Source organism: Marinomonas mediterranea MMB-1 (assembly GCF_000192865.1).
Taxonomy (GTDB): domain Bacteria; phylum Pseudomonadota; class Gammaproteobacteria; order Pseudomonadales; family Marinomonadaceae; genus Marinomonas; species Marinomonas mediterranea.
The window spans coordinates 519,044-1,441,789 of record NC_015276.1 but is presented as its reverse complement, the minus strand read 5'-3'; the positions used below and the strand labels follow the sequence as shown (position 1 = coordinate 1,441,789).

At 43.9% G+C, this 922,746-nt stretch carries 780 protein-coding genes, 18 tRNA genes, 3 rRNA genes, 2 other RNA genes, 16 pseudogenes, 3 CRISPR repeat arrays and 2 riboswitches (1 of these 824 running past the window's edge); of the genes and pseudogenes, 318 read left to right on the top strand and 501 right to left on the bottom strand.

Annotated elements, in window-relative coordinates; all coding sequences use genetic code 11:
* Positions 1 to 291: 291 nt before the first annotated feature.
* From MARME_RS06510 to MARME_RS06495, 3 genes are all read right to left on the bottom strand, one after another.
* Positions 292 to 1,173: a hypothetical protein gene (locus MARME_RS06510; protein WP_013660469.1), complete on the bottom strand. Its 882-nt coding sequence runs from the start codon at positions 1,171 to 1,173 to the stop codon at positions 292 to 294.
* Positions 1,174 to 1,466: 293 nt separating this feature from the next.
* A complete protein-coding gene (locus MARME_RS06500) occupies positions 1,467 to 4,061 on the bottom strand; it encodes a TRAP transporter permease (protein ID WP_013660468.1) in 2,595 nt (864 codons plus the stop codon).
* A gap of 110 nt (positions 4,062 to 4,171) precedes the next feature.
* Positions 4,172 to 5,143, bottom strand: coding sequence for a TAXI family TRAP transporter solute-binding subunit (locus MARME_RS06495; protein ID WP_013660467.1), 972 nt, complete (start codon positions 5,141 to 5,143; stop codon positions 4,172 to 4,174).
* 394 nt (positions 5,144 to 5,537) lie between these two features.
* Between MARME_RS06495 and MARME_RS06490 the strand changes: the two genes are divergently transcribed.
* The gene (locus tag MARME_RS06490; protein ID WP_013660466.1) at positions 5,538 to 7,271 is read left to right on the top strand and encodes a transporter substrate-binding domain-containing protein; all 1,734 of its coding nucleotides are present in this window, start codon (positions 5,538 to 5,540) and stop codon (positions 7,269 to 7,271) included.
* A gap of 73 nt (positions 7,272 to 7,344) precedes the next feature.
* Positions 7,345 to 8,754 (top strand): sigma-54-dependent transcriptional regulator, encoded by a 1,410-nt coding sequence (locus MARME_RS06485; protein WP_013660465.1) that lies wholly within the window; start codon positions 7,345 to 7,347, stop codon positions 8,752 to 8,754.
* 39 nt (positions 8,755 to 8,793) lie between these two features.
* Here MARME_RS06485 and tdh (MARME_RS06480) read toward each other — a convergent pair whose 3' ends face one another.
* Together tdh (MARME_RS06480) and MARME_RS06475 are read right to left on the bottom strand one after the other, a co-directional pair.
* Positions 8,794 to 9,816, bottom strand: coding sequence for an L-threonine 3-dehydrogenase (tdh, locus tag MARME_RS06480; RefSeq protein WP_041648317.1), 1,023 nt, complete (start codon positions 9,814 to 9,816; stop codon positions 8,794 to 8,796).
* Between the two features lie 116 nt (positions 9,817 to 9,932).
* The gene (locus tag MARME_RS06475) at positions 9,933 to 11,141 is read right to left on the bottom strand and encodes a glycine C-acetyltransferase (RefSeq protein WP_013660463.1); all 1,209 of its coding nucleotides are present in this window, start codon (positions 11,139 to 11,141) and stop codon (positions 9,933 to 9,935) included.
* Positions 11,142 to 11,357: 216 nt separating this feature from the next.
* On the opposite strand from MARME_RS06475, the gene MARME_RS06470 reads away from it, so the two are divergent.
* Positions 11,358 to 12,299, top strand: a complete 942-nt coding sequence (locus MARME_RS06470) for a LysR family transcriptional regulator (protein WP_013660462.1) — start codon at positions 11,358 to 11,360, stop codon at positions 12,297 to 12,299.
* Between the two features lie 194 nt (positions 12,300 to 12,493).
* Positions 12,494 to 13,753, top strand: a complete 1,260-nt coding sequence (gene codB, locus MARME_RS06465) for a cytosine permease (RefSeq protein ID WP_013660461.1) — start codon at positions 12,494 to 12,496, stop codon at positions 13,751 to 13,753.
* Between the two features lie 151 nt (positions 13,754 to 13,904).
* On the opposite strand, the gene MARME_RS06460 is transcribed toward codB, so the two are convergent.
* From MARME_RS06460 to MARME_RS06415, 9 genes are all read right to left on the bottom strand, one after another.
* Positions 13,905 to 15,239, bottom strand: a complete 1,335-nt coding sequence (locus MARME_RS06460; protein ID WP_013660460.1) for a TRAP transporter large permease — start codon at positions 15,237 to 15,239, stop codon at positions 13,905 to 13,907.
* A complete protein-coding gene (locus MARME_RS06455; RefSeq protein ID WP_013660459.1) occupies positions 15,236 to 15,778 on the bottom strand; it encodes a TRAP transporter small permease subunit in 543 nt (180 codons plus the stop codon). Before MARME_RS06455 ends, MARME_RS06460 begins: the two co-directional genes overlap by 4 nt.
* Before the next feature lie 67 nt (positions 15,779 to 15,845).
* The gene (locus tag MARME_RS06450) at positions 15,846 to 16,880 is read right to left on the bottom strand and encodes a TRAP transporter substrate-binding protein (RefSeq protein ID WP_013660458.1); all 1,035 of its coding nucleotides are present in this window, start codon (positions 16,878 to 16,880) and stop codon (positions 15,846 to 15,848) included.
* A gap of 335 nt (positions 16,881 to 17,215) precedes the next feature.
* Positions 17,216 to 18,478: a sirohydrochlorin chelatase gene (locus MARME_RS06445; RefSeq protein WP_013660457.1), complete on the bottom strand. Its 1,263-nt coding sequence runs from the start codon at positions 18,476 to 18,478 to the stop codon at positions 17,216 to 17,218.
* A 121-nt stretch (positions 18,479 to 18,599) separates the two neighbouring features.
* Positions 18,600 to 22,445 carry a cobaltochelatase subunit CobN gene (cobN, locus tag MARME_RS06440; protein WP_013660455.1) on the bottom strand — a complete coding sequence of 1,282 codons (3,846 nt, stop codon included), beginning with the start codon at positions 22,443 to 22,445 and terminating at the stop codon, positions 18,600 to 18,602.
* A gap of 260 nt (positions 22,446 to 22,705) precedes the next feature.
* On the bottom strand, positions 22,706 to 23,782 hold the full coding sequence (gene cobW, locus MARME_RS06430; RefSeq protein ID WP_013660454.1) for a cobalamin biosynthesis protein CobW: 1,077 nt from the start codon (positions 23,780 to 23,782) through the stop codon (positions 22,706 to 22,708).
* A gap of 2 nt (positions 23,783 to 23,784) precedes the next feature.
* Positions 23,785 to 24,561, bottom strand: a complete 777-nt coding sequence (gene cobM / locus MARME_RS06425; RefSeq protein WP_013660453.1) for a precorrin-4 C(11)-methyltransferase — start codon at positions 24,559 to 24,561, stop codon at positions 23,785 to 23,787.
* A gap of 70 nt (positions 24,562 to 24,631) precedes the next feature.
* On the bottom strand, positions 24,632 to 25,408 hold the full coding sequence (gene cobJ / locus MARME_RS06420) for a precorrin-3B C(17)-methyltransferase (RefSeq protein WP_013660452.1): 777 nt from the start codon (positions 25,406 to 25,408) through the stop codon (positions 24,632 to 24,634).
* Positions 25,409 to 25,596: 188 nt separating this feature from the next.
* A complete protein-coding gene (locus MARME_RS06415; protein ID WP_013660451.1) occupies positions 25,597 to 25,893 on the bottom strand; it encodes a hypothetical protein in 297 nt (98 codons plus the stop codon).
* Positions 25,894 to 26,204: 311 nt separating this feature from the next.
* A riboswitch (FMN riboswitch) is annotated at positions 26,205 to 26,350 on the top strand.
* 135 nt (positions 26,351 to 26,485) lie between these two features.
* Here MARME_RS06415 and MARME_RS06410 point away from each other — a divergent pair.
* Together MARME_RS06410 and cfa are read left to right on the top strand one after the other, a co-directional pair.
* On the top strand, positions 26,486 to 26,971 hold the full coding sequence (locus MARME_RS06410) for a 6,7-dimethyl-8-ribityllumazine synthase (protein WP_013660450.1): 486 nt from the start codon (positions 26,486 to 26,488) through the stop codon (positions 26,969 to 26,971).
* A 238-nt stretch (positions 26,972 to 27,209) separates the two neighbouring features.
* A complete protein-coding gene (gene cfa / locus MARME_RS06405; RefSeq protein WP_013660449.1) occupies positions 27,210 to 28,418 on the top strand; it encodes a cyclopropane fatty acyl phospholipid synthase in 1,209 nt (402 codons plus the stop codon).
* Positions 28,419 to 28,443: 25 nt separating this feature from the next.
* Here cfa and MARME_RS06400 read toward each other — a convergent pair whose 3' ends face one another.
* Together MARME_RS06400 and MARME_RS06395 are read right to left on the bottom strand one after the other, a co-directional pair.
* Positions 28,444 to 29,097 (bottom strand): hypothetical protein, encoded by a 654-nt coding sequence (locus MARME_RS06400; protein ID WP_013660448.1) that lies wholly within the window; start codon positions 29,095 to 29,097, stop codon positions 28,444 to 28,446.
* 107 nt (positions 29,098 to 29,204) lie between these two features.
* Positions 29,205 to 31,370, bottom strand: a complete 2,166-nt coding sequence (locus MARME_RS06395; RefSeq protein ID WP_013660447.1) for a malate synthase G — start codon at positions 31,368 to 31,370, stop codon at positions 29,205 to 29,207.
* A 292-nt stretch (positions 31,371 to 31,662) separates the two neighbouring features.
* On the opposite strand from MARME_RS06395, the gene MARME_RS06390 reads away from it, so the two are divergent.
* Positions 31,663 to 33,255: an isocitrate lyase gene (locus MARME_RS06390; RefSeq protein WP_013660446.1), complete on the top strand. Its 1,593-nt coding sequence runs from the start codon at positions 31,663 to 31,665 to the stop codon at positions 33,253 to 33,255.
* Between the two features lie 103 nt (positions 33,256 to 33,358).
* Here MARME_RS06390 and MARME_RS06385 read toward each other — a convergent pair whose 3' ends face one another.
* From MARME_RS06385 to MARME_RS06370, 4 genes are all read right to left on the bottom strand, one after another.
* Positions 33,359 to 33,955: a GNAT family N-acetyltransferase gene (locus MARME_RS06385; RefSeq protein ID WP_013660445.1), complete on the bottom strand. Its 597-nt coding sequence runs from the start codon at positions 33,953 to 33,955 to the stop codon at positions 33,359 to 33,361.
* A 35-nt stretch (positions 33,956 to 33,990) separates the two neighbouring features.
* Positions 33,991 to 34,386: an MAPEG family protein gene (locus MARME_RS06380; protein ID WP_013660444.1), complete on the bottom strand. Its 396-nt coding sequence runs from the start codon at positions 34,384 to 34,386 to the stop codon at positions 33,991 to 33,993.
* A 110-nt stretch (positions 34,387 to 34,496) separates the two neighbouring features.
* A complete protein-coding gene (locus MARME_RS06375) occupies positions 34,497 to 34,988 on the bottom strand; it encodes an arsinothricin resistance N-acetyltransferase ArsN1 family B (protein ID WP_013660443.1) in 492 nt (163 codons plus the stop codon).
* Positions 34,989 to 35,479: 491 nt separating this feature from the next.
* Positions 35,480 to 36,415, bottom strand: coding sequence for an IS5 family transposase (locus tag MARME_RS06370; protein WP_013660442.1), 936 nt, complete (start codon positions 36,413 to 36,415; stop codon positions 35,480 to 35,482).
* Between the two features lie 707 nt (positions 36,416 to 37,122).
* Here MARME_RS06370 and MARME_RS06365 point away from each other — a divergent pair.
* The 4 genes from MARME_RS06365 to MARME_RS06350 are packed head-to-tail and all read left to right on the top strand — an operon-like array spanning position 37,123 to position 39,101.
* Positions 37,123 to 37,434 carry a DUF6916 family protein gene (locus MARME_RS06365; RefSeq protein WP_013660441.1) on the top strand — a complete coding sequence of 104 codons (312 nt, stop codon included), beginning with the start codon at positions 37,123 to 37,125 and terminating at the stop codon, positions 37,432 to 37,434.
* Positions 37,435 to 37,446: 12 nt separating this feature from the next.
* Positions 37,447 to 37,995, top strand: coding sequence for a phage tail protein (locus MARME_RS06360; protein WP_013660440.1), 549 nt, complete (start codon positions 37,447 to 37,449; stop codon positions 37,993 to 37,995).
* 17 nt (positions 37,996 to 38,012) lie between these two features.
* Complete coding sequence (locus MARME_RS06355; RefSeq protein ID WP_013660439.1) at positions 38,013 to 38,546, top strand: phage tail protein; 534 nt, start codon at positions 38,013 to 38,015, stop codon at positions 38,544 to 38,546.
* A gap of 12 nt (positions 38,547 to 38,558) precedes the next feature.
* Complete coding sequence (locus MARME_RS06350) at positions 38,559 to 39,101, top strand: phage tail protein (protein WP_013660438.1); 543 nt, start codon at positions 38,559 to 38,561, stop codon at positions 39,099 to 39,101.
* 303 nt (positions 39,102 to 39,404) lie between these two features.
* On the opposite strand, the gene MARME_RS06345 is transcribed toward MARME_RS06350, so the two are convergent.
* The 3 genes from MARME_RS06345 to MARME_RS22270 form a co-directional block, all read right to left on the bottom strand.
* Entirely contained in the window at positions 39,405 to 39,908 is a 504-nt protein-coding gene (locus MARME_RS06345; RefSeq protein WP_013660436.1) for a GNAT family N-acetyltransferase, read from the bottom strand.
* Positions 39,909 to 39,914: 6 nt separating this feature from the next.
* Positions 39,915 to 40,118, bottom strand: a complete 204-nt coding sequence (locus tag MARME_RS22845) for a PqqD family protein (RefSeq protein ID WP_223295034.1) — start codon at positions 40,116 to 40,118, stop codon at positions 39,915 to 39,917.
* Positions 40,119 to 40,214: 96 nt separating this feature from the next.
* Positions 40,215 to 40,388, bottom strand: coding sequence for a hypothetical protein (locus MARME_RS22270; RefSeq protein WP_013660434.1), 174 nt, complete (start codon positions 40,386 to 40,388; stop codon positions 40,215 to 40,217).
* A gap of 95 nt (positions 40,389 to 40,483) precedes the next feature.
* Between MARME_RS22270 and MARME_RS06335 the strand changes: the two genes are divergently transcribed.
* Genes MARME_RS06335 through MARME_RS06325 form a run of 3 tightly spaced genes read left to right on the top strand, consistent with a single transcriptional unit; the run spans position 40,484 to position 44,177 of the window.
* On the top strand, positions 40,484 to 42,334 hold the full coding sequence (locus MARME_RS06335; protein ID WP_013660433.1) for an asparagine synthase-related protein: 1,851 nt from the start codon (positions 40,484 to 40,486) through the stop codon (positions 42,332 to 42,334).
* An 11-nt stretch (positions 42,335 to 42,345) separates the two neighbouring features.
* A complete protein-coding gene (locus MARME_RS06330) occupies positions 42,346 to 43,239 on the top strand; it encodes an HPr serine kinase (RefSeq protein WP_013660432.1) in 894 nt (297 codons plus the stop codon).
* A gap of 26 nt (positions 43,240 to 43,265) precedes the next feature.
* Positions 43,266 to 44,177, top strand: coding sequence for a sulfotransferase domain-containing protein (locus MARME_RS06325; RefSeq protein WP_013660431.1), 912 nt, complete (start codon positions 43,266 to 43,268; stop codon positions 44,175 to 44,177).
* A 49-nt stretch (positions 44,178 to 44,226) separates the two neighbouring features.
* On the opposite strand, the gene MARME_RS06320 is transcribed toward MARME_RS06325, so the two are convergent.
* Complete coding sequence (locus tag MARME_RS06320; protein WP_148231006.1) at positions 44,227 to 44,418, bottom strand: hypothetical protein; 192 nt, start codon at positions 44,416 to 44,418, stop codon at positions 44,227 to 44,229.
* 262 nt (positions 44,419 to 44,680) lie between these two features.
* Here MARME_RS06320 and MARME_RS06310 point away from each other — a divergent pair, with 262 nt between their 5' ends.
* The 7 genes from MARME_RS06310 (at position 44,681) to MARME_RS06280 (ending at position 50,881) form a co-directional block, all read left to right on the top strand.
* On the top strand, positions 44,681 to 45,169 hold the full coding sequence (locus MARME_RS06310; protein WP_013660429.1) for a lasso peptide biosynthesis B2 protein: 489 nt from the start codon (positions 44,681 to 44,683) through the stop codon (positions 45,167 to 45,169).
* Between the two features lie 99 nt (positions 45,170 to 45,268).
* A complete protein-coding gene (locus MARME_RS06305) occupies positions 45,269 to 47,014 on the top strand; it encodes an ABC transporter ATP-binding protein (protein WP_013660428.1) in 1,746 nt (581 codons plus the stop codon).
* 90 nt (positions 47,015 to 47,104) lie between these two features.
* Complete coding sequence (locus MARME_RS06300) at positions 47,105 to 48,538, top strand: SLC13 family permease (RefSeq protein WP_013660427.1); 1,434 nt, start codon at positions 47,105 to 47,107, stop codon at positions 48,536 to 48,538.
* Positions 48,539 to 48,592: 54 nt separating this feature from the next.
* The gene (locus tag MARME_RS06295; RefSeq protein ID WP_013660426.1) at positions 48,593 to 49,480 is read left to right on the top strand and encodes a LysR family transcriptional regulator; all 888 of its coding nucleotides are present in this window, start codon (positions 48,593 to 48,595) and stop codon (positions 49,478 to 49,480) included.
* 482 nt (positions 49,481 to 49,962) lie between these two features.
* Positions 49,963 to 50,235: a hypothetical protein gene (locus MARME_RS06290; RefSeq protein ID WP_013660425.1), complete on the top strand. Its 273-nt coding sequence runs from the start codon at positions 49,963 to 49,965 to the stop codon at positions 50,233 to 50,235.
* Between the two features lie 21 nt (positions 50,236 to 50,256).
* The gene (locus MARME_RS06285) at positions 50,257 to 50,523 is read left to right on the top strand and encodes a hypothetical protein (RefSeq protein WP_013660424.1); all 267 of its coding nucleotides are present in this window, start codon (positions 50,257 to 50,259) and stop codon (positions 50,521 to 50,523) included.
* Positions 50,524 to 50,638: 115 nt separating this feature from the next.
* A complete protein-coding gene (locus MARME_RS06280; RefSeq protein WP_013660423.1) occupies positions 50,639 to 50,881 on the top strand; it encodes a hypothetical protein in 243 nt (80 codons plus the stop codon).
* Positions 50,882 to 50,902: 21 nt separating this feature from the next.
* Here MARME_RS06280 and MARME_RS06275 read toward each other — a convergent pair whose 3' ends face one another.
* The 14 genes from MARME_RS06275 to MARME_RS06210 all read right to left on the bottom strand — a co-directional run bounded on the left by MARME_RS06275 (position 50,903) and on the right by MARME_RS06210 (position 67,535).
* Positions 50,903 to 52,267 (bottom strand): GGDEF domain-containing protein, encoded by a 1,365-nt coding sequence (locus MARME_RS06275; protein WP_013660422.1) that lies wholly within the window; start codon positions 52,265 to 52,267, stop codon positions 50,903 to 50,905.
* 179 nt (positions 52,268 to 52,446) lie between these two features.
* Positions 52,447 to 53,811: a GGDEF domain-containing protein gene (locus tag MARME_RS06270; RefSeq protein WP_013660421.1), complete on the bottom strand. Its 1,365-nt coding sequence runs from the start codon at positions 53,809 to 53,811 to the stop codon at positions 52,447 to 52,449.
* A gap of 115 nt (positions 53,812 to 53,926) precedes the next feature.
* The gene (locus MARME_RS06265; protein ID WP_013660420.1) at positions 53,927 to 54,718 is read right to left on the bottom strand and encodes a cobalamin biosynthesis protein; all 792 of its coding nucleotides are present in this window, start codon (positions 54,716 to 54,718) and stop codon (positions 53,927 to 53,929) included.
* Positions 54,715 to 55,437 carry a precorrin-2 C(20)-methyltransferase gene (gene cobI, locus MARME_RS06260; RefSeq protein WP_013660419.1) on the bottom strand — a complete coding sequence of 241 codons (723 nt, stop codon included), beginning with the start codon at positions 55,435 to 55,437 and terminating at the stop codon, positions 54,715 to 54,717. Before cobI ends, MARME_RS06265 begins: the two co-directional genes overlap by 4 nt.
* 68 nt (positions 55,438 to 55,505) lie before the next feature.
* Positions 55,506 to 56,777: a bifunctional cobalt-precorrin-7 (C(5))-methyltransferase/cobalt-precorrin-6B (C(15))-methyltransferase gene (locus MARME_RS06255; RefSeq protein ID WP_013660418.1), complete on the bottom strand. Its 1,272-nt coding sequence runs from the start codon at positions 56,775 to 56,777 to the stop codon at positions 55,506 to 55,508.
* Complete coding sequence (locus MARME_RS06250) at positions 56,777 to 57,448, bottom strand: precorrin-8X methylmutase (RefSeq protein ID WP_013660417.1); 672 nt, start codon at positions 57,446 to 57,448, stop codon at positions 56,777 to 56,779. Before MARME_RS06250 ends, MARME_RS06255 begins: the two co-directional genes overlap by 1 nt.
* Entirely contained in the window at positions 57,445 to 58,233 is a 789-nt protein-coding gene (locus tag MARME_RS06245; protein ID WP_013660416.1) for a precorrin-6A/cobalt-precorrin-6A reductase, read from the bottom strand. Before MARME_RS06245 ends, MARME_RS06250 begins: the two co-directional genes overlap by 4 nt.
* Positions 58,234 to 58,344: 111 nt before the next feature.
* Positions 58,345 to 59,448, bottom strand: a complete 1,104-nt coding sequence (locus MARME_RS06240) for a cobalt-precorrin-5B (C(1))-methyltransferase (protein ID WP_013660415.1) — start codon at positions 59,446 to 59,448, stop codon at positions 58,345 to 58,347.
* A gap of 6 nt (positions 59,449 to 59,454) precedes the next feature.
* The gene (locus tag MARME_RS06235) at positions 59,455 to 60,810 is read right to left on the bottom strand and encodes a cobyrinate a,c-diamide synthase (protein ID WP_013660414.1); all 1,356 of its coding nucleotides are present in this window, start codon (positions 60,808 to 60,810) and stop codon (positions 59,455 to 59,457) included.
* Positions 60,811 to 60,905: 95 nt separating this feature from the next.
* Positions 60,906 to 62,708, bottom strand: a complete 1,803-nt coding sequence (locus MARME_RS06230) for an AAA family ATPase (RefSeq protein ID WP_013660413.1) — start codon at positions 62,706 to 62,708, stop codon at positions 60,906 to 60,908.
* Positions 62,709 to 62,884: 176 nt separating this feature from the next.
* Positions 62,885 to 63,391 carry a GNAT family N-acetyltransferase gene (locus tag MARME_RS06225; RefSeq protein WP_013660412.1) on the bottom strand — a complete coding sequence of 169 codons (507 nt, stop codon included), beginning with the start codon at positions 63,389 to 63,391 and terminating at the stop codon, positions 62,885 to 62,887.
* A gap of 47 nt (positions 63,392 to 63,438) precedes the next feature.
* On the bottom strand, positions 63,439 to 64,050 hold the full coding sequence (locus MARME_RS06220; RefSeq protein ID WP_013660411.1) for a YitT family protein: 612 nt from the start codon (positions 64,048 to 64,050) through the stop codon (positions 63,439 to 63,441).
* 355 nt (positions 64,051 to 64,405) lie between these two features.
* The gene (locus MARME_RS06215) at positions 64,406 to 66,697 is read right to left on the bottom strand and encodes a YgiQ family radical SAM protein (protein WP_013660410.1); all 2,292 of its coding nucleotides are present in this window, start codon (positions 66,695 to 66,697) and stop codon (positions 64,406 to 64,408) included.
* Between the two features lie 190 nt (positions 66,698 to 66,887).
* On the bottom strand, positions 66,888 to 67,535 hold the full coding sequence (locus MARME_RS06210; RefSeq protein ID WP_013660409.1) for a class I SAM-dependent methyltransferase: 648 nt from the start codon (positions 67,533 to 67,535) through the stop codon (positions 66,888 to 66,890).
* A gap of 161 nt (positions 67,536 to 67,696) precedes the next feature.
* Between MARME_RS06210 and MARME_RS21790 the strand changes: the two genes are divergently transcribed.
* Entirely contained in the window at positions 67,697 to 67,858 is a 162-nt protein-coding gene (locus MARME_RS21790) for a YbaM family protein (protein WP_013660408.1), read from the top strand.
* A gap of 128 nt (positions 67,859 to 67,986) precedes the next feature.
* On the opposite strand, the gene der is transcribed toward MARME_RS21790, so the two are convergent.
* The 21 genes from der to iscR form a co-directional block, all read right to left on the bottom strand.
* Positions 67,987 to 69,324 (bottom strand): ribosome biogenesis GTPase Der, encoded by a 1,338-nt coding sequence (gene der / locus MARME_RS06205; protein WP_013660407.1) that lies wholly within the window; start codon positions 69,322 to 69,324, stop codon positions 67,987 to 67,989.
* Positions 69,325 to 69,498: 174 nt separating this feature from the next.
* On the bottom strand, positions 69,499 to 70,629 hold the full coding sequence (gene bamB, locus MARME_RS06200; protein ID WP_013660406.1) for an outer membrane protein assembly factor BamB: 1,131 nt from the start codon (positions 70,627 to 70,629) through the stop codon (positions 69,499 to 69,501).
* A gap of 2 nt (positions 70,630 to 70,631) precedes the next feature.
* Positions 70,632 to 71,273 carry a tetratricopeptide repeat protein gene (locus tag MARME_RS06195; RefSeq protein ID WP_013660405.1) on the bottom strand — a complete coding sequence of 214 codons (642 nt, stop codon included), beginning with the start codon at positions 71,271 to 71,273 and terminating at the stop codon, positions 70,632 to 70,634.
* A gap of 112 nt (positions 71,274 to 71,385) precedes the next feature.
* Positions 71,386 to 72,657: a histidine--tRNA ligase gene (gene hisS / locus MARME_RS06190; protein WP_013660404.1), complete on the bottom strand. Its 1,272-nt coding sequence runs from the start codon at positions 72,655 to 72,657 to the stop codon at positions 71,386 to 71,388.
* Between the two features lie 10 nt (positions 72,658 to 72,667).
* The gene (gene ispG / locus MARME_RS06185; RefSeq protein WP_013660403.1) at positions 72,668 to 73,780 is read right to left on the bottom strand and encodes a flavodoxin-dependent (E)-4-hydroxy-3-methylbut-2-enyl-diphosphate synthase; all 1,113 of its coding nucleotides are present in this window, start codon (positions 73,778 to 73,780) and stop codon (positions 72,668 to 72,670) included.
* 8 nt (positions 73,781 to 73,788) lie between these two features.
* Positions 73,789 to 74,826, bottom strand: coding sequence for a RodZ domain-containing protein (locus MARME_RS06180; protein ID WP_013660402.1), 1,038 nt, complete (start codon positions 74,824 to 74,826; stop codon positions 73,789 to 73,791).
* A gap of 346 nt (positions 74,827 to 75,172) precedes the next feature.
* Positions 75,173 to 76,294: a 23S rRNA (adenine(2503)-C(2))-methyltransferase RlmN gene (rlmN, locus tag MARME_RS06175; RefSeq protein WP_013660401.1), complete on the bottom strand. Its 1,122-nt coding sequence runs from the start codon at positions 76,292 to 76,294 to the stop codon at positions 75,173 to 75,175.
* A 220-nt stretch (positions 76,295 to 76,514) separates the two neighbouring features.
* On the bottom strand, positions 76,515 to 76,922 hold the full coding sequence (gene ndk / locus MARME_RS06170; RefSeq protein WP_013660400.1) for a nucleoside-diphosphate kinase: 408 nt from the start codon (positions 76,920 to 76,922) through the stop codon (positions 76,515 to 76,517).
* A gap of 222 nt (positions 76,923 to 77,144) precedes the next feature.
* Positions 77,145 to 79,250 (bottom strand): putative bifunctional diguanylate cyclase/phosphodiesterase, encoded by a 2,106-nt coding sequence (locus tag MARME_RS06165; protein WP_013660399.1) that lies wholly within the window; start codon positions 79,248 to 79,250, stop codon positions 77,145 to 77,147.
* Between the two features lie 12 nt (positions 79,251 to 79,262).
* On the bottom strand, positions 79,263 to 79,757 hold the full coding sequence (locus tag MARME_RS06160) for a Rab family GTPase (RefSeq protein WP_013660398.1): 495 nt from the start codon (positions 79,755 to 79,757) through the stop codon (positions 79,263 to 79,265).
* Complete coding sequence (locus MARME_RS21390) at positions 79,758 to 81,908, bottom strand: OmpA family protein (protein ID WP_190273423.1); 2,151 nt, start codon at positions 81,906 to 81,908, stop codon at positions 79,758 to 79,760. It abuts the gene before it with no gap.
* 29 nt (positions 81,909 to 81,937) lie between these two features.
* Complete coding sequence (locus tag MARME_RS06150) at positions 81,938 to 82,522, bottom strand: hypothetical protein (RefSeq protein WP_013660396.1); 585 nt, start codon at positions 82,520 to 82,522, stop codon at positions 81,938 to 81,940.
* Positions 82,523 to 82,795: 273 nt separating this feature from the next.
* Complete coding sequence (locus MARME_RS06145) at positions 82,796 to 83,947, bottom strand: IscS subfamily cysteine desulfurase (RefSeq protein ID WP_013660395.1); 1,152 nt, start codon at positions 83,945 to 83,947, stop codon at positions 82,796 to 82,798.
* A 68-nt stretch (positions 83,948 to 84,015) separates the two neighbouring features.
* A complete protein-coding gene (locus MARME_RS06140) occupies positions 84,016 to 84,441 on the bottom strand; it encodes a SufE family protein (protein WP_013660394.1) in 426 nt (141 codons plus the stop codon).
* Positions 84,442 to 84,580: 139 nt separating this feature from the next.
* Positions 84,581 to 85,111 (bottom strand): putative Fe-S cluster assembly protein SufT, encoded by a 531-nt coding sequence (gene sufT, locus MARME_RS06135; RefSeq protein ID WP_041647781.1) that lies wholly within the window; start codon positions 85,109 to 85,111, stop codon positions 84,581 to 84,583.
* Positions 85,112 to 85,114: 3 nt separating this feature from the next.
* A complete protein-coding gene (locus MARME_RS06130; RefSeq protein ID WP_013660392.1) occupies positions 85,115 to 85,468 on the bottom strand; it encodes a HesB/IscA family protein in 354 nt (117 codons plus the stop codon).
* A gap of 10 nt (positions 85,469 to 85,478) precedes the next feature.
* Complete coding sequence (locus MARME_RS06125) at positions 85,479 to 86,696, bottom strand: aminotransferase class V-fold PLP-dependent enzyme (protein ID WP_013660391.1); 1,218 nt, start codon at positions 86,694 to 86,696, stop codon at positions 85,479 to 85,481.
* A gap of 9 nt (positions 86,697 to 86,705) precedes the next feature.
* Positions 86,706 to 87,983, bottom strand: a complete 1,278-nt coding sequence (gene sufD, locus MARME_RS06120) for a Fe-S cluster assembly protein SufD (RefSeq protein ID WP_013660390.1) — start codon at positions 87,981 to 87,983, stop codon at positions 86,706 to 86,708.
* A gap of 2 nt (positions 87,984 to 87,985) precedes the next feature.
* Positions 87,986 to 88,771: a Fe-S cluster assembly ATPase SufC gene (sufC, locus tag MARME_RS06115; RefSeq protein WP_013660389.1), complete on the bottom strand. Its 786-nt coding sequence runs from the start codon at positions 88,769 to 88,771 to the stop codon at positions 87,986 to 87,988.
* 14 nt (positions 88,772 to 88,785) lie between these two features.
* Positions 88,786 to 90,222, bottom strand: coding sequence for a Fe-S cluster assembly protein SufB (gene sufB / locus MARME_RS06110; RefSeq protein WP_013660388.1), 1,437 nt, complete (start codon positions 90,220 to 90,222; stop codon positions 88,786 to 88,788).
* A gap of 88 nt (positions 90,223 to 90,310) precedes the next feature.
* A complete protein-coding gene (iscR, locus tag MARME_RS06105; protein WP_013660387.1) occupies positions 90,311 to 90,811 on the bottom strand; it encodes a Fe-S cluster assembly transcriptional regulator IscR in 501 nt (166 codons plus the stop codon).
* Between the two features lie 317 nt (positions 90,812 to 91,128).
* On the opposite strand from iscR, the gene MARME_RS06100 reads away from it, so the two are divergent.
* The gene (locus MARME_RS06100; RefSeq protein WP_013660386.1) at positions 91,129 to 91,683 is read left to right on the top strand and encodes a hypothetical protein; all 555 of its coding nucleotides are present in this window, start codon (positions 91,129 to 91,131) and stop codon (positions 91,681 to 91,683) included.
* Positions 91,684 to 91,735: 52 nt separating this feature from the next.
* On the opposite strand, the gene MARME_RS06095 is transcribed toward MARME_RS06100, so the two are convergent.
* Entirely contained in the window at positions 91,736 to 93,781 is a 2,046-nt protein-coding gene (locus MARME_RS06095) for an NADPH-dependent 2,4-dienoyl-CoA reductase (RefSeq protein WP_013660385.1), read from the bottom strand.
* Positions 93,782 to 93,911: 130 nt separating this feature from the next.
* Between MARME_RS06095 and MARME_RS06090 the strand changes: the two genes are divergently transcribed.
* A complete protein-coding gene (locus tag MARME_RS06090) occupies positions 93,912 to 94,505 on the top strand; it encodes a TetR/AcrR family transcriptional regulator (RefSeq protein ID WP_013660384.1) in 594 nt (197 codons plus the stop codon).
* An 11-nt stretch (positions 94,506 to 94,516) separates the two neighbouring features.
* Here MARME_RS06090 and MARME_RS06085 read toward each other — a convergent pair whose 3' ends face one another.
* The 5 genes from MARME_RS06085 to MARME_RS06065 all read right to left on the bottom strand — a co-directional run bounded on the left by MARME_RS06085 (position 94,517) and on the right by MARME_RS06065 (position 99,017).
* Entirely contained in the window at positions 94,517 to 95,137 is a 621-nt protein-coding gene (locus MARME_RS06085) for a hypothetical protein (RefSeq protein WP_013660383.1), read from the bottom strand.
* 340 nt (positions 95,138 to 95,477) lie between these two features.
* Positions 95,478 to 96,116, bottom strand: a complete 639-nt coding sequence (locus MARME_RS06080) for an RpiB/LacA/LacB family sugar-phosphate isomerase (RefSeq protein WP_013660382.1) — start codon at positions 96,114 to 96,116, stop codon at positions 95,478 to 95,480.
* 25 nt (positions 96,117 to 96,141) lie between these two features.
* Entirely contained in the window at positions 96,142 to 96,465 is a 324-nt protein-coding gene (locus MARME_RS06075) for a cupin domain-containing protein (RefSeq protein ID WP_013660381.1), read from the bottom strand.
* A gap of 411 nt (positions 96,466 to 96,876) precedes the next feature.
* Positions 96,877 to 97,185, bottom strand: a complete 309-nt coding sequence (locus MARME_RS06070; protein WP_013660380.1) for an EthD family reductase — start codon at positions 97,183 to 97,185, stop codon at positions 96,877 to 96,879.
* Positions 97,186 to 97,529: 344 nt separating this feature from the next.
* Positions 97,530 to 99,017 carry a Na+/H+ antiporter NhaC family protein gene (locus MARME_RS06065; protein ID WP_013660379.1) on the bottom strand — a complete coding sequence of 496 codons (1,488 nt, stop codon included), beginning with the start codon at positions 99,015 to 99,017 and terminating at the stop codon, positions 97,530 to 97,532.
* Between the two features lie 305 nt (positions 99,018 to 99,322).
* Here MARME_RS06065 and adhP point away from each other — a divergent pair, with 305 nt between their 5' ends.
* On the top strand, positions 99,323 to 100,333 hold the full coding sequence (adhP, locus tag MARME_RS06060) for an alcohol dehydrogenase AdhP (protein ID WP_013660378.1): 1,011 nt from the start codon (positions 99,323 to 99,325) through the stop codon (positions 100,331 to 100,333).
* A 458-nt stretch (positions 100,334 to 100,791) separates the two neighbouring features.
* Here adhP and MARME_RS06055 read toward each other — a convergent pair whose 3' ends face one another.
* The 3 genes from MARME_RS06055 to MARME_RS06045 form a co-directional block, all read right to left on the bottom strand.
* Positions 100,792 to 101,469 carry a zinc metallopeptidase gene (locus MARME_RS06055; protein ID WP_013660377.1) on the bottom strand — a complete coding sequence of 226 codons (678 nt, stop codon included), beginning with the start codon at positions 101,467 to 101,469 and terminating at the stop codon, positions 100,792 to 100,794.
* A gap of 120 nt (positions 101,470 to 101,589) precedes the next feature.
* Entirely contained in the window at positions 101,590 to 102,081 is a 492-nt protein-coding gene (gene ilvN / locus MARME_RS06050) for an acetolactate synthase small subunit (protein WP_013660376.1), read from the bottom strand.
* A gap of 1 nt (position 102,082) precedes the next feature.
* Positions 102,083 to 103,801, bottom strand: a complete 1,719-nt coding sequence (locus MARME_RS06045) for an acetolactate synthase 3 large subunit (protein WP_013660375.1) — start codon at positions 103,799 to 103,801, stop codon at positions 102,083 to 102,085.
* 424 nt (positions 103,802 to 104,225) lie between these two features.
* On the opposite strand from MARME_RS06045, the gene MARME_RS06040 reads away from it, so the two are divergent.
* Positions 104,226 to 104,486, top strand: coding sequence for a hypothetical protein (locus MARME_RS06040; protein WP_013660374.1), 261 nt, complete (start codon positions 104,226 to 104,228; stop codon positions 104,484 to 104,486).
* 157 nt (positions 104,487 to 104,643) lie between these two features.
* Entirely contained in the window at positions 104,644 to 105,729 is a 1,086-nt protein-coding gene (gene queG / locus MARME_RS06035; RefSeq protein ID WP_013660373.1) for a tRNA epoxyqueuosine(34) reductase QueG, read from the top strand.
* Positions 105,730 to 105,749: 20 nt separating this feature from the next.
* Here queG and MARME_RS06030 read toward each other — a convergent pair whose 3' ends face one another.
* The 3 genes from MARME_RS06030 to MARME_RS06020 form a co-directional block, all read right to left on the bottom strand.
* Positions 105,750 to 105,965 carry a TIGR02450 family Trp-rich protein gene (locus tag MARME_RS06030; RefSeq protein ID WP_013660372.1) on the bottom strand — a complete coding sequence of 72 codons (216 nt, stop codon included), beginning with the start codon at positions 105,963 to 105,965 and terminating at the stop codon, positions 105,750 to 105,752.
* A 209-nt stretch (positions 105,966 to 106,174) separates the two neighbouring features.
* Positions 106,175 to 107,482, bottom strand: coding sequence for a GGDEF domain-containing protein (locus MARME_RS21385; protein WP_013660371.1), 1,308 nt, complete (start codon positions 107,480 to 107,482; stop codon positions 106,175 to 106,177).
* Positions 107,483 to 107,694: 212 nt separating this feature from the next.
* The gene (locus MARME_RS06020) at positions 107,695 to 108,567 is read right to left on the bottom strand and encodes an acyl-CoA thioesterase (RefSeq protein ID WP_013660370.1); all 873 of its coding nucleotides are present in this window, start codon (positions 108,565 to 108,567) and stop codon (positions 107,695 to 107,697) included.
* Positions 108,568 to 108,740: 173 nt separating this feature from the next.
* Between MARME_RS06020 and moaA the strand changes: the two genes are divergently transcribed.
* The 4 genes from moaA to MARME_RS06000 all read left to right on the top strand — a co-directional run bounded on the left by moaA (position 108,741) and on the right by MARME_RS06000 (position 112,069).
* A complete protein-coding gene (moaA, locus tag MARME_RS06015; protein ID WP_013660369.1) occupies positions 108,741 to 109,736 on the top strand; it encodes a GTP 3',8-cyclase MoaA in 996 nt (331 codons plus the stop codon).
* Positions 109,737 to 109,749: 13 nt separating this feature from the next.
* Positions 109,750 to 110,271: a molybdenum cofactor biosynthesis protein B gene (moaB, locus tag MARME_RS06010; protein WP_013660368.1), complete on the top strand. Its 522-nt coding sequence runs from the start codon at positions 109,750 to 109,752 to the stop codon at positions 110,269 to 110,271.
* A gap of 77 nt (positions 110,272 to 110,348) precedes the next feature.
* Positions 110,349 to 111,560 (top strand): molybdopterin molybdotransferase MoeA, encoded by a 1,212-nt coding sequence (locus MARME_RS06005; RefSeq protein WP_013660367.1) that lies wholly within the window; start codon positions 110,349 to 110,351, stop codon positions 111,558 to 111,560.
* Between the two features lie 89 nt (positions 111,561 to 111,649).
* Positions 111,650 to 112,069: a HepT-like ribonuclease domain-containing protein gene (locus MARME_RS06000; protein ID WP_013660366.1), complete on the top strand. Its 420-nt coding sequence runs from the start codon at positions 111,650 to 111,652 to the stop codon at positions 112,067 to 112,069.
* A gap of 146 nt (positions 112,070 to 112,215) precedes the next feature.
* Here MARME_RS06000 and MARME_RS05995 read toward each other — a convergent pair whose 3' ends face one another.
* Together MARME_RS05995 and serB are read right to left on the bottom strand one after the other, a co-directional pair.
* The gene (locus tag MARME_RS05995) at positions 112,216 to 113,151 is read right to left on the bottom strand and encodes a LysR family transcriptional regulator (protein ID WP_013660365.1); all 936 of its coding nucleotides are present in this window, start codon (positions 113,149 to 113,151) and stop codon (positions 112,216 to 112,218) included.
* 128 nt (positions 113,152 to 113,279) lie between these two features.
* Positions 113,280 to 114,194: a phosphoserine phosphatase SerB gene (gene serB / locus MARME_RS05990; protein ID WP_013660364.1), complete on the bottom strand. Its 915-nt coding sequence runs from the start codon at positions 114,192 to 114,194 to the stop codon at positions 113,280 to 113,282.
* Between the two features lie 196 nt (positions 114,195 to 114,390).
* On the opposite strand from serB, the gene MARME_RS05985 reads away from it, so the two are divergent.
* Complete coding sequence (locus MARME_RS05985; protein ID WP_013660363.1) at positions 114,391 to 115,788, top strand: AhpA/YtjB family protein; 1,398 nt, start codon at positions 114,391 to 114,393, stop codon at positions 115,786 to 115,788.
* Positions 115,789 to 115,928: 140 nt separating this feature from the next.
* On the opposite strand, the gene rpoS is transcribed toward MARME_RS05985, so the two are convergent.
* The 13 genes from rpoS to MARME_RS05920 form a co-directional block, all read right to left on the bottom strand.
* On the bottom strand, positions 115,929 to 116,918 hold the full coding sequence (gene rpoS / locus MARME_RS05980) for an RNA polymerase sigma factor RpoS (protein WP_013660362.1): 990 nt from the start codon (positions 116,916 to 116,918) through the stop codon (positions 115,929 to 115,931).
* 27 nt (positions 116,919 to 116,945) lie between these two features.
* Positions 116,946 to 117,815: a peptidoglycan DD-metalloendopeptidase family protein gene (locus MARME_RS05975; RefSeq protein WP_013660361.1), complete on the bottom strand. Its 870-nt coding sequence runs from the start codon at positions 117,813 to 117,815 to the stop codon at positions 116,946 to 116,948.
* Positions 117,816 to 117,862: 47 nt separating this feature from the next.
* The gene (locus MARME_RS05970; protein WP_013660360.1) at positions 117,863 to 118,777 is read right to left on the bottom strand and encodes a DUF368 domain-containing protein; all 915 of its coding nucleotides are present in this window, start codon (positions 118,775 to 118,777) and stop codon (positions 117,863 to 117,865) included.
* The gene (locus MARME_RS05965; protein WP_013660359.1) at positions 118,770 to 119,432 is read right to left on the bottom strand and encodes a protein-L-isoaspartate(D-aspartate) O-methyltransferase; all 663 of its coding nucleotides are present in this window, start codon (positions 119,430 to 119,432) and stop codon (positions 118,770 to 118,772) included. The genes MARME_RS05970 and MARME_RS05965 overlap by 8 nt, the downstream gene beginning before the upstream one ends.
* Positions 119,429 to 120,190 carry a 5'/3'-nucleotidase SurE gene (gene surE / locus MARME_RS05960; RefSeq protein WP_013660358.1) on the bottom strand — a complete coding sequence of 254 codons (762 nt, stop codon included), beginning with the start codon at positions 120,188 to 120,190 and terminating at the stop codon, positions 119,429 to 119,431. The genes MARME_RS05965 and surE overlap by 4 nt, the downstream gene beginning before the upstream one ends.
* Positions 120,187 to 121,365 (bottom strand): tRNA pseudouridine(13) synthase TruD, encoded by a 1,179-nt coding sequence (gene truD / locus MARME_RS05955; RefSeq protein ID WP_013660357.1) that lies wholly within the window; start codon positions 121,363 to 121,365, stop codon positions 120,187 to 120,189. The genes surE and truD overlap by 4 nt, the downstream gene beginning before the upstream one ends.
* On the bottom strand, positions 121,365 to 121,853 hold the full coding sequence (gene ispF, locus MARME_RS05950; RefSeq protein WP_013660356.1) for a 2-C-methyl-D-erythritol 2,4-cyclodiphosphate synthase: 489 nt from the start codon (positions 121,851 to 121,853) through the stop codon (positions 121,365 to 121,367). The genes truD and ispF overlap by 1 nt, the downstream gene beginning before the upstream one ends.
* Positions 121,854 to 121,899: 46 nt before the next feature.
* Entirely contained in the window at positions 121,900 to 122,589 is a 690-nt protein-coding gene (ispD, locus tag MARME_RS05945; RefSeq protein WP_013660355.1) for a 2-C-methyl-D-erythritol 4-phosphate cytidylyltransferase, read from the bottom strand.
* Positions 122,586 to 122,864, bottom strand: a complete 279-nt coding sequence (locus tag MARME_RS05940) for a septum formation initiator family protein (RefSeq protein WP_013660354.1) — start codon at positions 122,862 to 122,864, stop codon at positions 122,586 to 122,588. The genes ispD and MARME_RS05940 overlap by 4 nt, the downstream gene beginning before the upstream one ends.
* A gap of 104 nt (positions 122,865 to 122,968) precedes the next feature.
* The gene (eno, locus tag MARME_RS05935; RefSeq protein WP_013660353.1) at positions 122,969 to 124,264 is read right to left on the bottom strand and encodes a phosphopyruvate hydratase; all 1,296 of its coding nucleotides are present in this window, start codon (positions 124,262 to 124,264) and stop codon (positions 122,969 to 122,971) included.
* A 67-nt stretch (positions 124,265 to 124,331) separates the two neighbouring features.
* Complete coding sequence (locus MARME_RS05930; RefSeq protein ID WP_013660352.1) at positions 124,332 to 125,966, bottom strand: CTP synthase; 1,635 nt, start codon at positions 125,964 to 125,966, stop codon at positions 124,332 to 124,334.
* A gap of 140 nt (positions 125,967 to 126,106) precedes the next feature.
* Complete coding sequence (locus tag MARME_RS05925; protein WP_013660351.1) at positions 126,107 to 127,063, bottom strand: PDR/VanB family oxidoreductase; 957 nt, start codon at positions 127,061 to 127,063, stop codon at positions 126,107 to 126,109.
* Between the two features lie 29 nt (positions 127,064 to 127,092).
* Positions 127,093 to 128,211 carry an aromatic ring-hydroxylating dioxygenase subunit alpha gene (locus MARME_RS05920; protein WP_013660350.1) on the bottom strand — a complete coding sequence of 373 codons (1,119 nt, stop codon included), beginning with the start codon at positions 128,209 to 128,211 and terminating at the stop codon, positions 127,093 to 127,095.
* 165 nt (positions 128,212 to 128,376) lie between these two features.
* Between MARME_RS05920 and MARME_RS05915 the strand changes: the two genes are divergently transcribed.
* Positions 128,377 to 129,096 (top strand): GntR family transcriptional regulator, encoded by a 720-nt coding sequence (locus tag MARME_RS05915; protein WP_013660349.1) that lies wholly within the window; start codon positions 128,377 to 128,379, stop codon positions 129,094 to 129,096.
* Here the strand turns inward: MARME_RS05915 and MARME_RS05910 are convergent.
* Positions 129,088 to 129,390, bottom strand: a complete 303-nt coding sequence (locus MARME_RS05910; RefSeq protein ID WP_013660348.1) for a DUF6482 family protein — start codon at positions 129,388 to 129,390, stop codon at positions 129,088 to 129,090. The genes MARME_RS05915 and MARME_RS05910 overlap by 9 nt on opposite strands.
* A gap of 358 nt (positions 129,391 to 129,748) precedes the next feature.
* Between MARME_RS05910 and MARME_RS05905 the strand changes: the two genes are divergently transcribed.
* Positions 129,749 to 131,248 carry an alanine/glycine:cation symporter family protein gene (locus tag MARME_RS05905; protein ID WP_013660347.1) on the top strand — a complete coding sequence of 500 codons (1,500 nt, stop codon included), beginning with the start codon at positions 129,749 to 129,751 and terminating at the stop codon, positions 131,246 to 131,248.
* Positions 131,249 to 131,346: 98 nt separating this feature from the next.
* Here MARME_RS05905 and MARME_RS05900 read toward each other — a convergent pair whose 3' ends face one another.
* On the bottom strand, positions 131,347 to 132,135 hold the full coding sequence (locus MARME_RS05900) for a DODA-type extradiol aromatic ring-opening family dioxygenase (protein ID WP_013660346.1): 789 nt from the start codon (positions 132,133 to 132,135) through the stop codon (positions 131,347 to 131,349).
* A 577-nt stretch (positions 132,136 to 132,712) separates the two neighbouring features.
* Between MARME_RS05900 and MARME_RS21380 the strand changes: the two genes are divergently transcribed.
* Positions 132,713 to 133,981, top strand: a complete 1,269-nt coding sequence (locus tag MARME_RS21380; protein ID WP_013660345.1) for an OmpA family protein — start codon at positions 132,713 to 132,715, stop codon at positions 133,979 to 133,981.
* Positions 133,982 to 134,092: 111 nt separating this feature from the next.
* On the opposite strand, the gene MARME_RS05890 is transcribed toward MARME_RS21380, so the two are convergent.
* From MARME_RS05890 to rpsB, 25 genes are all read right to left on the bottom strand, one after another.
* Positions 134,093 to 134,485, bottom strand: a complete 393-nt coding sequence (locus tag MARME_RS05890; RefSeq protein WP_013660344.1) for a CobW C-terminal domain-containing protein — start codon at positions 134,483 to 134,485, stop codon at positions 134,093 to 134,095.
* A complete protein-coding gene (locus MARME_RS21375) occupies positions 134,482 to 134,973 on the bottom strand; it encodes a SphA family protein (protein ID WP_083799747.1) in 492 nt (163 codons plus the stop codon). Before MARME_RS21375 ends, MARME_RS05890 begins: the two co-directional genes overlap by 4 nt.
* The gene (locus MARME_RS21370) at positions 134,924 to 135,268 is read right to left on the bottom strand and encodes a transporter family protein (protein WP_049787755.1); all 345 of its coding nucleotides are present in this window, start codon (positions 135,266 to 135,268) and stop codon (positions 134,924 to 134,926) included. Before MARME_RS21370 ends, MARME_RS21375 begins: the two co-directional genes overlap by 50 nt.
* 102 nt (positions 135,269 to 135,370) lie before the next feature.
* Complete coding sequence (locus MARME_RS21365) at positions 135,371 to 135,811, bottom strand: helix-turn-helix domain-containing protein (protein ID WP_049787754.1); 441 nt, start codon at positions 135,809 to 135,811, stop codon at positions 135,371 to 135,373.
* Between the two features lie 212 nt (positions 135,812 to 136,023).
* Positions 136,024 to 136,170 carry a hypothetical protein gene (locus MARME_RS22265; protein ID WP_190273422.1) on the bottom strand — a complete coding sequence of 49 codons (147 nt, stop codon included), beginning with the start codon at positions 136,168 to 136,170 and terminating at the stop codon, positions 136,024 to 136,026.
* Positions 136,171 to 136,589: 419 nt separating this feature from the next.
* Positions 136,590 to 137,873 (bottom strand): ABC transporter substrate-binding protein, encoded by a 1,284-nt coding sequence (locus tag MARME_RS05875; RefSeq protein WP_013660343.1) that lies wholly within the window; start codon positions 137,871 to 137,873, stop codon positions 136,590 to 136,592.
* A gap of 69 nt (positions 137,874 to 137,942) precedes the next feature.
* On the bottom strand, positions 137,943 to 140,876 hold the full coding sequence (locus MARME_RS21360; RefSeq protein ID WP_013660342.1) for an EAL domain-containing protein: 2,934 nt from the start codon (positions 140,874 to 140,876) through the stop codon (positions 137,943 to 137,945).
* A gap of 316 nt (positions 140,877 to 141,192) precedes the next feature.
* Positions 141,193 to 142,488 (bottom strand): tRNA lysidine(34) synthetase TilS, encoded by a 1,296-nt coding sequence (tilS, locus tag MARME_RS05865; RefSeq protein ID WP_013660341.1) that lies wholly within the window; start codon positions 142,486 to 142,488, stop codon positions 141,193 to 141,195.
* Between the two features lie 187 nt (positions 142,489 to 142,675).
* On the bottom strand, positions 142,676 to 143,623 hold the full coding sequence (accA, locus tag MARME_RS05860) for an acetyl-CoA carboxylase carboxyl transferase subunit alpha (protein ID WP_013660340.1): 948 nt from the start codon (positions 143,621 to 143,623) through the stop codon (positions 142,676 to 142,678).
* Positions 143,624 to 143,733: 110 nt separating this feature from the next.
* Entirely contained in the window at positions 143,734 to 147,204 is a 3,471-nt protein-coding gene (gene dnaE / locus MARME_RS05855) for a DNA polymerase III subunit alpha (RefSeq protein ID WP_013660339.1), read from the bottom strand.
* A 97-nt stretch (positions 147,205 to 147,301) separates the two neighbouring features.
* Complete coding sequence (gene rnhB, locus MARME_RS05850) at positions 147,302 to 147,913, bottom strand: ribonuclease HII (protein ID WP_013660338.1); 612 nt, start codon at positions 147,911 to 147,913, stop codon at positions 147,302 to 147,304.
* 14 nt (positions 147,914 to 147,927) lie between these two features.
* Complete coding sequence (gene lpxB / locus MARME_RS05845) at positions 147,928 to 149,067, bottom strand: lipid-A-disaccharide synthase (RefSeq protein WP_013660337.1); 1,140 nt, start codon at positions 149,065 to 149,067, stop codon at positions 147,928 to 147,930.
* 156 nt (positions 149,068 to 149,223) lie between these two features.
* Positions 149,224 to 150,000: an acyl-ACP--UDP-N-acetylglucosamine O-acyltransferase gene (gene lpxA / locus MARME_RS05840; RefSeq protein WP_013660336.1), complete on the bottom strand. Its 777-nt coding sequence runs from the start codon at positions 149,998 to 150,000 to the stop codon at positions 149,224 to 149,226.
* On the bottom strand, positions 150,000 to 150,437 hold the full coding sequence (fabZ, locus tag MARME_RS05835; RefSeq protein WP_013660335.1) for a 3-hydroxyacyl-ACP dehydratase FabZ: 438 nt from the start codon (positions 150,435 to 150,437) through the stop codon (positions 150,000 to 150,002). The genes lpxA and fabZ overlap by 1 nt, the downstream gene beginning before the upstream one ends.
* 6 nt (positions 150,438 to 150,443) lie before the next feature.
* The gene (gene lpxD / locus MARME_RS05830; protein ID WP_013660334.1) at positions 150,444 to 151,490 is read right to left on the bottom strand and encodes a UDP-3-O-(3-hydroxymyristoyl)glucosamine N-acyltransferase; all 1,047 of its coding nucleotides are present in this window, start codon (positions 151,488 to 151,490) and stop codon (positions 150,444 to 150,446) included.
* Positions 151,491 to 151,985: an OmpH family outer membrane protein gene (locus MARME_RS05825; protein WP_013660333.1), complete on the bottom strand. Its 495-nt coding sequence runs from the start codon at positions 151,983 to 151,985 to the stop codon at positions 151,491 to 151,493.
* Positions 151,986 to 152,012: 27 nt separating this feature from the next.
* On the bottom strand, positions 152,013 to 154,322 hold the full coding sequence (gene bamA, locus MARME_RS05820) for an outer membrane protein assembly factor BamA (protein ID WP_013660332.1): 2,310 nt from the start codon (positions 154,320 to 154,322) through the stop codon (positions 152,013 to 152,015).
* Between the two features lie 19 nt (positions 154,323 to 154,341).
* Positions 154,342 to 155,688, bottom strand: coding sequence for an RIP metalloprotease RseP (rseP, locus tag MARME_RS05815; RefSeq protein WP_013660331.1), 1,347 nt, complete (start codon positions 155,686 to 155,688; stop codon positions 154,342 to 154,344).
* The gene (gene ispC / locus MARME_RS05810) at positions 155,685 to 156,863 is read right to left on the bottom strand and encodes a 1-deoxy-D-xylulose-5-phosphate reductoisomerase (RefSeq protein ID WP_013660330.1); all 1,179 of its coding nucleotides are present in this window, start codon (positions 156,861 to 156,863) and stop codon (positions 155,685 to 155,687) included. Before ispC ends, rseP begins: the two co-directional genes overlap by 4 nt.
* The gene (locus MARME_RS05805) at positions 156,860 to 157,663 is read right to left on the bottom strand and encodes a phosphatidate cytidylyltransferase (RefSeq protein ID WP_013660329.1); all 804 of its coding nucleotides are present in this window, start codon (positions 157,661 to 157,663) and stop codon (positions 156,860 to 156,862) included. Before MARME_RS05805 ends, ispC begins: the two co-directional genes overlap by 4 nt.
* Positions 157,664 to 157,665: 2 nt before the next feature.
* Positions 157,666 to 158,394: an isoprenyl transferase gene (locus MARME_RS05800; protein ID WP_013660328.1), complete on the bottom strand. Its 729-nt coding sequence runs from the start codon at positions 158,392 to 158,394 to the stop codon at positions 157,666 to 157,668.
* Between the two features lie 61 nt (positions 158,395 to 158,455).
* Positions 158,456 to 159,013, bottom strand: coding sequence for a ribosome recycling factor (gene frr, locus MARME_RS05795; protein WP_013660327.1), 558 nt, complete (start codon positions 159,011 to 159,013; stop codon positions 158,456 to 158,458).
* A gap of 7 nt (positions 159,014 to 159,020) precedes the next feature.
* Entirely contained in the window at positions 159,021 to 159,743 is a 723-nt protein-coding gene (pyrH, locus tag MARME_RS05790; protein WP_013660326.1) for a UMP kinase, read from the bottom strand.
* Positions 159,744 to 159,868: 125 nt separating this feature from the next.
* Positions 159,869 to 160,729: a translation elongation factor Ts gene (gene tsf, locus MARME_RS05785; protein WP_013660325.1), complete on the bottom strand. Its 861-nt coding sequence runs from the start codon at positions 160,727 to 160,729 to the stop codon at positions 159,869 to 159,871.
* Positions 160,730 to 160,820: 91 nt separating this feature from the next.
* On the bottom strand, positions 160,821 to 161,555 hold the full coding sequence (gene rpsB / locus MARME_RS05780) for a 30S ribosomal protein S2 (protein ID WP_013660324.1): 735 nt from the start codon (positions 161,553 to 161,555) through the stop codon (positions 160,821 to 160,823).
* A 352-nt stretch (positions 161,556 to 161,907) separates the two neighbouring features.
* Here rpsB and map point away from each other — a divergent pair, with 352 nt between their 5' ends.
* The 5 genes from map to MARME_RS05755 all read left to right on the top strand — a co-directional run bounded on the left by map (position 161,908) and on the right by MARME_RS05755 (position 168,285).
* Positions 161,908 to 162,765, top strand: coding sequence for a type I methionyl aminopeptidase (map, locus tag MARME_RS05775; protein ID WP_013660323.1), 858 nt, complete (start codon positions 161,908 to 161,910; stop codon positions 162,763 to 162,765).
* 107 nt (positions 162,766 to 162,872) lie between these two features.
* Entirely contained in the window at positions 162,873 to 165,572 is a 2,700-nt protein-coding gene (glnD, locus tag MARME_RS05770) for a [protein-PII] uridylyltransferase (RefSeq protein ID WP_013660322.1), read from the top strand.
* Entirely contained in the window at positions 165,572 to 166,789 is a 1,218-nt protein-coding gene (gene dapC / locus MARME_RS05765; RefSeq protein WP_013660321.1) for a succinyldiaminopimelate transaminase, read from the top strand. The genes glnD and dapC overlap by 1 nt, the downstream gene beginning before the upstream one ends.
* Positions 166,789 to 167,826 carry a 2,3,4,5-tetrahydropyridine-2,6-dicarboxylate N-succinyltransferase gene (dapD, locus tag MARME_RS05760; RefSeq protein ID WP_013660320.1) on the top strand — a complete coding sequence of 346 codons (1,038 nt, stop codon included), beginning with the start codon at positions 166,789 to 166,791 and terminating at the stop codon, positions 167,824 to 167,826. The genes dapC and dapD overlap by 1 nt, the downstream gene beginning before the upstream one ends.
* A 66-nt stretch (positions 167,827 to 167,892) precedes the next feature.
* On the top strand, positions 167,893 to 168,285 hold the full coding sequence (locus MARME_RS05755; RefSeq protein WP_013660319.1) for an ArsC family reductase: 393 nt from the start codon (positions 167,893 to 167,895) through the stop codon (positions 168,283 to 168,285).
* Between the two features lie 17 nt (positions 168,286 to 168,302).
* Here MARME_RS05755 and MARME_RS05750 read toward each other — a convergent pair whose 3' ends face one another.
* Complete coding sequence (locus MARME_RS05750; protein WP_013660318.1) at positions 168,303 to 168,527, bottom strand: hypothetical protein; 225 nt, start codon at positions 168,525 to 168,527, stop codon at positions 168,303 to 168,305.
* Positions 168,528 to 168,599: 72 nt separating this feature from the next.
* Between MARME_RS05750 and dapE the strand changes: the two genes are divergently transcribed.
* The 4 genes from dapE to panD all read left to right on the top strand — a co-directional run bounded on the left by dapE (position 168,600) and on the right by panD (position 170,885).
* Complete coding sequence (dapE, locus tag MARME_RS05745; RefSeq protein WP_013660317.1) at positions 168,600 to 169,766, top strand: succinyl-diaminopimelate desuccinylase; 1,167 nt, start codon at positions 168,600 to 168,602, stop codon at positions 169,764 to 169,766.
* Between the two features lie 88 nt (positions 169,767 to 169,854).
* The gene (locus tag MARME_RS05740; protein WP_223295015.1) at positions 169,855 to 170,061 is read left to right on the top strand and encodes a hypothetical protein; all 207 of its coding nucleotides are present in this window, start codon (positions 169,855 to 169,857) and stop codon (positions 170,059 to 170,061) included.
* Between the two features lie 2 nt (positions 170,062 to 170,063).
* Positions 170,064 to 170,438, top strand: coding sequence for a hypothetical protein (locus MARME_RS05735; protein WP_013660315.1), 375 nt, complete (start codon positions 170,064 to 170,066; stop codon positions 170,436 to 170,438).
* A gap of 66 nt (positions 170,439 to 170,504) precedes the next feature.
* Positions 170,505 to 170,885, top strand: coding sequence for an aspartate 1-decarboxylase (panD, locus tag MARME_RS05730; RefSeq protein WP_013660314.1), 381 nt, complete (start codon positions 170,505 to 170,507; stop codon positions 170,883 to 170,885).
* 181 nt (positions 170,886 to 171,066) lie between these two features.
* Here the strand turns inward: panD and MARME_RS05725 are convergent, their stop codons facing one another.
* The 3 genes from MARME_RS05725 to MARME_RS22785 form a co-directional block, all read right to left on the bottom strand.
* Positions 171,067 to 171,492: a DUF3010 family protein gene (locus tag MARME_RS05725; protein ID WP_013660313.1), complete on the bottom strand. Its 426-nt coding sequence runs from the start codon at positions 171,490 to 171,492 to the stop codon at positions 171,067 to 171,069.
* 85 nt (positions 171,493 to 171,577) lie between these two features.
* Positions 171,578 to 172,075 carry a thiol peroxidase gene (gene tpx / locus MARME_RS05720; RefSeq protein WP_013660312.1) on the bottom strand — a complete coding sequence of 166 codons (498 nt, stop codon included), beginning with the start codon at positions 172,073 to 172,075 and terminating at the stop codon, positions 171,578 to 171,580.
* A gap of 24 nt (positions 172,076 to 172,099) precedes the next feature.
* On the bottom strand, positions 172,100 to 172,564 hold the full coding sequence (locus MARME_RS22785) for a cold-shock protein (RefSeq protein WP_013660311.1): 465 nt from the start codon (positions 172,562 to 172,564) through the stop codon (positions 172,100 to 172,102).
* A gap of 269 nt (positions 172,565 to 172,833) precedes the next feature.
* On the opposite strand from MARME_RS22785, the gene MARME_RS05710 reads away from it, so the two are divergent.
* Positions 172,834 to 173,052 carry a SlyX family protein gene (locus MARME_RS05710; protein WP_013660310.1) on the top strand — a complete coding sequence of 73 codons (219 nt, stop codon included), beginning with the start codon at positions 172,834 to 172,836 and terminating at the stop codon, positions 173,050 to 173,052.
* Between the two features lie 204 nt (positions 173,053 to 173,256).
* Here the strand turns inward: MARME_RS05710 and MARME_RS05705 are convergent, their stop codons facing one another.
* The 10 genes from MARME_RS05705 to cysM all read right to left on the bottom strand — a co-directional run bounded on the left by MARME_RS05705 (position 173,257) and on the right by cysM (position 184,955).
* A complete protein-coding gene (locus MARME_RS05705) occupies positions 173,257 to 174,048 on the bottom strand; it encodes a class I SAM-dependent methyltransferase (RefSeq protein WP_148231004.1) in 792 nt (263 codons plus the stop codon).
* Positions 174,035 to 174,334, bottom strand: a complete 300-nt coding sequence (locus MARME_RS05700; RefSeq protein ID WP_013660308.1) for a hypothetical protein — start codon at positions 174,332 to 174,334, stop codon at positions 174,035 to 174,037. Before MARME_RS05700 ends, MARME_RS05705 begins: the two co-directional genes overlap by 14 nt.
* A gap of 8 nt (positions 174,335 to 174,342) precedes the next feature.
* On the bottom strand, positions 174,343 to 175,149 hold the full coding sequence (locus tag MARME_RS05695; RefSeq protein WP_013660307.1) for an undecaprenyl-diphosphate phosphatase: 807 nt from the start codon (positions 175,147 to 175,149) through the stop codon (positions 174,343 to 174,345).
* A gap of 3 nt (positions 175,150 to 175,152) precedes the next feature.
* Positions 175,153 to 175,860 carry a tRNA (adenosine(37)-N6)-threonylcarbamoyltransferase complex dimerization subunit type 1 TsaB gene (gene tsaB / locus MARME_RS05690; RefSeq protein WP_013660306.1) on the bottom strand — a complete coding sequence of 236 codons (708 nt, stop codon included), beginning with the start codon at positions 175,858 to 175,860 and terminating at the stop codon, positions 175,153 to 175,155.
* A gap of 9 nt (positions 175,861 to 175,869) precedes the next feature.
* Complete coding sequence (adk, locus tag MARME_RS05685; RefSeq protein ID WP_013660305.1) at positions 175,870 to 176,526, bottom strand: adenylate kinase; 657 nt, start codon at positions 176,524 to 176,526, stop codon at positions 175,870 to 175,872.
* Between the two features lie 234 nt (positions 176,527 to 176,760).
* Positions 176,761 to 179,391 carry a phosphoenolpyruvate carboxylase gene (gene ppc / locus MARME_RS05680; RefSeq protein WP_013660304.1) on the bottom strand — a complete coding sequence of 877 codons (2,631 nt, stop codon included), beginning with the start codon at positions 179,389 to 179,391 and terminating at the stop codon, positions 176,761 to 176,763.
* Between the two features lie 150 nt (positions 179,392 to 179,541).
* Positions 179,542 to 180,363 (bottom strand): nucleoside triphosphate pyrophosphohydrolase, encoded by an 822-nt coding sequence (gene mazG, locus MARME_RS05675; protein ID WP_013660303.1) that lies wholly within the window; start codon positions 180,361 to 180,363, stop codon positions 179,542 to 179,544.
* Positions 180,360 to 182,609: a GTP diphosphokinase gene (gene relA, locus MARME_RS05670; protein WP_013660302.1), complete on the bottom strand. Its 2,250-nt coding sequence runs from the start codon at positions 182,607 to 182,609 to the stop codon at positions 180,360 to 180,362. The genes mazG and relA overlap by 4 nt, the downstream gene beginning before the upstream one ends.
* A 21-nt stretch (positions 182,610 to 182,630) precedes the next feature.
* Positions 182,631 to 183,944, bottom strand: coding sequence for a 23S rRNA (uracil(1939)-C(5))-methyltransferase RlmD (rlmD, locus tag MARME_RS05665; RefSeq protein WP_223295014.1), 1,314 nt, complete (start codon positions 183,942 to 183,944; stop codon positions 182,631 to 182,633).
* A 117-nt stretch (positions 183,945 to 184,061) separates the two neighbouring features.
* Positions 184,062 to 184,955, bottom strand: a complete 894-nt coding sequence (gene cysM / locus MARME_RS05660) for a cysteine synthase CysM (protein WP_013660300.1) — start codon at positions 184,953 to 184,955, stop codon at positions 184,062 to 184,064.
* A gap of 144 nt (positions 184,956 to 185,099) precedes the next feature.
* Between cysM and MARME_RS05655 the strand changes: the two genes are divergently transcribed.
* Together MARME_RS05655 and MARME_RS05650 are read left to right on the top strand one after the other, a co-directional pair.
* Positions 185,100 to 185,324 carry a hypothetical protein gene (locus MARME_RS05655; RefSeq protein ID WP_013660299.1) on the top strand — a complete coding sequence of 75 codons (225 nt, stop codon included), beginning with the start codon at positions 185,100 to 185,102 and terminating at the stop codon, positions 185,322 to 185,324.
* Positions 185,325 to 185,364: 40 nt separating this feature from the next.
* Positions 185,365 to 188,184 carry a response regulator gene (locus MARME_RS05650; RefSeq protein ID WP_013660298.1) on the top strand — a complete coding sequence of 940 codons (2,820 nt, stop codon included), beginning with the start codon at positions 185,365 to 185,367 and terminating at the stop codon, positions 188,182 to 188,184.
* On the opposite strand, the gene acpS is transcribed toward MARME_RS05650, so the two are convergent.
* From acpS to MARME_RS05615, 7 genes are all read right to left on the bottom strand, one after another.
* Positions 188,165 to 188,548 carry a holo-ACP synthase gene (acpS, locus tag MARME_RS05645; protein WP_013660297.1) on the bottom strand — a complete coding sequence of 128 codons (384 nt, stop codon included), beginning with the start codon at positions 188,546 to 188,548 and terminating at the stop codon, positions 188,165 to 188,167. The genes MARME_RS05650 and acpS overlap by 20 nt on opposite strands.
* 38 nt (positions 188,549 to 188,586) lie before the next feature.
* Positions 188,587 to 189,318, bottom strand: a complete 732-nt coding sequence (recO, locus tag MARME_RS05640) for a DNA repair protein RecO (RefSeq protein WP_013660296.1) — start codon at positions 189,316 to 189,318, stop codon at positions 188,587 to 188,589.
* Between the two features lie 20 nt (positions 189,319 to 189,338).
* Positions 189,339 to 190,358, bottom strand: a complete 1,020-nt coding sequence (gene era, locus MARME_RS05635) for a GTPase Era (protein ID WP_013660295.1) — start codon at positions 190,356 to 190,358, stop codon at positions 189,339 to 189,341.
* Positions 190,351 to 191,034: a ribonuclease III gene (rnc, locus tag MARME_RS05630; protein WP_013660294.1), complete on the bottom strand. Its 684-nt coding sequence runs from the start codon at positions 191,032 to 191,034 to the stop codon at positions 190,351 to 190,353. Before rnc ends, era begins: the two co-directional genes overlap by 8 nt.
* A gap of 13 nt (positions 191,035 to 191,047) precedes the next feature.
* Positions 191,048 to 191,875: a signal peptidase I gene (gene lepB, locus MARME_RS05625; RefSeq protein WP_013660293.1), complete on the bottom strand. Its 828-nt coding sequence runs from the start codon at positions 191,873 to 191,875 to the stop codon at positions 191,048 to 191,050.
* Between the two features lie 57 nt (positions 191,876 to 191,932).
* Positions 191,933 to 193,735, bottom strand: coding sequence for a translation elongation factor 4 (gene lepA, locus MARME_RS05620; RefSeq protein ID WP_013660292.1), 1,803 nt, complete (start codon positions 193,733 to 193,735; stop codon positions 191,933 to 191,935).
* A 303-nt stretch (positions 193,736 to 194,038) separates the two neighbouring features.
* Entirely contained in the window at positions 194,039 to 194,668 is a 630-nt protein-coding gene (locus MARME_RS05615; protein WP_013660291.1) for a riboflavin synthase, read from the bottom strand.
* A gap of 210 nt (positions 194,669 to 194,878) precedes the next feature.
* On the opposite strand from MARME_RS05615, the gene MARME_RS05610 reads away from it, so the two are divergent.
* Positions 194,879 to 195,781, top strand: coding sequence for a TraB/GumN family protein (locus MARME_RS05610; RefSeq protein ID WP_013660290.1), 903 nt, complete (start codon positions 194,879 to 194,881; stop codon positions 195,779 to 195,781).
* A gap of 11 nt (positions 195,782 to 195,792) precedes the next feature.
* On the opposite strand, the gene MARME_RS05605 is transcribed toward MARME_RS05610, so the two are convergent.
* Entirely contained in the window at positions 195,793 to 196,137 is a 345-nt protein-coding gene (locus MARME_RS05605) for a hypothetical protein (RefSeq protein WP_013660289.1), read from the bottom strand.
* Between the two features lie 252 nt (positions 196,138 to 196,389).
* The gene (locus tag MARME_RS05600; protein WP_013660288.1) at positions 196,390 to 197,064 is read right to left on the bottom strand and encodes an energy-coupling factor ABC transporter permease; all 675 of its coding nucleotides are present in this window, start codon (positions 197,062 to 197,064) and stop codon (positions 196,390 to 196,392) included.
* A gap of 33 nt (positions 197,065 to 197,097) precedes the next feature.
* Positions 197,098 to 197,380: riboswitch (cobalamin riboswitch) on the bottom strand.
* 242 nt (positions 197,381 to 197,622) lie between these two features.
* Between MARME_RS05600 and MARME_RS22055 the strand changes: the two genes are divergently transcribed.
* Positions 197,623 to 197,973: a hypothetical protein gene (locus tag MARME_RS22055; RefSeq protein ID WP_013660287.1), complete on the top strand. Its 351-nt coding sequence runs from the start codon at positions 197,623 to 197,625 to the stop codon at positions 197,971 to 197,973.
* Positions 197,974 to 198,253: 280 nt separating this feature from the next.
* Positions 198,254 to 199,615 (top strand): PepSY-associated TM helix domain-containing protein, encoded by a 1,362-nt coding sequence (locus tag MARME_RS05595; protein WP_013660286.1) that lies wholly within the window; start codon positions 198,254 to 198,256, stop codon positions 199,613 to 199,615.
* A 21-nt stretch (positions 199,616 to 199,636) separates the two neighbouring features.
* On the opposite strand, the gene MARME_RS05590 is transcribed toward MARME_RS05595, so the two are convergent.
* From MARME_RS05590 to glgC, 11 genes are all read right to left on the bottom strand, one after another.
* Positions 199,637 to 200,680 (bottom strand): protein-glutamate methylesterase/protein-glutamine glutaminase, encoded by a 1,044-nt coding sequence (locus tag MARME_RS05590; RefSeq protein ID WP_013660285.1) that lies wholly within the window; start codon positions 200,678 to 200,680, stop codon positions 199,637 to 199,639.
* The gene (gene cheD, locus MARME_RS05585; RefSeq protein WP_013660284.1) at positions 200,680 to 201,291 is read right to left on the bottom strand and encodes a chemoreceptor glutamine deamidase CheD; all 612 of its coding nucleotides are present in this window, start codon (positions 201,289 to 201,291) and stop codon (positions 200,680 to 200,682) included. The genes MARME_RS05590 and cheD overlap by 1 nt, the downstream gene beginning before the upstream one ends.
* Before the next feature lie 19 nt (positions 201,292 to 201,310).
* Positions 201,311 to 202,117, bottom strand: a complete 807-nt coding sequence (locus tag MARME_RS05580) for a CheR family methyltransferase (protein ID WP_013660283.1) — start codon at positions 202,115 to 202,117, stop codon at positions 201,311 to 201,313.
* A gap of 2 nt (positions 202,118 to 202,119) precedes the next feature.
* On the bottom strand, positions 202,120 to 205,005 hold the full coding sequence (locus MARME_RS22780) for a methyl-accepting chemotaxis protein (RefSeq protein ID WP_013660282.1): 2,886 nt from the start codon (positions 205,003 to 205,005) through the stop codon (positions 202,120 to 202,122).
* 21 nt (positions 205,006 to 205,026) lie between these two features.
* Positions 205,027 to 205,530, bottom strand: a complete 504-nt coding sequence (locus MARME_RS05570) for a chemotaxis protein CheW (protein ID WP_013660281.1) — start codon at positions 205,528 to 205,530, stop codon at positions 205,027 to 205,029.
* Positions 205,517 to 207,706, bottom strand: coding sequence for a chemotaxis protein CheA (locus MARME_RS05565; protein ID WP_013660280.1), 2,190 nt, complete (start codon positions 207,704 to 207,706; stop codon positions 205,517 to 205,519). Before MARME_RS05565 ends, MARME_RS05570 begins: the two co-directional genes overlap by 14 nt.
* 135 nt (positions 207,707 to 207,841) lie before the next feature.
* A complete protein-coding gene (locus tag MARME_RS05560) occupies positions 207,842 to 208,207 on the bottom strand; it encodes a response regulator (RefSeq protein ID WP_013660279.1) in 366 nt (121 codons plus the stop codon).
* On the bottom strand, positions 208,204 to 209,868 hold the full coding sequence (locus MARME_RS05555; RefSeq protein WP_013660278.1) for a SpoIIE family protein phosphatase: 1,665 nt from the start codon (positions 209,866 to 209,868) through the stop codon (positions 208,204 to 208,206). Before MARME_RS05555 ends, MARME_RS05560 begins: the two co-directional genes overlap by 4 nt.
* Entirely contained in the window at positions 209,861 to 210,136 is a 276-nt protein-coding gene (locus tag MARME_RS05550) for an STAS domain-containing protein (protein ID WP_013660277.1), read from the bottom strand. The genes MARME_RS05555 and MARME_RS05550 overlap by 8 nt, the downstream gene beginning before the upstream one ends.
* A gap of 18 nt (positions 210,137 to 210,154) precedes the next feature.
* Positions 210,155 to 211,351: a methyl-accepting chemotaxis protein gene (locus MARME_RS05545; protein WP_013660276.1), complete on the bottom strand. Its 1,197-nt coding sequence runs from the start codon at positions 211,349 to 211,351 to the stop codon at positions 210,155 to 210,157.
* Between the two features lie 518 nt (positions 211,352 to 211,869).
* Entirely contained in the window at positions 211,870 to 213,120 is a 1,251-nt protein-coding gene (gene glgC / locus MARME_RS05540; protein WP_013660275.1) for a glucose-1-phosphate adenylyltransferase, read from the bottom strand.
* A gap of 95 nt (positions 213,121 to 213,215) precedes the next feature.
* Here glgC and glgA point away from each other — a divergent pair, with 95 nt between their 5' ends.
* Entirely contained in the window at positions 213,216 to 214,646 is a 1,431-nt protein-coding gene (gene glgA / locus MARME_RS05535; RefSeq protein ID WP_013660274.1) for a glycogen synthase GlgA, read from the top strand.
* Between the two features lie 83 nt (positions 214,647 to 214,729).
* On the opposite strand, the gene MARME_RS05530 is transcribed toward glgA, so the two are convergent.
* Both MARME_RS05530 and MARME_RS05525 read right to left on the bottom strand, forming a co-directional pair.
* Positions 214,730 to 215,560, bottom strand: coding sequence for a substrate-binding periplasmic protein (locus MARME_RS05530; RefSeq protein WP_041648257.1), 831 nt, complete (start codon positions 215,558 to 215,560; stop codon positions 214,730 to 214,732).
* A gap of 174 nt (positions 215,561 to 215,734) precedes the next feature.
* Positions 215,735 to 218,071, bottom strand: a complete 2,337-nt coding sequence (locus MARME_RS05525) for a transglycosylase domain-containing protein (protein WP_013660272.1) — start codon at positions 218,069 to 218,071, stop codon at positions 215,735 to 215,737.
* 323 nt (positions 218,072 to 218,394) lie between these two features.
* On the opposite strand from MARME_RS05525, the gene MARME_RS05520 reads away from it, so the two are divergent.
* Positions 218,395 to 219,024, top strand: coding sequence for an OmpW family outer membrane protein (locus MARME_RS05520; protein ID WP_013660271.1), 630 nt, complete (start codon positions 218,395 to 218,397; stop codon positions 219,022 to 219,024).
* Positions 219,025 to 219,112: 88 nt separating this feature from the next.
* On the opposite strand, the gene katG is transcribed toward MARME_RS05520, so the two are convergent.
* The 7 genes from katG to MARME_RS05485 all read right to left on the bottom strand — a co-directional run bounded on the left by katG (position 219,113) and on the right by MARME_RS05485 (position 225,681).
* Positions 219,113 to 221,293 carry a catalase/peroxidase HPI gene (gene katG, locus MARME_RS05515; protein WP_013660270.1) on the bottom strand — a complete coding sequence of 727 codons (2,181 nt, stop codon included), beginning with the start codon at positions 221,291 to 221,293 and terminating at the stop codon, positions 219,113 to 219,115.
* 192 nt (positions 221,294 to 221,485) lie between these two features.
* Complete coding sequence (locus MARME_RS05510; protein ID WP_013660269.1) at positions 221,486 to 222,217, bottom strand: HrpE/YscL family type III secretion apparatus protein; 732 nt, start codon at positions 222,215 to 222,217, stop codon at positions 221,486 to 221,488.
* The gene (locus MARME_RS22260; RefSeq protein ID WP_013660268.1) at positions 222,214 to 222,963 is read right to left on the bottom strand and encodes a hypothetical protein; all 750 of its coding nucleotides are present in this window, start codon (positions 222,961 to 222,963) and stop codon (positions 222,214 to 222,216) included. The genes MARME_RS05510 and MARME_RS22260 overlap by 4 nt, the downstream gene beginning before the upstream one ends.
* Positions 222,960 to 223,757: a type III secretion system inner membrane ring lipoprotein SctJ gene (sctJ, locus tag MARME_RS05500; RefSeq protein ID WP_013660267.1), complete on the bottom strand. Its 798-nt coding sequence runs from the start codon at positions 223,755 to 223,757 to the stop codon at positions 222,960 to 222,962. Before sctJ ends, MARME_RS22260 begins: the two co-directional genes overlap by 4 nt.
* A gap of 13 nt (positions 223,758 to 223,770) precedes the next feature.
* Positions 223,771 to 224,160 carry an EscI/YscI/HrpB family type III secretion system inner rod protein gene (locus tag MARME_RS05495; RefSeq protein ID WP_013660266.1) on the bottom strand — a complete coding sequence of 130 codons (390 nt, stop codon included), beginning with the start codon at positions 224,158 to 224,160 and terminating at the stop codon, positions 223,771 to 223,773.
* Between the two features lie 137 nt (positions 224,161 to 224,297).
* Positions 224,298 to 225,308, bottom strand: coding sequence for an HrpZ family protein (locus MARME_RS05490; RefSeq protein WP_013660265.1), 1,011 nt, complete (start codon positions 225,306 to 225,308; stop codon positions 224,298 to 224,300).
* A 100-nt stretch (positions 225,309 to 225,408) separates the two neighbouring features.
* On the bottom strand, positions 225,409 to 225,681 hold the full coding sequence (locus MARME_RS05485) for a hypothetical protein (RefSeq protein ID WP_013660264.1): 273 nt from the start codon (positions 225,679 to 225,681) through the stop codon (positions 225,409 to 225,411).
* A 319-nt stretch (positions 225,682 to 226,000) separates the two neighbouring features.
* Between MARME_RS05485 and MARME_RS05480 the strand changes: the two genes are divergently transcribed.
* The 25 genes from MARME_RS05480 (at position 226,001) to MARME_RS05365 (ending at position 254,412) form a co-directional block, all read left to right on the top strand.
* Complete coding sequence (locus tag MARME_RS05480; protein WP_013660263.1) at positions 226,001 to 228,250, top strand: sensor histidine kinase; 2,250 nt, start codon at positions 226,001 to 226,003, stop codon at positions 228,248 to 228,250.
* Between the two features lie 26 nt (positions 228,251 to 228,276).
* Positions 228,277 to 228,909 (top strand): response regulator, encoded by a 633-nt coding sequence (locus MARME_RS05475; RefSeq protein WP_013660262.1) that lies wholly within the window; start codon positions 228,277 to 228,279, stop codon positions 228,907 to 228,909.
* 108 nt (positions 228,910 to 229,017) lie between these two features.
* On the top strand, positions 229,018 to 229,368 hold the full coding sequence (locus tag MARME_RS05470) for a hypothetical protein (RefSeq protein WP_013660261.1): 351 nt from the start codon (positions 229,018 to 229,020) through the stop codon (positions 229,366 to 229,368).
* A 49-nt stretch (positions 229,369 to 229,417) separates the two neighbouring features.
* Positions 229,418 to 230,530, top strand: a complete 1,113-nt coding sequence (sctW, locus tag MARME_RS05465) for a type III secretion system gatekeeper subunit SctW (RefSeq protein WP_013660260.1) — start codon at positions 229,418 to 229,420, stop codon at positions 230,528 to 230,530.
* Positions 230,531 to 230,675: 145 nt separating this feature from the next.
* Positions 230,676 to 232,775, top strand: coding sequence for a type III secretion system export apparatus subunit SctV (sctV, locus tag MARME_RS05460; RefSeq protein WP_013660259.1), 2,100 nt, complete (start codon positions 230,676 to 230,678; stop codon positions 232,773 to 232,775).
* Positions 232,768 to 233,895 carry a GGDEF domain-containing protein gene (locus MARME_RS05455; protein WP_013660258.1) on the top strand — a complete coding sequence of 376 codons (1,128 nt, stop codon included), beginning with the start codon at positions 232,768 to 232,770 and terminating at the stop codon, positions 233,893 to 233,895. Before sctV ends, MARME_RS05455 begins: the two co-directional genes overlap by 8 nt.
* A gap of 117 nt (positions 233,896 to 234,012) precedes the next feature.
* A complete protein-coding gene (locus tag MARME_RS05450) occupies positions 234,013 to 234,972 on the top strand; it encodes an FHA domain-containing protein (protein ID WP_013660257.1) in 960 nt (319 codons plus the stop codon).
* A 5-nt stretch (positions 234,973 to 234,977) separates the two neighbouring features.
* Positions 234,978 to 236,384 carry a FliI/YscN family ATPase gene (locus MARME_RS05445; RefSeq protein ID WP_013660256.1) on the top strand — a complete coding sequence of 469 codons (1,407 nt, stop codon included), beginning with the start codon at positions 234,978 to 234,980 and terminating at the stop codon, positions 236,382 to 236,384.
* Positions 236,371 to 236,838: a hypothetical protein gene (locus MARME_RS05440; RefSeq protein ID WP_013660255.1), complete on the top strand. Its 468-nt coding sequence runs from the start codon at positions 236,371 to 236,373 to the stop codon at positions 236,836 to 236,838. The genes MARME_RS05445 and MARME_RS05440 overlap by 14 nt, the downstream gene beginning before the upstream one ends.
* Positions 236,835 to 237,368, top strand: coding sequence for a hypothetical protein (locus MARME_RS05435; protein WP_013660254.1), 534 nt, complete (start codon positions 236,835 to 236,837; stop codon positions 237,366 to 237,368). Before MARME_RS05440 ends, MARME_RS05435 begins: the two co-directional genes overlap by 4 nt.
* 1 nt (position 237,369) lies before the next feature.
* Positions 237,370 to 238,164: a hypothetical protein gene (locus tag MARME_RS05430; RefSeq protein WP_013660253.1), complete on the top strand. Its 795-nt coding sequence runs from the start codon at positions 237,370 to 237,372 to the stop codon at positions 238,162 to 238,164.
* Between the two features lie 96 nt (positions 238,165 to 238,260).
* A complete protein-coding gene (locus tag MARME_RS21350) occupies positions 238,261 to 238,689 on the top strand; it encodes a FliM/FliN family flagellar motor switch protein (protein ID WP_013660252.1) in 429 nt (142 codons plus the stop codon).
* Positions 238,690 to 238,704: 15 nt separating this feature from the next.
* On the top strand, positions 238,705 to 239,358 hold the full coding sequence (sctR, locus tag MARME_RS05420; RefSeq protein ID WP_013660251.1) for a type III secretion system export apparatus subunit SctR: 654 nt from the start codon (positions 238,705 to 238,707) through the stop codon (positions 239,356 to 239,358).
* A gap of 13 nt (positions 239,359 to 239,371) precedes the next feature.
* Positions 239,372 to 239,632 (top strand): type III secretion system export apparatus subunit SctS, encoded by a 261-nt coding sequence (gene sctS / locus MARME_RS05415; protein WP_013660250.1) that lies wholly within the window; start codon positions 239,372 to 239,374, stop codon positions 239,630 to 239,632.
* On the top strand, positions 239,633 to 240,427 hold the full coding sequence (gene sctT, locus MARME_RS05410) for a type III secretion system export apparatus subunit SctT (RefSeq protein ID WP_013660249.1): 795 nt from the start codon (positions 239,633 to 239,635) through the stop codon (positions 240,425 to 240,427). It begins immediately after the preceding gene.
* A 12-nt stretch (positions 240,428 to 240,439) separates the two neighbouring features.
* A complete protein-coding gene (gene sctU, locus MARME_RS05405; RefSeq protein ID WP_013660248.1) occupies positions 240,440 to 241,546 on the top strand; it encodes a type III secretion system export apparatus subunit SctU in 1,107 nt (368 codons plus the stop codon).
* A gap of 971 nt (positions 241,547 to 242,517) precedes the next feature.
* Entirely contained in the window at positions 242,518 to 243,057 is a 540-nt protein-coding gene (locus MARME_RS05400; protein ID WP_013660247.1) for an RNA polymerase sigma factor, read from the top strand.
* 158 nt (positions 243,058 to 243,215) lie between these two features.
* Positions 243,216 to 243,653, top strand: a complete 438-nt coding sequence (locus MARME_RS05395; protein ID WP_013660246.1) for a type III secretion system chaperone — start codon at positions 243,216 to 243,218, stop codon at positions 243,651 to 243,653.
* Between the two features lie 138 nt (positions 243,654 to 243,791).
* Positions 243,792 to 244,013, top strand: coding sequence for a type III secretion protein HrpF (locus MARME_RS05390; RefSeq protein WP_013660245.1), 222 nt, complete (start codon positions 243,792 to 243,794; stop codon positions 244,011 to 244,013).
* A gap of 21 nt (positions 244,014 to 244,034) precedes the next feature.
* Positions 244,035 to 244,481, top strand: coding sequence for a hypothetical protein (locus tag MARME_RS05385; protein ID WP_013660244.1), 447 nt, complete (start codon positions 244,035 to 244,037; stop codon positions 244,479 to 244,481).
* Between the two features lie 24 nt (positions 244,482 to 244,505).
* Complete coding sequence (gene sctC, locus MARME_RS05380; protein ID WP_013660243.1) at positions 244,506 to 246,647, top strand: type III secretion system outer membrane ring subunit SctC; 2,142 nt, start codon at positions 244,506 to 244,508, stop codon at positions 246,645 to 246,647.
* Positions 246,648 to 246,656: 9 nt separating this feature from the next.
* Positions 246,657 to 246,848 (top strand): HrpT family type III secretion system protein, encoded by a 192-nt coding sequence (gene hrpT / locus MARME_RS22840; protein WP_013660242.1) that lies wholly within the window; start codon positions 246,657 to 246,659, stop codon positions 246,846 to 246,848.
* Entirely contained in the window at positions 246,829 to 247,170 is a 342-nt protein-coding gene (locus tag MARME_RS05375) for a hypothetical protein (protein ID WP_013660241.1), read from the top strand. The genes hrpT and MARME_RS05375 overlap by 20 nt, the downstream gene beginning before the upstream one ends.
* 178 nt (positions 247,171 to 247,348) lie before the next feature.
* Complete coding sequence (locus tag MARME_RS22660; protein WP_013660240.1) at positions 247,349 to 248,785, top strand: pectate lyase; 1,437 nt, start codon at positions 247,349 to 247,351, stop codon at positions 248,783 to 248,785.
* Between the two features lie 92 nt (positions 248,786 to 248,877).
* Positions 248,878 to 254,412 carry an AvrE-family type 3 secretion system effector gene (locus MARME_RS05365; RefSeq protein WP_013660239.1) on the top strand — a complete coding sequence of 1,845 codons (5,535 nt, stop codon included), beginning with the start codon at positions 248,878 to 248,880 and terminating at the stop codon, positions 254,410 to 254,412.
* A gap of 152 nt (positions 254,413 to 254,564) precedes the next feature.
* Here the strand turns inward: MARME_RS05365 and MARME_RS05360 are convergent, their stop codons facing one another.
* A complete protein-coding gene (locus MARME_RS05360; protein ID WP_013660238.1) occupies positions 254,565 to 256,007 on the bottom strand; it encodes an aspartate kinase in 1,443 nt (480 codons plus the stop codon).
* Between the two features lie 360 nt (positions 256,008 to 256,367).
* On the opposite strand from MARME_RS05360, the gene MARME_RS05355 reads away from it, so the two are divergent.
* Positions 256,368 to 257,717 (top strand): sodium-dependent transporter, encoded by a 1,350-nt coding sequence (locus MARME_RS05355; RefSeq protein WP_013660237.1) that lies wholly within the window; start codon positions 256,368 to 256,370, stop codon positions 257,715 to 257,717.
* Between the two features lie 328 nt (positions 257,718 to 258,045).
* Here the strand turns inward: MARME_RS05355 and MARME_RS21345 are convergent, their stop codons facing one another.
* Positions 258,046 to 258,939 carry a MerR family transcriptional regulator gene (locus MARME_RS21345; protein WP_013660235.1) on the bottom strand — a complete coding sequence of 298 codons (894 nt, stop codon included), beginning with the start codon at positions 258,937 to 258,939 and terminating at the stop codon, positions 258,046 to 258,048.
* A 178-nt stretch (positions 258,940 to 259,117) separates the two neighbouring features.
* Between MARME_RS21345 and MARME_RS05345 the strand changes: the two genes are divergently transcribed.
* From MARME_RS05345 to MARME_RS05330, 4 genes are all read left to right on the top strand, one after another.
* Positions 259,118 to 260,128, top strand: coding sequence for an NAD(P)/FAD-dependent oxidoreductase (locus tag MARME_RS05345; RefSeq protein ID WP_013660234.1), 1,011 nt, complete (start codon positions 259,118 to 259,120; stop codon positions 260,126 to 260,128).
* 60 nt (positions 260,129 to 260,188) lie between these two features.
* The gene (locus tag MARME_RS05340) at positions 260,189 to 261,229 is read left to right on the top strand and encodes a YbgA family protein (protein WP_013660233.1); all 1,041 of its coding nucleotides are present in this window, start codon (positions 260,189 to 260,191) and stop codon (positions 261,227 to 261,229) included.
* A 12-nt stretch (positions 261,230 to 261,241) separates the two neighbouring features.
* Complete coding sequence (locus MARME_RS05335) at positions 261,242 to 262,735, top strand: cryptochrome/photolyase family protein (protein ID WP_013660232.1); 1,494 nt, start codon at positions 261,242 to 261,244, stop codon at positions 262,733 to 262,735.
* A gap of 98 nt (positions 262,736 to 262,833) precedes the next feature.
* Positions 262,834 to 263,319 (top strand): MarR family winged helix-turn-helix transcriptional regulator, encoded by a 486-nt coding sequence (locus tag MARME_RS05330; RefSeq protein ID WP_013660231.1) that lies wholly within the window; start codon positions 262,834 to 262,836, stop codon positions 263,317 to 263,319.
* A gap of 6 nt (positions 263,320 to 263,325) precedes the next feature.
* On the opposite strand, the gene MARME_RS05325 is transcribed toward MARME_RS05330, so the two are convergent.
* Positions 263,326 to 264,180, bottom strand: coding sequence for an alpha/beta hydrolase (locus MARME_RS05325; RefSeq protein ID WP_013660230.1), 855 nt, complete (start codon positions 264,178 to 264,180; stop codon positions 263,326 to 263,328).
* 65 nt (positions 264,181 to 264,245) lie between these two features.
* Positions 264,246 to 265,358 (bottom strand): helix-turn-helix transcriptional regulator, encoded by a 1,113-nt coding sequence (locus MARME_RS05320; protein WP_013660229.1) that lies wholly within the window; start codon positions 265,356 to 265,358, stop codon positions 264,246 to 264,248.
* A 205-nt stretch (positions 265,359 to 265,563) separates the two neighbouring features.
* On the opposite strand from MARME_RS05320, the gene MARME_RS05315 reads away from it, so the two are divergent.
* From MARME_RS05315 to MARME_RS05290, 6 genes are all read left to right on the top strand, one after another.
* A complete protein-coding gene (locus MARME_RS05315) occupies positions 265,564 to 267,705 on the top strand; it encodes a TonB-dependent siderophore receptor (protein WP_013660228.1) in 2,142 nt (713 codons plus the stop codon).
* 385 nt (positions 267,706 to 268,090) lie between these two features.
* Positions 268,091 to 269,095 carry an ABC transporter substrate-binding protein gene (locus tag MARME_RS05310; RefSeq protein ID WP_013660227.1) on the top strand — a complete coding sequence of 335 codons (1,005 nt, stop codon included), beginning with the start codon at positions 268,091 to 268,093 and terminating at the stop codon, positions 269,093 to 269,095.
* A gap of 75 nt (positions 269,096 to 269,170) precedes the next feature.
* Positions 269,171 to 270,070 carry an ABC transporter permease gene (locus tag MARME_RS05305; protein ID WP_013660226.1) on the top strand — a complete coding sequence of 300 codons (900 nt, stop codon included), beginning with the start codon at positions 269,171 to 269,173 and terminating at the stop codon, positions 270,068 to 270,070.
* Positions 270,063 to 271,256, top strand: a complete 1,194-nt coding sequence (locus MARME_RS05300; protein ID WP_013660225.1) for a quaternary amine ABC transporter ATP-binding protein — start codon at positions 270,063 to 270,065, stop codon at positions 271,254 to 271,256. Before MARME_RS05305 ends, MARME_RS05300 begins: the two co-directional genes overlap by 8 nt.
* 250 nt (positions 271,257 to 271,506) lie before the next feature.
* Positions 271,507 to 272,121, top strand: coding sequence for a LabA-like NYN domain-containing protein (locus MARME_RS05295; RefSeq protein ID WP_013660224.1), 615 nt, complete (start codon positions 271,507 to 271,509; stop codon positions 272,119 to 272,121).
* Between the two features lie 253 nt (positions 272,122 to 272,374).
* Positions 272,375 to 273,199, top strand: a complete 825-nt coding sequence (locus tag MARME_RS05290; RefSeq protein ID WP_013660223.1) for an HDOD domain-containing protein — start codon at positions 272,375 to 272,377, stop codon at positions 273,197 to 273,199.
* Between the two features lie 176 nt (positions 273,200 to 273,375).
* Here MARME_RS05290 and MARME_RS05285 read toward each other — a convergent pair whose 3' ends face one another.
* From MARME_RS05285 to MARME_RS05270, 4 genes are all read right to left on the bottom strand, one after another.
* Positions 273,376 to 273,999, bottom strand: a complete 624-nt coding sequence (locus MARME_RS05285; protein WP_013660222.1) for a bifunctional 4-hydroxy-2-oxoglutarate aldolase/2-dehydro-3-deoxy-phosphogluconate aldolase — start codon at positions 273,997 to 273,999, stop codon at positions 273,376 to 273,378.
* Between the two features lie 16 nt (positions 274,000 to 274,015).
* Positions 274,016 to 275,491 (bottom strand): glucose-6-phosphate dehydrogenase, encoded by a 1,476-nt coding sequence (gene zwf / locus MARME_RS05280; protein ID WP_013660221.1) that lies wholly within the window; start codon positions 275,489 to 275,491, stop codon positions 274,016 to 274,018.
* Positions 275,492 to 275,515: 24 nt separating this feature from the next.
* Entirely contained in the window at positions 275,516 to 276,487 is a 972-nt protein-coding gene (gene glk / locus MARME_RS05275; RefSeq protein WP_013660220.1) for a glucokinase, read from the bottom strand.
* A gap of 100 nt (positions 276,488 to 276,587) precedes the next feature.
* Positions 276,588 to 277,652, bottom strand: coding sequence for a GGDEF domain-containing protein (locus MARME_RS05270; protein WP_013660219.1), 1,065 nt, complete (start codon positions 277,650 to 277,652; stop codon positions 276,588 to 276,590).
* 288 nt (positions 277,653 to 277,940) lie between these two features.
* On the opposite strand from MARME_RS05270, the gene MARME_RS05265 reads away from it, so the two are divergent.
* Positions 277,941 to 278,264 carry a hypothetical protein gene (locus MARME_RS05265; protein WP_013660218.1) on the top strand — a complete coding sequence of 108 codons (324 nt, stop codon included), beginning with the start codon at positions 277,941 to 277,943 and terminating at the stop codon, positions 278,262 to 278,264.
* Between the two features lie 29 nt (positions 278,265 to 278,293).
* Here the strand turns inward: MARME_RS05265 and MARME_RS05260 are convergent, their stop codons facing one another.
* On the bottom strand, positions 278,294 to 279,322 hold the full coding sequence (locus MARME_RS05260; protein ID WP_013660217.1) for a DUF3080 domain-containing protein: 1,029 nt from the start codon (positions 279,320 to 279,322) through the stop codon (positions 278,294 to 278,296).
* On the opposite strand from MARME_RS05260, the gene MARME_RS05255 reads away from it, so the two are divergent.
* Positions 279,323 to 279,721, top strand: coding sequence for an acyl-CoA thioesterase (locus MARME_RS05255; RefSeq protein ID WP_013660216.1), 399 nt, complete (start codon positions 279,323 to 279,325; stop codon positions 279,719 to 279,721).
* Between the two features lie 162 nt (positions 279,722 to 279,883).
* Here the strand turns inward: MARME_RS05255 and MARME_RS05250 are convergent, their stop codons facing one another.
* Together MARME_RS05250 and MARME_RS05245 are read right to left on the bottom strand one after the other, a co-directional pair.
* Positions 279,884 to 280,714 carry a CheR family methyltransferase gene (locus MARME_RS05250; protein WP_013660215.1) on the bottom strand — a complete coding sequence of 277 codons (831 nt, stop codon included), beginning with the start codon at positions 280,712 to 280,714 and terminating at the stop codon, positions 279,884 to 279,886.
* Positions 280,715 to 280,793: 79 nt separating this feature from the next.
* The gene (locus MARME_RS05245; RefSeq protein WP_013660214.1) at positions 280,794 to 281,732 is read right to left on the bottom strand and encodes a chemotaxis protein CheV; all 939 of its coding nucleotides are present in this window, start codon (positions 281,730 to 281,732) and stop codon (positions 280,794 to 280,796) included.
* A 133-nt stretch (positions 281,733 to 281,865) separates the two neighbouring features.
* Here MARME_RS05245 and flgA point away from each other — a divergent pair, with 133 nt between their 5' ends.
* The 4 genes from flgA to MARME_RS05225 all read left to right on the top strand — a co-directional run bounded on the left by flgA (position 281,866) and on the right by MARME_RS05225 (position 283,675).
* Positions 281,866 to 282,561: a flagellar basal body P-ring formation chaperone FlgA gene (gene flgA / locus MARME_RS05240; protein WP_013660213.1), complete on the top strand. Its 696-nt coding sequence runs from the start codon at positions 281,866 to 281,868 to the stop codon at positions 282,559 to 282,561.
* Between the two features lie 99 nt (positions 282,562 to 282,660).
* Positions 282,661 to 282,978 (top strand): flagellar biosynthesis anti-sigma factor FlgM, encoded by a 318-nt coding sequence (flgM, locus tag MARME_RS05235; RefSeq protein ID WP_013660212.1) that lies wholly within the window; start codon positions 282,661 to 282,663, stop codon positions 282,976 to 282,978.
* Between the two features lie 13 nt (positions 282,979 to 282,991).
* A complete protein-coding gene (gene flgN / locus MARME_RS05230) occupies positions 282,992 to 283,468 on the top strand; it encodes a flagellar export chaperone FlgN (RefSeq protein WP_013660211.1) in 477 nt (158 codons plus the stop codon).
* 131 nt (positions 283,469 to 283,599) lie between these two features.
* Positions 283,600 to 283,675: transfer RNA gene (locus MARME_RS05225), tRNA-Arg, on the top strand.
* A 180-nt stretch (positions 283,676 to 283,855) separates the two neighbouring features.
* Here the strand turns inward: MARME_RS05225 and MARME_RS05220 are convergent.
* The 4 genes from MARME_RS05220 to MARME_RS05205 form a co-directional block, all read right to left on the bottom strand.
* The gene (locus MARME_RS05220) at positions 283,856 to 284,263 is read right to left on the bottom strand and encodes an OsmC family protein (protein WP_013660210.1); all 408 of its coding nucleotides are present in this window, start codon (positions 284,261 to 284,263) and stop codon (positions 283,856 to 283,858) included.
* Between the two features lie 118 nt (positions 284,264 to 284,381).
* Positions 284,382 to 285,194: an indole-3-glycerol phosphate synthase TrpC gene (trpC, locus tag MARME_RS05215; protein WP_013660209.1), complete on the bottom strand. Its 813-nt coding sequence runs from the start codon at positions 285,192 to 285,194 to the stop codon at positions 284,382 to 284,384.
* A 27-nt stretch (positions 285,195 to 285,221) separates the two neighbouring features.
* A complete protein-coding gene (gene trpD, locus MARME_RS05210; protein ID WP_013660208.1) occupies positions 285,222 to 286,259 on the bottom strand; it encodes an anthranilate phosphoribosyltransferase in 1,038 nt (345 codons plus the stop codon).
* A 13-nt stretch (positions 286,260 to 286,272) separates the two neighbouring features.
* A complete protein-coding gene (locus MARME_RS05205; protein ID WP_041647769.1) occupies positions 286,273 to 286,851 on the bottom strand; it encodes an anthranilate synthase component II in 579 nt (192 codons plus the stop codon).
* 476 nt (positions 286,852 to 287,327) lie between these two features.
* Here MARME_RS05205 and MARME_RS05200 point away from each other — a divergent pair, with 476 nt between their 5' ends.
* Positions 287,328 to 288,410, top strand: coding sequence for a mechanosensitive ion channel family protein (locus MARME_RS05200; RefSeq protein WP_013660206.1), 1,083 nt, complete (start codon positions 287,328 to 287,330; stop codon positions 288,408 to 288,410).
* A gap of 65 nt (positions 288,411 to 288,475) precedes the next feature.
* On the opposite strand, the gene MARME_RS05195 is transcribed toward MARME_RS05200, so the two are convergent.
* On the bottom strand, positions 288,476 to 289,135 hold the full coding sequence (locus MARME_RS05195) for a phosphoglycolate phosphatase (RefSeq protein WP_013660205.1): 660 nt from the start codon (positions 289,133 to 289,135) through the stop codon (positions 288,476 to 288,478).
* Positions 289,136 to 289,167: 32 nt separating this feature from the next.
* Positions 289,168 to 289,842 carry a ribulose-phosphate 3-epimerase gene (rpe, locus tag MARME_RS05190; protein WP_013660204.1) on the bottom strand — a complete coding sequence of 225 codons (675 nt, stop codon included), beginning with the start codon at positions 289,840 to 289,842 and terminating at the stop codon, positions 289,168 to 289,170.
* 67 nt (positions 289,843 to 289,909) lie between these two features.
* Between rpe and MARME_RS05185 the strand changes: the two genes are divergently transcribed.
* The gene (locus MARME_RS05185) at positions 289,910 to 290,893 is read left to right on the top strand and encodes an alpha/beta hydrolase family protein (RefSeq protein ID WP_013660203.1); all 984 of its coding nucleotides are present in this window, start codon (positions 289,910 to 289,912) and stop codon (positions 290,891 to 290,893) included.
* A 33-nt stretch (positions 290,894 to 290,926) separates the two neighbouring features.
* On the opposite strand, the gene djlA is transcribed toward MARME_RS05185, so the two are convergent.
* The gene (djlA, locus tag MARME_RS05180; protein WP_013660202.1) at positions 290,927 to 291,718 is read right to left on the bottom strand and encodes a co-chaperone DjlA; all 792 of its coding nucleotides are present in this window, start codon (positions 291,716 to 291,718) and stop codon (positions 290,927 to 290,929) included.
* Between the two features lie 220 nt (positions 291,719 to 291,938).
* Here djlA and MARME_RS05175 point away from each other — a divergent pair, with 220 nt between their 5' ends.
* The 8 genes from MARME_RS05175 (at position 291,939) to MARME_RS22655 (ending at position 300,230) form a co-directional block, all read left to right on the top strand.
* The gene (locus tag MARME_RS05175) at positions 291,939 to 294,200 is read left to right on the top strand and encodes an LPS-assembly protein LptD (RefSeq protein WP_013660201.1); all 2,262 of its coding nucleotides are present in this window, start codon (positions 291,939 to 291,941) and stop codon (positions 294,198 to 294,200) included.
* Positions 294,201 to 294,244: 44 nt separating this feature from the next.
* Positions 294,245 to 295,462, top strand: coding sequence for a peptidylprolyl isomerase (locus tag MARME_RS05170; RefSeq protein ID WP_223295013.1), 1,218 nt, complete (start codon positions 294,245 to 294,247; stop codon positions 295,460 to 295,462).
* A gap of 44 nt (positions 295,463 to 295,506) precedes the next feature.
* A complete protein-coding gene (gene pdxA, locus MARME_RS05165; RefSeq protein ID WP_013660199.1) occupies positions 295,507 to 296,514 on the top strand; it encodes a 4-hydroxythreonine-4-phosphate dehydrogenase PdxA in 1,008 nt (335 codons plus the stop codon).
* Positions 296,515 to 296,525: 11 nt separating this feature from the next.
* Positions 296,526 to 297,326: a 16S rRNA (adenine(1518)-N(6)/adenine(1519)-N(6))-dimethyltransferase RsmA gene (gene rsmA / locus MARME_RS05160; protein ID WP_013660198.1), complete on the top strand. Its 801-nt coding sequence runs from the start codon at positions 296,526 to 296,528 to the stop codon at positions 297,324 to 297,326.
* Positions 297,326 to 297,700 (top strand): Co2+/Mg2+ efflux protein ApaG, encoded by a 375-nt coding sequence (gene apaG, locus MARME_RS05155; RefSeq protein ID WP_013660197.1) that lies wholly within the window; start codon positions 297,326 to 297,328, stop codon positions 297,698 to 297,700. The genes rsmA and apaG overlap by 1 nt, the downstream gene beginning before the upstream one ends.
* A gap of 60 nt (positions 297,701 to 297,760) precedes the next feature.
* A complete protein-coding gene (locus tag MARME_RS05150) occupies positions 297,761 to 298,573 on the top strand; it encodes a symmetrical bis(5'-nucleosyl)-tetraphosphatase (RefSeq protein WP_013660196.1) in 813 nt (270 codons plus the stop codon).
* 149 nt (positions 298,574 to 298,722) lie between these two features.
* Positions 298,723 to 299,043 (top strand): thiosulfate sulfurtransferase GlpE, encoded by a 321-nt coding sequence (gene glpE, locus MARME_RS05145; protein ID WP_013660195.1) that lies wholly within the window; start codon positions 298,723 to 298,725, stop codon positions 299,041 to 299,043.
* Positions 299,044 to 299,114: 71 nt separating this feature from the next.
* Positions 299,115 to 300,230 carry a tRNA nucleotidyltransferase gene (locus tag MARME_RS22655; RefSeq protein ID WP_013660194.1) on the top strand — a complete coding sequence of 372 codons (1,116 nt, stop codon included), beginning with the start codon at positions 299,115 to 299,117 and terminating at the stop codon, positions 300,228 to 300,230.
* Here MARME_RS22655 and folB read toward each other — a convergent pair.
* Both folB and tsaD read right to left on the bottom strand, forming a co-directional pair.
* The gene (folB, locus tag MARME_RS05135; RefSeq protein WP_013660193.1) at positions 300,208 to 300,561 is read right to left on the bottom strand and encodes a dihydroneopterin aldolase; all 354 of its coding nucleotides are present in this window, start codon (positions 300,559 to 300,561) and stop codon (positions 300,208 to 300,210) included. The two genes, MARME_RS22655 and folB, sit on opposite strands and share 23 nt — an antisense overlap.
* Positions 300,562 to 300,676: 115 nt before the next feature.
* The gene (gene tsaD / locus MARME_RS05130) at positions 300,677 to 301,711 is read right to left on the bottom strand and encodes a tRNA (adenosine(37)-N6)-threonylcarbamoyltransferase complex transferase subunit TsaD (RefSeq protein ID WP_013660192.1); all 1,035 of its coding nucleotides are present in this window, start codon (positions 301,709 to 301,711) and stop codon (positions 300,677 to 300,679) included.
* A 393-nt stretch (positions 301,712 to 302,104) separates the two neighbouring features.
* Between tsaD and rpsU the strand changes: the two genes are divergently transcribed.
* From rpsU to MARME_RS05105, 5 genes are all read left to right on the top strand, one after another.
* Positions 302,105 to 302,320: a 30S ribosomal protein S21 gene (rpsU, locus tag MARME_RS05125; protein WP_013660191.1), complete on the top strand. Its 216-nt coding sequence runs from the start codon at positions 302,105 to 302,107 to the stop codon at positions 302,318 to 302,320.
* Positions 302,321 to 302,466: 146 nt separating this feature from the next.
* Entirely contained in the window at positions 302,467 to 302,913 is a 447-nt protein-coding gene (locus tag MARME_RS05120) for a GatB/YqeY domain-containing protein (RefSeq protein WP_013660190.1), read from the top strand.
* A gap of 22 nt (positions 302,914 to 302,935) precedes the next feature.
* The gene (gene dnaG / locus MARME_RS05115) at positions 302,936 to 304,999 is read left to right on the top strand and encodes a DNA primase (RefSeq protein ID WP_013660189.1); all 2,064 of its coding nucleotides are present in this window, start codon (positions 302,936 to 302,938) and stop codon (positions 304,997 to 304,999) included.
* A gap of 109 nt (positions 305,000 to 305,108) precedes the next feature.
* A complete protein-coding gene (rpoD, locus tag MARME_RS05110; RefSeq protein WP_013660188.1) occupies positions 305,109 to 306,941 on the top strand; it encodes an RNA polymerase sigma factor RpoD in 1,833 nt (610 codons plus the stop codon).
* A 339-nt stretch (positions 306,942 to 307,280) separates the two neighbouring features.
* Complete coding sequence (locus MARME_RS05105) at positions 307,281 to 308,681, top strand: PhoH family protein (protein ID WP_013660187.1); 1,401 nt, start codon at positions 307,281 to 307,283, stop codon at positions 308,679 to 308,681.
* A gap of 121 nt (positions 308,682 to 308,802) precedes the next feature.
* On the opposite strand, the gene dapB is transcribed toward MARME_RS05105, so the two are convergent.
* The 3 genes from dapB to pomA all read right to left on the bottom strand — a co-directional run bounded on the left by dapB (position 308,803) and on the right by pomA (position 311,585).
* Positions 308,803 to 309,603 carry a 4-hydroxy-tetrahydrodipicolinate reductase gene (gene dapB / locus MARME_RS05100; protein WP_013660186.1) on the bottom strand — a complete coding sequence of 267 codons (801 nt, stop codon included), beginning with the start codon at positions 309,601 to 309,603 and terminating at the stop codon, positions 308,803 to 308,805.
* Between the two features lie 164 nt (positions 309,604 to 309,767).
* The gene (locus MARME_RS05095) at positions 309,768 to 310,772 is read right to left on the bottom strand and encodes a flagellar motor protein MotB (protein WP_013660185.1); all 1,005 of its coding nucleotides are present in this window, start codon (positions 310,770 to 310,772) and stop codon (positions 309,768 to 309,770) included.
* A gap of 57 nt (positions 310,773 to 310,829) precedes the next feature.
* Entirely contained in the window at positions 310,830 to 311,585 is a 756-nt protein-coding gene (gene pomA, locus MARME_RS05090; protein WP_013660184.1) for a flagellar motor protein PomA, read from the bottom strand.
* Positions 311,586 to 311,786: 201 nt separating this feature from the next.
* Between pomA and xseB the strand changes: the two genes are divergently transcribed.
* From xseB to dxs, 3 genes are read left to right on the top strand one after another with little or no spacing between them, the layout of a single operon-like run.
* On the top strand, positions 311,787 to 312,029 hold the full coding sequence (xseB, locus tag MARME_RS05085; RefSeq protein ID WP_013660183.1) for an exodeoxyribonuclease VII small subunit: 243 nt from the start codon (positions 311,787 to 311,789) through the stop codon (positions 312,027 to 312,029).
* Entirely contained in the window at positions 312,026 to 312,931 is a 906-nt protein-coding gene (ispA, locus tag MARME_RS05080; protein WP_013660182.1) for a (2E,6E)-farnesyl diphosphate synthase, read from the top strand. Before xseB ends, ispA begins: the two co-directional genes overlap by 4 nt.
* A gap of 53 nt (positions 312,932 to 312,984) precedes the next feature.
* Positions 312,985 to 314,895, top strand: a complete 1,911-nt coding sequence (gene dxs / locus MARME_RS05075) for a 1-deoxy-D-xylulose-5-phosphate synthase (RefSeq protein ID WP_013660181.1) — start codon at positions 312,985 to 312,987, stop codon at positions 314,893 to 314,895.
* Between the two features lie 72 nt (positions 314,896 to 314,967).
* Here the strand turns inward: dxs and hisC are convergent, their stop codons facing one another.
* From hisC to prfB, 3 genes are all read right to left on the bottom strand, one after another.
* Entirely contained in the window at positions 314,968 to 316,029 is a 1,062-nt protein-coding gene (gene hisC, locus MARME_RS05070; protein WP_013660180.1) for a histidinol-phosphate transaminase, read from the bottom strand.
* Positions 316,030 to 316,236: 207 nt separating this feature from the next.
* Entirely contained in the window at positions 316,237 to 317,739 is a 1,503-nt protein-coding gene (gene lysS, locus MARME_RS05065; RefSeq protein ID WP_013660179.1) for a lysine--tRNA ligase, read from the bottom strand.
* An 89-nt stretch (positions 317,740 to 317,828) separates the two neighbouring features.
* Positions 317,829 to 318,924, bottom strand: a protein-coding gene (gene prfB / locus MARME_RS05060; protein WP_013660178.1) for a peptide chain release factor 2 whose coding sequence is annotated in 2 segments (ribosomal slippage) — positions 317,829 to 318,851 and positions 318,853 to 318,924 — 1,095 coding nt in all. Because the reading frame shifts where the segments join, the coding sequence is not laid out codon by codon here.
* A 136-nt stretch (positions 318,925 to 319,060) separates the two neighbouring features.
* Between prfB and MARME_RS05055 the strand changes: the two genes are divergently transcribed.
* From MARME_RS05055 to MARME_RS05050, 3 genes are all read left to right on the top strand, one after another.
* Positions 319,061 to 319,354, top strand: a complete 294-nt coding sequence (locus MARME_RS05055; protein WP_013660177.1) for a cell division protein ZapA — start codon at positions 319,061 to 319,063, stop codon at positions 319,352 to 319,354.
* A gap of 126 nt (positions 319,355 to 319,480) precedes the next feature.
* Positions 319,481 to 319,658: non-coding RNA, 6S RNA (gene ssrS, locus MARME_RS21785), on the top strand.
* Positions 319,659 to 320,007: 349 nt separating this feature from the next.
* Entirely contained in the window at positions 320,008 to 320,607 is a 600-nt protein-coding gene (locus tag MARME_RS05050; RefSeq protein ID WP_013660176.1) for a 5-formyltetrahydrofolate cyclo-ligase, read from the top strand.
* Here MARME_RS05050 and gspM read toward each other — a convergent pair.
* From gspM to ftsH, 26 genes are all read right to left on the bottom strand, one after another.
* On the bottom strand, positions 320,604 to 321,125 hold the full coding sequence (gene gspM, locus MARME_RS05045; protein ID WP_013660175.1) for a type II secretion system protein GspM: 522 nt from the start codon (positions 321,123 to 321,125) through the stop codon (positions 320,604 to 320,606). The two genes, MARME_RS05050 and gspM, sit on opposite strands and share 4 nt — an antisense overlap.
* Positions 321,122 to 322,372 carry a type II secretion system protein GspL gene (gene gspL, locus MARME_RS05040; protein ID WP_013660174.1) on the bottom strand — a complete coding sequence of 417 codons (1,251 nt, stop codon included), beginning with the start codon at positions 322,370 to 322,372 and terminating at the stop codon, positions 321,122 to 321,124. The genes gspM and gspL overlap by 4 nt, the downstream gene beginning before the upstream one ends.
* A gap of 9 nt (positions 322,373 to 322,381) precedes the next feature.
* Positions 322,382 to 323,383 (bottom strand): type II secretion system minor pseudopilin GspK, encoded by a 1,002-nt coding sequence (gene gspK, locus MARME_RS05035; protein ID WP_013660173.1) that lies wholly within the window; start codon positions 323,381 to 323,383, stop codon positions 322,382 to 322,384.
* A gap of 3 nt (positions 323,384 to 323,386) precedes the next feature.
* The gene (gene gspJ / locus MARME_RS05030; RefSeq protein WP_013660172.1) at positions 323,387 to 324,037 is read right to left on the bottom strand and encodes a type II secretion system minor pseudopilin GspJ; all 651 of its coding nucleotides are present in this window, start codon (positions 324,035 to 324,037) and stop codon (positions 323,387 to 323,389) included.
* A complete protein-coding gene (gene gspI, locus MARME_RS05025; RefSeq protein WP_013660171.1) occupies positions 324,034 to 324,429 on the bottom strand; it encodes a type II secretion system minor pseudopilin GspI in 396 nt (131 codons plus the stop codon). Before gspI ends, gspJ begins: the two co-directional genes overlap by 4 nt.
* Positions 324,410 to 324,970, bottom strand: coding sequence for a type II secretion system protein (locus tag MARME_RS21340; RefSeq protein ID WP_013660170.1), 561 nt, complete (start codon positions 324,968 to 324,970; stop codon positions 324,410 to 324,412). Before MARME_RS21340 ends, gspI begins: the two co-directional genes overlap by 20 nt.
* A 13-nt stretch (positions 324,971 to 324,983) precedes the next feature.
* Positions 324,984 to 325,580 (bottom strand): type II secretion system major pseudopilin GspG, encoded by a 597-nt coding sequence (gene gspG, locus MARME_RS05015; RefSeq protein ID WP_013660169.1) that lies wholly within the window; start codon positions 325,578 to 325,580, stop codon positions 324,984 to 324,986.
* Positions 325,581 to 325,604: 24 nt separating this feature from the next.
* Entirely contained in the window at positions 325,605 to 326,807 is a 1,203-nt protein-coding gene (gspF, locus tag MARME_RS05010; RefSeq protein ID WP_013660168.1) for a type II secretion system inner membrane protein GspF, read from the bottom strand.
* Positions 326,808 to 326,845: 38 nt separating this feature from the next.
* Positions 326,846 to 328,318, bottom strand: a complete 1,473-nt coding sequence (gene gspE / locus MARME_RS05005) for a type II secretion system ATPase GspE (RefSeq protein ID WP_013660167.1) — start codon at positions 328,316 to 328,318, stop codon at positions 326,846 to 326,848.
* Between the two features lie 39 nt (positions 328,319 to 328,357).
* Complete coding sequence (locus MARME_RS05000) at positions 328,358 to 329,428, bottom strand: hypothetical protein (RefSeq protein WP_013660166.1); 1,071 nt, start codon at positions 329,426 to 329,428, stop codon at positions 328,358 to 328,360.
* Positions 329,429 to 329,492: 64 nt separating this feature from the next.
* Positions 329,493 to 331,238 carry a hypothetical protein gene (locus MARME_RS04995; protein WP_013660165.1) on the bottom strand — a complete coding sequence of 582 codons (1,746 nt, stop codon included), beginning with the start codon at positions 331,236 to 331,238 and terminating at the stop codon, positions 329,493 to 329,495.
* Positions 331,239 to 331,252: 14 nt separating this feature from the next.
* Positions 331,253 to 332,542, bottom strand: a complete 1,290-nt coding sequence (locus MARME_RS04990; protein ID WP_013660164.1) for a conjugal transfer protein TraF — start codon at positions 332,540 to 332,542, stop codon at positions 331,253 to 331,255.
* 400 nt (positions 332,543 to 332,942) lie between these two features.
* Positions 332,943 to 335,051 carry a polyribonucleotide nucleotidyltransferase gene (pnp, locus tag MARME_RS04985; RefSeq protein ID WP_013660163.1) on the bottom strand — a complete coding sequence of 703 codons (2,109 nt, stop codon included), beginning with the start codon at positions 335,049 to 335,051 and terminating at the stop codon, positions 332,943 to 332,945.
* 194 nt (positions 335,052 to 335,245) lie between these two features.
* Entirely contained in the window at positions 335,246 to 335,515 is a 270-nt protein-coding gene (gene rpsO, locus MARME_RS04980) for a 30S ribosomal protein S15 (RefSeq protein ID WP_013660162.1), read from the bottom strand.
* A 128-nt stretch (positions 335,516 to 335,643) separates the two neighbouring features.
* A complete protein-coding gene (gene truB, locus MARME_RS04975) occupies positions 335,644 to 336,573 on the bottom strand; it encodes a tRNA pseudouridine(55) synthase TruB (RefSeq protein WP_013660161.1) in 930 nt (309 codons plus the stop codon).
* A 9-nt stretch (positions 336,574 to 336,582) separates the two neighbouring features.
* Positions 336,583 to 336,969 (bottom strand): 30S ribosome-binding factor RbfA, encoded by a 387-nt coding sequence (rbfA, locus tag MARME_RS04970; RefSeq protein ID WP_013660160.1) that lies wholly within the window; start codon positions 336,967 to 336,969, stop codon positions 336,583 to 336,585.
* Between the two features lie 11 nt (positions 336,970 to 336,980).
* Positions 336,981 to 339,563 carry a translation initiation factor IF-2 gene (gene infB / locus MARME_RS04965; protein ID WP_013660159.1) on the bottom strand — a complete coding sequence of 861 codons (2,583 nt, stop codon included), beginning with the start codon at positions 339,561 to 339,563 and terminating at the stop codon, positions 336,981 to 336,983.
* 23 nt (positions 339,564 to 339,586) lie between these two features.
* Positions 339,587 to 341,077: a transcription termination factor NusA gene (gene nusA, locus MARME_RS04960; protein WP_013660158.1), complete on the bottom strand. Its 1,491-nt coding sequence runs from the start codon at positions 341,075 to 341,077 to the stop codon at positions 339,587 to 339,589.
* 28 nt (positions 341,078 to 341,105) lie between these two features.
* Positions 341,106 to 341,567, bottom strand: coding sequence for a ribosome maturation factor RimP (gene rimP / locus MARME_RS04955; protein WP_013660157.1), 462 nt, complete (start codon positions 341,565 to 341,567; stop codon positions 341,106 to 341,108).
* A 165-nt stretch (positions 341,568 to 341,732) separates the two neighbouring features.
* Positions 341,733 to 341,809, bottom strand: a tRNA-Met gene (locus MARME_RS04950).
* A 46-nt stretch (positions 341,810 to 341,855) separates the two neighbouring features.
* Positions 341,856 to 341,941 (bottom strand) — tRNA-Leu (locus tag MARME_RS04945).
* Positions 341,942 to 341,981: 40 nt separating this feature from the next.
* Positions 341,982 to 342,329 (bottom strand): preprotein translocase subunit SecG, encoded by a 348-nt coding sequence (gene secG, locus MARME_RS04940; RefSeq protein WP_013660156.1) that lies wholly within the window; start codon positions 342,327 to 342,329, stop codon positions 341,982 to 341,984.
* On the bottom strand, positions 342,329 to 343,078 hold the full coding sequence (gene tpiA, locus MARME_RS04935) for a triose-phosphate isomerase (protein WP_013660155.1): 750 nt from the start codon (positions 343,076 to 343,078) through the stop codon (positions 342,329 to 342,331). The genes secG and tpiA overlap by 1 nt, the downstream gene beginning before the upstream one ends.
* 134 nt (positions 343,079 to 343,212) lie before the next feature.
* The gene (gene glmM, locus MARME_RS04930; protein WP_013660154.1) at positions 343,213 to 344,544 is read right to left on the bottom strand and encodes a phosphoglucosamine mutase; all 1,332 of its coding nucleotides are present in this window, start codon (positions 344,542 to 344,544) and stop codon (positions 343,213 to 343,215) included.
* Entirely contained in the window at positions 344,544 to 345,377 is an 834-nt protein-coding gene (gene folP, locus MARME_RS04925) for a dihydropteroate synthase (protein WP_013660153.1), read from the bottom strand. Before folP ends, glmM begins: the two co-directional genes overlap by 1 nt.
* A gap of 111 nt (positions 345,378 to 345,488) precedes the next feature.
* Positions 345,489 to 347,453 (bottom strand): ATP-dependent zinc metalloprotease FtsH, encoded by a 1,965-nt coding sequence (gene ftsH / locus MARME_RS04920; protein ID WP_013660152.1) that lies wholly within the window; start codon positions 347,451 to 347,453, stop codon positions 345,489 to 345,491.
* Positions 347,454 to 347,761: 308 nt separating this feature from the next.
* Here ftsH and MARME_RS04915 point away from each other — a divergent pair, with 308 nt between their 5' ends.
* Both MARME_RS04915 and MARME_RS04910 read left to right on the top strand, forming a co-directional pair.
* On the top strand, positions 347,762 to 348,064 hold the full coding sequence (locus MARME_RS04915) for a YhbY family RNA-binding protein (RefSeq protein WP_013660151.1): 303 nt from the start codon (positions 347,762 to 347,764) through the stop codon (positions 348,062 to 348,064).
* A gap of 93 nt (positions 348,065 to 348,157) precedes the next feature.
* A complete protein-coding gene (locus MARME_RS04910; protein ID WP_013660150.1) occupies positions 348,158 to 348,988 on the top strand; it encodes a hypothetical protein in 831 nt (276 codons plus the stop codon).
* Between the two features lie 23 nt (positions 348,989 to 349,011).
* Here the strand turns inward: MARME_RS04910 and MARME_RS04905 are convergent, their stop codons facing one another.
* From MARME_RS04905 to MARME_RS04870, 8 genes are all read right to left on the bottom strand, one after another.
* A complete protein-coding gene (locus tag MARME_RS04905; protein WP_041647762.1) occupies positions 349,012 to 349,602 on the bottom strand; it encodes an outer membrane beta-barrel protein in 591 nt (196 codons plus the stop codon).
* 96 nt (positions 349,603 to 349,698) lie between these two features.
* Positions 349,699 to 350,040, bottom strand: coding sequence for an iron-sulfur cluster insertion protein ErpA (gene erpA, locus MARME_RS04900; RefSeq protein WP_013660148.1), 342 nt, complete (start codon positions 350,038 to 350,040; stop codon positions 349,699 to 349,701).
* Between the two features lie 75 nt (positions 350,041 to 350,115).
* A complete protein-coding gene (gene prfC / locus MARME_RS04895) occupies positions 350,116 to 351,705 on the bottom strand; it encodes a peptide chain release factor 3 (RefSeq protein WP_013660147.1) in 1,590 nt (529 codons plus the stop codon).
* 275 nt (positions 351,706 to 351,980) lie between these two features.
* Positions 351,981 to 352,913 carry an ABC transporter substrate-binding protein gene (locus tag MARME_RS04890; RefSeq protein WP_013660146.1) on the bottom strand — a complete coding sequence of 311 codons (933 nt, stop codon included), beginning with the start codon at positions 352,911 to 352,913 and terminating at the stop codon, positions 351,981 to 351,983.
* Positions 352,914 to 352,927: 14 nt separating this feature from the next.
* Positions 352,928 to 354,034 (bottom strand): FecCD family ABC transporter permease, encoded by a 1,107-nt coding sequence (locus MARME_RS04885; RefSeq protein ID WP_013660145.1) that lies wholly within the window; start codon positions 354,032 to 354,034, stop codon positions 352,928 to 352,930.
* Positions 354,031 to 355,050: a FecCD family ABC transporter permease gene (locus tag MARME_RS04880; protein ID WP_013660144.1), complete on the bottom strand. Its 1,020-nt coding sequence runs from the start codon at positions 355,048 to 355,050 to the stop codon at positions 354,031 to 354,033. Before MARME_RS04880 ends, MARME_RS04885 begins: the two co-directional genes overlap by 4 nt.
* Before the next feature lie 4 nt (positions 355,051 to 355,054).
* A complete protein-coding gene (locus tag MARME_RS04875; RefSeq protein WP_013660143.1) occupies positions 355,055 to 355,885 on the bottom strand; it encodes an ABC transporter ATP-binding protein in 831 nt (276 codons plus the stop codon).
* Between the two features lie 102 nt (positions 355,886 to 355,987).
* Complete coding sequence (locus MARME_RS04870; RefSeq protein WP_013660142.1) at positions 355,988 to 358,312, bottom strand: TonB-dependent siderophore receptor; 2,325 nt, start codon at positions 358,310 to 358,312, stop codon at positions 355,988 to 355,990.
* A gap of 377 nt (positions 358,313 to 358,689) precedes the next feature.
* Between MARME_RS04870 and MARME_RS04865 the strand changes: the two genes are divergently transcribed.
* Positions 358,690 to 359,427, top strand: coding sequence for a thioesterase II family protein (locus tag MARME_RS04865; RefSeq protein ID WP_013660141.1), 738 nt, complete (start codon positions 358,690 to 358,692; stop codon positions 359,425 to 359,427).
* 65 nt (positions 359,428 to 359,492) lie between these two features.
* Here the strand turns inward: MARME_RS04865 and MARME_RS04860 are convergent, their stop codons facing one another.
* The 8 genes from MARME_RS04860 to MARME_RS04825 form a co-directional block, all read right to left on the bottom strand.
* On the bottom strand, positions 359,493 to 360,068 hold the full coding sequence (locus MARME_RS04860; RefSeq protein WP_041647761.1) for a nitroreductase family protein: 576 nt from the start codon (positions 360,066 to 360,068) through the stop codon (positions 359,493 to 359,495).
* Between the two features lie 24 nt (positions 360,069 to 360,092).
* A complete protein-coding gene (locus MARME_RS04855) occupies positions 360,093 to 361,814 on the bottom strand; it encodes a cyclic peptide export ABC transporter (RefSeq protein WP_013660139.1) in 1,722 nt (573 codons plus the stop codon).
* Between the two features lie 2 nt (positions 361,815 to 361,816).
* Positions 361,817 to 365,962: a non-ribosomal peptide synthetase gene (locus MARME_RS04850; protein ID WP_013660138.1), complete on the bottom strand. Its 4,146-nt coding sequence runs from the start codon at positions 365,960 to 365,962 to the stop codon at positions 361,817 to 361,819.
* Positions 365,962 to 375,804, bottom strand: coding sequence for a non-ribosomal peptide synthetase (locus tag MARME_RS04845; protein WP_013660137.1), 9,843 nt, complete (start codon positions 375,802 to 375,804; stop codon positions 365,962 to 365,964). The genes MARME_RS04850 and MARME_RS04845 overlap by 1 nt, the downstream gene beginning before the upstream one ends.
* Positions 375,805 to 375,818: 14 nt before the next feature.
* Positions 375,819 to 385,982, bottom strand: a complete 10,164-nt coding sequence (locus MARME_RS04840; RefSeq protein WP_013660136.1) for a non-ribosomal peptide synthetase — start codon at positions 385,980 to 385,982, stop codon at positions 375,819 to 375,821.
* 26 nt (positions 385,983 to 386,008) lie between these two features.
* Entirely contained in the window at positions 386,009 to 391,138 is a 5,130-nt protein-coding gene (locus tag MARME_RS04835) for a non-ribosomal peptide synthetase (protein ID WP_013660135.1), read from the bottom strand.
* A complete protein-coding gene (locus MARME_RS04830) occupies positions 391,138 to 393,255 on the bottom strand; it encodes an AMP-binding protein (protein ID WP_013660134.1) in 2,118 nt (705 codons plus the stop codon). Before MARME_RS04830 ends, MARME_RS04835 begins: the two co-directional genes overlap by 1 nt.
* A 105-nt stretch (positions 393,256 to 393,360) precedes the next feature.
* A complete protein-coding gene (locus MARME_RS04825) occupies positions 393,361 to 394,341 on the bottom strand; it encodes a TauD/TfdA family dioxygenase (protein ID WP_013660133.1) in 981 nt (326 codons plus the stop codon).
* Positions 394,342 to 394,612: 271 nt separating this feature from the next.
* On the opposite strand from MARME_RS04825, the gene MARME_RS04820 reads away from it, so the two are divergent.
* Together MARME_RS04820 and MARME_RS04815 are read left to right on the top strand one after the other, a co-directional pair.
* The gene (locus MARME_RS04820; RefSeq protein ID WP_013660132.1) at positions 394,613 to 394,819 is read left to right on the top strand and encodes an MbtH family protein; all 207 of its coding nucleotides are present in this window, start codon (positions 394,613 to 394,615) and stop codon (positions 394,817 to 394,819) included.
* Between the two features lie 58 nt (positions 394,820 to 394,877).
* Positions 394,878 to 396,326, top strand: coding sequence for a diaminobutyrate--2-oxoglutarate transaminase (locus MARME_RS04815; protein ID WP_013660131.1), 1,449 nt, complete (start codon positions 394,878 to 394,880; stop codon positions 396,324 to 396,326).
* A 257-nt stretch (positions 396,327 to 396,583) separates the two neighbouring features.
* Here MARME_RS04815 and MARME_RS04810 read toward each other — a convergent pair whose 3' ends face one another.
* Genes MARME_RS04810 through MARME_RS04800 form a run of 3 tightly spaced genes read right to left on the bottom strand, consistent with a single transcriptional unit; the run spans position 396,584 to position 399,411 of the window.
* Positions 396,584 to 397,363 (bottom strand): sulfite exporter TauE/SafE family protein, encoded by a 780-nt coding sequence (locus MARME_RS04810; protein ID WP_013660130.1) that lies wholly within the window; start codon positions 397,361 to 397,363, stop codon positions 396,584 to 396,586.
* 11 nt (positions 397,364 to 397,374) lie between these two features.
* Complete coding sequence (locus MARME_RS04805) at positions 397,375 to 398,262, bottom strand: NAD(P)-dependent oxidoreductase (RefSeq protein WP_013660129.1); 888 nt, start codon at positions 398,260 to 398,262, stop codon at positions 397,375 to 397,377.
* A gap of 12 nt (positions 398,263 to 398,274) precedes the next feature.
* Positions 398,275 to 399,411: a TauD/TfdA family dioxygenase gene (locus MARME_RS04800; RefSeq protein ID WP_013660128.1), complete on the bottom strand. Its 1,137-nt coding sequence runs from the start codon at positions 399,409 to 399,411 to the stop codon at positions 398,275 to 398,277.
* A 61-nt stretch (positions 399,412 to 399,472) separates the two neighbouring features.
* Between MARME_RS04800 and MARME_RS04795 the strand changes: the two genes are divergently transcribed.
* Complete coding sequence (locus MARME_RS04795; RefSeq protein ID WP_013660127.1) at positions 399,473 to 400,810, top strand: aminotransferase-like domain-containing protein; 1,338 nt, start codon at positions 399,473 to 399,475, stop codon at positions 400,808 to 400,810.
* A gap of 365 nt (positions 400,811 to 401,175) precedes the next feature.
* Here MARME_RS04795 and modC read toward each other — a convergent pair whose 3' ends face one another.
* The 3 genes from modC to modA all read right to left on the bottom strand — a co-directional run bounded on the left by modC (position 401,176) and on the right by modA (position 403,928).
* Positions 401,176 to 402,249, bottom strand: coding sequence for a molybdenum ABC transporter ATP-binding protein (gene modC / locus MARME_RS04790; RefSeq protein WP_013660126.1), 1,074 nt, complete (start codon positions 402,247 to 402,249; stop codon positions 401,176 to 401,178).
* Positions 402,246 to 402,953, bottom strand: coding sequence for a molybdate ABC transporter permease subunit (gene modB, locus MARME_RS04785; protein ID WP_013660125.1), 708 nt, complete (start codon positions 402,951 to 402,953; stop codon positions 402,246 to 402,248). The genes modC and modB overlap by 4 nt, the downstream gene beginning before the upstream one ends.
* A 138-nt stretch (positions 402,954 to 403,091) precedes the next feature.
* Positions 403,092 to 403,928, bottom strand: coding sequence for a molybdate ABC transporter substrate-binding protein (gene modA / locus MARME_RS04780; protein WP_013660124.1), 837 nt, complete (start codon positions 403,926 to 403,928; stop codon positions 403,092 to 403,094).
* Between the two features lie 112 nt (positions 403,929 to 404,040).
* Here modA and MARME_RS04775 point away from each other — a divergent pair, with 112 nt between their 5' ends.
* A complete protein-coding gene (locus MARME_RS04775; RefSeq protein WP_013660123.1) occupies positions 404,041 to 406,110 on the top strand; it encodes an alkaline phosphatase D family protein in 2,070 nt (689 codons plus the stop codon).
* Positions 406,111 to 406,206: 96 nt separating this feature from the next.
* Here MARME_RS04775 and MARME_RS04770 read toward each other — a convergent pair whose 3' ends face one another.
* From MARME_RS04770 to MARME_RS04730, 9 genes are all read right to left on the bottom strand, one after another.
* Positions 406,207 to 406,926, bottom strand: coding sequence for an NHL repeat-containing protein (locus MARME_RS04770; RefSeq protein WP_013660122.1), 720 nt, complete (start codon positions 406,924 to 406,926; stop codon positions 406,207 to 406,209).
* Positions 406,927 to 407,257: 331 nt separating this feature from the next.
* Positions 407,258 to 408,169, bottom strand: coding sequence for a LysR family transcriptional regulator (locus MARME_RS04765; RefSeq protein ID WP_013660121.1), 912 nt, complete (start codon positions 408,167 to 408,169; stop codon positions 407,258 to 407,260).
* Between the two features lie 162 nt (positions 408,170 to 408,331).
* The gene (locus MARME_RS04760) at positions 408,332 to 409,504 is read right to left on the bottom strand and encodes a M20 aminoacylase family protein (protein WP_013660120.1); all 1,173 of its coding nucleotides are present in this window, start codon (positions 409,502 to 409,504) and stop codon (positions 408,332 to 408,334) included.
* A 7-nt stretch (positions 409,505 to 409,511) separates the two neighbouring features.
* A complete protein-coding gene (locus tag MARME_RS04755; protein WP_013660119.1) occupies positions 409,512 to 411,026 on the bottom strand; it encodes an aldehyde dehydrogenase family protein in 1,515 nt (504 codons plus the stop codon).
* A gap of 2 nt (positions 411,027 to 411,028) precedes the next feature.
* Positions 411,029 to 411,919, bottom strand: coding sequence for an NAD(P)-dependent oxidoreductase (locus MARME_RS04750; protein ID WP_013660118.1), 891 nt, complete (start codon positions 411,917 to 411,919; stop codon positions 411,029 to 411,031).
* Between the two features lie 194 nt (positions 411,920 to 412,113).
* Positions 412,114 to 412,599 carry a hypothetical protein gene (locus MARME_RS04745; protein WP_013660117.1) on the bottom strand — a complete coding sequence of 162 codons (486 nt, stop codon included), beginning with the start codon at positions 412,597 to 412,599 and terminating at the stop codon, positions 412,114 to 412,116.
* Complete coding sequence (locus tag MARME_RS04740; protein WP_013660116.1) at positions 412,592 to 413,461, bottom strand: DUF3100 domain-containing protein; 870 nt, start codon at positions 413,459 to 413,461, stop codon at positions 412,592 to 412,594. Before MARME_RS04740 ends, MARME_RS04745 begins: the two co-directional genes overlap by 8 nt.
* Positions 413,462 to 413,957: 496 nt before the next feature.
* A complete protein-coding gene (locus MARME_RS04735; protein WP_013660115.1) occupies positions 413,958 to 417,065 on the bottom strand; it encodes an efflux RND transporter permease subunit in 3,108 nt (1,035 codons plus the stop codon).
* A gap of 5 nt (positions 417,066 to 417,070) precedes the next feature.
* Positions 417,071 to 418,288 carry an efflux RND transporter periplasmic adaptor subunit gene (locus MARME_RS04730; RefSeq protein ID WP_013660114.1) on the bottom strand — a complete coding sequence of 406 codons (1,218 nt, stop codon included), beginning with the start codon at positions 418,286 to 418,288 and terminating at the stop codon, positions 417,071 to 417,073.
* Between the two features lie 96 nt (positions 418,289 to 418,384).
* Here MARME_RS04730 and MARME_RS04725 point away from each other — a divergent pair, with 96 nt between their 5' ends.
* On the top strand, positions 418,385 to 418,957 hold the full coding sequence (locus MARME_RS04725; RefSeq protein WP_013660113.1) for a TetR/AcrR family transcriptional regulator: 573 nt from the start codon (positions 418,385 to 418,387) through the stop codon (positions 418,955 to 418,957).
* On the opposite strand, the gene MARME_RS04720 is transcribed toward MARME_RS04725, so the two are convergent.
* Both MARME_RS04720 and MARME_RS04715 read right to left on the bottom strand, forming a co-directional pair.
* Positions 418,916 to 419,836, bottom strand: a complete 921-nt coding sequence (locus tag MARME_RS04720) for a DMT family transporter (RefSeq protein ID WP_041647760.1) — start codon at positions 419,834 to 419,836, stop codon at positions 418,916 to 418,918. The genes MARME_RS04725 and MARME_RS04720 overlap by 42 nt on opposite strands.
* A gap of 73 nt (positions 419,837 to 419,909) precedes the next feature.
* Positions 419,910 to 421,181, bottom strand: coding sequence for an FAD-dependent monooxygenase (locus MARME_RS04715; protein WP_223295011.1), 1,272 nt, complete (start codon positions 421,179 to 421,181; stop codon positions 419,910 to 419,912).
* A gap of 197 nt (positions 421,182 to 421,378) precedes the next feature.
* Between MARME_RS04715 and MARME_RS04710 the strand changes: the two genes are divergently transcribed.
* Positions 421,379 to 422,659 (top strand): DEAD/DEAH box helicase, encoded by a 1,281-nt coding sequence (locus MARME_RS04710; RefSeq protein WP_148231000.1) that lies wholly within the window; start codon positions 421,379 to 421,381, stop codon positions 422,657 to 422,659.
* Positions 422,660 to 423,072: 413 nt separating this feature from the next.
* Here MARME_RS04710 and MARME_RS04705 read toward each other — a convergent pair whose 3' ends face one another.
* Entirely contained in the window at positions 423,073 to 424,017 is a 945-nt protein-coding gene (locus MARME_RS04705; RefSeq protein WP_013660109.1) for a hypothetical protein, read from the bottom strand.
* A 127-nt stretch (positions 424,018 to 424,144) separates the two neighbouring features.
* Here MARME_RS04705 and MARME_RS04700 point away from each other — a divergent pair, with 127 nt between their 5' ends.
* Entirely contained in the window at positions 424,145 to 425,092 is a 948-nt protein-coding gene (locus MARME_RS04700; protein WP_013660108.1) for an IS30 family transposase, read from the top strand.
* 30 nt (positions 425,093 to 425,122) lie between these two features.
* On the opposite strand, the gene MARME_RS04695 is transcribed toward MARME_RS04700, so the two are convergent.
* The 7 genes from MARME_RS04695 to MARME_RS04665 form a co-directional block, all read right to left on the bottom strand.
* Complete coding sequence (locus MARME_RS04695; protein WP_013660107.1) at positions 425,123 to 426,232, bottom strand: AAA family ATPase; 1,110 nt, start codon at positions 426,230 to 426,232, stop codon at positions 425,123 to 425,125.
* 8 nt (positions 426,233 to 426,240) lie between these two features.
* The gene (locus MARME_RS04690) at positions 426,241 to 428,193 is read right to left on the bottom strand and encodes a DUF262 domain-containing protein (RefSeq protein ID WP_013660106.1); all 1,953 of its coding nucleotides are present in this window, start codon (positions 428,191 to 428,193) and stop codon (positions 426,241 to 426,243) included.
* 99 nt (positions 428,194 to 428,292) lie between these two features.
* Positions 428,293 to 429,444, bottom strand: a complete 1,152-nt coding sequence (locus tag MARME_RS04685; RefSeq protein WP_013660105.1) for a DNA cytosine methyltransferase — start codon at positions 429,442 to 429,444, stop codon at positions 428,293 to 428,295.
* A 422-nt stretch (positions 429,445 to 429,866) separates the two neighbouring features.
* Positions 429,867 to 429,943, bottom strand: a tRNA-Ile gene (locus MARME_RS04680).
* 164 nt (positions 429,944 to 430,107) lie between these two features.
* Complete coding sequence (locus MARME_RS21335) at positions 430,108 to 431,262, bottom strand: GGDEF domain-containing protein (protein WP_013660104.1); 1,155 nt, start codon at positions 431,260 to 431,262, stop codon at positions 430,108 to 430,110.
* 4 nt (positions 431,263 to 431,266) lie between these two features.
* Complete coding sequence (locus MARME_RS04670) at positions 431,267 to 431,788, bottom strand: hypothetical protein (RefSeq protein WP_013660103.1); 522 nt, start codon at positions 431,786 to 431,788, stop codon at positions 431,267 to 431,269.
* 293 nt (positions 431,789 to 432,081) lie between these two features.
* Positions 432,082 to 433,458: a glycine--tRNA ligase gene (locus MARME_RS04665; RefSeq protein ID WP_013660102.1), complete on the bottom strand. Its 1,377-nt coding sequence runs from the start codon at positions 433,456 to 433,458 to the stop codon at positions 432,082 to 432,084.
* Positions 433,459 to 433,744: 286 nt separating this feature from the next.
* Between MARME_RS04665 and MARME_RS04660 the strand changes: the two genes are divergently transcribed.
* Together MARME_RS04660 and MARME_RS04655 are read left to right on the top strand one after the other, a co-directional pair.
* On the top strand, positions 433,745 to 434,131 hold the full coding sequence (locus MARME_RS04660) for a thiol-disulfide oxidoreductase DCC family protein (RefSeq protein ID WP_013660101.1): 387 nt from the start codon (positions 433,745 to 433,747) through the stop codon (positions 434,129 to 434,131).
* 2 nt (positions 434,132 to 434,133) lie between these two features.
* Positions 434,134 to 434,847: an SDR family NAD(P)-dependent oxidoreductase gene (locus tag MARME_RS04655; RefSeq protein WP_013660100.1), complete on the top strand. Its 714-nt coding sequence runs from the start codon at positions 434,134 to 434,136 to the stop codon at positions 434,845 to 434,847.
* Positions 434,848 to 434,908: 61 nt separating this feature from the next.
* Here the strand turns inward: MARME_RS04655 and MARME_RS04650 are convergent, their stop codons facing one another.
* On the bottom strand, positions 434,909 to 435,169 hold the full coding sequence (locus tag MARME_RS04650; RefSeq protein WP_013660099.1) for a DUF5062 family protein: 261 nt from the start codon (positions 435,167 to 435,169) through the stop codon (positions 434,909 to 434,911).
* Between the two features lie 783 nt (positions 435,170 to 435,952).
* Here MARME_RS04650 and MARME_RS04645 point away from each other — a divergent pair.
* The 5 genes from MARME_RS04645 to MARME_RS04620 all read left to right on the top strand — a co-directional run bounded on the left by MARME_RS04645 (position 435,953) and on the right by MARME_RS04620 (position 444,389).
* Positions 435,953 to 437,926, top strand: a complete 1,974-nt coding sequence (locus MARME_RS04645; RefSeq protein ID WP_013660098.1) for a methyl-accepting chemotaxis protein — start codon at positions 435,953 to 435,955, stop codon at positions 437,924 to 437,926.
* Positions 437,927 to 438,431: 505 nt separating this feature from the next.
* The gene (locus MARME_RS04635) at positions 438,432 to 440,546 is read left to right on the top strand and encodes a GNAT family N-acetyltransferase (protein WP_013660097.1); all 2,115 of its coding nucleotides are present in this window, start codon (positions 438,432 to 438,434) and stop codon (positions 440,544 to 440,546) included.
* Positions 440,547 to 440,872: 326 nt separating this feature from the next.
* The gene (locus MARME_RS04630; protein ID WP_013660096.1) at positions 440,873 to 441,865 is read left to right on the top strand and encodes a TRAP transporter substrate-binding protein; all 993 of its coding nucleotides are present in this window, start codon (positions 440,873 to 440,875) and stop codon (positions 441,863 to 441,865) included.
* A 219-nt stretch (positions 441,866 to 442,084) separates the two neighbouring features.
* Positions 442,085 to 442,762: a TRAP transporter small permease gene (locus MARME_RS04625; protein ID WP_013660095.1), complete on the top strand. Its 678-nt coding sequence runs from the start codon at positions 442,085 to 442,087 to the stop codon at positions 442,760 to 442,762.
* Between the two features lie 13 nt (positions 442,763 to 442,775).
* On the top strand, positions 442,776 to 444,389 hold the full coding sequence (locus MARME_RS04620; RefSeq protein WP_013660094.1) for a TRAP transporter large permease: 1,614 nt from the start codon (positions 442,776 to 442,778) through the stop codon (positions 444,387 to 444,389).
* A gap of 48 nt (positions 444,390 to 444,437) precedes the next feature.
* Here MARME_RS04620 and MARME_RS04615 read toward each other — a convergent pair whose 3' ends face one another.
* The gene (locus tag MARME_RS04615; RefSeq protein ID WP_013660093.1) at positions 444,438 to 444,920 is read right to left on the bottom strand and encodes a helix-turn-helix domain-containing protein; all 483 of its coding nucleotides are present in this window, start codon (positions 444,918 to 444,920) and stop codon (positions 444,438 to 444,440) included.
* Between the two features lie 91 nt (positions 444,921 to 445,011).
* Here MARME_RS04615 and MARME_RS04610 point away from each other — a divergent pair, with 91 nt between their 5' ends.
* Complete coding sequence (locus MARME_RS04610) at positions 445,012 to 445,494, top strand: DUF2938 domain-containing protein (RefSeq protein WP_013660092.1); 483 nt, start codon at positions 445,012 to 445,014, stop codon at positions 445,492 to 445,494.
* A 60-nt stretch (positions 445,495 to 445,554) separates the two neighbouring features.
* Here MARME_RS04610 and MARME_RS04605 read toward each other — a convergent pair whose 3' ends face one another.
* The 3 genes from MARME_RS04605 to MARME_RS04595 all read right to left on the bottom strand — a co-directional run bounded on the left by MARME_RS04605 (position 445,555) and on the right by MARME_RS04595 (position 449,821).
* On the bottom strand, positions 445,555 to 447,501 hold the full coding sequence (locus MARME_RS04605) for a tripartite tricarboxylate transporter permease (protein ID WP_013660091.1): 1,947 nt from the start codon (positions 447,499 to 447,501) through the stop codon (positions 445,555 to 445,557).
* A gap of 147 nt (positions 447,502 to 447,648) precedes the next feature.
* Positions 447,649 to 448,731 (bottom strand): Bug family tripartite tricarboxylate transporter substrate binding protein, encoded by a 1,083-nt coding sequence (locus MARME_RS04600; RefSeq protein WP_013660090.1) that lies wholly within the window; start codon positions 448,729 to 448,731, stop codon positions 447,649 to 447,651.
* 34 nt (positions 448,732 to 448,765) lie between these two features.
* Positions 448,766 to 449,821 (bottom strand): 4-oxalomesaconate tautomerase, encoded by a 1,056-nt coding sequence (locus MARME_RS04595; protein ID WP_013660089.1) that lies wholly within the window; start codon positions 449,819 to 449,821, stop codon positions 448,766 to 448,768.
* A gap of 120 nt (positions 449,822 to 449,941) precedes the next feature.
* On the opposite strand from MARME_RS04595, the gene MARME_RS04590 reads away from it, so the two are divergent.
* Entirely contained in the window at positions 449,942 to 450,838 is an 897-nt protein-coding gene (locus MARME_RS04590) for a LysR family transcriptional regulator (RefSeq protein WP_013660088.1), read from the top strand.
* 51 nt (positions 450,839 to 450,889) lie between these two features.
* Here MARME_RS04590 and MARME_RS04585 read toward each other — a convergent pair whose 3' ends face one another.
* Positions 450,890 to 451,351: an Lrp/AsnC family transcriptional regulator gene (locus MARME_RS04585; RefSeq protein ID WP_013660087.1), complete on the bottom strand. Its 462-nt coding sequence runs from the start codon at positions 451,349 to 451,351 to the stop codon at positions 450,890 to 450,892.
* Positions 451,352 to 451,497: 146 nt separating this feature from the next.
* Between MARME_RS04585 and MARME_RS04580 the strand changes: the two genes are divergently transcribed.
* The gene (locus tag MARME_RS04580) at positions 451,498 to 452,478 is read left to right on the top strand and encodes a hypothetical protein (RefSeq protein WP_013660086.1); all 981 of its coding nucleotides are present in this window, start codon (positions 451,498 to 451,500) and stop codon (positions 452,476 to 452,478) included.
* A gap of 22 nt (positions 452,479 to 452,500) precedes the next feature.
* Here the strand turns inward: MARME_RS04580 and MARME_RS04575 are convergent, their stop codons facing one another.
* The 4 genes from MARME_RS04575 to MARME_RS04560 form a co-directional block, all read right to left on the bottom strand.
* Positions 452,501 to 452,977, bottom strand: a complete 477-nt coding sequence (locus MARME_RS04575) for a hypothetical protein (RefSeq protein ID WP_013660085.1) — start codon at positions 452,975 to 452,977, stop codon at positions 452,501 to 452,503.
* A gap of 129 nt (positions 452,978 to 453,106) precedes the next feature.
* Complete coding sequence (locus tag MARME_RS04570; RefSeq protein ID WP_013660084.1) at positions 453,107 to 453,562, bottom strand: hypothetical protein; 456 nt, start codon at positions 453,560 to 453,562, stop codon at positions 453,107 to 453,109.
* An 18-nt stretch (positions 453,563 to 453,580) separates the two neighbouring features.
* A complete protein-coding gene (locus MARME_RS04565; protein WP_013660083.1) occupies positions 453,581 to 454,729 on the bottom strand; it encodes a hypothetical protein in 1,149 nt (382 codons plus the stop codon).
* Positions 454,726 to 456,051 (bottom strand): hypothetical protein, encoded by a 1,326-nt coding sequence (locus MARME_RS04560; protein WP_013660082.1) that lies wholly within the window; start codon positions 456,049 to 456,051, stop codon positions 454,726 to 454,728. The genes MARME_RS04565 and MARME_RS04560 overlap by 4 nt, the downstream gene beginning before the upstream one ends.
* A gap of 188 nt (positions 456,052 to 456,239) precedes the next feature.
* Between MARME_RS04560 and MARME_RS04555 the strand changes: the two genes are divergently transcribed.
* A complete protein-coding gene (locus tag MARME_RS04555) occupies positions 456,240 to 457,157 on the top strand; it encodes a phytanoyl-CoA dioxygenase family protein (RefSeq protein WP_013660081.1) in 918 nt (305 codons plus the stop codon).
* A gap of 73 nt (positions 457,158 to 457,230) precedes the next feature.
* The gene (locus MARME_RS04550; protein ID WP_013660080.1) at positions 457,231 to 457,710 is read left to right on the top strand and encodes a hypothetical protein; all 480 of its coding nucleotides are present in this window, start codon (positions 457,231 to 457,233) and stop codon (positions 457,708 to 457,710) included.
* A gap of 196 nt (positions 457,711 to 457,906) precedes the next feature.
* Here MARME_RS04550 and MARME_RS04545 read toward each other — a convergent pair whose 3' ends face one another.
* The 7 genes from MARME_RS04545 to efp all read right to left on the bottom strand — a co-directional run bounded on the left by MARME_RS04545 (position 457,907) and on the right by efp (position 466,410).
* Positions 457,907 to 459,265 carry a sigma-54-dependent transcriptional regulator gene (locus MARME_RS04545; protein ID WP_013660078.1) on the bottom strand — a complete coding sequence of 453 codons (1,359 nt, stop codon included), beginning with the start codon at positions 459,263 to 459,265 and terminating at the stop codon, positions 457,907 to 457,909.
* Complete coding sequence (locus tag MARME_RS04540) at positions 459,249 to 461,531, bottom strand: ATP-binding protein (protein WP_013660077.1); 2,283 nt, start codon at positions 461,529 to 461,531, stop codon at positions 459,249 to 459,251. The genes MARME_RS04545 and MARME_RS04540 overlap by 17 nt, the downstream gene beginning before the upstream one ends.
* A 50-nt stretch (positions 461,532 to 461,581) precedes the next feature.
* Positions 461,582 to 462,337, bottom strand: a complete 756-nt coding sequence (locus MARME_RS04535) for an ABC transporter ATP-binding protein (RefSeq protein ID WP_013660076.1) — start codon at positions 462,335 to 462,337, stop codon at positions 461,582 to 461,584.
* The gene (locus tag MARME_RS04530) at positions 462,334 to 463,383 is read right to left on the bottom strand and encodes a FecCD family ABC transporter permease (protein ID WP_013660075.1); all 1,050 of its coding nucleotides are present in this window, start codon (positions 463,381 to 463,383) and stop codon (positions 462,334 to 462,336) included. The genes MARME_RS04535 and MARME_RS04530 overlap by 4 nt, the downstream gene beginning before the upstream one ends.
* Positions 463,384 to 464,391, bottom strand: a complete 1,008-nt coding sequence (locus tag MARME_RS04525) for an ABC transporter substrate-binding protein (RefSeq protein WP_013660074.1) — start codon at positions 464,389 to 464,391, stop codon at positions 463,384 to 463,386.
* A gap of 218 nt (positions 464,392 to 464,609) precedes the next feature.
* Positions 464,610 to 465,611, bottom strand: a complete 1,002-nt coding sequence (epmA, locus tag MARME_RS04520) for an EF-P lysine aminoacylase EpmA (RefSeq protein WP_013660073.1) — start codon at positions 465,609 to 465,611, stop codon at positions 464,610 to 464,612.
* Between the two features lie 223 nt (positions 465,612 to 465,834).
* A complete protein-coding gene (gene efp, locus MARME_RS04515) occupies positions 465,835 to 466,410 on the bottom strand; it encodes an elongation factor P (protein WP_013660072.1) in 576 nt (191 codons plus the stop codon).
* A gap of 212 nt (positions 466,411 to 466,622) precedes the next feature.
* Here efp and epmB point away from each other — a divergent pair, with 212 nt between their 5' ends.
* The 5 genes from epmB (at position 466,623) to MARME_RS04490 (ending at position 471,692) form a co-directional block, all read left to right on the top strand.
* Positions 466,623 to 467,633: an EF-P beta-lysylation protein EpmB gene (gene epmB / locus MARME_RS04510; protein WP_013660071.1), complete on the top strand. Its 1,011-nt coding sequence runs from the start codon at positions 466,623 to 466,625 to the stop codon at positions 467,631 to 467,633.
* Between the two features lie 147 nt (positions 467,634 to 467,780).
* The gene (locus tag MARME_RS04505) at positions 467,781 to 468,743 is read left to right on the top strand and encodes an ABC transporter substrate-binding protein (RefSeq protein WP_013660070.1); all 963 of its coding nucleotides are present in this window, start codon (positions 467,781 to 467,783) and stop codon (positions 468,741 to 468,743) included.
* A gap of 22 nt (positions 468,744 to 468,765) precedes the next feature.
* Positions 468,766 to 469,803 (top strand): FecCD family ABC transporter permease, encoded by a 1,038-nt coding sequence (locus MARME_RS04500; RefSeq protein ID WP_013660069.1) that lies wholly within the window; start codon positions 468,766 to 468,768, stop codon positions 469,801 to 469,803.
* A gap of 12 nt (positions 469,804 to 469,815) precedes the next feature.
* Positions 469,816 to 470,871, top strand: a complete 1,056-nt coding sequence (locus tag MARME_RS04495) for a FecCD family ABC transporter permease (RefSeq protein ID WP_013660068.1) — start codon at positions 469,816 to 469,818, stop codon at positions 470,869 to 470,871.
* On the top strand, positions 470,868 to 471,692 hold the full coding sequence (locus tag MARME_RS04490) for an ABC transporter ATP-binding protein (RefSeq protein WP_013660067.1): 825 nt from the start codon (positions 470,868 to 470,870) through the stop codon (positions 471,690 to 471,692). The genes MARME_RS04495 and MARME_RS04490 overlap by 4 nt, the downstream gene beginning before the upstream one ends.
* A gap of 96 nt (positions 471,693 to 471,788) precedes the next feature.
* On the opposite strand, the gene MARME_RS04485 is transcribed toward MARME_RS04490, so the two are convergent.
* On the bottom strand, positions 471,789 to 472,688 hold the full coding sequence (locus MARME_RS04485) for a LysR family transcriptional regulator (RefSeq protein WP_041647757.1): 900 nt from the start codon (positions 472,686 to 472,688) through the stop codon (positions 471,789 to 471,791).
* A 164-nt stretch (positions 472,689 to 472,852) separates the two neighbouring features.
* On the opposite strand from MARME_RS04485, the gene MARME_RS04480 reads away from it, so the two are divergent.
* Complete coding sequence (locus MARME_RS04480; protein WP_013660065.1) at positions 472,853 to 473,929, top strand: MBL fold metallo-hydrolase; 1,077 nt, start codon at positions 472,853 to 472,855, stop codon at positions 473,927 to 473,929.
* A gap of 99 nt (positions 473,930 to 474,028) precedes the next feature.
* The gene (locus MARME_RS04475) at positions 474,029 to 475,945 is read left to right on the top strand and encodes a TonB-dependent receptor domain-containing protein (protein WP_013660064.1); all 1,917 of its coding nucleotides are present in this window, start codon (positions 474,029 to 474,031) and stop codon (positions 475,943 to 475,945) included.
* Between the two features lie 106 nt (positions 475,946 to 476,051).
* Here MARME_RS04475 and MARME_RS04470 read toward each other — a convergent pair whose 3' ends face one another.
* A complete protein-coding gene (locus MARME_RS04470) occupies positions 476,052 to 476,246 on the bottom strand; it encodes a hypothetical protein (protein ID WP_013660063.1) in 195 nt (64 codons plus the stop codon).
* 189 nt (positions 476,247 to 476,435) lie between these two features.
* Between MARME_RS04470 and MARME_RS04465 the strand changes: the two genes are divergently transcribed.
* Both MARME_RS04465 and MARME_RS04460 read left to right on the top strand, forming a co-directional pair.
* Positions 476,436 to 477,407 carry a tyrosine-type recombinase/integrase gene (locus tag MARME_RS04465; RefSeq protein ID WP_013660062.1) on the top strand — a complete coding sequence of 324 codons (972 nt, stop codon included), beginning with the start codon at positions 476,436 to 476,438 and terminating at the stop codon, positions 477,405 to 477,407.
* A 15-nt stretch (positions 477,408 to 477,422) separates the two neighbouring features.
* A complete protein-coding gene (locus tag MARME_RS04460; RefSeq protein WP_013660061.1) occupies positions 477,423 to 478,289 on the top strand; it encodes an aspartate/ornithine carbamoyltransferase in 867 nt (288 codons plus the stop codon).
* Here the strand turns inward: MARME_RS04460 and MARME_RS04455 are convergent.
* The 3 genes from MARME_RS04455 to MARME_RS04445 all read right to left on the bottom strand — a co-directional run bounded on the left by MARME_RS04455 (position 478,272) and on the right by MARME_RS04445 (position 484,878).
* A complete protein-coding gene (locus MARME_RS04455) occupies positions 478,272 to 480,812 on the bottom strand; it encodes a hypothetical protein (protein WP_013660060.1) in 2,541 nt (846 codons plus the stop codon). The two genes, MARME_RS04460 and MARME_RS04455, sit on opposite strands and share 18 nt — an antisense overlap.
* Positions 480,813 to 480,939: 127 nt before the next feature.
* Positions 480,940 to 483,849 (bottom strand): bifunctional [glutamate--ammonia ligase]-adenylyl-L-tyrosine phosphorylase/[glutamate--ammonia-ligase] adenylyltransferase, encoded by a 2,910-nt coding sequence (gene glnE / locus MARME_RS04450; protein WP_013660059.1) that lies wholly within the window; start codon positions 483,847 to 483,849, stop codon positions 480,940 to 480,942.
* An 84-nt stretch (positions 483,850 to 483,933) separates the two neighbouring features.
* On the bottom strand, positions 483,934 to 484,878 hold the full coding sequence (locus MARME_RS04445; RefSeq protein ID WP_013660058.1) for a CYTH domain-containing protein: 945 nt from the start codon (positions 484,876 to 484,878) through the stop codon (positions 483,934 to 483,936).
* Positions 484,879 to 485,058: 180 nt separating this feature from the next.
* Between MARME_RS04445 and argE the strand changes: the two genes are divergently transcribed.
* Together argE and argA are read left to right on the top strand one after the other, a co-directional pair.
* Entirely contained in the window at positions 485,059 to 486,216 is a 1,158-nt protein-coding gene (argE, locus tag MARME_RS04440; RefSeq protein ID WP_013660057.1) for an acetylornithine deacetylase, read from the top strand.
* 239 nt (positions 486,217 to 486,455) lie between these two features.
* Positions 486,456 to 487,766: an amino-acid N-acetyltransferase gene (gene argA / locus MARME_RS04435; RefSeq protein ID WP_013660056.1), complete on the top strand. Its 1,311-nt coding sequence runs from the start codon at positions 486,456 to 486,458 to the stop codon at positions 487,764 to 487,766.
* A 108-nt stretch (positions 487,767 to 487,874) separates the two neighbouring features.
* Here the strand turns inward: argA and MARME_RS04430 are convergent, their stop codons facing one another.
* The 5 genes from MARME_RS04430 to rpoE are packed head-to-tail and all read right to left on the bottom strand — an operon-like array spanning position 487,875 to position 492,178.
* Positions 487,875 to 489,284 carry a DegQ family serine endoprotease gene (locus tag MARME_RS04430; protein ID WP_013660055.1) on the bottom strand — a complete coding sequence of 470 codons (1,410 nt, stop codon included), beginning with the start codon at positions 489,282 to 489,284 and terminating at the stop codon, positions 487,875 to 487,877.
* A 59-nt stretch (positions 489,285 to 489,343) separates the two neighbouring features.
* The gene (locus MARME_RS04425) at positions 489,344 to 489,811 is read right to left on the bottom strand and encodes a SoxR reducing system RseC family protein (RefSeq protein WP_013660054.1); all 468 of its coding nucleotides are present in this window, start codon (positions 489,809 to 489,811) and stop codon (positions 489,344 to 489,346) included.
* Entirely contained in the window at positions 489,808 to 490,893 is a 1,086-nt protein-coding gene (locus tag MARME_RS04420; RefSeq protein ID WP_190273421.1) for a MucB/RseB C-terminal domain-containing protein, read from the bottom strand. Before MARME_RS04420 ends, MARME_RS04425 begins: the two co-directional genes overlap by 4 nt.
* Before the next feature lie 30 nt (positions 490,894 to 490,923).
* Positions 490,924 to 491,586, bottom strand: coding sequence for a hypothetical protein (locus MARME_RS21330; RefSeq protein ID WP_013660052.1), 663 nt, complete (start codon positions 491,584 to 491,586; stop codon positions 490,924 to 490,926).
* A 4-nt stretch (positions 491,587 to 491,590) separates the two neighbouring features.
* On the bottom strand, positions 491,591 to 492,178 hold the full coding sequence (gene rpoE, locus MARME_RS04410) for an RNA polymerase sigma factor RpoE (RefSeq protein WP_013660051.1): 588 nt from the start codon (positions 492,176 to 492,178) through the stop codon (positions 491,591 to 491,593).
* Between the two features lie 288 nt (positions 492,179 to 492,466).
* Between rpoE and nadB the strand changes: the two genes are divergently transcribed.
* Positions 492,467 to 494,062 (top strand): L-aspartate oxidase, encoded by a 1,596-nt coding sequence (gene nadB, locus MARME_RS04405; protein WP_013660050.1) that lies wholly within the window; start codon positions 492,467 to 492,469, stop codon positions 494,060 to 494,062.
* On the opposite strand, the gene MARME_RS04400 is transcribed toward nadB, so the two are convergent.
* Both MARME_RS04400 and MARME_RS04395 read right to left on the bottom strand, forming a co-directional pair.
* Complete coding sequence (locus MARME_RS04400; protein WP_013660049.1) at positions 494,049 to 494,363, bottom strand: hypothetical protein; 315 nt, start codon at positions 494,361 to 494,363, stop codon at positions 494,049 to 494,051. The genes nadB and MARME_RS04400 overlap by 14 nt on opposite strands.
* 163 nt (positions 494,364 to 494,526) lie before the next feature.
* Positions 494,527 to 494,802 (bottom strand): FAD assembly factor SdhE, encoded by a 276-nt coding sequence (locus tag MARME_RS04395; protein WP_013660048.1) that lies wholly within the window; start codon positions 494,800 to 494,802, stop codon positions 494,527 to 494,529.
* A 178-nt stretch (positions 494,803 to 494,980) separates the two neighbouring features.
* Here MARME_RS04395 and ygfZ point away from each other — a divergent pair, with 178 nt between their 5' ends.
* Positions 494,981 to 495,898 carry a CAF17-like 4Fe-4S cluster assembly/insertion protein YgfZ gene (gene ygfZ, locus MARME_RS04390; RefSeq protein ID WP_013660047.1) on the top strand — a complete coding sequence of 306 codons (918 nt, stop codon included), beginning with the start codon at positions 494,981 to 494,983 and terminating at the stop codon, positions 495,896 to 495,898.
* Positions 495,899 to 495,944: 46 nt separating this feature from the next.
* On the opposite strand, the gene MARME_RS04385 is transcribed toward ygfZ, so the two are convergent.
* Positions 495,945 to 496,307 (bottom strand): hypothetical protein, encoded by a 363-nt coding sequence (locus MARME_RS04385; protein WP_148230998.1) that lies wholly within the window; start codon positions 496,305 to 496,307, stop codon positions 495,945 to 495,947.
* Positions 496,308 to 496,521: 214 nt separating this feature from the next.
* Between MARME_RS04385 and MARME_RS04380 the strand changes: the two genes are divergently transcribed.
* From MARME_RS04380 to MARME_RS04370, 3 genes are all read left to right on the top strand, one after another.
* On the top strand, positions 496,522 to 503,517 hold the full coding sequence (locus MARME_RS04380; protein ID WP_013660045.1) for a colicin E5-related ribonuclease: 6,996 nt from the start codon (positions 496,522 to 496,524) through the stop codon (positions 503,515 to 503,517).
* 7 nt (positions 503,518 to 503,524) lie between these two features.
* On the top strand, positions 503,525 to 503,860 hold the full coding sequence (locus tag MARME_RS04375; protein ID WP_013660044.1) for a hypothetical protein: 336 nt from the start codon (positions 503,525 to 503,527) through the stop codon (positions 503,858 to 503,860).
* Positions 503,861 to 504,021: 161 nt separating this feature from the next.
* Positions 504,022 to 504,990: a transposase gene (locus MARME_RS04370; protein WP_013660043.1), complete on the top strand. Its 969-nt coding sequence runs from the start codon at positions 504,022 to 504,024 to the stop codon at positions 504,988 to 504,990.
* Positions 504,991 to 505,189: 199 nt separating this feature from the next.
* On the opposite strand, the gene MARME_RS22255 is transcribed toward MARME_RS04370, so the two are convergent.
* Entirely contained in the window at positions 505,190 to 505,384 is a 195-nt protein-coding gene (locus MARME_RS22255; RefSeq protein ID WP_049787750.1) for a type 2 periplasmic-binding domain-containing protein, read from the bottom strand.
* A 121-nt stretch (positions 505,385 to 505,505) separates the two neighbouring features.
* Positions 505,506 to 505,778, bottom strand: coding sequence for a type 2 periplasmic-binding domain-containing protein (locus tag MARME_RS22250; protein WP_049787749.1), 273 nt, complete (start codon positions 505,776 to 505,778; stop codon positions 505,506 to 505,508).
* Between the two features lie 347 nt (positions 505,779 to 506,125).
* On the opposite strand from MARME_RS22250, the gene MARME_RS04360 reads away from it, so the two are divergent.
* Complete coding sequence (locus MARME_RS04360; RefSeq protein ID WP_013660042.1) at positions 506,126 to 507,208, top strand: methyl-accepting chemotaxis protein; 1,083 nt, start codon at positions 506,126 to 506,128, stop codon at positions 507,206 to 507,208.
* Between the two features lie 124 nt (positions 507,209 to 507,332).
* Positions 507,333 to 507,629, top strand: a complete 297-nt coding sequence (locus tag MARME_RS04355) for a Dabb family protein (protein WP_013660041.1) — start codon at positions 507,333 to 507,335, stop codon at positions 507,627 to 507,629.
* Positions 507,630 to 507,749: 120 nt separating this feature from the next.
* Here MARME_RS04355 and MARME_RS22040 read toward each other — a convergent pair whose 3' ends face one another.
* On the bottom strand, positions 507,750 to 507,917 hold the full coding sequence (locus MARME_RS22040) for a hypothetical protein (RefSeq protein WP_223295009.1): 168 nt from the start codon (positions 507,915 to 507,917) through the stop codon (positions 507,750 to 507,752).
* A pseudogene (locus tag MARME_RS04350) lies at positions 507,907 to 508,302 on the bottom strand (IS256 family transposase); the annotation flags it as partial. The pseudogene MARME_RS04350 and the gene MARME_RS22040, both read right to left, overlap by 11 nt.
* 995 nt (positions 508,303 to 509,297) lie before the next feature.
* On the opposite strand from MARME_RS04350, the gene MARME_RS21315 reads away from it, so the two are divergent.
* The 5 genes from MARME_RS21315 (at position 509,298) to MARME_RS04325 (ending at position 513,801) form a co-directional block, all read left to right on the top strand.
* The gene (locus tag MARME_RS21315; RefSeq protein ID WP_049787748.1) at positions 509,298 to 509,993 is read left to right on the top strand and encodes a TetR/AcrR family transcriptional regulator; all 696 of its coding nucleotides are present in this window, start codon (positions 509,298 to 509,300) and stop codon (positions 509,991 to 509,993) included.
* Between the two features lie 270 nt (positions 509,994 to 510,263).
* Positions 510,264 to 511,418: a hypothetical protein gene (locus MARME_RS21310; RefSeq protein ID WP_013660039.1), complete on the top strand. Its 1,155-nt coding sequence runs from the start codon at positions 510,264 to 510,266 to the stop codon at positions 511,416 to 511,418.
* Between the two features lie 3 nt (positions 511,419 to 511,421).
* On the top strand, positions 511,422 to 512,462 hold the full coding sequence (locus tag MARME_RS04335; RefSeq protein ID WP_013660038.1) for a phosphotransferase family protein: 1,041 nt from the start codon (positions 511,422 to 511,424) through the stop codon (positions 512,460 to 512,462).
* Entirely contained in the window at positions 512,459 to 512,911 is a 453-nt protein-coding gene (locus MARME_RS04330; protein ID WP_013660037.1) for a hypothetical protein, read from the top strand. The genes MARME_RS04335 and MARME_RS04330 overlap by 4 nt, the downstream gene beginning before the upstream one ends.
* 236 nt (positions 512,912 to 513,147) lie before the next feature.
* Positions 513,148 to 513,801: a DsbA family oxidoreductase gene (locus MARME_RS04325; RefSeq protein ID WP_013660036.1), complete on the top strand. Its 654-nt coding sequence runs from the start codon at positions 513,148 to 513,150 to the stop codon at positions 513,799 to 513,801.
* A gap of 56 nt (positions 513,802 to 513,857) precedes the next feature.
* On the opposite strand, the gene MARME_RS04320 is transcribed toward MARME_RS04325, so the two are convergent.
* The gene (locus MARME_RS04320; protein ID WP_013660035.1) at positions 513,858 to 514,625 is read right to left on the bottom strand and encodes a coniferyl-alcohol dehydrogenase; all 768 of its coding nucleotides are present in this window, start codon (positions 514,623 to 514,625) and stop codon (positions 513,858 to 513,860) included.
* Positions 514,626 to 515,128: 503 nt separating this feature from the next.
* Here MARME_RS04320 and MARME_RS04315 point away from each other — a divergent pair.
* The 3 genes from MARME_RS04315 to MARME_RS04305 all read left to right on the top strand — a co-directional run bounded on the left by MARME_RS04315 (position 515,129) and on the right by MARME_RS04305 (position 517,203).
* Entirely contained in the window at positions 515,129 to 515,722 is a 594-nt protein-coding gene (locus tag MARME_RS04315; protein ID WP_013660034.1) for a class I SAM-dependent methyltransferase, read from the top strand.
* Positions 515,723 to 515,891: 169 nt separating this feature from the next.
* Positions 515,892 to 516,704: an AraC family transcriptional regulator gene (locus MARME_RS04310; RefSeq protein ID WP_013660033.1), complete on the top strand. Its 813-nt coding sequence runs from the start codon at positions 515,892 to 515,894 to the stop codon at positions 516,702 to 516,704.
* Positions 516,705 to 516,834: 130 nt separating this feature from the next.
* Complete coding sequence (locus tag MARME_RS04305; protein ID WP_013660032.1) at positions 516,835 to 517,203, top strand: VOC family protein; 369 nt, start codon at positions 516,835 to 516,837, stop codon at positions 517,201 to 517,203.
* A 215-nt stretch (positions 517,204 to 517,418) separates the two neighbouring features.
* Here MARME_RS04305 and MARME_RS04300 read toward each other — a convergent pair whose 3' ends face one another.
* Entirely contained in the window at positions 517,419 to 518,486 is a 1,068-nt protein-coding gene (locus MARME_RS04300; protein WP_013660031.1) for a LamG-like jellyroll fold domain-containing protein, read from the bottom strand.
* A gap of 469 nt (positions 518,487 to 518,955) precedes the next feature.
* Positions 518,956 to 519,855 carry a LysR family transcriptional regulator gene (locus MARME_RS04295; protein WP_013660030.1) on the bottom strand — a complete coding sequence of 300 codons (900 nt, stop codon included), beginning with the start codon at positions 519,853 to 519,855 and terminating at the stop codon, positions 518,956 to 518,958.
* Positions 519,856 to 519,963: 108 nt separating this feature from the next.
* Here MARME_RS04295 and MARME_RS04290 point away from each other — a divergent pair, with 108 nt between their 5' ends.
* The 4 genes from MARME_RS04290 (at position 519,964) to pcaQ (ending at position 524,396) form a co-directional block, all read left to right on the top strand.
* Complete coding sequence (locus tag MARME_RS04290; RefSeq protein WP_013660029.1) at positions 519,964 to 520,977, top strand: zinc-binding alcohol dehydrogenase family protein; 1,014 nt, start codon at positions 519,964 to 519,966, stop codon at positions 520,975 to 520,977.
* Between the two features lie 164 nt (positions 520,978 to 521,141).
* Positions 521,142 to 521,891 carry a GNAT family N-acetyltransferase gene (locus tag MARME_RS04285; RefSeq protein WP_013660028.1) on the top strand — a complete coding sequence of 250 codons (750 nt, stop codon included), beginning with the start codon at positions 521,142 to 521,144 and terminating at the stop codon, positions 521,889 to 521,891.
* A 74-nt stretch (positions 521,892 to 521,965) separates the two neighbouring features.
* Positions 521,966 to 523,291: a Xaa-Pro dipeptidase gene (gene pepQ / locus MARME_RS04280; RefSeq protein ID WP_013660027.1), complete on the top strand. Its 1,326-nt coding sequence runs from the start codon at positions 521,966 to 521,968 to the stop codon at positions 523,289 to 523,291.
* 190 nt (positions 523,292 to 523,481) lie between these two features.
* Entirely contained in the window at positions 523,482 to 524,396 is a 915-nt protein-coding gene (pcaQ, locus tag MARME_RS04275; protein WP_013660026.1) for a pca operon transcription factor PcaQ, read from the top strand.
* Between the two features lie 108 nt (positions 524,397 to 524,504).
* On the opposite strand, the gene aroQ is transcribed toward pcaQ, so the two are convergent.
* Positions 524,505 to 524,942: a type II 3-dehydroquinate dehydratase gene (gene aroQ, locus MARME_RS04270; protein WP_013660025.1), complete on the bottom strand. Its 438-nt coding sequence runs from the start codon at positions 524,940 to 524,942 to the stop codon at positions 524,505 to 524,507.
* A 23-nt stretch (positions 524,943 to 524,965) separates the two neighbouring features.
* On the bottom strand, positions 524,966 to 525,898 hold the full coding sequence (locus MARME_RS04265; RefSeq protein WP_013660024.1) for an AEC family transporter: 933 nt from the start codon (positions 525,896 to 525,898) through the stop codon (positions 524,966 to 524,968).
* 375 nt (positions 525,899 to 526,273) lie between these two features.
* Here MARME_RS04265 and MARME_RS04260 point away from each other — a divergent pair, with 375 nt between their 5' ends.
* The 4 genes from MARME_RS04260 to MARME_RS22775 all read left to right on the top strand — a co-directional run bounded on the left by MARME_RS04260 (position 526,274) and on the right by MARME_RS22775 (position 531,426).
* Entirely contained in the window at positions 526,274 to 527,494 is a 1,221-nt protein-coding gene (locus MARME_RS04260) for a LysR family transcriptional regulator (RefSeq protein WP_013660023.1), read from the top strand.
* A gap of 128 nt (positions 527,495 to 527,622) precedes the next feature.
* A complete protein-coding gene (locus tag MARME_RS04255; protein ID WP_013660022.1) occupies positions 527,623 to 528,570 on the top strand; it encodes a Gfo/Idh/MocA family oxidoreductase in 948 nt (315 codons plus the stop codon).
* Between the two features lie 152 nt (positions 528,571 to 528,722).
* On the top strand, positions 528,723 to 529,712 hold the full coding sequence (locus MARME_RS04250; RefSeq protein ID WP_013660021.1) for an aldo/keto reductase: 990 nt from the start codon (positions 528,723 to 528,725) through the stop codon (positions 529,710 to 529,712).
* 406 nt (positions 529,713 to 530,118) lie between these two features.
* Positions 530,119 to 531,426 carry a methyl-accepting chemotaxis protein gene (locus MARME_RS22775; RefSeq protein ID WP_013660020.1) on the top strand — a complete coding sequence of 436 codons (1,308 nt, stop codon included), beginning with the start codon at positions 530,119 to 530,121 and terminating at the stop codon, positions 531,424 to 531,426.
* A gap of 287 nt (positions 531,427 to 531,713) precedes the next feature.
* On the opposite strand, the gene MARME_RS04240 is transcribed toward MARME_RS22775, so the two are convergent.
* The 6 genes from MARME_RS04240 to MARME_RS04215 all read right to left on the bottom strand — a co-directional run bounded on the left by MARME_RS04240 (position 531,714) and on the right by MARME_RS04215 (position 536,771).
* Complete coding sequence (locus tag MARME_RS04240; protein ID WP_013660019.1) at positions 531,714 to 532,562, bottom strand: class III extradiol dioxygenase family protein; 849 nt, start codon at positions 532,560 to 532,562, stop codon at positions 531,714 to 531,716.
* Between the two features lies 1 nt (position 532,563).
* Positions 532,564 to 532,923, bottom strand: coding sequence for a protocatechuate 4,5-dioxygenase subunit alpha (locus tag MARME_RS04235; RefSeq protein ID WP_013660018.1), 360 nt, complete (start codon positions 532,921 to 532,923; stop codon positions 532,564 to 532,566).
* 73 nt (positions 532,924 to 532,996) lie between these two features.
* The gene (locus MARME_RS04230; RefSeq protein WP_013660017.1) at positions 532,997 to 533,869 is read right to left on the bottom strand and encodes an amidohydrolase family protein; all 873 of its coding nucleotides are present in this window, start codon (positions 533,867 to 533,869) and stop codon (positions 532,997 to 532,999) included.
* A 59-nt stretch (positions 533,870 to 533,928) separates the two neighbouring features.
* Positions 533,929 to 535,029: a 4-oxalomesaconate tautomerase gene (locus MARME_RS04225; RefSeq protein WP_013660016.1), complete on the bottom strand. Its 1,101-nt coding sequence runs from the start codon at positions 535,027 to 535,029 to the stop codon at positions 533,929 to 533,931.
* Complete coding sequence (locus MARME_RS04220) at positions 535,022 to 535,699, bottom strand: 4-carboxy-4-hydroxy-2-oxoadipate aldolase/oxaloacetate decarboxylase (protein WP_013660015.1); 678 nt, start codon at positions 535,697 to 535,699, stop codon at positions 535,022 to 535,024. The genes MARME_RS04225 and MARME_RS04220 overlap by 8 nt, the downstream gene beginning before the upstream one ends.
* A 67-nt stretch (positions 535,700 to 535,766) precedes the next feature.
* The gene (locus MARME_RS04215) at positions 535,767 to 536,771 is read right to left on the bottom strand and encodes an amidohydrolase family protein (protein WP_013660014.1); all 1,005 of its coding nucleotides are present in this window, start codon (positions 536,769 to 536,771) and stop codon (positions 535,767 to 535,769) included.
* 526 nt (positions 536,772 to 537,297) lie between these two features.
* Here MARME_RS04215 and MARME_RS22770 point away from each other — a divergent pair.
* Positions 537,298 to 538,608: a methyl-accepting chemotaxis protein gene (locus MARME_RS22770; protein ID WP_013660013.1), complete on the top strand. Its 1,311-nt coding sequence runs from the start codon at positions 537,298 to 537,300 to the stop codon at positions 538,606 to 538,608.
* Positions 538,609 to 538,913: 305 nt separating this feature from the next.
* Positions 538,914 to 541,319 carry an EAL domain-containing protein gene (locus MARME_RS21305; RefSeq protein WP_013660012.1) on the top strand — a complete coding sequence of 802 codons (2,406 nt, stop codon included), beginning with the start codon at positions 538,914 to 538,916 and terminating at the stop codon, positions 541,317 to 541,319.
* A gap of 552 nt (positions 541,320 to 541,871) precedes the next feature.
* Here the strand turns inward: MARME_RS21305 and MARME_RS04200 are convergent.
* Positions 541,872 to 542,540: a glutathione S-transferase family protein gene (locus MARME_RS04200; protein ID WP_013660011.1), complete on the bottom strand. Its 669-nt coding sequence runs from the start codon at positions 542,538 to 542,540 to the stop codon at positions 541,872 to 541,874.
* Between the two features lie 277 nt (positions 542,541 to 542,817).
* On the opposite strand from MARME_RS04200, the gene MARME_RS04195 reads away from it, so the two are divergent.
* Both MARME_RS04195 and MARME_RS04190 read left to right on the top strand, forming a co-directional pair.
* Positions 542,818 to 542,894, top strand: a tRNA-Arg gene (locus MARME_RS04195).
* Between the two features lie 113 nt (positions 542,895 to 543,007).
* Positions 543,008 to 543,574 carry a hypothetical protein gene (locus MARME_RS04190; RefSeq protein ID WP_013660010.1) on the top strand — a complete coding sequence of 189 codons (567 nt, stop codon included), beginning with the start codon at positions 543,008 to 543,010 and terminating at the stop codon, positions 543,572 to 543,574.
* Here the strand turns inward: MARME_RS04190 and MARME_RS22390 are convergent.
* Both MARME_RS22390 and MARME_RS22940 read right to left on the bottom strand, forming a co-directional pair.
* Positions 543,571 to 543,999 (bottom strand): tyrosine-type recombinase/integrase, encoded by a 429-nt coding sequence (locus tag MARME_RS22390; RefSeq protein WP_049787747.1) that lies wholly within the window; start codon positions 543,997 to 543,999, stop codon positions 543,571 to 543,573. The two genes, MARME_RS04190 and MARME_RS22390, sit on opposite strands and share 4 nt — an antisense overlap.
* Complete coding sequence (locus MARME_RS22940; RefSeq protein WP_418936619.1) at positions 543,933 to 544,328, bottom strand: phage integrase; 396 nt, start codon at positions 544,326 to 544,328, stop codon at positions 543,933 to 543,935. Before MARME_RS22940 ends, MARME_RS22390 begins: the two co-directional genes overlap by 67 nt.
* A gap of 31 nt (positions 544,329 to 544,359) precedes the next feature.
* On the opposite strand from MARME_RS22940, the pseudogene MARME_RS04180 reads away from it, so the two are divergent.
* Positions 544,360 to 545,300: pseudogene (locus tag MARME_RS04180) on the top strand (IS5 family transposase).
* A gap of 134 nt (positions 545,301 to 545,434) precedes the next feature.
* On the opposite strand, the gene MARME_RS04175 reads toward MARME_RS04180, so the two are convergent.
* From MARME_RS04175 to MARME_RS22835, 3 genes are all read right to left on the bottom strand, one after another.
* A complete protein-coding gene (locus MARME_RS04175) occupies positions 545,435 to 546,595 on the bottom strand; it encodes a phytanoyl-CoA dioxygenase family protein (RefSeq protein ID WP_013660009.1) in 1,161 nt (386 codons plus the stop codon).
* 162 nt (positions 546,596 to 546,757) lie between these two features.
* The gene (locus tag MARME_RS04170) at positions 546,758 to 547,414 is read right to left on the bottom strand and encodes a substrate-binding domain-containing protein (protein ID WP_049787746.1); all 657 of its coding nucleotides are present in this window, start codon (positions 547,412 to 547,414) and stop codon (positions 546,758 to 546,760) included.
* Positions 547,415 to 547,435: 21 nt separating this feature from the next.
* Positions 547,436 to 547,624, bottom strand: coding sequence for a LacI family DNA-binding transcriptional regulator (locus MARME_RS22835; protein ID WP_083799732.1), 189 nt, complete (start codon positions 547,622 to 547,624; stop codon positions 547,436 to 547,438).
* Between the two features lie 260 nt (positions 547,625 to 547,884).
* On the opposite strand from MARME_RS22835, the gene MARME_RS04165 reads away from it, so the two are divergent.
* The 5 genes and pseudogenes from MARME_RS04165 (at position 547,885) to iolB (ending at position 552,038) form a co-directional block, all read left to right on the top strand.
* Entirely contained in the window at positions 547,885 to 548,793 is a 909-nt protein-coding gene (locus MARME_RS04165) for a sugar ABC transporter substrate-binding protein (RefSeq protein ID WP_013660008.1), read from the top strand.
* 331 nt (positions 548,794 to 549,124) lie between these two features.
* Positions 549,125 to 549,913 (top strand): TIM barrel protein, encoded by a 789-nt coding sequence (locus MARME_RS04160; RefSeq protein ID WP_013660007.1) that lies wholly within the window; start codon positions 549,125 to 549,127, stop codon positions 549,911 to 549,913.
* Between the two features lie 100 nt (positions 549,914 to 550,013).
* Positions 550,014 to 550,298, top strand: a pseudogene (locus tag MARME_RS22385) (Gfo/Idh/MocA family oxidoreductase); the annotation flags it as partial.
* A 49-nt stretch (positions 550,299 to 550,347) separates the two neighbouring features.
* Positions 550,348 to 550,947: pseudogene (locus tag MARME_RS22380) on the top strand (Gfo/Idh/MocA family oxidoreductase); the annotation flags it as partial.
* A gap of 254 nt (positions 550,948 to 551,201) precedes the next feature.
* A complete protein-coding gene (gene iolB / locus MARME_RS04150; protein ID WP_013660006.1) occupies positions 551,202 to 552,038 on the top strand; it encodes a 5-deoxy-glucuronate isomerase in 837 nt (278 codons plus the stop codon).
* A 161-nt stretch (positions 552,039 to 552,199) separates the two neighbouring features.
* Here the strand turns inward: iolB and MARME_RS04145 are convergent, their stop codons facing one another.
* Positions 552,200 to 553,063 (bottom strand): MurR/RpiR family transcriptional regulator, encoded by an 864-nt coding sequence (locus MARME_RS04145; RefSeq protein ID WP_013660005.1) that lies wholly within the window; start codon positions 553,061 to 553,063, stop codon positions 552,200 to 552,202.
* Between the two features lie 271 nt (positions 553,064 to 553,334).
* On the opposite strand from MARME_RS04145, the gene MARME_RS21765 reads away from it, so the two are divergent.
* The 4 genes from MARME_RS21765 to iolE all read left to right on the top strand — a co-directional run bounded on the left by MARME_RS21765 (position 553,335) and on the right by iolE (position 558,810).
* Positions 553,335 to 553,529: a hypothetical protein gene (locus tag MARME_RS21765; protein WP_013660004.1), complete on the top strand. Its 195-nt coding sequence runs from the start codon at positions 553,335 to 553,337 to the stop codon at positions 553,527 to 553,529.
* A 537-nt stretch (positions 553,530 to 554,066) separates the two neighbouring features.
* Positions 554,067 to 555,983, top strand: coding sequence for a bifunctional 5-dehydro-2-deoxygluconokinase/5-dehydro-2-deoxyphosphogluconate aldolase (locus MARME_RS04140; protein WP_013660003.1), 1,917 nt, complete (start codon positions 554,067 to 554,069; stop codon positions 555,981 to 555,983).
* Between the two features lie 17 nt (positions 555,984 to 556,000).
* Positions 556,001 to 557,857, top strand: coding sequence for a 3D-(3,5/4)-trihydroxycyclohexane-1,2-dione acylhydrolase (decyclizing) (iolD, locus tag MARME_RS04135; RefSeq protein WP_013660002.1), 1,857 nt, complete (start codon positions 556,001 to 556,003; stop codon positions 557,855 to 557,857).
* Between the two features lie 53 nt (positions 557,858 to 557,910).
* On the top strand, positions 557,911 to 558,810 hold the full coding sequence (gene iolE / locus MARME_RS04130; protein WP_013660001.1) for a myo-inosose-2 dehydratase: 900 nt from the start codon (positions 557,911 to 557,913) through the stop codon (positions 558,808 to 558,810).
* Between the two features lie 250 nt (positions 558,811 to 559,060).
* On the opposite strand, the pseudogene MARME_RS04125 reads toward iolE, so the two are convergent.
* Positions 559,061 to 560,001: pseudogene (locus MARME_RS04125) on the bottom strand (IS5 family transposase).
* Positions 560,002 to 560,280: 279 nt separating this feature from the next.
* Between MARME_RS04125 and MARME_RS04115 the strand changes: the two are divergent.
* The 3 genes from MARME_RS04115 (at position 560,281) to MARME_RS04105 (ending at position 565,757) form a co-directional block, all read left to right on the top strand.
* A complete protein-coding gene (locus MARME_RS04115; RefSeq protein WP_013660000.1) occupies positions 560,281 to 561,186 on the top strand; it encodes a LysR family transcriptional regulator in 906 nt (301 codons plus the stop codon).
* A 269-nt stretch (positions 561,187 to 561,455) separates the two neighbouring features.
* Positions 561,456 to 563,357: an amylosucrase gene (locus MARME_RS04110; protein ID WP_013659999.1), complete on the top strand. Its 1,902-nt coding sequence runs from the start codon at positions 561,456 to 561,458 to the stop codon at positions 563,355 to 563,357.
* A 243-nt stretch (positions 563,358 to 563,600) separates the two neighbouring features.
* Positions 563,601 to 565,757 (top strand): sensor domain-containing protein, encoded by a 2,157-nt coding sequence (locus MARME_RS04105; protein WP_013659998.1) that lies wholly within the window; start codon positions 563,601 to 563,603, stop codon positions 565,755 to 565,757.
* Here the strand turns inward: MARME_RS04105 and MARME_RS04100 are convergent.
* From MARME_RS04100 to MARME_RS04085, 4 genes are read right to left on the bottom strand one after another with little or no spacing between them, the layout of a single operon-like run.
* Positions 565,754 to 566,542, bottom strand: coding sequence for a heme ABC transporter ATP-binding protein (locus tag MARME_RS04100; RefSeq protein WP_013659997.1), 789 nt, complete (start codon positions 566,540 to 566,542; stop codon positions 565,754 to 565,756). The two genes, MARME_RS04105 and MARME_RS04100, sit on opposite strands and share 4 nt — an antisense overlap.
* On the bottom strand, positions 566,535 to 567,572 hold the full coding sequence (locus MARME_RS04095; protein WP_013659996.1) for a FecCD family ABC transporter permease: 1,038 nt from the start codon (positions 567,570 to 567,572) through the stop codon (positions 566,535 to 566,537). The genes MARME_RS04100 and MARME_RS04095 overlap by 8 nt, the downstream gene beginning before the upstream one ends.
* Positions 567,569 to 568,414, bottom strand: a complete 846-nt coding sequence (locus tag MARME_RS04090) for a heme/hemin ABC transporter substrate-binding protein (protein ID WP_013659995.1) — start codon at positions 568,412 to 568,414, stop codon at positions 567,569 to 567,571. Before MARME_RS04090 ends, MARME_RS04095 begins: the two co-directional genes overlap by 4 nt.
* A complete protein-coding gene (locus MARME_RS04085) occupies positions 568,414 to 569,502 on the bottom strand; it encodes a hemin-degrading factor (RefSeq protein ID WP_013659994.1) in 1,089 nt (362 codons plus the stop codon). Before MARME_RS04085 ends, MARME_RS04090 begins: the two co-directional genes overlap by 1 nt.
* 95 nt (positions 569,503 to 569,597) lie before the next feature.
* Here MARME_RS04085 and MARME_RS04080 point away from each other — a divergent pair, with 95 nt between their 5' ends.
* Together MARME_RS04080 and MARME_RS04075 are read left to right on the top strand one after the other, a co-directional pair.
* Positions 569,598 to 571,529, top strand: a complete 1,932-nt coding sequence (locus MARME_RS04080; protein ID WP_013659993.1) for a TonB-dependent receptor plug domain-containing protein — start codon at positions 569,598 to 569,600, stop codon at positions 571,527 to 571,529.
* Between the two features lie 20 nt (positions 571,530 to 571,549).
* Positions 571,550 to 572,689, top strand: a complete 1,140-nt coding sequence (locus tag MARME_RS04075; RefSeq protein ID WP_013659992.1) for an HmuY family protein — start codon at positions 571,550 to 571,552, stop codon at positions 572,687 to 572,689.
* Between the two features lie 131 nt (positions 572,690 to 572,820).
* Here MARME_RS04075 and MARME_RS04070 read toward each other — a convergent pair whose 3' ends face one another.
* The 7 genes from MARME_RS04070 to MARME_RS04040 all read right to left on the bottom strand — a co-directional run bounded on the left by MARME_RS04070 (position 572,821) and on the right by MARME_RS04040 (position 580,875).
* Complete coding sequence (locus MARME_RS04070) at positions 572,821 to 574,050, bottom strand: M20 family metallopeptidase (protein ID WP_013659991.1); 1,230 nt, start codon at positions 574,048 to 574,050, stop codon at positions 572,821 to 572,823.
* 18 nt (positions 574,051 to 574,068) lie between these two features.
* Positions 574,069 to 575,493: a M20 family metallopeptidase gene (locus tag MARME_RS04065; RefSeq protein WP_013659990.1), complete on the bottom strand. Its 1,425-nt coding sequence runs from the start codon at positions 575,491 to 575,493 to the stop codon at positions 574,069 to 574,071.
* Between the two features lie 49 nt (positions 575,494 to 575,542).
* Entirely contained in the window at positions 575,543 to 576,376 is an 834-nt protein-coding gene (locus MARME_RS04060; protein WP_013659989.1) for an ATP-binding cassette domain-containing protein, read from the bottom strand.
* Complete coding sequence (locus tag MARME_RS04055; protein WP_013659988.1) at positions 576,376 to 577,371, bottom strand: ABC transporter ATP-binding protein; 996 nt, start codon at positions 577,369 to 577,371, stop codon at positions 576,376 to 576,378. The genes MARME_RS04060 and MARME_RS04055 overlap by 1 nt, the downstream gene beginning before the upstream one ends.
* A gap of 16 nt (positions 577,372 to 577,387) precedes the next feature.
* Positions 577,388 to 578,326: an ABC transporter permease gene (locus MARME_RS04050; protein ID WP_013659987.1), complete on the bottom strand. Its 939-nt coding sequence runs from the start codon at positions 578,324 to 578,326 to the stop codon at positions 577,388 to 577,390.
* An 11-nt stretch (positions 578,327 to 578,337) separates the two neighbouring features.
* A complete protein-coding gene (locus tag MARME_RS04045; protein ID WP_013659986.1) occupies positions 578,338 to 579,255 on the bottom strand; it encodes an ABC transporter permease in 918 nt (305 codons plus the stop codon).
* A 72-nt stretch (positions 579,256 to 579,327) separates the two neighbouring features.
* Entirely contained in the window at positions 579,328 to 580,875 is a 1,548-nt protein-coding gene (locus MARME_RS04040) for an ABC transporter substrate-binding protein (protein WP_013659985.1), read from the bottom strand.
* 219 nt (positions 580,876 to 581,094) lie between these two features.
* On the opposite strand from MARME_RS04040, the gene MARME_RS04035 reads away from it, so the two are divergent.
* From MARME_RS04035 to MARME_RS04010, 6 genes are all read left to right on the top strand, one after another.
* The gene (locus MARME_RS04035) at positions 581,095 to 582,021 is read left to right on the top strand and encodes a LysR family transcriptional regulator (RefSeq protein ID WP_013659984.1); all 927 of its coding nucleotides are present in this window, start codon (positions 581,095 to 581,097) and stop codon (positions 582,019 to 582,021) included.
* A gap of 133 nt (positions 582,022 to 582,154) precedes the next feature.
* Entirely contained in the window at positions 582,155 to 583,186 is a 1,032-nt protein-coding gene (locus MARME_RS04030) for a YeiH family protein (protein ID WP_013659983.1), read from the top strand.
* A 337-nt stretch (positions 583,187 to 583,523) separates the two neighbouring features.
* Positions 583,524 to 584,801: an O-acetylhomoserine aminocarboxypropyltransferase/cysteine synthase family protein gene (locus MARME_RS04025; protein WP_013659982.1), complete on the top strand. Its 1,278-nt coding sequence runs from the start codon at positions 583,524 to 583,526 to the stop codon at positions 584,799 to 584,801.
* A 278-nt stretch (positions 584,802 to 585,079) separates the two neighbouring features.
* Positions 585,080 to 585,571: a 5-(carboxyamino)imidazole ribonucleotide mutase gene (gene purE / locus MARME_RS04020; RefSeq protein WP_013659981.1), complete on the top strand. Its 492-nt coding sequence runs from the start codon at positions 585,080 to 585,082 to the stop codon at positions 585,569 to 585,571.
* Between the two features lies 1 nt (position 585,572).
* A complete protein-coding gene (gene purK / locus MARME_RS04015; RefSeq protein WP_013659980.1) occupies positions 585,573 to 586,640 on the top strand; it encodes a 5-(carboxyamino)imidazole ribonucleotide synthase in 1,068 nt (355 codons plus the stop codon).
* 216 nt (positions 586,641 to 586,856) lie between these two features.
* Positions 586,857 to 587,330 (top strand): Lrp/AsnC family transcriptional regulator, encoded by a 474-nt coding sequence (locus MARME_RS04010; RefSeq protein ID WP_013659979.1) that lies wholly within the window; start codon positions 586,857 to 586,859, stop codon positions 587,328 to 587,330.
* Between the two features lie 76 nt (positions 587,331 to 587,406).
* Here MARME_RS04010 and MARME_RS04005 read toward each other — a convergent pair whose 3' ends face one another.
* The 27 genes from MARME_RS04005 to MARME_RS03875 form a co-directional block, all read right to left on the bottom strand.
* Positions 587,407 to 587,688: a putative quinol monooxygenase gene (locus MARME_RS04005; RefSeq protein WP_013659978.1), complete on the bottom strand. Its 282-nt coding sequence runs from the start codon at positions 587,686 to 587,688 to the stop codon at positions 587,407 to 587,409.
* 20 nt (positions 587,689 to 587,708) lie between these two features.
* On the bottom strand, positions 587,709 to 589,058 hold the full coding sequence (locus MARME_RS04000) for a hypothetical protein (RefSeq protein ID WP_013659977.1): 1,350 nt from the start codon (positions 589,056 to 589,058) through the stop codon (positions 587,709 to 587,711).
* Positions 589,059 to 589,182: 124 nt separating this feature from the next.
* On the bottom strand, positions 589,183 to 589,866 hold the full coding sequence (locus MARME_RS03995; protein ID WP_013659976.1) for a response regulator transcription factor: 684 nt from the start codon (positions 589,864 to 589,866) through the stop codon (positions 589,183 to 589,185).
* A gap of 18 nt (positions 589,867 to 589,884) precedes the next feature.
* Positions 589,885 to 591,288, bottom strand: coding sequence for an ATP-binding protein (locus tag MARME_RS03990; RefSeq protein ID WP_013659975.1), 1,404 nt, complete (start codon positions 591,286 to 591,288; stop codon positions 589,885 to 589,887).
* A complete protein-coding gene (locus MARME_RS03985; RefSeq protein WP_013659974.1) occupies positions 591,285 to 592,133 on the bottom strand; it encodes a protein kinase domain-containing protein in 849 nt (282 codons plus the stop codon). The genes MARME_RS03990 and MARME_RS03985 overlap by 4 nt, the downstream gene beginning before the upstream one ends.
* Positions 592,130 to 595,534: a type VI secretion protein IcmF/TssM N-terminal domain-containing protein gene (locus MARME_RS03980; protein ID WP_013659973.1), complete on the bottom strand. Its 3,405-nt coding sequence runs from the start codon at positions 595,532 to 595,534 to the stop codon at positions 592,130 to 592,132. The genes MARME_RS03985 and MARME_RS03980 overlap by 4 nt, the downstream gene beginning before the upstream one ends.
* Positions 595,535 to 595,543: 9 nt before the next feature.
* Positions 595,544 to 596,737 carry a type IVB secretion system protein IcmH/DotU gene (icmH, locus tag MARME_RS03975; protein WP_013659972.1) on the bottom strand — a complete coding sequence of 398 codons (1,194 nt, stop codon included), beginning with the start codon at positions 596,735 to 596,737 and terminating at the stop codon, positions 595,544 to 595,546.
* Positions 596,738 to 596,752: 15 nt separating this feature from the next.
* Positions 596,753 to 598,078, bottom strand: a complete 1,326-nt coding sequence (tssK, locus tag MARME_RS03970; RefSeq protein WP_013659971.1) for a type VI secretion system baseplate subunit TssK — start codon at positions 598,076 to 598,078, stop codon at positions 596,753 to 596,755.
* 18 nt (positions 598,079 to 598,096) lie between these two features.
* Positions 598,097 to 598,609 (bottom strand): type VI secretion system lipoprotein TssJ, encoded by a 513-nt coding sequence (tssJ, locus tag MARME_RS03965; protein WP_041647752.1) that lies wholly within the window; start codon positions 598,607 to 598,609, stop codon positions 598,097 to 598,099.
* Positions 598,606 to 599,628, bottom strand: a complete 1,023-nt coding sequence (locus MARME_RS03960; protein ID WP_013659969.1) for an FHA domain-containing protein — start codon at positions 599,626 to 599,628, stop codon at positions 598,606 to 598,608. Before MARME_RS03960 ends, tssJ begins: the two co-directional genes overlap by 4 nt.
* Before the next feature lie 69 nt (positions 599,629 to 599,697).
* On the bottom strand, positions 599,698 to 600,420 hold the full coding sequence (locus MARME_RS03955) for a substrate-binding periplasmic protein (protein ID WP_013659968.1): 723 nt from the start codon (positions 600,418 to 600,420) through the stop codon (positions 599,698 to 599,700).
* A 10-nt stretch (positions 600,421 to 600,430) separates the two neighbouring features.
* Positions 600,431 to 603,052: a type VI secretion system ATPase TssH gene (gene tssH, locus MARME_RS03950; RefSeq protein ID WP_013659967.1), complete on the bottom strand. Its 2,622-nt coding sequence runs from the start codon at positions 603,050 to 603,052 to the stop codon at positions 600,431 to 600,433.
* Complete coding sequence (locus MARME_RS03945; protein ID WP_013659966.1) at positions 603,052 to 604,041, bottom strand: type VI secretion system baseplate subunit TssG; 990 nt, start codon at positions 604,039 to 604,041, stop codon at positions 603,052 to 603,054. The genes tssH and MARME_RS03945 overlap by 1 nt, the downstream gene beginning before the upstream one ends.
* Entirely contained in the window at positions 604,032 to 605,837 is a 1,806-nt protein-coding gene (gene tssF, locus MARME_RS03940) for a type VI secretion system baseplate subunit TssF (RefSeq protein WP_013659965.1), read from the bottom strand. The genes MARME_RS03945 and tssF overlap by 10 nt, the downstream gene beginning before the upstream one ends.
* Positions 605,830 to 606,249 (bottom strand): type VI secretion system baseplate subunit TssE, encoded by a 420-nt coding sequence (gene tssE / locus MARME_RS03935; RefSeq protein ID WP_013659964.1) that lies wholly within the window; start codon positions 606,247 to 606,249, stop codon positions 605,830 to 605,832. The genes tssF and tssE overlap by 8 nt, the downstream gene beginning before the upstream one ends.
* A complete protein-coding gene (locus MARME_RS03930; protein WP_041647751.1) occupies positions 606,246 to 607,673 on the bottom strand; it encodes a type VI secretion system contractile sheath large subunit in 1,428 nt (475 codons plus the stop codon). The genes tssE and MARME_RS03930 overlap by 4 nt, the downstream gene beginning before the upstream one ends.
* Positions 607,674 to 607,702: 29 nt before the next feature.
* Complete coding sequence (tssC, locus tag MARME_RS03925; RefSeq protein WP_013659962.1) at positions 607,703 to 609,181, bottom strand: type VI secretion system contractile sheath large subunit; 1,479 nt, start codon at positions 609,179 to 609,181, stop codon at positions 607,703 to 607,705.
* 2 nt (positions 609,182 to 609,183) lie between these two features.
* Positions 609,184 to 609,681 (bottom strand): type VI secretion system contractile sheath small subunit, encoded by a 498-nt coding sequence (gene tssB / locus MARME_RS03920; protein WP_013659961.1) that lies wholly within the window; start codon positions 609,679 to 609,681, stop codon positions 609,184 to 609,186.
* A gap of 23 nt (positions 609,682 to 609,704) precedes the next feature.
* Entirely contained in the window at positions 609,705 to 610,229 is a 525-nt protein-coding gene (locus MARME_RS03915; RefSeq protein ID WP_013659960.1) for a type VI secretion system tube protein Hcp, read from the bottom strand.
* Positions 610,230 to 610,283: 54 nt separating this feature from the next.
* Entirely contained in the window at positions 610,284 to 611,666 is a 1,383-nt protein-coding gene (locus MARME_RS03910) for a type VI secretion system protein TssA (protein ID WP_013659959.1), read from the bottom strand.
* Between the two features lie 26 nt (positions 611,667 to 611,692).
* Complete coding sequence (locus MARME_RS03905; protein ID WP_013659958.1) at positions 611,693 to 612,778, bottom strand: hypothetical protein; 1,086 nt, start codon at positions 612,776 to 612,778, stop codon at positions 611,693 to 611,695.
* 25 nt (positions 612,779 to 612,803) lie between these two features.
* The gene (locus tag MARME_RS03900) at positions 612,804 to 613,103 is read right to left on the bottom strand and encodes a PAAR domain-containing protein (RefSeq protein WP_013659957.1); all 300 of its coding nucleotides are present in this window, start codon (positions 613,101 to 613,103) and stop codon (positions 612,804 to 612,806) included.
* A 12-nt stretch (positions 613,104 to 613,115) separates the two neighbouring features.
* Complete coding sequence (locus MARME_RS03895; protein WP_272635466.1) at positions 613,116 to 613,685, bottom strand: DUF6931 family protein; 570 nt, start codon at positions 613,683 to 613,685, stop codon at positions 613,116 to 613,118.
* Between the two features lie 2 nt (positions 613,686 to 613,687).
* A complete protein-coding gene (locus MARME_RS03890; RefSeq protein WP_013659955.1) occupies positions 613,688 to 615,751 on the bottom strand; it encodes a type VI secretion system Vgr family protein in 2,064 nt (687 codons plus the stop codon).
* Complete coding sequence (locus tag MARME_RS03885) at positions 615,748 to 616,767, bottom strand: ABC transporter substrate-binding protein (protein WP_013659954.1); 1,020 nt, start codon at positions 616,765 to 616,767, stop codon at positions 615,748 to 615,750. Before MARME_RS03885 ends, MARME_RS03890 begins: the two co-directional genes overlap by 4 nt.
* Entirely contained in the window at positions 616,764 to 618,857 is a 2,094-nt protein-coding gene (locus MARME_RS03880) for an MFS transporter (RefSeq protein WP_223295007.1), read from the bottom strand. The genes MARME_RS03885 and MARME_RS03880 overlap by 4 nt, the downstream gene beginning before the upstream one ends.
* A 17-nt stretch (positions 618,858 to 618,874) precedes the next feature.
* On the bottom strand, positions 618,875 to 619,582 hold the full coding sequence (locus MARME_RS03875; protein WP_223295006.1) for a hypothetical protein: 708 nt from the start codon (positions 619,580 to 619,582) through the stop codon (positions 618,875 to 618,877).
* A 458-nt stretch (positions 619,583 to 620,040) separates the two neighbouring features.
* Between MARME_RS03875 and MARME_RS03870 the strand changes: the two genes are divergently transcribed.
* The 3 genes from MARME_RS03870 (at position 620,041) to arsJ (ending at position 622,754) form a co-directional block, all read left to right on the top strand.
* Positions 620,041 to 620,385 carry a metalloregulator ArsR/SmtB family transcription factor gene (locus MARME_RS03870; protein WP_013659951.1) on the top strand — a complete coding sequence of 115 codons (345 nt, stop codon included), beginning with the start codon at positions 620,041 to 620,043 and terminating at the stop codon, positions 620,383 to 620,385.
* 77 nt (positions 620,386 to 620,462) lie between these two features.
* Positions 620,463 to 621,476, top strand: a complete 1,014-nt coding sequence (locus MARME_RS03865; protein WP_013659950.1) for an ArsJ-associated glyceraldehyde-3-phosphate dehydrogenase — start codon at positions 620,463 to 620,465, stop codon at positions 621,474 to 621,476.
* A 60-nt stretch (positions 621,477 to 621,536) separates the two neighbouring features.
* Positions 621,537 to 622,754 carry an organoarsenical effux MFS transporter ArsJ gene (arsJ, locus tag MARME_RS03860; protein ID WP_013659949.1) on the top strand — a complete coding sequence of 406 codons (1,218 nt, stop codon included), beginning with the start codon at positions 621,537 to 621,539 and terminating at the stop codon, positions 622,752 to 622,754.
* Positions 622,755 to 622,861: 107 nt separating this feature from the next.
* On the opposite strand, the gene MARME_RS03855 is transcribed toward arsJ, so the two are convergent.
* Positions 622,862 to 623,617, bottom strand: a complete 756-nt coding sequence (locus tag MARME_RS03855) for a glucose 1-dehydrogenase (protein ID WP_013659948.1) — start codon at positions 623,615 to 623,617, stop codon at positions 622,862 to 622,864.
* A gap of 101 nt (positions 623,618 to 623,718) precedes the next feature.
* Here MARME_RS03855 and MARME_RS03850 point away from each other — a divergent pair, with 101 nt between their 5' ends.
* Positions 623,719 to 624,318, top strand: a complete 600-nt coding sequence (locus MARME_RS03850; protein WP_013659947.1) for a TetR/AcrR family transcriptional regulator — start codon at positions 623,719 to 623,721, stop codon at positions 624,316 to 624,318.
* 151 nt (positions 624,319 to 624,469) lie between these two features.
* Here the strand turns inward: MARME_RS03850 and MARME_RS03845 are convergent, their stop codons facing one another.
* Positions 624,470 to 625,363 carry a LysR family transcriptional regulator gene (locus MARME_RS03845; protein WP_013659946.1) on the bottom strand — a complete coding sequence of 298 codons (894 nt, stop codon included), beginning with the start codon at positions 625,361 to 625,363 and terminating at the stop codon, positions 624,470 to 624,472.
* Between the two features lie 101 nt (positions 625,364 to 625,464).
* Here MARME_RS03845 and MARME_RS03840 point away from each other — a divergent pair, with 101 nt between their 5' ends.
* On the top strand, positions 625,465 to 626,616 hold the full coding sequence (locus MARME_RS03840) for an FAD-dependent monooxygenase (RefSeq protein WP_013659945.1): 1,152 nt from the start codon (positions 625,465 to 625,467) through the stop codon (positions 626,614 to 626,616).
* A gap of 545 nt (positions 626,617 to 627,161) precedes the next feature.
* On the opposite strand, the gene rrf is transcribed toward MARME_RS03840, so the two are convergent.
* From rrf to MARME_RS03810, 6 genes are all read right to left on the bottom strand, one after another.
* A 5S ribosomal RNA gene (rrf, locus tag MARME_RS03835) occupies positions 627,162 to 627,276 on the bottom strand.
* Positions 627,277 to 627,538: 262 nt separating this feature from the next.
* A 23S ribosomal RNA gene (locus MARME_RS03830) occupies positions 627,539 to 630,425 on the bottom strand.
* A 357-nt stretch (positions 630,426 to 630,782) separates the two neighbouring features.
* Positions 630,783 to 632,321 (bottom strand): 16S ribosomal RNA (locus MARME_RS03825).
* The 16S, 23S and 5S rRNA genes sit together here, the layout of an rRNA operon.
* 517 nt (positions 632,322 to 632,838) lie before the next feature.
* Complete coding sequence (locus MARME_RS03820) at positions 632,839 to 634,011, bottom strand: sodium ion-translocating decarboxylase subunit beta (RefSeq protein WP_013659944.1); 1,173 nt, start codon at positions 634,009 to 634,011, stop codon at positions 632,839 to 632,841.
* Between the two features lie 111 nt (positions 634,012 to 634,122).
* Positions 634,123 to 635,907: a sodium-extruding oxaloacetate decarboxylase subunit alpha gene (oadA, locus tag MARME_RS03815; RefSeq protein WP_013659943.1), complete on the bottom strand. Its 1,785-nt coding sequence runs from the start codon at positions 635,905 to 635,907 to the stop codon at positions 634,123 to 634,125.
* Between the two features lie 33 nt (positions 635,908 to 635,940).
* Positions 635,941 to 636,186 carry an OadG family protein gene (locus tag MARME_RS03810; protein ID WP_013659942.1) on the bottom strand — a complete coding sequence of 82 codons (246 nt, stop codon included), beginning with the start codon at positions 636,184 to 636,186 and terminating at the stop codon, positions 635,941 to 635,943.
* A 239-nt stretch (positions 636,187 to 636,425) separates the two neighbouring features.
* On the opposite strand from MARME_RS03810, the gene MARME_RS03805 reads away from it, so the two are divergent.
* Positions 636,426 to 637,370, top strand: coding sequence for a tRNA dihydrouridine synthase (locus MARME_RS03805; protein WP_041647750.1), 945 nt, complete (start codon positions 636,426 to 636,428; stop codon positions 637,368 to 637,370).
* 183 nt (positions 637,371 to 637,553) lie between these two features.
* On the opposite strand, the gene MARME_RS03800 is transcribed toward MARME_RS03805, so the two are convergent.
* The 8 genes from MARME_RS03800 to alr form a co-directional block, all read right to left on the bottom strand.
* Positions 637,554 to 637,630: transfer RNA gene (locus MARME_RS03800), tRNA-Arg, on the bottom strand.
* A 30-nt stretch (positions 637,631 to 637,660) separates the two neighbouring features.
* Positions 637,661 to 637,737 (bottom strand) — tRNA-Arg (locus tag MARME_RS03795).
* 66 nt (positions 637,738 to 637,803) lie between these two features.
* A tRNA-Arg gene (locus tag MARME_RS03790) sits at positions 637,804 to 637,880 on the bottom strand.
* Positions 637,881 to 637,887: 7 nt separating this feature from the next.
* Positions 637,888 to 637,978, bottom strand: a tRNA-Ser gene (locus MARME_RS03785).
* Positions 637,979 to 638,055: 77 nt separating this feature from the next.
* Positions 638,056 to 638,244 (bottom strand): carbon storage regulator CsrA, encoded by a 189-nt coding sequence (gene csrA / locus MARME_RS03780; RefSeq protein ID WP_013659940.1) that lies wholly within the window; start codon positions 638,242 to 638,244, stop codon positions 638,056 to 638,058.
* 131 nt (positions 638,245 to 638,375) lie between these two features.
* On the bottom strand, positions 638,376 to 639,617 hold the full coding sequence (locus MARME_RS03775; protein ID WP_013659939.1) for an aspartate kinase: 1,242 nt from the start codon (positions 639,615 to 639,617) through the stop codon (positions 638,376 to 638,378).
* Between the two features lie 124 nt (positions 639,618 to 639,741).
* On the bottom strand, positions 639,742 to 642,357 hold the full coding sequence (gene alaS / locus MARME_RS03770; RefSeq protein ID WP_013659938.1) for an alanine--tRNA ligase: 2,616 nt from the start codon (positions 642,355 to 642,357) through the stop codon (positions 639,742 to 639,744).
* Between the two features lie 416 nt (positions 642,358 to 642,773).
* Positions 642,774 to 643,895, bottom strand: coding sequence for an alanine racemase (gene alr, locus MARME_RS03765; protein ID WP_013659937.1), 1,122 nt, complete (start codon positions 643,893 to 643,895; stop codon positions 642,774 to 642,776).
* Between the two features lie 274 nt (positions 643,896 to 644,169).
* On the opposite strand from alr, the gene MARME_RS03760 reads away from it, so the two are divergent.
* Positions 644,170 to 644,631, top strand: coding sequence for a regulatory protein RecX (locus MARME_RS03760; RefSeq protein ID WP_013659936.1), 462 nt, complete (start codon positions 644,170 to 644,172; stop codon positions 644,629 to 644,631).
* Between the two features lie 78 nt (positions 644,632 to 644,709).
* Here MARME_RS03760 and MARME_RS03755 read toward each other — a convergent pair whose 3' ends face one another.
* The 4 genes from MARME_RS03755 to MARME_RS03740 all read right to left on the bottom strand — a co-directional run bounded on the left by MARME_RS03755 (position 644,710) and on the right by MARME_RS03740 (position 652,297).
* The gene (locus MARME_RS03755) at positions 644,710 to 646,296 is read right to left on the bottom strand and encodes a coiled-coil domain-containing protein (protein ID WP_013659935.1); all 1,587 of its coding nucleotides are present in this window, start codon (positions 646,294 to 646,296) and stop codon (positions 644,710 to 644,712) included.
* A 134-nt stretch (positions 646,297 to 646,430) separates the two neighbouring features.
* Entirely contained in the window at positions 646,431 to 648,242 is a 1,812-nt protein-coding gene (gene glmS, locus MARME_RS03750; RefSeq protein WP_013659934.1) for a glutamine--fructose-6-phosphate transaminase (isomerizing), read from the bottom strand.
* A gap of 314 nt (positions 648,243 to 648,556) precedes the next feature.
* Complete coding sequence (locus MARME_RS03745; RefSeq protein ID WP_013659933.1) at positions 648,557 to 651,295, bottom strand: ATP-binding protein; 2,739 nt, start codon at positions 651,293 to 651,295, stop codon at positions 648,557 to 648,559.
* Between the two features lie 39 nt (positions 651,296 to 651,334).
* Positions 651,335 to 652,297 carry an NAD-dependent epimerase/dehydratase family protein gene (locus tag MARME_RS03740; RefSeq protein WP_013659932.1) on the bottom strand — a complete coding sequence of 321 codons (963 nt, stop codon included), beginning with the start codon at positions 652,295 to 652,297 and terminating at the stop codon, positions 651,335 to 651,337.
* Between the two features lie 225 nt (positions 652,298 to 652,522).
* Between MARME_RS03740 and MARME_RS03735 the strand changes: the two genes are divergently transcribed.
* Complete coding sequence (locus MARME_RS03735) at positions 652,523 to 653,542, top strand: glycosyltransferase family 4 protein (protein ID WP_013659931.1); 1,020 nt, start codon at positions 652,523 to 652,525, stop codon at positions 653,540 to 653,542.
* A 319-nt stretch (positions 653,543 to 653,861) separates the two neighbouring features.
* On the opposite strand, the gene MARME_RS03730 is transcribed toward MARME_RS03735, so the two are convergent.
* On the bottom strand, positions 653,862 to 654,863 hold the full coding sequence (locus tag MARME_RS03730; protein WP_013659930.1) for a glycosyltransferase family 2 protein: 1,002 nt from the start codon (positions 654,861 to 654,863) through the stop codon (positions 653,862 to 653,864).
* A 163-nt stretch (positions 654,864 to 655,026) separates the two neighbouring features.
* On the opposite strand from MARME_RS03730, the gene MARME_RS03725 reads away from it, so the two are divergent.
* The 19 genes from MARME_RS03725 to MARME_RS03635 all read left to right on the top strand — a co-directional run bounded on the left by MARME_RS03725 (position 655,027) and on the right by MARME_RS03635 (position 680,175).
* Positions 655,027 to 656,214, top strand: a complete 1,188-nt coding sequence (locus MARME_RS03725) for a glycosyltransferase family 4 protein (protein WP_013659929.1) — start codon at positions 655,027 to 655,029, stop codon at positions 656,212 to 656,214.
* Between the two features lie 10 nt (positions 656,215 to 656,224).
* Positions 656,225 to 657,706 carry a lipopolysaccharide biosynthesis protein gene (locus MARME_RS03720; protein ID WP_013659928.1) on the top strand — a complete coding sequence of 494 codons (1,482 nt, stop codon included), beginning with the start codon at positions 656,225 to 656,227 and terminating at the stop codon, positions 657,704 to 657,706.
* Positions 657,690 to 659,159, top strand: a complete 1,470-nt coding sequence (locus MARME_RS03715; RefSeq protein WP_013659927.1) for an O-antigen ligase family protein — start codon at positions 657,690 to 657,692, stop codon at positions 659,157 to 659,159. Before MARME_RS03720 ends, MARME_RS03715 begins: the two co-directional genes overlap by 17 nt.
* Positions 659,160 to 659,191: 32 nt before the next feature.
* Positions 659,192 to 660,004, top strand: a complete 813-nt coding sequence (locus tag MARME_RS22765) for an acyltransferase (RefSeq protein WP_013659926.1) — start codon at positions 659,192 to 659,194, stop codon at positions 660,002 to 660,004.
* Positions 660,001 to 661,260 carry a glycosyltransferase gene (locus tag MARME_RS03705; protein ID WP_013659925.1) on the top strand — a complete coding sequence of 420 codons (1,260 nt, stop codon included), beginning with the start codon at positions 660,001 to 660,003 and terminating at the stop codon, positions 661,258 to 661,260. The genes MARME_RS22765 and MARME_RS03705 overlap by 4 nt, the downstream gene beginning before the upstream one ends.
* Positions 661,247 to 663,712 carry a hypothetical protein gene (locus tag MARME_RS03700; RefSeq protein ID WP_013659924.1) on the top strand — a complete coding sequence of 822 codons (2,466 nt, stop codon included), beginning with the start codon at positions 661,247 to 661,249 and terminating at the stop codon, positions 663,710 to 663,712. Before MARME_RS03705 ends, MARME_RS03700 begins: the two co-directional genes overlap by 14 nt.
* A gap of 26 nt (positions 663,713 to 663,738) precedes the next feature.
* The gene (locus MARME_RS03695; protein WP_013659923.1) at positions 663,739 to 665,283 is read left to right on the top strand and encodes a GumC family protein; all 1,545 of its coding nucleotides are present in this window, start codon (positions 663,739 to 663,741) and stop codon (positions 665,281 to 665,283) included.
* Positions 665,284 to 665,298: 15 nt separating this feature from the next.
* Entirely contained in the window at positions 665,299 to 666,387 is a 1,089-nt protein-coding gene (locus MARME_RS03690) for a glycosyltransferase (protein WP_013659922.1), read from the top strand.
* A complete protein-coding gene (locus MARME_RS03685; RefSeq protein WP_013659921.1) occupies positions 666,384 to 667,541 on the top strand; it encodes a glycosyltransferase family 2 protein in 1,158 nt (385 codons plus the stop codon). Before MARME_RS03690 ends, MARME_RS03685 begins: the two co-directional genes overlap by 4 nt.
* A complete protein-coding gene (locus tag MARME_RS03680) occupies positions 667,534 to 668,244 on the top strand; it encodes a sugar transferase (RefSeq protein WP_013659920.1) in 711 nt (236 codons plus the stop codon). Before MARME_RS03685 ends, MARME_RS03680 begins: the two co-directional genes overlap by 8 nt.
* Before the next feature lie 242 nt (positions 668,245 to 668,486).
* On the top strand, positions 668,487 to 668,816 hold the full coding sequence (locus tag MARME_RS03675) for an STAS domain-containing protein (protein ID WP_013659919.1): 330 nt from the start codon (positions 668,487 to 668,489) through the stop codon (positions 668,814 to 668,816).
* Between the two features lie 23 nt (positions 668,817 to 668,839).
* On the top strand, positions 668,840 to 669,658 hold the full coding sequence (locus MARME_RS21295; RefSeq protein WP_013659918.1) for an OmpA family protein: 819 nt from the start codon (positions 668,840 to 668,842) through the stop codon (positions 669,656 to 669,658).
* Position 669,659: 1 nt separating this feature from the next.
* Positions 669,660 to 671,780, top strand: coding sequence for an SLBB domain-containing protein (locus tag MARME_RS03665; RefSeq protein ID WP_013659917.1), 2,121 nt, complete (start codon positions 669,660 to 669,662; stop codon positions 671,778 to 671,780).
* Positions 671,781 to 671,788: 8 nt separating this feature from the next.
* A complete protein-coding gene (locus MARME_RS03660) occupies positions 671,789 to 672,496 on the top strand; it encodes a P-loop NTPase family protein (RefSeq protein ID WP_013659916.1) in 708 nt (235 codons plus the stop codon).
* A 9-nt stretch (positions 672,497 to 672,505) separates the two neighbouring features.
* A complete protein-coding gene (locus MARME_RS03655; RefSeq protein ID WP_013659915.1) occupies positions 672,506 to 674,014 on the top strand; it encodes a response regulator in 1,509 nt (502 codons plus the stop codon).
* Between the two features lie 12 nt (positions 674,015 to 674,026).
* Positions 674,027 to 675,577 carry a SpoIIE family protein phosphatase gene (locus tag MARME_RS03650; protein WP_013659914.1) on the top strand — a complete coding sequence of 517 codons (1,551 nt, stop codon included), beginning with the start codon at positions 674,027 to 674,029 and terminating at the stop codon, positions 675,575 to 675,577.
* Positions 675,578 to 675,684: 107 nt separating this feature from the next.
* Positions 675,685 to 677,202 (top strand): sigma-54-dependent transcriptional regulator, encoded by a 1,518-nt coding sequence (locus MARME_RS03645; RefSeq protein WP_013659913.1) that lies wholly within the window; start codon positions 675,685 to 675,687, stop codon positions 677,200 to 677,202.
* Between the two features lie 413 nt (positions 677,203 to 677,615).
* A complete protein-coding gene (locus tag MARME_RS03640) occupies positions 677,616 to 678,104 on the top strand; it encodes a hypothetical protein (protein WP_013659912.1) in 489 nt (162 codons plus the stop codon).
* A gap of 19 nt (positions 678,105 to 678,123) precedes the next feature.
* Positions 678,124 to 680,175: an LruC domain-containing protein gene (locus MARME_RS03635; protein WP_013659911.1), complete on the top strand. Its 2,052-nt coding sequence runs from the start codon at positions 678,124 to 678,126 to the stop codon at positions 680,173 to 680,175.
* 223 nt (positions 680,176 to 680,398) lie between these two features.
* Here the strand turns inward: MARME_RS03635 and recA are convergent, their stop codons facing one another.
* Entirely contained in the window at positions 680,399 to 681,445 is a 1,047-nt protein-coding gene (gene recA / locus MARME_RS03630; RefSeq protein ID WP_013659910.1) for a recombinase RecA, read from the bottom strand.
* 140 nt (positions 681,446 to 681,585) lie between these two features.
* Complete coding sequence (locus MARME_RS03625; RefSeq protein ID WP_013659909.1) at positions 681,586 to 682,077, bottom strand: CinA family protein; 492 nt, start codon at positions 682,075 to 682,077, stop codon at positions 681,586 to 681,588.
* Positions 682,078 to 682,274: 197 nt separating this feature from the next.
* Here MARME_RS03625 and mutS point away from each other — a divergent pair, with 197 nt between their 5' ends.
* Together mutS and fdxA are read left to right on the top strand one after the other, a co-directional pair.
* Complete coding sequence (gene mutS, locus MARME_RS03620) at positions 682,275 to 684,917, top strand: DNA mismatch repair protein MutS (RefSeq protein ID WP_013659908.1); 2,643 nt, start codon at positions 682,275 to 682,277, stop codon at positions 684,915 to 684,917.
* A gap of 247 nt (positions 684,918 to 685,164) precedes the next feature.
* The gene (gene fdxA / locus MARME_RS03615) at positions 685,165 to 685,488 is read left to right on the top strand and encodes a ferredoxin FdxA (protein WP_013659907.1); all 324 of its coding nucleotides are present in this window, start codon (positions 685,165 to 685,167) and stop codon (positions 685,486 to 685,488) included.
* 455 nt (positions 685,489 to 685,943) lie between these two features.
* Here fdxA and MARME_RS03610 read toward each other — a convergent pair whose 3' ends face one another.
* Positions 685,944 to 687,149, bottom strand: coding sequence for an EAL and HDOD domain-containing protein (locus MARME_RS03610; protein WP_013659906.1), 1,206 nt, complete (start codon positions 687,147 to 687,149; stop codon positions 685,944 to 685,946).
* A gap of 206 nt (positions 687,150 to 687,355) precedes the next feature.
* Between MARME_RS03610 and ilvD the strand changes: the two genes are divergently transcribed.
* The 3 genes from ilvD to MARME_RS03595 all read left to right on the top strand — a co-directional run bounded on the left by ilvD (position 687,356) and on the right by MARME_RS03595 (position 691,460).
* A complete protein-coding gene (gene ilvD, locus MARME_RS03605) occupies positions 687,356 to 689,200 on the top strand; it encodes a dihydroxy-acid dehydratase (RefSeq protein WP_013659905.1) in 1,845 nt (614 codons plus the stop codon).
* 170 nt (positions 689,201 to 689,370) lie between these two features.
* Positions 689,371 to 690,213, top strand: coding sequence for a 23S rRNA (adenine(2030)-N(6))-methyltransferase RlmJ (locus MARME_RS03600; RefSeq protein ID WP_013659904.1), 843 nt, complete (start codon positions 689,371 to 689,373; stop codon positions 690,211 to 690,213).
* Between the two features lie 20 nt (positions 690,214 to 690,233).
* Positions 690,234 to 691,460 carry a GGDEF domain-containing protein gene (locus tag MARME_RS03595; protein ID WP_013659903.1) on the top strand — a complete coding sequence of 409 codons (1,227 nt, stop codon included), beginning with the start codon at positions 690,234 to 690,236 and terminating at the stop codon, positions 691,458 to 691,460.
* 7 nt (positions 691,461 to 691,467) lie between these two features.
* Here MARME_RS03595 and MARME_RS03590 read toward each other — a convergent pair whose 3' ends face one another.
* A complete protein-coding gene (locus MARME_RS03590; RefSeq protein WP_013659902.1) occupies positions 691,468 to 691,887 on the bottom strand; it encodes a secondary thiamine-phosphate synthase enzyme YjbQ in 420 nt (139 codons plus the stop codon).
* A gap of 206 nt (positions 691,888 to 692,093) precedes the next feature.
* Between MARME_RS03590 and MARME_RS03585 the strand changes: the two genes are divergently transcribed.
* Positions 692,094 to 693,449 (top strand): lectin-like protein, encoded by a 1,356-nt coding sequence (locus MARME_RS03585; protein ID WP_013659901.1) that lies wholly within the window; start codon positions 692,094 to 692,096, stop codon positions 693,447 to 693,449.
* Positions 693,450 to 693,602: 153 nt separating this feature from the next.
* Here the strand turns inward: MARME_RS03585 and folA are convergent, their stop codons facing one another.
* Positions 693,603 to 694,103 carry a type 3 dihydrofolate reductase gene (gene folA / locus MARME_RS03580; RefSeq protein WP_013659900.1) on the bottom strand — a complete coding sequence of 167 codons (501 nt, stop codon included), beginning with the start codon at positions 694,101 to 694,103 and terminating at the stop codon, positions 693,603 to 693,605.
* Between the two features lie 135 nt (positions 694,104 to 694,238).
* On the opposite strand from folA, the gene MARME_RS03575 reads away from it, so the two are divergent.
* Positions 694,239 to 695,090, top strand: coding sequence for a thymidylate synthase (locus MARME_RS03575; protein ID WP_013659899.1), 852 nt, complete (start codon positions 694,239 to 694,241; stop codon positions 695,088 to 695,090).
* Between the two features lie 62 nt (positions 695,091 to 695,152).
* On the opposite strand, the gene lgt is transcribed toward MARME_RS03575, so the two are convergent.
* The 3 genes from lgt to MARME_RS03560 all read right to left on the bottom strand — a co-directional run bounded on the left by lgt (position 695,153) and on the right by MARME_RS03560 (position 698,943).
* Positions 695,153 to 696,004: a prolipoprotein diacylglyceryl transferase gene (gene lgt, locus MARME_RS03570; RefSeq protein WP_013659898.1), complete on the bottom strand. Its 852-nt coding sequence runs from the start codon at positions 696,002 to 696,004 to the stop codon at positions 695,153 to 695,155.
* 6 nt (positions 696,005 to 696,010) lie between these two features.
* Positions 696,011 to 698,302, bottom strand: a complete 2,292-nt coding sequence (gene ptsP / locus MARME_RS03565; RefSeq protein ID WP_013659897.1) for a phosphoenolpyruvate--protein phosphotransferase — start codon at positions 698,300 to 698,302, stop codon at positions 696,011 to 696,013.
* Positions 698,303 to 698,442: 140 nt separating this feature from the next.
* Complete coding sequence (locus MARME_RS03560) at positions 698,443 to 698,943, bottom strand: RNA pyrophosphohydrolase (protein WP_013659896.1); 501 nt, start codon at positions 698,941 to 698,943, stop codon at positions 698,443 to 698,445.
* A 182-nt stretch (positions 698,944 to 699,125) separates the two neighbouring features.
* Between MARME_RS03560 and MARME_RS03555 the strand changes: the two genes are divergently transcribed.
* Complete coding sequence (locus tag MARME_RS03555) at positions 699,126 to 699,788, top strand: histidinol-phosphatase (protein WP_013659895.1); 663 nt, start codon at positions 699,126 to 699,128, stop codon at positions 699,786 to 699,788.
* Positions 699,789 to 699,984: 196 nt separating this feature from the next.
* Here MARME_RS03555 and MARME_RS03550 read toward each other — a convergent pair whose 3' ends face one another.
* Positions 699,985 to 701,181, bottom strand: coding sequence for a class I SAM-dependent rRNA methyltransferase (locus MARME_RS03550; RefSeq protein ID WP_041647748.1), 1,197 nt, complete (start codon positions 701,179 to 701,181; stop codon positions 699,985 to 699,987).
* A gap of 120 nt (positions 701,182 to 701,301) precedes the next feature.
* Between MARME_RS03550 and MARME_RS03545 the strand changes: the two genes are divergently transcribed.
* Positions 701,302 to 702,168 (top strand): HDOD domain-containing protein, encoded by an 867-nt coding sequence (locus tag MARME_RS03545; RefSeq protein WP_013659893.1) that lies wholly within the window; start codon positions 701,302 to 701,304, stop codon positions 702,166 to 702,168.
* 61 nt (positions 702,169 to 702,229) lie between these two features.
* Here the strand turns inward: MARME_RS03545 and MARME_RS03540 are convergent, their stop codons facing one another.
* The 20 genes from MARME_RS03540 to ffh form a co-directional block, all read right to left on the bottom strand.
* On the bottom strand, positions 702,230 to 703,306 hold the full coding sequence (locus MARME_RS03540) for an ABC transporter ATP-binding protein (protein ID WP_013659892.1): 1,077 nt from the start codon (positions 703,304 to 703,306) through the stop codon (positions 702,230 to 702,232).
* A 17-nt stretch (positions 703,307 to 703,323) separates the two neighbouring features.
* The gene (locus MARME_RS03535; RefSeq protein WP_049787810.1) at positions 703,324 to 704,985 is read right to left on the bottom strand and encodes an ABC transporter permease; all 1,662 of its coding nucleotides are present in this window, start codon (positions 704,983 to 704,985) and stop codon (positions 703,324 to 703,326) included.
* A 110-nt stretch (positions 704,986 to 705,095) separates the two neighbouring features.
* Complete coding sequence (locus MARME_RS03530; protein ID WP_013659890.1) at positions 705,096 to 706,160, bottom strand: Fe(3+) ABC transporter substrate-binding protein; 1,065 nt, start codon at positions 706,158 to 706,160, stop codon at positions 705,096 to 705,098.
* Positions 706,161 to 706,317: 157 nt separating this feature from the next.
* Positions 706,318 to 707,352, bottom strand: a complete 1,035-nt coding sequence (locus MARME_RS03525) for a sterol desaturase family protein (protein WP_013659889.1) — start codon at positions 707,350 to 707,352, stop codon at positions 706,318 to 706,320.
* Between the two features lie 15 nt (positions 707,353 to 707,367).
* The gene (locus MARME_RS03520; protein WP_013659888.1) at positions 707,368 to 708,735 is read right to left on the bottom strand and encodes a DUF4856 domain-containing protein; all 1,368 of its coding nucleotides are present in this window, start codon (positions 708,733 to 708,735) and stop codon (positions 707,368 to 707,370) included.
* A 148-nt stretch (positions 708,736 to 708,883) separates the two neighbouring features.
* Positions 708,884 to 710,089, bottom strand: coding sequence for a UbiH/UbiF/VisC/COQ6 family ubiquinone biosynthesis hydroxylase (locus MARME_RS03515; RefSeq protein WP_013659887.1), 1,206 nt, complete (start codon positions 710,087 to 710,089; stop codon positions 708,884 to 708,886).
* Between the two features lie 83 nt (positions 710,090 to 710,172).
* Complete coding sequence (locus MARME_RS03510; RefSeq protein ID WP_013659886.1) at positions 710,173 to 711,474, bottom strand: aminopeptidase P N-terminal domain-containing protein; 1,302 nt, start codon at positions 711,472 to 711,474, stop codon at positions 710,173 to 710,175.
* 60 nt (positions 711,475 to 711,534) lie between these two features.
* Positions 711,535 to 712,131, bottom strand: a complete 597-nt coding sequence (locus MARME_RS03505) for a UPF0149 family protein (protein WP_013659885.1) — start codon at positions 712,129 to 712,131, stop codon at positions 711,535 to 711,537.
* Between the two features lie 233 nt (positions 712,132 to 712,364).
* Complete coding sequence (gene folD, locus MARME_RS03500; protein WP_013659884.1) at positions 712,365 to 713,207, bottom strand: bifunctional methylenetetrahydrofolate dehydrogenase/methenyltetrahydrofolate cyclohydrolase FolD; 843 nt, start codon at positions 713,205 to 713,207, stop codon at positions 712,365 to 712,367.
* 94 nt (positions 713,208 to 713,301) lie between these two features.
* Entirely contained in the window at positions 713,302 to 715,023 is a 1,722-nt protein-coding gene (gene recJ, locus MARME_RS03495) for a single-stranded-DNA-specific exonuclease RecJ (RefSeq protein ID WP_013659883.1), read from the bottom strand.
* A 142-nt stretch (positions 715,024 to 715,165) separates the two neighbouring features.
* The gene (locus tag MARME_RS03490; protein ID WP_013659882.1) at positions 715,166 to 716,287 is read right to left on the bottom strand and encodes a GGDEF domain-containing protein; all 1,122 of its coding nucleotides are present in this window, start codon (positions 716,285 to 716,287) and stop codon (positions 715,166 to 715,168) included.
* A 158-nt stretch (positions 716,288 to 716,445) separates the two neighbouring features.
* Positions 716,446 to 717,156 carry a 16S rRNA (uracil(1498)-N(3))-methyltransferase gene (locus MARME_RS03485; RefSeq protein WP_013659881.1) on the bottom strand — a complete coding sequence of 237 codons (711 nt, stop codon included), beginning with the start codon at positions 717,154 to 717,156 and terminating at the stop codon, positions 716,446 to 716,448.
* 94 nt (positions 717,157 to 717,250) lie between these two features.
* Positions 717,251 to 718,636, bottom strand: a complete 1,386-nt coding sequence (thrC, locus tag MARME_RS03480; RefSeq protein WP_013659880.1) for a threonine synthase — start codon at positions 718,634 to 718,636, stop codon at positions 717,251 to 717,253.
* A gap of 29 nt (positions 718,637 to 718,665) precedes the next feature.
* Positions 718,666 to 719,967: a homoserine dehydrogenase gene (locus tag MARME_RS03475; RefSeq protein ID WP_041647747.1), complete on the bottom strand. Its 1,302-nt coding sequence runs from the start codon at positions 719,965 to 719,967 to the stop codon at positions 718,666 to 718,668.
* A 248-nt stretch (positions 719,968 to 720,215) separates the two neighbouring features.
* Positions 720,216 to 720,923, bottom strand: coding sequence for a thioredoxin fold domain-containing protein (locus MARME_RS03470; RefSeq protein WP_013659878.1), 708 nt, complete (start codon positions 720,921 to 720,923; stop codon positions 720,216 to 720,218).
* 255 nt (positions 720,924 to 721,178) lie between these two features.
* Positions 721,179 to 721,541 carry a 50S ribosomal protein L19 gene (rplS, locus tag MARME_RS03465; protein ID WP_013659877.1) on the bottom strand — a complete coding sequence of 121 codons (363 nt, stop codon included), beginning with the start codon at positions 721,539 to 721,541 and terminating at the stop codon, positions 721,179 to 721,181.
* A 68-nt stretch (positions 721,542 to 721,609) separates the two neighbouring features.
* Complete coding sequence (gene trmD, locus MARME_RS03460; protein WP_013659876.1) at positions 721,610 to 722,362, bottom strand: tRNA (guanosine(37)-N1)-methyltransferase TrmD; 753 nt, start codon at positions 722,360 to 722,362, stop codon at positions 721,610 to 721,612.
* Between the two features lie 63 nt (positions 722,363 to 722,425).
* Positions 722,426 to 722,971: a ribosome maturation factor RimM gene (gene rimM / locus MARME_RS03455; RefSeq protein WP_013659875.1), complete on the bottom strand. Its 546-nt coding sequence runs from the start codon at positions 722,969 to 722,971 to the stop codon at positions 722,426 to 722,428.
* A 16-nt stretch (positions 722,972 to 722,987) separates the two neighbouring features.
* Positions 722,988 to 723,236: a 30S ribosomal protein S16 gene (gene rpsP / locus MARME_RS03450; protein ID WP_013659874.1), complete on the bottom strand. Its 249-nt coding sequence runs from the start codon at positions 723,234 to 723,236 to the stop codon at positions 722,988 to 722,990.
* A 186-nt stretch (positions 723,237 to 723,422) separates the two neighbouring features.
* Positions 723,423 to 724,823 carry a signal recognition particle protein gene (gene ffh, locus MARME_RS03445; RefSeq protein WP_013659873.1) on the bottom strand — a complete coding sequence of 467 codons (1,401 nt, stop codon included), beginning with the start codon at positions 724,821 to 724,823 and terminating at the stop codon, positions 723,423 to 723,425.
* Positions 724,824 to 725,007: 184 nt separating this feature from the next.
* On the opposite strand from ffh, the gene MARME_RS03440 reads away from it, so the two are divergent.
* The 3 genes from MARME_RS03440 (at position 725,008) to MARME_RS03430 (ending at position 727,720) form a co-directional block, all read left to right on the top strand.
* The gene (locus tag MARME_RS03440; RefSeq protein ID WP_013659872.1) at positions 725,008 to 725,775 is read left to right on the top strand and encodes a cytochrome C assembly family protein; all 768 of its coding nucleotides are present in this window, start codon (positions 725,008 to 725,010) and stop codon (positions 725,773 to 725,775) included.
* A gap of 117 nt (positions 725,776 to 725,892) precedes the next feature.
* A complete protein-coding gene (locus tag MARME_RS03435) occupies positions 725,893 to 727,149 on the top strand; it encodes an HlyC/CorC family transporter (protein ID WP_013659871.1) in 1,257 nt (418 codons plus the stop codon).
* 25 nt (positions 727,150 to 727,174) lie between these two features.
* Positions 727,175 to 727,720 carry an NUDIX hydrolase gene (locus tag MARME_RS03430; RefSeq protein WP_013659870.1) on the top strand — a complete coding sequence of 182 codons (546 nt, stop codon included), beginning with the start codon at positions 727,175 to 727,177 and terminating at the stop codon, positions 727,718 to 727,720.
* 95 nt (positions 727,721 to 727,815) lie between these two features.
* Here the strand turns inward: MARME_RS03430 and MARME_RS03425 are convergent, their stop codons facing one another.
* The 3 genes from MARME_RS03425 to greB (MARME_RS03415) form a co-directional block, all read right to left on the bottom strand.
* Complete coding sequence (locus MARME_RS03425) at positions 727,816 to 728,127, bottom strand: NIF3 1 (protein WP_013659869.1); 312 nt, start codon at positions 728,125 to 728,127, stop codon at positions 727,816 to 727,818.
* Positions 728,128 to 728,217: 90 nt separating this feature from the next.
* A complete protein-coding gene (locus MARME_RS03420) occupies positions 728,218 to 729,102 on the bottom strand; it encodes a DUF72 domain-containing protein (RefSeq protein WP_013659868.1) in 885 nt (294 codons plus the stop codon).
* The gene (gene greB, locus MARME_RS03415; protein ID WP_041647746.1) at positions 729,099 to 729,602 is read right to left on the bottom strand and encodes a transcription elongation factor GreB; all 504 of its coding nucleotides are present in this window, start codon (positions 729,600 to 729,602) and stop codon (positions 729,099 to 729,101) included. The genes MARME_RS03420 and greB (MARME_RS03415) overlap by 4 nt, the downstream gene beginning before the upstream one ends.
* A 346-nt stretch (positions 729,603 to 729,948) precedes the next feature.
* Between greB (MARME_RS03415) and greB (MARME_RS03410) the strand changes: the two are divergent.
* The 11 genes and pseudogenes from greB (MARME_RS03410) to cas2 all read left to right on the top strand — a co-directional run.
* Positions 729,949 to 730,398 (top strand): annotated as a pseudogene (greB, locus tag MARME_RS03410) (transcription elongation factor GreB); the annotation flags it as partial.
* A gap of 447 nt (positions 730,399 to 730,845) precedes the next feature.
* A CRISPR array of direct repeats spans positions 730,846 to 731,374; the repeat unit is 35 nt; unit sequence GTTTCAGACCCGCTGGCCGCTTAGGCCGTTGAGAC.
* Positions 731,375 to 731,995: 621 nt separating this feature from the next.
* A complete protein-coding gene (cmr1, locus tag MARME_RS03405; RefSeq protein WP_013659866.1) occupies positions 731,996 to 733,267 on the top strand; it encodes a type III-B CRISPR module RAMP protein Cmr1 in 1,272 nt (423 codons plus the stop codon).
* 2 nt (positions 733,268 to 733,269) lie between these two features.
* Positions 733,270 to 735,177 carry a type III-B CRISPR-associated protein Cas10/Cmr2 gene (cas10, locus tag MARME_RS03400; RefSeq protein WP_013659865.1) on the top strand — a complete coding sequence of 636 codons (1,908 nt, stop codon included), beginning with the start codon at positions 733,270 to 733,272 and terminating at the stop codon, positions 735,175 to 735,177.
* Positions 735,177 to 736,394 carry a type III-B CRISPR module-associated Cmr3 family protein gene (locus tag MARME_RS03395; RefSeq protein ID WP_013659864.1) on the top strand — a complete coding sequence of 406 codons (1,218 nt, stop codon included), beginning with the start codon at positions 735,177 to 735,179 and terminating at the stop codon, positions 736,392 to 736,394. The genes cas10 and MARME_RS03395 overlap by 1 nt, the downstream gene beginning before the upstream one ends.
* On the top strand, positions 736,394 to 737,296 hold the full coding sequence (gene cmr4, locus MARME_RS03390; RefSeq protein WP_013659863.1) for a type III-B CRISPR module RAMP protein Cmr4: 903 nt from the start codon (positions 736,394 to 736,396) through the stop codon (positions 737,294 to 737,296). Before MARME_RS03395 ends, cmr4 begins: the two co-directional genes overlap by 1 nt.
* Positions 737,293 to 737,718: a type III-B CRISPR module-associated protein Cmr5 gene (gene cmr5 / locus MARME_RS03385; RefSeq protein ID WP_013659862.1), complete on the top strand. Its 426-nt coding sequence runs from the start codon at positions 737,293 to 737,295 to the stop codon at positions 737,716 to 737,718. Before cmr4 ends, cmr5 begins: the two co-directional genes overlap by 4 nt.
* Positions 737,715 to 738,830 carry a type III-B CRISPR module RAMP protein Cmr6 gene (gene cmr6, locus MARME_RS03380; protein WP_013659861.1) on the top strand — a complete coding sequence of 372 codons (1,116 nt, stop codon included), beginning with the start codon at positions 737,715 to 737,717 and terminating at the stop codon, positions 738,828 to 738,830. Before cmr5 ends, cmr6 begins: the two co-directional genes overlap by 4 nt.
* A 100-nt stretch (positions 738,831 to 738,930) precedes the next feature.
* Positions 738,931 to 739,500 carry a hypothetical protein gene (locus MARME_RS03375; RefSeq protein WP_013659860.1) on the top strand — a complete coding sequence of 190 codons (570 nt, stop codon included), beginning with the start codon at positions 738,931 to 738,933 and terminating at the stop codon, positions 739,498 to 739,500.
* 40 nt (positions 739,501 to 739,540) lie between these two features.
* Positions 739,541 to 740,311, top strand: coding sequence for a DUF6602 domain-containing protein (locus MARME_RS03370; protein WP_013659859.1), 771 nt, complete (start codon positions 739,541 to 739,543; stop codon positions 740,309 to 740,311).
* An 8-nt stretch (positions 740,312 to 740,319) separates the two neighbouring features.
* Complete coding sequence (cas1, locus tag MARME_RS03365) at positions 740,320 to 743,193, top strand: CRISPR-associated endonuclease Cas1 (RefSeq protein WP_013659858.1); 2,874 nt, start codon at positions 740,320 to 740,322, stop codon at positions 743,191 to 743,193.
* Positions 743,190 to 743,468, top strand: coding sequence for a CRISPR-associated endonuclease Cas2 (cas2, locus tag MARME_RS03360; protein ID WP_013659857.1), 279 nt, complete (start codon positions 743,190 to 743,192; stop codon positions 743,466 to 743,468). The genes cas1 and cas2 overlap by 4 nt, the downstream gene beginning before the upstream one ends.
* Before the next feature lie 411 nt (positions 743,469 to 743,879).
* Positions 743,880 to 746,972: direct repeats of the CRISPR family, unit length 35 nt; unit sequence GTTTCAGACCCGCTGGCCGCTTAGGCCGTTGAGAC.
* A gap of 93 nt (positions 746,973 to 747,065) precedes the next feature.
* Positions 747,066 to 747,853: a CRISPR direct-repeat array (repeat unit 35 nt; unit sequence GTTTCAGACCCGCTGGCCGCTTAGGCCGTTGAGAC).
* Positions 747,854 to 748,360: 507 nt separating this feature from the next.
* Here the strand turns inward: cas2 and MARME_RS03350 are convergent.
* From MARME_RS03350 to dinB, 7 genes are all read right to left on the bottom strand, one after another.
* A complete protein-coding gene (locus MARME_RS03350) occupies positions 748,361 to 749,188 on the bottom strand; it encodes a mechanosensitive ion channel family protein (protein ID WP_013659856.1) in 828 nt (275 codons plus the stop codon).
* A gap of 74 nt (positions 749,189 to 749,262) precedes the next feature.
* Entirely contained in the window at positions 749,263 to 749,634 is a 372-nt protein-coding gene (locus MARME_RS03345) for a hypothetical protein (RefSeq protein WP_013659855.1), read from the bottom strand.
* A gap of 7 nt (positions 749,635 to 749,641) precedes the next feature.
* On the bottom strand, positions 749,642 to 750,103 hold the full coding sequence (locus MARME_RS03340; RefSeq protein WP_013659854.1) for a DUF2489 domain-containing protein: 462 nt from the start codon (positions 750,101 to 750,103) through the stop codon (positions 749,642 to 749,644).
* 161 nt (positions 750,104 to 750,264) lie between these two features.
* The gene (locus MARME_RS03335; protein ID WP_013659853.1) at positions 750,265 to 751,062 is read right to left on the bottom strand and encodes an inositol monophosphatase family protein; all 798 of its coding nucleotides are present in this window, start codon (positions 751,060 to 751,062) and stop codon (positions 750,265 to 750,267) included.
* Positions 751,062 to 751,727: an alpha/beta hydrolase gene (locus tag MARME_RS03330; protein WP_013659852.1), complete on the bottom strand. Its 666-nt coding sequence runs from the start codon at positions 751,725 to 751,727 to the stop codon at positions 751,062 to 751,064. The genes MARME_RS03335 and MARME_RS03330 overlap by 1 nt, the downstream gene beginning before the upstream one ends.
* A 159-nt stretch (positions 751,728 to 751,886) precedes the next feature.
* Positions 751,887 to 752,870, bottom strand: a complete 984-nt coding sequence (locus tag MARME_RS03325; protein WP_013659851.1) for a hypothetical protein — start codon at positions 752,868 to 752,870, stop codon at positions 751,887 to 751,889.
* A 243-nt stretch (positions 752,871 to 753,113) separates the two neighbouring features.
* Positions 753,114 to 754,169 (bottom strand): DNA polymerase IV, encoded by a 1,056-nt coding sequence (gene dinB, locus MARME_RS03320; RefSeq protein WP_013659850.1) that lies wholly within the window; start codon positions 754,167 to 754,169, stop codon positions 753,114 to 753,116.
* A gap of 171 nt (positions 754,170 to 754,340) precedes the next feature.
* Between dinB and MARME_RS22245 the strand changes: the two genes are divergently transcribed.
* The 8 genes from MARME_RS22245 to nudC all read left to right on the top strand — a co-directional run bounded on the left by MARME_RS22245 (position 754,341) and on the right by nudC (position 759,593).
* Positions 754,341 to 754,532, top strand: a complete 192-nt coding sequence (locus tag MARME_RS22245; protein WP_041647744.1) for a hypothetical protein — start codon at positions 754,341 to 754,343, stop codon at positions 754,530 to 754,532.
* Positions 754,533 to 754,617: 85 nt separating this feature from the next.
* The gene (locus MARME_RS03310) at positions 754,618 to 755,226 is read left to right on the top strand and encodes an LPP20 family lipoprotein (RefSeq protein ID WP_013659849.1); all 609 of its coding nucleotides are present in this window, start codon (positions 754,618 to 754,620) and stop codon (positions 755,224 to 755,226) included.
* Between the two features lie 13 nt (positions 755,227 to 755,239).
* Complete coding sequence (locus tag MARME_RS03305) at positions 755,240 to 756,457, top strand: flagellar assembly protein FlgT (RefSeq protein ID WP_013659848.1); 1,218 nt, start codon at positions 755,240 to 755,242, stop codon at positions 756,455 to 756,457.
* 66 nt (positions 756,458 to 756,523) lie between these two features.
* Positions 756,524 to 756,748 carry a cell division protein ZapB gene (locus MARME_RS03300; RefSeq protein WP_013659847.1) on the top strand — a complete coding sequence of 75 codons (225 nt, stop codon included), beginning with the start codon at positions 756,524 to 756,526 and terminating at the stop codon, positions 756,746 to 756,748.
* Between the two features lies 1 nt (position 756,749).
* Positions 756,750 to 757,220 (top strand): hypothetical protein, encoded by a 471-nt coding sequence (locus MARME_RS03295; RefSeq protein WP_013659846.1) that lies wholly within the window; start codon positions 756,750 to 756,752, stop codon positions 757,218 to 757,220.
* 228 nt (positions 757,221 to 757,448) lie between these two features.
* A complete protein-coding gene (locus tag MARME_RS21290; RefSeq protein WP_013659844.1) occupies positions 757,449 to 758,453 on the top strand; it encodes a ProQ/FINO family protein in 1,005 nt (334 codons plus the stop codon).
* Positions 758,454 to 758,520: 67 nt separating this feature from the next.
* Positions 758,521 to 758,604 (top strand) — tRNA-Tyr (locus MARME_RS03285).
* 182 nt (positions 758,605 to 758,786) lie between these two features.
* Positions 758,787 to 759,593, top strand: coding sequence for an NAD(+) diphosphatase (nudC, locus tag MARME_RS03280; RefSeq protein ID WP_013659843.1), 807 nt, complete (start codon positions 758,787 to 758,789; stop codon positions 759,591 to 759,593).
* A gap of 20 nt (positions 759,594 to 759,613) precedes the next feature.
* On the opposite strand, the gene MARME_RS03275 is transcribed toward nudC, so the two are convergent.
* Complete coding sequence (locus tag MARME_RS03275; protein WP_013659842.1) at positions 759,614 to 760,015, bottom strand: CBS domain-containing protein; 402 nt, start codon at positions 760,013 to 760,015, stop codon at positions 759,614 to 759,616.
* Between the two features lie 416 nt (positions 760,016 to 760,431).
* Between MARME_RS03275 and mqo the strand changes: the two genes are divergently transcribed.
* From mqo to MARME_RS03260, 3 genes are all read left to right on the top strand, one after another.
* On the top strand, positions 760,432 to 761,922 hold the full coding sequence (mqo, locus tag MARME_RS03270; RefSeq protein ID WP_013659841.1) for a malate dehydrogenase (quinone): 1,491 nt from the start codon (positions 760,432 to 760,434) through the stop codon (positions 761,920 to 761,922).
* Positions 761,923 to 762,076: 154 nt separating this feature from the next.
* Complete coding sequence (locus MARME_RS03265; RefSeq protein WP_013659840.1) at positions 762,077 to 762,340, top strand: YfcL family protein; 264 nt, start codon at positions 762,077 to 762,079, stop codon at positions 762,338 to 762,340.
* Positions 762,341 to 762,767: 427 nt separating this feature from the next.
* Complete coding sequence (locus tag MARME_RS03260) at positions 762,768 to 763,493, top strand: FKBP-type peptidyl-prolyl cis-trans isomerase (protein ID WP_013659838.1); 726 nt, start codon at positions 762,768 to 762,770, stop codon at positions 763,491 to 763,493.
* Between the two features lie 242 nt (positions 763,494 to 763,735).
* Here the strand turns inward: MARME_RS03260 and MARME_RS03255 are convergent.
* A pseudogene (locus MARME_RS03255) lies at positions 763,736 to 764,750 on the bottom strand (IS481 family transposase).
* 256 nt (positions 764,751 to 765,006) lie between these two features.
* On the opposite strand from MARME_RS03255, the pseudogene MARME_RS03250 reads away from it, so the two are divergent.
* Positions 765,007 to 765,874, top strand: a pseudogene (locus MARME_RS03250) (ISNCY family transposase); the annotation flags it as partial.
* Positions 765,875 to 765,894: 20 nt separating this feature from the next.
* Here MARME_RS03250 and MARME_RS21760 read toward each other — a convergent pair.
* A pseudogene (locus tag MARME_RS21760) lies at positions 765,895 to 766,181 on the bottom strand (transposase); the annotation flags it as partial.
* A 326-nt stretch (positions 766,182 to 766,507) separates the two neighbouring features.
* Here MARME_RS21760 and MARME_RS22935 point away from each other — a divergent pair.
* Positions 766,508 to 766,780, top strand: a pseudogene (locus MARME_RS22935) (IS30 family transposase); the annotation flags it as partial.
* A 172-nt stretch (positions 766,781 to 766,952) separates the two neighbouring features.
* Here MARME_RS22935 and galE read toward each other — a convergent pair.
* Positions 766,953 to 767,975, bottom strand: a complete 1,023-nt coding sequence (gene galE / locus MARME_RS03245) for a UDP-glucose 4-epimerase GalE (RefSeq protein WP_013659837.1) — start codon at positions 767,973 to 767,975, stop codon at positions 766,953 to 766,955.
* A gap of 240 nt (positions 767,976 to 768,215) precedes the next feature.
* Between galE and MARME_RS03240 the strand changes: the two genes are divergently transcribed.
* Positions 768,216 to 769,442 (top strand): O-antigen ligase family protein, encoded by a 1,227-nt coding sequence (locus tag MARME_RS03240; RefSeq protein WP_013659836.1) that lies wholly within the window; start codon positions 768,216 to 768,218, stop codon positions 769,440 to 769,442.
* A gap of 271 nt (positions 769,443 to 769,713) precedes the next feature.
* Here MARME_RS03240 and MARME_RS03235 read toward each other — a convergent pair whose 3' ends face one another.
* The gene (locus MARME_RS03235) at positions 769,714 to 770,256 is read right to left on the bottom strand and encodes a helix-turn-helix domain-containing protein (protein ID WP_013659834.1); all 543 of its coding nucleotides are present in this window, start codon (positions 770,254 to 770,256) and stop codon (positions 769,714 to 769,716) included.
* 65 nt (positions 770,257 to 770,321) lie between these two features.
* On the opposite strand from MARME_RS03235, the gene tnpB (MARME_RS03230) reads away from it, so the two are divergent.
* Together tnpB (MARME_RS03230) and tnpC (MARME_RS03225) are read left to right on the top strand one after the other, a co-directional pair.
* On the top strand, positions 770,322 to 770,684 hold the full coding sequence (gene tnpB / locus MARME_RS03230; RefSeq protein ID WP_013659833.1) for an IS66 family insertion sequence element accessory protein TnpB: 363 nt from the start codon (positions 770,322 to 770,324) through the stop codon (positions 770,682 to 770,684).
* On the top strand, positions 770,674 to 772,287 hold the full coding sequence (tnpC, locus tag MARME_RS03225; RefSeq protein ID WP_013659832.1) for an IS66 family transposase: 1,614 nt from the start codon (positions 770,674 to 770,676) through the stop codon (positions 772,285 to 772,287). Before tnpB (MARME_RS03230) ends, tnpC (MARME_RS03225) begins: the two co-directional genes overlap by 11 nt.
* 33 nt (positions 772,288 to 772,320) lie before the next feature.
* On the opposite strand, the pseudogene MARME_RS03220 reads toward tnpC (MARME_RS03225), so the two are convergent.
* The 7 genes and pseudogenes from MARME_RS03220 to MARME_RS21280 form a co-directional block, all read right to left on the bottom strand.
* A pseudogene (locus tag MARME_RS03220) lies at positions 772,321 to 772,803 on the bottom strand (IS256 family transposase); the annotation flags it as partial.
* A gap of 178 nt (positions 772,804 to 772,981) precedes the next feature.
* Positions 772,982 to 774,382, bottom strand: a complete 1,401-nt coding sequence (locus tag MARME_RS03215) for an undecaprenyl-phosphate glucose phosphotransferase (protein WP_013659830.1) — start codon at positions 774,380 to 774,382, stop codon at positions 772,982 to 772,984.
* A gap of 43 nt (positions 774,383 to 774,425) precedes the next feature.
* Positions 774,426 to 775,871 carry a phosphomannomutase gene (locus MARME_RS03210; RefSeq protein WP_013659829.1) on the bottom strand — a complete coding sequence of 482 codons (1,446 nt, stop codon included), beginning with the start codon at positions 775,869 to 775,871 and terminating at the stop codon, positions 774,426 to 774,428.
* A 19-nt stretch (positions 775,872 to 775,890) separates the two neighbouring features.
* Positions 775,891 to 777,279, bottom strand: a complete 1,389-nt coding sequence (locus tag MARME_RS03205) for a mannose-1-phosphate guanylyltransferase/mannose-6-phosphate isomerase (RefSeq protein ID WP_013659828.1) — start codon at positions 777,277 to 777,279, stop codon at positions 775,891 to 775,893.
* Between the two features lie 403 nt (positions 777,280 to 777,682).
* Positions 777,683 to 778,284 (bottom strand): annotated as a pseudogene (locus tag MARME_RS21755) (IS5 family transposase); the annotation flags it as partial.
* Positions 778,285 to 778,393: 109 nt separating this feature from the next.
* Positions 778,394 to 778,495 (bottom strand): annotated as a pseudogene (locus tag MARME_RS22830) (IS30 family transposase); the annotation flags it as partial.
* 24 nt (positions 778,496 to 778,519) lie between these two features.
* Positions 778,520 to 778,993 carry an ISAs1 family transposase gene (locus MARME_RS21280; RefSeq protein WP_223295028.1) on the bottom strand — a complete coding sequence of 158 codons (474 nt, stop codon included), beginning with the start codon at positions 778,991 to 778,993 and terminating at the stop codon, positions 778,520 to 778,522.
* 333 nt (positions 778,994 to 779,326) lie between these two features.
* Here MARME_RS21280 and MARME_RS03190 point away from each other — a divergent pair.
* Positions 779,327 to 780,244: pseudogene (locus tag MARME_RS03190) on the top strand (IS30 family transposase).
* Positions 780,245 to 780,274: 30 nt separating this feature from the next.
* Here the strand turns inward: MARME_RS03190 and MARME_RS03185 are convergent.
* The 4 genes and pseudogenes from MARME_RS03185 to tnpB (MARME_RS03170) all read right to left on the bottom strand — a co-directional run.
* Positions 780,275 to 780,448: pseudogene (locus tag MARME_RS03185) on the bottom strand (transposase domain-containing protein); the annotation flags it as partial.
* 67 nt (positions 780,449 to 780,515) lie between these two features.
* Positions 780,516 to 781,766 (bottom strand): group II intron reverse transcriptase/maturase, encoded by a 1,251-nt coding sequence (gene ltrA / locus MARME_RS03180; RefSeq protein ID WP_013659827.1) that lies wholly within the window; start codon positions 781,764 to 781,766, stop codon positions 780,516 to 780,518.
* Between the two features lie 466 nt (positions 781,767 to 782,232).
* The gene (gene tnpC, locus MARME_RS03175; protein ID WP_013659826.1) at positions 782,233 to 783,717 is read right to left on the bottom strand and encodes an IS66 family transposase; all 1,485 of its coding nucleotides are present in this window, start codon (positions 783,715 to 783,717) and stop codon (positions 782,233 to 782,235) included.
* Entirely contained in the window at positions 783,707 to 784,069 is a 363-nt protein-coding gene (tnpB, locus tag MARME_RS03170) for an IS66 family insertion sequence element accessory protein TnpB (protein ID WP_013659825.1), read from the bottom strand. Before tnpB (MARME_RS03170) ends, tnpC (MARME_RS03175) begins: the two co-directional genes overlap by 11 nt.
* 86 nt (positions 784,070 to 784,155) lie before the next feature.
* Between tnpB (MARME_RS03170) and MARME_RS03165 the strand changes: the two are divergent.
* A pseudogene (locus tag MARME_RS03165) lies at positions 784,156 to 784,392 on the top strand (integrase core domain-containing protein); the annotation flags it as partial.
* Between the two features lie 151 nt (positions 784,393 to 784,543).
* On the opposite strand, the gene gmd reads toward MARME_RS03165, so the two are convergent.
* The 17 genes from gmd to glmU all read right to left on the bottom strand — a co-directional run bounded on the left by gmd (position 784,544) and on the right by glmU (position 805,597).
* Positions 784,544 to 785,581 carry a GDP-mannose 4,6-dehydratase gene (gene gmd, locus MARME_RS03160; protein ID WP_013659824.1) on the bottom strand — a complete coding sequence of 346 codons (1,038 nt, stop codon included), beginning with the start codon at positions 785,579 to 785,581 and terminating at the stop codon, positions 784,544 to 784,546.
* Positions 785,574 to 786,707 (bottom strand): glycosyltransferase family 4 protein, encoded by a 1,134-nt coding sequence (locus MARME_RS03155; protein WP_013659823.1) that lies wholly within the window; start codon positions 786,705 to 786,707, stop codon positions 785,574 to 785,576. The genes gmd and MARME_RS03155 overlap by 8 nt, the downstream gene beginning before the upstream one ends.
* Positions 786,708 to 786,765: 58 nt before the next feature.
* A complete protein-coding gene (locus MARME_RS03150) occupies positions 786,766 to 788,100 on the bottom strand; it encodes a hypothetical protein (protein ID WP_148230994.1) in 1,335 nt (444 codons plus the stop codon).
* On the bottom strand, positions 788,093 to 789,430 hold the full coding sequence (locus MARME_RS03145; RefSeq protein ID WP_190273419.1) for a capsular polysaccharide export protein, LipB/KpsS family: 1,338 nt from the start codon (positions 789,428 to 789,430) through the stop codon (positions 788,093 to 788,095). Before MARME_RS03145 ends, MARME_RS03150 begins: the two co-directional genes overlap by 8 nt.
* A 2-nt stretch (positions 789,431 to 789,432) precedes the next feature.
* Positions 789,433 to 790,881: a lipopolysaccharide biosynthesis protein gene (locus MARME_RS03140; protein WP_041647742.1), complete on the bottom strand. Its 1,449-nt coding sequence runs from the start codon at positions 790,879 to 790,881 to the stop codon at positions 789,433 to 789,435.
* Positions 790,871 to 792,424, bottom strand: coding sequence for a hypothetical protein (locus tag MARME_RS03135; RefSeq protein WP_013659819.1), 1,554 nt, complete (start codon positions 792,422 to 792,424; stop codon positions 790,871 to 790,873). The genes MARME_RS03140 and MARME_RS03135 overlap by 11 nt, the downstream gene beginning before the upstream one ends.
* Positions 792,424 to 793,743 (bottom strand): surface carbohydrate biosynthesis protein, encoded by a 1,320-nt coding sequence (locus MARME_RS03130; protein WP_041647741.1) that lies wholly within the window; start codon positions 793,741 to 793,743, stop codon positions 792,424 to 792,426. The genes MARME_RS03135 and MARME_RS03130 overlap by 1 nt, the downstream gene beginning before the upstream one ends.
* A 1-nt stretch (position 793,744) precedes the next feature.
* Positions 793,745 to 794,794 (bottom strand): pseudaminic acid synthase, encoded by a 1,050-nt coding sequence (gene pseI, locus MARME_RS03125; protein WP_013659817.1) that lies wholly within the window; start codon positions 794,792 to 794,794, stop codon positions 793,745 to 793,747.
* Positions 794,795 to 795,436 (bottom strand): formyltransferase family protein, encoded by a 642-nt coding sequence (locus MARME_RS03120; protein ID WP_013659816.1) that lies wholly within the window; start codon positions 795,434 to 795,436, stop codon positions 794,795 to 794,797.
* Entirely contained in the window at positions 795,430 to 796,509 is a 1,080-nt protein-coding gene (gene pseG / locus MARME_RS03115; protein WP_013659815.1) for a UDP-2,4-diacetamido-2,4,6-trideoxy-beta-L-altropyranose hydrolase, read from the bottom strand. The genes MARME_RS03120 and pseG overlap by 7 nt, the downstream gene beginning before the upstream one ends.
* Positions 796,503 to 797,189, bottom strand: a complete 687-nt coding sequence (pseF, locus tag MARME_RS03110) for a pseudaminic acid cytidylyltransferase (RefSeq protein ID WP_013659814.1) — start codon at positions 797,187 to 797,189, stop codon at positions 796,503 to 796,505. Before pseF ends, pseG begins: the two co-directional genes overlap by 7 nt.
* On the bottom strand, positions 797,189 to 798,352 hold the full coding sequence (pseC, locus tag MARME_RS03105; protein ID WP_013659813.1) for a UDP-4-amino-4,6-dideoxy-N-acetyl-beta-L-altrosamine transaminase: 1,164 nt from the start codon (positions 798,350 to 798,352) through the stop codon (positions 797,189 to 797,191). The genes pseF and pseC overlap by 1 nt, the downstream gene beginning before the upstream one ends.
* Before the next feature lie 8 nt (positions 798,353 to 798,360).
* Complete coding sequence (gene pseB / locus MARME_RS03100) at positions 798,361 to 799,374, bottom strand: UDP-N-acetylglucosamine 4,6-dehydratase (inverting) (RefSeq protein ID WP_013659812.1); 1,014 nt, start codon at positions 799,372 to 799,374, stop codon at positions 798,361 to 798,363.
* A gap of 16 nt (positions 799,375 to 799,390) precedes the next feature.
* Positions 799,391 to 801,643: an N-acetylneuraminate synthase family protein gene (locus MARME_RS03095; protein WP_013659811.1), complete on the bottom strand. Its 2,253-nt coding sequence runs from the start codon at positions 801,641 to 801,643 to the stop codon at positions 799,391 to 799,393.
* A complete protein-coding gene (locus tag MARME_RS03090; protein ID WP_013659810.1) occupies positions 801,640 to 802,335 on the bottom strand; it encodes an acylneuraminate cytidylyltransferase family protein in 696 nt (231 codons plus the stop codon). Before MARME_RS03090 ends, MARME_RS03095 begins: the two co-directional genes overlap by 4 nt.
* A 63-nt stretch (positions 802,336 to 802,398) precedes the next feature.
* Complete coding sequence (gene glmS, locus MARME_RS03085) at positions 802,399 to 804,228, bottom strand: glutamine--fructose-6-phosphate transaminase (isomerizing) (RefSeq protein ID WP_013659809.1); 1,830 nt, start codon at positions 804,226 to 804,228, stop codon at positions 802,399 to 802,401.
* A gap of 1 nt (position 804,229) precedes the next feature.
* Positions 804,230 to 805,597 carry a bifunctional UDP-N-acetylglucosamine diphosphorylase/glucosamine-1-phosphate N-acetyltransferase GlmU gene (gene glmU / locus MARME_RS03080; RefSeq protein ID WP_013659808.1) on the bottom strand — a complete coding sequence of 456 codons (1,368 nt, stop codon included), beginning with the start codon at positions 805,595 to 805,597 and terminating at the stop codon, positions 804,230 to 804,232.
* A 349-nt stretch (positions 805,598 to 805,946) separates the two neighbouring features.
* Between glmU and MARME_RS03075 the strand changes: the two genes are divergently transcribed.
* Both MARME_RS03075 and MARME_RS03070 read left to right on the top strand, forming a co-directional pair.
* Positions 805,947 to 807,929, top strand: coding sequence for an LPS biosynthesis protein (locus MARME_RS03075; protein WP_013659807.1), 1,983 nt, complete (start codon positions 805,947 to 805,949; stop codon positions 807,927 to 807,929).
* 160 nt (positions 807,930 to 808,089) lie between these two features.
* On the top strand, positions 808,090 to 808,365 hold the full coding sequence (locus tag MARME_RS03070) for an oxidative damage protection protein (protein WP_013659806.1): 276 nt from the start codon (positions 808,090 to 808,092) through the stop codon (positions 808,363 to 808,365).
* A 125-nt stretch (positions 808,366 to 808,490) separates the two neighbouring features.
* Here the strand turns inward: MARME_RS03070 and MARME_RS03065 are convergent, their stop codons facing one another.
* Positions 808,491 to 808,931: a flagellar basal body-associated FliL family protein gene (locus tag MARME_RS03065; protein WP_013659805.1), complete on the bottom strand. Its 441-nt coding sequence runs from the start codon at positions 808,929 to 808,931 to the stop codon at positions 808,491 to 808,493.
* A 158-nt stretch (positions 808,932 to 809,089) separates the two neighbouring features.
* Between MARME_RS03065 and MARME_RS03060 the strand changes: the two genes are divergently transcribed.
* From MARME_RS03060 to MARME_RS03035, 6 genes are all read left to right on the top strand, one after another.
* The gene (locus MARME_RS03060) at positions 809,090 to 809,584 is read left to right on the top strand and encodes a disulfide bond formation protein B (RefSeq protein WP_013659804.1); all 495 of its coding nucleotides are present in this window, start codon (positions 809,090 to 809,092) and stop codon (positions 809,582 to 809,584) included.
* A gap of 149 nt (positions 809,585 to 809,733) precedes the next feature.
* On the top strand, positions 809,734 to 810,204 hold the full coding sequence (rsd, locus tag MARME_RS03055) for a sigma D regulator (protein WP_013659803.1): 471 nt from the start codon (positions 809,734 to 809,736) through the stop codon (positions 810,202 to 810,204).
* Positions 810,179 to 811,162 carry a WD40 repeat domain-containing protein gene (locus tag MARME_RS03050; RefSeq protein ID WP_013659802.1) on the top strand — a complete coding sequence of 328 codons (984 nt, stop codon included), beginning with the start codon at positions 810,179 to 810,181 and terminating at the stop codon, positions 811,160 to 811,162. Before rsd ends, MARME_RS03050 begins: the two co-directional genes overlap by 26 nt.
* Positions 811,163 to 811,191: 29 nt before the next feature.
* A complete protein-coding gene (locus tag MARME_RS03045; RefSeq protein ID WP_013659801.1) occupies positions 811,192 to 811,587 on the top strand; it encodes a DUF423 domain-containing protein in 396 nt (131 codons plus the stop codon).
* Positions 811,588 to 811,688: 101 nt separating this feature from the next.
* Positions 811,689 to 812,384, top strand: a complete 696-nt coding sequence (gene trmB / locus MARME_RS03040) for a tRNA (guanosine(46)-N7)-methyltransferase TrmB (RefSeq protein WP_013659800.1) — start codon at positions 811,689 to 811,691, stop codon at positions 812,382 to 812,384.
* A gap of 67 nt (positions 812,385 to 812,451) precedes the next feature.
* On the top strand, positions 812,452 to 813,978 hold the full coding sequence (locus tag MARME_RS03035) for an LPS biosynthesis protein (RefSeq protein ID WP_013659799.1): 1,527 nt from the start codon (positions 812,452 to 812,454) through the stop codon (positions 813,976 to 813,978).
* Positions 813,979 to 814,074: 96 nt separating this feature from the next.
* On the opposite strand, the gene MARME_RS03030 is transcribed toward MARME_RS03035, so the two are convergent.
* Complete coding sequence (locus MARME_RS03030; RefSeq protein ID WP_013659798.1) at positions 814,075 to 814,467, bottom strand: H-NS histone family protein; 393 nt, start codon at positions 814,465 to 814,467, stop codon at positions 814,075 to 814,077.
* Positions 814,468 to 814,675: 208 nt separating this feature from the next.
* On the opposite strand from MARME_RS03030, the gene MARME_RS03025 reads away from it, so the two are divergent.
* On the top strand, positions 814,676 to 816,841 hold the full coding sequence (locus MARME_RS03025; RefSeq protein ID WP_013659797.1) for a helix-hairpin-helix domain-containing protein: 2,166 nt from the start codon (positions 814,676 to 814,678) through the stop codon (positions 816,839 to 816,841).
* A gap of 362 nt (positions 816,842 to 817,203) precedes the next feature.
* Here the strand turns inward: MARME_RS03025 and tdh (MARME_RS03020) are convergent, their stop codons facing one another.
* Positions 817,204 to 818,241, bottom strand: coding sequence for an L-threonine 3-dehydrogenase (tdh, locus tag MARME_RS03020; protein WP_013659796.1), 1,038 nt, complete (start codon positions 818,239 to 818,241; stop codon positions 817,204 to 817,206).
* Positions 818,242 to 818,615: 374 nt separating this feature from the next.
* Between tdh (MARME_RS03020) and MARME_RS03015 the strand changes: the two genes are divergently transcribed.
* The 9 genes from MARME_RS03015 to MARME_RS02975 all read left to right on the top strand — a co-directional run bounded on the left by MARME_RS03015 (position 818,616) and on the right by MARME_RS02975 (position 820,582).
* Positions 818,616 to 819,689 (top strand): polysaccharide deacetylase family protein, encoded by a 1,074-nt coding sequence (locus MARME_RS03015; RefSeq protein ID WP_013659795.1) that lies wholly within the window; start codon positions 818,616 to 818,618, stop codon positions 819,687 to 819,689.
* A gap of 102 nt (positions 819,690 to 819,791) precedes the next feature.
* Positions 819,792 to 819,882: transfer RNA gene (locus tag MARME_RS03010), tRNA-Ser, on the top strand.
* 59 nt (positions 819,883 to 819,941) lie between these two features.
* Positions 819,942 to 820,017 (top strand) — tRNA-Asn (locus tag MARME_RS03005).
* A gap of 2 nt (positions 820,018 to 820,019) precedes the next feature.
* A tRNA-Pro gene (locus tag MARME_RS03000) sits at positions 820,020 to 820,096 on the top strand.
* 24 nt (positions 820,097 to 820,120) lie between these two features.
* Positions 820,121 to 820,196: transfer RNA gene (locus tag MARME_RS02995), tRNA-His, on the top strand.
* Positions 820,197 to 820,209: 13 nt separating this feature from the next.
* Positions 820,210 to 820,285 (top strand) — tRNA-Lys (locus tag MARME_RS02990).
* 39 nt (positions 820,286 to 820,324) lie between these two features.
* Positions 820,325 to 820,400, top strand: a tRNA-Asn gene (locus MARME_RS02985).
* Position 820,401: 1 nt separating this feature from the next.
* Positions 820,402 to 820,478: transfer RNA gene (locus MARME_RS02980), tRNA-Pro, on the top strand.
* A gap of 28 nt (positions 820,479 to 820,506) precedes the next feature.
* Positions 820,507 to 820,582 (top strand) — tRNA-Lys (locus tag MARME_RS02975).
* 149 nt (positions 820,583 to 820,731) lie between these two features.
* Here the strand turns inward: MARME_RS02975 and MARME_RS02970 are convergent.
* Positions 820,732 to 821,634 carry a LysR family transcriptional regulator gene (locus MARME_RS02970; protein ID WP_013659794.1) on the bottom strand — a complete coding sequence of 301 codons (903 nt, stop codon included), beginning with the start codon at positions 821,632 to 821,634 and terminating at the stop codon, positions 820,732 to 820,734.
* Between the two features lie 196 nt (positions 821,635 to 821,830).
* Between MARME_RS02970 and MARME_RS02965 the strand changes: the two genes are divergently transcribed.
* Complete coding sequence (locus MARME_RS02965; protein ID WP_013659793.1) at positions 821,831 to 822,424, top strand: FMN-dependent NADH-azoreductase; 594 nt, start codon at positions 821,831 to 821,833, stop codon at positions 822,422 to 822,424.
* Between the two features lie 177 nt (positions 822,425 to 822,601).
* On the opposite strand, the gene chrA is transcribed toward MARME_RS02965, so the two are convergent.
* From chrA to MARME_RS02950, 3 genes are all read right to left on the bottom strand, one after another.
* On the bottom strand, positions 822,602 to 823,765 hold the full coding sequence (gene chrA, locus MARME_RS02960) for a chromate efflux transporter (RefSeq protein ID WP_013659792.1): 1,164 nt from the start codon (positions 823,763 to 823,765) through the stop codon (positions 822,602 to 822,604).
* A 161-nt stretch (positions 823,766 to 823,926) separates the two neighbouring features.
* Complete coding sequence (gene mutY / locus MARME_RS02955) at positions 823,927 to 825,003, bottom strand: A/G-specific adenine glycosylase (RefSeq protein WP_013659791.1); 1,077 nt, start codon at positions 825,001 to 825,003, stop codon at positions 823,927 to 823,929.
* A 46-nt stretch (positions 825,004 to 825,049) separates the two neighbouring features.
* Complete coding sequence (locus tag MARME_RS02950; RefSeq protein ID WP_013659790.1) at positions 825,050 to 827,416, bottom strand: AsmA family protein; 2,367 nt, start codon at positions 827,414 to 827,416, stop codon at positions 825,050 to 825,052.
* Between the two features lie 185 nt (positions 827,417 to 827,601).
* On the opposite strand from MARME_RS02950, the gene hisB reads away from it, so the two are divergent.
* From hisB to hisF, 3 genes are read left to right on the top strand one after another with little or no spacing between them, the layout of a single operon-like run.
* On the top strand, positions 827,602 to 828,195 hold the full coding sequence (gene hisB / locus MARME_RS02945; RefSeq protein ID WP_013659789.1) for an imidazoleglycerol-phosphate dehydratase HisB: 594 nt from the start codon (positions 827,602 to 827,604) through the stop codon (positions 828,193 to 828,195).
* 9 nt (positions 828,196 to 828,204) lie between these two features.
* On the top strand, positions 828,205 to 828,867 hold the full coding sequence (gene hisH / locus MARME_RS02940) for an imidazole glycerol phosphate synthase subunit HisH (RefSeq protein ID WP_013659788.1): 663 nt from the start codon (positions 828,205 to 828,207) through the stop codon (positions 828,865 to 828,867).
* Between the two features lie 35 nt (positions 828,868 to 828,902).
* The gene (gene hisF / locus MARME_RS02935; RefSeq protein ID WP_013659787.1) at positions 828,903 to 829,676 is read left to right on the top strand and encodes an imidazole glycerol phosphate synthase subunit HisF; all 774 of its coding nucleotides are present in this window, start codon (positions 828,903 to 828,905) and stop codon (positions 829,674 to 829,676) included.
* 82 nt (positions 829,677 to 829,758) lie between these two features.
* Here the strand turns inward: hisF and MARME_RS02930 are convergent, their stop codons facing one another.
* Positions 829,759 to 830,355, bottom strand: a complete 597-nt coding sequence (locus tag MARME_RS02930) for an SCO family protein (RefSeq protein WP_013659786.1) — start codon at positions 830,353 to 830,355, stop codon at positions 829,759 to 829,761.
* 239 nt (positions 830,356 to 830,594) lie between these two features.
* On the opposite strand from MARME_RS02930, the gene gshA reads away from it, so the two are divergent.
* Positions 830,595 to 832,184 (top strand): glutamate--cysteine ligase, encoded by a 1,590-nt coding sequence (gshA, locus tag MARME_RS02925; RefSeq protein ID WP_013659785.1) that lies wholly within the window; start codon positions 830,595 to 830,597, stop codon positions 832,182 to 832,184.
* A gap of 216 nt (positions 832,185 to 832,400) precedes the next feature.
* On the opposite strand, the gene ppnN is transcribed toward gshA, so the two are convergent.
* The 3 genes from ppnN to MARME_RS02910 form a co-directional block, all read right to left on the bottom strand.
* The gene (ppnN, locus tag MARME_RS02920) at positions 832,401 to 833,774 is read right to left on the bottom strand and encodes a nucleotide 5'-monophosphate nucleosidase PpnN (protein ID WP_013659784.1); all 1,374 of its coding nucleotides are present in this window, start codon (positions 833,772 to 833,774) and stop codon (positions 832,401 to 832,403) included.
* 145 nt (positions 833,775 to 833,919) lie between these two features.
* Entirely contained in the window at positions 833,920 to 834,399 is a 480-nt protein-coding gene (locus MARME_RS02915) for a peroxiredoxin (protein WP_013659783.1), read from the bottom strand.
* Between the two features lie 107 nt (positions 834,400 to 834,506).
* The gene (locus tag MARME_RS02910) at positions 834,507 to 836,483 is read right to left on the bottom strand and encodes a methyl-accepting chemotaxis protein (RefSeq protein ID WP_013659782.1); all 1,977 of its coding nucleotides are present in this window, start codon (positions 836,481 to 836,483) and stop codon (positions 834,507 to 834,509) included.
* 362 nt (positions 836,484 to 836,845) lie between these two features.
* On the opposite strand from MARME_RS02910, the gene MARME_RS02905 reads away from it, so the two are divergent.
* The 3 genes from MARME_RS02905 to MARME_RS02895 all read left to right on the top strand — a co-directional run bounded on the left by MARME_RS02905 (position 836,846) and on the right by MARME_RS02895 (position 839,486).
* Positions 836,846 to 838,261, top strand: coding sequence for an aminotransferase-like domain-containing protein (locus MARME_RS02905; RefSeq protein WP_013659781.1), 1,416 nt, complete (start codon positions 836,846 to 836,848; stop codon positions 838,259 to 838,261).
* 258 nt (positions 838,262 to 838,519) lie between these two features.
* Positions 838,520 to 838,930, top strand: coding sequence for an energy transducer TonB (locus MARME_RS02900; RefSeq protein ID WP_013659780.1), 411 nt, complete (start codon positions 838,520 to 838,522; stop codon positions 838,928 to 838,930).
* 34 nt (positions 838,931 to 838,964) lie between these two features.
* Positions 838,965 to 839,486: a DUF501 domain-containing protein gene (locus tag MARME_RS02895; RefSeq protein ID WP_013659779.1), complete on the top strand. Its 522-nt coding sequence runs from the start codon at positions 838,965 to 838,967 to the stop codon at positions 839,484 to 839,486.
* Positions 839,487 to 839,616: 130 nt separating this feature from the next.
* Here the strand turns inward: MARME_RS02895 and MARME_RS02890 are convergent, their stop codons facing one another.
* Positions 839,617 to 839,904: a hypothetical protein gene (locus MARME_RS02890; protein WP_013659778.1), complete on the bottom strand. Its 288-nt coding sequence runs from the start codon at positions 839,902 to 839,904 to the stop codon at positions 839,617 to 839,619.
* Positions 839,905 to 840,063: 159 nt separating this feature from the next.
* The gene (glpK, locus tag MARME_RS02885) at positions 840,064 to 841,545 is read right to left on the bottom strand and encodes a glycerol kinase GlpK (protein ID WP_013659777.1); all 1,482 of its coding nucleotides are present in this window, start codon (positions 841,543 to 841,545) and stop codon (positions 840,064 to 840,066) included.
* Between the two features lie 199 nt (positions 841,546 to 841,744).
* On the opposite strand from glpK, the gene MARME_RS02880 reads away from it, so the two are divergent.
* From MARME_RS02880 to MARME_RS02870, 3 genes are all read left to right on the top strand, one after another.
* Complete coding sequence (locus MARME_RS02880) at positions 841,745 to 842,509, top strand: DeoR/GlpR family transcriptional regulator (protein WP_013659776.1); 765 nt, start codon at positions 841,745 to 841,747, stop codon at positions 842,507 to 842,509.
* A gap of 313 nt (positions 842,510 to 842,822) precedes the next feature.
* A complete protein-coding gene (glpD, locus tag MARME_RS02875; RefSeq protein ID WP_013659775.1) occupies positions 842,823 to 844,373 on the top strand; it encodes a glycerol-3-phosphate dehydrogenase in 1,551 nt (516 codons plus the stop codon).
* 144 nt (positions 844,374 to 844,517) lie between these two features.
* Positions 844,518 to 845,291 carry a TSUP family transporter gene (locus MARME_RS02870; protein ID WP_013659774.1) on the top strand — a complete coding sequence of 258 codons (774 nt, stop codon included), beginning with the start codon at positions 844,518 to 844,520 and terminating at the stop codon, positions 845,289 to 845,291.
* An 88-nt stretch (positions 845,292 to 845,379) separates the two neighbouring features.
* Here MARME_RS02870 and gcvA read toward each other — a convergent pair whose 3' ends face one another.
* The 4 genes from gcvA to MARME_RS02850 all read right to left on the bottom strand — a co-directional run bounded on the left by gcvA (position 845,380) and on the right by MARME_RS02850 (position 849,317).
* Entirely contained in the window at positions 845,380 to 846,321 is a 942-nt protein-coding gene (gcvA, locus tag MARME_RS02865) for a transcriptional regulator GcvA (RefSeq protein ID WP_013659773.1), read from the bottom strand.
* A gap of 420 nt (positions 846,322 to 846,741) precedes the next feature.
* Positions 846,742 to 848,109 carry a glyceraldehyde-3-phosphate dehydrogenase gene (locus MARME_RS02860; RefSeq protein WP_013659772.1) on the bottom strand — a complete coding sequence of 456 codons (1,368 nt, stop codon included), beginning with the start codon at positions 848,107 to 848,109 and terminating at the stop codon, positions 846,742 to 846,744.
* A gap of 275 nt (positions 848,110 to 848,384) precedes the next feature.
* Positions 848,385 to 848,717: a DUF3392 domain-containing protein gene (locus tag MARME_RS02855; protein WP_013659771.1), complete on the bottom strand. Its 333-nt coding sequence runs from the start codon at positions 848,715 to 848,717 to the stop codon at positions 848,385 to 848,387.
* A gap of 24 nt (positions 848,718 to 848,741) precedes the next feature.
* On the bottom strand, positions 848,742 to 849,317 hold the full coding sequence (locus MARME_RS02850; protein WP_013659770.1) for a hypothetical protein: 576 nt from the start codon (positions 849,315 to 849,317) through the stop codon (positions 848,742 to 848,744).
* Between the two features lie 166 nt (positions 849,318 to 849,483).
* Here MARME_RS02850 and MARME_RS02845 point away from each other — a divergent pair, with 166 nt between their 5' ends.
* Positions 849,484 to 850,098, top strand: coding sequence for a uridine kinase family protein (locus tag MARME_RS02845; RefSeq protein WP_013659769.1), 615 nt, complete (start codon positions 849,484 to 849,486; stop codon positions 850,096 to 850,098).
* Positions 850,099 to 850,200: 102 nt separating this feature from the next.
* Here the strand turns inward: MARME_RS02845 and dnaJ are convergent, their stop codons facing one another.
* From dnaJ to grpE, 3 genes are all read right to left on the bottom strand, one after another.
* Positions 850,201 to 851,340 (bottom strand): molecular chaperone DnaJ, encoded by a 1,140-nt coding sequence (dnaJ, locus tag MARME_RS02840; RefSeq protein WP_013659768.1) that lies wholly within the window; start codon positions 851,338 to 851,340, stop codon positions 850,201 to 850,203.
* A 182-nt stretch (positions 851,341 to 851,522) separates the two neighbouring features.
* Positions 851,523 to 853,454 (bottom strand): molecular chaperone DnaK, encoded by a 1,932-nt coding sequence (dnaK, locus tag MARME_RS02835; RefSeq protein ID WP_013659767.1) that lies wholly within the window; start codon positions 853,452 to 853,454, stop codon positions 851,523 to 851,525.
* 130 nt (positions 853,455 to 853,584) lie between these two features.
* Complete coding sequence (gene grpE, locus MARME_RS02830; protein ID WP_013659766.1) at positions 853,585 to 854,154, bottom strand: nucleotide exchange factor GrpE; 570 nt, start codon at positions 854,152 to 854,154, stop codon at positions 853,585 to 853,587.
* Positions 854,155 to 854,372: 218 nt separating this feature from the next.
* Between grpE and recN the strand changes: the two genes are divergently transcribed.
* Positions 854,373 to 856,043, top strand: coding sequence for a DNA repair protein RecN (gene recN, locus MARME_RS02825; RefSeq protein WP_013659765.1), 1,671 nt, complete (start codon positions 854,373 to 854,375; stop codon positions 856,041 to 856,043).
* 210 nt (positions 856,044 to 856,253) lie between these two features.
* Here recN and fur read toward each other — a convergent pair whose 3' ends face one another.
* Complete coding sequence (gene fur / locus MARME_RS02820; RefSeq protein ID WP_013659764.1) at positions 856,254 to 856,664, bottom strand: ferric iron uptake transcriptional regulator; 411 nt, start codon at positions 856,662 to 856,664, stop codon at positions 856,254 to 856,256.
* Positions 856,665 to 856,733: 69 nt separating this feature from the next.
* Between fur and MARME_RS02815 the strand changes: the two genes are divergently transcribed.
* Entirely contained in the window at positions 856,734 to 857,051 is a 318-nt protein-coding gene (locus tag MARME_RS02815; RefSeq protein WP_013659763.1) for an outer membrane protein assembly factor BamE, read from the top strand.
* Positions 857,052 to 857,121: 70 nt separating this feature from the next.
* Here the strand turns inward: MARME_RS02815 and MARME_RS02810 are convergent, their stop codons facing one another.
* From MARME_RS02810 to MARME_RS02800, 3 genes are read right to left on the bottom strand one after another with little or no spacing between them, the layout of a single operon-like run.
* Entirely contained in the window at positions 857,122 to 857,403 is a 282-nt protein-coding gene (locus tag MARME_RS02810; protein WP_041647739.1) for an RnfH family protein, read from the bottom strand.
* A gap of 1 nt (position 857,404) precedes the next feature.
* Positions 857,405 to 857,836, bottom strand: coding sequence for a type II toxin-antitoxin system RatA family toxin (locus MARME_RS02805; RefSeq protein ID WP_013659761.1), 432 nt, complete (start codon positions 857,834 to 857,836; stop codon positions 857,405 to 857,407).
* A gap of 1 nt (position 857,837) precedes the next feature.
* On the bottom strand, positions 857,838 to 859,196 hold the full coding sequence (locus tag MARME_RS02800; protein WP_013659760.1) for a sodium-dependent transporter: 1,359 nt from the start codon (positions 859,194 to 859,196) through the stop codon (positions 857,838 to 857,840).
* Between the two features lie 172 nt (positions 859,197 to 859,368).
* On the opposite strand from MARME_RS02800, the gene smpB reads away from it, so the two are divergent.
* Together smpB and ssrA are read left to right on the top strand one after the other, a co-directional pair.
* Positions 859,369 to 859,851, top strand: coding sequence for an SsrA-binding protein SmpB (gene smpB / locus MARME_RS02795; protein ID WP_013659759.1), 483 nt, complete (start codon positions 859,369 to 859,371; stop codon positions 859,849 to 859,851).
* A 60-nt stretch (positions 859,852 to 859,911) separates the two neighbouring features.
* Positions 859,912 to 860,274: a transfer-messenger RNA gene (ssrA, locus tag MARME_RS21750) on the top strand.
* A gap of 80 nt (positions 860,275 to 860,354) precedes the next feature.
* Here ssrA and MARME_RS02790 read toward each other — a convergent pair.
* From MARME_RS02790 to MARME_RS22240, 4 genes are all read right to left on the bottom strand, one after another.
* On the bottom strand, positions 860,355 to 860,879 hold the full coding sequence (locus MARME_RS02790; RefSeq protein ID WP_148230992.1) for a hypothetical protein: 525 nt from the start codon (positions 860,877 to 860,879) through the stop codon (positions 860,355 to 860,357).
* Between the two features lie 346 nt (positions 860,880 to 861,225).
* Positions 861,226 to 861,489 (bottom strand): N-acetyltransferase, encoded by a 264-nt coding sequence (locus MARME_RS22365; protein WP_223295005.1) that lies wholly within the window; start codon positions 861,487 to 861,489, stop codon positions 861,226 to 861,228.
* 254 nt (positions 861,490 to 861,743) lie between these two features.
* Positions 861,744 to 861,923, bottom strand: coding sequence for a hypothetical protein (locus MARME_RS02780; RefSeq protein WP_013659757.1), 180 nt, complete (start codon positions 861,921 to 861,923; stop codon positions 861,744 to 861,746).
* A 160-nt stretch (positions 861,924 to 862,083) separates the two neighbouring features.
* Positions 862,084 to 862,254: a hypothetical protein gene (locus tag MARME_RS22240; RefSeq protein WP_013659756.1), complete on the bottom strand. Its 171-nt coding sequence runs from the start codon at positions 862,252 to 862,254 to the stop codon at positions 862,084 to 862,086.
* Between the two features lie 416 nt (positions 862,255 to 862,670).
* On the opposite strand from MARME_RS22240, the gene MARME_RS02770 reads away from it, so the two are divergent.
* From MARME_RS02770 to MARME_RS02740, 7 genes are all read left to right on the top strand, one after another.
* Positions 862,671 to 863,279: a Yip1 family protein gene (locus MARME_RS02770; protein WP_013659754.1), complete on the top strand. Its 609-nt coding sequence runs from the start codon at positions 862,671 to 862,673 to the stop codon at positions 863,277 to 863,279.
* Positions 863,280 to 863,732: 453 nt separating this feature from the next.
* Positions 863,733 to 866,531: a monovalent cation/H+ antiporter subunit A gene (locus MARME_RS02765; protein WP_013659753.1), complete on the top strand. Its 2,799-nt coding sequence runs from the start codon at positions 863,733 to 863,735 to the stop codon at positions 866,529 to 866,531.
* On the top strand, positions 866,531 to 866,899 hold the full coding sequence (locus tag MARME_RS02760) for a Na+/H+ antiporter subunit C (protein ID WP_013659752.1): 369 nt from the start codon (positions 866,531 to 866,533) through the stop codon (positions 866,897 to 866,899). The genes MARME_RS02765 and MARME_RS02760 overlap by 1 nt, the downstream gene beginning before the upstream one ends.
* Positions 866,900 to 868,423, top strand: a complete 1,524-nt coding sequence (locus MARME_RS02755) for a monovalent cation/H+ antiporter subunit D (protein WP_013659751.1) — start codon at positions 866,900 to 866,902, stop codon at positions 868,421 to 868,423.
* Positions 868,423 to 868,908 carry a Na+/H+ antiporter subunit E gene (locus tag MARME_RS02750; protein WP_013659750.1) on the top strand — a complete coding sequence of 162 codons (486 nt, stop codon included), beginning with the start codon at positions 868,423 to 868,425 and terminating at the stop codon, positions 868,906 to 868,908. The genes MARME_RS02755 and MARME_RS02750 overlap by 1 nt, the downstream gene beginning before the upstream one ends.
* Positions 868,902 to 869,171: a K+/H+ antiporter subunit F gene (locus MARME_RS02745; RefSeq protein WP_013659749.1), complete on the top strand. Its 270-nt coding sequence runs from the start codon at positions 868,902 to 868,904 to the stop codon at positions 869,169 to 869,171. Before MARME_RS02750 ends, MARME_RS02745 begins: the two co-directional genes overlap by 7 nt.
* Positions 869,172 to 869,182: 11 nt before the next feature.
* Positions 869,183 to 869,584, top strand: coding sequence for a Na+/H+ antiporter subunit G (locus MARME_RS02740; RefSeq protein ID WP_013659748.1), 402 nt, complete (start codon positions 869,183 to 869,185; stop codon positions 869,582 to 869,584).
* Between the two features lie 222 nt (positions 869,585 to 869,806).
* On the opposite strand, the gene nhaD is transcribed toward MARME_RS02740, so the two are convergent.
* Positions 869,807 to 871,066: a sodium:proton antiporter NhaD gene (nhaD, locus tag MARME_RS02735; RefSeq protein WP_013659747.1), complete on the bottom strand. Its 1,260-nt coding sequence runs from the start codon at positions 871,064 to 871,066 to the stop codon at positions 869,807 to 869,809.
* 247 nt (positions 871,067 to 871,313) lie between these two features.
* Between nhaD and MARME_RS02730 the strand changes: the two genes are divergently transcribed.
* Positions 871,314 to 871,619, top strand: a complete 306-nt coding sequence (locus MARME_RS02730; RefSeq protein ID WP_013659746.1) for a hypothetical protein — start codon at positions 871,314 to 871,316, stop codon at positions 871,617 to 871,619.
* A 103-nt stretch (positions 871,620 to 871,722) separates the two neighbouring features.
* On the opposite strand, the gene MARME_RS02725 is transcribed toward MARME_RS02730, so the two are convergent.
* From MARME_RS02725 to zigA, 3 genes are all read right to left on the bottom strand, one after another.
* Complete coding sequence (locus MARME_RS02725) at positions 871,723 to 872,178, bottom strand: GNAT family N-acetyltransferase (RefSeq protein ID WP_013659745.1); 456 nt, start codon at positions 872,176 to 872,178, stop codon at positions 871,723 to 871,725.
* A gap of 112 nt (positions 872,179 to 872,290) precedes the next feature.
* Entirely contained in the window at positions 872,291 to 872,983 is a 693-nt protein-coding gene (locus tag MARME_RS02720) for a DUF1826 domain-containing protein (protein WP_013659744.1), read from the bottom strand.
* Positions 872,980 to 874,191, bottom strand: a complete 1,212-nt coding sequence (gene zigA / locus MARME_RS02715) for a zinc metallochaperone GTPase ZigA (protein WP_013659743.1) — start codon at positions 874,189 to 874,191, stop codon at positions 872,980 to 872,982. Before zigA ends, MARME_RS02720 begins: the two co-directional genes overlap by 4 nt.
* 323 nt (positions 874,192 to 874,514) lie before the next feature.
* Between zigA and MARME_RS02710 the strand changes: the two genes are divergently transcribed.
* Positions 874,515 to 876,089, top strand: a complete 1,575-nt coding sequence (locus MARME_RS02710) for an L-lactate permease (RefSeq protein WP_013659742.1) — start codon at positions 874,515 to 874,517, stop codon at positions 876,087 to 876,089.
* A gap of 3 nt (positions 876,090 to 876,092) precedes the next feature.
* On the opposite strand, the gene MARME_RS02705 is transcribed toward MARME_RS02710, so the two are convergent.
* The 6 genes from MARME_RS02705 to MARME_RS02680 form a co-directional block, all read right to left on the bottom strand.
* Entirely contained in the window at positions 876,093 to 876,746 is a 654-nt protein-coding gene (locus MARME_RS02705) for a response regulator transcription factor (protein WP_013659741.1), read from the bottom strand.
* Positions 876,736 to 878,106, bottom strand: a complete 1,371-nt coding sequence (locus MARME_RS02700) for a cache domain-containing protein (protein ID WP_013659740.1) — start codon at positions 878,104 to 878,106, stop codon at positions 876,736 to 876,738. Before MARME_RS02700 ends, MARME_RS02705 begins: the two co-directional genes overlap by 11 nt.
* Before the next feature lie 157 nt (positions 878,107 to 878,263).
* Entirely contained in the window at positions 878,264 to 879,553 is a 1,290-nt protein-coding gene (locus tag MARME_RS02695) for a TRAP transporter large permease (RefSeq protein WP_013659739.1), read from the bottom strand.
* A 24-nt stretch (positions 879,554 to 879,577) separates the two neighbouring features.
* Complete coding sequence (locus MARME_RS02690) at positions 879,578 to 880,117, bottom strand: TRAP transporter small permease subunit (RefSeq protein ID WP_013659738.1); 540 nt, start codon at positions 880,115 to 880,117, stop codon at positions 879,578 to 879,580.
* A gap of 110 nt (positions 880,118 to 880,227) precedes the next feature.
* Entirely contained in the window at positions 880,228 to 881,319 is a 1,092-nt protein-coding gene (locus tag MARME_RS02685; protein ID WP_013659737.1) for a TRAP transporter substrate-binding protein, read from the bottom strand.
* A 280-nt stretch (positions 881,320 to 881,599) separates the two neighbouring features.
* Positions 881,600 to 882,157 carry a helix-turn-helix domain-containing protein gene (locus tag MARME_RS02680; RefSeq protein ID WP_013659736.1) on the bottom strand — a complete coding sequence of 186 codons (558 nt, stop codon included), beginning with the start codon at positions 882,155 to 882,157 and terminating at the stop codon, positions 881,600 to 881,602.
* 134 nt (positions 882,158 to 882,291) lie between these two features.
* Between MARME_RS02680 and MARME_RS02675 the strand changes: the two genes are divergently transcribed.
* Positions 882,292 to 882,960 (top strand): AzlC family ABC transporter permease, encoded by a 669-nt coding sequence (locus MARME_RS02675; RefSeq protein ID WP_013659735.1) that lies wholly within the window; start codon positions 882,292 to 882,294, stop codon positions 882,958 to 882,960.
* Positions 882,957 to 883,274: an AzlD domain-containing protein gene (locus MARME_RS02670; RefSeq protein ID WP_013659734.1), complete on the top strand. Its 318-nt coding sequence runs from the start codon at positions 882,957 to 882,959 to the stop codon at positions 883,272 to 883,274. Before MARME_RS02675 ends, MARME_RS02670 begins: the two co-directional genes overlap by 4 nt.
* Before the next feature lie 17 nt (positions 883,275 to 883,291).
* Here the strand turns inward: MARME_RS02670 and MARME_RS02665 are convergent, their stop codons facing one another.
* Positions 883,292 to 884,626, bottom strand: coding sequence for a GGDEF domain-containing protein (locus MARME_RS02665; RefSeq protein ID WP_013659733.1), 1,335 nt, complete (start codon positions 884,624 to 884,626; stop codon positions 883,292 to 883,294).
* 325 nt (positions 884,627 to 884,951) lie between these two features.
* Here MARME_RS02665 and MARME_RS22015 point away from each other — a divergent pair, with 325 nt between their 5' ends.
* Positions 884,952 to 885,164 (top strand): hypothetical protein, encoded by a 213-nt coding sequence (locus MARME_RS22015; RefSeq protein WP_013659732.1) that lies wholly within the window; start codon positions 884,952 to 884,954, stop codon positions 885,162 to 885,164.
* Positions 885,165 to 885,345: 181 nt separating this feature from the next.
* Here the strand turns inward: MARME_RS22015 and kdgR are convergent, their stop codons facing one another.
* The 7 genes from kdgR to MARME_RS02630 all read right to left on the bottom strand — a co-directional run bounded on the left by kdgR (position 885,346) and on the right by MARME_RS02630 (position 892,454).
* Positions 885,346 to 886,131 carry a DNA-binding transcriptional regulator KdgR gene (kdgR, locus tag MARME_RS02660; protein ID WP_013659731.1) on the bottom strand — a complete coding sequence of 262 codons (786 nt, stop codon included), beginning with the start codon at positions 886,129 to 886,131 and terminating at the stop codon, positions 885,346 to 885,348.
* 105 nt (positions 886,132 to 886,236) lie between these two features.
* Positions 886,237 to 887,175, bottom strand: coding sequence for a sugar kinase (locus MARME_RS02655; protein ID WP_013659730.1), 939 nt, complete (start codon positions 887,173 to 887,175; stop codon positions 886,237 to 886,239).
* Between the two features lie 64 nt (positions 887,176 to 887,239).
* Positions 887,240 to 887,998 (bottom strand): 2-dehydro-3-deoxy-D-gluconate 5-dehydrogenase KduD, encoded by a 759-nt coding sequence (gene kduD, locus MARME_RS02650; RefSeq protein ID WP_013659729.1) that lies wholly within the window; start codon positions 887,996 to 887,998, stop codon positions 887,240 to 887,242.
* 198 nt (positions 887,999 to 888,196) lie between these two features.
* Positions 888,197 to 889,483, bottom strand: a complete 1,287-nt coding sequence (locus MARME_RS02645; protein WP_013659728.1) for an ABC transporter substrate-binding protein — start codon at positions 889,481 to 889,483, stop codon at positions 888,197 to 888,199.
* 34 nt (positions 889,484 to 889,517) lie between these two features.
* Entirely contained in the window at positions 889,518 to 890,654 is a 1,137-nt protein-coding gene (locus MARME_RS02640; RefSeq protein ID WP_013659727.1) for an ABC transporter ATP-binding protein, read from the bottom strand.
* A gap of 10 nt (positions 890,655 to 890,664) precedes the next feature.
* Positions 890,665 to 891,576 (bottom strand): carbohydrate ABC transporter permease, encoded by a 912-nt coding sequence (locus MARME_RS02635; RefSeq protein WP_148230990.1) that lies wholly within the window; start codon positions 891,574 to 891,576, stop codon positions 890,665 to 890,667.
* Complete coding sequence (locus tag MARME_RS02630) at positions 891,573 to 892,454, bottom strand: carbohydrate ABC transporter permease (RefSeq protein WP_013659725.1); 882 nt, start codon at positions 892,452 to 892,454, stop codon at positions 891,573 to 891,575. Before MARME_RS02630 ends, MARME_RS02635 begins: the two co-directional genes overlap by 4 nt.
* Positions 892,455 to 892,677: 223 nt before the next feature.
* On the opposite strand from MARME_RS02630, the gene MARME_RS02625 reads away from it, so the two are divergent.
* Complete coding sequence (locus tag MARME_RS02625) at positions 892,678 to 893,826, top strand: oligogalacturonate lyase family protein (protein ID WP_013659724.1); 1,149 nt, start codon at positions 892,678 to 892,680, stop codon at positions 893,824 to 893,826.
* A 149-nt stretch (positions 893,827 to 893,975) separates the two neighbouring features.
* Here MARME_RS02625 and cdd read toward each other — a convergent pair whose 3' ends face one another.
* The 13 genes from cdd to radC form a co-directional block, all read right to left on the bottom strand.
* Positions 893,976 to 894,386, bottom strand: a complete 411-nt coding sequence (gene cdd / locus MARME_RS02620; protein ID WP_013659723.1) for a cytidine deaminase — start codon at positions 894,384 to 894,386, stop codon at positions 893,976 to 893,978.
* A 57-nt stretch (positions 894,387 to 894,443) separates the two neighbouring features.
* Positions 894,444 to 895,412, bottom strand: coding sequence for an ABC transporter permease (locus MARME_RS02615; protein WP_013659722.1), 969 nt, complete (start codon positions 895,410 to 895,412; stop codon positions 894,444 to 894,446).
* Positions 895,413 to 895,423: 11 nt separating this feature from the next.
* Positions 895,424 to 896,518 carry an ABC transporter permease gene (locus MARME_RS02610; RefSeq protein WP_013659721.1) on the bottom strand — a complete coding sequence of 365 codons (1,095 nt, stop codon included), beginning with the start codon at positions 896,516 to 896,518 and terminating at the stop codon, positions 895,424 to 895,426.
* Positions 896,515 to 898,065, bottom strand: a complete 1,551-nt coding sequence (locus MARME_RS02605) for an ABC transporter ATP-binding protein (RefSeq protein ID WP_013659720.1) — start codon at positions 898,063 to 898,065, stop codon at positions 896,515 to 896,517. The genes MARME_RS02610 and MARME_RS02605 overlap by 4 nt, the downstream gene beginning before the upstream one ends.
* Before the next feature lie 246 nt (positions 898,066 to 898,311).
* Complete coding sequence (locus MARME_RS02600; RefSeq protein ID WP_013659719.1) at positions 898,312 to 899,307, bottom strand: BMP family lipoprotein; 996 nt, start codon at positions 899,305 to 899,307, stop codon at positions 898,312 to 898,314.
* A 229-nt stretch (positions 899,308 to 899,536) separates the two neighbouring features.
* A complete protein-coding gene (gene mutM, locus MARME_RS02595; RefSeq protein ID WP_013659718.1) occupies positions 899,537 to 900,352 on the bottom strand; it encodes a bifunctional DNA-formamidopyrimidine glycosylase/DNA-(apurinic or apyrimidinic site) lyase in 816 nt (271 codons plus the stop codon).
* Between the two features lie 101 nt (positions 900,353 to 900,453).
* Positions 900,454 to 901,590 carry a helix-turn-helix transcriptional regulator gene (locus tag MARME_RS02590; RefSeq protein ID WP_013659717.1) on the bottom strand — a complete coding sequence of 379 codons (1,137 nt, stop codon included), beginning with the start codon at positions 901,588 to 901,590 and terminating at the stop codon, positions 900,454 to 900,456.
* Positions 901,591 to 901,634: 44 nt separating this feature from the next.
* Positions 901,635 to 902,768 (bottom strand): helix-turn-helix transcriptional regulator, encoded by a 1,134-nt coding sequence (locus MARME_RS02585; RefSeq protein WP_013659716.1) that lies wholly within the window; start codon positions 902,766 to 902,768, stop codon positions 901,635 to 901,637.
* Between the two features lie 484 nt (positions 902,769 to 903,252).
* Positions 903,253 to 904,902 (bottom strand): leucine-rich repeat domain-containing protein, encoded by a 1,650-nt coding sequence (locus MARME_RS02580; RefSeq protein ID WP_013659715.1) that lies wholly within the window; start codon positions 904,900 to 904,902, stop codon positions 903,253 to 903,255.
* A 178-nt stretch (positions 904,903 to 905,080) separates the two neighbouring features.
* The gene (gene rpmG, locus MARME_RS02575; protein ID WP_011978459.1) at positions 905,081 to 905,251 is read right to left on the bottom strand and encodes a 50S ribosomal protein L33; all 171 of its coding nucleotides are present in this window, start codon (positions 905,249 to 905,251) and stop codon (positions 905,081 to 905,083) included.
* Between the two features lie 11 nt (positions 905,252 to 905,262).
* Complete coding sequence (gene rpmB / locus MARME_RS02570; RefSeq protein WP_013659714.1) at positions 905,263 to 905,499, bottom strand: 50S ribosomal protein L28; 237 nt, start codon at positions 905,497 to 905,499, stop codon at positions 905,263 to 905,265.
* A 191-nt stretch (positions 905,500 to 905,690) separates the two neighbouring features.
* Positions 905,691 to 906,818: an alpha/beta hydrolase family protein gene (locus MARME_RS02565; RefSeq protein WP_013659713.1), complete on the bottom strand. Its 1,128-nt coding sequence runs from the start codon at positions 906,816 to 906,818 to the stop codon at positions 905,691 to 905,693.
* Positions 906,819 to 906,925: 107 nt separating this feature from the next.
* Complete coding sequence (gene radC / locus MARME_RS02560) at positions 906,926 to 907,600, bottom strand: RadC family protein (RefSeq protein ID WP_013659712.1); 675 nt, start codon at positions 907,598 to 907,600, stop codon at positions 906,926 to 906,928.
* A 128-nt stretch (positions 907,601 to 907,728) separates the two neighbouring features.
* Here radC and coaBC point away from each other — a divergent pair, with 128 nt between their 5' ends.
* The 4 genes from coaBC (at position 907,729) to slmA (ending at position 911,489) form a co-directional block, all read left to right on the top strand.
* Positions 907,729 to 908,949 carry a bifunctional phosphopantothenoylcysteine decarboxylase/phosphopantothenate--cysteine ligase CoaBC gene (gene coaBC, locus MARME_RS02555; protein WP_013659711.1) on the top strand — a complete coding sequence of 407 codons (1,221 nt, stop codon included), beginning with the start codon at positions 907,729 to 907,731 and terminating at the stop codon, positions 908,947 to 908,949.
* 27 nt (positions 908,950 to 908,976) lie between these two features.
* Positions 908,977 to 909,435 carry a dUTP diphosphatase gene (dut, locus tag MARME_RS02550; protein ID WP_013659710.1) on the top strand — a complete coding sequence of 153 codons (459 nt, stop codon included), beginning with the start codon at positions 908,977 to 908,979 and terminating at the stop codon, positions 909,433 to 909,435.
* A 416-nt stretch (positions 909,436 to 909,851) separates the two neighbouring features.
* A complete protein-coding gene (gene argB, locus MARME_RS02545) occupies positions 909,852 to 910,766 on the top strand; it encodes an acetylglutamate kinase (RefSeq protein ID WP_013659709.1) in 915 nt (304 codons plus the stop codon).
* A gap of 129 nt (positions 910,767 to 910,895) precedes the next feature.
* Positions 910,896 to 911,489 (top strand): nucleoid occlusion factor SlmA, encoded by a 594-nt coding sequence (gene slmA, locus MARME_RS02540; protein WP_013659708.1) that lies wholly within the window; start codon positions 910,896 to 910,898, stop codon positions 911,487 to 911,489.
* Positions 911,490 to 911,556: 67 nt separating this feature from the next.
* On the opposite strand, the gene pyrE is transcribed toward slmA, so the two are convergent.
* The gene (gene pyrE, locus MARME_RS02535; RefSeq protein WP_013659707.1) at positions 911,557 to 912,204 is read right to left on the bottom strand and encodes an orotate phosphoribosyltransferase; all 648 of its coding nucleotides are present in this window, start codon (positions 912,202 to 912,204) and stop codon (positions 911,557 to 911,559) included.
* A 149-nt stretch (positions 912,205 to 912,353) separates the two neighbouring features.
* Between pyrE and MARME_RS02530 the strand changes: the two genes are divergently transcribed.
* A complete protein-coding gene (locus MARME_RS02530) occupies positions 912,354 to 913,130 on the top strand; it encodes an exodeoxyribonuclease III (protein ID WP_013659706.1) in 777 nt (258 codons plus the stop codon).
* Between the two features lie 101 nt (positions 913,131 to 913,231).
* On the opposite strand, the gene MARME_RS02525 is transcribed toward MARME_RS02530, so the two are convergent.
* The 7 genes from MARME_RS02525 to nrdR form a co-directional block, all read right to left on the bottom strand.
* Positions 913,232 to 913,708 (bottom strand): phosphatidylglycerophosphatase A family protein, encoded by a 477-nt coding sequence (locus MARME_RS02525; RefSeq protein ID WP_013659705.1) that lies wholly within the window; start codon positions 913,706 to 913,708, stop codon positions 913,232 to 913,234.
* 55 nt (positions 913,709 to 913,763) lie between these two features.
* Positions 913,764 to 914,714, bottom strand: a complete 951-nt coding sequence (gene thiL, locus MARME_RS02520) for a thiamine-phosphate kinase (RefSeq protein WP_013659704.1) — start codon at positions 914,712 to 914,714, stop codon at positions 913,764 to 913,766.
* Between the two features lie 163 nt (positions 914,715 to 914,877).
* A complete protein-coding gene (gene nusB / locus MARME_RS02515) occupies positions 914,878 to 915,366 on the bottom strand; it encodes a transcription antitermination factor NusB (RefSeq protein ID WP_013659703.1) in 489 nt (162 codons plus the stop codon).
* A gap of 8 nt (positions 915,367 to 915,374) precedes the next feature.
* Positions 915,375 to 915,851: a 6,7-dimethyl-8-ribityllumazine synthase gene (gene ribH, locus MARME_RS02510; RefSeq protein WP_013659702.1), complete on the bottom strand. Its 477-nt coding sequence runs from the start codon at positions 915,849 to 915,851 to the stop codon at positions 915,375 to 915,377.
* Between the two features lie 17 nt (positions 915,852 to 915,868).
* On the bottom strand, positions 915,869 to 917,023 hold the full coding sequence (gene ribBA / locus MARME_RS02505) for a bifunctional 3,4-dihydroxy-2-butanone-4-phosphate synthase/GTP cyclohydrolase II (protein ID WP_013659701.1): 1,155 nt from the start codon (positions 917,021 to 917,023) through the stop codon (positions 915,869 to 915,871).
* 82 nt (positions 917,024 to 917,105) lie between these two features.
* Positions 917,106 to 918,257 (bottom strand): bifunctional diaminohydroxyphosphoribosylaminopyrimidine deaminase/5-amino-6-(5-phosphoribosylamino)uracil reductase RibD, encoded by a 1,152-nt coding sequence (gene ribD, locus MARME_RS02500; RefSeq protein ID WP_013659700.1) that lies wholly within the window; start codon positions 918,255 to 918,257, stop codon positions 917,106 to 917,108.
* Between the two features lie 17 nt (positions 918,258 to 918,274).
* Complete coding sequence (gene nrdR, locus MARME_RS02495; protein ID WP_013659699.1) at positions 918,275 to 918,745, bottom strand: transcriptional regulator NrdR; 471 nt, start codon at positions 918,743 to 918,745, stop codon at positions 918,275 to 918,277.
* A gap of 117 nt (positions 918,746 to 918,862) precedes the next feature.
* On the opposite strand from nrdR, the gene MARME_RS02490 reads away from it, so the two are divergent.
* On the top strand, positions 918,863 to 919,768 hold the full coding sequence (locus MARME_RS02490; protein WP_013659698.1) for a DMT family transporter: 906 nt from the start codon (positions 918,863 to 918,865) through the stop codon (positions 919,766 to 919,768).
* Between the two features lie 110 nt (positions 919,769 to 919,878).
* Positions 919,879 to 921,540, top strand: coding sequence for an energy-dependent translational throttle protein EttA (ettA, locus tag MARME_RS02485; protein WP_013659697.1), 1,662 nt, complete (start codon positions 919,879 to 919,881; stop codon positions 921,538 to 921,540).
* A 99-nt stretch (positions 921,541 to 921,639) separates the two neighbouring features.
* Here the strand turns inward: ettA and MARME_RS02480 are convergent, their stop codons facing one another.
* On the bottom strand, positions 921,640 to 922,746 hold the 3' portion of the coding sequence (locus MARME_RS02480; RefSeq protein ID WP_013659696.1) for a methyl-accepting chemotaxis protein. It continues 507 nt past the right edge of the window; only the last 1,107 of its 1,614 coding nucleotides appear in the window; its start codon lies off the right edge, out of view; its stop codon occupies positions 921,640 to 921,642.

Below are 922,746 nucleotides of genomic sequence, written 5' to 3'. Positions count from 1 at the left end.
GTCTAAAGCGACCACTCAATATTTCGATCTATACTTGGCGGTAATATCTTGGTGATAAAAAACGATAGGGATAAAAGGGATAAGAACGAAGCTATTTAAGAGGTAAACAAGCTAATCATAATAGACAAGCTCCTAAACAAAGTAAGCTGAGTGAAGTGTAAAATAGAGCTTAGAGCAGAAGTCATAAAATGACACCTACTCTAAAGGGAGCTCGGCAATACTTTTAACTCAGCATTTCAACGTAATACCATTAGGAAAGGTATGAACAAGCAACACCTGATAGACTAAAGGCTACGTCAAATATAAAGGCCCCCACTCTCTCCCGCCCATTGCTGGGCATATCACACCATCCGTTACTAAAACCGAACGAGATGTCACCACATCAGCAATCGCGGTTAATGGCGTTGCTACTCCGACACCACCTGCCGCCGGTTCATTCGTTCCAAACAGGTTGGCGTTTACGCATATATTGGCATCAAACCCCATCACTACTACCGCGTCTTTACCAGTACACAGTGCTCTAAAACCTGCATGAGTGGTTCCCATGTGATACCTCGGAGTCAGAAAATTATGGCGCCTTGCACCATAGTGTCGAGCTTCTACTTCCAGTTCATCACACAATGGTTTGGTTTTTATATGAAGGCACGCTAATTCAGCGCCCGTTAAATTACCTATGCGTAAGACCGACTTCATATGATCACGCACGCTACGTTCATTAAAAACGTCATCCATATTTTGAATGTACTTCGACAGGTGCACTGCAACAATCAACACGCTACCAGTATAGTTGATCAACCACTCTTCAACCGTTTTACCCAAAGCGTTTGAAGGAGGGTTATGTCTTACTGGTGGTATTGCTGCTGGATCGTAAGCAGCAGTCAAAGGCATTCTAGAAAACTTAACCGCTTCGGCCTTACCTTTCTCTCCGATATTTAATGTGCGCAGCTTCAATCCTGGGTAGGATGCTTGCAAAAACCACAGCGCCTCACGGTATTTTCGAATACGAGTCGCGTTAACTTGACTCAACGCTTCTTGAACCCGTGTCAAGTTGCAGTTTTCATCCTGAAGCACTTCTATCAAATCATGAATTCCACTTCTAAGGTGTGTTTCAAAGTGACTATTTGCATGTTTAACAAGACGCTTAAAATCGGCAAAGTGACGGTAACGGGGCATGATTCTCTTCCTTAGTTGAGGTTAGCGAAAGTCACTGTAACAATGAAACCTTTAGGAAAGCTTAAGTCTCAACTAATGGGAGGCTTTTGCACGACCTCTCAATACGACACTAAAATAGATGAAAAGGCTGAGTCTATGGCTAAGCTCTTTGAGCCCATTTTTAACGCCATATTAGAGAGCAAAGAAGGCAAGCAAAGTCGTCGAGCAAAGATCTCTAAACTAAAAAAGGAAAGTATAAGACTTCCATGTGCTTATACTTTCAAAGAGGTTTTCTGAGGTTATCTAAAATGCATTTACGCGCGTTTACGCTGACGCATTGCAACCCAAGCTAATAGTATGAAGGCAGGAATAAAGAACCACTCTTTCGCAGGTCGATTGTTTTCAACCTCAACGCCCGTGATTTCCCAATCAAAATCCAGTTTTTGTTTTTCTGCTGGACTGCCAAAGTTCATATTGTCGATATAGGTCTTTCCATCTTCATTACGCACTTCTAAGCCAGCACCCTGATAAAGTCGGTCCGCAGCAGAACCCGCAGTACTCAAAGGTAGGTTCACGGTCTTTTCGACCCAACGCCCTTCTAGATTCTCTCCTTCTACAGAAAGTCGAATCTCTGATGCACTTGGGTTAGCGTCAATGTACGCCACCATCTCGCTGCCTTTAAAATGGCTATAAGGCGCTTCGACTTGATCCAACCAAAATCCCGGTCTAAACAGAGTAAATGCAACAAGAATCAGCACAGCGCTTTCCCATAATTTACTGCGGGTAAAAAAGTAGCCTTGAGTCGCAGCAGCAAATACAAGCATGGCGGTCAATGACACGATAAATACGAAAATGGCTTGCCACCAGGTTACATCAATCAACAAAAGATCCGTATTGAAGATGAATAAAAATGGCAGTAACGCGGTACGCATCGAGTAAAAGAACGCGGTAAATCCAGTTTTAATAGGGTCCCCGCCCGATACGGCCGCCGCAGCAAAGGAAGCAAGCCCAACTGGAGGGGTAACATCCGCCATAATACCGAAGTAAAATACGAACATATGGACGGCAATCATTGGCACGATTAAGCCAGATTGAGCACCTAACTCAACCACGACACTCGCCATGAGCGATGAAACAACAATATAGTTTGCTGTCGTCGGTAAGCCCATGCCCAAAACAAGCGAAATCAAGGCCACCATAAGTAGCATAATGATTAATACGCCGCCAGATATTAGCTCGACAAACTCCGCCATAACCTGACCGACACCTGTGAGTGTGACCGTCCCTACGATGATGCCAGCAGTAGCCGTCGCCACGCCAATACCAATCATATTGCGAGCGCCCGTATTAAGGCCGTCGACCAGATCAACCAATCCCGACTTCCACTCAGAAGAAAGACCGGACACACTACTTTGCTTCCCTTTTTGTCTAAACCAAGCTTTTAAGGGTTTCTGCGTAAACAAGATAAACGCCATCAGCATACAAGCCCAGAACGCCGACAGACCTGGCGACTTACGCTCAACCATCAAGAACCAAACTAGTACGACCAAAGGCACTAAGTAATACAAACCAGACTTATAGATATCAGCGAAAATTGGCAGTTTTTCAATTTTTCCACCTGCTGTATCCAAGTCCAAATCAACACTTTTTGACGACACAAAAAGCAAACCGAAATAGCCACCTACAACCAACATCACAAGCGCGATATGAGCAAAATCACCCATCAGCCATTTGATCGCAACAATCAAATAGTAAAGCGCGCCGAGGACGATCAACATACTCGAAACGATGATACCCGTGCGAATCAGTTGCTCAGAAAAACGGCGTGCAGGCGTAGAGCGAGGCAGACCTTTCATGTCTGCTTTCATCGCTTCTAAATGAACAATGTACAACAGGGCGATGTACGATATGGTCGCGGGAAGAAAGGCGTGCTTAACCACCTCAATATAAGGAATACCTACGTATTCAACCATCAAAAAAGCAACCGCGCCCATCACTGGCGGCATGATGACACCGTTTACAGAAGACGAAACTTCGACCGCGCCTGCTTTTTCAGGGCTAAAACCGACCTTCTTCATTAATGGAATAGTAAAGGTTCCCGTCGTGACAACGTTCGCAATGGATGAGCCCGAAATAAGCCCGGTCATTGCCGACGATAAAACAGCCGCTTTTGCAGGGCCACCACGCATGTGCCCTAATAAAGAAAACGCGACTTGTATAAAGTAATTTCCGGCTCCAGCCTGATTAAGCAGAGCACCAAATAAAACGAACAGAAATACGAACCCAGAAGAAACCCCCAACGCGATGCCAAAAACACCTTCTGTCGTCAACCACATATGCGTCATGGCTTTTTCGAGTGAAGCGCCTTTCCAGCGAATCACTTCCGGCAACCAAGATGCGTCACCAAAAAATACATATAAAAGGAAAATAATAGCGACGATCGCCAACGGCGGTCCTAATGAACGACGAGCCGCTTCCAAGGTAAGAACCAGTCCCAATGTAGACACGACCAAATCTAACGTCGTTGGCAAGCCAGGACGCATGGCTAGATCATCATAAAAAAGAAACAAATAAGACGCGCAAAACGCGGCTGCAAACGCAAAAAGATAATCAAGCACCGGTATTTTTAATGTTGGACTCTTACTGAAAGCAGGAAATGCCAAGAAAGCCAGTAACACAGCAAAAGCCAAATGAAGTGCACGAGATTGGGTGTCATTTAGAAAACCAATACCAAACTGAGAAGGCAGAGGTGAGCCAATCCATAGCTGAAACAATGACCAACACAACGGTAAGACAAAAAGTAACGACAGTGCGACCTTCCCTGTCGGTACACGCTTGCCTGTATCCGCTTCGGCCACCAGCTCTTCAAGCTTGTCATTAGAAGCAGGTTCAGAAGTAGTCGTAGACATACGGAACTCCGGTAAACACAAATAAAAGAGAAAACGTCGACAAACGCCGACGTTTTAGTAAGGAAACTAGAGGCGGTACATATCACCCCTAGCGAAACAGCCCAATCAGGCTATTTCATTAAATCCGCTTCGCGGTAGTATTTTTCAGCACCTGGGTGTAGCGGTGCGACTAGAGACGTGTGAACCATTTCAACAGGCTGCAAACGTGCAAATGCTGGATGCAAACGTTTGAAAGACTCTAGGTTTTCGAAGACAGATTTTGTTAAACGGTAAACCACTTCATCAGACACATCTGTTGACGTTACAATCGTTGCTTTCGGACCAAATGTCGGTACATCATTTGGGTTGCCCGCATACATGCCGCCTGGGATGATCGCTTGAGAATACGCGCCATTCTTTTCGATAACAGACATAGACGCTGAATCCGTCATTGGAATCAGTTTAATATCACACGTCGTGGTTGCTTCTTGAGCGGAACCGTTTGGCAATCCTGCAACGAAGATAGTCACATCAAACTTATCATCACAGATCGCTTGTGCCATTTCTGAAGATTTAAGTTCTGCTGCGAAAGCAAAGTTGTCTTTGGTCCAACCTTTTTCCTTCATCAGCATTTCCATCATAGATCGGTTACCAGAGCCCGGATTACCGATATTCACGCGCTTACCAACAAAATCATCAAGTGAAGAAATACCAGAGTCGGCACGTGCCATCATGTGAATCGGTTCTGGGTGAAGAGAGAAAACAGAGCGTAGTTTCGGATAAGGGTTGTTATTAAACTGGCCTTTACCAGACAAAGCATCCGCTTGAACATCAGATTGCGCAACGCCAAATTCCAATTCTCCAGCGCGGATACTGTTTACGTTGTAACCAGAGCCACCTGTAGATTCAACAGAACAACGGATACCATGCTCTTTACGGCCTTTATTTAACATGCGGCAGATAGAACCGCCAGCAGGGTAATAAACGCCGGTCACGCCGCCAGTACCAATAGAAATGAACTGAGTTTCAGCGGCTAGTGCAGCACCTGATACAGCCATAGAGCCAACAAAAAGCGACGATAAGATAGTTTTTTTGATAGTCATAAATTCCTCGTTGTGTCGTATTTTTATAATTAAGTTAAAAAAACGAGGAAGAACATGGCAAAGACAATGCCAATGTTTACACACTCAACACAAGGTGTTGTTTTTATTAAAATTTATTTATAATTTCATTACAAAAACTTCGTATATCAAGCTATAACTTTTGTTATAGCTACTCAGATAATATCAGTGGAATTTGTTAGTCAAATAAATTTCTATGTCATGAAGGGCGCACTTCTGACCCTAAATCAGACTGGCTATAACCAAATGCATAGCCATAACAAAAGTTATAGTTTGTTTTTTATACAGCACTAACAGAAAATTCAATTATTCTTCATTTTCGTTACATTACTCGTTAATATTGCCGCCCAACAAAGTTTGTTGAAGTTTTAATCAAATGCGATCAACCATTCCACGTTACCTCCTAGCACTGATTAGCCTGTTAGTTTTTGCCGGAACTGTCGATGCGAAAACAAGAGAGCACCACCTTTCTAAAAGAGTTATAACAATCGGTGCGGATTACAATTACCCCCCGTATGAGTTCGCAGATGAAAATGGAGAGCCGACTGGATACACAGTCGACATCACACACGCCATTGCAGAGGTGATGGGGTTTGATGTCGAAATCACCCTCACGGACTGGCGTCACGCTTACGAAGGTCTAAAGACAGGTCAATTCGATGTATTACAAGGCATCGCTTTCTCAGAAGAAAGAGCAAAAAGCATCTTGTTCTCCTCGCCACACTCCATCGCCAATCAATCCATTTTTGCGCGAAAAGGGGCTCCAGAGATTGAAACCATCGGCGAACTGGCAGGTAAAGAAGTCATTGTGCAAAACGCGAGCATTATGCACGAATACCTGAAAAAAGCCGTGCCAGATGCTGTCCCTATTCCCGCCGCGACACATGCTGAAGCGCTTCGTCTATTAGCGTCTGGCAAACACGACTTTGCACTCACCGCCAACTTACCGAGTTTGTACTTAAGTAAAGAACTTGGACTCCACAATATCCACCCTGTCGGCCGTCCGGTATCCGGTCAAAGGCTGGGCTATGGCGCCCTCCCTAAAAATGAGGAAATCATCGCGTTATTCAGTGAAGGTTTGGCTATTTTAAAAAACACAGGAAAGCAGCAAGAGATTTATGACAAGTGGCTCGGCGCACTTAACGAACCCAAAGTACAATGGAAAAAATGGGGGCAATACGCGCTCTACACCATTCTCGTTTTAATCTTAATACTGGGCGCAGTGACTACTTGGTCAGCCTTATTACGCAAAGAAGTCGAAAAGCGCTCTCGACAATTAAAAGAGCAACAAGAGCAACTTATTCAGGCAGATAAAATGACCTCTCTTGGCGTTCTTGTCTCTGGCGTGGCGCACGAAATCAATAACCCTACCGGGCTTCTACTGCTCAATTTACCGATTTTAAAAGACGCGTGGCACGATATTTTACCCTTACTCGACGACATATACGCCCAAGACCCAAGCTTCTCTGTTGCGGGGCTCCCCTACCCTAGACTCAAGCAAGAGCTGCCTTTCCTGCTCGAAGAAATGCAACAAAGCTCTGAGCGAATCCGCAATATTGTAAACGATCTAAAAGACTTTGCGCGGGCTCAACCTGATGAAATCGTTCACGAAGTCGATCTTAACGAACTCATTAAGGCGGCCATCAGGCTGGTCGAAAAATCGATACAGAAATCCACTGATCAATTTTCCATACACTTAGATCAACGGTCCCCGAAAATAATGGCAAACCCACAGCGAATTGAACAAGTCATCATCAATCTTATTATCAATGCGTGTGATGCCCTGCAAGGTTCAGAAAACAGCGAGAAGCAACTTGCGATTAGCTCTAATTTAAGCCTTGATCAAAAATCCGTCTATTTAACCGTAAGAGACACAGGAAATGGTATTTCATCCGAAAACTTACCTCGGTTAACAGACCCATTTTTTACTACTAAACGAGAACTTGGCGGCACAGGATTGGGCTTATCGGTCTCTGCTGGCATAATTAAAGCCCACAAAGGACGCTTAACATTCGAATCGGAACTCGAAAAAGGTACGACAGTCACCGCCATTTTGCCAGCGATTGAACACGTGAGCGATCCACTAGAGCGAGAGCAAGAATTAGCATAACGAGCGGTAAACAGTTTATTGGATACGGTTAACGCCCGACTGGCGTTCGATAAACTTAGATTAGGAGTTCGAATTGAGTACACGCTTTTACCCACAATTTAAAATTTTACTCGTTGATGATGAGACCTCGTTCTTACGAAGCATGTCATTAACATTAGAACGCCAAGGTTATAACAACCTAATCACTAGCTCAGCGCCAGAAGACGTTCAAGGGATTATTAACTCTGAAAAAGTGGGACTCGTCCTCCTTGATCTAACAATGCCCGTAATATCAGGTCAAGAATTGCTCACATGGTTTACCGAAGAACACCCAGACATCACGGTCATTATTTTCAGTGGGCTAAATCAAGTAGACGCCGCCGTGGAATGCGTAAAAAAAGGAGCGTTTGATTACATTGTAAAAACAGCGGATCAAGAACAGATTCTAGAGTCCATAAAGCGCGCGATCCATACCCAAGAACTGAACCTAGAAAACCATGCGCTTCGCGCTCAGCTCTTATCCAATACACTTAAACAATCAGACTGCTTTGACGCTATTATTACCGCAAATGCGCAAATGCATTCTGTCTTCCGCTATTTAGAGTCAATCGGGCAAAGTAACCAGCCCTTGCTAATTACGGGCGAAAGCGGTGTTGGAAAAGAACTCATCGCAAGAGCAACGCACGCTGCCAGTAAGCGACACGGTGAGCTTGTTACGGTGAACGTCGCTGGGTTGGATGACAATATTTTCTCCGACACCTTATTTGGTCACTCCAAGGGAGCCTTTACTGGCGCGGATAAGCAGCGCTCAGGCTTAGTAGAAAGAGCCTCAGGTGGTACACTCTTTTTAGACGAGATCGGAGACTTAAGCCCAACCTCTCAAGTCAAATTATTAAGGCTGCTGCAAGAAGGAGAATATTATCCGATAGGCAGTGACCGTCCAAAAAGAATCGAAGCGAGAGTCATTGTTGCGACCCATCAAAACCTTGCAGAAAGACAGCAAGAAGGAAAATTTCGAAAAGATTTATTCTATCGCCTGAGAACACATCGGGTAGACATCCCCCCGTTGCGCGAGCGCTCTGAAGACATCCCGTTATTGCTCAGGCACTTTATGCGAATCGCTTGTGAAGAAATGGGCAAAGAGACACTAAAAATACCCAAAAATTTGGCCCCCAGATTGATCCAGTATCCGTTCCCAGGCAACGCCCGTGAACTAAGAGCACTGGTTTACGACAGTGTCAGTCAAAGTCAAGGAGAGGTATTAGATACAAGGCCATTCGACCCATTACTAGAACAAACGGATATTCGAAATTTCAGTGAAGAAAAAGTCACGTTTTCAGAAAACCAGCCTCTTCCAACCCTTAATCAATTGTCAGAAATACTGGTTAATGAAGCCATGCTTCGCGCGAATCAAAATCAGTCTCTTGCCTCACAGATGTTAGGAATATCGCAACCTGCTTTAAGTAAGCGACTCAAAAATATGAAAGACGCCAATATTGAGTGATTTGGCGTCTCTCCTTGAGCTAGTGAGTGAGAGAGCAACTTACCATTCAAGAATCACTTTACCGGAATCACCCGAGCGCATTACATCGAAACCCTTTTGGAATTCATCAATCGAAAAATGATGCGTAACCATTGGCGATAAATCGAGTCCAGACTGAACGAGGCTGGCCATTTTGTACCAAGTCTCAAACATTTCTCGCCCATAGATACCTTTGATAATTAGACCTTTAAAAATAACCTGCTTCCAATCAATTGACGTATCGGATGGCGGAATACCTAAAATAGCAATGCGGCCACCATGATTCATGGCAAGCAACATGTCGCTGACAGCGGCAGGAACACCTGACATTTCCATACCAACATCAAACCCTTCCGTCATCTTTAGATCATCCATCACGTCAGATAAGGATTCACGCGCAACATTTACTGCCCGTGTCACTCCCATACGTTCTGCTAACTGAAGTCTATATTCATTCACATCAGTGATAACCACATGGCGCGCACCAACATGCTTAGCAATCGCTGCCGCCATAATGCCAATTGGCCCAGCCCCCGTGATCAACACATCTTCACCAACAAGGTCAAAAGACAAAGCGGTGTGTAAGGCATTCCCAAAAGGATCAAAAATCGCAGCAATATCATCCGGTATTTCAGCAGGAATTTTAAACGCGTTGAAAGCAGGCAATACTAGATATTCAGAAAAGCTACCCGTTCGGTTCACTCCTACGCCAATCGTATTCCGGCAAAGATGCGTTCGCCCACCTCGACAATTACGACAATGCCCACACGTAATATGCCCTTCTCCTGACACCCGATCTCCGATATCGAAGCCTCTTACTTCAGCTCCAACCTCTACCACTTCTCCCACGTACTCGTGTCCGACCACCATAGGAACAGGAATCGTGCTTTGCGCCCACTCATCCCAGTTGTAAATATGAACATCAGTTCCACATATCGCGGTCTTTTTTATCTTGATAAGCAAGTCATTAGGACCTGGAGTAGGCTTTGCTACCTCAGTCATCCAGAGCCCAGGTTTCGCTTTTAATTTAGAAAGCGCCTTGATACTGTTTGCCTGATGCTCTAACTCATACCCAAGCTCTGCGTCATTGGACCGAATACGGTTACCGTTACTAGAAATAGCGCTGGAGCTGGAGCTGTCCATAGTAGCACGTGAAACAATCATGATGCTTGCTCCTTTAGAATCCCCATGTCGTTACCCACCGAAATAAACGTATCTATCGCGTGATCGAGCTGCTCTTTGGTATGAGCAGCAGACATTTGTGTGCGTATCCGTGCTTGCCCTTTCGGGACAACCGGATAAGAAAAGCCGACAACATATACCCCCTTCTCTAATGACCTTTCTGCAAACTCAGCAGCGACTTTCGCATCACCCAGCATAATCGGGATAATAGCGTGATCCGCTCCAGCCAACTCAAACCCTGCCTCGCTCATTCGCGCTCTAAAGTAATTCGCATTGTCCCAAAGTTGGCTTCGTAACGTGCCACTTTGCTCAAGCATTTCCAGCACACGAATTGAGGCAGTTACAATCGCTGGTGCAAGTGAATTAGAAAATAAATACGGACGAGAACGCTGACGAAGCCAATCAACGACTTCCTTTTTCGCGGACGTATATCCGCCTGACGCGCCACCCATGGCTTTGCCCAACGTACCTGTAATAATATCAACTCGATCCATAACGTCATGATACTCATGGGTTCCACGACCATGATCTCCCATAAAACCCACTGCATGAGAGTCGTCCACCATCACAAGCGCGTTGTATTTATCCGCAAGGTCGCAGACAGCAGGCAGATTAGCCACAATGCCATCCATCGAAAACACACCATCTGTCACAATCATTTTATGGCGAACGCCAGACTGGTCTGCTGCGATAAGCTGCTGCTCTAAATCAGTCATATCATTGTTTGCATAGCGAAACCGCTTGGCTTTACAAAGGCGCACGCCGTCAATGATGGAAGCATGATTCAGAGAATCTGAAATAATGGCATCTTCTTTTTCTAGTAAAGTCTCAAACAGACCCGCATTGGCATCAAAACACGACGAATACAGTATTGTGTCTTCCATTCCAAGATAATCAGATAACTTCTTCTCTAATGTTTTGTGGATGTCCTGTGTTCCACATATAAATCGAACTGACGCCATACCAAAACCATGCTTATCCAGCCCTGCACTGGCTGCCTCAATCAGGTTCGGGTGATTCGCTAATCCTAAATAGTTGTTTGCACAAAAATTTAAAACACTCTGACCAGAAGCGACGTTGACCGACGCTTTCTGAGCAGATGTCAGAATACGCTCAGATTTGTACAAGCCTTCCTGCTTTAGAGTATTAATCTGCGTTTGAAGTTGATTATAAAATTCAGAAGACATGACACTTTCCTAACGTTGAATTTATTCATCGCTTCCTAAATAGAAGCATTCACTTTTTTAAAGATCTTGTTAAAAAGTGTATGTCATGTGCTTATATTGCATTAGATAGCAGCGAGGAAAATCATTTGTGAATTGAAGGACCAAATTAAAGCTATTAATCAATCCAAGATCTATAATATGCTACAAACACACTTCGTTTTCAGGTACACGTTTCACATGACGCCTCAGCTCATCCCTCTACTTCCCGATTTAGCGACGTTCATTCTTATCGTGAATGAAGGAAGCTTCACGGCGGCGAGTCATAAATTAGGCGTAACCCCGTCTGCATTAAGTAAGTTGATTACACGCTTAGAAAAAGCGCTGTCCGTAAAACTGCTGGAACGCTCTACTCGCAAACTGGTCATCACAGCGACGGGGCAAAAGATTTACGACCAATGCTTAGTCATGACCAACGCAGCTCAAAATGCTGTAGAACTGTCGGACGCCGAACACTCAGAAGCGGCTGGCGAGCTTACCGTTGCCGCTCCAGAAGCCTTTCTGTTCTCAGTCATTCAGCCATTGGTCGTGCCTTTTTTAATCGAACATCCTAACATTCAACTTAAACTGCGCGTTGCTGACGGACACATCGACATATTGAATGACAAAATAGACATCGCATTTCGCCTGACCGACCAGCCTGACGAAAACCAAGTGATGAAAGACATCGGTAAAACCGCATTAATGGTCTGTGCAAGTCCAGAGTATTTATCTAGTAAAGGCACACCAAAACACCCAAACGATCTAACAAAGCATGACTGTCTGTATCTAGCGGAAAACGATAAAGATAATATTTGGACATTTATGAACTCTCAGGAATCCTTTTCACTGTCAGTAAAAGGACGCTACGCCGTCAACCACTCTCAAATGCGCTTAAACGGCGTTAAACAAGGGCTGGGCATCGGAATTTTTCATGACTTTGTTGTAAAAGACGCAATAGACAAGCAAGATGTTGTTCAAGTGCTGCCAGATTGGCACATCAAAAGCAGCTATCACGGCTCGATAATCATGCAATACGCGCAAACTCGCTATATGCCTACTCGACTACGCGTTTTTATAGACTTTATGATGACTCACTTATCGACAAAGTTAGACCCTACTGAGAACCCCCCCTCTCAATAGAAGTCATTTCGACGATCAAAGCCAATACACAGAAGTTCCTAAGACTTTTCTGTATATTCCTTAATAAACCCACACCAAACATTCAACTTAGTGAAAATACATCCCATTTTCATGTTATGGCACTTTGGTTGCTTAACTTTTGTTCTAACTGACTAAAAAGTCAGTTTTAACTATTCTATCGAATGGAGGCTATTATGAGTGAAGCAACTGATTATCCTTTAGAAGAAGTGCCACAATCCGCTAGGAAAGGTATGTTTTCGACATGCATGGTATTGATGGGATTCACATTTTTCACTGCAACCATGTTTGCAGGGGGTAAAATTGGCACAGCTTTTAGCGTGGGAGAAATGCTACTCGCGATACTGATAGGCAATTTACTGTTGGGCGGATACGCAGCAGCATTGGGTTACATTGCATACAAAAGTGGCCTAAACGCGATTTTAATGGGGCGTTTTTGTTTTGGCGAAAAAGGCAGCAAACTATCTGACCTGCTGCTCGGGTTTACTCAAGTCGGCTGGTACGCATGGGGGGCGGCAACCATTGCGGTTGTCTTGGTCAAAACCCTTTCTTTAGCACCAGCGCTTGAAGTCCCTCTCACTATCTTTTTTGGGTTCGCGTTCTGTATTACAGCAATGATAGGCTACAAAGGCATGGACTATCTTTCACGCATCGCTGTTCCTGCCATGTTGATCTTTATTTTAATCAGCCTATACAAAGGCTTCCTTGATACTACAGAAATACAAGGCGTGTTTTCGAGCGAGTCGGACGGAAGTTTAAGTTTTACAACCGCAATCACCATTATCATTGGTACATTTGTGAGCGGTGGTACACAAGCGACAAACTGGAGTCGATTTGCTAAATCAGGAAAGGTCGCTATATACGCCACACTTGCGGCCTTTGTGCTCGGTAATGGCTTAATGGTCCTTACTGGCGCGCTTGGCAGCCTAATGTACCAACAAGCAGACATCGTTGATGTCATGATTGCACAAGGCTCAATCTCTCTCGCTATCCTAATGCTTTTTATGAATCTGTGGACGACTCAAGACAATACGATTTACAACTTCGCAGTGGCAGGTTGTAACTTATTAAGAACAGACAAACGTAAATTGGTTACACTGGCTGGCGCCGCTATTGGCACCATTCTCGCTTTGGGCGGGATGTACAACTACCTGATCCCATACTTGATTTTACTTGGCACCTTTATCCCACCTCTGGGTGGCGTCATTATGGCGGATTTTTGGATAAAACATAAAGGACACTACTCCAAGCTTACTGAAGCGAACTTACCATCGTTCAATTGGATTGGATTAGCCGCGTACTTTTTAGCCTGTGCATGTGCGTTCTTCACCCCGATTCTACCGCCTGTTGTCGGTGTTTTAAGCGCCGCTATTTTTTATACGCTATTAACTAAGTTTGAAAAGCAACCACAACCCGAAGTAAAAGCTCAGGCTTAACACGTAACAGCACAGAGAAAAGAGCGATGCCATGCATCGCTCTTTTCTCGCTACTATTCCTTTTCGCTTACTTTTTTAGTGACTGCTTTCGCTTACTCTGCGCTCGCTCAATATACGTTAACTTGGCTCGTCGTCTTACTTAGAACTGACGTCAAAGTAAACCTGTTACCAACTGAGGAAAACACGCAACAAGCACTAAAACAAACAGTTGTAACAGCACAAAGGGAATCGCACCTTTATAAATATCAGCAAGGCTAAACTCCGCCGGAGCGGCTTTACGTATATAAAACAATGCCATTCCAACGGGCGGCGTGAGAAAAGAAGTTTGCAAGCAAATCGCAATCAATACCGCGACCCAGATTGGGTCTAATCCAAATTGCAGCAGAATCGGCATTAAAAGCGGTGCAACAATGAGCACAATTTCCATCCAATCCAAAAAGAACCCCAGCAAAAAGATGATACCAAGCACTAGAATCAATGTGCCATTTGGACCAAGCGATAGGAAGTGCAACGCATTTTCAATGATTTCGTCGCCGCCGTAGCCTCTTAAGACGACGGAAAAACAAGAAGCACCAAAAATCAGAGCATATAAAAATGCTACGGTTCGACCCGTTGCGTAGCACACGTCTTTTAGCTCCTTCCAACTTAGTCGCCCATTTGCTTTTGCTAGCACCATTGCACCAGCTGCACCTATACCCGATGCTTCCGTTGGTGACGCGATACCGGCGACAATCGATCCTAAGACCGCTATCACCAAAACGAGAGGCACCACCAGCGCGCCAACGAGATCCCACAATGCCCGACGATCAAAACGTTCCGCCGAATCTTTCGTCGCCGGCATCGTCTCAGGCCGAATCAATGCCACAATAAAGATAAAGCTCACAAAACACAGCGCTAACAAGAGGCCTGGAAGTATTGCGCCTGTAAACAAATCCCCAACAGGCAAACGAAGCTGATCTCCCATGACCACCAGCATAATAGACGGCGGAATGAGTATACCTAAGCAGCCCGTTGCGCCAACGGTGCCTGCACTTAGCCAACGAGCATAACCTGCGTTTAGCATAGACGGCAAAGCAATCGTCGAAAGTAGAACAACCGACGCACCAATAATGCCAGTAGAAGCGGCTAAAATGACGCCGATGAAAACCACGGCGATCGACAGCCCACCAGGCGTTCTTCCCAATACTTTATGCATTGCCGCTATGAGTCGCTCGGCAACACCAGAACGATCGAGCAAGTAACCCATAAAGATGAACATAGACATCGGGATCAAAGAGTAATTTGAAATCGTCGAGAATATACGGTTTGCAACAAAACCTATCGAACGGATTTCTGCAACATCGTAATAGCCCCAAACATCGGCGAGTACACTGCCTAACACAGCGAATAATACGCCAACGCCACCTAAAACAAAGGCAACAGGAAAGCCGGTAAATAGGAATATTAAGAACGCCGAAAATAAGAGAATGACCAAGGCGACGCTCATATGGTATCTCCCGACTTGGTATGTTGCTCATTTGAATTGCCTGCAACAAAACTCAGCTTTTGCAACAAAATAGAAAAGCCCTGTAGAACGAAAATGCTATTACCGAGCGCCATAACACCTTTTATCAAGTAACGAGCAGGAAGACCGGATGGCATTGGCGAGCCCTCTCTAAGCTCCCATGAGTACGCAGCAATGTGCCAAGTATGCCAAGTAACAAGTGCGGTAAACGGAAAGAAGAGTAGCAACAACCCCATGATTTCTAACCAAGCACGTGTCTTAGGTGAAAAGCGATGACTCAAGACATCAACACGAACGTGTTCATCATGCTGAAAGGTGTAACCCAAACATAGAACAACCACAATAGCGTTTAAATGCCACTGCAACTCTTCAAGTTCGATCAATCCAATATTGAACACATAGCGCAAACTGACATTAACAAGAATAGTAATAACGAGAACAGGCAATACAAGGGAAGCGCTTTTACCTGTTAGTGCAGAAACATAATCAATCTTCTGCGATAAGTATCGAGGAAACGACATAATTCACTCAACCAAATAGAATAAAGGTGAGCGCCATCGCAGGCGAGTTCCTGCGATGGCTACAAGATTAAGAACGGTTTTTCGACCACAATGCCACTTTTTCGCGATACGCGTTCAACGAGTCCAATACTCGTTTAAAGTCCGCATTCTTTTCTGATTGCTCTTTTAATACCTCGTCGGTTGACGATTTGAATTTCTCTAATACACTCGGTGGAAATGATTTAATTTCAGTGCCCGCCGCTTTAAACTTCTCTATTGCCTCCGAGTTGGCAACGGATGTCGAAGTAACGGTCCAAAGCATCGTATCTTTGCACGCATTTTCGATTAACGCATGCTGTTGTGCGCTCATTCGATCCCATTTTCGCTTATTGATAATTAATTCTGTAATCGCCGCAGGCTGATGCCATCCAGGCAAATAATAGTAAGGGGCTACTTTCTCAAATCCCATTGCAGCATCGATTGCAGGCATTGAAAACTCAGTACCATCGATTACGCCTCGCTCAAGGTTTGGATAGATATCTCCACCTCCCAACAGAACAACCGAAGCGCCTGACTTCTTCATCACCTCGCCGGCTAAACCTGCGAAACGAATTTTCTTACCTTTTAAGTCGTCTATTGAGTTGATCTCAAACTTATACCAACCGCCAGCTTCCGAATCCATGATGCCACATGGCACGGTTACAACACCTTGTTTCGCATAGATCTCTCTCCAAATATCCAATCCGCCGCCGTTGTATATCCAACCAACATATTCAAGTGCATCAGGGCCAAATGGCACTCCACCAAAAAGTTGTACCGCAGGAAAACGACCCGCAACATACAATGGTGAGGTGTAGCCTGCATCGAGAGTACCTTGCTGCACTGCATCAAAAATTTGCAAAGACGGCACCAGTTTACCTGCCGAGTACAATCGCACCTTCAGCGAATCAGCCCCACTGACTTCTAGCTGCTTAGCGAAATGCTCTGCGCTGGCGCCGCTGGCAGGCAGCGTAAGCGGCCAAGCACTTTGAATTTCTAAACGAGTACTTCCTGCGGCAAATGCTTGTGCCGCGAGAAGAGAAAGAGACGCTACACCTGCAAACAACTTAGATTTATAACCCATAACCCTCTCCTTAAAGTTTGAACAAATCAAAATTTGGACGTGAAACAATCAAACCTTAGAACACTATTTAATTGAATATTCAACTTTTAAAGACAGGCAACGTTTATACCAATTTTAAAGAGCACACAAGAATTATAAAATTAAGCCTTACTAATCAAAACGTTAAGAAAAAATAATAAATAAGGGAGGAAGTAAAAAAGGAATAAAGAAAAGAAAAAGTGTTACTTTTTGGCACACTTTTTACAAAAAAGCAAAAAGAAGAAAAGGGAGGCGGCTTAAATTCAGCCTCCCTTACACCTATTTAGACCACATAAAACTGAGATGAAGACCTGCTATTACTTTTTATGAGCAAATGCAGTTTTTGTGCAATCGTCATTAATTCTGTGCTTCTCTTCTTCCAGAATATCGGCTGTAAATTGCCCCATAAAACAGCAACAAATGTTTTCACCAATCATTGTACGAGGCCCCATTGGGTGACCAATATGCTGGTAAACGCCATGATGGTGGTGGCCTTCTCCATGACTATGGGAATGACCATGACTGTGTGAATGCTGGTCGTGCGAATGATCATGAGAGTGACTGTCATCATGGGAATGATCATGAGAGTGACTGTCATCATGGGAATGGTCATGCGAGTGACTGTCATCATGGGAATGGTCATGCGAGTGACTGTGTGAATGATCAGACACAGACAGCCCTTGAGTGTCGTCCTCAGGATCCACGTACTCAGCGTGATGATGGTGCACATCAACCTCACCCGCAGCTAAGCGACGCTTAAACGAACTCATTAATGTTTCTTCCGATTGACGACTTAACGAACCATCCATGATTTCATTCACTCGGTTTTCGAAGGCATCAATCACGCGCTCATGATCACTTAAATAATGCGCTTGAATAAACTCAATACTAGGATTTTCTTGCGTCACTTTGTCAACGTAGCCTTGGATACGCTTAATTAAACGCCCAGTAAATAAGAAATAAGGTGCGACAACGATTCGCTTAAAACCAAGCTTTATGAGTTTATCTAAGCCAACTCCAACCGAGGGGTAAGTGACGCCTGAATAAACCGTATCTGCCCAGCCAAACCCCATATTCTCATTCACAATACGCGTCAATTTAGCCGCTTCTGCGTTCGCAGATGTATCGGATGTTCCTCTTCCCACAACAACCAGCATGGTGTCATACAAAGAATCCGGTGGATTGTTTGGATCAATACCAAGCGATTCATATATACGGGCCTGAAAAGCCTCGATCATGTCTTCTTGCAAGCCCAATTCACGCCCATATGTAACACTCAGACCAGCGTTCTTATCTTCGTATGTAGTCAGCACAGAAGGAATGTCATTCTTTGCGTGTGTTGCCGCAAACAACATACCCGGTATTGCGTAAATGTCATCAACCCCCTCTTCCAGCAGACGATTAAGTCCCATGTGAATATTAGGGGCTGAAAACTCTAGAAAGCCATATTCGACTGGCAAGTCAGGAAAACGCTTTTTTAACCCTTCGGCCACTAAGCCAAATTCACGCTCCGCGTCTTTGTCACGGCTTCCGTGGCCGCAAATCATGATGCCTTTTTTGGCTTGTGTTGCGTTACTCATTCATTGTCTCGTTGTTTGATATCGTAAAAGTATTATCTGGTTTTTATGAGTGCAGATAGTAATAAGATTATAACGGGTTGCAAGTGCAGATAACGCAATACAAGATGAAAATGATCAATTTTCATTGAGGCTGCTCCTGTTGCTGATCCAAATCAAGCAGAACCGACTGGATCTTCTCTTCATATTCACCAGCATCTTGCCACATCCCCCGTTGTATCGCTTCCATGAGTCGTTCCGCCATTTCTTCTAATGCATGAGGATTATTCTCTTCCATAAACGCTCTATTGGTAGAATCCAACAAAAGCGTTTCTGTCACTTTCTCATATTGATAATCCGCGACGAGATCCGTCGTCGCATCATAAGCGAATAAATAATCGACCGTCGCACTCATTTCAAACGCCCCTTTATAACCATGTTCTCTCATCGAAGAGATCCATTTTGGGTTCAGAACACGACTGCGGACCACTCGATTTAACTCTTCTTTTAGGGTGCGTATTTTTGGTGATGTCGGATTCGAGTGATCATTATGATAAATATCTGGCGCACTGCCACTTAGCTCAGTAACAGCGTTGGTCATTCCGCCTTGAAACTGATAATAGTCATCTGAATCTAAAATATCGTGTTCACGATTATCTTGATTTTGAACAACCACCTCCAAACTCGATAGGCGCTGAACAAAAGCGCTTTTCGCTTCAACACCACCCGATGCTCTGCCATCGTAGGCATATCCTCCCCAATTAACGTATGCTTCTGCAAGATCCGCTTGCGTGTCCCAGCAACGCTCATCGATCAGACCCTGAAGGCCTGCACCATATGCCCCCGGCTTACTACCAAAGACTCGATAACTCGCTTGCCGTTTCGCTTCCTCTGCACTTATTCCTTGAGCTTCTAATCGAGCACATTGTTCGTCGATGTTCTTGCGAATGGTATTGCCCGTGCCAGGCTCTTCATACTCTGCAATGGCTTGAACCGCTGCGTCATACAGTCTCATAACATTCGAAAAGGCATCGCGGAAAAAACCAGAAACACGCAACGTCACGTCTATACGAGGCCGCCCAAGCTCCATGCATGAAACCACCTCAAAGTCCGTCACTCGATTTGAGCCTTCCGCCCATATAGGTCGCACGCCCATAAGCGCGAACGCCTGAGCAATATCATCGCCCCCCGTGCGCATTGTCGACGTTCCCCACACAGACAAACCGATATTTGAAGGATAGTCCCCCTGCTCCTGAAGGTGTCTCAAAACCAAGGCATCTGCGGACTTTCGACCAATAGCCCATGCCGCCGGAGAGGGAATAGCGCGGTTATCGACAGAGAAAAAATTACGGCCAGTGGGCAGCGTATCTAGCCTCCCACGTGTTGGCGCGCCACTTGGCCCCGGTGGAACAAAGCCCCCTTGTAGCCCTATAAGCAACGCATTTAACTCATCATGAGCACTCTGCTGGAGCGCCTTGAACAAAGTCAGCTTTGCATGACGAAGTAATTGACTGGTCTCAGGGTAACACTCTTGGTCAACCTCTTGATCTAGAATCAGTGATTGATGAACCAAGGTCTTAGCAAGAAGCTCCAAACGCTCTTTTGCATCCGCGTGAGTTCGCCATGTTTGCGTGCTTTGCTGAAGCAATATCAATGGTCTGTCAGACAACCAAGGCGACGAACTGGCTTCCATTGGATCAAATTCGTGCTCTTTAATCCCTAAGTCTTTGCACAACGAATGCAATATACCTTGAGATGTCGTGCTATTTCCTCGCGGCAGTCGCAACAACGCCACTAAGGTATCTGATAACTTATCGTCCTCTGGCAAACGTCCGAATCGATGCAAACCGTGACGTATCTGAGACTCTTTAATATCACAGAGATATGCATCCAAGCCTTCTAGTACCGACTCATCATCTGTCGCATCCGCGCCAGAAAGCTCTTCTAGCAAATGTGTCGTTTGAACTTTCTCAAGGATACTTTGACGTAGCCAATCTTCTCGACGCGTATCCATTCCCATCGCTTGATAGTATTCATCCACCAAGGCTTCCAGTTCAGCCATTTCACCGTAAGTCTCAGCGCGCGTCATTGGCGGCATTAAGTGATCAATAATCGTTGCCTGTGTGCGCCGCTTCGCCTGAGAACCTTCACCCGGATCATTAACAATAAAGGGGTAAAAATGTGGCATCGGTCCCATTGCAATGTCTGGCCAGCACGATTCCGATAATGCTGTCCCCTTGCCCGGTAGCCATTCTAAGTTCCCATGTTTCCCAACATGGATAATCGCGTCGACTTGATAAACGTGACGTAACCAAAAATAATAAGCAAGATAACTATGAGGCGGTATTAAGTCTGGATCGTGATAGTTCGCCGCCAGATCGAGATTAAACCCGCGAGCAGGTTGAATACCGATAAACGTCTCCCCCAACCGAATACCCGCTAACATAATTCGACGCTCTCCCGTCGGCAACGTTCGACACTTGTGATCGTCTTCCGGTGGCCCCCATCTATCCCATACGGCTTGCTGACACTCAAGAGGAAGCTGATAGAAGTAATCCAAATAAGTGTCTAAAGCCAAGCTTTGCCACACGCGTCTTTCGTGCAATGAGTTTGGATTATTCGTCACCGCCCCTAAAAGCGCCTCGATAAGTGCATTTCCGTTGTCAGGAATATTTTCAACAGAATAACCCGCATCCGCCATCTTATTGAGGATATTAACGGTAGAAGCAGGTGTATCAAGACCAACACCGTTGCCAATACGGCCGTCTTTTGTAGGGTAATTGGCCAGTATCAAGGCTATGCGCTTTTCGCTACTTTGCTTTATGGATAACTGAGCGTATTTAGCCGCTAACTTGGCAACAAAAGACGCTCTCTCGCGTTCCAACTCGTACTTTACTAAGTCTATTTGCGCTGTATCATGATACTTACTAAGGGCCTTGAAGCTAACTGCCCGGGTAATGATCCGACCATCCATTTCCGGTAACACAATTTGCATCGCAACATCACGGCTACGTAGCCCTTGACTCTGCTCTTGCCAATCCTCTTTTGTGCTCCCCGACAGAATTAGCTGAAGTACGGGTAACGGTGACTCAAAACTGGACTCAAACGTGGTTGGCTCAGACGCCAAATCAGGCACACCAAATCGATTTGCTGCAAAGCCTGTTGTGTTCAAAATGACGTTTACTTTTGATCCAGAGCACTCGAAATTGACTCGTGCAATAATACGTTCAATCAGGGCAATAGATTGATCGTCTTTGAGGGAATTAACTGCGATAGACAACGGTATCTGTTGCTCTGTTAACAGTATGCCTTCAAGATCAGAAAAAATATTGGTATTGCCGCTCTGCAAATGAGAACGATAGAAAATAATCAGTGTTACCGACGCTTTTGAGGAGAAATACGCGCGGTACTTCGAACACCAATTGTTAAAACTGGCCGCCTCTCCATCGACGACAACAGAGGCATTTGGCAGCACCACAGGCTCTCGCCACAAATGCGCTTCGCCCAAAAACTCAGACTCAATAAAGTAAAAGAGCTGCTCGCTATTTTGCGCTCCACTCTCTCTCAAATAGCGCCAAATTCTATGGGCGTTTTGTCCAGAAGTCGTCGATTTTTTGAGAAGTTCGGGGTCTGGCGAATCGTCTCCAGGAACGACAATCAATGTCCTTCCTTTCTTACGGGACCAAGCGACTAAACGATCAAAGCCGTACTGCCAGTAGTGCACACCGCCCAGCAATGACAGAACAGCAACGCTGGCGTGTTCCAATACGGCAGACTCATATAAGTCGTACGCTGCAGGCTTGGCCAACTGCATCCAGTTGGCAAGTCGCACGCTGTGGTTCAAGTCTGGCAGTCGATCCAAAGCACCGCCTAGCGCACTCAATACGCTATCAGCTGCCGCTAAGATAACCACCTCTGCGGGTTCTTGTTCTAAGTCAATAATACCTTCGTCATCAACAAAGCCACCAGGTTTCGCTGCCAGTAGGTGCACAAATTGCCTCTAAGTTTATTGTTCAATAAAAACAATAAAGGCGCATATTATAAATGCACCTTTATTTGTTCATGTTTAATGATCTGAATGAAGCAACAAAGCGATCTCGAACTAGGGAAGGTGTGAACAAGTCCAGTGGCTTCAGCGTGTGGATAACGCTTCTTTATTCCAGGCAAGTTTCGTCGTCCAATATTGAGCATATTGGCAAGAAAGTTAACAAAGAATTAAAGAGAGCTTAGCCCACGCTCTTCAGGTCTTCCCTAGGCACTCAACGCATTGTTAAGCGCAAATTCGATGTCGTCTTTATCAATGCCTTTACCAATAAAGACAAGTTGCGTTTTACGAATTTCTTCTGGCGCCCATAAACGGTCGAAGTATTTATCAACTCGCTTACCCACCACTTGAATCACCTTACGCATTGGCTTCGCATTAACGGCTGCAAACCCCTTCACTCGAAAAATATTACGAGATTCAACGAGATCTTCAATTGTCTCAATTAAAACCTCTGAGTCAACCTCACCAAAGGTCAAAACAAATGAGTCAAAGTGGTCATGAGCGTGATCGTGTTCGTGACCGTGCGCGTGATGATGATCATGATGGTTATGGATGTCTTCTATACGAGACTCCGTCGCGCTGTCTAAGCCTAACAACGCCTCTAAAGACGCCTCACCATTTTCGATATAAGCCGTTTTAACCTGATCAGGCACTTCTTTTTTAATGACGTCTTTTACTCGCTCACGTTCGCCATCATCAAGTAAGTCATTTTTACTCACTACCACCAAATCGGCCGCGCTTAGCTGATCTTCTAACAGCTCGCGAAGGCTAGGATCGTGATCCAATGATTCATCAGCAAGACGTTGAGCTTGAACTTTGTCTTCATCATGAGCAAAACGCCCTGCTGCGACCGCGGGACCATCTACCACCGTAATCACGGCATCGACCGTACAATGCTCTTTAATGCCCGGCCAATTAAATGCTTGAACTAATGGTTTAGGCAACGCCAACCCGCTGGTTTCAATTAAGATGTGGTCGATGTCATCTCGACGAGCAACCAACTGCTCCATAACAGGCAGAAACTCTTCTTCTACCGTACAGCAAATACAGCCATTTGCGAGTTCATAGAAGCCTTCTTCACTGCGGCGCGCTTCTTGATCGTCGTCACAATCCAGTGGGCAGTTACGTAACAGATCAGAGTCAATGTCTAACTCACCGAACTCGTTAACAATAACGGCGATTCGTTTGCCAGCAGCCTGCTTTAATACACTGGAAAGTAATGTCGTTTTACCACTGCCTAAAAAGCCTGTGACCACTGTAGTTGGGATTTTATTCAGTTGCATAATCAACCTTCGCTCTTATTTTTGTGAATCTTTCTATATATGTGGGCCTGACTCTTGTCATACAAGTAAGAATCGGCAAAATCTTCAGTATCTAATACGTGACCTACTAAAATCAGACTCGTGCGCGTAAATTTTTTCTCACGAACTTTATGAACAATGTCCTTCAATGTGCCTGTAACGTAATCTTGATCAGGCCAGCTCGTCCGATAACACACCGCAACGGGGCAATCTTCACCATAATGTGGAATAAGCTCATCCACTATTTTATGAATGCGCGTAATGCCCAGATGGATGGCTAACGTTGCGCCACTTTGAGCCAACGCAGGAAGACGCTCTCGTTCTGGAAAGGGGGTTTTTCCCTCGTATCTTGTCATGATCACAGTTTGTGATACGCCAGAAAGCGTTAACTCTTTCTTTAGCAGTGCAGCTGATGCTGCAACGGCACTCACACCAGGGATCACTTCATAATCAATATTTAGGACATCCAATCGTCTCATCTGTTCCCCTGTTGCACCGTAAAGTGCAGGGTCACCCGATTGCAACCGCGCGACGCTTTTACCTTCTCTCGCCGCTTGTTCAATGACAGCAGTTGTTTCATCAAGATTCATAGACGCTGTATCGTATATTGCTTCTGCTTTATCCTTAACGCTGTCAATAACTTGCATAGGAATAAGCGACCCAGCGTACATAATTATGGGGCACTGCTCTATGGTCTTGACGGCCTTCACCGTCATTAAATCTGGATCACCTGGACCAGCACCGATAAAAAACACTTTCATATCACTTACTCTTCAACCCTTTGGTCTCAACTTATTAGTACCGTGTCATCACGCCTAATTTGATACTCTGCTAAAGCTTTTTTGAATAGCCTCGTGGCGTGTAAAGCCAGTGCTGGTCTTTATTTACGATGTGTTTTGATTCAGAGTTCCCGACGGTCACCATGGTAAACATATCCACCGCGTTGGCATCCAGTTCACCTAATGTCGTAATAGTGATCTCTTCGTCAGGTCGAGTCAGCTGTCGCCCTATCATGACAGGTGTATTCGCTGGGCGATATTGAAGCAAAACATCGCGAGCGTGATTAAGTTGCCAGTCTCGCTTTTTAGAAACCGGGTTATAAAATGAAATGACGAAATCACCCGCACCTGCCGCGTGAATACGTTTGTCGATCGTTTCCCAAGGAGTCAGCAAATCACTCAACGAGACAGTACAAAAATCGTGTCCGAGTGATGCGCCTACTCGGCTAGCACCGGCCTGCATGGCTGATATTCCAGGGATTACTTCGATCTCTACATCTAACCACTCGGGGTGGTTTTCATTCCCTTGCAGCTGTTGATCAAGCAACTCAAATACTAACGTCGCCATAGCATAAATGCCGATATCACCGCTTGAAATAAGAGCAGTGGGCTTCCCCTTTGCCGCCAGAGTCAAAGCTAATCGAGCTCGGCCAATCTCTTCACCTAGCGGTAAATCGTGGAAGGTTTTGCCTTGGCTTAGTTCGCCTAACAACTCAAGATAGTAGCCATACGCCACCCAATCTGTACAGATATCCAGCGCTTTGGTCGCATTGGGTGCAACCAATCCTAAATCACCGGGGCCCATCCCCATTACAAATAATTTTGTCATTCAGTACTTATTAACCATGCATTTGAAAAGATCATCTATCAATCATTGTATCGGGAACAGAGTTTATCCGACATGAAAATGGTGGGCTGAAATGTGAGGAAAACTCAAGACAGAAAAGAAGTCGCTAAGCTGTGACGTTATTAACGAAAAAAGAGGAAACAGATCACAAAGCTTAAGAAAGCCTTGTTTTAAGACGCGGCTTTAACACAATGAATACGCTCTTCATTCGTGACTTCTAGCTCAAGATGCGTCGCATCTTCACGAATACTTAAGCCTTCTCCGAGATAAACAATATCGCCTATACTTACCGCTTTATGAAGCTCGTACGAATTACCTAACCAAAGAGCCTCGGCCCAATCATCATGGAATTGAACTTGCAACTTACCACCGTCGCATTCATATGAAGCCAATATGCCTTCTGCATTAGAAGCAGAGCACATAGAAACAACCAGAACGGACATACTAAACTTAAATAATCTGCTCATTTGGCCGAATCCTTTCACTTTACCTTCAATAGATTGATACGTTCCATAAATACTACTTCCTTACGCTCATAATGCCTAGTAAATCCAATATTTATTTTGCTCTTTATCATTAATAAAGGTGTGAACAAGTCCACTGGCTTCAGCGTATCGATAACGCTTCTTTATTCGAGGCAAGTGTCGCGGCTCAATATTGAACGCAAGCACGGTGTATTTGGGAGTATAGTGATTCTGAAAAGGTCTAAAAATCTAATTGATGTATTTGACAGCTGGCGAGCAAAATCGTTATATTCAAGGTGCAGTGAGATAACTGCATTCGTTCTCGGGGCGGGGTGAAACTCCCCACCGGCGGTAAGAACTAACAGTTCAAGCCCGCGAGCGCTTTCGAAAATTCGAAAGGTCAGCAGATCTGGTGTGAATCCAGAGCCGACGGTTATAGTCCGGATGATAGAGAATGGGTAGTATGCAAGACTCCATTTATATGGATTCCTAGTGCAGTAGTAGTGTGCCTGTTTATTGATCGGCATATCCTAGTACTGTGTTAGTTGTTCCCTACCTTCGCCCTGATTCACTAATGTTGTAATAGGTATTCAAAATGAATCAGAGCTCGACGAACCAAACTTTTAATCAAAAATCAAAACGCGTTGCTTTCATCCACGCATCTTGGCATACAGACATTGTCCTAGAAGCTTGGAATGGGTTCAAAGCCGAAATGCTTGAACGAGGCTACGATGAAAACATGATCGATGTCGTTCCTGTACCAGGTGCGTATGAGATCCCGCTTCAAGCTAAATTATTAGCCAAAAGTGGAAAATACGACGCTGTGGCAGCAAGCGCACTGGTTGTTGATGGCGGCATTTATCGTCACGATTTTGTCGCGCAAACAGTCTGTAACGCACTGATGCAAGTTCAGCTAGAAACTGAAATGCCCGTTCTAACGGCGGTATTGACGCCACATAACTTCCACGAACATGATGAGCATTCTAGCTACTTTAAGCGCCATTTCGTGAAGAAAGGTCAAGAGCTTGCTAACGCAGCAGACGAAGCAATGCGCCTTACAGAAAAAGCAAAAAGCCTTTAAGAGTCAAACCCTTAAAGAGTTATCATTAGAATTCAAAAAGCCTCATTTGAGGCTTTTTATTTTTGTCATTCACCTTACTTACCTTAGCGGCATCCTCGCTATAATTTTCACCGACATCCTTACTTCCTGGTATCGCTATTAATTTTATATATAAATGCGATAGTGACATTCAGCTAGGTTTTTCTTTCTACATCCGTACGATGAAATAATCGTAATTTGGAATGAGGAGGAAGTGAAAATGCCGACCGTTAGCAAGCACAGTCCAAACGAATCAATATCAGAAACTGAACTCATTGACCGTTCACTTGATTCGCGATGCTCAAGCCCTCCATCCGAATTAGAAAGCTGGTTCTCTGCGCTTCTGGAAAAAGCGGGGGTCACATTAAATGGACCTCAACCGTGGGACATACAAGTTCACAACGCCGCCTTATATACACGCGCCCTAAAACGCGGATCACTCGGCCTGGGTGAAGCGTATGTCGATGGGTGGTGGGATTGCCAGCAGATCGAAGAATTCATCAGGCGTATTATTATCGCCAAGCTAGACCAACAAATAAGTGGAAAATGGGTCGTAACAAAACACTGGCTACTCGCCACACTGTTTAACCGACAATCCGAGAAAAGAGCCTTTCAGGTTGGAGAGCAACATTATGATGTTGGAAACAGTCTGTATGAAGCCATGCTTGATCCTACCATGGCCTATTCTTGCGCCTACTGGAAAGACACCAATACCCTACACCAGGCACAACTCAACAAGCTACGGCTCGTTTGCGACAAGGCTCAGCTCAATGAAGGCGAAAGCGTTCTTGAAATAGGTTGTGGCTGGGGAAGTTTTGCGCAATTAGCGGCAAAAGAATATGGTGTAAAGCTGACAGGCATCACCATTTCGGTAGAACAGCAAAAACTCGCTCAAAAACGCTGCCAGGGTCTCCCTGTCGATATCTTGCTAGAAGACTATAGGCAGCTACAAGGCATGTATGACAAACTGGTTTCGATTGGCATGTTCGAGCATGTTGGTCCTAAAAACTACGACACCTACTTCAAGCACGCCCACCGATTAATGAAAGACGATGGTATTTTCGTACTGCACACTATCGGCAGCGATATCTCACAAGGAGGCACAGATCCATGGATAGATAAGTACATATTTCCAAATGGTGTGATTCCATCATTAACTCAAATATCCGACTCTGTTGAGCCCTATTTCGTTGTTGAGGACGTGCACAACTTTGGCACCGACTACGCAAAAACCCTCATGGCTTGGAACGAAAACTTCAACCGTACGTGGCCGAGGCTCCAGTATCAATACAGTGAACGGTTTTATCGCATGTGGACCTATTACTTAAGACTGTGCGCTGGTGCATTTCAAAGCCGCTCTCTGCAACTCTATCAAATAGTGCTAAGAAAGCGACTCATACCAACAAATCCGTATCAAAGTATTAGATAAGCTAGATCTCAATAATAAGTGACACTTATAAAACGAGATTAAGCCCAATAAGCGCCCCACTCCCTAAATTCCAGGAATCCAAGTCGTCTGTCAGCATATTTTCGTAGTAATACTTTGCGAACAAACCGACACCTGGAATTGGGCGGTAATCTACCCCAACATTGACACCAATTTCGGTAATTACATCACTATTCCAATCAAACGATAAGAACTCAGGGCGAAGAGTAGCACCACAAAACCAAGTTAAACGACCTGCCAGCGGCCCATAGAAATTCGCACCAATTTCAACCCCCGTGCGCGAATACCCTTGAGTTTTTGTCTCACTTAGAGCAATGCGCATATCAGCACCATAGGGACTATCCCCTGTTCCACTGACGCTAAACCCACGAACACCAAAGCTGTCAATTGTCGTTTCGCGTTCGCCTAAACTAGTGCCCTCGAATGATTGCTCATCATTCAACGTCATTTTAGAGTAAAAAATGCCACCAAAGCTACCAGGCTGATCGTTTGGTTGAACACCCAACCCAACTGACCAAAAGTCAATATCCGACCCCGTCTGGTATTCCGCCATAAAAGTTGTCTCTGACTCAACTCGACGCTCGGCCGACCACCCTGTCGCTGTGACTGATAAAGCCAACGCCCCAACAAACATCCTTGTTTTTCTTTGGAATGTCATCATTTTTACCTCTAAACCACTATACAACTAAAAATTGGCGTTTAGAGTATCACGAATCCCTTGACGATTTAATCATTCGAATTAAGTAGACTTAAGCCAACAAACAAGACTCAGCATGCTTTTTTCTCTAAACGGTAAGCGTGAAGCAAGGGCTCAGTGTATCCAGAAGGCTGAGCAACGCCTTTAAAAATAAGATCGCTAGCAGCCTTGAAAGCAATACCGTCATAACTCGGCGCAATGTCAGAATAGCTGGCATCACTCTGATTTTGTTGATCAACAATTTTTGCCGTTCGTTTCAACGAGTCCATTACCTGCTCCTCACTGCATATGCCATGCAACAACCAGTTCGCGATATGCTGTGACGATATCCTCAGCGTCGCCCTATCTTCCATTAATCCGATATTATGGATATCTGGCACTTTAGAGCATCCGATACCTTGATCAATCCAGCGCACTACGTACCCCAAAATCCCTTGCGTATTGTTATCTAATTCCGCTTGGACCTCTTCGTCACTTAACACACGCTCTTTAGGAAGCAACGGCAAAGTGAGAATATCGTTTAAACTCGCTCGGTTGCGACTGCGTAGCTCGCGTTGACGCTCTGCCACATTAATGTTGTGGTAATGAGTAGCGTGAAGCGTTGCACCATTTGGTGATGGCACCCAAGCGGTATTCGCCCCAGCTAAAGGATGTGAGCCTTTCTGTTCAAGCATCGCTGCCATTTCATCTGGCATTGCCCACATGCCCTTTCCTATTTGCGCCTTCCCTGGAAGACCACATTCAAGCCCAATGTCGACATTCCAGTCTTCATACGCTTGTATCCACGCTTGTTTTTTCATTTCCGTTTTAGGAACAAACGCTCCAGCATGCATTGAGGAATGAATTTCATCCCCCGTCCGATCTAAGAACCCCGTATTAATAAAGACGACGCGCTCTTTCGCAGCGCGAATACATTCTTTTAGATTTACCGTTGTTCTACGCTCTTCATCCATGATACCGACTTTTAGGGTATTTGGAGCCAGACCTAACACGTTCTCAACGGTTTCAAAAAGTGTAACCGTAAAGGCCACTTCTTCAGGGCCGTGCATTTTAGGCTTCACAATATTAATACTGCCTGCTCGACTGTTCTTTCTAGAAGTATTGCCTTTTAAATCATGAATAGCAGCTAACGATGTAATAAAGGCATCCATTATACCTTCTGGTACCTCATTTCCGCCCTTATCTAAAATAGCCGGAGTGGTCATCAAGTGACCGACATTTCGAATAAACATAAGGCTTCGACCGGGAAGGCTATACTTATTACCCAATTTATCCAAATAATCCCGATCTGGATTCATACTACGAGTGACAGTCCTACCACCTTTTTCAAAGCGATCAGATAAGGTGCCTTTCATTAACCCCAACCAATTTTGATACACTTCCACTTTATCTTCTGCGTCAACCGCAGCTACCGAGTCTTCACAATCCATAATGGTCGTAACGGCAGCCTCAAGAACAATATCTTGAACACCTGCTAAATCCATTCGACCAATCACTCCGTCTCGATCAATTTGAATTTCGATATGCAGGGCATTGTTAACCAATAAAACAGTCTCAGGGCTGGCGACTTTCCCCCTATACCCAATACACTGCTTCGGATCCATTAACTGAACCGCATCACCATTCTTAAGTGTCGCAACCAACTCACCATCAACCATGGCATACTGAACAACATCAGCATGACTTCCAATTAAAAGAGGCGCGGCTTGGTCTAGTAACTCTCGGCCAAACTCAACCACTTTCTGCCCTCGAATAGGGTTATATTCAGACGTAGTCTCTGCGCCGCCATCTTCTGGAATCGCATCTGTTCCGTACAGGGCATCGTATAAACTTCCCCATCGCGCGTTTACCGCATTTAAAGCGAATCGAGCATTTTTTACGGGCACCACAAGTTGAGGTGCCGCTTGAGTGGCTATCTCTTCATCCACATTTTGAGTAGAAATTTGAAACGCAGGCCCATCAGGGACAATATACCCAATTTGTTTTAGAAAGCCCTCATAGTCACCAAAAGAATCGGCATCCCCATTCCTAGATACATTATATTCATCTAGCTGTTTTTGCATGGCTTCACGTTTTTCTAATAACGCTCGGTTTATGGGTGCTAATGTCTCTATTGCGTACTCAAACCCATCCCAAAAAACATCAGGCATGACTCCTGTTTCAGGAAGTATCTCATTGTTCACCAAATCGTAGAGAGGTTTCGCTATTGTTAAGCCATTACGGTGGATTCGATTCATCTTTCAGCCCCTTTCATTATCAATCATTATTTTCATCGTCCGTTGTACCAATTATACAATTTAAGATATATATACATTCATAAAATAAATATATAAATTCTATAAAAGGCTTAAAAACGGCATAAAAAACCCTTAAATCGATAATGCCGTATAAAACATCAAATAGCACATTCACAAAATATATACAGACAATAACAAACATAGATTTGAAGAATTAAAAATATATCGCCAAACTGAATTTGTTAACCATACTCAAGCAACCACTCAAACTGTTATGAAAGAGGAATTAAGCATGTCTAATTACAATAAAGATATCGACGACACAGCAACTTTGATCGCAAGCCAAGGTGATACATGGAAAGCAATCAACCCAGAATTTGCAGCAAGAATGAAAGCGCAAAATCGCTTTCGAACAGGCTTGGATATTGCTCGTTATACGGCGAAGATAATGCGAGCAGACATGGAACGCTATGACAGTGACCCTAGCCAATACACTCAATCTCTAGGTTGCTGGCATGGCTTTATCGGCCAACAAAAAATGATTTCAATCAAGAAACATTTTAACTCTACCGATCGACGTTATTTGTACCTTTCAGGATGGATGGTCGCAGCGCTTCGCTCAGAATTTGGCCCTCTTCCAGACCAATCTATGCATGAGAAAACCTCAGTATCAAGTTTGATCGGAGAACTATACACCTTCCTACGTCAAGCAGATGCTAGGGAATTAGGCGAATTATTCCGCAGCTTAGATGCAGCTCGTGATGCTGGCGACAAAGCTACAGAAGAAAAAGTACAAGCTGAAGTCGACAACTACCAAACTCACATCGTACCTATCATTGCTGATATCGATGCAGGTTTTGGTAACGAAGAAGCCACTTACCTTCTTGCGAAACAAATGATCGAAGCGGGTGCTTGCTGTATCCAGATCGAGAACCAAGTATCTGACGAAAAACAATGTGGCCACCAAGACGGTAAAGTAACGGTACCGCACGAAGATTTCTTAGCGAAAATCCGCGCGGTTCGTTACGCTTTCCTAGAATTGGGTGTTGAAGACGGCGTTATCGTTGCACGTACTGACTCATTGGGTGCTGGCCTAACTAAGCAGATCGCAGTAACAGCCAAAGAAGGCGACCTAGGCGACCAATACAACAGCTTCCTAGATGTGGAAGAAGTTGATGCAAGCAACATGAAAAATGGCGATGTACTCCTTAATCAAAAAGGCAAACTGGTTCGACCTAAGCGCTTGCCAAGTAACTTATTCCAATTCAAAAAAGGTTCTGGCGAAGATCGCGTAGTACTTGATTGCATCACATCTCTACAAAATGGTGCTGACCTACTTTGGATCGAAACAGAAAAACCACATGTACAGCAGATTGCAGGCATGGTTAACCGTATTCGTGAAGTTGTGCCAAATGCGAAGCTTGTTTACAACAACTCTCCATCTTTCAACTGGACACTAAACTTCCGTCAGCAAACATTTGATGCTTGGTCCGAAGCAGGTAAAGACCTATCCGCTTATGATCGTGCTAACCTAATGTCTGTTGAATACGATTCAAGTGATCTAGCAGCAGAAGCAGATGAGCGCATCCGTACTTTCCAAGCTGATGCAGCAAAAGAAGCGGGTATCTTCCACCACCTAATCACATTGCCAACGTACCACACAGCCGCATTGTCTACGGACAATCTTGCAAAAGAATACTTCGGAGAGCAAGGCATGCTAGGTTATGTGAAAGGAGTACAGCGTCAAGAAATCCGCCAAGGTATTGCTTGTGTAAAACACCAAGCAATGGCTGGATCAAACATGGGCGACGACCACAAAGAGTACTTCTCTGGCGACGCAGCACTGAAGGCTTCAGGTAAAGATAACACAATGAACCAATTCTAATCTCGCCGACTTCCCCTATGCAGCTGCCTTCGGGCAGCTTTTTTTGTACATTTTTCACAGTTCTTCAAGCAAGTAAAGCTGCGTTTATAAAGCAAATACAATGTCATTTATCTAGCAGATACAATTTCATCCACTTCGGTTCCGCCATTATCCCAATTTGCTCGTATGAGTCAGCTGTATACCTAAAACCTAACTTCGACAGAACGCGCCCAGATGCAGGGTTTTCAATTAAATGGCGAGCGCGAAAACGCACCACTCCAAGCTCTTCGCGCGCAAACCTAAGCACTTCGCGAACCGCTTCCGTCGCAACGCCTCGTCCCCAATAGTCTGTACCAATCCAGTACCCTATTTCAGCTTCTGGTTTACCAAAATCCATTAAAGAGCACGCTCCTATTATTTGGCCATCGGATTTTTGCTCTATTGCAAATACGCCATATTCGCTCGTAATCCACGCTCGATGATGCGAACTGATCCAATCCTCAGCCATCGGCAATGAATAAGGATAGGGTATATTCGCCGTCATATCGGCAATTAGAGGAGTATTGACAAGGGACACGACACGACGGGCATCCGAAATATGAAAAGGCCTCAACCTGAAACGAAAGCTTTCAAGTTCAGGCTGAGACATTGCAAAAAAATGTGGCTTACGCGTAACAACACTGACACCGCGCTTTAAGAACGACGCAAACAAGCTGGCCATTTCTTAAGGAACTCCAACAGAAGGATTCGTTCCTTTTAAGATAGTCCGTTTTTTAACGTATAGCCAAGTAGAATAACGGCCGACAAGGTTATGCTTGAAAACGTCAGAAGCATTCCTGAAACACGAAACTTTAGATTTTCGTTTAACTGGCTCACTCCAAACGCATGAATCACCCTGCCACATAAAAGCATAAGCCCAATAATGTGAAGCAGCAACGAAGCAACGCCTTGAAACTCCAATAACCCCAACAAAATAAGGCCAATTGGAACGTATTCCGCACAATTGCTATGAACACGCATTGCGCGTCTAAGCAGTGCGTCTTCGCCATCGCCGATACCCACTTTCTGTTGACGTCTTAGCTTAATCACCCTGAACGAGAGAAAAACAAACAGTAGTGCCAACAAACTTGCATAAATTGGTGTTATTAACATTCCTTTTCCTTATTAAACGTTACACAAAAACCACTCTGAAACCCTTGGATGACTACCGTGCTCTCCAAGGCCGAGTTAAAAAGAGACTCACTCTAACAATCATGAAAAGGTCAGTCATCCAAAGTCAATTGCCAATAACCAACGTCCCACCATTGGCCGAATTTAAACCCTACCTGTTCAAAATGACCAATCTTCTTCATATCAAACTTGTTGTGTAAAGCAACGCTCGCCTCATTCGGCAATGCTAAGCACCCGATAACAGTGTGCACATCCGTTTTCTTCAAAGCATCAAACAAAGCTTGATATAAGGCTGTCCCTAACCCTTTTCCTGAATAACACGGTGACAAGTAAACAGACGCTTCAACTGAAAATCGATAGGCACTGCGGTTGTGCCAATGTGCAGCATAAGCATAGCCAGCGATCTCCCCATCGACCTCAGCAACCAGCCAAGGTAAATCCTTACCCTGAACTTTCTGAACACGCTCGACAATATCAATAATGCTAACAGGCTCTTCTTCAAACGTAATCGATGTTTTTACAATATAGTGATTATAAATAGCAGCGATCTTAGCTGCATCTTGCGGTGTTGCGTTTCGTATCATTTCTACTCGTCATCCCTTCTAATGCTCATTAGTGACCCAAGCATGCCTAAGCGAAACAGCATAAAAGATTCGATATAAAACGGATACACCCAGAAAAGCCAAAGAAAATATTTTTTGTCACAACTTGTAACAAAAAAGCCATATACCGAATGGCACCAAACGCAATGAGAACATGAACCCCACTAAATTTATTAGTTAGGTCGTATGGCTCTTACTATGCCGAGCGTACGCGAAACTCTCTTTAGTTCTTGTTAACTTTCTTGCCAATATGCGCAATATTGGACAGCGACACTTGCTTCGAATAAAGAAACGTTATCCACACACTGAAATCAGTGGACTTGTTCACACCTTCCCTAGGGAACCTGCGAATAACTCAGTCTATTGGTCGCTCAGCGTTGAAGTTTTGCATTTGCGCTCTATAAACATAAATTTTGAGCGCTTTTAACGCCATTTTGGGATTGTTACTCCCATTGTTTGGGACGCTAGACGGACTAACCCCGTGCAGATCGTATCAAGACGGCAAGCTTGTTGTCATTCTTCGACAAGCCTTTGTAGACGACTTTTCGGAAGCCAAACTGGCATTTTAGTATTCTAAACGGGTGCTCGACTTTGGCTCTGATACTGGCCTTTAAATACTCTGTTCGGATGGGGTTCTTATTTATACGAGGACGTTTCTTCCAAGCACGTATCTTACTGGGCATTTCAGCAATCAACCAATCCAGCTTCTTTCCTTTAGTTTCCTCTCGTTTTTCTACACCACGGTAGCCTGAGTCGGCCGACACAAATGACTCGTCGCCATGTATGAGCTCATGGATTTGGTTTAGATCACGATCATTGGCGGGTGTAGTAGTAAAGCTATGCACTAAGCCTCGTTTTGCATCGACACCAATATGTGCTTTTAATCCAAAGAACCATTGATTTCCCTTTTTGGTTTGATGCATTTCAGGATCACGCGCATTCGATTTATTTTTGGTTGAGCTTGCAGCTTCAATAATCGTCGCGTCAACGATGGTTCCTTCCTTGAAATGGATTCCTGAATCAGACAACCATTTATTCACTTCTTTAAAGAGCTTACGACCAATCTTATGCTTCTCAAGCAAATGGCGGAAGTTCATGATGGTTGTGTGATCAGGAATGGCACCCTCTAAAGACAATCCTGAAAATAAACGCATAGAGGTTATCTCATACCGAGCATCTTCCATCGCGGGATCACTCATGTTGTACCAGTTTTGCATAAAGTGAATGCGTAACATGGTCGCAAGCGGGTAAGGACGTCGCCCGTTACCTGCTTTCGGGTAAAAGGGCACTATTTGAGCTTCGAGTTTTTGCCATGGAATCAACTCACCCATTCGACCCAGAAAAAGCTCTTTGCGGGTTTTACGGCGTTTACTGGTGAATTCGGTATCTGCGAAGGAGAGTTGGTTCATGGTTGATTAGGAATCTTAGTCGGCTTAAGTCGGTGAGATTGTCTCATGTTGCCGACTTATTCGCAGGTTTCCTAGGCCAAATCCCCTAATCGTATTCCAGCACGGCCTCAATTTAACAAAGCCTACAGTGATAATTTCATTTAGTGTAACAAGGTGTAATTTACACACAATTAATAACCACCTATAACTATAACTTAAGATCTGAGTGGAAGTTTCTATGAAAACCATACATTTTAAAATAATATTAAAAAAGTACTTTCTACAATGAAATACACTGAATAATGAATAAATCAATACGAGATTCATAGTTCAAACTTATATTAACCTTTATCATCACAAGAGTTTTTCGGTACAGCGATAAAGAATGATATTCAAACGGTAAAATTTTGACAAAAACAAAATAAAAACCTTATTTATCATGCATTTAAAATAAAACCTTAAATCTAACTTTTTTTAAGTGAAAAAATGTAATTAATTGTAACCAAGAAGAGAAGAAACCTATAAATTATTAAAGTACATAGTCAGCTACCAATAGAATAAGTCAACACCATTTAATATTGATTATCATTTTAAATATTTTTTTAAAAAATGATAATTGAAATCTTGGCTCACTTTAAAAAGTGAACTACAGTATTAAAAAGTGTAAGCAGGGCAGAAAGCTTACCAATGGAACAATTTTAATTGATCATTCAAGCAAGAGGCTAGTAATGCAAGGACTTCCCACACACGAACAGTTTAAATCTCAGATCAACCAAACTTTCACAGTTAAGTTAGATGATGAAAAGCCCCCCGAAGAAATGACCCTTTCGGAAGTGACTGAACTAAAAGAAATAGGTGGAGGGTTCTCCGCTTATAGCATGGTTTTTACTACCCCTGTAAAAGACTATTACCTTAACCAAGGTCAATGGACTCTTGAGAACAGTGAACTAAACGAGGTAAGCCTGTTTATCGTTCCGGGAGGGCCGAGTGCAGACATTTTTAACTATAACGTATCAATATCATTCAAAACTGAGAATTAATAGGAAAAAATCATGTCAGATCCATTTATAGGAGAAATCAAAATGTTTGGTTTTGACTGGCCTCCAGTCAACTGGTCAAAATGCGAAGGGCAAGAAATGCTTATTTCGCAAAATGCCGCTCTCTTTTCACTGATCCACACAACTTATGGCGGTAATGGTCAGACGACTTATAACTTACCCGATCTCAGGGGCCGCACTCCAATTGGCGCCGGAGACTATGTGGAACCGTCAACAGGAGTAGCAACTGATTATTCGATGGGAAGTAAAGGCGGTCAAGAGTTTGTTACATTAACCCCTTTAAATATGCCATCACATACACATGATTTCTACGCATCCAATGACCCTTCGACAAACCCAGCTCTCATCAATGGAATGATGGGGAAAGCAACTGACCATACGGGTACGGACTTCGATCTATACAGTAACGCCAATAATTTAGTCACTATGTCAGATACATCTTGCTCCTACGAAGGCGGTGGGCAAGCACATCCAAATACGCAACCCAGTGCCGTTACAGTGTTTTGTATTGCACTAGATGGTATTTATCCTTCAAGAAACTAAACCTAGGAGACAACATTATGGCACAAGGTTTTATAGGTGAAATCAGAATGTTTGCCGGCACATTTGCTCCTCGCGATTGGGCTTTTTGTAACGGAGCCGTTTTAGGCGTCAACGAAAATCCAAGTCTTTTTAGTCTTATTGGCTCTACTCATGGTGGCGATGGTAGATCAACTTTTGGTCTGCCCGAAATGAGAGGTCGGGTTCCAGTTGGCAGCGGTCATGGCCCCAGCTTGACACCTAGAATAAATGGGCAACGTTACGGAGTAGAGAGTGTGGAACTAAACATTAGTGAAATGCCTTCACACAACCATCCTATGCAAGCGTCTACCAACCCGCCAACTTCTCCATCCCCTGCAAATAGCGTGACAGCATCGCCAGATAGCAGCGGAACCCCTTTCGGGTTCTATCATGAATTTGGCGACCCCTATACAGCGTTTGATAGTCGCGTCGTTGACACGGCAGGTAATGGCGAAGCACATCCAAACATGATGCCTTATCAAAGCATTAACTTCATTATTGCCTTAAAAGGCATTTACCCAAGCAGAAATTAAAAGGAGCTTGTTATGGCAGAAGCATTTATTGGTGAAATACGAGCATTGGGGTTTAGCTTTGCTCCGCGCGGATGGTACGCCTGCTTAGGCAACCTTATCGCTATCAACCAAGACACAACCTTATATTCGATAATAGGGGACTACTACGGTGGAGACGGACGAGTTTCATTTGCCTTACCTAACCTCACAGGAAGAGCGCCTCTTCATGTTGGCGGCTTTAGTAGTACTGGCCCAGGACTTAATACCCACATATTAGGACGAAGAGAAGGGGCGTCAGCAATGCATCTTCTCGAAAAAGAACTTCCGAAGCACACTCATGATGTCTATGCATATCAACCTCCCGGCGACTCCGACTCCCCTACGTCCGATAGAATTTTAGCCAATCAGATTTCAGCGAAAGAGTTCATAAACGACGCGTCTGTCACGCCAGATACGAGGATGGATATCCGCACATTACAATCGAGCGGTAGCTCACAGCCACATGAAAACAGACAACCATACCTAGCGGTAAACTTTTGTATTTGCTCAGAAGGAACTTACCCCTCCCGAAACTAGCAACAAATTCAGCTAATAGATGTATATCTCATGATTGAAGGGATCATGATCAAATGTCATTCATGTATCAAAAGTACCTATATATGAATGACATTATCCTGATAGAGAGAGGAGATCCAAATCATAAAAAATTTAATAGCATAACACCCAAGACTAAGGAAAGCGCAAGCAAAGCCACTGGTCCAGCGTGGAGATAACTCTCTTTTATTCGACGTAAGTTTCCCTTTCTAATGTTGAGCCTGAATTCAAGTCCGAAGTGCGACACTTAACAAATAATAAAGAGAGCTTAACTAAAACTAACTATCAGTCTTTTTCAAAAAGCTGATAAACTCCATTGACCTGCTCTTTAAACAAAAACCCAAGTCGGATATAAAGATTTTTAGCTGGATTATTTTGCTCTACATGAATTGAAACTTTTTTACTTTCTTTTTTTGCGCGTTCCAATAAATAGGATATGAGTCGCCCACCTATGCCCTGCCCACGATATTTAGACAATAAAGCGATATCCATAATTCGAATATCAACACCATTATCATATACATAAAGTCTACCGATATCTTCTCCGTCAGAACTACTCAATATATAATAGCTTGCATCATGATAATACTTCGTATAGTGGGCATGTTGCGCATGCGCTTGTTGGTCTAAAAACTGATTAATGTCACGTTTTGACCATCCCGCCTGAGCCATTTCTTCAAGTCGTGTCGATTTGTACACCTCGAGAGAAAATGGGACATCTGTAGCCTCCATAACCCGCAAAGCAAGACCAAGAGGCGACAGATCTGATTTAGAAATATTAAAGTTCATTGACTATTAACGCTCTTCCCTAATCAGTTTTCTATTCGCTAGACTTTTTATAAAGCGTTCGACATCATTCTCACACTTAACATGGTCAACATCATATATTGTTGTCATTCGAGAGCAAATATCATAGATAGATGAAGGGCTCTCTAGGCAGTCCCATATCACTTTTGAAACTCCACTCAGTCCAAAATAAAAGCCTTTTTCGATATCCATAAGTATCAGCTGGTCATTTAATTCAGACTCTAAAACACCCTCACACCTAATCCACCGGTCTGAAGAGTCTATTTTCTCAACTTTGTTCATAGACTTCTAGCTTGACACTCCGGGATTAAACGGAGTTTCAGTAGCTGTACCGCCCCCAGATCTCGTTTTATCAGTCTCAAGCTCTTCTAAGACCGGAGCAACCCAAATGAGCTTATCTCCCAAACTTTTTTTCGAGTTTTTATCTTCACTTAACAGTGTATTAACATCAATATCGCTCATATTTTTTCCTTTTATCCTATGTAGACGTGTGAAATACTAAAACTAACTAAAGTTAATATCAAAACAGTTCATACATATAGCATAAAATAGACAACATGAATACTTTTTTTTATATCTCATCAACCAATACAAAAATAGAATCAAGCACAATTGATGCTACGTTAGCAGCCTCTAACTATTGGGAGCCTAAATATAAAAGTTATCATGTAGGTGGCTCTGGAGAATTTGCCATTGGCCTTGCCTCTCTCCCACTCAACCCTTTCGAAAATTATAACCTCCAATATTCAAATGATAAAAATATTATAGTTTCTTCGAATGCTTTACTAAGTAACCGAAATGAGATGGTGCAAGTATTAAATGCTCGTTCCAATATCAGCGATGGCGATTTAATAAATTTAGCTTATAAAAAATGGGGAACACAGTGCCTAGATAGATTCAAAGGCGAGTTCTCATTTGTACTAGTTGATTTAAAAAGTCAACTCGTCTTTTTCGCGACGGACCACTTTGGAGTACGCTCTACCTTGTACAGCGAAGGGAAATACGGCGTTATGGTGTCAAATGAACCCGCCGCATTTTTATCGTCAGGCTGGATAGAGCCCTCAGTAGATGAAGAGCACCTAATTAACAATATCTGTATAAATTACCACCACCCTACTTCTTCCTTATACAAAGAAATAGAAAAGCTTCCTCCTTCTCACTTCGCAGTAGCAAAATTTGGTGAACCTATTACTGTAAAACCATACTGGAATTTCTCTGATTCTTTAGTAAATGGTAACGATCAGGATATTCTAGATCGATATAGAAAGTCACTCAAATCCGCTGTTATATCGCGATTGAAAACAGATCAACAAATCGGAGCAGAGTTAAGTGAAGGGCTTGACTCAACTGGAATAGTAGGAATAGCGGCCACAGCCTTTACAAACAAAGTAATCTATACATTTAGTCATCTATGTCAGCGTCCCAATGATGCCAATCGCGAAGAGTGGCAAAAGGCCCACAATCCAATACTCAACTTTCTAAAACTCCACACCAACCTTAATCCAGTTTGGACAGAAAAAAGCGTCTTTGCAGGTAAAGAAGAACTTGATCGCTTCGTTAAGTGCTTAGGGGGCACATATGCGATCCCAGAATCCTTTCTACTTCGAAAGAAACTGATGAAAGAGAAAGGCATACGAATTTTACTTAGTGGCTTTGGCGGTGATCACTGCGCATCATCTCAGGGATTTAATTTTCTGTCCGACTTATTTCAAAAAAGGGATTTTAGTGCAATTAATAAGCATTTACGCAGCTCCAATCGACCTTTAGTAAAAAACTATCTACTCTTAATATTTCAACACCAATTTCCTACTCTTTTCTATCAGTATTCAAGTTACAGAGGATCTACAATACCGAGTCACTTACGAAAAGAAGCAAAATATCGCCTTATTAAAAAAAGTCTTTATAATAAATATGACATACGAAAAAAGTTAACACTCCAACTTTCATTTCATCACCAAAAAACACTAAAAGGCTTGCACGAGCGTAAGTTACGAAGAAATGACTTGGAACAAAGACTATTTTATACTGAACTTAGTGCTCGTTTTTACGGAATGGAAGCACGCTTTCCACTTCTTGATTTGGATTTAGTTCATCAAGCTTACAATATGCCAAATCACCTGATTGTTAACGGGCAGGTCAATAGATATCATTTTAGAAAAGCGATCGAGGGGTACGTCACTAATGATATTTTATGGCATAAAAAGTCGGATATTGTTAGGCCTCCTTTGATTTCGAAAGATGAGCTGTGCGATAGAGCATACAAGGTATTGAGAGATGAAGCACTTTTGAATAACTATTGCGACAGCGAACGAATTTTGAAAGAAAGAAAGCTAACCTTTGAGACAGCAAAGCAGATCTGTTTTATTGCTCCATATTTTCGTTTTTTTCGAAAAAATAACTTACTTTAAAGGGATATACAGTGCACGAATATTTTGCATTTGGATTATGTATTGAAAGTGATATAAAATTAAGCAAGCTATTACCCAATACATACACTCAGAATATTGATCTAAAAATACGAAAGGATATTACCGCGACTTATGGAATAGATAAACCAAATGAAGAGCGCGAATTTATTAAGATATCGAACAGCGAGTTATGGCTTAGCATTCAAGGAGTAGGTTACTTTCTAGTTCGCAATGGTACTGAAATTCTCTATTATCCAGATAGCGAGAGTAATGTAGACAACCTAAAGATTTTTTTGCTTGGTTCATGCATTGGCGCAGCACTTTATCAGCGTCGTCAGTTTATCATTCACGGGAATGCTATTGAAGTAGACGGAAAAGCGGTTATATTTGCGGGGCAATCTGGAATAGGGAAATCCACACTCGCCGCAATATATCATCAGAATGGGTTTAAAGTTTTAACCGACGACTTAGCTTTAATAAGGTCTGATCTTCATGTTATACCTAGCTATCCGAATATAAAATTATGGGAGGATAGCGCAACAAACTTGAGCTATGATACGTCTGGTCTTTCGCGAGTTCGAGACAACGTTAACAAATATGAATGTCCTATTTCAAATAACTTTAGATCGTCGCCAGCTGAGTTAAAAGCGATATTTATTCTTGGTTCGCACAACGAAATGAACATTATTTCCTCGCCTCTGTCTGGTATCGAGAAGTTCATTCCATTAAAAAACAATACTTATCGAAAGAACTACCTAAAAGCGATGAATCTCAATCAACATCATATGAACATGTGCACTGCAATCGCATCAAATGTTCCGATAATTGCACTGACTAGACCAAAAGCGGGATTTAAGCTCAAAGAGCTTTTCGAGTTCAGCCTAAATGAAATAAGGCAACTCTAGAATAGAGTCCCAAGGAAACGAACACTTTGAACGCAACATTATTGGTTTCTTACCCCAAATCTGGAAACACTTGGACAAGGTCAATTATCGCGGCATTGTTAAACGCAGATAGAGATCTCGATATTAATAATATACTCCATAGCACTATTTTGAGCAGTAGAGAACTGATTGAAGACGCTCTTGGTTTTGATATAGAGGATCTAACTAACGATGAAATAGACTGTTTGAGACCAGCTGCATACCGTTGGCGCTTTAAAGAAATCAAAGACAATACATTTCATAAAGTACATGATGCGTATACTAAAAATACTATAAATGAAGCAATTTTCCCCTTTATTGATAATATGAGGGTTGTATATGTCGTTAGAAACCCACTAGATGTAGCGGTCTCTTTTTCCTATCACAATAGTACAAACCTTGATAGAGCAATTCTAAACCTCAACTCAGACACTTTTTGCCTTTGTGACTCAAATCAGATGATTAGCAATCAAGTTCGTCAAACACTACGCTCTTGGTCGACACATGCAAGAAGCTGGTTAGAACAAGATTCCTTTCAGGTTTTAGCCATTAGATACGAAGATATGAAGCACTTCCCTGTCGAAACGTTCACTCAAGTGGCTACTTTTTTAAACATTCCTCATAATAAAAAAAGTATTTTGAACGCAATTCAAACATGCTCGATAGAGAAGCTCCAGCAGCAAGAAGAGCAACATGGATTTAGAGAAAAACCACCAAAAGCGGAACGTTTTTTTCGAAAAGGTATGGTTGGAGATTGGAAGAACCATCTAAGCGAAGAGCAAACCAATCAAATAATAAACGCTCATAGAGATATGATGCTAAAACTAGGGTACCTTGATGACAAAGGTAGACCCTGTGTTAGAGATTCTCATTATTTAGAGACCATCAATAATCATATTAGTTGTACTAGTAAGACCTGATCTGACAGTTACCTCATTTTAAACCGGCGTCTGTCAATTTAGATTTGGGTTAAATTCTTTTCTTACCAGATCGCTTTTCCATCAAGTAGTGTTTCCAGTGGCGTCCTTCTACGATAATCCTCTCCTTTTTAATACAGTTCAAAAGGGGAGGATTATCGGTAAGCAACCCGATTTCTTGATGTAAAGCGCGAATCAATTGGCCTTGAACGATTTGCCAGCGTTGCATAATTTGTTGGGGCATCGTAGCATTCATAAAGTGAGGATGTCGATGCTGTCTGAGAACTCTATCGTCGCTAGAAACGACAGCTCACGTCTTCTCTTTTTTCATTTTTTGCAAAAAAATGTCGGTCATAACAGCAGTTTTGCAATTACCTCAAAGGCAGCGTATTTTCCCATAGATTATAAAAATAAATCCGACACCACACAAAAATATGATTATATTGAACGCTCGATTTTTTATCACTCAAGTATTTTTTTAGCATTTCGTCTCAAAGGCGCTTTAAATGGTCTCGATTAACCAACTAAAAAGTAAGATAAACACCTTCTTAAAGCTATCGCTTTTAGAGAAAGTTTGGCTGTTTTTTTTGTATCCTCTTAGCGGCCTAGCAAGAGCACTCATTTTAACTCTGAAATATAAGCGACTTTCTACCTACTTCGGCTTTTACCTAAAAAATACACAGTTGAGTATTCCAACGACAGAAGCTCAAAAAATACGGGCGTTGAGAATAGGAAAGACCGTTGAGCTTTGCTCTCGTTATACATTTTGGGAATCAAAGTGCTTAGTCCAGGCTGTTATGGCCATCACTCTTTTAAAGTACTATAGAATTCCCTATGTTATGCATTTGGGCGCAACACTTACTAACGATAAAGACGAACCAATGAAAGCACACGCTTGGGTACTTGTTGGTGACAGGGTAATAACGGGGAGAGCGGGGCACAAAGCATTTAGCATCACCGCTACTTATACATCGGAATGTATTCATGATGACTAATATTAGCAACAAGCGCCCTATAGACGCTCGCTCCGCACTCTCATTAGTAGTGAGTAGTTTAATGTCACCAAATAACTTTTTTACTTAGGGCGTAGCTCGATGGACCATAAAACTCGTATTCTAATTTCAGCATTTTTGAAATTTTTTAAATTCGCTCCATCGTCGCTTACTTTGGTATTTTTGCTAATGCTGGTACAAGGCATCACCTCTGGAGTAGGGTTATTGCTTATTATTCCATTACTTCAAGTCATCGGGCTGGATGTGGGAGGCATGCAAGAAAACGTATTTAGCAATGCCTTAAATAATCTATTCAGCCTCCTAAATATTGAATTATCCCTAATCAGCGTTCTCGCATTTTATATTGCAGTCGTCACTATCATTGCTTCGCTACGCCTCGCTCTTACCGTTCAATCTAGTCAAATACAGCAAGCCTACATAACCCACTTGAGGCAAGAACTATACACTCTGGTCCTAAAAAGCCGATGGTCATTCATCACTCAGAGAAAAATGTCCGACTTTACACATGGCCTTACAGCTCAAGTTCAGTCACTTGGACACTCCTCTTTTCTAATACTCCAGCTAATTAACCAGTTAACGCTAACGACGGTCATGGTAGGTCTTGCATTTTTAATGTCTTGGAAACTCACGATGGTCGCGATGGGGTGTGCCATGTGCTTACTCGTCTCTTTGAGGGCAATCAATAAGCAAGCACTTCAGTCTGGTAATCAACACCTTGTTAGCAATAAGGGTATTTTCCAACTCATTACAGAACAACTTGCCAGCCTAAAGATGATCAAGAGTTATTCAAATGAAGATTACTGCATTGATAAGTTAGGAGATCTAGGACACCAGCTAGCCGATCAGAACTTAAAAATTCAACGCGTCAATGCAATCACGCAATGGATCTACCTCGTTGGCGCTGTGATTATTTTCAGTATCTTGTTTTACTTTTCCTTTGAAATATTCGCTATTCCTATTTCAGCGCTTTTGCTGTTGCTTATCGTTTTTTCTCGATTGCTACCTCAAATATCTAATTTACAAAGAACGTTCCAACAGTTATTGCATCACGTTCCTTCATTCGCAGACATCAAATCCATCACAAACGACTGCCTTACTCATCAAGAGTCGCTTTGCAGCAGTCAAGAATTACCAATACAACTAAACAAACGTATCGTTGTAGAGAGCGTTACGTATCAATATGCAGGCAAGACAGAAGCCATAATTGACGATCTCTCCTTCACGATCCCTGTCAACCAAACGGTTGCTCTAATTGGCCCTTCTGGCGTCGGAAAGTCAACAACAGCAGATATTATCTCCGGTCTTCTAATACCCAACTCTGGCAAGGTTTATATTGATGATGTAGCTTTAGACTCGTCATCCAGCCAATCATGGCGTCAAAATATTGCCTACGTGACTCAAGAGGTTTATCTTTTTAACGAAAGTATAAAAGACAACTTATCTTGGTCCTATCGCGAAACCATCACAGATCAAGAAATATGGAAAGCCTTACAATTAGCAGCCGCTGACGAGTTTGTGCGTTCACTCCCTGATCAGCTGGATACGATAGTCGGTGACAGAGGGATTCGGCTGTCAGGCGGAGAGCGACAAAGGCTCGCGTTAGCTCGAGCATTGCTTTCCAAACCCCAACTCCTGATATTAGACGAAGCCACCAGCGCACTGGACTATAAAAATGAGTTGAAAATTCAAGAGGCATTAGAGAGTTTGCATGGAAGGCTCACTGTTTTAATCATTGCACACAGAGAAACAACGATTAAACACGCCGATATTAAAATTGATCTAGGCAGAGCAAAAGCAGAATCAACTACCTTCTCTCATTTTTCGTGACCCCCCTCAGAAAAATCAATTGGCAACGCCTCTACTCTTAGTGACAAGATATACGCAAACTTAACACACAGTGTGACAGGAGTTTAGTGTATGAAAGTATTATCGACGCGAAGTCGAGCCGAAAAGTCGTCAATAGACGATAATAAGAACAATCAGAGCAACGGAATATTTGCACTAATCGTCATCTCACTATCCGCGATTATTGTAGGGGTTGGCGCCACGACCATTCTGCCCACTGATCAAGCCATCACATTAGGGTTATTAGTATTTTGTGCTGCACTATGGGCAACGGGTAAAGTACCGGAATTCTGGCCTGCTATTTTTCTCTTTGTATTTGCCACTATCACAAATTTAGCCCCAAATACCGTGATCTTCTCAGGTTTTGAATCGTCAACCTACTGGCTGCTTTTCAGTGGAATGGTATTTGGAGCAGCAATAAAACATACGGGATTAAACTTAAGAGCTGCCGGACTACTGGGCAAGCTAGTGGGAACAACTTATAAAGGAATCGTGACTCGGTCTGCTCTTTTTGGCCTTATGCTCGCGTTCCTCATTCCGTCAGGTATCGGCCGCATCGTTTTACTTATTCCTATTGTCGTCGCCATTATAGATCAACTTGGCTATGAGAAGGATTCGAATGGACGCTACGGTATCTTGCTCGCAGCTGCATTTGGCACCTTCCTGCCCACGTTTTCCATCCTCCCAGCGAATGCGCCAAACATGCTTCTATCAGGAATGAGCGAGGCGCTCTACTCCACTACTTTTTCATATTGGGATTATTTAGTACTGCATTTTCCAGTACTCGGTCTTGGCAAAGTGCTGGTAACTATAGCTCTCATTCTCTTTTTATTCCCGAGCCACGATCCCAAAAATGCGCTTCCTGAGCGTAATATCGCCACACTATCCACAAAAGAAAAGCAGCTGCTTGTTGTACTGACTCTTTGCTTTTTAATGTGGTTAACCGATGGCATACATGGGATTTCCTCAGGGTGGGTGGGGTTAGCTGCTTGTGCTATTTGTTTATTTCCTAAAGCAGACCTAACTAGTAAACAGTGCCTAAACAAAGACATCCAGTACACTACACTACTATTTGCAGCGGGTATCATTGGGTTAGGCGCGATTATCGCGTTCACGGGGCTTGGAGAATCTCTAGTCAATTTATTAACCCAAGTCGCGCCATTCTCTGACGCATCCCTGATTTATAATCTAGGCCTTGTTACCGGAATATCGACCATTGTCGGTATCGTCACGAACCTTGCGGGCGTCCCTGCTATCATCACCCCCCTGGCAGAGCATCTAGCAGATATTACGGGACTTTCGACAGAGGCTATTCTAATGTCTGAAGTAATGGCGTTTTCATCAGTGCTTCTACCTTATCAGGCACCACCCTTGATCACTGCCGTCGCTTTGGGAAAACTCCCCATTGGCGTAGTCACCAAGTTATGTCTTGCCACTTTTTTGATCACAGTACTGATACTGCTGCCGATTAATTTTGTTTGGTGGGACGTCTTAGGCATAATCTAACACTGTAACTGGCGCGTTGCGTGTGGCAAAGCGATAGATAAACTGGAATAGACAATGGACATATCTCAACTCAAAAGTTTCGTCACTGTGGCACGTGAAAGCAGTGTTCGACGCGCAGCTGAACACCTATGTTTAAGTCAGCCAGCAATTAGTGCTCACTTAAAAACGATAGAGGAAATAACTGGATTACCTCTATTCGAACGAGCCTCTACTGGCATGATATTAACCCCCCAAGGTACTGAGCTTTTGCCAAAGGCGCAACATGCCCTAAGTGCCTATTCCAACTTTCTTGAAGAAGCCAAGAGCTTAAAAAATCGTGTATCAGAAACACTTACGATTGGCATTGCCCCAAGCACTAGCTCCCATGTACTTGGCCAGCTCATTTCGAAGCTAGCAGATTGTTACCCTAATATGAGAGTAGAAGCCAAGCGCTTTCCTGCGCATGAAATTCGCCCTGGGTTGAGAAATGGCTTTTTTGATGTTGCTTTTTACAACGAGTATGGAACGCCATTGCCAGAACAGCTTGTTCAGCTAGTTGACCAGTTCAGTGTCTCACTCGCTTCACCAAAAGGAATGCTAAATGAAGAGCAAACAAATGACTGGACCTATCTCGCCACACTACCTTGGATATTACCTGCAAACAATACGTGCTGTAGTAAACTAGCAGAGCAACTCTTTAAAGAGTTGAACTTCAGACCAGACAACCTGATTCGAATCGATGATGAAAAAGTCGTTATGACACTAATATCACAAGGGGTGGGAATTGGCCTGATTCATGATGAATTAAATAATCATCCAGAGTTTAACGGTCTATTTGAATGTATTTACACGGTAAATCAAGCCGTCCCTGTCTACTTTACATGTCTTCAGACACGTAGATCAGAGCCAGCTATTCAAGCCGCCTTGGAAATTATCATGGACTATCATATTTCGCAGCGTTAGATCCGTAGCCTCACTTCCTATCGAACTAACCACATGCTATAGCACCAACCACATCCTATAGCACAACCAGCTCTTTAGATGAGCAAGGTACCCGTAAAACCATTAGTTTTCTCAAGAGAACTTAAATCATACATTCGCAATTAAGGAAGAGGCGCTAATTTTCCAGAAAAATTCGGTGCACATTATTTTTGCTTTCGACAGAATAAGCATACATTGCTATTGCGTATGATTCTTTAGCCAAGAAACTATTTATGAACAAGCTAAATTAATAAGTATATTTTTGCACATTCCTATATTTCTTTCCCTTTTCTTGCGAAATCACAATCATATTATCTGTTTTATTAAATTGTGAACCTCTGCCTTTATAACGACAAGAAAATTGAAACGAATTTAGCCACTATTTAAATTAAAATTTAATCCTCTACTATATAAGCATACACATTAAAAAACGCCGAAAATAAGGCGTATATAGGAGAGACATTATGAACTCACTAAATAAAATTGCAGTAACCGCCCTTTCTTTAGCAGCTCTTTCTAGCTCTGTCTTTGCGGACAATATTAATGATGACATAAGAGAGTCGAAAGCCGGTATCGAAGCGCTAAACAGCACGCTTGTTAGCCTTGGGGTAAATGAAGACACGCATGTCGATGTCAGTGGTGTGATTACACCGAGCCAAAAACTCGCACTGTATGATGAAAAATATCAGGAGCTACAAAATACGTTCGATAACATTCACTTTTCACAAAAACTTTAATTTTATATATAGGAAAATACGATGAAAACGATTAATAAAGTAATTCTATCTGGCTTATCTGTTTTTGCCCTATCTACTTCCGCATTTGCAGATAATATTAGTGATGATGTTCGAGACGCCCGCTCGAGTGTTGATGCTTTAGGTATTCAATTAGAAAGCATGAGGGTTAATGTAAATACTCAAGTAGATACATCTGGTGCTTTAACACATACCCAAAAACTCTCGTTATACCAAGAAAAACATGCTGAACTGCAAGGCATTTTTAACTCGGTACACTTTTCTAGTTAATTCATTAGGAATTTCCTAGTAAAACGCAATAAGCCAGCTAACGCTGGCTTATTGCGTTTTACTAGGAAAGGGATTAACCTGATGGTAAGTAAGGCATCAATTAGGCTGACGTACAATGCAAATTAACAGTTCTGCTTTTAGCAACAGTTTAACAGGCTTACAAAGAAGCCAAAGCAACTTAGATAACGCAAGTAGCAAAGTTGCCAACGCCGCTAACCCCGACACAACGAACTCATCAAAAAATATCCAAGACGGCTTAATCGAAGCGACCACGAGCGAATTAGAAGCGCAGGCAAATGTAAAAGTACTCGAAGCAGCCAACAACACAATTGGCAGCCTCATTGATATTACTGTCTAAAATCAATCGCTTCCAGCTTCTTTAAGCTCCCTCTGACGTTACTCTATTCCGGCCGTTGAGTTTTGATTGATACAATGCTTTATCTGCGCGAGTGAGAATACTATTGTCATCATCACCTGAACGATATGTGCTAACACCTGCGCTGACAGTAAATGGCGGAATGCGATCATCATCCGTCATTTCGATTGATTCCAATATTCTTTCCGCTACTTGAGTCGCTTTCTCTAAGGGTTGCTGAGGAAGTAACACTGCAAATTCTTCCCCTCCCATTCTAAAAAGTAAGTCAGATTTTCTTAAACACTGGAGCAAAGACGAGGCGAAGAATTGCAAGACGGCATCACCCACTTGATGCCCAAATTGATCGTTAATTTTTTTAAAGCAATCTATATCCAACATAATCAAGCTAAACACCGTACCACGCTGGGCAAGATCCAACGAAACCTTTATTTGCTCATCCCATTTGTGGCGGTTATACGCACCAGTGAGCTTATCCTTTGTGACCAACACCATTAACTGGCGTTCAGCCTCCATCCTACTGACCATTTCATCCGAAAGCCTACGCACGACTTTTTGTAAATCTTGCTCCAGCTCACCGAGTTCATCTTGAGGGTTTGACTCACTCTCATCAACAGAACTTACTTTTATAGGTGTTCCTGTTTCAATCGATTCGTGAATATTGTCAACCTGATGATGTATTCGTAAAATTCTAATACGGATAACCTGAATAATGTAAACGGTCAACAGCAACCCAATAACCAACGCTCCCGCGCCCAACATACCATTAATAAACATAAACTCACGTTCATGCTTTTCGGTATACTTCGCAGCCTCCAATGATAGGGACTCGATCTGGGTTAATATAATCCCCATGCTTCGATCTAACAGAAAAGCGACATTTTCTAGATCACGCCAGTCTGATTCTGATATATTTTGCACCGAAAGGATGTGACCGAGTTGACGCTCAAAGTCATCACTGTGTTGATGAAAAGCTTCTATTTCGCTTAGCAGAGCCTCATGCTCCAACAATTCAAAACGAATCTTATGACGTTCGACATTCTTATTAATGATGTTTACTGCGCGATTTAACAAAGTTGAAAGTGCGTCTCGACGCTGATCGAACTGAGTCTCAGGGCTCGAAAATGATTCGTTAGACCCACCTAATCTTCTAAACTGCTCCATAAAAATATGCTGCTTGAGTTGCAACATCTCGGCATGACCTATCACCTCATTTAAGGGAATATCCACTTCGGCAACTTGCTTCATTTCAAAGTCAATTAAACGGAGTTTATAGATTGAAAAGATAATCACGACAAATAGAAAAGACAGTAGAAGGACAAACAAACTGCCTATTTTTCTGTTTAAAGATGCGTTAAACCATTGAAGCATATTCAATCTTCCACTAATAAAAAAAGAGAGTGGCTCGTACTATCGAGCAAACACGCTCGACATACGCCATTGCATACCTATTCTTGCTGATAAGTGGACTTATTCACACCTTCCCTAGGAAAAGCAGTCGAGTCTGTCAAAAGTACCTAGCGCTTAGTAAGTAAGACTCAAATTAAGTTTTACTCGATTTCTAACGTCACCGTATTACGCCCATTTAATTTCGACTTATACAGCGCTTTATCTGCACGAGCCAAAATCGAATTTTCATCGTCAGCGGCACGATACGCGCTAATCCCAAGGCTGACAGTAAACGATGGAATATGCGTCTCTTCCATCGTTTCGATATGAGTACGAATTCGCTCTCCTACCTGCTCAGCTTTTTCTAACGATTGCTGAGGTAAAAGCACGGCGAACTCTTCGCCACCCATTCTAAAAAGCAAATCAGACTTCCTCAAACAAGTGTTTAGCGATGTCACAAAATACTCGAGCACTTTGTCGCCCAGTTGATGGCCATACTCGTCGTTAATCTTTTTAAAATGGTCTATATCGAGCATAATCAAACTGAACTCAACGCCACGTTGCGCTAAGTCCAACGACTCTTTAATCTGTTCATCCCATTTATGTCGATTATACGCCCCAGTCAATTTGTCTCTTGTTGCGAGCATCATCAACTGCCTCTCCACCTCCATTCTGCCAACCATTTCATCGGAAAGTCGGCGTACCATTTTCTGAAGGTCTTGCTCTAGCTCACCAAGCTCATCTTGTGGTTTAACGCCTGCTGCGTTTGACGGGTTTAGCTCAATAGGGCTGCCTTTTTCTAACGATTGATGAATCGTCTCAACTTGATAATGTATCCGCATAATTCTCAATCGAATGATCTGTATAATATAGACGGTTAACAACAAGCCTATTACAAAAGCGCCAACACCTAATAAGCCATTGATAAACATAAACTCGCGCTCATGCTTTTCCGTATAGCGCGCGGCCTCAAGAGACAATGATTCGATTTGATGTAAAATCGAATTCATACTCCCATCAAGTTGTGCAGCAATCGTTTCTATTTCTCGCCACTTATCCTCTGATAGGCTGCTTTCATTCAGAACAACGGCGAGACGCTTCTCAAACAGATCACTAATTTGATGAAACCTGTTTATTTCATCTAGAAGCTCCTCATGCTCTATCAATTCAAATCTAACTCGATGGCGATCAATGTTCTCACTAATCACATTCGTTGCTCGGTTAAGCAGCTGGACAAGTTCCGCTCGGCGATCAGAGAATTGTGCTTTGGGGTCAAGAGAATGCTGGTCAAATCCTCCTAAACGACGAAACTGTTCCATAAAGACATGTTGCTTAAGCTGTAACATTTCAGCCTGCTCCATTACCTCATTAAGAGGAATATCGACTTCCGCCACCTCTTTCATTTCGTAGTCGATCAAGCGAAGTTTGTATATCGAAAAAATAATAACAATAAAAAGAAAAGATAGGAGAACAACAAATAAACTGCCGATTTTTCGGTTTAGCGACGCATTTAGCCAATGAAGCATAGAACTCTTCTGCCAATAAGGTTAACAACAGGAATTATAGGATGGAAACACCACTTTTACGACGAGTTTAGTATTGGTTCAAACACAGAAAACGTTACGTTTTGAAAAGAAGCGATTATACCTTTCCAACTTTTTCCGTATTGTTGGAGTACGCTCTCGCTAAAGCGCACGTTGCCTTGGCGTTTTTTATCTTAGGCAACAATAATTCCGGTTTTACGCTCGCAGCCTGTTGCGCGGCGTACAATGCAGCGGACTCCGCCACACCATACACTCCAACCGTTTTATAGACATATTCTGAATGAGTGCTTAACAAGGGTGTCATTGTCGTTAGCTCATCCACAGAATAAGTGGTAAAGGTCCAGCCATATTTATGAGCCAGCGCGATAAGGTTAGTCTCATCTGACTTGATGTCGATACTACACAAAGATTGAATATCTGTTGGTTTCAATCCCTTAGCAGCCAATGCCTCAAGCATCAAGTCTTCTAAAAACGTTAACGGACAATTGCGTTCACATCCCATTCCAAGTGTATAAATGGGGTCAAGATAAGCATTCGCGGTTGTCATCACCAATTGAGTATTTAAATCTGCTAGCAAGCTTGCAACGTTATTAGCCAGTTGATTTGCACCACCTTCATGGCCTGACAGCAGAGGAATAACAAAGTGCCCTAACTCATCCATCACGAGCACAGCAGGGTCGGCAAGCTTACTTTCTAACACAGGTGCTAAGGTTCGAATAACGATGCCCGTCGCGCACACAAAAATAAGATCATCATTCTGCTTAAAGTAGCTTTGAACCGTTTCACCAAATGGCTTTGGGCAATGGTGGGTCTCGCAGTCTTTGAGGCGGTTCGCCAGCACATCTGCCAGAGAGCGTCCTCTATCAGTTAAAGAAATAATACGAATCATCGACTGTCTCGATCATGCCGAGTAACAACAAATAGAGAAAAATAAGGTCCCGCCGATGGAATTAACTCCCTAACATCCGTCACAATATGCTCGTTTTCCCTACCAATGTACTCCAAATACTTTGCATCAAGCAGTCGGTCGGTTCTTCGCAACGCTTCAAGAATTCTCGGACGAGCAGAACCCGCTTTCATAATTACAACCGAGTCATGCTGCTCAAGTGCACTTTGAATATCACTGTCGCTGTGTCGTCCACTTACAACCGCGAATGACTCTTTTAAGACAGTTAAAGGGTGCTTCAACGCCGATGCAGCGGCATTAACGCTCGAAATACCAGGGACAACTTGACAGTTAAAACTGTCTTCGAGACGCTCCATTAGATAGGTAAAAGAACCGAAGAACAAAGGGTCACCTTCACACAGAAAAGCAACATTTCGGCCTTGCTTTAAATGCAAAGCAATTTCTTTTGCACCTTGATCATAAGCGACATTTGCCTTGGTTCTGTCCATCGACATTGGCATTGGAATAACAACATCAGAATACGATGAATAGCGTCTTTCCATTGCAATACACGCAATTTTTTTAGCTTGGGAAACGCCTTGTTCGTTTGCCAAATACGCAACAACTGGCGCATGTTCAATCAGGCTTGCCGCTTTCAAGGTCAGTAATTCAGGATCACCGGGGCCAACGCCAATACCAACAAAGGACCCTAAGGTACTCATTTATTTTTCCTTTTATATCATCTGATGATCTTTGCACGACTTCATGCAAAGGTCTTAATCTATCTTGCTTATTTTTGAGCACTCACTCGCTTTTGGTATCGCCACAATGTCACTGGTAAAGCAGGTTTCCGCATTTTACTCCCCGCCAGTGTTTCACTGCGAGCTACTTGAATGGTGACACTTTCTAATTCAGCATCGTCTGCTACTTCTCGAATATTAGTGAAGTTCATCGCTTCCAATTGAGTTGTATCGGTTACGGAACTGAGCAACAACACACCGTGTTCGGGAAGAGAGTCCCAGTTAACTCGCAGCAACTCACCCAGCTCACCATCACTGCCACCGATAAAAATTCGATCCGGTACAGGTAATAATTCTAATGATGCCGGTGCGCGTCCTTGAATCAATGTTAGGTTTTGAGCGACTCCGAACTTTTCCTGATTTCGTTTTAGGCAGTTAAAACGCTCTGGATGATGCTCTATGGCATAGATCTGCGCTCTTGCATTCCAATAGGCAAGTTCGATACTAACGCCTCCACACCCAGCACCAACATCCCAGATAACGTCACCTTCTTCTGCCCCTAAATACGATAGAATCGCCAAACGCACTTCTCGCTTGGTGATCATTCCCTTGCCTTGACCCTTATCGGTGACATATAAGTCATCAGGAAAACCCGGCGTCGAAGGAAGCAATGCTTGCTGACCACTTACCTCAACAAGGACAACATTAAGAGAATCGAAAGCACGTTCACTGTCTTGAAGTTGATGAGCAAAGAAAGTCTCGACGTTCTGATCGGAATAACCAAGCTTTTCGCACACAGTAATTCGACTCTCACCGACATTTGCTCGAACACACTCTTGCGCAATCGCTGCTGGGTGACTGTGGCTGTCCGTCAGTAAAACTAATGTTTTATTTTTATGGAGATGCTTTCGAAGCGACGCCAGTGGTCGGCCATGGACACTGACGACATGTGCGTCTTGCAGCGATACGCCTGACTGGTGACATGCTGACTGAATGCTCGACACATTTGGATAATAGGTCACATCAAGGTGTGAGAAATGACATTTCACCCACGAGCCAATACCGTAAAAAAGCGGATCACCAGATGCCAGAACAACAACCCGCTTAACGCGACTTTCCTTCCAGCTCGTTAGCACCTCTTTCAGTTCAGATAACTTAGGCAGTATAAACGGCGTTGCAGAATGGCAGCCAAATACGGTTTTTAACTGGCGTTCGCTGCCAACTAATCGATCGTCCTTTGTTAGGCTTCGAATTAAAGTAAGAGCTTCTAGCGAGAGCGCTGCATTTTGTGCGACTCCCAAGCCGATGACGTGAATTTGCATCAGTAGTACTCGCCCCGATTACAGCGAAGTAACGCATTACAACTCGCGGAGGTGACAGCACTGCCACCCATTTTCCCCACCAGCGTAATACATTCAATTCCGAGTGCTTCATGAACCTGCCATAAGGCTTCTTTCGACTCTGCCGCACCGACAAAGCCAACAGGCATACCGATCACCAAAGCCGGCTTAGGAGCACCTAACTCGATCATTTCCAAAAGTCGAAAGAGCGCCGTTGGCGCATTGCCAATCAAAACAATACTGCCCTCTAACTCATCACCCCATAATTTTAACGCCGCCATTGAGCGAGTTTCACCGCTAGCTTTTGCCAATTCAACCGTCTTAGGGTCGTTCAAATAACAAAGAGGTGGCGTGTCGATCATCCTTTTTGTCACACCTTGCTTCACCATTTCTACGTCACACAATATGGGCTTACCATTCGCTAACGCTTTTCGGCCAGCATCACACGCACGTTGGCTAAATCTGACATTCTGAGCAACATCTGGGAAACCTAAGCTGTGAACGATCCGCATCACCACCTGCAGTTCATCGGTAGAGAATGCACTTAAATCAGTGCACTTACGGATCTGTCTAAAACTTTCTTGCTCAATCGCCTGAGGATTCGCTTCATATTGAAACTGTGTATAGAGGCTATTTTCTAGCGGGTGTTTCACTGCTGGGCGCTACCTTGTTGTGTCTCATCATACCGATGAAACTGGTGTCTAAAATCAATAATGGAGGCGATTATCTCATCCTGAGAAACGTATGTCGCCGATGCCGTTTCCGTTATTGGCCTTTTACGCATAAGGACCGGCAAAAACAGCTCTCGTGCAGCTTCAAGTTTAGCGTATGTTGAAACGCCACCACTGTTTTTACTGACAATTACATCCACGTTATTGTCGCTTATAAACGTGCGTTCGCTCTCTAAATCGAACGGGCCAATGGCCTTTCTCCAAGAGATTCGAGCGGGTATATTAAACTTAGGGGGAACAGCCGTTCGCCAGTGAACGACCTCAACGCCACAAAGCGCCGCAATAGATTGTATAAAAGGCTCTGAATGCTGGCCTGCACTCAGTAAAGGCCTTTTAAAGTTCGATAACGCTGCTTGTAACTCATCGTCGTTTTGATAGTACGTCCAATTATCGCCTTTCATTCGCTGCCACTCTGGGCGTAAAAAACGCCAACACGTAATACCAGCTTGACGAGAAGCGCTAACAGCCGTATTCGCCATTTTTTGAGCGTATGGATGCGTTGCATTAATGACTAGGCTAATTTTGTGTTCGACAAGATAACGCTCAAGACCACCGAATTGAGTAAAGCCACCAACGAGCACCTCACATCCTAGCTTGGGGATGCGAACCAAACCAGCAATAGAATAAACCACCTGCAAGCCTTTTAAGTGAAGCTGATCAGCTAATTGGCGAGCATCCGCTGTGCCACCTAGTAATAGAATTTTCAACGCTTTTGTTTACTCCTAGAGACCTTCGCTCGAAGGTTGCTCCTAAATACAAGCCCTAAATTAAAACCCTAAATTTAAATCTTAGCTTTAAAAAAATGACCGAACTTGCAGCTATCCTTTCGCATACCCAACAAATTCGCCTTTTCGGTCGATTGCGTACACCTCCAATTCCATAGAAGCGGGGATATATGTTCGACAGAAAAGGGCTGCTTGGTGACAAACCGCATCCGCTAACGAAAGCCCTTCGCTGCTCGAAAAAGCCAATGCTTCAATACTGGTATTCGCCAAGCGCATCTTTTCTTGAAGAGCGTCAGACGCACCTAACGACATCGCCGTGTCAGCCAGTGCATTGAGGTTAATCGACGAGACACGGCTATTTAGATCCATGTGATGTTGTGCCAGTTTGCTGATTTTACCAAAACCGCCGCAAATAGAGAGTTTTCGAAGTTGTGAATTTTTCTCTACTTTACGAATATGTTTCAAGACAGCACCAACAAAATCCCCCATTTCAATCAACGCCATGTCGGTTAGCTCATGGCGCGCCTTGATCGCGTTTTCGCTGGCATTTCCTGTTGTTGCGGCAATGTGCGCTAAGTGATTCGCTCTAGCAACATCAATGCCCTGATGTATCGAAGCAATGTAGGCAGCACACGAAAAAGGTCGAACAATGCCGGTCGTCCCTAAAATAGACAAACCGCCAATAATACCCAATCTAGGGTTCATGGTTTTTTGAGCAATTTGCTCGCCATTCTCTACGCCGATCGTCAGTTCAAAACCGCCATCATAGCCATAGTTCTCAGCAAACAAACTCAAGTTCTCAGACATCATTTTTCGAGGAACTGGGTTGACCGCAGGTTCCCCGACGGCAAGTACCAGCCCAGTTCGGGTGACGGTCCCAACCCCTTCTCCCGCAATGAAGGATACGCCTTTTTCAGAAGTGAGACGCACTTGCGCCCAAACGGTTGCGCCATGCGTTGCATCGGGGTCATCCCCAGCGTCTTTTATCGTCGCCGTTTTTACCGAATCTGCATTATATTGATAATACAAAATAGGTTGTGACACCTTTTGCCCTTTAGGAAGCAGTACAAACGCTTCGGGATCTTCACGCTTTGCAATCAAAGCTTGCGCCCCCGCCAAAACGCAGGCTGTCGCGCAGGTACCCGTCGTCAATCCAGTTCTAAGAGGTTTGCTGCTTTCCTCACTTTCGGGCCACATAAGTCGCTATCTTTCGCTGAAAATAGCCGCAATTGCGGTTAAGTTAGATGGGAAAAAGAAATGCAGGTAACTTGCCGTTAGCCCCTTTACTTGATAAATCGGTTCACCCGGTGCGGGATGTCGTTGACGTCGTCCGTACCCAACAGGCTCCGGCGTATTCGCACTTCTTGAGCGATGATGGGCATGCGCTCTAATTGCACCTTGTGGACAGTCAGCCGTTTGCATTCCCTGACAGCCGCGTTTGCCTCGCATGGCCCCCTGACCTTGCAATATACCAAGCATGGGCAACGTATTTTGTTCTAAGTCAGTCAAGCTTTCAAAGCAGTAAAGCATGCCGCCACATTCTGCAAGTATGGGTTTACCCGTTTCAAAGAAGGCACTCAATTCTGTTTGAATGGATGTGTTTTCAGCCAGTTTATGAGCATGCAACTCTGGGTAACCGCCCGGTAACCACACAGCATCGCATTGTGGTAAACGTGAATCATGCAACGGCGAAAAGAAACAAACCTTAGCTCCTAGACGCTCTAATGCATCAAGATTCGCCTGATAGATAAAACTAAATGCAATGTCTTTCGCCACCGCGATCGTTTTCCCGCTCAAGATAGGCTCGACGACACTCGCTTCATAAGAGTGATCTGGCGCGGAAAACACAACTGGTTCGGGCAAAGACAATAAACCTTTATCGTCCGATTGACACAGCCAGTCAACGGCCGCATCAAACCTCTGCTCAAGTTCCTGCGTCACTTCTTCCGCTTGAACCAGTCCTAAATGTCGTTCCGGTAACGTAACCTCCTCGTCGCGTTTTAATGCCGCGAGCAATGGGACCGTTTCGGGCAGTGCATCTCGTATAAGCTGCGCATGACGCTCACTGCCACAACGATTCGCAATAAGACCCGCGATTGTAATATCTTCTCTAAACGTCGCTAAGCCATTCGCAATCGCAGCAGCCGTTTGTGCCATGCCTTTTACATCCATCACAATGGCCATCGGAATACCAAAACAAGCCGCTAGATCGGCAGACGACGGTTCGCCATCGAACATCCCCATTGCACCTTCAACCAGTATCAGGTCGGCTTCTTTGGCCGCTAAAAACAATCGTTCCTGACAATAAGCTTCGCCTGCCATCCAGATATCAAGTTGCTCAACAGGGTTCCCCGACGCTTGTGCAAGTATGAGAGGGTCCAAATAGTCTGGTCCTGTTTTGAACACTCGAACCGTTTTCCCCAACTTCGAATAATGGCGAGCAAGCGCGGCAGTAATTGTCGTCTTACCTTGATTAGACGCTGGCGCAGTTAAAAACAAGGCTGGACAGGTTACTTGATCTCTTTGGTGTAAAGATGTTTCTATATTCTCTGAAGGCATAACGCTACTTAGTATTCGTCTCTTGAGGTTATTGGTGTTTTTACATTCGAATGCGACTAGAACTCAATACAACCAAATTTAATTAACATTGGATATCAACACGCCAGTAGTTGTTCAAGCGTATAATATTCGGCCCCCAGCGCATGGGCAAATTGAGCCCCTTTTCCTCTTTTTATTGAGGCAAGCTCCGTGTCCAGCCAAATGATTTTGCTGTCGATATTAGGGACTTCTGAAATCGACATCTGACTACGCCCATCCGTCATTATATACGCATTTATCTCTAATCTGGGTGACTGTTTACGAAGACTGCGTATCTCGTTTTCAAGTTTTTCTAGCGCAGCCAGTAAAGGCGTTCCGCCACCCGCGGTTATTTCGTCTAGCAATATATCAATGTCTTTGGGTGAACGAACTTTAGGTAAAATAGTCTCCACTTGCCCTTCTCCAAATCCAAAGATAGCAAGTTGCTCTCGCGCTAAATACGTTTGGCGAGCAAGCGCCAAAATAACGCCCTTCGTCTTCGAAAAGACCGCCTCTCCTAAGACAGAAGCCGAGGTGTCGAGCATAATAATATTTAAAACGGTACGTCCGGTTTTGTCTTTCGCTCTAATTAGTTTAGGAGGCCACTGATGCGGTGAAAGTGTGAGCGTTCTTGTCCAATCAATTGAGCTTGAAAATGACGCTTGATTCGGTCTGTACCCACCAGACTCAAGACCAGACTTTCGGCTGGTTTTATTCGACATTATTCCACTGTTCGAAAATCGCTGCGTTAACAAAGAGCGATCGTGTCCAGTGCGTTTAAGCATTGGATCTAAGGCAATTGCAGCACTTGCCTTTTGTAATTCCGGAGGAAGGCCACCCCAATCTTGGTCAGAGGCGGCTTGCGGCTTTCCCGAGGCATTATCACCTTTTTCCACAGAAGGCGGTGCTCTATGAGAATCGGGCGGGCGTCGACTACTCGGTGGCCTTGAGGAAGAAGGCAGAGCAGACTCGCTAGACCCACTTTGAGAAGGTTTGTTATTAGAATGGGCATGACGACGGTGCGCTAAAACTAACTCAGCGACAGCATGAATGTCCTCAACGGTCACAGAACTTACACTGCGCCACGCCGCATGCGCTTGCGCTGCGCGCACCCAAACAATATCTGCGCGCACACCATCAACATTAGCATCATGACATCGCGATGCTATGTCCATTCTTAACGCGTCAGAACATTTAACTTGATTCAACCGCTGACGTGCCGATTTTATATTTTGTCTCAGCGTCTTTTGTTTAAATTTAAACGCATCACGAAACGCCCTTGGGTTATGATCAAACTCCTCGCGCAATCGAACAATCTGCACACGTTCTTCCAAGCTATACTGGTTCGACAACTCCGCCATTAGTCCAAAACGATCTTTGAGTTGCGGTCTTAACTCCCCTTCTTCAGGGTTCATGGTTCCGACCAGTAGAAATTTTGCTTCATGCTCGTGACTGATGCCGTCTCGCTCTACTCGGTTTACGCCACTTGCCGCTACATCGAGTAACTGATCAACAAGGTTATCAGCCAACAAGTTCACTTCGTCGACATACAACACGCCGCCATGCGCTTTAGCCAATATGCCCGGATGGAAATCTACTTTTTTTTCATTCAGAACTCGCTCTAAATCAATGGCGCCCAATAGGCGGTCTTCACTAGTTCCGAGCGGCAAGGTAGCAAACGCGATAGGGCTCTCATCATCGATCGTAGGCAATACATCAGATAGCCCTCGTGCAAGTGTTGACTTAGCTGAACCTCTCGGCCCGCTAATCAAGACCCCGCCAATTTTTGGGTTAATCGCACATAAAATTAATGCAAGTTTCAGAGGTTCTTGTCCCGCTACCGCTGCAAAAGGGAAAGTTAGGTGCTTAAAATCTGTCATGTATCGCCATAGAAACGTTTAATTAATTTTGAATGGTCTAATTTGGCTAAAAAATAGTGTTATATAAAGCAGCACTATAATAAACAAAGCTGCCACCTAGTTCCGAAGCCTTCCTAAGAATACCGCGTTTTCACAAATATTGAATTGCTAATTTTTCATCGAAAAGCGCAGAGAGTTCAGGACAAAGCCTTTCTCATCGTTGTGTTCTCAAGCAAAATCCCGCCACGATCAACCTGATTACGTTTATGCGGGATAAAACCACGGCGGAGAAAGAACTCATAGGCAATATCAGAAGACTGCACGTACCAGTGCGATTTGGTTGAATACTGGTTTTTCACCCAGTATTGCGCTTGATCAAATAACTCATTGGCGATGCCTAACTTTTGATTCAAAGGACAAACATAAAGCAAATCGATATCTGAACTTTCATCTAGTTCAATAAAGCCAAGACAGCTCCCTGTCAGCTCACTGCGCGCTAGCCATATTGTGTGATTCTGCAACCGATTACGCCACTCTAGCACGGAAAGTCCCGCTGGCGCCCACGCGGCTTTTTGCTCTGGTGTATAAATCAAATCCGGAATGCCGTGCACACTTCTAAAAAATATGTCCTGTAGCTCTTTAATGACACCTTGATCCGCTTTGAGTCTACTTGTGGTCAGTTTTTCTACGTAATACGTCTGCATATTTTTTTATAGATGACTTACGGCACCCTGTGGCCTTAAATTCATATTTAACTCGGTTGATTTCGCCCTTGTCGCTCCGAAGCTTTTGCCCACGCTGGCGGTCGATGATATCGACCAACAACCGAACTTAACAAAATAAACGCAACGAGAGAATAGGCTAAGCTTTGAATGCTAAACACCATCGCTGCCGCCATTAAAATACAAACATCGGCGGTCAGTGTGGTACGACTAGCATGAATATCAAATCGACGCTCTAAATACACAGAAAGAATGTTTAAACCGCCTAATGACGCATTATGGCGAAACAATATGATGAGACCAAAACCGACCAACAGTCCACCCACAACCGCAGCGAGAATAGGTATCATATCAATGCTGACATAAAGCCGCATCAACTCAGAAAGCAAAGACAATAAACTCACTGAGATAAAGGTTCTAATGGTAAACGCCAGCCCTAATGCTCGCCAAGCAAGAACATAAAACGGAAGGTTCAATATAAAGAACAGCTGACCAAAAGTCAGATCACTCAGCTTGTGCAGAATCATTCCCGCGCCTGCTGTGCCACTGATAAGAAAACCGGCTGAATTCAAGATATGGAGACCGAGTGCAACCAGCACACAGCCTTCTACGATGGATAACCAACGGTGAGTGGTACTCATACTATTTCCTCAAATAAACAAACTTTTGATTTGTGTAAGAATGGCAACACACCTCTTTTGAAGGTTGTTTACAGTCACTTGGAAGTCAAAGATCTGGTGAGATCTTCATCTGCGGATATGCAGAAAGTATTCCAATATTCTCAGCCTATTTTTATCACTAAAAATAGGTGTTTGCACGAGTCTTTATAAAATAAAATATAAAATGAGACCTTTGCAAGACATCTCGAGCGAAGCCAATACGACGCGAAAGTAGACAAAAAAGCAGAGTTTACGGGCTATAAATGAATATTTTGAGTCTATTTAAAGCCCTGTATTGTAGAGCGCTGTTGAAGAGCACAGTCATCGTGCAAAGGTCTTAACGTCTACGCTTCGCGGGTTTCGTTTTATTAGCCTGTGTGCTCGGCCCTTTCTTCGGCCGCGTAGGAGTAGCACTGCCAGTCACTGGACGCCCAGCCGATGATGCATCGTTTGCTGATTTGCGTCTATTACGCTCGGCCTCTTTAATATTTTTGTCTGTCGGGCGATTACTGGTGTGTGAAGCACCCGTACGTTGCCCAGGTTTTGCTTTCTTTGGTCGACGAGGCATCTGCTTATCTTTATCCTCAGCTGGAACAAGTTTATTCGGTCCATTACCAATTAAATCCGCTCGCCCCATACTTTTTAGGGTATCCCTCAAGTCAGCCCAGTTACTCGTGTCGTGATAACGCAAGAACCCTTTTTGAACCGTTCTCTGCTTATAATCTTTCGGCGTATAGACATCTTCACTCTTATAAGTAACACGTTTAAGAGGGTTCTTACCTGAGTGATACATCGCTGTCGCAAGTGACATTGGCGAAGGGTAAAATGTCTGCACTTGATCCGGTTTAAAGTCATTTTTCTTCAACCAAACCGCTAAGTTCATCATATCTTCATCTTCGCAGCCCGGATGTGCCGCGATAAAATACGGTATCAGATGCTGCTTTTTACCCGCTTCTTTCGAGTACTTATCAAACATTCGTTTAAAGTTGTCGTAGGTTCCCATGCCAGGCTTCATCATTTTCGACAACGTGCCCTTTTCTGAATGCTCAGGCGCTATCTTTAACAGCCCACCTACATGATAGGTCACCAGCTCTTTGACGTACTCAGGGTCTTCTACTGCAAGGTCGTAACGAAGGCCGGAGGCAATAGAAACCGTATGAATACCCTCTACTTTTCGAGCTTTACGATACAGCTGAGTCGTTGGGCTGTGGTCAGTATTCAAGTTTGGACAAATTTCAGGATACACACATGAAAGCTTACGACACGACGCCTGTATCTCATCGTCCTTACAATTTAAGGTGTACATGTTAGACGTTGGACCGCCTAGATCTGAAATGTGACCGGTAAATCCTGGGACTTTTTCTTTGATTTGCTCAATTTCATTGAGAATAGATTCATGTGAACGGGATTGAATGACACGCCCTTCATGTTCCGTGATGGAACAGAACGTACAGCCCCCGAAACAACCTCGCATAATATTGATCGATGTTTTGATCATATCGTAAGCAGGGATACGGGCTTTTTTGTATTTAGGGTGTGGAACACGAGCATATGGAAAATCAAACACCCCATCCATCTCATCCGTTTCCAATGGAATTGGCGGCGGGTTAACCCAGATTTCTTTCTTACCATGCTTTTGAATCAAAGCACGTGCATTATGCGGATTAGACTCTAAATGTAGAATTCGAGAAGTGTGCGCATAGAGCACCGGATCTTTTGACACTTTCTCAAAAGACGGTAAACGGATGTATGTTTTATCAGCCTCAAGCTTTTCACCTCGCCTTAGTGGCGCAGGAATAACTCGAATGGGCATGACATCGTCGTCTTCGTTCGCGTCTTTTGTCTGACACTTACCTTCTGGGATATATTCATAAGGGCTGTAAATCTTATCAACCTTCCCAGGCCAATCCACTCGACTTGAATCAATCTCAGAAAAGCCGCCCGGAGGTACATCACGGACAAGAGTTGTGCCTCGAACATCGGTGACCTGATTCATTTTTTTGCCAGCAGCAACTTGTTTCGTAACCTCAACGATTGCACGTTCTGCGTTACCGTATAACAAGATGTCTGCAGTTGAATCAATCAATACGGATCGTCTAACTTCGTCACTCCAATAATCATATTGAGCGATTCTTCGAAGGCTTGCCTCTATACCACCAATCATCACAGGGACGTCATTAAACGCTTCTTTACAGCGTTGAGAGTAGACAATAACCGCTCTATCTGGTCGTTTTCCACCGATTCCATAAGGCGTGTAGGCGTCATCGTTTCTTACTTTTAGATCAGCAGTATAGCGGTTGATCATCGAATCCATGTTTCCAGCCGTTACACCAAAATACAGATTGGGGCGACCTAGACGCATAAAGTCTTCTTTATTTCTCCAATCTGGCTGATCAATAATGCCGACTCGATAGCCTTGAGCCTCCAACAAACGACCCATTACCGCCATCCCAAAACTCGGATGGTCTACATACGCGTCTCCAGTGACAATAATGACGTCACAGCTATCCCAACCGAGAAGGTCCATTTCTTCTCGTGTGGTCGGCAAAAATGGAGAAACGCCGTAGCACTCAGCCCAATATTGAGGGTAAGAAAAAAGATTCGGTGCGGTTTTATGTCGTTTTATCATGAGGTACTCAGTTGCAAATCTAGCGGCCATCTTGCGCGTAAAACGCACAACAATTATCGGCTCATCTGATCCGCTATTTTAGTCGTAAACTTAGAAAACGCGATTATCCCAGAAAAACGGTCAGGTATACAGCACCACGTCCGATAAGACTAAAATAGATAACAGTACCGAGGATTAAAACATAGCCTCACTACAACTCGTCTGGCAATACTCGCCAAACGCTTTCCTCAAAGTACGCATACTCACTTTCTTTATATCGGCTGTTTGTTTGAACAAGGTCCTCACTGGCGATCTTATGAATATTACGTTGCCAAAGGGATGCTACGTCGTCATCCGAAACTGAGAACGGAGGCGTGTCAATATTGCCGTCATGATGCAGACTGATCATCAAAATGTGGGCGTCTTCGCGAAGACAAGCGCTTACCTTTTCAACATAGCTCTGCCGAAGCGTACTGGGCATAGCTACCATTGCAGCTCGATCATAACAAGCATCGAACACCTTACCATCGAAATCGAAAATGTCTCCTTCGAATACTCTCAGCGTCATTTCGTTCGCACTGTGAAGTTTTCCATAAGCCGTCTGTTCTGTCGTGTACGCTAAGTCATTGTCACCAAAAAACTCGACAACCGCGAGCGAAGAAAGCTCAACGCCTGTGACATCATACCCTTGCTCGACCAACCAGATCAGATCATTTGATTTACCACATAGCGGTACCAAGACTCGACTTCCAAGAGGCAGATTAGGCCAATATTGAATCAGCGACTGATTAACCTCATTTTCATGGAAACCGATACGTCCAGTATTCCATCGATCCAACCAAAACTCGTTTGTAATCACAATCTTCTCACCTTTTTATTCACCCTGTTATCTTCGCAAAGCAAGTATGATAAAAGTATGTCTAAAAACACAGTTTGGATCAATTTGCGCATTTTTTCTCAAAATTTTTCCTTATGACAAACAAAATCCAAATTTCAAACACAATACGTTAGGAGAAAGCCGTGGCGTTGGAAAATGCTCCAGATCATATTAAATTGGCAGTCGATTTGATCGATCTATTAGAAGAGAACCAAGTTTCGACAAAGACAGCGATCGAAGCGCTAAAGATCGTGTTACGTGATTTCGAAAAAAAGCAGGCGAATAAAGTGACTAGTGAAAGTTAACCTTTACGACGTCTATTCCCATTGATACAAGCAAAGAAATACAGTCTAAAAAAAAGAAAAAGCCATAGTAGATTGAGTACTATGGCTTCTGTTTTCATAACAGCGACTTACGTCCGCTGAGGTCCACTCTACTTTTTCGGAGCGTAAGGGTTCTCAGACGAACGGAATTCAAAGCTGATTGGCGTACCAGTAATATTCAATACCGTACGAAACTTATTCTCTAAATAACGTTTGTAGCTGCCAGGCAAGGCATCTGTCTGATTGCCATGCACAACTATTCTTGGAGGATTTGATCCACCTTGGTGAGCATAACGCAGCTTAATTCTTCGTCCCTTAACCATAGGTGGCTGGTGCTCTGATACCGCATCTTCCAAGATTTTGGTTAGCCTATTCGTAGACCACTTCGAGTAACAAGAATCGTATGTTTCTTCAATCGTATCGTAAAGATCACCAACCGCAGTACCGTGCAATGCCGAGATATAATGAACTTTAGCGTAGGGAACAAAACCTAAACGACGCTCCACTTCTTTCTTAATGTGTTCGCGCTCATCTTTTTGCATTCCATCCCATTTGTTAATCGCGATAACTAAGCCTCGGCCTGCATCAAGCACATAGCCAATCATATGAAGATCTTGTTCTACTAGATCCTCATGGGCATCGATTACGCAGATCACAACGTTCGCATCTTGAATAGCTTGCAACGTCTTAACGATGGAGAATTTTTCAACAGCCTCTTTTACATGTTTACGACGCCTAACCCCTGCAGTATCGATCAAAGTGTATTCTTTATCGTGGCGCTGATAAGGTATATACACACTATCACGGGTTGTCCCTGGCATGTCGTATACAACAACCCGGTCCTCACCCAACATACGATTGACTAGCGTTGACTTACCTACATTGGGGCGACCTACAACGCCAATACGAATACCTTTTGACTCAAGCTGAATTTGGTCTCGCGCTTCCGCTACCTGTTCAGCAAACGGTGCCAATGCGGTATCAATTAAGCTACGAACACCTTTACCATGCGCGGCAGCGATTGGATATAAACTCCCTAAGCCAACTGAGTAGAAGTCCGCCAAAGCGATATCTTCGTTGATGCCATCCGTCTTGTTTACAACTAAGTAAGTAGGCTTGCTAGATCGACGTAAGTGGTTCGCGATCATTTCATCGGCAGGGTTCAAGCCATGACGACCATCAACTAAAAATAAGACTGCATCGGCCTCTTCAATTGCTTGAAGCGATTGCGAAGCCATTTTTTCATCGATTCCTTGTTCGTCTCCCGTTATACCACCGGTATCTATAACGATGAAATCATGCTCACCTAATTTACCATCTCCGTACTTTCGATCTCGGGTTAGCCCTGGATAATCTGCAACAAGCGCATCACGAGATTTAGTCAGACGATTGAAAAGGGTGGACTTACCTACATTGGGGCGACCAACCAATGCAATAACTGGAATCATTTTTTTACCTATTTAAGTATAAAGCGGCTGTCTGGAAACGGTGTGCTTCAGTCTTATCTACGCTCTGAAGTAGTTGAGGCTCAATCACACCTTTCCTGACCATATTTCAGGAAAGGCAGCCTTGAAAAAGTACACTTAGTAGCAGTTGAGTAGGCCTATATATCGCCTACATAATTAGTAACTAAGTGCTGTAACTTTTGAATCTGGCGTAAGTATAAACAATTGCTTGCCATTAGACACCATACGACTTCCCGGTTTTTGGTTTGTATCGGCAAGTTTAAACGCTTTTATGTCGCCAGATTTAGGGTCGAGAAGAAAAACAAAACCTCCTCTGTCGATAACCGCGATATAATCTCGAAAGAAAGTCGGCTCAGAAAGCTCTCGCTCTTCCATCTCACGGTTTTCCCACATCTGCGTACCATTTAATGCATTTAGAGCAATGACACTGCTATCTTGACTTACAATAACCAATTGATCATTTTTGACAGCCACACCAACCGCACTTGGAATGCTACGCTGCCATTTCAATTTTCCGGTTTCGATCGATAGCGCACTGAGCGTTCCATTGTAGGCAACCGAATATACGGTATCCCCTTTTACAACTAAACGGCCATTAACGTCCGTAAGTCGCTCAATCTCATAACGGCCTTTTGGCTTGCCCACTTCATAGGACCATAACGCCTTACCATCAACCAACGAAAAAGCTTTAAGCTTCCCATCAGCAAACCCTGCTAATACTTTATTACCGACGATGACAGGAACACTCGTGCCTCGAACCGTCAACGCAGGAATATCTTCTTTAGTACGCCAAATCGTATCACCCGTTTTCGCGTCTAATACGCTTAACCAGCCATCGCCAGTTTGCACCGCAAGAAAACCATTATTATACGTCGGCTCAGAAAGTATCTCAGACGTTAACGAGCGCTCCCAAACCACCTCTTTAGTACTCAAAGAGACTGCAACTAACTTTGCATCGTATGTACCAAAATAAAGAAGGTCATCATTTAACGCAACGCCAGCACTTGGCTCGTAGTCCGTCACGAAATAATTTAGGCGACGCCCATCTGTTTGACGTAACTTATAAACGGCACCACGGCGTGTGACAAAAAAGATCCCATCGCCCTTTAATACTGGGTTAAAACGCTCAGTATATTCTCCGTACGATCCATCAACACCTCGACGCCATGATGTATCAAAAAATACTTCCTGATCCATTTGGTCTGGCTCTGGTAACGGAAGTTGTGTAGCACAGCCTTGCAAAAATAACGCGATTAACAAGGAAGACAGCAGCAGTATCTTAGACATAATTAGCTCTTAGCAAGGTCACCCAGTTTAATATCAAGCAAAGGGTGATTTTGCCCCGCTTTTAGATCTTGCTTAGCTTGTTCGTAGGCCGTTCTCGCGTCATCACGCTTGCCTTGACGTACGTAGATATCGCCTTTCAACTCATTCTTTTGAACAGAGAACTCGCTTTGGGTAACCGACTCCAACTTGCTCAACGCAGCGTCAAAATCTTCTTTTTCCGCTAGCAATCGAGCGATACGAATCGTCGCAATTGTTTGAAAGGATTGATCTTCTGTTCCGCTTACCGCCGCTTCCAACGCGGTAATGGCTTTATCGTAGTTTCCTTTACTAACTTCTAGCTCAGCAACAAAGAGTTCAGCGAACATGGCATATCCAGTATCGCTATATTCTTCATTTAGTTGAGCAGCTAACGCCGCTACGTCTTTTTGATTCTTCTCAGTATCTAAGTCAGATGCAGCTTCAATCAAAGTTTGATACAACGAAGAGGCTTCGCTAATGTGCGTGGCTTCATTTGTTTTCCATGCTTGAAATCCGAAGTAACCACCGACACCGACAGCAACAGCAAGAATTAGAGCTGTGCCATTTTTCTTCCACCACGTTTTAAACGCTTCAATTTGTTCTTCTTCAGTTTTTAACTCTGACACCGAATCATCCTCAGGTTACATCTTTGTCTAATTTATCAAAAAAGTGGTTACTGACGATGACTTCGTTTGCACCACTGATTTACATTTTCAAATTATTAGCCCGGCGACCAGGCTAAAAAGAACTCAAGTATTCGCTTACTTTATCTAAAGCACAGGACTCTTGCTGCCCTGTTGTCATATCTTTTATCTGACACTCATTATTTGCGACTTCATTATCCCCAAGGATTAACGTAAATCGAGCACCTGACTTGTCAGCCTTTTTCATCTGGTTTTTAAAGTTACCGCCACCACAATGACGTAAAACCGTTAAATTAGGCAATGCTTCGCGAATAGACTCAGCCAACGAAAACGATGTTAATTCTGCATCCGCGCCCATACTGACAACAAATACATCCGTAGACGCTTTTGCCGCATCAGGAATTAGCTCTAACGTCTCTAACAGTAAAACGAGTCTTTCTATTCCCATCGCAAACCCAACGGCAGGTGTCGCTTTGCCGCCTAGTTGCTCAACTAAACCATCGTAACGTCCGCCAGCACAGACCGTTGCTTGAGCGCCTAAGTGCGTGGTAACCCACTCAAATACTGTTTTCCCGTAGTAATCTAACCCGCGAACAAGCTTACGGTTAATCACATAAGATACATCGTTTGCTTTCAAAATAGCTTGAAGACGTTCGAATTGCTCTTGGGATTCTTGATCAATATACTGATCAAGGCTAGGAGCGCCTTCTAGTATCTTCTGAGTTTTCTGATCTTTCGAGTCAAGAATACGCAATGGGTTCGTCGTCAACCTACGTTGGCTATCTTCATCTAACTCATCTTTGTATTCTGTTAAGTAGTCAACCAAACTTGCTTTGAAGTTTTCACGAGCTTCGGCGACGCCAATGGTATTCAACTGCAACTCGACGTGCTCAAGCAAGCCTAACTGCTTCCAAAGACGCGCGGTTAGAATGATTAGCTCAGCATCAATATCAGGCGTCGCCATACCAAATGACTCTACCCCAATTTGATGGAATTGACGGTAACGACCTTTTTGCGGGCGCTCGTAGCGGAACATCGGACCGACATACCATAAGCGCTGTACTTGATTAAACAGTAAGCCTGCTTGATCTGCAGCCCTAACACAACTTGCGGTCCCTTCTGGACGCAATGTCAATGACTCACCGTTACGATCATCGAAGGTATACATTTCTTTTTCAACGATGTCGGTCGTTTCACCCACACCGCGCTTAAATAGTTCAGTATGCTCAACAACAGGAAAGCGAATTTGATGGTAACCGTAGCTTTTAACCACATTCGCTACCGCATTCTCAATATACTGCCAAACAGAGGATTGCCCTGGCAATATATCATTCATACCTCGAATTGCTTGTACTTTACGACCCACTTTCGTTTCCTTATTGCTTAGCGATGATATTAGAAAGTTCGTTTTCTTTTGCCGCAGCTTTTTCACGAATCATTTTTTCTAAACCATCAACCAATGTTTCATTCTTTAATTTGCTATTTGGTTTACCGTCTAAATAGACCAAATTGTTTGGCGTACCGCCAGTCAAACCTAAGTCCGCCTCTTTTGCTTCGCCTGGCCCATTCACAACGCAACCTATAACAGCCACGTCCATTGAGACAGTGACATCATCAAGACGTTCCTCAAGCTCGTTCATCGTTTTGATAACATCGAAATTTTGTCGAGAACAACTTGGGCAAGCGATAAAGTTAATGCCTCGATTGCGAATTTTTAAGCTTCTTAGCATATCCCAACCGACTTTAACTTCCTGAACCGGATCTGCGGCAAGCGATACGCGCAGAGTATCACCGATACCATCCATCAACATTAGCCCTAGACCGATGGAAGATTTAACCGTTCCTGAACGTAACCCACCTGCCTCTGTTATCCCCAAATGCAGAGGGTTATCTATCTGTGTCGCAATTTTACGGTAAGCCTCAACCGTCATAAATATATCTGAGGCTTTTAGACTTAGTTTATATTCATGGAAGTCTAGTTCATCAAAATACTCAATTTGACGAAAGGCAGATTCGACCAACGCATCGGGCGTTGGCTCACCGTATTTTTTCTGTAAATCTTTTTCTAAAGACCCCGCATTAATACCAATACGGATTGGGATATTTTTGTCCCGAGCACAATCAACTACGGCACGAACTCGATCTTTGTTACCGATATTACCCGGATTAATTCGCAAACAATCGACGCCGTACTCAGCCACTTTTAACGCAATACGGTAATCAAAGTGAATATCCGCCACGAGCGGAACGGACACTTGCTTTCGAATTTCCTTAAATGCTTCTGCTGCATCCATAGAGGGTATCGACACTCGGACAATATCCGCTCCGGCTTGCTCAATAGCCGTAATTTGAGCCACTGTCGCATCAACGTCACACGTTTCTGTATTCGTCATACTTTGAATACTTATAGGCGCACCGCCCCCAACAGGAACGTTCCCAACCATTATTTGACGAGACTGCCGACGCTTAATAGGTGATTCGAAATGCATAGTTCTCTCTACTTGAGCTCAAAACGAGCTAGGTCTTTACGAATAAATGAAGAAAAGTCGAACTCTTCGCCTTTGAATTTAATCGATGATACTCCGCGAGCAAACCCAAGTACGATTCGATAAGGCGCGTTACCATTTAGTTCAAGCGTACTTCCTTTAGACTTCACACCTGAATACAGTATTTTTCCTTTACCATCTCTTACTTCAGTCCAACAGTCCGCACTGAAAGACATTTCTACTTCATAATTGTAAGCAAGGACTGGCTCAGCAACAGGCTTGTTCAAACTTGAATCTTGAGCCGCTTCTTTAGCTACTTTTTCTGGGTCAACTCCAGCCTCTTCTAATAGGGCTTTCGTTTCTGCAGACAAGCCCGTTTCGATATCAGACTCTTCCTTTGTATTTTCAATACGATCTGCATCGTCTAAATTACGCGTTGGAGACTGAGCACTCTCCAACTGGTTACCCGATGCATCACTTGCCTCTGCATTCGGCGCAGAGATACCTTCTTCATTCTTCAGAGATAAATCGCTACCATCAGAGCTAACATCAGCATTTAGACCAACCTGCTCCGATTGTGATTCCGAAGCGGCTTCTTGAACCACTGATTCGACATTTTCTTCGTTTGAATCTTCGTCAAGTGTTGGCAACCAGACCGCTACAAACACAATCACAGCGACAAGAACAATGGAAATAAAGATTACAATTGGATCACCAAAGTTTGCCTGTTTATTCACTTTATCTACAGGTTTAACCGTTGGCTCGGTAGTCGCTTGTTGAAGGTCAAAAGCAGAAAGGATCGCACGAGGGTCAAGAGCCAATAAACGGCAATAGCTCTTAAGATAACCTCTCGCAAAGGTGATGCTACGAAAGAAGTCGAACTGATTGCTTTCAAGCGCAATCACTTGTTCTATCGGCAATTTCAATTCTGTCGCGACCTGTCTTTCATCTAGGCCTAGCGACATTCTTTTCATTTTTAATTTTTTTCCGATGTCCGTTTCGCCAGTATCTTCTGGCAGAACCATCTCTGTCTCATATTCGGTAGTCATTTTTATACCTTGGGTCTCAGGCAAAACAAGGTGGCATACAATAAATGGAAAGAAAGGTCAGTTTCGTGAAGAGTAACTCACGACAGACATTTCCATTTCATTACCTACGTAGCGGGCTTACAAGTGAAGTAATTTACTCATATACGCCGAAACATAAGCTATCGAGCCTGATGTATACTTAAAAGCACACCTTATCAATAATGGCTATTAAAACAAGATTGACGCTTACCATCAAATCTCATTCGCAAAAGAATGCATTTTTTTATCTCGAATTCATAAAGAAGACGAACTTTGACCATTTTTTGACAGCTTTACTGATTCAAAGTTCAAACCTCTCGTTTTATGACTACGATTGATCACCAATTTCACGAAGTTCAATATACTTCTGAGATCGGCGAGTCTTATCATGAAAGTCACCAACCAACTGTCCACATGCGGCATCTATATCGTCACCACGAGTAGTCCTAACTGTCACAGTGTACCCATCATCAGCCAAAATTTTCTGGAACCGACGAGTTTGATTGTTAGAAGGTTTTTCATAACCAGAATGAGGAAAAGGATTAAATGGAATTAAGTTCACCTTACATTCTAAGTCTTTTAGTAAATGAGCTAACTCTCGTGCATGTTGTTCTTGATCATTGACTCCCGCCATCATTGTATACTCAATGGTAATATGGCGCTTATCTGGAAGATTATCCAAATAGTGCTGACACGCTTCCAGCAACTCTTCAATCGGATACTTGCGGTTGATTGGGACTAATTCATCTCGCAGCGGGTTATTGGGAGCGTGCAAAGAGATCGCCAAAGAAACGTCCGTACGCTTAACCAATTCATATATCTTTGGAACAACACCTGATGTACTCAACGTAACGCGACGCTTTGAAAGCCCGTAAGCGTTATCATGCATCATAAGAATCATGGCATCGACAACAGGTTCAAAGTTCATCAGCGGCTCGCCCATCCCCATCATCACAACGTTTGTAACGCGGCGAGGACCATTTGGATCCATTGGCCCAAATGATTTAATAGCAATCCACAACTGACCAATAATTTCCGCTGGCGTCAAGTTGCGGTTAAACCCCTGCTTGCCCGTTGAACAAAAGCTACAATCTAGAGAACACCCTACTTGAGAAGACACACACAGCGTTGCACGGTCCCCGTCAGGAATAAGCACTGTCTCAACACAATCGTTCATGCCACCTTCAGTACGAATGATCCATTTTCGAGTTCCGTCAGTAGAGATATTTTGCTCCACGATTTCCGGAGCACGGATTTCACATATTCCCTCAAGTTTCGCTCTAAGCTTCTTGCTGACATCAGTCATCTCTTCAAAGCTTTCTGCACCTTTTTGATGAATCCACTTCATCACCTGGGTTGCACGAAATTTCTTCTCACCAATCGACTCAAAGAACTCAACGAGCTTTTCTGGAGATAAACCGAGCAAATTAACTTTTTGTGTAGCAGACATGTTTTAACCAATCACTTGCGTATACGCTTTGAGGCTTCTCTACAATAAAGATGCGATAAGCAAGAAATCGCTTGAGAGCCTGTGTTTCAAAATAATAAATACGAAAAAAGCTTCTGAAAAGAAATATGCTTTTCAGAAGCCTCTGAATAAAGGCGCGACGATTTATTCATCACGCCTCTGCAAGTCTATTTACTATAGTAGTAAATAGACTTATTAATTCTTACTTACCGAAAAAGTAAGCAACTTCGCGTTCAGCAGAAGCAGCAGAATCAGAACCGTGTACAGCATTTGCGTCAATAGATTCAGCGTAATCTGCACGCAAAGTACCAGTTGCCGCTTCTTTAGGGTTAGTTGCACCCATAAGCTCACGGTGACGAGCAACCGCGTTTTCACCTTCAAGAACAGAAACAACAACAGGACCAGAAGTCATGAAAGCAACTAGGTCGTTGTAGAAAGGACGCTCTTTATGCTCAGCATAAAAACCACCAGCAAGCTCATCATCCAGTTGGATCATTTTCGCTTCAACGATTTTTAGGCCAGCACGCTCGAAACGAGTGTAGATTTCACCGATAACATTTTTTGCAACTGCATCTGGCTTGATGATTGATAGAGTGCGTTCTAGCGCCATTTTTAAACTCCAATATGTATTTTAATCAGATTCAAACACTGAACCTGTTATCTAAAAAGTTTCGCGCGTGGATTATACGCATGTCTTTATTAAAATTGTATGCCGTTCGCAAAAAACTTTGTCTATTTTTTAGGCAAACTTAAAAATAAAGTCACACTATCTCAAACAGGCGCTAGATATGCCAAATAAGAGGCTCACCAAAACCAAAAGAATTAAAGTCAGTTACCCACGAAGTAACTTACAGAATTCATCAAATGGAACAGGACGACTAAACAGGTAGCCTTGCGCAGATTGACAGTGATGCTCGCGTAAAAACGCTTTTTGTGACTCAACCTCCACACCTTCTGCAATCACACCCAGCTTCAGACTATTTGCCATCGCAAGAATTGCCAGCACAATGGCTCTATTACTGTCACTGTCAATTAACTCACCGATAAAGGATCGATCAATCTTAATAAAATCGATCGGCAACTTAGGAAGATAAGACAAAGAGCTATAGCCTGTTCCAAAATCGTCAATTGCGACACTGACTCCCATTTTCCGAACCTCGCTCAAAAAATGGTTTATTCTTTCAAAGTCGTTAACTAATACGTTCTCTGTCAGCTCAAGCTCTAGATAAGTCGGATCAACATGATTCGCTTCAATATGCCGCTGAATAAAACCCAAAAGCGACCGATCACTGACTTGTGAGGGTGATAAATTAAGAGACAACTTAATAAACTGATCTTGCTGATGCAACACTGCCAATAAACGCGATGCTTCTTGTATAACCCATTTCCCAATCGCAATAATCAGCCCAGACTTTTCAGCAATCGGAATAAACTCATCGGGGAAAATAAGGCCTATGCCAGGTCGTCGCCAACGTATCAACGCCTCAGCTTGAGATATCTTTCCTGTATCGAGGTCCAAAATAGGCTGAAGAAACAGCTCAAACTCACCATTATCAATCGCGTCGCGCAACGCCGCTTCTAACTCCATTCTTCTCAAAGAACTTTCTTTTAGTTCACGAGAATAGAATTGAACTGCACTTTTTCCGCCCTGCTTAATACTAAAAGAAGCTAAATCCGCATACTTCATCAACTCTTCGGCAACAACGCTATCATAAGGAAAATGAGAGACACCAATACGAACACCAACACTGCACTTATATTGTTGCTCCATCACATAATATGGCGCACAAATATCAGATATCATTTTACGAGCGATTTGCTCACACTTTTCTTGCTGTGTTTCTCGTAAAATAACCGCAAATTCATTACCGCCAATTCTTGCCAACACATCATTAGGGCTAACCAACTGACGTAAACGCTCAGCAAGCTCCTTTAGCAGAATATCACCGACTGTAAAACCAAATACTTCATTAACACTTTTTAGTTGCTTTATATCCAACTGCATCGCGAAAAAGCTTTGCCCAACCTCTATCGCATTCTCCAAACATTGCCAATAGTATTGACGATTTGGAAGGTTTGTAAGCACATCAAAATACGTGAGTTTTTCGTTACTTTGCTGAAGGTACTTTTCGCGAGAAATATCGGTCACTAAGAGAAGCCAGTAATGACCTTCCGTTTCACTTTCTACTGGGCTAACAGTAAGTTGCATCCACCGACTTAGCGACGGAGGTTTCATCCAATAGAGCTCACCACTCCAGCGACTTCTGGTCTCTAAAATGCGTTGAAATTCTGGAAACTGGCGTTGGCAAAGTTCGAGTAACAAGGCTGCAGGTCGTCCGACATCTCCAGGGAGCATTTCAAACAGTCTGAATAGCGCGGGATTCTGCTCAACAAGCTGAAGATCATGATCAATAATTGCAACACCAAATTCAGCGCTTTCAATGACTTCTTTCACCGGTAGACTCACATTCCCTTGAGTTTCCCTCTGAACAGCCAAAGCCTCTATCCGTTCCCGAATAACTTCGTGCTGCTCCAGAACCTTATCATTAGAAATCAAAAGTTCACGTGCAATCTGCAAGGTATTCTGTCGCTTGTTGTATTCGTTTTCTAAGTTAAACAGCACTAAAAAGTGCTCTTCATCCTTTGATATAGCAGCCGCTTCTAAGCGCAATACTTTACGCCCTGTTTGCTCACTCCAAATACCAGAGTTAATACGGCCATTTGAGTTTAGCCGCCAAAATTCTTTGGCGTCATACAGAAAATCAACAAGATAATAAGGCGTATCATTCAATACGACTTCGTCGCCGACATGGTTATCTGGGAACAAGGATCGAAACCAATTATCGTTGGCGAAGTGAATTAGAAAGGAGTCGTCTTTTATATGCTTAAGCACAACACAATCAAATATCCCTAATTCTTGATACAGTAATGCGCTCATAGTATCTGCCTTCTACTTATTTAGGGCTGCTTTCGCAACATTGTGAAACATATCTTCGACACCATCTCCAGTTTTCGCACTCGTATTAAAACTGCGCTCAAACAATGAAGCAACACCGCAATCCGCCGCACTATCCCACGTTCCAGATTTAGGCAAATCACTCTTGTTAGAGACTAAAAAAATAGGCATTTCTTTTTCAAGTTTAACAAGTCGACAAATTTCTACACCTTCAAGAAAGGACTGAGTTCGAGTTTGGTCAACAACGATAATGGCCGCAGACGCACCACGCAGATATTTAGGGTTGAAACCTGCGTATCGATCAACACCCTCGATGTCCCATAGCATCAACTGGACGGTAGAATCCTCTACCTCTAAGATTTTTTTATCAATTTTGACACCAATACTTGTCAGGTACCGGTCAGAGAAGATGCCTTCGACAAACTGCTTAACCAAACTGGTCTTGCCAACAGCCGATGCACCTAACATGCAAATTTTTTTCTGGATCATTTAGTTCCGCACTTCTCTATTACCTTCAGGTGAAAACCGAATTACATCGAATATGACTTTGGGGGCATCACGACGCTCTTTAAGCGCTCCAAGCCCTGCCGTTCTTAAAATCTCTGGTGAAACGCCTTCGCTAATGAGCGCTTTTATCACCGAATCAGCTCTGTCTAAGCTTAGCTGTTGATTATAACTATCTGTGCCACCCAATGTACTTGTCCCCATTACCACTACGAGTAGTCGTTGATCCAACACCTTAGCAAGTTCTGCTAGACGCGTAATTTCACGACTCAGTGACTTGATAAGATCAGAATGGTTAGACGGTAATTGACTTGCATTGACATCAAACGGAACACTAGATAGCTCTACTTCACGAATTTGTTGCTCTATTAATAACTCGTTAGAAACACCACTATCCACACGTTGCGATTTAATCGAAACACCTCTTAAAACAGAATCGACCTCAACCAGTTCTTGAATACGTTGTATAGCAGAACGCAATTGATCAAATTTTGGTGCTGACAAAACGCCAGAGAAGGAATGGCTCTGTGCGTCAAAGGCGACATTGGGAAAAGCTGCATCAATACGCGCTAACCTTCTCGGTATTAACCTTTCATCATAAGCAGAAAAGCGACGCTCATTTATTGTAATCAATTCAGAAGAGACAACGTCACCAAGCCAAGACGTTACTTTTTGCGCATCTGGGTCTCGAAGCACATCAATACAAACATGCTGACCACATACATTCATGCCGATAAGCGCAATACCCGGCGCTTCAGGCAACTGCCGAACATCGCTCATTACCTTTATCAGCAACGCTGAACTTGAACTGTTCTGCTCCTCAATAAGCACATTCGCCAGTATTTTATTGATCATTTCTGCATCAGATATGTCTAATAATTTAGATCTAAGCAGAAGATAACGCTCTTGAGAAAGAGCTCCTAAAAACGCAGAACGTGCGGCATCGAATTGAAGCTCTGGAAACTCATTAGCCATTTTCTCAAACCGCAAAGGCAATAAACGCTCATCAAGAGAGCGGTAATAACGCTCAGATAGATCAATGTTCTCCATATCTGATACACCCGCAATCCAGTCTGATACGGGCAATGCAATAGGATCCCTAAGCACATCCACACATACCTTGTCATCACACGTATTTGCATTTAACAGAACGACTCCTGGGGGCGACGGAAGATCACGAATCTCATTTGCGACAGAGTCCAGTTGCCAGCCATGATAAAAATAAGCGCCAATACCCGCAAAACCGATTAAAAATAATACAATAGCCAACCATGGCATCTTCTTCTTTTCTGTTTTACTCTCTTTTTGCTGAGCAAGCAAACAGTCATTGAGTTGCTGCTCAGTGTTTTCAAACTCAGAAGAATCGCCCTCGTAATTATTTAGCTCGTCGTTGTAGATTTGGTGAATAGACTCTAACGTAAGTTGAAATTTATCACCGATGCCCGCTGGAGGATTACCTGTAATTGCACCAACCAATATTGCATTTGGCCCTTGCTTTATTAACAGAGTAAAATCATCGGTTTTTATTTCATCAAGACTTTGCTCTTGGTCGTTCTCTTGCGGGGAAAACGAGTCTGCAACGAAATCATTGATTGCTGTCAGCATGGCGGAAACCATATCGCCATCGGTTGCTTGCGTTTTGTCTCGCATAACCGTTTTTAGCAACATACCCGTTTCACGGTGTATCAGCAGAACCTGCTCGACTCGAAAAACAAACGTTTGCTGAACGACATACTGAGAGTAGCGAACACCCGCTCGACGAGCTTCAAATCGCCACTTGAGGCCTTTATAGGTTAAGCTACTCTCAAGAAGCTCATTTGTTTGTTCAATGATTTCTGCTAGAAATGAACTAACCGACTTTCGAACTAAACTACCCACCAAGGGGTACAAGTAGCTGACAAACTGCTCTTTTCGAGCAACAACTGACGACTCAACCGACTGCTCAACAAGCGGCGCGATAACCGCTGTCACACTACCATCCGCCTTTTGCCGATCGTGCAACGCCTCGGTTAATACATTGGTAACGAGATCACGAGCCTCTTCTTCTACCACATCCCGTACAATCTGACAGTCGTCGCCCAATACCAAATGACGCAACTGCGCCATTTGTTGACTCTCATTAGATGGGGTGGACATCGACTCCCTGTTGCTGCTCATAGGCAAACTCAGCTATCTTCTTCTGTCTCAAGATTTGTCGCCACAGTGGCCAATAGCTTAGCAAGGGTTTTTCTGTCTGTTTTGGAGGAATTCAGCTCTTTCTTAACCTGATTAAGTAGGTCAATTGTTTGATTATGTTTCTGAGTAAACTGATCGGTAAGCTGCTGAATTTCTTCATCTATACGTTTATGAAGTGCTTCATCAAGCTGACGATTATTCTCATCATTTGACTCAACTTCTGCTGCAAGTGTTTCGATATTTTTCGTCAATTCAGACGTTTTATAATCGTAATGAGTATCGACCTGACTAATGCGATCTTCTAATGAATTCACACTGTCTTGCAACGCCGCCTGAACGTCTGAAATTTGCTGATGCAAAGCTAGAGTAGCCTGCTCAAATCCAGCTCTTACTTCGTCTTGAAGGCTACGTATCCGCTCATCTAAATCAGCCTTCGCCGCGCCAAAGACAATACTTCGAAGCTGATCTAGTTCCGAAGAAGCTGACTGAGAAGTGTCTTCGTTTGAATTGGAGACTTCTTCAATAGATTCACTTTCAGCATTCTCTACGGTTTCTACATCTTCGGGTTTAGTCATACCAATTTCCTTCCTTCATACCTAGCAATCTAAAGTAAGCATTCAAATGCAGATATCCATTTGAACATGGAAATAAAGCATTAGCTAATTACTATACTCTCAACAACAATAAATACCACTGCACCAATACTCAGACTGATCCAACTCTTTAAATAACAAGCAATTATAGAAAAACAGCGCCATAATAACCAAAAAGAATGACAGCCTCAAGAAGAGGGATGCTTTACAAGCTCACGTCGACTCAAGGTAATTCAAACTAAGCACACTACCTCATCACGCTCCACGCAATGACGAAACTGCATTAGAAATAACCCCTAAAGCGTAGTCCACTTCCGCTTTTGAGGTAAAGCGACCAATTGACAACCTCAAGGATGCATGTGCAAGCGAGTCATCCAAGCCTATTTCTTTCAAAACATAAGAAGGCTCAAGGCTCGCTGATGTACAAGCGGAACCAGAAGATACTGCAATATCATTCAAGGACATGAGCAAGACTTCGCCGTCCACGTTTTCAAAACCAACATTCAAAACACCGGCCACTCGATTGTCACTAGCACCATTCAAATGCACACCGCCTAGCTTTTGCAGCTCCACCCAAAGGTAATCTCTTAGCTCGGAGATTTGCAAAGCATCTTTCGCCATTTCTTCTTTGGCTATGCGGTAAGCTTCGCCCATTCCTACTATCTGATGGGTCGCCAACGTTCCTGAACGCATACCTCGTTCATGGCCACCCCCGTGTATTTGAGCTTCAAGTTTTACTTTTGGAGTGCGTCTAACATACAAGGCACCAATTCCCTTAGGTCCATAAGACTTATGAGCCGTCAGAGACATCAGGTCAACATTCATAGCCTTCACATCAATGTCGACTTTTCCTGTTGTCTGAGCGGCATCAACATGAAAAAGAACACCATGTTCTTTCGCTACCGCCCCCACTGCATTGATATCGGTTAAAACACCTAGCTCATTATTACCATGCATCAGGGAAATTAAGATCGTACCTTCAGTAATCGCGGCAACGACAGACTCTACCGTGATCTCACCTTTTGAGTTCGGCTTTAAATACGTAACCTCAAACCCTTCCTTCTCTAGCTGCTTACACGGATCAAGAATCGCCTTATGCTCAATAGAAGAGGTGATAATGTGCCGACCTTTCTTACGGTACGCATAAGCTACACCTTTTAAAGCAAGGTTATCAGCCTCTGTTGCCCCAGACGTCCAGACGATTTCACGCGCATCAGCCTGTATCAACTCCGCCACCTGAAGACGAGCCTCTTCGACAGCCTCTTCAGCACGCCAGCCAAATAAATGAGAACGAGACGCAGGGTTTCCAAAATTACCATCTTGAGTCAAACAAGACATCATCTTATCGGCGACTCGTGGGTCAACTGGGGTCGTAGCGGAATTATCAAGATAGACTGGGTTTTGCATGGATATATCTCTAACTGTCTCTTAAGTTGCAGGTCCGAAGATGGACGATAGAATACTCAAAAAGCGCTCTAAACAGACGCCTGAGCGATCGCTTTAATACGCGAAACGATTGAACGCAGGCCATTTCCGCGAGTAGGGCTCAAATGTCGCTCTAATTCTACTGCGCCAAAATATTCGTCGATATCAAACTCTAAAATTTGTTTAGGTGTCCTGTGGTCATACGCGGCCAACACTAAGCCCAACAGTCCTCGAACGATTACAGCATCACTGTCCACTGAAAATGTTAGCACTTCGCCATATTCTGGATGATTCATATTTCCCGGTTGAATCCACACGTTGCTTTGGCAACCCTTTACAAGACGCTCGGGAGTGCGCCACTCATCCTCAAAATTCGGGAGCGACTTACCTAAGTCAATGATGTATTTATAACGCTCTTCCCAATCATCAAAAAAAGACAAATCATCAACTATATCTTCAGTACTCGGTAGAGACATACTTATCCTCACTCACCCTTAGAAACAAAAAAACAACCAAGAAAGCACTCCTTGATTGTTTGCTATTTTATTCGAATTACACATCGCCATTAAGACAATAATTCGCATATTTAAAATTTTGTAGAACGCTCAATAACACCTAAAAGAACAAACCCGCTTCAAGCTGCGCCTCTTCACTCATCATGTCTCGTGACCATGGTGGGTCAAATACCAAATCAACCTCAACAAGGTCAACATTAGGGACAAGTTCAACTCGATACTTAACATCACTTACTAGTACTGGTCCCATTCCGCAGCCTGGCGCTGTAAGCGTCATATTAATCCGAACAGAATTAAGGTGTTGATCAATTTCTACGTTATAGATCAACCCTAACGACACTAAACTAATCGGGATTTCAGGATCGAATACTGAGTCCAATGCCTGCCAGACTTGTTCCTCTACAATGTCTCCAGAACCATTATCTTCAAAGTTTAGGACTTCCGGCTCTTGACCAATTGCATCAGCATCCGTTCCATCAATTCGAAGCATATTCCCTTGAAATGTGATGGTATAGTTTCCACCTAAGCTTTGATTAATCGTGATAAATTGCCCTTCTGGAATGAGCGTTGGCTCACCACTAGGAACTCGACGAGCAGGACAAGCCCGCTGAGTTACAACCATTTTTTGCATCGATTAATTCACACTGAAGCTTTCGCCACAACCACACTCGGCAATGACATTTGGGTTATTGAATTTTACGACCTGATTAACACCTTCTCGAACCAAGTCTATTTCAGTCCCTTTCAAAAGCTCAAGAGATCCTTGAGCAACAGCGAATTCAAGACCATTTTCAAACGTTAGCACTTCGTCGCTGTCTTCTGCTTTAGCCACTATATCTAAAACATAAGCAAAACCAGTACAGCCACTCTCTTTAGTACTCAGTCTAATTAACTTCTCTGGCTGAGCCGTCAACTTGGCAGAAAAATACTTTTGGGCTACCGCCGTTAACGTGACGGCTTGATTCGGGTCAAAAGTTGCAGTTGTCATCTTTTTCCTCCTACGCCAACATCATTCGCACTTTTTTCAGTGCATTAAAAAAGGCATCTACTTCTTCAAGTGTATTATAAATTGAGAAAGACACTCGCGCCGTTCCTGGTACATCAAAGCGAGACATTAGAGGTTGTGCACAATGATCACCGGTACGGATAGCAAAACCTTGTCGATCTAACAAAAATCCGATATCGGCAGGATGTCCACAATCAAGAACAAAACTGATCGCCCCTACTTTGTCTTTAGCATTACCGATAATAGTAAGGCCTTCAAACGCCTCAGCACATTTAGTGGCGTGCGCGATAAGTTGCCTTTCATGAGCCTGAACCTCTTTAAGGTCAAACTCTGAGAACCACTTTATTGCAGCACCAAGCGCAATCGCATCTCCTACGTTTGGAGTGCCGGCTTCAAAACGATACGGCAGGGTATTCCATGTCGCCTTTTCTAAAGTGACAGTCGAGATCATCTCTCCGCCCGTTTGCCACACAGGCCACGTTTCTAGGACGTCTTTCTTACCCCACATCACTCCAATTCCCATCGGGGCGTATATTTTATGGCCAGAAAACGAATAGAAATCACAGCCAATATCTTGAACATCCACACCGCCATGAGCAACACCTTGCGCACCATCGATGGAAACCAAGGCTCCGACTTCTTTGGCTTTTTGGGTCAGCCATTTAACCGGATTAACCGTTCCTAATACGTTAGAGACGTGAGGGAATGCAACTAACTTGGTTTTCGGCGACAGCAACGTTTCAAAAACATCTAAGTCCAATTCGCCCTGATCTGAAACCGGTACAACCTTGAGCGTTGCACCTGCAAAACGACACGCCTCTTGCCAAGTCACTATGTTGGCATGATGCTCCATTTCCGTGACTATCACTTCATCATCACTAGAAAGCGTTTCACGCAACCCATGCGCAATAATATTGAGACTTTCCGTCGTACCAGACGTCCAAATAACCTCTTCGCGATTAGGTGCATTGATAAAGTTTTTAACAATGTCACGCGCCGCTTCAAACTCTTTGGTTGCTTCGTCTGCAAGTCGGTGAGCGCCACGATGGACATTCGAATTACATCGAGTGTAATAATCCACCAACGCATCAATGACGCACTGCGGCTTCTGCGTACTTGCCGCATTATCGAGATATACCAGTGGATTACCATCCACCTCGCGCTTTAATATCGGAAACTGCTCACGGATAGCCGCAACATTAAACGTCATCATTACCGCCTATTTTACTTCCATTTGCTCAAATCGATTACGGATAATGGGGCGTACCCATTGTGCAATAACCTCGTTTGGCATCTGGTCAATCAACTCATTAATAAAACCAAAATTAAGCATTACCTGAGCCTTTGATCGACTAATACCTCGGGTCTGCAAATAATAAAGCGCCTGCTTATCTATTTCCGCAACGGTTGCCCCGTGCGCACAGCGAACATCATCCGCATAAATTTCAAGCTCAGGCTTAGTATTGATCTCTGCTTTGTCTGACATAAGCAGATTACGATTATTCAACTCGGCTAGCGTCTTTTGAGCGTCACGATGAATATGAATACGGCCATTGAATACAGCACGCGCACGATCCGCAACGATACCGCGTATATTCTCTTCCGTTACACAATTCGGAACGGCATGCTCAACGGTGGCATGTAGGTCAAATAATTCATTGCCATCTAACAAATATACAGCATTTAATTTTGCGTTCGCATTTTCTCCCGCGTAAATAATATCTGTATCCAAACGCTGTAAATCGCTGCCAAACCCAATGATATTGCTGTTTAGTTGTGCCGCTTCGCCCAACCTAAAATGGCAACCGCCGACCGAAACATTATCATCTGTTTGAAGTGCAAACCGATAGTGCTCCAATCGTGAGTCTTTTGCTAAATCGTATTCAGTGAATCCAGTGGAAAGTGTTTGTCCATTAGAGCCTGCCATTTCTAGAACGGTTACTTGAGCCCCCTCTTCAACAGAAACAAATGCTTTCACATGCGATTCAGCGGCTTGAGACGACAAATTCGTAATTCGAATAGGTGCATCAATCGACACCCCTTGAGCAACCTTAATCCAAACAACTTCCTGAACCAACGCATCGTTCAACATGCCAAATAAGTGACGCTCGGGTTTGATCTCTGAAAGCGCATCAAGCAAATCATCACGGTTGTCTAGCTGAGAGCCCAACACGATAGAAAGACCTGCTGGGAGCACTTGAGTACTTAATGCTTCACTAAATTCACCATTAACAAAAACAACCTCAATCGCCGACAACCCTTCAATGACTGCTGGAACTAAGCCTTTTTCAGCGGCATCAGCGTTTTTTACTGATGCCAGCGTTCTTTCTACTGCACGCAATGGCGTGTAACGCCAAGCTTCAGTCTTACGATTCGGCCAGCGAGTATTCTTAAGTTGTGAAATCGCTTTTGCTCTAATTGGAGCTAACCACTGCTGCTCGGCGAGTTCGGTTAGATCTTGAGCTCGCGTGAGCGCATTTGAAAACCATTTGCTCATGCTTAGCCCTCTAATTCATCTTCAGCTGGTTCTGTTTGCAACCATGAATAACCCTGAGCCTCAAGCTCAAGCGCTAGAGAAGCATCGCCGCTCTTGACGATTTTGCCGTCTGAAAGAACATGAACGTAATCAGGCTTAATGTAATCCAATAAACGCTGGTAGTGAGTAACGACAATAAAGCTACGATCGTCTGAACGTTGGCTATTCACACCTTCCGCCACAACCTGAAGTGCGTCAATATCCAATCCGGAGTCGGTTTCATCCAAGATGCATACTTTAGGTTTTAGCAATAGCATTTGCATAAGTTCATTACGTTTCTTTTCGCCGCCAGAGAAACCTTCGTTCACTCCGCGCTTTAAAAAGGAAACGGGCAAGTTAACTTTTTTACATGCTTCTTTCGCCTGCTTCAAAAACTCTGCAGAAGAAACCGCCTCTTGGCCATTCGCCTCTCGCGTCGCGTCAACCGCTGCCTTCAAAAACTCAAGGTTACTTACACCAGGGATCTCTACTGGATACTGAAAGGCAAGAAACAACCCCGCACGAGCGCGCTCTTCTGTTTCCATTTCAAACAGGTCTTCGCCATTTAAGCTCACGGTCCCAGAATCTACTTCGTAGCCTTCACGACCAGAAAGAACATAACCTAGCGTACTCTTACCCGCACCATTCGGTCCCATAATCGCATGAACTTCACCAGGTTTAATCTCTAGGTTGAGGCCTTTAATAATATTTTTTTCTTCAACACTTGCGTGCAGATCTTTAATCGATAACAAAACGTTTTCGTTAGACATGTTTGACTTATTCCTCAACCTACTGAACCTTCAAGGCTTATTTCAAGTAATTTGCCTGCTTCTACGGCAAATTCCATTGGCAATTCTTTAAATACTTCTTTACAGAACCCGTTAACGATCATAGAAACCGCTTTTTCAGGATCCAAACCGCGCTGCTGACATAAGAACATTTGCTCATCACTTACTTTAGATGTCGTTGCTTCATGCTCAATAATGGCTGACGGATTACGACTCTCCACGTATGGGAAGGTGTGAGCTCCGCATTGATCACCGATCAACAGCGAATCACATTGAGTAAAATTACGCGCGCCTTTTGCGCCCGGATTCATTCGTACCAAACCACGATAACTATTGTTACTCTTTCCTGCTGAAATACCCTTCGAGATAATGGTCGATTTCGTGTTTTTACCAAGATGGATCATCTTAGTTCCGGTATCCGCCTGCTGACGCCCACGAGTTAGAGCAACAGAGTAGAATTCACCAACACTGTTATCACCCTTCAAAACACAGCTTGGGTATTTCCAAGTAACAGCAGAACCTGTTTCTACTTGAGTCCAAGATATTTTCGCATTGGTATGACAAATACCGCGTTTGGTAACAAAGTTGTATATACCGCCTTTGCCATCTTCGTCACCAGGATACCAGTTCTGTACCGTCGAATATTTTATCTCGGCATCATCCATTGCAACCAATTCGACAACAGCAGCATGCAATTGATTTTCATCTCGTTGTGGTGCCGTACAACCTTCTAGGTAACTTACGTAACTCCCCTCGTCAGCAACAATTAAGGTACGTTCAAACTGACCAGTATTCTGTTCGTTTATTCGGAAGTAAGTCGAAAGCTCCATAGGGCAGCGAGTCCCTTTAGGGATGTATACAAATGATCCATCCGTAAAGACCGCGCAGTTCAATGCGGCATAATAATTGTCTTTTGTCGGAACAACGCTACCCAAATACTTCTGAACAAGCTCTGGGTATTTATGAAGCGCTTCCGATATTGGGCAGAAAATAACGCCCGCTTCTTCTAGTTTTTCTCGAAAAGTGGTGACAACAGATACAGAATCGAAAACGGCATCTACTGCAATGCCGGCCAACATTTGTTGCTCAACTAAAGGAATGCCCAGCTTCTCGTATGTGCGGAGTAGTTCTGGATCAACTTCATCCAAAGACTTAGGCTTGTCTTGCATACTTTTTGGTGCAGAGTAATAAGCAATAGCCTGAAAATCGATTTTTGGATAATCCACGTGTGCCCAATCAGGCTCTTCCATCTCCTGCCATACACGAAAGGCTTTTAGTCGCCAGTCTAACATCCATTCTGGCTCGCCTTTAATTTGCGAAAGACGACGAATCACGTCTTCATTCAAACCTGGCTCGAACGTATCAGACTCTATTTCCGATACAAAACCCGCTTCGTATTCTCTCGCCAGCGCCTTATCTATCTGCTCTGTCATATTGGAATTCACTCACTTTATTGGCTCGCGACAAGACTTGGAGAAAGTCTCTCTCTGCCATTATTTTCTATGCTAACTTCTAAACAACTTAACCAAGAAGCGCCGCGCTTATTTTATCTTGGTCTTGTTCGTGCGGTTGGTCTGGTAATTTCACATCAGAAGATTGACGCTCTGCAACAAGACGTACGTCTTTACGTTGAACAAGCTTCTCCAGACTGATTCCACTCAAAAAATCGTGAATTTGATCACTTAGATCACACCAAAGGTGATGAGTAAGACAGGTAGTACCACCCTGACAATCACTACGCCCTCGACACCCCGTTGCGTCAACAGACTCATTGACCGCGTCGACAATTTGAGCAACAAAAATGTCACTCCGCTCTCGACTGAGAAGATATCCACCACCAGGACCACGGACACTGGATACCAAAGACTGCTTACGAAGTTTAGCGAAAAGCTGTTCTAGGTATGAAAGAGAGATGCCTTGCCTTGCCGAAATGTCAGATAAAGACACGGGGCCCTTATCAGAATGTAAAGCGAGATCCAGCATTGCTGTAACCGCATAACGACCTTTAGTTGTCAGGCGCATTTTTTAACCACCAAATACTAATTTCTTTGCGACCAAGTATACAAAAAACCTAGTATTTTGATCAAGTATATAACCGACTATTTTAGTAGGTTATTCATCTAAGGTTTAAAATTTTGCGTATTTTACGGTGTAATTCTAAAAAACTGAACCTTTAAGCCGATACAATTACAACAAAAAAAGGTAACTTAACCGCATGACAGCACTTTATTCGCTACTACCTTATGAAGCGCTGTCGATAGGAAGGGACGCTTCTGCTAATCAAACTTGCAAGCAAGTTTCACATAAACCTGTACAAACGCATTCAACAGGGAGCAGCCATGCCAAAAAATGACACACTAAAAGACGAAGACGTAAGCGAAAAACCAGCGAAAAAGAAACGCAACCTCCCAATTGGGCTGATTGCTGGTTTTTTCATGTGTTTTTTAGTCAGCGTAGGAGCCTCTTCTGGAATATTCTATTTCCTTTCCAATAGCAGTGCTGCGGAAGTCACTTCAAGCGAACAACCCATCGAAGAAAAAATCAAAGCACTAGAGACACAACTCACACAACAAGAACAAGTCATCAGTGGATTAGAACAGGAAGCCAGCGTACTTAGAACGTATCTACGCCACAGCAGCTCAACGGCGTTGAAAAATATTTTAATCAACCAAGAAGAAAGCATACAAAATTATTTATCTGTAATGCGCCAAGGTATTGGCGACCTGTCCGACTTAGTTCCTAGAGGAACTGATTGGGCCAATGAGTATCAATATCGAACAGATCTGGCGCTCAAATCAAGTTTAGAACGCCTAAACTTATTACGCATGCTCAAGACTGGCGAACCACCTAAACAACCTAAAACCAACACTGATACAGAAAGCAGCGAGCAATAATATGAGTTTATTTAAAACCAGCTTGCAAGGCCCTTACACCTCCTTGCAAGCTCTAAAGCGTTACCGCCAGTTCTGTACCTTGCTTAATCGCTCTTTTTGCATCCAGCTCCGACGCAAAACTAGCACCGCCAATTAAGTGACTTGAACAAACGAGACCATCCTGCAATTCGCACAATGACTCTTGGCCCGCACAGACGATCACGTTATCCACTTCTAAAATCTGCGGCTCCCCCTCTACCAACAAATGCAAGCCGATATCATCAACCTTTACATACTCACAACCGGACACCATATTGACTCCTCTTTTCAGAAGCCCCGCACGATGTATCCACCCCGTCGTTTTACCTAAATTCCCTCCTACTTTCGCACTTTTTCTTTGGAGCAAATAAACCGTTCGATTGGAAGGCTGAGGATTATTTTTTGAAAGTAAGCCACCTCGGTGAGTTAGCTCGATATCTATCCCCCATTCTTGTAAAAAAGAAGCCGTCTCTTGAGTATGATTATACGAAGCTAAGGGTGTCGGATGCACCAGATACTCACTAACATCAAAGCCAATACCTCCAGCACCAATAACAGCAACTCGGTCCCCTACTGCCTTACCTGAGCGAATTACATCAATGTATGAAAGTACTTTAGGGTGATCTATTCCCTCAATAGAAGGTTTTCTTGGAGTAATACCAGTTGCTATAACAACCTCATCAAAGCCCGATTCATTAAGCTCTTTAGTTGATACTTTATGATTGAGAACCACCTTTACCCCAAGCAAAGTGAGCTGCTTAGCGAAATAACGCAGCGTTTCATTGAATTCGGATTTACCCGGTATTTTTTTCGCGATATTAAATTGCCCACCAATCTCTGAGTCTTTGTCATACAAAGTAACATCATGCCCTCTTTTAGCTGCTGTCGTTGCACACGCCAACCCTGCTGGGCCAGCACCGACCACAGCAACTTTTTTAGGCGTATTTGCGGGTAATATTAAAAGTTTAGTTTCATGACACGCTCGCGGATTAACTAAACATGACGTCATCTTGCCATCAAAAGCATGATCTAAGCAGGCCTGATTACAGCCGATACATGTGTTAATTTCATCCGCCCGGTTCTCTCTGGACTTGACGACAAATTCAGGGTCGGCCAAAAATGGCCGCGCCATAGAGACGAGATCGGCGTCACCTCTCTTAAGCACGCCCTCAGCAGTATCTGGCATATTAATTCTGTTTGACGTCACGACAGGAACAGAAAGATGCTCACGAAATTTTTTCGTTACCCACGTAAAAGCCGCTCTGGGTACCTTAGTCGCAATGGTTGGGACACGCGCTTCATGCCAACCTATTCCCGTATTAATAATATCAACACCAGCTTTCTCAACAGCACACCCTAGCTGCACCGTTTCTTCTACCGTCGAACCGCCTTCCACCAAATCCAACATCGACAACCGAAATATTATGATAAATTCACGACCCACTGCCGCCCTAATTCGAGATACGATCTCAACAGGCAATTTAATTCTCTTATCAAACGAGCCTCCCCAGTCATCTAACCTCTGATTCGTTCGCGCACAGATAAATTGATTTAAGAAATAGCCTTCCGACGCCATTATCTCAACGCCATCGTAACCCGCTTTATGAGCTAAAATCGCAGCATGCACAAAGTCATTAATTTGCTTTTCAATCTCTACTTCAGACAAGGATTTAGGCTTAAAAGGGTTAATTGGAGCTTGAAGCGCGGACGGAGCCACCAGCTTTGGCGAATACGCATAGCGACCCGCATGCAAAATTTGCATGCATATTTTTCCGCCAGCTAAATGAACCGCCTCAGTTACAATCGCATGATTAGCAACATCTCCGTCACTAGTCATTTGAGCGGCACCCTGATATACCGCACCTTCAGGGTTTGGAGCAATGCCGCCGGTGACAATCAATGCAACACCACCCTCAGCTCGCTCTTTATAAAAGGCTGCCATCCGCTCAAACCCACCCTCAGCCTCTTCAAGCCCAAGGTGCATCGAACCCATAATGATTCGATTCTTTAGCGTCGTAAAACCAAGATCGAGCGGCTTAAAAATATTGGGATAAACATCAGGATTAGAAGTATCAAACATAGCGACTCTCTACATTAATTATTCTTGTTTTATTATTTTGACACCGTCAAGATAGCGTTCAATTTTGACAGCGTCAAGATAAGAGTTAGAATGTCTCTTTATTAGACCCTTAGACCAATTGGAAAGCGCCATGCCCAAGCCATACCATCACGGTGACCTTTATTCGTCCCTAATCAATGAAGCAGACAACATTTTAAGAGAAGAAGGCATAGAAGCCCTTTCCATACGCAGGCTAGCACAACAAATTGGCGTTTCCAGAACAGCCCTATATCACCACTTTAAAGATAAAAACGATCTACTTTGCGCGCTTGCGGAATCAGGATTCAGACAACAAAGAGAAGCGTTAGAAACGATTATTGAGAAAGGGACATCAAGAACAACATTTGAGGAATACGTTAAAAGTTACATCGCTTTCGCTACCACAAACCAACATCTATACGACCTTATGTACGGGCAGCTTATCTGGCAAAACCAACTGCAAACAGATTCACTTAAGTCCACATCAAAATCCACCTTTAAACGCTGGATCTCTTGGGTTGGAGAGCTTCAGAATGCAAAAATACTAGATCAAGGAAACAGCGCACTGAGAGTGGGACAAGCGTGCTGGGCAAGCCTTCATGGCTTTGCGAGACTCGTAATAGACGGGATCTATATCAACCAATCTGAGATCGAAGGCATGACAACACAAATTTCAAACATGCTTCAATCCCATGATCGGCAATAACGTTAGTGTTCTTATGAAGACGCCAAAGAAGCGTTGCGCTTGTTCTGATTCAACACGTACACAACAAACTCCACAGCAGCTAAGACAACAATTGTGTATCCAAGCAACTCAGTACCTTCTTCAACCAAGTTCTTTACAGCTCGCATGTAGGCATCGTCCATAAGAGCCTGCCATAATTTCCCACGCCCCATCAGACGAGAAAACGCTAGTATAATCACAACACCAGCGGACATGAGCCCGAAGCTGGCAGTCATTGAATACTCTTTTAATGACTGGTAGGCCGCTTTAAACTTTCCTCGAAGTGAAAATAAGGTTACCACTAGAATAGCGAAAACAATCGCCTGCCATGCACCGTCAAACACATTTTGATCTAGAAACGAATCCGCTTCACGTACGAACATCATTGACATGAGAGCGCCAAGCAAGATACCCGCATAGCGAAACTTTACGCTCATATACGCGGCATAAAAGAACAGCCCCGCACTCACCGCTGCAAAGGCGTCTTGAAGAGTTTCTGTTAAGGAGTCTTCAGAGTACTCAGCCATCGGCCCTAGGTCGAATGCCTCCAGCGAAATAATTTGAGCAACGCCAGCAACACATAAAAGATAAATAAAACCACGAAGTAGAAACATTATTATTCCTTAAAGTAAGATCTTCCCATCTTAAAACAAAGGCATTTTGAACCTTTAATAATACGCGCAGTTTTACACGAAAATTTCACGTTTTTCCAGTTTATGTCAAGCATCACATGAAGATATACATAAAAAGAAATAGCTTAAAGGAAATAGCAAAAAGGCCACCACCTATACTAGGGAAGGTACGAATAAGTCTTATGAACTTCAGTCTTATCAGAGAAACAGCTTATTAAGGCGAGAGTGAGCAGGAATGTTAATGCCTTTCAATCACTCTTAACGAAGATAGGCTGTTTCTCTGAAAGACCCAAAGGGTGTGGACTTTTTGCACCTTACCTAATCAATCAACGAACGAACGAACGTAATTCGCAATTTGCTCGTCTTTGCAGCCCTCAAAGAAACATTGCTGAAAACGCTCACCAGCGATAGCCGTTTTAACAAGTTCCTGATCTATTGCTTTCAGTGTATTAAGGTAATCGTCTTTTAACACAGCCGCCTTTACCTCATTCAGAATTCCTGCGTTACGAACTTGTGGTTCTTTACGCTCTAAGGGATAGCCCGCGCCACGCTCACCAGTGAAAGCCTTCTCAAAAATATAGCGAACATTAAGTTCCGCCCCCCAACCAAAGCCTTTAGCAAAAGCAAGCGCCAATGCATTACCATTGTTAATTTGATTGAATAAAAATGCATCCGATGGCTCAAGACAATAACCACAAATAACGCCAGGATGTAGGTTTAGAGACATCATTGCACCCTGACCTGTCCCACAGCCCGAAACGACAAAATCTACCGCCTTCGAATTAAGCAGTAAACTTGCCATAATCCCTAAATGAATATAGGTAAGGTGGTGATCATTCTCATCACTCATTCCAACATTAAACACATCGTGATTAAGGGAATCTGCAACGCTATTTAACTGCTCTAGCACAATAGCATTCTTACCCGCCTGACTGTTCTCCATCATCAGTGCAATTTTCATAACTTTCTCCAGTTTACTATTCTTTTTATTCAAGGAAGTCTTTACGCATAGGGGTGAAATTATCCAATAACACACCAGGCTTCTTACAAACACAACCATGCATAATATTGGGTTCTTTGTACAACGTATCGCCAGCTTTCACTAAGCGCGTTTCATCGCCGATGGTAAACTCGAACTCACCAGATAAAACATACGTCAATTGTTCGTGAGGATGCTTATGCATAGGGCCTACAGCACCCTCTTCAAAATGCACCTCCACCGTCATAATGTTTTCGCTATAGGCCATGATTTTACGGGATACACCATCACCAAGATCTTCTAGCGGAACATCATTACTTTGAATAAACATACAGGGGCTGCCTCTATTAATTTGTTTCGAGCGACTACACCTAAACCATATTACACAAATATAGAGCATCAACCAAGTTTTTGAAACGATGTTTTAATTTTTAATTTACACCTTTTTATTCAACGTCTACTTTTTATTCAGTGCCTAAATGACGAACAACATTAACGAAACAGAAAACCCAGAACCGTAAGCACTAGCTAAACCTCTGCAAAGCATCACGATTTCTCGCTCTCGCATACAAAGAGAAGAAAAGAGAAAAAACACAATAAATGGCAAGACTAGGGAATACTTACGAAGAAAATGAAGAGCCTGCTCGATAACAGCAAAGCACAGGCCTAAACAAAGCGCATGAAAAATTCACTGTAAAGAGTCTGACAACCTAACACGTGAAAGGAATCTAATGATGAGGTTCTAAATGCATACTTCACCGACCATCATTTCCGGCTCAGCATTGTAGAAATTCGCAATGTCTTCAATGACGGGGTCGGCAACCCGCATCGCACTGTCCAAGCTTGTTTTATCTGCAAATGTCATAGACGCAATCGCATAATATGGAGAAGGTGTTTCAGGCCCACTTGCCAATCCTTTTGTCACCAATGTCATTTCGATGAATTCCCCCATATATTCGGCAACCAGTGGCATATGATGCGAAAAGTAATATTCAAAATCAAAGTCAACGCCATCAACCACAGGATAGAGAACTTGCAAACTGACCGTCATGTCATCACCCTCACAAAATGCCACATATTTTTGCGAAGATAATCACTTTTTTAGAAAAATACTATGCCCTGCATCAGCGTCATATTGATGAAAAAAACTAAATGTATTTTTTAAATACTTACGTGTTTTTAATGCAGAGCATCAGCTCTCTGATAAACTTCTTTCAATTCAAGGTACTTATTGATTACAAGAGCAACGTAACTTATCAACTCGAAGTCTCTGCACATAACAAACTGGCAACGTCACACTTTCGCACACTCTAAATTTTGAATCTGACAACAAAAAAGCCGCAACAAAGGCCCCCCTTTATTGCGGCTTTTTTATAAATTTTGCTCAAAATATCTTTATATCATATAACCTAACATGACAAAGGCAGCAAAACTGATGACCGCACCTAATAAAGCGTATGGCGCCTGAGTCAAAGCGTGTGACATAGGCGAACACCCGGCACCCTGTGCCGCCAGCACCGTCGAATCACTAAAGAAACAAGCGTGACTTCCAAACGATGAAGCAGACAACAAAGCACCAATAACAAGAGGCATATTTGCATCAACATTTAACGCAATAGGCACAACAATCGGGATGGCGATGATAAATGAGCCCCAGCTAGACGCGGTTCCAAATACCACTAACGCCATTACTAGGAAAACAAAAGCAGGCAGAAGTTCAGCCGTCATATAAGGCGCTACAGCGCCAACAACGTACTGAGTCATCCCCAATTGATCGTTTACTTCTTTTAGCATGAAACCCGCCACGACGGTCGATAGCGGATAAAGCATGACTTTAAAACCTTCAAACATGCCCTTAAACTGTTGCTCTAACGAAAGTAATCCTTGTACATAATACAAAACAATCGTAACGCCCAGTGTCAATATCACGCCCCTCAACAAATCGATGTCGTAATATATCGTCGAGAAAATCAGTAATAACATAGGTACGATAAAGTTCATCATGCCAACAAAACTACTGCGGCCAGCTTCACTTTGTGAATTCGCTTCCATTTCATTGCCGTTGAAGTCGTCAGGAATAGGTTGACCATTTAACGCGCGCTGTTCAGCCTTTTTCATCGGCCCAAAGTCACCAATCACATTGGATGCAACTAAGAACACCACCGCTAAGGCAACCCAACCGTAAATCATATAAGGAATAGCAGAAATGTAGACACTCAAGCCTTCGCCCGATGCTGCGAGGTCATTTGCTTCCAACAAGCCTGAAAAGTACACAGCCCAAGTTGAAACTGGAACGAGGATACACATTGGCGCAGCCGTCGAGTCAATAATGTAGGCTAGCTTTTCACGGGACACTTTATAGCTATCCGTTACCTGCTTTACTGAAGAAGACACGGCTAGACAATTTAGGTAATCATCAATAAAGACAACCAAACCAATCAAAAATGTCGTCAATAAAGATTGTTTACGAGACTTGATACAGCCTTTCAGCCAACCACTGAAGCTTCCTAGGCAACCACTGCGCTCGAGCAAAACAATCAACCCGCCCATCAAGCCACATACCAAGACGACCCAAACAATGGTTCCGTCTCCCATTACAGCGGATAAAGTATCGGCCAAAGGCGTCACGACATTACTGTTATCAAGCATGATTAAACCAGCGACAACACCGGTTAAAAGAGCCTCAAAAGGGGCTCGCGATACCAAAGCGACGAGCAAAACAAATATTGTAGGCAACAGAGAGACCGCTCCCCATTCATCTCCTTCGCCGTGCAGTTCTGACAAAAACCAGAACAACGCAAAGCAAGCAAGCGTGATTAACGCCGATGGCAGAATAGAGCGTTTCGGGCGAAAGCCCGACAAAACTCGAATGACTTGTTCCATAGTGTGATCCTTTATTTATAAGGTATTTTTATCAGGAACAGAATATCGAGATTCGTCAACGTTACGATATACCTCCGCGGAGATACCCCTTAGGGAATATTGATGCACCATTCTTCACCGTCAAACTTCTCTCTAACATCCTTACCTTCCTTAACCTCGCTCTAAATATGGACTGATGAGCTATCTCCGTGGACTCACAGGCAAACGGCGACACCTAAATCATTCTATGTTTGTAATTGATCGCTAGAAGTTATCTTTTAGCGATGCACTATCAAATAAAAATATAATGGAAGACGGAGTTTGTTATGAAAGCAGCAGTAGCGAATACATTTGGAGCAACTTTAAACATTGAAGAGGTTGCACTACCTGCGATAGAACCACATCAAGTACTCGTAAAAATCCATGCCTGTGGCGTATGCCATACCGATCTACATGCCTGTCACGGTGATTGGCCAGTAAAACCAACAATGCCTTTAATTCCAGGTCATGAAGGCGCAGGTGAGATTATCGAAGTTGGAAACGCTGTGTCGCATCTAAAAGCAGGAGACCGTGTAGGAGTCCCTTGGCTGTACAGTGCGTGTGGTCATTGCGAGTACTGCCTAAGTGGTAAAGAAAGTCTCTGCTTGTCTCAACAAAATTCTGGCTACTCAGTCAATGGCGGCTATGCCGAATACTGCGCCGCTCATTCTGAATATGTAGTAAAGATTCCAGATAGCATCAGCTACATCGACGCTGCGCCTCTATTTTGCGCTGGAGTAACGACCTATAAGGCCCTTAAAGTATCAGAAGCAAAACCTGGAAATTGGGTCGCTATTTTCGGCATTGGTGGACTAGGGCATCTTGCTGTTCAATACGCCATCGCAATGGGACTGCGTGTCGTAGCCGTTGATACTGGCGAGTCAAAAAAAGAACTTTCATCCTCTTTAGGCGCAGAGCACTTTGTCGACTTTAGGGTAGACAACGTGGTCGAAGATATAAAAGCACTCACGGGCGGGGTACACGGTAGTGTCTGTACAGCCGTTAGTAAAGCCGGCTTCAGACAAAGCTATGACGTGGTTCGAAGGGGCGGAAAATGTGTATTGGTCGGCCTTCCGCCAGAAGACATGCCGTTACCTATTTTTGACACAGTACTAAACGGAGTCAGTGTTGTTGGCTCTATTGTAGGTACACGAAAAGACTTGGAGGAATGTTTAGAGTTCGCAGCCCGAGGAAAAGTTAAAGCCATTATTACCGAGAAAAAGCTCGAGGACATTAATGACATCTTCGCAGATATGGAAAAAGGAGACATTACAGGGCGAATCGTTATGACGATTTGACCCTTAAAGTCTCCTTTTTAGGCGGACCTTTTAAAACAAACTTTTTAAACAATTTATTTTAAACGTTTTTAATAACGTTCCAAAGTCAGGGAAGGTACGAATTAAGTCTTATGAGCTTCAGTCTTATCAGAGAAACAGTCTATTAAGGCGAGAGTGTGCAGGAATGTTAATACCTTTCAATCACTCTTAACGAAGATAGGCTGTTTCTCTGAAAGACCCAAAGGGCGTGCCGTACGTTAAGTTAAATTCGCGCTCTCTTTAATTCTTGTTAACTTTCTTGCCAATATGCTCAATATTGGACAGCGACACTTGCCTCGAGACACTTGCCTCGAATAAAGAAGAGTTATTCACACGCTGAAGCCAGTGGACTTGTTCATACCTTCCCTAGGTAATGCTGCGCCACTATAAATTAGTGCCAATACAAGTTAGTGCTAATATAATGCAAACAAGCTTGGTGATTAACGTCTAGGAAATTTCCAAAAAAGCAAAATGTTTTTAAGCGCTGCGGCGACGTAAGTTAAAGCGCATGCAAACAATATCCGCTTTATTTTTGTTAAATCATTTTCGTCAACATAGCGTCCTTCTCGTAAAATAGGAAGCGCTTTGTTAAAACTCGCATCCCATTCCTCGGGCAAAATCGCAACCTGAACAAAGACAGTTAATAGACCCAATAGAATGACGACCCCAAAATGGAACTGAGGCGCATACGGAATTTGTAAAGCCAAACTAAAAATAGGCCAAAGCAAAAGTATCAGCATAGTGATGCGCTGAAGCACTATTGCCAAAGGTAAATAACGAGTACTTAAGTGAGAAACAGGATCATTTTTTGTATGAGCTATCGCGTGTCCAATCTCATGAGCTGCAACAGCAACGGCGGTTAGTGATTTTTCTCCATAGACATAAGGACTCAACCTTATTTTTTTAGCCAATACATCGAACTGGTCTTTCCCCTCAACCCCCTCCTCAACAGCAACACCTTCGAGCCGAAAGCGACTTATTAAATGCTCCGCCAATTCACCGCCAGTTCCCGAAAGATCAGGTCGCGGCTCACGATATTTTTTCAGAATCAGTTTAACCCAAAGGGCCGGGCCAAAAAATACCAACAAGACAAACGCTATTAATAACACAACATGCATAAATTCACTCCGTTAATCCCTTGTACTTCCTTAAGCTTACGTCATTTTGAATAAGTTACATGATAAAACCACACAAAAAAGCCGAGCAAATGCTCGGCTTTTTATTCGTCTGCCTGCTGTCTATATCGACAACGTTTTTTCTCCGCGAGCAACGCCAGAAACACCCGTTCTAACGACTTCGAGAAGGTGCGTTCCACCTAATGCTTGAAGAAATCCGTCTAGCTTATCAGACTCACCAGCTACCTGAATGGTATAGATAGATGGCGTCATGTCTACGATACTGCCACGGAAAATATCAACCGTTCGTTTCACTTCGGCGCGTTGCGCTCCTGTTGCACGTACTTTAACAAGCATTAGCTCACGCTCTATATGCAATCCTTCGGTCAAGTCCACTAACTTTACGACGTCAATCAGCTTGTTTAATTGCTTCGTGATTTGCTCGACCACTTGATCAGAGCCAAACGTCGTTAATGTGACACGAGACAAAGTTGGATCATCTGTCGCCGCTACGTTCAAAGATTCAATGTTAAAGTTACGTTGAGAGAATAGTCCAACCACACGCGACAAGGCACCCGGCTCGTTCTCCAACAATACTGAGATTATGTGTCGCATATTAGGTTCGCTCCGTTTTACTCAAGAACATATCACGCATAGAGCCACGAGGTACCTGCATTGGGTAAACGTGCTCTTCTGGATCCACAAAACAGTTAATGAAAACAAGTTGATCCTCCATGGCAAATGCCTCTTCCATCTTAGAGTCCAACTCATCTTTAGTACGTATTTCAACGTATTTGTGACGATATGCATCCATTAACGTTTTGAAGTCTGGCAAAGAATCCATGTACGAATTCGAATGACGACCTTCATAGTTCATATCTTGCCACTGGCGAACCATGCCTAAGTAACCATTATTCAGGCATAGAATTTTTACAGGTAATCCATACTGCAAACACGTCGACAGCTCCTGAATATTCATTTGGATACTGCCTTCACCCGTCACACAAACAACTGTTTCATCGGGGAAGTTCATCTTCACACCCATCGCAGCAGGCAAACCAAACCCCATGGTGCCAAGACCACCAGAGTTCACCCAGCGATTAGGCTTATCAAACTTATAATACTGAGCGGCAAACATTTGATGCTGACCGACATCAGACGCAACGAAAGCATCACCTTTTGTCGCTCTCCAACACGCTTCAACCGCAGCTTGAGGTTTAATTTTGTCACCAGCGGTATCATAACGTCCACCATGAACAAGACGCCACTCTTCGATTTGTTTCCACCAAGTCGCCATAGACTCGTCGTTGGAGCGAGCTGGAGCTGCATCGATCAACTCACGCATTTCTTCAAGGACTTGTCGTACTGGACCCACAATTGGCACATCAGCGCGAATTGTTTTAGAAATAGACGCTGGATCAATATCAATATGGACAATTTTCGCGCCTGGGCAAAATTTGTCAGGATCATTCGTTACACGATCATCAAAACGCGCGCCAACCGCAAGAATCAAATCAGAATGATGCATCACCATATTTGCTTCATAGCTACCGTGCATTCCCAGCATACCCACAAACTGTTTGTCAGTCGCAGGGTAGCACCCCAATCCCATTAGGGTATTTGTTACAGGGTACCCTAGGTGTTTCGCCAAAGAAATGAGTTGATCTGACCCTCCTCCCATAATGACGCCGCCACCCGCGTAAATTACTGGACGCTTTGCAGACAACAACAGCTCTACTGCTTTTTTTATTTGTCCACTGTGGCCTTTTGTTGGTGGAGTGTATGACCGCAAAGAGACAGAGTCAGGATAATGGTATTCGAACTTTTCGTTCGGCATTGTCATATCTTTGGGTATATCGACAACCACAGGGCCAGGACGACCAGAACTCGCAATGTAAAATGCTTTTTTCAGAATCTCTGGGATTTCGGATGGGTGCTTTACACTAAAGCTGTGCTTAACAATTGGACGTGACACACCAACCATATCCGTTTCTTGAAATGCATCTTCGCCGATCAAGTAACTCATTACCTGACCACAAATAACAACCATCGGAATAGAATCCATGTAAGCAGTTGCAATGCCCGTGACTGTATTGGTTGCACCAGGTCCGGACGTGACGAGTACGACACCTGGCTTACCGGTTGCACGCGCATAACCGTCTGCCATGTGCGTGGCCGCTTGTTCATGACGCACTAGGACATGCTTCACATCAGATTGACGGTGCAGCGCATCGTAAATATGAAGTGCGGCACCACCTGGATAGCCATAAATATTTTCAACTCCCTCATCTTTAAGGAAGCGGGCGATCATCTCACCACCGGATAATAACTCCACCTTGTTACCCTCTATAGTGTTTATTGTTGTACTACCAAATACGCGCCGTATTGTACCCGTATATGATGAGTAGATAAACGTTGATAAAACGAATTTTGCTAAACCAAAGAGATACCTGAGAGCAGGAAACACTTGTACGCAATAAATCGCAGTTTTTACACTGCCCGCGTGTTTGCGCGAGGATAGCGAGATAGTCATGCATTAAAACTAACATCGCTTGTGTGTATGGCCTAAAATACCATATGAGAAGGGGCTGTTGGCCACTATGAAGAACAATCAGCGGGGTATTGCTGATATAATAGTCGCCTATTATCTCTGTAGTGTTAAATAGAGTCAACCGTTCTCAATTTATAATTTTACGCCACTTGCTCTGTGACTGGCTTCGTGGTGTTATTAGACCATTATTGATTTAGGAGTAATAACTATGGCGTCTGAACTCAATCAGCAACGTATTATTGATGAATTTCTACGTTGTTTTAGAAAAATGTTAATGGAGCCAGAACTGGCAGCTGAGATAGTTCGTATTGCAAAAGAGCATATCAATGATACTGACGCATACCAAAAAATTGCCGAAGAAGTCTCGGCACAAACAACGTTAAAAATACCTGAGGAGCACTCAGAAGCAGACAAAATGTTTATCAATTTATTAATGGACGTTGTAAAAGGTGACTCTCTGCTATACTGATGCGACTTTTTGTAGGTTGTAGAAAATGTGTATTACAGACAACATTTTTCAAAGCTCACATGGCTCTACATAAACAGCGACTTTAATATATTTCTATAACCTACCTGAAGAGCGGAGACCACAGCCTCCCCTCTTCCTCTACGATTAAGACCTTATTGTGTTACCTTCGAATTTACACTCCGCGGATGAGCTAAATAACTTCGCTCAAAAGATAAAAGACTGGGCATTAGAGCTGGGTTTTGCTGACGCGAAGATAGTGAAACCAAGTCTTGAGCAATATAAAGCGCAATATCAGCAATGGATAGACAGTGGCTATCACGGAACAATGGAGTATCTTGCTGACCATGGTGATTTAAGGTTTAAACCAGAGGAGCTTCACGAAGGTACACAACGCGTCATTTCGTTAAGAATGCACTATCTTCCCGAATCTGTTGAAACCGTCAAACGCCTACAAACACCGGAAAAAGCGTATATTGCCCGCTACGCATTAGGACGAGACTATCACAAAGTCATCCGCAAACGCTTAACCACTCTGGCAAAGAGAATTGAGGACGTCATCGGAGACCATGGTTATAGAGCCTTTGTAGACAGCGCTCCAGTTCTCGAAAGACAAATTGCCGAACAAGCTGGAATGGGCTGGATCGGAAAAAATACTCTCCTGTTATCGCCTAAAGCAGGTAGCTGGTTTTTGTTAGGAGAGCTTTTTACAAATTTGCCGCTACCTGTTGATGCGCCAACCCAAACACGCCATTGTGGAAGTTGCGATGCCTGCATTCAGAAATGCCCAACCGACGCCTTTGTCGAACCTTGGGTGCTTGATGCTAGCAAATGCATTTCGTATTTAACCATTGAATACAAGGGCTCCATTCCAGTCGACCTCAGAAGCAAAATGGGAAACCGAATATTTGGGTGCGATGATTGTCAGCTGGTCTGCCCCTGGACAAAGTTTTCGAAGCATACACAAGAAAATGACTTTCAGCCGCGTCACAAACTAGATCAAGCGGACTTAATTGAGCTCTTTTTATGGACTGAGGACGAGTTTTTAGACAAGACTGCAGGGTCGCCAATTAGACGTACAGGTTACGAAAGCTGGCGACGAAACATAGCGATAGCACTTGGTAACGCTCCTTACAACGAAGTCGCTATCAAAGCTTTAGAAAGCCAAAAACCAGCATCTAGTGAACTGCTACAGGAACACATTGAATGGGCTCTTGATATGCAGCAGAGGAAACAACACCGTTAGATTCAGAGTAGCGATATATCCTACTTCCAACCTTGCATCCAAACGGCATTATTTTTAAGCTCAGTCCAATCTAGTAAATATTCACTTTTAGTCATTACCGCCTCTAACGTGCAGGAAATAACAACCCCTTCCTCATCGCGATCAATGTCAGATACTAGAAAGTGCTTTTCTTTATTTTGAGGGTGGACAGCCGTCCATTTGCTATTTAACAGCTTAGCAGGATTGATTGGATTCATTTAGATGTTATCCGTGGGACAAATGTTAACCGTTTAAATTTCCAGCGCACGACACGCTTTTTGTCGAACGGAGAAATATACGCGACAACACCAACAAAAGATTTAATTTTCACAAAATACAGAAGAAATAAAAAAAAGACAGAAAAAGCGCTTAAAAAATAGTAAATGGCCTAGGTGACAGGTGGAAAGTAATAACAGCAACAACACTCTTATTTTGGATTAGACAACGCTTCAAAGGTAAGCTGTTTTTGTTCGACGCTTTTAGCGACTATGACCCGATTTCGGCCACTTTCTTTCGCTTCATACAGTGCCATATCCGCTCTATTTAGGAGCTGATTGCCTGTTTCATCGTCACCCAACCTCGCTACACCGACACTCAATGTGATATGAATTTGCTGGTCTTCAAAATACGCTGTGTCAATCGATTGGCGTAGAATTTCACCCATACCTCTGGCACGCTGTTCATCATAGTAAGGCAGTAAAACAGCAAACTCTTCACCGCCCCAACGAGCTAAAATACCGTGATCCCCTAAGGTCTCTGAAAGAGATTGGGCAACGTGTTTCAACACTTGATCCCCAACCTGATGGCCATATTGATCGTTCACGTTTTTAAAGTCATCAAGATCAATAAGCAATAAAGAAAGGTTGGTTTTCCTTCGTTGTGATACGGCAACATTTTCACGGAAGAGAAGATCAAATCGCGTTCGGTTATAAACCTGAGTGAGGGAGTCCGTATTCGCAAGTGTCGATAAATGCTGGTTTAGCTGAACCAATGTATTGTTCTTTTCTTCCAATGAAAGTGTCTTTTCTCGCACTTTCTCTTCAAGTTGTTCGTTCATTCTTTCAACTTGGTTTCGAGAGACAACTAACGACGTAATGACTCGATTAATATCCACGAGTATACGGCGATATTCCGAAAAGCCAGACAGAATGGGGTCTCCGGCTAAAGGTGTTGGGTTCTTCAAATTCAGAATTTCCAGATCTCGACTCAACAGCTGTATCGCTCGTCGAATAAAGCGCACCACTAAAAATTTAAACAATGCCCATAAGAACAATAATTGGACAACCAATAAAACGAGATACGATTGGGCTTTATAGAGAAGTGCATCATAGATTGGCTGAAGAGGGGCGGAAGTGGTGACAGAAATAATGCCAAGTTGAACATTACTAACACTCGTAGACCATTGGCGTCGAGGCGTATCGGCGGAAGAAACCTCCGTTTTAAACCAAAGTGTGTCCGTCGATTTCGTTGCAATGCCCACATTAAACTCATCGTTTAACGCGATAGCATCAAGAGTCCCCATATGTGCGACCAAATCACCTAAACTCGCCGTCGAAACATCCTGTAATTTTTCTGCAACAAACTTTCCGTAGATTTTAGCTTGCTCGGCCTGAATGTTTTTTTGGTTTTCGAAGAAAAACACCAACATAATGCCAAACACAAAAACAGCCGACAGAAAGTAACATGCTAATGCTTTGTGTAAAATAAAACTTGCAAGCGTTCGGTTCGTATTCACTGTTTACCCGTCACATCCGTATATATCGTAAGACAATAAATTTAGACACCCCTGATTAATCATCCTTATTATTTCAACTAAAATGAAGTCGAATTTCAGGGCCCTTCAACGAAAAGATTCGGTATTCTAAACAAAATTGATGAATTTGTGTACAATTCTTAAGTAAAGTTTTCACTTTTTTGATATCAAGCAAACTTTAACGTCCTTTATCTTCACGTCAAATCGTACAACTCACTTTTTCGTAGAAGGCCCTCTTGCGCTGTCGAAGCTATTAAAACCCCGTCTCTGTTATATATTTGACCTCTAACAAAACCACGTGAAGCGCTCGCCGATGGACTGTCCGCCACATAAAGTAACCAATCATCTAACCTAAAAGGACGATGGAACCAGATAGAATGATCTAAACTGGCAATATTCAGCTGAGGGTTACCAATAGAAATTCCGTGGGGCTGTAAAGCCGTTTCCAAAAAGCCATAGTCCGTCGTGTAAGCAAGCATAGATTGATGAATAAATGGATCATCAGGAAGTGCATCGATACTTCTCATCCAAATATGCCGTTTCCCTATGCCTGCTCTAGGCCTAAAGGGGTTTTGGTTCTCTACTATTCGATACTCAATGGGTCTGTCTGCGGTCAGGAGCCCTCTTATTTTCGAAGGAATCTCTTCTGCATGTAAGCGATACAAACTTAACTCTGACTTAAAGTTTTCAGGCCCCGGAACCTGAGGCATTGCATCTTGATGCTCCAAGCCGTTTTCTTCAATATGAAATGACGCGGTCATTACTAATATCGTTTTACCTAACTGAGAGGCAATAATACGACGTACACTAAAACTGCGACCGTCACGCACGCGTTCGACTTCATATTCTATCGGTTGAGCAGCATCGCCCGGACGAATAAAATAACAATGTAAGGAATGAGGCACTCTCCCTTCAACTGTCTGTGACGCTGCGCTGAGCGCTTGCCCAATAACCTGCCCACCAAACACTTTAGGAAAACCCAAGTCTTGGCTCATACCAACAAACTGATCGTCGGACCTTTTTTCCAAAGACAACAGATCAATTAGACCACTTAATACGGGGTTCATGACGACCTCTACTCAATTCTCTTCTACACTTTTCTATAAGATGTTAACACCAAGTTTAGCTGAAAGGGCATACCTTAAAATAATCGAGGCATTTGCCCCAGCAACTTTAAACATTTTTGCCAAAATGGCTTTTTTCTGGTTTGATTGGTGGGTTAACTCAGAGAGGCGTCACCTTGTCTAACCATACACTTATTGATCCATTTGGAAGGTCCATTGACTATCTACGGATATCCGTTACAGATAAATGCGATTTTCGATGCACATATTGTATGGACGAAGATGTGACCTTCTTACCGAGAAGCCACATATTAACGCTCGAAGAAATTGTTACTGTCGCACAAACGTTTGTAAAAATGGGATCAAAAAAAATCCGCATCACTGGCGGAGAACCACTCGTACGTAAAAATATTCTCTGGGCTTTAGAAAAGATCGCCAATACTGACGGCTTAGAAGAACTCACGTTAACCACCAACGGCTCTCAACTTGAACGTATGGCTGGCTCCCTTTTTAACGTAGGCGTCTCTCGAATAAACATAAGCCTAGATACCCTTAGCCGGACAAAATTTGAAGCATTGACCCGCAGAGACAAGTTTGATCAGGTTGTTCGAGGTATAGATAAAGCCACTCAACTTCCATTTAAGCGCTTAAAGTTAAACAGCGTGATTCTAAAAAATCATAATGATAGCGAAATACTGGATCTTGCTGATTTTGCGCTTCATCGCGCGATGGATATCAGTTTTATAGAAGAAATGCCATTGGGTGTCATCAGTCATCATGACCGCGCCGCTGCCTATATATCGAGTGACGATATATACACTCAACTGAGTTCACGTTACACCTTAGAAAAAAGCAACCTCAAAACGGGTGGGCCTAGTCGCTATTACGATGTAGATAGCTTCGATAATAAAATTGGGTTAATTTCGCCACACAGCCATAACTTCTGTAGCACATGCAATCGCGTTAGACTCACCGCAGAAGGTAAACTATTGCTTTGCCTCGGCAACGAACATTCCATGGACCTAAAGCCTACTTTGCGGGACAAAAATGCGAATATAGAAACGTTAAAAGCGAGCATTCATAGCGCACTCTCGCTTAAACCAGAACGTCATTATTTTGACTTAAATGAAAAGCCTCAAATCTTGCGTTTCATGAGCGCAACTGGAGGCTAAATAGGAATATTTCATGTCTAAATCATCTTCACCATTTCGCCCCCTTAACATTTGCGTACTAACCGTTTCAGATACTCGAACACCTGAAAATGACACTTCTGGAGACGCCTTAGTATCCCTTCTTTCTGACTCTGGGCACACACTAAAAGACAGAGCAATTGTAAAAGACGACGTCTATCAAATGCGCGCGATTGTTTCTCAATGGATCGCAAACGAAGAGGCGCATGTCATTCTAATGACCGGCGGGACGGGGTTTTATTCAAGAGACAGCACCCCTGAAGCAATAATACCCTTACTCGATAAAGAAATTGACGGATTCGGAGAATTATTTAGACACATTTCATACCATGAAATAGGTACATCGACGATTCAATCGCGTGCGCTCGCTGGACTCGCAAATAAAACGCTTGTCTTTTGTTTACCAGGCTCTACCGGTGCCTGCAAAACGGCGTGGAATAACGTTATCAAGGAGCAGCTCGACGCATCGCACAGGCCTTGTAACTTTGTAGAAATGCTACTCAGTCCACGTATGTAGTATTTTCAGCACAGAATCAATAAAACTCGTTAACGGCGTACGTAGCAGTTAAACAAAATAAAGTTGGAATGAACCACATGCCCCCCAAAATGATGCCTTTTGAAGAAGCGCTCACTTTTTTTCAAACCTGCCTGCCAACGCTGGTCGAAAAGGAAACCGTCCCGCTTGCTTCAGCGCTTGGAAAAGTGCTAGCCGAAGACATAGTCTCTCCCATTAACGTTCCTCCAGCTGCAAACAGTGCTATGGACGGGTACGCACTCAATATCGATCAAGCCTCAGAGCACGCAGATACAAAACAAACACCATTTCAAGTCTCTCAACGCATTCCAGCAGGGCATGCTCCGAGCCCACTCGTAACAGGTACCGTGGCTCGCATCTTTACTGGGGCTGAAATCCCTCTTGGGGCGAATGCCGTCATCATGCAGGAAGAGGTTCGAGTTAATAGCGATGATACGATCTCTCTTTTGAGGCTACCAAGCGCAAATGAAAATATTCGCCCAAAGGGTCAGGATGTAGCGAGCGGGCAATCAATCTTACATTCTGGCCAGCACCTTAACGCAATGGATATTGGCTTATTAGCGAGCATCGGCATAAACAGGGTCACTATTTTCAAGCCCCTTCAAGTCGGTATACTCACAACAGGCGATGAACTTATCGCTCCAGGAACACCTCTACAAGATGGGCAAATATACAATTCAAATGGCCCAATGTTACAAGGGCTTTTGACTCAGTCTGGATATCAGGTTATTGATGTTACTCATTGCTTAGATGATAAAGCAGCAACCGAAAGTGCGCTACAAAACTTGGCAAATAAGGTTGATATCATTCTCTCTTCAGGCGGCGTATCGGTGGGAGAAGAAGACTATGTTAAGGACGCTATAGAGCGCAATGGCACAATCAATCTATGGAAAGTCGCGATGAAACCGGGGAAACCCATTGTCATCGCAAAGGTATTTAATACACCACTCATCGGCTTACCAGGAAACCCAAGCTCAACACTGGTGACCTATCATTGGCTCGCCAACGCGGCGTTGAAAAGAGCATCTGGTCAAGCGATCCAGCGCCCAAAACCCATACCAGTGAAGGCAAGTTTCAGTAGAAACAAAACCATTTCTAGAGATGAATTCCTCAGAGTATCAATACAGAACGGACAGGCCAAGCCCCACCCACAACAGAGTTCAGGTGCCTTACTACCTGCATGCGAATCAGATGGTTACCTTCACATTCCAGCAGGCTTTGAGATAAATCAAGAAGATAGTTACGACTTTTACCCTTTTTCAACCTTTTAAACTACACTGAATTAAGAGAGTAGGAGCGCTTACTCGTGTTGGTAGTCGATATTTTCATTTTGACTTATCTCTAAGATATAGGTGGATGTATGCGAGATATAGAATGGGAGAATGCGCTTTATGATCATCAACATATGATGATAAAGCGATTGGATGCTCATAGAAAAAAGAATAAGACGGAAAGTCTTTCCAATGATGAACGAATGGCTGTCGAACATTCATTTCAGCTTCTCGTCGCATCCATGTTAGACCTTGCTAAATACGTTCTTAAAAACCACTACAATGTCGATGTAGAAACGAGAGATCAGGTATTAGATGAACTAATCAAACATAAAGATGTGACCTATGAACAAGGTCAACAGATTGCATCCCTTATAAAAATCCGAGATCAGATTCTAAACGATTACCTTGAGCAAAACTTTACGGGGCTAGACGATGCGCTCAAAATCAAACGTTATGCGCTGGTTGAAGTCCTCACGAAAGAATGGACAGCACGCCTAGAAGCTTAGTGGGACCTCAGATATTTCAAAGACTCGAACATAACAAAAGAGCCCCTTCTGGCAATATAAGAAGGGGCTCTTTATATAATATCACTGCTCTGACTAATAACACCGATAACGAATAGCGGTTAGGTCAAAAAACAGATCAGGATCGCTTAGTCATCGTATAGGTGCTTATACTCTTCGAACACTTCGTAAATAATTTTTCTAAACCATTTATGAGCTTCGTCATGTTGATAACGGTCGTGCCAAATCATAGAGTAATCAAACGATTTAGCTTCAAATGGCAAATCATACACTTCTAAATTTGGTGAAATCTCAGCGAAGTCTTGTGCGAAAAGCTTAGGCACGGTTAACAATAAATCACTATTGCGAACGACTGCAGCAGCAGGTACAAAGTTTGGTAATGTAACTGCTACTTCACGTTTGTGCCCCAACTTAGTCAGTGCACGATCAACCGCGTATTGATGACGACGACCAAGCACAACTTGCACATGCGGCGCTGCTAAATAACCTTCTAAAGTCAAAATGCCATTAGTGATATGCGGGTTTCCCTTTCGAGCTAAGCACACCATTGTATCGCTTTTTAGCCGCATTCCTTTCACACCAGCCGGTGGTTCCTTAGACAAAACGGCAACCGCCAAGTCAATCTCGGCATTACCCATATCACTTACCGTGCTCTCATCCCAGCTTTTAACTTCCAATACGGCATGAGGGGCTTGGGCGCGAAAAGCCTCCAAAAGTTTTGGCAATACCGTCAATGAGCCAAAATCCGTAGTCGAAAGTACAAACCGACGCGTAGATTGCTCTGGAATAAACTCAGACGGTTGAATTAAGGTCTCTAGCGCCTCCATCATCTCTTTTAACTGTGGCGCAAGCTGATCCGTGCGAGCAGTCGTAGAAAGACCGTGAGAATTACGTACAAATAACGGATCATCGAACACCTCTCTCAAGCGAGAAAGAGAACGACTTACTGCGGGCTGCGATACTTTTAAACGTGAAGCGGCTTTCGTCACATTTTTCTCTTCAATTAGAACGAGATAAATATACAAAAGATTCAAATCTACATCGCTTAACTTAACTTCTGTCAAAGAGGTTTCCTCTTATTATTTTATAATTATTCAATAGGAGCGAATCAGAGATCGTAAACACCTAGTTAGGCACAGTATGGAAGCTTAGTCACGCTAGAAGACTAGCACAGAGCCCAAGGTCTTCCACTCTAATTAATGTCGCGAATTTGTTTCGAAGTCATTCCTAACAGATAGAGAATGCCGTCGAGTCCCAAGTAGCTAATCGGACTAGGGGCTTGCTCGCGCACAATGGGTTTAGCATGAAGAGCAACCCCTAACGAAGCACGGTTGAGCATCAATAAATCGTTAGCACCATCGCCGCAAGCAATGGTTTTAGTCCAGTCGACATCGTACTTCTCGACTAGCGAGGTAAGCAGAGTTTCCTTACGTATTCCATCGACAATTGGACCAATATGCTTGCCAGTCAGCACACCATCAACAACCTCTAATACGTTGGCATGAACTTCGGTCATGTCATAATCAGCTTTAACTCTATCTGCAAAATAGGTAAAACCACCCGAGAGTATCGCCGTCTTCCAACCGAAACGATTAAGCGCTGACATCAATACTTTAATACCATCCATGTGAACAATACGTTCATATACCGAATCCATCACTTCACTGCTTAAGCCATTTAGTAAGCTTAATCGTTGTGTAAAGCTTTCAGTAAAATCGATCTCACCTCTCATCGCGCTGGCAGTCACCGCCGAAATCTGCTCACCGATTCCCATCTCTACCGCAAGCTCATCCATCACTTCAGCTTTGATTAACGTAGAGTCCATATCAAACACCGCTAACCCTGCATCTTCGATAGTGTGTGTAGCCAACTGCAGAACATGGTCAATTCCGGTGACATTGGCTTTCTCAAGTAAGGCATCTTTCAGTTTCGAAGCCACTTCCGTCGACAACGGAGCACTAAGGTCGTACCTAAAAACGTCGAAATTATCGCTATCATCAGACAACCTAGTTTGACCAAACTCAAGCGATTGACTTGAAAGCCATGCGTCGAAAGTAATTTGATAGGCTTCGTTAATGCGGCCAATTAATGTAATAGAGGGGGACATGCTAACTCCTAGTTATTCTTGGGGACAACTATAACAAATAAGACAACCGCTAAGAATATTCTTACCCGTTTTAACAAGAAGTTATCTCTCTCCCTAAAGAAAAACCAAACATGCCGATATAATCAGGCTATATTTGTTGAATTAATGTTATATTTTATAAAAATCCTGATGTTAAAAGGAACCGCAAGTAAACACGATGTTATCTGTTCTACAAAATAAGCTCTCTGCAATGATCATTACATTGACCACATTCATCATTTTGATCGTTGTGGCGGTGGCCGTCTTCTGGAGCACAATGACATCTGCATTAGACAATTATCTCAATCAACAAACTGAAGTTCTAGGCAATAGCCTTGCAACACAAGCCGCATTTAACGCAACTCAATCAATCCTAACGAACGACCTCCTGAGTCTCAATGTACTGTTGAATAGACTTGTAATAGACGAAAATATTTTAAGCGCACGCGTCTATAACAAAAAAGATGAATTGCTTGCAGAGGCAAGCAGTAACGGCAGTACCTCATCACCTTCTAATGATTGGCGGCCTGCAGAGAACCAACGGGTATATAGCTCCTCTGTCAAATTCAGAGACGAGATCGTTGGGCATGTTCTCATTACTCTGGATAAAACTCCCGCTCAGCAAACATTAACCCATTTAAATAATTTGCTTATTGGTGTTGCCATTTTTATCACTGCGCTGGCAACACTCGTTGTCGTTTTAGTCACAAAATGGCTATATGCTCCAATATATCAGGTCATCGATGCGCTACAAGCAATGAAACACGGAGTCAAAGACGCGCCCTTACCGGGAAAAACATACGCTGAAGCCAATGAACTCACTGCCGCGTTCCATTCTGTCAAAAGCTTAGAATGGCAACTGCCTAAACCGCCGGAACCAGAAGACGTATCAGAAAAAGTTGAAGAGTCGCAGTTCGAGATCGATTTTGAAAGCATCATCGAGGCCAAAGAGAAAGAAACCTGTGTATTGTATTTTGAGTTTTGCAGCTTAGATACTTGGCACGAGTCACTTTCGCCTCTAGAGGTAGCCAACTTACTGACTCCGATCTACCGCGCCCTATTCAGAGCCAGTGAGAACTATCAAGGCATAGTCCATCAATATAAAGGGAATTCTGTACTCGTGTTCTTTAAAACAATGAACTGCGACGACAGTATCTATATGAATGCAGTCTGTACAGGCCAACTCTTCATCGGTCTGATGAAACACTTACTAGAAAGCGACTTATACAAAGACACGCCAACTCTTAACTATCATTTGAGCTTGCACTCCTGCAATGATGAACTATCAGAACTGGCCGATAAAGAGGCGTTTGATACTGAGAAGGCAAACAGTCATTTAGCCGAACTTGATGCTTACGACTCGCTGGATATATACAACACGCTTTTGCTGGATGAGAAAATGGTTACCGTTCCCGACTTTCAACATAGGATTGTCACCAGTCTACCTGAGGTTGTAGAGATTGAAGGTGAAGAGAAGCTTCTATATACCTTAAAAGGAATCTCAGAGCGTTATCAGCAAGTCATTGACGATACAATAGAAACACTCAACGAAGAAGATAGCGATTCCGTTGTGTGAGATAAAGCCCGCCCTATCGCACACCGTAACTCAACGACAAATATTGAACGACAGGTACAAAAAAGCCGCTAGAAAAATCTAACGGCTTTTCAATCAAAGTAGTTCTATCGAATTAGTTCTATTAAATTAGTGCAATCGAACTAGTAATCGAGCTGAATAACATCATCCAAAGACAAACCTTGCTTGTCCAGCATCAGTCTAAGTTTGCGTAACGCCTCAACTTGAATTTGTCGAACTCTTTCTCGCGTTAAGCCAATCTCAGCACCGACATCTTCTAGCGTGCTGGGTTCGTAGCCACGTAAACCAAATCGACGAGCAATGACCTCTCGCTGCTTTTCATTTAAGGCATCTAACCAACCATCAATACTGTTGAGAACATCCCCTTCTTGACGCTCATCTTCAGGGTTAGAATGTTGCGTATCAGGAATAACCTCAACAAGACTTTTATCGCCTTCGCTGCCGCCAAGAGGAGAATCAATAGAGCTAATTCGCTCATTCAAACTCAACATTTTTTGAACGTCCTCAACAGGACGATCTAGTTTATCCGCAATTTCTTCTGGGCTCGGCTCATGGTCAAGTTGCTGGGTCAATTCCCGAGCAGCCCGAAGGTACACATTGAGCTCTTTGACAACGTGAATCGGTAAACGAATGGTTCGAGTCTGATTCATGATTGCACGCTCTATGGTCTGTCTTATCCACCAAGTCGCGTACGTTGAGAAGCGAAAGCCACGCTCCGGATCAAATTTTTCAACAGCCCTGATAAGACCTAAATTACCTTCTTCAATCAAATCCAGTAATGATAAGCCTCTGTTCAAATAACGCCTTGAGATCTTTACAACGAGCCGTAAATTACTCTCAATCATTCTTTTGCGTGCTGCCTCATCTCCTTTTAAAGCAAGTCGTGCAAAATAAACTTCTTCTTCTGCCGTTAACAGTGGTGAAAAACCAATTTCACTTAAATATAGCTGCGTAACATCTAACGATTTGCTGTTATCTTCGTTGCTGTAACGAGCACTGACTGCAGAATCGAATTCAGTAGTGTCTTGGCCTTCTTCAAGGTCAAGTTCCAAATCAACATTGTCTGCAAGTGTAGTAACTAACTCAGTCTTTTCCATTTCAGTCGCTTTCATGCCCCCTCCTCACCCAACGTAGCGTCGTTATCGTTTGGGTAATACGTTTAGTGGATTCACTGGTTGACCGTCTTTACGCACTTCAAAATGCAATAAAGGTTTCTCGCTTCCTTTCCCGCCGATAATCGCAAGAGAATCTCCTGCTCGGACACTTTGTTGTTCTTTCACTAATATACGTTCGTTATACGCATATGCGCTAAGATAGATTTCATTATGTTTGATGATAACAAGCTTACCGTATCCGATCAGCCCACTACCCGCATACACAACAATGCCATCTGCTACTGCTTTTACATGGTGACCTTTTGTTCCCTTGATGTCTATACCTTTACTACTAACACCACTGCTTGAAAAGCCCCGAATCACTTTTCCATCCACTGGCCACAGCCACTTTTCAACTTTTTTCGTTATCTTCTTATTATTTGACGGCAGTTTTTTAGCAGAGTTCACTTTTTTTACATTTTTTACATTCGAGCTCGCTTTTGTTGAACTAGAAGCCGTTTTTTTAGTGGTTTTACTAGGCTTAACCGTCTTTTGAGGGGGCGTTGTTTTTGTAAGTGCTTTTCGTTTGCCGATTAATCGGATTTTCTGATTTGGGTAAATCACATAGGGGGAGTCAATCTTGTTTAAAGCAGCGACCTTGCGATAATCCAAACCATACTGAAACGCAATGGCAAACAGCGTATCGCCGCTTTGAACCTTATGTATGCCCGTCGCAGGCATAGGCGTGACCTGCGGCCTAGAAGAAGCATTCGTTCGCGAATTTGAATTTTTATCGGGGTAATGAAAGCTGTCATAGGCGCACGCAGACAATAGCAAACTTGCTATTGTCACACTAATAAAACGCTTTAGAGCGTTTCGTCGCTGTTCGACCATGAGCAACGTGATCAGAATCATTCACCTACAACAAAAGTTACGGTTAGTTTATAGCCTGTTAATTTTCGTTAATTTATGCGATTTGAGGCGAATCGCACTATAAAAACGGAAAAAAGACCGAGTAAAAGTACACATAACGGGCCAAGGAAATCACCAAACATTGAGTAATGCTCAAGATTCCAAGGTAATAATAAGGCCTCAGATACTGGAACCTGCTTATCGCCTACAACCATCACGTCGGTAACTTCTTTCCAAGGCCATACTTTCACAAGAGCACCTAACATGACTCCAGTCAACATCGCCATGCTCAACTCTCGATAACGATTTAACGTCCAGTTTAATAGTTTAGAGAAGCTTAGCAAGCCGACTAACGCACCGCAGCCAAAGACAGCGATCACCACTATGTTAAATTCCTTAATCGACAGCAAAATATCGCCATACAACCCCATCATCAAAAGCAGGAAACTCCCCGAAATTCCGGGTAATATCATTGCGCAAATTGCGATCATCCCTGCAAAGAAAACGAGCGATAACGAAAGGCTAATATGCATGGGGACCAACATGGATAGAGACGCGCCAACAACAACCCCAACAAACAAACTCAGTACATTCTTACGAATGTACAAATTAAACTCTTTAGCAAGCATCCAAGCTGATGCCAAAATCAAACCAAAGAAAAAGCTCCAAACCCAGATTGGATAATCTGACAATGCATGCGTAATAATGCCTGCAAGAGAAACAATACTCGTTAGAATTCCCGCAGCGAGCACAAGCAAAAAGCCCAAATCGAAATGCTGCCACAACCCTTTAATATCACCTTTAAACAACATGATAACACTGACTTTATTCACGCCACTTAACGCATGAATTAATCGATCATAAATCCCCACAATAAAGGCAATTGTCCCGCCAGAAACACCGGGGACAACATCAGCTGCGCCCATCAATACGCCGCTTAAATACGTTTTAAGCCATTTAGGCATCTTCTTTTCCTTCTAACATAGGTACAAACTGCGCTGGAGCAAACTCCAAACGACGCCATTTTTCTCCCGTCTTTTGCCAGCAGCCAATAGAGGGGGTTTCATCTTCAATCGGCATGATAAGAATACCGCCTTCTTTTAGTGAATTTGTTAAGGCGTGAGGCACCTTAGAGGCCAAAGCTGTGACAATGATGGCGTCCATAGAAATATTGGTTGGCCACCCCAAATGCCCATCACCATGATGAAACTCTACATTTGAGACCCCAAAATTTGCGAGACGTTTCATCGCCAGATCTAATAGCGCCTTTTGACGCTCGATAGTGTGCACTTTATTAAATAAATTCGCCAAAATGCACGTCTGATAGCCAGAACCTGTCCCTATCTCCAAGACACGTCCGCGTCTTGCATATTGAAGCAGCCATTCCGACATCCTTGCGACCGTCAAAGGCTGGCTGATTGTTTGATTTTTACCAATTGGGAGCGGTGTCGGAGAGTAAGCTAAGTGAGAAAAAGCGGGCTCAACAAACTCATGACGAGGCAAACTTGCCATAAGCTTTAATATATCTGGTTGATGAATACCAGATTCTTGTAAGTACGCCAACATAGACGTGGCTCTGGGCTCTGTTTTTCGCACTAACTCATTCAATACCGACGTCATATAGAAATACTGCCTGCCCAATCGTCCAACGTTGACAACACTGAATGACAGGTCATGTCAGCATGAATTGGTGTGATCGAAACATAGCCATTTTTAACAGCATCAAAATCCGTTCCGGAGGCGGCGTCGTAGGGCTCTGACAAAGCACCAATCCAGTAACTTTCTATTCCTCGGGGGTGCTGAGCAGAAACCGCAGGTTGAGCAGAGTGCCGATGACCCAAACGCGTAATTTTAATACCAGACAAAGACTCATAAGGAAGGTCTGGGACATTAATACTTAGAATAATCTTAGGCGGTAACGCAAGAGAGTGACTGTCCGTGATTAGCCTTTTAAGTAAAAGCAGCGCCACCTTCGCAGCGGTATCAAAATGTGTATTTCCAACAAGAGATACCGCTAACGCTGGGCGTCCAAGGTGTCGTGCTTCTAGCGCTGCTGCGACGGTGCCAGAATATATCACGTCATCACCAAGGTTAGGCCCATGGTTAATCCCAGATACAACCACATCAAATTCAGAATCTTCAATTACGCCTGACATACCCAAGTTGACACAGTCAGTTGGCGTACCGTCAACGCGGTATTGCCCTTCTCTAACTTGAACAGGTTGTAAAGGTCGGGTTAGGGTTAGCGAATTGCTCGCTCCACTGCGATTACGATCCGGTGCAACAACCCTTGTGTGATATTCTGAGGACAATGTCGCTGCAAGCGTTTGAATGCCTTGCGCATCTAAGCCATCATCATTCGATACTAATACTTTCACCTACGTTCCTCTCGCCCCTTACTTCTCTCGTATTGGGAGCAGTCCTCAAGCAGAATAAGTTCTCGCATCACGGTCGTCGCAAACGCCCCTTTAGGCAATTCAAACTGTAAAATGAGATCCTCTCTAGGTGTTTCTATGTCATCACCAGAGCGCTTGCTCTGAAGCAATTCCCACGCCATATCCACAGGAATGATTCGCGTGAGACGATCTTCACGACTACACTCAAATGTTAAGAAACCTTTATATAAATCAGAATGTTGATCGATGATTTCTTGTATGACTTTAGCCCGTATCTCACTCGTTCCTTTTTCCCAACCATCACTCAACAAAGGGTGAATGGGGGAGCATTTACCTGTTCTTAGAGCTAATAGTGTTTCATTTGAAAGCGCTTTAACGCGACGCTGTTGATTCTGTGTGGAGTATTGCATGATATCGCCAACATAAAGGCGCTCCCATTGACCACTTAGAACCTGCCGATGCAAACTCTCATTGAAGAACCAAGAGCGGATAGCGGATAACCAAAAGCCTTCTGTTTTGCTTAAGCGACGTTTACTTTGCCGTCCGCGTCCAACAAAACCCAGCCCATGTTGCAAATTATTGCCATCAATGCCAAACCGCTGTGCGCCGAAGTAGTTGGGAACACCAAAACGCTTAATCAACTCAAGCCGCTCTAAAAACTGATCACTGTCTTGACGCTCTAATTCCCGCACTCTAAGCACGAAACGGTTGCCTTTATGCCCGCCTGTCTTTAGTTTCTTCGAATGTCTCACTTCTTTTAGGACACGAACTTGTTCGGGCATTCGAAACACGTCCGACAAGGTAGACAAATCTAATTGCTTTCCCAAAACATGCAAACAGAACCACTGCCTTGTACACGCATGACGATCTTTGACTCCTGCGTAGGATATTTTGCTCACAGATATATCAAAAACTTGCGCAATACGCTTCGCGAGATAATCGGTATTTACACCGACCTTCTCTATCAATATATATAGGAACTCTCCCGCTCCAGAAGGCTCAAAGCCCAACAACTCCTCAACATAGAAGTCTTGAGGGTAAACTTTAAGCTTCCCTTTGACGGTTGGGGCGCCCCAAGCATATGACCAATCTGTTCTCAAAGTGTCACTCAGTTCTGTGTAATTGCGGCTTTCTTTGCACTCTGTGTATTCTTCCATTACACATCCGCTTTATATAATAAGGCGACAGCCTCAACCGCGATGCCTTCCTTGCGCCCTACGAAGCCTAATTTTTCTGTTGTGGTGGCCTTTACATTTACGCCTTCAATATCAACACCAAGATCCTCGGCGATATGAGCACGCATCTCATCTATATAAGGTCGCATTTTTGGCGCTTGTGCCATGATGGTTACGTCAACATTACCGACTTTCCAGCCTAAGTTTACAACACTGCCATAGGCGTGCTTCATCAGCATCCGACTGTCCGCTCCAGCAAATTCTTCTTCTGTATCGGGAAAGTGTTTTCCAATATCTCCTAATGCAGCCGCACCAAGCAAGGCATCAGTCAGAGCATGAAGCACAACGTCACCATCAGAATGAGCGATTAAGCCGCTTTCATAGGGAATGGTAACACCACCTAAAATAACATGATCTCCTGGTCCAAATTTGTGAACGTCAAAACCATGACCAATACGAAAAGGTGTCATATATTCTCCAAGTAATAGCGAGTATAAATACGCGTCAGGTACGCGCTTAACGAAGAACCGCTCTCGCTAACATTAAATCATCAGGCGACGTTATCTTAAAATTGAGTACGTCGCCCTCTATAAGCGCAGGCTGCCAGCCCAACCTTTCCATAGCCGAGCTTTCATCTGTGATCAATGCGCCGTCTTGAACCGCTTGCTCTAACGCTTTTTTTAATGCACCAACAGGAAAACATTGCGGTGTTTGAGCCTGCCAAAGAAGACGTCGATCTAACGTGGAGTGAATCGTCGCATTTCCCTGTTGCTGTTGTTTAATGGTATCTCTACATGGCAAGGCCAATATGCACCCAAACTTGCCATCATGGCTAAGAATTTTATCGAGTGCCGTTTGAGGAAGTAGAGGACGCGCAGCATCATGAACCAAGACAGATTGATGTGGCGTAACGCCATGTTGATCCAACAAAAAGGACAACCCATTTTGCACGGTTTCAGACCTCTCAGACCCACCAACATACGAATGAACATTAGAGTGTTCCGCCCAAATAGAGTCTTGCCAATAAGCGTCATTGGCACCGATACCAACGGCGATTCCCTCGATATCTTTGCGCTCTATAAATACCGAAATAGTTCGGTCTAAGACCGTTTTTCCCGAAATGTCTAAATATTGCTTAGGGCAATCAGATTGCATTCTTCTCCCAACACCCGCTGCGGGAATAACAACCCAAAATTTCTTACTCATTTTTCGACCATTCTATAGAAGGTTTCCCCTTCTTTGATGTACTGCAGCTCCGCTCTAACATGCTCTTCAACCGCTTCTTCACCTTGCCTTAAATCGCTCACTTGCGCTCGCAAGGCATCATTGCGCTGCCTAAGCCTATCGTTAATACGCTCTTGATATTCGACTTGCTTAGCCAACTCTTCCTGCCGTTTAATTCCTTGATCGCCAAAATAAAGGCGATACGACAGGACGCAGACTAGGATAAATAACGTAATAAGAATAATGCGCTGGGTCATAAAGAAAATAATACTGTTAGAAGACGTCCATTATTCATCGAAAGTAGATCAAAGAAAATAAAAAAGGGAGAACAAATGTTCTCCCTTTTAAAATCAGAACGAAATTACGCCTGACCTTTAATCTCAGAAAGACCGTTATAAGGTGCTTTTCCACCCAATTGCTCTTCGATGCGAAGCAATTGGTTATACTTAGACACACGATCAGAACGGCATAAAGAACCTGTCTTAATTTGACCAGCAGCCGTACCGACAGCCAAGTCAGCAATCGTAGCGTCTTCAGTTTCACCAGAACGGTGAGAAATAACGGCAGTGTAACCTGCTGCTTTCGCCATTTTGATTGCTTCAAGCGTTTCGGTCAAAGAGCCAATTTGGTTGAACTTAATAAGGATAGAGTTACCAATTCCTTCATCGATACCACGCTTAAGAATCTTAGTATTCGTAACAAATAGGTCATCACCTACTAGTTGAATTTTATCCCCAAGAATCTTAGTTTGGTAAGCAAAGCCATCCCAATCAGACTCGTCTTGACCATCTTCAATCGATACGATTGGATATTCTTCACACAACTCAGCAAGGTAATCAGAGAACTCTTCAGAAGAGAACACTTTGCCTTCGCCTTTCATGTTGTACTTACCATCTTCATAGAATTCAGAAGAAGCACAGTCCATCGCCAAGGTGATGTCTTTACCTAACTCATAACCCGCAGCTGCAACCGCTTCTTTAATGACAGCAAGCGCTTCGGCATTAGAAGACAAATCAGGAGCGAACCCACCCTCATCACCAACTGCAGTATTTAGACCGCGAGCGGTTAACACTTTTTTCAGTGCGTGGAAAATCTCAGCACCGTAACGTAGCGCTTCACGGAAGTTTGGCGCGCCGACAGGCTGAACCATAAACTCTTGAATATCGACGTTGTTATCGGCATGCTCACCGCCATTGATGATATTCATCATCGGCACAGGCATAGAGAACTCGCCAGAGGTACCGTTTATGTCAGCAATGTGAGCATACAATGGTACTTTTTTAGAAACCGCCGCTGCTTTTGCAGTTGCCAAAGAAACCGCCAAAATAGCGTTCGCGCCAAAAGTAGATTTGTTTTCAGTTCCATCCAGATCAATCATGATCTGATCAAGCTCTGCTTGCGCCGTTGCGTCTTTACCGATTAAAGCGTCACGAATTGGGCCATTTACTGCAGCAACCGCCTTTAAGACACCTTTACCTAGGTAACGGCTCTTATCTCCATCACGTAACTCTAAAGCTTCACGAGAACCGGTAGAGGCACCAGAAGGTGCACACGCTGATCCAAAAGCGCCATCCTCAAGAAATACGTCCGCTTCAACAGTTGGATTACCGCGGGAGTCCAGTACTTCTCTGGCCTTAATATCAACGATTTGACTCATAACAAACCCCTTTATTTAGATGAACCTTCATAAAAATGAAATAGTCACAAACACCTGTTTGCAAAAGTTATTTTTCTTTTCCTGCGAACTTCAGTGCAGCATGAACAAATGCACTGAACAGGCCGTGTCCATATCGAGGTGTAGAAGTAAACTCTGGGTGGAACTGACATGCCACAAACCAAGGGTGATCTTCAATTTCCACCATCTCGACGAGAGAGCTATCGGCTGAACGACCAGAAATCGTCAAACCCGCTTTCTCTAACGCTTCAAGATAATAGTTGTTTACTTCATAACGATGGCGATGACGCTCACTGACAACTGGCTTGCCGTAGGCTTCGAATGCTTTCGTGCCTTCCACCAAGTTACAGTCCTGAGCTCCAAGGCGCATTGTTCCACCAAGATCGGATTCCTCTGACCGGATTTCTTTGGAACCTTCTGCGTTAGTCCATTCAGTGATCAAACCAACGACGGGATTCTCTGTTTTTAAGTTAAATTCCGTGCTGTGTGCACCGGAAAGATTTGCTACATTTCGAGCAAATTCGATGACCGCTACTTGCATACCTAAACAGATACCTAAGTAAGGGGTTTTATTTTCGCGAGCATACTGAGCAGTACGAATTTTACCTTCAACACCACGCTCACCAAACCCACCAGGAACCAAAATTGCATCCATTCCTTCTAGAATAGACGTTCCTTCTTCTTCCACTTTCTCTGAATCAATGTAGTGTAATTTCACTTTCGTGCGAGCATGAATACCAGCATGATCCATTGCTTCAATAAGAGACTTATAGGCATCCAAAAGCTCCATATACTTACCCACCATAGCAATATTAACTTGCTTTTCAGGGTTAAGCTTAGCTTGAGCAACTTTATTCCAAATGCTGAGATCGGCGATATTGCCATCTAGGTTGAAACGATCAACGATTAAGCTATCCAACCCTTGATCCGCTAACATTTGAGGGATTCTATAAATGGTATCCGCATCAGGCAGCGATATTACTGCGCGCTCATCAACATTAGTAAACAAAGCAATTTTCTTACGCTCTGGCGCTTCAATGCTTACTTCAGAACGACATACTAGGACGTCTGGCTGAATACCAATCGAACGCAACTCTTTTACGGAGTGCTGAGTTGGTTTTGTTTTAGTTTCACCCGCAGTACGGATGTAAGGAACCAGTGTCAAATGCATGAACAAGGCACGATGCGAACCAAGTTCTACCTTAAGTTGACGAACCGCCTCAAGGAAAGGTTGAGATTCAATATCACCAACCGTACCACCAATCTCAACCAAAGCAACGTCCGCGCCTTCTGCACCAGCAATAACGCGACGTTTAATTTCATCAGTAATGTGTGGGATAACCTGAACAGTACCACCAAGGTAGTCGCCTCGACGCTCTTTTTTCAGAACATCTTGATAGACACGACCAGATGTGAAGTTATTACGCTTACTCATGCGAGTTGAAATAAAGCGCTCATAGTGGCCTAAATCCAGATCCGTTTCTGCACCGTCATCAGTCACATAAACTTCACCGTGTTGAAATGGGCTCATTGTACCTGGATCGACGTTAATGTATGGATCCAGCTTTAGCATGGTAACTTTCAGACCACGCGATTCAAGGATTGCAGCAAGAGATGCCGATGCAAGTCCTTTACCTAGAGAAGAAACCACGCCGCCTGTGACGAAAATATATCGTGTCGCCATGTGTTATTAGCCCGCCTTAAAATGTATAGAATCGATTGAAATTGAGGTACTTGATAACGCACCTTCAGGACGGGGGGAAATGATAGCATTGAGGGGCGTTTTGCTCAATGAAGCAAAACGCGTTTTATGAAAATAATCGACTACAAATCCAATGTCAGTGTTTTTGTTTTAGCACGAGAGCAACACGCCATAATAAGTTTACCTTCTTGATGCTCTTTGTCTGTTAGAAAAACATCACGATGATCCGGTATACCATCAAGAACATCTGTCATGCAGGTTCCACAGACACCTTCTTCACACGAGACGGGCAGAAACACACCATTATCTTCTAACACTTGCGAAATGGTTTGATCTTCCGCCACGACAAACTCATCACCGGTACTCGATATTTTAACGGTAAAAGCGCTGTCTGTAAGATCTGCCGACTCGTCAATGGGAGCAGAGAAAAACTCACGGTGCAATCGGCTCTCCGACCAACCTAATGTCTTCGCTTCCTCAAGTACAGAAGTAATAAAACCAGCAGGCCCACATACATACAGCTCAGTATCGCTGACCTTATCAGCTAAAACCGCGCGAATATCCATCCGCCCAGAAGAAGGTACTAGACTGTAGTGGAAGTGCATTTTATCAGCAAAGCGGCCACTTTCAAGCGCACTGGAAAACGCGGCATGGCGAGGTGATTTAGAGCAATAATGAAATTCAAACGGCGTACCATAACGAGACAAGGTTTGCGCCATTGGCAACAATGGCGTTACTCCGATACCACCAGCAATCAGCAAAGCTTTTCTTGTCGGACTCACGAGTGGGAAGTGGTTTCTAGGTTCACTTATCGATAAATGCTCGCCTATTGTTAATCCATGCACCTCTTCTGAGCCCCCTCTTGACGCAGGATCTTTTAGCACCGCAATTTCATAATAGCGCTCATCCGCTTGCAATCGACACAATGAATATTGACGAATTAACCCACTCGGCAATGTCAGCTCAATATGCGCCCCCGCATCAAAACTAGGCAGTAAACCTTCATCCGGCCTCCCCAATACAAGGCGAACAACAGAGTCCGCCTCAAGTACAACATTTTTTACTTCTACCGCAATCATCGCTGTTAATCTCCAAAGCAATCCGTGAATTAGAAGGAAATAGTTTGCAAAGGCCTCTCTTCAACCTTTAAATCAGAAACAATGCCATTCTTACTAAGTTTAGACGAGTCTTGCTCTGTGCGAATAAGTCGCTCAATAATTCGTCGAGATTGAACGCCACCCGCATCAATATTCAATTTTAGCAAGTCATAATCAGGAAACGCTTTCAAGTTGACCTGCTGATATTCGAGCACCTCTAGGTCCTCTTGAAAAATACCACCTTGGCCTTCACGAATACTGTCTGTTAATGCCTCATCATCGGCTTTAAAGTTCCGAGCCATCCCCCAGAAATACCACATAGTATCGTCGTTTTCAGGTGTAATAAAATCCACCACAATACTGCTTGCTTTAAACTCTTTTGGAGCGTCGTAGCCGCCCTTGCCCGCATGAGCAACACCAACGTCAATCATGACATTAGACGGAGGAGTGAAACGACATCTCTGCCAACGATCAACAGGGACATCATCCGCCAACCCATTCGCACGCAACGCAGCCTGCCAGAACGGTGGCGCCATAATATTCTCCATATAGCGACTGGTAATTACCTCATCTCCTTCCGATTGCGTTGATACGGGAGACTCATCAATCTCTTTTTGTCCAATACTTGAGGCATGTACATAAGTCTCGTGTGTCAGATCCATTAGGTTGTCGATCATAAGACGGTAATCACACTTAATGTGATACAACCCTCCACCGTAAGCCCAGTCATCACTTTCCGCCCATTCTAGTCGAGGAATCAAGCTCGCGTCCGCCTGAGATTGATCGCCGGGCCATACCCAAATAAACCCATACAGCTCTTCGACAGCATACGCCTTCATACACGGAAAACCTTGAACACGCTGTAATGGCATAGCTTTGGTTTTGCCATCTTCTCCGATTTTTAATCCATGATAACCACAGACAAGCAAACCATCTTCAACATACCCTAATGAAAGAGCCGCACCGCGATGCGGACAAAAATCCAGCACAGCTGCCACCTCATTTGGTTTAGGTCGATAGAAGGCGATTCGCTCTCCACATACCTTTCTACCTAGCGGCTTTTCTAAACCGATTTCTTCTGACATAGCAGCGACATACCATGCATTTTTAGGGTAAGTTTGATTCGTCATCTTAGGCTCCATTGGGCTTTTTGTTCTTATTGGATCCAATATAATCGGAATTGAGCTATTTATCCTATTTAAAAATCCCTAAATGGATCCAATTAATGCATAATCACTCGATAAACACCGAAAAATAAGAAACTATTGGATCCAATAGTTAAGGCAAACACTCTTATGGCAAAATCTGGTCAACAAATTTTAACCACATTACGACAAATGATTCTTTCAGGTGAATTCGCAGCAGGTGCACGGCTGGCCGAAATACCAACGGCAGAAAAACTTGGTGTATCTAGAACCCCCATAAGAATTGCCTTTAGAGCTCTGGAACAAGAAGGTCTATTAAATAAACTTTCAGGGAGAGGTTATGAAGTGAGATCTGTTTCGATTGAAGAAATTGAGGGAGCGGTCGAAGTTCGAGGCGCTCTTGAAGGTCTAGCAGCCAGAAGAGCGGCGGAAAAAGGCCTTACTGAAGAGCAAAAATTTCGCTTCGAGACTCTCTTAAAGATAGGAGATACACTTTTTGAAGGTCACTTTCCCCTAATGGAAACGGACATCGAGCACTATCACGATATGAACAAAGCATTCCATCAACTTATAATCGAAGTTGCAGATAATCAAGCTATTGCGATAGCACTCTCTAGAGATGAGCACATTCCTTTCGCGTCCGTCAGTGCTTTAGCCTATGACAAAAGCAACATGATCGAAGAAACAAAGCGATTCCAGTTTGCACACACCCAACACCACCATATTTATCAAACCATCGTTTCTAAACAAAGCGCTCGCGCAGAAATGATCATGAGAGAGCATGCACACGCTACGTTAGGACACGCTCACAGGTACCACGACGTCGACAAAAAAGAAGGCATAAAACTTATCAAAAATAAGTCACACTGAGAGAGAACTATTTCCTAGAGGTACTTCGAGCATATTTCCACCTTCTTTCATTGGCTGCCCGACCATTTCATCGTATGCACTTTGATGGCATAACACCATCTCACCAACCATTTTTTCAGTAAACAAAGACTGAAGATCAAGTTTGTTGTGGCTGGTTAAGAACCCACCTGAATCTTTATGCACATAGTCTTCACTTCCATCCACGATCACAGAAAGTTGATATAGACTCGATTCAAGAGAATGAATTCGTACTTTATCAAATACATCAATATGCCTTAGATCTGACACCTTCATAGGGTTTCTCCACTAGCAATTCAACAGTTTGGGAATAACATCACACTCAGCCCACATCGCGAAAAGTGCTTATAAACTTTTACGGCAACAAACTGCAAAAGGATCTAAAAAAGCACAAAATAATGAAAAAATGCATTACTACCATGACTTTTTTATGATAAATTTCGCCCTCATTTAGTGCAGAAGAAATGTAAAAGCAAGTCTGTCGCACCAAATATGCACATATTTTGCATTTTTCATCACACAGCTTTTATTCGTTTTTCGCTAAATAACTCGATAGAGATTCCCTCGAAACACTCGTTACATCTCTATTATAAAAATAATACAAGCGTCGAAACGCTATTACTCGGAGACTTTAATGGAAGGATTTATAGACTTTCTAAACGGAATAATTTGGAGCCCTGCTCTTATATACCTTTGTCTAGGTGTGGGCCTTTTCTACTCATTACTTACACGCTTCGCACAAGTTCGCCACTTCAAAGAAATGTGGCGCTTGCTATTCAATTCAAACGAGTCATCAGAAGGGATATCCTCCTTCCAAGCACTTGCAGTCTCATTATCGGGTCGAGTTGGCGTCGGTAATATTGCAGGGGTAGCAGCGGCAATTGGATTCGGTGGTCCTGGCGCTGTTTTCTGGATGTGGGTCGTTGCCTTCTTGGGGGCCAGTACTGCATACGCAGAATCAACACTGGGTCAACTGTATAAAGTAAACGACGGCGGCCAATATCGTGGTGGCCCTGCCTACTACTTTGACCGTGGCTTAGGATGGCGCTGGTTAGGTGTTCTTTTCGCACTCTCCTCTATTATCGCCTGTGGCGTGTTCCTACCGGGCATTCAAGCAAATGCTGTAGGTAATGCCGTTGTTCAAGTATTCGGCGAAGGTAGCATTGTCTCTAGCTCATATGGTGATGTTGGCACAACAAAACTGGTTGCTCTTGCCGTTATCTTGGTCGTACTTGCCTTCATTATTTTCGGTGGCATAAAGCGCATCGCTCACTTTACCCAAATTGTCGTCCCTTTCATGGCCTTGGGCTATATTGTGATGGCATTGATTGTTGTCTTTATCAATATTGACGCCGTACCGGGTATTTTCTCACTCATTGTATCAGATGCATTTACCGCTCAAGCAGGTTTAGGTGCAGCCATTGGCTGGGGTGTGAAACGAGGCGTATACTCAAATGAAGCAGGTCAGGGTACCGGACCACACGCAGCAGCGGCAGCAGAAGTTCAGCATCCTGCGCAGCAGGGGTTGGTTCAAGCATTCTCGGTGTACGTAGATACCCTATTCATATGTACCGCTACTGCGCTCATGATTCTAATCACGCAGCAATACAATGTACAAGGAACACTGCCTGAAGGTCAGTTCCTGATACAAAACGTAGACCCTTCCGTTATCATTTCTTCCCCTGCGTTTACGCAAATGGCGCTTGAAAGCGTGTTTGGAGGAATAGGCCCCGTATTTGTCGGCTTTGCATTGTTCTTCTTCGCTTTCACTACGATTCTAGCGTACTACTACATTGCGGAAACAAACGTTGCTTATTTACGTCAAGCGTTAAAGCTCAACATCCCTCTAACAATTGTAAAACTGGTTATCATGTTTATGGTCGCATACGGCACGGTAAACACGGCAGGCTACATTTGGAACCTAGGTGATGTCGGTGTTGGATTGATGGCGTGGATTAACATCGTGGGTATACTCGTCATATTCTTTATGGCGAAACCTACTATGAAAGCGCTAAAAGACTACGAAGAGCAAAAAGCAAAAGGCGTCGAGAAGTTTACCTTTAACCCTAAAGCACTGGGCATTAAAGGCGCGGACTTCTGGGAAAAACGCTACGAAGAAGAAAACAAAAAATAATCACTCATTGAGTGCTTATTTAACATCAACTACTTTCAAAAAACCGCTAAACGTCATAATCGTTTAGCGGTTTTTATTTACCTAATATTGTCTATAACTTACCACTTAAAGTGACGAGCTTCTACACCTAGTGCTTCAAATGGTATCGCAGAACCTTGTTTTTGCGCAGCCCCATGACATACGATAGCAGGAATCAAATGCTCCTCTCTCGGATGACAAAAACGTCCGCCATCAATATCTGCCCACCCTTTCCAACGCTCTTTTACGTCTTCTACGGAAAAGCTCTCTTGAGTAATCGTATCATCTAACCAGGTCTGAAAATGATTAACGACGGATTTAAAACTACCCGTTTTTGGGCTAAAAAACGCACGCATGTTATGGAAACTAAAGCCAGACCCGATAATAAGAGCATCATCAGGTAATGCTCTTCCTAACTCCTCGCCCATTTTCCAATGAAGCTCTGGGTCTAATGTATTGTCCACAGATACTTCAAGAACCGGAATACTAGCGTCAGGATACATCAACATTAAAGGTATAAAGACACCGTGATCATAACCACGTACTTTGTTTAAGCGTGCCTTGATACCATTTTTCGATAGCTTATTGGTTAGCTCCTGAGCGAGTTCTGGTGCCCCAAGCGCAGGGTAGGTCAATTTATACGATTCATCGGGAAAGCCATAGTAATCGTACAATAAATCCGGTTGTGCGCTTGCCGTTATTTCAAACCCATCGGTTTCCCAATGAGCGCTCACCACAACAATAACCGAAGGTTTGGCTGGCAGCTCAGTTGATAAGGATTTTAACGTATTCACCAATTCAGTATGTGCAGGATCACCCAATACAGGAAGCGGTCCACCACCATGCGAAACAAAAGCAATATTTGACATTGTCATACCCCTTTCTCTTTCTTCGAGAATAAATCTAAATAACTGGGTGACGTATCAGACAACGCTTTAGAACGGCCGTTACTGTCTTTCACCCAACAGAATAGCGTCTATATTACTATTGCTTAATTAGACAATAAACAACATAAAAAACAATTCATTATTTCAAAATTATCAACAAAAATATCAGTCTTATCGATTCTTCCTCACCCAACAGCGCTCACAGAACTTTTACACCGAATATAAAAACACAAGAATTAGAAACAACATTACTACTATTGAAATACATTAAGCAGTCAAAATCCCTCTTATCAATGGGTCAGCCAGTCTCAATTGATTGATATTCTGAGCCAGTCTCAATTTAGCAATCACTATCAACACGCTGAATTTTCAAGACTAATTCGAAATCAGCGAAAACACTTCTAGCACCACAGTTACATTGATGCCGCGCTCAGATACAGCCAATTACCTAGCATTACGTTCGTTCGATATAAATAACGAAAAAGTTTAAGAACGTTTTGTTTAAGAACGCCATACTGTGTCAGAAACTTCCCCCTGATAACGAAGGTTATAACCCACGATGAAATTAACTAGGATATTAATTCCTGTCTTAATGGCAGGAGCGTCGCTCGCCTATGGCGAAAATAATTTGGATAAAGTCGATCAGGTCTATCTCGGCATCGATATTGGCATTACAGAAGGCGAGCGAGACGACTCTTTCGCCACAGGTAAAATAGGCTATCAACTTTCCGATGTTTGGGGGATTGAGGCAGGCTATTTAAACTCATTAGATAACGACGCCCCTAAAGACGCGATTAATTTAAGCGCACTGTATTACTTCAATCATTTCGAAGACACGTCGATTTTCGCGAAGGGTTTGATTCAGAACGATGATGAGGTGACGCTGGGCATTGGCATCGGTCTCCAACATTTTGTTTACCCTAATGTCAGTATTTCACCACTGTTGAGCTACCTTCAAAATGACGAAGGTGGTGAAGTTGTAGGACAAGTTGGGCTCAATTACTTCTTTGGAAAAACGAACTCTAAACCAAAAGACGCCGACAATGACGGTGTCATTGACCAAAAAGACCAATGCCCAAATAGCGCACCTAATGCAAGCGTGGATATGTCTGGCTGCGAAGAGAAAGCAACAAGCAAACCAACGGTCGTTGACATGCCTAAAAAAGTGGATTCTGATGGCGATGGCATCTATGATTCTGTCGACCAATGTCCGAATACGCCCGCTAATAATGAGGTAAATGATCTAGGATGTACGCTGCCAAATGATAACGATCAAGATGGCGTATTGAGCAATTTAGATCAATGCCCAACAACACCGGCAAACACAGCGGTCGATGATAAAGGCTGTGCCGTTGTACTCGACAGCGACAATGACGGCGTCATGGACACTTCCGATTCATGCCCTAATACCCCAGCTGGCTTTTCAGTTAATTCCGAAGGCTGTACATTATACGACTTACAAACTGAAGAAGTTCAACTGGAAATTCGTTTTGCGAACAACAGCTCAGAAGTCAAATCAGAATCGCTTCCAGTACTAGAAGAGTTTGCGACCGCTATTAATAGTTATGACCTTAAGAATGTAGAAGTTCAGGGGCATTCATCACTTGATGGCTCAGCAAGCTATAATCTGCGATTGTCTGAAGCTCGAGCGCAATCTGTTGCTGATGTATTGGTCAAGCAATTTGGTGTCGACGCTTCGGTTATTACCGCGAAAGGCTATGGTGAAACACAACCTGTCATCAATGAAATAAGTAACGAAGCCAACACGGTAAACCGACGCGTTGTTGCTGTTATCCAATATGAGGACAAAAAGGCCGTTCAGCAATAAGGAGAACGAAATACGAATCGTGACATTGACCTACGAGCCGTAAAGTAGGTATTTAAACTTTGTGTCGATATCCGGCGCTACGACAACAAGCACTAGATATCGACTCAAAACTTAAAGCAGAGACGCACGGACACCAACGTAACGTTCAAAGGTGACAGTGATCTCTGAACCGTTTAAGTTTTCACCAATGACAACCAAACGTGAACGAGTATCTTCCGATGGCCATTCTGGCATAGGGACAAAGGGATGAACTACTTGCTGAACACCATGAATAATCACTGGCGTATCGGGCTTCTCCTTAAACTCAATAATCCCCTTAATTCTCAGAATGTTCTCAGCTCGCATTGTGCTCATTAGCTCCAACCAATATGCGAAGGATTCTTCTGGCAAAAGCTCATCAAAGACCAAGCAGTACGATCGAATATTGCCCGCATGGTGAGACAAAGAAAACGCTGCAGGCTTCGATGGAATGTAAGCATCAATTTTAAGCACTTCACTTTTCAACGAATTCGCCACATGTAGGTTTTATCGTCTGAAATTTGTTTATAGTAGTAACCACCTAAACCGATCCTCCAAGGGCCAACATGTTGACCAATCGAAAAGTCTTGAAGGTACTCGACACCATTTTTGTAATCAGTATCGTCGTTTTTCGTACCGATATTTAATTGAAACCAAAAAGAGAACTCTAGGCCAGTGCTCGTGACGTAGCTAACGGCAAAACTTGGTGCAAACAGCCAGAAGTTAACCCCTGCGTTTGCCGCTCTGTCTTTGTCGTAGTCACCAGTAGGCGCTTGAATCGCGAATTGCGCATTCATAGAAAAGTTAGGTGCTGACGCCCAATGAAGTATCAGCGGTGTAACCGTAGCATCACCAAGTCGAAACACCTCGTCTTTCGCGAACAGAGTCCCGTTAGGCGTCGGGGTAGTTACATCAACATCAACATCAACATTCATAATCGGCACAATAGCCGTATTTAACACCGAATAGTTCATAATCCGTCATTTTTAAATACAATGCAGAAATCGCGTTAACACCAAGCGAAAAATCTTGCCCTGGAAACGGGTTGCCTTCATTGCCGTGCAATGTATCCGCTTCATAATAAGCGTAACGCAACCCTAAAAGGCCATTTGGCGCTTTAGGTGGCAAAAAGCCTGCACCAAAATCAGATGCTCCCATTGGAGTGGTTGTGCCGCCACCTTCAGTAGCGAAAGTTTGCGTACTTACAAAGGATGATGCTGCGATTGCGATAGCAAGGGGAGTTGCTAGGCTAAGTGTTCTCTTTTTCATAATAAGTCCCAGTCGTGATTTATTGTGATTTATATTCGTTTTTAATCCACAATATTCACATTACAACTCACTAGAACACACCGTTAGCCGAAATTAGCACAATTACATTTGTTTGCACCTAAGTGTCTCTGAAGGAAGCTCACTGAAAAGCGTTTTATAATCGTTTGCAAACCGACTTAGGTGCATAAAGCCCCAATCTGAAGCAATATCTTGAACCGCGACCTCTTCTGTTGCATCACTAAGTTCACGGTGCACTGCATTTAAGCGAACCGTACGCAAGTAACTGGTAGGGTTAATTCCAAGCGTTTCCTGAAAGCAATATTGCAACTTACGGCGACTTGTCCCCAATACATCGCACAACTCTAAAATAGTCGGCGCAACGTTTGTCCGACTCACAATGTACTCCCTTGCTTTATCGACTATTTTTTTACGAGCGATGGGCATTAATACAACGTCTTCTGTCGTATCAGATAGGTCAATGACGGTTTGAATAATCGTGTCGTGGATACTATTTCGTATCCCTTCATATTCAAGTAAGGCCAATGAAGAGTCTTTTTGTAATACATTAGAGATGAGGTTTAGTGTACTTTTCCCTTCCTCTAAAGCCGTGCCGACAAGAGGGTAAAATCGAGGGGGTTCTAAAAACGTAGCATAGATGTCTTAATTACTTAAATAAGAGGTCAGATCACGTTTATTGATCGAGATACACTGAACACCAAACTCTGCGGTCGTTCGTACCTCTGGTAATGCATCACCTAGCGCAAACAACTCATATTTGGTGTAAGGCGCTGTCCCTCTGAATAATAATCTTGATTAGAAAAGCCAAATGGAAAACTGAACGTCATCGCATCAGGCCATGCTGTACCGCGCTTAATCAAAGACTGATTATATACTTCTTTCATGAGTTCAACGTCTTTAAAAGAAAGTTGCTGAACCTTACCTTCAAACTGTCCGGCAGATACCTAATCACATTCGATATCCCAACTAGAAAGAGCGCTTTCATGCGAATGAATGTCCGACGAATCGACCTGCCGGTATAATAACCCATCTTCAACTATTGATGCTTTATCATGGTGCACTCCAGACTGATAAACTAGTTGATGATTCAACTATATTTCTATTTTATTAAACAACGAAATTTATTCGTTTCCAATAACGGATAGCCGATTTTTAGACAACTAAGATGGCTAAAACAGCCGGGAGATCACCCAATACAACACTTAAACCCTTGATATTATTCAAATCTACGTTTAAATCGAAATCACATTATACGCATAAAAAAAACTCAAAAATCCAACAATGAGACGCGCTGAAGTAAAAACTATCCTTTATTAATCGCTTTCAGGCTCTTTTTATAAAACCTTTCTGCGCCTTCTTTTACCGAAATATGATTAAAAGCCACTTCATGTGAGATGTTCTGAAGCTGAATAGCGACTTCTCCCGCCTGCTCAGGTGGCGTTGCAGGGAGCCCCCCTACATAAGGTTTTAGTTTATCAATATAAGTGACCGTTTTAAGGCCAATCTCATCAAGGCTAGGCTCTAAATAGGTCCGAACATCGGACGATGCAGAAATACCGCGATCAAACCCGAGTATTTCAGCCGCCTTCAAGTTAGTCACAAAATAATTAATAAAATCAACGGCCTCTTGCGGCGCATAGGAATTTGCCGTTACCGACAACATTTGCGAAGGTTTATAATAGTGGCCCGGAGTGCCGTTTAATATAATCGGAAAAGGCCGTAAGTCTAGATTATCATCAATATGCTTCTGATAATTCACCAGCATATTTGAATGCGCAAAATCGAGTGTTGAATAGCCCATCACCAATAATGACGTTTCCATAGAATGCTTATCCAACACCTGTAAGTCCGGTGGAACGCATCCCTTAACGCCTCTTATATGCGCCCACATAGCAAACCATTCTGCGATATCACTAGCATCAAAAGCAAGTTCACCAGATTCGTTGTACAACGCTCTATTTCTTTGTCGTAACCAGTTATTCAACAAAACGGCCAACCCACTTCCATCCGTCATCGCATAAAGATTTGAGTTGTTTCGACGCTTGGCAAATAATTCACTGTGCGCAATTAACTCGTCCCAGGTCATGTCGAAACCGGGGCTATCAAGCTCTAGTTCATTCCACTTGGACGTCGCTACGACGGTCGCTGCAGAGTTAATACCGAGGTTGACCCCATACAGTTTCCCATTAATGCGGCAAGAATCGACATTGGCCTCACCAAATGAAGATAAATTCAAACCATTATCCAAATAAGCGTCTAACGGCATGAGCACACCATTATCGGCATATAACTTAAGGTATCGTAAATCCATTTGAATGATGTCCGCCAATTGCCCAAGTGCGACGTCAGAAATAAACGTCTGCCAGTGGTCGAGCCAATCAAAATGACGCCCTTCAATTTGAACACTCGACTGACGCGTTACATAGGATTCAATCACCCTGTTTGTTAAATCCGCTCTATTTTGCCCTCCCCACCAATTGAATCGAAGCCGAGCTTCTTCGGCGCTGAGATTGGGAATCCAAGCACAGTTTGCTAATAATGCAGAGGTTTTAATAAACTGTCGACGTGTTACAGGGCTACTTTTCATGCAGATCACCACTAATTATTATTAGTCTATTGAAATTGGTTATAGAGAAATTCGTTTCACGCTTTCCTTTTACGATGTTTTAGTCAAATAACGATGAGGTCGTTCGAGAAATTCCGACACTATCTCAGGTTTCATTGGTTTAGCAATCAGATAACCCTGAGCCTGAGAGCAGCCTTCTTTATTTAAATAATCAAGCTGAATTTGCTCTTCAATGCCCTCTGCAACCGACTCTATATTGAGGTTGGCACAGATGCCGCAAACAGCTTGAACAACGGCTTGACTGTCTTTCGACGTCAATACGTCATTGATAAACGATTTATCGATTTTGATGCGATCAAAACTAAAGCGACGTATGTAGCCTAAGCTAGAATAGCCCGTCCCAAAATCATCCAATGCGATTTTAATTCCCATCTCTCGAATGGCTTCAAGAATCTCCAAGTTCGCATCCGTATCCTGCATTAATGCACCTTCAGTTATTTCCAGCTCAAGCCGTTCGGGTGGCAGCCCAGACTGTGCAAGCGCTGACCGAACATCTTTAAGTAGAGACTTTGCAGAAAACTGTATAGGCGACACATTGACGCTCACTTCAATATCATTTGGCCAATGCATCGCCTCCATACAGGCGTGCAATAGAACCCATTCCCCTATTTCGACAATTAATCCCGTTTCTTCCGCAATCGGAATAAAGTCAGCAGGTGAAATTGGGCCTCGAGTCTTATGAGGCCAACGTAACAATGCCTCAAAGCCTTCTACTTCGCCGCTTCTAAACCCCCACTTAGGCTGATAGGCGAGCTCTAATTCACCGTTACTCAAGGCATCACGAAGTTGCATTTCCATTTCACGCTTGTCTTTAATTGCTTGACTCATTTCAGGAACGAAAAAGGAGTATTGATTGCGGCCCTCTTCTTTCGAATGATACATAGCCAAATCAGCGGACTTCATTAACTGAGACGTGTCGATACCATCAATTGGCGCTCTCGAAATACCAATTGATACACCAATAAGAATATGGTTTTTTTGGATAACATAAGGACTGCTGACCGCTCCAATTATTTTCTGTGCAAGGCTTTGCAATTCACTTATGTCCTCAATACCTTGAATCAGCATCGCAAACTCATCACCACCAACACGGTAGATCTGGCCATAGGCGCTAAAGTTAGACTTAAGCCGCTCAGAAACTGCCACTAACAGCTGATCGCCAATCGGGTGACCTAAGGTATCATTGACCTTTTTAAACAAATCCAGATCCATGAAAAAGACGGTTAACTCTGGCGTATGATCACTTTCTCGAATCAATCCCTGACAATCATCTAAAAACAAACGACGATTTGGTAGATGAGTTAATGTATCGTGGTACGCTAGGTGTTCTATTTGTTCTTGTTGCTGTTTACGCTGGGTAATATCATCGTGTACTGATATCAATCCCCCTTCGATCGTTTCTGCCGTTCTCACCGAAATAATACGTTTTTCATGCTCAGCGCCTATTCGATACTTTTCATATAGATAGGATCGGCTTTCGCCGTCAGACATATTTGGAATTAACTTAGCCCCTCGACGGTTACATATACGTAATACATCGCGAAATGGCGTGCCTTGTTGAACTTCGTCCTTATGCAGCTCATAGAGCGCCTTGAAGCGCTCATTGCAAAGCAATAACTGCCCCTTTGCATCCGTCATACACAAACCTTCCGGAATCGTTTCAAAAGCAATAGAAAGGCGATCTAATTGCGTTTTTATTTTCTCTTCAGATTCATCTAATAGGCGCTTTCGAGCTTGATTCAACTCAGTCACTAACGCGTCAAATTGATAGGCCAATGTGCCAAGCTCGTCTTTCCTTACCAGTAGCGCCTCAGGCATGGTCTGCCCCAACTCTTCGGACTCTCTTAACCTCAATACAAACTTTGTTAGACTTTCGATCGGCTGAATCAAACGCAAAGACAAAAGTATTCCGAGGCCAAGTAAGACAAAAACGGGCACAGCAGTAATAAAAATAAGAGACTGTTTAGACTGCTCAAGCGTATCGTAAGTACTTTGACGAGCAACCTGATAACGCGCTCTAGCCTCTTCTTCGACACCACTCAGCACAGAAGATAATGCCAATCCGGTTCGAGAAATCGCTAAACGCGTGATAGAAGTGCCAGAATAAAACAAGTTTGTGCGCCGCCATATATCATGAAGCCCGTTTCTAGATGAAAGAGCGTTCGAAAACTCATAGAGCTGCGTAAAAATATCATGACTTAATTCGGTATCAATTTGTACCGACGGCCCATTGGACGATGCCGCATTTAAATACTTATTTAACCTTTCTAAACTGATTTCATTTTGCTCAACCACATTGTTCCCTGAGTAAACTAAGGCTGCAGAATGAGAATGTTCACGGAGTCGTTGAACAATGTGCTTTATTTCACTCGTTATTAGCTCCAACAAAACCAATTCCTCTACATAGACCCAAGACTCCTTATTTAAATTAACAGCGCTATTGTGGGACGCTTTTTCCAACTCCAATTGGCCAAGCATGACGTTTGCCTGTTCGAGAACCTCTTTAAGCTGCTTAGAAAAACCCTGTTGCAACTTCGTTTGAATATCACAAATATTCGCAAGGTCTTCAAACGCACTTCGAGATTCCATAATCGCCGACTTTAGCTTACGCTGATGTTCAGAGAGCCCTAACATTCCTAAGAAATCAGAAAGCTTAGTCATGGTAAGTAAATCTTTTTCGACATGATCTTCGGGTAAATTTCGATGGGAGCCATCAGCAGCTTCACACGCTCTGAGCAAATTCAGCGAGCTGGTATTTAAGTCGTACATCGCGTTCGTGGCACTGATCGTTTTGGTCAACAAAGGCAAATGTGTTTCTGTCGTCACTGAAACGGACGTAAAAACGGTATTACTAAGGTTGACGCCGAACCAGCCAACGGCAGCGATGATGCTCACTATCGCCGTTAAAGCCACCATTGCTTTAAATTTTAGTCGCCGAGTAATGGATTGAACGTGATATATCAAAGCTTTACCTCATAGTTTGGATAACTCAATGAGTAAGACGGTATCTAAACAATGTTTTTGATTGAGGCGCAGCCAGTTCTAACGATCTTACTAATTGAATTGCTCTGATAGTCTAGATAGACACTTAGAATTCCGATGTTATGATGTCGTATAGTGACGGTAACAAGATGTATTTTTAGAAGACCATCTGTAGCAAAAAGATGCGAAGAGAAAACGCGTTCAAAATAAGAACGTCGACTTAAATCTGCTAGAAAGGTGAGAAATGCCGCAATTGAAGTGGTACATTTTATAAACAGACAAGTTTGAAACAACTATATCAATCAGAGCAAAAGATAAGATCTGTTCCTTTTTCCCATATTAGTGCGCCGTTCCAATCGGGGTGACACCATAGGTCGCCAATCGCAACGAGTGTACCCTCTTGATATATGTAAGGCAGATGATCTCGCCACCACGTTGGTATTTTCTGATCATGAAGCCATTTTTTAAGGGGGCGATGTAATCCATTTTTCAATTCAAGCACCTGTCCTTTCGGCCTTTCTCTAAGCTCTAACGGACTTTCTCCACGTTCTAAGGCGCAAGTTACCTTGATACGCCCGAATGCACAATTGAACCATTCGTTAGGCGTTAACTTGCCTAGAAGCGGCGCCCTATCTAATGGTAATACGTACAAGCGATGGGCCCTTCTCGCTAGCCGAAAATACGCTCCCACATATTCTGGCTGTTTTCCAACATTCGAAAACAACATGCCCATCAGAGCCTGTGTTTGAGGGGACGTAAAAGAAATGTTCTTTTTATTTAAATACGCAGAAATCCAATAACTCTGTTCATCTTCAGGTAATAAGTTCAAGTCCAGACTACCGTCGTCGTTACACATAGAGTTTAGCGCTTGACCGACTAAACGAGACACTACCTGCCATTCTTTTTGAATACGTGACGCATTGGCCGCCAACCTAATCGAGATATCTGGATTATTATTTTGCCATGGGTTGATCACGCTATGTCGTAAAAAATTCCGTCGATAAGCCTGATCTTGATTGGACTCGTCTTCAATCCACTTCAAATTGCATGAATAGGCATACTGTTCGATATGAAACCTAGAACAATTGAGCAAAGGACGATAAATAATAGCATCCGCTAGAGGACGACTAGATGGGATGCCACCAAGACCCTTCAAGCCAGTACCACGTTCCAAACGAAACAATACGGTTTCTGCTTGATCATTGGCATGATGGGCTTGAAGAAGAATATCATTCATTTGAAGGTGTTTTCTAAAGACTTCATATCGCGCCTCTCTGGCAGCGTTTTCAAACGATGCAACGCCCTCGATCACTACCTTTTCGACAATGAGTGGAATTCCTAACGCCGCGCACGATGTTTTACAATGCTCCACCCATGAATCTGCATGTTCGCTCACGCCATGATGAACATGAATCGCGCTTAACCGAATACCTTTATACAAAGACTCGATTGATTCCAACTCTGACGCAACCAAATGCAATAATGCTTCAGAATCCAAACCGCCGCTATAGGCAACCCAAATCGTTACGGCACGATTGTTTTCTCTCGGTAAAAATTGCTTTAAAGCATTAAGATCCAGCGTCAACACAGCCATTCAACCCAACCAAAAATTTAATTGCTCCAGAGAAAAACACAAAAAAACCTCTCATTTGTTCTCTATATCAGAGTAAATGAGAGGTTTTCAAAAGACAAACCGACTAGCAATCCTACTAAATATGAAAAGCTAGACTACTGAGCTTTAAGCCTTTGCATGCTGTCGTCGTGCAAAGATCTCAGTTGTATTAAAGCCCGTATGCCATAAGTCGCTTGTAGCGGCGTTCAAGAAGTTCATCTTCAGACAAAGCTTCCATTCTGTCTAACGCTTCTAGTACGTTCTCTTTGTAACTCTGTGCAATAGATTCATGATTGATATGAGCGCCACCAAGAGGCTCCTGGATAATAGTATCCACCAGCCCAAGCTCTTTCAATCTGTCAGCGGTAATGCCCATTGCTTTCGCTGCGTCCGATGCACGCTCAGCACTTTTCCAAAGAATGGATGCGCAACCTTCCGGAGAAATAACAGAGTAAGTGCCGTATTGAAGCATCATAAGCTCGTCACACACACCGATAGCCAATGCGCCACCAGAACCACCTTCGCCGATTACCGTCGAAATAATAGGTGTTTTAAGTCGAGACATGACCGCTAAATTGTATGCAATGGCTTCACTTTGACCACGTTCCTCGGCACCAATGCCAGGGTAGGCTCCAGGTGTGTCAATCAATGTCACTATTGGCATTTTGAAACGTTCAGCCGTCTCCATCAAACGCAATGCTTTTCTATATCCCTCAGGGCGAGGCATACCAAAGTTGCGCAAGACTTTCTCTTTAACTTCACGACCTTTCTGATGCCCGATAACCATAACAGGACGGCCATCTAGACGAGCGATACCACCAACAATGGCGCGATCATCCGCATAATGACGGTCGCCGTGCATTTCCTCAAAATCAGTGAAAGCGTGTTTAATGTAATCTAACGTGTAAGGGCGCTTTGGGTGACGAGCTAATTGTGAAACTTCCCATGCGCCAAGATTACTAAATAAACTCTGAGTCAATGCGATCTTTTTATCTTCTAAACGACTGATCTCATCACTAATATTCAGCTCATTGTCGTTTCCGACCAATCGTAACTCTTCAATTTTCTGTTCGAGCTCAGCAATCGGCTGCTCAAAAGGTAAATAATCTAGATTCATTATAAATACACTACTATTTGTTTGTCGTAATTTTATCGGATACCCGCTTCACAAGCACCCTTTTCACACGCGATATCCGCTGTGCGTATTATAGAAATTCTAAAATGGGGCTAAGTATACACCAACTGCACATTTTGTTTACCGTATTGTTTCTGTAACTCGTGAATTAATTCATCATCTGGGCGAATTTTCCACGCGGGCCCCAGACGAACATCACCAAGAGCCTGATCTGTGTCGAAACCAATAACAACATCACATCCATCCCCCTTATACGGTGCCATCTTTTGCGCCAGTTGGGCAATATCTGACGGTGTAATATTCGTTTCTTTCCAATCAATTCGAAGCGCCTCAACATATCGAACACGCGCCTGAGCCATACTCAACACATTGCGAGCAATCACCTTTTGACCGCCTCGGAATTCGTCAATACTGACTTCACCTTCAACTACAACAACTTCGTCAGCCAACATCACGCTTTTAAACGTCTCATAGTTATCAGGAAAAACCGTTACTTCTATTCGAGCAGAACGGTCATCCAATGTCATGAAGGCAATATTTCCGCCACGCTTACTCTTAGTAACACGCATATCTACAATCAAACCAGCCAATACTTGAGTATCGCGCTTAGGCTGAATATCAACAATTCTAGAACGAACAAAGCGACGAAGTTCTTTTTCATAGTCGTCGATTGGGTGACCCGTCACATAAAGACCTAATGTATCCTTTTCGCCGTCTAGGCGCTGACGGCCAGCCCACTCATGTTGAATGCCTATCTCGTCATAGGCGTTTTCAGTAGACTCTTCGACGGCGACGCCAAATAAATCCATCATGCCTGCATCTTCGTTTTTAGCATTTTGATCAGCACGTTTTAGTGCCTCATCAATGCTTGCAAACAATGTCGCTCTATTTGGGCCGATCGTGTCAAATGCGCCAGAGCGGACCAATGCTTCCATAACACGTTTATTTACTTTTCGACCCACACGCTGACAGAAATCGAAAATGTGTTCGAACGGGCCGTCTTGTCTAGCTTCAACAATCGCTTCAATTGGCCCCTCGCCCACCCCTTTAATGGCACCTAAGCCATAAACAACAGCACCGGCTTCGTTAACGGTAAATTTATAAACCGACTCATTCACGTTAGGAAGCTCAAGTGTCAGCTTCATAGCCCGACACTCTTCAATGAAAATAACGATCTTATCGGTATTCTGCATATCGGCAGAAAGTACCGCCGCCATAAACGGCGCAGGGTAATGATTTTTTAACCATGCTGTCTGATACGACACCAAAGCATAAGCGGCGGAGTGAGATTTGTTAAAACCGTATCCAGCAAACTTCTCCATCAAATCGAAGATGTTACCGCCAAGGTCTTTATCAATATTATTTTTTGCTGCGCCTTCCATAAAAATCAGGCGCTGCTCTGCCATTACTTCAGGCTTTTTCTTACCCATTGCTCGACGAAGCAAGTCTGCTCCACCAAGCGAGAACTTTGCCAATACCTGCGCAATCTGCATTACCTGTTCTTGATACAAGATAATGCCATAGGTGGGTTCCAGCACAGGAATGAGGTCATCATGTTGATAGTCTGGATGCGGAAACGCCAGCTCTGCGCGTCCGTGCTTACGGTTTATAAAGTCGTCCACCATGCCCGACCCCAATGGCCCCGGACGATACAAGGCAACCAATGCGATAATATCTTCGAATCGTGATGGCAAAAGCTTTTTAATCAGCTCTTTCATTCCTCGCGATTCCAGCTGAAATACCGCGGTCGTCTCAGCGCGTTGTAACAGATCGTAGGTGGATTTGTCCTCAAGATCTATTAAAGCGATATCAAGTGGCGGCTTACCTTCTTTGGCGTGAAGTGCATTAATATTACCCAGCGCCCAATCTACAACAGTTAGCGTTTTTAGTCCTAAGAAGTCGAACTTAACGAGACCCGCTTCCTCAACATCGTTTTTGTCATATTGGGTGACCAAACCGCTACCATCTTCTTCACAATAGAGCGGCGCAAAATCCGTTAATTTGGTTGGCGCGATAACCACACCACCCGCATGTTTACCAAAGTTACGAACAACGCCTTCAAGAGAAAAGGCCATTTCCATTACGTCGGCAGCCTCTTCATCACCTTCAATAAACTCAACTAACGCAGGTTCTTCTTCTAGCGCCTTTTTCAAGGTCATACCAATTTCAAACGGTATCAATTTAGATAGTTTATCACCTAGGCTGTAAGGCTTACCTTGAACACGAGCAACGTCACGAACCACCGCCTTAGCCGCCATCGCACCAAAGGTAATAATTTGAGATACCGCATCACGACCGTACGTACGCGCAACATAATCAATAACCTTGTCTCGATTTTCCATACAAAAGTCGATATCAAAGTCAGGCATAGAAACACGTTCTGGGTTCAAGAATCGTTCGAAAAGAAGATCGTATTCCAACGGATCTAGATCCGTGATTTTAAGCGCATATGCAACTAAAGATCCAGCACCAGAACCCCGTCCTGGGCCTACAGGAATATCATTGTCCTTAGCCCATTGAATGAAATCCATTACGATCAGGAAGTAACCAGGAAACCCCATCTGATTAATAATGTTGAGCTCAAAATCAAGTCGATCAAGGTATTCTTGTCTTCTGTTGGCGATACGGTCGCCATCTTTTTTGATAAGGACCTCTAAACGGTCTTGCAGACCTTTATGAGAAAGCTCATTAAAAAAGTCATCCATTGTCATGCCATCAGGCACGGGGTAATCTGGGAGGAAGTACTTACCCAACAAAACGTCAACATTACAGCGTTTTGCGATTTCCACCGTATTCTCAAGAGCTTCAGGAATGTCTTCGAAAACAGCTTCCATCTCAGCCGCACTTTTGAAGTACTGCTCTTCGGAATAGCGACGCTTTCGGCGAGGATCATCTAACGTAACACTATCGTGAATACATACTCGCGCTTCATGTGCCTCAAAATCCTCTTTTTTCAAAAAACGCACGTCATTTGTTGCCACAACAGGACAAGAGGCTTCCGACGCTAGCGGAATAACGGTATGAATATAGTCTTCTTCTCCCGCCCTCGCGGTACGTTCCATTTCTAAATAAAAACGATCAGGAAAAACAGACATCCAGTAGTCTAGGTATTTTTTTGCCTCTTCCGTTTTGTATTTACTCAAAAGGAAGCCAATATCCCCTTGAACGCCTCCCGACAGGGCGATTACATCTTCACTATGTTCCTCAACCCAAGCTCTTTGTACAATTGGCCGACCTTCATGCTGCCCTAGCTGATAGCCTTTAGAAATAACTTCTATGACATTTTTATAACCTTTATTCGACATTGCCAACAAAGTAAGACGAGTGCGGACTTCTACCTCTCCCTGCTCTTCTAAAATGACATCCGCGCCACAAATTGGTTTAATGCCTTTGTCCATTGCACCTTTGTAGAAACGGACAAAACCACACAGGTTATTTTCATCAGTGATCGCAACAGCAGGCATTTTTTGAGCTTCAGTTTCACCAAGCAGCCCTTTAACTTTAACTAGGCCATCTACAAGAGAAAACTCTGTATGTAGCCTTAGGTGTATAAAAGAAGACATTTAACCTACCTTAAAAAAAATAGTTCAGATATATATCATATTCACTGACAAAAATACGCTGGCCTTGCGGTCAGTCACACTCGCTAAAAATACCCTATCAACAGCCGTCAAGCGCCCGTTTCACTGGGCCGAAGCTGGTTCGATGTATTTCACAAACACCGTGTTGCTTAATCGCGTCCAAATGCACTGCCGTGGGGTAACCTTTATGTTTTTCAAACGCATATTCTGGGTACTTTTCAGCCATAAGCACAATCTCTCGATCTCTTGTTACTTTCGCAAGTATTGAGGCCGCTGCAATCGCTTGATGTCTCGCATCGCCTTTTACCACTGCTTCCGCCGGGCACTTCAAATCTAAAGGAATACGATTGCCGTCGATTAACGCATGTTCTGCGGGTACAGGTAAACTGTTTACCGCTCGGGTCATCGCTAACATACTTGCGTGTAAAATATTCAGCTCATCGATTTCCGCAACACTGGCTCGAGCAATCGAGAATGACAGGGCTTTTTCTATTATTTGTGAATATAAACGCTCCCTCTTCTTCTCTGATAATTTCTTTGAGTCGTTTAATCCGTCAATGGTTAGGTCGGGATCAAGAATAACAGCCGCGGCCACAACGTCACCCGCCAAAGGGCCACGTCCAGCTTCATCAACGCCGGCAACTAAATGCCCAAAATAAAGATCACTCACAAAAGGCGCAGCAATGCTCACTCATTTCTCCGGTATTATTTTTTTTCAATTAAATGCTGAACCGCCAAGGCGGCAGTTTCGCCAGCATTCAACCTTAACGTGTGATGTAAACTTAGATAGGTCGCTCTAACGCTCTCATCTTCAGAAAAATGCTCCCACGTTTCGATTAAATGATTGGCTAAATTCTCAGGTGTTGCGTCGTCTTGAAGTAACTCAGGAACGAGCATTTGGTTAGCTAATAAATTTGGCAATGATACGTATGGAACCTTCAACATCCGCGACATAATTGCATACGTCAATTTCGTAAATCGGTACGCAACCACCATTGGGCGCTTAACCAGCATGGCTTCCAACGCCGCAGTACCGGATGCCAATAATATCGCATCACTTGCAGCCATCACAGTACGCGATTGGCCATCTACAACAAGTGCGTCTATATCAGCCTCTCTAAGAACGCCTTCGATTTGGTTACGACGATCGTCATTCGCTGCTGGCAGAACAAATTTAGCATCAGGACAAACCTGCTTTAACTGTTTCATTGTTTCAGCAAATAATGGGGCAAGTCGCGCGACCTCTCCTCTTCGAGAACCCGGCAAAATGGCAAATACAGGCTCATGGTCTACCAGGTCAATGCCAAGCTCTAAGCGAGCCTGCACTTTATCAGAATGAAGTGGAATCTCATCCGCAAGTGTATGACCAACACACGTCACGGGGATATTATGTTGTTTGTATATTCCCGTTTCAAATGGAAACAAGGCTAACATCAAGTCGACAGATTTCTTGATTTTGAATATGCGTTTCTGACGCCACGCCCACACTGAAGGGCTAACATAGTGAACTGTCTTAATCGCTTTATTTCTTAATCGGCGTTCAAGAGGAAGATTAAAATCCGGTGAATCTATGCCTATGAACGCATCTGGACAAGTCTCAACACAATGATTAAAGAGGTGCTTTCTAATCTTGAGTAGCTCTCTTAGACGCCCCAACACTTCGACTAATCCCATTACTGAGAGTCGATCCATCGGATATAAACTTAAAAGCCCCTCTTGAATCATGAGCGGCCCCCCAATGCCTTCAAACTGAGCGTCAGGGTAAAGTTCTTTTAAATGTTGAATTAAGCTCGCGCCTAAAATATCACCTGACGCCTCACCAGCAACAATGACAAACCTTTTCACCGACACCCCTTAAGCAACGATTTAATAGAAAGAAAGGCTAAAAATAGCATTTAAAGATAGGCATTAAAAAGCCCCGAGGTATCTATACTATGAGAGATTTGAGTCGAAGACTATCATCTCTCCATATACCATCGGGGCTGAAAGTAAAAACCGATTTTATCTAACGATGCCTCTATTTGAGGCTTTAATCGAATCAACAAACGCCATTACTTCAGGGATCTCAAAAAACACACTGTTTTGAATATCAGATAAGGCTTGCTCATGCGTTAAGCCCTTTTTATATACAATTTTATAGACATGCCTTAACGCTTTAATCACGTCAGCAGGCACTCCTCGTCGACGCATTCCCTCGAAGTTCATACCGTGAGCTTTGCATGGGTTTCCTGAAACCATAACGTACCTAGGGACATCTTTGGTCACCATCGACCCCATACCACACATACTGTACGAGTTAACCTGACAAAATTGATGTATACCAGTATATCCACCAAGAATAACAGAATCACCAACAAAAACATGGCCCGCTAGCGCTGCATAATTAGCGAGTATATTATTGTCGCCAACAATGCAGTCATGCCCAACATGAGTACTTGCCATGAATAAGTTGCCATGACCTATCGTCGTGACGCCGTTATCCTGAACCGTTCCACGATGAATCGTTGCATTCTCTCGAATGACATTGCGATCCCCGATCTCCAGTCGAGTAGGTTCACCTTTGTATTTTTTATCTTGATTCGCTTCTCCTACCGAAGCGAACTGATAAATTTCATTATCTTTACCGATCATCGTGTGGCCATTAATAACCACATGAGATTTAACCTCTGTTCCTGCATCTATCGTTACATCGGGACCAATAATACAAAACGGCCCAATCTCGACAGTTGAGTCAATTTCAGCTTTACTATCAACAATCGCAGTAGGGTGTATCGACACTATCGTTTCCTATCAGCACACAAAATTGTCGCTGAACATGCTAGCTCACCTTCGACCGTTGCCTTACATTCGAACTTCCAGATTCCACGGCGCTCTGTCACGATTTTCGCTTCTAGTTGGAGACGGTCTCCAGGCACTACAGGCCTTTTGAAACGAGTGTTATCAGCCCCAACAAAGTAATAAATAGAACCGTCTTCTGGCGTTTTATCCATTGTTTTGAAACCTAACACACCAGCTGCCTGTGCCATTGCCTCAATGATCAATACACCAGGCATAACAGGATGATCAGGGAAATGGCCATTAAAGAAAGGCTCGTTCACCGTTACATTTTTATAGGCAACAATTGAATCATTTAGATTCAATTCTGTTACTCGGTCTACCAACAAGAACGGGTAGCGGTGAGGCAAATATCGGCGAATTTCATTCACATCCATCATTTAAGATTAACCTTCTGTCAAAAGCTTTTTTACTTGTTTTTCCAATTCAGAAATCTGCTTGGCCATGTCGTCAATTCGTCTAAATCTAGCGGCAGAACGACGCCACTTATCGGTGGAGTCGACCCCAGTACCTGATGAATAAGAGCCAGATTTAAGAATTGATTTACTTACTAATGTCATCGCAGTGACATGTACATTATCTGTTATTGTAAGATGACCGATAATGCCTACGCCTCCAGCGATCGTACAATTTTTACCTATCGAAGTACTTCCAGCGACTGCGGCACAGCCTGCAATAGCACTATTATCCCCAATTACCACGTTGTGAGCAATTTGAACTTGGTTATCAATTTTCACGCCGTGCCCAATCTCAGTGTTTTCCAATGCTCCGCGGTCAATCGTCGTATTTGCGCCAATCTCTACATTGTCTTTGATTATAACACTACCCAGTTGATGAAACTTAACCCACCCTTCCTTTGACGGGGCGAAGCCAAAGCCATCGGAACCAATAACGACTCCACTATGAATAATACAGTGTTTACCAACTTTCACACCGTGATAGAAAGTCACATTAGGATAAGTATGAGTGCCTTCACCAATAGATACGTTTCTTGATACGACCGTCCCAGCTCCGAGATAACAATTATTTTTAATAACCGCATGCTCGCCCACTACGACATTTGGCTCGATCACACATCCTTCACCTATAACAGCGGAATCAGCGATGACAGCCTCTTTACTCACAGTATTTAGATCGGATGTCGAAAACGTCGAAACATCGCCTTCAAACTTTTTTGTCAGAGTCGCTAAAGCGAGGTAGGGGCTACCAACGACAATCGCATTATCTAGGTTAGTAGCGAGGAAGGCATCTTTGACTAGCACTGCACCCGCTTTTGTGGAATTCAGCTTATTTGCATATTTAGGGTTAGCTAAAAAGCTAAGTTGACCTGACGATGCAGCTTCTAACGTGCTCAGAGAATGGATAAGGTAGTTGGGATCACCGACTACCTCTCCACATACCAATTCTGCTAACTCGCCTAAGCGATAACTCATTTACTCGCCCTTATTAAGAACTTCAACTAATTGCGCCGTTATATCAACCGATTGTGCTGCGAAGATAGTGACCTGGCGATTCAATACTAAATCCAGTTTTTTCTCTTCGATAAGAGATTTTAAGGCTGCCTCACCTTTTGGAAGTAACGACTTTATAACCGCTTGCTCTAGGCTTTGAGCCTTTCGCTGCATCTGAGCTTCCATGTTACGCACTTTAGATTGAGCGGTTGAAATATCTTTCTTGCGCTGAGTAGACAGCTCTTGAGACAAGGTTAATTCATCTCGCTTATATGCATCAATCAGTTCGTTGACAGATTTTTTTTCTTGATTCAATCTTGCTTCCATTGCCTGAATCTGAGATCTGGGTGCTTTAGAGGCTTCCTGACCAGCGTTACTCTGTAATAAAGCAGCTCTCATATCTACAACAGCGACTTCCGTTGCTGACGCCGTATTAATAGCCAATATACTAAATAACGCAAATACAAAAAATTTCACAGTTTCACCTACTATTAGCAAATTATATTAGAATGTAGTGCCCAGCTGGAACTGAAAGAAGTCCGTGGAGTCACCTGTTTTAGAGTTCAACGCTTTCGCCAAGTTAAACGACAGCGGCGCAATAGGTGTTATCCAAGTCCAGTTAAAGCCAAAACTAAAACGAATTTCAGACATATCAACGCCTTCTTCACAGGTAGTATTGCCAGAATAACAATAGTCTGTAAAGACATTACCTGCATCAATAAACAGCGACGTACGTACCGATTTATGATCTTCTACCATTGGCATAGGGAAGATATATTCTGCCGTCCCTGCTAGAAGTATGTTTCCTCCGATTGCCGACGGATCAGTATCATCGTCATAAGAGTTCTGAGGCCCTAGTGAAGATGAGCTAAAACCGCGTACTGTTCTAGCGCCACCTGCGAAATAGTTCTCAAAGAAAGGTAACTGGTCTGTATCGCCATAACCAGCTCCATAGCCGACACGCCCTTTAAGCCTAAACAAATAAAGATTTGAATCGCTCAACCCCCAGTAACGTTGAGAGTTAAGGGCTATTTTATAGTAACTTTGATCGCCTACAGGTGTCGCAATATCGAAGGCCGCTTTTGTTGAATAACCTTCTACAGGCAAAAGGCCACCAACTAGATCACTATCCGTCCACGTAATATTAGCAATGACATCGTTAAAGGTATTGCCATATTTCTGGATATAGTCCTGAGTTTCGTTGGAAGGGTTAGAGCCTAAATCAATCCCTGTTTCTTTGATCGTCGCACCAAATGCTAAACGTTGAGTATCTGATATCGGGTAACCGAACGACACACTCGCTCCGACCTCATCAAGATCATAATCTTCGACATCATCTTCGTCATGATCACTGATTTTATAAAACACAGAGTAACCGCGACTAATGCCATCGACTGTAAAATAAGGATTATCATACGATAATACATAGTTTTGAGTCTGGTTAGTGCGACTTGCGTTAAAAGACAGCTTATTACCTGTACCTAAGAAGTTTCGCTTCGATACGCCAAATCCTAGTACTGTGCCATTTGTTTGAGAGTAACCGACACTAGCTTGTATGCTACCCGATGGCTGTTCTTCTACTGACACAACCAAATCAACCTGATCTGATGTTCCGGGAACCCGTTGCGTTTGAAGATCAACATTGCCAAAAAATCCCAAACGCTGAATAGCACGCTTAGAATCTTCAATTTTCGAATGCGTTGCCAGTGCACCTTCAAATTGCGTCATTTCGCGGCGCAATACCTCATCACGCGTCTCACTGTTACCTTTAAAGTTTATTCGACGGACATAGACTTTAGGTCCAGGAGATATCTGATAAGCCAAATCAACAGTTAGGTCATCATGCTTAGTCGGTATAATATTAACGTTTGTAAACAGATATCCTTCATCACCAAGCTCAGTCGAGATCGCTTCAATAATTCGCGTAATTTCTGAGCGAGAGAAAACATCTCCCGTACTATGAGTAATGTGTTTCCAAACTCGGGATTCGTCGATTGGCAGCGCCCCACTCAAGCTCAGCTCGCCAATTTTATAGGGTTGCCCTTCATCGACATTAACGGCGATATATACATCTCTCTTTTCTGGAGAAACACTCACTTGACTGGAAACCAAGTTATAATCTAAATAACCTCGATCCAAATAGAAACTCTTCAACGTTTCGAGATCCCCCTGTAGTTTGGGCTTTGAGTACTCATCAGCCGAACTAAAAGGGTTAAAATAGCCCGTCTCTTCAGACAAAAAGTTTTTTGTCAGCTCCTCATCTGTGTAAGATTCGTTGCCAACGATGTTTACATGAACAATTTTGGCTGTTTCGCCTTCTTCAATATTAATTGCAACGGCAACACGATTACGAGGTAAAGGGCTAACATCGATATCAACATCAGCACTGTAACGCCCTTGAGCAAAGTATTGGCGCTGGAGCTCTTGTTCTATCTGATTAATAGTATCAGGTTTATACGTCTCGCCCACTTCTAAGCCAGAAAACTTCAACCCCTTTTCTAGCTCTTCTGTTGGGATCAAGTCATTACCATCGATCGTTAATTCACCTATCGCTGGGCGTTCTTTAACATCGAAAATAAGGACATCATCTTCCTCGTAAACTTGTATATCACTAAAATAACCGCTTCCAAATAAAGCATTAATTGCACTGTACACATTATCAGAGTCGTATTGCTGACCTTGCTCAAACCCTATAATGTCGAACGCCTTTGAAGGCTGCATAAGCAGCAAACCATCGATACGAACATCCGCAATACTTTTTGCAAAACTATGGCTAACAAACACTGCCATTACAACAGCAAAAACAATTCTCACATATACCTCTCTAACAACATCAAAGGCGAGCTAAATCGTTAAACATGGCAACCGCCATCAAAGCAAATAACAATGACGCGCCGATTCGGTACGCAAAACCCTGCACTCGCTCAGACACAGGTTTCTTACGAAGAGCCTCGATACTAAAAAATAATAAATGGCCGCCATCAAGCATCGGAATCGGAAGTAGATTTAGCACTCCCAAACTAACACTAAGATAAGCCATAAACTTCAAAAATGACTGCAAACCAGAGTCTGCAGATGCACTCGCTACTTTTGCAATTGTAATAGGCCCCGATAGATTATCGATCGAGATCAACCCTTGCAGCATTTTACCAATAGATGAAACGGTCAAACTAACCATGGTCCAAGTTTGCTGAAGACCATAAGCAAACGATGAAAAGAAACCATACTTAGTCTCTCGAATTAAACTAGGGTCATATTCAACAGATTTAACCGAAATACCAGCAATTCCGACTCGCTTTCCATTTACCTCTTTTTCTTCGGGCACAAGCGTCAAAGAAAAGATATTTGCACCTCTTTCGACCTCAACCTCCAAAGGACGATTTGGGTTGCTTTGCACCCACCTAACAAATGAGCGCCAATCAGACACTAATTCGCCATTTATAGAATGCACAGTATCGCCATGCATAAATCCAGCAGACATAGCCGCGCCACCGTCAAACACTTGATCAATAATAGGTGCGATCGCCGGCACCCATGGCGTCACACCAAACTCTTCAATCAAGTTGTTCGGCTCTTTATTAGCCAACCATCGATCTAACGTAAATGATGTAGCCTCAGGCACATTAGATCCATCAGGAATATAACGAATCTGAAATTGACCACTTTTTCCGATAAGGTCGGCGAGCACAAAGTTGATATCTTCCCATGATTCGACCGATCGGCCATCGATCTGAACAATTTCATCATGCTTACTCATTGACGTTTGTGCGGCAGGACTGTTCTCTTGGATGCTTCCCATTTTAGGCGCTAAATGCTGAACACCAAGCATCCCTACAACAGCATAGAGAAACACGGCTAATATAAAATTAGCGACAGGGCCCGCTGCAACAATAGCGATACGTTGCCAGACGGTTTTATAATTAAACGCCTGAGATTTTAATGCCTCAGGTATTTCCCCTTCTCGGCTATCAAGCATTTTGACATAGCCACCTAACGGTATAAGAGCTAAAGTATATTCCGTCCCTGTTTTACCGTAATAGGTGTAAATTGGCTTCCCAAAACCGACAGAAAAGCGCAAAACCTTTACGCCGCAACGTCTAGCGACCCAATAATGCCCAAACTCATGAAACGTTATCAGAACGCCTAACGCGATCAAGATAGAAAGAATGCTTTGTATCATTTCATACTCCATGAACCAACAATCTTATTGGCCATTGCCCGAGCTTTTTTGTCAGCATCAAATACAACATCCAAATTATTGACCGCGATTACTTCGGAGCGTTCCAAGACTTCTTGATTTAATTCTGAAATTTGCAAAAAACGAATCTTATTGTTTAAGAAAGCATCAACTGCAACCTCATTGGCCGCATTTAGTGTCGCCATCGCACTTCCTCCTGAAAACCATGCTTCAGAAGCGAGCCTAAGATTAGGAAAACGATTAAGATCCGGCTTTTCAAAGTTCAGTTGAGACACTTCAAATAAATTAAGAGGTTTTACCCCTGTTGCCGCACGATTTGGCCACGTCATTCCATAGGCAACCGGAATCTTCATATCGGGATTACCCATCTGGCAAATAACCGAGCCATCTATGTAAGAAACGAGAGAGTGAATGACACTTTCAGGGTGAACAACAACATCAATATCATCTGGAGTAACGTCAAACAACCAACACGCTTCAATTAGCTCCAACCCTTTATTCATCAATGACGCGGAATCAACAGAAATTTTTCGCCCCATTGACCAATTTGGGTGCTTACAAGCCTGTTCCGGTGTGACCGAAGCCATCTCTTGTTTAGACCAAGTTCTAAAAGGCCCACCTGACGCAGTTAACATCAAGCGGTCGACACCCGATTTATGTGCATACTGACTATTGTGAGGCAAACTTTGAAAAATAGCATTGTGCTCACTATCAATGGGCATAAGAGTCACCGAGTTACTTTTCACCTCATCCATGAAAAGCTTACCGGCAGTCACTAGTGATTCCTTGTTTGCTAATAAAACCCGCTTACCTGCTCTTATTGCCGCAAGCGTAGGTTTTAATCCAGCAAAGCCCATGATGGCAGCCATAACTTGATGGCTATTAGGATCGGATGCAATACTTTCCATTGCATCCGATCCATATTCAAAAGACGTGGAAAGCTCAGGACACAGCTCAGCAAGACGATCCCGTGCTTCAATGGACCCCATCACAGCTCTTGATGGACGAAACTGCTTGCAAATCTCCGCCATTCTTTCAACGTTTTGATTTGCTGCAACACTCTCTAACTCAAATTGGGCAGAATTCAGAGCAATTACGTCAAGCGTACTTTTACCAATAGAGCCTGTGGCACCAAGTAGACAAATTTTTTGTTTCACAACCACCCCGACAAAGAAAGCAATAAAACAAAAAGAGGGGCTGCAGAGGTCAAAGAGTCAACTCGATCCATGACCCCACCGTGACCAGGAATAAGATTACTAGAGTCCTTAACTGATTCATGTCGCTTAAACATACTTTCACTAAGGTCACCCAAAACGGAGACAAATACTGTCAACAAAGCAATGACAGACATTATCAATGTCTGTGTCGCAGAAAAATCAGACAAGTGTGAAAAGACGAACATGCCAACTTGGGTAAAAAGAACGCCACCGATGACCCCCTCCCAAGATTTACCAGGACTAACCTTCGGCGCTAGCTTTCTTTTACCAAAGGCCTTCCCTGAAAAGTAGGCCCCAGAGTCAGCCCCCCATATAAGTCCCATCAGCAAAAGAATCCAGACGATAAAATCAGGAGAGCCTTTCAAGACTGCAAGCGCTGCCCAAGTACTTACTAGGATATAGATTCCAAACATAAGACGGACATTTGTAGACTGCCAGCCCATTTGACGCGGAAACCTAACAACCCAAAACAAACTGATAAACCACACTAAAGGGGCAAAAAAGAGAATATTTTTCTCAATATCTAGAGAATAAAGCACTGCTATTGCACCAGCGACGCTACTCGAAAACAACACTCTCAGAATTTGATTTTTTACACCGGAGAGCCTTGCCCATTCCCAAGCGGCAAGCAGTACCACCGCCCCCATAGCAATGAGAAAAGCGCCCTGAGGCAAAAAAAATACGGCTAAAATAAAAAAGAAGGCCATGAAAATGGCACTCATTACACGAGGTAAAAGCATACTTAACGGCCACCATATCGTCGCTGCCGACTTTGGTAGATACTCAAAGCCTCTGCAAAATGCTGTTCGCTGAAATCCGGCCACAATACAGGTAAAAAAACAAATTCTGCGTATGCTAATTGCCATAGCAAAAAGTTACTTACCCGCTCCTCTCCCGAAGTTCGAATTAAAAGATCTGGTTCTGGTAAGTCTGAGAGTTGCATGTATTTTGCTAACAATAACTCATCTATGTCATCAACAGATACCGTTCCTTCGATTGCATCTCTGGCGAGGCCTTTCATGGCTTCTGCAATATCCCAGCGACCACCATAGTTTGCTGCAATCACTAATACCATGCCGTCGTTGCGGGAGGTTGATTGCTCAGCTTCCATTATTTGATGCTGCAACTTTTCGCTGAATCCTTGCTTATTCCCAACGACTCTAAGTTGAATATTATATTCATTAAGTCGTTTGACCTCTTTACGAAGGGAGCGCATAAACAAATTCATCAAACCATCGACTTCTAGCTTGGGCCTTTTCCAGTTCTCACTTGAAAAAGCGAATAGCGTAACAACCTTAACACCAGCCCTTGCCGCTGCTTCCACTGTTCGTCTGACCGCACTTGCACCTGCAGTATGACCTGCAATACTCGGAAGGAGCTTTTTCTTAGCCCACCTATTATTGCCATCCATAATAATAGCGACATGCTGCGGAACAGTGGATGCCTCACCGTTATTTGTCGTTAGAGACATACCATTACCTAAAACAAAAAGGCGAGCTAATCTCGCCTCTTATTAATAAATACGATAAAGACTAGATTGCCATCAGGTCTTTTTCTTTAGCTGCTAAACGTTCTTCAACTTTCGCAACGTATTTATCGGTAAGTTTTTGCACTTGATCTTGCCCACGACGCTCTTCGTCTTCAGAAATTTCTTTCTCTTTGGTAAGATCTTTTAGATTGCCATTCGCATCACGTCTAATATTACGGATAGCGATACGACCATTCTCCGCTTCACTACGAGCTTGTTTAGCGTAGTTTCCACGAGTCTCTTCGGTAAGAGCAGGCATTGGGATTCGAATCAAGTTGCCAGTCGTTGAAGGATTTAAACCTAAGTCTGACTTCATGATCGCTTTTTCGATCTCAGGTACTAAATTGCCCTCCCAAGGAGAAATACCAAGAGTACGAGCATCTTCGACCGTAATGTTAGCCACCTGACTCAATGGCGTCGGCGAACCGTAATAGTTAACTTTTATAGGATCTAAAAGGCTAGGATGTGCTCGCCCTGTACGAATTTTATTGAAAGAAACTTCTACGGAGTTAACCGCTTTCGACATGCGCTCTTCTGCGTCTTTAAGAATTTCGTTAATCATATTTTCCTCACTTAATCACTGTGCCTTCGTCACCACCGACCATAATATTGGTAAGAGCGCCAGGTTTATTCATATTAAACACTCTTATTGGCATCTGGTGGTCACGAGTCAAACAGATAGCTGTTAAGTCCATAACACCTAACTGTTTTTCCAAAACTTCATCATAGCTTAATGTATCATACTTCACAGCAGAAGGGTCTTTCATGGGGTCTGCTGAATACACGCCATCCACTTTTGTTGCCTTAAGAACAACATCCGCGTCAATCTCAATACCGCGTAGACACGCAGCAGAGTCTGTTGTAAAAAACGGATTACCTGTACCTGCTGAGAAAATCAACACATCGCCATCTTTCATTAGGCGCATTGCTCTACGGCGATCATAAGGCTCAACAATTCCCGTCATAGTAATTGCCGACATAACGCGAGTTCGAATATTTGCTCGCTCTAACGCATCTCTCATCGCCAATGCGTTCATTACTGTCGCAAGCATCCCCATGTGATCACCTGTCACACGGTCCATTCCTGCTTGACTCAACGCCTGACCTCGAAATAGGTTACCGCCGCCAATCACGATTCCAACTTCAACGCCAATACCACGAAGCTGGCCAATCTCCAAAGCAATGCGATTCAAAACTTTGGGGTCAATCCCAAACGTTTCATCTCCCTGTAGGGCTTCGCCACTCAATTTTAACAAAATACGTTTGTAATTAGGGTTATTTTCTTTGGGCATCACAACCTCCAGCAACGATTCCTACATCAGAGTAATTTTTTTGTCAGTATACAGATTTCTAAAAAACCTGCATTCACAAAAAGGGGCAGTCTAGCTGCCCCTTTTGTTTGATTCGCGAAGAAAGCTTAACCTTTTAGTTGAGCCGCTACTTCTGCTGCGAAATCTGTCTCTTCAACTTCAATACCTTCACCTACTTCAAGGCGGATAAATGAAGTAATTGTTGCACCAGCTTCTTTCGCAAGCTGACCAACTTTCTGTTCTGGATTCTTAACGAATGGTTGTTCAACCAAACTATTTTCCGCCAAGAACTTCTTGATACGACCACCGATCATTTTATCAACGATCTCAGCAGGCTTACCTTCCATATCAGGCTGTGCGCGGATAATTTCTTCTTCTTTAGCAAGAACTTCCGCTGGCATATCTTCACCCTTAACAACTTGAGGTGATACTGCTGCCACGTGCATTGAAACGTCTTTAGCTAGCTCAGCGTTACCGCCTTCTAGCTGAGTCAATACCGCGATTTGGCCATTGCTGTGACGGTAACCTGAAACCAAACCACCTTCTACAACAACTGCGCGACGAGGAGAGATGTTTTCACCAATCTTCTGAACAAGCGCTTCGCGAGCAACGCCGATTTCACCAGCTAACAATGTTTCGATGTTTGTCTCTTTTGTTTCAAAAACAACATCAACAACTTTGTTTGCAAACGCGATGAAATTTTCGTCACGTGCAGCAAAGTCAGTTTCAGAGTTAACTTCTACAATTACACCGTAAGAGTTGTCGTCCGCAACTTTAAGAATAACGGTACCTTCTGCAGCGGTACGACCTGCTTTTTTAGCAGCCTTCATACCACTACTTTTACGTAGCTCTTCAATTGCAACTTCAATATCACCGCCAGCAGCAGATAGAGCTTTTTTACACTCCATCATACCCAAACCTGTACGGTCACGTAGTTCTTTTACCATTGCTGCAGATACTGCGGCCATGTTTAATCCCCTTGTACGATTTCAAATTTAAAAAAAGGGGCACTCAGCGCAACCCCTTTTTCGAAACAAAGACCAATAATGGTCCTTAAATTTAGGCTTCAGTCGCTTCGTTTACTTCAACGAATTCATCAGCAGTACCAGCTGCTACTGCACGGCCTTCTAGAGCCGCATCAGCGAACGCAGAAACGTACAATTGAACTGCACGGATAGCATCATCGTTCGCAGGGATAACGTAGTCGATACCATCTGGGTTACTGTTAGTATCAACGATACCGATAACTGGGATACCCAATTTGTTCGCTTCTTTGATTGCAATGCGTTCGTGATCAACGTCAACAACGAACAAAGCATCAGGAAGGCCACCCATATCTTTGATTCCACCCAAAGAAAGCTCAAGTTTCTCAAGCTCACGAGTACGCATTAGCGCTTCTTTCTTTGTTAGCTTTTCAAACGTACCATCGTTCATCTGATTTTCAAGGTCACGTAGACGCTTGATAGAAGCACGAATAGTTTTGTAGTTTGTCAACATGCCACCCAACCAGCGATGGTTTACGTAAGGCATAGAAGAACGAGCAGCTTGCTCTTTAATAGATTTAGCTGCAGCGCGTTTAGTACCAACAAACAAAACCTTGTTTTTGTTTTCTGTCATTTTCTTAACAAGCGCTAGCGCTTCATTAAGAGCTGGAACAGTATGCTCAAGGTTGATGATGTGAATCTTGTTACGAGCACCAAAGATGAAAGGCTTCATTTTTGGGTTCCAGTAACGAGTTTGGTGACCGAAGTGAGAACCAACCTGTAGAAGGTCGCGCATAGAAACTGTAGGCATAACAATATCCTTTATTTTTTTGGGTTGTTTTACACTCACCAACTCAAAGTTTCAGCCTGATTAGGTTTAAAGCAACCGTAGGCACCCCAGAAACTCGTCTTATTGTGATGAGGTCGTTAAATTTCATGATTTTATTGTTTTTCAAGAACATCTCAAAAAACGTGCGTTTTATACCACAAAGCCCAAAAAAACTAAAGACCTTAACCAACAAACACACCTAAAGAGATCAGTAGTTCGCCTTTTTCCATTACGGGTAGCGCTAAAACGTGCCAATTGAGGTAGAATATTGAGTAATTAAATCTGTAGCCATATCCTGCAGTCAACACTAGCAAGAGTTTACGACAATTTTATTATGAGCAATGAAATCCTTCAAAAAGTAAAAGACCTAACGGACAACGGGCGAATTGAGGCACCAAGCTGGACACCAAAACCCGCAGCTACCCAATTCACGGATACCAATGACATTGAAGGCATGCGCACTGCGGGTCGCCTCGCCTCAGAAGTACTTGTTATGCTAGAGGAATTTGTCGTTCCTGGTGTTACCACAGAACAGCTAGACATCATTGCCCACAATTACATTGTTGGCGAACAAGGCGCAATTCCTGCACCACTTGACTACCACGGTTTCCCTAAGTCCTGCTGCACTTCAGTTAACGACGTAATTTGTCATGGCATTCCAAATGAAAAGCCGCTTAAAAAAGGCGACATTGTTAACATAGACATTACCGTAATAAAAGACGGCTACTATGGCGATACTAGCCGCATGTTTTTTGCAGGTAGCGCCGCGCCGCACGCAGAGCGCCTTTGTAAAGTCACTCAAGAATGTCTCTACCTTGCCATCGATATGGTGAAACCTGGAACGCGCTTAGGGGACATCGGCGCAGCCATTCAAGCGCACGCACACAAACACCACTACTCCGTTGTCGAAGAATATTGCGGACATGGCGTTGGCACTACCTTCCACGGCTCGCCACAAGTGACTCACTATGGCAAGGCAGGCACAGGTGCAACACTTGAAGAAGGTATGACGTTTACGATCGAACCAATGATCAACGCAGGCAAAAAGCAAGTAAAACACTCTGGCCCAGATAATTGGATAGCCAAAACGAAGGATGGTAGATTGTCAGCTCAGTATGAGCACACGCTTCTTATCACGGCAGACGGTGTTGAAGTATTGACAAAACGCCCGGAAGAAACGCGTTTTTATTAAATCTAAGTGCAAGTAGTTTATAGCACCTTACGCTCTAAACTACCTCGCATTGCGAATTCGATCTAGATAAAACATGACTAAATTAGCTTAATATAAAGAGGCGTTTGATGGAGTTCCCTGCTTTCCCTGATGCACCTCCACTTCTTACAGATGACGAAAAACTGGAACTGAGCAAACCAAACTGCTCAGTTACTCGTTTTAAGGACATTCTTACTGAGAAGACGACTGCATACCATGATCTTTTTAACGACCTATATCCAGTTGAAAAACTAGTAAAAGGTTTTGCTGAACTGTATGACGACGTACTTTACGCGGCATGGCAAGGCAAAGGTCTCGATACTGAACCAAAAGTATCCTTAACCGCAGTCGGCGGATATGGAAGAAGTGAACTCCACCCGAAATCGGACATTGATCTACTCATTCTTCTTAAAGACGATCAAGACCTACCTCAAGACAAAATAGAAAGCTTCATTACCTTTTTATGGGATATGAAACTCGATGTAGGGCATAGCGTCAGAACCATTGAAGAAGCGAGAACGCTCGCAGAAAAAGACATCACGGTTATCACGAATCTCATCGAGTCTCGCACCTTAGCTGGCTCTAGTGATTTACTTGCTACTCTTCAGCTGCAAATCGACACCAATCACATGTGGGATGGCCTTAGCTTTTATCGCGCCAAGATGAAAGAGCAAAAGAGCCGACATGAAAAATATCAAAACACGGCCTATAACCTCGAACCTAACCTAAAAGAATGTCCTGGTGGGCTACGAGATATGCAAGTAATCGATTGGGTTGCAAAGCGGCATCTGCATACTCACCGCCTCAGCGCTTTGATTGATAAACAATTTTTGTCTGAAGATGAATACATGCAAATCAAGGGCGCAGTAAGCCACCTTTGGCGAATTCGCTGGGCGCTTCATATGATTGTTGGACGTAAAGAAGACAGACTCTTGTTCGACCACCAACGAACACTAGCAAAGCTATTTGGTTTTGATGATGAAGACCTTAAACGAAATGTCGAACGCTTCATGCAAGGATATTATCAGAGCGTTGCCGCTATTCAGCAACTAAACGACCTCTTGTTGCAGCATTTCGAAGAGTCATTTCTTTTTATAGATGATAACCCAAACATCGAAGTACTAAATTCGCATTTCCAAATCAGTAATGGACAAATAGAAGCCAGATCAGCAACGCTATTCCAAGATACTCCCTCGGCAATGTTGGAAATCTATGTCTTGATGGGAGAACGAGAAGACATTAAAGGCATTCGCTCCAATACGATGCGTCAACTCCGCGACAGTCTAGACCTAGTCGACGACGAGTTTCGTAACAACAAGGTAAATACCAGCCTATTTTTAGATATTATCTCAAGCCGCTATCGGATGACTTACATTCTAAGGTCAATGAAACACATTGGCTTACTTGGACGTTATTTACCCGAATTTGGCGCTATTATAGGCCAAATGCAACACGACCTTTTTCATATATACACGGTTGACGCACACACATTACAGCTCGTCGAAAATATGCGTCGCCTATGGTTACCAGCCGCGAAATCCCAATTCCCTATTTCTGCTCAAGCTATCCGCCATGTTCCAAAAGTCGAATTACTCTATATTGCAGGCCTTTATCACGATATAGCGAAAGGCCGCGGCGGCGATCATTCTGAACTAGGTTGCGAAGATGCAAGACTATTCTGTGAGCGGCACGGCCTATCCAAACACGAAACGAATTTAATTGTTTGGTTAGTAAGACACCACTTACTCATGTCCGTAACAGCACAGCGCAAAGACATATCAGATCCTGAAGTCATATGGGAATTTGCAAGCCTAGTCAAAAATCAGGAATCTCTCGATTACCTTTTCATATTGACCGTTGCGGACATCAATGCCACCAACCCAACAATGTGGAACAGTTGGCGAGCCTCGCTAATGCGCCAGCTTTATCTCGAAACTAAGCGCGCCCTACGCCGAGGTCTTGATTCGCCAATTGACGCCGACATGCAAGCAGACGAACACAAACAGCGCGCATTAGAAATCCTAATTGAACGCAATGTCGATATGATGGAAGCAGAGTCTATTTGGGACGACATCGAGGACGAATACTTCATTCGTTCTAGTGGTGATGAAATCGCATGGAATACAGAAGCTATCATCAAACATCGTCCTAGCACGAAACCGCTCGTCGCAATAACACCACTCGGCGGAAGAAACTTCTCTGGTGCTTCTAAGATTTTCATTTATACGCCCATTGAAAGCCACGTATTTGCAGTAACGGCTGCTATCTTTGAACAGTTAGGTTTAACAATTTTAGACGCTAAAATTAGTACCACTAACGACAAGTACACCCTAGACACATTTGTGGTGATGGATAGCGACGAGAATGAAACAAACCTTTACTTAGACAAAGATCGTATAGACCTAATAAGAAAAACGCTAATTGAGCAGCTTGCCTCACCTTCTAACTATGAAAGCATGGTACAACGCTTCACCCCTCGAGTTCTGAAGATCTTCAACTCACCGTCCACAGCACATTTTGTGAGTCAGCCTGAAGAAGTTTGGTCGGCACTGGAAATAACAGCTCCTGACAGACCGGGGTTACTTGCAGTAATAGGTCAATTCTTTATGCAAAACAACATAATGCTTCATAAAGCGAAGATTGCGACACTTGGCGAACGCATTGAAGATACATTCTACATAACCGAACAAAACGGCGAACTCATTACAGACAGCATGCGAATGAAAATGATCTGTACGCGCCTGAAAGACAGTATTGATCGCTTCTCTAAAGCGACGGAAGAGAACTAATGAATCCTTTAATTAGCAACCTACACCCCTACCCTTTTCAAAAGCTTGCAGAGCTTCTACAGAACATAGAACCCGCTTCTGACAAGCCACTTATAAAGCTAACCATTGGTGAACCTCAGCATGATGCTCCACAAATCGTGCTTGATGAACTACAAAATTCACTTAATGCGGTTAGAAAATATCCGAGCACAAAAGGCGACCTCGGACTCCGAAAAGCTATTTCAAAATGGGCTTGCAATCGGTTTAACCTACCTACGCTAAATCCAGATACAGAAATACTCCCAGTAACTGGCACTCGAGAAGCCCTCTTTGCCATTGTTCAAACGCTTGTAGGCGCTAAAGAAAACAGCATCGTTGTTAGCCCAAACCCTTTCTATCAAATATACGAAGGCGCCGCGATTTTAGCGGGGGCAGATCTGGAATTTCTAGCCTGTGATGAAAGCAATAACTACCAAGTTGACTATCGCTCCGTTCCCGACGATGTTTGGTCTCGCTGTGAAATCGTATTTGTTTGCTCCCCTAACAACCCTGCAGGCACCGTCACTCCACTCGACGATTATCGTTTTCTATTAGCACAAGCCAAAAAATTCAATTTCACCATCGTTGCCGACGAATGCTATTCTGAAATTTATTTTGGTAAGGATAAGCCTTTAGGGCTATTAGAGGCATGCGTCCAGCTTGGAAATGATCGATACGAAAATTGTCTTATTTTTCAATCCCTCTCCAAGCGTTCTAACTTACCTGGACTGAGATCTGGTTTTGTAGCAGGGGATGCCTCTCTACTCAAACCATTTCTACTATATAGAACATACCAAGGCTGCGCGATGCCAAATCACCATCAAGCCGCCTCCATTGTCGCTTGGGGTGATGAGCAGCACGTCCAACAGAACAGAGATATCTACCAGAGAAAATTCGACACTGTGTTGAACATACTGCAACCGGTTATCAAAGTTAATAAACCCGAAGCTGGTTTCTATTTATGGCCACAACTTCCAATGAACGATGAGGAGTTTTGCGTAAAGCTGTATCAGGAAGAAGCAGTCCTTGTTTTACCTGGCAGCTACTTAGGCAGAGACGTCAATAACAAAAACCCTGGAAGCAACCATGTCAGACTTGCATTGGTAGCTGAAGAAGAACTATGTGCGGAAGCAGCAGAACGCATTCGCAATTTTATAAAGAGAAATTTTCCTCTAAACGAACTGGAGCAATCGAACTAATGAGCAACTCTATTTTTGCTTTCGGCCTAGGCGTAGGCACACAAAACAACGAAAACGCTTGGTTAGAAGTGTTTTATGCCGCACCTGCCGTTAACCCTGAAAATACCGTTGTCGACGCTATTCTAGAAAGCACAAATTACGAAGGCGGTAATGCAACCCTAATTCTAGAAGAGGCAGACTTAAATCGTCTACACCTAGCTTTACTCAAGGCTGGCAACATTGAACAAGCAGAACTTGCTTCAAAATTAAAAGCATCAAAACAGCCAGTTGTTCTTTGCGTCCTAGCAGAAGATGCAGCACCAACGAACCCAGCTGAAGTACATTTAAAGCTTCAACTCATTTCAAACCGACTCGTTCAGCCTCATAACACAGTACTTGACGGAATGTTTGGATTGCTTGTCAACACAGCATGGACAAGCGACGGCCCGATCGACGTAAAAGAACTCGCAGATCGCCAACTAGCGGCTCGTATGGAAGGCCGAACAATCGAAGTTTTCAGTGTCGATAAGTTTCCTAAAATGGCTAACTTTGTCGTCCCTTCAGGCGTTCGTATTGGTGATGCGTCGCGCATTCGTCTTGGTGCTCATTTGGGCGAAGGCACGACAGTCATGCACGAGGGCTTTGTAAACTTCAATGCCGGCACACTTGGCGTGAGCATGGTTGAAGGCCGAATTTCTGCAGGTGTTGTCGTTGGCAACGGATCAGACCTAGGTGGTGGCTGCTCTACAATGGGAACACTGTCTGGCGGTGGCAACATTGTTATCGGTGTTGGAAAGGAATGCCTAATTGGCGCCAACGCAGGTATCGGTATTGGCCTTGGTGATCGATGCACAATCGAATCAGGCCTATACATTACAGCGGGATCAAAAGTTGCGGTTCTTGATGAAAACAACAAGGTTGTTTCTACTGTGAAAGCGCGCGAGCTTTCAGGTCAATCAGACCTTCTGTTCCGCCGCAACTCAGAAACCGGTGCTATAGAGTGCAAAACCAATAAAACTGCAATCGCTTTGAACGAAGCGCTGCATGCGCACAACTAATTTCATCAAATAGACACCAAAAGCCCAAATATACGGCTTAGTACGCATAAGGAGACTAACTTTCTTATGCGTACCTTCTTTATGCCTTCAATTTACAAAACAGAGCACCCTACAATGATCACAATTTACGGCATCAAAAATTGCGACACTATGAAAAAAGCCATGCGCTGGTTAGATAATCGAGGAACAGAATACACCTTTCACGATTATAGAAAAGATGGCTTAGACGAAGCCCTACTGACTGCTTGGATTAATACACTTGGTTGGGAATCGATTGTCAACAAACGTGGCACAACGTGGCGCAAGCTCGATGACGCCATAAAAGAGAAAATGGACAATCAACTCGCGTTAACCACGCTGATAGAACAACCCGCTATGATCAAGCGCCCTTTACTAATAACCGGCGCCGGCATCACGCTTGGGTTCAAAGAAGCTGAATACGAAGCCATCTTTGAATAGAAAGAAAACCTAATTTTCTATGGTAAGATAACAGGCACATAAGGGTCTTGATTAGTTTGCTTCTGATCCGATATTTGCACAGGAGTCAGATTAGAATTTGAACCCTGTGAACCAGAAGATTGACTCTTATCACCCTGAATAACAGGCACATAGTAGGCATTTTGCACTTTTCCTGAGTTTCCTTGAAAAAAGCTGCAAGCACTTAGACTGATACCTAAAAATACAATTAAACTAATTCTCATATAATAACCCTTTTTGCTGCTTACACTTTATCATAGCGTAATTAGCAAAAGCGAAATAAAAGTAGGAAAAGCATGACTCAACAGTCGCCCACCACAGATTCTCACAATACGCTCACACCAACTCTCGAACTTGCTATCGACCTAATGTCTCGAGCTTCGGTTACACCCGAAGATGCAGGTTGCCAAGAAACCATGATAAAGCGACTTGAGAAAATCGGATTCACTGTTGAAAAAATGCCCTTTGGTGACGTAAAGAATTTTTATGCAAAGCGCGGTAATGACGGGCCAAACTTGTGTTTTGCTGGCCATACAGATGTCGTCCCCACAGGTCCAGAAGCCGAATGGAAAGTACCTCCTTTCGAACCTCAAATCATTGACGGGATACTTTACGGACGCGGCGCAGCCGACATGAAAGGTAGCCTAGCATCAATGATCATTGCCGTAGAACGCTTCATTGACAACAACCCGAATCATAAAGGGCAAATTTCATTTCTTATTACCAGCGATGAGGAAGGCCCATTTGTAGACGGCACAACCCGTGTAGTCGATACGCTTATGGCACGAAATGAAAAAGTTGATTGGTGTATTGTTGGTGAACCATCGAGTACAAACACACTTGGTGACATTATTAAAAATGGTCGTCGAGGGTCTTTTAGTGGCGACCTGACCGTCTTCGGAAAGCAAGGCCATGTCGCCTACCCTCACCTAGCAAAGAACCCCATTCATCTAGCATCACCCGCGATTACCGAACTGTCAGAGACCGTCTGGGATCAAGGGAATGATTTCTTCCCTCCCACAAGCTTCCAGGTATCCAATATCAACGCGGGCACAGGCGCAACAAACGTTGTTCCAGGGACACTAAACGCGCAATTCAATTTCCGTTTTTCGTCAGAGCTGGATTTTGACTCACTAAAAGAAAAAGTGATCTCCATTCTCGATAAACATGAATTGAACTATGAAGTTGACTGGACCTACAACGGCCTCCCGTTTCTAACACGCCCTGGAGAACTCGTCGACGCCATAACAAAAGCCATAGAAAAGACCGTCGATATTACCCCGACACTGTCCACATCGGGCGGGACATCAGATGGCCGCTTTATTGCTAAAATGGGCACACAGGTTGTCGAACTAGGACCAATTAACGCAACGATACACCAAATAAATGAACATATTGAAGCCAACAGCCTTAATCAACTTACAAGCATTTATGAAGGTGTTTTAGAAAACTTATTCGGTTAATCACTACGTAACCACACCTAGAATGAAAAAACGTTCTGTACTACACGAGCTCGCTATTAAGCTGGGAAAAGACCCTAAGCGAGCCTTAATGAAGCTAATACAAGGCGGCTTGCTGTTCTTGTTTGGCACCCTTATGATTCTCGTATCAGAAAGAGCATTGACTGATTCAATGGTTCAGGAGCTGGCTGCACTTTTAGGCGTCATTGTCGCAGCAGCTGGCGTTATCTGGTCTCTGATTGGCTACTTATCCATGAGTATTTTGAGAATTTATCACATGCTAAATCGCAAGGATTAGTTATGCAGGCAGATATCGAAATTTACGTTTTGTCGTGCCCTACTGAAACCATCGTTGAATGGCTTTCCCAGTCTTTTAAAGTTCAATCCACTACCTCAGAGTCAGATACTTCACTCACTCTCAAACTTCTCCATAATAATCATATAATTCCTGTGACCATCTTAGAAAAAGCCGCAGGAAAACGCTTTACTTCAATCTGGTTCGATTCCCCAAATACACCTTGGAAAAATGACATGGAATGCGCTAAAAGCGCCTTTGAAGTACTTCAATCCGAAGTTCGATGTAATTTTCAAGGCTGGCAAGAAGCAGGTGAAGAAGACCCTGACCAATGGTGGCGCATTAACGCCAATGGTGAAGGGCTATATATCTGGAGATAAACACATTCACAAACTGACTAAAAGTCACAGTTATCCAACCACTATAAAAATTAACGAGTTAAAAAAATGCAAATTACCTTATTGAAAGGCAAGCTTCACATGGCCAAAGTAACCCAAGCAGAACTTTGGTACGACGGCTCCTGTGCTATCGATAAAGATCTTGTAGAACTAGCAGGCTTGAGAGAGTTTGAACGAATAGACATCTATAACGTCGATAATGGTGAGCGCTTTTCAACCTACGTCATACTTGCAGAAGCAGGCTCCAACACTATCTCTATGAACGGTGCGGCTGCACGGAAAGTTCAAGTTGGAGATCGCGTTATCATCGCTGCCTATGGACAGATGGAAGAGTCTGAAGCCAGTAACTTTAAACCTAAATTGGTTTACTTAAACAGCGACAATAGCGTTGAACGCTCTACTAATACCATTCCCGTTCAGAAAAAATAATCTGCTTTCTACGAGTGTTTGAAATCAAAATCTATCTGCTGCTGATCGCTGTCTCAAGAACACTCTAAAGAGATCATGCATATACCCGTAGCAGATAGAGTATTTCTTTACCTCCTCGGCCGACAACTCCAAACCTTTCAAAGAGCAGGTAACAATGTTCGGCAAAGAGAAAGAGCGGCTATTACTCTTCTGCCAACGCCGCATAGCCAACATTAAAAGCACTCTCTTGAAATGCCTTCAACCCCGTCGCTTTAAATGGAATCGGGATAGGGTGTTTTTGAAGCGCCTCTTTTATGGCAGCGTTGTTTATAAGTTCAACCTGAACACCTTCAAGTAACTGCAAACACGCCTCAATCTTAAACCCGACAGCGCCGCCAGCAAACTTACCTTTGGTAGGTCGCTCTTTGATTACCAAACGCGTCACTTTGTAATCTTCAAAAAGCTTTGCAATAAGACGTTGGAATTTTCTAATACTTTCGCTTTCATTTGGGTTGTGAAGAGGGTGACGAACTTGACGACACTCTGCGATTTGAAAAAGACCATCTTGTTTCGAAAGCAAACACAAGATCAGTTCACTCCCTTTTATTTCAGCGCCACATGTAATCATATTATTGCTTCTAATCAGTATAAGTTAAGCAAATAAAAGCGGGCAAAAGCCCGCTTTTATTAACGCTATATGAGATGGTTAAAAGCTACTTTAGTGCTTCTAGCGCAGCTTCATAATTAGGCTCATCAGCCGTTTCTGCAACTTGTTCAGTAAATAAGACATTACCTGATTCATCAAGCACAACAACAGCACGAGACAGTAAACCCGCAAGCGGTCCTGTTGTGAATACAAGGCCGTAATCTTCGCCAAATGTTGAACGGAAAGTAGAACCAGTTTCAACACTGTCTAGACCTTCAGCACCACAAAAACGTGCTGCAGCAAACGGTAGATCTGCAGAAACACATACTACAATAGTATTCTCTAATGAAGCAGCTGTTTCATTAAACTTACGTACAGACGTTGCGCAAGTTGGAGTATCAACTGAAGGAAAAATATTTAAAACAACTTTTTTGCCAGCATAATCTGTCAAAGTTGCTGTTGATAAGTCTGTTTTCACCAGCTCAAACTGAGGAGCCTGCGTGCCAACGGTAGGCAACTCACCAACGGTTTCAAACTCATTACCCTTTAAAGTAACAACAGCCATAATATCCTCTCGATTTAATTGTGCTTAGTTTCGAATAATAGAAACATTTTCAGCTTGTTTACCTTTTTCGCCTTCGGTGACATAAAAGCGAACCTTTTGTCCTTCTACCAAGAAGCGACGTCCACGGCCACGAATCGCACGATAATGAACGAATACATCATCACCATCATCTAGTGTTAAGAAACCAAATCCTTTAGATGAGTTAAACCATTTCACAGTTCCTAACTCACGATCGTCATTCTCGTCTTCTTCAAACTCATCAGACGATGCACTAGACGAACTGCCCTGACTAATCATAGTACCTAAATAAACGGCTACTAGAATAAATCCAAAATACACCAAGTAATTTGTTTCAATTTTTTCTCCCAGCACACTCGCAATCAATACTGGCGTTATAAGCGCGATAACGATGCTGGTAATAAGTGATCTCAATGAGAAAAAAGAGAGAGATCCATTCGTTTTGTTTTTTGTATCCTGTTGTGAACTCATAACTATCATCTCTTGTTTAGTCAATGTTACGTAAACGACATAAATTAATGCTACTGAATTTCATGATTAGCAACTAAATTTGAACACCATTCTCAATAATAGAAAGCCAATACAAACTAGACGCCCTAAAATAGCAAAGGTGCAAATCGAAATTCAGCAATTTTCACGCCAAATATAATGTCTTAACTATCAGAAATTAGTGATAGTTAAGAATATATCTGCGAAAATTAACGACTTAGCCTAGTAAGATTAACATACTGAAGAATACTATGAATACCTCAGAACTCGAACAACATGTATATGAGCTGGAATTTAAGCTTCAATATCAAGAAGACACGATAGAAAGCCTGAATAACGAGATCGCAAGCCATCAAAAAGACATCTTACTCCTGAAAGAACAGGTCCAATGGTTAGCAAAACGCGTCGACTCTCAAAAAGAACAACAATCAAACATCAACGTAGCCAATGAAAGGCCACCTCATTACTAGGGAAGGTGTGAACAAGTCCACTGACTTCAGCGAGTGGATACCGCTTCTTTATTCGAAGCAAGTGTCTCGAGGCCAAATGTCGCCGTCCAATATTGAGCATATTGGCAAGAAAGTTAACAAAGAATTAAATAGAGCGCGAATTTAACCCGAAGTGCAGCTCGCCCTTCGGGTCTTTCGTACCTTCCCTAGAGTGTGGCCGTTATTTTAGTTCGGCGCAGAATCTAAAGACGACTTAACGTAGATATCAAATCGCCCAGCTTTTCCCTCAAGCTTATAGGTAGGCTCCACACCATTAAGATAAGGCGCCCCTTTCGGTCGTTTAACAACCGTTCGAAAGCGGCATAATTGATAGGCATGATCCAAAAGTAGATCAGCATCATCATCTTGACCCACTAGGTCGCGAAAAAACGCCATCTCTTTTTTTGCTGCGGCGCTCTTTTCCATATGAGGGAACATGGGATCAAGATAAACAACATCATAAGCAGAAGAGTGATCAAACAACTGCCCTTCTAAAAGCACCATATTGGATGTAATATCACTTACCTCTAGGCTTAGAGACGCTCGCTTTAGGCCGTCTTTAAGCATCTCTCGCACAAAAGGGACTCTTTCACACATATCCACTCGGCAACCCAGTGATGCAAGCACAAATGCGTCTCGTGCGAGTCCAGCGGTTGCATCTAGAACACTAAGCCCTTTACGCTTGCTTACTCCAACAGCCTTAGCAATATCCTGCCCTTTGCCACCACCGAATTTTCGTCGATGATCATTCGCTCCCGACGCAAACTCAATGACTACAGGCTTCGCTGCACCTTTGCCCGTTTGCGCTAATTCAATGTGCGTTTCGTGCACCATAAGAACATATGCATATTCTGTAAAAAACTTAAACGAGGTTTTTAAACGGACAAGAGGTAACTGAGTAATACTTGAAATTTCGTGCGCCGCCACTTGAGCTAAATTACTTTCATAACCGACACAAAGCGAACTAGGCAAAAACATCCACTCCAATTAACATATTTCGAGGATTGTCTGCCGCTAAAGCAGCAGTAGATTCGTAAGCCTGTAATGCCTCTCGCGCAAACTTATCAGGAGACTCAACTTTCGAAAAGCCACTACGCGATTCAAACTGAGCTTTAAATGCATTTTCGAAGTCTACAACACTGCTGACATTGACAGGAAGCTTCTGAGAAGAAGATCCATCTCCATTAGACGTACTGGGAAGCGTCGACCTTGAAGGGGTGGCGCCAGCCTTAAACGATACCGGAAATTGTCCACTTACCTGCATAACCGTCCTTACGAGCCGCTATATACAATTACCAGTAATATAGCGCCTAATACCAATCTGTAAAACAAAAAAGGTAAAAAGCCCATACTGTTAAGCCATTTCAAAAAGAAATAAATGCATAGATAAGCACTAATCGCAGAGATGAGTACACCCCAGACAAGTGCATTCCAATCAACCGCTATATTGCTTCCAATCAGCTCAATAAGCTTTAATCCGCCCGCTGCTGTAATCAGAGGGACAGACAATAAAAAAGAAAAACGCGCAGCCGTTTGACGGTCAAAGCCCATTGCTCTCGCAGCGGTCATTGTGACCCCTGAACGTGACGTGCCGGGAATTAGCGCGATTGCTTGCGCACAGCCAATCAGAAAACCGGACAGGTAACCTAACTGAGCTTCGCCTTTTTGTGTTGGTGCAAATTTATCTGAGACCCATAACAGTACACCAAAGCCTATCGTGGTATAGGCGATCACTTCGATTGTCCTAAAATGCGTTTCTATGAAGTTCTCAAACAACACACCACAAAGACCCGCAGGTATTGTTCCTAAGATTATGCACCAACCAAGCTTACTCGTTTGATCCACTCTACGATGTACAATCCCAGACAGCCAGCCCTGAGCAATTTTCCAAAGATCTTTCCAAAAATAAGAAACCACAGCAACCAAGGTCCCAACATGAACCGCCACATCAAATGCCAGCCCTTGATCAGGCCAACCTAGTAACTGTGAAGGTAAAATCAAGTGGGCGGAACTTGATATCGGTAAAAACTCCGTTAACCCCTGAATTAACGCCAGTATTACGATGTGGTACCACAACATCGGTTATCGTTTCCCTATTCTTGGCGGTTGTTTTTCCCACGTCACTTCGTCACGAAGATAAGTAGGTATAGCGTGATACGCATCGACTACGTTGCCGTTATTAAAATCGATCTCTGCGAGTCTTGCAATACAGGCAGCACGTGGTGCTCTATCGTCCAAAAGCAAAGATGCACTGCGCTTTAAGCCACTCTCTATAATCTCTCGATGTAGCCATCCGGAACCTATCGCAGCAAAGTCTTCGCCAAAACCTCCAATCGCATCCGGTTTGCAAACACGTTCAGATAGAAATTCAGAAATAGCTAAACCAGATTCAGATTCTGAAAATTGATAACCGCCAATATAAACCTCTCCCATTCGAGCATCTAACGCTGGCAACCAAAGGCTATCGTGAGTTTCTTGATAACCTTCGTAAGCAAGCGCTTTTAGAGTCGAGACAGGAATAACAGGAAGATCTTGACCATACGCCAACCCTTGAACCACGCCCGCACTGATCCTCAAACCAGTAAAGGATCCTGGACCGCGGCCAAAGCTGATAGCATCGAGCTGAGACAACGAAATACCCGCTTGAGCAAGAATTTGCTCAAGCATAGGGAGAATTAAATCATTATGTTGACGGGGCGCAATACGAAAATCTTCGAGTACTGCACCGTTGATGGCCAACGCTACCGAACAGGCAGGCGTTGACGTATCTAAAGCAAGAATAGATGGCATAACGGTATCTTAAGCTTTTAACGCGCTTAGTAAGCTCTCTTTGATTTCGTTTAGATCGCCAACGCCGTTTACATTAACGAATTTAGGAGCAGATTCTGGCGCGTCTTTTTGCCATGTCTGATAGTAACCAATTAGTGGTGCAGTTTGGTCATGATAAACGCCCAAACGCTTACGAACCGTTTCCTCAGTATCGTCTGCACGCTGGATAAGCGCTTCACCTGTAATGTCATCCTTCCCTTCCGTTTTAGGTGGGTTGTAGACAACATGATAGGTACGACCAGATGACTCATGAACACGACGACCGCTCATACGTTGAACAATTTCTTCGTCTGCAACATCGATTTCTACAACAAAATCAATTTTTACGCCAGCTTCTTTAAGCGCATCAGCTTGAGGGATAGTACGAGGGAATCCATCAAACAACGCACCATTCTTACAATCATCCTGAGTCAAACGTTCTTTTACCAAACCAATAATAATATCGTCAGAAACCAATTGACCGGCATCCATAACTGCTTTGGCTTTAATACCCAACTCGGTACCGGCTTTTACAGCAGCACGCAACATGTCACCAGTCGAAATTTGAGGGATGCCAAATTCTTCCGTGATGAATTGAGCTTGAGTACCTTTACCTGCGCCAGGCGCACCTAACAGAATTACTCGCATAATATACCTCCAAAAGTCTGTAAAAAATTGGCACAACCAACGGATCACTCAAGGTAAATATTGTCTTTCTATAGACAACAGGGCCACGCCCAATTTATGAGCTAAGTCGATCCACTAGCATGAAAAATTTAAATGGTCGCCAAGCATACCCAAGCTCACTAAGAATATGCAAATTTAGCGTTAATATTTTGACCTTTTAGTCTAAATATTAGACATTTTCGCAAATTACCCTCTCTAGCCCGTATTTTGCATACCACTTGCTATTCCCGCCATCGTAATCATCAGAGCTTTATCCACAGCACTGTTTTGATCGTCTTTTCGACTACGGTATAGAAGTTCTGCTTGTAAATAATGCAAAGGGTCAATATAAGGGTTACGCACGTCGATTGACTGCCTAATTGTTTTATTGTCTTCAATTAAGCGATCTTGTTGCTTAAGCTGTTTCACTAAAGCGGAAACTTGAGACAATTTATTACGTAATAACTGCCCCAGTCCTTGCAATTCAGGAGTCACAAGGCGTTTTTCATAATACTCTGCGATTTCTGGCTCAGATTTCGCCAATACCATATCAAGCATGTCTAGATAAGCCCCAAAGAAAGGCCAATTTTCATGCATTTCTCGCAATTTATCTAAATGACCTGAGTCGATAGCTTGCTGCAGCGCACTTTCCGCGCCTAGCCAGGCAGGTAACATTAAACGAATTTGCATCCACGCAAAGATCCAAGGAATGGCGCGCAAGCTTTCAACGCCGCCATCAGAACGACGCCTAGCCGGACGCGAACCAAGTGGTAACTTCGCTAGCTCTTGTTCTGGCGTAATAGCCCTAAAATAAGGAACAAACTCTTCATGTCCTCGAACAATTGAGCGATATTGGTTCATACCGACTTCCGCTATCTCATCCATGATTGCTCGCCATTCTTGTTTAGGCGCTTCGGCGGGCATCAAGGTCGCTTCCATTACCGCTGAGCAATACAGTTCAAGCGACCGCACTGCAATATCAGGAATTCCGAACTTAAACCGAATCATTTCGCCTTGTTCGGTAACTCGAATCGCACCGTTCACTGACCCAGGTGGCTGAGATAGAATTGCAACATGCGCTGGACCGCCTCCACGGCCCACTGTACCGCCTCGGCCATGGAACAACGTCAAATGTACGCCGTGTTTTTCGCACAACCTTGTTAACGCTTCCTGTGCACGATACTGCCCCCAAGTCGCCGCAATTTGCCCAGCGTCTTTCGCTGAATCTGAATAACCGATCATGACCTCTTGCTTTCCATCTATATAGGCTTTGTACCAAGGAATAGAAAGCAGTTGCTCGATGATCGGCTCCGCATTATCGAGATCTGCCAATGTTTCAAACAGCGGTACGATTCGCATGGGGAAAGACACTTTAGATTCTTTTAATAGCAATGCGACGGCAAGAACATCAGATGGCGCACTGGCCATAGAAATAACATAGGAACCAAATGAGTTTTGATGTCCGCGAGCAATCATTGCAAAAGAATCAAGTACCTCTTGCACTTCGGCATTAGGCTCCCACTCCATTGGAATAAGAGGACGCCTTGAATTCAGCTCGGCAAGAAGAAATGCCTGACGAGACGCTTCGTCCCATTCTGCATAGTCCCCTAACCCATAAAAACGCGTAATCGCTGAAATTGCATCAATGTGTCGAGACGCATCTTGTCTAACATCGAGTTTCAATAATGTCACACCGAATGTCGCTGCACATCGAATCAAGTCAAGTAGCGAACCATTAGCAATCACCTTCATGCCGCTATCAAGCAAAGACTGATAACAAAGCGTCAAGTCGTTCAACAAGTCTTCACTGTCTAAAATGATGCCGACAGAACTCGCTTCCTCACCATCTAAACGAGCCTGAGCCCATTCTTTGGTACGCGTCATTTTCTGCTCTAGGTTTCTTAAAACCTCTCTGTAGGGCTGAACGCTATCGCCTACTCGATCACGAAGAGCATCATTGCATTGGGTCATGGAAAATTCAGATCTAAGTAGATTCAGATCTTTGATATATAGATCTGCCGCCATCCAACGAGCTAACAAAGTGACTTCTTCAGTGACGGTATGCGTCACATTCGGATTACCGTCTCGGTCTCCTCCCATCCAACTCGCGAATCGTATCGGAGAAAGGTCCAACGGAAGATGGTCACTATCGGTATAACGGGAAAACTGTTCATCTAGCTGACGAAAAAATCTAGGAACAGCTTGCCACAAGGATTGCTCGATGACTGCGTATCCCCATTTTGCTTCATCAACAGGCGATGGGCGTTCTGCCCGTATTTCGTCCGTATGCCAAGCCTGCGTAATAATTTCTTTCAGTCGGCGAATATGCTTACTTTCTTCCAACGGGAGAATGTTATCTTTGTCTAACGATTCAAGCTCACTGGAAATATTATCGTATTTTCGGATTAGAGAACGACGTACAATTTCGGTTGGATGAGCCGTTAAAACAAGTTCAATGTTTTGTTTTTTTAACGTCTCTAACATTTGCTCTGGGCTAAACTGCTTTTCCTCCAAGCGCGTCAACAAATCCCCCAAAGGGTTTTTATACACACCAAGACTTTCGTTCGTTTTGCGACGGTGAACACGATGATACTGTTCAGCAATATTAGAGAGATTTAAAAATTGGTTAAACGCTCGAGCGACAGGAACGATATCTTCGTCGTTCAACTCTTCCAATGCTTTAATAAGAGCTTGTGAGTCGCCCAACTGCCGTCCATCTTTGGAAAGCTGCCTTATGGTTTCGACGGTCTGAAGAAAATCGTCTCCCAAATGATTACTCATGGTTTCCCCAAGGCAATCCCCTAGTAGTCTTACATTTTCTCTCAAAGAAGCCTGACGATCACTCACACATATCTCCTTTTGCTATCGCTTAATTCTCTTTAAAGTCGGCGTACGCACAACCCCGATTAAACGCTAAAATAGTTTAGTTTGAGACCTTTGCTAGACGTCACGAACGACGCTAAAACGTCGTGCAAAGGTCTTTGTTTATTATTCTAATTACATCCCAGCTGCTTTTGCTTGATCCCAATACTTGTCCAGTTCATCAAGCGAGCAGTCCACCAGCAGCCTATTTTGCTCTTTAACTTTGTCTTCAATGTAACGAAAGCGGCGGCGAAATTTCAAGTTTGTTTTCATTAATGCGACATCAGGAGATACTTTTAGATGTCGAGCCAAGTTTGTTACGGCAAATAAAACATCGCCCAACTCCCCTTCAACCTCTGCATGAGACAAACTAATGCACGCTTCTTCCAATTCATCAATTTCTTCACGAATCTTATCGAATACGGGCGCAACGTCATCCCAATCAAAACCGACCTTAGAAGCACTTTTTTGAAGCTTTACGGCCTGCATCATTGGAGGCATCGAATCAGGTACGCCTGAAAGAATACTTTGATCACCATCAGGGTCAACACCTAGCTGCGCTTTTTCCTGTCGCTTAATATCGTCCCACATTCCTGCAACATCCGACTCAGTAAGCTCGCTAGGCGCGCCAAAGCTATCAAGCTTTCCGGAAGGAAAAACATGTGGATGTCGTCGAAGCATTTTTTCGACAATGGCAGAAACGACGTCTTCAAAACCAAATAGCGCTTGTTCTTTCGCCATCTGAGCGTGAAAAATCACCTGAAAAAGCAAATCCCCCAGTTCATCTTTTAGTTCCTGAGGAGAGCCCTTTTGAATCGCGTCGACTACCTCATAGGCTTCTTCTAACGTAAATGGCGCAATCGTTTCAAACGTTTGCTTAACATCCCAAGGGCACCCTCGCTTAGGGTCTCGCAGATAAGACATCATCCGCTGCAAGTCTTCGATTGTATAATTCAAAAGTCTTTTTCCCGAAACACATTCAACACATTAGGAAGCTGATTAATTCGATGCAGCAATTTAGACAACGTCCCTAATTCGCCGACCTCGATCGTAAACCGAATAGAAGCAGTATTGCTTTCTTTCGTCGACAATGTATTCATGGATAGCAGGTTGACTCTTTCATTTGCGAGCATTGCAGTAATATCACTAAGTAACCCGGTGCGATCGTAAGCCTGCACCTGAATATTCACTGGGTATAGGTTGTCTAACTCTTCGCCCCAATTCACTTCAACAATACGTTCAGGTTCATCAAGCGTTAGTTGGGCTACGTTTATACAGTCTTGGCGATGAACTGAAACTCCTCGCCCCTGAGTAATATAACCGACGATATCGTCCCCAGGAATCGGTGAGCAACACTTAGCCATTTGGGTCAATAACTTACCAACGCCACGTATTTGAATATCGTTGTCAGACGACTTATGTCGACTTTTTCTCACCCTAATCGGTTTAGCTTCTTCTGGCTCGCCATTTAGGTTATATAAGTCATCAATGACACGTAGCACACGTGCCAGCAAAATATCACCGGCGCCGAGCGCAACATACACTTCTTCCGCATTTGAAAAATTAAAGCGCGCTGCAATTTTCCCAAAATCAAACTTCGATTCATCAAACCCTAAGCGTTTTAGCTGCTTGTCCAGAATCTGATGACCCGCTTCTAAGTTTTTCTCACGATCTTCTTTACGAAACCAGCTTTGAATTTTCGCTCGCGCTCGATTGGTTTGTACGTACCCCAGCGTAGGATGGAGCCAATCTCGGCTTGGCCCTCCTTCCTTCGAGGTCAATATCTGGACTTTGTCACCCGTTTTAAGATGAGTCACTAACGAAATAATTTTTCCGTTAACCTTTGCTCCGCGACAGCGATTTCCAATTTCTGTGTGTACACGATAGGCAAAATCAACCGCCGTTGCACCAGTAGGTAAATCCACTACATGACCGTCTGGCGTGAAAACATAAATCCTATCTTGCTCTATGTCGCTTTTCACTTGCTCTGTAAGCGACTCTAGATCACCTTGAACTTCATGGAAGTCCAAAATCGTTCTAAGCCACTGTAATTTCTCTTCATAGCTGGTACTGTTCGACGATAAGTCGGTACCTTTGTATTTCCAGTGCGCACAAACGCCAAGCTCGGCATCTTCATGCATTGTATTCGTACGAATCTGGATCTCTAATGCTCTCCCTTGAGGTCCGACGACCGCAGTATGGAGCGATTGGTAGCCGTTTGGTTTGGGGTTGCTTATGTAATCATCGAACTCCTGAGGGATGGGCTTCCAAAGGTTATGGACAACCCCCAATACGCCATAGCATTGCATGTCTTCTTCAACCAGAATTCGCACGGCTCGAACATCATACACTTCGTCAAAACCAATATTTTTACGCTTCATTTTGCGCCAAATACTGTAGATATGCTTAGCACGTCCCATTAGATCCGCTTCAATTTTAATGCCTTTCAAACGGCTATCTAGAAGCTCAATGACGTCTTGAATATATTGCTGTCTATCTAGACGCTTTTCGTCTAGCCATTTTGCAATGCGCTTATACTCGACTGGGTACAAATACCGGAATGACAGATCTTCCAGTTCCCATTTGATATGTCCTATCCCCAAACGATGCGCTAACGGTGCATAAACACTTTGCACCTCTAGGGCGACGGCTTCTTTTCGCGCACCATCTTGATGCTTCGCTTCTTTAATCGCGCATGCTCGCTCAGCCAATTTTATCAGCACGACACGCACATCATCGATAATCGAAACCAACATTTTTCTAAGTGATTCCAGCTGGTTTTCGGAGCTCCCCAATACTTCTGCAGTAGCATCTGCAGAAAGGTTCTTGGAGACTTCGCCCATGCGAATAACGCCTTCAATTAATGACGCAACTTTACGTCCAAACATATCGACAACACGTGAAATGGGAAGCTGGTCTTCACGAACAGTCCGATATAACGCAGCGGCGACAAGTGAATCTTGATCAGCTCGAAAACCTGCCAGAATTTCGACCATCTCTAAGCCCGCTCTAAAGGTGCTAGCTTGAGGCCCCCAATAAGATGATCTGCCACACTTAGACTCAGCTTGTCGAGCAAGCTCGCAAGCCATCCTTAAAGGAACACGAGTTGCATCATCAATTTTGTCAGCAAATTGAGACATCCAACTATCAATGTCTACGGACCCATCTTCTAATATTGGATGATCTTTTCTGACTGTAACCATTCACTTGCCCTTTTTTAGTAACTACTTACGTTGCAATAACATCATAGCCTCAGCGTGTGCCGTTTGCGGGAACATCTCCATCAAACTCACACGGGAAACTACGTATCCATTTGCAATTAAATATTCAGCGTCCCTGGCTAATGTAGATGCATTGCAAGAAACATACAAAATTTGCTCCGGTTTGAATTTTACCAATGTCTCTAAAAACTCAAACGCCCCAGACCTCGGTGGATCTAATAATACTTTGGTCACCTTTTTACTTTTCAATACTTTTGGTGCCGGTTTCGTCAAATCTGCCGCAATAAATTGAACATTATCTAAGTCATTTTCTTGCGCATTAAGTCGAGCAAACTCGACCATGGTCTCAAGTCCCTCGACACCTAAGACCTCTCCCGCTCTTCTGGCTAGAGGCAATGAAAAATTACCCGAGCCACAAAATAAATCCAGAACAATGTCTTCTTTTGTCGGAGCAAGCCATCGCATTGCTTGCTCGACCATTTTTTCATTCATTGACGCATTAACCTGAATGAAATCTTGGGGGTGAAATTGTATGTTAAGACCATCAACGTAATAGTAGTGCTTTCGTGCTGTTGAAATTCGTGATTCATCTGCACGCTGCCAATACAAATTGACACCTACCTCACTAGCCCATACCATCCAATCAGACTCATCGGTTGCGGAAATCTCTCTCGACAATCGAATTGTGATACTCGAACCACTTTCATCTTCCAGTAACTCAACATGACCAATACGAGATGTCAGTGAGCTTTCGTGTAGACGTTCTTTTAACGCGACAAATACAGATTGCAAACTCTCTGTTAGCACTAAACAATTCGCAATATTAACGATGTCTTTTGAACTACGAGCACGAAAGCCAATTTGATGCTCTCCACCTTTAGTAAACACAGAAAGTCGCGCTCTCCGGCGGTAAGCTTCAGAATGGTCTGACAATAACTCAATATCACCGATCGCTAATTTGCGAAACTGACCAGACAACCATTCTGTCTTTGCTTCAACTTGATCGGGGTAGATAAGGTGCTGAAACTGACACCCGCCACATTCGACGAAATGGGCGCATGCGGGCGCAACCCGACTGCTGCTTTCTATCAACACCTTCTTGGTTTTTGCCTCATCAAAGCGACGACCTTGCTTGACGACTTGCGCTTCAACTCGCTCTCCGGGCAATGCCCCTTCGATAAAAATTACCTTTCCTTCGTCGCGTGCAACGCCTTTTGCATCGTGAGTCAGCCCTTCTACAAGAAATTCTTTCGTATAGATTGGAAACTTGTTGTTTTTTTGCGGGGGCCTTCGGCCAGTACGTTTTCTCAACGCCACTTCTCTCTTAATTCACATTAATGCCAATAATAACGCAAAGTGGCAGCAGAACGGTAATAAGAAGAAATTGGCCTACAAAAAAATGTAGGCCTTAAGATCAGGAAAACAACACGTTATTTATGAATTAAAAACGCCTGTGGAAAGGTAGCGGTCACCTCGGTCACAAATAATCGCGACGATCACCGCGTTATTCAGTGTTTTGGAAAGTTCGATGGCCGCTGCGACAGACCCACCTGATGATACGCCACAGAAAATGCCCTCTTCTTTTGCAAGCCTTCGCATCGTAATTTCAGCGTCAGATTGATCGACGTCAACCACTTGATCCACTCGCTCGGCTTCGAAAATGGTGGGTAGATATTCTTTGGGCCATCGCCTAATTCCAGGGATGCTACTGCCTTCTTTAGGCTGCAAACCTATGATTTGAACATCTTCATTTTTTTCTTTTAAATAGCGCGATACGCCCATGATAGTGCCAGTCGTGCCCATTGAGCTTACGAAGTGAGTCACACTACCTTCTGTTTGTTCCCAAATTTCGGGACCAGTACTCCCGTAATGCGCACTAGGGTTATCAAAATTACCAAATTGATTTAATACTTTTCCTAAACCCTGAGCTTGCATTTCAAGCGCTAAGTCACGTGCCCTTTCCATCCCTTCCGCTTTTGATACGAGATGCAATTCTGCCCCATAAGCTGTCATCGCAGATTTGCGCTCTTCGCTCATGTTATCTGGCATGATCAAATGCATCTTATATCCTTTGATTGCTGCGACCATGGCTAACGCAATACCAGTATTCCCACTCGTCGCCTCAATAAGGCTGTCTCCAGGTGAAACATCACCACGAGCTTCCGCTTGCAATATCATGTTTAATGCAGGTCGATCTTTAACCGATCCTGCTGGGTTTTGTCCCTCTAATTTAAGTAAAATAGTATTACTATTATTTGGGTTAATTCGCTGTAAGCGAACGACTGGTGTTTGCCCGATTAGGGACTCTATCGTTGGGTAATCCATCATAAAAACTTTATTGACATTAATAATGTAGAAAAAGAAACTAGCTTTCAGGCTATAATGTTAGTATTAGAAAATACTTAGCGATAAGATTAAAATACAAAAGGGTTATAACCTTAACCCAATTTTCCGCATTAGGAGACGAAAACAATGCAGAAGCTTTATTTCACAGGTCTTATGGCCGCGATACTTACTATAGGCGGCTGTGATATGTTTGGCGGCCCAGCTGCAGACATTGCGGACGCAGATCTTAGAAAGAAGTGGCGTGAATGTAAATCGATTTCAAATCCGTCGCGAACAAAAGTGTTGGCGTGCGAAAATTACGAACGTGAGTGTTCTCGTCGTAAAGGAAAAGGAAACCTAGTCTGCTACTAAACATAGCGTTTGACTAGATTTTTGGATTAGGAAGATGTAAATGCTTGCTTTAAATAGTGTTTCTTTGAGAAGCAAGCTCTTTTTTGCTATTTACACCCCTTGCCTTATTCTGAGTATTATTGCGTCATTCGCCTTTACCTTGTCTAGGTTTGATACGATTGATCGCAACTTCAAAGAAGGCGTGGAAAAGTCGGTCTCGCAGATGACAGTGAGCGCCGAACACGCCCTCTCCCACTCTGATGAAGGTATGCTAAACGACACACTTCGAACACTTCTAAAGCATGATCACATAAACACAGTCCAGCTTTATAACGCAGAAGAAAAACTCATAACCGAGTTAGGTAAAACGTCCGAGGTTAACACTCTCCCCTTCACTAACGCCAATGAGAGCGATGAAAACCCACACTTTTTCGCGACGATTGCACCTATAAAGCACCCTGTTACTAGACTAGAACATCAATCCAATACAAATTTCATTACCAGCTCTTATAGCGTTCCACAGGTATCAGGCTGGTTAAAGGTGGAGGCAAGCAAAGAAGCGTCAATCGTCAGTAAATATCGCTATCTATCTGCTACATTGGGCACTTTTTTTATATTTAACCTTTTGGCTATTTTCGCCTTGCTCAATGTCACTGCAAGCCTGCTCCGCCCTATAGAAAAAATTTCAGACACCGTTAACAAAATCACCCAAGGGCATTTCGGGGCAACGAAGGGGCTCAACCTTCCAACCCAATACTCGACCGTTGTGTCTGACCTAAACGACATATCGTCACGCTTAGAAAATCACCGTGCAGAAATACTAAGCAACGTAGATCAAGCGACAGAAGACATTCGTCGCAACATGGACAGCCTTGAAGAAAAGAGCGCTCAACTTCACATTGCCAACAAAGAAGCCACTGAGTCAAACCGTCTAAAGTCGCAATTTTTAGCCAATATAAGCCATGAAATAAGAACGCCCCTAAACGCGATCATGGGTTATATTCAGATCCTACAAAAAGATCAGCTCGATAAACAACAACGCCTATACATGGATACTATCGCGCAATCTACAACCAACTTGCTGACGATCATCAGTGATATTCTCGACTTTTCAAAAATAGAAGCAGGAAAACTAAGCTTAGACTTAACAGACATCAACATCCGAGACATTGTTGACGAAGTCTATCAAATCCTCAGTAGCGCAAATCTAGTAAACGCCTCTAAAGAACTCGATCTTATCCCTGAATTTGACCTAGACGTTCCGACCTGGGTAATTGGCGACCCTGTTAGAATCCGTCAGGTTCTAACCAACCTGATAGGCAATGCGATCAAATTCACCCATGAAGGCTCAGTAAGAACGACAGTCAAAATCCTCGAAAAATCAAACAGCTCTCTCAAACTGTCGTTTCAGATCATTGATACGGGAGTAGGCATCCCTGAAAACAAATTAGATAACCTTTTCAAGCCTTTCTCTCAGGTTGACACTAGCACGACACGAAAATTTGGCGGGACTGGGCTTGGGCTCGTCATCACCAAAAAGCTCGTTAAACAGATGGGAGGAAATGTCGAGGTTTCTAGTGAACATGGCATAGGCTCCAACTTCCGCTTCACGATCGTACTCAAGCCAAGCCAGAAAGAACAAAAAGTAGAAGAACCGATTTCCAAGTCGCTTCTCGTATTCGAGCCTTCGCTCAACTATCGAAACTACCTGAAAACATATCTAAACCACGTCGGTGCTAATTGCACATTTACCTCCAGTTTGGAGCAAACCGTTACGTTACTAAATAGCCAAACGTCGTTAGATGCGGTACTTCTTAACATTGACTCTCACACAGAGAAATTAGAAGAAATACAAGAACTTGTCGCTTACATCACTCAACAATTTCGACTTCCTTGTATCTTACTGACCAAACGACCTCACGACATCAGTAAGAGCTCTATACTGCACACGCTATGCAGCGAAATCCTGATGACGCCAATAAGTCATAATCGCCTAAACAAATCACTAAGAAGTTTAGAAGAACCGAAACTTCTTAGTGAAGATAGATTATATGCGGATGAAACCACGACGACTGAACTCACGACAGAACTCGAACTTGAAGCCGTGGAACCACCAGAGGAGACCTCTCCGCTAAGTGGTATTCAAATATTGGCTGTCGATGACACGCAAATTAACTTGCAGCTTCTGGGTCACTGGCTAGAACCTCACGGCCTTCAAGTTGATTTAGCCTACAGTGGTAAGCAAGCGATTGAAATGGCGAAGGAAACGCAATACGACTTGATTTTAATGGACATACAAATGCCAGAAATGGATGGTATGGAAGCGACTCAGCGCCTTCGAAAACTAACCAACTACGTCCACACTCCTATCGTCGCCTTAACCGCACATGCACTTGGCTCAGAACAAAAACAAATTGTGTCGAGCGGCATGAACGCTTACCTAACCAAGCCTGTAAATGAAGACATTCTGTTGGAAACCATTACTCAATGGTGCCAATCGAAAAAGAGCTACCAAGATCTAGCCGATGAAAAAGTCGTGGCTTTGTTCGATATAGACAAAGCGCTAAGCATAGCCAACGGCAAAAGTGTAATTGCAAAAGATATGTTTGATATGTTGCTCAACACACTTGAGGCCGACAAAAAACTTATTTTACATCACTTTGAAGAAAAAGATCTCGCCAAGTTAATCCACGTTGTACATAGATTGCACGGCGGCTCCAAATACACTGGTGCAATCGAGCTATCCAAACACGCTGGTTTTCTAGAAACGCATTTGAAAGAACTTCAATTTGATGACGTGGAAGGCGTACTTGAAGACTTTACAGACAGTATCGATGCGTTAATTGATATAGCCCCGCTCATTAAGTGGCCTCAAGAATAACAAACGCTTGTGCGTACTCTCGCTCGTCTGTCAGACTTAGGTGCCAAGTGATCGCTTGATCAAAACGAGCACAAATCTCATCATTCACCTCTAAGATCGGCTGACCAGACTCTAGATTCTTTACATTAAAATGCTGAAAGCTCACACCACGACCAATTCCAGTTCCTAATGCCTTTACTGCCGCTTCTTTTGCGGCAAAACGTTTCGCTAAAAATGCAGATGCGATCGCATCACTTTCAAAGCTCTTCAAACGTTCAAATTCACTGTCTGTCAGAATTCGTTTAGCAAACCGATCACCGAGGCGATCATAAGAGTCCCTGATACGAGCAATTTCAACAATGTCAGTACCAATACCAATAATCATTTATAAAAACATCTACCGTATGTAATGAAGAACTCAGATTACCGAAATAAAGGTACCAAGCCAATTTTTTCGCCGCTGTATTCATGACTAGGCAACAACTTTCTCGCCTGTAAATCACGACCATTAAGTAAATAAACAAGCCACTCTCGGTGGAGCACTTTTGCCATATCAAGTACTTTTCGGTTCGCCCAATCGCCACTGGCATAAGCCGCAGCAAGGTCTCCCCTTACAAACAAACTAGGCACTCTTTTGAGCTGCTCCCCATGATACGGTTTAAGGCCAAACCTCGGAATGAACTGATACACTTGTTGAGGCGACAAGAGTTGTCCTGTCGCTGTAGACCCCATATTAATGCTCATCCCAACTTCATCGAACAACCCAGCTTCAAATCGGCGAAGCACGGGGGCAATGGGCAATTGATCATTAAAACCATTGATCAACCATTCGTATAGAGCAAATAAATTTTCAAGTGGTAAATTCAATGGCACCACCTTTTCAAGAATTTCGTGAATATACATTGCGCTATACAGGTACAACCCCTCAAAGCGAAACGCGGCTCCAACCCCCTCAATCGATTTAAGGGTTTTCAGCTCTCCTCGACCACTTACCTCAAGCTCATAACGCAAAAAAGGCCCAGGTAGCACCTGAGCCTCTTTTTTACTAACTCGGAGAACGGTACGTAGGAGCCCCGCCTCTGCTGTCAATATGTCTATTAAGACCTTATTCTCTTGGAATGTGCGAGTATGTATCACATATCCACGAGCAACCATATTCTACCTCGTCACAACCACTAGCTGTCTTGGTAACCAAGACTTGCTAGTGCTCGTTCGTCATCAGACCAACCAGAACGTACTTTAACCCAAGTATTCAGCATAACCTTGTGCTGAAATAGGTTTTCCATATCGATGCGAGCTTCGCGTCCAATCAGCTTAATTTTTTCGCCTTTATCGCCGATCAAAATTCGCTTCTGGCCGTTACGCTCAACTAATATCAGCGCACTGATGTGAATGGCATTTTCCTCGTAAACGAATTCTTCAATTTGAACAGCAACCTCATAAGGTACTTCCTGACCGAGCTGTCGAGTGATCTTCTCTCGCACAATCTCCGCAGCCAAAAAGCGAGAGCTTCTGTTCGTAATCTGATCTTCTGGGTAGTACTGAGTACCTTCAGGAATGTAGCTTTCTACGAGATTTTCCAGGCGATCTAAGTTTTTGTTTCGTAACGCTGAAATAGGCACAATCTGAGCAAATTCCATTTTTTCAGACAACGCCGCTAGCTTAGGTAAAAGCTCATCTTTCTCATCAAGGTTATCTACCTTGTTAACCACCAACACAACGGGACATTGAGCGTACTGCACTTTTTGCAATACAGACTCATCTTCATCAGTCCAACGCTCAGCATCAATGACAAATAGAACCACATCAACATCTTTCAGAGCGGCAGTCGCCGTTTTATTCATAAAGCGGTTAATGGCTTTCTGTTGACCTAAATGCAACCCAGGTGTATCAACATAAATCGTTTGGATCGAGCCTTCCGTTTTAACACCTAAAATTTGATCGCGTGTCGTCTGAGGTTTACGAGATGTAATTGAAAGCTTCTGCCCTAGAATGTGGTTCATCAACGTCGACTTACCCACATTTGGACGACCCACAATCGCAACAAAACCACAATGAGTGATTTCTTGATAATCCTCTTCTTGGCCACTGTTTTCCCCAGAAACGCCTTCATACTCAGCGTGTTCTTGAGCTGCGCTATCTTGGACTAGGTCTTCTTGGTTATCATTTTCTTGAAACGAGTCTTCATTATGCATTTGGTTTTTCCAATTGACTTAGTGCCTCAGCCGCTGCATTTTGCTCGGCTATTCTACGACTGTTTCCTTTGCCTTCGACTGCTTGATCAAAAATTTCAATATGACAATGAACAAAGAAAGTTTGATCGTGCGGCTCTCCATCGATGTTTACCACTTCGTATTGAGGTAAGCCATGCTTTCGAGCTTGCAAGTACTCCTGCAATCGAGTTTTCGCATCTTTCGTAACCACATTAAGAGAAGTCGCATCCAAACGCGTTTTATACCACTCTAGTATCTGATTCTTACAGGTGTCCATTCCAGCATCCAGATACATGGCACCAATAATACCTTCAACCGTATCCGCCAAAATGGAGTCTCGTCTAAATCCACCACTTTTAAGCTCGCCCGCACCCAATTTCAAAAAGTCGCCCAACTGAAATTCACGAGCTAGCTCAGCAAGAGTATCTCCCTTCACCAAAGAGGCTCGTAGTCGACTTAACTCTCCTTCCTTTGCTTTTGGGAAGCGGTGAAAAAGGTCTTCCGCAATAACGTAATTTAATATCGAATCACCTAAAAACTCTAAGCGTTCGTTGTTCTTTCCGCCATAACTGCGATGCGTTAATGCCAGTTCTAGCAAGCCCAAATCAGCGAAAAAGTAGCCTATGCGCCGACAAAGCTTTTGATACAGTGAACTCAAAATGTCTCCAAAATTATTTTATTAAACCGTTATTTTTAAAGCTCGGGATACTGAACCACGAACTCCAATGCATCCATACATAAAAAGCTCGACCTTTCAGGTTTTCTTCCGGAACAAAGCCCCATACACGACTGTCCGAACTATTATCCCGATTGTCGCCCATCATAAAGTAGTGACCTTCAGGTACGACCCAATCACCTTCTAGACGTTTGTCCCAGCGGTAACTGTTATAGGTAGCGTGATTAACCCCATCCAAATTTTCATCAAAGAGTTTTACTGGCTCTTTATTTGGATTAAACGAGTATGGCAATTCTTCAAGCAAACTTTGATCCACTAACTTACCATTAATCATTAAGCGCTTATTGTGGTAGCTAATTTTATCACCAGGCAATCCAACTAAACGTTTTATAAAGTTTAAGCTTGGATCAACAGGGTATTTAAAGACAACCACATCACCACGTTTTGGTTCATTAGTAGGAATAATCGTAGTATTTAAAACCGGTAAACGCACACCGTATTCAAACTTATTTACGAGAATAAAGTCGCCAATTTTTAACGTCGGCAACATGGATCCTGAGGGAATTTGGAAAGGCTCGATAACAAAAGAGCGCAAACCAAAGATCACCGCGACGATAACAAAGTAGGATTTAACTTCCAACAACACCTTAGGTGTGTCTGCAAGTCTTAGCTTTGCATTTGAATCTAGGTTCGCAACCGCTTCTGGGTCCATTTCAACCAACAATTGCTTACGTTTGGGGTGGTAAACAACACGATCAATTCCCCATGCAATGCCAGTAATGATAAAAGCAGCTGCTAGTATCAACTCAAAATCAAATGCCATTAAACTTCTCCAACTAGAGCTTGATCAAATCAAGCTCTCTAATAAAGACATAGTACACTAATCTACTTTTAGAGCCGCTAAGAAGGCAGACTGTGGAACTTCAACGTTACCAACCTGCTTCATACGCTTCTTACCTTCTTTTTGTTTCTGAAGAAGCTTTTTCTTACGACTCACGTCACCACCGTAACATTTCGCCGTTACATTCTTACGCAATGCTTTTACGGTCGTACGCGCAATCACTTTTGCACCTACCGCACCTTGAATGGCAACGTCAAACATCTGACGCGGAATCAATTCTTTCATTTTTTCACATAGAGCACGTCCTTTGTATTGAACGTTATCTTTGTGCATGATCAACGCCAGTGCATCGACTCGATCGCCATTGATTAATATATCTAAACGACAAAGCGGCGCAGACTCAAAGTGATGGAAACCGTAGTCTAGAGAAGCGAAACCGCGACTCGCCGACTTAAGTCGGTCAAAGAAGTCCATCACAACCTCGTTCATAGGCAAGTGATAGCGCAACTGAACCTGACTCCCTACGTATTGCATGTCTTTCTGTATGCCACGCTTTTCAACACATAATGTAATGACTGAACCTAAATAATCTTGCGGAACAAGAATATTCGCCTCAACAATTGGCTCACGCATTTCTCGAATAGAACCTGGATCCGGCATTTTTGACGGACTGTCTACATTGACCACAGTGCCATCTGCAAGTTCAATTTCATAAATTACGGTTGGCGCAGTAGTAATAAGGTCTAGATCATATTCACGCTCTAAACGCTCCTGAATAATCTCCATATGCAGCATACCAAGGAAGCCACAACGGAAACCAAAACCAAGCGCATCAGATGACTCTGGCTCAAAAAATAACGAAGCATCGTTCAGAGTTAGCTTTTCAAGTGCGACACGGAAATCTTCATAGTCATCTGAACTAACCGGGAATAGACCAGCGTACACTTGAGGTTTTACCTTTTGAAAGCCGTCTAACTGCTCAACGTTTTGTGTCGCGATATGAGTAATGGTGTCACCAACAGGAGCACCATGTATATCTTTAATACCCGCGACAACATAGCCAACTTCACCAGCCCTCAATACACCTGTTTCTTTGCGCTTTGGTGTGAATATTCCAACATTATCGACTGGGAAGGTTTGCTTGGTCGACTTGATGAAGATCTTGTCTTTCTTACTCAGCGTCCCTTGTTTAATACGAACCAAGGAAACAACCCCTAGGTAGTTATCAAACCAAGAATCGATAATCAAAGCCTGCAATGGCGCTTCAGTATCACCCTCTGGTGGGGGTACGGTTGCAACCAAACGCTCAAGAACATCATCAACGCCCATGCCTGTTTTTGCAGAACACGTCACGGCATCCATGGCATCAATACCAATAATTTCTTCAATTTCACCGCATACTCTTTCTGGCTCAGCCTGAGGTAAGTCAATCTTATTAAGGACTGGCATTACTTCTAGACCTTGCTCAATGGCGGTATAGCAATTGGCAACGGATTGCGCTTCGACACCTTGAGCGGCGTCCACAACGAGCAGAGCACCTTCACATGCTGCGAGAGAGCGGGACACTTCATATGAGAAGTCGACGTGCCCCGGCGTATCGATAAAGTTCAATTGATAGGTATTACCGTCTTTTGCATGGTAATCCAGCGTCACACTTTGCGCTTTAATCGTAATGCCACGCTCACGCTCAATGTCCATTGAGTCCAACACTTGAGCTTCCATCTCACGTTCACTAAGACCCTCACAGTTCTGAATGAATCGATCTGCTAAGGTAGACTTACCATGATCAATGTGTGCAATTATCGAGAAATTGCGTATGTGCTTTAAATTTTCTGACGACACGTTTTACTCACACGAAATAAACTTTAAACTTTTGGACGTCTGTCCATAGAAGAATACCTGTTAATAAAGCCTCTCAGTTCTCCACAGTGCTAACTAACCGCATCACGAAAGAAAAGACTTATTAACAGGCTCAAGACAGAATTTGGCGAGCATTCTACCCAAAATCACATAGATAAACCATTTATTTAAGGCGAACCCTTCATTCGATGAACGTAAGAGAGACATAAGAAATTTCCAACGACGCGACTTGGTTCTCCGTGGGCTCGCCTGATATAAGAATTGACACCTTACTTTTAAATATATTTAGGGTAAAACAATGCCCCGCTGCTTTAACACGCGCTCGACTGTATCAACAGTAGACTGAGTGTGCGCATCAACTTCAAGGTTCACGCGATCACCTTTTTGCAAGGCTCCAAAGGTTGTTAAGCGCAACGTTTCGGGTATAAGTGAAACCTCTATCCAATCATCACCGATAGCCGATATCGTGAGACTAGAACCATTCAAGCCGACATAGCCTTTATCGAACAAATAACGACGAGCATCAATGTCATCTTGTGCAACGGCAAAACGAATGTGTACGCTTTCTTCGATCTTTTCTACGTTAGACACTATGACCGTTGTCAAAATATGACCCGACATAACATGTCCGCCAATCTCGTCTCCCATTCGCGCCGCCCGCTCAAAGTTGACTAAATCCTTCGACTCAAGCTCGCCAATGTTCGTCAATGCCAATGTCGTATCAATAACATCAAAAGACAAAACGTTTTGCTGAATCTCTGCAACCGTTAAACAGACCCCATTAACTGCAACACTGGCGCCCAACTGCTGATTGAGCATGGATCCACCCGGAAAATGAATGTCCAATTTTTTATTTCGACCGTTGCTTTTACTTGCAAGAACCGTCGCAACCCCTTGAACAATACCAGTAAACATGTTTAGCTCCAGATTATTATTACAAGTTAATCGACGTGTGGGGAAGAAATAATCATCCCCCCTAAAACGCACGTCCTATCTAGCTTGTAGAGAGTTATTAATGAGTCACCAATAGGGTTATCCACAACCTTCGGGGATAACCTCTATCTTAATTGGGAAGTGGTATTCAAACCTCCCAAAATAATACAAGTCAGGATCATGGATAGTTTAATGCGTTCGATGCACTCTATTTTCAAGCTAATGGCTTTATTAAACCTATGCTTTTTCAGTTTTTCTGCGTTTTCGGCAGAGTACAAAGCTTTTTTGTGGAAAGCTCAATACCAGCGAAATACGGTATTTATTGCGGGTTCCATTCACGCTTTGTCTAAGGATTTTTACCCGCTGCCACCTAATTTACTCAACGCATTTAAACAATCGCAACGCCTTGCTGTTGAATTGGACCCAAACGAAATAGATCCTTACGAAGCTCAACAGCTCGTTCAATCAAAAATGTGGCTAAAAGAAGGCCGCAGCTTGGATCAGTTTTTATCTACAAAACACCTAGCTCAATTAAAAGAAATCAGTGCGCTAACGAATACACCGTATACAAGGCTGCTAAAAACAAGACCCTGGATGTTGATCGAGAATCTGACACAATACCAAATCAAAGAGTCAGGCTACGACGTCGCTTTTGGGGTAGACAACTACTTTTTGACTCAAGCGAAAGCTCAAAATATGCCGATCTTAGAATTAGAATCGCTAAATGATCAAATATCCGCCATCGCGGATGTCCCCTTTGACGCACAGCTTGCCGCCTTAACCATAAGTCTAGATGATTTGCACGATGAGTCGTATTTACCAACGATGACGAGTCTGTGGCGCGGAGGAAAAGATGATGAGTTGTACCAGTTTGTTTACAGCGACGTTGAAAAGACTCCCAGTGTAGCGCCCATGATGACCTCCCTACTGGACGACAGAAACCAGCATATGGCAGACATCATTGGCATCTACCTTAATCAGCCGAACACCCTGCCAACCACCACCTTCGTCGTTGTGGGAGCGCTGCACCTTAGCGGCCCAAACAGCGTTATACAGCTCCTTACACAGAAAGGGTTCTATATTCAAAGGAACTAGGCCCTCTGTTCTCAGAGAGTAGATAGCGATTCTTTAAAATTCTGTCGAGCTTCAAGAACCACACTCATGAGCTTCCTTTGATAGGACACCAACGAAACATTAAGGCCGCCAAGCCGATATGAATAAGCCAATACATTTCTAAAAGATTCGAGTAATGACTCAATGCCGCTTGCCATAGGATGCTGTTCATCTTTGACAATGGGAGCCAAAAAGGGGATATCACTTCGAAGGTCAAAATAGTGTTCTAGGACTAAACGCTCTTCAGTTTGCTCACTCAATTCAGATCGCCACTTTTTAAGCTCGTTTTTAATAGAACGAATGGTTTGTCGTCTGGCATTTTCCACAAGATCTGACATTTCCAACCTCCTCTTTTATCAAATGATGCTTTAGTTTTAGACTAATTCACATGGATAACAAGAAGTACGTGCGCCAACCTGAGTCAGACTTGATATAGAGCAAATTTAGAGTTGAATACCATAGAAAACACTAAATTTCCTATGGTGAAATGAGGAATACATGGATCTTGAACAGCTCCAACCGCTGCTCAAGATCCATGTAATTAAGCTAAACAGGCTTATTTGAGGCTGGATGTCTAAGCATTAAAACCTCTACGCGTTAAACAGTCGAGTGTTCAGTAACGATGAGTCTTTAAATTTAGACGCTGTTTTCGCTGCGGCTAAAATCGCCAAATCGACAACTGGCTCAATCAGTACAACGGATAAATACGCAACGCTGAAACTTGCTACCGAAGACAAATTCCCAACACCAAAGCCTTGACCATAAAATGCCCAAAATGCCACCCAAGCAATGATTCCGCCTTGATAAGTCAACGAAAGTCGCAACGCTTGTGCGTACTTAATGTCGACATAAGCAGTCTCTCGATTAATGACTTTACTGGAGATCGCCGCCATTGCAAATAATGGCACAAGCAAGGTAGTGACATTCATCCCATATTGGGGAAGGTCAAACTGAGCGAAGAATACACCTTGTATCAACAAGCCCATTGCCAAACCAATAGCAGCTGGCACAGAGCCTAATATTAAAAACAGTGTTGAGCCTAAAATTAAGTGAACCTCAGAAGCCCCCACCGCTTGATGCGGCAGCACTTCAAAAAAGCAGAATACAAGTAACGTGGCTAACAGCGAACGAGCAGCAACCGATACTGCACCACGCTCTTTTATCGAAAGCCAAGCTTCTTTACCTAAATACCCGAACGCGCCAACTGCCGTCGCGTAACTTAATACGATTTTCGCTTCGTTAACCAAACCCGGTTCAATATGCATACAATTTTCTCCTATCTTACGCCCCGTAAGACTTAATGAATGAGTGATAAGGCAGGTCTCCGGACTCAGTACAGCATTGACAATCGAATTGCCTACTAAGGCGAAATAAATAACACCTTAAGTCGGCCACCTTCCCAAACAAATCAACGTCTGTGATTGGCTCAGTGGTCGCCTTCTTGCTAACTTCCATATGGTACTTACCGTTGCGGGGGCAGTGAACGGATCACTCATTGCATTGAGCTCACGTTCTTCCCTTTTCATTCTGCGAAGAACAGACTTTTAGTCTTCTCAGAACACCTCATCGATTTAGAATGAACCGGAATTGTATCTTAATATACAATTTGAGCATGAATCATTTAGATACTTGAGTCATGAAATTCATTCACTGAAAACATGCAAAAAATTACAGCCTTTCGAGCGATGCTCTACTGCCCGCCTTATCCCACCTTATATTTATATTTGTATTTGAACCATCGCAGTCACCTTAGGTATAGTTCGCATCGTTTTATCGTTACAGCGCCACTATTTTAAAACTTTGTATTAACAACTTTGGTCTTAATGCGTCAATTCTACCCACTCGTACTCATCTCTTGGTTAGCCTACTTCGCCATACCTTTTATCAATGGTGTGGGTGAGTCGGGTGCACGCCAAATACAGCTGTGTACGGTGCTCGGCGTCCAAACGATTACGGTCTACGATCAAACTGGGGCAGATACGCCTCAGATCCAATCTAACCATACAGGCAAAGGCTGTGTTTGTGTTCAATTTGCCTTAAACACACTCCAATCCGTCTTCGTACCCGTTGTCTCATATTCGTCGGTCAATTACTTTTCAGACCCCTTATCTCTTCCACAAAACAAGGCACGACGCCCTTACTTCGCTCGAGCTCCGCCGACCATAAGCGCCTAGGAACATCACTCGTCCGACATGCAATGTCGCAGTTGTTTTCTTCATGGAAATCGTTTTTATGGAAATCTATTTTTCATAGGAACGAATGGCCGTTGAAGCTAATTGCCATAGCCGTTTTCATGGCCACACGCGGGCAGTGACTTTCCTCCATCAATACCTAATTAAATGCTTAAGCTTGCTAACTGTATTTTTTCAATTAGCAGGCCCCAATGTGCCCCGAGGATCCTACCCATTAGGTTTCTATGGCTCAGTACACTTTTAATCTTATTTTTGGCAAATTATGAAAACGACAAAGTCCTTCTATATGTCTATGTGGCGCTGGCACTTTTATGCTGGCTTATACTCGGTTCCCTTCTTGATCATGCTCGCAATCACGGGTCTGATTATGTTGTATTCTCCCTTTATCGAACGCTGGCAAAATCAAGACCTCTATTATGTAGAAAGTAATGCAAGTACTTCCATCTCATTCGAGGATCAAAAACTGTTGGTGCAATCCGCTTACCCTGATAGCTGGGTAAAACGTTTCTACCTCCCTAAAGACACAAACGAAGCAACCCGCTTTCAAGTCATCAAAGACGGCGAAGCGCTCTCCGTATTCGTTGATCCCTATAAAGGTAAAGTACTGGGAGACCTAAGCATCACACACTCACTGTATGCTTGGGCAGACGATACACACGGTACCTTTATGATGGGGTTAACTGGGGACTGGATGATTGAAATTGCAGTCAGCTTCACAATCCTTCTTATCATTAGTGGTATATACCTTTGGTGGCCAACGGGTAAAAACACACTTCTCAACGGACTTAAGATTCAATCCAAAAAAGGCAGAGGCTTTTGGAAGGAGCTGCATTCTGTTACGGGTGTTTGGATTGCATTACTTCTGGTTTTTTTCTGTATTTCAGGTTTAGCGTGGACCGACGTTTGGGGGAAAAAGCTGACACAGTCTTGGAGTTCTTTTCCCATGGAAAAAAGCGCATCGAGTGTCTCATCGACACTCACTCACACTGATCTAAACGTGAAAGGCGTCAAACAAATTCCATGGGGACTTGAGCAATCTAAATTACCTGTGTCAGAACCTCAAGACGGCACCACTCTGCCAACACAGATCAGTTTGGATCAAGTCATTCAGAAAGCAAAAGACCTCAACTTTACTCAATTTCAGGTTCATTTTCCTCAAGGCGAAACGGGCGTCTATACCGCTACAGCGTCCTCGATGGGAAAAGACATAAAAGATGGCACGAAAGATAAAACAGTCCACTTCGATCAGTACAGTGGTAAAGTGCTCGCGGATGTCGGCTATGCAGACTATAGCTGGTTCGCCAAATCCATGGCCGTTGGCATTTCATTGCATATGGGACAATGGGGATGGTGGAACCTTGCTATTTGTACTGCGTTTTGTCTAGGAGTGATTTTGTTGTGCGTCACCGGTGCAATAATGTGGTGGAAACGCCGCCCACGTCAATCTACTCGATTGCATGCCCCCACAAAACCAAAAGACTTATCTCGTTGGAAACACGCAGTATGGCTGCTAATGCCGGTTGCGTTATTGTTCCCATTGGCAGCGATCGCTATGTTTAGTGTCGTACTGCTTGACCAGCTACTAACGCGTCTAATACCACCGTTGAAAACAGTCTATCAGTAACGCATTCGATAGATAACTGCCCTACTTGAGATTGTTAACGATGACGTTAGCAATCTCATCAAGCGAGACAACCGTAACGGCGGCATTCTGTTTTACTGCTTCTTTAGGCATTCCAAAAACCACGCAAGACGCTTCATCTTGCGCTACCGTAAAGGCGCCAGTAGAACGCATAGACAATAAACCGTCTGCCCCATCTCGCCCCATTCCCGTTAAGATAACGCCAATGGCTTTATCTTGAACTTCGGACGCTACTGAATCAAACAGCACATCAACCGACGGTCGATGACCAGACACTTTCTCCGTTGACGAAAGCCTTGTCACCAATTGACTGCCTCGACGAATAACGGACAAATGCTGATCACCCGGCGCTAGATAAGCATTGCCCGGTAATACATTTTCATTACCTTTCGCTTCCGTGACCGTAAAACCTGAAATAGAGTTGAGACGTTCAGCAAACGTCGTCGTAAACCCTGGAGGCATATGCTGCGTGATAAGCACTGCAAAGTTATCTGGGGGTAAGCTGGCTAACACTCTTTTAATCGCTTCGGTTCCGCCCGTAGATGCACCAATGGCCACAATCCGCTTAGCTGATGCCGCAGTATTAAGGCGACTTACGTGTGACAATGCCTTAGAAGCATTGAGCACATTGGCCTTCGCAGCGACCTTAATTTTACGAAGAATAGTATTGCAGTACTTTTTAAACAACTCTTCTTGGGCGATGACAGGTTTTGCAATGTAATCCACGGCACCTAACTCAAGCGCTCGCAGCGTCACATCCGCATTGGCTTTCGTCAACGTGGAAATCATGACAACAGGCGTCGGCCTCGCTTTCATTAACACCTCTAAAAAGCGCAAACCATCAACTTTTGGCATCTCAATATCTAAGGTGATTACATCCGGTTTGTGGACATTCACCATTTCCTTTGCTTCAAATGCATCCGCTGCTGCTGCGACCAAAATCAACTCAGAGTCTCTCTCTATAATGTCAGACAATAAGCTTCTAATTGAGGCCGAATCATCCACTACTAAGACTTTTATTTTTGTATTGTTTGACGGGTTAATCATTAGAAAAGGTCCACATCGCCAGAAAAGCCCGAATCACTGGAGATTGATCGTTTATATCCCAGCTCCTGCTCAACTAATTTATTGTCTTTTCGAGGCTTCAGGCGTTTCATCAACACTCTCCCTGTCGCTGGAAAAAAGTTCACACGTCGCGGACAATCTTCATAGACATCCAATCCTGTTACCGGAATCCCTTCGTTGTTTAAATAGCACTTTGTGAACCTCACATTATTTTCGCCAACATTTGATATATTGGAGCTTAAAACACTTGCCCCACCAAAGACCTTCGCTGACAAATGATTCCGCCTTCCCCCAATTTTAATCAGATGATTAATCAACAATTCCATTGAATGAACGCCGTAACGTGCTGAGGTAGACAAAAGAAACTCACTTGTCTGCTCCTGCTCCGGTAACAAAAAGTGGTTCATGCCACCGACATGCGCTTCTTCGTCATATAAACAAACAGCGACACAAGACCCTAGTAATGTGGTCACCATCTCATCGTTACCGCTGGCATAAAATTCTCCAGGGAGTACCTTCACGGTTTCCATATTAAAACGAGAATCAAAGAACCGATGCGTAGCAAAATGATCAACCTCAGAACCTGATTGCATAACCACTCCTCACACTCACTCAGCGCTTGATATATGATGTGTTCCCTAATGGTGACATCAGGTTGGTAAACTGAGAGAAGTTTTCAGAATGGCCTGCTATGTACATTCCGCCTTTGCGTAGCCTAGTCAATAACCGAACCAACAAAGCTTCCTGCTGTTCTTTTTCAAAATAGATCATGACATTGCGGCAAAAAATAACATCTTGCTCTTCCTCAATCGGCCATTCATCGTTTAATAAATTAATCTGACGAAATTCGACTAGCTCCCTCAGTTCAGGCTTCACTCTGGCCATGCCTTCGCATCGACCTTTCCCTTTTAAGAAAAAGCGCTGTTTATCCTCAATTGATTCCACACTATCTAGATGATACGCCCCCTCACTTGCCGCTTTGAGTACATGACTATTAATATCAGATGCAACAACTCGAGCGGGAATATCAAACTTGTCCCACAAGCGAACGAGTGACATAGCAATAGAATAAGGTTCTTCGCCTGTACTCGATGCCGCACTCCATACCCGATTAACACTTTCGCCAGAACGCACAAACTGAGTCAATTGCTCAAAATGATGAGGCTCTCGAAAGAAAGACGTTAGGTTCGTTGTGAGCGCGTTGACAAAATGCTCAAGCTCCTCAGCATCGCGCTCTATATAGGCAAGGTAATCTGACACCTTTTTCATTTTTAGATAACGAACACGAGACGCTAATCGGCTGTAAACCATGGAATCTTTCGTCTCAACCAAATTAATCCCTGATATGGCCTTGAGCAAGAGTCGCACTCGATGAAAATCTTCCTGTGTGTAATGAAACTCCCTTTTCAATGAACACATTGCTAAAACTCTTCCCAATCATCTTCACTTATCGAACCGCCAGCCGTAATTGCGGCTGAAGACCCTGAGGTTGAGGTATGAGCTTTAGGTGAAGGCATCGCCGCTTTGGCCCCTTTATTAGGTGCGGTTGCTACTACACGGGGAGCATTTGAAGTGGACTGACTAGCGTTATGCGAATTTGAACTAGACAAGTGCCTTGCTGGCGTAGAAGACGACGCTTTTCGGGTTGCTTCATCTCCCGCAAACGAAACGCGTTCATTAGACTCGGCATTGGAATCCAACGTAAAGTTAGACACTTGGCGTTCTAAACCATTTGCTTGAGATCTCATGCTCTCGGCAGACGCCGCAGCCTCTTCCACAAGCGCCGCATTTTGTTGGGTCATTTCGTCCATTTGAGAAATGGTACGATTAATCTCATCAACGCCTGCCGCTTGCTGTGTAGAAGCCGCGGCAATCTCCGTCATGATAGAGTTTACTCGCTTAATCGAATCAACGATTTGCCCCATTGTTTCACCAGACTGTCCCACCAGCTCATTGCCATCGGCAATTTTAGAAACCGAGTCGGATATAAGCGCTTTAATATCCTTAGCCGCATTGGCGGAACGCTGTGCAAGGGTTCGTACTTCAGATGCCACAACAGCAAAGCCTCGCCCTTGTTCACCTGCACGTGCGGCTTCCACTGCGGCGTTCAATGCCAGAATATTTGTTTGGAAGGCGATGCCATCGATCACACCAATGATGTCGGAAATCTTCTGAGAGGACTCATTAATTGCCGTCATAGTTTCAACGACTTGATGGATCAAATCCCCCCCTGTGATAGCCACGCCCGCGGCCTCAGAAGCCAGCGTATTCGCTTCAGACGCATTATCTGCATTACGTCTCACCGTACTCGTAATTTCTTCCATACTGGACGCGGTTTCTTCCAAACTAGAGGCTTGAGTTTCTGTTCGATTCGAAAGATCCGAGTTCCCTTGGGCAATTTCTGAAGCCGCAACGTTGATGGTTTCCGCCGCAAACCTTAACTCGCCAATCATACTCGCCAAGTTTTCGCTCGTTTGATTACAATACGTTTTAAGATCATTAAATTGACCTTCATATTCTTGGGTAATTTTCTCCGTCAAATTACCATTTGAGAGCGCCATTAATACACGAGTTACATCCGATAAACCTTCATCGGCCGTCGTCATTAATTTATTCAGCGATTGCGCCATAAACAACATGAATTCATGCTTGCCTTCTTCTTTCGCTCTAACGGTAAAGTTTCCTCGTGCGGCCTCCCCAACAATTGAGCCAATTTCATTTTGTGCTTCGACTTCACTTGTAAGATCTAGCCACTCAACAACCGATCCTATGCGCTCATTTTCCTGACTGAAAATTGGATTCGCAAACACTCTAAAGTGCATACCTGCAAGCTCAAGATTAGACTCGTACGGTGAGTTTAGAGTTTCAGGTAAGATTGTTTGCTGACCCGACACATTAAATACATCAATACTCTGACCAACGATTGCGGATGCATCAAAACCAGAGATCACATCACGTAAACTGAGCTCAGCGTTTTTTAGCATTTTCTTCATTGAAGTATTGGCGTAGATGACTTTGCGCTCAGTACTCACAATAACGACATTTGTGCCCGCAGCATTTAAAGCCTGCTCGACCCGTGTGGTTTCCACTAGACGATCCGCGATTTCTTTAAGGTTAGCTTCGCGTTCCAGTTCTCCTTGATGCAAGCTTTCACTCATATCAACGACAGATTGATTTAATAGGCCAAATTCATCTTTGCGAGTATTATTGAGCGCCACTTCATAGTCACCATTCGCCACAGACCGGGCCGCCTCGCTCAAACTAGACAGCGCCACATTTAAATTTCGAAGAATAAAGACGGACGCAACGACGGCGAGTATAAGAAAACCAAATACAATCCCAAGGCTAGTAGCCAGCTCCACTTTTACATGTTCAACGCGCTCTAATAGAAGCTCTTTCATTAAATCTGAAGAATGTCGACTTAACAGGAACAATTCATCAATCACAACCGTCGCGTTATCAAAAAATGACTCTGCACTGTAGTTAGGTACGCCCTCGACCATAACGTAGGTTTGCGCGATGTCTAGCAGAGCCTGATAATCTTCATCGATTACCTTCGCTTCTCGATACAATTCATTCGCTCGCGGATCCCCTGTTGAATCGTAAGCCGCTTTTAAATTGTGTAGTAGTTCGATATGAGGTGCCTCAATGAAGGCTAACGCAGAAATGACCTTGCCAATTTGCTCTTGTGTGACGTAATCAGAAGCAAGCGCTCCGCTACCAAAACCACGAAGTCGTGCAATACCTTCAATCGATAAGGGCAAATTTAACTTAGAAGCCGTCGTCAGGTAGGCCGTTTCCTTAGACGAATCAAACATAAGTCCTGAATATTCAAGTACAAACGGAATATCTTCCGCAACAGCCTGCATAACTAAGCCAGTATGCGACGAGAAAGACTCAGATGGCGTAACCGCGCGAGATCGGACTTCACTTCTAAGTTGGTCAAAATTCACCTTAAGATGTTCAACATCTGTCACGATCGGGGAATTTGGGAATTGGGTTTTCATTTCTTGCAATACGGTCACATGAAACGCATCAATTTTCTGACCTAGTTGATCAATATCAGCACTTGATCGGCTAACATCATTGAGGAATATTGCCGACTTTCCTCTATGTTGTTGCAGTAATTTCACATACTCCAAGAGCATATTGGTCGGCTCAACCCCTAAGATTTCGCTATTCGCTTTCTCGAATATCAACATCTCTCGTTCAATCAAAAACTTAATCGGCACGCCAACGCTGATGGCAACCAAAATGCCAAGCAACACGAACTTGCGAGAGAGTTTAATGTTATTCATCCACTGCATAGTATGTGCTCCTATGTTTCCTTAACGTTCGGCATCAAAGAGGCCTAGTTCATCACTTGAAATGAGTTCATCACTTGAAATGAGTTCATCAATGTTTACGATAATGACCATATGGTCATCAACCGTTGCGAGACCACGTAAATAGCGGCTGTCGAATGCAGTACCAAACTCGGGAGGCGGCTTTATTCCTTCATCGTTCAACGCAACAACATCTGACACTGCGTCAACCACAATTCCTGCAATCCGAGTACCTACATTCAACATAATGACAATGGTCCACTCGTTATAAATAGGCTCACCTATCCCAAATTTGATTCGCAAATCAACGATGGGGACAATATCCCCTCTTAGGTTAATGACCCCTTTTATGTAGTCTGGTGCGTTTGCTATCTTAGTCGAGTCCTCGTAGCCTCGAATTTCTTTTACAGCCATGATATCGAGCGCGTACGTCTCATCACCAAGCACAAACGTAAGAAATTCCTCAGTAAGGGCCGAACTGATTACGTCTAATTCAATTAATGACATAAGCTCTTTCCTCCGGCGTTGGTTGGCTGACAAATCCTGTTAGAGAGTCCGCGTCGAGTATCAATGCAACACTCCCATCCCCCATAATCGTCGCGCCAGCAACACCTTGAACACGTTTATAATGCCGCTCTAAACTTTTAATCACGACTTGCTGTTGACCCAATAAACCCTCAACAACTAAGCCAAACCGATTATTTGCCGCTTCAACCAAAACGACAATGTGCTCGGTCAGGTCTTTCGCTGGCTCTTCATCAGCCAATACATGCCCCAAATCCACTAACGGCCAGTATTCTTCCCTAACCCAGAGCAAAGGCTTATTTTTCATGATTCGAATCTGGCTGCTTTCTGGTTGAAGGCTTTCCACAATGTTAGTGAGCGGTAAAACAAAAACCTGTTCCGCACTGCGAATACACATACCATCCAAAATCGCCAGAGTAAGAGGCAGGCTAATTTGAAATTTTGTCCCTACATTGTCTTCAGAGAAGATATCCACTCGCCCACCAAGTGATTCAATATTCTTACGGACGACATCCATCCCTACACCACGCCCAGAGACATCCGTTACCTCAGACGCGGTCGAGAAACCGGGTGCAAAAATAAGCCCCCATACCGCAGAATCAGTCAGTGGATCAGGCAGGCTAACGTTATTTTCCACGGCTTTTTGAAGAATTTTTTCTTTGTTCAAACCGCCACCGTCATCCCGGATTTCAATCACAATCTCCCCCCCACGTTGGCTGGCAGACAATGTCACCAAACCTTTAGCAGGCTTACCTTTTTCTTCTCGTTCGTGGGGTAGCTCTATACCATGATCAACACTGTTTCGAATAAGATGGGTTAAGGGATCCGAAATTTTTTCGATCAAGTTTTTGTCAATTTCAGTCGCGCCGCCTTCAACCACCAATTCGATTTGCTTATCGAGTTTTTTAGATAGATCTCGAACTAACCGAGGGAAACGATTAAACACCGTTGAAATTGGGAGCATTCGAACCGACATTACGGCTTCTTGAATCTCGCGCGTATTACGCTCTAATTCAGCAATGGCGATTTGCATTTTTTCCAAAAGGCTATCTTGAACGTCGTTACCAATAAGCTTGAGCATCGACTGCGTGATGACGAGCTCCCCAACTAAATTGACGAGCTTATCCACTTTCGTCGTCTCCACTCGAATACTGGTCGCTTCTCCGGTATTTTTACTTTGTTTGACGTTCTCTTGGTTTTTTACACCTTTAGAGACAGGAGCTGACGGCGGCGTAGAAGCAGTCGATGCTTGTTGGCTATTTGAAGAATTGGGCGCCGAAACGTCATGATTAGCAGAAGAATCGTTGAGATTGTCGAAGAAACCGTATGCTTCTTGATCACTTGATAAGGGTTGCTCATCGACCTTTTCAAAAAAACCGTACCCTTTAGATTCTCCGTTTTCTATGTCGGTCGCAGAGTCATCGTGTGACGACGGTTTTTTCTTAGCTTCTTCTTCCGTTATTTCGTTAAAGAATCCATAACAAACATCCTCGAATTCAGCATCCTCTGAGTTATGAGAATCGACGCCTTGATGCTCTTCGCTATTGTCTTTACTTTGCGCTAATAGCGGTTCAAAAAGTCCAAAACCGGGATCTTCGCTGTCTTCCAGAGTTTGATCAAAAAAGCCAAACGCATCGTCGTCTTCTAATTCTTTATTAATCGATGAATCGCTGGAATCTAAAGCACCGCTGTCTGTATTTGAAGGTGCAGTATTTGAAGGTGCAATATTCGAAGGTATAGTGTTTGATACATTATCAGAAGAGCTGCCGCTTACCCTTTCCAATTCTTGCTCTAATTTTGCCTTAGCCGTCTCTATCTCTGGGTAATCAATATCGGAACTAAAGCGGTAAGCGTCGAGAATGTTTTTTAAAACATCGACCGTTTCAAGCAACACAGTAATCAGAAGGTCATCCAATTTCAGTGTTTCATTTCTAGCGGAGTCAAGAATATTCTCCATGACGTGAGTCACCCCCGTCATGGCATGCAAACCAAACGTACCACTGCCACCCTTAATAGAGTGCGCCGCTCGGAATATACTATTAAGCTCTTCGATATCAGGCTCTTCTATATCAAAAGCAAGCAATAGAGTCTCCATTGCATCAATATGCTCTTGCGCTTCTTCAAAGAAGATTTCAGTAAACTGATTCATATCATCCATAGTTATTCCCTAACGACGCTAAAAAACACAACGGATACGTCCTGTTGTTTCTCAACCTCAGTGTTAAACTCCTCGGTGACTATCTGTTTGGCTATCTGGCTATCTGGCTATCTGGCTATCATGTGGCCTTCGAAACTATCGAACCACTTTTGCAACGACCTCTAACAGCTTTTTAGGATCAAATGGTTTTACCATCCATCCAGTCGCGCCTGCGGCTTTACCTTTCGCCTTCATAGCATCACTCGCTTCTGTGGTTAATACAATAAGCGGTACTCGGGCGTAGGCAGACATCGCTCGCAGTGATTTTATTAACGTTAACCCATCCATATTAGGCATATTTTGGTCTGTTAGAACGAAGTCGAATTTGGTAGTACGGCAAATATCTAATGCTTCACGCCCGTCTTTCGCCGTTTTTACTTGATATCCTCCGCCCTTCAAAGTTGCTTCTACCATTTGACGAACGGAAGGAGAGTCATCAACAACCAATAAATTCTTATTCATAATCCCTCTCTGTATCTAAACATCACTTTCGTAGTATTAAGCTCTTCATCATAAAAAAACTGATCACTGAGTTTTTTACATAATTTAAGGCCACGTCCATTTAACGAGTCGATAAATGAAGTTTCTGTTTTTTCTAACTGGTAACCTCTGCCTGTATCATAAACATTTACAAACAAAGACTGTTTTAGTTCATTCCATTCAAATGTAATTTCGACTTTATCTTCTCTACCTAACAATGAAAGTTTTGATTTTTTCTCTTCCATAAATAAAGCATAGTCACTAATTTTATTTTTTGCATCAAAACCTAATACTCCATGCTCCACAGAGTTTGAATACAACTCACTAACCACGGTAAAAACTCGCTGACAAAACGGTTTAACGAGCCCTTGGGACTCTATAAAGTCGGCCACTTTAATTGGTAAAGTTTCATTTTTGATAGAATTCCCTAACAAAGAAAATGTAATTTTGAAATCACCGTAAACCGGATCAACCGTATCCGAGGATAAATCCAAATATTCCTTCACCCCTTCTATATTTATAATGCACACCGTCATATCATCAAGATCTTCATCACAGCCTTTATCAAGCATTTTCATATGTGAAATGATCGTTTCAGACTCAAGGGGTAAATTTGAAACATAGTGATAAGCATCAGAAAAAGTCATCAACTTGTTATTCACTTCTTTATTTTCAATGACGCCGTCACTCATCATGATTAGATGGGTAAAATCTGACATAGGAATGGTTTCAATATTTTTATCCAGACTATCGGCGGGCAACACGCCGATAGCCATATTGGACGACTTTACGCGTTTAGAAATAGCCTTTCCTTTCATCATTAACACATCTGGCATACCCGCGTTCCAGACACGAATGTCATCCTGAATCGGTCGGACCTCGATAATAATCGACGCCACGAATCGGTTCCCGGGAATCAGTTGAATGTGCTTTGCGCTGATCTCATTGATAATAGCGGACATCGTAAAACCCTTTGAAACGACCGCATTAAAGGTTGATACCAATGGATAGATAGTGAGAGCAGCCGCCATTCCATGCCCTGTTGCATCGGCCAAGATAATATAAATTGAACCAGAAGGTGACAGAGCTGACACTAAAATATCGCCACAAAATCGTCCATGAGAATAGTGAGCACTATCCACACTTTCTATATTCGTGAGCTGGGTCGATAAAATATGGTCGTAGACATAAAATGCGAGTTTTTCTTCTTGATATTTCTCGTCCATTAACCTTGCATAATTTGAATTTGCATTAATCAACTCTTTTCTGTTACTTACGTTTCGCAGTAAACTAACGACTTTATTCTTAAAAATATCGTAATCAATTGGTTTAATGACAAAATCACTAATTCCTATTTTAAAAAAACGTCCAATCTCCTTCCCATCATATTCCTCAGAAACAAGAACAACGACTGCATCGCTGTTTTCGTAAAATAGATAATTAACAAAACTGAAAAGAAGGTCGTATTTTAGATCCGCATCAAATATATATATATCAAACACTTTATTCTTTATAGCACTATACAAATCCTCGATAGTATTTTCCGAATAGACATCAATATTAACGGATTCCAATGCGCCGCTTATAAGGCGTCGTGTCGTTCTTGATTCTTCTAAAACAAGTGCAGAATATAGTCTATTCATATTGATATAGGTTTTTGAAATTTGCCATATCCAAAATATCTTTTGCCGTACCGTCTAAGTTCTTAATAACTCCCTTTTTAGAACACTCATGCAGCTTACGATACAATAAAACCATCATCCCCAAAGCGGAAGAATCAACATAAAGCACATTTGAAAAGTCTAGTATTACAGTGGATCCAGATTGCACCCCATTTTCATATTCTGCGGTAAACCACTTATGGGTACTAAAATCAAACCTCTCTGGTATCCGTATCACAAAATCACTCATTTCTTCCTCCTAATTATTTTAAAATAAGTCGATTTCACCGCTCTCTATATTTTCTTGAGAAACAGGGTTGTACTGTTTACTCGTTTGCTCTTTGATCGCGGTAAGTCGTTCCTTCAACGAAGCCTCTAGCTCATCGACAGAAGTGAGTTCATGGAATCCTTTTAGGCTTTCAACAATAAAACCTAACGTTTCCACCACGTATTTCACGTTTTGAGAGTTAATGTCATCGAACTGAAGCCCTCTTGTTGCACCAAAAAATGCCTCTTCTAACTGACCCGATAAACCTCCTAGCCTCAATGAAACGTGAGCGTCTGATTCGGCCTTTTCAATAATATGATCCAACGCGGTGCGCATGCTCTTTTTGGCTTCCATTATGTAAGTAACGTCATGAGCTGCGAGCTTTTCCATTGATTTGGTTAAGTCCGATATTTGGCTTTGCATCTTATTTAGTCGAGATTGAATATCGATACTGAACCCTGCAGACCGATTCGATAACGTCCGAACCTCGTCCGCGACGACAGCAAAACCTCGCCCAGCTTCTCCCGCTCTGGCGGCCTCAATCGCGGCATTCAGTGCCAGTAAATTCGTTTGTTCTGCTATGTCGTCAATGTCTTTTAGCGCTTTTACGATTTCTGGCATTTGATTGTTGATTTGCGATGTTTTCGCTAGCAACTCCATGGAAGACGCGGACATCTCAACCGTTGAGTTTATGAATTTATCGAGTGTGGAGGACGTATGAGCAGCAAACTCTCTCATAACATCACTGTACATTTTGTCGCCCTCACTTCGATTGTCATCAATCAGTGATTGAATACAATCGGATTGCGTCGACATCAACTCATTAACCTCTTCGAAAGACTTCGAAAGCAACTGAACCGCACTCTCTTGCGTACTGAGTACTTTTTCCAGGTCATCGGAACAGAGTGTGAGTATGGGAAGGATTTCTTCGTGGACAACGCGGTCGCGACGCTCTTGCATATCGCTAGTTTCAGGCACATGATTATCACCCACATCAGAGTGAGATCCTCTTTCTGATGTGCTCGCAAGACCGTTCTCTGAGGCGTAACCAAACGTCGCACTGCTTCTACTCAACAGATAGAATGTCAGCAGGCCAGATACTGCAATCAATACAATGGCGTACCAACTGTAGCCAAAAAAGTTCAGAAACAATGCAAGCGCGCATCCACTAATAAATACGAAAGCATGTGGAAACATATAAACATCCTTTAGGTTCCATCTTAAGCGTTATGACATAGTAAGAGGTGCTAATAGCGTCGTTCCACCGGCTACAATATACCGAATTTACGACGCCCTCTTTACGCTCGTTCCTTACTAGCACGAGCCAATTTTCAGTCCTTTTGAATCCTACATAATGCCATTCGCAGAACTACTATCGAATACTTCGATGCGCGATTCATGGATCTATTCTAAACGTAGACCGAGATTGACAAAGGCTCAAACCAAATATGCGAATTTATTTAGATTTCGCTTATATATTGCTTATCCAGAGGCTTTTGGAGAAAAATAGAAAGGCTTGCATGGCGAAATTTTATGACGCTATGCGCTAAATTTATAAGCTTAAAGCAGAGAAATGTAGAAAAAGAGAAAAGTTACCAGAGACATCATTAACAACTTGAAACTTTGTTAACGATGCCTCCATCAGAAAAAGCACATTCAAAAAAAGTTATTGAAACAATCAATGATCAGCAGACAATACGTATCCGCTGAAAGCACTATAGCAAAGCGTTTATCATTTCCTGCGTGACCAGCACAATGCCGTCACTGCTGCGATAAAAGCGTTCCGCATCTAACGCGGCATCTTCGCCAATCACGATGCCTTCAGGTATTTTCGTATCGGTATCGACAATGACACGATCTAGACGACAATGACGGCCAATATCACAACCAGGCAAAATCACACTCTTTTTGACATGTGAATAAGAATTTACCCTGACATTATTAAACAAAATCGATTGCTCTACGGTCGAGCCTGACACAATACAACCCGCTGACACGACAGAGTTTAATGCCGTCCCAATGCGTTCTTCATAGTTGTAATTAAACTTAGCAGCAGGCCTCTGGTATTGAGCAGTTCGAATTGGCCAACCTTCATCATACAAGTCCAACTCAGGCACCAACTTTGTCAAATCCATATTCGATTCCCAATACGCTGCTAACGTACCCACGTCTCGCCAATAAGCTCGATCTGGGTAGTTTTCATTTGGAATAGAACTTCGACTAAAGTGATGCGCTTTAATTTTACTTGAACCAACAAAATACGGGATCAGGTCTTTACCAAAGTCATGGCTAGACGTTAGGCTCTCTGCATCAACCTGAAGATGGCTTTGTAAAAACTTCGCGTTAAATAAGTAGATCCCCATACTGGCAAGAGAAACATTAGGATTACCAGGCATAGTCGGAGGGTTAGACGGCTTTTCCTCAAACGCGATGATATTGTCGCTTTCATCAACGTGCATAATACCGAATTGATCTGCCTCATTTACTGGCACCTCAATACACGCAACAGAAACATCCGCCCCGCTTTCGATATGCTCTTTCAACATGATGCTATAATCTTGCTTATAAACATGATCACCAGCAAGAATCAAAACGTATTCACTTTTAGATTCATTGATCATCTTGAGGTTTTGGTACACCGCATCGGCGGTTCCCCGATACCAGTCACTTCCTGTTTGCTGTTGTGCCGGCCAAAGTTCAATGAACTCATTGAAGTCTGAACGCAGGAAATTCCAACCTCGTTGGACATGTTGATTTAAAGTATGTGAACGATATTGCGTGAGAACGGCAATTTTACGCATACCAGAGTTAATGCAGTTAGACAGAGGAAAATCGATAATCTTATATTTCCCCGCGATAGGCACTGCAGGTTTAGAACGATTATCAGTTAGTTGTTTAAGACGGGAACCGCGCCCTCCGGCCAAGATTAGCGAGAGGGTTTTCATTCGAGCAGTATTTAAATCCATATTTAACCCTTAAATGCGTTAGGCTAACTCTACTATCTTTCCTAATTAGGTATACTCTTATACTATCGCCGAATCAATAAGATACCTTTAAGAAGATGAAGATACTATTCGCAGCCTCTGAAATATACCCACTTATCAAAACTGGCGGACTTGCCGATGTAGCAGGCTCACTTCCTGTCGCGCTACGCAAACAGGGGCATGATGCCCGAATGATCATGCCCGCCTATAACAGCATACTTGATAAAGTTGCTCCTATTCATAATAGCACCAATCTTGGAAATCCGTTTGGCGTCGGCGATATAATTTTGTTGGAGTCCTGTATACAAGACTCTGATACGCCGATATATCTCGTTCAATGCCAAAGCATGTATGAAAGAGAGCACGGTCCTTATTTAGACGCAAACGGCAACGATTTTGAAGATAACCACTTGAGATTTGGTATCTTATCTTGGGTAAGCGCAATGCTCTCTCAATACGGCACTCTGATGGGATGGCAGCCCGACATACTGCACTTAAATGACTGGCAGACTGGGTTCGCGGCGGCTTATTTAGCAAGCTGGAAAACAGATCATATCCCTATCGTAACCACCGTTCACAATCTGCGCTACAACGGCAGTTTTAACATGAGCAAGTGGGCAACAATGCGTCTTTCATCTGACCTTTTGTCCCTTCACGGAATGGAGTTCTACGGAAATTTTTCTGGATTAAAGGCAGGACTTGTTTTTGCCGATGCCGTGACCACCGTCAGCCCAACGTACGCTGCTGAAATTTTAACGCCCGAATATGGCGATGGCCTAGATGGTACTCTTCGCTCTATGAAAGACCGGCTTCATGGTATTTTAAACGGTGTAGATTATGATCAATGGTCTCCTGCAAAAGATACCTATATAGCAAAGAATTACGGCATCAACTCAATCGAAGACAAGCTGGAGAACAAACTCGCACTATTAAGAGAATGTGGCCTTCCCGAAGACCCGAGTAAACCTATCTTTGGCATCGTATCAAGATTAACGGAGCAAAAAGGCTTAGATTTAGTGCTTGACGCTATTCCTTCGGTTTTAGATAGAGGCGGCGTATTAATTGTTTTGGGCTCTGGCGACAAAGCGTTAGAACAAGCCTATGTAGACCTTTCGGCTCAATACCCAAATCAAGTACATGTCCGCATAGGGTATGACGAAGCCTACTCTCATCGAGTACAAGCCGGAAGCGACGTCTTTTTAATTCCATCCCGATTCGAGCCGTGCGGCTTAACGCAACTGTACGCGTTGAAATATGGAACACTTCCGCTGGTAAGAAAAACAGGAGGGCTTGCGGATACGGTATTTGAAGAAGGCGATAGCGCAAATGGTTTTGTTTTTAACGATGCAACAGCGCAATCGCTACAGGCCTGTTTGGACAGATGTATGTCTGTTTTCTCCGATTTAAATCACTGGCGCAGACTTCAACACTCAGCCATGTCCTACGATTTCAGCTGGGAGCAAACCACAGACAAATGGGAAGCGCTTTACCATAGCTTATTGCGCTAAAAAACAGTTGAAATAGATCGAAAGACAATTGATCAAAAGAGCGTGTTTCCAATACAAAAAATGGCAATGGAAACACGCTCTTTTTATTTTTCGCTAGTCGCGACTTCCGCTTTATCTGCCCAATTAGCTAGGCCGCGAGCAAGTGCCTTGTCATTAAAACCTTCTCGCTTCATATTTCTAAGCGCTAGCGCTATTTTCTGACGTATTTCAAACGTATTACATTCAGACTTCTTAGAAATCGTTAGAAACAGTCCTTCACTACTGATTGCAGGCTGACGCGCGGTAATTCTGTCTTGAACCTTCATCATTGTCGCGTAGGCTTGCCCTGGGTTTTGCTCGTATAGCGCATAATCCACACGGCCCGCTTCCAACATTTTAATCGCCTGCGAAAGACTCGCGACGGACAAAATATTCAAATTTTCTCGAGCAAACGCATCGAAGCTTTGTCCGAAACTGTTATTAATAACCGTTACACCCCAGTGACCCACTAAATCTTCTTTCTTATTGTACTCAAATTTTTGATTCACATTTTGCCAAACAACACTCGTTGTATGCAGCATAGTCGGAGAAAAGTAGTCCATATATTCCGATCGTTCATTGGTATAAAACGCACCGGCCATTAAATCAACTCGCCCAGCTTTCACTTCAGACTGAGCTCGAGACCAAGGACCAACATGAACGACCTCAATATTAAGCTTGGTTCTGCGACCAATCTCTTCGAGGATAATGACATTCGCGCCCAATAATTTATTATTGTGCCCACTCTCACGCCACAAAAAAGGGGGATACTCGGAATTACCCGTTGCAGTAAGGGATGTACAACTGACCGTTTCTTCAGAATCAGTTGAACTGGCTGTCGCAAGTGATGTAAAAGAAGCGCAAATTACGCTCAGAAAAAAAGCTAACAATCTCATATTTAATATTTTTTGGCCTTGGTTACAAAAGGAGCTCCACATTTTTTAGTTGTCCTCCTGACGACCTCGACGACACAATTTGTTTCATGTCTTAGGCTATGAACCAAAAGTTCGCAATCCATTACAGACTATTTCACAAATAAAAACAACACCTTAAGTAAAATAAGGTAGGATTTAAAACATCCAGATACAAGCTCTCTTCTCATCTGGTTGCGTACCAGTAATAAATGCCAAGGTTATTTTGTTATCGCAACGGTCTGCCGCGATTTCAAATTCATCCTCCAAAACAGTCGCACGCGACGCTCCTTTTGGTAACTGATCGGACAAGGAGTTTTGAGAATAACGCTTAGCGAAGTCAATCCACACCTTTTGAGCGCCTGAACTCCCTGTTATCGACATTGGCAAGTTTTTATCCAGCCCTAACCAAATCGTTGATACTGTATCTTCGGTTATAGAAACATACCAACTGTCTCGTTGATTGTTGGTTGTGCCCGTTTTTGCTGCAAACCTCAAACTAGGAAATACGTTTTGAGCCGCCTTAGCTGTTCCCAATTTGGGTACCAATACCATCCCTTCACGAGCAACGGCTAGGGCGCTGGCTGTAAAAGGCACACTGCCCTTTCGATTAAAACGCTTGTGTACCTGACCATCTTGACCTAACACAGCAAGAACAATGCCTAGTTCACTGCTTTCCCCAAGTGAGGCGATAGGCTGATACAAGCGCGCAACCTCAAACGGCGACAGTTCTATTGCTCCCAATGCAACAGAAGGCACCATTCTAAACGGTCGCTTAACGCCTAAATCTTTTAATACCTGCTCCACTCTCGAAAAACCAATTTTGGTTACTAAATCAATCGTAGCAAGGTTATACGATTTAGCCAGTGCCATATAAAGAGGCACTTCACCGTGCTCTTTACGGTCATAGTTTTCAGGACGCCATACATTGCCGCCCAAATTAATGGATTGCCGCTTGTCTTCCACTCTACTCCACCAAGTAAAACGCCCGCTCGCTAATGCACTCAAATAAATTGGGGGTTTCACTAAAGAGCCGATTGGCCGAACAGCACCAAGCGCTCTGTTAAACCCGGTATACACGCGTTGAGTGGATCCGACAATCGCTTTTACGTAGCCTGTCTCGCGATCCGTAACGACCATCGCGCCTTGGAGTTGCTTCAATGCGTTATCTCTCTTAGAAATACGTTTCGCACTCTCCCGCAATGCGCTCGTCGCCGCTCGTTGTGCACGTACATCAATGCCGGTGTAAATTTTTAAATTCTCGGTCGCTAATACTGAACGGTCAAAATCACGTTCAAGCTGCATTTGAACAACATCCAGATAGTCGCCAAACATAGAACGTTGTTTATTGGTTTGACTCAAGCGAATCGGTTCTCTCTTCAGTATTCGCGCGTCTGCAACCTCAAGCTTTTGCTGCTCAACCAACAAATTAATAACAACGTTACGCCGCTCTTTCGCCCTCTCTGTGTTGCGCTTAGGGTTATAAAGAGAGGGGCCTTTTACCATACCAACCAGTAAAGCATATTCACTGATGTTAAGTTCTTTTAACGGGCGCCCGAAAAAATAGCGACTGGCTGCTGCGAAGCCTCGTAACTCTCTACTCCCAAGTTGAGCAAGGTATACCTCGTTCATATAAGCGGTGAGGATTTCTTGCTTACTATAATGGTACTCCAACAAAAGACTCATGAAGACTTCGGTAATTTTACGGGTGTACGTACGTTCCGATGTGAGGAACATATTCTTAACCAATTGCTGAGTTAAAGTAGAACCACCTTGAACCCGACTTCCATGACTTACGTTCACCCACGCCGCACGAGCGATCCCCATCAAACTGATTCCATGATGGCTAAAGAAGTTTCTATCTTCCGTCGCAGTTAATATTTCAATGAGAGTAGATGGAATCTGCTCATAGGTTAAAATCTCTCGCTGTTCAGAACTACCACCATAGAGATAGCCGATCACTTGAGGTTCTAAATAGGCCGTTTTAACAGGAGCTCCTGTCAAACTCTGTATTTTCAGCACGCCATTCGGGAAAGAAAAAATAAGACGCTGGCCTTTATGCTGACCATCGGCATTCGTGTAGGGGCGCAAGTTAGCGCTGACTTTAGTTCGGCTTCTTGCTGCCCAACCGACTTCTTGGCTGTTCTTGCCAAACCGATAGCCGGCATCATTTAGCAAGTCTTCTAGCTCTTTTTTGGTCCATCGAGAGCCAGATTTCAAGACCACCGGCGCGCTGTAAACCTCAGAAGGCACTTGCCATTTTTGCCCTTCAAATCGATTCGTTACTTCCTGATCTAAAACCCAAAGCCACCCCATAAAAGGTAGCAAGGCAATACAACCTAAAAGCAATAGCCACTTAAACCAAAAAGCAAACGCTCGCTTCAACCATGATGGCTTAGTCGGCTTTTTCTTTCTTGCAGGTGGGCGCTTTCGTGTCGTTTTACGAGGCTTAGCGGAGCGGCTATTTGAACGTGCAGGGGTATTTCGTTTTGTCATGGCAACGCAGTATAGAGATGCAACGAAATTGAATCAATCCAAGCAGACACAAGCGTCATTTGATTGCTATCGCATATGAGAGGCACATGAGTGACACAAGAGTCAGGCAAGCCCCAATACACACCAATAAGCGCGAGTTAAAAGTAAAAACTAATTTTTTTGAAAATAAGGAAAGTTTCAGCAGTTAATCAACAATATGACTTAATGCAGTCATCGACCTAACCGCCGTTATGGGCCGGTAATTTATTGATCTAGGTTAATAAATTAATTCCCAGAAGGCGTACTTTGACAACACTTACTACGTTGCATCAAAGGAGCACATCATGAATTTAACGAAAACGGTAGCACTTGCTTCTCTATTAACCAGCGCCACATTAGCCTCTACAGGTGTACTGGCTCACGAGGCTGGATCTTGGCTCGTTCGAGGCGGTTTAGGCACGGTCATCCCTCAAGAAAGCAGCGACGATGTGGCTGGCAGCGGCGAGCTTGAAATCGATGACAATACGCAAATTGCCGCTACGTTGTCTTATATGTTTACTGACAATATTGGCTTTGAAGTACTCGCAGCCACCCCATTTACGCATGAAGTAAAAACAAACGGGCTGGGAAAAATAGCCGAAGTTTCTCACCTTCCACCGTCCTTCATGGCGCAATACTATTTTGGACAAGCCGATAGCGAAATCCGCCCGTACCTCGGAGCAGGCTTAAACTACACCGTCTTCTTCGACGAAAAAAGCTACGGAAAAATAAAAGGCAGTGACGTAGAGTTAGATGATTCGTTTGGACTGGCAGCACAAGCGGGTATTGACGTGAGTATCAATGACAAATGGTTTGCCAACGCGTCTATTTGGTACATTGACATAGATACCACGGTAAAAGTAAAAGGCGTTGGAAACTTCGATACTGAAATCGACCCTATTGTTGCCATGATTTCAGCGGGTTATACGTTTTAAGATCCTACTTATTTAGAAAAAAACCTCTTTAATAAAGAAAAACAGCTCGCAAGTGACCTACACTTGCGAGCTGTTTGTTATTACTTGCTTAGAGATCGAAGCGATCAAGGTTCATCACTTTCACCCACGCTTTCACAAAATCGTGCACGAATCGCTCGTTTCCTTCGTTAGTCGCATACACTTCCGCTAACGCTCGCAATTGTGAGTTTGAACCGAACACTAGATCGGCGCGAGTGCCTGTCCAGCGTATTTTTCCTGTACTTCGATCACGACCTTCAAATATCTCGGCCTCTTTTGACGTTGGAATCCACGTTGTGCTCATATCGACAAGATTTACAAAGAAATCATTAGACAACACACCCGGTTGATTCGTTAAAACACCATGCTTGGAACCGTCTGCATTGGTATCCAGTACTCGCAATCCGCCTACCAAGACCGTCATTTCAGGCGCTGAAAGAGTCAACAGTTGCGCTTTATCGATCAATAAGGCTTCTGTCGCCACAGAGTAACTCTGCTTCAGGTAATTTCTAAAGCCGTCTGCAACAGGTTCTAACACGTTGAATGATTCAACGTCTGTCTGCGTCTGCGTTGCATCCATCCGACCTGGCGTGAAAGGTACCGTCAATGTGGTTCCAGCGGCTTTTGCAGCATTTTCTATCGCCACGCTACCGGCAAGCACAATCACATCCGCTAAAGAAACGGCTTTACCTCCTGATTGGGCCGCGTTGAATTGCTCTTGAATGCTTTCTAACGCATTAAGTACCTTGCTCAATTGTTTGGGTTGATTAACATCCCAGTCTTTCTGTGGTGCCAAGCGAATACGAGCACCATTTGCCCCACCACGTAGGTCAGAACCTCTAAACGTAGACGCGGATGCCCAAGCCACTGACACACATTCGGCTATCGTCAAACCTGAATCGACAATCTGCGCTTTCAACGTCTCGATGTCTTGATCGTTCACAAGCTCATGGTTAACCGATGGAATAGGATCTTGCCAAATCAATTCCTCTGTCGGAGCGTCTTTACCCAAATAGCGCACACTTGGCCCCATATCACGGTGGGTCAATTTGAACCATGCTCGTGCGAAGGCGTCTGCAAATTCCTCTGGATTTTTGTGGAATCGACGGGAGATAGCAGCGTAGGATGGATCCATTCTCATGGCCATATCCGCCGTTGTCATCATGATCGACACTTTGTTGTCAGAGCCATCGACCTGAGGCGCATGGTCGGCTTCGGTTAGTTCCACTGGGGCCCATTGCAATGCGCCAGCGGGGCTTTTTGACAACGCCCACTCATAACCAAATAGAACATCAAAGTAGCCCATATCCCACTGAGTTGGAGTTGGCGTCCAAGCGCCTTCAATCCCGCTGGTAATGGTATCGACGCCGTTACCAGTGCCGTGCTTGTTTGTCCATCCGAAGCCCATTTCTTCCATTGGTGCGGCTTCTGGCTCTGGTCCAACCAATGCTGCATCGCCAGCACCGTGCGCTTTACCAAAGGTATGTCCACCCGCGACCAATGCAACTGTCTCTTCATCGTTCATCGCCATACGGGCAAAGGTTTCACGGATATCTTGCGCTGAAGCCAGTGGATCAGGATTACCATTTGGTCCCTCTGGGTTTACATAAATAAGACCCATTTGAACCGCTGCCAATGGGTTTTCAAGGTTACGCTCCCCTTCATTCTCACCCGTGTAGCGTTTGTCCCCTAGCCATTCTGTTTCCGTGCCCCAATAGATGTCTTTTTCAGGCTCCCATAAATCTTCACGTCCACCTGCAAAGCCAAATGGCTTAAGCCCCATTGATTCCAATGCGCAGTTCCCAGCAAGAATCATCAAATCGGCCCAAGAGATGCTGCTACCGTACTTTTGTTTAATCGGCCATAAAAGACGGCGCGCTTTATCTAGGTTACCATTGTCTGGCCAGCTATTAAGCGGCGCAAAACGTTGTGTTCCCGATCTTGCTCCACCTCGACCATCAGCGGTTCTATATGTGCCGGCACTGTGCCAAGCCATACGAATAAAAAATGGGCCATAGTGTCCGTAATCCGCTGGCCACCAGTCTTGCGAGTCTGTCATCAGTGCAAAAAGGTCTTCTTTAAGCTGATCAAGGTTTATACTATTAAAGGCCTCCGCATAATTGAACTCGGCCCCCATTGGATTTGAAATAGCGGTATGTTGATGCAAAATATCGAGCTTTAATTGATTTGGCCACCAATCTGCATTGTTGGTACCGCCACCTGCACTGTGGTTAAAAGGACATTTAGACATAACTTCTCTCCTGACTGGCATGTTGTCTTAGTGACAATAGTTATAGCCCCCTAAGAGCAATAAAGGCAGTTGAGAATATCAAACAAGACGATAGCTATTATAAATAACCATTAGATAAATTTTATTTATAAGTAAATATTATACGTATGAAGAAGGGTTTAGAGCGTATTCAGTATGGCGTTCACATCAGTACTATCCACCTGTGCGATCCAATTCCGTGTTATCTACGACAGTACTACTCAGCTCAGCACTATCGACACCTGTACTATTTAAAGATTCAGAGTCTAAAAATTCAGAGTCATCACCAACAACTGCTTTCTTAATCGTCTGCCAGTTAGCGTAAAATTCGCCCATGCCGCTGACCAATTTTATTTCATCTTCTTGCATTGTCGCGTCAGCGCTAACATTGATCAGCTCTGTCATATCAGTTTGCAATGCGGCTTCAACTTCCGTCAGTACAACAGGAGAGCAATACAAAGTCGCAGGGCTTTTGTCGCGATGCATCGTTACCGTTTTCGCAACCAACGTAGCTATTTTTTCCCCACTCGACATGGTTGATAAAACACGACTTAAAACATTATTAACAACAAAGTTTGCGTGTTGTTCAATTTCATCCCAAACCAGGTGGCTTTCTCGTTTTATTTCTTCTAGCAGACATTGAATACTTTCCCACGCTTCGATCTCAATTCTTTCTTTCATGTTATGCATTTGAGCTTGTGCATGAGTTTCAGCCTGTTCGATTATTTGACGCGCTTCTTCCTGAGCGGATTGAATAATGCGCTCCGCTTCTCGTTGGGCTTGCTCTTCTGCCTCAGCGATAATGTCTTTCGATCTAGATAGGTTCTCGGTGTCTTTTCGAGAAATTAGGTTTCGATCGAGAGAATAAGAATCAAGTGAAATACTGTGCTTCACAAAATGGTTCATGGTTGATCTCCTTCGACCTGACTGCGCCAAATGACGCCATACCAAAGCTGATTTAATCGGTGAATTGGAATCTCTGGCGTGGGAACACTTTCGATGCTTAACACCAAACTTTTTGAGTGCCTCAACTGAACTCGTTGCCAAGTAGGTGGGGACAACCACGCTTTTAGCAATAGCAACCCTATCTGGCTTGCACTCAAGGGTTTCAGCGACTCGATATTCCATATACCAGGCATTAGAGCCTTGGCAATATGTCTAGCCCAACGTCTGGCATCGGACGACAAGGACTCACTCTGATTCTGCATCGCGCTGTGTATAATATTTTCAGTAGCAGCGTCTTTCTCTTCATCGCTTTCTTGAACCGTGTGCGGTTCTAGACTACCTGCGTTTTTATCAATGTCACTGCTGAGCTCATGCATTTCTGCGCCTAGAAGTATGTGCCCCACGTTTTCGTTAAGAACATCAATACGCTCTTTTAAGACCACATCGCACGCCAGTAACAAACAATATTGGCAACGGGTGATGTCCATCCTTAGCCATTGTAATAGCGCTTCTCCAGGCTTGGGCGGCACAGCATCTTCTATCCCCAGTACCTTCCTTGTCTCAAAGGGAGGGTATCGCATGAGCTGAACATCACTTGTTTCTTTGTTTTTTACGCTGTTACCCAGCTCAGCTAACCAACTCTCGTCAGCGTATAACCAAGCTTGATTCCAGAACATCAACCATTGAGTTTCATGCTCTGAACTCATGGTGGCGTACCGTCATGAGCACCCTTATCTAATTTCGGCGCTCGGTTAAATATCATGGTTTTAAGGTCTGGCTTGATTGCAAAAGCACTGGCGAAAAGCAATAGGACAAACAGGATAGACACACCGATAATGGCACTGCGCCAGACCCATAGATCAGAAGCATCCATTAGAAACGGCCCTACTCTCACAAGTTGCTGTTGCTCCTGATACGCTTTCGTCACGACAAACACAACGCTCAACTTATCGGGCTTTTCAGATAACCCCGGTATACTGGTACGGACCAACCTTTCTATGCGAGGTCGAATGACATCGGGATCTAGATCAGGACGATGCTTTATAAAAACAGCGGAAGAGGCTGGTTGCACGGCTTCGCCGGGCGCAATTCGTTCAGGCAATACGACGTGAACTCGAGCAATCAATATGCCGTCTATTTGCGATATTGTCGACTCCAGCTCTTGTGACAAGGCATAGATATAACGTGCGCGCTCTTCTAAAGGTGACGAGATAACCCCTTCTTTTTTAAAGACTTCACCGAAATTCGCTCGCGGTTTTCGTGGCAAGCCTGCCGCTTCCAATATTCTGACTGCACGCGCCATGCTGGAGGCTTCGACTAAAACGGTCACCCCCTCTTTAGTCGCTTTTTTCTCAGCTTCTATGTGTCGAGAAGCAAGTTCGGCAATCACTTCATTCGCATCTTCTTCGCTCAATTTCTTATGCAGTTCAATATCTTGCTGACACCCGCTGATAAGCAGTAAAAGCAAAAGGCACGATAATCGTTTAAGTGATAAGACCATTTTGTGTCATGCTCTATTGTAGGCTGGTTAATTTCTCAATTGTCTGCGCACCTTTACTGACAAGTTTTGTTGTCAGTAGACTCTCTAAGTAGAAAGAAGATAGAGACCGATTCGCATCCGTAACGTCCATAGGGTCACCCGTAACACCTGCTTTTTTTATCGCTCTATTTGCTTTGTCTTCTAACTTTTGTAAATGCTCTGAAGAACCTGATAACTGGCTAACAATTTTGTCTGCAACATTTTCTGGCTGCTTGTTTTCTGATGGTTGAATCGAAGAAGAAAACCAATTTGAGTCAGCCTGACTAACATGCTCGCTTGATTGCTTGGTGCCCCAGCTCGAGCTGTCCAGCTCTCCAGTATGGGAATGGCTATTTGAAATGAACTGCGTGTTGTTGACAGACATGAAGATCTCCGATTTCATTCAAAAAGGTAAACAGATTAATAATCAAACATGAGAACAATAAAAGTCGGGGCTCCGACCTCTATTGTTCTCAACGCCTCTATCAAGACGTTCACTTAGAGTCTGCATAGTAAGAGCGATTAAGCCGCTACTTTATTCATTGCGTCATTCATAAGCGCGCCAGCAGTCAGACGTAAATCCATATCAAGCTCAGAGTCGCCCGTACTCTTGCCATCAATGCTGTCCTTCAGCATGTTTGCCGCACTTTGAAAACGCTGCATTTCAGCAGGCTCAAAGTCTTTACCACTTTCGATACGACTAGCCCAACCACCGCGTGGCTGTTTACCGAACACTTCAGGGTTCATATCCATCATCTTGCCGATGGTTCTCGCCGTATCTTTGTCTTCATCCGCAAACTCAAATCGACCAGCAACCATAGAGTTCACAACTTGGTCCATTGGTTTGCTGCTGTTTCCACTAAAACGGTCAGCCTTACCCAAGAACTGGTCGACGCCTAGACCGTCAATGGAACTCTTCATCATATGCTTGCCTAAGTCGCCGCCCATGCCGAAGCCTTGCTGCTGCATAGGGCTCATTGCTTGAGCACCTCCGCCAGTCATGCCACTCATTGCAGGGGAGAACGATTGCGCAGCAGGTTGCGCAGCAGGTTGCGCAGCAGGTTGCGCAGCACTGGAAGCACCAGACGTATTACCACCAAGACCACCACCGGAAAACAGTTGCATTAGTGCGTCTTTAAGGCCAGATTTAAAATCAGACAGTTCATCCTTACTAAGGTAATTGTCTTCTTTTAACTCGTCTTGCCAGTTACGTACATTTCCCGTTGCATCATGCGGGCCGCGATAAGAATCGCCATTGTCGTCCATAAACTTCGCAATCAACTCTAGAAGCTTGTTATTCCCTTCAGAGCCTTTTGTACCCTCTCCGAATGTCGCACCTTCACCTTTTTTATCGAACAATGCTTTTACCAGTATCTCCGATAACAAGTCCACGATGGATTCCGTCATAGATTGCGACAGCTGATTTACTTTTTGAGCGCCAGAGGCGATGCTGCCTTGAAGCGTTCCGCCCTGAGACCCTGAAGCGTCAAGACCTCTCGAAGCGCCACCTAAATTGATATTAATATCGATCATAGTTTCTCCCTTGTTGTTCATATAAAAGAACAATCAATGAAAAAGAAAAGAGGTTAGCAATAGCGGCACTAACCTCTTAATAAAGCAGACTTCATAAAAATTAGTACTGAAGTGCCTTACCCGTGTTAGTCATTGCGTTGCTCGCTTTCGTCGCAGAATCTTGGTACGAGTTAGCGATGTTGTTTACCATGTCTGACATCATTTTAGATTGCTGCGCTTGAGCGTTCATGCGAGTTGTCATCGCTGTTGTTTGATCAAGCGCTTGCATTGACTCCATAGACGCTGCTAGAGACGCGCCACCTGGCATACCTGACGCACCAGTAATACCACCCGCAAGAACTGAACCTAAGCCACCTGTTAGAGCTCCTAACATAATAATCACCTCAATAATAAATGTTTGAATTCAGAGATCATTTAAATCTCGCTAAGGTGAGTGGTGGGAGGTACAAACTAGTTCCCCAAATTTATGACGCGACTTTCTATAAAACGCTATAACCCTTATAAATAGTGGTGTCCTGGCCATAAACAGCGATAAGAATTAAAACACTCCCTCAAACAATCTCCCTGAATAAAATACGCCTAATAGTGCAATAGTGGATACAACTGGTCTAATCCAGTAGTCTATTGAAAATACTAATAAAGCAACCTCTGCCTTATAAACTAGTTACATTTCAGGAAACGGCTGATACGACATGATGTTTAATGACAAATTATTTTCATTTGATAACTCTGATGCTAATGACATCATCCAACAAAATAATTTGTTAAAGCTATTATTCGAATACACAAAAGAGCCAGCCATGTTTGTTACTGACCCAGCAGAAGGCTTTCGCTTTGTGATGGTAAACGAAGCGGTGTGTAATCATTTTGGCTTAAGTCGGGAACAACTTTTACGCTGTACGCCAGTAGACTTCGACCCTCATTTCAACCTAGAAGACTTGGATGAATTAGCGATTTTAATGGATCACTACAAAAGTATGACGTTTGAAAGGGAGCATCTTTTACCGAATGGAAACATCGTTCCTGTCGAGATCAGCGCCAATACTTTCGAATACAATGGCCGCGCGCTTGTTGTTGGCTATTTTAGAAACATTGAAACGCGAAAAAAAGAAGAAAAAGAGCGACATAAAACAGAGGAAGTAAAACGAGAACTGTTGGAAAAGCAATATCAAAAAGTATTTGAAAACCTAGCCGACAGTGTCTGTATTCTCGAAATAGACCAGCAGGGTAACGCCACTATTTCAGCCGTGAACGGCGCAGCAGTAAAAGCCTCCAACCGAAGCCCTTACGCTTACCTTGGCAACAGCGTCGACCACCTTTTTCCTGAGTCAAAGACGGCTATATTTAACCAACACAAAGATATCTGTTTAGAGACAGGGGAAGCCTGCTTTTATCAAGTGTCATTTGAAGGTGAAGAAACGCTGTACCTTGATATATCAATGACTCCAATTAAAAATTCACTGGGTCAAATTGAACGAATCGTTCTGGTATCCCGCGACATCACTTTGCAAAAGCACAAAGAAAATTTGCTCAAGCTACGTGAACAAGAGTTTCGCGCCTTGGTAGAACACTCTCAAGATATTGTCATTCGATACAACACCCAATGTCAGAGGGTCTACGCGAACCCTGCTTTTTTAAGAGTGGTAGGCGTCAAAGATCAGACCGACGTGCTAGGCAAATCTCCGAATGAAGACAGATTGGCACGCGACGTTGGCTTGCAAATGTACGCGCATATTCAATCAGCAATAAAACATGAATGCTGCAAAATAGTGGACATATCCTGCCACAATGGAGAGGAGGAAGTCTGCTACGAGATTCACATTCTGCCTGAGTTCGATTCCGAGAATAACTTAACGTCGATTTTAACCATAGGGCGTGATTATACTCAGAGAAAACGCATTGAAAACGCCTTACTGCAAAGCGAAGAAAAATTTAGAACATTAGTAGAGAATTCGCCAGACACCATCAGCAGGCACGACTTAAAAGGGCGTCGCATTTATTTAAACCCGCAAAGTGAAATACTAGCAGGTAAGCTATACAAGAAAATCCTCAACTCTACACCTGCCCAGTATCCCGGCGGACGAGAAGGAATCAACTACCAAAACAAAATAATGGATGTGATAAGAACAGGGAGAAAAACCGACTTTCAAATCGGTTGGAAGTCATCGAAAGGGAAAAAGTTTTCGTTAATCAGCCTTGTTCCAGAATACGACGAATCCAATGAGATTGTCAGTGTACTTGCGATAGGTCGCGACATTACCTTACTCAGCAATATAAAAAGTGAACTAGAAGCCTCTCGCCGCCAACTAAGAGAGTTGTCGACCTACAGAGAACTGACACGAGAACATGAGCGAAAATACATAGCAAGAGAGGTCCACGATGAACTTGGACAACAACTCACCGCGTTGAAAATTGAAACTCAAATATTAGAAATGAGGTATGGAAACCTAGATCCCAACTTTAAAATACAACTAGACAGAATCAAGAGTCAGTTGCAAAACACTATCTCCTTTACTCGGGATCTTGTCTATCGACTGCGCCCAGGCGTATTAGACATGGGGATTATCCCAGCCATAGAATGGCTAGTTGACGACTTTCAAAAACGAACATCCGATTGTCGCTGCAAGTTAATCGTTGACAGTGACAAAATTACATTAAGCGATGACATTGCGACTGCCCTCTTTCGAATAGTACAAGAGTCACTCACCAATATAATTAAACACGCTGATGCTAACTCAATAGAAATACATCTGAAAAAACAGGGGAAATATTTAACCTTATCCATTCACGATAACGGAAAAGGTTTTGATACCACAAAACAACGCAAGGACACATTTGGCCTTATGGGGATCAAGGAGAGAGCCATAATGATTAATGCAGAACTTCTGCTTAACAGCCAAAAAGGAAAAGGAACTCAAATTGAGCTCAACATTCCATTTTAAATACATAACAACAAGCAGAGACATCCATGAGTATAAAGTTACTGATTACCGACGACCATTCAATTGTCAGAGAAGGACTAAAGCAATTATTCTGCCTTTATGATGACATTGACGTTATTGACGAGGCAGACAGTGGCGATGCGTTACTAAAAAAGCTGAAATATCTTAAACCAGATGTGGTTACTCTGGACATGGTTATGCCAGGAAAGTGCGGCATTGAACTCATTGAAGAGATTTCAGAAAAGCACCCAGATACCCCATTACTGATCCTAAGTATGCATAACGAAGCGCAAGTAACACGAGGCTCATTGCGCGCAGGAGCACAAGGGTATCTAAGTAAAGATTGCGACGCATCAACCCTCATAGAGGCAGTTAGAAAACTAGCATCAGGTGGAAGATACATTCATTCTGATGTTGCTGAAAAGCTAGCGTTTGAACTGGAGCCTGAAAAAGCCCCTAAACATGAAAACCTATCCAAGCGAGAATTCCATGTATTTTGCCAATTGGCTAAAGGGTTCAGCATTACGGACATTGCACACGAACTGAGCATCAGCAAAAAGACAGTTAGCACGCACAAATTTCGTTTGATGCAGAAAATGGATTTCAGCAGTCATTCCGAAATAGTACGTTATGCCTTAAATTACGAACTCATTGAATAAGCAGGGAACCAAGATGAAAAAAGGGCCACTTAACGATTGGTATGCTGACGATTAACTCATTTTCAGCACTCAGCATTAATCTAAGACTGTTAAGGAGTCTCAATTTTGATGGCCCAGGATTCTTTTGCTCACACACCATCTGACGAAATAGACAGCTGGTCAACGCTTACTCGCGAAGGTGACGGCTACCTAACACAACATCAACGCAAAGCGTTCGAGCACGCGATCACGCTTGTAAAACAACGCCTTGATGACACACTTCAGCAAAAATCGGCGGTTAAAGAAGCAAAAACAGCCACCAGTCTGGTGAACTACATCGACACACTAGAAGACCGTTTTTTGAATGACGCGAACCACGTCAGTGACATGGAGCAGGAAGTGGCGTTAACAGCTGCAAGGCTTGTCGAAAAGGTCGCGCAAATTATCCTTGAGCATCACCCATCTGGTCTCTCTAAGTAAGCTTCTTTATTTTAGCAATCGCCATTTTCGCTTTTCCCAGAGTATGTTTATGAATATTCAAAACACTCCTAGCCCAAACACGCTGACGATCCCTCAAACCGCGCAGTCGACCATAAACACAACAAAAACGATGACGTCGCCCTCGCAGCCTGATACGTCTAACATGGAAGAGATTGCGACAAAATTCAGTGAAAGTGTCGAACGCAGCAGCAAATCGCTTGAAGAGCGTTCCGTTTCCGCCCGGCCAAAAATGCGGATCGAAAAACTCGAAAAAATATACCAGCTGCTGACAGGGCAAGGTGACCAGCAACAAAATGACGATGTGAAGCGACTCCTTTCAATGAGTCAAAATGCGCTTTCACTCAAACAACTACTGTCTATCGCAAATGGCGACCCTGCGAAAGCAGACATTCTTGCTCAACACGCACTGCTAAAAAACAAAACACGTAATGACCCAAACATCGAAAAAAATCTTACTGCCGCTCTCACCAAGCTGCATCAAGCACACGGACATGAAGTAAAAGCAGGGCTTAACACAGCCCCTGCTCTTGCTTTGTTTAGTCGAAACCCAACTCAACGAACTCGTCTGCGTAACCTTTACTATAAGAGCATTTCAGGTTCGGGGTCTTTGGCTACTATTTTTGATGCTCTTTTAAGTCAGTTTGAAGAAAACCAGTTCGAGCAGGGTCTGCACACACTTCTGAGAGCAATGACGGATGACTTGTCCTCTAAATTTCCTTCCTTGCCTAGAAGCCAACTGAAGTCTGTCTTAGGAGATTTGAGATCAGGACAACAGCTCATTACGACACACAATTCTTGCAAGAACCTGCTGCAGAAATTTCAGCGCAAAGAGGTCTCCAATAGCGGGATGACAGCCCCTCGGTTGACTCGCCGGTTGATCGACTTGACGCAAAACAACGTCTATCCCAGAGAAATCAAAAATATGAGTATCGACTGTGTTGGCGACAACCCAGTGAACGTTACCATCTTTTTGAACGCTATTTTTCCACTGATCAAAAAAATGCCCGCACCTTTATGGCCTGATGATCGATCACACCAAAATACATTAAATCTTATCCTGAGAAGCATGACTGAATACACTGAAAAGGAAAAGCAGCATTATCAGTCAACTCAAGAGCACAGTCTCAATGTCCCACAGTAATACATTAATAGACAATCCCTCTACTTCTGAATGCAACTAAATTCGATTTAGAACCACTCAAACATCAAGTGCACTAAGACGTATAAACAGTGTGGGTCTGGTTCAGCCTGTCAGCAACATGCCCTCCTATAGATGGAAAAGCTCGATGAATAAACTCTTTATTCTATTAAATACATTTGCCATCACCATGATGAAGCGATCCGAAATCGTCGGTGCGGTGTTCGTTCTCGCCATTGTATTTATGATGATTATCCCGATGCCAACCGGCTTGGTAGACTTTCTGATCGCACTCAACATCAGTCTGTCCTCCCTCTTAATCGCGTTGGCTATGTATTTACCGAGCCCTTTAGCGTTTTCATCGTTCCCCGCGGTACTGCTACTGACCACTATGTTTCGCTTGGCGCTTTCTATATCAACAACACGTTTGATTCTGCTCGAACAAGATGCTGGGGATATTGTCGAAGCGTTTGGTAATTTCGTTGTGGGTGGCAACCTTGCTGTTGGTCTCGTCATCTTTTTAATCCTGACCGTTGTAAATTTTCTGGTTATCACAAAAGGATCTGAACGCGTCGCGGAAGTAGCCGCGCGATTTACCTTAGACGCCATGCCCGGCAAGCAAATGTCGATCGACAGCGATCTACGTGCTGGTTTACTCGCCCCTCAAGAAGCACGCTTTAAACGCGAACAATTAGGCAAGGAAAGCCAACTGTTTGGCGCAATGGACGGGGCGATGAAATTTGTAAAAGGCGATGCGATTGCCGGACTTATTATTGTCTTTATTAACCTGATCGGTGGCTTTTCAATTGGGACGCTTCAGCATGACATGAGCGCGTCTGAGTCAATGCACCTTTACTCCGTCCTTACTATCGGCGACGGCCTCATTGCACAAATTCCAGCCCTACTTATTTCATTAACGGCGGGCATGATCATTACCCGTGTTGCGCCAGACAACCAAGAGATCGACGCCAATATTGGGCGTGAAATGGCACAGCAAATTAGCAGCCAACCCAAGGCTTGGATCATTGCGGCTTGTGGGCTGCTCGGCTTCGCTATTCTCCCTGGAATGCCAACCGTTAGCTTTCTTTCTCTGGCCATCGTATTTTTGCTCTGTGGTGGTTTTCAGCTTTATAAAGCAATGAAGATTAGGCAGTTCCAACAACAAGAATCAGACCAAACCGCGACGCCTGCGGAAAATGGCGATGAAGATCTAAGAAGGTTTAACCCATCACGCCCCTATCTTCTACTTTTTAATCCGATACGTAGCACGCCTAATGATCCCTTTACGGTACAACTGATCAGAGAAGCACGCCGCTGCCGAAATCGAATCGTAGACACTTTCGGCATTACCTTACCATCGTTTGATATTGATTATGACGCAACACTGGGTGAAGATGAGTTCTGCTTCTGCGTGTACGAAGTGCCTTATATTCGTGCTACCTATACGCCCGACTTAATTGCACTGAATGCGTCAGAGCTTACCGAAGAAGAGCTGGGGAAAGAGGACTTTAAAGACAGGCGTACAGGCAGCCCCGAACGTGAAGAAGAACGATGGCTTTGGATTCCGTCAACTAGCCCACTGACGCAAAATGAATCCTATACTTTTACACTGCCCATTCGACTTATTCTAGAACGCTTGGAACGTGCTTTTTTCGCGACAGGGCCGCAATTTATTGGCCTGCAAGAAGCAAAAACCTTTGTCAGTTGGATCGAGATGGAACAGCCAGAGCTAGCACAAGAATTACAGCGCATCGTCCCAACATCGCGATTTGCTTCTGTTCTAAAGCGTCTAGCAGCGGAAAGCGTGCCATTAAGAGCGATACGCCCCATTGCAGAAGCGTTAATCGAGCACGGGCAGTATGAGCGCGATACCGGCGCATTAACCGACTTTGTCAGAATCAGCTTAAAAGCTCAAATATGCCATCAATACACATCAGATCAAGGGATGCATGTTTGGCTTCTAACCCCTGAGGCAGAAGAAACACTTAGAGACTCATTGAGGCAAACTCAAACAGAGTCCTTCTTTGCCCTGTCTCGCGAAGCAAACCAAAGTTTAGTCGAGCAACTTAGAGACGCTTTTCCAATTTTAGCCACTCCTATTCCTGTTTTACTCGTTGCTCAAGATTTACGTCGAATACTACGAAATTTATTACAGGATGAGTTTAACCACATTCCAGTGTTATCCTTTACTGAGTTGCAATCCACTTCTCATGTGAATGTTTTAGGACATATATCGTTAGATGGCTAAACAAATCAATGACAACCGCTTCATAAAGGCACCTCTCAAAGACTCTGAAAACATGGGTCGAAAACTTCACAATCACGTGTTCATCATCGTTCTGATATTATCACTCATGCTATGTACAGCATGTGTGTATATAGAGCGTCGCAACCAGATCAACGATGCTCAGAATACCCTAAACATATCAATACAACGGCTTGGCGATCACATTCAACGGCTTAAGCATGATGAAAACTTACGCCCAATTATTCCTAACGACATAAAAAGCACCATACTTACTATGGACCAAATTCGGTCTGAACAAGGTAGCCGATTGTATATCGTTGATGAAAGCGCAACCTTACTATTAAAAGACAGTCTATTAGGGCCATTTGGAAGCGATAATGGACAACAGTTTAATCTTATCCCCGCTTTAAAGAAGGCAATTGAAAGTGCTATCGTGAATGGTGCAACCGCCACGTATCAAGGTGAAGACGGAAAACATTTGATTTCTTCATTTCCTCTTTCTCCAAGAGCCACAGTCATTGGAGATACGTTACTGCCACCTTGGTATACCGCATTTTCCGCCACGTTTGTTGCGAGCTTGCTTATTGGTGGAGCAAGCGCCTTAATCACAAGAAGCGTGACGCGAAACGCCAGTCGTGCATGGCGACGGCAAAGTCTCGCTCAGTCCATTATCGATCCGCTGACATCACTTCCTAATCGACGAGGGTTCGAGCTACTTGCGAAGCAAATTTTGGCTTGCCCCGATCAGCGCAGTAGTGGCGTTTACTTAGTTTTGGCAAACATAAACCAGTTACACGACGCCAATATAAAATACGGTTTAGAAGCGGGCGATACGTTAATTCGTCAAGTTTCCGCAAGCCTAAGGCATCACTTGCCCTCAGAGGATATTCTCTGTCGTTGGAATGGCGACGAATTCCTAGCTCTCATACGCTCAACACAAATCGACGCCATTAACGAATTTTGCAGACGCATTTCAACCGCCGTCGATAACCAAGATTTTATTTTGTCAGGTGAAAAAGTACCGGTCTCTATCCGAGTGGCTGACTATCAGCTCACTCAAGACGAGACACTTCCTCACGCGATAGTAAAACTCGAACAAATATTAAAAAAAGCACCGTAAACCTTGATCTCATTCATTTACTAAAAAAGCCGCATTCATGTCAGAATATTTGGAACCTTTCTCAAGGCGTAGTCACTCAATTGACACGTATATCGCACGAAAAAGGTTTAAACGGTCATGTATGAATTACGAGTTCTTTCAGGTTTGCACCGAGGTGCGGCGCTACCTTTAATCGGCCAACAATGGATTATCGGTAATGAAGATCACGCCGACTTAACCCTTAAAGACGATGGTATACAAAATCAACACTGTCAGCTTTCATTTATTGAAGACAGTTGGAGTTTAGAACCGATACAAGGGCATGTCTCAGACTCTGAAGGGCATGTCATTGAACGTGCTGAGGGGTTTTCACTTAATACTAACTTTCTACTGTATGGTGTCTGGATAACGGTTGTCGATGCCAATACACCTTGGCCTGTCGACCCTGAAATTGAAAAAGCCAACTTACTTAGCTCCAAACCAAGAAACCACTCAGGAATTGGCATCGTCTTTGGGTTTATTAGTACCGCAGCCATCGTAGCGACAGGCGCTTGGGCGGCACTAACGCCAGAACCCGTTAATAGAGCGGCTATGAACTCCGTCTCTTCCTCTACATCACTAGAAACATACGACACCCCGACTTCCACAACCCAAGTATCGGCCGATAGCCCTCAAACTCTGATTGCAGATGAACCAGATCAAACTAAGCTATTAACCGTTGCCGAACTACAATATCAGCTACAACGAATGCTTGAAGAACGCGAACTGGACTCGCAACTCGGTATCCAGCAATCTGCGAATCAAGTCACGCTCGTCGGAGAATTAGATCGCGCTCAGAATCAACGACTAGAAAGAATGCTGAATCGATTCCATCAGGACTACGACACTCCTCACTCTATTGAACGTAACATTGACATTCGTAAGCCATCATTACCTTTCCATATTAAACAGATCACCTCTGGGCCTCTCGGTAGCATCATTACAAAAGACGGCAAAAGACTGTTTATCGGTGATGAATTGAACGGCATCCGATTGGTCGCTATTCATACCGACAAAGTGGTATTCAAGGGCAACAAAACATTCGAAATTGCGTGGTAACGACAATGTTAAACAGCCACAACATGACACAGCAATCGAACGATGACACACGTCACAGCGACATTAAACAACGTTTAAAAAATTGGTCCTCAGAACGATTGCAGACAGTACAAGACGAGCCAATTGTGAAAGTGATAGGACGTGTCACAAAAATCAACGGCATATTAGTAGAAAGTCGTATTGCGGACGCTCGGATCGGAGATTTATGTACGATCCAAGGGCGTGGCAATCATCGTGTCCTTGCGGAAATCATCGGATTTAGCTCAGACATTGTTTTACTATCGGCATTAGGTGCATTAGAAGGTATATCCGTTGGCGCATCGATCATGCCTCATTATCAAGCCCATTGTATTGATAGTGACGAGTCATTACTCGGGTCCGTTTTAGATGGCTTTGGCCGCTTGCTTCAAGGAAAGCGCGACGCCTTCACCCTAGAAGAAAGCGAGCACACCAGCAAAGTGATTCGGGATGCTATTGCCCCCACCCAACGCCCCAGAATCAGCGCTCCTATGCCCACAGGGGTAAGGGCGATAGATGGCCTATTAACCATAGGTGAAGGGCAAAGAATCGGCGTATTCGCTGGAGCGGGTTGCGGTAAAACCACGCTACTTGCTGAGCTTGCCCGCAATATGCCATGCGACGTGATTGTCTTTGGATTGATCGGTGAACGAGGTCGTGAACTGCGAGAGTTTTTGGACCACGAATTGGATGAAGAACTGCGCAGTCGCTCAGTACTCGTTTGCTCTACCTCTGACCGAACCAGTATGGAGCGAGCAAGAGCTGCCTCCACTGCAACCGCAATTGCAGAAGGGTTTCGTGCACAGGGTAAACGTGTTCTGTTACTCATTGACTCCCTTACCCGATTTGCCAGAGCGCAACGCGAAATAGGACTCGCAGCGGGCGAGCCGCCAGGACGAGGTGGCTTCCCCCCTTCTGTTTATACTATGTTGCCACGCTTAGTCGAACGCGCCGGTAATATGGAAGGTGCAGGGTCAATCACCGCGCTTTATACCGTCTTGATTGAAGGCGATGTGATTGCTGGCGACCCTGTTGCCGATGAAGTCCGATCTCTGCTCGATGGCCATATTATATTGTCACGTAAACTGGCAGAGAAAAATCATTACCCTGCCATTGATGTGCTGGGCAGCATCAGCCGAACCATGCCAAATGTCACCGACCCGAACCATATCCAGTCCGCTGCCGTGCTCAGAAATCTCATGTCCGCTTATAAAGAAGTGGAAATGTTGATCCGACTAGGCGAATACGAACAAGGGAATGATCCGCTAACTGACACAGCGGTTGCGTTAAACGGAACCATTTTAGAGTTCCTCCAGCAATCGATGCGCTCACCTAGCTCGATTCAAGATACGCTTCACGCTCTCTCGAGTATCTCTCAACATGCAGCGACCTAGATATGTTATCGAGGAAGAGGCGCCAGTTGATCCTGAAATCGAGATACTAGACGCGACAATAAAGCTACTCACCCCGATTCGAGCGCATCGGCTATCTAAGCGTGAAAAGCAGTGGCGAGTGCAAAAAAGAGCGCTAGCGGAAGCCAAAAAGAGACTCGAAGAACAAGAAAAAAAGTTACTTGATGACAGAGAGTTGCATCTCGCGCAACGAGAGCACCTCAAGACTAAAAACAAGCAGCAAAGAATCTCACGCTTCACTCTGTCCCAATGGCAACAAGAAGACCAAGATATTGTGAACGAATTAAGAGAGATCAAAAAGCAAATACAAGATCTGTATGACCAGGTTGAAAAAACACAAAAGCAACTGGATACCGCAAAGGTCGACTTGAACCAAAGCCATTTAGAAAACGAGCGTTTAAAAGCATTCAAAGAAGCGCAAGAGGATTTCTTATGAACCAAGTACCTCAACAAGCAAACAACCGTCACTCCGAACTCGAAAAAATACACGTCGGCAAAACGTCTTTTAGTGAAAGTGCACACCGCTCAGGGGGCACCAGCGCAATCCCAGAGGGCATAGCTGGCGACAATATTGCCTTCATTTCTCTGTTGGAAACGCCCTTGCATACGGAGCCACAAATAAAAAACGGCGACAATCATTGCCATTCGAGCTCTTCGCCTTTTTTGGCCTTTTATCAGCAATCGAATACACAACCGCTAGAAACAATTGGCTCTGCATGGACGAGTCAAATTCCAAGCGCACCTGATGGAGATGAATTTGAGTGCGTCATACTGATGCCGCATTTAGGTGAAGTTCATTTAGATGCAAAATTGAAACAAGAGGCTTGGCACATGAACTTATCTTTTGTCCGCACGGAAGCGCTATTACTGGCGCGTCAGCAAAGCCAATTTCTTTCGCAACGCCTACAACAGAAGATGGAAAAAGCCGTTGTACTCGGCTTATCACTAAAAGAAGGTCACTCTTAACATGACTGCATTTTTAAATTCGCTCACCTCAATAACAAAAGATGAGCAGCTTCGACGCTCACAAATTGGCTTAGGCTTACAGCTTTCAAGCCCTCTTATAAATACGCCAAATGCCATGTGCCAATTTCAATTAAGCTTAGCATCACCTGACATGTCTAAACCGACGTTGAAAACACTTGTTTGTTTACAAACAAAGCTTGGAAAACTCTATATCCCAGCAAACCAAGCAGAGCCGTTTTTAAATGCCTTATCATCAACGCCCTTCACATTGATTTCTGAACCAGAAACAGAACAAAGGAAAGAGCGAGGTCAGGAGAAAAAGAGAGAAAGCATCGAACATCAATGGTTTACCGAACTCTATGTCCAAAACTTAGACCCGCTATTTTTATCGATATTTGGCGATATTCATCAATCTCGCCCTCAACAAGACGATATGGCACTTTTGAGCGCCTACGAACTAAACTGGAAGGTTGGAGAGTTAACGGGCTTAACAAGGCTTTTCCTTAACGATCATGTTTTGAATCATCTGCTTACTTCAGGCAACTGGCATTATGACAAGAGTCATCATTTAGGCTCATTAGCCCTTTCCATTCCAGTAACGCTTGGCTCAACCTCACTGACACATTCAGAACTTTCTGAGCTTCATAAAGGAGATATTCTCGTGCTAGAGGATCAAACCTTCGACGTATCAGGCAGCGGGGTCCTCTCCTTTCCAACCCATACTTTTGCGGTTTCAGCCATCGACAATGGAACCAACCAAAGCTTTCAGGTCACTCATATCAACAAAGGGTCGTAAGAAAAAGGATCGACCTCACAAAATGAGGAGGTCGTTAAAAATAGCGTATAACGCTTTTGTTCGACTTCCTCCCATGACCGAACATTGGGATAACGTATGATGTACGACGAAAGCTTAGATAGCCCTCTCTTAGATGCCCCCCTTGAAGACAGTATGACAGCAAGCGCAGACAACATTCAGCACAACGTTTCTGACGCCTCTGATCATCAAAGTGAATCCGAGCCGGCACCAAGCACCATTCTGAAAAAGTACCCGGATGCGCCACTGGAACTAACCCTTAACGCAGGTCGTATTTCCGCCTCTTTTGATGAGCTTAGCCAACTGAATATTGGCAGCGTATTAGTAGCGACAGGTGAGAAAGCGGGATACGCGACGATGTACCATCAACAGCAAGCCATTGCGCGGGGAGAACTGGTTAACGTCGAAGGTCGTTTAGGCATTCAGATCACACATGTCTTTCTCGACAGCCAGTCCCAATCTGCGCTCTCTGCCTCCCACGCCTCTGATCATCAAATTCAACCATAAGTAAGAGATCACAACATGAACTTAGGAAATGTCGATCCGATGTTGTTCGCACTCTTTTTAGGTGCGCTCTCTCTGTTACCAATCATGTTAATCGTGTGCAGTGCCTTTCTGAAAATTTCTATGGTTTTGATGATTACCCGAAATGCAATGGGCGTGCAGCAAGTACCACCTAACATGGCGATTTATGGCATCGCCTTAGCGGCGACCATGTTTGTTATGGCACCGGTTTTTAGCGATATCGGTAATAAAGTCAAAGAAACACCGCCTGACTTTTCGTCTCTGGAAGGCATGCAAACCAGCGCAAATAAGATCGTAGGTCCGTTACAGGCCTTTATGAGCCGCAACAGCAATCCCGATGTAACAACACATATGATGGACAATACAGCGCGTCTTTGGCCCAAAGAAATGGCCAGCAAAGTCACAAAGGACGATCTGATGATAGTCATTCCATCTTTTATGTTATCTGAGCTTAAAGCCGGACTTCAGATTGGTTTTTTAATATACATTCCGTTCATTGTCATCGACCTTATCGTGTCCAATTTGCTTTTGGCATTGGGCATGCAAATGGTCTCGCCAATGACGATTTCCTTGCCTTTAAAAATCCTTCTGTTCGTTCTCGTCGATGGCTGGGGTCGATTGCTTGACGGCCTTTTTTATACGTATATCTAGAGAAGGAAATGCAATGGATACTTTAACGCTGTTTAAACAGGGGATGGTTTTAGTGGTCATGCTATCGGCGCCACCGTTAGTGGTCGCCGTTATTGTCGGGGTTGTCGTATCGCTTTTACAAGCCTTACTTCAAGTTCAAGACCAAACCCTTCCCTTTACAATAAAGCTGGTCGCCGTTGTGGTCACGCTGGCCATTACCGGACGCTGGCTTGGTGTGGAAATCATCCAGTTCACAACACAAATGTTCAATCTCATCGCGACAGTGGGCCGTTAAATGGTCTTCGAAGCGATAGATGTCCTCCCGGATTGGGTTCTCTCTATTTCCCTTGGTATGGCACGTTTATACCCTTGCCTGCTGCTCATTCCGCTGTTTTCTTTTAAAGAACTCAAAGGCATGCTGAGGTATGCACTGGTCGTCGTATTAGCGCTGATGGTCGCTCCTGGCATCAAAGAGGCCCTACCTCATGATCATTCATGGTTTACTCTGCTGACCTTATATCTAAAAGAAACGGCATTGGGTATGCTGTTGGGGATTATTCTCGCGATCCCATTTTGGTTGTTTGAGTCCGTTGGTGGCTTGTTCGATAACCAACGTGGCGCGCTGATGGGTGGGCAACTTAACCCTTCGCTTGGACAAGATTTTACGCCCCTTGGTTTTCTTTTCAAACAAACACTCATTGTATTGATGATCACAACAGGCAGCTTCGAGGCCATGCTTCAAGTCATCTGGGACAGCTACGTCATTTGGCCACCTACTGTTTGGTACCCAACTCCAACACCTGAAGGGTTTGAAATTTATTTGTCTCTATTGCGCGATGCCTTTACGGATCTCATTTTATACGCGGCACCCTTGGTCGCTTTGCTGCTTTTCGTTGAGTTTGGCGTGTCGGTGCTTAGTCTTTACAGTCCTCAGCTACAGGCGTTTGTACTGGCAATGCCAATAAAGTGCCTCGCAGGCTTAGGCTTTCTCATTTTCTATATCCCAACCTTGTTTTACCTGAGCGAAGAGAGAAACCAGTCTCTATTAGACTTAAAACACCTTTTAGCCTTACTTTTTGATACGCCATAAGAAGGGGCTACTATGAGTGAAAAAACGGAAAAAGCGACCCCCAAAAAAATAAAAGATTCACGTAAAAAAGGTCAAGTGGGGCAGAGCCAAGACATCCATAAGCTAATGATTTTAGGCGTTCTGTTAGAAGTCGTTTTAGGCATGGTGGATTCCGGTGTTCGAAATCTAGAAAAGCTCACTTCAATACCGCTCTCGATGATCAATCAACCGTTTCAATATGCACTTCAAGCAACCGTCGTGAATTGCCTAACCATTGCCGCGTCGATGGTCATGATGGCATTAGGAATCGCAGTATTGTTTCGGTTATTAGGAGGCTGGCTCCAGTTTGGCTTCTTAATAGCACCAGAAGCGCTCAAAATAGATTTCAACCGCTTAAATCCATTTAGCCAGTTAAAAAATATGTTTTCTGGCAAGAAGCTCTTCGAACTATTCAATAGCTTCATCAAAGCAATCACGATTGGCGTTGTGATGTATTTTATTTTGACGCCTATCTTGCCGTCATTGGGTAAATTGGCATTAACAGATTTAGATACAACATGGCGCGGAATAGCAGAACTGTTTCTAAAAGTAGAGCGTGCGTGCGTGGGAGTGCTCATTGTGATTGCTTCTATTGATTTTGGCATGCAGAAGTATTTCCATTTTAAAAGCCTAAAAATGAGTAAGGATGATGTTAAGCAGGAATATAAAAACCAAGAAGGTGACCCTCATTTAAAAGGACAACGAAAATCGGAAGCCGTGCGTTTAGCTACCGAAGAACCTTCTCCAGCTCCCTCCGCTAAGCCTGAACTTGGCGAGGCCGATACTTTAGTCGTTAATCCAACTCACTTTGCGGTGGCCTTATATTACCGCTCAGAGGAGACGCCGCTGCCTAAGATTCTAACAAAAGGACAAGATCAAGATGCACTAGATCTTATTGAACAAGCCAAAGAAAAAGGCATCCCTGTCATACGTTTTATATGGCTCGCTAGGACGCTTTATAAAGAACAGGAAGGTCACTATATCCCCAGAACAACGCTGCGTTATGTGGCAAAGATCTATCAGGTATTGGGAGAACTAGATCGGGATACGGTCAAAATGGAAGACGGTGTGTTAAGAATACCCGATTTAGAAAGCCAGTAGCCTAGAGAGGTTGTGAACAAGTCTTATGAGTACCTTCCCTAGTTCCTAACCTCCTTAATATCTACTCCATTATTCAAATATTTACCGCGGTAGCACCTTATATTGACGTGAAGAAAAAGAACGAAAACCGTTATTCATACTCGCGTATTTTCCTCCCTTCTCTCTGATGAATTTGATGTTTATAAGGCTTGTTCGTACCTTTCCTAGGGAAGGTACGAACAAGTCCACTGGCTTCAGCGTGTGGATAACGCTTCTTTATTCGAGGCAAGTGTCTGGAGACAAATGCCGCTGTCCAATATTGAGCATATTGGCAAGAAAGTTAACAAAGAATTAAAGAAAGCTTAGCCCACGCCCTTTGGGTCTTTCAGAGAAACAGCCTATCTTCGTTAAGAGTAATTGAAAGGTATTAACATTCCTACTCACTCTCGCCTTAATAGACTGTTTCTCTGATAAGACTGAAGCTCATAAGACTTATTCGTACCTTCCCTAAACCTCTTTAGGCTAAAAACTCTAAATTAGCAATGTCTACTATTAGGCATTTTTTGGAAATAGATTGTTTCTAATTACACTCTTATCTTTATAAGGGCTATCGTATATAAAAGCAAAACATGCATTATACTACATTTAAATAATCCCATGCCCTCCTACAGAAAAATATAAGATTACCCACCATGTAGGACTTTATTTACAAAGAAATAATTATAATTAAATATAGACCTAAATATATATTTATTAACCAAAATAGAACAATCAATTCCATAATGTAAAATTATCGTAAGACTTTCGTAAAGAAACTTGTAAAACAGACATTTAACTCATTCAAACCGATAAAATCCAGTTCCAAAGTTTTTCCCTATCGATTAATAAGTTTTTACTATTTAAATATCGAGTTAATATAAGTTTTTCTAAATCTAGCGGAAGCATTTAGAAAACAAGCTTCTAAATTAGAAAATTATGATATTGGACAGAGCATGGATACTTTGAATAGTTTCGAAAAAAATAATCAAAATAATAAAATAGACATAGCACACCTTCACTCTAATCAGAATGAAAAATTGAGACGCTTTATTAGTAAAAAAATATGGCATAAAGAAGATGCAGAAGAGGTTCTCCAATTCACTTATTTAGAAGCTATCCGCTGCCAACATAAGTTCATCGGCGACTCAAAACCGGAAACATGGTTGTTTGGCATTGCGGCCAATCTGACTAAAAATTATTTCAAACGTTATTACAATGCACCTGAACTCGAAGAAATGACAGAATCTCTCATAATGGACTTAGAGTCTGAGATCGAAGCAGACCCTGCCATGCTCGTTGAACATGAAAACCTCCTTACAAAAACGGTTGATGCAATGAGTCAACTACCTAGCGATACGCAATCAATCCTCGATATGGTGATAGAAAAAGACTTCAGCTATCAAGAAGCAGCCGATTCGATAGGCGTGCCAATTGGCACAATACGCTCCCGCCTTTCAAGAGCACGACAGCTGTTAAAACAATGTATTGCCTGAAAATATACTATTTATTTCAATGATTTAAGTACATAAAGCACAACATCAAATGGAACTAAGACAAGAGAGAAGTCACTTAATGAATCAGAAGACCTATTCGCTGCTTCCTTAAGTTACCGCTCTCGTTTTCAGCAACATTACATTGAGATTGAAAAGATATGACACCTAACGAACAAAAAGCACACAGCCTAATAAAACACTTCGCTCAGTTTATTAATACACCACTAGAGCTAAAAGACGGTGTGTGTGCTCTATACGATACAAAAGATCAGCAAAGTGTCGTCATCGAAGTTCCAAATGAAAGTAACTGCATCATACTGCATTGCACTTTACTACAACTGAACACCAAGGTTTCCACTGACGTATTGAAAGCACTTCTCTTACTCAACTTTGAAATAAATGCCATGCAAGGCTGCTGGCTTGCAATTGATGAAAGCGACCAAATATGCCTTTGCAATATGATGGATATAGAGAAAACAGATCAAGAACATTTTAAAAATACGCTGACCGCATTTATAGAACAGGTGAATGACGTAAGAAGCTTTATATTAGAAATATTATCTATGAATACAGTAAACCAAAGCCTACCTATTTAATTAAAAAATAATAAAGAAAACGCTAAATTAATTTTGGATAATTTAGACAACTCTAATAAATATAAAACACTACATTTTTGGAACTGTTTTTTAATTATAACCACATAATCTAACGTCATTATTTTTCGAGGTGAACGTATGTCATCAATAGAAGGTTTAAGAAATAGGCTAGATTCTCAATTTGAGCGAACTCAAGATGCCATTGATAAAATTGCGACCAATGTTGAAGGTATTTCACTGGATGATATTGCCGCATTTAACTCTGCAAGGAGGCAAAATGCTTCTGCCAGTTGGGCTTTAAACCAAGAGTTAACGGTAAAGCACAATCTGGCAAAATCCATAATAAATGAAATCAGATAAACATAAAGAAGCAGATAATTTATGACTGATTTATCGGAAATCTTATCCAACTGGTTAATATCAGGAGAAGAGGAACTGGATATTACGATTGACCAGTTCCAATGTCTCTTGAAGAAAGCGTCACTCGACGTTTATTGCCACTTGGTTCTGCCCATAAATGAGGCAGAGTTTTCTCCGATACAAACATTAGACATTGCGTCCGTCATGTTTGACGAGGGTTTTATCTCCCCAGCCATGACTCCATTCGGCAACTACGCACTGACATGCGCGATCGAACTTACTTCAGACATAAAGGTAAATACCACTCAGCTGCACAATGCCATAGAAAAAATAACGAATTTTGCAGATGCGTGGGTTTGTCTTCCTCGTCGTAAAGCGCTGCTTACCTCTTCTGACAACAAAGAACTCGCCATCCGACAGGCGTTGACCACTAACTTTCACTATGCGCGGCCTGAACGCCACGTTTAGCTAATAAATCAAAGCAGGCCACCTATGACGTACCGTCAAGCTCTTCGTTTGCTCGAAACAGATAGTCGTTCTATTCAGCGTTTAACTGGGCTTCTAAGACTACTTTTCAAAGCCTGCTTACTGTCTTTAATGTTTTGCTCCTATTCGTTTGCAGCGTTTCCACCTGAGTGGAAAAAAACGGCATTTGCATTTGAAGCAAACCAAACTTCACTGCGCAAAACACTGGCTTCTTTTTGCAATACATTTGGTGTCAGCTTGTCCATCAGCAACAAACTGTCTGGCACCGTCGATGGAAAACTCAAATCTAATTCAGCCCAAGATTTTCTAAACCGCCTTGCGATTGAACATAAGTTTCTCTGGTTCGTATACAACGGCACTTTGTATGTCAGCCCACTAAAAGAACAAACCTCAGAGCTGCTCGATGTCTCAGAGGACGCAGTACCCGATTTAAAAAATGCGCTGACTCAGATCGGCTTACTTGACGATAGATTTGGGTGGGGGGAACTTCCCGATGAAGGTACCGTTATTGTTTCGGGCCCTAAACGCTATGTTAAGTTTGTAAGATCTCTTTCGCGTAAGAAGAAAAAGGGAGACGAAAAAAAGGAAGTCATGGTCTTCCCTTTAAAATACGCACTCGCTGATGATCGATCCATAAATTATCGCAACAAGTCCATTAACATTCCCGGCGTCGCTTCAATGTTAAGTAATCTACTCGGTGGCGGCAAAAAAGCACCACTGGCGATCGATACGATGGACTTTAAGTCGCCTGCTCAAAGTATGGAGGCATTCAGCGCAATGCAAGAAAACTCGATCAGCCGTATCAATAACCGAATTGCAGATCGATATGCGACTCCCAGCGAAATCAATGCAAAACTCAGCGACAACAGTAAGGTTAACTCGACAATTAGCGCCGATACGCGAAACAACGCCATACTCATTAGAGACGATTACGAAAGAAAAGAAATGTACGAAGATCTAATCGCTCAACTCGACCAGCCTAGACATGTCATTGAAATTGACGCCATTATCTTAGACATCGACCGAGAAAAACTATCTGAGCTCGGGTTTAACTGGCAAGGGGGCTCTGGTAATACCGAAGCAAAAATTAACACTTCAGGCGCGGACCCATTTCTTAAGAGCGGCTCCTCTGCGACCGTCACCATTCAGGACTTTGATCATTTCTTTGCCCAAATTCGTGCTTTGGAAACAGACGGAGACGCATCACTCGTCGCGAACCCATCTATTCTGACAATCGAAAATCAGCCCGCAATAATCGATTTTAATAACACCGCATTCATTAAATCGACCGGTGAACGCGTCGCAAACGTGTCTGAAATTACCGCAGGGACAAGTTTACAAGTCCTACCAAGGCTAATTGACTCAGAAGCAGAACGCGTCATACAGCTTTTCTTAGACATTGAAGACGGCGATATTGAATCGAATTCCGGTGCCGATACCCCTTCAGTAAGCAAAGGCAGTATCAGTACTCAGGCAGTCATTAAAACGGAAAGGTCTCTTGTTATAGGCGGTTTTAAAGTTGAACAAAACACACAAAGAGAAAGCAAAGTTCCGCTATTGGGCGATCTACCTGGGATAGGAAAACTCTTTAGCTACACCAGCAAAGCACACTCGAAACGCGAAAGACTTTTTATCATAACCCCAAGACTGGTCGGCAATGAAAGTAACCCTCTACAATACGTTTCTAAAGGAGATCAAGAAATGCTGGCCGAAGCGTTAGAATCTCAAAAAGACAAACATGCTCGTGATTTTCTCAAGATTACTCGAGCACAAGTCGGCCGAGCCTTTGAAGAGCTGATCAATCTATACATTCCCAACGGTTTTTCACTGCAAACCTCTGCGCCATATGGTATCGAATATTACTGTAGCCCAAGTGAGCACTTCAAAATCAATACAAAGAAGCTCCAGTGGTATAACAGCGAAGATTACTCCATTTTAGTGGGAAAGATCCGCAACGAAAGCCCACATCCTAATCGATTTGACGAATCTTCCTGCTCCCATAAAGACACCATTGCCGTGTCTGTTCGCCCAGATACGATGCTCAAACCGTGGGAATCTGTCGAGGTATTACTCGCCGTCAGATTGCCAAATAAAAACAAGAAACAACGTAATTCCTTGATTTCCAGCAATCATGACATTCATCACTGAGGCTTTGTTATGCGTTATCTACTGATCTGTTTAACTCTCTTACTTCTTGCTGGCTGTAGTTCCCTATCTGGCAATCAATGCGGCATCAGCGACTGTAATCGCCCTATTTCAACACACGAAAACCTCGTCATTTGGTGGGGGACGGGGATGCGAAGTAATCTTGAAAAGGACACGACAGAATATGCTCTCGTTCCACGATAACCCCACCGTCGAAAAATGGGCACACGATCAACTGGCTGGCGATGTGTATGCGCTCACACTTGTCGGTGGTAGCCGTTTGCATTGCGATACGGCGGAAAGCACGACAATTCTAGAGTTGCATATAACAGACACCATCCACTCCGAAGCATTGATTCGAACAGTCTTGCGCAAGCGTTTTGATAACGCACAATCTTTTGCACGAGTGTCCGCACAACGGGCTAACAGCGGAAGCTGGAAGCTTGTGTGCGTTGAAGGCGAAGATGCTCACCCCGAGGTGGTTATCGGTCTGTACGATACATTGAAAAAGCTTGTTCTTGACTAATCTCCCATTCGTCCCAACTCGTGCCTGAATCACGCTATCTGGGCATGTCAACGGAACTTCCAGTTTTCAGACTCCACCCAAGATAGGCTTGAAGACCAAGTTCTCAGGTTTGCAAAGCACTCACGTAACCCAAAACAGAAAGAACAAAACGAAGGTCAATTCTCATAGGAGATTCAGAATGACAAGTATAAATTTACAAATACCACAATCGTTTAACATGGGGCAAATGGGCGGTGATAGCTTGTCTAGCCTGTCGGGACAGTCGAGCGCCGGAGCGACCAGCCCTGGAGCAGCCTCTTCTCTAGAAGGAAAAGACGAAGACTCAACCAAACTCATCCTAATCATTCTTGCTCTGATGGAAATGATGAAAGGAGAAGGAAAAGGTGAGGGAGAAGGTCAAGCGGGTGAAGGCAACGGTTCTCCCATTGCTGGTGCAAATGGAAGTGGTGCAAATGGCGGCGCTAACTCTCCTTTGGGCAACGCTGGTGGCGCTGGCACGCCAGCAAATGGTCTAAATGGCGGTAATACTAATGGCTTAGATGGTAGCAGTAATGCAAAAGGCCTCAATGGCGCTGAAGGATCCAACTCCCTAGAATCTGGAGAGGGCCTCGACTCTCTACTAAAAGAACTGTTGATGAAATTGCTAGAAGACATGATTGGTCAATCAAAAGACGGTAGCGGCCAAACGTCAGAAGGCATGGGCTCTCTTCAAGAACTGCTTAGTAAACTGATGGACAATAACAAAGACACATTCGGATCACCAAGCTCAGGCTCAGCAAGCCCAACAAGTGGCGCTACTGGCGGCGGTATGCCTTCAACAGGCGGCGCAGGCGGTGGTATGCCTTCAACAGGCGGCGCACCACTTTCTGGTGGAGCAATGCCATCCTCAGGCGCACCTGCAGCAGCACCTTCGACAGGTGAAGCAACTTCTGCAGCTGGAACGCCTTCAATTGGCGGTGATGCTTCGTCAATGGGTGGTGTAAGCGACAGTGCCGGTGCAAGCGGAGCGGCGACAACGATGTTCCCAACTGCCTCATCTAATGCTCAAGTCGTTAACGAGCCGATTGTTGTAAAAGCCGGTGAAACATTCGACGGCGCTGGTAAAACATTCACGGCGGGTAATGCATTAGGTGATGGCGGTCAATCTGAAGACCAAAAACCTCTTTTCATATTAGAAGATGGCGCGCAACTTAAGAATGTCGTGATTGGCGACAATGGCGCCGATGGCATTCACACACGTGGTGACGCTAAGTTAGAAAATGTTCACTGGACCGATGTTGGTGAAGATGCACTTACCATGAAAGGTGCGGGTAACGTAGAGATCAAGGACAGCAGTGCAAAAGGTGCAGCGGATAAGATCTTCCAATTGAACGCTCCAGGTAGCCTTACCATCGACAACTTTAAAGCCGATGATTTTGGCAAGCTAGTACGAACTAACGGTGGCCAACAAGGTGATTGGGATATCAACCTGAACAACGTTACAGCGACAAATGGAAAACACGCGTTAGTACAGAGCGACAGTACAACCGTTAATGTCAATGCCAATAATGTTGAGACCGAGAATGTGAAAGGCATGTACAAGCTGCCTGAATCCGCTTCTTTGTCAATTCAGTAATTTAAACCTCTCGCAACAACGTCCTAATTCCAGCGGTATGGCTCTGGGACGTTTTCGAGATGCAGAACACGCATTCTACGAAGGTAATCACGATGCAAATAACCTCACATATCAGTCAACTCATTCACTCACACAAAGCAGAAGGCGCCTCCTCTTCTCATGCGACTCAAAACAGTCAATTTAACGAGGATAACGTCCGAACCTTGGCTGATGCAGGCAAACATGCACCGAAACCCAATAACCTTCAACAGCGCAGCACTGCACCAAATGGCGAACCGCTTGCTAGACATTCTACTCAGGCGGATGAGCAAACTACGACGGATTCAAATAATAGAGCCCCCTCTCCCACAAAAAAGTCAAAGAAGTCTTTTTTATCAAAGCTTTCATGTGGCTTATTAATCAACATAGGGAAACAGAACAAGCAAAATAACACCCCCAATGCTCAGCCTCATCAGTCGACCTTAAACACTTCTACTAACTCGCCGATTCACCGCCCGCCAGTCAGTGCAGAAACTCAAACGACTTCATCAACAAAAAATCAAGATTCCTTTACCAATGAGCCACGCTTATCACGCCACGCACTACCAGATGCAAGACCAGCAAGTACGCTTCTTAGCATACCAGAACATGGCCGCGAGGATGGGGAAGAGGATACATTCCGCCAACTGAACCCTAAAGGAACAGATAGGATCAGAGAGCAACTGAATCAACCACTTAGCAGTCGATTCAAACTGGATAGCAATGCAGAAGGAACATCCGAAAAAACAAAGGGCGTAGCACAAGATAACACTGAGGCCAAAACACCGTCTAAGCAACGTGAGGGCAAGGCCCCATTGCATTCACCTACTCACGTTCAGGAAAGCGTCTCCACCTACCATACAGGTGAAAGTTCTGGAGTCGACAAAACGACGGCCTCTGGAGCAAAATCAAAAAGCACCCTAGCACAGTTAATGCGTTCGGATTCTACCTTTAAAAATGAAGCAGCTGCGAACAAATTACGCCACGTAGGTCTGGAATTAAACAATCAAACACTGTCCGTTGACGCAGAGACAGCGCCAGAGATCCGCTCAATTCTCAGTCAAACACTGGGACGCAAGAAGCAAAAATACGTCGCCTTAGAAACTCATCAAAATGGCCAGCAACAATTTGCGTTAGACAATAAAGGCAAGGTGTTTCAAGTTACTTCGAAAGCAGATATTGGCATTAGTGCGCTACACACATCACGCCCTGTAATCGATCCAAACTCGCCACCAGACTCCATACGCGACCACCTCGTTAATGCACGTGCAAACAACGTTGTCGATAAAAGCCACCTTGCCGAATTAACGGGCGTCTATACCGACAAAAATGACAATCATTGGCGAGTTCATGACGGCAATCTCTATAAAGCGAAATCCAATCTCACAGGGCAAACCGAGTGGAAAAAAGCAGACGAGAATATCAGCAGTCTCATTATGAGCTCTGATAACCAAGTATATGCGATCAAAGACGACCGAAAAATCATCAATGTGTCCACACAGCAGGCAAGTGCGAACATGCCTCAAGATATTATTAGCGCCGACGTAAATGCCAAAAACGAAGTCGCCTTCCTACTAAAAGCGGATCATAGAGAAAGCCAGCAAGGGTTTCTAAAAACCGACGACGGCAGTATCGTCAAGCAAGCTGACTCTCAGTACGAAGGAGAGCTTCGCATTCGACTTAAACCACAAGTCGACTCCTCTGCTGATATGACGCTCGATCTCCCTGCTCGATACGGCCCCTCTATGTCAGATAAAGCGGGTTCCAAAACAGACTTTACGTCCATTGGTTTTAGCGATGACCAGCTTTTTGCCATCGACTCAGAAAACAAAATCCTCATTGCCAAAACGCCACTCAGACAAGAGGCGGCAATTACCTTTGATGCGAACCCGCAATCGGCACTAGAGGACGCCTTTGGTACCGATATTAAATATAAGCGCTTTTCCCATTTCGAAGATGGCAACCTTGCCGTTACCATTAAAGACAAGAAGGGCCAAAACCATTTATGCGCACTCAACTCAGATGGAAAGACCTTCTCTCCCGGTTGGAACCTAAGCGACTCTCTCGTACTCGACAATACGCTCGGGCTTGAAAAAACCGTCGATGAGTCCAGTCTACAGATTCAAAACTTTAAAAAAGCAGGGCCACTCGCTCTTAACGATAAGGGAGAGCTGTTCGCAAAAGATAACCTCACGAACAAGTGGTCAAAAATTGATAAAAACGTATCGGAATTAACAAGAGGCGCAGACAATAACCCTTACGTGGTACAAAAGGGCGAAGTAAAACGCGTTCTGCTGCAAGAAGAGTCCAATAAAATTGCGCATGGTGACGATAATGTATTTGCCATGACACAACGTCGGAACAGTTACAGTCTTCAATCTGGGTTAAAGAAAGCGCCCTCCGAAGACATTCAATCGGCCGCGGTTTTGGGAAGCTACAAACACGTTACGCTGGACAAGCAAGGCGAACTGACTTTTAGAAACGTTCCTCACAGGGAAGCCAAATCACTCATTTCTGACGTTAAAGTTGAACGCGGAAATATCCCAGAAGCTGACGGAAAAGTTACATCAATCACGGTCGACAAAAGCAAAACGCTGTTTGCATTAACGGAAGGCGGCAGCTTATACAGTCTTCCAGAAGAAAAGTGGAGTAAGCTCGATGGCGGTACTTCTCCCGAATGGTCAAAAGAGTCGTTACCGGATTCTGAAACCGACTTATCAAGTGCTCAGCTTACCTTGAGCAAGAGCTTAAAACTGCAGATAAACGGTCCAAACGGAGACCAACTTATCAAGTCTGATTCACATTGGGATAAAGGCGATAATACAGCGGAAAACGCATCAGAAACGATACGAGACAAACTCTTTAATATCATCGAAAAAAGTGCAAAGAAATACAATGTCGGGAAAACAGGGGCTTCTGTAGCGACCTCTGCAGAAGTCGGTGGTTTTACTGGGCAACAAACAACTGCAATACAAACCAAATTTAAAGACCGGTTAAAAGCCCACATATTTAAGCCTGGATTAGACACGCCGCGCCCTATAAAAACCATGGCGAATTCTGTACAGCACAACTGGCAAGGCAGACAAGGCCTACAAACCACTTACCAGCAAGCAAGTGCATTGTTTAAAGAACTCGATGCGCTAAACGTGGATATAAAAACCGATCCAAATAAAACTTCTGTCACAGATAGCAAAACTCGCATTGATCAACTTAACTTGGGCGAAACGGGCAAGGGCTTTAAAAAAGACATTGAGTCATTTAGAGAAGAACTTGAAAACAGTGCATTAAGACAACTCATAGCATTGGGTAAAAGCCAAGGAATTTTGAAACAAGACAGCGTTGCAGAGGTAAACGAAAACTATAAGCCCTCAAAGCTGAAAGACTTTAAACAACAGTTTAATCCTAGCCGCTCTGGACACGATCTAACGGCAGAATTACAGACGGTCTGGAAACAATCCCCCGCCTCTGAAAATAGTAAAGTAAATGAGTTGCTTACGGCCTTTTCAGAAAAGAAACTGAACATGAGCCATCAGGCACTTGATGTGCCATTAGGAAGAAACAGAGACCAAGATGATAAGATGTCTTTGTCTAAGGCAAGGCTTGTCTTGGACACTCTCACATTGCAGAAAGTGAATGGACTCATCGACTCCGCAGAACTGATTGCAAAAGGCGACGCATCGCCAGAGCAAGTAACATCACTTAGCGAATCACTTGAGAAATTAAAAGGTGAAAAATACGCGAACAATCCGGTAAAAATGCAAACCGATAGCGGCGTCCAAAGCCACCGCCAAGCGGAAGCGAACTACGATGCATCAAAATACTTAATCAAAGCCATGAGCTCAGACGACAACGCTTTGAAAATTTTAACCAAAGCCGCCCTAAAGTCTGGTGACAATCAGGAGTTCAGCAGTGCTTTCAAAGACCTCATGTATACACTCAAACCCGAAGACAATATCGCGCTATCAAGAGGCTACAGCGGCGGTGTAAAAGCGGCCTTCTTTCCTGAACCGCTCGTCACGCCTATTTTCGATACGTTTATGTCAGCAAGCGCCAATGAGAAACGCAGCTATGATATGGAATTTGACGGTACAGAAGACGGCGTCGCCATTACCATTAAAGGGGCATTAGGGCCATCGATAAAAGCAAGCCTCGGTGTTGGACGAAACTACTTACCCGACCTTCACAAAAACGACAACCTTCCGATACCAATCAATGGTGACGATAAAAACTTTAGCCCCGACGCGCGTATTAACGCCTCGTTAACGGGTGGTTTTGACCTGTCTACACTCAATGAAGTCAAGTTTACCATCAAAGATGAGAACATTGATGCATTTGTAAATACCTTAACGAAGCGCAATGCCAAACCAGACGATTTAATCGAACTTGGAATTGATCACGTTACGACCCAAGGGTCAAAATGGACATTTAGCCTCGACGCCAGTCTAAACCTTGCTGCACGAGCACGCGTGAACTTTATCAATGAAAATCCAAATGCATCGAGCATGATTCGATTAGGTGGTGGCGTCACCGCAAACTCCAATATAATGACAAAGAGCAACGAAACCAAACACTACGCAGGAAGTGACACGCTTAAAGAACGCTCTACTTTAAAAGAAAGTACATTATCCAAACACTCGGCATCAGCGAGCATTGCGCTAACAGCCGGCACCTCAATCAATACGGGTCAGGGAGGCATACCAGTCTACAACAATTTATCAGCCTCGGTTGATGCCGTGATTGATAACAGTCTAAAAACCCGAGGAGAGATCAAAGCGAAACTGGTGCCTGCAACAAAAGACGCTGACGTCGAAAAGCAAACCAAAGCACTCGCTTCTGTATTCCCTAGTGCACAGCATAAACCTGTTTTAGAAGCCATTAAGAAAGAGAGCGACATTGGTAAGCAACTCAACTTATTAGAAGATCATTTTCTCTCGAATTCGGTCAAAGTAACGAATGATGATCAGCACAACGCCATTACGAAATTAAAAAAAGCCATTAATCAGCACGCAGCTCACGAAGCCAAAGTCCCCATGCTAGCGGGTAACAAGGTTATGCTCATACTTGGAAACAGCCACAACATAACCTCTGAAGAGCTCGGTCAAATTATTGGATCGCTTATTAAACCTTCTGTTCAACGTGATGCGGCGAAGCAAATACAAGAACTCGTCAAAAACGACCCTATCATCGAAGATATGATTACAAGTATGCAAACAAGGCCACTTTCGGGCTCTTACGTTACGCTTGAGTTAAAAGACGATATACGTGATAAAGCAGAAAAAGACTATATTAACGGCAAGTTAGATGTCGACGCGGCCAAGCAACTGTTGGAAAAGCCAGAAAATCGCAGGCTACAATCCATTTCAGTGATTGAGTCGGGCGAATATTCTGAAGGATTCAGCACCCCACTTCCCTTTGTCTCTGCCTCAAGTTCAGCGTCTATCTATATGGAAAAAATGTCTGCTGCGATCAAGTTTGAGTACGGCCGAGATCAAGATGTACCGCTTTCCTATAAACTCGCTGGAGACTTGGTCTCCGCTAAATCCGATATGAGTGAGATGATAGAAGAATTAGAAAAAGGCAGTGTTGCCATCAAAACAGGGAATGACTAGTCGCTTTATAGGTACGAGCTAAAATGTACTAGCTTAAACACTTATGAGAACGGAGAAATTTAATTAAGGATTGGCTGAACAGCGAGAACGATAATAGACGATTAAATAAACCGTCTATTATCATTTTTAGATTTACACTGATTATAGTCAGTCTAGGATGCTAAGCAGATAGCGCGACCATGCTCGTGCACTTCCACTAATTCTTTGTGAAGCGCTTTAATAGCAACCTCAAAATCCGACTCGTCTACCACAAACTGCATATCAACCTGACGCATTGATTGGTGCATTGCAATAACGTTAATCTCTTGCTCTGCGATCGCCTTCACTGCTTTAGCAAGCATGCCAGTCGTTTTCATATCGGACCCGATTGCAGAAACGATCGCTACTTTACGCTGACTAATTTCTGCATCAGAAAATTGCGACTGTAGAATCGCCATGATGCGTTTCAGATTTTTTAGGTTAACACCAAGATAATGCGTAATTGTATTTGCGTTAATGTCTTTTGCGATGATATGTGCATTCAGTTGACGCAACACTTTCATAATCGCCGTATCAAAAACATCGATGTCGCCAGTCATTTCCTGATCAAATACTTCAATCGCATACACACTGCGACAACCCGCAATGATTTCAACACAAGGCGAGTCACTGACATAGTCACCCGTAATAAGAGTACCGGTATGCTCTGGCTCGAAGGTATTCTTCACTCTCAAGGCGATCTTGTTTTGACGCAATCCTTTTGCTGCTTTAGGGTGAATGGCTTCCATCCCCAAATTCGCCAGTTGATCGGCTACGTCGTAGTTTGTGCGGCCAATTGGAACAGCATTACCCTCTCCAACTAGACGAGGGTCAGCACTACTTAAATGAAACTCTTTATGAATGATCGCTTCTTTCGCGTGCGTCAACACCGCAATGCGACTAAACGTCATTTCAGAATAGCCACGATCAAAAGTAGACATTAGGCCAGTTTCACTGTGAGCGTAACCCGTTGTAATCGGTAACTGTGTCGCAAGATCAATGTCTTCGAATGCTGAGACGATACGCTCATCCAACGACATGTGCGACGGGCTCTGCCACCCTGTTAAATCAACGTAAACAGCATTAACACCATCACGTTTAAGCAAACGAGCCATGTTCCATGCACTGTGTGCTTCACCAATACTGGCCAGCATTTCACGTACTGTCGCCAAATGCTCAGCAATCGCAAAGTGGCCATGATTACAGAGACGGTTAAGGTCTTCTAAACAGCTTTGCGCGTCTTCTAAGCGTTGACCTACGAAATGGTTGGCCTCTTCAAGAATCTCGCCTTCTCCAAATAGATTAAGGTTGATCGCTTCGAGATGACTGCGTAACGCTTGAAGAGCCGACAGCCAGTTTTCCTGCTCTCGCTCTTTGGCAAACATGGCGTAGACACCCGCATCTCCGGTTTTCTTATGCTCCAATAACTTATCGGTAATACCACCGTATGCAGAAACCACAAAAATTCGGTTATAAAAATCCGAGCTGACGGAGGGCTGGAAGATGATATTGTCTCTAACTGAACGGTAGTCACTCATTGACGTACCGCCGATTTTCTCAACTGTGTGAAGTGCCATGTTATACCTGTTGCATAGTGATTTTCGCTATTAAATCGCGGCGCATAGTGTGTCACACTGCTGTAAAAATTTTAAGCAAGAATCAACTTTTTATTCTGTTTTTTCTAGAAGTTTGTGTTTTTTAAAGCCGATTTACCCAAAAAATACTCCTTTCTATTTCCACATCTTAGTCTTGCATATTTCCGACAAAGTCATCAGAATCCGCCCCTTATTCGAGCAGGCGCACTAATTTGGCGCAAAGGCACAGAAACTGTGGGAAGTTTTGTGTTTTAAAAACGGTTCGAATTTTCGCTTAGACCATTAAAAACATCGAACTTATTCAAGCCATATTGAATAAGTTCCCTGAAACAAGAGACAACAATGCAAAACAAAATGTCGATTCAAGGCTCATGGGCTAGCCGCTGGATTTTTATCCTAGCAGCAACGGGTTCCGCTGTGGGCCTAGGAAACATTTGGAAATTTCCTTATATAACAGGCGAGAACGGCGGTGGGGCGTTCGTTCTAGTCTATTTAGTCTGTATCCTATTCGTCGGTATCCCGATTATGATGACCGAGGTTTTTATAGGTCGACGAGCTCGTCGTAACCCTATTGGAGCATTAGAAAGCTTATCTGAAGAATCCAATACCTCTACTGCTTGGAAAGGAATCGGACTAATAGGTATGCTCGCTGGCGTATTCATTTTTTCATTTTACTCCGTCGTGGCGGGTTGGGTTTTACAATACATCCAGACAATGGCAACCGGAGGACTAAACGGCGCGACGTCTGAGCAAGCAGGCGCGTACTTTAATGGACTCCTAGCCGACCCTCAAACTCTGTTAATTTGGCACTCTATTTTTACGGTAATGGTTATTGTCGTTGTTGCAGCGGGTGTTAATAAAGGGTTAGAGCGAGCGACACGTATCATGATGCCCGCTCTGTTTGTGCTTCTATTAGTATTGCTTGGTTACGCAATGAGCACGGATGGTTTTGCAGCAGGCTGGAACTTTATGTTCGAGTTTGATTTCAGCAAGCTGTCATGGGATGCGGTATTGGTTGCGTTAGGGCACTCTTTCTTCACGCTTTCACTGGGCATGGGGACCATCATGGCCTACGGCGCTTATATGCCGAAGAAAGCCTCTGTTGGTGGTACTGTTCTCGCTATTGGGGCACTGGATACGATTGTTGCTTTGATCGCTGGCTTAGCAATCTTCCCTATCATATTCTCAAACGGCATGGACCCTGCAGCAGGCCCAGGGCTAATGTTTATCTCTCTGCCTGTTGCATTTGGCCAGATGGCATTTGGTCAGTTTTTCGGTTTACTGTTCTTTATTCTGATCGGTATCGCCGCTTGGACATCTGCGATTTCTCTAATGGAGCCGACGGTCGCCTTTTTGGTTGAGAAGTTTGGTATGAAGCGCTTAAACGCAACGGTACTACTCGGCATCGTTTGCTGGGCAATGGGGATCACATGCGTTGGCTCTTTCAACTTTATGTCGGATTACACTCTATTCGGCAAAAACGCCTTTGACTTCCTAGATTTCATCACAGCCAACATTATGATGCCACTCGGCGGTATATTGATTGCCCTATTTGCAGGTTGGGCTGTAAAAGAGCAGTTTGCGAAAGAAGAAATTGGTGTATCTGACATCGCATTTTCAGCATGGAAGATATCAATCCGCTTTGTCGCACCCGTTGCCGTGACAATCGTGTTTGTCTATAACCTTCTATAAAAAAGAAGGTTATCATCATTCCCACATAATAAAGCCCCTATCGAGTTCACTCGTTTGGGGCTTTTTCATTCAAAAACATCAACCTAGTGCATAGCGCGCTACATTGCCTTTAAAGCATAGTTTTCGCTTATCATTAAGAACGTTTTTCTAACCACTTGTCGTACGCTTTCTTTACGGCTGGTTGCGCCGTTTAATCCTTGCTTGTTCATCGTCTATTGCCTCAACATCACGTAGTAAAGTAATAGTAGAACAAGCCTATAAATCATTAAAATCAATTAAAGCAATAAAGTTGATAGCCTTTTTAGAGCATTTAAAGTTTTAATGTCAATTACCCAATCGACATGACACCTTCCATAGCAGATGAGTAGATAGACACATTACTCACCTCATCGCTGAGATGACGAAATTTAAACCACACTTCAGATCCTGTTATCACGACAGACCCTTCGTATTTTGCTAACTCTGTCATGAAGGTCTCCATTCCATCTGGTAAGACACTCTCGCAAACACACAAGCATTGACTCGGGTTTAAGCCAGACAAAAGCGGCATCCATTGATTGGGATTATGCACATCGCTTAGCCAGATAGGGTCGTAACCACGCGCTTGCAGTAAAAGTGCCATCAGGCCAGACCAAAAAACAGACCCTGAAGCAGCATTAACCACCAATACACTTGGCCTCTTTTTCCCCTGATGCTTGTAAGAATTAAGATGCACCGTGATTTGTTTGGTTAGGCAGGAAGTAAAAAACCGAAATGCAGTGCCATTATCACCAAGGTGGAAAAGCGAGGTTACGACAGGCTCAATCAATTGTGTGATGATGATGTCGACAGGGTATTGAGACGAAAGCGCTTGGTAATCACTTAGCAACTTCGACTCTTGATAGTTAGTTGATGACTCAATAAATTGATTACGCAGTGCCGACCAAACATCGTCATCTGATAGTTCATTACTGCCATCCAGTTCTTCTGCATTTTTATTATTGGATAACAAGGCTTTTACCTTACCAACGGGCACGCCTTTTTGAATCCAATGTAAAATATTATGAACTGTTTCAACATCCTTTTGGTTGTATAAGCGATGGCCTTTCGGTGTGCGAACCGGTTTTAACAAACCATAGCGTCGCTCCCATGCACGAAGCGTAACGGTATTCACTCCCGTTTCCAGTGACAAAGTTCGGATTGGAAAGTGATCTTCCAGACTGACTTCTTGCGTACTACTCACGTGACTCTCCAGCTAATACAAAACATCAACAGCCTATATTTTATTGTACAAAAACAATTTCTGTAAAACTTTTTTGTGCATTCCCTTGATATTCTTATACAACAAACTATATTGTATAAATATAAAGCTATACAAAACAAAAAACTGTACAAGAATATGTTTTATGAAGAAGACACAAATGAATGGCAAAACTTCAGACAACCTACCCTATTTTGATTCGGTTATTATCGGAGCAGGGCTTTCAGGCTGCCTAATGGCTAAGAAACTTATGCAACGAGGTCATAACGTTTGCGTCTTAGAAAAAAGTCGCGGAACAGGAGGTCGTTCAGGCAGTAAACGTATATCAAGTGAACTAAGCGAGATGAGTTTAAATGTAGACCTAGGTGCGACCTCTGTTTGTCTCGATCACCCCGACTTAGTTTCGCTACGAGATGAGCTATTAGAGCACGCCATTATTTCGCCATGGTCATCTTCTATCAGTGATAGTAAAAATAGCTTTGTCGGCACGCCAAAAGCCAGTGCCATTACTCGATATCTGCTGGGTGATGCGACCTTAATAACGAGCACTAAAGCACACCATATAGAGAAATCGGGTAAGGAGTGGTTAGTCAGAGACGACGCTTATAAACCTGTGGGCCGATGCGAAAATTTGATTATTTCAGCACCTCCCTCTCAGACTGCAATGTTACTCGCCACCATCGAAGGCGCCGCAGCTCAATTACAGGTCGCTCACGCCGCCGCTGCCAATACCCGACCTCAGTGGGCGATGTGGCTTGAAACACCGAAGCCGCTAAATGAATTTAATGACCATAATGAAAGCGATGTCATTCACCGCCTCACCCTTGAAACCAGCAAACCGGGTCGATCCGATCCTAAGAGTGATATTTGGGTTATACAATCCACACCAGAATGGGCCAGCCTTCATATTGATCATCCTAAAGACTGGATCGCAGAGGCCTTAATCGCTGAATTTAAACGCGTCACTCAGCACAACAACCATTCATTAGAGACGATTCAATTCGGTCAGCCACATCGATGGTGTCTAGGCCGACAAACAAATGTGACGAACAAAACAGATAAAACATGGAATGCTGATCTTAAACTTGGCATTGCAGGCGATTGGCTTCATTCAGGAGACGCGCAAGGTGCAATGCTGAGCGGTCTCTATTTAGTGAACCAAATGGGCTAAGTAATAGCATATTGATCAACCACATTAATAACGAAACACTGAGCGGAACGAGAGGATAGAATGATGAAATCACACGATGCAAATTCAAACATATCCAGTGGATCTAACACATCTATTAGACAAAAAGCAGACGCTTTTCGTCCTGATCACCTTATCGGCAAAATTCCGGTGGGAATTAGTTCATGTTTATTAGGTGATAACGTGAGGTTCAATGGCGGACATTCTCGTTCAACTTACTGCCTTGGACCGCTTAGTGAGTACTTCGAATATAAAAAATTCTGCCCCGAAGTCGCGGCGGGGTTTGGTACGCCTCGTCCAACACTGCGATTAATTGGCGACCCTAATGCACCCGTGATGACCTATACCAAAGGAACGGGAGAAGATCTTACAGGTCAATTTAAACAAGCATCGGAGCGGTATCTGGCGACCATGCCAGAACTGGATGGTTACATCGTAATGAAAAACTCTCCAAGCTGCGGTATAAGTAGAATCAAGGTTTATCAGGAAAATGGGCATCCACATATGGAACGAGTTAGCGGCTTGTTTACCGACGCATTGATGAGAAAGTTCCCTCTATTACCTGTCGAAGAAGATGGAAGGCTCAACGACCCAGCGCTTCGTGAGAACTTTATGCTCAGAGTCTTTGCCCATCATGAGTTTCGATTGAGTGTGGCATACGCTCCGACGATGAAAGCCTTAATTGATTTCCATAGTCGCTATAAATACCTTGTTATGGCGCACTCTCAACCCGCCTATAAATCTCTAGGAAGGCTGCTATCAGGCCAAGAAAAATGCGCTATAGAGACTCTGTGTGAGCGCTACTTCTCGGAGTTCATGACTGCGTTGAGCAAACCAGCTAAACGCCGTAACCATTGCAATGTATTGATGCATTTAGTGGGTTACCTAAAAAAGGCGGTGGATGCCTCCATACGAAAAGACATTTTAGAGGTGATTGAGCAATATCGCCGAGGTGAAGTCTTCTTAACAACGCCCATGACTATTTTGCATCACTACTTAAAGCAGTACGGTAGCGACTATGTGAAACATCAACGTTATTTCGAACCTTACCCTAAAGCCCTCGGAATCCGAAACAGCGTTTAAGGAAATGCGACTATGGCAACTCAACTTGTTTGGCTCAGAAACGACCTTAGATTAACTGATCACCCGGCATTATACGGGGCATCCGACATGGGTGGCGCTCAATCGATAACGACCGCGTCGGAAAAAGCAGACTCTACCGCAGCGTCTACCACTACGACACCAGATGTCCACATTGTGATATGCATGACACCAGAACAATGGTGTGCGCATTCAGAGTCCGCTGCCAAGCAATCTTTGCGTGTGGCACTTATTGACGCCTTGGGTAAGGAATGCGAGCAAAAAGGAATCATGCTTCATACACTGCACTTAAATACCTTTTCAGAGTGCGCCCCTGCTCTACTGGACTTATGCCAGTCGTTAAAATGCGAATCTATTTGGTGGCAATCAGAGCTGCCATTTGATGAGCAACAACGTGATAGTCAAGTAGAGCGATTACTTTCGGAACATGGGGTAACAGTCCATCATTTAGCGCCTGATCTCATTGTTAGTCAGCCTTTACTGAACAATCAAGGCACGCCATTTAAGGTATTCACGCCCTATTACCGTCGCTGGATTGAAATACTTAAATCGAACGCTTTCTATTCCTATCCAGAGATGCCAAGTAAGGCCAAAGGAACATACGGCGATGTTAATCATTCAACTGCGATCAATATCAGCAATGAATATTTTGCGAATGAACGTTACAGAGACGATATATGGCCAGCGAACTATGCGCACATTAAAGAAACCTTAGATAGCTTCTGCAGTTTAAAAGAAGCCGACTATGAGGCAGTACGAGAGATTCCTTCGACTGCCGGAACCAGCCTTTTATCGCCCTATCTTGCGCTTGGTGCAGTGGGACCGAGGGAACTCTTGTCAGCCCTAAAAAATGGCTACCAAATAAGAGAAGAAGGCTATTGGGCAGACAGCATTTGGCTTAAAGAACTCGCCTGGCGGGATTTTTACAAACAGCTCATGTGGCACTTTCCAAGGCTCTCAATGCGTCAAGCCTTTAAACCAGAAACAGAACAAATCATTTGGTCGAAAAACGATACTCATTTTCAAGCATGGTGTGATGGCCAAACGGGCTTCCCAATTGTCGACGCAGCAATGCGCCAGCTCAATCAAACAGGCTGGATGCACAATCGCTTAAGAATGATTACCGCCAGCTTTTTAACCAAATTGCTTTTTATAGACTGGCGTAAAGGCGAAGATTACTTTATGTCCAAACTAATCGACGGTGAGTTCGCCGCCAATAACGGGGGTTGGCAGTGGAGTGCATCAACAGGTTGCGATGCAGTTCCGTATTTTCGAGTATTCAACCCGACTAGACAATCGGAAACTTACGACACCAACGGTCACTTCATTCGCCGTTTTGTACCTGAACTAAGCGCACTGTCAGACAAGGAAATTCATTCTCCTTCTGTTTCGCATAGACAGCAATGCCGTTACCCAGAACCTATCATCGATTATAAGTCGGCTAGAAAGCATGCAATTGATGCATTTGCAGAATACACTCACAAATAATGTTACTTTTTTATAAAAAGCACACTTTTATTTCTTTAAAGTCTGAACCTTCGACATTATAATGCCGTTCCTATTTAGTTTTGATTCGACACAACGCCATGGCAGATACACAGCACCTACATGATGTTTTAGTGAACCTAAGACGTATTATTCGAGCGACCGATTTGCAGTCTAAACGAGTTGTGAAGGCGTGTGGTTTAACCATTCCGCAAATCATGGTTCTACAAGCAATAGAAGAGCTTGGCGATGTCACGGTTCGTAAAATTTCTGACAATGTATCACTAAGTCAGGCGACCGTTACCACGATTCTTAATCGACTTGAGGATAAAAAGTTGGTTGAACGGGTTCGAGCTCAAAAAGACAAACGCATCGTTAACGCTCGTTTGACAGAGGTAGGCCAAAGCACACTAGGTAACACTCCGCCTTTATTGCATGAAAAATTTATTAATGAGTTCAATGCATTGGAAAGATGGGAGCAAACGCAAATGCTTTCAACACTTCAGCGTATCGCATTAATGATGGATGCTGAAAAATTAGATGCTGCGCCTTTGCTAGACATCGACTCCCCTAACCTTTCTATTTGATCATCTCTAGCGGGGTTGCCACCATTGCAGCCCCATTGATAACGCAGGCATCATTACGCCCCCATGGTTAAATGGGCTAATAATATGATATTTGGCATTCACTCCCTTACGCTTAAGCTGTTGAAAGACAGCCTTTGAATCCTCAATCATAAAACGCTTCTCCTCACTCCCCACGAGAATCAACACGTTTGCATTGAGCTTGCTTGCGTTAAAGCGAGTATCCAACCGTTTTTTTAGATAGCCCTCGTTCCACCATAATGAAGGGCTCGCAGCAATGATATTGCGAAACGACTGTAACTCAAGAGTAAGACTAAACAGTGCGGTTAGGCCTCCTAGCGAATGCCCAAAAAGTACGGTTTTCTCCTTATCTATTGGATAGCGTTCCACCAGCCAAGGCATGACATCAGCATCGATCCACGTTAGAAGACGCTGCGCTCCTCCATATCGATAAAGTGTGTCTTGTTGCATGCGCTTAAAAGACAATATAGGAGGCTCTGATGTGGGAGGCGTCAAATCAAACCAGCGTCGCTTTAAGTCAAAAGTATTCTCAGCAGACTCATTCTGTAATGGGTAACCAATGCCAATGACAATGGCAGGCTTTCGAGGCATAACAGGCGAATGGCTGTTCAAACGAACAAACTCAGCCGCCGCGTTAAATGTCGCGTTGCCATCTAATACAAACACAATAGGAAAACCCTTTTCGGGTGGTGTTTCATTGGGGATATTTACAAAAACGCGGTAAACCTCACCATCACTTCTTTTCCAATCTACAGAGTGCTGCGTCTCTGCTTTCTTATTACTATGCTCACTAATATGAGCCGCACCTTTTGCAACACTCCCAATAGAACACCCTATCACCATCAAAAATCCCATGCTCACAGTTATAATGATTGGTCTTACGTTCAAAACGTTTCTAATGAAAAACATCATGACGATGCCAATAGTTCGGACAAAGTATGTTTGGGCGCATCCACCGGACTGACACCAAACTGCCTTTTAAACGCCGCTGAGAAATTATTCGGATGACGGTACCCTGACATCATCGACGCCTCGATAATACTAATACCGTCTCGGTGTAACGCTTCGCACGCTTGATTCAAACGCTTTCGCCTCAGATATTGCGTCAAGGTTGATCCCAACTGCGATTTAGCATATCGCTGAAGCGTTGCTTCGCTCATACCCAGCTGATCTCCAATTTCATTTAATGTTAAGGACCAGGTTGATTCATCTGACAAAAACTGGATAAACCTCTGATCTGAGCGTTTACCTTTCTCCTTAAAACCAGATTGATCGACACTCAAGGACTCCAACCATGCAGACATGACAGCCAAGCCAAATCCTTCTCGACCAAGTCGCCCTATCGACGTTACGCCGTCGTTGTAAAGCGACTCGCTACTGGAGGTTTCTTTAGTGATAGCCTCTCCCACCGGTTCATTACGCTCATTGTCGATCAAGAATCCTTTATCGAGTAAACGTTTTCCAAATAACCAAAGATGCTCTGGAATCGTCCAACTCTGCACCGTCAAATGCGACTTGAGGAGTTGTTCCAATTGCGCTGTTTTCATCCCCATACGCTCAAACCAGTCAGGGGTCACTGCAACATAAAGTCCACACCGACGTTCATTCTTCTGCACGCTCATCGTACAGGGCTCCGCATGCCGAACCGTTAGCACGGTTGCATTTTGATCGTAGGCATTTAAGCGGACCGTTTTTCGACCAAATCGAAGACAGGCATCCCCTTCAAAAAAGAGCGTAATTTTTACACAAGGAGACGCTTTTGCTTCGAATGAAAAGCTCTTAGTCGCTTGCGCATTAACCAAGTGTACCGTCATGCCAGAGGCGAACTTTTCAGTCAATATATGACCGTGCATTACCGGATGAGGCTGTTCGGGGGTATGCCACTTAGCTTGCCCCATCACCCCTAAAACACGCTTATCAAATTGAAGACGATACTGCTCAATATGCCTTGCATTATATTCAAGGTCTTGAACATGAAGCGAATGACTAAGACGTCTTCCACTCAGTAATTGGTGATTCACGATTCCTCCCACGACACCCTGACAAGTGTCGATCAATATTTAGGGGTCTGTATAGACCCTCTCTAAAAACTGATGCTTTTACATAGTGAATTGAAGGTCTGACATAGGCACGTACGAAAATGAGTATGGAATAATGGCCTCAAGTAAATCTAAATGCAAATGATTACACTTTACATATATTAAGAACCCGAATGAGGTACATTAAATGAGGCACATAAGCCCAAAGTCAAAACGAAATCATCTTCATGTCTTACTAGGGGCAAGCATACTCGCGCCATTTTCAATGACCGCTATCGCAGAATCAGTCGATGAATCGACGCGTTTACCGACTTTAACGGTAGAAGGAAACGCTCTCTACATAATGCCTTCAAGTGAAGAAACAAAAGGCTATGGCGTACAATCGGCAACGGTTGGGACCAAAGCCCCAGCGGCACTTAGAGACATCCCTCAGTCCATTACGGTACTAACAAACGACTACATCGAAGATCAAGGCGTAACTCACTTAGATGACATCGCCAAACTCACGCCCGGTCTACGTACTCTCTCGAATGACAGTGGTCGCTCATCAATCTTTTCAAGAGGCTATGAATACGACGAGTTTAATATAAATGGATTGCCATCCACCATGCAGTCTATCAACGGTACACTGCCATCTTTAGTTGCGTTTGATCGGGTTGAAATCCTGCGTGGGCCTTCTGGGCTATTCAACAGCGCCAGTGAACTAGGAGGAACGATCAACCTTGTCCGTAAACAAGCGACCTACGACACAAAAGGCAGCGTCTCGGCCGGTTATGGCAGTTGGGGCAGAAACTTGGTCAATGCAGACCTATCTGGATCATTAAATGAGGATGAAACCATACGCTCTCGCGTCGTGATCTCTCAAGAAGAAACGCCCACAGAGGTTGATCAGAGCGCCAATAAAGATCAAACGCTTTACGCCACCGTAGACATTGATGTAAACGATGAAACAGAACTTTCTGTTGGTTTGCTCTACCAAAATAAAAACATCACACCATCGAATGGTTTCCCGACCGACTCAAGCGGTACGCTTTTAGATTGGGACAGCACAACGTTTTTAGGAGCAAATTGGAATGACTTTAATAGCGAGTCAACCGATGTCTTTGTCGACCTAAATCATGACTTCGATAACGGCGGTTTAGGAAAGCTTTCATTGCGAACGTCTGACCGAGCAACGGATTACTATTACGCCTTTACGGGCGCTGCCCTCGCAGATGATGGCACTACTTCTCTAAGAACGACACAAAGGGACTTTGAACAGCAAACGCTTGCATTTGACGCCAGTTACAGTCAACCCTTTGAGACCTTCAGCAGCATCAGTGAATTTGTTGTCGGCATCGATCATAAACATTATGAAACAGAGTATCGCAGCGGAGCGTCAAAGTTAGGCAGTATCAATGTAAACACCTTTGATTCTGGATCTGTGGCTTATTCCAACCCGACTTACAGTGCTCGAGTAAAAAGCGATGAAAAAGAAACGGGCGTTTATGGTAAGGTAACATTCCGACCACAAGAGAATCTCGCTTTGATCGCGGGTGGACGCTTCAGCTGGTACGACCTATCTGCAACATCCACAACGCTTTCTAGCAACACGACGACACCCAGTGAATTTGATGAAAACGGCCGCTTCATGCCTTATGCTGGCACAGTCGTCGACTTAGATGAAAAACATTCGTTTTACGCTAGCTACTCAGAAGTTTACAAGCCACAAACGGACTTAGACGAGTCTGGCAATATGATCGATGCTAGAGAAGGCGATCAATATGAAATGGGCGTCAAAGGCTCGTACAACAATGGTAACCTCAACGCACGTTTGACACTATTTCAACTTACAGATAAAAACCGAGCGGCCAGTGTAACGGGTGAAAGTTACTACGAAGCAACAGGCAAAACTCGAGTGTCTGGCGCTGAAGCGGAATTAAGCGGCCAACTCGGAGCACTAGAGTTGATTACAGGTTATGCATATATGGACACTGAAAATCTCGCTGGTGACGAAAATACGCTGTTTATGATGATGCCAAATCACACTGTAAACCTTTGGGGTAAATACACCATCGAAAACGGGATGCTATCCGGCACAGCCGTTGGCGTCGGGGTAACAGCGATGAGCAAGTTCTACTTAGAACGACGTGGAACCAAGATAAAAGCACCAAGTTACGAAGTGGTTGATGCTAGCATCAGCAAAGACGTAACAGAGAATTTGACGCTCTCATTTAAGGCAAACAATTTGTTCGATAAAAAGTACTACTCTCGTGTTGGCAGCGTCGCCACATTTAACTTTTACGGTCCTAGCCGAAACGTTCTTGCGAAAGCCACATACCGATTTTAACCCTTCTTAACACGCTCATTTCATGCCCCACCAACTACCTCCAGTAGGGCATGAAATGAGAAAACTCTAGCGCTCTATTTTCAGACTAATCCCTTCAATTTATTTAGTGATAAACCGTCGCTACAACAAAACACTAAAAGTAGTTTGAGATCTAACAATCTCATGAGAATCAACCCTTCCCAGAACAGAATTTCGCTCAATATTTACACTGATATCATCCTTTTTTGTTGTTTTATTAGACAAAAATTCGCTAATAATTTGATCTATAAAGGTTAGAGATGTAAATTAATAAAAGAAACGTAACACTCTCCGACTGAATATCATTATCAATCGGGCTGACTAACGTGACCAAATCGACTTAAAATAATTATCTAAAGGAACCAATATGAAGAGTAAAATTCTTCTTTCACTAACCATTGCAATGGGGGCTTCCAGCGCCTTTGCAGCGCATCACGAATGTGGCAAAGTAACCATTGCAGACATGAACTGGAACTCTGCTTCTTTAATCGCCAACATCGACCAGTTCATTTTAGAACACGGCTATGGCTGTGACGCTGAACTCGTACCTGGCGACACTATGGCAACGGGCACATCCATGATCGAAAAAGGCCAGCCTGATATTGCGCCTGAACTTTGGTCAAACGCTTTAAAAGACCTGCTTGAAAAAGGTGTCAAAGAAGGGCGCTTAAAAGTCGCAGGTAAATCCCTTTCAGACGGCGGTGAAGAAGGCTTTTGGGTACCTTCCTATTTAGTTGAAGAACACCCTGAAATGGCAACGATCGAAGGCGTTATCAAATACGCAAAAGAATTCCCTCACCCAGAAGACGATTCCAAGCACGCCTTTTACGGCTGTCCAGCTGGGTGGAACTGCCAGATTTCAGCAGAGAATTTATTCCGTGCCATGAACCTAGGTGATGCAGGGTTTGACTTGATTGATCCAGGTTCCGGTGCAGGCCTTTCAGGTTCTATCGCAAAAGCTTATGAGCGCAAAGAAGGCTGGTTCGGCTATTACTGGGCACCAACTGCGGTACTCGGTAAATATGAAATGGTCAAAGTTGATTTTGGCTCTGGTGTCGATAAAGAAGAGTTTACAAGCTGTACGACTCAAGAAGACTGCTTGTCTCCTAAACCGACCATGTACCCACCTTCCTTGGTACAAACCGTTATCACTAGCTCACTGGCAGACAAAGCGCCTGAAGCTTACGAGTACCTAAGCAAGCGTGCGTTTACCAATGCTACCATGAATGGTCTTTTAGCTTGGATGGAAGACAATCAAGCTGACGGTAAATACGCCGCTGAGAACTTCATGTTTGAGCATTCAGATCTATGGTCTGACTGGGTCAGTGCGGATGTCAAAGCGAAGCTAAATAAAGCGCTAGACAACCTATAACACATTATAAAAAACGGGGACACAACGCCCCCCTTTTTTATAATTCCGTTTTAATTATGTAAATTAGAGACAACTATGTCTGATCAATCCTGGTTAACTGAATTCCCAGATATGAGCCGTAGGGAACTATTGGGAATACGAAAAGCACTAGATGGTACTTATCGAGATTTCTCCCGCGCTTACGGTGACCAAATCGAAGCGTTCTTTGACCCCCTACTTTCATTTCTAATCTGGTTTGAAAATCTTCTTCTAAATACACCTTGGTGGCTTATCCTTGGAATAATCGCCGGTCTCGTCTTTTTTCTAAGCCGTTCTTGGAAACTAAGCTTAGGCGTCACTGCCTCTTTGCTCGCTATTGGCTACTTCGGCATGTGGGAAGATACGATGCGCACATTGAGTATTATTACGGTGTGTACCTTCTTATCCATCGCTATCGGCGTTCCGATTGGAATTCTTATGGCGCGCTCTAATAGAGCCCAATCCATCATCACGCCTCTGCTTGATATAATGCAGACTATGCCCGCTTTCGTGTACTTGATTCCGGTCGTTATGTTGCTTGGCATTGGTAAAATACCAGGTTTGATCGCCGTTATTATTTACGCCATCCCGCCAGTTATTCGACTGACAAACTTGGGGATTCGACTGGTCCCACATGAAACGCTCGAAGCGGCCACAGCATACGGTGCGACGCCCACACAACGTCTGTTCGGAGTTCAGCTACCGCTTGCCATGCCAACAATTATGGCGGGAATTAACCAAACAATTATGATGGCGCTAGCAATGGTCGTTATCGCATCGATGATTGGGGTAAAAGGCCTCGGACAACCCGTTTTAAAATCCATTACCAACCAATACTTCACCCTTGGACTATTGAATGGCTTAGCCATTGTCGCATTGGCAATTATGTTTGACCGAGTTTCTCAGAGTTATGCAAAAAGAGCACAAAGGCATTTAGGAGACAATCAGAATGGATAATTCAACGTCTCCACTTATTGAAATAGAATCGCTTTATCAGATATTTGGCTCATCGCCAAAAAGCGTACTGCCTAAAGTAAAGCAAGGTATGAGCAAAAGTGATGTTCTTGCTGAGACTGGCCACACTGTTGGACTTCGAGACATCAACCTTTCTGTGAAGCGTGGCGAAATTTTCGTCATTATGGGGCTGTCTGGCTCTGGTAAATCCACGCTTATTCGTCACTTTAATCGATTGATCGATCCTACTGCCGGAAAGATAAAAGTCGAAGGCGACGACATACTGACGCTCTCCGCGAAGGATTTAGTTGAATTTCGCCGACATAAAATGTCAATGGTTTTTCAACACTTCGGCCTGATGCCCCACCGTTGTGTGTTAGATAATGTTGGCTACGGATTATCCATTAAAGGCGAAAAGCGTGAAAGTTGGTCCGAGAAAGCCAAAGAATGGTTAGAAACAGTGGGTCTGGAAGGGTACGAAGACCAATATCCTTCTCAGCTATCTGGTGGACAACAACAACGCGTCGGCCTAGCTCGCGCCTTATGTACCGATGCCGAAATTCTATTAATGGATGAAGCGTTTTCCGCGCTCGACCCATTAATTCGTTACGACATGCAAAGCCAATTAATCGAGCTACAAAAACGGCTACACAAAACGATTGTATTCATCACACATGACTTAGATGAAGCATTGCGTTTAGGCGACCGTATCGCCGTTCTAAAAGATGGCGAAATGGTACAAGTAGGCACGCCTGAAGACATCATTTTGAACCCAATTGACGATTACGTAAGAGACTTTGCCAAAGACGTAAACCGAGCAAAAGCCTTGAAAGTGAGTCATGTCATGAACACACAAGGGCAAGATGTTATCGACTGTCATTCCGCAGACGATTTGAAAGCACACCTTACATCCGCTGAAGATAGCACCATTATTTGGACCAAAGACAATGAACTCCAAGGCGTCGTAACGCCAAATAGTTTTGCGACCTTTGAAAGCGGCTTATCGAAAACGCCCCTGCTCCATACACACAGTGTTGGTGAACAGGACTACCTTCAGGATGTGCTGCCTATCGCCCTTTCTACTAGCAACAGTGCCATACCAGTGCTCAACGCAGAAAGCCAAGTTGCAGGCACTCTGACTCATTTAGAGCTTGCGAACGCTCTCAGTCCAAAAGAGCTGGAAGCCTAGGGAAGGTACGAATAAGCCTTGTGAGCTGTCTTATCAGAGAAACAATCTATTAAGGCGAGAGTGAGCAGGAATGTTAATACCTTTCAATCACTCTTAACGAAGATAGACTGCTTCTCTGAAAGACCCGAAGGAGGCCTACATGGATGTAGGTCATTAGGGCAACGCAGGAGCAGTTGCCGAGCGAGGGCTAAACTCTCTTTAATTCTTTGTTAACTTTCTTGCCAATATGCTCAATATTGGACGGCGGCATTTGGCCTTGAAACACCTGCCTCGAATAAAGAAGCGTTATCCACACGCTGAAGCCAGTGGACTTGTTCACACCTTCCCTAGTTTTCAAGCCAATAGGTTTAATGTGTTAACCTATTGGCTACTTTCTCTTTCTGGACAACACATGACAACCGCCTCTATTTTTGTCGACGTACAAAACATCTACTATACAACTCGCCAAACCTACCGTCGTGGCTTTGACTACAATGCGTTTTGGGCTGAAGTGTCATCGAAATACGACATAAAAAATGCCTACGCCTACGCGATAGACCGAGGCGACGAAAAGCAAAAACAATTTCAAAATATCCTAAGAGCAATTGGTTTTGATGTGAAATTAAAGCCTTACATACAAAGAGCAGATGGCTCTTCAAAAGGCGATTGGGACGTCGGTATCACAATTGACGTAATGGAGCACGCTGAAGAATCCGACGTTGTCATTCTCGTCACAGGCGATGGCGATTTCAGTATATTGGCGGACAAAATAAAGGGGAAATACCGCTGTCTCGTTGAAGTATATGGCGTAGAAAAACTCACCGCGACAAGTCTTATCAATACAGCAGACGTTTATTATCCGATTGAAGATTCACGACTTATTTAAAGTATTTGAGTCCGTATACTAATACAGCGAATCTCTTCTAGATGGATTCTAAAAGCAACAATAACAGAAAAAATTTATAGTAATATCATAAACATAAAGAAAATTATCGAAATTTTCTAGGTCGCTCCCGAGTTAATTTGGCTAAAAAAAATTACACTATTATCTAAAAATTACAAACTGACTATCCTATTTCATAGCATTAAATTTTGAGTTCGATACTCTAGAAATTACGTACTCAATAGGAATTAGCCGTATGAAACCCGAAGACCTATTAAATCAAGCAGATAAACTACCAAATGTACCTGAAGTCGTTCGTGAATTGATTACTGACTTAAATAGCCCTAGTACTGAATACAAAGCAATAGCAACTAAAGTAAAGAAAGATCAAACACTCTCGTTAAAAATCCTTAGAATCGTAAACTCCGCATACTTTGGACTTTCCCGAAAAGTTTCCTCCATCGAAGAGGCAACGATTCTATTGGGCATGGACCGTCTAAAAACATTAGTTATTGCTTCTGGTTTCGCTAATTCTGTCGACAGTGTGGAAGGATTGGATCTTAAGCAATTTTGGAGTGAGACTTTTCAAGTTGCTGAAGCCGCGAAATGGGTCGCAGAACATTCTAATGACATTGATAAAGATGCCGCTTTTACACTAGGCGTTCTACATGACATCGGTTTACTGCTATTACACCTAACATACCCAAATCGAGCTAAAGTAATTCGTGAGCTAGTTCGACAAGGTAAAAGCACAAGAGAAGAAGCCGAAATGGAACGCTTCAACTTTACTTCAACTGAAGCGGGCCAAGTATTGCTAACCCGCTGGAAATTTCCTTCTCAACTAGTCGATTCATTAGCATACTCAAAAACACCTCTTGACGAAAAAGCTCCTAAATTGTCAGCTGCACTTTATATTGCGTCTTATATTATGGAATCACACAGAAAAAAAGTATCGATAGAAGATATCATCAGCAATTACCCCGCTGAGGTTGCGATTTCCGCTGGAATATCAATGGAGGTATTAGGCAACCTAAACGAGCTTATAGAGAAAAGTGAAGCCCTAGGATCAATGGCCGCATAGCCACACACGATACACCTAATAGGTTATGTAGTCGAAGCGAAACATAACCTATTAGGTGTCATTATAAAAAGAGGTGTTATGCGGAAATCTGACTATAACTACCCTGTGCCAGACATAATAAAAAGCCGCGACAGAAAGCGCGGCTTTTATGTTTCTACAATCAAGGTCAAACGGGGCTATGAGTTAACCGACTTGGCTAGTTCAGTAATTTCATCCCACTTACCCGCACGAACTAGATCCGTTGGAACGATCCAAGAACCACCTACACACAATACATTGTTAAGCGCTAGATAGTCTTTAAAGTTAGCGGCACTAATACCACCCGTTGGGCAAAACTTGATTTGAGGCAACGGCCCCCCAAAGGCTTTAAGCGCTTTGACACCACCATTCACCTCCGCTGGGAAAAACTTAAAATGATCGTAACCATACTCCATGCCCAATAGAATATCTGAGATTGTTGCGACAGCAGGTAGATAAGGCACATCGTACTCTTTACCTACTGCAAGCAAATCAGCCGTCATTCCCGGGCTAATAACAAACTGAGACCCAGCTTCAATTGCTTTCACATATTGCTCACGGGAACATACAGTTCCCGCACCAACAATCGCTTCTGGTACTTCTTTCCTAAGCGCAGCAATGGCTTCAAGCGCCGCATCGGTTCGTAATGTCACTTCTAACACTGGCACACCACCAGCGACCAATGCCTTTCCTAACGATACCGCCTGTTCAACATCATCTACAACGATAACGGGGACAACAGGGGTTGCAGTCATTACCTGAGCGGCAGTCAATGTAGTCATGAACTTACTCCTTTATTTAGTAATCGTGCCAATTACGGCCGTCTTTGATTGGTAATGCCATCGAGGCTGCTGGCCCCCATGAACCAGACGCATACTCTTTAGGGCGTTCACTCGTTTGAGCCCACGCAGCCATAATACCGTCCACCCATTTCCATGCTGCCTCTACTTCGCCGTAGTGCATAAACAAGGTTGCATCGTCACGCATAACATCGAGTAGCAATCGCTCGTAGGCTTCAGGACTGCGCTTATCGTTAAAGGCTTCCGTCAAACTTAAGTTTAGGTCAACAGGTTGAAGGTTCATCCCTTCACTTGCACCCGGCACTTTATTCATAACAGTAAGCGAAATCTTTTCTTCTGGCTGTAAACGAATCACAAGCTGGTTACGTTGCAGTTCTCGATTACTTTCGTCGTTAAAGATACTATGCGGTAACGCTTTAAATTGAATCACAATTTCAGAGTAGCGCTGCCCTAAACGCTTGCCCGTTCGCAAGTAAAATGGCACTCCAGCCCAACGCCAGTTATCAACATCAGCACGTAACGCGACAAATGTCTCGGTACGTGATTCTGGATTGCTGTCTTCTTCATCAAAGAAGCCCTTTACGTCTTTACCATCGATCATGCCTTTTGCGTACTGACCACGAACTGTTTTTGTATACGCATTTGCCCCTTCTATTGGCCTAAGGGCTTTCAGAACTTTGATCTTTTCATCTCGGACAGACGTTGAATCCATACGGCTAGGCGGTTCCATTGCAACCAGACACAGCAGCTGAACCAGATGGTTTTGTACCATGTCACGCAACGCACCAGCCTTATTGTAATAACCCCATCGGCCTTCTACACCAACCGTTTCCGATACGGTGATTTGAACGTTGTCGATATGAGCACTTGACCATAGCGGCTCAAACAAAGTGTTACCAAAACGGATTGCTAATAGGTTTTGAACCGTTTCTTTACCCAGATAGTGGTCGATTCGGAAGATTTGGCTCTCTTGAAAATTCTGCAATACTTCATTGTTGATTGCATGCGAAGAAGCGAGGTCACGACCAAGCGGTTTTTCTAATACAACACGCATTCTGGCTTGATTCAGTTTAAATTTAGCCAATGAAGAACAGATTGAGCCAAATAGGTCCGGAGACGTCGCCAAGTAAAAAACGGCATCTCGCTCATCGTCACCAACGCCATGCTCATTAAAACGTGCAAAATCAGATTCTTCTTGAGCATTCACCGATACGTAACTAAGACGCTCTTTAAATCGGCTCCAAATCGTTGTGTCTTCTTTGCTTGCAGGAACGAACTCATCCAGAGCAGCACGAACTTTGTCTTGGTAATCTTTGGCACTCATATCACGACGTGACGCACCAATAATACGAGTTGTCGGTGCGAGCAATCCATCCATATCTAAATGGTACAGAGCTGGCAATAACTTGCGCATTGCAAGATCACCACCGCCGCCAAAAATAACAACGTCACAGGCTTTTAAACTGGCCTTCATTCTATTTCTCCAATAATGTTAGGCTTATTCTGATACGAGATAAGATGCATAGTTAGCACATCCCATCAGCCCGGGGTATTCTGACATCACAACGAACGTTGGGATCGGTGAAACATAACCTGTCATCCGACCTTTTTCTTGCATCGCTTTTCTGAATCCACTTTCTTTAAACGCATCCAGATAACGCGGTATGATACCACCTGTAATATACACGCCACCACGACTCTCAACGGCCAAGACCAAGTTTCCAACAACACGCCCTAAGAAGGTAAAAAATTGGCTCATCGTCTCTTTGGCAATGGGATCTGATCCTGATAGGAATGCTTCACCAATTTCAGGAGCAGTTAAACGCTTACCTATTTTCTCTCGGGCACACAAGGCTTCGTAAATATTCTCAATCCCCATACCGGACAAGACACGCTCAGCAGAAACACGTGTATGCCGTTCTCGCAAAAACTGAAGGATAAAGTCTTCCTGATCGCTATTGGTACTTATATCGACATGCCCGCCTTCACCTGGTAGTACTAGGTTAGCGACACCGTCCTGAGGAACGACACACGCAACCCCAAGACCAGTTCCAGGACCTAGGACCCATGACGGAGCACTTAGGTCAATCGCCTCTTGCTCGCCAATTGTTACCAAGTCGTCTTTAGGCAAAATTTCTAAGCAGTGGCCCAAAGCATCATAGTCGTTCAATAACGCTACGGCTTTATCTGCTCCAAAATGCGCCTGAATTTCTTCTTTTGTAAACGCCCAAGAGTTATTCGTAAAACGAATAACCTCGCGATTAACGGGGCCAGCGATGGCTAAAACAACCGCATCAATAAACTCTAGTTCAACGCTGCATTTACCCAGATAGGCATTCGCAGCATCGAAAAATGTATCGAAGTTTTTACACGAAAACACGTGCACTTCTTGAGGCTGATATTGATTGATAGGAACAATGGCAAAACGCGCATTAGTCCCACCTAGATCAGCAATCAATGCATGAGACATACATGACCCTTTAATTTTTTTTGAAATTTTACAACAAAAACGACGTTAAAAACATCCCAATTTGCAATTCTAATCACGCAATCATGTAATTAAATTACATCTAGCGTATTCTATTTAAGAATTTAAACACCTTGGTTGGCACCGATCTCTTTCGGTTGTTTTTATAATGATAGAGGCGCTCATCAGCCATTTTTAATAGCTGCTTATAGCTTGAGGGCGAGTCTGACGTGACACTCGCACCACCATAACTAATAGTAATAGGAACTAAGTTATTACGGTATCTAAGCGGATTAGCTTGCAAGTAATCATGGATAGACTCAGCAATGTGTATTGCCTGATCATAGCTTTTCCCAGGGGTCACGAAAACGAACTCGTCACCAGCAAATCGAAACGCTAAGCCTTGCTTATGAATGTACTTTAGTAAACGCTTTGCAATATATTCTAGCACTTCATCGCCACAGTTGTGACCCAACGTATCATTTATTGATTTAAAGGCATCACAATCAATAAACACAACAGTTAGATCTCTATTTTGACGTTTTGATCGGGCAAACTCACGATCTAACATCAGCTCCAACTGTCGACGATTTAGCAACCCCGTGAGAGGATCTCTTGTTGCTAAATATTCAAGTTTTTCCCGTGCGGTTACATTGCTTAGGCAAATAGAAATTTTTATCGCAAGTTGATCAAGCAGAAAAGTGTCTTTAGTATTCGGGTCATAGCGATCCGCATTTTCATCCGCCTGACAAAAAAGCCCAACTATTTCACCGTCCATCGTAAGAGGTGAAATTGCAACAGAACCGATAATGTCTCGGTAAATACTAGGGATGATTTCACGATACTTATTTACGTCCTGATTCACTAGAACCGTCTTACTTCCGACGCCTATAGCGTCAATCATGGCACTTCGGCGAGTAAAAAGAACTCGGTCTTTTAGACCCGTGCTTTTCTCCAGACTTTCAACCAAATGAGCTAGAGGCGCCTCATTGATAAGGTTCACCCAGACAAACGGGACGTTAAACTGCTTTTGAACTTCTTTAGTAAGTGTCGATACGAATTGATCGCAACGTCCAATAGACAAGATACAACGTTCAATATCGAAGAACCTAAGCGCTATCTGCTCATTATGGCGAACATTATTTATTAGCTCATCGACATCGTGCATTTATTACACCTTAACTAGCTGTCCACATAGGGTTCTTCTACCAATACAAAGCAGTTGATCTACAATGCATTATAGTACGATGTTTAATCAGAACGACAGTGATATGACAAAACAAGTCAATTTAAAAAAGCAAAACCAACTTTCTTGGTATTATTGCTAGTCATATCTGTAACTGGTTGTTCATTATACGAATATTCTCGCTAACGGCTAAATTTACAAACTCTTTAATCAATTTCTAAAGAATCGGTCACTCAGCCGATAAAAAGACTGATCATTAAGAGAATCAACATGAACGTAAGAGAAATAGTCGAATCCCAGTTAACACAGAGAACCCAACCTGGTCGTCAGGTTTCAGGGAGTGCTGACTTCGCGCTATTTATGAGTCTTTTTAGTCAACCAGGCCCAAGCATTCAGGGCACAGCTGATGAACTCAATCAACACGAGCCGCACGCTGTGACTCGCCCGATTCAATTCACTCATTCAATTTCCGAAAACCCTACGGCCAATATCGCACTTTTGAAGGCACTAAGCCAAGAACCTTTAGCGGTAGGTGGCGCAATACAATACAACGCTGTTGAAGCCGTTGATAACCTACTCCTTGCAAAAGCCTAGGATACAAAACGCCCTCCCAAAAAGCGGCTTTAATTTGTTTTGAGACTTATTCCACACTGCTCAAATAAGTGACTCCAAGCTTGAGCATGGCGGATAGAGGCTTGTTTGTATCTCCCCCACACAGTGTTGGTATTTTCATCAAATTGAGAGAAAAAGCGCTTTAGTGCCTCTGGTTCTTCACTAGCAACGTTGCCCAGCTCTTTTAAATTAGGCAGCACCTGATAAGCGACTCGATTCACTCGGGCCATATAAGGCTGAATAATCTTGATATAGTACTTAGTAAATTGTTGTTTTAAATAAGCGATTGGCGCTTGGCAATTAGCAGCATTCACGTCCACTGCCTCAATAGCATTCGTAGCGTACTCTAAGCGTGTTGCAAGCACCTGAAGCGTCACCAGAAGCCTGCCTCCATACTCACTATCAAGCATAACTTTAAGATAGGCTTCAAATACTTTATTAGACAAGTTAGGCAGTGTTTGCAGGTTTTCGCCGATAATTACTAGCTCTGAAAAAGTACTCACAAGAGCTTGGTATTGAGACCGCTCTGGTGACATCGAAATCATCCCGTTAGATAGGCTAAAGAACCCCGCTGCCTCTTCCCCAGACCACATAGCATTTGCAAACGCTTTAGGTAATTCAGCTCGCTTAGTTCTAACGACCCCTTGCAGCTTAGTCATCAAACTTTCATTTTCAATAGTACATTGCTCTATGGCCTTTATGATCTTAAGCTCATAAAGGAAGCGCTGGCTCGAAGGCATCACTCTCCCAAGGATACTGTTCCTTTCTCCTGCGACCAACCCCACATCACATCGCTGCAACGAGAGAAACTCCAACAAACCAATATCAAATTTTGATAGCGGCATCGTTCGATCACGCAAATCAGGCAAGCGCAGTAAGCTTAAGTGGCTATCTGTTTCCAGCTCCTCAAGTTGAATCAGTTTAGAACGAGCCAGCGCTTCATGGTAGGATACTAGATGTTCTAACGGTCGAAATCGGTCATCGCAGCTGCATATCAGAAACGATGTAATTACTATTAAAACAGACTTAAATGACAACATATGAATCAACTACTCATAAAAAAACGCGAAGACATGTCTGAGACCCGCGTTGCCAAGGTGGTCTTTCCTAATACGACAAACCACTATGACACTCTATTTGGTGGCATAGCACTGCAATGGATGGATGAGGTCGCATACATTGCGGCGACTCGATTCGCTAGAAAACAGGTCGTTACAATATCCACTGAAAGAGTCGACTTTAATAAACCAATTCCAACGGGAATACTGGTTGAACTCGTTGCCCGAGTGGTAAAAGTCGGAAAAACATCACTAAAAGTTGAAGTTAACATCTATCTAGAACAGCTCCATAGTGACAAGGTCGAAAAAGCCATTACCGGACATTTTAACTTCGTCGCCGTTGATGAAGATAAACGCCCTACTCCAATATTTAACGATTAGACTCTTTTAGCGCTCTTCGCACCTTCTCTAGAACGCTCACCCAAATAAAAAGCCCTACGATATTACTATCATAGGGCTTTACGTTTTGAATACATAATTAGCTCAGTAAGTACTCGCGATAAAATCACCTTCAAGCACTCACTAACGCTTTTCACGCGCACTCTACTTCGCTTTATAAACGATACCTGGGTGACATTGAACGATATCAAAGTGCGAGGAAAGGCCACTTAACGCTTCAGATCCTCCAAGGAATAGATACCCTCCTGGATTAAGGCAGGAATGCATTCTACGTAAAATATCGAGCTTCGTTTCCGCCGTAAAATAGATCAGAACGTTACGACAAAAAATCACATCAAACTTACCCAGCGTGCTAAAAGGCTCAATTAAGTTTAAGAACTTAAACTCAACTCTCGTAGACAAATTTCGTTTTACTCGCCAAGTAGAATCATTAACTTTATCAAAGTATTTTCGCTGCATATCAGCGCCTAAGCCTCGCGCAATAGCCAAGCTGTCGTATTCAGCTTGTTTTGCATGCTGCAAGATATTAGTACAAATATCAGTTGCAACAATACGCTCCCCAGCTCGAAGAACACCAGGTTTTGAGGCTTTAAACTCTTCAATAACCATACTAATTGAATAAGGCTCTTGACCTGTCGATGAAGCAGCTGACCAAATTTTTAATGGCCTGTCTTTCATCTCGGGTAAGATCTTCTCTCTAAGTATGTTAAAAGGATGACTATCACGGAACCATAAAGTCTCGTTCGTCGTCATCGCATTGATTACTTCTTCTTTTAAGGCCTTATTTCGCCCCACTTCCAAAGTATCAACCAGCGCTTCTATTCGATTAAAGCCTTCACGTTCAAGGAGCTTCCCTAAGCGACTAGCAACTAGATACTGCTTATTTTCGCTCAAGGATATGCCACATACTTTTTGTAGATACTTTCTAAATCGATCGTATCCAGCAGGGGTAATTGCATTTGTACTACTGAACATAGGCCCCCCAAACAAAAGCCAAAACCACGCAATGCGCCAACATGTTATGCACTAACATAACTCCACAACTGAAGCGTCGTTACGCCTCTAAGCTTTCTTGAGCAGCTACGGTTTCTATCGCAATTTTAGCCAATTCGTCAGGCTGAAACTTAGCTAAGAAACCATCAGCACCTACTTTCTTAACCATTGCTTCATTAAATACGCCACTTAACGATGTATGCAATAGAATAAACAAGTCTTGGAGTCGACTATCATTACGAACTTCTGTCGTTAACGTATAACCGTCCATTTCAGGCATCTCGATATCCGAAATAACCATTGAGAACTGCGCCGTAATATCAACGCCCTCATCGACAAGATTTTTGAGATACGTAATGGCCTCTAAACCATCGCAAAGTACGGTCGTCGCAAAACCGACGTCTTCCATACAACGCTTGATCTGCTTACGAGCTACCGAAGAGTCATCAACAATAAGAATATGATGCTGCTTCGCATTTTTCTGGACTTCGCCCGTAACAATACCTTCTGAAATATGTTGTCTCGTTGGCGCTACTTCAGACAAAATCTGTTCAACGTCAATGATCTCAACCATTTCTTTTTCCACCTGACACACTGCTGTCAAGTAGTTATCATTCGACAAGCCTTTTGGCGGTGGCTGGATATCACTCCAGTTCATATTAACAATACGCTCGACACCGCGGACCAAAAAGCCCTGAATTCGTCGATTGTATTCGGTAATAATCACAAAACACTGGTCTATATTTTCGATTGGACTTGCACCTGTCGCGAGTCCTAAATCCAAAATAGGAATCGTTCCGCCGCGAATATGAGCAACACCACGAACGACCGAGCTACTATGAGGCATCGTTGTCAACTTAGGACATTGAAGCACCTCTTTCACTTTGAACACGTTAATCCCGTAAATCTGTTTACCGTTTAAGCGGAAAAGAAGTAACTCTAGGCGGTTCTCTCCGACTAATTGAGTGCGCTGATTAACACTATCGAGAACTCCAGCCATACATGCCTCCTGAAGTGCACATGTCTATTGAATATCACTATCATTGTGAATTACTTAGAACCAATGATAGAGTGATTTTAATCATTTTACTAATACCTTGTTACAACTCATGTAATTTAACAAAGAGCCAACAATGGATTCACTTTACCGATACAGTATCTTTATCCTACTCATTTTTTTCAATAACTGCTCCCATGCGACACAAATCGCTACGCAATTACAACAGTTCATCAATGAACATGAGATACCTAGGCTATCAAATATATACCCAAATGCAGAAATAAAGATCGAATTATCGAACAGTACTTCACTAGGTTACTTACCAAAGTGCAGTAACCCTATAACAATAAAGAACCAACGCCCGGACGCAACCAAACGAACAAACTACGCCATAAGTTGCGACACCCCCACTTGGAAATCCTTCGTCCCAGTTTCTCAATCGATTTTAATCGATGGTATCAAGACATCGGTACCAATTAGTCGAGGCTCCGTCATTACCCCTACAAACACGACGACTGGGAAAGTCGACATAACCACCATAAGAGGTCATCTCTACACAGCAAAAACACCACCCTATGGACTTGTCGCCTCTCGCAACATCCGAATAAACACTTTTATCACGGACAAAATTACAAAACAGCCCATTTTGGTAAAAAAAGGCGCTCGAGTGCTAATTACCGCGAGAAGCGGCCGAATTAGTGTAAAAATGAACGGCACGGCTCTGGAAGACGGTGCGAAAGGACAACAAATCAGAGTTAAAAACGCAAGTTCTGGGCGAATAGTGTACGGAAAAGTTGTCAGTGATAGCGAAGTTCTTGTAAACTATTGATTACTTCGTCAACAACCAGAATTAGTCGAAAAATTTTCTAAAGTTTTTTGTTTGGGAGTCGATAAAGTGGTCAACGGGCAGTTCTAGCGGAGGCGAGTCATGGCGATTAATATTTCAGGCCTAGGAAATCAAACCACTTTAGGCAAAAATGAAAAGATCCAGAAAGAGAATGTTGCAGAAAGCAACACAGCTTCTTCTGGCAGTAGTGTAAATGCTAAAGAGACCTTATCAGAAGATACGGTTCAACTTAGCGGTACTGCACAATCCTTACAAAGCAGTCAAGCTTCTTTAGGCGAAACGCCGGAAGTTGATATGGATAAAGTAGAGCAAATCAAGCAAGCACTTGCTGCTGGCGAATATAAAATTGATACTGAGAAGTTAGCAAGCAACTTGGTTGCGATGGACTCACTTTTTTAGTAGTTAAATTTTTATGATTCCGCTAGCCCCGATTTTCTCTAAGATTAAAAGCAATTTGCTAGAGCTAGAAGAGCTACTTGAAAAAGAGCGCTCTGCTCTGGCGACTAAAGATTCCGACAGAATCGAAAAGGTTGCCTCCCTTAAAAAGTCTCTTTTGGACGACATTGATACCCAAACACTTAAACACTCTCAAGTATTAAGAAAATTTAATATCGTTAATCAAAAAAACCAACAGACTTTTGATTTTAAAAAATGGCTTGCAGAACAGAGTAAAATGGACGATGTTAAATTACTTGTGGAAGAGTGTGAGTCCCTGCTAGAAAAGTGCAAGCTGGTCAATAACACCAACGCCAAAGTACTGAATACAGTACAAAAGCGCGATAAAGCCCTGCTTGAGATGCTTCAAGGTCATCACCACAAAAATAAAGTGTATACTCAATCGGGTGGCACCAAACCGATTAGCAGCAAACACACGCTCGGTAGAGCCTAACAAACTTAAGCTAACCTTCTAGGTTTTATTTCTCAAAAAAATCACCTAGCCCAATTAGCCCTAACTATTTGATATCTTGTATTTTATCGTTATAATCCTGCCATCTGATTCCTACTTAAAGTCAGACCAACGTCCCCATAGGTAAACAGGATATACCGGCCGCCTCCTAAGCAGCTATTCCAGGTTCGAGTCCTGGTGGGGACGCCATGCTAAGCGACAAGCACAGACCGACACCTAACACCTCCCCCTCAATAGCTCCATTGTTATTTACAAACTAAAGCTCTATCAAACGTACTGAATCTATAAACCAAACCCTCGAAAACAAAAAAGCCAGACAGTCTCCTGCCCAGCTCTTTTCACCAACCTTAAAGAAGTATTTAAAACGCGCTATTCCACTTCAATCACTTCGTAGCTATGCACAATGTTCACGCCGCCGCGTTCTAACATAAGCGATGCAGAACAGTATTCTTCCGCAGACAACTTCACGGCACGAGCCACTACACTTTCTTTGATTTTTCGACCTGTTACAACAAAATGCACGCGAATCTCTGTAAACACGGACGGTACTGTATCTGCTCTGTCTGCATCGACATGAGCAACACAAGAAACTACATCCTGACGCGATTTCTTGAGAATATTCACAACGTCGTAGGAAGTACAGCCGCCTAACCCAGCTAAAATCAATTCCATTGGACGAGGGCCTGCCGCTTGATTCCCATCTATTTCCACTTTAAAGCCAGATCCTGTTTCAGCTGTAAAATGAACATCTTCCTGCCAACTTACGTTTGTCTTCATAATGTAGTGTTCTCTCTTTTTCTATTCACCTTTTTAAAAGGTAAGTAACCTTTAGTACTTAACTAGCGAGATAGCTCTTAGCCAGCAAGGCAGCTCTTAACCGACCAAATAAACGCGCTTATTTGAATAATTCAGCCAGTTTATCACCAGGGTTATCAGCCTTCATAAAGGCCTCACCAACTAAGAAGGAGTGAATATCATTTTCTCTCATTGCAGCGACATCATCGCGAGTGTGAATGCCGCTCTCCGTTACAATCAGTCTATCTTTAGGGACATGCCCCATAAGTTCAAAAGTATGCTGTAAGCTGAGCTCGAACGTGTGAAGGTCGCGGTTATTAATACCAAGCAGCTCGGTATCTGTATATTCTAGAGCGAGATCTAACTCAGCTCGATTATGCACTTCCACCAGCACATCCATACCAAGGTCGCGTGCCATCGCATCCAATTTTCGTAATTGCTCACCTGACAAACACGCTGCGATCAATAGAATACAATCTGCGCCGATCGCCCTTGCCTCCATCACTTGATATTCATCAACTAGAAAATCTTTTCGAATCACAGGCAAATCACACGCGGCACGTGCCTCTACAAGAAAATCTTCATGGCCCTGAAAAAAATCTTTATCCGTGAGAACAGACAAACAAGCTGCTCCGCCTTTTTCGTAAGATTTAGCAATTTCCTTCGGCACAAAGTGATCACGAAGAATGCCTTTACTTGGAGAGGCTTTTTTAACTTCCGCTATAACAGCCGCTTTACCTTGCGAAATTTTCGCACGCATGGCTTTCGCAAATCCACGAGGTTTATTATGGGCATTTGCCGCTGTGACCGCGATTTCAAGATTAGACAAAGGAGTACGCTGTTGGCGCTCTTCAATTTCTTCGTACTTGCGAGCAATAATCTTTCTTAAAATTGTAGGTGTGTCAACTTGCATAGTGTGTTCTCTAACCGATATAAAATATTATTTTTCCACTTTTTTAAAGCAACGAGTAAAACTCGCAAGCTCAGACAGTTTTACTTTGGCTAACCCTCCGCCAATTACGTCTTCAGCTATAGCAACGCCTTCTGCTAATGTATCCGCGACACCAGAAACGTAAATCGCAGCACCTGCATTCAATGCAACAATATCACGTGCCGGATTCACTTTTCCTTTTCCTTCCAGCGCCGATTTCACCAACACTAGGCTTTCTTCCGCATTAAATGCCATTATCGGCTCTAATGATTGAAGTTCGAGGTTAAATTGTTCTGGGGTGATCGTGTACTCGGTAATTTCACCGTCTTTAAGTTCGGCTACAAAAGTGGGAGCAGCAATACTAATCTCGTCCAAGCCATCTTCTGAGTGCACAACCATAACGTGCTCACTGCCAAGTTCTTTTAGCACTTCTGCAATTGGTCGAACCCATTGCTTGCCAAAAACGCCCATCACTTGAGCTTTTGCACCGGCAGGATTTGTCAAAGGCCCCAGCAAGTTAAACAGGGTTCTTGTTGCCATTTCCTTACGTGGCCCTACAGCGTGCCTCATGGCAGAATGGTGGTTAGGCGCAAACATGAAACCCAACCCAATTTCTTCTACACAACGGCTGACTTCTTCAGCGCTTAGGCCAAGATAAATTCCAGCTTGCTCCAATAGATCAGCACTGCCCGATTTCGACGAAACAGAACGCCCACCATGCTTAGCAACTTTACCGCCTGCCGCAGCAACGACAAAAGCAGAGGCCGTCGAAACATTAAATAATTTGCTGCCGTCGCCGCCTGTTCCACAAGTATCAACGACATGATCCTGATTAAGCTCGACTTTCGTAGACAATTGTCGCATTACTCTAGCCGCAGCGGTAATTTCAGCAACCGTTTCCCCTTTCATACGAAGAGCAATAAGAAATCCACCTATCTGAGCAGGCGTTGCCTGCCCTGTCATGACTTGCGTCATAACGGTCATCATTTCTTCACCAGTTAAGTTTTGTCGCTCGACGACTTTCGCAATGGCGTTTCGTATATCCACTCGCTTTCTACTCCTAACGCTTAAGAAAGTTGGCCAACAACGCATGACCATGCTCTGTTAAAATAGATTCAGGGTGAAATTGTACACCCTCAATATCAAATTCTTTATGCTGAATCCCCATAATCTCATCCAGCACACCATTCTCATCTTCTGTCCAAGCCGTTATTTCTAAGCAATCAGATAAAGCCGCGCTATCAATAACAAGGGAGTGATATCGTGTTGCTGTGAATGGGCTGGGTAAACCACGAAATACTGAGCTATCGTTGTGCAGTATTGGGGACGTTTTACCATGCATTACTGTTTTAGCACGAATTACCGTTCCACCAAAGACCTGACCTATACTTTGGTGGCCTAAGCAAATACCCAATATCGGCTTTTTACCTGCAAAGTGCTCAATGACCTCCAAAGAGATACCCGCCTCGTTGGGCGTACACGGCCCTGGTGAGATAACAATATGCGTCGGATTCAACTGCTCAATTTCCTTGAGTGAAATACTGTCATTTCGGTACACCTCAACAGTTTCACCTAACTCCCTAAAATATTGAACCAAGTTATAGGTAAAGGAGTCAAAGTTATCAATCATCAATAGCATATAAACGGTTCGTTCACTCATGTTGATAAAAATTAAGCCATTAGGAAAGTGCGAATAAGTCTTATAGGATTCAGTCTTAGCAGAGAAACGGTCTAGTAACGCGAGAGTGGGCAGGATTGTTAATACCTTTAATCACTCTTAAAAAATAAACGGTTTATCTGAAAGCCCCAAAGGCAGTGTGTATTTCGAGTCAAACCTGCGCTCCCTTTATTCTTGTTAACTTTTTTACCAATACATTCAATATTGGACCGCAAAGCCTACCTCGAATAGAGAAGAAATACTCACACGCTGAATTCAGTGAACTTGTTCGCGCCTCTTCTAGGCTAATAACAAAAGAAAAGCATTCTACACGCTCAATTAATCACTGTCTTCTACCGAATAGACCCTATCGGTAACTTGAATATTAGCGTCCAAAAAATGATAAGATCTTTTCTTATACTAATGCAGTGTCATCCGTCTAAAAATAAGGCTAAAAAATGAACTGGCAGGACTTACAGGCGTACCTCGGTTTAGGAAACACCCAGATGCACTGGGCCATTCAATTATGCATTGTCTCGTTTACTACGTTTCTTACCAGCTACATTGTAAAACGGACATTGAAACGATTGGAATTGCAATTATCCAAGACAAAAACACCATGGGACCATATTCTCATTAAGGCCGCGCGACGTCCGCTTATTGCCTTTATCTGGCTTATCGGCTTGATCATTATCGCCGAAATATTTCGTACGAAATTTGACGATCGTATTCACGACATCATCTCATTATGCCGCGAAGTCGGCATCATAGCCCTAATGTCTTGGTTTTTATGGCGCTGCATCAAGGGCGTTGAACACATCCTAACGTCACCTGATAAAGTCAAAAAGACCGTTGATATCACGACAGCAAGCGCGGTAAGCAAGCTACTTAGAGCGTCTGTCGTTATTATCGGCATCCTGATCGTTATGCAATCGCTTGGTTATAGTATGTCGGGGGTACTCGCATTTGGTGGCGTAGGTGGTATAGCGGTCGGCTTTGCAGCAAAAGATTTACTCGCAAATTTCTTTGGTGGTCTAATGATATATTTAGACAGGCCTTTTGCTGTCGGAGACTGGGTTCGCTCCCCGGACCAAGATATTGAAGGCACCGTTGAAAATATTGGCTGGAGGCAGACTCGCATTCGAACCTTTGACAAACGCCCCCTATATGTTCCGAACGCCACTTTTTCGACTATCTCTGTTGAAAACCCATCGCGTATGACCAATCGAAGAATAAAAGAGACCATTGGCGTGAGGTATGACGATGCAGACAAGCTTTCAACCATTGTCGATAAAATCAAGCAGATGATTGAAGCGCATCCAGAGTTAGACACTAACCAAATATACATGGTTAATTTCAATCAATTTGGCCCCTCATCTCTAGACTTCTTTATCTATACGTTTACCAAAACGGTAGATTGGAGGACCTACCACAAAGTCAAACAAGATGTCCTTTTCAAGGTTATGGACATCATTACCAATGAAGGGGCTGAGATCGCCTTCCCAACTCAAACGCTGCATATACAAAAAGACTCTGAATAACAGAGTCTTTTTTGAGCTTTTAGCTTAAATGAAAGCGTTATGCGACGTCACAGTCAGCACTTTCGTTACATGAGAAGCTCTGCTAAGTCGTCGATAACCACGTCGGGATTGAGCGTCGAAAGCTCAATCCCATGATTGTAGCCATAACTCACTAAGACGCTTTTGAAGTTTGCGGCTTGCGCCGCTCTGGCGTCAGCGACCGAATCGCCAATCATTAGACAACGTTCAGGCGCGGCCTCTATCGATTCAGAACAATGCAGCAGAGGAACTGGGGAGGGCTTTTTCTCCTCTAATGTGTCGCCACCTAGCTGCCAACTGAAATAATCACTGAGTCCAAAATGCTCAAGTATCGGCTTTACAAATACACTTGGCTTATTGGTAATAAGCGCCATAGGAACGCCATTATATTTAAACGCCTTCAATAAGGCCTCGACATTAGGATATAACGTCGTGTTCTCACTCACAGACTCAAAATACGCCTTTAAGAAAGCACTGTGGCAAGATTCATGAGTGTCTATCGATATGCCTGACCACTCCAATGCTTGCGAGACAAGCTTTGAGGAACCAAACCCTACCCAAGCTCTTGCTCTCTCTTCTCCAGCTTTGGCTGCACCAACACTTTGCAATGCAATATCAAGCGCTTTTGAAATATCAGGAACACTGTCAATCAATGTACCATCCAAATCAAAACACACTAGATCGGGCCAACCCTCAAATAAAGACATTAGGTGTTTAGGTACCCTCACTTCAATTCCCCTTAGACTGAAACACTTGCAAGCTCTGCTCTCATCGCGTCAATCACCGCTTTATAATCTGGCTTACCAAATATAGCCGATCCTGCAACGAAGGTATCCGCACCAGCACGAGCAACTTCCGCGATATTTTTTTCGCTGACGCCACCGTCGATTTCAAGTCGAATATCGTATCCACTTTCATCAATAAGTTTGCGAGCTTCTTTTAATTTATCAAATGTAGCGGGGATAAATTTTTGACCACCGAAGCCAGGGTTAACAGACATCAACAGCACCATGTCCACTTTATCCATAACATACTGTAGTTCGCTCAGAGGCGTTGCAGGATTAAACACAAGCCCCGATTTACAGCCGCCTTCTCGTATCATTTGCAATGAACGATCAATATGCTCACTTCCTTGAGGATGAAACGTAATCATACTTGCGCCCGCTTCAATAAAATCCCCAATGATTCGGTCTACTGGCTTCACCATTAGATGAACATCGATATCGGCAGTAACACCGTGTTTTCTAAGTGCTTTACACACCATTGGACCAATGGTTAAATTTGGAACGTAGTGGTTATCCATTACATCAAAATGGATCATATCCGCTCCTGCTTCCAAAACATTATCTACTTCTTCGCCTAAACGGGCGAAGTCAGCAGCTAAAATGGAAGGGGCAATAATAAAGTCTTTCATATCTGGCTCCGACAATGACACAATAGCCGCTATAGTATCAAAGGCTCTTAGCATAAGTACCGAATCTATGAAGAAAAAAGTACTCTACCTACTTATATCTGCACTTTCTATATCAGCACTTCCCTCGTTCGTACTTGCCGCAGATGACGACGCAACACCGGAGACGCCAACTTCTTCAAAAGGAGAGTATGTTAAGCCCACGCCACAGCAAACTCGGATTAAAGGTTTAATTCTCAGGCTTCAACCAAATTACTCACATGAAATTGAAACGATCGATGATGGAACCGAGGACTTTCTAGGCCTATTTAATGAATCGGGAACAGGCGATCCCCAAGGTTGTGTTCTGTTTCTTCACGAAGACCACGCTCACCCAGATTGGCCTCAGGTTATCTCGCCACTTAGACGAAACCTTCCATCTCATAGCTGGTGTACTCTGTCCATTGAAGTACCCGACATAGCAGGTCGAGCAACCCCTACCACCGTTCCAAGTAATGATTCCGATAGTGATTCAGACAACTCGTCGCCAACACCTCCAACAGATGGCGGTGTCACACTGACAAATGAACAAAAAGTATTCGACCGAATTGATGCGGCTCTTGCGTTAATTCGTGAAAAAGGCTATCAAAACGCAGCCTACTTGGGACATCGCTCTGGCGCGGCGTACGCCCTAAAATACGTTGCCGATAGAGGGATTGCAGGCCAAGCACTTATTCTTGTAGATATAAAAACGGTTCCTCCGGCTTCCGAATATCAGCTTAGCCAAAGTATAGAGAGCCTCAGAATTCCTGTGTTGGACTACTATTTTGATCGCTTACCATCGGACCATAGATTTGCACAATGGCGTCAACAAGCTTCGAACAAACGAAGAAACTCATCAGATGCGTTCGTGCAAATCGATGCATTGCCTGACGCCCGATTCGGGAATTCAGCCGACAAACGCTTAGAGCAACGTGTGTGGGGGTTTCTAAAGCAAAACACAACACAGTCTTCACAAAACAAAGAACTGCCTGAATTCAAGAAAGGGCTTTTCTATAAAAGCCCTGTGGAATAAACGTTAAATACAATAATAATGCTAAAAAGAATACTACTTCCTGGATTTTTTTATCATTTCATACGCAGATTGAATCTCTTGAGTCTTTTGTTTCGCATGCTCAATCATTTCATCTGGAAGCCCTTTTGAACTTAATTTATCTGGGTGATTCTGACTCATTAGCCTTCTGTAAGCCTTTTTAATCTCGGAGTCAGACATGCTTTTCGTGACACCTAAAAGCTGATAAGCAGAATCCAGTAGATCTGCGGATGTCTCTGCACCTTGTGCATTCTGGTAACCCTGTCGAAAATGAAATTGCTGTTTAACTCTTTCATGAATCGCATCAAACTGACTAACACTGATCCCTAAATGCGCGCATATTTGAGAAACAAGTGCTTTTTCCTGAAGACTAAAGTGGCCATCTGCATAGGCAGACACCAGCAATGTATCGACCAAAGATTGAATCAATAAGTCAGAGGACACCGCTTGACGAAAATGAGTCAGCAAACTATTTAGGTCAAAATTTGCATCTTTGCCCTCATTAAATAAACGCTGCGCTTCTTTTTGCGCCTCAGGCGACAGGCGCAACTGCTGCATTACAGCTTGAGCCAGCTGGATCTCTTCTTGGGAGACTTGTCCATCGGCTTTCGCCAGTCGTCCCATAAGAATAAAAAGCGTTCTAAAATAAGCTTGTTGCTGCTCTCTTATGCCCGCCCTACTAAACGTAAAGCCGCTTTTACCTTTTTTAGTGTATTCGTCGGCAGCCGCGCCAACAATAAAGCCAGCTACGGCCCAAAGGAAGTTACCAGCAAATAGGCCCACCAGCGCGCCAATTACTTTCCACATATTAGATATTTCTCCAGAATCGGTAGCTCATACGGGATGGTTAGATTATCATTTGTCACTTAGGGAACAAAACTCTCACTGCAAGGTCGAAAATCCCACTTTAGATAAACAACTTATCTTACACAAAGTGGTTTTTACAAGTTAACTTGTCTTATTTCCCTTTTGGCCTCTTGGATGTAATTCCAATGAGCAGATGAAACATTAACTAAGTATATCTTGAATGGCGATCTGTTTACGTAACTGTTTTTTCATTTTCCCAACTTTCTTCATATTTTCCATTGCACAAGCAAATGAGTGGGACTGGGTACCTAGAGAATCCCTCACCACATCTCAAAAAGCGTCTCTCAACAAATATTGCAGCGGCGCTTACATTGATAATTGGCGGGTACCTGACGGAGAACAAACACAGCTACTCGCTGACGTGATTTATAGAGACGCCTCCGGTAATGTCCATATGAAAGGGCAAGCAGAGCTCATTCAACCGGAAAGCACACTGGAAGCCGATACCATAGATGGTACTCCGAATCAATTTTATCAAGCCAACGGTGATGTCACGCTCAGAGCAAAAAACCAAATAATACGAAGCGATTCTAGTCAACTATCCGAAGAGGGCTCACTACAAGACTCTGAATTTAACAACGCCCGCTTTCTTTCACATAACCAAGGTATTCGCGGGGAAGCAAAGTCTCTCGTAAAAAGCCAAAGCGGTGTGATTTTCATAAAAGAAGGATTTTACACATCGTGCGAACCCAACTCGTCAAGCTGGGAGCTCTATGGCAGTAGCATTACCTTAGACCCTAATACAGGATTCGGAACCGCCAAACACGTACAAATTCGTATTGATGGCAACCCCATATTTTATTTCCCTTGGCTACGCTTTCCTATTGATAGCCGCCGTCAAACTGGCTTTTTGTTTCCATCCTTTGGTTATTCGTCAGACGAGGGGTTTAGCGTTTCAGCGCCTTTTTACTGGAATCTAGCCCCTAACTATGACGCAACAATTACGCCTCATTTTGTTGAAAATGAAGGGGAAGGTGTTGATGTTGAGTTCAGGCATTTAAGCCCCTATGGCACAACGACGATTGAACAGTCCACTTTCATTGACGAGCATGTCGGTGAAAAAACACTGAGAAAATTCAACACCGAGCAAACATTTAATCAATATCTAAGCGCCGGACTATTGATCGAAGACAACCCTACAAAAGACGGTGTTCCACTTAAAAACACAACGTCTTTAGGGGAAAAAGACAATTACGAACACAGTGCATTTGTTAATTTCAACGCAGGGAACTTTTCTGCAAAGGTGACACAAAAAGAATACCAAACGCCTGACGAAGATGAAGACCGTCCTCTAGAATGGTTACCACGCATTGATGCCTCCTACCAATACGCTAATACGTGGTTCAATTATAAACCAGTATTCCAATACACTGATTTTCTAGAGCCTGATGAAGAGGATGTAGACGGCGAGCGTACCGTACTAAATCAAACCATTGAATTAGAAGCCAGTAACGCTTGGGGGACATTATCGCCAGGTATATTACATCAATATCGTGACTATAATCTTTATTCTTATACTGACGAAGAAGAGTCTACATCAACCCTTGATCACCTGTCGTATTACCTCGATGGCGAAGTCGTATTTGAAAGAAGCTTTAAACTAAGCGACCAGATCTGGAGACAGACATTGACGCCTAAGTTTACCTATTTATACGCCCCCTATTTAGATCAATCAGATATACCTGATTTCGATGCCAGTGAAACAACGCTTACCTATAGCACTGCATTCAACCATACAAGATTTAGCGGCAACGATCGTATTGGGGATACCAATCAAGTAGCATTCGGGTTAGAGAGTAAATTTTACGACGGTAATGGCAGTGAACGCTGGGCATTCAAAGCGGGTCAAGTATTTTATCAAGAAGATCGACGCGTAGACATCAGCGGAAACACGGGAGATGTGGTAGACGATGATCCAAGAAGTTCATTGCTTACTTCCATAACATACAAAAATGGTAGCCTTTTCAGTCTAACTAACAACCTTAACTACGACCTTGATGAGGAGCTTATTGACCTAGCTCAAATATCGATGACGCTTACACCTGACAGCGGGGTTGTGTTGAAAAGCTCTTTCTCTTATGAAGAAGAGGAAGATGAGACAACGGGTAAGCCAGTTGGAACAACCAAGCAATCGAATATTTCTGCAATTGTTCCACTAAACCAGAACTGGCACCTTTTCCACCAACAAACCTATGATTTATTGGAACATAAAGAAACAAAGAAGGTCACAGGACTAGGCTTTGAAAATTGCTGTGTCAAAATGGCGCTAAGCTATCAAAGCTGGCTTAACGATAGCAGCGAGCTAGACCAAGGCATCTATTTACAATTTATATTAAGAAGTTTAAGTAACGTCGGTAGAGAAAACTCTGATCTCTCAAGCGTCGCTAAAGACTATTGGAATAACGGAAACACCGGATACTAAACATGATGAAAAAGCTCTTTTTGCTGTTGAGCATAGTAGTAACAATGAACTCTCCACTTTTCGCCGCCCCAAAGCTATTAGATGGGGTCGTCGCAATCGTTGACTCTCAGCCGTTACTTGAAAGCGATATTAATACACGATTTCAAGTCATTAAGGACCGGATTCCCGGTGGTGTGATGACAGCAGGCATTCGCCGCCAGATTCTCAATCAACTGATCGAAGAAACCGTACAAATCAACTACGGCAAGCGTCTTGGAATTCGGATCCCGCAAGAAAACACCGATGCAGCAGTCTTAAACGTAGCGCAAAAGTTTTCAACTGATTTAGGCGGCCTTAAACAACTTCTCAGTCGCCAAGGTATTGACTACAGCCGATACAGACAGCAAATTGAGAACGAAATTCTCATCAATGCTGTTAAGCAACGTGTAATAAAAGACAGAATATCCATTACTGAACAGGAGATTTCAGATTTTATAAGCGCGAGTCAAAACACTCAATCAAGTAAAAATGAGCTGCACTTACGCCACATTATTGTGAGAGCAAAAAACGAAACAGAAGCGTTGGCTAAAATAAAACAGATCGCAAGTGGTATTGCATCTGAAAATGACTTCATCAATCAGGCGATCACCTATTCCGATGGCCAATTTGCGTTAGAAGGTGGAGACTTAGGCTGGAGACCCGTTTCTCAACTACCCGCCCTATTTACCAAGGCAATTAATACCCAAAAAGGCCCATTAATAGGCCCACTAAAAAGTAATGCTGGTTACCACTTACTTTGGGTCATTGAAAAGCGTTCAGCGAATGTACAGCTCCAAGCACAAACAAAAACAAGGCACATTCTTTTACAACCAAACGAGATTCGTACAGAGCAACAAACAGTAGCACTTATTAATGAACTTTATAAACGCGCAATGTCTGGAGAAGATTTTGCAGGCCTTGCAAGCGAATACAGTGATGACCAAGGCTCCACCCTTCAAGGGGGCGACTTAGGCTGGGTTAAACTAGGAATGATGGTGCCTGCTTTTGAAAAAGTTATGACAGCAACGAAAACAGGCGCTGTCAGCAAGCCTTTTAGATCCCAATTTGGCTGGCATATTTTGAAAGTAGAAGACCGCAGAAAAGAAGACATTAGCGAGTCTGTCAAACAACAACAAGCCGAGAAAGCACTTGTTGCACAAAAACAAGATTTTGTTCTTAGCAATTGGCTCGATGAGTTGAAGGAGAGCGCCTTTATTGATGTAAAAGGCCCACGCGTTAAATAACGCACATTAAAACAGTGAAACAAACATCATTTAGGTAAATAACAATGCCTCAAACATCTTTCCCTATCATTGCAATCACATCGGGCGAACCGGCTGGTATAGGCCCAGATATTATAATAAGCGCGTCTCAAGACGCGTTTCCGGCTCGTCTTATTGTTCTTGCCGACCCTGCGGTTATCGAAGCACGAGCAAATGCACTGGGCATCGATATTCATATTAATATCTGTTCGTCAGTTGACGACTGCCCCGTTCACAAGTCTGGTAGCATCGATATCCTTCCTATTTCAGCATCTGCTCCCGTCGAAGCTGGAGTGCTTGATGTTAAAAATGCACCTTATGTACTAGAGACTTTGTCGGAAGCAGCGAAGGGGTGCCTAGACGATCGATTCGACGCTATTGTGACACCGCCTGTTCACAAAGGCATTCTATGTGAATCAGGCGAGCACTTTTCTGGTCATACTGAGTTTTTCCAGACGCTCTGCAACTCACCACAAGTGATTATGATGCTTGCAAGCGACGCAATGAAAGTAGCACTGGTAACCACTCACCTACCTTTGAAAGACATTTCTGACGCCATCACTCCAGATACCATTCGTCTGGTTGCACGTGGTTTAAATAAAGACCTAATCAATCGCTATGGAATCACTAAGCCGACTATCCTAGTCTGTGGCTTGAACCCACATGCGGGTGAGGACGGCCACTTAGGAATGGAAGAAATTGAGATTATTTCCCCTACCCTAGACAGCTTAAGAAACGAAGGGATCAACCTTATTGGCCCTCTGCCAGCCGATACGTTATTTACAGAAAAGTATCTAAAAGAGGCCGATTGCGTGTTGGCCATGTATCACGATCAAGGACTGCCTGTGTTAAAATACTCAGGATTCGGTAACGCCGTTAACATAACGCTTGGCTTGCCGATTATTCGAACGTCTGTTGACCATGGTACTGCATTAGATTTAGCTGGCACAGGCCAAGCAAATGACGGCAGCCTCAAAGTCGCAATCACGCACGCCATTGAAATGGCCAATAACGCTAAAAAAGCGTCAATATAAAAAGTATCCAGATGAGCAAAGCACAACCACATAAAGCCAGAAAACGATTTGGCCAAAACTTCTTACACGATATGGGAATTATTCGTCGTATTGTTGCATGCATTGCGCCAAAAGAAGGCCAACGTGTCGTCGAGATCGGCCCAGGTAAAGGCGCATTAACAGAAGGCATTATTAGTGCGACAAAAAGCATGGATGTTGTGGAATTAGACCGAGATCTGATTCCAATTTTAAAAGTAAACCTGTTTAAATATCCAGACCTTCGCGTCCATGAAGCCGACGCTATGAAATTCGACTTTAGGCAGCTTGCAACCGAAGGAAATATTCGAGTCGTCGGTAACCTCCCCTACAACATTTCGACACCGCTCATATTCCATCTCCTAGAACAAGCTGATGTCATCGACGATATGCACTTTATGCTTCAAAAAGAAGTAGTCGATAGACTTGCAGCACGCCCGGGCGACAGTCTCTATGGACGTTTAAGTGTTATGGCGCAATATTTTTGCAGTGTAGAGTCGCTGTTTATTGTCGGGCCAGATTCATTTGACCCACCGCCAAAAGTCGACTCCGCAATTGTACGCATGACACCCTATACGACACTTCCCGTTGTCGCTCACGATCTAAAAGGTCTTGAGGACACGGTTAGAATAGGTTTCCAGCAGCGCAGAAAAACTCTGCGAAACAATTACAAAGGAACACTCACAGCAGAAGAGCTCGAGTCGATTCAGATCGATCCGACACTCCGCCCTGAGCGTCTAGATGTCCCTGATTTCGTTCGTATTGCCAATTATCTGCATGAAAAGAAGGCATTATAATGGAAGAATACGATATCGTCGTGACCGTACGAACAGAGTATATCTCTGCTCAATCAGAGCCGTCCGACAACCGCTATGTATTTGCTTACCACATAACCATGACAAATTGCGGTAACCAGCCCGCAAAACTTGAGTCTCGCCATTGGGTGATAACCAATGGCGATGAAAGGGTTCAGGAAGTCAAAGGTGAAGGGGTAGTAGGCGCTTTTCCACATCTAGCCCCTGGCGAGTCCTACCAATACTCAAGTGGCACGGTCATGGACACGGTTGTTGGAAGCATGCACGGAAGTTACCAGTTCATCGCAGACGACGGAACAAGGTTTGATGCAGGCATCAAACCTTTTACTCTGGCTGTTCCAAATCAGGTCCATTAGAGAGTCGTCAATGAATATGCCTACACGGATTCCGCTTTATCTCTACGCAGGATAGTCAGTATGTCTACTTATGCCATTGGCGATTTACAAGGTTGTCTAACACCATTATTGACGCTACTCGATTTAATTGAATTCTCTCCAGATAAAGATCGTCTATGGTTTGCCGGTGATTTAATCAATCGTGGACCTGAGTCTCTCGAAACCCTCCGGTTCGTGAAGTCTCTGGGAGATAAGGCAACCGTTGTTCTTGGCAATCACGATCTGCATTTGCTTGCGGTCATGCGAGGTCACGCAAGCCTAAAGCGCAATGATACACTGGCAGATATTTTACTGTCAGAAGACCGAGATGAACTAATGGAATGGCTACAAAGCCGCCCATTGTGCCATATAGATAACGTCTTGAAATTTGTCATGACGCACGCTGGTATTCCTCCTTGCTGGGATAGCATTGAAACTCAACGCTACGCACAGGAAGTTGAACGCACGCTTAGCTCTGACAGAATTGATGATTTTCTGGCTGTCATGTATGGTAATAAGCCAGATCAATGGGACGACAACTTAATTGGAATGGACAGGCTTCGCACAATAACGAATTACCTAACCCGTATGCGTTTTTGTACTGAAAGCAGTCAACTTGAGTTCAAATCAAAAGAGGGACCAACCTCCGCAATAAGTGGCTATGCCCCTTGGTTTTCCTACCCGAGAAAAAAAGCAGACGATTACGACGTGATTTTTGGTCATTGGGCTGCATTAGAAGGAAACACCTACAAAGAGCATATACACGCATTAGATACAGGTTGTGTATGGGGCGGTGCATTGACCGCGATGAGATTAGAAGATAAAACCCTCTATAGCACACCATGCCCAACTTAATTAAAGATAGTAATATGTTTATAGTGGCATCGTAGAGTAGCCACCACAAAATAGCCTTAGAATACGCAGAACAACAAGAATCAATGGCTAAACACCATAGAAACGTAAAAATAACCAATCATTAGACATTCAATCAGCAGAGAGAAAGCATGACTTATAAGTGTATTGATATAACCGATGCTCTTCCAATCATAGAAAAAGAAGTTATTGTCGTCGATATTCGCGATGCCGTCAGCTATCAGACAAGCCATATGCAGGATGCGATCAACCTCAATAATGACAATGTTGAAGCTTTTATTAACAACTCTGATAAAGCCACTCCTGTGATCGTATGTTGTTATCATGGCAACAGCAGCAAAGGCGCCGCTGAATACTTAGCTGCCCAAGGTTTTGCTGATGTCTACTCTTTAAATGGCGGTTTTAGCCAATGGAGTGCCATGTATCCTGAACAATGTGAGTTCGGTGCATAATACTAGTCATTCACCACAACGCTTATTAGTAAGCCCCCTTAAAAGAACATAAGCGGCAAATCGAGAGAGTAATGGGAAAAAAAGTCTATCTGGTTGGCGGTGCTGTCAGAGATGCACTTCTAGGGCTTCCAGTCTACGACAAAGACTGGGTTGTTGTTGGGTCAACGCCAGAGGAAATGGTATCTGAAGGCTATCAAGCGGTAGGCAAACAATTCCCTGTCTTTCTACATCCAAAAACAAAAGAAGAATACGCCCTTGCACGAAAAGAGCGTAAGTCTGGTCAAGGGTACACAGGCTTTATTTGCGACTTCGCGCCAGACATCTCACTCGAAGAAGACTTAGAACGTCGAGACCTTACCATCAACGCTATTGCAAAAGACAATAACGGGCGCCTTTATGACCCTTTTCACGGCACACAAGACATAGAGAACAGAGTTTTTCGCCATGTGTCCGATGCCTTTGTAGAGGACCCTTTACGAGTTCTCAGGGTAGCTCGATTTGCAGCAAGGTTCCAAGACTTCGAGTTTCGCATCGCGAATGAAACACTTAGGCTAATGAAAGACATTAGTGCATCAGGTGAACTAACCGCCCTCACTCCCGAAAGAGTATGGAAAGAAACCGAAAAAGCCCTAGGGTACCCACACTTCCTTACCTATTTCAAAATACTCAATCAAGTCGACGCAACAACAAGTATTTTTCCAGTCCTGACGACGCACATTACTCAACCACAGAACCTTGGAAAAATATCATCAGATAAAGAGTTAACAAGCGTTGAAAGGTGGGCCTTACTGTGTAGCGGGTTAGAAATACATCAACTACAAGCACTTAATGCAAATCTAAAAGTCCCCAATGAATTTAAATGGCTGAGCGAAACACTCTGCGATTTTCTAAAAAACAAAACACTACCCCTTTCTGGCGATAACTGGGAAGCATGGCTTACACAAATATCTGCACTAAAAAAGCCAGAAAGATACTACCAATTAACCTATTTAATATCATTGGTAGTAGACGTTCACTCCAAACATTGGGTTTCACTTCTCGCACAAGCACAATCAATATCTCCTAAAGAGTTGATGTCGCAAGGCTATACAGGGGCAGAATTAGGTAATGCAATTAAGAAAGCAAAAGCGGATGCCATTGACTCTATTACCGATAACCCGCTAATTAACGGGTTCGATAAATCTTAACTCCGACGCTTCTTGCAGCAGACACTGCACCAGGTTTACGAAGCGTCATAAGAATTGATTCAAATTCGAAAACATCCATTAGCTTTGCACAAAGCCGTTCCGCTAAGGTCTCAATTAATTCGAAGGTATTCTCTAGACAATATTGTTTAATAAAATTCGATATTGCCTCATAGTCGAGCGTCTTCGACAAATCATCCGTTGCGGCAGCAGGACGGTTATCGTGAGCCATTTCTAAATCAAAAACCAAATTTTGAAGAATTTCTTTTTCCCAATCATACACACCAATCACGGCGTCAACGTGCAGGCCTTCTATCAACACAAGATCTTTCATATTACATCCATTGCCTTTTTAAATTCGATACGACGTCACTGGAAACCTTTGCACGACACCACAAGAAAGCCTCGTTTTGGAGAGCGCAGTCGTCACGCAAAGGTTTCCACTCGTTTTAAACGCCAATAGCCTCAAGATCAGACAAAGGCCAGCGCGCCCTAATTGAAAGGTTTAACGGAGATGATTGTCCCGCTTTCAATCGTTGAGCGCCAGCATACGCAATCATTGCGCCATTATCAGTACAAAACTCCGGTCGCGCGTAGAACACACTACCACCTATTTTTGCTAATTTTGATTCCAGCTGTTCACGAAGCCTTTTATTGGCACTCACACCACCGGCTATAATCAAGCGTTTAAGACTTTCTTGCTCAAGTGCTCGACGACATTTGATTACTAAGGTATCAACAACCGCTTGCTCAAACGCAAGCGCAATATCAGATTTAAATTGTTCATTAAAACGCTCGTCATCGAGCGCTTCGTGTACCGCTGTTAGAAAGGCCGTTTTCAACCCACTAAAACTAAAATCCAGTCCAGGGCGGTCTGTCATGGGGCGAGGAAACTTTATCCCCGAATCTGGGTTTCCATGCTCTGCAAGTGACGCTATATACGGTCCACCTGGATACGGCAGTCCGATCATCTTTGCGGCTTTATCAAACGCTTCTCCAGCAGCATCGTCCAAAGACTGCCCTAATAATTTATACTTACCAATGGCATCTACTCGCACAAGCTGAGTGTGCCCACCCGAAACAAGCAACGCTATAAATGGCATATCAGGTCGTTCATCTTCCAGCATAGGCGCTAATAAGTGGCCTTCCATGTGATGAACCCCTAATGCAGGAATATCGAGAGACATCGCTAAAGAGCGCCCTATCGTCGCCCCCGCCATTAATGCCCCCACTAACCCTGGGCCGCTGGTAAAGGCAATCGCACTCAAATCAGCTTTAGTTAAACCAGCCTCTTCTAATACGTCATCAATAAGAGGCAATGTTTTTCGAACATGGTCTCGAGACGCCAATTCTGGGACAACACCGCCATACTCTGCATGTTGCTCAATCTGCGAATAGATTTTATGTGCTAGCAACCCAGCGTCCGTATCATAAATCGCAATACCTGTTTCATCACAGGAAGTCTCAAGACCTAGTACTTTCATTATGTTCTCTCTCGATACATTTGCCGCGCATTGTACCTCAATTGTGAGGCTGTTTTGTATCATGTTTGATTTTTATATAGACAGCTCTTGATCAGCTCTATATAATCTCGCGCGTTTTAACGTTTAATCAAAAGGCAGGTGATTCTAATTTCTTCGCTCACACAGTAGCGAAAACCTAGGCTTAGAAATAAAAAGTACCTAGTTAAAAATGCACTATTATTCCAATCTAATCCGATTTTCATTCTCTGATTAGTTTCAATTGATAGTGGTTAGTAGCAGGTCGAACCGCCATACGGCATCATATTGATCAAAATATGAGGAAGTCTGGTACAAAAATCTGTATCATTCGTGCCGTTTATTTTAAACGTATAAACCCAATTTAAGGTGATATTAATGCCATCAGTAAAAGTTAAAGATAACGAACCATTTGACATCGCTCTACGTCGTTTCAAGCGCTCTTGTGAAAAAGCAGGCGTTCTTGCTGAAGTACGTCGTCGCGAGTGCTATGAGAAACCAACAACTCTCCGTAAGCGTGCAGCAGCTGCAGCTGTTAAACGTCATGCGAAGAAAGTTTCTCGTGAGCAGAAAAAATTCCAACGCTTGTACTAGAAATTTTTGTACAACGCGCAGCACTTACTGCTTAAATTTGCCAGTTAATGTGCTAAGTTAATCAGATTCTGATTAACACATCAGAACGGTTAGTTTCTCAACTAGCCGTTTTTTTGTTTCTGATACTGCATACTATAGGACCCCTTATGTCTGACTTAAAGAAAACCATTTCAGATACACTTAAAGCCTCAATGCGAGCGAAGGAAAAAGAGCGCGTCACCGTTATCCGCACTATTCTTGCCGAGATTAAACGCATTGAAGTTGATGAGCGAATTGACGTTGACGATACACGCATTCTCGCTGTACTAGATAAAATGGTTAAGCAACGCAAAGATTCCGTTCAGCAATTTACGGATGGCGGACGTGACGACTTAGCCGAAATAGAGCAAAAAGAAATCGCAATCATTAGCGAGTTCTTGCCTACCGCTCTAACGGAAGACGAAATCATCGCAATTGTAAAAGCAGCAGTTGAAGAAACTGGCGCAAATAGCATGCAGCAAATGGGTGCCGTTATGGCAATTGTTAAGCCTCAAGTCCAAGGACGAGGCGACATGGGTGTGGTTAGCAAACACGTAAAAGCACTTATTGCTTAACTAATAACGGCTAACGAGCATTATGTCGGGACGTATACCAGATCAATTTATCGACGAGCTTCTCGCTCGCACAGACATAACCGATGTGGTTTCGTCTCGCGTCACACTAAAAAAAACAGGGCAAAACTATTCTGCGTTATGCCCTTTTCACAACGAAAAAACACCCTCATTTAGCTTAAATCCGAATAAACAATTCTATTATTGCTTTGGCTGCGGTGCCGGCGGCAACGCAATCTCCTTTGTCATGGAGCATGACCACCTAGATTTTGTTGAAGCGATTGAAGTGCTGGCGAAAGACGCCGGTCTAGAAGTTCCGAAAGAGAAAGGCGCCCCTGACCGCTACGAGCAGAACGCGGAATTATTAAAACGCCTAACAGAAAGTGCTCACTTTTTTCAAAGCCAACTCACACAAAGCCAGTTCAAGAAAAAAGCGACGGATTATTTAGCCTCGGAACGAGGGCTCTCTGGCCAAATAGCCAAAGTTTATGGATTGGGGTTTGCTCCGCCCGGATGGGACAACCTATTAAAAGCGATTGGCAAACGCGCAGAGCAGCAAGAACAGCTTCTTCATGGCGGTATGCTGATCGAGAAAAAAGACCAGCAAGGCCAATACTATGATCGCTTTAGGGATAGAATCATGTTCCCTATTCGCGACAGTAGGGGACGTGTTATCGCGTTTGGTGGACGAGCCTTTGGGGATGAAAAGCCGAAATATTTAAACTCTCCAGAAACCGCTGTTTTTAATAAGAGCCATGAGCTATATGGCTTATTTGAGGCGAAACAAAACACACAAAACCTAGACAATATTATTGTTGTTGAAGGGTACATGGACGTTATCGTCCTTGCTCAATATGGTATTACAAACGCTGTTGCAACACTTGGGACATCGGTAAATAGCCAACACATTCGTAAGCTATTTAAACTTGTTAATAAAATCACACTCTGTTTCGACGGCGACAAAGCTGGCCGAGCGGCGGCTATTCGCGGCTTAGAAGCCTCACTCCCCGTGATGCAAGACGGAAAACAAGTACGCTTTCTATTTTTACCTGACGGCGAAGATCCTGATTCACTGGTGAGACAAGAAGGTCAAGACGCTTTTCAAGCACGGTTAGAGGATGCCAACTCACTTGCAAACGTGCTATTTGAGCACGCACGAAATCAAGTGACACTAGACCATGAAGAAGGCGACGCGGAATTTGCACGCAACGCCATGTCCTTGATCCAGCAAATTCCGAATGACATCACTTACCGTTCTGTCTTACTAAAACAGCTATCAAAAGAATCGGGGATCGAAAAAGAGACATTAAACCAAGTCGCCATCCCAACGAAAAGATCAAGCTATACAGAAGCGGCTAGAAACCAACAAAACGAACCTTCACAGCACGCTTATAGCAACGAGATTCAAGCAGACCAAAGAAATGATCTCTCTTATAGCACAGATCATTACGACGACTACCCCCATCCCCAAGCAGAGTACGACGATTACGCAGTGGCACCTATCGACCATTCTTACGGAAGTGAGTTTGGAGGAGGGTCTCGTAAAAAAAGCGGTTTTAACAAGAAAAGTGGCTTTGGTAGTAACAACAAAAACAACTACAAAAACAATTACATAAATAAAGAGTTCGATACACCCAAATTACCTCAAGCCCCCAAACCTCTTTCCGCAATCGAACATGCAATACTTTGCTTAGTGTTACACCCAAATGTCGCCAAAAGCATTGACGTTCCAGACCCACTAATAAACAGCTCAGATGAAGCAACCCAAACCCTTAGCACGGTATGGCGCTATTTCAATAAACACCCAGACCACAATGCTGGGCACTTTATTTTTAATAAAAAAAATACTGACGTCGGCAACCGAGTTTTACACCTTCTCAACCACGGCGATGCCCATACAAAAGAAAAAATAGTCAACGCCACCCAAGAAATTTCAGACTTAATTAGCGCATTAGAACGAAATTTAGGAACAGATAACTCAACACAGCGCTTGAAAAGTAAAGGAAGTGACTACATTAAAAGTGAAGATGGCAAACAAGATTACAGAGCAATGGTTGAACATTTGCGACAACAAAAATTAAAGAAATAAAACTGCTTAAATAACGTGCAAAAAGCAACTATAACTGGAAATTTTATACCTTTTTCAGTATAATACGCGGCTTGCTAACCCCAAACGAATTCTAACGATAGGTTGTCGAATGTCAGACACTCAACAGTCACGTCTCAAAGAACTGATAGCCAAAGGTAAAGAACAAGGTTATTTAACTTTTACGGAAGTTAATGACCATCTTCCCGATGACCTGTCAGACCCAGAGCAGGTTGAAGAAATTGTAGCCATGATCAACGATATGGGGATCGTGGTTTCAGAATATGCCCCAGATAAAGAAAGCCTTCTTATGGAAGAAGGCGACTCGACGGACGAAGAAGCAGCTGAAGAAGCAGCCGCCGCTCTCGCAGCCGTTGAAGGAGATGTTGCTCGTACCACAGATCCAGTACGTATGTACATGCGTGAAATGGGTACCGTTGAGCTCCTTACTCGTGCAGGCGAAATTGCCATAGCTAAACGTATCGAAGAAGGTACCCGTGAAGTCATGGCATCATTGTCTTACTTCCCTGGTGCAGTAGATGTTCTTCTTGATACTTACGCTAGAACCGTTGAAGAAGAAGGTCGCTTAAGCGATATCTTTAGTGGCTTCATTGATGGCGATGGCGAAGAACCCATCTTCGAGGAAGTGATTGAAGAAGTCGTTGAAGAGGAAGAAGACGAATCTGACGAAGAAGAGTCAAGCGACGACGATGAAGAGGAAGAAACAGAAAGCGGTCCAGATCCAGAAGAAACGGCTCGCCGTTTCAACGAGATCAAACGCATTCATCACGAAGTTCTTGCTTTACTTGAAAACAGCGATCGTCAAGATCCAGCAGTTCGAGCCAAACAAGAAGAGCTTAGTATTAGTTTTGCTCCGATTAAACTTGTACCTAAATTGTTCGATGACCTCATTGATCGTGTCCGTTCTCGCATGGATAAAGTGCGAGAGCAAGAGCGCCTGATCATGCAAGTCTGTGTTCGCAAAGCGGGAATGCCTCGTACTGAATTTTTGAAGCGCTTCCCAAGCAATGAAACTAACCCAGGTTGGTTACAAGAACAGATCGATTTGTCTGCAAGTTATTCAGCAGCACTCGAAGAGAATGAAGCCGAATTTTCTCGCAGCCAACGTAAGCTAAGAGCCATCTCGAAAGATACGGGTCTGAGCATCGCACAGCTAAAAGAAATCAATCGCCGCATATCGATTGGCGAAACTCGCGCACGTCGTGCGAAGAAAGAAATGGTTGAAGCCAACCTACGCTTGGTTATCTCGATCGCTAAAAAATATACAAACCGTGGTTTGCAGTTCCTTGACCTTATTCAGGAAGGCAATATTGGTTTGATGAAAGCGGTCGATAAATTCGAATACCGTCGTGGTTACAAATTCTCAACCTATGCGACATGGTGGATTCGCCAGGCAATCACTCGCTCAATCGCAGACCAGGCGCGGACTATTCGTATTCCAGTTCACATGATTGAAACAATCAACAAACTGAATCGTATTTCTCGTCAAATGCTTCAAGAAATGGGTCGTGAGGCAACGCCAGAAGAACTGGCTGTGCGCATGGATATGCCTGAAGATAAGATCCGTAAAGTGCTTAAAATCGCCAAAGAACCTATTTCTATGGAAACACCTATCGGTGATGATGAAGATTCACACTTAGGCGATTTCATTGAAGATGATGGTGCAGAGTCTCCTGTCGATACTGCAACAATCGAAGGCTTAAAAGAGTCTACAACGACGGTTCTTGCAGGCCTAACCGCCCGTGAAGCAAAAGTACTTCGTATGCGTTTTGGTATTGATATGAATACAGATCATACTCTTGAAGAAGTAGGCAAACAATTTGACGTTACACGCGAGCGTATCCGTCAAATTGAAGCGAAAGCACTGCGTAAACTTCGTCATCCAAGTCGCTCCGAGCACTTACGCAGCTTCTTAGACGAATAAATCGAAAGGTAATGCGCTTTTACAGCAGAAACAAGGTTTCTTGCCTTTAAGCGAATAAAATCCCCAAAATGGCTTCGCCTTTTGGGGATTTTTTATTTCCATTATTGCCAAACTTGTCATAGACTAAAATCATGTAGTTTAGAGTATTTGGTAAGCATCACTTGTACAAAACGCTCGCAATAATCAACTTACATTTGTCACACTCGACCCACTTAAGGCAGCCTAAACGGCTCAGTCAATTATTCACTCGACCTAACGATTTCCCATCAAATTTATACAGCAAGAACAGCCCCTACTTTCTCATTAGTGAACGTGTTTTAGATAGCACAGGAGTACTTTATGGAAAAGATCTATGTTCTAGATACCAACGTGCTTTTGCACGACCCTCTTGCAATTTATGCCTTTGCAGAACACAAAGTTGTCATACCTATGACCGTCTTAGAGGAGCTAGATTACATTAAAGACCGACGTGACAAGGATGTAAGTAGAGAGGCGCGAATTGCCATTAACACAATCGACAAGATTGTTGGCGACGCGTCTCCGAAAGCACTACAAAATGGCGTACCTATCCATTCTTTAGAATCCCATGACACGGACACAGCCGGTCATGAAGGTTCCTTAGCCATTTTTCCCGACCAACAAATTACCAACACAGATAACATTCCATTTCTCAATGGAAACCACGACCACGCAAATGACAATCGAATTATAAACGTCGCGTTAAGTCTACAAGCAACAAATCCTAAAGCCTCCGTCTGCCTTGTCACCAAAGACATTAATATGAGAATCAAGGCAAAAGGCTCTGGCCTAGAGCGTGTTGAAGACTATCGTCGGGACAAAGTACTCGATGACGTTGACTTAATGAACAAAGGCTACGTCACAATTGATGGAGAAATGTGGAACCTCATAAAGTCAGTTAGAACTGAAGTTCATGGACACCACACCGTCCATATTATCGATAAAACAGAACTGCCTACGCTGTTTTTAAACATGTTTATCTTGGATGAAAATGAATTTGTAGGCTTCGTCGTAAACATAGACAAAGAGTATGTTTACCTAATTGACCTAAATAAGCAGAATTTAATGCATCAAAGCTTCTGGGGCATCAAACCCAGAAACATGGAACAAGCCATGGCCTTCTATCTATTACGCCATGACAACTCAGATCTGATGATTATGACAGGGCCAGCGGGGTCAGGTAAAACACTGCTAGCGCTTGCGTATGCATTACAAGTGACAATGGAAGAGAAACGTTTTAATAAAATTATTGTTGCCCGCTCCACTCCCCCTATGGCTGAAGACATCGGCTTTTTGCCTGGAACGGAGGAAGAAAAAATGGCACCTTGGCTCGCTGCATTTGACGATAACTTAGAGATTCTACACGGTGCAGATGAACACTCTTTCAGTAGCATTGACTACGTAAAACAAAAAGCGAATATCCAATTTAAATCTTTGAACTTTATGCGCGGGCGATCTTTTAACAACGCATTGATCATCATTGATGAAGCACAGGGGCTCACACAGTTCCAATTAAAATCAATTGTGACCCGTATTGGTAGCAACTCGAAAATTATCGTTCTGGGCAACCTTGCTCAAATCGATAATAAATACATTACCCCCCTAACCTCAGGTTTAACGTACCTTGTAGAAAAATGTAAGGCCTTTAAATACGCAAGCGTCATGCATGTTAATGGCATAGAGCGAAGTCGCTTAGCAGAGTTTGCGGAAGAGACGCTATAGAATTAACGGAATGAAAAACACGAATTAAAAAACAGCAAGGACGCTAAGCAAAAATAAAAATGCTGGTACACACCTTTAACGTGTACCGGCATTTTTCGCTTTTCATAATGAAAAAACTAACCTATTTTAAGTTCAGCACATCCTGCATATCATATAGACCATTCTGTTTACCAGATAGCCAATTAGCAGCACGTACCGCACCTTTAGCAAAGGTCATACGACTGCTTGCTTTATGTACGATTTCAATTCGCTCACCTTCGGTAGCAAACCAAACACTGTGATCACCCACGACATCACCTGCGCGAATCGTTTCAAAGCCAATTTCTTTTTGCGTACGCGGCCCAATCTGACCTTCACGGCCATAAACAGCGCATTCTTTTAAGTCTCTTCCCAGCGCTTCCGCAACCACTTCCCCCATTCGTAAAGCCGTTCCTGAAGGAGAATCTACTTTATGTCTATGATGAGCCTCAACAATCTCAACATCATAATCATCACCTAGGATCTTTGCAGCCGTCGCCAATAGCTTTAAGGTTAGGTTTACACCGACACTCATATTAGGCGCAAATACAATAGGCGCTTGATTCGCTGCGCACTCTAGTTCATTTTTTTGCTCATCAGTTAAACCCGTTGTCCCAATAACAATTGCTTTGTTATAACTGGAGCAGAACGCAACGTTTTCCATTGTTAAAGAGGGCGATGTAAAATCGATCAAGACATCAAAGTCGTCTTTGCACGCTTCAATCGAGTCAACCAACATTATCCCAAGCTTACCAACGCCTGCAATTTCGCCTGCATCCGCACCGACTAACGAGCTACCCGGCTTAACAAGAGCTGCGCCAAGTTCAACACCTTCTGCTTCAACAGTCGCTTGAATTAAATTTTTACCCATACGCCCTGAAGCGCCAATTATCGCGATTCGCATTTGTTACTAATCCTATTTATCTAATGAGCAAACCATATCAAATCTACTAAAAAATCTCAGCCTTAAAACAGAAAAAGCGGTCAATATGACCGCTTTTTCTGTTTTAAGGCTGAGATCTAAGATCGTTTATATCCCAAGCCGTTTACGTTATAAAACGACTATGTTTAAAAAATTTCATCCGGTGCTAATTCAAACGTATCATCTAAATTCGATTGGTCAAACTCAAACACATTATCGTCACCTGAAGCTGAAGACTGCCCCGGACGAACAATAGGTCGAGAAAGGTCATTCTGCTTAATCACAATCTCAACGCGACGGTTCGTTGCACGATTTGCAGAAGTATCATTTGGAACCAAAGGTCGCGTATCTGCGAACCCCGTAACCGAAAATCGATTCTGATCCAAGGCCCCCGTCGCAAACAGTTCTTCAGCTACCGCGATCGAACGTGCTGATGACAGCTGCCAGTTAGACTGAAAGCGCCGACTTTCAATTGGGATATTGTCAGTGTGACCTTCAACAGAAATGTTACCTTTAACCCCGATCAACACTTCGCGAACCATATCAATCACAGGTATAAAATCAAAATTCAATTCAGCCGACCCTGATTCAAAAGACCCCTTGTCTTTCAATCGAATCGTAATGGTTTGCTCTTGAGTTTCTACCTCAACCGTCCCTTTGGAAATTTCCTCTTTCATGACAGACGAGATCTGCTGCGCATCTTCTTCTGTTTGCTGAATTTGCTTTTCACGCTCGAGATCTGCTTTCGACTTATCAACAAAGGTTGAAGGTGACGGCTGACCTGCCCCCTCTTGCTCATTGAGCTCTGCCGTATCAGGCTTACACAATACTTCTAGCGTATTTTCAGGCCGATCATCCGCCTTTTGACGCACTTCATTAATAGGCGTCGGCTCTGGTCGCCCAGGACTAAATTCCTGAGCAATAATGGAGGTCCCCATTGGGATAGATTGAGCTTCAATTTGCTTTTGGACACCAAAGGCCTCACGCATTGAGCCAGCCAGTTGCTTAAATTTAAGAACATCCATCTCTGCAAACGATAGCAAGAGTACAAAGAAACACATAAGCAGTGACATTAAGTCCGCAAAGGTTCCCATGTAGGCAGGAAGCCCTTCTATACACTCGGGACAATCCTGTTCTTCTTCATCACTCATATATATTTATCCAATTACAATCCAGTCACAAACTACAAGCCAATAAGGTATAAAAAGCTATTCTCGCTCAGTTCGTTTACTTTCTGGAATAAAGGTTTTCAATGAGCCATCAAGAACTCGAGGGTTTTGCCCAGCCTGAATAGCAAGCAATGCATCTAATATCAACTGTTGACACATTAGCTCTTCTTTAGCTCGGTTTTCAAGCTTCGCCTGAATAGGCAAACACACCATGTTAGCCAACATCGCGCCATAAAGCGTGGTAAGAAGTGCAACCGCCATCGCTGGCCCAATCGCCTTTGGATCATCCATGTTAGCAAGCATCTGTACCAGACCTACTAGGGTTCCGATCATCCCCATTGCTGGGCCAACATCCCCTAACGCTTTAAAGATTTTGGCGCCATTGTCATGTCGAGTGAACGCCATATTCATGTCTTTAGACAACTGCCCCTTAACCACAGAACCATCATGACCATCCACCAGCATTTGAATCCCTTTCGACATAAAAGGATGACTGACTTCCTTACCTTCTAAAGACAGAAGTCCACCTTTTCGAGCCTCATCTGCAAGTCCATAAACTTCATCGATCAAAGCATCTAATGGTACGCTTTTGAACATAAAAGCCTTAGCAGCAACTTTACCTGCTCCCAAGAATTGTCCTAGGGGATATTGCATCAATGTGACGAAGGTGGAACCAATCAGTACAATCAATATCGACGCAGGGTCTACAAACATACCTGCGGAGCCACCTAGTAAGATCGCCAGCAAGATGATAACAAATGAGCCTATCAGCCCAACTAACGTCGCGAGATCCACACACGTCTCCTAAATAAAAAAGCTATAATGCCTAATAGTTTACTCAATATTATATAAAATTTATCTTCTTTTGATTTATATGGACATATAAATTTGTAATAAATGAATATCTAACTCGAAGATTAGTGTTATTTCTGTTACAAATTGTAGGAAATGCACGGTGTAAGTCAGCTTTTTTTAACGCATTAACGAGAAAGTACCATGTCACGCAAAACGAGTGTTCGTCACTTTGAAGATAATTTAAGCGAATTAGAGAGTATTGTCACTCAGCTCGAGTCCAACCAGCTCCCTCTTGAAGACGCTCTCAAAGCATTCGAAAAAGGGGTTAAACTAAGCAAGGATTGCCAAACAGTGTTAACCCAAGCAGAACAAAAAGTTCAAATTCTTGTTGAAAAACAAGAAGGTGAGCGACTAGAAAACTTTAATCCGGAAGACAATCAGTGAATTTAGAGCAGTTTTCACACTATTCACGAGACCGAGTTGATCGTTACCTTAACGACCAATTAACTCAGTACGATGCAGCCGACTATTTACATGAAGCAATGCGCTATAGCTTGTTTAACGGTGGTAAACGCGTTCGTCCAATGCTCGTTTACGCTACCGCTGAACTCTTTTCAGAGTCAAATCGACTAACAGATGCTTCTGCTGCGGCAATCGAATCGATCCACGCCTACTCCCTAATACATGACGATCTGCCCGCTATGGATGATGACGACTTACGTCGCGGCAAGCCGACTTGTCATATCCAATTTGATGAAGCGACGGCGATATTAACGGGAGATGCATTACAAACCTTCGCTTTTGAGCTTCTGAGCGCCTCTTACAACGAAATTGATACTGATAACCTAGCAGATTGCAAAACACGACAGCTAAGGCTCATCAGAAGCTTAAGCCGCGCCTCCGGCCGCTTTGGCATGGTAACGGGGCAGATGATTGATCTAAACAACGTTGACCGGAGTATTACTCTAGAGACACTGGAAAAAATGCACCAGCACAAAACAGGTGCCTTAATTCGCGCAAGTGTTTTAATGGGTGCGCAGAGTGTTGGTATAGAAGACCAGAAAATACTGTCTCAACTGGATAAATACGCGAGCGCGATTGGACTCGCTTTTCAGGTTCAGGATGACATTATTGACATCACTAGCGATACGCAAACGCTAGGGAAAAATCAATTTTCAGATAGCGAAGCGAATAAGCCTACCTACCCAAAGTTACTGGGGCTAGAAGGCGCAAGAGAAAAAGCAAACACACTAAAACAAGAAGCAATAGAAGCTATTTCACCCTTTGGTGATAAAGCGGCACCGTTAATACAGCTAGCGAGCTATATTATTAGTCGTAACCACTGATATACTTACGGTCTTATTACATTTCTAAAAAATTATAACTTTATTCGGTGCCCATGCTGTTCGAAGAATTCCCAACAAGTCGCCCTACTACCCCCCTGTTAGATCAGATAGACAAACCATCTGATCTACGCGCACTCCCAAAAGAGGCGCTTCCAACTCTAATAAACGAGTTGAGGGAGTACTTACTTTATAGTGTCAGCCAGACGGGCGGACACTTTGGAGCAGGACTAGGCGTAATAGAGCTGACCGTCGCGCTTCATTATCTTTACGAAACGCCCGAAGATAGAATCGTATGGGATGTAGGCCATCAGGCATACCCTCATAAAATTTTAACGGGACGTAGAGAAGAGCTATTAACCATACGTCAGGAAAACGGCCTAACGGGTTTTCCAAAACGAGGCGAAAGCGAATACGATACGTTTGGAGTTGGGCATTCCAGTACCTCTATTGGCGCAGCGTTGGGCATGTCTATTGCCAACAAAACATTAGGCAAAAACAGAAAAGCAGTAGCCGTGATTGGTGACGGCGCCATGTCCGCAGGTATGGCGTTTGAAGCACTTAATCATGCAGGCGATGTAAAAGCCGATATGCTGGTGATTTTAAACGATAATGAAATGTCTATTTCAGCTCCCGTTGGTGCGCTTTCAAATTACTTTTCTCGCATATGGGCAAGTAAAACCTATGATCATATCCGAGAAGGTGGGAGAAAGGTTTTCTCTGGGCTTCCTTCTGCGCTGGAGTTAGCCAGAAAAGCAGAAGAACATATGAAAGGCATGGTAGCCCCTGGCACCATGTTTGAAGAACTGGGCTTTAATTATATAGGCCCAATCGATGGACACGACATCGATCTACTGCTTTCTACTCTGTCTAATATGAAAGACCGAAAAGGGCCGCAATTTCTTCATATTATTACTAAAAAGGGTAAAGGGTTTGAACCGGCTGAAGGCGATCCAATTGGCTTTCATGCCATCAACAAAATCGAACCCGAAAAATCGCCTGACTCGAAGCCTGTAAAGAAAGATGTAAATAAAGAAGCTAAGAAGACCTTACCTAAATACAGTAATGTCTTCGGTAAATGGGTATGCGATGCGGCAGAAGCAGACCACAGACTTGCAACCATCACACCCGCAATGAAAGAAGGCTCCGACCTTATCGAGTTTGCAAAGCGTTTTCCGGAACGCTATTTTGACGTCGCCATTGCTGAGCAACATGCAGTCACGTTAGCGGCCGGTATGGCATGTGACGAAATGAAGCCTGTCGTTGCCATCTACTCCACCTTTTTACAACGTGGATACGATCAGCTTATCCATGATGTGGCACTGCAAAATTTAGACGTACTGTTCGCAATTGACAGAGCAGGTTTGGTTGGTGAAGACGGACCGACTCACGCTGGCGCCTATGATTTAAGTTATTTACGCTGTATACCAAATATGGTCGTGATGGCGCCGTCAGATGAAGCCGAATGTCGAAAAATGCTGCAAACGGGTTACGAATTCCAAGGCCCAGCCGCTGTTCGCTACCCAAGAGGCACAGGCACAGGCGTAGAAATAAATGAAACTCTAGACACTATCGAGCTAGGTAAGTCACGGACACTTCGAGAAGGTAACTCTGGTATCGTTATTTGTGCATTTGGCCGACCAACGCACGATTCAAAACTTGCAGCGGACAAACTAGACGCCACACTGATCGATATGCGCTTTGTAAAACCTCTTGATCACGCTGCGTTAGACTCTTTACGTGGTAAAAAGCTGCTTGTGACGGTTGAAGAGAATGCCATTATGGGCGGTGCAGGTTCAGCGGTATCTGAGTACTTACTTAAAGAAAACATCCTTATTTCGACCCTTCACCTCGGCTTACCTGACCGATACGAAGAGCACGCGAAGCATCAAGATATGCTAAAGCGAATCGGATTAGATGCGGACGGGGTTCTTACCGCAATCGAAACAAAGCTCAAGACGATTTAAAGGCAAGGCAAGGCAAGGCAAGGCAAAAAGTATCGCACATGTAAGAATGTGCGATACTTTTATATAAGCGCTCTAAATAAGCGCTTTTAAAACCTCAATCAATGCATTCATTTCTTCATCCGTACCAATTGTGATACGCATATACTCACCAATTCTAGGCTTGTTGCCAAAGTAACGAACGAGAATCCCCTGTTCTTTTAATGCCAGATAGATCGACTCTGCCTGTTTCTCTGGGTGCGTGACAAATACGAAATTTGTCGATGAGTCTAATACCTCAAAGCCCAATGCTTTTAGCTCTCTAGCGGCCCACAGTCTAGTCGCAATGGTTTTGTCGCTGATTTCACGCAGGTATTCAGCGTCTTCAACGGCCGCCGTCGCACCTGCCAGTGCAATTCGATCGATAGGGTAAGAATTGAATGAGTTTTTGAGCCTTTCCAGTCCATCGATAAGATCTTTGTGACCTAAAGCATAGCCCACTCGAATCCCTGCCAATGCCCGCGATTTAGATAAGGTTTGCACGACTAATAAGTTTGGATATTGATTAACCAAACTCACTGCGCTGTCTGCCCCAAAATCAACATACGCTTCATCAACCAAGACAACGACATCCGGATTTGATTGCAATACCGATTTAATCTTATCCAACGACAAGGCTTTGCCTGTTGGCGCATTTGGGTTGGTTACCACCACACCCGATACGTCTAGGTCTTTATAATCATTAACGTCAATATCAAAGCTATCGGTCAGCGGCACAATATTAGGCACAATATTATAAAGTTGGGCATACACTTTATAGAAGCTATAGGTAATGTCCGCAAAGGCGAGCGGTTTCCCATTCGAAAAATACCCCATAAAGGCTAATGCCAACACCTCATCAGAACCGTTACCAACAAACACCTGATTGGATTCTAGTCCATAAGACGTCGCCAAGGCCTTTTTAAGCGATGTGCAATTCGGGTCTGGGTACAAACGTAAGTCGCTTCCAACCATTTCTTGCATCGCTGCAATCGCTTTAGGTGACGGCGAATACGGGCTTTCGTTTGTATTAAGTTTTATATACTTTTTATCCTGCGGTTGTTCACCAGGCACATACGGATCAAGGCTTGCGATTTTATCTGTCCAAAAGCGACTCATACTCGTTTCCTCTGCTTTTAAACCCTCTACCAATACCCCACTGATCTATTCGCAAGATTGGTTAAAAGGCTCTATTTGTCTCTAAAAAGTCTTTAAAAAGTCTTTAAAAAGTCTTTAAAAAAGGCTCGAAAAAAGTTCAAAAAAAATCAACTCATAAAATTAAGGCCTCTAATGAGGCCTTAATACATCGTTGTATAGAAACCTACATTAGTCTTGAGGCTTCATATGAGGGAACAACAACACATCTCTGATTGAAGGAGAATCCGTAAACAACATGACAAGACGGTCAATACCAATGCCTTCGCCAGCAGTCGGTGGAAGACCGTACTCTAGCGCATTGATGTAGTCTGCATCATAGTGCATCGCTTCGTCGTCACCGGCGTCTTTTTCCTCAACTTGACGACGGAATCGCTCCGCCTGATCTTCTGGATCATTAAGCTCAGAGAAGCCATTGGCAATTTCACGTCCACCGACAAAAAACTCAAAGCGGTCAGTAATAAATTCATTGTCATCGTTACGACGAGCTAGTGGAGATACTTCCGCTGGGTATTCTGTGATGAAAGTCGGTTGAATCAATTTGCTTTCAGCCGTTTCTTCAAAAATTTCAGTCCAAAGTTTACCCAATCCCCAAATAGGCTTCACATCAATGTGTAGCTTCTTAGCAACCGCCGTTGCCTTTTCAAGTGTATCAAGGTCTTCTACTGTTAATTCTGGGTTGAAATGCAGAATTGACTCAAGCATCGTCATACGTGCAAATGGTGCACCGAAATCAAATTCTTGACCTTGGTAAGTAACATTCGTTGTACCTAGAACCTTCTCTGATACGGTACGAAGCATATCTTCCGTCAGATCCATTAGATCGTTATAGTCCGCATAGGCTTGGTAAAATTCGATCATAGTGAATTCAGGATTATGGCGAGTAGAAACACCTTCGTTACGGAAGTTACGGTTAATTTCAAATACTCGCTCAAAGCCACCAACAACCAAACGCTTCAAATACAGTTCAGGCGCGATACGCATGTACATTTGCATATCCATCGCATTGTGGTGAGTCACGAAAGGACGTGCCGTTGCACCACCCGGAATCGTTTGCAGCATAGGCGTTTCTACTTCCATGAAACGACGATCTTCTAAGAATCGGCGAATAGTAGAAATAATTTTAGAGCGCACTTCAAACGTAGTGCGAGACTCTTGATTTACAATCAAATCGACATAACGCTGACGGTAGCGCATTTCCATGTCTGCTAAGCCTTTATGCTTATCAGGCAATGGACGCAAAGATTTGGTCAACAACTCAGCCTTCTGCATATCAATGTATAAGTCCCCTTTTCCGGACTTATGAACCGGGCCAGAGATACCAATAATGTCCCCTAGATCCCATGTTTTTTGCTCAGCTAGCAGCTCAGGGCTCAACGCTTTTCGGTTAACATAAGCCTGAATCTGTCCAGTCATGTCTTGAAGCAACATGAAAGCACCACGATTTCGAACGATACGACCAGCAATAGAAACTTTATGGTCCTTTTCTTCAAGTTCAGCCTTTTCGAATTGTCCTAGCTCAGCTTGAAGGTCAGCCGCATATGCATCTCGGCGAAAGGCGTTTGGAAAGGCTATGCGCTCTTCACGGATTGCCGCCAATTTCGCACGGCGCTCAGCAACCAAACGGTTATCTTCACTCGCCAACGCATTTTCTGTGTTCGTTTCGTTCGACATGGGTTTTATCTACTCTTTAAAATTAATCTTCGCTTTCTTTCACACTCTTTGGCGCGAAAGACTGTATCTAGTATTCAGACTTTAGTGGTTTAAAGTCCTTGTTTTAAGCTCGCTACTATAAATTGGTCGAGACTGCCGTCCAATACCGAGCCTGTATTCGTTGACTCAACGCCTGTACGCAAATCTTTGATGCGAGAAGAGTCCAATACGTATGAGCGGATTTGACTGCCCCAACCAATATCCGATTTCGTATCTTCCAATGCTTGAGCAGCCTCCGTACGTTTCAGCATCTCAAGTTCATACAACTTCGCTCGTAACTGCTTCATTGCAAAATCTTTGTTCGCGTGCTGTGAACGTTGGTTTTGACACTGAACCACTGTATTTGTCGGTACGTGAGTAATACGTACGGCAGAATCTGTCGTGTTGACGTGCTGCCCACCCGCTCCAGAAGAGCGGTAAGTATCTATACGCAGATCCGCTGGATTAATATCAATCTCAACGTTGTCGTCGATCTCAGGAGATAAAAACACGGAGGCAAATGACGTGTGTCGACGATTTCCTGAATCAAATGGCGACTTTCGTACCAATCGATGTACGCCAGTTTCAGTTCTTAACCAACCAAATGCGTACTCACCTTCAAAACGAACTGTCGCAGATTTTATCCCTGCAACCTCCCCTTCTGATACTTCCATAAGCTCCACTTTGAAGCCTTTGTCCTCACCCCAACGTAAATACATACGCAAGAGCATATTGGCCCAATCCTGAGCCTCTGTTCCACCTGAACCAGACTGAATATCCAAGAAAGCAGAATTAGCATCCATCTCGCCTGAGAACATACGTCTAAACTCAAGTTTGGCTAATTGCTCATCTAGGTCATTCAACTCTAATTCAACAGCTTCGACAGAATCGGCGTCGTCTTCTTCGACTGCCATATCCAATAGATCTTTTGAATCTTCAACACCGGACTCTAAATTATCAAGTGTTTCAACGACGGCTTCCAATGTGGAGCGCTCTTTGCCTAACTTCTGTGCGTATTCAGGGTCGTTCCATATTTCAGGATCTTCCAATTCACGACTAACTTCTTCTAGACGCTCTTTCTTAGCATCGTAGTCAAAGATACCCCCGAAGAATTTGGGAGCGCTCAGAAAGGTCTTTTATCTTAGAAAGGATTGGGTTGATTTCCATATTGGCTGTAATCTGCTATAAATCTTTATGTATTTAGTTAAGTGCGCAATTGTAACCAATTTACACGCGGCATAAAATGATCCTGTGTCTCGAATAGTGTAATTCGTGTAGAAATTAGCCTGCGTGGGGAGAAATGATGGAAAAGCCAACAGTAGATGTCGATATCTTAGGACAATCTTACAAGATTAACTGTCCTAAAGGACATGAAGCCGACCTAAAAGAAGCGGCAGAACACCTAAATAATCAAATGAGAGAGATTCGCGCCAGTGGTAAAGTACTGGGGCTTGAAAAAATTGCCATTATTGCGGCATTGAATATTACTCACGATATGTTGAGCGGCCGAAAATACGCTCGTTCAAACGAGCAACAGCTTAGAGAGCTTACCTCTCAGCTTGATTCTGCTTTGGCACATCAAACGAAAGTCGGTTAATTATTGTATATCGCGTAATCTCATTTCTTCGTTGCAAGGCTTATCTACACGAAATTTCTTCATAGCGCGGGCATATAGGATGCTTGTGCTAGATGATTTTATTATCAAGTTCATCTATACTGCGTTTGTTTCCTGGGTTGTTCGAAGCGGCTTAACGCCCTTGAGCCTATGAGCAAAAACCCGGACGGAGACTGCGAGTTCGGTGTGCATGTCCGTGCGTCGGAAAGCCTAAAGAGCTCCAGATCCATCCACCTTGAACCACTGGGTTCAAGGCCAATAGCCGAAACGGCAACTCGGGAAACTTCTTTTCTTTTTTAGCGCGTCAATCGCTTCCTCGCTAAACGTCTGATGTTATAGATAGCTTTTTTAGAGATGTTTTTTTATTTACAAAGCACTCTTTGCAAATAGCGCTTCTTTTTTGTGATTCATTCCTTAAACCGACAGTAATCTCAATAACCATACCTGATCAGAACGAAATCGATTATTCTATCTTCGACCGTTGCACGATGTTACGAGCAAAACCAAAACGAGTCTGTTTCTAAACTGTTTTGAAAAGAGCATCAAGTCTTGGAAAAAACAGCGGTCTTGAAAAGAACAGTAGTCGTGTAAGGGCATTTATCTATATCAATAGACACAGTACACAAGGTTTAATCATGCCAAAAAACGATCAGAGACAGTCTCTTAGACAAGAACTTAGGAAAAAAAGAAGAGCATTAACAGAACAGCAGCAAGATGACGCGGCAAGTGAGCTTCTCAATCAATGGTATACTAATCAAATCCATTTAAGCACTCAAACACCACTTAATAAAATAGCACTGTATTTAGCAAACGACGGAGAACTCTCCCCTCATCAAATCGCTAATGATATTTTCAGCAGGGATACTATCACCCCACAAACGACGCTTTATTTACCCGCTTTAAACAACGACAAACTTTTGTTTGCCCACTATTCCAAAAGCTCTGAATGGCACACAAATCGATTCGGAATTGAAGAACCAGTGGATGAAAATGCGCTTTTACCCAATCAACTTGATCTCGTTTTTCTTCCACTTGTGGGATTCGATGAACAGGGAGGAAGGCTCGGAATGGGAGGCGGTTTTTATGACAAATCCTTCGCTCAAAAAAAACCAAAAGAAAAACCGCTGCTTATTGGACTTGCTCATGAATGCCAAAAAGTTAACCAACTTCCTATAGCGTCGTGGGATGTACCACTTGATGGCATACTCACACCAGAGCGTTTTATTTGGTTTTAATCAAGCGTCACTCTAAGGTTCACTTTACCCGCTGAAACAGACTCAATTTGAAGGCTATCAATTCGGACTCGTTCACGAGCCAACTCACGTAACCATCGACTCACAACCGTAAAAGACGCATCAGAGGCCCACACTTGAAGCCGAGTTGAATTCTCAGCACTAATGCGTTCTGCCACCAATCCTGCTCTTTTAGAAGCGGAGTTAACCAATGCCCTTAGCTGATTAGCATTGCGATCGGTAAAACTGACCGTATTACCGCCAGAATTCAAAGACGTTAGCTTCTCTGCATTTTTGACGATTGTCTGATAATTTTCCAGTGCATCTTCTAACCTAGACTGCGCTAGATCATTTTGTTTTTGATTAGGTAACCAAGCACCGTAATAGGCAACGACAAAAAGCAACGCCACCGCTGCCACTATGATTAACCATTGTTCTCGAATCGTACGACCTTGAAAGTTAATCCAAAGCGACATCAACGTAGGGCTACTTTGAAATTGAAGGAGTAACCATTGTTTCACTTCGACTCTCCTTGTAATTGAAACGCGCCAATAAATTCGGCACCTCGTTTTAGTACTTGGTCCAACTGCACGTCTAAGCCCTGCTTATTAAATGCGGCTAGGAGGCTATCAAATACATCCCGATTTTTTGCACGCCACTGAATACGATAACTGCCATTTCTATAGTTAACGCTGACAATAGAATGACTCCCTTTCACTGTCTGGCGAGCCTGATCAATCGTATTTAGTACCTCATAGGGTGATCGAGCCACTACAGAGCCGCTGAAAGCTTCATTTGTTTGCCGTAACTTTGCTTTAAGCTGGCGAGACAGATTAACGACACGCCCCTCGTCAGGGGCAAGACGTAAAAATGCATCTTTAGATTGTTCATTTACAGTGAAGGCTTGTTGATTTAGACGCTCAGTGTCTGACTGCATTGAATAAAGAGAAACAACGAAAAGAAGAGACGCAGCAAGAGCAAACCACTTCCATGACCATAAAGTATGAAGGACAGCGGATTGCTCTCCAAACTCGCCACTGCGCAAGTCCATGCTCTGCCAGTTTTTACGATTAGACAACTGGTATGCGACAAACTCTGCATCTGTATCAGGATCGGACTGCAACACTCGTTCCTGTATATCCGCCGTAACGAATTCCGGAGGAACTTGAATAAGCTGACCATCACTCCACGTATAAACGTCGTCGTTGAAGACACAGAATTCGGATGATTCTAACTGGTTACACAGCCAAGCTTGAGGAAGAATAAAGCTAGTCCGAGCAGGGTTCACATCCTGAAATAGCGTTAGCCATTCGTTCATTGCATCTTTTGAGACAATACTTGCAACAGCAAATGAATGAACAATATGAGTGTTCGCCTCTTGCGTATCGAGAGCTTCATTCTCAACGACATCGTTAGATGCTATTTTATAACCTTGCTTCAACGCGAGCGTAACAAAGTGAGTGTCTTCAATTGGCTGTGCAATATGTGACTCTAATAAGAAAGGAGCGACCTTGCTAAGGTGACGAGACTGCCCTTTTTGTAGTTCAAATTGATGAAATTGGCTCCGCCATGCGGGCAAGAGAAGGATCAGTTCAAATTGAAACACACCGTCTTGTTGTTTTTCAGATAGCCATTCTTTGAACTGGTCAAGTGACACGTCTTTCTGAGCTTCTTCTATCGCACCTTGCTCAGAAAAGTACCAAAAAGAGACACTCCACTTTTTCAGTTCATCAAACTCTTCCTTTAGTGCTAACACCAACTGCTTCAAGTAGCTACCTCAATTCGTCTTTGTCGCCGTTACGCCAAGGTACTGGAGTAACTTTTTTGATAGGGTTTCAAAGGGTGCAAATGACCGATAATAGACAGATATAATACCATCTTCATTTTTATAAAGAAGAGTATGTAAAAACCGATTCGGTTTGTCTTTTTCTTCTAAAACAATAAAGGCTTCAATAAATTGCGTGTCCATGCGCCAATCGGCCTCTTCAAGTTCTTGAGCCTCATATGCCTCATCTTGTAAAAAGTCGTTTATTTCTTCGTAACCCGCACTTTGAACACGCGCTTCCAATTTAGAAAATGCATCAGTTGTCAGACCTGGCAACATTGCTTTTAACAAAACAGAGGAAGCTCTGTTGATATTCAGACCATTGTATTTGGGCAGGGCGCACACATAAGGCGCTATTTTTTCTAAGACATCGTCGTCCAAACCGAGCTGCGTCCATTCAGTATCCCCCACAAACGCAACGTCAGCGGTTCTGTGACTTACTGAACGACCTAAGTAGTACTCGTCTTCTCGGCCATCCGAACCCGTTAAGCTTTGGTCTTCATCAACCCAGTCCGTCAACCAATCAATCCAGTTACTGTCGGTGCCTATCTGGCCGGCAAGTGACTTCAACCTAGTGTAAGTCACTTCTCGCAACTCATTGTCAGCTAGTGCGTTTACATTTATGCAAGATTGCATATCAACTAACGTGATATGCAACTTCTGATTTTCATCGTCTAACTCTAAAAATTCATCCGCTAACAGTCGACTTTGAGAGGGCTGATTTTGGCTGGAGCTTGAGGTGCTGGAAAAACTTAACTCAGAGAACCATTGAGCGGCCCAAGCTTCGCCGCCATACAAGATTTCTTTATCAATATTATCGTCGTTTATCTTTTCATACAGCGCACTTTCTTCGTCAATATAAGACAAGACTTTAACCGCAATGCCACTAATGAGCGCAAAGACCATTAACGCTAAAATTAAAGCAACACCTCGCTTGTTAGACGGCCCATTCATCCGCTATGACTCTCCGCTTCCATAAGGGTTCGCTGTGTTTTTTTCGTGAGGAAAAACAGGCACTTCAAAAACACGCTCGAACGACTCGCCTTCTTTCATCTCGATATGAACCTTAACAGCAATAGGCAGTGGCTCAGATTGTTCCGTCACTCCAGGAAGGTACACTTCCTCTTCAGGCCAGGCCTTAACCCATCCTTTTTCTCCCAACACTTCGATAGAAAGTGTTTTAACGTCGTTAAACAACTGCTCAACAGGCTTACTGTCTTGATCTCTATCCAATACACGCCAATATCGACGATAGAAAATATCATCGGAAACGGAGTAGTGAATTCTCTGTAGCTGAGAACGCTCCTCTCCAAGTGAGTTCTTCCACCCTGTACGAGTAAAGCTTAATTCATTATTAATTAGGACCAATGCAGCTTTTGATTCGCCAAGTTCGTCTCTTATGGGCCGATTTACGATTTGTGATACATCCGCTTCAACCCAAAGCCACACTCTTGAAAGCTTTTCAATTTTATCAGCATGATTAGATATACTTTTTTGCAAACGGATTCCCGACTCCACCATGCCTGTCGATACAAGGCTAACAAAGCCCAAAATAGCCAAAACGATCAAGACCTCAATTAAGGTAAATCCGTGCCTTTTGATTTTCATTTTGGCGTCTCCCTACCACTAGGGAAATAGGTTTGTAGCGAGTAAATTGGGGATTCCGCATTTGGGGGGTTAAACACGTCAACTCTATACCGGTTTAATAAATCGGTTTGCTTTTCCAATTCGATTTTTGAACGCCACTGTAAACCGCCTTGCTCAACCGTCTGCTCATCCAAGCTTGGTGTCTGTCCCTGCCGTATCGAAATACGCGCCAAAGATATACGATCCTTTGCAACCCATGTCGCCATAATTTTTCGTTTCAGATAATCGCTATGATCAACACTTCCCGAGCTGGTTTGCATCATAGTCACACCAACGAGTGAAAGAATCACAAGTGCCATTAAGACTTCAATCAAGGTAAAAGCAGAATACCGTTTAGTAGACCTTAATCGCATTAATGCCATCTCCCTCGATAGTGAGTGAGTACTCGCTTTTTTGCAAACTAATTGAAAACGGCAAATACTCACCGTTGGCAAGAAAGACGAATTGAGCACCTTTCGTGAACGACAGTGAAGATAACGCCTTTTTCAACGCTTTTAACTCAACATCAATGTCGTACTGCACATTCGCATTGGATTCATAAAAGGGCTCTTCTTGTACCCAAGTCACTTTAACATCGTCTTGTTTCGTCTCAGAATCACTAGATGACGGACTGGTCGAAGAAGCAACTCCTCCGGAGGCGTTTTCTATTGGCAACCATTGGCGCCATTCATCGCCATTAATCGAAATGACGCTGGTTGAGCCGGATAGCCAAGCGTTATCAGCAACCTTTTGCAATGCAAATCGTAGGGTTTGAGCTTCACGCTTTAGAGACTCTTCGTCTGAATCGACCGAGATATTGGGCGCAACTAAACTAAGCATCGCGCCCAAAATAGCCAGCACCACAAGCAGCTCTAATAAGGTAAAAGCCGCTTGTGACGTTTTTGTAGGATTCATGCGAAGGTAAGATTTATAGATCAGATGCGCTTAAGTCTTCCGCATCATCATCACCGCCTTCTCGGCCATCAGATCCCAATGAAATAAGATCATAGTCACCCGTTGAACCTGGACTGACATAGACAAATTCATTACTCCAAGGGTCCTTAGGCAACTTCGATAGGTAGCCGCCCGACTTCCAATTACGCGCTTCAGGAAAACCAGAAGGTTTAGACACTAAGGCTTCCAAACCTTGAGCAGTAGAAGGAAAATTTCCATTATCCAGTTTATACAAATTCAATGCGTTCACTAAATCACGCATTTGCGTCTTAGCGACGGTGACTTTCGCTTCATCGGCACGCCCGAGGATATTCGGTGCAATTAAGCCAATCAAGGCACCAAGAATCACCAAAACCACCATGAGCTCTAGTAAGGTAAAACCGCTCTGCTTTCTTTTATTAAACGCAGCGTGTTTACTGTGACCGCTATATGGACGTTCCTGCGACATAGGCATTACCAACTCTCCATCAGACAGGGTACCTATTGCGTCCAGTTCGTCGCTCTTCGATAATACTTCGTTTGCTTGCACTTGTTCTAATTGCATTTGCTTAAATAGTGTACGGCGGAACATGTCTACTCCTAATTCCTAAGCCATTTATCCTAATAACTGATTCATGTTCATGATCGGCAATAATATCGCCATTACAATCATCATAACAACTCCACCCATAACAAGCAGCATAATCGGCTCAAACAAGCCAACCATGGCACTAATCCAGTTATTGGTATCATCCTCTTGCTGCCTTGCTGCTTTGGAAAGCATAATATCCAAATCACCACTGCGCTCGCCACTGATAATAAGCTGAAGCATCATTGGAGGGAGTAACTTTGTTTTATTCAGCGCATCTCCAAGAGACCCACCTTCTCTAACGCTTTGCTGAGCTTTGGCTAGCCGTTTCTGAATACTTCTATTTGCCGATACCTGCGTCGCTATGGACATGGCCTCCACAAGCGAAACACCACTTGTCGTTAGCATGGAGAGCGTACTAATAAAACGCGTAACTTGAACCGTTTTTATCATGCTTCTAAGTCCAGGAACAGCCAACACCCAATGGTCTCGAAGCGTACGAATCGATTCTTTTTGAATCAGTACAATATACAGTAAAAGCAACACAATAAAGATAACAAATGTGACTTTACCATTACTTTGAAGCCAGTTACTGATGGCAAGCATCACTTGTGTAATTTGAGGTAGAGCGGCGTCTTGACGCTCAAACACCGACACAATATCCGGCATAACAGAACCAAGTAAAAAGACCACTATACTGATCGCAACAATGGTCAAAATAGCAGGGTACAACATCGCCATTTGAAGCTTTTGCTGATTACCGCGAACACGTTCGCTATAATCCGCTAACTGCATCAACACTTGAGGTAAGCCCCCTGATTCTTCACCCGCCTTAATACTGGCGCGAAACAGAATCGGAAACGCCTTAGGGTATTCTGCTAATGCACTAGCCAGAGGGTGACCTTCTAGAACCTTAGAACGAATGGCGAGCAACATACTGCGTATACGCTGCTTCGTGGTTTGTTGAGCGACCCCTGACAGGGCTTCTTCAATCGGCATTCCCGCATCAATCAGTGTCGCAAGTTGACGGGTTACTAGCGCACGTTCTTTTACATCAATAGAAGGTGAAAAAAAGCTGCTCTTCGTTTGCTCTTTTCCCCTTCGAGCATCGATTAACACCAGACCTTGATCACGCAGACGTTGACGTAAAATCCGTTCATTGTCCGCTTCAAGTACGCCCTTTTTTTTCCTACCTTTATGGTTTAAGGCCGTGTATTCAAATGCTGCCATACTCTTGCTTAACCCTTAATAATATTATCTAAGACAGCTTAATCTTTGCCGCCTTCGTGTGCGACACGAAGCACTTCTTCTAAACTTGTATGGCCTAACAATACTTTTTGAATACCGTCATCTCGTAAACTAGCATGGCGAGCGCGCGCTGCTTTTTCTAACGCTTGCTCACCTGCCTGTGAATGCACAAGCGACTGCACCGTTGCGTCCATCTCCAGTATTTCATACAAACCTAATCGACCGCGATAACCCTGACCAAAACAGTGTTCACATCCAACAGGGTGATAATGAGTCACGTCTTGATCTGTCGACACCTTCATTAGAACCTTGGTTGCCTCATCGGCAATTTCGGGCTTTTTACAGTGGTCGCATAATTTACGCACTAGACGCTGCGCTATAACACCAACAACAGAAGACGAAAGCAGGTAGGGCTCTACCCCCATATCTTGTAATCGCGTAATCGCACCCGAAGCACTGTTTGTATGGAGTGTAGACAACACTAAATGCCCCGTTAAGGAAGCCTGAACAGCAATATCAGCGGTTTCTTTATCTCGAATTTCACCTATCATCACCACGTCAGGATCTTGACGCAAAATGGCCCTAAGACCGCGAGCAAAGGTCATATCCGCTTTGGTATTAACCTGTGTTTGCCCTATGCCTTCGATATGATATTCAACGGGATCTTCGACCGTCATAATATTTCGCTGGCCATCATTTAAATAACCGAGAGAAGCATACAGGGAGGTTGTTTTACCAGAGCCTGTCGGCCCCGTCACCAAGATAATACCATGAGGGCGTGAAATAAGTTGTCGCAGCGTTTCACGGTCTTTATCAATCATCCCCAGATGCGTGAGATCGAGTCGACCAGCTTGCTTGGACAATAAGCGCATAACGATACGCTCACCATGCGTAGAAGGCAAAGTAGACACACGAACGTCGACTTCCTGACCCGACACGCGAAGGACAATACGCCCATCTTGAGGGATGCGTTTCTCAGCAATATCGAGTTTTGCCATGACTTTTATACGCGACACTAACATAGGCGCTAATGCTCGCTTCGGCTGAATAATTTCGCGTAATACACCATCCACTCGAAAACGCACCAACAATCGGCGTTCGAACGTCTCGACATGAACATCCGACGCGCCTTCCCTAACCGCCTCACTTAAGATGGCATTAATCAGCCGAATGATAGGGGCATCGCCCTCACTTTCGAGTAGGTCTTCGTTCTCTGGGATCGACTCTGCAACCGAACTTAAATCCAAATCATCACCGATGCCTTCGGCATCTGCGAGTGTTTGGCCGCCTTCACGCTGGTAAAAACGAACGACTTCAGCATCAAACTCAGTATCGGAAATTTCGACAAAATGAGGAGAGATTGGTGCAAGACGGCGCGCTTCCGACTTCGCCGCCAGTGTTGCTGAAGATCGATATTTAAGGTGCCAACCTTCATGATCCTCAAGCAACAAAACACCTTTTTCTTTAACAAAACTGTATGAGAGGCTGATCAAACTCTATTTCCTTACAAATAACCCATCACACACAATGTACTAGAAGTTCCAGTAAGCTGAAAGCCCTACGTTCCAATAACTTAATTCATTCTCTGGAATGGACACATAACGATCACGGCCAGGGTCAACACCTTCAGATGCAGTAACGGAATTGCTCGAGCTATCGGTATACACAGTGCCTCGTGTCGCCTCGATCGATTGTTGTCGAGTAATAAACAACTGTTTCAATTCGGGTCTTATCCGATAAAAGTAATTTGCAGTCGCCATGACACCAACATGTTCAGTAAATCGCCAACCGTATCCTGCACTAAATCCAACATCAAAACCCTCAAAAGAAGAATCAAAGGTTAAAGTGGGTTGTGAGGTATTTACCACGCTGTAGTACATCGGAATACCAACAGTCGCTCCAAACTGCAGACGGCTCCCTAATTCACGAGTTTTAAATAAAGTGTCGTATTTATAACCTGCCTGTAAGGAAAAACTAGTAAAGGTCTCTGTAAAGTTACGAATTTTCCCAGTTGGATCCGCACCATAAGCAGCATTTAACGCTTCGTATGTATTGGCAGCAGAGGATGTTCCATCACTTGTTCCTACGTAAGGCGACAAATTCGCCCTATTAAAGTCATCTAAAGAGCTTCCTGCATCAAAACCAGAGCGATCAAGACTCGACTGTGTATAGCTTGCACCAAAGACAATTTGATGACCATTATTTAGTAAATAACCGCCTAATATATCGAGCGCCTGGTGTTTTGTAGATGCTAAGTCTCTTTGATATGTTCCATCTACAGAGTATGTTGTTGAATCTGTCGGATCAACATTAGAGCCTGATGCTTTCCATGATTCATTCGCCTGATCAGATGTCAAGGTACTAGTATTATTAATATAAAAACCAAAACGATCTCCAATTGGTGTGTACCCACCCGAATAGTTGAAGATGTTTGTTGTTGTAGGGCTTGTCTCAAATTTAACGCCGCTTGAAAGCGTGCCGCCTTCTTTATAAGTAATTTGGCCTGCATTAAAGCCGATAAAAGTGAAGGCTTCGTTATTAATAGCAGCAAACAGTGTTGGGGATACAAGCAATGCTACGGAAGAGATGAACACTTTTCTCATACACTTTCTCCTTACATAAATATAAAAAAGCCGCTTATAAAAGCGGCTTTTAGCAAGTCAATATTTAGAATACATTCACTGTTAGGAACGCATTTCCGCCGTTTACGCCACTCGCTGTAAAAGATTTACATCCATCACCATTGCTAGGAGAGGACGTATAGGAAGCTAGTCCCCAACCTGCAGCCGTATCTTTGGCTGTAGAATCGCCTACGATATCCGAATACCAAGTCGCGTTTTCATCAAAAGCGGAGGATGTGAAAAGAAAGTTACCGTATTCACTGCTTCCTGGTGCTCCTGGCGTGCCAAGTCCTAGGTATTTTCCAGTGTCTGCCGTCGCAACAGCCTGAACTCGATATGCTTTTATTTGGAAGTTACCGTAGGCACTTGTCACTTCAACGACTTCTTCACCCACTTTTGTCCATTCCGCTTCTATAAGGCCTGTTTGCTCCTCACTTCCATCTTTAAAGGCATAGCATACTTTAGCATTCCCTTTGCCAGCACTCTCTGAATACGCATCAAAGAACAAAATCACGCGACCTTTCTCGGTACTTGAGTCCTGTCCTGACATAGAAAGGAACTGATTCGACCAAATATCCGAGCTGATATCTTCAAGTGCTGCAACTTCAACGATAGTGTTAAGATTACCTGTAGTTATAGTGCCATCACCTAACTGATCTTCAAGCAAGCCAACGTCCACAGTCTTCAAACGTATTTCATTATCAAAATCACTTAGCAAAATATTGCTGTTAATAATGTTTACGCCATAAGCGTTAAGAGTGCCCACATCAGCACCCTGATCGGCCTTCTCGACGACCGTCGCTGTTAGAATACTGGCTGTTTTAAAGAGACTTTCATTTGTTGCTTGATCTAGGTAATCATCAGCAACACGTGCCGTCGATTCAGCAGCCTGCCGTGCTCGGGCCTCCGCGGCATCAAGAGCAGCTTGTAGCGAAGTAGTGTTTACATTCGTATGTGTGTTGATGATATCTTGCTGAAAACTTGTCTTCGCGGTAGTAATGATAGTGCTCAGGTTCTGTGTTTCCAAACTAGATAAGAAATTATCTGCACTAGAAGGCGATGTAAGTTGAGCAGCGATACTGTCGTAAATAAATGACGATGCGTCGTTCGTCCTTGCTTCAACACCAGTACTACCTAACTCAATGCCGTTAACACTCTCAGCTGCATTATTTAAGACGCGGTTTCCTGCCTCAACAGTTTGTGCAAGCTTAACGGCAGCTTGTCGCATTGTAACGGCATTTGAATCACTACCAGTCTGAGTAATGTAGTTGTATGTGTTCAAATCTATTGTCGGCGTACCAGTTTGACCAAATACAGCCACCAACACGCGCTCTTGAGCTTGTGCAATACTCAATGAAAGATCTGAATTCGTGGCAAGTGACGTCGCCATTGTCGTAAGAGGGGTTAAGTTGAGTGTCGTTTGAGTTGAGCTGGTATCAATTACATTGCTTAAAGAACCATCCCAAGACTCCTGAGTCGCGGTATCTGTTCCGCCAATCGACTGCAACGTTAGTTGATTCGTCAAACCAACACTAAAACTAAATCTTCCCTCTGAATTGGTCGCTCCGCCTTTTTCAAATGAGTCTTGTACGCCATTACCGTTCAGATCAGGGTAGACGTAAGAACCCGAGATAGCATCATCAATAACCAAACCAGTAAAACTAGTTGAGTTAGAAGCTTGAGAGTCTTGATCACTTCCACCACCGCCACATGCGGATAGCATCGTGGTCGCAATAATAACCGAAAGCGCGACAGGGCTTTTTTTAAACTGAATCATGTTAAACTGAATCATGTTAAACACTCCAATTAAAATGCTGTTTGAAAACCAAGAGACAAATTAAGGCTACGTGGTGCTTCAGTACCATCAACTTTTATGGTTTCGAGGCCATAAGCTAGATCCATGCTAAAACGCTTGAATAATGACATACCCAAGTTTGCGTAGCTTAATTCACTTCCTGCCATGTTTTTTCGGTAGCCGATTCGAAAACCTGGAGCCCAATTACTATCACCATAATACGATGCTGATATAACCGCCCACTGGTATTGATCGCCTACAAAATCATTCACTTCAAACAAGTCATACGAAGTCGCTAACGTCCATTGCTTATCTGACAGCGCCACTGCTCCGTCAATTGTCACCTGCCTCTCCATCACATGTGTTTCGCTTGAGGCAATCTCTCCTCGGCTAGCAAACTGTGCAGCAACAACACAGTTATCTATTTGAGTACCCGTTAGACTTGAACAGTTTTGACCAATAATTCCATAATCAAATTCTGGCTCATTTAGGTTGGTTGCCGTTAAGCCAAGTTGATAGTTTTCTGCAACCCATATCGCACCAACATCAAGACCCACACCAAATGTACTTTCTTGGTTATCTTCAAGCGAATCTGAAAATTCATCACCAATATCGTCGTCTTCTTGCAGAACCAATAACGCCTTACCCAACGTCAAGTAATGTGCATGTAGCTTCGCACCACCAACAAGCATTCCGTATTGATTTGCCCAAATGTCTTTACTGTAACCAAATGAAAGATTCAGATCTGCACCGTCTTTAACATAAACGGACGACTGGGTCTGTATTGATTTTCCTTGAATTTCCGCTTCTTCAGCCAGAAAACTGCCTTTTACTAAACCAGTCAATGATGCATCAAACATAAAAGCGCCATACTGAGGGCTTCGGTATATCATCGGAAAAAGAGGGATTTGAGACGAAAACATGCCTTTACCTGTTGCATTTTCATCCATACTAGAGATCAGTTCGTTAACATCACGCAAAGCCTTGTCTACATCTTCGGCAGTCTCCAGTTCCTTATCGAGTGTTTCATCCAACTCGTCAATTTTCTCTTCCAGTGAGTCAACTTGCCCAAATTCATAACCAAAGGCCATTGGGCCAAACAAGCCCATACGGAATCGATCGCCGTCTTTATTATTTACCATTAGAAATGGCGCAGCAGGATTATAAAGCGCAGTCGATAGCGCTCGCTTATTAACAGACGTACCAAGCGTAAAACTTGATCCGGTAGGTTGATAGATAGGAGACGCAGCAAAACTAATACTACTCGCCAACGATGTGGCTAGGAGGAGCCCTTTTTTCATATAAACCTCTAACTTTGACTTTATCGAAGTTTCCCAGAGAAAGAGAAAACCGTTAACTGCTTTATTTGCACATTTATATAGTTTTAGCACAAATTAACGTAAAAATATGACACAAAGCTTACTTAGTTTTTATATTATCGACCAAATACTGATTTTGTTAGCTTTATTGTGCAAATTTTTTTAAATATAACGTAACGCTAATTATTTTTGAGCCCCTATTTGGGGTATGAAAGGAAGTTTCTTAAGATAAAATTCTTGGTTTCAATATGAGCTAAGAGCTGAAAATGAAAAAGCCCAACTAGTCACATCGACTAATTGGGCTTTTGTCTGTAGTGCTTCTGCCTATAGTGCCATTAATAAAAAGCACTAAAGCTTAAAACACAGCGATGACCAATATTGCTTACTGAGCAAATGTTGCTTTTTCTTCTTCTGTCACTTCTTTCATCGAAAGCTTGATTCGGCCACGAGCATCGACATCTAGCACTTTAACGATAACGTCTTGACCTTCTGCCAGCACATCTGAAACTGCGCGGATACGCTCTTCAGCTATCTGAGAGATGTGCACTAAACCGTCCTTACCAGGAAGAATATTCACGAATGCGCCGAACTCAGCAAGACGAACCACTTTACCTTGGTAAAGCTTGTCAATTTCTGCTTCTGCAGTAATTTCATGAATTTTCAACAATGCAGCATCAGAAGACGCTTTGTCTGCTGCGTAAATACGCACCGTACCGTCATCATCAAGGTCGATAGAAGCGCCTGTTTCTTCGGTAATGGAACGAATGGTCGCGCCGCCTTTACCAATAACATCACGAATTTTTTCAGGATCAATTTTAACCGTTGCCATAGAAGGCGCATTCGGAGACACTTCTGGGCGAGCGTAACCAATCACAGTTGCCATTTCACGTAGAATATACTTACGAGCGTCCATCGCTTGTGTTAATGCAATGTCCATGATTTCTTCGTTAATGCCTTCGATCTTGATGTCCATCTGTAAAGCAGTAATACCTTCTTCAGTACCCGCTACTTTAAAGTCCATGTCACCAAGGTGGTCTTCATCGCCTAGAATATCAGTCAGTACAGCAAAACCGTCGTCTTCTTTTACAAGACCCATTGCAATACCAGCAACAGGTGCTTTTAGAGGAACACCGGCATCCATCATCGACAAACTTGCACCACATACAGATGCCATAGAGCTTGAGCCATTCGATTCAGTGATTTCAGAAACAATACGAATCGTGTAAGGGAATTCGTCTTCGCTCGGAAGAACCGCTTGTACGCCACGACGAGCCAAACGACCATGCCCAATTTCACGACGACCAACACCACCCATACGACCACATTCGCCAACAGAGTAAGGAGGGAAGTTATAATGAAGCATGAAGCTGTCTTTATTCTCTCCAGCAAGACCATCTGAAATTTGAGCATCACGGCTAGTACCTAACGTACAAGTTGCAATTGCTTGAGTCTCACCACGAGTAAACAGAGAAGAACCATGTGTCTTTTTAAGAAGCCCTACTTCAACGTTGATAGGACGAACTGTTTGATTGTCACGGCCATCGATACGCGGCTGACCATCAATAACGCGACGACGTACAATGTTCTTTTCTAGCTTAGCAAATGCACCCGTAACGTCAGCTTCATCGTATTCGCCTTCTTCGGAAACCAATGCAGCTACCGCAGCTTCACGAATCTCACCAAGTTTGGTGTAACGCGCCATTTTCTCACTGATACCATAAGCTTCTTCGATTTGAGTAGCAAAGCCCAGTTGAACGGCGTCCGTTAAACCTTCTTTTGCCGCTTCTGCAGTCCATTCCCAGCGAGGCTTGCCTGACTCAGAAACAAATTCATTGATCGCAGTGATTGCAGTTTGCATTTCTTTGTGTGCGTAAAGTACTGCACCCAACATCTCGTCTTCAGTAAGCTCTTGAGCTTCTGATTCCACCATAAGAACAGCGTCTTTAGTACCAGCAACAACCATGTCCAACAAAGAACCATCAAGCTCACTGTTTGATGGGTTTAATAAATAACCCTCTTCATCATTGAAGCCAACACGAGCTGCACCAATAGGACCATTAAATGGAATACCTGAGATAGCAAGTGCAGCAGAAGTCGCCAACATCGCTGGAATATCTGCATCAAGATCAGTATTGGTAGACATAACCGTACAAACAACCTGTACTTCGTTCATGAACCCTTTAGGGAATAATGGACGAATAGGACGGTCGATCAAACGAGAGGTTAGTGTTTCTTTTTCAGAAGGACGGCCTTCACGTTTTAAGAAACCACCAGGGATTTTACCGACAGCGTAAGTACGCTCTTGGTAATGAACAGAAAGAGGGAAGAAATCTTGACCCGGCTTAGCTGTTTTAGCGCCAACAACTGTCGCCAATACTTGAGCATCGCCCAAAGTACAAAGAACAGCACCCGTTGCTTGACGAGCGATGCGGCCCGTTTCCAAAGTAACCGTTTGGTTACCAAATTCAAAAGTTTTAGTCGTAATGCTCACAAAAAGTCCTTACGTTAAATTTAGTTTACTGCGCGTTCCCAAAGACAATCTTGTTTAGCCAGTACTCAAATACATTCTTAATAAATACGCGTTTAATAAATGCTCGTATCAATAAAAACACATTTGAAGTACAGGCTGCCCCTTGGGAATCCAAATAAAAAAAGGGCCATAGTAAACTATGGCCCCCTTCGGTCTTAGCGACGTAGACCTAGTTTTTTGATCAAACTAGTGTAACGTGCTGCGTCTTTACGCTTAAGGTAATCCAACAACTTACGACGTTGGTTTACCATGCGAATCAAACCGCGACGAGAATGGTGGTCATGAATGTGAGCTTTAAAGTGACCTTGTAGACCTTCAATGTTTTTAGTCAACAATGCAACTTGAACTTCTGGAGAACCAGTGTCACCTTCAGCTACTTGAAATTCTTTAACCAATGCTGCTTTAGCGTCTGCAGACAATGCCATAATCTTAATCTCCGATATAATATGCGTTACAGAAATAAAGGATAGCCGAGCATATTTTCAGTTACCCTAGACGAGGGTGTCGCCAAGACAATTAGCCTAACAACATCTCAACGCGCGCAATAATAACACTATTTTTGCGCTAACTCACTGGTATTTATCAAGCGATGCGCCTTAATTTTGCGATCCTTGACAATCCCTAAGCCTAAAAATAAACCGTCCGACAATCTAAACAAGCGAACAAGCGAATCCGAGGTAATATTTCGCGTGTCGTTCAAAGGACGACCAAAGGTCATTTCTTTCGCTTCTTCATCTGAAAGAGACACTTTTTCGAAGTGTGATACCGCCGTATCTGATGGCATAAGACGCCCATCAAGCGCAGATTCACTAGACGTTTGCAGCGCTTCAAACTCTTCAAGCGTGAGCATGTCATTTGGATTGTATCCAGCTGTTGACACTCGATGCAGAGTTTTTAGGTGCGCCCCACAGCCCAGTGCATCACCAATATCTTCACCAATTGTCCGGATATACGTGCCCTTAGAGCAGGTGATATCTAAGGTAAGAGTATTATCCGTTCGCTCAATAACCGATAGATTTCGGATCGTCACTTGGCGACGCTTTCGCTCTATACTAATGCCTTTTCTAGCATACTCGTACAGAGGTTTTCCCTCATGCTTAAGCGCGGAATACATAGGCGGAACCTGATTAATGTCACCCCGAAAGCGATCGAGTAATGTTTCAAGCTCACTATCAGACAGTACTGGAACAGGATCCGTGCTAAGCACTTCTCCTTCTTTGTCGCCGGTCGTCGTCGTTGCACCCAACTCAATACACGTAATGTATCGTTTATCCGCATCAAGTAGAAATTGGGAAAACTTTGTAGCTTCTCCCAAACACAAAGGCAACATTCCGGTAGCAAGGGGATCAAGTGCGCCTGTATGGCCCGCTTTTGCAGCACGATACAATCGGCGCACTCTTTGCAAAGCTTGATTAGAGCTAAGACCAAGAGGTTTATTTAATAAAACGACGCCATCAACCTGACGCCATTGTGTCTTACCCATAGTTCAAACTTATTCTTCTGATGAATCCGAGCTTTGATCTTTGCGAATTGCATCATCAATCAATGCAGACATACGAGCACCATTCACAACACTTTGGTCATAATGAAAGCGTAAATGAGGCATTACTCGTAATTTAACCTCTTTAGACAATCGATGTCTTAAAAAGCTTTTAGCACTGTCTAAAGCGACTTGATTATCAGCTAACTTTTTAGGGTCTTCATCAATACCAAGAACGGTGTAGTAAACATCGGCGTAACCCAAATCTTTCGCTACACGCACTTCATTGATCGTAACAAAACCCAAACGCGGGTCTTTCACTTCGAACTGAATGAGGGACGCCAGCTCCTTTTGGAGCTGGTCACCAATACGACTAGTACGACTAAATTCGCCTGCCATTTATTTTCCCTTTATAGAGAGCGAGCGACTTCGATCGTCTTAAAGACCTCGATCTTATCACCCACTTTCACATCATTATAATTCTTCACACCGATACCACATTCCATGCCCTGACGAACATCATTTACAGCATCTTTGAAACGGCGTAAAGACTCAAGCTCACCTTCATATATAACAACATTATCACGAAGTACGCGAATTTTATCGTTACGGTAAACCGTACCTTCGATCACCATACAACCAGCAACTAAGCCAAACTTAGGTGAACGGAATACATCACGTACTTCAGCAGTACCAACAATGTCTTCACGAAGATCTGGTGTCAACATGCCAGAAAGGGCCTGCTTCACATCATCGATAATGTTATAGATAACGCTATAGTAACGAAGATCTACACTTTCACGCTCAATGAATTGTTTAGCCGAACTGTCTGCACGAACGTTAAAACCGAAGATAACAGCTTCAGAAGCAAGCGCTAATGTCGCATCAGTCTCAGTAATACCGCCAACACCGCTCGATACGACGTTCACTTTTACCTCATCGTTGCTAAGGTCTGTCAAAGACTTGATCAAAGCTTCCAATGAACCACGAACATCGGCTTTCAATACAACATTTAGCGTACGAACTTCGTCTTTACCCATTTCACTAAACAAGTTTTCAAGCTTAGCAGAGTGTTGGCGAGCGAAACGTACTTCACGGTATTTACCTTGACGGAAGTTAGCAACTTCACGAGCTTTACGCTCATCTGCCACCACAACAAATTCTTCACCGGCTTCAGGTGTACCGTCCAAACCTAAAATTTCAACAGGAATAGAAGGCCCTGCACCCTTAATAGTTTTGCCGTTTTCATCTAGAAGCGCACGTACACGCCCCATATTCAAACCAGCCAAAACAATATCGCCTTGTTTCAAGGTACCATTTTGAACAAGCAAGGTTGCAACAGAACCGCGACCTCGGTCCAAACGTGCCTCAACAACCACGCCTTTCGCAGGCGCGCTTGGCACAGCCGTAAGCTCTAGTACTTCTGATTGAAGCAATATTGCATCAAGTAGCTCATCAATACCTTCACCAGACTTAGCGGAAACGCCCACAAACTGAACATCGCCACCCCATTCCTCTGGTACAACTTCTTGAGCAACAAGTTCATTTTTAACTCGCTCTAAATCCGCAGAAGGCTTGTCGACTTTCGTAATAGCCACAACCATAGGAACTTCTGCAGCGCGAGCATGCTGAATCGCTTCAATTGTTTGTGGCATAACACCATCGTCGGCAGCACAAACAAGGATAACAATATCTGTCGCTTGAGCACCACGAGCACGCATAGCTGTGAACGCTGCGTGTCCAGGTGTATCAAGGAAACTCACCATACCATGTGGCGTTTCTACGTGATATGCGCCGATATGCTGTGTGATACCGCCAGACTCTCCTGCTGCTACACGAGTGGTACGAATGTAGTCAAGTAATGACGTTTTACCATGGTCAACGTGACCCATAACCGTCACAACTGGCGCACGTGCTACAAGCTCACCCTCGTAGTCAATCGCATCAACCACGTCGTTTTCGACCGCATTTTCATCGATAAACTTAACTTTATGACCCATTTCCTCTACAACTAACGTTGCAGTATCACGGTCTATCGTTTGGTTAATGGTCGCCATAGCGCCCATTTTAAACATCACTTTAATTACTTCCGCGCCTTTAACAGCCATTCTTTCAGCTAAATCAGCTACGGTGATACTTTCTGGGATAGCAACTTCATGAATCATTGGCGCAGTTGGTTTTTGGAAGCCATGCTCTTGCTTATTATTTGACTTCTTACTCTTACGCCCTAATTTACGGCGACCAAACTCTTCTTCACCAGTAACATCGATACGAGAATGACGTTTTGGATCTTGGTTGCGACCACGATTTGATTTGCCTTCTGAATCAGACTGCCTTGGCGCACCTTTCTTACCTTTTGGAGCAACAGCAGATTTCTTAGCGCCATCCATTGCTGGAGGTGTTGCTTTGCGATTTGTTTTAGACTCTTTTGGTTTGTCCACGAGTTCTTTCGCTCCTGTGTCGGAGCTACGCTGCTCCTTTTTTAATTCCGCTTGTTTTTGAGCTTCTGCTTCTTTTGCCTGAGCTTCTAAACGCGCTTTTTCTTCGGCTTCAGCTTTAGCCTTTGCCGCCTTTTCTGCTTCTAAACGTTCTGCTTCAGCCTTTTCAGCTGCAAGCCTAGCGGCTTCTTCCGCTTCAATACGAGCTTGCTCTTCGGCCTGACGTTTAGCAGATTCTTCCTGCTGAACTTTTAGATCATCATCCGCTTCAACACGTTTAACATAAGTACGTTTCTTTTTAACAGCAACGTTTACTGCTTTACCATCACTAGACAGCGTACTGGTTTTCTTACGTTGTAGCGTAATTTTTTGAGAACCTGTTTCTTCTTCGCCGTGCTGACGTTTTAGAAAGTTCAACAAAATTTGCTTTTCTACATCAGAGACATCTTGATCTTCCTTAGTTTGAGGAAGGCCAGCATCTTTCATCTGAGTTAGCAGCTTTTCCACTGGTGTACTCACCAATTCAGCCAATTTTTTTACGGTTTGAACTGTCATTAAGTTCCCCCTTTTACTCAGATTTATTCGGATTCAGCAAACCAAGGTGCGCGAGCTGTCAAGATAAGAGACGCGGCGCGTTCTTCGGTAATACCTTCTATTTCTAACAATTCGTCGACAGATTGCTCAGCAAGATCTTCCATTGTAATAATCCCCTTAGACGCAAATACAAGCGCAAGGTGGCTGTCCATTCCTTCCATCGTCAACAAATCTTCAGCAGGCTTAGCATCATCTAGCTTTTCTTCTGCCTGCAATGCCTGATTCAATAGGCTCTCTTTTGCTCTAGAACGCAATTCGTTCACAAGGTCTTCATCAAAGCCGTCGATGTCCAGCATTTCTTCCATTGGAACGTATGCGACTTCCTCAAGCGTTTCGAAACCTTCGTCAACTAATTGCAATGCTAAGTCATCATCGATATCCAATGAGTTCACAAACACATCGATAAGCTTCTGAGACTCTTCTTGCTGCTTACTTTGCGCTTCTTCACTGGTCATGACATTCAATGCCCAACCTGTTAATGACGTCGCTAAACGAACGTTTTGGCCATTTCGACCAATGGCTTGCGCTAAGTTGTCACTTTTTACAGCAACATCCATAGAATGAGCATCTTCATCGATAACAATCGAATCGACCTCTGCTGGCGCCATCGCGTTAATAACAAGCTGCGCAGGATTATCATCCCACAACACGATATCTACACGTTCACCATTCATTTCATTCGATACGGCTTGTACGCGTGCACCACGCATACCAACACATGCGCCGATAGGATCGATACGGCGGTCGTTCGTTTTAACTGCTATTTTAGCTCGCAAACCTGGATCGCGAGACGCGCCACGAATTTCGATCACTTCTTCAGCGATCTCAGGCACTTCTAGCTTAAACAACTCAATCATGAATTCTGGCACGTTACGAGAAAGGACCAACTGTGGGCCTCTACCGTCTTCGCGAATTTCAGATAAAAGAGCACGAATCCGATCGTTCATACGGAACATTTCGCGATTGATCAACTGATCTTTTGGTAATGCCGCTTCCGCATTTTCACCTAGGTCTACGATCAAGCTGTCACGTGTTACTTTTTTAACTTGTCCATGTACCAGTTTACCGACTTTCTCGCTGTATCTCGCAACAACCTTGGCACGTTCAGCTTCACGTACTTTTTGTACAATAACCTGCTTAGCAGTTTGAGCGGCAATGCGACCAAACTCTTCAGAAGGAATTTCTTCTTCGTATATTTCGCCTATCGCTAAACCTAGACTTTGCTCAACAGAGTCATCTATTGTAAGTTCGGAATCTGGGTACGAATAATCTTCATCAGCTACGATGTTCCACTGACGAAATGTGTTGTAATCTCCAGTGCGCTGATCTATAGACACTCGAATCTTAACATCTTCTTCAAAACGACGTTTCGCCGCGCTAGCTAATGCTGTCTCAACTGCTTCAAAAATGACTTGTTTCGGGACATCTTTTTCGTTGGAAACTGCTTCAGCTACCAAAAGAATTTCTTTGCTCATCCTTTTAGCCTCTCTTTAAAGGTTAAACTTAAAATTGTGGAACAATATTGGCTTTCTCGATCAACTCGATGGGCAACAAATACTCTTCTTGATCGACAAGGATAACTACCTCATCACCTTCAACACCTGTAAGTTGCCCCTTAAACTTACGACGCCCATCAAAGGGAACACGTAATTTAAGAGCAACGACCGACCCAACGTAAGATTCATATTGAGACAGTTCAAATAACGGCCTATCGAGACCTGGTGATGACACTTCTAAATTGTATTCACCCGTGATTGGATCCTCAACGTCAAGAATAGAACTCACCTGACGACTCACTTGTGCACAATCTTCTACGTCGATCCCTTTCTCTTTATCCGTTTCGATAAATATTCTTAAAACTGAGTGCTTGCCCTGAGAAATGTACTCCATCCCCCAAAACTGGAAGCCTAACCCTTCAACAACAGGTCGAATAAGCTCTTCAATTAATGTGTGTTTGGCAGACAAAGCATCTCTCCTACTGAGACCTACACGTTACTTAGGTTTAAAACCCACAAACAAAAAACGGGCACAAGGCCCATTTACATCATATATTCCACATAGCAAAAAACCCCATATGGGGCTTTCTGACAACATCCCAACTATTATAAATAACAATTGGAATCAAAAAGTTGGTTGCGGAGGCCGGATTTGAACCGACGACCTTCGGGTTATGAGCCCGACGAGCTACCAGACTGCTCCACCCCGCGCCAAATTGAGAGCATTATAACACTCTCAAAAAATTATCCAACAAATTGGTGCCGATGGCCGGACTCGAACCGGCACAGCCGTAGGCCACCACCCCCTCAAGATGGCGTGTCTACCAATTCCACCACATCGGCAATCTAAAACTCAATCAACATCAATTACATGCCGATCAAGTTAGTTAGAAGGTATATCAGATCCTACTTCAGTTGTGTCCAATTGAGGCAAACTATCTTCAGACTCAACAACTGGCGCTTGAGGAACAAAATCTAACGCACCAGAGACACTTTTCGCTTTCTCGCTCGCAACGTATGCTAAGCCAAAGCTAGTCAAGAAAAACACAAGCGCAAAAAAAGCCGTCATACGACCAAAAAAGCTACTTCCGCCTTGACTACCAAATACTGTTTGAGAGGCACCGCCACCAAATGAAGCCCCAGCGTCAGCACCTTTACCCTGTTGCAATAAAACAAGAGCAATAATTGCAACTGCAGCCAACACATGTACTACTAAAATTAGCGCTTCCATTAAATTCCAGCCGCCTTAATAATCTCGTTAAACTCTTCTACTTTCAAAGAAGCACCGCCAACCAGCGCTCCATCAATATCTTCCTGCTCAAAAAGCTCTTTAGCATTCGCTGCTTTCACACTTCCGCCGTAAAGAATACTGACTTTTTTACCCAAACCTTCGAGAGATTCAGAAAGTAGCTTCCTAATCGATGCATGAACTTCTTGAGCCTCTGCACTTGAAGCTGACTTCCCTGTGCCAATCGCCCAAACGGGTTCATAGGCAATTACAACATTATCAAAGTTTTCCGCACCAACAACATCAAGCACGCTCTTTATTTGAGTCGAACATACTTCAATTGTAGAACCTTGTTCTCGCTGCTCTAACGTTTCACCGACACATAAAATTGGAGTCAACCCAAACTTAAGTACTTGAGATATTTTCTCAGCGACAATAGCATCGGTTTCACCAAACAATTCACGTCGTTCAGAGTGACCTACAATCACTGAGTCAGCACCAATATCTTTCAACATCGCTACAGAAACTTCGCCAGTAAAAGCACCATCGCTATACGAGGATACGTTCTGTGCGGAAACACTCAAACCATTTAGATCAGCGACCAAAGCAGATGCTTTTTCCAAATAGGGAAATGGGGGCGCGATAACGACATCAACATCATTAACCGACACAAGAGTTTCTACAATATTCTGTAAAAAATCCTTAGAGCCGTTCAGTTTCCAGTTTCCTGCAACAATCTTACGTCGAGACATCACACCCTCCTAAATTCGATGCAAGATTCTAGAGAAAGCTGCCCCCAGAATCAAGCGATAATTGCACTAAATCACGACTAATCAGTCAATCAGCTACAAACCAACCGATCTGCCACACTTAAAACTAACGTTTACTAAATCACTTTCTGCACTTCAGCCGATAGATAATCTATCAAATCCGAAACCAATTCATCATCACGACCCTCTACCATTACACGTATTAAAGGCTCAGTTCCTGAAGCACGCAATAACACGCGACCAGATCCATTTAGACGCTCGTTAGCGTGAGCAATTGCCTTTTGTAAAGCAGGTACCTCAGACGGTATAAAGCGCTCTTTTACCCGAATGTTTTTTAGCTTTTGAGGGAATTTCACCAACCCCTCAAGCAACTCATGAAGTGGTTTTCCTTCTTCTAACATTGCTTGCAAAATCTGCAACGCTGCGATAATCCCATCTCCGGTTGTTGTAATTGATTTACACACAATGTGCCCGGAAGGCTCTCCACCCAAAGACCAACCATGCTGAGTCAACTTTTCATTTACATATCGATCACCAACATTGGCACGACTAAAACCAACACCGCGTTCAGACAGCGCCAACTCCAATCCAAAGTTAGTCATTAGTGTACCGACTACACCACCAGAGAACTGGCCTTTTGAACTCAAATGATTGGCAATAATATAAAGCACATCGTCGCCATCACAAACTTTCCCAAACTTATCAACGAGAATCAATCGATCGCCATCGCCATCCAAAGCAATACCAATATCCGCACCATGTGCAACCACATTTTTTTGCAACAACTCAGGCTTCGTTGCACCACTCACCTCATTAATGTTTAGGCCGTCTGGACTCGCACCAATTACGATAACGTCAGCCCCTAACTCGGAAAACACTCTTGGAGCAACATGGTAGGTAGCACCATCAGCACAATCTAAGACCATTTTAAGGCCAGTTATGCGTAAACCAATTGGAAACGTACCTTTACAGTACTCAATATAGCGTCCAGCGGCGTCATCAATTCTTTTTGCCTTCCCTATTTTATCCGATTCAACCACTTCCATTGGCTGGTCCAGCCAGTATTCAATTTCCTCCTCAAGCTCATCAGAAATCTTCCCCCCTTCAGAAGAAAAGAATTTAATCCCATTATCTGTGTATGGGTTATGAGATGCACTAATCACGATCCCTGCACACGCTCTAAAAGTCCGCGTCAAATAAGCAATAGCTGGCGTTGGCATCGGCCCAACCAGCCTCACATCTGCGCCAGCAGCAACAATACCCGCCTCAAGCGCCGATTCAAACATGTAGCCAGAAATACGCGTATCCTTACCAATCAATATTTTATTTTTTGATTGACCATTAAATACTTTACCTGCTGCCCATCCAAGTTTAAGCATAAATTCAGGCGTAATAACCCCTTTACCAACTTGCCCACGAATACCATCTGTTCCAAAGTACTTACGCATTACGACTCTCTCTCAATTCGATACATCATCTCTAACATTTCGACATGCGGTCGCACGTCGTGCACTCTAAAAATCCTTGCGCCTTTAGAATAGGCTGAAGCATGAACCCCCATACTCCCAAATAGCCTATCACCTACATCAACTTTTAGCACATCACCTATAAGGGACTTTCTAGAGGCTCCAACCAAAACCTCATAACCCAAACCTTTGAATTCAGCCAAGCGATTCAACAGCGTCAAATTATGCTGGCGATTTTTACCAAATCCAATACCAGGATCAACCAATATATTGCAGCTCTTTATCCCCGAGTCTTGAGCCAATTTCGCCCTATTAGCAAGATAACCAACCACATCCTTGAGAGCTGACTCATACACTGGCGCGTTCTGCATATCTTCTGGCGTCCCCTTCATATGCATCAAACAAACAGGGAGATCCAACTCTGATACGACATCTATCGCACCTTCTCGTTCAAGCGCCCTCACATCATTAATGAGCCCCGCACCTTCCGCACCAGAGATACGCATTACCTCAGGTGAGCTACTATCAACAGAGACAATCGTATCAAATCTAGCGATAATCGCCTCAACAACAGGAACAACCCTATCTAATTCTTCTTGTAGTGACACTGGAGCAGCGCCAGGACGCGTCGACTCACCACCAACATCAATGAAAGAGGCACCTTCGGAGAGCATTTCCTCAACTCTGAACATTGCCGAGTCAATCACATTAAATTTCCCGCCATCAGAAAAGGAGTCAGGCGTCACGTTAAGAATCCCCATGACATGAGGGCGCGTTAAATCAAGTTTCTTACCGCCAAAATTCATCATCGACATATGTGTCACCAAATTCAACATCTAGATACAAATCAAACAAAAAAATAGGCGAGCTCAATGCTCGCCTATTAAAAACTTAAACTTCTCTTAAAAGCTTCAACAGCTTTGCATCTAACCCTTATTGGGTTCTCCGCCAAGATCCTCATTAGAATCAGGGGAATCACCTTCCGGCTTAGAAGCCCCCACTGTTTCATCATTAACTTCAGCAGCTACACCGTCTCCAGATCCACCATTCGAATCACCCCAGCCTTCTGGAGCGCTTGGCGTTTTACCATCCATAATCTCTTTAATCTGTTTAGCGTCGATCGTCTCGTACTGCATTAACGCTTCCGCCATTACGTCAAGCTTCGAGCGATTTTCTTCTAGAATATCGGTAGAGCGCTTGTAACATGAGCTGATAATACTTTTCACTTCAGCATCGAGCTTCTTACCAGTCTCTTGCGAGAAGTAATTTGCTTTACTGCCTGTACCGCCACCAATATAACCACCGCTGCTATCATCTTCTTCGTAGGCATATGCGCCCAACTCTTCAGACAAGCCCCACTTAGTCACCATATTTCGGGCCAAGCTAGTCGCACGTTCAATATCGTTTGAAGCGCCAGTTGAAACACCATCAAAACCATGAATCATCTCTTCAGCAATACGTCCACCGTAGAGACTACAAATCTGAGATTCAATACCACGCTTACTTAAACTGTATTTATCCTCTTCTGGTAAATACATAGTGACACCAAGTGCACGACCACGAGGAATAATCGTTACTTTATAAACTGGATCGTGTTCGGGCATCAAATAACCCACAATAGCATGACCCGCTTCATGGTAAGCGGTATTACGCTTCTCTTCCTCTTTCATGACCATGGATTTTCGTTCGGCACCCATTAGGATTTTATCCTTCGCAAGCTCCAAAAGCTCCATATTGACTAAGCGTCGATTAGAGCGCGCAGCAAACAAAGCCGACTCATTCACCAAGTTAGCAAGGTCTGCACCAGAGAAACCTGGTGTACCACGAGCAATGTTCTTCGGCTGAACGTCGTCGTCACACGGCACCTTGCGAAGATGCACTTTTAAAATCTGTTCACGACCTCGAATATCAGGCAAACCAACCGTTACCTGACGGTCAAAACGACCAGGACGTAGTAAAGCAGGGTCAAGCACATCTGGACGGTTGGTCGCCGCAATAACAATAATCCCTTCATTACCTTCAAAACCATCCATTTCAACCAAAAGCTGGTTCAATGTTTGCTCACGTTCGTCATTACCACCACCCATACCAGAGCCACGGTTACGACCTACCGCATCAATCTCATCAATAAAGATAATACATGGAGCATGCTTCTTGGCTTGTTCAAACATATCACGAACACGCGATGCACCTACACCAACAAACATCTCAACAAAATCAGAACCCGAAATGGTAAAGAATGGTACTTTTGCTTCACCAGCAATAGCCTTCGCCAACAAAGTTTTACCCGTACCTGGAGGACCTGCCATCAAAATACCGCGAGGTATTTTTCCGCCTAAGCGTTGAAATTTGCTCGGCTCACGTAAGAAGTCAACCAACTCTTCCGTGTCTTCTTTCGCTTCATCACACCCTGCGACATCCGCAAATGTCGTTTTAATCTGATCTTCAGGTAAAAGTCTCGCTTTAGACTTACCAAATGACATTGGTCCGCCTTTACCGCCACCACCGCCTTGCATTTGGCGCATGAAGAACATAAAAATCGCGAGAATCAATAAAATAGGGAAACTGGCAACCAGCAACTGAGTCCAAATACTTTGCTGCTCTGGCATGCGACCTTCAACAACCACATTATTGCTCAGCAAATCATCCATTATTTTAGGGTCTGCCGCCGCAGGCCTAACCGTCTCAAACGTGTCACCACTCGTTCTGCTACCACTAATGGTATAGCCATCAACAACAACTTTAGCGATACGACCATCGTGAACTTCTTTAACAAATTCAGAATACGAGATGCGATTCGCCTCGCTCGTCGTATTAAAATTGTTAAAGACCGTAAGTAGCACTGCAGCAATCACAAGCCACAGTAGAATATTTTTAAGCATATCGTTCAAGAGCACACCTCTTAACGGTTAACGTTCGCCAATTTTTTTAATCAGCCATTAATTACATTGTATTTATTTAAGTACTATCAAAGCACTCAAGTCGCCAAATATGATTCCAAACAGACCTAGTATTTCGGTCGAGTAGAATTAACAAACGGCATAATAAAGGTTCATATTGGGGGTCTTAAAAAAAAATACAAGTCCTCATCCGACATTCTGTATTCTTCTTACCTAATCCATCGCCAATTCCGCTATAATATCGCGTAACGTGACGAGCCTCCAATAAAGAGGACAAACTAATATGAGATATTTTAACTATGAGCCTAACCAATACTCAAAAAAAGCAATACCGGCTAATCGGACACTCCCTTAATCCCGTTGTTACAGTGGCAGGGAACGGTCTTACTGAACCCGTACTAACCGAAATGGATCGCGCACTTGAAGACCACGAGCTTGTCAAAATTCGCTACAGTATTGTAGATCGCGATGTTCGCAACGAGCTTATCGCCGAAACAAGTAAAATACTAAAATGTGAAATTGTTCAAACCATTGGTAAAGTTGCTTTGTTTTACCGCGCGTCTCTTGAGCAAAATCCGAAGCTTTCAAACCTTTTACGCTAGTTCCCCGTTGGATGGTCTACTATTTTAGTATAGACCATCCATTCAACCTTCCCGAATATTGGCCGATATACCTCATAACACTCGGGAGGAAATATGCTTTTTATCGACCCAATCACTAAAACACACCTTAAGATAGGTCAGCAGAATGAGCCGTTAAAACGACGTACGACTTACTCCAAGCTAATTAGTGATGAAGTAGATATCAGCACAGAGGCCCACTCTGTAAAAGAAATTGCACTTTTTACCGATCAAACACATGAACTTCAGCCTGAAGACAGCCTAATTGCAAACCTTTTGGCAGCGGTCTTTGACAAATGTGAAAAAAAACACACACCAACCATTCCACTCCAATCAATAAACAAGCAGACCAAACGTGCTGTTATTCTTCAAACTCCCCCGATCCCGAGAGCCTTGAGTCATAATAATGCTGGTGACGTCAATGAATCAAAACACAAAATAGAAGAATTTACTGCGCATGTCCCCGTGATATCAAAAGAAGGTCGCTCTGTAGATTTCACATTATTTCTTGAACTAGGATTAGGCTCCCCCAAAATAGCTGATCTATTTAAAGAGTCTAAAAAGAAAATTGATACACAGCCTGTCAAGACGCCTTATGAACTTTCATACATAACGAGTTTACCGAAAGAGTTGACCTTCATCGTGGATCAAGATGGTGAAGCAGATCAAATACAAACACTGTTAGATATAAAGCAGGGGGATGCAGGAGATATAGGAAAGGCCGGAAAATATGAAAACGCCAAAGGACTGAGAGTTTGGCTAATCAACCCTAAGCTCATCACCCCTATTTTACTAGGGGACGCCAACTTAGGTTATGTGTACGTTGGAAATGTCACACCTAGCCATAAACACATTCAGTCAGAAGAACATCCAGTAGCATATCAAGGTATTGATATAGAAGCTTGATTAACCTTTTCTAAAATACTCTTCTATTGAAAACGGTACGCAAAACCGATAGTCGTCGCACTCTCTGACTCACCCTCTTTAACGCTTGCTGTAATTAGACTGTAGTCGACATTCACGGACCAATTATCAAACACCTCATGCTCCACACCAAAGCCTAACCTTTTCGACGTTTGAGTCGACCCCGCTTCAGGCGAAACATCGACCTGAGCCAAGCCAAAAAAGAAATAAGGTCGTATCTCGCCATTATCATAGCCGAATTGCAGATCCACATAATTCATCGTCGCAGAAAGATCTCTTCCATCTTCCGTTTGTGGGAACGACTTCACACCTTTTGCCATTCCCACTTTCACACTGGCACTATTATTAAAGCGATAAACAACGGCATAATTTAACGCCATTGCGTCAAGACCTTCCTCTTGGAAACCATGCGATTCCGAGTCCAAATACAATGAAGTGAACCCAAGATTAAGAGACCAAGGTGATTCTGCATGGCTCGCTGTCGCAAAAGACACAAGAAACAAAGAAAAACAATACATCCAAATTGGTCGAAACAACATTTCATCCTCAAAATAAAAAAGCCCTAATATCACGATCAAAAAAGGATCACCTGACATTCGGGCTTTCGATTGTAAAGCATATAAAATAGCCTCGCTATTTCACACGCCTTATTTCCTTAAAACACACACTAGATCATTTAAGCACTAAAACAGTTATACGCTAAAGCTAGCACCACAACCGCAAGTCGACGTTGCATTTGGATTCGTGACCGTAAAACGAGCGCCCTCTAAGTTTTCTTGATAATCCACTTCAGAACCTACTAGGTATTGAAAGCTCAAAGGATCAACGACCATACGAACCCCTTCACGTTTCACTTCCGTATCGTCTTCTTGATACTCTTCATCAAACGTAAAACCGTACTGAAAACCAGAACAACCGCCGCCCGTCACGTAAACACGCAGCATTAAGCGCTCATTTTCTTCTTCTTCGATCAAAGACTTCAGCTTGGCTGCTGCTGCCGAAGTGAACTCAATAGGATCTACAGACTCAACCATTTTCTACCATTCCCAAAATACTTTTACCATTACGAGAGATTATCTTCTTAACCAAGTATTTTAGTCAAGTATTCATTAATGTTCGCGTGTTGATCGGAATGCCACATCAGGAAAACGCTCTTGCGCTAAATTCAAGTTAACCATAGTCGGTGCAATGTATGACAAGTTGTCACCACCATCCAAAGCCAGGTTCATCTGATTCTTACGTTTGAACTCTTCCAGTTTTTTAGCGTCATCACATTCGACCCAACGCGCTGTTGCAACATTAACGCCTTCATAAATTGCTTCAACGTTGTATTCTGCTTTTAAACGCGCAACCACAACATCAAACTGCAGAACCCCAACCGCACCCACAATTAAGTCATTATTTTGCATAGGGCGGAAAACCTGCACAGCACCTTCTTCTGAAAGCTGAACCAAGCCTTTTAGAAGCTGTTTCTGCTTTAAAGGGTCTTTTAGACGAATTCGTCTAAACAGCTCAGGGGCAAAATTCGGTATGCCTGAAAATTTAAGGTTTTCACCTTGAGTAAAGGTGTCACCGATTTGAATCGTACCGTGGTTATGAAGACCTATAATATCGCCGGCAAATGCCTCTTCTGCACGTGACCGATCTCCCGCCATAAAGGTAACCGCATCAGAAATACTGATATTTTTACCAAGACGGACATGATTCATTTTCATGCCTTGCTTATAAGAGCCAGAAACAATTCGCATAAAGGCGATACGATCTCGGTGTTTCGGATCCATGTTCGCTTGAATTTTAAAAACAAAGCCTGAGAATTTTTCTTCTTTCGCGTCAATTTGACGCTCAGACGTTTGACGAGGCAAAGGGGCAGGTGCCCATTTCGTCAAACCATCTAACATATGATCGACACCGAAGTTGCCCAAGGCCGTACCAAAATAAACAGGCGTCAACTCACCTTCTAAAAATAACTCGTGGTCAAACTCATTAGACGCGCCCATAACAAGTTCAAGCTCTTCACGTAACTGCGCGGCAAGCTCTTCACCTACCGCCTCATCTAAATCTGGGTTATCAAGACCTTTGACCGTGCGGAGTTCCTGAATAGTGTGACCCTGACCTGTTGAATACAGAATCGTCTCATCACGATGAATATGATAAACACCTTTGAACTCTTTACCGCACCCTATCGGCCAAGTAATCGGCGCGCACATGATGTTAAGCTCACTTTCGACTTCATCAAGCACTTCCATTGGGTCTCGGATATCACGGTCCAATTTGTTCATGAAAGTAACAATGGGTGTATCTCGTAAACGCGTTACTTCCATCAATTTACGCGTACGATCCTCTACCCCTTTCGCGGTATCGATGACCATCAAACAAGAGTCAACGGCCGTCAACGTTCGGTAGGTATCTTCAGAGAAATCTTCATGCCCAGGCGTATCTAAAAGATTCACTAAGCAATCATTGTACGGGAACTGCATCACAGAGGTGGTGATCGAAATACCACGCTCTTTTTCCATGTCCATCCAGTCTGATTTTGCGTGCTGGTTTGATCCACGACCTTTTACGGTTCCAGCCTGCTGAATAGCGCGTCCAAAAAGTAACACTTTCTCGGTGATGGTTGTTTTACCAGCATCGGGATGAGAGATAATCGCAAAGGTGCGACGCTGATCAATATGATGTTCGAGCTGCGAGTTAGACATGTCTGAGTATGGGTTCTTTAAATTCGATGAGTAAGCCTGCCAATTTAATTTGGCATAGCATAAAAAATTGCGCGTATTTTCGCTGAAATCGAAGAAATAGTCGATAGACGAGCGGTATTTAGTCCAAATGCGCTCAACTTAATGCTCCATTATGACTATATTTAAGTTCCCATGCACCTTCAATTATGAAGGTGCATTTAGGAATGCAAGCAGCTGGTTGGGCTGCTCCTATTGAATGCCACGAATAAATTAAATGCCAAGAGCGAACATCACTATTACTTCTGCTGTGTTTTAAGATCACGTTCCGCAAGATGCGATAGCAATAAATAAGAAGAACCAATCAGGCCACCCATAGAATCGCCATAACGACTGCGGTTAAAGTATAGAAATTGATTGTTTTTGACCGCAAATAAACTCTTCCACTGAGGCGACGCTCTAAATTCTTCCGTTTCTTCACGACTGTCTAGCAGTGGTTCATAAGTATCAATAATAACGTCAGCATCCAAATCACTGATACGCTCTAAACTGTAGTTAACGCCTTTTTTCGCGTTTTTATAGCCTTGTGTTCGACCTAACCCCATATCCGCAATCACTTCATCAAGACCGCCACGACCAATTAATTGGAAGTTATCCTCGTATATTTCTAACGTTGTCACCGTGACTTTTTCAGGATTTGGAATCAAGCGCTTAAACTCACTAACCACCCACTGATATTCCTTTTTTTGATCCTTGTATCTTGCCGTTTCACCGACTAAATCAGCCAGTTGTGCCGCCCACTCCTCAATGGATTTTTCCTTTGTAGGAAGAATTACCACTGGCGCAATATTTGACAACTTATCTTTAAGCTTTTCTTGATAAGGCAACCCGATAATCAAATCAGGTTCAAGCATCGCAATGGCCTCTTCATCTGGCGATTTGTGACTGCCAACATACACAAGCCCTTCAGTATCAAAGCGGTGTTCGACTCCTCTATAATACGGCTCAGACCAAAAACGCTTACGCGCCACAGAACCACATGGGCGAATACCCAGTTCATATAATTGAACAGTCAAACTAAAGTCATGTAAGGACACCACGCATTTCGGTTTAACCGGAACCTCGACTTTTCCAAACTGATTTTCAAACATTCTCATTTCAGCCGCCTGAACCCCAGATACAAGGCAACAAACTAAGCTCACGCTAACCAATAAAATGCGTTTAAAAAACATCTTTTCTCTCCTTTTTAGACTTTTTTAAGTCTACTCATTAAAACAATAAAATACGGCGCGCCCACCATCACCAGAACCAACCCTGCAGGAAGCTGTAAAGGCGCAAACACATTTCTTCCCAAGGTATCCCCCAAAGCCACCAAACAGGCTCCTATCAAAGCAGACAAAGGAATTAAAGCGCCATGTCGATCCGCGCAGAACCGCCGTGCAATATGAGGTGCAATCAGTCCAACAAAGGTTAAAGTTCCCGCTGTCGCCACTGACGCAGACGTCAACGCAACACTTAACAAAAGTAAAAAAGGAATGATTTTTCGATGGACCACGCCTCGAGAAAAAGCAACTTGATCACCTAAAATCAATAAATTAAGAGGTCGAAAAAACAGCCACGCAAGCAACCCAGGCACAAGCAACCACCACACCATAATCTCAACCTGTGCCCAAGACACCTGATGCAAACTTCCGCCTAACCACATTAACGCCGATTCAACTAACTCAATATCGCCATAGGTAATGAGCATTTCAGAAAAGGCGCTCAGCATCGACGTGATTCCAACCCCAACCAACACCAAACGAATCGGCGAGTAACCCGCCATCGTCGACAATATCCAGATCAACGCAGCGACAGAAAAGCCCCCCAACATCGCACTGAAAGGCAACAGAGATATTGGAATCAGACCCGGCATAATGACCACAAACAACAACATCGTTGCACTCGCGCCAGCTTCAACGCCAATCAAGCCTGGTGATGCCAACGCATTACGCGTGATCGATTGTAGGATAACGCCCGCTATTGCAAGCGCCGCCCCGCATAAAGCCGCCGCCAATAAGCGAGGCAAACGAAATTCCCAAACAATCCTCACCAATCGCTCTGGTGCAGAATCCGGTGATAAGACAATTTGCCAGCTCTTTAGAAGGCTAAGCTGATAACTTCCTGTCGCCGTTCCCCAAAGCAAAATAAAGAGCAACAACACAGTAAAACTGAACAACCAAAATACGTCCGTTGAACGCGCACGAATATTAACGCCAGCAATTGGGTTGAAGTTCACTAAACGAGGCGTAGGGCTAGTAGGAAAAATTCGAGGCAGGAAGTGAGCTAGTCGAGAAAAGTAATTCGATTTCATTTCATTTTCCCCAATACCAGCGCGATAAAGACCGGCGCACCGACAAAAGCAGTAATGATGCCAGTATTGATTTCATACGGCCGCAATACGAGACGAGCAACAATATCAGACAGAATGAGCAACAACGCACCCAGTAATAAGGAATACAAAAACAACCATAGATAACTGTTTCGTATCAGTAAACGCGCCATATGAGGCACAACCAAACCAACAAAACCAATCGGCCCCGCCACCGCGACGACACAACCTGATAAAACGATGACCAGTGCCAACCCGCTGACTTTTAAAAACAAGACATTCACGCCCAAACTAGACGCAACACGTTCACCTAAATGGAAAGCATTGAGCGAACGCACTAACGCAAAACTGAAAAGAACAGCACCGATTAGATAGGGATATACCCAATCTAATTTTTTCAGATCAGACGCGCCAATCGCTCCAGTTAGCCAATGTCGTAATTTATCCAGCCCTTGCTGATCCATAATAAGTAATATGGCCGTCATTGCTGAGAACATAGCCGTTACTGCCATTCCCGCTAACACTAGACGCTCAGAACTTTGCTGCCAGCCACTTAGCGCCATCACGAATAACGCAGCAAAGCCCGCCCCAAGAAACGCCAAAAGAGGAGAGTAAACATGACTCGCAACCGGCAAAAACAACAACCCTGCCACGACAAAAAATGCGGCACCGCTGTTAATCCCAAGTAACCCTGGGTCCGCCAAAGGGTTGCTGCTAATCGCTTGCATAATGACACCAGAAAGTGCCAATGATGCTCCCACAACCAAGGCAACAATCAATCTCGCTTCTCGGTTTTCTCTGACAATCGCTTGATCCATATTTGACGGATCATAAGCGGTTAACGCCTGCCACACCGTGACCCAATCCAAACTTTTTGCCCCGACACTCAAATGCCATAAAGAAGCCGAGACCACAGCAACAAAAAGCAACACTGCCCCTATCAACCGAGCCAATGGAAAGTAACGACTTTCCGAGCCTTGCGCTTTATTTAACATCATGGCGTTAACTCACACTCTCTATTCGGTTCAGTTCGTCATTCTTTACGATGCGCCCATCACCAGACATATCGACCACGGGCAGCGCAATCGGGTTACCGTTATGTGGATCACGAATAATATGAGCGTTTAACCCAAAAACGGCTTCCAGATTTTCTTTTGTAAAAACCGCATCAACAGCACCTTCTGTAAACACCTGACCTTGTTTCATCATTACAAGGTGATCTGAGTAGGTTGCCGCCTGATTAAGATCGTGCAAAACGGCAATAATGGTTTTACCTTGGTGTTTCAAAGAAGAAATTAGGTTCATTAACTCAACCTGATGCGCCACATCCAAATACGTTGTAGGCTCATCCAACAGCAAAACAGGCGTATCTTGGGCAAGTGTCATCGCAATCCAGCAACGCTGCCTTTGCCCACCAGACAGTTGTTCAAGTGGTGTATCAAGGTAGTCATTTACGCCCGTGACGCGCACCGCATCCGATACCGCGTTCTCATCAGCATCGGACCACTGCTTCCACCAGCTCTGCCAAGGGAAGCGTCCCTGCATAATCAGTTCACGAGCGGTTAGGCCAGCGGGGTTGGTAGCGAATTGAGGCAACAGTGCTAAACGCTTGGCGATCTGCTTTCGACTCAATGTAGAAAGCACCTCATCATTCAAAGCAATGCTTCCATTTAACGGAGTAATCAACCCAGAAATAGCATGCAGCAAGGTTGTCTTACCACAGCCGTTTGCGCCCATCAAGGTAGTAAACTTACCTGTTGAAAAGGTAAGATCTATGTTATGTAAAACCTGCTTTTTCTTATAACCAGCGTTTAAACGCTCGACTGCCAACATTCGAACTTTCCATACTCTATAAAACAAAAAATCGGCGTCACTAAAAAAGTGACACCGTTGTTACTATTCGGACGTTAAAAGCCCACTAAATAAAGTCGAAACTTAGAATTCCAGACGGGCAGTGGCATACACAGTACGCGGATCGCCAACATTAATACGATACACATTACTGCCGCTTGCCGTGTAGTACGTTTCGTCTGTTAAGTTTTTAACACCTGCATTTAAACGAAGCTGAGTTTCGTTTCCTAATGCTACGTAATACCAAACAGCAGCGTCATAAACGGTATAACTCGGCAAGGTAAATGCATTCGCATCATTGCCAAAACGTTTATCAACGTATTCCGCACCAACACCAAACCCAAGGCCTGCTAAATCGCCACCTTTAACCTCGTAAGACCCCCAAATTCGAGCCTTGTTTTCAGGAATGTTATATGGCGTGTTGCCATCGTTCGTTCCATCGTTTGATTCCATAATCTCAGCATCCATATAAGAGTATGAAGCCAAAACGTTAAGCCCTTCTAAAAACTGAATAGAGCTCGTTAAATCGACGCCGCTTGTTTCTGTCTTACCATTTAAGATAGTGTTCAGATTACCATCAACCGTCGCTACATTCTTACGCTCCAATTTGTATGCAGAAAGGCTGACACGCAACCTATCATCAAGTGCACTCGATTTAATCCCCACTTCAACTTGCTTTGCTGTTTCAGGGTCGAAGTCGCCACTGTAAACACCTTCAGTAACGGTCGGGAAGTTAGGTTTAAATGATTCGGCATAAGACACATAAGTTGAAAGCGTATCAGTCAAATCATAGATTGCGCCCAATTGCCCACTTACATGATCATTTGAACTGTCTATCTTTTGCTTATCCGGCGATGAAAGCTCGGTGTAAGAAATACTATTTGATGTGGTATAGAAAGTTTTATTCTCACCATCTAAATCATATTTGTCGTAACGTAAACCCGCTAGCACATTTAAGCGATCCGTCACATAAGTAAGGTTTTGAATCGAAAAGCCAAATTCATTGGTTGTCGTATCACTATTACTAATAGCAGTTGGAGAAAGCTTACTATTTGATGAATTGACAGAATTTGTAATATCAATTGCATCTAAATCAACAATGTTCATACCAGCAAAAGTGGTCAATGCAAGAGAGTCCGTTGAATCTTCCTTTCGACTGTGGAAATTTGCTCCGATATAAAGAGTATGATCAAGCCCTGCAAGTTCGTAATCGCCACTAAGGCTATCAGACACAAACAAGTCGCTCGATTCCATATCATTAAAATCAACCCGACGTGCAAGCAAGTTGTTGCTAGACTGAACAGAGTTTACTAGAGCTGTTCTCGCTACCGAGACGATCGCCGCAGGGCTACCATAATCAGATAGACTCCCCGTGCTAAAACCTCGTACCGCACGAGTCTGGTAATCATCAAACTCTTTTTCGTAGTAGCCCACTTTAAACTTGTTCGTCCACCCATTATCAAGCTCATAATCCCAGTCAAACTGAAGCAGGTCTTCTTCACTGTCACGAATGTCAAACTCGCTGCCAAGCACTCGTTCTCTCGGTATATCAGCAACCGAGAAATTATCGTTGCCATCATTCACCATAACAGTGCCACGGTCTATCGGTAACTCTTGTTCGGTGTGGCTTAAACGAACGGTAAATGTATTTTGATCGTCTGGTGTGTAACTTAAAGAGGGCGAGACCATCAGACTTTTACGCTCTGTATTAAATGTACCGTCCTCAGTTTTTACTTCTCGGAACGTTTCTGAATCTTCGCCACTCACAACGATTCGGTATTGAACATCATCTGACAATGAGCCTGTACTATCTAAGGTTAGCTTTTGCTTACCGTATTCATCGAGATCCACTTGAACAGAATGCGCGCTTTCTACTTGCGGCTTCTTAGTAACCACATTGATCATACCACCAGGGCTTACTTGACCATGAAGAACGGAAGCAGGCCCAAGCACAACTTCAACACTTTCAATGTTCGCGACGTCAACGTTATAACGACTGCTCACAGGACTACCGTCTACAAACAAGTATTCGTTTCCAAAGCCACGAATATTCACTTCAGTTTCAGTGCCACCGAAGCCATCTGAGCGAGTAACAGCAGCAGAGTTAGACAGAACATCGCTTAAATCTTTAGAGTTCTGGTCTAGAATCAGCTGTTCAGGAATCACCTGTACCGTCCGCGGCACGTCATCAATATCCGCATTAAACCCGGTGGCAGATTCCGCTTCATCGAATTCATAACGGCTTAGCTCTGTTCCACGCACTACTAGAGTATCAAGTTCAACCGCATCCTCCGAAGCGCCATCGGCAGCAATCGCCATTGGAACTGCAAACATAGATAGCATCCACATTCCTAGAGCCTTTTTCTGTGTCTCACGGCCGATGTAGCGAGCCAATGCCGTCTTCTTCATGAGCTGGTTTCCTTTTAATGTTACAAAAATGAAAAACTATTTAAAAAATACTTACAAATAAAAGTAATGCGAATTATTATCAATTGCATGTTTATTGTCAACATTATGTAAACCCTTAATGTTATTAATTATTTTTATTAGGTTAATTAATTTATTTTTCTTTAGATAAGAAGAGGTTTGAGGTACTTGAATAACAGGTTTGATATGTCATTCAACATCGATTGCTGATGGAAGAGACGAACGCCCTAGTTCATTTACTAGTCGTAATAACGAATGTCTCTGGTCAAATGAACTGAGCGTGTGGGTAATGAACCCTAAACTGAAGCACATTTCACTATCGATTAAAACACCATGAAATTAACGAGAGAACGACACACGTGAGAACAAAAATCACACAGAAACACCGCTTATTTTGTCTACCTAGTGCGGGTAGCTCTGCCTCGATGTACAGGCATTGGGACGAAAAATTGACAGAGGTTCAGGTAACGCCAATCGAGTATCCCGGGAGAGGTGCACGCTTCTCGGCGCCTTACGCAAAGTCGATTAAATCCTTAGCGCAGGAAGTCGCGAATACAATTATTAGAGAAATGACAAACGAAGAGACACCTAACTTTAGCTTATTTGGCCACAGCTTAGGCGCCCTAGTAAGCTGGGAAGTCTGTCTAGAACTGGACAGAAAACAGTATTCACTGCCTCAATCATTATGGGTGTCAGCCAGAAAAGCCCCTCACTTTAAACCGTCCGCCGAGCGTCGCAGCGACCTAAGCGATAAGGATCTGCTGAGTTTACTAAACAACATGGGCGGTACCCCGGCCGAACTTCTAGCGGCGCCTGAATTTCAGGCGCTTATGCTGCCCATAGTCAGAGCGGATTTTAAACTCCACGATAACTACCTTTATGACCGAGAACACAATGGTACACCGCGATTAGCCATTCCCATCATTGCGTTAGGAGGGAAAGCGGATGAACAAGTTCCTTACGACACGCTCAGAGAGTGGCAGCAGTACACGACAACGGGGTTCGAACAATTTGAATTTTCTGGCGGGCATTTTTATCTGCAAGAGCCTGATTTTTTAGATTGGCTGCAAGGCAAGCTACCCCTTTTAAACAATTGATAGAGGGCTTTGCCCTTGAAGACGGAGGTAAAAACAGTGTACTTGTCAAAGAAGTGCACTCAGGTTCAGGGCGACCATTCTTGAAGCCCATGTTTTCGGTCCCAAGTTTGCGTAAACTCTGTAAAGGATTTACGCTTCGCTCGGGACGTCCGCTTAGGCGTACCAATGGATAAAACGCCAAGAACACTGTCTTCGGTTTTTAAGTTGAGAAGGCGGTGCAAGCCATCATCCGCTTCCAGCGAATGCCAAATACCCGCAAAGCCCAGTGCATGAGCGGCCAATAAAATATGTTCACACGCCGCTGCCCCCGCCATCTGTTGATCCAATACAGGAACGTGATGCTCTAATACTAGATTAGAGCAAACAAAGATCATCATCGGAGTAGATGCAATCTCCCTCACAAAGGCATTCAAATGTTGTTCAGACATAGAGCCAGCATACTTATCCTGAACCAACAACGACAGGTCTTGAATCCCTTGACCTTGAACCACAATAAAACGCCAAGGCTTAATATTGCCATGATCTGGTACGGTCATGGCAGCCTGCAATACAGTTGCTAACTGCGCTTGATTGGGCGCAGGATCAATCAGGTTTCCACGTGCATATGAGCGCCTGCTCATTAGCATTTCAATTGCATCCATTAGTCGCTTTTACCCTCAAATACCCTATCGTGTACTTTCCGCTAAAGCGGAATCTTTTATCGATGTATGAAACAGTGAGTCCGAATGAAGATCAAAGTCTGTTATTCCACCTTGATCCAAACGATACACTCGATCTGCGGCGTCAAAATAACGATCATCATGACTAATTGCAATAATGGTTTTTCCAGCAGCTTTTAACTCAGGCAATATTTCCCGATAAAACACCTCACGAAACACAGGGTCTTGATCCGCCGCCCACTCGTCCAGCAAAAGAACTTGACGATCTTCCATATACATCAGCAGCAGAGCCAATCGCTTTCGTTGCCCTTGAGATAAAGAGGTGGTTGAGAGCTGACCATTTTTTATGGACACTTTATGATCGATAGCAAGACGCTCAAGGTAATGGCGTACACGTTCATTAAAGTAGTCTTCACGACTATTTACTTTAACATCTTCATCGCCGAGCGTACTTTCATTGGCGCCACTCAGCACATCATCGAATAAGAAAAAGTTTGGAAAAATCGTTGAAAAACAGCTGCGGTATTCCGCCACACTGTCATGCGTTACCAAGTCGTCATTTACCTTCACCGAGCCGCTTGTAGGGAGGTACAGGCCCGTTAAAAGCTTCGCCAAAGTGGATTTACCACTCCCATTACCGCCAATAAGAAAAACCAACTCACCGCGTTTAAGCTGAAAGTCAATTGGCCCCAACATAAAGCCTGATTCATCGCCTTGAGTCGGGTATTCATAGCACGCCTTATTCAAAGAAAGAGACTCAAAATGCAATGCTTGAATCGGCTCATCACGCTCATTACTCGTTTGCTCTTGATCCGCAAGTTTCAGCTTATCAATCGCTTTAAGTGCGACTGTGCCGCGTAATACAGCCGGAATGGCTTCTAAGATCATGGCGATAGGGGTTCGTAGAAACATGGTTGTCAGTACATAGCCAACCACTACATCTTGCGTAATAGACTCTAGTGTCATACCAAGAAAAAACACTAACCCGATCAGGGCAAAAACCAAGACCGTCGTCCAATTCAAGTTAATCGCCCAAAGCAAGTCGGCCTTAATCGCCGTATCCATTGCCCCTTTAGCAGCGGGCTCTAAACGACGATCAAACAAATGACGTCGCCGAGGCTGACTGAGCCCCAGCTCATTACGCCCTTCTATTACCGCTTCGTACTGCTCAAACAAGCGTTCGTCATAATAACGAACATCGGCCATCATCTTTTTAATACGTCCGACTAACTTGAAGTCACCCCAAACACCTAATGCAACCAGCAAGACAGTGCACAAAAACAAGATGGGCGAAAGCCACGCAAGATAGCTAATACCTGCGAGCAACAGTAGCCCGTTGTATAAAGACACCGGCAACTGCTTCGTTGCGTTCGCGACCATCGTTACGTCACGGGTCAATACGTTGTATAAAGCGGGGCCACCTAATTGCTCTTGACGTGCCAGTGACGTATTCAAAATACGTTGTACAAGCTGTAAGCGCAGCTGATACACCATACGGTGCCCTAAACCGACTAACAGCGACTGAGACCACACGCCACTCATAAATAAAATCGATACCATAGCAAGGTAAGCCAACACACCGTAGGTTAACGAGCCTAAACCATTTTCCAACGCATGATTCACCCCGCCAATGATCATGACACCAGCGACTGCACTCAATGCGCTGGCCACAATCGCCAACAACATGGTTCGCCGAGACTGCGCCAGCAGTTGTTTAATCATTTCCATCTTTATGCAAGTTCCTCATAGGGTTGGCCTTCTATTACTTGGTTTTTCGTTACTTTTTGAGTGACATCCCCATTAATAAGTCGAGAGGTGAGTTCATCCGCCAATTGCACAGAAGACAAAATAGAGAAGTGATCTGACGCGATATGCGCGCCCTCTAACTCACAATCCGTCAAAGCGTGCCAAGCACGGTAACCCGATGCATTATCATCGCTACTCCACGCCCATAAGGGTACGCTAAGCTTAGGGATATCCAAACGATAAAACACTTTTTTCAATACCCAGCGCTGTGCCATGTTTTTATAAAGCGTTTGTACCGGCAAGTCATTCCCTAATACGGATTGAATCACTTCACTTTTTAAAATTTGCTCAAGACCACTCAAATAATTATTGGTCGCACCCTCTGTCGATAAAATCGCGTCTAACGACTTCATTTCTGTTTCTTGAAGCTTAATGTCGTTGATCTTGAGGTAATGCTCGACATCCTGTCTTAGCTGCACTCCCTCATCATCTTGATCTTCTTGTGCCTGATTTGGGTCGTAATCGATCAGTGCAACGGATCGGATGGTAAAGCCATGTTCAATCAGTCGTTGCGCGACATGCATCATTTGACGTGCCGCTAAACTCCAACCGGTCAGCGTTAAAACGCGCGACTTTAACGGCATGAGCTGAGCGAGATAATCCGACATCAAATATTCAAACTGCGCGTCCTCTGACACCGTCACCACCTCGGTATCCGACCTTAAGCCGTACACGGCGACCTGATCACTCAGTTTGTTTAACAAAGGCTCATAATGATGAAAATGGTTGCCATGAGAATGCATCACAACGAGTGTAGCTTCTGAGCTATCTTTTACTTCAAGGCTGTCTGTTACTTCTGCGCTATCTGGCTGATGAAGCAACACTAGGCGCTCACTGTTGTGCGCGCCTTGGTTTAATAAACCTCCCATCGCATCACTACTTTCATCGAGGTACGCAGCCAATGCTTCGATACTGGGTTTTCGGAACAATAAATCCGTAGGCAGCTCACGCTCAAATCGTTGACGCATACGGGCAACAACTTTTATCGCGGCAAGCGAGTGCCCTCCAATATCAAAAAATGTATCATCCACGCTAATCTTGGATTGCTGCAAGACCGTTTGCCAAATATCACTGATGAGCTTTTCAGTATCATTTCGCGGTGCAATGTAAGTTTTAAGCGACGTTTGACGTGCTTGCTCCAGCAAGGCATTGCCATCTATTTTACCATTCGCAGTAAGGGGCAAGTGGGTCACGCAATGCATCTGAGCAGGAACCATATAGTCTGGCAACTGCTTAACTAACTCACGCCTTAACACCGCTTCATCAAGCTGACCACCTGCGTAAGGCACCACAAAAGCGACTAAATACGCTTGCTCGCTTTGCCCTTTGTCCTCACCTTGGCCTTGCAGTAACACAGCACAATGTTGAACCGTATGATGAGCAGTCAACACAGACTCTATTTCTTCAAGCTCAAGACGAAAACCACGAATCTTAACTTGATGATCAACGCGACCTACAATATCAATGCCACCGTCTGCCCGTCGCATTGCGAGATCTCCTGTTCGATAACAGCGCTCACCCAAAACAAACGGATCGGGTAAATAACGCCCAGCAGTTTGATTTGCAGCACCGATATACCCTCGACTCACATTGGAACCAGCAATGTACAACTCTGCTATTTGCCCTGACACCGCTGGATTTAAGTTTGAGTCCAATAAATAGATACGCGTGTCGCCCAATGTCCCAGTCAATGAATCAAGGTTAGTCTTATCACGTTGCAGGGAACCTTTTGAGGTAAGGTCTGAATTGCAGCTTGACGAACCAAGTGCAAGCGCGACCTCACGCCACAATACGCCAACCGTTGTTTCTGTCGGACCATAATGATTAAAGAGTCGGCACTGCATTACACCATCCAACTTGTAAGCCGCCAACTCCGCCAACAACGTATCACTTATGCGCTCGCCGCCCAATACCAAGGTATGTTTGGGCAATATCGTGCGCGCATCTGAGCCAGTCAGCAGAGCAGACAAATGTGACGGGACAATTTTCAAGCAGTCTAAAGGATGTTGATTAAGGTAAGCCGCTAATTTTGCGCCGTCGGTGCTTTCTTCTTGACCCAGTAAATGGACACAACCTCCTTGTAGCCAAGCAGGAAATAACATGGTGTTGCCTAAATCCGCCATCAAGGAAGAAATTAATCCGTAGTGTCCTGACTTAGGCAAGCCCAACGACGTCATAACCGATTGGCTGTAATGCAAAATGTTCTCATGCGTCACTTGAACGCCTTTCGGCTTACCTGTCGAACCCGAGGTATACAGTACATAGGCTAACTGATTCGGACAGTGTTTGACGCTCGATAATCGCTTAAGAGCCTCTGTACTTGGTGAAGCCGATAATAAGGCGGCCCATGCTATGCACTTTTCACCTAAGCTCTCTCCTAAACTTTCACCTAAACAGTCTTCACTTCCCACCAAGCGCTCGTCGTCTTGCGTAATGATCACCACAGGGCTAGCGTCAGCGACAATCGCCTGAAGGCGCGCTTGAGGCAGTGCTGGATCCAAAGGCAAATATGCCGCTCCAGATTTCAAGACCGCCAACGCCGCGACTAACCATTGCGCGCCGCGAGGCAAACATAAAGCCACAATAGATTCCGGCCGAGCGCCTCGATTACCTAGTTCAATGGCCGCAAAATCACTTTGTTGGTCGAGTTCTGCGTAGGTAACCAGTCGTTTACCGTCTCTAATAGCCGGAGTATTAGGTGCTGTTAATGCCTGTTGACGAATCCGGTTTAGCAACCCCGTTAGGTTATTCAGATCCGTTTCTATACTCTCATCATCTCCCTTGTTCTGAGATGAAAGCGCCGCCGTTACATGCTCATCATCGAGCAAAGCATTTAGTTGCCCTAATGCCGTCTCTGGCTCAGCTAATGCTGCAGACAGCATAAGCGGCAATCGATTCACAAGACGTGTCATTGACAGTGGATCATATCGTGTCGAATCATAAGTTAGACACCACTCTCCGTCGCCTTCTTGTGTGGTAACAACCTGCAACTGTAAACGGTCTCCCTCTGACAAATACGAGTCGGCCGTCATGTCTTCAATTCGATTTTGACTTCGATATTGAAAGATCACGGGTAACGCGTCAGTGATCGAATCCGCCACTTGTTGCACGTATTCTTGGCCTTCAACTTGTTCCTCAAGAATAGGCTGAAGACTCGTAACCGCTTTTTTCAAACTCATAGTTGAAACATCGTAAAATGGCATCGGTAAGCGTTGCTGCAACAGACCAAAACAATCATCGAGTTCCTCATAGTCATCACGCCCATCGTGATAACGGCTAATTTGAAATTGTTCACGGCCACTTACCCGCTGCAACAACGCCGCCCATATGACGAATCCCAAGAGTTGTGGCTCGACCTCCCATTGAGCCGCCCATCCCACCAAAGTGTTTTGTAATGTTCGAGAGAAAGGCACACGCACGCTGTGCGCTATCGGCTCGCGGCTAAGTGTTGTCGCTCTTGAAAGACGCTCATTTAACTCAACCGTTGGCAACTCACTCCATTGAATACTGTTCCAAAACGCAATGGCATCGTCTGCGTCTTCGTCCTCTTGGAGGTCAGTCACCCAACCCGCATAATCCAAATATTGCATTTCAGGTTCGATATCCGCAGGACGATCTCCCACCACGACCTCACGAATTCGTGCAACGCTTCCTTCATCCAGAGTCAGCGCTGAACCGACTAATACTAAGCGATTATTCATGCCATCGTCAGACGAAACAAACCAAGACAATAAATGAGGACGCTCTTGAGCAAACACTTTCTGAGCGTCGATCAACAAAGACTCAGAACGATCAACAACGCGAATAGAGCGCCAATTCAAGCGCGCCGTTTGCACTTGCTGTCGCAATACATTAAAACCCTCAGGAACACCGAACTCAGTCGTAAGCGCATGTTGATGCGCCATTAAACTAACCAAACGAGAGTGCGCGTCGTGTTCACTGACTTGACCTAAATTAAGCCAAAATGCCCGCGAGGCAACGCGTCCCGAACGCCCTATCAATGCACGTTGTTGATAGGTTAATGCCATACCAGTATCAGGTAGAGTCAAGTTTGCTAGATGTGAGTTCATTACGCCCCCTCCTCTACCACTTTTTTATCCGTAGTGACGTGATCTAACGTAAACGGCTTGGCGCTCTCAGTATGATGTTCTGTTAAAGAATTGAGATCATCCAGTTGTTCTCGGCGATATATATCCCCCATCGCAACCGCCATTTTTCGCTTTCCTTCAAACGGATCGCGGGCGTGTGCAGCCAACATGTTATCCAGCATAACCACATCACCATGCTGCCAATCGAACCGTACGGCGTAACGTTCGTACAGATCACTGATCAAATCGACCACCTCCTGTTCAAGTGGCTCCCCATCACCGTAATAAACATTACGGGGCAAGTTTTCTTCTCCACCAACCGTCAAAAAGTGCTCGCGTACATCCGCTTCAAGGAAGCTATAGTGATGCAGCTGAAGCTGATTAAAAAAGCTCATTTCTCCCGTAACAGGGTGTCGAATCACCGCTGGGCAGACTTGGCTAATACGCAATTTGTCTTCGTCATACCATTCAAAATCGATGCTGCTTTCGCGACATATTGCTTCCACTTCAGAGCGGTCTTCCGTCTTAAAAAAGTGCTGCCAACTCACATCCAACCCACTAAAATTACGCACGTACTGCAACTGTTTCTCTTGTAGTTTTTGACGCACCTTTTCAGGAAGGCGTTGGTACAAAACTCGACAATCAACAATCGGTGTACAACCACCTGATTCAGCGGCAACCTCACAGTAGAACCACTGTCTACGCGGCCATCGGTGTTGATGCGAGCTTTCGTTATGGAACATAATCATTTGATTATTAGGATACGGCGTCGATTGATAAATTTTCTTACCAACCTCTTTTTTAGGTAAGTCCCCATACTGACCATACAGCTCGGGATAGATCCCCTGACAAAAAGATTCAAACGCCACTGGCGTGGGTAAGTTAAACCCTCGGAACAAAATACCGCCATGCTTTTCTACCCAAGTCATGATTTGCGCTTGGTTTTTTTCCGCCCACGCTTTCGGATCTAAGCCGGGCTCTTTACAGGTAACTAAAAGCGGAAAAGGGGTGTCAGGATTCAGTGGTCGCGCCTCTACCAGTGCCGGGCTAGAAGCGGAAGTGGATTTGGTTTTCTTCATTTTGCTAAGTTTGCTTAGCTTACGTTTAATTGGCGGTGTCGTTTCCATAGTAGAATGAGTCTCTGCCGAAATAGTGGAACTAGGTTGACAATTGTCTTGGGCAATTGAATTGTTGTGACTAATAGAAGTGCGCTGACTGCGCTGCTCGCTAACGCGTCGTTTTAAGGACAATAAAGGCATGTTTGGTTGTTCAACAATGCACTCAAGCAACGCCAGTAAATCCCGACCTAAACGCTCAATCGTTGAGTTTTCGAATAATGCTGTTCGATACACCCAACGCAGCGCTAACTGAGTCTTACCTTGCTCATCTAGGTCTTCGCTAGCAAACAACGCCATATCAAACTTTGAATGTTGTTGTTCATTGATATGAGGCGTAACACGAAGACCGTCGATATCACGTTGCGCACTTGGCGTATTTTGCATCACCAGCAAGGCTTGAATTAATGGGTGAGAACCCTGCACACGAACTGGTTGAACCGTTTCTACAACGCGATCAAACGGAGTGTCTTGATAAGCTAGCCCATCCAGACAGACCTGCCGAACCTGTTGCAAATAGTCACTGAAAGTATCCGTCGCTTTTGGCTTCATTCTTAGTGCTAATAAATTAACAAAAAAACCGACCAACTCTTCTGTCTCTGCCTGATTTCGATTCGCAACATCCGTCCCCATCACAATGTCTTGGGCCCCTGTCTCTATGTGTAATTGAGACGTATACGCCGCCATCAGTAACATAAACAAAGAACAACCTTGCTGATTCGAAAATTGATGAAGCGCATTGGCTAGTGATTCTGACACCTGAATATCAACCGCCCCACCAGCATCTCCGGCCTCTTTCGTTCGCGGCCGATCCATCGGCAACGCCAACTGATCAGGCATACCAACTAGGTGTCGACGCCAATATTCCAAGCCAGCTTGCTGTCGCATCTGCATTTCTGGCGTTTCCTGCCAAGCGGCGTAATCTATATACTGAATCGGCAATGCAGGTAACGAAGCACTCTTGCCTTGAACTGCGTTCTGATACGACTCGATGAGATCATTTGCCAATATCGCCATCGACCAACCATCCGACGCAATGTGATGCAGCACCAACTGAACGTACCAATGCTGTTCGCTTAATCGATACAAGGTAAGACGCAACGGGCTTTCTTTGGTTAAATCAAACGGCGTATTGGCGGCATCGCTCCAGCGAGCTTCCAGAACCTCATCTGCACTAGCCAGCGACCCCCCATCAAGCTCCACGACCTGAATAAGGGGGATTAAATCGTTATTTACACCTTGATAACCTTCGCCATTCTCATCCGCATGATAAGTCACACGCAGAGTCTCATGTCGCTGGGCAACGGCGTAAACCGCCTGTTTTAACGCTTCTATATCGAGTCGATTTGACGCTTTGTCAGCCTTACCTTCTGTGACAGTGCGCTCCAGTTGAATCACACTACTCATATTAAAGCTCACATCATGTGGCTTAAGTTGCTGCATAAACCAAATCCGGCGCTGCGCTGGTGAAAGCGGCATGTTTCTATGTCGATCCACCACTGGAATAGTATGACTTTGATCCGTTAAAGACGCTGAATGTTCTGACAAATAAGAAGCAAGGTCACTCAATACAGGCCTTTCAAACAAAGTACGTAGCGGTACATCGAATCCCTGTTCACCGAGTCGAGACCGAACCTGCGCGGCCATTAAGGAATGCCCCCCTAAATGGAAAAAGTGATCGTGTTTTTGCAAGGAGTCTCGCTTAAGCAGAGCGCGCCATATCGTATAAACAATGCGCTCATGGGTAGAAAATACGTCTAATCTGGATGAGCTATCCATCGCATCTCCGTCAACGCCCATGCTTTCACTCAGTGGTCGTTCCGAGAGAGCCTTTCGGTCAACCTTGCCACTTGCATTCAAGGGCAACGTATCCAACCACTCATAACCTTGAGGCAACATGTATTCCGGCAGTGTCAACGCCAGAAAATCATGGATGCGAGATTCAAACACGTCAGACTGAGCAGCGTCTTCCACCTGTGATGCTTGCACACACCACGCAATCAAACGTTCTTGTTCTATGGTCACCGCAGCTTGAGCAACCAGTGGGCTGACGGCTAACGCAGCTTCAATTTCACCTAACTCAATCCTAAAGCCTCGTAATTTAACTTGCTGATCCACCCGACCAATAAAGTACATTGCACCGTCAGACAAACGTTTAACGAGGTCTCCGGTACGATATAAACGCCCACCTTGACCAAAGGGATCGGGTAAGAAACGTTCTGCGGTTAATTCAGGGCGACCTTGATAACCGCGCGCCACGCCTTCACCCGCAATATACAACTCACCGACAACGCCTCTCGGTACAGGGTCCAATTGTGCATCAAGCACATAGCAGTGATTATTAAGCAGAGGCTCACCGATCGGCGTCAAAGGCAAGTTTGATTCCTGCACATTGTAAGACGACGACCAGACTGTTGTTTCCGTAGGTCCGTATACGTTAATGAGACTACGACACTGATCTTTAAGCTTTCTCGCTAAGTCACTGTCCAGCGCTTCACCACCCGCCAAGGCGGTTACGTTTGCCAACGCATGAGCAGGTAAGCCTTCTAATAAACGCCATCCCGACGGTGTAGCTTGGACAAGATCAACATCAAATTGGGTGATAAGCTCACCAAGTTGCTCTCCATCGCGACGCGCTTCATCATTGGCTAAGACCACTGATGCCCCTTTTACCAAGGGTAGGCATAACTCTAGTCCTGCGATATCAAATGTGATGGTGGTTAAAGCTAAAACATGATTAAACGGCGGTAAGATACGCTCCATCGCTCGAAGGAAGTTGGCGAACTGACGACGTTCTAACTGCACGCCTTTTGGTACTCCCGTTGAACCGGAAGTGTAGAGGGTATAAGCCAATGACGCGTCGGGGACACGTATCTCAGTATTGCGTGATGGCAACTTCGAGAGTTCATCACGAAGGTCATCTAGGTTCACTCTTTCTAAGCCCGGCACTTTCAACTCATCTAACGCATCGATGGTCGAACGATCACATAAACACAAGGACGCACCCGCTCGTTGTGCAATCAACTCTAATCGAGCCTTGGGCTGAGTCGGATCAAGCGGAACATAAGCCGCGCCGACTTTTTGAATGGCTAACATAACAATCAACAACCGGCTGTCTCGTGGCAAACAAAACGCGACTATCTTTTCACGGTTGCGCTCTTTTTGAGCCTGTTCTTCTAATGGCAAGCCTTCTAGAGGCTGATCTACAAAACCGCTATGAATCAGCCAATGAGCCAGACGATTCGCTTGCGCGTTTAATTCGCCATACGTTAACGAGCCGTCCATAGCATGTAACGCCCACGCATTAGGCGTGTCTTCAACTTGAGTTTCAAAGCGACGGATAAAGTCATCTTCCGACCGAATAAGGGATATCGGCCCACGCGCTTGATCTTGTTGCATTGACGGCAAGGACACACTGCTTAAAGGTCGAGACGTCTGCGCAGTCTCCAGAATTTGCGTCACAATAGCGCGATAATCACACAACATCTGATCGGCGGTTGTGCTAGCGAACAAATCTCGATTGTATTCCAGCTGAATCGACAACGTTTGCTGACGGAAAACATTTAAACTCAACTCACTTTTACTGCTCACGTCCTTTTGCGGAAGCGCTTCGATGCTTAGCCCAGGCAAGGTCACCGAGCGCTGCCCTTTCACATCCGCTTGATAATTAAACAATGTCTGGAACAACGCTGGGCGCGCCATATCACGCTCAGGTTGAATCTGCTCTAGTAAGCGCTCAAGTGGCATCGGCTCACTCAGATCTTTCAGCGTATCCGCCGCCGTTGCACACAACCACTCATTGACACTTTGACTCGCGTCAATTTGGCTACGGCACACAAGCGTATTAATAAAAACACCGACCATATTTTGGCAATCTGGATCATCACGGCCCGATACGGGAACCCCAACAGCAAAATCGGTTTGCCCACTGTAGCGCCACAAGAGTAATTTCCATGCTGCAAACAACACTTGGAATGGCGTAACTTCCAGACTCTGTGCCTTACGCTCAAGTTGCGCAACGGATTCAATGGGTAAAGTTACCTCTACACGCGCACCGTGATCAGTTTGTACATCAGGGTAAGCATAGTCCGTCGGTAACGTCAGAGTATGCGGCATTCCTTGAAGACGTTGCTGCCAATAAGCATCTCGGTTACCTTGAACTTTTTCTTGTTCACTCAGTGCTTGGTCCGTGATTGATTGCTCAGTGCCTACTTGATCTAGTGTTTTGGACTTGGTTAAAGACTCTTGTTTCGCTGCCCAATCTATGTAGGAAGGCGTCATCTGAGAAATGGACACGTCCTCTCCCGCTACGGCCTGTTTATAGAAAGCGAGGAAACGTTGTACCAGTAACCCCATAGACCAACCATCCGTTGCGATATGATGAATGTTAATCAACAACTGGTATTCCAAGGCTCGCTTTTCAGAGTTGTTATTTGTTTCTAAAGTGCGATTTAGCTCTATATTGACGTGTTCATCAGTCAGGCAAAAAACATCCAATGACCAAAGTTGACCGCGCTCTAAATCAAAGACACGACGCTCTTTATCTTGCACCAATGCCTCTAAATCCTCGTAGCGGGTGGAATGAACGGTCATAGGAGACGGCAATGCCCCCACTTCCTCCATTGTCATCACCCTCTGCTGAACCTGACCCTCTTGGCTGACAAACTGGGTACGCAGCATCTCATGTTGGCACAGCATTGCGTGGCAAGCCGCTTCCAACGCCTCTAAGTTCAAGCGTGCGATATCTGAATTTGGCTTAACGACCAAGCGCTGCATGACATTCCATGCGCTGCTTTTCGGTGAAATTTGCTGCATAAACCAGATGCGTTTTTGCGCGTCTGATAACGGGTGAGAGCGTGCTCTATCAACACACGTCAATGACGAAGACGGCGTATCTAATGTATGGGGGTGATGATCTGTCTTAACCGTATCTGGCGCCAATGCTTGAGCTAATGCTTGAGGCGTTTTATGTTCAGCAAGCAGTTTGGGAGACAAGGCCACGTTCAATGCTCTTGCTCGCGCAATCAATTGCAAACTTAGGATGGAATCACCGCCACATCGATAGAAATCGGCATGATGGTCTAACTCAGGCCGCGCTAATACCTCACGATATAAGTCCCTAAGCACTTCAGCGACGGGGTCCAGTTTATCCGATTCAGCTTCATCACAAACCGCTTGCTGATGAGTGTTGGCTTTACCATGTGCACTGCTGTTTTCGCTTGCATCGGGTATAGAGGCCGCCATCGCTTTTAGGGTTCGATGCCGCATCACATCCAACGGTGTCAGTACCGCCCCTTGTTGTCGCGCTAACCCAATCAATTGCAAACTCAGAATCGAATCGCCTCCCAACGCATAAAAGTCGTCGTCAGGCGCAACGGATTCAAGGTTTAAAAGCGAACACCAAAGCGGTGCTAATAATGCCTCATTCGCCGTTAATCCTTGCGCCGAAACGGTGGCGTTCGCGGCACTATCATAATGAGCGTTGCCAGTGTCATTAGAACGCTTTTTCTCTAACGATTCTGAGACGTCGGCTGCGACCGCGTTACGATCTATTTTGCCATTGGCATTCAATGGAATTGAATCAAGTCGAATTAAATGATCCGGCACCATATAGTCAGGCACACCTGCTCTCATGCGCGTCAATAATGCCTCATCATCCACGTTCGTTTTTGATTCAAACACAGCGATTAACAATGCACGTTGATCACTCTGCCACGTCAAAGCATACGCATTATGAACATCGTCTTGAGCTTGCAGCCAACCACTGACTTCCCCTAATGACAATCGATAACCACGACGTTTAATTTGATCATCTAAACGCCCAAGGTATTCATATACACCCTGATTATTCAAACGCACTCGGTCACCACTTCGGTAATAGCGGACGCCGTCTTGACCTGTGACAAAGACGCGGTTGAGTTCGGTTTCGGATTGACGTGAATAATACCCCTGTGCAAGTTGAGGCCCTGCGATCCAAAGCTCACCAGTGGCCCCCATAGGTAAACGCTGCCCATCTTCCGAGCGAACATCCAATGTTGATTCTGGCAACGCCTGTCCCAAAGGCGCGATACTACTCAGTCCGGCAAAGTTTGCCTCGCTCGCTAACACATCTGAACTTAAAACACTGTAACTGACACCCACAGTGGTTTCGCTAGGGCCATAGTGATTAATAATCGCCATGCTAGGTGATAGCTCACGAAGCTGACGAAAGAGTGCGGCGTCCAAACCTTCACCGCCGCTGATCAAGGCTTTCTTAGGTAAAAGACGCGACGGAGAAGAGACACTTAATAGCCCACGTAAATGAGATGGCACAATCTTCAGGTAATCAGCTGGATGCGCCTCTAAAAATTCAGCTAAGGCAGGAGGATCAAAAGCAAGATCCGCATCGGGCAGAAGCAAGGTCTGGCCTTGATACAACGCCGCTAATACAGAGGTAAGACCAAGATCCGCAGACACCGTCGCTAACGTTAGCCAGCTTGCTGTATTGATATCTTTATCATTGGCTTCATCGCTAGACTGATTCACCGCCTGAGAAATAGCCGCTGCATAGTGGGCTACTGCGCCATGAGACACCATAACGCCCTTCGGTTTACCTGTGGAACCCGAGGTGTAAAGAATGTACGCGGTATCTTCAGCGCTAGCTTCGTTTGTGCTCTTGTCATTAGCGCTCTTGTCTTTCGAGCGATAACGTTCAGAATAAGCGCCCTGCTGCGTTTCGAAACTCTCCACTTCACCGTCTTCATTCGACAACGTAGCCCAAGGCGGTAAATTCACAACGGAGCACGTTGAAGGAACTGCCGCAGATAAAGACAATCGTTGTTTATCTTGCCAAAGCAGTGCGACCTCAGCGTCTTCCATCAGCGCGAGTAAACGCAGTTCGGGCTGACGCGGGTCAAGCATCAAAGCCACTGCACCAACACGCCAACACGCCAGTAAACATGCAATTTGACGGGCTTCACGTGGCATTAGAATGGCGACACGCTCTCCCTTTGCCACTCCTTGCTCAATAAGTTGACTCGCCAATCGATCAACGACACGATTCAACTGAAAATAAGAGATTGTCTGCTCGCCCGTATCCAAAGCAATGCGAGACATCGTCGACCAATGCCCTACTCTGTCATTCATCAATTGAGCGGTATTGACTAGTGGAGCGCCCTGTTGACCGCTTAACCCTGACGAAAATGTCACCTCGGACAAACGCATTTGTGGCGTAACTAGCGTTTGCTCCAAAACAGCCTTTAAATGCGTTAATAGTCGATCAATGGTGGCAGTATCGAACAACTCACGACTGTGTTCCAGCTCTAAACGAATCCCTCCCTCATTCGGCTCAACCACTCGTAATGTGAGATCGAAACGGGCATGTCTTTGTTTAGGCTCAATAATGTCTACTTGCGTGCCCGCCAACCTAATCCGCTGGCTCTCTGGTAACGCCACATGCACAAACATGACTTGGAACAACGCGCCTGAGGTTTCGCTAGACTGATTATCCGCTTGCTCCGACACCGATTTATGCAATGCCTGCACCTGCTCAAAAGGCAGATCTTGATGATCAAATGCGCCAGCGGTAACAGACTGAGTACGTGCCAACGACTCTAAAAAGCTTGGATTGCCGTCTAATGTTTGGCGCAACACCAAGGTATTAAGAAGCGGTCCAACAAGGGGACGAAGCTCTTCTCGACTCCGGTTAGCAATAGAGCTACCAAAACAAAAGTCGGTTTGCTGACTGTACCGAGACAGCAACCAACTAAAAGCCGTCTGCAAGTAGATATAAAGCGTTGAGTTGGTCTGATTAACCGCCTGACGTATCTGATCAGTGAGGTTAGCCGATACATTCAAACACTGTACGGCGCCTTCATAACTACGTTCATGGTCCGGTTTTCGCATTCGGTCATAAGGTAAGGCCAACGTCTTCGGTATACCGGATAACTGCTGTTTCCAATACTCACATTGACGTTGGAAATCCTTTCCCTCGCGCCACAATGTTTGCCAGTGAGCGTAATCCGAATATTGGATAGGCAAGTCAGGCAACACAGCCTTTTCTTCACTGTGACAGGCAGCGCTATAAAGCAACGTCAGTTCTTGATTAAGTTGTTGAGAGGACCAAGCATCAAACGCAACGTGATGAATAGTAAAAAACAACCAATAATGGCGCTGCTCGGTATCAAGTCGCGTCGCCTGATAACATTGAATACGCAGTGGCAAACCAGCTTCGAGGTCAAAAGGTTCCGCTAGCTGGCGTTCATATTCCCGTTGATACCATGCTTCCTGCTCCGTTTTATTCGCCAGTATTTTCGCTTCTGTACGGATTGAAATCAGTGCAGATGGCATCAACTCAGGTAACCATTGGCCTTTCTCGTCCATCGGGTAACGCGTGCGCAGCACCTCATGACGCTGAATCAACGCTGCAACGGCCTGCTCCAACGCGTTGACGTTCAAACCCTCGTCAAAGCACAATACGGAGCACAAGTTATATAAAGCACGTGTCGACATTTGCTCAGCCACAAGAAAGCGTTGCTGAGCAAGTGAAAGGCCTCTCCCCTTTGTAACGGACTCTGATGATGTTTTTTCTGTATCGGCTAACATCGGCACAATGGGTAACTGCCAACTGTTAATACCTTGCTGCTCCAATTTATCTCGAAATATCTGCTGTTTGTCTTTTGGTAGACTGGCCAAACGTTTCGCAATGTCTAAGTATCGTGTTTGTTTCATATCGCAAAAAAGTCCTAGTCTTCAAATTCACTTAGTAACTGATCCATAAAGTCCAGCTCATCATCTTGTTGATCGTCAGTGCTTTCAGCGATTTGTCTCGCTAACGCTTCGATAGTGGGTTGCTCAAATAAGGATTGCAGCGCGAGACGCAAACCAAACTCAGCTTCGACCTTGCTGATCATTTGCATCGCTAATAGAGAATGTCCGCCCAGTGCAAAGAAGCTCTGCTCAGCGCTAGGAGACATCCCGAGTAAGGCTTCCCAAATCTCGGCCAAACGCACTTCAATATCACCACTTGGTGCACGACCTGAGTCTTGTGATGGATTCGAATTTAATCCGATCTCTGACGCGTGCGCTGCCAACCGTTTTCGATCAATTTTCCCGTTACTATTAAGAACAAAGGTGTCGAGAATCACGCACTGGTAAGGCACCATATAAGCGGGTAATTCGTTCTCTAAACAGCGACGTAAATTGGCATTTAGCGAAGCATGATCGCGACTTGCGTCAACTTGAACGAAGGCAACAAGCCGCTGTTTATCATCAGCGACCACCACAACTTCAACGATGCCTTCTTGGCGACGCAGCGCCGTTTCAATTTCACCCAGTTCAATACGGAAGCCACGAATCTTAATTTGGAAATCGCTGCGGCCAATGTATTCCAACACGCCATCAGAGCGACGTCGGGCAAGGTCTCCCGTTTTGTATAAGCGTGACCCGTCCTGACGAAATGGATCTGGAATAAACGCACTGGCCGTTAAATCCGGCGCATCTTGATAGCCACGAGTCACGCCTTCTCCAGCAATATACAGCTCCCCCGTTGCGCCCAGTGGAACAGGCTGCCATTGCTCATCCAACAGGTAACAGCGATTGTTTAAAATAGGCGATCCAATTGCTGCAACACCTTCCAGAGTGACTTCACTTTCGTCCAGAATATGCGCCGTTGACCATACAGTCGTTTCCGTAGGGCCATACGCATTGAGCAATTGCACTCCATTCTCAACCAAGTGTTTTGCGACATGCGTCGGTACCGCTTCTCCTCCGATAACGCCTTTCAAGGAAGGCCAATCACTTGCTTGACGAGTCAAGAGCATCTGCCAACTGGCGGGAGTCGCTTGAAATACAGTGGACTGACGCAGCAGCTCAAATAACTCGCCTGCATCTAGCGACTGTTGTTTGTCTGCTAATATCAAAGTTGCGCCGTGCAACAACGGCAGATAAATTTCCAACACGCTCATATCAAATGATGTGGTGGTGACTGACAACCAACGATCAGTCGAATCGATGGCAATCTTGTGATCCATCGCATAAAGAAAGTTCGCCAAGTTTCCACGGTTAACAGCAACGCCTTTCGGCTTCCCTGTCGAGCCAGACGTATAGATAAGATAAGCAAGCTGCGCAAAATGAATGATAGGTTGCGGGTTATCAATGCGATTGAAGAGTGACAGTCCTGCTTCCTCGCTCAGTTCAGCTTGCTCGCTCGATTTAGCTTGCTCACATATGACACTTGGCAAAACATCCAAAAGCAAACATTCAAACAACCCTGTCACACGCTCGCTTACATGCGATTCAGTAATCAAGAGCTGTGGCTGAGCATGCTGACAGATGTAATTCAATCGATCGGCGGGCTGCGCTGGGTCAAGTGGAATATAGGCCGCCCCCGCTTTTAATACCGCCAGGTGGGCAATCATCATACGTGGTCCACGATCCAGTAAGATCGCGACTTTGTGTTCCGCCGTCATGCCCTTTTGTCTTAAATAATGCGCTAGGCGATTCACTTCCTCATTAAGAGAGAAATAGCTCAATGATTGATCAAGATAACGAATCGCTTCGGCATCAGGCGTCTGTAGAACCTGCTGTTCAAAGCGATGGATCAAATCATACTCAGCCTTCAACTCTGCCTCTGTCGCATTAAAAGCGGCATCGAGTGCATAATCCGTCGCATCGAGCATATCCAGCTGACACAAACGCTTCTCTGGCATTTGCAGCATGTCTTTTAGCAAGCTCACATAATGGCGAGCGTAACGAGCAACAGTGTCTTCTACAAACAGCTCACTGCTGTATTCCAGCACACAGAACCATGCCTGTTCAGCTTGCTCAATTTGCATTCCTATTTCGCTTAGAGTGGTTCCTTCATCCAAATTAATACGCTCGATTGAAAGGCCTCCAAACTGAGTATTCGCATCCAATTGAATTAAGTTAAACAACGTCTGGAACAACGGCGCTCGACCATTATCTCGCGGTAACTCCAATGATTCGACCAGTTGCTCGAATGGCAGATCTTGATGCTGCTGCGCTTCAGTGAGCGTTTGTTGCAACAACATCCAGTTGTCCGCCACGCAGGCCTGCAAACCTAGAGGTGCTTTAATCACCTGCGTGGACGCAAAATAACCAATTATCTTGCCACTGTGGGCAAGATGGCGATTCGCAACCGGAACCCCAACGTGAATATCGTGCTGACCGCTGTAACGAGAGAGCAAGAGCTGCCATGCGCTTAGCAAAGGCACAAATGCCGTCATTTGACGCTCAGCACTGACATTTTTCAGTTGAGCAACCACACTTTCGGGTAATTGAAAACGGTAACGCTGCCCACGATTACTAAGCTGCTTGGGGCGCGGTAACTCTGTCGGTAGATCCAGTAAAGGCGGCTCACCGGCCAACTTGGTTTTCCAATAAGACAACTGCTGCTCGAGCGTCTGGCGAGTGTCATCACTCTGCCACCAGCGAGCATAATCCGTAAACTGATAAGGCAAATCCGAGGCTATAAAATCAGAAGCCGTAAGCTTAGAGCGATCTGACGATAACGCAGTACGATATAAAGCCTGCAATTCGTCGAAGAAAATACGTAACGACCAACCATCCGCGATCAAGTGATGCATGCTCAGCTGCAAGATTTGCTGATTATTTAACTGCTTAGCGTCTAAGTGCTGAGCCTCTACTTGCTGACGATCTAATTCAGAGAGGTCTAAATCAACTGACGTTGCACTTTTCGCTGATAACAAATCGACACGCCAAGGCGCAGACTGCTCAGGTACAAAGGGCTGATCCGCTAACCCCCTCAAAGTCTTTATCAATGATGCGTCATGACATTCCGCCAACAGATCAGCGTCCAGTTCATGTTGCATCAATGGAACGCGTTCTAGCGTAATATCCGCATCAGGCAAGACTCGCTGAAGTAGCTCTCCGTCTTGTTCAACAAAAACCGTACGCAAGCTCTGTTGGCGCAGAGTCAACGCATATAAAGCCTGTCGCAATGCCTGAACATCCAGCTGCCCGTTGACACGTAAGGATAGAGTCAGTTGATACGCTCGACTCGCACCACTGAATTTTTCAAGGAACCACAAACGTTTCTGTGTGGCATGCATCGGCGCAAGGCGATTATCAGCTTCAGCTGCGCTTTGAACAGGAATCACCAGCGGAGGCTGAACATGCAGCTCGACTTCGCCTGCCAACGCCATCACCGTTGGCGCTTCGAAGACGCTGCGTAGCGGCAGATCGACTTCAAATTCTTCTGCTAAGGTCGCAACAATACGCGCCGCCAGCAAGGAATGACCACCGAGAGCAAAAAAGTTATCTTCACGAGCAATTGAAACGGACTCCTCTATTGGCAGAACCTCTCGCCAAATAGCCGCAATGCGTTTTTCCCATAGGGATTGAGGCGCCGTCCGTTTGTCCGAATCCAGACCGCTTACAAGCTCGGTTAATGGCATATTTTGCAGTGCTTTTCGATCAACCTTACCATTGGCGTTTTGAGGAAAACGCTCAACCCATTGCCAGAAGGTAGGCACCATATACTCAGGCAAACTCGACGCAAGGTGACGGCGCAAACGTTCAATATCACGCAGCTCACCACTCCAATAAGCCACTAGTCGCGCTTGATCACCCTGACCTTGTAGCAGAACCGCTGCGTTATCGACCCCTTCCAATTGAGGAAGAAGTGCTTCGATCTCACCCAACTCAATTCTAAATCCACGTAACTTCACTTGGAAATCGTTACGCCCAACGTAATCCAATGTGCCATCGGTACGACGACGCACTAAATCGCCAGTTTTATAAAGACGTTCGTAGACTTGTTGACCATCAAGAAGCGAAAGATGCTTATGCGTAATAAAGGCATTCGCGGTTAACTCTGGCGCTCGATGATACCCCAAACCAACGCCATCACCGCTTAGATACAACTCTCCTGTTACGCCTTGTGGTACAGGGCGCATGGCACGGTCTAATACATGTGCTCTCAGGCCCATCACCGCTTTACCAATAGGTAATGCCGCACTGCTGTGCGCGACGTTGGCGGACTGAGAAGGCTGGCAATCCCGTTCTGTAACAGGATGGAACGTCGAATAGACGGTTACTTCTGTCGGACCGTAACCGTTCATCAAGGTTGCGCCGCGCGCTAGAATTTGTCGTCCTAACTCGGCACTTAACGCTTCTCCACCAGCAATAGCCGTTACGCCATCCAATGACCGTTGAGAACGAGCTAATAGCATCGTCCAAGTTGCCGGAGTGGCCTGCATCAAACTAACGGATTTAACATTGTCAGGATGGTCAAGTAACTGATCTAACCGACGCGGGTCTTTAGCCTGTTCACTGGAGGCGACTAAAATACTGGCGCCCTGTGTCAATGGGTACAGCAACTCGACCACTGAAATATCAAAGCAGTATGTCGTCAGCGACAACACCTGATCCTTGTGGGTTAATGGAATTCGAGCCGATAGATCACGGCATAAATGCGCGACATTATGGTGGGTAATCTCGACACCTTTTGGACGTCCTGTCGAGCCAGAGGTATAAAGGATATAAGCTAACGAATCGGGATGAACACCATCGAGTCCTTCGTTATCTGTCTGATCATTATCTGCCTGATCGTAAGCCTGTCGATCGGAGGCGACATCAACATCAGAATGCTCTAACGAACATAAATCCACTGCAACGCACACTAAATCAGGTTGCAGCGCTTCAATCTCAGATTGATGATGAGAATGCAGCAAACAAACAGTGGGCGAGGCATGCGATAACACGTAGCCTTTGCGCTCATCCGGCCAGCTCGGCTCAATTGGCACATAGGCCGATCCGCATTTCAACACAGCCAACATGCACACAGGCATGCTGTAAGTTCGTTCGATGCAAAGCGCAACTCGATCTCCGCGCTTAAGGCCCGCGTGACGCAATAGGCCCGCTAAGCGGTCACTTTGTGCGTTTAACTGGGCATAAGTCAGACAAATATTTGCAGATAAATCAACATCTACGCCATTTGTTTGAACCGCAAGTGCGCTTGGCTGCTCCGCGACACGGTCGGCAAACAGACTTAATACTTGTCTTGCCTCAGGAACACGTTCAACCGTCGATTTTTCTTGCCAAAGAGTAATGTCAGACAATTTTGCCTGCGGATGATCCAGCATCCAATTCAAGAGATGTTCGTAATCCTGCGCCATTCGCATCACCGTATCGGCCGCAAACAACTCAGCACTGTATTCGAAGCTCAAATTGAAGCGTCCATCATCGGCTTGAACGTCCAATTTAAAATCGCACAAGGCCGTATCCGGTCGATTATCAATTGCTTCGACCGTGAGCCCAGTCAGAGTCATCTGATCCAGTGCTTTTCCAGAAAGATAATTAAACATGGACTGGAATAAAGGGTTGTAGCTCATTTGGCGATCGACGCCCAGTTGATCAATCAAATAGTCAAATGGCAAATCTTGATTAGCTTGTGCTTGAGTGGCTTGTTTTGCGACTGCGTTGATCAAATCCGTGACTGTCTGCTCAGGCGTTAAGTCCGCTCGGTGCACCAAGGTATTGATAAAACAGCCCATTAAGTTTTGCGTATCCGCATGATGGCGATTCGCGACTGGAACACCAATCAAAATATCTTGTTGATCACTGTAGAAACCAAGCAGTAACTGAAAGGCTGCCATGGTCGACGCAAAATGGCTGCGTCCCGCTACTCGGTCAAAGGCGACTAACTTTTTCGCCAACACCTCAGACATGCTCGTAACGTAGCGTTGACCCGCACCGCTCGGCTTTTCTGGGCGAGGATAGTCCGAGCTCAATTCTAAGACTGGGAGCTCGGCGTGAGATTGAGTATCGTCGCCTTGCGGTTGTAATACGCCTAACCAATACGCCAGTTGATCGTCTAAATGACCTTCTTCCATTAACGCTTGTTGCCAAATAGCAAAGTCTGAATACTGTAATCTCGACTCAGAAACTTGGTCTGTTGGCTCAACTGATTCTGCGGCACAAAGGCGCTCATACGCCGTACAAAACTCATCAACAAATAGGCGCAATGACCAGGCGTCGGCAATAATATGGTGGCAATTGAATGTGAGTACCTGTTCGTGATCACGACCTTCGCATTCAAATAAATGAACCCGTAGCAAAGGGCCGCTGTCCAATGCAAAAGGCTGCATGGCATCGGCTTTCAAGGCATTAGATAGCGCTTGTTCAGGTGAAGCCTCGTGTTCAAGTGAAGCATTCTGCTCGACTGACGTTAAACGAGTCGTCCGAATTGATAAATCACAGTGAGGAGACACCACTTGCACTGGCGCCCCCTGCTCGATCACAAAGTGCGTCCTCAAAATATCGTGCTTTGCGACGACCATGTTCAACGCCCGCTCTGCGATTTCAAGATCTAAGCCTTTCTCCTTACCTGTGGCCCGAATACGAATCGCCGCTGGTAAATTATAGGCCGCGCTGTGTGGTTCAAGTTGCTGTAAAAACCACATTCTCTGCTGCGACCAAGAAAGCGGCGCACGCTTATCACCGTTTGCTTGCACTTGGATTTGCTCGGCGGGTTTAATCGGCGGTAATGTGTTCTGAGGCTCGTGATCTGCCAACCAAGTAGACAGTAAAGCAATCGTCGGACATTCGAAGATAGCACGAAGTGGGACGTCGCGCTGTAACTCGCGTGTCAGTTGGCCAGCCATTTGAGTCGCCAATAACGAGTGACCACCCAATTCAAAGAAATTATCCTGAACGCCCACACGCTCTAGGCCCAAAAGCGCTTGCCATATTTCGCTTAACGTATGCTCTATCGGTGTCGACGGCGCAATATAGTTTGCTTCTTGCTGCTGACTAAAATCAACGTCTGGCAATTGTTTTCGATCTACTTTGCCGTTGTTGTTTCTAGGTAACTTCGGCATCGCCACAAATGTGTTGGGCACCATATAGTCTGGCAACCCTTGCGCAACAAACTCCCGTAACGGCCCCCAATTATCGCTGGATAAACCGCCTTGAGTCTCAACACTCAATCTTTCACCCGCGATATAAGCCACCAGAACCTTACCACGCTGTGGATCGCTGACAGCCAACAAGACAACCTCATCAATCTCAGTGTGCTGCACTAAACGAGACTCAATTTCTCCCAACTCAATCCGATACCCTCGCACCTTGACCTGATAATCGACCCGTCCAACGTACTGCAAATGACCATCGGGCAAGTAACGGGCAAGGTCTCCAGTACGGTATAAACGCTCACCTTTATTTATTGATGAGTCCGAGAATGGATTCGGTAGAAAAACGCCTGCGGTTCGTTCAGGTTCATTCAAATAGCCACGCCCAACGCCCGTTCCAGCAACATAAATCTCACCAATCGCCCCAATTGGCATAGGCTCTAATTCAGGACTAAGAAGGTATAGACGGTTATTTGCCGTCGCAGAGCCAATCGGCACATGACGAACATCATCACCCAAGCGCTCTAAAATAGGGTAAAACGCCACATCATCCGAACACTCGGCAGGCCCATAGGCGTTCATCAACGGAATCGTTGAATAGCGCTCAGACCATTGCTGAGCAAGCACGGGCGGTAACGCCTCACCCGTCGGCAGCACCCAGCGTAAGCGGGTAAAAGAAGTACGATACGCGAGCATGCCTTGTATTAGAGCGGGAACCGGCTCCAAGACAGTTATTTCGCGACGCTCAACCGCTTCCACAAGCTTGGCTGGATCTTGGCTAATAGCATCGGGCAAGATTTCGACGCGAGCCCCTAATATCGGCGCAATCAAGAATTGCCACACGGAAATATCGAAACATTGAGAGGCGGTTTGAGCAATGACATCCTGATGGCTCAACTGCAAGGGGGCAAATTTACCCAGCATGTTGTTTAGCATGCCATCTCGCGTCACCATCGCGCCTTTTGGCGTCCCAGTAGAACCCGATGTGAAGATCACATAACCTAGGTTTTGACCTGAAACATCGACAGCAGGTGGACGATCCTCGACGACATCAATGTCGTTAACAAAGAATGCATCCGCAGAACTCACAACTTCTAATTCAGGAATACAATCATCGTGAATATCTAGTGACCTGTTTTTTGATAGAGCGTCTTTTGATAGAACGCCTTTTGATAAAACGTCGTCTGACAAAACCTCTAAAGCATCCCGCGCTAAGGACTCAAAGCCCTCACCAACTAACACCCGTCGCGTTTGGCTTTGTTTTAATACCTGAGCGAGACGCAGCGGAGGATGACTCGGATCCAGAGGTAAATAAGCGGCTCCCGATTTCAGTACGGCCAATATCATGACCAAGAAGTCGCTACTGCGCTCATCTAACAACGCCACAATACTGTCGACCGTAACCCCCTGCTGAACTAAGCGATGCGCGAGTCTGCTGGATCGTTGGTCGAGCGCTTTATAAGTCAACGCATTCGTTCCATCGTTTACGACCACCTTGTTCGGCGCTGCAGCGACTTGAGTATAAAAACGCTCAAGATAGTTCTCATCTAACGCCAACTCTGGACCTTGTGCCCATTGTTTTTGCTGTAGGCTCTCAGACGGATGCAACATGGATAGACGATCAAGTGTTGTATTGACTCCTTGTCCTTTATCCAGCGCTTCATCCAACTCTGCCATAGATTGCAGCAGCGTTTGAAAGTGCGTCAGCATCGTCCGCACCGCAGCATGAGAAAAGTCGTGACCTTGATAGGTCAATTGCAAATGCAACGATTCGCCCGGAATAATAACCACGGTAATCGGGTAGTTCGTATGCGTTCGGTTTGTCGCATCTTGAACAATAAATTCGAGATTCTCCTGACTCAGGCCAGCATCCATTGGGGCGTTCTCAAATACAAATAAGCTTTGGAACAAGTCTTGCCCTTCGACATCACTCCATTGCTGAATGTCGGCCAATGAGCTGGTTTCATGTTCGCGCAACGCTAAATTCTCTCGTTGCAACGAACGCAACCAATCCCCTAAAGAATCCGTCGGATTCACTCGCCAGCGTAAAGGCAATGTATTGATAAATAAGCCAACAATCGATTCCATCCCAGCCATATGGGTAGGACGCCCCGCGACGGTGACACCAAACAACACATCTTGCTCACCACTATAACGACTCAATAGCAGCGACCAAGCTCCCTGCAGCAAGGTGTTAAGGGTCACCTTATGATGTGCCGCTAAAGCTTGCAGCTTCTTTGTTTCCGCTTTATCTAAGTGACTCACCACATCAACGACGGGGTCGGCATCTGGAAATTGATTCGGTTGGCGTATGCCCAGTGAAGTGGGCGTATCGAAACCAGCTAAACGCTCAGTCCAAAAACCCTTATGTGCGTCAGCAGGTTGTTGACGCAGCCAGCGAATGAAATCTCTATATGGCCTTGGCTTCTCAAGCTCTAGACTCTCCCCTTTGGCAAACGCGCGATAGAATGCGAGGAAGTCCATCATGATCAAAGAGAAACACCAAGCATCCATAAGAATGTGATGATAGCTACGTACAAACTGATAACGCTGCTCACCGAGGCGAATCAAGCGAACTCGCATTATCGGGGCCTTATTGAACGCTAATTCTTGGCGGCGCTCTTCTGCCAGCATGCGCTCAAGCTCTCGCTTTTGCGTCTCTTCATCCATTGTTCGCCAGTCCAACAACTCAACGGGAAGATCAACCTGTTTATAGACAACTTGCAATGGTCGTCTTTGCTGCTTCCAAACAAATGCAGTACGCAATAATTCATGCCGATCAACAACGGCATTCCAAGCTTTCTGGAATGCCGTTGTATCTAATGCTTCCATCTCCATGACATGGCGATATTGCAAAAGATACATCCCTTGTTGTGGGTTCATCAAAGTATGAAAAAGAAGACCTTCTTGCATCGGCGCAAGCGGGTAAATCGACTCGATGTTATTCGAAACAGCTTTCATAGAAGGTGTTTCGGTAGGTGATGTATCGATAGATAGTGTCGTTAAATTTGTCATCAGTAATCTCTTAAGCACACCTGCGCTCAGGCCTCTAATTCAGCAAGCAAATCAATGAACTCACTGTCTGTCAGTTCAGCATCGGGAAAGTCCACAGCAGTCGCACGGCCATAATTTGGGTCACAACAATGCTCAATCAGGGAGGTCAGCTGCGTCACGTATTGAGCAGCGATAGTAGGGATACAGGCGAAGCGCTCGTCCCGAGCAGGGTAAGTCCATTCCATATGCAAGACTCCAGACAACACCATCGCGTTAATATCCAACACATGAGGTCGCTGTGCGTTAGCGGCCTTCATCCCCGGGCACACTGGGGTCGCTAATCGAAGAGGCGTGACGTTTAAATCGCCACTTTCTCTGGACTCAATTCCCCGTTGACCAAGATAGTTGAACGACACAAAACGATGCGGTAGAAAGCTCTGCGACGGGCCTTGATCTTCTTGTACAGAAGATAAATATCGTAGCAAACCATATTCCATCCCTTTTTCGGGCAGTCGGCGCAGTTGCTCTTTGTTATAAATCAAAGCCGTGGCCCAATCAGAAACGGCGGATAATTTCTGAGGAAAGCGAGAAGTAAACCAGCCAATACTGCGGGAGACATCCAAACGGCTGTCTCCCGCTTCTCGACCATGTCCTTCTAACTCAATCGTGATGTCAGGTAATTGTTGCCATTGGCCTAGAACCTTGGCTAAAGCAGTGATAAGCAGCTCTTGAACGCGAGTGTTATAAGCTCGGTTCGCCTCACCTAACAGCGTTTCCGTTAACGCCACTGGCAAACATATTTGCACTTGCGTACTGTTTTCGTAGGTATCTGACGCGCTTGTCTGCGGTACGTCAGCGTCCACTTGAGCAGACCAATAAGCACGCGCTGCATCGATATCCAACGCCTCAGCACGATGCGCTAAATAGGTTTGCCACTCATCAAAACGTGCGGCCGAAGACGGTGCTGACGAGGCAACCTCTTCGCCATTTTGAAAAGCAAGATAATAGGCATATAGATCCTGAAGCAGAACATGCCAACTGACCGCATCGACTATCAAATGATGTGCAGCACACAATAGCTGCTTGGACTCAGTCAACCAGACAAACTTAATAAGCGGTGCACGATCTAAACGAAAGTCACTCTGAAGGTGCGTCAAAAGCGTGTCGTTTAGGGTATCTCGAGTAACCTCATCGCTGCAGTATTCAACGACTAATTGGTTTCCCCAATCCGCTTCTATTGGTTGGTACTTCTGTTTCCAAACACCATCTCTTTGTGCGAATGATAAACGTAAACTAGGATGATGTTCGACTAAAGCCAAGGCGGCTTTACGCAGGTCAGACACGGCTAATTCAACGTCGCTATTAAGAAGCAACGACTGATTCCAGTGCCCTAAATTACCTATGTCGGATGCCTCTTGTTGCTCAAAGAACCAAGATTGGATCGGCGTAAGTTCAAAGGCATCTAACTCTTCTGCTATACAATGCGAAGGAGCACTCTTAATGTCATCAGACTCACTTCCAGCCTCATAAGCCTCGCTTCCAACGTCATTTTTCGGGTGACCTGACGCCACGGCAGAGGCGAGCTCCGCCATCGTCTGATGTTCAAAAACTTGTTTCGGCGTGAGTGCAATTCCCGCCACTTTGGCTTTCGATATAATTTGCAAGCTCAGAATGGAATCACCACCAACCGCGAAGAAGTTATCGCTTGCTTTTAAATCGGGCTTACCTAATACCTCTTTAGCAATGTCTAGCAAGGCGTTCTCAAGCGTGTTTTCTTGCTTTTTAGGTGCATTCACTCGCTCTGCCACTTTGACTAATTCAGCCACCGTTTGGTGCTCAAAAATGGCCTTAGGCGTCAAGACGATATCGGCTTGTTTCGCTTTAGCGATGATTTGTAACCCTAAAATTGAATCGCCACCATTCGCAAAGAAATTATCGTGAACGCCCAGTTTTGGTTTGCCTAAGAGCGCTTGCCAAATACCCAACAAGACAGCCTCCGGCTCACTCAAGGCGTCACTTTCGGAAAACGCAGTTGCACTGTTCGCCGCCTTCTCTTGCAGATAGACATCAGGGTTTTGTAAGGCATTTCTATCCAGCTTTCCGTTACCTAATAGGGGCAAGGCCGCCAATGGAATCCATACCGCTGGCACCATGTAATCAGGCAACGCTTCCAACATGTGCGTTTTTAGACCCTCAAGTAAATCGCCTTCTGGCTGCTCTTCCGCAGAATAAGCAACCACAAGATACGCAACCAAGCGGTTATTCTGTCTTTCATCAGGGCAGTTTAAGACGACGGCATCGGCGACATGTTGTTTTAACCAAGATTCAACCTCCCCCGGTTCCACTCGATAACCACGTACCTTGATCTGGAAATCGTTGCGACCAATAAAGTAAAGCTGCTCTCCAACTTGCTTAACACGGTCACCCGTTCGGTACCAACGCGGGCTGTCGCCTTGCTTGTCGTCTTGAGAAAAGCAGTCTTGATAAAAGCGTTCGGCGGTTAAATTAGGTTGACCAAGGTATCCCTTTGCAACGGTCGCTCCTGCGACCTCCAGCTCACCTGCAAAGCCCTGCGGCACAACGCGCCCCGCAACATCCACAACACGTGTTTGTACATTCGCCATTGGTTTACCCAAGGCAATTTCGTCATCGTATAAATCCAGCTTTTTCGCTATGACTCCGACCGTTGTCTCAGTTGGGCCATAATGGTTAAACACGGATAAAGCGGGCTGACGTTCAAACACGTTACGTAACAACGCCATAGAAATCGCTTCGCCCCCTGTCACCAAGGCTAGGCGGGGCAGCCACTCAGTACGAGGTGTAGCAAGCAAAATACCATTTAGATGAGAAGGGACAATCTTAAGACAATCAATAGGACGAACGGCAAGCTCATCTGCTAACGCCTCAGCGTCGAACGCGAGCTCTTCAGGTAACAGTCGCAATGTACGACCACTGAGCAAAGCACCAAATAATGCGGTATAGCCTAAATCAGCACCATTACTAGCAAGCGTTGCTAAACTGGCGTCTTCTGGCAATTGCAGGCGACCCATCACACCCGTGACATAATGAATCAAGTTTGTTTGACTAACTTCAACGCCTTTCGGGTTCCCTGTTGAACCCGAGGTATAAATAACATAAGCCGTATGATCGGCATCAGGCCCATGCGCGTCGACGAGTTCTCCTTCTTTTCTCTCGCCCTCATTTTTCTCTATTGCTTCTGCCTCTACCAAAGACACAAATTGAGAAACGTCGAGCGCGCTGCAACGTTCCGTTAGCCAGTTGAGCTCGTCTTGAGCTATGTCGCTAATAAGAACGGAAAGATTGGCATCATCACAAATGTACTCCAATCGGTTTTTTGGCCATTTAGGGTCCATCGCAACATACGTTGCTCCCAACCGCCAGATTGCGAAGATAGCAACCACTTGCTCGATACTGCGATCTAAGCACACACCAACACGGCTGTTTCGTTGCACCTTGTTTTCCCGCAATAAAGCGGCCGTTATCTCAACTTTTTTGGACAATTCCGCGTAAGTCAGCGTTAGCTCACCCATCTGCAACGCAGTGCGCTCAGGGTAACACTCGCCGTTTTCTACAAACGCGCGCCATGCCGTCGGAGCCAATGGAGACACGACATCGCCTGATAGCATTGACGCTGTTTCTGGCCTGGCAAGCTCCAAATGGTTTAAAGTTTGAGTCTGGTCATCTAACAATTGCTCAACACAATAGACAAAGCTGTCGCGTATACTTTCAACGGTACTCCGTCGATACAAACCTTTGTTGTAGCGCCACTTGCCAATAAAGTCATGGCGATTGTCTACGACCACCAAATTCAATTCGTGCGCCGCGCCACGTTGCTCAGCCAATAACTCTTGCTCGATAAGCGCCTGTTTTCCCGTTTCTGGACGCTCATGGTTCAAAGTAAACATATGCTGAAATATCGGCGAGCGACCCGCTTCCCGTTGTACCTTCAGCGTTTCGACTAACGCAGAAAAGGGATACGCTTGATGAGACATAGCGTGTTGAGTTTGCTGCTCCACCTGAGCAACCCAATCAGAGAATGCTTGGTGCGCGTTTGGCTTAACACGCAACGCCAAAGGGTTAACCAAGTAGCCAACCATGCGCGCATCGTCTGGTGTAAGCCGACCAGAACTTGGCGTACCGATAATAAAATCATCCTGCCCGGACAAACGCGCCATAAACCACTGAAACGCCGCCATCCACCAGACGTAGGGCGTCACTTCTAAATGACGGCATTGCAGCCGTAATTGAGACGTCATTGACTCAGGTAAGGTAAAGGCAATCTCTTCACCCTCTGCACCCACGTTGGCATGATGAGGAAAATCCGTAGGAAGAGAAAGTTGAGGCAAACCGTGCAAAGTCTCCTGCCAAAAGGCTTCACTACGCGCGCCCTCACGAACCGCTTGGCGCTGTCTCGCGCTCCATTGACGGTAATCCGGCATCGCCTTCTCGACCTCTATCCGTTCACCCCGAAGCAATTGAAGCAACTCACTCCGCAATACTTCGAACGACATAAAGTCAGCGGCAATATGATGGATTACCAACGTTAGATAGAGATGTTCTTCTGCACCTTGACGGTTTACCAACAGAGCCGCGCGGCAGACCTGACCTTCATCAAGCTTGAGAGGCTTATCTGCCTCTCGTGCAATCCAACCCTTAATCTGTTTGTCTGTACCCTTTACTAATGGCAATACGGACACCGTAGAAACCGAGTCATAGTCTTGTTCAAATGCTTTTATAAAAGGCGCTGACCACTGGACAGGGTCGCCATCTCGCTCACCATAGGGTTGTGACAAAATGGGGTAACGAGCTAACAGGGTGGAAAACGCCTGCTCGACGGCCTCCACCGTCACACAACGAGAAAGCTTCACTGCATACGCCATGTTGTACGCGGCGCTGTCTGGCGTCATTCGATACAAAAACCAAAGCGCACGCTCATTTAAACTAAGCGGTCTCGGTGCAAAGTAATCAGGCTGACTCTGCAATGCCTCAATAATATCCTCTTTATGACGGCGAATATCGCTTAACAAAGCTTGGTCCATCGCCCCTTTCACATCCGCTTTAAAGGACAACTTGCCATCTTTTAAGGTCAATGTAATGCCTCGAAGCCAACAGGCTCTAAGCAACGCCTTAATTGAACCAGAAGAAGTATCCATCATTAGATTTCCCCCTCTAGCATGAGATCTTCTTCAAACGTTTCCGACCTAAACGCGGCTAAAAACGCCACAAGCTCATTAATCGTCGGATACTGCCAAATGAGATCTGGCGATAAAACGGAATCCACTATTTGTGATAGCTCATGGGTTAACGTCATCGCATCGACTGAATCCAGTCCTGTCGCTACCAGCTTTTGAGTAGGGTCAATTTTATCGACGGAAACATCCAAACGAATGGCAATCCAAGCACGGACCCAATCACGAATCGCAGCGTCGTCACCAGCAACCCATTCGGGCAACAGAGGTGCTGGAGCAGGATGTTCAGCATGGTTTGCAGCACTCTTTGAGATACTACTTGCCTGCCACAAAGCAATAACATTGCTCTTGATGCTTAAGTCAGATGGCGTCCCAACAGCAAACTCACCATCTAAATACAGTGCTCGGGTTTTCAGGCGCTGAATCTTACCCGACGTTGTCTTAGGCAAGGAAACAGGCTTAATGAGAACAATCGAGGCAAAGCTGATCTCGTGCACTTCTGCGACCGCTTGACGAATCGACAATATGATTTGATCTAAATCGTCTCGACGCATACCACGACGAGTCAACTCTTGCACTAAGACAACCTGATTGCCTGGTGTTTCAAATACCGCTCCACCATGTGGCGCAATGTCTTTATCGACACTCTGAACCGTTGCCTCAATGTCTTGTGGGTAAAGGTTGCGCCCATTGACAATCACCACCTCTTTGGCTCGCCCACTGACATAGAGCCAACCATCCAGCACAAAACCAAGGTCGCCTGTACGCAAATAGCCCGCTTCACCTTCTAATTCGTTATCAAAGGTATTCGCTGTCGCTTCTGGCTTATTCCAGTAGCCTTGAGCAACACTCTCGCCACGCACCCAAATTTCACCAACTTGATCGTCCGCCAACGCGCTTTTTGTTTCAGGGTCTACTATCCGAATCGACATTTGATCATTAATCCGACCAGACGAAGGCGCATGAACGACAGCCTCTTTGCCCCTTCCTAAACCCGAAGCTACAATTCTGCCTTTCTGCAACGCGACGCTATCCAATGCAGCACTTCTGTATTGTGCCTCGTGCGCGGAAGCCGTCACAAACAAACAGGTTTCGGCCATGCCATAGCAAGGTTTAAGCGTACTTTTTGCAAGATTACATTGAGCGAACGTCGTATAAAATCGCTCCAGAGTTTCAGTATGTATTGGTTCTGCACCGTTTGCAGCAATGCGCCACGCACTTAAATCCAAGACCTGTTTTTGTTCATCACTGATACGAGCCACGCAATGTTCATAGATAAAATTCGGGCCGCCGCTCGTTACCGCTTTAAAATCAGAAATGGCTTTTAACCAAAGAAAAGGCGTCTGCAGTACAACAGGAGGAGGTAAAAGCCAAACAGACGCACCAACTCCCATGGGACTCAACACGCCACCAACAAAGCCCATATCGTGGTACATCGGCAACCACGTCACGCAGTTTGATGAATCGTCTAAAGAAAACTCTTGTGCAATAAGCGCTGTATTATGAATTAAGTTACCATGACCAAGCATGACCCCCTTTGGTGACCCAGTAGAACCCGAACTGTATTGCAAGTAAGCCAACGTCTCACTATGAACATCAGGCATCTCCCACTGCTCGGCCAGCGGAACAAACTCCTTCCCAACGACAAATTGCTTACACTGATGAGACGACTCCAATAGCCAACTCGCCACTGACACCTCATGCTCAACACTGCTTAGAACAAGAGCAGCATCGCAATCGCCTAAAATGCTGTTTAAACGCCCCCAATCTCGGCGTTTATGCTGAGGCGGGTAAGCCGTAACCGCGACGATTCCCGCATAAACACACCCCCAAAAACCAACGATATAATCAATCCCGTTTGGCATCAGCAACATGGCTCGATCGGAAGGTTTCGCCAACGTCCTTAGCTCAACCGCAATGGCTCTAGCACGAGCATCCAACTCAGCATAGGTAATGGACTCGGTCACTTCGGTTCCGTTTGCCAACAACGAGAAACACACTTTTGAACCGTTTATTTGAGTTTGATGACGCAGCAAATCAATTAAGCTGGTATAGAGAGGGGTATCCAAAAGAGGACTAGTCATGGGAAATCTCCTGCGGTCGCGTGACTCACCCAACCGCTTTAAACATTTTTAAACATTAAATACGGGTAAACAGATGATTAACTAAATGAAATTAAGCTAAAGCCACTAACGATTTGGCTCGGCCATTGCGACGACCACCTTGCGGTCACCTTTAAACGTGCCGCGGGCATGAGCAACCAACATATTATCCAGCATCATGATGTCGCCCTTTTGCCATAAGAACCTCACCTCACAGTCGTCCATAACACGTCGAACATGATCTAAGTCTTTCTCATCAATAGCGCTGCCATCGCCGTAATACACATTCCGCGGGAGATTGTCTTCGCCCACAATCGAAATCAGTGTTTCACGGACGTGAGCTTGCAGGTTAGAGACATGGAACAGATGCGCTTGATTAAACCAAACGGATTCCCCTGTTCTCGGGTGACGGGCCGTCGCCTGACAAACCTGACGTGTACGTAACTCGCCGTCGCCTTTCCACTCAAACTCAATTTCATTTTGTTGGCAAAATCGTTCTACATCCGCTTTGCTGTCTGTGCTAAACGCCTTCTGCCAAGGCAAATCAAGGCCGTTGCCATAATTTCGAACATACATCAACTTGCGCTGTTCAAACCGGTTGCGAACATCAGGTTCAATTAAATTGTAAATTTGACGACTGTCAGCAATCGGGGTTTCACCACCTTCTTCGGCGACCTTTAAAGAACAAAACCAGATACGCATTGGCCAATTCAACGTGTAAGCCTGCTCATTGTGAAGCGGAATAACCTGATGGGCTGGGTATTCAGTGGAGGTGTACACCTTACCCTCAACCTTACTTCGAGGAGTAGAAGCATAGTCATAGCTAAGCAGCTCATGTCCAAACGCTTTTGCGAAGTCCTGGAAATCGCTTTCCTGCTCAACATTAAACCCTCTTAACAATACGCCACCAACCGACTCCAACTGCGCGTCAATTACCGCTCTAATGTCGCTAAAGCAGCGGCGCCAATCTATTGGGGTTTGGGGTTCAATCACGAGCGGTAGTGGGCCTAGCCCTTCCAAGTCACGGACGGATATCGTGGACTCAGTGATGTTTTCTTGAACAGACATTAAAAACCTCTTAGCAGTTCGACACTTTCAGTTGAATCGCATGTATTTGAATCAAAATATGCAACGACAACTCAATCGCGTCAGGGGTCATACATAATCGCGTCAAGGATCATACATAACCTTTACACAAATTAGAATGATATTGATTCTTATTTATATTTATTTTATAAATCACTCCATTAGTTAAAATCAATTAGACAAAATTTACGATTTGTTTACATTTATCCATTTGTAACAGACGTCAATTTCACTGGCCTATTTGGAGATCTACATGAGCCTTGATGACCCAAACACAATATTCAACGTAGTGATGAACGACGAAGAGCAATACTCGATCTGGCCGGAGTACAAAGAGATTCCAAACGGCTGGCGCGAAGCAGGAAAGAAAGGCAATAAAGAAGAGTGCCTAAGCTGGGTACAGGAAGCTTGGACCGACATGCGCCCCAAAAGCCTTCGCGATGCTATGGCACACAGTTAATCAAAATATGGCGCCTTAACATTGATCTAATCAATCGCAATAAGGGCCCGGAGACACCATGAACCATACGATCAGTGATATATTGCCAGAAGACAAAAGACCTATTGAGGTTACAGCGAGCACTAAAAAAAGCGCGCTTAGTCTTTCTAATTTTCTAGATCAACCGTCGCGTACTCTTAGCAGTAGTCACTATTTAGAACGTCAAAAAAAACGTGAATCCAATGCACGAAGCTACCCTCGCCGACTGCCATTAACACTGGTAAAAAGTAACGGCGTTTATTTACAGGATTCAGAAAACCAGATTTTCATAGACGGTCTAGCCGCCGCCGGCACCCTAGCGCTTGGACACAACCATCCAGACATTACCGCTGCCATCACAAAAACCCTCAACAGCGGAATGCCATTACAAACTCTTGACATTACAACCCCCGTCAAAGAACGCTTCATTGACTCTCTATTTCAATTGCTACCAAGTAACATGAGCCAAAACGCACGCGTTCAGTTTTGTAGCCCATGTGGAGCCGACGCAGTCGAAGCCGCCATTAAATTGGCAAAAACGGTCACCGGCAGAAACACCATTCTCGCTTTTTCTGGTGCTTATCACGGCATGACCCAAGGCACATTAGCGATTATGGGAAATCTAGGCCCAAAATCAGCACTCGGCACTACCGTGCCAGATGTCCAATTTATGCCTTACCCATACGCACCGCGATGCCCCTATGGCATAGGCAAGGATGGCGTAAAAGCCAGCCTAAACCAACTAGAAACCATGTTGACGGATCCAGAGTCTGGCGTACAAAAACCCGCTGCCATCATACTAGAAGCAGTCCAAGGCGAAGCGGGCGCGATTCCCGCTGATAATGAATGGCTAAAAGGCCTAAGAGCCCTGACCAAAAAACACGATATCTTACTGATCATCGACGAAGTACAAGCTGGAATGGGCCGAACAGGTGAGATCTTCGCATTTCAACATGCCAATATCGAACCCGATATTATCGTCTTGTCCAAAGCCATCGGCGGCGGTTTACCCATGGCGGTTATCGTCTACCAAGGTGAATTAGACCAATGGCAACCTGGCGCACACGCAGGCACGTTTCGAGGCAACCAACTCGCACTTGCAAGCGGTCAAGTTGTTATGCGCCACCTATTGGAAGAAAACCTTCACCACCACGCTGGAAAAATAGGCGCTCGACTGAAAGCCCACCTACAAAACATCAGCAGCGCAATTGTCGGCGATGTTCGAGGGCGTGGCTTAATGCTCGGCGTCGAAATTGTGAACCCCCTCTCCGACAAAGACTCATTAGGTAACCATCAAGTCGACGGCGACCAAGCCAGAGCGATACAACAAGAAGCACTAAAACGCGGTTTGATACTTGAACTGGGTGGTCGCTTTGGATCAACCGTACGCTTCCTACCACCATTGATTATCAATGAAGACGAAATCGACGTGATTGCTGAACGGTTCTCCGAAGCAGTGCACCTCGTCGCCGCAAGAGCCATTAGCTAATGGCATTCTAGCTTCTAACTTAACTTGCTCGTTTAGACCCCCGCCCAACCTCCCCTTGGTAAGGGAGAGGTCTAGTTGTTAGCGCAAACCGACAACATCATTTACAAGTCGAGTTTAACTAGCTGAAAATCAAATGCCGAACGGTTCTTTGACGTCGCACACCTAAATCCGCGTAAGAGCTATTATCGAACTTCATAACACAAACAATTCAACACACCTTACACTTGACCGGTAAGGTGTGTTGAATATAGCCCGAGTTAAATGACGTATTTGAACCCCAATGACGTCATTAGTAGAAGCATAGAAACACTTAAAGTTCGACGAACCACCTTTGGACCATATTTCAATGTGGAATGGCTACCCAGATGATTACCCGCCAAGTTGGCCAGCACCAACGGAATAGCCAATATATACAAAATTTTCCCTGCCAAAACAAAGGCAACTAATGCGCCAATATTTGATGAAAAGTTAAACAGTTTTGAGTTTGCAGACGCAGCAACTAGATCAAAGCGTAGAATAAAATGTAACGCTAAAATTAGGAAGCTACCTGTTCCAGGTCCGAAAAAACCATCGTAAAAACCAATGACAAAGACAGTCGCAGGAACACCAATATAGAGTTTGAAACTAGAGAAATGCTGCTCTCCTTCATGCACATGTTTTTTAGGTATGAAGGATAAAATAATACCTAATGGCATTAACGCTAAAATGATTTTACCGACGGTATTAGGGTCAAAGTAAAGAATCATTTCTGCACCGATGTAGGCTCCAACTAACCCCGCTGGAATTCCAGCCATGACCGCTTTCCAAATAACTTTTTTGTTTTTAACAAAGTTACGGATTGCGGCAATGGTACCAAGTGTGCTCACAATTTTTTCTTGCCCTAAGGCAACTTGTGGTGGTAGTCCTGCTAGAATAAAAGACGGCACTAAGATTAAACCGCCGCCTCCAGCAACACTGTCAATGAAACCCGCAGCAAAGGCAGATGCAACTAATGCCAATATCACCCATAATGACAAATCAATATTTATCCATTCCATCGTGTTATTCCCTAAAGTGTTTTGTTACAGGTATTAATCGCTTTGACTAGAACCGAGGTATCCATGCGCCCCAAACCCTGCTTTTGAAGGTTTGCATAATATTGGTCTACCTCATTCGTCATTTTCAAATTGAGTTTGTGGTTCTTTGCCTCGTCAAGGCAAATACCTAGGTCTTTTCGCATCCAATCAATAGCAAAGCCGAAATCAAATTCGTCTTTTGCCATAGTTTCTAAGCGATTGGCCATCTGCCATGAACCCGCAGCACCATGCTGCAAGGTTTGCACGACTTGAGGAATATCAAGATGGGATGCTTCAGCAAGCATTAAAGCTTCACTCAAACCTTGCAGTACACCAGCAATACAAATTTGATTAACCATCTTGCAGCGTTGTCCCTGCCCTGCAACACCCATAAGCTGTATTTGCTTTGCGTAGCAATTCATTGCAATACTTGCTTTGTCAAAAGGAGATTGATCGCCACCACACATGATGGTCAATAAACCATTTTCGGCTCCCGCTTGACCTCCAGATACAGGTGCGTCGACAAAGTGAACGTTATTATTTTTGCAACTTGAGTAGAGCTCTTCGGCCAAGAGTGCTGACGTTGTCGTGTGATCAACTAAAATACTACCTTGCTTCATGCTTGATAATACTCCAGTTTCCCCATGTATTACGCTTCGCACATCATCATCGTTGCCCACACAAACGCAAACGATGTCCGCATTTTTGGCCGCTTGTGCAGGCGTTGTTTCCATGTTTCCCGAAAACTCATCTACCCATTTTTTAGCTTTTGCACTAGAGCGGTTATACACAGTGATTGAATGTCCTGCTTTTGCCAAATGGCCTGCCATTGGGTAACCCATTACACCTAAACCAATGAATGTAATTTTAAGCTTGTTCATATAGGCCTCTCTTTAGTCCTGTCCAATGTGTGAAAATGTATTAACGGGGATGATACGATCCAGTGATTGCGCACCAAAAAGTCGTATTAGCCACCTATCAGACCCATCATTTCTAGCTTGATAAGCTTCTCTTCGATGAAGCGTTCTTTGATTCTTTATTAGCAGCATATCTCCAGGGCAAAATACGGTAGTTATTTGGTTAGTCTGCTTTTCTAATTCTGCTTCTAACATCAGTAGCGCCGCAGCTGCTTTTGGCGTTAGTGGAGAAATATTTTCTTTATCGTATCGGCAATAGGGGATGTTGTTTTCATCATATGTGAGTATTGGTAAGCGGCTACTTTGACCTATATCAAAAGAGGCTGGGCGTTCAACCATATACTCATCTGTACAGAGTGTTTGAATAACAGCTCGATTAAGATTCGCTAGAACATTATCTAATATGACAATGGAGGATTTAACTTTTAAGTCACTCCGTATTGCCATCAATGACAAAAGCTCTGGGCAAGCTGATTTATCAACAATTGGTTCGGGTGACAGAGGTAAATCTGGGTTATCTACATGGAAGCCGAAGGTCAGATCTGACCCATGGGATGACTTTTGACCTTTCCCTTGTTTAGCAGGTACAACATGTCTAAAAAGTTTCCCATTATTCTCATTTTTATAGGCTATGGGAGAATACCCAGCCAAATGGTATATGCCAATATGTAAGGCATTCGCTAATACTAGATTTTTGTTTTCGGTAAAACCATCATATGGTGTAGGAGGAATCAGTCCTCCAAGAGGCAACCCCCTGATGATTAACGCTGCTTCTGAATTATTTTGTGCAAAATCTTCAATACTCTTTACTGCCTGAACAGGAAGGCTTTTTCTTAGTTGATTACCAATCCACTCGGCACTATTTATAAAGTCAATATCTTCATTGATATTAAGAGAGCTCAACCTACTTAAGAGTTCCTGTGCTGAGCTATAAGTAATATGGCACTCAGAAATATCATGATAGCTTAGCTCTAAAGAGTCGCGATGTTGTTGTCTGTGCATTTTTACAAAATCCTTTAACGCAATGTTTGTCCAGTGCCGAGGATAATATTCCACACCAATAACATATGTCAATTTTTTATTTTTATTAAATTGACATACCGCATATAACATATAGCAATTTTAATTATCTTTTATTAAACTACCTTAAAATTACCAAAGAGGTTGTTATTACGTGTCTGAATCGAAATATTATGAGATTGCTCGTGAGCTTGAAAAGCTAATTGATGTAGGTCATTACCCAGAAGGGAGTAAGTTGCCCACGCATAGAGAGTTAGCGAAAGAGTATTCCACTACGGCGGTAACGGTTGCGAAGGCGTATAAGTTGCTAGCAGAGCAAGGCGATATTGAGTCCTTTGTTGGGCGTGGGAGTTTCGTTAAAAGTAAATCTCATTTAAAACAGGCCATTCATTCCCAACATGTTGAAAATGAATGGAATTTTTCGATTCTTCAGCCTTGTTTCAGTCATCATCTTGATGCACTTTATCGCCAACTAGGGCAATGTGTCAGAGAGCCGTTTTCACCTTCTTTGTTTGGTTATATTGAAGACACTGGCTGTTTAAATCATAAAGAATGTGGCATGAAATGGATGCAACATTATGGGCTTCAAGTTAGGTCACCTGAACAAGTGTTGCTTACTAACGGCGCTCAACATGCCCTCTCAACACTTATTGAATTGTATTCAAAACCCGGTGATTGTATTGCGGTTGAAGCTTTAACCTATCCCGGTTTAACGTCAATTATCAAGGCATTGGGTAGACGAGCTATTGGCGTTGAGATGGATGAACTGGGAATGACTCCTAGTAGCTTAGATAGCATCTGTTTGAGTGAAAACCCAAGCTTGGTGATTGCTGTGCCTTCTCATCAAAACCCAACCGCTATTACCATGCCACTTCAGCGTCGTAAAGAGATAGCGAATATTGTTCAAAAACATACTGTTTGGTTATTGGAAGATGATTTATACAGCTTTCTAAATACTGACGTGATTGCGCCCATTAGTAATTTTGTACCAGAGAAAAGCTTCTATATTACTAGTTTATCTAAAGCGATAAGCCCAGGTATGCGTTGTGGTTTTGTGAAGGTTCCACAAAGTCAAGTACAACGCTTATCCTCCTATATTCGTACTATGGTATGGCATATTTCCCCAATTACTTTCGAAGTATCGGCTCGACTAATTCAATCGGGGGCGGCATTCAAGTTGGCAGAGAGCCAGAAAATGATTGCAACACACAGGCAAGCATTAGCCCGAGATATTCTAGACAGTGAAATACTATCCTCCCAAAACTCTAGTTATCATATTTGGTTAACGCTCCCCGATGAGTGGGAAGCTCATGAATTTAGTATGACGGCAAAAGAACGTGGAATGATGGTGAGTGAAGGGCATTTTTTTCATTATGATGACAAAGCGATCAATGCAGTTCGCCTTTCTCTGATGGCGATTCCCGAAGAGCAACATTTAATAGAAGGACTGCATTCGTTGAAAAGGTTGCTAGATCAACGTCGCACCAGCTAAAAAAATTGGAATCAGGTTGAAACAACATCGGTTATTTCTAAGCAGCGAATTCAATGGCGAGCTTATAACAAAATCCATAGCCCCCCTACCGCTTAGTTAAAGAGGGAGTAAATAATTGTTAGTGCTTCAAAGGCTTACGCCTAATCGCCACAAGATCCATTAAGACCCTCGATTAGACCCCCACCCAACCTCCCCCTTAAGCAAGGGGGAGGTGCCAAACATCATACTAAGCTGCGTGTACGGCAGCGATCTAATCACAACCAAACTCATGGTTCCCTCCCCTTACCAAGGGGAGGGTTAGGGAGGGGTCTAGATTTATACAAACCGACAACATCATTTACACGCTCAGTTTACCTAGCCGACAATCAAATAATAGCGACGGTTTTGATATTGGCCCAAACACTTTGACCAATCTGCAAGTTAAGCCTTTGGCAGGAATAACGGGTAATGTGCGCAAGAAGAAAGCTATCGCCCATTTTAAGTTTTAAGGTGACGTAACCCTGCAGACCCTCATCATTCATATCCTGTATTTGGGCTTGCAGTTGATTCAAGAAGCTTGAATCAGTGTGATACGACAAAGACACACTGATGTCTTTCGCCAATATACGCGCCCTTGCGGATTGACCTTGCTCTAGACCTACGCTGTTTATTTTCAGCTTACCGCCATCGAATTGAAGATGCGCAAGCTGCCATGCGTGTTCGATGTCGGTAATTCGACCTTCTAAAATGACACTGGCATCTTTTCCTAGCAGTTTATCGGTTGTTAATGAGGAAAAAACATCGGTCACCGCGCCATGCTGAACGACTCGCCCTTTTTCCATCAAGATGACATCGTCTGCGATTCGAGAGACTTCCTCTAACGAATGCGTAACGTATAAAACCGGAATCGAAAGCGCTCGTTTTAGCCTGTTTAAATAATCCAAAATGCTGTCTTTACGTGTGCTGTCCAACGACGCCAACGGTTCATCCATCAGGAGAATATCGGGTTCGGTCATCAAAGCACGTACAATCGCGACACGCTGAGCTTCACCACCCGATAGCTCTGCGGTAGAAGCATTAAGCAAAGGGCGAATGTCAGTAAGGTCTATAAGATGATCAACCTGCTCTTGCGCGATTTGTTTCTTCGCTCTCTTTCGGGCGTAGTTCAAATTGCCTTCAACGGTTAAATGCGGAAAGAGATTTGCTTGCTGAAAAACATAGCCAATTGAGCGTTGGTGTGGTGCAAAACAAACACCCTCATCTTGCCAGATATTCCCGTTAATACTTACTTTCCCAACGGCTTTATCTAACCCTGCAATACAGCGTAGCAAGGTGGTTTTTCCACAACCGGATTCACCAAAAACGGCAGTAATGCCTTGCGTATTCAACGCAAGCTCTACCTCTAACTGAAAGCGTTCGGATCTCTCTAACGATAAGCGAATAGAACTTTGTCGGGTCATAAAGCGCCCTTATTGCGACTCGAAAGCTTGCGGTTCATTTGCTTGCCGTTCATCTGAGAATAGACGAGCAACAGAACCACAAACGAAAACAGCAACATGCCCAGCGATAAAGTGTGCGCCTGAGCGTAGTTTAAGGCTTCCACATGTTCGTAGATTTTCACCGAGATCAGTTGGGTTTCTCCCGGAATATTACCGCCGATCATCAATACGACGCCAAACTCCCCAATAGTATGCGCAAAGCCCAACACGGTCGCCGTGATGTAACCGACTTTTGACAAAGGAATCACCACGGTAAAGAATCGATCCAATGGGCTAGCACCCAAAGTTGCCGCTGCTTCGAGAGATTCCTCCTGAATCGATTCCATCGCATTTTGTAAGGGCTGCACCACAAAAGGAAGAGAGTAAATAACCGACGCCACCACCAGCCCCCAAAAGGTAAAAGGCAAGGTGCCAAGCCCCAAGGTTTGAGTCAACTGCCCCAGCGTACCTTGTGGTCCAAACGCCACCAGCAAATAAAAGCCCAACACTGTCGGCGGTAAAACAAGCGGCAACGCAACCACTGCGGCAACGACGCCTCGCAATCGCGACGAGGTGCGCGCAAGCCACCAAGCGACGGGCGTGCCTATCACTAACAGTATAAGGGTGACCAGAAACGCAAGTTTAATGGTAAGCCAAATGGCGCTTAGGTCGCTGCTGTCTAACATTTTGATTTATCAACGTTAATTATTTATGTGAGTGTTTTCTAAAACTCAGATAATTAGTATAAAGATCTGACTAGGGAATGATAGACAAATGCCCTCTCTTCGATACAAGAATACATTCGTTACCGTTAAGACTATACGCTACGGGCTTAGGTATCCATGAGCCTCGATCACCTCTTTGACACTTGGCGCTTTGAGATAATCCGTAAACTGCTTTGCGGCATCTAAATGATGGCTCGATTCCACAATAACGGCGTCTTGCTTTATAGGCAAATACAGGGACATTGGGATTTTCCAAACGGTGTTGCTAGGTTGCTTTGTGACTTGAGACAAGGCGACAAAACCAAGTTCGGCGTTACCAGACGCGATGTATTGATAGGTTTGGTTGATGTTTTCGCCCGTTACGAGTTTGGTCTGTATTTGCTCTGTTAACGAGCCATTCTGCACGAGCGCTCGTATGACTTGCTCCGCGGCTGCGCCGTAAGGTGCTAGTTTTGGGTTGGCAATGGCCAATTTATTGAACTTTTGGCTCATTACTATTTGTTTTGGTGTGTTCGACTCATCGGTCAAGCGCGGTGCGAATAACGCAAGTTGTCCTTGAGCATAGGTGAACTGACTATCACGAACGGCCAAGCTTTCCGCTATTAGCCGATTGGGTTTATCTTGATCAGCTGAAAGGAAAACATCAAACGGCGCACCGTGGCGAATCTGAGCGTAGATTTTGCCCGATGAACCATAGGATACTCTGACCTTGTGTGAGGTTTGCGCTTCGAAGCCTTTGACGATACTGGGCATAATAGAGGTAAAGTTTGAGGCGACCGCAACATTTAAAGTATCTGCCCATGTCACACTGGATAAACCTAAGCCAAAGATCGCCAGCGTACTGCATTTTTTCCAGTTACGGATTTTCCACTGAAGGTTTTTAAACACGTTCGATTGCGCTCCTTTATCCGCCCGTATGTCCACCTCTTTATCCACCCCTTTATCCGCTTAGACACGCAATAAGTTTGCGAAAAATGTCATCAATGTTAGCCTTAAAAGATAAATTAAAACAATCTGTTTCAGTTCATTATTTGTCATCGGAGTCTCAATGACATCAAAGGATACCTTAGAAACATCAAGCGTCACATTGCCCTCTGTTATTGCGGGGCCCATTCTACGAAAGCTCGATTCGCAGTCGGCAACTTTTTGGCTGGCGTGTTCAGAACACTTCGATGTCCGCTTTGATTGCTTTTTAGGCGACGGCTTTTTAGAAGACCGTTTTTCAGGTCATCCAAGCAATGAACCCAATACGCGCGTCGAGACAACTCAACAAAATCACCTAATTAAACTGAGTGATTCGCTTTGGGTCATGTTGGTAACGGTCGAATTTCAGACACCTCTGCAACCCAACACCGCCATTACATACGAAGTAACCTTATCGAAAAACAATACCAATACAGCGGGTGAGATTCCGTTTTCAATTCCATTTTCAGAGTGGGGAAAACCACTGTGTTACGCTCAAGAAGAGCGACCTTCGTTTGTATTTAAACCCAAGGTCGACAATGTGCTGCACGGTTCTTGTCGTAAACCTCATCATCGAAACGCCATCGATTCAATCAATGTAGATTGCGGTGACGGTTTGGCGGTCGCTGACGATCATCTGGCCTCGATCATGGAACAGATCGGCTTCGTAAAGGCCGATTCTACAAAAGCCAGCCCCGTTAAAAAATGGCCAAGTGCCTTGGTCATGTCAGGGGATCAAATCTACGCCGATGACGTCGCTGGGCCAATCTTGAATGCCATTCATCAGGTGATTGCATTGCTCGGTCTCCCGAGCGAGTCGTTACCAACAAGCGATGCAAATAAAACATTTGAAGCCTTGCATACACGCATTGACCTTTACTACCAACGCGAGTCTGTCTTGCCTATGACAGATCTATCGGACGAGGTTAAAAAACAGTTCTTCTTCGGGGGCAAAAAGCCGATATTCACCAGTAGCACGGCGCACAATCATTTAATGAGTTTCAGTGAAATGGTGGCGATGTATTTATTGGTTTGGTCACCTGAACTGTGGCCATTTTTAGACCTCGAAGCGCCCGCTGAGTTGCGCCCTGAAACGCGCGACCAATATCATCACGAGTTAGAAAGCATCAACTGCTTTGTCGAACACCTACCAAAAGCACGTCGTGTTATGGCACATTTACCTACCGCTATGATGTTTGACGATCACGACATTACCGATGATTGGAACCTCACCGCAGGTTGGGAACAAGCCGCTTATGAGCACCCTGTTTCAAAGCGGATTATTGGTAATGGGCTAATGGCGTACTTTCTATTTCAAGGCTGGGGCAATAACCCAACTCAGTTCGACCAAGCCTTTATCAAAACATACCAGACCGCCATTGAGGAACTGGGGACGCAAACGCACGACGATGTGATTCAGACATTAATACGGTATGACCGCTGGCACTATGTTTGGGAAACCAGCCCTGCTTTGGTGGTGTTGGATACTCGAACACACCGTTGGCGCTCAGAAAGCAACCTAAACAAACCCTCTGGTCTTATGGATTGGGAAGCACTCACTGACTTGCAAAGTGAGTTAATAAACCGAGACAGCGTGTTACTTGTCTCCCCTGCCCCCATCTTTGGGGTTAAGCTCATTGAGGCGATTCAAAAGGTGTTTACCTTATGCGGTAAACCTCTATTAGTGGACGCTGAGAACTGGATGGCGCACTCTGGCTCAGCACACACGTTAATGAACTTATTTCGTCACCCGAAAACCCCGAAAAACTTTGTGATTCTCTCTGGCGATGTCCATTACTCGTTTGCGTACCACGTGGAAGTGAAAGGGCAATCGAGCAGTCCGAATGTTTGGCAGATTACCAGCAGCGGTCTTCGCAACGAGTTTCCAGATACGCTATTAACTTGGTTTGATCGATTAAATCGTTGGCTCTACGCACCTTGGTCGCCACTTAACCTGTTTACCAAACGGCGGGGAATGTGGGTGGCACCTTGTAAACCCGACAAGCGAGACAAGGGCGAGCGATTACTAAATGGGGCGGGCATCGGTTTTGTTAGATTGGACGGTGATGGCGCGCCAAAAGAGATTGCACAGCTGTTACCAAAAGGGGAAAAGGTCAGATTCCTCAAAAGCGATGACGATCGACAATTCGAGTAACCTGACCTTTTCTGGCAGGACGTAGTTAACGACAACCTGCCGGGTCATTCAGGAAAAGCGGAGAAGGGGTAAAACCGCTTGCTTACCAAGGTGGGTTTAGGTCGACGCGATAAACTCACCATCAGTAGAGAACAACCAGGTTTTGTCACCACTCGGACCTTCTGTAACGTAAATCTTGGCGTAGCCATCCAATGAGCCGAGTCGACGTTCTGGCAACCAGCGGGACTGACCGTACTCGTTTACAAAAGAACCGGAGGTAGTGAACACTTTAATCGAACGAGTTCCACTGTTTAGAACGTGAATTTGATTGTACTCGTCGATTGTAATGCTTTTCGGACCATTTAATTCAGCAGGTAATTGCCAACCAAAATGACCAATCGTTGATACGATATTACCCTGCGAATCTAGCCAAGTAATTTCATGCTTACCACTACTCAAGACAAACACATTGCCGTAACTGTCAATCGCAAAGTCTTTCACTTGTAACGAATCAGGCAGTGAAATGGTGTTCAATGGGTAGCCATTAGCATCAAATACACGAATAACTGATTCAAGTTCATATTTTATATACAGGTTTGCGTTGTAACGTCTGGCAACCATAGCCTTCATAGGCAACGTAACCTGAGCCCCATCAAACCGCACGGTCGAAACATCACGCGCCGCAAGTACCAAAGAGCTCAATTGCGCACTGGTTAAGCGTGTCAGCTCTTCTACTGACCCGCCGATCTCTGATAAATCAGAAGAAAACGCGATATTCGTCATCCCCAGTGAAGCCGCAACACCTAATCCCGTAACCAACGCCTGACGACGATTCATAAGCAATTCCTTAAAATCCATTAATCGTAATAACAAAATACTGACTATTAGTTAACACAAAATACAAAATAATTACAACTACACTACGTTACACCTACATAAGTTAACGATTTATGAAATTTATGATTTTCTTAATAGCTGCTGTTTAAAAAGCTGAAAAGTAGAACGCTAAGACTGGGCCGTTATTTAATTGGAAGTATCAGCTTTGAGCCGCTTTGAGTTTGGGGAGAGACTTCGTAAACACATCACTATAAAGAGGCCAGCAAAACCATGGCAGCGAAAGTAAAGAACTTAGGAAGGAAAAAGCCTAGAGCGCGCAGCTCAATATCGTTTACTGATCGAAATGCTTCATCCAAGTTTGCAGGTGATTGAGAAGTGCCAAGGGTGCTTCGGTAAGTTGTCTGCCGATTCGAGTGACTAAGTGAATTTCACCAGACGACAGGATCGGGTCGACAATAGGTAACGATATAAGGTGCCCATCCGTCACTTCACGTCTAACAATGAACTCCGGCAAAATAGTCACGCCCATATCGGAGCGAACAAACTCTTTTAGAATAGACATTGAGTTCACGGTAATACACGGGGAGAATCGTACTCGATGCTTAAACTCTGCAACTGCGATAAGCTGACGAATACCAAATTCCTTTTCTTGCAGGGCAATTTGATAAGGAAGAATTTCCTCCAGCTCAATGGGACGATTTAGTTTTGTTAAAGGATGATCGGGTGGCACAATCGCACACAAAGGGTGACTGGATATTTGATGTGAGCGCAGTTTTTCATTGTGTGGTGGGTGAAATAAAACGCCAATGTGCGCCTCGTCTTCATGCACTCTACGAATAAGCTCATTGGTTCCAGCAATATGTATGGATAAAGTTAGATTAGGGTAGGCCTTCTGAAACTCTGGCAAAGCACGAGACATGACCTCACCGATAAAGCCCTCCCCCAGCGCTAAAGAAACATGCCCTGATTTAAGCCCTTGTAAGGATTCAATGTCGGCAAGGCAAGCTTCTTTGTGAGAGGTTGTTTCTCGATAATAGCGAAGTAATACCCGCCCTGCTTCTGTCGCACACACGCCTTTACGATTTCGTTCTATTAAGATGCACGCCAGTTCCTCTTCTAACTGAGTAATCTGTCGACTCACCGCTGACGGTGCAACGTCAAGTTTATCTGCGGCGGCACGTATGGTTCCAAGTGTCACTGCCTCATAGAAATACATGACGCGTTTATCATTAATATCCTTCATAGCGTTCTCTGTTCTTAGGCTTCTGTTCTTAGGCTTCTGTTCTTAGGCTTCCGCCCTTACGCCTCTGCTTTCTTTACTAAAAAAGCAGAGGACAAAAAATAGTCGTCGTGCAAATAGTCGAGCAATGGTCTCTACTATTATTTTCAGATCTTATTTTATTCTCTAGGAACCACAAGTAGGAGCCACAAGCCTTTCAACCAAAGAACACCAGAAGCGAACGCCCGTTTCAATAACATCATCGTTAAAGTCGTAATAGGGGTTATGAAGTGAAACGACATCCTCGTCTTTTTTATCCACACCTAACCAAAAATAGGCACCGGGGCGCTCTTGTAACATAAACGAGAAATCTTCCGATGCCATAGAAGGGTCGAGGTTAAAATGCACCTTCTCTTCACCAACTAGAGATTTAGCGTTTTGATAAATAATTTGAGCATGTTCCTTATGATTCTCCGTCACTGGGTAGCCTTTTCGGTACACCAACGTCACCTTCACACCCTTATTGGCACTGTTTACACCCTTGATATATTCATGCATCAATTCCTCAACACGAACGCGTGTTTCAGGGGCTAAACATCGAACACAGCCCGTTAAACTCGCTACTTCTGGAATCACATTAAAGGCATCACCACTGTGAAACGTTGTCACGCTAACAACAGCCGATTCTAGTGGCGATATACGTCGGGAAACGATGGTTTGCAGATCAAGAACCAGTTCAGAAGCGGAAATAATCGGGTCTATCCCTAAATGAGGCATTGCAGCATGACACCCTTTGCCTTCTATGGTGATCTCAAACGTATCCACCGACGCCATAATAGCGCCCTCATTCACCGCAATATTGCCAGCGGGTAATCCAGGCCAGTTATGCAACCCATAGACTGCGTCCATGTTAAATCGCTCAAACAAGCCATCATCGATCATCTTCTGCGCACCCGCAGCCCCTTCTTCAGCAGGTTGAAAGATGAAATAGACAGTGCCATTGAAAGGCTTATATTGGGCTAAATATTTCGCAGCGCCGAGCAGCATGGCGGTATGCCCGTCATGACCACAAGCGTGCATGCAACCGTCATGTTGAGATTTGTGAGAACACTCCCCAAGTTCTTTCATTGGTAAGGCATCCATATCCGCTCGTAAGCCGATACAAGGCCCCTTACCATTCTTTAAAACCCCGACAACACCGGTTTCTCCAATCCCTTCGAAGACGTCATCTAACTGAAATTCTCGCAGCAGGGCGGCGACCTTCTGAGACGTTTTATGCTCCTCAAACGCAAGTTCGGGGTGTTGATGGATCTCTTTTCTCCATTTGGTTACTTCCAATATAAGATCGTTAAACTGCATAATGTATTTACCCTAAGTTGGCGCCATAACCAAAGTTCATTGCTGGCGCTCTCGCGGTTTCAACCCAAACGCTCTTTACTTCGCTGTACTCTCGTAAAGCATCAATACCAGAAGAGCGCCCATAGCCACTGTCGCCAAAGCCTCCAAAAGGAGAAGCAACGTTGATCGTTTTGTAACTGTTAATCCAGAATGTTCCCGCATTAACCTGATCAGCAATACGATGAGCACGACCGACATCTTTCGTCCATACGGCACCAGCAAGACCAAAGCGACTATCGTTTGCAATGGCAATAGCATCATCTTCGTCTTTAAATGGAATAGCAACCACAACAGGACCAAAAATCTCTTCTTGCGCACATTCCATCGCATTCGTCCCTTTCAGTACAGTCGGGTTTACGTAAAATCCAGCTTTATCCGGAACACTTGGCAGACCGTTATCAACCACTTCAGCGCCTTCCGCTTTCGCAATATCGATCATCTTAGTCACGTGCGCATATTGCTTAGCATTGTGAATCGGCCCAACTTGCGTATCAGCAGAATGAGGGTTACCAATGTTGAAGTTCTTCGCTGCATTAGCAACCGCCTCACAGAAGCGATCATAAATGGATTCTTGCACCAACAATCGAGAACCAGACACGCAACTTTGGCCCGCACCCGCAAAAATAGCAGCCTGAGCACCACGTACGGCAAGATCAAGATCCGCATCGTCAAACACAATGTTGGCAGATTTACCGCCCAACTCCAACACGCATGGAATACCACGTTCGGCAGACGAGACGGCAATCTTCTTACCCGTTACTGGCGAACCTACGAACACCACTTTGCGAATATCCGCAGTTTGAATCGCCATCTGACCCGCTGTGTGACCATAGCCTGCGATCACGTTGATCAAACCTTTTGTAAGGCCCGCTTGTTCTGCAAGCGCAGCAACAAGAATAGAAGACACAGGCGTTAACTCTGAAGGTTTCAAAATGACACTGTTTCCAGCAGCAATGGCAGGCGCAAGCTGCCAACCGCACGTGAATATAGGTGCGTTCCACGGTGTAATCTGTAAAACCGTCCCCAGTGGCTCGTACTTCACGTAGTTTAAGTGTGACGTTGGTACAGGAATCACCTCACCGTGCAGCTTGTCTGTCCAACCGGCATAGTATTCAAACATTTCTGCCACTTTAGAGACTTCTACTTTTGCATCGCGAATCGGTTTGTTAGAGGAGTAAGCCTCAACAACAGCAAGGTCGTCTAGGTTTTCACGAAGTTTAGCACCGATACGAAACATAACCTGACCGCGTGCCTGAGCCGTCCGCCCCCACCATTCTTTACGTGCTGCTTTTGCGGCTTTGTTCGCCATATCAATGATGTCTGCGCCCGCATCTGGGTAGCTTAATAGCTCACTTTCATCGTGCGCATTTTGGATAACCACTTTGTCGCCATTGCCAGAAACAAACTCACCGCCAACGAAGTTTTTTACCGTCGCTACATCGTCCCAGTATTTGCTGATTACAGCATTATATTGTTCTTTCATTGCTATTTTTCCTCTCCGAAAAGCGCAGGATTTGTACATTTTGCGATGGCGCAAAAGTCGTCTGAATCCTCAACCTGATCCACGCTTGCACGCCAAAGTTCTGCAGTCTTTTGAGCCATAGGCAGATCCAGCCCAAGAGATTCCACCAAATCTTTCGCCAGCCCCACATCTTTACGCATTAGCGCCATAGTGAAACCAGAGTTGTATGCTTTGTTCATCACCCAATTAGGGAACATGACCTGACTCGCTGCACTGCCTCCTGAGCCTGCACTAATCGCTTGCAATGCTTGCTCTGGATCAAGACCCGCTTTCTCAGCCATCGTTAGGGCTTCTGCTGTCGTAATAAGATGAGCGGCAGCTAAGAGGTTATTGGCAATTTTAGCGATGTTACCCGCGCCCACCTCGCCAACATGAATACGGACACGCGTCATTGCTTCTAGCACCGGAAGAACATGCTCGTAGGTCGCTTTCTTTCCTCCCACTACCATACTCATCGTTCCTGACGCTGCGCCAGCCGGGCCACCAGACACAGGGGCATCGACAAACTCAACACCCAATGATTCAAGTTCCTGCGCGACCTTACGGCTAGTTTCGGCCACGGATGTTGTCGTATCGATAATAGTCGTTCCTTGATTAAGAACGGCTTTCAAACCGTTTTCACCAAGGCAAACCGCTTCAACGTGCTCCGCTTTTGGAAGAGATAGAATGATAGTTGAGCACTTTTTAGCCAACTCTAAAACGTCATTTTCAGGAAGGATACCTTGCTCACTGGCGAGCTGACGCACATCGGCGGATAAGTCAAAGCCGTATACTGTAAATTCTTTTTTTACCAGAGTCGCAGCCATGTTGCGCCCCATGTTTCCTAAACCAATGACACCAATTACGTGTTGCATAAATAGATACCTACAGACTCATTTGATGCTTTTATGATGGCAGTTGTTACGATTTTTAAAATAACAAGAGAGGAAGATTATCGTTGCCATAAAAGCAACAAATGAGAGAAATTGATTTAAATTACAGAACAGCGTCCCTGCTTATTCTGAATAATTAAGTGCATTTTTAACCTTAGTGGACGTCTCTTTAAAGGTTATAGAAATGCGTCTGCTACCAGTGCAGATCCGACATAAGTGCCTGTAAAAACCAGTAGTGAGATCACCACAATTTTAACGCCAGATCGCTTGAATACGGCTACTTCCATTTTCGAAATCGCCATCGCGGCATACGCAAGCACAGGCGTCACAATGGAAAGAAAGTTCAGCTCTTTTAACTCACCTAGAATGAAACCGGATAAAGGCGACGCAGGAATCGTCAGCAATACACTGATAAGAGACACCCAAGCAACGGTCGGAAAACGAATTGGAACGTACTTAGTTAATAGCAGCCCAATGAAAATCATCGCGTACAAAATCAACATAGCAGGCAAAGCTTGCAGAGGATTAACCCCAGTCCCCGCCCAGTTGGCAAACAAGCTGACGAATGAAACAGCCACTAAAGTCAAAGCACTTTCTTTCAGATTCAGCGTCACTTCTTCTGGCATTTCACTGCCGTTACGATTAACAGATTGATCAAGCATTTTTACTTACCTCATCCGAAGATTGGTCTGCTTTCGATTGTGTGTCCAAAGCCCGTGTTTGTTGACTGGAAAGCTTCTTGTAAAACCATTCCGCAAAGGGCAAAGCAACAAATATCGCAATATAAAGGCCCGTCGCATTGGTAAGGAGATTACTCGCTCCCGCAAACGCTAAAATCTCTTCTTTCATATCTGGAATTGACGCTGCCAAGCTACCAGAGCAAGCCGCCGTCATACTGCCACTGCCTACACCACAGGCCATCGCTAACGCTCGAATATCAATCCACCCTGTCGATGCAAGAAAACCAGCAAGAAGTGCAAAATATAACGTACCGAATAATGTACCCATGACGTAGACACCCATCACACCAATCCCCTCACTGCTCTTAAGACCATAACGGTCAGAGATCAGCGCGATATTTGGCTCTCGTGCGATAGAATACGTTGCTCCTATTGCCTCACGCCCCATTTTGAAAACCAATACCGCAATAGGCATTGCAATCAACATTGTGCCTAGGTTACCCAACTCTTGCAGAACCATAGCCGCACCAGCATCCATAATCTTTGGAATAGCAGGGCCGATTAATGTGCCGAACTTAGCAATGAAAGGAAGAATTGCGATACTAATGATGGGCGCAGCAATTGCCGCGTTCTTTTTATTAATGACTTTTTGAGCTGATCCAATAATGTTTGGATTTAGAAAAAGACAAAAAATAAATGAGTAAAATAACGGCAAAAACAGAAGTTTTGCGTTGGCAATGGGGATGCTCTGAATACCTATCCACTCCGCAATAGCGGAAAAAAGAATAACGATTAAGTGCAATCTCCAGTTTAATAATAATGATATTGGGGATTGTGCGTTCATTTTGTGACTCCAGTTGTTTCAACTTGATGACACTTTCATAGAACGCTTTTTTCGGTTGTCTTTTAAGGGCATCGGTGTTGCCTAAAAAGCAACATAGAATCCCGACTTCTAATAATCAGAGAATACACCCCCTTGCACCTAGCGCGTATATTTGCACCATCACAGCACACACGCTCAGTTTTATTTTCGTTCTCACCTGTTTCCTTAAATAGAAGGAAACATTTCGCACTTAAAAACAGAAGGTTTCTCGCACTAAAAAGAAGCATAAGGACAGTTTATCATTGCTGAAAAAATAGACGCCCAATCCATTTAGCATGGCTTAACGTTCGAAAAAGTTCTACTTATACAATTTCATATAACAAAAAGGTCTTACGACACGACGCTAATCACGTCTAAAAGGTCTGATTGGGAAATAGAAAAGCCCAAATTGCTATGGGCTTTTCTGGGCTTTTTACGATCCACTTAGAATGATAAACGCTAGACGATAAACAAACGCCTAGAGATGTTCAGGACGTTTCGGGAACAAGCGACGCACCACAACGAAAAACAAAGGTACAAAGAAAATCGCCAATAACGTCGCGGTTAAGGTACCCCCAACGATGCCTGAACCGATGGAAATACGACTGTTCGCCCCAGCTCCAGTCGAAAGAGCAAGCGGTAAAGTACCAACGATAAACGCCAACGAGGTCATGATAATTGGACGTAATCGCAAGGTTGCGCCTTCTTTGGCCGCTTCCCATACTGTTGCGCCACGTCGATACGCTTCTTCGGCAAACTCGACAATCAAGATCGCATTTTTTGAAGACAACCCGATCGTAGTCAAAAGCGCGACTTGAAAATACACATCATTTTCCAAGCCTCTTAGATACGCCGCAGCCGCAGTACCAAGCACCCCTAACGGAATCACCATGATGACCGAGAAGGGAACCGTCCAGCTTTCGTACAAGGCCGCCAAACACAAGAACACAACCAGAATAGAAATGGCGTACAACATCTGTGTTTGCCCACTAGACTGACGCTCTTGATAGGACAATCCACTCCAAGCGTAAGACGCGCCTTTTGGCAACTGATCCGCCAAGTTCTCCATCTCATCCATTGCGGCACCGGAACTCACGCCGTTCGCAGCCGCACCTTGAACTTGATAAGAAGCCAACCCGTTGAAACGAGACAAACTACTCGGTCCGTACGTCCAATTGCTGTCAGAAAAGGCAGAAAATGGCGTCATCGTATTACCGCTACCACGTACATACCAATGCTGTAAGTCATCAGGATCAGAGCGATATTGCGCGTCCCCTTTGATATAGACTTTTTTGACGCGTCCTCGGTCGATAAAGTCGTTTACATAGGATCCTGCCCACGCCGACGAAATGGTTGTGGTTATGTCGCTCATTGACAAACCTAATGCCGAGGCTTTTTCTTGGTCGATGTCTATGTGCAACTGCGGCTTCTCTGTTTGTGATCCCATCCTCACACCTGTCAGAATGCTACTCGCATTGGCATCGGCCAACAGCTTGTCACGCATGGCAATCAAGGTCGCTCGATCCGTATTACCCGATGCTTGAAGCTGGAAGGTAAAACCGTTGCTTTGCCCCAAGCCCATAATCGAAGGTGGGAGCAAGGTGAAAATTTGAGCATCCCTTAGTCCAGCAAAGGCCCCCCAAGAGCGACCCGCAATGGCTTGCGCACTGGCCATTGGATTTTGACGTTCTGACCAATTTTTTAGAAGAACAAACGCCATACCTGCATTTTGTCCACTGCCCATAAAGTTGAAGCCGCTGATGGTAAAAATGTCTTTTACATAGTTACCTTCGGTGTTCAGGAAGTGATCTTCCACCTCATTCATCACATCGCTGGTACGGGTCAATGACGCTCCTTCTGGCAAACTCACCATAACCATGATGTCACCTTGGTCTTCTTGCGGTAAAAAGCCACCAGGAAGATTTCCCATCATTGCCCACAAGCCACCAATGATAATGCCATACAGAACGAGCCAGCGAACTGGCTGTTTCACCACTTTAGCGATACGACCAGAATAACGTCCTGTCGCCCAATCGAAGCTTCGATTGAACAGTCCACCTAAGCCTTTTTTGGCGGCATGATGATTTGGTTTCAATAAAGTCGCACAAAGTGCTGGGGAGAGTGTTAAAGCAACGATAACGGACAATATCATTGAAGACACAATCGTAATGGAAAACTGACGGTAAATAACACCCGTTGATCCACTAAAGAACGCCATGGGTAAAAATACCGCCGATAACACCACAGCAATACCGATTAACGCACTGGTGATTTCTTTCATAGACTTAATCGTCGCTTCGCGGGGAGAGAGCTTGTCTTCCTCCATGACCCGTTCCACGTTCTCGACCACGACGATGGCATCGTCCACCAGCAAGCCGATCGACAACACCATGCCAAACATGGTCAATGTATTGATCGAGTAACCAAAGACTTGCAACACACCGAACGTACCCAACAAAACGACCGGTACGGCAATGGCGGGAATCAAGGTCGCACGCCAGCTTTGCAAGAACACAAACATCACGATCACCACCAAGGCGATGGCTTCGAAAAGTGTTTTAACCACTTCCTCGATGGAGATTTTTATGAACGCGGTATTGTCTTTAGGAAAAGAGATTTTATAACCATCGGGCATGTTACGAGCCAGTTCGGTTAGCTTCGCTTTCACCAATTCCGACGTCGACAATGCGTTCGCGCCCGGCGCCAGCATAACGGCCATACCGGAAGCGGGGTGACGATTTAAACGAGGCACATAGTCGTAACTTTCGCTACCGAGCTCAACCGTCGCGACATTACTCAAACGTACCGTTGCACCATTATCATCGTATTTCAAAATGATATCGCGGAATTCTTGAGGCGTTTGCAGTTTGGATTGTGCCGTGACCGTCACGTTTAACTCTTGCCCCACAGGAGAAGGCCTTTGCCCGAGACTACCCGCCGCAACTTGTGTATTTTGAGCACTGATCGCGGAAGAAACGTCGGAAGGCATTAATCCGTAAGATGCAAGCTTAAGCGGGTCCAACCAAATGCGCATGGCATATTCTGAACCGAATACTTGAACGCTACCCACACCTTCGATTCGGGAGACAGAGTCTTGAATACTGGTAATAAGGTAATCCGATAAATCGCTGGCGGTGTCCGTATCCGTTTCGTCGTACAACGCGGCAATCAATAGAAAGTCACTTTGAGATTTACTGACTGAAACACCTTGTTGCTGAACTGACGTCGGCAAGCTAGAGGTCACTTGCTGAATTTTATTCTGAACTTGGACTTGAGCTGTGTCTGCATCCGTTCCTTGTTCAAACACCACATTGATACTGGCTCGACCTGTCGAACTGCTCGAAGAGGAGAAATACAGCAACCCGTCCAAACCGGTTAACTGTTGTTCTAATATCTGAGTCACACTGTTTTCTACGGTTTCAGCAGACGCCCCAGTGTAAGTAGCACTGATCTTGACGCTTGGTGGCGCGACATTAGGATATTGTGAAATGGGAAGCTGGGTAATGGCAAACGCCCCCGCCAGCATAATAACGATCGATATAACCCAAGCAAAGACCGGACGGTTTATAAAGAATTGCGCTAACATCGCTCTTATTCTCCTTGCGGCTGCGTCGATGTCGCTTCATTTACTGCGACCATAGCACCACTTTGCTTATCCATTTGCAGTTGAACGGCTTTCACCAGACTGCCTGCACGAATTTTTGCGGTTCCCTCAACGACGACCTGATCGCCAGCATTGATGCCCTTAACAACCAACCATTGATTACCCAGCGCACGCTCTGTTGTCAGTACTCGTTTTTCGATTTTGTTTTGCGCGTTTACCACGAAAGCAATGGGCTTTCCTTTTAGGTCACGGCTGACACCTTGTTGAGGGACAAGCAGCGCTTTGGAATGGTCGATGTCATTAATCTTGCCTCGGACAAACATACCCGGTAACAACAAGCCGTCGGGGTTTGGAAACTCTGCTCGCAATGTCACACTGCCCGTTAACTCATCGACGTTTATCTCACGGGCTTTCAATTGCCCAGCATAAGGATAAGTCGAATCATCCTCTAACGTCAGTGAGACTTTTTGCGACCCTATCGTCACATCGTCTTGCAAAAGTAGATTACGGACGCGTAGCTGATCGACACTGGTCTGAGACAAATCAACATAGATAGGATCAAGTGAGCGAACCGTGGTGAGCGTGGTTGATTGTGCGGCCGTCACCAATGCCCCAACGGTGACTTCTGAAATGCCTACTCGACCAGAAATAGGCGATGTGATTTGAGTGTGTTCAAGATCTATTTGAGAGCTTTCTAACGCCGCCTCCGCTTTCTTCTGATTGGCTAATGCTTCTAGATACGCGACTTTCGCGTCATCTAGATTTTGCTGCGATACGTTATTACGCTTTCTCAGTGTTTTATAACGCTCATAGGTTTGCTTCGTCGATGTGTAGCTCGCTTTGGCACTTTCAAGCGACGCTTGCGCCTGCTTTACAGAGGACACATAAGTAGAGTCGTCAATCTCATACAATACATCCCCAGTTTGAACCGTTTGACCTTCTTCAAAGAATCGACGTTCAATAATACCGCCTACCTGAGGTCGGATCTCAGCGACCAAACTGGATTTCGTTCTGCCAGGAAGTTCGGACGTTAATTCAATAGATTGAGGCGTAATTTGCACGACACCAACATCCACCGCCTTTGGTGCGCTCGGCGCTGCTTTACTTCCAACCTTGGCGTCCTTGTCCGTTGAGGACTCTTGGCACCCGACCAAGATCAAAGAAACAGCCAATGCACCTGAGATTAATTTGAATTTTGACAACATGCTCGCTATCTTCCTATCAATGCCGTATGAGAATGAACGTTCATTCTCAATATAATCGAATGCGCTGGATCAAAATACAGAGAAACGTGTAAAAAAATGAAATCTAATAAGTCTTTAGTCGACGAGCCGAACCGTCGAGATGTGATCATCGATGCATTGGTCAAAAATGCTTTAACCAAAGGCTTCCATAAAGCCAGCATGAACGAGGTCGCCAAAACGGCCTCTTTGAGCGTCGGGCAAATATACCGATACTTTGCCCATAAAGATGACATTATCTGTGCTTTAGTAGAGCGCCAAACGCAGACACATTTAACCTACCTCGACGCCTTTCTTGATCAAGAAGAGTGGTTGAATACCTTTTTAGAAACACCGGATAAGGAACTCGTTGATTATCGAATCATCAACGCGGAAATTAACGCCGAAGCGGCCCGTAACCCCAAAATTGCAGAAATTTGCCAACACTCTCACAGAGTATTACGAGAACAGTCACTCACCATCATGAAACAAAAGTATGGCATGTCGCGGGAGCAAGCAGCGCCAAAAGTTGAACTATTGGTAACATTAACAGAGGGGATATTGAATCGCGCTTATTTACATGACGCCCCCTATTCGGACGACTTTGAAACCTTAATGAAAGAAACGCTTTCTTTCATTTTTTCTAATAAATGACTTTACAGCGGACCATTTAGCCACCAGCATAGCAATGAACACGAAAGTACAACCCAACAACTGCCAGCTTGTCATTCTCTCAGAATACCAAAATACAGCAAACACAGCTGTCCAGACAGGTTCTAAGTTCATAATAATGGCCGCATGACTCGCTGACGCCAAACTCATTGCATAGGTTTGCAATAAAAAACGCAGTGTCGTGGCGATGAACACACTCGAAAAGAACCAACCTAATGTTGACAAAGACACGGTGGCTGGCACCTCTTCCGTCAACAAAGAGACCACTAAAATCATCACACCTGTTGCCATCAACTGTACCGCGGTTAACCCAAATGAATTGATCGAGGCCGTCAGCTTAGACAGAAACGTAAATTGCAGCGCTAAAAAGCACGCGGCGACCAAAAAATAAAGTTGAGCAAACTCAAAACCAATCGCTGACTGCACGCTTCCTAAGGACAAACACCCGAGCCCGATAACCGCAATAGGCAACGCAAACCAAATACTTCTTGACGACGAGTCTTTAAAAATAAGCCGAGCGACCAAAGGCACAAACACCACACCAAGGCTACTGATAAACGCTCCAACACCAATATTTTGAATTTGGTCAAGGCCGGTTATCCAAAACATCATCGCCAATCCCATTAAACCGCCAACGAAACTGGCATGTTTCCAATCAATTCGAGTCATCCCTAACACAGACTTGGGAGCCACAAGCGTCAGAATAAAACCCGCTAATATAAACCGGGTAGAAATAAAGAAAAAAGGGGGCAGTTCATGCAACGATTCTTTGGAAAAAATCCAACCGAAAGCCGCAAGAATGGTCACCAACACTAAGATTAACTCAGCTTTTAACGAGGCTCCTTTAGTCAAACACACCATCCTTTATTATGATTTTTATTTTCTGTGAGGCCTTTGCGCAACATTGCAAGCGACGGCCTCTCTGTATTTAACGTTACACTTTTGTCGCATCGTACCCATAGACAGGGTCAAGCTTCGTATTCGCAACCGAAGGCATGAATCGAGTTGCCAAACGTACCGCGTTCAAACGCAATGCGCCCACAGCGCCACCGTGCATATGAAACAAGGACGTGTTCGATTTAGACATAGCCTGAATAGCACGCGTTCTTGGTATACGAGCGTCTTGATAATGATTCAGACCGATGTCATCACCGTGCTCTTTTAGGCTTTTTGACAGCACATAAGCATCTTCAATCGCCATTGCAGCGCCTTGCGCCATAAAGGGTAGCATTGGATGACAAGCGTCACCAAGCAAAACCACGCGACCATCACGCCAAGAATCCAACTGAGGGCGCGAGTTTAATGCCCATATAAAGCTTTCATCACAGGCTTCTAATAATTTTGTCACCGTTGGGTGCCAACCAGAAAACGACGCTCTTAGCGTGTTAATATCGCCTTCCTGACGCCAGTTTTCATGTTGCCAGTCTGCTTTTTCCTCAACCGCCACAAAATTAATTAAATCCCCACCTCGCAGATAGTAAGTCACTAAATGCTTAGCAGGCCCCGCCCATACGCACGCTTCGGGTGGTATATGTAAATCAGGGTGTTGCTTGGTATTGATCGTACCGCGCCAAGCCACTTGGCCAGTAAACTCAACCGCCTCTTCGCCTTTCATCGCTTGGCGGGTTGTGGACTTAATACCATCTGCCCCAACTAAAATATCGGCCGTTATCTTACCTTGGTTTGTCTGTACTTCAACCTGCTTAGGCTGGTTTTGGTAACCTGTCACCTGCGTGTTTAGCTTGATATCAACTTGGTTTTCTAAGCAAGCTTGGTACAAGACGCTGATTAAATCCGCTCGGTGCAAATGCCAATATGGCGCGTCGTAGCGATGCACAGCAGCCTCCCCTAACGGAGACTTCAAAAAGTACGCGCCGGTCTGATAGTGGCGTATCCCCGCATATTCAGGAGAAAAAGACACGCTGGCCAACCGCTCCGAGACATCCAGCGCTTGCAGGACTTTCATGGCATTCGGGCTCATTTGTAGCCCTGCACCCACTTCCTTAATCTCTTTGGCCTGCTCCAACACGGTCACATCAAAGCCTTGCTTAGCGCACGAAAGCGCCGTCGCTAAACCACCGATACCTGCGCCTGAAATAACGACTCGTTTCACCATATGTTTATGCTTCTTAATACTGTCTGGCTCAAAGAGCCCCTTCTCACTCAAAGAGGCCGTCGCACGACGGCTGCGCGCTAGGTCTCTCAAAGTCACTTATTCTTTAAACAATCTAACCCAATTCTATGTTTACGGCGCTCGACACGGTAGAATACCGCAATTAAAGACGCTGCCAATGATACAGGCAAAGCCGCACACTGAAATACGTGAGCTTATTTGCAGCCTCCTTTAGCAAAGGCTTCTCAAGCGAAGCGCAAGCATACCTTACAAAAGTGATTCAATCTTCTATGACATTTTCGAAATTCGGCTTAGACCAAGAGATTCTTAGCGCATTAGACACGCTTGAGTTGACAGCTCCAACGTCGATACAAGAGCAAGCCATCCCTGAAATACTGCAAGGGCATGACTTAATCGCCACCGCCCAAACAGGTTCAGGTAAGACAGCGGCATTTTGTTTGCCTATCTTGCAAGCCCTAAAAGACGGCGAAAAGGCCAAACCGAATCACGTACGTTGCTTAATCATTGCGCCAACGCGAGAGCTAGCGATTCAATTAAACGCCAATATCAAAGCGTTTAACGAACACCTTACCTTACGCCATCAAGTCATTTTCGGCGGAGTGCGTGTCTTACCTCAACGAAAATACCTTAAGCGCGGTTCTGACATTTTAGTCGCAACGCCGGGAAGATTGTTAGACCTGCATCAAAGAGGTGACATACTTTTTGATTCGCTCACGCATTTGGTATTGGATGAAGCCGACAGGTTGCTCGATCTTGGCTTCGCCAAGGAGCTTGACCAGATTATTCAGGCACTTCCGAAACAACGCCAAACACTGCTCTTTTCAGCGACCTTCGCGCCGCCAATCAAAAAACTGGCAAAGAAGATACTGAACCAACCTAAAGACGTGACGACGATCCAAAAAGCCGCGGCCAAGCCGAACATAAACCAATGGCTGCATCCGGTCGATAAAAAACGTAAAACCGAGCTACTGCTGGAGCTGCTTAATCGTAAACCGCATGCCCAAGTGATTGTCTTCACCAACACGAAGAAGAACGCCGACTTAGTTGCGCAAGCATTAAACCAAGATGGAATCAGCGCTGGCGCGCTGCACAGCGACAGAACACAAGACGAGCGTATACACGTCTTCGATCAGTTTAAAAACAACGAGATTTCAATACTCGTCGCAACCGACGTTGCCGCACGTGGTATCGATATTCAAAACCTCCCGCTGGTGATCAACTACGACTTACCTAAAGTCTCTGAAGACTACATCCACCGTATTGGCCGTACTGGCCGTGCAGGGCACGCAGGACAAGCCTTCTCCATCGCCAGCGCAGACGAGTTCGACGCCTTGTTAGACATCGAAGCTCTCACAGGAAAGAAAATCACCCGTAAATACATCGATGGTTTTCACCCAGACCACGACATCCCACTGCAACGAAAAGCCAAAGCCAAACCGACCAAATCGAAAAAAGATGCAAAGAAAACCGCAGAGAAAAAACCAACACTGGCAGACAAGCCAAACGACGGACTAAGAAGTAACCCGTTTGCGGTTAGGAAGAAAAAGTAGAAACGAAAACCTAAATAACACTCCATGAAGTGTTTCACGACTACCTTTCACGTATAGACCAATCTCAGTCGAGCTTAAGGGAACCTATGAATAACTCAGTCTATTAGTCGCTCAGCGTTGAAGTTTTGCATTTGCGTTCTATAAACATAAATTTCGTGCGCTTTAGGCACCATTTTGGGATTTTTACTCCCACTTTTTTGGAGTCGACAGACCGATTAACCCCGTGAAAATCGTATCATTTGGTCGACTCGCATTAAGTTTCCAAGCGCGAACAAGACGGCAAGAATATGTCGGTTACTATAGATATCTAAGAAACACTTTCTAAAAGCCTAGACCTTAATCCAGATAATAAGTGATGAATCTGTTTAGAGGGCTTTTACTTTAATATATTAAACAAAGAAAATTTTAATTTTTTATAGATGTTTACCCATATGAGCTAATTTGATTTGCTTTCGTTCGTATTCTTTATATGTCTTCAAACCAAAATAAACTCGAACTGGATTGCCTTTTCCATGTGGAATTCGATTTCCATTATCATCCGTGTCAATTTTAAGATGATACTCACAATTTATCTCTTCAAACTCAGAAGAAGCCACTAAAGGAGGGGGACTGAAAATCGCAGAAACTTTATTCTTCGCTTGTCTAGTACAACTTAAGCTATTTCCAAGTGTATGTGAATATGCTGAAATTACGTTGAGGTCTTCTTGATTTTTGTTAGGATCATTGGAAATTAGGTGATAGGACTGATTTAAAGTATTCAAGCAATGTGATAGCTGAGATTGATAGTCAATATAGGTTCCCACCTGAATCGTTGAAAGAGTGTTTTTTAAATCTGGATGAAAATCAATATATTCATAGTTCATTTCAGACCATGCAATAAAGTTATCAACATTTCCGTTACTATCAGAAATAAATTTCGAGTTTTTATTAAGAGTATCTTTCCAAGAAGTTGTATGTTGATCCATGACTATATCTGGCCATTGATACTTGTTTGATATTACAAATGCATAATGTCTAGGAAGATCGATTAGTTGATTCTTAATTAAAAAAATTAAACATTCTGTGTTATTGTGTTTAACGTATCCTAACACTATTTTATTTATCTCCGCTAAATAAAATAGATAATAATCCCAATTATCATCTAGGATATCAAGTAATCTATCACCTAGTGATGAGCCTATATCACCAAATTCAAATAAGTCATTAGGACACTCAATGTGGACATTTTTTGATCGATCATAAAGAGTCAAGGTTTCTTTAAGGCATGCAACTATATTGTCTACATCTTCATATCTAGTAGCTGAACTAAGGCAATCGACGCTGTATAATGATAAATAGACTTTGGCAGCATCAGTCATTTTCGTTTCCCTATGTCAATTACTCCTAAATTCTGATAATAAGTGCGACACTGCAAGACAGGTGTAGAAGAAGCCAACTGCTGAAGTTGGTACACTTCTTTTCACCACAAAAACAAGCAGTACAAACATGAATTATCAGCAGTTGACCGAAGGGAAACGATACCAGATTTCCGCTCTTTTAGAACAAAAAATGTCAGTGCCCAATATAGCCAATGCCATTAAGTGTCATAAAGCCACGGTTTATCGTGAATTAAAGCGTAACAGGCAAGCAAAACGCTATTGCCCTAAGGAAGCACACACTCTTTGTCTAACAAGACGAAAGAGGTCTGCAAAGTATCGAATACCAACAAAAACGATCAATTATATACGGACTCTTATTGAGTTTGACTGGAGTCCAGAGCAAGTATCTAACGTATTGAGGCTATGTGGCGTTCCAGTCAGTCATGAGTGGATTTATCAATACATTCATGATGATAAAAGGCGCAAAGGAATACTTTACCGACACTTAAGGCAGGGTCATAAGCGCTATCGAAAAGGCAAACGAACAAAAGATGAAGTTATAAAGAACGCTGTATCCATAGAGGAGCGTCCTGATATTGTCGATACGCGAAAACGTTTTGGAGATTGGGAGATAGACACGGTTTTAGGTAAAAGTGGAACAGGCTCGATTGTCACGCTACTTGAGCGAACGACGCGTTTTTACTTGATAAAGAAAGTGAATTCAAAGTCTGCCGTAGATGTCACTCAAGCGACAATAGAGTTGTTAATGCCCTTTAAAGATCACGTACATACGATTACAGCAGATAACGGTAGAGAATTTGCTCATCACGCTAAGATTGCAGAAGCGCTGGATACCAAAGTCTATTTTGCCCACCCTTATAGCTCTTGGGAGCGTGGCGCGAACGAAAACAGTAACGGTCTTTTAAGGCAATATGTGCGTAAAGGAACAGATTTAAGAGAGATTGAAGATGACATGATTCACTGGGCGATGACGAGAATCAACTATCGCCCAAGGAAGTGTTTAGGGTTTAAGCAGCCAGCAGTCGTATTTAAAGAGATGTGCTTAGCGGCTTGAAATGAAAAGTGTCGCACTTCGAACTTGAATTCAGGCTTCTTTCCCTTTCATTAATGTCTTGAGATCGTAAGCTTGTTGATCAAAAAATCCATCTGGCCATGAAGATAACTGGCCATTCTCTCCTATGCTTATTTCTTCGACGTTACTTTCATTATTTTGAACACCAGAAACATAGTAAACTTTAAAACTACCAGTGTTGTAGTCATGATCCAATCGAGCTCCAACTCGTATACCATTAAGCAAATGATCGCTGTGTGTCTCTATAATTACTTGCACACCAGCCAAAGCAGCCCTAGCTATTAATCGACCTATATAACTTTGCCCTTTTGGATGAAGGTGAGCTTCTGGGTTCTCGATAACGACTAAACCGCCAGGCTTCGTAAGTAATAACGCACAAACAATTCCTAACGAATAACTTAGACCAAACCCCATATTTACAGGATTAGTTTTGCGTGAACCGTACGCCTGAAATTGAGCATGGCTAATTTCCGCATTATTGATAGTGTCGGACTCAAAGTTAAACCCCGGAGAAATTTCGGCCATCCAGTTGATGATATTACGTCTGATAGTAGGACCTTCATCATCTTTTAGGATTCGTTTGTCAGTTGGAGATAAGCGTTCACCATTGTTAGTTAGGTCAGTAAGCACTTCATAAGCATACTCACCCTGGGCTCCTAGCCAGTAACGAATCGATTCATCATGACTATTTTCTAAATAAGAGCGCGGACCAAACCGTTCTGCTTTTAAAAACTGAAAACCTTTATCTAAAAAGTAATGATCTGATAATTTCGAAGAATCTACCTCCATTTGCTTGTTCAACAAATGATTTTTTAAACTTCCTTGTTCGATATTATTATCAAATCCCCAGGAGCACTTATTTTCTTCAAAAAAGAAAGAAATTTTTAGAAAATCATCCTCCCCTGCATGAGTAGAAAATATATCCTTTACAGTTCCGAGTTCTACTAAATTATCATTGAGTTGGGCTTGAGTGTTAAATTTACTTTGAAAAGGAATAGCCAAGGCTTGAATCGCTGTGCTTTTTCCTACAGAGTTATTACCACAAAAAACAGTTAAACTTCCAAGGTCGAAATTCTGACGCTTGTAACATTTAAAATTCTTCAATTCTATCCTTGATATCATTTTTATTCCTAATGAGCTATAGGTTGTATATTAATTATGCATCCAGTAGTTTCTTCCAGAATATTCATTATTGCTTCAAATCGATAGTTAATCGTAACTTTCTTACCTGTCGAAGTTGAAAGAGCATAATGTAAACCTCGATCTGAGTTTTGATAAACTGGACTCATCCATTCTGCATATTCTTTTGAATCATTTTGAATAGCATCATATAAACAATCAATAAATTTATCTTTCTTCTCTCGTATAATTTCTTTTTGCTTCTCATTAATATTTGCAAATAGAGTGACGAGCACTTCAAAAAGCGTTTTACTTACAGGTTCTTTTCTATTTTGATTCCGATTTTTTTTGAAAGCACTTTCACCAAACAACTCCAAATTATAATTTAGACTAGATTCAAATCGGGATGTCAAGGACACAATAGCCGGTGACTCAGACTTATAATCAACTTCGTCATTTTCGTTAGTTATTTTTTGGAAGTTTTGAGAATTAATCCAATTCATAGTTTTATTTAGAAAATCATCATATTTTGAACTTCTAAAATTTTTATATCCAAAAATCAAAAAAGCTAACCCACTTAAACACACTTTCAAGTCTTTTTGACGTTTTGGATTAACAGTATTATTTGTCGCTGCGATAAATGTGCTACTAGATGCAAGAAATTTCAAATAAAATACACTACTACCAAAGTTAATTGCAGATCGAATCTCTTGTTCACTCAGTTTTACGCCATAAGTATTTATACGATGGAAGAGTTCTATAATAAATTGGTTTACATTTCCACTATCTTTAGGCTCTTCTTCCATTTCAATAACATAAGCTGTGATTTCAAATTCGTTAATTAAACGAGTTAACTTTCGGTCAAAATCAGTAAAAAACTTACCATTTGCCTCATAAACTGGGGAGTCTTTATCTAGCTTTAGTGGGAAATCCCCCATCATAAAGTCTTGAACAGTCGTAATACGCTGCAGTCCATCGATAACCACCCAATTATCATTTTTACGCTCGCCAAAATAAAAAATGGGAAGAGGTAACCCCATTAAAATAGACTCAATTAGCTTCGACTTTTTTTCATCTTTCCATATTCTGTCTTTGCGCTGATAATCAGGCTGTATCTCGATTTCTTCGTATGTAAGCCGTTGATATAGAGCGTAAAGGGTTGGTGTTTGACGCCGGATATTAGGAACAATTAACTCAGAATCGTCTTCTTCATTTTCCAACTCATCGTCAAAACCTTCTTCGCTATCTAATTCGCTCCCATCGTCTACTCCAGTTAAGGAAGACAGGTCTACAAGGTCTGACATATCAAAATCTACATCCCTAGCTAGATCGGTAGAACTATCATTTCCTTCACTATTACTTCCACCAAAAGAAACTGTAGCTGATTGAATAGACTGATTGATCTTAGTAAGATTTTCTAACACGTTACGAATATTCGTGTCAACAAGAAAACCTGGCTGTTTAATGTGTAGCGATCGAATTTCATTGTCTAGATTAGCCAGAGTTTCATCAAGCTCGGACGCTAACAGTCCTATACTGAAATTTTTATTAAATGCCAAAGTCCTACGAATTTGGCGTTGTTCTCTTGAGGGAAGCTCTTGCGTTACACCTAAAGAATGAAAGTCCCCCTCGCGAAGAACTAAGTGTTTACGCCTTTCAAACTTAAAGTATTGAATATAAGGAAGGTTGGCAAAGATGGTTTCTGGTTGATGCCTACTAGTAAATGAGCCTTGTAAAGCTTGCTCTACATTGCAATATCCATCTTTAGTTAAAGCCAAATAAATTGCTTCTAACTCACGGATATTACGCTTTAGTTCTCGTTTTGAATCTTCGGACTTTACAACATACCTACCCGATTTTCGGTCAATCGAAAGAATTGTAATATCTGCTGTTGTTTCGGTTATTGCTTTCAACGGAAGCTTAATAAGCTGTTCTATATCATTGAGCAAATCGTCAAAATTCATAGGGCACCAAATAACTAAAAGGTATTTACACTATGCTAGCATAGTGTCTCAAGGCGTGAAATAAGCAACATGTGTTAGCTTTAAAATCCTATATAATAGTCAAAGCTTTTTCAAAAAGTCATTAATAGTGTTAGCAATGGCTTGAGACATTAAAAATGGGACTCCATTCCCTATGGATTTAAACATATTCGATAAAGTCATATCATTAGGCAATTCAAATTCTTTAGGTAAAGACTGGATCGCAAGCGCTTCTGATACCGATATACGACGTGTTTTATATGGATGCAAATGAACTTCGTTATTGCCGTAGGCAGATGTGGGAGAATATCTCCACCTATGTAGTCGTTTAAAAGACTTACCACTCACATGGCCTTCTGCAATTCTCTGCATTTTGGGCAGACCAGACTTAGGTTTAAACTGATGCTTTGCATTTGGGTGGTTATAAACATCATTTTTTCTAAACCAGTGCTCAATAGTTAACTCTTTCAAATCCTCGATATAGTTTGGAATAGGGAACTCACTATCAAGCGTATACGGAGTAGTGGTCGGCCATAAAGATTTTTTAAGAACAGCTGAACCATCGTATTTCAGGTAGGCATTCCAATTAAAATTCTGTGTCAATTTATCTTTTTGACTGCGCTTAACCTTCGATTTTTTGATACCAAATAGTAAAATTCGTTCTCTATCTTGAGGACAGCCCACTTCAATACTATTGCTCAACCTATCGGTTATTATATACCCCGCAGCTACTAGCTTATCTTTCATCTCATTATAGAACGCTAAATGTTCTTTGTTAGTTATCAGACCCTTGACGTTCTCAACTAAAAAAAAGTCAGGCTTATACATGATAATTGTATTGATATACGATTCTGTCAGCCTTCCATGATCGCCATCTCGTCCACGGTTCTTACCTGCTACAGAAAAATCAGGGCAAGGAGGACCACCAATGAAGCCAACCAAGCCATCTTTTTTGGCGTCAATTAGATACTGCTTTAGGCGTATTTTTTGAGGGCCAGCTAAGAACTCGTCTATACTGCCAAGGTGATGCTCATACAGAGGCTCAGGTTGATTCATTTTTTGGCGAGAATACTTGTATGCATCATAGAAAGGCTTATAAAACTCGTTGACAAACCTTATATCAAAACCCGAGCGTTCGAAACCAAGGTCTAGAAACCCCACACCTGCAAAAAACGAAAAAATAATCGGTCGTTTGCTAGTTATCGTATTATCTGTATAAGTAGTTGTTAACAAGCTATTTTCCTTAGTCTCTTACGCTACTCTAAATTAGTATCATTAGCTGAAACTGTCGAAAGAGGCCGGATGATAGCCTATCTCTCATAGCTTAAAAAAGCTAATTACTGAGGACTGTTAAAACCTTCCTCAACAATATTATTCGAGACAATCTTTAGTCTCGATACTATCAATCATATGGCTGAAATAAAGATAAAATATCACAATGATACCAAAACACTTGCACCTATCATTACGCATTTTCTATCTTTCTGAATGGCATAGAAACATCGTGAAATATTCAGTAACTACTAGAGCTAATCACGTTTTTCTAAGGAGTTTAACATTTCTCAAATGAACTCCCTTAGATCAACTATTAGAACATCCAAAACTAGAAAAATAAAAAAGCCCATCAGAAACCTGATGGGCTTTTTTATTTGATATGGTGGGCCTGCCCAGACTTGAACTGGGGACCTGCCGATTATGAGTCGGATGCTCTAACCAACTGAGCTACAGGCCCTAAAAGTGGCGGCTATTATAGCCATAGGTTAGGCTGTTGCCAAGCGTTCCGTGAGGAGTTTTTAATAATTTTGCAGTTATTGAGCATTGTTTGGGTGTTATTGAATAAATCTTTCAATATCAATAAGATTGCGTCTAACTCAATCTTCCATTTTCACTGAGATATCAAGCAGTATCTGTCACAGGACTCTTTTCTAGTTCACCATCACAACCATGCCAAGACACTTGGTTACGGCCGTTTTGTTTCGCGAGGTATAAGGCTCTATCTGCTTGGTTGTAAAGCTGGGAGAACACCACTCGCTCATTCGGTTTCCGGTAACAGAAGCCGATACTAATAGTCACTTTCAGTTTAAGATCATCAACTTCAATCACGGCTCTCTCTATGATAGAGCGTATTTCCTCACACTTTTCGATCTGTTTTTCACTGCACAGAGAAGTAAAAAACAAACAGAACTCCTCTCCACCGAGCCGTGCAACAATGCCGTCTTGCATGGTTGAGGAAAGAATTTCCGCAACATGCTTTAAAACTCGGTCTCCAACTGGGTGGCCATATTTGTCATTTACGACTTTAAACATGTCTAAGTCGATAATCGCAAGACCAATACTAGAATCACTCTCTATGAGAGCGCTGCCCGCTTCTTTCATTAAGTAGCGGCGGTTGTACAGCCCTGTGAGTTCATCAAGCTGGTTTTGTGCCGCCAGTAGGACTTGCTGTTTAAACGAACGTGTTAAAACGTACACCAAAACGGCAATAACCAACATGATGCTAATAAACAGCCCCCAAACCAATAAGGTCAGGCCTTTTGTTAAGCGCTTTTCCAACGATGAGACTCTTTGAACGGCACTGTGAATTTCACTGTAAGACCAGGCTATTTCAAGCTCAATAGGATATAGCGCTTGCAGCAACGCTTCGTTAGAAAGCGTGTTATTTGCGTGAGCCGTGACTTGGTTTATGGTGTCGCCAAGCTGGCCTTTGATCTGCGTCAGTGCCAATACCATGGGTTCGTATCGGCTTTTCTCAATCGCGCTTCTTTTGAGCTTATTAATGATAAGCGGTATACGATAGTTTTGGCGATAAAGCGCCTCTGTCAGCACGAGCGCATCGTATTTTTCAGAGTCATTTTCTAGGTAGGATTGTTGTTGATTGATGGTACGCGCATCGTATTGGGATTGAACAACATCAATCGCGAGCGCGGTAAAGTTACTGCCCAATAAAGAACGAGACTTACTATGGAAATACATAAGCGAGGCTGCGCAGATTCCAAAGAATACAATAAAAAGTGCCCACATCGCTCTGGGGCTACGCGATAACTTAACCATTCCCTTATTGCTCTTTAAGTTGTTTAAGAGCCCAAATCCAATGACTGTGCGAGACGTCCCCACGGACTTCTTCGCCACCATCATCCGGTACTATGACCATAAGAGGGCCAAGCTCATTAATCGATAGAAAATGGCCATTCAAACGAGTCGCGAGAAAGTAGCGTTTCTGCTCGCGTTGTTGTTTACTCAAAAACACTTCATACCCGTCATGTGCGACAAGCCTTAAGCGCTCAGCATTATAGAGCCCATATTTTTTAAGTAGATCGTTCAACCACACGCCTGAGAAGCGCCCTTCTGGGCCATCAAAGTGCTTGATCATACTGGTATCAAAGAAAGGTAAAGACTCTATATCGGCGTAAGAGAGTGACGCTTCGGTGTATTTTGTGCCGACGACTAGAATCGGAGTCGGGTTATCCGACGGCATGATGGTGCTTCTTGATACGGTCGCTGCTTGCGCGGACACAGAACAAAGCATCATGGCGAAAGTAAATATAAGATAACAACCGTACCGAAAAGAAGAAAACATGGATACTCCGTTAAAGGGCTTCATCTCTTTTATCTTGAGGGTGTCCAATTCACGTCCAAAAAAGTCTTGTTAAAGCGGCTTCGAGAGGAAATCAAACTAAAACACTGCCTAAATATTGTACACAATGTGTACAAAAGAAGTATATCCTTTTATGACAGTCGTTTTCTACTATTAAAGTGGATTTACGTATGTTTTTGGAATAATTAAGTTTTTTAATACAAAAAGCCCTTATTCAATGAAGAATAAGGGCTTTGCATCAAGGACGTCGTTCAGTGTGAACGGGTCTAATTAATCTAATCTTGATTAACGAAGTAGTTAATAATGTACGCTGGAAGCTCTGCTGCAGGGATAGCCACTTGCTCCATAGTATCGCGATCACGTACGGTTACTGGCGCGTCGTCTTTTTCGATCGAATCGAAGTCAACCGTTACACACAATGGCGTGCCGACTTCGTCATGACGACGGTAGCCTTTACCGACGTTACCCGTGTTTTCATAAAGAATACGACCAAGACCCAGCTTCTGAAGCTTATTTTTAAGCTCTTTCGCAAGCGCAACAATCTCTGGCTTGTTCTTTTTCAGCGGCAGGATCGCCACTTTGATCGGCGCTAGGTGCGGTTTGAATTTAAGCACAGTACGAGTCGAGCCATTTTCCAGCTCTTCTTCGGTGTAGGCTTCAGTCATAATCGCCAACATACCACGATCTAGGCCAGCAGAAGGCTCGATGCAGAAAGGCACTTCCCATTTGTTGGCTTCCAAATCACGAACGGCTAGTTTCGCAGTCGAATGTTCGTTCTTCTTCACTTTTGCAGAAAGATCGAATTCTTCTTGCGCTTTAGTGTGAGAGCCAAGGTCATAATCCGTGCGGTTTGCTACGCCTTCTAGCTCTTCAAAACCATGTGGGAACTTGTATAAGATATCAACAGTGGATTTTGAATAGTGCGCTAAGTCATCCCCTGTCACGTATTCGAATTGGATATTCTCTTCTGTTAGACCTTGATCCAACCACCATTGCTTACGAGTTTCTACCCAGAAATCGTGCCACTTTTCGTCTTCACCTGGCTTACAGAAAAATTCCAATTCCATTTGTTCGAATTCACGAACACGGAAGATGAAGTTACGTGGTGTAATCTCGTTACGGAAAGATTTACCAATTTGCGCAATACCGAATGGCAACGCGCGTGACGTAGAGTCCACAACGTTTTTGAAGTTGGTAAAGATACCTTGTGCGGTTTCAGGACGAAGGTAGGTGTAAGAGTCTTCGTTTACCATCGGGCCGACGTTGGTTTTAAACATCAAGTTAAAGTCACGTGGTTCAGTTACGTTGTCTGAGCCACAATTATCACACTTTTTGATGTCTTTCATGTGGTCAGCACGCATGCGTGATTTACATTCGTGACAGTCAACCATTGGGTCAGTGAAGGTATCTTCGTGACCTGAGTATTTGTAAACGTGTTTGTTTTGGATGATGGCAGCGTCTAGGCCTTCAACGTCATCACGCTCGTAGACCATTGCTCGCCACCAAGCATTCTTTAGGTTGTTCTTAAGCTCAGTCCCTAGTGGACCATAGTCGTAAGCCCCTTGCATACCGCCATAGATTTCACTGCCTTGGAATATAAAACCTCGGCGTTTACAAAGGGAGACTAGTTCGTCCATCGTTTTAGCTGGCATTTTTAACAACCTTAATAAATTTCATTGATAGTAATTAGAGACAACTTGCACGGCGACAGGATATAAATCGATGCTCGTGCAGTGACTTTTATATGATCATATTGGTCTGATCATATTGGTCTGATCACAGTACAGAGCAGCAATTGTACTCTGTGACTCATATTCGCTCAATGCCGAAGAGTAAGAAGACAGCGCTTAAATCAATCCGAATTCACCCTTTAAGCGTAAAAGAAGGAAGAACCAAACAGAAACATTCATTGAAAGACTTAAAAAAGCGCCTAACTTCATGATCTTTTTTTACGATAGCCTATGCCCGCTGTGCACAGCAGAAGTCTCACAATTAGGTCAGTATGACACTGATTGCCGCATTACTTTTGTTGACATCCACAACGCCATCGAGATGGAAGAATACCCGCACATTGATCCGAAAGCGGCCAATAATCGGTTGCACCTTATTAACAGTGAGGGCCAATTAATCACTGGGTTAGATGCAACTTATGCGGTATGGCGTCAAGTTGGGAAACATCGTTGGCTAAAGCTGCTTCGACTCCCTCTCGTGCGTCCAATAGCCGATATCGCTTATGTATTTTTTGCTAAACACCGATACACTATTTCTTACCTTTTCACAGGGAAAAAGCGTTGTTCGACCTGTACTATTAAGCGTGATGTATAGCGATGTACAGTACATTGATCATTGGAGCCAATAGCGCAATTGCCCATGCGATTTCAGAAAAGTTGATTTCAGCGAAAGCATGCGACGATCTAATCCTTGTGAGTCGATCACCCATCACAGTGACAAGTTCAAACGTCGTCTCATTTGTGTGTGATTACTCTGAGCCTTCCATCGAACACGTCGCGTCACAGCTAACCTTTAAAAATACCCATCTTCGAGTTTTTGTCTGTAACGGTACGTTGCACAGCGATCACTACTTTCCCGAGAAAAAAGCAGGTGAGCTAACTGAAGAGGCGATGTTGAGTCTATTTAGAGCCAATACGGTGGTGCCGTCCTTGTGGCTAAAATACCTACTTCCCATTGCTAGTAAGAAGCTAGACGACATTAAAATCATGTTGTTCAGTGCAAGAGTGGGCAGTATCTCAGACAATGAGCTAGGCGGATGGTATAGCTATCGGGCCTCAAAAGCCGCGTTAAATATGATGATCAAAACGTTTTCAGTAGAATACAAACGTCGAATAATACAATCGAAATTAATTGCCTTTCACCCTGGTATGACAGACACACCTCTGTCTAAACCGTTTCAATCACGGGCCAGTTACACCTTGTTTACTCCGGAGTTTGTTGCCGAGCGGGCTCTTAATATAATAGAAAACACCCATTGTGATGGAAAAGCGTCGTACGTTGACTGGGACAACCAAAAGATTGAATGGTAACAGCTCTGTTTAAAGCCGCTCTATTTAAAGCAGCTCTAGGAATACAGAGCTGCTTGGGAAATCACTTTAGTAACGGGTCATCCTTAGGTAAGTTTTTTTGGATCCATATTGCTAGTTTGTGTTTCATTGCTAAAAGATCTTCTTTATCTGGTGGTACTGGCACAATCAATTTGTCTTGAACAAGCAGTCGATAAATGGCTTCCACTTTCTGATTCGCTGACATGGTCGTAGCAAAACCAGCAAACCCTCGCTTAAGCGCGTACTTTTCCCCTACTTCGAGCGCTTTCTTAGCAAGCCCGGCTTCATTCTTTACCTTTTTCATAACGCATGATCCCGAATGCACTTAGATGAAGCTCAAAGCATACCTTGTTTGTATAGATAACATCTAGGGAAGGTACGAATAAGTCTTATGAGCTTCAGTCTTATCAGAGATAACAGACTATTTAAGGCGAGAGTGGACAGGAATGTTAATACCTTTCAACCACTCTTAAGAAGATAGGCTGCGTCTCTTAAAGACCCAAAGGAGGCCTACATGGATGTAGATCGTTAGGGCAACGCAGGAGCAGTTGCCGAACGTACGCTAAACACTCTTTCATTCTTTGTTAACTATCCTTGCCAATATGCTCAATATTGGACGGCGGCACTTGTGTCCAGACAATTGCCTCGAATAAAAAAGCGTTATCTATACGCTAAAGCCAGCGGGCTTATTCACACCTCCCCTAGGGAAGGTATGAATGGCATATCCGAATGTCAGAATGGATATAGCAATTCATTATACCTAGATTTGCGCCTAATGCAGTTGAAGTCCAGCATCTTTATAAAGCCGATTCTTTGGCCTTTTTAGGAAGTAAAATCTGACAAAAGCACTCAGGGACCAAAAGTTCCAAAACTACATAATGATACATATTTACACAGTATTTGTGTTTTTATAAGAAAACCTTTAGTCTTTCTGGCCTCAATTTTACTTACAATACATAAACATATTTTTACATTTGTATTCATTTCAAACTTTAATCCGTCTTAATAAATTATTACTATCGCCTACTGAATCACGATGGTTTTTTATTAAAACCAATAAGTTAGACATTTAAAAGGACTCATTCCCATGCTCTCATTCTTTAAAAAGATGCCGCTGCCCAGACAAATCGGCATCGGCATTATGATCTCGGTCGTAATTACCTTCTTTGTATTGGTTCTGTTAATTGGTCGTCTATTCGACTATGAAGTAAGAGACATTGTGACAGACCATCAGGTCGCGGAAGTGAATCTACTTGCTCAAAAATTAGAAAGTGACTGGAACTCAATTTCGGGCGCAATAACTCGATCTACAAACACATTAGCAAACAACTTATCCAATATTTTGAATGAGGGAAGTCAGAAAATAGGCGAACGAAATTCCCAAATCGCCATCACTAACTTTTTGACGAGTCATATAAAGAGCACAGGGAAAAAAGTCTTTCTTTATGAACAAAATGGGTCAAACGTTACGCTGCTAGATCACGTCAAGCATTCGATCGATATCCCTTTACACACGGTTAGTTCCTTACTATCCAAAACGAATGGAGCGCTTAAGCAGGTCAAAATCAACAACAAAGATTACGTTGCGTACTCTACAACGGTTCCCGGCATATCTCGTTTGAAGCTGCTTGCTGTTTTACCGTCGGATATATTCCTAAAGCGTATTCGAAAAGAACTGTCTCAACTTAAGTTTGGCAAAACAGGCTATGTCTATGTTACTGATGCCGTAACAGATAAAGGGAAGTTTATTTTCCACCCCACCGTAACAGGTCAAAATATCTTCGATCTTTCCGCTGGTGCACGTTCGACGTTCGAAAAGTTGTATCAATCAAATTCAGGCGTCATTTACTACACACTAAAAGTCACAGGTAAAGATGCGGCGCCACAAGAATCGAAAGCGATTTTCCATCGTGTTAAAGGCTGGGACTGGGTTGTCACCATCAAAACCTATTCCTCAGAACACGATGAAGAGCTGAACGCAATTCTTCAGCTTATTGCAGCAATCGGTGTTGTTATCGCTGCGGTACTCGCGATTATACTGGGCCTATTTATTAAACGGGCATTACGTCCGCTTAAAGAAGTATCAAAAGGTTTAACTGTTATTGGGGATGGCAACCTAACCTACCAGTTCGCTTCGACAGCACCGCAAGGCAGCGCAAACGAAATTCACTGCCTTCAGTCCGATATTGAGAAAATGCGCGATGGCTTGATCGAGCTCATACACAAAGTAAGTGAATCAGGAAATCAATTAAGTCGCTCTGCTGACGTCATTACCAGCGCAAACCACCAGTTAACGGACAGCGCAAATCAAAGTAACAATGCATGTTACGAAGTAGCGTCTGCGATTCAACAAATTACCGTGTCCATTGAAGAAGTCGCGCAAAGCTCTCAAGAAGTTTCGGCAGAAATTAATAATGTCAACGCGACCACAAGCTCAGGTGTCGAGTCCATCAAGAATGTCGAAAGCTCTGTTGGCAAATTGTCCAGCTCATTTGAATTAGCTGAACACACGATCCTTGATGTCGAAGGCAGCTCTGAAAATATCGGGAACGTCGTAAAAGTCATTAATGATATCGCTGAACAGACAAACTTACTTGCCCTAAATGCGGCCATCGAGGCAGCACGTGCAGGCGAGCAAGGTCGTGGGTTCGCTGTTGTCGCTGACGAAGTACGTGTTCTTGCACAACGCACGCAAAAATCGACGGAAGAGATTCAGTTGGTCGTCGATAAGCTACAATCGGGTAGCCGAGCAGCCGTCACGACGATGAAAGAAGGCCGAGCTCAAGTCGACACCAGTGTCAATCAAGCCACAGAAGCTACTAGCACAGTCGGTGAAATCCTAGCGTCTGTGAGCACAGTTGAGCAAAACATTGAGAACGTCGCCGCTGCGACGGAAGAGCAAAGTGCGACCTCAGCTCAAATCAAAGGTAACACGGAGCAACTTCAAGAGATGGCACAAGCGACATTAACTCACGCTCAATCTTCTCAAGAGGCGAGCAACGAGATATTTGAGTTAACAAACGAACTAGAGAAAGATCTAAAGAAATTCCAACTTCCATAGGCGTTATTTCTTTTAGAAGTCTTTGCTCGAAGTCGCTAGGGAAGGTACGAATAAGTCTTATGAACTTCAGTCTTATCAGAGAAACAGCCTATTAAGGCGAGAGTGAGCAGGAATGTTAATACCTTTCAATCACTCTTAACGAAGATAGGCTGTTTTTCTGAAAGACCCAAAGGGCGTGGACTAAGCTCTCTTTAATTCTTTGTTAACTTTCTTGCCAATATGCTCAATATTGGACGGCGAAACTTGCCTAGAATAAAGAAGAGTTATCCACACGCTGAAGTCAGTGGACTTGTTCACACCTTCCCTAGTCAATCTAGGATGGAGCAAAAATAGACAAGGCAAAAGTAGACTGGTTTCTTTTTGCCTTGTCTTGGAGAGCACGGCAGTCGCGTAAAAGTCTCTTTTCACTATTTTCTTTTGTCGATGAACTCCTTAGTATCATTTTAAAATGATAAAACGCACCGATCGCTTGTTTTCAAAGGTCGGAGCGCGCTAAGGAGCTTTATTGAACGTTCAACCCTCGCATTCACACCGTCATTGTATTCTTTCATTAGAAAGTCTTTCGGACGCGCTCCGTCAATTTATTGAAAAAACACACGCTGTCGAGCACAAGATAATACTGTCTGACCAAAGCAGCTCATCTGATCAGGTTGATGTGCTTCCTGTCAAAAAAGCGGCCACTCAATTAGGCAAAACCTACGGTGCGGTTTTTTTAGACTGGTCCCAAGGTGCAAATATCAACGCTTTATCAATCATGGCGGGCACGCTTCAAGGCGGCGGCCTCTTTGTGTTACATCTCGGGCCTAATTGGTTAAACGAAGTTGATCTTGATTTAGCACGGTATTTATCTTGGCCAGTCACACCCGAGGTAACGACCTCGTATTTTAAGCACTATATTTGGCAACAACTTACTAACAAAGACAGCCCTTTTTATCACTCTTGCAACAATGGCTTTATTAGTACTTCAAAGCGTTCACCTAATTCCCCTCAAAACTACCCCATTATGGAGTCGCTTTCACAAATAAAATTTTCTGCCCTCACGTCAGACCAGTTAGCGTTACAGGCAGAAGTATTAGCCGCACAACAACCTACTCAGTTTGTTTTATGCGCTAAAAGGGGACGAGGTAAATCAACGGCGTTAGGTAGCCTCATAAAACAACTTCAAGCAAAAGGCCACATTGCGGTCTGTGCGCCATCCGTTGCCAGCATTGCTACGCTGAAAGCCATGTACGAATCGGTTTCTCAAGAAACGCTCCCATTCTTTGCGCCGGATGAATTGTTGAGATCTATGGAACTGCACATCAGGAGCAGTGACAATAGCATCGCCGAGCACAGCAAGTTTGACTATCTCATCGTGGACGAATCGGCAGCCATTCCAGTTCCGATGCTAAAAGCACTGCAAAGCTGTGCTCGTATCACGCTTTTCAGTACAACCAACGACGGTTACGAAGGCAATGGTCGGGGTTTTGGTCTGCAATTTATGAAGTATCTGACCTCCCTACCTTCACCAACGGTGAACCTGACGTTGTCGACGCCGATACGATGGGTGGAAAATGACGCATTTGAAATTTGGCTAGATCGCGTGCTGTTTCAATCATCGCATAATCAAGCGATTACGATGCCATCTGGCTCACATTGCCTTCAGGGGAAAACCTGGTTAGAACACCCAGAACTGCTCAGTGCTGCCTTTACTCTGCTCGTTAACGCGCACTATCAGACCTCACCTGACAATATTAGATGGATGCTCGATGATCCAAGCACCTTTAGTGTTGCAAAAATAGACTCGAACACCCTCTGCTCGATAGCCATTTGCACACAGGAAGGAGAGCTACCAACAGACTTAGCAGCAGAGGTTATGCAGGGCAAACGCCGACCACGAGGACATTTACTTCCGCAATCTCTGCTGGCTCACGAAGGAATAGCAAACGCTGCCGACTATAAATACTGGCGCATCAGCCGCATTGCCACACAACCGAATAAACAGAATATTGGCTACGGCAGCGAGCTCATTCAATACATAGAGCTGCAGGCAAGGCTAAACGACATTGACTTTTTATGTGTTAGTTACGCTCTCACAGACGAGACCCTAAATTTCTGGAAGAAAAATGGCTTTGTCCCCGTTCGCTTGGGCTATTCAAAAGATCAAGCAAGTGGCAGCTACTCCATCATGATGGTCAAAGCGCTGTCAGATGATGCGCTAACCACACAAACGAAATGGCTGAATCACTTTCTTAGTCAATCGCTGTATTCACTTCCCTTAAACCTTTGGGATCTGAAAACAAGCACATTAATCAACGTATTTTCAGAGCTTCCCTTTACCAAGGAAGGCGACAATAGAGACAAAAGTGAACAACGCTTTTTATTAAGTGAGTTAGAGCGACAAAGCCTCATGCTGTTCTGCAACCATCATCGCCCTGCTGCGACCATTCGAAGCAGCCTATTAAAAGCCGTTCAAGCTTTTCTTTACACTAGTAAGCTAAGTCCTAATAAAAAAAAACATGGTTATTTAGTTGAATTTGCGCTGGGTAAAATCACCGAACAAGATGCCTCAAGCCTAGGTTTTTCAGGCAAAAAAGACATGATAAAAACGCTAAAGACCACACTATTGTCGTTACTATAACAGTCTAATCATCGCATTTTATCTTGCAAAACCACTCACGCCATCCAGCAAGATAACAAGACTAACGAACGCGCTTCAGTAAAAAGAGCCAATAGGCGAAAAACCACCCATTGGCTCTTTTTTACTGAGCGATCTTCCACTCATTTTATCTCTATACAGTACAAAGAAGTTGGAGATAAAAATATTTATCTATACTTTTCAATAGCTTATAAATAATCTAAAAATTGGCACGGAATGTGTAATTAATACGACGAACTCGTTCAATAAAAAGAACATGAGCGAGCATAAACAATAATAATTACTCTAGTAATTGGAGCCATATAAAAATGAAAAAAATCAGCATAGCGTTAACTGCCGTTGCCCTAGCCGTATCTGCAGGCACAGTATCTGCAAACTGTGATTCAGGTGAACGTGTTGTAAAATTTAGCCATGTTACTGGCGGTACGACTCACCCTAAAGTGGTCGCTGCAAACAGCTTGGCAGAACGCGTTAACAAAGAAATGGACGGCAAACTGTGTGTTGAGGTTTACCCAAACTCAACATTATTTGGTGATTCAAAAGAGCTTGAAGCATTGCTTCTAGGCGACGTTCAACTTCTAGCCCCTTCTCTATCAAAATTTGGCTCTTATACTAGCAAATACGGTGTATTTGACCTTCCATTTGTCTTTAACGACATGGATCACGCAATCCGTTTCACCAACTCTAGCGACGGTAAAGAATTGCTACGCGAAATGGAAGGTTACGCAGGCTTCGTCGGTTTAGGTTACTGGATGTCTGGTATGAAGTACTTCTCAGCTAAGAAGCCACTTACGGTACCAAGCGACGCGAGCGGCATGAAGTTTCGAGTTCAAACATCTGATGTTGCTAAGCAGATGATCCGTGCGATGGATGCTTCCCCACAAGCAATGGCATTCTCTGAAGTATACGGCGCACTTCAAACTGGCGTTGTAGACGGTCAGGAAAACACTTGGTCCAACATTTACACTAAAAAATTCTATGAAGTACAAGACAGTGTAACGGAAACAAACCACCAACTTCTTGCTTACCTATTCATGACATCGTCTGATTTCCTAAACAGCTTAAGCAAAGCGGATCGTGAACAGTTCGTCGCGATTGCAGACGAAGTCACACAAAAAGCCAATCAGTCCGTTAAAGCGAAAGAAGCGGCTAACCGTGCAAACATTCTTAAAGCGGGTGGTAAGATCAATGTCTTAACGCCAGAACAGCGCAAAGAATGGGTCGATACAATGAAGCCCGTCTGGAAACAGTTCGAAAGCGACATTGGCAAAGACTTGATCGAGTCTGCTAACAACGCATAACACGCGTATTCCAGCACTCAAGAGCCTGACAATTCATCAGGCTCTTTTAAATACCGAAACCTAAGCAAGCGCCTGATCATTTCGAAACGGCAACTTTTTGATTCACTTTCAAAGCGACTTATTTCGCATAGCAAGTTAATCTAAATACAACGTCTTAGGTTGCTGCCCACACTCTCGTGAGAGAGCAAGGTTTAGCAGAAAAGAGCGGAGAGAACTCTCATGGCATACTGGCCTCATCTTTATCTACTTATATTTATCATAGCGCTTTGGGCGCTAGAAAAGCGCTTCCCTAAATTTATGGAACGCTTTGAAGAAAACATTCTTATTTTGGTCATCTCATCCATTATGGTGGTGTCATTTGGGCAAGTGATTGCACGCTATGGATTCAATACAGGGTGGGATGCAGCCCTTGAGTTTAATACCGTCATGTTCTCATGGCTGATTCTGCTCGGCATGAGCTATGGCATTAAAACAGGCATACATTTAGGCGTCGATATTCTTCTAAATGCCGTGCCAAAACCGACACGCAAAGCGCTTTCTATTTTCGGCGCGGGTGCAGCAATGCTTTACGGCCTTATTCTTTTAGATTCCACTTGGCTCGCTATGCTAGGTGTAGAAGTTCGTGGTGGCGCTCTTGAATACTGGTTCAAGATGTACCGAATCGGCCTTGGACAAGAAGAATTACGTTACCCGACTTTCTTAGTCGAAGCATTTGATATGAAACCTCGCGTACATCGCTGGTTAGTACTTGTTGTATTGCCAATCAGTTTGGCTCTTCTTTCTTATCGTTCTCTTCAAGCAATGATTGATATTGCACGTGACAAACGTCCAATGCTGATCAGCGGTCATGAAGGTCAAGACCTTCTGGAAGAAAACAAAGGCGTATTGAAAGACTAATTAGGAGCAACACGTGGAATCCATTATCTTATTTTCTATGGTACTAACGATGCTCTTTATAGGGCTTCCAGTTGGTATCTCTTTGGGCTTATCGTCCATACTGTTTATTACATTTTTCTCACACGACTCTTTGTCGTCTGTGGCTATTTCATTGTTCGGCGCAGGTCAGCACTATACGTTGCTTGCCATCCCGTTTTTCATCCTTGCCTCGTCTTATATGTCGACAGGTGGTGTCGCGAAAAGATTGATTAACTTTGCTATTGCAAGTGTTGGTCACTTCCGAGGCGGTTTAGCAATGGCGTCAGTACTTGCATGTATGATGTTTGCTGCATTGTCAGGCTCATCACCGGCAACGGTTGTTGCGATCGGTACCATTGCCATCGCGGGTATGCGTCAAGTTGGTTATTCCAAAGAGTTCGCTTCCGGCATCATTGCTAACGCAGGTACATTAGGCATACTCATTCCACCTTCTATCGTTATGGTTGTGTACGCTGCTGCTACCGACGTTTCAGTAGGTCGTATGTTCCTAGCAGGCGTCATTCCCGGCTTAATGGCGGGTGGTATGTTGATGCTTGCTATTTACGTTGTAGCCCGCGTTAAAAATCTACCTGCAGAAGAATGGAAAGGGTTCGGTAACTTAGTTCGTGGTGGTAAAGAAGCAGGTTGGGGATTGTTCCTAATCGTTATCATCATGGGTGGTATTTACGGTGGTGTTTTCACTCCGACAGAGGCTGCCGTTGTTGCCGCAGTTTACTCCATCTTTATCGCTCTCTTTGTCTATCGTGATATGGGGCCTCTAAAAGGCCAAACTTGGACAAACGAAAATGACAGTCCAAAAGCGCGTGTTGGCTTTAACGGTACAGTTTACGGTGTGTCGTTCTTCCTTGTTTGGGAGATCATGTCGTTCTTCGCATTGTCTGGTAGCGAATCTATCACCGGCGGCGACCGTGCAATCATTGGCTTGATCTTGTCATTGATGATCGCTGTGTTCTACACATACAAACGCAGCCAAAACCTTGAAGAAGGTATCGGCGCATGTATCGCAGCGGGATTGCCAATCTGGACTCGTAACTTATCGCTTATGGCACGTGGTTTCTTCCCATCATTATTTGGTGAAGAGTCTCGTAAAGTCATGCTAGACGGTACAAAAACAACATTAATGCTGATGTTTATCATCGCTAACGCACTGTTGTTTGCTCATACCCTTTCAGCTGAACGTATTCCACAAGCCATTACTGAATGGATGCTGGGTGTTGGTTTCAATTGGTTTACTTTCCTAATCGCCGTTAATATTTTGCTATTAATCGGTGGCCAGTTTATGGAACCATCTGGCTTGTTGGTGATTGTTGCGCCTGTTGTTTTCCCTATAGCGATGGAGCTTGGTGTCGACCCAATCCACCTAGGTATTATCATGGTCGTAAACATGGAAATCGGCATGATCACACCGCCGATTGGTTTGAACCTGTTTGTTACCTCCGGCATTACAGGCATGAGCTTGGCTCGTGTTGTTAAAGCAGCAATGCCTTTCGTTGCGGTGATGTTTGTATTCTTGATACTTGTTACCTACATTCCGGCACTGTCTACCGCGCTTCCATACGCGATTATGGGTCCAGAAATCGTTCAATAGCGTATAGATTACTAACCCCGCTGATGAGCGGGTGTTCGAATCACCCTTCTAGGCGCCCTTCGGGGCGTCTTTTTTTGTCTTGGTTTTCCTTTTACTCTTTATCCCTATACCCTTGTGCATAATGCTAGGGACTTTTCCTAGTGTAGAGAGTGACATTAATTTCCGAAATTTTGGACAATCCAAATGCCGGGGAGCAGTGCAGTTAGCAGCGTGCTTTAAACCATCCCTCACTGAGATCATCGCGTTTATCGACTCATCAAGCTCATCCGCTTTTTGTAACAAATACTGTTTATCTATCTCTATCCTTTCCCGACCATCCTTTGAATCGATACCAAGCACTCGACTGATTTCTTCTAACGAAAACCCCGCCGTACGTCCCAACGTTATAAGAGCAAGCCTATCTAAAACGTTAGGATGATAGAGACGCCTCAACCCTCTTCGTCCCACAGATTGAATTAATCCTTTTTCTTCATAGTATCTAAGTGTCGATGGCTTTAAATTTGATCGTTGTGCTGCCTCGGAAATATCCATAGCTCCTCCTGTTATAGCGCACTTGACTTAAAGTTAACTTGAAGTTGTAAGCTTACCTCAAAACTACGATTTAGACGCTATGGAGACGACTATGAACGACTTATTCACAACTGTGTTTATTGGACTAATTGCAACAATCGTTATGGATATTTGGGGGATCATTCGACAACGACTACTGTCTATTCCATTAAGCTACGATTTCGTAGGAAGATGGGTAGCCTACTTCCCTAGAGGAAAATTTCGTCACTCTTCCATTTCATCAAGCCCTAGAGTTCGCCATGAACGAATCATTGGTTGGCTTACTCATTATTTAACAGGCGTCCTATTCGCCCTATTTTTTATTGGAGCATGTGGCACTCAATGGCTAGACACACCCTCGTTGATGCCTGCAATGATAGTAGGAGGTACAACCGTCGCTTTTCCATTTTTGATTATGCAACCGGCATTAGGGATGGGAATTGCTGCCTCACAAACTCCCTACCCACTTTTTGCTCGAATACAGAGTATTGTTATGCATCTTATATTTGGCGTAGGACTGTTTGTAGGTGGATTAATTTTGCAAGCATTCAGATAAAAAAAACCGGTGGAGGGACACACCCAACACCGGCTAAAAACATACGAAGGAAATTCTGTGTTAAATCAGATTCACCACAGAGAGAACGTAAGGATCTAATAACCCTTCAGGGTAATCCACGCTCATTACACGCCCCATAACAATTAGGAACGTAAGTAGCCCAACAGATATGGAAAGTGACTTGACCACTCCTCCTTTTGCGAAGAAGTAGATAAACAATAAAGTGAACACAAACGTAGTCACTAGGAAACCAATTTCAAAGTAGAGGTACGACATGACAAAGAAGCCAGCTACGTAAACCAACCCTTGACGTACTTCAGTCGTCGAAGCAATCAGACCTCGATTCTTCATAAAGTCATAGATGACAAACGCGGCAGAAAAGACCACTAAACCAATCGCCATCATTGGGAACGCTTGCGTTAGCATTTGCTCATCCCAGATTTGATACGCGAATACCACACCTGTTAATAGGAAGACCATTGCAATCCAAATATCGGCACTATAGTGAGCAACTGCTGGTTCTGGCGTGTTACTGTCGCCTTTTTTCTTTTTCAGGTATTTGAATAGCGGCGGTAAAAACAAACCACACACAATCAACAAACCGATGATCTGCACACCCGGACGACTAAACCAGCTGTCTCCGTAGAACTGAATACTTTGGAAGAAGTAGTTTTCTGCACCCGCTGACAAAACAAATCCGATAAGAAACGCAGGACGCGGCCAGTTTGCGCTCTTCATCATCACACCTAACAATGCGATACCACCTAGAGCAACAAAGTCGCCCAAGCTACGCGTCGCTTGATAAGCAGCGAACAAAATCAACGTTAAGATGATGGGCGCTAAAACAGAAAACTTAATGTAAGTTAGCAGTGAGATTGGACGCGTTAAGAAGATACACAGTAGTGCACCGATAATATTCGCAAGCGCCAATGACCAAATAATAGTGTAAGTAAGATCAAGGTGTGTCGTTACCATCGAAACGCCAGGCTGAATACCCAGCAATAACATACCACCTAGAAATACCGCCGCCGATCCAGAACCCGGCACACCAAATAGAATCGTCGGTACCATACTGCCACAAGAACACGCGTTGTTAGCAGACTCTGGCGCGATAACGCCTTTGATTTCACCGTTACCGAATTGGCTCTTGTCTTTACTCATGCTCATCGCAAAGCTGTAAGTCATCCAGTCGACTACTGAACCACCTAATCCCGGAATCGCACCGACCAAACTACCAAAGAAAGATGAACGGCCTACTAGCGGCAAGTTTTTAAAGACATCTTTAATACCTTGACCCAGTCCTTGCCCTAGTTCATTTCCTTCTGAGGCAATTGCTTTGTTTCGAATTAGCAAAGACACAATCTCAGGAAGCGCAAAGATACCAAGACCGACAACGATCAGAGGAATACCATCGTAAAGGTAATCTATATCGAAGGTAAAACGGAAGTCGCCCGTCGCTGGCGCACCACCTATGGTGCCTACGAGAAGCCCTATACCGCACGCTGCTAAGCCTTTAAAGATGCTACCGCCTGATAACGAAGCAACCACACTTAACCCCAACAGAGTCAACATGAAGAGCTCTGCGGAGGAAAACGATAAGACCACAGGTCGTGCTACTAAGATAAACACACTTAGAACAATGGCACCGACCACGCCACCCATCATAGAAGATAGGAAAGCGGCAGAAAGTGCGCGGGCTGCCTGCCCTTTTTTAGCCAGAGGAAATCCATCCATCACTGTCGCTTGGGACGAGCTGGAGCCGGGTATACCCATCAAAACAGAAGTAAAGGTATCTCCTGTCGGTACAACGGCGACTAACCCCATCAGCATCCCTAAACCAACTGATGGATCCATTCCGTAAATAAATGGCAGTAGTAAAGACATCCCTGCAATACCGCCTAAACCAGGAATAATCCCAACCACAAGACCAATTACAACGCCGAGCATCAGATAAGACAGATGCATTACGGACATCACCTGATCAAAGGCACTGAAGAAAACAGACATACTATCTCCAAAAACCGCTTAAGTATTCGCTATTTTATTTGATTGAATGTGAAACAACGTAGAAACAATATAAAAATAAGACGGTTTTTATACCGTCTTATTTTTCACGCTCTTTCAGATACTTCTTAGAACACTGAAATAAAAGAATTAAAGCTTGTAGTTAAATTCAGCTTTTAGCCAATCAGCAATCCAAGTGTACATTTCAGGAGAAATTGTCACTGCATCGCTTAGGTAAGTCGCAATGTCTAGGCCAACCGCATTTTGGTAAGGCCCGATTTGAACAGCAGCTTCTGCTTTGAATTTAGGATCTTTAATCATTTCACGCACACCTTTATTGTATGCAGCCAATACATCACTTGGCGCATCAGATGGCACGAAAATTACTTTTTGGAAGGCAAAACCTGCCGCTAAGAACTTACGGTACACATCATACTGCATGCCGCTAGGCTGTTTACCGTGAACAGTGTAGTAAGCTTCTTCAAACGTTGGAATGTCTGGGAACGCAGGATCACGAACGATATTACCCTCGTTGTTCATCACACCCACTGAGAACACAGGAACCGCTTTATTCGCTTCTACCAGCCCTTTTACATTACGAATGTAAGCAGATGAGGTTTGAAAATCGATTGTCGCTTCGCCACGCTCAAAGGCTAGACGACCCGCACCGCGACTCTTCATACCGAATACAGGTTTAACATCAGCACCCAATAGATCCAAAGCGATCAAGATAGGAAGCTCTAAACGTGTTGGGCCTTGAGAAGCAAGTTTAAGCTGTTGATCAAGCAATTTACCTACGTCTTTGCTGCTTTCAACACCTAAGTCAGGCTGAACATAAACAACACCGCCTGTTGGGCTTGCAAGAATAGGTGTCCAATCATCCAGTTTAAAACGTACACGCTTATCCCCTAGCATGTAAGGGAAAAGCGTTGAAGCAGACGTACCAATGATGCTTGAACCATCATCTTTAGCACGCTTGTAGAACAAGTTTGTGCCCGTTAAAGAACCGCCGCCAGGTTGGTTTTTGATAACGATTGTAGGCTCGCCGTCGATATGTGACGTTAAATTCGGAGCCATAAACCGAGCCCATACATCCGTACCGCCACCCACACCAAATGGAACAGTAAAGTTGACTGTATCAGGAACTGGACTGTCTTCTGCCATTACATTTGTAGCAGCAGTTACCGAAAATGCAGTAAGCGCGCTTACCGCCCAGTGAGTTAGCTTTTTCATATTATTACCTTTTATTTTTATAGTGCTTGTTAGCCTAGTTAATATGAACCAGACCTGAGAAAATCTTTTTCGCTGTTCGAACGAGTGATACGGACTTTACATCGCTTTCTTGCCATTGAGCGGTGAGATCAATAAAACCAGAAGGATGCTCTATCTGAAAAGACGTTTGTCCGACATCGCAGTTGACGAGCCTTTGAGCAATGGTTCCTTGATTGCAAAGTGCATTCACTATGGCAATACTGCCCGTAACCGCCAGCGCTTTATGGCATTTATGGGGAACAAAGTATCGAGCGCAAATCGTGCCACTGCTCTGCGATTTCGAGACTAAAATAGGCTTAGGAATCACTAAATTAGAGACATCTCCCATGCCCATTAATTTACCAGCTTGACGACGTATTGTTTCTAACCTCGCCATAAATACTTCATCGTTATCTAACTCTGAAGGCGATTCGTGACCCGTTTTGCCAAAACTATCGGCGGAGAAAATAACAACAGGCGTCGCGGCGTCAATGCAGGTCAATTCAATGCCATCAATCACATCTATCCGTTTTCCTGTCGGAAACAGCTTTCCCGTTTTGGCCCCCGCAACATCAAGAAATGTCAGCTCGATGGGTGAGCCTGGAAAGCTTGCTCCACTGATGTACACTTCTCCCTCGTACTGTACTTTTTTATTGGGTGTACGCACGGTGGAATGAATGATTTTGCTGGTATTTACATTTTTTATCTTTACGAGTGTTTTCTCATCGTCCGCATACACTAGACCAGATTCGATTGCGAACGGAGCGACGCCTGCGAGCATGTTGCCACAGTTAGGTGCGAAATCGACGGTTTGTGTTTCGATGCCAACCTGAGCAAATAAATATTCCACATCTGCATCGGGTGTGCGTGATGGACCGACCATTGCCACTTTACTCGTTAGGCTATTTCCTCCTCCTAACCCATCGAGTTGCAATTCATGACCAGAACCCATTATGCGCAGCAACAAAGCGGCAAGTTCATCTCGGTCTTCAGGCATATCTGTCAATCGCAGATAAGGACCCCGAGAAGTACCACCTCTCATCAAAACGCAGGGAATCATAAGTTCAGACATGTTCAAAATTTCCACTAGTAATTCTTATGCCGCTAAGAATTACACGCGAATTTAAATGCATCAAATGCAAAAATTATGGATAATCAATGTGAAAAACGCATTAATAAATAGGCTTATGCAATGCATCAAATCGAATTTAGAGACCTAACGATCTTTATTAAAGTGGCAGAAACAGGTAATTTCAGAGAAGCGGCGGAAGCGACTTTTTTGTCTCAACCTGCGCTCAGCAGACGCATACAAAGACTGGAAGAAGTCCTTGGAACTCAACTATTTGAACGAACAACACGCAAAACAAAACTGACCGCTGTGGGGCGAGAATTTTTACCAAAAGCAAGACGAATGCTAGAAGAATTTGAGCTGTCAATACTGGGCATAAAAGATATGGCTTCTCAGCAAAAAGGCAGTATCACAATTGCATGCATTCCAACCGCTGCTTTCTACTTTTTACCTTCCGTTATTAAAGCCTTTAATGAAAAATACCCTGGTATTCGCATTAAAATTCTAGACGAGAGTGCGAACCAAGGACTGGAATCGGTTATTCAAGGCGATGCAGACTTTGGTATAAACATGGCCATTGCGCAACATTCTGAAGTGAGTTTTACACCTTTGTTGGACGACCCGTTTGTGGTCTGTATGCGAAAAGATCACGCATTAGCGGAATTAAAAGAAGTGTCTTGGAAAGATTTAGAACCTTATCGTCTGATTAGCGTAGGACGTTCAAGCGGTAACCGCCTGCTACTCGATAAGTCGATTGTTCGAGATCAGGTTAACCTTAATAGTTTCTACGAAGTTCAACATCTCTCCACATCGCTTGGTTTAGTAGAAACGGGGCTTGGTCTTTCGATTGTACCTAAATTAGCGATGCCAATTGGTACTCACAGTATGCTGACGTCTCGCCCATTAACCGGTGTACAAATCGACCGTTCGATTGGGCTAGTGAAGCGCAATGCGACACCAGTATCGCCTTCTGCGGATTTGTTCATTCAAATTTTGTTAGAACAATGGTCATCAAATTAAGATGGCCTTAGAAGGCATAACTGAGACTGAAAAAGAGGCTTGACGAAAACCTCAGTTCAATGGAATTTCGGTCGTAGTTTTGACGGTTCGAAGTGATACCGACGTTTGAAATTTACGAATATTGGCGTCCGTGTGCAGCACCCGATCTACAAATTCTTCAAATGCCTGCATGTCAGGCACGACAACAACCATAACAAAGTCGTAGTTACCGGTTATTTGATAACAGTGTTTTACCTCAGACGATCGGTTAATAACACGTTTAAATGCATCGTATATCTCTTTACGGTCACGTTCCATCTCTACAGACACCAACAGAGTGAGCTTATTTCCCGTGAGTTCAGGGTTCAGCAGAGAGACATCACCGACAATGATATTTTCGTCTCTTAGTCGTTTTACTCTTTTATGACAGGCCGGCGGTGACAAGCCCACTTCTTCCGCTAACTCAACGTTCGCTATACGATTGTTACGTTGTAAAACGGTTAAGATTTTTCGGTCAATATTATCCAACTCCATAAATTTCTCGAAGCCTCCTCTTTGCTGTTAAGAATTTCTTTATTAGATAAACATAAAAAATAAAACAATCCTATAGCGAGCAGATTGAGCGACAAATTTCTTACTAAGTACATAAACTATCGCCATGATCTTTTTGGAGTTAAACCATGCGTAAACAAGTAGGGCTTTTATTGAACGGGCTTTTATTGAAAGGATTGTGGCAAGAGATTTTTAGCGTCACCTGGACGCTGTTTAAAGTCATGATTCCAATGATAGTCATCATTAAAGTGATAGAAGAGCTTGGTGGCATTATCTTACTTAGCCAATGGCTCAGCCCTGTCATGTCTTTCGTTGGCTTACCCAGTGAAATGGGGCTTGTTTGGGCAACCACTTTGGTGACGAACATCTACGCTGGGCTGCTGGTATTCATGAGTACAGACGCAGATTTAACCGTTGCTCAAGTGTCCATTCTTGGAATCTTACTGCTAATCGCTCATGGCCTTCCAATCGAAGCCGCCATCGCCAAAAAAGCAGGCGTGGGCCTAATGATGACACTGGGTATTCGCCTTGGTGGAAGCTTGTTAATGGCGTGGGTTGTCCATCACATTTATCAAGCAGGAAATCTTTTAAATTACCCTGCGGAAACCGCTTGGCAACACACACCTTCAAGTCATTCTAGTTATGCTGACTGGGCTATTAGTCAAGTCGAAGGCCTCTTCATGATCTTTATCATTATCGCGGCACTTATTACGTTCTTACGTCTCTTAAAACTACTTGGCATTGAAAAGCTGATGGGAATTGCGCTTAAGCCTATTTTATCATTATTAGGCATTAGTCGAGAGGCCACCAACTTGACTGTCATAGGCATCACATTAGGGCTTTCCTTTGGTGGAGGCTTATTAATCAACGAAGCAAAACGCGGACACATTTCTCCAAGAGACATTTTTGTTGCCATCATGCTGCTGAACCTACTGCACAGCTTGATTGAAGATACCTTACTTATATTATTAATCGGCGCGAATTTCACGACCATTTTTTGGGGAAGGATCGTGTTTTCTATTGCGGCCATCAGCCTTTTAGTATTCGTGATTAACCGACTAGACGAAGCGACGTGTCGTAAATACTTTTATAAGAAGATCAGTGATTAGCCACCACTTACACCCTCGAAGTTTAAGGAAACTCAATAATGGCCTGTATCGCACTTAGAATCTGATCTAGGTTAATAAAGATACCTAAGATAAACAGTTTTATTATCGGAGATTTATGGCTGATTTGTTCATACATCACAACCAAAGGCTGTTGAATGATATTAACAATATCCTGAAGCATGGTAGGTTGTTTGGCCGTACTCCAATCAGGAATGCTCATCGGCGGAGGAAGAACAGTGGGGATCTTTCCATTTTGTAACGACTTATAACCCTCCTGTAGCATAATAACGGAGCTGTACAGATAGTCTGCTATTCCTTGAATCAAAGGCTTGAGCGTGTTCCATTTTTCTGTACTCATATTCGCAAGGCAGGCATAGCTGTTACGAGTTGAGGGGTTTAACATATTACAAGCTTGCCCATATAAACCGTAAAACGACGTAAAGAGAGTTTTCCACTCTCCCAATTGGTTGGCAATCGACTCATTCGATGTATCACTCATTCACTAAACCTACCTTAAAACGTTCAAAGTAACGCGCTCTGCATTACACAATCGACAAGCTCACAAGCAAAACGCAGTCTATCAAACTGACAGACTGCGTTTGCCTGTATTAGACTTCGTTAAATAGACTTACTTAACTCCGTCTGAAATCAGAGTCGCACTGGCTTTAGCAAGCGCTTCGCCGCTATTTAGTAATGTCTCAGCGGACTCATAAAGTACAGGTCGGTCTTTCAACTCTTGCATTGCCGGCGTAAGAGCCGCTTTAAACGCGGACCATGCTTCAGCAATCACTCCGGGGTTGTTCCCAACAGAAGGAAAAGGCTGATCAATGGGAGCAGGCGTTAAGTTTATAACCACTTTATCGCCGCTATTGATTAGACTAATAAAGTTCTTGTCCAAATCTTGGACTGACTTATATAGCGCTTCAAGCAGCGACAAAAGATTCTTATCACTGCTGTCGAATCCCCACTTATCTTCTTCAATTGCAGCCCCTACTGTGCGCAACACTCCAGCAAATGATGCTAAGTAATACGTCCAGTCCGTTAGAGTCTTCGTTTGCGTGTTAACCGTTGATGTATCAGTCATTACATTTCTCCTAGATCATTATTTGCTGACAGATTTAAGTAATTTCGTAAGAGCCGAAATGTTTTCGGCTGCCATAAAGGTACCTGGGGCATTTTTACCGTTAACAACAGTGGTATATGGCGGTGCTTGCAGAGCCTCATTAACGCTCTTCATGTCTTGTGAAAGAGATGCTATATGACCGTTAATGGCACTGATTGCCTCTGAATTAAACGTCTGCTGGGCTTGGTTTAGATGATTAACTAATGGTAATAGAGGTATGAAACCTGAGCTGGTCGCACTCACAAAGGCATTGATAGCGACCGTTACGTCTGATGCAATCCCAGATGCTTGTGTGGTAAAGCTGTGCTTTACACCATTAAGGGCACTGGTATATGACATCTTCGACGCAGGGTCAGTACACCCAGACACATCCAAAACAATTGAAATTGGGTTTAAAATGGCATTAATCATTTTCAATTTTGAGGCGGTACTGTTGAGATGCGCCATTGAAGAGCTTGCGATTAAATTCGAGTTGCTCGCAATGGGTGACAACGCGTTGCCGAAATGAACCATGCAAGTGAGAATACCTTGCACATCAGAATGAATCGATGCGCAGTTAGACGACAATGTACTGACCTTTTTAGTCAATGTGTCGCAGTCACTCACAAACGACGCCATAATTTGACTCAGTGCCGTTGTTTGCTCACCTTTACTGACTTTGCTTTGTAATCCCGTTAAGGTCGCTAACAAACTGTTAGCGCCGTGTATCCAGCTATTTACAGTCGCCACCGAAGTCGTGATAGTTTTTGGATCCGGTAACTCACTTTCTGATGCCGTTACTTTTGCCGCGATCGATTCAATCTGATTTTTCAAATCAGGTAGACCAGTCTGAATTTCGTGAATTTGGCCCTGTTGAGTGGAGATCGTCGCCGACGCCTCTTCAAATACATCTCCTAGTACTTTGATCGAATCCAAGAAGGTAAAAATATCGACGATGCTGGTAAATATCGTGTCTATATCATCCAGCTGAGTTGCTAATAAACTACTGATTGGAAAAGCGCCCTGCATGGCTTCCAAACCCGTTTGCAACGATTCGACCGGACTAGAGAGCGCATTCAACTGTGAAATAAGACCATTAGCAGCCGTTTCTAAACTCGTGACTGCGGCGGATGCATCATTGCTCATCATGCTGCTTCTCCATTATTCGATGTCAATTGCTTAAGAACATTGGTGTTCTGCTGAACACTCGCCGCAGCCTCTTGGGTTGTTTTCGATGCGTAACCACTAGGAATAGAAACAGCGGGCTTACCGTTATTCGAACTAGATATAGAGGCCTGCCCCGATGAAGCGGTGCTTTCTGATGACGCACTTTGAGAGGCTGAAGGCGGTGGCGCGATGCTAATAGAATCGATGTCGATGGTTCCAGTGATTAGAGCATTGACAAGCGCATCAACCGACGTCGTGATTAACTCATTTTTCTGCTGTTGATTGTCATTTTTGTAGTTCAACAGCAACTCCGCAACATGCGCCCAACCACCAATCGCTTGAGCGGTTGCACTGGTTTGCGTTTTCGCATTAAACAGAGCGCCTTGCTGTGCGAAATTATTTCCAGATAGACCACCATGAATCGCGGTCATTAAATCCCCAATTCCAAGCGCATCAACCAGCTTTTTCTCTAGGTCATCGGTCAACTTAGACAAACCGGAAAGCTCTTCCGCTTTCTTGATCAGAGGATCTAGCAAGTGGTGAATCAACCACTCTGCGGCATGAAACAGCCATTTAACAGGCCATAGAATGTCATTTATGATCTTCATCGCTTCGTGAACAGGCGTGATATGACTGCTTGCATGCGTAATCGATGCTTTTGCTTCAGAGATATGGCTGGAAACATCACCTACGGCTTTGGAAATATCGTTGGCAAAATCGCTAATCACATCGGTGATGTCTTCAAACGCCTTTGCAACAGGTTCGATGTCCGTGGACACTTCCGTTTTTATTTTGTTGTACTCATCGACTACATTTGATAATTTTTCTGCCGCTTCTGAACCAGACAAGGCTTTCACCAGCGTGCCTGCAATGTCTAGCAATGCATTTAAAATCGCCAACGTTTTAGTCGCATCAGGTACATCATGTGCAATGTCTACAAGCGTACTCTTAAGCGTATTTAAGCCTTTTTCGACGTCTTTCATGACAGAATCAATGTCTTCAACCGTCACTTTTAGAGGCGCAATGGCTTCATTGACACTGTCGATCACACTGCCTGCCGCTTCAAGTGCGCTGGCCACGACATCCACACCGGGGACCACTTCTAAAGCAGCACATACCGCTTGCAGATCCGTTACAACCTCGCAGACATCATTAAATACAATAAAGACCTCATCGATATCGTTAAGAACATTGGTAATATCGATCACCGCATTGTCCAAGGTGGTAACGGGGGTAATTAACGTTGCGACATTATCGCCGACCTGATTAAGGTCAAGAAGCACTTGCTCAAATGGGCTGTCCATTTAATCTCCCTGCTCGAAATGAGTTAAAACAGGGATACTAGACGACAAATATCGAATGATAAATTACACGGGATTACACTAAAGTTATTAGGTGTATAACGTCTAAGTGTTTGATATAAAGAAAATGTATTCGTAAAAATTGTGAGAAAACTGACACGCTAAAGGCAACGAATTGAAGGGAAAGCAAAATGGACGACAGCAAAACAATAAAAGGGGCTCACGTTGAACAATATCAGCAACAGGGCTTCACCTTATACGAAAATGCGATGCCACATGAGCTGCTGACTAAACTACAAACGCTAGCAGATACGCTGGAAAAAAAAGCATTGGATACTCACCATGCGGGTCAGAAAGCACCTCATGCTTGTGTAGTACAAGATCCTGCAGGACCCCGCTTAATGCGTTATGACGATATCTTTTTAAATGAGATGGACGCCACCTTGGATTTGTTAGCCACTCCGGCCATGATCAACATCACAAAAGAGCTATGCGGTGATGGGTCAATCCCTCTGCAATGTGATATTTTGTATAAGCACCAACATCCACATCCTGTCATCAATTGGCACCAAGACGCTCAGCACCCTAAAAATTATCCATACCTAAATATTGGCATTTATTTAGACGACGCTAATCTAGACGATGGCTGTTTAAAGTATGTGCCTGAAACACAGCACGAACTACTGGATATTCAAACGCTTTCAGAAAAACACGGTTGGAATATTCCTGGGGTTGTGGAACAACCCGCTAAAGCGGGCGATATTTTGGTTCAAGACATGATGATTTTGCACGGATCTGCCCCCAAACGTACGGAAGGCAGCCGCAGAACCATCTATGTCGAATTAAGACCAAGCAACGGCGTTAGGGAAAGTGGCCGTCAATCAGAGCGCTGGATAACACTCAGAGAACAATGGATGGCACTCGTCATCGAACGCGCTGATCCAACTCTTATTCCAGCACATTGGTTTGATCTCTATCCAGTCGGTAAGGTCGATAAAGAAGTCCTCATTGCAGACCTTGAAAAATACAAGGAACCGCCGATTCCAGGAGTATGGGCGACCTTTCCCGTTGATCACCCTGACTACCCCGTCCCTTCGGATATGAGATAGTTATTGATAATAGATAGCCACTGATAATAGATGACGACTGATAATAGCTACTAAAATAGACAAGGAAACCAATATGGAAAAAGCGATCAATACGATTCTTAACTTTTTTGACGAAATTAGCCTGCCCTATCAGCTCGTTCATCTTGACGATAAAACCTTCTTGCCAGGTATCAAAATCGACAATGGCGGTTTATTAATTGATACCGAAAAGTTACTTCACCCGGGTGACCTTCTCCACGAAGCAGGGCACATTGCGATTAACCCTCCTGCAGATCGAACTGAATTAAGCGGTGATATGAAATACGCAGGACATACTGGCGCTGAAGAAACAGCAGCCATTGCTTGGTCTTATGCGGCATGTAAATACATTAACCTTGATGTAACCGTATTGTTTCATAAAGAGGGCTACAAAGGTGGCTCATCCAATATGATAGACGCCTTTGAAAGTGGTGGAGGTTTTGGCTTTCCATTGCTTCAATACTGGCAAATGTGCGAAGCAAATGGCACACCTGAGGGTTACCCTAAAATGAAGGTTTGGCTTAGGAGTAACTAGGGAAGGCGTCCCGAGGCAAGTGTCGCCGTCCAATATTGAGCATATTGGCAAAGAAGCTAACAAAGAATGAAAGAGCGCTTAGTCCACGCTCGGCAACTGCTCCTGCGTTGCCCTAATGACCTACATCCATGTAGGCCTCCTTTAGGCCTTTCAGAGAAACAGCCTATTTTTTATAACAACCCATTTTCTGTAAAATTTATTGTTTATATACGTCTTTATCAAGGCCGTACTTTCGCATTTTGTCATAAAGGGTTTTACGCGGTAGGCCAAGCGCATCCATGGTATCTTTAATCGATCCTTTTTGACGCATAAGCTCTTGCTCTAACAACGTTTTTTCAAATCGTTCAACCTGTTCTGGCAAGGTCATAATACCGGGATTATTTTCGTTAATAATAATCTGATCAAACTCAAACGACCCAGCTTCTCCCATCAACACGTATCGTTCGGCAAGGTTACGCAGTTCACGAACATTACCGGGCCAGTCGTAGTTCATTAAGCTGTGCATTCTCGCTGCCGAAAGCGATTGTGACTCACGCTTATATTGCGCAGTGGCAACCAAACAAAAATGCTGCCAAAGCAATGGAATATCGTCTTTGCGATCTTTTAACGACGGAATATCCACACGAACAACGTTCAATCGATAATACAAATCCTGACGAAAAACACCTTCGTCACTTAGATCTTTAAGGTCAACCTTCGTTGCCGCTAGAATACGTAAATCCAGATCAATCGCCTGATTAGAACCCAGTCGCTCAACTCGACGCTCTTCTAACACGCGAAGCAGTCGAATTTGCATCGACATCGGCATGCTCTCGATTTCATCAAGAAACAAGGTGCCGCCATTGGCATGCTCTAGCTTACCAATACGTTGAGATTTTGCGTCCGTGAATGCGCCTTTTTCATGCCCAAAAAGCTCAGACTCCATGATGGAGTCGGGCACCGCGCCACAGTTAATGGCAACAAACGAATTAGATCGACGAGAACTGTGCTCATGGATATAACGCGCAACCATTTCTTTGCCTGTTCCGGTCTCTCCTTGAATCAGTATGTCCGCTCCCGTATCGGCGACGTGAAGAAGCGCCTGACGCAAACGATGCATTCCTGGCGTATTACCAATAATTCTAGGACCGGGCGCATTTTGAGCGGCCAGTTCCAAACGAAGATTTCTGTTTTCTAAAGTTAACTGGCGCTTTTCGCTGGCTCTTTTAACCACTTCGATAAAGTCTTCATTTGAAAACGGCTTCTCGATGAAATCGTAAGCCCCTTCTCGAATGGCCGTTACTGCCATCGAGATATCGCCATGTCCGGTGATGAGTATAAAAGGGATTTCGGGGTCAATTTTCTTCACTTCATTGAAAAAATCTAACCCGCTTTTACCCGGTAAGTTAATGTCGCAAACAATAACGCCGTGCCAGTCGATGGAAATTAAATCTATGGCAGATTGGGCATTCGCTAGAGCAGTAACATCAAAGTCTTCCAATTGAAGCGTTTGAGAGATAGCCATTCGGACCGCTTGTTCATCGTCTATTAGCAGTACTTTATCCAGCGACATCATTTACCCCTACCCATTTATGCTCGACAAAAGCGGGTAGAGTAACATAAAACTCAGCCCCACCCTGAGGGTGATTATGTGCACTGATCTCCCCTCCCATCGATTCAATAATCCGTTGACTAATAGACAAGCCTAAGCCTAGCCCAACACCCAATGATTTTGTTGTAAAAAAGGGTTCAAATAAGCGTGAAAAATCCGTTTCAGAAAAGCCCGGCCCAGTATCATGAATCGCGATTTGCACTTGATCGCCCTCGATAGAATAGGCAGAGATATTTATACTCCGTATTGTAGACTTGGCGTCGACAATCGCATCCACTGAATTCGCTAATATATTGACAATCACTTGCTCTAAAAACACCATGTCGCCCATTACCATGTGCGGACATTGCTCTAATCCTGAAAGCGCTATTTGACCTTCTCTCATGCGTGAAGACATGATCCGCAACGCGCCATCTTGGGCAGACTGAACGCTGATAGGACGGGAGGCGACATCGCCCTTTCGGGCAAAGACTTTGAACCGAGCAATGATGTCCCCCATATGATGTCCAAGTTGACTAATTTGCTGTAAGTTTAGTTCAACCTGATCGATACGGTCCCTCTGTAAAAACTTCAAGCTGTTATCCGCAAAGGCACGAATTGCGGTTAATGGCTGATTCAGCTCATGATTCAAGCCCGCACTAAGCTGACCTAGAACGGCCATTTTTGCAGTTTGTATTAGCTCTTCCTGAGTTTCTTTATGCTCCATTACCTCTTGTCTAAGCAGGCCATTCGCCTCTTCTAACTCTCCCGTTCGCTCTCTGACTCGTTCTTCCAAAGCCTGACGAGCCGCCGTAATCTCTTTTTCGTAGCGCTTACGTTCCGTCATATCGTGAAACGTAACCAGATACCCGCGTCGATTCGGAAGCTGAAGCTCACACAAGGTCATTTCAACTGGGATAGCATAAGAAACATTCGCCACTAACTCTCCTTCTAATGTGATAAAGCGCCCACCCGCATCAATTTCATTGTCTTTTTTATCTGTCATCTGACTCCAAAAATGTAGATAGGACGGCGAGCAATGAAAAAGTGTTTCTAATGGTTTATTGATGACACCTGACAAGAGCTTTCCAACTAACTGCTCCACAGCAGGGTTAAAGGATTCAATGCAAAAATGGTCGTCCAATGTAACCAAACCCGCCTGCGTATTTTGAATCACTTCGCGTATATAAGCTTGATTATGGCGCGCCATTTCAATGGCGTCTGAACGTTCCTGCAACATGCGTTTTCTAAGCAAAGCCAGTCCTGCCAACAAAGCGCTGATTATGACGCCACCCGCAAAAATGGCACGCCACAAGGCGATTTCATCGTTCAACAGCTGTAGCGGTTTTAATAACACCACCTTGAAACCAAACAACTGAATCGGTTGGCTCATTTTTAAATAAGAACGACGTTCAAAGCTCTCACGACCACTCTCTCTTTTCGTTTCTTGCAGTAATTCAACGATAGACACACCTTGATTAAAAGGTTCCGAATTTATAATCGGTAAAGTTTCTATCATCCTATCTTTGTAGCGACGGCTGTCTGCAATTCTCGTCAGCTCCTCATGTGATAACTCACCCATGACTTTATAAAGCCAATCAGAGTTAGAGGAACTAAACACAACGTTGTCTGGATCAAGCAATAAGAATTCGTAAGACTGTGTGTCAAAGCGCTTTTCAAACTGTCTCAGGTCCACCTTTACAACGGCTACGCCAACAATGTTTTGGTTGAAATACACAGGGTATGAAAAGAAGTAACCTCGACGGTTCGAGGTCGTTCCTAAAGCATAGTAACGACCCTCTTTCCCTTGAATAGCTTCTTGAAAGTAGGGGCGAAATGAAAAGTTTCTGCCGACAAAAGTCGCTTCTTCTTCGTAATTTGAAGCTGCAACCGTTAACCCATCGACGTTCATAATATAAATATCAGACGATTCAGTAATATGGTTAATCTGAGCCAGCTCTCTATTGAGCAGATTAATATCGGTTGGAATACCTCTGTATAACGCTCTTCTCACTCGATCATTAGCAGCCAAAAGAATCGGCATATGCTGATATTTAGCAATGGCGCTTTCTAAGACATTCGCAAGTTGATTTAGCTGTATTTCTGAGTTTCTTTTTAAGCTCGTGAGTTGCTGCTGGCGGTAGGCTTCGCTGACACGCCACACAGCGATCAAGCATACAAACGCAACAACGACATAAAGCCAAACGGTGCGCTTGTTGCTAGAAGAGAATTGTTTGAAAGATTGGGGCATTTGGACTCATAATCATCTGTCTATTTTTATGAGTCTCAGTATAAAGCATTCTAGGGAATTAACTGAATATGACTTGGAAACTCGGAATCATTAATAACACGCGTCTGAATTTCAAATACATCTTGGATAAAATCAGGCAATAGCACGTCACTTGGCTTACCCTGCGCCACAATACCCCCCTGATTCATCACAATAACGCGATCAAAATGCAAAGCATGGTTTAGATCATGTACTGCCACTAACAACGTGCTCCGAATTTTTTTTATCAGCGACAAAACCACAAGCTGGTGTTTGACATCAAGGTGGTTAGTCGGTTCATCCATCGCAATAATAGGAGTATCTTGAGCAAGCGCTCTAGCAATGTGAAGACGTTGCTGCTCTCCACCTGACAAGCTCTGCCAGCTTTGTTCCCGCTTATCCCACATTCCCACCTGACGAAGCGCGTCATCGACATAGACTTGGTGTTCATTTGTCCATCGGGTAAACGGATTCAACCAAGGGGTGCGCCCAAGCGAAACCGCGTCGAGCGCTAAAATACGATCTTCCGTATGGGCTTTTTGCTGAACGAAAGACAAAGTTTGAGCAAGTTCCCGCCGCTTAAAACGTGACACAGGTTTATCGCGCAGTAACACCTCACCCTTTTGCAGCGGCGTTAAACCGCATATCTGTCTCAGCAGCGTCGATTTTCCTGAGCCGTTTGGCCCCATTAGCGCAACCCGTTCATGCGGTTTAACCTCTAATGACACATCGCTAAGAATGGACTTACCCGCTAACTGATAAGAAAGGTTACGCACCTTTATTGTCATTTTTTAGATCCTCTAACCAAAATGACCGCAAAACAAGGCGCTCCGATAAGCGCGGTAACAACACCAATTGGCAATACCTGACCTGACATAATCGTTCTAGCGCCAATATCACACACAATTAAAAATACCGCTCCAATCACCGCACAAGCCGGAATAAGTACAAGGTGTTTACTGCCAAATAAAAAGCGGGCGGCATGAGGCACAACCAAACCGACGAAACCGATAGCACCCACCATAGACACCATCACGGCCGTCATCATGGCCGTCGCACCGATCAACACGACCTGAACTCGACGTACAGGTATTCCGACAGACGCAGCAGCATCGTTACCAAACAAAAATGCATCTAAGGCTCGACCATGCCATAGAACCAAAGCTAAGCCGATAACCAATACCGGAACAGCCAACGCCACCTCGTTCCAGCGAACACCCGACAAATTACCAAGCAACCAAAACATGATGCCTCTCGCCTGTTCTGCGTTGGCTGATTTTGCGATGATAAACGCCGTCAATGCGTTAAAAAGCTGAGACCCTGCAATCCCAGCTAAAATGACCTGAGAAGAAATTTCAGATGCAAATCGACCTGTCGCTAAAACAGCCAGCATTGCGACGAATGCAAAAGCCATTAGAGCACCAATCAACGCTCCAAACGACATACTCAACACGCCCGCGCCAATGCCTGCTATCGTGACCATGACAGCCCCCGTTGAAGCACCCGCTGAAATACCAAGTAAATACGGGTCGGCTAAGGCATTTCGTAGCAAAGACTGTAACACCAATCCTGTAATGGCCAACGCAGCACCACAACACCCCGCTACGATCGTACGCGTAAAGCGGTAGTTCCAAATAATGCCTTGATCAATCGGATTAACCGCCCAGTTTTGATCAAACAAACCGTTTAGCAAGGACTTAATCACGATAGAAATATCTATATTGGTTTCGCCAATTGCGACACCAAATATCAGTGCTATAGCAATAAGAACAAAGCTAACAAACAGAAAAAAGGAGCGATACGACGCCGCTCCTATCACTGAAAGCAGTGGCATTTAATTAAGATCTTCGACAGCTTGAGTAAGTCGTTCAAGACCCGTTATGACACGAATAGTCGTGTCCATTTCTTGTGCATCTATAATGACGATATTGCCATTTTTTACGGCTTTCATTTCCTTTGTAACTGGATCGGTGCGTAAGAATTCTAACTTTTTCTGGAAATCATCAGCGGGAAAACGGCGGCGTTTCATCTTTGCAATCACAATAATATCAGGGTTCGCTTTCGCGATCGTTTCCCACCCTACGGTAGGCCATTCTTCATTTGACTGAACAATGTTCTCGATACCCAACGTTTTCATAATGTAACCCGGAGCACCCTTCTGCCCTGCCACGTAAGGGTCGATGTCCATCGCGGCACTTGAAAACCAAAATACTGCAGATCGCCCATCTACCCCGGCTTTTTCAGCTCGCTCGGCCGCTTTTTGCTCTCGAGTTGTCAACGAGGCAATCAGGTTTTCACCTTGTTCGGGAACATTAAAGATGGTTGAAAGTTGAGAAATCGACTTATACAAAGAAGATATTGAGAACTGGTCTAACCGCGTGCCATCAAGCCCAGTGGTGTTGTCTTTGTTGTCGCAGTCCATTGGTAAGTTGTACGTTGAAACACCCATGTCGTGAAACTGTTCACGTGTCGCAACAACACCTTGAGCGCCAACATGCCACTCATACTGTATGGCAACCAATTCTGGGCGCTTACTCAAAACAGCTTCAAAGCTAGGGTCATTGTCCGCAAGACGCGGAATGTCTACGTTAGCATCAGCATACTCTGGTAAAACATCACTAAACCAAACGGATGTTCCCTTCACGGCGCTTGCCAATCCCAATGAATATAAAATTTCGGTTGCCGCCTGACCTATCGTTACCGCTGAAGAAGGCGCCTGTTCGTAAACATGAGTATAACCACAGTTTTCAATCGTAACGGGGTAATCCGTCGCCGCCTGAGTGTGAGCAGAGAAAACGACCATCGATGTCGCGAAAAAACGACTTACATGTTTCAATTCCATACGAACAATTGACCTTATGAACAAGCTAAAATAGGGATAAATCAAAATAGAGAAAAGTAAAAATAAAGAGATAAAAATAGAAATGGGAATGTATCAAAAAGTGCGACGCCAGTTTTGTCGTTCTATTCACCTTTAACTTGAATTAATTTAGTGTGTCTAAAAAGCGCTCAATATCCCCAAACTTAATGCTCTCTAAACCGCCTTCTAATTGCGTTTTATCACACCCTATCTCCTGCAAAAGGCATCACTTGATCAATGTGCGCTTTGTCCACGAGCAACATCAGAAGTCGATCGACCCCAAGGGCGACACCGGCACATGTAGGCATACCTTCGTGTAACGCACTGACAAGTCGTTTGTCTGCGATTCGATCCGGTTGTTTGTTCTGCAATCGCATACTCATGTCTTGATCGATACGAGCCTCTTGCTCAACCGCGTCGGTCAATTCATAGTAGCCATTAGCCAGCTCCATTCCCTGCCAATACAGTTCAAATCGAGCACTCACGGCATTACCGTGATCATCTCGATATTTCTTGGCAAGTGCTGCTTGTGACTCTGGATAATCATAGACAAAGCACGGAGAAACTTGACCGATATTGGGTTCAATTGCCGTACTGAAAAGCAACTCTAGCAAGGTGTCGCGATCAGTTTCTTCCAAGCCAAACTCGGTTAAGCGGTGTGACTGCGCTTGCAGCACTTCAATACTGACCGTAAAGGGGTCGATGTTGAGGTGCTTTAGAAATACCTCACGATAAGATTGTTTGTCATAGGTCAGTTCTGAACGAATAGCAGTATGGTTAGACATTTGCCCAACAACAAACTGGAGTAATTGCGCCATGTCATCCATCAATTTCCAATGGTCGTACCCTAATCGGTACCATTCAAGCATGGTGAATTCGATGCTATGCCGACGCCCTAAGTCTTCGGCACGAAAGACCTTCCCTAACTGATAAATACTCGGCATACCCGCGCACAATAGACGCTTCATCGCAAACTCGGGTGACGTTTGCAAAAAATAAGTCACCTTTTGACCTGCGGTTTTCGTCGTCGTTGTTAATACTTCAATATGAGGATCACTGATACTCCCCAGCGACAAACACGGCGTGTCCACTTCTAGTACATTTTCCAAAGAGAAATACTCGCGGATTGCTTTTAAAAGCGTCGCTCTTGCTTGTAATGTATTAACGTCTGCGGTGGGTTGCCAGTTCGTTGGATGGTACATATCTATTGGTCTCTCGGGCTTTTTTCTTTCGTGCGCTACTCACGACTATTCAGTAGTAGAAGTACAAGATGGAGGCTTCTTTTTAAGCGCTCTTAGCGTACAGATAGGCGTTCATTAGCGCTCATCAGCGTACGTAGCTCATAAAAAAGCCCTCACACTGGTAATCACCAACTGTGAAGGCTTTTATCAGTTTATACTGTTTTTACGCAGTATAAATCCGTTTTTATTTACCAGTCGCACGCGATACGTATTCGCCCGTACGAGTGTCGATACGCAACACTTCACCAATGTTAATAAACAATGGAACACGTACCATAGCGCCCGTTGTCAACGTCGCAGGCTTAGAACCACCGTTTGCAGTGTCGCCTTTCAAACCTGGATCTGTTTCGGTCACTTCCAACTCAATAAAGTTTGGAGGTGTCACAGCCAATGGCGCGCCGTTATACAAAGTAACGATGTAAGTTTCTTGCTCTTTTAGCCATTTAACTGCATCGCCGACCGCCGTTGCATCAGCACCATGCTGCTCAAAAGAACCGTCCGTTGCCATGAAATGATAGAACTCACCGTCTGTGTATAGATATTCCATGTCGGTATCCATTACATCAGCGCCTTCAATGCTATCGCCCGATTTGAACGTACGCTCCCAAACACGACCTGATTTCAGGTTACGCAGTTTGATACGGTTGAATGCCTGACCTTTACCTGGCCGAACGTGCTCGTTGTCCAGCACCGCACATGGGTCACCATCAATCATTAATTTGTTACCATTACGAATATCGCTGGCTGAATAACTACCCATAATTCCTCTCAATCTCTTTTTAAGAGTTAGTAAAAGGCTCATACCATACTGCGATCTAAATACTAAAGTGCTTTAGTGACAGTACCTATATGGTTTATGATTCCGACTATTGCGACCAGATAAGGCCGACGTAAAAATCAAGCAGAGCCATTAAATCGAAAAAGTTGCGCGCAATAATACCCTAAATAAATCGAATTTTGCAGATATTTGACGTGATCCAGATCCAAACACATGAAGAACAGACCTCTTGGAGCCATGAATTAAAGCGCGCCATTACTCAATTACCCGAACTTCTAAAGGAACTGGATCTGCCAGCTGACCTCGCCGCAACCCATATCGGCGCGACAAAAACCTTTCGACTATTAGTGCCTCGTCCTTATCTATCTCGTATTGAAAAGGGCAATCTAAATGACCCTTTGCTATTACAAGTCTTACCCCAACATCAAGAACTAGCGGATGTTGAAGGCTACTTAAAAGACCCTTTGCAAGAAGCCAATCACACGCCTCAAAAGGCTTTAGTGCATAAGTACGAAAGTCGAGTACTCGTCATTACAACTGGAATATGTGCGGTAAACTGTCGCTACTGCTTTCGTCGCCACTTTCCGTATGGTGATAATCAGTTGGCTCAATCTGAGTGGCAAAGTGTCATCGATTACGTCACCAATGATAAAAATATAAATGAAGTCATCTTGAGCGGCGGTGACCCTCTGATGCTCAAAGATAAAGTATTGGCAGAACGGGTCAGAAGCTTAGAAAGCATTGCCCACCTCAAACGTCTGCGTATTCATACCCGCTTACCTGTCGTGATTCCATCGAGAATCGACGATGAGCTCATTTATTGGATGAGCCAAAGCAGACTATCGATTGTCTTGGTCACGCACATTAATCACGCAAACGAAATAGACCAAGCCGTTGAATCCGCTATGCTGCGCTTAAAGCAAATCGGAGTCACTCTGCTCAACCAAGGCGTCCTTTTAAAAAACGTAAACGACTCAGTAGAGGCCCAAGTCGATTTAAGCAACCGCTTATTCCAAGTCGGCTTACTGCCTTACTACATGTTTACCTTTGACCCTGTCGCTGGCGCAGCACATTTTGATATTCCGATTGAAGACGCGCAGCGTCTTATGGGAGAGGTTACGAAAAAGCTTCCCGGGTACTTGGTACCAAAGCTGGCTAAAGAAATTCCCGGTAGAGCATCAAAAACGGTCTTTGCCCCACAATAACACCACAAAAAGTAAGCGTTCCGAAAATAAAAACACCACGTTCCACAAAAACAATTTTAAAAATGTAATGGGAAGTATTATCATTTTCAAAATTTTTTATGTATAGCTCATTTTTTAGCTATGACTTTTTCATGGAGATCCGTGGTTATGTTCTCAATTCGCTCTGCTGTTCGTCGTTCTCTAGTATCCACCAGCGTACTTTTGTCATCGAGTATCTTGTTATCATCAAATGCCTTGGCTGATGTAACGCTGCCGACTAAGTTCGGTGACGTAACTGTTAAAGACAATGCCGAACGTATTGTCACTTTATACGAAGGCGCATTAGATGCTATGACTGCAATTGATGTCGACGTACTAGGCAGTATCAGTACTCGCGGTGGCGACGGCGTCGCTGAATACATCTCCGATCAAGTCCCTAATATTCAAATCGTCGGCACGACGAAAGAAACCAATATCGAAGCGGTACTCGGATTACGTCCAGACGTTATCATGGCACCTTACTACTTGTCCGAGTCTCAATATAAAATTTTGTCTAAAATCGCGCCAACGATTGCCCCAAACTTTGATCGTTCAAATGCGGCCGTATGGGAGAAAGAGACGCTTTTCTTCGCTAAAGCCATCAATAAAACAGCGGATGCTGAAATCGCGATCGACAACGTCCATAAGCTAGCAAAAAGCACCAAAGCGACACTGGAAGCAACGATTCCCGCAGATCAACGTGAGGCAATGGTCGCACGCTGGATGCCACAAGGCCCAATCGTCATGGCGGACTACTTGTTTGCGAGTGGATTACTGTCTTCTGTGGGTTTAGAGCCAACACATAAAAACTTGTTAAAAGGCAAACGTCCTCACTCCAGCCCATTGAGTCTAGAAAACCTCTCTGTCGTCGATACGGACTGGTTATTCCTTGCCACGTTAAATAAAGACGGCAAAGATGCTTTAGAAGCGGCCAAAAAGTCACCTTCGTTCTCACGTCTTAATGTGGTAAAACAAGATCGCGTCACCTTAGTGGATGGTCAAACTTGGACCAGCGCATCTGGCCCTATTGCAGCAACTGAGGTTATTAATAATGTCGCCGACGCGTTGTTAACTAAACCTTCTACTAATTAAAGAGAGCCTTTCGCCCCGATCAATGCTGATATTTCTTAAAGACTTATTTAAGGAACAAGCCCCTAGCCAGCGTACACTTTTACCTTGTTTTTTAGTGTGCTCTGGCTTGTTTGTGCTTGTGACATTGCTTTCTTTGCTCATTGGCGCTGGCCAAGTTAGCGCAGCAGACGCGCTATGGGCACTCTTTGGTAGGGGAAGTGACGAAGCAAACTTCGTCCTATTTGAACTAAGGCTGCCGAGAACCCTCACCGGGATTTTTGTCGGCATCGCGTTGGGGCTTTCCGGCGCATTAATGCAATCCCTTGCGCGTAACCCACTGGCGGAACCTGGACTACTTGGCGTCAGTGCTGGCGCTTCCTTTGCCGTTGCATTAGCACTCATTTTTGGTGCCAGTATTGCGACACTCACCATCGGTATGGCTCAGTTAGGCGCGCTATTAGGGTGTTTGTTTGTAACCGCCGCAGCTCGTATGCAAGGGCAGTTTAAAGATCCTGTGCGTTTGGTACTCGCTGGTGCCGCACTATCGAGTTTGTTAACCGCCCTCACCTCTATTTTATTAATGTTTGACGAACGCGCCGCGGATGAAATTCGTTTTTGGGTAACAGGCAGTATCGCGGGACGTTCCATGGACAACCTGCTATTGGTGCTACCCTATGGCTTAGTTGCCTTACTTGTCACACTGTATGTGTCTAAACCATTAGCATCGATGGCATTGGGCGAAAAAGTCGCATTAGGGTTAGGACATAACCCGAAGATGATTCGTTATTTGGTTATTTTAGCCGTTGCTTTATTGGTTGGCTCTGCAACCGCCGTTGCTGGCCCCATTGTTTTTGTTGGTCTCGTCGTGCCCTTTGCCGCCAGAGCGATTGTCGGAGCCGACATTCGTCGAGCTATGATCATCTGTATTCCACTCGGTCCAAGTCTTTTGTTGTTTGCAGACATTTTAACTCGACTCATATCACGACCGTCGGAAATGCCACTCGGTGTTTTAACCGCTATTATCGGCGCGCCTATTTTACTTATGATCGTTCGGGCTAAACGCCTACCGACGCTGTCTTAGGTACGTATTCTTATGACGTTCCCCTCTGCTCTAACACAACAAACATCGTGGCGACTTGGCTCAACAACACTTAATGTCGTTATTGAGTCCGATGCCATTATTAGGAACCTCTTGCTAAGCGTTATATTACTTGGCGCTGTCGTACTTTCTTTATCCAGCGGAACGGTATATGTCCCGCTAAAACAAGTGGTGCTCGCTCTGTTTAGTGAAAGCGACGCCATGACAAACTTTCTAATAAATGATTTAAGACTAAATCGAATCCTAGCTGGCCTTTACACCGGAGCGGCCTTCTCTCTTGCTGGCTGCCTCATGCAAAATGTTGCTCGAAACCGGTTAGCAACACCCGGAATCATTGGTATCGATAACGCGGCCATGGCTTTTGCAGTTGCATCTGTTGTTGGCATCGGCGTCGGTCTTGCGCCTTCAAGTATGGCACTAGTTGGTGCAGCGACTGCGACCGCCCTCGCCTTTGCCATTGGCGGCGGCAGTGGCACACGCGGCTACCGCTTCATCGTGGCGGGCCTTGCGATTGGCGCTGTATCAGGCGCGACATCACAACTCTTGTTGTCACAAGTCCATATCGATGTCGCGAATGCGGCGTATCCTTGGACGGTCGGTAGCCTTTCAGGAAGAGATGAGGAGCAAGTCCCTTGGATGGGGGTTATCACGCTCATCGCCGTCATCGCCTGCATCATTCTAACGCGATATTTTAGGCTGCTGTCTTTTGCCGATTCCGTCATTATTACGCTAGGGCAAAAGCCCAATCAAATACGCTTCGTGGCAGTGGTTATCTCCGTTGCACTCACAGGCTTTGCCGTCGCGATGTCTGGCCCCATTGGTCTCATCGCGCTCGTTGGCCCCGAAATGGCCAGAACCTTCGCTAAACACAAAGGACTTCCATTAGTCTCAAGCGCTCTATGCGGCGCAATATTAATGGTATTAGCGGACTTGGTTGGACGCACTATTCTATCGCCCATCGAATTGCCTGTAGGCATCGTTACCGCTGTGGTCGGTGGCCCTTACCTCATTTGGATTCTTATTCGTAAGCCTAAACAGAGCTCTTTATGACACTTGCTTCTTCTCATCGTTCATCGAAGGGTTTGCCTTCGTCCAGTTTAAGCACCGAACACCTAAAGCTTGCGCACGGCGCTCGCGATATTGTGCATGATCTCAGCGTTCAATTCCCTGAAGGTAAAGTAACCTCCATTGTAGGACCAAACGGCTGCGGAAAATCAACTCTCTTAAATGGTCTTGCCCGTATACACAAACCGTCAACAGGTGTTGTCAAAATCGATGGCAAAGACGTACAGTCGATCGCCTCTAAAAAAGTCGCTCAAAAGTTAGCACTATTGCCACAAGAAACCCTAGCGCCAGATGGTATTACGGTAAAGGAACTCATTCGATTTGGACGACATCCTCACCAAGGGTTGTTAAAGCAGTGGGGGATGAATGACACAGATGCCATTCAATTTGCTCTTAATGCGGCGAATTTAAGTGAGCTTGCAGAACGCCCACTGGACACACTTTCTGGCGGGCAACGCCAACGTGCCTGGATCGCGATGTGTATTGCTCAAGAAACCCCTTTGTTGCTTTTAGACGAGCCTACTTCCGCTCTGGACTTAGGGCATCAGATAGAAGTATTTGACCTAATTAGAGACTTATCAGCTGAAGGAAAAAGTGTTGTCATGGTGGTTCATGATATCACTATGGCCGCCCGATATTCTGATCACCTAATCGCCATGAAAGACGGAAACATCATCGCAACGGGCAGCCCTAAAAGTGTCATTACACAGCCTCTTTTAAAAGAGCTGTATGGCATTCAATGTGATTTATTTGAAGACCCTAAGACAGGAACGCCTGTTTTGCTTAATGTGCAACGAGCAAGTTAGCCGTCTAAACTAAATAGCGACAGCAGCTCTATACAACGACTCTATCAAGCTATTCTTTCATACGACTCTTTCAAGCTACTCTACTAAAGTAAGCGATCAAACAAGCACATCACCAGCGCCATCGCGTATATGCTGTAAAAAAGCCTGCACGCGTTTTGGCTGATGACCATAAGGATAAATCAAATACATAGGCAACGAGGGCAGTAGCCATTCAGGGAACACTCGAATAAGGTCGCCAGGATGGTGTTTTTCACGCCGCCTCGCCATGTAGTCCGGCAAAATGCCCACTCCATTCCCAGATACAATCGCTTCCATTTGCATTCCGATTTGATCCGATGCAAGCCGAGATCGTGGTATCGATATCATTTCCATGCCTTGCTCACTATGTCGAAGCTCCAGCTCTCCACTTAGCATATGAAGGTTATGCAAGTTAACCCACGGAAGATCTTCCAGTTCTCGAATAGTTTCAGGCCTCTTATAACGTTTAGCAAAGCCATTTGAGATGTACAAACCACATGACATGTTACCCAACAATTCCGTCTTTAGATGCGTTTCCTTTATATCTCCCAACCAAAGCGCGACGTCTGACTTCATGTCGTGACGGAATATTGAGTCGGTTCTAACGTTGATACTGGCATCAGGGTATTTATCAAGAAACGACAGCACCTCATTCGGAAACCAAGAACGAGCAAAACTGGAAAAAACCGTCACATCAACTTCACCGACCACTTCGTCTTGTAAGTGCTCAAGCGTTTTTTTACCTTGTTTAGCGGTATCTAAAATCTTCTTTGCAAACGGAAAAAATGCACGTCCTGCATCGTTTGCAGACATTTTATTTGCATGACGTAACAAAAGAGGCTGCCCCATTATCCCCTCTAAATGAGAGATACGTCGGCTCAAGGTGGATTTAGACACGCCGAGCAATCGAGCACTTTCGGTCAGGTTCTCCGTTTCCATAACCATAACAAAACTTTGGAGGTCATTTAGGTCATACATAGCACAAAGACTACCTTCACTTCTTAATATTCTGAACAAAACACAATATTCCTGCACCATTGCAAAGATCGCAACAGCATGTTGCATGTAATCAACAAGAATCTATGTAAAAATGAGAACAGTTAACATTTTCGTTTAAAAAAATATATTTTCGAGATTCCATAATGCCAGCGAAACAATCTGTATGCCACAGCATGAATCAAAGCTTACTTAAAAAGTCACTCTTATCGGCACTGACAATAAGCTCACTTTCACTATTCTCCGCCTTTTCGTATGCCAACACTGAACTCACTCCAAGTGAATTAGCAGCGCAAGGGTTAGAAGCTGGTAAAAATTACGCTGGCCTTCATAGCCTTTGTAATGTGGATAAACCACTCGCATTCGCTGGCATGAGAAATAAAACAGGGAAAAAAAGAACACTAACGGATGAAGAGCGCAAACGCCGCTCTGCCAAGGCGGTGATTGAACCAACCCAAGTATTCGATAACTTATACTTTGTCGGAAATCGAAAAGTAGCCAGCTGGGCGGTAACGACATCTGAAGGCATTATCCTGATTGACGCGATGAACAGTAATAATCAAGCGGAGAATGTCATCGTCGCAGGGCTTAAGAAACTTGGATTAAACCCCAACGACATCAAATACCTTGTCATAGCACATGCGCATGGCGACCACTACGGTGGTCAAGATTATCTCGTTAACCATTTTCATCCTCGTGTCATCATGAGCAATGAAGACTGGACGGAGCTTGAGAAGCCGGTTCAGGAAATTGATAACCCTCGCTGGGGCAAAAAACCCGTTCGCGATATTTCTGCTAACGACGGCTACGTATTGACTCTAGGTGATACCAGTATGGAGCTATATGTTACTCCGGGACATACACTAGGCACCTTGTCGATGCTTATTCCTCTAAAAGATGGCAACGAGACTCACTGGGCCGCACTTTGGGGTGGTACTGGACTTAATTTTGGTCCCAATGAGCCACGAATCCGACAGTACTCTGCCTCTGCAGAACGCATCAAGGAAATAGGCGAAAAGAAAGGGGTCGATGTATTCCTTTCAAACCACCCTACTCGCGACAACTCGATTCAACGCATTGCGCTATTAAATGAGCGAACAGCAGGACAGCCTCATCCGTTTGTGGATGAAAACGCTCTGGATGCTTTTGAGCTATTGAGAGATTGCAGCCTAGCGCACGCCGTAAAACTTCATAACACATTAAACAAATCCGCTTCTAAATAATTAATCGAAAGCTCGGACGCGCCAAAGCACAGATTCACTCCCCTTTGTGCTGCGCTTTCGCTCGTCATGAGTTTCTAAAAAATTGGAGAACTCTTTATCATGAAGAAAGTCACTATGATCACCATGGCAGCGCTCGCTGTCGCCGCGACAAATGCCTCTTACGCAGAGGAACAACTGGATACTCTAGTGGTAACCGCATCGGGGTTTGAACAAGATACAACGGAAGCACCAGCAACAATTACCGTTGTAACAAAGGAAGAAATTGAGAAAGGGTCTTATAGAAATATTAGTGAAGTATTAGAAAGTGTCCCTGGGATACAACTCGCTAGAGCCACTTCTGGAGCAAGTGGGACAAATATACAAATGCGAGGCTTACTTCCAGACTACACAATGATGCTCGTTGATGGTCGTACTCAATCCTCTAGAGAGTCAAGAGAAAAAAGAGCCGACGGCTATGACCAAGAATGGCTTCCACCACTCTCAATGATCGAACGTATTGAAGTTATCCCCGGCCCCATGTCAACGCTGTATGGTTCTAGCGCCATGGGCGGTGTTATAAACATTATTACCAAAAAACACACTGAAAAATGGTCTGGAAACCTTCGAAGTGAAGCAATTTTTGCTGAAGGTAACGAGTTTAACGACACGAAAAAGAACTCTGTATTTCTTTCAGGACCAATATTAAAAGATACCCTGAGTCTTCAACTAAGTGCTGAGTACTTTGACCAAGAAGAAGACAACATTGATGGTGGTAACGCAGATAAGCAAATTGAGAACTATTTCGGTAAGCTTATTTACTCAGCAAATCAGTCTCATGACTTCGCACTTGATATCAGCAAATCAGAACAAGAAAGAACACGTACTGCTGGAAAATCTGATGATAATGACGATTTAGAAGAAAATGAAAAAGAGTCTGTCGCTATAACGCATTTTGGTAAATATAAAGCAGTTTCTGAGACGACCTTCATCCAGCACGATAGCACTGAAAATATCACCGACGAATCAACAATAACGAACACTATTTTTGATACTAAATGGATTACTCCAACTGATAACCACGTCATTGCTTTTGGAGGAAGCTACACAAAAGCTGACCTCAAAGACGAAGGGAATCAAGTAGAAAATGGAACCGATACCTTATCGAACGATCAGCTGTCTATTTTCATAGAAGACGAATGGTATCTGACTGACACATTCGCTTTAACAACAGGTATTCGAGCAGATAAAAACGAGAACTTCGAAAATCACCTTAGTCCAAAAGTATACGGTGTATGGAGTGTTAGCGACGAATGGATACTAAAGGGCGGCGTGTCTACTGGATATAAAGCACCTTCACTCAGAAGACTAAGTGAAGACTGGGCCATTGCATCCCAAGGACGCGATACATATGGCAACCCAGACTTAAAACCTGAATCTTCCGTCAGCTCTGAGATAAACCTCACCTACAGCGGAAGTTCATTTGTCGCAAGTACGACGGTTTTCCATACACACTTTGAAGACAAATTAGACACGGCAAACTGTGACAACAACTGCCCTGTAAACACAACGACAACAACGAGACGAGGAAGAACAACGACGGTTGCGAATCGCTATTGGACCAACATTGATGAAGTTGAACTTAATGGTGCAGAGTTGAATGCTAAGTACCTAGTAACAGATGCACTATCAACGTCATTGAGTTATTCATACAACGACTCTAAGCAACTTACAGGCGACAATAAAGGTGACCCTCTAAGCTCTATTCCACTTCATCTAGCAGTACTGTCCGTAAACTGGACAGCTACAGACAAATTACGCCTCTGGACAGACTACACATACTATGGTGAAGCAAACGAAGAGGACGACCCGACGCCTTCTTACAAGCTTATTGATGTTGGCGCGAACTACACGTTCAACAAAAACTTAAAACTGAGTCTAGGTATTAACAATGCTCTTAATGAAGAGTTTACAGACGAAGAATACGGTTATGTAGATCATGGTCGTGAATACTGGGCAGCGGTAGACGTTTCATTCTAATCATAAAACGAAACATAAAACGGACACCTACTAAACAGGCATAAAAAAACCAAGCTGTCGAACTTGAGAGAGAAGATCACTCTGAGGACGGTAGCTTGGTTTTTGTTTACACGCGAATATTAATATTCTGACCAACGTTTCCCACTGGCGCAGAAGATGCACTCGCTTGAGGTGCGCTCTGAGCTGTGCTGTCTAACAGCTTTAGCGTCTGTGAGCCCTCTTGAACTTGTTGCTTTTTCGCAAGGTTGGCACTTAACGCTTCCATCCCATATGATTGAGCAACACTTCCTACTTCTGACATACATCCCCCTTAAGAAGAAAAGCCTGAATAGAGCCTACAACATATTGTGGCTCTAAAGGAACTTAACGGCCAAATTTACAAAATCTTTAACTTTCTTTGTAACATAAATGAATCACTATTCAAAACTTAAAAATAATTATAAAAGACAGTAATATAGCGCCTACCCCATAGCCGAAAAAGAGAGAAAACGTGGACTCAATCAGCCGTATCGCGTCACGATACTTACAATTCTGTCAAAAAAACAGAAAACTCTCGGGCCATACACTCAAAGCATATCGAATAGATTTAAAACAGTTTGTCGAATGCACAGGGGTTAAAACATCCGTTAATGCAATTGACAAAAAAGATCTACATAAGTTTCATGACTATCTTGCCGACTCAGAACTGAGCCAAAGCTCGATTAAACGCAAACTAGCCTGCATAAGAGCTATGTTTCGCTGGCTCGAACAAGAAGAAGAGATTGAAGTAACACCATTTCACAAATTCAATACGTCCATCAAGCTTCCAAAACGGCTCCCTCGCAATGTTAATAAATCCGACCTTAAAAGAATGCTAACGCAAGGAAGAAGAACACTTGATCAAAAGCCACTAAAATCCATATCGGATGAAAATACAGGATTCTCTTATCCAACAAGTAAACGAGACCTAAATAAACTCACAGGCACACTAGCACTTGAACTTATGCTTAGCACAGGCATGCGCGTTAGCGAGTTGGTCGGTATCCAGCTGGATGATATTTTTTTAACAGAACGAAAAATTAAAATTTTTGGTAAAGGCTCTCGCGAACGCTATGTCTATCTTCCCGATAAAGAAATATGCCAATTGATACGCCACTATAGAAAAGCCAGAACAATCGTTGAAAGTGACTCAAGCAACTTCTTATTAAACAGCCGTGGACAACCCGCCTCGACGCAATTTATCCGAAAGTTAATTCGTTTGCTCGCCGAACAGTCCAGCACCCAGCTCCATGTAACACCCCATATGCTAAGGCATTCAGCGGCCTGCGAGTTGATGGAGTCTGGTCTTGATATCCGCTTTGTCCAACGCCTACTTGGGCATAGCAGTATCTCCACCACCGAAATTTATACCCACGTGACCGACAATGTTCTACAGACCAAAATAGAGAAAGCAAAGGTAAGGAGTCGTATTATGAAAAAGTAGGGATAACTATAAATTATGGAACATTTTATTTCTGTCGAAAGCTTAACTAAGTCAGAAATTTATTCACTCATATATGAACTGAATGACATTTGCCACAGTGATTCATCTATAGCTCAATACTATTGTGATAATGCTACGCTTCTTAGATCTAAACTTATGGCAACACTTTTCCTGTCGAAAAGTCTTCGTACTAGAGCAAGCTTTATATCGTCATTCCTTCGTTTAGGAGGGTCGCATTTATGCTTTGAAGAAGTAGAAAGGTGCATTATTGATAAAACTAACATGGAGCCTCTGGAAGACATTGCGGGTTACATTAGTCAATATTGCGATACTCTGGTTATTCGTAGTGACAACTTAGATCATTTCGAGAAGTTAACTTCCGGTGCAAGCGTGCCGATTATTTCTGCTGGTCATGCTCAGATATCTCACCCGACAACAGCACTAAACTACTTAGCTGATATTCATCAAAACTTAGGAAGACTACATGATTTAAGGGTATTAGTTGTTGCGAAACTACCTAAAAGAAGTGTGATGTCACTTATTGAAGGCTTAAATAAATGGGACAATTCAATCGACTATATTGACCCAAATACAAGTAGTGTTAAAGGTTTAAGTGAAGATGAAGAAGTCTTAAAAAAATATAATGTAATTTTTTTTGATGAGAATCAATCGGATTATGAATCAGAAGAAAGCTACTTCTCCTTAAATTATAAAACATATAAAAATATAAGAGAGTCATGTCACATCATTCACGCCAAACCAGTCATAAAACTGCTTGATCTTGATGTAAAAATGAACCTTAAAAACAATTTTTATATGCAATCGAGAAACAGCTCTGTTCTAAAATCAATAATTTTCAAAAAATTAATCAACGTAAAGTGAGTTTGTATCAAGTCTAAATATCTTTTTTTGTGGGAGAGTTGTGGAGTCTTTAAGTCTATCATCAATTAATATTGACATATCCCCCAAGTCTTTTTCATCAGCTAGACCTTCCTTTATAAGACAGTAGTTTTTTAAATCTGTCTCAATATTAGTATATTCTTCATGAAGAAATCGGTATTGAAAGTTTTTAGCATTATTGAATTTATAAACAGCTTCCATGTATCTTTCTTTACGGTATAAAAAGTAACCATAGTTTACATTGGCAGTAGCTAATATCATTGGGTCAGGCACTTTTTTATCATCAATAATTCGCTTTATTTTATCAATAGCTAAATCTTCTTCACCAAGTTTCCACAAATTAATGCTCTTGTTTATTTCGATTGAATAGGTCTGGTAGGTAGGTTTACAAATAACATCGCTGGCTCTATTTAAGTAATCATATGCCTCGTTATTTTTATTCATCAATATAAGAGAACAGGCAATATTATTCAAAGGTGTTTCAGTATAAATTGATACCTTATTAAGTAAATTAAATGATTCTAGAAAATACTCTTTCGCCCTATCTTGATTTCCATTATAGTAATTCGCTAGTCCACAATGATTTGCTAGCGCAGCTTTTAATAGAATTTTTTCTCTGTTTTCATGTCGAAATAATTTTGTCAAATCATAAGCTTTCTTATATTCAATATCTAAATCAGAGTGAAATTTAGATAAGCCCTTTGACCTTATTGCAGTAGCATATATGTAAGCATCATCTTCATCACAAAGATCTAGAGATGAAATTTCGCGATCAATTTCATTATACAAACCTTTTATCATATCATATTCACAAAGATGTTCTAAAGCTGAGCAAAAAAGAGTTTTTAATCTAACTCTTTCTTTCATATTGCTACTTATCAATAAACCGCGTTTATATACTTCCTTTAGAGGTCTAATGCCAACCAAGCTGCCATTTTCTCGAGTGGATTTAATTAATTCATATAGAAAGTCAAAGCTGTATTGATAGTCTCGCACTTCAGTGAAAATTTTAATCCCTAACTCTGAAGCTATTTTAAATTCATTAATTCTAGCTAGTTTAATTGTAATATCAGCTAAAATATTTAAGTGTACTGTTATTTTTTTTGACTCAATTGCAGACTCGGCAACTGAGATCATAATCTCTCTTCGGTCATATTGCATACTTCTTAAATGATACAAATCAGAATACTTTTTTAAGACGGATTCCGGATCATTTTTTTTCAACACAGAAAATGCTATATTTAAATAATTGTTATTTACATTAGCATCATTCAAACTAATTTCAATGAGTACTTTAGATATAATTTTTAATGAAGAAGAATAAAGTCCCTCATTTTTAAAGTGACGCTCTACAATCTCTAGCTTCTTTGAGGAACACTTAATAATCCCATCCTCTACAAACAAATGACCAACTTCTTTTAATTTACCTATATTTTCATCATAGTGATATTTATTAAATTCAAAACCAGCTTCTACTGATATTTTTTCTACAGATTCCTTAAGGATCTTTTCATTGCATCCACTTTTAAATTGCTTTAAAAGAAGGAAAAAGTGTTTAATACTTTCATTTTTTAAAAATTCACTTCTAAAGGAATCATGGCTTATGTCTTCCTCGGAAAAACAATTTTCCAAAGGCAACAACATCTCTATCTCCTCCTTTTTTTTTCTTAAGTAAAAATCTAACTCTCCAAAAACTCCGCCTGTTTTTTCGTATATAGTTTTAAGTATTTTTGATGAAACATCTATATCAGCCTCTCTAAAAACATCACTAAGCTCCTCTAAATTTAAATGCTCCAAATCAATGTTCTGTATGTATTCTTCAAGCTCATTATCAAAACTTTCCTTTACATTCTTATTATTTTTTCTAGCATCCTGATTATATGATACGAAAACGTAGAGTTTTATATTTTCTCGTAGAGCCTTTTTTATTATAGATAGAAACAACTCCATTGAACTATTATCCATCCACGTTATGTCGTCAATAATCAATATAGAGAAGCTTTTTTTACAGGATTCTTTTCTTAAGTACTCAAGGACAATTTTTTCATATTTTTTTTGTATGATAGCTGGTTTTATAGTAGACCTTATTTCTTTTTCGAGATCGTTAGCATCTTTTATTGAAGAATCAAAAATCGAATTTAGAACTTTTTGATATGGCAACATCTTAGAAATTCCATATGCAACTCGCCATAGAGGAGGACGTGAAAAGCTCTTATATCCAGCATGAATTTTTTTTTCAATATCTTTTGGAGCTACTAAATATAATTCTTTTATAAAATTTATAATAAAGTTATTTTCATTTTTTTTATCGTCTTCCGAACAACTAAACCTTTTTCCTGAACATATAACCTGATCTTTATAAGTTCTTGTAACATACCGCAAGAGAGTCGTTTTTCCTGAATCGGTGGGACCATTAATCCAAAAGATTCGCAGCCCTAATTCTTGATCTTTAAGGCTTGAATTAATATCTGCTCTCTGTCTTTTGCGGTCATATATTGGTTCCATAATTTATAGTTATCCTTTTATTAAAAGCATCTTATATAAGTGAGATTCACGAAGGAAGCATATCTCAACTTCTCGCTCGCTTTGCACCATTTTTGGCTAGCACTCGTCACAAACATAGGTTTCTAGACTAAGTTAATTCGCGATCCCAAATTTTCCTGATCACACCCTGACTCTCTTCCAGCTCTTCGAGTTGCACCACTCTACCCTGCTTCTGAAGGCTTTGCCTATGAGTAAGTGAACGATAGAGCGTGTAGGTCTCTGTCATTTTTTGGGCGACTTCGTCTTCAAGCAGTCCAAGTTTATTTGCAACATCAATCTGTCGAACATTGTCTGAGTAGGTCATGAGCTCTGGATGCTTATACGACCAAGCCAATACTAGATACTGCACCATAAATTCGATGTCTATGATGCCACCTTGCCCTTGTTTTAGATCAAAGCCCGATGCGCCACTGCCTTTATCGAGATGGGCGCGCATTTTTTCGCGCATTTTGATGACTTCTTGTTTGAGCTCGCTTTGGTCTCTCTCTTTACTGAGCGTAGTATGTCGCGCCTTCTCAAACGCCATCGCAAGGTTATGCGGACCAGCCAATACGCGGGCTCTGGTTAACGCCTGATGTTCCCAAACCCACGCTTCTTTTTCCTGATAGTCGGTGAAAGCGTCTAAACTGCTCACAAGCAGACCAGAATTTCCAGATGGTCGTAGGCGCATATCAACCTCATACAATCGCCCAGCAGAGGTAAAACTTGTCAGCATGTGGATGATTCGTTGACCAAAACGAGTATAAAAGGTCAAATTATCCACACTGCGCTGGCCATTGGTCGAGCCATTGATATCACTGTTGTGAATAAACACGAGATCAAGGTCTGAGTCATAACCCAATTCCAAGCCACCAGATTTCCCGTAACCCACGACAATCATTTCTGGCTCGGAAACCGCTTCTCCCTGCTTAGTTGGGTAGCCGTGTTTGTGAACCAAATGATGCCAAGACTGCCTTAACACAACGTCTAGAATCACTTCAGCAAGCCATGTTAGGTGATCACTCACCTTCATTACGGGTAGGACCCCAGTAATGTCGCACGCGGCGATACGAAGGATTATAGAGCGACGGAATCTACGAAGAGCGTCCATCTGCGCTTCTTCGTCGTCTTCGGGTAAACGAAGCAAAATTTGAGAAAGCTCTTCTTCTAGTTCTGCTTTATTTGGTGGTAAGAATAGAGTCGTTGCATCAAGTAGCTCATCCAATAGTGCAGGCGTAGTAGAAATAGACTCTGAAAACCAAGCACTCTCACGACACAATCGAATAAGGTGCTTAATCGCCGTTTTATTTTCACATAATAAAACGAGGTAAGCGGTACGTCGTGCAATGGCCTCAAGAATCGGTATGACTCGTTCTAGAACGATGTCTGGATTGTGGCCCTTTCCCTGTTTATCTTCAGCTAACAACGGAAAAAACATCCCCATAAACTGCGCAAGACGCTCCTGCCCTATCGGTTGCATATAGGCCACTGTCTTAGAAGAGAGAAAGGGTCGAATTTTCGATTCAACGTTTGAAAGGTCATTCCACTGAACTTCGTCAAGCACAAGGTCAAATAGATGCTGTTGATCTGGTCTCTTTAGCAGCAATCGCCACGTCTCTGACGAATCACTTTCCGCCTCTTCTTCAGGGTCATCGATTAATTCAACAAAGTATCTATGAACATTCTTTCGATGACACCAAAGTGTCGCTTCCAGCTCATCCCAATTCGCCTCCCCTACACGCACCGCTAAACGCTGTCTTTCGAAGTCATCGTCCGGTAAAAGTTGGGTTTGCTCATCTTTGACTGATTGCAAAGCGTGCTCGACACGACGTAAGTAGCGATACGCTTCTAGCAATTCGTTGACTTCATCAGCAGGCAAGTAGTCGGCTTCTTTGAGGTATGGCAGAACCTTATAAATAGAAGGCGTCTGTAAGCGAGTATCGCGACCACCATGTAAAATCTGCAAAGCTTGCACAACAAACTCGATTTCGCGAATACCGCCTTCTCCGAGCTTGATATTATGCTCAATGCCCTTACGACGGACTTCTTTTGCTATCATGCCTTTTAGGTCACGTAGCGCACCAATCGCACCAAAATCTAAGTATTTACGATAAACAAACGGTTTACGAATCGCTTCAAACTCCGTTATGTCTTGCTCTGAACCAGCCATAACGCGCGCTTTTATCATTGCGTAGCGTTCCCAATCTCGGCCTTGATCTTGATAATAGTTCTCTAGCGAGTCCATGTTCAAAACCAATGCGCCAGATTGTCCAAAGGGACGTAAACGCATATCCACGCGGAACACAAAACCGTCCGCTGTAACCTGATCGAGGTGCTGAATCAGCTTTTGCCCAATCTTAGTAAAATACTCTTGATAACTGATGCTTTTTCGACCCTGTTGAGTCTCGCCATGCTCTCGAAAAGCAAAAATCAAATCAATATCAGAAGACAAGTTAAGTTCTTGTCCTCCTAGTTTTCCCATACCAATAACCACAAGCGATTGTTTTTCGCCGTTAGCATCCAGCGCCTCACCATAGAGATCTTTATAGTTTCTTTCACTCCAACTTAGGCTGGCGTTCACCGTAACGTCCGCCAGTCGGCTAAGAATGTACGTCAGCCTTTCAAGTGAAATTCGTTGCTCCATGTCCGCACTGATCAGTTGCGTCATCCACCAATGACGATACAAACGCAATTGACGCATTAGCGTGGGTTCATCCCAATCCGGCAATGCCGTCTGTCTTTCACCAGCGCTCCAGCCTAAATGCCCAACATAGAAATGAGACAAATCCGGCTTAAGTTCGTCTAAATTCGTATCAAGCTGCATCCACTTGATATTTCTTTCCCAATGAATATGTAAATAATCACTTAACAGCCAGAGTCGCTCATAACGAAGTCGCTCGTCATCGGATGAAAACAACACCTGACTGCGCTTTTGCGCATCCAATATTTGCTCGTATTTAAGCGATTTAAGGGTATCGGGTACAACATCTAAAGCAGAGGAAAGGTGGGATAAAGACAAACGACGATCCTTTTTATTATTCGTATTGAGATCGCTGCACGACGTAGTGAAACGATCTCGTATTATATTGTTATTCGTTTCGCATCAGACTTGCTGATTCAACCACAAACCGATAGTAAGCATGACCTTGCCAGTATTTTCTATTGCCGCCAATTCGTCAAGCACTGAGCCTTCCGCGGTTTGCGTCGTATCATTCAGCAATTCATCAAGCTCGCTCATGGTTTGATGCAGTTCATCAGGCAAACATTTCTTTAACTGAAGCATCGAATTTCGAACTGGCTGAATTAATATTTCATCTTGCAGATAGAACATCGCTTCCCAATACGTAATCCAGGTTTCATACCAATAAGCAGCGAACTCAATGTTTGAGCTGCTAGACTCAGGCGTGTCGGGAAACTCGATCTTCCGGCTCTTTAAACGCGCGCCCTTTTGCGCCTTAGAGACCAAATTAACCTGCAATGGTAAGCTATCGCACAGCACCAACCCGAATCCATAAAGATCTTCGGCATTGCCCGATTTCAGCTCCAGCTCAACTTCACTGATCTCATCTCGACCATATGGCGATGTCACCTCGCCACGGTCACACACAACCTCAATAGAGGTATCTTTGTGCTCGATGTCCCACACTTTTCGATCAAAGTCCGTTCGAAAAACGGCAACTATGTCTTTCGACCAGGAAAGGTCTTGAAGCACTTCAGGCAACGGGACTTCTTGTAAAAGCGAGAAATCTAACGCATCACTTGGAACATCCCACTCCCACTCTCCCCGTTCATGCATTCCTATGCGACTGCTTCCACGGGTTTTAACCGTCTGTATGTAGCGACCATTTACGGCTCGAATACGCAACGCGATACCCGCATTGAGCAACGTCGCATCAGGCGTATCATAATAAGCGTTCATTAATGACAAAGTAGGCTTACGAATGTGTTGATTTTCAGTGCTGTCACTGCAAAACTCATCTAAATACGTGCATACTTTCGTTTGGTGCTCAGGTTGAACCATTAGTTTTAGCTCAAGCTCAGTGGCCATATATGTTTCAACCTCTCTAACTCAAAACGGTATTGATATCTTTTACTCAGTTGCTTCTTTAACACTTATCACTAGAAGCACTCGTTGCTGCCTAACAAGCGCCAAAGAAACCAAGGCGCAAGTGTAACAAATTAATCGGTCACTGCTTATAGTTTGAATAGCGACTTTCAGGAGAAATTCATGACAAAGGTTCCATCACTTGTTCAAATGATGTCACAGTTAATTGGCTCGCCTTCTATCAGTTGTAGTCAAGCAAGTTGGGATCAGTCAAATAAAGGGGTCATTCAACTTTTAGAAAGTTGGTTGTCATCAATGGGCTTCGAATGCAAAGTTTTACCTTTGCCGAATCAGCCAGAGAAGTTTAATTTGATCGCTACCATAGGAAAAGGAAACGGTGGTCTCGTGTTATCAGGCCACACTGATACCGTGCCTTATGACGAAGGTCGATGGGAATCCGACCCTTTTAAGCTCACGGAACGCGATCAAAAGTTATACGGTTTGGGAGCCTGTGATATGAAAGGCTTTTTCGCCATTGTCATCGATACATTAAGAGACATGGATTTAAGCAACTTAGCCGAACCACTTATTATTTTAGCGACCGCCGACGAAGAAAGCTCAATGGCTGGGGCTCGTGCTCTGTCTCAGCAAGCGAAATGGAACGCTCGTTACGCGCTTATTGGTGAGCCAACGTCACTCACCCCTATTCATGCCCATAAAGGCATTATGATGGATAAAATTCGTGTAACTGGGCAAGCAGGACACTCATCCAACCCCAATCTTGGTCGCAGCGCGATGGATGCCATGCACGAAGTCATGACTGAGTTGATGTCGTTTCGAAATGAACTCAAACAGACCTATCGAGATGCGAGCTTCGTTATCGACTATCCTACGTTGAATCTTGGCTGTATCCACGGCGGCGATAATCCAAACCGGATTTGTGGTAAATGCGAAATAGAATTCGATATGCGTGCGCTCCCCGGTATGAGCAATGACGCCTTATTTAACGCGGTAAAACAACGTCTACCGACCATTGCAGAAAGAACGAATACGGAAATCGAGCTTTCAAGCCTATTTCCTGACGTTCCTTCGTTTTCTACTCCGAAAGAGTCCGATATTATTAAAGCATGTGAAGAGCTGACCAATAATGATGCGGAAACCGTCGCTTTTGCGACAGAAGGGCCTTTCTTAAATACACTTGGTATGGAAACACTTGTGCTAGGCCCAGGGTCCATTGATCAAGCGCACCAACCCAATGAGTTCTTAGCGCTCGATCAACTAGATCCAATGCAAAAAGTCATAAAAGGGCTAGTAGAGCGCTTTTGTACTCAGCGCCAGTAGAAACAGCTCTATTAAAAGGGTCATATTTTTTTGCATTAAGAGATATGATGAGACCTTTGCACGAAGTCACGAGCAAAGCCAAGACGAGGCAAAAATAGACGAAGAAGCGGAGTTTATGCATTATAAATGAGCATTTTGAGTCTCTTTTTAACACTGTATTGGAGAGCGTAGTCATCGTGCAAAGGTCTCATGATAGACCTACGGAACACTTTATTAACAACTAGGAATAGAATTTCATCGTGTCTGACGAGTTAAATTATGTTGAATGGTTTCGCCATTCCTCTCCCTATATCAATGCCCACCGGGGTAAAACCTTTGTCATCTTGATTCCAGGAGAAGCACTTGAGAGCCCGATGTTTTCAGGCATTATTCATGACCTTGCCCTGCTGGACTCTCTTGGCATTCGACTCGTGCTTGTACAAGGGGCACGCCCGCAAATAGACAGGGTACTTAACAGCCGACAATTAAACCGTCAGTTTGAAGGCGGTTATCGCGTCACGCCTCACGATCAGCTTTTGGATATCATACAAGCGTCTGCGGCTGTGCGTGTTCAGCTAGAAGCACAATTATCGATGGGGCTTGCCAATACCCCAATGGCAAATGCTCGCTTAAAAGTATGCAGTGGCAACTTTGTGATCGCTCGACCACTGGGTGTGGTAGATGGCATTGATTACGGCTTTTCCGGTGAGGTGCGCCGCATCGACTCAGAAGCGATATTTCGCCTTCTAAAAGATGACAATATGGTTCTATTGCCACACTTGGGCTTCTCTCCTACCGGAGAGGTATTTAACTTAAAAGCGGAAGACGTGGCGACGCAGGCCGCGATTCAACTAAAAGCCGACAAGCTAATTATCTACTCAGAAGAAGACGGCGTCTTCAACACGGATGGTACAATGGTGTCCGAATTACTCGCACGCGATGCAGAAACCATACTACACAGCCGCAACCTAAGCTCAACGGCCCACACGGCACTTGAAGCGTGCGTAAAAAGCATTCGAGCAAATGTTCCTCGTGCTCACTTGATTTCCTTCAATCACAATGGCGGCCTTTTAAGAGAGCTCTTCACCCGTGAAGGCGCAGGCACCATGATAGACGAAGACAGCTATGAGCAGTTGCGATCTGCGAACATCGACGACGTTGGTGGCATGATGGCACTGCTTGCACCGTTGGAAGAAAAAGGCGCATTAGTAAGGCGCTCTCGAGAGCTTTTAGAAAACGAAATAAACCGCTTCATTGTTATCGAACGCGACGGAGCCATTGTCGCCTGCGCGGCCTTATATCCGTTTGAAGAGGAATTATCAGGCGAACTTGCCTGTCTTGCGGTATCGCCTAATTACAGGGGCTCAAACCGTGGAGAGCTTTTATTAAAAGGCATTGAAAGCGAAGCGAAAAAGCTAGGGTTAAAAACACTGTTTTTGTTGACCACCCGTACTGCGCATTGGTTTATCGAACACGGTTTTAAAGAGACACGTATCGACGATTTACCCACTCAAAAGCAAGCGCTTTATAACTACCAACGAAACTCGAAGATTTTTGCCAAAACACTGTAATGCAGTGATCTAATCAAAGGCACAGCGATATAGTACATAAACAAAAAAGCCCAAACGTTTTGCAACGTTTGGGCTTTTTTACGTTATTTACCTAAAGATAACGAATCGTTATTCCACAATTTTAAAAGGAATAAACATCGGGTAACCATCACGAATAACGCGCATCGGCACTGAGCGGTTGCTTGGAATGCCTTTTGCGATATCCGAGAAGTCATCAACGCCGTTGATGCGCTTACCGTTTAACATCGTAATGACATCGCCTTGTTGTAAACCATTGCGTGCGGCAGTACCACCTAACACCTGCTCAACCACAACGCCACCCTGAATCGTAAGACGAGACGCTAGCTTCTCAGGTACTTCGCCGACAATCATTCCTAAACGATTTTGCTGCTGTTGATCTTGGCTAGCCAACTTTGAATCATCTGGACGTTTATCTAACGTAAAGTCGATGGTTTTCTCGTCGCCATCGCGGAAGACCTTAGCAGTAACCTCACTATCCGCTTTCATACGGCCAACAATGTAAGGCAACTCAGATGAATGCTCGATAGTTTTACCCTCGAAAGACATAATAATGTCACCAGGCTGTAAACCCGCTTTTTCAGCAGGTGACCCCGGCATGACACGACTCACTAACGCACCGTGAGGGCGGTCCAAACCAAAGGATTCGGCCAGATCATTGTTCACATCCTGAATAATCACGCCCAACCAAGCACGTGATACTTTACCGTCCGCTTTCAATTGATCAACGACAGACATTGCGACTTTAGAAGGGATCGCAAACGACACGCCCATAAAACCGCCAGAACGTGTATAGATCTGTGAGTTTATGCCGACCACTTCACCATCAAGGTTGAACAAAGGACCGCCTGAGTTACCAGGGTTGATCGCCACGTCCGTTTGAATAAATGGAACGTAGTTATCACTTGGCAGATTACGACCTAATGCACTGACGATACCTGCTGTCACTGTATAATCAAAACCAAACGGTGAACCGATAGCAACCACCCATTGACCCGCTTTCAAGTCATCTGAATCAGCCATTTTTACGGTAGGAAGATCGTCTGCCTCAATCTTAAGCAACGCGAGATCGGTGCGTGCATCGGTTCCCACCAACTTCGCTTCGTATTCACGTCGGTCGTTTAAACGAACATGAATCACATCGGCGCCGTCAATGACATGGTTGTTTGTCAAAACATAGCCGTCTTTTGAAATAATAAAGCCAGACCCCAACGAGCTGCGCTGACGCTGCTGCTGTCTTTTTGGAGACTGTTGCTGACCAAAAGGTTGTTGGCCAAAGAAGTGACGAAAGAACTCATTAAGCTCTTGCGCATCCGGGTTGAGTTGCCTTCCAGTGGCGCTTGACTGCGTTTGCTCCGTACTTATGTTAACGACCGCAGGCGACGTTTTTTCTACCAAATCTGTAAAATCCGGTAAGTTTGCCGCTGCATTTGCAAACATGGAGAACATCAGTGTAAAACTGATAGCAGCCACGCTCATGGTTTTAAGCAATCTGTTCATTAATTTGGTCTCCTTAGATGTACCAATTTCATTACAGTGCCAGGTGAAGAAGTGTCAGATCAAAAGCTCTGAACAATCTCTATGCTCCGCTTTTGACTCGAATCTATACGTAATATTTTGGGGTAAAAATTGGGGTTATCGGTTTCTTGTTGGGACTTACGTCGTGCCAAATACAGGCCACCAGCGAAACCAAAACACGCCAGTAAAATGGATACAAACGTTTGCGCAGTAAACAGAGACGGTAATGTCGCGCCGAGCATCAGCCCCAATAAAGGAATCGCATACATCCACATCGACGCTTGCAAAAGAGTATCTTCTGGAATGCCCACCACCACTTTTTGCCCTACTTTTACTGGCATTGGTGCGATGGCTTTCATTTGCATTCGATTACTGTTCGTCACTTTGGCAATAGTATGGTGTCCACAACCATGTCGTGCTCGACACGTTTCACACGAACTCGTGCGAATCGTCTCGACTTCTGCAAAGCCGTCATCAACCGCTAACACTGTGCCATTTTCTTCAATCATGGTGTCGCCTTTGGCATAAATACTGACATCAAGGTTTCGATTGTTACAGGAGGGACTTCGCCGACCAGGGTCAGTAAATAACGATTACCTTGTATTATCATCGTCCGCTCTCCAGCATAAGTAGCGCCTCTCGACATCATGTGCATTGGCACGTCTTTTCGAGTCGGCTCAACAAAGACAGAAACCGTCGCCATGCCATCTGATAACAGCAACATGTGAGCGCCATTTCGGATCAAATGGGCTTTCGACCACACCATATCAAAGCCATCAGGAAGCCAGTCAAATTTCCAACTGTTTGCAACCTCTTGAGGAGGCTCAGATTCAAACGAAACCTTGTAGGAATCCTTATTAGGGGTGAAGTCTGTTACTTTCAAGTCTGGATTAAGGCTTAATGATGCAAACTGCGTTCTTTCCAATAAATGACCTTTACGATCATACATATCATGCTTCAAAAGAAAGCCAGTCTCTCTGTCCAGCCAAAAGCCATGTCCAAATCGGTGTTCATCTTTTGGAATCAGCTGGATAATCGTCGCGTAACGCCCAGCAATACGAACTTTTTTAGCACTTTGTTTAATGTGATAGCCGACTTTCAAACGCTCTTCATCAAGCTTTCTAAAGCGGCTGAAAGGCTGATTCCAAAACGCGGAGGCGTTTAATGCAGCCTCGTCTGGCGAAATACAAATTAGGCTATCATCTACACGAATAAGCGTAACATCAGCACCATCAAGGTCTTCTAAACTTTCATATTCCACACCGCCAATCAAACCATGACGAATGCGCATACTGTTAAGCCGATTTTGCCCCGTATGCACAAAGGTGCCATCGTAGTTCAACTCAGAAAAAGCAGACGTCATCTTTTTCAGCCAGCCTATCGGGGTTAGCGAAAGGCGCTCTTGTTGTGATTCAGCCTGAAGATTAGACGTTACTTCTGCGCTGGCAACCGTCTCTGAGGACAGAACCATGTCTGAAGAGGACAGAACCATGTCTGAAGAGGACACAGTGCTTGAAGACGAAACAGTGCTTGAAGAAGAAACAACAGCATCAGCGTACAGAGCGGTCGATAAAAAAAGACCGAGAAACATAAACCACTTCGTCAGCGAACGGAGCATCGACTACTTCTCTTGTTCCGACGTTTCAGTTGGGTAACTAACGACTCGTGCCATTGGCATCATACCTTGGCCAGAAGTCAACGCCGACTGCTCAGCATGGCGTTTTAGATATTCCTGCAAACGCTCATTGTTAGCCAAAGCCGAATCGTCTTTTAAGCTTTCAATTGGCGCAATTTGCGTATCGGCTTCAAATGTATTTGCGACTTGATCAACACTTGGCTCAGAACCGCCGTTTGGGTTCAACAAAAGGTTGCCACCCAATACGACAGCGAACGCCACACTGGCTGCAATCGCGCCGCCAAACATCACACCACCGAACAGTTTGGTTGGCTTACGGCGCCCTGTACTGTGTTCGACGCGCTCAGACACTCTTGACGTTGTCATCGATACAACGTTATCCGATTGTCCAGCCGCCGCTTCTTCCATCGCCATTTTGTCATGCATACCCGCCAAAAAGGACTGAGTATCTACGACTAAAGGGCTGTTTTCATGGTGGATAGCGTGATTAACGCTATGAAGCTGATCAAAGCTCGATGCCCATTGTGACGCATCTTTTGCCAGCAGAGCATCCAGCTCTTCAGCGGACAATTCTGAATCCATAAAGGCGGATACTGCTTCTTTCACGTCCGCATTCTGATCACGGGTTGGTTTAGATTGATCTTTCATACAATCAGTCTCCTGCCCCAATTAAAGGGCGAATTTTCTTCTCTACTGCGTCTCGCGCACGAAATATTCTTGATCTCACAGTGCCTATTGGGCAATCCATTATCTGCGCGATTTCTTCATAATTGAGGCCATCAAACTCTCGAAGGGTTAACGCACTGCGCAGCTCTTCCGGTAGTTGTTTGATCGCATCGTTGATCATAACCTGCAGACGATCTCTATTTAGATTGGCGTCTGGCGTACTGATGTCCTTTAAACCATCGTAGTCACTGAATATTTCTTCGTCATCCAATTCAACATCGGAACTGGGCGGACGTCGGGAACGAGCAACAAGATGATTCTTCGCAGTGTTTACAGCGATCCTATACAGCCAAGTATAAAAGGCGCTTTCGCCACGAAAGCTATCAATCGCCCGATATGCTTTAATAAAGCTATCTTGGGAGACATCCAACACTTCGTGTTTATCCTGTATATAGCGTCCAATCAGAGCAGCAACTTTATGCTGGTATTTTGCAACCAACAAATCGAATGCTCTTTTATCACCTTGCTGTACTCTTTTAACCAACGCCTTATCATTTGACGTCTCTTCCTGCATAGGCACCTCGTACCTCAACCTCTTCTTCTGCGCCCATACTAAGCTTACAACAATGGACAAGTGGTGTTTTATTAAGTTCCCACAATTTATAGATTTAGCGCACAAGATGAATCTCGCTTGGCGCTCATCTGCTATCAACCCGTCATCTATTTGGTAGCGATATGGCGGCGTAATACCACATTACAAGATAAATACGCAGAGTAATGTGTAAATAGCACTCGTAACTATTCACTCTACAAGGCAATAAATAGTAACATTAATCCCCTTAATTGGAGTCAGAATAAAAATATGAGTCAACACCACCACTTTGATATCGTCATTATTGGCGCAGGCGCAGCCGGCTTAACGTTAGCTTTGGAACTTGCTGATACACATTCCGTCGCGATATTGACGAAAGGTGACATAAAAGAAGGCTCTACCCTTTATGCTCAAGGCGGCGTTGCGGCCGTTCTATCGGACAAAGATACGGTAGAATCGCATATTAATGACACCATTAGCGCGGGCGCAGAACTAGGCGACCAAGAAGCGGTAAGATTTACGGTTGAACACTCAAAAGAAAGCATCGATTGGCTGATAGACCAAGGCGTTCCGTTTACACGTTACGGTGAAAGCGAGACTTATCACTTAACGAAAGAAGGCGGGCACAGCCACCGACGAATCATTCACAGCGCCGATGCGACAGGGCTCGCCATCTCCAAAACGCTAATTCGAAATGCAAAAAAACACCCAAACATTACGTTTTTCGCGGATCGTGTTGCGATCGATCTCATTACCACACAAAAACTTGATGCAGCCATTACAGACGCTGACAACAAAGTCGTGGGCTTATACGCACTCAATTTAGAAAACGACACCATCGAAGTTTTTCACGGTAAACGTGTCGCACTCGCCTGTGGAGGAAGCAGTAAAGTGTACCTCTACACCAGCAACCCAGATACCGCATCAGGCGATGGTATTGCAATGGCGTGGCGTGCAGGATGCCGAGTTGGAAACATGGAATTTAATCAATTCCACCCAACGTGTTTATACGACGCCAAAGCCAAAACCTTCTTAATTTCAGAGGCCGTACGCGGCGAAGGCGGTCGTCTATTGCTGTCCGACGGCTCCCGTTTTATGTTCGAATTTGATGAACGAGGTGAACTTGCCCCTCGTGACATCGTCGCAAGAGCCATCGATCACGAGATGAAACGTCTTGGTGAAAAGCATGTATATCTGGATATTTCGCACAAAGATCCAGAGTTTATTAAAGCGCACTTCCCCACCATTTATAAACGTTGTCTCGACTGTGGCTACGACATTACAAAAGAACCTATTCCCGTCGTACCCGCTGCACACTATACCTGTGGCGGAGTCGTCGTAGATAAACACGGTGCAACCGATATAAGCAATCTCTACGCTATTGGTGAGACGGCCTACACAGGACTTCACGGTGCTAATCGACTTGCAAGCAACTCGCTGCTCGAATGCATCGTGTATGCACGCTCTGCTGCGAAGCACATTAGTGAAGATGTCAGAGCGACGGCGTCGTTCACCATTCCAGACTGGGATGACAGTCAAGTCACAAACTCAGACGAGGATGTTGTTATCACACACAACTGGGCCGAGCTAAGACGCTTCATGTGGGATTATGTTGGTATCGTAAGAACCGACAAGCGGCTGTTACGTGCAAAACACAGAGTGGATATGCTTCAGTCTGAAATCGATGAATTTTACAGTAACTACAAAGTATCAAGTGACTTACTCGAGCTTAGAAACCTGGCGGTCGTCGCAGATTTGATCATTCAATCCGCCATGTTACGCAAAGAAAGTCGAGGATTGCACCACACCTTAGATTACCCAAACAAACTCGATGACAGCAAGCCAACTCTCATCAATCCGAACTAAAGCGCGTGTTTACTTTCTGTACGGCAGAAAAGGAACACAAAGACCTGTATTCCGAATAGGTCATTTGATCTCTAAAAAAGACGTATTTTTTTTGAGGTTTAAGTGACCGTATATAGGACGCTGTTTTATAAGCTAAACGCGCTTTCAGCGTTGAATTCGAAGTATGTAGGCGTAACGGCAGCCGTTCGACAGAACAAATTAACCCAAGCCATACCACCTGATCGACAACGAGCTTTAACTCACCAGCTTTTGGGTCTAACGCATCCTTTTTATATAACAATGCATCATTGCCAAACACCACGCTCGAGCGCCTTCGACTTTTTAGAATAAAAAATGGCGTCGCAAATGCCGTTGCCAAGCTTGCAACAAGAATAGATATCCAAATAGGAACAAGAAGGGAGTCGAGCGTCACGATCAGGCAAATCAGTATAAGCAGCCAGATCGCAACGTCAAAGCGGGAAAACTTAAGCTTGATAGTTTTCAGGTTGAACTCGCGTCACAATAATATCCACGATACGAGCTAAGTCTGGATCTTCCGGCACTTCTTTTTGCATAAACCAAGGGAAGATTTCCTGATCTTCGCATTGGATCAGTTTATAAAAGCGTTTTTGATCTTCTTCGTCCAGAGTAAGAAAGACCTCGTCCAAGAAGGGTTCAAGCAATAAATCCAACTCAAGCATGCCTCGGCGGCAATGCCATTTAAGTCGTTTGAAGCCAATGGACTCTTTAGTTTCACTCATAGCAAATACTCTCTCTATCGATAGCGCATATTATAGCTGGCGAACCTCGACGCGAAAACCGCCTGCTATGATATTGATCAATTTAATCGTCTTAATCTTTTTCTACTGCCTGTTGTTGAAAAACAACCTCATTTACCCCATCTAGTTAGAACCATGTCCATTGCGCTTCGGAGACACCATGCAACTTGCCGACCTGTTAAACACTGTTTTACCCACTCACGCTGCTCGCTCACTGACAGAACTGGGCTTTATCCACGTTGAGGGCAAAGACGCACAGAAGTTTCTTCAAGGGCAAGTCACCGCAGATGTCTCCAAGGTAACAAGCGGAGCCAGCAGCTTTGGCGCGACCTGTACGCCCAAAGGTCGAGTGATCTCGAACTTTCTTATTTGTCAGGTCGCAGACGAGCAGTACCTTTTAACCTTGCACTCCTCATTGGTCGAAAAGACGCTGGCCCACTTTAAGAAGTACGCCGTGTTCTTTAAAGCCACTCTGACTGATGCTTCAGATACCTACGCGGCCTTTTCTGAATACGCTCGCTCTCTTGATAACGACGAGACGCCTCAGGATGAATACGCCCTGCTCCACCCGACACAAAAAATAGGAGATGTTCTTTCAATCCAATTGAACAACACCTATTTCAGTGAAACGCTTTCAATTGTTCCAGCTGAACATTTACAAGACAAAGCGACGACCAACGAAGAAGCACACCGAGTTATCTCCTTGCTTACATTGCGCCCGTTTATCGAACTAAAAGACAGCGAAGAGATCTTACCGCAATGGTTCAACATGCAACGCAACGGTTCCATTAGTTTCACCAAAGGTTGCTACACAGGCCAAGAAATCGTCGCCCGCATGAAATACCGAGGAAAGTCCAAAAAGCACATGGCACTTCTCAGTTCAGAATCTGAATTAACGACGGGAATGGACGTAGCCAATCAAGAAGGGAAAGTCATCGGCACACTGCATGACGTAGCCTCCTTTGACAGCAGCTATGTAGCACAAGCCATTCTCAATGTGGACCAGGAAGAGCTAGAGTTGGTAATGCTTGATGGTAAGGCAGCCGAGCTTCTAGCGCTGCCTTACGGGTTGGATTGATGATTAACCTAACAGAGAAACAGTTAGGTTAATTTCAGAACAAAGGCTATTCAGACAGGATTTCAACGCCATATAATTTACCGCCGTATGTCGCATGGCACTCAGTGTTGATCTCAATCATCACCTTTCTATTTTGCGCTTGTGCTGTTGCTGCGGCGGAATATAAAGCGTTAACAAAACTTTCGCCACTGGACCAATAACTCGCCATCTTTTGGTTATTCATAACGGTGCACGGTGTGTTAGGCGTTTCTTTAAAATGAAGTGTGACTTTATGACTGCCATTGTAATAGCGAGCTGCTTTTTCAAGCGTAAAGGGCCCGTACCACTTGTAGTTACCCACATTGGGGGTTGTCGCACTCGCATTAAAAGAAATCAGTAAAGCAACAAGGACTGTAAAAAATTTTATCATCTTCAATTCCATATTTTTCCTACTTAAAAATTAGAGCCGTTTTAGTCATTTGATCGGCTCGTTCCCTAGTTTGGCGCATTATTACATCTAACATTCTCTTACACAATATATCGAGTCTATTTACATTTGACGGTTTTTTGTCAGTATTGTGTTGAAAAAACACACGTTATTTGCGTTAATTGCCGCCATATTTTAACGATCTACAGGGATGAAGATGTTGCGCAGTATCGCTTCCAGTCTGTTTGTTTTTTTACTCTCACTCTCCTCAATCAGCACTTACGCTTCAGAATCTTGGGAAACAGGCGCGTATCGACTGCTTGAAGCAGACTACAATGGTGACGGGCTGGCAGATCTCATATTTGATCCCACCACTACGGTTCGTGTCACAACGACGCAAACAATAACGGTCAATCATCGTACTGGACGCGAGCCTATGGTCATGGTGAATGACAGTCAAGGCGGCTACTCGTTATTGCGCAATGCTGATCAATCCATAATTGACCGTTTATCATACAAATACGCTGATTATAAGTTGATTTACGGTGAACTTACGGAAGATGGGCTCAACGACATCGTGCTCCAACCGAAGTCCGATAATGGAAAGCTTTGGCTCGTTCAATCCGAGTTTAAAAACCAATATACAATTGACGGATACAATAGCTTCGAACTAAACAGTCATTCAATTTCTTATCTCTCCACCTCCGTTGAAATAACAGATGGCAAGCTGGTTATTGGCTCCAACTTACAAGGTTTATCGCCCGTTCCAATCCAAAAAATAGAAAAGCGTGTTGTCCTAGGAGACAACCAAATATGGGTTGAAGCGATACGCACCACTTCATCAAGCAATAATAACTACCGTATTTTATGGATCGATTATAATAACGATGGCAAGTCAGACATTCTGTTTGACCCCACCACGTTTGCTATCTCTCAAGCAGGTACTGTCAGCACCATCGTCCCCATCTCGACGGGGTACGAACGTGTGGTTTTGCTCAACGATGGTGATGGTGGCTTTACACTCGTTCGCAATGCCAACGAGGTTCCGCTGAAAGCGTCGACCACCAGTATCGCAGATTATAAATTGATCGAAGGCGACTTATCTGGCGACGCAAAGAATGACTTTGTCCTTCAGCCTGGCTCTGATTACGGACGACTCATTGTTGTGCAATCCGAATGGTCAACTGCGGCAGCTGCAACGGTTTACACGGCTGGGCAGCTTGATTTTAATCGCTTCGGTGCCGATACAATCGATCTTCATATCGCAAATGGCCAACTGTTCAGTTATTCAGAGCAGTTTAGCCAATCTACTGTCACAACCACTATAACGGATAATACGGTTCATTTAGGCCGTTATAAAACCTACTCCTCTACAGCACAAAGAATACCGGGAACAATAGACGGTAAAGCCGAGGTCGATGTGTCTGGCGCAGCTAGATATCGTATCCCTTTGGAGGTGGCCGCTGGTATTAATGGACTTAAGCCCAGTCTTTCCCTGTCGTACAACAGTAACCGTGGACGAGGCATTCTCGGTAAAGGCTGGGCCATTTCAGGCATTTCGTCCATCACTCGATGCCAGTCCAATTTGGCAGATGACGACAAAATCAGAGCGGTTAACCTAGATGATCAAGATCGATTCTGTCTTGATGGACAAAAGCTAAAAGTCGTCTCCGGCACCTATGGCAGCGTCAACTCTGAGTACCGCACACTTATTAATAACTTTGAAAAAGTTGTCTTTAAGGGGGAACATTGGGTTGTCTATGAAAAGAATGGAAACCAAAGGGTTTACGGTGCGACCGCCCATGCACGCGTTTCTGCAGAAGAAACGATTGTAAAATGGGCAATCAGCCAAAAGCGAGACGCCGCAAACAATACCATCGACTTTGATTATCTCCCAGATACAAAAGAGTCTACTTTCGTCCCCATAACGATCCGCTATGCCAACAAATCCATTCAATTTAAATACGAGCAAGTCGCCGCGACAAGCGTTGGGTATATGGCAGGCTCAGGCGTTCGTTGGACCAATAAAAACCGACTACAAAGTATTAAGATGCTTGGGGCAGATAACGCTTCCAACGCTCAAAAGGTATTTCGCACCTACCACTTTAGATATGAGAAAGGCTCCTTTGACAACGAAGATCTCTTAGCAAGCATTGAGTTATGTGGTCGAGACAAAGAGTGCTTTGTACCCACGCAGTTCAATTATGAATCGGGAGAGAAAGAAGCTCTGGCTGCATATCACAATGGTCAGGGTGCAAGTTTCGCTAACATAAAAAGTAAAACGCTGACCAGCAAAGGGTATCGCTACTTTCCCAATGTCGACTTAAATGGCGATGGCTACAAAGATATCCTATTAATTTCTCGATATGTCAACTCTCAAACGGCCACGACCTACTCTTGGTACGGTAAAAAAGCAGGCGGCTTTACATATAAAGGCACTCAGGGGGTTACAGGAAGCTATTCTGGTAGAACCTCAACTTATGAAGTATTTGACGCCAATGGCGATGGCAAAGACGACATTGTTGTCATTAGACAAGTTGGAAAAGCAAAAACCTACTCATGGCTTTCTAATGGCTCGGGTAAATTCAGCCTTGTCAGCTCACATAACGAAATAGGCAGTACCAGCGGGCGCTACTATCGTACTTTTGACGCAAATGGAGACGGCTTAAAAGATATTATAGAGTTTTACGCCAAAGGCAGCGGTCGTGCCGCAACGATCTGGAAAAGCAATAGAAACGGTACGTTTTCCTACTTTAAAAACACGACATACGTCGGGAGAAAAAACAGCCGTGATGACCGACCAATGGACGTTAATGGAGACGGCATCCTTGATATTGTGTATTTAGACAAGGCCGATGACAACGTCGAAGCCGTTACGTATAAAAACACCAATGGAAAATTCTCCCATAGTGGTACAACCCGAATCGGCAAAAAAGACAGCAAATACCTTCAAGCGGATCTAAACGGAGACGGCTTAACGGATTTCCTCGTGATATCCAAAAGCGGAAGCTCAGCAAAAGCAAAAAGCTGGCTGAATGACGGAAAAGGCAAGTTTATTGCCGTATTCGACATTAGCTCAGTGGGAGGCTGGAGCGACCGCCAATACTTTACGACAGATATCAATCGCGACGGCTCACAAGATCTGGTTGAAATCTATAAATGCGATAAGAATCGTTGCTTAACCACTTGGATAAATAACGGTGTTGGCTATTTTAACTGGCACAAAGGTGGAAAAAGTCTATCCAACTACGCCCGATACTACGGCGTTGATTCCAATGGAAATGGCTCATTAGACGTTGTCGGCATCAAAGAGCTATCCTCAAAAGTACGGGAAGGAACTGGTGAAGACAGAGAATGGGTCAATCACTACTACCCTCAATTTAAAACATGGCAAACACAATCTGATATCAACTTAAACAAATTGGCGTCTATTACAGACGGCCTTAGAAACGAAACTCACTTCGATTACACATCGATGGTGCATAACACCGTCTATAAGAAAAGCGGTAATAAGACTACGTTTCCTGTTCTCCCTGCGATTGCACCACGCTACCTCGTCTCTGAAATGAAGCAATCCGACGGAATTGGTGGCGAAAATACCTTCTCTTACCGTTATGAAGGTCTCATTTCTCACTTACAAGGCATTGGCAGCTTAGGGTTTAAAAAACGCCAGATTAGTGACCATACGAATAAACGCGCAACGGTTATCGAATACAGCCAAGATTGGCAAAACCGCACCTACGGTGCACCGTTACTTGAACGCACCTGTATTGAAGGTTCTGAAACGCTCTTTAGTTATACTGGCTTCGATTATTGTGGCGAGGGCAAAGGCCAGAAGATCAAGGAAGTAACGACCACTTGGGGAACCAACAAATCCTCTTCTGGCGTATATGCCTACCACCCAGCATCAAAAGTTACATCACTTTGGGATCAGAATGGAAATGAGATAAGCGCTCAAAAAACAGATGAAGAGAGCTATGACTTTACCCATGGCCTTGCTACAAAAGAAACGCTAACGACGGGTAAAGGCTTTAATGGCACAAATATCACCGACTCAGTACAAACGGAACAACGAGACTGGAGTTACCATATAACCAGCAGTTGGTTGATAAAGCCCGCTACTCTCAAAACAACGGTAGATATCACAGGCAATACGGATGCACGCACCGTTAACACGACAAATTGGAGCTACAACAGCACAGGCTTACTCGAACGAGTCATTAACGAACCAAACACTTCTGAAGAATTTATTACTGAATACCGTAACTTTGACCGTGGTCTTCCAAAAACCATCGAAGAACGCTGGAAAGCAAATGGCACAGCCAATGCCGGGCTCGACTTTACCTCTCGTACTGAAAAACGCACTTACGACGTCAACGGCTACCTAGCGACTCAAACCAATGCACTAGGTCACAAAGAGTCTTTCGAATACGACGGCAGCTTAGGCAAGCTAAATAAATATGAAAACGCGAACGGCCAAGAAACACATTATAAATACAATGGCGTCGGTTTTTTAAGCCAATTAATTGAACCCGCAACAACGACAGATTTCATTTATCAGTTTTGCGCTAGCGGTTGCTACGACAACATGTCGTACTCCGCCACCAAGACAACCCAAGGTCAGCCTACAAGTCAGACCTTCTATGACGCATTTGGGCGCGAACGCCTAACACGAACAAAGCTTTTATCTGGTAAATGGCGCTATACCAAACAAAGCTATAACGCCCATGGTCTTACTGAATCGAAATCCGTTCCATACCTAGAAGGAAACGAACCAGCCCTTCATGAATATGAATACGACCTTCTCGGTAAAGTAACACTTCACAACAAGCCAAAAAGTACTGCAAGTACAGAATACCAATACGAAGGTGCGCGAGTGACTCGTACCGAGCATTTCAACGGCAAATCGCTCACTACCATTGAAGAGCACAACGCACTCGGCCAAAAAACAGCGGTCAATGACGCATTAGGCAGTACCATACGCTATCAATACAACGGCCTTGGTCTACTCACTAAAACAACCAACGTCGACGGCAGCGAGATCAAGATTGATTACAACCGTTCTGGCCATCGAACCAAACTGGATGACCCAGATAAAGGCGTTATTAACTACACCGTCAATGCATTAGGGCTGGTTGCAAAAGAATCGCTTTCGGGTGCGACAAACCAATTCACCTTTGACAAACTAGGCCGGATGATCACCCGTACCACCAGCGAAGGCGTCGCGTCGTGGCAGTACGACCAAGGTAACAACGCAAAAGGTCTTGTATCGTCGGTTAACCAAGGCAGTTATTCCGAAACCTACGATTACGATGCATTAAGCCGATTGCATTCCAAATCCGTCACCTATGGCGATGGTCAAACCGCCCGTCAATCTTGGCAATATGGTTTGTATAACCGCCTAGATACCGTTACCTATCCTGGTAACTACGGCATCACCTACCAATACAACGACTACGGCTATTTAAAACAGATCCACAGAGCCGGAGATACGAGTGATGTCCATTGGCAAGCCCTGTCGATGGACGCATGGGGGAATGTCGATCAATACCTATTGGACGGCAGCCTCAAGACCGTTAAACAGTTTGATAAAGCCTCTGGACTTGTAAACAACATTCAAACCAGTTGGTTTGGCTTTGCTTCAACAAAAGTACAGGACGCACAGTACCAATACGACGATATCGGCAACTTGACCACTCGCACCCAATCTACTTGGTCGGACAGTAGCCACGGATATCAACAAACACAAAATGAAACCTACACCTACGACAAGCTGCACCGTCTAAGCGCTTGGACCGATCAGGCCGGCAGCCACACCATGCAATATGCCGCCAACGGCAATATTCTGAACAAACCGGGTATCGGCAGCTATCGTTATGGTCAACAAGAAAGTGGCTGTAGCGCCCTCCCCGGCCCTCATGCAGTCTCTTGGACTCAAAGCAAAGGAAACCTATGCTACGACGGTCGTGGCAACATGATCAGCGGTGGCGGTAAGACTCTGACTTACACCAGTTTTGACAAACCAAAAGTCATGATTCAAGGTGGCAGCCGCATCGAAGTGGCCTACGGTCCTGATCTAAGCCGCTACAAACGTACAGACAAAAAAGACGGTAAAGTCGCGACAACCACATGGTACATGGGCCATGAATTTGAGCGCGAACTGTCCGCGAATGGCAAGCTAACAGAGCGTCTTTACCTCGGTGATTTTGGCTTTGTGGAGCGGATTAAAAAAGCCGGTCAATCCGATGTATATGAACAAACTCGCTACTTGTTAAAAGACCACATCGGCTCAATCATCGGCATCGCCGAAGGCAACGGCTATGTCTTGCTTAGTCAATTCACCTACGACCCTTGGGGCAAGCGCTCTCAGGTCTACCACGACTTTGAGAACAAAGATCTACTCGACTTTACCCAAATAGGACGACTCGGTTTTACAGGCCATGAAATGCTCGACCCCGTCGGTTTGATCCATATGAATGGTCGAGTGTACGACCCTGAGCTTGCGCGGTTTGTCACGCCCGATCCTGTTGTCTCAGATCCGTATGATACTCAAGCGTTTAACCGCTATAGTTATGTGCATAACAGACCGACGAGTTTTACTGATCCGACAGGGTATTTTATACCCGCGCTCATCGGTATTGTAAGAGTAGCGGTTATTGCGGCTCCGTATGCGGTGAAACTGTATAAAGTATCTAAAAAAGCCTTGTCGACACTTCGAAAACAAGCACAGAAGCCTAAAAAGCCCGACTCTAAAACTGGCGGCAAAAACAACGAAGCTAGTAAGCCTGAGGATGGTCCTAAGCAGCCAAGTAAGAGCGAGTCAGCTTCTAAGAATGAGACCCCTGAGAAAAACCAAAAATCTTTGGAAGACAAATCTAAAGGGAATGGAGATAATGGGGTTGAGGGGAAGGATGGGGGTGAAGGTAGAGGTGGGGTTGGAAAGAAAGTAACGACTCAATTTGAAAAGAAAATTGAAAATCAGATGGGTAAACGAGGCTGGGATAAGGACAGTGTTAACAGTACAATTGATAACCCAAACAAAACTGTTTCGACAAGAGATACGCGATGGAATAGTGATGGCACTCGCCGCGATGACCCAGCTACAGCGTATATCCGCGAGGATGATCATTACGTTGTGCGTAATAATAATGACGGTACGATTGTTCAAATTTCAAATAGAAACAAAGCTGACTGGAAATCTCCATTTGAGTGAAACCAATATGACTGAAGCTGACTTGATATCATTATTCAATGATAAAGGTGTTTTTTGCGGTTCTGAGTTCATTGTGAATAGGGCGTACTGCGGTGATTTTCTGCAAGCAAGCAAATCTGCCGGATTTGCTGTGATAGGAATCGAAGGCTTCTATCTTCTTAAAGATGGAAGCTTAAAACCTAACCTAGATGAGATTGCAGACTTTTCTGATATTGAAGATGTTAATAATTTCGGCGAATACATTGAAGCTTGTTTTAAAGCTGCTAATCGTTTTGTAGTAAATATGAACTCCAATGGAGAAAGCGACGGTTATTGTTTTACATTAACTGATTTGGAAAGTTGAATCCTATAAGACATATATTTCTCTTATGAGACACCTAATCCTATAGGACATATATGGACGCTCCGGCTAAATCCTATAGGACACCCACTCATATTGACGGCATCAAAATAAGACTGTATAAATAACCAGTCTTAAACGTATTAAGGAAAAGGAATTTCCGTATGCCCCGCCCAAGAAGCCAACAAGTCAGTTTGTCTGATACTCCCTACTATCACTGCATTTCGAGATGTGTCCGTCGTGCTTTTCTTTGCGGAAAAGATGCTGTAACAGGCAAAGACTTCGAGCACCGTCGTGGTTGGATCGAAAATCGTCTTTTGTTTCTTGCTCAAGTGTTTGCGATTGATGTGTGTGCTTATGCTGTGATGAGCAATCATATTCACGTGGTTTTGCACGTGGACGAGAAAGAGGCCAAAGGCTGGACGACTCGTGAAGTCATTGAGCGATGGCACAAGTTACACAAAGGCACATTGTTTACTCAAAAATATATACGTGGTGAAGAGTTATCCAAGGCGGTACTGGAGATAATTGAGCTAACGGCTGAAACCTACCGAAAAAGGCTTATGGACATTAGTTGGTTTATGCGAGATCTAAGCGAGCCAATAGCAAGACAAGCTAATGTTGAAGACAGTTGCACTGGCAGATTCTGGGAAGGCCGTTTTAAATCGCAAGCGCTACTAGATGAATCAGCTCTCCTCGCTTGCATGGCTTACGTAGATTTAAACCCTTTAAGGGCTAAAATAGCAGACACACCGGAAAGCTCATACTTTACTAGCGTAAAAAAACGAGTTGAGTCAGCTAAGAAAGCGGAACAACCAAAGGAGCTCATACCCTTTATCGGTAACGAAAAAGAGAATCAACCTTCTGGAATTGCGTTCAAACTCAAAGACTACCTCGATCTTGTCGATCTAACGGGACGAATAATAAGAGAAGACAAGCGTGGTTCAATTGACCTTTCACTATCACCGATTTTACAAAGAGTAGGTATTTCACATGAGAATTGGCTGGAAATTTCCACCCAGTTTGAATCAAACTCAAGCAGCGCCGTCGGAGCGGAATCGAGTCTGACGCAATATTCGCGTTTAAACCCTAAAACCAGACCAAACCGAAGGTGCGCGAGACTGCTAGCCTAAATCGAAGCTATTCATTTCCTTCTTATGATAGATCAAACGCTAGAACGCTAGAACGCTAGAACGCTAGAACGCTAGAACGCTAGATAGTTTAATGAAGTCTTCGTTTGTGTAAAAACAAAAATTTGCTATCTTGTAAAAATAGAAGCTCTCGAACTACCTAAATGTAGTTAAAACCCAGTAAACCGCATTTTAACAAACGCTACTTTAACCAGTCTCTTGCTGTTTCATTAATGGCTACGACCGCTGGATTAGAGATACGCTGTTCGGTAGAGATGGCAAAAAACTGCTCGCGAATATCACTCGTGTTTCCAATAATCTCTACCTGATATTGCTTAGCGACTTCATGAGCAATGGCGGTAGGCACAATAAAAACGCCTGCACCGGCTTGCCCCAAACGCTTTCATCAAGGCGCCATCGTCAAATTCACCCGTAATTTTTGGATGGAGATGGTGTTTTTCAAACCATTGTAGTAATTGCGTTTGCACTAAAGATAAATCGCAGGGAATCAAGAATGGCTAGTTCTTTAAACCGTTAGGAAAATCCGATTTTAGTGTTTTCGCAAGCGGTGGAGCCGCCATAAAAGACACGCCACTTTCCCCTAATAAGTGATTAAAGCCTTTTACGCCTAAATGAACTGGAATTGGGCCATCGGCAATAATAAGGTCCAGCTTGTGTAGGGCTAACTCCCCTAATAAGCTTGAGAGACTATTCTCTTTGCAGATAAACCTGACAGGGTCTTCCAGCGACATAGCGGGCGCGAGTAGACGATAAGCAATAGACTTAGGCACCGCATCAGCAATGCCAACTCGTAAAACCTGAGTAGAGCCTGTAATTTAAATTGTGTATCTGCTTATAATTAAGCCAGTCATGGCTAAGGATAAGCAGATACACAATTTAAATTACAGACTCCTCCTTAGAGGTGAATCTGATATCAGGTTCACCTCTTTTTATCCTAAGAAAGCTCAACCTTGATCTATGTCGTCACTTATATGAAAAGCAATCAATGTTCGCTACCTACAATAAAACTATAAACTAGACGCTTTAGACTAATCTCCTATACACTTCTTCTAGAATTTTAGATCCGCATTTTTTACTATGTTCTCATAAAATTTGCTAGCTAACTAAGAGGAAAACTATGCTTGTATCACGCTCCAAGTTTGACGCGCTATCTGAACAATTTTTCGCTATAAAAGAAGAAAATAAAAAACTCTCGCAACAAATTAGCGAAATGAAATCGATGGAAGCAGAATCATCAGTTTCAAATACTGCGGTTCAATCTGAAGATGAGATCTTCGAGGGAGCGTTGTTAAATTCAACTGTGACCTGCCTTTTACAAGTAAACGGAATTCGTCAAAGCGTGCTCCAGTCTTTTCAGCAAATCGATGCTCAAAACAAATCGATCTCCGAGTTAAACACTCTTTTTGATGTTTCCTCAAATGCGTTGAAAAACATTGTTTCCGGGATGAATGACCTTACTAGCAACATGGAGTCCATGACGGGGAACATTTCTGGCTTATCGGTCATGGCAGGCAATATAAATACTTTTGTCACAACGATTTCTAAAATATCTGATCAAACTAACCTATTGGCTCTAAATGCCGCTATTGAAGCCGCTAGAGCAGGTGAAGCTGGGCGAGGCTTTAGTGTCGTTGCAGACGAAGTGCGTTCATTGGCCACAAACACCAATTCATCAGCAAGTGAAGTCGCTGAGTTAGTGACATCTATCATTGGTAGAACAGATGAAACAGTAGAGTCGGTCACTGAAATTCAAGAGAGTAATACCCTTCTATCGGAAGGCGTTGAGAAGCTAAATTCGGACTACAGTAATATTATTTCGTCTAGTAACTCGATGAAAGAAACAATCGAAGTTGCCTCAACCAAGACGTTTATACAAACCGTTAAACTTGACCATATCGTATGGAAAGGTGAAGTATACGCCGCGGCGTTAGGCATCTTAGATAAAAATGTGGACGACTTTGCCGATCACACTATGTGCCGATTGGGGCTTTGGTATCATGATGAAGGCCTTGAAAAATACGGAAAATCAAGCTCATTTAGACAATTAGACGAGCCACACAAAGAGGTTCATCGAAATGGTAAAGAAGCACTCGCTCTGGTTATGAGTGGACAAAAATCTGAAGCGATAAAATATTTTAAACAAATGGAAGATGCCAGTGTTCAAGTAATGTCTCTTTTAGACAGTTTGTCTATTGACTAGAGAGGCTCTACTCAGTCCCGCTAAGCTTCCTCTGAAACCTCTTTAAAAGGTCTACAAGGACGTAAGCCTTTACATAGTCCAAGATTGACATATCAATTTAGAAAAAAATAAGTGGTTAGAAAGGATGATTAGGCACATATTGCTAATAAAGTTTAAAAAAACATCATCAGACGCAGAGATTAACAAGCTTAAAGGCTTGTTCGAATCCATGCCTAGGAAAGTGGAAGGTGTCGAGTCAGTCGAATGGGGTATCAATGATAGCCCAGAAGGTAAGAACAAAAACTACACGCATTCCGTTTTAATGACGTTTTCTGACGAAGCTGGACGCCAGAACTACCTACCGCATACTGAGCATGAGGCGTTGAAACAAGTATTCGCTCCGTTGCTAGAAGATATCATTGTGTTTGACTATTCACTCTAAGAGCGTGCAAAAAATCGACCAAAAAATACTTGCAGGCCAACCCTTCGAGACCATAAGCCGACAAGTATTTTTACTTTTTTGAGACGTTAATGTATTTCCAAGAGCATCATTTTTAAAGCTTTATGGAATCACTTTTTCATTTCGGAAGTTATCAAAAATCTCATAAAACATGGACTCCGTTTCCACATACTCGTGAAAGCCAAACCGACGAGCCTTTGACCCATCTGCAATTAAATCATAATCCCACGAAAAAACAGCATCACCAAATTTCCAAGAAGATATCAGCATCGTACATTTCTTTGAAGGTTGCGACGATTTCTCGGGTAGTCATTCCTTTGGCATACAAGCTTAAGATCTTGTCGACCATCGATTGGAATCGAGTTTGATGCTTACGAACGATCTTGGGTTCAAAGGACGCGTCACGGTCACGGGGGATTTCTAACTGGATCTCACCATCGTCAGTAATTAGGCGTTTAGATGAGTAGCCATTTCGACTGTTACTATCGTTGGTCGGTGAGTGTTTTTCGTAGCCAAGGTGATCATCAAGTTCAGCATTTAAAGCTGTCTCAACCGTCACCTTGGTTAACATTTTCTTGAAGTCATCAAGATCCGAAGACGTCTTAATTGACTTAGCGTCTTCGCGAGCGAAGGCTTCTAAAGCTTTCTTATCCATATTGCTTATCCTTAGCCATGACTGGCTTAATTATAAGCAGATACACAATTTAAATTACAGGCTCTTCGATTTTAATGAGAGAGTAATAATTTATGAAAAGACTACACTTAACATTTTTACCTTTTTTCATTCGTTTTTTTATCTTACCCCGCTACATATCTCTTTGGGCTATATAAATATGAAGAAAACGATATCATACTAAAAATTCATTTTTATATTTCGTTTTTAGAATTTTTATTTACCCATTTTTAATGATCCTACCAACTTAATAGAACTAATTTAATTTTTTAAGTTAGTTTCTTTTTATTGAATCTGATACTACCTATGCTACTTGGATAAACTTATTTTTATTTAAAGTATTAAATAAATAATACAACTTCCCTACACGGACAGAGCAAAAATATGAATATTATTTAATCAACACCATCACTTTAAAGAGATATGTGCCACAAAAATACAGTCAGACAATACAGAACACCCATAACATTATTAACACGAATTTGATGACTCGCTAATCTCATTTAAGGAAGATGCAAACAGGTCCACTGGCTTCAGCGTGTGGATAACTTTTCTTAATTTGCGACAAGCTTCGCCGTCCAAAAAATCAACAGGTCAGTCTATCTAACACCCTCAACGACCCTAATTGTCTAAACTAAAAAGTTAAGATGTGCTCCCCATGTCTTTCTACACGGAGAAGACGCTGTAATCGGCAAAAGCTTCGTGCATCGTTGAATTTCTTACTCAGGTGTGTGCTTATGCCGTATATTGATTCAACTATGACGGTGTTGATGTTATGGTGAGAGATCAAAGTCGATAATCGGCCGTTTATTTCTGTTGAAAACAATCCAGTAAAAACCGCCATAAAATGAAACGTCAAATAGAAGCATGAGAAGCAAAAAATCAACCCGCTAATTTGTCGGGTATATACCCATAAGGCATATTAGACTAAGCTTGCCAGCCAACTATTCTTCAACTTTGCAAGACAGAAACCGTTAATGACCAAAAATACTCAACATTCATCTATGGACAATTCTATCTCGACTAAAAAAAGTCCTATAAAACGACGTTCGGCACAAGATTCAAAGGCAATGGATAAGCGCAATGCTATTTTAGATGCTGCGTTAGTTGAGTTCGCGGAGTTGGGTTTTGAAGGAACCAGCGCTCGACGCATAGGGAAACGGGCAAATGTCGATTTCACTCTGATTACGTATTATTTCAAGACCAAAGAAAACCTGTGGTTAGAAGTCATTTCTCGAGGCTATGAGAAATTAAAACAGCAATATCAGCAAATTGAGAGCCTTAGTTTAAACAATCTGACAGCCGCCCAAAGCCTTAAAATTAAGCTTGAATCAGGCTTTCGATTTGTGTGTGATAACCCAGAAATATTTCGCATTATGCAAGTCGCCTTCCAAGGCAATAATGATCGCGTAGATTGGCAGAATATCGGCTCTTTAGCCGAGCTTTATCAATCCCAAATTGATGATTTGATACAAGCCCAAGCAGATGGCGATGTGGTCTCTGGGGATCCTAGGCTACTCTTTAATATGATGGTCATAGCGATTAGAACCTTACTTTTTTCGGAAGGAGCGCTGCAACATACTTTAGGCCGCGACCCACGAGATCCAGAATTAATTAAGGAATTTTTGCAATTATTCGACCGAGTGTTTTTTAAAAATACCGAAAAAAACTAGTTTAACCGCTCTTTGCTACAAAATTTTCCTCACATTACTTTTCGATAAAACCGTTTCAACACCTTGCTGCGCTTGAGTCGCAGCCAGTTTGCTCATTACTAATGTCAAAATAAGATGACGATTACTTAGCTCGCCTTAGAGAATTGAGGTTGACATTCTCACTCCTTAAATTCTACACTCGTAGAATAATATATTACGAACGTTAAATTAATTTTTGCATCAGTTTCAGGATTTACCCATTTAAGCTTTACCAATAAAGAGAATCCCATCATGAGCAAGTTAACCGAGCATTTCCCATTAAGTCATTATGATGAACTCCCCATTCATCAATCCAACGGCCCTATCCGTACTTATTCTTCCAGTGATCCACGAGCCTTTGATCGCTATTGGTTTACGACTCTGCATGAAGAGGGTGACTTTATGATCATAAGTGGCTTTGGCACCTATCCGAATATCGGTACCGTTGAGGCCTTTGCTATGATTATTATCGATGGCAAGCAAACCACTCTACGGGCTCATCGCCCTATGAGTCAGGATCGAGCCGACCTTAATGCAGGGCCTATTCGTTATAAACTCGTTGGCGCTTTTCGTGAATGGCGCTTGACCCTTGATGATAATGATCAAGGCTTCACTTTTGATTTACGTTGGCGGGACACCAAGCGGGCGATTTATCAAAAACTGGGAGAGTTTAAAGTGCCTGGAGTGGTGGACTTTAAGGTGTTACATGATTGGGGGGGTTACGAAACCTTTGGGCGTATTGAAGGGACCTTTACCTATCAAGGTAAGACCTATCAAGTCGACCCAGCTAAAACGCGTGGTGTACGGGATCACCATTGGGGTACACGTGATGACGTAGCTGGTTTTGTGTTACATAAGAACAACCTGCCATTTACCTCCTATAAGGGGAATCCTGTTGGTTTTTCTCATTTTGGCCAATGGGTAGAGTTTAAAGACTGGTCTTTATTTGGTCATCGAGTCATGTTCAATATTGGAGATCAAGAAAATACAGGCTCTTCAAGTGCAGAAATAATAGATGCAAAGCTGCGCTTTGATCCAGATAATAAGCATTTAATCGGGGGCGTCGTAACGAATAAATTAGCCAATGGTGAGATTAAGGTCATTCATTATGAAGCCATCGGTTATCAATGTGCTTATTTACGTGCCGGGTGTTATACCGGGTGTAACGGTTTGGGAACCCCTGATGGAGACATTCATCACGGCACACCAGTGGGCGAGTTGATCTCTGGAGAGACTTACAACCTGATGGACCCTACCATCATTACTCAAATTGAAGGTTTTGAAAATCTTTTAGTCCGTGCGACGTGTGACGGCGAAACCAGCGTCGGACTATTGGAATCAAAGAACCCAGCAATTCACGCCATGGCGTCGAAAGGCATTTTATACTCGCTACAGACTGAGGACTAGGCCATGACAACCATAACCTTTGAACATAAAGTAGCGCGTTATTTCTCAGAAAAGCTTGCCTGGAAAGAGGCGCGGGTGTTGAGCGCTAAACCTTTGGCTGGTGGTATTTCTCGTGAGACTTGGATGGTTGAACTAGAGTATCGAGAAGAGAAGAGCAAAGCATTGTCAGTGCGTCGTATTGTACTAAGGATGGATCCAGAATCTTCGGTATTAGAAAGCAATCGCACGGTTGAATACACGGTACTTCGTGCATTGGAAAGTCTAACTGGGTTCCCTGTTGCCAACACCATTTGTAATGAAGATGACCCTTCGTATATTGGCAGCTCTTTTATGGCCAGTGACGCCGTGTCCGGCGTATCGGAAATCAGTGACATTATGAACTCTCCTTATAAAGAAGCAGGGGTGGAGATTGCTCTGAATCATTTTCGAACTTTGGGAAAAATTACGACATTGAATTATCGCTCTCATAATCTCCATCAATTATTGGCTGAGCCGACACCACACCGTGTTGCACTTGACACTTTAACGCCTTGGATTGAATCACTTAATAACAAAAACCTAGGCCCATCGCCGATTACAGCAGGAGCAATTCGCCGTTTAAAACGCCAACTACCTCCCCCTCCAGAGCGAATCGTAGTCTGCCATGGAGACTTTCGTCATGGTAACTGCATGTATCAGTCAGATGGGCAAATTACCGCCGTCATTGATTGGGAAATGGTACATTTGGGTGATCCGCTCGAAGACCTTGCTTGGGCCTTGTCACCAGATTGGCAGCCCTCCGCAGGGGAAGGTAAGGTCGCAGGGCACATTACAGAAGAAGAAGCAATTGCGGCGTGGGAATCGACAAGTGGCATAAAAGTAGATCCTAAAGCATTGGATTGGTGGAGGCTTTTTTCTTGGGTGAAATCGACCTCTCTTTTTTCCGCTGGAGGTTATCATTTTATCCATGATAAAGAGACAAGCGTCATTCCTGCTATCAGTGCATGGATGGCAATTCACCATAGCGAAAAAGCCATGTTGACATTAATGGGAGTACTAAAATGAGACCCAGTATTGAAGTGGTATTAGCCAGTATCAAGACAAATACGTCAGACAAGCTCGCTAAAATGCCAAAAGGCAGTCCAGAGTCTCTCGCAACTTTTGGGCTACATACCGTTCTTACCATTGCTGCGCGCGATTTCGATAATGCTGCGGATCGCAGCCTTCGTGAAATTAAAGCCTTATCAAAATTGTTAGAACGAGGTATAGCTCTGACTCCTGAACCACTGAAAGCAACGTTGCAGCAGTCGATAATCAAGGCTCAAGAACATCCAGATGACATTCGAGTGTCTTCTCTAGAACGAAAACTCGATATTTTGCGCAGTGCATTGATCGAGTTGCAAACGCATCTTGAAATATCAACATCTCAGCATGGCGACCAGCTACTCGGCGACACTTGGCACTTTTTAGCTTTGGCGAATAAGCAAAGAGAGTTTTTCATTAAACCTTGGTAATTGTTGGTACTTATAACGCTGTGGTATCCAAATACCAGTCTGTTCGTTTTCTCCTAATTTTCTCTAAGATATATAGGGGTGCTCCGGTGGTATCAGGGCGAAAAAATTCCTGCCCTATTTTGGCGAATATATCATGCAAATTATGCGCATTTTATCCGCGTTACCCTACTCTCAGCTTTTATTTGAATAATTTGCCCATAACATATTTTTAACGTTCACTTTTTAGGTCTCTTACCATGAGCTCATCACTAGACATTCAATTTGTATCCGACATCATGTGCCCTTGGTGCGTTGTGGGGTTAGGCAATTTAAACAAGGCCCTCGATCAATTAGACGACAATACCTCCGTTAATTTGTCGTTTCAGCCGTTCGAATTGAATCCGACTATGCCACCTGAAGGGCAAAACATTCGCGAACATATCGTAGAAAAATACGGTATTTCCGAGCACGAATCCGATAAGAACCGCGCCATGATTCAAGCCCGCGGGAAAGAAGTCGATTTTGATTTTAATTTTGCCCCAGACAGCCGAATGCGAAATTCATTTGATGCGCATCGCTTATTGCATTGGGCGGGGATTCAAGGCAAGCAAGCCGAATTAAAAGCCACCTTGTTTAAAGGCCATTTTACGGACAACCAAGACGTAAGTGACTTAACAGTGCTTGCCAATCTAGCTGCCAGTGTGGGTCTGGATTTAGTCGAAGCGAAGGACGTATTAGAAAATCAGCGTTATGCAGATGACGTTCGAGAACAGGAACAATTTTGGCAACAAAATGGCATTAGCTCTGTCCCAACGGTGATTATCAACCATAAGTATGCGATCTCAGGTGGACAACCTATCGATGTCTTCAAAAGTGCATTAGAAGAGATCCTTGCAAAAGAAGAGAGTTAACCTATCGCTTGAAGAAGAAGGCCAATTCATAGCCTCTTCTTCAAGCATCAAGTCAATTAAATGTAAGTGGAGGCTAAACCGCCATCAATTGGAATGTTAGCCCCGCAGATCCAACGCGCTTGATCGGAACACAAAAACGTAATCACATCCGCCACTTCGTCTGAATACGCCGGGCGCAGCATGCGATCGGCATCTGCCTGCACACGCTCTTCACCTAACATACTAACAAAGTCGCCTAAAATAGGCGTCATCACAGGCCCAGGTGCCACGCAATTCATCCTAACGCCATAGTCCCTTAACCAAGAAAACGCTTGTTGCGAAGTCCATACAATTAAGGCTTCTTTAAAGTACTGGTAACAAGTTTCTTGCTCGACAGGGTGTTTTGCCAACCAGTCTGATCCGGTTTGAAAGCTATTCGTTTGAGCTAGAGCTTTGTGTTCTTCTATGCGTTTTGGCCACTCTGCTCCTAGAATAGAAGCAACGTTAACAATACTGGCACCTTGGTTAAAACGAGGTAAAAGAGATTGAGTAAGATGGCGCAAGCCCAAATAATTTACTCGTCCAACTAAATCTGCCTCTGCGGTACCTGGAACGCCTGCAATATTACATAAAGCATCAATTTTGGTGGGTAGTTGCTGTAAAGCAGTTTCAATGGCTTGTGGGTCACCGAGATCCAGTTGAACAAAGCCATCAAGAGACAAGCTTGCAGGATTACGATCCATTCCAATGACCCTTGCTCCTTGCATGCGAGCAAACTTAGCCACATCAGCACCAATACCTGAGGAAACGCCCGTAATGACAATGGTTTTATTGGCTAACATCATATTTTTCTCCTTATTTTTATTCTACGAAAGATCACTAATTCAGCAGTACAAAGTACTGTCTTCACTCTGTGGGCAGTGCATGTACTGTGCCCAACGAAATCATTGAAATAAAAAAAGGAAAAGAAACTATATAAGTCATTGATATTTATTAAAATTGTTAAGGTATCCTAACTAAATCGACTTTTACTCGTATTGGAAACATCACCGCAGAATTGATGAAATGATCAAAATACAGCAAGCTATTACGATGTATTTTGATCATTTTTAACAATTCAACAGCTAGGTTTAACGTCTAGATTTAAATAAGTTGAGAGTCAGTCATCCCATCGGCAATGTACAAAGTAACCGACCATGGTCGAATGACCTTAAGATGAGGCTTGCCAAGAAGTGACAATGGCGAAAAAACCATATTCAAGTTTGTGGGCAATCATTTTGACTTTATTTACCTAAGCATTTTGAATAGAGCACTCATTTACCAACCAACTTAAAGGATCTCTTCATTCATGGATGAAAACACGGAAATATGGAGCCGCTATTACCAAAAAGCCCTATCTCGACCACATCGAGAACGCACTGAACTTGCCGTTCAGCTCAATGAATCAAACCTTAACATTGCGACGGACTGTGGCTGTGGGACGGGGAGCGACATTGAGTATCTACAAAGGCAAGGTTACAAGGTATATGGCTACGATATTAACCCTGAAGCGGTGGCTATTTCCAAAAGGCGCTTCGCTTCAATCCCTTCTGTGAACGTAACGCCGTCCTCATTTGAGTCATTTCATTACTCAGACACTGGTGTGATGATTGCTAATTCCAGTTTGTTTTTTGCTCACCCAGACCTATTCCCAGTGTCATGGAAAAAGATGCACACAGCGATTGTAAAGGGCGGCGTTTTTGCGGGTGACTTTATGGGTGAAAAAGACAGTTGGGCTAATAACTATCGAAGACCAACAACGCCGTTATCAGAGTCAGAAGTGAGAGCGTTATTTTCAAGCTTCAAAATAATTAGCTTTGATACACGTGATGAGCAGGCGAAGACGTCGTTAGGCGTAATGAAGCACTGGCACACATTTTCAGTCGTGGCTATCAAGACCTGATAAACCTACTCTATACTTTGTATCATTATTTTTTAGCGTTTTCGTGTTCAGACATAGTAGCGCCATGACTGCGGATGGTACAGGCATGACTGCTGAGCAGTATAGTATGCAGTCTCTCATGTATGATTAACGCATTAGACGGCTTTGATTACAAAACTTCAGAGAGATTATGGATTACAAGACATTTCCACCTAGCGAAGCGTTAAGCTCTTTTGTTAATTTCTTTTGGACACTCGAAGTCCCTTCTCAAGCGCAGCCAACAAAGCAGAGAATCGTTCCCGACGGCAATATTGAACTGGCCTTCATATTAGGTGACGACATTAAGCGATATACATCAGAGACCGATTACTTAATCCAACCACGGTCTATGGTACTTGGGCAGACGGTTTCGCCTTTCTATATTCAACCTACAGGATATGTGAATACCTTTTCCGCTAGCTTCTTTCCCTATGGTTTTTCTGATTTCATCTCACAACCTATTAAAAATCTAAGAGATAAAGAAACCTCCATTTACGAATTATTTGATAAGGACGAAGCGGAAAAGCTAGAACGAAGCATTGTGAATGCACAGAGTACACAAGAGCGCATCGAGATTCTGGAAGCATTTCTTTTTTCACAGCTTAGTAACCAGCGCACGATTGAAAATATTGTAAAATCAACCGTAGACACTCTCTTTTCCCACAATGGCAACGTGGCCATTCACGAAATAACAGATTCAAATCCAAGCAAGAAACGCCAATTAGAAAGGCAGTTTTTGAACATAGTTGGCGTGAGTCCAAAGCAATTAAGTAAACTTATTCGTTTACAAACCGCTTTAAAGTTAATCATCGACAAAGAAGAAAGCCTTACCGATATATCGTACCAAAGCAATTACTATGATCAGTCGCATTTTATAAAAGACTTTAAAGAATTTACTGGCGTGACACCACGCGACTTTCTCGATGAAGAAAGTATGGCGCTTTCTTTGCGCTTCTACCGCTAAACGAACATGTCGTTTTTTTACAATTTACTCTGATGCCCTTGGCCTATCTTAAATACGAAGTCAGCCTAAGAAGCGTGCTCAGTGCACTCACTCTCTAAGTTCAGATATTAGCAACAATAAGGAAAAATTTATGTCTAGTTTCGCACCGATTTTTGAGATCCCAGCCACTGATTTAGATCGCGCGGTCAACTTCTATAGCCGTATTTTTGATCTAACCATTGAAACAATGGAGATGCCAGAAATGAAAATGGGATTATTTCCATATGAGAATCAACCGACGGTCGGCGTCATTATTCAGGGTGAAGGCTGTGTACCATCTAGCTCTGGCGTCACCGTGTATTTAAATGCGGGGGAAGACCTACAAATCGTTTTGTCTAAAGTTGAGTCAAATGGTGGAAAGGTGCTACTACCCAAAACCCCCCATGCGGATGAAAGCGGCTTTTTTGCATTATTTCTAGATACAGAAGGGAATCGATTAGGTCTGCACTCTCCTAACTAACTCACGAATTTATATCGGTTGTACCTGAATTTAAATATAGGCAGCGTTATACGGTCGGTATAACATTCTCAGTTCAAAGCGCACCTGAAACACAAAAAAATCTAACGCTAAACCCATTCAAGATTATGGTCTATCAACATCTTGATAATCTAAGGTTCAATAGGGTTATTAATTCTATAACCCTATTGAACTAAACGCATTATCCAAAGGAGGTATTACTTAGCCATCCAATGGATTTCAACAGGTGCATGTTGATCGGTAATCAAATCCTTAGCACATGTCTTAAACTCAGTTTTTGTAACATAGTCATTCCACACAACAACAGGGCTGCCGTCTGTGGTTGTTGAACCAGCTTCTAAAGCCTTGTTGGCGGTAACAGACACTGCTGGAACATTATCAAATGGGGAAGAAAACTCGGAAACGACACACTTAGTCCCAGACCAAGTCGAAAGACCTGCATCAGCACTGATAATTGCCTTTCCACTTAGGAACCCTGCAGGGGTTGAATTATCCGGTAACTCTCCATCAGTTCCCGAATAAAGCATAGCAACTTCTTGGTTATTCAACGCTTTGGAGAAAAGATTCAAATCATCCAAATAAAAGCCTTCTTTATCAGGATAAGCCTCACTAAGACTATCCTGATCGCCCATATACCACGGACCACCCGTTAGATTTAAAAAGTCGAAGTTTACTTTGTTCTTTAACTGGCCATCAAGATATACTGACACAACTTCTTCTATCTCATCCTCCTCATTGTATACCAATGAGTGGGTCAAGGCGATTTGGTGCCAACCAACCATATCTGTTTTTTCATCGAAGATAATCGTTTCATTCTCCTCCATATCGATAGTCTTCATTATTAATCGGTCCATGTCGATGTAAACTCGAAGCATGGACTCGTTATTTCCAGTACCAACTCGCAAAAGAGTCTCTTTTAGCTTTTCACCTGCCTTATACCAAAACGCCACAGTACCTTCTAAGTCGTGATAATACGCACCAAATGGGAATTCGCCGTATATTGTAAGGTAACCTTCAGATCGCATTTTTATCGCACTATCACCGTTACCATGTCTGTCTTTTACCCACTCTATACCATTCCCACTTTCATTTAAGTACTGATATTTTCTTAAATCACCTTGCGAAGGGTCCAGCCAATTTTCTTGTCCAATTTTGTACTCAGCAAGCACGTATCGCTCTAACTCAGTGGGTATGTCTGCAAATACAGCAGAAGATAATCCAGCTAAAACAGCAGTTGTCACAAGGCCTTTTTTTAATACATTCATAACTCTTCCTTTTGATTCCTAATCATTAAACTTAGAAACCTGAGCTGTGCCTGATCTCTATCAGACAATTGAGGATGAGGCTCAAGCTTCAAATCAACATTACATGAAAAATATTTACAATTCGTTGATCTAATTAGACTATTTATAAATTAGTTGTCAGTTCACTTATTAGTTCAATGAGAAAAATACGCTTTTCTACTGGTATAGCCAATGGTATATCAATTCACATTCCACTCTTTTTTGAGTCTATTAAAGATTAAAATTCATTAAGTTTGCTTATTTTAAATCTGCTGAGCAATGTCGCGAAACGGGGAGCAACTGATAAGCTCTTCTGCTTTACATCTAGCCCTTTACACTCCTGTTCTGTCGATCTACAGCAGACTATGGATTTTTAAGATGTTGGAAGAAAGAAATAGCAACAAGAGAAAATGAGAAGGCCTATTAAGTATTTTAAGCAGTAGAGAAGCTATCAAGATAAATAAAGATGAAACCTTTCTCGTAAAAATTCCGTTAGCTTTTTTATCGCAGGCGTAATGGATGTACGGTGAGGACAGACAAGCTGTAGAGGCAGTAGTGGACTGTGATCCGTTGGAAAGATCTGAACGAGACTTCCAGCTTTTATATCACTTAGAATATCAAGTCGAGATTTATAAAGCACCCCTTTACCCGCGATTCCCCAGCGTTTCACCACATCAGCATCATCACTCGCAAATGTTCCTTTCACTTTGATGGTTTTGTTACCGTCAGGCAATACAAATGGCCAGTGGTCATAGGCGACGCCAGCAATTTGGTAGAGCAAACAGTTATGCTGCCTTAGTGCTTCAATACTTGCAGGCGTGCCATATTGCTCAAGATACACAGGAGAAGCGCAAACAATGCGACGATTATCGGGAACCAGTGGCAAGGCAATCAAAGAGGAATCCCCCAAAACGCCATAACGAATCCCCACATCTGATGTGTCTTTGTATAAGTCAGAAATGTGATCGCCGAGTCGTAAATCGATGGACAAGTCAGGGTAAGTGTCTTGAAAATCCTGCAACCAAGGTAAGAGTACGTTACGTCCAAGGTCTGAGGGAGCGGATATACGCAACGTGCCAGAAATATCGTCTCGCTTGCTGTTTAACTCTCTTTCTCCCGCTTCAAGTGCGTCTATCGCGGCTCGCGCATGCGCTAAATAACGCTCGCCGTCCTCAGACAGCCGTATGGTTCTCGTCGAGCGAATGAACAAACGAGCCCCTACCGCTTTTTCCAAACGTTGAATGGCACTGCTCGCAAGAGCTGGTGTGCTTCCAAGACGTTTTGCGGCTGCGGAAAAGCTGCCTTCCTCAACAGAGTAAATAAACACTTTTAGATCGTCGGTTCGAATCATTATCTTGATTATCGCGAAAGTATTTCGTTTTTTTGAATATTTTTAATGATTCAAAGATAAATCACAATCTCCTCAATGTCATCGATAAACTGAATACGGAGAACCATTATGAAAGCAATTGGCCTATACAAAGCATTGCCTATCACCGATCAAGAAGCGCTGGTTGAGTTAGACCTAGCGATTCCAACGGCCACTGACCATGACTTACTGGTTGAGGTGAAAGCCATCTCGGTAAACCCTGTGGATACGAAAGTCCGAAAAAATGCCACGTTCGAGGATGATCAACCCCGCGTATTGGGCTGGGATGCGGTCGGTATTGTAAAAGCGACAGGGGAAAGTGTCTCTCAATTTCAGGTCGGCGACCGCGTGTGGTATGCAGGCAATATTACTAAACCGGGAAGCAATGCAGAGTTCCAATTGATAGACGAACGCATTGTTTCTAAAGCGCCTGAATCACTGAGCGACGCCGAAGCGGCCGCGATACCTCTTACTGCCATTACAGCATGGGAACTGCTGTTTGAACGCCTACAGATACATCATGCGGACCCGATAGAGTCGCCAGCGTTACTTGTGATAGGCGCAGCTGGTGGAGTCGGATCGATTCTACTGCAGCTGACAAAACAATTAACTGGCGTGCCTGTTATTGCAACCGCATCGCGCCCAGAATCACAAGCTTGGGTGAAAGAAATGGGCGCAGACTTTGTCATTAACCATCATGAAGAGTTTGACGTTCAATTAAAAAGTCTAGGTATCGACGATGTAACTCACGTCATCTGCCTAACACACACAGACCAATACATTGAAAAAGTGGCTTCTGTGATTCGCCCCGAAGGGAAGTTTGCCTTAATCGATGACGCTCAGAACCTGAATATCTTTCCGCTAAAAAGTAAATCCGTTTCGATTCATTGGGAAATGATGTTTACCCGCTCTGTGCATCAGACGAAAACAATGGCAAGACAAGGAAAGCTACTACAGCGTGTGAGCGAGCTAGTCGATCAGGGCAAAGTCTCTTCTACCCTGACACGAACGCTATCTGGCCTAACGGTCGAAAATCTCCGTGAGACGCATCAACAAATCGAATCAGGCACAACCAAAGGCAAACTTGTCATTAATTTTACGTAAGTTACTGACTAGATTGCTTAGTAGATAGCTGAATAGCTAACTAAATAGTTGGCTAATATCGAGTGTCGTAACTGGCCCGCTATTCAGCTCTACATCTGGCCCTTTACGCTTCGATTCTGTCGATCTACATTAGTCTATTGATTTTTATTGGGTCGGAGCGGAAGATGCCAACGAAAGAAAACAAGAAAAACCATTTAGGTCAATCGGTAGGATTTGAAGTCAGTGGTTGGCAAGCTGCATTGGTGCCAGAGGCGATCACGCTTTCTGGCGTGTATTGTGATTTGGTTCCTCTAGATCCGATTAAACACGCAGATGCGCTTTTTCAGGCTTTTAGCGAAGACGCCGAAGGTCGTAATTGGACCTACCTCCCGTATGGGCCGTTTAAGGACGCAGCCAGTTTTAGTCGCTGGCTTGAGTCCGTTAGCAACCTGTCGGATCCTCTTTTTTATACTGTGATGCAAAAAACGCAACACAATCAAACGGTTGCCGGTGGATTAGTTAGTTTTTTGCGTATCACACCTGAACACGGTGTCATTGAGGTTGGCCATATTCATTATGCCAATCGCTTGCAAAAAACGCCCGCTGCAACAGAAGCGATGTATCTGATGATGAACTACGTATTTGAAGAACTAGGCTATCGCCGTTATGAGTGGAAATGCAACGCGCTGAATGCCCCTTCTAAACAATCTGCTGAACGACTTGGCTTTACTTACGAAGGCACCTTTAGGCAGGCGCTCATTAGTAAAGGGCTAAACAGAGATTCGGCGTGGTTTTCGATCTTAGATTCAGAATGGCCAAAGCAAAAAAATGCTTTTGAAGCTTGGCTAGACCAATCTAATTTTTCTGGCAATGGGACACAAAAGCAAAACCTCGCCTTCTTTAAACGCAATTTTGTTGAAGAAAGTCACGAATAAATGTCGAACCTTCCCTAGGGAAATGGTATTTATTAGACCTTCAATTTATTAAAACTGCTAAGCGGAATACGAGCATGGATACGTCACTCTACCAAAGTCACCTCAACACTCTTCTGTCTCGTTACGAGGCGGCGCTGGATCACTTTAAACTGGACGCCATTGTTCTTTCTGCAGGTAGAAAGTCTTACTATTTTAACGATGATTTAAGCCCTGCTTTTCATCCTTTTTCTGGTATTCAACAGTGGCTTCCGTTCCCTGTCGGTGAAGACACCTTTGTCGTTATTCGTGCATCTTCAAAGCCAGAGCTGGTTTGGCCAATCAAGAACGATTTCTGGCATGCCCCCAACTCTATTCCAAAGGGCGATTGGCAAAAGAACTGGACGATTACTGAGGTCAAAGACACGGAAGCTTGGAAAAGCACTATAAAAGGCAACTTTGCCGCTCTTGGTCCTGAGCATATTACGAATGCAAGCTCTTTCGATAATAGTGAAGTCAATAATAGCAAAATCAATAAAGTCAGCGCTTTTATTGATTTTGATAAGGCTATCAAGACGCCTTATGAAGTGGAATGCATTCGTGCAGCCAACCACGCGGCCGTTGCTGGGCATTTAGAAGCCGAACGTGCATTTCGAGAAGGTGCAAGTGAACTAGAAATTCATTTAGCCTACCTCAAGGCGAGCACCCAGTCTGCGTTTGAGGAGCCTTACCCAAGTATCATTGGTTTAAACGAGCACTCAGCCATTCTCCATTACGAGCATAAAAACACGGTGGCACCGAGTTCTTCCCGTTCTTTTTTGATTGATGCGGGCGCATCTAAAAACGGTTATGCCAGCGACATAACCAGAACGTATGCAGCGCAAGAAAACGACTTTAGCGCACTGATTGCTTCATTAGAAAAATTGCAATTATCCTTGTGTGGAAAGGTCGTCAATAATCAGTCTTATATTGAGCTACACCAGCAAACGTTAACGGGCATCGCTGCTATTTTGAAGGAACATGACATCTGCTCCCTCAGTATAGAAGAGCAAGTAGAACGCTCGATCGTTCAGACGTTCTTCCCACATGGGCTGGGTCACTTATTAGGGCTTCAAGTTCACGACCTTGGGGGCAAACAGGTCGATAGAAACGGTACTATTCTCACGCCTTCTGCGGATATGCCATTCCTAAGAATGACGCGAGGGCTGGAGACAGGCATGGTAGTAACCATCGAGCCGGGGTTGTATTTCATTCCGATGTTGATCGAAAAAACACTCGCAACTCAGGTAAACCACGGCTTAAACCTCAAAAAGATCGAATCGCTTCGACCTTATGGTGGCATTCGTATTGAAGACAATGTGCTCGTTACAAATGATGGTCAGCCTAACAACCTAACACGGGAGTCGTTCGTGCGCTTTCAATAACGTAAGAGCACGTTGAATCTTGTTATAGTCTGTTCAATAACGACATTTTGGTCAGCGTGTACAGTTTTCTATACGTTATTCAGTCAAGCTTACTCAGTTTGTATGGTAATCTCATGCGATGAGCATTAGATTTTACGAAAACATTCGTCATAATAGAGCGTTTTTATCAAACTAGAAGTAAGAGAAAGTAATGTCAGAAAACCGAATTAAATATCGACACTTGCAGTGTTTTCTAGAAATCGTTCAACAAGGCAGTGTCATTCGCGCCGCTGACGTCCTTTCGCTTACTCAACCCGCTGTTTCTAAAACATTAAAAGAGCTTGAAGAAATTCTTGATGCTCGCTTGTTAGAAAGAAACAAAAAAGGCATCGAGCTCACTAAATTTGGCCACCTTTTTTTAGAGCACGCTAGCACCAGTTTGGCGGCTCTTAGAGAAGGAACAGAGAAAGTGGCTGAAGCATTACAGCAACGTGCTCACAAACTCAGTATTGGTGTATTACCAACCGTCGCCACCAGTGTATTACCTTCTGCGGTTAAGCATTTTAGAGAGTCTGACACGACCACACGTTTGCACTTAAGCTCCGGCCCTAACGCATTGCTAATGAGTCAGCTTCGTGTGGGAGAACTGGATTTGGTGGTTGGCCGATTAGGCGTACCGGAAGCGATGGCAGGCCTGCACTTTGAGCACCTGTACTCAGAACAAATCGTCTTTGCCGTCAGACCGTCGCACCCTCTTGTCAACAAACCAGATTTTCAATTAGCGGATATCTGCGACTACCCTATTTTATACCCACCACAAGAATCCATTACAGCGCCAACGGTCGATGCTTTTTTATTGTCGCAGGACATCACTAACATTAAAGATCGCATTGACACGGTATCAGACTCATTTGGCAAAGAATTTATTCGCAACAATGACGCGATTTGGGCTATTTCAAGGGGCGTTGTCGCACGTGAAATTGAGTCGAAAGAGCTTTGCGAGCTGCCAATCGACACAAAGGAAACACTCAGCGCCGTCGGTCTTACGACTCGCTCTGGACCTGAAAATATCGCGGCGCTGGGACAGTTTATTGAGGCGGTAAAACGCGTGACCGCTTCCTACTAAACGGCCACTTGAACGGGTAGACGGGCACAGTTTGAACGGGGAGACAAGCACAGGCATTTCTATCGCTGCTTCGATACCGTGTCATACAACATCAAACAGCGAACCGGCTTATCCTTTTTTATGGATAAGCCCTTGCATGCCTAATAGGTAGCCAAATGTACCCATTCCGACAACAATGCCTTCAGCGCACGGCGAGATATAAGAGTTGTGGCGAAACGCTTCGCGAGCATGAACGTTGGAAATATGAACTTCTATAACAGGCACTTCAGCGCCTTTAATAGCATCGTGCAACGCAATCGAAGTATGCGTATATGCGCCCGGATTAAAGACAACGCCCAGCATTTCGCCTGCTTTTATTTGAACACCCGCTTCATGAATGGCATCAATCAATACTCCTTCATGATTCGACTGTCGAAAATCAATACTGTAGCCTTCTTTTTCTGCAAACGTTCGACACATTGCCTCGACATCTTGCAAGCTCTCTGATCCATACTGTTCTGGCTCACGTTGCCCTAGTAAATTTAAATTTGGGCCATTTAACACCATAATCTTCAAAACGCTTCCTCCGTTTAGGACAAAATTCGCAGCAATATACTCAAGGTAAAGAAAGAAGCCAATGTGGTCACGAGCAAGGTGCTCGCACAAAAACTGCGCTTCCCGTATTTGCTGCATATAATTGGGTAGGTACTAAACATCGGCATTGCAGCGAACAACAAGGCCGATATTTTAAGTTCCTCTGACAAATCTGGCATCATCTGAAGGACACCAAATACAATCAATGGGTATACGAGCAGCTTACTACAAACCACCAGCGAGATGTCATTAATACTGCCTTTAAGACTGATGCCCACCAAAGAGCCACCAATCACAAACAAAGCAACGGGCGCAGATGCCTTGGCTAACATTTCTAAACTTATATCCAACACAGAGGGTAAAGATAAACCAAACGCAGAAAATAAGACGCCGAGAAAGACTGCACAGATAATAGGATTAGACATGACTCGTTTTGCAATTGTCCCTAAGGTTTTCAAGCCTTGACTGTCCGTGCCGCCGCGAGTCGATTCGATAAAAGTTAAGGCAACAGGGAGCAAGATAATGTTTTCGACCATCAAGGCCATCGCAAACGCTTGAGTCGGAACATGATCGAAAAATTGAATCAGAATTGGGAAGCCCACGAAAGCACTGTTTGCCATGGTCGCTCCGATAGCCTGAACGCCTGCATCGTTGTATGAACTCTTGAGTATCACTCGACTCATCAGCACCGTGATGAAGAACGAACAAAGCCCGCCGATTGCGTAAGCGGTGATGTATTGAACATCCACCATGCTTGCCAAATCGGTGGTCGACAGTTTCGTAAAGACTAACGCAGGCAAAGCAAAATATAAGACAAGGCGACTCATACCCGCGAGTGCTTCTTTCGACACGAGATTGACTCTGACGGCCACAAACCCTAAAAAGATTAAGAAAAAGATAGGTGCAGTAATCGTTAGAACAACGTCCATAAGCCTTTTGCCTAGTTAGCTATTTTTCATCAATAATACGCTGGTAATTGCGCCTAAACGGTCTCAAATCAGTCTATACGACTTATTTGGCTCGAAGTTTAACATTAAAATTATGAAACTCTGTCGAGTTTTGATTCAAAGCCGATAAATCAGTCCTGTTCACACTCACATCAAGTTTTCAACTAAAACAATCAGTTTTCACTTAACAAGTAATTCTCATTTGTTATAGTGTTTAGCATCTAAAGCGTTTTTTTGCAGGTCAATTCACTTTTCGTGAAAAACTGTCGCTCTTTATAACTTGTTCTAAAATTAAAATAATAACTTGCTCGGTTACATCAATTTTGAAAGACAGAGCAAATGTGAGAGAACCAAACTATGTCAGCGTCTATGCCAATTCCGAATTTGCGCCATCTACGAGTGTTTCTTTCTGTAATAGAGCAAAAAAGTATTACGAAAGCCTCCGATAGCATTTTCCTCTCTCAACCGGCGATCACACAAGCAATTGCAAAACTAGAAAAACAATTAGGTGCAAACTTGTTTGAACGACACTCAGACGGAATGTACCCAACCAAATCAGGTAGCATCTGGCAAAACCGTGTTACCCGTGCCATTGAGCACCTACAACTCGCGACCCAGCATATTTTACAAGAAGCTCAAGGGCGTGATGCGGTTCATAAAAACATTCTCGCTCAGATCAGTACCACTCAATTAAAAGCATTGGTCGCCGTCTGTGAGGCTCAAAACTTCAGTATCGCCAGCCGTAACTTAGGCATTTCTCAATCGTCTGTTCATAGAGCGGCCCGCGACCTTGAGCGATTGTTAGACATCACTCTATTTGAGAAAAACAGTCTCGGCATCGGAGCTACGGCAGCGGCTAAAGAGCTGTCCAAAGCCACTAAGCTTGCCTTTAATGAGTTAAAGCAAGGTGTTTCGGAAATTCATGCTCTGCAATACCGTGACGTTAGTACGATCGATATCGGCAGTATGCCACTGGCTCGAACGACGATCCTACCGAAATCCATTCTTCGATTTAACGAAACGCACAATGACGTCAACGTACGCGTAATAGAAGGCCCTTATCAAGATTTACTCCATCACCTTCGCCAAGGTGATATCGATATGATCTTAGGCGCTTTGCGCGACCCTCTACCCGCTGACGACGTTATTCAAGAGGCATTATGGCACCCTCCTCTTTCCATCGTAGCAAGACACGGTCACCCACTGTTTGAAAAAGGCGAGGTCTCGGCGATAGATTTGGCGGACTATGCGTGGGTTGTTCCTGGAGAAGGGACACCGACACGGCAAGCCTTTGAGAACCTCTTTTCGGAAGCCGATATTGAACGCCCGAAACGTATTATTGAATCCAGTTCTCAGATTTTGATTCGGGAACTGCTGCTTGAGAGCGATCGCTTAACTTTAATTTCAGCGGCTCAAATCGAGCGAGAAATCAATATTAATTTACTCCGAGTTCTTCCGTTTGAACTTGAACACACCCGCCGCCCTATCGGTTTATGTGTGCGTAAAAACTGGCTTCCCACAACAACACAGTCCCATTTCCTTAGCATGCTTAGAGAAGTCGCCGAGGTGTTTAGATAAAGCAGAACCCGTATTGCTATCTATTATTTGAATATAGATAGCAATTTATCGATTACCTGCTTTTTAGTACCGATGTTAGATTGAATGGATAACAATAAATCCTTTAGGTTACTAGTTGGAGCAGAACAATGAGAATATGTATAGCGGGTGCTTCAGGCGCATTTGGTAAGAAGCACATGGACGCTGTTGCCGCGATTGAAGGCTCAGAAGTCGTCTCTGTGGTAGGCACACGAATCGAAAGCATTAAAGCATTCGCAGAAGAGCGTGGTGTCGCACACTACACGACAGATCTTGCAGAAAGTTTAGCCCGAGATGATGTCGATGCGGTTATCCTAGCGACTCCAACGCAAATGCACGCATCTCAAGCCATTCAATGTTTAGAAGCAGGCAAACATGTCATGGTCGAAATTCCCATGGCGGACAACATTGAAGATGCTCGTCGTCTTGTTGACACTCAAAAGAAAACGGGTCTTGTCGCTATGGCTGGACACACTCGCCGTTTCAATCCATCTCACCAATGGATTCACAATAAAATCCAAGCTGGCGAGTTAAAAATACAGCAGATGGATGTTCAGACCTACTTCTTCCGCCGTGAAAATAAAAACGCCTTGGGCCAAGCGCGCTCTTGGACGGATCACCTACTGTGGCACCATGCTTGTCATACTGTGGACTTATTCCAATACCAAACAGGTGGTGTCGCTAATAAAGTTCAAGCGCTTCAAGGCCCTATTCATGAAGAACTAAAAATCGCGATGGATATGAGCATCGGTATGAAAGTGCCTGATGGTGCTATCTGTACATTGTCGCTGTCATTTAATAACGACGGTCCATTTGGTACCTTCTTCCGTTACATTTGTGACAATGGCACTTACATTGCGCGATATGACGATTTATACGACGGCAATGAAAACAAAATTGACCTGTCAGAGGTTGCGATTTCAAATAACGGTATCGAACTACAAGACCGAGAATTTATATCGGCCATTGAAGAAGGACGCACGCCTAACGCCTGTGTGACTCAAGCCATTGATGCCATGGAAACGCTGTATAAACTTGAGCAATGCTTCGAAGCCTAATGCCCTAATATAGTAATAGAATAAAGCCGTATGATAGTCGTATCATGCGGCTTTTTGCTTTAGTCTGAGGCCTTTTCACGAAGTCGCGAGCGAAGCCAATACAATAGGCACATAAAGGTCTCTGTCTAATAATCACTTTAAGAAGGTTAACTATGACTGCAAACAACTTCCCAAAAATGCTGTCTCCCAAAATTGGACTCGGTTGCATGAACCTTTCGCATGCATACGGTAAACCCGTTGCCGAAGAGGAAGCGATAAAATCGCTCAATGCGGCGCTGGATATGGGCTACCAACATTTCGACACCGCAACGCTTTATGGTGCGGGAAAAAACGAGCTTTTAGTCGGCAAAGCGCTAATGCACCGACGCTCTGAATTTTTCCTAGCCAGCAAATGCGGCATGTCGATGGAAGACGGAAAAAAGCTCATCAACGGGCGACCTGAGCATCTAAAGAAGCAATGCGAAGCCAGTTTGAAACGCTTAGGTACCGATCACATTGATCTCTATTATCTACACAGAAAAGACCCAGATGTTCCGATTGAAGAAAGCACAGGCGCGCTCGCTGACTTAGTGAAAGAAGGTAAAATTGGTGCCATCGGTCTCAGTGAGGTGTCGGCACAAACGTTGCGTCAGGCACACAACGAGCACCCAATTACAGCGCTACAGTCCGAATATTCCCTTTGGACACGTAACCCTGAAATCGCAACCTTAAAAGCATGTGAAGACCTGAATGTCACCTTTGTCGCATTTAGCCCACTGGCTCGTGGCTTTTTAAGCGGTGCCATCAAATCTCAAGATGATTTGATTCAGGGCGATATTCGAAACAATATGCCGCGATTTGATGCTCAACATTACCCCAAGAATTTAGCACTATTAGGTCGCTTTACGGATATCGCCAGCAATATCGGCTGCACACCCGCTCAACTCGCACTGTCTTGGGTTTTACATCAAAGCAAAAACATTGTTGCGATTCCAGGCACTCGATTTGTCAGCCACATGGAAGAAAACCTAGCATCGCACGAGCATCAACTTGAGCAGAGCACAATCGCGTTACTGGACGAGCTAATCAACCAGAATACTGTTAGCGGCCCGCGCTATAATCAAGCACAACAACACGAAATAGATACAGAAGAGTTCATATAATTTGAACAAGACTCATAAATTTATTTTATAGAACCAAGTGTCTGATAGAAAAGTGATGTCTCTATCAGACACTTGCCATGCTTTCTAAAATAGCATTTCAAACTAAATAAAAATAAAGCAACTTTCGTCGCTTTTGGAAACATATTCCCACACGTTACCTGTCTATTTAGCACTTTTTTTAGAAACGGCAAGGTATTCATTACTCAGTGAAGCCGACATCATAAACGCTTACCTTAAAAGAGAGAGATTACCCATTTCGCTCAAAGCGATACAAATCAATTAATTTTCTTAAGAATTAGTAACCTAAAGATACAGTTAGAAACAATATCCCCACACTTTTTATGTAATTAAATTGTGCCCAAATGTGCTTTTATTAATAGCAGCATTTTACCGGGGAGGGATAAAAATGTTTTTCACTAAATCCAGAATAGAAAAAAGCGACGTCAAGGACATTCAACTTAACTCAGCATTCGAAGACGCTGTAGAGGCCGCGTGTGCGACCATTACTTTTACGCCTGATGGCCACATTCTTAAAGCAAATTCACTCTTCTTGGGCGTTGCAGGTTATGCTGAATCAGAGATTGTCGGAAGGCATCATTCGATGTTTTGCCATGAAGCGCTTTCTGCAAGCCCCGAATACAAACGCTTTTGGCAGGATTTAGCGAACGGAACACCTCAATCGGGTAATTTCTTGCGTCGAAATAAGGCTGGCGAAGACGTCTGGCTTGAGGCAACGTATTTCCCAGTTAAAGAAGGTGGTGTTGTAACGAAAGTGGTTAAGATCGCTTCTGACATTACCAAAGAAAAAGAACGCCTAATGCGTTTGGAAGCCTTTTACACTGCACTCGACTTATCCAATGCTTTGATCGAATTTACGCCAGAAGGTGTTGTACTTGAAGCGAACAACAACTTCCTCGTAGCGATGGAATATGGCAGTGTTAGTGAGGTTGCTGGAAAACATCATCGCAATTTTTGTGATAACGAGTTCTATGAAAAAAACCCGAACTTTTGGCGAGAGCTGGCACAAGGGCAAATCAAATCAGGGCAATTTAAGCGCTTTACTCGTTCAGGTAGAACAATATGGCTAGAAGCCTCATACAACCCTGTTTACGATGACCAAGGCAATGTCATTAAAGTAGTCAAAATTGCGTCGGATATAACCACGCAAGTTGATCGTCAACACGCAGTCCAACATGCGGCAGAAATCGCGCACAGCACCTCTGTTGAAACGTCCGAAGTATCAAAACAAGGCGCCGAGGTACTTGAACGTACCGTAACATCTTCTAAAGAAATCACACATCACGTCAATGAAGCGTCAGAACACATTGACCAACTGAATGCTCAATCAGAAGATATTTCTAAGATTGTCACAACGATCAGTGGTATCGCTGAACAAACTAACTTGCTTGCTTTAAACGCAGCCATTGAGGCAGCACGTGCAGGTGAGCATGGTCGCGGCTTTGCGGTCGTTGCTGATGAAGTTCGTCAATTGGCAGGCCGTACCAGTAAGTCGACAATAGAAATTGAAGAAATGGTCAATAAGAATGGGCAACTTACGCTAAGCGCTAAAAATGGCATGGAGCTAATCAGCGAGCGTTCGCAAGAAAGCGCTCAATCTATTGACGAAGCATCCGCGATTATCAATGAAATTTTACAAGGCGCGGATCACGTTATGAATACGGTAGGTGAGCTATTAGACTCGTCTGACAAGTAGGGAACGAACGCCAGTATAAAATTTGAATGGTCGCTTAATACTTATTACCTGAATTTAGGCCTTACGTAATAATTAAGTGACCGACTTTTTAACGCCCTTAGCGAATTAGCAATCCCTCCCGATCTATAATCCGCTAAGGGCGTTCTTTCATTCGACTTTTCATTAGACCTTTTATTCTTTCTTTTACTCTTTATGCGTGTACCTTTTGTGCATAAAAGAATGCCACTGTGACGAAAAACAGTGGCATACAAAAAAGACTACTTGGGTTCGAATTTTTTAGCTCACACTCAGCTAGGCATCTCATGCTCTAACAGAAGCACTCCAGAGCCCGTATTGGAAATAGGAGCGTGGTAGTTACGATGCAGCTCCGTTACTTTACCTCGTAAAGCGCCGCGCATAGCAATCCACATATTTAATTCAACGGCTTGAGCGCCCCCTATTTCGATCAAGTCCAAATTTGAATATTTAGTAAGATCTTCTGGATCTGTGACTAACTTATCCATGCACTCCAAATCAAACTCGCGATTGATAATACCGGCTCTCTCGCCATCTAGTTGATGCGACAGTCCACCCGTTCCAAATAGAGCGACCGTCATATCAGAATCAAAAGATTCAATGGCTTTACCAATGGATTTACCAAGCTCTAAACAGCGCCACGGCTGAGGCATGGGATGCTGCTCGCAATTAATACACACCGGAATCACTTTAACGTGACCATAATCGTTACCTGGCCACATTAGGCTGAGTGGAACCGTTAAACCATGATCCACTTTCATTTCCTGACAAATGGTCATATCAAAACCATCATGAACAAGTGAGTTAGCAATATGCCAAGACAATTCGCTCTCACCTGTTACTGGTGGAATCGTCGCAATGCCCCAACCTTCATCAGCATTTTGATATTGATCCGCCACACCAATAGAAAACGTGGGCTTTTTATCAATAAAGAACTCTAAACCATGATCATTGTAAAACAGCACAATAACATCAGGCTTATTCTCGTTAAGCCATTTACGAACAGGCGGATAACCATCGAAGAAGGGCTTCCAGTAAGGCGTCTCTTCCAATTTGTTTGCCATCGCATTGGCAATGGCTGGGATATGAGAGGTTGTTACTGCACCGATAAGATTCGCCATATTATTTCCCCTGTCCATTTTTAACTAGCATTGCTTTAAATTCTTCTACACTCATGCCTGTTTGAAGCGCACCTATGTCCTGCATATTCAACTTTAGAAGCCCAGCAAACTTAGCGAGATAATAAATACTGCCACCTTCTTTAAGAAGCGTCAGAATGTCTTTATCAAGGACCGCTTTCTTTTGAATCTCCGTCAAGCCAAACTTATCGCAATACCCTGCTTCATCTTTGCTGAACTCATCACGACCGACTTGATCGTTAAAGGAGAAGCACATTTTGTTAAGGCCGTAACCTTTCTTTGCCATGCGGTGATCAAATAGCACGGTCCCTTCTACTTCACGCTGATCTTCTATATAGCTCATTTTCTTATCTCTTCTTATTCTTTAACTTGGACTTTCAGTCTGACTTTTCAACTTACAGCACGCCAAGCACAAATCACTCACCCCAATACAACGCCATTGGGTTATCGATAAGCAGCGCCTTCTGCAATGCTTCCGTCGGTGCAATCATAGGAATAACATCGACAAGGTGGCCGTCATCTGGCACGTGCGTTTTCATGTTTGGATGAGGCCAATCGGTTCCCCACAACACTCTATTAGGAAACGCTTCCACCAGCGTTTTGGCGAACGGGACGACATCACTATAATCGGGAGCTTGCAGAGTCAAACGTTCAGGGCAGCTGACCTTACACCAGACATTGTCATTGTCTGCCATGAAGTCCACAAAACGCTTAAAGTCTGGGTGATCCACGCCATTTGCAACACTTGGCGTGCCCATATGGTCAACGACGATCGTTGTATTAAGCTCTTTCAGGAAAGGAATTAACTCTTCTAGATCCGAGGCCTCAAAGTAGACAACAATATGCCAACCAAACGGTCGAATTTTTTCAGCTATAGAAAAGAACACCTCTTTAGGCGTACTGTCCACTAAGCGTTTTACGAAATTAAAACGCACACCACGCACACCGGCCGCGTGCATTTCTTTCAGCTCCGCTTCTGTGATCGAATCATCGACAAAAGCCACACCGCGCGCCAAGTCGCCCGCCGTGCCAAGTGCATCCAATAACGCTGCATTGTCCGTACTATGACACGAAGCCTGTACGATCACATTACGAGAAAAACCCAGATAATCTCGCAAGGCAAACAGTTGCTCTTTCGATGCATCACAAGGCGTATATTTACGCTTTGGATGGTACGGAAATTTATCAGCCGGTCCAAAAACATGACAATGCGCGTCCACGGCCCCAGCTGGCGCTTTGAATTTAGGCTTACTAGGGTTAGGGTGAAATGGAAGGTAATCTTTATCCATCTTAGTTTCCTATCATTTTATTTATTCTTTTCAAATTTATGGCTTAAGCCCATCTCTGCTCAGGCATCGAAGTCGACACCATTCGCGTGCACAAACACATAGCCATCAAACAACTTTCGCGCCGTTCTCAACAAAGCTGCTGAAACAATCTCGCCAGACTCATCTCGATCTAGCACCACGGTCATTCTTCCTGTCGGATGCTCAACATCCAGCGACATTCGATTTGCGTCAGTGAAGCTGGCGATAGGATTCGCAGGAGAACTTTCCAATACCGCCGCGGTTGCGACACTAACCGCCCCGAGCACGCCAATTGACGCATGACACCGATGAGGAATAAAAGTCCGCGTCGATATCGCACCGCCCTTCATAGGCGACGAGACCATTGTCATCTTAGGTACTGATTTCGTACTGACGTCACCGAGATTCATCATCGGGCCCGCTTTTAATCGAATGGACTCAAGCTTGCCTTTTAACACATCGTTCGCTTCTAGTTCTTCTCGCGTCTCGGTGCCTTTAATCCCCATCTCTTCGGCTGTCATAACAACAACAGGCATACCATTGTCGATCAGGGTGACCTGAACATCATCGATCGTATCAACGACGTTTCCGGTTGGTAATAAGGCACCACAACTCGAACCCGCGGTGTCTTTGAAGGTAATAGGAACTGGAGCCGATGCACCAGGCACGCCATCAATGCACGCCTCTCCTTCATAGACAACCCGACCGTTTTCAACCTGCACTTGAGCGATGGCAATCTGCCCCGTATTTTCCATAAAAATACGTACGTTATTTTCGCCGTCACTCGCGTCAACCAGCCCACGTTCAATTGCGAACGGCCCCACTCCCGCTAAAATATTTCCGCAGTTTTGGGCATCCGTTACAATCGCTTGATCAACAAAGACCTGTAAAAACAGATAATCGACATCGGCATCTTCACGCTGAGATTGTTTAACCACAGCAACTTTCGAGGTAATCGGATCAGCCCCCCCCATGCCGTCAATCTGACGTTTATCTGGTGAGCCCATCACGCGTAGCAGTATGCCTGCTCTTTCTTTTTCGGTTGAGGGCAAGTCATCCGCCAAAAAATACGCGCCTTTGGAAGTACCACCACGCATCCACATACAACGAATGCCATCAGGGTAAGCTGCGACCTTAGACATATTTAAGGCCTTTTGCCTCCAATCGAGGACGCATTTCATAAATATCTAAGCCAAGCTCACCCTCCGCCATACGAAGGCGCTTCTCTTCTTCTTTCGCCATTCGAGCTTGGGCTAGCGCCAGTACTTCTGCTGCTTTTTCACGTCTTACAACCACCACGCCGTCGTCATCAGCAACGATAACGTCGCCCGGATGAACCATTTGCTCTGCACAGACAATGCTGACATTAACAGAGCCCAGCGTTTCTTTTATCGTGCCTTCTGCGAAAACGGCTTTCGACCAAACTGGAAATTTCATTTGTCTTAAGTCGCGAGTATCGCGAACGCCGCCATCGATAATCAAACCTACAACGCCGCGAGATTGGGCTGAAGTCGCCAGAAGATCACCAAAGAAACCATGATAAGAAGGCGACGTAGGAGCAAACACCATCATATCGCCTTTCTGACATTGCTCAATCGCAACGTGCATCATCCAGTTATCGCCCGCTGCGCCTGAAATAGTGACAGCAGAACCCGCCACACAACAATCCATCTGAATCGGGCGCATGTAATAGGACAGCAAACCAACACGCCCTTGCGCTTCGTGAACCGTTGCAACACCGCATTCCGCTAATCCATCGATAACAGCCTGATCTGCTCGCTCTATATTTTGAACAACAACGTTATCTCGCATTTTTCACCTCTGATCATTCTTATTAGTATGGTTTGCATGATTCATTAAGACATGCAGCTCAGCTGCTTCACTTCAATCGACTGAAAACACGACGCGTATTGTGTTCAAAAATATCTTGTTTTTGCTCAGCCGTAAGCACGGTATTGTTGTCGATATAACGCTTAGTATCATCGAAATAATGCCCTGTTTCAGGATCAATCCCCCTTACCGCGCCAATCATTTCTGATGCAAATAAAATGTTTTTTGTTGGGATAATATCGAGCAATAAATCGATACCACGTTGATGGTAAACACAGGTATCAAAATAGATGTTATTGAGCACGCGCTCAGCCAAATCAAACCCTTTGTCTAATGCTAATCCACGAAAGCGCCCCCAGTGATAAGGTACTGCGCCGCCGCCATGCGGAATAATGACTTTTAGTTCAGGAAAGTCTTTAAACACATCAGACATCATCAGTTGTTGAAAACCGGTCGTGTCCGCCCCCAAATAATGCGAGCCCGTGGTATGGAAGCAATCATTACAAGCGGCTGAAACATGAACCATTGCAGGAATATCGTATTCACACATTTTTTCGTAAATAGGATAGAAAGAACGATCAGCAAGGGAGGAACCGTTCCAATGACCACCGCTAGGGTCTGGATTTAAGTTGATGCCAATAAAACCCATTTCTTCGACGGTTCGAATAATTTCTGGAACAGACTTCGCAGGGTCGACACCCGGAGACTGAGGTAATTGCGCTACGGGGACGAAATTCTCAGGAAACAAATCGCACACACGACGAATCAAATCATTTTGATGTTCTGTCCAGAACTGACTCGTATGTTCATTGCCAACATGGTGTCCCATCCAACTCGCACGCGGGGAAAAAATAGTAAGATCGGTGCCGCGCTCCTTTTGTAACCTAAGCTGGTTATTGATAATACTCTCGCGAATTTCGTCATCCGTGATGTGTATCGACCCTTTTTCGCCGACAAAATTCGGATTACTTGCGACCTGTGTCTTTTGTTTGTCGCGATATTCACCAACCGCAGGGGGCGTTGTCGTGTAGTGGCCATGACAATCTATAATCATACTGCTGCTCTCTAATTATTATTGAATGAGATAGCGGTTCTCAAAGCATTGAAGATTTGCATAACGAACCAACCAATTGCATATCCTGAATATTAGAGCACCACACAACTTTGCCAATTTCATTTTGACCCGAACGATATTACATTTTTATATAGCCAAACATTGCCACACGTACAAAATCACGAAACCTCACTAAATCGCCCCGCCGACACTCCTTTTGATTGCAGAAGAAAACAAGATCATGACAAGCGCTTACAAGCCGCGCAAAAGGTAGTGTTCAAGAAAGCCAAATAACCACATTTCTTCACATTAAAACCTTAAAGAAATGATCGGCATCAATGCTTTTACACGAAAGTTCACATATGTAAAAAGTTGATAATTCAAAAAATTAAAGAAAATTTGTAATCGACCGTAACTACAAAATTACGCAATGTTTCATTGAAAATCATATCTGCAACATACCTTCATAGTTTTTATCGATATCATTCAAAAACAACTAAACAAAACAAATTATAGGAAGGGCAGCATGTTTTCATTTAGATCCAGTAATAAAGCAGCTGAAAACACGAATAAGAAGGCAAATCAATCTGACACTGCTCTTGTCCAAGCAATGCTTCGCTATTGTGCGACAATCTTTTTTACCCCTGATGGAAAGATACTAGACGCGAACCCGCTTTTTTTGAAAGCGGTCGGTTATGAGCTGGATGAAATTGTCGGCAAACATCACAGAATATTTTGCGACGCGAAAGAAACAAACTCCCCTAAATACAGTCAATTTTGGACAAAGCTCGCTAATGGCAGCCATCATGAAGGCTGTTTCTTACGTAAGCGCAAAGACGGAGAAGAGATTTGGCTAGAAGCATCTTACTTTCCCATTACCGAAGACGGCGTTGTTACGAAAGTTGCCAAAATAGCTACTGATGTCACAGAGAACATCAAAAACAGCCAGACACAAGAAGCGATTCTAACCGCACTGGATAAGTCCAGCGCCGTGGTCCAGTTTACTCCTGATGGAGAAATTCTTACGGCAAACTCAAACTTTGTCGCAACATTAGGTTACCATTCTGTCGATCAGCTCATTGGTAATCACCATAGAATATTTTGTTTTGATGAGTTCTATGATGAAAACCCGAACTTCTGGCGAGAACTCGGGAGCGGTCAGTTTAAAAGTGGTTTGTTTAAACGCCGCTCACAAGATGGCAGCATTATTTGGATCGAAGGAACGTACAACCCTATTACGGATGACAATGGAAAGGTTGTCAAAGTCGTAAAATTTGCCTCAGACATTACCGAACGAGTCGAAAAACAACTTGAGATACAAAAAGCGGCCGAGGTTGCTCACAGTACATCGGTTGAAACAGCTCAAGTATCCGAACGTGGCGCCGATATTCTAAAAGAAACCGTTTTAAGCTCCGAATCCATTGCGCAAGGCACTCAAAAAGCGTCAGAGCTAATCGAAGAGCTAAATCAGCAATCGGAAGAAATCTCCAAGATTGTAACCACAATCGGAGCCATTGCAGACCAAACAAACCTACTCGCCCTAAACGCCGCCATTGAAGCCGCACGTGCTGGTGAGCAAGGCCGAGGATTTGCTGTCGTTGCTGATGAAGTCCGAACACTCGCAGCACGCACCAGCACATCGACGGAAGAAATAACGGCCATGGTGGATAAGAACACCAGCCTTGTAAACAATACCCGTGAAAGTATGCAGGATGTAAAAGACAAGGTAAGCAGTAATGCTCAACGTATTAGTGAAGCGGAAGTAATCATTGATGAAATACTAAAAGGGGCGGAACACGTTTCTATTGTCGTCGGAGACTTAGTAAAGACATCTTAAACCGCTTTAGATCAAGCAACACAACGCGCCTTTGTCTTCCCTATAAACAAAGTCTATAGACAAATAAAGACAAGTACTTCTAGCAAAGGCGCGGTGATGCACTTATATACAACCCCTAACCACTCCTCTCTCTTACACACCTAAATCCCAAAAGCTGTCATAAACCCGTCTTTTTTCATTGGTAGTCTAAATTTAAATACCCCGAGACCTTTGCACGACGTCACGAGCGAAGCCAAGACGAAGCAAAAATAGTCAAAATGAATACTCTATTTCACTAATGTTCATGCTCTAAAGGTGAGGTAAACTTGAAATATCGACTTACGATCGTGTTATTTCTCACAGGACTGCTAAACATAAAGGCATATGGAGACGACCAGACAATTAGGCTTCAATTGAAATGGGAGCACGCCTTTCAGTTTGCCGGATACTATGCCGCGCAGGAATTGGGCTACTATGACCAAGCCGGTCTAAATGTCGAAATAGTGCCAGCCGACACCTCAACCAATGTTTACGAAGAAGTAAAGTCTGGCCGAGCACAATATGGAGTGGGGAACAGCTCCGTTCTGGTTCAGCGTAACAATGGCGACCCCTTTGTTATTCTTGCCGTTGTGTTTCAACACTCTCCCGCCATTTTAATTGCCAAGAACGATGTTCTAACCTTTCATGATTGGAATACCAAAAAGATCATGCTCGAAGAGTCCTCCGACGAGCTCATGCTCTTTCTAGAGAACGAAGGACTCAATCTCGAAGACCTTAATTTCCTCCCTCATACTTTCGACCCAATTGATCTAACGACCGATCACGTCGACATTATGAGTGCCTATAGTACAAACGAGCCGTATTTTTTAAGTAAAGCGAATATCCCCTTTCGAACCTTTGTACCGAGGTCAGCTGGCATCGATTTTTTTGGCGACAACCTATTTACCTCTGAACATGAAATAGCGAAAAACCCAAAAAGAGTTCAAGCCTTCCGTTCAGCAAGCTTAAAAGGCTGGCAGTTCGCGATGGACAATCCAGAAACCGTCATTAATTGGATTATTTCTCGCTATAAAAGCACCTACTCTCGTGACTTCTTAGAGTTTGAAGCCAATGCCATGTATACCCTAATTCAACCTGATCTGATTGAATTAGGGTACTTAAACCCTTCAAGGTGGCATAAAGTTGTCAAAGCCTACCAAGCTAGGAAAAAACTCGACGATAACTTCCAAATCGAAAACGCCCTGTATAAAAAACCTGAGGCATCAAACCATCTACACATTTTAATCGGACTTGCGATTGCAACGCCTATTCTTGTGATATTAGGCGGGTTTGCCCTCTTCGTTATCCGGACTAACCGAAAGCTAGACAATGCGCTTCGGGAAAGTTTAGCTGCTAGAGCGGAAGCGACCAAGCAAGCAAATTTAGACCCATTAACCAACCTTGCCAATAGACGTTTTTTTCAAAAGAAATTACAGCATCTATGCCAAATGGCGAAATCTAACAACACGCCTTTTGGTCTGTTCTACTTAGATTTAGACCACTTCAAAGAAGTTAACGACATCCACGGCCACAGAGAGGGAGACAATGTTCTTAAAGACGCTGGAGAGCGCTTGCAACGAACACTGCCTTCAAATTGTGAGCTGGCCCGCATTGGAGGCGACGAATTTACCATACTGATTCCGGGCATCGTGGATGAAGCCGCACTTGGCGACATTGCCAATAACGTTCTAAAAGCCTTCGAATCGCCCTTTCGAATTGGCGTTGAACAAGTATCTATTTCAGCGAGCATTGGTATCACGGCCTGCCCAAAAGACGCACAAGATGAATCCACTCTCTTACAGTTTGCGGACGAGGCAATGTACGCAGCAAAAAACTCAGGACGCAGGCAATATCATATTTTTTCCCAAGAATTGCATGCAATGGTGTTAGAACGCCAACATATACTCTCAGACATGCGACACGCCATTCCCCGTGGCGAAATGTACCTAAAGTACCAACCAATTCTGGATTTAAACGCACAAGAAATCGTCAAATTTGAAGCCTTGATCCGGTGGAACCACCCAACTAAAGGTGCAATCCCGCCAAGCATGTTTATTCCGTTGGCGGAAGAATCAGGTTTAATAGGCGTTATAGGCGACTTCGTTTTCAGCGAATCAATCTTACAATTGGCTAAGTGGCGTAAAACACTTTCACCCAATCTAGTCATGAGCATTAATACCTCGCCCTTTCAATATATGGAATCAGGTAAAAACCTTGAACGCTGGTTCCACCAGCTCGATCAACTGGATCTCCCTGGCGACGCCATCATATTCGAAATCACCGAAAACATGCTTATGCATCACTCTAGCAATGTGTCTGATCAGTTACTTGCACTAAGAGACAAAGGCATCAACGTCGCGTTAGACGATTTTGGTACAGGGTATTCATCACTCGCCTACCTTAACCGATTTGATATCGACTTTATTAAGATTGATCAATCTTTCATTCGTGATATGGAGAGTGGCGCGATGGCACAAGATCTTTGTGAAGCCATTGTTAGCATGGCTCATAAGCTAAACCTACACGTTGTTGCTGAAGGCATTGAAACCGAACACCAGATGAACCTACTCATCAAATATGGCTGCGACTTAGGACAAGGCTACTATTTTTCTTATCCATTGGAAGCTGATGCCGCAACAACACTCCTAGAAGAAGGTATCAACCTGCCAAATACTGAAAACACTGTATTTTGAGAAACGCTACGCTTAAGAAGATCTATGTTTTGAAAACCTATGCGCTTTAAAAGGCACAGCACCTCAAAAAACGTTAGACGACAAAAAAGTAGAAAGAAACACATATGAGAATGATTTTTATTATTGATTAATGAAAGTCATTACTCTATTATTAGTCTCAATTGAGATTCACTCTCGATTGTTTGATACGTAAACTTAGAAGCGACTTTAGCAGTAAACGGCCTCCGTTTACTGCTTTTTTTTGCCCATCATATCTGATCGAACCCTCCTTAATATGAGCATATCAATCGACCTCTGCAGATAAGATTTATGGAGGATTGTAAAAAACACCAATGAGAATGATTTTTATTATTGATTAATCGTCTATGATGTCTTAGTATTTATCTCGATTGAGATTCATTCTCGATTGTTTGATACGTAAACTTAGAAGCGACTTTAGCAGTAGGCGGGATTCCGCTTACTGCTTTTTTTTGCATAGAAGATAAGTGTTCGCACTCTTTAAGCGCTCAAAAGAAACTATCTAATGAGACTGAAGAAGCCACCTAACGAAAACTAAGAAGCCAATGGACCAAAGGCACCGACGCGCTCTTTCGCCTTTATGTAGAATTCGTTGTCTTCGACCTGATTGAGAAAACGCTGAATGTTTGGAAATTTATCCACCTCAACCGCTCTAGCAAGCGCTTGAACCGGAAAACTCATCTGAATATCCGCTGTCGTCATCCTCTCTCCCGCAAGCCAAGTTTGCTGTGACAACGTATCTTCAACAAGCTCAATCATTGGCTGCAAACGAGGGTTAACGAAATTCTCTTGTATTTTACCGCAGAGCCCCTTCGCTATCGGCCTAACAAAAAACGGCATGGGTTGTTTCGGCACCTTACTGAATATCAAGGTCATGACTAATAGAGGCATTAGAGAGCCTTCGGAAAAATGCATCCAATAACGATAGCTAAGCATGTCTTCGGCGGATACTGGACGCAAGCGCTTCTCATCATCATAACGGTCGCAGAGATACTCCAGAATCGCACCCGATTCGGCAATCACAATGCCATCGTCGTCCAGCACAGGGGCTTTACCTAATGCATGCACCTTCTTTAGAGACTCTGGCGCGGCAGACGAAGAATCACGTTTATAACGCTTAATCTCATACTCAAGCCCTAAACTCTCTAACGCCCAAGCAATTCGCTGTGATCGACTGTTTTCCAAATGATGAAGAGTAATCATGACGCTTTCCTTCAGTACGGGTTCTTGATATCAGGCAGGCCCAGTAGAGTTAGTCCTAAAACATACCTTGCTACCGATCTTACGAACATTGAACCATAAATGGATTAAAATCCGTCACCACAAGCCGTAATATCACAAAACATTCATTTTTAGAAAAGTCAGATACGCAAGAACGCTAAGTGGGAGACGGAGTAAGCGAAAACCAATCAGAAGTAGATTCACCAAGAACACTTGAGTAACACCGCGCAACACCTTATAATTCGCGGCCTATCCAAGACCGCCCTTAGCTCAGCTGGATAGAGCGCGCCCCTCCGGAGGGCGAGGTCGGAGGTTCGAATCCTCTAGGGCGGGCCATTTAATATTCTATAAGCTACTGATATTAGTATAATATTTCCCAGCTCTAAAAAATCTATTATTCCCTTTTCCTACAATATACCATTTATTATTTTCATTATAATGAGTCTTAAATGGAGATAGAATTACCAAAATTTTTATTTCATGGTAGTAGAGTTAAAAATATCACTCAACTTAGAGTTTCAAGTAATTGTCATGACTCCGCTCACCGAGATGCTGTTTATCTAACGGAGTCCTTGAATGTCGCGAGTTGTTATGGAACTGAAATTTATACAGTAGAACTCTTAGGCGACCCTGCATTTACATTAGATGTAAATGGGAGACTGAATCCGCATATGAGGTTCCGAGTTATGGAAGCAATGTTATCGATTGATCCCGATTTAGATATTGATAGCTTAAATGCTGCTAAATCTGCCGATGATATTTTTGAACAAGTTCAAACTCATTTTAGGCAAGAGCTCCAACTTAACGATACTTCTTTGATTAACCATGCTCTTTTAGAACACGGTATTTGGATGGTTTTTGGGTATATGCATCCTATGGCAGTTAGTGGATTACAAGATCGGGGTATTCAATATGCCTTACTTGATGTATCCAAATCTAATATTATTTCTTGTAATAGTTATGATTCAATTTGGCGCCGTGCTACAGATGCTGAGCGCCAAAAATGGAGGGTTTAAGAAGTAATGTTGGATACTGGATTTAGTCTTACTGCATCTTGTAAATGCTCAGGCGCTAAATGAGCATATCTCATTGTCATTATAATTGTAGAATGACTAAGAATTTTTTGAAGTGTGAGGATGTTTCCACCATTCATCATGAAATGGCTTGCAAATGTGTGCCTAAGAACTTGTGATGACTGACCTTGGGGTAACTTAATGCTGGTTGTCTTGAGGTATTTCCGAAATGATTTGATGCAGTCAAAGAATCTGCCATGAGTCTTCATATGTGTTTCAAGTTGCTTGAATAATTCTTCATTTATTGGAATGGCGCGTTTTTTCTTACTTTTCGTATCTGTAAAAACCACTTGCCCATTTTTTATGTGTTGTAGCTTGAGTCCTTCCGCTTCGCTCCAGTTGGTAAGCAAACCCTCGTAATCAGGCATACATGCTCATTACCTATCTTGTCTAAAGTAGATAGTAATTCTGTGATCTGATCAGATGTAAGCCAGCTAAGTTCTTTTTCACTGATTTTAATTGGACGCACACCTTTCAAGGGGTTACTGTAGGTGATTACTTGTGTCCGTTCTAACTCATTAAAAATAGCGTTGAGATAACCGAGTTCGTTGTTACACGTTTTGGCAGTGACTCCAGACTCTATCCTGCTAGATCGCTCTAACATGTAATTAGTAGGGCTGATTTTTTGAGCAATTGGACTGCCTAGTCGAATGTCTAGGGAACCTGCGAATAAGTCGGCAACATGAGACAATATCACCGACTTAAGCCGACCAAGATCCTAATCAACCATGAACCAACTCTCCTTCGCAGATACCGAATTCACCAGTAAACGCCGTAAAACCCGCAAAGAGCTTTTTCTGGGTCGTATGAATGAGCTGATTCCATGGCAAAAACTCGAAGCTCAAATAGAGCCCTTTTACCCGAAAGCAGGTAACGGGCGACGCCCTTACCCGCTTGCGACCATGTTACGTTACGCATTCACTTTATGCAAAACTGGTACAACATGAGTGATCCCGCGATGGAAGATGCTCTGTATGAGATAACCTCTATGCGTTTATTTTCAGGTTTGTCGTTAGAGGGTGCCATTCCTGATCACACAACCATCATGAACTTCCGTCATTTGCTTGAGATACATAAGCTTGGTCGTAAGCTCTTTAAAGAAGTGAATAAATGGTTATCTGACTCAGGAATCCACTTCAAGGAAGGAACCATCGTTGACGCGACGATTATTGAAGCGGCAAGCTCAACCAAAAATAAATCGAATGCGCGTGATCCTGAAATACATCAAACCAAAAAGGGAAATCAATGGTTCTTTGGACTAAAAGCACATATTGGTGTCGATGCAAAACGCGGCTTAGTGCATAGCTTTACTACTACACCCGCCAATGATCATGATCTAAACAAAATCCATGAGCTCATACATGGCGACGAGTCGTTTGTATCAGCCGACTCAGGTTACCGTGGTGTAGAAAAACGAGAGGAAACTAAAGGAAAGAAGCTGGATTGGTTGATTGCTGAAATGCCCAGTAAGATACGTGCTTGGAAGAAACGTCCTCGTATAAATAAGAACCCCATCCGAACAGAGTATTTAAAGGCCAGAATCAGAGCCAAAGTCGAGCACCCGTTTAGAATACTAAAATGCCAGTCTGGCTTCCGAAAAGTCGTCTACAAAGGCTTGTCGAAGAATGACAACAAGCTTGCCGTCTTGATACGATCTGCACGGGGTTAGTCCGTCGAGCGTCCCAAACAATGGGAGTAACAATCCCAAAATGGCGTTAAAAGCGCTCGAAATTTATGTTTATAGAGCGCAAATGCAAAACTTCAACGCTGAGCGACTAATAGACTGAGTTATTCGCAGGTTCCCTAAGCACTTCTCCTTGCTTTAATCTCGCGAAGCGTTTCAGCAAAACATGCGCTATCCATACATTCTTTTATCGCACGAGACATAAAGGCTTGTTCCGTTTCTGGTGCAAGGCCATCCAAAGGTGGATCTCTGTCTAAATTAGTGGGGAATGAATAGCCATCGGCAACCGCTTGAATTACCGCCTCGCCTTCTTGTTCAGTAAGTTGCTCACTATTACGCATTTGAAGAAGGATGGGGTAAACCGCATTCATCATCGCTTCTCGGTCAATGCTTTCCATTGTTTTACCAAATGCAGAAGAGACTTGCACTAGGTTCGCCGCACGGTAAACATCTTGCGTTGTATTAGTACCTGCAGCATGAAACAAAGCAGGATTAAAAAAGACCATATCGCCTTTTTCTAGTGCTAACTGAACAGCGTGCTCATCGAAGTATGCAATGATATCTGGATCGCGCCACGCAAGGTAGCCTAACTCATACTGGTGGGAATACGGTAAAAGTAATGTCGGACCTGACTCTACTGGCATGTCTGAATGTGCGATCATGCCCTGAAGAGTAAGCAGGCTCGATAACGTGTGTGTAGAACGCGGAAAGCCTTCCGCTACATCATTGGTTTGAAAACCGAGGTGATAATCACGGTGAGGTTTTTGCGCTTTTCCACCAGGAGGAACAATATTGACTTGTGAGGTAAGCTGCCAACCTGTACCCAGCCAAGATTCAGAGGCTAACCCTAATAGTGGGTTGGCATTGTATTTTACGAATACGGCTGGATCTCGTAGTGCGGACTTCTGTAGCGCGTTCCAAAGACGGCCATTTGCCCCCGCTTCGGCGAAATGATCAGCAACCTTTCGATTAGCAGACTCTTCTTTTAGCAAAGCATTAAAAACGACGGTTTGATCGTCTACAATGCTCAAATCTCGATACGCTTTTTTTATGACAAAAACGCCGGGGCCGTCAGAAAGTACTTTATGGAATTCAGCCATGACTGCTTGGCGGTTTTTCTGAGCAGCCGTGATAACACGTGATGCATCATACACCAGAACATTATGAACTACCGCACTTGAAAGCGAGTATTCACTGACATCAGTGCGCCTTTTAATTAAGGCATCAAGATCCTTTACGGATACATCCTGAGTGGAAAGAAAACATGTTTTCTCGTTCATACCGTACCTCGCTTTTTATTTTTCTAATGGCGGCTTCTTAATCTTATGAGATTCACGTAGCGCTAGTTCACCATCTAACTCTAAAGAGCTGACATCTCGATTCGTAATAGCTCGAATGGCTCACGTAATAATCCGACTCGTTGGAGGGCTGTACGAAGTAAGTTAGTAAGCACTGCTTGCGCCAAAAGGCACATTATCAAACCCTACGACACTCATTTGCGCATAGCCACCTTTAAGCTTGAGAGCATCAATCACACCAAAGGCGATGGTATCGTTCTCACAAAAAACGGCGTCAACACGTTCTACTATTGGCGTCTTATCAAGATAGCGACCAAATATTTCGGACGCTAGAAACTGATCGTATCGCCCTATTTCAATATGACGATCTAACGTAAAGCCACACTCTTTCAAGCGGGCTTCGTATGCGTCTTTACGTTTTAAATAGGTTGATGTGTTTTGCGGGCTGGAGAGGTAAGCAAACGTTTTAGCGCCTTCCTTAATACACAGGTCAGCGATCTGTTCACCAGCTTTAGTGTCATTTGTATTGATAACTAATGGCTCGTCAAGATAGCAATCACGAAACGCTACGACGAGTGGAATGCGAGTGATTTCTCGAGCGGTTGATATGAAGTCTTCGGTGAGTGTTGCCCCTAAAAAGATGACACCGTCAGCCTGATGCTGATCCGCAAGTTCGACAAACTCTGAGACATTATCGCCATGCGTAACATTGATAAGCAGAACTCGAAGGCCCTGCTTTTGAAGCGCAGACGTTAGTTTACCAAGCACTTTGATCACATTTTGGTTTTCAAAATGATCCACAACGACCGCGACGAGCCCAGTTCATTTAGTCGATAAGCTTCTCGCCAATAAATTAGGTTTGTAGCCTAGCTCTTTAGCCGCAGAACGGACTCTTTTTTTGACGTCTTCAGAAATAGGTTTGCCTAGGGTAAATGCACGAGATACTGTCCATCTTGATACTCCCGCTTTCTCCACCACTTCTGAAGCAGTTATTCGTGAAGAACATTTCATTTATTATTTTTATGTCTATTCTTAAACTGATTGAACTCGAATATAGTCTATTTTGAGCAATAATGCAGGAACCTAACAATTCACCACCGCGACACATTTATTCCATAAAAATATTTTTGGCATTTTTTGTTCTTTTTTTTGTTGGCGAGTTTTTTTTGCACACGAGTGCATACTTAACTCAACCACCCAATAATGTGGTTCCTGCTACATCACATAAACTAGGAGAATAACAATATGAAAAACTAGTGTTAGCATCTTTGATGGCATCGACATTAAGCCCAATGAGTTTTGCAGCTGATCTTCGAATCAGTGTATCAATGGCAACCTTTGATGATAACTTTATTGCCCTTCTTCGAAATGCAATCGAGAAACGTGGAGACGAGCTAGATAACGTCGAGCTTCAAGTTGAAGATGCGAAAAACGAAGTAGGTACTCAGCTAAACCAAATCCAAAACTCCATCGCTGCCGACGTTGACGCTATTATCGTCAGCCCTGTAGATACTGATGCAACAGTTTCTATGAATGATGACGCTCAATACACGAATATCCCACTTGTTTACGTAAACCATCAGCCAATCAACGTAGACTTACTTCCTGATAACCAAGCCTTCATCGCTTCGAACGAAATTGATTCTGGCACACTTCAAACTAAAGAAGTTTGTCGCCTAATGGAAGGTAAAGGCGAGATCGTTGTTCTAATGGGCGCATTGACTGACCAAACAGGTATTCAGCGTACTCAAGATATCTACGACGTTCTAGAAACAGACGAATGTAGCAACATCAAAATTGTTGAGAAACAAACAGGTCTTTGGCAACGCACTATGGCCAGTGACATCATGACAAACTGGTTGTCTGCTGGCGTTGAATTCGATGGCGTTATTGCAAACAACGACGAAATGGCGATCGTTGCAATTCAAGCATTGAAAGCCGTTAGTAAAGATATGGACAAAATCGTTGTCGCTGGTGTTGACGCAACACAAGATGCACTTCAAGCGATGCGCGAAGGCGATCTAGATGTCACTGTATTCCAGGATCCGGCGGGTCAAGGCGCAGGTTCTGTTGATATCGCTGTCAAATTAGCAAACGGTGAAGATGTACCTCAAGAAGTTTGGGTTCCATTTGAGCTTGTTGTTCCATCAAACATGGAAGACTACGCGAACCGTAACTAATCTGTTACTGAGAGCTTGTCACGTTTCATTTGAAATGGCGCTTCTTACCGAAGCGCCATTTTTTATATATCTGTTTTTTAAAGAAAAATCACTGATTTTAGGCGATTAAATTCGATTTACTTTGAATTATTGGCGGGTACATACTCTACTCGAGTTGATTGCACACGCGGGCAGTCAGGAAGCAGGGTTGCCTATCCACCGGAAGAGATAGGCGATGTAAATAATTGAAGGGATGATTCCATCTAAACCTGATCGAGATTTCTCATGCAACCCCTGGCATTAAGGTCAATAATTAAGACCGTAATACCAACCAATATGAGAATAATTAAAAATGAGCAACCAACCTTTTCAACTCGCTGCCTGTGCAGAAATGTTGTGGAATGACAAGCCAATTGAATGGCGCGCTTCCCGTCTTCATGAAATGGGATTTGGCGTAGGTCTTTGGAACTGGCCAAACCACGATCTGACTAAACTAGAAAAGACTGGCGCGACCTACACCATCATGAACGGTTATTTAGAAGGCCGTCTGGCAGATGATGAAGGCGCAGACATGCTATTAAAGTCAGCCACTGAAACGATTGTCGTAGGTAAAAGATTAGGCGTTCACCGTCTAAACCTACACGGCACAGGTCTTGGCGATGGCGGCATTCCTATCTGGCAACACGAACGTGTTTCTGGCTCTATGTGGTTAAAAGCACGCGACACATTGAACCGTATCTGTGACCTAGCAGAGAAAGAAGGCGTTGTATTTACGCTTGAGAATCTAAACTTGCTAGACCACCCTGGTTGCCCATTTGGCGCGACAGAAGACGTGCTTGCACTTGTTTCTTCTATTAACCGCCCTGAACTACGCATTAACTTAGACCTATACCATACGCAAATTGACGAAGGCGACTTAATTCGCTGGTGCGAAAAATGCCTACCTTGGATCGGTGAAGTTCAAGTTGCTGATAACCCAGGTCGTTGTGAGCCAGGCACAGGTGAAATCAACTACGCTGGCGTGGCTAAAGGCTTGTACGACATGGGCTACCGTGGCCCTGTTGGTATGGAAGCCTTTGCTAAAGGTGATGATGAAGCGGCGCTTGAAGCATTCCGCTCTGCATTCACTCTGGACGTTTAATTTTTCTTCGGCTATACGCACAACAATTCAGCGTGTAGCCAAACTCATTGATACTTAGAAACCAAAACAATGACAAAAAAAAGTAGCTAATCTAGTTCTAGTCGGCGCAGGTCGCATGGGTTCTCATCACGCAGAAAACGTTGCATTTCGCATGACAAATGCCAACCTATACGGGATTCTTGATATGAATCTTGAAGGTGCCAAAGCATTAGGCGAGAAATTAGGCTGTGAATACATTACTGATAGCCAAGAAGAAATCGCAAACAACCCAGATATAGACAGTGTAATCATCGCTTCTCCAGCACGCTTCCACGCACCTATTGCTGAGTATTTTGCATCTAAAGGCAAACACGTATTCTGTGAAAAGCCAGCAGGCCTGGCCTAACACTAGAAGAAATTGACGCTGGGATCGTGCATTTTCAGACGCAAAAACTCAAATCGTTAACGGCTCTATCGGTACACCACAGCAATTACGTTCTTTGACTCGTGATCCAGGTCCATGGGGCGGCGATCCTTTCAAAATCCCTACTTGGACTATTTTCTACGAAACATTGATCCACGACTTCGACACACTATTGTGGTTGAACGAAGGCGCAAAAGTAACTGAAGTACGCGCATTGGCTGATGCTCTAGTTCGTCCAGATGCACAAGAGCACGGTCATTTAGACGTTGCAACAGTTACTCTTCGTTTTGACAACAGTGCTTTCGCTGTCGCTGAAGCAAACTTCTGTGCAATGTACGGCTACGATGTTCGCGCTGAAGTTCTTGGTTCTGGCGGCATGGTTCAAATGGGCGATGTTCGTAAATCAAACATGACTTTGATGGACAAAGACGGTTCGAAAGACGATACATGGCGCATGGATTCAGACATCTTCGCTGATGCCTACACTGCTCAAGTAAGCGCTTTTGCTACTGCAATCCAAACGGGTAAAGTAGAAGGCCCTACAGGTATTGACGCTCGCCGCGCACTTGAAGTAGCGCTTGCATGTATCGAGTCTAAGAAGACGGATGCAGCAGTAGCGACATCTATCTAATCGATTTCTCTGGAAGCCGGGTTCTAAACTTTTAAGTTAACAAGGCTTTATTTGCACTGCTTGGATTCATCCTCGCAGTGCATTTTTTTTGCGTAACGAAAAATACAGTCAAACTATTAAAGCAACAGCATTAGTCATATTGCAAAAACGAAATAAATGTTCTAAAAATATTGTTTTAGAATGGACGTTGGTTTAATGTAGTTGACTAAACCCAAACCATATTCGCACAATAAAAATTCCCAGGGAGTTACGGCATGTCCCACTTGCTATCTAAGAAGCGCGTCTCTCCAGACAGCTCAATGACTCAAAACATCACTCCAGAATCTGCAAAGTGGACTTATGTCGGCTTTGAAGCACACACATTAAAAGCTGGACAAAACTTTGAAATCGCAACGGAATCGAACGAAGTTTGCGTGGTTCTGCTTGGCGGTAAAGTAAATGCATCGACCAACGAAAACAGTTGGGACGACATCGGCGACCGTGAATCAGTCTTCGATCTAAAAGCACCGTTTGCAGTCTACGCGCCAGCACAAGATACCATCAAGATCACTGCCATTAGCGACATTGAGCTTGGTGTTTGTAAAGCACCAAGTAAAGGCAACTACTCTGCTCGACTCATCCGCCCAGAAGACTGCCAATTCGAGACACGCGGAGTGGGCACAAATACACGCCACGTTTGCAATGTTCTCTTCGGTAACCTAGCGGCAGACAGCCTACTCGTTTGTGAAGTTGTCACACCAAGTGGAAACTGGTCAAGCTACCCTCCTCATAAGCACGACCAAGATGCCGCTCCTGCAGAAACGCAACTAGAAGAAACCTACTACCACAAGATTGATCCGCCACAAGGCTTTGTCTTCCAGCGTGTTTACAATGACGATCGCAGTCTAGATGAAACCATGTCCGTTGAAGATGGTGATGTGGTCATGGTTCCAGAAGGCTATCACCCAGTTGGTGTACCGCATGGCTACCAATCCTACTACTTAAATGTGATGGCTGGCCCTTCTCGTAACTGGATCTTCCACAATGACAAAGATCATGAGTGGATCATCGAGCGAGACAAAAAGACACTTGCTGAGCAAGCTACTAAGTAGCCAAGCACAAGCAAGTACTTATTAAAAAGTACGCGTAAGAAAGTACTTGTTAAAAAGCCTCTCGCAAAAGCGCCATAAAAAAAGCCAAACAGACAGTTTGGCTTTTTTTGCTCTCTATTTAACTTACTAACGCATTTAACTGGCTAAATCACCTAACTTATTCAGTCGGCGCTACTCGCACTTTGCTCACGGCGATCCAATTCGTGAGCTAACCCGATTGTTAAGGACTGCGCCAAACAAAGAGAGGAAGAAAGTGATCGAAACGAATCAATTTCGGCCTCTTTCACAACAAACGAGACCGACGCTATCGAGGCCAATGGACTAATTTGGTTATCCGTAATCACAATCAATGGAACGCCTTTAGCGGCGGCCTCACGGGCAACTGATTGCGTCTCCTCCGCATACGGTCTAAAACTCACCGCAATCAATACGTCATTTTGATCCAACGTACTCGCTTGCTCTTTATACATACCACCGACGCCATCCACCAAATAGGCTTTTCGATCAATGTGACGAAAAGCATAAGCAAAGTAACTTGCTACGACAAAGGCACGACGAACACCTACAATATGCGCAGCATGTGCGTCCGCAAGTATATCGATCGCTTTCTCAAGTTCCGCAGATGAAGTTGTTTCAGACAAGTGCTGAAGGGCAAGAGAGTTCCCTTCAGAAAAACGCTTGAGCAGACGGTGTGGGGATTGCTCTTGCTCCTCAACACCCTTGGCGCTGCGAGCCATACGGATTCGATCTTGATAGTTCGGCGACTCTTCCATCAAACTCTGCTGAAAGAGCTTCTGCATCTCGCTGAAGCCTCTAAAGCCAAATGAGTTAGCAAACCTAACCCACGTCGAAGGATGAACGCCTGCCTGCTCTGATAACACCGCAACCGTACCAAATGCCACATCGCTTGGAGAATCTATGACAAACTCAGCAACTTGACGTAAACGCTTACTCAAGGTGGGGTGCTCTTTTTTGATTACTTCGTTTAATTCTGACAGAGATTTCAGCGTATTTTCTGATGGCATACAACACTCACTTATTTCTTAATTTTAATATTACGCAACGGCCATCCTTTCCTATTTTCACCAATACTCTTAGAGACGCACAGTCAAAAACCTATCGGGTAGGCGCACTATCGCAGCCCAAGCTTTCGTTACATTGACCTGAGGCGCTTAGCAAACTGCCACACCTCTAATTATCAGTTGCATTTTTAGAACAAAAATTCTAACTTAGATCTATATAATATGTCTAATTATACATTTGTTCGAAATATTTTAATAAAAATAGGTAATTAACGTGAACGAGTCCGAATACAAGTTCTTCCTTCCTCTTTGGCGTCGAATCGCCGTGACCTTATTTTGTGCTGGCTGGAGCGTGCTAGAATGGCTAGGCGGCAATTCTTTTTGGGGAATCATCTTCACAGGACTTACGTTTTACTGCCTTTGGAAGTATCTATATACATTTGACGAAAACACACCTTCTGACGAATAGAACAACCTGAATAAACAACAAATAAAAAGCCCTCAATAGAAATACTGAGGGCTTTTTTATGAGCTCAATCTTATCTTTTATCGTGAAAATCCCAAGCGACTAACCGAATAACCAAGCAGCTAAACGCACATCAATTTGCATATTTTTAACATTAAACCGCAATGGAAACGCACGCTAGGATGCTTACAAGAAACCGTTGTAACAAGTCGCAACAAGCAAACCACAAACAAAATCGTTCAAAATTCAAACAGAAAGAAATATTTTAGAATAGATATTCCATTATTCAAAGTATTGATAGGAGCGCCAACCTTGGATCAAAAATATTTGTTAACCATCTGTTTTTTATTACATTTTAATATCAACAAAAAAGCAAGAAAAAACTTAATAAAAAAGTATTTTCCAAAAAGTTGATAAAATAGAACAAACATTCTAATCTAGATTTCACATAATAACACTAACAATAGATTTTGACCCTTTGTGCAAGAGCGCACTTAGACAGAAATCCCACAATTTAGCTGACACGGGAGAATGTGCACCATGCCCAGCGATAAAAACTTAGATTTAATATGTCTCGGCCGTGCTGCGGTAGACATCTACGCAGAACAGATTGGTAGTCGTCTAGAAGACGTTTCGAGCTTTGCTAAATATCTTGGTGGTTCATCAGGCAATATGGCGTATGGAACAGCTCGTCTTGGTTTAAAAAGCGCAATGCTCACACGCGTTGGTAATGAGCATATGGGACGTTTTGTAAAAGAAGAGTTAGACCGTGTTGGCGTAGATACTAGCCATCTGATTACAGATAACGAGCGCTTAACTGGCCTTGTTGTTCTCGGCATAAAAGATCAAGATACTTTCCCCCTTATTTTCTACCGTAATGACTGCGCAGACATGGCCGTTAGCGAAGATGACTTCGACGCGGACTTTATTGGTTCTGCTAAAGCGCTTGTCATCACGGGCACTCACTTCTCCACTGAAAGCACGTATGCAACCAGTAAAAAAGCCATTGAATATGCGAAGGCAGCGGGCACTAAGTGTGCTTTAGATATTGACTATCGACCTGTTCTTTGGGGGCTAACAAACCCAGGTGATGGCGAGACTCGCTTTATCTCAAACGACGAAGTTTCGGCTCATATGCAATCGATTTTGGGTGATTTTGACCTGATCGTCGGTACGGAAGAAGAAGTACACATTACAGGTGGAAGCACTGACACGATCACCGCCCTTAAAAAAATCCGAGAATTGAGCAACGCAACCATTGTCCTAAAATTAGGCGCCCTTGGTTGTACTGTACTTGAGGGAGGTATTCCTGAGAGTGAAAACGACTTTGAAGTATTTACAGGTGTTCGCGTCGACGTACTGAACGTATTAGGTGCTGGCGATGCCTTTATGAGTGGTTTCCTTCGCGGTTGGATCAGAGAAAAATCTCCAGAACAATGCTGTGCTTATGCAAACGCATGTGGTGCTCTAGTTGTCTCCCGTCACGGCTGCGCACCTGCGATTCCAAGCGCAGAAGAGCTAGATTACTACTTAGAACACGCTCATGAAATTGCACGCCCAGATCTTGATACTGAGTTAAACCACCTTCACAGAGTAACCACTGAGCGTCTTCCTTACGATTGGCAGGACCTCTGTATCTTTGCATTCGACCATCGTAAGCAACTGTTCGACATGGCGAAAGAAGAAGGTGTCGATCCGTCTCGCGTCAAACCACTAAAACGCTTATTAGTTAAAGCATTAAACGTTGGCATTAAAGAAATCGGTGATAGCCAATACGGCGTACTGATTGACGACACTTACGGTCAAGATGCATTAAACGACGTAACAGGTCAAAACATGTGGATTGGCCGTCCGGTTGAACTACCAAGCTCTCGCCCTATCGAACTTGAAGGCGGCCGTAGCATTGGCTCTCGACTAAAAACGTGGCCTAAAGAGCATATCGTTAAATGTTTGGTGTTCTACCACAACCAAGATGAAGCGGATCTTCGTGCCGCTCAAGAACGTCAAGTCATCGAGTTATACAAAGCATGCTGTGCATCTGGTCACGAACTGTTGTTGGAGTTAATTCCACCACGTGACAAAGAATTCGACGATACCGTTTACACCCACTCTGTCCAGCGTTTCTACAATCTAGGTGTTCGTCCAGACTGGTGGAAACTGCCACCGCAAACACCAAGCAACTGGGCTGAGATCACAAAAATCGTTGATCAGTTCGACTCGCACTGCCGCGGCGTCGTCATGCTTGGTCTAGACGCTCCGATGGATGAGCTACAGCAAGGCTTCAACAACAGTGCCGGTTTTGACATTGTTAAAGGTTTCGCGGTTGGTCGCTCTATCTTCGGTGCACCAAGTCGCGAATGGTTAGCGGGACGCTACAACGATGAACAGCTTATTGAAGCCATTGTCTCTAACTACTTAGAGTTGGTTTCTTACTGGAAAAAACGCCAATCTGCATAGATTGAGGAAGCAGAAAGATGAAAACAATTAAACTCACTATGGCACAAGCGCTCGTGCGCTATTTGATGGCTCAAAAAGTACAAACCAACGACGGCGTTCAACCTATGTTCGCCGGTGTTTGGGGTATCTTTGGTCACGGCAACGTAGCAGGGTTAGGCGAAGCGTTACACGAAGTAAAAGAAACGCTACCAACCTACCGAGCTCATAATGAACAGGGCATGGCTCATGCTGCCATTGCTTATGCGAAAGCTCATAATCGTCGTCAGATGATGGCATGTACCACTTCTATTGGCCCAGGTGCGGCTAATATGGTGACCGCCGCTGCATTGGCGCACGTAAACCGTTTGCCCGTTTTATTCCTTCCGGGTGACACGTTTGCAAATCGCACTCCAGATCCGGTACTTCAACAAGTTGAGAGCTTCGGTGACCCAACCATTAGTACCAACGATTGCTTCCGTCCGGTAAGCCGTTACTTTGACCGAATCACTCGCCCAGAGCAGATTATTACAAGTTTGCCACAAGCAATGCGAGTACTGACGGACTCGGTTGATTGCGGCCCAGTAACACTTTGCTTGAGTCAAGATGTACAAGCAGAAGCTTACGATTTCCCAGAAAGCTTCTTTGATGAAAAAGTACACCGTGTACGTCGTCAAGGCGCCGATACCTTTGAATTAGATGAAGCCATTGCGACACTAAAAGCCGCTAAAAACCCGATTATCATTTCAGGTGGTGGCGTTCACTATTCAGAAGCTTACTCAGAGCTGCACGAATTTGCCGAAAAACACGGCATTCCTGTCGCAGAGACGCAGGCAGGCAAAGGCTCCATTGCTTGGAATCACCCAAATTACGTCGGTGCCATCGGTGTAACAGGTTCCAATGCCGCTAACCAATTAGCGCAGAAAGCCGATGTTGTACTCGCAGTGGGCACGCGTCTTCAGGACTTTACAACAGCATCACGTACCCTGTTTGGTAACCCTGAAGCGACACTAATTCAACTTAATGTTGCGGCCTTTGATGCCATAAAACACAACGCTCAATCACTGGTTGTCGATGCAAAGCTTGGACTACAAGCTTTGAGCTCAGGGTTAGAGAGTTGGTCTGCACAAAGCGGCTGGTTAGCAGAAGGTCAAGATGCGATTGCAACGTGGAATCAGTATTACGACAAAGTAACCGCTGCTGAAGGCGTAGAAACGCGAACAGGCTTACCTTCTGACGCGCAAGTACTGGGCGCTGTGAAGCGTCATGTCAATCCAAATGACGTTGTTGTCTGTGCGGCAGGTGGATTACCAGGTGATCTTCATAAGTTATGGCGCACAGATCAAGCTAAAGGCTACCACGTGGAATATGGCTACTCCTGCATGGGTTATGAGATCGCAGGCGGGTTAGGCGTCAAAATGGCGAACCCTGATAACGATGTCATTGTTGTCGTTGGTGATGGTTCATACATGATGATGAACTCTGAGCTTGCCACCAGCGTAATGATGGGACACAAGCTTATCGTCGTTGTCCTTGATAACCGTGGTTACGGCTGTATCAACCGCCTGCAAAACGCAACCGGTGGTGCACCATTCAACAACTTGTTGGAAGACTGTGTGACGATCGAGGGTGGCGCACCAAAACTTGATTTCGCTGCTCACGCTGCTGCAATGGGAGCGACTTCTGAAAAAGTAGGCTCTATTGCCGAACTAGAACAAGCAATGGCGCGTGCAAAAGCCGCTGATAGCACTTACGTCGTCACGCTTGATACAGACCCCTATTTAACAGCCGATGGTGGTTTCTGGTGGGATGTTGCTGTACCTGAAGTGTCAGTTCGTACAGAAGTCAACACAGCTCGCGAGAACTATGTCGACGCTAAAAAGAAACAACCTTACTAACTTACACAGTAAAACGACTATACGTCTAAGAATAATAAGCTGGAGAATGAATAATGAGTGTTCGCCTAGGTATTAATCCACTATCGTGGACCAACGACGACCTTCCTACACTTGGAGCGGGTACGCCCCTTGAAACATGCCTTTCTGAAGGCAAGCAAGCGGGGTTCAGCGGCTTCGAACTAGGCCAGAAATTCCCACGTGATCCTGAAGTACTAGACCCAATTCTAAAAGAACATGGCTTGGACTTGGTATCTGGTTGGTTCAGTGGAGAGCTTCTAAGCCGCAGCGTAGAAGAAGAAATTGAGGCCATTAAACCTCATTTGCATCTGCTAAAAAGCTTAGGCGCTAAAGCAATGGTTTACTGTGAAGTAACAGGCTGTATTCACGGAGACATTGATACTCCTCTGTCACACCGCCCTCGCCTAACTGAGGAGCAAATTGCAGAGCTCGGTGAAAAGCTAACGAAAGTGGCAGATTTCACGCTATCTGAAGGTGTTCAAATCGCGTATCACCACCATATGGGTACTGTGATACAAACGGAAGAAGAAGTGGATCTGCTGATGAAGCACACCGGCCCTTCTGTTGGACTATTGCTTGATACTGGCCACATGACGTTTGCTGGCGGAAGCCCATACGCGGTACAAGAGAAGCACGCTGATCGTATTAACCACCTTCATTGTAAAGACATGCGTCCCGAGATTCTAAAAGATGCTCTTAATCGAGATCTTCCGTTCTTGCGAGCAATGCTAAATGGCGCCTTTACAGTCCCAAGCGATGGTTTTATCGATTATGGCCGCCTGTTCAAACAGTTAAAAGCAAGTAACTACTCTGGTTGGTTAGTGGTAGAGGCGGAGCAAGATCCATCTGTTGCGCATCCTCTTACCTACGCAACATTGGGCGCAAATGGCCTGAAGAATTTTTGCCAAGAAGCTGACTTAGAACTAATCGACTAAATTAACAAGCGCAGCGCACTAACAGTGTGCTGCCAAAACAATAAAAGGTACTCAAATGGAAACTTTAGGAAACTATACCAATGGTCAGCACGTCGCTAACCAAAGTGGCCGCCTAGGGAACCTGCGAATAACTCAGTCTATTAGTCGCTCAGCGTTGAAGTTTTGCATTTGTGTTCTATAAACATAAATTTCGAGCGCTTTTAACGCCATTTTGGGATTGTTACTCCTATTTTTTGGGACGCTAGACGGACTAACCCCGTGCAGATCGTATCAAGACGGCAAGCTTGTTGTCATTCTTCGACAAGCCTTTGTAGACGACTTTTTGGAAGCCAAACTGGCATTTTAGTATTCTAAACGGATGCTCGACTTTGGCTCTGATTCTGGCCTTTAAATACTCTGTTCGGATGGGGTTCTTATTTATACGAGGACGTTTCTTCCAAGCTCGTATCTTACTGGGCATTTCAGCAATCAACCAATTCAGCTTCTTTCCTTTAGTTTCCTCTCGTTTTTCTACACCACGGTAGCCTGAGTCGGCCGACACAAATGACTCGTCGCCATGTATGAGGTCATGGATTTGGTTTAGATCATGATCATTGGCGGGTGTAGTAGTAAAGCTATGCACTAAGCCGCGCTTTGCATCGACACCAATATGTGCTTTTAATCCAAAGAACCATTGATTTCCCTTTTTGGTTTGATGCATTTCAGGATCACGCGCATTCGATTTATTTTTGGTTGAGCTTGCCGCTTCAATAATCGTCGCGTCAACGATGGTTCCTTCCTTGAAGTGGATTCCTGAGTCAGACAACCATTTATTCACTTCTTTAAAGAGCTTACGACCAAGCTTATGCTTCTCAAGCAAATGACGGAAGTTCATGATGGTTGTGTGATCAGGAATGGCACCCTCTAAAGACAAGCCTGAAAATAAGCGCATAGAGGTTATCTCATACAGAGCATCTTCCATCGCGGGATCACTCATGTTGTACCAGTTTTGCATAAAATGAATGCGTAACGTAACATGGTCGCAAGCGGGTAAGGGCGTCGCCCGTTACCTGCTTTCGGGTAAAAGGGCTCTATTTGAGCTTCGAGTTTTTGCCATGGAATCAGCTCATTCATACGACCCAGAAAAAGCTCTTTGCGGGTTTTACGACGTTTACTGGTGAATTCGGTATCTGCGAAGGAGAGTTGGTTCATGGTTGATTAGGAATCTTGGTCGGCTTAAGTCGGTGAGATTGTCTCATGTTGCCGACTTATTCGCAGGTTCCCTAGACAATCCACATGTAATCCCCTCTAAGTCTAATACGTTACTACAACAATAGCATTGCGCTACTCAAGCCGACATTGATGCTATAAGATCTTTCTACAAAGATTGTGTATCAGGCCTGTTCTTATAAAGAAGCGGCATATAAGAAGGCATATGTGCATTGAACCTTGGTACGACGTAATACAATCCTCATTAAGGCTATTTAAAAAATGAAAAAAAGCTTGGGTCAAGTCAGCGACACTGATCTTAGAACGCTTAGGATATACAGGGCTGTGGTCGAATGCGGCGGCTTCGCTGCCGCAGAAGTAGAGCTGAACATCTCGCGGGCGGCCATCAGCATTGCTATGTCCGATCTCGAAACCCGCCTAGGTTTCAAGCTCTGTCAACGAGGCAGATCTGGATTTTCTCTAACTAGCGAAGGACAACAAGTCTATGACTACTCTCTTCAGCTCCTGTCTTCAATCGAGAATTTTCGAACGCAAGTAAACGCACTGCATTCGAACCTTAAAGGTGAACTGAATATAGGCATTACTGACAATTTAGTGACCATGCCTCATATGAAAGTAACCGACGCTCTCGCGCGTCTTAAGGAAAAGGGCCCCGACATCACGATTAATATTCGCATGATTCCTCCCACTGAGATCGAGCGAGGTGTATTGGACGGACAACTTCATATCGGAATTATTCCCGATCTAAAAATCATTGCCGGACTAGACTATCACTCCTTATATGAAGAGCGCTCTCAGTTGTATTGCAGTCGTCTGCACCCCCTTTTTAATGTTGATGATCATGCACTTTCAAACCTTACCATCGCCAACTACGATGCTGTCGTACCAGCCTATGCCCAAACACCCGAAATAAAAACGCTGTTACAAGCATTAAACGCAAAGGCAACGGCAACCGACAGAGAAGGGATCGCTTTTCTATTATTGACGGGTAAGTTTTTAGGTTATCTTCCAGACCATTATGCGGAACGATGGGTTCAAAAAGGAGAAATGTCGAGCCTCGCTCCAGACACATTCTGCTACCACACAAAAATATCAGCCATCACTCGCACCAACGGTACAAAAAACCTTGTTCTGAACACCTTTTTGGACGAACTGATGGCTGAGTAATCGCACTTTTTACTGCAGGAAAAAATTAAGAAGATTTTAAAATGATATTTCGTTGACCCACTCCATTATCTACATTAGTTTTTCTGTGTAGAGCCAACGATATAGAAACCTGATCTGTGTATCGTCTATCGCGTTGTTTGAACCGCTGGAATGCGGCTCAGTTGTAATATCGACAATCATGGCACTCCCGTCACTTATTCTCTCTTTGGCTCACAATAAGAAGACAAGCAACAAAAAAAATAATACATTTCCGCAGGGTAGTCCTTAGTATGAATATCTCTTTTGAAGCTCAAAAAACGCTAAAACGTATTATTGCAGAGCTGAATTTAAGCCATCTAAAACCCAAACAAAAATCCGACTTTTTAACTAGGATCGAACAAGGGTTTGAACCACTATTTACACAACTATTTCCGCTCTATGGCGAACGCTACGACTTGCACTTTCATTTGGCTACTCTCTTTCAAGCCTTTGCCGACTTTTCGACTAAGCGCCGCCCAGCAAAAATTAAAGACTCAGATCCAAACTGGATAAAATCCAATAAAAATGTCGGTATAGCAGTCTACGTTGACCAGATCGCCGACGACCTTAGCTCCTTAATAGATAAAGTCCCTTACTTCAAAGAGCTGGGCGTAAACTACGTGCATTTAATGCCGCTTTACCTAGCACCGGAGGGCAACAGTGATGGCGGCTATGCCATTTCTGACTACCGCACCGTGTCTCCCAATTTGGGCACAAATAAAGACTTAAAAGAGCTGGCAGCAGCACTACATAAAAACGGAATAAGAATGGTATTGGATTTTGTATTCAACCATACATCCGACGAGCATGAGTGGGCACTAGAAGCCAAAAAAGGCAACCTAGAATACCAAGACTACTATTATTTCATGAGCGGTCAGGAAGCCAACGAGTTCAATCAAACCGTGCGCGAAATTTTCCCTCAAGTTCGTCGTGGTAGCTTCACTTATATGCCGGAAATGGATCAGCACGTGTGGACAACATTCAATTCGTTTCAATGGGACCTTAACTATAAGAACCCAGCTGTCTTTGTTGCCGTTGTAGAAGAAATGCTGCATCTCATTTTAAACGGTTGTGATGTGCTGCGATTAGACGCTCTTGCTTTCGTTTGGAAAGAGAAATGGACCGTCTGCGAAAACCTGACCAAAGCACACAATCTAATCAAAGCCTTTAAAGCCTGCCTTGATATTGCTGCTCCCGAGGTCGTCTTTAAGTCCGAAGCCATTGTTCACCCAGATGAGGTTAACAAATACATAGGCTCAGATGAATGTACCCTTTCCTACAACCCGCTTGTCATGGCACTGCTCTGGGAAAGTCTTGCAACTCGAAAAACACCGCTCCTCTATTCTTCAATGGAACGCAGTTTTACCATTCCTAACGACACGGCTTGGATTAATTACATTCGCTGTCACGATGACATCGGCTGGCTTTGGGATGACGAAGTATCTGGTCGCCTGGGTATCAACGGGTACGATCATCGCCTGTTTCTAAATCAGTTTTACACTGGACAGTTTGAAGGATCGTTCGCAGCGGGCGTTCCCTTTCAAGCTAACCCAACCACAGGGGATTGTCGGGTTTGCGGAACATTAGCCTCACTCGTTGGCGTCGAAAGTGCAATTAATAGTGGCAATGAATTGTTATTGGAACATGCATTGCGACGCATCAAACTATTAAATGGTATTAACTTCGCCCTCCCCGGCATCCCGCTTCTCTATCAAGGTGATGACTTAGGCGTACTTAATGATGATACTTACCTACAAGATCCTGATAAAAAAGAGGACAGTCGTTGGGTACAACGTAAGAAACTAACCGAGTCTGATTTCACAATGGCATTAGACGCCTCAACACCCCAAGGGAAAATCGCCCAACTGGTTCGAGGTATGATAAAAGTGCGTCAAGAGAACACCATTTTTGCTGCTGATGAATTCGAGTTAATTCATTTAAACTCAGAACACTTATTTGGTTTTATTAGAAAAACAGACGATCAACGCTTGCTGACCATAGCCAACTTTAGTGAGCATCCGATTTTCCTAGATGGTCCTCTTTCTCGATACCTACATTGCAATCAAGCTAAAGACCTAATTACGAACGAGGTCGTCGATTTGCCTAACTTAAACATTATCGAGCCACTTGCAGTGCATTGGTTTATAAACTAACTCTCCCTCCCTTAAATCGCACTTGTGTTAATACACATTGCTTTTTAAGGGAGAGAAATATGAGTTGCAGCAAGGAAGATACGATACTCAAACAAAAACGCCGATCTAAAGGTATTCAGGCTTACAATAATGTCTTAGACTAAAAGACAGTTGCAAAGAGGTTGCTAACGTGCAGCTTTTATGCGGGTATGTCTGGATGCTAACCTGTTATTCCCAATAACTTAAAGTTATTAAGGCTTTGATATGGCAATAGGCTGGCTTACCATAATCGGTTACGTAATGAGCGCTCTATTTGCGCTTGCGTTTGTCCTATTATGGGTAAAAACACGCTCAAGCAGCAGTTTAAAAACATTGCCCTCGTTGCAATCTGCCTTTGACATACCTAATACCCCCGTTTGCATCACCTCTCCTCAAGGAGACATCAGGTTTTGTAACCTCGCATTCGCAGACCTACTCCATCGCTCAATTGAAGGCCTTCTCGACACGTCTTTAGAGCAACTTCAACTAGAAGCGGGCAATGACGACTTTATCAAGCAAATAGACACAAGTAATCCAAACGCCTCTAAGAAGTATGAAATCTGGTATCTTGAGAATGCGCAAAGTGAACCTATCTACTTCGAAATTCATTCCGCAAAAATATCCGAAGGTCATATTTATTTTGCTCAGCCCGTTACCCATTTCAAAGAAAAGGAATACGAGCTTGTTGAAGCTGACGCTCGGATGAACGAGGCCTTAAAGGTCACTAATATCGGTGTTTGGGAATGGGATATTGAGAAAGACGTCTGGTTTGCAACGCCGTCCTACTTCACCATGTTGGGTTATAGTCCCATCGATGGCCTTGGTGATCGACAAAAAGAACTGGCAAAAATACACCCTGATGACCGAGAGGATGTCCTCAATACCATAAAAAGCGTACTGAACGGCGCCCGAACATCCTACCATTATCAATGTAGAATTTGTCACGCTAATGGAGCTTATCGGTGGATAGGTGTTCGCTGTACGGTCACAGAAATGAACGATGATGGTAAACCATCGAGAATGCTTGGCGTTCGAATCGATATAGATGCGCTCAAGAAAACTCAGCAACAAGTCGAATGGCTTGCTAAACACGACTCACTTACACAGCTACCAAATAGAGCGTCCTTGTTCGATTTTTTCCAAAAGTGCATTGACCATGGCACAGATAGAATGGCGCTTCTATTTGTTGATCTAGATAGATTCAAAAATGTGAATGACACATTAGGACATAGAATTGGGGACCAATTGCTAGTCGCCGTCGCTAAGAGAATGCTGTCGACTATCGCCGAGGGCTCATGTGTTGTGCGTCAAGGCGGCGATGAGTTTATCATCCTACTGCCTAACACCTCAGAAAGCGATGCTCAAAAAGTGGCAACAGATTTAAGGATGGCGCTGTCTAAACGTTTCCAGTTAGAACAACATCAATTGATCATTACGCCATCCATCGGCATCAGCTTATACCCTAAAGATGGAAGAGACTTAGACACCTTATACAAGCGTGCAGATACCGCGATGTATAGAGCAAAGCAAAGCGGACGCAATCGTTTTGCTATGTTTACACAGGAAATGCAGGCACATTCTACGCGGGTGCTACTGATCGAAAATGCCCTGCATTCCGCGCTGGAAAACAACGAACTATCATTGCACTATCAACCCCAATTTTCGTTATCAGATAAAAAGCTTGTTGCCTCAGAGGCTTTAATTCGCTGGAACAGTCATTCATTAGGGCGTGTTTCTCCTGGCGAGTTTATTCCCATTGCTGAAGACAGCGGTCAAATTGTTGCAATTGGAGAATGGGTTATAACCGAATCGATAAGACAAATAAGAGAATGGATTGACTTAGGCTACCCACCACTCAAAGTTGCAATCAATCTATCGTACGCGCAATTTCAGGAGCCTGATCTTGCAAATTTCATTGCCCAAACATTAGAAGCCTGCCGAGTACCTTCTTCACTTCTTGAACTTGAGCTGACAGAACGTATTGCCATGGACGACCCTGAAAGCGCCATTGAAGTTATCAACGCTTTCCACGATATTGGCCTTGAAACCTCCATTGATGACTTTGGAACAGGTTATTCGTCATTGAGTTATCTACAGAAGTTACCTGTTTACAAGCTCAAGGTAGATCAGTCGTTTGTAAGAAACATGATCAATGATGAGAATAACCTTTCCATTGTCAGTGCAATCATCGCGTTAGCGAAAAAGCTAGGGATGAGAACCATTGCTGAAGGCGTTGAAACGCAAGAACAGTTGGATAAAATCACCTCGCTTGGCTGTGACGAAGTGCAGGGATACTTGCTAGGCCATCCCGTTCCTCCAGATGAATTCGAACAACACCATTTTTCTAATGAATCCCATAGTAATCAAAGAAAAATAGGCTAATCCACTGCATTGACTGCAGCAGCGATAACGTTCCACTGACCTTCAGGATGCCCTATGGAGACAGCGTTCAATCCATAGGCTTCTTTTACTATATTAGGCGTTAATACCTCCGCTGTTGAACGATCCATAAACAATTTGCCTTCCTTTAACAAAACGACTCGATCACAATATTGAGCGGCTAAGTTAATGTCATGAACAATGGCGATGATCCCTAATTTCTCAGACTTAAGCTTGGCTAAAAGTTTAAAAACCGTATGTTGATGTGCAGGGTCTAAACTCGATGTGCATTCATCTAAAAACAGGTATCGCTCACTCTCCTCGCTGGACAATATCTGATTTAATACACGAGCCAGCTGAACTCGCTGTTTTTCGCCTCCTGACATGGAGGGGAACTCCCGTTCACTGAGCAATGCAGCGTCTACGAGCGAGAGCATTTCTAGTGCGATCGACCGCTCTTTTTCCCTCGTAAATTGAGGGAACGGCGTTCTGCCCATGGCAACCACTTCCCACGCTTTAAATGGAAAGCTTAATGTACTGTGCTGTGGCATTACCGCCCTTAGCATCGCTAATTGCCGCTTTTTATAATCTGATATTTCTACGCCATTTAACCTAATGCTTCCATCATTTGCCGTCTGATCCGCACTGAGTAACGACAAGAGCGAAGATTTCCCTGCGCCATTCGCACCCATCACTGCAACAAATTCATTAGGCGCGATAGACACCGAAATATCGTCTAAAATTTTTTTATTATTAAGCGCTAACGACACGCTACTTGCTTCAATCAAAACTCAGTTTTCCTCGATTAAAACGGATAATTAGCCATAAGAAGAATGGTCCTCCCATTAATGCGGTGATTATTCCGACAGGAAGTTCCGCTGGTGCAGCGACCGTTCGAGCAATCAAATCAGCGATAAGCATAAGGGCGGCGCCAAACAAGCCGCTGTACGGCAATAACCAGCGATGATCAGGGCCAAAACTTAGCCTAACAAGGTGAGGAACAACGAGACCGAAAAAGCCAATCACACCTGACACGGCGACGCTTGCTCCAACGCACATGGCAGCGAGCACAAAAATAAGCTTTCGTATCAGTGATATAGGAACACCAAGGTGACCCGCAACATTTTCGCCAAGCAAAAGAACATTTAGCCACTTTCCTAACAGCGGAAGAGCCACAATGCCGACCAAGATCCATGGTAGCGCCATATGAATCGAGGACCACTGCGTTCCAGAAAAACTTCCGAGCGTCCAAAATGTCAGTGTTCTAAGCTCAGCATCATCTGCCAAGTAGGTAAATAGTCCAATACCCGCAAGGCATAGCGACTGTATTGCAATTCCAGCTAAAATCATCGTCGAGGTTCTATTTCCAGAGCTAAAAGAACCAATCATATAAATAATCCACGTAACGCTGACGCCACCCAGAAATGCTGCAAGTGGCAGTGCAAACAAACGCAGAGGCTCAAACATATAAGCTAAAACAGTGTCTCCCATAACAATAATGGCAACAGCGAAAAATGCAGCGCCGCTTGAAACGCCAATTAAGCCAGGGTCAGCTAATGGGTTGCGAAAGACACCTTGAATGGCTGCGCCAGACATCGAAAGTGACGCTCCGACTAGAGCGGCAAGCAATGTTCGAGTTAAGCGAATCTCCCCTAATACCAATTCAATATGGGTAGGCAGCCTTTCATCTTGAGATAGCCAAAGACCAAATTGAGCAAGGGAAATAGGAACAGGTCCAATCATCATCGATAGAGTCATGGCTATGGCCAGCGCAAATATCAGGATCATCAACCAGAAATACGGGCGATTGGTCGTCATTTATTCAATAGCCATTCTTGCAAAGCCAATACAGATTGCCCTGTATTTGAGCCAAAATTAAGTAGATTAAGCGAATCAACATTGAAAACACGATCATGCTTAACCGCATCGGTTAGGCGAATTGCAGGGTTCGCTTTAATCTTATCTATTGAGAGCTTGCTGTGAAAAACAAGAATGACATCCGGGTTCGCTAGAAGGGCTGATTCAGGAGTAAGCGCTTTGTAACCGCTAACGTCTGCGAAAGCATTATCCAAGCCTGCAATGTCTAAAATGCCCGCTGCTCTCGTGCCTTTTCCTGAGACCATAAAACCGCGCTCACCACTGTCCATTACAAACATCACTTTGTAATGCTCTGGATAGGCCATAATATTTTCATTAATCTTGGAAAACTCTCCAGCCACTTTCTGTTCTAGCAACACGGCCTCATCTGTCAAATTCAGAATATGACCGATTTGAGCGATTTTGCTCTGTATGCCAGCAAAGGTATAAGCATTATCGACGTTTTCAACACGCACTTTCGCTCGTTCAACCTGTGATAAAACGGACGGCGGCCCAGCGTCAGAAGTTGTAATAAGTATGTCTGGATTTAACGAGAGCAACCCTTCAGATGATAAGGCTCGCATGTATCCAACAACCGGAAGAGAACGCACGTCTGGAATAAAAAGACTCGTAGAATCCACTCCGACAATTCGATCTGTCGCCCCCAGCTCAACGGCAATTTCGGTCACGCCGCCATCGACGGTAATAATTCGCTGGCCGTCCACTGAGGAACCTTGAGCGATCACTTGCGGTACGCATAAAGACCCTAAACAGATCGCAACAATAAAACGTAGCGCCTTCATTACACTCGCTCCACCGTTTCAGAGAACTTTCGGCGTGCCATGCATTCATTTACTAGAAGGCTCCAGTCCTCTCTTTCTGCCTGCCCTTCCACACGCTTTCCAAAGATTTGAATAATAAGCTGACCTGATTGATCAAAGGCTTCTATTGAAGACACTATTCCAGTATCTCCAGGACGCTTAACAGCCCACGTTTGCGCGATCAAATCAGTATTGAGATGAAGATTGAAATTCGGATCCAAGACGTTATACCACTTCCCCATCCGAACTAACTTAGTATTGATTGCGGTATGAATTTGAACAACGCCCGCGTTTTGGACAAATTCGATCGTCGGAATATTTGCCTGACTCGCCTGAGATAAAACATATTCAATACACTCATTATCGAGCTGAGTTGCATATTCATCATCGACTAAGCTAAAGGCTTGATTTCGCGGGATTTTCAAAGCACGCAAAATACCATTGAACTGATGAACGTCTTTTAAATTATCCCAACTTTCTTTGAGCTTTTTCGAGTCTGGATCAGGATTAATTACAGGTAACTCACGCTGACTAAGCGGTGTTAAATCAGCTAAGAGACTTTGATCGGATCCAGTGTATTCTTCAACAAGACGATGCCAATCGATAAGGTTCGTTTTTTCAACCGCATACACTTTAATAATAGCGACACCAAACTCATCAAAGACTTGTAAACTTCTTCTGTCGTTATCGGTCACTGAGTAAATAAATTTCCATTTATTAAAAAAAGCGCGTATGTCTTGCTCACCCAAAAACAACCCAACAGGTGACGGCGATTCTTCATACGAACGATAGCACCCTGTCACTTCATGAACGCAGGCATCATTTCGAACCAAGCTCATAACGCTACCTAATCCATTCAATTTGGACGCGAGTTGCTTGGGAGAGATATCCAATAACAGAACGCCCTTTCCCTGCATGGTTTGTAATAGCTCCAGCTCGGAAACGTCCAATTTTTCGGCAGCGTCTCTTATTCTCAATTTAGGCTCATCCGTAAGCAAATTTTCCCATCGTTCTTTTAGTTGATCATATGAATTGCTTGTTAGTTGATCGCCACCATCAAGACCGAACATAGATTTCTCCACTTTAGTTTCTATTGATCTTTCAAAAAATTAATAGTTAAATGTAAACGATTCTTACTTTTGTTTACAATAGTTTTTATATTCGAATGAAAAAAATACTCCGCATTGCCTTACTTTTATACTCAGACATTTTGCTTGCAGACGACAAATCGGTGCTGCTTGATACGCTTGTCGTGACGGGAACAAAGACAGAAAAAACCGTCGCAGATTCTCCCGTCGCAGTGAACGTCGTTACAAAAAAAGATATTTTGGCATCTAACGCTACGTCTGTAGCAGAAGCCATAGAAGCGCTCCCCGGCTTGAGGCTAAAAGAAATTCATGGGCAAGGCGGAGATGAACTGGTCATGCAAGGGATGACAGGCAACCATATTCTTGTGCTGAAAGACGGAGCGCCCATCCATAATTTTGGTATATCCGGTTCCAACTTAAGCAGAATCAATATTAACGATGTTCAGCGTATTGAAATCGTTCCGGGGAACGCGTCCGTACTTTACGGCAGCTCTGCAATGGGTGGGGTCGTGAACATCATTACCAACACTCCAAAAGAGGAATGGCTGTCACTAACAACGACGATAAAACAAAATCAAGACGACAAATACACGCCGTCTGAATCCGTTTTTCAAGTCGACAACGGTTTAAAACTTGATAACTGGACTTTGGCAAGTCAGTGGCAATTCCGAAATCGTCAACCGTACGATACACCGCCAACTGACAATTCTGAAGACATCGCCCAACTGATCGCTGCCGATGTAAATGAAAAACTGACCTATCGACACACGAAAAAAACGTACTCGGATCTCTGGTTTTCTTTAGTTCGTGAAGACACTGACCGCGAATATGACGAACAAACTCCAGGCTCCGTTTTACGAGAAACGCAACAGCGTAACTACCGTTCACAAGAGTTGGGGTATCGCTACAAAGGCCACAGTTGGGATCTATCGTTAAAGAGCAATGCAGCCAAACTAACCAGCGATACGGACAACCTAAAAACCAGTAATTATTTAGATGAACGTCGTCAAACCAATTCTGACAACGTCTTGCTCCAAGCAAATAAAACATTTTCAACGGAGAATCACGATATCACGTCAGGTGTCTCCTTTAGCCAAATAGACATCGAACAGACCTTAACGGAAACACAGCTGTCTGCCACCACTGCAAAAACCGAAGTAAACGATACCATCAAGGGGACGGAGTTTTTCATACAAGACGATTGGTATGTCACGGACGAATTGGAGTTAGTCAGTGGCATAAGAACACAATGGGACAGTGGTTTTGGCCAACAAACCGTGCCAAACATAGCAGTTCGTTGGGATGTTTCACCTGATTTATTCATTAGAAGCAGCGCAGGTCTCGGTTACCGAGTTCCAAATATAAAAGAACGTTACTACCGCTTTGATCACAGCAGCAGCGGCTATGAAGTAATTGGTAACCCAGATTTAGAACCAGAGGTCGCAAAATCCCTTAACGTTGAGTTGAGCTATAAAGATTTAACGGTTCAAACTTTCTATAAAGACATCACGAATCTTATTGATACCAGTCTTGACGAAAGTATCGAGAACGGCCTCGATACCTATCTCTACAGCAATATAAATTCTGCATTGATTTACGGAGCGTCGATTGGCATAAGCCATAAAATTAACAAGGTTCAGCTGAGCGCGAACTATCAATGGACGAAAACAAAAGATCAGGACACCGGATTACAACTTGATCACCGCCCAACACATATTGCCAGTCTAAAGCTAAAGCGCCCCGTTAGCTTGCCGCACATCAAAAGCAGTAATGTCAGCCTTTCGGCTCGATATACCGGCGAGCAATTTTATGATGCAAAGAAGAATGAGAAATCCCAAGGATACCTTCTTCTCAATGCCAATCTTTCAATGCACTTCAACGACCAATGGTCAGTAAGCTTCTCAGGAAAGAACTTAAGTGACGTAAAAAACGAGTCAGGTATTGATTATGACTTGCGTCCGATGATCGGTAGACAGTGGATGTTAACGCTTTCATACACCCCCTATTAAAAAACCGTGAGGTACCTAGAATGACTCTATTTAAATTTCTTCTGCTTCTGCCCTTTTTGGCATGTTTAGCAGCCTGCGACTCAAGCAGCGACTCTGATAACAATAGTACGACAACCTCTGACGAAGCCTCATCCAGTCAGGACGACGCAGTGACGACGATAGAAAATATTGATGCAACGAATGGCTGGGCCTATGTCAATTTAGCATCCAAAAGCACCGTTCAGTCGACAGACACATGGCACATTGCATTTAGCGCAACATCCACCATGACTAATACAGATACCGTTACCAATGCGATCGTTGCCTCTCAATCTGACTTCTACAGCGACGGCAGCGCTAACAGTAGCGTGTTCACCAACGCCACAGCCTCTTCCGAGTTAGAGCACCTAACGGCAGCCTATGATTTAACGGACAGCAGTTATACCTTTGCCACTGACACACTTACGACTGCCATTAACTCTGGCACGACTAAATGGGCAAATTACAACAGTACGACACGCGCTTATGACGCGAATTCCGATGCGTGGTGGGTGATCCGAAACAGCGCCGCAGATGCATTTGCAAAGTTAAATGCTACGAGTATTTCCTACACCGATTATAACAGTACGACGCATCAGGTAAGTGGTGTCAGCATCTCCTTAAACCTTTATATTCAAAGCGCGACAGACAGTGGGTTTTCAACGGCTGTAACCACTTGGACGCCATCTTCTACAAGCGACTCAGGCGCCTTTATAAAATGTTATGACATTGATTCAACAGCTGAAGTAGATTGCTCAACAGACGGCTGGGACATCAAAGCGGACATAGACTACAACAGCTATAAGTTTAATTTACTGCTTAACAGTGGAGTAAGTGGAAGTGGCTCTGCTGGCGCTTCAACATCCTACGATTCTGACGGCGTGAATGCGATTGCATCAGGCAGCGACATTAATAGTCGCTCTTTTGTTACCGACGCAATGAGCAACGTCTACACCGATGACGCAACACAATGGTATGAGTATAACTTAACAGGCCAACACAAAATTTGGCCAAATTATCGTGTATATGCAGTAAAAGTCGCGAACGGCGCAACGTACTTGATGCAAATAACTAGCTACTACAACACCACTGATGGCACGACCGGACGCTATATATCCATTCGATATCATGCTGTAGAGTAACGTCAAACGCCAAGCCATCCAATAAAATAGATGGCTTGGCGTTGCAAGATTACCTAAATCCTATTCCCAAAAACTCTGTTGATGAAATACTTCCTATAAAGACAGGTTAATAGGCCTTAATACGAGAGTAATCAAAGCAATAAAATACTTTTCGCGACCGCCTGTGTCCTTGGTACAAAGGTATCCAACAAACAATACTCATCGTCAGTGTGCATTTTTGCGCCAACCGGCCCTGTTCCGCATAAGGTGGGCACGCCCATAGACGAGGTAAAACCCGCATCAGAACAACCGCCTGTAAATTCCCCCTCGACAGAAAAACCAACTGAGTTTGCCTGACGTTGATAATGCGCCAACACAACGTCACTCATTGACGCTTCAAAGGGCTGAAATTCTGACAAGATTTTTATCGTCGCGATGGCGCCTTCGATCACTGGCGTTTCAATAATGGCGTTAATTTTGGCTTTGACTTCTTCGCCTTGTTCTAACGTAATGAAGCGAAGATCGAGACGAGCCGTTGCCGTCGGAGCCACAGTATTCGACGACATCCCACCACTGATAAGACCAACATTCGTGGTAATGCCTTTGTCGTAGTCGGTTAGCGCATGCAGCGATGTCACAAGTTGCGCTAGGGCGCCAATTGCACTGATACCATCCGCATGATTTACACCCGAATGAGCCGCCTTGCCAGTCACCTGAATTTCAAAGCTTGCACCGCCTTTACGCGCCGACACCACATTCCCACTGATGCGACCGGGTTCAGCATTAAAAACGGCACGCGCGCCCGCTACTCGATCACGAATAACATAGCGACCTTCTGGCGAGCCAATCTCCTCATCACCTGTGAACAGCCCAATGACAGGAAACGGTAACTGTTGAATGTCACTTGTTTTTAACAAGTGCTGCAAACCTTTCAAGACAAAGCAATTTAGCACCAAGCCAGATTTCATATCGGCCACACCGGGGCCAAAGGCTTTCATCCCATCTCGACTAAAGCATCGAGTTTCTAATGTGCCTTTAGGGAAAACCGTATCACGATGGCCCATTACGAAAATCGCAGGGGCGTTGGCATTTGATTCATCGAAACCGACTCTTGCTTCCAATACGTCACCAGAGTTTTCTAACGAATGCCAAGAGCACGTGATGCCATCTTCGACTAACCATGATTCCATCAACTTTCCTGCGGCATCGACTCCCGCTTTGTCATAGCTATTTGAGTCAACATTGACCAAGGCTTCCAGACAATCGATCATCGCGTCTTCTTGTTTAGCAATCCAATCGCACAATAAATCTGCGTAGTGTTCTAAATCTGATGCGAACGATACTTTCCGATCTTCGACTGAGTTAATAAGCGCCTTTTCCATCTTGTTATTCCTTCAGTATTAGGCCGCGTTACGACTTTGCTTGATGTGTTCCCCTTGCTCTGCAAGATCCCAAAACAAGCCCGTCATGATTTGCAGCGCTTCCCGACATACGGGCGCCAATACATGTTCATTAGGAGCATGCTGACTGCACGCCGGATAAGAATGAGGCACCCAGACGGTGGGCAAACCTAAAATATCGGAAAACACATGATTGGGAATAGAACCACCCAAGTTTGGTAACAAGGTCGGCTTTTTATGTGTGGTTTTTTCCAGCGACGCCAACGCCCACCCTACCCAAGGGTCGTTAGGGTTCAAGCGAGTTGCCTGCATTGGCTCACCATTTTGTTCGACGATAACGTCATCAAAGCCATGCTGATCCAAGTGTTTACGAATATTAGTGAGGAAGTGCTCACTATCGGTTCCGACTACAAAGCGTATCTGACAATGCGCTTTTGCAAAACCTGGAATCGCATTAACTGGGTTATCAGGATTGCCGGTTTTACACGTCAGCATCTCAAGCGTGTTCCAACCAAACACCTGCTCGGCGGGAGTTAATTCTGGCTCTCCCCACGCAAGATCAATATCAGGATTATTCGCATCTTGACCGACTTGAATGCCTTTGAGCGCCTCACGCACCGTGTCTGGCAAACCCTCCGGCAACAAGCTTGGCACGAGTATCCGGCCTTTGGCATCCACCATAGAAGCCCAAGCATGAGCCAGTCTGGTGCCCGCGTTGCTGAGCAAACCGCCCCAGTTACCTGAGTGATGAGCGCCTTCGCGTAATTTAACGGTCAGATCAAAGTTATAGCCCCCACGGGAACCAAGAAACACCGTTGGTGACGTTGAATCCAGTCGAGGTCCATCAGAAGCAATAAACAAGTCTGACTTCAAGATGTCTTTATGCAACTCACAAAACTCAGCCAACCCAGGTGAACCCACTTCTTCACCTGTCTCAATCAGCACCTTAACGTTATATCCGAGTTTGCCATCTTTGGTCTTCAACACAGAATTCAGTGCCGCTAAATTGATCGTATGCTGTGCCTTGTTATCCGCTGCGCCGCGGCCGTACCAACGCTCACCTGATTTGGTTAATTTCCAAGGCGATAACCCTTCATACCATTGTTCGTCATAGCCTAAAACCACGTCCCCATGACCATATGTAAGCAGCGTTGTATAAGCGACGTCTTCAATCCGCTCGGCCACCAAAAAGGGCCATGATCCAGGAGATTCTTCGTCCGTGACTGGGTTCGGCATTATCCGTGTGGTAAAGCCCATCGCTTCTAGTTCCGGTATCATGATATCCATTAAATAAGCATGCAGGGGCTGAAAATCATCACGGTTCTGACTCTCACTTTTTATCGCGACACGTTGACTTAACACATCGAAAAATTCACCAGAATCGAAATACGACTCAGACAGTGCAATAGTATTTTGGCGACTCATGTCGTCTCCTTAATAAACGTAAATGACGATAATTCAATGCGCGAGGACGTTATGAGGCACTGGCCCACGCACTGTCATCAATTAATTCAGGTAAGCCCAAAGCGGGTTCTGGCGTCAGAACAGAAGACAGCAAAGCCTGAGTGTAGGGGTGTTGAGCATTCTGAAAAATGTCTTCTCGACTTCCCTGCTCAACCAACTGACCGCGATACATGACCGCCACTCGATCCACCAGATGCTCAACCACACCTAAGTTGTGACTGATAAACAAATAGGTCAGACCCAACTCTTGTTTGAGATCCATCAATAAATTAAGAATCTGCGCCTGAACCGACACATCTAAGGCCGACGTGGGTTCATCGCACACTAAAATACTGGGCTTCAAAATCAATGCCCGTGCAATCGCCACACGCTGTCGCTGACCACCAGACAATTGTCCCGGATACTGGTCCAATAAACGCTCCGGTAAGCCAACCAAGTCACTCATCTGTTTGACCGCCGCTTGCTGGCTTTTTTTATCCCCTACTTTATGCAGCTGAAGCGGCAAGCAAATGATCTGACGAATGGTTTTACGAGGGTTCAAAGAAGAATACGGGTCTTGGAAAATAGGCTGCAGCTGTTTCGCTAAAGTCAAACGATCACCATGATTGATGGCTTTATCATTGACCAATACATTGCCCTCGGTGGGCGGCAGTAAACCTAATATCATTTTGACTAAGGTACTTTTACCACAACCTGATTCTCCCACTAAACCCAGTGTTTCACCCGGCGCAATACGCAGCGAAACACCGTCCACCGCTTTCAATAGTGTCGGGGCTTTAAAAGCCCCATTCTTAAGCATGAAGTGGCGGGATAGATCACACAGTTCCAATGCAAATTGCGGCATTACACAGCCTCCTGATACGTTTCGGCTAATACAGGGCAACGGGCCTGATGACTTGTCTGCTCACTGACGGCAATCAATTCGGGTACGTTCGAAGCACATTCCTTAGACGAATGCTGACAACGGTTTCTAAACGCACAGCCCGTTAAATTCCCAACCAAACTCGGGACCACGCCCGGAATCGATTCAAGATGACTGCCCGGTGGCGTTTTACCGGGAATCGGAATACAACTTAATAAACCTTGCGTATAAGGGTGACTTGGATGAGTGAAAATATCGTTTGTTGACCCTGTTTCAACCACTTGCCCCGCATACATCACCGCCACGCGATCTGCGATACGCGCCACAACCCCAAGGTCATGAGTGATGAAAATAACCGCCGTTCCAAACTCTTGCTGAAGCTCTCTAATCAGCCGTAATATTTGTGCCTGAATCGTCACATCTAACGCTGTCGTTGGCTCATCCGCAATAATCAGATCAGGCTCACACATCAAGGCCATAGCGATCATCACCCGCTGACGCAAGCCACCAGATAATTGATGAGGATACTGACTAAGGCGTTTTTCCGGATATGGCACACCCGCTCTTTCTAGCAAATAAATCGCTCGTTTTTGAGCCTCTGTCTTGCTCACGCCCTTGTGTCGCATAATGCCCTCACACAACTGATTACCGAGAGTGTAAGAAGGGTTAAGGGACGTCATAGGCTCTTGAAAGATCATCGACATGCGCAGCCCACGAACACGATTCCGCTTCTTTGTTGTCAATGACATAAGGTCCAAACCGTCAAAATCCATCTTGTCTGCTGATACCTTGGCTTTCTTTGGCAATAATCCCATCAATGCCATTGACGTCATTGACTTGCCACAACCAGATTCACCAACAATGCACAGCATTTCACCTTTATTCACCGACAAATCGATACCACGCACAGCGCGCAATGTGCCATTCGCCGTGGGTAAATCAACCTGAAGATTATTAACCTCTAAAATTCGACTCATAAAGCACCACTCCTGTTTAGTTTCGGCCTTCAGGCGCATTCATGTCTCGCAAACCATCACCGACAAGATTGATGGCCAACACCAGCACCATCAAGGTGATACCCGGAATGGCAATGACCCAAGGCTGAAAAAACATATAGGCTTTCCCTTCCGACACCATCAATCCCCAAGAAGGTAAAGGCGGTTGTACTCCTAAGCCTAAGAACGACAGAGTCGCTTCCAGCAAAATGGCATGTGCCATTTCCAACGTAATGACCACAATCAGCGCGCTTAGGATGTTAGGAAGCAGTTCTCGAATCAAAATATAAGGCGTCGATGCGCCCAATACTTTTGCTGATGCAATGAACTCAGCGTCTCGTAATTGCTGGGTCGTAGACCGAGCCACCACAGCAAATCGATCCCACAGCAATAAACCAAGCAGTATGATCACCATTTCAAGCGAGCCTCCGACCAAGGCTGCCATCGCCAACGCCACCAGCAACACAGGCAAGGCTAAGCGTGTGGTAATGATATAACTGATTACCGCATCAGTACGACCGCCAAAATAGCCAGCCAAGACACCAAGCGTGGTACCGATAACACCAGAAATCAGCGCGGCGGTTAAACCAATTGTTAAAGAAATACGCGCACCGTAAAGTAAGCGGCTCAGGTAATCTCGCCCTAACTTATCGGTTCCTAAAATGTGCTCCCATGAGCCTTTTTCGTGCCAAATGGGCGGGATCATTCGCTGCGAAATATTTTGTGCGTAAGGGTCGTGAGGCGCTAACCAAGGCGCAAAAAGTGCAGCAAGCACAATCGCCCCCAAAATAACGGAGCCAATCAAGAGACCTCGGTGACCTAAAAATCGATTGAGCGTGCGTCGCCACTCTGGCACAACAGGCAAACCAGATGACTCAGGCAAAGCGGACTCTGCGACGCTTAAGTGAGAGGTGGGGTTAGAGGTAGTCTGGGACATAATTTTCTTCCTTATCTCACTCGTAAACGAGGATCTAACATGGCGTTGATCACGTCTGCAACAAACGTTAATGCGATGTAGAACACAGCGATAATCAGCACAACAGCCTGCACCACAGGATAGTCATTGCGCGATATTGCATCCCACGCCAACTGCCCAAGTCCCTTCAAAGAAAAGACCGACTCAATCACAATGGAGCCGCCCAACATAAAGCCCAGCTCAACCGCCGCCAACGCCACCACAGGAATCACAGCATTGCGTAACGCGTGTTTAAAGACGACCGAGGTTTCACTGAGACCCTTCGCTCGCGCTGTTCGAATGTAGTCAGACCCCAACACTTCTAACATGCCGGTGCGAGTTAACCGCATCATGGCGGGCATTGCGTAATACCCAAGTGCAATCGCTGGCAATATGTAATGTTGCCAAGTGGCATTGCCACCTGCCGGAAGCCAGTGAAGGTTCACTGCGAACACGACGATCAAGGTCAGCGCAAACCAAAAACTTGGCATGGCCTGACCGACAACCGCAATCATCAAAGCCAAACGGTCAATCCAAGTGTCTTGTTTGATGGCCGCCAGCACACCTAACGGAATCGCCACAAACGTGGCCACACACAATGCTAGTGCTCCGAGTGTCAAAGTAACCGGCAATCGCTCACTGATCAGCGACATCACCGTATCTTGAAAGTAATAGGAACGACCGAAGTCCAGTTGAACGGCCGAAATCAACCAAGAAAAGTATTGCTGGACAATGGGTTTATCTAATCCAAAGGCGACACGAATCTCTTCTACCTGATCTGCGGTCGACTCTGGCCCCGCTATCGCAGTCGCTAAGTCTCCAGACAAATGCAGCAACATAAAGCTAATGATCGAAACCGTTATCGCCACACTGATCGCAACCAATAAGCGACGAAATATAAACACCAGCATAGAGTCTCCCTCGAGAATGCTATAAAACGACGACGAAAGTGGCGGCATTACTCGCCACTTTCGAGTACTCAATTACTTCCAGCTAGACTCGTAGAAACGTGGCAATTCATCTGGATACGGTGTGAAATTCAATGTATCACTAAAGGCGTAGTTACTTGAATAAGAGAACATAGGCGCCCAAAAAGCTTCTTCTGAAATACGCTTAATAGCGGCTGAATAGGCTTTTTTACGAGTGTCAGGGTCGACCGAACTGTCCGCCGTATCCAATAATTTGATCACCGTTTCGTCTTTGGCAGAATCATCAACCCCACCTTTAAAGAACACACTGGTAATGGCTGAAGCGTCATTCACTGAATAAGATCCCCAGGTTTGGAAAGACAAAGGTACTTTCCCTGCACGCTGGTCAGTTCGAAGTGCTGCGTACTTCATAAAATGTAAGTTGGCTTTGATTCCGACCTCGCTCAAATACCCCATCATCGCCTCCGCTAAATCACGCTCACGGTAGGCATAGAACTCCGTTTCAAAACCGTCTGGATAGCCAGCTTCGGCAAGCAATGCTTTGGCTTTTTCAACATTGTATTCGTACTTTTTAGCGGCGCTGACATCGCAACCAAACTGGCTAGGAAAACACGGGGTATACACTGAACGACTGCCACCTCGAACTAAGTCTTGAGAGAAGGCATCACGGTCGATGGCGTAATTCACCGCTTCCCGAACCAGTTGATTATTGAAGGGGGAATCTTTAAGCGTCTCACTCGTTGTCTCCATACGCAGGTAACCAATACGCATGGTTTCCGCACTCTTAATGTCTAGACCTGGCATCATTTTCATCTGATCCGCCTGATCAGAAGGGACGCGCCAAATCCAGTCGATATCGCCCGTCATCAGCTGAGCAAGTCGAGCATCAGGATCGGGAATGACACGAAATTGAAGTTTACTGATGGCTGGTTTTGGAATCGGACTCGCTTCAAAATAGTCATCGTAACGCTCTAAGTTCACACCCTCGCCGCTTAACACCTTGGTGATTTTATAAGGCCCTGTACCAATCGGTGCTTTGGAATAACCTTCGATACCAACCTTTTGAAAATATTCACTTGGGTAAATAGGCGTAGGTCCAGATAAGTATTCAAGCGCAGCAGGGAAAGGCTTTTTAAGCACAAGACGTACAGTGTAATCATCCAGTTTTTCGGCGTGATCTATCCAGTCCACATTTTTACGGGTCACAATTTTAGATTCGGGCGACACCACATAGTTAAACGTAAAAACAACGTCATCAGCAGAGAAGCTATCGCCATTATGGAATGTCACACCTTGACGCAATTTAAAAACTAAATTGGTGCTGTCTTGCCACTCCCAGCTGGTTGCCAGTAAAGGCAAGTACTCAGACGTTTGTGGGTCACGAAAGATTAAAGTGTCCCAAGCCATATGAGACAGAATCACCCCTTCACGTAAATTATTGTGATAAGGGCTGACGTTTTCCGGCTCGCTGTCAGACGCATAAATCAGCGTATCGCTACTTTTATCTGCCCAAGCAGACGCAGAGACAGCCATTGCGCACGATATAACAGAGTGCAAAAGCGTTTTTCGGAGAGTCAAAGTGTGATTACAACGTTTTTTCATCGTTCAGCTTCCTGTCATTCCAATTGTGATTTCTGTAGCAATGCAACTTACATTCACATTAATGGAAAATATTACATTGCCACAATTAACAAATTTGCAATCAAGCGTTGCCTATTTGGCAAACCTATTGCTTGATGGAAATAGGCAACACATCACATAGCTAATGATCAAAAAACGGTTCCAAAAACGACATTAACCGGACTTTTCAGCAGGTTTCCAATGAAAGCATCCATAAGACTTCAAGACACCGCCATTCGATATTTTCTAGAAGTAGCTCAATTAGGGTCAATTAGTGAGGCATCGGTTCGACTAAACGTCGCAACAAGCGCAATAAGTAGGCAAATTAGCAGTTTGGAGGACACTCTTGGTGCACACTTATTTGAACGCCAACCTAGAGGCATGAAATTAAGTGCGGCGGGCGAGATGCTGGCGGCGTACGCGCGTAAAAACGCACTAGAATCCGCTCGGGTTGTTGCCGAAATAGGCGCGTTAAATGGACTTGAAAAAGGCCACGTTAATATCGCATGCTCAGAAGGGTTTGCAATGGATTTTATTCCACGGACCATTTCTAACTTTCGTCAACAGCACAATGGTATCCACTTTCATCTCAAAGTCTGTGCGCCGGGCGACGTTGCTAAACTGGTCAGTCATGGAGAGTCCGACATCGGCATTACTTTGAGTTTGTCCCCAACGAAAGACATCACCGTCGAGTACCGCCAACCTTCTCCTATCATGGCGGTGTTTCACCCGACACACCCACTTGCTCACAAAAAGTCCGTTTCCCTTGCCCAATTACAGCCGTATCCCATTGCCTTGCCTGAAGAAAACACGACGGTTAGACAACTCTTTGATATCTGTTGCAGTCGTCTCAATCTTCTATTCGAACCCATTTTAGAATCTAACCACATGGCGACTCTAAGCCGTTTTACAAGCTTCGGTGGTGGGATGCACCTTTCAGGAGAAATTTCAATGCGTCACCAAATTGCCACACAAGAGTTAATCGCCGTGCCAATTCGTGACCGTGGAATGGACGTCAGAAACACTGAAATACAAACCCTTTCCGGTCGAACCTTGCCTGCTGTTGTTAAAGTCTTTCTTGATTACCTAATTGATAAGATGAAGCATGAAGAGATGATGGGGTTCTAATCGCCAAGGTGAAAACGCCATTAAATAATTAAAACCTATTATTTATAGATGCAAATATAATTTTATTAAATATAAAAATTCCCTTATTCTCATTTCGAATAAAGTACTTCTTATGTTTATAAGGTTGTAAACCATGCTATCTAACCTCCATTCATTGTCTTCAAAAAACGTTCAATCACTTTGGAATAGCTACGCGCCCGGTTTACTACTGACCACAACAATCGCCGTTGCAGCCCAATTTTTAGGCGAGCACTACGGTGCTCCCGTTATGCTGTTTGCACTACTAATTGGCATGGCCTTTAACTTCCTCGCGCATGAACCTTCCTGTGAGCGCGGCGTGCAAGTCAGTACATCAACGATACTGCGTATAGGCGTTGCTTTATTGGGTGTTCGCATTAGCTTAGAAGATTTTTCATCTCTAGGTTGGATAAACTTAAGCGCGACTGTCGGCTTGCTCATCGCGACCATTCTATTTGGGGTTCTCTGCGCAAAAGCACTGGGTGAGCGATGGCAATTTGGTTTACTAACCGGCGGTGCGGTGGCGATCTGTGGCGCCTCCGCTGCACTTGCATTAGCCGCCATTTTGCCAAGTAATAAGCAATCAGGAAAAGAGACATTATTCACCGTAATTGCAGTGACAACACTGTCTACGCTCGCCATGATTTCCTATCCAATGATTGCGCAGAACCTGAATCTCAATGAACTGCAAACGGGCTTTGTTTTGGGAGCCACGATACACGATGTCGCTCAAGTGGTCGGAGCAGGCTATTCCATTTCAGATTCTATTGGAGAAACAGCCACTATTGTCAAACTAATACGGGTCAGTTGTTTACCCATCGTTTTGTTCATCGTACTGATTATTATGAAGACAAAAAGTAATGACTCAAAGATTTCAAGCTCTGCCATTACGATTCCAACTTTTCTTATTTTCTTTCTGTTGCTCGCCACTCTAAATTCATTTGCATTACTTTCAGAGGCGTTAATTCATATTGCTAACGAAGCCTCACGCTGGCTGCTCGTAATTGCCATTGCAGGGTTAGGCGTCAAAACCTCTCTTAAGTCCACGTTTTCACTTGGTAAAAGACAAATGGGGCTCATTGTTATTGAGACGCTATTTCTGTTTATTGCTGCCGTATTATTTGTGGAATGGGGGCTTTCTGCCTAAGGAAAGTACGAATAAGTCTTATGAGCTTCAGTCTTATCAGAGGGCGTGCCGAACTTCGAGTTACATTCTCGCTCTCTTTATTCCTTGCTAACTTTCTTGCTACAAAGAAATACGAACTTGGATCTAAACAATAAGTGGAACGCTGAAGCCAGTAGACTTGTTCACGCCTTCCCTAGCCTTCACTTTATTTGATTTTCTTCCCATTTCTTTCTAATGTTTGCACAGTTTCCTTAGACCATAATCGGAAATTTACTCGTTTTCTTAAAACCAGCATGCTAAAACCTCAAGTGAGATAAACGCTCGTTCAATGGATCAATAACTATAAAAGGCACGAATTATGAAACTCGAATCCCTCGCGCTGCACCACGGCTACACCTCAGAAGAAACAACTAAAGCAGCCGCTGTCCCCATTTACCAAACGACTTCTTATACCTTTGATAATACTCAACATGGTGCTGACCTTTTTGATTTAAAAGTGCCCGGCAATATTTACACGCGCATCATGAACCCAACCACGGATGTGCTAGAGCAACGTGTTGCTGCGATGGAAGGCGGTATTGCTGCGCTGGCTGTAGCATCAGGTATGGCCGCTATCACCTATGCGATCGAATGTATTTGCGATGTTGGCTCAAACATCGTCAGCACCAGCCAGCTTTACGGCGGTACTTACAACCTGTTCGCGCACAGTTTTCCAAGACAAGGCATCGAGACGAGAATGGTATCTGCGGATGACTTCGACGGATTTGAAGCCGCAATCGACGAAAATACTCGCGCTATTTTTTGTGAGTCCATTGGTAATCCAGCAGGCAACATTGTCGATATTGAAGCGCTTGCTGCCATTGCCAACAAACACGGTATTCCGCTGATTGTAGACAATACAGTGGCCACCCCTTACCTATGTCGCCCTATCGAACTTGGTGCACACATAGTAATCCACTCTCTTACTAAATACATAGGCGGCCACGGGACAACGATTGGCGGTATTATTGTCGACTCAGGCAAATTTGATTGGGTCGCGAACAAAAAGCGCTTCCCTATGCTTAACGAACCCGATCCGTCCTACCATGATGTTGTTTATACAGAAGCGCTTGGCGCCGCGGCTTATATTGGCCGCTGCCGAGTTGTGCCTCTTCGCAATACCGGGGCGGCCATTTCGCCTCATAGTGCGTTCATGATCCTTCAAGGGCTTGAAACACTCGGATTACGTATGGAACGTCATTGTGAAAACGCTGAAAAACTGGCGAAGTTCCTAAACGATCACGAAAAAGTAAGCTGGGTTAACTACGCGGGCTTGCCAGATAGCCAATACCATGAAATAAGCAAACGCATTACCAGCAGCAAAGCATCAGGCATTTTGAGCTTTGGCATCAAAGGCGGTCTTGAGTCTGGTACACAGTTCATCGACGCTCTGAAGATGGTGTTGCGACTTGTTAATATCGGTGACGCGAAATCATTAGCGTGTCATCCGGCATCGACCACGCACCGTCAATTAAACGACGAAGAATTGGCAAATGCTGGTGTTAGCAGAGACTTGGTACGTATCTCTGTTGGTATCGAAAATATTGATGACATCATCGCTGATATTACTCAGGCTTTGAACTGCGTAACGGCATAAAATCCTCTTCAATACATAACCTTTAGACCTCTTTGTCCATCAGACAACAAGAGAGCTAAAACATGTGGCGTCTGCGCAACTTACACAGACGCCACATCTCACCTATTCAGATACAAACTTACGCTTTCAAAGGTCGCAGTTTTGGCGAAAATTCGCTATATTAACGCCCAAATTGAATCAATAGTGCTCCATCCCCCTCTCATTTAATTAGAAACCGTACAAAATACCGTTTTGTGCAGTTCTAATACGCATTGGAGCAATCAAACAGGAGAACTGTCTTGCAAGCAAAAGTTGCCCTTATCATGGGATCTAAAAGCGATTGGGCCACGATGGAAGGTGCCACTGAAATTATGGATAAACTCGGTGTAAGCTACCACGTCGAAGTGGTTTCCGCTCATCGCACCCCCGTTAAATTGGCTGAATTCGCAGAATCCGCTGTAGAGCGTGGTTTCGAAGTGATAATTGGCGGCGCAGGCGGCGCAGCGCATTTGCCGGGCATGGTAGCTGCACACACTCGCTTACCTGTTCTGGGTGTGCCAGTTCAAAGTAAAGCACTGAACGGCATGGACAGTTTGCTTTCTATTGCACAAATGCCAAAAGGCGTAGCGGTAGGCACGCTTGCGATTGGTACAGCAGGGGCATTTAATGCCGGTCTTTTGGCGAGCCAGATCTTGGCAAATAACGATGCAGAACTTGCGAAACGTATCGAAGCCTTCCGCCAAGAGCAGACTGAAACTGTTCTAAGCAACCCAGACCCTAGGGAGGCATAAAATGTCACGTATTTGGGTACTTGGCGCAGGTCAGCTTGGAGCAATGCTTAAACAAGCTGCTACTCCTCTAGGCTTGGATGTTCGCCCTGTTGATATCGAAACAAAAGAAGTATTGCCGTTACACGAAGATGACATTGTCACTGCTGAACGTGAAGATTGGCCTGAAACAGAAGCGACTAAGCAATTAGCGTCTCATAAAAACTTCGTTAACCTTTCAACATTCCCACAGCTTGCAGATCGTCTAACACAAAAGCAGTGGATTGATAAACTGGATCTTGCAACGGCACCTTGGTTTGCTGTTGAAGACGACAGTACAGCACAAAAAGCCTACGACCAACTTGGTGAGCGTGTACTGATGAAACGCCGCCGAGGCGGTTACGATGGCAAAGGTCAATACTGGCTTAAGCAAGCTGAAGGCACAGAAATTCCAGAAGATTGGAAAGGTCTAGCGATCGCAGAGCAAGCCATCAACTTTGATGAAGAAGTGTCGGTTGTCGGTGTTCGCGGTAAAAACGGAGAAAAGTACTTCTATCCGTTAACATTAAACCTGCATATCAATGGCATACTGTACGCTTCAGTTTCGCCACTGGACAGGCTCAAGCCTCTACAAGCTAAAGCAGAAGCGATGCTTGGAAAATTGATGGACGCTCTCGACTATGTGGGCGTCATGGCGATGGAATGTTTCCGAATTGGCGATGACTTGCTTATCAATGAGCTTGCTCCTCGCGTTCACAACAGTGGTCATTGGACGCAAGCAGGCGCAAGCGTCAATCAGTTTGAAAATCATATTCGTGCAGTCGCAGGCTTGCCTCTTGCTCCAGCTGAAATTAAAAACCAGAGCATGATGGTTAATTTAATTGGCGTTGATGTTGACTACAATTGGTTAGCGAGCAAAGGTCTAGAGCTATATTGGTATAAAAAAGAAGTTCGACGCGGTCGTAAAGTGGGTCATCTAAATGCTTGCTCAGGCGATATCGGACAATTAAAAGCGATATTAAATGACTTAAGCAATATGCCTGCTCCCTATGATGAAGCTTTAAGTTGGCTAGAAAGTAACCTTTCAAACTAAGCTTTCTTAGCCTGCTCTCCTAAAAAGGGTCGATTTATCGGCCCTTTTTTTATGAAAATCGATCCCTGCCTATATTTATCATTTATAAAATGCCGTCTTCCTCCAAAATTAAAGCATGCACTTAAAAAGGAAGAATTGTGCTTGTTCTTGCTGAAAAACACGATATCCTAAAGACTATTGTGCTCTTTGACCGTATAGACAGACAAGGAAATTTACATGAGTGCGTTAGAATTAGACTGCTCAGATTGGCGTTTATTAAAAGCATTACAGGGGAATGCGCGCCTTTCAAATGTAGCTCTATCTGAAATCGTTGATTTATCACCTTCTCAGTGCTCTAGAAGGTTGCAACGATTAGAACAAAATAACATCATTGAAGCTTATCAAACGCAACTCAATTCCGTCGAGCTGGGTTATGAGGTAACCGCCTTTGTCACGGTGACCTTGGACAAAAGCACATCTGACGCTATTCAACTTTTTCAGAAAAACATAAAGTCACTCGAAACCGTACTCGAATGCTACTCAGTGACTGGTGATGACGATTATTGGCTCAAAGTCATTGCTAAAAACCTTCCGGAGTTATCAGATTTTCTGACCGAAAACCTAGGTAGCATGCCCGGCATCAAAAACGTAAGCTCTACGATTGTCTTAAATAAGATAAAACACACAAGTGATATCCCTTTGCCTATCTAGGGGAGGTACGAACACATCTTATGAGCTTAAACCTTATAAGAGAAACAGCCTATTAAGGCGAGAATGGGTAGAAGTGTTATTGCGTACTTTCTTTGATGAGGTAATGGCGCTCTACATTTATCGTAGCTTGCCCCCAAGGCGACGATTTCACACGCGCCTGATGAAAATCAAACGCCGCCTGAGAGCTAAACTCTTCATAAACATCATAACGACATGAGTTTACAGGGTCTTTCGAGACGTTAAACACTAAACACCCTTCTTCTGCTTTTGTTAGCGCAATATGTTCAACCAGCGCGTCCTCAACAAGCGCCAGCTCCGCTTCTGGAATCACAATGTACCCACTTAAAACTATTTTCAAAACTTACCTTCTACCGTTGCTTAAATGTTTAACCACTGAACTAAAACAGCCATCGCAATAGCCACAATAGCCGACATAAAAAGACCATAACGTACGTTAAGACGTGACAACCTGATGTTATCAAGCTGATACTTTCCTGCAACCGATAGGTTAATCCCAGAGAGAGGGCCGATTGCAGTACCCACGCCCCAAGCACTCAAACAAACGAAGGCGAGCAAGGTATTGTTCACGCCATCAAAAGGCACAAGAGCACTCATTAAAGAAATCCCAACGATTGGATGCAAACCAGCAAGTGCAACCAAGCATATTGCGATATAGCAAGCATACGCAGCCCAAAACCCGAACGTGTCAAACAAAGTCCAATTACCGCCTAGAATCAAATTAATCAATAAAGACACACTTGCAGACATAAAGCCGGCAGAAATGAATAAAGAAATCTCGTTGATCATATTCGGTAAGCGGAGTGAAACATGCTCCTCAATCCTGCGCACTGTTTTGTTTTGACCACATCGAACCAATAGAAGACACAGTATACTCAGCGGACATACAAACGTCACAATGGATAAAATAGGCAAGGCTTCAAAGACAAAATAATGAAAGAACAAGACAACAGCGGCTAGAAAGACTGGAAACACGAGACTCGTAAACGAGACAGGAAAGCCTATAAAGGTTTCGAGCTGATTCATCCGCCGAAGTTCCCACATACTAAAAAGCAAAGCCACCATCGCCACGGGGATGCCAACCAGAAGCAGCTCAAGATACACCGCAGACGGAGCAACGGAAAAAGCCACCGCCATCGAAGCAAAAAATGGGGACCAAAAACCGGCTGTGGTCAGTGCTCTAACAATAACGCTTAACTGCCCGTCGGTCATAGGCTGAGTTCGCTGAAGCCTATCGCCTACTAAGAATACGGAAGACAAGTTAATCACCGCACCTAACAGGTGAACGCTTACCCACGTACTTAAGGCACCTTTGAGCTTTCTAACGTCGCCTTTGCTCTGTTTTGAATTTGGTAGCAAACTCAAAAAAGAAACCCCCACCAGCATACTCGTTATGCCTAGGTTCGCCTTAAGCACCCTTGCTAAATCACCAAAGGCAACGTCTTTAACAACAAAAGCAACGCCACTACAAATAACACCCACGCTAAGTAAAAGGATCACTTGTATTCGATTACGCGAATTTAGTCTTTTCAGAGAGGAAAGAAGAACAAGCCAATATAAAAAAGCAGATAAATAGACGAAGAAAAACAAATCAGGGACGAGCGATAAAATAAAGCAAACGGCACCAAGCACCACAGCAAGCCCAGTCTTATTTAATCTATTCTGACGCCACTTCTGAAATACGCTCTTTAGAACGGAATGTTTTTTCACTCAATCCCCTTGAAGCGGACAAAAATGCAGTAGGCCTAAAACGCTATAAACACAGAAACAAAAAGGAACTCAGCGCACGTACAAACACAGCGAACAGAACTGCCTGTATCAAGGATACTATCAGCTACTCACACTTATAGCCGACGCCATACACGGTTTGAATCACGCTGTCTGATCCACCTAGTTTTTTACGTAAGTTACGCATATGACTATCGATGGTTCTATCATTGACGACACGATCGTCGTCGTAGCACATGTCCATCAATACTTCGCGCGAAAAGATGCGCTTAGGTCGAGTCATCATTGTGTGTAATAGTTTCAATTCAACAGAGGTTAGCTCGATCTCGACACCACTGACAAAACACAGATACTTTTCAATATCTATTGTGATATTACGATAACTGATCAGCGTTGTTGGTTCATTTGAGGCACTGGCTTGGCTTTTTTTAATTCGCCTTAAGATAGCATTAACGCGAGCAACCACTTCATTCGGTAAAAAAGGCTTACAAACATAGTCGTCTGCACCAATGTTTAGTCCCTCTAAACGATCTGACTCGTCAACACGCGCTGTCAGCATGATAATTGGGACTTCATTGTCCATTGCTCTCAGTTGATGGCATATCTCAAACCCTCCAACTGCGGGCAACATTACATCAAGAATGACTAGATCAGGATTGCCTTTTACGATTTCGGTTACGGCATTCTCTCCTGAATGAAACAGTTGAACGTCATAACCGTATTTTATTAGATAGTCCGATAGAATTTCGGCTATTTTTATTTCATCTTCAATGATGTAAACAAGCGACATCTGAATTGAACCTATTAACTAGCTTTTCGGTAGCTCCACTATTATTTCAAGTCCATCGTATTGCGAGGGTTTTGCTACGATAGTCCCCTTATGTGCATCCACAATATTCTTGCAAATAGCCAAGCCTAAGCCGCCTCCTTTTTTCACTCGATTACGCGAACTGTCCTCCCGGTACAAGGGGTCAAATAGATGCCGACAGTTACCTTTAGGGACACTCGGTGCCGAGTCACTGATGCTAAGAACCGCCTTATCCTGATTCCAGTATACAGAGACCTCAACCAATCCAGGTGATTGAGTGTAATCGACGGAGTTAGTTAATATATTTTTACACAACTGCAACAAACGAGAACGGTCACCAGAGATTATCACAGGTTTGCCAACGAGTGATAACGTCAGCCCACTTTTCTCAGCTTTAAGTCGCAACGCATCAACAGCTTCAGAAACAATTTCAAGTAGATCAAGCGGCTTAAACTCATATCGCAACCCACCAATATCCGACAACGAAAGCTCATAAATGTCTTCAGTAAATTTTCGAAGATGATTTACCTCCTGCTCAATTGAGCAGAGCCTTTCCAAATCAAATGAGCGTATGCCGTCTTTGATAGATTGAATTTCTCCCGTCAGAACCGTCAGCGGTGTTCTCATATCATGGGAGATGTTCGCTAACCATTGTTTACGCGACCATTGCGTACTGTGCAACGTGTAAGCGAGGTAATCTACATCGCGCATCAATTCACCCAGCTCGTCTTTTGATGTTTCATTTAGACGCACATTGTAGTCACCCTTTGATATGCTTCCGATTGTGCTCATTACTCGACGTATAGGTTTTAAAATAACAAGAGAAGCGAAAAAAGACAGTAAAGCGGCGGCAGCAATACTCAAGATGCCAAACAACAGGCTTCGCTCCCATTGCTGCTTAGATACCTGAGTTTCCAACGGAGAATTAAAGTGGCGCGAAGGAATACTGGACAGTCTCGCAATCACCTCTCCATGATACTTAACGTCTACCGTCACAAATTGTCGCTCTGGGTTGATCAATTGCTCAGAACCTGCCAGAAAGTCGCCATTCAAATCAAAGAGCGCCGTCGGCGGTTTCGCTCGTTGCCCTGGTAAAATTCGAGCCCGATCAGGAGGCAAAGGGCCTTTGGCATTTGCAGGGCGCCCAGGAAAACGAGAGATAATGTTTGCGACTTTATCTTTAGGCATAGCGTAAACATCGGAACCATGCTCTTCGTACAAGGATATCAACTTAGGCTCTAATCGCTGAAGACGAGTCTGCTCCAAAGCATTTGTATAATCAAAAAAACCTTGCTCGTAACTCCAGCGCGCGAGCACTAACATTGCGCTAACAAGCACCAAGGTAGAACTCAACAGTATGACCATGAGTTTTTGGAAAACCGTAAAAGAATCCCAGAACTTCATGACATCCCTCCGTTAAAGAGCATCAGATTTTGTTCGGCTCTCGGCAACGCCGTTGCGCTCTCTTTGGTTTCTATTTGGGAATGGGCTACATTAAGATCAGCCTTGATTAAGCCATAATGCTGCCTTGCTTGTCTTTCCACTTCTCGTTCCAAACCAAGCCATTTAAATGTGTCACTTGGGTGAAAAAAATTCTCTAAGTAAGTCTCAGAGCGAACATCTGCTACCTGATATTTTGCATTCCCACTGGCAAGCATACCAATACATAGAAGCGCAGCGTAGACATCCATATAGGGATGTGCAATAGAAACCTGTTTGGGATACTGATAACAAGGTGTAACCTGAATCACACCTCTGTCAGCGAGGGGCTCCCCAATACGGCGCATATTTGCAAAATCAATCAATGACAATGTGTCACTTTTCCCCATGATCAGGTTACTAAGCTTGATATCGCCATGCACGATTCCCTCAGAATACAGGTCATCAAGCAACGCAAGTAACTGCGTGATCATGCTTTTACGTTGCTCTAAAGTAACAGCAGAATTGCGTAAGAGTTGATCTACGCTGCTACCTTGAACATAACTACTTGTTAGTAACAAAAACGATCCACGGCGTTCTAACGAAGCATTACGCTGAACACTCAAGTGAGTACGTCGAAGTCGATGAAGCCACAACGCTTCACGCTGGAGGCACTGCACCTCTAGAGGAGACGTCGCGAGCTTAACTCGAATCTCTTTGTCATCTTGATCGCCGTTCCCCTTAAACCTAACTAAGAAACAACGCGGTCCAATTGACTCTATTACCCCGTTCGGAAACAAGGTGTTTATTTCATCAAAGAATGGGCTCATAAGACAGTTGGAGGCGTCGCTCCCTCAAAAAATCGAGGTGAAAACGGCTGACTACCACTCTTCGATTTGATCCTAAGATTGGTATAGCTATCACCAAAAACGTAACGCCAAGAAACATCATCCGTTCCGACCATTGTCGCCCCTTTCATAAGGCTAGCAATGCGAAACCAACTCCATTCTCCTACGGCCTTTTCTCGAGTACCTGAGCCTTTTTTATCAGTCGTGACAATAAAAATATCTTGCGTTTGGTTGCTGGGTATTGGCCAACTTTGTTCTTGCCAAAAAAGCGGACCATTTTGATATTCGAATAAACGCGCTCCGGATTCCAAACCAAAACGCGTTAAATTCGGCGACATCTGCTCCGCTCTAATAAAGAACTCAAAACCCACCTTATCCTTGATAAACAAACCACTCTGAAAACGTTTAGCGGTCTCTAAAAACGGCGAATATCGCGATGATAATGATGCGTATTGATGGGGAATAAAGCCCTTTAACAAGGTGCTATTCGAACCGACCTGCTCAAAATAAACGCTGTATTTGTTATGAAACAGATCTAACATGCCACCTTGTTTAAAGTAATCTTCAAAGTCAGCTAATGATGTATCATATATGGATGAACGATCAAAAGGGTAGCGACCGGAAAAACGCTGCTGATAGTAGTTCGAAAGAACCGTCCAATCATCATTAATCACCGAGCGCATTTCATTTAACGCCAAGCGGTTAATAGTACGAGCTTGTCCTTTGAGTAAGAAAGGTAAAATGGGGTCGCTGTAATCATCGGACACCCCTTCTAACTGAGCCAATACATTACTCGAATCAGCATTGGTTAACTGCTCTAAGAAATACCGACCACGACTTGTAATTTCTTTTGACTTAGCTACCCAATCCTGAGTTTGTCCTAATTTGTTAAGCGCAATATCAAGACGAGTTTGCCCCTCTTTATTGGGTTCTACTAGTTTATGTAGCGTGAGAAATGGCGCGCTGATTGAAGCAGCCGTTCGCGCAATCGTACTGTTTAAGGAAGCGTCATTAGCATTTTCGTCGGACTCATCCGTTGATTTTTGAGTTTCCTCTTTATCTGTTTCTTCTGGACCTTTTGATGCCAAATTAGTATGCGTGTTAACTAAGCTATAAAATTGAGTAATCGGTGAAAACACCGCATCAGTGACCAACTCGAGCTGTATTTGGCTGTCTCCCCAAGATGAGACACTGGTCCATGTTACGTTGGACGTAATGTCTTTCCAGTAGTGTATATAGTCCGTGATATAACGTTCGCGAAGCTGACGATTAATTCGATTTAGCTCAGCGTCACCACTGATTCGTCCCATCACACCTTCGTACGCTTGGATCGCTTCCGTTGCTAACTCAAAGCCTGTTTCTGCATACAAGTCTTCAAAGCCACGTCGAGTGAACAGATACGGGACGAGATAACCTGTAAAACCAGGTTTGAATGTAAACACCTCAGTGAACGATGGATTCAATTGCTCTCTAACGTCGATTCGGCGAGCAAACTCTGGGTGCTGTAAAATATGTTGATACAGCAACTCACTAAGGTCTTGTGAAGATAACGAAGAGCGCACCAAGGTTAACAATTCAGAATCCGCTGCTGGCGGCACTGCACCAGAGTTTAAAACATCCTGCGCAAGCAATTTAAAGCGATCTACCAGGTCAGCATCACCCTCTCCTTCTTCCTCCAATTCAGAGATATAGTAATGGGTTAACGCCGTAACATCTGCGCGATTGGGGTTGTATAAAATCTGATGTAAATTTAAAAGCTCTAGCGTTTTTACTTTGTCATCAAGCGAGTTATAAACGAACATATCTTTCAGTATGTAGTCTCTCATCAGTGTTAAGAGCACGTCATTCAACTCAAAGTGATAGGACTTACTAACGTATTTCTCGATCCCCGAATCAGGTAACCATTTCGACACATACCAAGGCTGCTGTTCCGTTTTATACAGTTCATTGATCTCCCTCAGCTCCGACAAACTAAAGATCGGAGAAGAAAGGTCATCCCTAACAATCACATCGTGCTTTAGATTGTCTTTGTAGCGTTCTAGCATGACCAATGCTTTATTATCAATGGTCGATTGATAATCATAATTGGCTTTTAGAAGCCAGACGAAACCAGCAAATAAAGAAAGTAACCCAACGCTAACGCAAAGTTTTGCGGTGCGATAACGCCACTCTTTTTTCTTATGCACGCCGACCAAAGAGGCTTCTTTGACAATATAATGCTTAAACACACTTTTGCTGAATAGACTTAAGCTTGTCGTCTTTCCATGTGCTCCTTCTAGAGATTCAAACCCCAGATCAGAAGCGTGCATAAAAGTAAGGATGTCGGTCGATGTCGTTTCACCGCCTGCATTAATGAAAAAATACCCGCGAAACTTTAGTTCAATATCATCAAACTGGTGTTGGCTAAATGTCAGTGATAAAAAATCTTCTATGTCATACCGCAATGCCGATAACTGAAATACGCCTGATACTGAAGACTCTCGATAGTCGGCATTTAATTGGCGCTTTAGCGATTCGCTTAGCGTAACGGATAAGCGAGCCAGTAAGTCGTCAAACGAACTATCAAACCACGTTTTTTCATAACCGCTACCATCCGACAAGGCGTGCAATGAGCCAAACGCTTTTTCTCGTTCACTTTCATCCAGCGTTGAGAACAGCTCACAAAAGTCTCGAACGCTCGACATTTGAGTAAAGAGGCAATAAGCAGGCAAAGCCAATCCGGTGCGGGTATTAAGGTCTGCCAATATCGTTCGATAGCGCTGACTTAAGTCACTAACACCAATTTCACTTTGATTAATTAAACTGTTCAAGCTGACAGAACAGATAACGCCGTTGAACGCTTGGCGCGGACGTTTTTTAAGAACGTGCTTGTACAACGCTTCTAAGCTGGCGACAACCACTTCCTGTTCATAACTTAGATCAAGCGATATCAATACAGCGTCATCAGAAACCCAGAAGCGCAATGCTAATAGATCGTCTGGAACAGGCTCAGACGATTCAATACTTTCAAAGCCCATTTGCTGAAGCCATAATTGTTCTTCAGGAATGCTCGGAGAAAGGTGTACATACCAGGGAACGAAATAAGGGTTGGTCGACAAGCGACTGTGTTTCTTTTGAACTTGAGCCAGTCGAGTACTTACAATTCTATCTCGCCAATCTTTTTTTTGCTTTTCTCCTTCATCCACTTTCGGACGACGTAAATAAAGGTAGACAAGCCAGCTTAAGAGAACAGTAACCACAATAAACGTGGCAATTTCAACCGCGACCACCCAAAGAGGTGTGAGAAAAATCACCCCAAATAGCCAAACTATAGCCGCGATTATCAGACTGAAAACGAGGCCTAAACTCGAAGCCATTGCTATGTTTTTTTTCTTTCCTGTCATGCTTAAGGCCTACTGCTTCCCATTTAACATAAATGCATCTGAAATACCGGCGGCACGTGCAGCGTTCAATCTTCGCGCTGCTAATATTTTGGTGCCACTCTCACTTATTACTCGAAACTTCCCCTTCCAGGCATCAATCGAAGCATTCGGCAAATCTCGTTTATACTGACTCACAAATCTTTGCGCATCACCGATCGTGTTGAAGGTCGCAAGCTGAACAATCCACACTGTTTGAGGAGAGCTCACCCCAGTCACGTGAGCGTTGGTTTGATTACTAAATGAGATTTGTGCTGTTTGCATTTCTTCAGCAGTGCTGTAATACACATATTCCGTATCCTGATCGCTCGCTTGCCCATAATAGGGTTCGGTATAGTCTGCTAATTGAATAAACGGCTGAGCTTTTTGAGGCAATGTGATGTCATACCAGTAATACGCTCCCAACCAAGTCGCTCCCACTAAAAAAAGAAAAGAAGCAAACGAACGCCACAATCTAACTGGCTTTTTAGGTTTGATGACTTTTGGATATTCCGCAATATCAGAGACCAGAAGTGGAAGTCGCTCAGATTCAGAAAAAGAGCGGCCTTGGGCAAAAACCGACTCTTCAATCCGCTTCATTAATGCGTCTAATTGGTCCTTACCATTTGCTCGATAACGGCCACGAAATCCCATTTTGAGCATGATATAAATCAGCTCAAGTAAATCGACTAATAAAACTGGCTGCAATAAGGCTCTTTCAGCGACAACATAAAATTGCTCACCGCCGTTTTTTATACCAAATAACTCACTCACAATGGTCTGATTTTCCCAGCCTGAAGACTCTCCCCAAGACGAATGCAAAATTTGCTCATCCAACATCACGGCGAAAAGAAAACAGGCCTTATCCGCAACAGATGGCGGATAATCCAGTTTCGCAACCTTGTATTTAAGATCTGTTAGCGCATTTTTAATGCCAGAACGAAAGGCGAACATGTCCGTCGGACACTGCATTCTTTTCACAGAAATAGTCAATGACAGAAGCTCAGAGCCTGCTTTCAATATGCTGTTTTCAAACAGTTGTCCATTCTGTTGGGCAATACTGTAGCGAGCATGATTTTTTAGCGCATTCACGTTATTTAAACGTGCCGACACACTACCTAAATCCGCATTGACTCCTTGGCTATCGCTAACAATCGCAAGGGTTTCTTCGTCTAACAGTTCTTTCATAGTCGTAATTTGCCTTTAACCTAGCGCATATAGCTTGATCGATAAGTCTGGAACTCGGCTATCTACATGCAACGCAATGGGTTCACGTTTTGCTTTTAGTTGCGTCCAATACTCGTGCGCTGAATCGATCTCGAAATAGGCCACATCTGCTTGCGCTTTTAATTCACTCGGTGCAACGGGCAGCAGGTGAATACCAACACCAGATTGACTGTTACGAACTAAGTCTGCAATTTTTGACAGGCCGCTCAACGTACACGCACTTGGGAAGACCTGACTTAGCGCTGGCGTTCCCATTGACGACTGGACGGAAATAACAAAACGGCGACCCTCCATTTGATTGAGGTTAGGAATGGATAAGCGCAACAAACGACGGCGTTCAAATAAGTTTTCGTCCCAAGAAAATTCGGTCACACTGTCACTTTGCACCATCGACAGTTTCTCTCGAAGCTCTGAGAATAAATGGCCAAAAACGCTTTTAAGGTCATCTCGATTAAGCGGTTTCGGAGCTTGGACAACAGCAGGTTTGAAACTCTCTAATTCGCCAGAAAAGGCAAGTAACCCCTCATATAGAGCTTCTATACGAGTCTCAGGTTGCTCCAAAGTCAGGTGCAACCATGGAATCCAGCGGTTCAATGTTTGCAACCAGAGAAACTCTCGCATCAAACTGAGGTCGCTTTTCGTTTGTTGGCCAATCCCAATTCTCTGGACAACGCTTTGCGCTCGCGCCTCTGTTAGGATATAGAGCTCTTTTATTCGCTCTTTAAGAAGTTGTGACGCGCCGTATTGCAAGCAGGTAGGAATAAAACTTTTATCCAGCACAACATTAACATCTTCGCGACGCTCTAAAATACGCGCGATTGGTAAAAGTGCTAAGCCCGTTATATCTTCCCCTTCTATCACTAAGCGAATATTAGGATCAGCGACCTGAGCTTCAATCGCGCTTTGACTCTCATCGCTAGAATCAAACAAACTAATGTTGCCCAATGCGAAGCGGCGTTGCTCCGCTGCTTCGCCATATTCATTTTCACCCTCTACCGCGAGGGGAAGTCCAAGGAAAATTCGTTTATTTATGGTTCCTTCAGGAATCTCAAGCAACAGCTCTTTTGAGCAGTCAAATAACGTCCCATCAGGGAATACGCCACTGCAATGAGTCACACTAAACTTGCCTAGTTTTAAATAGTTATGCTCAATTTCAAGAAGAGAGACACCAAAACTCCGACCTTCAGAAGTCAAAGAAATGTACTTTTGAATATATTGCGTAATATGGCGCTCTTGTTGCTGAAAGTGTTGAGGGGCAATAAACATCCCCTCCTTCCAAACAACTTTACTGTGATGTTTCAAATGGCGCTCCTTAAATCCTTAAAACTTCCACCACGCTTCTTTGACCGGTTGCGTAATCTCAACTTTGTCATGCGTGATGGCAATAAAAACGGGGTAACTTTCTGGTTCTTCCACCAAGGCAACTGAGGACTTTGAGGTGGCGGTTTCATAATTCGAAAATTCTGCAAATACAGCTAGAAATTTTGCTTGCTGCTGCACATCTAACACGAGCGTTCTTTTTTCCCCCGGAAGCACGGCTGACAATTGCTTAGTGTCAATTAATGAACCCGCCAGCGCACTCTGGTCATCACTGTATAAACGGGTAAAGCTCGCTTTATCAAAGTTACCTACATCGTTGAGTTGGTATATACGCAAGATAACAGGCCTTGCTTCACCATCCTCAAATACATTAATGTCTCCAGTCGCTTCAATATTTAGCTCAATATTTAGCGCTGGTTGAAACGCGCTATTGCTCGTTGAACTACAGCCGACCAAAACTAAGCCTAAAAGGCTGCCTAATGTGATCAACCGAATCATTGATAGCACTCTCATCGTTTGTCTCTCAACTCTTCAAACAACAACGCTGAGAACTGACGATAAAATTCACGTCGTTCCTTTTTACGATTAAATTGTTTTTTGTATAGTGACCAATACTTTTTATCTTTCTTACCCCAACCAGAGATATAGTCATTAAACTCGTCTTCTAATTGCTCTGGGTTCAAATCATCTAAAAACTTATCTAGTGTAGACTCTATGCATGCCACAAGACTTTCGCGATCGACAGAAGTCGACAAGGTGCGTTGTTGTTGCTCGATGATACTATTCAAGCGACTGATGCTGTTTTCCAACGCTGCAACCTGCGCACTTTCCGTCACTGCGAGAGATCGATTGGGTAGTGTTGACGTCGCCTCACCCATTTCGGGTTCCGCTTCTTCAATCATCACAATCTCTTCTACGCTATCATCTTGCTCTTGCGGCTGCTCCATTGCCCAACGCTCGTCATCCTCAAAAGGGTCGTAGCCATATGAATCTTCGCCCAGCACATTGTCCGCTGAAAACGCTGAATCCTCTTTCTTTGACAGCCCTTCTTTTGCCCCACTATCGCCCGAGAGCGTGCTTTCTATCCCCAATGTGGCATCATTTTTATCATTCAACACTTCATCTAAACTAAAGGGCGATGCCTGATCGCTTAACCGCTCGTCTTTCACTGGCTTAGGCGCTGTTACCTCATCATTCTCTAATGCAAACAATGATTCCATATCACTAAATAAGAGAGTGTATGCCCCTATCCGAACGTTATCGCCGTCACTTAAACGTTGCGCTTCACCTTTGCCAAGAAGAATGTCATTAACAAATACCCCATTCGTACTTCTGTCGACTATTTGGTACCCACCTTTTGGGTGCGGAAGCACTTCGGCATGCACTCTAGAAAGTGTTCGTCCAAAATCAGGAAGCTGTATCGTACATTCGAACGATCGCCCAATCGTGCCACCTGAATCAGGCAAGGACACCTGTCGACTAGCAACCTGCTCGTTATCTGGTAATTCAATCAGCTGAAAGCTAACGGTCATAAAGTTTCTCTTGTCCTTTATTTACAGCCCCATAACAAAGGGGCCTAAGAAAGTACTTAGTTCAAAAGCTTATAAACACTTCTCTAAAGACGCATTAAATCTGTCTAAGAAATTAGGCGTTTCTGCTAAGAAACTCTTTGAAAAATGCATCATAAGGTCTTGCTTCTTCAGTCTTACTTTTTTGAAGTAATCTAAAGGAATACCCGCTTTTTTTAACGAATCTTCAAACACTAATTCGTACTCATAAGCCACATCTAAGTCCCCTTGCCACAGCATTTGTAACAGCGCATCAGCGTCACGGGGCTTCTTGATAACATTGTACCCTTGTCTCTTTAAAAACAACCATTTACTCGTATTGAATTTTGCACCATAACGTAAGTTGTACTTGGACGTCTCATCATCTAGGTCTTGAGTCACACTTGGAGCAATAAACCAAGCCAAATATTCGGAAACCACAGGTGACGACGGCTTCGCATAGGTTGCTCGCTGACTGTTTGCCGAACCAGAAAAGAAGCCGTCCATATGCCCCGTTTCAACCATGAGTTGCGCTTTATCCCAACGCATCACATGGATTTCATAAGGCTGCCCCATTCTCTGCATCGTACACTTAACCCGATCAACGGCCACGCCGCCTATCGTGCCATTTTGATCAACGGTCTGATACGGCGTCCAGATTTGTGTGGCAAGCTTCACTCTGTCTTCAGCCATAGCAAAACCGCAAACAAGGAGAAGCAGAGCCGCAAACGCGGCTCGCTCTAACTTAACGCTAACTGAATATATGCAAACTAACACGGGTACCTCATTATTCTATATGAAGCGACAAATCGGCTGTCATTGGCTCAATGGTCACTGACACTCGTTCAATGGGTAATCCTTCACTTAATCGTTGAATACATTGCTCTGCCAATCGCGGCATAAGTGAACGATTGATAATTTGCTCAATAGCGCGTCCACCAGTAGTCGGATCCGTATTGCGCGAGACAACAAACTCGATAAAAGAGTCGTCCCAGCTAAATTCCGCTTTGTATTTTTCATTTAATTTTTTGGCAATTCGATTCAAACTGATTTCAGTGATCTTACCAAGCTCTTCTGCATTTAATGGGTAGTAAGGCACGATGGTCGCGCGCCCAAGAAAGGCAGGCTTGAAGTATTGCTGAAGTGCAGGGCGAATCTCTTCGACAAGCTCTTCATTAACAGGGCGATCTTCAGCCGCATTACAGATATCGCAGATAGCTTGATCAGCCGCATTTGACGTCATCACAATAATCGTATTCTTAAAGTCGATCGTACGGCCTTCACTGTCTTTTATGTGGCCTTTGTCGAAAATCTGATAAAACAAATCATGTACGCCTGGATGCGCTTTTTCCATTTCATCCAATAATAAAACGGAGTATGGATTACGGCGAATGGCTTCGGTTAATACACCACCTTCACCGAACCCGACATACCCAGCAGGCGAGCCCAATAACATAGAGATTTTATGCTCTTCTTTAAACTCAGTCATGTTGATAACCGTCAAGTTATCCCCACCGCCAAACACTTCATCGGCAAGTGCCATGGCAGTTTCGGTTTTACCCACACCACTTGGACCGCACATCAAGAAAACACCAACCGGTTTTCGGCTATCCGTTAAGCCGGCACGAGAAATACGAATGCTCTTAGCAAGCTCACTAATCCCCGCTTGTTGTCCGATAACGCGCTTATGTAATGCATCTTCAAGAGATAAAAGCTCAGCAACTTCACCTTTCACCATGTTGCCAGCAGGAATTCCCGTCCAACTCTCAATGACTGATGCAATGACTTGGCTATCAACCAGTGCAAACACGAGGGGATCATCGCCTTGCAACTTAGACAAATCATCCATTTTCGTTTGAAGTGCTGCCTGTTTAGTCGCGTCCGCACCTTCTTTAAGATTAGCCTCAATGTCCTCACTTAAAACGGTGATCTCATCAACAAGCGACTTTTCTTGCTCCCAACGTGCCATCAATAACTCAAGCTCAGCCTCTTTTTCAGCAATGCTGTCACGCAAAGCGTCGCGATCCTCTGCCTGATCAGTGAGAACGGCATCTTCCACTTCAAATGCCGACAGCTCGCTGTTTAAGTAGCGAATTTGTTGTTCAAGCTGCTCTACTTTTTCAGGTTTCGCGCCTTGAGTTAACGCAATACGGGCACATGAGGTATCCAAAAGGCTAATCGCTTTATCTGGCAATTGACGAGCAGGAAGATAACGAATGGATAAGTGTACCGCTGCTTCGAGCGCATCTTCACGTATAAAGACACCGTGGTGTTTTCGTAATGACGCCGCTACACCACGTAACATTTGCAATGCATCTTCAGCGTCAGGCTCTTCAACTTTAACTACCTGAAAACGACGAGTTAATGCAGGGTCTTTCTCGAAATACTTTTTGTATTCAGCCCATGTTGTTGCTGCAATCGAGCGGAATTCTCCACGCGCTAACGCGGGTTTCAATAAGTTTGCGGCGTCATTTTGTCCCGCTGCGCCACCAGCACCAATCAAGGTATGCGCCTCGTCTATAAAGACGATGATTGGTGTTTCTGAGCTCTTCACTTCATTGATAACGTCTTTAAGACGGTTCTCAAACTCCCCTTTAATGCTTGCGCCTGCTTGGAGAAGACCGAGGTCAAGTGAATGGATTTCGACACCTTGAATAACAGGAGGCACTTCACCTTCGACAATTCGAAGCGCCAAGCCTTCAACGACGGCCGTTTTACCAACTCCAGGCTCGCCCACCAATATTGGATTGTTTTGTCTCTTACGGCACAGAATATCAATCGCTAAGCGAACTTCACTGTTTCGACCTGAGATTGGGTCAATTTTTCCATCGCGCGCTTGTTGAGTCAGGTTGACAGTGTATTTGTCCAACGCACCACCCGCAACAGGGGCGGCTGTTGCGCCTTCTGCTGCACTAGGCGACGCTGATGAAGAACTGGAAACGCCTGCGACTTTAAGTTGGGCAATGTGTGCGGACAAGGCTTCCGTTGAAACATTCTGAAGCGACTCCAAAGACAGTTTCTTCATACCAAAGCTGTCTGACTGAACAAGTGCCTGCAACAGATGCAAGCTTGTAATTTGACCATGACCATAATTAACGGATGCAATTAACCATGCTTCCTCCATCGCTTCACTGACTGTTGCACTGATAGTCGGCTGTCCGGTTGCCCCTTTTACAAGACGCTCAACTCGGGCAGTCAGCTCCGTCAGCAATCCGTTTAAATCAATTTTTTGACGTTGGAAAAAAGAATTTAGATTTACCTCTTTATTGACGATGAGCTGAATAAACCAGTGCTCAACCTCAATAGCAGGTACTGTTTGCTTCATTGCTGACCCAGCGGCTTCTTCAAGCGCATTCTTTAGCTCAGGCTCTAATTTTCCGACAAGATTGCCTAACTTTACCTGTGACATTAGCCTTTCTCCGATTGTAATAGTATTTTGCGATATTCAGTGGCACGACGCTCTGGTGCGAGACAGTTGGTCTCTCCCAAACGAAACGCATGATGGCCTGACGACAAAGCGCCAGACGATAAGACAGGCGCATCGATGTATTCTCGTTTTACATATAGATAGATTTTGGTTGTGACACTCTCTCTCAAGTAGGAAAGCGCTAATGTCTGTAAAGCATTGGAAAAGTGGCGATTATTTAAAAGACCTAAATATTCTTTTTTGGAACGAGGCGTTATGCACACCTCCAATGTTTTGTAGGCTTGCGCCCCTTTGTTCCCCAATAGCACGCCATGCCCAAGTTTATGATTTTGCCCTAAGCGGGTTCCGATTCTCGTTTGAAAAGCGGGACTAATTCGATACAACCTTGATGCAATCGCTCGTGGGGTGATATCGAGCGAAAAATAGTCGCATAGCAAACGCTTTAAGCCAGATAAACTGCGACTCTTATTCGCCATGGCCAAACCATATCGAATCAAACTTGGATCACTGCCTTCTTGTTTTTGACGCGGTAAGGCAAACAAATGTGTCAATGCGCTTTGTTGAGTTAATCTGTTTAGAGCTCGCCCTATTGCCACCTCGCGCTCTTCTCTAAGCAAAACACTCGCAGTGCTCTCTACATACGCGACTAGCTCGTAATAACGCTGATTGAACACATCTAAAAAGCGTTGTAGCGCCTCATCATCTTGATGCAGGCTATTCAGTAATTCCGCATATAGGTAATCAGGAATAACACCTTTGCAGCCAGATAATGCTTCAAGCCCTAACTTCACACGAAGCTCTTTACCGTTTTGCTGAATTGACATGATGTCAGTCGGTGCGCCATGTGGCATCGGATCAGATTGCAGGCTGAGTTCCATCCCCTTACTCTCACTAAGAGACGTTAATATCCGCGTCGCTTGAGCAAAGTTAAACGTATGTGGACGCTCTAAAAGCCTCTTTGTCACAGACATAGCTGACTCCCGTGACATTTTTCGAATTCAATTCCCGGAACATCACTCCCGAAGCGCTCCACATTAACCTGCATGAACCGATCAAAACTACAATACTGCTGGTAGAAACCGTTGAGCACATTGCTGACCACCGCAAAATCAGCGCCCAACAGTTCATCATCAATCAAAATCGTCACCTGCGTACCGGAGGCAAATATGCTCTGCCGGTCAATCGTAATTGGAGCAACGAGGTGTTTATAGCTCACATTTTTTATCGAATCCGCCACTTTGCACTGAATGCTATGAGTGCTCAAACGCAACACATCTTGTAAGGCTCTAGTCGCGTCATCTGCCTGAGTAAGGCTGGAAAAATTCGCATTCAACATGGCAACAAATCGCCAACTTAATTGATTATCCAAGGCAGGATATTGAGGCGCCGTTGGAGTACGAACGTTCTTGAGTTCTCCGGGAATATCCACCGCTGCATACGACTCAGCGTGTGAGTAACTGGGGACTAAACACGGCAAGCGGCCATTGCAGACCTTAAGTGACATGGATAAAACCACCGCATCTTGGGCTGTTACCTCAGAGCCATAACTAACAGACAGATCCATAAGTCTGCGGCCTTTTTCATCCCAAAACTGACGTACTTGCCATTTCGGCGCACTGTCGTCAAACCAGTAACCGCCCTCGTAAATCGGACTAAGTTCCACTTCTCCGGTTGGCAGCACTTCGCAGACTTTTTCAACCGATACCACAGTCAATTCGTTGTTAGCTTGCGTATCAGCCACAACAGGAATAGACAATTTAGTAAAGTCATATCGCATTGGCTCGCCGCGCTGCGGATAAAGGTTAATCGCTGGCGTCGTATTCAATAGAAACACCTGACGATTAAACAATCGTAAATATTCAACCGGTAGTTGTTGTACAAAAAAGTTCAACGTCACTGTGCTTGATTGGAATCGAGACAACTCTTTATACAAACCTTCCAGCCGAATGTAGGCGGCTTTATCAGGGTAAGCGAAATACTCCCGCACTAGATCAAAACCAATCTGGTGATTCCCATGATTGGGCAGCCAATTAAATGAAGGATCAGCAGCGCGCGATACTAGACGCTTTGTATCAATCTCAACCTGATTGCCTTGCTCATCAAACAATGAAATCGCTTCTGTATTCAAAAGCAATAAATCAATGAGCCCACGAGAACTGTTCTCAAACCCTCGAACATAGAAATCAAAATGATCGTTTTTATCTTTCCCAAGAGAAGACGATGTAAAGTCCAACTGAGAAAAGAACACACTTGGATCGCTGCAGTTAAGCGTAATCTGAACTACTGACTCAGCTCGACGCACGGTTTTAGGTGTAGGGAAGTTAAAGGGTGCAGATTCCGCCTGAATGTCTTTGATAATGAAAGGTTCGATAATCAAATCTTCAGCAAGGCTAAAAAGACATTCCGCCTCTTTCACCATAAGCGATGCTTGCGACCCCTTTGGTAACACAACGCGTTCAGTTATCGGGTCATCACCCAGTTCCACCATTAAAGGCGTATAACTTGGGATAATTTGAAGGTAGCCAGGGTACAAGACACTAAACAGATCTTGCAGAACGTCTGGAAGTTGCTCATCGATACGTTTTTCTGTTTTTGCTGTAAGCAACGCCATGGCGTCAATCAAACGACTAATATTAGGGTCTTCTTGACCCGTTTGGTTAAGACGCATTGACGCGGCGTGATCAGGGAACTCACTACCGAAAGAATCTAGAGCACGCCTTACGTAGGCAAGCTCACGTTCAAAATAACTTAGGAGCTGATCAGACAACTTCCTGTCCCTCCATTCTGGCTACCTGATTTGAAAGACTGATATTAGAGTCGAACAAAAAAACGTGGCTGCCATCACCCGTGTCTACTTTTGCCATCAACGAAAAACTCATAATATTTTTAGAAGGGTTGCTCTCTTCTATGAATACGCTGACATCAGTAAGCCTCGGCTCAAACGTCTTAATCCACTTTTCGAGTGAGCGAGAAAATTGGTCATGGTTGATTTGACTGCTTATACTATGAGCGCTGTCGAGACCGAAGCTGAAATTAGAGGATTTAACCTCATCAAAACCTTCTGGCAAAGCCCGCATTGGCGCTTCTGAATTCAGCAGAGAAGTAAGCTGATAACGAATTGACTCTAGTAGCGAGTCATTACTCGCGCCTTGGTCTATGAAGGTTCCCCAGAAACTCATGCCCGACCTCCGACATACCCGTACCCGGACGCTTCAGAGCCCAAATCGGTGGACAAAAGGACTTCACCGCACACATTATCAAACTGGTACTGAGGCTGCACTAAAACATCACACGTATAGCGCCCTTGCTGTCCTTCGATTTCTTTTACCTCCACTCGACCTCTACTCAACGGGTATTTCGCCAACGTCGCTTCATCAGCATTAAAGAGGTTACTGGAGTACCGATCTAACCAGTTATTTAAGAAGTTTTCACACTCTTCTGCGGTTTGAAAGTTACCGATCATGCCGCGAATTTGAACCTTCAAATAATGCGCAATACGACAAATCATCAGTGTCGTTTGAATCTGCCCCATGACCGCTTCAGCATCGCCTTTTGCATGATCCCAAATAGAGTTATTACCACGAAAAAAGTACTTATCTGTAGTCAAACTATGGCAAAGAGGAATAAAGCCCTGATCCGAATAGAAATTCCCCATGTCTGTGATAATGCGAATATCTGGACAAGGTGATAAGGTTGCAAACGACCCGATTCCATTCGGTGGCACGTTCACTAATGCACCGTAGTATTTGTCTTGCCAGCGGGATTTCATAAAGCCAAACCAATTGATGCGGTTAAACTCCCGCATCGCAATAGAAGCAAATAAAAATGCGGAGTTTCCCCATAAGCCCGGTTTGACTTCCTCTTCTTCGGTAAATACAACGCCTGAGAACGGCTGAGGCGCGTACTCCGTTCTCATTTTTACCTTAGGCAAAGTAACGCCGAGAAAACGAGATACCGACTGCTTCCTTAAATGCTGCCACGCAACAAAATCAGGCCCTTCTAGAATTTTTTTGACACGACGCGTATCGGATGCCCAATCCGCCCCTTCTTCACCAAAAAAGTCATCCGCGGACGATAGAATAAAAGGGCAAAGACATAAGTCACCTAAATTGGCTAGTAATTCCGCAGTATATAAGTCGTCAAAGTCACTGTCTAAATCAGTAGACAGCGCATGGTCGACGACAATCATGCCAAACGGCTGACCTCCAGACGTATTTAACTCTCTATTTCCTATCAAGTTATACAAATACGAACGACGCAGTGTAAGCGCATTATTCAGTTCATATGAAAGGTCAGGCCACGATAAATTTAGAATTTTAACGCGCGTTTTCTGGTTGCTAACGGGCAAAGATGTCAAAACCTCAACACCTCGCCACGCCGCTTCCAATTGTTTAAAGTCAGGGTGATGAAGCAGCTGTGAAACTTGCGACGAAACGCGAGTATCTATTTCTGAAATCAGCCTAGACACGGCCGCAAATAGCGTATCGCGATTCAATAATATCTGTGGATCTAACGTCACTAAAAGACGCAGGGCTTTTTCTAAAAAGCCTTGCTCATCAGTGTCTAGACCACACAGATCGGTTTGTAATTGCAAACTCAGCATACTCTCACCCAACTTCAAACGTCCTGCTATTAACCAGGAATCTTCGTGACCATACGAACGGAAGTTGTCAACTCTTCCATTTGAAGCCATGGGCGAAGATGTGCAACCGCCGAGTAAGCGCCAGGACGGCCAGGTTGCTCTACCACTTGAATTTGCGATTCACACAACGGAGTTTTAGAGCGCTCCGAATTACCAACCGCACCAGAGTTAGTATATTGGTCAATCCAAGTTTGCAGATCTTTCTGGATGTCATTCGCTTCTAAGTTGGAACCCAACATATCACGTCCCATTACTTTCAAATAATGGGCGATACGGCTACTCGCCATGATGTAAGGTAAACGAGCAGAAATTGCAGCATTGCCAGTCGCGTCAGGGTCAGCAAATACTTTTGGCTTCTGGGTCGTTTGACTACCAATGAACACGCCATAGTTCGTGTTTTTGTAGTGCACCAATGGCATGAAGCCAAGATCACTCAACTCTTTCTCACGTTCGTCAGTCAGGTTAATCTCGACTGGACATTGTTGCTGTAGATCACCCGCTAAAGACTTGTATGTCAGATTAGGAAGGTTCTCTACTTTACCGCCATTCTCAAGACCACGAATTGCTGTACACCAACCAAATGCCGTAAACGCTTGGTTCATCTTCAACCCTAAGTCGAACGCTGCATTTGACCACACTAATTCAGAGTTATCTTTTGGTTTTGGATTGCCATCAGCATCCACCGCAAGCTCTTCAAAATCAAATGCCTCAGTTCCCAACCCTTTCGCACCATATGGCAGACGTGAAAGCGTTTGAGGAAGCGTAAGCACAACATATCGAGCATCATCGCTCTCTCTGAATGCATTCCAAGAAGCGTAAGCAGGAGAATCGAAGCCTGCTGCAACCGGTTTGCCTTCATCAAATGTTTCGAACGAGTCAAACTCAAACATTTGTGGGTTTGCTGCCGCGACAAATGGCGCATGACTCGCCGCTGCGGTTTCACCCATATAACGCAATAGAGCAACATCTTCGTCTTTATGAGAGAAGGTATAGTCACCGATCAACGCGCCATAAGGCTCGCCACCAGCGGTACCAAACTCTTTTTGGTAAAGCGCATCGAATAACGGACTACGATCAACGGCTGGCGCATCTTCAAATTGCTCAAGCAACTCATCTTTGCTGAAATCTACCAATTTGATTTTCAGCGTTCTGCCCGTTTCGCTTTCTTTAACCAGCTTGTTTAGACCGCGCCAAGAACCTTCCAAACTTTGGAATTCATCTTGTTGCATAATCGCTGAAAGTTGCTTCGACATTTGCTTATCGATTTCTGCAATCGCATTTTCGATCGTCTTGGTTACGTTTTTATCCCAAGTAACTGTTCCATCAAGGGCTTGCTCAGCTAATACTGAAAACAGCTCTTTAGTCGTGTCAGCAGGAGTTTGAGTCGTCGCAGCAATCGCACGATCTAACAGACTTGCGGAACCCGCTTCTGCTTCAGCACCTGTTTGATTTTCTAATTCTGCACTCATGTTTATTCTCCTTTCTCGATGCCAAGCTCGCTAGACAATGCGTTGATTTGATCCGCGCTTTGTAGCACTTCTTTTAAAAGCTTCTCAAGATCGCGTGAGCGGTCTGCTTTAGAAAGTAGCGTTTTTAACTGCTGACGGGTCTCTGCTAATTTCTTCAGAGGGTCTACTTGTTCGATCAAAGAATCTGGTTCGAAATCTTTCATAGAAGAGAAAGACAACGCTGCCTCAAATTGGCTGCCATCATCAGACAAAGTGTTATCAACTTTTAACTTTAATTCTGGTCCCACTCGGTTAAGGACTGTATCAAAGTTGTCTTTATCGATCTGGTAGAAGGTGCGATCCTCCAACTCTTCACGATCTTCTTTGTGTGCAGAAAAATCCCCTATCACACCCATAACAAATGGCAGTTCTTTGTTTTCAACTGCGCCATTTGTTTCTACATCGTAAGTAATACTTACGCGGTTTTTACTGACACGCTTATGCTGCGAATTTAAGGCCATGTTGCTTCTCCTCGCTGTCTAATTTATTTCGCTTTTGACTCAAGCTTACCTGTAGTGCAATCAAACTTAACGGTATCACCTTTTTCGATTTTACCGCCGTCGCCTTCTTGGTAATAAACTTTCGTTAATGTAGTGTAGGTCAAAGTGAAATCTTCTGACGGTAGGTTGCCATCGGAACCTGCGATGTTGTAACTTGCGATACGCGCCTTTTCTAGCGTTAGTACTAGGTAAGGATCTGCACCCGAACCATCACGTGACGGTTTAGTCAAAAGAATCTCAACGGTCTTACCTTCTGCACCTGGTGCGAAAAGGAAAGTAGTCAAGTGAGGAGAGGCGCCGTCAGAAAGACGAGAAACACCAATTGCATCCAAAGACACCATGCCTTTGTCAGCATTGTTTGCATTACCTACATCAACATGTACACCACGGTTTGCACCCCAATGCATTGTATCAATAGCAAAAAAGCCTTTTTTGCCACCGATATCGCCTATTGTTGCAGCACCTTTGATGTCGTTTAATCCATCAATTCGCATGTAGATAGAAGCCATGATATTACCCCTTTAGTTAATATGTCGTTAAATGACGTTTGCTCGTTAAAATAACTACCATTCAATTGCTGACAGACCGTCGTTTGAGTCACTGTCTGTCGATGTTGAATTCTCTTCTTTTTTCTCTTCCACTGGCATTGTCGGTATAGAAGGTTCTGCCGGTTTCGATGCTGTCGCTACTGCACTTGGTACCGCCGCTGTTGCATGTGAAACGGCGCCGACTGTCGACATAGCCGTAGGTTTGATATTGGATTCGTGCTCCGCACTTTCCAAACCTGCAAGTTGTTCAATACGCTGGTGCACAGATCCGTTGTCTCCGACCAATTCGGCAAGCAATTCGGGCAAAGACATCCCTCCCCACCTGATCGCGCGCTTAAGCAATAAATAAATTGGGCTGTGCGGCTCTGTTTCTAAAAAGTAATCCGCGATACTTTGCAATTGCGATAACGCCTGCTCTCTGGATGCGACCGCACCCGCGCTAGAAAATGCGGCGACAGAAATGCCCACTGGCACGCCATTTTGCGCTACAGGTTGCGCTGCACCAGTGGATAGATCAGCCTCTGACATTGGCGTTTCATCGGCGGTCTCTATCGTGTTGTTTTCCTGAACAGGTTCTTCTTCCGGCTCAGGATCCAAAGGCCACCGCGTAAATTGATCTCCAACCAAGTATTTAATTGCATTGAGAAGGCGCTCTATAGAGTCCTTTACAAAGCGAAAACTGATGGACTGCGCACCAACATTGAAGCACTTTTCTGATAGTGTCTTTTCAAGTTTAATGAGCGCTTCCATTGCTTCGCCTAATGCCAGAATACGTTCTTCAACGTCTGAGCGCTCGTCCGACAATGCCTTGATTGCGGCCTCTTTTAGGTCAGAGAGTCCGCCAGACTTTTCAGCTTTGAAGAACACGCCGTAATCCGTTTCTCCGACCAATGGCAGCATTTGCAACGGCATGTATAAGAGACCACTTTCCGCCGTATCCCCCACTAACTGCAATAGAGGTTTAACACGAAACTCTGCTACTTCTTTTGCTTGCGCGTCTTCACCCTCTCCCTTTCGCTTTTTTTCTGGAAGCGTGGGTTGCAATGTTTCCCAGTTAGACTCAACGACTTGTTCAAATGCGGTCAAAGCGCCCGCCAATCGTTTGAACGGGTCGTTTGAGAACAGCTGAGACACCGTAAACCAAGAAAAAATCTCTACGTCTTTTGACGTCTCTTTAAGGCATTTCTGGCATTCTTCTGCGAGATTTGCCCAATTATCCGTGTTTGCGTTTACAGCTTCTGCATCTTCCAGAGCATCTGGGGTTTCTACTAACTGTCGAAATGATGACTGCGCCATATTGAACGCATTGCGATACCCGCGGTACAAAGTGCGATTATCTTTAAGATATTCACCGCTAGGTTGATCGTCGGATATCGGGTTAATTAACTCTTCAAACATTACAGTTCCTCGAAGAAACAGAGCATCTAGTTAGCATGAATATTAGCAGCCGTTCCGGTCACGCCAGGCTTAGCCTGACAAGCCGTAAAGTGGCTCCATACAAAACTAGATAATCGTGAAATCGCCCAAGCTTGCGCTGGTCCCGAGTCTTGCTGCTCCGCTTTTTTCGAATTGTATGGGCCACATTTGATTGTTAATGGCTTAGCACTATTCACATAGTCATAAGGGTTTGCAGGAGAAGAAGAGCCATGGGCGGCTGCCGCTGCTGGACTCGTTGAATTTGCAGAACCGCTATTATCATCGTCTGCCGCTCCTTTCACATCCTGAGCCATTTTTAGCTCCTTCTGAAGCATTTTAGAAAGGATGTTCGTCGCTAGCATAATTTCCTGATCACCCTGCGCTAAACTACGACATTGGGTAATCGCTGTTCTTAATTTATTGCCAGTTTTACCTGTGATCTTAGGTGGTACAACAATCGTGCATGCCACGTCACTCGGTAAGAAAACATTCTTCCCATCTTTTTCAGCAAGTCGAGATAGATTATAAAATGCATGGCCATATGCTTTGCCACGGGACATTTGGCTAACGTTCAACTGTAACTCTACGATGTGAGGGATATCATGACCTTTATACTTAATCATGACCCTAAGGAAGAATTTGATATCTTTATATTCGTCTTCTATCCCCTTCGCCCATAAGTCTTTAACAGCAGGACTCTGCTTTGACTTGAGCGACGAGTATTCTTCGCAATGGTAAATGTAATCACGAAACGCCAGCATTTGAGCCACTGTTGTAAAGACAATAGTAGCTCGGGCAATGTCTTTAACTTCAAATGGCGACTTCATACCCGATTTGTCATTGGCAGGATTAGTTAAATCAATACCGCATTTTTCCGCTACTCGTTGCTTCGTTTTTAAAGGTGCGCGCTTATAAGCGATCGCTTTTCCTTGTTCATTTTTAACGCTGTTACTCAACTTGCGCATAAACTCTTGCAGCTTCGCATTTGCCAAAGCGGCTTGCTCCAAAAGCTCATCAATTTGCCCACGAGGATCAGTTGGTGGAGTTAAAGTGGTTTGCGAGACTATTTCTCCGCGAGTGTATTTAATTGGCATCTCTGTTTACCTCTAATCTACTTTATTAGCCACCGATCTGAACGGTTGGCGCCCCAATGACAATGGATCCACCGTGTGCAGTCGTATCTCCCATACGCGCAGCAGGCATTTTACTCACCAATACCGTCGCACTTCCCTTAATAATGCTGTCTGGAGGACCGACACAGACACACATATCTCCCATTTTTGCCGCTGGCAATTTGCATATAAGTACCGTCGGCGCTCCCGGGCTGACTATTGGCCCTCCAACATGTGGAATCGGTGGTACCGCAGGTGTCTGCATTGGGCATGTATGCATATCTGTTAAACGTGCTGCACAAGGCATTTTGCTCCCCTCTTAACCTTCAACTGTTCCCGTTCCGCCGTTCGCCAAATCCATTGCAGAGCGAAAAACGTCTTTATAAAACATCTTATAGCCATCCCATTCAGGCAGCGCTGCCGCCGTATTGACCGCTCCACCTACCGCTTTTGAATACAAAAATTCAGCAGGCATAACAATCGGGTTATCAATCGGAGCGATACTGCCCGCGCCACTCCAAAAAACGGCCATTCCAAGCCACTTAGAGGCGCTTTCATTCGAAAGCTTTTCGATCAACACTTCTATCTGCCGTCTTAACGGTTCAGTAGGACTTTTCACCCACGCAATCGATGCGTCGAGCACTTGTTTTTCAAGTGGCTTCAAGACGTCTGTTCGTTTACTTACGCCAATACACGCCCACCAAATAGACTCTCGCATAGGTAATGCGTGTGCCCAGAAATTGGCGAGATCAATATTGGCTTCCAACTTAAGAAGATGTGCAACCAACTGCTCAGGCGACAAGGCTGGATCAACCGTTTCAACCACGTCATCAGACAGTTCAAAGTGTTTGAGTATGGGCGCAACCGCTTGAAAAGGAACTTTCTTCATCACTAGTTCACCATCACTACGCCGCCTTTTACGGTCGTCATTCCACTTGCCGATATTTCTGCCGTTGCATTGCCTTTCACTGTCGCACCAACATCGCCTTGCATCGTACAGTTCAACCCTTTAATTGTGACGCCTGTCGAGCCTTTCGCGCTTAAGCTTGTTCCTGCTTGTAAAGACATAGAAGTCCCGCCTTTTGCGCTAAAAGAACCGTCGGATTTAATCGATACTGAAGTGCCTGATTGACTCAAACTACCTCCATCAACAGACACTTTAGAGCTGCCCGAAATTTCAACCGTTCCACTCGAAATTTCTATTTTGCTACTGGTCATCACAATCTCACTGCTACCCACTTTAAGCGTGATTTTACTGTCCCCTTCCAAGGTGATTTCTTTACCTTTTTCAGTGATTTTTTCGGTGGCTGTTAACGTGTAGTTTTTTTCAGTTTTTACACTGACATCTTCTTTAGCAGTGAGACTGTGAGTTTTCTCTACTGTCTGCTTGATGTTCTTTGTCACCGCTAGCGACATTTCACCGCCCACGGTTTCGGTATGATCGTTAACAACATCGCTGGTGAGGTCTTTTGCGGCATGCATATAAATCGATTCGTTGTCTTTTTTGTCATCAAACCGAAGTTCGTTTGACTCACCAACTAATTTCGTTTTAACGCCGCTCTGAGTGGTGTTAGCAGTAGGATATGGTGGCTTTTTGGTGTTGTTATAAACACTGGAAACAACAACGGGTTGATTGGGATCACCATTAATAAAGCTAACAAGTACTTCTTGCCCCGCTCGCGGTAGAAACTGCATTCCGTAACTGCTCCCTGCCATCCCTTGTGCAACCCTTACCCAACAACTGGTTTTATCACCCGTTTCAGGGTCCCAATGAAATTTAATTCTTACTCGACCGGACGCATCATTTGCAGGTTCTCCATCCTTACTGCCTGCCACAACTGCAGATTGAAGACCATGAACCACTGGTTTTTCCCGCATCGCCGGATAACTCTGCTGATCTTCCGGTATACAGATTAAGGAACTATTAACTTGAACCCCAGAAACGCCATTCTCTTTAATTTCACAGTGTATTTTGGATACCAGATAATTTCCTTTTTCACTGCTACTCGGGTGAGCATTGAGTTTTAGGTAATGCCCTACACAAAGGTCAGCGGACTCAGTTTCAGCAAGTACTTTGTGATAACCTGAGTCTAATTGTCCTCGCTGTACGTCAGCAATCGAAGAGGCAAGGTCAGTATAGGCTCCGGTTTTACTGGACGTGGGGTAAAACAGTTCCGTTAATTTCGTATTACCTGACACCGAATATTTGGATTTTTTCGCTTTACTGGTGACTAACTTTGTTTGATTGTAATCGTAGGCTGTTAGCTCAACGGATGCGCTATGAAAAGCATGTTCTCTCTGCCACTTGTTTAAAACATCGTAATCGCCAGTAGGCGCAGCAGCGTAATCGAGCGTCGCTAAGTCATCTTTTGCAAAAGGTTTGGATGCATCCTGAAGGTACAGTGTGTCGGCTTTACTGTCCTTACCAAAGAAAAAATGCACGCCCTCTTCGGCCAGTAAACGAGTGATAAAATCAAAGTCGGACTCATTAAATTGAACACAATACTCATGCTTTGTTGATGGCATACTTTTGACACTGTAATTCCCTTTAAACCCAAGGTCGTCAAAAATAGACGTAACAATCGTTTGTGTGGTTTGCTCTTGAAAGACTCGACATTGGCGAGAATGCTTCAGCAGAAACAACCAAGGCGTTACCGTTAACCTAATAGTGTAATAAGTAGAATCAATACGCTGAGATTGGGCTTGAGCTTTAACGACATAACCCTTGAATTGACGTGCACTAGAACGACTGCTGCCAACAACACTAAAAACGTCACAGGAGACTTCTTCACCTATCCAGTCAGATGGGGCAGACTTTGTAACCAACACATCGACGACCCACTCATAGTTTTCACTCAAGGACTCTTCAATAGTGAGGTTAGCCGCAACGAATTCGGTACTACTAGAGTTTTTGACAACAAGATAGCTGCCACTTGGGTCGACTAGCTCATTCATTTGTTCGCATCCTTGCTCTCAATATTAACTAGGTCGGCAAACCGAAGTAATTGAATAGGGGGGTAAAGCGACATTTGTCGCGCAACAGCCATGTTGATAGACATAGAATAGCTGCTTAACTCCGCGATTGGCAACTCTCCAGGAACCGCATCATCAAACAAAATTTTAGCCGCTTGGTTAGCCGCCAGCTGCCCGACTAAATAGTATTTATTCGACACAGAGATTAAGGCAGAAGAACCAGTCACCATCGAATCATAGGCACTCGCAACGGGCAGCCCGTGTCTTATCGCCGCTTCAGTAAACGCATCGCTGTTTGTTTGATTGTAAGAGCTGGATCCTACATAGACCACATCAGCGCCTTTAGCGGCAAGCTGCGCCATCTTCTCATCAAACTGATTCGGCAAGGGTTTACCAGAACTATCTAACTCATACTCTTCCTTTACGACGTCAAAGTTCATTTCCTTTGAAAGCGCTTCTAACTTTTGCGTATTCAAAACGGAGTTCAACTCTCCAGACGAATACAATATCCCCACTTTGTCGACGGAAAAATACTCTCGCATTGCTTTAATTTGAACATCTTCCCCGACACGGTTACGAATACCTGCTACCGTTGGCCTGCCACTGGTGTTGTGAGATTCAATAATGTCAGCACCTAGCGGATCAGCCACAATCATAAACATGACTGGAATATCGCCTAGCTTTGTTTTCGAGCCGTATTCATTTCGAGTACCAATAATCGCTTTACTCACACTGGTTCCCCAGGTGACAACCAGATCAGGACTCAGGGCTGTCGCTTCTTCTAAAAAGCCAGCTAATTTTGAGCGGTCCCGATTCGCATTGCGAACAACGATTTCAACAGGTTGGCCTTTTAGGTAGTCATGAAACCCTTGGCAAGCCTCTTCGCAGCCACGCCAAACCGCCATAAAAACGGTCTTTTTATTTTCGTTGTCCTGCACCGCAAATGCATTCGGTACAAACACTAAGATTAACGCAAAGATGGCTATTATATGTTTCATGCAGACACCTCTTCTGTATTACTTGAAGAAGGAGAGCGGAGGAAAATCAGTGTACAGACACCTGCCGCGACGATCCCCACACCAACAATGGCCATAGCCTGACCAAAGTCATAAAACGACAGTAAGAACGCAACAATAATCGGCCCCAAAACACTGCCAATTCGTTCAGACGTTCTCAATATACCTAACACCTCGGTACGACCAACTTCTGGTGTGTTTTCAGACGCTTCAAGCGCACAGGCTATCAATGGCGCTTTCAGAATAGAGTGTGCGATCCCCATCAGAGTCACTGCCAACAATATTTTCAGTAATGAGGCTTCCCCATATAGAGAAATCAAAATAACACCAGACAGAATCGTTCCAAGTACAACCAACTCACGCATTTTTTTCGTTTTGTCTGCGATCCCCGATGCAATAGGGCTAATCGGTATAATGATTAAAGAATAGATCATCATGATACGACCAATCTCCGACTGGCTTGCATCGAGCGATACCAGATACAAAGGAACCATAAAGTATAAAAAGCCCGTCAAGACGATTTTTGCAGGAATCGCACAACAAATCACCACGGCAACAAAACGCACATTTCTGGCTAGGTATTTAAGACCGCCTTTTTGACCAGCTGCTTTCTTAGCACCACTGACACCACCTTGAAACATGCGCCATGCAAGCAGCCCAGCAAAACAAGACAAAGCAGCCGATACAAGAAAAACGGGCTGATAGCCAACACGATCAGCAATAATAGCCCCCAACGCAGTACCGCACATGGTTGCTGTCATCAAAACACCAACAAAAATAGCCATCCCTTTAGCACGGTTCTCTGGTGTTACTACCGCCGCAATATAACTTTGACAACTGATGGTAATCACGGCATAGCCGAGGGCAGTTATGCCTCTCGAAATCACAATATCGACACTATCATTTGCAAATGCACACCCTAAATATCCTCCGATTGCTGGAATAAGCCCCAACAAAAACAACGGCTTTTGTCCCCAACGGTCCACCCATTTCGCGGCGAAAGGCGTACATGCGGCAATAACAAACATAAAGACTGAAATAGGAAGACCCAACATGACGTCTTCCGATACCCAAGAATTCGGCTCGTAAAATTCAGCAACAAAAAGTGGCATAAAAGACTTTTGCAGCTCTTCTGCAAACGAGAAAACAAACAAAGGAATTCGTGCATCGACGATATCGCCTTTTTTCACTCCTAAGCGGCCTTGCAACTTAAATTTGTCGGCGATGGTTCGCAGGTTATCCATCGTTTTACTTTGCTCAGTAGACAAACGGCTTAACAGTCGGCTAAAACGCCCTTGCAGCTCTTTCGAGTCTTCATTTAATCGATCGGCAAACGTCCCTATCGCGCCGTGCGCAGGGACATTTTCATTAACGGAAAAGTCCCCTGCTATTTGACGCTTTAAGATAGATTCGGATTCTTCAAGCGGACCGGAGATGTAAAACATTACCACCACCATAACCACTTCAAAGCACACCAAAAGAACGGCAACTAGGACGATCGCAATATCAAAAAAGATATCCGTAAGCTGAGACTGAACATAGGTTGAACTTAGTCCCACATACACAGCGCTGTTAGCAAGCCCTTCATTTTCAAGGTCTAAGCGATAAACATCATCTTGCTGTTGATCACTCCCTTTCAGAAACGACGGCAATAACATAGGAAGCTCGTTCGCAACGACCGTCAGTCGCTCACCAAACGATGCGTTTAAATATCGTGCTGAGTTCTGTTCGAAGGCCGCATTATCGACATTATCTAAATTTGCGACTTGTCCAACTGAGTACAAAACATCGCTGTTGTCCGTTACTGCGATGAAAGTGAGCTCTGGATACTTAGAAATTGTGTCGTCGAGATACGCATCCATCCCTCTAATTTGATCAAACGGGACCCCCGCCGTTATAGCTAAGTCCACATCATCATGAATACCTTGAGCGATCGCATTGGCTTTTTTGAGCAGCTCAGGTTTCACTGAGAAGTTAAATTCAACTAGGGTATATACGGCACTTAAAATAGAGGCTAGGAATGCACTGATAATCGTAATCAAAATAAGACGACTATTTATCAGGCTAGCCATACTCTTAACCTTATCTTTCATCGTCTCACTTCACCTTCATTCGCATCACTTTTGGAAAAGCTCTTAATGCGCTCTAGCTCTTCCGATACATAACTCTTCATCTTTTCACTTTGCTTTATCTGCTCTGCAATATTGTGAGACATCGAACCATGTTGAGCATCGTCTAGCGCTTTTTTCTCGCCAGACGAGTAGCCTTGAATCAATTTAATAACATTTGCGACGTCCGCGAAGCCAAATCGTATGATGAGAAACACAATAAAAGACGCGACCAGAAAAATAAGCACCGTCGCTTCTAGAAGGTGTAATCGAACAAGAGCGTACATACCATAGAGGGCAGATTTGTCATATTCAATGACAATACTGCCAGCAAGAGAACCAAAGCTGTTTGTAATTTGAAGCCCGCTATAAAGTTCCGAATCGCTACTAAACGTCCACTTTGCTTCATTAGATTTGAGCGCTCGGCGAACGACATCTTGAGATATAGCAACATATTGTCCGTTATCTGCCCGAGACTGATAAACAAGGTCGCCTGTCTGATCGATAAGTGAAATCGATAAGACATTCGGTTCTCTCAGCCTTGCTCGATCTATTTGCTCTTTGACGTTATCAGCGGATTTCAATGAAATACCTAGACGCTCGGCACGTTTAATCGAGGTTTCCAATGATGCAGAAATGACTTCGAGTTTAGACGAGACAACATTCGACATTAAGCTGTCGAACTTCATATAATTCATTAGGTAAAGAAGACTCAAAACTGAGAGCAGGATCAACCACACCGTGATCACTAACCTCAAATGAACTTCAAAAAAAGTCCTCATAACCTTACTTCCCCTGAGTAATATTGTAGATCAGGATTATTTATACCCTGAAGAATATTTGCAAAATTTGCATAGAATATGCAGCAGCGTCTTTTTTATTGCGAAATTAAAGCGTAGATAGCAATTGCTAAAATAAAAACCCATTTTCTGGACCCGAGCCCATCAAGCCTGTTGCCAACAATCCGAGCACATCATAGTCCGTTCTTTATTAAGGAAAAATTAACAGCACTAAAAACACATATGAATTTTCATATGTGTTTTTTTCTGTTAGGGTTACATTAGTGGCTCAATTAGGCACACACTAAAATGTCTAATTAATGAAGGTCTAACAAAAAGATGTAACAAGGGACATTGGAGAAGGTTTAATGACCCCGATAACGCTTTTCAAATCCCTAGCGGATGAAACACGCCTCAAAAGCATTCTTCTCATAAAGGAAGAAACAGAGCTTTGCGTTTGCGAATTACAGCACGCCTTAGGTGAAAGCCAGCCCAAAATATCTCGCCATTTAGCTCAACTAAAACAGATCAGCCTTTTACAAGATCGTCGTGAGGGTAAATGGATCTACTACCGATTACATGATGACTTACCAACGTGGGTCAGTAAAACAATCGAGTTAACGCTTTTAAACAATGCCGATTTTTTATCCTCAGCTACAGCGAGTTTGGCCGAAATGGGCGACCGCCCCACGCGAATGGCAGCCTGTTGCTAAGTATAGAAAAGCAACAGAGTTAAGCTAAGGTTCATAACGATGCAAAAAACTAACAAACTAATTGGGAGTAAATCTAGATGACAATAAAAGTAGGTATCAACGGTTTTGGCAGAATGGGGCGCCTGTCCTTCAGAGCAGCATTCGACTGGGAAGGCATCGAGTTTGTTCATATCAACGACCCCGCTGGCAATGCTGAAACGCTGGCTCACTTAATCAATTTCGACTCTATTCATGGCCGCTGGCACAACGAAGCCACCTCTGAGAACAACACCATGATCATCGGTGAACATCGTATTAAATGCACCCAAAATATGCAGATTGGCGATACTGATTGGTCGGAGTGCGATATTGTCATCGAAGCATCTGGAAAAATGAAAACCAAAGCGTTGCTAAACGCTTACCTTGAACAAGGTGTAAAGCGTGTCGTGGTTACCGCACCAGTCAAAGAGGACGGCGTTCTTAATGTCGTCATGGGTGTTAACCATCAAGATTACGACCCTGCTGTACACCCAATCGTCACAGCGGCATCCTGTACGACCAACTGCTTAGCACCCGTGGTCAAAGTCCTGCACGAAAAAATCGGCATTAAACACGGTTCGATGACCACCATTCACGATATTACCAATACTCAAACCATCTTGGATGCGCCTCATAAAGACCTAAGACGTGCTCGCGCCTGTGGAATGAGCCTTATCCCGACGACAACAGGTTCAGCCACCGCTATCACCCATATTTTTCCCGAACTTAAAGGCAAGTTAAACGGCCATGCGGTTCGCATCCCCTTAGCCAATGCATCTTTAACTGACTGTGTCTTCGAATTAAATAAACCCGTTACTGAAGAAGAAATTAATCAAATCTTAAAGAACGCCGCCGAGAATGAACTAAATGGTGTTCTTGGGTACGAAGAGCGCCCTCTTGTTTCCATTGATTACCGAACCGATCCACGCTCCAGTATCATCGATGCCCCATCCACAATGGTCATCAATGGCACTCAAGTAAAACTGTATGTTTGGTATGACAACGAGTGGGGCTACGCAAATCGCACTGCAGAGTTAATGCGTATGGTCGGGGAAATCGATCAACAAGCGTAGTAGAAACACACTTCGAACTTTAAAAATCGCGTAACTGGGATAAATAGCTAGGATAACGTTATGCTTGCACTAAGCCAGCTTCCAAAAAACGTAAAGCAATACCTGATCATCACAGGCAATTATTGGGCTTTCACACTCACAGATGGCGCACTGCGCATGTTGGTCGTACTGTACTTTCACGATTTGGGGTACAGCCCACTTTCAATTGCGATGCTGTTTTTGTTTTACGAATTTTTTGGGGTCGTAACAAACCTCGTTGGAGGCTGGTTGGGCGCTCGAATTGGTTTAAATAAAACCATGAATATTGGGCTCGCCTTGCAGATCCTTGCGCTAGGTATGTTGCTCTTTGATGCCTCGTGGCTAACCGTCCCTTGGGTCATGGCGGCCCAAGCTCTGTCCGGCATTGCAAAAGATCTCAATAAAATGAGCGCAAAGAGCAGCATCAAGGTACTGGTTCCTGACAATGCTAACCAAGCCCTGTATAAATGGGTCGCCTTACTGACTGGTTCTAAAAATGCGTTAAAGGGAATTGGCTTCTTTCTTGGCGGGGCGTTACTTGCACTGTTTGAATTTCATGGCGCCATTCTCATTATGTGGGTTGCTCTCGTCATCGTCTGGTTGTTTAGCCTATGGGCCTTGAAGGAAGACTTAGGTAAAGCGAAGTACAAACCTAAATTTAAAGACCTTTTATCGAAGAGCCGAGCGATTAATACGCTTTCTGCCGCACGACTGTTTTTGTTTGGCGCTCGAGACGTCTGGTTTGTTGTTGCTCTTCCCGTTTACTTGTCTGTAACCCTAGACTGGAATCACTGGCTAGTCGGCGGGTTCATGGCGACGTGGATCGTGGGATACGGCATTATCCAAGCATTCGCCCCCCACTTTACGGGGAAAAAACAAGGTAAAACACCAGATGGTCGCGCCGCGTTATTATGGGCATTAGTACTGACGCTTATACCAGCCTCAATTGCACTGTCACTTAATTCATTTGAACAGTGGAATACGATCATATTGATTGGCGGGTTAATGTTATTTGGCGCATTATTTGCGATTAATTCGTCATTGCACAGTTACTTAATCGTACTTTATGCAAAAGAAGACGGCGTGTCCCTCGATGTTGGCTTCTACTATATGGCAAATGCTATGGGTAGACTAATTGGCACCATCTTGTCAGGCTTACTTTTTGAAAGTTACGGCCTAGTTGTGTGTTTATGGGTATCCAGTGGATTTATTTTGATCACGTCGGTGCTTTCAATATCACTGCCTAGACATAAAGAGTGATCGTTAGCGGTATTAAAATATGAAAGATAGAAAACGCCTTTTCCTATCTTTCATACAGCTCATTTCAAACCGAAAGCCCTCTCGGGTTCGACAGCCCGTAACGACCGCTACGGCAATATAGGGTTAATATTTGTTCCTCCATCAATATTATATTCCGAGCCAGTAATGAAGCTGGCTTCATCCGAAGCAAGAAAAGCGACCAGCTTGGCTATGTCTTCAGCCTCTCCGAAGCGCTTTAATGGGATTCGATTTTGCATCGTTGCAGATAATTCGCTTAACACCTCTTGAGACATTCCCAACTTTCCGAATATTGGGGTATTCACGGGTCCAGGATTGACCGAGTTCACACGTATTTTCCGCGGTGCTAATTCCGTTGCTGCAGTACGTGTAACAGCGTTCATTGCAGCTTTACTTGCTGCGTACACTGCCGTATTTGGCATACCTGTGTAGGCATTGATTGAAGATAAATTTATGACTGACGCCCCGTCATTTAACAGAGGAAGTAACTTCTGTAAGGTAAAAAACGCCCCTTTAAAATTAATGTTCATCATATTATCAAAGGTTGCTTCGTCCATTTTCCCTACTGGAGCAAAAACGGTAATACCTGCGTTTATAAATAATATGTCTAGTTTCCCCAGCTGTTCCTCTATTTGAACAGCAAGCTGATTTAAATCATCCATCTTGGCCTGATCTGCTAAAATCGCCTGAACACCTAGTTCTGAGGAGGCTTTATTCAAGGCCTCTTTATCTCGCCCCGTTATGACAACCTCTGCTCCTAACGCCTTAAACTTCTGAGCCGTTGCAAAGCCAATACCGCTATTACCGCCGGTAATCAATGCCTTCTTACCTTTTAAACTAATCACATCACACCTCCAAAAAAATTATGTACCGATCGGTACAAATTGAATTCTGTACTGATCGGTATATAATGTCAAGTATCCCCACATAAAGAGTAAAGTTCGTTATGGTGTCAGGTCGTCAACGTACATTCGATAAAGAAGAAGCACTGCATAAAGCAATGGAAATATTTTGGCTAAAGGGCTTCTCTGGCGCTTCGTTAAGCGACCTTGTTGAGGCGATGGGAATCAATAAACCCAGCCTTTATGCCGCTTTTAGTAACAAAGAGACGCTATTTGTGAGTGCCTTAAAGCACTATGCAAAGACATTGGGGTCATCACATTTAGAAACTCTGACGAGTCCAGACGAGAGCTTACAAAATAAGATCAGAGCATACTTAGAGTCCATAAGTAACCTGGTAACAAACTCAACATTTCCGGGTGGATGCTTCGTTGCTAACAGTACTTGTGAGGCGGGTAGTGGTTGCTTAACAGCGGGTACAAAGCAAACGGTAGAAGAGATTAATATTGAATCCAGAAACACATTCATTGCCTTTTTTGAGAACGAAAAAAGAAAAGGCTTCTTGGCTTCAACCGCTTCTCCCGAAGCCTTGGCTGATTACCTTATAGCAACGCAATTTGGGATAGCCATCATGGCTAGAAACAATGTGACCAAACAAGAACTTCAACATGTAATAGAAACGGCCGCATCTGTTTTTAAGCCCTAAGACGTTATAAGCGCAAGTACAAGCACGCCTTATCTGCTGTTTATATCCATTGGGGTGGGGCGTTGTTTTTTCTGCCGTTCAGCAGTCATGATCTCAAACGATCTCAAGGTCGTCGTCACCACGTGTGGTTGTGTTAATGCTTAGGCTGCCTTCAAAGCTGGAGCATATATTTCATACTTTGCTCCAAATGTCCCAAAAATGCTTTCACTTTTGCTAATGGGTACTTTCTTCCCGAATATAAAGCGTATAAAACGAGATCCTCAGGCGCGTGATCTAGATCTACCTTTAGAAGCGCTCCATTTGAAATATCAGTTTCGCATGCGTGACTAGGAAGTATTGCAAATCCAAGCCCTTTTAGAGCAGCCGCTTTAGCCATTTGACCACTATTCACTTTGTAGTTAGAGAGCACTTGAATAGTACGTCCATTCTTGAAATGCCATGGCATCCCTTGTAAGACGGATAAACTTGTAATGCAGGGCACTTTGCTCAATTCATCAATTGACTGTGGCATTGGGTAGCGCTCATTTAACTGTGGTGCGACAACAACGCAACTAGGCCAACGCATCACCTCCTTTGCAACCCAACCTGAATCTTCCAACTGCCCTCGGCCAAAACGTAAAACAAGATCAAACCCTTCTAATAACCCCTCAGTGGGATTTAACTGAGTATCACAACTTAATGTTATTCGAGGGTTTTGAAGACAGAACTCAGCCACAACCTCGGACAAAAAAGACAAGTCGGGCATTATGATCTTTAAATGACCGACAAGCGACTCACCGTCAAGACACACCTCCTCCAACAAGTCATCGAGCGCTAATGTAATAGGCGCAATACCATGATAGAGCTTTGCGCCTGCAGAGGTCGGCGTCATTTTTCGAGTCGTTCTCTCTAATAACCTTAGATCGAGTGTTTTCTCTAACAATGCAACATGCCGACTAACGTTAGAAGTAGGCATCTGTAACTTCTGTGCAGCCACCTTAAAACTTAATTGTTCGTATACTGCCTTAAAGCTAAGTAACCACTGAAGCTCCACATTCTCGATCATATTTATCTCACAATATGGGATTATTAAACCAAATATAACAGATTTATCCTATTTAATGACCCTGTCAGAATGGCTTTGAAATCTATCAATAAGGTTGAGAAATGAACAACATAAGAAAAATTGCCATCATTGGCGCTGGGATATCTGGAATGGCTTTAGCTATTCTAGCTAAAAGAAAAGGTTTTCAGGTCTGTGTGTATGAACGTAACCACAATATTTCATCAATAGGGGCCGGAGTCACACTATGGCCAAATGCCATGTTTGTTTTAGAGAAAATGGGACTGTCGCATAAAATAGAAGATGTCGGAGGTCATCCAACATTCATGCGTCAGTTTGATAAAAACGGCGTTCAAAAATCATCATTGGATATAGAAGAAGTAAACGCATTGTGCGGCACTTCAAGTGTGACGATACTTCGCCACCACCTTATGAAAGTTCTACACGAAGCGTTAGAGGACGTAGACGTTAAAATACATTTTAATCACCCGATAGCAACTAAAGAGATTGATAAAATTAGAGAAGATGTCGATCTCGTGGTTGGATGTGATGGTCGCATGAACTCATCGGTTCGCCAATATTTATACGCTGATGGCGCATCACCTCTGTACCAAGGTTTCATCAATATTATTGGTATTAGTAAGTTAACGAGCAACATGTCAGATCAGGCTATTCAAGATTATAGATTTAACAATGACAAAGAAAAACAAGAGCGCTTTGGCATTGTGCCAATCAAAGATGGCCTATGTTTTTGGGCCGCGGCATGGCGTACTGATATGAATAAAAAAAGGCCTCTATCGGATTGGTATCAAGAGATGCATCAACGCTTTCGGCTCTGGCCAACATCAGTCCAAAATGTACTTAACAACTACGATAAGGCATCACTCAATCGCATTTTCGTACACGATCTTGACCCTCTTCCCTATTGGAATAAAGAGAACGTATTAATGATCGGAGATGCCGCTCACGCCGCTTTACCGACCTCGGGACAAGGTGCATGCCAAGCATTAGAAGACGCATGGCATCTTACGCAATGCTTAGATAAAGAAGGTAACCAAAAAAGTGAAATGGATTTGCACTGCCTACTTACCCAATTTTTTCAAAAGCGTATTTCCAAGACATCTACCGCCCAAATAATAGGCAGGCAGGCCGCGCAACAGATATTCAGTGCACAGACAGAACCAGATATAGCAGCCAAGCGCATTTCAGCACGACAGCTAAGTCATTTATGGATGCAAGGGTTAGAAGGGATCTAGGATTGATGACCATCTAAAGCGACCTCCATGAACTTGTTGACCCCCTTTAATTGCAATATCAATTGATCAACTACAGCTTAAGCCTATATTGAGTTTAGTTTGGAAGGGACCTAAGATAAAAAGCGTTAGCTAATAGTCTAGGATAGAAGACGTTCGCTACAAAGATCATTGCTCCTCCCCCTTACTTAAGGGGGAGGTCGGGTGGGGGTCTAGTTGTCTAAGGTAGAAAAAGTTCGCTGATGCCTCTGGAGGCGATTAGACATGCGCTTCCCAGAATCCTTCAGCATTTGTTTTTGGTCGGCTAGGTAAACTGGAGGTGTGTAAAGGATGTGGTCGGTTTGTATGAGCAACTTCTGATGTACGAGGCTTTATGACCCCACCTTCGCGCTCCCCTTGGTAAGAGGAGGGAATACCATATATCTACAAGTAGATAAATGGATTTTACGTACTTTTAGGGGGTGTTTGCTTGCAAGATTCTCGGTCTGGTTCAGTCCAGAAACAGAAAAAGCCCTGACCATTTCTGATCAGGGCTTTCTGTATTAGAAGCTTGACGACGACCTACTCTCACATGGGATCCCCCACACTACCATCGGCGATGGCGCTTTTCACTTCTGAGTTCGGGATGGGATCAGGTGGTTCAACGCCTCTGTGATCGTCAAGCAAACTGGGATGTGTTCGTTCTGGGTGATCGATTGTTTCTCTGATCTACTCCCAAAACACACAAGTTCGTTACTTGGCTTATCTTACTGATTCTGCTGGCTTTTTCAATCTAATTAATCGATCGAATCACTCAACGCAATCAGCGTGCTTTAACAATGCTTTTTGAAATAACTCTAATCAAACTTCAAACCCACTCTCTTATCAAGAGTGTCGTAAATTCATATGCACTTCGCAGTCTTTCTCAAAACCACTTTGGTGTTATATGGTCAAGCCTCACGAGCAATTAGTATTGGTTAGCTCAAGGCCTCACAACCCTTACACACCCAACCTATCAACGTCCTAGTCTCGAACGGCTCTTTAGGGAACTTAAAGTTCCAGTGAGATCTCATCTTGAGGGAGGCTTCCCGCTTAGATGCTTTCAGCGGTTATCCCGTCCGAACATAGCTACCCGGCAATGCCACTGGCGTGACAACCGGAACACCAGAGGTTCGTCCACTCCGGTCCTCTCGTACTAGGAGCAGCTCCTCTCAAATCTCAAACGTCCACGGCAGATAGGGACCGAACTGTCTCACGACGTTCTAAACCCAGCTCGCGTACCACTTTAAATGGCGAACAGCCATACCCTTGGGACCGGCTTCAGCCCCAGGATGTGATGAGCCGACATCGAGGTGCCAAACACCGCCGTCGATGTGAACTCTTGGGCGGTATCAGCCTGTTATCCCCGGAGTACCTTTTATCCGTTGAGCGATGGCCCTTCCATACAGAACCACCGGATCACTAAGACCTACTTTCGTACCTGCTCGACGTGTCTGTCTCGCAGTTAAGCGCGCTTTTGCCTTTACACTCTATGCATGATTTCCGACCATGCTGAGCGCACCTTCGTGCTCCTCCGTTACTCTTTGGGAGGAGACCGCCCCAGTCAAACTACCCACCACACAGTGTCCTCGATCCCGATAAGGGACCTGAGTTAGAACCTCAAACATACCAGGGTGGTATTTCAAGATTGGCTCCGCTTGAACTGGCGTCCAAGTTTCAAAGCCTCCCACCTATCCTACACAAGTAGGTTCAAAGTTCACTGTGAAGCTATAGTAAAGGTTCACGGGGTCTTTCCGTCTAGCCGCGGATACACAGCATCTTCACTGCGATTTCAATTTCACTGAGTCTCGGGTGGAGACAGTGTGGCCATCGTTACGCCATTCGTGCAGGTCGGAACTTACCCGACAAGGAATTTCGCTACCTTAGGACCGTTATAGTTACGGCCGCCGTTTACTTGGGCTTCGATCAAGAGCTTCGCTTACGCTAACCCCATCAATTAACCTTCAAGCACCGGGCAGGCGTCACACCCTATACGTCCACTTTCGTGTTTGCAGAGTGCTGTGTTTTTAATAAACAGTCGCAGCCACCTGGTATCTTCGACCGATCAAAGCTTAGAGAGCAAGTCTCATCACCCTAACCGGCGCACCTTCTCCCGAAGTTACGGTGCCATTTTGCCTAGTTCCTTCACCCGAGTTCTCTCAAGCGCCTTGGTATTCTCTACCTGACCACCTGTGTCGGTTTGGGGTACGGTCTATGTATATCTGAAGCTTAGAAGTTTTTCCTGGAAGCATGGCATCAACCACTTCACCCAAAAGAGGGTTCGTCATCAATTCTCAGCCTTAAGAGGGTCCGGATTTACCTAAACCCTCAGCCTACAACCTTAAACGCGGACAACCATCGCCGCGCTGGCCTAGCCTTCTCCGTCTCTCCATCGCAATATACATCGGTACAGGAATATTAACCTGTTTCCCATCGACTACGCTTTTCAGCCTCGCCTTAGGGGCCGACTCACCCTGCCCTGATTAACATGGGACAGGAACCCTTGGTCTTCCGGCGAGGGGGTTTTTCACCCCCTTTATCGTTACTCATGTCAACATTCGCACTTCTGATACCTCCAGCCTGCCTTACAGCTTGACCTTCAACGGCTTACAGAACGCTCCTCTACCATACTAGTAAACTAGTATCCGTAGCTTCGGTGTACAGTTTAGCCCCGTTATATCTTCCGCGCAGGCCGACTCGACTAGTGAGCTATTACGCTTTCTTTAAAGGGTGGCTGCTTCTAAGCCAACCTCCTAGCTGTCTAAGCCTTCCCACATCGTTTCCCACTTAACTGTAACTTTGGGACCTTAGCTGACGGTCTGGGTTGTTTCCCTTTCCACGACGGACGTTAGCACCCGCCGTGTGTCTCCCGCGCTCATACTCATTGGTATTCGGAGTTTGCATGGGGTTGGTAAGTCGGGATGACCCCCTAGCCCAAACAGTGCTCTACCCCCAACGGCAATACGCGAGGCGCTACCTAAATAGCTTTCGAGGAGAACCAGCTATCTCCGGGCTTGATTAGCCTTTCACTCCTATCCACAAGTCATCTCCAAACTTTTCAACGTGTGTGAGTTCGGTCCTCCAGTTGATGTTACTCAACCTTCAACCTGCTCATGGATAGATCGCCCGGTTTCGGGTCTATTCCCAGCAACTAAACGCCCTATTAAGACTCGGTTTCCCTACGGCTCCACTAAATGCTTAACCTTGCTACTGAAAATAAGTCGTTGACCCATTATACAAAAGGTACGCAGTCACCGAACTAAGTCGGCTCCCACTGCTTGTACGTACACGGTTTCAGGATCTATTTCACTCCCCTCACTGGGGTTCTTTTCGCCTTTCCCTCACGGTACTGGTTCACTATCGGTCAGTCAGGAGTATTTAGCCTTGGAGGATGGTCCCCCCATATTCAAACAGGATATCACGTGTCCCGTCTTACTCGATTTCATTGATAAGGCATTTTCGTATACGGGGCTATCACCCACTATGGCGACCCTTTCCAGAGTCTTCTACTAACACCAAATCAACTTAAGGGCTAATCCCCTTTCGCTCGCCGCTACTAAGGGAATCTCAATTGATTTCTTTTCCTAAGGGTACTTAGATGTTTCAGTTCCCCTCGTTCGCCTCGTAACGCTATGTATTCACGTTACGATACCCGCAAGCGGGTGGGTTTCCCCATTCGGAAATCTTGGGATCAAAGTCTGTTTATCGACTCCCCCAAGCTTATCGCAGATTACCACGTCCTTCATCGCCTCTGACTGCCAAGGCATCCACCGTGCACGCTTGGTCACTTGACCATATAACCCAAAATGATCTCATTCAGTAATACTGAATCAGAAACATTGAACTACATACCAAAGAGCTTTTGTACCTCTTTGGATTTACGATTGTTAGATTGTTTACTCAAATCTCAGAAGGAATTAAGAGATCCGAATATCAATCCACCGGTTTGACGCTTGATTATCGTCTATTTCAAAAAGTCATATTGTTAAAGAGCAAGTTTAGTGCAAAGCACTAAGTCAGATGCTTGATGAGTAAATCAGTCAAACTTCTTGCTTAGAACTCTGTTCTAAAACACTTTTAAGATAGGTTGCTATGAGAACTCATAGCCATCAGATAATTTGTGTGAACGCTCACCAGAGCCTCTTATCGTTTAAGGAGGTGATCCAGCCCCAGGTTCCCCTAGGGCTACCTTGTTACGACTTCACCCCAGTCATTGACCACTCCGTGGTAACCGCCATCCCTAAGGTTAAGCTAGCTACTTCTGGAGCAATCAACTCCCATGGTGTGACGGGCGGTGTGTACAAGGCCCGGGAACGTATTCACCGTGGCATTCTGATCCACGATTACTAGCGATTCCGACTTCATGGAGTCGAGTTGCAGACTCCAATCCGGACTACGACGCACTTTTTGGGATTTGCTTACTTTCGCAAGTTCGCCGCCCTCTGTATGCGCCATTGTAGCACGTGTGTAGCCCTACTCGTAAGGGCCATGATGACTTGACGTCGTCCCCACCTTCCTCCGGTTTGTCACCGGCAGTCTCCTTAGAGTTCTCAGCATCACCTGCTAGCAAATAAGGATAAGGGTTGCGCTCGTTACGGGACTTAACCCAACATTTCACAACACGAGCTGACGACAGCCATGCAGCACCTGTCTCAGAGTTCCCGAAGGCACCAAAGCATCTCTGCTAAGTTCTCTGGATGTCAAGAGTAGGTAAGGTTCTTCGCGTTGCTTCGAATTAAACCACATGCTCCACCGCTTGTGCGGGCCCCCGTCAATTCATTTGAGTTTTAACCTTGCGGCCGTACTCCCCAGGCGGTCTACTTATCGCGTTAGCTGCGCCACTAATCTAAAATCGACCAACGGCTAGTAGACATCGTTTACGGCGTGGACTACCAGGGTATCTAATCCTGTTTGCTCCCCACGCTTTCGCACCTCAGTGTCAGTATCAGTCCAGGATGTCGCCTTCGCCACTGATGTTCCTTCCTATATCTACGCATTTCACCGCTACACAGGAAATTCCACATCCCTCTACCGTACTCTAGCCTGCCAGTATCAGGTGCAATTCCAAGGTTGAGCCCTGGGCTTTCACATCTGACTTAACAAACCACCTACGCGCGCTTTACGCCCAGTAATTCCGATTAACGCTTGCACCCTCTGTATTACCGCGGCTGCTGGCACAGAGTTAGCCGGTGCTTCTTCTGAAGCTAACGTCAAAGTACTTGAGTATTAATCAAGCACCCTTCCTCACTTCTGAAAGTGCTTTACAACCCTAAGGCCTTCTTCACACACGCGGCATGGCTGGATCAGGGTTGCCCCCATTGTCCAATATTCCCCACTGCTGCCTCCCGTAGGAGTCTGGGCCGTGTCTCAGTCCCAGTGTGGCTGATCATCCTCTCAGACCAGCTAGAGATCGTCGCCTTGGTAGGCCTTTACCCCACCAACTAGCTAATCTCACGCAGGCTCATCTAATAGCGGAAGGTCCGAAGATCCCCTCCTTTCCCCAAAAGGGCGTATGCGGTATTAGCATGCGTTTCCACATGTTGTCCCCCTCTACTAGGCAGATTCCTACGCGTTACTCACCCGTCCGCCGCTCGACGCCTGATAGCAAGCTATCATCGTTTCCGCTCGACTTGCATGTGTTAAGCCTGCCGCCAGCGTTCAATCTGAGCCATGATCAAACTCTTCAGTTAAAAGAATTTGCTCTAACTCATGAATAACGTCTGACTTTAACTATTTGCCTTCCAACCTAAGTTGAAAGACCGTAAAGCGAATTGACGTGTTCACTCATCAAAGACTTTAATTTTTTAGAAGTCTCCAGCGAGCGCCCACACAAATTATCTGATTATCTATTTTAAAGAGCGTGCTGACTGGATCATCCTAAGAAGTGTTCTTCTTAGTGTGTCACTCGTTGTTCTGAGTGGTTGTCCGTGTCAGCGAGGGCGTATATTAAGGATCTACAGATTTAGTGCAAGTCCTTTTTCACCTTTTTATTAAAAAAGTTTTCTGCCTGGTCAAGATAGAAGCCACAAACTCGGCCGAGAGCCCCGATATTAAAGGGGTACAGTAGAATGAGACCTTAAAATATAGGCCCCATATTTATTCTATAAAACCTAATACAAACCACCAAAACACAAAAAAGGCGCCGAAGCGCCTTTTTATCGATCATATCTTATTTGCAAAGAAGCCTATTTCGCTGCCAGCATTTATTTAGCCACCGACATAACTCAACATAACACCCGCAGCAACCGCAGAACCAATTACACCCGCTACGTTTGGCCCCATGGCATGCATAAGTAAGAAGTTTTGCTTATTCGCCTCAAGGCCTACTTTATTAGCTACACGTGCCGCCATTGGAACAGCTGACACTCCAGCGGCACCGATAAGTGGGTTAATCGGATGCTCAGATACTTTATTTAACATCTTAGCCATCAACACCCCTGTTGCAGTACCAATAGAAAACGCGACTAGACCAAGAGAAAGAATTCCAAGCGTCTCGATATTCAAAAACGCTTCTGAGCTAAGCTTTGAACCAACACCTAAACCTAAGAAAATGGTTACTGTATTAATCAAGGCATTTTGAGCAGTATCACTAAGACGATCAACCACACCTGACTCTTTCATTAAATTACCGAAACAGAACATACCTAATAACGGAGCAGCAGAAGGCAAAAATGCAGCCGCCAATAGAGTCACGACGATAGGAAAGATAATTTTCTCTGTTTTCGAAACAGGACGAAGCTGCACCATCTTGATAGCACGCTCTTCATTCGACGTTAACGCTTTCATAATAGGTGGTTGAATAAGCGGAACCAACGCCATATAAGAATACGCCGCTACAGCGATAGCCCCCAACAGATCCGGCGCTAACCGACTAGCAACAAAGATTGCCGTAGGACCATCCGCACCACCAATGATACCGATCGCCGCCGCATCCGCTAGTGTGAAGTCCATTATCCCGTATGCGCCCAACAAGACGGCACCGATCACTGTCGCAAAAATACCAAATTGTGCAGCTGCACCAAGCAACAAAGTCTTCGGGTTTGCCAACATCGGACCGAAGTCCGTCATAGCACCAACCCCCATAAAGATAAGCAACGGGAACAACCCAGTCTCGATACCGCCATGGTATATGTAATATTGCAAACCACCTGGTGACACCATATGACCAGCAGCATCATATACCGGTGCTGCCATAAAACCCGCACCCGGTATGTTGACCAAAATAGCGCCTATACCAATTGGCAAAAGAAGCAATGGCTCAAAACCCTTTTTGATCGCGAGGTAAACCAAGAGTAAACCAACACACATCATCACAGCTTGCCCAAATTCCAGCTGATAGATTCCCGTGTCGTGGTATAGATTTAGTAATTTTTCTTCCATATCGAACGAACCTTTCCTCTCAAGAGAAGCATGTTTAACACAACACTTCTATTCAATAGTCATAGAAGTGTTGCTATATAAAAGGCATATAAGTGTTATGCACCGCTCTCTTTATAGAGAGACAAGCGCTTGACCTACCTGTACCGCATCACCTTCTTTGACATAGATAGAGCCAACAACGCCAGATTTCGGTGCTGAGATCTCAGTCTCCATTTTCATAGCTTCCAAGATCATAATGGTTTCGCCTTCTTGAACCTGCTGCCCAGGAGAGACAAGTACCTTAAAGATGTTACCCGCTAATGGTGCTGGCACGTCTTCACCACCACTCGCTGGAGCAGGCGCAGCGGCAGCAACTGGTGCGGCAGACGCAGAACCTACTGGCTGAATTTGACTGATATCACCGCCATCGGTCACTTCAACAACGTAACTCTGCCCAGACACACTTACGGTATAAACAGCGGGGCCAGCTTCAACTGGCGCCTTAGCAACCAACTCTTCGCCAGTCGGAACGGGCTCAAAGGCGCTCGCATCGCCACGATTCTCCAGAAATTTAAGGCCTATTTGAGGGAACAACGCATAGGTCAACACATCGTCGATTGACTCATTAGATAGAGCAATTCCTTTTTCAGACGCCAATGTCTCAAGCTCTTGCGTAAGCTTTTCAACTTCTGGTTCTAACAAATCAGCAGGGCGACAAGTGATCGGCTCAGCGCCATCTAACACTCGAGTTTGCAACTCTTTATTGAACTCTGCTGGTGCAGCACCATACTCTCCCTTCAAAACACCGGCGGTTTCTTTAGAGATAGACTTATAACGCTCACCTGTTAAAACATTTAGTACAGCCTGCGTACCCACAATTTGAGACGTAGGCGTTACTAGCGGGATCATGCCGAGGTCTTGACGAACTTTTGGTATCTCTTCCAATACTTCATCAAACTTGTCCGCAGCCCCCTGCTCTTTTAACTGATTTTCCATGTTTGTTAACATGCCACCAGGAACTTGTGCGATTAGGATCCGAGAGTCAGTACCACGCAGAGAGCCTTCAAACTTCGCATATTTTTTGCGAACAACACGGAAGTAAGCAGCAATTTCTTCAAGCAACGCAAGATCCAATCCGGTATCGCGGTTTGTACCTTGAAGCGCAGCGACAACTGACTCGGTTGCTGAATGACCGTACGTCATAGACATGGAAGAAATAGCCGTATCTACTCGATCAATACCTGCTTCTACCGCTTTCAAAATCGTCATATCCGACAACCCTGATGTCGCGTGCGCATGCAATTGAACTTCTAAATCTGTTTGTTCTTTTAGCAAGCCAACCAATTCAAACGCATCATACGGCGTCAAGATTCCAGACATATCTTTAATGGCAATGGAATCTGCCCCCATGTCTTCAAGTGTCTTGGCGTAATCAACCCACGTCTTAGTCGTATGCACATGGCTTTTAGTATAAGAAAGCGTTCCTTGGGCATGCTTCCCTACTTCTTTTACCGACTTAATAGCCTGCTCTAGGTTGCGTGGATCATTCATCGCATCAAAGATACGAAACACATCCACACCGTTTGTTGCAGCACGTTCAACAAACTTAGCCACAACATCATCCGCATAATGTCGGTAGCCTAATAAATTCTGTCCGCGCAGAAGCATCTGCTGAGGCGTATTCGGCATCGCTTTTTTAAGCTCACGAATACGATCCCAAGGATCTTCACCAATGAATCGGATGCACGAGTCAAACGTCGCCCCACCCCAAGATTCAAGTGACCAAAAACCTACTTTATCTAGCTTCTCTGCAATAGGAAGCATATCGTCAATACGTAGGCGTGTAGCAAATAGTGATTGATGTGCGTCGCGTAGTACGACATCGGTTATACCAAGAGGTTGTTTAGTTGTTGTCATAGATTCAGCCTCGGCAAAATGCGTCTGTTTATATTATCTGTTGCGATGTTGGTGTATTGCTGCCGAAATAGCAGCAATAATCTGAGGGTCTACGGTATTCGCTGCTGCAGAAGCACTAGGCGCTTTAGCAGGAGTAGCAGGTTGAGCCACTTCAGGAAACAGCTTATTAACCAAGGTAGACATATAGCTAGTAGCAAAAATCAGAACAATCAAGAAGAGGAATACAAACCCCATCCCCAAGACCATTAGGCCGATACCTTCACTAACCAATTCGTTCATTGTTGTACCCTTACTTGCACGAATTATTGCCTTGTTTAGAGGCAGCGAATGTGATCTTATTCAAATTTTGAACAGATCTTCTATTTTGGTTGCATATTTTTACCACAAACTAGAACAGTTTCATATTTTTTTTGCATAACAGTTTGATTCAAATCGTGAACACACCCAATACAATTCAAAATCAACCAATCAACACCCCCCATACTCAAAAGAAATCTTTCTCTTTGGCAGTCGCTCCAATGGAAGGCGTTATGGATCACATAATGAGATCCCTTCTGTCATCAATTGGGGGGATGGACTATTTAGTTTCAGAATTTATTCGTGTTTCTCAGAACCCTATCCCTGTTACTGGTTTTAGAAGGTTGGTGCCTGAAATTGATAAAAACAGTCGCACTGAGCATGGACACCCAGTTCACATACAGCTTTTAGGCAGCAATGCAGAAAGAATAGCACAAAGTGCAATAAATGCAGTTGCTGCTGGGGCAAAGCATATTGATATGAATTTCGGCTGCCCAGCCAAGCGAGTCAACGGGCATGGCGGCGGCTCAGTGCTACTGCAAACTCCTGAGCAGTTACACCTAATTATGAGCAGTCTACAGCAAGTGCTCCCTAGCCATATTGGATTGTCAGCCAAAATAAGGCTTGGCTATGAAGATGAATCGCTTCTATTCGAAAACGTATCCGCAATAGAAGAAGCAGGAACGCACGCTCTGACCGTTCACGGACGTACAAAGAAAGATGGGTATAAGCCACCTGCACGATGGGAAAAGATTGGAGAAATAAACGCTCGGAGCAAAATGCGTATTATTGCCAATGGTGATATTGATGACTTCGAGACGTTAATGCGATGCCACGAAATGACTGGCTGTGTTGATTTTATGATCGGGCGAGGCAGCTTAAGCAACCCATTTGTTTTTAGGCAGCTCAAACATCGATTAGAAAGCGAAGGCCATACCGTAAAAACTGAACAAAACAAAAAAGAACCTCTGCTCACGCTCATTGACCAATACCAAAAAAATCTACGAGGTGAGTGTGACGAATTTGCCACCGTAGGCAGGCTAAAACAATGGTGCGCATACCTTAAAAGGCATTACCCCTATATTGAAGCCAACCTAAGAGAGCTGAGACAAACAACCACCGCTGAAGAGTTTTTAGCGTTACTTGATAAAATTGAACGTAGTTAAAATTAGGCGACAGAAAATTTAACTACGGCAGAAATGAAAAGCCATTTAATGAGAAAAGAACATGAGTGGCGCCAATTAATATCAGCCACCTAAATTAAAACCATCTGAATTAAATCGTTTAGACTGAAGCGTCTAGAGAAAAAGAAACTGAGAGAAGATCAAATATTAAGAAAGGAGAAGCAATGGCGCATCCGGGAGGATTCGAACCTCCGACCGCTCGGTTCGTAGCCGAGTACTCTATCCAGCTGAGCTACGGATGCGTAACAATTACTTTAAAACGTTTTTCTAAATGGCGCATCCGGGAGGATTCGAACCTCCGACCGCTCGGTTCGTAGCCGAGTACTCTATCCAGCTGAGCTACGGATGCGTAATCATTTAAAAAATTGCGATTCTACATTGGAAGGATAGTTACCAATATTCGCGGGACTTGTGATGGCGCATCCGGGAGGATTCGAACCTCCGACCGCTCGGTTCGTAGCCGAGTACTCTATCCAGCTGAGCTACGGATGCATCAAAATGGCGGAGAGTGAGGGATTCGAACCCTCGATGAGTGATTAACCCATACTCCCTTAGCAGGGGAGCGCCTTCGGCCACTCGGCCAACTCTCCGAAACAAGTGCGGCGTATTATAGATGCCCCAATTGTTTTGTAAAGACTTTTTTTCTAAAAAAATTAATTTTCTTCAATTAATCTTCTAGATTGTGTTCGTCTTGTTCTTTTTGAATGCGAAGATAGATTTCTTCACGGTGTACAGAAACATCTTTAGGCGCATTGATACCGATACGAACTTGGTTACCTTTAACACCAAGAACCGTTACAGACACTTCATCACCAACCATTAAAGTTTCACCGACACGACGAGTTAGAATAAGCATAATAGATCTCCCTTGAGTCCTTAGAAAAAATTCGATGTCAGGAAATTCTCTTTAGGATGTAAGAATTCCCCTACAAAACGAATTGTAGCGCCAAGCAACTTATTACGCCACCCCTAACTTGTTAGTGATTGTTAAACTTCGCTAACGCCTGATGCAGATACGTTAAGCTTGAATGCTGAATGTAACGCTCGTACCGCTAGTTCCATGTATTTCTCGTCGATAATGACAGAGACTTTAATTTCCGACGTGGAGATAAGCTGAATGTTGATCGCGTCTTCTGCCAACGCTTTAAACATTGTGCTCGCCACACCTGCGTGTGAGCGCATACCTACACCAACAATCGACACCTTAGCAATTCTAGCATCGGTTAGCGTATCGCGCGCACCAAGCTCTTTCTCAATCGACTTCAATATACCTAAAGCCTTATCGTGATCGTTTCGGTGGACTGTAAACGTAAAGTCCGTTGTGCCGTCCGCTGAGACGTTTTGAACAATCATATCCACTTCAATGTTTGCATCACTGATTGGCCCAAGAATCTTTGATGCAACACCTGGGATATCAGGTACACCTTTTAATGTAAGTTTGGCTTCATCTCGTGTAAATGCAATTCCGGATACAGCGGGCTGTTCCATAGTATCGTTCTCCTCAGTGGTTATCAGGGTGCCTTCGCCATCTTTAAAGCTAGAAAGTACTCGCAAAGGCACTTGATACTTACCAGCAAACTCTACTGAACGGATCTGCAATACTTTTGATCCTAGACTGGCCATTTCCAGCATTTCTTCAAATGTTATCTTATCTAAACGCCTTGCGGTGTCGACTACGCGAGGATCAGTGGTGTACACACCGTCCACATCGGTATAAATTTGACATTCATCCGCCGTCAAAGCAGCGGCAAGCGCCACACCCGTCGTATCCGAGCCACCACGTCCCAACGTCGTGATATTGCCTTGCTCGTCAGCGCCCTGAAAACCCGCCACGACAACCACACGACCGGCATCTAGATCGGCGCGCATCCGCGTTGTATCAATCTCTTCGATACGTGCTTTACCATGAGCGCTATCAGTTTTGATACGGATTTGTGAACCAGTATAAGAAACAGCAGACAACCCTCGTTTCATTAAAGCCATCGACAATAGCGCAATCGTTACTTGCTCGCCTGTTGATAACAAAACATCCATTTCCCGAGAGTCAGGGGTTTCTTGAATGCTTTTCGCCAACTCAATAAGGCGGTTGGTTTCACCACTCATTGCCGAAACAGCAACAACAATATCATCCCCTTGTTGCTTATGTTTCAGCACTCGATCCGCTACGGCCTCAATTCGCTCTACTGAGCCAACGGACGTGCCTCCATATTTTTGTACTAACAACGCCATAATGTTTATCTACTCTTATGCAACTCCGCCACTGAGATATCTCAAATTTGAGTATCAGCAGTGGCGGAGTATTCCTGTTACTTTAAGAACCAGTTTGAATAAAGCGATCTATTCCGTTAGGACACTAAATACGCTCTTTCACCCAAGCTGGCACTTGCTCTAGCGCATCAGGTAACGCCGCTGGGTTATTCCCGCCAGCTTGTGCCATATCGGGACGTCCGCCACCTTTACCGTCTACCAAAGGAGCAACCATCTTGATGAGATCACCTGCCTTCACTTTCTTAGTAAGCTCTTTCGTCACACCTGCAATTAGGCTCACTTTACCGTCGTTGACCGCAGCAAGCAGAATAACAGCTGACTCAAGTTTGCTCTTAAGTTGATCTAACAGGTCACGCAATGCTTTAGGATCAGACTCAACTTGCGCGACAAGAAGCTTTCCGCCTTCAATGTCGATCGCTTGCCCAGCCAGATCACTACCCGCTGCTGCGGCCAATTTAGATTTAAGAGCATCAATTTCTTTTTGTAGTGCTCGCGCTTGATCGTTAAGAGCACTCACTTTTTCTAACGCATTTTCTTTATTACCTTTAACAACGGCCGCAACGCCGTTCAATGCATTTTCTGTTTGACGTACTGCGTCAATCGCTGCTTTGCCGGTCACCGCTTCAATACGACGTACGCCAGCTGCAATGCCGCCTTCTGTCACGATCTTAAATAAGCCGATGTCACCAGTGCGCTTAACGTGAGTACCACCACACAATTCAATTGAGTAGTCAGCCCCCATTGTTAATACGCGTACTTCACTGTCGTATTTTTCTCCGAATAGAGCCATCGCGCCCTTTTCTTTCGCAGAATCAACGTCCATGATTTCGGTAATAACCTCATGGTTCAAGCGAATTTGCTCGTTAACCATGTCTTCAACTTGTTCAATCTCAGCGTTTGTTAATCCCTCAAAGTGAGAGAAATCAAAACGTAAGCGCTCAGCATTTACCAACGAGCCTTTTTGATTAACATGGTCTCCAACAATACGACGAAGCGCCTCATGAACCAAATGAGTTGCCGAGTGGTTCAATGCCGTTGCGTTGCGCATAGAACGATCCACTTGTGCTGCAACCGTATCACCGACTTTAATTGCGCCTTCTTTTAACACACCTTGATGTAAATGTGCTTTGCCCTGCTTAGCGGTGTTCGATACTTTAAAAGCACCCGGTCCACGCAACCAGCCTTGGTCACCCGCTTGGCCACCAGACTCGCCATAGAAAGGCGTTGATTTAAGCAACACAACCGCATCTTGTCCGGCTTGGATCTCATCCACATTCGAACCATCAACAATCAGTGCTTCAACAACACAGTCACCTTCTAGCTCAGTGTAGCCTGTAAATTCTGTTTCTGAGTCAATCGATACGTCACCAGACATATCCATGCTAAAGTTACTTGCTGAACGAGCACGAGCGCGCTGCTCTTCCATTGCCGCTTCAAAACCAGCTTCATCGATTTCTAGCTCATTTTCACGAGCGACATCGTTGGTCAGGTCAGCAGGGAAGCCATAAGTATCATAAAGCTTGAACACGGTTTCACCTGGAATAACCTTGCTGTCGCCCAGTTCGCTAATCGCTTCTTCCAAGATGCGCATCCCTTGATCAAGGGTTTTAGCAAACTGCTCTTCTTCTTTTAACAAGATCGACGCAACACGCTCTTTTAGCTTTCTCAACTCTGGGTAGGCTTCGCCCATTTCACTATCAAGCGCTTCTACCAATGTGTGGAAGAACACGCCTTTTTGACCCAGTTTATTACCATGGCGAATTGCTCGACGAATAATACGGCGCAAAACATAACCACGGCCTTCGTTTGACGGTACAACACCATCCACGATCATGAACGAGCATGAACGAATGTGATCTGCAATTACGCGCAAAGACTGACTTTCTAGGTCATTTGTGCCGACAGCGTTCGCGGATGCTTTAATCAAGTTTTGGAACAAATCGATTTCGTAGTTGCTGTGCACGCCTTGTAGGATGGCAGCGATACGCTCAAGCCCCATACCGGTATCAACCGACGGTTTTGGTAACGGCGCCATGTCTCCATTAGCAGAACGGTTGAACTGCATAAAGACGACATTCCAGATTTCGATAAAGCGGTCACCATCTTCTTCTGGAGAACCTGGAGGCCCACCCCAGATGTGTTCGCCGTGGTCATAAAATACTTCAGTACAAGGGCCGCAAGGTCCTGTATCGCCCATCTGCCAGAAGTTGTCTGACGCGTAGCGAGCACCTTTATTGTCACCGATGCGGATAATCTTCTCTTTTGGCAGGCCAATCTCTTTGTGCCAAATATCAAATGCTTCGTCGTCTTCTGCGTAGACAGTCACGAGCAACTTTTCTTGTGGCAGCTTGGCTACTTTTGTAAGAAACTCCCAAGCATAGCCAATGGCATCCTGCTTGAAGTAATCACCAAAACTAAAATTCCCCAACATCTCAAAGAAAGTATGATGACGTGCCGTGTAACCGACATTCTCTAGATCATTGTGTTTACCACCCGCTCGCACACAACGCTGTGATGTTGTCGCGCGAGTGTAGTTGCGCTTATCTGTGCCTAAAAACACATCTTTAAACTGCACCATACCAGCATTGGTAAATAGCAAAGTCGGATCATTGCCGGGAATCAAAGAACTTGATTCGACAACCTGGTGTTGCTTACTCTCAAAGTAAGACAAAAATGACTGACGTAACTCAGAACTCTTCATAGTTGGATGAGACTCTATTTCTAGTTTCTTGGCGAATAAATTTGCGTAAATACGATTCTAACGCAACGCTCTGTTGACGTTGAAACCTGCCATTGTACACACAAAAATTCGGTATATTAAAAATTGGACAGATTTTAAGCTTATTTAGCTTAAAAGGTAAGCTGGGACGATAAAAAACACGCTTATCGCCCTTATATTCCAGAAAAGAAACATGACCTTGATGCAGCGTTACAAGCTTGCTTAATGATTAGAAGTCTTTGCACAACGTCGCGAGCCACGCCAAAACGAGATTAAAATAGACGAGAAAGCGGAGTGTATGAGTCATAAATAAGCTCTTTAAGCTTCGTGTTAACTAAGCCTCTTTTTGTCTTTATAGCACCGCCTCGAAGAGCATCGCAGTCGCGCATAGATCTCTATTAGCTTTGCTCTTTAGTGGTTTTATACTCTCGCATTGGGCGTTGCGTCATGCGGGTTACTAACTCATACCCAATCGTACCAGACCGATAAGCGACTTCTTCTACCGGAACCTGCTCGCCCCAAAGCTCAACCTCCTCACCTAGTTGAATCTTTCGTTCCTGATGAGGCCGTTCGCTAGACGCTTGATTGGAAAGTTTAACCGTGATCATGTCCATAGATACTCGCCCAGCTAACTCCGCGGTGTCACCACTTAATGCAACCGGAGTACCATTTTCAGAACTACGTGGGTAACCATCACCATACCCAACCGCAACGGTTGCTATTTGATGCGGATGCTCTGCGGTATATTGTTGACTGTATCCCACTGTGTCACCGATATTCACATCGCGTACTGAAATGACCTTTGATACCAGCTGCATAGCAGGCTTCAACCCTAATTGAGTTCCCGTCACCCCCACAAAAGGTGATATTCCATAAAGCATAATCCCAGGTCTAATCCAGCCACCTTCGGGAACACTCCACTTCATAATCGCTGCTGAGTTAGCCACACTTGTGGTGAGATGACCTACCGTACGATTCGCTTCCTCAAACAAGGTTAATTGCTTAATGGTCTCTAAGCTGGACAAATCATCCGCACAAGAAAAGTGAGTCATTAAGACAACCTCTTCCACCAGCCCAGATGCTTTCAATGTGTCGACAACGTGCTCTACCTGAAGCGAGTTAAGTCCTAATCGATGCATGCCAGTATCTAATTTCACGAAGACCTTTTCGATCTTGCTCTGAGCGTTCAGCAACCCATCAAGTTGCGTTGTATTTTCAATCACACACCAAAAACCGAGCTCTTCGCATAATGGCCACTCATTTTGCTCAAATACGCCTTCTAGTAGAAGTATTGGAGAAGTAACATCCGCTTCTCGGAGTTGCAACGCCTCCTCGATAGCGGCCACAGCAAATGCATCCACATCGTCATCAAGGTACGTGGCAACGTCCACCGCACCATGCCCGTAGGCATCACTTTTCACCACAGCAAGCGCTTTACAGGTAGGGTGTAACTTTTTAGAAAACTGATAGTTTATTTTAATCGCTTCAAGATCAATGATCGCTTTTAAAGGGCGCGCCATGTACTTTTCTCTTCGTTATTTAGCCACTAACTACTAAGACGCAGAGAAGCTGTTATGTCAGTTACTTTTTTACGGTAATCTTGCCAGCAACCACTCTCGTTTCATCCTGTCTAATATAGCAAACCTAAGGAAGCCACGAATAGAGCCCGACACGTAGAAATCAAAGAACCTCATTTGCCGCTCCTCTAAAGACTCAGTATTTCAATTTTACGATATACTGTCGTTGTTTTTTCCACTGACTTAGTAACTTAAATCGGATAGTAGCTTAAACCAGATGACTCGAAACGAACTCTATGAAAACGCGATGCTTATACTTTCTCAACGAGATCACAGCATTCGGGAAATAAGGGAAAAACTCACCAAAAAGAGCCCCGACAACGAACACATTGAAGAGGTCATTACTCAACTAATTGAGTTTAACTATCTAAACGAACAGCGTTTTGCGCAAACCTACATTCGTTCGAAGGCTGCCCGCCTATACGGCCAGTTTAGGATCAAGCAAGAACTCAAGATGAAAGGCGTCGACCAAGAGACCATTTCAATCGCGTTCGACGAAGAAGAGACAGATTGGTCTGAAAACGCGAAAGCTCTGCGTCACAGAAAGTTTGGCGAGGAGGTACCAAGCGACTTCAAAGTGAAGTCCAAACAAATGCGTTATCTACAAAGTCACGGATTTAGTTTCGATGAGATAAACTATTCTTTTGAAACGGAAGCCTTTAGAACAGATGCATTTTAACACGGACGCGATGTAGCAAAAGACGATTTTCGACAGAAGATCAGGTCTAGACTAGTACGAATCACTACGAGCCAATTACTACTCTTGAGACATCATCGCGTTTAAGTATTTCTCTTCCATTGCAACATACTGAGCTTGGACGGTCTCAATTTTCTGATCAAGATCGATGATCATGTCTTTCAGCTTCGCTGTTTCCTCATCGTCTTTACCTAACGCGTCCAGTTCACGTACGAGTTTTTGCTGCTCTCTGGAAAGTTCGCCATTGATCTCACGCAGGTTCTCTACTTCTTCTCGGGCTTTGGCTTCATTGTTCGCGGATTGTATATCGACTTTTTCACCACGAAGCGCTGCGGCTAACGTTTCCTCCAGCGTATCTTTTTTCTCTTTGAGCTTATCGAGATCCGACTCTAGCATTTCAACATACAATTCGGATTCCCTCACCATCGCTCGAAGCTCACCGACTTTTCCGCCCTGCTCGGTGTGAAACTCCTGTGATTCATCCGTCAGAGGAATGTCGCTAAGCAGTTTCTCCATGTTGCTCATAGCAGAATATTCTTGCTCAATCACATCGCGCCATTCATCACCACCGGAACGAGCTCGTTGCTTTTCTTTCAACATCGCATCTTTATGAAGTAACTCCGCCTCACGGCGTCGAACATCAACATTCAGGTTGTGTTTAATCGTTTGTACACTCAGTAATTTGTTTTCTAGAGATTTAATGACCTTGTTGTTTTCGAGCATGGCTTTTTCCATCCTCGCAACTGCGATGTCCGCCGTATCGATGTGTTTGCCCTTATCTTTACGCTCTTTAACTTCTTTTAGCTGTTTTTTAAGATCGGCGATGGCGTCTGCCTGATAATCAGCGAGATGTTTTAGGTCATTAATTTTGTGATCCATCTCATCTGCCATTGGAGCAAGGAAGTCATTGCCCAACGCTCCATCCAAGAAGTCATCCAATGCTAGATGATACTCATCAGAATGTGCCGCCGTTTCCAGCGCAGACTCTCGTTTTAACCGCTCCGCTAAATCGTACATGCTAGCGATTTCCGCACGCAGTTCTGCCAGTTCTTGATCTAGCTCTGTTTCATTGAGTAGCTTTGCTTGCGCCTTCTCAAGCTGTAAGTTTAAGTTCGAGGTGACGTTCATTTGTTCAAACACTTGATCGCCCGTTTTTTGAACAATCTTATTAATTTGTTTGAGCAATTTGGTATTAACAGACAATTTACGCAACATCATTTCGACGTCTTGTGCGTCCATCAACCGTTCAACAAGAGGAGCAAATGCATCCAGCAGACGTTCAGTTTCTTGTATTTTATGTTGGTTAGAAAGTAAGGTAATTTCGACATCAAGAAACGTCTGCCAACAGGTCAATATGGCTTTTTCATGCGGACTATTTTGACCATACTGCTCGATCAACGTCTGACAGACCTCGCTTTGCTCCACTAACAGCGACAACCAAACATCACGATCTTTCTCAGCATTGGCGTTGGAAGCGCCACCTGCCAGATCCGAAGTTTCAGAGTCGTCATTGATCTCGCTATCACTAGAATCAGACTCGTGAGAACGAACTTGGCGACGTACATACAAGTACCAACCTGCTGATACTAAGCAAGTAATAGCAAAAAACGCAGCAGCTCCTATAAGCAACCAAGACATAACACTCATCAAACTCTTCCTTAACTTCTGGCGAAAAAGCCGCGCTCTTTGGTCAAAACAAGAGCGAGGCTTTCCAAGAATAAAGAGGAATGATCATCAACACCAGACATCACTTAGGCAAAATAACAAACCCTTACCGTTTCTTATTCGACAGTAACGGATTTTGCCAGATTTCTAGGCTGATCTACGTCTGTTCCTCTTTCAACCGCGGTAAAATAAGACAACAGTTGGACCGCAACACTGTTTATAAACGGCGCAAGTATTTCATTTACCGTTGGTAGCTCAATAATATAATCGGCATAGCTCTTACACATTTCACAACCAAGCTTGTCACTGATAAGCAGCACTTTTGCTCCTCGCGCTCGTACCTCTTGCAAATTAGAAACGACTTTTTCGAATAACCGATCATACGGCGCAACGACAACAACAGGCATGCCTTCATCGATCAGCGCGATGGGACCGTGTTTCAATTCCCCAGCAGCGTAACCTTCCGCATGAATGTAGGAAATCTCTTTTAGCTTAAGCGCTCCTTCCAATGCAATCGGATAACACTGCCCTCTTCCTAAAAATATAGCACTGGTCGCGTCTTTAAAGAGTGGTAACACCTCTTTAATACGATTTTCTTTCATGAGAACCTGATGCATGCTGCTTACGACGTCATGCTCTGGAGAACGACCTAGGCTCTTTATGAGATCCTGGCCGCATTTACGTTGTTGTGCTGCCTTTTTGACTAGATGGAACAATACCGCGAGTTGAGACGTAAATGCCTTAGTAGAAGCAACGCCTATTTCAGGCCCACATAACGTCCGTAAGACGTAATCAGACTCACGTGCAATCGAACTATTTGGAACATTAACGACAGAAAGGCAATATTGTTTCTTCGATTTGGCAAACCGCAACGCAGCCAACGTATCTGCGGTCTCACCACTTTGAGAAATAAATAGACAGCCGCCTTTTTTGCTCATTGGAGGCTCTCGATAACGGAACTCACTCGCGAGATCTACTTCTACGATCAACCCTGCCACTCTTTCAAACCAATACTTAGCCACTAGGCCAGCATAAAAACTCGTACCACACGCCACGATTTGAAGTTTGTCTAATTTAGCAAAATCCACTTCTTTAGAGCGTGGCACGCTGATGCTAGCAAGCCCTTCCCATGTTCTCGCCAAAGCACTGGGCTGTTCATGAATTTCCTTAAGCATGTAATGCTCATAGCTGCCCTTCGAAGCCGTAAATAAGTCGTGATCGACTTTGACTCGCTGGCGTTCGGCCTCAAAACCATCACTGTCAGTGATAGTGACACTGTCTGCGCGCACAACCGCGACATCGTCTTCTTCGAGATATAGGATTTCATCCGCCATACCTGACGTTGCCACCATATCGGACGCAATAAAGGCCGAATCCACATTGAAGCCAACAACAAGGGGACTTCCACGCCGTGTTGCAATTATTTGGTCTTCAATACCTTTGATAATAATCGCTAAGGCAAACGTGCCTTTTACGTCATTAATAGCATAGCGAACGGCTTCTGCTGGATCTTCGCATTGAGTTAAATACAAGGCGATTAAGTGAGGTAGTACCTCAGTGTCTGTTTCACTAAAAAAACGCACTCCGCTGGCTTTCAATTGTTCACGCAGCTCGTCGGCATTTTCAATGATGCCATTGTGAACAACGGCAACATTGGTCGCACGATGAGGATGAGCATTAAGCTCCGTTGGCTTGCCGTGCGTTGCCCATCGAGTATGGGCGATGCCTGTCGCGCCACTTAAAGGCCACTCATTCACCACACTTTCTAAATTAACTAGCTTACCCGGCGCGCGGCGGCAGCTGATATTTCCTTTTTGTAACGTCGCAATCCCTGCTGAATCGTAACCGCGATATTCCAACGCTTTTAAGCCTCGTAACAAGGTATGAGACGCCCTTTTATCATTTACAACACCAAAGATTCCGCACATGCGAGCCTCCTAAAAAAATTATCATGTTCTTTGGTATTGCTAACGCCATGCCAACTCGAAAAGCAAAAATAAACAATTGATTTAAAAGAAAATATTTTATTTTCGTCGAACAACACTTAAATCATAATTGCTTTTTGAAAAATGCAATTCGCAAATTGCAATTTACCTCTAGCGACCTTTGTCCGAAATCGCGAGCAACGCCAAGACGAGCCTCTGTTTAACTCTTTATTGGAGAGTGCTATTGGAGAGCACTATTTTGAGAGGCTATTGGAAAACAGTATTGGAAAGAACGGTCGTCGTACAAAGACCTCCTCTTAATGAAGAAGCGCTTGAATCGATGCGATCACAACACTGCGTGCTTCTTTAAACTGTGAAAGGAGAATAATGCATTCAGAAGGGTGTTGGGTTTTCGCAGCGATTTCAATCGCTGCGGTAATAGCAGCAACCTCTGTCGCTGCAACACTTTCAGAGCTGCCTTTTAAGCGATGTGCCATAAATGCAAGACGCTTTAACTCCTCTGAGCCCTCATCGGAGGATTTGACCATAATGTCTAACTGAATATCCTGAAATGGATCGTCTAAATCGCTTAAATATTGACGCAATAAGGATCGGTATACGTCGACACTACTGCCACATTGCTTTACGCCTTGAGAAACATTCAGCCCGAGCAGAAACTCTGGCCATACAGCACTTGGCTGAGAATCGTTTGATTGAGACAAGGAAGAACCTTTGCTCTCTCGCCGAATGTCGTTTGTTAAATGCTTTTCTTGGTTTTCTATCAGCACTTGATGTTCAAAAGATTGTGGATCGAGCAACGGCTCTGGCTCTACTAAAGGTCCATCATTAATGCCTAACCATTTTATAAGCGTTGTATACAAGGTGTCAGGCTCCACCGGTTTCGACAAGTAATCATTCATGCCTGATTCAAGCGCTTTCTCTCGATCGCCTTTCATCGCATTTGCTGTCATCGCAATGATTGGGAGAGTCTTAAACGAAGGGTTCAATCGAATCTGACGTGTAGCCGAATAGCCATCCAAAATAGGCATTTGCACGTCCATCATAACCAAGTCGTATGGATTACTTTTCAGCTCTTCGATGGCTTCTTCACCATTTTGAGAAAACGCGACATCAGCAGATTGCATGATTAACAACTGCCCTAATATCTGAGCGTTCAATGCATTGTCTTCGACGACCAAAATTCGCTTACCTGCAAAGTTGTACTTTTGCTCAAGCGATTTCGTTGAATCGGGGCAAACGAGTGAATTTTTCAATAATCGGGCGGCAAGATATTCAGATAAGTTCGTTGGTGTAATTAAGCCTCCCAAATAATGGGTATTAAGCCTGTCCAGGCCTTGGCGATCTTCGATTGAATTAGGGTAAATAACCAGACAAGTAAGCGCTTTAATCGCTTCTGGCTGTTGATCCAACAATCTCAACCACTCTGACAGTTCTTTATGACTACTCGGCACTAGTATCAGCTTATTGGGTATTTTACGCTGCGTGTAAAAATCAATATCGGTCAGATCAAAGAATTCATACGACCACCCCGAACGGGCTAAAAGCGAATTTAACCCCGTTCGCCTGCCAACAACAGCTATCACACCTTGAGATGTCGCATTATGCGATTCAACCTTAACGGAATGTAATTCTGCAGAGGCACTGCGCAGTTCCGTATTGGCAGGGTGTAAAGGCAATTCAATCCGAAACTCACTGCCTGTTCCAAGCTCACTTTTAACGAAGATTTCACCACCTAACAAATCAGACAACTGTTTCGTGATCGCTAACCCCAACCCTGTCCCACCGTATTTTCGAGTGGTACTGGAGTCTTCTTGTTTAAAGGCTTCAAACAAGGACTCAATTTTATCCGGCTGGATACCAACGCCCGTGTCCTTTACGCTAAATCGAATCCATGGGTCTTTAAAGCGTTCGATTTGAGCCACAGACAAAGAAACGGCTCCGTGCTCTGTAAATTTAATCGCATTGCTAACTAGGTTTACTAAAATTTGATTTAATCTAAACGAGTCACCTTCAAGCGCATCTTGTAAACGGAAGTCTCTGTCGATCGTAAAGGTCAGGCCCTTTTCAATCGCACGAGATTCATTCAACACAAAGACCTGCTCAAGCAAGCTGTCCAAATGAAAGTCACGTTGCTCGATCTCAATGGAGCCTGATTCAATTTTAGAGAAATCCAGAATGTCATTAATAATGGAAAGCAAACTGTCAGCCGATCGAAGCATTTTACGAACATAATCAGATTGAATCTGATCAAGGACTGTATTTTGAATGAGATGACCCAAGCCAATGATACCGTTCATTGGTGTACGAATCTCATGGCTCATGGTCGCAAGAAACTCTGTCTTCGCTTTCGTCGCCGCTTCGGCTTTAATGATGTTTTGCTCAAGCGCTTTTGTTAATTGGATGGCTTGTAGATGTTTGTCATCGGACCGTTTGCTTTGCAACATAAGCTCAACAATCAAGGCTAAGACGGAAAACGCCAGTCCGCTCAACAAATAGGTAAAATAGTTAAACAGCTTCACTAGGTAGAGCTTGGCGGCTTGATTACCTTTGGCTTCGAATTGTAATGTCTTCAATTCGACTTGTAGGTTCTCATCATAGAGTTTTTTCAACTCGGGCTTTAATCGAACCAAAAGATCAGACGAGTAAGGTACCGCTTGTATCAATTCGTCTATCACGTCTATCTGCGCTTTTAGTGCGTCTAAATGCTCCGTCACGCCATCTATTGCGCGATAAAAGCGGCCGAGCTTACCCGATTGCATAATAGATACGCGGCTGTACGCAATATCAAAACGAAACATCAGATCATCTTGATGCGTATTAAAGTCTTCCAATTCATTTAAAAATAACTGGAATCGAAGCAATTCTTTTTCTGTCTGGTGCACTGCTCGTAATGCATTTTCTTCGGAAGGAGAAGCAAGCAGCTTTTGCTGATCATTAATTAGGGAATAAAGACCGGCCGAAAACGCAAGAAATAGCAGGCTTGTCACACTGAAAAGCCATAATCGCCAGTTCCTGCGTAAACTCATTTTCGCCATCGACCTTGTATTCCTTATTTATGGAAAGTAACCGCCAAATCAGGTTGCAACACGGAGCAATCTGACAGTTTCTTGATTGTCTGGAATGGCATTATTACTCATTTCCAGTAACCCTAGACCTAAATCATAGTCTGGTTTAAAGCCAAAATATCGTATCAAATTGTTAGGATCTCCAAGTGAACTGTGAATATCGCCCTTACGTTTAGGGCCAAATGACACATCCACTTGATACCCCGCGACGGTAAATATCGTTTCAGCAAGTGCTTTGATACTGCACGGTTTACCTGTACAAATATTAAATACAGGTGCACTGCACTTCGTTTTAGTCATCCCAGCCACTAGGTAGCGGACCACATCTTTCACATAAACAAAATCCCTCACTTGGCTCCCATCACCGTTGATGGTAATGCTTTCGTGATTTGCAACGCGATTTGCAAAAATTGAAATAACACCACTGTATGGCGAGTTCGGATCTTGTCGTTCACCAAACACATTGAAGAAACGAAAACCCATTGTTGGAACCTTGTGTATCATCCCTGCAACTTTAGCTTGCAGCTCACAAGAGAGTTTATCCACCCCATAAGCAGATAAGGGGCGCTGTTCGCTATGCTCTGTCAGCGGCGTACTCGCATTGTCACCGTATACTGCCGCTGAGGACGCATACACAACAGGCACTTTGCAATCCAATCGAGCGCTGCATTCAAGAATATTGACCGTACCTGTTTGATTGACCGTATGGGTCTCAGCCCATTGCTGGTTTGATTTCTCCACTGACGCCACTGCGGCTAGATGAAAACAACCATCGATGCCATGCATTAATGTCTTAAGCAGCTGAGTATCCCTAATATCACCAACAAACAACTTAGCCCCACTGGGTAAGTTTTCTCTTTTACCCGTCGAAAGATTATCAAGGACATCGACTTCATGACCTTGCTCAAGCAACACTTCGCAAAGATGAGATCCAATAAAACCACAACCACCTGTAACTAAATAATTCGCCATGACTCGCTCCTGTTTTTTTATTCAATATTCAGGAGAAATCAATCTCTGTGCCAACCAAAAATACGCCTTTAAATTCAATAAGATAAAGAGTTAATTTGAAAAATAAAAATCGTTAATACCGCGCGAGTACATTCCGCGTTGCATTTTGCAAAGCATTGTTGGCATTCACTTTGCTCACCTACCTATATTAGCCGCATAGTCAGTCACATATCGGAGGACGATAACATGACAAACATCACTCTTTTTGTGGATTCCAGCGGTATCGGTGGAATCGAAACACACATTATTCAATTGGCAAAAGCGTTGAAAGCGAAAGCCTTCCCTGTACAAGTGATACTTTGGAAACGCTATCGTTCAGAGCCTCATATTATCGAATCCTCCCTTTCTACTATGCAGATACCGGTCTCCTGTGCTGACGGATCGGTACAAAACCTGCGCGATCAAGTTTTACCGCATAGCACGCTTCATACTCATGGGTATAAAGCCAACTTAATCGGAAAATTCGGCCATTCTTTAGGATGGTGGAAGACAGTACCAACACATCACAATGGTGATCTCGGAACAGGAAAGCTCAAGCTGTATGTCAAACTAGACGAAATCACATCACAATTTTTTTCCCCGATATCGGTCAGTCAGGAGATTTTTAATCGACTAAAACATAAGGGCATTAAGCTAAAGAATTTCGTCAATTACGAACCCGTCACACAGTCTCCCCTTAGAAACAAACTGACGCCCAGAGTAGCCTTTGTTGGCAGACTCAGTGACGAAAAAGACCCCAATGCGTTTTGTCAGCTCGCCAATCAATTTCAAGGTCGCAATTGTGAGTTTCATGTATACGGAGAAGGCGCATTGCACGAGTCACTGAAAAATGCGTATCCCACCGTTTTATTTCACGGTCAAACAGCAATGGAATCTGAGTGGGATAACATTGACTTACTTTGCATTACGTCCAAAACGGAAGGCCTCCCCTTGGCGGTCTTAGAAGCCATGTCACGCGGTATTCCTATCGCTGCGTTTGGCGTTGGTGATCTACCTGAAATCATAAAAGATGGATTTAATGGATGGCTAATCCCACCTGGTAATCTCAACAAAATGCACGACGCAGTCGAACAATGGCTGTCACTTCATCCTTTTCAAACGGCTGGGATGATGTACCACGCAGAACGCACGATAAAAAACGAATATTCTCAAGACGTTGTCGTGCCACAACTGCTTTCTCATTACCCTTCAAGCTCAGCTGATTAAGCTGAGACTAATACAGCTGGGCAGATGAGCGGAGCAAGGCTTCGCTCATCTGCCCACTTCCTCCATCTTTTTCTAGTACTCCTTAGCAGCTCCTATTTTCTGCTAGCATTTGCTCGCCCTTTTTCGCTATCTCCATCCTTTTCAGCTATCTCCACCCTTTTCTTGGGTAAAAAAAAGGTCGGGGAAAACATCTTCTTTACCCGACCTTTTGAGCCATATACGGACTCTTTCATGAACCTACCGTAACGTACTGAGCAGCTATAACTTACTGATCTTTAAACTACTAAGCTTTATAACACCTAGAAATGGCCCCATGAGCTCATCTTTGATGAATCGCTCCTTTAACAAAGTGGGAGAGCAGAGCCCAAAGATTACGCTTGGTTGGCAATCCTGAGCAGGCCTTTATATAGTGATTAAGGGCGCTTAGGTAATGTCCTGATTGATGCTGATAGGCCTCGGCTTTAGCAATATACAAACGTGCATACGCTGGCGCGCAGCATTCAGGGTTCAATGTTTCCATATCCCCACGATAGCGATCTAATATCCGTTCAACACTGGCAATTCGACGCTCTGCATTTCTGGAGATTGAGTTCGATCGAACTAAATAGTTGGTGGTTGATTTTTTATGAACCAGTACATCGCCTAATAAGCTAATTTTTAACCATAAGTCCCAATCACTGGCGGAGAACAAGGTTTCATCAAACCCCTCCACTGCTTGTAAATAACTCGTTTTTACCACAACGGTCGATGTGCCAATGATGTTCTCTTCGTAGATACTGGTTTTTTGCTCTCCACTCAAGCAAACAACAGAACCTTCGGCCTTTACTCTTTTTTGGAAACGAGGCCAAAAATCAAAGCAGGCTCCCAAGTATTCCCCTTTCTCGCCGAAATGATCGTATTCAGTGAAACTCAAAATGCAACTGGGGTGCTTTTTCAGTTCCGCGAGTTGGTCTTCTAATTTATCTGCATACCAGTAATCATCCGCGTCCAAAAACGCGACCCAGTGTCCACGAGCCTCTTTAATCGCTAAATTTCTCGCGGCTGATACGCCCTTATGCTCACCTTTAATAACTTTCAGTCTCGCGTCTTGCTGACTTTTTTGATGTAGCCATTCATCAGAACCGTCCGTAGAGCAGTCATCAATAACGATCAACTCTAGCGTCGCATTCTGGCTTAGAACACTTTCTACAGCTTTTGGTAAATACTCTAAGCAATTATAGGTCGGCATGATCACGGTCACTTCGACGCCTTTCGAATCCGTCTTAGCGTTATCTACTGCTTCGTTCCTATAAATCGATTCGTTCTTTTTATAGATACTCATATTTTTATCCTCAATTTCGGGTTGGCACTTAGCTTGCTCTAGTTAATGTTAAGAATGCTTTGTTGGCCCTTTTTAGAGGGAAGATTCAGTTACTCGACATAACTTACTAAGCATTCAATGTGCCAACGTCTTCCAAGAGACGGATAAATAAGGAAGAGTAAACATGAAAAATATTGCCTACATAGCAACGGCCTTTCCGGTTTTATCAGAAACCTTTATTGGTAATGAAATCAGGGCGTTACAGCGACTAAACCATACTGTTAAGCTTGCAACGTTTGACACTCGAACAGAGGGTGGTCAGTACGATGATAATGAGCTGGCAAGAAGCGCCATCGAATTAAAAAGCATTGACTGGAGAGACTCTTTGAAAATGCTAATCTCGTCTGGTCGCGGTTTGCAAAATGCAATGCAATTTGTAAATCAGCAAGCTGGACTGCCAAAACGATCTCTTCTTTGGTATGGCGCAAAACTCGCTGTTTTCGTGAAACAGTCGAAATGTCAGCACATACATGCGCATTTCGGTTTAGCCAGCACAGCGACCGCGATTGTGGCCGCAAAACTTACGGGCCTTCCGATCTCTTTTACTTGTCACGGCTACGACATCTACAAAACACCGTCGGACTTACCACTCAAACTGTCCAACGCGACGTTCGCAGTCGCCGTTTGCGACATGATGAAAGAGGATATGAAAAAACTCGCGCCGTCCTCAAACATTGTCAAAGTAAGATGCGGCGTTGATGTATCCAAAGTGGAAAACGTAGGTGAACCCAACTATCAAGCCAAACGCTTGCTTTACATAGGCAGACTGTCTGAAACGAAAGGCTTGTTTGTATTACTGCAAGCATTGGCATCGATTCCAAAAGCGAAAAGGCCTCACATTGACATTGTGGGAGACGGCCCACTTAAACAAGAGCTGCATGAAACCTGTCGTATTTTAAACCTAGATGACGTCGTTCATTTTTTAGGCGCGAAACAGGCTGATTGGGTCAACAGACACTACGCTCATTACAGCGGTCTTATCGCGCCATTTATTGTCACGCCCGCTGGTACACAAGACACAGGCCCATTGGTCATAAAAGAAGCCATGATGTTGAAGCTTCCGATTATCACGACCGACATACGCGCTTGCTTAGAAATGCTAAACAATAAAGCAGATAACAACCCGTTAGCGAAAGTCACCAAATCGGGCTGCTCTCTTTCTCTCGCTCAGTGTATGACGGAGTTTTTGGACATGAGTGAGGAAGACAAGCGTGCCATGGCAAATTTAGCCTATGACCACCTCTTAACCCACTTTTTGATCGACGATCAGGTTAAGTATTTGTCACAAGCCTTTGAAAACAGTCATCAGTAAGGGACCTACAATGAAACCGCTCGCGATATTTAAGCAGAAACTAGACGCACTATTCGCTACACAAAGTGCGTTGATGCAACAAGCGTGTTATGCCATCGGTATTATTCTTTCCAAGGCTATCAGCTTATTTCTGCTGCCATTCGTTGCAAGCCGCCTTGGGTTGATTGAATTTGCCCGTCTCGAGACCGTTATCGCCTTATTGAACGGCGCAGTGATTATTGTGAGCTTTGGTATGGTCAACCTGTTGTACCGCCAAGCTGGTAAAGCAACGAATGACGCCGACAAAAGGCAGATTGTTGCTCAACTCATCGGGACCGCGTTATGTATGGCAATATTGATCATCGTGAGCGTCTTTTTAAGCTTTTCCATGACGTTACCCTTAATCAATCAAATAACGACCCTGTCGGCCACCGAACTGCTGCTCTGCACATTGATCATTTCATTAGAAGGGGTATTAGGGCTGTGTCTAGCTTGGCTAAGAATGGAAGAAAAAGCCTTTCTGTTTTTACGTTCAATGTTAATGCGTACCCTTGTGTATAGCGCTTTAACCGTCATCGGTTTGAGCTATGACTATGGTCTGACTTTTTTACTTTTCGCGTCATTAGCCGCCAGCTTACTGCAAGCCATCGAATTGATCGCCCATCAGCTGAAAAGCACGGGGATTCAGTTCAACAAACCGTCTCTTTGGCAAACACTTCGCTACGGCTGGCCATTCGTTTTAAGTGGACTGGCAATGTACGCATCCCAAGGAATGGAAATTGTGATTTTGGCGCAATATATCTCACCAGAACAGTTGGCCGCCTATGCAATCGCCATTAAGTTTTTTCTCATCGCAGCCCTATGTAATCAACCGTATTTATTGTGGTGGTACGCGAGGCGCATGAATGTCTTATCAGACGCGTCAAAGTTAAACAGTGCTGGTACTGGTGCAACGCTTGGCGTTCTGATTGCTATGACCACCAGCTTATTGATTTGGTTCTGGTCAGAATGGCTGATTACACTCCTTTTTGACGACGCTATTTTAGAAGCCATGCATTTCTTACCTTGGCTTTTGGCTGCCGGCGTTTTAAAGCAATGGGGGGCCTTGTACAACTTAGGCTGCTTTAGCAGTGAAAACAGTCGCGCACAGATGTATATCGAATTGAGCACGGGCGCTTTTTGCGCGATGTGCTTCCCTATTTTGATCGCCTTATACGGTGTACACGGCGCGCTCTATACCTTTGTGTTCAGTCAATTTGGTCGTCTAATCGCATATTGGATTGTCAGTCAGCGAGTGCTTCACATTCGTTACCCACTCACTCTTTTAACCAAAGGCATACTGGGCCTTGTGGTGATATTGATGATCGCAATTTTGACTTCAATGATGTTGCCGTCTTTCTCAGGTTCCGACGCCATGGCTTTCGTCGCTCCTTTGACGGTTCCATTATGCGCTTCCATTGCCAGTCTTGTCTGGATCGTAAAACTTGGGAGGCCTTATGCAAACTTACTCTAACCTTCAACGTGCTGGACTGGCATTGAGCCTTTGCGGAATCATCGGTCTTATCTGGTGGAAATTACCTCACCCGTTCCTGATTTTACCCTTGGTGTTTTTGCCACTTGCAGCCTGGGTTGCGCTAAAAAGTTCTATCTGGATTTGCATGGGCTTTATCTTGTTTTCGTTCTTCAGAATTCACGAAGCGTTTCCTGCCCTGTACTCGTTAAAGATTCCTCAGTTGCTTGCGCTTGGGTCGCTAGGGGTTGCTGCTTGGCATATGTTGCTTACTAAGGAAATAAAACCCTATTGGAATAGCCATATGACTGGCTTTATTGTCTTCTTCGCCTTTGTCACCATTGGACTCATGTTTGCGAGTAATCGTGGCGAAGCCATTGCCGCTTGGACCGGTAATTTTGTCAAAATCACGGTCATGGTCTTTATCATCGCTTGGTTACTAAAATGCAAACGAGATTTTGCAATTTGCAACTGGGGAATCTTAATCGTCGGCAGTGTCATTGCCATCATCGCCTTACAAAATAAGATGAACGGTATCGGCCTAGTCGAAGGTACCCGCGTCACCATTGGCCGCGACATCGGTTCGATGCTTGGTGACCCAAATGACCTTGCGCTGGTACTTCTGTTTCCCACCAGCTTCGCGTTGGCCATTATGTTTTCACCTGACAATAAGCGTTTTTTGAAATTCTTGGGCTTATGCGGCTATATCCTAATTGTCTCTGCCATTATCGCGACACAAAGCCGAGGCGGCTTACTTGGCATCATGTCGGTGACCGGTGTATTTGCGTGGCAAAAAGTAAAAAATAAAGTGCTGTTAATCACTCTAGCAGGATCCGCTGCCATGCTCTTGCTTGCCCTTGCAGGCATTTCAGATCGGGCATCTGGTGGCGCTGCGGAAGACGGCATCGATGCATCAGCAATGGGCCGTATCTACGCATGGCAAGCGGCGTGGAACATGGCGGTCTCCAATCCGTTCAGTGGCGTTGGACTCAACAATTTCTATGTGAACTATTTTTTCTACAGTCCTCACTGGGACGGTAAGAACCACGCGGTACATAGCACATGGCTTGGCGTCTTGGCGGAAACCGGTTTCACAGGCTTTATCGCCTTTACGACGATGGTAATCCGCTTACTGATTAACAACATAAAACAAGTGAAATCTCTCAATCGCGCACTGAAAGACGAAGACCATAAACGATCGATTCCTGCGCCCTTGGCCGTCAGCGCACAAGCGACCTTAGCGGGTGTTATTGGTGTGATGGTATCAGGCACGTTTCTTACTCAAGGCTTTACGTGGCCTATCTATATCCTATTCGCTCTCAGCATGGCGGTGTCGGCAAATTTAGCGCCCATCCTTGCTTCTGTCAGAACGCAAAACGACGCGAAAAAAATGCAAATTGCGAATGGCACAGAGGATGCAATAACACAAGATAAGCGCTCACGCAGCCATGCGTGATCTGACGATACAGAGACAAAGAGGACGATCTCATGCAATCTATTCAGTCAGTAAAGTATTGGGCTAAGACCAGCAAAACCCCTGCGGCAAGAAGTGTTCGTGGTATTTGGTACTCATGCCAGCAATTAGAAATGCCATGCATACCACTACTCACAAAAAGCCTGCTGTTTTTGCATAAAAGCACGGCGACCCTTGTCGCAAGTTTAACAAGAAGGCTCTACTGGACACCGTTATTCAAAAGCCAAATTCAAGGCGGCAAACACTTATACCTCTATTCTGGCATGCCGCAGATCTTAGGCAACCCAGAAATCCGTGTCGGCAAAGGCTGTCGTTGGTCTGGCATCAGTACTGTCTCCGCCCGCTGGGGGTCACAAACACCGCGCTTTATTGTCGGTGACAATGTCGATATTGGCTGGCAAAGCAATATTGCAGTCGGGCAAGACGTCATTCTAGAAGACAATGTAAGGATGGCTGGCAAAGCATTTTTAGCGGGCTATCCAGGTCACCCTATCAACCCCGTCGATAGAGCAAAAGGGCTACCTGAACTCGATTCACAAGTTGGCAACATCCATCTTAAAGAGAATGTCTGGCTTGGTACCAACGTTACGGTACTCGGCGGCGTCACCATCGGCCGTAACAGCATCATTGGAGCAGGCAGTGTGGTTACAAAAAGCATCCCTGATAACGTCGTCGCTGCTGGAAACCCAGCTAAAGTAATTAGAGCGCTGTCTGCCCCGGAATGTTCTGAGCAGAAATGCTCTGAACAAGAACGCTATGAGCAAGAGAGCTTACAAACAGAACAAGCGCCAACAAACGTTACGATGGAAAAAGGAGAGCTATCATGAAATGGACCGTATTTGGAGAAGACTGGGGATCTCACCCGAGTAGCACACAACATTTGTTTCGGTATCTATCGGCGAAAGAGCACGTTGTCTGGATGAACTCGATTGGTTTGCGTCAGCCTAAGCTTTCCGCTCATGATTTAAAACGCCTGTATGAGAAAGGTAAAAAAATGATGGCGCGTAACACCTCGACGCACTCATCAAGCGGCACAGAATCTCCTTTATTACAAAGTGTGCCAGTACAAGTCGCTGAGTCAACGCCACAAACAATACTCTCGCCCAAAGCCGTCCCTTTATACGGGCTAAAGCTTGCGCGCAAAGCAAACCAGTATTGGCTTTCCAAACAAGTACAAAACGCGCATGCATCGTTACCCAAATCTCCTCATGCGCTTTGGCTTTCATTGCCGTCTGCGGTCGATATGATTGGACAATGCAACGAAGAAATCAGCGTTTACTACTGTGGGGATGACTTTAGAGCGCTGGCCGGTGTCGACCACAATGTCATTGGAAAAATGGAAGACGAATTGGTCGAAAAGTGCGACCTTATTTTAACGGCCAGCGAAGCCCTTGCAGAGCGTTTCCCTGCGCACAAAACACGACTGCTTGAGCATGGCGTTGACTATCATCAATTCTCACAGCGGCGTGCTGCCCCCGAAGGCTTCCCACAAACGAAAACGCTGGGGTTTTATGGTCAATTGGCTGACTGGGTCGATATCGACCTGTTGGAAGCCATTGCTGACCATTATCCTGATTGGACCATTATGCTCATTGGTGCCATTCATACCGATACAAAGACACTGCTGAACAAGCCAAACGTCAAAGTCTTACCCGCCATGCCTCACTCACAATTGGCAGCCTATGTTCAACACTGGGATATCGCGCTCTTGCCGTTTAAACATTGTCAGCAAATACAGCACTGTAATCCGCTAAAACTCAGAGAGTATTTAGCATCTGGCACACCAATTGTTTGCACTGATTTTAAAGCCGCTCGTACTTATGACTCCGTCATAACATTAGTGCGTGAAGACGACGATTTTATCAAGAAGCTGAGTGAGGTGATTTCGACACAAGAGACGCTTTCAAAGGCTGCAAAACAAGAACGGCGCATCACACAATCCAATTTGGTAAAGCGCGACGACTGGTCTCGCAAAGCCGAATTGGCCCACCATTATGTGCTCGCAGCACTCAATGAGAAGCGAGGAGTATCCAAATTAATGCCAAACGATCGAAGAAAAGAGGCTTTCATTGAGCTACGTTAATGCCCTACTTTGCCTTAGCAGCCTTTTATATGCGGGCTTCGCATTCAGTGCTGCCCCTTCGTCAAACGAGCCACTTTCCTTTTCACAAGGAACAAAAAAACAGTTATGGCGCTATGACGAAGGGATTGAAAAAGGCAAAGAACTGGTTCTAAAAGGCAAGGTACTTTCTAAACAAGCTCGACTGCTCGTACGAATCGACCATCCCAAAAGCCATCATTATTTTTCACGTTTTAATCACGAGCAATTACTCAGCCAAGGGCAATTTACAGTTCGACTTGATTTAGACAGTTTAAAGACAGGTCACAAATTCGCTTTTTCTGCCGATCAAATTCGGCGTCTATATTACGCGGCTATTGATGGCGATATTCAACTTCTGGACGCTCACATTTCTTCTAAGCCCACAGCACCATCGCAACTCGTCGGGTGGGACTTTGGCAGTCAAAAAACAGGGGCTTGGGGTTTTTACGGCGTCACCCCAGGTTCAAGATGGGAAGACATTGGCGGAATCGGTCTAACAAAGCCAAACGACGTTCCGTTAAGAGGGAACCTAAGGCAACGTAATAGGCCCTATCACGATGCGTTAATTCGAGACGGTTTCGAAGGCATTCAATCCGTTACCTTGCCCTTAAAAAATGGACTATGGCGAGTCAGGCTTTGGACGAGCGATATCGGTGAATGGGAGTATTTACCTCATCCGTTAAAACGTAAGGTCGTCATTAACGAGCAAACCGTCTTAGCCCAAGACCTCAATGCCGATCAATGGCAAGAAAAGTATTATTTTAATCAACCAGATCTAGGTGGAAGTCTAGCCTCAAGCACCATAGAACCGCATCAAAACAACTCGCCAAAGCGAATGGCAGACCCCTTCTGGGATAGCTTTATGATCAACCGAGGCAACCCCATTGACGCCGTCGTGAAGGTAGAAAACGAGCAACTTCATATTACCCTTGAGAGCGATGTTCCGGCTGGTACCTTTTTATCCGCTGTGATTGCCACGCCTTGGAACGAGGCGTCGGAAAACATTATGGCAAGATTCGATCAACTCAGAAAAGACGCCTTCATAGAACAATGGCCAATCTTACCTTCGCCCTATCAATGGCAAGACCACTCGAACATTGCATTATTTGGCAATGACACGACGTGGGTCGCTCACTCCGAGCAAATAGAATTTAAAATTGAGTTTGATCAGGCATACGGACACCTCTTATCACACACCTTGCCTATAACAGACGCAATATGGTTAAAAGAAAAACGTATATTAGGACGCGTTGGCGGTCAAGAAAGAGCGCTAACTGAACGAGTCTATCTGGAAGCCTTTGATCCGCAACACACCGAAGCGAAGACGGGAGACATATGGTATCTCTTCGCTAAGATCAAAAAGGCAAAAACACAATCCACCAGCCGCATTGGTCAACACTCATCATCAATCGGAGCACTGACCTTCTCGTATGGATCACTCCAACATACCTTTGCTCATTTACCCATTCACTTGCCCCGATCGCCGGTTCCGGTCGGTATCTATATGGATTACGCGCCGCACTTAAGTTGGTTTTCTACTGACCTTGCAATAGAGCAATCGCAGTGTGACTATCGTTTTTTACAGCGTCTTGGCGTTTCTGGCGTTGCGCCAGCACTACCCACACCATCGACCAAGCCTGAATCAATTAAAGCGTTTAAAAAGGCCATCCAAGCACCATTGATGGCAGGGCTTCAAGCGCCATTTCCCGCTTATACACCGCTCAAACGCATGGTCAATCAACCTTTGCATGAGCAAATTAGTGTGCTTCAAGCACTGAAACAATCACACCCTTATACCTTATGGTCTTTGGCTGATGAGCCGGGGTTATTTATTGATATGGATGAAAAGCTCAACCAGCTCAATACTCAACTGGCTGATTTTTTGCCGACATTACGTCGTTACGCTCAGCTTAATCACGGTGAACATTCGACATTAGTGTCTCAATATTCGGACGTACTCATTAACCAAGGCTACGGTCTGAATAAAGCCTCCTTTGAAGCCCTCAAACAAGCGAATGTACGTTATTACCTTTATAACCTACCAAACCTAAGATATGCATCTGGTCTGTATCTTTGGCGCTCCAAAGCAGGTGGTTTTTGGCAATGGCATGGACGAATGCCTACCGCTCATCCGTTCGACCCAACCGACGGACGTGAGGACGACGTACAGTTTTTTTTACCGAAAAAAAACAGCTGCGATTACCCAACCATCCGCGCAGACCTTATCAATATGCGCACAGGCATTAACGACTTACGATGGCTAAGTTGGCTTTCTCAAAATGCGAATCACGATATTCATTTTGCAATTTTACACCATGAGCTAGAACAAATCATCGCGTTGGATTTTTCCAAAAAGACTATATTTAACAAAGAGATAAATGCCATTATCGAGAAAATAAAGAAACTGGCACAAACCATGCCCTTAGATAGATAGGATTATTTTTTTATGGGTATTTATCAATGCATCTCGCTATTCAAGCCAGAATATATCGCCTGTTTTGTGCCGCATGGAGGCATAGATACCTGTTGGTTATTCCACCTCTTATCTTGCCTACTTTTGGCTACCTTCTATCAACATCATCGGCCAAGATATACGACAACCACACGTCTTTTTTGATTCAAGAAAGTGCGACACTCAACCCGTTCCTAAAAGATCTTTCCGTTGAGACTCAAATTCAACAACGTATAAAGGCGCTCGATACCTTACTGCATAGTCGTCATATTCTAAAACGCGTTGCCGAGGAAGAGCATCTCTATACTGAAACTGCGTCGGATTATGCCAAAGATCGCGTCATCGGCAGACTGTCTGCCAATTTAAAAGTCAGCTTATTCGGTTCTGATCTGATTCGTATTTCATATCGCAATGGTACACCTGAAGGCATGAGCGAAGTGCTGAAAAAAGTAAGAGAAGTCTTTATTGAGCAGTTGCTCGCACCAGAGCGTAGTTCAATGAGCAGTTCAGAAGACTTTTTACTTAACCAGCTTGTCGAGCAACGCGTCCAATTAGAACAAGCAGAAGCGGCACTGGCCGATTTTAAGTCCGAGAACGCACTTCAACTTCCGAGCCTATTCAACAACAACGTTCAAAGTATCTCCGAGCTTCGCCAACTGATCGCCGATAAGGAGATCGAGCTTGCGGGTCAACAAGCCGTTATGGACAGCCTTCACACCGAGCTGTTACGCAATAACCCTCTTATCGGGCAGCTTGAAAGCGATATATTGCAACAAAAACGCGAACTCAACAGCTTGCTGTCCCGCTACACGAAAAAACACAGCAAGGTCGTCATTGCGATGGCGAACCTTTCGCGCTTAGAAAAGGAGCTTATTGAGTTTCTTGAGTTAACCAAATCCATTACGAGTTTTGATGAACTAGAGCGACTTTGGTTGTCCAGCCTATCAAGAATCGAAGAGTCTATGTCCAGCTCAGGCACTAACGTCAGCTTTATTCCTGGCGAAGAAATTGAGTCTGCAAAACTGCGTCATTCTAGAATCACACAGGAATTGGCACAACTTAAGCGACAACAAGACGGGTTACTTGAGTTCATCGCGTCAAGCAGTTCTGTTGAGCAGCAGCTTAAAACCTTGAACCGTGATATCGAGGTGAAAAAGAAAGTCTATCAAGACACGCTCAATCGCCACGAACGCGCAAAACTTACTGGCGCGCTAGGAGACTACGAACAAAAAGATCGTATCAAGGTAATCGATGAAGCCTATACGCCATCATCACCGAGCAACATGCCAGCCATTCTCTACATGATTCTTGGCGTTATCGCAGGTATTGGGCTCGGCTCTGGTGTGGCGCTCGTCATTGAAATTACCGATTCTCGGTTGCGCTACATTGCCGACGTACAGTCTATCGCTGGGGCACCCGTATTAGCTCGCATTCCCAAAATACAAGATTCTCACCATCAGCTGGACACGTTGTTACACGGAGCCGAATTCGCGGACACAGCAAAAACAAATTTATCGAAAAGAAAATTGCTTAACTTTAAGCGACTTTCTTAAATGGAGATTATCAATATGAAGATTATAGAAGTCGTACAACATCTGGCCCCAGGCGGCATCGAAACCTTGGTTTTAGAGCTTGAAAAAGCCTATCAAAACCTAGATAAAGTCACTATCGTCAGCCTTGAAGGCTCTCAATCTGACGCCGAAAAGACATGGCCGAGATTAACGCAGACGCAATGCGATAAAGTCTTCTTAAATAAGCAGCCGGGATTACAATGGTCTACGGTCCAAACACTGACCGCTTTATTTAAAGAGCATCAGCCGGACGCCATTCATACACACCACATTGGCCCTCTTCTTTATGGCGGTCTCGCAGCAAAGCGCGCAGGGATTCGCAATATTGTGCACACTGAGCACGATGTATGGCACATTCAACGCAGTAAAAAACGACACCTTTTGCAATCGACATTACTTTCTGTGGTTAAGCCTACCTTAGTCGCAGATGCAAGATACGTTGGCAGTGCGCTGGAAGACCTCTTTCCTACACACGACAACTGTGTAATTCCGAATGGCATCGATACGGAGAAGTTCTCTCCTGGAAGCCAGTTCCAAGCACGAACGTCTCTTTCTTTACCGCAAAAAAGCGGCCTAGTTGGCTGCGCTGCTAGATTGGTAGAAGGAAAAGGACACACTTATTTATTCAAAGCCATGTTAGATGTGCCAAGCGATATCCATCTAGCACTCGCTGGCGACGGTCCACTGCGCGCAAAGCTGGAACAGGAAGCCGCTGCGATGGGGCTTTCTGATCGCATTCACTTTCTGGGCAACCTAGACAATATGTGCGAATTCTATCGGTCACTGGATGTGTTCTGCTTGCCTTCAGAAGCAGAAGGCTTGCCTTTGTCACCACTGGAAGCACAAGCCTGCAACATTCCTGTCATTTTAACGGATGTAGGCGGTTGTAACGAAGCCATATGCCCGAATACAGGCTCTTTGATTCAGGCTAAAGACAGCGAAGCCCTTGCCCTCGCGATTAGCCAAAAACTGTTAATCGATGGAGGTGTCATGCAGCCAAGACAGTTTATAACGCAACACTATTCGCTTAACAAAATAGCCGACTCTTACCGCAACTTAATGCTCCAACAAGGAGAAGCGTCATGATTTTCTTAATGTCTATTTTTCTAATAAGCAGTACGTTGATTATCTATCACCACGTTGGGTATCCCGTTTTACTAAAGCTTATTACCAAAGTACAAAACAAAAAACGCAGTCGCATGAGCAATAACAAGAGCGAACTACCAAGTATTGGACTCGTCATCCCGATTTACAACGAAGAGGGTGTATTGGCAGACAAACTTCGAAATCTGGCGTTTGTGGATTACCCAAGCGACAAGCTTACCGTACACCTTATTTTCGACGGCTGTACGGATCGCTCTTATGACGTCGCTAAAAACACACTAAGAGAACCGTTACTTGGGACGTTGAATGTTTCCATTCACAACGGCCATGAAAATCTCGGCAAGTTGGCACAACTCAACAGAGTGCTGCCAAATATTACTGCTGACATTACCGCTTTATCGGATGTCTCCGCTCTGCTGTCTATTGACGCTTTGCAGATTGCAGCTAGGCATTTTCAAAATGCGAATACAGGTGCAGTATGCGCAACCTATCGCTTTCTAAGCAACGGCGCAGCTCAAGAGAAAAGCTACTGGCAGTACCAATGCAACATTAAAAAAACAGAAAGTGATCTTGGCTCAACGCTCGGAGCTCACGGTGCGTTCTACTTATTTAGAAGCGCTTTCTTTCGCCCTCTTCCCATCGATACGATTAACGACGACTTCGTACTGCCATGCTCAATCATTCAACAAGGCCTTCGTGTGGTTTACGAGCCAGATATGATCGCCGTTGAGCTGGAAGCCACTGAAGTAGAACAAGATTTAAGCCGTCGTCTTAGAATTGGCGCAGGGAACTTTCAACAAAGTATTCGCTTAATGCCGTTGCTTAACCCTAAGTATGGCATGACGGCCTTTATGTTTTTTTCATGCAAATGGATGCGTCCATTCATGCCATTTCTATTTTTAATCGCATTGCTGACGTCTTCATTAGCGGCCGTACATACCTTGTGGTTCATCCCAATCGTCGCCGTGCAATGTGTCGTCTATGGCATTGCCATCCTGCAACACTATTTCAAGCTAAACCATTCTTTGTTAATCAAAGTTCATTATGTGATTTCGGCACACTTTGTGAATGGTCTAGCAATATCACATTACTTATCAGGCAAATACTCAAATTCTTGGAGAAAATCTCATGATTAATCTAGCCAGCCTTCAGCGTCACACAACTCGCAGTCACACGGCTCCGAATCAAGATTCAAGCACAGCGGCGATTGAATACGTTCCGACTAACGTTCGAGTATGCAAACGCTTATTCGATATTGTTACCGCACTGGTGTTATTACTCGCCACTCTGCCGATCTGGCCACTTGTTATGCTAGCAATCAAGCTGGAATCTAAAGGGCCGATCTTCTTTTCACAGGTTCGTATCGGTTTGGCTAACAAGAACGCCTCCAGTCTGTTCAAAATGGTGAAATTCAGAACCATGGTCCAAAACGCAGAATCTGCTACCGGCCCAGTTTGGGCAAGTAAAAACGACGCTCGTATCACCAAAGTCGGAAAGTTCATGCGTAAAACCCGCATAGATGAGCTTCCTCAGCTTTTTAATGTCTTAAAAGGTGAGATGTCGATGATCGGCCCTCGGCCTGAAAGACCCGGCATAATGGGCAAACTGGAAAACCAGATCCCGCTGTTTAATGAACGTACTTATGGTGTTTTACCGGGCATCACTGGGTTAGCGCAGGTCTATCAAGGTTACGATGAAACGATCGAAGACAGCCGAAACAAACTCGGCTATGACTTATCTTATTCGGTCGCTTTAACGTCAATGAAGCAGTGGCTATTTATGGATGCATTGATCGTATGGAAAACCATTGTGGTTGTGATCATGGGAAGAGGACAATAAAACACGTGCTTTACCAATGCTCTGCCTGTCGTTTTTCATCGCGCTTTATTTCAACTTACTCGTTTTCGCAGAATGCAAACCACCTCATTGCATTCTGCATTTTTTCTAAATCCCTTTCTGCCAAAAACTTCATAAAAAATAAAAACTTCTTTTTAATCAACCACTTAAGTTAAAACAATAAGTTGGCCTGATCTCTGCAATCTCTAAGACACACTCATACTATTGTGATCAAGGAAATTACCATGTATCAAAATCACTATACCTTAAACGAGTACGAAGTACTGGAGCTGGCTGGAGAAATGGATTGCGTTGCGATCGCAGAAAACAAAGACGCGATCGAACTGATTCCAACGACCTTTGACGGCGATATCGTCTTTGATCTATCCAAAGTGACCTTCATAGACTCATCAGGCATTGGCGCCATCGTGTTTCTGTTCAAGCGCTTACGCGAAGAAGAACGCTCTCTTGTCCTAAGTGGATTAAACGGTCAGCCGAAAGAACTGATGACGCTGCTTAGAATCGATCGAGCAATTACGATCAAAGACGATGTGCGCAGCTGCGCCGTTTCTTAAGTCGCAGCGCCAAGGAGGTTACTATGAACCGCTTAACGTATGTATTATCACTCGCTCTCACAGCATCAGCCTTATCTGGATGCAGCTTCTTAAATCCTTCAGCTAAGCCTTCTGATGCGAATTATCCAATGCCTCTGCACTTTACGGAGCATGCGCGCCTATCGGACGCTCTGAGGATTGCAACCGTTCGAGTAAACCAATTAGAACACTCTGGCGGCGAAGAGTGCATGCCCGGACGTATTTACCGCATGCACAAGTTGCTAGAAATGGCGAACGGGGAACATCAAACGGGATTACATGAAGACGCTGCTCTTAATCTGCGTGCGCTCGATCAACAAATTGAAAATGCTGAAAAGGGGTTAGTCTTCTTACATGCTCGTACTACCTGCCTTGGAGAGGCTCACGATGATGTTCTCGCCGACATTTTGCCGTTACTGGAGCGTATTTCGCGAACCAACTTTGCATCCGCGAGCGCCGCCATGCCAGATGCCATGCCTCCACTACTCGATGAATTAGCAAAGTGGCTGATACTCAACCCCCATTACAAAGTTACCCTAGTAGGACATACAGACTCTCAAGGTAGTATTGAAGAGAATGAGCATCTGGCGTTAGACCGAGCGGCAACGATTTCACGGTATCTTATTGCACACAATGTCGACGCACATCAGCTAAGGTGTAATGGCGAAGGCCCTTGGAACCCAATTAGCCACAATGCGAGTGAACAGTCTCGAAAATACAATCGTCGCGTGGAAGTGGACGTCAGCCGAATTGAAGAAGACACTATTAAAGTAGACAAACTTAAATACTGGCCTAGGATTACAGACATTTGGGGAGGGAAGTAGTATGAAGTGGTTGGACCCTATGTTACGGACGGCACTGATGTTTTTGGTTGTGTCGATACTGTTAATCACCGTATCGACACACAGCATCGCGAATGATGATTCGAATGGCCTTATTCAGCCTGGTGATATTTTACAGGTGAATTTTTTAGGCGATAACGCATTTGAAAAACCGTTTGAAGTAGACAGACTCGGCAATATCGTATTGCCAGAAGTCGGCGTCATTACATTAACGGGGCTTAGTTTAAGCGATGCGACGGCTCTCATTCAGGTACAACTTTCCAGCCACTTTTTAAATACAGATCAATTAACCCTTTCGCGAGTTGAGCATCGACTGCTCATTACCGTACTGGGCTACGTCAAAAACCCGGGTGAGGTCGAAATACCTCAGCACGGCAATTTGCAAATGGCGCTTACTGAGGCCGGAGGAATCAAACCGGGCGCGCAATTAAACAAGGTACAAGTGCGACGCAATAACGAAACCTTTGTTATTGATTATAAGCAATACCTCGACACCGGCGATGCGAACCTTGTTCCCTCTCTACAATCATTGGATACGATCTTCGTACCTTCTTCTCCTCTAACAGGAAATGTCGAAGTCGAGTTCGATGCTGCGAGTTTACTATCGGGGGGCGACGCGGCCGAAAAAGCACTGTCTGTCAAAATATTCGGTGAAGTCCATAAACCCGGTACATTTACCTACGATCAATCTCAAAACTTTGTCGACTTGCTCATGCGAGCAGGAGGCGTAACTCGCTTTGCAAGCGTCGAGCAGATTCGACTGATCACAGAAGGCGATCCCGTATTATTCGACCTTAAAGATTATTTAGACGGCGGCAGTGACCAAATGCTGCCTCAAGTTGCGCCCGGTGCAACCATCTTCGTGCCGATGAAAGAAGAAGAGGTTAAAACCGGTAATCGCACCGTCTACATAATGGGGGAAGTTTTCAGACCCGGTGCGTATGAAATTCAAGACAGTGCCTCATTTATAGAAATAATGGCAAACGCGGGTGGACCATCACGTTTTGCTAGAACGCGTGCTATTCGAATTATTCGTCGCGATGGCAGCGTCTCAGAGTTTGATCTTCAAGCCTACACAGAAGGGCTTTCGTCTATAACACCACCTTCTATTCGGCCTGGAGATGCGATCTTTGTTCCTGAGAAAAACGACATTAATCAGACTTCTTGGCTAAAAGTTACGCCCGACAATGCGATCCATATCATTGGTGCGGTTGTGAAACCGGGCCGCTACGAGTGGTCTGACGAAATGAGTTTAATGGATCTTATCGCCGAAAGTAGCGGCCCGACCAAAGACGCAGACATTACCAACTTGTCGATCAAACGTCCTAATTTACCGCCAATTCAATTTGATTTGGCACGTTATCTAGGAGGTAAAAGCGATCAAGCCATGCCTAAGCTAAAAGGCGGCGATACCGTTGTTATTCCTAGACACCCACAATTCCCCGTCAGTGATAAAGCGGAATGGGTAAAACAAACCAGTGAAGACTCAATCTTTGTAATGGGCCAAGTTGGGATTCCAGGCCGCTATCGCTTCACAGGGAAAGAAAGCTTTTTGGATGTGCTTGCTGCTGCCAACGGCCCAAGCGAAACCGCCGATTTACGCGCCGCTAGGGTCATTCATCGAAACGATAGCGAGGCCAAAACCACCCAAGTCAATTTAGCCTTGTATTTCGATACGGGCGACGAAACTCTATTGCCAGACCTTAAAGCAGGCGACACGATCTTCTTACCGGGTAAATCATTAAAAGATTACAACGGGCAATCTCAGCGCTCAGTTAAGATTATGGGCGCGCTAAACAGCCCAGGACACTACCGCTTCAGTGACGATATGAATTTACTCGACGCACTAGCACAGGCGGGTGGACCAACCAACGCCGCCGATATTTGCGAGGTTAGAATTGTTCATGAAGGATGCTGTAATACCACTTCACTGGTCTTCGATCTTGCCGCGTATTTACGCTCTCCCGAAGGCGCCCTTCTCCCGGTTATTCGCCCTGGAGACACCATTTATATCCCATCAACAGAAAACAGTATGTGGACGCAGACCATGTCGTTCGTTAGAGACATGATAAGTATTGCAACCCTTTTGATTCTGGTGCTTTAGGAGGTTTTATGAATAACTTACCCGTCAACTACGTCGAACTGGAATCCATCTTTACCGTTCTAGAACGCAAAGGCTCACAGGTCATCAGTTTAAGTGGTGCACACAACCAGTGTGGCGTATCAATGACCGCCTACGCGCTAGCCAAACGCTATCAGGCAAATGGATACAGTGTGCTATTGGTTGATTTGAACCTCTATCATCCAAGTTTGAACAGCACTCTCGGGTTACCAAGAAGCAAATGGAACATCGGCGACATCACCGAAGACGCTATTATAAAACCAACAGAAAGTGGAACACATTATTTACCCGCTCCTATTTGCAGTTCGGCTCCCCTTAACTTTAGAGATCCGGGGCTCGTTAGAAACCAGATGAACGATTGGCTGAAAAGCTATGATCGTATCGTCATCGATACCGCGCCAATCAGTGGTAATAACTATCGAGATATCCCAACAGATCTAATCTGCTCAGTATCCGATGCCTCTCTATTGTTGATACAGACAGAGGTCACTACGCAAACAGCGCTTAGAAGCAGCTGTGATAAGCTCGAAAAAGCGAAAGCGAACCTAGCCGGCATCATCATGAACGACGTCGAATTTCCGTCTCTTGCGAACGAAATGTTAAGAGAAGCGAACAGACTTAACCGTTTTCTACCTTGGCTCTCTAGCCTGTTCAAAAAAGCCATTCGAAGATCAACCTTTTTAAACTTAAGAGTATAAGGTGGTTTTATGTTAAAACATCGTAAGAACGTACTCCTAACGATCTTAGTCATTGGACTCGTTATAGCGGTTGTCCCTTTATTGTTTCCTATCGAAACGATGGCGCTGCCGATACACTTAGCCATTGCAGGCAGCCTCGTACTTTCGTTGATCATTGTCTGGTTCACCGAGCCTCAAATAGACGCCGAAGCACAATCCACGCGGGCAACGCTTTTGGCGACACAGGAAAGCCCTTCGTCGAGTGAACAGAAGTTGGCGTCTTCTACTTCCGAATTATCGGAGGTAATACCGTCGCAAGAAACAAATGGAAACGACATCACAAGCGATATAGTTCACTTTATCGAACCACTGCCAGTTGCTGTCATCGCGTTTGAACAGGACAGCGTATCAAACGTAAATGCAGCCGCTCGCAAACTGTTTAGCGTCGATAATACACACGCTTTTTCTCTCGAAGACGTGTTGGACAGTTCAGGCATGGCACACGTCGACGCTTACCTTCAATCTGATTTAGAGACGGCTAAGTTTGACCTTAAAAGAACCAATGCCATTAGCCTTAGCGGTCAGGTTCTTAGTCTGCAACTTCAAGGCTTTTCATTGAATGGAATAAAGTACATTGTATTAACATCGACGCTCTCTTCCTCCGAGTCAATCCCTATGCCTTCTACTGCGCAATCGGAGCAAGAGACAACGACCAATTCGCCTTTAGAGACTACTGACGGCGCCATTCTGGTCGTCGATGACAGCCCTACCAACCTAATGATGGCAAAAGGCTTACTAGAGGAATTAAACCTGCCTGTCATTACGGTCGAAAGCGGTGAGGAAGCACTTAACATCGCAGAAAAAACCTCCTTGAAATGCATTTTTATGGATTTGCAAATGCCCGACATGGATGGCTATGAAACAACCCAAAAAATACGACAAATACCAAGCCAAAAAAGCACGACCATCATTGCTCTATCAGGAACAAAAAGTGACGACATCACAAACCGTATGAAAGAATATCAGATTAACGAGTTTGTTCTTAAACCTCTCAACAAGGAGAAATTGCTCAAGGTTCTTGATAGACAGGTCTCTCACTCTCATGTTTCTGACAACGCTCTTTTGCCAAATAACCCGAATGCATCTAGCCACTCACAACTTGAGTCCTTAGAACTAAGCCCGCTAGAAGCAAAACAGCAAGACGCCGATCAACTGGACATGTCCGTTATAGAACAAATGCAACGTGATATTGGCTTAGATAAAACACAGCATATGAAACAGGTAGCGATTAATGAAATCGAGAATAGACTGACGGTTCTAGAAGATAAAAATCAGTTAGACCGCTCTCATCTTCAACGAGAAGCTCATTCGATAAAAAGCACCGCAGCAAGCTTCGGTTTACTGTCACTTGCAAACCTTGCCAGACAAATTGAAAGCCTCTGTTTGACCAGCAACAAGGAATCCATCCTTCCTCTTATTGAGCAAGCGCGCAAAAGTTTTGAAAACGCAAAACGCCAACTGCAAGAAACACTTAACTAGAGGCGAAAACGAATGGGACTACCACACAGCATCCACTTTGATTTTGACGCAGAGTTACCGAGAAAGCTTAGAAACGCGGCGCAAATGCTTTTACTCCAGTCTCCGCTGTCCGTTTCTCAACAAAATTTAGTCCTGCTTGCGATCAGTGAGATTAGCGCGAACTACATCAGACACAGTTCTCCCGCGCCCACGCTGGTCAGCCTAAAGCTCGAATGGAACGCCTTTGATTTCACGCTTCAGATCGATGACAACGGTGGCGCAATAGAGGACCTAGAAATAGATGAGCTGGATGTGCTGCTCAATTCTGACTTACAAACGAACGGATATGGTCTTTCCATCCTAAAAGATCAGTTTGACCTGTGCACTTATAATGGAGACGCTGATAGCGGCCACGCCATTAAGAATCAATGGTTGTTCAAGTTACTCGTCGAAAGCGAAAAAGCACGCTACAAAATTGCGATTATAGACGACGATACCGTGCAACTTTCTTTGTTAGAACTGTATCTTCAAGAGCATGAACTCTGCCTTTTTGAGTCTCCGCTGGCGGCGTTTCAATGGCTTAAGAATAACAAGGTCGACATTATCATTTCAGATATTCACATGTCTGAATTAGATGGTATATCGTTCCGCGAACACATCAGCGCCATTACTCATTTGGCCCTCACTCCGTTTGTGTTCTTAACAGGTGACAGCAACGAATCCCTCGAAAACGGCATAGCGCGCTTTAATATTGACGACTTCATACTTAAGCCAATTCAGAAAAACAAACTCGTTAGCGTCATAGATCGAGTCCTTCAACAAAGGAAAAGCATCGAACAGCAAACCCATAAACTGCTCGATACCGATATAAAATCAAAACTACGCCATACCGTGAAAGACGACATTTTGGATGGTTATCTAATTAGCACCTTTACTCAAAGCGCAGATATTGGCGGCGGCGATTGCTGGCACGTCGAAAAACTCACTAAAGGTTCGCTGGGGATTACCCTGTGCGACGTGATGGGACACGATTTAAAGTCCAGCTTCAATGCTGCAAGATTACTCGGCGCACTTCAGTCTTCGTCCTATCATTTTCAAACATCGAAATTACACCATACCCAGTACCCATCTTACCTTTGCGAGACAATAAACCACTGGCTAAACGTCGCTGGAAGCGATGTTCTGACCACTATGCAGTCATTGTCTATCTCAGAAAGCGGAATCAATATTATCAATACGGGCGGCTTACCACCCTACCTAATAACGCAAGAAGGCTATATTTCCTCGCTGCCCATAACAGCGCCTTTATTAGGGCTATTTAGCTCGCCTATACTAGAATCCAATCATTGTGTTCTCAAAGAGGGTGAGCGTCTGCTATTGTTTACAGACGGTTTAGTAGAAATTGCGAATGACCCGAAGGCCGAAAGAGAAAGACTACACGACTTGCAGTCGCTCTTTAATCAAGCCTATGGTAGTCGACATGAGATGCTTAATACCATTGCGGAGTTTGTCACTCAATTACCAAACATAGACGACATAAGTTTAATTGTTATTGAAAAACAGTCTTCTTCTAAAAGTGACTAAGTACGCAATAGAGAGAGTGAAGATCGACACAGATATGCAAGGGCGCGCCATAATTCAACGTGTCGACAGTGCGATTACTGCGCAATAATTAGCTAGGAGAACGGTATATGGCATCAAGGGAAGCCTCAATCCTGATCATTGAAGACAGTCAAACAATGGCTGAGCTTTATCTTAGTTACTTGGAATCTCTTCCCTACGGATTGACCTTGGTAAGCGACGGTCAATCCGCCTTAGATGCTCTTAAAAAGACCACTTTCGACGTGTTGTTGGTGGATATCCACCTGCCCGATATGAATGGTCTTGATGTCCTAAAATTTGTTAAAAGCAATGAGCTGCCTTCTTCATCAATTGTCATCACATCAAATGGATCGGTAGAGTATGCGGTTGAAGCAATGCAATATGGCGCAATTGATTTTATCGAAAAGCCATTCAGCGCGAGCAGGCTGATCACAACGGTTCAAAACGCCCTGAGAAGCCGTCAACTTGAAACGCAAATAAAAACCCTAAAAGACAACTACGAACGCAGCCACTTTGAAGGCTTTGTAGGAAGTTCATTGGCAATGCAGCGGGTCTATAACATTATCGACAGTGCCGCCCCTAGTAAGGCAACCGTCTTCATTACAGGAGAAAGTGGAACTGGTAAGGAAGTCTGTGCGGAAGCCATACACTCATTAAGTCAACGTAAAGGAAAACCTTTTGTGGCGCTTAATTGTGGCGCCATTCCAAAAGACCTGATGGAAAGTGAAATTTTCGGTCATCTAAAAGGCTCATTTACGGGTGCAATCTCCCCACGCCAAGGCGCAGCAGAGCGCGCGCATCAAGGCACACTTTTTCTAGATGAAATCTGCGAAATGGATCTGGACCTTCAAGTTAAACTGCTTCGCTTTATTCAAACAGGCAGTTTTCAAAAAGTCGGCAGCAGCGAAACCAAACAGGTCGATGTTAGATTTGTCTGTGCAACAAACAGAGACCCATTAAAAGAAGTAGAAGCAGGTCGATTTAGAGAAGATTTGTATTATCGGTTGCATGTTATTCCGATTCATTTGCCACCATTGCGTGACCGAGAATACGATTTAATTCTATTGGCTCGGCACTTTCTTAGTCTTTATAGCAAAGAAGAAACAAAAGGCTTTAAAGGGTTCTCACCCAAATCAGAAGTGGTCATTAATAGTTATTCTTGGCCCGGCAACATAAGACAGCTGCAAAATGTTATTCGCAATATCATCGTGCTAAACGATGGCGATATGGTCGATGAAGACATGCTTCCGCCGCCGCTCAATGGCTTATCGCGCGATTTAGGCGATGTCCCAATCTCACCCGTCGCACCTCCTATGGCAGAGTTATCAAGAAGCATGGATAATTCGGCTGCGCTTGTCGGCAATGGACCGGCGGCACTGGTAAACCCTGTCACCTCCACTTCACAGATGCAGTTTAAACCCGATACCATTGATGATATTCGTCCGCTTTGGATCACGGAAAAAGAAGTCATTGAAAAAGCAATCGCGCTCTGCGACGACAACATCCCACAAGCGGCCGCCAAGCTCGAAGTCAGCCCTTCAACCATCTATCGAAAAAAACAACAATGGGACGCAATGGAAGACGAGAAAGCAGCCAAAGAAAACTGAACAAAGAAAGCTTAACGGAGACGGCTTAACGAAGAAAGCCAAGCAAAAGCGAGTCCTACAAAAGAACGTCATGTACTCGCTATTTTCTTCGCTCTGGTCGTCCTCTACTTAATCATACTCAGCCCCGTCAATTCCTATTCAATCAACTCCTGTTCAACCATCTCAGATACAACCAGCTCAGATACAACCATCTCAGATACAACCAGCTCAGATACAACCAGCTCCTAGTCAATCAGTTGAAGGAGTATTTGCAAAGTGCAAATACTCCTTCAAGCATCACGCTTAACTTGCTTTGCATAATGCAAAAAAAACACCTTATGAAAAACTTAAACAATTGATTTTAAATAAAAAATAAAAACAGGCCCACTTGTTGCTCAAACAGAGTATGTAATCAAATTATGGAGAGCATACTCATGTTTAAGTACAGTATCGCGATAGTGTTTTTCGCACTTTTGACTGGCTGCGGTGGCGGTTCAGGAACAGGTTCCTCAGCTCAAAATGAAGCTGACAGCAATAATAACGGGGTCGGTAGCACACCTTCAAATGATTCTACTGTGGGCACGACGTCCGAGCTAAAGACATCTTCAGACTTCGATTTTTCAAATAACCAGAACCTGTCACTCGATATCCAACTGGCTCAATTTTCAGACGAGCGCGTTATGGTTAATGTGTGCTTGCCCCAAGCTTCGTCACCGGATCAAGTCGCCATGGATTCTCCCGCTATTGATTACAGTCAGTGCCTATACAAAGCGACGATTACTCATGGTGAGTTACAGGTCCCTCTTACACTCGCTAAGCACAACCACCTTCTGATCTTAGAACTACGCGCTTACTCTGACTTATCGACAAAAACAACGTACCAGTGGCAACCCACCGATGGCAGCTACTGGGTCGTACGCTAACTAAATCACGGAGATTATCATGACTCATTTAAAAAAACTGACATTAACAGGATTAGTTAGCTCTGCACTTATGACCAGCGCATACGCCGACCCGTTTAACGAGTGTCCTACCGATGCTTTTCTTGTTCAAGATTCAGTAGCGAAACTCTACAGCGTGGATCTCGCGACTGGCCTGTATGAAATGCTCTCAGACAACTTAGGCACAAGTAGTAAACTAAATGCAATGGCCTATAATGTCCATGATGACTATCTGTACGCTTTCACAAGCGAGTTTAATAATATCGCTAGAATACACTCGAATTATCAAATCAAAGCGCTTGCAGCATCTGGATTGCCAGGCACAAGTTTCTACGTTGGTGATATTTCTCTGACCGAAAATGCCTATTATCTATACCGCCCAGGCGGGGATTTTGGTTTATATAGAATCAGCCTCGATTCAAATTCTCCCGACTACCTAAATACGCAACAGGTCGTCAGTGGGGACACGCTCAACATCGCGATTTTTGACTTTGCGATGCACCCAGTTAATAACCAGCTCTATGCCGTTGATCGTCACGGGGAGCTTCATCAAATAGATGCAAACAGTGGCACCTCCGTGAGTCTTGGCAACGTCGGACAAAGCGGGACATTTGGGGCCTCATACTTCGATGAAAATGGTACTTTCTATATCAGCCGAAATTCAGATGGGCATATTTTCCGTATCGATGTTCAGGCCGTGTCACCGCAAGCTGAGTTTTTTGCACTCGGCCCTTCATCGTCTCAAAATGACGGCGCACGTTGCGCACTCGCAAGCTTGCTCGATGAAGATTCACGAGTCGACTTTGGTGACGCACCGGATTCCTATGGCTCGAATCTCGACAATAACGGTGCCCGTCATGGTATGACAAACGATCTCTTCCTTGGCGACACGATAGGAGGAGACGATGATGGTGTAACACCTGTTACCACATTTGAACAAGGCTTGGATTCGGCAATATCGATAAAAGCTAAAGGCGATGGCGTTGTCAATATGTGGGTCGATTGGAGTCAAGATGGTGAATTCAATGACTCAGACCAAGTCGTAACGGATCAATCACTGACTGACGGTGATAACCTTGTGGTCTTTGATACCCCTGCTGACGCGACGACCGGAACGACATGGATGCGTACACGATACTCAAATTCAACGGGCATCGGACCGAACGGCGGTGTGTCTGACGGAGAAGTAGAAGACATGCAAATTGTGGTGACTGAACAAGGTACGACGGTGTATTCGTATCCGTCAGCCAACAGCTACACGACACTTGCATACGAGGATAAGTGGCCTGTGGTCGGAGACTACGACATGAACGACGTCGTCGTATCTTATCGCACCCATCGTTATGTCAAAGAAGCCCAAGCAGTAAGATATGTTATTGAAGGTAGTATCCTAGCTCATGGCGCGAGTTACAGTAACGGGTTTGCGATTCAGCTAGATGGCCTTCCACGCTCTTCTGTGAATCAAGCAGCCATTGTCTTTGAACTGGACAATGCTATTCAGGCAGACTCCGCCCCGTTGGAAGCCGGTGCCGATGCTGATGATGCAGTGATTGTGATCGCAATTAATCTTTGGAATCACATTGAAAAACCCGCTGGCTGCGAATTCTATCGTACGCAAATCGGGTGTGGCGAGCTCACTGAATTAGACTTCTCAGTATCGGTTCCCTTATCCACTGCGATCGATGATGCGACGGCTCCCAAAGACGTTCTCAATCCATTCATTTTCGCGACCCCCAATAGATGGCATGGGATAGGCCAACCTGGACGAGGACTGGAAGTGCATTTGAAGAACAAAAAAGTGTCCGCTCGATTCAACCATGCTTTGTTCGGTACTCATGATGATCGATCAGATTATCCGAATAATGCATTTCTAAATGAAAACGGCATGCCTTGGGCACTGGAGCTTCCCGTATTATGGAATCACCCTAAAGAGCGTATGGATCTGATAAAAGCCTACCCAAGCTTTGTTGACTATGTTGAATCGGGTGGTCAATTAGAAGGCAACTGGTATCAAAAGCCTCATTCGTTATCTCGAATAATTAGCAACCAATAACCGCTAAGTTCAAGATGCATAGAAGCCTTAAAAAAAATCCCTGCTAATAGCAGGGATTTTTTATGAAATAAACAGTGATCACATCGTCTAGGCCAGTACTTTTTAGAAAGTACATCTCGGCGAGCATATCTCAGCAGGCTCGCCTCAACCGATCTATCTACGCTATCTTACGTAAACAGCTTTACTTAGACGACTTCACTTAAACGACGGTATCTAAATCGAGTTAAAACTCTAACTGATCCGCTTCTGCTTTTTCTTCTTTCTCTTCTTTCTGAGAACTTGGCAATAACGCTTCACGAATCTTCGTTTCGATTTCTTGCGCTATCTCAGGGTTATCACTCAGATATTGAGCTGCGTTTGCTTTACCCTGACCAATTTTACTTCCGCCATAGGCGTACCAAGCACCAGACTTATCTACGAAGCCTTGTTTTACACCCAAATCGATGATTTCACCCATGCGGTAAATACCACGGCCATACATGATTTGGAATTCAGTTTGTTTAAATGGCGGCGCAATTTTATTCTTAACCACTTTAACGCGCGTTTCGTTACCGATTACTTCATCGCCTTGCTTAACCGAACCAATACGACGAATATCAAGACGTACAGAACTGTAGAATTTTAATGCGTTACCGCCTGTCGTGGTTTCAGGCGAACCAAACATAACCCCAATTTTCATTCGAATTTGGTTAATGAAGATAACAAGGCAGTTTGCGTTTTTAATCGACCCCGTTAACTTACGCATCGCTTGAGAAAGCAATCGAGCTTGAACACCCACTGAGGAGTCTCCCATCTCACCTTCAATCTCAGACTTAGGAACAAGCGCGGCGACAGAGTCGACAATCACAACATCAACACTGTTAGAACGAACCAACATGTCACAGATTTCTAACGCTTGCTCACCTGTGTCTGGCTGAGAGACCAAAAGCTCTCCAATATTAACACCAAGCTTCTCTGCATAGCCTGGATCCAAGGCATGCTCTGCATCGATAAACGCACAGGTTTTACCTTGCTTTTGAGCTTCAGCAATCACACTCAGTGTTAATGTGGTTTTACCTGAAGATTCCGGACCGTAGATCTCACAAATACGACCAAACGGCAGACCACCAGCACCCAGAGCAATATCCAATCCTAATGAACCTGTAGATACCGTATCGATATCTAACTTCGCTCCCTCACCCATCTTCATGATGGCACCTTTACCGAACTGACGTTCGATCTGGGAAAGCGCTGCATCTAACGCTTTTTTCTTGTTGTCTGCTGTTGACATATAAAAGCCCTTCTAAATAATCTTCGTTCGAATACGCTGCGTCTTAATCCTGATCGCAGTGCTATCTAATATCTTGAATGCAACTCTATCTTTTTTTTCTGCCGCACACAAGAAAATACTGTATAAAAAAACAGTATTTTTTATTTCGCAAATGTTACAACGCCTTCAAGCGCTTTGACCACCGTTTTAAGCCTAACATCTTTACGGTCACCATCAAATTGACAGCGCTCAATCTGCGCTTCCTGGCCCTTTTTTTGCCACCCGATGTAAACGCAGCCGACAGGCTTTTCCGTAGTTCCTCCTGATGGGCCGGCCACACCACTCACCGCAACGGCCAGATCTCCCCCTAAATTCAGAGCCCCAGCACACATTTGCTTAACCGTTTTTTCGCTCACTGCGCCATGATCAATAAGTGTTTGCTCACTAACATTTAAGCCTTTCATTTTCGCCGCGTTGTCATAACTAATAACGCCACCAAAGAACCATGCTGAGCTGCCCGCTAGTTCAGTACAAGACGCGCCAATTAGACCACCAGTACACGACTCCGCCGTGACCAGCATCCAACCTCGAGCGATCAATAAGCCGGCAGCTTGTGTCGCTAAGTCATTAATTTCTCTCTCAAGATCATTCATTTTATTTACCTTAAATCCGGCTAGGTTTTAGCGTAGAATGCATCATTGTCTATCATGGTGTATTTACTTAAAGAAGCTACGAATAAAGAATAGTTATCCAAACGCTGAAGCCAGTGGACCTGTTCGCACCTTCCTTAATAGAAACACACTAAACATTAGCGATAAACATTCAGTGTAACAACAACATAACGAATCCTATGACCAAATCTTCTTCAGATAACCATACTCCCATGATGCGCCAGTACTTTGGCCTAAAATCCGACCACCCAAACCAAATGCTATTTTATCGCATGGGCGATTTTTATGAGCTTTTTTATGAAGACGCGAAACGAGCATCGGAGCTATTAGATATAACCCTAACAGCACGCGGCCACTCTGGCGGTAAGCCTATTCCTATGGCGGGCATTCCGTTTCATGCGGCCGAAAACTACATTGCCCGTCTCGTGCGCATGGGGGAATCCGTTGTTGTTGCAGAGCAGGTAGGTGATCCTGCCACTTCCAAAGGCCCTGTTGAACGCCAAGTCGCGCGAATTGTGACACCAGGTACAATCAGTGATGAAGCCTTTCTGGAAGAAAAGAGAGAAAACCTTCTATTATCCATTGCCCATACTCAACGAAAGGGCCTGGACGTATTTGGTTTTTCTTATCTCGACATGGCCAGTGGTCGCTTTAGTTTGTTTGAAGTAGACGGTTTTGAAGCGCTTGCAAGCGAGCTTCAACGTTTATCGCCAATGGAAGTACTCATATCTGAAGATTTCCCAGCACGAGACACCATCACGCTGGAAAAAGGAGTCTGTGAACTGGGCCCTTGGCACTTTGACTATGAATCCAGTTATCGTCAACTCATCCAACAGTTCAATACAAAAGACCTTTCTGGATTTGGTTGTGAAGCCCAAACAGCCGCGATTGCTTCGGCTGGTGCTTTACTTCAATACGCGAAAGACACCCAGCGCTCCGCTCTGCCACACATCCAGTCGATCAGTGTTGAACAGCGCGATGCTACCGTACTGATTGACGGTGCAACGCGCAAAAACCTAGAAATTGATCAAAACTTAACCGGAACACAAACCAATACGCTTGTCAGCGTTTTAGACACGTGCGCCACACCGATGGGGTCTCGACTATTAAAACGCTGGTTGCATACCCCTATTCGCCAATTAGACGAGTTGCATCAACGTCAAAGCGCGGTAAAGGCCCTAAAAGAAGGTTTCGGATACGATCTTCTTCTACCCCTTTTAAAACAAGTTGGCGATCTTGAGCGAATTCTTTCGCGTGTTGCGTTGCGTTCCGCGAGACCACGAGATCTTCTAAGACTGCGCTTTGCACTTGAGAGCTTTCCTGAAATTCGTCTTATTCTAGACAGCTTGCAAGACCAACGACTTGAATCCTTGTATAAGAGAATCATCGAGCAGCCTGTAATCGCAAACACTCTTGTACGGGCCTTAGTCGAAAACCCACCGTCTGTAATCCGAGATGGCGGTATTTTCGACACAGGATACGATGCCGAACTAGATGAGCTCATATCCCTTTCAACCAATGCGACCGATTACTTAGCCGAGTTAGAGCGAAGCGAGAAAGAAAGAACGGGGATTCAATCTCTTAAAGTAGGCTACAACCGAGTACATGGCTACTACATTGAAATTAGCCGTCTACATTCCGATATGGCGCCCGTTGAATACATTCGACGCCAGACCTTGAAAAACGCCGAGCGCTTTATTACGCCAGAGTTAAAAGAGTTCGAGGATAAAGCTCTTAGCGCGAAATCCAAAGCACTCGCACGGGAAAAACAACTTTACGAAGGCTTATTAGACCAGCTCAATGAAGTTCTAGGCGAATTGCAAACCAGCAGCCAAGCGGTTGCCCAGCTGGATCTACTGACCTCGTTTGCAGAACGAGCAGAGCGGCTCAGTTTCCATTGCCCAGAACTGCATAACAACGGCGGCATATCTATTCAGGCAGGACGTCACCCTGTCGTTGAGTCCGTCATTTCCGATCCGTTTATTCCAAACGATTTAGAATTAAACCGACAACGCAGCCTACTCATGATTACTGGCCCAAATATGGGTGGTAAATCGACCTACATGCGACAAGTTGCCATTATTACGTTATTGGCACACACAGGAAGCTTTGTACCCGCTCAAAAAGCATCAATCTCTGTTGTGGATCGTATCTTCACACGTATGGGCTCATCTGATGACCTTGCCGGTGGGCGCTCGACCTTCATGGTAGAAATGACCGAGACAGCAAATATTCTGAATAATGCCTCCAAAGACAGCTTAGTACTCATGGACGAAGTTGGACGAGGCACCAGTACGTTTGATGGGTTATCTCTTGCGTGGTCTGCTGTTGAATATCTGGCAAATCAGTTAAAATGCTATGTCCTATTCGCCACTCATTATTTCGAGTTGACGACACTTGCAGAACAATTACCGCAAGCGGCTAACGTCCACCTAACGGCGACAGAATACGAAGACGAAATTGTCTTCATGCATCAAGTGCACGACGGCCCTGCTAGCCAGTCTTATGGTCTTCAGGTAGCACAACTTGCTGGTGTGCCGCGCTCTGTGATTGGTAATGCGAAGGATAAATTAGCGGAATTAGAAAGTGACAGCCCAGCGGCGAAACCAAATACGGGGGCTGTGCGTAAGATTGGATCAGATCATCAACCTAACATCGAACAATCAAACCAAATTCGAGAAAACCCAGCAAGCTGGCAACCGGACTTGTTCGCTGAAGCGGAAAAAAATGAGCTAAAAGAAGCGCTACAAGAATTAGACTTAGATAATCTCACCCCCATAGACGCTTTAAACGCGTTATACAGGTTAAAAGAATCTCTTTAGAGGGTATTTGAGTCAATCTGCTTATATTTAAAAAAGGTTTTAGTTATAAAAAAACTATTTTTAATAAAATTATAAGCTAAGACCAGATAAGTTTAGATGAAGACTATTTGTTCCTTGCTGAAAAATAGTCTATCACTCTAAAATATCGCCACATTATAATTAGAGGAAGTTTAAGGATTGACGAAGGCCATGAGCCCAAGCAACCTCTTCCCAAACATTCGCTTTTAAGTTTTAAAGGAGAAGCTGTATGGCTTTCATTGTTACTGATAACTGTATTCGCTGTAAATACACAGACTGTGTAGAAGTATGCCCTGTGGACTGTTTCTACGAAGGACCAAACTTCCTCGCTATCAACCCAGATGAGTGTATCGATTGCGCTCTTTGCGAGCCGGAATGTCCTGCTGGTGCAATTTTCTCTGAAGACGAGCTTCCCGAAGGTCAAGAAGTCTTTATCGAGTTGAACCAAGACCTAGCGCTTATTTGGCCGAACATCGCAGAACGTAAAGACCCGCTTCCAGATGCTGCTCAATGGGACGGCGTTGAAGACAAGCTAGAACACCTAGAGCGATAATCAGCGCATTATCGTTCGACATAAAAAAAAGCGACCTTTTGGTCGCTTGTTTTTGTTGTCATCCTGACAACGGCTCTTTCCTGAGTATCGATAGTCTATCGAGTCCTACCCACTCCATGTGGCAATACAATCCATCGCACTGTATCGTCCATCTCCCTGTTGGCTTCCAGCCGAATCCATAAATAATTAGCGCTTCCCTAGCAGGCAATTCCTTATCGCCAGATCCCGTTTCATCCTTCGATGAATTAAAGATATGCGATTTTGTAAAAACAAACAAACAAGGGGAAAAGGCATAAAAAAGAGATAATCCCCTTATAAACAAAGGGATAAAGTAAAAAACAGAAAGAGATGAAAACAGACGACGCTAAAAAGAGATTTTCCTGACAAACTTTGTAGGAATATTCTGACGAGAAAAATGAATAATGGACAAAAGCACGCTGAGCCTGCAAATGAACCTATAAACGAGCCATAAACTCGTCGACCCATTTAAGCGCCTCAACATAGGTTTCTTGAATAACTTTCCTATCTTGATCGTCCTTAATTAGGCGATTTTTCTCGAATAGCTCCACGAGTTCTAAGGTGTGGCCAACACGCCCCGTTCTCTCAACGATAGACTTCTTAAAATCCTCAGGAAGCGGCAATTCAGCAAGAACATCTTCAAGCTGCTGACCAACACACACATCGATCATCGACATCATGCCCGCTAAAAAAAACTTATCAAGATTATTGTAGTCCTTGCTTGCTGCGAACAGTTCCGCATGCTTAGACCTAACTAGGACTTGAGATAGAACAGCAGGACGATCTTCTGTCATTGCAGACATTAACAACAAATTGGTCAATGATTTTAAATGATCGACACCAATTAAGGTAATGGCCAAACGGACACTATCAACCGATGCAACCAGCCCGGTCATAGGTGAATTGAGATATTTTAATAGCTTATGTACTAAGCCAACGTCTTGACTGACAATATTCTCGATGTCGTCAATATTACCATCCGTGTTTTTAATCAACGCCGCCATCAATTGCAGCAGTGTCATTTGATTCACACTGGTCGACTTGTTTGTAAGAACCTGAGGACGTTCAAAGAAGTAACCTTGATAAAGATCCACTTCCAACAGCTTGGCAAATTGAAAATCGTCCCAAGTTTCGACTTTCTCTGCAATGATTTTTACGTCAAATGACTTTAATGCGTCTACTTGAGCATGGAACTCATCTTTACCCAATGCGAGCAAATCAAGCTTTACATAGTCAGCAAGTTCTACAAAAGGAGTCAATTTGGCTTCAAATTGAAAATCATCCAGTGCGATCTTATAACCTGCGTCCTTCCAGCGTCTCAACGCGGCCAACAAAATAGGGTCAAATCCAGCGTTTTCAAGCACTTCAATGACGGCTTTATCTCTTGGGAGCGGAACGCCACTTGGGTTAACGAGATAACTACGAGGAAAGTTGATAAATGCTTCATGTTTGCCGACGATATTATTTAAGCCGATATCCAACAATGAAGACGTGATGACATGCGCAGTCGCACCTACGTCATCAATTACGTCTGCTTCCTTTGCTTCTGAGTCACGACGATACAATAGCTCATACGCAAAGACCCTAAGCTTATCATCAACAATCGGCTGTCGTGCCACTGCGACAGTTTGATAATTCACCATTTAAAACACCAACTTTTTCCTAAGTTAGACAGTATCTCTTGCAATTGCACTCGGAGCAACCTTTTCTTATTTACAAAAATAGCAACTTACCTTTTTTTACACTCACTTTTCAAAGTCATGCGGCTTACAAAATTACATTGGGTGAAGTGAAGATTCTTGATAAGATAGTCGGCTATATAAAATATAAGATATCTGTGGGGAAACCGATGCCAGACTACCGCTCCAAAACGACCACTTCCGGCCGTAATATGGCCGGCGCACGTGCACTATGGCGTGCAACGGGTATGAAAGATGACGACTTCCATAAACCAATTATAGCCGTCGCTAACTCATTCACTCAATTTGTACCCGGTCACGTACACCTTAAAGACATTGGACAGTTAGTCTGTCGAGAAATCGAAAAAGCAGGCGGTGTAGCTAAAGAATTCAACACCATTGCGGTCGATGACGGCATCGCAATGGGTCATGACGGCATGTTATATAGTCTGCCATCACGTGACCTTATCGCAGATTCAGTCGAATACATGGTTAATGCGCACTGCGCAGACGCTCTCGTATGTATTTCCAACTGTGACAAAATTACCCCTGGAATGTTGATGGCTGCGATGCGTCTAAACGTTCCAGTTATCTTCGTTTCCGGCGGACCAATGGAAGCGGGTAAAACAAAGTTAGGTGAGCATAAACTTGATCTAGTGGACGCAATGGTCATCGCTGCGGACCCAACAGCGTCAGATGAACTTGTTGAAGAATATGAGCGCTCCGCATGCCCAACATGTGGTTCTTGCTCCGGTATGTTCACTGCAAACTCAATGAACTGTCTAACCGAAGCACTAGGATTAAGCCTTCCTGGCAACGGTACAACATTAGCAACGCACTCTGACCGTCGTCGTTTGTTCGAAGAAGCGGGTAAGCGCATCGTCGATATCACTAAGAAGTATTACGACGAAGATCAGCCGCAATGGGCACCTCGCTCTATTGCAACTATGGAAGCCTTTGAAAATGCGATTACACTAGACATCGCAATGGGCGGGTCTACCAACACCATCCTACATTTACTCGCTATTGCACGTGAAGCGGGTGTTGATTTTACGATGCAAGACATTGACCGCTTATCGCGCACTGTTCCACAGTTGTGTAAAGTTGCCCCTAACACTCAAAAGTATCACATTGAAGACGTTCATCGTGCAGGTGGTATCTTCGGTATTTTGGGTGAATTGAATCGCGCCGGTATCTTACATAACCAGGTTCATACCGTTCACTCTGACACCATGTTAGATGGACTTAAAGCGTGGGATATTATGGAATCCCCTTCTGCTGAGGTTGTTGAGTTTTACAAAGCAGGCCCTGCCGGTATTCCAACTCAAACAGCTTTCAGTCAGTCAACCCGTTGGCCAACCTTGGACGGTGACCGCGCAAATGGCTGTATCCGCTCATTAGAAAACGCATTCTCGGTAGAAGGCGGTCTAGCGGTTCTTTACGGAAACATTGCTCTTGATGGTTGTGTGGTTAAAAGCGCAGGAGTTGACGAATCTATCCTAGTATTCGAAGGAACAGCGCATGTTACCGAATCTCAAGATGAAGCAGTTAAAAATATTCTGGACGATAAAGTAAAAGCTGGCGATGTCGTTATCGTACGCTATGAAGGCCCTCGCGGAGGTCCGGGTATGCAAGAAATGCTTTACCCAACGTCCTACATCAAGTCAAAAGGCTTGGGCAAAGAATGTGCTTTGTTAACAGACGGTCGTTTCTCTGGTGGTACATCAGGTCTATCAATCGGTCACGTTTCACCAGAAGCCGCAGCGGGCGGAGCAATTGGTCTTGTTGAAACAGGCGACAAGATTCTAATTGATATCCCAAATCGTAGTATCAACGTTTTAATCTCTGACGAAGAACTACAAAGCCGCCGCGAAGCGATGGATGCAAAAGGCAGCGCCGCTTGGAAGCCTGCTGAAGAGCGCCCTCGTAAAGTATCGCCTGCGTTGAAAGTATACGCTCACTTCGCGACAAGTGCTGATAAAGGTGCTGTTCGCGATTTAGATCAAATCGACTAGCGTAGACCCTAAAACAGGCCCCACAAAGCTTGTTTTAGCAAACCGCTAGAATAGAAAAAGGAAGTAGAAGGCCGTGCCTTTCAAAGCGCGGCCTTTTTTGTTTATTCTTTACGGATTACATTGATTCGACAACGTATAAAATACGTTAAAGCCATTACCTCGGAACTATTATGCTCAGCTACCGTCATATCTACCACGCAGGCAATCATGCCGACATTTTAAAGCACCTAGTGGTTAGCCAAATCTGTCGCCATTTTGTCAAAAAAGACGCGCCTTTCTTTTATCTAGATACACATGCAGGTATTGGAATGTACGAGTTGGCGTCTGATCAGGCACAGCTTAATAAAGAATTCGACACAGGTATTGGCAGATTGATGTCTAAGTCCGATTTACCTGAGCCCTTAGAGCAATATCTGGATATCGTTAAATCTCTAAATCCGAATGAGATATTAGAAGTCTATCCAGGCAGCCCAAAGGTCGTGGATTACTACACACGACAAAAAGATAAGCTACACTTGTGCGAGCTTCACCCAAACGATTATCTTTTGCTTGCGTCACTTTTTCCGAAAAAGCGTAAAGCAAATGTTGTAAAAGAAAATGGGTTCGGTTCGGTAAAAGCAATGTTACCACCGCCACAAAAACGTGGTTTTGTGTTAATGGACCCACCTTACGAGGTGAAAAAGGATTACCAAGATGTCGTAAAAGCGCTTCAAGAAGGTCATAAGCGCTTCTCACAAGGGACGTACGCAATCTGGTATCCTGTACTGAACAGAAGACAGGCCGATAGTTTGCTTGATGCCGTTAAGAAGACAGAAGTTAGAAATATTTTACTGCTAGAATTATGTATTAGAGAAACAGAGGAAAAACGGGGAATGGCCGGCAGTGGCATGATCATTGTTAACCCACCGTGGACACTCGAAAAAGAAGCGCAAGAGTTTATGCCGTATTTACAAAATACGCTTGCAGAAGACGCGAACGCGCATTTCCAAATAAAATGGATTACACCTGAATAAGACAAAAAGAGGAGCAATGGATGAGCGTTCCATTCCAAACCGCTTTTGAACTAATGCCTACGCCGGCTTTTATTGTCCGCACCGCGGACGGTGAAATCACCGCCGTCAATCATAACCTTCAGCAGTTATATGCTAATGTCGATGCGACCATGCCAAGTAATTGGAAAAGTTGCATAGCAGACCCTATTGCAGATGACGGCTGGAACGCGTTTGTCGAAGGCGTCACTTCAAACGATATAGAACGATGCTCCGTAGCACTTCAAATGGGATCTAATGAACTGGACGTCGATATTCAGTTTCGAGTTGCAGACAAAAACCACTTTGTTGGATGCGTTTACAGCCCCGAATATAAAGATCTACGAGCTACCGAAAACACGCTGTTAAAATTCACACTTTCAGAATCCTCAGCAGGACTTTGGGTATGGGAAACAGCCAGCGATAGCGTTTACTGCTCGGCGTCTCTCGCCACGTTATTACACTGTAGTGATTTAAAAACCCCTAAAACAACACCAGAATGGCATCAACTCGTTCATGCGGATGATGTTGAGCGTTTAAGCAATATTGTTAACTCTTTTGTAAAAAATAGATTAGTCGGCTATGAAGCTGAGTACCGTATTCTCAGCGATCAAAATAACTATTTATGGGTGAAAGAGCGCGGCCGCGCTTATAGCCACACAGCGGATGGCGACATTAGCCGAGTCGTTGGTTTCGTCGAAGACATCAGCTCACAAAAGACATTAGAAGAGCATCTACGCGCACAAGCGACGTTTGATGAACTCACTGGCCTGCTGACTCGGGGAGCGGCACTAACGCACTTCAAAAAGCAGCTTGAATTAGCACGTCGTCAATACACGCCTTTGACGATGGCAAAAATTGATCTAGATGCAAATGACACCTTGAAATACATATCGCAAGATAAACGCAACATGGCGATTCACACCTCGGCACACTATTTCTATAAGAAAATGCGCGATGCCGATATATTAGCGCGTGTTGCTGAAGAAAAACTGTTACTGCTGCTTCCAAACACCAGTGTAAAAGATGCAACAAGACTGCTAAATGCGATGCTGGAACCTGATGAGCGCGAAGAAAAAGCACTGGCTTACTCAGATACCAGTCACACCAACTTCTGCATCGGTATTGCCACCTTCCCTGAGGATGGCGAAACCATTGAAGAGCTCGCAGAAAGCGCAAACAACGCCGTAGAAGAAGGTCGACGTATTCGTCAGAGCGTAGTAGTCAACTAAAGACTGTTTACTCACCGTTAAACGTAAGAACCAATCGACGGGAGCCACCGTAATCTCGGTGCTCCCCAAGATAAATCCCCTGCCAAGTTCCTAAATAAAGCGTTCCATCTCTAACTGGAATCGTTAACGAACTGCCCAGCATACTACTCTTTATATGAGCCGGCATATCGTCAGCCCCTTCATACGTATGCTTATAATACGGTTGATTTTCAGGCACCATATGACAAAAATGCCGTTCCATATCCTCCCGTACTAGCGGATCCGCATTTTCATTGATTGTCAGAGACGCGGAAGTATGAAGAATTTGAATATGCAGTAGCCCTACATTCGCATGACGAATCTCTTTTATCGCCGATTCGATATGCGCCGTGATCAAATGAAAGCCTCGCGACTTTTTGGGAATTTGGATCTCTTTTTGCCACCACATCTTCATTGCCTCTCGGTTTAATCAATTAGACACTATAATTGTTGAGCATAGATACTTCTACATTCAGCCAAAAAGCAATGACACCTATCCACGCATATTATAATCTTCCCTCATCTTCATACTTGATATTGGAATATAGAGCCGAAATAAAGCCCTTCCTTCCAAATGTGAAGATATACGGATACTTAAACTGTAAGGATAAGATTATGAGAAAGGCATATTTATTAATCGCTTTATTAACATTTAGCAATTTATCGGTCTCAGGACCAACACAATGGAAAAGTGAAGTAGGCGGAAATAATCACTTCTATGAAGTACTGCTCGTAGGAGGAGGAATCACTTGGCAAGATGCAAAAGAAACTGCAGAAATATTAGGCGGCCATTTAGCGACAATCAATAGTGAATATGAAAACGACTTTGTTTTTTCACTAATCAATAATACTGCTTATTGGCAAAATCATTCTGTTTCATTAGAAGGCCCGTGGATAGGTGGCAAGCAAACTGACGGCTCATCTTCGAAAGACGAGGGCTGGAAATGGGTTAATGGTGAACAGTTCTATACTACAGAATTTACTTTACCTTGGTCTAACGGTGAACCTAATGATGGAGGTATTGCCTCAGAATCTGATAAAGAAAATAGCTTACAATACTTCGCGTTAAATAGCTCGCTGCCCAGCAATCACTGGAATGATGCTGTAGGCACTCGTAAAATGCGAGCCTTCGTCGTTGAGTATGGTTTCAACCCTAGCACTGACACCAGTAAAGGTACGGTCCGTGCAAACTTTCCCAACTTAATATTATGCAAAGCCTCCAATAATGACATCTGGACAATGGAACTTCATGGTTTTAGCGACGCAACAAACAATGGCTCCGCTATGTATATCCATCAATCTGTTCATAGTCGTAGAGTCAACTTTGCTCAAAATGGTAACCCACTAAGTGTTACTGGTGATTCTTTCCCAGATTGCGCCAATAAAACCATATCTGAGCTTTATGCTCAGGGGAGTGCGATAGATTTACCTATTGAAAGTGATTTAGTCGCAGGCTCAGTCAGACGAGGGTTTCCAGATCTAATACTATGTAGAGCCTCTAACAACGATATATGGGCGATGGAATTGCATGGATTCGCAGATGCAACGAACAATGGGAGCGCTATTTATATTCACCAATCAGTTCACAGCAGGCAAATACATTTTGATAGTGCAGGTAACTTCAAACATACTTCAGGCGATTCACTACCGGGGTGTGCTAATAAGAGCTTGTCGGAACTATATTCGGAAGGAGTTGCATACGATTTCAAAGCTGGCAATAACCTTGTTCGACACGGTTTCCCAAGACTATTGTTATGCAAAGCATCAAATAACAATATTTGGGCAATGGAGCTACATGGCTTTGCTGATGGTACAAGTAACGGAGATGCTATATATATCCACCAATCCGTTAATACTAGACAAATACGTTTCGACAGTGCAGGTAACTTCCGTTATACATCCGGCGTTTCGTTACCTGGTTGCGAAAACCAAAGTCTTAACCAACTATACGCAGCGGGAATAGCTAGATAGCAAAAAACGCATTGAGACTTGTAGCCCTTTTAGGGTTTCGCCAGTTCTTGTTAGAAAGAGCCAAATACAAAAGCGCTGCAAGTTTCAATATTTATTTTCGCGAATCAAACATTAGTTCTTAATAACAAATTTAAAGCGTCGAAATCGCGAACGTTATCTTTGCTGATAGACACTAAAACGGTAGTCATAAGGGTTATGCCCCGATGCTTCAAAGCCTTCTTCGGCGATTTTTTCATAACCGCTCCAATCGACTTCAGGGAAAAACGCATCGCCTTCGACATGCGCATCAACATGGGTGATATAGAGTCGGTCGGCACGTGAAAGAGCAAGATCATAGATTTGAGATCCGCCAATAATCATCACTTCTTCGTGGCCATTAACCAAACAGATGTCTTCACCTAATTGAATAGCCTGATCTAGCGATCCAACCACATCAACACCGTCCGCTTTGTAATCTGGGTTGCGCGTGATCACAATGTTCCTACGACCTGGCAGCGGCTTACCAATCGACTCAAACGTATTTCGCCCCATGATAATGGGTTTTCCCATGGTCGCCTGCTTGAAATATTTCAGGTCATTTGGCAAATGCCAAGGCAGAGCATTATTGATTCCAATCACTCGGTTAGTAGACATCGCCACTATCAAAGACAACATAGTTTTACCTTTTTTTAAAATGTGAATAACTTCATCAGGAACACATTTGCTATAATCCGATTCAGACTATTATACCTGTGGTGAGCACGATTTCATTGTCGAATACCACACGCATCCATTAACTTAGGTTTTTTCATGAAACAATATCTCGACCTTTGTCAACGAATCCTTGATGAAGGAGTTTGGGTTGACAACGAACGAACAGGAAAACGCTGCTTAACCGTCATCAATGCTGATCTCACATACAATGTGGGCGCAGGTGAATTTCCACTAGTCACAACTCGTAAAAGCTACTGGAAATCGGCCATTGCGGAGATTTTAGGTTACCTTAGAGGGTATGACAATGCAGCGGACTTCCGTCAGTTAGGCACCAAAACCTGGGATGCGAACGCCAATGAAAATCAGGTATGGTTAAACAACCCCTACCGTAAAGGTGAAGACGACATGGGGCTTTGCTATGGTGCGATTGGTCGCAACTTTCCTAAGCCCGATGGCGGTAGCATTGACCTATTGAAGCAAATCGTCCATGACCTTAAACGAGGTGTGGATAACCGTGGGGAAATTTTAACCTTTTATCACCCCGGTGCCTTTCATATGGCCTGTTTGCGCCCTTGTATGTACAGCCACCACTTTTCTCTGCTTGGCGAGACACTTTACCTGAACAGCACGCAACGCAGCTGCGATGTACCATTAGGTTTAAACTTTAATATGGTTCAGGTCTATGTGTTGCTCGCTTTAGTCGCCCAAATCACAGGTAAGAAGGCTGGGTATGCTTACCATAAGCTCGTTAACTCACATATTTACGAAGATCAGCTTGCACCAATGCGTGATGTTCAGTTGAAGAGAGAGCCCTTCGAACCACCTAGACTAAAGATCAATCCCGACATAAAGACACTCGAAGATATTGAAACATGGGTAACCATGGATGATTTTGAAGTGGAAGGCTATGAATGCCACGACGCAATCCAGTATCCTTTTTCTGTATAGCAACGCATTCGCTTTTCATACGGTGGGTCTTCTAGGATTAGAGAAGACCCATAGAAGTCACTCTAGTTTTTAGCCTTTTTCGCTTTGCCCTTCTTAGATTTCGGCTCTACTTCAGGCTCTGCCGGTGGAAAGGTGTTGAATTTAAACGCCAATGCTACTAATCCAGCACCGAGCACGACCATAGGGAACGAAAGTAACTGACCCTCTGTCAACCAGCCAAACGCTAAATAGCCAATGTGTGCATCGGGTTCACGGAAGAATTCCACAAAGATGCGAAACAGGCCATAAAAGATTAAAAACATGCCAGACACGGCGTATCTCGGCTTTTGTCTGCGACTGAAGAACCAAAGGATTGCAAACAAAGCAGCACCCTCTAACGCAAACTGGTAAAGCTGTGAAGGGTGGCGAGTCAGTTGCAATGGATCGTGCGGAAAAATCATCGCCCAAGATACGTCGGTTTCACGCCCCCAAAGCTCGCCACCGATAAAGTTACCTAAGCGTCCTGCACCTAGACCAATCGGCACAACTGGTGCTACGAAGTCTAATACATCAATCATGTGTTTGTTATATCGCTTCGCAAAGATATACATCGCGATAATGACACCAATTAAACCGCCATGAAACGACATCCCCCCTTCCCAAATACGGAATACGATTAAAGGGTTGTCGATAAATGATGCAAACTGATAAAAGAGAATGTACCCAACACGACCGCCTAAGATCACGCCGATGGCGCCATAGAAAATCATGTCACTGACTTTGTCTTGATCCCACAAGCCGTTGGACGTTTTAGCGCGATAACAACCTAAGTAATAAGCAGAGACAAAACCAATAAGATACATAATACCGTACCAATGCACGGCGATGGGACCGACTGAAATCGCAATCGGATCGATATTAGGATAAGCAATCATTTAATACTACTGATTCATTGATGAAGATTTGGCTGGACGAACAAAGCGTTCGATATTCGCATCACGCATTAGGCCTTCCATGGTCTTTTTGACCGCTGACGCACGTGAAAGGTTCAATACTTCAGACAGCATATTTTCTGCTTGCTCCATGGTGATATGACGAATCACCGCTTTTACTTTAGGTAAGCTCGTTGAACTCATAGAAAGCACATCGTATCCCATCGCCATAAATAGAATTGCCCCCATAGGATCACCCGCCATTTCACCACATACACTGAGCGTAACATGTTCATCTTTCGCTTCTGTGACAATGCTCTGCAAGGCACGCAAAACAGCGGGGTGAAATGAATGGTATAAATCAGCAACTCGGGGATTGTTTCGGTCTACTGCAAGCAAATATTGCGTCAAATCGTTACTACCAACAGACATAAAGTCCACCAGCGCGGCCAATTCTTTTACTTGGTAAACTGCTGCAGGTACTTCGATCATGACACCAACCTTCGGCATTTTCACATCGTACCCTTCTTCCAACACCTCGTCGTATGCGCGTTGAATCAGAACAATCGCCTCTTCAACTTCAGATACATTTGAAATCATCGGAAGCATTATCTTCAAGTTATGCAGGCCTGCACTCGCTTTGATCATGGCGCGGATTTGCGCCATAAAGATTTCTAAATGATCTAGAGTAACTCGTATTCCACGCCACCCAAGAAACGGGTTTTCCTCTTTAATTGGAAAATAAGGAAGCGCCTTATCTCCGCCAACGTCAAGGGTACGAACCGTAACAGGCGCAGGTGCGAAGCCTTCAAGCTGTTGACGGTAGATAACCTCTTGCTCGGCTTCGGTCGGAAAACGATCACGTACCATAAACGGCACTTCTGTCCGGTATAAGCCAATTCCCTCTGCGCCACGGTCCAATGATCGTGCTATATCTGCTGAGAGACCTGTGTTAACAAATAAAGACAAGCGCTTCCCGTCTTTTGTTTCACAAGGCAGGTCTTTTAGCGCTTCAAACTCAGTTTCTAGCTGACGCTCTTCATCGACGATCTGTTGATAATTTTCTGTAAGGTGATCAGATGGATTGGTAAAGATTTGACCTGAATAACCATCAACAATCATGTCGACTTTATCAAGCTGAGTATAGGGAACATCCAATGCCCCCATAACGGTCGGAATACCCATCGCACGAGCGAGAATCGCAACATGTGAGTTGCTAGACCCCATGACGGAGACCAAACCAATTACTTTATCGATTGGCACTTCGCCTAACATAGAAGCGGTGAGCTCTTCGCCAATTAAGATGACGGGCTCTTTAAAGGTCTCGGTTGGACTAGGAGCCGTTTCTTGGAGGTGAGAAAGAATCCGACGTCCTAAATCTCTGATGTCCGTCGCACGTTCACGAAGATAAGGGTCTTCCATGCGATTAAAATGCGAGATATGGAACTGCACTACCTGACGCAACGCGCCTTGAGCCCAGTTCCCCTCTTTGATTCTGTGTTCTACTTCGGCTGCTAATGCGTTATCGTCTAGAATCTTAAGATAGACATCAAACAACGCCTTTTCATCTTCACTAAGATGCTGACTTAAACGTGAACTAGCACGTCGAATGTCTTTGCGCACCGCTTTTAGTGCATCAGAGAAACTGCTCAGCTCGGATTCTATCTCTTGCGTTTTTCTGTCGGGAATAACATCCAAGTCCGCAGGTGGGTAGACCACCATTCCCTTACCAATCGCAACCCCTTGACTACCCGCAATCCCCTTATAACGAAAATCTTGACTCGTCGGCTTCTCAGTATTATCCAGAGTCGTCATCGCCCCTGTTGCCTCAGCATGCGCGATAACGCCTGCTAATTGAGCGGACAAGGTAATTAAAAAGGCTTCTTCACCCTCATCAAAACGGCGTTTGTCTTCATGCTGAACAACAAGTACACCTAAAATCTGACGATGATGAATGATTGGCACGCCTAAGAACGACTTATAGCGTTCTTCGCCAGAACCACTTAGATAATGGAAAGAGGGGTGAGCATGAGCATCTTCAAGGTTCACGGGTTCGGCTCGACGGCCAACCAGGCTGACTAAGCCTTCATGCGCCTTAAGGCTCAGTTTACCAGCGCCACCGGAGTTTAATCCGCGTGTCGCCATCAACACATACTCTTCGGTATTCGGGTCTACTAAGTATATCGAACACACCTCAGAACGCATTGCACGACGTACTCGTCGAACAATAATGTCCAATGCCGAGGGCAACGTTTGCGCTGCTGTCACCTCTTGTGTGATTCTTCTCAATAAACTTAGCATAACCCTCCTTTTAATTTTCTAATGTACAAACAATATCCAAAGCGATGTATTTTACGTTAGTACGTTCAACCTTAGCCACCTATATATTAGGAAATGCTAATTTTAAAAATCTAAATACTATCTAAATACAATAGGATTAACTATCGCTTCACCTGTTGTCTTTCTATCCAGCGGTGCGCATTTGGAACCAGTTCCTTCAGCGCACGGCGGTAGACATCCTTTTTAAAGGCTACAACTTGTCCAAGAGGATACCAATAGCTGACCCATCGCCATCCGTCAAATTCTGGACAATCAGAACTATCTACACAAACACAAGTATCGGCACAACGAATGGTTAACAAAAACCATTTTTGCTTTTGACCAATACACAGTGGCTTACTATTATGCCGTAACATTCGTTTTGGTAAACGATAACGTAACCACCCCCGAGTCTTGCCCACTATTTCAACTTGATAGGGTTCTAAACCGACTTCTTCTTTCAACTCTCGATAAAGAGCTTCCTCTGGGGTTTCATCAGATTTAATGCCACCTTGGGGGAATTGCCAGGCATTTTGCCCTACACGCCTCGCCCAAAGTAACTGGCCACGCTCGTTCATCAAAATGATGCCCACATTCGGTCTATATCCGTCTGCGTCAATCACGAGCTATCACCTATACTTTAAAGATAAACTGAATTCATTGTTCCATAAATCAGGCCTTTACACAATTCGATATACATTTTGGCACACTTTTAGATAAGCCTTTAGCGTTCGAAATCTAGGCTACCGAAAGCGCGATACGACGCGTATAATTTGGCGTTACACCGTATATGTGAGGCCAACCCGTGACACTTGCGATTTTTGATTTAGACGGCACTTTGCTAAGTGGCGACAGCGACTACAATTGGGGACAATTCCTAGTAGAAAAGGGACTTGTTGATATTAATACTTACAAAGCCGCCAACGACCGATTTTTTGAACAATATCAAAGCGGCACATTGGATATTTTTGAATATCTGAGTTTTTCTCTAAAACCGCTTACACGCTTCACAAAAGACGAATTAAAAACACTGCACGACGAGTTTATGGAAGAAAAAGTCGAGCCTATGATGCAACAAAAAGCCACTGAGCTGCTGCAACATCACAAGGACCAAGGTCACTTTCTACTCTTAATCACTGCTACAAATCAATTTGTAACGGGTCCCATCTCAGAAAAACTTGGAATGGATCACATTATTGCACCCGTACCAGAACTGGTAGATGGCCGATACACTGGTGGTATTGTCGGTGTACCTAGCTTTCAGGAAGGTAAAGTAACGCGCTTACAAGAATGGCTTGAGGAAACAGGACATTCGATGGAAGGCAGTTATTTCTACACCGACTCAAGAAATGACCTCGCCTTACTTGAAAAAGTAGAGCACCCTATCGCCGTCGATGCTGATGATATTTTGTCAGACATCGCTAAGGAACGAAATTGGCAACACATCTCGCTTAGAGACAACACATAGAAAGGCAAGTAGAACAAAAGAGTCGAACTTAAGGATTAGGTTAGCACTCTAAGATAGGGAGAACGATATTTAAAGCTCTCCCTATCTTCAGGCCTTACTCTCGGAAAGCCTTCTTTCAAAAGTCATTTATTAAAAAGTTACCCCGTCAGAAGTAACGCCCTACTTTGACATTTTAAACGGAAATGATCGAGGCGCTTTATAAGCCCATGTTATTGTGGACACGATAAAACAACGCTTTCAGATACTCCGTTTCTTCGATCGCAGGATGCACTGGATGATCCGGCGCTTGCGTACCACGGTATATAAGCTGAGAGAAGCGCTCTAACTGTCGACTGTTACTACGAATGATGTCATGCAATCGGTCTGTCGCTAAGTGCATAGAGCAAGACCCCGTAACGAGTAGACCACCTTTCGCAACAAGTCTCATCGCAAGCTGATTGGCTCTATGATAAGCACCTTCTCCAGCTTTAATGTCTTTGCGACGCGCAATAAACGCTGGAGGGTCCATAACGACGACATCAAAACGCTCTTTGTCTTCAATCAGAGATTGCATCGCTTCAAAGGCGTCCCCATTCATTAGGTCTGAATTACCTTCGAATTGGTTCAATGCGAGATTCGCTTCTACATGATCTAATGCTGGCGCCGATGCATCAATAAAAGTCACATCTGTTGCGCCCGCTGCTGCTGCCTGAACACCCCAGCCTCCCACATAAGAGAATACGTCTAGCACACGTTTGCCAGCACAGTATTGCTGCATGGTTTTGCGGTTTTCCCTGTGGTCGTAAAACCACCCTGTTTTTTGGCCATCCCAAACAGGCGCTTGAAACAAGGTGTCATTTTCTTGCAAGTAAACAACTTCTGGAACCGTGCCAACAACTTCTTCAACATAGGTATCCAAACCTTCGATGTTACGCATCTTACCGTCATTTTTCATTAGAATAGCGACTGGTTTTACAACATCCTGAAGTGCCTCTATGATCTCGGACTTAACGCGTTCCATACCCGCGGTGGAGATTTGAACAACCAAAATGTCGGCAAAGCGGTCCACAACCAGACCGGAAAGACCGTCAGCATCACCAAAAACTAATCGATAATAAGGAGTATTGTAGCTAGATTCACGTAGAGAAAGTGCTATTTTTAAACGATGAACTAGAGTAGATTTATTCAAAACCGTATCGACACTTCGGCTAATTAATCGTCCACAGATCAAGGTGTTAGGGTTTATAGTGGCGATACCCAGGGCTTTTCCTTGAGCATTTTCAACCACGACCTGATCGCCTGGCTCAAATTGCTTCAACGGCGTTGCATTAGTATTTACCTCATTACTGTAAATCCAATGATGCCCTGCACGAAGACGACGATCTGATTGACCTTTTAGTCGAATTACACTCAATTTATTCACCCAATAGCGTTAAAAAAGCGATATTATAATGACTATACTCTGCGAATGCTAAACGAGTGTTGAATAAGTTCAAAAAGATATTTTGATAACACACGATAACGAGGCGGCCCGATGTCAACAGAGCTCTCAGATTCTCAAATAAAGCGTGTCCTACAAGGCATTGCTATCCCACCACAACCCCAAGTCATGGTTGACTTACACATGGAACAGGCAATGCCTGAACCAGATATGGGGCGCATTGCTCAAATTATCGCGAATGATGTAGGACTTTCAGCTGCGGTACTTAAGTTCGTTAATTCGGCTTTTTTTGGTCTACCAAGAAAGATTGCTTCGATTCAGCAAGCCGTTATGATGCTAGGAATAAACAGTATCGCGAACATCGTTAACGGGATCTCCGTAAAAAGTGAGCTATCCGATGAAAGTATCGAGTCCATGCATCAGTTTTGGGACAATGCAATGGATGTGGCCGCAGTAAGTTCCAGCATTGCGACTCAGGTAGGCTTTAAGTATCAAGATGAGTGCTACGCCTTGGGGTTATTCCATAATGCAGGCGTACCTATGATGATGATGCGTTTTGACGGCTACGCGGACGTGATGAAAGAAGGATATCAAGATGCCTCTTTTAATCTTACAGACCGTGAGAATAAAGCCTTCAAAACCAATCATTCAGTCGTTGGTTATTATCTTGCAAAATCTTGGGCACTTCCGAAAACCTGCTGTCATGTTGTTGCGCATCACCATAGAGCAGAGCAACTGTATCAAAACAGAATCGCAGGCGATGTTAAACACCTTACCTTTATGTCGATTTTAAAGATGGCAGAGCACATCAGTAAAACCCATAAAATTTTAGGGGGCTGCAGCACAGATTATGAGTGGGAACAAATTGGGCATTACGCACTTGAGCACTTAGAGCTGACTGATTACGACTTTGAAGGTCTTGTCGATGCCTGTCGAGAACAAGGCATCGGAGCCATGTAGCGTTAGTGTAACTGTTAACTAAATAACATCTAGTTTTGCGCAGTGTGTATTTTCCCTGCGCTTAAGCTTGTGCCTTTTCAAACATCACCAAGTGATCGAGCTCTACTGTTATACCGATTTCCTGTCCAATAAAGTGATTGTGATGCGAGGACGCAAAACAGTATACGACGTTACCGGAGCTCAATTTAACACGATAAAGAAAGTGAGAACCTCGAAACCACTTACTGACAATTAAGCCTTTTGACGTACTGTCATCATCATGAATAATGTCATCAGGCCTCACTAGAAGGTCGACTTTTATATCATTTTCAAAGCCATGATTTAACTCGCCTTGAATACGACCTAAATCAGAATGAACGCAATTTTTACCACACACTACCGCAGGTAAAAAGTCTCCTTGACCAATGAAAGTGGCAACAAATCGCGTTTCTGGGCGATGATAAATCTGATACGCTGAACCATACTGGTGAACCTTACCGGCATCCATTACTGCGATCATATCCGCCATTGCGAACGCTTCCATTTGATCATGCGTCACCAATATTGCACTCATTTTTTCATGCAACAGGATACTTCTGATATCAGGAACCAGCTCCTCGCGCAGTTTTGCATCCAGGCCAGAGAAAGGTTCATCCATAAGCAATAACTTCGGTTTTGGCGCTATTGCTCTAGCCAGTGCAACACGCTGCTGCTGCCCGCCAGATAGCGAGTGAGGGTAACGGTCTTGGTATCCCGATAAACCTACCAAGTTTAGCAACTCATCGACTCGCGCTGTTTTTTCCGATTTAGAGAGCTTAGTCAGACCGAATGCAATATTGTCTGCGATGGTAAGATGTGGGAACAAGGCAATATCTTGAAACACCATACCGATTTCCCGTTGTTCCGGTGGTATCACGGACGCACTGTTTGATATCGTCTGATCGTTCAAACTAATTTCGCCGGACATAACAGGTTCAAAACCTGCAATCGCTCTCAGCAAAGTCGATTTGCCACAACCACTCGGCCCCAATAAGCACCCAATTTGCCCTTCAAGTAACTTGAACGAAACGCCTTCAACCACCACCTGCCCCTGATATCCAACAGCAAGGTCTCTTACATCCAGTTCTTTTAAAACTTTATTAGGCGGAAAAGAAGTCATTACGTGTCCTAGGTTATCTAGTGGTTATTGGAAATGGATCGACTTAGAAGTATGACAGGAAGCAAACCTACCAACACAATCATTATTGAGGCGGGGGCAGCATCCACTAAGCGCTCGTCCGAGGCCAGTTCAAACGCACGAACCGCCAACGTATTGAAATTGAAGGGCCGTAGAATAAGCGTAGCGGGCAACTCCTTCAACACATCCACGAACACAATCAAAATTGCCGTTAAAATTGAGCTTTTCAAAAGTGGTAGATGAATGCGTTTCAAAACTCCCATCGGCGTAAGACCAAGCGACCTGCCTGCCATATCCATACTCGGTTTTACTTTACCGAGTCCGCTCTGCACCGCACCAAGTGATACCGCCATGAATCGTACTGTGTAAGCGAACAAAAGCGCAACCAAGGTACCCGACAATAAAAGCCCAACTTTGACATCAAATGTATGCTTAACAAAGGCAATAATTTTGTGATCTAACCAAGCAAGAGGAACAATCACGCCAATCGCAATGATCGTCCCAGGCAGTGCATACCCCATACCCGCACTCGTTACAGCGTATGAAACACTTTTACTTTTATGAAGCCTCATTGCATAGGACAAAATCAACGCAAAAAATACGGCGATGAGGGCTGCATAGAGAGCAAGAGAAAATGAGTTCCAAGCCAGCTTAACAAAGTCCCACGTTAGAGGCGCGGCTTCAAACACGCTCCAATATAGAAGCACCGCCGCAGGTAAAGCGAACCCGAGTAAAATCGGCACTAAGCAAACCATTGTCGCCGCTGCGCCCTTCCACCCAGACAATTGGATCAATCTTTGACTGGTTTTACGCAGACCGGAAGAATGATACTGAATTTTCCGTCGAGAATAGCGTTCTGTGAGGATCAAGACACTGACAAATAGAAGCAATATACCCGCCAGCTGAGCGGCGCCCGCCAAATCGCCGAAGCCATAAAACGTACGCATGATTCCCGTCGTAAAGGTTGTCACACTAAAGTATTGAACGGTTCCATAATCCGCTAAAACCTCCATCATCGCGAGCGTTAGACCCGCAATAATCGCGGGGCGCGCTAATGGCAATGCGAGATAGAAAAAGGATTTAACATTGGAATAACCCAAAGTTCGGCTGACTTCGAGTGTATTGGCGGATTGCTCAAGAAAAGCGGCGCGACTCATAAGGTAAACATACGGATACAAGACCAAACTCAACATGGCGATGGCGCCGCCAATAGACCGGATCTCAAAAAACCAGTATTCGCCGTAACCAAGTCCAGTTGCTTCACGAATAAAAGTTTGAACCGGCCCAGCGAAATCAAAAAGCCCCGTATAGGTATAAGCAATAATGTATGCAGGCATCGCGAGAGGAAGCAAAAGCGCCCAACTTAACACCTGCTTACCAGGAAACTCACAGGCACTCGTTAACCAAGCAGCAGGCACACCGAGCAAAAGTACGCCCACCGCAACACTTAACATTAATATCAGAGAATTCGTTACGTAATCTGCTAAAACGGTGTTAACAAGGTGAAGCCAAATCTCTGTGCCATTGAAAAGATTAGACACAATAACTAAAACAGGCAGGGACAAAAGCAGAGCAATAACAATACTGATCCACTTTAAGTAAGAGAAAGAGCGTATCGCGACCGTTTTATTCGTCGGCACATCAACGTTCGCTCTCGACATCTTGTTATCCATTTTTCTACCTACTTACTTACAACTTCAAGGCCCTAGCACTTCAGAAAAAACGCATTAAGGTCTTAATCTCAAAAAACTAAGCCGCTCAAAAATAGGCTTTATTTCCAACCCGCCTCGTCCATTAATTCAACCGCGAGTCGGTTGTTGTCACCCAGCACACTCAAAGACAACTTGTCTGCTTTAAATTCGCCAAAAGGTTGTAAGCTCTTAGGGGGCAGCACTCCTTCTACAACGGGGTATTCGTTGTTTACATCGGCATACCATACTTGAGACTCGTGGTTAGTCAGGTAACGAATCAGTTTAATGGCATTATCGATATTACTAGCTGAGGCAGTCACACCAGCGCCACTCACATTAACGTGTGCGCCTCGCTGATCGGCTTGTTGATTTGGCCAGAAAAGAGCCAGCGCGTCATATACTGCGTTGTCTTTTGGATTACTGCTTTGACCAAGACGACCAAAGTAATACGTGTTCGCAAGCGTAATATCACACACGCCAGCCGCAACCGCTTTTAGCAAGTCCGTATCGCCACCAAACGGAGGGCGAGCGAGATTACCTATGAAACCTTTAATCCATTCTAACGTTGCCTCTTTGCCATCCGCATCGATCATTGAAGCCACAAGAGACTGATTATAAATATTGGTTGAAGAACGCGTACAGATACGACCTTTCCATTTGGGGTCAGCGAGGTCTTCATAAGTTGATAGTTCCGTCGCTTCAACCTTCTTAGGATTGTAGAAAATCACGCGGGCGCGTTGTGACAAACCAAACCAATAGTCATCGCTATCTCGTAAGTTAGCAGGAATAGCGCTTTCCAATTCAGCATCTTTAATCGGCTGAAGAACACCCGCATCTTTTGCGCGGAAGAGTCGACCAGCATCCACCGTAACAAACAGATCGGCAGGGCTCGCGTCGCCTTCAACTTGCAAACGTCTTAGTAAAGCATCAGCTGAGCCTGTGATTAAATTCACAGTGATACCAGTGTCATTAGAAAATCGATCCAATGCAGGCTTTATCAATGCTTCTTTACGAGCGGAGTAAACATTCACTTCGTCACTAGCAGTCGCATAGAATGAAGAACAAGAAATAACAGAAGCTAGCGCAATAGTGGAAAGTCGAACAGAATGGGCAAAACGAGAAACAAAAGAAGTTTGTAAGCGCATCGGTATAAGTCTCTTTGCTTTAATTTTCCAATCACCGAAACCCGCCTCTATACAGAGATCTCGATCGATTTCAGTCGATTAATTGACACGTTAATTTGTGTTGAAATAATAAATGAAAACCGTTTTTATTAATATGTATATTTTGTAGCGTACTTTATCACTCCATTTTATCTGCGCGTTCTTTGCTTTTAAACCGCCTAAAGACATAAAACGCAGCCATTCCCGCTTTAAGTGCACTGACAAAAGGGTCAAAATAGAGCCTAATGATGGAACAATGATCTATCTCGGTTCCCGTGCCATACTTCACAACCTGCGCATCACTCCCCTGAACCCAGGAAGAAAAAACGCTATCCCAGATGGCTAAAACAACACCAAAGTTGCAGTCGTAATGTGATTTATCGACAGAATGATGTAACTGATGTTGGGCTGGCGAAATTAGCCATTTTTCGACCTTAGGGCCGTAGCTCAACGCAACAGGAGAGTGTCTGAGATTTGCCCCCAACACATTAAATGCGAACGTCATTGAGAAGACACCAACCACCATAAACAGCGAAACTTGTCCCGGAAATAGCACAAGAAACAGCGAAACAAGAGCAGACTGTACGACTAAGGAACGGAAATAAAACATTATTCCCTCAACAGGATGCGTTCTCAGCACCGTAAAAGGCATTAACCTCGTGGCGCTATGGTGAACACGATGAAACTGCCACAGGAAAGGCACACGGTGCATAAGCCTGTGAAGGTAAAATCGAGAGAAGTCATCCAGAAGAAAGTAGCAAATCGAGAACACGATCATGACTTGCCAATCAGGCACCTGAAAAGAAGCCTGTTTGACTCCGACTTCTGACAGTTGATACATCAACCAAGTAATTAAGGCGAGTTTCCCCAACAATCGGGGGTAAACCACTGACAGTAACAAGCGATTAAGCAGCCAAAGAGCATAGTCCGCTCTTGCTGAACGACCAAACCATAAGGACATGGAAAATAACGCACTTAATCGCTTAAACGCATTTATACGATAGCGCCAATAAAAAACAATAAAGGCAAAAAGAATGCCTGTCACAAGATACCAAACAGACACTCTTTTTTTCATGTTCGCTAGGTCCGACAACGCGCTCACCAGCTCAATGGATAGCCACTCAAGGTAGCCGACCAAAGCGCCATTTGCGCCCCACCCGAACTCAACGAACATAGACAAAGATTTTCCTTAGTCGTTTTCTGCGCTTGGGCCTGTATTTAGCTGATTCAAGACGTTATCAAGACCTGCTGTTTTATCTTTAAGTTTGGCAGACAAATTAAACTTAGAGGCTAGCAAGCTTTGCACCTTGATCATGTTGACCTTGTATTCTTGCATTTTGATCGTGTTCGATTGAATGTAGCCGCCTTGCCCATTCGATGCGATCACTTGAGCGTCGCCAAACAGAACTGGGCTAAAACCAATTAGACGATCCAGTTGCGGCTGCGCCTCGCCTAATTCACGACCTGCTGCTTCAAGAGCCAATGCGAAACCTTTCAGCTCACCCCAATGTTTAACATAGGTGCGATACGCCTTTTTCACGTCGCCGTGAGACTCTTCGATAATGGCAATTTTTTCAAGATCTGCGTAAACGCTTCCCGCGTATTTGAACGCTGCCTCAGCAATCACTTGCTGCCACGCCGTGGCAATAACACTGGCATAGCCTTTTAGTGCTTCTCGCTCAGATGAAGACAACGCCTCGCCGTTTGCATCAGAGATTAGCTGACGACCATCAAGAAAGGCTTTTACAATCGAGTGGAAGTAAGTCGTACCGCCGCTTGCATCAATACTCGCCGCATAATAAGCATGCGCAAAGGCCATTTCTGACTTAAGGTCAACAACGCCGTCGCCATTGGCGTCTGCTTTTGAAAAGTAATCTGGGTTGCGTTTTGTGATTTGAACGACTTCTTTAGGCGTTAGATTCATCGAATGAGCCGGTGCGCCAAAATAACCGAACGCTTCGTCCCATACGTGTTCTTTACCCGTATAGGCAACACCGTCTTTGTAGGCTTTGTTATTCGGTTTAACGTCAGCTGCTAATAGCTCATCCAAATAGTGGTTAACCGCTTTATTATAAAAAACAGCGCCCATTGTGAACTTAGAGATAAGCTGAATATAGTCATATCCATTGACAGGGTCATAACCGCCTTTGGTGTTCGCGGCATTGGCAACCATTTGTTCAAGCACTTCCTTACCGGTAAGGTTACCAGGCCAACCCGTTACCACACCTTTATACGCGCTCGATGCTAGATTTTTACCTGAAGAAAGTTGATCAATTTTTGTTTGCTTGATCGCAAAGCCTTCTTTGCTAACAGGATCGAGAATTTCTCTGCCCGCTTCGCTGTCAGAAAAGTATGCCTGCATTTTCTCTGCATTCGGCTTTTTAGTAATAACCTTTAGAGAGTTGTGCAGCGCGTGACGTGCAACTTGACCACCATAGGACACAGAAGAGCTAGACTCTCCTTCATACCCTTTTAATGTTACGTCAAATTCATAGGTTTGCGCCTGTAAAGAAGCGGCAGACAAACCGACTATCGCTGCAATTATTGTTTTTTTCATCAAATGCCTCTGTCAATTTAAAGTAAACAAATCGTAAAAACTGAAGCAAATGTATATCTCAAATAACAATAACGCAATTCATTATCATTAGTATTTCTTTACGAATTGTATCTGACCAAAAAGACAGCAGATATTTGCGGGCGTAACCCTAAGCTTTTGTACTCAATCCTGCCGCATGGGCAACGAGTTTCTTTTTCAAAAAGGAAGAGTTTTGACACAGCGACATTCCCATATTTCGAAGTTGAACAATAGCAGGCTGATTTGTGGAGAAAACGCGTTTAAAGGTTTCCATCGACGCAGACATAGCAATGTTATCGAGCATCCGCGCTCTTTGATAACGTCTTAGCGTTTTCAGCCTACCAAGGGCCTCTCCTCGCTTATGAGCATTTGCAAGCACCTTAACAAGCTCACCAGTATCAGCAAAACCTAAGTTGGCCCCTTGGCCAGCCAATGGATGGATCGTATGAGCCGCATCACCGATCAACGCAATCCCAGATTTAACATATTGCTTAGCATGGCGCTGTCGCAATGGGATTGCGACACGCGAAACGGTTAAATCTAGTGCTGTAAACTTGTGATTTATTGCGTAGGTGAGCCTGTTACAGAACGCACTGACGTCGAGCGCCATAAGAGAATCCGCTTCTTGTGGGGAAACAGACCAAACAATGGAAATGTAATGCCGCCCATCGACACTCGGCAACGGCAGAAACGCTAAGATCCCCTCTTCACCAAACGCTTGCCAAGCGGTATCTTCATGTGGCGCATCAATCTCGACCGTGGTGACAATTGCATGGTGACCGTAGTCCCACTCAACGGTATCAAACGCACTCTGCTGTCTCAATTGTGATAACGCACCGTCTGCAGCAATGATAAGCTGAGCGTCCAACTGCATCGCAGAATCAAGCTCGACATTCACACCGTCTTCACTGCATTGGTATTGTGCAATCGTGTCGTTAAAATACGTGTCGATTTCACGGGTTTCACTCACTTTGGACATCAGTCCTTCGCAGAGCACCGCATTTTCAACCAAGTGCCCAAGCTCACTCAGCCCATTAGCATAGCTTTCAAAGTCAACGGCACCACAGCCTAATCCATCCCATACTTTCATATTGCGATAAGGGGCAAGACGACTTCGATCCAGCTTTTGCCATACACCCGCCTCTTTGAACAAGCTCTGAGAATACTGCGAAATAGCGCTTACCCGAGCATCGTAAGCAGGAGGAATCGACAATGGATACGCGCCATGGCTTTTGTCAATTAACGCCACAGACATCCCTTTGTTCGCCAATAGAATACCCGTGAGGCTTCCGACCATTCCAGCACCCACAACAATGACATCGTATTTTTTAGCCATTACTTCATTTCCTGCTTACGTATTAGATTTCACACTGCTCTATGACCAATGCACACTTCTAAGCTCAACGATTAAAAGAGCGACTAACTCGCCATCAATGCTTCAATTTCGTCAATTTCTTTTGCAAGCCCATGAGTCAAAACATAGGGCCCTGACTGTTTAATCAACACGTCATCCTCGATCCGAATGCCAATACCGCGCCATTGTTTTGCGACATTATCATTGTCCTTGGACACGTACAGTCCGGGTTCAATGGTCAACACCATCCCTTCTTCTAGCAAACGAGGCTCACCGTTTATTTTGTATCGCCCACAATCGTGTACATCTAGGCCCAACCAATGCCCCGTATTATGCATGTAGAACTCGCGGTACGCGTTGCTTTCGATCAACTCGTCAACGGATCCAGACAACAATCCGAGTTCCACCAGCCCTTCTGTAAGCGTCAAAACCGCTGCTTTATGGAATGCATCATAAGGGTTATTTACCTGCAACTCTTTTAGTCCAGAATGATAGGCATCAAGCACTAGTTGATACAATTTCGCTTGTGGCTCGGAGAACTTACCATTTGCAGGAAAAGTACGAGTAATATCTGAGGCGTAACAGCCCAGTTCGCAACCGGCGTCAATTAAGACTAAATCGCCATCCTCTATGCGCTCATCATTCTTAATGTAATGAAGAACACACGCATTTGCGCCTGACGCTACTATGTTGCTGTAGGCAGGATTACGTGAGCCATTCTTCATAAAGATGTAATTCAGTTCTGCTTCAAGTTCGCCCTCAAGCATGCCTGGCGTCACCGTCTTCATAGCCTGAATGTGCGCTTTAACGCTTATTTGAGCCGCGGCCTCCATAATTTCAACTTCCTCATTGTCTTTACGCAAGCGAAGCTCTTCAACAAATAATGACGCATCAATCACGTTAGTGGGTGCAATCGCTCCCATCCTTGCTCGACCTCGAAGGTCATCCACCCATGCATACGCTTGATCACGCAAGAACTCATCGGCAAATAGAATTGCGATGTTGCTTGCGCCATTTAATTTAAGCGCAACATAATCGTCCAATTCGTCCAATTCGATGGCGTGGTCAACACCAAATAAATCAATCGAACCTTGAACACCGTATCGGAAACCGTCCCATTGCTCTTTTTCAGGGTCTTTTGGCAACGTCGCCAAGGTTGACTCGCCAGCAGAGTCGATAATCAGATACGCTTCAGGCTCAGGAAAACCGCTTAAATAGAAGAAGCTCGAGTGAGGACGAAACTCATAATCGCAGTCGTTATTTCGCGTGCACAAGCTGCCAGTCCGAACAATCAGCACTGTTCCTTCGGGTAACGATGACATGAGCGCTTGTCGACGAGCTTTGTATGTTCCTTTCGATATATTCATTCCGACCTCAATATTCAAATGGCAACTAAGCCAAGTAAGTTATACGTAGTATCTGGGGATTTAGTGCAGTGGGTTAGATTTTGTGTGATCCGCATCAGGGTTCACCTCATGATGCTCGGAGTACAACATCATCGCGGACAGCCTAACGTACTCAATCAACTCCGTTAAATCCGCTTCATTGTCGTTGTTGTCTTCCAAATCTTTCATTTCAGATTGCATCGCAGAAATATTGGCAAAATCCTGAAGGACTTGCTTGGTATCATCCGAAAGGTTGTCTTTCTTTCCAGATAACCCGTAGCCAGCAAGAAAACCATGAGCCCATTGTGACAAGGTCATACCTCTTACGCTCAACTCTGAATCATCATCCGCAATACTTGGTTCAAGCGCGTATTCACCGTTTTGCAGCAAGGTTAACGTTGCGTTGTATAGTTCGACTATCGCCGCTCGACTGTCTGCTTCCTTCCAAGATTCAATGTCGCAGAACTCTACAACCATTGCTAACCAATGCTCTAACGACAAAGAAACACCTGAGGCAAGATAGCCACATAACTGACCGTGTAGCTCTGCTGGTGAAGCAGAAATAGATTCGGTTACAAACACGTCTGCGATGGAGTCAAAATCCAATGCGTCTTTTAGCACTTCTGTTGGCGTTGCCATTATCAAAACCTTTTTTAATGCGTCTACGTTTTATAATTAGGACTGATTATTAAATTTCCAGACTCGTAACGTTTCAGGCTGTTAACTTTTAAGAATGTTAACTTTTAAGAATGTTAAATCCTAAGATACGTTACAACATAGTCTCTAATATACAATGCAAGAAGCCGCGCGTCTGCGCGGCTTCTATGAGGAAGCTAAAAATAAATCCTAAGGCTTAAGCCTGTAAAACAGGATTAACCTAGTTGCTTCAAACCTGACTCAAGTGTTTGTAGAATCAGAGTATTAATGGTCATTGGACCAACACCACCTGGAACGGGAGTATACGCAGAAACACGATCAACCAACGGCGCAAGCTCGATATCGCCAACACCACCAGGATGGTAGCCGGCGTCTACAACAACAGCACCGTCTTTAATCCATTCCGCTTTGATAAACTCTGGTTTACCAACCGCTCCAACAATCACATCCGCTTGTTTAACAAACTCAGCAAGGTTTTGCGTGCGAGAATGACAGATCGTCACGGTAGCATTACCGTTCAGCATCATCATTGACATTGGCTTGCCAAGAATAGGACTACGGCCCACAACAACGGCATGCTTACCCGTTAAATCAATATCATAAGCTTCTAAAAGACGCATTATGCCAGCTGGTGTTGCCGCACCGTATGCTGGTTCTTGCATCGCCATACGGCCGAAACCAAGACAAGTAACGCCATCAACGTCTTTGTGTGCTGCAATGGCATCAAAACAAACGCGTTCGTCGATTTGAGCTGGTACTGGGTGCTGAAGCAATATACCGTGTACATCTGAGTTTTCATTCAGCTCATTGATTTTTGCTAACAACTCGTCTGTTGTAGTGGTATCCGGTAACTCAATTGCCAGAGAATCCATACCGACACGACGACACGCATTACCTTTCATTTTTACATAGGTTGCAGAAGCTGGATCAGCTCCTACCAATATGGTTGCCAGAATCGGGGTGCCACCTGTACGCTCTTTTAGTTCTGCAACTTGCGTTTTCAGGCGATCTTCGGTTTCTTTGGCACATTGCTTGCCATCAAGAACCAATGCTGTCATTTATTACTCCGCGAATACTAATTTGTGGTGGTGTTTGAGGGAGCGCCATTATAACGTATATCTGACGCTTTTGGGCATTTTAGCCTGTGTGTTTTCAACTTGGCTCGATGTGATCAACCATTAGCTGTAAATTCCTCTGCCCTCTAAACTCATTTATATCCAGCTTAAAGACAAGGCGTGCTGTGTCATGCTCACTTGGCCACGTTTTTAAGTCCGCAAAAAAGTGAATTGCATCGAGTAATATCCCAGAGCGAGGTTCCTTCACAGTGAGTTTTAAGTGCTTTTCGCCCACAATTCTCTGCTGAATTAATTCGAACACACCATCAAAACAAGGCTCTGGAAACGCTTGCCCCCAAGGGCCTAACAACCTAACTTGCTCGGCAAACCCTAGACTAAAATCTTCACTCGCTAACTCACCGTCCGTGTATATGACAGCCTCTAGCTGCTCTGGAGTCACCCATTCGGTAATAATCTCGTCAAAAGCACGCGTAAAGGCATCGTAGTCCGATTCCTTTATTGACATGCCAGCGGCCATCGCATGCCCACCAAATTTGCTTAACAAGTTGGGGTGACGCTTTGCTAATAAGTCTAACGCATCTCGAATATGAACACCGGGGATAGAACGCGCAGAACCTTTCAACATGCCGTCATCGGCCTGAGCAAAAGCAATCACAGGGCGATAGCACTTCTCTTTCATACGCGATGCCAGAATACCAATCACGCCCTGATGCCAGCTCTCTTCGTAGAAGCACAGCCCATTTGGCAGATCTTCGTTTAAAGTGAGCTTATCCAGCTCTCGTTCAGCTTGCTGCTTCATTTCACTTTCGATCGTTTTACGCTCACGATTTAATTGATCGAGTTGCTGCGCATATTCTCTGGCAACATGTGAATGAGTAGCAAGCAAACACTCAATACCAATCGACATATCGTCTAGACGACCTGCTGCATTGAGCCGTGGGCCAACAACAAAGCCTAAATCAGACGCTTTTAAACGAGCGATGTCTCGCCCGCCCAACTCAATTAAAGCCAAAATACCTGGACGCGCGTGACCACTTTGAATTCGCTGAATACCTTGTTGAACCAAAATTCGGTTATTGGCATCTAATGGAACAACGTCTGCCACTGTTCCCAGAGCGACCAAGTCTAAGTAATCCGCCATTTTGGGTGGTCGAATATGTTGCTCTTCAAACCATCGCCTAGCAGTAAGCTCAGCACGTAACGCACTCATCACATAAAAAATCACCCCAACACCTGCAAGCGACTTACTTTCAAATTCGCATTCGGGATGGTTAGGATTAACGATCGCATCAGCGTCTGGTAGGGCATCTCCCGGAAGGTGATGGTCTGTTACAATGACTTGCATACCTGCTGCTTTAGCCGCCAACACCCCATCAATGCTCGCAATACCGTTGTCTACTGTAACCAAAACATCTGGCTTGGACTCACAGGCAACCGCGACAATTTCAGGCGTTAGACCATACCCATACTCGAAGCGGTTCGGCACAAGATATTCTGGCTCAATCGCCCCCATCGCCTCCATTGCAAGAATGCCCAAGGTGGTCGATGTTGCGCCATCCGCATCAAAGTCGCCAACGATTAAAATCTTCTTTCCGTGCTCAATGGCGTCCGCTAAGATTTTCGCTGCTTTTTGAATATCAAAAAAACGCTTAGGGTGAAGTAGGTGAGGCAGTCGATAATCAATCTCTTCAGCACTGGTAACGCCCCGACAAGACAGAACACGCTGCAAAGTAAAAGGTAAGTTCGGTGACAATTGAACGGTCTGTTGATCAGGGAGCTTTCGAGGTTTTATATGCATCTGTGGGTTCTAAATTTCGAATCGTAAATACCCCATTCTAGCACGTCTTCGATTGTTGAACGAAAGCAGCTCAACTAAAGTAACGAGAGCAGCACGGCTTTTTAAATAAAGTGGTGTTGCTAAAAATAGCTCGGGGTTCGACTTATTGCTCGGATTCCGAGCTTCCTTTTATCGAATTGCCCACCTCTAAATCAACCGCTGTAACATAACGGTTTCGACCTTCTTTTTTAGCCATATACAAAGCAGCATCCGCCTGTGAAATTGAGTCGTGGATTTTGTCCTCTACTCCAAGCTGGCTAATTCCAATACTCATCGTCGCTTTTAATTCGTGTCCCTTAAAGGAAACGGACAACTTCGCGACATCGGAACACACTCTTCGAGCCCAATGTTTCGCTTCCTCTAGACTACTGGTGGACAGTAAGACTAAAAACTCTTCTCCACCCCACCTTGCGGCAATGCCTTCAGAAGAGACCGTTGACGTAATAACCTGCGCCACTTTTGCAAGATATAGATCCCCTGCCTCATGGCCATAATTATCATTAATTTGTTTAAAGTGATCGATGTCCATCAACAGAATATGACGTCGTCTGCTTACTGGCGTTTCCAGCTTTTCATACATGCCATATCGGTTTAATAATTTAGTCAGCTCGTCGGTGATGGCTTTCTTTTCTAAATGATTGCTCGACTCTCTTAATATGCCGTTGTAGTGAGACATACTGTATTCATAAATAGTCGATAAAAATACAACGACTAAAAAGGAATACATTACGCGACTTGCAAATATCTCGTCATAGTTATGACCGCCATGCAAATCATCTGCGTAAAACAGAATCGCACACAATAAAATAGAAAAAATGAAAAGCTCTTTTAGCCCTCTTTTGAGGCCTTGAAGAAAAAGTGCAACAGCAGGAACACAAAATGCCCAAACATGCCCAGTACCCTCAACACCGCCAGTATAAGCGAGATACAGCATTAAGGTATAAAGAGGATAAATAACCAGTTGTCCACCAAACCGATAGTTTGAGGTCCAGCGAATAAACAACATAGCGACAAAATAGAGACACGTTATTGTGAGAAGAAAAAAGGAAAGTAACCAGTCACCCTTAATTAACGCAATGACTCCTAGCAAACCCGTAAAAAAAATCCCTACCAGGCAAAACAAGTTTGTTACCAGTATGCGACGGGCACTGTCATTTAGTAAGTTCGTGTCAGCTCCAGCATAAATAAGCCGTCGGAACTTCTTCTGGAACGAGCTAAAAATCATACTTTCCTTACTATCGAATTGAATCAAGAGCATTCAAATTTAGTAGATAAACACTCATTAAAAATAGTATTTATACCGTAGAAGTATATTATCCTTTCGTTCATTTCTGTAAGCGAACGATATAAGCCTTTCAAACAATTAGGGCGCCATAAGGCTCTTTATGCTGGATACAAACGCGAGAGTAAAACAGGCACAGCGGTTTCAACTCTTAAAATTCGTTCCCCTAAATGTACGGTTTCCATACCCGCTTCTTGCCACTTACCTACTTCATATTCGCTCCACCCGCCTTCTGGACCAATCGCCAGAATCGAGGAAGCATCGCCAAGATCAATTGGGCAAGCACGTGCATTATAAGGATGAGCAATCAGCCCCAAGACATCTTTGCTCAACAGGCTCGGTAAAACATCTTCTACGAAAGGTTTAAAGCGAGGGCAAAAGGTGAGTTCTGGCATCACTGTATCCCTAGCTTGCTCTAGGCCTTCTAATAGGATGGCGTTAATGTTCTCACGCTTTAGAACCGGGCTTTGCCAATAACTTTTCTCGACCTTTGAAGAATGAATTAGATAAATTCGCTTAACGCCCATGGCCGTTACATTCATCAAAGTACGTTTGAGCATATTAGGTCTGGGTAAGGCTAAAACCAATGTAAGAGGGAGAGCCGCTGGAGGAAGACTCTCTGAGCGGTCAATATTAACGAAGCCAGACGCATCAAATACGGCCTCTCCAATATCCCCGTTCAAAAGGCCAACCCGAACTCTATCCCCACTGTTTTTTTGTAAAACTTGAGAGATGTGTTTCAACTGAGCGTCCGTCAACTTAAAACAATCTGACGTTTGCTGTTGCTCTGGTTGTAATAGAATTAAGTTCATATATAAAAAAAGGAGCCAAAAGCTCCTTTATCAATTTCCCTAATAACGAATGAAAGAAAAGCGTGCAACAAAGCACGCTCACAATCACTTTTAATTAAATGCGGTCTGCAACAAACTGTTGAACATCTGCAATGGAATTATCCAAAACATCATAAGACTCTTCTCGCTCAAACAAGTCTTTCATATGTTCAGGTAAACTTGGCGATTCACACCCTGCTTTTTCCACCGCTTCTGGAAATTTAACCGGATGCGCCGTTGCCAATGTAATCATAGGGACAGATTTGTCTTTCCAGCATTTACGAGCCGCTTCAAGACCGATCGCAGTATGAGGATCTAGAAGATACTGAGTTTCTGAGAAGACGTTTGCAATAACATCACAAGTGCCTTCATCATCGACTTTATAGCTGTCAAAGTTATCTTTCACAAACTGCCACGCTGAATCATCCAGCGTTACATCACCTTGATTAAAGCGCTGCATTAAATCATTAATTTTATCGCCATCACGACCATGCGCATCAAACAACAAACGCTCGAAGTTACTCGATACCATGATGTCCATACTTGGCGATAAAGTGACATTTAATGACTGACGACTCATATCATTTTCAGCAATCGTACGATGCAAAATATCATTCTGGTTTGTTGCAACAACCAGCTGATCAATCGGCAAACCCATCTGCTTAGCTAAGTAACCAGCAAAGATATCGCCAAAATTACCAGTGGGTACAGAGAACGACACTTTACGATGTGGTGCTCCAACCGACAAAGCAGAAGAGAAGTAGTAAACGATTTGAGCCATAATACGCGCCCAGTTGATCGAGTTTACTGCGCCAAGTTTCGCGCCCTTAAGAAACGACTGATCTGCAAAACTTGTTTTAACCATCCCCTGACAATCGTCAAAGTTACCTTTTACAGCAATATTGAAAACGTTATCGTCGATGATGGTTGTCATTTGGCGACGCTGAACTTCAGATACGCGCTGATACGGGTGTAATATGAAAATATCTAAATGTTCGGAGTGACGGCACCCTTCAATCGCAGCAGACCCAGTATCACCAGACGTCGCGCCCATAATTACCAGCTTTTCGCCACGCTTTTCCAAAACAAAGTCCATTAATCGACCAAGTAACTGAAGCGCAAAGTCTTTAAAGGCAAGCGTTGGTCCACGGAACAACTCTAACACCCACTCGTTGTTACCCGTTTGCACCATTGGTGCGATGGAAGTGTGGTTAAAGCTAGAATAAGCCTCGTCAATCATACGCTTAAAGTCGTCGGCTGGTATTTCACCTTCAACAAAAGGCCACATGATTTTAAAAGCCAATTCTTGGTAACTTAGAGACGCCCAAGACGCAATTTCTTCTTTTGTATAGCTAGGAAGCGTTTCTGGAATGTAAAGACCGCCATCATTAGCAAGTCCAGCAAGGAGAACATCTCCAAAACTCAGTGCAGGAGCTTGTCCGCGAGTAGAAATATATTTCATTACTTTATCTTCTCAATCAAATATCGGCGTTAGGCCAAATGTTCAACACGAATTCGTTGTATTTTTCCAGCAACATCCGGTAATTCTTCAATCGCAGTAATCGCCGCATTCATATTTTGTTCTTTGACTGTGTGAGTCATCACAACAAGTGGAACCAAATCGCCACCGTTACGTTCTCTTTGAATAACAGATTCGATACTGATTCCGTTTTCAGACAAGATCTGTGTGATATTAGCAAGAACACCAGCACGATCCTGAATTCGCATATTTAGAAAGAAACCACTCTCGATTTCTTCAACTGGCAGGATAGTCGTCGTCGCTAGCGAGCCTTCCTGAAAAGCCAAATGTGGAACGCGATTGGTTGGGTCTGCTGTAAGCGTACGTGCAACATCAACAACATCGGCAATAACAGAAGATCCCGTAGGCAATGCGCCAGCTCCTGCGCCATACGTCAATGTAGGACCAACAGCATCGCCTTTAACCATTACAGCATTCATCACACCGTTTACGTTAGCAAGTAGCTGCTTATATGAAATCAATGTTGGATGAACACGCAACTCAATCCCATTTTGAGTACGTCGAGCAATCCCTAGGTGTTTGATTGCATAGCCCAATTCATGCGCAAAAGAAACGTCTTCCGATGTAATTTGGCTAATACCTTCAGTGTATGTTTTCTCAAACTGAAGCGGTATACCGAAAGCAATTGACGCTAATATAGTTAACTTATGGGCCGCATCGATGCCTTCAACATCAAATGTTGGATCTGCTTCTGCGTATCCGAGTTCTTGCGCCTCAGCCAACACGTCTGAGAAATCACGACCTTTTTCAGACATTTCGGTCATGATGAAGTTGCCTGTACCATTTATGATACCGGCCAACCATTCAATTTTGTTTGCTGAAAGTCCTTCGCGAATCGATTTAATGATTGGAATGCCACCTGCAACTGCAGCTTCAAATGCAACCATAACGCCTTTTTCTTCGGCGCGAGCAAAAATTTCATTACCGTGCTCAGCAATAAGGGCTTTGTTTGCTGTAACAACGTGCTTACCATTTTCAATTGCGGTTAATACAAGCTCTTTTGCAATGCTTGTGCCCCCGATCAATTCCAATACAATATCGATCTCAGGGTTGTTAACAACGTCAAAAATGTCTCTGGTAATGTTAATGCCGGTTAGATCGCACTCTGGATTATCTCGACGAGCGCCCACTTGCTCGACCACAATGCTACGCCCTACGCGTCGTGTAATCTCTTCTGCATTATTAAGAAGAATGTTCACACTTCCAGAACCTACGGTTCCAAGCCCACATATTCCGACTTTTACCGGTTTCAAAACAGTACCCCACACCTGACGGTTGATTGAATGACGACATTGGATAGAACTTCCAAGCACTGACGTCGACTGGCCGAATTTTGTATTTTATTTGGCCTAAGAGACACGATTATAGCGCTTGTCTTAACTAAACCCAATGCGGAAAAGCGCTTAAATGAAGCTATATGAATATTTCTAATTCAGGAAGGAGAATTATAGAAGTTGCTGAGTGCTGTAATCAAAAACGACACTCAACAACTTAAAGTAGATTAGAGGCCTAGTTCAGCAGCCAGTCTGTTGGCTTCGATGTAGCCTGGCATAAATTTACCATTACTCAAAACAATACTTGGTGTACCACGAACGCCAACCGAATTACCTAAATTAAACTGATCCGCGACAGGGTTTTCACATTTGTTTTGAGGCACTTCCTCGCCTTGTTTCGCTTGTGTCATCCAATATTTAGGATTATCTGAACACCATATACTCACCATTGTGTTATAAGCTGGCGAACCTATTCCAGCACGAGGGTAAGCCATGTAACGCACGGTAATACCCAAGTCATTCAGCTGATCGACCTCTCTATGAAGCATACGGCAATAGCCACAATCAACATCCGTAAAGACGGTGATATGTGCCTTTTCATCCTTCGCTTTGAAAACGATCATTTGATCTTCTGGCATCGCTTCAACTTTCGCCATTTTGGCGTTTTCCGTTTCATTTACCAACCCAGAATCTTCCACTCGGTATAAGTCACCTAAAACAAAGTACTTACCGTCTTTCGTCACATGCAATGTTGGGCCGTTCTCTATGGAAACGACATATAATCCAGCTGAACTGTGCTCAGAGATTGAGCCGATTTTCGCGCCTGGAATGGCTTTTTGTAGTGCTTTTTCTATCTCTTCCTGACCTGCGAAAGCAGATTGAGCTAATAATGTCAGAGAGAGTGTCAGCAGACCAAATATGTAACGAATCTTCATTTCTTGTTCCTAGTTTCGAATAAGCTTTTGCTATTAGGCCACAATATATTAATCAAGTTCCACGATAAACCAAAGAAAACCTATCTTGGGTACATATTTATTGAACACCGGGACTTAAAGAGCATCACGAGTCAATAAAATGAGAGCCATAAAGCATCACAGCAGAGCATAAAAAGCAGACAATAAAAAAGGCGACCTGAGGTCGCCTTTTTTATACCTTGCACTTCTCGAAAAAGAAAAGTGTAAGAAAAGAACTTAGCGCTTAGCCAACTTCTCTTTGATACGTGCAGATTTACCTGAACGATCACGTAGGTAGTAGATCTTAGCTTGACGTACGTCACCGCGACGTTTCACTTCGATGCTGTCTACTAGAGGGCTGAATGTCTGGAACGCACGCTCAACACCTACACCACTAGAAATTTTACGAACAGTGAATGCAGAGTTAAGACCACGGTTGCGTTTCGCGATTACAACACCTTCAAAAGCCTGTAGACGCTCACGAGAACCTTCTTTAACTTTTACTTGAACAATAACAGTGTCACCCGCGCCGAACGCTGGGATCTCTTTTGTCATTTGTTCTGCTTCTAGCTGTTGAATCAGCTTAGTTTTATTGCTCATGGATTTGACTCCTAACAAATTGGTTTCCTATCAGTACGAAGGTTAACGATCCGATAGGCTCATGAATCTTACTCTGCCGAGGTTGGAGCTTCAGTTTCACGAATAAACTCTTCTAATAACTTCTGCTGTTCCTTGTCCAACTCGAGGTTCTGCAGAAGGTCTGGCCGACGTTGCCAAGTTCTTGCGAGCTTTTGCTTTAAACGCCAGCGTCTTATCTCCTCATGGTTTCCGCTAAGTAGTACCGGCGGTACAGGTTCACCGTCTAATACTTCAGGTCGAGTATAATGTGGGCAATCCAACAATCCATCAGCAAATGAATCTTCATCTGCAGACGCTTGTTTACCCAACACCCCAGGCACCATTCGAAAGACAGAGTCCATCAGTACCATTGCGGGTAACTCACCACCACTTAGCACAAAGTCGCCAATCGACCATTCTTCATCAATCTGAGATTGAATCAGACGCTCATCAACGCCTTCATAACGACCTGCTACCAGAATTATTTCTGCTTCTTTAGCAAGCTGTTGCACACCTTCCTGTGTCAGTGTACGCCCTTGAGGGGACAAAAAAATTACTTTTGCATTAGGTGCCTTTTGCTTCGCACACGCTATTGCATCTTCGAGAGGCTGAACTTTCATCAGCATCCCAGGACCACCGCCGTAAGGTCGATCATCTACCGTTCGGTGTTTATCGTGAGTAAAATCTCGCGGATTATAAAAATCCACATTGATTAATCCAGATTTAATGGCTCTGCCCGTTACTCCAAAATGAGTAATGGCTTGAAACATTTCTGGAAACAGAGAAATCACTCCGAACTTCACTTAAAACGCCTCTACCTTAGTTTTAAACAATCAGGGTTTAAACTATCGAGTTTTAACTCAAATCTAAAACTCAGGATCCCAATCTACGACCATTGCTTTACTCTCTAGATTTACATCTAAAATATAAGTCTCTGGCACATAGGGAATTAAGCGCTCTTCGCGATCATAGCTACCTTCACAAGCACGAACTACGACAACGTCGTTAGCACCCGTTTCCATTAGCTGTGACACCTTACCTAAGAGAACACCCTCTTTAGTTGTCACTGTTAGACCTTCGAGTTGACTCCAGTAAAAATCACCGTCATCTAATTCAGGAAGATCTTTCACATCGATATATATATCTTGACCACAAATTTCACGAACAATATCGCGATCCGCATAGCCTTTAATCGATGCAACCAAACCACGACCTTGAGTACGACCTTGGTTCAGCTCAATACGCTTCCAACCCGTTGAGGTTTTCAGCCACCAATGCGAGTAATCAAAGATTCCTGTCATTGGCTCGGTGTGTGAATAAAGCTTCACCCACCCTTTAACACCATATACCGATGTAATGCGTCCTACTACAAGCGCTTGCTCAGGAGCGGTCGCCTGTTTCAATGCAGACATAGCACTACCTCAAATATTAAGCGTTTTTGTCAGCTTCTTTAACAAGCTGAGCAACACGGTCAGAAAGCTGCGCGCCTTGGCCTACCCAGTGATTAACACGGTCTAGGTCAACACGTAGACGTTCTTCTTGACCACGAGCGATTGGGTTAAAGAAACCTACACGCTCAATGTAACGACCATCACGAGCACGACGACTGTCAGCCACGTTCAAGTGATAGAATGGGCGCTTTTTAGAGCCACCACGAGAAAGACGAATAGTTACCATATTATTGGTTCCTTATTGCTTAACAAAACCCTTCTTGCCACCCGTTATTGGGCACCTAGTACAAGAAGGCGGCATATTCTAGTCGATTTGACTAAAAAACAAAAGGGCGAATCATCGCCCTTTTGAATAATTTTGCTAGTTTTTTAACCAGCAATACAAATAATACGCTGTAATTTTAATTTAACATTAAAACTTAGGGGGAAAACCGCCACCAGGGAAGTTACCACCTCCGCCCGGCAAACCACCAGGCATCATGCCACCTAACCCACGCATCATTTTCTTCATTCCGCCTTTAGAACCCATTTTCTTCATCATTTTCTGCATTTGTTTATGCTGTTTTAACAAACGATTTAAGTCTTGGATCTGAAGGCCGGCGCCCGTAGAAATACGTTTTTTACGAGAACCATTGATTTTATCAGGGAAGCGACGCTCAGCAGGTGTCATAGAATTAATAAGTGCTTCCATTTGAACAAACATCTTATCGTTCACTTTATCCTGAATGTCACCCAGCTGTCCCATTCCCGGAAGCTTGTCTAACATAGAGGTCATCCCCCCCATGTTCTTCATCTGCTGAAGCTGTTCTTTAAAGTCTTCTAGGTCAAACCCTTTGCCTTTTTGCAGTTTGCCTGCAAGCTTCTCAGCCTTTTCTTTATCGATTTTCTGCTCAGCCTGCTCGATAAGAGAAAGCATATCCCCCATACCCAAAATACGAGATGCTAATCGATCAGGGTGGAAAGGCTCTAAGGCATCCGTTTTTTCACCAACACCTAAAAACTTAATAGGCTTACCAGTGATATGACGCACAGACAAGGCAGCACCGCCACGGGCATCACCATCCGTTTTAGTCAGTATCACACCCGTTAGTGGCAGAACGTCGCCAAATGCTTTGGCAGTATTCGCAGCATCTTGACCCGTCATGGAGTCAACGACAAATAACGTTTCTACAGGATTAATCGCACCATGAAGCGCTTTAATCTCCGCCATCATGTCTTCATCAATGGCCAAACGACCTGCCGTATCGACGATCAAAACATCTTTATGGGCTTTTCTAGCCACATCAATAGCATTGTTCGCGATATCGATCGGTTTTTGCGAGATGTCACTTGGAATAAAATCAACACCGACATCCGATGCTAACGTTTCCAACTGCTTTATAGCGGCTGGACGATATACGTCCGCACTGACGACCGCGACCGATTTCTTTTGGCGCTCTTTCAAAAACTTCGCAAGTTTACCGGCCGATGTTGTTTTACCTGCACCCTGAAGACCTGCTAGCAAAATAACGGCAGGAGGCGTCGCACGTAAGTTTAATTCATCATTCGCCTGCCCCATAACCGCTTCAAGCTCTTGCTTGACGATTTTCAGGAATACTTGCCCTGGACTAAGACTCTTAGTTACTTCCGTACCGACAGCGCGCTCTTTTACGGCTGCAATAAAGTCTTTAACGACCGGTAATGCCACATCGGCTTCAAGCAATGCCATACGCACTTCACGCAAGACATCCTTGATATTGTCTTCTGTCAATTTGGCGCGGCCACGGATTTTATCCAGTGACGACGTCAAGCGATTCGATAAATTGTCGAACATGGAGCCCTCAAAATTTTGCTTTAATTGGAAAAAACCTACGTTCACGGTTTAACCAAGGTTAAATTGACCTTATTATAGCGAATAATTAACAAGGGAAGCTACGAATAACTCCTTCGTCGTTCAGTTGGATACCTTCCTACTTCCTTTTCATAACGAAATATTTAACTGCGGACTGGTTAATTTCATGACCCAACTGACCCTTTGGCTTGCGTGCATTACTTCTATCGTTGCTGGAGGAACGTACTTCAAACGCCCCGGCGCTCAAATGACCCAACTTTTTGGGTCACTCGCAATTGGCATCCACATGCTGGCTCTCGTGCAATTGCTTCGCAGTCAAGATGGCTTTAACTTCCTGACCATTGGTCTATTGATTGCCCTGATCGGCAACACCTTCCTATGGTTCAGCAATCGCAACAAGGACCTCTCTCTACTTTTATGCTTCGCTTACCCGTTGGCAGCTATTATTATTGCACTTAACGCAATAGAGCCTTGGAAGCTAGAACAACTCCACAGTCAGTCGTTTGGTACCTCTATTCATATTTTAATTGCATCGGTCGCTTATAGCTTGTTTATGGCGGCCTGCGGTGTTGGCATCCTTCTTTCCATACAAGAACACCAATTAAAACATCACAAGCTAAAACAACTGCTACGAGTCCCCCCGCTGCAAGTACTTGAACGCCTTATGTTTGAATTCCTATGGGCCGCCTTCATTTTGCTTACTGCGACGATCGCAACGGGGTTCTATTTCATTGAAGATATGTTCGCCCAACATTTAGCCCACAAGACCTTTTTTACCATCAGCTCTTGGCTCGTATTTGCAAGCTTATTGGTAGGCAGACATTTCCTTGGATGGCGCGGTCAACTGTCCGTGAAATGGACGCTAAGCGGCTTTATTTTACTCATGCTTGCCTACTTTGGCAGCAAGATCGCATTGCAAATTATTTCAATGTAATCAGCGCCTTTTCAGTACGTTAAAATGACGAGTCGCAAGCACTTGTAAATTGTCGTTTGACACGGACTTCTAATACGCTAATAATCCCACTATTATAATGAATGAGGCGATCCCTTTTTGAACGATGTCCCCTTAGGTATTCTCGGTGGAATACTGTTCTTTTTAATCCTTTTCTCTGGTTTCTTTTCCAGCTCAGAAACAAGCATGCTTTCGATCAATAAATATCGACTTAAGCATCTTGTTAAAAATGGCCACCGATCCGCGTCTAAAGCCTCTAAACTCTTAGAACGCCCAGACCGCTTAATTGGCGTCATTCTAATTGGCAATAACTTTGTCAACATTCTGGCATCCGCGATCGCGACCATTATTGCGGTAAGAATCTGGGGCGATGCTGGGGTTGCGATTGCGACCGCTGCGCTGACGTTTATTATTCTGATCTTTGCTGAAGTCACACCAAAGACCATTGCAACCATTCACCCTGAAAAAATTGCCTTCCCGGCTTCTTGGGCTCTGACCGTTTTACTTAAAACGCTTTATCCACTGGTTGTTATTGTTAACACACTGTCAAATGGCTTAATAAGGCTACTGGGCATAAAACCCGCAAACAGCGAACAAAACACGCTTAACTCGGAAGAGTTACGCACCATCGTAAACGAGGCCAGCGGCCTTATTCCTGCCGCTCACCAAGAGATGCTCATTTCAATTCTCGACCTAGAAAAAGTCTCGGTAGATGACATCATGGTTCCACGTAACGAGGTCGTCGGCATCGACATAGAAGATTCGATCGAAGAAATCATCGAGCAAATATGTCAAAGCCGCCACACGCGTATGCCTGTTTATAATGGCGAAATTAACAAAGTTATCGGCGTGCTTCACGCGCGTAACGCCGCTCTGTTTTTACGCGAAGAAAACCCAACAAAAGCCGCTTTATTAAAAGCCACACTTCCACCTTACTTTATTCCTGAAAGCACACCTCTTAACACCGTATTGTTGAACTTCCAAAAAGACCACCAGCAAATGGGGATCGTGGTTGACGAATATGGTGACGTACAAGGCATTGCAGCGCTCGAAGACGTATTAGAAGAAATTGTCGGCGAATTCACCCCTCCAACACAAGATGAGGAAGAAGAGATTCAGTCCTTAGAAGACGGGGCTTTTAGAATAGACGGCTCAACACATATTCGAGACATTAATAAGACATTGGAATGGCACCTACCGACAGATGGTCCAAAGACATTGAACGGTCTTATTATTGAAACATTGGAATTTATACCAGAACGCCCAACAAGTTTGTGGGTGGACAACTACTTGATCGAAATCCAAGAAATAGAAGACAAAGTAGTAAAGTATGCCAAGCTACACTTGAGGCGCTGACCCTCAATTTAAGAGGTTACAAAGAATGAGATATTGCCCAAAATGTGGACATCAGGTTTCTATGGAGATCCCTGAAGGCGACAACCGCCAACGCGCTGTCTGCCCTCAATGCCATCATATAGACTATGACAACCCGAGACTCATCACGGGCACGATTCCCTTGTTCGATGGAAAAATCTTACTCTGTAAACGCAACATAGAGCCTCGAATAGGCTATTGGACTCTGCCTGCTGGTTTTATGGAAAACCAAGAAACCACCAGCGAAGGCGCACTCCGAGAGACAGTCGAAGAATGCGGCTCTAATGCAATATGCAAGCAAGCATTCAGCATGATCAGCATCCCCAAGATCAACCAAATACACCTTTTCTATATTGCTGAGTTGCCTCAACCCGACTTCCATGCAACCGAGGAAAGCTCCGAAGTCGCGCTGTTCGCCTTAGATGACATCCCTTGGGAGGATTTAGCATTTAGCAGCGTTGAGATGACATTAAGGTTATTTATTGAAGACCATAGCAAAGGCTCCTACGGTTTCCATGAAGACACCATTCGTATCAATAGTATTCCAAGGTAAGAACACTGGACTAAGAGACTCTAGGCTGAGACAACTTAGACTGAGATAACCTAGACTTAATTAGCTTAAAGCAAATAACGCTCAGAATGAGTCGTCTAAGTCTCTATTGAAATCAAATGGTAGGCAACCTCTTCATAAGGATGAGCGGATTTCAACGCGGTAACAACCTGCACTTTTAACTCAGACTTAAGAACCATCTCAACACGATATTCATCGACAGATTCAACATCACCGCCCGCCTCTCCGATAAACGGAGTCGCGTTTGCAGTTGGTTTAAACTGCCCTTGACCTAACGTTTGCCAGCAACACTTTTCATAATCGCCAATTTGACCACCACCCACTGCAAAAACAGCGTCTTTAACCACTTCTAAGTGCGTTTCAGGCACATAAAAAACAAGTGAATACATTTTTATCACCTTCTAATCACCTTCCATTTAATTCAATTCTGTCATTTTTATTAGTACAAAAAAGTAAGTCGTGATGTTCGAACAATCATCTCAAAGCAATGCGATTTGTTCTTGTGTTTCAGGCAGGTTAACCTGCTTAAAAGGCAAAGCACTGTTCGCAACAAGCTTATCATCAAGCCAAGACGCCAATGTGGGCGCGGCAATATTATCGGAAGAGTGCACAAACACGGTTGGTTTTAGACCTCTTTCAAGCCAGCTTTTAAGTTTTGCCGCCCATTGATCTAGCCAAACGTGATTGCGCTCTAAATCAGGATGCCCAATAAACCGGACCACTGGCGACTGAGCGGTAGCGACTGCATGACAGGGCACCCTAGGCTTCTTCCGCTGCGCGTCTTTTAAGCTCTCACTGTATGCCTCGGTCGAGAACACAGGCCGCGAATCCATCACGACTTTATCCACACTTTGATTTGACAAATATCGCAAGAACTCGGACTCAACCTCGCCTTTATCGAAGTAATGTAAATGGCGAACTTCTATACTCAGCGGAGCGAGAAGCTCCCAGGACTCAATCAATGCCAAGATCTCAGGTAACGAAGATGCATCCAATTGTTGCGGAAATTGAACCATGGTCGGCCCAAGCTTTTTATCCAATGAAGCAAGTTTCATTTGAAATCGCTTCCAGTCAGTAAGACGTTCCTGAAAAGGGCGTTCAACAATCTGATGAGTAACGGTTTGAGGCGCTTTAAAACAGAAACGAAAGTCATCATTGACCTGATCGTACCAACGCTTTAATTGATTTTCCTCAATGTCGGTATAGAACGTACTACCCACCTCAACACTTTGGAAAACCTTAGAATACTCTCTTAATCGCTCAGCACTGGGTACAGATGAAGAATAGAGCCAATTAACCCACGCAGAGTGCTGCCATTGCGCCATACCATAACGAAGGTAGGGCTGCCCGTCATGAATTGTCATAACGCTCGGTATTCAACAGAGTCGATGTAATATAGTTTTTCGCCTTCCGCCCTGCGAATAGTGACTTCATCACCCTCTTCCTTTTTCAGTAGAGCCTTTGCAACAGGCGAATCGATACTGATGTAATCTGAATGGTGGTCAAGTTCATCTGGACCGACTATTCGAAACGTTTCCAGCTTTCCATCCTCATGCTCTAGTGTTACCCAAGCACCGAAAAAAATTCTAGAAACATCATTCGGAGCTCTATCTACAACCGTACAATGGTCGAGACGCTTTTCCAAATAACGAACCCGACGATCTATCTCCCTCAACTGCTTCTTACCGTATATGTATTCGGCATTTTCAGAACGATCACCCTGTTTAGCGGCATCACTTACTGTTTGCGTTACGGCAGGGCGCTTCTCTTTCCATAAATACTTCAGCTCCGCCAGCAATTTATCGGCACCTTCTTTCGTCAAGTAAGCGGATTTTTTAGGTGCGGGGGGACGATATCGACTCATAATGCGTTTTCTAATAACTCCCAAATTCCATAAAGCATCCATTGTACAACAAACAAAAACGCTCGACCTAAGCCGAGCGTTGCAACCCTTTAACTTTATGTAAAGAGTTCAGTCAATTTTATTAGCGACAACGAATTAGCAGACAGCTAGTCTGCTTTTGTAACATGCACGTCCATTTGAGGATATGGAATGCCGACACCATTTTCATCAAATGTGTACTTAATTTTTTCTAGCAAATCCGCTCTTACACCCCAGTAGTCTTCAAATTTTCAACAATAGACGCTATTAAAAAAGCTTTAGAATATTGATAACACTATGAAAACTAAACTTATTAGGCCACCAAAAGCTAAAAGACGAAATTGATTATCTTTGGCGAAAAGAAAGGCCTGAAATCACAAAGATCGTTACTTGGGCCGCAGGGCTTGGCGATAGATCTGAAAATGCAGATTATCAATACAACAAGCGAAAATTACGTGAAATAGATCGACGTGTCAGATTTTTGAGAAAGACATTAGATGACATTAAAGTGGTTGATTACCACCCTCAACAAGACGGCAAAATATTTTTTGGCGCATGGGTTGAGCTAGAAGATGAGGACGAGAATACTATTTTCTTTCGAATTGTAGGAACAGAAGAAATCTATGGGCGTAAAGATTACATATCGATCGACTCTCCAATGGCACGAGCCTGCCTGAAAAAAGAAGTTGATGATGAAGTTATAGTAAAAGCACCTTCAGGTGATAAAAGTTGGGTCGTAAATAAAATTACATACCGTCACGAGCAGCAAAATATATGAAGGCCCAGAACACGCAATCTGCAACTACAGTGCTAGTAAGGGACGAATAAGCCTAAAAGCTGAAGATACACTGCATAAGATGCGCAAAAAATGCAGCAAATACACAGAATAGGCAGATAGCTTGCGCTTCTATTGGTTAAACAAAGAAGTCAGAAAACACAGCCAAGCCGTTTGGGAAAACCCCATTGCGGTGTTCCCCGCCGCCGTCCTGTTATGATATAAACCCTTTATCAGTGAATAAACGATTTTTGCTCTTTAAAAACATAACCTTAAAACAGTCCTCAATTGATTGAAGGGGTTTAGGGCGCGTTTTACATAAAAATCAAAAACTTAGCTTGAAATAATGGCGAAAATTCACTAATTTTAAGCATACCTCTTGTGGATAACTTGAGGGCGGGGGAAACGCTAGGTTAACCTGCTGAAATGATTGGAAAAAATAAGGGTACTGTTTCAGACCCGCTGGCCGCTTAGGCCGTTGAGACTTTAAAGATCTCCGCCACGCAAACCAATTCCCCGTTTCAGACCCGCTGGCCGCTTAGGCCGTTGAGACTGGGGGTTGGGGTTTCTATTTTTCGTTAGTATTCAGAGTTTCAGACCCGCTGGCCGCTTAGGCCGTTGAGACAAGATATTATCTTCGTTATGGCGGAAATTATCAATGTTTCAGACCCGCTGGCCGCTTAGGCCGTTGAGACTTACTGAACGAAGACTGGGAGGCATGGGAGCAGAATGTTTCAGACCCGCTGGCCGCTTAGGCCGTTGAGACTTTGGCGGTATTGCCATCATCTCCTCATCAAGCTGTTTCAGACCCGCTGGCCGCTTAGGCCGTTGAGACAAGTAATACTTGCTCAAGTCTTCAGCTATACGATAGGTTTCAGACCCGCTGGCCGCTTAGGCCGTTGAGACTTAGATAGAAGTTGAGAACACGTCAGATGGATTAAGTCGTTTCAGACCCGCTGGCCGCTTAGGCCGTTGAGACTTTGACGCATAAACCTGCGCGCACAAGTGCGTTCTGTTTCAGACCCGCTGGTCGTTGAGACGTGTGACGATGAACCATGACTGTTGGATTGGAACGGTTCGGTTTAACTGGGGGCGATCCGTTAGACAAGACCCCCTCCCAGCCTTAAGTAAGTGAGAGGAGCGAGCTTTGTTCCCTCCCCTTACTTAAGGGGAGGGTTAGGGAGGGGTCTATTAACTGGGAACATCGTTTGCACGTTAAGCGTTCATAAGGACAAATAAACCAATGGATATTAAAATCAAATTAAAGAAAGTTTATAGAATTGCACCAGCGTCATAGTTACCACCACACAAGTTTCAGACCCGCTGGCCGCTAAAGTAACTCTGACGAAGGCCTGAGTCTAAATGGGTTTGAATTTTTGAAACCATTTTCACAAAAAACTAGAATGACCGACGTCTACTTTAATTTTACTTTTTTATAATTTTCTTTACATAATTTGTCCTTAATGTTTAACATGGCATGAGACTGAAAACAGATATGCGAAGGAATGTGGTAGTTTTTAAGTAGCTTACCTTTAATCTCTCTCCCCTCCTCGTGACTCCTTTGCTATCTGAATATTTACGACAACGAAAGGAGATCATCGTGGCACGCACAAGGTTGGTAGATAGCTCTCAATTAGACGCTCTGCAAAGCGCACTCTCTTCTCTAGACCAAGAATCACAATGGCAAACCTATGAATGCACTTTAATCACCCCTATGTACGGCGGTGGTGTTGAAGCTGGTGAGGTCGATAAACAAATGCCCATACGAGCCAGTGAAATTCGAGGCCATTTACGCTTTTGGTGGCGTTTACTTTATGGCACACAAGACAGCAAAGAAACCTTTGATAGAGAAAAAGCTATTTGGGGAGGCATTGCGGCAAATCCAAAAGATATTAAAAAAAGTCTAGTTTCTATCAAAGTAACCACTCACGCCCCCATACACTTAAAGCCCTCAACTACCTACACCGATGTGAAGAATGGAAACACTAATAAAATAAACAAAAACAGCCTCGGCTATGCCTTCGGGGCAGCAAGTATTCTTACAGAAAATGAAGAAGATATTTGTTGGTTAAGTGAAGGAACACGCTTTACCCTTTATATAAAACTTGATATTCCAGAACCTTCCCACAAGAACAAAGAAGACATTGAGGAACAAATTAATTCAAGCATTAAATATTGGGCTAATTTCGGCGGATTAGGGGCACGAACACGCAGAGGTTTTGGTTCGATATATTCTTCTGCATTCTCCATAAAATCTAACACAGAAATAGAAAGCCTAATTAAAAAGCTAACTAATTCAAAATTTGCTTTACTTCAAAGTAAGTCCGCAAGTGCTGTTACCGCATGGGAAACTGCGAGTCAGCGGCTTTCCTCTTTTAGGCAAATTGGAATTGGCCGTAAAAGCCATAAAAATCGCAGTACATGGCCAGAGCCAGATCAGCTTAGGCGTTTTACAGACAAAAATGACAACGGTAAGCACAAACCAGAGCATAAAGCTGGTAATGTTTTTCCTAGAGCAGCCTTTGGGATGCCTATTTTATTTAAATTTAAAAGTTCGTCTGATCCTCAAACACTCAGACTGCTTCCTCAAGGCGCTGAAAGGTTTGCAAGCCCATTAATAATAAGGCCAATACAACTCCAAGAGGGTTGTGTAGCGATCGCATTGCTCCTGCCCAACTGGCAGCAAGCACTAACACAAGAACTGGAGCTACAGACAGAGAAAGATGATACTTTTCTAGTGGCTAACAAGGAGCCCCCCATGTCCTGGGGAGAGCGAAATGGCGCTGAGTTAGCAAGCCTTATCACTCCAATGCAAGGTCGCGCTGACAATCCACTTGAAGCTTTTCTGGATTACTTTGAAAAAGGACGTTAACAATGAACACCTACCTAATCACCATCGCCATTGGTCCTGTTCAAAGTTTAATTGAAGCAGCACGCCGGACTCGCGATTTATGGACAGGCTCATGGGTACTGTCTGAGTGCGCAAAAGCCGCAGCCAAAAGCTTACATGACAACCAAGCTAACTTACCTAATACTGGCTCTTCTTGCTTGATTTTTCCAAGCCCTGAATCACCAGAGACAGAGTTACTACCGTCTGACTTTAATGATCAATACGCCAATATTTCAAATGTAATACGTGCTGAAATACAAGCAGAAGAGACGGATGATATAAAAGTCATTGCCGAACAAGCAAAACAAGCCGCTAAAAATCGACTTACAGCGATAGCAGAAAGCGCGCTAAATTCAGCAAAAGGGTTACCGATTCGTCGTGACCTTTGGCATAACCAGATTGAACATATCCTCGAAATGTTCGCTGTCTGGGTCAAAGTAGAAGACAACCAATATCAAACGGCGTCTAAAAAGCTCAATGCGCTGCTACTGGCACGTAAAGCAAGTCGCCACTTTGAGAATCCAGAGATTTCAGAAGAGCATGGTTCACTGCTTAAATCGTCTCTAGACGGAGCATCAGAATCCGTAGTCGCTTTAGAAGAGAAGGACAAAACAACTTCTGAAGAGAGCAATAGCATTGTCAGTTTTAAAAGCGGATCAATCAAACGCTACAAACGTAAGCTGGGGCTAGCGAATAAAGAAGTGCTCGATGCGTTAGGGGTCATTAAACGACTGTCTGGAAAAGCCGAGCAATTTACACCTTACCCCAGAATTTGTGCGGATGATTGGCTAAATACCCTATCAAACGACCAACAGGAAAGCCTCTCGTTACACTTTGACAAGCTTAAAAATGCTACGGATTCCGATTACGGCGATGCTTGCCTAGTTACGGATGTAAAAGGTAACAACAATGCGTATAGCGACTTTCCATTTGACGGCGAGCTTTTGTACGACTTTCGATTGCAAAACGCGCTACAAAATACAGAAAGAGACAAAAGCCTAAGCACATCAGAGCAACGTGTGTTAGGCGAGCTGCAAAATAGCCTTCGTAGCATTAACAGTAACCCAGTACCCTATGGCGTTATTCTAAAAGCCGATGGCGATAACATGGGAGAACTCTTCTCCCAAGCTCAATCCGCGACACAATCAAGAGCCATTTCTCAGGCACTGCATAAATTTGCCAGCAGCGTCAGGCAATTAGTACAAAAACATCAAGGTCATGCCATTTACGCAGGTGGCGACGATGTACTGGCAATGCTCCCCCTAGACCAAGCAATTCCCTGTGCAGAAGGCCTTATAGACGAGTTTAGCAATTGCATGTCAAGCATAATACAAGAGCATCACCTAGACATTACAAAAGTACCTTCGCTGTCCGTCGGGTTAGCAATCGGCCACTTTATGCAACCTCTCGGCCACCTACGAGCACGAGCCGTACGGGCAGAAAAACTCGCCAAAGGTGACCACCTTCCTTCAGACAAGAAGCGAAACGCGCTTAGTATTTGCCTTGGTCTACGGTCAGGGCCTGAAGTGAGCTGGCGTTGCAGATGGGACGACGAAGAAACAATAAACGCCTTGAAGACAGTTATGAACGCCTACAGCGGAAACGCTCAGGAACTTTCCAGTCGAACAGGTTTCGCTATTCGTTCTGTGGCGTTGCAATTTGCTTGGTCTAAAACATCGTCTGAGATCATCTCCCCCATTCAACAAGCGGAACTGAAACGCTTACTCGACAACCTGAACAAAAAAGGTGGAGAACACAAAATCTCCAAAGAGATGATCGCACTCTTGACCCAACAAGCTGAGCATATCGGCCTAGAAGCCCTCGCGGACCTGCTCATTATTGCCCGCTGGCTCTCCGCGAAAGCTATGTCTGATTTAGGAGCAATGGAATAATGCACACTCACGATCAAAAAGAAAACACCTACCTACTGGATCCGAAAGCGCCGTTAATTATTCGCTCTGGCAGGCCTTTTGACGAACAAGCAGGCGCTGACGATGCACGCTTTCCGCCGCCCTCTACCATGGCGGGCGCTCTGCGAGCCGCTTACGCACGTGCAAACAACATCGGCTTTAATAAAGAAAACACGCAAGACATCTTGTCTAAAGCAATTAAAGGCCCTCTTCCTGTTAAGCAAAGCACCGAAGAAGATATAAAGACATTGCTTGTGCCAAAGCCCGAAGATGCGCAATATTATTATGATCAGGCAGGAAACATCGAAATCGTCCGTCTTTCCCCAAGAGAGCTGGATGAAAACGAAGGTTGGGATCTCCCACGCCGCTTACTTCCAGTTTCTTATCATGACGATCAAGAAAAACGACATGGAAAGCCCGCGAAAGGCGCACAATGGTGGTCACTAAAAGACTTATTGGAGTGGAGGCTGCATAAGCCAATTAACTACAAAGAAGTACACAAGAATGGCTGGATTCCGCCAGCCGACGACATTCGCACCCACGTCGCCATTAATCCTCAAAGCTTTGCCGCAGAAGACGGGCAGCTATTCCAAACATCTGGCTTACCGATGTGGCAAGTAAAAAAAGAGAATCAGTCAGCTTTTCCAGACGAGAAGATCTTGCTTGCAGGGTGTATTAATGGTGACTTGTTTCCCGAAGCCCACTCTAAAAATGACACACCGCAATCATTAAATATTGGTGGAGAGCGGCGGTTAGCTGAAATCCTCACTGAAGATCAACTCTGGCCGCAGCCAGACGAACAAATCCTACGAGACATCCTCGAAGGGGAAGCTCTCTCTCTTACCCTGCTAACACCTGCCATTTTTAAAGACGGTTGGCTTCCTTGCCAACAAGACGAAAATGGCCATTTTATTTATCGTCCACCAAACACCAACACCCTAGAACTGGAACTTGTCAGTGCTGCCATTGGCCGCTGGACAGCACAGTCAGGCTGGGATCTTGCAAAGCATCAACCTAAACCTTCTCGTAAATTGGTTCCCGCAGGCGCCGTATATTGGTTTCGAGTAAGAGAAGGCAATAAGCATGATTTAGAACAACTTTGGTTTAGCAATATCAGCACCAAAGAACAAGATAGAAAAGACGGCTTCGGCCTTGTTTTACCGCATTCGACAACCCTTTCTGCATCTGGAGCAAAATAATGGACTTAAATATCTACCACCTGCATACACACTCTGCCCTTCACTGTGGAACAGGCCAATCCGCTGGTATTGTCGATTTACCCATAGCCAGAGACAAAGCAACTCATTTACCCATCGTCCCAGGCTCCTCACTACGAGGTGTTTTAAGAGACAAAATACGAGCCAATGAGAAAGACATCGAAAAAGCACTATTTGGCCCGAGAGACATTCAGTCGAGTGAGCAAAGTTTCGCGGGTGCGCTGTCACTCGGCGACGCCAACCTACTTGTTCTACCCATTCGCTCCTTAAATGGCATTGTCGCCTATGCGACCTGCCCATTTGTTTTACGAAATTATGCGAACGACACAAAAATATCAGTAAAAGAAACTCCTCTTCCACAACCGAGCGCCCAACAAGCTCTTGTAAGCAATGAAAATGTGAATGTTATTCAGCATGACAATCATACGGAGCTGCTTGTCTTGGAAGATTTAGACATCTCCGCTGAAAAAGACGAAAAGGTTCAAGCATGGGCAAAGAAAATTGCAGAAGCCGTCTATTCAGAACAAAGCGACTTAAAAGATGAGTTCATTAACCGTTTTGTTGTCCTAAGCGACAACGTATTTAGCTATCTCAGCACCACGGCAACGGAGTTGCGCACGCGCATCCGCATCACCGAAAAAACAGGTGTTGTAAAAGAGGGAGCTCTTTGGAGTGAAGAAAACTTACCTGCTAATGCCATTTTGTGGGGGGTATACAGCCTAAGTGATTCCCGTGATAAAAAACAGGAACTCACCGCACCGGAACTAAAAGAAAAGCTCAGCGCATCCTATACACTGCAAATGGGTGGCAACGCTGGCATTGGCCGTGGCCTTGTCAGCCTTTTCACTAAAAAAGAAGAAAAAGAAACAGGAGGTCAAGAATGATCTCTGTTCGACAACATAAAATCGCAGAAGCGGCCTACGATTGCGTGAACAAACGCATAGAAGAAGGCATCGACCAAAAAAAGTACGCTGCACTAGCAAATAAACTTCCAAACTTAATCTTACAGAATGGCCTCGCACAAGCAACGGGCTTTCTAATGGCTAAAAACGAATCGACAAATGAACATAAAAAATTATTAAACGACCTCGCCTTCGTGGTTAATAGCGGCCACCTAGAAAACCAGAATACGCCAAACTCAGACAACGGCAAAGAGCTGCACCAGCAAATCATTCAGTCTGATATGACAAAATTCATGCAGTTAACTCAACAATCCCTCGATGCCAGTGGAGCACTTCGTCGCTATGTTCAAGGTTTAATGGACACAAACAAAAAGGATGATGATTCGCAGGAGGAAACCTTATGAGCTCTGTTCAATTAGTTCCCCAGAGATTATTTAACATTTATGAGATGCACCTAAAAAGTAGAACAAGTAATGGCCTGCATTCGGGCTTATTATTGGATAAGGGCTACCCTGCATCCTCCACTGGTGTTAATACAGATAAGGAAGCAAAAGCCCGCTTTATTAAGAGCATATGTGGTATTAAAGCAAGCGAACTCTATACAAAGGAATTTAACCAATGGTTACGACTAACAAGTAAAAAATCGAATTCGGGTAAACACACAAACAATTTTGAACAATTACCTTTAACCCTCTCCAATCGGCTACTAATTGGGTTAAACGGAGGTGGTGCACTAGAAACAGGCTGCATGATCAATCACCACAATGGCATGCCTTATATACCTGGATCAAGCATAAAAGGCGCAGTACGAAACTTTGCAAGTCGTAACTTAAAAGACCATGAAAGCGTATGGGTACAATTTTTTGGCAATAAGCCAGAAGACGATTTAGAAGACCCTTTTGCAGGCTTGATTACCTTTCACGATGCATGGTGGATACCCAATAGTGCTCCATCAGAGAATGCTGGTAATTTCAGTAATTTTCCATTTATACAAGACATCGTTACTACACACCATGCTGAGTATTATTCTAAGGAAGGTAAGTCTCTCGCAACCGATTTTGATGATCCTATACCCAACTCTTTAATCAGCGTTCATGGCAGCTTTTTGTTTGTCATTGGAGGGAATGAAAATTACTTGGGTGTAGTGAAACAAATGCTTGAAAAAACGCTTAAAGAAAATGGCATTGGTGCAAAAAGCACTGCTGGCTATGGCTACTTTGACGAAGCTGATGAATCGATAACAAAGCAGTTTTCAATACTCTTAAGCGATACAGAAAACACGAACACAACTCCCCATTCATCTGAACTAATTCGCGAAGTTAGCGAGATCAAGTTAAGTAAAATTCCCGATATATTTGGTAGAAATAGAAATAAAACCAAAAACGAAAAAGGAAAAGACTATAGATCACTATGTCTACTAGTTTGCAAGCACTTTGGTGATGAAATAGCAAATTGGGCGACGGAGTCGGGTAATAAAGCCAAGGCCTACAAAGAACTAAAAGAGTTTTTGGAATAAAACCAGTTAACCCTTTTATGAGCAAATCTGAGAGAGCGTAGAAGTGCAAAGCAACCTGTTAAATCCTCATTTACAACCGTTAAAATAAAAGCGAGTCAGAATGGAACTACTAACTAAGTTTTGGAGTTTACTGTCAAATTATGGAAACGCCCTCAATCTTATTGCAATAGTAATAAGTGTAATCGCCCTATCTCGTTCCTTAAGTAAGTCTGTCCCTATTCTTTATAGGCTAGGAAAAGCACTATCAAGCCATGAAATACTGATCTACGCAGATGATCGGTATGAAGATTTAAAAGAAACCTTAGAGGACTCTGGCTTATTCGACCCTAAGAAAATAAAAAAAGTGGGGATTAATAACCTAGATAAAATCAGATCTGCCGACATTTGTATTGTCCATTATCAATGCGCTAAAAACTCAATAATAAAAGAAAATGATCGTCTTAACCTTCAAGAGCACCAACGAGACAATACAATTAGTCGCATAATTAACCTCAAATCAAATAACAATAGCCTAATTGTTTACGCACCTCATGGAGAAAGGCTACAAAACGAAGAATTTGGTTTACTTGACTCTAAAAACAATACCGCACTAACTAACTTTCGAGGCAGGTTAGTGTCCGATGTACTCATATCAATGATCGCTATGAAAAGACAAAAAGCTCTTTTTTAGTTTTTAATGTAAGCAACTTAAGGTCAATAGAGGCCATAAAATGAACAACGCCAAAACTAAATCCGATACAGATGGCGAGCAGTATCTAAAAGACAGCTTTCAACGCGAACAAGAGTTGCTCGAAAGTAAACTCTTGTTCGCAAACCAAAACATTACCCATAATGGTGAACGAGGTGAGGTTAACGAAAAGCACTTTATCGAATATCTACGTTCGCACCTACCAAAGCGCTATTCCGTTGATTCGGCCATAGTAGTCGATTCCAATGGAAAAACCAGCAATCAGATTGACATTGTTGTCTACGACAATCAGTACACCCCAACACTCTTTGCACAACAAGATTTTTGCTACGTACCCGCAGAAGCGGTTTATGCCGTTATAGAAGTAAAGCCTGAAGTAAATAGAGACTATATCGAATACGCACAAAAACAAGCCTATTCAGTTGAAGCGCTAGAACGCACAAGTATAGAGATCACTCATGCTGGTGGAGTGTATAAACCTAAACCACTTTTCAAAATAATCACTGGGCTTATAGCCTTAAAAACAGGCTGGCAAGAAGGCTTAGCGAGCAACAGTTTCAAAGACGCTATTCAAATGCCATATACTAATCAAACAAGGCTTGATTTTGTCACGTCATTACAAGGCGGCCATTTTGATTGCTTCGAAAAGGGAAACGAACACTACAGCCAGCAGAATCATCTCACCTTTTTCTTATTTAGATTGCTAAGTCAACTACAGTCACTGGGCACTGTCCCAGCCGTAGACTGGAACAAGTACGCAAACGTTTTAACAGAACAGTCTAAACCAGATTAAAGGTAACAATGCTGAATTCCCCTCTTATAGACGCCGTTTTGCCTTTACGCAGTGTGGTCATCACACTGCGTTGGCTGTCGCCAAGCAAAACGGGCTTTTTGCATCATGCGGGTTTGCACGCTTGGGTACGCTTTCTCGCTGGCAGTCCAGAACAGTTTAGCGACTTTATCGTCGTCGAACCTATAGAAAACGGCCACATTAGTTACCAAGCAGGAGACGGTTACAGGTTTCGAATTACCGTGTTAAACGGTGGTGAAAGCCTGCTCGATACGCTCTTCTCTTCGTTAAAACGGCTCCCAGAAAGCGCCGCTAATCACCCAGACATAGCGGGCGCTTTCTCGGACAACCTCGTCTTAGAAAAAATCGAAGATACATTTGAGCACCATCAAGTCACACAAATAGAAGACCTAAGCGTGTTTGATATTAATGCGCTAATGCTCGAAACCGCGGTTTGGTCACGTCAACGACGGTTCAAAGTGGCCTTCAACACCCCAGCGAGGCTCGTCAAACCCAAGCCAGAAGATGGCACAGAGCTAAAAGGCCAAAACCGTTACTGCCGTGATAAATCCGACTTAAACTGGCAGCTCTTTACGCATCGCCTCACCGATACCTTTATTAACCTCTTTCAAAGCCGAACTGGCGAGCGTTTACAAAGGCAAAACTGGCCCGAAGCGCAACTCCACGCAGGGTTAGCGGTTTGGCTAAACAACAGTTACACCAATAAAAAAGAGAAAAAAGTCAAAGACGCCAGCGGCATGTTGGCGCAAATGCAAATCGAGATTGATGACGACTTCCCTGCCGATTTACTCGCGCTTCTTGTTCTGGGTCAATACATCGGCATGGGCCAAAATCGCGCATTCGGTATGGGGCAATATCAACTGCAAGATGCTTATGGTTACTGCAGCTACCCTCGCCCTCAAGCGGCCAAAAGTCTGCTCGAAAAAAGTCTATCTGATGCAAGCTTACACCAAGCCTGCCAAACCATGTACCCAAGACAAGCTAACTTTGACTCGTCGGACACCGACGAAGAGCATCACGACGCCATCGACGAGCTGCTTACCAAACTCTATGTAAGCCGCGAACGTATTTTCAAACGAGAGTTTACTCCAAGCCAGTTACACTCTGTCGAAATCGAAAAGCCAGAAGGCGGAACACGACTGCTGTCGGTTCCCAATTGGCACGACCGCACCTTACAAAAAGCGGTAACAGAATGCCTTGGCAACACCCTAGAACACATATGGATGAAGCACAGCTATGGCTACCGAAAGGGACACTCTCGCCTACAGGCCCGAGACCAAATCAACCAATACATTCAGCAAGGCTACGAATGGGTACTCGAAAGCGACATAGAAAGCTTCTTCGACAGTGTCAATTGGCTGAACCTAGAACAACGACTGAAACTACTATTGCCTAATGAACCGTTAGTCCCCTTACTCATGCAATGGGTCAGTGCAGCGAAACAAACCGAAGATGAGCAAACGCTTGCGCGCCATAACGGCCTGCCACAAGGCGCGCCGATCAGTCCGATACTGGCTAACCTATTACTTGATGACCTCGACCAAGATATGATCGCCAAAGGGCATCAAATCGTCCGCTACGCTGATGATTTTGTCTTACTTTTTAAATCAAAAGCGGCGGCAGAAAGCGCACTCGACGACATAATAACAGCCCTTAAAGAGCATCATCTCGCTATCAACCTTGAAAAAACGCGTATTGTCGAAGCGTCTCAAGGGTTCCGCTATTTAGGCTACTTATTTGTCGATGGCTACGCGATCGAAACCAAACGCGAATACCGCAAAGAGCACGCTCAACTCGACAAACAGCTGAACGCCTCTTCGCTCGAAAACGAGCCCTCTCTACAACAGGAACCTGCTGTACAAAACGAACAAAGCACGCTTATTGGAGAGCGCGAAAAGCTAGGCACATTGCTCATCATAGCAGGGGACATTGCGATGCTAAGCAGTGAAAAACAACGCCTAATAGTCGAACAATACGACGAGCTGCATACTTACCCTTGGGCCACGTTGAGTTCCGTGTTGCTTGTAGGCCCGCACCACATCACCACCCCCGCTCTAAAATCGGCTATGTTCCACAATGTACCCGTACACTTTGCTAGCCAATATGGCCGCTACCAAGGGGTTTCCGCAGGTGCTGCGCCCAGTGTGTTTGGCGCCGATTTTTGGTTACTTCAAGCTCAATACTTACAACAAGAAACAAACGCACTCAACATTAGCCAAGTGCTAATACAAGCCAGAATAGAGGGTATAAGAGCCGTCATAAGCCGTAGAGAAAAAGATGCCCCTGAGCTGAACAAAATTCAACGCTTGGACGAAAAACGCTTACGGGCAGAAACATTAGATCAATTACGAGGCTATGAAGGCCAAGCCAGCAAACAACTGTGGGCATTCTTCCAGCGTATACTCGAAGAAGATTGGGGCTTTACAGGGCGTAATAGACGCCCTCCCAAAGACCCGATCAACGCCCTACTTTCATTAGGCTACACCTATCTATACAGCTTAGTAGACAGTGTCAATAGAACGGTTGGACTCTACCCTTGGCAAGGCGCACTGCACCAGCGTCATGGTTACCATCACACCCTAGCTTCTGACCTAATGGAACCTTGGCGTTACCTTGTCGAACACGTCGTCTTAACCCTAATAAATCGTCACCAAATACATAAGGATGACTTTGTCATCAAAGAAAATGGTTGCGAAATGAGCAGTGGCGCGAGAAAAACACTTCTAAAAGAACTCTTGGTTCAACTGACTAAAGTGCCTAAGGGAGGAAACAGTCTGCTCACCGAAATGAGCAACCAATCTTACCGTTTAGCCCTAAGCTGCAAAATGCAACAACGCTTTATCGCTTGGAGCCCTAAAAGATGAGAATATACCTTGCCTGTTTCGACATCGAAGACGATAAAAAACGCCGTAAGCTCTCAAATTTACTCTTAGAATATGGCGATCGAGTCCAGTACTCGGTATTCGAAATCAGCCTAAAAGATGAAAACGAGCTGCATAAGCTGCGTAAAAAATGCAGCAAATACACAGAAGAAGCAGATAGCCTGCGCTTCTATTGGTTAAACAAAGAATCCAGAAAACACAGCCAAGACGTTTGGGGAAACCCCATTGCGGTGTTCCCCGCCGCCGTCCTGTTATGATATAAACCCTTTATCAGTGAATAAACGGTTTTTGCTCTTTAAAAACAAAAACTTAAAACAGTCCTCTATCGATTGAAGGGGTATGAGGGCGCGTTTTTCATAAAAATCAAAAACTTAGCTTGAAATAATAGCGAAAATTCGCTAATTTTAAGTCTACCTCTTGTGGATAACTTGAGGGCGGGGGAAACGCTAGGTTAACCTGCTGAAATGATTGGAAAAAATAAGGGTACTGTTTCAGACCCGCTGGCCGTTGAGACCATATGAGACATTATCCCAATTAATGTCTTCTGCGTTTCAGACCCGCTGGCCGTTGAGACCATATGAGACATTATCCCAATTAATGTCTTCTGCGTTTCAGACCCGCTGGCCGTTGAGACCTTCCTTGTCCCCTTTTGGGAGGCATCCTTGCCTGTTTCAGACCCACTGGCCGCTTAGGCCGTTGAGACTCAAAATAGTTGCTTAAAGAAGGCTTCACAACCTGTTTCAGACCCGCTGGCCGCTTAGGCCGTTGAGACCTTAAGTAATAACTAGTTTCTTCTTCTAGTTGGTTGTTTCAGACCCGCTGGCCGCTTAGGCCGTTGAGACAAGAGAATCTATTTCCTTCCATGATCACTACAGGCTCAGTTTCAGACCCGCTGGCCGCTTAGGCCGTTGAGACGAAAGAGTACTTTTTATTAAAAAAATAAACAGAGAAGTTTCAGACCCGCTGGCCGCTTAGGCCGTTGAGACTTTGCTTGTATTAGTTACCTTAATTAAAATTCCGCCATGTTTCAGACCCGCTGGCCGCTTAGGCCGTTGAGACGAAAGAGTACTTTTTATTAAAAAATAAACAGAGAAGTTTCAGACCCGCTGGCCGCTTAGGCCGTTGAGACTTTGCTTGTATTAGTTACCTTAATTAAAATTCCGCCATGTTTCAGACCCGCTGGCCGCTTAGGCCGTTGAGACAGCTTTGCAGCGGTGTCGATGTACAGCCAAATGTCTGTTTTTTTGTTTCAGACCCGCTGGCCGCTTAGGCCGTTGAGACAAAGCGTTTGCTCCAGATAATAACTACTTCACGTTTCAGACCCGCTGGCCGCTTAGGCCGTTGAGACTCAGACTTTGTATACTTAGCTTGTTTTTTTCCCTTCGTTTCAGACCCGCTGGCCGCTTAGGCCGTTGAGACTTAGCAGAAGTAATAGAGTTTATGAACTCTTCTTGTTTCAGACCCGCTGGCCGCTTAGGCCGTTGAGACTGAGAGTACCAGCTCCAGAGATTTGTGAGACCATTATGTTTCAGACCCGCTGGCCGCTTAGGCCGTTGAGACCTGGAAGTTCATCCAACGAAACAACACCTTCGTTGTTTCAGACCCGCTGGCCGCTTAGGCCGTTGAGACAGGTAATTCTCCGCCCATGTGCTTTAAAATATATGTTTCAGACCCGCTGGCCGCTTAGGCCGTTGAGACAACACATTTTCAACTTCAACTTCAAGTTCTAGCACGTTTCAGACCCGCTGGCCGCTTAGGCCGTTGAGACAAAAATAGGTTCAGAGCTTGTTTTTTAATCATTTTAGTTTCAGACCCGCTGGCCGCTTAGGCCGTTGAGACAGCCTCTTCCACCGTTTCAGGCGCCGAATCAGTTGTTTCAGACCCGCTGGCCGCTTAGGCCGTTGAGACAAAAAACTGTAGGTCATTCCATTGTTTTTCTACAGAGTTTCAGACCCGCTGGCCGCTTAGGCCGTTGAGACTGTAAAAATTGTCGTAAGCGCTAGTGCGATAAGTGTTTCAGACCCGCTGGCCGCTTAGGCCGTTGAGACGAAGACATTAACCAGCTCTCTGGTGTCTTTGCTTACAGCGTTTCAGACCCGCTGGCCGCTTAGGCCGTTGAGACCTCCTTGCTTGTACACATCGGGAGCCCAGATTCCCGAGTTTCAGACCCGCTGGCCGCTTAGGCCGTTGAGGCATTCTGCTGAGACGTCGGTAACACTGACTTGTTCTGTTTCAGACCCGCTGGCCGCTTAGGCCGTTGAGACTTTTCATGGAAAGATTTCCAATGAAGTTCAATAAAGTTTCAGACCCGCTGGCCGCTTAGGCCGTTGAGACATCTGGTAATGTAGCGTTGGTTGGTGCGAAATCACCGTTTCAGACCCGCTGGCCGCTTAGGCCGTTGAGACTTTGTTAATTGATTTATTTTGCTTTTGCTGTTTATTGTTTCAGACCCGCTGGCCGCTTAGGCCGTTGAGACTTAATAGCTTGAGTTTTTCTAGTGGGTCTTCAGCCCCATGTTTCAGACCCGCTGGCCGCTTAGGCCGTTGAGACTTAATAGCTTGAGTTTTTCTAGTGGGTCTTCAGCCCCATGTTTCAGACCCGCTGGCCGCTTAGGCCGTTGAGACGTTTCGCTAAGGCGTGCGTCGGCCATAGGAATTAGTTTCAGACCCGCTGGCCGCTTAGGCCGTTGAGACAGAGTTATGTCGATGGGGAACTTTATGAAGCCGGTTTCGAGAGTTTCAGACCCGCTGGCCGCTTAGGCCGTTGAGACATTTCTTTCCTGAAAGATTGGAAGACTGTGTACCCGTTTCAGACCCGCTGGCCGCTTAGGCCGTTGAGACTTACCCCTGTAATTAAGGTAGCAATCGAATTCATTATCGTTTCAGACCCGCTGGCCGCTTAGGCCGTTGAGACGCTTCAAGTATCTGCTCGTTGGCTTTTTCTGTGTTGTTTCAGACCCGCTGGCCGCTTAGGCCGTTGAGACTTGCTAAGCTCTGATACGCAACGCGCAAGTATTACGGTTTCAGACCCGCTGGCCACTTAGGCCGTTGAGACCCTCTGCTAGAGCGAATTCAAAACTCATTTCTTTGTTTCAGACCCGCTGGCCGCTTAGGCCGTTGAGACAAAATACCGAGATATTCGGCCACATTTCCACTTAAAGTTTCAGACCCGCTGGCCGCTTAGGCCGTTGAGACTTTTTCGCAGATGTCATTAATTAATAATGTTTTTGGTTTCAGACCCGCTGGCCGCTTAGGCCGTTGAGACTACCATGAGCAGACGGATGTGATCTGGAATAGAGAAGTTTCAGACCCGCTGGCCGCTTAGGCCGTTGAGACATTTCTCTGTGCTCATGAGGCTTTAATTTTTGCAGCTGGTTTCAGACCCGCTGGCCGCTTAGGCCGTTGAGACATTTCTCTGTGCTCATGAGGCTTTAATTTTTGCAGCTGGTTTCAGACCCGCTGGCCGCTTAGGCCGTTGAGACACATAGAGCTAATTGTAGCGCGTTTGGTGTTGGGGTTTCAGACCCGCTGGCCGCTTAGGCCGTTGAGACCGCCGTGTTGTCGTAGATCACCTTCCTTATTGTTGAAGTTTCAGACCCGCTGGCCGCTTAGGCCGTTGAGACTTTTGAGTGCAAGACCGAAGTCTAGGCCAACTGCGGTTTCAGACCCGCTGGCCGCTTAGGCCGTTGAGACCTTCTGCTAGTAGCAGAAGTAATAGTTTTCATAAGTTTCAGACCCGCTGGCCGCTTAGGCCGTTGAGACTCTCTAGCTTCTTGATATCTTCTAGTGTGTTAGGTTTCAGACCCGCTGGCCGTTGAGACCGTGCTATCTTCTAGAAATTTATCGAACTTGTCATGTTTCAGACCCGCTGGCCGCTTAGGCCGTTGAGACTTGTGTTGCCCGTTTGAATCTCGAAATCTTCGTAGTTTCAGACCCGCTGGCCGCTTAGGCCGTTGAGACATTGTTCCATTTAGTGGAGTATCCCATTCATTGTAAAGTTTCAGACCCGCTGGCCGCTTAGGCCGTTGAGACCTATTAACCGCTTGAGTTTTTTTTCTGGGTCTTCAGTTTCAGACCCGCTGGCCGCTTAGGCCGTTGAGACATTCTTAGTCTCAGCCGTCTTAGCCTTAGCTTCTGTTTCAGACCCGCTGGCCGCTTAGGCCGTTGAGACGAATTTATTAGATGTTGTGACATTAAACGGCCTATGTTTCAGACCCGCTGGCCGCTTAGGCCGTTGAGACTTAGGCGCTTTTGCTGAGAGCTGTTAAGCATGGTTTTTGTTTCAGACCCGCTGGCCGCTTAGGCCGTTGAGACAAGTAGTCTTCATAGACATCCTCCTATTTATTGTCAGTTTCAGACCCGCTGACCGCTTAGGCCGTTGAGACAAATATTTCTTCACTAACAGACCCGCTGGCCGCTTAGGCCGTTGAGACAAAATTCGCCCTCTCCGCAGGAAATGCTTATAGCATGTTTCAGACCCGCTGGCCGCTTAGGCCGTTGAGACGCCGCTTACAGTCTTTTACTTCGTTGATTTTTTCTGTTTCAGACCCGCTGGCCGCTTAGGCCGTTGAGACCTCTCCAGTTTGTGACGTGTCACACTATTTTATTGTTTCAGACCCGCTGACCGCTTAGGCGTGTAACAATGAGCCATGACTGTTGGATTGGGACGGTTCGGTTTAACTAGGGAGAGATCCGTTAGACAAGACCCCCTCCCTGCCTCCCCCTTAAGTAAGGGGGAGGAGCAAGTTTTGCTTCAAACCCACTGGCCGTTGAGACGTGTGACGATGAACCATGACTGTTGGATTATGAAGATTCGGTTTAACTGGGGGAAGATCGTTAGACAAGACCCCCTCCCAGCCTTAAGTAAGGGGGAGGAGCGAGCTTTGCTTCAAATCCGCTGGCCGCTTAGGCCGTTGAGACACTTTGGGCGATAGCCAATTAGTGCCATTCCTTTAGGTTTCCGACCCGCTGGCCGTTGAGACGTGTGACGATGAACCATGACTGTTAGATTGTGAAGATTCGGTTTAACAGGGGTAAGACCCGTTAAACAAGACCAACAAAAACGCTCGACCTAAGCCGAGCGTTGTAGCCCTTTAAGTTTGTGTAAAGGGTTCAGTCAATTTTATTAGCGACCACTAATTAGCAGACAGCTAGTCTGCTTTTGTAACATGCACGTCCATTTGAGGATATGGAATGCCTACACCATTTTCATCAAATGTGTACTTAATTTTTTCTAGCAAATCCGCTCTTACACCCCAGTAATCTTCAGATTTCACCCAAGGACGAACATTGAAGTTTACAGAGCTGTCCGCAAGCTCACCAACGGCAATAACATAAGCCGGATCTTTTAAAATTCGATCCTCTGAGTTTAATATGCCTTCTAGCAGCTCTTTCGCTAAACGGATGTCTGATTCATAGCTAATACCAATGACGAGATCCAAACGGCGTGTCGCTTCTCGTGAGAAGTTGACAATGCTGCCCCCCATAATACTGGAGTTTGGAATGATAACTACGCGGTTATCAGGCGTCTTAAGCTCAGTATGGAACAACTCGATACGATCAACCACACCCATTTGCCCTGCTGCATCGATGAAATCACCAGCACGGAACGGGCGCAATAGTATAATCAGAACACCGGATGCAAAGTTAGAAAGCGATCCCTGTAATGCAAGACCAATAGCTAAACCTGCGGCACCCAAAATAGCGATAAAAGACGTGGTCTGAACTCCGACCTGACCCAGCGCCATCAAAGTCGACGCAGCAAAAATCAGCGCATAGACAATGCTCGACGTAAAACCCGCTACCGCTTTATCCACATTGGATTTAAGCATGCGACGTTCACACCATTTAGCAATCTTCTTCGCCAAAAAGCGACCAACAAAGAAAATCACAATGCCTGCGGCCAGACCTATTGCTATATCGACAAGCCAAGGTCCCCACTCTGAACCCTGATCCAGTAAATCGTTTAGATCATTCATTAAAGCTTCGCTCCCATATATTTTGAACTTCAGAATAAACTAAGGAAAGTTACTCAGAATCCCCTCTCTTCCCATTACGCCTGATAATTGGCTTTATGCTGCCATTCATCTAGCAATACTGAAAGCTGGTTAATTCCTTCTTCAGAAAAGACAACGCATTGCCGTCCTTTATATAACCTTGTTCCTCGACAAAAAGCCTCGTCAATGACCACACACTTTTTACGAAGAGCCTCGACCTGTTCGTCAGTTCGAATACTCATTCCTATAAAGACATGCCAATCATGCTCCAGCAACCTACCTTTTACAGCAAGATCAAGTAAACGAATACACTTTTGATGTTCAATAATGTAATAAGGCACACGCTGTTTAAAACGTATAAAGAATATCAGCAGTCCACTCAACAGACCGAAACACACGGTAATCGATAGAAAGATCTGCCAAAACATCCCAATATTACTCTAACGGAAAGGCCAACAAAGCCACTCGCGCTTCTTCTAAGGTCGACTTATGTTTCGCTTCAACGTCATCCATTTCTTTTAAAAAACTCATTCTTGCCTTAATCGGAAGCTCCCGCCATTGTTCATGAGTGGGAATATGCTGCGTCTCTTCCTCTACCGCATAAAACGCTTTGATTGTCTCGTGCTCAGAAAGGTCTAGGCTCAATTGGTCAAGCAGGTTTTTAATACGAATACTGGCTTCGATCCACGTTAAATTCTCGTCGTTTTTTACCGCTTGCAGAATCACCTGAATGCTTTCCACTCGTTTCGCGCGCTCATCCGCTAAACGCTTTTCGCCTTCGGCAATTTTCTCTTTACGAAGTTTGTTTTTCTTGAGTTGACGTAAAATCACGCCAATTGAAACAATGATCACGATGACTGAGACAACCAACGCAACAACAAATGATAGTGTAGACATACGTCCTCTATTAAACCCTTTTTAGTTCAAACCTAGATAATGCAGGAAACATTAACGTCACAGTGGCATCACTGCACAATCCGTTTCCCCGAATCGATTTAGCCGCTCCGCCGTTTAAGCGACCCAGTCGTTTAGCTGATCTATTTAGCTGACCTAAGAAATTATTTAAGCAGCAGCCTTAATGGCTCATAAAGCTTTGGGGTAGAAACTAGCAAACAATCCCCATTTAAAGGTTCTGGCCATTCCGCGCGAATCTCTGAAAAATGACCGACGGTCGCGCCGGCTTCTTCAGCGATAATAGCACCCGCAGCCATGTCCCAAGGCTTTACACTCTCAAAGTAGGCATCCATCAAGCCATGAGCAACGGCGCATAAATCCAATGCTGCAGAGCCATTTCGACGAATATCCTGACAATTTTCTAAAATACGAGTGACCTTAGGAATCAAACTTCCAAGCGCTGCTTTTTGATAAGGAAAGCCCGTCGCCACGACCGAATTACGCAAAACGTCCTGCTGCGAGACACTCAAGCGCTCACCATTACAATACGCGCCTTGCCCAGCGACAGCCCAATAAGTTTGCTGTAAAAATGGCGCTTCAATGACACCTAACTGCCTTTTACCATCAAAAAACAAGCCGATACTGACCGCGACATGAGGTAACCCATGGGCAAAATTCACTGTGCCATCAATCGGATCAAGCACCCAGACCGGTGCACTATTCGCTTTATCCACCAGCAGATCGGGGGTCGACTCTTCTGAAAATATTTTGTGCTTGGGATAACGAGACGCCAGCTCTGAGCAAAGATACTGGTCTATCGCGAGATCTACACTCGTCACCAGTTCATGGTCCGATTTATAATTTCGCTCGAAGCTCGAAGACTTTCTCGCTTCCAACATCATTAAACCTGCTTGTTTCGCCAATGTCTTCGCGAAGTCCAAATACTCGTTAAGCGTTGTCATCAGCTCACAATACCTTTTAACCAGCTTGCAATATCCTCGATTTGAGCAGGACAGACCGAATGTGGCATAGGGTAACTTTGATAGGTCGTATCAAACCCTTTATCCGTCAAAATCGCTTTCGCTCTAGCACCCAGTGTCGGCTCAACAACAGGATCATAAGAGCCGTGATGAATCAAAAAAGGCGTTTCTTCATTTGGAACGGAATTAGCGTCAGGTACGCTTTCAAAGTCTGCTAAGTAAGTCGATAGCGCCATGACGCCGGCAAAACGGTACTTTGACGTTAACGCCATTTGATAGGCAATCACACCACCTTGAGAAAAGCCTGCGATCACTATATTTTCAGCAGCGATCCCCTGTGCAATCTGTTCTTCCACCAACGCTGAGATCTGTTCGCAAGATTCGTCAATATTCGACATATCCACTTTGCGATCCAAGTCCATTTCTAAAATGTCGTACCACGCTCGCATTGGCATTCCACCATTGATGGTGACAGGTCGAATGGGGGCATGAGGAAAAACAAAACGGACAGCGCTATTGCCCAACCCCAACGATGGGACGACACCCTTAAAATCATTACCATCTGCACCTAGACCGTGCAGCCAAATAACCGCATAAGTTGGGTTGGCATTTGTTTCAACGTAAATTGCTTCAAGAGGGGCGGCCATATGTACTTCTCCAATAGGTCGTTGACACACTCATTCAAGTGAGGTTTCCAACTGCTTTACAAACAAAAAAATAGGCTATCAATATTAGCGATAGCCTATCATATTAAAGCGATGTCGAATAACCTGAGCCACGACTTTGTTTTGCTCGCTTAAAGCAGGTTAGTGCTCAATAGGAACCTCCCAATGAATCACTTTCTGAGCGCTATTAAGCGTAAAGACAACGTCCGCCCTTCCAGACATACTAGACAACATAAATCGTGTCAGTCGCTCGTAATGCTGCATAAATTCTTTTAGCTCATCACTCGACATCACTTTAATGTCTAACGTATCCAGTATGCCGCCATGAATGTCGTACAAATGGTCTTCTAGCGTTCTTTCCTGTTTATTGCGCCATTCATAAACCACTTCGTAGTTTGGTGCTCGCATCCACAACAAAATATCGATATGCTCGAATAACGCTCTATAACCATGTTTTAGGTGGTCATTAACCAGGCGGCGCCACTCACCATCGCCGTCACGCGTCGCTTCTAATTCATTTATGGGCTCTTGAAGCGTTTTACGAGGCATTTCACCCAGCCCCACACACCAACCCTCAAAAAAGACAACGTCAACTGGCCCTTCTACCTGAGTCCAACGATGAACAGGTTTACGATCATCCATCGATTTATCAAACACAGGCAAAAACATCACCTCACCGTCTTTTAGCTCTTTCAATCTTTGAATGATGGTATCCGCTAACTCAACGTCATGCGTGCCTGGCACGCCTCGCACAGAAAATAAGTCATGAGTTTCTTGGGAATATTTCATTCGATCTGAGCGGGTCAAGTAAAGGTCATCCAAGCTCAATACAACCGCGTTTAAATCAAACCCTTTTTTAAGTATGTGACTAACAACCGTACAAAACGTTGTTTTACCACACCCTTGTGCACCGGACATACCTAGAATAAGAGGACCTACATTGGGCCGTGATCGCTCGCTGACCCAATTAGAAAAAGGCAAAAATAAATCGTCGATTCGGTCTGCTAGAGACTCATCGGCGTACAAACTTTTTAATGTCTGCTCTACATCAAACCGTAGTCGTTGCGACAGTGACCCCGGCATACTTTTAGCTAATTCGGTTTTTAGTTCACTCGACGTTCTCATAGTCAACCACCTACATTATTGCGCTGTCATATTACTCAACAGTCGTTCTAAATGAGTGCTTAGACCTAACACCGAAAGTTACACTATAAAAGCCATGATCACGGCAACCGTTGCAAGCCACTTCGCACTACTTATCATGTTAATATAGAGCACGGATTACTAATGAACAAAAAATAGACAAAATATTCATCCATTAACAACCAAAGCTTTCTGTTCATTTTTGTACGTGTGAAGCAAAAAAGATCAATGAAACGGAAACAATTCAAGTTGCTTTAAAATGGGAGGCGTCAGCCGATACCCCGCCCCAATAAGCCTGACGGGCTTGTTGTGACGAGCATGCGCCTCTATCAATAACGCCGTGAAAACAGAGTCTTCAAGCTTACCGACGATCGGCCTTTCTATCGTCGTTTGGGTAAAGTCATTAAATTTCAGTTTTAAATAGTATTTGCAAATGTGTTGCTCACAGCGGTTCCTTTTCACCCGTATCTTAAGTTCTTCCAGTATATTTGGCAGCTGAACCACACTTTCATCAACGGAATTTAAGTCATAAGCAAAGGTGTGCTCAACAGAGACGCTTTTTCTTTCGCGTGAGACTTGAACGGGCCGATCATCGATACCCTGAGAGAATTGCAGCAAGCGATACGCCATGCTTCCAAAAGACTTAATCAACTGCTCTAACGGCACTGCTTTCAGGTCACGGCATGCAACGACGCCCATTCGCTGCAACTTTTCTTGAGCCACCTTGCCAACCCCCGATATTCTGGCGACAGGAATGTTTTCTACGAAAGACTGAAGCTCATCAGGCGTCACGGCCTTGATGCCATTTGGTTTATTCCAATCACTCGCTACTTTTGCCAGAAACTTATTGGTTGCCACGCCAGCCGATACCGTTATTCCAATTGAGCACTCAATTCTTTTACGTATATCTTGGGCAATACGCGTTGCACTGCCGCCAAAGGCCGTACTATTGGACACATCTAAATAAGCTTCATCTAAGGATAATGGCTCTATAATGTCGGTATAGTCTCTGAAAATCTCATGCATTTGCTGTGAGGCTTCTCGATATTTAGACATATTTCCGGGAATAATGAGCAAATCTGGGCATAGCCTTTTCGCTAAAGAACTTGGCATAGCGGAGCGCACACCAAACTCTCTCGCTTTGTAATTAGCCGTCGCCAATACACCACGAGAGTTTGACGGCCCACCTATGGCAACTGGGAGATCTTTAAGGCTAGGGTCGTCCCGCATTTCAACAGCGGCATAGAAGCAATCGGCATCAATGTGTATCACTTTTCGCATTCGGCACACCAAAACTGTATATATAAACAGTATAATATACAAATTTTCGACGTTTTAGCGTAAAAAAGTCAACTTTATCGACTAAAAGTACAAAACTTCTTCAAGAACAGTCTTAAAAATCCGTAAAATTAGTAGATAATGCATAAATAGAGTGTTTTAGGAGCCTTGGACGTGAGAGTATTTCCAGTCAAGATAATAACGAGTCTCGTTGTGGGCGTATTTTTAAGCGGCTGTACCTACAACCATTACTATCAGAACAAAACGGCAATGGTCCCAACACCGAACTCAGATACGGCCATGGAACAGAATGCGACGATAAACAAGAAGCCCAAACAAAAGCTTAAGATTTATCGGGTTCATTAAAATAACGAGCCTTGAGAGCAACTCAAAAAAACAACCGTGACAAAATTGATTTTAAACATCATAAAGCGACACTTGGAGATCTATAATGTCTGTCTTTAAACACTTACCTTTACTTGCAATCATTTCTATTGCTCTGACAGCATGCAGTGGTGGTCCTGTTTTATCTCCAGAATGTACGTCTGTCTCTCCTTGCAACAATAGCATTTCGAACCTGACGACAGGGGAAGAAAAAGACATTGAAATTATCGACGTTGTACCGCGCGACCCAATCATTGTAAATGCCACTGGCTATTCAGCGCCGATTAGTCGAAAAAATCTGTCAAAGTCTCAAGCAAGACTCATGTCATTACGCGGCTCCAAACTCGATGCCTATCGAAATCTCGCAGAGCGTGTTTATGGTTTGAAAATTGATGGAACCAGCTCTATCAGCAATATGATGACAACACATGACGAGCTACGCACCTATGTTGACGCCTACTTAGTCGGTGCCAAGGTTGTCTCGCAACGAGAACTAGAAGACGGCACATTCGAAACAGTTGTCGAAATGGCATTACAGGAAAACTTTAGACAGTGTGTTAGCTCCCCTAGCTCAATTTTAAGCAACCCGGCTTGTCAAGTTCGCCCTCGTTACAATACCTCCAGCTCGTCTCAAAGCGGTAACAGTGCAACGACAAGTTTATATACCGTAGAGTAAAAAGGACGCTCATATGTGGACTTCTAGGAACGTATTTTCCACTTTGCTTATCACGTTGACAGTAAGTGTGTTGTCTATAACCAGCGCCTTTGCGACAACTATCCAAGCTCAAGGTGATGCCATTATCTACAACAACGATGTTGCCGATGCTCGTTATCGAGCGACGGAGCAAGCCATAAAGCAAGCGACGCTTCAGGCTAGTTCTAGGCTATCCGTGACCGAGTCCCTAACAAACGGTCAAAGTGCTAGTCAATTACGACTTCAAGCAGCGGGAAAGACTCAAAATACAAGAATTCTCTCCGAATCTGTTGAGGACAACATTCTTTCTCTTGTTGTCGAAGTAGACATCACACCCGAATCAATGTGCGACAATGGTGCTTCTAACCTCTATAGAAAGTCCGTTGCCATTACAAGTTTTGAGCTGCAAACACCACAGCAAGCCAGACTGGGCGCGCTCTACAATATATCACGAGAACTTCCTAAGAGCCTCGCTCAAGAAATTAATCGACAGGGTTACTTAAAAGCGCTTTCTGCGACCAACATTTCAGTTTACCCAGATTTAATAAACGCACCGACCTCAACAAATTATGACGGTTCGTTAACCAACATCACTCGTTTAGGCGAAGACCTAGGGGTTCAGTACGTTATAAGCGGTGTAATCCGGGATATTGGCGAAATTTATCCAAAACATCCCGATCAAAAAACACCTCTTAACAATTTACTGAGTTGGGCTAAAAAAGAAGACCAACAACGTAAAATGGTCTTAGACCTTTATGTTTACGACGGTTTTAGCGGCGCATTAATTTTTGAACATCATTATGATGAATCAGGTGAATGGGATACTGACGAATCTGACAAAGTAAGATTTGGTTCTGGGAAGTTCTGGACACTAAACTACGGTAAAGTCGTAGCGCAGATTCTAAAAGGCAGCGCGATTGATACCAGTGAGCAACTGCGTTGCCAACCCTTTGTTGCCAATATATTTCGTACAGAAGGGAATTTGATCCACCTTTCAGCAGGCTCATTAGCTGGCATAAAAAAAGGAGATCAGTTTCGGGTATATCGTCGATATGAGATATACAATCAACTTCAGAACACTCAAACCCAACTTAATAACGCCAATATCAACGTAACCATTACACAGGTTCAGCCAAATTTTGCAATTGGCGAACTGTCTGTTGACGCTAAGATCTTGAATGTTCAGCAACAAGATGTTGTTATCGCTTGGTAAATCACTACAATCATCCTTTATATATTGTTAGAACGCATAAATACGATGGGAAGTTTAGGAAAATAAATGAATAACGAACTACTACACCACCTAGAACAACGAATTAATAACGCCGTCGAAGAAATTTCTTCACTACGCCAAAAAGTATCTGAACTTGAAATGAAAAACTACGAACTTTCTGAAGAAAGAGAAGAGTTACGCGCAGGGCTAAATCAAAAGTCAGAACAACAGTCTAGTTGGGAGTCTTCCCTTAACCAAATGCTTGATCGTTTAAATCAATTGGATAAGTAATATGAAGCAGTTTGTTGCAGCAGCATTGTTAGTAAGCGCATCCAGCGCAATGGCGGCCTCGGGGCAATTCGCAAGCTTAGTAAGCTATGAGTATGTTTTTAGCAAACCTTCTACTGCAACAGGCACCACTTCTGGCGTACTAAATACATCTATTGAATACACCTTCCCTAGAAGCTTATCCTTATACGGCGGCGCGACATTTATCCTAAGAGACAGCTATGAAAGTAGTTTGAATTTTGGAGCACGCTTATATACTTCAACTCCTTTATTCCATTGGGGACAAAATAAGCCAATATGGAGCTATGTTGGTGTTGGAACGTACCTTGTTGATAACTTGGCCTACTTCCCTGAAGCAGGACTGCGTATTGCGACTTCCGACAATACTCGTATGGATGTGTTCTTTAAAGTGTATAATAGTAGTGATACCGCATACGATAGGCTCGCGACGCTTGGCGTAGGATTGACGTTTTAAATGAGATGAAAATGTTTTATTTTGCGCTCGTTTGCTTAGCAATTTATGCTGGAGTAAACAGTTGGACATCAAATGATATAACATTTGACCAACCCAGCGCGCAGTTTTTAGAAGAGATGACGGGTCGATTAAATACACCTTCTGTCCCTCTCACACCATTAAAGTGAACGGTTCGTTGCGACATGCCATTAAAGTGGCGAGCATGTTACCGATTAGGTTTGTTCTTATATGGAAACATTGATAGCCAAACTTGAAGGCAAAATAACAGAGCTCATGCAAGCGCTCGAGTCAGCCCAAGAGGAAATTAGGCAATTAAAAGAAGAGGGCGGCACGTTTACTACCTCTTCTGCAACAAAACAAAGCGCTTCGCTCGACTTATTGTCAGGTATGACAAAGCGTTCGACTGAAGACCAATTAAAACTGTATATTGAAGATTCGCTGGATCTTTTATCTCCTCAGCCAGAAGAACGGGAAAGCAGAACTGAAAGCCCTGCAGAGCCCATAGGTTTGGTGAGCGGAGATACAAAGAGTCAATTAAGCTTCGATCTACATTTGATCGAGGAAACTGAGCACTCAGACTCCTCAATTAAGATAAATCATTTACAGACAGATCCCATGACTACAGAAAACCCAGAGCTAGAAAGCGCTACGGAAACAACAGACGAACAAGCGACTGAAGTACTAGATACCTCAGCCTCAACTTCTGAGCAGGTAGCTGAAAAGAGTGTCCCAACGTTGACACCAGAGCAAAAAAAGCGTCAGAAGAATCAGAAAAACAATCGTCGCTTGATCAAAATGCTAGAAGATAGATATCCAAAAGCATTCGATTGGAATAATCCGAAGCCTCTAAAAGTGGGCATCGACAAGGACATGGAACTGGACGAACAGTTCAACGCGAGCAAACAAAAGCGTGCACTTGCCGCTTACACTCGCTCTGATCGCTATAAAAAGTGCTTACTTTCCGGGCAGCCACGCATTGACTTAGAAGGCGTAGCAGTCAGCGATGAGCCTGCCCTACCTGAAGCGGCTCGCCCCAAAAAAGCCGTATCTGAAAAACCAATGCCAAAGGCCAAAAAGACCTTTGGACGACCAAGTAACGGTAACCAGCAAAACAAACCAAAGCCAAAAGCCGCTCGCCCTGCTCCAAAAGCAAGGAAAGAGGATGACAGTTACAATAACATGTCGGCAGAAGAGCGAATGAAAGCGAAGTTAGAGAAACTTCTTTCGCGTTAAATTCAATTTTCTTTAAAAAAACCTTTACAGCATATTCAGGCGTATGTATTATACGCCGCGCTGCTGTGGAGGGGTTCCCGAGTGGCCAAAGGGAGCAGATTGTAAATCTGCCACGAAAGTTTCGGTGGTTCGAATCCACCTCCCTCCACCATTTCACTTTTTCTTCGCAAGTTTTCTTCTCGATTTCTCTTTTGTTTCTAACTTATCAAGTAATTACCTCTTTTTGTTATAAAAATGTCTCGCTAATATATACTGTCTAGAACATTTATATTTTGATGACCGCTTATATTCTGGCAATAGCGCTTTTATATTTTGACAATAGGTAGTGTCCACATGCTCACCATTGGGATCGATAAACACCCCAAACCCCACACACAAGCTCAGTATATTTTGTTATACGACAATCAGGTTATCGTCGCTGGTCATTCCTTTTTATTTTCACTAGACGACTTTCAACCAGACAAAGAAGCAAGTCCAGTGTTCTGTGGAACATGGCAAGAAAAAGACATTTTTATCTGCATACTAAACAAAAAACCAACTGGATTAGAATCCATCTCTCTTCGAGAATTACTCTTTCGTGAAAATGAAGACAATTTTCTTATCTTAAGCAGAGCACAGCAGCTCGCACATTGGGATCGAGACCATCAGTTTTGCGGTCGCTGTGGCACCGAGATGACAACAAAGCATGAAAGGGAACACACTAAAATTTGCCCTTCTTGCAACCTACGCCACTACCCAAGAATCTCCCCCTGTATCATTGTTTCTATCCGCAAAGGAAACACTCTCCTCCTTGCGCGCGCGCCTCATATGAAAGAAGGTATGTATAGCAATATTGCAGGGTTCGTTGAAGCTGGTGAGCCACTGGAAGAAGCCGTACACCGAGAAGTATTTGAAGAAGTCGGCATTCGCGTCAAAAATATAGAATACATCGGCTCTCAACCATGGTCATTCCCCCATCAACTCATGGTTGGGTTTTATGCCGAGTATGAGAGTGGTGACATCACCCCAGCAGAAGGCGAAATAGAAAGCGCCGACTGGTTTTCTATCTCTGAGTTACCGATCACTCCGAACTTATCGTCTATTTCAGGTCAGTTAATCCAATCACATTGCGATCGAATTCAAGGTAATGAGGCAACCTAGAACAAAATCGCAACAGAGCACTAAAACTTGGCGTGACTAATGAGGTCTCGCCAAGTAACAATACCAATGACCGCTTCGTCATCATCAATAACAGGAACACATGAAATACTCACTTTAAGCATCCAGTTTACAACATCACTCACCTCAGCATTCGCTTTCACTGTAATTGGCTGCCTCGTCATTACTTGATGAGCGGCACGATTCAACGTATCAAGGTCTCTAGTCTGCTCATTTACCTTTCCAACAAACGGACTAACCAAGCGCAGAATATCCCGATCGGAAATAATACCGACCAACTTTCCCTGCTCGACAACAGGTAAATGATGAAAACCTCTGTTCTGGAGAAGCGTCTTCACTTCAGGAAGCCTAGCATCCATTTCAACGCAAACGACCTCTTTGACCATCACATCTTGTACCAACATGTGAACTCCTTCTTCGAGAAACATTTCGACAAACAATTTCGACTATTTACCATCTCTATAGAAGAATATTAGCAGCATTTTTTACGCTAAGTTTTCGAAAATACGCCCAAAATCAGGAAACATCCGGTTTTAGTAACTTTAAGAACAATATTTTCCTAAAAAGTTGCCACTTCGTCTCAAGACATTAGTGCTAAAATCCGTATAATCATGATTGGAGCTTAATGTTTTAGCTTCAACTACCCCTATCAGAGTCTCATTAGCTTAGCTTCTAAATCCATTAAGTGACTAAGCTCATGAGATATTGACGTTCTGAAGAGAGAAAGCAAACATAGGGGAGATATCAATATATCTCTTTGCCACAAGCCCCTTTGGGTTTTCTCTCATAGAAAATATTGGCTACAACACGGCGAAATGAAATGACCACAAATTCTGTAGATGTATTATTGGTCGGGGCGGGTGCGATGAGCACTACCCTTGGAGTGCTATTAAAAGAGCTTGACCCAACGATTTCAATTACCATGCTTGAGCGCTTGGACAGCATCGCGCAAGAAAGCACCGATGGTTGGAATAACGCAGGGACTGGGCACGCTGCTTATTGTGAACTCAACTATACATCCGAAAATGCAGATGGAACGACAAATATTGACAAGGCGGTCAACATAAACACGGCATTTGAAGTTAGCCTTCAATTCTGGTCATACCTCGTAGAGAAGGGCCTTCTTCCTTCTCCAAAACAATTCATAAACCGAGTACCGCACTTAAGCTTTGTTTGGGGTGATGATAACGTCAAATCGCTTAAATCCCGCCATAAAGCAATGAGTGCTCACCCTGCCTTCAAAGAAATGCAATATTCAGAAGACATTGACACACTCAATGAGTGGATGCCTCTGATCATGCGCGATAGAAAAAATACCGAAAAGCTAGCAGCGACTCGAATCGAACACGGTTCAGACGTCAACTTCGGTGCAATCGCTCGCAATATGACTAAACACCTTACGTCTCTAAGCGATTTTAATGTTGAGCTGAATGCCAATGTCTCCGACCTGAAGCAACAAAAAGATGGATCGTGGGATGTTGAGTTCAACCAAAATGGCAAAAACAACAAAGTAAACGCAAAGTTTGTCTTCTTAGGGGCTGGTGGTGGCGCATTACCACTGTTGCAAAAGTCTGGCGTTAAAGAAGCCAAAGGATACGGCGGCTTCCCTGTCAGTGGCCAATGGCTTGTCTGCGAGAAACCAGAGCTAGTAGAACAGCACTATGCAAAAGTATACGGCGCTGCGCCAATTGGCGCTCCTCCAATGTCCGTTCCGCACTTAGACACTCGAATTATCGATGGAAAACGTGCCATTTTATTTGGCCCATTCGCCGGATTCACTACGAAGTTTTTGAAAAATGGCTCTAAGCTAGACATGTTCAAAAGTATTCAGGCGGACAATTTAATTCCTATGCTCCGCGTTGGTAAAAATAACATGGACCTCACTAAGTATCTAATCAGTGAAGTCAAACAATCCCATGCTGACCGCTGTGACTCCTTACGCAACTTTTTTCCAAATGCATCAAATGAAGATTGGAAGCTTGCTTATGCTGGACAGCGTGTTCAAATCATTAAAAAGACTGAGGATGGTGGCAAGCTAGAATTTGGCACAGAAGCGATTACCTCTGAAGATGGCACCCTAGCCGCTCTTCTTGGCGCCTCCCCGGGTGCATCAACTACGGTAAACACCATGATAAAGATCCTGGAAAGCTGCTTTAAAGAACGTATATCAAGTTCAGAGTGGCAAACCAAGATGAAAGAAATGGTGCCGTCATACGGTCAATCCTTGGTTGAAAATACAGATCTTTTACTTGAAGTAAGAAAACACACCTTGGAAACACTTCAATTAAAACCTGTAGAGTCGGAATCCTAAAAGTCTGTAAAGCCATTTAGGATTACGTATTTTCATACCGCTCTGCAAAAACCGAGAAGCCCATTCTCGGTTTTTTTATGGGGCTACATTAAAAAAAACAGTCGCGCAAAACAGCGCGATACTAAAAAACGTAATCAGACAAAAGAGCTAAGCTATGACCCTTAATTTTTCAGAACGAGCAGATCAGCTCACAGACCAACTTCGAATCATTGAACACGAGAGCCACGACAGCGACGAGCTTTTTTATTGCGCCTATATTCTGGGGTTATTGGGACTGCATAGCAGTGTCGAAGGCGACGGCAGCCTCACATTTGATCAATACTTCTATAACGAACTACAAGCCACTATTTCTGCAGAAAACCTGACAGAAGAAGACAGAGCTGCTATCAACACGTTATGGAAAAAAGTAACCACCTAGAAAACAATATGTTCTACTTCTTTACAATAGTTCCGCTGTAAATGTAGAAATTACTGGAAAAGAAAATGTCGATCTCACAACTTCTGTCATTGAACTGTAAAGGCAGTTGCACGAGCACATAGCTCCCCCCAAAATCCAGCCATGCCTTGTGCTTTCAACTCGTTGAAGGCTCAAATGTGTACAGGTGAAGGCGTCACTTTGATTGGCGATTATCCAATTCGACCTTTTTTACAAAAAGTGTCATCAAATTGCGATATAACGTTGTCTAAGTACGATACGAAAGCACAAGGCAAATTACCAAACTGAATTACTGCTTCAATTTCTCTTTATTAGAGATGCAGTTGAAAAGCTACAATTTGCCCCAATTAAAGCTCTAAGATGCTTCGATGATTAGAAGTAACATCCACATAAGTAATGGAACATTTTTATGAAAAAAACGATTATTGCGGCACTTGTCATGTCGTCCGTTTCCTTTGCAAACGCAGAAACTACAACTGACTTAACTAGCAAAGAACAGAAGTTGGGATATGGTATTGGCGCAGCGGTAGGTGGTAATGTTGCACAGAGCTTCAATGATACTGAAATTGACATCGACGCATTTATCGCAGGTTTTAAAGATATCTTCCAAGGTAATGAGCCTCAAATGACTCAGGAAGAAGTTCAAGAAGTCATTCAAGCATTCCAGCAAGAAAAAATGGCTCAAGTCCAAGCAGAACAAGCAAAATTAGCGGAAGAACAAAAAGCCAAGTCTGACGCTTGGTTAGCTGAAAAAGAAGCTGAAGACGGTGTTGAGAAAACAGAATCTGGACTACTGTATAAAGTCATTACTCAAGGTGATGGTGATAAACCAGCAGCAGAAGACACTGTAAAAGTTCACTATGCAGGCACATTAATTGACGGTACTGAATTCGACAGTTCTTACAAGCGTAATGAGCCAATCTCGTTCCCTCTAAACCAAGTCATCCCTGGCTGGACGGAAGGCTTGCAACTTATGTCAGTCGGCTCCAAGTATGAGCTTTACATCCCGTCCGACCTTGCATACGGCCCTGGTGGCACAGGACCGATTCCTGCAAACTCTGCACTTAAGTTTGTAGTTGAGCTGTTAGATATTGAGAAGCCGGAAGCGCCTGCGGAAGAAACGAAAGCAGAGTAAACTCTCTATAAGGGTTTTAAGTAGAGAATAACCTCAGATGGGGTTGTTTTTTTACTTATGAACTGAGCATAAAATCGACAGAATAAAAGCTCTGCTGAGCTTTTATTCTGTCGTAAGCACTAGAAAAGTATAACACCCTTTCTTAGGATATCTCGAAAAATATAGTTAACAGAGTTGCCATTACTTGTACTAGTCTAGTCCAGACCTGACAGCTACCTCATTTTGAGCCGATGTCTGTCAGTTTAGATCTGGATTAAATTCTTTTCTGTCCAGATCACTTTTCCATCAAGCAATGTTTCCAGTAGCATCCTTCCACAACATATTTTTCCCTGATGAGTTCAGTCATTATTGTAATAGACCATCCATTCGTCCAGATCTTTTTGCACTGCTTCTAGACTATCGTAGAGCTTCTTGCGAAACGTCACCCGATAAAGTTTTGTGGAACCTCTCACAGATACCATTGGTTTGTGGCGACATGGCTTTTGTCTTGGTGTGATCTATATCATTAATAGCAAGATAAAGCTGATAATCATGCTGCTCTACTCGACCATAATATTCAGTTCCTCGGTCTGTTAAGATACGAAGCATTGGTAATTCATTACGTTCAAAATACGGCAATACTTTGTCATTTAAAATATCAGCCGCCGTAATCGGCGTTTTCGTTGTGTACAGTTTTGCAAACGCCACTTTGCTGTAAGTATCAACAAAGGTCTGTTGGTAAATTCTGCCAATTCCTTTGAGATTACCGACATAAAAAGTGTCTTGAGAGCCCAGATAGCCTGGGTGGGCGGTTTCTATCTCGCCACAGGCGATGTCGTCGTCTTTCTTTTTCTCACGCGCTGCGACTTGAGCATCCGTCAGTACAATACCTTCTTCTGCTACCTTTTTCTCTAAGGCTTTGAGGCGTTTTTTGAAGTTTTCTAAACTATGTCGGAACCAAATTGAGCGAACGCCACTGCCGGATACGAAGAAGCCTTTTTTACGAAGCTCATTACTGGTTCGATGTTGGCCATGTGCCGGTTCCGCAACGGCATAATCAATGACCGCTTTTTCCGTTACTTCATCCACTCTGTTTTTAACATTAGGTGTTCGTCTAGATCGGTTGATTAACGCATCCAGATTGCCATCTTGTGCGACGATAAAACGTATCTCGTGAAACGCCCATGACTTTACAGGCTTTTGAAACATTTCCCAGTTCTTCAGCAAGATTGAGTAACCTGCTTTGTGTTTAATGATTGGGTTGTTAGTATGGAACATAGAGAGTTACCTTTTTGTTTGTTTTGATTTAAAGATTCGACACCTTTATCAAAACGGGTAACTCTCTACCTTTCAAGTAGAATTGTCAGATCAAGTCGAGACTAATACACATAAGGCTGTTAACACCAAGCGACTTTGTCGTATCTTAATTACCAAGCAATTCTGTCGTAATTGCTAATTACCAAGGGAAACTGTCGGTCTCTTTTTTACATGTTTGTTAGTGTTCTTGTTTTTGAATACTAGAGGCATGTTGAGGATGATTGTGATGGATTCTAAAGCTCAACTCACCGTTGATATAATTCTAAAGTTGTTGAGGGTAGAATAACAATTGCTAGCGCCGCTAAGTTACTCAGTAAATCTAGACGCACCATTGAACGTTATGTAAAACGCTATCAACAAGTCGGTATTCAGTTTGTTGTGCATGGTAATAGTGGTAAGTCACCTCCTAATAAAATGCCCACGTCGATTAAAGAAACCGTTCAAGACTTAATCAAAGACAAGTATTTTGATTTGAATTTACTGCACTTGGCCGAACAATTAGCCGAGAATGAAAACATTGTCGTAAAGCGCGAAACCTTGCGTGGTTAGGCGCACGACATTCATCATGTAAAGCGAGCTAAGCGTAGGCGTGATGTAGCCCGTAAACGCAGGGAGCGGATGGAAGCGCCCGGCTTGATGATGCAAATGGACGGGAGTCCGCATCTCTGGTTTGGCGACAAAAAACACTGTTTAATTACTATGATTGATGACGCGACCAGTGAAGTGTATGCCGAGTTCTTCCCCTCTGAACCACAGTGGGCTGCATGAAAGTCATGCGAGATTGCATTGAAACAAAAGGCGTTTTCAAAACGCTTTATGTGGATAGAGCAGGTATCTTTGGTGGTTCAAAACGCTGCAATTTCTCACAAATGCAACGAGCATGTGAAGAGTTAGGCATTGAAATTATCTTTGCTAACTCACCGCAAGGAAAAAGCCGTGTTGAACGTGCGTTTGATACCTTCCAAGACAGATTGGTGCCAGAGCTTAGACTCAACAACATCAACGATATTGCAGCGGCAAACGCGTACCTAAAACACATATTTATCCCTCAGTTCTGGCAGTCCCAAATCCAAGTGAAATCAAAATGCCTTTACGCTTACAGACCAAGCTTATGTTTCTCAAGCAAATGACGGAAGTTCGTGATGGTTGTGTGATCAGGAATGGTAACCTCTAAAGACAAGTCAGCGAATAAACGCATAGAGGTTATCTCATACAGAGCATCTTCCATCGCGGGATCACTTATGTCGTACCTGCTTCCGGGTAGAAGGGCTCTATTTGAGCTTCGAGTTTTTGCCATGGAGTCCGCTCATTCATACGATCCAGAAAAATTTCTTTGCGGGTTTTGCAGCGTTTGCTGGTGAGTTCGGTATCTGCGAAGGAGAATTGGTTCATGCTTGATTAGGGATCTTAGTTGACTTAAGTCAGTGAGATTGTTTCATATTGCCGACTTGTTCGCAGGTTCCCTAGTGGATATGGGATTGGTATAGCAGTGCTGTTTTTAACTAGTTTTTTGTTCTTTTTTTAACTACGTCAAACTTCGTAAACAAGATAAAGTCCTTTTTTAGATTATGCTAATCTACTTTCTGTTAATGTTGTTTGTTTATTTGTCTTGAGGATTGGCATGCCAGAGAGTTAGATCGGTGCGCAAGGTTTTTGTTGGTTCTTACTGTTAGTTCGCAATGGCCCTCGCGTAGTATTGTTAGTTAGAGTGACTATAGGTTCATACGATTACAGCGGGTAGCGGGAGAGAATTTTCTCATCACGCTAGGATTGTAGAAGTACTGGATACAAAAGTCTATTTTGCCGATCCTATAGTTCTTGGGAAGTGTGGCGTCAACGAAAATAGTAACGGTCTTTTAAGGAGCTATGTGCGAAAAGGCAAAAATTTAATGGAGATTGAAGATCGCATGATTCACTGGAAGATGATACGAATCAATTATCACCCAAGAAAGTGTTTAGGATTCAAGCAGCCAACGCTCGTATTTAAATAGATGTTCTTAGCGGCTTGAAATGAAAAGTGTCGCACTTTGAGCTTGAATTCATGTGTATGTATTTCCAGTAGCTTTTTTCTGGGCGATCACAAGGAGGATTAAGCTAGAGGAGGAATGGAGAAGGTTAAATATCGAAAGAGTAGGTGGCCGAAACCTACTCTTTATATGTCGCCTAAGTACTATAACCGTTGGGGTTATGGCTTTGCCAGTTCCACGAATCGCGACACATTGCATTGAGGTCCAGTTCAACTGACCAGTCTAGTTTATCTTTTGCTTTATTTGTATCTGCATAGAACTCTGCAATGTCCCCAGCGCGGCGCGGCGCAATTTCGTAAGCGATCGTTTGATTGCTCGCTTTTTCAAATGCTTTCACTACATCTAATACGCTGTAACCTTTTCCTGCACCGAGGTTATAAGCTTCTATGGAATGGGGTGTTTGTAGGTTTAACTTTTCCAATGCTTTGATATGGCCAATCGCAAGGTCAACGACATGAATGTAATCTCTGACGCCAGTTCCGTCTTGTGTTGGATAGTCTCCTCCAAAAATGCTCAATTTTTGTCGTTTACCAACAGCAACTTGAGCAATAAAGGGCATTAAGTTATTTGGGATGCCATTTGGGTCTTCTCCAATTAATCCACTCGGATGTGCTCCCACTGGGTTAAAGTAACGCAATAGTGATATGTTCCAGCGTGGGTCGGCATTAAAGATATCCTGTAAAAATTGCTCGATCATTACTTTTGTACGACCATAGGGGCTGGTGGATGATAGAGGGAAGTGCTCAGCATAAGGACTTGGGTTGTTCTCTCCATAAACAGTAGCCGATGAACTGAATACGAAGTTAAATACCCCCGCATTTTGCATGCATTCTAACAGTGTTAAGGTGCCAGTTAGATTGTTGTTGTAGTAGGCAATCGGCGTTTTTGTGGATTCCCCTACTGCCTTTAAGCCAGCGAAGTGGATTACACTGTCTATTGCGTGTTGCGCAAAAACTTGGGCAATCTCGACTTTACTGAGGAGGTTGTATGGGTAAAAGGTGACAGTTTTGCCAGTAATCTGCTTAATGCGTTCAAGGGATACTTTGCTAGAGTTTATTAGATTATCGACAACGATTACATCGAAGCCGCGTTCGAGTAATTCGACGCAGGTGTGGCTGCCGATAAACCCCGCACCGCCGGTTACCAATACTGTTTGCATACCTTACTCCTTTTTTGATGCAAGGGATTTTAGCATGATTGGTAGAATAGGCAGAAGGTCTTAGATGATTGTATTTTTTGATCGCCATCTGTTACGGAGGCGATAGTAGAAATACTGATGTTGTCCTCTTAGCAGCTGAGGGAACTATTACATTATAAAGGTAGATAAAATATTAACTTGCACTCTACACATGAGAGCTTCTTATCTATAAAATGCTTCGATATTTTTAAGGATGTACATATGTTGTGGGCTAAAAAAGGGGTATGGTGGCTGGCTGGCTTGTGTTTAGCGTTGTCGTTGGTTGTTTCAAATGGCTATAGTGTCGGGTCGGCTATCTTGTTTCTAATATCTCCATTGATCTTTGTTTTTTCAAGGTTTAATTTGTCTCGGCAGGATAAGTTGTTAGCGGCTGTTTTTGCGTTGTATTTTGTATTGATGATTGTGTTTATCTATCTAGATGGCTGGCATTACCGTGAGCTAGATCGGCCTTCTCGTTTTCTCTTAGTTCTTCCAGTATTGTATTTGATGCTTTATTGCTACGGGCCGCGTATTGCTTTGTGGGTTGGGTCTATGTTGGGAGCTTATGGTGCTGTAGTGGTCGCTGTTTACGAGCGCTTTGTATTGGATCTTCCCCGTGCCAGTGGTGGTGAGCACCCGATTATGTTTGGTGACACCTCAATGCTATTGGGGGTGTTAAGTGCAATGGCTACGTTGTATTTTTTTTCTAAACGGCAGTTTTTGTATGTTGGATTGGCGGCATTGGCGTTTTTTTCAGGAGTGATGGGGTCTCTGTTATCTGCTTCTCGTGGTGGCTGGGTGGGGTTGCCATTGATAATGGTTTTTTTGCTATGGCAAAGTCGTGATTTGCTTGGAAAAAAATTGGTGATTGGTATATGTCTATTGGGAGTTATGGGTGCAGTTACTATATGCAACATACCTAAGTTAGGAGTATCTAATCGGATTTATGAGGCGGCACATAATATTGAGATGTACCTCCAAGGTGATTCTAACACTTCGGTTGGACTTCGATTTGAAATGTGGAAGGCTTCTGTATATATGTTGGCAGACTCGCCTATATTTGGTGTAGGTGAATATAGTTCAAAAGAGTTTAAACAAAAATTGTCTGACGAAGGTGTTATTACTCAAATTACGGTAGAGTTTGATCATGCTCATAATGAATACCTTGATGCTTTAGGTCTACGTGGTTTGGTGGGTTTTTTGGCCTTGATGGCCGTGTATTTAGTACCGCTTCGTTTGTTTTTAGCTAAGATGCGTGAACATCAAGATAATTGGAATATCAAAGCCTACGCTATTGGTGGAGCATTAATACCGATGAGTTATATGGATTTCGCACTGACTCAATCTATGTTTAGTCACAATATTGGTGTGATGATGTATGTGTTTCCAATTGCGTTTTTCTGGGCTGCCACGCGTTGGGCAGAGAAAGAGGCAAAAGGAGAAGTATAGTTATTAGTTCATGAATAAAAGGCCAAGCAATTTTCTTGGCTTTTTTAGGTAATCTGTATGTTCCGTCCTGAAATAGGTTTACACCTAGGAGACCTATTTCAGGACGAGACAGTATATGGCAATCTAATTTTGAGTAAGGGTGAAAGTTTTTTTGGTCGAATAAGTTATCGCCTTATGTGTATTAGTGTGATTACCAAGGGATTGTGTCGGTCTAATTACCGAGCGACTTTGCCGTACACAGCATATCAGCCAGTTTTTTACTGGCTATGTTTTATGCCGATTCTTGCGACCTTTCAACTCTCAGTGCCGTGGTATTCATATTATTCCTTAGCCATATACTGCGCACGCCGCCAGCGCTGATATCAACTCCAAGAGCTTCCGTTAGCTTCATCGCAACTTTCTGCTGTCCGAGATGAGGATGTTCAATGGAGAATTGAACTACTGCGCTCTCAATAGCCATATCCACACAGTTCTTATGCCGTAAATCAGGCGTTTCTTGCCGCTTTAACGCCTCTGGACCTCCTTGTTTGACGAGTTTTAAGTGTCGATAAATCATGTCTCGAGATACGCCGCTTTGACGCGATGCTTCACTCACATTCCCTAGTTTTTCAACCAAAGCCAGTACCTCTAGTTTCTTTTGAATTTCCAAGTCTTCTTTCGTCAGTTTACTTGGCTCGTTGACCTCTGATACCTTGAGTTGTCGACCCGCAAAATGGGCGGTGAAGCCTTTCTCGCTGGTATTTCTGATTTCGATTTTCTGATGGGTAATGGAATGCTTAAGTGGTGAATCAATTGTAAGCGTTCGGCAAAGCACACATAACAATCTGATTTCGGTTTGCCTAGAGTAATGATTTCTTTGGTCTACGGAATCATCACTCTATGTTTACATCCTCTCCCCAAGTTTCTATTACCTTGATTTGTGGCCCAACCGACATGCGTAAAGCCATTGATGGCTTATGTGACGTGGTGGCCTATGACCTAGAGCAGGACCCCTGCTCTGAGCACTTATTTGTCTTCTGCGGTCGTACTCGTAATAAACTCAAGATTTTACAATGGTCTGCTAATGGTTTTTGGCTACATTACAAACGACTTGAAAAAGGCACATTTAAGTGGCCAGGGATTGAGGATAATAAATTATCGATTCGCATCTCTGCTCGACAGTTGAATTGGCTGCTTGAAGGTCTGCCGATTGATCTGGAAGGTGCCCATCCTGAATTAATTTATCGCTATCATGGCTGTTAATTGCCGTGAGTTTGGTATAATCCATTACCATGAAACACGACCAGATACCTTACCAAACGACGTTGAATCCTTGAAAAAGCTGTTGCTTGAACAGCAAGCATTATTGAGTCAACAGGTATCTGAGATAAGTGAAAAAGACTCCCAGCTCGCTCAGTGGCAATCCAAGTATCAAAACATTCTAGAGCAATGGCGTTTAGCTCAGCAGCGACAGTTTGGCACAAGCTCCGAAGTCATGCCAGGTCAAAGAGACTTGTTTGATGAAACATCGGAAGATGAACTTGACTCGCAAGTGGACGATGAACAAGAAAACCGTCCGCCCGCTAAAAAGCGAACTCAACCTAAGCGTAAACTCCTTCCAAAAGATCTCCCTCGTGAGACGGTTGTGTTAGATATACCAGAAGAAGAAAAGGTCTGTGATGGTTGCCAGGGCGAGCTGCACAAAATGGGCGAAGACAAGTCCGAAAAACTGGAATTTATTCCTGCTCAGCTTAAAGTCCTTGAAACGGTACGTCCTAAATACGCTTGTCGACACTGTGATCAGTCAGGTACACACAGCACCATCAAACAAAGAGAACCTGAACCGAGTATGATCCCAAAAGGGATCGCAACGCCCAGTCTTTTAGCACAGATCATCACAGGCAAGTTCCAATACAGCCTCCCCTTGTATCGACAAGAAACGCTCTTCCAGCAGTATGGGATTGAGCTAAAGCGTAGCACCATGTCCAGTTGGATGGCGACGAGCGCCCAAGTACTGCAAGGGCTTTATCACTTATTACGACAAGTTATGCTGCAACAATCGGTGCTTCATGCTGATGAAACCACGCTTCAAGTCATCAAAGAAAAGCGAGGGAGTTGCTATATGTGGGTCTATTGCAGTGGTAAAGACAGTCCGGACTTCAACTCGCCGATTCCCAATATTGTTTTATATGACTTCCAGCCTTCTAGAGCCGGTGCATGTCCAAAGAACTTCTTGTCTGGTTATAACGGCTATTTACAGGTGGATGGTTATGCCGCTTATGAACAAACAGAGGCGACTTTAGTCGGATGTTGGGCACACGCTCGTCGTAAATTTACCGACATCGTCAAGACCACAGACAAAAAGAAAACGGGTAAAGCTCAGCTTGCGCTTAGCAAGATCCAAAAGCTCTATGCCATCGAATCCGTTGCCCAGCAAAAAGAGACAAAAGAAGAAGCTTACCAGCATCGACTTAAGCACGCCCCGACAGCGCTAGAGGACTACAAAGCTTGGCTAGAAAAAGAAAGTAAAAGACTTCCACCAAGTAGTACTATTGCCAAAGCGGTACAGTACAGTCTCAATCAATGGGATAAACTGATCCAATACCTTAAAGCCCCCGAACTTCAGTTGGACAACAATCGTGCGGAACGAGCGATTAAGCCGTTCGTCATTGGGCGTAAAAACTGGCTGTTTGCGAATACAGGCAATGGCGCGAAAAGTAGCGCGGTTCTCTACAGTATTATCGAAACCGCGAAAGCGAATGGGTTAATCCCTTACGAATACTTAGTGACGTTGTTTGAAGAACTTCCGAAGCGCAATGTAGAGGACAGCCTAGAAGACCTGTTACCTTGGAGTATTAAGCTCTGAGATAGAGGCAAGGTGTGATTGCCCGTACGCTTACGGATAAACCGAATCGAGAGGGCGAGCTTGCCACTCAACAACTTGTTCTAAAACAGCATCAGTGACTTTAGCTATTAGACTGGCGGAGATATAAGCATCGTACATTTCTTTGAAGGTTGCGACGATTTCTCGGGTAGTCATTCCTTTGGCATACAAGCTTAAGATCTTGTCGTCCATCGATTGGAATCGAGTTTGATGCTTACGAACGATCTTGGGTTCAAAGGACGCGTCACGGTCACGAGGGATTTCTAACTGGATCTCACCATCGTCAGTAATTAGGCGTTTAGATGAGTAGCCATTTCGACTGTTACTATCGTTGGTCGGCGAGTGTTTTTCGTAGCCAAGGTGATCATCAAGTTCAGCATTTAAAGCTGTCTCAACCGTCACCTTGGTTAACATTTTCCTGAAGTCATCAAGATCCGAAGACGTCTTAATTGACTTAGCGGCTTCGCGAGCGAAGGCTTCTAAAGCTTTCTTATCCATATTGCTTATCCTTAGCCATGACTGGCTTAATTATAAGCAGATACACAATTTAATTTCTTTCCGGGTCACCAAAAATTACTTAAGGAGCTTACCGGTTTTCATTTTAGGTATGAAATTGGTTATACTCTAGTATGGATATATAACTCTTAAGTATCTCAACTTAAAAATGCAGCTTATCTTATGCTGCATTTTTATCAATAAAACCTTTCAAAAAAGTTAATAATATAATTTTTATATCTAGCCAGACAGACCAATTTTCTATGTAGTAAAGATCTAATTCTATTCGTTTTTCAAGGTCAGTGTCACCACGCCAGCCGTTAATTTGAGCTAAGCCTGTAATTCCGGCTTTAACCATATGTTTTTGCATATACCCAGGAATTTCGTGCTTAAACTGATTGACAAAAACTGTACGCTCGGGCCTTGGCCCTACAATAGACATATCACCTTTTAGGACGTTGATAAATTGCGGTAGCTCATCCAAGCTAGTCTTACGAAGAAATGCGCCAATAGTTGTTACAGACATACTTTTAGCTCCTCCCCATTTAACTCCATCTTTTTCACTATCGACAGACATAGATCTGAACTTAAGCATATTAAATGCTTTACCATTCCAACTTACACGTTCTTGTTTATAGAAAACAGGTCCTGGAGATGTTAGTTTCACAAGAAAAGCTAGAATAAACATAATGGGCGAGATGCTAAGTAAAATAATGCTTGCAATAATTTTATCTTCAATAGATTTTATTAAGCGGTTTTTACCTTCCATCATTGGGGATGTGGTGACGTTGATAATAGGGAGCCCTGCAACCTCAGTCATGGATTGGTTTAAGAGTCTAAACCCGAATAAGTCTGGCACTACTCTTATAATGGCGGAGGACGAGCGAAGTGCTTTTTGCACATTTTGCATGGTTTTAACTTCACTCATTGGGAGAGCGATCCAAACTTGATCTATTTTATGATCTATTACTAGCTTTTCTAGTTCCTTTATTTCGCCTAGCACATTTATTTTTTGGTCAAGGTTTAATTCTATTTTTGCTTCTTTCTCTGTCACAAAGCCCGCTACTGACAAACCAATATTTGGGTTAGTTATTAGTTTTTCAGCCGCTTGTTTTCCAAGCTCGCCATTACCAACAATGAGTACCCGTCTTACATTAAAGCCTCTTTCTCGCAAAGCTCCCAATGTTACTCTAAGACTGTAACGTGCACTAACCACCAGAACTAGTGCCGTGCTGAACCATGCGAATGTCCACTCTCGAGAGTAGGAATCGGATGATTGTGTAATGAAAGCACTAAAGATAAGCAAACCGAAGGTTAAGATATTTGCTATAATAACGGTTTTTAGTTCAGATAGAAATGCAGTTCCTCGCCACCCCCTATAAGCGCCTAATGAAGTAAATGTAACTTCTCCTATTAGTAACCCAAGCAGAAGTGCATTTTTATAGCCTCGTGGTAAATCAAAGCTATTGTTGAACCACCAAAAGCATAGTAGTCCAGATAAAACTATTGCGATCGCATCCATAATCCGAAGGGAAATTCCGATTGAAGCACTATGCTCTTTTAACGCGTGACCTGTTTTCATTTTTTTCCTATGTATTTGTAAATACTAGTCTGCAAGCCTATTATCATAAGAAACAAGTAATTTGTTCTAGGGCTGTTGTAACGATAGTGTCTGAAGTCTTTTGGTCGTTTGTTTCACTATAACACCTCAATTCGGGTGCATTGCCTGATTGGCGAAGATGAATAATCATATTATTAGATAATTGCATTCGGAGGCCATCCACCTCATTTAAGCTTCTAATACTAACTGTTTCATTAATACCAATTAGATTTAAAAGCTTACACTGATCGTTTGTATTTTGTATCAAGCCAGAAATTATATTTTGAGATTGCTCATTTGAAATATTTTTTATGCGGTCGCTAGAGGTGAAGCGCTGAGGAAGCCTGTTAACAAGTTTTCTTATCGAGATTTTATTTTCAACCGAAGATGCCAAAATTGTTAAGATTGGCAGTATTGAGTCTCTAGTTGCTAGGGGGTTTAATTGCGCTCCGTTTATTTCAAAATTACTACCGATTAGGACCCCGCCATTTGCCTCGTATCCTACAACACTAGAGCCGGCTTGCTTAGCAAGTTGTTCCATGCCTTCGAGCACATATGGTGAGCCGATGCGGGTACGAAGAGTTTTTAGGTTTGGGCTAGAAAGTTCTAAGGCTGTATTTGCATTTATAGGGCAGCTTATATGTGTAGCTCCCAGATATTGAGATACTAGTATTCCAACGATATCGCCACGTAGCCAATGTCCGTTTTCATCACTGATAAGAGGTCTGTCTCCGTCCCCATCAGTAGATACGATGGCATCCAAGTTATGCTCTTCTGACCAGTTTAGTGCCTTAATTTGATCTTCTTTTGATACTGCTTCGGTGTCAATCGGTACAAATGTACTAGTGCGTTCTAATGAGATTACTTCAGCGCCGAAGTGAGACAATAAAGACTTTATTATATCTCTTGCGACACTTGAGTGTTCGTAGACCCCAATACGTTTCCCTGCTAAAAAGCTCTTAGGAAAAATTGATGTATACCGTTCTTTGAATATTTTTAACGCTGCAGTATCAAGGGGGTAGTTTTGTTTTGTTCTCTTCTTGAGCGAGTTATTATCAATGAGAGGGGATGATAAAATTATCTTTTCGTGGGCTTTGGTAATTTCACCTTTTGGGGTATAAAACTTAAAGCCATTTCGGTCGAAAGGTATATGACTTCCCGTTACCATGATTGCTGGGATTTCTAGGGTCATTGCAAAATATGCTAGTGCAGGGGTTGGTAACTTTCCACAGTAGATGATATTTATACCCAAGTCTTCCGCCGCTGACATTATAGCTTCAGCAATGGAAGTGCTACTTGGCCTTAAGTCTATGCCAATTGCAATGCTCTTTGCTGTAGGGCATACTAATGTAAGAAAAGCTCTAGTATATTCGTAGCATATAATAGGAGATAAATTTTCTACCAGTGCGCGTACGCCACTTGTTCCAAAATTTACTTCGTTGTTCTTACTAAGTTCATTCAATGTCGTCATATCAAGTACTCTTTAGTAACTATCGACCATAAATATCACAATATCGAACGATATCATCTTCACCAAGGTAGCTGCCTGATTGAACTTCGATTAATTCAAGGGGGATTTTACCTGGGTTTTCCAATGCATGAATTTCTCCAATTGGTATATATGTAGACTCATTTTCTGTAAGTAGTATTTCTTTCTCGCCGTTCTGAACTTTCGCAGTACCTGAAACAACTACCCAATGCTCTGCACGATGATGATGCATCTGTACGCTAAGTTTTTCGCCAGGCATCACAATAATTCTTTTAACTTGATGTCGGCTCCCTAGATCAACTGTTTGGTAGGTTCCCCATGGTCTGTGGACTTTTGTATGGAATGCATGTTCATTACGTCCTTCTTTTTGTATCCGTTTAACAATCTTCTTAACGTTTTGTGCATTATCTTTATCAATGACTAGTACTGCGTCAGCGGTTTCGATTATCGCTAAATTTGTTACCCCGACGGCAGCTACCAAGCGCGATTTGGCATTAATTAGTGTGTTGTTTGTATCTTCAGTCATTACATCACCAATCAATACATTTAGGTTTTTGTCTTTCTCTGCAAAGTCGTAAAGAGCATCCCATGCACCAATATCGCTCCAATCCCCAGAATAAGGCACTACCTTAGCTTTTGTTGTTTGTTCCATTACTGCATAGTCAATAGACTCTTCGGGGCACGCCGAAAAAATTTCTGTGTCTACTCGAATGAAATCTAAATCTTCAGACTTGTTTTGATAAGCGCTTGAGACGGCTCGATAAATATCTTCACGTTGTGATTTTAGTTCTGCTAAGAACGCACCTGCTTTAAATAAAAACATGCCGCTATTCCATAAGTACTCTCCAGATGTAAGATATCCTTCTGCTGTATTGGCATCTGGTTTTTCTACAAATGTTTCCACATCGAAGTTTTGACCTGCTTTTATATATCCGTAGCCTGTTTCTGGTCGCGTTGGTTGTATACCGAACGTTACTAGATAGTTTTCTTTTGCTAATGAAGCCGCCTGCGTAATTGCTTCTTCAAACGCCGCAGTGTTGTTGATAACATGGTCTGCTGGGAGAACTAGGAGTATCGAGTCATCTGAAGTTGCCTCAAGTGCAGCTAAGGTGATAGCTGGGGCAGTGTTGCGACCAACAGGCTCTAAGATAATGCGAGCATCTTTAATATTGAGCTCTTGAAGCTGCTGTGCAATTAAGAATCTGTGATCTTCGTTGCAGACAATTATTGGCATTGAAACATCTAAATGTTGTGTGCGTAGTGCTGTTTGCTGTAGCAAGGATAAGTGGTCGTGAGTTAGGTTTAAACACTGCTTTGGGAAATGTTCGCGAGAAAGTGGCCACAGGCGGCTACCAACACCACCAGAGAGAATCACAGGTACGATATGCATTATATGTCCTTGAACTGTATATATCGAAAAAGAGTTGTATCTAAAAGAAAAAATTAATACTTACGACACGATCGACACAACTTTACCAATAACGGTAATAAGTCTACCAAAACGTGAGCCAGATTAGCAATTGATTTCAATAGCATTTAATACACATCGATTCTTAAAAAGTGAAGCTTTTAAATTGTATGGTTTGATCGATTTCTATGGCTATCGACAGGGTTGAGTTTTATATTTCCACTATTTTTGTCTAGAGAACCCGCGAATAACTCAGTCTATTAGTCGCTCAGCATTGAAGTTGTGCATTTGCGCTCTATAAACATAAAATTCGAGTGCTTCTAGCGCCATTATGGGATTTTTACTCCCATTTTTGGATTCGCTAGACGGGTTAACCCCGTGCAGATCATATAATTTGGTCGACTCGCAAAAAGTTTCCAAACGCGAATAAGACTGCTAGCTGATTGTCATTCTTCGACAATCATTTGTAGACGACTTTTCGGAAGCCAAACTGACACTTTAGTATTCTAAACGGGTGCTCGACTTTAGCTCTCTAATGCTAGCCTTTAAATACTCTGTTCGGATGGGATTCTTATTTATACGAGGACATTTCTTCCAAGCACGTATCTTACTGGCCATTTCAGCAATCAACTAATCCCGCTTTTTAGTTTTATTTTCTTGTCGCTTCTCTACACCTCGATAACCCGAATCTGCTGAGATAACAGACTCTTCACTATGTACAAGTTCAGGTAGCGGTATGAGGTCGTGCACATTAGCCAACGTCGTCGTAAAGCTGTGCACTAAACCGCGTTTTGTATCGACACCAATATGAGCTTTTAGCCCAAAAATCCACTGATTCCCTTTTTGGATTTGATGCATTCCAGGATCACCCGTATTCGATTTATTTTTGGTTGAGCTTGCGGCTTCAATAATCGTCGCGTCAACGAGGGTTCCTTCGTTGAAGTGAACTCTGGCGTCAGACAAACATTTATTTACTTCTTTAAAGAGCGCACGTTTTATATGACTTCCAGCCTTCTAGAACCGGTGAATACCCAAAGAACTTTTTGTCTGGTTATAACGGCCCTGAATTCAAGCTTGAAGTGCGACACTTTTCATATCAAGCCGCTAAGCACATCTCTTTAAATACGACTGCTGGTTGCTTGAACCCTAAACACTTTCTTGGGCGATAATTGATACGTGTCATCGCCCAGTGAATAAGGGCGATGACATGAATGTTTTTTAATCAATTTTCGCCCTTGGATATCTCAGTTAGTCCCGCAATCAAAACCCTCTCCAAATAGTCTGTACTCATGTGACAGACTTTTTGTTTTCTCTTGATTCCTGATTTTTTCTTTGTCGTTTCTGTCCTAAGCATATTGACTGCAAGGTCTCTCATCATCGCAACCTTCAATGCCCCATCTTTGTTATCAATCGGGCATTGACCTTCGTTCATTGACGCATCAAGCACCCAGTGAAGGCTGTTTTCTATTCCCCAATGGCTTCGGACTGCCGATGCAAAACGAACCTCGGTTAATTCGGCTGAGCTGATGTAATAACGATACTCTACTGATCGTTTATCCGTCTTTTTGTCTCGCCTGTAACCTATTACTACACCAATACTTTTGATTCTATCCCAGCCTGCACAAGGCGCTTGCTCTGGATCGACAGGCAACGTATAGCATACTCGCCCTTCATCCCGTCCATGATTTTGACTTATATTGAGTTTTTCTAGCGTAATGGGAGGTTGTAATAAGCTAAGAAAGAGCTTCTTTAACCGCCTTATACAAGCGTTCTTGATTACCTTTTACCGCCAGAAGATAATTTCCTTTGCCTTTAAGTATGCTTTTTACTATCTCCTTTTGGCATCCCATTGCATCAATCTAAATGAGACAGTCTTTCACATCTAATAACTTGAGCAGCTTTGGTATGGCTGTAATTTCGTTACTCCCTAAATTCAGATAATAAGTGCGACACTGCAAGACAGGTGTAGAAGAAGCCAACTGCTGAAGTTGGTACACTTCTTTTCACCACAAAAACAAGCAGTACAAACATGAATTATCAGCAGTTGACCGAAGGGAAACGATATCAGATTTCCGCTCTTTTAGAACAAAAAATGTCAGTGTCCGATATCGCTAATGCCATTAAGTGCCATAAAGCCACGGTTTATCGTGAATAACAGGCAAGCAAAACGCTATTGCCCTAAGGAAGCACACACTCTTTGTATAACAAGACGAAAGAGGTCTGCAAAGTATCGAATACCAACAAAAACGATCAATTATATACGGACTCTTATTGAGTTTGACTGGAGTCCAGAGCAAGTATCTAACGCATTGAAACTATGTGGCGTGCCAGTCAGTCAGTCACGAGTGGATTTATCAATACATTCATGACGATAAAAGGCTCAAAGGAACACTTTATCGGCACTTAAGACAGGGTCATAAGCGCTATCGGAAAGGCAAACGAAGTTATAAAGAACGCTGTATCCTTAGAGGAGCGTCCTGATATTGTCGATACGCGAAAACGTTTTGGGGATTGGGAGATAGACACGGTTTTAGGTAAAAGTGGAACAGGCTCGATTGTCACTCTACTTGAGCGAACGACGCATTTTTACTTGATAAAGAAAGTGAATTCAAAATCTGCCATAGATGTTACCCAAGCGACAATAGAGTTGTTAATGCCCTTTAAAGATCACGTGCATACGATTACAGCAGATAACGGTAGAGAATTTGCTCATCACGCTAAGATTGCAGAAGCGCTGGAAACCAAAGTCTATTTTACCCACCCTTATAGCTCTTGGGAGCGAGGTGCGAACGAAAACAGTAACGGTCTTTTAAGGCAATATGTGCGGAAAGGAACAGATTTAAGAGAGATTGAAGATGACGTCATTCATTGGACGATGACACGTATCAATTATCGTCCAAGAAAGTGTTTAGGGTTCAAGCAGCCAGCGGTCGTATTTAAAGAGTAAGCGTACGGGCAACCACACCTTGCCTCTATCTCAGAGCTTAATACTCCAAGGTAACAGGTCTTCTAGGCTGTCCTCTACATTGCGCTTCGGAAGTTCTTCAAACAACGTCACTAAGTATTCGTAAGGGATTAACCCATTCGCTTTCGCGGTTTCGATAATACTGTAGAGAACCGCGCTACTTTTCGCGCCATTGCCTGTATTCGCAAGTCGAGTCAGCAAGGGGGAGTTTCGCCCCCAAGCTGCTCACAGAACCGTACGTGACAGTCTCCCGTCATACGGCTCTTGGTCGCACATTTGATGCACGAAGTAATTCCCAATGAGCAAAAAGCGTTGGCATGCGTTTACGTACTTGGTCAAGCTTGCGTTCCGCTTCTCGCGTACCTATTTTCAACTTGCATCTTGCCCATTTTATCAATCTTGATTGAAAGACAGACCAGATACGATAACTGAAGTGTCGGTACCAAAACTTGCCATAGTAGTGTATCCACCCTCTTAACGAGGCATTGTGCCTCTGTGCAAGTTCTTTCAATGTTGCTCCAGATGATCGATGTACTCGCCACGACGTAATCGTTTTCGTGATTCGCTTCATGGCGGTCATTGAGGCACCCGCCGCACATTTCCTGAACAAACAACCGTCTTTTCGTCTAAGCGTTCTAACCTTGAAATCATAGCCTAGGAACGTGAAGACTTTCTTTACGTTATGGCGTGGAAACGTATCTATGTAGACCACATTGGATTTGGCTTCATTGATACTCAATCCCACTTCTTCCATTCGTCGTTGGATCGCTTCCTTTAACTTCACCGCCTCGGACATTCGACTACAATGGCATACAATATCGTCTGCGTACCGTTCGAAGGGCACATAACGCCGTTGTTTAGCCATCCACCGATCAAAAGCGTAGTGAAGAAATAAGTTCGCCAAAATGGGCGAGATAACGCCACCTTGCGGCGTACCACGCGTTCTCTGAGTTAGGATATCAGTCTTGCTTGAGTCTGACATGGGAGCCTGCATCCATCTACGACAGTACAATACTACCCAGCGAGGCATATCATGGTGCTCTAACGCTTTGACCACCAGATCATGGTCAACATGATCAAAGAAGGCTTTGATATCTACCTCTAATACCCAACTATTAAAACGACAGTTACGCTCACATTGTGTTAGCGCCATATGCGCTGATCGATTGGGACGATAACCAAATGAACTATTATGAAATAGCTTATCCAGTCGCGTTTCCAAGTAGATCTTTACCGCTCCTTGTGCGATACGATCACTGACAGTTGGAATACCGAGTATTCTATCTGAACCATCCGCTTTAGGTATTCGCTTTTCGCGAACCGGTGGCGGTAGGTAACTACCAGAACACAGACGGTTCCATATCTTATAAAGATTACGGTCTCTGTTGTTATCAAATTGCTTCATTGTTTGGCCATCGCAGCCCGGCGCACCTTTATTGCGTTTGACCGATTTATACGATTGCCACACAAGAGACTTGGGAATCTCAAATGCTTTACCTTGCATTAAAACGTCATCCTCTTTAAAAAAAGTTGTGTTCTAATCAATTCGGCGACCCAGACCCCTTCGCTCCCACACCATTACAGCGCATTCAACACTACTACGAGTCTGTCCGTCCCTACTGCACGATACGTGCTAGCAGTAGGTTCTCACGTTCCCTAAGCTGGCCTGTCTGGAAGTCTCGCTGCCTTAACACCGGATGCCATGTAGTCAGTAATCAGGTATCCACTACACTTTTCAGGGGGGGGGGCTGTACAACCCCTTTTTGACATCACCTAAGATTTCGATGCCTCTTCGAACAGTTCACTTTCGTTCGACTCTTCCAGACTCACATGACGGTAGTATTTCCGCCTTTTCCTGAGTCGCTCACTACCGAAGACCTTAGTCAACAGCAGCATCAGGTAGTTTGATCAATGCGCCTGAACGCCCTGATCGGAGGGCCTACCTCCATCCAACTTAGAGCATGGATTCATTATGCTGCAAAATGCTCTACTTCATAATGTCTCCTTCGTGACACACACAGCCAGTTTTTACGCCCAATGACGAACGGCTTAATCGCTCGTTCCGCACGATTGTTGTCCAACTGAAGTTCGGGGGCTTTAAGGTATTGGATCAGTTTATCCCATTGATTGAGACTGTACTGTACCGCTTTGGCAATAGTACTACTTGGTGGAAGTCTTTTACTTTCTTTTTCTAGCCAAGCTTTGTAGTCCTCTAGCGCTGTCGGGGCGTGCTTAAGTCGATGCTGGTAAGCTTCTTCTTTTGTCTCTTTTTGCTGGGCAACGGATTCGATGGCATAGAGCTTTTGGATCTTGCTAAGCGCAAGCTGAGCTTTACCCGTTTTCTTTTTGTCTGTGGTCTTGACGATGTCGGTAAATTTACGACGAGCGTGTGCCCAACATCCGACTAAAGTCGCCTCTGTTTGTTCATAAGCGGCATAACCATCCACCTGTAAATAGCCGTTATAACCAGACAAGAAGTTCTTTGGACATGCACCGGCTCTAGAAGGCTGGAAGTCATATAAAACAATATTGGGAATCGGCGAGTTGAAGTCCGGACTGTCTTTACCACTGCAATAGACCCACATATAGCAACTCCCTCGCTTTTCTTTGATGACTTGAAGCGTGGTTTCATCAGCATGAAGCACCGATTGTTGCAGCATAACTTGTCGTAATAAGTGATAAAGCCCTTGCAGTACTTGGGCGCTCGTCGCCATCCAACTGGACATGGTGCTACGCTTTAGCTCAATCCCATACTGCTGGAAGAGCGTTTCTTGTCGATACAAGGGGAGGCTGTATTGGAACTTGCCTGTGATGATCTGTGCTAAAAGACTGGGCGTTGCGATCCCTTTTGGGATCATACTCGGTTCAGGTTCTCTTTGTTTGATGGTGCTGTGTGTACCTGACTGATCACAGTGTCGACAAGCGTATTTAGGACGTACCGTTTCAAGGACTTTAAGCTGAGCAGGAATAAATTCCAGTTTTTCGGACTTGTCTTCGCCCATTTTGTGCAGCTCGCCCTGGCAACCATCACAGACCTTTTCTTCTTCTGGTATATCTAACACAACCGTCTCACGAGGGAGATCTTTTGGAAGGAGTTTACGCTTAGGTTGAGTTCGCTTTTTAGCGGGCGGACGGTTTTCTTGTTCATCGTCCACTTGCGAGTCAAGTTCATCTTCCGATGTTTCATCAAACAAGTCTCTTTGACCTGGCATGACTTCGGAGCTTGTGCCAAACTGTCGCTGCTGAGCTAAACGCCATTGCTCTAGAATGTTTTGATACTTGGATTGCCACTGAGCGAGCTGGGAGTCTTTTTCACTTATCTCAGATACCTGTTGACTCAATAATGCTTGCTGTTCAAGCAACAGCTTTTTCAAGGATTCAACGTCGTTTGGTAAGGTATCTGGTCGTGTTTCATGGTAATGGATTATACCAAACTCACGGCAATTAACAGCCATGATAGCGATAAATTAATTCAGGATGGGCACCTTCCAGATCAATCGGCAGACCTTCAAGCAGCCAATTCAACTGTCGAGCAGAGATGCGAATCGATAATTTATTATCCTCAATCCCTGGCCACTTAAATGCGCCTTTTTCAAGTCGTTTGTAATGTAGCCAAAAACCATTAGCAGACCATTGTAAAATCTTGAGTTTATTACGAGTACGACCGCAGAAGACAAATAAGTGCTCAGAGCAGGGGTCCTGCTCTAGGTCATAGGCCACCACGTCACATAAGCCATCAATGGCTTTACGCATATCGGTTGGGCCACAAATCAAGGTAATAGAAACTTGGGGAGAGGATGTAAACATAGAGTGATGATTCCGTAGACCAAAGAAATCATTACTCTAGGCAAACCGAAATCAGATTGTTATGTGTGCTTTGCTAAACGCTTACAACCAATGGCATCTGTGAGAGGTTTCACAAAACGATCTTGAATGAGTTTTATCAGGTGACGTTTCGTAAGAAGCTCTACGATAGTCTCGAAGCACTGCAAAAAGATCTGGACGAATGGATGGTCTATTACAATAATGACCGAACTCATCAGGGGAAAATGTGTTGTGGAAGGACGCCACTGGAAACATTACTTGATGGAAAAGCGACCTGGGCGGAAAAGAATTTAACCCAGATCTAAACTGACAGACATCGGCTCAAAATGAGGTAACTGTCAGATCAGGTCTGGACTAGTACAAATAAGTCTGACTTTAATATAAACACTTCAAAGCCAGATTGTTTTCAGAAGAGCGCATAAATGTCCTACCAGCCCCCCTCAGGTAACTAAAACGCTAGAACGAAAAGCCATCTTTATTACGCCTCAAATCTTCCGCTACCATAAGAGAACACAAACTCTCCAATGAAGTTTTTGGTTCCCAATCAAGATCTTCATAAGCCTTATTTGGGTCTCCTATCAATAAATCCACTTCGGTTGGTCGATAGAATTTAGGATTTACCCTTACAACAGTATCTCCAGTATTTTTATTTACTGCAATTTCGCTATCACCACTTCCAATAAACTCAAGCTCAATATCAATCGACTTGAAAGCGAGTTTCACAAAGTTTCGAACAGTCTCTGTTCTATTTGTCGCTAAAACGTACGTATCAGCTTTAGAAGATTGAAGCATTAAATACATCCCTTCAACATATTCTTTGGCATACCCCCAATCTCGTTTAGCATCTAAATTACCTAGCTCCAAACAAGACAACTTACCCAACTTAATTTTTGCAACACTATCAGTAATTTTCCGAGTTACAAACTCTCTACCTCGTAATGGAGATTCATGATTAAATAAAATACCGCTTGAAGCAAAAATATCATACGACTCTCGATAGTTTATTGTCATCCAATGCGCATAAAGCTTTGCAACTCCATAGGGACTTCTAGGGTAGAATGGAGTTTTCTCAGTTTGAGGTATATCCTGTACTTTACCGAACATCTCAGACGTAGAAGCTTGATAAAACTTAATATTTCGGTCAATAATGCGAATTGCTTCTAAGAGATTCAGCGCTCCGATTCCTGTAATCTCTGAAGTAGAATAAGGCTGTTCAAATGAAACCCCCACAAAACTTTGTGCTGCCAAGTTATACACTTCGTCCGGTCTGATTTCATCAATCATCCTCACACTATTCATAGGATCTGTTAAATCGAATTCAACTAATGTTAAGTTTGGATGATCAGTTACTCCCAACTCATCCAAACGCCAAAAATTAACTGAAGCAGTTCGTCGATATGTCCCATAAACTTTGTATTTTTTGGACAAAAGTAATTCTGTTAGATAGGCACCATCTTGTCCGGTTACACCAGTAACAATCGCTTTCTTAGTCATTGTCATTCCAAGTAATATATTTTGTTCGAATATACTTTTCTAATTCTCTACAAAACCGATCTTTTGAAAACCTATTAGCATTTTTACGGCACGATTCACTTGAAATAAGCCCATCGAGGGCCTCAAATTCATTGATAGCCAATGAAAGGCTTTCTTCGGTTTGATCATCAAAAAAGATGCCGGTTGCATTTCCATTATTAACATCCCCGTGAATCGTCTCTAAAGCAGCTCCCGCTCCGTATGCAATTACTGGGGTCCCACATGCCTGAGCTTCTAAAGGCGCGATACCAAAATCTTCTTCAGCTGCAAAAATATAGGCCTTAGCCTTAGATAACTTTTCATTGAGAACAGAAAATGGCTGGTGCCCCAACAACAACACATTATCACCTGCAATTTTATCAATTTTTTCAAACTCCGGCCCGTCTCCGATAACAACTAGAGTTTTATCCTTAAAGTGATTTGAAAAGGTAGAGACAATAAGGTCAATTCTTTTATAAGGCACCATTCTAGAGGAAGTAATATAATAATCCTCTTTATCTTCATTATAAGTAAAATCGTCTACGTATACCGGAGGGTAGATAACATCAGACTGCCTTCCATAAACTTTCTTTACCCTCTTTGATATGTAATTCGATATAGATATAAAGTGATCTACACCGTGTGCTGTACGTACATCCCAAATTCTGACTTTATGAAGAAAGTATCGAGCTATCAACCCTTTAAAGCCTCCAGCCATATTTGACTCTCGAAGGTACTGATGCTGTAAATCCCATGCATATCTAATGGGGCTATAGCACATACAAATATGCAATTGATTTGGTCCAGTAATTACACCTTTCGCTACAGCATGAGAGGAAGAGATCACCAAGTCATAACTACTTAAATCAAACTGTTCAATCGCCAAGGGCATCAACGGAAGGTAAGTACGGTATTTACTCTTAGCAAAAGGAAGCTTTTGCACAAAAGAAGTCTTTACAGTCTTTTCCAAAAGCCAAGAGCGGTCATCATCTATAAAATCGACAATTGAATAAAGGTCTGCTTGGGGAAAAGTATTTAAAACTTGCTCAAGAACACGCTCTGCTCCTGCATAGGTTACCAGCCAGTCGTGGACAATAGCGATCTTCACTTAAACCTCTCCATAAAAAAACACCTTATTAGATTAACAAAAATAGGTATCGGCACACCTAATTAAACCTCATAGAAACTCTAGGAGAAGCGGATAACTTATAGGACAACAAAACAATAAAAAACAATAAAATTTTAAGATAATAGTTAAAAGACAGTAGGAACACAAACTTCCCACTAATATATGACAATAATATCGGTTGTGTAACAAATAAGAAACCAATAGCAATCAAAAAATGCCCCCTAAGCACGGTATATAGAAGGCATTTGATAACATATAGGGTAAAAATGGTATAAAGAATAAAAGCTCCCCACCCCCCCACTCCACCAAACAACTCAAAAAAAATCCCAGGAAAAGCTCCTGTATACTGACTTCCAGCTTCAATGGCACCAAAAACCCCGCCCCCAAGCTCTCTATGCATTAGAAATAATATAGATGTATGACCAACAGAGTGAACAATAGGCTCTAAAAAAACCTCGTTTAAAGCTTCCAAGGGGCTTGCGGCACCTTCCAAATAAACTCGATCAATCACTCCTGTAAAAATTTGCCCTTGCTGGACAAAGACCCGCTGAACAAAGTGATGAAGGGCTTCATCAATTGCAAGCCCTTTCACATCCATCATAACTTTTACACCTAAAAATAAAGATAAAGCAGCTAGAACAACTACCCCAAATGACAAGAAATAAAAGCCTTTTAGGCTTCTCCCCCTCATAACCAAAGATGCTGGAATTAGAAAGAAAAAGAGCTGATTAAATATCGCAGAAAACTTATTCCCAGCCAAGATCAACAGAAAAAATGAAAGAAAAAGTAAGATAACACTAAATCGCACTTTCTTCTTAGCGACCGACAGCCTAAAAAAAACCAACCCTAATATAAAAGCGATAAAGGTTTGATATTTAGAATATATAAAATAAAGTGTATTTGGGTAAAAGTCTAAATACTCGTGTTTTTGCATCCCCGTGAAGAAAGGTGGCAGGTAAACTAAATAACTACAAGCTACACACAGAAAGAATAGAAAGATAATAAACAAAACAATGTAATCATCCCGCCCCCCCCCTACCAAAAAACCAGACGATAACAAAGGATAACATCTACTATTATCAATTGATGAAAATATAAAACCAGATAAAAAAATAAAAACCAAAAAAGTAAAATAATAAATAGTAAAGTATAAGAATCCACCGTCACCAACATAGCGATTCAGTTCAAGCAGATAGAAATCATCTAAAGAAAGAAAAAATATTGACATACCTTGCCATGTCTTGAGAACAAAATAATAAATAAGCATGCAAGCGACACCTCCTATTTTATTTATTAAAAATAAAAAAGGAATTATAAAGAGTAACGATGAGGTAAGCACTAATAGAATTTGGTTAAAATCATACTCAAGCAAAACTTAACACTTCCTCAATTGCCTCAGCGCATTTATCTAGATTCTTAGCCGAGTTATTATATAAATTAAATTCTTTCGTATTTTCAAATAGAGATAGAAGAAACAAATCGACCACAGCAGAATCCACTAGCGTTGCCTTCGCTTGAAACATAGCTTGATTCAATTCTTTTCTAAGTCTATCAATTGAACTAACATTCACCCCCGGAAGATGACTATAAAACGTATTGGATAGGCATATTAAAGGCCTCTCTAAAACCATTGCCTCAAAACCAGACTTTGAATTTATAGTAATCACCAACCCACTTTTTTTCAACACTTCATAATTATTAATGGATGATTCCAATACAAAAAAATTTCTATAAAGCGACTTAAGCCTCCGTACATCCCAACAACTTAGAGACCCACGCATTGCCGGATGCTGTTTAATAACTACAGGCTTGTTTATCGGTGCAGACTTAAGAATATACTCTACAACCTTTAACTGGTCGAGGTACTCAGGAGCGCGAGTAGTAAGTTGAAAATCCCCTGGTACATGTAGAGGAAAATAAATAAAGCCTTCCTCTACATCCTCGAGCTTGGAGTAATAATTCAATGTGGAGCTAAAAAAATCATTGACAAAAAATGATACATATCGCTTTACATGATTAATAGGATATCTAAATTCTGTATAACGTCCAGTAGTAATGTCAACTAACTTCGAGGATAAAGCCTTCCAGTTCTCATATTTTAAAAACTTTTCAAATGAAGAAGTATAATGCGACTTATCTTTATCAGAATAACTCACTAAATGCTTTGAGTGATAATTATCCATATATGTCTTCACTTCAGGAGACATATTTATATCATCACAGAGTAGTTCTGGAGGGTTTATCGAATCGATCAAAAAAAGTGCTCTATTTTTAAAAAAAGAAGGTTCAATGAATATATGTTTTTCAGAGTGTTTCCTTGCCATATAATATACTGACAAGTTTGCGACAAAACCACCGATTTCTTGGATAACACAACCAACACTATACTTTGAGAAAAACACATCCATATACTCTATGTACCTCCCCGCTTTTTCAATCATGCTATACGGGGAAGCATTAAATGTCTCAACATCATGTCTAATAAGATCCCTCAAAGAAAAAGAAAGTTTTTGTTCAATACCCTCAAAACTACCCTTCATCTCATGCTTAAAAGGATAAAACATGGGATACTTTGAACTGTCGTATTCAACGAAGCTAATAAAAGCAATTGACTTACCTTGCGATGACAGCCTATCAGCCACCTTTGAAAAGAACCCATAATCTCTTTTAGCGATTAGCACAAACACAATATCGAAACTCAAATTCATAAAAACCTCGAATTGATATAACCTTTTAGTTCATTCTTCATTTGATTGTTCAATGAAAAATATTGAAAAATTACAACCAGAATAATCAATAGGATATAAAAAGCGAACTTAACATATAATGCTTCATAAAAAACAGACACAAACAAAGCGAAAGATGGAAGTACTATATAGAAAAGACTTTCTACTATTAGCTTTCCAAATCTAATCCTTGCGATCTGTCTAAAAAAATAAACACCGGAAAAGAACAGTGGAAGTTGCGACAATGCAATCACATACATAACAAAAGCAACATCATTTTCAATATAAGCTAGACTTAACCCTAAAAAAACCACACTTACAAACGAAAAGATAGCACTTAAAAATAAATAACGCTTGTCATAAAGACCTGAAAGAATAGGCAAAAATGGGCAAATTAATGTTTGCATTGTCAATAGAACAGCTACACAAAAAAAGTATTCTGAACTTTCCTCCCCTAGCCAAAGAAGCAATATTTCCTTTACAAATATAATGAAAAATAAAAACAACACAGAAAAAACAGAATAGGAAATTTTAGTAAGAACATACATTGTTTCTTCTTGTTTTTTTCCTCTATCAAGACGCGCTACAAACGGAAGAACAACGCTATTGACAGCTCCTTGCACCTGCTTTAGAAAAGATGGTAAACGTCGAAAAGCACTCAAATATCCAGCCCCGGCAGGACCAATAAATATAAAAGCAAAGTAATGTGGACCATATTGGTGAACAATCCCTATCAGCCGATTAAAAAAGCCTATCCCCGAAATCTCCGTATGTCTAATAAAGAAATCTTTAGAAACGCTACTAAAACCAGAAGAGTGCAACCCTTTCGATAAGGAAAGTCTATAAAAAAAGCAATAAATTAGAAAGCTTACAAAACTATCAAAGAGAAAAAGATATTCAATCTCCATTTCCTCCCAAAATGCAAGAAAAATAACAAATAAAAAAATCAGTACACTTCTACTCAAATCCCAAACAGCTATCCATGAAAAATAAAGCTGGCTACTTAATAAAGCCCTCAGATTAAAGGCGGGAAACTGGAGAACCAAAAAGAAAATAATAAAAAGATATACATCATTAAGTTTCTCAGCAAACTGCAACGCCACTAAATATATCACAAACAACGCAAAAGATAGAAAAATATATATAGTATTTGCTATTGAGAAGTCACTATGTATTAAAGAAATTTTTCTTGATTTTGAAAGCAGAGAGTAAGATCGCGTCAGTGAAGCGGATAAGCCGAACTCCAACAACGATACAACTCCTACTACAGTTAAAGATTGATAAAGAGCCCAATACCCTAAACCTTCTGCACCGTAAACGCCGATTAGAATAGGTAACTGTACGAATGAAAGCACACTCACTAAAAAAAAACGAATAAGTGTAAAGAAGCTAGCCTTAAAAAAACTTCGCAATTTTTTACCTTTCAATTATTGATGCAACATCCGATTTAACTTCATTATCTAAAAAATACTTAAAGGTTGCATCTGTATAGTGATAGTAGAGTCGCCTTTCTTTTGGAGATAATGAGTTTAACTTATACTCATCTATAAAGTCAGCAGGAGGATATGAAGGACATCTTTCAGACAAACAATCTTCAGATAAATAGTTCATATAGTAGAACTCAAGAATATCTTCTTTATCAATTTTAAAATCAAAAAACACTGATAAATTCAAAAGATAATTATCGTATTCATTAATGTTTTTTGCTGTAATACAAAATGAGTAATCAATATGGGGGTTATCCCCAGCATTCAGAACAGGTATACCACAATAACTAAACTCATGAGCAACAGTCCCATAGACCGTCAATACAAGATCTGGAGAACTGTTTACTATATCAAGATTACTAACTTCGGGCTCTAATATAAAAGCTCTAGTATTCTTGAAAATTGCATAAATTACTTCTTCGTTGCCAGCCAAGCCGTTTGGATGAGGCTTAATAACCCAGTTATAATTTGTTCTCTCTATTACTCCGCGTAGATAATTGCACCACTCATAAAAGTCTGGAAATATGGCATTGCGGTATATATGCGGGCTATCAAAAAAACAATGTAGCATTATAACTATTGTTGGCTTATCATTATTTGAAATAATGTCGAGAACACTATTATCTTTGCTTGCAGCAGAAAAGCTACTTTTTCCCATATAAGATAAACTAGCGACACTTCCAGCTAATCTACTTTCGATAGAAGAACGAGCCTGAGCTATACGCTCTGCCTTGTTAGGAAGTGACTGAAATTCAGTTTTGTAGTTCCAATATTTTGCACGTCTGAAGTAGGTCTCATCCATTTTTCTGACAATTAAACCTGAGCGGTCGTCAAAACAGTAACATGGAATTTCTTTTGAAATTGCGACTCTAGCCATAACACCTGAGTAGATATATGCGACATCACCACATACAACAGATTTGACATTTTTTCGCATTAAATTCCGAGACACATCAGTCACCATAAAACAAGCTATCTTTACCAAATAAAATAGATATTCATCTGAAAGATCGACAGTTGATACCTTTTTCTTCCTTAGATACGTATCATATATCAAGTCACCAATAACAATACTGTCGAATTTAAATCCTAGCAATTCTTGCTTACTAGAAAATTTTTCTTTTAAATCTCTAAAAGAAGCGCATGAAGGTAATTTCAGATTCGAAAAATTAAACTTGAACCCTAAAAGGTGATAAATTAAAAAATATTTAACAGAAAAGTATGAAAAATATTTATCATAACGATCATCTGAATATGAAAAAAGTTCTAATTCACTGGCTTCTGATCGAAGAAGTAGTTCATCGCTAATTACTCTATAGCATTCGATAACAGGAAGAGAGTATGAGAACTCTAACAGCACAACGCCGTTGCTATCGCTGATCGCTTTATTTTTTCCCTTCCTATATTTAAACGCATACTTAAGTGCCCATATAGTAGGAAATACTCTCCTGACCAACTTATTAATCACATTTTTCATCATCATTAATCAGTGACTTTAATCTTTTTCGTCCAAGTTTTAGTATCTTTAAAGTGAAACTGTTTATCATACCGCCCAAGTTTATCCATATAGATCCCAGTCAACCTACCAATAAGTCCGTACGTACGTATATCATGAAGCATCCAGTCAAAACTAGACAACAAATACGCAACTGCACTACCTCTTAATCGTTTAAAATTTAATGGGTAATTCGCATATGAATCAATCTTATCTATATCCTCTGCCAATTTTTGTGTACGACATCCATCGAAATCCCCAACCCAAGCCGATAATACTTTTTTTCTTCGATTAACAAGGCTCGAATTAAAGCGTTCTTTATCACTCAAACCAAATTTAATCGCCTCTATTAACTCTGCATTACTTCTAACAATCCTACTTCCACTCGCATGCTCTTCAGAGTAATACCATTCATCCGGATTTAAATGATACTCTATTGTTGGTTTATCTATTAACCATGATTCAATTCCTGTAGTACAAGACCTTTTTATTTCTATATCACTATGGAACAGTACATCCCAGATATAGTCGGTCTCTATAATTTTTACATTTGAAAAAGAGTCTATAATAGAACTATAAAAAGCATGATCTTCTGAAGGATGTAGTTTCAATATTATATTGCTATCGGAAAAAGTTTTAGAAACTAAAGACAAGCTATCTAAGAAGTAACTTCGAGACTCATAATCTCTTCTTGCATTATCATTCACATCAGAAACCACTTTATCAAAGCCAAGATTCTTAGCATCTTTTTCCAGAAACTCCTGGTTTTTATTGAAAAATGAAGCCTGCGTGAAATTCGTAGCAAAAAGTATAGTCTTCTTGTTTAAGTTGAGGGCATGTCTATTATAAAACTCCTCTCTATTAACTATCATGAAATTGTTTTTAGGGTGATATACATCGAATCTGGGCACACCAATAACCGCGATATCGTCATTACAAATCGTCGAATTCTTTTCTAAACTTACCTTTGCCTCACTATTCCACGTATACGCTTTATAAACGCCAGACAAATCAGAAAAAGCACCATGAGCAAAATCTCTGTATCCCACTAATGTCGGTATACCTTCTGTTGGCAATAAGAGAACCTTAACTCCATTTTTTTTTAGTTCGCAGGCTAATAACTGAGAACCTTTATCCAAAACATGATTCCAGATAACAACATCAGGACAGTGATAATATACAAAAAACCTTTCTAAGCCATTTCTACAATAGTCTACAGTATGACCTTTTTTCTTCAGTGTCTCTCCCAGAAGAATATAGCCTGGAAGGTCTCTCCACTTGTGGTCTATAGATATCAATATTTTCATTTTATTCAAACATTTCACTGGAGAGGGCGACGCCTGCCTTAATCTCACACAATGCCTTTTTCCCAAGTACGGTTTCATAATGTTTCGGAGCCAACCCATAACCAGGCCTTATACTTTTCACATTTTCATGAGAAAGCTCTTCACCTTCAGCAATGTCTTTTACGACATAAAGTGAACGCCTAAATATCATATTACCTTTTTCACTTTCTTTTCGTTCGTAGTTTACTTTTCCAAGAGCTCTCCAAGCGATTTTACTGTCTCGACACAATTGCATTAATTCACGCTTCTCTAAAGAAAAACTATCATCCGGTCCACCACCCTTTCTGTTCAAAGTGACGTGTTTTTCAATTAAACATGCACCTAATACAACCGACGTAATCGCAGTTGTATTCTCTATTGTGTGATCAGATAAACCAGTTAGTACGCCAAACCTATTAGCCATATCTGGGATCGTTGCTAAGTTGTAATCTTCAGATGGCGCTGGATAGCCGCTGACACAATGTAAGACAACAAGCTCTTTACATCCCGCATTTTTTGCGGTTTCTACAGCTTCAAGAATTTCTTCTTCGTTCGCCATCCCTGTAGAAATAATCATTGGCTTACCCGTTTTGGCTACATACTCAATAAGTGGTAAATCAATCGCTTCAAAAGAGGCAATCTTGTACGCAGGTGCACCTAAGCTTTCCAGCAGGTCAACCGCGGTAAAGTCAAAAGGCGAACTGAAAATAGTGATTCCTATTTCTTTTGCCTTTGCAAATAATAACTCATGCCAATCCCATGGCATATGAGCGTCTTCATAAAGCTCATATAGAGTTTTTCCGGCCCACAAACCACCTTTAATCATGAACTCTGGATTATCACTTTTCATTGTGATAGTATCAGGCCTGTATGTCTGCAGTTTTATAGCATTAGCGCCACATTCCTTTGCCATCTCCATTATTTTAAAGGCATTCTCTATACTGCCATTATGATTGGCGGACATCTCCGCAATAATATAAGGTTCATAGTCCGGGCCGATTTTTTTACCATCGATTTCTATAAAAGCATTCATTTAAAATTTCTCTATTTTTATTTTGTACTTACAACCGTTCATATTAAAATATGCAGGAAAACGGTCTGGATCGCATACTCTTAACAAATTAAATTGCTCTTCTATAGATTTTTTAATATTTACCTCGCTATCGGAAGGTGTTCGCTTTCGTAGATAGTTAGACGCCATTTCATCTTGAAGCATTGGCTTTGCAGTATTTATATTTTCACATGCCCATGTTATTAACTTCAACTCAGCATCAAATAATTTTTGATTAATTTCGTCATAAAGCTCGCTACCATCAAGAGTAATATCTACTTTTTTCCAAATAGCACCTGTATCTACTTTATCCCCGGCTTCCAATAAAGAAAGAGTTAGTTTATTTCTACCATTAATAACGGCCCAGATATGTGGGCTCCAGCCTCTATCTTTTGGTAAATCACTAGCATGTAACACTAACGTATGCTCGAAATAATCCCGATGAGATTGTTTCACAATTTCACTACACGATATGAGAAAAAGCAGCGACCCACTTCTATTTATATCACTGACGGTGGTAAGTAATTCTATTGAGTACTTTTGTTCATTGAGCGTTTTCCACTCTTCAAGTTCTTTATAAACAGGATGATTCTTATCAGTACAAATTAACGTCACATTTAACATAGATTCATACACCTTTCTATTTTTTTCACGACTCTTGAGCAGCCCACACCATCACATAATGCAAAATTAGAGGCTCTATAACTATCACATCGAATTATAATTTCGTTTAATGCTGGCACTAATTCACTTTGAATATTACTCAACGTAACAATTTTAACAGCATTTACCTTTAGCAACTTCTGAGCAATTATATTTTGATTTTCAGCAATAGGAATAATAATGCTGGGTATACCTAAACAAGCTCGCTCCCAAGAAGTTGAACCTGGCGCACCAATAGCAATATCGTACCCTGACATGAATTCAGCCATATTTTCTACAAAATCTATATGCGTGATCCAAGAACGTTCTTTCTCAGCAAAAGACTTTACCTGACTGTAATGAGGCGCTCGTTCGCTAAGCAAAACAGTAACACAAGGTGGTTCTATCAATTTTTTTTTAAACGCGTTTAAGACCTGCAAGGTAGCATTAGGAGCATCAATCCCGCCCATAGATATTAAGACTTTAGATCCATTTTCTAACGCTTTGAATTTATCGACTCCTTGGCGAAATTTAGCAAAATCAGGGTGTATTATTGCATAATCAGTACCTGCTAAAATTTCTGCATGCGGGTTGAGCTTTTGGTACTCGTCCACACTTCTTAATAATGTTTGATCCACAATCAAATCGGCGTCATGCTGTCTAACAAGGTCATCTATAACCATAACTTTACAGCTGCGGGCCTTTTTTACTTTCTCATGCCACTTTATACCAATGCCGTAATGATCAACAATCACCAAATCCGTTGACCCAAACTGAGCTAAACATTCTTCTGCGTCGTGATTCTCATCCATTTGTAGCCACGCTGCGTAGTCTGACGTTGTTTCAGGAACCAACCACTCAAGTGGTTGGCTTAATTCAAAGACATCAAAGCCACGCTGTTTAATAATGCTAATAAGGTCACCCTTCTGTGGGCGAGTTAAAAAAACAACATTATAGCCGACATTTCTTAATGCATCAGCAAGCACTAAACAACGCATCACATGACCACTACCTATATACAATGAAGCATCTGTACGAATAGCAACATTTAGCATTCAATAACTCGATATAAGGCTTCAGCTAATTCCCAGTCTTCTTGAGTGTCTATATCCTGGACTCTTTTACGTGGCAAAAGGACAGCCTTTGAATTCGAGTCAAAAATCGCTCTTTTCTCTAAAAATACCTGGGCTTTGCCCCAATAAAATTGACCTGCGTCATGATATGCTTCCTCCAAATCCTGTGAACGTGTATTCAAATATTCAGGTTGGAACATATCAACTCGACACTCTTTGTCTATTTTGATCGCACGCTGTATAGGAAAAGCGTAACTAGTCGCACTAAACGCATAACACACCGTTTCATCTGATAAGGCAGCTAACCCTTCTTTTAGGCTTGATGCACTAATAAAAGGCGCAGTGGCGTAGATACAGCAAGCATTTGTAATCACCATCCCATCATCTGCACACCATTTCAGAGCATGCGCAATCACATCTAGAGTAGTTGCATAGTCATCAGCGATTTTTGCAGGACGAATAAACGGCACTTGTGCGCCATATTGTCTGGCAATCCCCGCAATTTCATTATCATCAGTTGAGACAATGATTTTATCAAAGCAACCACTCTCTAATGCCGCCTCAATTGAATACGCTATCATAGGTTTGCCATAAAATAGCTTGATATTTTTACGCGGTATCCGCTTGCTGCCACCACGAGCAGGAATGATTGCAATATTCATTATTTAGTCGCAAGCACCTTCGTTAATACATGAATCACTTCATCTTGCTGTTCATAAGTCATCGCATGAAACATAGGCAAAGAAATTACATTAGTGTAGTAACTTTCTGCATTCGGAAAGTCGCCTTTTTTGAAGCCCATATGTTGATAATACGGCTGTAAATGAACAGGAATATAATGCACATTAACGCCAATACCGTTTTCTCTAAGCTCATCAAACACTTCTCTATGTGTTTTTGAAATTTCGTCTAGTTTTAAACGGATCACAAACAAATGCAAGCCTGAGTAGGTATTAGGCAATTGATATGGTAATGTAATAGGTAAATCTGCAAGCTTTTCGTAGTACCGCTCAGCAAGCTGATGACGTGCTGCTACAAATTCGCCTAAACGCGCTATCTGTGATACACCCAACGCTGCCTGTAACTCAGTCATTCGGTAGTTAAAACCTAAATCTATTTGCTCATAATACCAGCCACCATGAGGAAGATTTTCCATGAGAACTTCATCACGCGTTATTCCATGACTGCGGTATAAAGTCATTTTATCGGCAAGAGCTTTATCATTCGTCAGCGCAGCACCACCCTCAGCTGTAGTAACGATCTTAACAGGATGAAAGCTAAATACAGTTACATCACTGTAGTCACACGCACCAATAGGCTTATCTAAATAACGCCCACCGATTGCATGTGAAGCATCTTCAATTACTTTGAAACCATACTCAACCGATAACGCATGAATCGCTTTCATATCGCAAGGCTGACCACATAAATGCACAGCGACGACAACCTTAGGTAAGGAGCCATTTAATTTAGCTAGTTTTAGCTTTACCTCTAATGCAATTGGGCAAAGGTTATAGGTAGCTGGATCAATATCGATAAAATCTACTGATGCCCCACAATATAAACCACAGTTTGCTGACGCAACAAACGTTACAGGAGACGTCCATAGCACATCTCCTTTTCCTACCCCTAACGCCAAACAAGCAATATGCAAAGCAGAGGTTGCACTGTTAACGGCAAAGGCAAATTTCGCACCTGTCGCACCCATTAGAGAGGCTTCAAACGCGGGAACTTGAGGTCCCTGCGTAAGAAAGTCTGATTTCAAGACATCAACTACCGCGTCAATGTCTTGTTGCTTTATTTCCTGTCTACCATATGGAATCACGATAATACTCACATTGTAAAATTAGGATCTACGTGCTCTCTTATTAAACCACGTAAGCTATCTATTGTTTCCCATTCTGTATTTGTCCCTGAATTATATTTAAATCCAAAAGGAACTTTTTGAGCATCATGATGTGCTACATACTCACTTTCAGAATAATTAAAAGACACTGAAGGCAAAATAGCATAATACTCGCCTAAATCAATAGTATTTAGCGAGTCTGTGTCTGTTATCATTTCCTCATGCAGTTTCTCACCAGGACGAATACCAACCACTTTAGTTTCACACTCGGGCGCAATCGCTTTAGCAATATCAAGAATTTTATATGAAGGAATTTTGGGCACAAAAATCTCCCCCCCCAAATGGTGCTCTAAAGCATACATGACCATATTCACTCCATCTTGCAATGAAATATTGAAACGGGTCATTTCTTCATGAGTGATTGGCAATACCCCTTCTTTTCGCTTACCCATAAAGAAAGGTATAACCGACCCTCTAGACCCCATAACATTTCCATAGCGAACTACACTAAAACGAATATCTTTTGATCCACGAATGTTATTAGCCGCAGTAAACAGCTTGTCAGATACTAACTTAGTCGCCCCATACAAATTAATAGGCGCGCAAGCCTTGTCTGTTGATAAAGCCACAACATCTTGCACACCACATTGCAATGCAGCCTGAATAACATTTTCCGCGCCATCAATATTAGTACGAATACACTCTGTAGGATTATATTCAGCTGTATCTACCTGCTTAATCGCAGCCGCGTGAATTATTACATCCACACCTTCACAAGCTTGAATCATTCGACTTCGGTCACGAACATCGCCTATAAAAAAACGTAATTTTGGATACTCAGCATGAGGATATTTTTGCCTTAAGTCAAACTGCTTAAGCTCGTCGCGAGAAAAGATGACAATTTTCTTAACATCTGGGTATCTATTCAAGATAGTGCTAATGAATTGTTTACCAAATGAGCCAGTTCCACCAGTGATCAAAACAACCTTATTATTCAACATTTACTTACCCTTACAACTATATTTTTTGCTTTTCCAAAAATGATAAAGCCTGCCAGAAACCTTCTCCGTCATTCTTATGACCTTGCCAAACTTCTGGAATAAATTGAACGTTAGGTGCCAACTCAGACAAATCAGATGCCAACTGCTCAAAATGAACATCCCCTTTACCTATTTGAACCCCCTCTCCATCAACGCCTAGAGCATCTACAATATGCATATGATTTATAAATTTAGCTATTTTTGAAGTAAAATCACTAAGATTCCACCCATAATAATTACATGCCATCATCGAGTGCGACACGTCAAAGCAAACATGGTAACCGTATTTCCGACAGAACTCAGCTATTTCACTTGGATCTACAAACAGGTTGTGATAACTCTGACCGCCAAAGTGCCACGGAAAGGGAGGCATAGTTTGAATTGATAATTGCACCCCAGACAAGTCGACTCTGTTAAGACAATCAGCAACTAGCCTGTACTTTCGCACTCTATCTTCTGAACTAATAAAGCCTGAAGAATCAAAGCCTCCAGCATTCACAACTACGACAGGATTTTCCGTTTTTGAAAAATAACTCTTTAACGACCTAGCTATGTTGCAAACCCGATTAAGTTCGAATATAGATTTCTCTCTATATTCGTCATCATAAGATGCCAAATCAAGAATATGGTCTCCTGCAAAAAGTTCAGGGCTATGAACCGCAAAACCAATCGCTTGCTCACCATCAAAAAAGTCTGAAATGTCCAACTCCATATCCTGATAACTCAGGTGGAATTCAACAAAATTTATATTTGTTTTCTTTATTAGTTTTGCATAATCATGATACCTAACGGGTATTCCAAACGGCCTATTAAAAGCATAATCCCTTGCCTCCAATATCTCACCATCTAAATCAGACTCATAAAAATAATCACCCTCTGAAATATCTCGCTTGGCAGGCCTACCAACAAGCTCATCAATATAGACTGGCTGCAGACCTTGTCCGGGGCTCATTATTTTAAGGACATTCCTAGTAACTAACTGTCCCTTTTTCAACGAAGCTGCCGCCACAATACTTTTAGCTAACGTTTCGCGATTGAGCATTTCGCCCTGAGATATACACCTCTCTTCGTCATTGCCCATCGCCTCTTCAACCTCTCGAATTTTAACAACCATTTCAGCAAACTCTTCAGGCAAAAGAGATACTTTATGGTCATTCCCTTCCATAGTTTTATCGATAGTGAAGTGCTTCTCAATAACCTTAGCTCCCAATGCAACTGCAGCAACAGGAACCGATATCCCTCGCTCATGTCCTGAGTAGCCAACAACTCCTTCAACTATATCTTCTAAACGTTTTATATAAGCCAAATTTACATCTTTAAAAGGAGTAGGGTAGGTAGAGTTACAATGCAGAACAACATATTGCGCGCCCAATTTATTAAGAAATGACACAGACTTTTTAATTTCCGCTTCTGTCGACATTCCTGTCGAACATATTAAAGGTTTTCCTGTCGCTGCCAAAGCAGCTAGTAACTCATGATTAGTAAAATCCGCTGAAGCAACTTTATATGCCTCCATTCCATAGTCTTCTAAAACTTTAAGACTTTTTAAGTCCCAAGGAGTACATAAAGGAGTTAAACCAAGCGTTTTACAATAATCAAAAACCTCCAAAAGTTCAGATTTTTTAAGCTGAAATTTGGACAAAAGATCCATTGTATATTGGGCACCTAGATCTGCAGATAAATCAAGACCTCCTCCATTCTTATAAAGACTAGGAACATCCCTCATTTGAAATTTCACACAGTCAGCGTTGGCCTCAAACGCCAGATCGACCAAATGCTTCGCCAATAATATATCTCCATTGTGATTATTTCCAATTTCAGCAATAATAAAAGCTGGCGAAGCCTTATCTATTGCAACCCCTCCAATAGAAAGCCCTTCTTTTTCCGAGATTGCAACAGATATAAGTCGACCACTAGAATCCAACAAAGGCAAAACCAACACAGACTCACTGAAGTATCCCTTTATAATATTCGGCGATTCGGAAATATCACATGAACGAGGAGCAACATTCATCACATTCTCAACAAGCTCATTTAAATTAGTTGCCCCATTTTCCGACGATATCAACCAACGACGAAAATCTCCATCAGAAAAAGAACCTACTAAATCCCCCTCATCAGAGATAACAAAAACCACATGCATTTTATTTTCGGTAATTTTGTTGAGAGCCTTAAGAACCGTTTCGCCTTTCAATACACAAAACTTCTCAACATTATTCACTATCATCATACTAAACCACCAGATCCAACTGCTGTTAGAATAGACTCACAAATAACCCAATCTAATTGAGTATCAATTTCATATTTACTCACATCATCCATAACATATAAACAAATTTTTCCGCCCAAACGATTTTTATTAGCCATCAAAACATTCAACTTTGTAACATATATCGAGCCATTTTCAACAAAACTCAGTTGATCTGGATCCAAGTCCTGACGCCTAGGCCTAGACTTAAAATCATAAGAAGCTATAGGCAATTTTTTATCCCTCCATAAGAAATGTTCGAATGAAGAAACAGAAAGCAAGGAATCGCCACCCTCCTCTAGCATCTGAGAAACAGCCTCATCAATCGCTCCTTTCTTTCTTATTGGAGATGTTGCCTGTAGCAAAATCACATTATCAGGAACATAGTTTTCATTTTCTTCCAACCACTCCAGAGCATGTATTAAGGCAGACTCGGTTGTCGCTAAGTCCCCAGATATATTGCTAGGTCTTAAAAATGGCACCTCTGCACCACTTTTTAACGCAACCTCGGCAATCTCATCATCATCAGTAGACACCAACACTCTATCTGCACCACTATCTAACGCATGCTCAATTGACCATTTAATCAACGGCTTACCAGCAATTATCCTAACATTCTTTCTAGGAATACCTTTAGAACCGCCTCGCGCAGGAATTATTACCAAATTTTTCATATAAACTCATTGAAAATACAGTTTAACAATAGACACATAAGCATAATTTTGAGTATTAGACGACTACTCTACGGTAACTGACTTTGCCAAATTTCTAGGTTGATCCACATCAGTGCCCTTTACTACAGCTACATGATAGGACAAAAGCTGCAGTGGGATAGTATGAACTATTGGTTCTAAAATCTCATCTACTTTTGGAACTTCGGTAAATATCACGCCCTCTGTATTTTGAAGCTCTGCATCTTTGTCCGCAAACACATACAACTCACCGCCACGAGCCGCAACCTCTTGTAGGTTAGACTTCAACTTATCGAGCATACTATTGTGAGGAACCATTGTAATAATGGGCATATCTTCATCGACTAGCGCTAGCGGCCCATGCTTAAGCTCACCTGCTGGGTAAGCTTCTGCATGAATGTAAGAAATTTCTTTCAGCTTCAATGACCCTTCTAACGCAATTGGAAACATCGGCCCACGCCCAAGAAACAAGGCGTTGTGCTTATTCGCAAATCGATCCGACACCTTTTTAATTGCAACATCTTGCTTTAAAGCTTCATCGATGTGAGCTGGCAAAGAGCGCATAGAATTAACCAACTCAGCTTCCTTAATAGCTGACAAAGCTTCCTTCTCACTCGCAATCGCGATAGAGGTTATCAATAGTGCCGTCAACTGGGTCGTAAAGGCTTTAGTAGACGCAACACCGATTTCAGCTCCGGCATTGGTAAGAAGCGTTAACGCCGATTCACGCACTAACGTTGAAGAAGGGACGTTACATATCGCTAATGAAGTCAAGTAACCTAGCTCTTTCGCCTTACGCAGCGCTGCAAGCGTATCGGCCGTCTCACCAGATTGAGACAAAGTCAAGAATAGCGTATCTTTAGGTACTGCCACTTTGCGGTAGCGATACTCACTCGCAACTTCTACCGTACAAGGCAGGTTAGCCAAATCCTCGATCCAATATTTTGCTACCATACCGGCATGATAGCTTGTCCCACACGCTATGATATGGACATTCTCGACACTTTTCAGGAAACTTGAATCTACCCCGAAACAATCGGTCAGAACCTTGTTGTCACTAATACGTCCTTCTAAGCACGCAGCAATCACTTTTGGCTGCTCATAGATTTCTTTCATCATGTAATGACGAAATTCACCTTTATCAGTCGCATCAACATTATGATTGAAAACATGAACCGGACGCTCTTGAATCACATCTTTAGAATCAAAAATGGTAACACCGTCACGAGTCACTTCCACTACATCACCTTCTTCTAAAAAGACAAATTGATCTGTTACATGCAAAAGAGCAAGTTGATCCGAAGCAACAAAATTTTCCTCAATACCTACACCAACTACGAGCGGACTGCCTTTACGTGCGGCGACAAGCCGATGATTCTGATCATTCAGTGTAACGGCAATGGCGAATGCGCCTTCCAGATATTTCAAAGCATTTTTCACCGCCAGTAAAAAATCAGATTCGTCACGTAGCTCATAATGTATCAAATGAACAATCACCTCAGTATCCGTTTCAGACTTAAAAACATAGCCTTGTTCTTTTAGACGAGTACGCAATTTTTCGTGATTTTCAATAATTCCATTGTGAACGATCGCAAGATCGTCACCAGAAAAATGAGGGTGAGCATTATTTTCAGTTGGCTTGCCGTGTGTCGCCCATCGAGTGTGCGCAATGCCGATTTTTCCATCCAAAGGCGTCGCTTCAAACTTATTTTTTAACGCCTGAACTTTTCCGACCGCACGATGCGCTCGAACTCCGACCTCATTATTTATGGCAACACCTGATGAATCGTAACCACGATACTCAAGACGAGACAGACCTTCTAATAAAATCTTTGCCACATTACGTTGGGCGATCGCACCGACAATCCCACACATACTACTTCTCCCGCTTGGTCGGACGTTTCCAACCATCTTTATTCATTTGTTTTGCTCGACCAAATGCTAATTGGTCGGCTTTAATCGTCTTGGTTATCGTCGAACCTGCAGCAATCGTCGCACCACTTTGCACTTCAATTGGGGCAACAATAGAGGTGTTCGAACCTACAAATACGTTATCCCCAATCAGAGTTTCAGATTTATTAACACCATCGTAATTACAAGTAATGGTTCCAGCGCCTACGTTCACTGCTGATCCAAGGCAAGCATCCCCAATATAACTTAGATGGTTGACTTTACTTCCTTCACCAATCACTGTTTTTTTCGTTTCAACAAAATTTCCAATTTTTGCCTTTTTAGCTAATTTGGTTCCAGGTCGAAGGCGAGCAAATGGACCTATCTCACAGCACTCACCTACTACAGAATCTTCGATCATCGTATTAGCTTTAATTACGGTACCATCTGCAATAGAGCAGTTTTTAAGAATACAGTTTGGACCAATGTGAACACCTTTACCTAAATCCACATCACCGTCGAACACACAATTGACATCAATCACGCAATCCTGACCGGTAGAAAGCGATCCTCTAATATCAATTCGGGACGGGTCCATTAAAGTCGCGCCATTTCTCATAACGGCTTCGGATTGGCGACATTGCCAAACTCGCTCAAGTGCCGCAAGCTGAACACGATCATTTACCCCTGACACCTCCCACTCAAACTCTGGACTAACCGTAACTATCTCAACTCCCTCTTTTGCAGCCATTTCGATAATATCCGTCAAGTAGTATTCATTCTGGACATTTTCATTAGTAAGCGCATTTAACCAGCGTTTAAGATGCGCGTTAGGTGCAAGCAATATTCCGGTATTGACTTCGTTTATAGCAAGCTCATCATCATTTGCATCTTTTTGCTCAACGATTGCAATCACCCTCCCTAGCTCATCCCGGACGATCCGACCATAGCCAGAAGGGTCATCCAGCACAATCGTAAGCAACACCAGTGTATTGAAAGAAGACAAAGAGATCATTCTCTCTAAAGTTTCTTTCCGAATTAAAGGTACATCTCCATATAAAGTTAAGGTGGCACCATTATCATTCAATGAACTGGACGCACGACGCAATGCATCTCCTGTCCCTTGAGGATTATGCTGCCATACAATATTGGCATTAAATTTTTGACAAGATTGCTCTACTACCTCACCCTGATGACCTACCACGAGATGCAATTTCGAATCTGATAAACATGAAGCAACATTGAGAACGCGATGAACCATAGGTTCATTTGCTAGCCTATGCAGCACTTTTGGTAGGCTTGATTTCATACGACTGCCTTTTCCAGCCGCCAATACAACAATATCCTGAGTCATAAAATTGATCCATTATTTTCAATAAGCGTGTTCATTATTAGTAAGCTTATAAACTAACGTTCTATCCAGCAATTTCAGATGTCATAAAAAAAATGACATTTTAGATAGAGTAATTGCTGACACCAGTATGCAGCAGAGAAAAAAGCATCACGCAGCCACTCTACACTTTTGAAGAATAGAAGTAGCAAAAATATCAATCAGCACAATCACTTTCATTGAATTATCACAAATATCATATATGCTTTTTAACTATTTCATGTAGTATAAATTAAAGAAAAAATCGGTTGTAGCTGAAAGCTTTGCTATCTAAAATACACGACTAACAAACATGACAAAATGAGCAACATTAATGGATAAAACAGTTCTCGTTCCTCAAGATTCTAACTCCGACGAAATTGATTTAAGCCAACTCATAAAGAAAGTATGGAGCACACGGCTTACCGTACTTATGACTGCTTTACTATTTATAGGCCTATTCTGTGGAGTTCTGGCTCTAAAAATAGAAAAAAGTCAGCCAACATTCTCTCAACTTATTGGCTTCACTTTCAAAGGCATTGAAGAAGGCAAGTACCCAAATGGCGACAACTTCAGACTGGAAGACATTTTAGCCCCCAGTATTATTAATGCGATTTACGAAGAACTAAACTTAGCGCAGACTAATATGACGCTGAATGAGCTAGCCAGCGAACTAAAAATCTACCCATACTCTCCTGAACGAGCTTTCATCCTACAAAAATACAGCTCAATTATTAACGATAAAAACCGCTCCGACGAAGATAAGGCGGAAGCCAGAAGCAATATGGCAAAAGAGTTAAAAAATGCTCTAAATGCATCTGCAAGAATAGAGTTCAGCAACAGTGGAGGCCACCTAACAAGCCAACAGTCATTAAACATCGTCAGTAAGATACCTAAACTTTGGGCTCAGCAAGCCATTTTCGTACGCGGTGTAACCAAACACGAAATCACACTGCTCTCCTCAAGCGTCATTAAAAATATTATCTCTGATACTCAATCACCACTTCAACAACTATCCACTTTGTGGAACTATTTCCAAAAACTGAAGGCCGACTTATCAGAAATTGCAACACTGTCCAGCGCGACTACTGCTAGAGATGATGAAACAAATTTAACTATTAGCGACCTAGAAGTTTTACTCACGAACCTAGAACGACAATTCATAACAACCCCTTCCCCTTGGACATTCGATCATGAGGGGTCTCTAAACTTAAATAAGAGTCTATACTCCCCTAGACTTTTCGATGTATCTCTAGTTGAAAACCTTGATTATTTGGTTGCCGTAGACGTATTAGCCCAACGAATTCAATTGGTTAAGAGCAACCTCACCTCATTAGAAAGCGTACCATTCGCATCGATTGCAACCGATCCTCAATCTGGATTGACCCTTCAAGATGTAAATAGACTATTACAAGACATGGAAGTTTATGATTTGCAGCAGCTAAGAGCTCCATTACTTGAACTAGGCATCAGTAAAGACGCATCACGAGTTCCATTGTATTACAACTTTAGGATTCGTGAACTAGAGAGAGATCGTGACGCATTAAACCAGCAAGTACAAGCGATCCAAAAAGCGGAAAATCGCTATATAACAGGCGGCACAGGTCAATCAGCGGTCGACCAAAACAATAGCACCAGCAACAGCTCACTAGGGCAAACGACGACCTTAATCCCTCAATTAGGCGATGCTTTCTTGGACAAGATCATTGCAATGAGCGAAAAAGGCGGCGACATGGAATATCGCCAAGACCTAAATAAAGACACAATACAGCTTGAACAACAAGCAATTGAATTAGAAAAACAAATAAATGAGCTTAAAGAGTACCTAATACTATTTACCGACGCTCAAAAGAACAAAATCGACGATAACCTTAAGCAACAATATATCAAAGAAATTCAGCAAGAATTCCCTGCAACTTTTGAAAAGCTAGGACACTTTGCAAAAGTTTCTCAACGAATATCAAATCGTTTACGCTACGCACAAGAGATTGAAAAAGTGTTTTCAAAATCTGAATACAAACTCACTAATGATATATACCTACAAAACATATCTACAGAAAGCGTGTTTGCACTAAAAAACATCCAAAATGAAATGGCAGGCTATGCAAACATTGCTCAACGTATTGTCGATAAGATTGATAGCGATAGATACGGTGTTGTAAACGATCTCTATCGCTACTTAAACGAGCCACAGATTGATGAACCGCAACTGATAAGTAAACGCGATATTATGATATTTATCGGCGGCCTGCTTGCTTCGATAATCTTTAGCATGTTTGGGCACCTTGCATATCAAACCATACGCTCAAAAGACTAACCACTAAAAATTGCTCATGTACATGTACCGTAAAAGCACCCCTTTTTGCGGTACATGCCGTACCTTCCCTTCAACCACAACCCCTACAAACTTATTTAAACACTATTTAAAATCGATTCTGATAGAATCGCTATCAAATTAGATTAGAGGCTTAACAACAATGGTATTCTGTAAAAAGTTTCAGAAAGAATTAGAAGGGCTAGAGCGAGCACCACTACCAGGAAAGAAAGGCTTAGAAATACTACAAAGTGTTTCTAAGCAAGCATGGCTCGAGTGGCAGTCACTTCAAACAATGATCATCAATGAAAAACATTTAAATTTAATGGAACCAGCGGCGCGCAACTACCTAATGGAGCAAATGGATAAGTTCTTTAATAACGAAGAAACAGACCATTTACAGGGCTATGTTAACCCCGACGACATTCAAGAGCTTTAGCGCTCTTTGCGCGCTATAAATATGGATAGAGAGGTCTCACGGAGCGCCAGGGAAAACCTAGAAAATTAAAGCAGTCATGCGAAGCCTAATTTTAAGCTTCGCATCCAAATTAAGTAGCCAAAAAATCACTGAGTAACAAAGCTTGCAAACAAAACATCTTTGACAGGTTCAATACCCGTCTCTTCCTTTAGAGCTTCATTGACAGCTATAGCAGCCTCTTCTCTTGTTTTTTCCCGCGCCAATGCACCAGAGACCTGCTCTTGGGTCCTTGAACTAAGAAACATAACAATAGCATCACGGACCATTGGCATATTCCCTTCGATAGCGCCCGCCATATCAGAGCTTGAGCGAAGGCTTATCTTAGTTTTTATGTATCGAAGCTTACCACCACCGGCAGTGTAATTTACAATGAAATCAGGCGTTAGCTCGATATATACAGGCATCGGTGCAGCGGCTTCATCTTCCGCTTGAACAGCCGGCACGATGAATATAGATAAAACGAAAACAAACACACTCAAGTGTGCTTTTATCCTGTACCATTTAATCATATAAAAAAGCGAACTCATTGTTATCCTCGCACTTAGATGAATTTTTACAACAAATTTATTTAGATAAGACAATAAAAAATAATTGCACTTAATGGATGAACGATTGTCTTAGTATATGCTAACAATCAATAGATTCGAAGCTAAAAGAAGCTCCTAGAAACAAGGAAACAATCTCAATGCTCAACATCGTTACCGTTCGCAACTTTCACCTATTGATTGCGATTACCTCATTATCACTCTTGGCCTTTGCATTCTACATGGAATACGAAATGGGACTGGAGCCATGCCCTCTGTGTATGCTTCAACGAATTATGTTTTTCTTCATTGCATTAGCAGCAATTATTTCAGCATTTCACAAGACCGGAAGAAAGGTCTATCTTTCTGTTATCGTAGCATCAGCTATAATTGGCGCCAGCCTTTCAATAAGGCACCTTTACCTTCAAAGCCTTCCATTTGACGAACTGCCAGCATGCCTGCCAGGACTAAGCTATATGTTTGAAGTGTTCCCATGGCAAGAAATTATGCAAGCAATGATAATGGGAACTGGTGAATGCGGAGACACTTTGTGGACATTTTTAGGCTTAAGTATACCGGGTTGGACATTGGTCGCTTTTTTATCAATGATCGCAACTAATCTCGTTATTGCACTCAAGTTCAAAAACCACGATTAAATAATGCCTCACCTGTTGCCAAACATTACATAAGCGCAACTTAAAGAGGTTGCGCTGTCCTTTTTAAGGGAATACTCTAAAAACATATTAGCAAGGTTTTTCATTCCTTTAATGAAACTACTTTTTAGATAAATCACGGGGATAAAATTATGTTAGAACGTTGTAAATCTGCTCAAGAAAGATGGGGCGGCGTGCATGAAATTATTGACCGTTGGTTACTTCAGCGTAGACAGCTAATCGAAGCTTTAGTCACCATCAAAGGGTTGGGGGAATACACACCAACAGACACGCCCAAGATTCAGCGTTTATGTGAGATGCTCGTCGATTATGTCTCTGTTGGGCACTTTGGCGTATATGAGCAACTCGCACTAGAAGCTAAAGACTTCAACGACACTGGAGCCTTGGCATTGTTCAAGAAACTCATGCCTGAAATTGAAAGCACTACAGAAGTCGCTATCGAATTTAACGACAAATACGATACGAAAGAACACTGCAATGCCCAATTGGAAGAGCTTCCCTTCTCCATTCAGACTGTAAGCGTGGTAATGGCAGAACGCTTCGGTTTTGAAGATCAACTAATAGAACGACTACACCATGCTCATAGTGAAAAGACGGCTTAATAGTGTATTGCTCGCCATTGCACTTTTTGCGTTAATTGGTTGCTCAGCAGATAGTCCGAGCAATCAAACTCAGCTGGCAGTTCAAGGTTTATATTCAGCAGCTTTAAGCTCAAATGCAAAAAATGCACTTATTGGCTCGATACAACATGGTGGCAGCTATTGGTCGCGCGCACCTAGCCAACGCCTTTTCAACTGGAACCATGTTCAAGGGGAAGCCACTCCTCTGATTTCGGTCGACATCGACCCATCAGGCCGATTTGCAATAACAGGAGGAGCGCGAACACTTGTTTTATGGGATACACAAAGTGGCCAATCAGCTGGTTATTGGAATACTCCTGGTGATATTCGCGATTTAAAATTGACTCAAAACGGCGATTTCGCGTTAGTCGGAATGAATGACCAAACGGCACGATACTTCGATGTAAAAAATGGAGGTATCTTGCAGACACTCAGAACCAATGCCGTCGTCCGCGCAGTCGATGTCACGCCAGATGGACGTTTAGCCGTTACAGGAGACGACCTAAACAATGTAACTTTGTGGGACCTAGTGAGCGGTGAAATTAAGAAAAAGTGGACGCTTTCCAACAACATCTCGAGCGTTGCTATTTCAGATAATGGTGCCTATGTATTTGGTGCAGCTCAACTAGGAGAAGCAAAAGTCTGGCAAACTGTAACTGGCGTTGATTTTTCAACGATTGATACAGGTGCTCTCAAAGGTAGAAACTCAACCATAAGCAAAGCGATTTTCTCTAACGATGATCGCCAACTATTACTTGGCTCAGTAAACCGACGGGTAAAACTTGCTAACACTGCTACGGGACAAATCGAAAAAGAATGGGACCTGTATTTGAAAGACGCTCTCAGGCCAACCGCAGCAAGTGTGTTAGCACTGGCATTTGGGTCGGACACTCGATATTACGCAATAGGCAGCAACGGCTACCTAAATACACTACAATAACGTCACCAGATCCGAGCATTCCGTTTTAAATGAACGTTAATCGCACTACCTACAAATACATGCTATTCACACTTTCTATTATGGGGTTCACTACTGTGTTAGCTGGCGCTTTTGGTGCACACGCCTTAAAAAGCGTTGTCACTAATGATGCGCTGGACTGGTGGCAAACAGGAACTCTTTATATGATGTTCCATACACTCTCTGGAATATGTAGCATCCTTACTTTTAATTCCATTCGAATTTTTAAACACCCCACGCTCTACTTCATTTTAGGAAACATTTTTTTTGCAGGTAGCTTGTATACAATGACCTTAACAAGTATCAAAGCGCTAGGAGTCTTAACCCCTATTGGCGGCGCATTTTACTTAATTGGCTGGGGCTTTTTTACTCTTTACATCTATCGCAACCTTAAACTAACGCCATAGACAATTTTTTATCTTAGATCGATTGAAATAACTTATCTAAACACTTCAAATTCGGTAGGATACGCACAATATCCATTGATAGACTTTGGCCAAAATTAATTATGCAAGATGAAAGTAAAGACTTAAAAAAACGTACTATTAGAAGCTTTGTAGTACGTGGTGGACGTATGACAGAAGGCCAGCAAAAAGCCTACGATAACAATTGGCAAATTTATGGATTAGATTTTGAAAACGGACCAATTGAATATAAAAATATATTTGGACGTGAGTCTGATGTTGTCTTAGAAGTAGGCTTCGGCATGGGAGCTTCTCTAGTTGAAATGGCTAAAAGCGCGCCTGAAAAAGATTTTATAGGCATCGAAGTTCACCCACCCGGTGTCGCCAAGTTAATGATGCTTGCGGCAGAATCCGGCGTGCACAACATTCGGGTATATTGCCATGATGCAATTGAAGTCATAGAGCAGTGCTTACCCAAAGCAAAAGCGTCCGCATTTCAACTTTTCTTTCCTGACCCATGGCATAAGAAGAAGCATAATAAGCGTAGAATTGTACAACCCATCTTCGCCGATCAAGTGGCAAGCACCTTAAAAACGAATGGACAATTTCATATGGCAACCGATTGGGAACCGTATGCAGAGCACATGATGGAGGTTATGGAAGCGCAAAGCAATTACGATAATATTGCCGGAGTAGGGAACTTTCACCCTAGACCAGGATGGCGCCCTCTAACAAAGTTTGAACAGCGTGGAGAAAAGTTGGGGCATGGCGTGTGGGATCTGATTTACGCAAAAAAGTAGCAATGGCGTAGTATTTTCAAGAATACAGACATAAATAATCATCTAACATGATCAATTGGAAGGCGAAATGAACGAAACACTACCAGTTAAAGATAACGATGAAATAGATTTAGCTCAACTGTTCAGCAGTTTATGGAAACTTAGATTAGTTATTGTACTTTGTACACTTATCGGCGTACTAATGAGTGGCGGATTGTATTTAAAAATGTGGGTTAATAGTCCATCAGTAGTGTCTGTATCATCAGAAATTCGATTCCGATTTAATGGCTCAAATAAAGGTGTTTACCCGAACGGACAGCGATTTGAGATAAATGATATGATCGCCTCACCTATTTTAGACAGGGTTTACGAAGGTCTAGACTTAGAGCAATACGGGCTAACTCGAAGTGCATTTGGCTCATCGATTACAATCACCCCATCATCGACTAATAAAAAATTTATAGATCTGAAATATACTAAACTCCTCGAAGGCGCCAAATATATAAAAGCAGGAGAGATTCAAGACATTAACGAACGCTACACACAAGAACTACAAGCAGCGAGAAGAAAGTCCGCTGAATTGACGTTTGTCGTAAGTGAACGATTTGGCATTCCTATATCGGTTCTTAAAACCATTCTCTCATCAATTCCTGAAGTCTGGGCTAAAGTTAGCATAGACAGCTACGGCGTTTTAGACTTAGCTTCAACAACACCAGTCTCATTCGATCAAACTCTAGTAAACGATTCTGAGTATATGCTAAGTACAGAGTATTTAGCCAACTACCTAGGGCTAATAAACGGCTCATTACATCGTCTAAAAAATGATGAAGTAGGTAACCTTCAGGTAGACCCTGAGACAGGGTATACAGCTTCGACCTTACTAGAACATCTAGGTAACACAAAACGCTTCCAGTTAGACGTTCTGCAGCGTGCCTTCTCCGTTCAGCCTATCGCTAAAGATATTGATAATGCAATTTTTTATATTGAAAATGAAATTCTTGAGCGTCAAGAGCGCAGAGATGAATCTGCTCGCCGTGCTGAACGTATCATTCAAACCTACAATACGTACAATTCATCCAGTAACAGCGATAGTCAGAACCCAGCCTCTTCAACCACGTCAAATCAAAGCAATATGACAGCTCAGTATGGCGACGAGTTTATTACAAGACTGATGCAAATCGGCGATGAATTATCCGATGCAAAATTCAAGCAAGCACTCTTAAACCGTTCACTCGAACTTCAGTTGAATCAAGAGCGCGAAACAACCACAATCAACCGCTTAGAGAGAAATCTAGCGAAGCTAAAAGAGCATTCAAACGGCTTACAGCTTGACCCTCTTGCGTTGAAGCGAGTTCAATCTAGTATAAAACAGGTTTCAGATACCCTCATAGAAGCTAGGGAAATTACCGTACGCTTGGCAAATTTGAGAAAACAACACCTTTTAGGGAACAGCTCGGCACTTTATGCTGGAAATGCCGCTCCAATGGTCAAGAGCAACTTTAGAGAACAAGTAAAAGGGATGATCAAGTACTCTGGGATCGGTGGCCTGGCAGGACTGTTTATCGGTTTTTTCTTTGCCTTAGTTTTGGCAGTAGTTAGAAAACCTAAAAGTTAAAGACATCCTATAAAATCCAGGCAATAAAAAACCGACATAATGTCGGTTTTTTATTCTTTCATGTATTAAAAATACGATGAAACAATTAGCCTAAACTTAAATCTCACAGCTATCGCGAGAATTACCGGCATCGAAGTATTCTTGGAAGACTTTAGGAGTGCGGCCACGTCCAGTCCACTCATAAGTCGTACCATCTACTTCAATACGATACTTAGGCTGCACAGAACGGCCTTTTGTTGTCGTACGTGGCGCGCTCAACGCAGCAATTTCTTCGAGCGTTAATCCACTTTTCTCGATGATCTTTGCGATTTCTTCTGCTTGACGTGTCTTCTCTGCTTCAGAAGCGAGTCGCGCTTCTTCTTCTTCCTTCAGCTTTTCTAAGGCACTGTTAAAACCAGCAATCAAATTCTCAAGTTGAGCAACGCTTAACTCTTTGGCTGCAGCACGTGCTTTGGCTTTATTTCCCGCTAGTTCTTCTAACAACCCCATATTTTACCTCTACTATCAGTTTACATTGATTATAATGGATTTTCTCGGATCCCTAAATTATAAAATTTAGCTTACTCTATTGTTATAGTAGGAGCTAAAGAGATAGTCCATATATTTTAATCTCGGGACTAGTTTAACATTTTTTATAGAAATGGCGATCTAATAATTGTTTAGTAGCTTAAAACAATAAGGAAACAATAGGGTAAGTATGCTAATTGATATATTGAAAAATGAGTTTAGATGTTCAGAAAAAGTGGTAAGAACACTCATTACATTTCTAGATGAAGGCACAAGCATCCCTTTTATTGCCCGTTATAGAAAAGATGAAACTCAAGGAATGAATGATGTTACACTGCGGCAGTTTCACGATCGCTACACTTATATCCTAAAGCTCGAAGCACGACGTAAGAGTATTATTACCAGCTTAAGCAATATAAAAAACACATCAATTGAATTGATCAAATCCATCGAAAATACAGATTCACTCATAGAATTAGAAGAGCTTTATCGCCCTTATAAAGCATCGAAGCAGACAAAGTCACAAGTTGCAGAAAGTCTTGGGTTAACCTCTCTTTCAAAAAAACTATGGCTTAACTCTTCTAAAGCCCAACATCATGGAATAGCGTCTTTATGGCTATCGAAGCGTAATATTAATAACCTATCTATAGAAAGCGCCGTAGAGGGGGCTTACAACATTCTTATTGATAAGCTAGCTAATAATGCAGACCTCATCAAAGAAAGCCTTAATAGCCTTAAGGAAAGTGGGGTTATTGAATCAAAAGTTATTAGAGGAAAAAAAGAAAAGTCCGAAAAATATAGAGATTATTGGGATCATAAAGAAAAGGTAGCTAAAGCGCCACATCACCGCCTTCTCGCAATGTTTCGAGGTGAAAAAGAGAAACTATTAAAAATCAATATTAAGCTAGAGAAACATATCCATGCAGACGGTACTCCCCTATTTTTAAACAAATGCGCGTTACAACTTAACTTTGACGATACCATCACGCCATGCCCTTCCAGCATGAAGCCATTTTGGCTGTCTCTTGTTTGGAAAGAAAAACTTTTAAAGCACACCGAACGCAAGATCTTGTCGACTTTAAAGATGGATGCTGAACACAATGCCGTGCGCGTTTTTTCAGATAACCTTAAAGACTTGCTAATGGCACCTCCTGCAGGCGCTACACCTGTTTTAGCTTTAGACCCAGGCTATAAAAATGGCGTCAAATACGCTGCTATAGATGCTAGTGGAGAAGTACAAAGCACAGGTATCGTATTCGCCACTCCTCCAGCGAATAAAACCGTAGAAAGTGAAACTGTCTTAGTCAATATTTTAAAGCGCCAGGCGATTAAATGGATCGTAACAGGAAATGGGACAGCTTCTAAAGAAACGGACACATTCGCCCGCAATATGATCCGAAAACATGAACTTAACTGTAAGGCTATTATTTCATCTGAAGCAGGAGCATCCGTTTACTCTGCATCAGAAACTGCTTCCAAAGAGTTTCCAAATATCGATGTCTCGTTAAGAGGCGCTATTTCTATTGCTAGACGTTTTCAAGACCCACTGTCAGAATTAGTAAAAATAGCGCCTAAAGCAATTGGCGTTGGACAATATCAGCATGACATTAAAGAAACGACACTAAATCAAAGCTTAGCAAACGTCGTAGAAGATTGTGTTAACTCAGTAGGGGTAGACCTAAATCTTGCTTCTGAATCGCTGTTACAATATGTATCAGGCTTAACACCAACGACTGCGAGAAACATTGTAGAATATCGACAATCAAACGGGAAATTTAAAAATAGAGAAACGCTTTTAAATATACGTGGCATAGGCGATAAAGCATTTAAAATGTGCGCGGGATTTTTAAAAATTAATGATGGAAACGAACCATTAGACAATACTGCTGTACACCCTGAATCTTATTCACTTGTTTACACTTTATCTAAAAATTTGAAAATGCCAATCAAACAGATCATAGGAAACAGTGATCATATTGCGAGAATTGAATCAGAATACAAAGAAAGATATAAAGAAAAGGAATACTACTTATTTAAAAATGTCATTTCTGAGCTTTCACATCCTTTTCGCGATCCTAGGCCAGTCTTCAAGTACGCGACTTTTTCTAGTGATATAAAAAACATCAACGATTTAAGCATAAATATGAAACTTGAGGGAGTAATTACGAACATTACCTCTTTTGGGGCATTTGTTGATATTGGCGTACATCAAGATGGTCTTATACACATTTCAAATATATCAAATCAATTTATTAAAGACCCAAGACAAGTCGTGAGAGTCGGCCAAACAGTGAACATTGAGGTCATTGACCTTGATATAAGCCGGAGACGAATTAGTCTAAAAAAGATATCTTAGCGAGAAAACGTTGAATGAGGATCAGCCTGAGTGATTCAAGCCGATCCTCATTTGAGTTTTTACGGCATTACAGATCTAGGGAAGGTACGGATAAGCCTAATGAGCTTCAGTCTTATCAGAGAAACAGCCTATTAAGGCGAGAGTGGGCAGGAATGTTAATACCTTTCAATCACTCTCAACGAAGATAGGCTGTTTCTCTGAAAGACCCAAAGGGCGTGCCGTACATTGAGTTAAATTCTCGCTTTCTTTAATTCTTGTTAACTTTCTTGCCAATATTCTCATATTGGACAGCGACATTTGGCCTCGAGACACTTGCCTCGAATAAAGAAGCGTTATCCACACGCTGAAGCCAGTGGACTTGTTCATACCTTCCCTAGCGACCAATCTAAAATAACCTTTCCAGCTAGACCAGACGCCATAGCATCAAACCCTTGTTGATAATCTTGGATGTCGTACCGATGAGTAATAATAGGAGAAATATCGAGACCCGATTGCAGCATGGCGACCATTTTATACCACGTGTCATACATTTCACGGCCGTAAATACCTTTTATAAGAAGTCCTTTAAAAATCACCTTATTCCAATCGATTTGAGACTCTTTACCAAGTATGCCAAGCATGGCAATTTTGCCACCATGAGACATTTTATCCAGCATAAGTTCGAAAGCGTCACCATGCCCAGACATTTCCAAACCTACACCAAAGCCTTCGACCATTCCGAGATCAGACATCACATCATCTAAAGACTCACGAGAGACATTGACAGTACGTGTCGCACCTAACTTTTTCGCAAGCGCTAACCGATAGTCATTAACATCAGTGATGACGACATTACGTGCGCCAACAAATCTTGCTACCGCTGCAGCCATAGCACCAATAGGGCCCGCCCCTGTAATCAAAACATCTTCACCTACTAGATCAAATGACAGTGCGGTGTGAACGGCATTGCCAAACGGATCAAAAATCGCGGCAAGCTCATCACTGATATCATCGGGAATCTTAAACGCGTTACTTGAAGGAATCACTAAAAACTCAGCAAACGCACCTTCTCGGTTAACACCTACGCCTCGGGTCTCAGGACACAAGTGACGTCGACCAGCTCTGCAATTACGACATCGTCCACAGGTAATATGACCTTCACCGGAGACTCGATCACCAACTGAAAAATCGTCAACATCTCTTCCCTTACGAACAATTTCACCAACAAACTCATGACCGACGGTCATCGGTACAGGAATCGTCGCTCGCGCCCAGTCATCCCAGTTATAAATATGTATATCCGTTCCACAAATTGCTGTTTTACGCACTTGAATAACCACGTCATTGTGACCGTATGCAGGAACATCCATATCCGTTAACCAAATTCCAGGTTCATCAAATAACTTTGCTAGTGATCTCATAATGATCTCCTATCACCCTTAAGGATTGCCAACAGATTCAAAAAGCGTAGAGAAGCTCGAATAAGCCCTCCCTTAAAGTAAGCTTTTCTTTTCGAAACCAGCACGGTGAAATGTCCGCATAGACTTTGACCTAAGAAGCTCTTATTACCCTATTACCCATCAAACTAAATCTCAGAAAATAACGAAAAATACAGAAGTATCGAAACACCAGACGTGCTCACAACTTCCATAACCGTGGTTTCGCCTCGATATCCAGTGTAGCACCCAATCTCTCCATGCATAGGAGAAGTCGAAAAGATAACGAATCTATTTCCCATTTGCTGTTCTAATGAGACAATCCCTTTTATTAAGTAATCATTTGAGACACATAACCTATGCAAGCCAGCTCAAGCCACCCGGTCAAAAAAAAACTCTTAGCGTTGATCACACTTTTTATGCCTTTTATTTCATTCGCACAGAATTACTTGCCCATTTTACAATATCATCATGTATCTGAGGCCACGCCATTTTCAACCAGCCTTACGACTGAACAATTTTCTGAGCATATGAACTATTTAGCACAAGAAGGCTTTAAGGTTGTTGATTTAAAGACCGCGCTCGACAATATTCAGGCTGGCTCCCCCCTACCAGATAAAGCTGTCGCTATTACATTTGACGATGCATACCGAAACATCTATCAAAATGGCTTCCCGATTCTTAAGGCCCATCAATTCCCTTTCACCGTCTTTATTAACACCCAACCTATCAAACAAAAAAATAAGCACTTTTTGACTTGGGAACAAATGAAGGAAATGACTCATTTTGGCGGTACGTTCGCCAACCATACTGTGAGCCACCCTTATATGCTTAGAAAATTAGAAGGCGAAACCGACAAAGCATGGTTAGAGCGTATAAAGTTAGAGGTTTCTAGTGTTGAAGACGCTCTTATCACTCACCTTGGCTCTAGCCCCAAAATGATCGCCTATCCGTATGGTGAATCAAACTCCGAATTACAACACTGGCTAACTAATGAAGGTTTTATAGGATTTGGGCAACAATCTGGTGTGATTGACGCCAACTCTAACTTCGCTAACCTTCCTCGATTTCCTGCGGCAGGGCACTATGCCAAGTTAAGCACTCTAAAAACGAAACTAGCGTCTCAACCTATGCCCTTGCTTTCTTATGATAATGGCGGTTTGTACGCAAAAGACACGCCTGTATCCATCACCCTTACCTTCAAGAAAGGAAACTATCGCTTAAAAGATTTAACTTGCTATGTTTCTGGTCAAGGAAAAGCCGAGCTGAACTGGATCACATCCGATCAAGTCACCGCGACAGCACCAAAAGCATTTCGAGCTGGACGAGGCCGAATTAATTGCACGATGCCAGACAACAGCGCACGACACTATCATTGGTTTTCTAACGTTTGGATTTACCCTAAAGAAAGCGAAAACTACGTTCAGAATTAAGAAACCTTACAAATTTTGCAGTAGAGCAGAAAAAAATTAAATTTTTTAAAAAAAAGTGTTGCACAGAAATTTCAAATCCGTAATATACACCTCGCTCGCAACGGAGGGGTGGCAGAGCGGTTTAATGCACCAGTCTTGAAAACTGGCGTAGGTTAATAGCCTACCGAGAGTTCGAATCTCTCCTCCTCCGCCATCTTCCTTCTTGGAAGATTCTTTTCAAACGAAAAGATGTTGTGAGAAAAAATTAGTTGTTCCCTGATAGCTCAGTTGGTAGAGCAAATGACTGTTAATCATTGGGTCACTGGTTCGAGTCCAGTTCAGGGAGCCATTCGGAGTATAGCGCAGTCTGGTAGCGCGCCTGCTTTGGGAGCAGGATGTCGGGGGTTCGAATCCCTCTACTCCGACCACTAATTTAATATCTCTTGGTAATGGTGGGCGTAGCTCAGTTGGTAGAGCTATGGATTGTGATTCCATCGGTCGTGGGTTCGAGCCCCATCGTCCACCCCATTACCTTATAGTTGGGTCGTTAGCTCAGTTGGTAGAGCAGTTGACTTTTAATCAATTGGTCACTGGTTCGAATCCAGTACGACCCACCAACTATACAGACATTGATATTTCCTCATATTCTGATTCAATCCCTGATAGCTCAGTTGGTAGAGCAAATGACTGTTAATCATTGGGTCACTGGTTCGAGTCCAGTTCAGGGAGCCATCGGAGTATAGCGCAGTCTGGTAGCGCGCCTGCTTTGGGAGCAGGATGTCGGGGGTTCGAATCCCTCTACTCCGACCATAGAATATCTGAAATATGTCAAAAGAATGGGTCGTTAGCTCAGTTGGTAGAGCAGTTGACTTTTAATCAATTGGTCACTGGTTCGAATCCAGTACGACCCACCATTCTTTCTCTTCTCAATAAATTAAATCTTACCTTTTCGACATATTTATCCACAGCCTTAGCAACACTCAAAGTGTTAAAATGTGTATAAAAACCACCCTTATACACACTTATTAGATCATTTATACAATTTTACGACCTAAATAGACGTTTACAACGCTTTAGGACAACGTTGACATGAATGTTGTAGTAGCTCCACAAATAGGCGTGTCGCAGGCCCTGTTCTTTCACCTTTACCAAAGATCGCATACATCTGAAATTTACGCTCAGTTCCTGACACTAAATTCAATGGCACTAATTTTTCGTCTTTAATAAAACCGTGCAAATCCGCTTTTGGCAACCAAGCAAAGCCAATCCCAGTTGCAACGATTTCAATCGCAGATTGAACCCCTGATACAGTCCAGCGCCTATTTGATCCTAACCAACCCGCATCTTGAGACGTTTCAGTCGCAGAATCTCGAATAACCACCTGAAGCTCACGCGCCAGCCGCTCATTATTAATAGGCTCCTTTTCCCTATGCAATACGTGACTCGGTGCCGCCACCGCTACCATTTCGACATCTACGATCGGATCAGCTAAGTAACCTTTAGGGACAAGAGAGGTCAATACCAAGTCTGGTGAACCGTTCTTAAGCTCTTCTTCCGCTCCACTCAATACTACCTCTTTCAACTGCACTAAAGTCCCCTGACTCTGAGGCTCAAATTCCTGAAATGCTCTCAACAAAGCCGGTGTTGGAAAGGCTTCATCTACAACAAGCTCGATTTCTGGCTCCCATCCTTGACCTAACGTATGAGCCAGCTCTTCAAGATCAATCGCTTCCTTTAATAAATGCCTTGACCGTCTGAGTAGCACCTCTCCACGCTCGGTTAACTGAGCCTTTCTTCCCTCTATGATGAGCAGCGGGTACCCAAGCTGTTCTTGCAATTTAGCCACGGTGTAGCTAATAGATGACTGACTTTTATGTAATGCCTCAGCGGCTTGAGCAAACCCTCCTTTATCAACAACAGCTTGAAGCGCTCTCCACTGCTCCAACGTAACTCTAGGTGCTTTCATAACATAGACTCTCAATTAAAAACGGTACTCGATTAAAATTACACTTAGTCAAGGGTAACACCAGAATATTATCGTATATTTCGATAATTTTGGTCGAAATAATCCACTTTATTATCGAATATTTGTAACTTACTATAAGCATCATTAATTAGAAATCGTTTGCAATCAGCAACAGTAACTAACACGGGAGATCATCATGGCAACACTACTAAGAATCGACTCAAGTGCATCAGGCGATGCTTCAAAATCACGTCAACTAACAGACAACTTCGTTGAGCAATGGCTAGCAAAGAACCCAGAAGGCCAAGTAGTGACTCGCGACGTTAACGCAAACCCACTGCCACACTTTACAAGTGAGACATTAGGCGCGCTGTTTACAGCAGAAGAAGATCGTACCGACGAGCAAAAAGCCATTGTATCAATTGGCGATGAACTCATTGAGGAAATTGAAAACGCTGATGTAGTCGCTGTAAGTGCGCCGATGTACAACTTCGGCATTCCTTCTACTCTAAAATCATACTTTGATTACATCGCGCGTGCTGGTCGTACATTCCAGTATACGGAAAACGGTCCAAAAGGCTTATTAGACAAAGATGCATACATATTCGCTGCGAGTGGCTCTTTTCTAGCAGACTCTCCTGTTGATCACCAAGTTCCACATATCCAAACGTTTCTTGGGTTTGTAGGACTTAACGTAAAAGAGACCTTCATTGCAGGTGGTCAAGCAATGGGTGAAGCTGGTGAAGAAGCTTTTGCTAAAGCGAAAGAACAAATCGCTGCTGCCGTTTAATTTAACACGGCTAAATTGAACGCCGTGTTACGAAAAAAGCGCCATAATACTCTTTATGTCGCTTTTTCTCTTTTTCTACAACAACCTTTCCCCTAAATAGAAAGTACTCTCAGGCAGCCCAAACGATCTCTCCTCACATAACGCCTTAAAAGACTTTCCGTAAATCAAGCACAATCATTAGATCGGCAGCGTCATCCTCACCGCCGCCCATACTGTAAATAGAAGAATTAATTGCCAAATAGGCAGCTTTAAACGACGACTCAAAATGAATACGACAGCGACAACAATCGCATCGTATATATTGCTTACGCTCGTCAGGACGATCGGGTTAATTAAAGTCGCAAACAATAAACCTACGACACTTGCGTTGATTGCGATAATTGATTTTTGCAACACTTTTAAATGCGACCAATGCGCCCAGTAGTGCGAGCCAACCAACATTAGTAACAACCCAGGGAGAAATATCGCCAGTGTGCTTAACGCTCCCCATAAGACTGCATCGCCTAACGGTGCCGCAGTCGATCCTAGATAGGATGCAATGGTAAACATTGGGCCAGGGACAGCCTGAGCGGCAGCGTAGCCAACCAAAATATCTTCGGTACTCTGGATTCCAGACAGTGATTCTGTAATAAGAGGCAGTACAACATGCCCGCCCCCAAATACCAACGCCCCCGCCTGATAAAGGTTGGCAAGGTATGAGATCAAACTACCTGAACCAGTCACAGCGAAAGCAAATGAGAACAGTAGAACGAACAGTGCCAAAGAAGCCAAAGCAAGCCGCTTACCAACCGTTGAGTGGAATACAGAAACCGCCGGAATAACCGTTAGAAACGTCCCCGCTATCCCCGCGAAGAGAACGACAATCAACCCTGAATACCCGTAAGGCCACAGCAATATAAAAACGAAAGCACAGACAGCAATCAGCCAAGTATTCACGCTTGCGAGAAAACCACGCGCCATTCCAAAAATAGCATCTAATACAACGACAATAGCCAATAGCTTTAGAGCATCAATGAGAGAAGAAATATAGGGAAGCGTAGCAAAGCTGCTCTCTAATGATGCGATCGCAATCATCATCACGACAGAGGGCGACGTAAAGCCGACAAACGCAGCAATGCCGCCTAATATACCCGCTCGATATACTCCAATAGCAAACCCAACTTGGCTAGAACCGGGACCTGGCATGATCTGACTAAGAGCAACCCATTGAGAATACTGACTCTCATCACACCAACGTAGACGCTCGACAAATTCTTTTCGAAAATACCCAAGGTGTGCAGCAGGTCCACCGAAACTCGTAAAACCCAGTAATAAAAACCGCCAGAACACATCAAGCACCATCACTTTCCTCCACCTAACTCATTTACTTTTTATGTGATTGAAAGAAGCACTCTAAGCTACCCTCAAAGCTTTTTAGACTCCCTTCGTAGCCATCTCAAAAAACTCCACCAGCGGTAAAAGCATCAAACCTATATTTCAGCTACACCAATAGAACAGTGCGCCTAGAGCAGCAAAGTATCACCCTTCTCTACGGACTCTAAGATGCTCCTGACTGGCGCAGGTAGGCCAAGAGTGAATGCATCATCCACAGAAAACCACTGATATTTTTCTGTCTCATGTACCCCCACCGCCTCTTTGACCGTAACGAGACTCGGTATAATATCGAGATGATAGTGACTAAAAGTATGACGAAAAGATGACAAAGCCATGACAGACTGGATGCCGCACTGAAATCTCTGCTCAGCCTCCAACACAATAGAAGCGTCATGCGCGAACTCAGGTAAGCTCCACAGCCCACCCCAAATTCCAGAAGCCGGCCTTTTTTCAAGAAGAACTTTACCGTCGCTTTGCAAAACAACAAACTGCGCGGTTTTAATCGGCTTGGCAGCTTTCTTAGGTTTAGATATTGGAAAGGTTGTCGGTTCCCCAGATGCTAAGCCTGCACAATCCTCACTGAGTGGACAGACATGGCACTTAGGTTTTGATCGCGTACACAGTGTTGCCCCAAGATCCATCATTGCTTGCGTGTACTCGCCGCAACGAATTTCAGGCATGTAACTTTCAGCGACGCCCCACATTCTGTTTTCCGTTTTCTTTTCGCCAGGCCAATTAGGAATTGCGTGAAAACGCGCCAATACTCTTTTCACATTACCATCAAGTATCGCAGACTGGACACCACGTGATATGGACAGAATGGCTGAGGCTGTCGAACGGCCGATACCAGGGAGCTCGCACACACCTTCTACCGTTTTGGGGAACTCCCCATCGAACTCGTCTACCAACATAGTGGCCGCTTTATGCATATTACGAGCCCGCGCATAATACCCAAGCCCACTCCAGTGAGCCAATACATCGTCCTGCTTCGCACTCGCTAACGCGTACACATCAGGAAAAGACGACATAAATTTTTCGTAGTAAGGGATTACCGTTGTTACCTGCGTTTGTTGCAACATAATCTCGGAAATCCAGACTCGATAAGGCGTCTTATCCTTTTGCCAAGGCAAATCCTTACGGCCATGTACATCAAACCAAGCCAATACTCTTGGCGCAAAATTCTCTACTGTTTGTACTGCTTCCACAATGTTCTCTAACTTAGCTCGCGACGATTGAGACGAAAAAACAACTTTAAAATAAGCTCTTCAATCCGTCTTTTAATTCATTTTTTAATTTCTGTTTTAGCTCTTCTTCCTTTGCTTTCTTTTTCTCTTCCGCTTTTCTTTTAGCTTCCACGAGCTTAGCCTCTAACTCCGCTTTTGCTTTGGCTTTTTCAGCATCAAGTTTTGCTTTAGCTCGTGCTTTTTCAGCGGCAAGTTTTTCTTTAGCTCGGGCCTTTTCAGCGGCAAGCTTTGCATCCAGCTCAGCCTTAGCCACTTTTTCAAACAATCGACCAAAACCTTTGATATCAGGGCGACATAACGTCGCAGGATCACTGTCAAACGCGCCTTTACAAACGATAGGGAAAGCCAATGAACGGTAGACGCGTTTAATTTGACACGCTTGGTCCACATCACTTCCCACAATACTGACATCAGCCTGATAATGGATATTCTGTTCAGGTAGCGAAACTTCACCATCGCCAGTAACTTGTATGCCAACCGCTTTAATTTTTAAATCAGGAGTAGAGACCACACCATTTACGATACGAGCAGGAAAAGTGAGGCTTTCAAAAGGAGTATCTTCACCAAAAGCGGTTTGATTCACATCTTTACCAGAACGTGTACTCGCGATGCCTTCACACACGGATTTCGTTAGGTTCATTCCAACCAAAGCGCCATCTTTCACTTCCACCAGCAAATCACCATTTAATTGATTCATTAATTCACTGATTCGATTACCACTGGTATGCAGATCACCTGACACAAACGTTGTACCTTTCACTTTATCGAGTTCCATAAAGTCATTTAATAAAGGATAGATTTGAACATGTTCAATATTTGGTGAGATCGATATCTTTGGCGTGTCAGAACGTGCATCTAACGTAGCATTTAGGTGGGCACTGCCATCATACAAACCCACGAAAAGCGGCTTAAGCGTTACCAGCCCATTACTCTGAACGCTGGTCGCTGAAATTTTATCAATTGAGAGATTCTTTGCTTTTAGATTTTCAAATGTAAAATCCACGGTACCATTAAGTGTACGCAAAAGTTCGACGGGGATTAAATCACTTTCTTGTACTTCCTCACCACTAGCTTCTGCACTAGCAGTGCTATCTGCCTCCGTTTTATTATCCCCTTCCACATTTGGCGGTAAGTAGCGATCTAAATCCAACGTTTTGCCTGCGACAGACACATTCCAAGAAAGTGGCGTAAACTTCACACTTGCATTTGCTTCAAGTTGCGTCTCGTCTAATCGAATAGAGATGGGTTGAACTTTCACAGCATTCGCATCACCTTCAAGGCTCAGCGTTAATTGCAATGCAGATAACGTTGTTTCATCTGCCATCTCAGGCAAAGGAAGCGCTAATTTATTTAACAACTCTCGCGGAGAAAACTCAGTCACATTCGCCGCCAAACTAAATTGAGGCTTAGAAAGCAACTCGAACACTTTAATCTGAGACTCAAATGAAACACCTAAGCTATCAAGACTTAAGCCATCAATAATCAGATTTTCCTGTGGGAGATCAAGCTCAAGTTGACGGATTTGGGCATTGGCAAGCAAAGGTGAAATAGGCAACATTGCAGCTTCAGTACGCGTCTTTACAATCAAGTCAGATAGAGCCAATCGTTGGTGCTCAGGAAAAACAGTTAAATCCGCCCCCAAAGACATAGTGTGCCCGATACTCTGCTGTTCCCCATTCGCCTCTTTCGGCAATATACCTTCGAGTTTTATATCAAACTCCAAAGGCCACGCTTCACCCCATCTTACGTTGCTTAAGTTGGTATTAAACATCGCCAGCAGATCCATACCACGTTGTTTATCTACAAAGCGTACTTGGGCATCTACCAGCTCAATTTTTTCAATATTAATATCTGGAATGGTATAAGCCGACGACGTCTGAGCGGCTTTGGCTGCATTTGGAGTGACTGCATCAGTTTCAGAAGGCATGCTTGCTGTAGAAGATGCTATAGAGGATTGATTAGACGCCTGTTTTTGACTGTCCGTTTTACTACCTAATTGCCAGTTGCCATTTCCCTCTTCATCCATCACTAGATCAGCCTTCAAGCCAATCAGACGAACAGTGTCTACTTCAATTTTTTGCTGCAATAAAGGCAACACAGCCAACCTAAACTCAGCCTCTTCGAATTTGGCTAACGTTGATTCGCCTTTCGCTGCCACACCGATGTCATTGAGTTCAACGCCTAACCAAGGGAAAAAAGACCAGCTAATGTCACCATCGATTTTTAAATCAATATTAGCGTGTTTATCGGCAAGAGAAATAAGCTCTTTTTTAAAATCATTTGGGTCTACAAATATCAATACGTACCCAATCCCACCAAGCACAAGAGCCAAGAGAAATACCAACACGAACAACAAGCGCTTAACCCAAACCATCCTTTAATACCCTCAGACAAAATGACTGTGCAAATTGTAGCATTTTAGGATTGATTAATACTTATCATAGACGGATGCAATGAAAAACCTTATAGCAGCGCGGACAGATGCCCTTTATAATGTCACCTTATTGTCATTTGTCCGTCGTGAATAACCACGCGGGTTGAAAGCGGAGACCCCCTTACATGTCCAGTCGGATTGCCAGCGTTGAGCGAAATACTCTCGAAACTCAAATCAAAGTCACCATCAATCTAGATGGAACCGGTGAATTTAAATGTGAAACAGGCGTACCCTTTTTAGATCATATGCTTGATCAAGTCGCTCGCCATGGTTTGATCGATCTGGACATTCATGCGGTAGGTGATTTACATATCGATGCTCACCACACTGTAGAAGACTTAGGCATCACATTAGGTCAAGCTTTCTATAAAGCAGTCGGAGACAAGAAAGGCATTCGTCGCTACGGACACGCTTATGTTCCACTGGACGAAGCCCTATCTCGCGTTGTCATCGATTTTTCAGGCAGACCTGGCCTAGAAATGCATGTGCCTTTTACTCGTGGTAGCGTGGGTGGCTTCGACGTCGATTTGTTCTCTGAATTTTTCCACGGTTTTATCAACCACGCCCAAGTTACGTTACATTTAGATAACCTGCGCGGAAAAAACACTCATCACCAAGCAGAAACTATCTTCAAAGCATTCGGTCGCGCACTGCGTATGGCGTTAGAAGTAGACGAAAGAATGGCGGGGCAAATGCCGTCCACTAAAGGATGTTTATAAGGCAAGCATATGACAGATAAAACGACATCAACCGTTGCCGTTATCGACTATGGAATGGGTAATCTTCATTCCGTTGCAAAAGCACTGGAACACGCTGCCGATGACACAACAAAGGTCATTGTTACCAGTGACCCAGCACTCATAGACGCAGCAGATCGCGTACTGCTACCGGGTGTTGGCGCTATTCGAGATTGCGTTGGCGAAATGCACAAACAAGGGTTGGTTCCCACTATTCGAAAAGCAATGCAAGAGAAACCATTTCTGGCAATCTGTGTTGGTATTCAATCTCTCATGTCCCACAGTGAAGAAAACAAGGGTGTTGACTGCTTAGGCCATTTTGATGGCAATGCCTTGTTCTTTGGTGAAAACCACAAAGACAACGCAGGACAAAAGCTTAAAGTTCCTCACATGGGGTGGAATCAAGTTAACCAAACCATTGATCATCCACTTTGGAAAGACATCGACTCCGGCGCACGTTTCTACTTCGTCCACAGTTACTTTGTGGTCCCTGAACATGCATCAGAAGTAGCCGGCACTTGTGAATACGGGCATGAATTCTGTGTTGCGCTTGCTCGCGATAATGTCTTTGCGGTCCAGTTTCACCCAGAGAAAAGCCACAAAGACGGTCTGCAACTGTACAAGAACTTCATCCATTGGGATGGAAAACCTTAGCCACCTTTCTAAAAACACGTATTAGGAACCTATTCATGGGCTTAGCAAAACGTATTATTCCTTGCCTTGATGTAGACAATGGGCGCGTTGTGAAAGGCGTACAGTTTGTCGATATTCGAGATGCCGGCGACCCTGTAGAGGTCGCAAAGCGCTATAACGATCAAGGCGCAGATGAGATTACTTTCTTAGACATCACAGCAAGCTCTGACGACAGAGGCACGACGATACACATGGTTGAAGCCATTGCCTCTGAGGTATTTATTCCTTTGACAGTAGGTGGTGGCATTCGTACTTGTGACGATATTCGAAACATGCTCAATGCGGGAGCGGATAAAGTAAGTATCAACACGGCTGCTATCTTCAACCCAGAGTTTGTTAAAGAAGCCGCCGAGCGTTTCGGCTCTCAATGTATTGTCGTTGCAATCGATGCCAAGAAAGTCAGTAAAGAAGGCGAAACCGACCGATGGGAAATCTTTACTCATGGCGGTCGTAAGCCTACGGGTATTGACGCCGTAGAGTGGGCCAAAAAGATGGTTGATTTAGGCGCCGGTGAAATTCTGCTTACCAGCATGGACCGTGACGGAATGAAAAATGGCTTTGATCTTGGTGTCACACGCGCCATTAGCGACGCGGTGCATGTACCTGTTATCGCATCAGGTGGTGTAGGAAACCTGCAACACTTGGTGGACGGAGTCACAGAGGGCAAAGCCGACGCAGTACTAGCTGCCAGTATTTTCCACTTTGGCGAATACTCTATTCAAGAAGCAAAAGAAACCATGCAGTCTGCTGGAATTGAGATGCGCTTGTAAACGCCCTCATTCAGGTCAGCTCTAAATTAAGCACTGAGTTATCAACTATTCAGTGCTTAATCCTCCCCATATGCGCAAATAATTAGCCCGTAATCGCTTTCTTTAACGTCTCTGCAATCTCTTCGGAAGAAGAGTCGTGAAAGAGATACTCTTTAATTTTGTTATCCTTCCCCATTAAATAAAGTTGGGCACTGTGGTCAACTGAATAACCCATTGACGAATCCGGCATATCCACAAAGCGGTAAAACGCTCCATATTGCTTCACCACCTTATCGATATTTTTCTGTGTGTCGGTCGCTCCGATAAAGCTAGGGTCAAAGAAATGAACATATTGTGAAAGATGTTCTGGCGTGTCTCGTTTAGGATCAACGCTGATAAAAATAGTCTGTACTTGGCTGCGAACATCGTCAGGCAACTGCTTTAACGCAACTTTGACATTGGCTAATGTCAGCGGACAAATATCAGGGCAGTGCGTATAGCCAAAGAAAACAAGCTTCATTTTATTGGGAAAGTCACTTAGAGAAACCGGCCCTTCAGAGGTCATCAATGTAAAGTCGCCACCGAGGCGAGTACTCTTCGCTTTCTCTGTATTATTCGTTTGCATGTACAGTGCCGTGGCTAAAATAGCCAACAATAGAACGGCAAACGCCATATAAAGAGACTTCGTTTTATTCAACATATCAATTAAATTCACTTACATTCAGTTTTAGAGATTTTTAACGCTGTATTGGAGTACACAGTCGTCGAGCAATGACTTCTTTTAGGCTAATTTTACAACATCCTAACATGAATACCGACGGGGGTTAGCGGGAAATCTGTGAGGAATTTAGGAAGCCCACCCTCAAAGCCTTGCTGAACGATTCCCATGCCAAGTACAATCAATACCAACTACAAATGACTAATGGGAAGGATTGTTCCTTGACCAAATTAACCGATGCTTTAGAAGCTTTATCGACCCATCTTACAAACAATGATCTATCGGCGGTTCAATTTCATCGCGGAGTAGAGCGCGAAGCATTGAGAATAAATGCAGAAAACGGAAGGATTTCCCAGCAACCGCACCCTGAAAAACTAGGCTCCGCTCTAACACATGATTCCGTTACGACGGATTATTCTGAAGCACTGCTCGAATTTATTACGGGTGTACACCCTTCTGTCGAAGGCGTGATGACTGAGCTTGAATCCATTCATCATGTCACTCAATATACATTAGCGAGTCAAAACGAGTATCTATGGCCAGGCAGCATGCCGTGCAATTTATCTGATAACTCAGAAGTACCGATCGCGTATTTTGGGGAGTCAAATACTGGCAAACTAAAACGCGTCTACCGCGAGGGCCTCTCAAATCGCTATGGTCGTATCATGCAATGCATTGCAGGCATGCACTATAACTTTTCGTTTGATCGTGATTTTTGGCGTTTTTTGGCCGACTATAAACAAGTTGATATAGCTGATAATGACGCACTTCAAGAATTTAAGTCGTCCCAATACTTCGCCTTGATTAGAAATTTCAGACGAAGCTCATGGGCACTGTCCGTTCTATTTGGCGCGTCATCCGCCGTTGATAGTAGCTTTTTAAGTGACAAGCCAAAAGATCTTGATGAAATGGGATCAAACACTTGGGTTGGTAAAGAATCAACGTCGCTTAGAATGAGTGATTTAGGCTACCAAAACAAAGCACAGGATGGACTCTATGTTTGCTATAACGAAGTAAACACCTATATTCAGACAATCAAAGAAGCGCTCAAAACACCTTACCCCGCCTACCAGAATATTGGTACGAAAGTCGACGGCGAATACAAACAACTAAGCTGTAATTTACTGCAAATAGAAAATGAGTATTACAGCGATATTCGACCTAAGCGTGTCACCATGTCTGGCGAACACCCTAGTGCGGCGCTTCAACAACGTGGCGTTGAGTACATCGAAGTTCGAATTATGGACTTAGATCCAGACTCACCCATTGGCATGACCAAAGAAACACTGTATTTCCTCGATACATTTCTCGTTTATTGCGCCCTTCGCGGAGACGAAAAATTAACAAGCGATGAGTGCCAACGCCTACGAACAACTCAGCAATCGATTGCTAAGCACGGTCAAAACCTCAGCTATGAATTTGATTTTGGGCATGGACCAAGAACCTTGAATTCGCAGCTGTCAGGCTTACTCAACGAGCTGTCGCAGGTTGCAGAGTTTTTGACGCTAAAAACGGGCAACTCAAGCTATGTGAAATCGATAGAAAAACAAAAAGAGAAATTAGATAACCCTAAATTCTTACCCTCATCAAAGCTACTTGAATCCGTTAGCCAACATGGCAGCTATCAGCTTGCAATGGAGCAACGTGCAAAAGAACAACAGGCCGAATGGCTAGTATCTAGGCCTTCTAAAGATACGCTACGTCAGTTTGAAGAAAAAGCCATCAGTTCTATTCAAAAGCAACAAGAAATCGAAGCATCGGATCAAGTGGACTTCGATACCTTCCTAAACGAATACTTAAAACCTCAGTAATCACTCAACTGGCGCTTCTATAAGCTTAAGCCTCGAACCATAGGCATAGCATAGAGACAGAAGCAAATAACCAGAAACAAAGAAATAAAAAGGGAACCTAACAAGCTCCCTTTTTATTTCTGGCTTCATGATATTGCAGACTCAATTACGTTGCGCGCTCTAGCACGCTATCAGCGTCCTTAAGCACAGCGGTGAGTATGCTACTAGTACAAACGCTTAATCCGTAATGACTTTATAACATGGAACGTATGCACTGCCTGGCAGCTTCATACGCTGCTGCTTAACAAATGCTTCTAAAAGAGCATCTAATTTCTTAAGCAGTTTTTTGTCGCCATGAATTTCAAAAGGTCCATTTTCCTTAATATACTGAACCCCTTGCGCTTTTACATTACCTGCGACAATCGTTGAAAATGCTCGACGTAAATCCGCCGCGAGAAGGTGTTTCTCCTGATCATAATGCAAATTCAACTCTCTGACTTTTTCATGCGTTGGCTCAAACGGGTGTTGAAACTCTTCCGGGATATGTAACATCCAGTTATAGTAGAAAGCGTCATGATGCTGTTTTCGATATTGACGAACTTCCTCCATTCCTTCCTTCATGATACGAGCAACTTCAGTTTCATCGTCTATCACAATTTGATACTTGGCTTGAGCCTCTTCACCAAGAACATCGCCTAAGAATGCATGAATCTGCTCAAAGTATGCCGCACTTTCTTTCGGACCAGTAAAGACAAGAGGGAAAGGAATGTCTGCATTTTCTGGGTGCATTAATATGCCCAATAGATAGAGAATTTCCTCAGCGGTTCCCGCACCACCAGGAAAAACAACGATACCATGGCCTGTACGTACAAAGGCTTCCAGCCTTTTTTCAATATCCGGCATTATCACCAATTGATTCACAATGGGATTGGGCGATTCTGCTGCGATAATACCGGGCTCGGTTAACCCAAGGTAGACACCATTGGTGATTCGCTGCTTAGCGTGGGCGATTGCAGCCCCTTTCATTGGGCCTTTCATGGCACCGGGGCCACATCCGGTACAAATATTAAGTTCCCGTAAGCCCAGTTCATGTCCTACTTTTTTAGTGTAGTCGTATTCATGACGCGCTATTGAGTGGCCTCCCCAACACACCACCATATCTGGAGTACGTATTCTTCTAAAAACGTTTGCATTGCGTAGCAACTCAAACACCACATTGGTAATCTTTTCAGAGCTAGCGCTCGACAGGCCACGCTCAAGATTGTATTCCTGAAACGTAAAGATGATGTCTCGCAGAACACTAAACAACATTTCACGAACGCTGCTAATCATTTTGCCATCAACAAACGCACTGCTTGGTGCATTGTCCAATTGCAGCTTAACACCACGTTCTTGCTGAACGATGGTAATCTCAAAATTTTTAAATTCTTCCATGACCGCCGCGGCGTCATCTGAATCGCTTCCACAATTCAAAATCGCCAGCGCACAGCGCCTGAACAAATCATGTAATGACCCTGATCCAACAGACAATCGAGTGATTTCGTCCTGAGAAAGTATTTCCAATGCACCCTTTGGCGCAACTAAAGCATTAACGCGATCTTCCAACGACATAATCGCACTCCTTCTCGTATGTTATTGTCTTACTTTAGATTTTGGTCGTTATTTTCAATTTTTCAAGTTCGACGCAAAGTATCCATATTGCTACACAATTGATACAAAGGCGCTAAAACGATAAAAGCGGCTTTTATCGTAATTTTTAAATTTGGCTAAGAACATGCTCCGCCGAACTGATTTTGTATTCGCCTGGTTCTTCAAGCCAAAGGTTACTAACAATGCCATTATCAACCAGCATGGCATAACGCCGACTTCGAATCCCGAGTTTCGCCGTTGATATGTCCAACTCTAAACCAAGTGACGTGGTTAACTCTGCCAACCCATCGGCCGCCATTACAAGGTTTTCAGCATTGTTCGCCTTGCCCCACGCGTCCATGACAAACACATCATTGACTGAAAGACATACTATCTCATCAATGCATTTTTCTTTAAATGCATCGAAATGCACCACAAAACCAGGTAAGTGACTAATACTGCAGGTTGGCGTGAACGCCCCCGGTACAGCAAACATAATGACTCTCTTGCCAGAAAAGAACTCTGTTACGTCAACGTTTTCTGGACCATTGTCGCCCATCACCTGAAACTGCCCATATGGCATCATGTCATCCACTTGAATGGACATATATCTTCTCCGAAACGTTATCTCTTACACACCATCTTACAGCAAAAGCACAGAAGAGCGCCACGTATGCGACAGCACTGACCTTTTGATATGTAGAGTAAGTAACGCTATAAAATCTTAAACTGAGCCAGCAACGCTTGTTGTTTTGAAGCAAGTTCAGACACGGTACGGCAAGACTCTTGCCCCTCCTTAGCACCTTCTGAGGCCATCTCAGAGCTGTCTGCAATGTCATGGACACTCTGATTAATTTCTTGAGCAACGGAAGATTGCTGTTCTGCGGCTGTAGCAATTTGGGTACTTAAATCCCGAATTTCATTCATTAGTGACTGAAGATCGACCAACGCAACCCCTACATTTCGAGCTTCGTCAACGCTTGAATACGCATTGTTGCGGCAGACCTGCATGCTAGAGACGGTTTCTTTAACGCCCTTTTGCAGCTGCCCAATGACATTTTGTATTTCTTCTGTTGAATCATGAGTTCGCGTTGCTAATGTTCGCACCTCATCGGCGACGACAGCAAAACCTCGTCCTTGCTCTCCAGCCCGCGCCGCTTCGATTGCAGCGTTCAAGGCAAGCAAATTCGTTTGCTCTGCAATATCTTGTATGACCTCAAGGATCCGACCAATATTTTTCGAATGCTCATCCAAGCGGTTAACAACCTCTGTAGACGATTCAATTTGATTAACAAGGCTTTCCACCTCACCAATATTATGCTCCATTTTATCGCGACTATTGGCAGCACTCTGATCAACGGCCTGTATTTTATGGAGCGTTATCTCAGCATTTTGTGCAACTTCATTCACGGTTGCCGCCATCTCAGTCATGGCCGAAGCAACATTGGTCGTTTTCTCATTTTGTTGCTTCATCATTGATTGAGTCTGTACAGCAGAGTCATAATTCGCTTTGGAAGAGCGGTTCACTGCATTGGAGGCTTGATCAATTTGCCCCATTACTTCACGTAGGCGATCAACAAGGCTGTTCACCCATTTCGCCAAGTCTCCAAATTCGTCTTTTGTCTCTATTTTTATACGCGATGTAAAATCACCGTTTGCAACAACATCAAGAACCTTCATCACTTGAGCGAGCGGAACACGAATACTACGGCCGACCCAAAATGCAACGGCAATCGCCAACACAACAGAGATAATAACGGTTATGGCTACAATGGATTTACTTAACGTCGCTGCGTCAGTCGCCTCATTTTTGGACTGTTCTTGAATAACTTCAGCGCCGTTAAGCAAAGCAACAACATTGGTCTGCATCTTACCCATACTCTTTCCAAGCATGGCCGCAATGGATTCCGCTTCTTGATCTAGACTGACATATTCGTACGCTTTATTTATCACACCGTTTTCATTTGCTATGCCGTCGATGACTTCATTGACCAATTCAACAATGGAATCATCATCCAAATATTGCATCTTGCCTTGCATCGCTGTGACATTTTTGCTCATTTGGTTACGCAAATCTTGCATATGATCCAGATCACTTTGATCAAAGTAATCGCCAGCAGTAACCGTTAGGCTTTCAATTTGGCTACGAACATAAGAAGCAGCGAACTTCACTTCTGATGTGTCGCCATCGTCTTCGAGCATACCAAGGTCTTCAGCCGCAAAAGAAAGAGAGTCTTTAAGATCTAACTTCGACGTATTAACCTCATCTCTGAGCACAATCATTTTTCTATGATTTGACATCGCTCTATTGGCGATACCAAAAAATGTCTCTGATTCAGAATTGATATCACCGATTAAAGTTTGAAGTTCAGAGTAATTCGCCAATACAGAACCCAAATGACTGATAGAAGAGTCAAACAGGACTTTATGGGAACCGTAATCTTGTTGTGCAGAATCAAGTGTAGTGGGCGTTAAGCTGAGTAAATATTGAAGCACTGACGAGTTCGCTTTAGATAGCTCATCGTTCAATTTATTGCTAGAGGAGACGATATCGGACACTTCGCCCGTCACTCGTTCGAGACGTTGCTCGACTTTATTTATTCCCGAAAAACCAGTTGCCGCGACAGTTAACAAGAGCGCGAGCAACACTCCAAAACCTAATAAAACCCGCTGGACGACGGACAATGACATATCAATACCTCTAAACCTGACTCAAATTAAGTGAAACCAACGAAACCATAGGAACATCAAGAAACAGACAGTATGAATAAGCCAACTAATGTTGACCTGAAAGCTAACTCGCACCTTCCTGACATTAACAATCCAATTGAGACAACGCGGATGATCCATTCCAGACGAGCAATAAAAACAGTGTATTCTGACCAACAAGTCAGATCTACATTTTTTTACAAAATAAATCGCAATTATGTACTAATGAATTGAGGATATCTAATCATAACTTTTTTAACTAGACGGATTTTACTTCCTACATTTCTTTGTTGGCCCGTATCTGGTAAATTTTCCGATCCTGTTTGCAATAATTTACTTTTTATATGGATCTACCGTTATACGAAAAGATCGCTGACCAGATAGAGCTCCAAGTGAGAGACGGCATCTTTGCGCCTGGAACTAAAATTCCCTCGGTTCGTAAATCCAGTAAGCAATTACACGTTAGCGTTGCAACTATTTTACAAGCCTATAGTTTGTTGGAAGACAGAGGCATTATTAAAGCCCGTCCTCAAAAAGGGTATTTCGTTCAAGATACACTTCTAGAGAACGAAACGTCGGATGACAGAATTCCAACCAACATCGAAAAGCCCACAACTCACCTTATCGAGACACTTCTACAACAACATACAGGCGAACAGGTAACACGATTTTCCAGCTCAATTCCCAGCACCCACTTCCTTCCTGTTCGTCAATTGCAGCGCTCGGTTGGCCGCTTAATGCGGTTAGAGCCAGAGGTCTGTGTCGACTATTCAGAAGCAAAAGGCAGTGAGCACCTTAGAAGGCAAATAGCGATACGCATGCTGGATGCAGGCTGCAAAGTCCAACCTGACGACATAATTATTACGCTAGGCTGCCAGAATGCGATTATTCTTGCGCTCAAAGCAATAACAAAACCGGGTGATGTCATTGCTATAGAAAGCCCAACTTACCATGGCGTGCTACAGGCAATAGAACTGCTTGAGCTTAACGCAATAGAAATTCCTTGCTCACACAACACAGGTATAGACTTAACAGTACTTCAAGAAGCCGCTAATAACTTGCCTCTAAAGGCCGCTATAATCACACCTAATTACCAAAATCCGACAGGGGCGACGCTCTCTTCAGAAAATCGAAAATCACTGCTTAAGCTCTGCAGTACATACTCTATTCCACTCATTGAAGACGATGTTTACGGTGAGCTTTCCTACTCAGATCGTCGCGCCAAAGCACTGCTTTGCGAAGCGCCTAACGCCGACATTACGTATTGCAGCTCCTTTTCGAAAAGTATCGCGCCAGGTTTTAGAGTTGGCTGGATCATTAGTCAAAAATACCAATCCAAGATTGAACACCTTTCCTATGTAAGCTCGGTATCAACGCCGACTCTCACTCAAACGGCTGTAGCAAATTTCTTAGAAAATGGCGCTTATGATAGACATTTGCGTAAAACCACCGCAGTCTATAAAGAGAACCTGAACAAGTGTAAAAGAGCAATAGAACAGTATTTTCCACCCAATACTGAAATTTCTTCACCATTGGGCGGTTTTTTATTATGGATTATTCTGCCAAATTCTATAAATGCGCTAGCATTACATGAACAAGCGATTCAATCGGGTATTGGCATCTTACCTGGTAACGTTTTTTACATTGAGCAGCAGTTTAGTCATCATATAAGGATTAACTATGCATTACCTTGGAGCAATAAGGTCGAAACCTGCTTAAAAGAGTTAGGAGAACTCTGTGTCAAACTGCAAAAGGGATAAACCACTCCCCTCTTGTGACCGGGCCAGCTATATTGATCTGACCTACTATTTTTTGACCAGATTTACTTACGTGCACTTCTAAAAAAGAAGCTGTGAGAATGGAAACCTTGAATATAAGTATCGGTTATGAATTTAATCTCGCTAATTTTAAAATTCGTCTGTACAGCCAGAACAAAAAGCGTACAATTCGCTTTCATTTTTAAATACTCTGGCTTTACTGCCGATAACCTGAATTAAAGAATCATCTGGCTTGTTGCGATGGAATTTGTTGCGCATCCTAAAGACCTACCTTTAGATATTGCTGTCATTGAAGATCAGGCGTTCCCCGCACTGACCTCTGAGCGTATGGGTTTTGTAGGAATAACCTGTCTGGTTGCAGACAAATATTCACAAGGGTGCTCCGTGCGAGTTACGCTTGCTGATATTGACCCAAATTTTTGCGTGACTGGCCGCATAGCATGGTGTGACTCTGAGCAGGGGGAATACCGGATCGCAATCGAGTTTCCCGTAAATGACGACTGTTTTTGCGTAAGGATGGTCGAGCAGCTTTCCCAAATAGAACACTATCGAAGACAAGCCAAAATTCAGGGGCGACGTTTAAACTATAATGAAGCTGCAGCGGAATGGATTCAAAAATTTGCTGCCAGTTTCCCAGCTTTCTTAGCGTAAGCTAACCAATTCTAAATACGATCAAACAAATATTATGACCACACCTTTAAGTGCAGATGATCTTGAAATCATCACTCGCCAGCTTGGCAGAACGCCCAGCGGTATTCGACGCATTGCCCACTATTCTCCTCATGGCATTCCACAAGTGTTAGAAATGGAAACTTGGGTGTTTAACCAACCTTTTCCTACATTCTATTGGCTTTCCAGCAGCGCCATTGACAAAGCGCTCGCGCGTATAGAAAGCCAAGGTGTCGTAAAAGAGCTAGAGCAACGAATAAAAGACGATCCAGAGCTACGTGAGGCCTACCACGACTCTCATCGAGACTATATCGCACGCCGTTGGGATGCGATGACAGACGAGCATAAATCGATTATCGAAGAAAAAGGCTTCACAACGCTTTTTGAAACGCTGGGAATTGGCGGCATAAAGAATTGGGACCAAGTTCGTTGCTTACACATGCAATACGGCCATCATTTGGCTGGCAGCAATGTCATCGGAAAAATACTAGATGAAGAATACGGTATTAGAGAAATTGCTGACAAAGAAGGCAAATAACCCCTGAGGTAACAATCAAACAAAAAACGGTAAATCTAGCTAAGGCCGGATTTACCGTTTTTCTATATTACTTGTTGTTCTAGACTCTCTAGAACGACTAGATCAGCCTAGAGCAATCACATCATCGCTCTTATTTCTTAGTTAATAAAGCCGTCAACTCTTCAGCAGTACTGGCTTTAGTCAACGCGACACGGATACGGTTGAAAGCATCTTTAGCAACCACAGCACGAGAGGCATAAGTTGTTAATGCACCGCCAGTCCAGCCCGCTAATTTTAGCGTTTCCTTTTTAAAGTTGTTTCCAGCCACCCCATGGCCACCCAGTTTCATTAGTTCATCTTCGATATCTAAATAACTTGGACGCTCTGCACCAAACTTCATAAAATCGTCTTGTTGAACTTCTGTGAATTCTTTTGCCATATTGTCTAACCTTTCAAAACTTTCCATAAAAACAATTATTAGTACTAACTTAGCGATATGCGAAAGTCAGAACAAGAGAAAACGTGTTTTAAAACGTAACTCAGTTTAAGGTATCAGCTAACAGCAGCCAAAACGCATAAGCTCATCAAGCTTAAGCCATTAATCGCTTGTCCGTACTCGTTCGACTGAGTCAAGCCAGCCACTGTATAACGTTTGACTTTTTTCAGCTGGCATTAACGGAGAAAAAGCCCGATCGGCCAACCATAAGTTTGTAACATCATCTAATGAATTAAACCATCCTATGCGCAATGCTGCGAGATACGCAACCCCTAAAGCGGTCGTCTCTGTAATTTTAGGACGTTCTACCGAAATTTCTAATATATCGCTCAAAAATTGAGCCATATAATCATTAACGGCCATACCACCATCAATACGTAACGAGTTAAACTCAGCGCCGTCCTTCGCCATTGCGTCCACCAAATCTTTAGTTTGATAACACACAGAGCGTAAGCCTGCACTGACGATATCCGAAATACCGGTGTCTCTCGTCAAGCCGACAATGGCACCTCTCGCATCAGGATCCCAATAAGGAGCACCGAGCCCAGTAAAAGCAGGAACAAGATACACATTGTCATAATTCGACTGCTCTGCGAGACTTTTTGTTTCGGAAGCATCCTCAAACAACTTTAACCCGTCTCTTAACCATTGCATGGTTGCACCAGCGACAAAAATACTGCCTTCCAGCGCATAACTGACCTTACCATTGATACGATAACCGATCGTGGTTAACAATTTGTGCTTTGATACGACGGGGCGATCACCTGTATTCAGAATCAAAAAGCAGCCCGTCCCATAAGTACTTTTAACCATTCCAGGTTTAAAGCAAGCCTGTCCTACAAGTGCCGCTTGCTGGTCACCAGCAACGCCATTAATTGGAATGGGCGCGCCCAACCAACGATCATTTACCAGTCCAAAGTCGTCACTCGAATCCATCACTTGAGGAAAAATTATATTCTCAATACCAAATAGCTGGATAAGTTCAGAATCCCAGCATTGATCATGAATATTAAACACCATTGTACGAGCCGCATTCGTCGCGTCTGTTTTATGAACCTCACCATCCGTTAAACACCAAATTAGATAGCTATCTACCGTACCAAACGCAAGTTTCCCTTCTGCCGCTAATTGCTGAGCCAGTAACGAATGCTGTAGAACCCAACGAATTTTCGTTGCAGAGAAATAGGAGTCGATAAGAAGCCCTGTTTTGCTATGAACAATATCAGCAAAGCCTTTATCTTCTAACGCCTTGCAATAATCTGCCGTACGCCGGTCTTGCCACACAATCGCGTTATAAACAGGCTCGCCAGTTTCAATGTTCCATAACAAGGTTGTCTCACGTTGATTGGTAATGCCGATAGACGCAACTTGAGATGCCATAACACCCGCTTTGTCTAATACCTTTCGACACACCGACAAAGTAGAGTCCCAAAGATCAGTAGGATCATGCTCAACCCAACCATCGTTAGGAAAATGCTGAGGAAATTCCTCTTGGGCCTGCACCACTCGATCTCCAGTGCGATTAAACAAAATCGCTCGGCTACTCGTGGTCCCTTGGTCGATCGCAAGAAGGTAATCTGTCATGGCAATAGTCTCTTTTCGTTTTCTTTTTATTGTTAACCGGCGTTGTGCCTTATCCGCCACTAAGAAAGTGGGCAAATATGTTATTCTAATAGCCTTAGAGAGTTCGAACTTTTTCATGTTCGAATTCGAACAAAAAATCATTAAAGTACACTTTTGATTAGATTAGCAAGCTTTTTAAGTCTGTGAGGATGTTCTAACTATGAGCCAGATGACTCGCCAAGATCGCATAGTGAAACTAGTTAAAGAGAAGGGCTACCTTTCTGTAGATGAACTGGCTCAGATATTTGCAGTAACACCACAAACGATTCGTCGCGATATAAATGCGTTGGTCGACTCACATCAAATACGACGCCATCATGGTGGTGCAAGTTACGACTCAAGCACAACCAATGTCGCTTACTCAACAAGACAAGCACTTCAGCAAGAAGCCAAAAAAAGAATCGCCGCACACCTTGTGAAAGAGATTCCAAACAACGCATCGTTGTTTATCAACATTGGAACCACGACCGAAGCGGTTGCTAAAGCACTGTTAAACCACGAAGGGCTTCAAATAATAACCAACAACTTAAATGTCGCCACCATTCTAAGCGCCAAACCCGACTTCACAGTCATTGTTGCTGGCGGCACCGTGCGTTCCCGTGATGGAGGCGTCATGGGGGAAGCGACCATCGACTTTATAAACCAGTTCCGCGTCGACTTTGGCATCATCGGCATCAGTGCCATTGATCCCAATGACGGCTCTCTTCTCGACTTCGACTATCAGGAAGTTCGTGTCGCACAGACCATTATCGCCAATTCAAGAAACGTATTCTTAGCCGCCGATAACGCTAAATTTGGCCGCCATGCCGTGGTAAGACTCGGTCACTTAGGACAGGTCGACACCTTATTTACCGATATAGCGCCGCCAGAAGAGACACTGTCTTTAATGAAAGGGTACAAGGTAGCACTCGAAATCTGTGACTAGGCGAAAACGATCTAACACCTTACAGGGATTACCGATACCGCACCGCCACCGAAGGTAATCCCCGCGATAATAATTGCATTGCCTTCCTTCAGAACCCGCACGTACCAGCAACAGTCATCACAATGCTATCTCGACAACGCCCTCAACGAAACCTTGGCTTATTTCTAACCGCTAACAGCCAAAAACCGTCTATTTTTTATTCAATTTCATATTGATTAAAACAGTATAAAAGAATACTATCACCTCAGAATGTTCGATTTCGATCAAATAAATGTTCGTTTATATTCGTTTTATTTGAATAACGAGGCAAGATATGCAAAAAACACATTTCAATCTCTTTGTGATTGGCGGCGGAATTAACGGCACAGGCATTGCAGCAGATGCCGCAGGACGCGGCCTATCTGTCGGTTTATGTGAAATGCGCGATCTTGCCAGCGCCACCTCCTCTGCAAGCAGCAAGTTAATTCATGGCGGATTACGCTATTTAGAACATTACGAGTTTCGTTTGGTAAAAGAAGCCTTAAGCGAACGCGAAACACTCCTTAAAGTAGCGCCGCATCTTGTCACACCAATGCGCTTCCAAATGCCTCATCGCCCCCACTTAAGACCCGCTTGGCTAATTCGTCTAGGGCTATTTTTATATGATCACCTTGGAAAACGTGAGCAATTAGCTGGCTCAAAAAGCGTAAAATACGATCAGTCCAGTCCACTAAAAGCCGACATAAAACAAGGGTTTGAGTACTCAGATTGCTGGGTTGACGATGCTCGCTTAGTCGTTATAAACGCTAAAAGCGCTCAGGAAAACGGGGCTGAAATTAACGTACGAACAGAGTGCTCCCATGCTGTCCGAAAAAATGGCATTTGGCATATAGATCTAAAAGACCAACGATCAGGCGAAACACGTACTGTGACGGCAGATGCTCTTGTCAATGCAGCCGGGCCATGGGTATCTTCCTTTATCGAATCCAAGGTTCAACGGAAAGCGCCCTATGGCATACGAATGATTAAAGGTAGCCATATTGTTGTTCCGCGCCTATACAATCAAACAAACGCCTTTATCATGCAAAATGCGGACAAGCGCATCGTGTTCGCCATCCCGTACAGAGAAAACTACACATTAGTCGGCACGACAGATGTAGAGTACAAAGGCGATCCAAAAGCCGTCACTATTTCTGAAGAGGAAACCAACTACATCCTTGACGTTGCCAATCAACACTTTAAACAACAATTGACCCAAGAAGACGTGATTTGGAGCTATTCCGGCGTACGCCCTCTTCTACAGGATGAGTCTGATGACCCGTCCGCTGTCACTAGAGACTACACCCTCTACACAGAAGATGAAGATGGCAAAGCTCCGTTATTGAGTGTTTTTGGTGGCAAGATAACAACCTATCGCAAGTTAGCACTCTCAGCATTAGATGATTTGTCCCCTTACTTCAAAGATATGAAAGAAGCATGGACAGATCGAAAGCCTTTGCCAGGAGGAGACTTTACCGATGGCCATGACGCTTATATCGTCTCATTACAAAAACAGTACCCTTTCCTAACCGCGCATATGGCAAAGCGTTTTGTTGCATCCTATGGGTCGCTCACACACACCATGCTCAAAGGTATCAGCAGTCAGGCAGACTTAGGGACATTATTCGGATCAGACTTGTATGAAGCAGAAGTGACGTACCTTATACAGCACGAATGGGCTCGATCGACTGAAGATATTCTTTGGAGAAGAACCAAGTTAGGCCTAGAGTTCAATCCAGAACAAGTGGCGTCTCTCACCCTGTTTATTGATGCCTATATCGATACTTACTTTCCAAAAGCCAGTACAGAGTCGGATTCGTTAGAGCAATTAGAGCAAGCGGAATAGCGATCACACACAACCCATTGACGGACACTCTCGACGAGAAATCACAGATGAATCCTGATAAAATCGTTTATTGATCTTCATTCACGATACAAGTCAACGCGCACTCGTGAACAGAGAAAGACACGGTTTTAGAAAAGGGGAAACATGGAAGGCTTATTCGCGGAGTGGTCAATTTGGCTCTATTTAGGACTGTTCCTCACGGCGTTTCTAGCAGGCATTGTTGATACTATTGCAGGTGGCGGTGGGCTTATTACCGTCCCTGTTTTACTTGCTGCGGGCTTATCTCCCGCAGAAGCACTCGCCACAAATAAACTCCAAGGGTGCGCAGGGACCTTGTCTGCTTCCTATCATTTTATTAAAACTCGTCAGGTCGACATCAACACAATGTGGTTTGCGATCACCATGACGGCTATCGGTAGTATCGCTGGCACATTGCTCGTCTCCTATTTAGACAGCGGCGTGCTAATCAAATTAATCCCCATCATACTCATTGCCGTCGCGGCCTTCTTTTACTGGCTACCTAAAGTTCAACCTGTCATCGCTTCAAAAGTCTCTCTAAACAGCGGCCAGTTTGCGTTAATGGTCGGGACAGGCATTGGTTTTTACGATGGTTTAATCGGCCCTGGCACTGGCGCTTTTTTCTCAACGGCCTATTTATGTTTTATGGGCGCCACACTGATCTCAGCCACGGCACACACGAAAGTGCTCAACGCAACCAGCAACGTCTCCTCACTCGCGATATTCTCCATAACAGGCCACATCATCTGGGGTTTGGGTCTTATCATGGCATTAGGGCAATGGCTTGGTGCGCAAGTCGGCTCTCGTATTGTCCTAAGCAAAGGCACCACCATCATTCGCCCGATGGTCATCTTTATGTGCTTAGCAATTTCAGCCAAACTACTTTATGAACAGCTCTAAAGAAACAGTAGGACTCAAGAGTTAAGTACCTTATAACCAAAAAATACGGCACAAAAACATAAGACTGAAAAATTAAACAGCGGGAGCTTTAAGTAGCAACGCTTTCTGGAGTGGTTAAGCTTGCTTCTGGATCATAAAAATAACACTCGCTCACCAGCCAACGTAAAAGAGATCTTATCGACTCCCTTTTCATATTAACCTCGGGGCACACAAATAAGTAAGCATTGCCTGCGTCGAGCTTCTCATTAAACGGACACACCAAGCGCCCTTCTTTAATATCATCCATGACTAAGGGAGTACGTCCAAGTGCAACGCCCTGCCCTGCAATAGCAGCTTGTACTGCTAAGTCTCCCCGATTAAAACTAATGCCCCTTGAAGCAACAACACCTTTAACCTTCATCATCGAAAGCCAGCTATCCCACTCGGCATAAGGACTGAAAAAGCGCCATTCAGAATCGTCGTTTAATAATGGAACGGTAGCTAAATCGCTTGGTGACTCTAACTGGTTGTTATGCAAAAACGCGGGACTGCAAACTGGAAAAACATCGTCCTTTAAAAGAGGCGTTGCCTGACAATCCCCTGTATTCACAAGACTGTGAACGATGGCGACATCAATCCGATCTTGCTGGAAATTAACCTCACCGTCATTGGCTTGAATGCGCAACTGTAAATCAGGATACATGTCACGCAATCGTCCCAGTCGAGGGATTAACCACTTCGTTGCAAATGAAGGCATCACAGACAAAGTTAGGATATCGGAATTTTGCTCATCCTTAAGCGCCTTAATCAGGCCCTTTAATTCCGTAAAGCTATGATCTAACTGCATAGCAAGACGAGCACCGGCGGAGGTTAACTCTAAACGTCGATGATGGCGAATAAACAACTCAAAACCCAGCTTTTCTTCAAGGAGTCGAATTTGCTGGCTCACCGCCCCCTGCGTCAAATGCACTTCCTGCGCAGCTTTCGTAAAGCTTAAATGTTTCGCTGCAATAGCAAACGTACCTAAATTGCCCAAGGGTAACGACTTCAAAAGCAAACTCTCTTATCAAAGACTAATCGTAAGTTGGGATTTTAGCATTAGCTGAATTAATGCAAAATGGCAATTTTAATCGTTTGTGAAGTTACGAAATCTCACTAGAATAGGCGCTATGTTCTCGGTATCGAGAGCTCGCTATATCACCCTAATTGTTATAGCAACTTAGTTTAGAGCGACCCCACAGAAGCACTAGACTATTTTATTTATAGAAGCACACCCACAGGTGCGACTATAAACAACTGCAAGTTACTTTCTTATAGCTGGCTAGAGTTTCTCTACCCAGCTTTTTTTATGCCGATTATTTAAGAGCAAAAAAAGGCGACCAAAAGGTCGCCTAAGTAACACACATGCTTAAGAATATTGATGACTAAACCAGAGCTTAATCACCAATTTTACTTAACTGTGCTCCGGTCATTAAGCTGCACGCTCTTCAACTACCTGTCCGCCGATAGAGACTGACTGTGTCAGTTTCTCCATTAAGCGAACAACTTGGCAGCTGTAGCCATACTCATTGTCATACCAAACATATAGAGTAGCTTGATTACCACGAACTTTAGTAGATAGTGAATCCAACACACCTGCTTGCTCACTACCAATGAAATCAGAACTTACTGCGTCTGCGGCATCGCTGTAGCCAATTTGACCTGTTAATGCTGCACTTTCTGAAGACGCTTTAAGCAAAGCATTAATTTCTTCTACAGATGTTCCAGCTTTCAGGTTTAGGCTCAATACTGCGATAGACACGTTGATAACAGGGACACGAATCGCACTGCCACTTAGCTTACCTTCTAAAGAAGGGATCGCTTTAGAAACAGCTTTTGCAGCACCCGTTTCTGTCATCACCATATTCATTGCCGCTGCACGCCCACGACGATCACCTTTATGAACGTTATCAATTAGGTTTTGATCATTTGTGTAAGCATGAACAGTTTCAACATGACCGGATTCAATTCCGTATTTTTCTTCCAATACAGACAAAATCGGCGTAATTGCATTGGTTGTACATGAAGCAGCAGATAGGATTTGATCCTCGGCTTCAATATCAGAGTCATTAACACCAAATACAATGTTTTTCATTTGCTTGCCTGGCGCGGTTAATACAACACGCTCAATACCAGGACGAGAAAGATGAACACTCAGTCCATCGTGATCACGCCAGCGGCCTGTATTATCAACCAACAAAGCACCTTCGATGCCTTCAGCAACGTAATCTACTTCTGCTGGATCAGACGCATAAATCACTTTAATTGGATTACCGTTGACAATAAGTTGCTCATTTTCAACGTCTGCTTTAACGACGCCATCGTAAGTACCGTGAACAGAATCGTATTTAAGTAGGCTAGCGCGTTTTTCTAGATCTTTGTCACTAGCGCGACGAACAACAATCGCTGCCAACTTCATACCTGGCGTCGTGTGACCCAAAGCGCAAATGCGACGTGCGAGTAGACGACCAATACGTCCGAAACCGTAAAGAACAACCGGTGTTTCATCACCTGTTGCAGTAAGAAGACCTTCAGAAATTTGAGCATCTGCAAGCGCTTCTTCTAATTCTAAAACGCCATTACCCAAGCCTTTTTCCTGAGCGTCAGTCAAAACTTGCTTCACTCGCTCCAAATCAACACCTGGATAACGATCAAACAGCTCCATCAACCCAGTCACTGAATCAGACATTAGAGTTTGACCTGCCAACTGAACTTTTAGAGATTGTTCACGACCTAATTTACCCAATAGTGGAATCAAAGATTCAACTTGAGAAAGAGTTTGTAACCAAGTATCTGTCATTTCCTGCCCCCGAAAACAGACTGTTTTGATGCGATATGGGGTGCAGTTTATATTCGAAATTAGAGAAAGACAAATTGTAACAAGGCTACAAAATACGTTAAAAATCCGCTATTTAGAGGGTTATTTTGCGAAAAGAACAAAATAAAAGTGAAGTTGTCGAAAGTTTACAACATAAGAAAATGATATAGCGCAATAAATGTCACTATTTTGCAATTATTTCGTAACTAACAAACAAGTTAAGGTAAAAAATTTCATGTATTTTTTTATAAACAACGTCATAAATAGCGTTTTCGCTCCGCTAACACACCTAAAATGACAAAAGAGGCTATGATAATAAGCGGCCTGTAAGTCACATCGATATGCGTTAAAGACCAAAAGACGAAGGGCTGAACCCAAATCGTCAGCAATCCATAACCGAACGTACACATCAGTATGAATGCCGTGACTCGTGCCACAAACATCCACGATGAAACCGCTTTTTTTAATGCACGATTTATTTTGTCCCCATAGATCACTAAGCAAGTCGCCACAAAGGCCAATGCAATATTATTCAAATGTGGCTGCATGAAACGAGCCAGCGAGGAATTCAACTCAAACAACACGTCCATTTATCTTCACCTAACAGAAAGGAGCTACTTCCGAAGAAGAGACTCAACATCAATTTTGCCAGACTCAGACTGTATTTTCGGCACTTCGTCCACATAGCTCACAGACACATCAAACGTCGTGTTATGAAACTCTATTACCGTACCATCATTAAAAAACCATTTTGCACGGCCATAGCCATCGCGAACAAAGCCGACACTTGGTGGGCCATACTTGCCTTCCAGCAATTTTCCGAGCGATGCTCGTTTTTTAGGGCTTTCTACTACCCCTGAAAGAGTCGCCTTTTTTATGTACTTGTACTGATTAAAAAGAACCGTCAGCTCACGGATACCCAAAATACCTTCTGGCCCTAAGCTGTACGTTGCAACACCATCTCGGTAAGAAGGATACGGCTGCAACCCCATTTTCTGTAGGTGTGCCTCAAATGCCGATTGGCTAAGATCATTTACCTCCAGACCAAATAACTCAGCTTTCGTCTGCAACGGCGGCGCGACGTCCTCAGTCTCTGCCTCTTGAGCATCTTCTGTCGCACTGAACGAAGGTAAAGAAGCAAAGGCGCCAAACATAACAAGGGCGCAATATAAAATTGACGAAAAACGCATACTCATAAATCCAACTATCGAGAATATTTTGCAATAAAAAGTAGATATCGCTTCAGACAAAAAAACCAAAGCTGACTATAAAGTCAGAAAGCGAAAAATGAAATAATTTGATATAGTATACAACCTATAAAGGTTATGTTCTGTATTCTATTTGTTGAGGTATTTCATGGCGCTTGTAATTGGCGTAACAGGTATTTCGGGAAGCGGTAAAAGTCGCTTGTGTTCACTTCTTGCAGAAGGCCATGAAGAACGAATCACGGTTCTCTGTCAGGATAGCTTCTACAATGGCTGCGGCAGCATCGACCCAGATGTCTACAACTTCGACGACTTAAGCTCACTAGACGTCGAAAGCATCAAGCTCGCTATCCACAACTGTAAGAACCGCCAGCAGCCTAATGAGATCCCTGTCTACGACCATTCTCAACATAAGCGTACGGGCTATCGCAACCTGGACCCAACCCATGTTGTTTTGGTTGAGGGACATATGATGTTTCAAGACCCTGCGATTCGTGATGCCGTTGACTACCTGCTCTTTGTTGATACTGATATGGACATTGCTATTGTTCGCCGTTTAAAGCGAGATATTGCCGAACGAGGACGAAATGTGAACGAGGTTACAAGCCGTTACATGCGCCACGTTCGTCAAGCGTCTTTAAAAACATTAGAAATTCGCAGTAAAGCCGACTTCGTGATACCCAACAACAATAGTTTCACAAATGCAGCGAACCTTTTGCAGTATTACATTGAATCGGTTCTGGACAGAAAAAGCGCAAAGCAATAAACCGCAAAAGAGATGCTCATAAAGCCAAAGCGATACATAAAAAATAGGAGCCTAAGCTCCTATTTTTTAGGACTTCTTTTATTTATAACCAGCTAATCGATGTTACTTCTTAATCTCATCAAAAAACTTTTTCACACCATCAAACCAAGTCTTTTGCTTAGGAGAGTGTTCACTCTCTTCGCCCATTGTTTCAGCAAATTCTTTCAAAAGCTCTTTTTGTCGATCTGTGAGATTGACTGGTGTTTCAACCACAACCTTACAAATCAGATCACCAACAGGGCCACCGCGAACAGGTTTCACACCTTTATTACGCAAGCGGAACAGTTTTCCTGTTTGACATTCACTGGTTACTTTCAAACGTACGCGACCATCTAATGTTGGAACGTCAATTTCGCCGCCTAATGCCGCTGTCGTGAAGCTAATTGGCACTTCGCAGTATAGGTTTGAACCATCACGCTCAAATATACTGTGAGGTTTAACAGACACCTGAACAAACAAGTCGCCCGCTGGGCCACCAAATGTTCCCGCCTCACCTTCACCAGAAAGTCGAATACGATCACCAGTATCAACGCCCGCTGGGATCTTAACATTAAGAGTTTTGTATTCTTGCTTACGACCTTGGCCGTGACAGGAGTTACAAGGATCAGAAATAATTTGCCCTTGACCATGACACTGGGGACACGTTTGCTGAACAGAGAAAAAACCCTGAGACATACGCACTTGACCCGCACCATTACAGGTAGGACAAGTCGTCGGTTTCGTGCCTGGTTTTGCCCCAGACCCTTCACAAACTTCACAGTCTACCAAGGTAGGGATACGGATTTTTTCTTCACATCCCCAAACTGCTTGCTCTAAATCAAGCTCAAGGGTGTAGCGTAAATCTGAACCACGACGAGTACGGCTTTGTTGGCCACCACCTCCGCCTGCACCACCGAAAATATCGCCAAAAACATCACCGAAGATATCACTAAAGCCACCGGCACCAGCGCCGCCGAAGCCGCCTGCGCCTGCCTGACCATTTACACCTTCATGACCAAATCGATCATAGGCCTCACGCTTCTCTTCTGTTGATAAAACCTCATAGGCTTCAGCAATTTCTTTGAACTTTTCCAGCGCTTCTTCGTTGTCTGGATTTTTATCCGGGTGGTACTTGTTAGCAAGCGAACGATACGCTTTTTTTATCGCTTTTTTGTCAGCATCACGACTGACACCAAGCACTTCATAATAATCACGTTTACTCATTACGAGGATTCCTGCACCTTTCGAGTGAGAGCAGAGAGAGCATAAATAAACCGTCTATGGTTCTCTCAAATCATAGGACTTATTTACACTTCCCTTCACCAATCCTAAAGACAGCAAAACACGGAACGTCCGTGTTTTGCCATTGTCCTTCATGGACGACGATTAAAAGTTGCCATTACGGCTTATTTTTTGTCGTCTTTAACTTCTTCAAACTCTGCGTCTACCGCATCGTCTTGTGGCTGAGAAGCCTGTTCAGCACCCGCTTCTTCGCCAGCGCCTGCTGCTTCAGATGCTTGTGCTTGTTCGTACATCTTCTGAGCCAAAGAACCAGATGCTTGAGTAAGCGCATTGGTTTTCTCTTCAATCGCTTCTTTGTCGTTAGACTCAAGCGCCGCTTCAAGATCTTTGATTGCCGTTTCGATTGCTTCTTTCTCTTCAGCAGTCGCTTTATCACCAGCCTCATCCAACGTCTTACGCGTTGCGTGGATCATGCCATCAGCCGTGTTACGAACCTGAACAAGCTCTTCGAACTTACGATCTTCCTCAGCATTGGCTTCAGCATCACGTACCATTTGTTCAACTTCATCATCACTTAGGCCAGAAGACGCTTTAATGACGATAGACTGTTCTTTATTTGTTGCTTTGTCTTTCGCAGATACGCTCAAGATACCGTTCGCATCGATGTCAAAGCTTACTTCAACTTGTGGAATACCACGAGGAGCCGGTGGGATATCAGCCAAATCAAAACGTCCTAGAGACTTGTTTTGACCCGCTTGCTTACGCTCACCTTGAAGTACATGGATCGTTACTGCATTTTGGTTGTCTTCAGCTGTTGAAAAGACCTGAGATTTCTTAGTAGGAATCGTAGTGTTCTTTTCGATCAGAGCAGTCATAACACCACCCATTGTTTCGATACCAAGAGTAAGAGGCGTTACGTCAAGAAGAAGAACGTCTTTTACATCACCTGCAAGTACCGCACCTTGAATAGAAGCACCCATTGCAACGGCTTCATCAGGGTTAACGTCTTTACGAGGCGCTTTACCAAAGAACTCAGATACTTTCTCTTGAACAAGAGGCATACGAGTCTGACCACCAACAAGGATAACTTCATCGATGTCAGAAGGATCGATATCAGCGTCTTTGATCGCTAGACGACAAGGCTCAAGAGAGTTAACAACTAGATCTTCAACCAAAGATTCAAGTTTAGAGCGAGTCAACTTAACGTTAAGGTGCTTAGGACCTGTTGCATCTGCTGTGATGTAAGGCAGGTTTACTTCAGTTTGGCTAGAAGAAGAAAGCTCAACTTTGGCTTTTTCACCCGCTTCTTTCAAACGCTGTAGCGCCAAAGGATCGTTGTGAAGATCGATGCCAGTGTCTTTCTTAAATTCAGCAGCCAAGAACTCGATAACACGCATATCGAAGTCTTCACCACCTAGGAATGTATCACCGTTTGTAGAAAGTACTTCGAATTGCTTCTCGCCATCTACATCAGCGATTTCGATGATAGAGATATCGAATGTACCACCACCAAGGTCATATACTGCAACCGTAGAATCGCCAGTCGCCTTGTCTAGACCGTACGCTAGCGCTGCTGCTGTTGGCTCGTTGATGATACGTTTAACATCAAGACCTGCAATTTTACCTGCATCTTTTGTTGCTTGACGCTGAGAGTCATTGAAGTAAGCAGGAACGGTAATAACCGCTTCTGTTACTGCTTCGCCTAGGTAGTCTTCCGCTGTTTTCTTCATTTTCTTAAGAACTTCAGCAGATACTTGTGGTGGCGCTTTCTTATCGCCTTTTGCTTCTACCCAAGCATCGCCATTGTCAGCCGCGATGATTTTGTAAGGCACCATTGAGATGTCTTTTTGTACAACTTTGTCTTCAAAGCGACGACCAATCAAACGCTTAACGGCGAACAAAGTATTTGTTGGGTTCGTTACCGCCTGACGCTTAGCAGACTGACCAACTAGTGTTTCGCCGTCGTCTGTAAAAGCAACAATTGAAGGAGTGGTGCGATCACCCTCAGCATTTTCAATTACGCGTGATTTTTCGCCATCTAGTACAGCAACACATGAGTTCGTTGTACCTAAGTCAATACCAATGATTTTACCCATTGTAATACTCTCCAGTAGAATTCTTTATTTCGTTGTTAATTCTGTATTTGGGTGCTCTTCCGAGCATTTCAACCTCAAACCGTCAATTTTTTGACGCGTTTTCGGTTTTCTCGCTATATTGCCGCCTTTACTAGGCCGCAGAGCTCACAACAACCATCGCAGGACGCATTAATCGACCGTTTAACGTGTAACCTTTCTGAACAACGTCCATGACAGTATTCGGTTCCATCTCAGGGTTTGGAACCATAGTCATAGCTTGATGCAATTCAGGATTGAATGGTTCGCCATGAGGGTCAACTTGCGCAATATCAAAACGAGCAAGTGTTTCAATCAAATCTTTAAGCGTTAGCTCAACCCCTTCACGAACGGAATCCGCATCGGAAGTTTGTTCAGTCGATGTCAAAGCACGCTCTAAATTGTCCGCCACTTTTACGATGTCTTTCGCAAATTTTTCTAGGGCAAACTTATGCGCTTTTTCAACATCAAGTTCAGCACGACGGCGAATATTTTGAGCATCAGCTTGTGCACGAAGTGCCGCTTCTTTATATTGAAGCGCTTCTTCTTTCGCTTTTGCCAGCTCGTCGTCTTCTACGATCTCTACTTCTGGCTCAAGTAATTCTTCTACTTGAGCACCTTCTTGTTGCAACTCTTCTGCTTGCAATTCATCTTCTAGGTTTGAATTTTTTTGCTGATCACTCATTCTTTCACTCCAAATAACAGAACGTAATTACCATCTGTGCGATGTATATGGGGACGCAAAATTGCCTTTCAACACCATTCCCTCATTAAATTTGCGGCTTTTTTATACGATTTTCCCGATCACGCCGATTGAATAAAAGTTTTTAACTAGCACTTGTCAAAAAACGAACAAATACTGTATAAATAACCATATGTTTATTTAAACTTCTGGAGCGCAGCATGTTGACCAGTATCGCGATATCTAACTTTGCCATTGTCGAATCACTAGAGTTGGAATTAAAGAAAGGCATGACCGTCATTTCAGGTGAAACCGGTGCCGGCAAATCTATTATGGTTGACGCGCTTTCGCTTTGCTTAGGAGGCCGAACCGATGCGGGCGTTGTCCGACATGGCGAGAAAAAAGCCGACATCAGTGCAAGCTTTGATATCAGCCTTTATCCTGAAGTCTTAAATTGGCTAGAAGAACACGACCTTGATCAAGAGCAAGATTGCATCCTTCGTCGAGTAATTACAAAGGAAGGTCGATCAAAAGCCTATATAAACAGCCGTCCATGTACATTAAGTGATTTAAAAGAAGTCAGTGCTTATCTTGTCGACATTCATGGTCAGCACGAACATCAGTCACTTTTAAAGAAAAGCGCACAACGAACGCAACTCGACGCTTACGGTCAGCTCACCGAATTAGCATATACAGTACGAACTGAATTTAATGCATGGCGCACCTTAAAAGATGAACTTTGCCAAAAGATGAACGTCAGCGCCGAGCAGGAAGCAAAAATTCAGCTTTTGTCCTACCAGCTAGAAGAACTAGCCCAACTTGACCTAAGACATAAAGAAATAGAAGAGCTCGAACAAGAGCAAGCCTTTCTCTCTAATATCGCAGAAGCGCAGCAGCAAGCCTACTTCGCCAGCAACCTTCTCAAAGAAAATGACGACGGCAACGTTTGCTCCATGCTTCACAACGCCATACAAAGTGCCAGTAACATACAACCTTTAACGCCCGAATTAGAAAGCGCACTAGAAATGATGAGTGAAGCCCTCATCCAAGCTGAAGAAGCAAGTTCAAGTCTTACTCACTACCAAGATACATTAGAACAAAACCCACAAAGACTATTAGAAGTGGAAGAACGACTGAGTCGTATCTATGATACAGCGCGAAAACACAAAGTATCGCCCGAGGCTCTGCTGATTTTACGCGACAACGTCGAATCTGAACTTAACAAACTGCAAGGCGGCGAAGAAAGTCTAGAGTTCTTAAAACTAAAAGAAGAACAGGCCTACGCGCAACTCACCGCCAGTGCGACCTTACTAACTGAAAAACGTATTCAAACAAAAGACAAACTCGCGTCTAAAGTAGAAGAGCAAATCCATGGCCTAGGCATGCCGCACGCTGGTTTCTTTATTGATTGTCAGCCTTTGGACCAAATCACCGCGAATGGATTTGAAGAAATCGAGTACATGATCGCATCCAACCCAGGTCAGCCCGCTCAGCCTCTGCGCAAAGTTGCTTCTGGTGGAGAGCTCTCGCGCATTAGCCTCGGTATTCAAGTCGTCACCGCTCACACGTCAACCATCCCTACATTGGTCTTTGATGAAGTGGATGTCGGAATTAGTGGCGGTATCGCAGAAGTGGTTGGTCGCATGCTTCGCTCCGTTGGCGCGCGCGGTCAAGTATTTTGTGTGACCCACCTTGCACAAGTAGCCGCTCAAGGGCATCAACATTTCCAAGTCAGCAAACAAGTCGCTGACGAGAGCACCTCTTCACAAGTGAAAACACTCAAAGAAGAAGAGAGAACACAAGAGATCGCAAGATTGCTCGGCGGCATAAAGTTAACAGAGCAAACCCTTGCACACGCACGAGAAATGCTAGGTAACGTGCACCTACAATAGAATCACTCACTGCTGTGAATGGGTACGACATCAGCAATGCGTACGACTGCCACTTGCATAAAAAACGCGGCTTGAACTCACGTCTAGAACCGCTAACGAAACAAAAGAGCCGTTGACGAAATAAAAGAGACTAAATAAACCGAAACAAAAAAAGCGACTCGGTTTGAACGAGTCGCTTTTTTATCGGAATAAATATAACGGAATAACCGTTTATTTTGATTTAGGACGAACGTAAATCACTAAGTTATGATCTTCGATGTCGTAGCCGTGTTCTTCGGCAATCTCTTTTTGACGTTGTTCGATTACAGGGTCAACAAACTCAACGACTTTTCCTGTTTCCAAACAAATCATATGATCGTGATGATCACCCTTTTCAAGTTCAAATACCGCTGTACCCGCTTCAAAATGGTGGCGAACAACAAGACCGGCTGTTTCGAACTGAGTCAATACACGGTACACGGTCGCTAGGCCTACATCCTCCCCTTGATCGAGAAGGGTACGGTAAACGTCATCCGCACTCATATGATGGTCACCAGCTTTCTCAAGGATCTGTAAAATCTTTACGCGAGGCAAAGTTACTTTAAGACCCACTTTCTTAAGCTCTTGATTTTCTGTACTCATGAGTAATTCTCTATTCGATCTCGTTAATAATTACTTTATTATTAGCACATCACAATTAGGATGATACCAATGAAGAAAACTTTATTATTAGTGGCCGCTCTTTTTACACTTAATGCTTGCAGCCTATTACCTGAACCTTACAAGGTTCCTGTAACCCAAGGCAACATCATTAAGCAAGAGCAAGTCGAACAACTTGCGCTCGGCATGACAGAACGCCAAGTCATCTATGTTCTTGGCACTCCGATGGTTCGAGACACATTCGCTCCCAACGAGTGGCACTATTTATTTAAATCAAAGTACGCAACATCAGCGGATAAAACCAGTCCAATTGAACAATTAACACTCACCTTTAAAGATGGCGTGTTAATCAACATCGATCAAGACTAGTTTTGTTAACAAAAGGAGGCTTGTCGTTAAACTACGACGAATGAGCCTCCTTAGTTTGCAGTGCAACGCCTTACTTTGCTGTTTTAGCGGCTCGGTTTGCTCTAGCCTGTTTTGGGTCCACTTTTAACTCTCTGTAGATCTCAACACGCTCACCAGGCTTTAATGCCTGCTCTTCGGGCTTACGAACCGCCTTACCAAAAATACCAACTTTCGCGTTTTCTAAGTCCAACCCTGGAAAAAATGCGTCAATATTCGACTTCAGCACCGCTTCTTTCACCGTGCAGCCTTCCTCAACGTCCAACGCGACTATCTTTTGTTTATCAGGTAACGCGTACGCCACCTCAACATGCATTTTACTCACCGTAAACAACCTTCGCTCTTTGACTGAACGCCTCAACCATGGTGTTGGCTACCTGACTAAATACCCCACCGAATGCAAACTTAAGCATGCCACTTAACTCGAAATCGATACTCAAAGATATCTTACACGTTGTCTCACTCAATGCTTGAAACTTCCAAATGCCATGCAGCTTTTTAAAAGGGCCGCTGACAAGCGTCATCTCGATTCCATCCGCTTGAGACAATAAGTTCTTCGTCGTGAACGCCTGTTTAACAGGCCCCTTACCCACCTCTAGCGACGCCACTATTTCAGTATCGTTCTGCGACAGTACTTTCGCACTTAAACATCCAGGTAAAAACGCAGGGTAATGATCTATATCATTCACTAAGTCAAACATCTGTTTTTGACTGTAGTTAACATGAGCAAAACGCTCTATACGACTCAAATTATACTCCTATCCATCCAGCCACAGTGATGAGGCCGATCAGTGGAATACTGACGAACTTCAATATCTTATACCACCAATCAAAATGCTGTGGCGCTTGTGTGATCATTTCTCTTCGGAGCATTTTCTCCGGTACAAACCATCCCACCATAACGGCAATCAACGTAGCGACAAGCGGCAACAAGATAAAGGACGTCAACGCATCCATCAATTCAAACAGGTTTTTATTAAACAGTAACTTCGCATCCCAGTGATTAAACGACAGAAGAATGGCGATGCCAACAAGCCAAATAAACGCGCCCAACATACTGGCAGCTTTTAATCGACCAATATAAAACTTTTCGTGAAGCCACGATACAAACAGCTCCATCATTGCAATGGCGGACGTCAAGGCCGCTATTGCCAACAAGATAAAGAACGACGCACCAATAACCTGACCACCGGGTAACGCACCAAATACAATCGGCAGCGTCACAAAAGCCAAGCTTGGGCCGGAGTCTACATCGATATTAAACTCAAACGCCAACGGAAAAATCACAACCACGGCAAGCAACGAAACCAGTAAATCCAGCCCTACGACAATCGAGCATGCCCTTGAGATCGACATTCTCTTATTCATATACGCGCCGTATGAGAACATCGCCCCCAATCCAACGCCTACACTAAATAAGGCATGACCAATCGCAGACAACACCATATCAAAGGAAAAATCACCCCAAGACCAAACAAGCATAAAATCCAACGCTTCTGCGGAATCACCAACAGAAAACGCATAAATAGCCAGCAGAAAGAGGAACGTAATCAACACGGGGAGCAATACCTTTACCAAGGTAGCAAGACCACGTGTGACCGATTGCCCTACTGTTAAGATCACAAGCATCATAAAGAGCGTATGCCAGAACAACATTTCAACGGGCGAATCAAGCAAGTCTTGATACATAACATCCGCTTCAAATCGGCCGATGCTCGTAAAAAGTCCCGTTATCGCGCGCTCAAAATACGCTAATGTCCAACCCGCGATGACGCTGTAAAAGGTCATAATCAACACGCCAGTGATGCCCGCCAACCAAGGCGCTAACACCCAAGCTGGGTGAAGCAAACGGCGTTCACTCAAATCATTCACCGTATCGATTGGGTTAGAACGAACCGTTCGACCAATCGCAACTTCGGCAATGACAATAGGCAAAGCGACAAACAAAAGGCATAGACAATAAACAAACAGAAACGCCGCACCGCCGTTCTCTGCCATCATGTAGGGGAACTTCCAAACGTTACCCAGTCCAATCGCTGCACCACTGGCAGCGAAAATAAATATCCAAGGGCTAGACCAAATACCTTGTAAACACCGACTCTCGGTCATACATTAAGCTCTGCTGTTCGCTCGATTACACACTGATTAAACGACTGAATAGCATTCAGATAGTCTGCTAAACAATGAATTATTCAAATATTTGACAAATTTTCTTACATTACACCGCAGACCTCAAGAAAAGCTTAGTTTTTTCCGTTTATCGACCGTATAATTTTGTCCTATGAGCAAATCAAAGAAAAAGAAATCAAATTCAACAGGCACCATCGCGCTGAACAAACGCGCCCGTCACGATTACTTCGTTGATCAAAAATTTGAAGCGGGTCTGGCCTTATCGGGCTGGGAAGTAAAAAGCCTACGTGAAGGCAAAGCGCAATTGGTGGACTCTTACGTCATTATCCATCAAAACGAAGCTTGGCTGATTGGCGCACGCATTACACCACTATTAAGTGCTTCGACGCACGTTGTATGCGAGCCCCTACGCCAGCGTAAACTATTACTCAACCGCCGCGAGATAGACCGGATTATTCAGATCACTGAACAAAAAGGTAAAACCTGTGCGGCCATGGCATTGTACTGGAAAGGCAACAAAATCAAATGTGAAGTTGCCCTAGTAACCGGTAAAAAAGATCACGATAAACGTGATACTGCCAAAGAACGCGACTGGGCGCGCGATAAAGAACGCCTAATGAAACACAGCGTATAAACGCTATGTACGGTTTTGCTAGCGTTAACGATCTGTTTTCGTTAGAATTGCCGATACTTTGGGGGTGACATGGTTTCGACGCTGGTCACGAACCCTGAGGTGCATGTCGAGAGTGATACGTGATCTCGTAAATCCCCTCGTATCAATTATATAGTCGCAAACGACGAAAACTACGCTTTAGCAGCTTAATAACCTGCTAGTGTGCTGCCCTCAGGTTGCTTGTAGCCCGAGATTCCGCAGTATCATAAATTACAAGATGCTACTCGATGCCCTGCCTGGGGATAAGAGTATAAGATCAAGCAGGCTCGCCAGTAACACCCTGTCCTTCGGGCGGTTCCTGGTCAAAAAATAGAAGTGACTAAACATGTAGAGCCGATGGCAGAGGACTGGCGGACGGGGGTTCGACCCCCCCCACCTCCACCAAATAAAGGTTTGATTTTAAAAGAGTTTTATAGAGTCATACCGTATACGTTGCCTAGAACTTGCGTAGCTAGTTTTAGAGCTCACATAAAAAAGCCGCTATTTAGCGGCTTTTTTATGTGAGCTCTAACCTTCTCGCAGTCGCTATCTTTTAAATAGAACTTGTATCCAAGTTGATCAACGACCTTTATCCTTTTTATCTCAGCAGACACACTATTTAGATCTGCTACAACTGTCTGAACACATAGTAAGAATGTATGTTTTTTTGATGAGTCTATTTCATTTTTACCTATATCCTGTCCCATGTAGTCGCGATAAGGCTTATAAGTAGTATTATTGTCCAACTCAAAATACAGAGCATCTAAATAAAATCTGTTCGTAGAGTGATTGGCAATAGAGATATTAATCGCTATGGTAGGCTCCTCTATATCTATAGCAAGCATAACAATCTCAGCGCTCACTTTGATATAAGGTTTAGTTATTCTGTTATTCACATAAAATAATCCAAGCAATACACCAAGCATACCTGCACTTGAGACATAAGGCTCAAAATTTTCTGAGTCACTCTCTAAGTAAATCCAATACAGAGCCATAGATAAAGCAAACAAATTCGCAACTACAACCAATTTAAAAAAACAGTTATCTTTCCCTCACTCAATCGTATTTTTGAAATACTTCATGCCGCCCCCTTGGCAAACGATATAGGATTAAACTTCAATGCATCTTACAAATGGTCCGGTGCCAGGTGCGAATAGCGCATAGTTATACCTATATCACTATGCCCTAGTATTCTCTACAATGTCAGTATGTTTCGGCTGTTCATCATAAAATGGCTGGCGAATAAGTGCCGAAAAATATGCGCGGCTTGCCACTTGGATAGGATGATATCAGTTCGCTTTCATGCTCTGTGAAACGCTGAGATAAAGAAAGTGAACTGATTATTCGGAATTATTTTCAATTTTGCGCTTTTATCACATCAAACATGGTAATAAGAGTATTGTCCTTTATATCAGGAGAAGTCTGAAGAACCTTAAACCCGTGCTTTTCATACAATTGAACTAATTTATTCTCACATTCCAAAATAATAACGCGACCGCCAATGAGCTGTCGTGCTTGATCTATTATGCAATATGCTTCTTCCAATATAAGCTTTAAGTTAATCGGGTTGTCTCGCACATTTTCATTTTTCCCTATCTGACCAATAAGGTGCGCTTTCACTTTTAACGTATCACTACTCGCTTTGAGTGTCTTTTTTTGGCTTTTTGATGCCGCAGCTGAAAGAGTGACTTCTTTAGTGGTGAGCGTAAAGTAGGCTAAGAGGATGCAGGCGTCATCGACAATAAAATAAGTTCGACCACGGTCTTCTTTTTCAAATCGAATGGAGATATCACGAATGAATTTTTGAACGTCTTCATTTTTAGTACATGAAAAATCGGCGATAAGCTCCTGCGCTAATTCTTCGCCGAATTCTTTTAAGACTTGACTGAGGGGGAGAAGCGTCGTGCTAATAATTTTAATCCTTTAGAACTTTCAGCCTTCAAGTCTCTATGCTTAACATTTACTGTACGAGGGTTTGAAACAGCCTCTAAAAATTTAGTACAGGCTTGTTCATTTTCAACAGCAAAGCTTTTGTCAAATGATGTTGTCGCCATGTTATAACTCCCTTCCCTTGCAAAAGGGTAAAATGGTACGTATTTCGTACTATTATAGTTTTGTTGACACCTACGTCAAATATATTTGACATGAATTGAAAGCACTAAGTTAGCACCTTTTGATCGTCCCACTAACACTCAACTCCTAATCCAAAAACTCTTAGTAGAAGTAGACCGCATCACTTTCATTCTCCTCTACATTTAAGCAGACTTGATACGTGCCAATAGCAAGCGTTTTACCATAGATATCTAAGGCAACAGACACACCGAAGCTGTTATTTTGCTCTGTTTCGGTCGCTTTATAGATACGCGACACCTGCCGGACGTACACTACTATCCTCAAAACCATTTATACCCTTACTGTCGCAGCCTTCAGCGTAGGCTCCAACCACTAAGGTGTTACAGCGCATCCGAAACGGTCTCCGCTATTAGCGCTAAAAGCTTTGAATAGTACATCGAGCACTTAAACACCACCAAAATTCTCCTGACGAAACAAATCGTAAGTTAGATCACCACTTTTACGATTTAGTACGTAAGTTCCATTTTTTATTCACACGCTGATTTTAGATTCCTTGACTATACTTTTGACTTAGATCAATAGGAAAAGAGCAAATACGCTTTCTTAACCTTGTAGAAGTCTTCTTTCGCAAGGAGTTTGATTGCCTATTTTCACTTTCCCTGCGGATCGACATTTTTCCATCTAACCATAACGTTAAATTTTTAAAGCGGTGAGCATAGGGGGAAGTTATGATCAATCATGTTTGGGGGCTATTGCACCACCCTGATCAAGAATGGAGATCCATCAGCGAGGAGCATGAAACAGTCAGTCATTTGTTCATGCATCATGTCTTAATTTTGGCGGCTATTCCTGTCGTCAGTTCATTTATCGGTACAACGCAAGTCGGCTGGACATTCGGAGGCGAAGAAGCCTTTAGGGTTTCTTATGGTGATGGCATTGTACTTGGAATCGCGTTTTATGCCTTAATCCTGTTGGCTATCGGGCTTGTTGGTAGCTTTATTCACTGGCTGGCACGGGGTCTACCAGACCGTCCAGATCGGAACGAATGTATTGTCTTTGCAGGTTACATTGCCACGCCGATGTTTTTAAGTGGGTTGTTCGCTATTTATCCGGTGTTCTGGTTATGCTTGCTGGCAATGGTGGCGGGTATCGCTTACACAGGCTACTTGCTCTACAAGGGCACGCCCAGTTTTCTGGGAATCAGCCACAAGCGAGGCTTTATTTTATCCGGTACGACACTTGGGGTTGGCATCCTTATCTTAGAAGCAATGCTCGGCATTGTTGTACTGCTATGGAGTATGGGGTCTGAGCACAGCGTAATTTGGAACTTCTTCTAACTTTGAGTTTATTAATCTTTGGGCTTCTTAGCCTTAAAAATTGATAACACAAAACATTCACCAACAACGCTTCGGGCCGTTTTGGCTTGAAGCGTTGTTTATTATTTATTCTTCCTTTTATTTATTAGTCTATTCGCTCTATCGCTCCGTCTGTTCCTTCTCGCACTCACTCTATCATCCCTCTCACTGTCTTTCCGTTTTCCTCTTCATTCAAGCAAAGAATAGGCTAAAGAGCCGGTCGTTTATGTCTTGACAAAAAAGTAAATTCACGACCCTTTATTCCTGTGCAGGTTCCTGTTAAATATAAACTATTTTTATCTTTGGTTATTACTTAAAAAATCTACCTAAGATGCGCCACGTTCGCTATAGTAATAGCCAGTCTGGATAAGAACTTAGTTCCCATTTCGTTGTGAAGGACGATGTGGACAGAAAACAATGTAAGGAGCTCTTCACTTGAACTCTCTAATTTGGATACCTTTGTTACCCTTGATTGGAACCTTGGTGCCCTTATTCTCCGCTCGATTCAGTCGAACGGCGTGTGCGTTTCTAACCGCAGGGTTACCTGCTTTAGCGTTATTTTTAATTTTATCAAAAGCACCTGAAATCTTTGATGGGCAAGCTTTTCAAGCGTCCATTCCTTGGATTCCTGCTATGGGACTTGAACTGGCCTTTCGCCTTGATGGTCTGGTTCTACTCTTTGCCATTCTCATTATCGGCATCGGGCTACTCGTTATTCTCTACGCGCGATATTACCTTTCTAGCCAAGACTCTATTGGCAAGTTTTACTCCTATCTGATTCTCTTTATGTTTGCCATGCTCGGCGTGGTTATGTCAGATAACTTAATCCAGATTTGGGTGTTCTGGGAGCTGACAAGTATCAGTTCGTTTTTATTGATCAGTTTCTGGGGACACAAGTCAGACGCTCGTAAAGGCGCACGCATGGCTTTGACCATCACCGGCGCTGGCGGGCTTGCCTTGTTGGCAGGTTTGCTGATTCTTGGTCAAGTCGTTGGCAGCTACAGCTTGCAAGATGCCCTCGACAGCGGTGATCTGGTTCGCGCAAGTGCGAGCTACCCAGTGATTGTTGTTTTGGTTCTATTGGGCGCGTTTACTAAATCGGCTCAGTTCCCGTTCCATTTTTGGCTTCCCAATGCGATGGCCGCACCTACGCCAGTAAGTGCTTACTTACACTCTGCAACAATGGTGAAAGCAGGCATATTTTTGATGGCTCGCTTTTATCCGACTTTGGCGGGTACTGAACTGTGGTTCTTAATTGTCAGTATGACAGGGCTTGCCACCTTCCTTTTAGGTGGTTATATCGCGCTGTTCCAGCACGATCTAAAAGGGCTTTTAGCCAACTCGACCATCAGTCATTTGGGCTTAATCACCTTGCTGCTCGGCATGGGAACCGATCTGGCACTTGTTGCCGCGATTTTTCACATTATTAACCATGCGACCTTTAAGGCGTCGTTATTTATGGCAGCGGGGATTATCGATCACGAATCTGGCTCGCGGGACATGCGGCAATTAAACGGTCTCTGGAAATACATGCCCTATACCGCCACACTGGCGATGGTTGCCTCTTCCGCGATGGCGGGTGTGCCTCTATTAAACGGTTTCTTGTCAAAAGAAATGTTCTTTACGGAGACGCTGCACCAAGGTTCGCTTGGTTCACTGTCTTGGATGGTGCCAGTTATGGCGACCTTGGGTGGCGTTATGTCCGTTGCTTATTCGACCCGCTTCGTTCACGACGTATTCTTTAATGGCGAGCCAATCAATTTACCCAAAACACCCCATGAACCGCCAAGGTACATGCGCGTTCCAGTCGAGATACTGGTTGGATTGTGTTTGTTAGTCGGTATTTTCCCAAGTTTGGTGGTGGGAGATCTGCTTTACGCGGCTTCCGGTGCCGCATTGAACGATTTTGTTCCTTACTATAGTTTGGCTATTTGGCACGGGCTTAACTTCCCGCTTCTTATGAGTGTTCTCGCGCTGATTGGCGGTTTGTTTGTGTATTACAATCGTCAGCACTTGTTTAAGTTTCAATCACAGTTTCCGGTCAGCGACCCTAAATTGGTGTTTGAAGGCATAGTGCAGCAGATTTCAGCCCGCGCCGAGCAGTTCATGGCGATTGTCGATAACGGTTCGCTTCAGCGCTATATCTATTTTGTGTTGAGCTTGACCATCGTTATGAGTGCGGTTCCTCTACTTGACCTAAATACAACGGCTGGCCGCCGCCCTGAAATTCCAGTTGATGCGCTGTCAATTACCGCTGCGGTACTGTTAACCATTTCAGGGCTGGCGACGGTTCTTTGGCATCGCAAGCGTATGGTTGCCTTGATCACGTTGTCTGTTGTTGGTCTGGTGGTGACTCTGGCGTTTGCTAAGTTCTCCGCACCTGATTTGGCTCTGACTCAACTGTCAGTAGAAGTCGTCACGGTGATCTTGCTGATGCTGGCCTTGTTTTTCTTACCTCAGAAAACACCAAAAGAGTCTTCTCCGCGACGTATTGTCCGAGACCTTGGGATCGCAGCCATGCTAGGTGGTATTGTTGGTACGATCAGCTACGCTATGATGACTCGTCCATTAGACACCATTTCAGACTTCTTCCTTGCCAACAGTAAAATTGGCGGCGGTGGCACCAACGTGGTGAACGTCATCCTTGTTGACTTTAGGGGCTTCGATACACTGGGCGAGATCACGGTATTAGGCATCGCCGCATTGGGTATCTACAAATTGATCGCGCGTATGAAGCTGTTCATGCCATCAAGTGATTCAAATGGCCGACCTTGGTCTACTGACAGCCACCCTATTTTGCTTGCGGTTATTTCTCAGTCCTTGTTACCACTTGCGTTGCTGGTATCGGCTTATATCTTCCTTCGTGGACATAACTTACCGGGTGGCGGCTTCATCGCGGGGCTGATTACATCGGTTGCGATCATTCAGCAATATGTTGCACACGGTGTTGATTGGATGAAGGATCGAATGAAGCTGGACTATCAAGTCATGATCGGTTCAGGTATCACGATTTCTGCGCTAACGGGCGTGGGCAGTTGGTTCTTTGATCGTCCTTTCCTAACGTCTTGGTTTGATTATTTCTACCTGCCAGCCATCGGCAAATTCGAACTGGCCAGTGCGATGATCTTTGACTTAGGTGTTTACCTAACCGTAATTGGCGCAACCATGCTGATACTGGCTAACTTGGGTAAACTTACGACCAGCGAACGTCCTGTTTTAGAGGAGCATGAATAATGGAAGGGTTATACGCGTTTTGCGTTGGCATTTTAACGGCCTGCGGTATTTTTCTAACGATGCGTGGACGAAGCTTCTCTGTTGTCGTCGGTCTGACCATGCTGTCTTACGCCGTAAACTTATTTTTATTCGCTAGCGGTCGCTTGAGGCTTGATGCTGCTGCCGTGTTAGGGCAATCAGAAAGCTACAGTGACCCACTTCCTCAAGCGTTGGTTCTAACCGCCATTGTAATCGGTTTTGCGATGACGGCTTTCGCCGTTATCTTGGCCATGAGAGCACGTGCAGATTTGGGCAACGATCATGTTGATGGACGTTTACCACCACCTCCAGAAACGCGAAAAACTGGCAAACAAGGAGGCCAGCGCTAAATGCAGCACCTTGCTATTCTCCCTATTATTTTACCTCTGCTAACGGGTGCGTTGTTATTGCTGCCGCCGTTTAGTACAACTCTTGCCCGTCAGCGTATCTTTGCAATCGCCTCTTTTGCGGTACAAATCGTGGTAGCGGCACTGCTTCTGATACAAACCAACGATCAAGGTACCACTCAATATATTTTGGGTAACTGGCAAGCACCTTTTGGTATTGTGCTTGTTGCCGATTCAATGTCGACCTTGTTGGTGTTGTTATGTGTCTTTTTGGCTTTTTGCGCTCATTTATATGGCTGCGCAGGAGACGATAAAGAAGGTGCTTATTTCCATCCGTTGTTTATGTTTCAAGTCATGGGGATCAACGGCGCCTTTTTAACCGGTGACGCGTTTAACCTCTTTGTATTCTTCGAAGTCTTATTAATCGCATCTTATGCGTTGTTGATTCATGGTGGCGGAAAACAAAAGACGCAAGCGACCATGCATTACGTGATTCTAAACCTAGTGGGATCGAGTGTTTTCCTATTTGGATTAGGCATCTTGTATGGCACGCTTGGTACACTCAATATGGCCGACATGGCCGCTAAAGTCAGTACTTTAGATGAGAGTAATGCGATATTGGCAGAAATTGGCGCGTCTATGCTCTTGGTCGTGTTCGGTCTAAAGTCGGCGCTGTTGCCGTTGCAATTTTGGCTGCCTCGCACCTATGCCAGTGCCAGCGCTCCCGTTGCTGCGATATTTGCCATTATGACGAAAGTCGGTATTTACAGTATTTTCCGAGTTCACATTATGATCTTCGGTGATCATGCAGGTGAGCTGGCGAATATGGCACAAGCTTGGTTATGGCCATTGGCTTTGCTTACTATTTGTATCGGGACGATCGGCGCATTTGCGGCACCGACCCTGAAGTTACTCGTTGCGAACATGGTGGTTCTGTCCGCAGGTAGTTTATTAGTCTGTGCGGCGATGCAAAGTGAAGAAGCAACTGGCGCGGCGCTGTATTACTTATTACACAGTACCGTTATTACCGCAGGTCTGTTCTTGGTTGCTGATATTATTTCGAAGCAACGTGGTAAAGCAGAAGATCGTTTCGTGCGTTCAAAGGCGCTCAAACAGCCTGTTATTTTAGGTATTGCGTTCGCTATGGGAGCCATTGGCTTGGTTGGTATGCCGCCTCTGTCTGGCTTCGTTGGCAAGATCTTGATCCTGCAAGCGGCGCAATCAACCGCAGAAATGATCTGGGTTTGGCCCATTATGCTCATTAGTAGCTTAGCAGCGCTTATCTCGCTCTCTAGAGCGGGTACGACGCTTTTCTGGCGTCATTCTGGCGGCGTGCAAGATGACGCGCCTATCGCAACGAACATTCAACTCATTGCGGTGTTCTTGCTGATGGCAGCTTCTCCATTATTGGTTCTGTTTGGTGGGCCCATCGTCGAAATCGCCCAACATGCAGCAAACGGCTTACACGATCCTAACCAATCTGTCTTCCCGCTACTTCCATCGATTCAAACAGGAGGAGCTCAGTAATGCGTCTTCTACCTATGCCGATGCACAGCTTACTGCTTTTTGTGGTCTGGCTGATGCTTAATAACTCGGTCAGTGTCGGTCACATGGTGCTGGCGTTATTTTTCGCGATAACCATTCCTCTTATCGTGTCTGGAATGCGTGATGAGCATCAGAAGATCAAAAAACCGTTTTTAGCGGTTCGTTACTTCTTTATGGTCTTAGGCGATATTATTACCGCCAATTTCGAAGTCGCGCTATTGGTTGTCGGCCCACTGAAAAAACTTCAACCTGGGTTTGTCGCAATTCCGATTGAGATGAGCTCAGACTTAGGCATTACGATTCTAGCGAGTACGGTGTCACTTACACCGGGCACCGTCAGTGCTGAAATCTCAGAAGACAAACAATGGTTATATGTTCACGCATTACATTTAACCAATGAAAGCGAGCTGGTTGATATGGTCAAGAAACGCTATGAGGCACCGATCAAGGAGATTTTAGGATGCTAGATTGGGCTATTTTTATCGTTGCCATTTTCATATGTATCGCACTATTTCTAAATTTATGGCGTTTGATGGTTGGACCTAAACTGTCCGACAGAATTCTCGCGCTCGACACCATGTACATCAATACCATCGCATTAATCATGTTGTACGGTATTTATATGGGCACTGCTCTGTACTTTGAGGCGGCGCTCTTGATCGCCATGCTTGGTTTTGTCAGTACCGCAGCGCTTTGTAAGTACTTACTTCGTGGCGATATTATTGAATAGGAGAATTGACTATGTCATTTTTTGTTGAAGCCGTTGTCAGTGTTCTTCTTGTATTTGGCGGCATATTTTTACTGGTCGGTTCGATAGGTCTTGCACGCTTACCGGATATCTATACCCGACTGCATGCACCGACTAAAGCGTCTACTTTAGGCATAAGCGGCGTGTTGATCGCTTCGATGGTTTATCACTCATTCAGTCAGTCGACGTTCTCTGTGAATGAGTTACTGATTACCTTGTTCTTATTGATAACAGCACCGGTTGCGGCCAATATGATTGCTAAAACGGCGCTACATCATGAGACAAAGGCGATTGATAAAACCAAAGGCCAAGAGCTAATGGAGACCATTAAGGAGCGCCGAGCACCGGAATTAGTGGATGAGCGAAAGGACAGCACGCAGGAGAAAAACGTTTAACGCGTTGATCTCGTCTGAACTTACCTAAACTTAGACAGCATCTCACTAGCCATCAGTTAATAAAAAGGCCAGCTTGATAAACATCAAGCTGGCCTTTTTTATAGAGCGCTTTTTACTATTGCTTTTACTAGAGCTCTTGCTATTAACAGCATGTTCCATAAACCGTCATGTTCTTCTGTGGAAAACGCAGTTATGTATCCACAGAAGACATTCCAATCCTGTCTAACCTGCTCCGAGTACAGTCTCGGCTAAGAACATAGAAGCAGCATAACCGACGGTATAAACAATCAATAACAAGAAGCTGTATCGAGCGTATGAACCAAAGGTAAGACCCGACACCTTACTCATCGCCACGATCCCCGCCGCAGAACCAATCACTAACAGAGAACCACCAACGCCTACCGCATAGGTTAACCCTAACCATTCTGCTTCAGACATGGTAATACCCGCTTTAAGCAGTGCAGCGGTTAGCGGAACGTTATCGATTGCAGCCGACAGTACACCCATTATGTAGTTTGCAACAACAGGAGGAAGCACTTCGTACATTCTAACCAATGCGTCCAAAACTTCGATCTCTTTGAGCATGCCAACGAGTAGCAAGATACCAAGGAAGAACAATAATGTTTCGAATTCGATAACACGAATGTACTCAAGAATCGGCGTTTCGTCTTCGTCTTCGCCATAAAAACGCGCCACAAGGAACATAACGGACAGACCAAGTAAGAACGTCAATACAGGAGGGATATTAAACAAGACATTCGAAACAATCGTGCCGATGATCGTCGTCAAAAAGATGCCGGCAATCGCTAAATCCACGCCACGTACATCCGTTCTGCGGATTTGGACATTGACCGTTTCGGTCATACCACGTGACAAAAGGATCGCTAACGCAAGTACCGCAACAAACGCAGGTAAAGAGAGCATCAACAAATCAAGAATACTGACTTTATTCGCCAAGAAGATCATTAAGGTTGTTACGTCACCGGTGATCAAAGACACACCACCAGAGTTAACCGAAAAAACCACCAATGTCGCGAAACGCACTGTTTTCTTGGTCGAAAGGTTCAATGAGAGAATCAGTGTGACAGACACTAACGTTGCTGTGATGTTATCCGCCAAAGAAGAGAACACAAAACAGAAAATCGCGGTCAAAAATAGAAGCCTTCGCTCACTTATTTGCTTAGGCAAAAAGAGGTGAATCAAGTTTTCAATCATGCCTTTTTTATTGAGGTAGGCCACGAATGTCATCGCTGCAACCAAAAATAGCCAAAGGCTGGCGATCTCAGATATATTCTCTAAGAAGCCTTCATTTACAGCACCTTCGTGACCCGCATCGTGGAAAATAAACAGCAAAAACCAAGATAGCGTACCTAAAAACAGGGTCACTTTGGCTTTGTTAACGTGAATCACGTCTTCCAAAACGACACCGAGCAATGCAATAACAGCTAAGCCAATTAATATAAATTGCAATAAAGCAGGCATTTAACGAACCTCAATGGGAAAAATTATTATTTTGCGCCTTCTCCAGAACGCAGCGAGCACATTCTACAAAGCTTCTATAGAATCGCCTACCTTTTGTACGGCTTTTTTTTGAAAATTCATTACAAAAAATTAGTACAATCAGTCTTTTTTGAAAGAAAAGTACAAAAAAGCAAACATTTATTGTTTGCTTTTTGAACAAGTCTAACCAATACTAATATTATCGTGCGTCTAATTCACGGTGAACGCTATGACTATTAATTCAAGTGAAGGACTAAACCTCTATCAGCAATCTCTGTATAACCTGAATAAGGCGACTACTAATCGAGATGCTGCTGACCGCTACCCTCCAGAAAAGGATGAGGTAACACTCACTTCTGCTTCACAAGAACTGCTTCAGCGCTCTAAAGAGGGAACTGAAAATACAGCATCCGAATTGCAGGAAGAGCAGGATTTTGTCCAAGTTTCCAGCAGCATCGGAAGGTTTTCGCGTGTCACAGGATTAAGCAACGAAGAAGCCGTCGACCTTTACCGCTCTATTCAGAGCTTAGGCTAAGACAGTCTCCACTCGGGGCACAGTATGCCTCATCTGCTCTATTTTAACCCTGACAAACCTCAAAAATGAATAAAACATTCTAAAAATTGATTATAAATTCCATTTAATTTAAATCTGAGTAGACGCTTGGGTTCCAAATCTGCATTATGCGATCCACTTGCTCTAATGGCTCAAAGCCGTATTTCGTGTACAAAGTATGAGCGTCTTTTGTTGCAAGCATAATACGACGCAACCCCTGAAGGTCAGGATGGGACACGATGTTTTCCATTAAAAACTTAGACAAACCTTTCCCACGATACGCTTCTAAAATAAACACGTCAGCAAGATACGCAAACGTCGCTTTATCGGTCACCATTCTGGCAAAACCAATTTGTTTAGGAGGGTGCTGTATAGTAGAACGGTCTGATTCGGCGAACACAGCAAAACACAGAGAATTTTCTATTGCTTTTTTTAGGGTCTCAGAAGGGATGCCTTTTGCCCAATAGCTCTCAGACAAAAACGAGTAAATCGTATCAAAATCAAATAATGACGCCTCTGTCGATATAAAATAGCCTTTCATTTTACCGTCTCTACCAGTTCGTAAATAAATTGCGTTAATGAATAGAATAGGTAAAACAATAAAATAAAAGGCTGACTTTAAATTCGTAAAAAGCGAGAAAGTTTTAAAGACGCTAAGCGAAATCAAATGTGAGAATAAGTCGAGCTTCGTTCGCTTGCACTTCGGGAGACCGATGCACGATGCCTCTGCCTTCGTTTTCATACCACTTTTCGCCCTTTAATAAACCAACATCGCCCGCTTTAAGTTGAAAAACAGTCGCATCTTTTGAAACGAGCCCCGAGTGCTCATCTGGCAATCCGCCATTTCCTCGGCCCAATTTTGCTCTGCTTATATCGGAGTTTTCAAGCCATTGCGTTGCTGGCCCGCAGTAGGTGGTGATCAGGCGGCAAGGCACCTGATCAACGTGAAAACGAGGACACATTGCCCGCTTCACTAAAGAAATTCGTAAACCGACTTGTTCAAGCTCAAACAAACAGCAAAAAGCCTCGAGCAATAAGCGAATATCTTCGATAATAAGGTCACGACCTTCGCACTCAGGGAAAACCCGTTGTAACGTCGTTTCGACGTTTTCGACCGAGACGGTTTCACTGTGTGACAGTAGCTTTGGACGTTCACTCAGGATCGAGACTAATGTCTCAACGGCGTTAATTAGTGAAGGCTCTAGCGTGCGTTCCCAAGCAACGAAGTTCAGCTCATCTTCGTAAATCTGAGCAATATCCACCAGCTCATTTACAAGACGGCTGGATTGAGATGGCACAATTTCCGGTAGGGCCTTTTCATTTAAGAGTTGAGCGATAAGACTCACGCGACCTCCTCCCATTTTGGAAATGGATCTGACAATCCACGCCAGTATTCCTGTCCTTCTAGCAACTCTTCTTCAGACAGCAAACATTGGTCTAGCGCCTTGATCATCGCGTCTTTATCCAGCTCTTGTCCGATAAACACCAGCTCCTGTCGCATATCACCAAATGGTTCATGCCAGTCTTTCATGATGATATCGATAGACTCTTGATCTTGCGGCCAGCGCTCTTTCGGAACTGCGCGCCAAAACATACCCGCAAAGCCATATTGAGCGACGCCGCCTGCCTGACTCCATTGACCTGCAAACTGTGGTCGAGACGCCAACCAAAAGTAGCCTTTCGAGCGAATCAGCTTGCCGTACTCTTTTGTATTGTGAAGTAAGTTATAGAATTTCTCAGGGTGAAATGGCTTGCGTGCAATGTATGAGAAACTTCCTATTCCATACTCTTCGGTTTCCGGTACATGCTCACCTCGCATTTCTTTCAGCCAACCCGCTGACTGTTGCGCTTTTTCAAAGCTGAATTTACCAGTCCCAAGTATGCGATCAATGGCAATGTTGCCAGCTTGAATGGGGACAATATCGGCCTCTGTATTGAGCGTACGTAAGATTGCCGTCAGTTTAGCCAGCTCTTTCTCTGACACTAAGTCCGTTTTAGAGACCAGCAAAATGTCTGAGAATTCCACTTGATCGACAAGCAGATCAGACACACTGCGTTCATCCTCTTCGCCTAAGCTTTCACCAACATCAGAAAGGTATTTACCTTGTTCGTAGTCTTTGAGAAAGTTAACAGCGTCGATTACGGTCACCATCGTATCCAATGTCGCGATATCAGAAAGGCTAACGCCATCTTCGTCGGCAAAGGTGAAGGTTTCAGCGACTGGTAATGGCTCAGAAATACCCGTCGACTCGATCACTAAGTAGTCAAAACGACCACCCTCAGCAAGCTTTCTGACTTCAAGAAGAAGATCTTCACGCAATGTACAACAAATACAGCCATTGCTCATTTCCACCAGTTTTTCTTCTCCACGACTTAGAGAAACTTCTTGCTGGACAAACGCGGCGTCTAGGTTAATTTCACTCATGTCATTCACAATGACAGCGACTTTAAGGTTATTTCTATTGTTCAGAATATGGCTTAGAACAGTGGTTTTACCTGCCCCAAGGAAGCCAGATAACACCGTAACTGGCAGTTTTTTATTGATAGATTGCATAGATGTGACCACTTAGAAGGCGATAATTTTCTAGATTTTATGATTACGTTATAACATAACAAACTAGTTTTATCAAAGTCGGTATCTCACCTTACAAAGAGTACATAAACAAACAAGGCCGATCATTAGAATCAAAAAATAAGCGTGAAAGCCCGTTTTAAATCTTGACCTAGTTCAGCTAAAAGTAACTTATCCACGCGCCTTTAACACTGAACTGTTAAAGTTAAGGAAGGTGTGAGCAAGTCTTCTGGCTTCAGCTTGTGGATAACGCTTGGCAAGTTTCGCAATGTGGCTACAACTAATAAGGAGAACCGCTTAATTTGATGGATACCCTGCTTTGCGCCGCACCCATTCTCTTTCTAATATGGGCAATGACGAAACGTAATGCACTGCCGTCGCACATCGCGCTGCCGTTAACAGCAGGCATTGTTGGCCTGATACAAGTGTTCGCTTTTCACGCAGATATCACACTGCTCATGGCCAATGCTCTCGCTGGAACCTTATCGGTGTTAACGCCTATCTCAATTGTCGCGGGAGCAATTCTTCTTAATCGAGTGTTGGTGGTTTCTGGTAATGAACAAGTCTTAAGAGACTGGCTCAGTAGCATCAGTGTGAACCCCGTTGCCCAACTTATGATCATTGGTTGGGCCTTTGCGTTTATGCTCGAAGGGGCTTCTGGATTCGGTACTCCCGCTGCTATTTCAGCACCGATTCTTGTCGGATTAGGCTTTCCGCCACTACAAGTCGCGATGCTCGCTTTGGTTATGAATTCGGTTCCGGTTACATTTGGCGCGGTTGGAACGCCAATTTGGTTTGGCTTTTCTGGACTAAGTTTAAGCGATTCAAACCTACTCGACATTGCCTTTAACGCGGCTGTCGTAAACAGCCTAGCTGCCCTAATTATTCCCGTTATAGGACTCGGGTTTATCCTAGATAGTCATACGATCAAAGCTAACCTGCTCTTTATTTTGTTGAGTATTCTTGTTTGTACGATCCCTCATACGCTTTTTGCCATTTGGAACTACGAGTTTCCTTCTCTCGTGGGTGGCGCCATTGGGTTCGCGATGAGTATTCTATTGGCAAAAGGGAATATCGGATTGTCACGACCTCAGCAAGGCCAACCTTCGCCCACGTTCAAGGGCAATAAAAGTGTCGTTAAAGCACTTCTGCCCTTCTTATTGTTAATAATAATTTTAGTCATCACTCGTGTGCCCGCCTTCGGTATAAAGCAAGTATTTAATGACCCGACACCGCTTGCGAGTATAGAGCTAAACCACAGCCTACTGTCTGTGAGCCACGCACTGATTTTAAGCGCAACCAACTTGCTCAATACGGGGGTTAGCTGGCAGTATAAAACCCTTTACGTCCCAGCCATCATTCCATTCTTGCTCGTTGCACTCATTTGCATCCCTCTTTATCGGCTGTCTGTACGCGATGTAAAACACATTACAATTGAAACGGGATCACGCATTTTTCTTCCCTTTATTTCGTTGATTGGCGCGCTCATCATGGTGAAGTTTATGATGATGGGGGAAGAACGCGCGCCGATGGTGTTACTCGCCAACACGTTTTCAAATTTACTTGGGGAATACTGGATCTATGTCGCATCGTTACTGGGCGCACTGGGAAGTTTTTTCTCTGGTTCGGCAACGATTTCTAACCTAACATTTGGCGCTATTCAGCAAACGATCGCTCAGTCTTCTGGCTTATCTATCACTCTGACACTGGCATTACAATCAGTTGGAGCGGCCATGGGGAATATGGTGTGCATCAATAATATTATCGCCGTCTCTACGATTCTAAATATTCGCAATCAAGAAGGTGCGATCATTAAGCGCACCGTTGTCCCTATGCTCGCCTACGCGGCAGTCGCCGCGTTATTTTCTCTCGCACAGTAGGTATTACGCCAGTCCTTTATCTATCGCATATTTTGTTAGTCCAGCAGTCGTATGAATATTCAGTTTGTTTTTTATATTTTGACGATGGGTTTCCACCGTTCTCACACTGATATTAAGGCTTCTGGCCACTTCTTTGTTGGCACGTCCTGACGCCAGTTCCACCAACACGTCGGTTTCTCGTTTTGTAAGAGCCTCAGCCTGAGTGTCTGACTCCTTTTCAACGGCGACAAACAGAGATTGCGACGCGCCAGCACTAAAATAAGTCCCGCCTTGATACACGGTTTCAATCGCTGTAATAAGCTCATTGACCGACACGTCCTTTAACACATAACCGCTCGCGCCAGATTGCAGCAAAGATAAAATATACTCGCGGTCATGATGCATACTTAGCATCAAAATCTTAGTGTTTGGTTGTTCTGCGTTAAATCGCTTAGCCGCCTCAAGGCCGTTTAGTACAGGCATAGAAACGTCCATTAGCACAACATCAGGTTTCAGCTCTTTCGCCTTCTCAAGCGCTTCTAATCCATTGTTCGCTGTCCCTACTATGTTGATATAGTCTTCGAGGTCTAAGCGAGCATAAAGGCCATCTAGCACCAACAAATGATCGTCGACCAACATAATATTAATGACTTGTTTATTATTTCTATTAAGCGTCATTTATTTCTCTCTCTGTCCCGATTGGCAAGCTGGCTTTTATTATGGTTCCACCACCAATACGACTGGTTAGGTTAAAGTCACCTTCCACCAGCTCTAATCGTTCACGCATGTTAATTAAACCAATGCCATCGGATGCTTGCTCAGCATCAAACCCTTTACCATTGTCCTTACATTCAAATTTCAATCTATCGGATTGCAGCCATACCCGAATAATAACCTTAGACGCGCCAGCATGCTTCTCTATGTTACTCAGACATTCTTGCACGAATCGATAGAGGGTTATTTCAATCACTTCAGGAAGTTGGTCTAGATTCGAAGGATAGTCGCTATTGACGGATATGTTTGTCCGCTCTGAAAAATTATCCAACAATTGTTGCATGGCGGGGATCAAACCAAGGTCGTCTATTACCGATGGTCTAAGATTATGAGAAATCTCCCGCACTTCATTGATGGTTTGCTCAATCATCTTTTCCGCCGTTTCAATCTCCTCAAACACAGAGCTTTGTTCATGGCCTTTTTTGATTTTACTGGCAACCAATTCAATACGGAATTTGCTCGACACCAACATTTGATTGATGCCGTCATGTAGCTCACGGGAAAAGCGCCGCCGTTCGTTAATTTGCAAACGAATAAAGCTTTGAATTAACGTTTTCAGTCTCGCATCAGCAAGGTGGTGTTCTCGAATATTAATAAATACACCGAGTGATATCACCAATAACACGGTGCCTCCAACTATGAGTAAAATCGAGTACACGCTGTTCGTTATATTATGGTTAATGGACGCTTGTGCGGAGTTTAGGTCATCGTAGATATCATCAAGATACAATCCCGTCCCAAGCATCCATTGCCAGCGATCGATCAAGACGACGTAACTCAGCTTGTCTTCTCGGTTCATTAAAGGCGGTTTTTCCCAAATATAACGATGGAAACCGCCCCCATTATTGGCCGCATGCAACATGCTTTTTATTAAGTAGTTACCTTCTGAGTCCTGAAATTCCAACAGGTTTTGACCCACAAAACTCGGTTGGGTTGGGTGTACTATGTTGACGCCAGCTTGATCGTAGACAAAGAAATAACCATCTTCCCCGTAGGTTAACCCGGTTAGTAATGTCTTAATTTTTTCTTGGGCGTCATGGTCTGATAATGCACTGTCTTCCAATATCGGTTTGATTGCCGACATGGCAATGGACACATTGTGACGGAGTGCTTCACGGCGAGTATCGATCATGCGGCTTTCATAAAAAGCCAACTCACGCGACGTTAGCACATGAGTCTGAGTCAGTGCGACGTAGGTTATAATGGCCGTCGCCGCTAGCAGTGGAATCACGGCCAGTAGAATAATTTTACTTTTTAAGTTCACTTAAACGCCTTTTTATTATTTGTATTCGGCTTTTTACTCATATCATCCATAAAAACAACAAAAGAGAAACACAAGTTTCTCTTTTGATTTCAATTTTAGTTGCTCTCTTTAAAGAGACACAAACTTCATCCTGATGCTTAGGTTTTAACCTTCGCTCTTAATCCATCCCATACAGTTCCGGCATCAGAACAATACTGACCAATACCAACACTTGAATCAGGATAAAGGGCATAACGCCTTTATAAATATCCATCGTTTTAACGGTGGGCGGTGCCACACCTTTCAAGTAGAACAGACTGAAACCAAATGGAGGCGTCAGGAAGGATGTTTGCAAGTTCATCGCGATCAATATAGCAAACCAAACCATATTAAGACCCAAAGCCTCAGCAACTGGCGCTAAAATAGGCACGATAATAAAGGCGATTTCGACAAAGTCGATAAAGAAGCCCAGTATTAAAATAGCCACCATCGATAGAATGATAAAGCCCCACTTTTCTCCGGGTAGGCTAAGTAACGCTTCTTCTACAATATAGTCACCACCAGTATAGCTGAATGCCATTGAGAAGGCCGTCGCGCCCATTAAAATAGCGAACACCATTGCCGTTACTTTGACGGTTTCAAGTGCACTGTCGAACACCATTTTCCAGCTAAACGAACGATAGATAAGCGCTAATACAATCGCTCCCACGCCACCCAATGCAGACGATTCTGTCGGCGTCGCAATGCCCGTAAAAATTGAACCAAGTACGATCAATACCAAAGCCAATGGCGGAACAATGGCTTTCAGAGCGTCAATGACTTGCTCCTTTCGACTGCCAAGATCCTCATCATGAGGAATGGCAGGTGCGAGCTCAGGTTTCATCCAAGTTATAATCAGAATATAACCGATGTAACACGCAATCAGCACGAACCCCGGTAACAAAGCCGCGTGAAATAGGTCGCCAACTGGAATGCCTAATACATCCCCAAGGATGATCAAAATAATAGACGGCGGAATGATTTGCCCTAGAGTACCAGATGCGCAAATCGTCCCTGTTGCCAACTTCTTGCTGTAGTTGTATTTCAGCATCACAGGCAATGATATTAAACCCATTGCGACGACGCTGGCACCGACAACGCCTGTCGACGCGGCAAGTAACGAACCAACAAGTATGGTTGAAATAGCCAAACCACCGCGCACACCACCAAACAGCTTACCCATTGCTTCAAGCAGTTGCTCAGCCAAACGCGTTTTCTGTAGAACGATCCCCATAAAAATAAACAGAGGAACCGCCATCATTACCGTATTTTCCATATAGCTTTGAATACGGAATGGCATAAAAGCAAACATGTCCCACCCTTCGGCCCACACACCGAAAATAAGGGCAACACCACCAAACGTAAAGGCAACTGGAAAGCCAAAAAGTAGCAACACCAGCGCCACGAAAAACATAATAATACCGATCATAAAAATACCTTCTAACCGTGGCGATTAATGTTGTATGGGCTCGTGTTTAAAGCCGTCTTCGCTAATACCGCGAATGGCATTAATGCATCGTAGCAGCATGCCTAAACCACTGATTGCTATTGAGAAAAACGCAACGGGGATAACGGCTTTTATAATCCAACGCGCAGGTAATCCGCCCGGATCGCCACTGGTTTCGCCAAGCTCATAGGCTTCCTTCGCAAACCCGACGCCGTAATAACCAACCAGCAGACAAAAAGGCAGCAAAAAGATAAGAGTGCCAATCAAGTCAATCCACGCTCGGCCCCTTATAGAGAGCCTTTCATAAACTAGGTCAACCCGAACGTGACCACCGACTTGCAGACCGAATGGAATTCCTAAAAGGAAGATTGCAGAATAGAGATGCCATTCTAGCTCCTGCATCGCAATAGAGACGTCGTTGAATAAATAACGCATCAAGACATCGTAAAAAACATTAAACAGCAGCAAAATAAGTAGAACCGCTGAAACTTTTCCCAATAAGAGCGAATACTTACCGAGTGTCTTTTCAAGTTTCACTAAAAACATAAACGTACCCTGACATGGTAGGGAATAGAGTTAAATAACCGATGATTAGAGGACTCATCCTACGCTTAGCAATGTATAAGGAAGGTGCTAAACGTAGGAGAGTGAGGGTCTTATTGCTCTACAGCGTCGACACTATCAAGATACGCACGGTCTGAAATGTTCGTCCAAACTCGCGCTTTTTTCATATAGCTTTGTTGAGAGTCTATGATCTCTTTCGCTAACGGGTCTTCAGCCGACTTTTCGTCTAGCAACTCTTGATTGGCTTTGTACATTGCAGACATAACATCTTTCGGGAAAGATTTAACCTGAATATTTGGGAATTCCGACTTCATCTTCGCCCAGTTTTCAGCACTTTCATGATACGACTGAATGTACATGTCATACGCAGAAAGCTTCATTGCCGTTTTTAAGATCGTACGAATGTCGTCTGGCAAACGTTTCCATTTACGCTGATTAACGAGAAATTGAAGCTCGGTCGCAGGCTCATGCCAACCTGTGTAGTAGTACGGCGCAATTTTATGGAAGCCCATTCTAAGGTCTAATGATGGTCCAACCCATTCCAACGCGTCTATCGTGCGGCGCTCTAACGCGGTAAACAACTCACCGGATGGAATATTCGTGGGTTTCGCACCCAGTTTCGCCAATACTTCGCCTGCGAAGCCGGGAATACGCATTTTCAATCCCTTCAGGTCGTCAACAGAATTAATTTCTTTTTGGAACCAACCACCCATTTGGTTACCCGTGTTCCCGCCAGGAAATGACATCAAGCCAAACTTGTTGTAGACCTTATTTGATAGCGCTTGCCCACCACCATAGTAGAACCAACCATATTGCTCTGGCGCGGTCATACCAAACGGCATGGTCGTGAAATACAAGGTATTAGGAACCTTGCCTTTCCAGTAATACGATGCGGAATGTCCTAAGTCATATTGGCCGGAACGCACCATGTCAAACACACCAAAAGGCGCTTTATGTTTGTTTGCGGAGTCGATGGTAATCTTAATACGACCATCTGACATTTCTTCAGCAAGTCGCGCCATTTCTCGCGGTGCATCACCAAAGATGGGGAAGTTAGTGTTCCAACTCTCGGCCATTTTCAGACGGTAAACTTTACCATCTGCCGCCATCGTTAAAGAGGAAGTCAAACTGGATACAGTGACAGTAGCGATCGCTACTAACTTTGTGAGTTTTAGCAATTTCATTATTTTTATCCTTGCTTAATTCAGACATTAGTCAGTTCGTGATTTCACGCTTTTTTATCCTGTCTGATTACGATGCAAGGCACTATTCGTAGGACTACCGAATTGACTCAGGAAAAACACCTAATAAGATCTACGTAGTATTACGTAGATCTTATTAGGTGTCATAAAACAGGAGACATAAAGCAGCATGTTTCATTTAGGCCATCGGCGTTCCAACCTTAATGAGTAAGAATCGCAGGAAAGAGCAGCCTGAAAGGAGAAAAATATAACGCGCATGCGATCAATGCTCAGTCAAAAATATCGCCATTGTGTCAGGTTCCAACGCTTCAAATACATGCGCTTGATCACCGGGATAACAGATATAGTCTCCTTGCAACAGTTCGACGGGATCGTCAACTAATCCAACCATCGCTCGGCCTTGAGCAATAACCACATGTTCTCTCACACCGTCTGAGTGCGGCTTGGAATGGCGTACTTCACCAGGCTGAACGGTCGTTAGATACAAGTCTCGTCGCGCAGAAGGCGGGCACGATGACAACAATACTGCCTTGTAGTCTGCTTGATCGGACTGAATGGCCAACCCTTCACCGTTTCGAATGACCTGCACCTCTGGCTCGTGTGGAGCCATCAAGGCTGAAAAAGGAACATTTAGCGCGGTACTGAGCGCCCAAACGGTTTCTATACTAGGGTTACCACTTCCTGCTTCAATTTGAGACAACGTCGATTTAGCGACCTTTGCCAACTTTGATAGCTCATTTATCGAGTAACCCTTTTTTGTTCTTTCCCTCTGCAATGACCTCGAAATTAATCGTTGTGCATCGGACATTCGTTGAGTCATGCGCCCCCCATCAAATTCAACTTTAAATCACCAAAAAGAACAAATGTTCTTCTTGACGAACAACCTAGCTATGATCTATAAATAAAAAAATCGTTCTTTATAGCGAACTATTGTTTCATATAGAAGATTACCGCATGATATTTAAAATGAACAGCATTACTCGAAGTATTGTTGCCGTCTGCTTAATTGATGGAGTGGTCGGTCTGTCCTTTGGTGCAACAGCAGGCCATTTTGGCATAGACCTTTGGATTCCCTTTATCCTCGCTGTGACAGTCTTAGCTGGTGCTTCGGAATTTATATTCATATCTGTTCTCGCCACAGGGGGGAATCCAATAATGGGTGCGTTAGCAGGATTGCTCGTCAATATTCGACATTTACCCTTTGGTGTACTCGTCAAACATGAGGTTGGCAGTGGTTGGAAACATCTACTAGGCAGTCACTTAATGAATGATGAGAGCGTTGCCTTTGCGTTGTCCCAGAGCAAGCCTGAACGGAAAAAATACGCCTATTGGCTGTCTGGGCTTGGTATCTTGCTATGTTGGCCAATCGGAATTTTAATCGGTGGTGTTTTTTCTGACCTGATTATCAACCCAGAACAGCTGGGACTTGACGCCCTGTTTCCCTGTTTAATCTTTGCCTTAGTCGTACCCACGATATCAACAAAGCGAAAAGCAATTCAATCAGCACTCGGAGCCACGTTAGCAACGGTATCAACCCCATTTTTAGCGGCGGGGTTACCTGCTGTTCTAGCCTTGAGCGCCCTGTTTCTTTTCCCGCTTAAATCAAAAAAGAAAACGACATGAATACTGTATTAATCCTTGCAATGGTCTTACTTGCACTAGGTACATTTGCTATACGGTTTTACGGAACCGTCGCTCATAAACATTTTAAAAATCTAGAAGACTATACAGAAACACTCAACCAAACAGGTTCCATATTACTGGTTTCAGTCGCGGTAACAGCCGCCGTTTTCGAAGACGGCAGCTTTGCTGGGGTGGCTCGCTGTGCTGGTGTGCTAATTGCCTTATGCTTGGCTTATTTGCGTGTGAACCTTGTCTATGTTCTTTTGAGCGGCGTATGCGTAACAGCCGCATTAAGAGCATTTGGCCTTCACTAAGAAAGAGACATACTTCGTTAGGGCGTTGCTTCAAAATTAATCGTGTTTCGCCCGCTGTTTTTTGCACGATACAAATTACTGTCGGCGCTGATGTATAGATCTCTAATACTTAGGTCGTCATTAGGAATAACACTCGATACGCCTACACTAAAGGTAACTTGCGTCGAAACCTCTGACGCTTCATGTGAAATAGACGCTTCCTTCAGTTTCATCCGAAAAGTTTGCAATCGGGCTGAAATTTCGTCAAAGGTACTGTTTGGAAATAACAAAGCAAACTCTTCTCCACCAATACGTGCAGCAAGTTCCACGTCATTCTCAAGTGTACTGCGCCAAAGCTCTGCAACGCGTTGCAAACAATTGTCCCCACGCTCATGACCGTAGGTATCATTAAACTGTTTAAAGTAGTCGATATCACCAATCACTAAGGTAAGAGGTGTTTGAGTTTTTTTACAAATCTGCCATTGATCATCTAGGGTTTGATTAAACTTACCTCGGTTTGCTAACCCTGTCAGCGAATCTGTTTCAGCCTGCTCTCGCAGCTTCTGCTTGTCTTGCTGTGATTGACGGTCGCGCAGCTCGTATTGATATAAGGTGTCTAACAACTTTTTACGCGGTGCTCGCAATAGTTCATTCAATGGCAACGGACTACCAACAAACTCAGCAAACTGTTTTCGAGACATAAAATAGAAGATCAAAAGCGGAACACTATAACAGGCTGCCATAATGGCCTTTCCTGTCACGTTACCGACAATAATACGGGTTAACTCAGGATGAGAGTTCAACGCAATGACAGGAAATAAAACGCCATCCAGACACAGGATAGCGATAAAGGCGATAGTATAGATCACCGCGAGATTGGATAGCTTAGAGGTCAACCGACGGGCTTTAATGAATATGATCATAAGCAACACAATTTCAATAAGAATCAACGTACCACCAAGCAACAATACGTACATTGAAACATTAAAAATATCAGACGGAATCGGCACAGGCTTTGTCACTAGGCCAGAATCCAAAAGCCATGCCGTGTAGTTAAACCCTGCATAGACGAACACATCAACCAAAATAAGTAATCGAAGCATGTTTCGAAAAGTGATCATGTTGCGCTCACTGATTATGAGCATGACGGCTGTCATCATAAACGCGCCGTAAGCAAGATTACCTCCTGAGACAAATGTATTTTGTGTCAAAGGAAACGAGAAAATCGCACCCGCTAAACCGCCCACAACAAGAATAATCCCCATATAGGCATACAAAGCGGGGTTACGAAAGCGTGCTGTCATGGTCGTAGCGTATAAAGGAAAAACAGAAAACAGTGCGATATTTATAGCAAAAGCAATAAAAGTGGTCATTAAGTGTACCAAAATCAACGAGATAGCATGAAGGTGAATTCAAGGAAGTTTAAAGATTAAACAGGTAGGCAAACTTTATAGAAATAAGCGGTGAATATCTATGCAAAACGGATCAGAGTTTTGTATCTTTTTTTAAACGTTTTAAAGCTAAAAAATAGCATGCACAATAGATAAGTAAGCATAACGTTTTTTAGACACGACTCAGACTATCAACTCAACCTGGCGACTTTAAATAGCAAATAAAGTGACACATTCTCGTCATTCCTGAGTCATATAAAACTCTTACTCTCTGTTTAGCAATCAATAAACAAATCAGAGTAAAGAGATGAGTTGGGGACTAAGAGTGATCGTTTCGTTGGGATTAGTGCTTTGCCAAGGATGCTCGAACAAACAACTGTATGAGTTGATTCAAAGCCGTTGGCAATACGACTGTACGGAACTTCGCCATAGCCAAACGAACGATTGTATTGCTCAGCACAGCATGAGTTATGAAACCTACGAACGATATAGAACGGAAAGCAATCAAGGATATCGTTAGTTGTTTTCCGTTCTAGTTTGTCTTAGTTAATTTAGAAAGTGTTACCCACATGCTGAAGCCAGTGAGCTTGAAAACACCTTCCTCAACTAAAAGCATAGTCTTTCCAAGCTCGTGTGCTAGAAGCTCTTGTTTAAAAAGTACTTTAACAATCCAGCTTAACCCAACATCTTGGTTGTGTTGATCACTGCTGGCTTCGATAGCCTAATTGATCCGATACTTTTTTACAGCTTTCTTGCAGCATCTCGATGTACTTCAGCTTATCTTCGTCGCTGTGTCGTAACGTAGGGTAAGACAAACTCATGCCCGCGATCACATTGCCAAAACGATCATAAATTGGCGCAGCCACACAACGAAGTCCTTCTTCTTGCTCTTCTACATCTTCCCCAAAACCTTGCTCGCGCACGATGGCTAATTCAGCAATGAGAGACGCGGCATCTTTATGCGTATTGGTGGTCGATGGCAAAAATTCGGTGTTGGCTAAGATCTCTCTTACTTCTTGCTCTGGCTTTTCTGCTAACAACACTTTACCGATCGCAGTACTATAAAGTGGATTTCTGCGGCCAATTCGAGATTGCATTCGTAAGTTATATTGCGCATCGACTTTGAAGACATACACTATGTTATCTGCGTCTCGAATTCCAAGATGCAGCGCTTCGTGAGTCGTTTCGCCAATACGATTCATATGAGGTTCAGCAATCTCTACAAGATCTGAATACTCAAGCGCTTTCGCACCCACTTCAAACAACTTTAGAGTCAACGAATACTTATCTGTATCACCCTCTTGACGCACATACCCTAACATCTTCATAGTTTGCAAAAAACGGTACACGGTGCTCTTAGATGTCATCGAAAGCCGCGACAATTCCGTTACACCTAACGACTTTTGAGTCGATAAAGCGGACAGAATAGCGAACACCTTCATCACCGAAGATACGGGTTCTATTTGAATTTCGTCGTCATTAGCCATAGTTTTTTAATTTTTCTGAAATGGATGTGTGAAAATTATAAAAAAATAACCCTCAATTTGCTATTACGAAATACTATTACATAAGTAAGGCCAGTGAGTCGGCTATTATTGAGATACAAGCTTTTCCCAAGACTCTTTCGCAATGATTGCTCCCGGAAACTGTATAACGCGTGCCGCTACAACATGGCCTTTTTCAGCGGACTCTTCTGGAGACAAGCCAATAATTCGGCCACAGCAATACCCTGCGGCAAACGAGTCCCCCGCTGCCGTTGTATCAACAATGTTGGAGACGGGCTGAGCGGGAACAGCAACACGCATTCCTTTTTCATTAATAAGGCAGGGCTTTGAGCCTCGCTTGATCGCAATTTCATTCGTTGGCGTTGAGTCGAAAATATGATCTATCGAACTTTCTCCCCACAATAAGTGTTCGTCTTCTTCTGTTAATAGAGCGATATGAGACAAAGCCAACACTCTCATATAAACAGACTGACAAACCTCTTTATCGGGCCATAAAATCGGTCGGTAGTTGTTATCAAAGAACAGCTTACCGCCTTTCGTGGTATAAATTTCTAAAGCACTTAACAATGTCTCTCGCCCCTTTTCTGTGAGAATAGCCAGACTAATACCCGACAAATATAGCCAACCAAACTGAGACAATATTTCTTCTAGGGAATCGACTGATTCCTCATCAAATATATATTTTGCGGCCGCATCATTACGCCAATATTGGAACGTGCGCTCTCCATTTTCCGCAACGGAGATTTGATACAGCCCGGGTAGTTTGTCGTCTATTCGCGCAACGTAACGCGTGTCAATGCATTCTTCCCGCCATTGCTCCAACATATACTCACTGAGAGGGTCGAGCCCTAACCCGGTTAAATAACTGATTTGATAAGACGACCCGAGCAAACGTTTGAGGTACACGGCGGTATTAAACGTATCGCCGCCAAATGACTGCTTTAGTGTTGAAAACATGGTTCCTTGAAGTTCAACCATGCATTCACCAATCACACCAACACGACGGTCTTTATTTTGAATCTGCATCCACGTACCTTTGCGCTAAAACTGTCTACTTCGTCTATCTGTAACAACTGGCTATCTTGCAAGGCTATCTTGCAAGCCAACCACCATCAACAGCCAGTGTGTATCCGTTTACATAACGAGATGCATCGGAGGAAAGAAACACGACGGGGCCTGCAACATCATCAGCTTCACCCCAGCGGCCAGCTGGAATACGACCTAATATTTCAGCACTGCGGCTTTCGTCGTTTCGCAGCGCTTCGGTATTGTTCGTCGCCATGTAACCAGGAGCAATAGCGTTAACATTAATGCCGTCTTTCGCCCATTCATTCGCCAACAAACGTGTCAGCCCCAAAATGCCACTTTTCGAAGCGGTGTAAGAAGGGACGCGAATGCCTCCCTGATACGACAGCATAGAAGCAATATTCACGATATTGCCATATGAACCTTGTTTAATAACTTGCTTTGCAAACGCTTGAGACAGAAAGAAAACGGATTTTAAATTAACGTCCATCACCTCATCCCAATCTTTTTCGGTGAAATCAATCGCATCGTTGCGGCGAATTATACCGGCGTTGTTTATAAGGATATCCACGCGGCCAAACTGATTAATCGCCTCACTTAATACACAGTTAGGTGTATTTGAATCGGCAACGTCAGCCATTACATTGACGAACTCTCCATTTGCTTCTTTAATCAACGCAGCCGTTTCATCTGGGTTCGACCGATTCACACCGACCACTTTGGCACCTGCCTTTACAAGCGCAAGCGCCATGCCTTGACCAAGCCCCGTATTGCAACCCGTCACAATGGCTACTTTTCCCTCAAGATTAAACATATTTAGCATCGTTTTACCCTCTTAAACCCGACTGACGAGCCTTAATGTATTTATGCTCTATTCGCTATAGAATAGCATGAAGAAAAAAGCATTCAATATTAATGAAACATTGTTTTAAAATAAAAAATATCTATCCAAACACGCTCTAAACTAGAAAAGTGACACCGACTCGATAAGGCGTTTATCAAGTCGGCGGCGTGATCACTATCACTTCATCGCTTTGCGAAGAATGCGTTTTGATTTTTTAAGAAAGGTATCCGCAGCTTCTTCGACGGTTTTATTGCCGTGATCCATGTCTTGAAGCATTTCTTCAAACAAGCCCAGTAGTTTAGGATTTTCGAAGTATTGCGAAACGGAAGAGTTTTTAGGTAAAACATCAATGTAGTTTAGTCCAGCAACCGAAAGGTCTTTGTTCTTAATAACCCCATCAGCAACTAACGTTTCCCTCGCTATCTTACTTAATGGAACACCTCGCTTTAGACCCATGGCTCTGAACCCTTGTGGATCGTTCAGTAAGAAATTAATTAAGGCTGCGGAGTCCTCAGGGTAGTTCGTATTATTTCCAATGGCGAACATCTGCGCGGGCTTATAAAACAACCCAGCATCACTTGCACCACTCTTAATTAAATACGGACCTAACGCCATAGACATCGGTGGTTTAAGGTTGTCGTTATATTTGTTAATCGCGGAGTTCCACATATAAACCCCCGCCCATTCACCATTGATCCAAGGCTTATGCTCATATAGATTCGCGGCACCGAAAGCAGCAATATATTTACTGCTTGGCACGACATGCTGTGTGACCATATCGGCATACAGTTGGAAAAACTCAACCATTTGCTCTTCGCTGTAGGCGATTCGTTTACTTGCTTCATCGATAAAGGGTACGCCATACTTTTGAATCATATAGGAACGATTCATGGCCATAACATCACGCCCTTCTAACACCATTGGGAAGTACTTTTCACCGAGTTTTTCTTTAAAAACCGCCCCAGATGCCATGAGCTCCCCCCAATTTGTCGGGAAGTCTAGCCCTGCGCGTGCCCACGTATCTTTGTTGTAATAAAAGATACGCGCCGCCATAGAAATAGGGATGCCATTTTGAACGCCATTGCGCTGACCCGCTTTCAATGCACTTTCAGGAAACTGAGAAAAATCGATGATGTCACTGTAGTCCGTCAAATCCTGATAGCCATCGCCGTTTTTCGAAAAGATAGGCAACCAGTTCCAATTCGTTTGCATCACATCGGGGGCGGTATTACCCGCAATTTGAGTCGTCAGTCGCTCTAAGTGACCACCCCAGCCCGTATACTCTGTTTTAACCGAAATATTGGGGTATTTCTTTTCAAATTCATCGACCGCAGCGTTTGTCGCCTCATGTCGAGAGTTCCCTCCCCACCACGACATACGTAGTTCATCGGCTGGAGCATAACTTGCCGACAAGACGCTTCCGCCAACTACCACAAATGACATTATTTTTTTTATTTTCTTCATCGCGTTGCCCTTTTTTATGATTTAAACATGTGAATTAAAGAGAGAGGTTCTCTTCCGTTTTCCTATCGAACACATGGCTTTGCGCCATATCAAAGAAAAAGAGTTGCTCTTTGCCGGACGCATCGAGTAACTTTTCCTCAACAATTGAAGTCTGAATACGCGCGCATAACTCTTGGCCTCCTACCAAGAAGTACACATAATATTCAGATCCCATGTTTTCCATTCTTACGATCGTGCCTTTCACTAGTTGATCTTTCGCCGACTGCTCCTCTGCGAGATGAATGAACTCTGGTCGAATCCCCAGCGTAACGTCGTTCGCAACCGCCTTTTTCTTTACTTTTTCGGACTTGCTAGCATTTAGGCATAAACCGAATTCGCCAAAATCAACATTCAAACAACCGTCAGCCAGCTCAGAGAAAGACGCCGCAATCATGTTCATCTCAGGCGCGCCAATGAACCCCGCTACAAATAAGTTTTTAGGGTATTTGTACAAATTCGCCGGCGTATCAACCTGCATGATGACGCCCTCTTTCATGACGCAAATTCGGTCTCCCATTGTCATGGCTTCGGTCTGGTCGTGAGTAACATAAACGGTTGTGGCGGAACGGTTTGAGGATTTGAGCTGCTTGTGCAAATCAGAGATTCTGACGCGCATTGACGCACGCAGTTTTGCATCGAGATTAGACAATGGTTCGTCGAATAAAAAGACATTTGGGCGCTTTACAATCGCGCGACCAACTGCCACACGCTGAGCCTGACCACCAGATAGTTGACGTGGTAATCGATCCATAAGAGGCATCAGTTCCAGCATCTCGGCCGCTTCATTTACTTGCTTCTCTATTTGATCGGCAGGCACTTTGGCCAACTTCAAACCAAACCCAAGATTTTCTCTGACCGTCATGTGTGGATACAACGCGTAGTTCTGAAACACCATCGCAATACCGCGATCTTTCGGCGCTAAATTGTTTACGACATCATTGCCAATTCGAACATGCCCACCCGATATCGTTTCTAATCCCGCTAACATTCGCAGTGTCGTAGACTTGGCACAGCCTGATGGTCCGATCATCACCATAAACTCGCCATCTTGAATTTCGAGATCGATGTCATGCACCGCTTTAAAGCCATTTGAGTATACTTTTGCTACTTTTTCTAACGTCACTTTAGACATAACTCTACTCCTAACCCTTTACGCCGCCGGCTGTGATGCCTTCGACAAAATATTTTTGAGAAATAAGGAACACAACGATCGAAGGCACGATAGCAATGGAGGCCATCGCCAGAATTTCATTCCATTGCGTTCCTTCCGTTACATCGATGGACAACTTCAAAGCGAGTGCTATCGGATATTTTTCTACACTAGAGATGTAAATCAGCGGCCCAAGAAAATCGTTAACAGACCACATAAATTGGAACAGCGCGACGGAGATAATCGCCGGTCTCAAGATCGGGATGATGATGTAAATAAGGAGCTGAAAAGAGTTACACCCATCGATCATTGCCGCCTCTTCCATGTCCGTTGGCAAGCCTCGAAGAAACTGAATTAACATAAAGACGAAGAAGCCTTGTGTTGCAAACGCCATCGGTAAATACAAAGGCAAATAACTGTCTAACATGCCCATTTCACGGAACATTAAGTACTGAGGAATAAGCAATACAGAGCTCGGAAGCAAAATGGTCGCAATAAGAGTGATAAACCAAAACTTCTTATAGGGGATTTCAAACCGAGCAAAACCATAAGCCACAATAACAGACGAAATAACGGTTAGAATGACCTTGGGAATCACGTACATAAAGGTGTTCCAAAAGAAGCGCCCAAATGTATATTCTGTTCCGGTATTCCAGCCGTTGATAAATCCGTCCATCGAAAATTCAGATGGCCACAAGCTAAGCGACGAAAAGATCTCGTAGTTTGGTTTAAAAGAAGCAGCAAACATCCAAACGAGCGGGTACAACATGACCGCACCGCACGCAATCAGAATAAGATACCGAATTAGAGCGCCGATCTTTTGCTTACGCAGCGTTTTTATTGCCTCCGCACTCAAGCCTTCTTGGCTATTTCGGTGATCGGCAAACAGACGATTTATCATCATTTTCCACCTTTATCCCCTGAGTAAAACACCCAGTATTTTGACGACTTAAATGAAATAGCAGTAAAGATTGCCACGACGATAAAGAGCACCCATGCGAGCGCGCTGCCGTAGCCAAGCTCAAAGTGCTTAAAGGCGGTTTCGTAGATATAAAGCGAGAACAAATACGTGGCTTTTGCAGGTCCACCCGCCGTAATAACGTAAGGCGCAGTAAACTCTTGGAAGGCTTGAGTTGTCTGCATGATGAAGTTAAAAAAGATAACAGGGGTAATGAGCGGGATGGTTATTTTAGTGAACATTTGCCACTTGGACGCGCCATCAATCATGGCAGCTTCGTACTGCGATTGAGGCACGTTTTGTAATGCGGCTAAAAATATAACCATTGCGGAGCCAAACTGCCAAACCCGCAAAAGCGTGACAGAGAACATCGCGAATACCGGCTCACCCAACCAAGAAACGGGCTCAATGCCAAACACTCCGATAAAGCTATTCAGCAAACCATCCAATGAAAAAATAGCACGCCATAAAACGGCGATCGCGACACTACTTCCTAAGATAGATGGGATGTAATAGGCCGTACGAAAGAACTTGATGCCTCGCAATTTAAAGTTCAATACGAATGCGATGAACAATGCGAAAGCAAGCTTTAGAGGAATGGTTAAAAATACGTAAGCAAAGGTCACCCACATAGACTGATAGAAGGTGTCATCTTCTAACATGTACTCGTAGTTTTCCAATCCCACATACTCAGGAGGATTGATCAGATCATATTCCGTAAAACTGATGATCAACGACGAAATAAACGGAAACGCGGTAAACACGATGAGACCGATTATATAGGGGCTGATATAGGCAAGGCCTAATCTACTATTTTCATACATGATTTCCAACTCTTAGTTATTTTTATGCGTAGTTGAAGTTACATACTAGGAAGAGAAAAATATTTTTGCAACACAAAAACAATAAAATTAAAAAAGCGTTTTATTTTTATTATTTTCAATCTAAACTTTGTATGGGTCGAGTAATCTACCAAGAACAAACACACTGTTAGATCAGCAATCGCTGCCCTATAAAACCGTTCAAACAATAAAAAGAGAGGATTTTATGGCTACCGGAAACACCATTCCGCTTTCGTTTAACACCTACTTTGACGCCTTAACAGGGAATCAAGTCACACAACTTACACCCAATGATGCGGTCTGCCATCGAAACTACTTTTATCAAAAGTGCTTTTCTGAAAATGGCGATAAGCTATTGTTTGCAGGGGATTTTGACGGTCCATGGAATTACTATCTTATGGATTTAGATGAACAATCTGCCGTGCAATTAACTCAAGGAACGGGTGATAACACCTTTGGCGGATTTCTGACAACACAGGGCGATGCTCTTATCTTTATGAAGAACAACCATGCCTTGATTCGGGTCGACATTAAGACGCAAGAACACCACACTATATACGAAGTTGAAAAAGGCTGGGTTGGCTATGGCACTTGGGTGGCGAACAGAGATTGCACAAAGATCGTCGGCATCGAAATCAAAGCGGAAGATCATATGCCGCTGACAGATTGGAAGAAGTTTGCAGAGTTTTACCACAAAAACCCTCGTTGCCGCTTGATCTCAATAGATATGCAGACGGGTGAAAGAACGGTCATTCTAGATCAAAACGTCTGGATGGGGCATCCGCTCTATCGCCCCTTTGACGACAATACGGTGGCCTTTTGTCATGAAGGACCACACGACCTTATCGAAACACGCATGTGGTTTGTAAACGAAGATGGTACTGACGTTCGTAAAGTCTACGAACAAACAAAAGAAGAGTCATGTACGCATGAGTTCTTTGTTCCTGACGGATCAAAAATGATGTTTGTTTCTTATACACGAGGCGAAACAGAACGCTGGCTTTACTCTGTTGATCCAAACACCCTAGAAGAAAAACGCGAAACCATCATGCCCGCTTGCAGCCACCTCATGAGTAACTATGACGGCTCTCTTGTTGTTGGTGATGGATCTGGCACGCCGGTGGATGTTGCAGACTCATCAGGGCATGAACTTGAAAACGACGACAATATTTATGTCTTTGACCTAAAAGCTGGCACAACAAAAGCAGTATGCCAACATAAAACCAGCTGGGAAGTATTAAATAACAGTCGTCAGGTAAACCACCCGCATCCCTCTTTTACGCCCGACAGCAAAGGGGTTTTGTACAGCTCTGATATGAATGGTACGCCAGCGCTTTATATCGCGGCGATTTAAAGAAAAGAGAAAAAGTCACGAGAAATAAACGCGCGCTTACTCCTTGATCTACCACTCTCTTGCCCTCTAATGGCGTTCTGTTCTTTAGAGGGCAAGAGAGTGGTCGTCTATTTTTGCTCATCTAAGTTTTGCTTATCTCAGCGCTACGCTCAAACGGCAAGGTTGTCTGGACCAAACGAGAATGGAAGTAAGTCGTTCATCAAGAAGGTTTTTCGTACGCCGTCAGGGCTACAAATATGGATTTCAGTCTCTGCGGTCGCAAACTCTCGGATGCGTTGCCTGCAACCACCACAAGGGGTCACTAACTCATCCCCCATCCCCATTACATAGATATGACGGATCTTAGATTCACCCGCACGAACCATAGACGAGATCGCCCCAGCCTCGGCACACGTTCCTTCTGGATAAGATGCATTTTCAACGTTGCATCCAGAAAAGACCTCGCCAGACTCAGTTTCTATCGCTGCGCCAACTCGAAAATTAGAGTAAGGCACATAAGCATTATCCATAGCTGAATGAGCCAATGCTAATAGCTCATGCTGATTCATATTCGCCTTCATATAAGCGCTCCTCACTCGGTTAGCCCACGCTAAGCAAAGGCTAACCGATGGACTAAATTAAGCCCTTTCTTTGACGTATGGACGACCAACCGCTTTTGGACCAACTGCTTTCCCAATAAAACCAGCCAGCAACAAAACCGTTAGTACATATGGGAGAACTTCAATCGCCTGAACTGGAATTTCGCCAATCCCAGGAACAACCACGCCTTGCATACGCACAGCAACGGCATCTAAGAAGCCGAAGAGTAAACACGCAAACATCACAGGCACTGGACGCCATTTACCGAAAATAAGCGCGGCTAACGCCATGTAGCCTTTACCGGCACTCATATCTTTCAAGAAACCAGCGTTATGTGCCGTCGACAAATACGCACCAGCGACACCACACAACACACCACAAATAATGACGGCGCGGTAACGAACAAAAGCAACAGAAATACCCGCAGTATCAACGGCGTGAGGGTTTTCACCCACAGCCCTTAAACGCAGTCCAAAGCGTGTTTTATACACCATCCAATAGGTCGCAGGTACAAGTGCAAACGCCAAGTACACTAAGATGTTATGGCCGCTCAGCAACTCAGAGTAAATGAGCCCAATCACAGGCACATCGGCAAGCGCATCCGCAAATGGGAAGGTGATCGTTAGAAAACGTGCATCGCCCGAAAGCGCGGGGGTTTGCCCGCCCATGCCAAACCAATCTAAGCCAAGTGTAATGGTTAACCCTGCAACAATCGTATTGATCGCAACACCCGATACAATGTGATCACCACGATGAGTGATACAAGCAAAGCCGTGAATCAAAGCCAACCCTACGGACGCTAAAATGGCGAAACCAAGACCAATCCACGCGGAACCAAATACGGCCGCTGCGGCTGCGGCTGCAAACGCGCCACCCAGCATTTTGCCTTCTAAGCCAATATCGACGATACCTGCTCGTTCTGAGAACAAACCTGCCAATGCGGCTAAAATTAGTGGTGTGGACACTCGTAATGTAGCGTCCAGAATCAGAATTAATGTTTCAAACATACTCTTTCCTCCTACGCTGCTCTACGAATAAAAAAACCTTCGATGCGATCTTTGAACATATGCTCAAGCGCACCAGAGAATAAAATCACCAAACCTTGAATAACCACGACTATTTCCGGTGTAATCGTCGGAATTTCGAAGGCCAGTTCCGCCCCACCTTGATAGAGTGCACCGAACAAAGTCGCGGCTAAAATAATCCCGATAGGATGATTGCGTCCCATCAATGACACCGCGATTCCAGCGAAACCATACCCCGCTGTGAAGTTCAGCAATAGGTTATGGTTAACACCCATGATCTCGTTAACACCTACAAAACCAGCCAAACCACCCGAAATCAACATCACCCAGATGGTCACTTTGGCATTATCAATCCCTGCATATTGCGCTGCTGTCGCATTCGTTCCTAACGTACGCAATTGATAACCCCAACGAGTATGCCAAATAAGCCCCCATATAAAGGCACAGCAGATAAGCGCTAATATAAAAGCGCCGTTCAATGGAGAATCACTAATATTGATTCCAAGCGGCGCTAGAATTTCGTGCATGTAAGGCATCCAAGCGTTTTCGGCGAACGTTCGGCTGTTTGCCGCCATGCGTCCTTCTTCTTTTAGCCAATTAACCAACAAGTAAACCATCAAAGACGACGCAATGAAGTTAAACATGATGGTGGTTATCACGATATGACTGCCACGACGAGCTTGAAGGTAAGCAGGAATATACGCCCACGCCGCGCCAAAAAGTGCCGACGCGATGACGGCCAACGGCATAATAATGATAAATGGCATGCTGGAATCCAGCCATAGACACACCAGTGCCACACCAAGACCACCGATATAAGCCTGACCTTCGCCACCAATATTAAAAAGGCCTGCTTTAAACGCGATGGACACCGCTAGTCCAGTAAAAATAAGGTTTGTCGCATAGTACAAGGTGTAGCCAATGCCTTCCTCGTAACCAAATGCGCCATAGATTAAATAACCAGCGGCTTCAATTGGGTTCTCACCGATCGCTAATATCACTAGCCCAGAAACCGCAAAAGCCAACATAATATTGAGAAGAGGAATAAGTGCAACGTTTACCCAAACAGGAACTTTTGCCTGACTCATGCCGATGCCCCCTCTTCATTGAAGGCATTTGCCATCATTAGTCCTAATGTTCTTTCGTCAGCCTCACTTGCAGGCAGCTCACCTACAATTTCGCCGTCGAACATAACCAGAATACGGTCACTCAGTGCCATAATTTCATCTAGCTCCACCGACACTAATAAGATCGCTTTATCAGCGACTCTTAGTTTAATTATTTGTTCGTGTATATTTTCAATCGCGCCAATATCAACTCCGCGAGTCGGTTGTCCAACTAACAAAACATCGGGGTTTTTCTCGACTTCACGTGCGATGACGATTTTTTGCTGATTGCCACCCGAAAAGTTTGCCGTTTTGAGGTGAGGGTTAGGCGGTCTAACATCCCAATCCTGCATGCGTTCGTTACACTCATCTAACATGGCTTTTCGGTTTAAGAAAATTTTGCCATTGTAAGCAGGATCATTATGGTAACCAAGAACAGCCGCTTCATACGCCTCAAATCCGGTTACTAGACCCATTTTATGTCGATCTTCGGGAATATGCCCCATTTTAAGATCACGCATTTGTGCTGCATTCTTAGGTGCTTTAGGTGTGATCACCTGACCTGCCATATGAACTTCCCCAGAAGACATAGGCGTAATACCAGACAACACATTGAGCAATTCGCTTTGCCCATTGCCAGACACCCCCGCTATACCCACGATTTCGCCAGCGCGTAGCTCTAAATTGATATTCTTTAAACGTGTAACGCCTTGGGAGTCCACATAGGAGATGTTTTTTGCAGCCAGTTTGACCTCTGCGGGTTCCGCTTCTTCTTTCAGAACTTTTAAGCGGACTTTTTTACCAACCATCAACTCGGCCAGCTCTTCTTTCTCCGTTTTTGCTGTTTCGCGATGTGCAACCATCTGCCCTAGACGCATTACCGACACATTGTCTGTAGACGCTAGAATCTCTCGCAATTTATGAGTGATCAAAATGACTGTAACGCCCTGCTTCTTAAGAGCGTCCAAAATACGAAATAGATGATCTGCCTCTTGAGGGGTAAGTACTCCGGTAGGCTCATCCAATATTAAGATACGAGCACCACGATACAGTGCTTTTAAAATCTCCACTCGTTGCTGCAATCCAACAGGAAGATCTTCGACAACAGCATCAACATCGATATCAAGACTGAACTCTTGCTCTAAACGGGCAAGTTCTTTTCGAGCAGCATCCATCCCGCCTTTCAAGATCGTTCCGCCTTCTGCTCCCAGTATGACGTTCTCCAGCACCGTAAAGTTTTCAACCAACATGAAGTGTTGGTGCACCATACCGATACCCGCTTTAATAGCGTCCTGAGAATTGCGAATCTTAACTTCCTGACCATCGATTTCGATCGTGCCAGAATCGGCTTCATAAAAACCGTAAATAATGCTCATCAGCGTTGATTTACCGGCACCGTTTTCACCAATAATCCCGTGAACAGTACCTGCTGGAACTTGCAAATTGATGTCTTTATTTGCTTGTACAGCACCAAAACGTTTTGAAATGCCACGCAATTCTATTGCGTATGGATGTGTCGGTTTATTCATAACTTATTTAATAATGTATTGTCTTTTCGTTAGTTAAAAAACCACTCGGTAAACTTATTGCGCTCAGAGGTTCGCTCGCAAGACTGCGTGCATTGCACGAAAACTAGCAATGTTTGATGACAGTTTAGACACTAAATAGACAAACGTGGCTCTAAATAACTTAAAACGTAGCTTGCCAGATAAACACTGAAGATAAAAAAAACAGCCGCCCGCTAATAAAGCGAGCGACTGTTTCTATTCAACCAATTAATATGTGCAAGAGTTGGTTGCCATGTAGTCATGAACCTTAATGTCACCGCTTACAATTTTCGCGCGGATATCATCCATTTTTGACTTCATATCATCAGTAATAAGAGATTTATTGTTGTCGTCGTATGCCCAACCAACCCCATTTTCAGCAAGACCTAATACCGTAATGCCTGAAGTCCATGAGCCATTAGCAGCCGCTTCATACGTATTGTAAGCAGCTTGGTCTACTCGCTTAACCATAGACGTCAACATTACGCCCGGGTGTAAGTAGTTTTGGTTTGAATCGACACCAATTGCGTATTTTCCAGCATCAGCAGCCGCTTGGTATACACCGATCCCGGTTCCACCCGCTGCAGCGAAAACAACATCCGCACCTTGTGAGAACTGACCTTTCGCCAACTCAGAACCTTTAGTCGGGTCATTAAATGCAGCCCCAGTAGAGCCTGTCATATTTTGAATAACCTTCGCATCAGAAGAGATGTATTTTGCACCCTGCTCGTAACCACAACCGAATTTACGAATAAGAGGAATGTCCATTCCGCCAACAAAGCCAACCGTGTCTGTTTTAGACGTCATTGCCGCCAACGCACCAACAAGGAATGATCCTTCGTGCTCTTTAAATACGATAGACTGCACATTAGGTAAATTGATTACACCGTCAATGATCGTAAATTTCGTATCAGGGAAGTCCTTTGCTACTTTCTCAACCGCTGACGTTTGGTTGAAGCCTACCGCAACGATAGGAGAGTAACCGCGTTTAGCAAGACGACGTAGACCTTGCTCCACTTGCGCTTCATTCTTTGGTTCAAACTCACGAACTTTAATACCAGTGTCAGTCGTGTATTTTTTAGAACCTTCGTAAACGCCCTGGTTAAAGGACTTATCGAATTTACCCGCTTTATCAAATACGACAGCTGGACCTGCATCTTTCGCATAAGCGGAAGATGCAGCGATTGCAAGTGCAGTTGCAGACGCTAGAAAGACACCTTTCATTCCAATTCCTCTTCTGATTTTTGTGGTCTTCGACAACTCTGATTAAAGAGCCTGCCTAATTGGTCAAAAATAAACTGATTGTTAACTCAAAGCAATGCTCTTGCCATTTAATGTGCAAAAAAACGCGCTTTTTTTGCTTTTTAAGCCAGACTTTCATAAAAATGACTTATTTCTAAGATAGCGAACATTTTAAAAAAAAGACTAAATATCGTATATCAAACTCTGAAAGCTATGTCTGGCAGTTATTGCAATATACGGTACTTCGCTGTCCTAAACGTATTTCTGAAAGTTCATTAGAGCAGCTTATACACTTCTCTCCACCACGCCCGTAAACGGCCAATTCTTGTTTGAAATACCCTGGTTTTCCATCACCACCCACAAAGTCTTTTAAGGTTGTACCACCTTGCTCTATTGCAGCGGACAAGACCTCTTTTATGGATGCAACAAACGCTTCCAATCGGGCTCGACTAATCTTACCTGCTGCCCTCTTTGGGTGAATACCCGCTTTGAACAAGGCTTCATTTGCATAGATATTGCCCACACCAACCACCACCTTACTGTCCATAATGAACATTTTTATGGCCTGCTTTCGTCCTTGCGCCCTTTCATACAAGTAATCCGCATGAAACGCATCAGTCAGAGGTTCTGGCCCCAGACTCTTAAGCAATTCATGTTCCAACCAGTCGCCAGGTTGCCAAAGCATTGCGCCAAAGCGACGTGGGTCGGTATAACGCATCACAATTGGTGAATCCGAAAACTCAATATCGACATGATCATGAAACAGCGGCGGCGTTCCCGCATCGACAAAATACAAACTACCAGACATACCTAAGTGAATGATTAATGTCCCTGCTTTAGTATGGACACCAATGTACTTCCCACGTCTAGACACGCTTTCTACCTTTTGACCTGACAATGCATTTACCGCATCAGGAATTGGCCAACGAAGTTTAGGCTGACGAATGACAACCTGTTGTATGGTCTTATTTACAATATTTGGCTCGATCCCACGTTTTGTGGTTTCGACTTCGGGAAGTTCTGGCACTAAAGGCTCCTACAATCTAATACTCATTTTCATGAGATTATAATATGCGTTGCCTGTTGTTCACACAGTCGTCTTATTAATCGTTTTTTCTAGTAAGTGCATCAGCCAACGAGATTTAACGACCCTGTAATCAAATAGCGAATTAACTCTTGCTGAGAGCTCACATTTAGCTTTGAAAAAATCGATTTGAGCTGACTCCTGACCGTCTGTTTGGAACTCCCTCTAACAGAAGTAATGTCATTTAACGTACTGCCGCCTAATAAGAGGATAACAATCTCGGCCTCAGCCTTCGTCAAAGGATAAATCGCTTGTAACATATCCACTGAAACAAATGAGGCAACAAGGGGATGAGAGATATACAAAGGCACAAGATCAGGACTATAAAGAGAGCTTTCTATAGGAGAGGGAGCGATAGTAACAGACAGCGGATGCTCATTTAGCGACGGAAATAAAATGGGAGAATGGTGCACAGACACATCTTTACCATCGTCTTCTGCAGCTTGAATCACCAATGACTTTAAACGCTTAAGACTTTCAGTATCAGCGCCCAGCAACGAATTGTTCTTAGAGATACTCAAGCCTAGATCTTGCTTCATCAATGAATACGCTAAATCATTTTGATAATGTACTTTTAAAGAAGCATCGACTAGCACAATACCCAATGGCACCTTGGAGAGCAGGTGCACCAAAATGGCTTCCTTTTGTTTAAGACGCTCTAATATGTCCGCTGTTTCAAAGACTCTTCGAAAATGAGAATAAAGCCTTTCCAGTACCTTCACCTCATCCTTCGAAAATTGCTCCGATTCCATTCCTCGATGAATACCGATACCGACAAAGTAATTCTCGTGGTTACAGATATTGAGTGCAGCAATATAACCTAGATTCGCTTTTAACAATATTTTATCGTAAAAATCGACATGCTCAGTACGTGAGACTTTATGATCAATCGCGGCTCTCGCTGCGCCTTCCGGCAGCGGTATCATCACCGTTGCCGTAGCGTCTAAGGCTCCAAGCTGCTTGTATTTTTCAATAAATTCTTCAGAAATGTTATAGACACCAAGAGCTCGAAATATTCGCTTTTTATGATCTAAGAAAAATAGCCCGCCGCTCTTTGCTCGTAATAAACGACATAGGCCTTCGAGCGGTTTATCCCAATCTTGGTGATCAAAACCATACGCATATATGTCTTCTATCACTTGAAGAAGATGTGAATCATTGAAATCTTGATGATGTGACACAGCAATCTCTCCTTACACGACTTCTATAAAAATATTAGAAACGTTTACAAAATGGGTGGCCGAATAGAGACAGCCTTTATCAGCAGCTCGATTCGACTGTTTACCTGAGCCTTCGACAATATTGATTTAATCTGCTTTCTTACGGTCTCTACCGAAACTCCTCGATAATCGGCCATATCTCGATCTTTTAACCCTTTGAAGATCATATTTGAAATATGGGCTTCACTCGGCGTTAATGAAATCACACTTGCAAATACAGAGACGTCTATCTCGGGAGGAGACTGAGTGTCTATTATATAAATAATACTGCCACTAAGATTGTTCTCAACTTCGTAACACCCGTCCCTTATGGGCGATTGCTCAACATAAAGTGGATGCTTGCCTGATGGACGTTCGATAAAAAACGAGACGCCGGTTAGACCCCCTTTTCCTTGCGAGGTGTCAGCCATTTTTTGAGTACCGTCCCGAAACTGCGCGTTTTGCTCTGTATTTGAAAAACATAATTTTCGATTCTTTAAATAGACGCCATCCTTCATGGAAAGAATGTCCTGTGCCAGTCTGTTCGAAACGATGATATTCCCTTGATAATCACACACACATACCGCAACACATAAACCGTCTAGTACAGACAATACCGCTTGATATTTACAGTAAAGCCCATGAAGGAAACTGTTCAAATTTACAGTCTTAGCAATATGAGGCGCGAGTAATTCGATATGTTTATCTAAGTTTTTGGGGATGTTTTTCACTATCTCAGGGTAATGGATAATAACAGCGTGCTTCCAACCAACGGGCTCAGATAGGTTTACCCCGACTGTTTTAGCCAATCCGGTCTTTTTTCTGATGAAAAGGAAATCCTCTCGATCAAGAACATTATCCTCATCCGGCCAAGCATCCTGCTCAGTGAGCCAACCGTAAGTACCCTCTTCAAATAAACGGTTTACCCCCTCAGATTCGTATTGAGAGTAACGCTTATTGTATTCGGCAAATTCCGCTCCGTAATGCTTATAAACGCTGGACGATATTTGAAGATTGAACGATTGATTACTTTCACTGTATTGAGTCACACCCGCTGCGCCAAATACATAGGCAAGCCGATCGTATGTTTCTTCATTACGCTTTGGTGCATTAATTGTCGAATACAACGCGCTTACAGCATCTACAATCTCAATATCCATTCTATAACCCTAGGGTAGGTACGAATAAGTCTTATCAGAGAACAGCCTATTAAGGCGAGAACGAGCAGAAATGTTAATACCTTTTAATCTCTCTTAACGAAGATAGTCTGTTTCTTTGAAAGACCCAAAAGGGCGTGCCGTACTTCAAGTTAAATTCGCACTCACTTTATTCTTTGTTAACTTCCTAGCCAATATATTCAATATTGAACAGTGAAACTAACCTCGAAAAAATACGATCTACATGCAAAAGCCAGTGGCCTTGCTCACACGGTCCCTCGACAAAGAATAAAGAAGGAACACACACAGAAATGTACATTTTTTATACTACAAATAATACACATAAGTTAATAACCCAATTACCAATAGAAGCGAACAAAGGTGTGACCACCAACCTTGGACGCACTCTAAAAAGCGAGCGACGAATATAAGAACAAAAATGAAGGAAAATAGAGGACCATGAAACAGCCCTCTATTGAGAGCTGTACTAAGTATCAGTGCAGGAGATACTCGACTTTAACCCTACTAGATCACCACAGCTAACTGTCACACCAGACAGTTTAGCGTCTCTTCGAATCACAAGAGTATCGAAGTTAGATAAAGCGTTTAATGCGCTGACAAAACCATTAACCGATTCACTGATTACATTTGAACCCGATATTTGAAGTTTCGTCAAACTGGAAAAATTAGAGATTGTAAAATTGCTAATGTCGCCATCCTCCAAATACAATTTGGTTAGTTTTGAGGCTGTAAACGGCAATGTACCACTAAGATCGTACGCATCATTGCCATAGTTTAAGGGCCTTAGTTTTAATCTCTCTAAGTTCGGCATACTTGCATTCGATAAATTGGAGTATGAGTCAATGTTCGTAGAGCGCAGATCCAAGTAACGGAGTTTACTACCAACGCCAGAAACAATCGTTGCAAGATCTGCCTCCGTGATTGAGGTTTTCGCAAGTTCAAGTTTAGTAAGATTATCTAAGTTTAAGCTCTTACTAATCATAGTATTGAGGTCAAACGTCACTTTAGTATTTGAGCTGTCAGTATTCCAACCCACTCTCAACTGCTGAAGTTTACTCCAGTTATTATTCCAGGATGAGAAGTCGCTAACCTCCCCCTCATCAATGGCCAGTACGCGCAAATTTGGCAAGGAATTAATCGCAGACACATCGTCATTATCAAGCGCTAACTTATAGAACGCTAAGACCTCTATATCGTTCTTAGCGGTACTCGCAGCTAAAAAAGTGTCTAGCTCAAACTTGGTAGGCGTAACATTGTTGCCTAACTGTGTGAGCGCTAAGTAAACTAACCCTTTCATACTATAAATAGCATCGTAACTAAGAAGGTTTATATCATCGCCAGTCGACGCGTCCGTCTGATCCGCTAAATCCAAAATCTCCATTTTTGTCAAAGCCGACAAAGAACTGATATCCGTTATGTGGTTTTCTGGGACGACCAATCGATACAATTCCATAAACTGATTCAAGCCAGCTAAAGACTGTATGTCAAACTTGGGTAAGTCGATTTCATAAACTTGCTCTACATAATCGTATTCGAGGTCTCGGAAAGCGGCGTTTAATGCAGAGTCCGTAATGCTATTTAGGTTGATTGATGTTCCCACAGGCGAGTTCGACGCGATATAAGCCTTAGCTTTTGCCTTGTCACTAAATAAGAGCTCTTTATCACAGTTACCCGTTTCTCCCGATTCTTCGAAACAAACTTCGATATAATCGGTATGGGCTGACAGGACTTTCCCAACCAAACTTTCATCACTGTCAGTCGAAGTGACCAATAAGTTGCCATTGTCGAGCACATCCCAAGTATATTGCTCAATAAAGTACTTTTCGTTCTCACTAGACTCAATATAACCGTCACCGACTTTTACGTGGCTGTTATCGAATAGAATAGTAGCAATCCCATAGGGCTCCGCCTCTCCCTCTTCGATATATACGTCATAGAATCGCTTACCGCTTACAAGGCTATCTGAAAATGCTGTCGTACCAGTGAAACCAGTCCCTGATTCATTATTACTTGAACTAGAATTCGTAGAGTCATCACCTCCTCCACCTCCGCAAGCAGTTAAGATAATAGACAGAACAGCCAGAGTACTGAACCTTATTCTAAATGCGCGAAACATGTCCCTCTCCTTAAACAAGAATAAAGCAAAATTTAACCTTTTGTTCAAGATTGGGGGAAACCCCCATATGGGGTATAAAGGAGAATTTTTTTACATTTCCTTACGGATAAAACCAGAAAAAAGACATAAAAAAACCGGCCATTATGCCGGTTTTTTTATGTACTTGAGAAAGCAAAAATTATTTGATTTTCGCTTCTTTGTACATTACGTGCTTACGCACTACAGGATCAAACTTTTTCATTTCCAGTTTATCTGGAGTGTTACGTTTGTTCTTGTCTGTAGTGTAAAAATGACCAGTACCTGCAGAAGATACCATGCGAATCAAATCGCGAGCGCCTTTAGAAGCCATAATTCAGTTCCTTATACTTTTTCGCCGTTAGCACGCATATCAGCAAGAACTGCATCGATGCCTTTTTTATCGATAATACGCATACCTTTAGAAGATACACGGATACGAACGTAACGGTTTTCGCTGTCTACCCAAAAACGGTGCCAGTGAAGGTTAGGAAGAAAACGGCGCTTAGTGCGACGCTTAGAGTGAGAAACGTTGTTACCTGTAACAGGACGTTTCCCTGTAACTTGACATACGCGAGACATAATCTAATACCTTTCGTTGCTATCCAAAACTATTGAAAGTATAAACTTTCTCAGGCGGAGCATGATTCCCAACGAATCAAAAAAATCCCATACCAGCTGAATAGCGGCGCGTATTTTCACATACGAGCCCCTAAAGAGCAATTATTTTGTTAAAAAATGATCAGTTTTTGCGCTACGTCTTCTTTATTTCCTTACAACGTACGATGAAAAGTAGAACGAATAAGCCTCACAAGCTCATCATGTATGCTTTTTCTGGTTCTGCTCCCGACTTCATCACATAAAGGGTCTGTTTCCCCTACTCTCTCTAGAAACGCTTTCGCACCAGATTTGCACTCAGGCAAAAAGCTGAAATGAACAGCCTCAGACACATAATCTATTCGACCATTCATTACTGTCTCAGACAAAGCGCGGGACGCCACTGAAACAGGCACCGTTTCGGGGTCGCCTAAATTGATGAAGTGCATCGGTATCGAGATTGAGCGCAAGCTGTGAGCATCGAACGCTTGTGCAACAGAGGGGTCAACTAAGACAGCGGATTTAATGCGGCGATCTATATTTAACTGCTCAAATTTACGCTTGTCGGTTTGTCTAAGATCAAAAGACGCCATCTGAACCTGCTTTCCGTCAACATAACCCACTGTGGAATTAAACCAATGGCAGTCCGCCATATTAGGAAAAGTTTCGCAGTAAACAGCGTAGTCCTCGAGATTTGTACGCGCTCCGACTAAAGACATCGCCGCCGCCCCACCCAGTGAAAATCCTAATACACCGACGCTCTGAGCATCTACCTGCTTACGACCAGACCATCGATCAATCATATAACCCACCAAAAGAGAAAGATCGTCCGTACGTTGCCACAATTTGGGCGTATCGACCGGAGTGGAATCCCCCGATGTTGTACCTGGATGGTTGGGCGCCGCAACAATAAAACCCGTTTTCGCGAGTTCAGTCGCAAGCCACGCTAACGTATCGTTGTTCGCGCCCGACCCATGAGACATCACAATTAATGGGTATTGACCCATTGCAACATTTGCCTCTTTTACAACAGAGGCACCTTTAAAAATACGACTGCTGTCAAAAACCGTTGAAGCCTCTTTAATCGAGGTTGGATACCAAACTTTGAAAGCAATATCTTCCTTGCGACTTTCCGAGAAGACACGCAAATTTTGCATGCCGACGTTGTGTATCTCGACATTTTTTATCTCGACTTTTTGTATTTCAACAACAGCGCCGCCAGCAGACGTAACGTCACTGGCCTTCACGATATTAAACAGACTGATAGAACAAACAACACACAAAACCATTAGAATTCGAATCATAATCACATTACCTGTAGTAGGTTCAAAGATAACGTGACAATAGGCGGAAATGGCTCGTCGTACGTCCTATATCCTGTATTAGGACGTACTCAATCAGCATGTTGAACTTATACATACCCTCGTTCTGCCAACGACAGAGGTTGCCCTTCGCCAACAATAAAATGGTCTAGGAGCGCGACATCGATTAACGCCAATGCTTTTTTAATACGGCTTGTTATATGAATATCTGACTGGCTAGGCTCACAGACGCCTGATGGGTGATTATGCGCCACGATAATGGCGGCCGCATTGTTGATCAGCGCCGCTTTCACTATTTCTCTTGGGTATACCGCTGCACTGTCAATTGTGCCGTGAAATAACTCTTGATAGCGAATAAGACGATGCTGGCTGTCTAAGAAAAGAGCGACAAATTTCTCTCGTGGAGAGTGTCTTAATTGACTCGATAGGTAGGATTTCACATGATCGGCGTTGTGGAAGACCGTCTCTTTAACCAATTGCTCATGCAGATAGCGGCGAGACATTTCCATCACCGCCTGTAACTGGGTGTACTTGGCGTCGCCTAAGCCAAAACCTTGGCAAAACTCCTCTCTCGTCGCCGCTAACAATTGGCGCAGTCCACCAAAATGGCTTAATACGCTACGAGCCAGCTCAACGGCACTTATCCCTTGCGTTCCAGTGCGTAAAAAGATCGCCAGCAACTCCGCGTCGCTCAATGCGCCTGCGCCATTTTGAATAAGCTTCTCTCTCGGCCTTTCTTGCTCCGGCCAATGCTTGATACTCATGATTCTCTCCTTGATCCATGATAGTCTTAGCGTCCATATATTAAATGGTTACGACAGCGAATAAACGCCTACCGTAACGATTAACTTCCCTAACAGTAACCCTACTCTAATTAATTGAGAAGTACTTTATGGCAAGGCTAGCAGGCAAACATATATTAGTTGGCATTACTGGCGGTATTGCAGCTTACAAAAGCATTCAGCTTATTCGACTTTTAAAGAAAGAAGCGGCAGAAGTACAAGTCGTTTTAACGGATGGCGCAAAAGCATTCGTGACGGAAATGACGCTTCAAGCCATCTCTGGTAACCCTGTTCGTAGCACATTGCTCGATCCTCAAGCGGAACTTGGAATGGGGCACATTGAACTGGCGAAATGGGCAGATCTTATTCTGATTGCGCCCGCATCGGCTGATTTTATGGCACGTCAGGCGCAAGGTATGGCCAATGACTTACTGAGCACCTTGTGCATTGCGACTGAATCCCCCATCATGATCGCCCCCGCGATGAATCAAGCCATGTGGGCACACCCCGCAACACAGGCAAACAAAGAAACCCTCTTATCAAGAGGCGTCACTATGATCGGTCCAGCGGCGGGCGAGCAAGCTTGCGGTGACGTCGGGTTTGGCAGAATGGAAGAACCTGAAATAATCTTTGAAGCCGTTCGCGCCCACTTTTCACCCAAATCAGCGGAGTTAAAAGGTCAGCATTGGATCATTACTGCGGGACCGACAATGGAAGCCATTGACCCAGTTCGATTCATCAGTAACCACAGTTCTGGAAAAATGGGCTATGCATTAGCAAAAGCGGCGGCAGATCTAGGCGCAGAGGTAACGCTGATTAGCGGCCCCACTAACCTAGCAATGCCATCAGGTGTGAAACGAGTAGACGTTAAAAGCGCTCAGGAAATGCTTTATGCTTGTCGAGTCGCGGCAGCAGATCAAGCAGATGTTTTTATAGGTGCTGCGGCCATTGCAGACTTCCGAGTTAAAGATGTCGCTACTCAGAAGATGAAAAAGCAATCAAACGAAAACGAGATGCAACTCACCTTAATCAAGAATCCAGATATTATTGCGACCCTTTCTTCTGAAGATGCCGCTAAGTATTTTATCGGGTTTGCGGCGGAAACTCAGAATGTCGTCACTTACGCCAAAGACAAACTTGAGAAAAAAGGTCTGGACCTGATCATTGCTAACGATGTTTCTCGCAGTGACATCGGCTTCAACAACGACCAAAATCAGGTCGTCGTCCTATCGAAAGACGCTCAGTGGACACCTGAGAAAGCAAGTAAAACCGAGCTTGCAAAACATCTAGTAAACATTATTCAAACATTTCAAACCGAACAGCCTAAATAAAGGCATTAGAACCTAAGAGCAATTAAGATGAAACAAGCCATCCAACTTAAAGTATTGAACGATAAAATCGGCACAGAGATCCCTCTACCTACTTATGCGACGGAAGGGTCTGCTGGGTTGGATTTACGCGCCTGCTTAGATGAAGCCATCACACTTTCACCAGGCCAAACGACATTGCTACCAACGGGGCTTGCCATCTATATTCAAGATCCAAACCTAGCTGCAACCATTCTCCCGCGCTCTGGTTTAGGGCATAAGCATGGCATCGTGCTTGGTAATCTCGTGGGGCTTATCGATTCCGACTACCAAGGGGAGCTGATGGTTTCCTGCTGGAACCGTGGACAAACTGAATTTACGATCGAACCGGGCGAGCGCGTCGCACAATTGGTTTTATTGCCAGTTGTACAAGCGGACTTTGATATCGTTACCGAATTCGAAAGCTCTGAGCGCGGTGAAGGTGGATTTGGTCACACGGGCACTAAATAAGCCTTATTCAAAAGAGATAATCAATATGCGGCACCCGCGTCGCATAGACGATAGCTCAAGCAAAAAAGGTGAGTATTTCTCACCTTTTTTTGTGTTTGCGTTTCTTTTTTTCACCCATAGCACCACTGACAATAAAATAATCATTATGAAGGCTTCAAAACCGCATTTTTTCGCTTGTTGGATATAGTTTAATCATTCATATCAGGCTATTATTTCTTCCCTAAGTGGTTGCTTACATACTTCATACAGCTTTGTTCAAAAGACTCTGCAATACTCTTTGTCCTAACAGCAAATATATTTTCGACAGCAACCCAAGTCGGAATTCGATGTATCCACCCTCGAATCGGTTAACATAATTTCCCGGCAATTGTGGAATATAAACAACAACTTCAAACAATAATAGGAGTGTTTTTTCAATGGCATTCACGCGTGAATCTGCTTTAGACGTGGCTCAAGTTCTGAGTGAGTCACTACCCTACATTCAACGTTTTGCAGGCAAAACCTTAGTCATCAAATACGGCGGCAACGCGATGACTGATGAAGCGTTGCAAGCCGGATTCGCTCGCGACATCGTATTAATGAAAGCCATTGGCATCAATCCTATTGTCGTGCATGGTGGCGGCCCACAAATTGGCGACATGCTTGAGAAACTGAGCATAGAATCGAAATTCATTAACGGTATGCGTGTCACCGATACCGCTACGATGGATGTCGTTGAAATGGTGCTTGGCGGCCAGGTTAACAAAGAAATTGTTAACCTTATTTCCAAAGCAGGCGGTAAAGCCATCGGTATTACTGGCAAAGACAGTGGTTTTATCAAAGCACGAAAATTGTTCGTTAAACACCAAGCGGAAGAAATGAGCGCACCAGAACAGGTCGACATTGGTCACGTTGGCGAAGTTGCCTCAATTGACACCAGTGTTTTAAAGGTTTTAGAAAACAGTGACTTAATCCCAGTTATTGCACCAATTGGCGTTGATTCTGACGGCAATGCCTACAACATTAACGCTGACCTAGTCGCTGGAAAAGTAGCGGAAGCCGTGAACGCAGAAAAATTGATGCTGCTTACGAACATCTCAGGTGTGCAAGACAAATCAGGACAAGTATTAACGGGCTTAAGTACGGCTCAAGTTGATGCATTGATTGCAGACGGCACGATCTACGGTGGCATGCTTCCTAAAATTAGTTGTGCCCTGTCGGCGGTTAATGCTGGTGTAACAAGCGCTCATATTATCGATGGTCGAGTACCGCACGCCACCTTACTTGAAATATTCACAGACGAAGGCGTGGGCACGTTGATCACGAATCAAAATAAAACCACACAAGCGTAGAGAAAGCACGGCTTGTAGCGCACACTTTTTGCAAGTTGAGAGAAATGACTTAATGACCGCGACTATTAGCCATGACTTATTGTTACCACGACTTATTATAGGACAGTCAATTTACGACGGGTGCCGAACATGACAAACAAGAAACCAGATCGCCGAACCCAAATTCTTCAAGCGCTTGCAGCGATGCTCGAAAGCAGTCCCGGTGCGAGAATTACGACCGCTGCGTTAGCAAAGCAAGTTGGAGTGTCAGAAGCCGCGCTTTATCGTCACTTTCCTAGCAAAGCAAAGATGTTTGAGGGTTTGATCGAGTTTATTGAAGAGTCTTTATTCAGCCGCATTACCCGCATCATTCAGGAAGAAAGTGACGTGGTAAAACGGACAGAAATGATTCTAACCTTGGTATTAGGGTTTTCAGATCACAACCCTGGTATGTGTCGTCTTCTGACTGGAGATGCGCTTGCGGGCGAAACAGAAAGGCTAAGAGTTCGTATTGCTCAGTTGTTCGATCGAATTGAAACGCAATTGAAGCAGATTATTCGTGAAGCAGATTTAAAACAAGGTTTACGTCCGACGATGGGAGTCGCACCTTGTGCTAACTTCTTAGTATCGCTTTTAGAAGGAAAAATTCGCCAATACGTTCGCAGCGAGTTCAAGAGTAAACCACTTAGTATGTGGAAAGATCAGTGGAACGTTTTGGCACAGAACTTGATGGTAAGTCGTTAACTGTAAAAAGAAAACGACTTATTAGAGCAGTATTTATCGTTGCATGCTAGACATATTGTAACGTGCATTAAATACCATAGTCACTTCGGTAAGCTTTAATGGCTTCCAAGTGTTTCGCAAATTCAGGCGATGACAGCTCTTCGAGATACGTCATGATGTCAGTAAGAGAAACGATGCTAATAACAGGCATATTAAAATCTCTTTCGACTTCCTGAATAGCCGACAATTCGCCTTTTCCGCGCTCTTGGCGGTCTAGTGCGATAAGAACACCAGCGGGGTTTGCATTCGCTTCTTTGATGATCGTCATCACTTCGCGAATGGCCGTACCTGCTGTAATGACATCGTCAATGATCATGACATTACCGGCTAGTGGTGCACCAACAAGTGTACCGCCTTCACCGTGATCTTTCGCTTCTTTACGGTTGAAAACGTACGGAGTGTCTACATTATGATGGTCATACAATGCAACGGCTGTGGTTGTTGCCAAAGGAATACCTTTGTAAGCAGGGCCAAATAAAACGTCAAAAGAGACGCCTGCTTCCATAAGCGCCGATGCGTAGAAACGGCCAAGTTTTGCTAACGCCTGCCCACTATTGAATAGGCCAGCGTTAAAGAAGTAAGGACTTACGCGTCCTGACTTCAATGTAAATTCGCCGAAACGTAATACGTTTTGCTGAATTGCGAATTCGATAAATTCTTTTTGGTAAGGTTTCATTCCAACTCCGAAAAGGTACTAAATAAAAAATTGAGCGCCTGCATAAAAGAGAACGTAGTTTAAAATTGTGACAAAAATCACATTCTAATGCTCTCTTACAGTAAATTGGCGCTAATATAACACATGCTCAGTAATTGTAGGGACCAGAAATGAAGGTCATTAGCCTTAATGTAAATGGTATAAGACAAGCAGCCGAACGCGGCTTTTTCGATTGGATGGTTCGTCAGAACCCAGATGTTGTATGTTTACAGGACTTACAAGTTGATGAGCGCAGTTTGAATGACAGCGTTTTTTTTCCTCCAGAATACAACACGTATTTTTTCGATTCGATGGAAGACCCTGAACAAGCAGGCGTTGCAATCTATTGTAAGGCCATGCCTAAAGCCATTATGACGGGTATGGGCTTCCCTGAATGCGATTTCGAAGGTCGCTTTATTCAAGCTGACTTTGATAACGTAAGTGTCGCCTCATTCTTAGCGCCACACGGCTCGAATAACGAAGAACCTCTTCAAGCGCACAAGTATGCGTTTATGGAAGGATTTAAAAATCATTTAATTAAAACTCGTCGTAAACGTCGCGAATTTATTTTCTGTGGCACTGCAAATGTCGCTCGCTCTCCGATTGATGTGAGTAGTTGGTTTGTCAATCAACGCAATTCTGGCTTTTTGCCTGACGAACGAAAATGGATCAATGAGATTTTCAACGAGCACGAATACATTGATGCTTATCGTCAAGTGAACAAACAAGACAAGCAATACACTTGGTGGCCGGATTACGAACGTGCGTGGAAATTAAATGAAGGTGGTCGCTTAGACTATCAAATCACCACACCTGGTATCAAAAATCAGATTCAAGGTGGTGGCGTGTATAAAGGACAGCGTTTCTCTGATCACGCTCCTTTGATAATGGAATATGATATCGATTAAGACCGAATAAGTCTGAAAAACTCATAAGGCGTATTAGCGATAGCATAATACGCCTTTTTTAGCCGAAGAAGCTCGTTAGCTTGGGCGTGTGGAAAATGCTTCTAGGCTAGAACCACATAGAGCTGTAATAGCGCGAATGCAAAGATACCCGCGATGATATCATCGAGCATAATGCCAAAGCCGCCATGCACGCGCTTGTCTATAAATGAGATTGGCCAAGGCTTCAGCACATCAAAAAATCGGAATAAAACGAAGCCAACAATAATGTATTCCCACCCTGTTGGTGCCATCCACATGGTAATCCAGTAGCCAACAAACTCATCCCAAACAATCCCTGAATGATCGTGAACACCGAGATCTTTTGAGGTTTTCCCACACAGATAAATCCCAACAATCGATGTTATCACTAATACGGCAAAATACACCGTGTTGCTTAAATCCTGCATCAAGAGATAAAGAGGAATCGCCGCTAAGGTGCCAAAGGTGCCTGGTGCTTTCGGTGCAGCACCGGAGCCTAGACCGAACGCCAGAAAATGAATCGGGTTTCGCCAAATAGACGAAGGTATTTTGTTAGACATAATCCACTCTACTTAGAAACTTTTTAATTGTAACGTCAGGCTAGACAACATAATCTTAAAAGTGCTGCCAGCCATCGAGCTCGCCTTCATAGCCTTCAACAGCAAAGCCCGAATCGGTAATTTCGCCAATAAGACTACAGGGTAAATGTAACGTTTGCATGATGATATTAACTTCGTCCCGTGCAGACTTAGGCGCCGTAAAACACAGTTCATAATCATCGCCACCCGTCAGCGCCAGTCGAAGCGCCTCTTCAGGCCGCCAATCTAGCAAGGCGTCAGATAAAGGCAATTTGCTTGGCTCGATACGCGCACCAACATCAGACGCTTTCGTAATGTGTTTCAAATCTTGCGCCAATCCGTCTGATATATCGAGCATGCTGTTGACGATGTTTTTTAACGCCATACCAGCAATCAAACGTGGCATTGGCCGCCAATACGCCTCGTAGAAGTAGTCAAACCGTTCAGGAGACACTTGCAGCTCACCAGTAACAATCGGCACCGCGGCCGATGCGTCTCCTAACATGCCTGTCACATAGATATCGTCACCCACTAGAGCGCCACTTCGCCTAGGCGTTTTATCTTGTTCGACGTAGCCATGCACCTGAAGTGTGATGGTTAAAGGGCCTTTTGTGGTATCCCCGCCAACCAACAGCAAACCGATTTGATCCGCTAACTCGGCCATACCTGCGGCAAGTTCCGCCAGCCATTGAGGGTCTGAGTCCGGTAGCGTTAAACCAAGCGTAAAAAACGCAGGTTTTGCTCCCATCGCAGCCAGATCGCTCACACAGGATGCCACCGCTCGATAGCCGATATCTCGCGGGTCTGCATCAAAAGGAAAGTGACGCCCCTCAACCAAGGTATCCATCGAAAAGACCAAGGTTTGATTCGCTGGCACCTTGACCTGCGCACAGTCATCACCAATCCCACAGAGTATATCGTCACGACCACGCACATCGGCCATTCTCGACGCCTGAAAAATGGACTGAATTAACTCAAACTCTTTCACCGTTTAATGCCCGCCATCATCCGTTTTTACATCCTACCTGTTTGTACGCCTCACTGGCTTTTATCCCGACATAAAACAAAGCCATCGGTAATCTTAGTTCACCGATGGCTTTGTTTTTAGCTGTCTGACTTGCACCGCTCTTCTAAATCATTCTTTAGAGACGTTATCCATTACGTCGTGCAGCAATCTCTTCACGACGAACACGTTGTGCAAGTTTGTCCAAAATACCGTTCACGTATTTGTGACTTTCACTGGCACCAAATGACTTCGCCAATTCAACACTTTCGTTAATTGCAACGCGATATGGAACGTCAAGACGGTGCGCTAATTCGTATGAACCTATACGCAACACGGCAAGTTCAATTGCGTCTAGTTCCGATAAAGCACGGTCTAGTAACTCTTCGAAAAGAGAATCCAACTCTTTTGCTTTTGCAGTAACGCCTTGCAACAAATCGCGGAAGTACACTTTATCGCACGCGCTCATGTCTTGCTCAAGCGTAAATTGCGTCTCAATTTCATTCACTGCGGAATGATTCATTTGCCATTGGTAAATGGCTTGCAAAGCTAATCCACGTGACGCGCTGCGCAATTGCGAACGCGATGGTTTCTTTGCTTTTTTCGGTTGTGTATTGGACTTATCCAAATCGCTCATTCTATGCCTCAGTCTTCTAAGCTGCGCAAAACCGCCACAGTTTCAAGAGCAGACAAAGCAGCTTCGCTGCCTTTATTTCCTGCTTTTGTTCCTGCTCGTTCTATTGCCTGCTCAATCGTGTCTACTGTCAATACGCCAAACGATACCGGAATATCAAACTCTAATGCCAACTGCCCTAACCCTTTAACACATTCACCAGCAACGTATTCAAAGTGAGGTGTCCCGCCGCGTATGACGGCCCCCAGTGCAATAATGGCATCGAATTGTTTCTTCTCGGCAACTTTTTTAATCACTATTGGGATTTCAAAAGCACCTGGCGCATAAACTACTGTTATGTCTTCTTTGTTTATCCCGTGACGAACTAAGGTATCAATGGCCCCGTCTTTTAAGCTTTCTACAACATAGCTGTTAAAGCGCCCTACGACCAACGCAAACTTCGCGCCTGGTGCAGAGAAATGGCCTTCATAAGTTTTAATATCGCTCATATCTGCCTCACTCTCAATTACGTTTCATTGCTATCAGATAGACCGTCAGAACCTATATAGGATGAGTACGGAATAAACTCCACGGCTTCTAAATCAAAGCCCGTGAGAGAGAACTTTTTAGGCGAACTAAGCAGCCGCATTTTACGAATACCCAGATCACGCAATATTTGTGAACCTGTTCCTACGGTTAAGTAGGTTCCTGACCCACTTTTATCAGCACTTTTAACCGTTTGAGGCGTTAATGCTGATGTAAAATTCATCGCCAAATCCGTCTGCTTCTCCGACACATCAACCAGTACAACAACCCCTTCACCTTGTTTTGCAATGTACTGCAGTGCGCTTGACATCGTCCAACTAGGAGGACATCCTTCTCGCACTATATTTGCAAAATCCCGTGCAGGATCTGCCACGTGTACTCGAACCAAGGTCGGCTCAGCATCACTGGGTTCTCCTTTGACAAAAGCCAAATGGGACAGGTTTTGTACGGTGTCTCGGTAGGTGATCAGATTAAAATCGCCCGCCTCTGTACTTACCACTTGTTCGGACTCTCGAACTACGGTTGTTTCATTTAGCGTGCGATAGTGTATCAGGTCGGCGATTGTACCAATTTTTATTCCATGTTTCTCGGCAAACTTTTCTAAATCTGACCTTCTTGCCATTGTTCCATCATCATTAATGACCTCAACGATGACAGAAGCCGCTTCATAGCCCGCCATTCGCGCTAAATCGCACCCAGCTTCGGTATGACCTGCTCGACTCAATACCCCACCAGGTTTCGCCATTAAAGGAAAAACATGCCCAGGCTGAACAATGTCTTCTGGCAATGCATTTGCCATTACCGCACGTTTTACGGTTAATGCTCGGTCTGCAGCAGAAATGCCGGTCGTCACCCCTTCTGCCGCCTCAATGGACAGCGTGAAGTTTGTACTGTAAACCGTGCCGTTTTGATTAACCATGAGAGGCAAGTTTAATTGCTGACAGCGCTCAGGTGTCAGCGTCAAACAAATCAGTCCACGCGCGTGCACCGCCATAAAATTAATAATGTCTGGCGTTACGCACTCCGCCGGAACGATAATATCACCCTCGTTTTCGCGGTCCTCATCATCCATCAGAATAACCATCTTACCCTGACGTAGATCCGCTAAAATTTCATCGATTAAATTCAGAGCCATTTTCACGTCTTCTTTGTACACTCGTTAATAGCACTATAGTTCAATTATTGAGCGCAGACCTTGATCTGAACGAGGATAACGATTATTCCTCTAAAGCATCCTCTTCAAGGTACTTTGGAAAATACACCATCTTAAGGTCATTCCCCACGGAGCGAACTGACTCCAATTCTAGTTCAACCGCATCCTTCATCACGTCAATCGGTAGGCGCATTAACGGTCTCGCGTCTGACCCCAACAACTTTGGCGCGACGTACACAACAAGTTCATCAACTAAACCTTCTCGTAAAAACGCGCCAGCCAATTCCGCTCCTGTCTCCACCAGCACTTCGTTAATGCCCTGATCAGCAAGCAACCCCATGCATTCGATCAAATCCATTCGACCATCTTCACCAACCGGCGCGAATTCAATATTCACCCCCGTTTTCTTCAGTGCATCAAAGTGTTCTTGCTCAATGTCTTCTTCGACACAAAACATCAGCGCTTCTTTGCCTGGTTTTAGAATCTTCGCTTCGGGAGGAATCGACAGCGCAGTATCCATGATCACACGCAAAGGTTGACGCACTGATTTCGAATCGACCTCTTGATCATCAGAATCAATTCGAACCGTCATACTTGGATTATCGAGAATAACCGAACCAATTCCGGTCACTATCGCATCACTTTGAGCTCGAAGTCGCTGAACATCAAGACGTGCGGCAGATCCTGTAATCCACTGGCTTTCGCCGGATTCCATGGCCGTTCGACCGTCTAAACTCATCGCCATTTTTAGTCGAATATAGGGCAAGCCTTCGCGCATACGTTTATTGAAGCCAAGGTTTAGGCGCTCACATTCGTTTTCTAATACTGGTCCAATTACCTGCACACCCGCTTTTTCCAGTTTCGCCAAACCACGGCCTGCTACTTGTGGATTCGGATCTTGCATACCGTAAACAACGACGGCGATGCCAGCTTTTATCAGCGCATCGGCACACGGTGGCGTTTTTCCCTGATGGCTACAAGGCTCCAAGGTTACATACGCGGTCGCGCCTTCCACACTTTCCATGGCGCTAGCAAGCGCATTCACTTCAGCATGCCCTTCACCCGCGCGCGCATGGAAGCCTTCTCCGATAATTCGATCATCTTTTACAATGACACATCCCACTCTAGGATTCGGATGAGTGGTGTATAACCCTTTTTTAGCCAACTGGACTGCTTGACTCATATATTCAGTGTGTTTCTGCATTTCATCACTCATTATTTTAAGCTCGCCAATTAGGCTTCTTTTTTAGGATTACCACTTTCAAGACGCTCGATCTCTTCACGGAATTCACTAATGTCTTTAAAACTGCGATATACAGAAGCAAAACGCACATACGCGACTTGATCAAGTCGCTTTAATTGATCCATTACCGCTTCTCCTAACCATCGAGAAGCAATCTCTCGCTCACCTGTAGCTTGCATCTTTTCTTTAATTCGAGCGATTGCCGTTTCTACGTCTTCGATACTAACGGGTCTTTTTTCAATCGATTTAAGAATCCCCTGACGCAGCTTTTCATCGTCAAAAGGGACTCTGCTACCATCGCTTTTGATCAACTTTGGCATCTGTAACTCAGCAACTTCGAACGTTGTAAAACGCTCTTGGCACTCGTTGCAAGTACGACGTCGCCGAACCTGTGCGCCTTCTGAAACAAGACGCGAATCAAGAACTTTGGTATCTTGAGCTCCACAAAATGGGCAACGCATGATTTATCCATCATTTAATTGATACGAATATCGGCTTCTTAAATAGAGCCTTTCTGTAAAACAAATGATATCAACCCTACCCTATGATAGAAAGTGAACATTAAGGAATAGAAACGGATGATACTGGCCGAATTGTCTGGCTTAATTGCCGCGCTATGCTGGACCGTCACAAGCCTCATGGCACCCAGTTTAATTAAGCAGTTTGGTACGTCACGCTTTAATGCCGGGCGCATTTTTATCGCAAGTGTTATATTGATCTTCCTTTGTGTCATTCAACAACGCTTCTCTAGCACCCTGTGGGACTATGCGCTGCCGCTGGCTTTATCTGGGTTTGTCGGCATCTTTCTAGGCGACACAATGCTCTTTAATGCGGTTCATCGCTTAGGACCACGCCGAGCAGGTGTGCTTTTCGCAACCAATGCCCCTGTGTCGATTCTACTTAGTTGGCTGTTCTTGTCTGAAACACTGTCGCTCTTGGAGCTTTTAGCCTGCGCCATCGTGTTATTAGGCGTCATCATCGCCATCCTCTTTGGCAAACGCGGCGCGTCTCATGAATGGGAACAAACCAAAGGTCGTCTTTGGGTCGGTATTCTTCTCGCCTTTGGTGGTGCCGTTGGACAAGCCAGCGGGGCACTGCTGGCGAAACCTGCCTTACTCGCCGGTGTCGACCCGTTTGCCGTTTCTGCCTTTCGTGTCACCGTTGGTGCGCTTGCCCTACTACTGGTATTTTTTGTTTATAACCGCCCTAGGCTCTCACCAGAATTGCGCCCCCTTCGTGACATTCCCGTGTCGCACTTTTTTAAACTAGCGGGTATGGCAACGCTTGGCATGGTGACAGGAATGAGCATTTTGGTATGGGGAATAGGCAATGCCAATGTTGGTATCGTGATGACGCTATCGGCGACCGTCCCCGTCTTGGTCTTACCCGGCCTTTGGTTAACAACCAAAATACGCCCAGCACTCGGTGCGTGGGTTGGCGCAATATTCGTCGTAATAGGCGCGGCTTTGATAATCTGGTTCTAATTCATTAGAACCTCGGACACTGTCACGTACCTAGCCGCCTATGCTATTCTTCTCCTATACAGTTAATCCTTAATCACTCAATTCAATTCTATAGGATCATACATACGCTTATGGCTCAGTTTGTATACAGCATGAATCGCGTTGGGAAAGTCGTTCCCCCAAAGCGCGAAATCCTCAAAGACATTTCCCTTTCTTTTTTTCCGGGTGCAAAAATCGGTGTACTGGGTCTAAATGGATCGGGTAAATCGACACTGCTACGCATCATGGCAGGCGTTGATACCGAACATAATGGTGAAGCACGTCCGATGCCGGGCATTAAAATCGGCTACTTGGAACAAGAACCTCACCTTGATCCAACTAAAAACGTTCGCGGTATCGTTGAAGAAGCCTTCACCGATGTGATCGAGGCCATGGCACGCCTAGATGCGGTTTACGCTGAATACGCAGAACCCGATGCCGACTTCGATGCCTTGGCAAAAGAGCAAGGTCAATTGGAAGCCTTGATCGAAGCAAAAGAAGGCCACAATTTAGAACGTGCCTTGGAAGTTGCTGCTGAAGCACTTCGCTTACCACCTTGGGAAGCGAATGTTGAGCACCTTTCAGGTGGTGAACGTCGTCGTGTGGCTCTGTGTCGTCTATTGCTGGACAAACCAGACATGATCCTTCTGGACGAGCCAACTAACCACTTGGATGCTGAATCCGTTGCTTGGTTAGAGCGCTTCTTGAAAGATTACCCTGGTACCGTGGTCGCCATTACCCACGACCGTTACTTCTTAGACAATGCGGCGGGTTGGATTTTGGAACTGGACCGTGGTCATGGTATTCCATACGAAGGTAACTACTCTTCTTGGTTGGAACAAAAAGATGCCCGTTTGGAACAAGAAGCCAAACAACAAGCCTCCCATCAAAAAGCCATAAAATCTGAGCTTGAATGGGTTCGTCAAAACGCCAAAGGTCGTCAGTCTAAGTCCAAAGCGCGTTTAGCACGTTTCGAAGAAATGAACTCTCAAGAGTTCCAAGATCGTAACGAAACCAACGAATTGTATATTCCACCTGGCCCTCGCCTTGGTTCTAAAGTCATCGAAATCGAAGGCGTGAGCAAGAGCTTCGAACATAAGATGCTACTAGAAGACTTCAACATGGTCGTACCACAAGGCGCGATTGTTGGAGTCGTTGGTGGTAACGGAGCCGGTAAATCAACGCTGTTTAAAATGATCGCTGGCACCGAAAAACCCGATACTGGAACCGTGACTTTAGGCGACACAGTTCAACTGGCTTACGTTGACCAAATGCGTGAATTAGATGGCGATAAAACCGTCTTCGAAGAAATTTCGGATGGTCAAGACATGATCACGGTTCACAACTACAAAGTACCGGCTCGTGCTTACATTGGTCGCTTTAATTTTAAAGGCTCCGATCAACAGAAATTCGTTAAGCACTTGTCTGGTGGTGAGCGTAACCGCTTGCACTTGGCTAAGTTACTTAAAGAAGGTGGCAACGTCTTGCTACTGGATGAGCCGACCAACGACCTAGACGTCGAAACCTTACGTTCATTGGAAGATGCGTTATTGGCCTTCCCGGGCGCTGCCATTGTGATTTCCCATGACCGTTGGTTCCTAGACCGTATCGCGACTCATATTCTAGCCTACGAAGGTGATTCTAAAGCGGTTTTCTTTGAAGGAAACTATCAGGAATACGAGGCCGACTACAAGAATCGTACCGGTAATGACGCAACACCTACTCGTATTAAATACAAGAAGATTGACGCTTAATACAATTTTAGTATTTAAAACTCAGCAATAAAAAAGCGCTTCTGGTTTTACACCCGAAGCGCTTTTTTAATCTCGCCAGTTCTTACATCACTTTAGCTCTTAGACTTTAAAGCTACCGACTTGCACATTCAGTGCTTGGTAAAGGTCTGAGATCTGAGTCGATTGTGTTTGGATCACGTCAGCGACGGATTGAACTTCATCAGACTGCCCTTTCAATGAGTTTAAATTCTCATTGATATCATTTGACACAATCGCCTGCTCTTGTGTCGCTTGTGCGGTTTGCGCAGCCATCTCTTGAACCTTACCAAATGACTCTTGCAACGAACCAAATATACGTATTACTTCATCAAAATTCGATACGGTTTTGTCTGCATTGGAACGACTGTTTTGTATCGCTTTAGACGATTCTGATACGTTAACTTTTAACTGCTCAATCATCGATTCGATCTCATTGGTACTGTCTTGAGTTCGAGTAGCAAGCGTTCGAACCTCATCCGCAACAACAGCAAAACCACGACCTTGTTCACCGGCACGAGCCGCTTCTATTGCCGCGTTTAGCGCCAATAAATTCGTCTGCTCTGCAATATTTCGAATCACCTCAAGAACCGAGGCAATGGCTTCAGAGCTTTTTTGCAGTTCATCGGATCTTGTTAAGGCATCATCAATGTCGAGCACTAACCTTCTAATTGCACTGTTAGAACCATTGACGGCGGTGATACCTTGCTCCGCTAGCTGATTAGAATTTTGCGACTCACTTGCTGTCTCACTAGCAACATCCGACATTTGTTGGTTGGCCATACTCATTTCGTGTCCGGCACTCACAATAGAGTTAGAAGCATTAACCAAGGCTTCTGTCACACCTGCTGTACGGCTTGAGGCGCTGTTAAGCTCTCCCGTCATACCACCCAACGAATGAGCTTGAGTTTGGATCGTTGTAATAATGCCTCGCAAACGTTCAACAAAGTTGTCGAACTCGTTTGCTAAGTCGCCTAATTCATCTTTCGCCGATGAATTAATACGCTGAGTCAGATCACCATCACCTTCTGCAATTTCACGAATTCGCACCGCAAGACCGTTCGCTCGACCCGCAATTTGTTTTGGTACAATCAGGCCAAACAGGAATACAATCACCAACGTAATAGCAATCGCGACAATACTGAGCATTTCTCTTGAGTTCACAAGATCCTGTATTTCCTTACCGTCTTG

Coding starts and splice junctions, on each gene's coding strand:
- sufC (WP_013660389.1), bottom strand. CDS start 88,771: ATGTCTAACGAAAACGTTTTGTTATCGATTAAAGATCTGCACGCAAGT.
- dxs (WP_013660181.1), top strand. CDS start 312,985: ATGCTGTTCGAAGAATTCCCAACAAGTCGCCCTACTACCCCCCTGTTA.
- ndk (WP_013660400.1), bottom strand. CDS start 76,922: ATGGCGCTAGAACGCACTCTATCAATCATCAAGCCAGATGCAGTTGCA.
- MARME_RS03675 (WP_013659919.1), top strand. CDS start 668,487: ATGTATCAAAATCACTATACCTTAAACGAGTACGAAGTACTGGAGCTG.
- MARME_RS03760 (WP_013659936.1), top strand. CDS start 644,170: ATGACTCGAAACGAACTCTATGAAAACGCGATGCTTATACTTTCTCAA.
- tsf (WP_013660325.1), bottom strand. CDS start 160,729: ATGGCCGCAGTATCTGCAGCAATGGTAAAAGAACTACGTGACCGTACA.
- MARME_RS03065 (WP_013659805.1), bottom strand. CDS start 808,931: ATGAGTTCGCTTTTTTATATGATTAAATGGTACAGGATAAAAGCACAC.
- MARME_RS03705 (WP_013659925.1), top strand. CDS start 660,001: ATGAAATGGACCGTATTTGGAGAAGACTGGGGATCTCACCCGAGTAGC.
- MARME_RS03850 (WP_013659947.1), top strand. CDS start 623,719: ATGGTGTCAGGTCGTCAACGTACATTCGATAAAGAAGAAGCACTGCAT.
- MARME_RS05495 (WP_013660266.1), bottom strand. CDS start 224,160: ATGTCTGTCAACAACACGCAGTTCATTTCAAATAGCCATTCCCATACT.
- MARME_RS03680 (WP_013659920.1), top strand. CDS start 667,534: ATGATTAATCTAGCCAGCCTTCAGCGTCACACAACTCGCAGTCACACG.
- MARME_RS03325 (WP_013659851.1), bottom strand. CDS start 752,870: ATGAGAACGTCGAGTGAACTAAAAACCGAATTAGCTAAAAGTATGCCG.
- MARME_RS22845 (WP_223295034.1), bottom strand. CDS start 40,118: ATGGATATCGAAAAAGGCTTTTATTTTGGACTGAGTGGAGTTTCAAAA.
- MARME_RS03845 (WP_013659946.1), bottom strand. CDS start 625,363: ATGATCGAGAATGTGGAGCTTCAGTGGTTACTTAGCTTTAAGGCAGTA.
- MARME_RS04290 (WP_013660029.1), top strand. CDS start 519,964: ATGAAAGCAATTGGCCTATACAAAGCATTGCCTATCACCGATCAAGAA.
- MARME_RS03540 (WP_013659892.1), bottom strand. CDS start 703,306: ATGACTTCTTTTCCGCCTAATAAAGTTTTAAAAGAACTGGATGTAAGA.
- MARME_RS02525 (WP_013659705.1), bottom strand. CDS start 913,708: ATGTCTAACAAAATACCTTCGTCTATTTGGCGAAACCCGATTCATTTT.
- MARME_RS04075 (WP_013659992.1), top strand. CDS start 571,550: ATGACTCTATTTAAATTTCTTCTGCTTCTGCCCTTTTTGGCATGTTTA.
- MARME_RS06085 (WP_013660383.1), bottom strand. CDS start 95,137: ATGTTTCTACTTCGTGGTTTTATTTATCTTTTATGTGTTGCTGGCGTT.
- MARME_RS03775 (WP_013659939.1), bottom strand. CDS start 639,617: ATGGCGTTGTTAGTACAAAAATATGGAGGCACGTCCGTTGGCTCAGTA.
- truB (WP_013660161.1), bottom strand. CDS start 336,573: ATGGGTAAGACACAATGGCGTCAGGTTGATGGCGTCGTTTTATTAAAT.
- MARME_RS22015 (WP_013659732.1), top strand. CDS start 884,952: ATGAGTTGGGGACTAAGAGTGATCGTTTCGTTGGGATTAGTGCTTTGC.
- MARME_RS04760 (WP_013660120.1), bottom strand. CDS start 409,504: ATGCAGTTTAACGATCTTATATTGGAAGTAACCAAATGGAGAAAAGAG.
- MARME_RS04570 (WP_013660084.1), bottom strand. CDS start 453,562: ATGACTGATACATCAACGGTTAACACGCAAACGAAGACTCTAACGGAC.
- MARME_RS21315 (WP_049787748.1), top strand. CDS start 509,298: ATGACCAAAAATACTCAACATTCATCTATGGACAATTCTATCTCGACT.
- MARME_RS21295 (WP_013659918.1), top strand. CDS start 668,840: ATGAACCGCTTAACGTATGTATTATCACTCGCTCTCACAGCATCAGCC.
- MARME_RS05875 (WP_013660343.1), bottom strand. CDS start 137,873: ATGAAAAGTAGCCCTGTAACACGTCGACAGTTTATTAAAACCTCTGCA.
- MARME_RS04050 (WP_013659987.1), bottom strand. CDS start 578,326: ATGTCCCAGACTACCTCTAACCCCACCTCTCACTTAAGCGTCGCAGAG.
- bamB (WP_013660406.1), bottom strand. CDS start 70,629: ATGTCTAAGATACTGCTGCTGTCTTCCTTGTTAATCGCGTTATTTTTG.
- MARME_RS06125 (WP_013660391.1), bottom strand. CDS start 86,696: ATGACGTTTAATGTTGCGGCTATCCGTGAGCAGTTTCCGATATTAAAG.
- MARME_RS04140 (WP_013660003.1), top strand. CDS start 554,067: ATGCCCAGCGATAAAAACTTAGATTTAATATGTCTCGGCCGTGCTGCG.
- MARME_RS04655 (WP_013660100.1), top strand. CDS start 434,134: ATGTACAGTACATTGATCATTGGAGCCAATAGCGCAATTGCCCATGCG.
- folB (WP_013660193.1), bottom strand. CDS start 300,561: ATGAAAGATCTTGTGTTGATAGAAGGCCTGCACGTTGACGCCGTGATT.
- MARME_RS03260 (WP_013659838.1), top strand. CDS start 762,768: ATGAAAAAAACGATTATTGCGGCACTTGTCATGTCGTCCGTTTCCTTT.
- gmd (WP_013659824.1), bottom strand. CDS start 785,581: ATGACTAAGAAAGCGATTGTTACTGGTGTAACCGGACAAGATGGTGCC.
- MARME_RS05560 (WP_013660279.1), bottom strand. CDS start 208,207: ATGAATAAGAATTTATTGGTTGTTGATGACTCTCCTTCCGTTCGTCAA.
- epmA (WP_013660073.1), bottom strand. CDS start 465,611: ATGTACCATCCAACGAACTGGCAACCCACCGCAGACGTTAATACATTA.
- rseP (WP_013660331.1), bottom strand. CDS start 155,688: ATGATACAAAGCATTCTTTCTATCTTGATCGCGTTAGGCGTTCTGATA.
- MARME_RS05195 (WP_013660205.1), bottom strand. CDS start 289,135: ATGTCTTTATTTGAGGGTTGGCCCGATCTAGTGTGTTTTGATTTGGAT.
- gspG (WP_013660169.1), bottom strand. CDS start 325,580: ATGTTCCGCCGTACACTATTTAAGCAAATGCAATTAGAACAAGTGCAA.
- ptsP (WP_013659897.1), bottom strand. CDS start 698,302: ATGCTAAGTTTATTGAGAAGAATCACACAAGAGGTGACAGCAGCGCAA.
- MARME_RS05205 (WP_041647769.1), bottom strand. CDS start 286,851: ATGCTATTGATGATTGATAACTTTGACTCCTTTACCTATAACTTGGTT.
- nudC (WP_013659843.1), top strand. CDS start 758,787: ATGCTCACCATTGGGATCGATAAACACCCCAAACCCCACACACAAGCT.
- MARME_RS04800 (WP_013660128.1), bottom strand. CDS start 399,411: ATGTTATATGCGGTATGTCAATTTAATAAAAATAAAAAATTGACATAT.
- MARME_RS06150 (WP_013660396.1), bottom strand. CDS start 82,522: ATGACTAAACCCGAAGATGTAGAAACCGTAGAGAATGCTGAAAGTGAA.
- rsd (WP_013659803.1), top strand. CDS start 809,734: ATGTTAGAACGTTGTAAATCTGCTCAAGAAAGATGGGGCGGCGTGCAT.
- MARME_RS03840 (WP_013659945.1), top strand. CDS start 625,465: ATGAACAACATAAGAAAAATTGCCATCATTGGCGCTGGGATATCTGGA.
- MARME_RS03640 (WP_013659912.1), top strand. CDS start 677,616: ATGTTTAAGTACAGTATCGCGATAGTGTTTTTCGCACTTTTGACTGGC.
- ribH (WP_013659702.1), bottom strand. CDS start 915,851: ATGAGCGATATTAAAACTTATGAAGGCCATTTCTCTGCACCAGGCGCG.
- MARME_RS06020 (WP_013660370.1), bottom strand. CDS start 108,567: ATGAACCCCGTATTAAGTGGTCTAATTGATCTGTTGTCTTTGGAAAAA.
- MARME_RS21375 (WP_083799747.1), bottom strand. CDS start 134,973: ATGAACTATTCGGTGTTAAATACGGCTATTGTGCCGATTATGAATGTT.
- mutS (WP_013659908.1), top strand. CDS start 682,275: ATGACCAAATCTTCTTCAGATAACCATACTCCCATGATGCGCCAGTAC.
- MARME_RS03300 (WP_013659847.1), top strand. CDS start 756,524: ATGAATAACGAACTACTACACCACCTAGAACAACGAATTAATAACGCC.
- MARME_RS05805 (WP_013660329.1), bottom strand. CDS start 157,663: ATGCTTTTACCTCGTGTAATGAGTGCCATTTTCATGGCCTTCTTTTTT.
- iolD (WP_013660002.1), top strand. CDS start 556,001: ATGAAAACAATTAAACTCACTATGGCACAAGCGCTCGTGCGCTATTTG.
- MARME_RS22785 (WP_013660311.1), bottom strand. CDS start 172,564: ATGAGTTCACAACAGGATACAAAAAACAAAACGAATGGATCTCTCTCT.
- nadB (WP_013660050.1), top strand. CDS start 492,467: ATGAGTCAACACCACCACTTTGATATCGTCATTATTGGCGCAGGCGCA.
- MARME_RS02690 (WP_013659738.1), bottom strand. CDS start 880,117: ATGTTTTTAGTGAAACTTGAAAAGACACTCGGTAAGTATTCGCTCTTA.
- ispF (WP_013660356.1), bottom strand. CDS start 121,853: ATGACACCTTTTCGTATTGGTCATGGTTTTGACGTTCACAAATTTGGA.
- rpmG (WP_011978459.1), bottom strand. CDS start 905,251: ATGGCTTCTAAAGGCGCTCGCGATTTGATTCGCATGGTATCTTCTGCA.
- MARME_RS05740 (WP_223295015.1), top strand. CDS start 169,855: ATGAAGCTAATACAAGGCGGCTTGCTGTTCTTGTTTGGCACCCTTATG.
- tnpC (WP_013659832.1), top strand. CDS start 770,674: ATGGCTGTTAATTGCCGTGAGTTTGGTATAATCCATTACCATGAAACA.
- MARME_RS05565 (WP_013660280.1), bottom strand. CDS start 207,706: ATGGATGATATGAATCAGTTTACTGAAATCTTCTTTGAAGAAGCGCAA.
- tdh (WP_013659796.1), bottom strand. CDS start 818,241: ATGAGATCACTAGCAAAGTTATTTGATGAACCTGGAATTTGGTTAACG.
- MARME_RS05345 (WP_013660234.1), top strand. CDS start 259,118: ATGAATGGCAAAACTTCAGACAACCTACCCTATTTTGATTCGGTTATT.
- MARME_RS04455 (WP_013660060.1), bottom strand. CDS start 480,812: ATGGAACCAATATATGACCGCAAAAGACAGAGAGCAGATATTAATTCA.
- glgC (WP_013660275.1), bottom strand. CDS start 213,120: ATGGATTTAAATACTGCTCGAATGAAAACCCTCTCGCTAATCTTGGCC.
- MARME_RS03885 (WP_013659954.1), bottom strand. CDS start 616,767: ATGAAACATATAATAGCCATCTTTGCGTTAATCTTAGTGTTTGTACCG.
- MARME_RS21390 (WP_190273423.1), bottom strand. CDS start 81,908: ATGTCCACCCCATCTAATGAGAGTCAACAAATGGCGCAGTTGCGTCAT.
- MARME_RS03590 (WP_013659902.1), bottom strand. CDS start 691,887: ATGTGGTGGCAAAAAGAGATCCAAATTCCCAAAAAGTCGCGAGGCTTT.
- MARME_RS06490 (WP_013660466.1), top strand. CDS start 5,538: ATGCGATCAACCATTCCACGTTACCTCCTAGCACTGATTAGCCTGTTA.
- MARME_RS06055 (WP_013660377.1), bottom strand. CDS start 101,469: ATGCATGTTGTGTTATTAATAGCGTTTGTCTTGTTGGTATTTTTTGGC.
- pseI (WP_013659817.1), bottom strand. CDS start 794,794: ATGAATGCTTTTATAGAAATCGATGGTAAAAAAATCGGCCCGGACTAT.
- coaBC (WP_013659711.1), top strand. CDS start 907,729: ATGGCAAGGCTAGCAGGCAAACATATATTAGTTGGCATTACTGGCGGT.
- MARME_RS04285 (WP_013660028.1), top strand. CDS start 521,142: ATGCCAACGAAAGAAAACAAGAAAAACCATTTAGGTCAATCGGTAGGA.
- MARME_RS06040 (WP_013660374.1), top strand. CDS start 104,226: ATGGCGTCTGAACTCAATCAGCAACGTATTATTGATGAATTTCTACGT.
- MARME_RS05915 (WP_013660349.1), top strand. CDS start 128,377: ATGGCAAAATCTGGTCAACAAATTTTAACCACATTACGACAAATGATT.
- rpsU (WP_013660191.1), top strand. CDS start 302,105: ATGCCATCAGTAAAAGTTAAAGATAACGAACCATTTGACATCGCTCTA.
- MARME_RS21290 (WP_013659844.1), top strand. CDS start 757,449: ATGGAAACATTGATAGCCAAACTTGAAGGCAAAATAACAGAGCTCATG.
- ispD (WP_013660355.1), bottom strand. CDS start 122,589: ATGAGTAAGAAATTTTGGGTTGTTATTCCCGCAGCGGGTGTTGGGAGA.
- MARME_RS04085 (WP_013659994.1), bottom strand. CDS start 569,502: ATGTTCGGTCTTGATGGTGGCGATCAACTAACAAGCAATTCATATGAT.
- MARME_RS03635 (WP_013659911.1), top strand. CDS start 678,124: ATGACTCATTTAAAAAAACTGACATTAACAGGATTAGTTAGCTCTGCA.
- MARME_RS05590 (WP_013660285.1), bottom strand. CDS start 200,680: ATGATTAACCCGTCAAACAATACAAAAATAAAAGTCTTAGTAGTGGAT.
- MARME_RS04010 (WP_013659979.1), top strand. CDS start 586,857: ATGAGTGCGTTAGAATTAGACTGCTCAGATTGGCGTTTATTAAAAGCA.
- MARME_RS04070 (WP_013659991.1), bottom strand. CDS start 574,050: ATGGAAAAGGCGCTTATTAACTCAGTCGAAGATCGGAAAGTATCGTTC.
- MARME_RS04495 (WP_013660068.1), top strand. CDS start 469,816: ATGACGTTCCCCTCTGCTCTAACACAACAAACATCGTGGCGACTTGGC.
- MARME_RS04110 (WP_013659999.1), top strand. CDS start 561,456: ATGAATATCTCTTTTGAAGCTCAAAAAACGCTAAAACGTATTATTGCA.
- gspK (WP_013660173.1), bottom strand. CDS start 323,383: ATGAATGGGCCGTCTAACAAGCGAGGTGTTGCTTTAATTTTAGCGTTA.
- MARME_RS06275 (WP_013660422.1), bottom strand. CDS start 52,267: ATGCTTCAATGGTTTAACGCATCTTTAAACAGAAAAATAGGCAGTTTG.
- MARME_RS05470 (WP_013660261.1), top strand. CDS start 229,018: ATGGCCCAGGATTCTTTTGCTCACACACCATCTGACGAAATAGACAGC.
- MARME_RS05975 (WP_013660361.1), bottom strand. CDS start 117,815: ATGATTCTGATCACGTTGCTCATGGTCGAACAGCGACGAAACGCTCTA.
- folA (WP_013659900.1), bottom strand. CDS start 694,103: ATGTTGTCTTTGATAGTGGCGATGTCTACTAACCGAGTGATTGGAATC.
- chrA (WP_013659792.1), bottom strand. CDS start 823,765: ATGGTGCTTGATGTGTTCTGGCGGTTTTTATTACTGGGTTTTACGAGT.
- MARME_RS05580 (WP_013660283.1), bottom strand. CDS start 202,117: ATGTGTTCATTGAAAAGGGAGTTTCATTACACACAGGAAGATTTTCAT.
- nusA (WP_013660158.1), bottom strand. CDS start 341,077: ATGAGCAAAGAAATTCTTTTGGTAGCTGAAGCAGTTTCCAACGAAAAA.
- tssJ (WP_041647752.1), bottom strand. CDS start 598,609: ATGAGAGTGCTATCAATGATTCGGTTGATCACATTAGGCAGCCTTTTA.
- MARME_RS06320 (WP_148231006.1), bottom strand. CDS start 44,418: ATGCCCCAACAAATTATGCAACGCTGGCAAATCGTTCAAGGCCAATTG.
- sctV (WP_013660259.1), top strand. CDS start 230,676: ATGAATAAACTCTTTATTCTATTAAATACATTTGCCATCACCATGATG.
- MARME_RS04375 (WP_013660044.1), top strand. CDS start 503,525: ATGACTGAAGCTGACTTGATATCATTATTCAATGATAAAGGTGTTTTT.
- galE (WP_013659837.1), bottom strand. CDS start 767,975: ATGCAAACAGTATTGGTAACCGGCGGTGCGGGGTTTATCGGCAGCCAC.
- MARME_RS02760 (WP_013659752.1), top strand. CDS start 866,531: ATGGAAGGGTTATACGCGTTTTGCGTTGGCATTTTAACGGCCTGCGGT.
- MARME_RS04235 (WP_013660018.1), bottom strand. CDS start 532,923: ATGAGCTATATAGAAGATCAGCGTGAAGTAGAAGGGACCGTGCTATTT.
- MARME_RS02755 (WP_013659751.1), top strand. CDS start 866,900: ATGCAGCACCTTGCTATTCTCCCTATTATTTTACCTCTGCTAACGGGT.
- MARME_RS06215 (WP_013660410.1), bottom strand. CDS start 66,697: ATGATAAAACGACATAAAACCGCACCGAATCTTTTTTCTTACCCTCAA.
- rsmA (WP_013660198.1), top strand. CDS start 296,526: ATGAGCAAAGCACAACCACATAAAGCCAGAAAACGATTTGGCCAAAAC.
- MARME_RS03030 (WP_013659798.1), bottom strand. CDS start 814,467: ATGGGGTTGTTAGAAGAACTAGCGGGAAATAAAGCCAAAGCACGTGCT.
- MARME_RS06355 (WP_013660439.1), top strand. CDS start 38,013: ATGGCACAAGGTTTTATAGGTGAAATCAGAATGTTTGCCGGCACATTT.
- MARME_RS04095 (WP_013659996.1), bottom strand. CDS start 567,572: ATGACGACCAATCGCCCGTATTTCTGGTTGATGATCCTGATATTTGCG.
- dnaG (WP_013660189.1), top strand. CDS start 302,936: ATGTCGGGACGTATACCAGATCAATTTATCGACGAGCTTCTCGCTCGC.
- glgA (WP_013660274.1), top strand. CDS start 213,216: ATGAAGATACTATTCGCAGCCTCTGAAATATACCCACTTATCAAAACT.
- MARME_RS06385 (WP_013660445.1), bottom strand. CDS start 33,955: ATGGCCAGCTTGTTTGCGTCGTTCTTAAAGCGCGGTGTCAGTGTTGTT.
- MARME_RS05905 (WP_013660347.1), top strand. CDS start 129,749: ATGGAAGGATTTATAGACTTTCTAAACGGAATAATTTGGAGCCCTGCT.
- MARME_RS05595 (WP_013660286.1), top strand. CDS start 198,254: ATGAAAACGACAAAGTCCTTCTATATGTCTATGTGGCGCTGGCACTTT.
- MARME_RS04395 (WP_013660048.1), bottom strand. CDS start 494,802: ATGAGTGAAACTAAAGAGTCCATTGGCTTCAAACGACTTAAATGGCAT.
- MARME_RS06100 (WP_013660386.1), top strand. CDS start 91,129: ATGCCAAAAAATGACACACTAAAAGACGAAGACGTAAGCGAAAAACCA.
- MARME_RS02710 (WP_013659742.1), top strand. CDS start 874,515: ATGGATACCCTGCTTTGCGCCGCACCCATTCTCTTTCTAATATGGGCA.
- MARME_RS02895 (WP_013659779.1), top strand. CDS start 838,965: ATGACCACACCTTTAAGTGCAGATGATCTTGAAATCATCACTCGCCAG.
- fabZ (WP_013660335.1), bottom strand. CDS start 150,437: ATGATGGATGTGAATGAAATTCGCCGATATTTGCCTCACCGCTACCCG.
- pepQ (WP_013660027.1), top strand. CDS start 521,966: ATGGATACGTCACTCTACCAAAGTCACCTCAACACTCTTCTGTCTCGT.
- rpsP (WP_013659874.1), bottom strand. CDS start 723,236: ATGGTAACTATTCGTCTTTCTCGTGGTGGCTCTAAAAAGCGCCCATTC.
- MARME_RS05335 (WP_013660232.1), top strand. CDS start 261,242: ATGGCAACTCAACTTGTTTGGCTCAGAAACGACCTTAGATTAACTGAT.
- ppnN (WP_013659784.1), bottom strand. CDS start 833,774: ATGTCGTTGGAAGATCGCGTTAATGCTTTAGTTGCGCCAAAGGGTGCA.
- pyrE (WP_013659707.1), bottom strand. CDS start 912,204: ATGAAACCTTACCAAAAAGAATTTATCGAATTCGCAATTCAGCAAAAC.
- kdgR (WP_013659731.1), bottom strand. CDS start 886,131: ATGGCTAATGACGACGAAATTCAAATAGAACCCGTATCTTCGGTGATG.
- MARME_RS03880 (WP_223295007.1), bottom strand. CDS start 618,857: ATGGCTAGCCTGATAAATAGTCGTCTTATTTTGATTACGATTATCAGT.
- sctR (WP_013660251.1), top strand. CDS start 238,705: ATGAACTTAGGAAATGTCGATCCGATGTTGTTCGCACTCTTTTTAGGT.
- MARME_RS03075 (WP_013659807.1), top strand. CDS start 805,947: ATGGATAAAACAGTTCTCGTTCCTCAAGATTCTAACTCCGACGAAATT.
- cas10 (WP_013659865.1), top strand. CDS start 733,270: ATGAACACCTACCTAATCACCATCGCCATTGGTCCTGTTCAAAGTTTA.
- erpA (WP_013660148.1), bottom strand. CDS start 350,040: ATGGTTGAGTCTGTAGATCCTATTGAGTTCACTTCGGCAGCAGCAGCC.
- MARME_RS05710 (WP_013660310.1), top strand. CDS start 172,834: ATGAATACCTCAGAACTCGAACAACATGTATATGAGCTGGAATTTAAG.
- MARME_RS03370 (WP_013659859.1), top strand. CDS start 739,541: ATGAACAACGCCAAAACTAAATCCGATACAGATGGCGAGCAGTATCTA.
- MARME_RS21370 (WP_049787755.1), bottom strand. CDS start 135,268: ATGAAAAAGAGAACACTTAGCCTAGCAACTCCCCTTGCTATCGCAATC.
- MARME_RS02565 (WP_013659713.1), bottom strand. CDS start 906,818: ATGATTCGAATTCTAATGGTTTTGTGTGTTGTTTGTTCTATCAGTCTG.
- sctJ (WP_013660267.1), bottom strand. CDS start 223,757: ATGGTCTTATCACTTAAACGATTATCGTGCCTTTTGCTTTTACTGCTT.
- MARME_RS05600 (WP_013660288.1), bottom strand. CDS start 197,064: ATGCATATTGAACCGGGTTTGGTTAACGAAGCGAAAATCGTATTAAGT.
- MARME_RS05455 (WP_013660258.1), top strand. CDS start 232,768: ATGGCTAAACAAATCAATGACAACCGCTTCATAAAGGCACCTCTCAAA.
- MARME_RS06000 (WP_013660366.1), top strand. CDS start 111,650: ATGCGAGATATAGAATGGGAGAATGCGCTTTATGATCATCAACATATG.
- MARME_RS03340 (WP_013659854.1), bottom strand. CDS start 750,103: ATGTCTACACTATCATTTGTTGTTGCGTTGGTTGTCTCAGTCATCGTG.
- MARME_RS03870 (WP_013659951.1), top strand. CDS start 620,041: ATGACCCCGATAACGCTTTTCAAATCCCTAGCGGATGAAACACGCCTC.
- MARME_RS03305 (WP_013659848.1), top strand. CDS start 755,240: ATGTGGACTTCTAGGAACGTATTTTCCACTTTGCTTATCACGTTGACA.
- folD (WP_013659884.1), bottom strand. CDS start 713,207: ATGACAGCATTGGTTCTTGATGGCAAGCAATGTGCCAAAGAAACCGAA.
- MARME_RS03865 (WP_013659950.1), top strand. CDS start 620,463: ATGACAATAAAAGTAGGTATCAACGGTTTTGGCAGAATGGGGCGCCTG.
- MARME_RS04705 (WP_013660109.1), bottom strand. CDS start 424,017: ATGACTGATGCTGCCAAAGTCTATTTATCATTATACAGCGTCGATTGC.
- MARME_RS04080 (WP_013659993.1), top strand. CDS start 569,598: ATGAAAAAAATACTCCGCATTGCCTTACTTTTATACTCAGACATTTTG.
- MARME_RS02855 (WP_013659771.1), bottom strand. CDS start 848,717: ATGGACGTGTTGTTTGAGTTGAATTCCTCGCTGGCTCGTTTCATGCAG.
- MARME_RS02645 (WP_013659728.1), bottom strand. CDS start 889,483: ATGAAGAAAATAAAAAAAATAATGTCATTTGTGGTAGTTGGCGGAAGC.
- accA (WP_013660340.1), bottom strand. CDS start 143,623: ATGAATCTAGATTATTTACCTTTTGAGCAGCCGATTGCTGAGCTCGAA.
- MARME_RS05530 (WP_041648257.1), bottom strand. CDS start 215,560: ATGAGATTGTTAGCTTTTTTTCTGAGCGTAATTTGCGCTTCTTTTACA.
- MARME_RS03515 (WP_013659887.1), bottom strand. CDS start 710,089: ATGGCTAAAAAATACGATGTCATTGTTGTGGGTGCTGGAATGGTCGGA.
- MARME_RS03745 (WP_013659933.1), bottom strand. CDS start 651,295: ATGGCGAAAATGAGTTTACGCAGGAACTGGCGATTATGGCTTTTCAGT.
- glk (WP_013660220.1), bottom strand. CDS start 276,487: ATGTCTCATGCATTGATTGCTGATCTAGGTGGGACTAATGCGCGTTTT.
- MARME_RS02610 (WP_013659721.1), bottom strand. CDS start 896,518: ATGAGTCAGGCAAAAGTTCCTGTTTGGGTAAACGTTGCACTTATTCCT.
- rpoD (WP_013660188.1), top strand. CDS start 305,109: ATGTCAGACACTCAACAGTCACGTCTCAAAGAACTGATAGCCAAAGGT.
- MARME_RS05175 (WP_013660201.1), top strand. CDS start 291,939: ATGGCGATCTGTTTACGTAACTGTTTTTTCATTTTCCCAACTTTCTTC.
- MARME_RS04490 (WP_013660067.1), top strand. CDS start 470,868: ATGACACTTGCTTCTTCTCATCGTTCATCGAAGGGTTTGCCTTCGTCC.
- cmr5 (WP_013659862.1), top strand. CDS start 737,293: ATGATCTCTGTTCGACAACATAAAATCGCAGAAGCGGCCTACGATTGC.
- rbfA (WP_013660160.1), bottom strand. CDS start 336,969: ATGGCAGGCGAATTTAGTCGTACTAGTCGTATTGGTGACCAGCTCCAA.
- MARME_RS04820 (WP_013660132.1), top strand. CDS start 394,613: ATGAGCCTTGATGACCCAAACACAATATTCAACGTAGTGATGAACGAC.
- MARME_RS03395 (WP_013659864.1), top strand. CDS start 735,177: ATGCACACTCACGATCAAAAAGAAAACACCTACCTACTGGATCCGAAA.
- MARME_RS04315 (WP_013660034.1), top strand. CDS start 515,129: ATGGATGAAAACACGGAAATATGGAGCCGCTATTACCAAAAAGCCCTA.
- MARME_RS04645 (WP_013660098.1), top strand. CDS start 435,953: ATGCTCTCATTCTTTAAAAAGATGCCGCTGCCCAGACAAATCGGCATC.
- MARME_RS05330 (WP_013660231.1), top strand. CDS start 262,834: ATGGCAGATACACAGCACCTACATGATGTTTTAGTGAACCTAAGACGT.
- lpxD (WP_013660334.1), bottom strand. CDS start 151,490: ATGAGTTATCGCTTAGGCGAGTTAGCAGAATTGGTATGTGGAGAGGTA.
- frr (WP_013660327.1), bottom strand. CDS start 159,013: ATGATTAACGAAATTCTTAAAGACGCAGAAGAGCGCATGTCGAAAGCG.
- MARME_RS03240 (WP_013659836.1), top strand. CDS start 768,216: ATGTTGTGGGCTAAAAAAGGGGTATGGTGGCTGGCTGGCTTGTGTTTA.
- fdxA (WP_013659907.1), top strand. CDS start 685,165: ATGGCTTTCATTGTTACTGATAACTGTATTCGCTGTAAATACACAGAC.
- MARME_RS06005 (WP_013660367.1), top strand. CDS start 110,349: ATGCCCCCCAAAATGATGCCTTTTGAAGAAGCGCTCACTTTTTTTCAA.
- MARME_RS04730 (WP_013660114.1), bottom strand. CDS start 418,288: ATGTTGTCAAAATTCAAATTAATCTCAGGTGCATTGGCTGTTTCTTTG.
- MARME_RS03375 (WP_013659860.1), top strand. CDS start 738,931: ATGGAACTACTAACTAAGTTTTGGAGTTTACTGTCAAATTATGGAAAC.
- katG (WP_013660270.1), bottom strand. CDS start 221,293: ATGTCTAAATGTCCTTTTAACCACAGTGCAGGTGGCGGTACCAACAAT.
- tpiA (WP_013660155.1), bottom strand. CDS start 343,078: ATGTCTCGACGTAAGATTGTTGCAGGAAACTGGAAACTGAACGGCTCT.
- flgN (WP_013660211.1), top strand. CDS start 282,992: ATGATTCCGCTAGCCCCGATTTTCTCTAAGATTAAAAGCAATTTGCTA.
- MARME_RS03720 (WP_013659928.1), top strand. CDS start 656,225: ATGAAACCGCTCGCGATATTTAAGCAGAAACTAGACGCACTATTCGCT.
- MARME_RS03545 (WP_013659893.1), top strand. CDS start 701,302: ATGTCAACAGAGCTCTCAGATTCTCAAATAAAGCGTGTCCTACAAGGC.
- MARME_RS05435 (WP_013660254.1), top strand. CDS start 236,835: ATGAACCAAGTACCTCAACAAGCAAACAACCGTCACTCCGAACTCGAA.
- MARME_RS04600 (WP_013660090.1), bottom strand. CDS start 448,731: ATGAAAAAGCTAACTCACTGGGCGGTAAGCGCGCTTACTGCATTTTCG.
- tssB (WP_013659961.1), bottom strand. CDS start 609,681: ATGGCCTTAAATTCGCAGCATAAGCGTGTCAGTAAAAACCGCGTAAGT.
- MARME_RS05705 (WP_148231004.1), bottom strand. CDS start 174,048: ATGTTTTTGCCTAGTTCGCTTTGTGTCGGTTATGAAAGTAATTTAGCT.
- MARME_RS04500 (WP_013660069.1), top strand. CDS start 468,766: ATGCTGATATTTCTTAAAGACTTATTTAAGGAACAAGCCCCTAGCCAG.
- codB (WP_013660461.1), top strand. CDS start 12,494: ATGAGTGAAGCAACTGATTATCCTTTAGAAGAAGTGCCACAATCCGCT.
- MARME_RS04540 (WP_013660077.1), bottom strand. CDS start 461,531: ATGCCCCAATCTTTCAAACAATTCTCTTCTAGCAACAAGCGCACCGTT.
- MARME_RS03910 (WP_013659959.1), bottom strand. CDS start 611,666: ATGTTTGAAGAGTTAATTAACCCGATATCCGACGATCAACCTAGCGGT.
- rimM (WP_013659875.1), bottom strand. CDS start 722,971: ATGTCTGCATTGAAACAGGCGACCGCTCCTGAGCAAGCGCTTGTAGTA.
- MARME_RS02655 (WP_013659730.1), bottom strand. CDS start 887,175: ATGCAGATTCAAAATAAAGACCGTCGTGTTGGTGTGATTGGTGAATGC.
- MARME_RS04260 (WP_013660023.1), top strand. CDS start 526,274: ATGTCAGCGTCTATGCCAATTCCGAATTTGCGCCATCTACGAGTGTTT.
- dut (WP_013659710.1), top strand. CDS start 908,977: ATGAAACAAGCCATCCAACTTAAAGTATTGAACGATAAAATCGGCACA.
- MARME_RS05290 (WP_013660223.1), top strand. CDS start 272,375: ATGAAACCCGAAGACCTATTAAATCAAGCAGATAAACTACCAAATGTA.
- MARME_RS06370 (WP_013660442.1), bottom strand. CDS start 36,415: ATGAACCAACTCTCCTTCGCAGATACCGAATTCACCAGTAAACGCCGT.
- MARME_RS03595 (WP_013659903.1), top strand. CDS start 690,234: ATGAGCGTTCCATTCCAAACCGCTTTTGAACTAATGCCTACGCCGGCT.
- MARME_RS06285 (WP_013660424.1), top strand. CDS start 50,257: ATGAAAACGATTAATAAAGTAATTCTATCTGGCTTATCTGTTTTTGCC.
- MARME_RS02625 (WP_013659724.1), top strand. CDS start 892,678: ATGGCTACCGGAAACACCATTCCGCTTTCGTTTAACACCTACTTTGAC.
- MARME_RS03655 (WP_013659915.1), top strand. CDS start 672,506: ATGTTAAAACATCGTAAGAACGTACTCCTAACGATCTTAGTCATTGGA.
- MARME_RS04575 (WP_013660085.1), bottom strand. CDS start 452,977: ATGAGTGATACATCGAATGAGTCGATTGCCAACCAATTGGGAGAGTGG.
- MARME_RS06360 (WP_013660440.1), top strand. CDS start 37,447: ATGTCAGATCCATTTATAGGAGAAATCAAAATGTTTGGTTTTGACTGG.
- nhaD (WP_013659747.1), bottom strand. CDS start 871,066: ATGCCTGCTTTATTGCAATTTATATTAATTGGCTTAGCTGTTATTGCA.
- MARME_RS05525 (WP_013660272.1), bottom strand. CDS start 218,071: ATGACAAAACGAAATACCCCTGCACGTTCAAATAGCCGCTCCGCTAAG.
- MARME_RS04815 (WP_013660131.1), top strand. CDS start 394,878: ATGAACCATACGATCAGTGATATATTGCCAGAAGACAAAAGACCTATT.
- MARME_RS06390 (WP_013660446.1), top strand. CDS start 31,663: ATGTCTAATTACAATAAAGATATCGACGACACAGCAACTTTGATCGCA.
- MARME_RS02930 (WP_013659786.1), bottom strand. CDS start 830,355: ATGTTGAATAAAACGAAGTCTCTTTATATGGCGTTTGCCGTTCTATTG.
- cysM (WP_013660300.1), bottom strand. CDS start 184,955: ATGATGGATTACCCAACGATAGAGTCCCTAATCGGGCAAACACCAGTC.
- MARME_RS05725 (WP_013660313.1), bottom strand. CDS start 171,492: ATGATTACATGTGGCGCTGAAATAAAAGGGAGTGAACTGATCTTGTGT.
- dapD (WP_013660320.1), top strand. CDS start 166,789: ATGAGCAACTCTATTTTTGCTTTCGGCCTAGGCGTAGGCACACAAAAC.
- MARME_RS04745 (WP_013660117.1), bottom strand. CDS start 412,599: ATGCTTGATCAATCTGTTAATCGTAACGGCAGTGAAATGCCAGAAGAA.
- MARME_RS02915 (WP_013659783.1), bottom strand. CDS start 834,399: ATGTCCATTCAAGTGGATGACATGATGCCATATGGGCAGTTTCAGGTG.
- MARME_RS02890 (WP_013659778.1), bottom strand. CDS start 839,904: ATGGCAAAAGAATTCACAGAAGTTCAACAAGACGATTTTATGAAGTTT.
- MARME_RS22835 (WP_083799732.1), bottom strand. CDS start 547,624: ATGAAATGTTCTTCACGAATAACTGCTTCAGAAGTGGTGGAGAAAGCG.
- MARME_RS02905 (WP_013659781.1), top strand. CDS start 836,846: ATGGATCTACCGTTATACGAAAAGATCGCTGACCAGATAGAGCTCCAA.
- MARME_RS05260 (WP_013660217.1), bottom strand. CDS start 279,322: ATGTTGTCATTTAAGTCTGTTTTAATAGTAATTACATCGTTTCTGATA.
- sctT (WP_013660249.1), top strand. CDS start 239,633: ATGGTCTTCGAAGCGATAGATGTCCTCCCGGATTGGGTTCTCTCTATT.
- mqo (WP_013659841.1), top strand. CDS start 760,432: ATGACCACAAATTCTGTAGATGTATTATTGGTCGGGGCGGGTGCGATG.
- rlmN (WP_013660401.1), bottom strand. CDS start 76,294: ATGTCTGCTACACAAAAAGTTAATTTGCTCGGTTTATCTCCAGAAAAG.
- MARME_RS03665 (WP_013659917.1), top strand. CDS start 669,660: ATGAAGTGGTTGGACCCTATGTTACGGACGGCACTGATGTTTTTGGTT.
- MARME_RS02850 (WP_013659770.1), bottom strand. CDS start 849,317: ATGCGTTTTTCGTCAATTTTATATTGCGCCCTTGTTATGTTTGGCGCC.
- xseB (WP_013660183.1), top strand. CDS start 311,787: ATGTCACGCAAAACGAGTGTTCGTCACTTTGAAGATAATTTAAGCGAA.
- MARME_RS03985 (WP_013659974.1), bottom strand. CDS start 592,133: ATGAGCCCATTCTTTGATGAAATAAACACCTTGTTTCCGAACGGGGTA.
- map (WP_013660323.1), top strand. CDS start 161,908: ATGAGCAATGAAATCCTTCAAAAAGTAAAAGACCTAACGGACAACGGG.
- MARME_RS03930 (WP_041647751.1), bottom strand. CDS start 607,673: ATGCTGAGTTTGCAATTACAAACCGATCTGTGTGGTCTAGACACTGAT.
- MARME_RS04460 (WP_013660061.1), top strand. CDS start 477,423: ATGGAACATTTTATTTCTGTCGAAAGCTTAACTAAGTCAGAAATTTAT.
- MARME_RS04480 (WP_013660065.1), top strand. CDS start 472,853: ATGCCAGCGAAACAATCTGTATGCCACAGCATGAATCAAAGCTTACTT.
- zwf (WP_013660221.1), bottom strand. CDS start 275,491: ATGAAGGCCAGTTTAAAAGCCTGTGACGTTGTTATTTTTGGCGGCGGT.
- fur (WP_013659764.1), bottom strand. CDS start 856,664: ATGAGTACAGAAAATCAAGAGCTTAAGAAAGTGGGTCTTAAAGTAACT.
- MARME_RS05510 (WP_013660269.1), bottom strand. CDS start 222,217: ATGAACCATTTTGTGAAGCACAGTATTTCACTTGATTCTTATTCTCTC.
- MARME_RS05390 (WP_013660245.1), top strand. CDS start 243,792: ATGTCATCAATAGAAGGTTTAAGAAATAGGCTAGATTCTCAATTTGAG.
- MARME_RS04590 (WP_013660088.1), top strand. CDS start 449,942: ATGCATCAAATCGAATTTAGAGACCTAACGATCTTTATTAAAGTGGCA.
- kduD (WP_013659729.1), bottom strand. CDS start 887,998: ATGCTAAATATGTTTAATCTTGAGGGAAAAGTAGCCATTGTGACGGGT.
- sufT (WP_041647781.1), bottom strand. CDS start 85,111: ATGCAAAAAATGGTTGTAACTCAGCGGGCTTGTCCTGCTCGTCGAGTT.
- MARME_RS03120 (WP_013659816.1), bottom strand. CDS start 795,436: ATGTTAAATGTGACGTTAATTTGTACTGATAAGAATCATCCTGTTTAT.
- MARME_RS03535 (WP_049787810.1), bottom strand. CDS start 704,985: ATGTCGAGAGCGAACGTTGATGTGCCGACGAATAAAACGGTCGCGATA.
- MARME_RS05545 (WP_013660276.1), bottom strand. CDS start 211,351: ATGTTTCCACATGCTTTCGTATTTATTAGTGGATGCGCGCTTGCATTG.
- MARME_RS02685 (WP_013659737.1), bottom strand. CDS start 881,319: ATGAAATTGCTAAAACTCACAAAGTTAGTAGCGATCGCTACTGTCACT.
- sctU (WP_013660248.1), top strand. CDS start 240,440: ATGAGTGAAAAAACGGAAAAAGCGACCCCCAAAAAAATAAAAGATTCA.
- MARME_RS05285 (WP_013660222.1), bottom strand. CDS start 273,999: ATGACTACATTGACTGCCGCTCAGGTAATGACTGCAACCCCTGTTGTC.
- MARME_RS06400 (WP_013660448.1), bottom strand. CDS start 29,097: ATGATGACATTCCAAAGAAAAACAAGGATGTTTGTTGGGGCGTTGGCT.
- MARME_RS04610 (WP_013660092.1), top strand. CDS start 445,012: ATGAACGACTTATTCACAACTGTGTTTATTGGACTAATTGCAACAATC.
- MARME_RS04380 (WP_013660045.1), top strand. CDS start 496,522: ATGTTGCGCAGTATCGCTTCCAGTCTGTTTGTTTTTTTACTCTCACTC.
- MARME_RS05355 (WP_013660237.1), top strand. CDS start 256,368: ATGCAAAACAAAATGTCGATTCAAGGCTCATGGGCTAGCCGCTGGATT.
- MARME_RS04420 (WP_190273421.1), bottom strand. CDS start 490,893: ATGTTTCTCGGTCTTTTTTTATCGACCGCTCTGTACGCTGATGCTGTT.
- MARME_RS22260 (WP_013660268.1), bottom strand. CDS start 222,963: ATGAGTTCAGAGCATGAAACTCAATGGTTGATGTTCTGGAATCAAGCT.
- MARME_RS03215 (WP_013659830.1), bottom strand. CDS start 774,382: ATGAAAACAGGTCACGCGTTAAAAGAGCATAGTGCTTCAATCGGAATT.
- cheD (WP_013660284.1), bottom strand. CDS start 201,291: ATGCAATCAGGTTCTGAGGTTGATCATTTTGCTACGCATCGGTTCTTT.
- recA (WP_013659910.1), bottom strand. CDS start 681,445: ATGTCAACAGCAGACAACAAGAAAAAAGCGTTAGATGCAGCGCTTTCC.
- MARME_RS04115 (WP_013660000.1), top strand. CDS start 560,281: ATGAAAAAAAGCTTGGGTCAAGTCAGCGACACTGATCTTAGAACGCTT.
- MARME_RS04580 (WP_013660086.1), top strand. CDS start 451,498: ATGCGTAAACAAGTAGGGCTTTTATTGAACGGGCTTTTATTGAAAGGA.
- MARME_RS03610 (WP_013659906.1), bottom strand. CDS start 687,149: ATGGTGAATTATCAAACTGTCGCAGTGGCACGACAGCCGATTGTTGAT.
- MARME_RS05050 (WP_013660176.1), top strand. CDS start 320,008: ATGCCAAAAAACGATCAGAGACAGTCTCTTAGACAAGAACTTAGGAAA.
- trpC (WP_013660209.1), bottom strand. CDS start 285,194: ATGCAAGTTGACACACCTACAATTTTAAGAAAGATTATTGCTCGCAAG.
- MARME_RS04355 (WP_013660041.1), top strand. CDS start 507,333: ATGATTAGGCACATATTGCTAATAAAGTTTAAAAAAACATCATCAGAC.
- MARME_RS04605 (WP_013660091.1), bottom strand. CDS start 447,501: ATGTCTGTTTTCTTCAGTGCCTTTGATCAGGTGATGTCCGTAATGCAT.
- MARME_RS04295 (WP_013660030.1), bottom strand. CDS start 519,855: ATGATTCGAACCGACGATCTAAAAGTGTTTATTTACTCTGTTGAGGAA.
- MARME_RS04105 (WP_013659998.1), top strand. CDS start 563,601: ATGGCAATAGGCTGGCTTACCATAATCGGTTACGTAATGAGCGCTCTA.
- MARME_RS05940 (WP_013660354.1), bottom strand. CDS start 122,864: ATGACCCAGCGCATTATTCTTATTACGTTATTTATCCTAGTCTGCGTC.
- dapC (WP_013660321.1), top strand. CDS start 165,572: ATGAATCCTTTAATTAGCAACCTACACCCCTACCCTTTTCAAAAGCTT.
- glpK (WP_013659777.1), bottom strand. CDS start 841,545: ATGACAGATTACCTTCTTGCGATCGACCAAGGGACCACGAGTAGCCGA.
- MARME_RS03510 (WP_013659886.1), bottom strand. CDS start 711,474: ATGAATATATCGAAAGGAACATACAAAGCTCGTCGACAAGCGCTCATG.
- cfa (WP_013660449.1), top strand. CDS start 27,210: ATGCCGACCGTTAGCAAGCACAGTCCAAACGAATCAATATCAGAAACT.
- MARME_RS05475 (WP_013660262.1), top strand. CDS start 228,277: ATGAGTATAAAGTTACTGATTACCGACGACCATTCAATTGTCAGAGAA.
- MARME_RS05340 (WP_013660233.1), top strand. CDS start 260,189: ATGATGAAATCACACGATGCAAATTCAAACATATCCAGTGGATCTAAC.
- MARME_RS04825 (WP_013660133.1), bottom strand. CDS start 394,341: ATGTCTGTTCAAGAAAACATCACTGAGTCCACGATATCCGTCCGTGAC.
- MARME_RS05900 (WP_013660346.1), bottom strand. CDS start 132,135: ATGTCAAATATTGCTTTTGTTTCGCATGGTGGTGGACCGCTTCCTGTA.
- MARME_RS05520 (WP_013660271.1), top strand. CDS start 218,395: ATGAATTTAACGAAAACGGTAGCACTTGCTTCTCTATTAACCAGCGCC.
- MARME_RS06450 (WP_013660458.1), bottom strand. CDS start 16,880: ATGGGTTATAAATCTAAGTTGTTTGCAGGTGTAGCGTCTCTTTCTCTT.
- MARME_RS02745 (WP_013659749.1), top strand. CDS start 868,902: ATGCTAGATTGGGCTATTTTTATCGTTGCCATTTTCATATGTATCGCA.
- MARME_RS05245 (WP_013660214.1), bottom strand. CDS start 281,732: ATGGCTGGAGTTCTCGATAGTGTTAATCAGCGCACTCAATTAGTCGGA.
- MARME_RS03095 (WP_013659811.1), bottom strand. CDS start 801,643: ATGATGATAGTGAATAATGTTGAGAAGTTTTGTGTATTGAAAGGCGAA.
- MARME_RS04165 (WP_013660008.1), top strand. CDS start 547,885: ATGGCATCGACATTAAGCCCAATGAGTTTTGCAGCTGATCTTCGAATC.
- MARME_RS04330 (WP_013660037.1), top strand. CDS start 512,459: ATGAGACCCAGTATTGAAGTGGTATTAGCCAGTATCAAGACAAATACG.
- MARME_RS03625 (WP_013659909.1), bottom strand. CDS start 682,077: ATGAATGATCTTGAGAGAGAAATTAATGACTTAGCGACACAAGCTGCC.
- MARME_RS05735 (WP_013660315.1), top strand. CDS start 170,064: ATGCAGGCAGATATCGAAATTTACGTTTTGTCGTGCCCTACTGAAACC.
- MARME_RS04470 (WP_013660063.1), bottom strand. CDS start 476,246: ATGTCAGAAGTAGGAAGTGTTGCTCAATCATATGGGATGGAAGCGTTA.
- MARME_RS22770 (WP_013660013.1), top strand. CDS start 537,298: ATGTTTTCATTTAGATCCAGTAATAAAGCAGCTGAAAACACGAATAAG.
- MARME_RS05185 (WP_013660203.1), top strand. CDS start 289,910: ATGAAGAAAAAAGTACTCTACCTACTTATATCTGCACTTTCTATATCA.
- arsJ (WP_013659949.1), top strand. CDS start 621,537: ATGCTTGCACTAAGCCAGCTTCCAAAAAACGTAAAGCAATACCTGATC.
- rpe (WP_013660204.1), bottom strand. CDS start 289,842: ATGAAAGACTTTATTATTGCCCCTTCCATTTTAGCTGCTGACTTCGCC.
- MARME_RS02640 (WP_013659727.1), bottom strand. CDS start 890,654: ATGTCTAAAGTGACGTTAGAAAAAGTAGCAAAAGTATACTCAAATGGC.
- MARME_RS04505 (WP_013660070.1), top strand. CDS start 467,781: ATGTTCTCAATTCGCTCTGCTGTTCGTCGTTCTCTAGTATCCACCAGC.
- MARME_RS04890 (WP_013660146.1), bottom strand. CDS start 352,913: ATGTTTTTTAAACGCATTTTATTGGTTAGCGTGAGCTTAGTTTGTTGC.
- MARME_RS05400 (WP_013660247.1), top strand. CDS start 242,518: ATGGATACTTTGAATAGTTTCGAAAAAAATAATCAAAATAATAAAATA.
- oadA (WP_013659943.1), bottom strand. CDS start 635,907: ATGACAACAACTAAACAACCTCTTGGTATAACCGATGTCGTACTACGC.
- MARME_RS03470 (WP_013659878.1), bottom strand. CDS start 720,923: ATGAAGATTCGTTACATATTTGGTCTGCTGACACTCTCTCTGACATTA.
- MARME_RS02860 (WP_013659772.1), bottom strand. CDS start 848,109: ATGACAGATACTTGGTTACAAACTCTTTCTCAAGTTGAATCTTTGATT.
- acpS (WP_013660297.1), bottom strand. CDS start 188,548: ATGATTATTGGTATTGGTACTGACATTGTTGAAATTGCTCGTATCAGG.
- csrA (WP_013659940.1), bottom strand. CDS start 638,244: ATGCTTATTCTAACTCGTCGTGTCGGTGAAACTTTAATGGTTGGTGAT.
- MARME_RS03525 (WP_013659889.1), bottom strand. CDS start 707,352: ATGTTCGTTGAGTTCGGGTGGGGCGCAAATGGCGCTTTGGTCGGCTAC.
- MARME_RS05000 (WP_013660166.1), bottom strand. CDS start 329,428: ATGAGAAAAGTGTTCATCTCTTCCGTAGCATTGCTTGTATCCCCAACA.
- ribD (WP_013659700.1), bottom strand. CDS start 918,257: ATGAGTGATGAAATGCAGAAACACACTGAATATATGAGTCAAGCAGTC.
- ffh (WP_013659873.1), bottom strand. CDS start 724,823: ATGTTCGACAATTTATCGAATCGCTTGACGTCGTCACTGGATAAAATC.
- MARME_RS02970 (WP_013659794.1), bottom strand. CDS start 821,634: ATGAAAGCACCTAGAGTTACGTTGGAGCAGTGGAGAGCGCTTCAAGCT.
- MARME_RS05970 (WP_013660360.1), bottom strand. CDS start 118,777: ATGCCTAAATGGCTTAAAACGTATTTAAGCGGCGTATTGATGGGCGCA.
- MARME_RS03025 (WP_013659797.1), top strand. CDS start 814,676: ATGCTAATTGATATATTGAAAAATGAGTTTAGATGTTCAGAAAAAGTG.
- MARME_RS03960 (WP_013659969.1), bottom strand. CDS start 599,628: ATGACCGTTAGCTTTCAGCTGATTGAATTACCAGATAACGAGCAGGTT.
- MARME_RS03945 (WP_013659966.1), bottom strand. CDS start 604,041: ATGTCTGTGACAAAGAGGCTTTTAGAGCGTCCACATACGTTTAACTTT.
- tsaB (WP_013660306.1), bottom strand. CDS start 175,860: ATGCCATCTATTCTTGCTTTAGATACGTCAACGCCTGCCTGTTCGGTA.
- pyrH (WP_013660326.1), bottom strand. CDS start 159,743: ATGCCCAAAGAAAATAACCCTAATTACAAACGTATTTTGTTAAAATTG.
- lysS (WP_013660179.1), bottom strand. CDS start 317,739: ATGTCGAACGAAACGAACACAGAAAATGCGTTGGCGAGTGAAGATAAC.
- MARME_RS04230 (WP_013660017.1), bottom strand. CDS start 533,869: ATGGATAAAGATTACCTTCCATTTCACCCTAACCCTAGTAAGCCTAAA.
- MARME_RS05650 (WP_013660298.1), top strand. CDS start 185,365: ATGCTTGCTTTAAATAGTGTTTCTTTGAGAAGCAAGCTCTTTTTTGCT.
- MARME_RS02530 (WP_013659706.1), top strand. CDS start 912,354: ATGAAGGTCATTAGCCTTAATGTAAATGGTATAAGACAAGCAGCCGAA.
- tnpB (WP_013659825.1), bottom strand. CDS start 784,069: ATGTTTACATCCTCTCCCCAAGTTTCTATTACCTTGATTTGTGGCCCA.
- MARME_RS02740 (WP_013659748.1), top strand. CDS start 869,183: ATGTCATTTTTTGTTGAAGCCGTTGTCAGTGTTCTTCTTGTATTTGGC.
- MARME_RS04910 (WP_013660150.1), top strand. CDS start 348,158: ATGCTTTTTATCGACCCAATCACTAAAACACACCTTAAGATAGGTCAG.
- MARME_RS05055 (WP_013660177.1), top strand. CDS start 319,061: ATGGAAAAGCCAACAGTAGATGTCGATATCTTAGGACAATCTTACAAG.
- MARME_RS03690 (WP_013659922.1), top strand. CDS start 665,299: ATGAAGATTATAGAAGTCGTACAACATCTGGCCCCAGGCGGCATCGAA.
- MARME_RS04175 (WP_013660009.1), bottom strand. CDS start 546,595: ATGAACGAGAAAACATGTTTTCTTTCCACTCAGGATGTATCCGTAAAG.
- MARME_RS02965 (WP_013659793.1), top strand. CDS start 821,831: ATGGCAACACTACTAAGAATCGACTCAAGTGCATCAGGCGATGCTTCA.
- MARME_RS06305 (WP_013660428.1), top strand. CDS start 45,269: ATGGACCATAAAACTCGTATTCTAATTTCAGCATTTTTGAAATTTTTT.
- MARME_RS03725 (WP_013659929.1), top strand. CDS start 655,027: ATGAAAAATATTGCCTACATAGCAACGGCCTTTCCGGTTTTATCAGAA.
- MARME_RS03695 (WP_013659923.1), top strand. CDS start 663,739: ATGCATCTCGCTATTCAAGCCAGAATATATCGCCTGTTTTGTGCCGCA.
- MARME_RS05105 (WP_013660187.1), top strand. CDS start 307,281: ATGGAAAAGATCTATGTTCTAGATACCAACGTGCTTTTGCACGACCCT.
- MARME_RS03740 (WP_013659932.1), bottom strand. CDS start 652,297: ATGGCGAATTATTTAGTTACAGGTGGTTGTGGTTTTATTGGATCTCAT.
- MARME_RS06165 (WP_013660399.1), bottom strand. CDS start 79,250: ATGAGCGCATTACTGTATCAAGAATTAGGGATATTTGATTGTGTTGTG.
- MARME_RS04335 (WP_013660038.1), top strand. CDS start 511,422: ATGACAACCATAACCTTTGAACATAAAGTAGCGCGTTATTTCTCAGAA.
- MARME_RS03485 (WP_013659881.1), bottom strand. CDS start 717,156: ATGAACTTAATTCTATTACAACCAGAGCAACAGCAAACGTCAGATTGT.
- trmB (WP_013659800.1), top strand. CDS start 811,689: ATGCAAGATGAAAGTAAAGACTTAAAAAAACGTACTATTAGAAGCTTT.
- MARME_RS05750 (WP_013660318.1), bottom strand. CDS start 168,527: ATGAGAATTAGTTTAATTGTATTTTTAGGTATCAGTCTAAGTGCTTGC.
- tsaD (WP_013660192.1), bottom strand. CDS start 301,711: ATGAAAGTACTAGGTCTTGAGACTTCCTGTGATGAAACAGGTATTGCG.
- MARME_RS04585 (WP_013660087.1), bottom strand. CDS start 451,351: ATGGAGTTGGATAATATTGACCGAAAAATCTTAACCGTTTTACAACGT.
- MARME_RS05265 (WP_013660218.1), top strand. CDS start 277,941: ATGAACGTAAGAGAAATAGTCGAATCCCAGTTAACACAGAGAACCCAA.
- MARME_RS22655 (WP_013660194.1), top strand. CDS start 299,115: ATGGGAAAAAAAGTCTATCTGGTTGGCGGTGCTGTCAGAGATGCACTT.
- MARME_RS22040 (WP_223295009.1), bottom strand. CDS start 507,917: ATGCTGATATCTTCTTGGAAATTTGGTGATGCTGTTTTTTCGTGGGAT.
- MARME_RS06500 (WP_013660468.1), bottom strand. CDS start 4,061: ATGTCTACGACTACTTCTGAACCTGCTTCTAATGACAAGCTTGAAGAG.
- MARME_RS04565 (WP_013660083.1), bottom strand. CDS start 454,729: ATGATGAGCAATGATGCATCCGCCGCAGTCACGAGTTTAGAAACGGCT.
- MARME_RS02870 (WP_013659774.1), top strand. CDS start 844,518: ATGGAAGGCTTATTCGCGGAGTGGTCAATTTGGCTCTATTTAGGACTG.
- ilvN (WP_013660376.1), bottom strand. CDS start 102,081: ATGCGACACATAATCTCAGTATTGTTGGAGAACGAGCCGGGTGCCTTG.
- MARME_RS05170 (WP_223295013.1), top strand. CDS start 294,245: ATGAACTCTCCACTTTTCGCCGCCCCAAAGCTATTAGATGGGGTCGTC.
- MARME_RS06180 (WP_013660402.1), bottom strand. CDS start 74,826: ATGACTACCGAATATGAGACAGAGATGGTTCTGCCAGAAGATACTGGC.
- MARME_RS03980 (WP_013659973.1), bottom strand. CDS start 595,534: ATGACAGGAAAGAAAAAAAACATAGCAATGGCTTCGAGTTTAGGCCTC.
- MARME_RS03035 (WP_013659799.1), top strand. CDS start 812,452: ATGAACGAAACACTACCAGTTAAAGATAACGATGAAATAGATTTAGCT.
- MARME_RS05550 (WP_013660277.1), bottom strand. CDS start 210,136: ATGAGTGATTTTGTGATACGGATACCAGAGAGGTTTGATTTTAGTACC.
- MARME_RS04830 (WP_013660134.1), bottom strand. CDS start 393,255: ATGACTAGTCCTCTTTTGGATACCCCTCTCTATACCAGCTTAATTGAT.
- cmr4 (WP_013659863.1), top strand. CDS start 736,394: ATGGACTTAAATATCTACCACCTGCATACACACTCTGCCCTTCACTGT.
- MARME_RS02810 (WP_041647739.1), bottom strand. CDS start 857,403: ATGCATGTTGAGGTGGCGTACGCGTTACCTGATAAACAAAAGATAGTC.
- MARME_RS04720 (WP_041647760.1), bottom strand. CDS start 419,836: ATGGTGTGTTTGACTAAAGGAGCCTCGTTAAAAGCTGAGTTAATCTTA.
- MARME_RS05555 (WP_013660278.1), bottom strand. CDS start 209,868: ATGAATAGACTATATTCTGCACTTGTTTTAGAAGAATCAAGAACGACA.
- MARME_RS21310 (WP_013660039.1), top strand. CDS start 510,264: ATGAGCAAGTTAACCGAGCATTTCCCATTAAGTCATTATGATGAACTC.
- MARME_RS02680 (WP_013659736.1), bottom strand. CDS start 882,157: ATGACTCAACGAATGTCCGATGCACAACGATTAATTTCGAGGTCATTG.
- infB (WP_013660159.1), bottom strand. CDS start 339,563: ATGACAGTTCAAACCGTAAAAAAATTGGCTGAATTGGTGAGTACACCA.
- MARME_RS03530 (WP_013659890.1), bottom strand. CDS start 706,160: ATGCGCTTACAAACTTCTTTTGTTTCTCGTTTTGCCCATTCTGTTCGA.
- flgM (WP_013660212.1), top strand. CDS start 282,661: ATGGCGATTAATATTTCAGGCCTAGGAAATCAAACCACTTTAGGCAAA.
- era (WP_013660295.1), bottom strand. CDS start 190,358: ATGCATAATGAAGACTCGTTTCAAGAAAATGATAACCAAGAAGACCTA.
- MARME_RS04045 (WP_013659986.1), bottom strand. CDS start 579,255: ATGCTGGTGTTTATATTTCGTCGCTTATTGGTTGCGATCAGTGTGGCG.
- MARME_RS03755 (WP_013659935.1), bottom strand. CDS start 646,296: ATGAGTGTTATGTCTTGGTTGCTTATAGGAGCTGCTGCGTTTTTTGCT.
- MARME_RS02705 (WP_013659741.1), bottom strand. CDS start 876,746: ATGACGCTTAATAGAAATAATAAACAAGTCATTAATATTATGTTGGTC.
- MARME_RS04905 (WP_041647762.1), bottom strand. CDS start 349,602: ATGTCAGGTGATCCTTTTTTGATCGTGATATTAGGGCTTTTTTATTTT.
- MARME_RS06140 (WP_013660394.1), bottom strand. CDS start 84,441: ATGTCTCTACCGAGTACTGAAGATATAGTTGATGATTTGTCTTTTTTT.
- MARME_RS06095 (WP_013660385.1), bottom strand. CDS start 93,781: ATGTTTGATACTTCTAATCCTGATGTTTATCCCAATATTTTTAAGCCG.
- MARME_RS03585 (WP_013659901.1), top strand. CDS start 692,094: ATGAGAAAGGCATATTTATTAATCGCTTTATTAACATTTAGCAATTTA.
- MARME_RS02815 (WP_013659763.1), top strand. CDS start 856,734: ATGAAGAAAACTTTATTATTAGTGGCCGCTCTTTTTACACTTAATGCT.
- rpmB (WP_013659714.1), bottom strand. CDS start 905,499: ATGTCTCGCGTATGTCAAGTTACAGGGAAACGTCCTGTTACAGGTAAC.
- MARME_RS05385 (WP_013660244.1), top strand. CDS start 244,035: ATGACTGATTTATCGGAAATCTTATCCAACTGGTTAATATCAGGAGAA.
- MARME_RS06090 (WP_013660384.1), top strand. CDS start 93,912: ATGCCCAAGCCATACCATCACGGTGACCTTTATTCGTCCCTAATCAAT.
- MARME_RS05615 (WP_013660291.1), bottom strand. CDS start 194,668: ATGTTTACTGGTATTGTTCAAGGGGTTGCGACGGTTCTTGCAAGTAAA.
- MARME_RS05800 (WP_013660328.1), bottom strand. CDS start 158,394: ATGTCTCTAACGACAAATAACGGTGAGGCATCCACTGTTCCGCAGCAT.
- modC (WP_013660126.1), bottom strand. CDS start 402,249: ATGACCCGACAAAGTTCTATTCGCTTATCGTTAGAGAGATCCGAACGC.
- pseB (WP_013659812.1), bottom strand. CDS start 799,374: ATGTTGAATAATAAGGTTGTTTTGATCACTGGTGGAACTGGCTCATTT.
- cmr6 (WP_013659861.1), top strand. CDS start 737,715: ATGAGCTCTGTTCAATTAGTTCCCCAGAGATTATTTAACATTTATGAG.
- MARME_RS05440 (WP_013660255.1), top strand. CDS start 236,371: ATGCAGCGACCTAGATATGTTATCGAGGAAGAGGCGCCAGTTGATCCT.
- MARME_RS02630 (WP_013659725.1), bottom strand. CDS start 892,454: ATGTATGAAAATAGTAGATTAGGCCTTGCCTATATCAGCCCCTATATA.
- rpsO (WP_013660162.1), bottom strand. CDS start 335,515: ATGGCATTGTCTGCAGACGCTAAAGCAGCATTGGTTAAAGAATTTCAA.
- serB (WP_013660364.1), bottom strand. CDS start 114,194: ATGTCCCCCTCTATTACATTAATTGGCCGCATTAACGAAGCCTATCAA.
- MARME_RS03425 (WP_013659869.1), bottom strand. CDS start 728,127: ATGTATTCACTTGTTTTTTATGTGCCTGAAACGCACTTAGAAGTGGTT.
- MARME_RS03660 (WP_013659916.1), top strand. CDS start 671,789: ATGAATAACTTACCCGTCAACTACGTCGAACTGGAATCCATCTTTACC.
- MARME_RS04615 (WP_013660093.1), bottom strand. CDS start 444,920: ATGGATATTTCCGAGGCAGCACAACGATCAAATTTAAAGCCATCGACA.
- nusB (WP_013659703.1), bottom strand. CDS start 915,366: ATGAGCGATTTGGATAAGTCCAATACACAACCGAAAAAAGCAAAGAAA.
- MARME_RS05120 (WP_013660190.1), top strand. CDS start 302,467: ATGTCTGACTTAAAGAAAACCATTTCAGATACACTTAAAGCCTCAATG.
- MARME_RS06410 (WP_013660450.1), top strand. CDS start 26,486: ATGAATCAGAGCTCGACGAACCAAACTTTTAATCAAAAATCAAAACGC.
- sctS (WP_013660250.1), top strand. CDS start 239,372: ATGGATACTTTAACGCTGTTTAAACAGGGGATGGTTTTAGTGGTCATG.
- glmU (WP_013659808.1), bottom strand. CDS start 805,597: ATGACTCAGGATATTGTTGTATTGGCGGCTGGAAAAGGCAGTCGTATG.
- MARME_RS04700 (WP_013660108.1), top strand. CDS start 424,145: ATGAATTATCAGCAGTTGACCGAAGGGAAACGATACCAGATTTCCGCT.
- MARME_RS05605 (WP_013660289.1), bottom strand. CDS start 196,137: ATGTCAGATCTTGTGGAAAATGCCAGACGACAAACCATTCGTTCTATT.
- cas1 (WP_013659858.1), top strand. CDS start 740,320: ATGCTGAATTCCCCTCTTATAGACGCCGTTTTGCCTTTACGCAGTGTG.
- MARME_RS05450 (WP_013660257.1), top strand. CDS start 234,013: ATGTATGAATTACGAGTTCTTTCAGGTTTGCACCGAGGTGCGGCGCTA.
- MARME_RS04530 (WP_013660075.1), bottom strand. CDS start 463,383: ATGCCACTGCTTTCAGTGATAGGAGCGGCGTCGTATCGCTCCTTTTTT.
- tssH (WP_013659967.1), bottom strand. CDS start 603,052: ATGTCACAGGTAAAGTTAGGCAATCTTGTCGGAAAATTAGAGCCTGAG.
- secG (WP_013660156.1), bottom strand. CDS start 342,329: ATGGAAGCGCTAATTTTAGTAGTACATGTGTTGGCTGCAGTTGCAATT.
- MARME_RS04090 (WP_013659995.1), bottom strand. CDS start 568,414: ATGAAGGCGCTACGTTTTATTGTTGCGATCTGTTTAGGGTCTTTATGC.
- modB (WP_013660125.1), bottom strand. CDS start 402,953: ATGTTAGACAGCAGCGACCTAAGCGCCATTTGGCTTACCATTAAACTT.
- MARME_RS04810 (WP_013660130.1), bottom strand. CDS start 397,363: ATGGAATGGATAAATATTGATTTGTCATTATGGGTGATATTGGCATTA.
- MARME_RS02730 (WP_013659746.1), top strand. CDS start 871,314: ATGACTATTAATTCAAGTGAAGGACTAAACCTCTATCAGCAATCTCTG.
- tilS (WP_013660341.1), bottom strand. CDS start 142,488: ATGGCTGTGTTGACGCTGGATCTTAATGCTTTAAAGCAATTTTTACCG.
- rplS (WP_013659877.1), bottom strand. CDS start 721,541: ATGAGCAATAAAACTAAGCTGATTCAACAGCTAGAAGCAGAACAAATG.
- MARME_RS04425 (WP_013660054.1), bottom strand. CDS start 489,811: ATGATTGAAGAAAATGGCACAGTGTTAGCGGTTGATGACGGCTTTGCA.
- MARME_RS06230 (WP_013660413.1), bottom strand. CDS start 62,708: ATGACAGATTTTAAGCACCTAACTTTCCCTTTTGCAGCGGTAGCGGGA.
- MARME_RS04300 (WP_013660031.1), bottom strand. CDS start 518,486: ATGAATGTATTAAAAAAAGGCCTTGTGACAACTGCTGTTTTAGCTGGA.
- MARME_RS04755 (WP_013660119.1), bottom strand. CDS start 411,026: ATGAAAGAACAATATAATGCTGTAATCAGCAAATACTGGGACGATGTA.
- MARME_RS03050 (WP_013659802.1), top strand. CDS start 810,179: ATGCTCATAGTGAAAAGACGGCTTAATAGTGTATTGCTCGCCATTGCA.
- MARME_RS04255 (WP_013660022.1), top strand. CDS start 527,623: ATGAGAATATGTATAGCGGGTGCTTCAGGCGCATTTGGTAAGAAGCAC.
- purK (WP_013659980.1), top strand. CDS start 585,573: ATGTCACGTATTTGGGTACTTGGCGCAGGTCAGCTTGGAGCAATGCTT.
- cobM (WP_013660453.1), bottom strand. CDS start 24,561: ATGAAAGTGTTTTTTATCGGTGCTGGTCCAGGTGATCCAGATTTAATG.
- MARME_RS03685 (WP_013659921.1), top strand. CDS start 666,384: ATGATTTTCTTAATGTCTATTTTTCTAATAAGCAGTACGTTGATTATC.
- MARME_RS06380 (WP_013660444.1), bottom strand. CDS start 34,386: ATGTTAATAACACCAATTTATGCAAGTTTGTTGGCACTACTGTTTGTT.
- MARME_RS03310 (WP_013659849.1), top strand. CDS start 754,618: ATGTCTGTCTTTAAACACTTACCTTTACTTGCAATCATTTCTATTGCT.
- MARME_RS06255 (WP_013660418.1), bottom strand. CDS start 56,777: ATGCAAATTCACGTCATCGGCTTGGGAGTCGCACAAAATGCAGCGCTC.
- MARME_RS05305 (WP_013660226.1), top strand. CDS start 269,171: ATGTCTGATCAATCCTGGTTAACTGAATTCCCAGATATGAGCCGTAGG.
- MARME_RS04690 (WP_013660106.1), bottom strand. CDS start 428,193: ATGAATTTTGACGATTTGCTCAATGATATAGAACAGCTTATTAAGCTT.
- MARME_RS03420 (WP_013659868.1), bottom strand. CDS start 729,102: ATGACAATTCATGACGGGCAGCCCTACCTTCGTTATGGTATGGCGCAA.
- rpoE (WP_013660051.1), bottom strand. CDS start 492,178: ATGCAGGAAGAGACGTCAAATGATAAGGCGTTGGTTAAAAGAGTACAG.
- MARME_RS02600 (WP_013659719.1), bottom strand. CDS start 899,307: ATGAAAGGTGTCTTTCTAGCGTCTGCAACTGCACTTGCAATCGCTGCA.
- MARME_RS06510 (WP_013660469.1), bottom strand. CDS start 1,173: ATGCCCCGTTACCGTCACTTTGCCGATTTTAAGCGTCTTGTTAAACAT.
- grpE (WP_013659766.1), bottom strand. CDS start 854,154: ATGAGTGATCAGCAAAAAAATTCAAACCTAGAAGATGAATTGCAAGCA.
- MARME_RS03890 (WP_013659955.1), bottom strand. CDS start 615,751: ATGAATGAGCTAGTCGACCCAAGTGGCAGCTATCTTGTTGTCAAAAAC.
- slmA (WP_013659708.1), top strand. CDS start 910,896: ATGACAAACAAGAAACCAGATCGCCGAACCCAAATTCTTCAAGCGCTT.
- MARME_RS05755 (WP_013660319.1), top strand. CDS start 167,893: ATGCGTACCTTCTTTATGCCTTCAATTTACAAAACAGAGCACCCTACA.
- MARME_RS05965 (WP_013660359.1), bottom strand. CDS start 119,432: ATGACGTCGGTATTGAATGAGTTAGTGCGAAAAACAGAGCCCAGAGCC.
- MARME_RS06350 (WP_013660438.1), top strand. CDS start 38,559: ATGGCAGAAGCATTTATTGGTGAAATACGAGCATTGGGGTTTAGCTTT.
- ispG (WP_013660403.1), bottom strand. CDS start 73,780: ATGCATTTCGAATCACCTATTAAGCGTCGGCAGTCTCGTCAAATAATG.
- MARME_RS02725 (WP_013659745.1), bottom strand. CDS start 872,178: ATGAAAGGCTATTTTATATCGACAGAGGCGTCATTATTTGATTTTGAT.
- MARME_RS03205 (WP_013659828.1), bottom strand. CDS start 777,279: ATGCATATCGTACCTGTGATTCTCTCTGGTGGTGTTGGTAGCCGCCTG.
- MARME_RS03900 (WP_013659957.1), bottom strand. CDS start 613,103: ATGCCTTGTGCAGCACGTTTAACAGATATGCATACATGCCCAATGCAG.
- MARME_RS04550 (WP_013660080.1), top strand. CDS start 457,231: ATGGAAAAAGCGATCAATACGATTCTTAACTTTTTTGACGAAATTAGC.
- gspF (WP_013660168.1), bottom strand. CDS start 326,807: ATGGCAGCATTTGAATACACGGCCTTAAACCATAAAGGTAGGAAAAAA.
- recN (WP_013659765.1), top strand. CDS start 854,373: ATGTTGACCAGTATCGCGATATCTAACTTTGCCATTGTCGAATCACTA.
- MARME_RS04030 (WP_013659983.1), top strand. CDS start 582,155: ATGCTATCTAACCTCCATTCATTGTCTTCAAAAAACGTTCAATCACTT.
- tnpC (WP_013659826.1), bottom strand. CDS start 783,717: ATGGCTGTTAATTGCCGTGAGTTTGGTATAATCCATTACCATGAAACA.
- MARME_RS05430 (WP_013660253.1), top strand. CDS start 237,370: ATGACTGCATTTTTAAATTCGCTCACCTCAATAACAAAAGATGAGCAG.
- MARME_RS05920 (WP_013660350.1), bottom strand. CDS start 128,211: ATGACGAATCAAACTTACCCTAAAAATGCATGGTATGTCGCTGCTATG.
- MARME_RS21350 (WP_013660252.1), top strand. CDS start 238,261: ATGATGTACGACGAAAGCTTAGATAGCCCTCTCTTAGATGCCCCCCTT.
- MARME_RS04875 (WP_013660143.1), bottom strand. CDS start 355,885: ATGTTGGCAGTCGAGCGTTTAAACGCTGGTTATAAGAAAAAGCAGGTT.
- panD (WP_013660314.1), top strand. CDS start 170,505: ATGCAAATTACCTTATTGAAAGGCAAGCTTCACATGGCCAAAGTAACC.
- MARME_RS04055 (WP_013659988.1), bottom strand. CDS start 577,371: ATGAGTCGAATTTTAGAGGTTAATAATCTTCAGGTTGATTTACCCACG.
- MARME_RS03905 (WP_013659958.1), bottom strand. CDS start 612,778: ATGCCAATTAAATACACTCGCGGAGAAATAGTCTCGCAAACCACTTTA.
- MARME_RS04915 (WP_013660151.1), top strand. CDS start 347,762: ATGAGCCTAACCAATACTCAAAAAAAGCAATACCGGCTAATCGGACAC.
- MARME_RS05570 (WP_013660281.1), bottom strand. CDS start 205,530: ATGTCATTAATTGAATTAGACGTAATCAGTTCGGCCCTTACTGAGGAA.
- hrpT (WP_013660242.1), top strand. CDS start 246,657: ATGCGTTATCTACTGATCTGTTTAACTCTCTTACTTCTTGCTGGCTGT.
- MARME_RS04750 (WP_013660118.1), bottom strand. CDS start 411,919: ATGCAACACGTAATTGGTGTCATTGGTTTAGGAAACATGGGGCGCAAC.
- MARME_RS05930 (WP_013660352.1), bottom strand. CDS start 125,966: ATGGCGACACGATATATTTTCGTCACAGGCGGCGTGGTTTCTTCTCTA.
- sufB (WP_013660388.1), bottom strand. CDS start 90,222: ATGACAGAGCAGATAGATAAGGCGCTGGCGAGAGAATACGAAGCGGGT.
- MARME_RS05695 (WP_013660307.1), bottom strand. CDS start 175,149: ATGTTGTGGTACCACATCGTAATACTGGCGTTAATTCAGGGGTTAACG.
- recJ (WP_013659883.1), bottom strand. CDS start 715,023: ATGCATATAAAACCTCGAAAGCTCCCTGATCAACAGACCGTTCAATTG.
- pcaQ (WP_013660026.1), top strand. CDS start 523,482: ATGTCAGAAAACCGAATTAAATATCGACACTTGCAGTGTTTTCTAGAA.
- sufD (WP_013660390.1), bottom strand. CDS start 87,983: ATGAGCAAATGGTTTTCAAATGCGCTCACGCGAGCTCAAGATCTAACC.
- MARME_RS04630 (WP_013660096.1), top strand. CDS start 440,873: ATGAAAAAAATCAGCATAGCGTTAACTGCCGTTGCCCTAGCCGTATCT.
- MARME_RS02695 (WP_013659739.1), bottom strand. CDS start 879,553: ATGATCGGTATTATTATGTTTTTCGTGGCGCTGGTGTTGCTACTTTTT.
- MARME_RS04775 (WP_013660123.1), top strand. CDS start 404,041: ATGACATCAAAGGATACCTTAGAAACATCAAGCGTCACATTGCCCTCT.
- MARME_RS03600 (WP_013659904.1), top strand. CDS start 689,371: ATGCTCAGCTACCGTCATATCTACCACGCAGGCAATCATGCCGACATT.
- MARME_RS03645 (WP_013659913.1), top strand. CDS start 675,685: ATGGCATCAAGGGAAGCCTCAATCCTGATCATTGAAGACAGTCAAACA.
- MARME_RS06290 (WP_013660425.1), top strand. CDS start 49,963: ATGAACTCACTAAATAAAATTGCAGTAACCGCCCTTTCTTTAGCAGCT.
- MARME_RS05655 (WP_013660299.1), top strand. CDS start 185,100: ATGCAGAAGCTTTATTTCACAGGTCTTATGGCCGCGATACTTACTATA.
- MARME_RS04200 (WP_013660011.1), bottom strand. CDS start 542,540: ATGATTACTCTTCATCATTTGGAAAACAGTCGATCACAGCGAATTGCT.
- rpoS (WP_013660362.1), bottom strand. CDS start 116,918: ATGAAAGCGACTGAAATGGAAAAGACTGAGTTAGTTACTACACTTGCA.
- MARME_RS05485 (WP_013660264.1), bottom strand. CDS start 225,681: ATGTTAGGAGCTCTAACAGGTGGCTTAGGTTCAGTTCTTGCGGGTGGT.
- MARME_RS02780 (WP_013659757.1), bottom strand. CDS start 861,923: ATGGCGACAACATCATTTGACAAAAGCTTTGCTGTTGAAAATGAACAA.
- MARME_RS03810 (WP_013659942.1), bottom strand. CDS start 636,186: ATGAACGAATTGGTTAGTGAAGGTATCGGCCTAATGGTCTTGGGGATG.
- MARME_RS05095 (WP_013660185.1), bottom strand. CDS start 310,772: ATGAGTGATGAAGAAGAACAGGATTGTCCCGAGTGTATAGAAGGGCTT.
- MARME_RS03350 (WP_013659856.1), bottom strand. CDS start 749,188: ATGAATGATCTAAACGATTTACTGGATCAGGGTTCAGAGTGGGGACCT.
- MARME_RS06080 (WP_013660382.1), bottom strand. CDS start 96,116: ATGAAAATTGCACTGATGATGGAGAACAGTCAGGCGGGTAAGAATGCT.
- MARME_RS04305 (WP_013660032.1), top strand. CDS start 516,835: ATGTCTAGTTTCGCACCGATTTTTGAGATCCCAGCCACTGATTTAGAT.
- MARME_RS22660 (WP_013660240.1), top strand. CDS start 247,349: ATGACAAGTATAAATTTACAAATACCACAATCGTTTAACATGGGGCAA.
- MARME_RS03805 (WP_041647750.1), top strand. CDS start 636,426: ATGGAAGGCGTTATGGATCACATAATGAGATCCCTTCTGTCATCAATT.
- tnpB (WP_013659833.1), top strand. CDS start 770,322: ATGTTTACATCCTCTCCCCAAGTTTCTATTACCTTGATTTGTGGCCCA.
- MARME_RS04525 (WP_013660074.1), bottom strand. CDS start 464,391: ATGGAATTGAAACATGTAAGTCGTTTTTTCGCGACATCGATGGTCGTT.
- MARME_RS04860 (WP_041647761.1), bottom strand. CDS start 360,068: ATGGATGCAATTGAAATGCTAATGAGCAGGCGCTCATATGCACGTGGA.
- MARME_RS05250 (WP_013660215.1), bottom strand. CDS start 280,714: ATGTTCAGTAGTACAAATGCAATTACCCCTGCTGGATACGATCGATTT.
- MARME_RS03650 (WP_013659914.1), top strand. CDS start 674,027: ATGGGACTACCACACAGCATCCACTTTGATTTTGACGCAGAGTTACCG.
- MARME_RS06495 (WP_013660467.1), bottom strand. CDS start 5,143: ATGACTATCAAAAAAACTATCTTATCGTCGCTTTTTGTTGGCTCTATG.
- MARME_RS03335 (WP_013659853.1), bottom strand. CDS start 751,062: ATGACAACGCTTAACGAGTATTTGGACTTCGCGAAGACATTGGCGAAA.
- MARME_RS22055 (WP_013660287.1), top strand. CDS start 197,623: ATGCGTCAATTCTACCCACTCGTACTCATCTCTTGGTTAGCCTACTTC.
- MARME_RS03090 (WP_013659810.1), bottom strand. CDS start 802,335: ATGAAAAATTTGGTAATAATTCCTGCGCGAGGCGGTTCTAAAGGTATT.
- MARME_RS03995 (WP_013659976.1), bottom strand. CDS start 589,866: ATGTCGCTTGTTTACATCATTGAAGATGAAATAAAAATAGCCGAAATT.
- MARME_RS21330 (WP_013660052.1), bottom strand. CDS start 491,586: ATGAAAGATCAATCTAAACCAACCCGTGATCAGAATGCGGACGTGAAA.
- pseG (WP_013659815.1), bottom strand. CDS start 796,509: ATGCTAAATGTTGCTATTCGTACAGATGCTTCATTGTATATAGGTAGT.
- MARME_RS21380 (WP_013660345.1), top strand. CDS start 132,713: ATGAAATTAACTAGGATATTAATTCCTGTCTTAATGGCAGGAGCGTCG.
- MARME_RS04835 (WP_013660135.1), bottom strand. CDS start 391,138: ATGATGGATACTTCTTCTGGTTCAATTAAGGCGTTGCTTAGAGCCTGT.
- MARME_RS04240 (WP_013660019.1), bottom strand. CDS start 532,562: ATGGCGAATCTTATCGGTGCAGTAACAACCTCTCATATCCCAGCCATT.
- MARME_RS05365 (WP_013660239.1), top strand. CDS start 248,878: ATGCAAATAACCTCACATATCAGTCAACTCATTCACTCACACAAAGCA.
- ilvD (WP_013659905.1), top strand. CDS start 687,356: ATGCCAGACTACCGCTCCAAAACGACCACTTCCGGCCGTAATATGGCC.
- lepB (WP_013660293.1), bottom strand. CDS start 191,875: ATGGCATTTGATTTTGAGTTGATACTAGCAGCTGCTTTTATCATTACT.
- MARME_RS02580 (WP_013659715.1), bottom strand. CDS start 904,902: ATGTTTCGCGCATTTAGAATAAGGTTCAGTACTCTGGCTGTTCTGTCT.
- MARME_RS04560 (WP_013660082.1), bottom strand. CDS start 456,051: ATGGACAGCCCATTTGAGCAAGTGCTTCTTGACCTTAATCAGGTCGGC.
- MARME_RS06280 (WP_013660423.1), top strand. CDS start 50,639: ATGCAAATTAACAGTTCTGCTTTTAGCAACAGTTTAACAGGCTTACAA.
- MARME_RS04885 (WP_013660145.1), bottom strand. CDS start 354,034: ATGAAATCGAATTACTTTTCTCGACTAGCTCACTTCCTGCCTCGAATT.
- MARME_RS06030 (WP_013660372.1), bottom strand. CDS start 105,965: ATGAATCCAATCAATCCTGCTAAGCTGTTAAATAGCAAATGGACGGCT.
- MARME_RS03265 (WP_013659840.1), top strand. CDS start 762,077: ATGACCCTTAATTTTTCAGAACGAGCAGATCAGCTCACAGACCAACTT.
- MARME_RS06475 (WP_013660463.1), bottom strand. CDS start 11,141: ATGTCTTCTGAATTTTATAATCAACTTCAAACGCAGATTAATACTCTA.
- MARME_RS06295 (WP_013660426.1), top strand. CDS start 48,593: ATGGACATATCTCAACTCAAAAGTTTCGTCACTGTGGCACGTGAAAGC.
- iolE (WP_013660001.1), top strand. CDS start 557,911: ATGAGTGTTCGCCTAGGTATTAATCCACTATCGTGGACCAACGACGAC.
- MARME_RS04770 (WP_013660122.1), bottom strand. CDS start 406,926: ATGAATCGTCGTCAGGCGTTGGTTACGGGATTAGGTGTTGCGGCTTCA.
- eno (WP_013660353.1), bottom strand. CDS start 124,264: ATGAGTCAAATCGTTGATATTAAGGCCAGAGAAGTACTGGACTCCCGC.
- MARME_RS04855 (WP_013660139.1), bottom strand. CDS start 361,814: ATGGAAATGATTAAACAACTGCTGGCGCAGTCTCGGCGAACCATGTTG.
- aroQ (WP_013660025.1), bottom strand. CDS start 524,942: ATGGTGTTAAATGGCCCAAATTTAAATTTACTAGGGCAACGTGAGCCA.
- MARME_RS04250 (WP_013660021.1), top strand. CDS start 528,723: ATGACTGCAAACAACTTCCCAAAAATGCTGTCTCCCAAAATTGGACTC.
- MARME_RS04740 (WP_013660116.1), bottom strand. CDS start 413,461: ATGAACGCACAATCCCCAATATCATTATTATTAAACTGGAGATTGCAC.
- MARME_RS05910 (WP_013660348.1), bottom strand. CDS start 129,390: ATGAAGGTGTCAGATCTAAGGCATATTGATGTATTTGATAAAGTACGA.
- truD (WP_013660357.1), bottom strand. CDS start 121,365: ATGGAAGAATACACAGAGTGCAAAGAAAGCCGCAATTACACAGAACTG.
- MARME_RS05375 (WP_013660241.1), top strand. CDS start 246,829: ATGCTCTCGTTCCACGATAACCCCACCGTCGAAAAATGGGCACACGAT.
- MARME_RS04660 (WP_013660101.1), top strand. CDS start 433,745: ATGATCTTTTTTTACGATAGCCTATGCCCGCTGTGCACAGCAGAAGTC.
- MARME_RS06075 (WP_013660381.1), bottom strand. CDS start 96,465: ATGTTTATTCAAAGTAATGATGTTCCGCTAGAAGATCTTGGTGATGGT.
- MARME_RS06265 (WP_013660420.1), bottom strand. CDS start 54,718: ATGATTCGTATTATTTCTTTAACTGATAGAGGACGCTCTCTGGCAGAT.
- MARME_RS05315 (WP_013660228.1), top strand. CDS start 265,564: ATGAGGCACATAAGCCCAAAGTCAAAACGAAATCATCTTCATGTCTTA.
- ltrA (WP_013659827.1), bottom strand. CDS start 781,766: ATGCAAGGTAAAGCATTTGAGATTCCCAAGTCTCTTGTGTGGCAATCG.
- MARME_RS05325 (WP_013660230.1), bottom strand. CDS start 264,180: ATGGTGATAGGGTGTTCTATTGGGAGTGTTGCAAAAGGTGCGGCTCAT.
- MARME_RS04545 (WP_013660078.1), bottom strand. CDS start 459,265: ATGATGTCGCTGGATAAAGTACTGCTAATAGACGATGAACAAGCGGTC.
- tssC (WP_013659962.1), bottom strand. CDS start 609,181: ATGAGTGCAGAATTAGAAAATCAAACAGGTGCTGAAGCAGAAGCGGGT.
- MARME_RS04025 (WP_013659982.1), top strand. CDS start 583,524: ATGAAACTCGAATCCCTCGCGCTGCACCACGGCTACACCTCAGAAGAA.
- MARME_RS04190 (WP_013660010.1), top strand. CDS start 543,008: ATGGAGATAGAATTACCAAAATTTTTATTTCATGGTAGTAGAGTTAAA.
- MARME_RS03915 (WP_013659960.1), bottom strand. CDS start 610,229: ATGGCTTCTATCTACATGCGAATTGATGGATTAAACGACATCAAAGGT.
- MARME_RS06300 (WP_013660427.1), top strand. CDS start 47,105: ATGAAAGTATTATCGACGCGAAGTCGAGCCGAAAAGTCGTCAATAGAC.
- glmM (WP_013660154.1), bottom strand. CDS start 344,544: ATGCGTAAGTACTTTGGAACAGATGGTATTCGTGGGCAAGTTGGTAAA.
- MARME_RS03275 (WP_013659842.1), bottom strand. CDS start 760,015: ATGTTGGTACAAGATGTGATGGTCAAAGAGGTCGTTTGCGTTGAAATG.
- MARME_RS03345 (WP_013659855.1), bottom strand. CDS start 749,634: ATGTTTTGGCAGATCTTTCTATCGATTACCGTGTGTTTCGGTCTGTTG.
- MARME_RS06240 (WP_013660415.1), bottom strand. CDS start 59,448: ATGTGGCCCGAAAGTGAGGAAAGCAGCAAACCTCTTAGAACTGGATTG.
- MARME_RS22265 (WP_190273422.1), bottom strand. CDS start 136,170: ATGAAAGAAGTATATAATCAGTCTTTGATTAAGCGCGGTACAGCATGG.
- MARME_RS05925 (WP_013660351.1), bottom strand. CDS start 127,063: ATGATTGCGGTAGAAGTAAAAAATGTTGTACTTGAGGCGGACTCTGTT.
- MARME_RS02490 (WP_013659698.1), top strand. CDS start 918,863: ATGATACTGGCCGAATTGTCTGGCTTAATTGCCGCGCTATGCTGGACC.
- MARME_RS05150 (WP_013660196.1), top strand. CDS start 297,761: ATGTCTACTTATGCCATTGGCGATTTACAAGGTTGTCTAACACCATTA.
- MARME_RS04765 (WP_013660121.1), bottom strand. CDS start 408,169: ATGAAGGATATTAATGATAAACGCGTCATGTATTTCTATGAGGCAGTG.
- cdd (WP_013659723.1), bottom strand. CDS start 894,386: ATGAAGGCGAATATGAATCAGCATGAGCTATTAGCATTGGCTCATTCA.
- folP (WP_013660153.1), bottom strand. CDS start 345,377: ATGTCGATGATGAATTTTGGCGGTAAGAAACTTGATTTAACGCGCCCT.
- MARME_RS06335 (WP_013660433.1), top strand. CDS start 40,484: ATGAATACTTTTTTTTATATCTCATCAACCAATACAAAAATAGAATCA.
- MARME_RS02910 (WP_013659782.1), bottom strand. CDS start 836,483: ATGTCATTGTCCGTCGTCCAGCGGGTTTTATTAGGTTTTGGAGTGTTG.
- MARME_RS02605 (WP_013659720.1), bottom strand. CDS start 898,065: ATGAATAAACCGACACATCCATACGCAATAGAATTGCGTGGCATTTCA.
- MARME_RS06130 (WP_013660392.1), bottom strand. CDS start 85,468: ATGACAACTGCAACTTTTGACCCGAATCAAGCCGTCACGTTAACGGCG.
- lgt (WP_013659898.1), bottom strand. CDS start 696,004: ATGATTGCTTATCCTAATATCGATCCGATTGCGATTTCAGTCGGTCCC.
- MARME_RS04320 (WP_013660035.1), bottom strand. CDS start 514,625: ATGATGTTAGCCAATAAAACCATTGTCATTACGGGCGTTTCCTCAGGT.
- MARME_RS21340 (WP_013660170.1), bottom strand. CDS start 324,970: ATGAATCCTACAAAAACGTCACAAGCGGCTTTTACCTTATTAGAGCTG.
- gspI (WP_013660171.1), bottom strand. CDS start 324,429: ATGCGATTAAGGTCTACTAAACGGTATTCTGCTTTTACCTTGATTGAA.
- relA (WP_013660302.1), bottom strand. CDS start 182,609: ATGGTTACAGTCAGAAAAGATCATCCAATATTAGAAGATGGGTCCGTA.
- sctW (WP_013660260.1), top strand. CDS start 229,418: ATGAATATTCAAAACACTCCTAGCCCAAACACGCTGACGATCCCTCAA.
- recO (WP_013660296.1), bottom strand. CDS start 189,318: ATGGTTGCTCGTGGATATGTGATACATACTCGCACATTCCAAGAGAAT.
- MARME_RS02800 (WP_013659760.1), bottom strand. CDS start 859,196: ATGACCGAGAGTCGGTGTTTACAAGGTATTTGGTCTAGCCCTTGGATA.
- MARME_RS06395 (WP_013660447.1), bottom strand. CDS start 31,370: ATGAATCGAATCCACCGTAATGGCTTAACAATAGCGAAACCTCTCTAC.
- hisB (WP_013659789.1), top strand. CDS start 827,602: ATGTCCAGTCGGATTGCCAGCGTTGAGCGAAATACTCTCGAAACTCAA.
- MARME_RS03330 (WP_013659852.1), bottom strand. CDS start 751,727: ATGGCCGCCCCTCTTGAAGCAATTTACGTTGAAACAAATGCCAACCCA.
- MARME_RS03505 (WP_013659885.1), bottom strand. CDS start 712,131: ATGGCAACGCCAACAGAAGTGCTAAAAGACGCATTGGATTTTGACTCC.
- MARME_RS04265 (WP_013660024.1), bottom strand. CDS start 525,898: ATGGACGTTGTTCTAACGATTACTGCACCTATCTTTTTCTTAATCTTT.
- MARME_RS22270 (WP_013660434.1), bottom strand. CDS start 40,388: ATGAGCGATATTGATGTTAATACACTGTTAAGTGAAGATAAAAACTCG.
- MARME_RS03730 (WP_013659930.1), bottom strand. CDS start 654,863: ATGAGTATCTATAAAAAGAACGAATCGATTTATAGGAACGAAGCAGTA.
- MARME_RS22765 (WP_013659926.1), top strand. CDS start 659,192: ATGCAATCTATTCAGTCAGTAAAGTATTGGGCTAAGACCAGCAAAACC.
- flgA (WP_013660213.1), top strand. CDS start 281,866: ATGGATTCACTTTACCGATACAGTATCTTTATCCTACTCATTTTTTTC.
- alaS (WP_013659938.1), bottom strand. CDS start 642,357: ATGAAGAGTTCTGAGTTACGTCAGTCATTTTTGTCTTACTTTGAGAGT.
- MARME_RS04535 (WP_013660076.1), bottom strand. CDS start 462,337: ATGACAATAAAGGTGCGTAACCTTTCTTATCAGTTAGCGGGTAAGTCC.
- hisF (WP_013659787.1), top strand. CDS start 828,903: ATGGGCTTAGCAAAACGTATTATTCCTTGCCTTGATGTAGACAATGGG.
- MARME_RS04555 (WP_013660081.1), top strand. CDS start 456,240: ATGGACGACAGCAAAACAATAAAAGGGGCTCACGTTGAACAATATCAG.
- MARME_RS03060 (WP_013659804.1), top strand. CDS start 809,090: ATGCTCAACATCGTTACCGTTCGCAACTTTCACCTATTGATTGCGATT.
- MARME_RS05445 (WP_013660256.1), top strand. CDS start 234,978: ATGTTAAACAGCCACAACATGACACAGCAATCGAACGATGACACACGT.
- icmH (WP_013659972.1), bottom strand. CDS start 596,737: ATGAAAGAACTGTTAGACGAAGAAACCCTTGCGATTGTTAGCGATAGC.
- adk (WP_013660305.1), bottom strand. CDS start 176,526: ATGCGAGTAATTCTGTTAGGTGCGCCTGGCGCAGGTAAAGGTACTCAA.
- MARME_RS04845 (WP_013660137.1), bottom strand. CDS start 375,804: ATGAAACAAACACGATACTTAGACATTGCGAAACGTTTGGCCAGTCTA.
- MARME_RS04665 (WP_013660102.1), bottom strand. CDS start 433,458: ATGCCAGCTAAAACGATGGACGAACTAGTCTCCCTTTGTAAACGCCGA.
- iolB (WP_013660006.1), top strand. CDS start 551,202: ATGTCCCACTTGCTATCTAAGAAGCGCGTCTCTCCAGACAGCTCAATG.
- MARME_RS05700 (WP_013660308.1), bottom strand. CDS start 174,334: ATGCAGGTAAGTGGACAATTTCCGGTATCGTTTAAGGCTGGCGCCACC.
- MARME_RS04870 (WP_013660142.1), bottom strand. CDS start 358,312: ATGAAGAAGACGGCATTGGCTCGCTACATCGGCCGTGAGACACAGAAA.
- MARME_RS05300 (WP_013660225.1), top strand. CDS start 270,063: ATGGATAATTCAACGTCTCCACTTATTGAAATAGAATCGCTTTATCAG.
- MARME_RS04360 (WP_013660042.1), top strand. CDS start 506,126: ATGCTTGTATCACGCTCCAAGTTTGACGCGCTATCTGAACAATTTTTC.
- djlA (WP_013660202.1), bottom strand. CDS start 291,718: ATGTGGAAAGTAATTGGCGCGCTGGTGGGCCTATTTGCTGGTAACTTC.
- MARME_RS04325 (WP_013660036.1), top strand. CDS start 513,148: ATGAGCTCATCACTAGACATTCAATTTGTATCCGACATCATGTGCCCT.
- der (WP_013660407.1), bottom strand. CDS start 69,324: ATGATTCCAGTTATTGCATTGGTTGGTCGCCCCAATGTAGGTAAGTCC.
- pdxA (WP_013660199.1), top strand. CDS start 295,507: ATGCCTCAAACATCTTTCCCTATCATTGCAATCACATCGGGCGAACCG.
- hisH (WP_013659788.1), top strand. CDS start 828,205: ATGACAGATAAAACGACATCAACCGTTGCCGTTATCGACTATGGAATG.
- MARME_RS03990 (WP_013659975.1), bottom strand. CDS start 591,288: ATGAAGTTCTGGGATTCTTTTACGGTTTTCCAAAAACTCATGGTCATA.
- MARME_RS03875 (WP_223295006.1), bottom strand. CDS start 619,582: ATGAAGTTCGACAGCTTAATGTCGAATGTTGTCTCGTCTAAACTCGAA.
- MARME_RS06220 (WP_013660411.1), bottom strand. CDS start 64,050: ATGAGTACCACTCACCGTTGGTTATCCATCGTAGAAGGCTGTGTGCTG.
- MARME_RS22780 (WP_013660282.1), bottom strand. CDS start 205,005: ATGCAGTGGATGAATAACATTAAACTCTCTCGCAAGTTCGTGTTGCTT.
- cas2 (WP_013659857.1), top strand. CDS start 743,190: ATGAGAATATACCTTGCCTGTTTCGACATCGAAGACGATAAAAAACGC.
- dnaJ (WP_013659768.1), bottom strand. CDS start 851,340: ATGAGTAAACGTGATTATTATGAAGTGCTTGGTGTCAGTCGTGATGCT.
- glpE (WP_013660195.1), top strand. CDS start 298,723: ATGACTTATAAGTGTATTGATATAACCGATGCTCTTCCAATCATAGAA.
- MARME_RS03070 (WP_013659806.1), top strand. CDS start 808,090: ATGGTATTCTGTAAAAAGTTTCAGAAAGAATTAGAAGGGCTAGAGCGA.
- MARME_RS03210 (WP_013659829.1), bottom strand. CDS start 775,871: ATGACGACATTGAATGAACTTAGTAAGAACAACGAAGTAAATTTTGGA.
- smpB (WP_013659759.1), top strand. CDS start 859,369: ATGAGCAAATCAAAGAAAAAGAAATCAAATTCAACAGGCACCATCGCG.
- MARME_RS22775 (WP_013660020.1), top strand. CDS start 530,119: ATGTTTTTCACTAAATCCAGAATAGAAAAAAGCGACGTCAAGGACATT.
- MARME_RS06415 (WP_013660451.1), bottom strand. CDS start 25,893: ATGAGCAGATTATTTAAGTTTAGTATGTCCGTTCTGGTTGTTTCTATG.
- argB (WP_013659709.1), top strand. CDS start 909,852: ATGGCATTCACGCGTGAATCTGCTTTAGACGTGGCTCAAGTTCTGAGT.
- sctC (WP_013660243.1), top strand. CDS start 244,506: ATGACGTACCGTCAAGCTCTTCGTTTGCTCGAAACAGATAGTCGTTCT.
- MARME_RS05480 (WP_013660263.1), top strand. CDS start 226,001: ATGATGTTTAATGACAAATTATTTTCATTTGATAACTCTGATGCTAAT.
- adhP (WP_013660378.1), top strand. CDS start 99,323: ATGAAAGCAGCAGTAGCGAATACATTTGGAGCAACTTTAAACATTGAA.
- alr (WP_013659937.1), bottom strand. CDS start 643,895: ATGGCGCGCCCTTTAAAAGCGATCATTGATCTTGAAGCGATTAAAATA.
- MARME_RS03520 (WP_013659888.1), bottom strand. CDS start 708,735: ATGAAAAAAACAATAATTGCAGCGATAGTCGGTTTGTCTGCCGCTTCT.
- apaG (WP_013660197.1), top strand. CDS start 297,326: ATGGAAGAATACGATATCGTCGTGACCGTACGAACAGAGTATATCTCT.
- zigA (WP_013659743.1), bottom strand. CDS start 874,191: ATGCAATCTATCAATAAAAAACTGCCAGTTACGGTGTTATCTGGCTTC.
- MARME_RS04805 (WP_013660129.1), bottom strand. CDS start 398,262: ATGAACAAGCTTAAAATTACATTCATTGGTTTAGGTGTAATGGGTTAC.
- efp (WP_013660072.1), bottom strand. CDS start 466,410: ATGGGTAGTTATTCAGCCAGCGATATTCGTAATGGTAACAAATTAATG.
- MARME_RS04220 (WP_013660015.1), bottom strand. CDS start 535,699: ATGCGAGATAACGTTGTTGTTCAAAATATAGAGCGAGCAGATCAGGCT.
- MARME_RS04650 (WP_013660099.1), bottom strand. CDS start 435,169: ATGAAAAAGGTAAAGAATGAAGCCGGGCTTGCTAAGAAAGCGCTCGAA.
- MARME_RS03135 (WP_013659819.1), bottom strand. CDS start 792,424: ATGATGATGAAAAATGTGATTAATAAGTTGGTCAGGAGAGTATTTCCT.
- MARME_RS02635 (WP_148230990.1), bottom strand. CDS start 891,576: ATGATGATAAATCGTCTGTTTGCCGATCACCGAAATAGCCAAGAAGGC.
- MARME_RS04735 (WP_013660115.1), bottom strand. CDS start 417,065: ATGTTAGCGCAATTCTTTATAAACCGTCCGGTCTTTGCTTGGGTTATA.
- MARME_RS05220 (WP_013660210.1), bottom strand. CDS start 284,263: ATGAAGACAAACGTAAGTTGGCAGGAAGATGTTCATTTTACAGCTGAA.
- MARME_RS04445 (WP_013660058.1), bottom strand. CDS start 484,878: ATGGCCACTGAGCTTGAGCTAAAACTAATGGTTCAACCTGAGCACCAA.
- MARME_RS02950 (WP_013659790.1), bottom strand. CDS start 827,416: ATGGTTTGGGTTAAGCGCTTGTTGTTCGTGTTGGTATTTCTCTTGGCT.
- ettA (WP_013659697.1), top strand. CDS start 919,879: ATGGCTCAGTTTGTATACAGCATGAATCGCGTTGGGAAAGTCGTTCCC.
- hisC (WP_013660180.1), bottom strand. CDS start 316,029: ATGAGTCGCTTTTGGACAGATAAAATCGCAAGCCTTGATCCGTATGTG.
- MARME_RS02615 (WP_013659722.1), bottom strand. CDS start 895,412: ATGTTTGAAACATTAATTCTGATTCTGGACGCTACATTACGAGTGTCC.
- MARME_RS04065 (WP_013659990.1), bottom strand. CDS start 575,493: ATGAGTCGCCAAAATACTATTGCACTGTCTGAGTCGTATTTCGATTCT.
- MARME_RS02750 (WP_013659750.1), top strand. CDS start 868,423: ATGCGTCTTCTACCTATGCCGATGCACAGCTTACTGCTTTTTGTGGTC.
- MARME_RS06310 (WP_013660429.1), top strand. CDS start 44,681: ATGGTCTCGATTAACCAACTAAAAAGTAAGATAAACACCTTCTTAAAG.
- MARME_RS03045 (WP_013659801.1), top strand. CDS start 811,192: ATGAACGTTAATCGCACTACCTACAAATACATGCTATTCACACTTTCT.
- dnaE (WP_013660339.1), bottom strand. CDS start 147,204: ATGTCTTCTTTTATACACCTAAGGCTACATACAGAGTTTTCTCTTGTA.
- MARME_RS02675 (WP_013659735.1), top strand. CDS start 882,292: ATGATATTTAAAATGAACAGCATTACTCGAAGTATTGTTGCCGTCTGC.
- pseF (WP_013659814.1), bottom strand. CDS start 797,189: ATGAATATTGCAATCATTCCTGCTCGTGGTGGCAGCAAGCGGATACCG.
- MARME_RS06375 (WP_013660443.1), bottom strand. CDS start 34,988: ATGATACGAAACGCAACACCGCAAGATGCAGCTAAGATCGCTGCTATT.
- MARME_RS06445 (WP_013660457.1), bottom strand. CDS start 18,478: ATGAGTAACGCAACACAAGCCAAAAAAGGCATCATGATTTGCGGCCAC.
- MARME_RS03440 (WP_013659872.1), top strand. CDS start 725,008: ATGACCCAACTGACCCTTTGGCTTGCGTGCATTACTTCTATCGTTGCT.
- MARME_RS04160 (WP_013660007.1), top strand. CDS start 549,125: ATGAGCAACCAACCTTTTCAACTCGCTGCCTGTGCAGAAATGTTGTGG.
- MARME_RS04145 (WP_013660005.1), bottom strand. CDS start 553,063: ATGCCATCAGAAAATACGCTGAAATCTCTGTCAGAATTAAACGAAGTA.
- MARME_RS06270 (WP_013660421.1), bottom strand. CDS start 53,811: ATGCTTCATTGGCTAAATGCGTCGCTAAACCGAAAAATCGGCAGTTTA.
- MARME_RS06145 (WP_013660395.1), bottom strand. CDS start 83,947: ATGCAAAACCCAGTCTATCTTGATAATTCCGCTACGACCCCAGTTGAC.
- MARME_RS06460 (WP_013660460.1), bottom strand. CDS start 15,239: ATGAGCGTCGCCTTGGTCATTCTCTTATTTTCGGCGTTCTTAATATTC.
- MARME_RS04595 (WP_013660089.1), bottom strand. CDS start 449,821: ATGTCTGAACTTATGATTCCCTGCGTTTTGATGAGAGGTGGTACTTCT.
- MARME_RS04370 (WP_013660043.1), top strand. CDS start 504,022: ATGCCCCGCCCAAGAAGCCAACAAGTCAGTTTGTCTGATACTCCCTAC.
- MARME_RS04385 (WP_148230998.1), bottom strand. CDS start 496,307: ATGATAAAATTTTTTACAGTCCTTGTTGCTTTACTGATTTCTTTTAAT.
- MARME_RS06160 (WP_013660398.1), bottom strand. CDS start 79,757: ATGATCCAGAAAAAAATTTGCATGTTAGGTGCATCGGCTGTTGGCAAG.
- MARME_RS05610 (WP_013660290.1), top strand. CDS start 194,879: ATGCGTTCGATGCACTCTATTTTCAAGCTAATGGCTTTATTAAACCTA.
- tpx (WP_013660312.1), bottom strand. CDS start 172,075: ATGGCTGTTGTTACTTTAAAGGGTAATGAGTTTGAAACCGTTGGTGAG.
- MARME_RS04725 (WP_013660113.1), top strand. CDS start 418,385: ATGAAATCTAATAAGTCTTTAGTCGACGAGCCGAACCGTCGAGATGTG.
- MARME_RS05200 (WP_013660206.1), top strand. CDS start 287,328: ATGAACTGGCAGGACTTACAGGCGTACCTCGGTTTAGGAAACACCCAG.
- gspJ (WP_013660172.1), bottom strand. CDS start 324,037: ATGAAAATCAAAAGGCACGGATTTACCTTAATTGAGGTCTTGATCGTT.
- MARME_RS04990 (WP_013660164.1), bottom strand. CDS start 332,542: ATGAAAAAAGGGCTCCTCCTAGCCACATCGTTGGCGAGTAGTATTAGT.
- greB (WP_041647746.1), bottom strand. CDS start 729,602: ATGAGTCGATATCGTCCCCCCGCACCTAAAAAATCCGCTTACTTGACG.
- MARME_RS05310 (WP_013660227.1), top strand. CDS start 268,091: ATGAAGAGTAAAATTCTTCTTTCACTAACCATTGCAATGGGGGCTTCC.
- dnaK (WP_013659767.1), bottom strand. CDS start 853,454: ATGGGTAAAATCATTGGTATTGACTTAGGTACAACGAACTCATGTGTT.
- MARME_RS03735 (WP_013659931.1), top strand. CDS start 652,523: ATGACAAACATCACTCTTTTTGTGGATTCCAGCGGTATCGGTGGAATC.
- glnD (WP_013660322.1), top strand. CDS start 162,873: ATGGAGTTCCCTGCTTTCCCTGATGCACCTCCACTTCTTACAGATGAC.
- MARME_RS04840 (WP_013660136.1), bottom strand. CDS start 385,982: ATGACAAATTTAACGACACTATCTATCGATACATCACCTACCGAAACA.
- glmS (WP_013659809.1), bottom strand. CDS start 804,228: ATGTGTGGGATTGTCGGTGCGATCGCCCAACGTAATGTGGCAAAGATT.
- MARME_RS22390 (WP_049787747.1), bottom strand. CDS start 543,999: ATGCCTGATTACGAGGGTTTGCTTACCAACTGGAGCGAAGCGGAAGGA.
- dinB (WP_013659850.1), bottom strand. CDS start 754,169: ATGCGAAAAGTGATACACATTGATGCCGATTGCTTCTATGCCGCTGTT.
- MARME_RS03820 (WP_013659944.1), bottom strand. CDS start 634,011: ATGGAAGAAAAATTACTAAATCTATACCACGACACGGGAATCTATCAG.
- dapB (WP_013660186.1), bottom strand. CDS start 309,603: ATGCGAATCGCGATAATTGGCGCTTCAGGGCGTATGGGTAAAAATTTA.
- MARME_RS03130 (WP_041647741.1), bottom strand. CDS start 793,743: ATGAAAATATTGATATCTATAGACCACAAGTGGAGAGACCTTCCAGGC.
- MARME_RS05360 (WP_013660238.1), bottom strand. CDS start 256,007: ATGGCACTTCACACAGTTGAGAAAATCGGCGGTACGTCAATGAGTGAC.
- MARME_RS04040 (WP_013659985.1), bottom strand. CDS start 580,875: ATGAAAAAACGTTGTAATCACACTTTGACTCTCCGAAAAACGCTTTTG.
- MARME_RS06225 (WP_013660412.1), bottom strand. CDS start 63,391: ATGCAGACGTATTACGTAGAAAAACTGACCACAAGTAGACTCAAAGCG.
- MARME_RS04710 (WP_148231000.1), top strand. CDS start 421,379: ATGACATTTTCGAAATTCGGCTTAGACCAAGAGATTCTTAGCGCATTA.
- MARME_RS02665 (WP_013659733.1), bottom strand. CDS start 884,626: ATGACCACTTTTATTGCTTTTGCTATAAATATCGCACTGTTTTCTGTT.
- moaB (WP_013660368.1), top strand. CDS start 109,750: ATGTCTAAATCATCTTCACCATTTCGCCCCCTTAACATTTGCGTACTA.
- MARME_RS06235 (WP_013660414.1), bottom strand. CDS start 60,810: ATGCCTTCAGAGAATATAGAAACATCTTTACACCAAAGAGATCAAGTA.
- MARME_RS04995 (WP_013660165.1), bottom strand. CDS start 331,238: ATGATTCAGTTTAACATGATTCAGTTTAAAAAAAGCCCTGTCGCGCTT.
- iscR (WP_013660387.1), bottom strand. CDS start 90,811: ATGCGCCTGACAACTAAAGGTCGTTATGCGGTTACAGCAATGCTGGAT.
- MARME_RS03490 (WP_013659882.1), bottom strand. CDS start 716,287: ATGATTTTTAGCTCGTTCCAGAAGAAGTTCCGACGGCTTATTTATGCT.
- MARME_RS03295 (WP_013659846.1), top strand. CDS start 756,750: ATGAAGCAGTTTGTTGCAGCAGCATTGTTAGTAAGCGCATCCAGCGCA.
- MARME_RS02900 (WP_013659780.1), top strand. CDS start 838,520: ATGGAATTTGTTGCGCATCCTAAAGACCTACCTTTAGATATTGCTGTC.
- MARME_RS04670 (WP_013660103.1), bottom strand. CDS start 431,788: ATGTTTTCTTCTTTTCGGTACGGTTGTTATCTTATATTTACTTTCGCC.
- MARME_RS06455 (WP_013660459.1), bottom strand. CDS start 15,778: ATGTCGTTTCCTCGATACTTATCGCAGAAGATTGATTATGTTTCTGCA.
- MARME_RS02770 (WP_013659754.1), top strand. CDS start 862,671: ATGATCAATCATGTTTGGGGGCTATTGCACCACCCTGATCAAGAATGG.
- MARME_RS21335 (WP_013660104.1), bottom strand. CDS start 431,262: ATGGTTAAGTTATCGCGTAGCCCCAGAGCGATGTGGGCACTTTTTATT.
- cobI (WP_013660419.1), bottom strand. CDS start 55,437: ATGAGTACCTTAGGGTCCTTTGTTGGTATTGGCGTTGGCCCCGGTGAT.
- MARME_RS06065 (WP_013660379.1), bottom strand. CDS start 99,017: ATGGAACAAGTCATTCGAGTTTTGTCGGGCTTTCGCCCGAAACGCTCT.
- MARME_RS03575 (WP_013659899.1), top strand. CDS start 694,239: ATGAAACAATATCTCGACCTTTGTCAACGAATCCTTGATGAAGGAGTT.
- MARME_RS04430 (WP_013660055.1), bottom strand. CDS start 489,284: ATGAACAGATTGCTTAAAACCATGAGCGTGGCTGCTATCAGTTTTACA.
- glmS (WP_013659934.1), bottom strand. CDS start 648,242: ATGTGCGGAATCTTTGGTGTTGTAAATGATAAAAGGGCGTCTCATACC.
- MARME_RS06470 (WP_013660462.1), top strand. CDS start 11,358: ATGACGCCTCAGCTCATCCCTCTACTTCCCGATTTAGCGACGTTCATT.
- MARME_RS05255 (WP_013660216.1), top strand. CDS start 279,323: ATGAATCAACTACTCATAAAAAAACGCGAAGACATGTCTGAGACCCGC.
- MARME_RS04475 (WP_013660064.1), top strand. CDS start 474,029: ATGAAGAAAGTCACTATGATCACCATGGCAGCGCTCGCTGTCGCCGCG.
- MARME_RS03895 (WP_272635466.1), bottom strand. CDS start 613,685: ATGAAGAAAGTTCCTTTTCAAGCGGTTGCGCCCATACTCAAACACTTT.
- MARME_RS04215 (WP_013660014.1), bottom strand. CDS start 536,771: ATGATTATAGATTGTCATGGCCACTACACGACAACGCCCCCTGCGGTT.
- MARME_RS03430 (WP_013659870.1), top strand. CDS start 727,175: ATGAGATATTGCCCAAAATGTGGACATCAGGTTTCTATGGAGATCCCT.
- MARME_RS03715 (WP_013659927.1), top strand. CDS start 657,690: ATGCAAACTTACTCTAACCTTCAACGTGCTGGACTGGCATTGAGCCTT.
- MARME_RS02845 (WP_013659769.1), top strand. CDS start 849,484: ATGGCGCTTGTAATTGGCGTAACAGGTATTTCGGGAAGCGGTAAAAGT.
- ygfZ (WP_013660047.1), top strand. CDS start 494,981: ATGCAACTTGCCGACCTGTTAAACACTGTTTTACCCACTCACGCTGCT.
- MARME_RS04695 (WP_013660107.1), bottom strand. CDS start 426,232: ATGATATCAAGGATAGAATTGAAGAATTTTAAATGTTACAAGCGTCAG.
- MARME_RS02670 (WP_013659734.1), top strand. CDS start 882,957: ATGAATACTGTATTAATCCTTGCAATGGTCTTACTTGCACTAGGTACA.
- MARME_RS05985 (WP_013660363.1), top strand. CDS start 114,391: ATGTTATCTGTTCTACAAAATAAGCTCTCTGCAATGATCATTACATTG.
- MARME_RS06365 (WP_013660441.1), top strand. CDS start 37,123: ATGCAAGGACTTCCCACACACGAACAGTTTAAATCTCAGATCAACCAA.
- MARME_RS05270 (WP_013660219.1), bottom strand. CDS start 277,652: ATGCACGATGTCGATGAGCTAATAAATAATGTTCGCCATAATGAGCAG.
- MARME_RS04310 (WP_013660033.1), top strand. CDS start 515,892: ATGGATTACAAGACATTTCCACCTAGCGAAGCGTTAAGCTCTTTTGTT.
- thrC (WP_013659880.1), bottom strand. CDS start 718,636: ATGAAATATATTTCTACTCGCGGACAAGCTCCTGCACTGAGTTTTGGA.
- ribBA (WP_013659701.1), bottom strand. CDS start 917,023: ATGGCTCTGAATTTAATCGATGAAATTTTAGCGGATCTACGTCAGGGT.
- MARME_RS04225 (WP_013660016.1), bottom strand. CDS start 535,029: ATGTCTAAGGTCGCAGCTTACCCTGATGGCATTCGTTGTATGTGGATG.
- MARME_RS06345 (WP_013660436.1), bottom strand. CDS start 39,908: ATGAACTTTAATATTTCTAAATCAGATCTGTCGCCTCTTGGTCTTGCT.
- MARME_RS04060 (WP_013659989.1), bottom strand. CDS start 576,376: ATGCCGCAATTTGCATTGGAACTGTGTGATCTATCCCGCCACTTCATG.
- MARME_RS06070 (WP_013660380.1), bottom strand. CDS start 97,185: ATGACGGTCAGTTTGCAAGTTCTCTATCCTGTGGTTGATGGCGTTGAC.
- tssE (WP_013659964.1), bottom strand. CDS start 606,249: ATGAGTTTCTGGGGAACCTTCATAGACCAAGGCGCGAGTAATGACTCG.
- MARME_RS04035 (WP_013659984.1), top strand. CDS start 581,095: ATGAAAGCATCCATAAGACTTCAAGACACCGCCATTCGATATTTTCTA.
- argE (WP_013660057.1), top strand. CDS start 485,059: ATGACAAAGGTTCCATCACTTGTTCAAATGATGTCACAGTTAATTGGC.
- MARME_RS05490 (WP_013660265.1), bottom strand. CDS start 225,308: ATGATCGATATTAATATCAATTTAGGTGGCGCTTCGAGAGGTCTTGAC.
- glpD (WP_013659775.1), top strand. CDS start 842,823: ATGCAAAAAACACATTTCAATCTCTTTGTGATTGGCGGCGGAATTAAC.
- MARME_RS04850 (WP_013660138.1), bottom strand. CDS start 365,962: ATGAACTCACATCTAGCAAACTTGACTCTACCTGATACTGGTATGGCA.
- cobW (WP_013660454.1), bottom strand. CDS start 23,782: ATGCAACTGAATAAAATCCCAACTACAGTGGTCACAGGCTTTTTAGGC.
- MARME_RS04485 (WP_041647757.1), bottom strand. CDS start 472,688: ATGTATGACCTAAATGACCTCCAAAGTTTTGTTATGGTTATGGAAACG.
- MARME_RS05395 (WP_013660246.1), top strand. CDS start 243,216: ATGACACCTAACGAACAAAAAGCACACAGCCTAATAAAACACTTCGCT.
- MARME_RS03015 (WP_013659795.1), top strand. CDS start 818,616: ATGCAAGCCAGCTCAAGCCACCCGGTCAAAAAAAAACTCTTAGCGTTG.
- dapE (WP_013660317.1), top strand. CDS start 168,600: ATGACTCAACAGTCGCCCACCACAGATTCTCACAATACGCTCACACCA.
- MARME_RS04880 (WP_013660144.1), bottom strand. CDS start 355,050: ATGATGTTAAATAAAGCGCAAGGCTCGGAAAGTCGTTACTTTCCATTG.
- cobJ (WP_013660452.1), bottom strand. CDS start 25,408: ATGACAAAATTATTTGTAATGGGGATGGGCCCCGGTGATTTAGGATTG.
- radC (WP_013659712.1), bottom strand. CDS start 907,600: ATGAGTATCAAGCATTGGCCGGAGCAAGAAAGGCCGAGAGAGAAGCTT.
- rpsB (WP_013660324.1), bottom strand. CDS start 161,555: ATGCCTACAGTTTCTATGCGCGACCTTCTACAGGTTGGTTCTCACTTC.
- prfC (WP_013660147.1), bottom strand. CDS start 351,705: ATGTCTAACTCGCAGCTCGAACATCATATTGATCAGCGTCGCACCTTT.
- MARME_RS02585 (WP_013659716.1), bottom strand. CDS start 902,768: ATGGATATTGAGATTGTAGATGCTGTAAGCGCGTTGTATTCGACAATT.
- MARME_RS04625 (WP_013660095.1), top strand. CDS start 442,085: ATGGCATACTGGCCTCATCTTTATCTACTTATATTTATCATAGCGCTT.
- MARME_RS02880 (WP_013659776.1), top strand. CDS start 841,745: ATGAGCCAGATGACTCGCCAAGATCGCATAGTGAAACTAGTTAAAGAG.
- nrdR (WP_013659699.1), bottom strand. CDS start 918,745: ATGCGTTGCCCATTTTGTGGAGCTCAAGATACCAAAGTTCTTGATTCG.